Here is a 922,746-nt window from a genome sequence, read left to right on the forward strand (position 1 = left end):
TCTTCCCAACGGGTGCCCGCTTCAATGCCTTCGTCAGGCATCCCTGCAGCTTCGTCGTAGATGAAGCCGCAAACGACGCACATCCAGGTGCGGTATTCGGCGCTAGAGGTGTCACTCATGTTTCTTAAACCTAAGTCAATTGCTGCAATTGTCCCATGCGGTGAGCTCAGTGCGTGAGTCTTCAGTGCATGTGCCACGCGGCCTGTATTTGATTACGCCGGCCACAGATTCGTTATCCGCGCTGCAATCTGCGGTCCTTCCTGTGTACGCACAGGCAGTGTTGATTCAATTGCGATGCAAATCGCCCGATGCACAGTTGCGCAAAGCGCAAGCGGAGTGGCTTCGCATGTTGACGCTCGAACACGGCATCCCATTCATCGTCAATGACGACATTGAACTCGCATTCGCTGTTCGTGCCGACGGCGTGCATTTGGGTCGTGAGGACGGTGCGATTGAAACCGCGCGACGCACCTTAGGTGCCGAGGCAATGATCGGCGCCAGTTGCTACAACGATTTTGCATTGGCAGAAGCGGCTTGGCAGCGTGGCGCGAATTACGTTGCCTTCGGCGCAGTGTTTGGCTCACCCACCAAACCGCAAGCGCCGCGCGCTTCGCTCGATCTGTTTAAACAGGCGCGCGCGGCGGGCATGCATTCTGTCGCCATCGGCGGCATCACACCTGAGACAATAGACAAGGTCGTCGAAGCGGGCGCCGATTTGGCAGCAGTCATTTCCGGCATTTACGCAGCGGCCGACTCCGCGATCGCGGCAGCGCACTGTGCGGCTGCCTTTGAAACCCACTGAAAAGTAGAGCGTTATGGATACCCGAGTTTCGCAAGCATTGTTCGCCAAAGCACAAGATCTGATGCCAGGCGGTGTCAATTCACCTGTGCGTGCATTCAAATCTGTTGGCGGCGAACCGTTCTTTGTCGCGCGTGCAGAAGGCGCCTATTTGCAAGATGTCGATGGCAATCGCTACATCGATTACGTCGGTTCCTGGGGGCCGATGATTGTTGGACATAATCATCCAGAGGTGTTGAATGCCGTGATTGAAACGGCGCGTAATGGTCTGTCATTCGGCACGCCCAATCCGCTTGAAGTGGTGATGGCTGAGCGCATTCAAGCCTTGATTCCGAACTGCGAAATGGTGCGAATGGTCAACTCCGGCACCGAAGCGACTTTGTCTGCAATTCGTGTTGCACGCGGCGTGACGCAGCGCTCGCGCATCGTCAAGTTCGAAGGGTGTTACCACGGTCATGGCGACAGTTTCTTGGTGAAAGCCGGCAGTGGCGCATTGACGTTTGGCGTGCCGACGTCGCCAGGTGTTCCCAAGGCTTTGGCTGATTTGACCCTGACCCTGCCCTATAACGACTTTGATGCGGCGACCGCATTGTTTGAATCGTGTGGGGATGACATCGCCGGTCTGATCATCGAACCGGTGGTGGGTAATGCGAACTGCCTGCCGCCGCGCGAAGGCTATTTGCAGCACTTGCGTGCGTTGTGCACGCGCTACGGTGCGCTGTTGATTTTTGACGAAGTGATGACCGGTTTCCGTGTGGCTTTGGGCGGCGCACAAGCGCGCTATGGCGTACAGGCAGACCTCGTCACCTTCGGAAAGATCATTGGCGGTGGCATGCCGGTGGGCGCCTACGGTGGACGTCGCGAGTGGATGTCCCAAGTTGCGCCGTCGGGTCCCATCTATCAAGCAGGCACCTTGTCAGGCAACCCCGTGGCGATGGCCGCAGGTCTTGCGATGCTGGATCTGATTTCAGTGCCCGGGTTTCATGCGGCCATCGAAGCGAAGACCAACGCTTTGTGTGACGGACTTGAATATGCAGCGCGCGAAGCAAATGTTCCCTTCAGCACGCAGCGCGTGGGCGGCATGTTCGGCATGTTCTTTAGCGACGAAACGGTGGATACCTTTGCGCAAGCGGTTGCCTGCGATACCGCGCGATTCAATCGTTTCTTCCACGCCATGCTGGAACGTGGTGTGTATCTCGCACCTTCGGCGTTCGAAGCCGGGTTTATGTCGAGTGCACACGGTGATGCAGAGATTGCCGCGACAATTGCCGCGGCACGTGCTGCATTCAAATCACTGGATTGATCAAGACACAACGGGACTCGGCGCGAATCACGCCGGGTCCAGAAACAGGTCGGGCAATAGCGTTTGGCCGGGTGCCACTGCGTAAGACGAAAAATCGGTCACACCTGCTTCGGCCAGCACGTCGTCATCGATAAAGAATTGACCCGTTTGCGTGCCTGCGTCTTTGACCAAAATGGCGTGTGCGGCATCGGCCACAATGTCGGGCGTGCGGCAGCGGTCTAAGTCGATGCCCGGAATCATATTGAGCGCATCGGTTGCAATGATCGTGCGCGGCCACAAGGCATTGATCGAGATTTTTTCGCGACGCAACTCTGCAGCAACACCCATCGTGACAAAGCTCATCCCCATTTTTGCAAGGGTATAGGCGGTGTGCGGGCCCCACCATTTCGGATCAATGGACGGCGGTGGCGCCAAGGTCAATACCTGCGAATTGCTCGCCTTCAACAATTCGGGCAAGCACGCTTGAATGCATAGAAACGTACCGCGCGCATTGACTTCATTCATCAAGTCATAGCGTTTCATTGGCGTGTCTCGAATGCCTGCGAGCCAGATCGCACTTGCGTTGTTGACCAGTATGTCGAGGCTGCCAAAGGCTTCGACGGTTTGCGCAACAGCCGCGCGCACTTGCTCTTCTTCACGAATGTCGCATTGAATGGCAAGTGCTTGCCCGCCTGCGGCACGCACTTCTTCTGCGACGGAATGAATCGTACCGGGAAGCTTCGGGTTGGGCACATTGGACTTCGCGGCAATGACGACATTTGCGCCGTCGCGTGCCGCGCGCAATGCAATTGCGCGACCAATGCCGCGCGATGCACCGGTGATGAAAAGTGTCTTGCCTTTAAGTGTTTTCATTTCTGCGTTTACGTGAATCGAAGTGCATCAAGTTTAGTCCAGCCACTCTATAATCAGGCGCATGCAGCCCGCTTGGTTACACAACATCGCCGACTGGATCTCGACGCATCCGTTGGCGGCGGGTCTTGTGATCTTTTTGATCGGCGCATGCGATGCCTTGGCTGTGGTCGGCATTTTGGTGCCCGCACTCCCGTTACTGTTCGCCGTAGGCGCCATGATTGGCTTGGGTCAGATCAATGGCGCGTATGCCTTGGCTGCAGCGGCCCTAGGCGCCTTCGCAGGCGATTCATTCAGCTATTGGCTGGGCCGTCGCTACGGCAAAGAGATGCGCGGCATCTGGTTGTTTAGGCGCTATCCCTCATTTATTGATCGCGCTGAGAATCTGTTCAAGAAACACGACTTAAAGGCGATTGTGATTGCCCGCTTCGTCGGTGCGATTCGACCTTTTGTGCCTGCCATTGCCGGCATGGCCCACCTACCCTACCTACGTTTCGGCATTCCGAGCTTGCTGGCTTCTTTCGCGTGGGCGGCGATATTTTTAGCACCAGGTTGGATATTCGGCGCGTCGTACGAAGCGGTGGCCGCGGTGGCCGATCGTTTGGTCTTCGTGTTGCTGATCGTTGCCGTGGTTGTTGCCGGCATTTGGGCGATCGTCGTGTATGCCTCGCAACTGTTTGCGCGACATGCAGACCGACTGTTCGCTGGCCTGCTGCGTTGGACGCGCAGACATCCCACATTTGGTCGATATATCGGTGCATTGGTGGATCCAAAGCGCCCGGAATCGCCATCAATTTTGTTGTTGGCAGTTGCGGCAACGGGATCCATTTGGGTCCTTGCGGGTTGGATCTTTGCACTGGTGGCGCGTGGCGGCCCCTTGATGCTGGATCTAAAAATCTATTCGCTGATGTTCTCGTTGCGAAACCCCCTCGCCGATCAACTCATGGCGGCTGTGGCTTCGATCGCGGACATTCAAGTGCTATTGCCCGCATTTGTTGTCGGCATTGCATGGCTGGTGTGGCGCAAGCGCTACATGGCAGCCGCGCACTGGGTATTTGCCGTCGCGGTAGGCTTGGGCTTTAGTGAGCTCATCAAACGTTTGGTAACGATGCCGCGACCGCCGACCGCACCGACGGGCTTTGGTTTTCCGTCGGTCTCGGTCTTGGTCTGTGCGGTCATGCTTGGCTTCTTCGCCGTTTTAATTGCGCGCGAACTGCCCTCACGTCGACGCGTGTGGCCGTACATGCTGGCGGCGGTGATCACAGTCATGGTCGCGTTTGCACGCGTCTACCTGGGTGCGCATTGGGCCAGTGACGTGGCCATGGCCATGACCATCGGTGTGACTTGGCTGCTCATTATTGGCATCGCGTATCGCAACCATGCCAACCGTGCGTTCTGGATGCGTCCTGTTGCAAGCGCGTTCTACGTCGTCTTGGTCGCCGCGATGTTGTGGCATGTGCCAGGCAAGGCCAACCGACTGTTATCTCGCTTCGAGCCCGCACCACCTGTCGCTGTGTTTACGCACGGCGATTGGTGGACCTCGCAATGGCGCGAAGTGCGCCCAATGCGCAACCACTACAACGATTTGCAGCAGTGGCCGTTGGACTTGCAACTCGCAGGTGATCTTTCGGGCCTGATCCGTGACCTAAGGGCGCGCGGTTGGAAACAACAAGCGCAGGCCGATTGGCTCGATGTCTTGCGCACGCTCGATGATCGAACGCCACCTGAGTCGCAAGTGATCTTGCCGTCCACTGTAGAAGCGCGTGCGGAAGTGCTGTTGATGTACAAGACATTGCCGAACGGTGAGCGCGATGTGCTGCGTGTTTGGCATGCACCGGCGCGTCTGACTGATAGCACCGCACTGTGGGTTGCCACGACGCAGCGCATGATCTTCAGTCGGCGTTTCCGTTGGCTAGGCGTGTGGCGTCCGACGGATGCAGGGCACGCCTCTCATGACGCATTGGTCGATGCGACGCGTCCTTGGTTGCAACAGGGCGCGAACGAAAACGGGCTCACCGTGCTTCGCGTGGACCTCACGCGACCCACATCGGGTCATTGACCGCGAAGCTTTTCCGCGAAGCGTTTCGGCGCGGCATCGAAACCGCCGTTCGACATAAACACCACGTGATCTCCACGGCGCACGCGCGTTGCCAATTCAATGAGCAAAGCATCCGTATCAGCCACGGCAATGCCGTCATGCTTCAGTGCGTTAATGACTTTGTCGCCATCCCAGGGCAATTCAGGACGCTTTAAAAACACGACCGTGTCGGCATCGTCCAAGGACGGTGCCAAGGCGTCAGCGTGCGCGCCCAAACGCATTGAATTGCTGCGAGGCTCCATAGCCACCAAGATGCGTGCTTCACCTACGCGTGCGCGCAAGCCTGCAAGGGTGGTCGCAATCGCGGTCGGGTGATGCGCGAAATCGTCATACACCGTGATGCCGTCGACTTCACCGACGATCTCCAGTCGACGCTTGACGCTTTGAAACGCTTTCAATGCCGGCAAGGCGCTGCGGATATCTGCGCCTAAGGCTTCGCCCGCTGCAATGGCGGCCAAAGCATTCATGACATTGTGTCGCCCCAGAAGCGACCACTCGACGCGTCCAAAGTGCGCGCCTTTATGTGTGACATCAAAGACACTGCCGTCATCATGGATTAAATGTGCGCCCCAATCGAATCCTTCGCCGATGCCAAAGGTTTCAACCGGCGTCCAGCAGCCTTGCGCCAAGACGGTCTGCAAATGGGCATCTTCGCCATTGACGATGAGCCGACCATTGCCGGGCACGGTTCGGACCAAATGGTGGAACTGACGCTGGATCGCTTCGATATCGGGAAAGATGTCGGCGTGGTCGTATTCCAAGTTATTCAAAATCGCGACGCGCGGACGATAGTGGACAAACTTGCTGCGCTTATCGAAGAACGCCGTGTCGTATTCGTCGGCCTCAACAACGAAGGCCTTGCCTTCGCCAATGCGGGCCGACACACCAAAATCTTCGGCCACGCCACCAATCAGAAAGCCGGGTGACGCGCCTGCTGCATCTAACAAACGTGCAGCAATCGATGTGGTGGTGGTTTTGCCGTGCGTGCCTGCGACTGCGATTGTTTCGCGCCCTGGCAGCACATGGTCTCGGAGCCACTCTGCGCCGGAGGTGTAGTTCAGACCGTGATTGAGCACATGTTCAACCGCAGGATTCCCGCGGGACAGTGCATTGCCGATCACAATGGCATCGCAATCGCTCGAGAGGTTGTCGACCGAATACCCTTGCGAGAGTTGAATGCCCAATCGCTCGAGCTGCGTCGACATCGGCGGATAGACCGCTTGGTCACTGCCTTCAACTTGATGACCCAATTCGCGCGCCAAGGCGGCGACACCGCCCATGAAGGTGCCGGCAATGCCGAGAATGTGAAGCTTCATGCCAAAAAGATGTTCCGTTCGCGAAATCAGCCGACGCTTGCGGCGGTGTCAATGGCTTCGATGATCCGTGTGAACACTTCGTCCAACTCACCGACGCCGTTGACCACTGTCAGGTTGCCATGGTTGCGATAGAAATCCACGACGGGTGCTGTTTGTTCGTTGTAGACCTTGAGGCGCGTACGCACCGATTCCGGGCTGTCGTCGGCGCGGCCTTCCGCTTTGGCGCGACCTGCAATGCGTTCGACCAAGAGCTCGGTGGGTACTTCCAATTGCACGGCGGCTTCCAGCGGCTGCTGGATCGAGGCAAGCAACGCATCCAGCGCATTGGCCTGTGCGACGTTGCGCGGGTAGCCATCCAAAATGAAGCCGTCTTTGCAGTCATCACGCGAAAGGCGCGATTTCAACATGCCGAGCAAGATCTCGTCGCTGACCAATTCACCCCGTGCCATCACTTCTTTAGCGGCAATGCCGAGCTCTGAACCCGCGGCCACTTCGGCACGCAACAAATCACCTGTGGAAATGTGCGGGACCTGCAAATGGTCTTTCAGGCGTGAGGCCTGCGTCCCTTTGCCGGAACCCGGCGCACCGAGAAGTATCAATCGCATCAATTGCTCCAAGATTCGTCACGTCCATGGCCTTAGAATTCGGACACATGCACTACATGTGCCCACTTTAACGCATTGATGGCCAAACCGGCCTCTCCTCTGAGTCTCATGTCCACCCGAAAGCACCCCCACGGAAAGCTCCTATACGCCCAATCGGGCGGTGTCACTGCAGTCATCAATGCCACCGCTTCGGCGGTGATTTCAGAGGCGCGCGCGCATCACTTGGATGTCCTCGCTGCCCGCAACGGCATCCTCGGTGTCTTGAATGACGACCTGATCGATACCGCCGCCTTGTCATCCGCCGACGTGCGCGCCCTCCTGCATACCCCCGGCGGCGCGTTCGGCAGTTGTCGTTTGAAGTTGAAGTCGCTGACCGAGGACCGCGACAAATACCTTCAGTTGCTCGAGACGTTTAAAAAGCACGATGTGCGCTATTTCCTTTACAACGGCGGAAACGATTCGGCCGACACGGCGCTGAAAGTCTCCGCGCTGGCTGCCGAGTTTGACTATCCCTTGGTCTGCATTGGCGTTCCGAAAACGATTGATAACGACCTGGCGGTGACGGATTCCTGTCCTGGCTTCGGCTCGGCCGCAAAGTACACCGCCGTTTCCGTGCTGGAGTGTGCGCTGGACGTTGCAGCCATGGCCGAGACGTCGACGCGCGTGTTTGTCTATGAAGTGATGGGTCGTCATGCCGGCTGGTTGGCTGCTGCGGCCGGACTTGCAGGCAGTAAAGAAGGCGATGCGCCGCATCTCATTTTGTTTCCTGAGGTCGCTTATGACGAGGCGGCCTTCTTGGCGCGCGTCGATGCCTTCGTGCAAGCCAATGGGTATTGCGTTGTGGTTGCGAGCGAAGGCATTCGCACAGCTGAAGGCAGCTTTGTTGCAGACGCGGGCGGCGGAATGGATGCCTTCGGCCATACCCAATTAGGCGGCGTTGCGCCCTACTTGGCGGGGCGGGTTCAAGCCGCTTTGAAGCACAAAGTGCATTGGGCCATGCCTGATTACATGCAGCGTTCCGGCCGTCATTTGGCGTCGGAAACAGACTTGGCGCATGCGCGCGCCGTCGGCCGCAAAGCCGTTCGGTACGCGTTAAAAGGTTTGAATTCAACGATGCCGGTGATTCACCGTGTGCGCGACGTGCCCTATCGATGGACCGTGCGCCCGGCACCACTCGCCGAGATCGCGAACGCAGAAAAAAAGATGCCCGCGGATTTCATTCGCGAAGACGGTTACGGCATCACCGAGGCAGCGCGCAAATACCTTCAACCCCTGATTCGCGGTGAGGCCTACCCGCCCTATGGCCGCCATGGGCTACCGAAGTATTTGAAGTTGAACTTGGATTGAGTGCAACGCGCCTGCCGTTATTTGCAGGCTTTTCCTTCCAGACTCATCGCCACGGCAAAACGGGGCAATTTCACGGCACCCGGCACCTCGGCTGCCTTTGCATCTGCGGCATACACGCGGCTACGTCCTTGCGCATCTAACTTAGGCGGCGCGAGTTTTGCACTGTCGCGCCAGACTTTCACCGTCGCAATTTGTGTTGGGCAGGCCGCACTGGGGATGAGAACTTGATCGTGGAAGACCCAATTTGCGCTTTGGGCGGCTTTCACTTTATTGGCATCAACGAGCGCGGCGCGGGGTGCGCAACGCGGATCTGTTTTGGTGATGGCAAACGTATACGGATCTGCCGGGCGACCTGTGTACACCCCGGAGATTCGCGCGCAGGCCTCGGGGAACACGCGAACGGTGTGTTTCACACCCACCGCCTGTGGCTTGGCCATCGGACGCACGATCTCTGGCTGGGTGTCAGCGGCGAAGGTCGTTGCGCTCATGAGAAGTGCTGCGACAAATACGATGGGCTTCATGGGATCACTTGGCGTTTGGCTCTTTCGCAAGCCTTACATGAAAAGTCTGAATCACGTCCGTCTTATTGCAGCACAGCATGAACAGCAGCTGACCTGTGCGATAGTCAAAGGGTTGCAACCCCATCCACTCGAGGAGGTTTCATGCTGCATTCTTCCGGTCCGATCATCGCGCTGGTATGCGCATTGGTCGCAATCATTTACGGCGTCATTTCTGCACGCTGGATCACAGCGCAACCTGCAGGTAATTCGCGCATGCAAGAAATTGCAGGTGCCATCCAAGAAGGCGCACGCGCCTATTTGAATCGTCAGTACATGACGATTGGTATCGCCGGCGTCATTTTGTTTGTCGTTGTCGGCTTTGCATTGAATTGGGCCACTGCGGTGGGTTTCTTGCTTGGTGCCGTGTTGTCTGGGGCCGCCGGCTATATCGGAATGAATGTGTCTGTGCGCGCGAACGTGCGCACCGCTGAAGCTGCGCGTCATGGCATGGGCCCGGCGATGAATGTGGCATTTAAAGGCGGCGCCATCACGGGCATGTTGGTCGTCGGTCTTGGTCTGCTCGGTGTCGCGGGCTACTACTGGTTCATGACCTCTGTGATGAAGGTCGATGAAAAGAGCACCTTGCATGCTTTGGTCGGTTTGGCCTTTGGTTCGAGCCTGATTTCGATCTTTGCGCGTTTGGGTGGTGGCATCTTCACCAAGGGTGCTGACGTCGGTGCGGATTTGGTCGGCAAAGTTGAAGCCGGAATTCCTGAAGACGACCCGCGCAACCCTGCCGTGATTGCGGATAACGTTGGCGACAACGTGGGTGACTGCGCCGGCATGGCCGCCGACTTGTTTGAAACCTATGCCGTGACGTTGATTGCCACGATGTTGCTTGGTGGTCTGATGGCGAGCCAAGGTGCCGGTGTCAGTGCGGTGATTTATCCGCTGGTACTCGGCGGCGTGTCCATCATTGCGTCGATCATCGGTGCAATGGTGGTCAAAGTGTCGGGCGACAAGCCCAACATCATGGGTGCGCTCTATCGCGGCGTGATTGTCTCGGCGGTCTTGGCTGCGATTGCGTTCTATCCGATCACGCAACAGATGATGGGCGACAACGAACACGGTTCGGTGAACATCTTCTTCTGTGCATTGATCGGCCTGGCGCTCACGGGCGTCATCGTGTGGATCACTGAGTACTACACCGGCACACAGTACCGACCGGTGAGACATGTGGCGCAAGCCTCCACCACGGGCCATGGCACCAACATCATTGCCGGCCTCGGCGTCTCAATGAAATCCACTGCATTGCCCGTTATTGCGGTGTGTTTGTCGATCTTTTTTGCCTATAAGTTTGGTGGCCTGTATGGCATCGCGATTGCCGCTACGTCGATGTTGTCGATGGCAGGCATGATCGTCGCGTTGGATGCCTATGGCCCCATCACGGATAACGCCGGTGGTATCGCTGAAATGAGCGAGTTGCCGAGTGAAGTGCGTGCCATCACCGATCCCTTGGATGCGGTCGGCAACACCACCAAGGCTGTGACCAAGGGCTATGCCATTGGCTCTGCTGCTTTGGCCGCACTGGTGTTGTTTGCGGATTACACGCATAACTTGCAAGCCGCACATCCAGGCGTGACGTTTGCATTTGATCTGTCTGACCACCGCGTGATCATCGGTCTGTTGATCGGTGGTTTGATTCCGTATTTGTTTGGTGCCATGGCCATGGAAGCCGTGGGCCGCGCTGCGGGTGCCGTGGTTGAAGAAGTGCGTCGTCAGTTCCGCGACATTCCGGGCATCATGCAAGGCACCGGCAAACCGCAGTACGACAAAGCTGTCGACATGCTGACCAAATCGGCAATCAAGGAAATGATCGTGCCGTCGTTGTTGCCTGTCGCTGTGCCGATCATCGTCGGCATGTTGTTGGGTGCGGAAGCCTTGGGTGGTTTGCTGATCGGCACCATCGTGACCGGCATTTTTGTGGCCATTTCCATGACCACCGGTGGCGGTGCTTGGGATAACGCCAAGAAATATATTGAAGATGGCAATTTCGGTGGTAAAGGCTCGGAAGCACACAAAGCCGCCGTGACGGGCGACACCGTGGGTGACCCGTACAAGGACACAGCAGGTCCGGCCATCAACCCACTAATCAAGATCATCAATATCGTTGCCTTGTTGCTGGTGCCTCTGCTGCCGGTCGGCAAGACCGCTGCGGAAGCGGGCCCGGCCGCCGGTGCTGCGGGCACCTCGGCCGTTGCGATGCGTGCAGACGGCGCGAGCATGGGTGATGTGAATCAGGGCAGCGATGCCCGCCATGCACGCTTGTATTTCGACAGCGGGTCAGCCGCCCTGCCCGGCAATGCGGATGACAATTTCCGTGCCCTGCTCGACACGATGAAGGCCGACATGGATTCGCGCGCTGTGATTTCCGGCTACCACGACGCCAGTGGCGATGCAGCGGTCAATGCCGCATTGTCCAAGCAGCGCGCTGAAGCCGTACGTGATGCCTTGGTCGCGCACGGCATCGCCAGCGGACGTCTGGACCTGGAGAAACCCATGGTCGCCACCGGTGGTGCTGCCGGTGACCGCGAAGGTCGCCGCGTCGAGGTGTCGATTCAGTAAGACGACGCCATCGGCAATAGGAAACGGCGACTTCGGTCGCCGTTTTCATTTTGCGACGCAGCAATTGGGGCGTAAAATAGCGGCCTCATCTTCCTGTTACAGAGCGCATCATGGGTCTCGACCTCGTACCGACTGGCAAAAATCCCCCCGACGAATTGAATGTCATCATCGAAATCCAAAAGGATGCCGAGCCGGTGAAGTACGAGGTGGACAAGCATTCGGGCGCGATTTTCGTTGATCGCATCCTGTCAACGCCGATGCGTTATCCCTGCAACTACGGGTATGTACCGCACACCTTGTGTGGTGACGGTGATCCGGCCGACGTCTTGGTGATTCTGCCCTTGCCTTTGGTACCGGGTTCGGTGATTCGTGTGCGCCCCGTTGGCGTGCTGCGTATGAGCGATGAAGCCGGCAGCGATGAAAAGATTCTTGCTGTGCCGGTTGAGAAAGTGTTCGCAGGTTACGCGCACATTAAAGACATCGAGCAGGTCAGCAAACATTGGCTGGAACGCATCGGCCATTTCTTCGAGCACTACAAAGATCTCGAGAAAGGCAAGTGGGTGAAGCTCGATGGCTGGGGCAATGCCGCCGAAGCCAAGCAAATCATCTTGGATTCCATCGAGCGTTACAACGCAACGCCGGAAGACGACAAGCCGAAGTTCTAATCTTCGGCTTCACAGTGCCTTGCCGAGCGCCACAAACTCGGCACTCAAATGATCTAGCAATGCCTGCACCGCGGGTAACATCCCGCGGCGTGAGGGATAGACCGCGTGCACGATTTCAGGCAAGGGCGCCCAATCGGGCAACACGCGCACCAAACTGCCTTCTTTCACCAAGGGATCAGTCAGCAGCGACGGCAATTGCACAATGCCGATGCCCTCAACCGCTGCGTCTCGCAACGTCAGCATCGCGCGCGTCACCAGCCGCGGTGAATGAAATATCGCTGCCTGTTCGCCCCCTGGGCCGACCAAATGCCACGCGTGTTGGTTCTGCGGTGTCCCCATTTCAAGTGAAGGCAGGCCCATCAGCTCGCCGGGCTTCTTTGGCATTCCGACTTTGGCCAACAACTTTGGACTGGCCACCAAACATTGCGTGGCTTTTGCCAATACGCGAAGCACCAACTCGGAATCTTCCAACGGCGGCGGTCGCACACGCAGCGCCAAATCAAAACCATCTGCAATGACATCGACGCGCCGGTGGGTGGGGTCTACGCTGAGTTCAACCTCCGGATGCCGACGCATGAAGCGCACCAACATGGCACCGACGCGCTGGTCCAACAAGGCCATGGGACACGACAGTCGAATGACGCCGCGGGGCTTTGAATGATGTTGCTTCACCACATGGAACGCAGCGTCAGCCTCAAGCAACATGGCTTTTGCGTGCACATAGACGGCCTGACCCAGTTCAGTGACAGAAAACTGTCGCGTGGAGCGCTGCAAGAGTCGCGCACCCATGGCTTCTTCCATGCTGGCGATTCGGCGACTGAGTTTCGATTTGGGTTCGCCTAGGGCACGACCGGCTTGGGTGAAGCCACCATGCTCCACCACGTGGACGAAGCAATAAAGGTCGTTGAGATCATGCATGGCGTGACCAGTGTTCACAAATTGGAACGATCAGGTGAGTTTTTGCAGACTACCGCATCCGGCGTTCCGATTCCAGAATAGCGCTCATGCACTGGCGCACCCAGCGCCTCAGTTAGGAGCACAGCATGAAAAAGGTCATTCGTAAGCACTCGGCGCCCAACCGCCATTGGGTGGGTGACGGTTTCCCGGTCCATGGCATGTTCGGCTACAACGGACCCGAGGTGCAGGAACGCAGCCCGTTCCTGATGATGGATTATGCGGCGCCGACCTACTTCGAACCGAACCCGAACCATCGTCGCGGCGTTGGTCAGCATCCGCATCGCGGCTTTGAAACGGTCACGATCGTTTACGAAGGCGAAGTGGAACATCTGGATTCAACCGGCAACGGCGGCATCATCGGTCGCGGCGACGTCCAATGGATGACGGCAGGCGCTGGCATCTTGCACGAAGAATTTCACTCCACTGAGTACAGCAAGCGGGGTGGCGATTTTGAAATGGTCCAACTTTGGGTGAATTTGCCGAAGTCGGCCAAGGGTGCGGACGCGGGCTATCAGGGCATCACTGATGCCGATATTCCAGCCGTCAAAACAGACGCAGGGCATACCGTGCGCGTCATCGCAGGTGCGTTTGCAGATGCAAAAGGACCGGCGACAACGTTTTCACCTATGAACGTGCTTGATGTGAGGATGGTTCCCGGCCAACTGAGCATGCCGCAACCGGAAGGCTGGACCACCTTGGTTTTGGTCTTGGGCGGCAGTGCGACGGTGAACGGCGAAACCATCGACGCGAAAGAAATGCTGACGCTTTCCACGCAAGGTGAAGCCGTCGACATTCAAACCACAGTCAATGCAAAGCTGCTGTTGTTGTCTGGCGAGCCGATCGATGAGCCTGTTGTTGGCTATGGCCCGTTCGTTATGAATTCACAAGCCGAAATTGCGGAAGCCATTCGCGATTTCAATGCCGGCAAGTTTGGCCGGATGCCCCACTAATCTCCAGGAGAAAGCCATGAAGTCCCCAATGCTTAAAATCGCCCTACTGACGCTGTCTGTGTTTGCTTTGAATGCCGGCGCCGTCGAACGTACCTACACCTTGGACCCGGGTCACACGCAAGTGGATTTTCGTTGGAGCCACATGGGCTTCTCAACACCCGCCGCTGCGATCCATGTCACCGACGGCGTCTTGAAGTTCGACCCCGACGCACCGACGAAGGCCTCTGTGTCTTTGAATATGCCGATTAGCAGCATCGATACGCGCGTGCCCGATTTGGACACGCATTTGAAGAGCGCAGACTTTTTTGATGCAGCGAAGTTTCCCACTGCTTCATTCAAGAGCACGAAGGTGGTGCGCGAAGGCACCAGCAACACTTACAAAATCTACGGTGACTTGACCATCAAGGGTGTCACCAAGCCGGTCGTGCTGGACGCCAAGATGAATAACGTTGGCGAGCACCCGATGTTGAAAATTCCGGCCGTCGGTTTTGACGCGACCACCTCGATCAAGCGGAGTGACTTCGGTATCGGTGCCTTTGTGCCGGCCGTCAGTGACAAGATTGATATTCGCATCACCACCGAAGCATTGGATGCCGTCGGTTTTGCAAAGGCCATGCAAGCAGCGAAGTAAGGCCAAACGTAAGACGCAACACCGTAAACCCGCCGGTGCGTTCCGGCGGGTTTTTTGTACTTATTTGGCGGGCACAACCGGTTGTGCATTCCCAGCCGTGTACGGGTAATGCATGAAGATTGCTGTCAGCGCAGTATCGATTTCAGGCGCGCGTTTTGCCGGCAATTTCTGCATGGAGCGACCCACTGCATCCGCCGTCCAGACCATTCGATTGGCCTTTGAATCCACGATATCGACACTTAATGTGCCTTCCACGTACTGGTGGACGGCATAGTCGTCGTAGTACACAGGCACAGCAATATAGGCACGTGCGCGCGGGTTATAGAAATAGCGCACATCCGTTTGGGTCATCGGATAAACCGCAGTGCGCACATCACGACGCTCGCGGAAGTTGACCCAAAGATCGGGCTTTTCGCTGTAGGCATAACCGCGCGCCGTCATTTCTCGACGGATATTGGTTTTGATGCGTTCGCTCACCCAGGTGCTGTAGCCGGATTTTTCCATGCTGAGCGGTGAATAGAAGCCCCATGTTTTGTATTGGCCGAAATTGGCGTCGGGGTCGGTATCGGTGCGAACGGTCGGTCCGCTTGAACACGCGGCCAAGAGCGCGGTCGTACACAGCGCAATAAATAAAGCGCGAACGTTTCGGGTCAGGCGTGTCATGGTGTGTCTCCCTGTAGTGCGTCTAGTCTATGAATGCAACGCGCACGCGCACATGAAAGCGCAGGCCACGCAAGCCGACGGTTGGCGAAGATTCACATGCCCAATCGTCGTATACGTTCAGATTCGCAGCGCAGGCTTTGCAATCCAAGCGGTCATGCCCGTGAACCATTGTGTTTGATTGTTGAGCAAGATGCTGTCGACGTTTGCCGGCAGTGCTTCCAGAAAACGCTGCAGCGCGCTGCGATAGGCCGGTGCGCCTTCACCGGAATCACCGTAACGCGACCACAAGCCTTGCCACTCTTTGATGAACCTGTGGCTTTGCGCCAATACTTCGGCGCGACCGGGCTGTTCGGGCGTGTCGTCGAACAAATCTTCGAAATGGCAGCGGATTTCCCACGGCGTCATCACCTTTGGCAGATTGAACTGTTCGCAGTCCAGACGCACCTGCTTGTTTGGATCGAAAGCGATTGTCTTCGCCGCGAATGCAGCCTCGGGTGCGTCGTGCTTACGACCCTGCGCCACCATGTCCCAGAATCGGCCGCCGCCTACGGAATCGGCGACTAAATGGATGCGCTTTAGGCTGGAATCATTCAAGACACGATGATTGCGCCATGTGTCGAAAATCCAACAGGTGCCGGCGGCCATGTTGATGGCAGCGTCACCACATTCAAATCTCACTGTCGGCTGGGTCACGATCGGGACGTGAATACGTACGCGCTCGGCCCAGTAGTAGCCCTGGTCGGTATGTGGCGTGACTTCTGCTTGTCCCTCCAAACGCATCAAGCGGCTGCGACCCAAGGTCGCCCCGAAACTTTCCATCACTTGCATCAGGTACGGACAGGCTTTCAATTCCGGCGTGGGCGCCATCCCGCCGGCAAAGCTTTCATCTGCGGGGTCGCCTTTGGATGCCACCAGCGGCAGCATGCTATTGCCTGGGAACTTAGCCGGATGGTCGCGCCATGGACCTTCCCCCAAGGCTTGAATTTCCTCGGCCAAGCGCGCGGCATCGAACATCAGCGGAAGTTGAATAAAGGGTGCGGCAAGTTTCATATTCAGGTGAATCCAAGGGCTTCACCCTCGATTTTAGCCGTTGTGGCTGCCGGGGTTCTTGCGCCGGATCAAGCCGGCTAGCCGCGCGAGGACAACCGCGAGGTACATCACACCATTCCATTGCTCAATGATGACGACCATGCGCGCCATCGGGGATTGCGGCAGCACATCTCCCATACCCGTCGCGGAAAAGTTCGTGCCCGACAGGAATAAGAGCGCCACCCAACTCAATTCGGCACCTTTCACGCCCTGCAATTCTGCAGGCCCAATGAAGGCCTTGGGATCGAACAACTGCATCGACATGAAGATCCACGCATAGCCTTCAACGAACAACATGAAGGTCGCGGCTGCCGCCCAGATTTCATCCAAGGTGGCGTGCTCGTCTTCCATCATGTAGCCGATGAGCGCGCTGGCGGCATAGAAATAGGCACCGGCGTAGAACAATCCCGCAATGATGCCGACCGATGCATTCGAGGTGCTCGAATGAATGATCCAAAGGACCACACCGGCCAGCGACAACAACGCAGCAAATAGCGCGCTGCGTGGCGACTTTCGCACCATGAGCAAGGCGATGGCCAGCACGCCCACACTGATAATGCTGGTGAGGACGTGTCCAACGCGATTGCCGCCAGCAAAGGGATAGAGCAAGACCGCGATGAACTGTGCCGCAAGCAACAAGCGACTCGGTTCATCGCGTACCCAACCGATCAAAGAACCCGGCCCGACATGGGGGCGTTTTACTTTCGGCATTGTTTGATCTCGGCTTTACTTATTCTTGATGGTAAACCTCAGCGCCTGCTTCGCGGAATTCTGCTGATTTTTCCGCCATGCCTGCTTTCAATGCGTCCTCTTCACTGATGCCTTGCGCCTCTGCATAGTCACGCACGTCTTGTGTGATGCGCATGGAACAGAAGTGTGGCCCACACATGCTGCAGAAGTGTGCGGATTTATGTGCTTCTTTCGGCATGGTTTCGTCGTGGTATTCCATCGCCCGCTCGGGGTCTAAGCCGAGGTGGAACTGATCTTGCCAACGGAATTCGAAACGTGCTTTTGAAAGCGCGTTGTCACGCACTTGTGCGCCTGGATGGCCTTTCGCCAGGTCCGCGGCGTGCGCGGCAATTTTGTAGGCCATGATGCCTTCGCGTACATCTTCGCGATTGGGCAATCCCAAGTGCTCTTTGGGTGTGACATAGCACAGCATCGCGGTGCCATACCAACCAATCATCGCGGCGCCGATGGCAGACGTGATGTGATCGTAGCCGGGCGCGATATCGGTGGTGAGAGGCCCCAAGGTATAGAACGGCGCTTCGCCGCATTCGGCGAGTTGCTTATCCATGTTCTCTTTAATCAATTGCATGGGCACATGGCCCGGCCCTTCAATCATGGTTTGCACATCGTGCTTCCACGCAATCTTGGTGAGTTCACCCAAGGCTTCTAGCTCGCCAAATTGTGCGGCGTCGTTGGCGTCTGCCAAACAACCCGGACGCAAACCATCGCCCAACGAGAAAGCGACGTCATACGCTTTCATGATGTCGCAGATATCTTCGAAATGCGTATAGAGGAAGTTTTCTTTGTGGTGTGCCAAACACCACTTGGCCATGATCGAGCCACCGCGCGAGACAATCCCGGTCACACGCTTTGCTGTCAACGGCACGTGGCGCAGCAAAACACCCGCGTGGATGGTGAAGTAGTCAACACCTTGTTCGGCTTGCTCAATCAACGTGTCGCGGAAGATGTCCCAATTGAGTTCTTCGGCACGGCCATCGACTTTCTCGAGTGCTTGATAAATCGGCACGGTACCGATCGGCACCGGTGAGTTACGCAAGATCCATTCGCGCGTTTCGTGGATGTGCTTGCCGGTGGAGAGATCCATCACGGTGTCGGCACCCCAACGAATCGCATACACCAGCTTTTCAACTTCTTCGGCAATGCCGGAACTCACAGCACTATTGCCGATATTTGCGTTGATCTTGGTCAGAAAGTTGCGACCGATAATCATCGGCTCGCTTTCCGGGTGATTGATGTTATTCGGCAGGATGGCGCGACCGCGCGCAATTTCATCGCGCACGAATTCAGGCGTGATCGATGTCTGGATATTTGCACCGAACGAATGGCCGGGATGTTGCTTCAGGAGGTGTGCTTCACGCACCGCTTCCAAACGTTGGTTTTCGCGAATGGCCACGAATTCCATTTCTGGTGTGACGATGCCGCGGCGCGCGTAATGCATCTGGCTGACATTCGCACCCGCAATGGCGCATCTGGGTGCAGTGCGGTTGGGGAAACGCACGTGATCCAACTTTGCATCGTGTTCGCGCGCTTGGCCAAACTGCGACGTGATCCCTTCCAGTTGTTGGGTATCTTTGCGGTCTTCAATCCACGCGTTGCGCAACGGCGGTAAGCCCGCGGCGAGATCAATGCGAACAGTCGGGTCGGAGTATGGCCCCGACGTGTCGTAGACCGTCACCGGTGCATTGGCTTCGCCGCCAAACAAGGTGGGGGTCGTGGTTAACGCAATTTCGCGCATCGGGACGCGCAAGTCCTCGCGCGAGCCTTGCACATAGATCTTGCTGGAGCCGGGGATCGGGCGGGTGACCGTTTCCGAGAGTTGCTCGGTTTGGCGAATCAGTTCGTTGGGTACAGCATTCATGGCATTCGTCCTTTCAGGCAATCAAGACGAAGCGGTGGCGTGAGCCATCCTGCAAGCTTCCCTACGCCGGCATCACCCGGATCAGGTTCAAAGGGTCTATCTCAACCGCCGTGACGGTACCCCCGCTTCTGGCCTGCATTTTGCCATGATTTCGACCTTATACCGTGTCAAACGTCGGGTTGACCGAGCCATGACTCCCGTCTGGTGACTTCCGGCACTCGGGCAGATGAATGCCTTCTGCGACTCTTGTCATCGGAATTGGACCCAACGCGTTAAAATTGTGTCCCCCTGAACTTCGGACTTCTCATGACGATCGACTTCCGCCAGCTTCGCGAAAACATGGTTGAGCAACAGGTTCGCCCCTGGGAAGTGGTCGACATGCGCGTGCTTGAAGCTTTGAATGCCATTCCGCGCGAAGATTTCGTGCCGGAATCGCAACGCGCGAACGCATATGCAGACACGTCCCTGCCTTTGGGTCACGGCGAATACATGATGAAGCCCGTGGTTGAAGGTCGCTGCTTGCAAGGCTTGCTGCCTCAAGCGCACGAGCGCGTGCTGGAAATTGGCACCGGCTCGGGCTATCTCACGGCGTGCTTGGCACGCATGTCTTCGCATGTCACGTCTTTGGAAATCGATGAGATGTTGGCCGAACGTGCGCGCACCAATTTGAGCGCGCAAGGCATTCAGAATATTGAGGTCGTGGAAGCGGATGCCATGAATTGGTCATCCGAGGCCACTTTTGACGTCGTTTGCGTGACAGGCGCCGTCACTGAAGTGCCTGCACACTTTCTGAAGTGGTTGGCGCCGACGGGACGTATGTTCGTGGTGCGTGGCCAATCGCCGGTGATGGAAGCCATTGTGCGCCACGCCGACGGCCGCACCGATTCGTTGTTTGAAACTGATCTTCCCTACTTGAAGGGCGCCGCACCTGCGCCCTCTTTCAAATTTTGATTCGAGGAATTTGCATGCGTCGCAGCAGCCTGACCCTAGCCATCGCAATCGCCGTCGTGCCGGGCTTTGCCCACGCAGACGATTTGCTGCAGGCCTACAACCTCGCCCGTACCTCTGACCCGACCTTTGCGGGCGCAGAAGCGAGCAATCGTGCGGTGAAGGAAAACGCCGTCCAAGCACGGGCTGCCATGCTGCCGCAAATCAGCGGAAGCGTGACGGGTGGCGAATCGATCTCAAAGTCGGACTCCGGTTCGACCACGGTGATCGATCCCAACACCAACCTGCCGGTGCTTGTCTCGGGGAATTCCACCACGACATCGCGTTCGCTCAGCGGCGGTCTCAGCTTGAGCCAGATGGTATTTGACCCGGCCGCCAATGCGCGTTTGCGCAGTTCGCGTGCGAGTGGCAAAGCCAGCGATATGACATTGAGCGCCGCAGGCGACACCTTGATTACGCGAACGTCGCAAGCGTACTTCAATGTGTTGATCGCTTTGGAAACCTTGAACGCAGCAGAATCGCGTGAGACCGCTTTGAAGAAGCAATTCGACTTCGCGTCGAAGCGCCTTGAGGTGGGTTTGGCACCGATCACCGACGTGCATGAAGCACGTGCGCAATACGACGACGCCCGCGCAAACACCATCCTTGTGCGCAATGCGGTAGACGACGCGTACCAAGCCCTGCGCGAAATTACCGGTGCACCGGTGAACAACCTGATGGCATTGCCGGATAACTTCAAAGCCTCGTTGCCGGCTGAAGGCCCGGTTGACGCATGGGTGCAACGCGCGTTTGAAAACAACCCGACGCTCGCTGCGCAGAAGTTCAACGTTGAAGCCGCTGAAGAAGGTATTTCAAGTGCACGTGCGGGCTACATGCCGCGTTTGTATGCGAGTGCCGGCTACGACGTGCGCAAGAGCTGGACCAAGAATGAAGTGGGCGGTGTGTCGCGCAAATCAGATGGTATGAGTGACGGCCCGTCGGTCAGCCTGCAATTGAGCGTGCCGATCTTCAATGGCGGCGCAACGGCGTCGCAAGTGCGTCAGGCAATTGCACAGCGTGACGGTGCGCAAGACCAAATGGAAGCCACACGTCGCGGCCTGGAACGCAATACGCGCGCCGCCTATCAAGGCTTGGTTGCAGGTGTCAGCACAGTTGAAGCACGCCGCTCTGCCTTGGAATCTGCACAGGCGGCCTATGACGCGTCGTTGGTCGGCTTGGAAGTCGGCACCCGCACCGTGATCGACGTCTTGATCAACCAACAAAACCTCTTCAATGCCAAGCAGGCGTATTCGAAGGCCAAATATGACTTCCTGCAATCACGTTTGCTGCTCGAACAATCGGCAGGCACCTTGACTGTGGAAGATCTGGCTGACGTCAATCGTATGTTGACGGTGCCGGCAGACAAGGTCGGCAAGACAGCGGCTGCAACTACGGCGAAGGCAAAAAAGAAGTAATCGCTTCGAGCGTGTTGTCCAAAGCGCCGCGTCCTTGCACCACCAGTGCATGCGCGGCGTTTTTCATGCGCGTGCGTTCTTCCGGAGATTCGAACAACTGCATCAGTGCTGCTTCGAATTCAGCCGGATCTTGAACTACGCGCATTGCATGCGCATCACGCATGCGCTGACTGATGTCACTGAAATTGAAGAGGTGGGGCCCGGTGATGATGGGCACGCCAATGATCGCGGGCTCAAGCATGTTGTGGCCGCCGACCATCTGCAAACTACCGCCGACGAATGCAATGTCGGCCACGGCATAGAAACGCCCGAGGTCACCCAAGGTGTCGAGTACAAACACGGCATCACTTGTGTCTGGCCAGTCATTCACGCTGCGTGTTGAAACACGCATGCCCTGAGCGCGCGCCTGATCCGCAACGCCTTTGAAGCGTTCCGGATGGCGTGGCGCCCAAATCAGCAAGGCATCCGGCCATCGCTGGCGCACGCGCCGGTGCGCAGACAACACAAAGGCCTCTTCTTCAGGATGCGTACTCGCAGCGATCCACACGGGGCGCTGACCTGCATGATGCGAAAAGACTTGTTTGAGCGCGTCGATGCCTTCCGGCGGATTGACGTCGAATTTGAGATTGCCGGTGGCCACCACAGCATCTCGGTGTGCGCCAAGGCGAATGAAGCGCTCTCCGTCCAAACGCGATTGCGCACACACCCGTTTGACCGTACCCAACGCACGACGAATGAGCGCATCCAACACCTGATAGCCACGCAAGGAACGTGCGGACAATCGGGCGTTCAAGATGCACACCGGCACGCCTGCGTCGCGGCATGCAAATAGCATGTTGGGCCAAAGCTCGGTTTCTACGATCAGCGCAACCGACGGTTTAAAGTGCGCCAAGAAGTGACGCATGAAACGCTTGAGGTCATAGGGCAAGTAGACATGCTCGACGCGCTCACCCCAAAGGGCTTGGACGCGTGCAGAGCCCGTCGGCGTGATCGTTGTGATCACCAAGCGCCTGCCTGGCGCTTGGGCCAGCAATCGCTGCACGAGCGGTGCAATGGCGTTGACTTCGCCAACAGACACCGCGTGCACCCACACCGGTGTGGGTTCGGTGGGTGTTGGATAGCGGGCATAGCGCTCGCCCCAACGCTGGAAATAAGCCGGCTGGCGAAAGCCACGCCATACCAAGTGATAAAGCGTAATCGGCAATAGCACGACGAGCGCCACGGAATACGCGGCCCGAAGGACACGTTCGATGGGATCCCGGCTCATGGCACAAGGATAGCAATGCGATTGTCACCCCGCTGGACACATTGCACTTTAGACTTTTGCATATGAGTGAATCTCCCGCCCGCGCCGTGCGTCTTAAAGACTTGCCTACTTGGTTCGGCTTGGCCGTATTGAAAGGCTGCGGACGCATTGCGTGGCCCTTGCAGAAGCGCTTTGGCGCGATGGTCGGTTGGCTCGCGTTTCATAGCATGTCGGCGCGTCGGCGTGCCGCACGCACAAATATCGACCTGTGCTTTCCAGAGATGGATGCGGCATCGCGCGCGCGATTGGTTCGCGACAGTTTTCGTGACCTCGGCATCGGCTTGTTCGAGTTTGCGCGCGCATGGTGGGGAGACGCCGAACGCTTCCGGCGCGACGTGCACATTGAAGGCTTGGAGATTCTGGAAGGCATTCGAGCTGAGGGGCGCGGCGTGTTGCTGGTTTCGGGCCACTTCATGACCTTGGAAATGTGTGGCCGCTTGCTATGCGATCATGTGCCGCTCGCCGGCATGTACCGTCCCTATCGAAACCCGTTGATGGAACGCGCGGTGATGGAAGGACGCATGCGCTATGCCACGCGCATGTTTGGCAATGACGAAACGCGCGCTGCGATCCGACACCTCAAGCAAGGGGGGTTTCTTTGGTATGCCCCCGACCAAGACATGCGCGGCAAGGACACGGTCTTTGTTCCGTTTTTTGGCGTGCCCGCGGCGACGATCACGGCGACCCATCAGTTTGCGCGTCTAAGCGGCTGTGCTGTTGTGCCCTTCTTTCATCGACGCGAAGGCGATCGGTATGTCTTGCGTATCGGCGAAGCGCTGGCAGACTTCCCGACGCAAGATGCCACACAAGACACCGCACGGGTCAACGCCGCAATTGAATCAATGGTGCGAGAAGCACCCTCGCAGTATTTGTGGATTCACCGTCGTTTTAAGCGACAGCCGGACGGCGCATCACGTTATACATCTTGAGTCGTGCGCGCACGTTTGATGCGTGCCTCATACACTTTTGCGTACTTCAAGAAGGCATAAAACGCGTGGGTTCGGGCGGCAATAAAACCTGCCCAGCCATTCAAGAAGTACCGCTTACCGACATACATCTTCAAGAAGGCAAGCCACGGGTAGACCACCAAGCGCGTGCCCATGAAGCGTTTGTGCTTGCGCGCCGAATGCTCAACCAAACCGGAAGAGTAACGATTGATCTTCTCCACACGCACCGCGATTTCAGGCTCACCGAAATGACAGAAGCGCGCCGCAAGATCACGCACAACGCCTTTGACTTCAGGCGCTGCATGCACAGGGACTGCGTTCATCGCGCCCGCAGATTTTCGGAATAATCGCAATTGATGATTGCCGCGCGTGCCCCGCGCCGGCCAACGCCAGAACAACCACTCGTCACGCGCAAGGCGATAACCGTCGGCATTTGGGTGTGCGAGTTGTTCTTGAATGATGTCTTTCGCACCTTCGGCCAACCATTCATCCGCATCCAGCAGCAAGATCCAATCACTTGTGCACTTGTCTATGGCGGATTGCTTTTGCGCACCGTAGCCCTTGAAAGGCTCTTCGAAGAGTCGTGCACCGTGCTGTCTTGCAATCGCTTGCGTGCCGTCTGTCGACGCCGAGTCCAAGACCACCAATTCATCGCAGAACGACAAACTGGACAAGCAGGCATCCAAAGTGGCTGCATTGTTGAACGTGGTCACGACACCGCTCAAGGTGTTGCGCGCGACATTCATGGCGCTTCGTCTTCTTGCGCCAACAAGCTGCCCGAATATAAGGCGACGAGTAACAACGCAACGCCACCCCAAAAGGCCGAGTAAAAGGCCAAATGCGTATTGAAGGGAAAGAAGGTCACGATCAGCGCCCACATGGCGGGTCTTGCGTTGTCACGTGCCTTTGCAGATGCAAAGCGCCACGCGCGCCATGCAAGTGCAATGCCCGACATCCAAAGGAGTAGGCCGATAAAGCCCGTTTCGCTCAACACTTCCAGCACCCACTGATGTGCATGCAAGGCAGGCCCTTCGCCCCATGCAGGCTTCTCATACGGTTCCGGATCACATGCCGGGAATGCTTCTCGGAAATCGCGCGGACCCACACCATTGATGGGATGCGATTTGATCATGCATTCGGCAGCGCCCCAAATTCGGGTACGACCTGCCAAAGCGTGATCAAGCCCTCTTTCGTTGAACGTGACCACCGTCAGCGTCCGCTCAATGCGCTGTTGTACTTGCGGCACGGTTAACCCCAGCACCACGATGGTCAGGACGCCTACGGCAAAGGTTGCCGTCAGTCCCTTCCAACCCAGAATGCGCCAGCCTGACACCAGCAACACCAAGGCATAGGTCAGCCACGATGCACGCGATCCAGCCAAGAGAATCGTCACACCAATCAAGGCGGCGGCGACAAACCAACCGGGGACACGCGCACGCGCGTGTGCGAGATACAAAGCAAAAGGAGACAGACTGGCCAGCACAATCCCGAGCTTGAGATTGCAGGGTCCGAGGACACCACTGATGCGATCAGCAGCCGCTATCTCCTGTGCCGTACACATCGGCTTGTGTTCAATCAATTGCTTAAGCGTATCCAACACGTGAAAGCCCAAGCTATGGCCGAAACACGCCTGAATCAGGGCATCAATGCTCCACAAAAACACGATGACCCCAATCCCTGAAAACGTCGTCACGCGCAAACGCGCATCTGCAACGGCAATGGCGACGAGCCAGAGAAACGGCAAATAACGCAGTCCGGCAAAGGTGCGCTTCAAGGCTTCCAAATGATTGCTCGCATCGATGGAAGCGATGAGCTGCGGCGTCCAATACGCAAAGAACAAGGTCGTCGTTAGCGCCCAAGCGGGTGCACTCAAAAGTTGAGAGCCGCCACGGAATTTCACCATCGACAATCTGAAGATGGTGAAGAGCGCCCCTAAGGTGAGTACGGCTTCTGCAACGCCGGGTGCTGGCAGCAAGGCGATATACGCCAAGACCCACCACGGGGCCCACCGCCAGCCTGAGGCGCGGACTTCAATGTTTGGATTGGAGTTCGTCATACACTTTGAGCGTAGCATCCTGCATGGATTCAAGCGTGTAAGGTATCGCGCTCGGCAAAGCGGGTGGCGCGTTCAAAAATGTTTTCGCTTTTTTAACGAGTTCGGCTGTGTTGAAGTCAGCGACCGCACCTGCTGGAAATAGCGCGTGCAAAATTTCGCCGACACCCCCGTGGTCCCAACCTAAAACAGGTGCGCCCACGCTGAGCGCCTCAACCACCGTCCGACCAAAACTTTCGGGCTTACGCGACAGCTGCAAGACCACATCGCTGGCTGCATACGCGTCGGGAATGTTCGCTATGGGCGGCGTGATGAGGATCTGGTTCGCAACGCCTAAGGTCTCGGCCAAGGTTTTCAGTTCGGAGACATAAGCGGCACGCTTCGGATCATCGGCACCCGGCATCCAAAGCACCGTCGATAGGCCCTCAGCCTTCAAGTGTTGAACCAAACGGATGGCATCTTCATGCCCCTTCAATCGCGTGCCGCGGCCCGGCAACAACAGCAGGGCACCGGCCGCTGCCAGTTGTGGCCACTGCTGCGCAAACTGCGCACGTGCGGTCGTATCGATTGACGCGCGTCTTGGATAACGCGCAGCGTCAATGCCGCGCGGAATGACCACGAGTTTGCGTTCGGGTGTTTCCGGGTAATGACGCAGTACATAGGCCTTGACGACATTCGACACACAAATGACGCGCTCCCCTGCCGTCATGATGCGGCTATAGCGCGAAGGGGAATTCAGACCATGCACAGTCGTGACGAAATGCGGTGCGACTTTCATGCCACGCAATGCGAACCAAGCAAGCCATGCAGGCACCCGCGAACGTGCATGCACGACATCGACGTTCGCCATCAAGCGCCGCAAGGTTCGAACGTGCCTAAGCGTCATGAGAGACTTGCGGCCGATATCCAGCGTGATGTGCGTGGCGCCTAGTGCTTCGAGCGCCGGCACCAGTCGCCCCCCCGCGGAAATGACTGTGGCTTCATGGCCTGCAGCAATCAATGCGTCGGCAATTTCAAGCGTCGATTTTTCCACGCCACCGGCTTCCATCGCCGGGAGTAATTGCAATACGCGAAGGGGTCGCGCACGTGCGTTCACGCGCGTCGGTTCAATCGATCAGTTTGTAATGCGCGCCGCAGTAAGGGCAGCTAACTTCGCCGCCATCGGCCTCAATCGGCAAATAAACGCGGGGGTGTGCGTTCCACAGCGCCATCTGCGGCGTCGGACAGCTCAGCGGCAAATCGGCGCGCTTAACTTCATGCACGCTTTGCGCTTGCGGATTCGGCGTTGCATTCGATTCGGACATGGGGCTCAGACTGTGTAACGAAAAGGCTATTTTAGCAGTGTGCGCCCTGTTCAGGCCGGCAGGTCGAAGACGAGCGCTTCGCCCTGTGTCGGGCTGCTGAACTGTAGCGAACCGGTCGTCACATCAATGCCGAGCCCGTCGCCGGCCGTCAGCATCTGACCTTCAAATGCCCATTGCCCTTCAATCATCTGCACCCACACCTTGCGTCCTGCGGCGACCTCGAGCGACACCGGAGCGTCTGCGGTAGCCGCGCCGCGGAAGACGCGGGCATCTTGTCGGATCGGCAAGCTCTCGGCTTCACCGTCGGCGGATGCGATCAGCACCCACTCGCCCGCCGCTGGACGGGGGAAATTGCGTTGGGCGTGTCTGGGCGCTGCATTCACGCGGTCTGGTTGAATCCAGACCTGCAGAAAATGCACGGCTTCTGTATTCGAGCCATTGAACTCACTGTGTTCAATCCCCGACCCTGCACTCATGCATTGCACATCACCGGCATGCAGGTCGATCTGCGTGCCGAGCGTGTCTTTGTGCGCGAGGTGCCCCGACAACACAAAGCTCAGGATTTCCATGTTCGCGTGCCCGTGCGTTTGAAATCCTTTGCCAGGCTGCACACGATCTTCATTGATGACGCGCAACGGACCAAAGCCCATCCAGTTGGGATCGTAGAAATGACCGAACGAAAAGGTATGACGGCTATCTAGCCATCCCATCGAGACATGTCCACGTTCCGTGGCCGGGCGAAAGTGCTGCGTGTTCATGCGATGCGACAAGCGTCCTCAAATGCCAAGCGCGGTGAGCGCGGGAAGATCGCGGCGTGATCCCCTTTACCCAAGTTGATCAAGAAATTGGATCGAATCGCCGTGCCTTTAAAAAAGACTTCGTCGACCATGGCGTTGTTAAAGCCTGACATCGGCCCGCAATCCAAGCCCAATGCACGCGCGGCCATGATGAAATACGCGCCTTGCAAGGTGCCGTTTCTAAACGCGGGAACGAAGCGATTCTCTCTCTCACCTTCGAACCAAGCCTTGGCGTCGGTGTGCGGAAAGAGTTCGGGCAGCTTTTCATGGAAGTCCATGTCGTAGCCCACGATCACGGTCACCGGCGCGGCCATCGTTTTGTCGTGGTTGCCGGCATCCAGCGCAGGTTCGAGCAGCTTCTTGGCTTCCGCTGATTTGACGAATACAAAACGCGCGGGGCAACTGTTTGCTGCGGTCGGACCGAACTTGGTCAAGGCATAGATGGCTTTCAGTTGCTCGTCACTGATTTCACCATCGAGCTTGTTGTGCGTGCGCGCCGTAGTGAAGAGTTGTTCTAGCGACGACGCATCCAACGCATTAAAGTTCATAGATCCTGCCGAAATGACGATATGAAAGGCTTCATTGTAACGTTGCGCTGCGTACAGACGACGTAAATAGCAGTATCTTGAACGCGCATGTCACAGACACTTCCATGCTTTGCCCTCCATGACGGCCGCGCCGGAAATGCGCGCCAAGCAGAGGCGCTCGCGCATTGGGTGGGCAACACCGTGTCGTCCATCACGCTTCGAACCGCAGCACCCTGGCGGTGGCTCGCGCCGCGTGTGTGGCCAGGTGCACAGCATGCATTTCGCCCTGATTTAGCGGGCACACTCACAGAGAAGCCCTGCATTGCCATCGGCTGCGGTCGTCAAGCTGCATTGGCCACACGGTTGTTGCGCAGCGATCGCGTACGCAGCATTCAAATTTTGGACCCACGCATCGATGCGCGACATTGGGACGTCGTGGTCGTCCCCGCGCACGACCGCTTGCGTGGCGAAAATGTCATCGTGATGCAAGGCAGCTTGAATGCGATCGACGATGCGTGGCTGCAACGCTATCGCGACTGTGCGCCGGTCGATATTCGTGCCGTCGGCCCGCTTTGTGCGGTGCTAGTCGGCGGCCCGACGGCAGATACCCCTTACGACCTTGAAGCGGTATTGGATGCCATCGCACAAGTGCGTGCCTCGTTCGACGGTCTGATTTATGTGTGCACGTCGTCGCGCACACCGGCCGACTGGTCTGCCACGATTCGGTCACTGACGTCGCAAGGCGATGTACGGCTTTGGTCCTTTGACGATGAAAGAACCAACCCGTACCCGTTCCTACTGGCGTGTTCGACGCGCATTGTGTGTACGGCCGACTCGGTCAATATGCTGTCGGAAAGTTGTGCCACTGCACTGCCGGTGGAATATGTCGGCGCAGCGCGTATGCGCGGCCGCGTCGCAAAGTTCGTTCGTACGCTGGAAGACGCAAAGCGCGTTCGTGCGCTGGGCAGTGTCGATGCCTTACAACTAACCCCGTTGCGTGAATCTCAGCGTGTGGCAGGAGACATCAGCCAGCGCTTGAATGCGTTGAAGTAAATACTTGCGCCCATACGCCCTGCACAGTTTCTCGTGCGCTTTGCAGCGTGTCGTCTTCGGTCACCATGCGTTTGCGTCGATCCAACATGCATTGCAGTGCAAGCGTCGCCAGGATGTCGTGCGCCACACTTAAGTGCGCGCCACAAGATTGAAGCAAACCTGCGTGCGCCACGGCCGCGATCAAATCTGTGCTGCGCGTCTGTGCCAGCAGGGCGGGGTGCGATGCCGCATGGGTGAGGACTAAGGCCTGCAAGATGAACTCGATATCGACCAGACCGCCCTCGCCTTGCTTAAGGTCGAACATCGTCGCGCGCGAACGATCCAATTCTTGGCGCATGCGCGCACGCATATCTGCGATTTCTTGCAATATCTTTGCGGCATCCTTGTCTTGCTGCAGGATCTCGATGCGCGTTGCTTCGAAACGCGATTTCAACGCCCTATCACCGACCAAGGCGCGCGCACGCACCAAGGCTTGATGCTCCCACGTCCATGCGCGCTGGGTTTGGTAATCCGCATAGCTCGAGAGCGTCGAAACCAACAAGCCTTTTGCGCCATCCGGGCGCAGGCGCACATCGACGTCATACAAGCGCCCGGCGGCAGTCGGCGTTTGCAGCATGCTCACGATTTTTTGGGCAATGCGTGCGTACCAGCGTGATGCCTCGAGGGGTCGTGCACCCTCAGACTGCGCGTCAGCATCCGCCGTATACAGAAACACAAGGTCTAGATCGGACCCAAAGGCCAGCTCTTCGCCACCCACGCTGCCATAGCCCACGATTAAAAACTCACCCCCCGCAACGTCGCCGTGGGCGCGGCGCATGTCTTGTTTGGCAATGGCGACAACCGCTTCAAGCACAGCATCCGCAATCCACGCGAGCGATTGACTGGCATGTGCGGCGGTCAAGCGATGATCCAATGTTGCCAAGGCGATACGGAAGCTCAGCATTTGTCGCAGTTCATTGAGCTCAGCCAATGCGCGCTCAACGTCTTCCAGATACGGGGCCACTTGCGCGCGGCATTGCTGAATCAGCTCAGCGCGTGTTGGAAACGCATCGGCGTCGCGCGCGTCCAACAACTCATCTAACAAGATCGGGAAGTTGGCGAGTCGCTCGCCAAGCAATGCGCTGCGACCCAGAATGTCGACCAAGCGTTGCAGCGCTGCGGGTTGTTCATCTAACAATGCCAAGTAACTGCTGCGACGCATGATATTGGCGAGCAAGGTCAACATGCGTGCGAGCGCGATGTCGGGCGCTGTCGCCGCCGCCGTTGCTGCAATCAATGCAGGCATCACGCGATCCAGTCGTTTGCGACTTTGTGGGCTGGCAGATTTGACCGCCAAAGACTGGGCGAATCGACGTAAAGCGTCGTCTGCTGCATCCGCATCTTCGAAGCCAATCTCATGCAGCAGTGACGACTCCCCTTCCTCGGGTAACGCGCGCCAGTACGCGGCGACATCGTCTACGTTGTCTTTTTTCTTGCGCGTGCCGAGCAAGGAGGAGAAATGCGTGTTGATGACTGAGCGTTGGTAAGCAAGCGCACGCTTGAAGTCTTCGGCGTCTGCATAGCCCAGTCCGATGGCGAGTCGATATAGACCCAGGGCATCCTCAGGCAGGGTGTGTACTTGGACATCGCCGCGCATTTGAATACGGTTCTCGACTTTGCGTAAGAACAAGTACGCTTCAAGCAGATCTGTCGCGTCGGCGGGTGCTACCAAGCCGGATACTTTCAGCGCGGCCAAAGCACGCATGAAGCCGCGGCACTGCAATGCGGGCGTGCGGCCACCGCGAATGATCTGCAGCACTTGGGCAAAGAACTCGACTTCGCGAATGCCACCCGGTCCACGCTTCACATCGTGCGCCATGTCTTTGCGTGCGACTTCCGCATTGATCATGGCCTTCATCTCACGCAACCCATCGATCGCGCCGTAGTCGAGATACCGTCGATAGACGAAGGGGCGCAGCACCTGCGCAAAACGCGCACCGGCTTCCAGGTCGCCCGCGACCGCGCGCGCCTTCAACCATGCATAGCGTTCCCAATCGCGTCCTTCGCGCTGGAAATACTGCTCAAGTGCACCAAATGACCACGCAACACGCCCCGCATTGCCATAAGGCCGCAAACGCAAGTCGACGCGGTGGCTGAACCCTTCCGGCGTGATTTCGTCCAACAACTTCGCAAACTGTTGACCCAAGCGCGCGAAGTATTGCTCTGCAGGTAATGGTCGCGCGCCGTCGCTCTCGCCCTCTTCTTCGTAGGCGAATACGATGTCGATATCAGAAGAGAAATTCAGTTCGCCACCACCGAGCTTGCCCAAGCCAAAAATAACCAGGCGAACGACATCACCCGCTGTATTTCGAACCAAGCCATGTCGCGTCGCCATCGCGGACTCAAGGTGCGTCAGCGCAATCGTCATGCAGCGCTCGGCAAGCCGCGTGCTGCTTCGCAAGGTGACTGCGGTGTCATCGAGCGCAAATACATCGCGCCAAATCAAGCGCACCGATTCGTTCTGTCGCAGGCGACGCAGATCCGTCTGAATGTCGGTTGTATCTGTGAGACCGACACCCTCGAACTCAAATTCGACCGCACCGTCATCTGCCAACAAGCGCTGCAAGACGCGTGGTCGGCGTTCAAACACGTCCATCGCGAAATCGCTGACCCACGCCATCTTCGCCAATCGCGCAGATGCGTTTGCGGGCAACTCGATCCCTTCGCGCGTGCATGCCGAGAGGACGCGTGCACAAGATGCATCAACGGCAGCGGTAATTTCAGTCCTGACTTGCATGTCACAGCGAGTGGGTGGCGTGCCCCATCATAACCAGTGCGCGCACTGCATAATCCGCTTAGGGCACATGGACATACGATGAGCACGAACGCTACCAGCGATATCTTGATTCTCGGCGGTGGGCATAACGGTCTGGTCTGCGCCGCGTACTTAGCCGCAGCCGGTCTGTCGGTACGTGTGCTCGAACGTCGCGATATTGTCGGCGGTGCCGCGGTTACGGAGGAATTTCATCCCGGTTTCCGCAATTCCGTGGCGAGTTATACGGTGAGCCTGCTCAACCCGAAGGTCATTCGTGACTTGCGACTGGCCGAGCACGGCCTTCGCATCGTCGAACGCCCGTACTCAAACTTTCTGCCACTCCCCAACGGCGACCATTTCAAAGGTGGGGCGCACACAGAATCAGAATTGCAACGTCTCTGTCCACAAGACATCCCGAACTGGCACCTCTACAACGCGCGCATGGATCGCATCGTTGCGGTGCTGCGCGAACTGGTGCGCATGACACCACCGAATATCGGTGACCGAATTGAGTTCGCGGATTGGCTGGCCAGTGCAAGCTTGGCGCGCAAACTGAAACATCTCGACCTGCAAGCCCGGCGTGATTTGTTAGACATGTTCACCAAATCTGCCGGCGAGCTTTTGGATGACTATTTCCGTTGCGAACCCCTTAAGGCGATTTTGGGCTGGGATTCTGTGGTGGGATCTTTCAATAGCCCGTATACGCCGGGCAGTGCCTATGTCTTGTTGCACCACCTGTTTGGCGAGGTCAACGGCAAGGTTGGACAATGGGGCCACGCGATGGGGGGCATGGGCGCTATCACCGAGGCGATGCGCAAGGCGTGCGTTGAACGGGGCGTCGTTATTGAGACAGGCGCAGCTGTCTCGCGTGTGATCGTGAAGTCTGGTCAGGCCATCGGCGCAGAAACGAGTGACGGACGACGCTTCGACGCGCGCTGCGTCGTCTCCAACATCGGACCGAAGCCGCTGTATCAAACCTTGATCGAACCGCAGCACTTGCCTGAAGAACAACACGCGCGCATTCGGCGCTATCGGGTGGGTTCTGGCACCTTCCGCATGAATGTGGCCTTGAATGAGCTCCCGAACTTTACAGCGGCGCCCGGCACGCACCTTCAGGCGCACCATCAAACGGGCATTTTGATTGGTCCGTCTCTTGCCTATTTTGAGCAAGCCTTCGTTGACGCAAAAACGCGCGAACACAACCCGGGTTGGTCACGCAAACCGATCGTCGAAGTGTGTATTTCTTCTGCCCTAGACGACACCTTGGCACCCCCCGGACAGCATGTGGCCAGTTTGTTTTGTCAGCACGTTGCGCGCGAGGTGGCAGGCGGTTGGGATACGCACGCCTCAGCGGTCGCTGACCTGATGATCGAAACCGTGGATGCCTATGCGCCCAACTTCAAACGCAGCATCTTGAGAAGAGATGTGCTGTCGCCTTTGGAACTCGAGCGAAGAATTGGCTTGGCGGGCGGCGACATCTTTCACGGGACCTTGGGGTTGGACCAAATGTTTTCTGCGCGGCCGTTGCTCGGTCAAGGCAACTATCGCGGTGCACTCAAGGGCCTGTACTTGTGCGGCGCGGGCACGCATCCTGGCGGCGGCGTGACCGGCCTGCCCGGGCGCAATGCTGCGCGGGAGATTTTGAAGGATTTGAAGCGCGGGCCACGCCCTGACTGAGCGCGTCGTTTTGCGCAAATGGGGTCAATGGCAGGCACCTTTGTAAGCATTCATGCCCGACAATCGGGGTTTCGTCTTTGTAGACGTCGAATTCGTCACACGGGTGCTGACCTTGCCGTGGCCCTGCGTCACGCTCGATCCCGAACCCCAATCGAGTCCAACCATGTTCAAGAGCCTGATCTTTGTTTTACGCATCGCCATAGCATGGGGCGCCGCCATCTTCTTGGCCGTCGTCGTGTATTCGAGCTTACCCTTGCTCGGCAATTTCGAACTGCCGGCCATCCTGTTTGTGATGGGCACCTCCGGCTTGGTGCTCGCCGGCGCCTTCTCACACCTTCGTCGCGTGAAATTGATCGCGGGGAAAGTGACAAGCGAAACATTGGCAAATCGCCAAAAGCGCCAGATCGAAATTCCGTTTGAGGCCGGTGAAGCCTTTGACCTGCTTGATGCTGCGGTGCGTGAACTGCCGGGCGTCGAACGCATTCAGAGCGCGCGCGACAGTTTGCAAATCAAAGCAAAAGTGGCGCGTCCGGATACCTATGGTGAAAAGGAACTCCCGCGTTGGAATCCGCTGCGTTGGTTCGGTCAGCCGCGCAATCAGTTGCAAGCCACGGTCACGCCTGCAGGTGAAAGCGGAAGCGTCACCTTGATTTGTGAGCCCGATCATCCCGCGTGGCGTGATTGGTTCTTGGTGGATGACGGCACGAACTATGAAAATGCCGAAGCGATTGTGCGTGCACTCACCCGACGCATTGGTGAACGCCGTCGTGGCGAACGCATGGATGCCGTGCAAACAGCAACGCAGAAAGAACTGACTGAAGCAAAATTGCATTTGCTGCACGCACAAGTCGAGCCGCATTTTTTGTATAACACCTTGGCCAGTGCGCAACTGCTGACGCGCAGTGACCCGGAGCGTGCGGAAATGATGCTCGGTCATTTGATTCAGTACTTGCGTCGTTCCTTGCCGGATACCGGTGATGGCATGTCGACCCTGGGTGCAGAACTGGAACGCGCGTTGGCGTATTTGGAAATCCTGAAGATCCGCATGGGTGAACGTTTGAACGTGCAAGTGGATGTGCCCGACGTGCTGCGCGGCACTGCCCTGCCGTCGATGATGCTGCAAACCTTGGTAGAGAACGCCATTAAACACGGTTTGGAACCGCGCACCGGCGGCGGCACGATTTGGATTCGTGCGCGCGCCACTGAAGAAGGCGTCGCCGTTACAGTGGCCGACGATGGAGAAGGTTTCAACACGAAAACATCAGGCACGGGCATTGGCTTGAAGAATATTCGTGAACGTCTGCGTCTACGTTTCGCCGGTGTCGCGAACTTGTCCGTGATTGCAAACTTTCCTTCGGGTGTTGCCGCAACCTTGACCGTGCCGGCAGCGACCGACGCACACAACGGAGGCAATTCTCATGCATGAGCACACTGCTGGCCACGTACCCACGTGCGTCATTGCCGAGGACGAAACGCTGTTGCGTCAAGCACTGGTCACGGAACTCGCACAGGCGTGGCCTGAACTATCGATCGTCGCGGAATGCGAAGACGGTGCGAGTGCACTGGAGGCGATTGCCGAACACCGACCGGACGTCGCATTTCTAGACATTCGCATGCCGGGCCTCACCGGTATTGAAGTGGCCGCAGCGGCGGCGGAAGCGAGCCCCGCTACACACATCGTGTTTGTGACCGCGTACAACCAATACGCGATCGAAGCGTTCGATAAAGGCGCTGTGGACTACCTATTGAAACCGGTTGAACCGGAACGATTGGCGGCCACGGTGGCGCGCTTGCAAGCCCGAAGCACGCAACCCGATCTTTCATCATTGAAGTCACTGTTTGATCGATTGGGCCCACTGCCTCGGTCGGCCGGCGCGCCCGAACCTCTGACTTGGCTCACCGCCAGCGCAGGGCGTGAAACACGTTTGGTCTTGGTGGAAGACGTGATCTATTTTCGCGCCGATCAGAAGTACACGACTGTCGTGACTGCAGAAGGAGAATCCTTGCTGCGAACGCCGCTCAAAGAATTGATGCCAAGGCTTGATTCAAGTGCCTTCAAGCAAATTCACCGATCGACCATCGTCAACCTACGTGCCATTGCAGGCATTGTGCGTGACGAATCCGGCCGAGGCACGGTGCGCTTGCGAGGACGCGACGAGACGCTGCAAATTAGCCAACCCTTCATGGCGTTGTTCAAGACCATGTAAAGCGCATTGCGCTTGTGGAGATATGAAATGAACTTTTTCGCACAACTGGTGACATGGCTACAGATGCTGTTGTCCATGGCAGGGGTTTCGCTGTTCGGCACCGAATACAGCAGTAAGATTTCGGACAATCATCACACGGCGCTTTACAGCACCGCGACTGAATACAAAGGTGTCGCGACGTTCAACTGCCGCGAAAGCAACACGGGTGTGTGTCATTACACCTTGTATAGCGAGGCGTGCACGCAAGCCGACGCATGCAATGAAAAACCTATGCGCGTTTTCACGTTGAAGCGCGGTGAGTCTAAAAAGGTCGAAGGCATTTCAAAGTTTCATCCTTGTGTGTCTTTGGATGCAAACCCTTTGGGGCCGGATTGCGAAGGGTTGACGCCCTGACCCGAGAACCGAACATCTGTTGGGACTCGCCTAGCTGGCAGGTATTCGCGCTTTGGTAGTTCAGGGCGCAACGCATTCGGCACCTCTAGCGAAGCGATTGCCAACTTTTGTTTTTTGATTTGGAAACGCTCCCCGCCAACACCTGTACACGTAGTCGCTGCCGTGGCTCACCGAATGTGCCGATCGGTTCCCGCAGTGACGGCTCGGCGATTACAAAAGCATTAACGGCCGGCACGTCCAGCAAGCAACGAATCACGAATACGCGCCGCCGCCTCTCTTGTTTTTGCCAACTCGTCTGTGCGCTTGTCGAGATCGTACATTGCTTGCGCGGCGAAGGGACTCCAATCACCTGACGCTCGGTTGGCCGCGACAACCTTGCCGATTCGCACAATCATCTCTTCCTGATTTTCGATCTCGTTTTCCTTTTCCCGTAGATCTTTGAGAACGCCGTTGTTCAAACGCGCGCCAATCGCCCCCAGTGAAAGCTGCATGCTCACCACGGTGTCATAGACAGAGTCCGCGTCATCGCCACCCGAGGGAAGCAAGTCGTATTCGACGGGCGTCGGCATGGCCAATCCCTCGACGTCGAACTGGATAATCGCCCTGCAACTTGACCGTTCACGTTCTTCGTCTAGTCGCGTCGCCTCGAAACCCTCAATTCGAGAAATTTTGACCAACCCGCTGTCAAGCGGATCGTACTCACCCTGCCTCAGGAACTTGCGAACGTCATTGTTGACGTAGGCGGCGAGACTCGCTTGCGTCGCTGGCGTTGCACAACCGCTTTCCCTTTTGCCGCACGCACTCAGAAAGAGCACCGCGACACAGATCAAAATCCGTAGTCCCATTGAATGTTCCTTTTTATTGGGTTGAAGACGTGCGCGGCGCAACTGACCCTTTTGTGATGCGCTCGCGCATCGCTTCCAGCTCCGCTTCCGCAGATTGCACTTTCTGCGTATGCGAATCACCCAGCGCGGCCCGCTCGTCCGGAGAGAGCTCAAACCGAAGGTGAAAAATCTCGCGCTCCTTTTTACGGAATTCGCCCATCGGGCTCTTCATCAGGAGCTTGTCCAACCGCTCCATGGGCCAACGACTCGTTTTTCGAAACAAGTCTTCGCCAGACTGCGACACCACCAAATAGCCGAAATCATCTTCGACCGTCGTTCCGGCAACATCGAATCGAATCGTGGCGCGACACACCGCCGCATTGCCATTACCGCCTTTGGAGTCCGTTTCGATATTGTCGAACCGCACATTCGATACCAAGCCCGCGGCAAAAAGATCGATGCGCGACTTCCAATACCCATAGTTGACTGCTTCGACAAAGGCGTCCTTCATCTTTCCACGCATGTATTGGCTATCGCAGGGCGTTGCCATGCGCGTGCAACCCGTAAGGACGCCAAGGGCGATTCCGACAACCAAAATCCGATTCATCTATGGGCCAAACGTGCGTCTTTCACCGTTACGCTCCAATGTTTGCAATGCTCGGGAGACACTCAGTCTCTGCGAAGCCGCTTCGTCGTCGGTGAGCTGTCGTTCGCGATAGGCGACGCCCAACAACCGTCCATCCTCTTCGAGTGTCATGCAATCTTCGAAAGTGTGACCTTGCACAATGTCCCGGCAAGCCACCACCTTGAAAGTTGATTTCTTACCGAATTTTCCGAATTCCAACGCATCTTCCAAGGGGACGGAATGTACCTTGTAAATCCTGTCTGACCACGCGGATTTGCCGGAAACGCCTGCACGCGTAGCCGCGTCGTCGTTTTCGAGATGGGACACCAAGATGAAGCGAGTTTTGTACACGGTCGCCTGAAACTCGCGCACCGCTTCCCCGTTTTGTGGAATGGTGCGCCAGATCCCTTTCAATTGCTTGTTGAATGCTTTCGCACGGCGTGCCTGCAACCAATCGTTCAGGGCAGACTTGCGCATGTCGGCCTCTGCGTCTTTGACGTCCTCGACGTAAGCGCTTTTTTGTTCCGCAGTCATCCGCCCGTGCGAAGCCTCACGATCGGCGACTGCCGCTCCGTACTGACCGTTGGCTCCCGAATCGTTTCGGTACTTCCCCGTCGCGTAAACCATGGCACCGACGAAATAGATCACATACAACGCGCTGACGACAGCAAGACAGAGCGCAATTCTTGGCGCCGTCGATGCACCTTTCGGTGCACGTCCCAAATTTTTTGACATGCAGCTCGCTCCCCCGAGGCTTATGCAGTCAATATTAACGAAGAACCCCCGCAATCGCTTGCGAGGGTTCTTGTCTTTGGGTGTTGCTTGTAGCGTTCCGGCCGGATCAGAAATCCATACCGCCCATGCCGCCCATGCCACCTGCGCCCGGCATCGCCGGCTCGTCTTTCTTCGGTGCTTCAGCGACCATGGCTTCGGTGGTGATCATCAGACCGGCGATCGAAGCTGCGTTTTGCAACGCGGTGCGTGTGACCTTGGTCGGATCCAAGATGCCCGATTCAACCATGTCGACGAATTCACCGGTGGCGGCGTTGTAGCCGAAATTACCTGTGCCTTCCTTGACGCGGTTGAGGATGACCGACGGCTCTTCACCCGCGTTGGTGACGATTTCGCGCAACGGCGCTTCCATCGAACGCATGGCAATTTCGATACCGTGGTTTTGGTCTTCGTTGATGCCCTTCAAGCCCTTGATGGCCGTCAGTGCACGCACCAGCGCAACACCGCCGCCCGGCACGATGCCTTCTTCGACTGCTGCACGGGTTGCGTGCAAGGCGTCTTCAACGCGTGCCTTCTTTTCTTTCATTTCGATTTCAGTCGATGCACCGACCTTGATCACCGCCACACCGCCGGCCAACTTGGCGACACGTTCTTGCAGCTTTTCACGGTCGTAATCCGAAGAGGTTTCTTCGATTTGCGCCTTGATTTGCTTGATGCGTGCTTCGATGCCGCTGCTTTCGCCTGCGCCGTCGATGATCGTGGTGTTTTCCTTCGACACTTGCACCTTTTTGGCGCGGCCGAGGTCTTTGATCGTTGCTTTTTCAAGCGACAGACCCACTTCTTCCGAAATCACAGTACCGCCGGTGAGGATGGCCATGTCTTCGAGCATCGCCTTGCGACGGTCGCCGAAGCCCGGTGCCTTCACTGCACACACCTTGACGATGCCGCGAATGGTGTTGACGACGAGCGTAGCGAGCGCTTCGCCTTCCACTTCTTCAGCGACGATCAACAACGGCTTGCCAGCCTTCGCCACGCCTTCGAGCACGGGCAGCAAGTCGCGCACGTTCGAGATCTTCTTGTCGTGCAAGAGGATGAACGGGTCGTCGAGTTCAGCCGACATTGATTGTTGGTTGTTGATGAAGTACGGCGAGAGGTAGCCGCGATCGAACTGCATGCCTTCCACGACGTCGAGTTCGTTGTCGAGACCCGAACCTTCTTCAACCGTGATGACGCCTTCTTTACCGACCTTCTTCATCGCGTCGGCGATGATGTTGCCGATCGATTCGTCGGAGTTGGCCGAGATCGTGCCGACTTGGGCAATCGCCTTGTCGTCTGCGGTCGGCTTGCTCATTTTCTTCAGTTCATCGATGGCAGCAGCGACGGCCTTGTCGATGCCGCGCTTGAGGTCCATCGGGTTCATGCCGGCGGCAACGCCCTTCATGCCTTCGCGAATCAACGCGGCAGCAAGCACGGTTGCGGTGGTGGTGCCGTCACCGGCGTTGTCGGAGGTCTTCGAAGCGACTTCCTTCACCATTTGTGCGCCCATGTTTTCGAACGCATCAGCCAATTCGATTTCCTTAGCGACCGAGACGCCATCCTTAGTGATGGTCGGTGCGCCGTAGCTCTTTTGCAGGACGACGTTACGACCCTTCGGGCCGAGCGTTGCTTTCACGGCGTTAGCGAGCACGTTGACGCCGCGCACCATGCGCGAACGTGCGTCTTCACCGAAGCGGATATCTTTTGCAGCCATTGTCTTGATTCCTTATTGAAATGCTTGAGTGGGAATTAGCCGACGATCGCGAGGATGTCGTCTTCCTTCACAACTTTGTATTCGGTGCCTTCGTGCTTGTAGGCGCTGCCGGCGTACTGGCCGTAGATGACCTTGTCACCGACCTTCACCGTCATCGAACGGGTGTTGCCGTTGTCGAGGGCCTTGCCCGGACCGACTGCGACCACTTCGCCCTTGGTCGGCTTTTCTTTGGCGTTATCGGGGATCAAGATGCCACCGGATGACAGTTCTTCGGCTTCCACAGGCTTGACGACGACGCGGTCGTGGAGCGGCTTCAGGTTCATGGATGTACTCCGCAAGTAATTGATTGATATGAAAAAACAGATCAATTTTAGCAGTCTCCTAGTGAGAGTGCCAAAACTGAAAGTAAAACAGCCCACGCGGGCATGACCAAAAGATGGGGCCTGGCGAGAGGCTTTCAAGTGCTTGCTCAAAAGAAACTTTTTCTGGCCCGGATTGAGGCGGTTTTCCTAAATGACCAGCCGGCCCCGGATGCTAGGCTCGTCGCCATGAATTTTGTCCGCGACGCTGCTGCCGACCCCGCACTCGACGTGCTTCGCAATGTGTGGGGGTACCAATCTTTCCGTGGGCGCCAGCATGACATCGTGCGTCATGTGGCAGACGGCGGTGACGCGCTTGTCCTGATGCCCACCGGCGGCGGCAAGTCCTTGTGCTACCAAGTGCCTGCCTTGATGCGGCCCGGCTGCGCGATTGTGGTGTCACCATTGATTGCGTTGATGCAAGACCAAGTCGAGGCCTTGCATCAGCTCGGTATTGAAGCGGCGTACTTGAATTCGAGTTTGTCCTTACAAGAGGCGCAATGGGTCGAGCAGCGCTTCTTGTCGGGTGACTTGAAGATGCTCTATGTCGCTCCAGAGCGATTGCTGACCTCGCGCTTCCTTGAGCTGATGGCGCGCGCGCCGGTCTCTTTGTTTGCCATTGATGAGGCGCACTGCGTGTCTCAGTGGGGCCATGATTTTCGTCCTGAGTATCGGCAGCTCACCTTGCTTCACGAGCGCTGGCCGCACATTCCGCGCATTGCATTGACGGCGACTGCTGACCCTGCGACACAAGCAGAAATCATCGAGCGACTGCAGTTGGAAGACGCGGCGCAATTCGCCAGCAGTTTCGACCGGCCGAACATTCGCTACACGATCGTTGAGAAGAACGACGCGCGTCGACAGCTGTTGGATTTTCTGGCGAGTCATGCCGGTGCGTCGGGCATCGTCTACGCGATGTCGCGGCGCAAGGTGGAAGACACAGCGGCGTACTTGCAAACAAAGGGTTTCAATGCCCTGCCTTATCACGCCGGCATGGCACCTGAAGTACGTGCATTGAATCAACGTCGGTTCTTGCGCGAAGACGGCATTCTGATGGTGGCAACGATTGCGTTCGGCATGGGCATCGACAAGCCCGATGTGCGTTTTGTGGCGCACGTCGATTTGCCGAAATCGGTAGAGGGCTACTACCAGGAGACAGGTCGTGCAGGGCGAGATGGCGAACCCGCCGAGGCGTGGATGGCCTACGGCTTGGGCGATGTCGTGAATCTGCGCAAGATGATTGAGTCTTCGGAAGCAGAAGATGCGCGCAAATGGTTGGAACGTCGCAAGTTGGATGCACTGCTCGGCTACTGCGAAACGCTCGGTTGTCGCAGACAACGCTTGCTCGCGAGCTTTGGCGAAGTGATGCCGGCGCCGTGCAGCAATTGCGACAATTGTTTGAACCCACCCGAAGCCTGGGATGCCACCGAGCCTGCACGCATGGCATTGAGTTGTGCGTTTCGCTGTGGTCAACGCTTCGGTGCATCGCATTTGATTGATGTCTTGCGCGGCGACAGCTCAGAACGCATCACGCAACTGGGCCATGATGCTGTCAGCACCTATGGCATCGGTGCCGAGATCGACACGAATACATGGCGCAGCATTTTCAGACAACTTGTTTCGCTCGGCTTGTTGCAAACCGATAGTCACGGTGGATTGTATTTGGCGCCAGAATCGCGCGCGCTGTTGAAAGGCGAGCAGACCTTGATGTTGCGTAGAGAGCAGGCACGCGTTAGCCGACAACGTCGCGCGGCGATGGCGAATCCGAACGGTGCCCAGGCATGGATGTCTGCGGATGCGCGCGTCCTGTTCGAACAGTTGCGCGAACTGCGGTCGACGTTGGCGCGCGATCAGAGTGTGCCGCCGTATGTGATCTTCCATGACAAGACCTTGCGCGAGATCGCCACCGCACGGCCGGAAAGCTTGTCCGCGCTCGGCATGATTGAAGGGATGGGCCCTAAAAAGTTGGCGGCGTATGGTGCGCAAGTATTGGGTGTTGTGTCGCCCGCCTAACACGGTTTGTGAATGAACCCTTCCGTCCGGCTTGGTTGGAATCCAGCGATGGCGCACGGGCCTACCTACAATGTCGTTATGAATAGACCCGCGATGCCCTCTTTTGCCGCGCGATCCAGCGCCGTTTTGACCCGTTCGCTTTCACGCTGGCTGCTAGCCCTTGCGCTGGCTTTGCCGTCGACGCTGGCGTTCGCGCAACTGACGCCGCAAGATTTGCCGCCGGTCGATCAGGTGTTCAAGCTTCAAGCCGAGCCCGGCCCCGGTCAGTCCATCGTGCTGCGCTGGCAGATCGAACCGGGCTATTACTTGTATCGCCATCAATTCAAGTTCAGTACGACCGCGCCGGGTGTGACCTTAGGCAGCGCAAAAATTCCGACAGGCGAAAAACACCACGACGAATTTTTCGGCAATGTAGAAACGTATCGGTCGCAACTGTCAGTCACCGTTCCGGTCGATGCGCCCGCTGGCACCCGCGCGATTGCGCTGCGTGTGAAGTATCAAGGCTGTGCAGATGTTGGCGTGTGCTATCCACCGCAAATCCGCAATCTATCCGTGACGCTCGGACAATCAGCCGAGCCACAAGGGGATGCAGGCTTTCAAGCGCTTGCCGGAAAATTTGGCGCAAGTTCGAATCCGCTGCTGGGCAAATCAGGCAAAGCCGCACCGCTACCGCCTGCGCAAGCGTTCAAAGCAGATGCCATTGCAGATGGTGGCGATCGCTTACTGATTCGCTTAACGCCCGCGACGGACTACTACTTATATAAGAACCAAACCAAGTTCAAGCTGAAAGCTGACGGCGTGTCTTTGGATGAAGTGCAGTGGCCCAAAGCGACCCTGCACCGTGATGCCTACTTTGGCAATGTGCCCGTCTATTTCAATGAAGTGGATGTACCGATCACGCTGAAGCGTAGCCATGCGCGTGGCGTTGACGCCACCTTGGACATCGAACTACAAGGCTGTCAGAACAACGGCATCTGCTACGAGCCGATGCATCGTACTTTCAAAATTTCTTTGCCTGAGTCGGGCGTAAAAACCCAAGCGCGCGCAGATGAGACAACGGTTGAAGCGCCTGCACCTGCAGTGGATGCAGTGACGGCATCTGCCGCACAAGTGGTGTCTGTGGACGGTGCGACGACGGCACCTGCCACGTCGATGCCAAGCGAAAGCGCAGCTGTTTCGCTTGCCTCGCCTTCGTTGGACGCTGCCTCTGCCATTGAAAAGATTTCAATTTGGAAAGCACTGCTGTTGGCGCTGCTGGGCGGTCTCATTCTCAACCTGATGCCGTGCGTTTTGCCTGTGCTGTCGATGAAAGCGGTGTCACTTGCACAATCAGGCAGCGACCAAAAAGCCATGCGTCAACATGTCTTCGCTTACGCAAGCGGTGTTGTGCTCAGCATGTTGGCTTTGGGGGGCATTGTATTGGCCTTGCGTGGATTGGCTTCGCAAAGCACTTTGGCTTGGGGCTTCCAAATGCAACAGCCTGCGGTCGTGCTGATACTCGCATTGTTCGTGCTCGCCTTCGGGCTGTCGCTCTCGGGTGTGTGGCAACCGAATTTCGTGTTGCCTGGCGCCGCACAGCGTGCCGTGACGGCACAAGGGCTGAAGGGTGATTTCGCAACAGGTGTTTTGGCCGTGGTTTTGGCGACGCCCTGCACTGCGCCGTTCATGGGTGCCGCTTTGGGTTATGCCTTCTTCGCACCCCCGCTGCAAGCGGCCTTGGTCTTCGTGGCGCTCGGTATTGGGCTCGCGCTCCCGTTCTTGTTGATCGCTTGGATCCCGGCACTTGGACGCCTTATTCCGAAGCCGGGCGCATGGACAAACACCTTCAAGAAAGTGATGGCGTTGCCGATGTATGCCACCGTCGCGTGGCTATGTTGGTTGCTGTTCCAACAGCGAGGGTGGATGGCGGTTGTCATCTTTGCCGTTTTGGCCGTGGCTTTGTTGTGGGTTTTGCGTGACACACGTCAGTACCTGCCTTCGACATTGCGTCGCTGGTCACCGCGTCTGGTTTTTGCCGCACTGGTGATTGCCGTGGCGACGTTCTTGCATGGGTCGATGGCGTCGAAGTCGCGCCCGCTGACTGAAGCGGCATATCGATTACCCAACGGCTTGCAAGCAGAACCGTATTCTGCGGAGCGCTTGTTGGCATTGCGCAAGGCGGGCACGGTGGTGTTTGTCGATGTCACCGCTGACTGGTGCATTACCTGCAAGGTCAACGAACGCGCGGTGTTGTTTACGCCTGCTTTCAAAGCGATGTTCGAGCAGCAAGGTGCGGTGTACATGATCGCCGACAACACGGAACCCAACGACGCGATTGGGGCGTTCTTGCGCACACATCACGCAGTCGGCTTGCCCTTGTATGTGGTGTATCCGGCCAATGGCGGCAATGGCCGCGTGTTGCCGACGGTGCTGACGCAGCAACTTGTGACGGATGCATTAAATAGCGCGGCGGCACGATGACTTCGCCTTGGCGGACGTATCTCAAAATCGTTTTGGCGGCATTCGCCGGCGCGCTCATTGCCCTGCTCGCCGCGGTGCTTGTGGACCCCAAGCCATGGCTACTTGAGTCGACCTTGGGTCACAAGTGGTTGCAAGCTTTCTTGGATTGGCGCGCGCCCGTCGCGCCCGGCACGCGTCGTGTTCGCGAAGGTGACACGGTGCAATCCCTTGCGCTCACCACCTTAGAGGGCCAGTCGACCGGTTTGCGCGCCCACCTCGGGCCCGACTACACCGTCGTCAATCTATGGGCCACTTGGTGTGGCCCCTGCTTGAAAGAGATGCCGGCCTTGGAGGCCTTTGCACGCCAGCAGCGGAATGCCAAGTTGATTGCCATTGGCATGGATGAGCCCGACGCTGTAGCGCAGTTCCTCTCGCGAAATCCGAGCAAAATCCCGCAACTCCTAGCAGCCGCGCCGCCGGCATTTTCGCCGGGCGAACTTGGAAACCCGGCAGGCGTATTGCCCTATTCCGTGCTGTTGGACGCCAAGGGCACGGTCATTGCGCGCCGAACCGGCCTATTCCATTCGGCCGACGACATCCGGACTTGGGTGGCAACGGCGACGCGATAAGCCTGCCAAGGCACGTGGATTCTCCGAACGTGTGCGTATCTTCGCCGAACTGGACAGCAACCCCCCGCATACTTCAAACTTCGCGGCATGCCCCACATGCTTGTCCTACACGGCCCCAACTTGAATCTGCTCGGTGAGCGGGAACCGGCCGTCTATGGCACGACAAGCTTGGCTGAAATCGACGCATCTTTGCTAGACGCCGCCGAACGTGCAGGCATCAGCCTCGAATGCCTGCAATCGAATGACGAATCAACCTTGATCGATCGCATCCAATCAGCACGCGCTGACGGCACGAAGTTCATACTGATCAACCCGGCGGCCTACACGCACACGTCGGTGGCTATTCGTGACGCGTTAGCCGCCGTTGCCATCCCGTTTATTGAAGTTCACTTGTCGAACCCGCATACCCGCGAACCGTTTCGCCGCCAAAGTTACTTCAGCGATCTCGCCCACGGCGTGATCTGCGGTTTCGGTTCTAAAAGCTACACGCTGGCCTTCGAAGCCGCGTTGGCACATCTACACACTGTTTAAATTTAGTCTCAGGAGCTTTTCAAATGGATCTTCGCAAGATCAAGAAGCTGATCGACCTGTTGGAGGAATCCAACCTCAACGAAATCGAAATTAAAGAAGGCGAAGAGTCGGTACGTCTCTCGCGCGGCGGCGTCCATGGCGCGCCGATGCACTATGTCGCTGCACCGGCACAAGCGCCGGCCGCACCTGTCGCGCCGATGCCGATGGTGTCGCCGGTCGAAGCCGCCACCGGTGGCGCCGCGCGTCCGGCGCCCGACCTTCCGGCTGGAACCGTCGTGCGTGCGCCGATGGTCGGCACTTATTACGCGTCACCGTCGCCGGATAAGCCGCCGTTCGTCACCGTCGGCCAAGCCGTGAAGCCGGGCGATACGCTGGGCATCATCGAAGCCATGAAAATGTTTAATCCGATCGAAGCCGAAGTTGCAGGCACTTTGCTCGCGATTCAATGCGAAAACGGCCAGCCGGTTGAGTTTGATCAACCCATGTTCGTGATTGGCTGAGCGGGGGACCATCATGCCAATGCTGGACAAAGTTGTTATCGCCAACCGCGGCGAAATTGCGCTGCGGATCTTGCGCGCATGTAGCGCGCTTGGCATTCGTACCGTGGCCGTGCACTCCACCGCCGATCGCAATCTGAAACACGTGGCCATGGCCGATGAATCGATTTGCATCGGCCCCGCACCGTCGTCTGAGAGCTATCTCAACATGCCGGCCATTATTGCGGCGGCTGAAGTGACCGATGCGCAAGCGATCCATCCGGGTTACGGCTTTCTTTCTGAAAATGCGGATTTTGCAGAGCGCGTTGAACAATCGGGTTTCGTGTTCATCGGCCCTAAGGCCGACACCATTCGCTTGATGGGCGACAAGGTCGAAGCAATTCGTGCCATGAAGGCGGCCGGTGTACCGTGCGTCCCGGGCAGTGGCGGACCGCTCGGTGATGACGCCGAGACCAATATGAAAATTGCACGCGAGATCGGTTACCCGGTCATCGTGAAAGCAGCCGGCGGTGGTGGTGGACGCGGCATGCGTGTCGTACATACCGAAGCTGCATTGGTGAATGCAATTGCCACAACGCAAACCGAAGCAAAAGCTGCCTTCGGCAATGACATGGTTTACATGGAGAAATTCCTTGAGAACCCGCGTCATATCGAAATCCAAGTGCTCGCCGACGGCCAAGGCAATGCCATCCACCTGGGTGAGCGCGATTGTTCTATGCAACGTCGCCACCAGAAAGTCGTTGAAGAAGCCCCGGCACCTGGCATTACCGAAGAGCAGCGCGCAGAAATCGGTAAAGTTTGCGTGGAGGCCTGTGTGCGCATCGGCTACCGCGGCGCTGGCACGTTCGAATTCTTGTATGAGAACGGGCGCTTCTACTTCATTGAAATGAACACGCGCATCCAAGTCGAACATCCGGTGACGGAATGGGTGACAGGGATTGACCTTGTAAAAGAGCAGTTGAAGATTGCCGCGGGCATGAAGCTCTCGATCAAACAAAAGGATGTGGTGCTTCGCGGTCATGCCATCGAATGCCGTATCAATGCGGAAGACCCTGAATCCTTCCTGCCTTCACCGGGCTTGATTCAACACTTCCACGCGCCGGGTGGTCCGGGCGTGCGTGTCGACTCGCATATCTATGAAGGCTATCGCGTCCCACCGAACTATGACTCGATGATCGGCAAATTGATCGTGCACGGCCCGGATCGTGAAACCGCCATTGCACGTATGCATGTTGCATTGTCAGAGATGGTCGTTGACGGCATCAAAACGAATATTCCGCTGCAACAACGCATCATGCGTGACCAAGGTTTCCGTGCGGGTGGACAAAACATCCACTACTTGGAGAAGCGTTTGGCGGAACGCAAAGGTAAGACGCTCAGCATTGGTTGATGCGATACACCGTGATCGGCACGTAAAACGGCGACCTTGTGTCGCCGTTTTGCCGTTCTAGCGAACGAACTTAAGCCAGACGTACAGAATCAAGAAGACGCCCACCACACCCATCGTAATGAAGTTGTTGCGCTTCACTTTTCTCGCCTTCAGCGCCAACTGGTCTTTCAGTGCTTTCACATCCGCCGAATCTACCACCTGCGATGGCAACGAAGATTGAAAGAGCGCCTCAATGTCGGCGGCGCTCGCCTGTCCCGCCACCGCGGACTCCAACTTTTGATCCAAGCGTGCAAAGTGGTCATCGAACTGCTTTTTCTCAGCGCGCGCCAATTTCAACTTGAGCGTGCTGGCTTCTGCATCGTCTTGCTGCGACCAGCCGCCGTGAATCGCGCGTGACAACGCGTTGACGCGCTGCTGCCAGACGGGTTCATAGTCTTGCTTGCCAAACTTTGAATGCGTTAGGACCCACGTCAACCATTTGGAGTCTCCGTTAAACCCCGTGAGAACCGGGGCATCGTGCGCTGACGTCATGCGACGGGCGATCGCTTCGAATAGCACGAGTTGATCGGTGTCAATAAACTTCAGCCCATAGTGAAGCAAGGCTTGCTTTCGCAAACGCCAGCGCGCAAGACCTGAAAACCGATCTGCGTACTTGTCGGCACGCGCCAAGCGCAGTTGCAGGAAGTAGTTTGTTTGACCTTTGACGGCGATTCCGAAGATTCGAACACCTTCAATGTCTCGCCAGGGAACAGTCGGCTGCCCCGGCCCTGTGAAACCTGAGGCATCGACGCGCAGGTAAGGCGAATGACGCAGCAGCGTCCACGCGATCGCACCGCCGACCGCGGCACCGACCAAAAGTGCGACGGGCCAAATTTGTCGTCCCAAGCGCAACCCATCGTCGAGGATGGGGAACGCTATCACGGCAGCAATGGCGCCCATGAATATCGACAATGCGATCGGCATCGCAAGCTTCCTGCGGATGTCCAGAGGCGCATCTGCAGGCGGCAAGGGCATCTCACCTTCCGGCACGACGGGTACGCGCTTTCGATCGACGCGCCATGCAACGATCCAGCACAGCACGCCCGCACCGATCGCGAGCACGGCGCCACGCGGACGCACTGCGAAGGACATCAACCCGGCGCCCAAAATCAGCGCGCCGACAATGATCAACAACAACGCCAGCAACTTCTTCAATCGACTCCCCCGAGACCCTGTGCGTGTTTACTTCATCGGAACGGCCTGCCCCGAGGGCCAAGTTGTATCAGAAACGCGCTTCAAGTTCATCTCGAAAAAGCGGATCTCTTTGCCGTCGGGCAAGATGCGATCGCCGACCTCGTTGAAGCTGGCGCCAGTGATCTTGGCGGTATAACGGATCGTCACCGGGCCCGCTTGAACCTTCCAAACGTAACCGTCGCGCGTGGGCGTGAACTCGAAGTCCCCTTCATTTCCCATTGCGTAACTGCGAAAGTTGAACGCACGCTTGCGCACATCGTAGGAAAGTACGGCAAATGCGTTGAACCCCACGGTGCCGTCAGCGTTATAGCCGCGCCCCTCGATCACCTTGATCGTTCCGTCCAGCATCGGACCGATGCGTTCGGTTTGCACGATTTCATGGCGCATGCCGTCCGGGCCGATGTTGTATGCGTTGCCCTGCCAAATCCCGTTGAGGAAGTCCAAGGGCTTCAAGGCTTCACGTTGCGCGTCCTGCATGGCTTTTGCCGACGGGGGCGCTTGCTCGGCTTGCGTCACGACGGGTAGGAGTGAGAGCACAGCTGCAGTGGCCAGCATCAGAATCGAGTTGCGCATATTGAACATCCATCGGGCGAGTGAGGCTGCAGTGTGCGCCGTCGCGCGCCTGCCTTCACGTGACAAACATCATGTGATTGAGATGACGCCGCGCACTGGAGAGGTGTGCGGCGGCGCGTGACACTGGTGACCAATCAACGGGATACACCGGATGGACATGACAACGCTTCGCTTAGGTGGTTTGAACAATGTGGTCAAAACTTATGGCAAGGTCCGCGCCCTGGACGGAATCGATTTGGAACTGCGTGCCGGAGAAGTCTTGGCAGTTTTGGGCCCCAATGGCGCAGGCAAGAGTACCGCGATCTCGCTGCTTCTCGGCCTGATTTTGCCGGATAGCGGACGCGTCGAATTGTTCGGTGATTCACCGCAGACGCTCGCGACACGCCGCCATGTCGGGGTGATGTTGCAGCAGGCCGGTATTCCACCGACAAACACCGTCCGCGAACTGCTCGACCTGACCTGCAGCTATTATCCGCAGCCCTTGGGCGTGCTCGAATCGGCACAAACGGCCGGCATAGAGGAATTGCTGGATCGTCGTTATGCCGCACTGTCCGGCGGGCAGCAACGTCGTGTGCAATTCGCAATGGCGATTTGCGGACGCCCGAAAATGGTTTTTCTGGACGAGCCCACCACTGGTCTCGACATCGATGCGCGCCAAGCTTTGTGGCGTGCAATCCGTCATCTGGTGGACACGGGTGCATCGGTCCTGCTGACAACACACTATTTGGAAGAGGCCGAAGCACTGGCCAACAGGATTGTGGTCGTGGATCACGGCCGCGTGTTGGCGGAGGGAACACCACGTGAGATATCCGCGCGCGTGGCGCGTGCCCGCGTTCGCTGTATATCGGCGGTTTCACCTGAGACCGTGGCGACGTGGCCCGGCGTGGAATCCGCGACACGTGAAGGTGCACGCCTGCAAGTGATTTGCGATACACCTGAACCCGTCGTGCGCCTGTTGCTCGAGGCCGATGCCGCACTGTCGGGTTTGGAAGTCACGGCTACAGGGCTGGCCGAAGCCTTCCTCGCACTCACGCAAAACGAAAACGAGGAATCAATCTGATGACATCCACACAACTTGAAAATCCAGCACCCTCCATGCTGCATTGTTATCTGCTGGAAGCGAAGTACGAATTCCTGCGCATGCTACGCACCCCGTCGTATTCAATTCCCGTACTTGCATTTCCCTTGGTGTTTTACTTGATGTTCGGGGTCTTGATGCAACGCGGCCATGATGCCTCGGCATCACGGTATTTGTTGGCTTCGTACGGTGTCTTCGGCGCCATGGGTGCATCGCTGTTCGGCTTCGGTGTCAGTGTCGCCATGGATCGCGAACACGGCTGGCTCACCCTCAAACGTGCGCAACCGATGCCGCCCGGGGCTTATCTATTGTCCAAACTTGCAATGGCCATGGTGTTTATTGCAGTGATCGCGATCTTGCTGATCGTGCTCGCGGTGAGCGTGGCGAACGTGTCGTTGACGCCCGTACAAGCGGCATTGTTGGTCGTGATCGATATGTTAGGTGCGCTGCCTTATGCGGCCATCGGCCTGTATATCGGTACACGGATGAGTGGTCGCGGAGCACCGGCTTTCGTCAATTTGGTTTACCTGCCGATGGCCTTTCTCTCTGGCTTATGGCTGCCGCTGCAAGTGCTGCCGGTCACCATTCGCACGATCGCACCCATTTGGCCTGCGTGGCACCATGCGCAACTTGCTTTGGGCGTGGCGGGAAGCACCACTGAAGGTCAGCCGTGGGTGCATGTGCTGTATATGCTGATCGTCGCAGCGGTATTCATTTCGTTGGCTGCGCGCAGACTTCGCCGCGTCGGCTGAGCACCATTCCGCTAAAGTCGAACCATGCAGACCCGAGAATCGAATCGAATTTTGCCGGCAGCCCTGCGCGGGCTCCGGCATCCCGAGCAAGGCTGGACCCACTTGTGGAATCTCGCCTATCTCGGGTTCTTGTTTGTGCCCGTTGTCCCCTCGTTAGCGGAAAGTCCCCACATGCCGTTCGCCTGGGGGCCGACCCTGCTGTCCTTGCTGTTGTTCTTGCCCCTGTTCGCACTGGGCTTTTCCAGACGCGCCTCGGGCATCAGTGCGACGGTCTCTGTCATCGGCATGATCGCGCTCGGTTGCGGATTGTTGCCGTGGAATGCGTTCTCGAACACGTACATCATCTATGCCGCGTCGTTGATCGGACATCAGCGCCTTCCCCTGGCATGGCGATGGCTGCTGCTCGCTGCAGTCCTCGGCATTTTTTGCGCGCTATTGCTGAGCTTCAATGTTCCGGCGTTCGTTGCAGCAATCACCGTGATGATTTCGATCGCGGCATTTGTGGGCAACCACTACCAGGCGGAACGCGAGCGCAAACGCGCCGAGCTCAAACTTTCGCACGACGAAGTTCGACGCATCGCGGCTTTCGCAGAACGCGAACGCATCGGCCGCGACTTGCATGATTTGCTCGGCCATACCTTGTCGGTCATCGCATTGAAGGCGGAACTGGCGAGTCGACTGGTGTCGCGCGATAGCGCGGCGGCGCAAGTGGAAATCGAAGAAGTCGCGCGCATCAGCCGCGAGACCTTGGATGAAGTCCGACGTGCCGTCAGCGGTATTCGCAATGCCGCACTTGCCGCCGAACTTGCTTCGGCGCGACTGCTGATGGAAGCGGACGGCACGCCGATGGACATCGATATGCAACCGTTCGCATTGCCGTCGGAGACGGAGTCGGCGTTGGCCTTGGCATTGCGCGAGGCGATGACCAATGTGCATCGACATGCGGGCGCCAGTCGCGTACAAATCTCGCTCACACGGGAGGACGGCAACGCGGTGCTGCGCATCAGCGACAACGGGCGGGGTGAAGGCATACGAGCGGGCAATGGTTTGTCTGGTATGCAAGAACGCATCCAGGCGATCGGCGGCCGCCTCGAAATCAATGCGCAACGCGGCCATGGCACACGGCTTGTCGCTGTCGTGCCGATCGAGAACGCCACATGATCAAGGTCATGCTCGTCGAAGACCAGGCCATGGTCCGTGGCGCATTGTCCGCACTCCTCAATCTGGAACCGGATATCGAAGTCGTCGCACAAGCCGAAGATGGAGAATCGGCTTGGCGCATGCTGTCGCAGCTCAAACCCGATTTGGTGGTGACCGATGTCGAGATGCCACATCTGTCGGGGATTGAACTTGCGCAACGGATTCAACGGCACGAATTACCCATCGGCGTGGTGATCGTTACCACGTTTGCACGCGCGGGATTTTTACGCCGGGCGCTGGACGCCGGTGTACGCGGCTACTTGTTGAAAGATGCCCCCTCCACTCAGCTTGCAGACGCGTTGCGGAATGTACATGCGGGCGGCCGAACAATCGATCCTCAGTTGGCCATGGAAGCTTGGGGCGAAGCGGATCCCTTGAACGACCGTGAACGTCAGGTGTTGCGGATGGCCGGCGAAGGTCAATCCGCGAGTGACATTGCCGCCGCACTCAATCTTTCGCAAGGCACCGTCAGAAATTATTTATCCGAAGCGATCGGCAAGTTGGGGGTCGGCAACCGGATCGAAGCGCATCGTTTGGCGCGGCAAAAAGGCTGGTTGTAACGTCCGGCCTCAGCGTTGCGAATAGCGTGTGCTCAACATCGCGAACATCGCACGTAGCCCCTGCGCTTCACCACCGGCAGGTCGACCGGGTCGATCCGCATCGTTCCACGAATACACGTCGTAATGCACCCACGACGTTTCCGGCGTCACGAATTTCTGCAGATACAGCGCTGCGGTGACGCTCCCTGCCATCGGTGTTGCACTGGCATTGGCGAGATCGGCGATCTTGCTTTCCAAATAGCGGTAATAGGGTTGCCACAGCGGCATGCGCCACACCGGATCACGCATGTCGAGTGACGCCTGCTGAAGTTGCGCGGCAATACCGTCGTCGTTCGAATACACCGCCGGCAAATCCGGACCCAAGGCCACGCGCGCGGCACCCGTCAGGGTCGCGAAATCGATCATCAAGTCCGGTGCATCATCGCAGGCACGCGCCAATGCGTCGCACAGTACCAATCGGCCTTCGGCATCCGTGTTGTCGATCTCGACGCTGATGCCTTTGCGCGTCACCACGACTTCACCCGGACGCAAGGCATTCGGCCCCACGGCATTTTCCACCGCCGCGATGAATACATTGAGTTGCACCGGCAGATTTCGTGCCATCACCAGGCCCGCCAATGCAAGTGCGTGCGCCGCGCCGCCCATGTCCTTTTTCATGTTGCGCATGCCGGCAGAGGCTTTCAGATTCAAGCCACCGGTATCAAAGCACACGCCCTTCCCCACCAAGGTGAGTTTCGGTGCGTCTTTTGCACCCCAACGCAAGTGAATCAGTCGTGGCGCACGATGCGACGCACGGCCCACAGCGTGAATGGTTGGATAGTTGTGCGCGAGCAAAGCCTCGCCTTCAATCACGTCACACTGCGCGTCGAACCGTGTGGCCAATGTCTCCGCAATGGCTTGCAACTGCGCCGGCCCCATATCTTCTGTTGGCGTGTTCACCCAGTCGCGAACTTCGCAGCACGCGCGCGCAATATCGACCATGGCGACATCGATCGTATCGACGTGCAACTGCGCCGGTGCGCGCTTGGCCTTTTTGTAGCGTGTGAATTGGTAGGCCCCTATTCGCCAGCCGAGCTGGAGCGCCGCGTGTGCGGCCGGAGTCAATTCACCTGCAGCGCGCCACACGGCCACAGGCAATTGCAGCGGTGCGCCACTGTAGGTCATCGGATCTTCCAAGTCCGCTGCAATCAGCACGGCTTCAAAATGACCGTGTGCCGCCGGATAGACCCATAGGCCCACCGCATCTGACTGACAAGCATGCAGCGCGAGCCATTGTTGTTCCGTCTGGACGCGCGCATCGAGCCAATCCTGAGCGTCCACCGGTCGCAACACATGCAACGTTGCGGCAGCGTGTGCGTCCGTGGTGATGGGTTCGAATACGTCCATACAATCTCCTCGGCTCATCGCCGCGCAAAGGCCGACACAAATTCGGCAAATGATTCAAATTGATAATCCGCCATGCCTGCTTGCACAGGGCGCGGATGAATCCAACACACAGGCATGCCTGCAGACTGCGCGCCACGCACATCGGCGGCCAAATCATCGCCAATATGCAGCACGTGTTCCGGCGCATGCCCCAGTAGCGCACATGCATGCAGAAAAATCCGCGCATCCGGCTTTGCTGCACCGAACTCGCGCGCGCCCACACGTGCGCTGAAACACTGCCCGATTCCGATCGCATCCAGATCGGCATTGCCATTACTCAAGGCACAAATCGGCACGACTTTCGCCAAGGTTTCGAGCGCTTGCTGTGCGCCGTCATAGAAGGTCACTTCATTGCGCACTTTGAAAAACGCGGCGTAGGCATCGGCCGCCAAAGCAACATCGGCCCCGCTGTCTTTCAAAGCGCGTTCGATCGTGAGCTTGCGAAGTTGCGTCATGTCGTGTGCCAACGCCGGATGCGCTTCCATCACCTGTTCGCGCAATGCGTGCATGGCAGCAGGTGGAAACATGCGCGCGGTTTCAGCGCAATGGGTTTCAAACCACGCGTGCAGGGTCTGCTCGATGCGCGCGCCGATCGGCGCGAATGGCCAAAGCGTGTCGTCCAGGTCGAGCGTGATTGCGCGGATCGTGTGCACAGACAGATTTTAGCCTGTGGCGGGCACGCAAAGCCTTACTCGAGTAATCGCGCCCAGCCTTCCATGCCTTCAATTTTTGACATGACGATCTTTACGCAGGCCAGCAACGGGACGGCGAGCAGTAGGCCCACGATGCCCCAACCGGTGCCAAACACCAATAAGGCAACCATCAATATCAGCGGCGAGATTGCCAAGCGTTTGCCCAAAACAATCGGCGTGATGATCTGGCCTTCGAGCGTGTGCAAGGCGAGATAGATCCCTGCAGGGAGCAGTGCCGGCCACAACTGGTCTTCCTGGATGAAACCGACGACCAACATGATGACAACACCGATCGCGGGCCCGACATATGGCGCGAAGTTCAACAGCGCTGCCATCGTGCCCCAGAGCAATGCCTCTTGAATCGTCATCTGCGCAATGAAATGCAATCCCAAAGCGATGGCCAAACCCAACAGCACATTGATCAAACTAATCGTCATGACGTAACGCGACATTTCGCGTTCAATGGCTTGCAAGATGTCTACAGTGACCTTCTTCTTGCGCCAACTGGGTAAGAGATCGATGGCATGTCTTTGCACGTTCTCGCCAAAGATCATGAAGAACAGGGTCAGCAAGATGACAGAGAACACCTGTGACAAATGCTTCGGTGTTGTCGCAAGCGAAATCACTTTGTCTTCTTCGGCGCTGGCTTTCACCACCATCGGCTTCTGCGCGGTAGATGCCGTGCTGCCAGCCGCTTGCGCGATGTTTTCTGCCACACGATTCGCATCTTGAACGGGCTTGATCAAGGCTTTGATCTTGGGCGTCAATCGTGTCACTTGCCTCGGTACATCGTGCGCCCATTCTTTGGCGGGCTCGATGAGTTGCGCGACCAAGACCCCCGTGAGGGTCAATCCGCCCGCAACCACCAAGATCGCGGCGAGGGCGCGCGGAATAAACAGCTTGCGCATGGCGCGGATGATCGGGTTGCCCACCAAGGATAAAAAGATCGCCAACAAAATAGGTAAGACGACACCTTGTGCGACCCATGCAACGGTCACCACAGCGATCGTGGCGAGCACGAGCACGGCGGTTGACGCACGCGGTCGAGGTGGTTCGCTGACTTCAGCGGTTTCAATGGCAACGTCGGCTTCGCGAATCAAGCCTTGCTCTGGTACCAAAGGTTCGGTCATAGAAGCCCTGCTTTGCGCAAGGTTTCAACGGTCTGTACGCGCATGCTTTCTTCGGAGATCGTCGGCACCGCATGTGTTGAATCGATGTCTGATTGCGTGGGCACTTCGTTCTCTACCCGTGCAGCCGCGTCTTTTGCATCTTCGGCCGCACCTGCTGCAGTCCCACTGGCAAAGAGACCCCCGACCGCCGTAAACATATTGAGGATGCTGCTGGCTTTGCTTCGACTGACCGGTTCAATCTTGCCCATCACGAAACCGCTGGCCAAACCGGCGATGACAATACGACCCGGCGTCCACGCATCACGCCATGCGTCCTTGAGGACGCGCCAATCAGACGCAACGACACGCTCGTGTGCTTCCAACGACTTTTCCGCCTGCGTCACTTTTTGTTTCAGTTGCGAAAAGCCCATGTCGGTCCTTTAGGGTTGCGTGATATCGATGCCTTGCGCATCTTTGCTGGGATCCGGCGCGCGTTCTGCGAGTTCACCGATGCCAAGTCGCGCAAGCTGTCGACGCGTCGCTTTCATGCGCGTGTGTTCGAAATAGCGTGTGCCAATCCAGGCAGCCAAACCCGCGATGCCGAGTGCGATCAAACCCAAACTCAACATCGCCATCGTGAGCGAGACACCGCGATCTTGCACGAGCCAAGCGACCATCGCGCCCATCAAAAGCAAGACGGCGCTCGCGCCCACCGAGACAGCAACGCCCAACAAGGCCAAGGTTCGGCCCAGTGCGCTGCGTGCGAGCGAGACGTCTGCGGCCACCAAGGTCCGCATCGATTTCCCCGCCTCACTAAACGCAGAGAAGCCCGACTTGCCCGCATCCCGAATCTCTTTGAATGCTTCAAAGAGATCAGGTGTCGGTTTCTCTGTCTCGTGTTCCCCTGGTTCCACGCGAACTTACTTGTCTTTGCCCATGCCAGCGATTTTTGAAATCGCCCAGCCGGCAGCAAATGCAATGCCGAATGCAGTCAAGGGACGCTCACGAATCAACTCTGCGGCACTGTCGACCACATCGCGTCCTTTTTCCATCAGAACATCCATCTGTTCTTTGGCAGCGGCGCCGACATTTTCTGCCGCGGCAATGCCAGACAAAGCACCGTCAGCCAATTCGGCTTTGGTGTTGGCTTTACCGAGTCGAAGTTCATCCGCAGCGACACCCGCTGCGCTCTTGATGCTTTCACCCGCGGCAACAGCAGCGCTTTTCAAATGGCTACCGGTTTCTCCGAGGTTGTCTTTCAATCCTTGCGTACTCATGGTGTTCTCCGATGTAAATCAGTGAGGTTCAACGAATCAGCAGTTGGCCTTGCGTGCCATTGCGCCAGACACGGAAGACAAGATTCGTAGGCGTTGTGGAAAAGCTGGCACGGAAGCTGGCCAGATCGTTGAAGTTGCCATTGCTACCGGCAAGTAAGACATCGCCTGCACGAAGGCCTGCTTGCGCTGCACGCGAACGCGGTGAGACTGCAGTGACAATAATGCCGCTGGCACCTTCACGGCGCAGACTTTCAGGCAGTTCTCCAAACGTGACGCCCGCCAAGCGGTCATCCAAACTTGCGCCATCGCGTGGCTGTTCTTTCAAACCCGCATTGAGTTTTAGGAGCGTGCCATTGCGCAGCACATCCAAACTCAGCGTGGCATTCGCCATCTGCAAGCCTTGGATGTTGCGCAGGTCATCACTATTCGAAATCGTTTGTCCGTTTGCGGCCGTGACGATGTCACCCACGCGCAAACCACTCGCTTCTGCCGACGAACCTGCATAAACGCGCGTGACGCGTGCACCGTTATTTGACTTCAAACCCAAACGTCGCACGTCCGCGTCGCTGAGATCTGCGGTATCGATACCCAAGGTGCCGCGCTTGACGACGCCTTTATTGGTGATGAGTTGTTCCATCACATTGCGCGCTAGGCTTGTCGGAATCGCGAAGCCCAAACCGATATTGCCGGCCATCGAGCCACGCGGATTAAAGCTCGCAGTGTTGATGCCCACCAGCTGACCTTGCAGGTTCACCAATGCGCCACCGGAGTTGCCTGGATTGATCGAGGCATCGGTTTGAATGAAGTTTTGATAGCCCATGCCCGGGATGTTGCTGCGGCCGACAGCCGACACAATGCCCGAGGTGACGGTTTGCCCAACGCCAAACGGATTGCCGACGGCCACGACAAAGTCACCGACGCGGAGCTGGCTGCTATCGGCCATAGGTAAGGCAGTGAGCTTCTCTGCGGGAATGCGCATGACGGCGACATCGGTGTCGGGATCCGAACCGACCGGCAATGCTTTCAAGGTGCGCCCGTCACTTAATGTGACGGAGACGTCGTCGGCATTTTCAATCACGTGATGATTGGTCAGGATGTAACCCTTCTCGGCATCGATGATGACGCCCGAGCCCAGAGATTCGTTGATGCGTTCTTGGCTCAGCTCAGGAAACATGCGTCGCAGCATCGGATCATTGCCAAAGGGGCTGACATTCACACGTTGCTTGGTGTGCACGCTCACCACGCTCGGTAGGACTTTTTGCAACATAGGTGCCAAAGAAGGCAATGGCTGGCCGTTCACCACCGCAGGCAAAGCGGTCGCGGTTGCTGCGGGCGCGGTCTCAGCATGCGCCGGCTGTTCTACGCCTACGCGGATGGCCGTGGCGGCAAATCCGCCAAAAGCGGCCGCCGCAGCCAAAACAAGCAAAGTCGGTGTTTTTTGCATCGGGTTCAGGACTCCTCTCTGTAGCCATTCTTGTCTTCACCGCGGTGGCTGCAACGTGAACACGCAGGTCGTTCAGCGTGTTCGTTCAGCATGCTGCTGCACTGCACCAAGACCGAAGAAGTATGAATAGGGAAAATCTACGGGGTTTTCATGAACGAAAAAGAAACGTTGACAGAGAGGTGACCGGTAGACTAATTTTTGCTGCCGGGAGAACACAATATGTTGTGGTTCGTTTCAGGGGTATATCCCAATTCTTGGGGTTATGAGCCAAATTTGTGACGCAGGCCCAAGTGCCGCGAACGTTCTTGTCAGGAGTTTTTAATGAGTAATGCCCGTCTTGAAGCCGTGCGAAACGACCACTCTAGTGACCGTGTCGACATGCAGCCGGCTTCGGTCGATATTTGGGACAAGAAGTACCGTCTGAAGTCGAAGCAAGGCGAAAACATCGACGCGGACATCGATGCAACCTATGCGCGTGTCGCCCGTGCGCTGGCCGAGGCCGAGCCCGACCAAGCCAAACGTGAGTACTGGGCCGAGCGTTTTACCTGGGCCTTGCGTCGCGGCGCGATTCCGGCCGGTCGGATCACGTCGAATGCCGGTGCGCTTGAACACAAGCCGGCGACCAGCACCATCAACTGCACCGTGTCCGGCACGATTCCGGATTCGATGGACGGCATTCTCGAACGCGTGCACGAAGCCGGTCTGACCTTAAAGGCAGGCTGCGGCATCGGTTACGAGTTCAGCACCTTGCGTCCGAAGGGTGCCTTTGTGGCGGGTGCAGGCGCTTACACAAGCGGCCCCCTGTCCTTCATGGATATCTACGACAAGATGTGCTTCACGGTGTCATCGGCTGGCGGTCGCCGCGGTGCGCAAATGGGCACCTTCGATGTGTCCCACCCTGACGTCCGAGATTTCATTCGTGCCAAGCGCGAAGACGGCCGTCTGCGCCAATTCAACCTGTCCTTGTTGATCACCGACGGCTTCATGCAAGCCGTTGAAGCAGATCAAGAATGGCCTTTGGTCTTCCCGCTGTCGAAGAAAGAGATCGGTGAAGTCAACATCGATGACACGAAGCAAATCGTGTGGCGGGATTGGCCGCTGACCGAAGGCTATGTCACGCGTGATGACGGCATGGTGGCCTGCCGTATCTACGGGCACATCAAAGCGCGTCACCTGTGGGACATGATCATGGTCTCCACGTATGACTTCGCCGAGCCGGGCTTCATCTTGATCGATAAGGTCAATGAGATGAACAACAACTGGTGGTGCGAAAACATTCGCGCAACCAACCCCTGCGGCGAACAACCGCTGCCGGCCTACGGTGCCTGCTTGCTGGGCTCGGTCAACTTGACCAAGTACGTGCGTGACGCGTTTACCGATAACGCCAGTTTCGATTGGTCGGAATACCGCGAAGTGGTGCGCGTGTTTACGCGCATGCTCGACAACGTCGTTGAAGTGAACGGCCTGCCCTTGCAAAAGCAGCGCGATGAAATCATGCGTAAGCGCCGCCATGGCATGGGCTTCTTGGGCCTGGGCAGCACGCTCACCATGCTCAAGATGAAGTACGGATCGAAAGCATCCTGCGAGTTCACCGAACGCATTGCGCGTGAAATGGCCGTCGCCGGTTGGGAAGTCGCATTGGAGCTCGCCGAAGAGAAAGGCGCTGCACCGATCATGGAAGAGCGCTTCGAAGTGACGGCGGAAATGCTGCGCAAGCGTCCGGAAATGGCGCGCGACGGCTGGACCCTCGGCCAAGAAATCCCGGGCAAGGTGCTGCACGCGAAGTACTCGCGCTATATGCAACGCGTGGCCGAAGTCGCACCCGAACTTGTCGATGCTTTGGCAGAAACCGGTGCCCGCTTTACCCACCACAGCTCGATCGCACCGACCGGCACGATCTCTTTGTCGCTGGCCAACAACGCGTCCAACGGTATCGAACCTTCTTTCGCGCACCACTACAGCCGTAACGTGATTCGTGAAGGCAAGAAGTCCAAGGAAAAAGTCGATGTGTTCTCGTTTGAACTCTTGGCCTATCGCGCACTGGTGAACCAAGACGCGATGCCGTATGCAGAAACCGCATCGGCGCAGTTGCCCGACTACTTCATTGCCGCCGATGACATCACGCCGAAAGAACACGTCGACGTGCAAGCCGCCGCGCAAAAGTGGGTGGATTCCTCGATCTCGAAGACGGCCAACGTCCCGACCGACTACCCGTTCGAAGACTTCAAGGACATCTACCGTTACGCCTACGCACAAGGTTTGAAAGGTTGCACCACCTTCCGTTTCAACCCGGCTGCGTTCCAAGGCGTCTTGGTGAAAGAGAAGGACTTGGAGAACACCACCTATCGCTTCGAACTGGAAGACGGTTCGACCATCGAAGTGAAGGGCAATGAGGAAATCGAATACGACGGCGAAATGCATTCCGCCGCCAACTTGTTCGATGCACTCAAGGAAGGCTACTACGGCAAGTTCTGAATGATGGCAAACGCGGGACTCTTGTCATCACAATGATTTGAGTCTCCGGCAGGTATAGGATTTGATATGCGCATTGAATGGTTGCGCATACCTCTACCCCGCATCAGGAGCAATGTATGGCGACGAAGAAAGTGAGCAAGGTAGGTCAGAAAATCGCAGCGGCTTCGGAAACCACGTTGGCCAAGGCCAAGCGCGTGGTGAAGAAGGCCACCAAAGCAGTCGGCAAAAAGACTGCGGCAGTGAAGAAGGCTGCGACCAAACAAGTCAGCAAGACCAAACGCGCCTTGGCTTCGGCCAGTGCGAATGCGAAGGCTGAAGCCGCTTCTCTGAAACGCAAAGGTGTAGGTAAGAAAGCAGCCACCAAGAAGGTGGCGAAGAAAGTCGCCAAGAAGGCAACCGTCAAGAAAGCTGTCGCGAAGAAAGCGCCCGCGCGCAAAACAGCCGCCAAGAAGGTTGCAAAGAAAGCTACAAAGAAAGTTGTAAAGAAAGCTACAAAGAAAGCTGTAAAGAAAGTCGCCAAGTAATCAGTTAGCAATACCGAGCGTCCGTTCAACGGACGCTTTTCAACCCAACAAGGACTCGAAGCACCATGGCCGTCAAGATTGAAAAGAAGATCAAGGGATATTCCGTACTCACGCCAGAAGATTTGGCACAAGAGTCGGCACCTGCGGTCAAGGCGGACAGTGTGCTTTTGGAAGACCTCGTAGCGGTCACCCCGAAAGCCGACGTCATTCAAATGCACGAGCGCATCGAGCGCCCGGAAGTTTTGATCGGCAGTACCTATAAGGTCAAGTCACCGCTGGTCGAGCACGCCATGTATGTGACCATCAATGACATCGTCTTGAATGCCGGCACCGAGCATGAAATGCGTCGCCCGTTCGAAGTGTTCATTAACTCGAAGTCGATGGAGCATTTCCAGTGGATCGTCGCACTGACGCGCATTATGTCGGCCGTGTTCCGCAAGGGTGGCGACGTCACCTTCATCGTGGATGAAATGAAGGCTGTGTTCGATCCCAAGGGGGGTTACTACAAGTCAGGCGGCGTTTACATGCCTTCGTTGGTGGCCGAACTCGGTTCAATCGTGGAAGACCACTTGAAGACGATCGGCATGTTGCACGATCCGGAAATGAGCGAGCACCAGTTAGCCCTCATCGCGGAAAAGCGTCGTGCTTACGAAGAGCACACGGTAAAAAAAAACCCTGAGCTGATTAGCAAGCCGGCCGCCACCTCGGAAGAACGTCCGGAAGACATCGCCGTGACCGGCGATGGCACTTCGTTCCCGCCGAGTGCCACCATGTGTCACAAGTGCCACACGAAAGCCATCGTGATCATGGACGGCTGCGCCACCTGCTTGAACTGCGGCTATAGCAAGTGCGGTTGAGTCAAAGCCTAGCGCTTTGACCCAATCATGCTGCGCATCACGCCATCACGCCGAATGAGTGCGTGAAACAAAGCAGCACCCACATGCATCAAGATCATCGCGTAGAACGCCATGGCGAGCAGGCCATGTGCGGTGCGCAACCATGCATAGACCAAAGCGTTTTCAGGCAAGACCTGCGGCAGGTACACGCCGTCGGTCAGTTCAACCGGCACACCGCTCGCTGACACCATCGCCCATCCGCTGATGGGTTGCAGGAAAAGCAACGCGTACAACACGATGTGCGACCCCAATGCCGCCTTGCGCATGATCTTTGGGAGATCTGCGGGCAGCGCGGGCGGCGGATTGCGCCGCCGAATCACCAAGCGCGCGACCGCAAGCAAAAGAATCAGAACCCCGATCGGTCGGTGCCAAGCCAGAAGGGTGGCATGCATCGAATCAATACGCGTCACAATTCCGAGCCCGATAAACACCATGGCGATGACCAGGACCGCCATGATCCAATGTAGGACGCGCGCGCCGAGCACAAACGTATCTTTTTTGTTCTGCATTAGTTTGACTCCGGTTGAGCAGCGTTCAGTGCGGCGGAAAGCGGCACATGTGCCTCTTCTCGCGTGCGACGGAGATGACCGTTCGAGTAGGCGGCGGAACGCGCGACCAGTAACGGATCATCCGAAATCGCGATGCCGTCCGGCAGAACGCTTGGATCGTAGTTGATGTCACGGCACGCACCATCGCTCTGCGGCGTTTCGCGCGTGAGTGTCAACAAGCCGGCATCAATCGCACGACGGTCGTCTGGCCACGCCTTCGTCGCATCGTTGGTCGGGTCACCCGGTTCTGCCAAGATGATCCACAAGCGCCAACGCTGTGGCGCCGCGGCTAGACGTTGCTGAAGATCGGCCATCAAGACGTCTTTACCTAAGGCCTTGGATGCAACTGCAGGCGCTGCTTCTGGCACCATCTTCCAGCGCACGGCCTGACGTGCACCGCTTTCATTGATGAAGTAGAACGCGTTCAGTCCGTAATAGGTTTCTGTCGTAAAGCTGGCTGACGGCTTGGCAGTTTTGGCCCAAGCCCGAAATGCCGCTGTTTCCGGATAGGCCGCGTTGAACGCGGCGATCTTCTTCGGATCAGGCTTGCCTGTCGCAGGATCTTTTCGCTTTGCCACGAGCTGCGCATAGAAGGCCTCAGGCGTGGCCACTGAAAACACCGGCATATTATTCATGCCTGTGCGCCATTGCTGGCCATCCGCACCATTGAATCGTAATGCCATGCTGCGAACGGGCGCCCCGTCGTCTGCCGCATAAGGATTGCCACCTGCGATCGCAAAGCGCCCGACCACCGGTGTGCGAACACGCGTGAAGACCGAAGCGGTCGACACACTGCTTGCGTTGCCATTGCCCTCAAAAAAGCCGGTCACACAGACACCTTTCGCGTGGTTGCGTCGGAATCCGGCGTGCGGGCCGCCTGCGCGTTGCAGTTCATCGACCACGCGCGCCGGCGTCAATCGCTCCGACGAGAACCAGCCGCGCGTGTAGGCATAAGGGCCCGCCAGGAGCAATACACCTGCAACGACTGTCATCCAACGCAAGGTATTGCCTGGCGGGCGAGAAGGGTTTCTTTCGTATTCCATGTGCGCACTCCTGTAGCGATCGCGTTTAACTGCTAGACGACGCCCATGCCGATTTATTCCCTCGCATGGAATAATTTCCGCCAAGCGACGTCTTGCTAGGTATGCTCAATGAAGATCGACCATGTCTGACTCAGCATTTGACGAACATTTGGCGGAGCTGATCCCCAGACTGCGACGCTTTGCGTTGCGGCTGACTCGGGATCTGCCCAACGCGGATGATTTGGTGCAATCCACCCTTGAACGCGCCCTGACAACGACGTCACACAAGCGTCCTGAAGGGGATCTACGTGCCTGGCTGTTTCGCATTCTCTATCGGCAGTTTCTGGACCAACGCAAACATGCAAAGCGCTATGCATGGCTGTTAGGCGCGATGGGTCGTGAAACGCCGACACATGCGCCTTCCGTTGAACACCAAGTGATCGCTGCAGACAGTTTGGCGACCTTCGGTCAGCTATCAGAAGAACAGCAGAATCTGTTGCTGTGGGTCACCGTCGATGGCCTGAGCTACCAAACCATTGCCGAGATGCTCGACGTCCCGATTGGCACGGTCATGTCGAGGCTCTCACGCGCGCGTCGCGCAATGCGCCAAGCAAGCGAAGACGAATCGCCTACACCTACATTGAGAATTCTCAAATGATCAAGACACCTAGCGAACACGACTTGCATGCCTATGTCGACGGACACCTCGATGCCGAAGACCGACGCGTCGTCGAGCACTTTCTTGCACGCAATCCAGCGCGCGCTGCAGAAGTGGAGCAATGGCAAAAGGATGCGCAACGCTTGCGTGCGCAGTTCGGCGGTGATCTTCGTTTGCCCGCGAATCCATCACTGACACCTGCCGCGTTACGCGCGTCGGTCAATCGCAAACGTCAGCACTGGCGCGTGCAGGCCTTGGCTGCCGTGCTGTGTGTGGGCTTGGGCGGTGTCGGTGGTTGGCAATTGAGTCAATTGCGCCAAGGCATCAATGATCGCCCGATGGCAGATGCGATCTCGGCCTATCAAATCGTGGTGGATGACGGCGCTGCAAAACCCGACTTCGTTGCAACGGACAGCAATCAACTTCAAGCCTGGTTGGATCGCCACTTTCAAAACGCGACGCGTCTACCTGATCTAAGTGCGGCAGGCTTTACCGCAACGGGCGGCCGCATGTTTGCCACCAACGAAGGCCCTGCAGCGATGGTGCTATATCGCGATGCAAACAATCACGCCATCAGCTTCTACGTTCGGCCACCGGCCGCAGGTAGCAAACGGCTGCAAACGGGTGAACGCATGGAGCGCGGTGTGTTGGCGCAGTACTGGTCAGGTCAAGGCTACAACTACGCTTTTGTCAGCCGCGACTTGGGCAACGAAGCGCGCATTTTGACGCAAGCGCGGCAGCGTGCAATTTAAATCCGATCATTGCTTCGCGCATTCAAAGAACGACATTCAATTTTTATTCATGAAATCGACAATAGAGCGTTGAATCGCGGCTGTTTCGTGAATGCGAAAAACGCTCGGGAAATGTTTCAATTTGCAATTTCTTTGATCGCAACGCGCTGTTTTGCTGACACAACTTCGTGTCGACGGTGTTAGCTTTTTGTTCCGAGTTGCAGGCATTGATTCAGGTGAGCACGTGCAGGGTGGAGCGTACTTTCCAACGGAGGTTTCTCCATGACGCAGTTCAAAACACCGCTTGCCGTTTCCATCGCTTTGGCCGCCATGATCATTGCGCCCGCTTCGATGGCACAAAGCGCAAGCAAGACGAAGGCCACCGTTAAAGCTGCACCAACTGTGCCGGCCGTACCTGCCACACCGGCGGTTCCGGCAGCGCCTGCGACTGGCAGCATGGATGCGACAGTCGCCACGCCGGCAGCAGATGCATCAATGGGTGCCACAGTGACACCGGCCGTTCCAGCCACAGGCGAAATGCCGCCTGCATCCGCACCGATGGATGCCCCGGCACCGGAAGCCACGGCGAGCGAAAGCACGGAAGCCGAAGCCAAGGTCGCGAACGGCAAGAAGGCAAAGAAGAACAAGAAACCGCATTGATCGTTGCGACACAAAACAAGGGCCCCGAGTGTTTCTGCTCGGGGCCTTTTTCGTTACATAAGCTGCGCCAGTGCTATTGCGAGCGCAAGGCTTCGATTGGATCCAGCAGCGATGCCTTACGCGCTGGGTAATACCCAAAGAACAAACCGGTCGCCATCGAGAACGCGGCAGCCAACAAGATCACGTTCAAGTTGAGTGACACCGGCAGTTCACTGAACTTCGAAACGACCAGCGATCCACCTGCGCCCAACGCAATGCCGATCACGCCACCAATTAAAGAGATCAACATGGCTTCGGCCAAGAATTGACGACGCACGTCACTCGGGCCCGCACCGACCGACATCCGCAAACCGATTTCGCGAATTCTTTCGGTGACCGAGACCAACATGATGTTCATGATGCCGATGCCACCAATGATGAGACAGATGCCGGCCACGGCACCTAGCAACTTCGACATCAAGTTGGTGGTTTGTGTCCGCGTTGCCACGATCTGACTGATATTGCGCACCGCAAAGTCATCATCTGCGCCCGGTTCGATCTTGTGACGCTGACGCAACAGGCCTTCGATCTGCGATTGCGCGCTTTCGAGATTCTTCGGGCTGTCTACACCTACGCTGATCTGTTGCACAGCACCCGGCGGCATATTGTTTGACGTACTCAGACGACGACGTGCCGTTTGCAGCGGCACCACCACCAAATCATCTTGGTCTTGGCCAAACCCGCCCTGACCTTTCGCATCAAGCGTGCCGACAACCGTAAAGGGCACACGGCCCAGTCGAATGGTTTGGCCAATGCCATCATCATCACCGAACAGCGCTTGGCGCACCGTCTCGCCGAGAATCACTTGCTTGGCCGCACTCGTGTAATCACGTGTATCGAAGCCTTCGCCGCTCTTCAGCGTCCAACCATTGATCGAGAACCAATCGGCTTCGACACCTTGCCAAGAGGTCGCGGCATTGCTTTCACCATTCACGACTTGCGTACTGCCGCGCAATGAACCGCTCACGTACTGCGCTTCTGGGACTTCTTGTCGAATGGCAGCAGCGTCGCCGTCATTCAAGGTCCAACGACTGCCCTGCGCCACACGTGCACCGCCGCCCATGCCGCCGGCACTGCCAATATCCAAACGTTGCGAACCCAAGCCGGAAACCAATTTGTCGATTTCCTGCTGCGTGCCCTGCCCGATCGACACCATCACGATCACTGCCGCAATGCCGATGATCACACCCAAAGAAGTCAGTGCACTGCGCAACCAATTGCCGCGCAAGGCGTTAAACGCAGTGCGCAGAATATCCATCCAGCTCATGCGTGACCTCCTGTCGGTGTCGCTATTTCGGGCATCACTTCCCCTTCGTGCAGCTCACCATCGCGCATCACATAGGTGCGGTGCGCGTGCGCGGCTACGTGCGCATCGTGCGTGATCAAGATGACGGTGTGGTCTGCATCGCTCAGTCGATTGAACAGTGCAAGGATTTCTTCGCCCGTCTTGCTGTCGAGTGCACCTGTCGGTTCATCGGCCAGCAAAATCGGCGGCGCATTGATCAATGCACGTGCAATGGCCACGCGTTGTTGTTGGCCGCCTGACAATTCATTCGGACGATGTCCGCTCCGCTCACCCAAGCCCACAGAGGCCAGGGCCGCTTGTGCGCGTTCACGGCGTTCTGCGTGTGGCACGCGCGTATACGACATCGGCATCGCCACGTTCTCAAGTGCAGACATGCGCGGCAGGAGATTGAACCCCTGAAACACAAAGCCAATTTTGTCGCGACGCAATGCAGCCAAGGCTTCGGCGTCGAGGGTTGAAACGTCAACACCATCGCACTCGTAAGTCCCTTGGGTTGGTGTATCCAAGCAGCCAATCAGGTTCATCAAGGTGGATTTGCCTGAGCCGGACGGCCCCATGATGGCGACGAATTCACCACGACGAATCGTGAGATCAATGCCGCGCAGCGCCACCACTTCAGCCGCGGTACCAGGCGAGTACACCTTTTGTAAGTCCCGCGTGTGAATCACCGCGGGTGCAAGCGGTGCATCGGTCACTTCTTCTCGTCCTTGGTCGCGCTGCCAGTGGCTTGCTGTCCGGTAATCGCCAGATCACCTTCCTTGATGTTGCCGCTGACTTGCGTATAGCTACCGTCGCTCGATCCGACGCGCACCATCACGCGTTTTTGTTTGCCATCCACCAACAGGTATAGCGGTGCGCGTTTTGCAGCCAACATGTCGTTGATCGCAGCATCCCACTTGGTTTGTTGCGCTTGATCCAAGGTCGCCCGGAACTCACCAAACTGCTGCTGGAAGCGCTCACGCATGCGATTGCGCATTTGCGCCATCTGTGCGGAATTGCCGCCGCCCTGACCACCCGAACGCGGACCACCGCCGGCGCCACCGAACAAGCGGCTGCCCCCTTGGCCTTGCGCGCCGGCTGCCGATTGTTGTTCGGCAAAACGCTTACGCATTTCTTCTGCGCGTGCCTTCATTTGCTCAAGCGCGGTATCGAACGCTGCTTGCTGTGTCGGATTGAGTTGCAGCGATGTTGCAATGCGCGCGAGGTCTTCGGTATTGCTCATCCCGCCGCGACCACCGCCTGCTTGACCCGAGCCACCATTACCTTGGCCCTGTTGCTTTTCCATCGCGGCCAGTGCTTCGTCAGAGGGCTTGTAACGGAATGCTGCATTCGCAACGCGTAACACATTCGGTTGGTTGCTCACTTCAATTTCGGCGTTGACGGTCAAGCCCGGGAGCAAAGTGCCATCGCTGTTATCCACCGTCACGATGACCGGATAGGTCACCACGTTGTTGGTGGTGGTCGACGACATTTGTACTTGTTGCACCATGCCTTTGAATTGACGATTCGGGAAGGCGTCCGCCGTAAAGCTGACGTTTTGGCCTTCTTTCACTTGCCCAATGTCAGATTCGTCGACCAACAACTGAATCTTCATCTTTGAGAGATCTTCAGCAATGGTGAAGAGCTCAGGCGCGGTCATGCTCGCCGCCACGGTTTGACCGGGCTCGATCTTACGGGTCAGCACTACGCCATCCACAGGCGAGCGAATCACAGTGCGATCCAAGTTGACACGCGTGGAGCGTGTTGATGCCGTTTGTTGGCGAATTTGTGCTTGCGCCGCGTTCACCTGTGCACGCGCCTGTTCCATCGCCATGCGGGTTTGATCCACGTCTGCTTTGGAAATCATTTGTTGCTTGGCCAAGGCGACATTGCGCTCATAGAGCTTCGACGCATTGGCATAGGTCGCCTGTGCTTGCGCAAGTTGCGCGCTGGCGCTGGCGATCTGAGCATTGCCTTGTTCGATCTGCGCTTCATAGGTCGACGGATCGATCCGCGCCAAGATATCGCCCTTGCGCACCTTGTCATTGAAGTCGACCAAGATTTCAGTGATCTGACCTGAGATCTGGCTACCGACGGTCACCGTCGAAATAGCGGACAAGGTCCCGGTCGATGAGATCGACACACGAATGTCGCCGCGATCGATGGCCTGCGTGCGGTAAGCCCCGCCGTCGGCATCAGCGCTCTTTTGGAAGCGCCACCAGCCGAGACCGGCCAACACAATGGCGGCCACCACGGCCAAGGGGATCCAGGGGATCGAACGCGACTTACGGAATTGGGGCTTCTTCGTGGACATGGCTTCAAGGCTTGCGGGTATCTGGGGATAACGCGCCAGTGCGCGCTCCGTTGACGTCTTAGGCAGACATCAACGCTTCGATGTCATCGGCGCTTCGGGCCAAGGCATCGGTCAAAACGCGGTTGCCCTCTCGGGTCACCAGCACATCATCTTCAATGCGGATGCCGATGCCCCGCCATTTGGGGTCGACCTGTGTGTCGTCCGGGCGGATATAGAGTCCAGGCTCGATGGTCAGCACCATGCCCGGCTCGAGAATGCGCGATTCGCCGTCGAGCTGGTAATCGCCCACATCGTGGACATCCAAGCCCAACCAATGACCTGTTTTATGCGGATAGAAGCGCTTATAGGTCTCTTCTGCCACCTGCCGCTTCAGGGTGCCTTTCAAGAGGCCTAGCGACAGCAAGCCTTCGCACAAGACCTCGACAGCACGCGAATGAATATCGGCCCACGCACGGCCAGGGCGCACGCAGGCCCGCGCCTCGGCCTGCGCCGACAGCACCACATCGTGCAGGGCGCGTTGCGGCGCCGTAAATCGACCCGTGACTGGAAACGTGCGCGAGATGTCTGCGGCATAGCCACGATATTCCGCGCCGGCATCGATCAGCACGAGGTCGCCTGCTTTCGATTTCGCGCTATTGGCTACGTAGTGCAACACGCAGGCATTGGCCCCCGCACCGACAATCGGAGAATAGGCGGCCCAAGCGTCGTGTTTACGAAACACGTGCTCGAGCGCGGCGTGCAACTCGTATTCGTGAATGCCCGGCTTCGCCAAACGCATAGCAGCGGTGTGCGCTTCAACACTGATGTCGGCTGCGCGCTGCATCAGCTTGATTTCGTCTGCACCCTTCAGCAGGCGCATCTCATCCAAGAGATGACCCAACTCGAGAAACTCTTGTGGCGAACCCGTCTGCATATGCAGTTGACGCTTCACACGGTTCAGCCAAGAGAGCAATTGCAAATCGAAGTCGGTATCGCGACCCAAGTGGTAATGCACGCGGGAACGGCCTTCCAACATGCCCGGCAAGATGTCATCAATGTCGTCGATTGGATAGGCGTCATCGAATCCGAAATCGCTGACGGCGCCTTCCGGACCTGAGCGCGGCCCATCCCATGCTTCGCGTTCCAAGTCACGCTCACGGCAGAACAAGACACTTTCGCCATGTGAACGACCCGGTATCAGCACCAGTACTGCGCGGGGTTCTGCGTAGCCCGAGAGATACCAAAGATCAGAATCAGGGCGGTAGGGATAGTGCGTATCGCGACTACGAATGCGCTCCGGCGCGGCAGGCACAATGGCAATGCCATCGTCGCCCATGAGATCCATTAAATGTCTACGCCGTTTCGCGTAGCTGCGCATGGGCAGAGGTGCGCGCCACATGATTAATGCAAACGATTGCGGTGTTGCGCGGCCATCGCGCAATCACCATGCAGCAACAGTGCCGCTACGCGCACAAATTCTTCGATTTCTGTAAACGCGGCTTCGTCTTCTTCGTCGCCGTCAGGTTCCGCGGTGGCCGTCGCTAATTGCGCCAAATCTTCCAAGGCTTCTTCACCGTCCGGGCTCAGCTTGGGCTGCGCGCCCGCGGCCAATCCGAAGGCACCCAAAAAGTGTCGGCACCAATCAAACAGTGCGCCGCTTCTCACTTCCAAACTTGCGTCGTCTTCAGGCAGCAACAGTTCGAAACCCAGCGTCGCGTCTTGCATTTGTGCTTCTGTGGCTTTCCCCAAGGCTTCGATGGCTGAACCCGCGGCGACATCCGCCAGTGCGGGGTCGGCCAAGACATCACTCAACCAGCGCGTGTTGACCCGACCACCGCCCGCCAGCCAGCCGGCAAACGCGCCATGCAATTCCCAAGGGTGTGTGGCCAAGCCAAGATCGCGCAGTTCGATGGCGAGATCTGCTACTTCGGGTAAACGTTCAGACATGCGGAAGATCGCGGTGCAAAACGTGAGTGTAGCAATGCGTGCGTGGTATCGTTTGGCCTATGAATGAAGCTCCCGCCCTTGTGCGCTTGCAGGCGCTCTCCACCCGTCTTGACACCCTTCTCGCGTCGGTTCATCGGCTCGAACAGGAGAACCGCAGTTTGCGCGCTGAGCAGCAACAGTTGCGCGACGAACGCACGGACCTGAAAGCCCGTAGCGATCAAGCAAAGGCACGCGTTGAAGCGCTGATTCTTCGACTGCGGATGTTGGAGGATCGGGCATGAGTAACGAAGTCGTCACCCTGAACGTGCTCGATCGCGAATACACCATCGGCTGCCCGCCGGAAAAACGTGAGCAGTTGATTGAAGCGGCGCGTTTTCTGGATGCACGCATGCGCGACATTCGCGGCAACGCACGAAATGCAAGTTTGGATCAGGTGGCCGTGCTGGCCGCGTTGAACATCACGCACGAATACCATCAGCTGCAACGTGATGGCACCGCGAACACGGCATTGAATGAAGTCATCGATGCGCTCGAAGGCAAATTGTCCAAGTTCAGCGACCAAAGTTTGTTCTGAACAGACGCCATGTTCGGGTGAATGCGCTGCGCACAAACGCGCAGCTTCGCTATAATCAACGTGCATCTGCTGCCATGCCCGACAGCAAGCGCAAACATTCGCCTTGTTCCTTAACAACGACATTGGGAATGTGATCAACGTGGGCGTGCATGCCTGCTACGCGCGGGAAGCCCGAAACGTCGAAAGCCTTCCCACTTGAACCTCGGGTTCAAGGTCGTTTCGCAAGCATCGGCATGGCGGGGATGTACTCCATCCCCCACAATAGCGGCATGTCTACGCACGCTATTCAATTGCGCAAGCAGATGCGGGATGCCCGAAAAGCACTCTCGGCGCCGGCACGCCTTCAAGCGGCCCAAGGTCTCGCCGAACAACTCCTCGCGCTACCCTTTGCGCCGCAAAGCGGCTACGTTGCTGGCTATTGGGCGGTTGACGGTGAAATTCCTTTGCATGCTTGGCAGTTACAACTGCCGCACACGTGCATTTGGTGCTTGCCCGTCCTGGACGAAGCGACTGACACACTGAAGTTCGCCCCCTGGCGCCCAGGCGACGCGACGACGCAAAACAAATTCGGGATCCCCGAACCGACGTTTGAATCAAGTGCCCTGCTTCCGCCAGAGGCGATGACATTGATCGCACTGCCGCTCACCGCATTCGACCGATCCGCACATCGCATCGGCATGGGCGGTGGTTGGTACGACCGCACACTGGCGCAAGTCGGTGCAAGCGCGCGCCCGCGCTATGTCGGCGTCGGCTATGAACTCCAATGCGTCGAATCCATTACGCCACAAACTTGGGACATTCGATGCGATGCCATCTGCACCGACACCCACACCTATTTTTCGTGAGACATACATGCGACAGCGAAAGCACTACTGGTTGATGAAGTCCGAACCCGATGCGTTTTCTGTGTCGGACTTGGAGCGCGTGCCGACCGAACCGTGGTCTGGCGTCAGAAATTATCAAGCACGCAATTTCATGCGTCAGATGCAGCCCGGTGATGAGGTTTTTTTCTACCATTCCAACACCGATGTGCCCGGCATTTATGGCATCGCGGAAGTTGCGTCATCGCCCTATCCCGATCCGACACAATTCGACAAAACATCGCATTACTACGACCCCAAGGCAACGCCGGAACAACCGCGCTGGGACTTGGTGGATGTGCGCTTCGTGCGACACTTCAAAGCACCAGTCACGCTGTCTGCCATGAAGCACATCAAAGATGAGCTGGGCGAAGGATTTGCCCTGACACAAAATGGCTCGCGCCTATCGGTCATGCCGGTGACGGCCGCGCAGTGGAAACGCATTCTCAAACTCGAAACGCAAGGTTGAACTATGTCTGATGCAAAACGCCAAGCGGCCCTATCTGCACTGCGCTATGTCGAAGACGGCATGATCGTCGGCGTTGGCACGGGCTCCACTGTGGCCTATTTCATTGACGGCCTCGCCGTGATGAAAGATCGCATCCAAGGTGCGGTGTCGAGTTCAGATCAAAGTACCGAGCGTATGCGCACCCACGGCATTGAAGTGCTTGATCTCAATAGCACGGGCGGTTTGTCCTTGTATGTCGATGGCGCCGATGAGTGCGACCGTCGCGGACATCTCATCAAGGGCGGTGGCGCGGCATTGACGCGCGAAAAGATCATTGCGGAAGCCAGCGATGTGTTCGTGTGCATCATCGACGCGAGCAAAGAAGTGGACGTGCTCGGTCAGTTCCCCCTGCCGGTTGAAGTCATTCCGATGGCACGCAGCTTGGTGGCGAGGCAAATCGTCCAGTTGACCGGCGGCCAACCGGTTTGGCGCGAAGGGGTCATGACTGACAACGGCAATTGGATCTTGGATGTACACAACTTGCGCATCACAGACCCGGTTGCAGTGGAAGCGCGCTTGAATCAAATTCCGGGCGTCGTCAGCGTCGGTTTGTTCGCACGCCGCAAAGCAGACATTGTCATCGTCGGTGATCGCGCGCCTATCAAGGTGGATGCTTGAACACGTCCGCGACTCAGCGTGCACCCGTTGCACTTTGGGTGTTGGTGCTTGGCATGCTGTTTTATCGCATGGCCTTTGTGCTTGCGCATGACTACAGCTTGTTCGTAGATGAAGCGCAATATTGGCTGTGGTCGCGCACGCCGGACTTCGGTTATTACTCCAAACCGCCACTGGTCGCATGGTTGATTGGCGCGAGCACCTCAGTGTTCGGTAACACAGAATTTGCAGTGAAGCTGCCGGCCTTGTTGGCCTACCCGCTGGCGGCCTTGTTTGTTTACACACTCGGCACGGCAATGCGCGATACACGCACTGGGCTTGCATCTGCCGCACTGTTCTTGACGATGCCGGGCCAGGCCCTCGGTGGCTGGGTGATGTCACCCGACGCCGTCTTGTTGCTGACTTGGGCTGCGGCGATGTATTGCTTGTGGAAAGCACTGCAGGCACCCGACCGACCGGGCTACTGGTTGGGCTTGGGTGTCGCGATTGGTATCGGCGCGCTCGCCAAGTACACGATGTTGGTGTTCATTCTCATGGCCGCATGGGTCTTGCTGCGCGACCAACGCGGACTGCTACGCACGCGCGGCCCGTGGATTGCTTTGGGTCTGGCCGTGCTCATGCTTGCGCCCAATATTGTGTGGAACTTTGCGCACCAATTTGAAACGTTCAAACATACGGCTGAACTGTCCAACAAATCCGGTGCTGGTTTGCATTTGAACAAGTTCGCCGGGTTCTTGGGCGCTCAGTGGGGCATTTTCGGCCTGGTGTCATTTCCCCTGCTCTTGTGGCGGATCTTTGCTGCCAAGTCGAACGAAGAAAGTTTCCTGAAAGTATTCACCGTGCCGTATTTGGCCTTCATGATCGGGTTGTCACTCGTGACCTCTGCGAATGCGAACTGGGCCGTCACCGCTTATGTCGGCGGCAGTGTGTTGTTAGGCTGCTGGCTGACCGCACTTGAGAAGCGCAATGTGTTCGGATTGGCCATCACGCTGAACCTGATTTTGATGCTCGGGGTATTGCATTACCGCGATGTGGCGAAGTGGTTGGGCAAACCCGTCCCGAATCAAGGACGCGATGTCTATGCGCGCGTCATTGGCTGGCGCGAATTGGGTGCTTCCATGACACAGCTGGTGCAACGCGAAGGTGCGTTGCCGATCCTGTCTAACGACCGCACCTTGCTGGCGCAAATGGCGTTCTACGTTCAGCCGTCGCCTTATACCGTCGATGCGCTGGACGACGACGGCCATATCAACAACCAGTATGAAATGACGACGCGCGCGCGCGGCTTACCTAAGGATGCGTATTGGGTCGTCTTCAATGCAGGTCAAAATGGCGACGAAACGGTGCGCAGTGGAGACGAGATTGCGAGCTATGCACCCCTGCACGCGGCCGGCTATACGCCGGTAGAAGATTTGGGCGTCGTGCGCGTACGCCGAATGGATGGACCGCCGAGAAGCGTCCATATCATTCGCGTGACACGTGCAGCGTCGGGCGCGAGCGCGCAATGAGTTCGTCTGCGCCTGTACGCCCATTGCTTTCTAAGAAGCTGCTTTGGGGCATTTTGCTGGTGGCGGCCGTTGTCTCGACCGTGCCGTTTTGGTTGACGGATTTGGACATTCGCGCCGCCGCGCTGTTTTACACACCGATGCCTGCGGAACTGGGGCGCGAAGCCTCTTGGCCTTTGGGTCAATCAACGCTCTTCAACACCTTGTATGTGGTGGGTTCGGCATTGTCTTGGGCTGTCTTGGTCTTGACGATGTTGGCCTACGCGCTGCCGAGTGTGCGCAAGCGTCCGATCCTTCGACAAATTGCCTTGACCACGCTGGCGACGGTCGCGTTGGGTACCGGCTTGCTGGTGAATGGCCTCGGCAAAGATTTTACGGGTCGACCGCGCCCGCGCACGATTGAAGAATTTGGCGGGCATTCGCAATATCGCGCTCCGCTGCAATTGGGCACGCCGGGCGTCGGAAAATCATTTCCCTGTGGTCATTGTTCCGCAGGCTATGCGGTCGGTGCGGTCGGTCTCGCCGTGCTCGCTGTGCGTCCCGCATTGGGTGTCGGCATCATCATTGCATCGATTGCTTTCGGACTTGCGATGGGTGCGGCACGCATGGCTGCAGGCGCGCACTTTCTGAGTGATGTCTTGTGGTCGGGCATTTTGACCTGGCTTGCTGCGCTGACGGCGCATTCCTTGCTCACGCGCCTGCGTGACGCAAATGAGCGACGACGATGGCCACCCTGGCTCAAGTATCTGGGCGTGGCTGCCCTATCTCTTGCGGTCGTTGGCGGACTTTTGTTTACGCGTCCGTTCCACTATCAAGTTCGCGTGCGCGTTCCCGCCGAAAGCATGCCGACGGTGTGGGTGTTCGACACCAGCGTTGCCGATTTGGATATCGCAGTCGATCCGCATGCAAAAGAAGCGGTAGCCATCGACGGTGAAGTCAAAGGCTTCGGCTTTCCAAATGTACGCATCAAGGAAGTGGAGAACACCTCTGGCACCCAGGTGGTTCGCCAGTTGAAGCAAACAGGGACGGCCAAGGAAATTGACGCCCCGATGAAGATGACCTTGCGCAGTGACATGATTGATCGCGTTGAAGTTCGAATCGGCACCGGCAATGTCAAAATTGTGGATCCCGCTTACCGTGAGCGCATCTTGCCGCGTGTCCACATCCAACAGGCTACGGCTGACGCACAATAACTTATGGCTTACCTTGAACTGACACTTCCCTGCACCCTGCAAACGCAACCCCGGTACGAGCGCGCGCTAGAGGAACTTGGCGCGTTGGCGGTCACGCTGCAAGATGCGGACGCAGAAACGCCGGACGAACAGGCGATTTTCGAACCGGGCGTCGGCGAGACGCCGCTCTGGGAACAATTGGATCTCACCGCCTTGTTTGATGGTGAGACCGATGCACTCGTCTTGCTCGCCGCATTGGAAGCATTTGACCCAGAGCTGCCTTGGCATCTTGCGTCGTTCAAGTCTGTGGAAGACACCGATTGGGAACGCGCGTGGCTTGACCAGTTCAAACCCATGCAATTTGGCCAACGCACATGGATCGTGCCGTGGAATCACGAACTTCCAGAAGAAGCAGGCGCGAATCCTGCCGTCGTGCGTTTGGATCCCGGCTTGGCATTTGGCTCTGGGACACACCCGACGACAGCGCTCTGTTTGACTTGGCTAGACCAACTCGCGAGCAACGGGCAATTGAAAGACGCGACGGTGCTCGACTTCGGTTGCGGTAGCGGTATTCTGGCGCTCGCTGCAATCCGATTGGGTGCGCACCATGCGGTTGGCATCGACAACGACCCGCAAGCCATCATTGCGACGCGCGACAATGCCGAACGCAATGGTCTGACAGACACAATTGATGTGTACTTGCCTGAAGATGCACCGACCGGTCAGTATCCGGTGGTCGTAGCTAACATCTTGGCATCCGCCTTGGACGCGCTCGCTGAGGTGTTGGCCAATGCCACCGCGCCGGGCGGCCGCTTGGCCATGTCAGGCATTTTGAAAGGTCAGGAAGGCGATTTGCTGCAGCGCTTCTCACCGTGGTTTGACGGCCTCGACGTTTCGACGCAAGAAGATTGGGTTCGAATTGAGGGCGTACGTCGTGTCTAGCACCACGCCTGATTTCTCGGCTAAAAAGGGCCGAAACAAAGCACACAAATCCCTTTGGCTGATGTGCGCGGCGTTGTTTTGCACGCTCGTAGTTCAAGCACTGATCTCAAATCGTGCCGCATATGCACAGTCGCCGACGATGCGTCCGTTGGTCAGCGGTGTTTGCGCGATCTTCCGTTGCAAGGTACCCGCATGGCAAGAAGTTTCAGCATTCAAAATGCAGACGCATGATGTTGTTGCCTATCCTGGACGCCCCGATGTTTTGCAAATCCGTGGCAGCTTTCGCAATGAAGCACGCTTGCCACAAGCATGGCCGGTCCTGCGCGCCACCTTGTCAGATGTCAATGGCACGCCCATTTACCGTGGCGATTTTTTGGCCAAGGACTATTTGGCCGGCGGCCAAGTCCCCGCTGAGATTGGCGCTGGTCAAAGCGCATTGATCGAACTGAACGTGAGCGACCCCGCCCAACGTGCGGTCTCATTTGATTTCGCATTCAGGCCTTCATTGGTGACAGTGGTCGGGAATTCGCGATAGACTCGATTGCTCTGCCGCGATGGGTCGTGGCGGTTTTTTGATCAGGCCACTTCGAACGATGGATTCGCAACGCGCACGTACTCCACTTCGGGATCATGTCTCAAATTCGGTCAGTCGATTTTTGCGCGACTTAGATGGTGAATCCACCAATGTGTTGTATCAGTTGGTCCTGCGCGAAGTAGAAATTCCGCTCTTCACCGAAGCCCTGCGCCATTGCGATGGCAATCAAAGCCGCGCCGCAGACTTGCTCGGCATTCACCGTGCGACCTTGCGCAAAAAACTGCGCGAATACGGAATGGGCTAAGGCGCCGCTTTATAATTCTGGGGTCTCGAATCTGGGTTCCCCATGCCTTCCAACGCTTATTTCCCCGCCGGCCCTGCCGTAACCGTACGCCGCGCCCTCATCTCAGTTTCAGACAAGACCGGATTGGTCGAGCTGGCGCAAGCCTTGGCGGGGCTTCAGATTGAACTCCTGTCTACGGGTGGCACCGCCAAAGCCCTTCGTGAGGCCGGCCTTCAGGTCAAAGACGTCAGCGATGTCACCGGCTTCCCCGAAATCATGGATGGCCGTGTCAAAACCCTGCATCCGAATGTGCATGGCGGGCTGCTCGGGCGCGCCAACCAAGACGAAGCTGTGATGCAATCTCTCAACATTGAGCCCATCGACTTGTTGGTGCTCAACTTGTACCCCTTCGAATCGGTTGCCGCGCAACCCGGCGTGCAACTGGGTGCTTTGGTAGAGAACATTGATATCGGTGGTCCGGCGATGTTGCGATCCGCGGCAAAGAATTTTGCACGCGTGACGGTTGCCACCGACCCTTCGCAGTACAGCACCTTGATTGAAGAACTGTCGTCGAACAGTGGCTCAGTCTCTGCAGCGACGCGATGGGCATTCTCGGTCGCCGCATTCAAACGTGTTGCACAGTACGATGCCGCGATCAGCAACACCTTGTCTTCGATACTCGATGCCAATGAAGCGGGCGTGTGTCGCACGGCATTCCCGCAAAGCAACCATGGCGATTTCGAAAAAGTCATGGATTTGCGCTATGGCGAGAATCCACACCAAAAGGCCGCGTTCTATCGCGATTTGTACCCTGCTGCGGGTACGCTCGCCACATTCGTTCAATTGCAGGGCAAAGAACTGAGCTACAACAATTTGGCGGATGCCGACGCTGCATGGGAATGTGTGCGCAGTTTTGATGCGCCGGCCTGCGTCATCGTGAAGCACGCCAATCCCTGTGGTGTTGCCGTAGGTGTCGGCTGTGGTGATGCTTATGAAGCCGCGTATGCAACCGACCCGACCTCGGCCTTTGGCGGCATTCTTGCGTTCAACACGCCACTGGATGGCGCGACTTGTAAAGCCATTCTCGATCGGCAGTTTGTTGAAGTGCTGATTGCACCGAATTACGCAGCAGACGCGCTCGACTATGCGCGCAAGAAGGCCAATGTCCGCGTCTTGCAGATTCCGATGGGTGATGGCCGCAACAGCATGGACGTGAAGCGTGTGGGCTCTGGCCTGTTGATGCAAACGGCAGACAACCACGAAGTTCAAGCAGACGCGCTCAAGGTGGTGTCTTCCTTGGCACCCACCGAAGCACAGATGCGTGACTTGCTGTTCGCATGGCGCGTCGCGAAATACGTGAAATCCAACGCCATCGTGTACGCGAAAGACAACCGCACCATCGGTATCGGTGCAGGGCAGATGAGTCGCGTTGTCAGCGCAAAGATTGCAGGCATCAAAGCCGATGAAGCGGGTCTGGTTGTACCCGGTTCGGTCATGGCATCAGATGCTTTCTTCCCGTTCCGCGACGGCATTGATGCGGCAGCGGCAGCAGGGATCAAAGCCGTCATTCAACCCGGTGGCTCCATGCGCGATGAAGAAGTGATTGCGGCAGCCAACGAACACGGCATGTCGATGGTCTTTACCGGCATTCGCCATTTCCGTCACTAAGCATCCACGAGGTTAGGCATGAACGTTTTAGTGATCGGTTCGGGTGGGCGAGAACACGCGCTCGCATGGAAGTTGGCGCAGTCGCCGCGTGTCGACAAAGTGTTTCTTGCACCCGGCAATGGCGGGACAGCGCTAGAAGCAAAGTGCGAAAACCTTGCGATCTCGGCAACGGATTTTCCTGCCCTCATTGCGTTCGCCAAAAGTGCATCGATCGGTCTCACGGTTGTTGGGCCCGAACAACCCTTGGTCGCAGGGGTGGTCGATGCATTCCGCGCCGAAGGCTTGCGCATTTTTGGGCCGACCGCTGCCGCTGCGCAGCTGGAAGGCAGCAAAGCCTACGCCAAGGATTTCTTGGCGCGGCACAACATCCCCACTGCGTTCTACGCCGTGCATACCGATCTCTCGGCAGCACTCGCCTATGCGCGAGAAAAAGGTGCACCGATCGTGGTGAAGGCCGATGGCCTCGCTGCGGGCAAAGGCGTGATTGTCGCCATGACCTTGCCTGAAGCCGAAGCCGCAATCACAGACATGCTCTCAGGCAATGCATTTGGCGATGCAGGCGCACGCGTTGTGATTGAAGAATTTCTTGAAGGCGAAGAAGCGAGCTTCATCAGCATTGTCGACGGCCACGTTGCCTTGCCAATGGCCACGTCTCAAGACCATAAGCGTGTGGGTGACGGTGACGTCGGCCCAAATACCGGCGGCATGGGCGCATATTCGCCTGCACCTGTCGTGACGCAAGAGGTACACGCGCGAGTCATGCGCGAGATCGTCGAGCCCACCGTGCATGGCATGCGCGCTGACGGCATACCGTTTACCGGCTTTCTCTATGCAGGCTTGATGATTGATGCGCAAGGCGCGCCGAAGGTCATCGAGTTCAATGTTCGCTTTGGTGACCCTGAAACACAGCCGGTGATGTTGCGTTTGAAATCCGACTTGCTTGATCTGCTTGAAGCCGCTGTCGACGGCGATATTTCAGCAGTGACGGCCGAATGGGATGCAAGAAAATCACTGGGCGTTGTGATGGCGGCCGAACACTACCCGGCGACACCGCGCGTCGGCGATGAAATTCATTTCTCGGGCCCGGTTGCGTCGAACGCCAAGATCTTCCATGCCGGCACCCAAGCCGTAGATGGCAAGATCTTGACCAGTGGCGGCCGCGTGCTGTGTGCCTGTGCCTTGGGAGACACCGTCGAAGCGGCATCACGCGCAGCCTATGCAGCGGTGAACACCGTCTCTTGGGCAGGTGAATTCCATCGAAGCGATATCGGGTGGCGCGCTATCGCCCGAGAACAGATACCCTGAGATCTACACGTAACACGTACACAAGGAAGCCCATGGCTCACAACCAATTTGCACTGTTACGGCAACGTCGCTTCCTTCCCTTCTTTGTCACCCAGTGCTTGGGTGCATTCAATGACAACGTATTCCGGCAGGCAATCATTGGCCTGCTGTTTTGGATGAATGCTTCGCCAGAGCAACGCACGCTCTATGCAAGCTTGGCGCCCGCCATTTTCATACTGCCCTACTTTCTGTTTTCGGCCACGGCCGGACAAATTGCAGAGAAGTTGGAAAAATCCAAACTCATTCGCATCACCACGTCGATGGAAATTTTCATCATGACCTTGGCGGGTGTTGCATTTGTACTCAAGTTGCTGCCGCTGCTCTTGGTTGCGCTGTTCCTCACCGGTGTGCAGTCCACGTTGTTCGGCCCGGTGAAATATTCAATCCTGCCTTCGGTGCTGCGACCCGATGAGCTGACGGGCGGCAATGGCTTGGTCGAAATGGGCACCTCGGTGTGCATCCTCGTCGGGATGATTGTCGGTGGCATGGTGTTTGACCTGGCGGGTATTCACGGTCCGTGGGCCGCGGCAGGCCTCGTGATTGCGCTCGCGATCACGGGCAATCTGGTGAGCCGCTTGATTCCGAAATCGGACGCGGCCGCGCCCGACCTCAAAGTCAATTGGAATCCAATCACCGAGTCGGTGTCAGTCCTCAAACTTGCCCGCAAGCAATTGGCGGTGCGTAACGCCGTCTTGGGCGTGTCGTGGTTTTGGTTTGTCGGCACGGTATTTGCGGCCACTTTGCCGGACTACGGCACAACGTATTTGGGCGGCAGCTACCACGTATACGTCTTCGCCCTCGCGCTGTTTTCAATCGGCACCGGTGTGGGTTCGATGCTGTGCGAACGTTTGTCCGCACGCGTTGTCGAAATCGGGCTGGTGCCGCTGGGTGCCTTTGGCATGAGTGCGTTCTTGTTCGACTTGTACTTCGCACGCACGGGCATTGCCCTGGTTTCCGATCTAAGCGTGGGCGGCTTCCTGCAACAGCCCGGCAGCTGGCGCATCGTGATGGATCTCGTCGGCATCGGCTTGTTCAGCGGCTTCTATGTCGTGCCGCTGTTCGCATTGATTCAAACACGCACGCCGAAATCAGAGCTGTCGCGGGTCATTGGTGCGCTCAACATTCAAAACTCGGGCTTTGTCGTAGCCGCGTCCGTTTCAGCTTTGTTGCTGCAAAAGTACGCGGGCTGGAGTATTCCGCAGTTGTTCTTGGCATTGGCCATTGCCAATACATTGGTCGCGCTGTGGATCTTCTCGATCGTGCCCGAGTTCCTGATGCGCTTCTTGAGCTGGATTTTGGTGCGAAGCCTGTATCGACTCCGACTGAAGCAAGTGCACGAAAACATTCCGGACGAGGGTGCGGCGCTGATCGTATGCAATCACGTGAGTTATATGGACGCGTTGATTCTCTCTGCCAGTATTCCGCGCCCTGCCCGCTTCGTCATGTATTACAAGATCTTCAACATTCCAGTGATGCGTTGGATCTTCAAGACGGCGAAAGCAATTCCGATTGCCGGCGCACGTGAAAACCCCGCACTCATGCAAGACGCATTTGAAGCCATTGATGCCGCCTTGGCCGAAGGCGAACTTGTGGCCATCTTCCCAGAAGGTGCACTGACTAAGAACGGCGAGATCACCGCTTTCAAAGGCGGCGTTGAACGCATTCTGGCGCGCCGTGCCGTACCCGTGATTCCGATGGCACTGCAAGGCATGTGGTCCAGCATGTGGAGTCATCGTGACTCGCGCATCGGTCGCATGCGATTGCCGCGGCGTTTCCGCGCGCATGTGCAAGTGGTTGCGGATACGCCCATGCCCGCCGAAGGAATCACCTCCGAGATTCTGGAAGCCAAGGTGCGTGCCTTACGCGGCGAGAATGCTTAGGCGCTTTCGCCCTTCGCCCATTGCTCGATCAACCAGCGCGAGATCGAAAGCGGCGGCGACAGCTTCAGCGTGTCCAAGTCGCCACCATTGGCTAAGGCGGCTTGAATCTCTGCGCGGCTAAACCAACGCGCGTCTTCCAGTTCCTGACCGTCTACGCGCGGCGTTGAATGCTCGGCATGCGCGACAAACCCGAGCATCAGCGAACCCGGAAAGGGCCAAGGCTGAGACGCCAAATAGCGCGTACGTACGACATGTACGCCGGTCTCTTCCATCACTTCACGCCGAACGGTGAGCTCAAGCGACTCACCAGGCTCGACGAAGCCCGCCAAGGTGGAATAGCGGTGCGGTGGCCAGCTCGGATGCCGACCCAACAAAATATGCTCGCCATCGCTCACCGCCATGATGACGGCGGGATCTGTGCGCGGGTACTGCGTAGCCGCACAACGCAAGCAGTCCGCCTGCCAGCCCGCGCGACTGAACTTGAGTTCACCACCGCACTTCGGGCAGTAGATGTGGCTGCGATGCCAATGCACGATTGCTCGCGCTTGCGCAAATGCGGTAGAGGCCAACACGGGCCATTGCAATGCAGCACTTCGAAGCTCGGTCGATGGCACATCATTGGGCAACGCATCTGCCAAAGCATGCGCAAACCACGCAGTGCCTTCATGCAAGCCCAAGAAAATATCTGCGGGCGCTGCGCCTTCCAGCGCTAGCAGTTGGCCCTCAGCGTCTACGCGTGTAAAACCGTTTGGGTCAACAACAATCGTTTTTGCATTCGCCCGCAAGGCGTCCAATGCTTGCGCGTCATCGCGCAGGTGATCAGCGCGATCAAGCGCATGCTCTACAAAAGCAAAATCGGAATAGGGCTTCACACCGTGAACGAAGAACCGCAACCGCAGGTCGTCTTCGCGTTGGGATTGCGAATCGTGAACTGTGCGCCGGTGATATTGACGACATAGTCGACAGTGGCGCCCATCAAATATTGCAGACTGAGCGGATCGACCAGCAAAGTCACGCCGTGGGTGGTGATCGCCAAATCGTCTTCGGCCTGATTTTCATCGAACTCAAAACCGTATTGGAACCCGGAACACCCGCCACCTTGAATGTAGGTACGGAGCTTGAGTTCCGAATTGCCTTCTTCAGCAATTAATTCGCGCACCTTATCTGCCGCTGCAGCGGTAAAGATGACAGGGGCGTCCAACTGCTGATAGCTGGGTGCGGATGAGTCGTGGTGCGCGATGTTGTTCATTACCTGACAAGTGTAGGCGATCGGCACTGAATTCAAGTCAAAGTGCCACGTCTTTCCAGGCAAAACTCGCTTCAACGGGCTGGCCTTGCGTGGGCACCAGCCGCGCGGTGATGCGCGTTGGCGTGAAGTTTGCCGGCAAAACGAAGTCCCCGCTCAAGCGCTGGAAATACTTCAGGCTGAACGGCACACCGTCACTGCCGGCCCCCTGCCGCAAATCGCTCCAGGCCAATTTCTTCAGATTGCCGTTTTGCGTGCCTTCGATAGCAAAGCTCAGTCGACCCGCAACTTCGTTATTGGATGCATTGCTACGCGCAACCACGGCCGCGAATTGCCACACCTGCCCCACCCCACGTGTGAGCTTGAGTGTTTCGACACCTAAGGGTTGCCGTTGTGCGGACGTACCCACAAAGCGCTCATAGAACGCGAGGTCATCCTTGAGTGTGGCGATTTCGGCATCTCTTTTTGCCAACTCATCTTGGAGTTTTGCATTGGCCGCGCGCGACACCTCATCACTCTTCTGCGCAGTCGCCAAGGCTTGCTGCAGGGTTTGCACGTTATTGGAGGGTGCACGCGAGAATCCGCCGAGCGATGCACCGCTATTGCGCGTCAGGAAGAAGCCCGCCGCGGCGGCCAAGGCAATCAGCAGCACGGTGCCAATGACCCACACCAACGGCTGCACACGCCCGACGCCTGTCAGCGCGTGTGTGCCCCTGTCGGATTCACGGTGATGTTCCGGTCCGTCCATGATTCAGCTATACGCCGAGTCTTCACATTCCGTCAAGGCACGCTGCGGCATAAGTCAGCTGTTGAGCCAATTCGGCGCGCTTCGGGGTATTGGTTGAATGACGGCAACCCACGTTTTCATCATCGGCATATTGGTCGCCTGGCTGGCCGGTATCCGCGTCTACCTGACGGTGTTCGGCATGGGCGTGGCCGGCGCCATGGGTTGGCTGGATCTGCCAAATGGATTGGAGGTCGCACAATCGCCTTGGGTCATCGGCGTGTCGGGTCTTCTGGCGGGTGCCGAGTTTTTTGCCGACAAGATTCCGGGTGTGGATACCGGCTGGGACTTGTTGCACACCCTGCTACGTATTCCGGCGGGCGCGTTCTTGGCGGCTTCTGCGATTTCAACCGATGGCAGTATGAGCGCGGGTATGTTGGCCGCGGGCGCCGGCGCTGCGCTCACCAGTCATACCTTGAAAACCGCAACCCGCGGATTGTTGAATACATCACCTGAGCCGGTGAGCAATTGGACGGCCTCTGTCACCGAAGACATGACCGCGATCGGTGGCTTGGCCTTGATCTTCGCGCACCCGGAAATCGCCGCGATCGTTGTCATCCTTATTACGGTGTTGATGGCCTTGGTGCTGTGGTGGCTGTGGAAGAAAATCAGTGCGCTGCGTGATCGGTTGAATCAACCGATCAACCTTGGACTGAAGTAACACCCTCGCTCTTTGGTGGTCGCGCAGCGCCCGCTCGCCTTCTGCGCGGCCGGGCTAAGCCTTGGCGCGTGAACTCTAGCTGGCGTTCGATATAGGCGTTGGGCAAGGGGATCCGACTTTCGCCCGCCAGATCGCGTGCAGCCGGCGCCAAATGATGCAAAGCCGACGCATAGACACCGCGCTTGAAGACCACGACGTTTTGCGCCGGATACCAGAAGTCGACCCAGCGAAATTGATCAAACTCAGGCGAATCTGTGTGATCAAGATTCACGTCTTTCTCTTCGGCCTTGAATCGCAATAGGAACCAAACTTGCTTTTGACCGATACATCGCACGCGATCGTGATGGCGGATGGCACGTGGCGGAAGCCGGTAGCGGAGCCATCCAGGCGTGGCGCCGAGCACATCGACTTGATGCGCGCCCAGGCCTGTTTCTTCTTGTAGCTCGCGATACATCGCTTCCAACGGTGTTTCGTCGGAATTCATGCCGCCTTGCGGGAATTGCCAGCCATCCCGCCGGATTCTTCTTGCCCAAAATACGCGGCCATCATCTCGAATCAAGATGATGCCCACGTTTGGGCGATAACCGTCCGGATCGATCACGACGCGGACTCCAAAAATTTATCTGATTCGACAATGCCATGACCCTTGTGAAAGGGCAATACATGTTTAAGCAGATGTGGCCCGAAGGCCACACCTGAATACTGTTAGATCACGCGGAAATCATTGGCATCGAGCCCTGTGGCAGGTGTTGTGCCCGAACTGTAGACCGTAGCGATCAGAACGGCCGCACCTGTGCCGCTGCCATCTGCGTCGTACCACAGTTGACCGTTGTTTTTATCGTAAATCACATGGGCATCTGCCGTAGAGGCCACGTTGCCACTGGCATTCGATTGGAACATCGTCGCTGGAAGGGCACCATCGAAGCCCAGCGCAATGAACAAGGCGTTGTCCAATTCGATTTTGTCAGTGCCATGTGCGAAGTCGTTGATCGTATCCGCATTTGAGGCACCTGCATGGGAGAAGCGGAAAATATCTGCGCCGTTGCCACCCGTCAAGATGTCGTTGCCTGCTCCACCGATTAGAATGTCATTGCCGCCACCACCATTAAGTGTGTCGTTGCCGTCGTTGCCCCACAGCACATCCGCATTGTTAAAACCGGTCAAAGTGTTATTGCCGCTGTCTCCACGACGGTAGCTCCCCGATACGTCGCTTCCCTCTACGATATCCATGATCACAAGCGTTGACGGTTCAACATGAATGTTGAGCGTTTGTACAGCACTCGTTGCAAACGATGCGTTGCTAGCTTCAGTCGCGTTGGCCGTCACATTGACCGACATATCACCGGTGTAACTTCCGTCCAATCGCAAATGCGCAGTTGCCAACTCCGCCGCACTGATAGTGATGCTTCCGGAAATCGGAGAATAGGTCGTCGCACCCACGATGATCTGTGCTGTTGGTGAAAGTGCACTGAATGTATAGCTCAGGCTTTCGGAGCCGTCGGTATCCGTCAAGCTGCCACTGATGTAGTTGGCCAAGATAATGTCCGTCTTGGTACCACCCACTGCGTTTCCTGCAACGACACCTTGGTAAGCAAACAAATTGAGGTCGTCAATCATCATGCCGCGGCCTGCGGAGATCGTCGCATCGGGGGTCGCTTCAAGTCTAAGGGTGTGCTGTGCCCCGTCACCGACGAATGCGATGTTGAGGTTTTTCCAGTCCAGCGCAGCATTGGTGCTGGTGCCGTCATAGGTTGCCAGGACGACATTGTCCAAATAGATCGTCATCTTCACATTTGCTGCACTGAAGCCCATTCGTCCCGCGGCATCGAGGCTGAGTTCGTAGACAGTGCCAGACTGTGTGCTGATCGTGCGTTGGATGCCCTTCGTTTCCCAGAAATTTGTTGATTTGTTCAGTTCAAGGAATGAGTTTCCGTTGCCTTGTGCTGCATAGCCGTTGGAGTTCCCGTTGTTTCCAGTTGTGATTGAGTCACCATCGGACCAAACTTCAAACGTTTGGTAGCTCGCTCCTGCCGTACCTGCAATGAGTGTCCAACCTTCCAGCGTTGCTATCGGGTTCGGCGACTCTGAGCTATTGTCACTATTGTTTGAAGACTCCCAGCTGTTGCTGAAGATCAATGAGCGGCTTGCATTCACCACTTGCAAGGTGGGCACGTCAGCGACAGCCGTGACGTTGATTGTGCGCGCGTCGGTGTCCGTCAATGTGCCACCGCTACCCGTGTTGCCGTTGTCACTACTCAGCATTGTGAGCGTCACGGATCCACTCGCATTTGCGACCGGCGTGAACGTCGGCTGGCTTGCAGTGTTGCCCAAATAGGTGTTGATTGATGCCATGGTGCCTGACAGCACTACCGCACTCGTCCCTGAACCGCTGATTGTCACACCGCCGCTAGCAGATGCAGTAAGCGTACCGCTGGACACGGACAACGTGACGGTCATGGTGCCGCTCGCTGCATCCACATCGCTGATCGACAAGCCGGACAGTTTGACGGCCGTGTCTTCGTTCGTGGTGTAAGACGCGGGAAGTGTGTTAACCGGTGCGTCGTTCGCCGCCGTGACATTGATTTGGATCGTGTCCGAATCTGTCAACGCACCGCCCGAGCCTGTGTTGCCCTGGTCATTCGTCAACATCGTCAATGCGACTGCGCCGTTCGCATTCGCCACCGGAGTGAAGGTCGGTTGGTTTGCGACGGTCGACAAATATGTGTTGATAGCCGTAACAGAACCCGTCAACGTGATCGACGATGTGCCCGAGTTACTTACAGTCACGCCGCCGCTGTTCGTTGCAGTGAGTGTGCCACTTGCCACCGACAAGGTGACCGTAACGTTTCCGGCGCCTGCATCCACATCGCTGATCGACAGGCCAGACAGTTTAACGGCCGTATCTTCGTTCGTGGTGTAAGACGCGGGCAGTGTATTAACCGGGGCGTCGTTCACCGCCGTGACATTGATTTGGATCGTGTCCGAATCTGTCAACGCGCCGCCCGAGCCTGTGTTGCCCTGGTCATTCGTCAACATCGTCAATGCGACTGCGCCGTTCGCATTCGCCACCGGAGTGAAGGTCGGTTGGTTTGCGACGGTCGACAAATATGTGTTGATAGCCGTAACAGAACCCGTCAACGTGATCGACGATGTGCCCGAGTTACTTACAGTCACGCCGCCGCTGTTCGTTGCAGTGAGTGTGCCACTTGCCACCGACAAGGTGACCGTAACGTTTCCGGCGCCTGCATCCACATCGCTGATCGACAGGCCAGACAGTTTAACGGCCGTATCTTCGTTCGTGGTGTAAGACGCGGGCAGTGTGTTAACCGGGGCGTCGTTCACCGCGTTGACTGTGACATTTACCGTGGCCGTGGCTGTTCCACCGTGACCATCGTCTACCGTATAGGTGAAGGACGCCGGCCCGTTGTAGTTCAACGCTGGTATGAACGTGACATTCCCGCCGACCAAACTGACAGTTCCGTTCACTGCACCTTGAACCGAGGTGATCGACAGTGCGTCGCCGTCCACATCAGTGTCATTGGCGAGCAAATTGGCAACGGGGATAACGATTGCCGTGTCTTCATTCGTTGCGACAGCATCAGCTTGAGCAACTGGCCCATCATTTGTACCGTTGATTGTGACGACAATATTTTGTGTCGCCGTGCCATCGAGACTGGTCACCGTCAGCGTATCAGTCACTTGTTGGCCACCCGCAAGCGCTTGCACATTCGCAGCGCCATTGTTCAAGGTGTAACCCCACACACCGGTCGTTGCATTGAACGTGTAAGTGCCGTAGGTGCCAGCCAGGCTCGACGGTGTTTGGAACACAGTTTGACCTGCGTCCACATCCGCAACTGCCAACGTACCGCTGGCGGTTTGCGTGCCGTCTTCAGCCACGTTGCCGGTTGCCGTGCCACTGATCGTGGCGTTGTCGTTGCTACCGGTAATGGTCACCGTCACCACGCGTGCTGTGCCATCGATGCTCGTCACGGTGAACGTGTCGGTCATCGTTGCGCCTGCGTTCAAGGCTTGAACCGCTGCGTTGTTGTTGTTCAACACATATGTCCACACGCCACCCGAGGTCATGGTGTAAGTGCCATAACCATTGGTGCTGTTAGTGGCAGTACCCACGGCCGTGAAGGTCGCCGGGTTGTCGACGTCGGTGCTGGTCAGGGTGCCCGTTGCAGTCGGCGTGCCTGCGGTGCCGTTAGCAACACCACCGGCCTCTGTGACATTGCCCGTGGTCGTGCCAGCAATCACTGCCGCATCGTTCGAACCATTGATCGTCACCGTTACCACTTGTGAGGTGCCATCGATGCTCGTGACCGTGATTGTGTCGGACAACGTGCCGCCAACGTTCAAGGCTTGAACAGTTGCATTGTTGTTGTTCAACACATATGTCCACACACCACCGGCGGTCATGGTGTAAGTGCCATAACCATTGGTACTGTTAGTGGCAGTACCCACGGCCGTGAAGGTCGCCGGGTTGTCGACGTCGGCGCTGGTCAAGGTGCCGGTTGCAGTCGGCGTTCCGGCAGTTCCGTTTGCCACACCACCTGCTTCAACCACCGAGCCAGACGTCGAGCCAGAGATGACAGCCGCATCGTTCGAACCATTGATCGTCACTGTCACTACTTGTGAGGTGCCATCGATGCTCGTGACCGTGAACGTATCCGTCAACGTACCGCCAACGTTCAAGGCTTGAACCGCTGCGTTGTTGTTGTTCAATGCGTACGTCCACACACCACCGGCGGTCATGGTGTAAGTGCCATAACCATTGGTGCTGTTCGTCGCTGTTGCGACTGCTGTGAACGTGTTCGCAGGATTGTCAACGTCGGTGCTGGTCAAGGTGCCCGTTGCAGTCGGTGTGCCGGCAGTTCCGTTTGCCACACCACCCGCTTCGATTACCGAGCCGGTCGTCGCACCGGAGATGACAGCGGCATCGTTCTGACCCGTGATCGTCACAACAATGTTGCGCGTCGCCGTGCCATCGAGACTGGTCACCGTCAGCGTATCAGTCACTTGTTGGCCACCCGCAAGCGCTTGCACATTCGCAGCGCCATTGTTCAAGGTGTAACCCCACACACCGGTCGTTGCATTGAACGTGTAGGTGCCGTAGGTGCCAGCCAGGCTCGACGGTGTTTGGAACACAGTTTGACCTGCGTCCACATCCGCAACTGCCAACGTACCGCTGGCGGTTTGCGTGCCGTCTTCAGCCACGTTGCCGGTTGCCGTGCCACTGATCGTGGCGTTGTCGTTGCTACCGGTAATGGTCACCGTCACCACGCGTGCTGTGCCATCGATGCTCGTCACGGTGAACGTGTCGGTCATCGTTGCGCCTGCGTTCAAGGCTTGAACCGCTGCGTTGTTGTTGTTCAACACATATGTCCACACGCCACCCGAGGTCATGGTGTAAGTGCCATAACCATTGGTGCTGTTAGTGGCAGTACCCACGGCCGTGAAGGTCGCCGGGTTGTCGACGTCGGTGCTGGTCAGGGTGCCCGTTGCAGTCGGCGTGCCTGCGGTGCCGTTAGCAACACCACCGGCCTCTGTGACATTGCCCGTGGTCGTGCCAGCAATCACTGCCGCATCGTTCGAACCATTGATCGTCACCGTTACCACTTGTGAGGTGCCATCGATGCTCGTGACCGTGATTGTGTCGGACAACGTGCCGCCAACGTTCAAGGCTTGAACAGTTGCATTGTTGTTGTTCAACACATATGTCCACACACCACCGGCGGTCATGGTGTAAGTGCCATAACCATTGGTACTGTTAGTGGCAGTACCCACGGCCGTGAAGGTCGCCGGGTTGTCGACGTCGGCGCTGGTCAAGGTGCCGGTTGCAGTCGGCGTTCCGGCAGTTCCGTTTGCCACACCACCTGCTTCAACCACCGAGCCAGACGTCGAGCCAGAGATGACAGCCGCATCGTTCGAACCATTGATCGTCACTGTCACTACTTGTGAGGTGCCATCGATGCTCGTGACCGTGAACGTATCCGTCAACGTACCGCCAACGTTCAAGGCTTGAACCGCTGCGTTGTTGTTGTTCAATGCGTACGTCCACACACCACCGGCGGTCATGGTGTAAGTGCCATAACCATTGGTACTGTTAGTGGCAGTACCCACGGCCGTGAAGGTCGCCGGGTTGTCGACGTCGGCGCTGGTCAAGGTGCCGGTTGCAGTCGGCGTTCCGGCAGTTCCGTTTGCCACACCACCTGCTTCAACCACCGAGCCAGACGTCGAACCAGAGATGACAGCGGCATCATTTCTGCCGTTAATCGTCACGGTCACAACTTGTGAGGTGCCGTCGATGCTCGTGACTGTAAACGTGTCGGTCAACGTACCGCCAACGTTCAAGGCTTGAACCGCTGCGTTGTTGTTGTTCAATGCGTACGTCCACACACCACCGGCGGTCATGGTGTAAGTGCCATAACCATTGGTGCTGTTCGTCGCTGTTGCGACTGCTGTGAAGGTGTTCGCAGGATTGTCAACGTCGGTGCTGGTCAAGGTGCCCGTTGCAGTCGGTGTGCCGGCAGTTCCGTTTGCCACACCACCCGCTTCGATTACCGAGCCAGACGTCACACCGGAGATGACAGCTGGGTCGTTAACTGCGGTGACATTGATATTGACAGTTGCTGTCGATGTGCCGCCGTTGCCATCGCTAATCGTGTAGGTAAATGACGCCGGACCGTTATAGTCAGCGTCCGGCACGAAGGTGACATTGCCACCAACCAGGCTCACGGTGCCATGTTGTGCGCCCTGTACTGACGTGACCGTCAATGTGTTGCCATCTGGATCTGTGTCGTTTGCAAGCAGTGTGCTTACCGGAATCACAAGATTTGTGTCTTCGGCTGTGGTGGCCAAATCTGCGTTAGCGACAGGCATTTCATTGACATTGGTCACGGTGACCGCGATGTCTTGCACATCCGTCAACGAACCATCACTCACAGTGACTTGTACGTCATAGACGTTGTTGCCACCGGCATCAGTCGGTGACTCGAAGTTCGGCGTGCTGATGAAGGTCAACACACCAGTTGTTGCATTGATCGTGAACAACGATGCGTCGGCACCGCCACTGATCGTGTAAGTGGCAGACGGACCATCGACGTCGGTCGAGGTCACAGTGGTCACTGCCGTTTGGTTCTCAGCAACACTGACCGTCGCAGTTGCACCGCCACCATTGCTGGTGATCACCGGGGCTTCGTTGACATTGGTGACTGCCAACGCAATCGTGGTCGCAGTAGACCAGTTGCCTGCAGCATCGCCAGCTTGAACATTCAAGTTGAAGCTGTTGCTGCCGGTTTCGTAATCGTTGGTCGCAGCACCTGCTGCGGCACCCGCAGCCGTCAGGGTAATGACACCCGCGTTGCTGATCGCGAAGAAGCCATCACTCGAGACTTGCGTGCCATTGTTAAAACGCCATTGGGTGACACCCACTGCATCGGTGGCCGTTGCAGTGCCCACTTGTGCGCCGACTGCCTGGTTCTCGGCATAGCTGTAGCTTTGACCACCGGTAACCACCGGCGGCGTGGTATCTGCACCCGTGCCAATCGCAACGCTACCGTTGGTGCTCAAAGCACCATCGCTGACCGTCACTTGCACGTTCGGCAAAGTACCACCGCCGTTCACGAAGGTTGCACCTGCTGTGGTCAAGGTCACCACACCGCTGGTCGGGTCGATCGCGTAGTAGTTGCCTGGGTTCGTGGTCAGACTGTAGGTCAACGTCGTACCAGCATCCGGATCGGTGCCATTGGCATCGGTCACTGTCATGCCCGGCGTTGCGGTGCCGACTTCAATGCTCGGCACGGTGCCGCTGAAGGTCAGCGACGGGGCTTCGTTGACGTTGGTCACGGTGACCGCGATGTCTTGCACATCCGTCAACGAACCATCGCTGACGGTGACTTGTACGTCATAGACGTTGTTAGCACCGGCATCGGTCGGTGACTCGAAGTTCGGTGCGCTGATGAAGGTGAGCACGCCCGTGGTCGGGTCGATCGAGAACAACGATGCGTCGGCACCGCCACTGATCGTGTAAGTCGCAGAAGGACCATCGACGTCGGTCGAGGTCACGGTGGTCACTGAAGTTTGGTTCTCAGCCACGCTGACAGTGGCGGTTGCAACACCACCATTGCTGGTAATGACCGGGGCTTCGTTGACATTGGTCACGCTGACAGCAATGTCTTGCACGTCTGTCAGCGAGCCATCGCTGACAGTGACTTGGACGTCATAGACGTTGTTGCCACCAGCATCAGTCGGTGACTCGAAGTTCGGTGCACTGATAAAGGTGAGTACACCCGTGGTCGGGTCGATCGTGAACAACGATGCATCGGCACCGCCACTGATGGTGTAAGTCGCAGAAGGACCATCAACGTCAGTCGAGGTCACGGTCGTCACAGCCGTTTGGTTCTCAGCAACACTGACCGTCGCAGTTGCACCGCCACCATTGCTGGTGATCACCGGGGCTTCGTTGACGTTGGTGACCGTGACTGCAATGTCTTGCACGTCTGTCAACGAACCATCGCTGACAGTCACTTGTACGTCATAGACGTTGTTGCCACCGGCATCGGTCGGTGACTCAAAGTTCGGTGCACTGATGAAGGTGAGCACGCCCGTGGTCGGGTCGATCGTGAACAACGATGCGTCGGCACCGCCACTGATCGTGTAAGTGGCAGACGGACCATCGACGTCGGTCGAGGTCACAGTGGTCACTGAAGTTTGGTTCTCAGCAACACTAACAGTGGCGGTTGCACCGCCACCATTGCTGGTGATCACCGGGGCTTCGTTGACATTGGTGACTGCCAACGCAATCGTGGTCGCAGTAGACCAGTTGCCTGCAGCATCGCCAGCTTGAACATTCAAGTTGAAGTTGTTGCTACCGGTTTCGTAATCGTTGGTCGCAGCACCTGCTGCGGCACCCGCAGCCGTCAGGGTAATGACACCCGCGTTGTTGATCGCGAAGAAGCCATCACTCGAGACTTGCGTGCCATTGTTAAAACGCCATTGGGTGACACCCACTGCATCGGTGGCCGTTGCAGTGCCCACTTGTGCGCCGACTGCCTGGTTCTCGGCATAGCTGTAGCTTTGACCACCGGTAACCACCGGCGGCGTGGTATCTGCACCCGTGCCAATCGCAACGCTACCGTTGGTGCTCAAGGCACCATCGCTCACCGTCACTTGCACGTTCGGCAAAGTACCACCGCCGTTCACGAAGGTTGCACCTGCTGTGGTCAAGGTCACCACACCGCTGGTCGGGTCGATCGCGTAGTAGTTGCCTGGGTTCGTGGTCAGACTGTAGGTCAACGTCGTACCAGCATCCGGATCGGTGCCATTGGCATCGGTCACTGTCATGCCCGGCGTTGCGGTGCCGACTTCAATGCTCGGCACGGTGCCGCTGAAGGTCAGCGACGGGGCTTCGTTGACGTTGGTCACGGTGACCGCGATGTCTTGCACATCCGTCAACGAACCATCGCTGACGGTGACTTGTACGTCATAGACGTTGTTAGCACCGGCATCGGTCGGTGACTCGAAGTTCGGTGCGCTGATGAAGGTGAGTACACCCGTGGTCGGGTCGATCGTGAACAACGATGCGTCGGCACCGCCGCTGATCGCGTAGGTTGCAGACGGACCATCGACGTCGGTCGAGGTCACAGTGGTCACGGCCGTTTGGTTCTCAGCAACACTGACCGTCGCAGTTGCACCGCCACCATTGCTGGTGATGACCGGGGCTTCGTTGACGTTGGTGACTACCAACGCAACGTTCGTCGTAGCCGACCAGTTGCCTGCAGCATCACCCGCTTGCACGCCGAGCGTGAAGTTGTTGCTGCCGGTTTCGTAATCGTTGGTCGCAGCACCTGCTGCGGCACCCGCAGCCGTCAGGGTAATGACACCCGCGTTGCTGATCGCGAAGAAGCCATCACTCGAGACTTGCGTGCCGTTGTCGAAGCGCCATTGGGTGACACCCACTGCGTCATTGGCAGTCGCTGTGCCCACTTGTGCGCCGACTGCCTGGTTCTCGGCATAGCTATAACTTTGACCACCGGTAACCACCGGCGGCGTGGTATCTGCACCGGTGCCAATCGCAACGCTACCGTTGGTGCTCAAGGCACCATCGCTGACCGTCACTTGCACGTTCGGCAAAGTACCACCGCTGTTCACGAAGGTCGCACCTGCCGTGGTCAAGGTCACCACACCGCTGGTCGGGTCAATCGCGTAGTAGCCGTTCGGGTTGCTGGTCAAACTGTAGGTCAAGGTCGTACCAGCATCCGGATCGGTGCCATTGGCATCGGTCACTGTCATACCCGGCGTTGCGGTGCCAACCTCAATGCTCGGCACAGTGCCGCTGAAGGTCAGCGACGGCGCTTCGTTGACGTTGGTGACCGTGACTGCGATGTCTTGCACGTCTGTCAGTGAACCGTCGCTGACAGTGACTTGTACGTCATAGACGTTGTTGCCACCGGCATCGGTCGGTGACTCGAAGTTCGGTGCGCTGATGAAGGTGAGCACGCCCGTGGTCGGGTCGATCGAGAACAACGATGCGTCGGCACCGCCACTGATCGTGTAAGTCGCAGAAGGACCATCGACGTCGGTCGAGGTCACGGTGGTCACTGAAGTTTGGTTCTCAGCCACGCTGACAGTGGCGGTTGCAACACCACCATTGCTGGTAATGACCGGGGCTTCGTTGACATTGGTCACGCTGACAGCAATGTCTTGCACGTCTGTCAGCGAGCCATCGCTGACAGTGACTTGGACGTCATAGACGTTGTTGCCACCAGCATCAGTCGGTGACTCGAAGTTCGGTGCACTGATAAAGGTGAGTACACCCGTGGTCGGGTCGATCGTGAACAACGATGCATCGGCACCGCCACTGATCGTGTAGGTTGCAGACGGACCATCAACGTCAGTCGAGGTCACGGTCGTCACAGCCGTTTGGTTCTCAGCAACACTGACCGTCGCAGTTGCACCGCCACCATTGCTGGTGATCACCGGGGCTTCGTTGACGTTAGTAACCGTGACTGCAATGTCTTGTACATCACTCAGCGAACCGTCGCTGACGGTGACTTGTACGTCATAGACGTTGTTACCGCCGGCATCTGTCGGTGATTCGAAGTTCGGTGCGCTGATGAAGGTGAGTACACCCGTGGTCGGGTCGATCGAGAACAACGATGCGTCGGCACCGCCACTGATCGTGTAAGCCGCAGAAGGACCATCAACGTCGGTCGAGGTCACAGTGGTCACTGAAGTTTGGTTCTCAGCAACACTGACCGTCGCGGTTGCACCGCCACCATTGCTGGTGATGACCGGGGCTTCGTTGACGTTAGTCACGCTGACTGCGATGTCTTGCACATCACTCAGCGAACCATCGCTCACAGTGACTTGTACGTCATAGATGTTGTTAGCACCGGCATCGGTCGGTGATTCAAAGTTCGGTGCGCTGATGAAGGTGAGCACGCCCGTGGTCGGGTCGATCGAGAACAACGATGCGTCGGCACCGCCGCTGATCGTGTAAGTCGCAGACGGACCATCGACGTCGGTCGAGGTCACGGTCGTCACTGAAGTTTGGTTCTCAGCAACACTGACGGCGGCGGTTGCGCCGCCACCATTGCTGGTGATCACCGGGGCTTCGTTGACGTTGGTGACCGTGACCGCGATGTCTTGCACGTCTGTCAGCGAACCATCGCTGACAGTGACTTGTACGTCATAGACGTTGTTAGCACCGGCATCTGCCGGTGACTCGAAGTTCGGGGCACTGATGAAGGTCAACACACCGGTTGTTGCATTGATCGTGAACAACGATGCGTCTGCACCGCCACTAATCGTGTAAGTCGCAGACGGACCATCGACGTCGGTTGAGGTCACGGTCGTCACGGCCGTTTGGTTCTCAGCAACACTGACAGTGGCGGTTGCACCGCCACCATTGCTGGTGATCACCGGGGCTTCGTTGACGTTGGTGACCGTGACTGCAATGTCTTGCACATCCGTCAACGAACCATCACTCACCGTGACTTGTACGTCATAGACGTTGTTAGCACCGGCATCTGCCGGTGACTCGAAGTTCGGGGCACTGATGAAGGTGAGCACGCCCGTGGTCGGGTCGATCGTGAACAACGATGCGTCTACACCGCCACTGATCGTGTAAGTCGCAGAAGGACCATCAACGTCAGTCGAGGTCACGATCGTCACAGCCGTTTGGTTCTCAGCAACACTGACCGTCGCAGTTGCACCGCCACCATTGCTCGTGATAACCGGGGCTTCGTTGACGTTGGTGACCGTGACTGCAATGTCTTGCACATCCGTCAACGAACCATCGCTGACGGTGACTTGTACGTCATAGACGTTGTTAGCACCGGCATCGGTCGGCACTTCGAAGTTCGGTGCACTGATGAAGGTGAGTACACCCGTGGTCGGGTCGATCGTGAACAACGATGCGTCTACACCGCCACTGATCGTGTACGTTGCAGACGGACCATCGACGTCGGTCGAGGTCACAGTGGTCACGGCCGTTTGGTTCTCAGCAACACTGACAGCGGCGGTTGCACCGCCACCATTGCTGGTGATCACCGGAGCTTCGTTGACGTTGGTGACCGTGACTGCAATGTCTTGCACATCACTCAGCGAACCATCGCTGACGGTGACTTGGACGTCATAGACGTTGTTAGCACTGGCATCTGCCGGCACTTCGAAGTTCGGTGTGCTGATGAAGGTGAGTACACCCGTGGTCGGGTCGATCGAGAACAACGATGCGTCGGCACCGCCACTGATCGTGTAGGTTGCAGACGGACCATCAACGTCAGTCGAGGTCACGGTCGTCACTGCCGTTTGGTTCTCAGCCACGCTGACAGTGGCGGTTGCACCGCCACCATTGCTGGTGATCACCGGGGCTTCGTTGACGTTAGTAACCGTGACTGCAATGTCTTGTACATCACTCAGCGAACCGTCGCTGACGGTGACTTGTACGTCATAGACGTTGTTACCGCCGGCATCTGTCGGTGATTCGAAGTTCGGTGCGCTGATGAAGGTGAGTACACCCGTGGTCGGGTCGATCGAGAACAACGATGCGTCGGCACCGCCACTGATCGTGTAAGCCGCAGAAGGACCATCAACGTCGGTCGAGGTCACAGTGGTCACTGAAGTTTGGTTCTCAGCAACACTGACCGTCGCGGTTGCACCGCCACCATTGCTGGTGATGACCGGGGCTTCGTTGACGTTAGTCACGCTGACTGCGATGTCTTGCACATCACTCAGCGAACCATCGCTCACAGTGACTTGTACGTCATAGATGTTGTTAGCACCGGCATCGGTCGGTGATTCAAAGTTCGGTGCGCTGATGAAGGTGAGTACACCCGTGGTCGGGTCGATTGTGAACAACGATGCATCGGCACCGCCACTGATCGTGTAAGTCGCAGAAGGACCATCAACGTCGGTCGAGGTCACAGTGGTCACTGAAGTTTGGTTCTCAGCAACACTGACCGTCGCGGTTGCACCGCCGCCATTGCTGGTGATCACCGGTGCTTCGTTGACGTTGGTGACTACCAACGCGACGTTCGTCGTAGCCGACCAGTTGCCTGCGGCATCACCCGCTTGCACGCCGAGCGTGAAGCTATTGCTGCCGGTTTCGTAATCGTTGTTCGCAACACCCGCAGCGGCACCTGCTGCGGTCAAGGTGATCTTGCCGGCATTGTCGATCGCGTAATAGCCATCGCTCGAGACTTGCGTGCCGTTATCGAAGCGCCATTGCGTCACGCCATTTGCATCCGCTGCAACGGCAGCGCCGACTTGCGCACCTGCGTGTTGGTTTTCTGAGTAAGAGAAAGTTTGGCTTGCCGTGACCACCGGTGCGGCAGTGTCGACTATGAAAGGAATAGCCGGGCTCGGCGTGCTGACATTGCCTGCTGGATCTTTTGCGGTGACGGTAATCGAATGCGGGCCATCCACCAAAGGTGTGGAGGGCGTAAAGGTCCAATTGCCGTTAGGATCAACAACAGTCGTTCCAACAGGTGTGCCGTTGTCGTAGACCGTAATGACGTCACCTGGCGTGGCGCTACCGCCATGGATCACCGGCCTGTTGTCGTCGATGATTTCGTTGTTTTGAATCGTGCCTTGTTTTGGTCCGACATCGTCGGCCGCAACAGGACGCGGCGCAACCGGCGGCGTGGTGTCGGGCGCAGTGCCGGTGGAAGGCGGCGGCGGCGGGGAGTTCTTCGGTCCGCCACTACCGATGATCGGCAGCAAACCAAGTGCCGGCAGACCCCATACCCATGCAGGTACGGCACTAGCCGCCTCCGTGGGCCAAAACGCACCGGAAGACAGCGTGTCACCACCAAGCGCCTGCCCTGCTTCCATGTTGTTTCCGAGTACCGAAACGGCATCGGTCGCATTGCCACTTTCCGGCACGTAGTCGTACCAATTTCCGTTTTCCGCCTGACCAATCAGGGAGCTACCGTGATTGTTGTAGTAGCCCTCAATGATGAGGTCCGGTTTGTTGATGTCACCGCCTTCAAACGCAATTAGCAAATCATTGCCTGAGCGCTTGGTAGCGATGTTTTCAGGTGCAAAACCCGTTTGATCGTCGACGAACTCGTATTTGACGCGTGCCTGCGCTACTACTTTGACCGGCTTAAAAGATGCACCTTGACCGTCTCGGCCGCCCGAAATGTGTTCGACGAGCACAGTTTTCGAAGCGTTATTGATTTTGAGCGTAATGGCAGTAGACATAATTTGAATCCGATTCGCAGACATGCACCGTTGTCGTTAGACAGCGGCAAGAAAGGGGTTTGACTTGAATTAGTTCAGCGCACAGCTACGCGTCGAAACGCGCGAAATTGTGTGGTGTTGCTTCAAAGGCATCTTTGAAAGCTGCTGAAGGGCCGTTGCTTCCTCAAGCGCTGTAGCAACGAAAACGCCATCCTGTACGTCGATCGTGTAGAAACTCACGGTGTCTTCGCTTTGGGAAATGGCTTGACCGGCCTCGGACTTTTCACGGTATTGGTTTTGCACATTCGTCTCAGCAAAACTGATGCGGTTCGTGCCCGGGCACACCGGTGATTGGGTATAGGCACCCGGTCGTAGCGAACCAAGATACTCACCGTTGACATAGACATTGATTGCCTGACCCGCAACGGCACCGACCGGACGCAGCACGACGATCGAGCTCATGCCACGCGGTGCTGACTTGATGCTTTGCACTTGATAGTTCTTCCAGTGCTCCGTGCTGCCCTTCTTGGAACCTTCGCTCGCGACGGGCGCACGTTGTGCATCAGCCTTCGACGGCGCCGACTGCCCCGTGAAAGCACTTAGGAGCGGCAATGTGCATACCAGTGCTACAACACTCAAAACTCGAATCGACATCAAAATTCCTCTCGGCGCGGCGCTTTTATGAGACTTGCAGCTGACTACGCAAGTTTCGTGCCAAGAGAACTTGGCCAAAAGTGTGACGGCGGTAGATTTAAAATGTGTAAATTCTGCAGCACTTTAGATGTGCCGTGTCCTACATTTTTGTAGAATTTTTCTGAAGCACATACGTTTGAAACACGTACCGTTCGCGCTAACGTACTGTTTTTTAAGGGATCGATGTCCGGCGTGCAAAATTGGCCTAATTTTCACCACCGTCGGCAGTTCTGAGGGTGGATTTAACAGCGCGTCGGGTAAAAATGTTCAGCGGCATCTTTCGACGGCGCTTGGCCCGATTGCGTCAGAATGTGACCCGCGCAAACACTTTTCGAGATCTGTTTGACGTCTCGAAGTGGCAATGTCACAATTTCGGGTCCCGCGAAGGCGGTCCGATGTTCGGCTATGTAGCTCAGCCGGTTAGAGCACAGCACTCATAATGCTGGGGTCGGTGGTTCGAGTCCACCCATAGCCACCAAGAAGCAATTACACGTTTCTACACACGATTCCAGAATTGTGTAACTGTTATATAAAAGCCCGCTTTTAAAGCGGGCTTTTTTTATTCCCAGCTACATGGATCTCCACTCGTCTCCATAGGCATCCAGAGTTTCTTGGGGCATTGCTGGGGGCATCGAGGGCAGGTACGATTTGGATGCCCCCACGGAGTCCACAAATGCCTCTTAGCGACACATCCATTCGCCAAGCCAAGTCAACTGACAAGGCAGTACGTCTATACGACTCAGGCGGCCTCTATTTGGAGGTAACACCGAGTGGATCAAAGCTCTGGCGTTGGAAGTTCCGGATCGCCGGAAAAGAGCGGAGACTTGCCTTGGGGTCCTATCCGGCGACCAGCCTAAAAGACGCTCGACAAAAACGAGATCTTGCCAAGGGACAGCTCGAGAGTGGTGTGGATCCGAGCGCATCACGTCGCGCTGAAAAGATTGCTGGACAAGACCATCATTCAAACAGCTTAGAGCGAATCGCTCACGAATGGCTATACGTGAAAAAGCATGAGTGGACTGAAAAGCAATTTCTCAAGGAAGAGGGGCGGCTCAAAAAACACGTCTTCCCATACGTGGGTTCCCGCCCTATCTCGGATGTCGGTGTTTCAGATATCAGACAGCTCATTGAACGTCCCATGCGGGCCGGCCACTTGGAGCAGGCCCACAGGCTTCGTTTTCAACTGAGCCGCGTCTTCAAGTTTGCGATTGCCACCGAGCGCGCCGATCGAGATCCTGCAGCCGACTTGAGCGCGGTTCTACCCGGTCGTCGCAAACAGCGTCATCCGACTATCACCGCTCCTGAAAAGGTTGGCGAACTCTTGCGCGTTATTGACGCATTTGAGGGAACCTTCCCCGTAGCATGCGCGCTCAAACTGGCTCCCTTGTGGTTCTGCAGACCAGGTGAGATTCGAATGGCGGAATGGTCACAGATCGCTATTGAGTCTGCTGAACCCGTCTACGTTGTACCACCCGCAAACCGAAAGCTTCGCAAGGCAGCAAAAGAAGCCCCTGATACGCCTCCTCACGTAATCCCATTGAGCAGGCAGGCGATTGAGATATTGAAGGAACTGCGTGAAGTTACTGGTCGCGGGAAATTCCTCTTCCCCGGCGCGCGCGATCCCAAGCGAAACATGAGCGACGGCGCTGTAAATGCTGCGCTCGCTCGGCTTGGCTTCAAGGGAATAATCGTTGGTCATGGATTTCGACACATGGCATCGACCCTCCTGCGAGAACAGGGCTGGTCGCGCGAATCGGTGGAAGCCCAGCTGTCGCATGAAATTGGCGGCACTGAGGGTGTATATAACTTAGCCAAATATCTACCCGAACGTCGCAAGATGATGCAGGCGTGGGCGGATTACTTAGACACGCTAAAAGAACAAGGACTTTGAGTTCAAATGACCCATCGTGGAAGTAAGACAAGCAACGAACTTAAGGGAATCCGTTACAACAAAGCCAAGAAGATCTTTTACGACGATGCCAACGGAACCCAAGAAGACCCCGAGCTTCAGGAGATTTTCTCGGCGGAGACGGACGAAGTTGCCGCGAACCTGGCAGGTCGGTACATCCAAGGCCCCTCCCGCATATGTCTTGCGGGGGAATGCTGCCTATGGGCATACCCCTCCAGTTACGTCATGGAAGTGGATTTCGAGGATCTTTTGTGGTCAGTCAAGAAGGATAAAAGCAACTCTAAGCCCTTCAGCACGTATCTTGAAGCGGATCGTTTTTATATCGGTACCTGGTTCAGCTCATTTGGCAACACTTGTGTTTTTCGAGTCCTGCAAGGCGTTTTTAATTTAATTGTCTATATCCACGTTGTTCGACTTGAGAACCATCCGGTCGCGACACGTGCGCTTGTAGACAAGATATGGAAGAGTGACTTGGAAAGCGGACAGCCACCAAGCTTCCATGCGGAACTAGAGCAGCTGGAAAAGATCGATCGCATACTCCACGTTGCATTACGGCATTGGGCGCATTCCGCAAAGCTATATGACCTCAGCCGGAACGGTGAGATGGACCCCGCGTTGATCTGGCCCCATCTGAACCAAGCAACGATGTATCTGGGCATGGCATTTGGCCCATGGTCAACTGGTGAAGGCGCGAGGATGAAGGCGCTAAAGCAACACCGGAAACGCATTGAGTGCGAGAAGGATTTTGTTCAAGCAGTTTTGCTAGTCCTGAAGAAAGAAGCAGATCGATCGCGCATCAATCAGAAAGACATTATTCGAAATCTGGTCACGGAGCCCGCGGTATTCGAGGCATTCGAGGCATATAGAAAGGCATCTTCGTCGTATGAAAAGGATAAAGAGATCGACGAAAATGACGAGATTGACGCACTGGAACGCTTGATCAAAAAAATCCTCAAGAACGACCCCAGCGCTCGAAATGAAGTCGTTCGTATCTCTCGTCACAAGATGAAGCCTTGATGCAGTGATCGTCCAGTTAAATTTCTTCTTGCAAAACTCCTGTGTATAGGCGCGGTCTACCGCGCTTGGTAGCTATGCCGCGAATCTGACCTTTGCCAAATACTCGCAGGCCAGGTGCTTTGAGACGAATATAAACATCTATCTTCGTCAGGTACATACAGACATCTTCCAGACCTTGTCGCAATTCCTTATCGGCGTAGTCGATCATTCCAATCCCTAAGCGTCCATTAGCTTCAAGGCTTCGCTTGTCCGCATTGCAGAGCCAATGCGTTGCGCCTGGTGACGCCATCTTTCTCCAAGCATTTCCGAGAAAGTGACCCAGTCCATAGTCATCTCGAACCTTGTGTCCGTCGAAGAACAGAACGAGGTGCATATGAGGACCTTTGAGCGCACCCCACTCCTTTTTCCATGCGTAACCGACAAGCTCCGGATAATTGACGGGCAAGTGATCAACGAACTTGTTGAATTCGCGATTGGCATTCTTACTGGTGATCATTCCGTCACAGGAATACGACAGGGACCCCTGCTCGTAGCCCAAATCAAGTCGAATCACGAGAAGTCTGGAATAACGTTCAAATAATCCATTCACATACTTGCGCAAGCTAGTAAAGTTTTTCTGAGCGGTTCTTCGTTCGTTGCGCATGGTATCCAAGTACTTTGTGCTCTTGGCTGCCCGGCGAAGATCGAGAATCCATTTGTTCATCCACTCAACATCTTCGACCTTCACTTTTGCAGGCGAATAAGGACCCAATCGCTCGACTGCGGACTCCCATAGCTCGAAATAGGGACTGACACGGTGCTGGGGAAAGATGCTTCGGACATCAGCTGTACTCAAGCTTGGAATGCTCCCAACGATCGTATCGAGCAATGGACTGGACTTGACCCGTTGGCCTCGTGCTGTTTCAACTATTGAAAACTGAAACCCGCCGCGCGCTGTAGCCAGACAGTGAACCAAGTGATCGACTTCAATCAATATCCTCGGACAGTTCATTTCATTGGTCACAATCCACCCGAAGTTGTTGCGAATGCCGGTATGCAGTCTCCATATGCTGAGCAGTCGTTTGCTGCTCTTAGTCAAACGTTTCATTTCGTATTCCTATTCACATTCGTTATAGAAAACAATTAATCCCAAATTCGTTGCTGTTCGAATCGGGGTGTATTAGGGGAAGGCGACAAGAAAGGTCCCGTAAACCCGGGCAATTCGACCTCCTGAGAAGAATGAGAATTAGTGACCGGAGACCTCCTTCTTCGACTCAAGCCAGGCGTCGATGTCAGAGGGCAAGAACCCGACTGCAGCCCTTCCGAGCCGAACCGGTTTGGGAAATGCCGGGTCGTTCTTGCGGAGCCAATAGCCTTGGGACACGCTGACGCCCAGATGAGAGCAGAGCGGCTTCATACGCCAAATCGCTTCGTGGCGAGTCGATTCAAGTTTCATTTCCAGCTTCCTTTGTTGTGGGGAAGACAGAGGCTAAGGCACTCGAAACCTGGAAAAATTGATTTGCTAGCACTTTCTTTTTTTGTCGTCTGACCAACAGGCCAGTCTCTTTGAGCGACGCGAATCACGGGAAGGGGGACCGCGCAGGAAGCGCCGAGTTTTCTGTTGGGTGCTCGCCGTGAAATTGGATCCGCGATCACTCACAAAGCGGTGTTCATTGCACTAACTCTTAGGTCCCATCTCAGTCATTCCCTTGTCGTCGACACGCATCTGGGCAGGGCGATTATTTACATGGCTTCGTTATGCAATAGACCCCGCGCGCCGTACGGATCATTAGTCAAATGTGTAAAAAATCCCCAAGTTCTGAGGTAGCAGCGGGGCATGCCGCGGGCGTGATTCACCCGAAACTGGCAGAATCAACAGAGGGGTTTGCCTATCCGGCAAATGCAGCAAAGCAAGGAAAACTCATTTCGATGTCGTCACCACAACAAGAAAAGTCCACCGCTCCGCTCAAGCCCACTGCATCAGACACGATTTTGTCAGCCTTCATCTGGAAGAATGCCGAGGACTTATGGGGCGACTTTAAGCACACTGACTTCGGCAAGATCATTCTGCCGTTCACCTTGCTCCGTCGCTTGGAGTGCGTGCTCGAGCCGACACGTGAGGAGGTCAATGCTGCCCATCTTAAGTTCAAGGACAAGGGCATGGACTTGGGACTTGTACTTCGGCAAACCGCCGGGCTACCTTTCTACAACACCTCGCAATACTCATTGGCAACACTTGGCGCAACCAAGACCAAGTCCAACCTCGAGGCCTACATTGCTGGGTTCTCCGACAACGCCCGGGTGATCTTTGACCAGTTCAACTTCACCGATACCATCGTCCGCCTTGCGCGCGCTGACATACTGTTCAAGATCTGCCAGAACTTTGCCAATACCGACCTGCACCCGGATGTGGTTCCCGACCGGGTGATGTCCAACATCTACGAGCATCTGATCCGCCGGTTTGGCTCCGAGGTCAACGAAGCGGCTGAAGACTTCATGACCCCTCGTGACGTAGTCCATTTGGCCACTACCTTGCTCTTGGATCCGGATGACGCACTATTCCGAAGCAATCCTGGTCTAATCCGCACGCTTTATGACCCCACCTGCGGGACCGGCGGATTTTTAACAGATGCCATGAACCACGTAGATGGGTTCGCGGCCAAAGGGAAGGCCCCACCCGTCTTGATCCCGTTTGGTCAGGAGCTGGAGCCCGAAACTCACGCGGTTTCATTGGCGAACATGTTGTTGCGCCGCCTGGAATCCGAACCTGCCCGTGACCTATCTGCCAACATCGCCGGACCGAAGTCCACCCTTTCGCAAGATGCATTTGCCGGTCAGCGCTTCCACTACTGCTTGTCCAACCCTCCCTTCGGCAAGAAATGGGAGAAGGATCAGGCCTTTGTTCATCGCGAGGCGCGTGAGAAGGGCTTCGAGGCCCGCTTCGGTGCAGGTACCCCTCGCGTTTCTGACGGGTCCATGCTCTTTGTCCAGCACCTTATTTCCAAGCTAGAGCACCCAAACAAGGGCGGCGGTCGCGCTGCAATCATTTTGTCGGGCTCTCCCCTTTTCACGGGAAATGCAGGCCAAGGTGAAACCGAGATTCGCCGCTGGCTGCTGGAGAACGATTACATCGAGGCAATTGTTGCATTGCCGACCGACATTTTCTTCCGCACCGGTATTGGCACGTATATATGGCTGTTGACCAATAGCAAGCCCGAACACCGCAGGGGGAAAGTTCAGCTGATCGACGCGACTGGCATGCACACCTCCATGCGCAAGTCTGAGGGCAACAAGCGCCGCTACATCAACGACGATCAAATAAAGGACATCGCCCGCCTGTACGCCGACTTCGAGGCCGGCGAGAACGTACGGATCGTCGACTACCACGAGTTCGGCTATCGCCGGATCAAGGTCCAGCGTCCACTTCGCATGAGTTTCCAGATCACCGACGATGGCATGGCCACACTGCGCAACGATGTGGCCTGGGCCAAGGTCGATACCGAGGCGTGGGAGAACCTGCTGGCGCGCTATCGCGGCAAGACGCTCCCGTATGCTTGGCTCGACACTCTGGCCACTGAAGCCAAGAAGGCCGGCATCGGCAAGCTGGGCAAGGCTTACATCAAGGCACTTTCCACCGCGTTCGGCGTTCGAGACCCAGGCGCCGACCCAGTTGAGGAAGACGGCGCGCAAGTTCCTGACAAGGAGTTGGAGGACTTCGAGAGTGTGCCACTGAATCAATCTATCGATGACTACATGGCCGCCGAAGTACTGCCTCATGCGCCTGACGCATGGGTAGACGAGTCCTATACCGACAAGCGGGACGATCGGGTGGGCAAGGTCGGCTACGAGATTAATTTCAATCGCTACTTCTACAAGTATGTCTCCCCTCGCGAACTGCACGAGATCGATGCGGAGTTGAAAGCGGTGGAAGCGGAAATTGCTGCGCTGTTGGATGAGGTAGCGGAATGACTCCCGCACTTTCAGGACAACCAATGAAGGAGTCCGGCATTGAGTGGGTAGGAAAGGTTCCGGCTCACTGGTCGGTACGCCCCTTTTTCTCGTTCGCCGCTGAGGTAGACCATCCAAACGTAGGCTTGAAGGAGCGCAATTTACTGTCGTTGAGCTATGGCCGCCTGGTTCGAAAGGACATGGATCGTCTCGAAGGCCTCACCCCTGCCAGCTTTGAGGGCTACAACATCGTCGAGGCGAACGACATCGTCTTTCGGCTAACTGACCTCCAGAACGATATGAGGAGCCTTCGTTCCGCTCGGGCCCTGGAACGAGGCATCATCACCTCTGCCTATGTCACCGTTAGACCCCAAGCTGGCCCGCGTTTTTTTGAATACCTCATGCGCTCGTATGACACCACCAAGGTGTTTTACGGTATCGGCGGCGGTATTCGTCAATCCATGAAGTTCGCCGACCTCAAGCGCCTGCCCGTGGTGGTTCCACCCGTCGCCGAAATGGATTCCATCGTCGCCCACCTCGACCGCGCCACCACCCGCATCGACGCACTAGTTGCGAAGAAGATCCGCTTCATTATGTTGTTGCGCGAGAAACGCGAGGCCACGATCACGCATGTTGTGACCAAGGGGCTGGATGCTGCCGTGCCGATCAAGGAGAGCGGAGTGGAGTGGCTTGGCAATGTGCCGGCCCACTGGGAAATTGGTGCCGCGCGTCGCTTTTACTCCTTCAATCCGTCAAAACGAGAAATATCCAGCCGCCATCGCTCTCAGGAGGTCTCCTTTCTGCCAATGGAAGCAATCGGTGAAACTGGAAAGCTTGATCTGACGCGAACTCGCCCAATCAGTGAAGTAGACACGGGGTACTCGTACTTCGCGAACGGTGATGTCGTAATCGCTAAGATCACACCTTGTTTCGAGAACGGCAAGGGTGCGCCTGTCAATGACCTGACTGGCGGCGTTGGATTCGGAACAACTGAGTTAATCGTGCTGCGGCCGTCTAATTTAGTAAGCCAGCAGTACTCTTGGTGGCTGTTCGCGGCAACGGGATTTCGTCGGTTTGCCGAAGGCCACATGGAAGGCTCAGCGGGCCAAAAGAGAGTTCAGGATGAATGGTTGAAGGCACAGATGATCGCTCTGCCACCGCTAGCCGAACAGGAAACCATAGTCGCCCACCTTGACCGCGCCACCACCCGCATCGACACCCTGATCGCCAAGACCGAGCGCTCCGTCGAACTGTTGCGCGAACACCGCACCGCCCTCATCACTGCCGCTGTCACCGGCAGGATCGATTTACTCAAAGCTGCCTAGGAAGCCCCATGCACCCTAGTTTCAACGATACCGCCCACCGTGAGCGCTATTTCGAGGAATACATCGTTAAGCAGCTGTCTGCACGCGGCTGGCGCGTGGGGGAGGCTTCTAGTTACGACCAGAACCATGCGCTCTACTCCGAAGACCTCGTCGAGTGGGTGCAAACAACGCAGCCCAAGCGCTGGGAGAAGCTGATAGCGAGCAACGGTGACAGGGCGTCGGCCACCCTAATGAACCGGTTGGCTCAAGCGCTAGAACGGGAAAGCACGGTCAACGTGCTGCGCTATGGGATAAAGATTGCGGGTGCGGGTGAGATCGTCCTGAGCGAAGGGCAACCGGAAGACAATCGCGATCCGTCCGCTTGGGAGCGTTACAACGCAAACATCCTGCGGGTGGTTCCCCAGTTGATGTACCGCCCTGGCAGCAAGTTGGCCATCGATCTCGTGTTTTTTATCAATGGCATTCCAGTGGCGACGGTTGAGGTCAAGACGGACTTCACTCAGTCTGCATCGGCGGCTGTAGAGCAATATAAGAATGACCGCCTACCTTTGGATGCGACAACACGACGCCGGGAGCCGCTGCTGACCTTCAAGCGCGGTGCAGTCGTTCATTTCGCGATGTCAGATAGTGACATTCAAATGTGCACAAGGCTCGATGGAGCTGACAGCTATTTCCTGCCATTCAACATGGGCCGCAATGGTCGTGGCGGAAACCCGATTCGCGAGGATGGCGAATATCCAGTTGCTTATTTCTGGGAACAGGTCTGCCAGCGTGATAACTGGCTACGAATCTTCCACAGCTTCGTTTACACCGAGAAGAAAGATGTGGTGGACCTCTCGGGTAATCATCACCTGAAGGAAACGCAAATTTTCCCGCGTTACCATCAATGGGACGCCGTCACCAAGATGATTGCCGATGCCAAGGCCAATGGCCCGGGCATGACCTACCTCTGCGAACATTCAGCCGGCTCTGGCAAGACCAGTACTATCGCTTGGACTGCACACGACCTCATTCGGCTACGCACTTCGGACAAGGGCGAACCCTACTTCCATTCCGTCATTGTGGTCACTGACCGCACTGTTCTTGATAAGCAATTGCAAGACGCCGTGCAACAGATTGACCACCAAAGGGATCTAATTGCCGCTATCGGCGAAAAAGACACGGGCAAAAGTAAGTCTGCTGAACTGGCCGACGCGATGGAGCGTGGCACGCCAATCATCGTTGTTACGTTGCAGACATTTCCTTTTGCCATGGAGCAGGTGCTAACCAACGGCAAGCTGAAAGATCGAAACTTTGCAGTAATCATTGACGAAGCTCACACGAGCCAAACCGGATCCGCCGCCTCAAAGCTTCAGGCAACCTTGGCGTTGCGAGATGCTAGAGAGATGGAAGGCCTCACCGTCGAGGAACTTCTCGAGAAGATCCAGCAATCCCGAGTACGTCCCAAAAACGTGAGCTACTTCGCCTTCACTGCCACACCCAAACATGCCACGCTCACGCTGTTCGGTCGCCCCGCCGACCCTACACGACCGGCCAGTAAAGACAATCTTCCGGAGTCCTTCCATAAGTACCCGATGCGTCAGGCCATCGATGAAGAATTTATCCGCGATGTCTTAGATGGATACCTGCCTTATAAGACTGCTTTCAACCTGGCGGAACCGGCCAAAGATGGAAAGCGTGTTGCACCGAAATCCGCCAAGCGCGCGCTTGCCAAGTGGCTCAATTTGCATGCGACAAACGTCACCCAGAAGGTAGAGTTCATCGTCGAGCACTTTGCGGCAAACGTTGCGCCACTATTGGGTGGTACCGCCAAGGCCATGATCGTAACTTCATCGCGCGCCTCTGCCGTCCGCTACAAAAAGGCATTTGATGCGTATATCGCGGCCAACCCAAAACACAAAGCCTTTTACGCTTTGGTTGCATTCTCCGGTTCTCTTTCGGGTAAGGATGTTGTTCATGCTTCCGATGAGCAATTGAAGAATGATCCGTTCTCAGCCCAAGAGGACGAACAATTTACCGAAGCTTCAATGAACCCTCGTGAGTACGGTAGCGACCTTCGCACAGTTTTCGACCGACCCGAATTTCGCGTAATGATCGTCGCCAACAAGTTCCAGACGGGCTTCGACCAGCCTAAGTTGTGCGCGATGTATCTAGACAAGAAAATTGCCAACCCCGTCGAGATTGTGCAGACCTTATCTCGTCTCAACCGGTTCTCACCTGGAAAAGACAGCACCTTCATCATTGATTTCGTCAACGAGCCTCAAGCCATTCTGGACGCTTTCGCTAAATATGATGCCGGCGCTCGAATTGTTGATGTTCAGGATCCCAACGTTATTTACGACCTGCAAGCGGATTTGGATAGAGCACGAATCTATACACGCGAGGAGGTCGCGGCGTACGCGAAGGTGCGGTACAAATCGGCGGCTGCGTATGCTGCCGGCGAGCAGGCTCAACATCGAGATCTCTATGCGGCCACGAGCACACCCACTGAGCGCTTTAACGACCGGCTGAATGTTGAGAGAAACGGGATCCTTGCGGCCGAGTCGGCGTACGAGGCGACGAAAGCACTAGGCAACGAGGCAGGAATGAAGCAAGCGGATGCGAACCGCGCATCGCACGCGGAGGCGCTGCAGGTCCTCATTGACGTCAAGTCTGGACTGACGCGGTTTAGCTCCCTGTATACCTATATTTCACAAACGATCGACCTAGGTGATCCAGAACTTGAAGCATTCGCAAGCTTTGCCAAATTGCTCTCAAAGCGACTAAACGGTGTCCCGCCAGAGCAGGTCGATATATCTGCCTTGACGCTGACTGGATTCGATTTGAAGCCGCAGGACTATTCGCCCGATGGAGACCCGCCAGAGGAAGAAGCCATTATTCTCAACCCTATTGGAGCGAGCGGTAGCGGCCAAGTGCCGCTGCCGGTTTACTTGCGCCAGGTGATTGCCCGACTCAATTCAATATTTGGTGAGACCACGCCCTTGAGTGACAAGGTTGCCTTTGTAAATCACGTAGCGGACATTGTTCGCGAAGATACCAATACCGTTGCACAGGTTGCAAATAACCCGCGCGAAGTTGCGCTGACCGGCAATATTAAGGGGGCGGTGCAGTCTGCTGTAGTGCGCGCGATGCAAGCGCATCTGGCGCAGGCAGAGCACGTAATGAAGTCGGACCAACAGGCAATGGATCCATTGGTCGCTTTCATCTACGACATGGTCAAATCCGGGCAGAACTTAGACCTATCCGGCATGGCGGGTTGACCAACAAAGAGAACCGGCAAGAGTTGCTTGGTGATTGATGAAAGCTCTAGACGTTCTTACCGTACCGTTTCACTAAAGCTGTAAGTTCTTCGATCGAAAGGGCCGGCGACTTTCGATGGAGCATGGCGTGACAATTTGGACAAACTGGTCGCAAATCATTGATGGGATCAACTTCATATTCCACACCAATTTCGCTTAGCGGTTTCAGGTGGTGCACATGAATAAAGTCCCTGCCGATGGCTCCATAGACGTACTCAAAGTGGAAGCTGCAAACTGAACAAGAGCTACCCCATTTCGCAACACACAACTCCCGCGCCTTGCGATCACGCTCGTAGCGATTGACCGTAACGCTCTTTTTGGCCCCTTCGACATAGACATCGCCGGGCTCGATCTCGTCCGGATACATCGACCCGAAACTCCCAGTACGCTCGTTCCAGATCGTCTCTAGCTTAGAGGCTGCCTCATAAGGCAGCTTGGTGCCGGATTGTTGTGCTCTCCACGCGGAAGGGTGAATGTCCAATAGCTCTGCGATATCAACTTTGACGCCGCCAATTGGATCGAACAGCTTTTCAAACTTAACGTTGACGAAGTAGGCAGTCTTTCCTGCAGTTGCTTCTTCTTCGTCAAAATGAGGTGACTCGAAAGGCTCACCTACGGTCGTACCGGAACCAAAAATGCCGCGTTCGCCCTTCCCTTGTTTGGTTAGAAAAACGCGAGAGTTTGGCGGGGTGCTCTTTATCGCCTTCCATGGAACTGTCTCTTCACCAGCTTCAATCCTTGCAATGTATTCAAGCAGATTGTCCCGGCTCCATTTTTCCGGATTCCACGTGAGTAGATAAGCGTCCATATTCCCCCTGAAGATTTGCTTGCTCTATCCACCCTAGACGATGGAATGCTCCAATTATCCAAAGATTCCGTCTCAGTTGGCGAGATTTGAGGCGCAAAAGGCGGCAATGTTCGTAGGTTGCCGTTCTATCAACTATCTGGCAGTCAATCCGCGCGTATAGCAAAGAAAAATTTGAACGTCGTTTCCAAAGGGGGAGCCCTAAGGCTCCCCCTATTCAAACCCAACCACGTTCGGCCAATGTCAATGTGCTGGTTCCACCTACAATCACGTGATCCAGTAGACGTATGTCGACCAACCCTAAAGCCTGCTTGAGTCGAACAGTCACCGCTCGATCTGCAGCGGACGGCTCGACATCTCCCGAGGGATGGTTGTGACCGACGATCACGGCTGCGGCGTTGCAACTGAGTGCCTTTCGAACCACTTCGCGCGGATGCACCTCGGCACCGTCGATGGTTCCGTGAAACAGTTCGGCCCACTCAATAAGGCGATGCCTTGTATCAAGAAACACTGCACCGAACACCTCTCGTTCAAGTCCCGCAAGTTTTTCACGAAAGTATTCCATGGCAGTCTTGGGATCTTTGAAAGAAGTACCTCTGGGCATTTGCTTGTCTACGACTTCCCTCGCCGCCTTCATGATCTGCTGTGGCGTGGCAGGTGAGTACCTGCAGCGCTGCCCTCTTACGTACAAACGACCCTCAACTTCTGCTGCCTGTGACACGGTTCACTCCTTTAAAAATAAGCGAGGGCGCCGAAGCGCCCTCAGTTGTCTACTCTTTATTGCCGAAAAAGATCAGCTGTCCTTGCGCATTCCGATTGCTTGCAACGTCATCCCCAGACCGTACAGCGCGAAGCCGTAGACAACGATTCCACCGATAATCTTGAACATCTTTTCTCCTTACTTACAAAGCCCAATCGTCAGTCGCCCTTTCAAGCCAGCGCTTTCAGATATCCAGTTGAGGCCTGTGGTTAGTGAGCAAATTCACGCTCGATGTTCACTGACCGAAAGTTTGGCCACCTGTGTCTCCAGCCGACCTAGAAGCCTCGACTGTCCGTCCGGTTCCGTTCCACCTGTCTTTGGCTGGCTCTCCATCGGGTAGAACTCTTCAACACAACCGCAGGCACATCCTCTTCCATCTCTTCAAACGCGCCATTTGCAAACCCTTCGCGCGCTACCTCATCCAAACGTGCTTGATCATGTCCCGACATCCGTCGATTCGCGTCCCGCTCGCGCGCCTCCGCGATTGCTTGTTCCAAGGTAAGCCCGGCACGCACCACCAGATCCACGTAATAGATGGCAGATCTGTAGCTCATCGCGGTGGATTTTCCACGCAACTTCAGTTCAAGCGGCATGCAGGACAAAAGTCCCCCTGAAACTGCATTCAAGTATTGAAGCCTTGCAGAGAGCGTTCGGATCGTATTGAACGACGTGGTGCGCAAGACGAATGTGCCGAGCGCATCTTCCTCCCCATCCCCAACGATCACGTTGAGTCGCGCATAGGGCTTGCACTCACCCTGGGCGAACTGACATACATTCGGACCCGGACACGGCAAGGACTCCACGCCATCTTTTCCTGACCGCCTACAGGATTCACCATTCCCAACACAGATGGGCCGACCGGTCGTACGATCAAACAGCGAGTAATCAGCACGCAAGTTGAGGGCGGAGTCGTTGAACACTAGGCGGACCGGAATCGACCGGAGTTTTCCACCACCCTCTTTTCGAAGCGAGTCATCAAGGGGATGAAGAATCCATCCGTCTCTGTTCTGCACTTGGCTTGTTAAGGTGAACTGATCGTCCTTTTCTGGCAGACGCTTGCCATTGCGCTCTACGACGCGCCCTATAGAAATTCGCCCAATGAGCGGGGGCGTGATTGCAAATCCTTTCAACATACAAGTCTCCTTATTTCGCGTTTTCGACAACTAGGAACCTTCGGGATCCGGGCTTTGTTGAGGTGTAACGAGCGACTATCTCAGGGTGGTCGGCAGCCAAGCGCTGAGCGTCGAGGCGAGTGCCGTCCTTTGAACGCTTGTACGTCACCTCACCCGAGGCAAAGGCAGCGCGCGTCGAGTCGCCAATGACCTCTTGCAAGTGTTGCTTCAAGCATTCAGCGCGCGCTTCTGTTTCTGCAGCCTCATTGCGAAGTGCCAGATAGTCTCGAAAATGACCAGACAGTTCGACGTTCTCGCTCAAATCGAGCGTTGCGCCAGAGTCACGCGGGTAGAGCTGACGCAGTGCGGACGCTGAAGACTCACTGCCGTCCGCTGGTGGTGGCGTATCGTTCTCGACATGCTCCCAGAAGCGAGCTTCCAACAAGACGAGCCGAGCGATCATTGCTTCATCTCTCAAAATGCGGTGAACCTCCAACTGTTGACCGCAGAGCAGCACGGCAACATCTGCTGCCTGGCGACCAGTCACGGCAAGCTGATGTTGTACTTGCAACTGGACGTACTCCGGCACACCGTCTTTCCATAGGCGAGATCCAAACTCTCCTGCCGTCTTGCATTCCAGGATCTGCACGTCCGGACACCCAACGACATCACGGTCTATGTTGGCCAGCATGAATGGAAAAACTGGGTGTTGAAGGACGGCATTCACTCGACGGACACGGTGCCCACTCTTCTCACCATACGCAGTGGCTACAAGAGGTTCCAACAACGTTCCCCAGTACATCGGAGAATCCCAGTTTGGTTTTCGCGGATCTGATTCCGCACGCCCAGTCTTTTCCATCCATAGTTCGAGTGGGCTTTTATAGGGGCATAGGCCGACCGCAGCTGCAGCATCAGAACTGCCGATGCCACCCTTTCGCACATCAAGCCATTGCTGGCGGTCGAGCGACTTCGTCTCGATCAATCTGAATGCTGCTTGTTTTTTCATTGATTCCTCCGTGGAAGCAAACAAAAAGCCCGGCCATTGGCCGGGCTTATTTGGTCGGGTTAGGTTGTAGTTGAGTTCTACTATTCTTGAAGCGAGGGGAATGCTCTGGAAGACGTTTTGTCCGGGTCAAACTTTGAGGGCTCCACGGTTCTTGCCCCTAGTGACGAGGCGGACTTCGGACTCCTCGGTCTTCCAATTCATTCCCGCTTACCTTTTTTCCACGTTTCTATCGGCTCTTTCGCTTCCGGCGTATACCTCAACCCATACCACCGCTTCTCGCCTGCATAGGCCATCGTTTGAACGAGAAGCATTTTCCTTCCTCCATATAGACGGCATGAACCACAGGTCCGGCAGATGCCGGGCGGTGTGACGCCACGTCGACGTCTTAATCACCCGGGAGCTTTACATCTCCGGCGCAGCTGCTCCTGAAAATCCGTCCTACCACCGCTATAGCCACCACTAACGCGCAATACCACGCGTCGCGTCTGCTAGTAGACATAAAACCTCCGTTGACTGGTGCAAGGATGCGCTGCACCGGACGCGAAGCGAGAAGATCCCGGATCGCAAGAGTGTTAAGGGTCTCAAAAATTTTTGACTCCACCAAAATTCCAATCTTCTGGCGCGCTCACCGACACAGGAGGACTTTTGTACAGACACCGCTGTGTCTGCGGGGATTTCCCGCCATCGCACCACTCTTTATTAACGGGCACAGCTGGCCGCGCTTTTCGCGCCGCACCCGCAGCACGCGCAGCAAATCTGCATCCTTTTGGCGCACGGCTCCTTTGGCTGCCTCTTTGATTGCCGCAAATTTGAGTATAGGTGGAGGACAAAACCACAGTGACGCGCTAACATCCCAGAGGGAAAAACGTCAAATCGTCCCCGAGCGTACTCCCATGGCACGTAGTGACCTACTAATATCCCTTGTAAGGGCCGCTTCTAGCGGTGACCAACTCGGTGTCCGCTCCTCTGCAGAGGCGCTTGCGGCGGATGAGCGCGCCAAAAATCACCACATCCTTGCAGATCGCTTGCAGCGCGCGATTGCCAACGTAACGGTGAGCTCTAACAGTTTACTTTCCCAGAAAGACTCTGCCGGCGGTCAAGGACGTGAAGCTATCATCGAGGTGCAGCCTCAACTGCAGATGGATCAGCTGTTGCTACCCCTTCCAGTCAAAGAGGGTGGCAGGCAACTTATCGAAGAGCACATTCGCGCCGACGTGTTGCGCTCTCACGGCTACGAGCCGAGACACCGCGTGTTGCTTGCGGGTCCACCGGGCAACGGAAAGACTTCTTATGCCGAATCGATAGCAGAAGCATTGGCACTACCATTGTTTGTAGTGAGGTACGATGCTTTGATTGGCAGCTATCTCGGTGAAACGAACGCAAGACTTCGCAGATTGTTCGAGTACGTAAAAACCCGCCCTTGTGTTCTTTTCTTCGACGAATTTGATGCAATTGGCAAAGAGCGAGGAGATACGAATGAAACGGGTGAAATTAAGCGTGTTGTTTCCTTCTTATTGATGCAGCTTGATCAGTTGCCTAGCTATGTTGTTGTGATTGCAGCGACGAATCATGCCGAATTGCTTGACCGTGCGGTTTGGCGCCGATTCCAGCTGAGATTGTCATTCCCTGCGCCGGACCGGAAGTCAGTTCAAGTCCTGCTGGATCGGATTACTTCTCGTTGGCCGGAATTGCCGAAGTTATCTCTCATCGCCATTGCGACGAAGCTCGGTGACGTGAGCTACTCAGAGGTTGTTGATTTTTGCCAGAACGTCCGGCGCCGACATATTCTAGGATTAGGTGGGATTAGTATCGATGAGGCGCTCAAGCTTGAACTTGAATTATGGACCGCTCGAGTTCGCCCACGGGGGACCGTGAATGGCGAGCGATCTGAACAAGCCGCTCTTGCGAGTGGTGCCGCTGCCTCAGGTCGCGCGTCGCGTCGGAAGGCCAGCGAACATCCCGAGACCTGACCGATACGCCGCCGCAGATCAACTCAGAAAGTTTGGCCCTAAGTTTGACCGTTTGCGCGAAGTTCTCGCGACCGACCCGCAGGGACTTAGTTTACGCACCGATCCGGACGCGCTGGCTCCTGAGCGGCTGTTGGTCTTCGAGTTGCGGGGATCGGTTAACGCTTTCGCTACTGCTATTTCCAATGTTATCGGTCTCGAGTTCATAGACGAAGATGGACTCGACAGTGACGAATCCGACCAAAAGCCAGTTGCATATCTTCTCGTTCCGGATATGGCTGCATTGCAGCAGATCGAATCGCTGTGGAGGCGATGGAATGCAGGGGAAAATTTAGGAAGAGGCTTTACTGCTTGGCGTGACGTGTTCGCCCAGCTACGCCAGCTCCGGCCATGGGGACCGCAAGATCGCGTAAGCGTGCAAGATTCAGTCACTTTTGCGGATGAAATTGACTTGCTCGCGGATTTGGAATTACTCCGCCTTGAAATTGAGCTTGTGTACCGGGAATCTGACACAGCTGCACAGGAAGCAGAGTCCTCGATCGAAGGAGAAGTCAAACAAGTCGGCGGGCACATTGTTTCAAAAGTGCGTATTAAGGAAATTGGCTACCACGCATGCCTCGTCGATCTCCCAGTTCGAGAAGTCCGGGCAATACTCGAACAGCGTGGCGTGGCTACTGTCGAAAGCGTAATGCACATTCGCCCCCAGAGCGTGGCTACAACGCTGGAGATCGATGACGCTGAGCCCGTCGGAGGCGATGTCCCTCAGATGGATCCCTTACACCAACCCATTCTGGCGCTGTTGGATGGGGTCCCGGTTGCGAATCATCCCCTACTTAGTCGGCATTTGTCCGTTGATGACCCTTTTGGACTTGAGCCGCTAACCGCGGTGGCTGACCGCAAGCATGGCACGGCAATGGCGTCGTTGATTGTCCACGGAGATCGCAATCGAGGCGGCCCAACCCTTCCGCGCAAAATACATGTACTCCCCGTGTTAATGGCGGAGCCAGGCCGCTCTGAGACGTTTCGTAGCGACCGATTAATCGTCGACCTGATTTATCAAGCGGTTCGCTCGATAAGGGTTGGGCCTGAGGCCAGCGCTCCAGAGGTAATAATCGTTAACTTGTCGCTTGGCAATTCACGTCAACCCTTCCATCGATCGTTATCTGCATGGGCAAAGTTGCTGGACCGTTTGGCGTATGAGCACGGAATCTTATTTATCGTCAGCGCCGGCAATGTGTGTGATTCATTTGATTTGCCTACCTTTTCGACGCGCACTCACTTCGAGGATGCTGACCCTGACGTTCGCTCGCGAGCAGTTTTGGGCGCCATTGGGGCATTGGTAGGACAGCGCAAACTGTTTTCACCTGCAGAAACGGTAAATGGAATCACAGTCGGTGCTTGCAGCACGGACGATGTACCTGCCGAGCATCGTGCGACCTCAAGTAGCGCTGTAGTCGCATATGCAGACCTCGAAATGGCCAACCCTTCGAGTGCCTTGGGCCCGGGCTATGGCACGTCTATAAAACCTGACATTCTGATGCCAGGGTCGCGCGAGCACCTTTTGATGCAAGGCAATATCACCGGAACGTTAAGAGTGTCGCCAGCGGGCCCGAGTCGAGCTGCTGGCTTGAAGGTAGCTGCACCGAGCTCGTCAAATGAACAATTCGAGTCCTACACCAGCGGCACCAGCGCCGCCGCAGCGCTCGCATCACGCACTTGCCATCAAATTCACGATGCTTTAGAAGCGGCCTATGGAGATGCCTTCCTCAACTTGACGCACCGTCACCGCGCTGTGTTGCTGAAGGCGCTATTGGCACACACAGCCCAATGGCCGCGAGGCACATCTTCAGTAATTCGAAGTGTACTTGGGCCATCGGATGGTAGACAACATGTCCAGCAGAAAGACAACATACGCCGCTTCCTTGGTTATGGTGTCGTTGATTCAGACGCGGCCATTGCATGCGCCGGTGATCGCGCAACTTTCTGGGCAACTGGTGAGATTGCCGAAAATCAAGTGTTCCACATTCCTATCCCAATTCCGCTTGCAATGGCCAACAAGTCGCAGCCTCACGCATTGGTTGCAACGACGTCGTGGTTCACCCCTACTAAACCGGGCAACAAACTTTATCGGGGCGTGAGATTGAAACTAATTAGACCAGATGGTTTAGGTAGCCTTGGTCTCGATGAGTCATTTCCAGACCAACCCGACGTAAACCAAGTGAGGCGCGGAACTCTTTGTCATCAACGTTGGGTTGGCGAAAGAGCTGCTGCAGTTCAAGCAGATTCGCAAATCGCGCTCGTGCTTCAGCGAGAGCCCGACCAAGCAGGGATGGTTATTGACGAACCTGTTCCATTCGCTGTAGCTGCTACGCTGACGATGCCCGGCGTAGTCGAAATATACGATCAGGTACGACAACGGCTGGGGATTGCATTGCCTATTAGGTGAGAGGTGTAGCTGAGAAGTGTGCGCGAAGCCCTACGGGCGCGTTTGAACCACTTCTAAAACACCGATTGGCGCGGGCTTATCTTGCGGAAGACTTCGAGCTAGGTCAGGGCAAGAAAGCAGGTGCTTCACGACCTCGAACCGCTTGCATAGTTTGAACCAGGGAGCATCCTTGGGGGCATGAAACGTAAGACTATTTCATATTTATCTTTTAATTCAATAGCTTGTAAATATTTTGCGAGAGCACCTATAGCCACCATTCATCGGTGAATGCGCGACGCAGCATTCCGAAAAGAACCGCTGAAATCAGCGGTTTTTTTGTGCGCGCAGGAAAGTGCGCAAATCCGCAAGAATCTGGATGCACACCGCACGCGATTCCGTCATCCTGCATTGGAACTCGACACAAACCGCGTAGCCAATGACCGCCGCCCCGCTTTCAGCCAGACATAACCAGCTTGTGCGCGCCGCATGCGAGCGGCTTGAACGTGACGACGCGGTTGATCTGGCAACGCTGGCGGCAGATGCCAACCTGAGTCCTTGGCACTTTCAACGTTTGTTCAAATCACAGACCGGCCTGACACCCAAGCAGTACGCGTCAGCGCGTCGTCACCAATCGATTCAAGGTGCGCTCAAGCAACATGCGCGCGTCTCGGACGGCATTCTTGAGGCCGGCTTCGGCAATCCAAGCGGGTTTTACGAGCAAGGCGCGAAACGACTCGGCATGTCGCCAACGTCTTTTAAACAGGGCGGCAAGGACGTTGAAATTCGTTTTGGCATTGCGCAGTGCACCCTTGGTGCGCTGCTTGTAGCGCGAACAGAGATTGGCATTTGCGACATTCGCATGGGTGATGACGCAGAAACGCTCGTACACGCCTTCCAAGATGTCTTTCCAAACGCGGTCCTCCTTGGCGGCGACGAAGCGTTCGACACCTGGATTGCCAAAATCGTTGGTTTGATTGAAGAGCCCAGTGCCGCATTGGACTTGCCGTTAGATATTCGCGGCACTGCTTTCCAAGAGCGCGTTTGGCGTGCCCTGATGCAGATTCCGCCAGGCACGACTGCCACCTATGCCGAGATTGCCGAACGAATTGGCAGACCGTCGTCGGTGCGCGCAGTCGCCAACGCGTGCGGCGCAAACAAAATCGCGGTGGCCATTCCATGCCACCGCGTCGTGCGAAGTGATGGCTCACTTTCGGGCTATCGCTGGGGTGTGGACCGCAAGCGCGCGTTGCTCCTTAAAGAAGCAGCACTCAGTGCGTCTTGATCCATTCAACCAGGCCTGCCATATAGCCTTGCAAGAAGTCCTTGCTATGCGCGCCGATTTCGCCATCGACCACCAAGCCGTCTTTCCACGTTAAGTAGATTTCGCTGCCGGTGTAGAGCGGCATGTCCAAGTAATTGACGATGTTCCTCAGATGAGACTGTGCCAAGGCGGTCCCGATTGCGCCGATCGAGACGCCAATGATGCCGACGGGCTTTTTCGCCCAAACGCTTTGGCCCCATGGGCGCGAGCCGATATCGATTGCATTCTTCAAGACGCCCGGCACGGATCGGTTGTACTCGGGGGTCACGAACAGGACACCGTCTGCGTCCTTAATCGCTTTGCGCAGGCGGACCATGCTTTCTGGTGAATCGGAATCACTTTCTTGGTTATAGAGCGGCAGATCATCAATCTGGATCCAGTCAAATTCGACGCCCGCAGGTGCCAGCTTGGCCATTGCTTCGGCGACTTGACGGTTGAATGAGTCTTTACGGATGCTGCCAACAACAACTGCAATTTTTGTAGCCACGATGAGGTGTCCAGTGCTTGAAAAGTCGTGGCTAGTATGGGTTGCAAGAGCGCTGTTTTGAGCGAAATTAGGGTGCTGTTTTTAGGACGATCCGTTTCAGAACGCCCGTTTCTACGGCTATGATGAGCGCTCAACCCTCATCTTGTGAACCGCCGATGCGTGGACCCAAGCGCGCCCCTCGTTACGCCGCCTTCCTCGGCGCGCTTCTAGGCACATTCGCCATGGGCAGTGGCATGGCAGCTGTAGGCGACAAGATCCCCGGCCTTGAAACGCTGATCCTTGAAGCGGTGCGCGAGAACCCGGCCGTGGCAGCAGCCATGACTGAAAGCAGTGCAGCCAAGTCTGAAAAGAGTGCGGCCAAAGCGGAATGGCTTCCTTCTTTGACGGCACGCAGCGAGGTCCGCAAGACGGGCGGCACCGGTGTTTTGCAACTTGATCAACCGATTTGGTCATTTGGACGCATTGGCGCAACCATCCGCCAAGCGGATGCCAATTTGTCCGCGTCTTATGCCGTCACCGACCAAACGAAATACGACATTGCGCTTCGAACTGTATCGGCATGGGAGTCATACGCCTCTGCGTCTTTGCAAGCGGAAGCCATCACGCGATACATCGGTGAACTCGACGGCTTCAACGGCATGATGACGCGGCGTGTTGCACAAGGTGTTTCTGCACGCATCGAATTAGAGTTGGTGCGCTCACGCATTGAACAGGCACAAGTCGAGCTAGACGGTGCTGAAACAACACGCAAGCTCGCGATTGCACGTCTTTCACAGTTAACGGGCAGCCCGTTTGACAACGGACAGCGTGTGGATGACACACACATTGAGCGACTGCTCGTCCATGCAGAGCAGTTCAGTGAATTAAGTGCGGAACGGCTGGCTGATGCGAGCAACGACTACCCCAGTGTGCGCGCAGCAACCTATAAAGCAGAGGCAGCAGAACAAGCGAGCAAAGCAGCGAAAGCTGCGCGATATCCTTCCATCTATTTGCGCGGCGTGCGCGAATTCGGTCCCGGCCGCATTGAGGCAAACAATGGTGTTGCCCTCGGTCTGCAATACAACCTGACCCCCAGTCAATCCATTTATGGGTGGCGCGGTTCACAGGCACGCGCAGAAGGCGCCAAGTTGAAGATCGAAGGCGAACGTCGTTTGGTGACTGAGTCGCTGCAAACAGAAATGCAAACCTTGATTGGCGCTAAGAGCCGTGCCAAGTCTTTGGCTGCGGCACGTGTCGGTGCAGAAGCAGTCAAGCAATCTTATGCGCGTCAATTTATCGCTGGCAGAAAATCTTGGCTTGAAGTGTTGAACGCTTTGCGCGAATCCGAACTCAATGAAGTCTCAATTCATGCGGCGCAAGTCAGCACCGTTGCCTCGTACTATCGTTTGCAGCTGCTGATGGGTTTACTGCCCTGGCAACAGCCCACCACAGGGGAACAACGTGGCTGAAATGGATCACAGCGCCTTAGCTTGGGCGCTTTCGGAATACGCACAACGATCAGGCACTTCGTTCGATAGTGTGCGCTTGCATGTTGCTTTGTCCAAAGTCAAAGACGCATCGTCTGAGCGCGATGCACTGAATGCAGTGACGCAATCACTTGGCATTCGTAACGCGGCCATAGCGAAGGTACCGGACGTCGTTCTTCTGCCCATGCTGACCTGGCATGCAAATCGCGGTTGGGGCGTCGTCATTGATCGCACTCCCGATGGCCAATGGCATGTCCTTTCGCCAGATGAAGAGTATTGGGCGCCTGAGGTCGAACTCGTCGACCGCACCGCGACCCTCGCTTTACAACAAGGCAATGGCGATCCCAAGATCACCCACTCTTTCTCGCAAGAGTTGCGCGAAGCCATTCGCGAGCATCGCGGCATCTTGGGTGAAGGCGTCTTTGCATCACTGATGCTGGGTCTACTCACTGTGGTGACCTCGCTCTATTCGATGCAGGTGTATGACCGCGTCATTCCGACACGAAATGGCTACACGCTTGCCGTGCTGTGTATGGGCGTGCTGATCATGGTGGTCATTGATCTCGCGGTGCGATTCTCGCGTGCGCGCATTATGGACACGATGATCATTGGCATTGATGCCAAGTTGTCGCGACAAGTCTTCCAAAGACTGTTGGCCGTGCGATTAGATCAATTCCCAAAGAGTGTGGGCAGCCTCGCTGCGGAGTTGCGCGGCTATGAAACGGTGCGCAGCTTCTACACCGCGTCTACCTTGTTTACCTTGGCTGATTTGCCAGTATCGCTCTTATTACTCGCATTGATTGCTGTCATTGCTTCGCCAGTCATCGCGCTGGTTCCTTTGACGGCCGCAATCATTGCACTCGCCTTGGGTTTCTACTACCGCAAGCGTTTGAATGAATTGGCGTCGAAATCTGCCGCTGACAGCTATATGAAAACCGGCGTGTTGGTCGAGACCGTCGAAGGCATTGAGACGATCAAAAGCGGTGGCGGCAACTGGAAGTTCCTTTCGCGCTGGATGGAACTCACCGGGCGCTCGATCCACAACGATTTGAAGTCGCGTCACGCTTCGGAAAATCTTGGCTATTTCACCAATACGCTGCAACAGATCTCTTACATCGGCATCATCACACTCGGCGCTGTGCTTGCCATCGATGGCGTGATCACGATGGGTGCATTGATTGCCTGCTCGATCTTGGGCGGACGCGTGATGGCGCCGATTACAGCGATCCCCGGACTCTTAGTACAGAAGTCCTATTCAGACGCAGCGCGCAAGGGCATTGATGCGCTCTATTCGCGAGAGGTCGACAATCACGCGGTCGCACGCCCGTTGACGCCGGCCACGTTGACGGGTCAGTACCGATTGGAAAATGTGGGTTTCCGCTATTCCGAGAAAGACCCACCGATCGAAATTCAACGCTTGGAGATTCAACCCGGCGATCGCGTCGCAGTAGTCGGTCGCATTGGCTCGGGCAAGTCGACACTCTTGCGTCTCTTGTCGGGTCTCTACAAACCGCAACTCGGCAAAGTGTTGTTGGACGGCCTCGATATGGCGCATATCTCCGCCAACCTCTTGTCTCGCAACATTGGCTATCTGCAGCAAGAACATCGTTTGTTCATGGGCACCTTGCGCGAGAACTTGTTGATTGGTTTGCCGGATCCGCCAGACGCGTTGCTACGCGATGCCATGATAAAAACAGGGCTGATTCACCTCGTCGCAAACCATCCGTTAGGTATCAACCTGCCGATCAGCGAAGGCGGCAAGGGCTTGTCGGGCGGACAAAGACAGCTGGTGACCTTCACGCGCATTCTGCTGATGAATCCTTCGATTCTTCTACTCGATGAACCCACTGCTTCGATGGATGACGCGCAAGAGCGTCAATGCTTGGCGGTGCTGAAGGAACATATGGATCAGGAAGATGGTTTGAAGCGTACGTTGATCGTTGTCACCCATCGCACCTCGATATTGCCCTTCGTTGATAAGCTCATCGTGATGAGCGACGGCAAAGTCGCGATGGCAGGCGCCAAAGATGCTGTGCTCGATGCCTTACGTGAGAATGAGAAGAAGCGCGCCACCCAAATTCAAGTGCAGACCCCGAACCCATGAACCAGCACGTCTACGATCACGATGCACCACAACGGACTCGACGCGCGCGCTGGGTGCTTTGGACGACCTTGGTCGGCCTGCTTATTTTCTTTATCTGGGCGGCTTTCGCGCGCATCAATCAAGTTGCGCACGCACCAGGCACGGTCATCGCAAGCGCGAAGACGCAGATCATCCAGGCACCTGATGGTGGCGTGCTGACCAAGTTGCTGGTGAAAGAAGGCGACACGGTCAAAGCCAATGAACTGTTGGCGCAGTTGGAGCGCGAACGCGCACAAGCCGCTGTGGATGACACGTCGTCAAAGGTGGCGACGTTACAAATTTCTGTCGCACGCCTTGAGGCCGAAGTGTACGAAAAGCCATTGGTGTTCCCGGACGACATGGAACGCTATCCGGCACTCGTGCAAGCGCAACGCGAGTTGTACAACAAGCGTAAGGCAGCCATCGACGGACAACTGGCTTCACTACAGAAAATGGCCGTGCTTGCGCGCCAAGAACTTGCATTGAATGAGCCGCTGCTCGCCATGGGCGACGTGAGCCAAGCCGATGTGATTCGACTTCGTCGACAAGTGGCAGACATCGAAGCACAGATGACCAATGCGCGAAACAAGTATTTCGAAGACGCGCAAACGCAGTTGTTGAAAGTGCAGGAAGAGCTCAACTCACAGACAGAAGTGTTGCGTGACCGTAGCCAATTGCTGGAACACACGGACTTACGCGCGGCAATTGGTGGCATCGTCAAAAATATCCGCGTCACGACACTAGGTGGCGTATTGCGCCCCGGTGATGTCTTGATGGAGCTGGTACCTACGGGTGATGACTTGGTTGTCGAAGGCAAGATCAGTCCGGCGGACATTGCATTCATCAAGGTGGGTCAAGCGGCACACGTCAAATTGGATGCTTACGACTATTCCATCTTCGGCGCGATGCAGGGCACGGTGATTTATATCAGTCCGGACACGTTGACTGAAGACACCAAGAATGGACCGCTCTCGTTCTATCGTGTCCATGTCCGCATTAGCGGCAACGAATACAAAGGCAAGACAAACGAACAAGTCGAGATCCGTCCGGGTATGACGGCACAGATCGATATTCGTTTGCGTGATCGCACGGTGCTTTCTTACCTCACCAAGCCGATCACCAAGATGCTCAATCAATCGCTAGGCGATCGTTAACCGATCGCCTCAATCGTGCTCGATGGCACCCAGTTCATTGAGCGCTTTTTGCATCGCTGCTGACGCGCCTTCGCTCAGTTTTTCGTTATCCAGCGCAAAGCGAATAGTCGCCTCAATCAAGCCCAAGTGGCTACCGCAGTCAAAGCGCGTGCCTTGGAAGCGATAGGCCAACACGGGCTTTTCCTGTAGCAACGCAGAGATCGCATCGGTCAGTTGAATTTCGCCGCCCTTGCCAGGCGCCGTGTTCTCCAACAAATCAAAAATACGTCCATCCAAAACGTAGCGACCCACCACGGCGAGCGTGCTCGGCGCTTGGTCAGGTGCAGGTTTCTCCACCATGCTGTGTATAGCACCGCTACGACCATCGAACGCCGGCGCATCGACAATGCCGTAGTTTCCGGTGAGCTCGCGCGGGACGTCTTCGACCGCAATCACACTCGCGCCCGTGCGTTCTGCGAGGTCTGCCATTTGTGCGAGTGCAGGTGACCCTTGGCGATTCCATATCAAGTCATCCGGCAGCAGGACGGCGAACGGTTCATCGCCCACAACCGGTCTTGCGCACAATACGGCGTGACCCAAGCCACGCGCTTCTGCTTGTGTCACAAACACTGCCCGCACATGCGAAGGCAGCACGCTACGAATCAATTCCAATTGCTCGGTCTTGCCTGCCGCTTCCAACTTGCGTTCGAGTTCGTAGGCCGTATCGAAGTAGTCAGCCACCGAATGCTTATAACGATTGGTGACAAACACCATGGTGTCGCAACCCGCGGCCACGGCCTCGTCGACCGCGTATTGGATCAGCGGCTTGTCGACAATCGGCATCATTTCTTTCGGGACCGTCTTGGTCGCCGGCAAGAACCGGGTGCCTAAGCCCGCGACAGGAAACACCGCTTTGCGAATCCGTTGTGCCATTCGACTGCATTCCACTCAAAGTATTTGTGCATCCCAGATGTTAAGGCCTGACGCTTGAAAGCGTGCGTGGCGTATCCTTGTGCGCGAAACGGGAAAAGCTATGGATCTGTTCAAATCATTCACCTTTGAAGCGGCGCACCACCTGCCCAATGTGCCGGCGGGGCACAAATGTGCGCGCCTGCACGGACATTCCTTCAATGTCGAAATCCACGTGCGTGGGCCAGTCGGTGAAGTCACAGGCTGGGTGATGGACTTTGCGGATCTCAAAACCGCCTTCAAGCCGCTGTACGACCAGCTGGACCATCACTATCTCAATGAGATCGAAGGCTTAGAGAACCCTACGAGCGAGCGTCTGGCCGAATGGATTTGGACCCGCTTGAAGCCTGAGCTGCCCCAGCTGTCTGAGATCGTCATTCGTGAAACCTGTACCTCCGGGTGCCGCTATCAGGGCCCTGCCGCCACCTGAACGCCTTATTTGGCGCGCGCCCATGGCGTGTTGCATTGCAGCAAAGAACGCGTTATGCTGCACCGCACAAGTTGGTAATTCCGCCAACCTACATAGCCTGGAGTGTCCTCATGTACACGCAAATGAACGACCAAATCGCATCGAATACGCGCCAGTACGCTGATACTGCCGCTCAAATCAACCGCATCGCCCTGCAAAATGCAGAGCGCGTGTTTGCCCTGAACGTGGAAACCCTGCAAAGCAACACCAATGCAGCGTTTGCATATTTCACCAAGTTGCTCGAAGTGCGCGACTTGAACGACCTGCGCGAAGTCGTGCCGGCCGGCGTGCAAGTGGCACGTGAAAACATCGAACGCGCTGTTGCCGCTGGCCAAGAAGCCTACGCCGGCACGCTTAAGTCGAACGAATCCATCGGCCAATTGGCCAAGGGTCAATTCGAACAAGTGAAGGGCCAAGTCGAAAAAGCAGCAAACACTGTTAAAGCTGAAGCCGAAAAAGCTGTGAAGAACGCTTCGAAGGCCTAAGTCTCGATGTGATCTCTCACCGAGATCTACACGATTCAAAAAGCCCGGTCTTGTACCGGGCTTTTTTTATGCGCCGTGATTGTGCGCATCGAGACGGCTGTGCACGCACAGCGATTCACGAAGCCGCCGCAGCCTGCGCTTAAGTGGCCGCGTCAGCATCGAATCTAAGCACCGCCATGGGTGGTTGTTCGAGCACGCGCGTGAGGATGTTCAAATTGTCTGCAAAGGCATCCATGTTTGGATCGATTTCATTTGCGATCCAGCCTGCCAATCGGCAGCCGTCGCCCAAAATCGCTCGCGCAGTCGCGCGCGCCTGATGGACACAGCCCAGACGCACACCGACAACCATGATCACCGGCAAGTCGAATGCGTGGACGATGGCCTTCTGATCCATCGAGGCCGTGATCGGCGAGAGCCAACCGCCCACGCCTTCTACCAACACATAGTCGCTGGCCATGCGAAGTGCGGCGTACGCCTTTTCAATCGGCGGTAAGGTGATCTCAACGCCGTCATTGGCCGCCGCAAGTTCTGGCGCCAATGGGTCGCGCAATGCAAACGGATTGATCGTTTCATAAGGCACCCGCGCATCGGCCGCAGCGATCAATTTGAGTGCATCTTCGTTTCTAAGGCCGGACGCGGTGCGTTCACAACCACTGGCGACGGGTTTCATACCGAGAACGCGCGCACCCTGCCCCCGCCAATGCCGAAGCAGCGTGGCGGAGACGTGCGTCTTGCCAATGCCCGTGTCGGTTCCAGAGACAAAGCAGTCGAATGGCGCCAATGCGTCTAACACTTTCAGGTTTCCGTCGATATCCGCTGATAGACTTTGAATTATGTATCAGCATGAAGAATTGCAGGGCAGCAAGCCCGAACGTTACGCCCAGCTCTTGGAGATGGCGCGTCATTTGATTCACGACGAAAGAGACCGGTATGCCAATGCCGCGAACCTTAGTGCATTGCTCTATATGCACATGGCGGATGTGAACTGGCTCGGCTTTTATTTCTATGACGGCAACGAGCTCGTTGTGGGACCCTTCCAGGGCAAACCCGCGTGCATCCGAATTGCCTTGGGTCGTGGCGTGTGTGGCACCGCAGCTGAAACCGGACAAACACAACGTGTGCACGACGTCGAAGCGTTCTCAGGCCACATCGCCTGTGATTCTGCTTCACGCTCAGAGCTTGTGATTCCTTTGAAGCGCGGCAATGCCTTGGTCGGCGTACTCGATATCGACAGCCCGATTGTGGGCCGTTTCGACGAAGAAGACCAAAAGGGCTTGGAAGCGATTGCTGCGCTGTACGTGCACAGCATTCGCTAATCGATCAAACCGCCGCGCGATAGTTGTCCTGCATCTTGTATCGGCGTGCGTACAGCGCGAAGCCGAGTGCAGCGACAAACGCAAACGCTGCAAAGAAGAACATCAAGAACGCGTTTTCACTGAAGCCGGTGCGCGATATATTCGCAAGCACCGCTTCATTGCGCACGCCGGCATTGGTGAGCAAGACCCACAAGCTACCGAAGGTGCTGGTGAGATACCAGAACGCCATGATCACGCCCTTCATCGCTTGCGTAGCTTGGCTATAGGCAAATTCGAGTGCCGTCGCTGAGACCAGCACTTCGCCAAAAGTCAGCAAGAGATACGGCAACACTTGCCATGCCAATGAAGTGGACGCGCCGCTGTCGATATTCAATTGGATAAAGCCGGCAATGATCCACGCAAAGCCCGCGAACACGATGCCCCAGCCCATGCGCTTTAACGGTGTCGGATCAAAACCCATTCGACGCAGCAACGGGTAGAGAATCAAGTTGTTGAAGGGAATCAACAGCATGATCAGCAAAGGATTGAGCGCCTGCATTTGTGCAGGCTCTTTGACCAACCAGCTCGGCCACCACCACGCTTCGTGCGGCACGTGCATCGTGTTCCCTTGCAAGACCCAAGTTGACGCCTTCTGATCGAACAGCGACCAAAACGGCGTCGTCAATGCGAACACGATCAGAATGCGCAGAACGGCACGCACGCTGTCGACGGCTGCATCCGGATGCGCACCGCGTGCGCGATCCAACTGCATCGACACACCCGCGCCACCGAATGCGATCAACACACCCAGGGCAAGACAGGCACTCACCACGAAACCAAAATCATTCGACCAATAGGGTAAGTCGATGCCGCCCCACGATTGCGCAGCCCAACTCAACAGGAAACCGAGGGCGACGACCGCGCCAAGCAGTGCGGTGAACCGCCCCGGATTGCCGCGACCTTCGGCGTTCGTTGTTAGCGCGGTGCGCGCCACGTTGAAGAAGCTATGAGGGTCTTCGCCCCGCGTCGGTGGGACGCGAACATAGTCTTTACGACCCAGCCAGAACAACAACGTCGCAATGCCCATCAAGATGCCGGGTATGCCAAACGCGACGGCGGCGCCGTAATTACGCAAGAAGATTGGCATCAACAGCGATGCGAAGAAGCTACCGAAGTTGATCGTCCAGTAGAAGAAGTCGAACACGATCTTCGCCATGTGTTTGTTCGATTTATCGAACTGGTCACCTACAAAACTCACGACCAAAGGTTTGATCCCGCCGGAGCCCAAGGCGATGAGCAACAAGCCCGCGTAAAACCCTTGCCGGTGACTTTCAAAAACGGCGAGGCAGGCATGCCCAAGACAGTAGATCAGCGAGAACCACAAGACGGTGTTGTACTTCCCAAAGAATCGATCGGACAGCCACCCGCCGAGCAAGGGAAAGAAATACACACCAATGACAAAGCTATGAAACACCTCTTTCGCCATCCCGGCCCGCTCGGACTCGGGGAGGTACATCAGCAGCGTCGAGACAAGGAACGGGGTCAGGATGTTGCGCATGCCATAGAAGCTGAAGCGCTCGCAGGCTTCATTGCCCATGATGAAAGGGATTTGCCTAGGCAGGCGTGCGGCTGTCGTCATTCGGTCAAGGCTTTGTGGGGGTCATTGACATGGACTATAGCCTGAGCAAGAAACAGCTTGACAAGTCAATTTGACTATATGTAAAGTATTTCTTACATCAAGTAAGAAGTATCCGACATGACACACAAAGAACGCGCCGCGTGGCTGTTTCTGATCGTTTTTCTGGTGACCTACATTCCGTACTTCACGCTGAGCGGGCTCCGAGGCCTACCGACCACCATGCCCGGATTCGAGCAATTGTGGCTCTACGGCATCACGGCCGTGATCCAAATGGTCTTGATTGGCTTGGGTTATGCCTGGTTCGCGCTGCGCTATCGCAGTGATATGCGGGCCCCCACGGATGAACGTGACCTCGCCATTGAATTCAAAGGCATCCGTTCGGCTTATTACGTCCTGCTTACCGGGGCCATTTTTGCCGGCATCTACTTGCCCTTCGTAAAGACAGGCTGGGACATCGTCCAGTCAATGATCTTCGTCATCGGCTTGGCGCAAGTCATCCATTTCGGCAGGGTCGTCATCGGCTATCGGAGGAGCGCATGAGCACGTTCTTGAATCCCCGTACGCGTCTGATCTTGAGCCTTCTGATCGCCGGCGTCGGATTATGTTTGTTCTTCAGCGGGGTCTATCGCAATTTCGAACCGTCGACGGGCTTCATCGGAACGATTGTCTTCGCCGCCGCCGTGTGGTCCTCTGTCGCGGCGATTCACACCACACCCGCGAGTGAGGCGGAACAACGCATCGCGCCGGGCGAATGGAAGGCATGGGTGGATATCGGTTTCTTGACAGCCATCTTGGCTGCCATGGCGCTGGCACTGACCGTGCCGCACGCGAATGTGCCGCTTGGTGATGATCCCGACGCCAACCGTTTCGGTCGAATGCTCGTCTCAATCTTTATTGCGTGGGGCATCGTGAGCGCCATGTTGCATAGCCGCTGGGGATCGAAGGTCACGCAAGACGAGCGTGATGTGCAGATCGATTTGGCGTCGACGCGACTCTCACTTCACATGATGGTCTGCGGCATGGTCGCGTTTGCGATCGGATTGGTCGCCAACCCCATCGATCGGATGCAGTGGCTGAGCTTTGGCTTGATCGCCCATATCTTGATCATGATCATGGTGGCCGCGCACCTCATCGGAAACATTGCGCAAGCGGTACGCTACACCCGCGAACGTTGGGTGGCAGAGGCATGACCACAGTCCCGTTCACCAACGCGATTCGCAGGCTCCGATTCGAACGCGATGAAATGACGCAGCAGGCATTGGCGGATGCCTGCGGCGTCACACGCCAAACGATCAACGCACTTGAGGCCGGCCGTTATGGTCCATCACTGGAACTAGCCTTTCGCATCGGCCTGGCCTTGGATGTGCCATTGACGGATGTTTTCCAATGGCAACACACAAACACGACTGCGTCTTGAGCCGGATGAACGATCGTCTTTAATTGTTCTGCAATTCGGCAATGCGCAACTGGTACGCCGCCTGCATGCAATCGGTGTCCATGCAGATATCGCGGACTTGCGTGCGCCAAGCATTCTGTGACTGCTTCAGTGCCGACGTGCTCGACGTTGCACTGAGCGCAGTTCGATAGGCGCTTGCCAAGGCAAGATCCAAGTGGGCGAGATTTGCATCTGCGCAGATCATACGTTCCGCGAACGAGGATGCTTGACCGCAGTCAAAGCTCGGCCTGACAGTCCCGTTGGCCGCGTCTTGCGCATTTGCAGAGTCTGCGTCCGCATCTTCAGCAGCACTCGCTGCGGCTGCCATGCTCGCGTTCGTTGATTCCACCTCTGTCATAGCGGCTGCGGCTGCTGCCGCTGCGTCTGCCGCAGTACGTCCTTCATCCAGATCACGTCCAGCGGCATTCATGTCGCTTCCTAAAATGCTTGGCAGCACACCGCCTTGTTGCGCGGACGCCAAACGTGAATCGGCAGATGCACCACTACCCACTACGCGTACGTCATCAATCTTCCAGCCCAGACCCTTGCGATGCATGATGAAGGTCCAAGTACTGCCATCTTTCTCAGCAGGCAACGCCAATTCAAACGCGTTGAAGCCCGCGTAGCGCATCGCAACTTTGTCAGATGTGAAATTGAAATCCGGTGCTTCGCTTTGTGTCGCAATTGAACGAACGTCTTGCGCTTTGTCTTTGGCGAACATCTTGATCATCGTTTCCGGATTGACAAACACGTCGACCAATCCTTCGACCATCTTGGTTCCGAATTCCGCAAACGACTTGTCCGCTTCGACGTTCATTTCCTCGAGCATTTCACGCGTCAAACTTTGCTTGAATGCCGGAAAGTCGATGTAGTTGTACATGGCTTGCGGGTTCTGCTGCTCGATCGCGTTCTTCAGACCGCGCAAGGCCAAATAAGGCGATGCATACAGCCAAGCGGCGAGCACCACCAACGCGACGGCAACGCCGCCCGCAATTATTCCCTTCTTCATACCGTCCCCTGTAAAAGTGTGCGAAAGCCCTTCGGCCCCGCTCTACTCTACCGTAACGGATTTCGCCAAATTGCGCGGTTTGTCAACATCTGTGCCTTTCGCAAGCGCAGCGTGATACGCCAACATCTGCACTGGAATCGTATGGACGATGGGCGACAAGATACCCACGTGGCGCGGTGTACGAATGATGTGGACGCCTTCGGATTCGGTGAACTGACTATCGGCATCTGTGAACACGAACATCTCTCCGCCGCGTGCGCGTACTTCTTGGATATTGGATTTCACCTTCTCGAGCAAGCTGTCGTTCGGCGCGATCACGACCACGGGCATATCGGAATCGACCAAAGCCAAGGGGCCGTGTTTCAACTCACCCGCCGGATAGGCTTCGGCATGAATGTATGAAATCTCCTTGAGCTTCAACGCACCTTCGAGCGCAATCGGATAGTGCATGCCGCGGCCGAGGAATAGCGCATGTTGCTTGGTTGCGAAGCGCTCTGACCAAGCGATGACCTGCGGTTCCAAATTGAGTGCGTGCTGCACGCTGCCCGGAAGTTGACGCAAAGCATCGATGCTTTCTGCCTCTTTGGTTGCATCCAATCTGCCGCGCATCTTGGCCAGCACGCATGACAGTGCGAACAAAGCAACCAGCTGCGTGGTGAACGCTTTGGTGGAAGCAACGCCAATTTCGGCGCCAGCGCGCGTGTAAAACACCAACTTGCTGCTGCGCGGGATCGCAGATTCCGGCACGTTGCAAATGGAGAGCGTGCGGTCTTGGCCCAAAGACTTCGCGTACTTCAGCGCTTCCATGGTGTCGAGCGTTTCACCCGACTGAGAAATCGTGACGATGAGCTGCTTGGGATTTGCAACGACATCGCGATAACGGTATTCGCTGGCGATATCGACCGCGCAAGGAATGCCGACCATCGACTCGATCCAATAACGTGCGGTGAGACCAGCGTAGTAGCTGGTGCCACAGGCAAGAATCTGTACGGACTCGATATCCTTTAAAACGGCTTCCGCGCCGTCGCCAAACAACGCCGGGTTGAATGCATTGGCGTCGACGATGCCTTCAACCGTATCGCTCAACGCGCGCGGTTGCTCATGAATTTCTTTTTGCATGAAATGGCGATACGGGCCTAATTCCAGCGATGCAAGTGACACCCCGGATTGCTTGACTTCGCGTTCGACTTCCTTGCCCTCGGCATCAAACACGCGCACGCCTTCGCGATTGAGATCAGCGGTGTCACCGTCTTCCAAGAACATCACGTTGCGTGTCGAAGACACGATCGCGGACACGTCGGAAGCGACGAAGTTTTCGCCTTCACCCAGACCGACCAGCAAAGGACAGCCCATGCGTGCGGCGACCATGCGGTTCGGTTCTTCTTTGCGAATCACGGCCAATGCGTAGGCACCGTGAAGTTCTGAAACTGTCTTTTGAAGTGCTTGCAAAAGATCGGCACCACTTTGCAAGTGGTAGTGAATCAAATGCGCAATGACTTCGGTATCGGTCTGTGATTCGAAACTGTAGCCAAGCGCGGTCAAACGTTCGCGTTGTGCTTCGTGGTTCTCGATGATGCCGTTGTGCACCAGGGCCACACCCTGCGAGATATGCGGGTGCGCGTTGTTTTCAGTGACACCACCGTGGGTGGCCCAACGTGTGTGACCGATGCCGAGCGTGGCGCTGAACCCTTCGGCCTTTGCGGCGCCTTCCATTTCGCTGACGCGACCGGTGCGGCGAACACGACGGACTTGGTCTTGTTCAACCACCGCAATACCGGCGGAATCATAGCCGCGATATTCGAGCCGCATGAGGCCCTCGACCAGTACCGGCACGACGTCCCTGTTGGCAATTGCGCCGACGATTCCACACATGTTCGCTAGACCCTATTTTGTATTCGCCCAGTTTAACGTGTGGACCGTCATGCCTCCGCCAAGATCAGGGCGACTTTTTGACCGGGCGCTGCCAGCCTTCGACAATCGATTGACGTCCCCGTCCGAGGCTCAGCATTTCAGCCGGTGCATCGCGCGTGATCACGGAGCCCGCGCCGATGGTCGCGTCCTTGCCAATGGTCACCGGTGCGACCAGTGCGCTGTTGGAACCGATGAAGGCACCGTCCTTGATGGTGGTGATGAATTTGTTGACGCCGTCGTAGTTGCAAGTGATCGTGCCCGCACCGATGTTGACGCCCGCACCGATCACGGCATCTCCGATATAGCTGAGGTGATTCACCTTGCTACCTGCACCCACCGTGGACTTCTTGATTTCGACGAAATTTCCAATGTGTGCGCCCGCTGCGAGTTCAGCACCCGGCCGCAAGCGCGCGTAGGGACCAATGTGCACTGCGCCGTGGGTGACCGCCCCCTCCAGATCGCAATGTGCGCGTACGTCTGTGCCGGCAGCCAGCGTCACGTCTTTCAGGCGGGTGAAGGGCCCGATGCGCACGCCATCACCCAAGCGGACGGTGCCTTCGAAGATGACGTCAATATCAATTTCAACATCGTTGCCCACTTCCACCTGGCCGCGAACGTCCACGCGCGTCACATCGGCAAAACGCGCGCCCGCCACACACAAGGCGCGCACCGCGCGCTTTTGGAATGCGCGTTCGAGCTGTGCAAGTTGCCAGGGGTCATTTGCACCTTCGGTTTCAATCGCGTCCGCCACATGCACCATTTCGGCAGGACGGAACTGTTCTGCAGCACGCGCGAAAATGTCGGTGAGGTAGTACTCGCCTTGTGCGTTCTGATTCGACAATGTGCCGAGCCATTCGCGCAGTGCTTTCGCATCGGCGGCAACGATGCCCGTGTTCACCGTATGTATTTTCTTCTGCGCATCCGTCGCGTCTTTCTGCTCGACAACCGCTTCCACCTTGCCCGCAGCATCGCGTACGACGCGGCCATAGCCGGTTGGATCGTCCAGATCAGCCACCAGCACGGACAAACTGCCCGGCGCATCCAATAAGCGTTGCAGCGTTTCTGCCTCAATGAGTGGCACATCGCCATACAAGATGAGTACGCGCGCGTCGTCCGGGATCGCCGGCATGGCCTGTTGTACGGCATGCCCGGTGCCCAAGCGTTCACGCTGCTCTGACCACTGAATGTCGCTTTCTGCAGCGAACGCTGCGCGTACTTGGTCGCCGCCGTGGCCATAGACCACGTGCAAGGCGGAAGGCTGCAACGCACGTGCCGCATCAATCACATGCGCAAGCATTGGCTTATTTGCAATCTTCTGCAGCACTTTCGGCAGCGTCGATTTCATACGCTTGCCCTCGCCTGCGGCAAGGATCACAACATGCAGGGGTAGCGCCATGGTTTCCTCAAAACGTGCACGATTCCGCTCATTCTAGCGGTGCAGCTGCGCTTGGCGCTTCAAAACGGTCACAATGCAGCATGACTTGGAAACGGCATCTCGGCGGCTACGCGACAGTGGGCCTACTGCAATGGCTGCTCGAATATGGCGCCATGGTGGGTCTAAGTGCGTGGATCTTGCCTGTGCCGCAGGCGAACGTCATTGGCCGCATGCTGGGTGCAAGCGTGGGCTTCTGGCTCAATGGTCGGATCACTTTCAAAGGTGAGGGACGTCATCTGAGTCGCGTGGCCTTCTTGCGCTTCGTGCTGATGTTCATTTCTTTAACGATCTTGAACACCGCACTTGTCACTGCGGTGCATGCGTATTCCGACTTGCGTATGACTTGGGCGATCAAACCTTTATTGGACGCATTGACCGGTACGATCGGCTTCTTGTTGTCGCGGCATTGGGTGTATTCGGCGCGATCGCGAGTTTGAATCGGGCAAAAGAAAAAGGGCGCCCTTTTAAGGCGCCCCTCTGCCCCTTTCGAGGCACCTTTCCACGTGTGGATAAGGGATTAGTGCTTGAGGTTCTTGCGTAGGCGTTCAAGCGCAGCCAACTGTGCCGAGACTTCGGCGAGACGTTGTTGTGCCTCGGCGACGTCCATCGCTTCACCACGGCCGGCCAACACGCGTTCGGCTTCTTCCTTCGCTTGACGCACCGCGGCTTCATCGATGTCTTGAGCGCGCACAGCGGTGTCCGCCAAGACGGTCACCATGTCCGGTTGCACTTCAAGAATGCCGCCGGAAATTGCGAAGTCCAAGGTTTCACCTGCGGGGGTCGTGACAACGACCTTGCCGGGTTTCAAACGCGTAATCAGCGGGGCGTGCTTCGGTGCGATACCGAGCTCACCGATTTCACCGGTGGCGACCACGAGTGTCGCTTCACCGCTGTAGATTTCGGCTTCCGCGCTGACGATGTCGCAACGAATTGTGCTTGCCATTGATCAGTTCTCCGAGGCTCAGGCAGCCGAGAGGCTCTTGGCCTTTTCGATCGCTTCGTCGATACCGCCGACCATGTAGAAAGCTTGTTCCGGCAAGTGGTCGCATTCGCCGTCGACGATCATCTTGAAACCGCGGATGGTGTCTTTCAACGAGACGTACTTACCCGGCGAACCGGTGAAGACTTCTGCAACGTGGAACGGCTGCGAGAAGAAGCGTTCGATCTTACGTGCACGCGACACGGCCAACTTGTCTTCTTCAGACAATTCGTCCATACCGAGAATCGCGATGATGTCTTTCAGTTCCTTGTACTTTTGCAAGGTGCCTTGGACGCGACGCGCAGTGTCGTAGTGTTCGGTGCCGATGATGTTCGGATCCATTTGGCGCGACGTCGAGTCGAGCGGATCCACTGCCGGGTAGATACCCAGCGATGCGATCTGACGCGACAAGGTGACGGTCGAATCCAAGTGGGCGAAGGTGGTGGCAGGCGACGGGTCAGTCAAGTCGTCGGCGGGCACGTACACGGCTTGGATCGAGGTGATCGAACCGGTCTTGGTCGAGGTGATGCGTTCTTGCAGCACGCCCATTTCTTCTGCCAAGGTCGGCTGATAACCCACGGCCGACGGCATACGACCCAAGAGTGCCGACACTTCGGTACCGGCCAAGGTGTAGCGGTAGATGTTGTCAACGAAGAACAACACGTCACGGCCCTTGCCGTTTTCGTCCTTTTCGTCGCGGAAGTATTCGGCCATGGTCAGGCCGGTCAATGCCACGCGCAAACGGTTACCCGGCGGCTCGTTCATCTGGCCGTAGACCATCGCCACTTTCGATTCCGGCAAGTTGTCGACGCGCACGACGCCTGCTTCTTGCATTTCGTGATAGAAGTCGTTGCCTTCACGCGTACGCTCACCGACACCGGCGAACACCGACAAACCCGAGTGTTGGGTTGCGATGTTGTTGATGAGTTCAAGCATGTTCACGGTCTTGCCCACGCCGGCGCCGCCGAACAGGCCGACCTTACCGCCCTTGGCGAACGGACACATCAAGTCGATCACCTTGATGCCGGTTTCGAGCAAGTCGTTGGTGCTGGCTTGATCTTCATAGGACGGTGCCGGACGATGGATTTCCCAGCTATCGGCAGCGTTGATCGGACCCACTTCGTCGATCGGGTTGCCGAGCACGTCCATGATGCGACCCAAGGTGGCAGTACCGACCGGCACCGAAATGGCGCGGTTGGTGTTGTCGGCCAACAGGCCGCGCTTGAGGCCGTCGGTCGAGCCCAGTGCGATCGTGCGAACAACACCGTCGCCCAATTGTTGTTGGACTTCCAACGTGATGTCGGTGTTTTGCACCTTCAGCGCGTCGTAAACCTTCGGCACGCTCTCGCGCGCGAATTCGACGTCGACGACGGCGCCGATGATCTGGACGATCTTGCCTTGCGTGTTGGCGGTGTTCATGGGCTTTCCTGTATCAAAAATGTCTTGTTGCATGTGAGGTTTACCGGTGGCCTCAGACTGCGGCCGCGCCGCCGACGATTTCCGAGATTTCCTGGGTAATCGCGGCCTGACGGGCTTTGTTGTAGACGAGGTTCAAGGTACCGATCAGCTTGGTTGCGTTGTCCGATGCGGACTTCATCGCGACCATGCGTGCAGCATGTTCAGAAGCGACGTTTTCCATCACGGCTTGGTAAACCAACGATTCGATATAACGGGTCATCACATGTTCGAGCACGGTTTGTGCATCGGGTTCGTAGATGTAGTCCCACGCGTGCTTGGCCAACTGCTGTTCTGCCGGCGGCAGCGGCAGCAATTGATCGAACGCAGCGCGTTGCAGCATCGTGTTGACGAAATCGTTGTAGCAAATGAAGACGCGCTGCAAGTTGTTGCTGTCGTAGCTGTCGAGCATCACCTTGATGACACCGATCAGTTGTTCGACGTGCGGCTGATCGCCCAAGTGCGTGACCGATGCCACCATGTTGACCTTGATGCGACGGAAGAACACCGTCGCCTTTTGACCGATGGTGACTACGTCGACTTCCACGCCTTGCTCATGCCATGCGCGGATTTCAGTCAGCAGTTTGCGGAACATGTTGTTGTTCAAGCCACCCGCCAAACCACGGTCTGAAGAGACCACGATGTAGCCGACGCGCTTGACGTCTTTGCGTTCCAGCAAATACGGATGTTGGAATTCCGGGTTCGCTTGCGCGAGGTGGCTGATCAACTGCTTCATGGCACGCGCGTACGGACGCGATGCCTTCATGCGGTCTTGCGCCTTCCGGATTTTGGAAGCCGAGACCATTTCGAGTGCGCGAGTCACCTTGCGGGTGTTCTGCACCGACTTGATCTTGGTCTTAATTTCGCGGCCGCTTGCCATCGTCTAGTTCCCGATTACCAGGTGCCGGTTTTCTTGAAGTCTTCGATGCCCTTCTTAAAGGCATTTTCGAGTTCGTCGTTCCAGTCACCGGATTGATCGATCTTCGAGATCACGTCGCCGACATTGTTGGCGAAGTGGGCTTGAAGGGCGTCTTCGAACTTACCGATTTGTTGCACCGGCACGTCGTCCATGTAGCCCTTGTCAGCGGCATAGATCGAGAGTGCTTGTTGTGCAACCGACATCGGTGCGTATTGGCGTTGCTTCATGAGCTCGGTCACGCGTTGACCGCGTTCGAGCTGCTTGCGCGTTGCGTCGTCGAGGTCAGAGGCGAACTGGGCAAATGCAGCCAATTCACGGTACTGCGCCAAAGCGATACGGATACCGCCCGACAACTTCTTCATGATCTTGGTTTGTGCTGAACCACCCACGCGCGACACCGAGATACCGGCGTTCACTGCAGGACGGATACCGGCGTTGAACAAGTCGGTTTCCAAGAAGATCTGTCCGTCGGTGATCGAGATCACGTTGGTCGGCACGAAGGCCGAAACGTCGCCGGCTTGGGTTTCAATGATCGGCAACGCAGTGAGCGAACCGGTCTTGCCCTTGACGGCACCGTTGGTGAACTTCTCAACGTAGTCTTCCGACACGCGCGCTGCACGTTCCAACAGGCGGCTATGCAAATAGAACACGTCACCCGGGTAGGCTTCGCGGCCCGGCGGACGCTTCAGCAACAGCGAGATTTGGCGGTAGGCCACAGCTTGCTTCGACAAATCGTCATAAATGATCAGTGCGTCTTCGCCGCGGTCACGGAAGTATTCACCCATGGCGCAACCGGAGTACGCAGCGATGAAGTTCATCGCAGCCGATTCAGATGCGGAAGCGGCGACAACCGTGGTGTAAGCCAAGGCGCCGTTTTCTTCGAGCTTGCGCACGATGTTCGCAATGGTCGAGTTCTTCTGACCGATGGCGACGTAAATACACTTCACGCCCGAATGCTTCTGGTTGATGATCGTGTCGATTGCGACAGCGGTCTTACCGGTTTGGCGGTCACCGATGATCAATTCGCGTTGACCGCGACCGATCGGGATCATGCTGTCGATCGACTTGTAACCGGTTTGCAGCGGTTGGCTGACCGACTTACGCCAAATCACGCCCGGTGCAATCGCTTCCACCGGTGCAGAGGCTTCCGCATTGATCGGACCCTTACCGTCGATCGGCTCGCCAAGTGCGTTGACAACGCGGCCCAACATCGACGGACCGGTCGGCACTTCAAGAATGCGGCCAGTGGTTTTAGCCACATCGCCTTCGCGCAAGTGTTCGTAGTCGCCGAGGACCACGGCACCGACGGAATCACGTTCCAAGTTCAATGCCAATGCAAAGGTGTTGTTCGGCAATTCGACCATTTCACCTTGCATGGCGTCTGCCAGGCCGTGGATACGCACGATGCCGTCCGACACGCTGGTGACGGTGCCTTCGTTACGCGCCTCGGAACCGAGCTTGACTTGCTCGATGCGGTTTTTGATCAGCTCGCTGATTTCCGACGGGTTGAGCGATGTGGTTGCCATTTCAAGTTTTCCTTTTCGTGCGCCGATGGGCGCGCGGATTTCACTATGTGTTTATTGAGCGAGTGCGTTTTGCAGACGAACCAATTTGCCCTTGAGCGAACCGTCGATCACCACGTCACCCGCATCGATCACGGCGCCACCAATCAATGACTCATCGATGGCGGTGTCGATTTCAACGTCTTGGTTGAAGCGGCGCTTCAATGCAGCCTTGATGTTCGCCAGTTCGTCGGCGGACATTGGTGCAGCCGAAGTGACCTTGGCGCGAACGATGTGTTCGGCGTCGGCGCGGTACTGCTCGAACAGACCTGCAATTTCCGGCAAGACATTCAAGCGGCCGTTTTCGGCTAGCGTTGCGAAGAAGTTACGCAGGGTGTCGCTTGCACCTTCCGGTGCAACGAGGCCTGCCGCTTCTTGGCGCGACAACAAGGGATTGCCGAGCAATTGCGCGACATTGGGATCGGCGGCGATACGTGCTGAGAGACTCAGCGCATTCGACCAATCAACGACGGCATTGCCTTGACGGGCCAAGTCGTACGCGGCGCGTGCGTAGGGGCGTGCAAGGGTGAGGGTTTGGCTCATGGGTATGCGTCGACCTTAGAGTTGCGCTGCCAATTCATCCAGCAACGCTTTATGCGTTTCCGGATTGATTTCGCGGCGGATCAACTTCTCGGCACCGTTCACGGCCAGTTGCGAAACTTGCTTGCGCAGGTCTTCGCGTGCCTTGTTGGCACTGGCAGCGATATCAGCATCGACGATCGCTTTTTGACGCGCGCCCTCTTCAATCGCTTCGTTCTTGGCCGATTCGATGATCTGGCTGGCGCGTTGATGCGCCGACTCGATGATCTCGTTGGCTTTGCTACGTGCGATCTTGAGTTCGTCGTTCGCTTTTTCCTCAGCCTGCGCAAGGGTCTTCTGGCTGTTATCAGCAGCCGCCAGGCCCTCGGCGATCTTGCGTTGGCGTTCTTCAATCGCCGCGTTGATCGGCGGCCAAATGAATTTCAACGTAAAGGCCACGAGGATCGCAAAAGAGATCATCTGACCCAAGAACGTCAAATTGAGATTCATGACTTGTCCTTTGGCAAAATCCGCACTTCGCCAACCACTGGCGAAGCAGTGCAAGGCCGCGCGTTATGCGCAGCCTTGCGGGTTACATCACTTGGCAGCGTCGATGACGGCCGTCAGCAACGGGTTAGCCAAGCCGAAGTACAAGGCAATGGCGAGACCGATGATGAATGCTGCGTCGATCAGACCTGCGAGGAGGAACATCTTGCCTTGCAGTGCCGGGATCAATTCCGGTTGACGGGCAGCGGATTCGAGGAACTTCGAACCCATGAGGGCGATACCCAAACATGCGCCGAGTGCGCCGAGGCCGATGATGATGCCGATGGCGATGGCGGTGAGGCCTTGCACGTGTGCGATGAATTCCATTGTGTTACTCCAGCGTGTAGTTGAAAAACGAAAAAGGATGAAACGATTTAAAGCTAAAACTTAGTGCGACTCGCGAACGCCCGAAATGTAGACGACCGTGAGGATCATGAAGATGAAGGCTTGCAACAAGATGATCAGAATGTGGAAGATGCCCCAGGCCGTATTGGCAATGATGCCCGGCAAGAAGGTCACCCACGAAGCAAACAGACCCGCGATGAGCATGAACACCAGCTCGCCGCCGTACATGTTGCCGAAGAGTCGCATGGCCAACGAAATGGGTTTCACCAACCATTCGATGACATTCATGATGAAGTTCACCGGTGCCAGCAAGATGGCGGCAAAACCGTGCGCGTGGAACGGTGCGGTGAAGAATTCTTTGGTGAATCCGCCAATGCCCTTCGCCGACAAGGCGTGACCAATGAGGACCAAGAACACGCCCGTGGACACGCCCAGGGTGGTGTTGAGGTCAGCGGTCGGAACCGCGCGGAAATAGGTGTGGTGTGCGACTTCATGGCCGAACACGGTTTGCGTCACCCAGCCGACCAAGTCGAGCGGGATCAAGTCCATCGCGTTCATGAGGGTGACCCACATGAAGATGGTCAAGGCCAACGGGGTGACCGACTTACGGTCGCCATGGAAGACGTCTTTGACTTGGCCATCCACGAATTCAACGATGATTTCTACGAAGGCTTGACCTTTGCTCGGCACACCCGAGGTGGCTTTACGCGCAAACAACGCAAACCACAGCACGAACAACAGGCCCAAGCCGAGGGCCATGCCCCAACTGTCCCAGTTGAAGTCCATGCTGAACAATTTGCCCGTGTTATGGGACAAATGGTGCTGGATATATTCGGTGAGGCCACCGCCGGAGCTGCCGGGTTCGATCACTTGGACACCTTGTCAGGAATTGCGTTTGCGACGATGTATACGAAAACCATCAGAATGATGGCGGACAACACGGGGAGCGGCGGCCACTTCAGAATGCCGAAAATCACCAGCAATCCGAGGGCAACCACACCCCATTTCAACAGTGTTGCGATGACGACCCGTGCCAGCGCGTTGTTCGCGCCCGAAACGATGCCCCCACCCAATGCGACCAGCATCGCGATCCAGCCAACGAAGACCATCAGACCCCCGCCGGCGAGCGCCGCTGCCGCACTTTTCACACCGCCTCCAGGGATGACCCACCAAAGCAAGGCGACGGCCAACGTGGCGCATCCTTGCCATGTGAGTGCCCGCTTTGCCCGAACTCGGCTCGTTGAGACCGGATTGAACATTAGACGGGTAAATCCTGAATGGGCGGGTGCGGAACACCTAAGGCGCCCCGTTGAAGCCGCAAAAGTATAGCAGTAGTAAATATTTTGTGGGCGGCTCGACGCACCAAAAAGAGGTACGTCGGCGCAAATTTACTTCTTCTTGGGGATATAAAGGTCGGTGATCGTGCCTTCATAGACTTCGGCCGCCATGCAAACCGTTTCGCCCAAGGTGGGATGCGGATGGATGGTATGGCCCAGATCAGCGGCCTCGCAGCCCATCTCGATGGCCAAAGCGGCCTCGCTGATGAGCTCGCCGGCATGCGGGCCCACAATGCCGCAGCCGATGACGCGATGGGTTTCCTCGTCGAAGATCAGCTTGGTGAAGCCATCGGTGCGACCGATGCTGAGTGCACGGCCCGAGGCCGCCCACGGGAACTTGCCGACGCCCACTTTGAGGCCCTTTTCCTTCGCCTCGTTTTCAGTCACGCCCACCCAGGCAATTTCCGGATTGGTATAAGCGACCGAAGGAATGACCCGCGCGACCCAGGATTTTTTCTCACCCGCGATCACTTCGGCAGCGAGCTTGCCTTCGTGCGTGGCCTTGTGCGCCAGCATCGGCTGGCCGACCAAATCGCCAATCGCAAAAATATGGGGCGTGCTGGTCCGCATCTGTGTGTCGACACTGATGAAGCCGCGTGCATCGACACTCACCCCCGCCTTGTCACAGGCGAGCTTGTTGCCATTCGCACTGCGACCGACGGCGACCAAGACGCGATCAAACACGTTGTCTGCCGGCACGGATTCGCCTTCAAAGACGCAACGAATGCCTTTCTTTTCCGCGCTCGCTTCGACCACCTTGGTCTTCAGATACACACCGACCTTTTGTGCTTTCAAGCGTTGCGCAAGTGGGCGCACCAAATCTGCATCTGCACCTGGAATCAATTGGGGTGCGAGCTCTACCACCGTGACGTCACTGCCCAAGGCTTGATACACGGTTGCCATTTCCAAGCCAATGATGCCGCCGCCCACCACGAGCAACTTTTTCGGCACATCCGTCAATGCCAAGGCACCGGTGGAATCCATCACACGCGGGTCGTCCCACGGGAAGCTCGGCAAATGCACCGCTTCGGAACCCGCAGCGATGATGCAGTGATTGAAACTCAGCGTGTGCCCATTGCCGTTTGAATCGGTGATGGCGAGCGCATTGGCATTTGCAAATTGCGCCGTACCTTGCATCACTTTGACTTTGCGTTGCTTGGCCATGCCGGCCAGCCCATTGGTCAGTGAGCCCACAACTTTTTCTTTGTAGGCACGCAAACCCGACAGTTCGATCTTCGGCGCAGCAAACGTGATGCCCATGTCTGTTGCATGTGCAGCGTGGTCAATCACTTCGGCGGCGTGCAGCAAGGCCTTCGACGGAATGCAACCGACGTTGAGGCAAACGCCCCCCAAGGTGTCGTTGCGTTCCACTAACACAACGTTCAAGCCGAGATCCGCAGCGCGGAATGCGGCGGTGTAACCGCCGGGACCCGAACCAATGACGACCACATCGCAGTCATAGCTGTGACTGCCTGCAGCGGAGGGGACAGGCGCGGGTGCGGGAGTGGACGCGGGTGCAGCGACAGGCGTCGGTGCAGGTGCCGGCGCGGGCGACGGCGCAGCAGGCGCTGCAGCCTTGGCCGCAGTAGGCGCTTCGCTGGCATCGTCTGTCGCCTCAACAACCGCGACGAGATCGCCGGTGTTGAGTTCTTGGCCAAGCTTGATCGCCAAGGACTTCACCACGCCTGCGACCGTCGAAGGCACTTCCATCGTGGCCTTGTCAGATTCGAGCGTAATCAAGCCTTGGTCTTTCGCGATGGTGTCGCCGGGCTTCACCAAAATCTCGATCACCGGCACGCCGTCATGGCTGCCGATATCCGGTACGACGACTTTGACTTCAGCCATTCGGCTTCTCCTCGAATGTGGGTTTGGTGACCGATGCATCGGCGACCGGGGTGGGTTCGTCTTCTTTCTCTAGCGCAACTTGCGCATCTTCCTGCGCATCATTGCGCGACAACTTCTCGCGTTCTGCAGCACTCAATTCGTGTTGCGGCGATGCTTCACCGACATTGCGCTGTCCGTGCATTGCGTTGAATGCGTCTTTGCCGCTCAAACCAAACAGACTACGAATATTCAAATCGCGTTGTGGCAATGGCATTTCAATGCCGTACTTCTTCAAAGCGGTATCCAGCGCCCACAGGTAGGCAGCGCGGATCGCGATGTTCCGGCGTGCGGCATCCTCGTTCAACCACACCACCAATAGATAGTCGACTCTCGATTCGCCGAATTCGACCAACCACACTTGCGGTGCCTGTGTTCCTTCGACGGTCAAGGTGAACGGCACTTCGGCCGCGGCCTCGAGTGCGGCCTTCTTCACCACTTCTTTGTCGACGCCATAGGCGGCATGAAAGGGCACACGAATGCGTCGATTGACAGAACGGTGCGTCCAATTGACCACGCGGCCATTGACGAATTCCGAGTTCGGCACCAACAGGTCAATGTTGTCGTTGGTGGTGATACGTGTTGAGCGAATATTCACTGCGCGCACGGTGCCGCGCACATCTTGGTCCAGCTCAACGAAGTCGCCCACTTTCAAAGATCGATCAAACAACAAGATCAATCCGGAAATGAAGTTGCTAAAGACCGATTGCAGGCCGAACCCTAAGCCGACGCCGACGGCACCCGCAAAGATGCCGAACTTACCCAGAGGAATGCCCAAAACCGACAGCGCAATACCAATCGCCGTGGCTAACAATACGTAATGGGCGACGCGCGAGATCGTATACAGCGCGGCGCGCTCGCTGCTACTTTGACGTTCGCCGTAGCGATTGATCGTGCGCTGCAGCCACTTGGAGAACATCCAAGCGATGACAAACGCAAAGAACGCGCCGAGTACGCCACCCAAGGTCACATCAAAGTTGCTGGTATGAATCAGCTTGTAATCGAACACCGGCTGCAGATCTGCCCAGGCGCGGTCACCCGCACCCGTCACAGCCTCGCCGACCTTCTGGCCGGTGCTGTTGAGCTTCTGTCCGATTTCGGCAGGCTTATTCATAGGGTCGCAAGACGCAATTAGAGCAATGCCCTACGCATGTCGCCCAAGACATCCGCCAAATGCGCCGTAAAGCGCGCGGCAGCGGCACCGTCGATCACGCGGTGGTCGTAAGACAGCGACAAGGGCAGCATGAGGCGCGGCTCGAAGCCCTTGCCATCCCATACCGGCTGCAGCTCAGATTTCGATACACCAAGAATTGCCACTTCAGGTGCATTGATGATCGGCGTGAATGCAGTTCCGCCAATGCCGCCCAAAGAACTGATGGTGAAACAGCCGCCCTGCATTTGGTCCGGCTTCAATTTGCCTTCGCGCGCCAAGGCAGCCAACTCGCCCATCTCTTGCGCAATTTCCATCACACCCTTCTTATCTGCATCGCGCAGCACCGGCACGACCAAGCCGTTCGGGGTGTCGGCAGCAAAACCTATGTGGAAATATTTCTTCAGCACCAATTGATCGCCATCCAGCGAGGCATTGAAGTTCGGGTAGCGGCGCAATGCGTCAACGCAGGCTTTGATCAAGAACGCCAACATGGTCAGCTTGCCGGCCTTCCCTGCGGCAATGGCTTTGGCGTTTTCGTTATTCAGCGACACACGCAGATCTTCGAGCGAAGTGATATCGGCACGATCAAATTGCGTGACATGCGGAATCATGGCCCAGTTGCGTGAGAGGTTCGCGCCCGAAATTTTTTGGATGCGCGACAGCGGCTTGCTTTCGATCTCGCCAAACTTCGCGAAATCCACCTTCGGCCACGGCAACAGGTTCAAGCCAGAACCGCCTGCACCCCCCGCACTCACGCCACCACCGGCGATGGCAGACTTCACAAATTGCTTGACGTCTTCGCGACTGATGCGGCCCTTGTTGGAAGAACCTTGCACTTGCAAGAGGTCGACGCCGAGCTCGCGCGCAAAAAGGCGCACGGCCGGGCTCGCATACGGCACTTTGTTTGGCATCACGGCACTGGCTTCAAAGCGCACGGGCGGCAGCCCTGCACCCATCGGGGCCTTGGCCTGTTCGACATCTGCCTTGGCAGGCGCAGGCGCAGGTGCTGGCGTCGGCGCGGCGACAGGCGCGGGAGCCGGCGCAGCGGGCGCAGGTGCGGGCGCCGTTGGGGCCGGCGCTGCGGGCGCATCGGCGACTTCCATCACAGCCACGATACTGCCTTCTGACAGTTCGTCACCTAGCTTCACCTTCAATTCTTTGATGACGCCATCGAAGGGAGCGGGCACTTCCATCGTGGCTTTATCTGACTCGAGCGTGATCAGCCCTTGGTCCTTTTTCACCGCATCGCCGACTTTCACCAGGATTTCGATGACTGGCACATCTGCGCTACCGCCAATGTCAGGGACCTTTGCTTCCATCATTCCGGCCATCGAACCGCTCCAGCGTATGTAGGGTGAAAACACCATTTCAGCACGGATCGAACATGCCCGCAGGATTTTCTTGAGAAAATCCGTTTTATATCCGGATACAAATATAACTCCGCGATTCCCTACGGATTTTTCATTGACCTCAAAGCCTTGCCGTCATCAGATGGCGAGCCTGTTAGGCTGTGATCGAGCCAAATTAGGAAGCCTCACCCCGTATGCATCCAAGCACCCAACCGGAGAGCCACTGTAGCCAACACACCTTGGCGACAGTCGCTATTGTGGGTGGCGGTGCATCCGGCTGCTTGGTGGCGACACATCTGCTCGATGTGCTGCCCGCGGGCTCGCGCATCGTTCTGTTTGAAGACGCAGCCGCATTAGGGCGTGGCACGGCATATCGCACAACAGATCCGCTGCATCTATTGAATGTGCCTGCGGCCGGTCTATCTGCCATCGCACATCAACCCGGTCATTTCGTGGATTGGTTGCACGACACGATTGACGACAACATTCAGCCTGGCGAATTTGTGCCGCGCGCGCTGTACGGACGCTATCTCCATGCGGTGTTGGCCGCGGCGATCGAACGCAATGCCAGCGTTGAATGGATGCATTGCACGACGCGAATTGTCGATATCGAAAAATCCAGCGATGGCTTTGTGCTGACCGATGACCAAGGCGAGGCCTGTCGCGCCCGCTTCGTCGTGCTCGCTACAGGTTTGAATGAAGATCCAACGTGGGCCAGCGACGCGCTACGCGCGGATGCACACTTCATTGCCGCACCGTGGACACAAGCGCTGCCCGAGCACGGCGACCTTCTCATGGTCGGCGCGGGTTTGACCATGGTGGATTTGGCGCAAAGTGCAGACCACCCGACACGCAAGATTCATGTGCTGTCGCGGACAGGCCTGCTGCCGCACGTGCATGCGATGCCGCCTTTGCCACCGATTCAACCGCCCGCAGGTATCACGCGCCTGCACGACTTGGACGCGTTGCGCGGCAGATTGGCGTGGCATTTTGAACGTGTGCGCGCTGCCACCGGTGATTGGCGCCCTGCCTTGGATGGCTTGCGATCTGTGACCTCGCAGTTGTGGCGAGGCTTGAGTGAAGCGGACAAGCAACGCTTTCTAGACGAAGACGCACGCACCTGGGACGTGCATCGACACCGCATGCCGCCGCTCACAGCGGCGCGCTTTGATGCATTGATCGGCGAAGGACGCGTCGTGCCACACCGGGGAGAAATCGCATCGATGACGCCGACTGCGGACGGCTGTGCAGTCACACTGACCGACGGCAGTGAACTTGCGGTGTCTGCCATTGTGAATTGCACGGGCGCTGTCGCGACGCTGCATTCGGATGCGCTGTTGGCGCGCTTGGCACACGCAGGTCTCGTGCAAGCAGGACCGGTCGGGCTCGGTATCGCAACACGCGAAGACGGCGCGGTGCTCGATGCAAACGGCACATGCAGCGGTCTCTTTGCCTTGGGGGCTTTGCGTCGTGGAGACCTCTGGGAGTCCACCGCCATTCCTGAAATTCGCGCGCAAGCGTATTCGCTTGCCACCCGCTTAAATCACGCACTTCGCCACGGAGAGACACCCATGCCGGTCGACGTTTACGGCAACACGCTCGAAACAACCCCCGAATCCGCTGCGCACTATGCCCAAGCATTGTCGCGTTTGTTGCGCATTCAAGGCGGGGTTGAAGATGCGTTGCTGCGCGCCGTCGAGATTGATCCGGATTTCGTCCTTGGTCATGCCTCTTTGGCGCTGTTGGGACACGAATGGTGTTTGGAAGGCGAAGGTCGTGATGCACTGAAAGCGGCACTTGCTGCTGCTGAAAGTCGTGCACTCGACGCGCGCACCGCGAGTTTTCTTGAAGCGGTCAATGCGCGCTTGAACTCGGACGGGCAGCATGGTGCAGAAGCATTGTTGCAGCACATCGCACGCTTTCCCCGCGACGCATTTGCCGTTGGCATCGCCGTGCCCAGCGTGGCCTTTGGCGGACTCACCGCCGGCAGCCACACCGCCACCTTCATTGAGTCACTCGGGAAAGCGTACGGCGATGACCCGTGGTACGTGTCCCAGTTGGGTTTCATTCGGCAAGAACAAGGGCGCTTGGATGAGGCCTCGGTCTTGGTGGATTACGCGCTCTCGGTTGATCCCGCCTTTGGCCATGCCGCACATGCCAAGGCGCATATCTATTACGAACGCGGTGAACATCGCGAAGGCTTGGCTTGGCTGGATCACTGGATTGCAACGCAATCGGCTACCACCAACCATCGTTCGCACTTTTCTTGGCATGCCGCCTTGCACGAACTCATGCTGGGTGACACCGCGGCATTTCACACGCGCTACTTGCGCGACCTCGCACCACCCAAAGTATCGGGGTGCCGCATTCTGATGGATGCGGGCGCCCTGCTTTGGCGCGGACGCATGAGTGAAGCATGGGATCGCGAACCGGATGTGTCCGGCGTCATCGACGCTGCACCTGCGGCATGGTTTGAAGCACCGCCTTCCGCATTCGCGGCGATGCACGTGGCGCTCGCGCTTGCCACCGCAGGTGATGCGACGCGCTTGCGCCACTTACAGCGATTCGCCGAAGCGCACGACGATCCGCTGTTTGTGTCGGTCATTGATCCCTTGTGTTCGGGCTTGGTCGCCGCCGTAGAAGGCAACTGGTCTGCTGTGCCCGCCTTCCTTGAAGCAGCCTTGCCGCACATTGAAGGTGTCGGCGCGAGCAAAGCACAGTCGGATGTTGTCGAAGACACGATCGTGCATGCATTGGCGATGTCCGGACAGACCGAAGCCGCGATCGGATTGCTTGAAGCACGCTTGGCACGTCGCGCGTCTCCACTCGACACGGAACGTCTAAACAAACTGCGTGCCCGCGTCTAACAGATTTTGTACGCACGTCGAGCGCTTGCATTGCTAAGCTGTACAGCTTGTTCTTTGTCTGCAGGTGCTCCAAATGCCTTCTTTCGATATCGTTTCTGAAGTCAACACACACGAACTCACCAACGCGGTGGATCAAGCCAACCGCGAACTGTCGACGCGTTTCGACTTCAAAGGTGTGGATGCGACGTTTGCGCTGGAAGAAGCCGTCATTCAGTTGCGTGCGCCCAGTGATTTCCAAATTCAGCAGATGACCGACATCCTCGATGCGCGCCTGATCGCGCGAAAGATCGATCCGCGCTGTCTTGAAACCGGCGAAATCGAAACCAATGTGGCCGGTGCGCGGCAAAAGATCACGGTCAAGCAAGGCATTGATCGTGAGTTGGCCAAAAAGATCCAGGCGGAAATCAAGACCAGCAAGTTGAAAGTGGAGTCGCAAATCAACGGCGACAAACTTCGCATCACCGGCAAAAAGCGTGACGACTTGCAAGACGTCATGGCTTTGCTGCGCGGCAAGACATTTGAACTGCCGTTGCAATTCGATAATTTCCGCGACTGATGTCTGAGCTTTTTGACGCTGAAGCGATTGAAGCGATCACGCGCCGCTGGATGGCGCGTGTCGTGGTCGGGATGAATCTTTGTCCGTTTGCCAAAGCGGTGATGGTCAAAGACCAAGTCCGTATCGTGGTCAGCGACGCCAGTACAGAGGACGCGCTCTTACACACCCTGGGCGAAGAACTCCTTCTGTTGCGTGACACCGCAGCCACAGAGGTGGACACGACGTTGATTGTGCATCCGCTCGTACTCACGGATTTCTTTGATTACAACGATTTCCGCGCGCGCGCGGACGACTTGCTGGATGCGATGGCACTCACGGGCGATATTCAAGTGGCAAGTTTCCACCCGGACTATCAGTTCGCCGAAACGGCATTGGATGATGCGTCGAACAACACCAACCGCGCGCCATTTCCGATTCTGCATTTATTGCGCGAGGACAGCGTCACCCGTGCCGTGGCTGCATACCCTGAACCCGACAGCATTATCGACCGCAATATTGCGACGATGAATGCATTGGGCAATGATGGGTTCAACGCATTGATGGACGAGATTAAGAACGACGACGCGTCAAATTAGTCTGCGCTGAAAAGGCGCGTCCGATCTGCATCTTCCAAGATGCGCCACTCGCCTTCCGGCAAGGCGTCGAGTGACAAGCCCCCGACACGTTCGCGATGCAACGCTTCGACATGGTTATCGACGGCGGCAAACATACGACGCACTTGGTGATAGCGACCTTCGTGCAGCGTCACGCGCGCCTCGCGATCACCCAATGCCTCAAACTCTGCGGGCAAAAGCGGTGTTTCTTCAGACTCCAGCATCAAGGTGCCGCTTGCAAACGCGCGACCTTCATCACCGCGCAAAGGCCGCGCCAGTTTTACGTGATAGACCTTGGGCAACTTCGACTTCGGCGATATGATTTTGTGCAGCAAGGTGCCGTCGTCCGTCAGCAACAACAAACCGCTGCTGTCGCGGTCTAATCGCCCCACGGTCGACACGATGGGCGAACGCAACTTGAACCGCGGCGGCAATAAGCTGTAGACCAATTTGCCTACATCTTTGCTTGAACAGGTCACGCCTACCGGTTTGTTCAACATCAGTAGCAGACCTGGCGCCGGATCCAATGGTTCGCCATCGATACGCACCTCGGCGTGCGCACGCACGTCGTCACCATACAGCGGGTCGCCTGCCGCATCCGTGATGCGCGCATCCGCAAACATCGCCAACACATCGCGCCGACTGCCGTAGCCCAAATTGGACAAATAGCGCAGAAGCTTCATCGCCGCGGACCCGTTGCTTTGATCACTTTGTAATTGCGCGCGGCGTGTACGGTTTCGACTTCTTGGAAAGACGCACTCAAAACGCTCTCATACGGCAAGTGCGCATTCGCCACCAGCCACAGCGAGCCCCGGGCAGACAGATGCTTCGCGGCGACGGTGATGAACTGTTGACCTAATTCGGGCAAACCCTTTTTTCCTGCGGCATGAAACGGCGGATTGGACACAACGACATCAAATCGCCCCTCGACTTCACGCGTCACGTCGGCCCAATGAAACGTACAGGGCACCGGACTGTCTTCGAGATTTTTGCGGGCCATGGCAAGTGCGCGCGCATCCGCTTCATACAGTGCCAATGCACTGACACCGGTGCAGTGTTGCGCGATGTGCTTGGCGATGACACCTACGCCCGCGCCAAAATCCGCCACCGCGCCGCTCAAGGTCGTTGGCAGTGCGGCCAACAGCATGGCCGTTGCCGGATCGATGCCGTCCGCAGAAAACACACCTGCCTGTGTCCACAAACCGTCTGTGCGCAGCTTGGGCGCGGCCTCCGCGATCCACTGCGCAGCGCGTGCTTTATCGAAGTGCGTGCACGAACCCCAAGCCACACGACACTTATGCTTCGCAGTCTCGACGGTGTCGCCTAGCAACTGCTTGAGGTCGGCCGCGTGCGACTTGCCGCCTTCGTCATTGCTCGCACTGATCAGGATCTGCCCATCGGGCTTGGCGAGCAGCGCTGCTTGCGCCAACAAAGCGCGCGACCACGCGCGCGTCCGTGGTGGCAACACCAGCACCCAATCGTAGCTGCCCTGCGCTTCCGGTAAGTCAGGCACGCAGCGTCCATAGCGACGACCCACGACATCCGCCAAGGGCTTGAATGTCTGCACGCAGTCAAAGTCCGCGCCCTGCCATCCGTGCAATTCGTCCGCATTGAGCAGACACACGCGTGCCGAGGCGGGCCAAGGCAATCGGCCGGTTTCGAAGGGATAGAGGAGTGCGTGCGCTGCCACATTCATGAAGCGCACTTTACGCCAGTTCGATCAGTCCGTTAAGGGTGAAGTGTCGGTGCCACTGTCGGCGCGACGGGCGTATGTTCGCCGCCCAAGAACGGAAATGGATTGATTGCGACGCCTTTCCACCAGTCTTTCTCGGGCCCGAGCACCATGATGGCGAAATGCAAATGTGGCGCGGTGGGCGACGCATTGCCGGTACTGCCGACATAACCAATAACGTCGCCTTGCTTCACTTTCATGTTCTCGACGACGTTGGGCGCATAAGCCTGCATGTGCGCGTAGTAGTAAGCCACTTCACCCTGATCGTCGAATTGATAGAGCGTGGTGCCGCCCAGTTTGCTGTTGAACAATTTCACGATCGTGCCGTCGGCAACGGCCACGACCGGCGTGCCCGCAGGCGCCATGATGTCGATGGCGTCATGTACGCGGCCACCACTGCGCGCATCGCTGAACGTATCCGTGAGTTGCGATGAAGCGACGCCGTGCACAGGAATCAAGAGCTTGGAGCGAATCAAGGCGGATGAGGTCGATGCAGCGCCGTCGCTCGCATCAAACTGGCCAGAAGGTTCATCCGGTGGCAAATCTGCGCGCGGTCGCGTGCCCACCGGTTCTTTCGGGGGTGTGGCGGGGTCGACCGCAGGACGCGTTGCTGACGGCGACACCATGGCAACTTCGCGAAACGAGCGTTGCTTCCCGGCCCAGTGATAGACACCGGCGCCACCGATGACCAGGCCCATGATGAAGATCAAACTGCCTCGCACAAGGCGAACCACTTGCGCACGAATCGTCATGCCATCCCTCCCGATGCTGAAAATTTACTCCACCAATGAAACGGCGGTGCCTGGGGCGACCGCTTCCGCCACCTGCATCACCGACCAATTGGTCATGCGGATACAACCATGTGATTGCGTCTTGCTGATGTTCGCGGGTTCCGGCGTGCCGTGAATGCCGTAATGCGGCTTCGACAAATCGATCCACGCCACCCCAACCGGATTGTTAGGTCCTGCCGGGATAGTTGCTTTCTTGTCACCCTTACGCGCATCCCAAAACAACTTCGGGTTGTAATGAAACTCAGGGTTGCGCGCCACGCCATTGATCTTCCAATCGCCAATCGGCAAAGGATCATTCGCGCTGCCTGTGGTCACCGGAAATTGCGCCATCACGCGATTGCCTGCGTCAGCAAGAATCAACAGGGACGCCGATTTGTCCACAATCACTTTTGCAGCCTTCGGCAACACTGGAATGTCTAAAACATTCGGCACGCGAATCACCGTGCCCGCGGCAAATGTGCTGCCCGGATTGAGCTTTCGCAACAGCGTCGGGCTCGCATGAAACTTTTCACCCAACTGTTCTTCAACACTGGCAAAACCGAGTGCCGGCAGCTTGGCTTGCGCCGCCATGCTTTTCGGCACCGCGCGGAACGGACCCGCCACATCCGCATCGGTCAAGGTGTATTCGACGATGGCTGGCGCAGAGCTTTGAGCCTTCAAGGCAGCCCAAGTCGCTTCATCCAGCCCCACGCCCTTCACGCCATAGGCATTTTGGAAGCCGGCCACAGCCTTGCGCATATTGCTGCCTTCCACGCCGTCGATTTGACCCGGCGAAAAGTGGATGCGCTCCAGCAGCACCTGTGCCTGCAAGGTGGCGTCCTCAGGTACCGTCTGCGCACGGGTTTCCGCGGTCGCAAGCACACACAGTCCGAACACGGCGAAAGCAACGACAGCGCGCTGCATGGGGCGTTTTCTTTGGCGATGTTTGATGTCATTCATAGGGGCAGGATGAAAAACGCCCGCACGGTAGAATGTGAAATCCAAGCCATGAACGGACGCTCCGTTCATCTAACAAGACACTTCGTGAATACGAGAACGCACATGACTGATGCAATGCCCGACCGTTTGAGCAATGACCCGCGTAGCAAGTTTTATGACGAGGCGCTCCTCGACAGAGGCATTGGCGTGCGCTTCAACGGTGAAGATCGCACCAACATCGAAGAGTATTGCGTGAGTGAAGGTTGGGTGCGTGTACAAGTCGGACGTGCATTGGATCGTCGTGGCCAACCGATGACGATGAAGATCAAAGGCGTGGTCGAACCCTATCTGCGTGCACCTGAGGCCGAATAATCGCCTCAAGCTGAATCCCGTATGCGCCGTGCGCCCGTGCATCCGCATTTTTCGGCGCGTTTCGCGCCAGAGCCCAATAGGCTAGATGCATCCCCACTTTGGAGTGTGCCGATGTTGAGCAAAGCGCTAATCCCCACCGCGCTGGCCGCGAGTTTTTTGTTGACGTCGACGGCGCGCGCGCAATCGCGCGACCTCGATTGCAAGATGACGTATTCGATTTCCGGCTGGTCACTGTTCTACAAACGCGCCGATGGCACGGGCGTCGTGCGTTGCGAGAACGGCGAAACCTTGAATGTCAAAATTCGTGCGCGCGGCGGCGGCCTGACGGCAGGTCAATCAAAAATCAAGAACGGTTCGGGTGAGTTCTCAGACGTCTATAACATCCGTGACGTGCTCGGCACCTATGCCACGGCTGAAGCGAATGCTGCCGCGGGTGATGCGGTGAAAGGTCAAGTGATGACCAAAGGAAATGTCTCGCTGGCTTTGTCCGGCAAAGGCAAAGGCGTTGAACTGGGCGTGGCTTTCGGCAAGTTCGAACTGATTCCCTATTAAGGTTTCACCAGAAGTCGAGCCAAAGCGACCGATCGCTTAACCACCGCAACCACCACAGCACTCCGACGGCAGTTGCTCGATTTGTCGCGCATCGATCATCCAGCCCGCGTCTTTGCACGTATTGAGGATGTCGACGTCGCGCAACACCGTAGACAGACGCAACGCATTTCCTTGAAGCGCGCTATCTACGATGGCCGACGGATCCATCTCCGCAAACGCATGGGTCAATGCCCGCAGATCGGGGGCGTCTTTTTCGACATGAATTTTGAATTGCATCGGGGTGTCCCAGTTGGAATGCCCCATCTTCCGATGATGTCAGGTCGAACGACCTGATCTAGATCATCAATACGCAAATTCTTTGAAGACCGGGTCCACCACGCCACCCCAAGGGCCGTGGAAAAGATCCAACTTGCGCTCAGCTGCAGTCTCGCCGCTTTCGGCGATTTCAATGATGCTTTCCAAGAAGCAGGCTTCATTCATGCCGCAGGTGTTTGCGCGCGCACGACGCGCCAAACCCGCCGAGGCAATCTTCAATGCTTCGATCGACAGCTCGCGCACAGTCGCGCCACGGAAGGGCAACTTCAAGGCATATTTCGGCACACCGTCGCGCAAGGCATTGCGCTCTTCCATGCTGAAGTTCTTCACCAGATCCCAAGCGGCATCTAACGCTTCATCGTCATACAACAGGCCGACCCAGAACGCCGGCAGCGCACATAAGCGACCCCAAGGGCCGCCGTCGGCGCCACGCATTTCCAAATACTTCTTCAAGCGCACTTCCGGAAACGCCGTGGTCATGTGGTCGTTCCAATCACGCAAGGTCGGCAGCTCGCCGCGCAATCCGTCCAGTTCGCCCGCTAGGAATTTCTTGAAGGAATGCCCGGCGTAATCCATGTACACACCATTGCGATAGGTGAAGTACATCGGCACATCCAACAAATAATCGACGTAGCGTTCGTAACCGAAGCCCTCGTCGAAAACAAAATCGAGCATGCCCGTGCGGTCACGATCGGTATCGGTCCAAATGTGCGAGCGATAGCTTAAATAGCCATTCGGCTTGCCTTCGGTAAATGGCGAGTCGGCAAATAGTGCCGTTGCCACCGGCTGCAGTGCAAGTGAGACACGGAACTTCTTGATCATGTCCGCTTCGCTTGCGTAATCCAGATTGACTTGCACGGTGCAGGTGCGCGTCATCATGTCGAGACCGAGCTGACCGACCTTCGGCATATATTCGCGCATGATTTTGTAGCGGCCTTTCGGCATCCACGGCATGTCCGCACGTGTCCACTTCGGTTGGAAACCCATCCCGAGGAATCCAAGCCCGAGGCTGTCGGCCACTTGTCGCACTTCATTCAAATGCGTGCCGACTTCGCGACAGGTCTCGTGTATATCCAGCAGCGGGGCGCCAGAGAGCTCCAACTGACCTGCGGGCTCCAAGGTCACCGAGGCACCGTCGCGCAAGAGTGCAATGACCTTACCGTCTTCGGCATAGGGCTCCCAGCCGAAACGGGTTAAACCTTTCAATAGGGCTTCAATGCCGCGCTCGCCTTCAAACGTCGGCGGGCGCAAATCATCCAATCGGAAACCAAACTTCTCGTGCTCGGTACCAATCCGCCAATCGCTGCGCGGCTTCTCACCAGAGGCGAGGACTTCAACCAATTGCTCACGCCCGGTAATCAGCGTTTCGTTGTGCGCACTGGGTCCGGACATGCAGCTTCCTTAAAGGTGTCGGGCGAACACTATACGGCGATTCCGAGCCAGCGGCCGAGTACCCCACGTACTTCGTCCACACCCGTCTTCGCCTCACCTGAAAACACTTGTACGGACACCGAATCACCGTATGTGCGATTGAGCTCACTGCGCACCGCCTGCAAGGTGTTACCGGCGGCGCCGCGCGACAACTTGTCTGCTTTGGTGAGCAGACAGTGGGCAGGCAGCTTGTTTTCGACCGCATAGGTCAGCATTTGGTGGTCGTATTCACGCAATGGATGACGAATATCCATCACCACGATCAAACCAGACAGCTGAGATCGGGTTTGAAAATACTGATAAATGAAGGCCTGCCAGTGCGCCTGCATGTCCTTGGGCACCTTCGCGTAGCCGTAGCCCGGCAGGTCGACCAGATAGATATCCGGGTGCTGGGGCATGTCGAAGAAGACCAACTGCTGGGTGCGGCCAGGCGTCTTTGACACGCGCGCAAGCGCGTTTTGCTGACAAATGGCGTTCAAGGCACTGGACTTGCCGGCGTTGGAGCGGCCGGCGAACGCCACCTCTTTCAAAGAGGTCGGCGGCAGTTGGCGCGGGGTATGCGCAGACAGGACATAGCGTGCGCGGGCAAAAGGATTACTCATACGACATAGGATGGCATGCCCGGCCAAGATTGACCCGACGCCGGATGAATCCGATAATCTCAGAGTTTGGGGCCGATATGCCCCACGTTCATTTTTTCGGGAGTTCCCATGCGTCACCTTCGCACTTGGAGTGTTGCCGGCATCGCCGCGCTGGCTTTGGCTGGCTACGCCGTCGCGCAAAATGCGCCGGCCACCGCCGAAGCTGCAGCGCCTGCCGCTGAAGCGGCACCTGCTGACACCACGGCCGCTGCAACCCCGGTTGCGGGTCCTGATCCGAAGGCGCTTGAAGCCCTCGACGCCACCCATTGGGGCGACGCCAAGGCCGGTGCCGCGAAAGCCGGTGCGTGTGCTGCTTGCCACGGCCTTGACGGCAATGGCACCAATGCTGCGCTGTATCCGCGCCTCGCAGGCCTCGGGGAGCGCTACATCGCGCGCCAATTGGCGATGTTTAAATCGGGTCATCGCACCACCGGCAATGCCGGCTTGATGATTCCGTATGCGACTGCATTGAGTGCACAAGACATGCGTGATGTCGGCGCCTACTACGCGACCCAATCATCGGGTGCTGGCGTGGCCGATGAAACCGAAGTCACCGACGAAAAGAGCCCCTACAAGGGCATGAAGTTCTATGAAATCGGTCAGCAGCTCTACCTGCGTGGCGACGCCAAGCGCGGCATCGTCGCGTGTATGGCTTGTCACGGTCCGGACGGCAAAGGCAATCCGGGTCCGGCGTATCCGCACATCAGCGGTCAACAAGATTGGTACGTCAGCCGTCGTTTGACCGAATACCGTGATCTTGAAAGCACCGTGAAGGGCGACAAGCTGCATGAAGTCATGGCGATGGAAGCCAAGACCTTGACCGACGAAGAAATCAAAGCGCTCGGCTCCTACGTGCAAGGCTTGCACGAACGTTCCGAAGAGGCCGACGGTGATCGCGTCGCCAAGTTCATGGCCTTGCCGGCCGCAGAACCGGCACCGGCGCCCGCGGCTGCCCCCGCAAGCGCTGAACCGGCCGCAGCAGAAGCGGCACCTGCTGCGCACTGATCCTTCGATTCAGTTGCAAGATCACGACGCCGGTTCATGATTGGGCCGGCGTTTTTATTTTTCGGAGCAGAACACCCATGCATCGCCTTCTGAAGCTCTTGTTAGTCACCACCCTCGCCCTGTTCGCAATGCCGGTATTTGCCGCTGACAGGCCGATCGAAGCCGGCGTCGACTATGTCGAGATGCCTAATGGGAAACCGTGGCAACCGCTGGCGGGCAAAGTTGAAGTGGTTGAAGTCTTTTCATACAGCTGCCCGCACTGCGCGCACTTCCAGCCTGCGTTCGCGGCCTGGAAAGCCAAAGTTCCGAAGAACGTGCGCGTCACCTATGTGCCCGCCGCATTCAATCTGGATGACCCCAATGGTCTCGCCTACTTTGCCGGCCTGCGCAAGAACATCATTGCGCGCGCCCACGACGGCCTGTTCAAGTCGATCCACGAAAAAGGGGATTTCCCGATCAATGCATCGATCGACGAATATGCCGCCTACCTCAGTGCGTTCGGTCCTGATCGTGAAGAACTCGCCAAGTTGATGCGCAGCAAGGAAGTGCTCGCGGACATGCAGCGCGCGCGCAATTTTGAGATTGCAGCTGAAGTCGGTGGCACGCCCACCTTGGTCGTCAATGGTCGCTATCGCGTACTCGGACAAAGCGTTGACGATCAATTTCGTATCGTGAACCAATTGATCCAGAAGTTGTCTGCAACTACACCTCGTTGAAATCAACCCGGAGTTTTCATGTCCTCTCTTATCAAACCGCTGTTGTTGGCAGCCACCCTGGCCCTAGGCCTGACCGCCTGTAACAAAGACACCACAAGCACACCTGCTGCAGGTGCCACCGACACGCCAGCCGCTGCCAGCGCGCCCTCCGCTGAAACGCCGATGGATCCGCAGATCGCTGCGCAAGCGCAAGCCGCAGCAAAAGTCATCATGGAACAAGTGCAAACGGGCCCGGCGCCGGTCGAAGGCAATGACTATGTGGTGATCAAGGATGGTTCGCCTTGGCAACCTTTGACCAATGGTGAAACCGGCGAAATCGCTGAAGTCTTTGCGTACTGGTGCCCGCACTGTGCGGAATTCCAACCATTGGTGGACGCATGGAAGCCCTTGCTGCCGAAGACCGTTCGTTTTGCAGCCCTTCCGATGTCCGGCGGCGACAATGATTCGATGGCCAGCGTTTTCTTCGCGGCGGAAATGACCAATCAATTGCCGAAGGTGCACGACCGCATGTTCAATGCGATCCATATCGACCGCGTGCTGAAGCCCAATGCTTCGCGCCAAGACGTGTTGGCCTTCCTTGCAAGTCACGGTGTGGATGCCAAAGCAATGGCTGGCGCAATGGATAGCTTTGCGATGAAGGGCCGCCTGAACCAAGCCGTGCAATTTGCGCGTCGCAGCGAAGTGGCAGGCACGCCGACGCTGATCGTCAATGGCAAGTACCGCGTGCTGGGAAGGACGCAAGAAGACATGCTGCGCATCGCAACGGCACTCGTATTGAAGGACAATGCCGCACAGTGACGGCCAAGCACCCGGGCGCCGCAGCTTGCGGCTCCTGAGTGCAAATATTCAAGCGGGATCCAGCACGCGCCGCTATAGCGATTACGCGACGCGCAGCTGGTCCCATGTACTGCCGCTTGGCGGCAAACGCACTGCATTGGACGCCATTGCGGATTTAGCAGGCGCCTATGACATTGTCGGCTTGCAAGAAGCCGATCCTGGCAGCATGCGTTCCGGCTTCACCAATCAAACGCATTATCTGGCCAACCGTGCCGGCTTCGCCTATTGGACGCATCAAACCAACCGAAGTGTCGGTGGCTTGGCCTCAAGCGCCAACGGCTTGTTGAGCCAACTCCCGCCTGTCGAAGTGAAAGACCATTCCCTGCCCGGCCGCGTCAAAGGCCGCGGCGTATTGGTGGCGAAGTTTGGCGAGGGCGAAGAAGGGCTTACGGTCGCGATCGCGCATTTGTCATTGGGCGCGAGCTCGCGGCTTGCGCAGCTGACTTTTATCTCTGAGCTGTTATCGAACGCAAAACATGCGGTGCTGATGGGCGACTTCAATTGCACCATTGCACAACCTGAAATGGCGGTGCTGTTCAATCGCACGCGCCTGCAGCCACCGCATTGCCAAGTGAATACATTTCCAAGCTGGTCACCGAACCGCGCGATCGATCATATTTTGATGACCGACAGTCTCAAGGTGTCGAAACTGGAAGCATTTAAGGCTGCATTTTCCGACCATTTGGCTTTGTCAGCAGAATTTGACGTACCGGCGCACGCATTCACTGTGCAACACGCGAACGCACAAGACCCAAGCTGAATCCGAACCTCTGCAATTCGCCGAGTGGATAGGCGGCCTCGGCTATAGTCTTTGCATGACTCTTCAAAAATCCATCCAGCTGGGATTGGTGGCATTGACCCTCGCCGCCTGCTCGCCGCGTGGGCACGCGCAACCGCCGCAAGTCGCCGTCAAAGATCCCGCGCTCAACGTTTACCCCGTTCAAGCCGCAGATCCGGATGCCGCACTGAGCGCCTCTGATCTCGCGATGAAAAACGCATTGATCGATGCCGAACGCGGCACCTTGAGCGCCGAACAGAAAGCCGCTTTGGCACATCACCCGTTGGCCAGTTGGCTCGAGTATGCCGAGCTGCGGCGCGCGCTGGACACACTCACGCTGAGCCAAGGCAGTGCGTTTTTGCAACGCCATCCGAAGGATGCTGTCGGTAGAACCTTCAGCACGTTTTGGTTGCCAACCCTCTCCCGGCGTGTGCAATGGAACGAGCTCGCACGCCTCGCAGATCTCAATGCCAAGTCGGACAACGAACGTTGTTTAGCTGCCTTCGCACGCGCAATGGGTGGTTCGAAAGACACACAATGGGCCGAGGCACTACGCCCCATGTACAGCAAGGGCCAACCGTTTTCCGAAACGTGCATGCCGGTGATGCAACAGCTTGAATCGCGCGGCTTGGTTGACAACGCGCAACGCTGGCAACGCATCGACAGCGCGATTGATGGCAACGAACCGAACGTGATTCGTGAGACCGCACGCGGTTTGCCGGTTGAAGAAGCCGCCATTGCGAACGCCTATGCGAGCTTCATGACCACGGTGCAAGACACAGCAATGAACTGGCCGAAAGATGCACGCAGCCGAAAGGTCATCACCGCCGGCTTGGTGCGTTTGGCGAAATCGAGCCCTGAAACGGCAGAGATGACGCTGCCACGATACGTCGAAGCCTTCGGTCTGAATGATGCGGAACGCGGCAAAGTATTGAATGAAATTGCAGTGCAATCGGCCGTGTCATACGAACCCGAAGCATTGCGACGCTTGAATGCGGTGCCAACGATCGCCTACGACGAGCGCTTCAATGAAGTCCGTGTGCGAGAAGCGATGGCGCGTTCTGACTGGCGCGGAGCGCGTGCCGCGATTCGTGCCATGCCGGCCGAACAACGTGATAGCGCACGCTGGTATTACTTCGATGCACGCTTCAGCGAGTTGATCGGTGATGCCGCCGGTGCGCGTGAGAACTATCGCAAGGCCGCACAGAAATCGGAATTCCATGGCTATTTGGCGGCCGATCGATTGCAGGCACCTTATGCACTGTGCGAGTATGCGCCCGTGTTGCCCGTCGCTTCGGTCCGTAGCAATGCAGGCTTGCAACGCGCGATGGCACTTCGCCGCATCGGTCGCAAAGAATGGGCCGCGAAAGAATGGGCAGATGCGGTTGCGCCGATGACGCGTGAACAACGTTTTGCCGCCATCGAGATCGCCCAGAAGGATGGATGGTTTGACCGCGGCGTGTATGGCTTCAACTTGAAGGATCCGGAAGAAGCACGTTTGTATCGCTTGCGATTCCCGATCTATCACACCGAAACCATCACACGCGAAGCGAGTAAGAACGCGCTCGATCCGGCCTGGGTAGCTGCTGAAATCCGCGCGGAAAGTTTGTTTGACCCGACGGTGAAATCACCCGCCGGTGCAATCGGCCTGATGCAGTTGATGCCAGCGACCGGGATGGCGACGGCAAATCGACTCGGCGTGCCCTACGCCAGCAGCCAGACTTTGTATGACCCTGATATCAACATCACCTTAGGCACCGCGTACTTGCGCGAGATGTGGAACAAGTACGGGCAGTTGCCCTATGCCATCGCAGCCTACAACGCGGGCCCGGGTCCCGTCGCACGCTGGACATCGCAACGCGGCAGCTTTGATCCTGACATGTGGATTGAAACCATCAGCTACAAAGAGACCCGTGAATATGTCCCGCGCGTGTTGGCGTTTAGCGTGTTGTATGACTGGCGTATGCGAGGGGATGCCTTGCGATTGACCGATCGCATCGCCGGCCGCATGACCGGCCAACGCACGCGATTCACCTGCCCGGCGCCGCACTGAGGGCATCTCTCAAGTGCAGACCTTTTTAGTCGGTGGCGCCGTACGCGATGCTTTGCTTGGCATCAGCCACGCACAGAGTGATCACGACTTTGTCGTGGTTGGCGCGACGGTCGAAGCCATGCTTGCACAAGGCTTCAAACAAGTGGGTCGGGATTTCCCGGTGTTCTTGCATCCGCACACGCAGGAAGAGCACGCCTTGGCGCGCACCGAGCGCAAATCCGGCAAGGGCTACACCGGCTTCACGGTGCATGCGTCACCTGAAATCACGCTCGAACAAGATTTGGAACGTCGAGATTTCACGATCAATGCCATCGCACAAGATGCAGACGGGCATTACATCGATCCGTTTCATGGACGCGCAGATATCGAAGCGCGCGTGCTGCGTCATGTGAGCGCGGCATTCGCGGAAGATCCCTTGCGCGTGTTGCGTGCAGCGCGGTTTATGGCGCGATTCGCACCTTTAGGTTTTCGCATCGCGCCCGAAACCGTAGCGCTGATGCGCGAGATGAGCGCACGCGGTGAACTCGAACACTTGGTGCCCGAACGCGTCTGGCAAGAAATGCAACGCGCCCTTGCCAGCGCAGCGCCGGATGCTTTTATACGTGCATTGCGTGAGTCGAATGCCTTGCGCGTCGTCTTACCGGAAGTCGACGCGCTCTATGGCGTGCCGCAGCGCGCGGAATATCACCCTGAAGTCGACACCGGCCTCCATACAGAACTGGTCTTGCAACAAGCAGCCCAGATTGCACCGGGTGATGACCGTATCGGTTTCGCCGCCTTGGTTCATGACTTAGGCAAAGCGGTCACCCCAAAGGATGAACTGCCGAAGCACATCATGCATGAGCAACGCGGCGTGCCTTTGGTCAATGCGGTTTGCGAGCGCTTGCGTGTGCCCCTCCGGCATCGGCAGTTGGCGCTCAGCGTCTGCAAAGAACACTTGAATGTGCATCGCATCTTTGAATTGAAAGACAGCACCGTGCTCGAATTGCTCGAACGCAATGATGCATTTCGTGATCCCGAACGCATCGATGCGCTCGCAGCAACCTGCGAAGCCGACAAGCGTGGCCGCGCGGGTTTGCAATCCACGCCTTACCCTTCGGCGGACGAACTCAGGCGCTTATTTGCAGTGGCCGCAGCGGTGCGCGCGAGTGATGTTGCACCGGGTTTAAGTGGACCAGCGGTTGGCGCTGCATTACGAAAAGCACGCATACAGGCCATCCATCAGGCACGCGCAGCTTAAGGCAGCCGCCGATCGAGCCAGATCAAACCGCGTTGCAATGGCGTGAGACACAGTGCAAAACCGCCAATCACGCCCAGCATATTTGCGTAGATGTCGTTCAAGTCACGCTGTCGACCTTGGTGCATCGCGCCTTGCAAATATTCCATGGCGATGCCAAGTGCGAATAACAGCACGGCTGACGCCACCCAGCTTGCACGTTGCGAATACAGCATCACAGCCCAGGCCATCAACACGAAGTAAGCGAAGAAGTGGCCGACTTTGTCATTGCCCAATGGTGGGCTCGGAATATCCGCGGGTGGCAACAGTGAGAGTACGACGGCCAACATGATGCCGACGGTCCACAGCGTGGCCCACAGCGCGGGTCGCTTGAACGCGCGCAAAGAACGTCCCGCGTGCATCACAGGCTGTAGCTCCGGTCGCCCAACAAGAAGGCCGCTTCAAAATCGACGCCATGCGAGAAGCCCATCACTTGGAAACGCTCGCCCATCTCCGACGGCAAGGTCAGTCGCTTCACTTGCTCACGCACACGCAGATGTGCGATTTCATCCGCGCAGGCACTCTCGGCTAAGGATGCAAATTTTTCCAAGCCATTGGCCATCAAGAAGTCCGCTTGCGTGCAGTAACCCGCAAATGTAAAGCCCGCACCCGTACCGGCTTCTGCCAACGCCGTGAAATCCACCGATGCGGTGATGTCCTGCAATCCTGGCCACGCCAACACGTCACTCACCACATGGTGGCGTCTGAAAGCACGCAAGGTGCCATCTGTGCGCGACGGATGGTAATACGCGCGGCGCGGATAGCCGTAGTCGGCAAACACCATCACGCCCGCTTCCATCGGGCCAATCACCGCCTGCACCCAATAGGGCAATTGCGGCAAGACTTCAGACCGATAGCCCTCGGCGAGCGGCGCATCCAAACGCGATTCAATATTGCGCACCGCTGCAGTCGTCAACGCGTCGGCAGGCTGCGTCGTCACGATAAATTCGTCGCCTTCGACTTCGACGTATTCCTCGAATACTTCGTCTTCGCCGATCACAAATCGCGTCGTCGGCAAGGCATCGATCACTTCGTTTGCAAACACCACACCGCGCCATGGTTCGGACAAGGGGCCATCCAACCATGTGATGCGCTGCGCCAAGTGCGCCGGCAACACATCACGCACGCGCTCTGCTTGTCGCTCACGCAGGTCGGCACTCGGCTCCAAGATGTTGTATGTCCGCGGTAGGATGCCTTGCGCCTCGAAGGCCTGCATCAAATCTACGGCCAGCGCACCACTGCCGCCACCGATTTCCAAGAAGTCGCCGGTGTTTTCCAACTGCCGCAAGACGGGTGCGGTCGCTTCCGATAAGCATTGTGCAAACAGTGCGCCCAGCTCTGGCGCCGTGACAAAGTCACCCGCAGCACCGAACTTACGTGCACCTGCGCTGTAATAGCCCAAGCCCGGTGCATACAAACACAGCTCCATGAATTTGGAGAATGGGATGCGCCCGCCCTCGGCGGCGATGAATTGCTGGAGGCCGGCACGCAGCGTGTCGCTGTGCGCGCGCGCGTCCTCATCAGGTGCTGGAATGGTGACCACGTCGAACCATAATAGAAAGTGAGCGTCTAGGATATCGCCGAAGCTGTGCCGGGTATGTGGTCGGGAGCTTGGCTGTCGCGATCATGCGAAGATACGGCCATGACGACTTCCAACGTGCCCGTGGCATTGGTGACCGGTGCCGGCAAACGCTTAGGCGCGGCCATCGTGCGCGAATTGCACGCGCGCGGCTTCAATGTCGCCGTGCATTGTCATCGCTCGCGCGCAGCAGCCGATGCATTGGTCGCGGGTTTGAACGACGCACGTCCCGGTGGCGCGGTGACGCTACAAGCGGACTTGAGTGATCTCGCAAGCGTGCCCGCACTGGTCGAATCCTGCATCCACACCTTTGGTCGACTGGATGCCCTGGTCAACAACGCCTCGACCTTTGACGTCACCCGCGTGGGCAGCACGACACCCGCACAGTGGGATGCCGCATTTGCCGCCAATGTGCGTGCCCCGTATTTTCTGGCGCAAGCGGCACATACGCATCTCGCTGCGCAACACGGTTGCATCGTCAACATGGTGGATGTGTATGTCGAACGGCCGTTACGCGATCACGCCTTGTACGTGATGGCGAAGGCCGCGCTGCAAGCCATGACACGTGCATTGGCAGTGGAATTGGCACCCGATATTCGCGTGAACGCGGTCGCACCTGGCGCCATTTTGTGGCCGGAAAGCCCAGATGCGGCCGATGCACAGACGGCGTATCAGGCGGACATCATTACGCGTACGCCCCTGAAACGCGCCGGGACGCCCGAAGAAGTTGCCAATGCAGTTGCCTGGCTGATCCTCGATGCGCGATTCACCACAGGTGAAACCTTGCGTTTGGATGGTGGCCGCATGCTCGTGCCGTAAGGCAACGGAGCAGCGCTCAGTTACGGATAGCCTGCGATCATGCGCACTTCATACGGACGCATGTAGTCCGGGTGTGCGCGCCACATTTCAGCAAGCGGCAATTCACGCACAGGGTCAATGAACTCAGGCGCGATTTCCGCCAAAGGTTTCAACACAAAGGCATGTTTGATATCCGATCGCGGAATCTGCAAATGGCCAGGCCCTGAGATGACGTGGTCGCCAAAGTAAACGATGTCGATATCCAAGGTCCGATCACCGAAACGCGGACCACTGCGATCACGATGATGCGCATCTTCCAATGCATGCAGCCAGTCATTCAACGCGAAGACATCCAAATCGCTTTGCAGATACGCGCCTGCATTCAAGAAATCGGGACCGTCAAATCCCACCGCCGGAAATACGTAAGCCGCAGAAAACACGACGTCACCGAATCGCGCAGCCAATGCTTCGCGCGCCGCCGCCAAATGGCGCTCGGCATCTTGGTTGCTGCCCAAGCTCAATAACGCCAAAGTCATTGGGTTACTGACTGCGACTGCGTTCGATACGCACACCGACCGCACGCGCACCACGCACCGCACCCGGCTTGCTGAGCTTCAAGCGCACATGTTGCACATCGAACTCGCTCAAGATGATTTCGGCACAGCGTTCGGCCAAGGTTTCCACCAAACCAAACCCGGTGGACTGCACGTACTCAATCAAACGTTTGCTCACCGCTTTGTAGTTCAAGGTGTGTTGAATGTCGTCGCTCGCAGCCGGCACACGATTGTCGAATGCCATTTCAATATCGAACGACAAGGTTTGACGCACGCGGCGCTCCCAATCGTAGATCCCGATCAAAGCTTCAATTTCGAGTGCCTCGATAAACACCACGTCGGTCATGCTCGATTTCCTGAAATCGTGTCGATGGCGGCTAAGCTTGCCATGTCCCAGCGCGGTTGAACCTTCACTTGCAAATCGACCGACTCACCTGCTTCCAAGCGCAAGGCGCCCGCGAAGGCAATCATCGCGCCGTTGTCGGTACACAACTCGGGACGCGGAAAACACACACGGCCCCCGCGTTTTTCAGCCATGACCTGCAGCTGTGCGCGCAATTTACGGTTCGCACCCACGCCGCCTGCAATCACCAAGGTGTCGCAAGCCGCTGCATCCAGCGCGCGCTCACATTTAATGCGCAAGGTATCGACCACCGCTTCTTCAAAGGCCAAGGCAATATCCGCGCGTGTTTGATCGCTTTGGTCTGAACCCCGCCAGGCCAACAGCACCTGCGTCTTCAAACCGCTGAAAGAAAAATCCAAACCGGGACGATCGACCATCGGACGCGAAAATTTGAATTGGCCCGGACGCCCTTCGCCAGCCAACTTGGCCAGTTGCGGCCCACCCGGATAGGGCAGCCCCATCAGCTTGGCGGTCTTGTCGAAGGCCTCGCCGGCGGCGTCGTCCAAGGTTTCGCCCAGCAAGCGGTAGTCACCGATGCGCGCGACATGGACCAATTGGGTGTGCCCACCCGACACCAACAGGGCCACAAACGGCGGTTCCGGCGGGTTGTCTTCCATAAGCGGCGCCAGCAGGTGGCCTTCCATGTGGTGGACCGCCACCGCAGGCACCTCCAGCGCCCACGCGAGAGACCGCGCAAAGCCAGCCCCCACCATGAGCGCCCCAACCAGGCCGGGGCCCGCTGTATAGGCCACACCGTCCAGATCGGTGGTCTCCAGCCCTGCCTCGCGCAGCGTTTCCCGCACCAAGGGCAGCAATTTGCGCACATGGTCGCGACTCGCCAGCTCAGGCACCACGCCACCATAGGCGGCATGCAGGTCGATTTGGCTGTACACCGCGTGGGCAAGCAGGCCTTCAGCGCCTGTCCGGGCCGTATCGTAGACGGCTACGCCCGTCTCATCGCAGGATGATTCAATTCCGAGTACACGCATGTGCATAGAGTACCCCCATTGCGCAAAACTCTGAACCTGCGCTACCATATGCGGCTCACCCTCGACCGTCAGGTCGTGTTTTCATTTCAGAGATTGCACATGCCAGCCGTAAAAGTCCGCGAAAACGAACCGTTTGAATTTGCCCTGCGCCGCTTCAAGCGCACCTGCGAAAAGGCAGGCGTCCTTGCCGAAGTGCGTAAGCGCGAGTTCTACGAAAAGCCGACGCAGGAACGTAAGCGTAAAGCTGCCGCCGCCGTGAAGCGCCAAGCGCGCCGCATGTCGCGCGACGTGACCAAGCGCCAGCGCCTGTACTGAGTCGCGATTGTTTGGCATATGAAGCCGGCACGCACACGCGTAGCCGGCTTTTTGTGTTTTTAGCCTTTGGAGAATTCCCGTGTCGTTGAAGCAACAACTCACCGAAGACATGAAAGCGGCCATGAAGGGCGGCGATAAGCCGAAACTCGGCGTGATCCGCCTCATCAATGCCGCCATCAAGCAAAAGGAAGTCGACGAGCGCATCGAGCTCGATGATGCTGCCGTGCTCGCTGTGCTTGAAAAGATGGTGAAGCAACGCCGGGATTCGATCAGTCAGTTCGAAGCCGCTGCGCGCGAAGACCTTGCGGTGATCGAACGCGACGAACTCGCCATCATCGATACGTATTTACCGGCCAAGATGAGCGAAGAAGACATCGCTGCTGCGGTTGATGCCGCAATCGCAGAAACCGGTGCCAGCTCGGCTGCCGACATGGGTAAGTTGATGGGCGTGCTGAAACCGCGCTTGGCGGGTCAAGCCGACATGTCACTCGTGTCAAAATGGGTCAAGCAGCGTTTGAGCTGAGCCGCAACACCGGAGCCCCGTGGGACGCATCCCCGATCAATTCATCGATGACTTGCTTGCACGCACGGACATCGTGGAAGTGGTGCAGGCACGCGTTCCGCTGAAGAAGAAGGGCAACGAGTACACCGCTTGTTGCCCCTTTCATAACGAACGCTCACCTTCGTTCTTCGTTTCGCCGAACAAGCAGTTCTATCACTGCTTCGGTTGCGGCGCGCACGGTACTGCCATCAGTTTCTTGATGAACTTTGATCGCCTCGAATTTCTCGACGCGATTGACGAGCTGGCAAAGCAAGCCGGCGTTGAAGTGCCCAAAGACACGCGCCAACAGAACCGGAATGCAGAAGCCGAACCCCTGTTTGGCGGCTTGGATGCAGCCTCGCGCTTCTATCAAGCGCAGCTGACAACGAGCACCGTGGCACGCAGCTATTTGGACGGCCGCGGTTTAGATGCCGCCACGATCGAACGCTTCAACATCGGCTACGCACCGGACAGCTTCGACGGACTGATGTCGCGCCTGGGCACCGATGCACGTCGCATGGAAGTCCTCGAGAAAGCCGGCATGTTCTCGCGCAATGACAACGGCCGCGTGTACGACAAGTTTCGTCACCGTGTGATGTTTCCGATTCACGACCGACGCGGTCGCGTGATTGGATTCGGTGGCCGCGTGTTGAGTGACGAACAGTCACCCAAGTATTTGAATTCACCAGAAACCCCGCTCTTTCATAAGGGCCGCGAGTTGTATGGCCTGTGGCAAGCCAAGCAAGCCAGCAACAAGCTGGAACGCTTGCTCGTCGTGGAAGGCTATATGGATGTGGTGTCGCTGTCGCAGCACGGCATTGATTTCGCTGTTGCCACGCTCGGCACGGCGACGACGCCCGAACACGCAGAGTTGCTCTTCCGAAGTGCGCCCACTGCAGTCTTTAGTTTTGACGGTGACAACGCAGGTCGACGCGCGGCATGGAAGGCTGTGGAATCTGTCCTGCCTGCGATGCGCGATGGTCGCCGTGCGCAGTTCTTGTTCTTACCCGACGGCGAAGACCCCGACACGATCGTGCGTTCGGAAGGCGCGGAAGCGTTCAACACACGCTTGGATTCAGCGATGGATCTGTCTGAGTTCTATTTTTCGCAGCGCGCGCATGGCTTGTCATTGACCACGACGAGCGGCAAGGCAACCCTGCTTGATCGCTGCCGCGAAGACATCGCCAAGATTCCGGATGGCGGATTTCGAGACGCACTCGTAGCACGCGTTCGCGAACTGACCGGTGTCGACCTCGGCAAAACACCGCAAGGACAGGTCGCGGGTCAAAACCGATCGATGCACGTGAAGCGAAGCTTGGTCCGCCATGCGATCAGTTTGCTCTTGCAAGACCCAAGCCTCGCGCTCGACATTCCAGACCCGCGTGTCATTGAAGGCTTGGATGAGCCAGGCGTGCCGCTACTGATTGCACTGATTGAAACCTTGCATGCACGGCCGCAGTTGACCACGGGCGGTTTGTTGGAAGCTTTTGACGCGCACGGTGCGCACGGCTCACTCGCCACCTTGGCCGGCATCAGCCTGCCCGGTGACCACGACAGTTGGCTCGAAGAAATGACGGGCGTGTTCGCGCAATTGGAAAGCCGAATGCGTACGCAACGGATTGATGCGCTCCGAGATCGCATCAGTGAACTCACACAGGAAGAGAAAATGGAACTCCGAGACTTGTTGACAACACGAGTGGCTGATCGTGGCAACTGAGGTACAAGCCGCGGCAGCGAAGCCGATGTGGAAGCGTGTTTTTCCAGGGGCAGCATTTGCGTTGATTTTGGGTGCATTCGCGCTATGGCTGGCGCGATTTGAGATTTTCCAAAACGCGGGTCTATCTGCGTTGCCGTTGGCGATCTTGTTGGGCCTCTTAGTTGGCAACAGTGGCGTGATTTCAAATGTGCCCGCGTTAGATCCCGGTTTGGAATTTGCCAAGGCCAAGCTTTTGCGCCTCGGCATCATCTTGTTTGGCTTCAAGCTCACCTTCCAAGACATTGCGCGCGTGGGCGTTCCGGGCATCGTGATCGCCGTGCTCATGGTGATCAGTGTCGTGGTGGTGACATTGTGGTTAGGCCGCCGGGTCTTCAAGCTCGATGATGAAACGAGTCTCCTCGTGGGCACAGGCTCCGCGATTTGCGGTGCGGCTGCGGTGCTCGCGGCTGAACCGGTGCTTCGAGCGAAGGCACACACGGTGTCGGTCGCGGTCGCGACGGTCGTCGTGTTCGGCACCTTGGCGATGTTTATCTATCCGCTGCTGGGTCATGCGTTCGGCATGAACCACTATGCCTATGGCTTGTATGCCGGCAGCACGATTCACGAGGTGGCGCAGGTCATTGTTGCGGGCCGCACATTTAGTGAAGAAGCCGCGAACTATGCCGTGATCGAAAAGATGATTCGCGTCATCTTGTTGGCACCGTTCCTGTTTGTGTTGTCATGGTGGTTGCGTGCACGCATGGAATCCGCGACGCATACGCGTACGCCGTTGGTGATTCCGTGGTTTGCGGTCCTCTTCATGGTCGTTGGCGCGTTCAACTCGCTGCACTTGCTGGACCCGAAGTGGGTCACCGGCATCTTGCAATTCGACAACTGGATTCTTGCTGCCGCCATGGGTGCACTCGGCGTGCGCACGCACTGGCGCGCGGTGAAGCAGGCGGGCGTGAAGCCCTTGCTGCTCGCATCAGCGGTGTTCATTTGGTTGATTGTCGGTGGCTACGCCATCAACGCATTGGTGTTGTCGCTGCTCACATGAGCGGCAACACATCGCGTCAGGCGATTCGCATCCATTCCATCGTCGCAGCCGGGCGCAGCCATGGCAGCAACCAGTGGTCGACGAGCAAGAATGCGAACAAGGCCATGAGGTAGACCACGGAATACTGGAACACGCGCATGGCGAAGAACTCGTCTGGCGGGTTTTGCAACTTCCATGCGTACCACACGAATACGGCGCCTAGGATGACCGCACCGACCAAATAGAACACGCCGCTCATCCCCGCGACCCAAGGCAGCACACTGACGACGAAGAGCAACAACGTGTAAAGCAGAATCTGCCAGCGCGTGTACTCGACACCATGCGTGACCGGCAACATCGGCACTAATGCACGTGCGTAGTCGGCGCGACGGAAAATCGCCAATGCCCAGAAGTGCGGCGGCGTCCACACGAAGATGATCAGCACCAGCAGTAAGGCATGTGCCCAGTCCCACTGCCCTTGCATGCCCGTGATGGCAGACCAACCAAGCAGCGGTGGCGCCGCACCGGCGATGCCGCCAATCACAATGTTCTGCGGTGTCGCGTGCTTCAACCACGCGGTGTAGATGATGGCGTAGCCAATCATCGAGGCAAAGGTCAACGCCGCACACACCCAATTCACGCCAATCAACAGAATGGCCATTGAAAGCACAGCCAACACCACCGCAAACGTCAGCACTTGTTTTGGCGCCAATGCGTGTGTCGGCAATGGGCGACCTTTGGTGCGCGCCATCTTTTCGTCAATGCGACGATCCAACAAATGATTGATGGCCGCTGCAGAGGCCGCTGCCAACCAAATGCCGAGCAATCCGAGGATGGCCAGCTTTAGCTCGGCTTGCGTCGGCAAGCCATCGATCGCCAAGAACACACCGACCAAGGCGGTGAACACGATCAGTGCCACCACGCGCGGTTTCGTCAGTGACCAATAGCTTTGCCAAATGCTCATGGCGTCGAGGATGCCTCAATGGGAGATTGAAGGCGCGCTAGCAAGCTCACCAGAGCGAACAAGAGGAGCGCCGCGACACCATTGTGCGCAACGGCCACCTTCAAGGGCAAGGCATACACGATGTTGGCAATCCCCAAGCAGACTTGCGTACTGACGAGGAGCGCAATCGTGGTGCCCCACCCGCGCATGCCCGGCATGCGCATGAACTTCAAGGCCAGCACCCACAAATACAGGAAGACGACGACGGCCATGACCCGGTGCACAAGTTGGATGCCGATGCGAGATGCGCCATCGAGCACGCCCCCTTCGTAGTCGACGCCAATCCCGCGCCACAGCACAAAACCTTCACTGAAGTTCGCGTCCGGCCACCACTGTCCCGCACATTTCGGGAAATAGGCCAAGGATTTGCCCGCGCCGCAGGAGAGCGCAGCGTAGTTGGAGCTGGTCCAGCCACCCAAGGCGATTTGAATGCCCAGCACCACCAAGCCCACAACGACCCACACGCGAATCTTCTGCGCATCCGCCAGATTGATCGGCACATTCGTCGCGCGCCATGCCATCCAGACCAAGAGCGCAAAGGTTGTGAAGCCACCTAACAAGTGACTCATGACAACGATGGGTTTCAGCAACCAAGTCACTGTCCACATGCCAAGCAAAGCCTGCACGATGATCATCGCCAATGTCAGCACGGCGATGCGCGACAGGTCACTGTTCGACCAACGCCAGGCTGCAAACAGCAAGATCAATTCGCCGATGCTCGCCAGTGCGGCCGCACCTTCAAACCAAGGCAAAGACTCGGGCGACAAGCGAACTTCAGGCGTCAATGCATCGATCTGCGCGCCCTTCATGTAAAGGAAGATCGAGATCGCGACCAAGGCCGAGGCACCGACCACCTGCAAGATGCCCTTCGCGCGCTTGCGCACCGCGCCGATCGCCAAGATAAACACCAATACGCCCAAGCCACCGGCCAGTTGGCGGTGCACTTGTTCGCGCCATGCGCGCGTGTCGTCGAACTGTCGGATGTTGGATGCGGCGTGAGACGCGGCATCTTCAACCGTCTTCGGCCATGCGGCTTGGCCATAACAGGTCGGCCAATCGGGACAGCTCAGACCGGCGTTGGACAAACGCACGAAAGCACCGAACACAATCACGCAGAACGCAAGAATGGCCGCAAACCATGCCAAACGATGGAAGTGGCGTGACACCACGGGCACAAGAGGACGGTTCATCGCAGTTTTAACAGCCTTGAAAGATCGGTGCGAATATCACTCGGGTCCGTACCCGGCTTGTAACGCAACACGACAAATCCATTGGGATCGAGAATATAGGTGACCGGGCCCGTGGCATCCATCGCGCGTGGCAGTTTGCCAAGCAACGCAGGGTCCGCCATCAACGCTCTCGGGTGACTCGTCGCAGGTGCGCCTTCAGGCACCGCTGCCCACCACAACAGATCCACGCGTGGCGCGTCCTTACCTAAGATTTGCCACAAGGTATCGAGCTGACCGGCCAACTGCGTGCACTGCGCGGCGCAGTTCGCGGACGGCACAACCAAGATGCGCCATTTGCGCTCAATCGGGTTCCACGGATACGGCGTGCCGTCGGCTAGCTTCGGTTGAATCTGATGCACATCAACCGCGGGCTGCAGCAATTCCCCTTTGGATTTCAAACCTTCGGGGCGCCAGCCGGAATAGCGAAGAATGCCCGCCAGCGCAAAACTCCCCAAGAACGCGACCGCGACAATCGTCAAGATGCGTTTGTTGCGCGTCGTCGTACCGCGCGTGTCTGGAACATTCATGGTTTCTTAGCCCTCAGGCTCAACAACACTGTGATGATAAGAATGGCTGCCGCCATGGCGAACCACTGCACGGCATATGCAAAATGTTTTTCGGGCGGCATCGTCGAGGGGAAGACGTGAAAATCACGCAATCCGCCCACTTTTAATGCCGGGTCTAATCGCAAGACGCGCGGCGCCACCGGCGTATTGCCCAATGCTTGTTTCAAGGACTGCGCGTCTATGCGCGTCACTACCGTCACGCCACTGCCCTTCTGAACTTGGTCTGCCACCAGACCACCGGAGGGCGGCGGCATCAACACACCGCGCACATCCAATGCGGTGGGCAGAATCGGGCGCGGCATCGTGCGATTCGCGGCCAAGGGATACCAACCAAAGTCGATCATCACGCTGCGGCCGGTGTCATCGATCGCGCACGGGGCAAACGCGCGCACGCCGGCGCGCCCTTCGTTCAATTGGTTATCAAGCAAGATGGCATGACGCCCTTCGAGCGCACAGCGACCTTCTGCCCAATCAAAGTCCTGCATGCGATCACGCGTAAATGCGAGCGACAGGGGTTGCGACTTGCGCGCGTCAACTTGCGCCTGCACTTGCGCAAACAGGGCTTCCTTCTCGGCCTTGCGGTGCAACTGCCACACGCCCAAACGCACAAACAAGGCGATGACGACCGCAGCGAGCAGCCAGTACTTCCAGAATCTGCGAAGCGTTGAAGTCATCACTCACATCCCGAGCGTGCGAATTGCGATAATCGAGGCTTCAAAGCCTCGGTAACGCCTGCCATGAACCCGTCGTTGAAGCTCGTATTGATCGTCGGATTCCTCATCGTGATCCTCTGGAATCTCGGCGCGGGTCTGTACTACATGCTGGTCGATAAGGGCCAGACGAAACGCACCGTCAATGCGCTGACGCGCCGCATTGCATTCTCGGTGGCGATGATCTTGCTGGTCATCCTGGCCATTTACATGGGCTGGATCACACCGCACGGTGTGGGCGGCTAACCGCCCCACCGTTTTAACTTCTGTTGCGTGAATCGCTTCGCTTACAGCACGTAGACGAAGATAAACAGCATCAACCACACCACGTCCACAAAGTGCCAATACCACGCCACGGCTTCAAAACCGAAGTGGTCATCGCGCGAGAAGTGACCGCGGAAGCAACGCAACCAAATCACGATCAACATGATCGTGCCCAAGGTGACGTGCAAGCCGTGGAAGCCGGTCAACATGAAGAAGGTTGAACCGTAAATACCCGAGCTCAACTTCAAGTTCAATTCGCTGTAGGCGTGGATATATTCCTCAGCCTGGAAGAACAAGAAGGTGCAGCCCAACAAAACTGTGAGACCCAAAAACACCAACAAGGTTTGGCGTTGGCCGGCCTTCAAGGCATGGTGCGCGATGGTGATGGTGACGCCCGAGCTCAACAACAGCAGGGTATTCAGAAGCGGCAGGCCCCAAGCGCCGACCGTTTGGAAATGACCACCGATGGAGAGCGGACCATTTGCCGGCCAGCCGCCGGTGTAGCCGTTGTACAGCAACTCGTTGGTCATCACGCCATGGCCTTCACCGGCCAACCACGGCAATGCGTATTGGCGGGTGTAGAACAGCGCGCCGAAGAACGCAGCGAAGAACATGATTTCCGAGAAGATGAACCACATCATGCCCATGCGGAATGAGGTGTCGACTTGGCGGTTGTAGAAACCGCGCACCGATTCACCCACCACATCGGCAAACCACTTGAAGATGACGATGGCGAGGAAGACCAAGCCTGCGTAGAACACATACTTGCCGAACGACACTTCGTTCAACATGATGGCGAAACCGAACATCGTCACGAACAATGCCAACGACGCCACGATCGGCCAACGGCTCGAATGCGGAACGAAGTAGCGTTCGGAAGGGTTTGAGTGAGCGTGGGCTTCAGCCATGGCGATATCTCAATTCAACAATCAAGGGGCGGACTTCGCGGACGACGATAATGTCCCGGCAGCCGAATGGCGCACGGAGTCGGTCAACGAATCATTTTGGTAAAAGACGTAGGACAAGGTCAGCGTTTTCACGTCTGCCGGCAAGGCAGGATCGATGATGAAGCGCACAGGCATGTCCTTGGTTTCGCCTGCGGCCAACTTTTGTTCGGTAAAGCAGAAACATTCGGTCTTGTTGAAATAACCCGAGCCGCGCGCGGGTTCAACAGACGGCACCGCGTTGCCAACAACCACCGCGTTGCTGATGTTCTTGGCGAAATAGCTGGTTTCGTATTGCTTGCCGACTTGCACCTTCATCGAACGCGTATTCGGATGAAAGGTCCACGGCAATTTCGAATTCACCACGCCGCCGAATTCCACAGTGACCCAACGATTCGGATCGACGGCTTCTTTCGCTTTCGCGCCCTTGGCCGGGCCTTGGTCGACTTTGACGCCGAATACCTTTTCACAGGCCACGCGATACAGGGGCACGAGCGAGAACGTAAATGCAAACGCCATGGCCACCACAATGAGCAATTTGCCCAAGCCGCGGGTGTTGGACTTGTGTGGATCAGTGGCCACGGCCGATGACTCCACTCAAGATGAAAGCCGCGTAGATCGCGACGGCAATCAAACCAAACCACAAGGCAGTACGCCGGGCGCGTTTGCGTCCGGCGGCGACTGTCTTGTTGTCGGCGCGATCATCCATTCGACTCGACTCAGTGCGTGATGTCGTCGTGTGCAAGGTCGCCCGGCTTGATCACCGGCGGCACTTCAAAGGTGTGATGTGGTGCCGGCGACGGCACGGTCCATTCCAGACCCTTTGCGCCTTCCCATGCACGTGCTTCAGCCTTTTGGCCGTTCTTCAACGAGCTGATCAAGATGTACGCCATCAGGAATGGCGTCACGAACATGCCGAACGCACCAATCGAGCTGATGAAGTTCCAATCTGCGAAGACCACGTTGTAGTCCGGGATTCGGCGCGGCATACCGGCCAGACCCAAGAAGTGTTGCGGGAAGAACAGCAAGTTGACGAACACCATGGTCCACCAGAAGTGGAACTTGCCCAAGGTTTCGTTGTACATGCGACCCGTCCACTTCGGCCACCAGTAGTACACGGCACCAATGATCGAGAACAGCGCGCCCGTCACCAACACGTAGTGGAAATGCGCAACCACGAAGTAGGTGTCGTGGTATTGGAAGTCAGCGGGCACCAAGGCCAACATCAGGCCCGAGAAACCACCGATGGTGAACAAGAACACGAAACCGATCGCCCACAACATCGGGGTTTCGAACGTGAGTGAGCCCTTCCACATCGTGCTGACCCAGTTGAAGACCTTCACGCCGGTCGGCACGGAGATCAACATGGTCGCGAGCATGAAGTAGATTTCGCCACCCAGCGGCATGCCGACGGCGAACATGTGGTGAGCCCACACGATGAAGGACAAGAACGCAATCGCGGCGGTCGCGTACACCATCGCCTGATAACCGAACAGCGGCTTACGGCTGAAGGTCGGCAGAATTTCGCTGACGATGCCGAAGGCCGGCAAGATCATGATGTACACCTCGGGGTGACCGAAGAACCAGAAGATGTGCTGGTACATGACCGGGTCACCGCCACCGGCGGCGTCAAAGAAGGTGGTACCGAAGAACTTGTCGGTCAGCAGCATGGTCACTGCACCGGCCAACACCGGCATCACCGCAATCAACAAGAACGCAGTGATGAGCCAGGTCCACGCAAAGATCGGCATCTTCAACAAATCAACGCCCGGCGCGCGCATGTTCAGCACGGTGGCAATGATGTTGATGGCGCCCATGATCGAGCTGATACCCATCATGTGCACGGCAAACACGGCAAACGCCACGTTGGCGCCGCCTTGCAAGAACAACGGCGGATACATCGTCCAACCGCCGGCAGGTGCGCCGCCCGGCAAGAACAAGGTGACGAGCAACATCGCGAACGCGAAGGGCATGATCCAGAACGAGTAGTTGTTCATGCGCGGCATCGCCATATCCGGCGCGCCGATTTGCAACGGAATCATCCAGTTGGCGAGGCCCACAAAGGCCGGCATCACGCCACCGAAAATCATGACCAGTGCGTGCACCGTCGTCATTTGATTGAAGAACTCGGGACCGCCCGGCAACTGCAAGCCCGGTTTCATCAGTTCGTAACGAATCAGCACCGACATCGCGGCACCGATGATGAACATCACGAACGAGAAAATCAGGTACAGCGTACCGATGTCTTTATGGTTGGTCGAAAAGAACCAGCGTTCGGCAAACGACTGCTTGTGACCATGGTGGTCGTCATGGTGTGTATCGAGGTGGGGTTGCGTAACGGACATGTGTCTCTCTCTCGAAATCGGCTGCGCGCGAACGCTCAGCCCTTGGCAGCCGCAGCTGGCGCCGCGGTTTCGGTGGATTCAGCAGGCGCAGCGGCAGGGTCAGCCGGCGTATCGTTGGCAACGGGTGCAGCGGCAGCCGGTGCGGCGTCCTTCGTTTCCGCCGCTTTTTGCGCTTGGCGCTGGTCGTACAACCAGGCTTGGAATTCCGCCATCGGCACGGCTTTCACGACGATCGGCATGAAGCCGTGGTCTTTACCGCAGAGCTCTGCGCATTGGCCGCGATAGATGCCGGGCTTTTCAATGACAGCCCACGCACCATTGACGGTGCCGGGGTTGGCGTCTTGCTTGAAGCCGAGTGCCGGCACCCACCAGGAGTGGATCACGTCATCCGAGGTGATCATGAAGCGCACTTTTGCGCCCACTGGCAGCACCAAGGGGTTATCGACGTCGAGCAAGTAATGCTTATGGTCGGCCTCAGTCGGCGACTTGCCCGATTGGCGCAGTTCGTCCGACTTGCGATCGAGGCGGCTGGTGTAAGACACGCCTTGATCGAGGTATTCGTACTTCCACATCCACTGATAGCCGGTCACACGAACGGTGAGCTGGGCATCGCGGGTGTCGTAGATCTTGACGAGGTTCTTGACCGCCGGAATCGACAGCATGATCAAGATGATGACCGGGATGATCGTCCAGATAATTTCCGCTGTGGTGTTGTGGCTGAACTGCGAAGCCACGGCACCCTTGGAACGACGGAACTTGAACATGGCGTAGAACATCGCGCCGAACACGATCACACCAATAATGACGCAGACCCACAGGCCCCACATATGGGTGACATACGCGTTGTGCGCAGTCGAGGTCACACCCTTGCCCATGTTCAGCTGCCAACGGACTGGGTCAGCCGGGCCGGCCAAAGCGGCCAAAGGCATCAGCGCGGCGAGCGCCAAGGCGGAAAGTTGCATCCAACGCGATTGCTTCATTTAGAACCCCGTGACCACAGTTGGACGCCCAACTACGGAAATCTGGCAATAGGAAATAACAGGCTCCGCGCGGCTGAAAGCCCGCGAAACACCCAACATGGTAAATCGGCGAAGGGCATAGGGGCAAGCATTAAGGTTTCGGTTAAACCTGTACAGGGCCTTCCGGCTGTAACATTGGGCCTCCGTATTCACCTTGATTGAACACCGTCAGTGACCGACCTCCTCAGCCCCGAATTGCAACCGGTGCCCGCGCCGTTGCGGCATGCCATCACCCAAGCGTGGTGGCGCGATGAAGCCGACCATGTCCGCCAAATGCTCGGCGAAGCCCGCCAAAGCGAGCCCGACCGTCAAGCCATAGTGGCCACGGCCGCCGATTTGGTGCGTCGCGTGCGCGTTCGCGCCAGTGACCAATCCACCGTAGAAGCCTTCATGCGCCAGTACGATTTGGGAAGCGAAGAAGGCGTTTTGTTGATGTGCGTCGCAGAAGCGCTGTTGCGCATTCCGGATCAAGGCACGGCCGACGCCCTGATTCGCGACAAATTGGGCGAAGCAAACTGGCGCCGTCACCTAGGCCAATCGGATTCGATTTTGGTCAACGCCTCGACCTGGGGCCTGATGCTGACCGGGAAACTGGTCAACCTTTCCGACGACACCCAGCGTGACGTGCACGGTGCATTCGGTCGTTTAGTGGGCAAACTCGGCGAACCGGTCATTCGTACCGCCGTTCGCCAAGCCATGAAGATCATGGGCCACCAATTCGTCATGGGCCGCACGATCGATGAAGCCTTAAGCCGCTCACGCAAGGGCCCGAATGGTGCATATCGCTACTCATTCGACATGTTGGGCGAAGGCGCACTGACGACGGCAGATGCACTGCGTTATCTCGAAGCGTATCGACAAGCCATTCATGCCATCGGCGGCAGTGGCCCGTTCGAAGACGTGTTCTCGGCACCCAGCATTTCGATCAAATTGTCTGCGTTGCATCCGCGCTATGAGCACGCGAAACGCGAACGCGTGATGCGCGAACTTGCGCCGCGCGTGTTGGAACTGGCGCAATTGGCGAAGTCTTATGGCATCGGTTACACGATCGATGCGGAGGAAACTTATCGCCTTGAATTGTCATTGGATCTGATTGAAGCCGTGTTCTCGGACCGTTCTTTGGATGGTTGGGAAGGCTTTGGTTTGGCCGTGCAGTCGTATCAAAAGCGTGCGCCGTTCGTGATCGACTATTTGGCCGATCTCGGTCGACGTGTCGGCCGAAAAATTCCGGTGCGATTGGTGAAAGGTGCCTATTGGGACGCGGAAATCAAAGCCGCGCAGATGGAAGGCCAGAGCAACTATCCGCTCTTTACGCGCAAGCCGAATACGGATGTGAGCTATCAGGCCAATGCACGTCGCATGTTCGATGCGAGTGATGCGTTGTATCCGATGTTTGCCACACACAATGCGCAAACCATCGCTGCCATCCATCAGATGTCCAAAGGCCGGTGCTTCGAATTCCAAAAGCTGCACGGCATGGGCGATGACTTGTATGCGGAAGTCATCCCGGAAGACCGTTTGAACACGGCATGTCGCGTCTACGCACCGGTGGGATCACACGAAGACCTGCTGCCCTATCTCGTGCGTCGACTGCTTGAGAACGGCGCGAACTCGAGCTTCGTCAATCGCATCACCGATGAAAGTGTGCGCATTGAAGACTTGGTACAAGATCCGCTCGATGTTGTTGCCACGTTTGACTCCATTCCTCATCCGCGCATTCCGCTGCCGCGCGATCTCTACCGTAACCAAGGCCAAGACCGGGACAATTCAATGGGTATCAACCTCGCCAACGACAACGAACTGCGCGCATTGGCAGATCATATGAACTCCGCCGGCAGTGGCGATTGGACAGCAATGCCGTTGGTCCCGGGCGCGAACGGTCAGGGCGAACGCATTGCTGTGACCAACCCTGCTGATCGCCGTGAAACTGTGGGCTATTGGCACTCGGCTGATACGGCAACGGTTGAACGCGCATTGGCAGTGGCTGTGCAAGCGCAACCCGTTTGGGACGCGACGCCGGTCAATACCCGCGCTGAAGCGTTGGAACGCGCTGCGAATTTGCTTGAAGAGCGCATGCCGGAATTTATGGCCCTGTGTACGAAGGAAGCAGGCAAAACGATTCCTGATGGCATTGCCGAAGTACGCGAAGCCGTCGACTTCTTGCGTTACTACGCACACGAAGCACGCAAGCACTTTGTGGTTGAAAATCTGCCGGGTCCGACCGGTGAATCCAACTCGCTGCAGTTGGCAGGTCGTGGCGTGTTTGCGTGTATTTCGCCGTGGAATTTCCCGCTGGCAATTTTCACAGGTCAAATTGCAGCTGCACTTGCGGCAGGCAATAGCGTGATTGCAAAACCTGCAGAGCAAACCAACTTGATCGGCTATGCCGCCGTGAAGTTGTTGCATGAAGCGGGCATTCCGGTCGACGTACTGCAGTTTGTGCCGGGCGACGGCGCAACCGTAGGCGCTGCATTGACGGCCGACCCGCGTGTTGCGGGCGTGTGCTTTACCGGTTCAACCGATACCGCACGCTTGATCAACCGTGCATTGGCGGCGCGTGAAGCCGGCCCGATTGCGACCTTGATTGCTGAAACCGGCGGTCAAAACGCGATGATCGCCGACTCTTCCTCCTTGCCGGAACAAGTGGTGAAGGACGCCATGGGCTCTGCATTTACTTCGGCAGGCCAACGCTGCTCGGCGGCGCGCGTGTTGTTGGTGCAAGAAGACATTGCCGACAAAGTGGTCTCGATGTTGGCCGGCGCGATGGCGGAACTGAAAGTGGGCAACCCGGGCGTATTGTCTACAGATGTGGGTCCCGTCATCGACGGTGATGCCAAAACGTTGTTGGACGATCACGCGCAACGCATGGCGAAGATCAATGCAAAGCACATTGCGACCGCACAAATGAATAGCGAAGACACCGAGCACGGCACCTTCTTTGCGCCGGTGGCTTGGGAGCTGAATGCACTCGATCAACTCACCCGCGAAAACTTCGGCCCTGCCCTGCATGTCATCCGCTGGAAGGCTGAGGACCTTGATCATGTCGTCGACACCATCAATGCGACCGGTTTTGGTTTGACGTTGGGCATTCACTCGCGCATCGATGCCACTATCGATCGCATCGTGAACCGCGCGAAGGTTGGCAATATCTATGTCAATCGCAATCAAATCGGTGCAGTTGTCGGTGTGCAACCCTTCGGTGGCCAAGGCTTGTCTGGCACCGGCCCGAAAGCAGGCGGCCCACACTACTTGCCGCGTTTCGCGACTGAAAAGACCGTCACGGTGAACACCACAGCTGCCGGTGGTAATGCCAGCTTGCTTACGCTGGACGACTGAAGCCAAAGCACCTTGTCCACTTGTGGATAAGGTGCCGCAAACGTTCGTTGAGAGGCGCTCTGAACTCAAGCGCCTCACGCATCCAAAGGACTCCGCACTGCCAATGCACCACGCCCCAATACGTGCGTGTAAATCTGCGTGGTCGCCAAGTCTTTGTGCCCCAATAGTTCCTGCACCGTTCGAATATCCTGGCCGGCTTCCAGCAGGTGCGTTGCAAATGCATGTCGCATTGAATGACAACTGGCAGGCTTGTCGATCTTTGCCTGCCGCACCGCCTGTTTGAACGCACGCTGCATGCTCGATTCGTGCAGGTGATGCCGTCGGACCTCACCCGTCTCGACATCGGTCGCCAAGCGATCCGCGCAGAAAATGAACTGCCAAGCAAACTCTCTTGATGCGTTCGGATACTTTCGTGCAAGCGCATAGGGCAGATGCACACCGCCATACCCTGATGCGCAATCTTTGCTGTGCAGCAATCGCACGCATTCTATTTGTGACTTCAAGTGCGGGATCAATATCTGGGGGAGCGGCACCCGACGATCTTTGCCGCCCTTTCCGTTCCGCACACGAATTTCATTCAGCGCAAAGTCGACATCTTTGACGCGAAGGCGCATCCCTTCCATCAAGCGCATGCCGGTGCCGTAAAGCAAAGAACCCAAGAGCCAATGTGTGCCATTCAAATGGCGGAGAATCAGACGCACCTCTTCTCTAGAAAGCACAACAGGCAATCGCTTCTGCTGGCGTGCCCGAACGAATCCCTCCATCCAAGGCAGCTGCATATTCAAGACGACGCGGTACAGAAACAACAACGCACACAAGGCTTGGTTCTGAGTGCTGGGTGCGACGCCCATCTGTGCAGCCAAATAGGTGAGGAAGGCGCGGACTTCAGCCTCACCCATGGTGACCGGATGCCGACGACCATTGAACCGAATGAATTTCTCAACCCAGACGAGATAGGCCTCAGAAGTACGCGGACTGTAGTTCCGACGCTTCATCTCCCATCGCACTTGGTCCAAGAGCCTCGGCGGCCGGACACCGACCTGAAGCGCCGGCACGACCGCCTGTGCGACATAATTCTGGGAATATCGATTTAGACTGCGGTGCGCGTCTTTTGCCATGTAGAAACTCGTTTTGTCGTATAACAATGCGAGGAAGCAAAAGTGATGCGTATTGGAAAAGGGCGATTTATGTGTAGGGGAAGGTTGAAAGTGGGAACCGGCTACATGCAGGCTCTTGGCTTATGCTGCTTTTCGGAATCGAAATAGAAGTTAGGCCCCGCACAAAGAATCCGGAGCTCCGTATGCATTCTTGGCTTTCTAAGATAGTCGGCCAGCCTCGGCGCGCCGAGACCCCGGACTTTGGCAAGCTCACCTACATGGGTGGCTATTGGGAGGGCGCGGGCATCTTCCCCCCGACGCTGAGTGAGGTTGAGTACTTCGTTATTGCTGGCGATCTTGGGCCTTCTGATGCAAATCGGCGGGCGTTTCAGTTGATTTGCAGCAACTACGCCGAGCTACTGGAAAATGCCGCCGCCGTGATTTCCAATGGGTCGAAAAGCACTGTCAAGGCAAGCGAGCTCAATGTGTCTAGTGTTGATGTTCCGGCCGGAGACCTGCACGCGGACAAATGGGAGATGAGCTTCTCCAGACGAGACGGCGCTTCGTTCGCAGTTGAGTACCGCGGGCTTGACGCAACAGGTACAGTAGATGTTTCGTACTGATTTTGGGGCGGAGCCTAACAGTTCGTTCAACCCGACATTCCTCCGTGGCACGTGACTGAGGCTTTGCGCTACGCTAGCCTCAGTCCCGCTCCACTACGGCATGCGGGTTAACTCAGGCGTTAGGCGGCATGAAATGAACTTCAGCGATCTCCAACAGGCAGCAATCCAGCTAAACGACCTCTACGAACAAATGGAGGTCAAGCGCTGGGGTCGCGTGTGGACAACGCAGGAGTTGGCCTTGGGCTTCATGGGCGATGTAGGCGATCTGGCGAAACTGATTCAAGCTCACGTCGGTGTCCGCACCATCGAAGATCACCAAGGGAAACTCGGCCATGAATTGTCGGATTGCCTGTGGTCAATTATGGTTCTGGCCAACAAGTGCGGGGTTGACCTAGAGGCGGAGTTTCTTCGGAACACCCGAGAGATCTCCGAGTACGTCAAAAGCGAGCTCGCCAAGTAGTCGGTAGCCGCCTAACAATTCGTCCAAGCCGACGCCGCTTCGCGGCCCGGCTTAACTCAGGTGTAAGGTGTGAAGTGAGCATGACACAACCTGTTCAACGCAGAATCAAACTCGCGCGGCTCTTAGCCATCGCCACGATTTCCTTTGGCGTGCTGTTCTACACCATCGGAGCGGCGGTTAAGCCTGGTTATTCGCATTTCACACACTTCATTAGTGAACTCAATGCCACGGGCACACCTTGGGCAGTGCAACTCGGCCTAGCCGGCTTTGTGCCGCTTGGTCTACTCTTCGCCGCCTTCCTCGTGGCGGTAGCTCCAATCGCGCAGGTTCGCGGCACAAGTCGTCTAGGGCTGTGGCTATTGTGGTCGCAGCCCATCGCATTTATCGGAGCCGCCATCGCGCCATGCGATGCGGGCTGTCCAACTGGCGGTTCGCCAATACAGATGGCCCATGACGTCCTCGGACTCGCCACGTACCTTCCCTGCACGCTGGCGTTAGTGCTGCTTTCATTCGCCCCAAATTTGTTATCTGGCTGGCGGCTGTTCCTGCGTTTTGCTGGCGTCGCGTGGCTAATCCTTTTTGTGGCCATGCTTCAACCTGAGGTCATGCATGTTCGCGGATTGCTCCAGCGGGTTGCGGACGCATTACTCGCTGCCGCCGTCCTCATCATCGCGTGGCGTATGGTGGACAACGCACTGGCCACACCTAACAATTCATTCAAAGCGAGGCCGCTTCGCGGCGCTGCTTAATTCAGGCGTTAGACCGCTCTGGAGGACCTTGTCTCGTGGAGATATCTGCCCATATCCGCAGCGGCTTAGACGTCCACGAGCTCGTCGTTTCAACCGACGGGAATTCGCGACCGCTCGTCATCTCTGCTAGGCCTTCCGGTCGAGGCAGTGCCGTTAGCGGCGGCGAGCTTCTGATGGCTGCACTCGCAACCTGCTACTGCAATGACTTGTACCGTGAAGCCTCCCGACTGAGTGTCGCGATCGCAGGCTGTGAGGTTCGGGTCCAGGGCTACTTCAACGGCGTTGGTCTTGCCGCGCAGAGCGTTACGTACTCAGCCGTCGTGGAGTCCTCAGCACCGGCGGCACAGGTCGAGGCTTTGCTGGCTGAGACGGATCGGCTGGCAGAGGTCCACAACACACTCAGGACCGGTTGCGCCGTCAACCGCGTTGCGTGGTATGGGCCCGCGGACTAACAATGCGTTCAAGCCGACAACCCTTGGTTACGCCAACCACATGGCAGAGAGAGCTTGCCATGTGGTTCGCTCCACGACGCGGCGCGGCTTAACTTAGGTGTTAGGGCCCATGAGCAACATCGCCGCACTCCTGGCCACGAAGCGTGATTTCGCGCTCCTGCGTTGGGCCGGTGTGTTGTTCCTCGTTTGGCTCGGCTGCACGGGTCCTCTGCGCTGGCTAGCTGGCACAGTGCTCCCGCCGTGGTTTGTCGGCAGCGCGCCGAACTTCTTCGCCGGGCTCACGCTTACCTTCTGGCAGGCCTTCGCGGTGCCTTCGCGGCCATTGGGCTCGGCTGCCGTCGCTTTCGGGGTGCTGGCGCCCGTGGAAGCAATTCAAGTCTCCCTGCCGCAGCATCGCGCTGACCCGATCGATCTGATGGCAAGCCTTGTCGGCTGCTGTCTAGCCGCCGCGCTCTTGCATTGGCGCCGCCGCGTGGCCGAGCATGTGCCCTGACAATTCGTTCAAGCCGATACCGCTTCGCAACGCGGCTTAACTCAGGTGTTAGATTCCATGGAGCACCACTCATCCGAGCCACCACACTCCTGTTAGCCCTGTTTTTGCCGATCTCCACGCTGCCGGCCGCTAAACCACCGACCGAACCTGCTGCATTAAGAGTTCACCTCATGGAAACAAGTAAGGTTGTGGCAGTAGTGGACATCGAGGATCCATCGGCCGCCTTTAGAGACGACGGCGACTCCGATTCGTTGCAGATAGTCTTTCTCTCCAAGAATTCAGGATGCCCAAGTCGGGTATCGCCAGGCGGCGAGGTCATCTTTCTCTATAAGACCGACGATGACTTGCAAACCAAGCTCATCCGACGCAATTAGCTACACTCCACAGGTTGGCTTAATTCAAACGTTAGGGTGCGGATGGAACATTTGTACGCAATTGCTTACAGAAGCAAGGCAGCACGCGAGTTGACTTCGCAAGAGCTCGATCGCCTGTTGTTAGATGCCCGCACTTTTAATCAGAGGGCGAGTGTTACGGGCGTGCTTCTCTATCATGATGGTTCTTTCTTTCAGTTCTTCGAGGGTCCTGAGGAAGGCGTCGATGCCGTTTACCAGCGCATCCGCCCGGCGAGAACTCACACTAATATAGTTGAACTGTTGCGGGCTCCTTCTCGTTCACGACAATTTGAGTCCTGGCATATGGGATTCTGTGAAACGCCTGAGACCGAGCTGCAGACGCTTGCAACCGCGTCTTGGGAAGAAGCAATGCCAATCACCCGTGTTAGCTATGAGCGCTCGGAGGGTCTTGGCTTGTTGCTGAATTATTGGAACAAATGGAAAGCCGAGCCGCACCCTAGCATTTGAATCAAGCCGAAGCCGCTTCGCGGCTCGGCTTGATTCGGGCGTTAGACTGCGCTGGCTCGCTCGCCCTATCGCCCTGCGTGACAAGGTTTCTTGCAGGCTATGAACTAAGGTATCTGAAGCACTCGAAACAGAATTCTTTGTTTGATGGGGGGAAGAATGCGTCGCATCTTACTATTTGGTTTTCTCATTCTTGCAACAACCCCAGCTTTCTCCCACGGCGGTCGCCTCAACAAATATGGCTGCCATAACGACAGAAGGACTGGCGGATACCACTGTCACAGATCGGCAATGGCTCCTTCTGCGAATGCGCGTCGATCCCGCGACTCTGCCGGCGCACGGACTACACGTGCGAAGCGATACCGTGCTGAGGCTAAAAGCTTCGCTCGCGACAAGTACCGAAGTGCAAGGCAAAACACGCGCACGTTCGTTCGAGAGATCAGATACTTTGCCAATTGCTCCGAGGCACGCGCGCTTGGCGCGGCTCCTGTTCGACGCGGAGAACCCGGCTATGCTCGTCACCTTGATCGGGACAACGACGGCGTCGGATGTGAATAGCATCGTTCGCAATCTAACAGTTCGTTCAACCCCACATACCTCCGTGGCACGTGACTGACGCTTTGCGCTACGCTAGCCGCAGTCCCGCACCACTGGTTAAGTGAGGCGTTAGGCCGCATTTCGACCGCAAGGAATTTCAGGAATGGATATGTCTGTAACGGAAGCGCAGTCTGATATGCGACAGGGCTACCGCAGCGGAGCTACTGGCATCTTGGCCTCCGCGCTTGCCTGGTTCACCGCAGCGGGCGTCGCAGCACTCACATCTCCCCAAAAAGGAATCTGGGCGCTTCTCATCGGTGGAATGCTCATCCATCCAGTAGGCCTGCTTATATGCAAGCTCTTGGGATCGCGCGGCACTCATACAAAGGGCAACCCGTTTGGTTTGCTCGCCGGAGCAAGCACTTTCTGGCTCATCTTCTGCCTTCCCATCGCCTACTTGCTTAGCGCGCTGCAATCGAACCTATTCTTCCCTGCCTTGCTCCTGATCATTGGCGGTCGCTACCTCGTGTTCGCCACCATCTATGGTATGCGGCTCTATTGGGCTTTGGGGTTGGCGCTGGCCGGAGCGGGTTTCGCGTTGGCAAACATCAATGCCACTGCATCTGTGAGCGCCTTAGTTGGCGCAGTACTGGAGACGGTCTTTGCCATCGCCTGTTTGGGCCAACATCGTCGTTGGGCGCGGCCTAACAACTCATTCAAGCCGACACCGCTTCGCGGCGCGGATTAACTCTGGTGTAAGGCTGCAGCAACTGATTTCATGGCCATTGTCACACTCATAAAAACCACCGACGCGCATTTTGCTGCCGCAGCTGCTCCTGCAAACCCCCCTTCTGTCGCCGTCTTGTATAAGCTCGGTTTTAGAGAGACCAGACAAACCATTCAGCGCGCCAATGAGTCACTATCGCTATGGGCAAAAGCACCGGCAGCAGCTGAGCACTTGGCTCAATCCGGAACACGGTGGTATATCCAGAGATGAAGAATGTGACACTTATTGCGTTGTGGCTCTTAACCTTTTTCGTGCTGGCCGGTTGCGACGATGGCCATCTGCGAGGATCGGTCAGCCCGTCACAAGACGGCGGCACTTACCTTTCCGTCGTTGATGACAACGGAGGTGCTTGTGGACAGCTGCTACTTGACGGCAAGCTCTGGCCCTACAAGCTTGGTGAGCTTGGCACCGTATCGGTGGGCCGACACCGGATTGAGTGCGGCGGGTGGGTCGAGTTCGACATTCCGCGGGGCGTCGTCTATAAGTTTGACTATTGGGGACCGTAAGATGGTCTGTAACAATTCATTCAAACGTTAAACTGCAAAAAGACAATGTCGCACATCGATTTCAGCAAAGCCGAGAAAGCCATTATTGTCGGCAAAATTAAGCTCTATTTTTCGGAGGAGCTTAACCATCAGATTGGGCAATTTGACGCTGAGTTTCTCCTGGACTTCATTGGCCAGGAAATCGGCTCATACTTCTATAATCGGGGTCTGTATGACGCCCAATCTACGCTCAGCGAGAAGCTTTCGGACATTCAGGACGCCATCTTTCAACTTGAGCAACCTACGGATTTCAAGAAATGAGTCCGATCGCTCAGCCTAACAGTTCGTTCAACCCTACATACCTCCGTGGCACGCGGGTTAACTCCGGTGTTAGGTGTGCAATGAGAGCTCATCCAATCTTGCGTTGGCAACCCAAGCCATTTCCTTAAATGGTTCACTACCCTCTGGCACATTTTCGTACCATGACGCGTTCGCAGCCGAGGCGTAAGAATTGATTCAAGCCGGCGCAACTCAATTTACGCGTTAAACATTTTTGGAACAGGTATGCGCAAGGCACTTGGTACATTAACGGTTCTTCTATTGGTGTCAGCATCGTGTGCGGCAAGCGAAGTGGATGACTTCACGTATCTATTCGCCAAGACTTGCATGCAGAACTTCTACACGCCTGAAAATTTGGTTACGCAAATGGCGGCGAACCCCGTACTAGAAGCGGAAAGTGCTAAGTTTTTTCTAGGCAGCGGCGTTGGCACGGCTTGGTCAATTGACGATGGCAACGCTAAGTATGTCGTGGCACTTCGTAACGACAATGTTTGCGTGGTCTTTGCGGCGCAGGCACCCATTGAGGAGGTCACGCACAATTTTGTACATAGCGTGAGCACGGCGCCCCCGCCCTTAGTGGCTGTCGAAAGACCGGGATTGGTCCCGAGCACAGAGCACATAAGGACGACTGCCTACGGCTGGTCACGAGAGCAAGACAAGACGGAGCTGCTGTTCACTCTGACGACGTCAAGCGACCACCTCTCTCCAGTCAAAGCAATGGCGTCCGTGGCACTCGTTGCCAAATAGGTCTAACGGCGCGTTCAAGCACGCTGCACGATATTCGCTTCAAATGTCGTAACGAAGCGAGCAATTGCTCAGAATCACGGCGCGCAGCTCACGATCCCTCAAGAGGGAGAGCTGATCCTTCAAAATCCATTTCGAGGCTCAATTCTTACTGCCATGGATGCCAACCCCAAGCTTGAGTCATCGCCGGATGGAACAATCGTGCCAAATACATCCAACGTCGAGATCCTCGCGAAGGCTGTCTTATCTACCAGGATGGGCGCGCTCGAATAGCGCTTCACTTCCAGCAGGGCGTGTCGCTGCGAACCAGGAATTGCATGTCTTCGGGGCACACGGCTCAGGCATTGCGTTACGCTAGGCGCTTCCCTGCACCAATACGAATGCAGGTTAACGCTGGTGTCAGGCTGCGGGGAGGCAGCATCCCAATATGGACAAACAACAAGCCGAACGCGTTTCCGATGCAATTCTAGAACCGGCCAGACAGGTTCAGGATATTCGCCGAAGCGAAATTGAACTCAAGGCACATCGACTGGCACATAAACAGCGTCAGGCGAAAATTGTCGGCCCAATACTTCTGATTTTTGGTGCCGTGGGTTGGCAATTGGCGACGCACCTCAACATCTCTGCCAGCAAAGGAATTCTTGCTGGTTCGATCGTTGGTTTAGCCGTTGGCCTGTTCGTAGCGCGCTGGAAACTCAAATCGACTTCAACCCAATAGCGCGTTCAACCCAGGATCTTTTCGATCCGTAGGATTGCTGCCTCACCGCTGCGCTAGTCCTATTCCCGCTGCGCTATGCCGCCGAGCTAACTCAGGCCTCATCCCCCTGAAAACCATGGTGGCGGCACCGTGGCGGCTACTGGCGGGTAAATGTCGTATTGATAGAATCGATTTGGTCGCACGCTTCAGATGGTCCAACACCCATCGGAGCTTTGTCATGGAACATGAAATGAAGATCTCATCATCTGTCGTACGTCGCCTGCGCACAGCGCGCGGGTGGTCCCAGGATCAGCTGGCCGTCGCATCCGGACTAAGCCTGCGCACAATCCAACGGGTTGAGGCGGAAGGTATCGCCTCTATGGACACGGCAGTAAGTCTCGCAGCAACCTTTGAGATCCGGCTTATCGAGCTGCAGGAAGATCAGCACGCATCCACTAACGAGAAGCCCGCGTTGGGTCACAGTGCGCTGTTCTTCGGCACTGCTGTTATCACCGTGGCGGCGCTCAGTGAGTCGGGACGGTTGCCTAGCCCTCAATCCGACGCCTTCACGGCAATTAATGTTTTAGCTGCCATTGTCGGCGCCGCGCTGCTGGTACCGTCTCTTGTGCGTGCTTTCAAAGATCGTCAGTACATTGGCGCTGCACTAGCGCTCATTGGTACATTCCTGATTACGCTTCTGGCTGGCGGAGGCATTTATGCACTTATTGGCCAACGGCCTCTGACTTGGCAGTTAGCCGGTTTCGGTGTCTCGGGCGCTGTATTGGTCTTCATTGCGATTCGAGAACTTAGAAGTGCCAACAGTCCAGCCCGCGTCTAGCATTTCGATCAAGCTGACGTTGCTTCACGGCGCGGCTTGAATCAACGGTAGTGGTGCATGTAAAGCTTGCGCAGATCTTTCATTCCGGATGCGTTTCGCGTCTTGCCAGGCAAGAAAACGCGGTGCGCAAGTGATTACACTAAGTAACTCGGGTGAATCCAGTGTTAGAGGGTAAGATGAAGAAAGCTAGCGTTTGGATCCTTTTGCTTCTCCCGACCTTCGCTTACGGGCAAGAATCCTTGAAAATTCGTGAGTCTACGAAGGGGAATTTCGTTGCCACCCTCAATTCGAGTAGAGAGCTGAGCATTGAGGAATCACAAAGCAGAGTACTCGCGCAGGCCGCCCAGTTCTGCGGAGAACTCATCCCACAGCTGGGTCGTTACAAATTCAATTTGAGCAAGCCAACATCAGTGGCTCAACAATCGAACGAAAAATTTGAGTTCAATCAAGATTTCACGTGCCAAGATCACGCAAGCGTTGAACCGAGCGACATTCATCCAACATCAATTTCCGATGCTGAGAAAAAGCGCGTCGTCGACCTGGCCACCAGCGAAACCAGAAAAATCATTAGCGCCTCAAATGCAACCACGTATGAAGCGTTCCACAAATATTTCTCTGCCACGTTAAGTTCGATGTTTCCTTTGGAAGAATGGATTGACCACCAAACGACGTTGCACAGCAACGCAGGTGCCATGAAGCCAGACCCGCTGCTTAAGGTCACGACCTATCTGGACCCGCAGAATGCGCCCGGACCCGGACTCTACATCGCTGTTGATTTTCAAGTCAGCTATGATCGTGCGCCCTTCAGATGCGGCTACCTGATTTGGCTATTTGACCAGCAAGCAAATCTTTCCGTATTGCGAATTGAAGACGGCATCATCTATAGCAAGGTCGCGTCTGGTATGACGAAGGAAGCGCTTGAGCAAACGAAGCAACAGTACCGCTGCTTTGCCCCGTAATTCGTTGTTCAAGCCGATGCCGTTTCGTGGCACGCGTTTGTGGCGATGCGCTACGCTAAGCTCAGCAACGTTTTCTTGAGTTCCACGCTGTTGTTGCATGCGGGCGAGCTCTGCCGTTAGACCGTAGAACTACACGCTCACCCTCGGAGAAAAGCATGCAACGTGTGACTGGCATTGGTGGCATCTTCTTCAAGTCTACGGACCCGAAAGCACTCAGTGCGTGGTACCGCGATCATCTTGGCCTGGACGTGTCGGACTGGGGTGGTGCCATCTTTCGTTGGGGTGGCTCAGACAGCCCCTCGGGAACGACCATCTGGAGTCCGTTCGCAGACGATACCAACTACATGGCGCCGAGCTCGGCGCCTTTCATGATCAACTTTCGCGTGGCCGACCTCGATGCACTTCTCGCGGCGCTGCGTCTGGAGGGCTGCTCTGTTCTCGACAAGACCGATTCATCCGAACAAGGCAAGTTCGGGTGGGTCATTGATCCGGACGGCAACAAGATCGAGCTGTGGCAACCACCTGCTGGGCAATGAGCAAGGGCCGCGGCCGAATAGTCCGTTCAATTTGAATCTGCGCTATTCCGCGAGTTGCGCAGAAGTAGAACGTCCCCCGCGATTGGCTACACTACGCGAATCCGGTTAACTCAGACCTTAGGTCTCTAATGAACGGTTGTCTCAAAAGCCTGGTTGTCTTGGCGCTGCTCGCGTTCTCGATGTCTGCCTTAGCCGGCAAAGCCCATCTCGGTTTCACCGTCCATTACACGCTCAAGCGCAGTGCCTTTGACGCGAAGCTTGATCATGTCGTCGTGACCAAAGTCAAAGAGAACTCGCCCGCAATGCGCGCCGGGCTCATGCCAGGCGATGTCATTGAGGTTTTGAATGGCGCCGTGGTATCTGGCAATTCCGCACGCAAGCTCGACAATGAAATGGGTGCCGTCCAACCCGGTGACACCGTCAAGATGACCGTGTTGCGCTCTGGCAAAAGGATTGCCATCCGCATGGTTGCTGTTGAGAGCTAGCAAATCATTAGGGCCGACGCGGCTTTAGGGCGAGGTCTAAGTTGAGTGTTTGGTCGTATGCCAATCGTCACCCGCACATGCAGCACTTACGCATTGCTTTACACGTCGACAACAGTACGGGCTCGCGCAACGGAATTTATTCATGACCACTGAAAAGAACCTCGGCCGGCTAGCAGGTGCGCTGTATCTCGTCGTTGTTTTGACCGGCGTGTTCAGCCTGATGTATGTGCCTTCTCAGATCACGATTACGGATGACCCCGCTGCATCCGCGAACTCAATAGTCGCGCATAGCGCCTTGTTCCGAGCCGGCATCGCAGCTTTCTTGATCAAGCAAGTTGCGTTTTTGCTGCTGCCGCTTGTGCTGTACAAACTCCTGCGCCCAGTGCAACAAAGCATTGCGGCGCTGATGGTCGCACTTGCTGTTGTGAGCGTGCCGATCGCGCTCGTCAGTTTGGCAAACAGGCTTGATGTACTCGACATGCTCAATGGCCCACATAGCCAGGCGTTCACGCTTGAACAGCAGCAATCGCAGGCCATGCTTTCCCTCCATGCATATGGCAATGGCTTACTTGTGACAACGCTTTTCTGGGGGCTTTGGTTACTCCCCTTCGGATACTTGGTATTGCGTTCAGGGTTTCTGCCAAAGATCCTTGGCGTGTTCCTGATTCTTGGCGGGCTTTGCTATGTGGCTCAAGTGTTCTGGGAAATTCTTTTGCCAGTAGTAGCTTTTCCGGACACCGTATTGCTGAGCGCCGCAATCGGGGAGATCGGCATTTGCCTATGGCTTCTCATCGTCGGTGTTGGCAAACGCCCGACTTTGAATTCACCCTAATGCTAGACAATGGAACAAGTTGATCTCCGGCATTCACCTCACTAGGCGACATTGATGGCATTCAAACCGAAGCGTTACACATTAGTCGCGCCGTATCTTTCAGTGAGTGCCGCGCAAGAAACGGTTGATTTTTTGGGCAAAGCGCCGGATCAAGCAGATGACACCGACAAACGCGGCGGGTTCCAACATGCAGGCGGTGCGACCTGGTGGGTGAGCACACAAATGGATGAGGCTTAACAACTTATATGGAAACGTTTCTCTATTTGGCAGCATTTCTCGCTGCTGCGCTGGGCGTTGCGCACTCCGTACTTGGCGAGAAGTACATTCTTGTTCGGCTCTTCCGTCGCGATAATTTGCCCAAGCTCTTTGGCGGCACCACATTCACCACCGGCACACTGCGCTTTACGTGGCATATCACCACGGTTGCATGGTTTGGATTTGCTGCGCTGCTTTTTCATGCAGGCCGCGGCGACTTGAATACTACCGGCGTGCTGAAAATTGTGGGTACCACCTTCATCGCATCTGGCTTCCTTCCGCTTTTCATTACGCGCGGCAGGCATTTGTCTTGGCTGGTACTGTTCTGCATCGGCGGCATTGCACTCTGGGGCGCGGCTTGACGCCAACCTTGGCACGCGATGAACGCTGATTCCGAGGACAGCGCGGAAGGCCAGCTCGCATCTTGAAGTTGGCTACACTACGCGAATCGGACTCAGGCATTGGGTCTAGTTCACTGGAGGCGCCTATGCGATTCGCTGTCAGCTTTGTCGCTTTCCTGCTGCTGACGGGTTGCGCCACCCTTCCGGAAGACAACGGCGAGCATCCGATTCCAAACGGTGCTGCCGTAGCCCAATCCGTCGAGTTGTGTAAAACCCGAATTGCTGAGCTCAGAGCACGACTGGGTGAGCCGAGTCGTGAGGGCGTTCTTGGGCGCGCTCGCATCACCACTTGGGTGGTGGCTTGGGATCCTTTGACGAAATATCTGGGCGTCATGACCAACGACTCGGGTACGGTGGTTGACGTCTACTGGGACCTGCCTTCTGAGGTGACTTGGGCGCCGACTGATCGATGCAAGTGAGTCACGGCAACATGCGCGCGCTATTTGTTCACGGCCTGGGCCGCACGCCACTTTCAAGCTGGCCATTACTTTTGCAGCTTCGACGCGCCGGCTTTGCGACAGACACGTTTGGCTATTTCGCAGCTGCACAGAGTTTCGCTCAGATACGGGAGCGGCTCACTGCAAAGGTCACGATGCTTGCTGCGCGGGATGATGGGTACGTGTTGATTGGACACTCATTGGGCGGCGTTCTGATTCGCGCGGCGGTCAATGCGCTTCCGCCCGGCACACCGCAACCGAGTCATGTCTTCTTGCTCGGTTCACCCATTCGAGCGTCTCGACTCGCTCAGAAGTTACAGAATAACCTCGTCTTCCGCGTGGTATCGGGCGATTGCGGGCAACTGCTCGGCTCTGAAAATAGAATGCAAGAGATCCATGCACTCTCAGCGCCGACAACGAGCATTGTTGGCGATCGTGGCATTGCTTCCACGCATGGTCCTTTTGCAGGTGAAGCGAACGACAGTATTGGTCCAGTGTCGGAAGCAACGGCTGATTGGTTCACTGCGCAGGTTCGGATTCCGTGCATCCACACCCTGCTTCCAGCCAGTCGACGTGTGGGTAAGATCATCATCGAAAGCATGGGCATGGCGAATTAGCCAATCATCCAAATGCCTGGCTCGTTGCCATGGCGCACGCGTTCGGCTTTGCGCTACGCTAGCGTCTGTTCCGCGCCACTTTGGGATGCGGGCCAATTTGGGCTTCGGCCATCAGTCGCGGGGAGCAACGGCTTGAAGATATGGACAGCACTACTGGGGAAATCCGGTCTGGGAAAAATGACCGCCCGTGAGTACGAAGCAAATCTCAACGGTTTGAATATGTTCTTCGGCGCGGTACTGGGTTTCGTTCTAGCCGGCACAGAAAAGCTGACCGATCTTCAGTTCGGGGTCGTTCTTTTCTTCCTCGCTTGTACCGTGATCACGATTCTGTTTATTTCATCAAGCCGACATCGCGTCATGTATGCCGTGCTTGCGCTGGTGTATTCCGCGAGCTTCCCGGAGATGACTGACTATGTTCTGCGAGGACATGATTTGGTGTCAGGAAAGCTTCGCCCCACACTCCTTGTATGGACGGCGATGACCATCATGGTTGAGTTCTGGGCGCGCGATAAGGCGCCGGTTGCGGATGCAGCCACGATTGCGGACGAAAGCGCCGCTTCGTAACGCGGATTGTCCACGGCAAGCGACACGCACTTCAACGTTTAAACACAAAGGCAAACACATGCAGCCCTCAAAACCGAAGCAGTACAAACCTGGGCGCGCCGTTGCGGTCGGCCTCATCCTCGGAACGTTCGCCGGCATTGTGTTGCATAAGCTCGCATTGGGCATTATTTGCGGCTTGATCATTGGTTTGGCTGTAGATGCCCGTAAACGAAAGACAGCGTCGGATAGCACGCTAGATGGAAATGATGGTTGACCTGCCAAATGGCAAACTTGACGATACTGGCGTTGTCGTTCGCACTTTTGCGAAGCACAAGACGTTTTAGATAGAGAAGCCCATGGAACCCATTTCGTTTGACGACTTCATGAAAGTGGAGCTTCGTGTTGGCAAGATCATCGATGCAAGCGTGTTCAAAGAGGCACGAAAGCCAGCCTACATTCTGCACGTCGATTTCGGCGACGAGATCGGCGTCAAGAAATCCAGCGCGCAGATTACGGCGCTTTATCAGCCCGAAGCACTTATTGGCAGGCTTGTTCTTGCGGTCGTCAACTTTCCCCGCAAGCAGGTGGGCCCGCTGATGTCGGAATGTCTGGTTACCGGCTTTCACAACGAGAACGGTGAGGTTTCGCTCTGCGTACCAGACAAGGCTGTTCCACTCGGCACACGCTTGTTGTAGCGACGCCGCATAGGCCCGCAAACTTGGTATTGGTCTAGGTCTTTCGTCTAGTGACCATATGCACGCTCTCAACCGCGCAGCACATTGGATGCTAGCGCTTCGAACGGAGCCAGTGCCATGTCCCAACTTGAAGACATCCAAATTCCGACCAAGGTAAAACTGAGCTTGCTTTGGACCTGCACGATTCTCTGCTACTTGTATTGCGACTACTTCGGCCTGTACGTGCCCGGGAAGATCAGCGGGATCATGGCGGGGAAGGCGGACCCGCTAGGCGCCATCACCCAATCGAGCCTGCTTGCCATGGGCATGTTGCTGTTGGTGCCTTGCTTGATGGTGGCCGCAAGCATCTTTCTGAAACCGCAGTATTCGCGCTGGATGAATCTCATCGTCGGGGCGATTTACACGATCCTTATGGCCGCCATCGCCGTGACCGTTAGCTGGACGTTCTACCGGATTTACGCTGGTGCAGAAGTACTCCTGACGCTCACGATTGTCTTGGTTGCTTGGCGCTGGCCGAGGGTGGGCGTTCCGACGACTCGGTGACGCCGCTGAGCTGTTGAATGGCGCTGTAGTTTCCGGCCGAGTGACGCCTTAAGATTGACCTGCTGCGCGCTTCCAAAAGGCGTCTTGTCAGTCGCGTCACGGTGGAGCACACATGAAAAACGACTTTCGCATTCCGCTCATGAGCGTCTCAAAGGTCTATCCCGCCTATGTCGCCAAGGCGGAGCGGAAGAACCGCACCAAAGCGGAAGTCGATCAGCTCATTTGCTGGCTCACCGGATATAGTCAGTCGCAGTTGGACAAGCAGCTGAAGAAAGACATCAACTTCGAATCATTCTTTGCTGAGGCACCTGCCCTTCACCCCAACAGCGCACGCATTTGCGGTGTCATTTGCGGTGTGCGCGTCGAGGACATTGAAGATCCGACTGTTCAGCTCGCGAGGCGTCTGGATAAGATCATTGACGAACTCGCGAAAGGCAAAACACTCGAGAAGATCATGCGTCAATGACGATCTGATTGCACTTAGACAAAAAACGGACGCAGCGTGCTCAAGACCTACATAAGAGATCTCAAACCCGGAAAGATAACGCTTTGGTGTTATCTCATTTGGTATCTGGTAACGGTCATTCTGTACTTTGATCCGCAACCTCGGATTTGGATCAACTCACTCGGCATCAGCGCGATCATTGGCACGGCGCTTCTGTTAAGCGTGAAGAAGGGTGCGGAGACGGATCACTGGCAGACCTTCAGACTTTTCATGATGCCGTTTGGTGTGTCCAGTTTCGCTGCACTCATTAAGAGCAAAGGCTTCTATTTGGTCTTTCCTTCCAATCTCCAACATCTGGGCGTGCTCATCGGCGCCTGCCTGTCGTTTCTGCTGATCGTTGGTTTACTGAAAGGGTGGATGGCGCCGCATGATGAAGCGGGCGCCTAAGCGGGTGGGCATTTAGCCAATAAGCGGCCACGGGCATCCGCTTAGCTGCCATCATTAGGTCACTGGTTGCACGGGGTGCCTTTGGGAAGCTTTTTCTTGCAGTGGCGGTGTTGCTGGCGCGCCATGATCAGGATTCGAAGCGACACGCATGCCCGACCTGTCGGATTGACCCACCTTAGGAGACTTACATGTACAAGCCATTTTTAGTTGCAGCTGTATTGTCTTGCTTCGCGACGCCTGCCTTGGCGGATTGCAAGAATCCCGTGACACAGTTGGACATGAATCAATGTGCTGCGAGTGACTTGGCGCGCGCTGACGCCAAGCTCAATGCCAATTACAAGAAGCTCATGACGCTGCTGGATGCAAATCAAAAAGCCGAGGTGAAAGGGGTTCAACTTGCATGGATCAAATTCAAAGATCTCAACTGCAAGTTTGAATCATCAAGCGCAGAAGGCGGATCGATGCAGCCGCTGCTCCGCGATTCGTGTTTGATCGATTTGACAGAGGCGCGCAACAAAGACATCTTGAGCTGGATTGAATCGTTTGGCATGTAGTGGCGTACGTTGCGTCATTCCATTGGAGACAGCCATGAAGCGCACCGTTTCAGCTTTGCGCGTCAACTTGATTCACGCCAAGGCATGTGAGGCATCGAACTGTCGTGATAGGTCTTAAACAGCTCGAGATCATCTGCCCCAGGTGCGCGGCGCATGCTGTTTTTCGCGAGCCCTATGCGTTTCATTCGGGCGATGGTGCGGAGACCGTGCTTCGATGGGGCAATTGGCACATTGTGGAGCGTTATCCCGAGCTTTTACCGTGGCGCGCACCGGCAGGTAGCAACAACCAATATCTAACCTATGGCGAAAGCGACGGCGATGGCTATGCGTTGTTCAAGGAAGGTGTCGTCGAATGCAAGGCGTGCGCCGCGTCGTTCGTACATGCCTTGGCATGGCCGACAGATGCATGGTGGCAATGGTCAATTCGCGGACAGATGCTCTGGGCATGGGACCGTGCACATGCCGAACAGATTTTGACCTACGTGCGTGCGGCAGATCGCCCGCCTCGCCCCATCCATGGGCCCTTGGGAAGTTTGCCCACGCACTTCCTGACCGCAAAAATTCGGCCTACAGTGGTGAAGGTGATGACGCGCAAGTTGACGGAGAAGACTTGATGCAAGGACGTTCGTACAGGTTGCCAGTCGACACACATGATTGCTAGGTTGCCGCGCTGGGTGTGGCCCGCGACGTGGGTGCTGGCTTTCATGGCAGGGATCATCAACGTCGTCGGCTTCTTGGGGTTCGAGCATCAAGGCATCACCCACTTGACGGGCACCACCTCGATGCTGGGCGCCGCAATCGCGGACGCAAATATGTCGGGTGTGTTGCACTTTGCATTGTTGATTGTCGCGTTCGTTCTGGGTTGCGCGATCAGTGGCTTCGTTATTCAAGACAGTAAGTTTCAACTTGGGCGACGCTACGGTGTGGCATTGCTGTTCACTTCGTCACTCCTGTTTCTCTCTGTGCCACTGCTGTCACGAGGCAGCGCATGGGGCATGTATTCGGCGGCATGTGCCGCCGGCATACAGAACGCGATGGTCAGTGCCTTTAGTGGTGCGGTCGTTCGCACGACGCACGTCTCGGGCATGCTGACGGATCTCGGCATTTCGTTGGGCCATGTATTGCGTCGTTTGCCGCTGGATACACCGAGGCTTCGATTGAGTCTTACGGTGATTACGGGTTTCTTGTGCGGCGGCATTGCGGGCGCGCTGTTGTTTCGTGCAGTGCGTTATGAGGCCTTGCTTGTACCGGCGTCGCTTTCTGCGCTTGCTGCAGTGAGCTATGTCGTGTTTCGTCTTCGTCATCCTCGCCAACACTAGGCCGGCGTACACTGAATCCGTCTGCAAGAACGGGTGAGTCTCGTGACTGTAAAACTCAAGCGTGCCTACGACGCACCTGCCGACCAGGATGGCTACAGGGTGCTCGTCGACCGTCTTTGGCCACGTGGCGTGGCCAAAGCAAAGGCCAAGATCGACCTCTGGCTAAAAGACGTTGCCCCTTCGACCGAGCTTCGCAAATGGTTTGCGCATGATCCTGAGAAATGGGCTGAGTTCAAGAAGAAGTACGCTGAAGAACTCAAGAAGAACCCGGCGTGGGACGAACTCAAATCGTTGGCCAAAGGCAAGTCCATCACCTTGATCTATGCGGCCAAGGATGAAGTCCATAATGAAGCCGCTTATCTCAAACAACGCCTGGACCGTGGAAAATCGCATGCGTAAACACACGCCGCTTTTGAAGCGCGCCGCACCAACGGGCATGTATGTCGCCGCTTTTTTATGCGCCATTGTTGCAACCAGCAGCAATGCGCAACAAGCGCGTGTGCCCATCGTCGGCCTGCCCTGTGAAGGCTGCGAAGCGGTCTTTGATGGACAACCCGCGCAACTCAACGCGCGTGCACGTATTGCGCCGCTGGCGGAGCCGGGCTCGCGACGTACTACATCGACGACATCATGTTCACCGATGATGCGCGTTTGACGCCAAAGCAGATTCAGCGAATCGCGAAGAACCGCGGTGGAAACGGCATCTCGACACCGGTGCATCACAATGGCGTTTGGTATGTCACGCGTGACATTCAACTCGGCAAGAACATTCCCGGGTATGCCGCGTGCAAGGCCTGACATTGCGTTTAGTTGAGGTGATTTTTGCGAAAACATGAACTGTATGCCGCAGCGGCTTCGATTCTGACATTTGTACTTTTGTGTCGTGTGTTCTCCGGTACGCCGGAAAACGCCGGCCCACTTGCTTGGTTGAGTCCGGGTGCGGCCGTGAATGGCATCTCATTTGCGTTGGCCTTTGCGGCAGGCATGCCACCTAAAGTGGCCATGACCCTCGCCATTGTTTTGATGATTGCATTGCCCTACGGCGTTTACCGCCTGACACGATTTTTGCTGGCGCGCCGGATAGCGAAAGGTTGAGTGATGAATTGGTTTGTTCTGGTGGTGGCTGGCTTGTTTGAAGTGGTTTGGGCTGTGGGGCTTAAACACACGGAAGGCTTTACGAAACTTTGGCCATCCGTGATGACCTTGCTTGCGATGGGCATCAGCTTCTACCTGCTCAGCACGGCATTACGCACTTTGCCGATTGGTACGGCCTACGCAGTTTGGGTGGGCATCGGTGCCGTTGGCACCGCCATCGCCGGTATCGTGTTGTTCAATGAACCTGCGACGTTTCTGAAGGTGATGAGTTTGTGTCTCGTGGTGGGCGGCATTATTGGTCTCAAACTCTCCAGTTCAACTTAAGTCCACTCAGGGAAGCCGTTATGAATGTACTGGCCGTCGTACTGGTTGCATTGGTTGCTTTGATTCACATCTACATCTTGGTGCTGGAGATGTTTTTGTGGACGCGCCCGGCGGGGCGTCGCGCGTTTGGCACCACTGACGCCTTTGCTGCGCAATCGAAGGTGCTAGCCGCGAACCAGGGCCTTTACAACGGCTTTTTGGCCGCGGGACTGCTGCTTGGCTTGGCATTGGGCAGCGAAGGGCGGGTTTTCAAGATTTTCTTTCTGAACTGCGTCATCGTGGCCGGACTCTACGGGGGTCTGACCGCTTCGCGCAAAATCCTGTTTATTCAGGCACTTCCGGCGGTATTGGCCTTGATTTGCGTGCTCTTCAGCCCCGGGTAATGGCTTATTTTGGCGTTCACGATAGACTTGTATGAACGACCGTGCGCCTTGTTTTCAGTGGCTCGCACGGGATAGCGCAAAGACTCTCGGAGAACGCAGTTGAAACTTCCATCCATCATCATTACCCAGCAGGACGCTGACCGCCTCGAAGCGCTTTTGGAGCGCTTGTCGGAGCAAAATTTTCCCGGCAAGGAGCAACTTGAGGCGGAGCTGGACCGTGCAACGATCGTGAGCCCGCGTGATGTGCCGGGCGACATCGTCACGATGAATTCAAAAGTATTGTTCCGGACCGGCGAAGGCAAGGAGTTTTCCTTGAAGCTGGTCTATCCGAAAGATTCGGATGGTTCGCCGGAAAACATTTCCATCTTGGCACCGGTGGGCAGTGCGCTGCTCGGCCTTAAAGAGGGCGACACGATCTCTTGGCCGATCAATGGCGGCGCCATGCAGGTGCAAGTGATCAAGGTGACAGAGCAACCCGAGCGCGACGGTAACTTCGCACTCTAATCGTCAAACGCGCCATAAATCGCATGGCGCGCCTTCTGTTTCCACCTATTGAACCCGCTGATTGGAATTGATCAGCGGGTTTATTGTTGTGCGCGGGCAGTAGCGCGTTGGCGCTTCACGCTGTACATGGCTGCATCTGCGCGCGCGATCAATGCTTCAGGCTCACTGTCGTCTGCCTTCGCAAACACCAGCCCGATGCTTGGGCCGGCGTAATTGATCACTTCAGTGCCGAGTTTGAACTGCCCTTTTGTTGCAGCGTCGAGACGCGCCAGTAGCGCGGCATGGCTTTCTGCGTCATCTGATTCGGTATTGCCGACAACGACAAACTCATCGCCGCCCAAGCGTGCCGTGAAATCATCACCGCGATGGCAGTGTGCCAATGCATTGGCGATGGCGACGAGAAATTGGTCACCGATATCGTGTCCGTGGGTGTCATTGATTTGCTTGAAGCCGTCGAGATCAATGAAGGCGAGCCAGACGTAATCGCCCAATCGATCGCGTCGATGCAGACGGCGCACGATGGCATCCACCAATGCGCGTCGATTGGGCAGACCGGTCACCGCGTCTGTCAACGAATGGTGTGCGAGTTGTGTATTCGCTTCCTGTAACGCACGCATGAGCCGTTCGCGTTCGATCTGCTGGCCGATGAGGTGCGAGAACATCTGTAGTACGCGCTCTGCACCTTCACGCAACGGCTTGCGTTCGTCGCTGGCTGCACACAAAGTCCCTTGTAGCGCACCATCGGATGTCCGGATCGGTGTACTGGCGTAGGTCGCAATGCCCAATGCTTTCGCCGCTTCCGAGTCATCCCAGCAATTGGCGACATCATCGGTGTAGGCGCGGCCTTCATCCAGCGCGCGCTTGCACAAGGTGTCCTGCCACGGCACGGTAATGCCCTCAGGAATTTGCAATCGACGCGAATTGCGCGCGTAGACCACGTGCTGCACGCCTGCCGCTTCGTCGATGGTGGTCATATAGGTGGAATCGAGGCCGGTGACGACTTCGAGCAAATCCAACAAAGGTCGCACCAACTCTTCTAGAGATTTGGCTTCGACAATTGTGTCAACGAAGGTGGCGAAGAAAGTGTGTTCAGTGGCTTTCTGCATGATGTTTTCATCATAGCCAAGCGATGTCTTCTCAAGGTAGAGATGCGCCTAGAATAGGCCGTACTTTGTTCAGATTGACGCGCTTTGATCAAGCTTGACCCTCAATGGCACTATGCGGAATCCCCGGGTCGTCAGCACTATTTGCTGAAGGCGAAGCTGGGTCGTCACGTGATTGGGCGCGCGCATGGCTGGTATGCCGCGCAGGATCGCTTTGTGATTGAGAAAATCGAAATCGATCGAGCGCATCGATCGCAAGGTCATGGCAAGACCATGATTGCTGCGTTGCTTGCATACGCGCGCTCACAACAGTGCGAACAGTTGGCATTCACCGGTGTGATGCGAAAGAACGAAGGGGCGATACGCTTGTATCGCACATTGGGTGCCGAGGCCGGACCCTATTCAAACGAGCGTTGCGATTTCGTATTGCGTTTGGCTTAAGGCCTGTCGCATACGGCATGACGCATCCCTTCTCCACGGCGTGGAGAAGGGATGGCCTTTGACTTACTTCTTGGCCGGTGTTTCGACCATTTGCTTGCGCGGGAAGCGCTTGTTCATCATTGCCGCGTTGTAGGCAAACGAAGCCACGATGGCCGATGCTTGCTTCAAGTCGGGTTCGGAGATGTGGTCTTGCACGTCCAGATGCGTGTGGTGCACGTGACTGAAATAGTCGAGACCGTCTTGTACGAACTGGAAGCCCGGCAGACCGACTTGGTCGTAAGACATGTGGTCCGTGCTGCCCGTGTTGCGCTGGGTGACGACCGTCGCGTCCATGTCATGGAACGGCTTCAACCACTCTTGGAAGATCGGAGCGGCTGCAAGGTTTTCTTGCGCATACACGCCACGAATCTTGCCGCTGCCGTTATCAAGGTTGAAGTACACCGAGAACTTGTCGTAGTCCGCTTTGCGCATGAGCTTGCCCTTGTCGGTACGCAAGAAGCTCGGCAGCGCCTTTTGTGCCGGATCGGTCGGCTCAGAACGTTTGGCGAAATGTTCGGCGACGTAAGCTTGCGAACCAATCAGGCCTTGTTCCTCGCCGGTCCAAAGACCAACGCGGATCGTGCGGTTCGGCTTGGCGCCGACGGCCTTCAAGATACGCATGGCTTCCATCATCACGGCCACACCTGCACCGTTGTCAGCTGCACCCGAACCTGTGTGCCAGGAGTCCATGTGTGCGCCGATCATCACGATTTCATCGCGGTTCGGGCCGGTGCCCGGGATCTCTGCAATCGTGTTGAAGCCCGGCTTGTTGGTGTCGTCGGTGAAGCGCGCATCGGAACGCACACGCATCGTGACTTTGCCGTTGTCATCCAAGGCGCGCATGACGGTGTTGTAGTGCTCAGCAATCATCACAAATGCAGGCACGCCAACAGACTCACCTGCACGGCGCGAGCCGCCGCCCATCACGCGGACAATGCCGTCGTTCCAGCTGCTGATCGACACGGTTGCAGCCACACCTTCATCGATCAGGTACTTGTTCAAGAGCGGGCCGAATTCCATACGGTCACGGAAGCGCTTCATCATGACTTCAGGCGATTCAGCATTGGCCGGACGCGTGGTCGGCACCGGTGAAGACACGATTTCTTCCAACGATGCTTTGTCATGACGTTGGAAGTCAGACTTTTCATTCGGCTTGTACGGACGGAGGTCGTCCAAGAACACAATCTTGCCGCGCAGCTTGCCCTTGAACTTTTCAAGGTCAGCCTTCGTCGCAAGTTTGGCAATCACAGCGTCGCCTTCGACTTCGCCGTTTGTACCCGGAGTCCAAGCCTTCGGCAGTGCATGCAGCGGCATGGCGCGTGGCACCAACATTTCAACGTGTGCGTCGGTGTAGACCCAACCGCGACCGAAATCGTCGACGGCTTCATCGTGCACATTCGACAGACCCCACTCAGTGAACTTCTGGCGTGTCCAAGCGTTCGCTGCAAACATCGACGGCGAGTTGGTCAAACGCGGACCGATCACATCGGTGAGGTGGTTCAAGGTTTTCAGGACTTCCGAACGCTGCATGGCTTCCGCGCGGATGCGGCCGGTCATATCCATATCAACGGATTGCGCGTGCGCTATCCCGAAGCCCGCGATACTTGCGGCGATCGCAAGCGCTTTAACTGCGTGTTTCATAGCAACCCCAAGGTACATAGACATTTGAGTCTAGGTGACCGCCCTACTCGGCGGGGGTGCCTAAGGTCATGGTTTTTGAGACGATTTTCCAAATGTGCAGCCGATCACGTTTGCGATTTCGGCAGGCATTTCCATATGCAAATGGTGGGTGCCTTCAAAAAGGTGCAGTGTGCCCTGTTTGAGTTGTGCGACGTAGCGCTGTCTGACGTCATCTGGCAGGTAGGGCTGCGCGGGCTGGGCGAAGACCACTTGTGTCGGACAGGCGATGTGCGTGAGCACGTCTTCGATTTGTGCATCGACCGGTCGAAGCCACGTCGGGACGGTGAGCCGTTGGTCGGTGCGCCACTGAAATCCACCGGGCACTTGTTTTAGACCGCGCTCTACGAGCAAGCGAGCGACGGGCTCGCTCAGACTGTTCGCCACCATGCGTGCTTTGATTGCGGGGGCGATGTCCGGGAAAACGCGCAGTGGTTTGTGTGCCATTGCGCGCGAGGCCGCCACGGATTCGCGCATTCTGAGCGCGGTGTTTTCTGCGACATCTGCAAGCCCGCCTAAGGCTTCAATGCATACCAGTGATTGAACGCGCTCCGGCGCACTTGCAGCGACGAGGCTTGCGATGCCCGCGCCCATGGAATGGCCGAGCAAATGGAATTCGTTCCAACCCAATGCATCGGCCATATCCAGCACATGCAATACGGCCAGCTCAAACGTGTAGGCAATGCCGGGCGGCAAATGTGTACTGCTGCCATGACCTGGCAGATCCACGGCGACCAATTCGATGTCTTGCAAGTACGGCGCCATCGGTACAAAGCTTGCGGCGTTATCGAGCCAGCCGTGCAATGCGAGTACTTTGGGCGCGCTTGCATGGCCTTGCCGCAAGCCTGTGATTTTCCCGACCGGAATCTCGAGTTCAAACGGTTTCATGCGTGCGCGCCTTGTGCAATTCGGACCAGCGCGTCGGCGTGTGCATCGCTCTCATTGAGGCAGGGAATGTAATTCAGACGCACACCACCGGCGTGTTTGAAAATTTCCGCATTGGTATCGGCGATCTCTTCGAGTGTTTCCAAACAGTCGACCGCAAACCCCGGGCACACCACATCCACTGTTTTGATACCTGCCCTGCCCCAGGCTTCGAGTGTTTGCACTGTGTAGGGTTCCAGCCATTTGGCTTTGCCGAAGCGCGATTGATAGGTCATCACGATGTCTTCGCGTTGAAGCCCTGCAGCTGCCGCGATGGCGTGCACACCCGCTTCGCAATGTGCGGCATACGGATCGCCTTTGCGGACCAATGCTTCTGGAATGCCGTGAAAAGAGCACATCAATTTTTCGGCGCGGCCATGCTGTGCGAAGTGTGCGGTGAGTTGTTGGGCGACGGCTTCAACCCATGCGGGGTGATCGTGATACGACTTGATGACGTTGAATGTCGCGTCTTTAAATCGCGCACGCATCGCATCAATGCGATCTTCAACGGATGCGGTCGTCGTCGTGGAGTACTGCGGATACAAGGGCAACACCGTGATCTGACGAATTCCCTCGGCGTAAAGCTTCGCGATGGCGGCATCGATGTTGTCGCGGCCGTATCGCATGGCCAGTTCAACGCGCGTGTCGGGCAGGCGTGCGGCGACTTTGTCACGCAGCGCTTCACTCAGCACTTTGAGTGGTGAGCCGCCTTGCATCCAAATGCCGGCGTATTTTTGCGCGACGGGTGCCGCACGTTTTGGCAAGATTATGTAGTTGAGAATTGGGGACCAAATGAATCGCGGAATCGCGACCACGCGTGGGTCCATCAAAAACTCGGCCAAGTAACGTTTGACCGAATCGGCATCGGCGCGTTCGGGCGTCCCGAGATTGACGAGTAGGAGGGCACTTTTCACGTGTTTTGCAGGTTCCATTCAGCGCACTAGCTTAACGCGCAGCACGGCTGACTGCTGCTTCAGGTTTACCGCTTGTGCCGCAACGCTTAGCATCAAGGTTTCGCACACATGAGATGAATCATGGACTCACGCGTCGCCACCACTGCAGTTCGTTGGTTTTTTCCGGCCTTGGTCATCGCGGGCAGCATCGCAGCCGGACCTACCGCTCAGGCGCGAGAAAAGCTCGACGAAGCTGCCCGTGCGCAACGCGCTGTGCAAGTCCTGCGTGACATCCAAGCGATTCCCGAGTCCGCCATTCCGGACAAATTGTTCGATGAGGCACGCGCGGTGGTCGTGGTACCCGACACCTTGAAGATCGGATTCATCTTCGGCGGTCGACGCGGTGAAGGCCTGATGTCGGTGCGTCGCCCGGATGGCAGTTGGTCTGCCCCTTCATTCGTCAAGCTCACCGGTGGCAGCATTGGTTTGCAAGCGGGCGTGCAATCGGCGGACATCGTCATGGTGTTCCATACGGATCGCGGCTTGGACAGCATCGTGGCGGGCAAATTCACCTTGGGCGCAGATGCGGGCGTCGCCGCGGGACCCGTGGGCCGTACCGCCTCAGCATCGACCGATGCGCAGTTGAAAGCGGAGATTTGGTCGTGGTCGCGGGCGCGCGGATTGTTCGCCGGTGTTGCCGTCGATGGCGCGGCCTTGTCGATCGATGACACCGCCAACGAACGTGTCTACGGTGAAGGCAGCACGCCTCGCATGATTTTTGAAGGCCGGACGCCGACGCGTACACCCAATGCGTTGGTGGACTTCAGCGATGCGCTTGAAGAAGCCGCTGCGGCGGCGCACGCGCGACGCTCGGATTCAGTCGCGCCGGCCGCGGCCAGCGCCACCCCGAACGTGGCACCCGCGGCGTCTGCGGCACCGCCCGCACAAGAGGTGGCTGCACCGGCAACCGCGCCTGCCGCACCGAATTCGACGATCACAACCGAAGCGCTGCCTGAAACACCGGCTAAGAAACCCTGAGTCCTTGGGGGCAATGCGGTATCCTTTGCGCTTAATTTAAAGAGGATTTGCCATGAGTCTTTGGCATTTGATTGTCTTGCTGATCATCGTTGTGCTGGTGTTCGGCACGCGCCGTCTCACCAGCGGTGCGCGCGATCTGGGCAAGGCGGTCGACGAATTCAAGAAAGGCATGAACGGCGATCAAGCGCCGAAATCTCCGTCCACCGACAAAACGGACGACACACACTCCGACGCGCCCTAATCGGCCCGTTTTCCCTGCGCGGCGACTGCCATGTTTGAGGTGGGTTTTAGCGAGATGCTGGTCATCGGCATCGTGGCCTTGATCGTGCTGGGCCCCGAGCGATTGCCGCGTGCTGCGCGCATGGTGGGTTTGTGGGTACGCCGCATGCGTGCCTATTGGTTTTCGATGCAGGCGCAGTTGGAGCAAGAACTTGCTGCCGAAGAACTGCGCAAATCACTGCGTGAGGCGCAGGACGCCGTGGAAGAGATGAAGACCACACTCAAGGCGCCGCTGACGGCACCGGATGCCGAACCCACGGATACACCTCGTGACCCAAGCTGAAGAAGAGCCCTTGTTGGGTGGCATGATCGCGCATCTGTTGGAGCTGCGTCAGCGCTTGCTGCGCGGTGTGATCGGGTTTGGCTTGGTGTTGTTGGCACTGCTGCCGATGGCCAACCACCTCTATGCCCTGATGGCGGAGCCTTTGTTGCGCGTCATGCCGAAGGGCGGACAAATCATTGCCACGCAAGTCGCTTCGCCGTTTGTGACGCCACTGAAGTTGGCGTTTTTTGTGGCGTTGATGATCTCCATGCCTTGGTTGCTTTACCAAGCATGGGCCTTTGTTGCGCCGGGCCTGTTCAAACGCGAACGTAAATTGGCGGTGCCCATGTTGGTGGCGGCCTTGGGCTTGTTCTATACCGGGTGCGCGTTCGCTTACTACTTGGTTTTACCTACGGCATTCGGTTTTCTATCGAACACCTTGCCTGCGGGCGTGGCGATGATGACCGATATTTCGGCCTATCTCGATTTTGTGTTGGTGATTTTCTTGGCATTCGGTCTCAGCTTTGAACTGCCGATTGCCTTGCTGGTGGCGGTGATGCTGGGTGCTGTGACGCCCAAGCAACTGGCCGAATGGCGCGGCTACGCCATCGTTGCCATTTTTGCTGTGGCGGCAGTGATTACACCGCCCGACGTCGTCTCGCAATTGCTGCTAGCTGTGCCGCTGTGTGCGCTGTACGAGATCGGTTTGCTCTTCGCGCGCTTACTGTACACATCGCGCGCTGCCGAACGTGCAAACAACGCGTCCTGACGCACATCACGCCGTGTTGCCCGCAGGCTTTGGTCGACGTGCCATCGCATGGTGCTTGGATGCACTCTTCGTCTTGCCCTTGGTGCTGATCGTTGTGTATACGCGCACCGATTGGCATGTGCTGTGGTCTGACTTGCAGGCACTGCAATTGCAAGTCGATGGTCGCATGATGACGGCCGCAATGAATGACGCGGACTTTCTATCGGCACTGATCAGCCTGTGGCATGACGCGTCCGTACAGGTCAGCGCGCGTCATCTTGCGACTGGATTGCTCCGTGTCGTGATTCTGTTTGCGTGCGCGTTCGCGCTCTGTAGCGGCATCTGGCATGTGTTTTGGGAGACGCGCAACAACTACGGCGCGTCACCGGGTAAGCGTTTGCTCGACTTGCAAGTCGTTACTGCTGACACGCATCAAGCCTTGCGCTTGCCTCAAGCCATTGCGCGGCATTTGGCCGGCACGCTTTCTTGGCTCAGCTTGAACGTGGGTCACCTGATGGCGGCGCTGCCACCCGAGCACACCGCCTTACATGACCGCCTCTCCGGCACGCGTGTGCTTATTCGGGCGGCGTCATCTCACAGTTGATCATCCACGGCACGCCGAACGGATCCACACACATGCCGAATCGTTTGGCCCAAAAGGTCTCCGCCAACGGCATCGTGACCTCGCCGTTTTCGCTGAGTCCGGCGAACATACGTTCCGCTTCATCGATGTCTTTGGCGTGGGCGCTCAAACTGAAGCCGCCGAACGGTTTTTGATATTCAGGCGGGCAATCCGCCGCCATCAAGATGGCGCCATCTGGAAACTGCAACGTGGCGTGCATGACGGCATCTTTGTCGCCATTGGGTGCGTCGCCTGCCATGGGGCTCTCACCCCAGGTGTGCAGAAACAACAGTTTCGCATCCAGCACTTTCTGATAGAGCTCGAATGCGGGCCGGGTTTTGCCGGGCGGAAAATTGAGATAGGCGTTCATATGAAAATTCTTGGATGGGGACGCGCTTAGAAACTGCGGCCGTCGACTTTGTTCACGGGGATGGCATCAATGTCGTAGTTCTCAAGGCATCGCGCATTGACTGCATAGACCATGCTGCCATCTTCTGTCTTGCTTTGACCAAAGGCTTGGCAACCGCAGGTTTTACAGAATCGATGGTCGATGGCGTGCTTGTTGAAGCGATACGTCGTGAGTGCGTCTTCGCCTTGTTGAAGTGTGAAAGCGCTTCCGGGCACAAACCAAAGCTTGAATCCTTTGCGCTGACAATGCGAACAATTGCATTCCAATACCGATTCAGGCGTGCCTTCCGCCTCGAACTTCACTGCACCACAGTGACAACTACCTTGAAGCGACATAGCTCCGACTCCTCATCATTGAACGTGATTAGCGCACTGGCGTTGCCATGCGGCAGTTCGAACTTTAGGCGCTCAAGTGTTAGCCACGCGCGAAATTTTCAGCACACTTAGAACGTGTTGCGGTGTTTGCCTTGCCACGCGGTGTACCAGCTGCGAATACGTGCCATGTCTGACTCGAAGTCGTCACTGAGGATGACCGTCGGCCCGATGCCGATGACCTTTTCGGGGTAGTGGAAGTACTCGAGAATGACGGGGACTTGCGCCTCGTGGGCGATCTTCCAGAATCCGGACTTCCATTTCTCGACGCGCTTGCGCGTGCCTTCCGGCGCGATGCCGAGCCAGAACGAGTCGGCATTGCGCATTTGCTCGACGGTCTGACCCACGAAACCGCCTTGCGCTTTGCGGTCGATCTCGATGACGCCAAGTGCGCGCAGAATCGGGCCCGCCGGCCAGAAAAACAACTCTTTCTTCGCGAGAATACGGATCTCCAAGCCCAGCGCGAGCTTGGCCGCGAAACCCCATATGCCATCCCAATTGGACGAGTGCGGTGCACCGATCAAAACCGCGCGCGGTACGTCGGGAAACTCGCCGACCATGCGCCAGCCGCCGAGCTTGAGCAAGGTCCGGCCAAACCATCGGGTGAAGCGATTGGGCTTCGAGCGCGGTGCATTGGGCGGCAGATTCAGAATCGTTCCGTCCGCGCTCGACGTCGGCAAGTGCGTGCCTTTTGCCGGCAAGTCATTAATCCCAATCACGTTGCGTCCTTTGCTGTTTGAGATGACTCGCCTTTTTCTTGCTGTCCAATCGACGCTCCTTGGAGGCACGTGTGGGCCGTGTTGCGACACGCGTTTTGGGGACTTCGTAGCCATGCGCGATGAATTGCATGAGGCGCTCGCGCGCGTCATCCCGATTGCGTTCTTGGGTGCGGAAGCGTTGCGCATGAATGACCAACACGCCTTCGCTGGTGATGCGACGATCACGACGCGCCAACAAGCGTGCGCGCACCGCTTCGCTCAACGACGGTGAACCCGCGACATCGAATCGCAGCTCGACGGCAGTTGCCACCTTGTTGACGTTTTGGCCACCTGCGCCCGATGCACGTACAAAACGCTCTTCGATCTCAGGTTCGATCTTCTCAATACGCATTGCGTCGAGTCTAAACGAGGGCGGCGCTACTTTGCGTCTCGAACAGCGCAAGCGCACGCGTGAATTCGCCTTCCGGCGGGATACGTACTTCGATGCGCTCGCCCGTGTGTGGGTGCGCGAAGGCAAGTGTTTCGCAGTGCAGCAACATGCGATGAATCCCTTGCATGCGGAAGTTGCGATTGTGACGGCCGTCGCCATGGCTGGTGTCACCAATCATGTGATGGAAGGCGTGTTTCAGATGGCGGCGGATTTGCCGGAAGCGACCGGTTTCGGGCATCGCACGCAACAAGGCATAGCGCGACGTCTCATGATGCGCCGAGGCAATCGCAAGTTCGCACCGTGCCAACGTTTCGAATCGGGTGATGGCCGGCTTTTTCTGCGGTTTGCCCGGACCGCCATCCAAGGGATGGTCAATCGTGAATTGATCTTCTGCCGGCCAGCCCCTGCACACCGTGAGATAGGACTTCTCGACTTCGCCGGCCATCCAAGCCTTGCCCAGTGCGGACGCCGTGTCGCGATCGAGCGCCACCAATAGCGCACCGCTGGTGGCGCGATCCAGTCGATGTACCAGAAAGATGGGGCAGCCAAGCTGCACGCGTAAGCGCTCTGCAGCGAAGTCTGTTTCGCCGCGCGCCAAGGCACTGTCGTGCACCATCAAGCCCGCGGGCTTGTTGACCACCACGAAGCGCGCATCGTGATGGACGATTTCCAAGTTCATCGACGGGGTGCGCGTCGCGGCCAAGCCGCAATGATGGCCCACACGCCACCGAGTCCTGCGATCCACACCGACACCGGTGCGCCTAGCGTGCGCGGTCCGCCGGCATCAAGGGCATAGAGCAAGGCTGCGGCAATGAGCAGACCCGTGCCGAGAATGGCGGACACCATGCGCTTTTGCATTGCATGCAAATCTCGCGACACACGCATGAGGTCATCCGACTGCATGCGAATCTCGTGTTTGCCCTCGACTTGTTGACGCAACCAAGCGTGGATCAATGTCGGCACTTCAGGCGCGTGCGTCACCAACTCAGGCAATCGCTTGGCGAACTCTTTCACCAAGCGACGCGGACTGTAGCGTTCAACCAAAATGCGTTCGAGCACGGGACGTGCCACTGCCCAGATATCGATATCCGGATCGAGTTGGCGCCCCACCCCTTCGATGTTCAACAGCGTTTTTTGCAGCAGGATCAACTGGGGCTGCAATGTGAGCTCGTAGCGTTGCGCCATCTTGAATAACTTCGCCAACACTTCGGCCAACGAGATTTGCGACAAGGGGCGTGTGAAATAAGGCTCGCAGATACCGCGCGCGGCCGCTTCCAGTTCGTCAATGCGCACATGGCCCGGCATCCAACCCGCTTCCACGTGCAACTCAGCGATACGTCGATAGTCGCGATTGAAGATCGCCATGAAGTTCTCGGCCAGGTAGTACTGGTCCTTGCTCGAGAGCTGGCCCATGATGCCGAAATCCAAGGCGATGAAACGTGGATCGCGTTTGCGCGATTCTGCTTCGTCCACCCAGATATTGCCGGCGTGTGCATCTGCGTGAAAGAAGTTGTCGCGGAACACCTGTTGATAAAACACACGCACGCCTTTTTCAGCGAGGCGTTTGCGATCGATCCCTTGCGCATCCAAGCTTGCGACGTCATCTGAGGGAATGCCGTAGACGCGTTCCATCGTCAATGCTTGATTTGCCGAATGTGTCCAGATCACATCAGGCACATAGAGGTCGGGCGAGTTCAACCAATTGCGTCGCAAAACTGCGGCATTGCCGGCTTCCCGTTGCAGATCCAATTCGGCTTGCAGTGTGGCTTCAATCTCTGCCACGACTTCGCGCGGGCGAATCTTGTCTGCATTCGGGTGAATGCGTTCAACGACACCCGCCAATGAGTGCAGCAACTCGACGTCGGCGCGGATGTGTGTGTCGATGTTGGGACGCAAGACCTTTACCACGACATCGCGTCCATCGTGCATCTTGGCCGCGTGAACCTGTGCAATGGATGCCGAGGCCAAAGGCGTCGTATCGAAATCCGCGAATGCCGTTTCGATGTCCATGCCCAAAGCGCGCTCGACGATGCGCTTGGCTTCGTTGCCATCGAAGGGCTTCACTTGCGCTTGAAGCAAGGTCAGTTCGTTGGCGATGTCTTCGGGAATCAAGTCACGGCGCGTGGAAAGAATCTGTCCGAACTTGACGAAGATCGGCCCGAGTTCTTGCAGGGCCAATCGCAATCGCACGCCACGCGGCAACTCGGTGACATCTGCTGATGCTTTGGGAACCAAGGGCCGTGCAAGCTTCAACCAAGCTTCGGCGCGCGTGTTGTCGAGCAAGACATCCAGTCGATAGCGCAATAAGGTGCGCACGATGCGCCAGGCACGCCCCACCCCGAAACTCATGCGCTACGTCCTGTGTTGAGTCGGTCGAAACGGGCTTGTAGGCGTTCCGCATCGTCGCGGATATGATCAACATCGCTATAGAAGGCGCGCAGCTCTTCCTTGCCGACCACATCACGCGATTCTTCAGTGAGAAAGTCTGCGGAGTCGCGTGCAAAACCACTCGCGACAGCGCGCGTACCGCGCAGGCCGGCCGCTAAAGCATTCGCAATTTGCACGCCCATCACGTCGCCAAACACGCGGGTGAACGGCTGCACCCAATCCGGATCAAAACGCTCAGCCATCCGCTGCAATCGACGCGCCAATTCCGCGTCACCTTCGACCCGCATCGCACCGAGCGGCGCCGCTTTGCGCCCGCGCATGAAAGGCAGTTGGCCGAGGATGCCGGCGAGTGTGCTGCGCACAGACAAATCAGCGAGATCCGCATCTTCGACCGGGCCCACGCGCAAACGCTCACCCGCCACGCTGATTTGCAGTGCAAGTGCAGGTGCATCCAACTGCAAGGCCACACAGCGGCCATCCAGCGAAGGCAAGGCAGCACGTGTTTCCGGATCGAGCGATACGGCGTGATTCAGTGCGCTTTCAAGCACTTGGCCTGCCGGCACTTTCCAGTTGGGCAAAGTGAAGGCGAAGGGCGCTGCGTTGTTTTCAAATGGATTGACCATGCGCACATTCTAGCGAGTGGCGTTCCATGCGATGCGAACGCGTGCCAAGCCTTCTTCGGTCGACACTTGCGGGCGGTAGCCGAAATCGCGCGTGGCGGGCGCCATGCTGTACCAATGCGTCGTCGAGAGCTGTTCGGCAAGGAAGCGTGTCATCGGCGGTTCGCCCGGGCGCCGCAGCACAGGCCAGAGCCACTCGCTGACCGCACCGATCGCGTAGGCGACTGAGAACGGAATGTGACGGGTCACCGGCGCCACCCCTGCTGCGCCCAAAAGATCGTTCAACAAGGTGTGCATAGGGCGCGGCTCACCATTGCTAATGAAATAGGCCTTGCCTGCACAGGCGCTACCGACATCGAGGTGATCGAGTGCGTTGAGATGCGCTTGTGCCGCATTGTCGACATAGGTGCTGTCGACGAGATTCTCACCATCGCCGACGATCGCCAATTTGCCGGCGCGTGCGCGGTCGACCAAGCGCGGCAGAATTTGCGTGTCGCCCACGCCCCAGATCAAACGCGGACGCAAGGCCACGGTGGCAAGGTCAGGACCGTTGGCCGCCAGCACTTCAACTTCTGCGATCTGTTTGGTCGTGGCATACGGTGCTTTGAAATGCACGCCATAAGGCACGTCTTCTGCGGTGCCGCCTGCAACCGGATGGTTGGCGCGGTGCGTGACGCTGGGTGTGGAGGTGTACACCAATTTGCGAATGCCGGCGTGTTTGCAGGCGTCGATGACGTTGTGTGTGCCTACCACGTTGGCTTGGTAGTAGCTTTCGTAGCTGCCCCATGCGCCCGCCTTGGCCGCATTGTGGATAACGGCGTCGCAGCCTTGCACGGCCGCACGCACGGCGTCGAGCGCTTGAAGATCGCCTTGAATCTGTTTGACACCCAAAGCATCGAGCGCCGGGTAATGCCCACGACTGAAACTTTGAACCTCATCGCCCCGCGCACGCAGTGCCTTGCACAACGCTTGCCCTAAAAAGCCGCCGCCGCCCGTCACTAACAGTTTCATGGTTTCAGTCGCACATGCTTGGCCGCCCATGCCGCAAGTTTTTCGCGGCCAACTTTGGCGTTGTGTCGAATATCTACGGGGAAGGCTTTTGGATACATCAGAAAATGTTCTACACGGGCAGTAAGGACAGAACCGTTGGCCAAATGGCGCAATTCGTCTTCGATGCGCGGCCAGGCGGTTGATGCGATGCCGGGTTTCAGTTCGACACAGAGCACAGGCACCTGTGCGCCTTTGTTGCCGAGGCCGACAAGCGCCGTGCGCAAGACATCGGGATGCGTGTTGAAGACCGGTTCGATTTGTTCGGTACACAAGGTGAGATCGCGACTGACAACGACGCGTTGTGTTTTTCTGCCGCAAAACCACAGGCGGCCTTCTTTATCGAAATAGCCAAGGTCGCCCATGCGATGCACGATGCGTTTGCTGTTGTCTTGTAGGGTCTCTTCAATCTTCGCAAGTTTGGTTTGCGCATCACGATTGAAGTAGCCATCGGTCGTCGTTGGGCCTGCGACTGTGATTTCACCCACGATCCCTTGCGGCACTTCGCGGACATGCTTCCATGTGTGCAATGCGTCTTCTGTGATGTGAATGATGCGCACCTCATTGGGTGCGACAGGTCGACCCACGCAGGTGCCCGCACCGCGTTCGGTGTGCGAACGCAATTGCACCAACTCGCGTCCTTCAATCAATGCGACGGGCAAACACTCCGTGGCGCCATAGGGTGTCCAGAAACGTGCATCTTCTGGCAGCAAGGCAAGCAATCCGGCCACCACGTCAGGCGGCACCGGCGCACCGGCGCTGGTGACTCGCTTCAATCCTGTGAGTGCCACGCCATGTTTGACCAGGACGCGCATCAACGCAGGCGAGCCGAACAATTGGTCCACATCGAACTTTTGCATGGCGGCCAATAGCTTCTTCGCATCGGCCATCGCAGGACGCGTCGGATCCATGTCCGGAATGATGGCGCTCAAGCCCAAGCCCGGATCAAACAATGCAAACGGCGGGAACGTCGGCATATCGACGCCGCCCGCTTGAATCTGCAATCCCTCGCGCAGCATTTCGAGCTGCGCTAGGAAATGGCGATGGCGATAGATCACGCCTTTGGGAATACCGGTCGAGCCGCTGGTAAATAGAATCGCGGCGACATCGTCGGCGGACGGCGGCGGCACAGTGAGCACGCGATTGTGCCCATGAAATTCGAGATCTTCGAACCGCGTGTCTGCAATCCATTTGGCCGCACCGACGCACACGGTCTTCTTTGCAGACTTTGCCCAGCCAAAGAGTTTGCGCCCGAACAGCGCCAACGGAATGCCGATGAAGACATCTGGCTTTGCTTCATCAAGACAGGTTTTCAGCGCTTTCTTGTCGATGCCCGGATCGACCAACACAGGCACCGCGCCCAGTCGGAACAAGGCGAACATCAAAATGAAAAATTCGAAGCTGGGCCGCACCATGACCACGACGTGCATGCCGGGTCGCACACCGAAGTGGTGCAAGCCGTAGGCCACGTCATCGCTGCGTTGATGCAGCTCGGCAAATGTCAGTGCCGCTGCATAGCGCCCGTCTTTGCCGGGGATGCGCATGGCCACCGCTTGAGGCTGTGCCGCTGCGATGGCTTCCAAACGAGCGGTCAGGGTGGGCGCGTCACTCATCGCCGCATTGTCGCAGGCAAACCGACTTCACGGCAAAATATGGCATGCCTGCCTCTATCCATCCGTGCCTGTCCTGCGGCGCCTGTTGTGCCGCCTATCGTGTCGCCTTTCATTGGTCGGAGGCGGACGACGCTGCGGGTGGCACCGTGCCCGTGGATTTAACCTTGGCCCTTCGCACGCACGAGCGCGCGATGCGCGGTACCGATGCGGTCTCGCCGCGATGCGCGGCCTTGGCGGGGACGGTGGGTGTTGCTACGCACTGCAGCATTTATGATTTGCGGCCTTCGCCGTGTCGTGCGGTGCAGGCGTCTTGGGCGGATGGCGCGGCGGATGCGCAGTGTGATCGCGCGCGCATAAGGCACGGTTTGCCCGTGCTGACGCCTGAAGACTGGTGTTAATGCGCGTCTAAGAAGGCGCGAATTTCGGGAACGATGATGGCGTGCTTGTCTTCCAGCACGTAATGACCGGCGTCTTCAAACGGATGCTTTTCGGCATTCGGCAATGCACGTTCGAAGCCGCGATAGAAATTTACGTCGAACACAAAATCGCGCAAACCCCAGGCGATATAGACGGGCAAGTGCGCATAACCCGGCAGTGCACGCGCTGTGTCCTCAAGCAAAGGCCAAGCGCGGTCTTTGCTGCTCAGGGGAATGTCTTGCATGAAACGCAAAGTCGCGATCGCGTTTTGCCAGCCGTCGTACACGTGTGTGTAAGCATGCCGAACATCCGCTGACAAACGACGGCGGGTTCCAAAGCGTGCTGCGCCGCGCGCAAACAGATTGAACTTGCGGATCAAGTAGCCGCCGATGCGCGAATGTCGGCCCATGGCGATTTGCCACGGCATGCCTTTCTCTGCGGGGAGTGGAAATGCAGCGGTGTTGGTGAAGACCCAGCGTTTGATGCGAGCGGCGTGGTTCAAGGCCCACGCCGAACCGATCATGCCGCCCCAATCGTGTACTGCGAGGGTCACGGGGCCGTCTACGCCGAGGTGTTTGAGCAATGCATCCAAATCTTCAACGCGTGACTGCAGGGTGTAGTCATAACGCGGCTGTGCGTTCTCGGCATCATCGGGTTTATCGGACAGACCCATGCCGACATGGTCCGGCACGATGCAGCGGTATCTGTCGGACAAACCTTTGACCAAATGGCGCCAGTAATAGCTCCACGAAGGATTGCCGTGCAGCATGATCACTATCTCGCCGTCGCGCGGGCCTTCGTCGAGATAGGACATCTCGATGCCGGGACGCACTTCGAAACGCTTCGGCGTAAAGGGGTAATCAGGCAGAGTCATGCGACACCTTGCATTGCGCGCGCGGTCGCGAGACCGACGGCAATTGTGTTTACCAAACGACTTCCGACATCGTGCAGTTCAAACCCGAACCAATGCCGAGCAAAGCGATGCGATCGCCTTTCTTCAGCTGGCCTTTGCTCTTCAATTTGGACAACACGATCGGCACCGAGGCCGGACCGATGTTGCCGAACTCACCGAAGATGGTCATGACCTTGGCGGGATCAATGCCCAACTTTTCAATCATGCTTTGTGTGTGCACACGGCTCACTTGGTGCACGACGAATTGGTCGAGCTCGCCGACAACCCAACCCAAGCTACTGACGGCTGCTTGGAAGGTTTTGTAAGCCAAGTGCATGCCTTGAATCAGCAACTGACGCGTGTCGGTGACCATGCGATCAAGATTGCCGCGGCACAAGGTGTTCCACTCGGTCGCCGAACGGCTGACGCCGCCTTTATAGCGCGGTGCATCGGGTGCGAGACGCGTATGTGACAACACCATCGCGGCAGCGCCCGAACCCAAGGTAAGCGTGGCGAGTTCGTTGCGGAAATCTTCGTCGGTGGTGGTGTCGCGCTTCATGCGCTCAAGCGTTTTGCGATAAGCGAGATCGGCGGTTTCACCGTCGACCACGAGTGCGTATTCGATTTCGCCGCGTTCGATCATGCGCGCGGCCAAGTCCATGCCATTGATGAACGCCAAACAGGCATTGGCAATGTCAAAGTTTTGACAGGTGTCGGACACTTTCAGATTGCCCGCAACGATGCTGGCGGTTGAAGGTTCCAGATAGTCGCGGCTGACCGAGGTGTTGACCAACAAACCAATCTTGCTGGCATCGATGCCGGCGTCGGTGAGCGCCAAACGTGCGGCCTCGGTTGCGGCATCCGACGCCAAACGCTCTTCGCCCCACAAGCGGCGCGCGTTGATGCCTGCGATGTCCTTCAGCACATCGGTCCGGATACCCAAGCGATCCAGCGTGGGTTTCAGTTCTGCGTTGATTTGCTCCGAAGTGACGGAGACCGGTGCGTCCACGTGAGACAAACCGGCAATGGCGACGTTTTGAAAGAGCATCGAATCCGACTGGAAAATGAGGCAAGTCCACTAGGATACCGCGATCGACGGGTTTCCCATAGCAAAACGCCCCGTTTCAGGGGCGTTTTGCGGTTTGCACTCAGGGTTTCCAGACGTCTGTCACGGACAGCGGTACAGCTTGAAGCGCTGTTCGCCCATGTCAGGGCTTGAAACGGCCAGAACGGCGTTGGCACTTTGCTTGGCTGCTTCATTGCGTGCCAAGGTTTCCAGCTCGTCCTTGACGCGCAGTGCGTTGCGGTCGATCGGCCCGACATTGCCGGTCACGGAGACCTCGACTTCGGACAGTTCGGTGCATCCCGTCGGCGCCGCGCTCAGTACGCGGACGCCGGTGGCAGCGCGGTCCAACGGTGCCAAGGTGCAGGCAGAAACTGCCCACACCATGCACACCGCTGCCACACACGTGCGCATCCGGTTCACTTTTTGCTGACCGGATTGCCGTCGGTATCGATGACGGTGACATTGCCCAAGTTCAAAGCACGCACGCCGGCTTCGATCTTGGAGAGATCACCCACCACCACCCAGGTCAGGCTTTCGGGGTGGATGATTTCTTTCGCAGCTGAATTCACCGCGGCCAACTTTTGTGCTTCCAACTCACCCTTCAGGGTTTGCACGTAGTTGTCGGGGCGGTTGTACAACTGGTTGCCGACCAAGGTCGACATCACAGCGTCGATGGTTTCGTACTGACCCGGCATCGCGCGGATGGCGTTGTTATTGATCTTGTCTTGCTCGGCTTGGGTCAACGGCTTGTCGTTACGCACCCAATTCACTTCCTTGACCATTTCGGCCACGGATTCAGCGGTCTTGTCGGTTTGCACCGGTGCCACCATGCGGAACATGCGCTCGTGTTGCGCATTGCCGATGCCGCTGCGTGCGCCATACGACCAATGCTTGTCTTCGCGAAGGTTCATGTTGAGACGCGAAGTGAACGCGCCACCGAATGCGCCGTTGGCCGTGTTGATGTCGAGGTTGTTTTGCACCGAGGTCGGTGGTGCGATGTCACCTGCGATGACCACGGACTGTTGTGCGCCCGGCTTGTCCACCAAGAACACGCGCGGCTTGCTTTGACGTTTGGCCGCAGTGAAGTGCTTCGACCCACGTGCAACGTCGGCTGCTTTCCAGTTACCGAATGCGGCGTTCAATTCGCGGGTGATCTCGGCCATCGTGGTGTCACCGGCTACAACGATCGTGACGTTGTCAGGGCGGATCCACTGCGCGGTCCAGTTGCTGATGTCATCACGGGTGATCGACTTCACCGAGGCCGTGGTGCCCGAACCGGTGCCCGGCACCGCATACGGATGACCATTGCCATACACCAAGGGTGCCAACAAACGCGCCGCGATTTGGTCGGGCTCGGTCTTTTCTTGTTCGATCTGTGCCAACCATTGGCCGCGCAGACGTTCGATGTCGGCGGTGTTGAACGCAGCATTGCGCACAACGTCTGCCACCAACTCAAGCGACGGGGTCAGATTCGACTTCAATGCATTGGCGGTCACGGTGCAGGTGTCGAGGCTGCAACCGGTGCCGAGGTTCAAGCCCAAGCGTTCGCGGTCTTGTGCGATTTGCGTGGCGGAACGCTTGGCCGTGCCTTCATCGAGCATGCCGGTGGCGAAGCCTGCCAGACCCAGCTTGTGGCCGGCATCGCTGGCCGCGCCTGAGTCGAACAACATGTTCAGAGCAACGACCGGTACCGAGTGGCGCTCGGCCAAGATCACTTCGATGCCATTGTCGAGCTTGCCGCGTTGCACGTTCGGGAAGCTGATCTCCGGGAACGAGGTCACGGCCGGCACGCCCAGTTTGCGATCCAGTGAGGAAGGCGTGGCTTTCAGTTTGTCTGTCGAAGCGCCAGCGATATCGGCCGGACGTGCCCCTGCGGGCAGCGGGGTGATCTTCGGTTCTGCAGGCGTGCCTTTTGCCGGGACAACAGTGATGGTGTAGTCGCCTTTGCTGATCCACTGCTTCGACGCAGCCAAGATATCGGCAGCTGTCGCGGATTGGTTCCAATCAAAGGTGCGCTTCCAGTTGTTGGCGTTGCCCAGATAGAGTTCGCTTTCAGCCAACAAGTTGGCCTTGGTGTTGATGCGTTCAAGGCTGCGCGTCATCGAAGCGCGGTTCGCCATCTTGATGCGCGACAACTCATCGTTGGTCGGGCCGTCTTTGAGGAACTTGGCCCACTCTTCGGCGATCACGGCTTCAACCTTGGCCGGATCGACGCCCTTTTTCACGTCAGCAAACAATTGGAATTGGCTCGCCAACTGGAACGGGGTGATTCCCACGCTCACACTGTCCGCCAACTTGTCTTGGAAGACCAAGCGCTGATACAGGCGCGAGGTTTTACCGCCGCCCAAGACGTCGGCTGCGATATCAAGCAACACGTAGTCGCGTTCGCTGCGGGCCGGCACGTTCCATTCGCGGTAGATGCGCGTTTGTGCAACGCGGTCTTCCATTTGATTGCGCGTCGACGTTGCACGCGGCGCGGCCCACTCGGCTTGACGGGCAACCGGATGACCCGGTGCGATGTCGCCGAAGTACTTCATGACTTTTTCTTTGGCGGTCTTGGCGTCGATGTCGCCGGTCAGAACGAGCACCGTGTTTGCAGCGCCGTAGTAATCGCGGAACCAGTTCTTGACGTCTTCAAGCGAAGCGGCGTTCAAGTCGTCCATCGAACCAATGGTGTCGTGGTGATACGGGTGATTCGACGGGAAGGTTTCCGGCAGCATCACTTCGTCGACGCGGCCATACGGTTGGTTCTGACCTTGGCGCTTTTCGTTTTGAACGACGCCGCGTTGTTCGTCGAGCACCTTTTGATTGATGGCACCCAGCAAGTGACCCATGCGGTCGGATTCCATCCACAGCGCCATATCGAGCGCAGTGGTCGGGACCACTTGGTAGTAGTTGGTGCGATCCAACCAGGTGGTGCCGTTGATGTTGCTGACGCCGGCCTTTTCAAACGGACCGAAGTATTCGCCCGGATGGTTCTCTGAGCCGTTGAACATCAAGTGTTCGAACAAGTGGGCGAAGCCCGTCTTGCCTGCCGGTTCGTCTTTCGAACCCACGCGGTACCACACATGCAAGGCCACGACGGGCGCCTTACGGTCTTCGTGCACGATGACCTTCAAACCATTCGGCAAGGTGAATTGCGTTGCCGGGATGGCGAGCTGCGCACCTTGCGCCTTTGCCGGCGAGGCGGCCATGGCCGGGTTCATCGAAATGAGCGCCGCACCGAGCGCGAGGGCAAGTGAGGCTGGACGAAGCTTCATGTTCATGTGTGATTTAAGGTCCGAGGGAAACATCAAGGGTAACGCGATCTTTCCTTTGGCACACTAGGCAACAAGTCAGGGAACTCCGATGTTGCACGTCATTCTTCACCGCCCCGAAATTCCGCCGAATACCGGCAATGTCATCCGCCTCTGTGCCAATACGGGGGCGCATTTGCATTTGGTCGAGCCCTTGGGCTTCAAGATTGACGACAAGCAAATGCGTCGCGCCGGGCTCGATTACCACGAATTCGCCCGAATGCAGGTGCATCCGGACCTGGAAACCGCCTTGGCCGTCATTGCCCCGCGCCGGGTCTTCGCACTGAGCACGCGGGGCCGTGCGCGCTATGACCAAGTGGCATGGCAAGACGGTGATGCCGTCCTATTTGGCAGTGAGACTGCGGGCCTGCCACAGGCTGTTTTGGATGCCTTACCGCCCGAGCAACGTCTGCGGGTGCCGATGCGTCCTGACAATCGGAGTCTGAACTTGTCGAACACCGTGGCGGTGGTGGTGTTCGAAGCGTGGCGGCAATCGGGCTTCGAAGGGGCCGCAATCTGAATCGGGGGTGACCACTTTGGCCCTGATATGTGCCGAGGATCACTATCCAGACTTTCGGCATAGGCAAGTGGGGTCCAGGCAGACCATACTGGCCTTGCCGGTGGTTCAAGACTCCCCTCTTACCACCGTGCCGATGCGTCGTCACCTCCCTCCCCGGCGACGTATTCACCCTCGCAAGGCCCGGCTCCCCCCGGGCCTTGTTTTTTTATCCGGACTTTATTTAGTCAGCGCTGCGAACGTGGTGGCTAGCGGCTGTGTCGAACCCAGCGCTTCTACGAGGGCCGAGCCGACAATCGGGGTGACGCCCATGGCGCGCACGCGCTGCAAACTGTTGGCATCGCCTAAACCGAATCCCACTGCGAGCGGACGCTCGGTGATGCCTTGCAGGGCTTGCACGCGCGCGTGGATGTCATCGAATGCGTGCGTGTTTTCACCGGTGATCCCGAGGCGTGCGACGACGTAGGCGAAGCGCTGCGCGAAGGGCGCTTGTGGCCCGGGGTCCGGGCGTTCTGCAAGCACTTGTTTGGCGCGTTCGATCGAGGTTGTCGGTGTGAGCAGCGGAATCAAGGGATAGCCCGCTTCGCGCAAAGCAGTTTCGAAGTCTGGTGCTTCACCGAAGGGTAGATCGACGACGAGCAGCGCACGCACAGGGGTATCACGCAGTGCCTCTAACAACTCGTTCAAGCCGATCTGAAGCAATGGATTGAAATAGCTGAAGAGCACGATGTCGGGCGTGTCTTTCAAGCCCACCAGTGAAGACAGCACCGAGCGCAGGTGTGTGCCATTGTGGATGGCAGCGTGTGCGGCCGCTTGCAGTACCGGGCCATCCGCGATTGGATCAGAGTGCGGAATGCCGAGTTCGATGGCCTCGATGCCTGCGTCTTTCGCCGCAGCCAATTGTGCGAGATGCGCGTTATGCGTCGGGTAGCCCGCCATGATGAAAGGAAGGACTTGGCTCATTGCAATTCGCCCATGTGTGATTGATAGGTGGCGAGGTCTTTATCACCGCGACCGGAGAGGCCAAGCAAGACATCTGACACGCCTTCTGACGCAAGGCGCGACAGCATCGCGAGGGCATGGCTCGATTCAAGTGCAGGCAAGATGCCTTCCAACGCGCACAGCTGATGTGCGGCGGCTAATGCTTCTGCGTCACTCGCACGCCACACCTCAATCCGGCCTTCCAATGCGTGCGCAGCAATCTCTGGCCCGAGTGCGGGATAGTCGAGTCCCGCGCTGACAGATGCCGTTTCGGCGGTGTGACCGTAGGCGTTTTGTAGCACCAAGGTTTTGCAGCCGTGCAGTACTCCGAGCGTGCCGCCCTCGAGTCTCGCTGCATGTTCGCCCAAAGCCGTGCCATGACCACCCGCCTCAACGGCAATGCGACGTACGTCGTCGTGTATGAAAGGCATCAGCAAACCGCTGCTGTTGCTGCCACCGCCGACACAGGCAATGACCGCTTGCGGCAACTGACCGGTGCGTGCCACGTATTGTTCGCGCGCTTCTTCTCCGATCACGGTTTGCAGGCTGCGCACAATGGTGGGAAAGGGATGCGGGCCGAGGGCACTGCCCAGAATGTAGTGCGCCTGATCGCATCGTGCTGCCCACGCGCGCAAGGCTGCATTGACGGCCTCTTTGAGTGTGCCCTGCCCGCTTTCAACACCAACGACTTGCGCACCAAACATGCGCATGCGTGCCACATTCGGCGCTTGGCGTGCCATGTCGGTGACACCCATGTAGACGGTGCAAGGCAGACCTAGTCGCGCGCATGCGGCGGCAGTGGCCACACCGTGTTGACCTGCGCCCGTTTCCGCAATGATTTCTTTCTTGCCCATGCGTACCGCAAGCAATGCTTGGCCGATCGCGTTGTTGATCTTGTGTGCGCCTGTGTGGCACTGGTCTTCGCGCTTCAAGAACACGCGCTTGAGACCGGTGGCTGCTGCCAGTCTCGGCGCTTCGGTTAGCGCGGTGGGACGACCGACGAAGTCACGCAATTGCGCGCGCAGTTCGCCTGAGAAGCCCGGGTCTGCCATGGCTTCGATAAAGGCACGCTCAAGTTCGAGCAGCGGCGTCATCAAGGTTTCTGGCGCAAAACAACCACCGAGTTGTTCGCGTCCAAAACGTGTGGGGAGTTCAAACTGCATAACGATGTACCTCATTTACAAATGCATTAAGCCGATCAAGGTCTTTTCGACCCGGTGTGGACTCGAGTCGACTGGCCGCGTCGAAACCGCGGAGTGCAGATCGCGCGATCGGATCAAGCGCGTCAGCGCGCGCGGCCACGGTCTCTGCCGACATACCGCCTGCAAGGAGAAAAGGGCCTGGTGGCGGATAGCGTCCCGAATGTGTTTGACCTGAGCCACCATGCACACCGGTGTCACCCTGCGCGGTTTCCCAGATATAGAGTTCGGCGTCGATGTGCGGTTGATCGGGCGCGTCGTACCACGGGAGCAACACTTGGTAACCCGCGGCACGAAGTTCGTGTACCGCGGCGGCGCGCACGTCCACAGGCAGATACGGTTGCACGCGTTGCAGCGGTGTTTGCGCCAGCAGCGCAAGGATGGGTGCAAGCGTGTCCGCGACGGTCACCAAGACACCGCGATCGCCGGCTTGCGGTGCAAGCTGCAGCAGATCTTGGCAATGCCGTGGGCTCTCAGGATGGAAAACGAAACCGAGCAGCTCCGCGCCCACCGCCTGTGCGCGGGCGAGATCCGTTGCATGGGTGAGACCGCACACTTTGGCCAACATGCGCGTCATGCGTACACCGCCTCCAAGAATTTTTGCGGGTCTTCGCTGCGCATCAAAGCTTCACCAATCAACACGGCATCGAAGCCCTGCGCAAAGGCGGCTTGAATGTCTTCAGGATCGCGCAGGCCGGACTCACGAATCAAAACGGCATCCGGAAATGCAGCACGCAATGGGCTGGCATCGGGTGAACTGATTGAAAAACTGGCGAGGTCGCGCGCATTGATACCGACCAATCGCGCCTTCGCTTGGCGCGCATAGTCGATCTCGGAAAGATCATGCAGCTCGACCAGCGGCTCAAGACCTGCACTGCGTGCAGCGTCTGCGAAGACTGCGGTGTATGCCTTCAACACGCGCGCAATCAGCAGCACCGCCTGCGCACCGCTCGCCTGTGCCTCTTTGAGATGTGCCTCACCTAAGACAAAGCCTTTGTAGATGCGCGGCATGCCGAATTCCGCAGCCGCCACGACATCCGCTGTGCTGCCTTGAAACAAGTTCGGTTCAGCCAAGATCGAGACGCAGGCAGCGCCGCCGTTGCGATAGGCGAGCAGTTGTTCGCGGAAATCGCGATCAGCGGCGAACGCACCTAATGACGGTGAGGCGCGTTTGTACTCTGCAATGATGGCGCCACCGCGCTGTTGTTTCGCGTTTAGCAGTGCGCGCTCGAATGTATGTTCCAAAGGCCGTGCTTCAAGTGGACTGTTCGGCATGACGTGTGCGCGTTGCGCTTCAGACAACACCACGCGTCCAAGATGTGTCGCTGGCGTTGGTGCAGCGGCCGCCAGCACTTGGTCCAAGGTGGGCAATACGGGCTTATGCATGTGCGGCCTCGCGTGCAAAGGGTGCGGTGAATCCGCGTTGCAAGACAGCCTTTGCTTCATGCAGGCCGTCGCACAGAGATGTCAGTGCTTGATCACGATGCAGCACCAGACCTAAGGCAGCTTGCAGCGCTACGGCATTGGCGACTTCGTCTCGGTACGCGGGGTGTAACTGGCCCGCAAGCATGGCTGAGGCGACATCGATGGCTTCTTCGCGCGATTCGATCCGCAATGCGTGTTGGGCCGGCATGCCCATCCCGAGTTCGCGCGGTACCAAGGTGACTTCTTCACGCACTGTGTTGTCGCGCACTTCCACCACAAAGCTGGGCCCTTCGATGGACAGCTCGTCCATGCCGCAGCCCTCGGCGGAGAGACCGTGCACTACGAATGCACGTTCGATGCCTTGCATCGCAAGTGCCTGCGCCATGGGCTGCATCAAGCTGCGCCGATTCACACCTAAGACTTGCAGCGCAGGCCGTGCGGGATTCAGCAGCGGTCCCAACACATTGAAGATGGTCGGGATACCCAAGCGCTTGCGAATTTCTTTTAATCGACCCAGCAAAGGGTGGTAGCTCGGTGCAAACAAGAATGCGAATTGATGTGTCTGCAGGTCGTTTGCCACGGCTTCGGGTGTGCGTTGCAAAACGTAGCCCAATCCTTCCAGCACATCGGCACTGCCGCACAAGGACGTGGCCGCCCGATTGCCATGTTTCGCCACTGGCACACCCAGATGTGCCAACAGCAGCGCGGCGAGTGTGCTCAGGTTGGCAGTACTTGCGCCGTCACCGCCGGTGCCGCAGGTATCCAACAAGCGCAGCGATGAACGGGGAAACGGTTCGGCTACCTTGAGCAGCTCTTGCGCAAATGCAAACAGTTCGTCTGCGCGCGGCTCACGTTGCGCCATCAGCGCGAGGCAAGCGCCCACCAAGAGTGGGTCGGTGTCTTGATCGATATACATGCGCATCAATTCCGCCGCTGTGTCGGCGGAAAGCGCATGCATGGGATTGTGTGTGGTGAGTAAAGTCATTTGGTCAGTCCGGACATGCGGAGGAAGTTGCGAAGAAGGGCTGCGCCATCGGGCGTAAGAATGCTTTCGGGATGAAATTGCACGCCCCAACGTGGAAGCGCGAGATGTTCGATCGCCATGATTTCTCCGGCGTCGGTGTGTGCGGTGGCGCGCCAGCACGCGGGCAGTGTGGCCGCATCGGCAATCAAGCTGTGGTATCGACCGACTTTTAAAGGCTGTGGCAGCCCTTCAAACAAGTTCACGCCGTGATGGCTGATCAAGGTGTGTTCACCGTGTAGGGGCTCCACCGCTTCAGTCACCTTGCCGCCGGTGCCAGCAACCAAGGCTTGCTGGCCGAGACACACACCGAGGATCGGAATTTGAAGATCGCTTGCCGCGACTTGCATATGCGGCGCGCACTCCGTCGGATGGCCCGGGCCTGGCGACAGCACGATGGCTTGTGGTGCGCGCGCGTGAATGTCGTTGAGCGTGATGGCGTCATAGCGCGCGACTTCGACGTCGGCACCGATCATTTGAAAGGCTTGCACCAAGTTGTAGGTGAAGCTGTCGAGTGCGTCGATGAGCAGAATCATGCCGACACCTCTGACATCAGCCCCGCCAATGACACACCGAGCGCCTGTGCGGGCGCGGCCATCTTGTGCAAGGTTTCGAGGTATTCGGCTTCCGGGTCACTGGCTCGAACGATGCCGGCACCCGCTTGCAGCCATGCACTTCCATTGGCGTAAATCGCTGTGCGCAGAATCAAGGCACTGTCGAGCGCGCCATCGGGCGACAGTCGAATGAGTGCACCGCCGTAAGGGCCACGTGCATTGTCTTCCATTTCACGAATGCGCTGCGCCGCGCGAATCTTCGGCGCACCACTGACAGTGCCCGCCGGGAATGCGGAAGCAAGCACGTCCAAAGCATCCAAGTCGGGTTGCAGTGTGGCCTTTACCGTTGTCGTGATGTGCAAGACGTGACTGGTGCGTTGCAAGGCCAAGGGGTTTTCAACACGCACACCGCCCGGGCGCGCAACGCGACCGAGATCATTGCGCGCGAGATCAACCAACATTTGATGTTCGGCAAGTTCTTTCTTGTCGGCAATCAGCGCTTCAAAACGTGCGCGATCTTCCGCATCGTTTGCACCGCGCGTGACGGTGCCGGCGATCGGCAACGTTTCTGCCTCTTGCTGCGCCACACGCACCAACATTTCGGGGGATGCACCCGCAAGTGAAACGGCATCCCACTCAAGCAAAAATCCGTAGGGACTGGGGTTCAAGCGACGCATGCGGCGGTATGCCGTAAGCGGTGAAGGCGGCGCATCGACGCGAAGTCTTTGGCTCGGCACCAATTGATAGACATCGCCGGCCTTGATGCGTTGCAGTGTGTCGCGCACGTGCTGTTTGAATTCGTTGCGCGAGATCAAAGGATGCAAGGTGGGTTGGCCCGCATCATCGCGTGGCAACACCGGCTGGTACACCGCGATTCGAATTTGCCTGATCTTTTCGCACGCGTGCGCGTGCGTGTCCGCGCGCACTTGGATCTCTGCGACTTGATGCAAATGATCAAACACCACGGCCGCATCGAAACGCTTGGCATACACGCTGGGTAGGCCGAAGCTGTTCCGCGTGGGTAAACCAATCGTCGTTTCATTCGCCGCGAGTGCTTCGAAACCCACGTAGCCTGCAATGCCGACGCCTGTTGGCATCGGTGCGCGCGCATCGTCTGCGAGCTCTGAGTCTTGCATCAACTCACCGCGCGACGCATCCAATGGCCCGGCCAAATCGCGCAATGCCTGCACCCAGCCTGTCGCCGGCATTGCAAGTTGCACCTCACCCTCGCCTTCCAGCAAGACAAAGCTATGACGGCCGACGCGTTCGCCTTGGTCAGCACTTTCCAACAGCAAACTCGCGCCGTGCGAACGCAAGGCCAGATAGGTGCCTAGCGGTGTAATCAGGTCAGCAGGTAAGCGGTAGCGCAACAACATGGCGATCCTTCAGTGAATTTCAGGCAATAAAAAAGCCCGGTCTTTTGGACCGGGCTCGGGAGGTGATGAACAAGCGGGCGCTCAGGCGCCTGCCGAAGCCCCCGAGCCACAACGCCACCAACCGCGCAGTGCTGCGCGTGTATCGAGTGTCGAATGTTGCTGTTGGGTGTTCATGGTCAGCATCAAACCGCAGAATCAGTCGGGCTGTCAAGCGGCCCCTTGAACAAGGTGTGCGGATATTCGGGTTTCTGATCGCGTGACAAGAGCCGTTGCAAACCTTCGACCGGCGAGCATTCGCCATGCAACACCGCTTGAACACCCGCAGTGATCGGCAGATCAATGCCTTCGCGATGTGCCAATCGCATCACTTCGTCGGCCGTTTGAATCGACTCCACGACTTGGCCGATCTCGCGCACCGCGTCTTCAATCGATTTGCCGCGCCCGATGGCGAGACCCAATCTGCGGTTGCGCGACAGATCGCCGGTACAGGTGAGCACTAAATCGCCCAAGCCTGCCAAGCCCATCAGGGTTTCGGGCTTTGCACCGATCGCCGCAGACAAACGCAACATTTCATTGAGGCCGCGTGTGATGAGTCCGGCGCGTGCATTTAGACCTAAACCCATGCCGTCGGAGACACCGGTCGCCACGGCCAGGACGTTTTTCATGGCGCCACCGAGTTCGGCGCCTTTCATGTCGTCGCCGGTATAGGCGCGGAAATCACTCCCGTGCAATATGTCTGCCACTTGTTGGGCAAAGGCTTCATCGCCGTGCACGGTGAGCGCAGTGGGCAGCCCTTCGGCCACTTCTTTGGCGAAAGAGGGACCTGTCACAACGGCCAAAGGCACATCTTCGCCTACGACGGATTCGGCAACTTCGTGCAAGAAGCGGCCACTCCCCGGCTCGAAGCCCTTGGTGGCCCAAGACACGCCCGTACCTGCCTTGCGATGGGGCGCAAGCGCACGCAAGGTTTCCGCAAATGCGTGTGAGGGCACCACAACCAATAACAAATCCGCTTCGGCGACCGTGCCCGCGAAATCCGTGCTGGCACGCAAATTCGTTGGCAAGGAGATGCCCGGTAAATAACGCGGGTTCTCGTGCCTTGAATTGATGGATTCAATCATGTTGGCGTCCCGCCCCCAAAGGGTGACGGGATGCCCGTGCCGCGCAATGAGCGCGGCGAGTGCCGTGCCCCACGAACCGGCACCGAGGACGGTAATGCGGGGCGCGTTTTCCGCCGTCATGGATCAGGCGTTTCCTGCGGTCTCCGTGCCATCGGCCAAGGCCGGTGCACCTTCCGCACGTTGTTGCAAGCTTTGGGCGTACAGCGCGTCAAAATTGATCGGCTGCATGTAGAACGGCGGGAAGCCGCCAGCAACGATCATGTCGGAAATGGATTGACGTGCATACGGATACAAGATGTTCGGGCAATGTGCGCCGAGCATGGCGTCGAGGCCTTGTGCATCAAAACCTTGCAAGCCGAAGATGCCGGCTTGTTGCACTTCTGCGAGGTAAGCATTCTTACCGTTCATGGTGCAGGTGATGGTGACCGTCAACACGACTTCGTAGACGTTTTCTGCGATTTGGCCCATGCGCTGTGCAAGGTTCATTTGCAATTCCGGCTGGCCTTGTTCGGTAAACACTTGCGGCGCATTCGGCACTTCGAACGAAATGTCGCGGGTGTAGATCTTTTCGATCATGAAGGTCGCGCCGGTGGCTTCTGCCGGTGCCTCTGCGCCGTTCAAGGCGATGTTTTCGTCGGACATGGTCGTTCCTGAGTGAATTTCGGGTGAAAGATGGAATTATTGCATGCGGCGGTTTTCCGCCGTCTTTTAAGACTTGGGGTCAGTTCCGGCCTTTTACCAGTGGCAGGTCTGCACTTTGCCAAGCACCGATACCGCCGTCGAGCACGGACACTTGCTTGAAGCCGGCTTTGACCAGACGTTTGGCAGCACCGGATGCAGTGGTGCCGGCTTTGCACACCAGCACGATGGGCAGGGTTTTGACGCCCGAAAGCAGCTTGTTTTCAGGGTCAAACTGGTTCATCTGCACATTTTTAGAGCCGGAAATGTGCCCGGCTTGGAATTCGCTGGACGAGCGCAAGTCGACCACCAAGGCATTCTCATGATTCATGAGACGGGTCATCGTGGCGGGGTTAATGCCTTTGAAACCCTGAAACAGACGCATGACCTCGGTATAGATCAAGGCCAAGGTGATGCCGACAAGGGCCATCGAAAGGAGCGCATTGTGCCCCGCAAACTCTATGATTTCTTGCACGTTTCTCGCCACATGGGATCAGAGCTAGGTCAAGGATTGTCCCCTACCTGCGCCCGATTGCCAACTTAGTGGCCTTCCCAGAAATTTGGCAGGCCGCTGGTGACCCACCAGGCCTTGGATTCCGCGTCGTAATGCCAGCGCTCGTTGTAGGTGACATTTCGTGCCGACATATCTTTTTTGGTAACAACCGTGATGTCGATCGTGCGCTCGAAATCTTCGGGGCCGAGCGTGTTCGAATCCATCACGGTGTAACCCGTGACTTCCACCAACTTGTAGCGGCTGACAACAATGTCGGTCAACGCGTGCTGGGTGCGGTAGTCGGGATCGAGTTGCTTCCATGCGCCTGGAATATCGCCCCAACGGATCGCGGCAGTCCATGCATATTGCGCACGTTCCAATGCGGTCATTTGACGCTTGCCTTCGGTGGCGCAGCTCGAAAGTCCGAGAACCGCTGCCAGTATCAAGATCCACTTCAAAGATCGCATGCTGCTACTCCGTCGCTGTTCGCGCTTTGATCTTACTTGATGATGGCGGCGTAAACGGCAGACATCACAGCACCCGTGATGCCATCGGCGCCTTCGATCTTGGCTTCGGTCCGCACGCGCACTTTGCCGCGGCGGTGCATTTGCAGGGCCAAACTTTCAAACGAATTGGCCGCGAGCCACACCGTTGCAATCATGTCTGTTGTGACGATGCGGCTGAAATGCGAAGAAGATTCGGTGACGAACACATCGGGGTGACAGGTGTCATCCATCAGGTTTTGACTCACCAAAAGCCAACCACCGATGGTCATCAATGAGGCCATCGAGCCACCGAAGGCGGTGCCTTTGTCATTGAGATTGGGTGCCAACGGTGCCGCAATGCGCATGCGTCGGCCATCGTAATCCAGCACCCGTGCCTGCATATGTTGCAGCGGCAACATCGCGTTGAATTCCGCCAGAAGTTTCGGGTGTATTTCCACAGTCACGCTATGCTCTCTTTTTGCCATTACCAAGCACGGAAAATGAATTCACCGGCCCGCTGGCACTTACTTTCTACGCGCCCTTTGTCCTTGAGTGCGCCACTTTCAAATGCAGTGGCTCAGGCCGGTGGTCAATTGATGCCACTCGACGCTTTGGACATCGAAACGCGCTTGGGGGACGACACTTTAACCCGTTTACTTTACGCGTTGCGCAAGCCGCTCGTCTTGTTTACAAGCCCTACGGCAGTGAATGTTGCTGCAGAAGTGCTGGACCTTGCGGGCGCATTGAATCGAAAGACGGTGATCGCAACAGGTGCCGGCACGCAGAAAACTTTGGTCAATCGCGGCGTTCGGCAAACGCGTGCGCCAGACCGCATGGATAGCGAAGGCCTGTTGGCGATGCCCGAGCTCACCGAAGTCGACGGCCAGGAGATTGGTTTGGTGACAGGTGTAGGCGGGCGCGGTGTGTTGCAGCCCACCTTGGAAGCGCGTGGCGCAGTGGTGACGCGCGCAGATATCTATGCGCGTGTGCCGCGTGAAATCACCGCATCGGAATGGCGTGCGGTGTGTGCAGCGGTGGGACCACGTGTGTTGGCATTGACCAGCGCGGAGGCGTTTGAAAACGTGTTGCGCTGGGTCCCGCAGGACGCACGGTTTGAAGACTGGCTTATTGTGGCGGCGAGTGAGCGCTTGGCGAAAATGGCTTCGAACATCGAAGCAAGCCAACTGCCCCGATATCCGGAGACCGCCGCCTTTTCAAATCGCGTTGTGCTCGCGCACTCGCCCATGCCTGAAGATTTGGTGGCGGCAGCGCTGACTGCGCTGCGCGCCTGATACGGCATTAGCGTTCCAAAATCGCAACCACACCCATACCACCCGCCGTACAAATGCTGACCAAGCAACGGCCACTGCCACGCTGCGCCAGCTCTTTTGCCGCCGTTGCAATGATGCGTGCGCCGGTTGCAGCAAACGGGTGGCCTGTCGCCAGGGACGAGCCGTTGGGATTCATTTTTGCGGGATCGATGGCGCCGAGTGCAGCGGGTAAGCCAAGACGTGTTTTGCAATAGGTTTCGTCTTCCCATGCCTTCAAGGTGCACAACACTTGCGCGGCGAAGGCTTCATGAATTTCGTAGAAGTCGAAGTCTTGCAAGGTCAAGCCGTTACGCGCCAGCATTTCCGGCACTGCAATCGTCGGCGCCATGAGCAGACCTTCGCCACCAACAAAATCAACGGCTGCCGATTGCGCGTCGCGCAAATAGCACAGAGGTTCAATGTTGTGCGCGCGCGCCCATTCTTCGCTGGCTAGCAAACAGGCGGAAGCGCCATCGGTGAGGGGGGTGGAGTTTCCTGCAGTCAGTGTGCCTTTGCCTGAGGTCTTGTCGAACGCCGGCTTCAAGGTTGCGAGTTTTTCAATGCTGGAATCCGGGCGCAGAATGTTGTCGCGTTTGACACCGCGGAACGGCACAACGAGGTCATCAAAGAAGCCCCGCTCGTAGGCGGCTGCGAGCTTTTTGTGCGAGCTGACGGCGAGTGCATCTTGCGCTTCGCGTGTGATGCCCCATTGGCGCGCCATCTCTTCGCAATGTTGGCCCATGGATTTTCCGGTACGCGGCTCTGCAACGCCCGGGAACGAGGGCTTCAACGCACTCAAGCGAAACTTGGTGAAGGTCTTGAGCTTGTCCATCGTGGTCTTTGCAGCATTTGCGTTCAACAAAATGCGGCGAAGTTTGTCGCTGTACACAATCGGCACATCAGAGGTGGTGTCGGAACCCCCACCGATGCCCGCTTCGATTTGGCCTGTGGCGATTTTGTTGCCGATGGCGACGAGCGCATCGAGTGACGTACCGCATGCGCGTTGCAAAGTGATTGCCGGTGTCAGCGGCGACAAGCCCGAAGACAACACGGCTTCACGCGCGAGATTCCAATCCGACGAATGTTTGATCACGGCACCCATGATCACTTCGCCCAAGACTTCACCTTGCAGATCGAATTTTTCAACCGTGGCACCCAAGGCACGAATCGACAATCCCAAATTGCCCACATCGGCATAGGCCGTGTTCTGACGACAAAACGGAATTCGGCTACCGCCGAGAACGGCGACGGGTCGCAAGCTTTTCATTTCAGAATCCTTGTTCCAAGTGTGCGTCAACGCGCGTGCGTGACTGTCACTTACAATTAAAGCCTATTCAGCCGGTTTTCCGAAGCGTTCAGAGCGAGATGAGCCTAAATACCGACCGCAATGTGCGCTGCCTGATTGCACTGGAGCTTTCGCCGGGGACACAACCCGAACATGCCGCCCTAAACCGTACGGACGCAGAGACCTTGGCGGGTTTGTTGGCACACGACCTCAGTCTGTTGGTGCCGGACGTTGCGAACTTTGATTTGACCTTGGCAGCTGCCCATTTTGATCCGGCGGAAGCAGTGCGCCCGGGCTGGCCTTTGCATCAACGTTTGATCGAACTGTATGCGCGTGCACCCGGGCAAACTTTGGATGCGCGTGTGATTGCATTGGGTGCGGATGACACCGGTGAAGTGCCCCTACCGCTGCAGTGCGATGTCGATATGCGTGGCGGCGCGTTGCGCATCATGCCGTTCTTGGTGTCGGCGCGCGTCGGACAAACAGAAGCGCTCGCCAAGCTCGCGGACACACTCGAAAACGAACTGTTGGACCGCGGTATGGCGCGCGCAGAAACAGCGTTGTTTCTACAGAACGTACTCGGTGCAAAAATCGAACACGTGCGATTTCTGACCTTGAATGATTTGATCGCCATGACGTCTATGCAGTACGACAATATGGGGCTGACCGCGGTGTGGCCCTTGATTGAGTCGGCATTGTTTGCACCGAACGAAACGACTTGGTTGGATGCAGGCCCCGAGCCGCTGGTGAAGCTTGAACGCGGTGAGGCGCATATGGCCTTGTTCACGCCTGAGGCGTGGCGCGCGCACTACGGCGATGCGCAAGATGATGAAGCGCGTATTGGCCGCATGCTGAAATTTTTCGAAGCGCGTCAGCGTCAGATCGCTGCGGTGTTGGAAACACACGGCATTCCTGTCGTGTTTGACTGCTGCGCGGGCCTGACGGATGCCCGCGCGCAGCTGTGAGCCTTACTTCAGCGTAATCACGCCACAAGCGATGCGATCGCCCGCATTGCCGGAAGGCTGCGATGTGTAGTCATCCGGCTTGGCATGCACGATCAGTGCGCGGCCGTTGATATCGGTGGCACTGCCATCACCCAATTCGACATTTTCGATATGGAAGCTCACGCGCGCGGTACCGTTGGCGTCCGATTTGATGTTGTCCATGTCACCGGCATGGTGTGCGTTTGATTCGGCACTGCCATGGGGTTGGCCTGTGGGGTTGAAATGTCCACCGGCGCTGGTGGCATCGGCTGCACTGCAATCCCCTTTTTCATGCACATGAAAACCGAATGACTGGTTCGGTGTTAGACCCGTGAGCGTACCCATCACGTGCACACCCTTCCCCATCGTCATCATTTCCAAGGTGCCTGCGACTTGGCTGCCGGATTTTGCCGCCATCACCGCGCTTGCTGCCTTGTCTGCGCTTTCTTGCTGGGTGGCGCTGCCTTCTTCACGCGGGCTGGCGCATGCCGCCAACGCAAACACGGCCACACTCAAGATCAATCCATTTTTCATCGTTCTTGACTCCTCATTTCGAATAGTGATTCAAACATTTCCGGTGTGCACTTAGTCTGACGACGTCTTATCGCGCGATGAGCCGAGCTTGCGCGTGAGCGTGTTGCGGCCAACGCCTAAACGCTGGGCCGCGTCGCCGCGGTGCCCGCGCGTCACTTTCAAGGCTTCACGCATGAGGATGTCATCCATGCGCGCTTTGGCGTGGGTATAGGGCGCAGATGCGCCGCTGGCTAAGGCGTCTGCTGCCCATTCACTCAGTGCGCTTTCCCAAGCACTGTCGGCCGCTTCGCGCGGGCCCTGCATGACGGCCTCCACTTCACGCGCACCGATTTTTTCAGCTGCGGACAACGCGGTGACGCGCCAACAGAGATTCTCCAGCTCGCGCACATTGCCTGGCCAGTCGTATGCCCGCAGCAGTTTGAGCGCGCCGCGATCAAAATGCTTCTTGCGTACACCCATCTTGTGCGCGCAGGCGGCCAAGAATGCATTTGCTAAGTCGGGCAGGTCTTCTTTGCGCGCGCGCAATGGCGGCACAACGACGCGGATGACATCCAAGCGATGCAACAGATCCGCGCGAAATCTGCCTTCACTGACCAAACGCTCCAAAGGTTGGTGGGTGGCAGCAATGATGCGCACGTCTACACCGATCAACTCTCGACCACCGACACGAAAGAACTCACCTTCTGCCAACACGCGTAACAAGCGTGTTTGCAAAGCCGCCGGCATATCGCCGATTTCATCTAAAAACAGTGTGCCGCCGTTTGCCTGTTCAAAACGGCCCAGATGTCGCTTCTGCGCGCCCGTGAACGCGCCCGCTTCGTGACCAAAGAGTTCTGACTCCAGCAACTCCGTGGGAATGGCCGCCGTGTTGAGCGCAATAAAAGGTGCCGCCGCACGTCGCGATTCCAGATGCAGCGCGCGCGCAATGAGTTCTTTGCCGGTACCCGTTTCTCCGGTGATCAGCACGCTCATCGGCGTTTGTGCCGCACGCCCCAAGGTGCGGAACAAGGCTTGCATCGACGGTGCTTGTCCGATCAGCTGCGGAATTTCCAGCGCAGGTGGCGTGTCGATCACTGGCGCTTGATCGATGGTGCCGAAGGCACGCGCAACGACTTGCACGGCGTCGTCGAGATCAAACGGTTTCGAAATGAAATCGTAAGCGCCATTGCGAAACGCGCTGGCGGTGGATTTGACGTCGGTGAACGCGCTCACGACGATCACGGGTGTATCTGTGTGTGTCGCCTTGAATCGTGCAAGAAAGCTCAGGCCATCTTCGCCGGGCATGCGGACATCGGTTAACAACACGCGGGGTGCGCGCCCTGACGCAAGTGCCTCTTCAACTGCGGCGATGTGTGCGAATGACGCCACCGCGTAGCCGGCATCGGAGAGCGCAGTCGATAGCACGAAGCGAACGGCCGGATCGTCGTCGACGACCCAAATGGAAGATTCATTCGTCATCGCCATCACTCGGGGCATACGGCAGGGTGAGCGTAAACACGGTGTGGCCAGGTCGTGATTTGTAACTGACAGTGCCACGATGTTCACGCGCCACTTGTTGCGCCAGTGCAAGCCCGAGTCCACTGCCCTCGGCGCGCCCGGTGACCAGCGGTAAAAACACTTGTTCGGCGAGCGACTCAGGCACGCCTGTGCCGTCGTCAACGATGTCGAGTCTGAGGCACAAAGCGTGTTGTACATCGGCGATGCGCGTGCCGTGCTCTGCGCGCGTGCGCAAAATCACTTGGCTCGAGCCTGCTTCAATTGCATTGCGCACCAAATTCCAAACCGCTTGGGTCAGCCGATCGGCGTCGCCTTCAATGTCGGGCAGACTCGGATCGAAATCACGATTGATCTTGACCGCCCAGCCTGCGTCGGTTTCGGCGAGGCGCTGAACGCGATCCAATATGGCGTGCATGTTGAGCGCACTGTGCGGCGTTTCGGCATGCGGCGAAATGAGTCGATCCAACATGTGTGTAAGGCGATCCACTTCGGATTGAATCAATCGCAACAAGGTGTCGTCTTGGACTTCGTCACGTCGGCGCTCGAGCAACTGAGTGGCCCCACGAATGCCCGCCAAAGGATTGCGCAGTTCGTGTGCGAGTCCTTTCATCGCTGCAGCGATCGCAGCGGACAGCGCTTCGCTACTGGTTGCGGTGGAGAACTCATCCACCGGATGCGCTTCCACGACAAAGCCATCCTGCGTGTGGGCGATCAGCACGTCGGCGAATCGCGTCAGCGGCAGACCCGGCATGGCAAAGGCGACACGGTGTAATTTGACGGGCGGCGATTCGGCTTTGAACTCGACCAAGGTGTCGGTCAAGCGACGGTCTTGCATTTCCAGCGCGCGGACCGGCTGATTGAGCAAGCGGCGTTGGCCGACTTGGAGCCAGCGCGCGAACGCAGGGTTCGCGTGCTGGATGATGCCCGCCGCGTCACAGCACAGGACCGGTGTTTGCAGAGCATCGATGTGTGCGCCGATAGCCATTGCACCATTATGGGGCAAATGCAACGCATCGGCCCCCTATGACGCACGGCGCAACGGGTGCTAGCGCCAGGTCAACTTCAACCACAGCGTCCGACCGGGTTCATTGATGCGGATGGGATTCGCCGGATAGCCGAAATCGACGCTCCCTGTGCGGTTCAGATGCTCGCTGTAGAGACGGTTGAACACATTGTCGACACCGGCACTCAACAGCCACTGCTTGTTGAGGTGCCAGCTCGTATTGATGGCCCACGTACTGAAACCGCGGCTGCCTTCAAGATCACGCCCCACGACGTTGCCCTGGCCAGGCGCAATACGGTGTTGCCCGCGAACACCGCGGCCCAAGATGGATGCACTCCACTTTTGGGTTTCGTAGGCAATGGACCCGCGCGCCTCCATGGGCGTGATCTGACCCAAGGGTCGACCTTGGCTGCGATTCTCACCCCAGGCGTAGGCCACGCTGCCTTCCGTTTTCCAGTGACCTGCGAAACGCCAACTGCCACCCGCTTCAAAGCCGCGGATGCGTGCGTCGATATTGTCTGCGCGCGCGCCAATCATCATGCCCATCTGCAGATTGGTGAATTGAATGTAGTCGTGCACGCGACCGAGATAGCCATTCGCCCAGAGTTGCAACGCAGGTGTGCGATACGCCACCCCGAAATCCCATTGCGTGGTGCGTTCGGGTTTGAGTGCGGTAAATGCATTGACACTTCCGACCGGCCCGACGCTCGCGGAAAAGAATTCCCAATAGTCCGGCATGCGTTCCACATGGCCGAGACCGGCGTAGACCGCCAAGCGTGGCGACAGATTGTGCTCAAAGCGAAGGAAGCCACTTTGCAAGTCGGCAGTGCGCGTTTGATTGAAACTTGGATTTGCGCGCGGCATCATGCCGTCGGTTTTTGCACGCAGATCGTGCACACGTGCAGTATCCGTGCGTGCACCGAAGGCGAGTTGCGAGCGCCCGGTGAACTTCCACATCCCTTCGACGAATACGCCTGTGTTGTCTATGCGCGCATCTTCGACCCACGGCAGATGTTCGGGGGCAATCGCCGCGCTGCCGGAGCGGTTGCGATGTTGACTCCGACTGAAGTCGGCGCCGGTCACGAGTTCGACTTGGCCTAGCGCCCAAGTGAGCGCAGCGCGGCCCCCGAGTGTGGTGCGGTCGACATTGGCGAACATAGGCATCGCCATCATGCTCTGCGGATGGGGTGTGCGCAGACTGTAGTTGTCCATGACGTGATCGGCGCGGTTGTAATACAGCGTTGCTTCATAGCCGTTCAATCGGCCGACGAGATGCTGCGTGCGTGCTTGCACAGAGACGTGCTCACGTTTGAACTGGCGACCGTCCATGCCGCGTCCTGCGTACTTGGCTTCACCATCTCCCGTGCCGACATTGAGTTGAATCACCGTGTCATCGTTCGGTGTGTAGCCAAGACTGACATCGGCATTCCACTTCTTCCAAGCAGATGGCACAGCAACGCCATTGCCATCTTCGTAGTCATTGGATTCGGCTTGATTCAGTGTTGTGCGTACAAACGCGGTGGGCGTGCCAAAGCGAAGATCGACCGCTGCATCGCGACGATCAAACGCGCCGACCATCAGATGGCCGTTGCCTTCGAAACCGCCCTCCGTCATGCGTTGGCCAAGGCGATCGAAGCGAATGGTGCCCGCTGATGCGCCTGGCCCCCACTGCACCGTTTGCGGCCCCTTCACCACGATCAGCCGGTCGAAGTTCTCCGGCGAGACGTAGGACAGCGGATTGTCCATGCGCGCAGGACAGCCGCCCGGCATGTTGCCTTCGTTCGTCAAAATGTTGAGCCGTGAGCCGTGCATGCCGCGAAGCACGGGGTCACCATTGGTGCCGCCATTGCGAATGGCATTGAAACCCGGCACGGTTTTCAGATAGTCCGCACCATCGCTGGCGGGCATGGGTTGCCGGGGCAGTTTCGTTTCTACTTCAAACACAAGCGGCGAAACGGGTGTCGCGGTCACCACGACGTGCTCGAAGTAAGTGTGTTGGTCTTGCGTTTGTGCGTTGTCGTTCGTTTTTTCTTGCGCAGCCGCAGAGGTGGCGTAGAGGGCGCAAGCGACAGCCATAGCCAAGCAGGCGCGTGCAGACGCGACCCTTTTATAAGCGTTCATGTGTACTCCAAATTCGTTGACGGCAGGCCGTGGCCTGCAACGTGAGTCAGGAATCAGGCGTACAGCGGTGGGCCTCGCGCACCCAGCGTGTTTGTGCAAGCGATCGAATAGGCAACACGTTGCGGCCGTGGCAACAGCACGCGCGCGACCGTTGCGGTCGCCACAATCAAGATGGCAATGGCAAGCAGCGCGGTACCGTTTAGCAAGGCGCAATAGCCACACGTCTCTGCGTGTTTGCTTGCAGGTGTTGCCGCCTTGTCATGAATGCTCATCGGCAGACTGATGTACTGCATGCCGACTTTTGTGCACATCGCTTCCACGATCGTGCCGATCGGATTGGACGGCTCCGCCAACATCCGACTCACGCCCGGTGCAAAGGCCATCAGCAGCGCTGCAAACAACGCGAGTTGGGTCAGCAGAGGATGGCGACGAGGGACGTTCATTCCGCGCAAATTCTACGCTTTTTATTGCTTGGCGATGACCGACCAAGTGAACTTGAAGCGCGACACTTCGGTGCCATCCGGCATCACGCCGACGCTTTCAAGATCGACCAACACCGGCGCACCGGTTTGAACAGCTTCTTCGACCGCGGCGGTGATTTTCGCACCCTCAGTGCAGGTAAAGGCTGCAATGTCGATCGCGCGCTTTCCGAAGTCGGCACTGAGGTGCTTGACCAGCATGCCGGTCTTTAATGGCAATGCATCCAGCTCTGCCAAGAGCATGGCGCCGGTGGAGAGTTCTGCCGCCATGCTTTGCGCTGCAAAGTACGTGGATTTGAACGGGTTCGTGCTGCGCCAGCCATGCGGCACGGTGACCGTGCACTGCTGCGCATCGAGCCGCGTGATACGCAGGCCAGCAAAAAAGGCCAAGGGCATTTTGTAACTGAAAAAGAGGCCGACTTTCCAGCGGCTTGTCATGCGTGCGCGAAACACGCTCGGGTCTTTTTTCTTCATCAAACAAGCATAACGAAAGACCCCCGCAGTGCGCGGGGGTCTGTCCATTCGAAACAGGATCAGATCGTGTAGTACATCTGATACTCGAGCGGGTGCGTCGCAGCGCGAAACGCTGTGACTTCCTTGTGCTTCATACCGATATAGGCATCGATGAAATCGTCGGTAAACACACCGCCGGCTTTGAGGAAGTCGCGATCTTTATCCAGCGCTTCCAAGGCTTGGTCGAGTGAATGACACACGGTCGGAATGTTCTTTTCTTCTTCCGGGGGCAAGTCGTACAAATCTTTGTCACTCGGGCTACCCGGATCGATTTGGTTCTTGATGCCGTCGAGACCCGCCATCATCAAGGCGGCAAAGATGAGGTAGCCGGAGTTCATCGGATCCGGGAAACGAATTTCGATGCGACGTGCTTTCGGATTCGCGACGTGCGGAATACGACAGGAAGCGGAGCGGTTCGAAGCCGAGTAGGCCAACATGACCGGTGCTTCATAGCCCGGCACCAAACGCTTGTACGAGTTGGTGGTGCTGTTGGTGAATGCATTGATGGCGCGCGCGTGTTTGAAGATGCCGCCGATGTACCACAAGGCCATTTGTGACAGACCGCCGTAGCCGTCACCCGAGAACAAGTTTTGACCGCCTTTGGCCAAAGACATATGCACGTGCATGCCGCTGCCGTTGTCGCCGACGATGGGCTTCGGCATGAAGGTCACGGTCTTGCCTTCGCGATGTGCGACTTGCTTGATGATGTATTTCATCGTCAACAAATCGTCTGACTTCTTCACCAAGGTATCGAAGCGCGTGCCGATTTCGCATTGGCCGGCGTTTGCGACTTCGTGGTGATGCACTTCGACTTCGATGCCGGCATCGGTCAAGGTTTTGCACATTTCAGCGCGGATGTCGTGCAAAGAATCGAGCGGTGCGACCGGGAAATAGCCGCCCTTCACCATCGGACGGTAGCCGTGGTTGCGACCGTCGTAGTCGCGGCCTGAGTTCCAATGCGCTTCTTCGGAATCCACTTGGAAGAAGGTGTGACCCATCTCGTTGGCGAATCGTACGGAATCGAAAATGAAGAATTCCGGCTCCGGGCCGAAGAACGCTTGGTCTGCGATGCCGCTTGCCTTCAAGTAGGCTTCCGCACGACGCGCGACACCGCGCGGATCGCGCGAGTAGGCCTGCATGGTTGCGGGGTCAAGAATGTCGCAGGTCAAAATCAACGTCGGGTGCATCGTGAACGGGTCGATCACCGCGGTCGATGCGTCCGGCAACAAGACCATGTCGGAATTTTGGATGCCGCGCCAACCGGTGATCGAGCTGCCGTCAAACATGCGGCCGTCTTCGAACAGGCTTTCGTCGATGATGTTGGCTGGGAAGGTGACGTGGTGCTGCACGCCACGCATGTCCGCGAAACGCAGATCAACGAATTCGATGGCGTGGTCTTTGACGAGTTTCAGGACATTTTCGATGGACATGGTCGGCTCTGGCGGAAGGATGCTTTGTTTAAAGCAATCCGCGTGCCAACTATTCTTCAAGCCTAAGTCATTGATTCAATGATCAATTACGCGATTGCGCCGGCAAGATTGCACCATCTAGGACTGACATTGCACTTAGTTGGTGCAAATCTAGCGCGCTTTGGTTTCAGCCGACGGATGCCTTTGGCGCCGCGTATCGCATCGCGACATCGCAGCGTTCGTAGCGCGTGCCAAAGCGTTTGCCGATCTCTGCGTCGTGGGTGAATCCCAGCTTTTCATACAAATGAATCGCCGCCGCACACTTTCGGTTGGTGAGCAGGTACAGCGGGTCGGCACCCAGCTCCAACGCACGGGCAATGACGTGCGACAGCAAGAACTCACCCGCTTTGAGACCACGCACCGACGCACGCACGCCCATCTTGGTGAGCTCGATGCTGTGTTCGCCGGTCCGCTGCAGTGCACATGCGCCGACGATGCCCATGCCGTCCATCTCTGCAAAGAGGATGTCGCCGCCCGCATCGATGATGCGGGCGCGCGGATTTTCCAAAACATCCCGATCGGTGTCTTCGAGCTTGAACATCGACGTGATCCATTCCGCATTGATGTCATGGAAGTCCTGGGCCAAATCGTCCGAGAACTGTCGCAACTTCAATCCTGAAGGGATTACGTCTGTCATGGTGACGGCACCTTTTGCGTTGCCGGTTTTGCGATCTCGTCTTCGAGTCGATCACCCAGCATCCAACGCACGGCGACGTAGAACACAGGAATGAACAACAGGCCGAGCACGGTCGCAAACACCATGCCGCCAATCACGCCGGTACCGATCGCGTGACGCGCGTTCGCGCCGGCACCTGAAGAAATGGCAAGCGGGAAGACACCTGCGATAAACGCGAGCGAGGTCATCAAGATTGGCCGCAAGCGAAGTCGCGCGGCTTCCAAAACGGCCGCACCCAAGGGCTTGCCGTCTTGGCGCGCGAAGATCGCGAACTCGACAATCAAGATGGCGTTCTTCGCCGCCAAGCCCATCACCGTGATCAAGCCGATCTTGAAGTAGATGTCGTTTGGCAAGCCGCGCAACATCGAGAAAATGACCGCACCCATAATGCCGATCGGCACAACAAGCAGCACGGCAATCGGCACAGACCAGCTTTCATACAACGCGGCCAAGCACAGGAAGACCACGACGATCGACAGCACCATCAACATCGTCGTTTGATTGCCCGACAGAATTTCTTGATAGCTCTGACCTGCCCAGTCGTAACCGAAGCCTTGCGGCAGATCTTTCTCGACGATGCGTTCCATGGAGTCCATGGCATCGCCTGAGCTATAGCCTGCGGCCTGTTGGCCCACCACTTCGATCGCCGCAAAGCCGTTGTAACGCTGCAATGCGGGTGGCGCAATTTGCCACTTCGAAGACACCACATTGGTGAGCGGAATCATTTCCGACACGCCGGAGGCATCTTGCGTCTTGGACGGCGAATAGAAGTGCGACAAGGATTCCGCACCCGTGCGATACGCGCCTTCCGCCTGCATGGTGACGCGCTTCACGCGGCCGCCTTGCACGAAGTCATTGACGTACACCGGCGCCAACATCAATTGGATTGCCGAATAGATATCGCCCACCGACAGTCCCATTGCTTGCGCTTGAACGCGATCCACATTGAGCTTCAACTGCGGCGCATCTGCCAACAAGTTGGGACGCACGGCCATCAAGGATTTGTCCTGACTCGCTTTGCCCATCAACGTGCCGAGTGCTTGGCCGAGGGCCTCGCGTCCGGCGCCGCTTCGATCTTGCAAGTACATATCGAAACCACCGAACTGGCCCAGACCACTGACCGTCGGCAAATTCATCACGAAGACTTGCGCATCGCGAATACCAAACATGGCGCCATTGGCCTTGGCAATAAATTCAGTGGCCGTGGCATCGCGCTCACTCCAATCTTTGAGCTTGATGAAGCCCATGCCGACGTTTTCGCCTTGACCCATGAAGCTGAAACCCGATACCTGCATGAGGCTTTCAAGCTCAGGCATCTTTTCCAGATTCTTACGGACTTCATCGAACACAGCGTCAGTACGACGCAAGGTGGCACCCGCGGGTAACTGCACCATGACCATGGCATAGCCTTGATCTTCTTCCGGCAAGAAGCTGCCTTTCATCTTGGTGAAGAGGAAGCCGCCGACGATCGCCAAAGCCAGGAACACCACCATCCAACGCGGTGTGTGGCGAATCGCACTGCCAATGTGACCGACATAAGTGGTTTGCACTTTGTCGTAGACCTTGTTGAAGCCGCGGAAAATCGGATTGCGGCTTTCGTGGTGCGCAGTGGGTTTCAACAAGCTGGCACACAAAGCAGGCGTGAAGCCCAATGCCAAGAACGCCGAGAAGAACATGGCGATGGCAATCGTGAGCGCGAATTGCTTGTACACCGCACCCGCACTACCCGTTTGCAGCGCGCTGGGAATAAACACTGCAGCGAGCACCAAGGTGATTGCAATCACAGCGCCGGTGATTTGTTCCATCGCCTTCTTGGTGGCTTCGTAGGGCGACAAGCCCTCTTCCGTCATCAAGCGTTCGACGTTTTCAATCACAACAATGGCGTCATCCACCACGATCCCGATCGCCAACACCATGCCGAATAGGGACAGCTGGTTGATGGTGAACCCGAGTACGTACAAGCCGAGGAAGGTGCCGAGCAATGCAACGGGAATCACCAAGGTCGGAATGATCGTGGCACGCAAGTTCTGCAAGAACAGCAACATCACCAAGAACACCAAGACAACGGCTTCCGCCAAAGTCTTGATCACTTCCTTGACGGAGATCTTGACGAAGGTCGAGCTATCGAACGGCGAGAACCATTGCACCCCAGCCGGGAAGCTCGGTTGCAATTCATCCATGCGCGCCTTGACATCTTCAGCCACCGCCATCGCGTTGGCACCCGGTGCGAGCTGCACGGCAAAACCGGCCGCAGGCGCGCCGTTCCACTTCATATTGAAGCCGTGGGCACCGGCCAGTTCAACGCGTGCGACATCTTTCAAATGCACAGAGGCACCCGAAGCATCTGTGCGCAGCAAGATGTCTTCGAATTCTTTCGCGGTTGAAAAGCGTCCTTCAGCGGACACAGTCGCGGTAAACATTTGCGACTCAGGTGAGGGCTCGCCACCCACCGAACCTGCCGAGAACTGCACGTTCTGACCACGCACGGCCGCCAACACTTGCGACGCCGACAACCCATACGAACGCAGCTTTTCTGGATTCAACCAGATCTGCATCGAGTATTCGCCACCGAAGACTTGGGTGCTGCCGACGCCCGGCACGCGGGAAATCTGATCCACCACGCGCGACGCAATGAGGTCACCCAAGGCATCACGATTGACGGCCGGATTGGTCGTCTTCAGTGCCACCACCATCAAGAAGCCGGCGTTCGCCTTGGCCACGGTCAAACCGGACTGAATCACTTCAGACGGCAGGCGTGCGGTTGCCTGTGAGACTTTGTTCTGCACTTGCATCTGTGCAATGTCTGGGTCGGTCCCTGGCTTGAACGTCAGGTTGATGCTGGCGCGACCGCTGGCACTGGAGGAGCTGAAGTAGTCGAGGTTGTCGATGCCAGAGAGCTGTTGCTCGATGACCTGAGTCACCGCGCGCTCGGTGGTTTCAGCACTCGCACCCGGGTAGCTCGCGCCGACCGACACTTGCGTCGGTGCGATATCAGGATAGGACTCAATGCCGAGCTTGGAGATCGCCAACACGCCGGCAAGCGAGACGAGAATCGCAATCACCCATGCGAAGACGGGATGCTCGATGAAATAACGGGGCACGGGCTTAGCCTTGTTTTGCGGCGGGTGCGGATGCGGCGCCAGGCTTGGGCGCATCCGCCGGAACACCCTTCACCGGCTGACCCGGTTGCTGGATGCGTTGCAATCCACTCACGATCACCTTGTCGCCCGGGGCGAGTCCGGACTCGACAATGTAATCAGCACCTTCTTGGCGACCTTCAGGCAATCCTTTGCGGGCTGCTTTACCTTGCGCGTCAACGACCAACACAAACGGACCTTGTGCGTCACGCTGAATCGCGGTTTGCGGAATTCGGAATGCACCTTTTTGCTCGGCCAAGGAAGCGCGAACGGTGACAAAGGTGCCCGGCATCAAGATGCGCTCGGGGTTCGGCAAGATGGCGCGCAATTGCACCGCACCCGTGGCGGGATTCACCACGTTGCCTGCGTAATCGAGTTTTGCCTTGTGCGCGTATTCGCTGCCATCCGGCAAATACACCGTAATGACACTTGAGCCATTGCCATCACTGTTTTGGCGCAGGCGGGTCAATTCATTGCCACCCACTGAGAACTCGATATACAACGGATCGATTTGATCAATGGTCGTAAGCAAAGTCGCTGTGCCTTGACCGACCAATGCGCCTTCAGTCACTTGTTGAATACCGGCACGACCGGAAATCGGCGCACGTACCGTGGCATAGCCTTGATTGATTTGCGCACCACGCACCGCAGCTTGCGCTTGTTGCACAGCAGCGTTGGCACTGCGTTCTGCGGCCAAAGCTGCATCCAAATCATTTTTCGAAATGAACTTGCCCGGCGCCAACTTGCGTGCACGCGCTGCACTTGCGCTGGCATTCGCAGCCTCTGCCTTGGCGCGCGCCAATGAGGCCATCGCAGCACTGGAATCGGCTTCCAATTGCGAGGGATCAATGCGGAACAACACTTGGCCCGCTTTGACATCACTGCCTTCGTCATACAAACGACGTTGCACGATGCCCGGAACGCGTGCGCGCACATCGGCTGTTCGATAAGGGGTCAGACGGCCGGCGGCTTCCGCGTTGAAAGAGACATCCGCCGGTTGCGCCACGATGTAGCCGACTTCTGCCGGTGGCATACCACCCGCTGGGCCACCCTGCGTGGGCGCGCCGGATTTTCCGCCACAGGCTGTGAGCAACAAGGCGGCGGCAAGCGCCGGAGCAAGACACGTGAGCGTGCGATTCTGCATCTTTCGAACCTCTGAGAGAGCGCTATAGTTTATTGAGGGGACATGTGCAAAATGTAGATGCACATAGTCATGTCTTTCGCGGGGGAGCAAAGTACAGCGCGGTACTTGTCAGACGCTAATTTTCGCACTCTCGGCCGCATTTGTATCGTCTTGACTTGTCTGCGGAATCGTGGACACACCACGCGCGTTCCCAGTTTCGTTTTACTCTATGTTTTTTTCGACGTGAAGCCCTATGCCTGAAGCTCTTAACGCCCTCCTGCTCGGCATCATCGAAGGCATCACCGAATTCTTGCCGATCTCAAGCACGGGCCATTTGATCATTGCAGAACAGTGGCTTGGCCATAGAAGCGTACTGTTCAATGTCGCCATTCAGGCAGCAGCCATCCTTGCGGTCGTCTTCATCTATTGGCGAAAGTTGCTGGCGTTGGCCCAGGCGTTTATGGGTCGCCGCGACGTGCTGCATCCTGAAACTCAGGAAATCATCAGCGTGGCCTTTGCGCGCGACTTCGTACTCAAACTGGGCGTCGCGTTCGCCGTCACCGTTGTGGGCATGTTGGTGGTCAAGAAGCTCGGCTGGGAGCTTCCCGACAAAGTTCGACCGATTGCATACGCGCTTGTGATCGGCGCTGTTTGGATGGTCATTGCCGAGCATTTCGCTGCAAAACGGGCTGCGCGCGAAGGTGAGCGCACACGCATTACTTGGACCATCGCGATTCTCGTTGGCTTGGCGCAAGTCATTGCAGGTGTTTTTCCGGGCACATCGCGATCGGCCGCGACGATTTTTGTGGCATTGCTCGCGGGTTGTACATCGCGTGCTGCGGCAACGGAATTTGCGTTCTTAGTCGGCATCCCCACCATGTTTGCCGCGACCGGCTATGAGTTTTTGTCTTTGACCAAAGACGGTCAACTCGGTCAGGAAAATTGGACCTCGCTCGGTATTGCAAGCATCGCGTCTGCAGTCACCGCGTTCATCGCCGTGAAATGGTTGCTGCGCTATATTCAAACGCATCGATTTACTGCGTTTTCGATGTATCGCGCTCTGTTGGCGGGTGTGTTGCTGGCCTTGGTGCCTGCGGCTGCTTAAGGACACAGCAGCGCGTCAAACCCAACTAGGGAGTTGTCATGAAAATTCAAGCTGCCGTTTTATCGTGTTTGTTGGCTGGGTGTGCTGCATCCCAATCGGGCGCTCCTGCAACCTCGCCGCCGCAACTTGAAGGCACGACGTGGTCGTTGGCCACGGCCACTGACAGCAAGGGCGTTATTGCCGCCCTGGTGAACAAGCCGGGCAAGCCGCTCAGCGTGCAATTTGAAGCGGGTCGCATCGGTGTGCGCGAAACGTGCAATGTGCTGAACGGCCAATATGTCCTCACCGGCAACACAATGAAGATCGACAGAATGATCTCAACGATGATGGCGTGCGAACCCGCCCTGATGCAGGCAGACTCGGAAATTGCGCGTCAGCTCGAAGGCAGTTCGAAAGTTGACATGGCCGGCGAACAACTCGTTCTAAAAACAGCGCAAGGCGCGACGCTCAGTTTCGACCGTAAATAAGATCGATCTTGCGAACAAACCAAGACTCCGCATAGCCCTGCATGCGCCAGTCCGATAAAAAGCCGCAATGCCCGCCCCACCGTTGTAATTCGTAGTCGACATTCGGAATCCGATCCAGACCTTCATAGTCTGCGATCGGAATCACCGGGTCGTCTTCTGCCATCAGGATGTGCGCGCGTACCGCTGCGGTGGCAAGTGCGTCCTTGGGGACGAGGTAGGCATCGAAATAATCTTCGATAGACGCAAATTCCGTGTGTGCGTCAACCATCCACTGTGTCAGCGCACGCATGGGCAAGGCGAGCACATCGTCTGCGAACGCATGCAGCTCGGGAAACAGTTCGCGCTTCTTGCGTAAGGAGCGGCGCCATTTGTGTTCGAAGTAATTGAGGTAGATCCGCGGCCCCGTTTCCATTTGGTGCATGGTGTGGTGCGGATTGAGTGGCGGGCACACCGCCAAGGTGCCGCGCAGTGTGGGCAAGCGATCTGCCCCTTGAACGCCCGTGCGTAACGCGAAGTTGCCACCCAACGAATAGCCGCCGACAAACAACTCGCTATGGTCGACCTCATCGGCGACGCGCGCCACGGCATCAATGACTTCATCGATGCGTGCTGAATGGAAGATTTCAGGATTGAGGTGATGGCTGTCGCCATGATCGCGAAAATTCAGGCGAAAAACGTGATAGCCCGCCGCAAGCAGCGCAGCGGCCGTGACCCGCATATAGTTCGAATCGACGCTGCCTTCCCAACCGTGCAGCAAAACAACGAGTGCGGATTTTTGTTGCGCACGCGGCGTACTCAAGACACCTTGCAATTGCACGCCGTTACCGGAGTCGATGATGTCCTGCCTGTGGGTGGCATGTGCGTCCGCCAAAACACGTTGCGCATACCGGCCGCGCCAAGCGCTCGACGACAACAAGGTCTGGACGTGCGCACTTCGCAGCCCGAAGGCGGGGCGAAAGCGCAGGTCCGCTGACATGATCAGCTCAAACCAAGCGCGGCGGCGATGCGCGCACGCGCGGTGTCTGCAATGCCGCTTCGGCCATTGAAGGCTTCGGGCTGAATCGGCTCGAGGTAATGCACTTCCACATCGCACGCAGGTTCGCCGATCAGACGCCACAGATTGCTGCCGAAGCTTTCACCCTTCTGGAACGCAATGCGCGACTGCGACGCACCGTCTTTTCCGTATTGGATGGCCACCGGCTGTACCGGCGCCGGCGCTTCAACGGCTGCAAAGAAAATGCGCGCATGGAAGGGACCGAGCTCGGTGCCATTGCGTGTGCCGCCTTCAGGAAATGCACCGACCGATCGACCCGTGCGCAGCCTGCGCACCATGGTTTCAAGCACACCGCCCAAGGAGTCTTGGCTGCCGCGCTTATGAAAGATGGTTTGCCCGCGACGCGCCATCCAACCGACTACCGGCCAGCCATTGATTTCTTGCTTGGCCACGAAGCCCATCAGGCGGGTGCCATGCAGCGCAATGATGTCCAACCAACTCACGTGATTTGCAACGAACAACGTCGCAACGGGCGACTGCACGCCGATGGATTTCACGCGAAGGCCAAAAATCCGCATCATGCCGCGCGACCACCAGCCGACCGCCCAAGCTTCGAGTGAGGTGTGGCCCACTTTGACGCCATGAAAGATTGGCAGCATCAGAAAGACCGCAATCGGCAAGTCGATCACCGCATGCCAAGCAATCAAGGGCAAACGGTAGGCGTAGCGGATGAAACGTTGGAAACTTGCCATGTACGCAGTCAATTGAGCGAAACAACCAGCGGTCATTTTACGGTTTCACCTGATCAAACTGTAACGCGGGGGTATGCGTCTACCCAATTCATTAAAAGTGCGGAAAGTCTCAGGCCTTGCGACCTTGCCCGCATACACTGTGGTGATGACAGCAGCGGACAGCGCACATCTAGAAGGCTTCGAGCCCTATCAGCCTGGCAAGACGCCTTCCGGCATGGTCGTCTTACGCGCCAGCCGCCTCGAAGCCTTGGTGCCTCAGCTGTTCGACCTGATGGGTCAATTGCCGCCCGATGACATCTTGGCGCCGCATACCGTGATTGCCGCGCACGCCGGGATGCGGCAATGGTTGCTCGCTGCGCTTGCCCGTCATGCGGGGCCCGGCGGCATCATCGCCAACATTGATGTCCAGCTCACCAGCACATGGGTAGACAGTGAAGCCAAGCGTTTGCTGGGCCGCCCGGCGATCCAGTTGCCGCGGTATCAACCAGATCACTTGCGCTGGCGCATTCTCGATGTCTTGGAAGACCCGAAACGCGCGGGCATGCAAGATGCGCGACTATCACGTTATCTGGCACCCGTTCCTGAAGATCAAGCCGGCGAGCTGGCAGTGCGACGCTTTCAATTGGCCGATCGCTTGGCGCGAATCTATTCGCAATACATGGTCTACCGACCGCACTGGTTGAAGGCATGGCAGCAGGGCCAGTTTTCATCTGTCACGAAGCACATGCAGAGCAGCACCTGGCACAGCACGGAGGCCGAACTGCTCGGCCCCTTGTGGCAATACCTGCATCGCGATGCGGGCGCGCATCGCGGCGAGATCATTTCAGATCTCATTCAAGCGTTGGCAACAGATACGCGCGCACCCACACATCCATTGCATGTGTTCGGCGTGAGCCATCTTCCGCCAAATGAACTTGCCGCATTGAAGGCCGCGGCCTTGCATCGCATCGTGGTGTTTCATGTGCCCGACCCCTGCCGCGAGTATTGGGCGGGCCTTGGTAAAACAAGTGTCCCAGCGCTACATGGGGCGCTCTCGCAAGCGCAAGAAGAAGCGCAAGTCGCAGGGCAAGATGATGTTTGGCACACCGACATGCATCCCTTGCTGACGCGTTGGGGGCGCTTGGGTCGTGACTATCTGTTGCAGCTGGTCGAGCACAACGATCGCATCTTGGTCGACATTCGACACAACTTGGATGACGAGGCTAAGGCGCCACAAGATCGATTGGCCCGTGTGCAAGAGAGCATTCGACAAGATCAAATTGATCTTTTGGAATGCAAAGCAGATCTCGTTGAAGATGCAAGCTTGCGCATCCACGTTTGCCACACGCGTGTGCGTGAATTGGAAGCCGTGCGCGATGCGATATTGGATGCAATAGACCGAAGCAAGGCAACAGCGCAGCCTTTGCAGCCCTCGGATATTGCTGTCGTCGCGCCGAATATCGGCGCATACACCGCATTGATACCGGGTGTATTTGGCGGAGAGGCCGATCGACATGTGTGGCCACCGTATGCCATCAGCGACAGCAGCACGCGCGCGGCGCATCCGCTTTTTGCAGCGTTTGCAGCATGGCTTGCAATGCCGGGTTCGCGCTACACCGCGAATCAAATCATCAACTTGATCGAACAGCCTGCGATTGCGCGCGCGTACCGATTGGACACTGCATCAGCCGCTGCAATCAACACGTGGTTGACGACTGCACGCGCGACATGGGGCATGGATGCCACACAACGGCACGATTCAGGCGCACCCGAAGGCAGCACGCAGAACAGTTTGCATTGGGCAACAGATCGCTTGCTGGCGGGTTTCATCTACGGCAATCGCACAGCGTCCGAAACACCCGCAGTCTATACCTTGCCGCAAGGCGCATTGGCACCTGCTGCGGACATTCATGGCCCCGAAGCGGATGCGTTGGGGAGCTTGCATGCCCTACTCACGGATTTGCGTGCATTCGAACGACTTGCGTCCAACAGTTTCAACGGCGAAGTCTGGGCCGATACGTTTGAAACTTGGTTGGCGAAAAGCTTTCGAATCGATTTGAATGATGCGGAAGAGAAGAAGGCTTTGAGCCAGCTGCGCACCCTCATTCAAAGTCTGGCCAACGAGTCTCGTGCGGCCGACGCTGCGCCACGCTTGCACTTCGATGTCGTGAGAACCGTGCTCAACGCCGCATTGGATGCGTCGCCGTCGAAAGGCAAATTCTTGCGCGGCGGCATCACGTTCGCCGGGATGGTGCCGCAACGCGCCGTGCCCTTCCGATTTATCGCGGTGCTGGGTTTGAACGAAGGTGAGTTTCCGCGTCGCACCCGCGATGCAGGCTTGGATTTGATGTCGCAAGTACATGCCCTAGGCGATCGTGATTTGCGCAGCGATGATCGCTGGCTATTTCTTGAAACCTTGATGTCGGCGCGTGATCAACTTCACCTGAGCTATCTCGGACGCAGTGCATCCAAGGGCGAACCGCTGAATCCCGCGACACCGCTCGCTGAGTTGGACACGCTGCTGACGCAGTATTGGCAGAAGAACGCGTCGGTCGCTGATCCGAAGAAAAAAGCTAAGCCCGTACCACCGTGGCACGTGCTGCATGCCTTGCAGCCTTTCGCGCCACAGTATTTCACTCAGCACGACCCGCGCATGTTTTCGTACAACGAGACGCTTGCGGGAATTGCAGGCACACCCGAAGGCTCCGCACTTCCCCCTTTTGCGGCCGCTTCGTATGCAGCGGATAGCGTCGTCACAGTTCGCGAGCCATTGACGCTCCAACAGGTGCTTGCCTATTACAAAGATCCGGCCAAATTTGTTTTTCGCGTGCCATTGAAAGCGACTGTCGGTGATGCGGCGGATGAGACGCTTTCGGAACACGAACCGCTCGACGCGATGTTCGAGTCGCGCGATACCGTGGGTCGCGATGTCCTGTTTGGCGACATCATTCCTGCGCGCAACGTGCCTGAGCTGCCGCCGGCTTGGCTCGGCGCGAGCGGTGTCCTCCCCGTGGGAGATGCAGGTACGAATGCGTGGGCACAGCTCAGGCGTGTGTTGTCTGATGCATGGGCGCAACTTGCGCCTGTGTTGACCGCTGAAATGAAGCCCGTTGATATACCCGTGTCAGTTGCATTGCGTTCGGAGACGACTCTTGAAGGTGTCATCCGGCACGTGTGGTGCGATGACGCGGGACAGTGGCGACTGATCCGATACCGCGATGAGCAGGGCGCGGCTCTGCTCAAGACCGAGAGTTTCGATTTCAAGGTCAAGGTGCCGCTCTTTATGGAATGGGCGGCACTTCGTCTAAGCCTTCCCGATGAGGCGCAGTTGCTTTGTGTCTTCCCGCACATTGAAAGCGACAGCGTTTCAATTGTTGATCAATTGAATGCTTGGCAGTCCAACTTCTCGGCGGCTGATGCATCGATTCGAGAAGGGATGAAGGCAGATTTGCGCAGACGCCTGTTGCAGTTGGTGCAATGGGCAGAATCAGCGGCGCTCACGCCACTTGTCTATTTTCCCAAGACATCCCATGCGGCTATGTCGGGGCGTAACGCCAGCGATGCGTGGATGGGGAGCAATTTTCATCTTGGTGAGGTCCTGTATTCGACACAGGCGCGTCTACTCGGTCGCGGACAGGATTTCAGCGCGGGCACCGCAGCCTTTGAGGCGATGAAGCAACGCGCACAGGCGATGCAAGACCTGATCGACGTGGGGCGCGCAGAATGAGCGCGGCTCACATCGATCAAACGCAGCGCTGGGAAAGCCTGCCTTTGGGCGGTGATGGCCGAAGCGCCATTACCGCCAGTGCCGGCACAGGCAAGACCTACACCATTGGCATGTTGTACCTGCGTGCTCTGTTAACGCTGGATCTCTTGCCGCGCAAAATACTGGTCACCACGTTTACGCGCGCGGCAGCTGCGGAGATTTCAGGGCGTGTGCGTGCTGTGTTGGAAGACGCGTTTGACTATGCGTCGGGCCGAACCATCGCGCATGAGGGCGTTCAATCTTGGCTGACGACGCGTTGGTCAGAAGACAAAACGACCTCTCCCGCGACAGATGCGCAAATTTTGGCGCGCGCCATTTCGGGTTTCGATCAAGCGGCCATCGGCACACTGCACTCGATTTGCCAACGCATCTTGTCGGATCACCCGTTTGCGGTGCGCGCGGGTTTCATTGCACCCGATCTGATCCAAGGCGGACCTTTTTACGACGAAATCGCGCGCGATATTTGGCGACACATGATTTCACCGCAAGATCAGAGCGGACTGCGCGAAGCCTACCTGGCATCGGGGCTCAAGTACACGTTGAAGTCGTTCTCCAAGGCATTCCGCGGGTGCGTCCATGACGCGCATGCGTTGGAAGCCACAGATACACGGCTGCTTGAAGTTTTTGAATCCAATCCAGCAAGGCGCCATTGGTCGAGCGCGGAGGCGGCGGCGTTTTGTGAACTTGCCGCACTCACGAAGCGTACCAAGGCGACAATGAGCATCGTTGCCTTTCTTGCGCACTACGAATCATGCGGTGATGACCTTTCCAAGATGACTTGGGACGATTCATTTGAAAATGCGCTGATTGAGCCGTGGAAGTACAACAAAGGCAAAGCCGCGAGTGAATCAGAAATAGAAGCCTTCAAGCGTTTCATTCATTCCGGCGTACGTGGTTTGCGCGAAAAGCATCGCGCGGCGGTGCTCGCGTTCTGGCAAAACGTCTTCGCACTGGAAACGCAGCTCAGCGAACGCCGCATGGCGGCCTCACACACGCTCACATTTGATGCGGTGCTCACACGCGTCCGCGATGCATTGGACACCGAAGCAAATACCAGGTCCGATGCACGTCCGCTCGCCGATGCGCTCTTTGACGCATGGCCGATGGCTATGGTCGATGAGTTTCAAGATACGAACGGTGTTCAATTCGACATTTTGGATCGCATCTATTCGCATGCCGACGGCACACCGCGCGGTCGCCTCATGATGATCGGGGATCCGAAGCAATCGATCTATCGCTTCCGCGGCGCAGATATCAATGTGTTTACGCGCGCGACAGAGGGTGACGCAGCGCCCGACAAATTGATTCTTGGAAAGAACTTCCGCTCGAGCGGGCCGTATGTTCAGGCGATCAACTACCTGTACGAACACACGATTCGACATCTGGGGCCCGGGACGTCGATTACGTATGAAGCCGTTGAGGCCAGTGATCGGTGTGACAACATGCCGTTTACGGTCGCCGGACGTGCAGCGACGCCGCTCACGATATGGGCCAAAGGCTTCGACAAGAACGCGCAAAAGAACGACGGCAACGAGGTTGAATCGGACGCTGAGTCGGCGGAATTCGATGCGCTTGAAACCTGTGCCCAGCAGATCGCGACCTTGCTTTCTGATCCCAGCGCAAAAATTGGCGACGCGCGCCTCAAGCCTGCCGACATCGCTGTGTTGCTGACATCCAACAATGACGTGCAGACCTTGGTTCAGGCGCTGCGCGCGCATGGCGTGCCTGCGGTATCAAAAAGTAGCAGCAGTGTTTTCGCGAGTGAAACGGCATACGAGCTGCAGGTGTTATTGCACGCGGTCCTGCATGCAGGTGACCCCGCGATTCGACGTGCGGCGGCGGCGACCAGTCTATGGGGTGCGTCCTACGAGACGGTGCTGGCGTGGTCGATGCAAGAAGGTTTGGACGCTGACATGGCCGACACCCTCAACACATGGCATACCGCGTGGCGCCAAAACGGGCCGCTGCACTTGGTCGCCCAGATCATTGCGCACACGGCCCCCCATCAATTGACGGCGCAATCCGGCGAGCGCGTTCTCACAGATTTGCGTCACTTGGGCGAATGCTTGCAAGACAACACCGTGACCGGCGATAGCATGGCGTCGCAGTTGGCGTGGTTCGTCAGGCAGATTGAGGACAGCGACGACGATCGCGATGAAGACAGCATTGAATCGAACGCCTTGCGCATGGAATCTGACGAAGCGCGTGTACAGGTGATGACCCAGCACGCCAGCAAGGGCTTGGAGTTTCCTATCGTGTTTCTGCCGACGGCGAGCAAAGGGCCGGCACATGACACATCGCCATTCGTTTATACCGATGCCGCGGGCGTCCGTCGATTGACACCCTTTGACGATGCCAAGGCGGCGCGCAACAGTGCGCGGGATGAAGAGCGAAGGCGCTTGCTGTATGTATCACTGACACGCGCCATCCACGCCTGTCATGTGTATGCGGCGCCTTCCAGGCAGCCCGCGGCCATTCTTGAAATACTCAACGGTTTTGGCGACGTCCTGTCTGACCCGCAGGCGCGCGATGCGGGTGTCGTACGCATGCCACATTGGCCGCAATGCGACCCTTCTGTGCACTATCGCGGTGAGGATGCACATGTGCAGCAACGCACTGCGCGCGCTACCCCCGAACGACCGAAGCATGCATTGCCGGAGCATCACAGCTTCACGACCCTGACCCGCAGTGGTAAACATGCACATGCGCAAGAAGTGTCGGCAGCGGACGACGAGCACAATGCAGTTGGCGTGCTGACGCAGCTGCCCGATGCAGTCGATGAGATCGCCCACTTGGACGGTGTCAAAGGTGCGGAAATCGGCAATGCGTTGCACGCCGTGATGGAGCATCGTGATTTTGATCTGCCACTGGCCGCTCAACTGGATTTGATTGCCAACCAAATCGCGGCCTGTGGCGTGCCGATGGTCAAAGATAAGAAGGCATTGACCCTCGCCTCTGCTGAGATGTTGGATCGCGCAATGCATGCCTCCCTTCAGTTGGCACAGCGATCAGATTTCACGCTGGCGCATCTCAGGCCGGAAAGCACACGTGCAGAACTTGAGTTCCATTTCGAGCTTTCCGGTTTTCAGTTCGGCACGCTTGGCAAAGTACTCGCCGCACATGGCTTGGGCGACATCTTGCCCGGCCGACACTTTGAAGTGCGCGGCTTGTTGAACGGCAAGATTGACTTGGTGTTCGATGCGGGTGGTCGATTCCACGTGTTGGACTACAAGAGCAATGCCTTGGGCGCAACTGATGCAGAGTACAGCGGTCATGCGTTGATCGCGCATATGGACAAACACTATTACCGCTTCCAAGCCTTGATTTATGTCGTCGCGCTGGACCGCTATTTGGCATCGCGTCTGCCGCATTACGCGCGCGCCACGCACTTAGGCGAAGCCGTGTATCTGTTCCTGCGTGCGGCGCGTCCGGGCAGTACCGCAGGCGTTTGGTCTTATCGTTTTGATGATGCGCTGATTGAAGCGGTGCAACGCGTATTGGGTGGCATGCAAGATGAATAACAGTGCACGTCAGCCCACGGATTTTCTTGCCGCAGCTGTTGCGGAATGGACACAACGCCAAGGCGGCAGCGCGCAGCTCGCGCAATGGGCGGCAATGGCAGCTTCCGCCGACCTTGCGGGCAATTCCGCAGTGGCGATGTCTGAGTCAGAGTTCGCACTGATCTCAGAGGAGGCGCTCATGCAGGGTGCCGACGCTCCGTTTGTGTACGAGCTGGCACACTTTTACCTGCGCAGGAACCAAACGCATGAAGCCGGTGTGGCGCAAGCGATACGCAGCCGATGGCTGAAGGCACATGCTGACCTTCCGCTGCAAGACGCGGACATGCTGCATTTGTTTGAAGCACGCGAAGATGCAGCCGATGGTCCGCAACGCCAAGCCGTGATATCGGTGCTTGGCAAACCGTTGTTTGTTTTGACGGGTGGCCCTGGCACTGGCAAAACCACAACGGTCTTGCGGATGTTGGTGCGGCTTGATCAGGCATTCCGGGCGACGCATGCGCGCGCACCGCGCATTGTGTGTACGGCGCCGACCGGTAAGGCTGCGCAACGCTTGTCGCAGGCATTGCAGTCGGGTGCAGCATCCCTGTGCGCACGCATGCCTAACGCCGCGCTGCAAACGACCGTCGATAACATTCTGCTGCATGATGCGAGCACCGTGCATCGTTATCTGGGCGCGCTGGAACGCGATGCGCGTGCACGCGCTGATATCGTCGTGTTGGACGAGGCCTCGATGCTGGATTTGGCGATGATGCATCGCTTGCTCGGTTCAATCGACGCAGAGACACAATTGGTGTTGGTCGGGGATGCAAACCAGTTGACCTCCGTGGAAACGGGTTCAGCCTTTTCAGATGTCGTGCAAGTGTTGCGCGACACACATGCAGATGGCTGGATTGAACTCACGCACAGTTTTCGCTCTATGCCAGAACTTCAGGCATTGAATAAGGCGGCGGGTGAGGGAGATGAAGCCGCGTTTGAATCGGCGATGCGCACTTCGTCGGGCCACGCGCAACGGATCGATCTTTCGCGCGATGGCGCGTTTGGGGCGGCGTTGAGTGGGTGGTCCGAGAAGATCGGCACGGCGCTGTCCGAATCAGGTGCGTTTTCAGCGCTGCCATTAGAGACGGAGGCGCGGCATGCTCAAGTCCTTCGTGTTCATGGCGCGCTGGCCGAGCGTCAATTGTTGTGTGCGGTGCATCCGGGCCCACAGGGCACCATCCAGTGCAATGCATCGATTGAAGATGTGGTGCGCAGCTACGCACAGGTGGATTCGGAAGCCGTGTGGTATCCGGGGCGGGCCGTTTTGATTTCCAAGAATGACTACGCGCTCGGTCTGTTTAATGGCGATGTCGGTGTTTGTCTGCAAGATCATACCGGCGACCTGAAAGTGTGGTTTTTACGCACGCGCGTGGGCGATGCCGTTGAGCCTATTGGTTTGGCACCGCAAGCACTGCCGGCCTACGTGCCTGCCTTTGCCATGAGCATCCACAAGAGTCAAGGTTCTGAATATCCCGAGGTCGCCGTGGTGCTGCCCGCAGATGCGCACGCCGGGTTGTTGACGCGTCAGCTGCTCTACACCGCTGTCTCACGTGCGAAGCGCCAAGTGCAGCTGTGGACCAGCGATGCTGCACTGAAAACCGCGCTCGATTCGCACGTGGCGCGCGTCGGCGCACTGCGCCTGCGTCTCACGTCCTGAGACGCGAAAGCGCCACCCTCCAACAAGATTGGAGGCACTATGGCGCGCGCTACACCCTTAAAACACGAACTCGCATTTCCCTCACCCGAGACACATGAGCCTACCGACGCTTGGGTGACCCGGCTTAAGCGCAAGTATGGCGACCGCATCACCGGTGCGTTTGTCTTGCCCGCGCGCGAGGCACAGTACGTCGATTTTCCGGAAGCACTGCCGCCACCCTTGGTTCAAGCCTTGCGAGCGCGTGGTCGTACACAGTTGTATTCGCATCAGCGCGCAGCTTGGGATGCCGTTGCGCGTGGCGAAGATATCGTTGTTGTCACGCCCACAGCATCAGGAAAAACGCTGTGCTACACCTTGCCCGTCGTCACCGCCGCGATGCAATCCCGCAGCAAGGCGCTGTATCTGTTTCCGACGAAGGCCTTGGCGCAAGACCAGGTTGCTGAGCTGATTGAACTCACACGCGCAGGTGAACTGGGCATTCGTGCGGCAACATTTGACGGCGACACGCCAGGTGATCAACGCCAGTCGATTCGTCTCAATGGCGACATCGTGGTGACCAATCCCGACATGCTGCATCAAGGGGTCTTGCCCCACCACACCAAGTGGGCGCAGTTCTTTGAGCAACTTAAATACGTCGTGATCGATGAGGTGCATGCCTATCGCGGTGTGTTCGGTTCGCACTTGGCCAATGTCTTGCGCCGGCTCGAACGTGTGTGCGCGTTTTATGGCGCGAAGCCGCAGTACATTTTGTGTTCGGCCACCATTGGGAATCCGCAAGCGCATGCCGAAGCCTTGCTGGGACGCACAGTCACCGCAATCACTGAATCGGGTGCGCCCAGTGGAGAGAAGCATGTCCTGCTTTGGAATCCACCCGTGGTGAATCCGGATCTCGGCTTGCGTGCATCTGCACGTTCGCAGTCGAATCGGATCGCGCGTTTGACGATCAAGGCGGGATTGAAAACCTTGGTGTTTGCACAGTCGCGCACCATGGTTGAAGTACTGACGAAATATTTGAAGGACGTGTTCGATCACGATCCGCGAAAACCGGCGCGCATCCGTGCCTATCGTGGCGGGTACTTGCCCACCGAGCGAAGGGAGGCCGAACGCGCTATGCGCGAAGGTCGCGTGGACGGTGTCGTGGCCACATCCGCGCTTGAGCTCGGTGTCGATATCGGCGCGCTGGACGTGGTGGTGCTGAACGGCTACCCGGGCAGCATCAGCGGTACGTGGCAGCGCATCGGTCGCGCCGGTCGGCGACAGCAAACGAGCTTGGGGATTTTGGTCGCGAGTTCGGATCCACTTGATCAGTACGTCGTGCGGCACCCCGAATTTTTCTCCGATGCATCACCGGAACACGCGCGGATCGCGCCAGATCAGCCGGTGATTTTGCTCGATCACATTCGCTGCGCTGCCTTTGAATTGCCCTTTCTTGAAGGCGATCAGTTCGGCAGCGTGCATCCGGATATTTACTTGCAGGTCTTAGCCGAAGATGGCGTGTTGCATCCGGAGGGGCGGCGCTGGGAATGGATCGCTGACAGCTATCCCGCCAATGCGGTGAACTTGCGCTCGGTCGCTGATGGCAATTTCGTTGTGGTTGATCGCACTGAAGGTCGACAAGTCATCATCGCCGAGGTCGACTTCAACAGTGCGCCGCTGATGTTGTATGAAGGCGCGATCCACATGGTGCAGTCCGTGCCCTATCAAGTTGAGACGCTGGATTGGGAGGGCCGCAAGGCCTATGTCACCCGCACGCATGTCGACTACTACACGGACGCCATCGACTACACGCGACTCAAAGTGTTGGAAAGCTTCGAATGCGATGTGGCAGGTGTGGGTCAGGTGCACCATGGCGAGGTGCATGTGGTGCGTCGCGTCTCCGGCTACAAAAAAATCCGTTACTACACGCACGAGAATATCGGCTACGGACCGGTCAACCTGCCCGATCAAGAAATGCACACCACCAGTTGTTGGTGGACATTGCCAGAGCCTGTTTTGGATGCCTTGTTTGAAGCACGTCATGATGCGCTGGAAGGCTTCTTGGGTGCGGCGCATGCCTTGCATGTCGTTGCGCGCATTGCGGTGATGGCAGACGGCGCAGATCTACAGAAGGCCGTTGGCAGTGGCGATGGCGCGTGGTCTGCAACCCGAGATCGCAGTGGTCGTGGTCAATTGCGCGCGGCGGAAGGTGGCGCCTTGCAAACCGATGGCATGGCACGCTTCGAGCCGACGGTGTTTTTGTATGACAACTATCCGGGCGGTGTGGGTTTGTCTGAACCGCTGTGGCAGCGTCAACGCACTTTGTTGGAAAACGCACAAGCGCTTGTGCAAGCCTGCGAATGCCGCGCGGGTTGTCCGTCCTGTGTCGGCCCGGTGCTAGAAGAAGACGGTACACAGGCGCCTTCGCCGAAGCAGTTGGCATTGAAGGTGTTGTCCGCCTTCTACGCCGTATGACCGTTTCACTCGAACGCTTACGCGCTTTGCGTCAGCAGTCTGGCACGCCGCCGTCTGCAGGAACGCCGTCACGGTCGGATTCGCGCACGCAGATTGATGCACTCCGCAAATTAATTCGCCTGAAAGAAACGGCGCAGCCCAAACGGGCACCGGCGCAAACGCGGGTGATACCTGGCATTGAAATATCGGAAGGCCTTTGGTTGGAAGAGTCGGTGCATGACTTGGGTTTGATTTGGCCAGATGCGCTGTGCTGCAAGTTTGATCGCCGTGAGGTGCCCATTCAAACGCGTGACCTTTTGTTCTTTGATACGGAGACCACCGGATTGTCTGGCGGGACCGGCACACGGGCGTTCATGATTGGCGCGGCGGATATCCAGGGTGCGCTGCTACGCGTTCGACAATTGACGATGAGCACGCTGCAGGCCGAAGTGGCCATGCTGCAAACCTTTCAAAGCTGGCTCTCTCCAAGCACCGTGTTGGCAAGTTATAACGGCAAGTCCTATGACGCACCGCTATTGCGTACGCGGTATCGCTTGATGCGCTTAGCGGAACCACTCACCGGACTTGATCATGTCGACCTGCTCTACCCGTCACGCAGACAATGGAAAGGTCAGTTCGAAAATTGCCGTTTGGCGACGATCGAGCGTCATGTGTTGCGCGTCGTGCGTGAAGATGACTTGCCAGGAAGTGAAGCGCCTGCCGCATGGCTGCACTATCTGCGCGGTGGCAGTGCAACGCTTTTGCGCCGGGTTCTGGCACACAACCATCAGGACGTAGTCAGTTTGGCGCGTCTATTCATACGTTTAAGTGAAATGGGCGCAGTCGACCGCGTGAGATGATCCAACTAATGCACGCGTATGAGGATGCGCACCCGTGGATATCAAAAGTGGTTATCCCTTTTGGGCTGTCAAAAACGGTTTGATGCATGCGTTTCCGGCGCTCACGCGCGATGTGCGTTGTGATGTGGCTGTGCTGGGTGGCGGCATTTCCGGCGCATTGATTGCACACGAACTGCTGACGCACGGGCATTCGGTGTGTGTCTTGGACAAGCGCGATATCGGCTGGGGAAGCACCTCCGCAAGCACGGCACTTCTGCAGTATGAAATCGATACACCCATGTGCGAGCTCGCGAAAATGTACGGCGAAGACAATGCCGTGCTGGCCTACTTGGCGTGCATGCAATCGATTGGTGTGTTGGCCGACATTGCAGCGGATGCAGGCGACGTGGCCTTCGATTTACGAAAGAGCCTGTATTTCAGCAGTCAAAAGTCGCATGTTCGCCGCTTACAGGCAGAGTATGCGTTGCGTCGCAAACACAGATTTCCTGTGCACTGGCTTGATGCGGAAGATGTGCGTACACAGTTCGGAATAGAAGCACATGCGGCGATTCTGAGCGATCTTGCCGCCCAAGTGGATCCCTATCGACTCACCTATCGCTTGTTGATGCATGCCGCAGATCAAGGCGCATCCGTCCATGACCGATGTACCTTGAAGCGAATTGTCGCAAAGCCTCACCGCGTTGAGCTCACGAGCGAGTACGGCGTCCAAGTCCATGCAAAGCATTTGGTCGTTGCTGCGGGCTATGAATCACAACAGTTCATTCGGCAACGTGTGGCGAAGAACCGCAGTAGCTATGCGTGGATTTCCGAACCCGTCCCGGGTGGCGTACCGCACGCGCTCTCTAAAGCGATGCTGTGGGAAACGCGTCGTCCGTATCTGTATGCACGCGCGACCAACGATCAACGGGTCTTAATTGGCGGCGAAGACGATGCGTTTGATGTGCCGCTTCTGCGTGATGCGCGTTTGCCAAAGAAGGCGCGCACATTGCACCGCAAGGCCGCGCGGCTGTTTCCGACTGTCACACTGAAGCCGTCTTTTGCTTGGGCCGGCACATTTGCAGAAACGGCGGACGGTTTACCGTTTTTTGGCGTCCATGCCGAGCATCCACCCTCTGTGCTCTTTGCGATGGCTTACGGCGGCAATGGCATTACGTATTCCACGATTGGTGCTCGCCTGCTCAGGGCGACGATCGAAGGTCGGCAGCACCCGCTCGCCGCGCTATTTTCATTCCGTCGTTTAGGGCATTGATCCTCTGAATCCCCCATTTCGTCGGATTGGGTTGACAAGTTTGCAAACCTAACTGTACTGTCCGCGCTAGTACAGTGAGACCAAGGCAGAATGATGGCGCGCACCACTCCGTTACTGATTCAAATCGCCACAGGCGATGTCCGCCCGATCGTCAAGCAGATCACCGACGCCGTCCGTATGAAGATCGCGACCGGCGAACTGAACCATGGCGACCAATTGCCGAGCGTGCGCGGGCTGGCACAACAGTTGTCGATCAATCCCAACACGGTTTCCAAGGCTTATGCCGAACTGACCACCGAAGGCTGGTTGGAATCGCGCCAAGGGCTTGGCCTGTACGTGGCAAAACCCCGTCAACGCTTGTCAGGCAGAGAACGCTCGCGCCGTTTTGAAGAGGCGATCGACCGCTTCGTGCACGACGTGATACCGCTCGACTACACCGTGGAAGACGTGCAAGACAGGATCGCGCGCGCCTTCGAATTTCACATGCCAAGGAAACGCGCATGAACGCAGTACACAACGAGTACGTGATTGAGACGCGCGCATTGAGCCGAATGTACGGTCGCAAATGCGCCTTGGATCATTTGGACCTTGCCATTCCGCGCGGCAATATTCACGCCATTGTCGGTGCGAATGGCGCGGGCAAATCCACCCTTTTCCGCATCTTGCTTGGCTTTCAATCACCGAGCAGCGGCAGCGCACACATTCTGGGTCGTGACAGCCAAACGCTGACGGCCCAAGATCGCGGACGGATTGGATTTGTCAACGAAGAACACACCCTGCCGGGATGGCTGCGTGTGTCGCAAATAGTGGAGATGCAACGCACGCAGTACGCGCAATGGCAACAAGACATCTTTGACAATGTCTTGGGGCACTACAACGTTTTGCCTGAGCAGAAGGTCGCTCAGTTGTCACGCGGTGAACGCGCCGGACTGAATTTGGCGTTGGCCCTAGCGCAACGCCCTGAGCTTTTGGTGTTGGACGAACCGACCCTGGGTCTCGACGTCGTTGCCAAACGCGCTTTTCTCGAGGCCTTGATGTATAGCAACGCCACCGATGCGTGCACGATCATTTACTGCTCGCATCAGATGGAAGAGATTGAGCGCGTTGCAGACAATCTCATCATCCTGGAGCACGGTCGACTGAAACATATGTCTGCGCCAGAGGATTTTGCTGCACGTGTCAGCCATTGGGTCGCGGACATCCCGTTCAAGGCACCCGACCCGCGCACCATCGATGGCTTGCTCGAAATGCAGCGCATCGATGGGCTTCACCATTTTCTGATGTTTGATCGCGACGACGATTTCGCCACCTGGTTGCGGACGCAGGGTGCGCGTGAAGTGCACGCAATGCCCGTGAGCCTCGATCGCGCCGTCAACGCATTTCTTGCTGTCGGACACAAGACACCTGACCGGAATCCTTCGCCATGATCCAGCTCTTTAAAAGTGAATTGCAACGCTTCCGCTTATGGGCCCTGGCATTAGGTGTTGTCCATCTCACCGTATTGGCTTTGGTGAGCCGATTCGTCGACCTCGCTCAGCAACCGATCTTCGTGTACCAAGTATTTGCCGCGGTGTACATGGCGGTCGGTGCACTGCTTGGCCTCTACCAAATGGTGAGCTATCGACGCGCGAATCATTGGCTGAATTTGCTGCATCGCCCCGTCCATCGTTTGGGGATTGCGGGTGCACTGACGGGCGCGGGTGCGGTGTGGTTGGTCGTTGCCACCCTGCTGCCGATCTTCCTCCTTGCGCTGTATCAGGACCTCGCGACACCGCGTGTGGTGGATCTTCGCCATTGGCTGCTCGGTGTGAGCGCAAGTTTGATTGCGTTGATCGGGTACGCGGCAGGCGCGTTCGCTGCGATCGGCAATCGCCGCTATTCATTCGCGATCTTTTTATTCCCAAGCTTGCTGATGTTTGCGCAGGCAAACGGCGCGGGCATGTTGGCGTTGCAAGTGACGATCCTCGCGGCCATCGCCGCTCTGATTGCCATTGTGTTCAAGCCCGATCCGACGGCCGTTCCCACCCGGCCCGCGGCTGCGCTCGCGCTTGCGCTCCCGGTACAAGTGGCCGCTTACTTTTTGTTGTGGATCGTGGGTTTCGGCTACGAGCTTTCGATGAATGTGGCGGGCACGCATCCGTTGCTCACCGCACCGGCAGGGGGCGCGATTGAAGCAGATCGTCTTCAAGGCAGCGCGACCGAAGGGGGCAGAAAATTGCTCACGATTGGTCTTCGCGGCGTGCAATCGAGTGAAGCGCAACTTTGGCGTGAGCAGATTGCGTTGTCCGATGTGTACCTGAGCGGCCCGATGCGGACGCAAGCGTTCCGCCATTCGCTCACCAACCCGGCACCGATGGAATTTGATGACGTTGAACATGGCATCCGCTGGGTCTTCAGTCACGATCGCATGCGCTTTGTGGGTTATGGCACCGGTGACAATCGTGCGCGCGGCACGCTAGGCGTGGGCGATTCGAACGCTGCGTTTCCCGCGCCAACGCGTCAGGGCGGCTACGGCTTTCTATTCAATAGTCGCGCGGCTTATCAATACGATGCCACGTCGAAACATGTGTTTGAACGTGTGCGTTTGCCCGATGGCGAAGTGATGGCGCAATCACCCGAACCCTTGGGCGACAACTTCATGGTCTTAAGTGATCGCGCCATGTACGTCTACTCCGGTCGCGATATCGCCAACACCTTGCAAGTGCTGCAACCGACTCTGCGTATTCCGCTCGGTGGCAAGATCGGCAACTTGAGCATGGTGGCCACGATGGAGCTGCTGGATGGCTATTTGATCTCGTACACCTACACGTGGGGTGTGTGGTCTTCTGAATTGCAACAGCCTTTTCAGCAGATCGTTCAAGTGGATGCGCAAGGTCGTGCACACACGATTGTGAATAAGCGCTTGAATCTGGATTTGCCGCCGCTCTATCCCAATCGCATCACCTGGTTGTCGCCTGTATTGCGCACCTTGTGTTTGCAAGCGCAAGACTTGTATGCGCCTGCCGATCCGTTGCGGACGCAGGTGGACGCGCTACCGCGTCTCGTAAAGATCGTTGCACTTGTATGCTGCGTGCTTGCCTTGGTCCTGGCGTGGCTATGGACGCGCAAGAAGCAGTTCACCACGCGTGAGCGCTGGCTTTGGGTTGTGACATGCGGTGTGATTGGATTGCCCGCGTTCTTGGCGCTGTGGTGGATGTTCCGTGATCGCCCGGCACGTACGCAGGCACACGCATGAAACTTCACTCTGTAGCCCGATGGCTTGTGCTGTGGTTCGTGTTGTTCGGGGCTCGCCAAGGGCTGGCCGTTGAACGCAGCACGGATTTGACAACCTACTTGCACACGCAGCGCGCTCTGCCTGTCGCGCCAACACTTCCGCGTGAGGCCTTTTACGACGCAAGTGTGATCAGTGCCGTGCGCCTTTCACCGCAGGGTCGGCATATTGCCTTCTTGCGTAAACAAGGCGACGCGCGCAGTGCTTGGCTGCAGTCTTTAGATGGCGCGTCAACGCGCAACTTGCTGCCACGCACTTCTGCCGATCAGATCTTGTGGTCGACCGATGGTCAGCACCTGTTCTTACGTGCGGGTGATGCAGTCGACAGTATCGGCATTGACGGTAAAGCCGGTGCGCACGTGCGTTTGGGGGGTACTACGCGCCGTCAGTTCATGGCCGTGGATCGCTCGCAGCCCGCGGCCATTCTGATTCGCGAGCGCAGCGTGCATGCGGGTCCGACGGCTTGGCGCGTGCTGCGCGTCACGGCGCGCGGAGAGGAATCCGTGGTGCTCAATGCACCGTATTGGATTCAACAAGTGAGTTTCGATACGCGCGGCGTGCTCACGGCGTTCACGTTTTTCGATAAAGGCCGCAATGGACTGATGCGCTTTGACGAACATCGAAAGCAGCGCGTGGTGATGCGTATGCGTCCTTTGGAGTTCGTCAATATCTTGGGTACCGCGCCAGACCAAAGCATGTGGTTGGAAGGGAACGTCAATGCAGACTTACGCCAAGTGCTCCGCATCGACGCACAAGATCGCACGACGGTCTTGCACCAGGATCCAAGCCACACAGCGGATCTGGACGAAACAGTGACTAATCCTTTGACGGGTGAACCCTTGGCAGCCAGTTATCGCAGTGCTTCAGCGGCGACCTATGGCATCGGCACACAGCAGAAGACCGTCGCTGATATCGCAAGGCACTTCGATGGTTTTGATGTGGGCCTGCAGTTTGCAGGTGGCCGTTGGCTTGTCGCTGTGCGCAGCGCCACGCTGCGTGAAGCACGTTGGTATGTGTTTGCAGGCCAAACCTTTCAGCGCATTCTGAGCGCTGAAAAATCGACGGAGACGATGGCGCCTGAGCAGTCGCTTGCGCACAAAATGCCGTGGACGTTTACGGCGTCCGATGGTTTTCGCGTGCATGGCTTCTTGCTCGTACCCCCGGGCATCGACCCTGCCCGCGCGCCACTCGTGGTTCAAGTGCACGGCGGCCCCATCAATCATTTCCGGCCAGGCTTTGACGGTGTTGCACAGCTTTTGGCAAACCGTGGCTATGTGGTGTATCAATCGAATTTTCGTGGCTCCACTGGCTTCGGTCGCAACTATACGTTTGCATCTAAAGGCGATTACGGAAATGGCCGTGTGCAGCAAGATATCGTTGAAGGCGCGCGTGCCCTACTGAAACTCGGCGTCGGCGACGCCGAGCGCGTTGGCATCGTGGGCCATAGCTTCGGCGGCTACAGCACTTTGATCGGCCTGACGTTTCAGCCTGAGCTATTCAAAGTGGGTTTTGCCGGCGCACCGCCTTCTGACCTCGGTTGGGCGATGCGTTGGGAACTCGGCAATGGCTACCAAGCGGACCTGCCGGATCGCTCACTGAAAGAAACGCTGCGAGCCCTGCAATTGGATGGCGAAGACCCCACGACCTTCAATCGCCTCCACACACAATCACCTCTTTTCAATGCAGCGCGCCTGCACCGGCCTGTGCTCATCTTTGCAGGTGGCGTCGACCCGACCGTTCCGCTTCGTTCGGTGACCCACTACGTCGCAACACTGCGCATGAAGCAGGCCCCCGTCACCTTGGTGGTCGATCCGGACAGTCAACATTCGCCGGCGCCAGGTATGTCGATGGAAGGCTACCTTTGGGCCATGGAAACGCAGCTGCATGCGGTTTTGGGCGGGCGCGCGGTCGAACCTGCGGGCGCGAGATTGAAAGCTTGGATGAAAACGCGACTGCGTAACTCGGCCGTGGCATTTGATCTCCGATAATCTGTTCATGGACGCATTGATGCGGGACATGAACTCAGATGCACACAGCTAAGGGCAGCGCACTGAAACAAGTGCATAACTTCATCGCCGGCGACTATGTCGCCAGCGATCGTACCTTCAAGAAGTATTCGCCGATCACGGGCGAACACATTGCAGACATTCACGAAGCGGACAAAGCGCAAGTCGATGCTGCGGTGCGTGCCGCGCAGGCCGCTTTGAATGGGCCGTGGGGTCAGATGTCAGTACAAGCACGCGTCGCCATTCTTGAGAAATTGGTCGATGGCATCACGCGCCGCTTCGATGCCTTCTTGACAGCCGAGTGTGAAGACACAGGCAAGCCGTATGCCTTGGCGCGAAGCTTGGACATTCCGCGCGGGGCCGCCAATTTCAAAGTGTTCGCGGATCTCGTCAAAGATGTGCCGGGCGAATACTTCGAAACCGCAACACCGGATGGTCGTGGTGCCATCAACTACAGCGTGCGTGCACCCGTCGGTGTTGTGGGCGTAATTTGCCCGTGGAATCTACCGCTGCTACTGCTGACTTGGAAAGTCGGGCCGGCATTGGCCTGCGGTAATACGGTGGTGGTGAAACCTTCGGAAGTGACACCGCAAACGGCAGCACTGTTGGGCGACGTCATGAATGAAGCAGGCGTACCGCCCGGCGTGTTCAATGTGATCCATGGTTTTGGTCCGGGTTCTGCTGGCGAATTTCTCACCACGCATCCGGGTGTTGATGCGATCACCTTTACCGGTGAAACAAAAACCGGCGCCGCGATCATGCAGGCAGCTGCGATCGGTGCGCGACCGGTCAGTTTGGAAATGGGTGGCAAAAACGCTGGCTTGATTTTTGCCGATTGCGATTTTGATGCTGCCGTCGAAGGCACACTCCGCAGCGCGTTCGCAAACAGTGGTCAAGTCTGCTTGGGCACAGAGCGCGTCTATGTTGAGCGTCCGATCTTCGACAGGTTTGTCGCTGCATTGAAGTCAGCAGCAGAGGCGATGCACATTGGCGCGCCTCAAGACGAAGCCACGCAGATGGGCCCACTGGTGAGCCAAGAACATCATGCGAAAGTGCTGTCGTACTTCAAACTCGCGCGCGACGAAGGCGCCACGGTGGTGACCGGCGGCGGCGTGCCTGAGATGCCGACGGCGCTAAAAGGCGGCTACTGGATTCAACCGACAATCTGGACGGGCCTGCCTGAAGACGCGCGCGTGATGAAGGAAGAGATCTTTGGGCCGTGCTGTCACATCGCGTCCTTTGATACCGAAGAAGAGGCGATTGCATTGGCCAATGACACGCACTACGGGCTATCCACCGCCATTTGGACGCGTGATCTTGCGCGTGCTCACCGTGTGGCGCGACAAGTGCGCGTGGGTATTGCATGGGTGAACGCATGGTATCTGCGTGACTTGCGCACACCATTTGGCGGCGCGAAGCAATCCGGCATTGGTCGCGAAGGCGGCGTCCACTCGCTCGAGTTCTACACTGAGCTGAAAAACATCTGCATCAAACTTTGATATCGAACCGCTTGGATTCCGACATGACTGGACCTTCCTCAGAACACTTGCAGCGTATGGGCGATGCCTTGTTCGACGCATTGCATACGCGACGCGCCATTGCGCCTTTGATTGCCGAGTATCCGGACATGGATATCGATGCTGCCTACACGGTGCAACAGCATTTGATGGCACGTCGCTTGGCTTCGGGTGAGCGGGTTGTCGGCAAAAAGATCGGTGTGACCAGCCGTGCCGTCATGGACCTTCTGGGTGTGTTTCAACCGGACTTCGGTTGGTTGACCGATCGCATGGTGTACAACGAGGGAGAATCCATCCCCTCCGCGGATTTGATTCAGCCCAAAGCAGAAGGCGAAGTGGCGTTCTTGCTGAAGAAGACTTTGAAAGGCCCCGGCGTGACGCGTGAAGATGTGTTGGATGCGACCGACGGGGTGATGGCCTGCTTTGAAATCGTCGACTCGCGTATCCGCGATTGGAAGATCAGCATTGTCGATACCGTGGCCGACAACGCGTCGTGCGGCGTCTTCGTCTTAGGCGATCGTCTAGTCTCGCCCCGCGATGTTGATCTGATGACCTGCGGCATGGTGCTCGAGAAGAACGGTGAGATTGTCGCCACCGGCGCAGGCGCAGCGGCGATGGGGCATCCCGCGGAAGCCGTTGCGTGGCTTGCCAATACCTTGGGTGCGCGCGGCATTGCCTTGGAAGCGGGTGAGATTATTTTGTCGGGATCGCTTGGAACGATGGTCCCCGTGACACAGGGCGATGCGTTGCGCGTCACCATCGGTGGCATTGGCAGCTGCAGCGTGCGTTTTAGCTAAGGAATCCACATGCAAGAGAGAGTGAAATGCGCCGTGATCGGCCCGGGCAATATCGGCACCGATCTGTTGGCAAAGCTGCAACGCAGCCCGGTCTTGGAACCCGTTTGGATGGTCGGTATCGATCCCGAGTCCGAAGGGCTCAAGCGCGCGGCAGCACTTGGGGTGAAAACGACCGACCAAGGCATCGATGGTTTGCTACCGCATCTGCATGCCGATCACGTGCGCATCGTGTTTGACGCCACCAGTGCTTCGGCACATGCAGAAAACGCCCGCAAGGTGAATGCTGAAGGCGCCTTGATGATCGATCTGACACCGGCGGCCATTGGTCCCTATTGCGTGCCGACGGTGAACTTGCAAGAACACATTGGTCGACAAGTTGCCAACGTCAATATGGTGACCTGCGGCGGTCAAGCAACCATTCCGATCGTTGCTGCGATCAGTCGCGTACAAGCCGTGCGCTATGGCGAAATTGTTGCGACCGTTTCAAGCCGCTCAGTGGGCCCTGGCACACGCAAGAATATTGATGAGTTCACGCGTACCACCGCGCGTGCGGTTGAACAGCTTGGCGGCGCGGCACAAGGCAAAGCCATCATCGTGATCAATCCGGCCGAGCCTCCCTTGATCATGCGCGACACCGTGCACTGTTTGACCGAGTCGACACCCGATGAGGCGAAAATCACGGAGAGCGTGCGCGCGATGGTCGCCGAAGTGCAGCGCTATGTGCCGGGATTCCGCGTCGTCAATGGACCGGTGTTCGACGGCAATCGCGTCTCTGTATTTTTGGAGGTAGAAGGCCTCGGCGACTACTTGCCGAAATACGCCGGCAACCTGGACATCATGACGGCCGCTGCTGCGCGCACCGCTGAAATGTTTGCCGAGGATATGCTCGCCGGCCGGTTCAATCTGTTAAGTGGAGCACGCGCATGAGCAAATCAACATTGGAAGGGCGTCGCGTCACCTTGCATGACATGACCTTGCGGGATGGCATGCACCCGAAGCGCCATCAAATGACACTCGCGCAGATGACGTCGATCGCGCAAGGTCTTGATGCCGCAGGTATTCCGTTGATTGAAGTGACGCACGGGGATGGCTTGGGCGGCAGCTCCGTCAACTACGGTTTTCCCGCGCATAGCGACGCGGAGTATCTGTCTGCAGTCATTCCGCTGATGAAGCAGGCCAAAGTATCGGCCTTGCTCTTGCCCGGGATTGGCACGGTCGACGATTTGCGCATGGCGCACGAACTCGGCGTGCATACCTTGCGCGTCGCCACGCATTGCACTGAAGCCGATGTGAGTGAGCAGCATATTGCGCTGTCACGAAAGCTTGGACTCGACACCGTCGGTTTTTTGATGATGGCGCACATGAACAGCGCGCACGGTTTGGTCGAACAGGCCAAGAAGATGGAAAGCTATGGTGCCAACTGCATCTATATCACTGACTCCGCGGGCTACATGTTGCCGGAAGAAGTGAAGTCAAAGATGGGTGCAGTGCGTGAGGCATTGTTGCCTGACACTGAGCTGGGCTTCCACGGTCACCACAATCTGTCGATGGGCGTGGCCAATTCCATTGCTGCGATTGAAATCGGCGCTTCGCGTATTGATGCCGCAGCGGCAGGCCTGGGCGCAGGGGCAGGCAACACACCCATGGAAGTCTTAGTCGCGGTGTGTGAGCGTATGGGTATTCACACGGGCGTGGATGTGTTCGCGATTCAAGACGTGGCAGAAGATTTGGTCGTGCCCATCATGGATTTTCCGATTCGCATTGACCGTGATGCATTGACCCTCGGCTACGCCGGTGTGTACGGGTCATTCTTGTTGTTTGCGAAGCGCGCCGGTGAGAAGTACGGCCTGTCTGCGCGCGAGATCTTGGTCGAGATGGGTCGACGCCGTTGCGTGGGTGGACAAGAAGACATGATTGAAGACACGGCGCTGACCTTGCTCAAGCAACGCGCTGCGCACACAACGGCAGGGACCTGACATGGCACTCAGTGATGCACAACTGGCGCAGATTGCGACCCATCTACATGCGTGCCAACAACAGAATCGAGATACGCATAAAGTCACCGACGACTATCCCGATATGACATGGGAAGAAGCGTATGCCGTGCAAGAACGCATTCGTGCGGACAAGCTTGCATCCGGTGCCCGCGTCATTGGCTACAAGGCGGGCCTGACATCACACGCCAAGATGAAACAGATGGGTGTTGTTGATCCCGTGTTCGGCTTTTTGGTCGACGCGTTTCAGGTCGAAGATGCCACGGCGATCCGCGTGGATGACTTGATTCATCCCAAGGTTGAACCGGAAATTGCTTTCGTCACGCGCAATGAATTGAAAGGGCCGGGCTGTCATGTCGCTGCCGTCCTTGCTGCCAGTGACGTGGTCATGCCGGGTCTCGAGGTGATCGACAGTCGCTATCGAGATTTCAAATTTGACCTGAAAAGCGTGGTTGCAGATAACACATCGGCTGCGCGTTTCATTCTCGGCAAACACGCGGTAGACGCACGCACGCTCGACTTGCGTACAGCAGGCGTGGTGTTTGAGAAGAACGGCGCGCCCATCGCTTTTTCCGCGGGTGCGGCGGTGCTCGGCCATCCTGCTGCGGCGGTGGCCATGTTGGTGAATCACTTAGGTCGTCGGGGGCAAACGCTACCTGCGGGCAGCATCGTGTTGTCTGGCGGCATCACTGAAGCCGTGGCCGTCGCGGCCGGTGATGAAATCAAACTGCACATTCAAGGCATGGGCAGTGTGTCGGTGCGCTTCACCTAGGGACTAGCGATTTCGACAGGCTGCGAAGCGATCCAGCGCGGCTTGTCGGCCTGATTGCAGGTCAACAATCGGTTGCTTGGGATACGCCTTGACTGCGACGCCTTGCAACCACGGCGCGTGGATCGTTCGATTGTCGAGCGAAGACAACTCAGGCAACCAACGTCGCACGTAGTCACCCGACGCATCGAACTTTTGCGATTGACTCACCGGATTGAATATCCGGAAGTAAGGCGCGGCATCGACCCCTGTTCCTGCCACCCATTGCCAACCCAAAGTGTTGTTCGCGAGATCTGCGTCTACCAAGGTGTGCATGAACCACTTTGCCCCTTCACGCCAGTGCACACCGGCGTGTTTCGTGAGCCATGAAGCGACAATCATGCGCACGCGATTGTGCATTCTGCCTTGCTGCCAGAGTTGTCGCATCCCGGCGTCAACAATGGGAATGCCCGTTCTACCTGCTTGCCACGCCTGCACGGCCCTGGGATCTTCGCGCCAAGCCATGCGATCAAATCGCGTATTGAAGTTCTCCGTCAGCGTTTGCGGCCAATGCTGAAGCACGTAATACGCAAACTCACGCCAACCCAATTCGGCAATGAATTTGTCGGCGCCCTCGCCCCCGTGCAAGCGTGCCGCGGCGAGCACGCGGCTCGGACTGATCTCGCCGAAATGCAAATGCGCGGAAAGTCGGGAAGTGGCGTCTTGTGCGGGAAAATCGCGTGCTTCGGCGTAGGTGTCGATCGACTTCAGAAAGGTGCTCAATCGATTTTGCGCATGCGCTTCACCTGGCGCACTGTCGTGCCAGAATCCGACATCCCATGCAGGCGTCGGTGATGCGATGCCCGCCTCGCTCGGCCATGCTTCACTCGCGGGCAATGGCACGCTCGCAACACGTACAGGGGCTGGCACATCGAGAACACGCCATGTCTGGCGCGCAGATTTGAAGAACGGCGTGAACACGCGGTACGGCGAATCCGTTTGGCTACGCACCTGATCGGCATCGGTCAACAGTCGCCCCGTGTTACGCAGCAATCGGACGCCGACTTTTGAGAGCTGCGCGGCGATTCGAAGATCGCGCGCATCCGCTTCCGGCTCATGCAAGGTGCACACATGCACAGCTGTGGCGTTCGAGGACGCGGCTAAGCACGGCAACAGGGTTTCTGCCGAGCCTTGCAAGATATGCAGTTCGCCGCCCCGCGCCTGCAAGTCCTGCGCGAGTGCGAGCAAGGATCGACGCAACCATGCGCGGTGTGCGTCATAGGGTTCTGCTGTGGGCTCGTCGATATAGACGAAACAAAGCGCATCATGCGCAGCCAAGGCGCGTGCCAAACCTGCGTTGTCCGCAAGTCTAAGGTCGCGTCTGAACCAGTAAATGCCGGTGGTCATGCGTCGAAGCGACACATGTGGCGCGCCCGGAGGGATTCGAACCCCCGACCAATGGCTTCGGAAGCCACTACTCTATCCGGCTGAGCTACGGGCGCGTGCCGTGTCCGCCGTAGCGGAGCCGACATTGTAGCGGCTCGGCAATTCAAGCGCGAAGTGCCCCGCGTGCGCATCAATCTTCGCGACACTCAGGGTCACGCCGCAGCTTGTCCAACCAGCCATCACGCTGGGCACAGCGTGCTTGGCGCGCCTGCTCGGCACGGGCGTCCGCCGCCTGCTGCGCTTTGGTGACGCGTGCTTTTTGCATCGCCGCGAGCTTTGCTCTGATCTGCGGCAAGGCGGCCTGCGCGGCACGTTCACCTTCCAAAATCGCGCGGTTCTTCTGTTCGAAATCTGCTGCGCCGATGTCGTTGACGCGTGGGCGAATCACAATGTCGGCACGCGCGAGCTCTTGCGCACCGAGCTTTTGTCCCATGATCTTGATGCTTTGTTGGACATTGCCCACCATGCTGCTGGTTGAGGCAATGCCATCGGCCTTGCTGCTGATATCAACGGCGATGACAAACTCGGCACCCAACTCACGCGCTGCATCGACCGGCACGGGGCTGACGACACCGCCGTCCACATAGTGCGCAGCGCCGATTTTGGTCGCTTCAAATACACCGGGAATTGAACTCGACGCACGCACAGCTTGGCCGGTATTGCCGCGCACAAAGACGGTGCGATGCCCGTTGGCCAAATTTGTCGCAACGGCCGCAAACGGTTTACGCAACTTTTCAATGCCACGGCCACCGACGAGCTTGTTGACGTAGTCCTGCAATTTTTGTCCTTTGATCAAGCCGCCCGAGAACAGACTGACATCGCGAATGCTGGCTTCGTCCAAAGCAAACGCGCGTTCTTGCATCACGTAAGCATCCATGCCGCTTGCGTAGAGTGCACCCACCACGCTCCCCGCACTGGTACCGGAAACGGCGACCGGGGTGATGCCATTGGCTTCCAAAATCTTGATGACGCCGATGTGGGCAAACCCCTTGGCCGCGCCCCCGCCCAAGGCAATGCCCACCTTTACGGGTGGCAGCTTCACAGGTGCCGCATGTGCACGGATGTCTTGCGTCGGGGTGCTGGCGCATGCGCTGAGTGCGGCGACGAAGAGCAATGAGAGGAAAGTGGTGCGCATTTGAGTTCAATGGATCTGGCGGGATTCACAGCTTAATGCGTGGCTGATGAATTCATGCTGCTCGATGCGCGTGAAGGGACCTTTCAAACCCGATACAGCGCGCGCTGCGAAAATGCGATAGACGGCGTAAACTAGAGAAATCCCTGTTTTTGGGGCATTATCAGACGCCTGGGGGAGACAGGACCGTTGGACTTCGCGCCTATCGACATCAATTCGGTACTCGTCGTAGATGACGACGCGGACGTCTGCAAGCGCCTTTCCCGTTTGCTGACCGAAGTCGCAGGCGACGCCTTGGTGGTCTCACATGCAGGTTCCATTGCCGAGGCCAAGCGTCACTTGAATGACGCGGTATTTTCATTGGCCTTGGTCGACGTGAGCCTGCCAGACGGCAGCGGCATCGAGTTGATCCAATCGATCGGTACAGACTGGCCCGAGCTTGCCACCGTTGTGGTCTCCGCATTTGCCGAAGAGAAGATGATTGTTTCCGCGTTGCAATCCGGAGCGATTGGTTACTTGCTGAAAGAGCGCGATGATCTCGAACTGGTGCTGTCGTTACGTAGTTTGATGCGCGGGGGCGCACCGATCGATCCGCTCATTGCGCGTCATATTTTGGGCATGCTTGTGACACCGCCGGTCCAAGATCTTCCACGCGAACACACCGAAGTCGACGCGACAGATGTGCAGCTTTCGCAACGCGAATTGGAAATTCTGCAGATGGTGTCGCGCGGTCTTAGCAACCGTGACATCAGTGAAGTGCTCGGCTTATCCAAACTGACCGTTGAAGCGCATAACAAGCACATCTATCGCAAGCTGTCGGTCAAGTCGCGCACGCAGGCCGTCTTCGAAGCAAGGGCCATGGGTCTCGTGCCTTGATGCGCTTTTGGGTGTGTCTTGCGTTGTGGTGCGTGTGCGCATTCTCAGTGCAAGCACGCACACCGCCGCCCATCACCACCCTCACGCAGGCCGAAGCCGTTCGCGGTGACTTAACTTCGATGCAGCCGCCCGACACGGGTTGGCAGCGCGTTGAATTGTTGGACATCTGGACCAAGCGATGGCCCCATCACGATGGTGCGGTGTGGTATCGCCTGTCTTGGGATCAGGCGGACGCAGCGCAACCGACCGCGCTGATTGTCGACTACACCAGTCTCGCGGCGGCGGTTTATGTCAATGGCAGTTTGGTGGCGCGCGATCAATCCTTGGTCGAACCCATGTCAAGAAAATGGCAGGTGCCGCGCTATTTCTTGTTGCAGGCACCGGTGTTGCGGCAGGGCAAGAACGAAGTCTTGGTGCGCGTTTCAGGACTCGCCGCGTATCAGCCGGGTATGGGCACGGTGCAAGTGGGTGATCCAAAGACCCTACTGCCTGTGTACAACCGTGATGTGCTTGTGCGTTACGACCTGCAACTCTTGGATGCCGCGATCGGCTTGGTGATGGCATCGGTCTTCGGACTGTTTTGGTTGCTGCGTCGACAAGACACCACTTACGGTTGGTACGCGTTGAGCGGTTTGTTCTCGGGCATGCATGGCTATAACTACGTCGCGCGTAGCACTTGGCCATTTCCGACGACGGATGCTTGGCAAGCGTTCAATGCGGCGTGCTTTGTCGCAAGTGTTGTCGCGCAGGTACTCTTTCTCTTGCGTTTTAGTGACAAGCGCTTGCCGCGCATTGAACGTGTACTCATTGCGGTTGCGGCGTGCATCTTCTGCCTCGCGCTTGCGTTGCCCCATTGGATGGGACCCGCTCGGAACAGCTACCTCTTCCCGAGTATCGTTCTCGCGTATCTCGCCAACATTGCGTTTATCGTGTTCGCGCTGCGCAATCGTCGCAAAGATTACGTCGTGCTGGCGCTCTGTCTGTGTTTGCCGATCTTGGTGTCGTTCCGCGATCTCGGCGTCTACTTGGGCTGGTTGGCTGAATCCGAGTATTTAGGTGCCATCACGTCGCCGATTTCTGTACTGGGCATGGGCTTCGTGTTGGCCTACCGATTCTCAAACACCATGAAGCGCGTGGAGGGGTTCAACGCGGAATTGACCGAAGAAGTGCAGCGTGCCACTTCGACATTGAAGGAGACTTTGGAAAGCCGACATGCTCTGGAACTGGCGCATGGTCGCGCCGGCGAGCGATTGCAATTGGTGCGGGATTTGCACGACGGATTCGGTGGCACATTGGCAGGTGCGATCACGCGCTTGAGCAATGCAGACGACGGAATGTCGAAGCAGCAGTTGGTTTCTCTGCTGGCGGAAATGCGCGACGACTTGCGTTTAGTCATCGACAACACGGCGCAGGAGCGCGCGGATCTTGCAGCGGTGATCGTGCCTTTGCGACATCGCGCAGGCAAGCTTTTCGAGGCAAAAGGAATTGACGACTATTGGACGCTCAGTGGGCTTGAAGACTTGGATCTCGGTTCAAGTCGACATTTGGATATCTTGCGACTCTTGCAAGAATCCTTGACCAATGTCTTCAAACACAGTGAAGCCACGCGCGTAGATATCGCACTGCAACGCAAGGCCGATCGCCTCACAATCGAAGTTCGCGACAATGGCCAGGGCCTTGCGCGCCGATCTGATGCGTCTACGGTGATGGGTGGTGCAGGCATGGCCAGCATGAAGCACCGTGCAATGCGCCTCGGGAGCGCACTGCATATCGACTCGAACCTCGACGGCACATGCTTGCGCGTCGAGGTTCCAATTTAGGCGTCGCGCCTTCGATTAGCGCCAATGAAACGTGATACGCAGATTGGCGCGAAGCCCTTCCTGCTTGGGCACGATCTTATTGAAAGGTGATGCAACGTCGGCCGATACACTCAGCCAGGTCTTTGGACGCCACAGCGTACCGATGCCTGCACCGGTGATCGACACGGCCTGCGGATAGAACCCTTCAATCACACCGTGATCTGCAAAGCCATAGACATCCAAGCGCTCGCTCATCAAGCGATGGAGCTCAAGCGATGCGTAGTAGCCGCGGGCGCCGGACACGATGCCGCGTTCGTAACCACGGACACTGCCCAAGCCGCCGACTTGGAACAAGTTCGCAGAGGGCAAGTTGTCACCTTTACTAAACTGCCAACCCAGATTCCCGCGAAAAACCCAGCGCGATTGACCGAGGCGTTGGATATAGAACGCATTGCCCGGATAGGTTTGGAAAGACGTTTCGCCGAGCATCGGCTCATCACTTTTGATTCGCGTGTAGAGCTGGGTAATGCCCCACTGCCGTCCGTCACCGACATACTGCGTGGACACGCCTGCAGTGATTAAATCGGTGTTGGTATCTGCAATCGAAACGCCGCTGATGTCTGTCGTCGCATTGCCACGTGAATAGGCCAAGGTGCCGGTGACCAACCACTTGCTGTTGGCAAGCAATGGCTGATCGTATTCAACACCATACACGGTGCTGGTACCGACCACATCGATCGCTGCAAAAGGACCGTTGATGATATTGATCTGGCTGTGCGAGGCATTTACCGAGAGTCGGCCATTGCCTGGCAACACCGGTGCCGAATAGCTAAACGCACCATCGTTGCCGCCCTGCGCGTGTGCAAGGCTGCCGGTAAATCGGTCATCACGACCAAAGATGCCGTACATGAAGCCTTGCACGCCGACGCGCACCTTGCCGGTGCTATCCGCACCGTTGTTGTCGACAAAGAAGTCAGCGCCCCAACGCTCGGGCTCCACAACATTCAGTCGCACATCGGTTTCACCGCGCTCGGCGCCGGGTTGCAACATGGCGCGCACTTGCAGTTGGGTGGTCTTGTTCAAGTACACAAGTTGCTTGCGCAGTGCTTCTGTATCGACCACTTCACCGGTCTTCATCTGCACGCGATCTTTGATGAAAGCTTCGCGTGTGTACTTCTCGCCTTCGATGGACAGTTCACCCAAGCGTCCTTCGACCAACTCGACTTGCAGGACACCGTCTTGAATCGCTTGCGGCCCCACAATGGCGCGGGCCGTGGTGATGTTCTTCTCGGTGTACACCGCGTTGACCGCTTCCAACAACTTCGCGACGCCTTCTCCGTCGATCTCCTTGCCCACAAAGGGCGCCGCTGCGTTTTCGAAGGCCGCTGCGGGCAGCAAGGCGGACGGTGTGAACTTCACCGCGTTCAAATGGAAGTGCTGGCCGGCCGGCAACACGTTTGACTGTGCTGCGGGCGGTGCCGGTTGTGCCAGCGGATCCGCGGGCGCTTCCGGTTCACGCACACGTTCTTGCTGCTCGTAGTGGCGATTGAGTCGCTGCTCGTTGTTTTGCAAGGTGGTGGCCTGCTGAGCCATTGCCGAAGACGCAAAGCAGGACAATGCCAGCAGTGTGCTTACGGGCTTGATACGCGAGTGAATGACTTTCAATTTCAATGCAGGTTCCATGCTCAGTCAGCGAGTGAGAGGTTCAGGGTGCCTTCCGGCGACGGGGTGATCAGTTGCATGTCTTTCGACTCCCAATCCAGCGGAATCAGATTGCCATCCTCATCGAACAGCAAGCCTTCGCGTTCGCTCAACTTACGGCCGTTGTAACGCAGCACGCTTTCGCCGAGGTAGTCCGCCGGAATCGAGAAGTGACCCACCACATAGTTCGGCGTTTGCACTTGATTGCCGAACTGATAGCGGATCATGTACGCATCCGTCAGAGTATGAATACCGCGTTGGTAGTAGTTGAAGTTGAAGTCGGGCTCCATCAGCTGGATGTTCGCCGCCACCAGGGTCGGATCGAATTGATTCATTCGAATCTTTGCCAGTTGGGTGTCGAGCGCCATGGTGTTCTCGATATGGCCGTCGTCAATGGACACATCCGGACCTGTCGTGGCCAGGGTGGCGTCCACAGCGGACAGCTGATCGATCTGCCAATGCTTCGGAATTTGCGCACGCACTTGCACCGTCTTCGCGACACCGCCTTGATACCCGGTCAGCACGGAGTAGATCGTGTCTTGTGTGCTGGTCTGGAACAGGTTTGCGGTGATGGTGTTCGCCTGCATGTTGAGGCGATTGCCGATGCGTACTGCGTCAAGTGCAATGTCATGACGGGCGGCGATGTAGGCATCACGGGTCGCAAGTTCTGCGCCGATGATATTTCCGTTACGTGCATGGAGATCGATGACATCCGGCGCACGGATCGTGCCGAAGTCAATCGTTTGCGCGGCGAGTTTGACGCGATGACCTGCAGTGGCATCACCAATGGTGAGCGCCGCGCCGCCATCCACATCCAAGACATTGCCAACGGTGGTCGAGTTCATGCGGATATCGCCACCGGCGCGCACCACGGCATCGTTGCCCGAGGTGAGTGTGCCCGTGGTGAGTGCACCACCCGCCGTCAGACGCGTGTCACGACCCGCGGTCAGTGTCAGCACATCCAAGGTCGTCGCTGCGTTCAAGGTCAGATCCACACCGGCGTGCGCTTCTGTCCCCGCGATTGAACCTAGGGTGCTGGTGCCCGTGAGGTTTTGACCCGCAGTGACATTGCCAAATTGAATCGCATCACGTGCAAGCAAGTCGGCGTTGCCACCCGCCAACCATTGGCCGGCATCGAGTCTCGTACCAGCCGTTGCAAGCACATTGCCACTCGCGTCGAGCGCGCGGACATCTGCGGCTTGACCGGCATCCAAGGTGATGGCGCCGGCGCGTGCACTCAAGCTGTTTGCACGCATATTCTGGCCAGCGTCGATACCGAGGTTCCCTGCCGTCAATGCAATCTGTCCGACCGTTGTATCTGTGCCTGATGTTGCTTGTAGCGAATCACCACCGGTGTAAGTACCCACCGTCAGCGATTGGCCGGCATTGATCTGACCCGTGCCGCCTACGGCAGCCGTGCCCAAGTTTGCATTGGTGCCGGTGTTCAACAACAAGGTACCGCCCGCATTGAGCGCTTGGACGTCCGCGGCTTGACCCGCATGCAGCGTGATGGTGCCGACGCTTGCATTCAAGGTGTTGGCGCTTAGGTTCTGGCCGGCGTCTATGCCGAGGTTCCCCGCGGTCAATGCAATCTGTCCGACGGTTGTATCGGTGCCCGACGTTGCTTGCAACGAATCACCACCGGTGTAGGTACCCACCGTCAGCGATTGGCCGGCATCGACCTGACCCGTGCCAGCCACGGAGGCCGTACCCAGGTTTGCATCGGTGCCGCTGTGCAACGACAGGTTGCCGCCCACAGTCGCACGCGTAATATCCGCAGCGCCACCGGCCACCACAGTCGACTCACCTGCAGTGGTCAGCGTGTTGACGTCCACCGCACCGGTGCCCTGCAGCAACGCAGTCGTGCCGGTCACGCTGTCGCCAATCAAGTCAGTGCCCGTCACAACAACACTGTCTTGCGCTGCGATCTGACCGAAACCAACCACACCGCCGCCTTGCACATGGATGTGCCCATTTGGCGTTGTGATCGACGGCATCGAGATGTTGCCCAAGGTGCGCAGCCAAATATCGGACAACGCACTTGAAGCAGTCAGTTGATCCACATCGACAACGATGGGTTGCGCTTGTTGTCCAATGTGGCCTTGCGCATCAAGCACCGAAGTGCCGCCGCTGCGTGCGACCAAGTTGACCGCTGCGCCGTTGCCATCGATGTTGCCGCCTGCCTGCACAGTGAGTGCGACACCTTGCGTTGCACCAGACTGCACAAGCCCCATGGTCACATCACCTTGTGCATCCATGCGAATGGCATCGCCTGCAATCACGCTGCTACCCGATGCCATGGTGAGATTGCCGGAAGAGATCGCATCAATGCGACCACCTGCCAACAAACCTGTGTTGATCGAAAGCGGTGCGGATTGACCGGACACTTGCGCCGCAATGTCGCCTGTAAGCGCTGTCACTTGACCCAACTGCATGCCCGTGACCGCATCCAGATTGACGTTGCCGGTACTGCTGACAATATTGCCCGCGGTCAGCGTCGTCGTCGTACTGACATCAACGCCGGTATGGGCGTTGATCGTGCCGATATCGGTATCGCCTGCAGCGATGACAGACACAGCACCACCCGTCGACGTCAAGGTGACTGCATCAAGGCCGGCATTCTGTGCGGAGACCGCAATGTCATTGCCCGCTTGAATTTCACCGATGTGCAGCGCAAAGTTCGGCGAATCGAGTTTGACGTCGCCGCCTGCGGTTGCGTCGATCAGGCCATCTGAAGCGACCTGGACTTTCAACGCTGTGCGCGCGGTATTCGTTGCATCCATGGGGCCTGCGATATCGCCTGCGGCATGCAAGTCAATGTCGTGCCCGACAACGCTCAACGTGGGCAAGAATCCAAACAAGCTGCCTGTCGCTGAGGTCAGCGACACGCGGTTGTTTGCAAACGCGGTGCCGAAGTCGAGATCGCCCGACATTTGCTTCAACAGCATGTGGGTGCCTGCCGAGGCCGCCAACAGCATGCCGTCGATTTGCACCGGTAGCGCTTCCGTTGGGTTGCTCGAATTCAAGCTGATGCTGCCGGAACCTGCCACCAAGGTGGCGTTCCTGCCGGCATGAAGCGCAACCGTACCCGAGGGCAAGCCGGCCGCCAAATCAATGTCATTGCTGGCGGAGAGACGCATGTCGCCACCCGAGCTCAAACCACCCAGATGCATGCTGTCGTTCGCTTGCAGGTAGACAGTGCCGCTGGCAGAGCCTTTCAATGTGCCGCGTGCGTTGACGTAGAGCGGGTTCTGACGGCCGAGCGAGATGCGATTCAAAAGTGAGGCGTCGTAGCTTGCACTTTGCGGATCCAGTCGCGGATCGTCGGTACGAATGATGCTGCCGTCTGCGGCCAACAAGATTGCGTCGCCCGGTGCATTGGCCAACGCCAGCGCACCTTCTTGTTCTGCATTCAACTGACCTGCATACAAATCGCTATAGCTGACATCCAATCGACTCAGTTCACGACCAATGCCACCGTTGCGTGCGATCAAGGTCACGTTGTTGCCGGTGATATTCGCGGGTGCGGCGCCGACTTGTCCGCCGGTGGGTGTTGCCAAGGCCACCGAGCTGATGGCTTGACGCAACTGACCTTCCGTCCATGTCGCATCGCTTGCCAGTGCATCGCGCACTGTTTGACTCAAGACGAAGTGGTAGTTGGCCATTTGACCGCCCGTGAAGGCGCTATCGGTTTGCCAATTGCTCCCAATGTTGTCTGCAAATACTTGCTGCACCTGTTGCATGCGATTGGCTGCAAATGTTTGTGCCATGCGCAATTGTTCGGCCGGATCGGTCACGCTTGCGGGGTCAATATTGCCCGCCAGTGCAGCCAGTCTGAAGTACGGGGTTTCGGCACCGGTGTTGAATACGAAGACGCCGTTTCCATCCAGCGCGCCTGCTGCGTTCAACTGCCAGTACTGCATGTAGGCGGTGTCCACGCGTGATTCAAGCGCAGCGGCATATGCGTTCGACGAATTGCCGTCAGTCAAATGCAACTTCGCCCAGATTTCGCGGGCTCGGGTCAGATCGACCGTGGATGCGGATGACAACATGCGTGCATCCAGCATGCCGCCATTGACCGATTCCAGATAGACGTCACCGAACTGTGATTCGATGCCGAACTGGCCGCCGGTTGCAGGTGCGCCACCCAGCCACATCGTACCGCCGTGACCCGCAATTGCGACGTCGCCGTAGGCCAATGCATTCAATTGACCGCCCACCGGTGCGCCGTTATATGCGTAGTTCGGTCTCGCAACGATGTCGAGCGGATTCAACAAGCTGCCGATGCTGCCTTGCTGGCTGGTCAATCGGATGTTGTTGCCGGTGATATCAATGCCGTTTGCGATCGCGCCGCCGTAGCCGGCAAAGCCGCTCAGGCCGACAATACCGCCGGTGTTGGTGATACGCACGTTGCCTGCAGAGGACGCCAAGCCCATCGCGTGTACGAAGAGCCCTTGGTCGGCGACACCCGAATCCAGATTGAGATTCACTTCGCCACCTGAAGTGACGGCGATGACGGCGTTCGATGGAACACCGCCGGGGATTTGCGCATTGGACGGCGTCGCGCCATGCGCAATACGCACATTGATCGGCGCATATTCACTACCGATGTTGGCACCTGGTGCAAACGCTCGCATGGCGAGTTCGTGTGTCCAAACGATGCCGTCATGTTTCAACTGCGTGATGTTGCCAATCGTGCCGCCCTGCGATGGCGTGGTGGTAATGTAGGTTGGGCCGCGTGCGTTGAAAATATTGCCATTCAACAGCACATCAGCATTCGACTCGATGTTCACCATGCTGCTGTTACTGGTATCGAACTGAATACCGATCGCCTTGTCGGCGCGCTGCTTCACCGATAAGGTCAGCATGCCCTGCAACGGCGCGATAGACATCCACAATGAACGTCTGCCGCCGCCATCATGGCCGGTTGCATGCGTGCCGTAGTTACATTCCGAACCAAAATCGTCATCACAGCCGTGATACGACGTTCCGCCGTATGCGTAGTCAGAAAAGCTTCCGTCCAATTTCGCGAAATAGTCCCGACCGCCTGGCAGATCTGCATCGTTGCCTGCATCGACAAAACGCGCCTCGTTGAGGCTCCACTGCGTGCCGTTGGTCCCGTTGCCTGGCGTGCCGTTTGTCCAATGAAGGTCGTACTTGCTGCCGCGGAAGACACGTGTACTCGCGCCCCATTGCAGCTGCATCCCTGCTTTCGGTGCGTATGAGGTGTTACCGTCGACGGCGCCAACCGGGTTCAACCCCACCCATGTGTTTGCAGATGTGCTTTGGTAGATTTGTGCCGGCTGACCATTGTTGCTTACGTACCACGTGGTCATGCCGGTCAAGCGATCTTTGATTTCGATCAGGCCATCGCCGCCATTGCCGGCGAGAATTTCTCGCGTCTCCAAAACCTTGCCCGTTTCATTCTTCACAACAACCGTGCCGAAACCACTGCTGACGCGAATACTGCCTTGACCTGTGCTGACAATCTTGCCGTCAAATTTTGCGACGCCGTTCCCCGTGGCGTAAACGTCCGGCAAGATCAATTGTTGGGTAGCAGGGTTGTAGGTCACTGGGCGATCCGGCAGCGAGCCAATGAGTCGGCTATTGCCATTTCCCGCCACAAGTTGCAACAGCGGTCTACCTTGAACGTCATACAGAGGGACGGGTACAGGTAGCGAACCCGTTTGTTGTGCTTGCCACTCTTTCAACGCATCGGTTGTTTGTACAGTCCATGTCGCCGGTGTGCCCACATAGATCGGTGCATTGATATTGATAAAGCCTGTCGTGCCCGCCGGATACCCGGTGCCGGTACCTGCGACGACATTCAGTTGTTGCGCGTAATAGCCACTACCTGAAGGTGGCGTATTGCTGAAGCTTCCTGACGTCAGCAGCGGATTGGCATCGACCACTGGGGCACGCTTTTCGTTGTCGCCGCCCACATTGATGTATGCCCAGTTTTGATTCAAGCCCAGATTGCACGGAAGACTGGAGAACGCTTGGCAGAAGCCATAGACAAAAATCGGCGTGCGATCAGTTGCACTGTCGTCCCAGTTGCTGCCCCTTGGATGCGTCCAAGGTGTGTTTCGATTACCGCCATACAATTGCGCATTCAGTCCGATCCAGTCGTCGTTATCGCCGAACCAGGTGCGTTGTGCGATGGCTGCAGCGATCTCATCAGCACCGGTGAATACACCGCTTCCATTTGTGTAGACACTGAGGAAGCTCCACAACCAGCCGCCAGGTAGCATGCCGGCTTGGCCTGTCGTGCCCATATAACGATTGGCGATGCTATTCAAGGTAATCGAACCTTGCGGCGCAACCATATTGATGGAGTTCGCATAGGTGCTGCCCAACTGCAGCAACGAGCCGCCCTTCGTGCTGAGGGACACCGACCCCCCGCGATTATCGATATCGCCTAAAGTTGCAATGCCAGGCGTGTGTCCATTACCGGGTAGATACGTTGACGACACTGAAATTTTGGGTTCATCCGTTGCAGGGGTGCGCGTCACCGCAATACCACCGATGTGATCACTGCTACTGAACTGGGCGCCGCCGCTCAAGATGACTTGTCCGGATGTGCCAAACGGAATGTACATCGAAGGCAGGAACAAGTAATGCGGCGAGGCATTGTTGATATCGATTTCAGGCGCGCCTTTCGCGGTAATCGAACCGCTACCGTTAACCGCGCCGCCGTACAAGTACACGTTGCCGCCGCTCACCGCGAGCGGTGTGAGCGCCTTACCGGTACCGACATCACTGGCAGTAATAGCGCTGCCACCGATGAAAATACCCCCTTGGGCATTCCCGCCGAAGCCATCGAACTGGTCATTGTCGTGGTTGTTGTTCGGATCCAGCGTATGCATATAGCGACGCAAGTAGAGCGTTTGGTCTAGATTCTTGTCTACGTACCACGCGACAGGAACGCCGCCACTGTCGTTGGTCACATTGCCATTGCTATCGATGCTCAGACGAATGTGGTCGTACACGCCTGCCAACACTTGGCCATTGATGTTTGCCGTCGCCGCTCCACCTTGGTTGCGCTGACTGTTGCTATGCGTGACCGGAATGAAGCCAAGCTCGTAACCGTGTCCTGTGCCATCTGAGCCGCCCATGGCATCGCCGCGGACGCTACCGATACCCACATCGTTGGCACTGATCACACGTGCGCCTGATTGCAAATTGAGATTGGCGTTACTCGTCGTGTTGTTCACCGAAATGGCGTCTGGCACGGCAATCAACCCGCGCGCATAGGCCTGCGCAGAACTGTTCGCTGCCAATTGTGTGGAAATACCATTGGCCACATCGCGACCCGCGATGATGTCGGCTTCACCAATACTGAAGATTGTTGTGTTGCTGCCGATATCAATGGATTGATTGGTCGTGATATCCGTCTTGGATCGCGCCAACGCCACCGTGGCCAACACACCGAAGGTGTTTGCCAGCGCTTCCGTGTTCACTTGATCCACGCGGGTATAAGTCGCGATATTGACGCGCTCACCCGCATTCAACAGGTTGTTGTTGCCGATGTTGATGGTGTTGTTGAAGTCGCCGTCGAATTCGGTCTTGGCTTCGGCACCTGAGATTGCACCGCCCACGGTGAGCGAACTGCTGTCATTGATGCCCGTGACGCGTGTGTCGGCTTTGATTGAGAGTCGACCCGCCAAACCCGTGTTGCCGACAATGTTCAGGCCCGTATCGGTATGCGCGCCGCCCGACAACAGACGAACGTCTTGACCCGTCGATACGGTGTTGTTCGTCGTGATGTCCGTCTTGAGCGTTGCAGACTGACCGCTAATAACACCGCCTGATCCGCCGGTGGTGCCCCCGTTCTTGTCTGTCGCGCCGATGCGCGACTCCGCCAACAATGAAATGTCGCCGCCGAACGGCGCATTGCCAATGCGCCCACCTTGTGCGCTGACCTTCGTGCCTTGTCCCACGGTGGTCGCGGTTGTGCTGTTGACGACGTTAGACACTTCTGCGCCGCTACCACCGACCAAACTTGCGTTTGTAGAGTTGGCTTTACCGCCATACAAGGTGCTGTGGACTGCGGATAGCTCAAGCGCCGCAACTTGTCCGAAGTTTTGATTCTTGCCCAGCGCAGCGGAAGTCGTTGACGTCGCGTTCGTTGATGCATACGAGCCGTTGCCACTGATCAGTGCACCGGTTCCCGCATTGCTTTCAGCATTGTTGGTGTCTTCACCTTGCGCACGAATTGAGACAATTCCGCGCGTTGCATGCATGACACCATTGCCGTCACCGAAGCTCGCGCGCGTGGTCACGCCCGACGTTGCGCTCGACACAACATTGCCGGCTGCGAGTAGACCGGAAATTGTCTTTCCGTCAGCGCTAGCGTTTTGTAGCGACTTGCTATCTGCAATGATCGCCAGGTTGCCTGACGACAAGATCGCTGCACCACTGACGCTGGCGCCAACATTCCCCAGTGTGCGCGCATGTGCTTCGCCGGAGTTGACACTAATGCCGAGGCCGCCACCGCCGCCACTGGCGCTGGCCGTCGTCTTTGAAGTCAAGGTCGCACCGACCAACACATCACCGGAACCGAACTTGACGCCATCGGCTACGGTGGCATTGACCGTGCTGTCGACATCGGCGTGCGCGATGTTGACGCCGAGCGAAAGGCCGCCACCAATCACGATGCCCTTTGCAGTCGAGGTGACTTCCGGCGATGCCTCTGCGGAAACATTGACAGCCGAAGTGCCCGAGAACTGTGTACGCGCACCCAAGCTTGCAGTGACTGTACTTTGGTCATCGGCACGTGCATCGACGCCCAAACCACCGGCGATTGCGCCGCCCGCACCCATCTTGGCGCTGACGATTAACGCACCCGCAGAACGCGCGGCGACATTGACGAAATCGAAGCCCGTAATTTGTGAATCCGCCGCGATGCCCGCGCTGACATTGCTCTCGCGGCTTGCACGCATCACCGCTGCGCCTGCAACGACACCACCGACGGTAAGAGAAGGACCGCCCGAGGGGAAATCGTTCGACGCCTTTGCTGTGCTCGTGTCACTTGCTCTGATCGTCAACGTATCTTGGCTGCCGGTGCCGATCACAGAACCGCCGGCATTCGCACTAACGCTGTTATCAATTCGGCTGATGCCTACCGCTGCCCCAATACCGACGATGCCGCCCACGCCCGCATCGGCGGCCGTCGAAGCTGCGGCACCTGACGTACCGTCTTTAGCTTGTGCAGAAATCGTTACGCCATTCCTTGCCGTCAGCGTGCTGCTTGTGGATTGCGCTGCGATTTGCGAATTGATCGAAGAATAGGCCACCGACCCGCCTACACCGATGGCACCGACTGCCACCGTTCCGGCCCGATTCTTCGTGCTCGTCGTCGTCGTGGCGTCGACCAAAATGTTGCCGCCTGAAGTGACTTGGCTTCCTGTGATGTTTGCTTGAATGCCTTCGCTTGCGCCGAAGGCAGCACTGCCGCCAGTGCCTGTGGCAGCATTGAGATTGAATCCGGTGGCGGCGTTGATGTTGCCGACTTCCGTGCTGGAAAGCTGCGAATCGTCGCTGCCGTAACTTTTGATCTGCGAATCACTGAGGTGGTCGTTGTCGGACACAGCAGACAAATTATCTGTGTTGATTTGATCGCCAGACTTCAGGCTGCTGCCTGCGTCCGATTTGCCGTCGTTGCTGATGTCGCCCGTACCCGCTACCAACACGGAGACCGAAATGCCCAAACCGCCGCCGCCCACACCCACGGATGCGGCACCACTGTCGATGAGACGATCAGAGTCGGCCAAAACACTTACGTTTCCACTGCGCGAGGTGACAGTGGATTGATTGATCTGCGCGCCCACACTGGATTGCAGCAACACGAGATTCAAGGCACCGCCTGCACCGAATGTGCCACCGCCGAGGCTGCCCGAACCCAGATCGATATCTTGCACGTCGTGTGCACCGACGGTCAGCGCATTTGCAAGCACGGTTGCTTGGTCGACATCTGCGTGCGTTTTATTGCCCACGACATTGACGATGCCGACACCCGCAACGCCCGCCGTTTGACCGAATCCGCCGGCTGCGCCGCGGCTTTGCGCGCGATTGCTTGAATGCGCGTTGACTGTGACGTTTCCGTCTGCGATGACGGCGCCATCAATGGGCGCGCCGTTTGCGCCGACGGTGCTCGCCGCGCGGACTGTCGCCGCTTGGATGTTGCTTCCGTTCTTGATCGAGGCTTGCGTTTCAGACTGATTGACATTGACGAGACCCACACCGGCCAAACCGACATTCATCACGCCAATGCCGATCGCACCGCCCACCAATGACGAGGCTGCATCTGTGTCCGCGTTCACATCCAGCTGACCGACTTTGAGATCACTCGAATCGACAAAGGCGTGCGTTGCACTCTTGAATACATTGATGCCGACCGAACCGGTACCCGCCGTGTTGGCACTGGCAGAGAGACCTGCAGTTCCTGCCAATGACCATTGATCCGTATCTGCAAGCACACGCGTGCCTAGAATCGAGTTCACGGTGCTGTTGGTGATATTCGCGTCCGTGTTTGCATTGAATACGTTGGCAACGACGCCAGCGCCCAGCGCGCCGCCGGTACCGACGCTGACTTCAAAGACCCGGCTGAACTCGTGTTGACGGCTACTCGCACGCAGGTCCACTTGTTGGCTGCGCGCGAGGGGGCCGTGGTAAATGCCATTCGAATCGATATTCGCTTGATTGATGTTCGAATTGTTGATCGACGCACTTGTCGTGCCGCCGATGACATTGGCCGCGATTTGGCCACTGACCGCGGTTTGACCGTAACTCGCGCCAACACCGAGTGTCGCAATGTGTTGCGTGTTAACGGCATTGACTGCAACACCGTGTACTACCGTTTGGGTGCCCGACAGATCGGGTGCAATACGACCCGAAGGCCCGGCGCCGCTTTGCGAATCAAACAAGGTGGACATCGTCTTGCCGCGCAGATCAATCGCGTCATCTAGCGCCACACCTTGTGCAGCGGTTCCGTTATCTACTGACAGACCCGCGCTACCCCGTCCGTACGCCGTGACCGACGCGCCGTCGATGCGCGCACGCGTTTCACCTTCGACATAGTTGACGACGATGCCGACACCGACTGCGGTGCCGCCTGCAGACAGTGCGCCCGCGAACACATCAATGCCCTGGTCATTGCCCGCAAGCACACCGACGTCGTGTTCGGCGATGACGTTTGCGCCGCTATCTATGCGTGCGGTGTTCTTGGCCGACATCACATTCACAGCGACCGAACCGGCAAGGCTCATACCGGGTGCATAGGTGCCACTGACAGCGATGGTCTTGATATTCGAATCGCTGGCGTCTGTTGCCGTGTTTTCTGCTGCTGCACGTACGTTCAATCCACGCACGCGGTACTCACGGTTGACTGTTGTCGAACCGCTGAAATATGCGTCATTGGTGGTACTGATCCGGTTCACCGCAATCGCCGCACCGAATGCACCGCCACCGATACCGATGGCACCGGCCATGGATTCAATGGTGGCTTGATTGGACGCCTGAACTGTAGTGACATTTGCACTACTGACGGTGCCTCTTAACCCGTATTGGGCCGGCGTGTACTCAATCGTGCCATCAGGACGAGTGAACTGGCTTGCCGGCGTGTCGGCGGTATCGAGTTGTCTGCCATCGGTCGCTGCATCTGTGCCGATATTGGTCATTCCCGCACTGATGCTGTTGTGAATCAGATTGGTCGAGTTTGAACCCGAACCGGTGCCCGCGCCGACGCTGCCGCCAACTGAGAGCGTGCGAATGTGCGCCAAATCTTTTGCAATGACATCTGTGGTGTCGCTGACACCCAACACACTGTTCGACAAAGACGCACGCGTTGTGCCACCGATATCAGCCACAACGATGGCCAAGCTACCACTGCCGTAGGCCCCCCCGGCCAGTGACGTTGCCAAGCTGTTGATCTTTGCGGTGCTGTCGGCTTTGACCGACAGCGCCTTTGTGCGCACAGCCGCGTTCGGATTGCTATTGTCCGCAGGCGTAGACCCTTTCAACCCACTCGCGCTGGCTTCGACGGTCTTGTTGATCGTCGAGAAAGTGAACGAGCCACTTGCGGCGCCATCGCCGCCTGCAGCCACACCCACTGCCAAGGAATGTACAGTGCCTGTGCCTTTGCTCGCGAGCGCAATGGAATCGGAGACGTCCACTGTGCTGTCGACCAAAGAGACTTGTGCGGTGTCACCGATATCCGCCACCGAACCCGCCGCACCGACACCGGCATTTCCGCCAACGCCCACACTGCCCGACAAGGTGTAGATGCTTGCGTTGTCGTCGGCAGACGCCTTGAGCGCTTTGCCGGACAACACACTGTTGGCGCTCGAAGACACGCGCGCAGCTGATTCGGTTTCGTTCCAGCCAAACGACATCGCCAAGCCGGTATTCGCAGCGACGGCGCCTGCCACAGCGGCCGACATGATTTTTGCGTCTTGTGTCGCAGTCAGTTGAATCGAATCAGTGGTCGTGAGGCTTGCGCGATCCACTTTGACGGTGTTGTCATTGCCGATCTTGTTGTACGTAACCGCGCCACCCGCAGCGGCGGAACCTGCGCCAATGGCCACGTTGCCTGCCAGGCTGTAGATGTGCGACTTGTCACTTGAAGTGGCATAAATGTTCTTGGCGCTCACTGCAGCGCGCTGTGCGGCGTTCAAGCCGTCGCCAAACGAGATGGCGTTCGAGTTGTCAATTTCGTTGTAGGTCACGCTGCCCGTGCCGGCGAATTTCCCGGACGAAACGCCCGCGCCGACGGCAAGACTAATGATGCGCGTGTTGTCTTGCGCAATCAGCGACAGGTCACCCGCCAGCGAGAGAACGGCGTTACCTACCGCAATCTCGTGCTTGTTTGATACTTCACTGCCCACAAAAGACAAGCCGACATTGTTGCCGCCGACGCTGACGACGCCAGCCACGGCAATAATCGAGCTCCCCCAACCGGCAGCGTTCAACGAGGCTGCATTGGGTTGATCGGTATCGCCGCCTGTGTCATGGCTCGACGATCCGGTGTAGGTCAAGCTGCTGGCAGCAAAGTCGTAGTTGTAGCTGCTCCCGGGTGATCCAATCAATTGATTCAATGCTGTGGCAGTCGGGTCAACGCCGGACTGCACGGCCGCCGCACGCACGCTCATGCCCTTTGGCAGATCGATACGCACACCGTCGCCAATGACAACTTGGCTGTTGTTCTTGACGGAATTCCAAATAAACGCACCTGACAAGCTATTGCCCGTGCCTGAACTCGCTGTACCCGAGAACGCGCCTGTGCCGATCAAGGAGGAATCCAAGGCTTGAACGCCAAAGGCACCGAAGTTCTTGAGATCGGCTGCGCTACCGCTCGCAACATGACCGCCCAAGACTGCCTTTGTGCTGTTCGAAATGTCGGACCACGTGAGGCCAAGTGCAGCGCTGTTGCCGTTGCCGCCTGCGTTGAAAGAGAAAGCGCCCGCGCCTGTACCGATGCGCGTGTGATCGTAAGCGACGACTTCCAAAACGCGTGGGTCGCTGCCGTTACCGGAGAAACTACCCCCATCCACCTGACTGCGTTCGATACCCGCTTCGGTCGTGTTGCGACTTTGCGCAATGGACACCGAGCCTGCAATCGTCGTTTGTCCGCCACTGGTGCTCGTGCTGACCGACGCACCGACACCCAGTGCAATTTGTAAGCTGCCATCCAACGCACGCACCGCAACTTGCGGTGTATTGACCAGCGTGCTGTCTTCGATGCGTGCCTTGGTGCTGTCTGCAATTTTCGAGTAGGCGACAGCGCCGCCGACACTCGCATTGGATCCGCCACTACCACTCCCACCCGCTTTGAGATTCAAAGCAGCTGCACCTGCGGCGCTGACTTGGTTGGCACGATTGATGGCCTGCACCGTCACGCGCGTCCCTGTAGCGCCATTGTTGATCGTGACGCCATCCACCAACGCGGTGGTATTCAAGTTGGAAATGTTGACGCTGGCCGCACCGGAAATTTGAATACCAAATCCGGCTTTCTTTTGCGGTCCGGCGCCTGGCTTTGTCGTCGCTTGCTTTGTCTTGGAGCCAAAGTTACTGACCTTGTCCGCGAGCGCACCTGCTTTGGCGACGCCATCGGATGCTTGACTGAGGAAAGTGTTGGCTTTGTCGAGTAAAGATTCGTCGGTCGACTGCGGATCATCGGGCGATGCCAATTGCTTCATGCTGTCGACACCCGCGACAACCGTCTGCATTGTGCCGATCACGCCAGTGATTTTCTTGAAGAGTTTGACAATACCGCCGCCACCCTGAGGTGCCGATGCACCACCGCCGCCGCCAGAATCCGGTGTACGCACGGAACCCGCGAGCGACACACCGCCGACTTCGCCGGTGGTGGTTGCATTGACACTCAAATCATTCACGGCAATTGTGCCGCCGGATTGTGCACCACTTGTGTTCGCAGGATCCGATCCGTCTGCGTGGTTGTCGCCGATCTTGGCGACAGTGTCCGTACTCACGCTGTTGACGCCAACACTGATGCCAATGCTGGTTTGATTCGACATCGCAATCGCGCCAGAGAGCGACCATGCGGTGAGCGGATTTTGTGCTTGCACCTTCAACGCACGCGCGCTGACATCGGCCGAACCACTGAGCGTGGCATGCGTGGTGTCATCCACATCAGACACCGAGACGGTGCCTTCCAATGCGGCATCACTGCCTTTGCCACCTACCGGGCTCAATGCAAACAAGGTGGTCGCAGATTTTGCGTCAATCAAGACATCGTTGTTGTCGCTCACCAGCGATGCATCACTGGCGACGCCCGCAATTGCGGAGTTCTTCAGACCTGTGTAGTTGAAGCCGCCACCTGCAGCGACACCGCCGCCACCACCCACCAATGCCCACGGGCGCACTTCACCGACCAGACTGAAGATGCCGTTGTCCGCCAAAGCGCGCACGGTAATGGATTTATCCCACGTGGTTTCGGTGCCATCGGCAAGCGTCTGTGTCCATTTTTCGGCGGCAGCTGTCGTCGCCAATGCCGACGTCGCCGTCAGTTGCGCGCCTTGGTCGACCCAGGCACGGCTGTCATTCTTGAATTCGAGATAGTTGACCATGCCGGCAATGCCGACCTCAGGTTCAACGGTGTTGCCTTGCGCGTCCTTCGTCGGTGTGGAAGCACCGGCAAAGCCGATGGCGTTCTTCACCAAGGGGTTGCCCAACGGGCTGACCACACTGGCCATTTGCTTGGCGCCATCCATGAAAGCGTCGAAGCTCTTGCCCATGTCGGCCACTTGCGAGAAGCCGAAGGTCCAATCGAAGGGCAACTCGACACTGCTACCCACACCAATATTGGCTGCAGTGATGCGCGCGTTTGCGCCAATGACTGCGGCTGCATCATGTGCATAGTTGCCGTAGTTGACGGCTGCAGAAATAACGACCGGCGCAGCACTCCCGCTTTGCGACGATGCGGTTGCGGCAGAGTTTGCCCCGCCGTGAATCCCTTCGTCCTTTACCACGCCTTGCACGACGGCATTGCCATCGCTGTTGATCTGCACATTTGCGCCGATGTCGGCATGCGCCTTGTGCGTGCTGTCAGTGAATGACAGCGCGCCCGCCAATTTGAATGGCAATGCGGCACCGAGGCCCTTGCCACCCGAACCGGTTGCTTTCGTCAAGCTCCCGGTGAGATTGGTACCCGATGCAACAGGTGCCTTGGATGTTGAAGGTTCTTGGATCTGCATCCACAAAGGCGTGACCATGGTGGAGGCTTCGGTCACATTCGCTGAGGTGTTGCTTGCTGCGGTGACAGATACGCCACCATCGCCGAACGTGTTGGCCAAGTTCGATGCATTGTTGTTCAAGCTGGCTTGCGCGTTGACGGTATGCAGTGCAATGGCTGCAGCCACACCTACTGGCGTTTTACCGTCATCCGAATACGTCGCCGCTTGCGTGGTGAAGCTGTTTGCATTTTGTGCATCGATGCTGAGTCCATCCGCGCTCACTTGCCCAGCCACGGTTGCACTCGCGCTGACGTTGGCTTGCGAAATGGACACCGTGGTGGCAATCGCTTGTGTCGCGTTCTTGCCCACGCGGGTCGAACCCGAAATTTCCATCGTGTTGTCGGTGTTCGCCGTCACTGCGACATTCTTGCCGGCAATGCTTGCGCTTGAGCCCACCGAAGTGTTTGCGCGGCTATCCATGCCGCCATACATGACGGTGACCGCCAACGGCGGTTGCGGCGCACTGCTTTTGAATGCCGACGTCGTTGCGTCAGTCGTTGCGCTGGTTTGCGTGGAGGATGCCAAGGTGACATCGCCACTCGCGGAAATGGCACCGTCCATCGAGACTTTGGCTTTGGCTTCCGCTACGACAAACGCGGCTTGCATGCCCTTCTCAGCAGTCAAGAGGTTGACGTTGGCGGTGGCCGCAGCCAGTCCGTTCAACGCGAAATCTTCTTGATCGCGCCATAGGTTGCCGATGTCTTGTGTCGCAGGCGCCGTCAACATCGGCGTGCCGTAATCCGAATGCGCCACCGAAGTCGCAATGGCTTCAATGTCACCCCAGGAATCTGCAGACGCCGTGCTGGTGTTCGCCCGCGCATTGTTCGCAGTCGACAACGATGCGCTACCCTTGATGTTCACGGCTGTGTTGGCTTTTGCAAATGCCGCATCCGAATTCATTGCATCTTCGGCGACAAGTCGAATGGTGTTGCCGTCGTTAACGACTTGCAATGTCGTGTTGCCCGAGGCCGGATCTGTCACGTTTACCGCGGTGCCTAGAATGCTATCGCCGAGACCCGTGGTTGCAATCTTGCCATCCACATCGATGGTTGTTGCACGAATACGCACCGCATTGGTGGCATTGATGACGCCACTGACGCAGATCATGCAATCCACGCCCGACGTCGTCGACGTCAACTGTTCGCGGCCTTCAAGCAGCGCCTGAATATTGTTTGCGTCAGTGTTTAAGCCGCCCGCACCCAAGAGGCTATTCATGAAGCCTTCGCTCGGCGCACTGAGCGAGAGGCTGCCCACATTGAGAATGGCATCACTGCCGACGACGATACCGTGCGCGTCGGCAAAAAACACATTGCCACCGATCGTTTTGTTCGCGCCGCTGCCAATGTAGCTGTTGACGGCACCGTTGATGTATGCGCGGCTATCCCACACTAAGTTGACAACGTTTTTGTTGCCGTTGCTTAGGTTGAAATTGACCGTGTCGCCATGTTGAAGCTGGAAGTGGCTGAAGGAGTTGAACTCCGTTCCGTTCTTATGCGTTGCGCTGGTGATATCGAAGATCCAGGCACTCGGCGCGCCCGTTTTGTTGATCGTCGTGACGGTCTTACGCAAGGAATCGGTTGAAGCGTCGATGTTCGAATCGACCGGCTGCGCCGCCCAAGACTGCACGGGCACGGTGAAGCCCAACGCGAGCGAAATTGCGATAGCGAGCCCGCAGGGTCGCGAAATCGTGCGCATGCGTGAAAGGGAACGACGAGCGGGTCGATGAGCGTTCATGGCAATCTCTGCTTTCGTAGGTACAACGGTGTTGAAACAGGACAAACGGGTTGCGCGCGTTTATCGCGCGCGAATGACATCTGCACGCATTGCGAGTCGCTGCACATTGGCAAGCGATAACAGGTGTACATAGATGAAGCCCAGCGCCCCGGTCTTGGCGAGTTGCGCCAAGGCCTTCCCATTGAGCTTTTGCAAACGTTCTTCATCGACCACCGAAAATCCGCTGATCGTTTGTGATTCGCCGCCTTCGCGTTCGACGCGAACGGTCTTTGCCTCGAGCAAGCCGCTTTGCACAATTTGTTTCATCAGTGCTTGCGTACGTTCGACTTCGCGTTGGTAGTCGGCGAGGAAGGTGACAGCGTGTTCCAGCAAGGTGCTGTTTTCACCTGAGTCTTCAAACAAGCGAATTCCGGTGTCCTCTTCTGTGAGTGCGGGCGCATCAATGCAGACATTGAAGTCATCCGCGCCTTCGCCTTTTTCACCAGTCACAAAGGGATAGCGGCGGAAGAACGCGGGAATGTAATGCCCCTCTGCCCATTGACCGTCGGCTTCCACATAGAGGTTGCTGTCGCTTGTGAGTCCAGTCAGCACGGCGGGCATGGTGACGTTGTCACCCTCGCCGGCAAAGACAATCGGATAATCACGCGAGGCCGGCGCGAACTCGACCGCCGTAATCGGTGCTGAATTCAGATCGCGTGCAAACGCGTAACCGAGATCGCCTGCTTTTACGCGCACGCGCTTGTGTTGTTCGCGGTTCAATACGAACGGCGACTCATAAATGAGTAGTTGCTTCACCCTGTTCCCCTGTTAAAACCGCTGAGCGGCAATTCGGCAAGTGACCCGTTGCTGTGTGTGTCCGGATCCTTGCGCTCACAATCATTGCAGGTCTTAGATGAGACCGCTATCCCAGTTTTTGGGGTGCTCCTCGCATACCTTTACGTATGTTGAAACTGAATGCGGTTGCGGCGACGCGTCCATTTACACTGAGCGGAAATCACTGCCGGCGCGATGGTCTTGACTAAGACTTTGAAAAGTCTCTTGTTGTTGTGTGTCCTTTGCGCCGTGAGCGCTTGCGTGAGCACACCGCCGCACACCGCGTCTGCCACTTGGGTGCCGTCTCCGAATTTCGATCAACGCAACCCGCAGCTCATCGTCTTGCACCACACGGCGCAACATTCTGTCGAGGAAAGCCTCCGCACTTTGTGCAATGCACAATCGACGTCCCCTGTGAGCGCACACTATTTAATAGGTCGCGATGGTCACACCTACCAGTTGGTCGCAGACCAGGACCGCGCATGGCATGCAGGCGGTGGGCGCTGGGGTCAAATTCGGGATTTGAACGACGTCTCCCTCGGCATTGAACTCGATAACGACGGCAGCGAACCCTACGCGGAAGCACAGTTTCAATCACTGCTGGCCTTGTTGAAGACGCTCACCACGCGGTATCGGATTCCGCCCAGCCAAGTCATCGCACATGCGGATCTCGCGCCGGTGCGGCGCGTTGATCCGGGTCCGTTGTTTCCCTGGCATCGCCTGTTTGAGGCCGGGTATGGACGGTGGCCACAAGGTTCGGAGCCCGCGCCCCCTGATTTTGACGGATGGTTGGCGTTGCAGGCTGTGGGGTATGACATTCGGTCACCCGCGGCCGCCTTGCGCGCGTTCCGGATCCACTTTCGCGCGCGTGATGATGGCGAAACTTTGGCGCCCGTATTGGAGCCCGAAGACCTCGCCATCCTTCACGCACTGGTGATGCAAGCGCGCTGATCGATCGGCATCGACAACCTGCGTACACTTTTCACATGACCACCCCTTTGCCACCCGACTGGCTCGAAGAGAATCGACCGCAGCGCGAGCGCTTCAAGCTCAAGTTCGGTGCTTATATCCGGCTGATGCGTGCAGACAAACCTATTGGTTGGTTACTGCTGCTGTGGCCCACATGGTGGGGCCTTTGGTTGGCGTCGAAAGGCGTGCCGGCGTGGCTGCCCTTGATCGTTTTCACCTTAGGGGTATGGCTGACACGCGCTGCGGGATGCGTCATCAATGATTACGCGGATCGCTGGCTCGACCCACATGTCGCGCGCACCAAAGATCGGCCCTTGGCGACCGGCGAAGTCTCGGCGAAAGAGGCGTTGCTGCTCTTCGTCGGCCTGATGTTGGTCGCATTTCTGTTGGTGCTGACGCAGAACCGCCTCACTATTTATATGAGTGGTGTCGGCGCTATTTTGGCGGCGAGCTATCCCTACCTGAAGCGCTATACCTATTTTCCGCAGGTGTATTTGGGTATGGCCTTTGGTTGGGGCATTCCGATGGCCTTTGCCGCAATTCAAGGTCACGTTCCGCCGGTGGCGTGGCTCTTGTACATCGCCAACATCGTGTGGGCGACGGCGTATGACACGTGGTACGCCATGGTGGATCGAGACGACGACGTGCGGATGGGCTCGAAGTCCACCGCAATCTTGTTTGGCGATGCGGATCTGATTGCCCAAGCGGTGTTGTATTCGGTGATGTTCGCAAGCTTGATATTGGTCGGCGTGCGCGAAGCTTTGGGTGCGTACTATTACGCCGGCCTCACCCTTGCTGCAGTGTTGGTTGCGTGGGAATTCAATCACGCGAAGTCGCGTGCGCGTGCGGCGTGCTTCAAGGCCTTCCTGCATAACAACTGGGTTGGGCTGACGATCTTCGCAGGCATCGCCACCCATTTTGCGATGACCGCACAAGGCTGACACCTTAGGGCACACGGGCGCATACCCAGGCGTCCACCCGCTCGACGCCCGCATCTTTCAAAGTCCATGCCGCTTCTTGCAAGGTTGCGCCCGTGGTCATGACGTCATCCACCAAGGCCACATGCCGCGGGAGCCTGCACCGCGGTGACACTTCAAACGCATCGGTTAGGTTGGCGGTCCGTGCCTCCATGCCCAGCTCTGATTGCGCGCGGGTTCGCTTGATACGCCGCAGCGCATCTCGAATCAGTCGCACCCCCATGCGCGAGGCCAATGGCCTCGCCAATTCGAGCGCCTGGTTGTACCCGCGCTCGCGCAGCCGGGGCCTGTGCAAGGGGATCGCGACGAGCGCATCCGGGAGGTCGATATCGCCGAGGCCTTCTGCCATGAGCTCAGCCAAAAGCCCGCCAAGCGCCAGATTTCCATGAAATTTCAAGCGTGGCACCCAGTGGTCGATGGGCGCTTCGTACAAGAAGGCCGCATACACGCCATCCAAGCTGGAAGGCAGCAAATCACAGATGCACGGCGCTAGCGTATTGTCGATGGGTCGGGCACAGCGCGGACAGGCGGCGGGCATCCAAGGCAACCCGCCCGCACACCCTGCGCAAAGGTCTAACTGCATGGCGCCTGGCGCATCGCATAGATGACAGCAGCGGGGCCAAAGGGCGTCTGCCAAGAAGTCCAGCCCTATGCGTAGGGCCTTTTGTGTGTTTTTTAGTGCTTTTAGGTTGACAGTCGTGAACATGCTTTTCAGACTGGCAGATTGTGAGTGTCTTTCTCATCGGATTTTGTTCATGTCTGTTGTCAGTCTTCGTCCCGCCATCCGCCACGACTGGTCCCGCCAAGAGGTAGAGGCGCTGTTCGAGCTGCCGTTCCCCGTGTTGATGTCGCGTGCGCAAACCGTGCACGCCCAGCATTTCGATCCGTCTGAAGTGCAGGTCAGTACATTGCTGTCTGTGAAGACCGGCGGCTGCCCGGAAGACTGCGGCTATTGCCCGCAGGCCGCGCGGTACCACACCGGTGTTGAAGCCACCAAACTGATGCCGACCGAAGAAGTGTTGGCTAAAGCCCGCCAAGCCAAAGATGCGGGCGCAACGCGCTTTTGCATGGGCGCTGCTTGGCGTTCACCCAAAGACCGTGATATCCCGAAAGTTGCGGACATGATTCGTGAAGTCAAAGCGCTGGGTCTCGAAACCTGCGCCACGTTGGGCATGTTGTCGGATACCCAAGCTGTCGCCTTGCGTTCGGCTGGCCTCGATTACTACAACCACAACTTGGATACCGCGCCCGATTTTTATGGCGACATCATCACCACGCGTGAGTATCAGGATCGACTCGACACACTGAGTCACGTGCGTGACGCAGGTTTGAAAACCTGCAGTGGCGGCATTGTCGGCATGGGCGAGTCGCGCACGCAGCGCGCAGGTTTGTTGCAAGCCTTGGCCAACTTGCCGACGCATCCGGATTCAGTGCCGATCAATCGTTTGGTACAGGTGGCCGGTACGCCTTTGGCCGATGCCAAGACAACCGCACTCGATCCGTTTGAGTTTGTGCGCACTGTTGCTGTGGCGCGCATCATGATGCCGGCATCGATGGTGCGCCTGTCGGCAGGTCGCGAAACGATGAATGACGAGATGCAAGCGTTGTGCTTCATCGCCGGCGCGAACTCGATCTTCCATGGCGAGAAATTGTTGACGACGGGCAACCCCGACACCCGCGCCGATGAACGTTTGTTTGAACGTCTCGGTCTTCGACCCATGCCCTACGATGCTGCCGCAGAAAATAGCTGCAGCACCACCGTTCATGCCGACATCATGGAGGCTGACGAGGCCCGCGCATGAGTCGCCCAAGTCTGACAGAACGCATCTCGCTCACCAAAAAGGCGCGCGAAGAAAAGCAGCGCGCACGTCGTCGACGTGTCGTGAGCAAACGCGATGGTATGCGCTATGAAGTCGATGGCGAGTCACTGCTGTGTTTCTGCAGCAATGACTATCTCGGCCTCGCACAACATTTCACCGTCAGCAGTGCTTTTCAAGACGCAGCCGCGCGCTTGGGCACAGGGTCTGGCGCATCCCATTTGGTGTGCGGCCACTTCAGTGAACACGACGCGTTGGAACGTGAAGTCGCCGAGTGGTTGGGGTATCCCTCAGCACTTCTGTTCTCCAGCGGCTATCAAGCCAATTTGGCCGTGGCGCAAGCCTTCTTGGGCGAAGGCGATGTGTCCATTCAAGATCGTTTGAACCACGCAAGTTTGATTGACGCGGCCCGATTGGCAGGCGCCTCGTTGCGTCGCTATCCACACGTGGATGCCGAAGGTGCTTTGCGCCAATTGCGCGGCAATCCCGAAGGCGCGGCGATGGTGGTGACGGATGGTGTGTTCAGCATGGAAGGCGATGTTGCGCCTGTGCGCGCACTCGCATTGATCGCACGCGTTCAACACGCCACCTTTGTCGTCGACGACGCACATGGCGTGGGCATTCTCGGTACCGATGGCCGCGGTACTGTCGCTGCTGCGGGTTTGGGATTGAATGAAGTGCCCTTACAAGTGGTCACCTTGGGCAAAGCGCTTGGCGGTGAAGGTGCATTGGTGCTCGGCGATCAAGCGCACATCGAACATCTGAAGCAAAACGCACGTCCCTACATTTACACGACGGCCAGCGCGCCAGCGTCGGCTGCCGCGTCGCGCGTGGCACTGCAACTTGCACGCCGTGAGTCGTGGCGTCGTGAGCGTGTTTTTGCAAATCTTGCGCGCTTGCGACAAGGCTTGTTGGGCGCCGGATTTGAACTGCCCGGTTCCGACTCGGCGATTCAAAGCATTCCTTGCGGCAGCGATGAGATTGCACTGGCGATGTCTGCCGCGCTTGAAGCACAAGGCATTTGGGTCAGCGCAATTCGCCCGCCCACCGTTCCTGAAAACAGTGCGCGCTTGCGTGTCACGTTGAGCGCATTGCATTCCGACGCGGATATCGACAGTTTGATTGCCGCCTTGCGCTGGTCGCGAGACGCCGTGGGCACCGGCTACCGAGCGGAATGAACACTTCGCAACGCGCGCTACGGCGCAATGCGCTGATCGCGGTCGCGGTCGCGTTGGCTTCGGCATTCTTCTTTACATTCACCTACGTGTTCAATCGCGTCGCGGCGCAAGATGCCGGCCATTGGGCTTGGATTGCGAGCCTTCGGTATTTGTTGACGCTGCCTATGCTGTTGCCCTTGATGCGTGGCAATAACGCGATGCGGCCTGTCTTGACGGCGATTCATTCGCATCCGCTGAAATGGTTGAAGTTCACCACCATTGGCTTCGTGGCGTTCTACTTATTGCTCGCGTTCGCTTCGGACAGCGGCCCTGCTTGGCTCATTGCCGGCAGTTTTCAATTTACGGTTGTGGCTGGCATGTTGTGCGCACCGTTTATTTACACGGATGCACGCGCAAAAGTCCCGGCGACCGCATTAGGCGTCGCCTGCGTCATTCTGCTCGGCGTGTTGATGATGCAATGGAGTCATGCCAACGGAACGCTAGACCGCGCGGGTTGGATCGCTTTGCTGTGTGTCTTGATCTCTGCGGTGCTCTATCCACTTGGCAATCGTTTGTTGTTGCTTCATTTGGAACGCACGGGCGAATCATTGAATGCTGTGCAGCGCACCTTTGGCATGACCTTGGTCAGCACGCCGATTTGGTTGGCGGTGGCGCTCTTCGCTTATCTGCAATCCGGCTGGCCAGGCTGGCACCAGATTGCGTTGGCGGCGGGTGTGGCTTTGTCTTCCGGCGTCATTGCCACCGTGCTCTTTTTTGCGGCCACGGGCCGCGTGCGTAAACAACCTGTTGCCTTGGCCGCTGCAGAAGCGATGCAGGCGGCAGAACTTGTGTTTGCCGCGGTCATAGGTGCGATGTTCTTGAATGACGCCCTGCCTGCACCGTTGGCGATCGCAGGCGGCGCCTGTGTCGTCGGCGGCATTGTCATGATGGCCGTACTCGCATCGCGTGATGCGACTGAAGCCAATGGGCCGTAAGCCATGCGTCCACTAGTTGTTGAAACATTTGAAAGCGCAACGGCGCACACAGATCTGGTCTTGCTGCACGGTTGGGCGATGCATGGCGGCATTTTCGCCACGTGGATCGATCGGTTGACGCCGCACTATCGCGTGCATTGCGTCGACTTGCCGGGCCATGGCTTGAATCGCGACACGGACGTGCCCTTGTCGTTAGCCGCATGCGCAGACGCGATCAGTCATGTCGTGCCGACATCCGCTGTTTGGTGTGGCTGGTCTTTGGGTGGCTTGATCGCTCTACATGCCGCGCAAACCAGGTGCGCCATGCAGCGTCTGGTGATGCTGTGTGCCAGTCCGTGCTTCGTGAAAGCGGCCGACTGGCCTTATGGCGTGTCGCCGGAGATCTTCACGGATTTTGCGCACGGTCTGCGCACGGATTGGCATGCCACATTGGATCGCTTCATTGCGTTGGAAGCCTTCGGTTCCGACCATGCCCGCGAAGAACTGCGAACGCTTCGTGATCAAGTGTTGGCGCGTGGTGCACCCAACCCGGCTGTGTTGGCGCGTGGATTGGACCTGCTGAAAGAATGCGATTTGCGTCAAACGTTGTCGACACTTCCCATGCCAAGCACTTGGATTGCCGGTCGCCGTGATCGCTTGGTGGACCCGCGAGCGATGCAGTCTGCGGCTGCGTTGTGTGCACGTGCCGAAGTGCACGTCATTGAGCACGCAGGGCATGCGCCCTTTCTGACGCATGCCGATGCAGTCACCGCTGCATTGATGGCCAAGGTGCAATGAACACACCGCCAGACATTTTTGATCGTTCGCGTGTGCGTAAGAATTTCGGTGGTGCCGCCGCACGTTATGCCGGACATTCCGCGTTGCAACGAGAGATTGAATCCAGACTGATGGAGTCGATCGAACATTACGGTCTCCGCCACGGCCAGGATGCACGACCGAATCGCATTCTCGATGTGGGGTGCGGCCCCGCCACTGCCGCGCACGCATTGCGCGATTGGGCGCCGAAAGCAGACATCATTGCCGTCGATGCCGCACTGCAGATGCTGAAGGCCGCAGAAGCCAACACGAAGGGTGCTTGGCTGCGCCGGCGACCCGTCGAGCGCATATGTGCGGATTTGCGCAACCTGCCATTTGCCGACGGCAGTATCGATTTGTTATTCAGCAATCTTGCTTTGCAGTGGATTGAAGATCTACCTGCGGCATTTGCAGAGTTCCGTCGCGTCCTCGCGCCGAAAGGCATGTTGTTGATCTCGACATTCGGCGAACAAACATTGGCTGAGTTGCGTGAAGCGTTTGCGTCCGCCGATGACGTGCCGCATGTAAGTCCTTTCACGGCAATCGCGCCTTTTGGCGATGCATTGGTGGCAGCAGGTTTTGCAGAACCCGTACTCGATCGCGACGTGCTGTTTGAATATCAACCGGATTTACGTGGCGTCATGCTGGCTTTAAGGGCAATCGGGGCAACCAATGCGATGCACGCGCGCCGTCACAGCCTGAGCGGTAAAGCGCGTTTCCAGCGTGCCGATGCGCATCATGTGCGTACGCAAGACGGTCAATTGCCCGTGCGCTGGGAAGCCATTTATGCCCAAGCTTGGGCGCCAGAACCCGGCACGCCGAGGCGAGACGCGCTGGGCGAGATTGCCGCGGTGCCCGTCCATCAGATCCCAATCCGGCGCAAACGCTAAGGCCTGTTTGGCCGAGCGCTTCATGAACGCTTGGCCTGGCTTTCACATTGAAGACTGGTATTGCCGGGATATGCACCCCATTCTTGAGGTGTAAACGCGTTCCATCAGGGGTGAAGCCATGAAATCAACTCTCGCACTTGCCGCCGCTTCAACGTTGGCGTTGTCCGGCTGCGTCACGTATGACGACGGCTACAGAACAACAGGCCATGTCGGCGGTGCGTACGGCGCATACCGCGGGCAACAGGACTATCCGGAAACACGGACGCGCATTGTTGAAGACCGCGCGGGAAACGTCTATCGCATCTACCCAGATGGCACGGCCATTCTTATTAGCCGTGGCGGCTATTCGAATTATCCGTACGGCTATGGTGGCGGCTACGCAAACCCGCCTTATGGTTACGGTGGCGGTTATCCGTCGTACGGGTATCCCTATGGCTACGGTGGCTATTCCGGTCCCCCGCGTGTGCAGCCACTGCCGCATCCTACACCCAGCTATCCGACGCCAAGCTATCCCAGTCGGCCCGCACCCAACCCATCATTTCCGAATGGCGGCGTGTCATCGCAGCCACCTATCGTCGGACCGGTCCCGCCACCTGTTTTCAGACCGAGAGCAGAGTCTGCCGGTTCGGCAGCAGACCGCTCGGAAGCGCGACGTGAGTCACATAAAGGTCGCGAATTGCGCGGAAATGAGCCTTGAAATAGCGCGTTTGTGACCGCTTGCACAGGGCACTAAAAAAGTTCATCCTTCTCTCGTGACCTCCAGCGTCGATTTCTGACCTGCAGGGTCAATCTCTATGCTGGTTTCCGGTTTTGGTCTCCGGATCCCCCCTGTTCCGTCAAAACCGGAGCCAGCACCTCAAAAAAAATGAGGGCCAAGCGTCCCCCGACACTTGGCCCTCTGCTTCCCCTTCCCGCACGTCACCGACCCCTGTTCCAAGTTCGGTATTCGCCGTTAAGCGCTGTCGTTTAGGGTGCATGGGATAATCAGCATGAAGCGTGCCAACAGTAGAACAACTGCACGGTGTGCGTTTCAGAATTTTTCTAGGCAATGTTTGCATGCGCACTTCTCACGCGTTTTACAACTTTGAAGTCATCGTCATCGGTGGTGGTCATAGCGGCACTGAAGCTGCGTTAGCCGCTGCACGTGCAGGTGCGCGCACGTTGTTGTTGACCCATAACATCGAGACTGTCGGTGCGATGAGTTGCAATCCTGCCATCGGTGGCATCGGCAAAGGACATTTGGTCAAAGAGATTGATGCACTTGGTGGCATCATGGCGCGCGCTGCGGACGCAGCAGGTATTCAATGGCGCACACTCAATGCATCGAAAGGGCCGGCGGTACGCGCAACGCGCTGCCAGGCAGATCGTTCGCGCTATCGCCAATTCATTCGCGCGGCGGTTGAATCTTCTCCCAATCTCACTGTGTTTCAAGCCGCCGTCGATGACATCGAAATTGTCGACAACCGTGTGCGTGCTGCTATCACGCAAACAGGTTTGCGTTTTGAAGCACCCGCGATCGTACTGACCGCAGGGACATTCCTCGCCGGGAAAATCCATATTGGTGAAACGCAATACGCTGCAGGTCGAATGGGCGACCCGCCGTCGAGCGCACTGGCCGCACGCTTGCGCGAAGGTGCGTTTATGGTCGACCGCTTGAAGACCGGCACGCCGCCGCGCATTGATGGTCGAACGCTCGACTACAGCGTCATGCAAGAACAAGCAGGTGATACACCGCGGCCTGTGTTTTCATTCATGGGCTCGCGCGCCGATCATCCACCGCAAGTGTCGTGCTGGATTACGCAAACCACCGAACAGACACACGAGATCATTCGCAACGCGTTACATCGTTCGCCTTTGTACTCGGGTCAGATTGAAGGCATCGGTCCGCGTTACTGCCCAAGCATCGAAGACAAAGTTGTGCGTTTCGCCGAGAAGGCGTCGCATCAAATTTTTGTCGAGCCCGAGGGCTTGGATGTGGCGGAAATTTATCCGAATGGCATCAGCACTTCGTTGCCTTTCGATGTGCAGCTTGAATTGGTGCGCAGCATAGGCGGCTTTGAGCAAGCGCACATCACGCGTCCCGGCTACGCCATTGAGTACGACTACTTCGACCCGCGCGGTTTGAAAACATCGCTGGAAACGAAGGCAGTCCACGGCTTGTACTTTGCCGGGCAAATCAATGGCACCACAGGCTATGAAGAAGCCGCCGCACAAGGTTTGTTGGCGGGCTTGAATGCGGCACGTAGCGTTCAAGACAAGGAAGCGTGGAGCCCACGCAGGGACGAAGCGTACTTGGGCGTGATGGTGGACGACCTGATCACGCAAGGCACCCTTGAGCCCTATCGCATGTTCACAAGCCGTGCGGAATATCGCTTGCAGTTGCGCGAAGACAATGCAGATGCGCGTCTCACCCCCGTAGGCCGCGAAATGGGTTTGGTGGATGACGCGCGTTGGACGGCGTTCTCTGAAAAACGTGAAGCCGTCGAGCGCGAGTCGCAGCGACTCAAAGGCCTGTGGGCAGCGCCGAACAATCCACTCGGTATGGCTTTGAAACGCGATTTGGATTTGGATGTGAGTCGGGAAACGAGTGCACGCGACTTATTGCGTCGCCCCGAAATCCGTTACACCGCTTTGATGCAAGTGGCGGAGTTCGGCCCTGGTTTGGCAGACCCCATTGCAGCGGAACAAGTTGAGATCGAAACGAAGTACGCAGGCTACCTGGACCGCCAACGCGAAGACATCGCGCGCGCGGAACGCAACAACAGCACGCTGATTCCAGAAGGCTTCGATTACACCGAGGTACGCGGCCTGTCGTCGGAAGTTTTGCAGAAGCTGGAAAAGGTGCGCCCCGAATCCGTGGGCCAAGCACAGCGGATCCCGGGTATGACACCCGCAGCGATTTCATTGCTGTTGGTTCACCTGACGCGCGTGCGGCGCGCGCACGCAGCCTGACTGAATTAATTGACGCTTGCTAGTGCAATTTGCGCTCTGACTTGTTGCGTGCGCCACGCGCCTAAATAACGGTCAGCCGTGATGCCTTGCGCGGCCTTCTGTGCCATGGCGCGTGCGCCGTCCGCATCGCCCGCCAGCGCCAACGCTTCCGTGACATAGCCATAGAACGTGGCCGCATCGAACATGTAGGGATACGGCTTCACTAAGGCTAAAGCGTCGGCGACTTGTGCGCGTGCCGTCGCAGGCGCTGTCTTGGCCAAACCGCGCGCCAGCGCCAAACGCAGCCCCGCTTCATTCAGTGCGAGGTCGAAGGTATCCACTTGCAAGGCATGGTCCAAACCTTGTTGCGCATAGCGACGCGATTGCTCGACATCGCCCAACAACCACGCGTGTCTCGCCATACGGAGATACCAATCGCGCCAATTGATGGCCTGGTCTTCGTAAAGCTTGGGAATGGCAGCCTTCACGGCTGACATTTGTGTGTCGTACTCGGCATGCCTGCCTTGCATCTCGTACAAGTCGGCCAAGGCAAAACGAATGTTCACACGGTTGGTGCCGAGCGGATCGAAACGCGGCACGCTCGCGATTTCCAAAGAACGAATGAATGCCGCCTCACTTTCGTGCTGACGCTTGGCGTCGTACTTCAACAACCCGGCAAGTTGATTCTGCACGGTCATTTCGAGCGCGGTGTTCTGCATCTTGTGCTTAGCGACGTAGTCTTTGGAATAGGCGCGAATTTTCTCGGCTTCGCCGTTTTCGTTTACCCGCATCAAGCCATAGGTATAAGTACGTGCAACTTCCAGTGTTCGCGGGTTATCCACGCCGTATCGATCGCGCGTACGTTCGAACAACTCACGCGCGCGTTGCGCGCCCTCTTTCAACATGCCGAACTTGTTCAATACCAAGATTTCGTAGTTGGCAATTTGTCGGTAGTCCTCAAACAGACCTTCTTCCAACGGCCGCTCAAGTCCATCAACGCGATGGCGGATACGTGCAAAATAGGCTAAAGCGCGCTTGTCCTTCCTGTCCGCAAGAATTCGCGCGCGAATCCCATCGCGCTTGATGCCGAGACGCGGTTGCTCAGCGCTCAAGCGATCAATGACGGGCTCGACTTGCTTGACGATGCGCTCAGCGTCTTCCGTTTGGCTCGTGGCCATGAAGGATTCCGCCATGTCCAAAAGCAAGATCAGTTTGGAATCCAAGGGATCTTTGCTATCCGGACGCAAGCGCGCCAGGCTTTGATCAATCATTTGCCTGACGGTGATGCCGTTGCCGCCATCATTCATCAGCGCGTGGGTCAGCATCTGTTGGAAGGCTTCTTCCACCGCGGCGGTGATTTGCTCATTGCTACGGGCAGCATCGCGAGCGGCTTCGGCAATTGCTTGTGCTTCGCGTGCTTGCTTGGCTTGCCACAAGGTGGCCGCAACGCCGGTGGCAATGGCCACGACGAGCAAGGCACCGCCGGCAACACCCCAACGATTGCGTTTGACAAAGCGCGAAGCGCGATACATCAACGTCGGCTCGCGCACTTTCACCGGGCGACCATCCAGCCATGCGCGCAAGTCGTCCGCAAAGGCGTCTGCTGAGTGATAGCGATCGCGCGGATTGCGTGAAATCGCGTGGGTCACGATGGCATTCAAGTCACCTGTCACTTCTGCGATCAAGTGACCGACACTGGTACCGCGCGCACGCGCGACATCCTCGCCGCCCATTTCTACTGCGCGCGGCAATCGTTGCGGATTCTGTTCGAGCGCAGTCAGTTGTGTCAGCAGACTCGTGCCCGTCGTGACGCCATAGGCATTGCGTCCGGCAAGCAAGTCATACAACAACATGCCCAATTGATAGATATCCGAGGCGGTACCGACCGCTTCGTTGTTCAATTGTTCTGGCGACGCAAACTCAGGCGTGAACACACGGTCATGTGTTTTGGTGTGCTCGGCTTCGTCTTCGATCAGCTTGGCAACACCGAAGTCGAGAAGTTTGACGTGACCATTGTCTTCAACCAAGACATTGCCGGGTTTGACATCGCGGTGAATGATCAGCGCGCGATGTGCTTCCGCTACCGCTTCCAATACTTGAAGAAATAGAATCACGCGCTTGCGCACGTCTATTTTTCTTGCATCACACCAATGATCGATCCGTTGCCCGATGACCAATTCCATTGCGAACCAAGGCGTATCGCCTTCGAGTCCACCGTCAACCAAGCTCGCAATATTTTCGTGGCGGAGGCGCGCCAGGATTTGTCGTTCACGCAGAAAGCGTTGGCGGGAAGCTTGCGTGTCCAAGCCCACGCGAATGCGTTTGAGTGCCGCCACTTGCACGTAGTCACCGGCGTCGCGCTCGACGCGATACACCGCACCCATGCCGCCGTGGCCAAGCACGTCGACAACACGCCACGGACCAAATTGTGTGGGATTGTTTGCCGCACGCTCGGTCAGGCCCAACATGTCGCGCAGCTCGGCGCGAATTTCGGGTTCATCCGCGCACTCACGATCCAACGCGTTTTCGCGAATGGTTTCCGGAAGGTCGTTCAGGACTTCAAAAAGCGTCGCGACGCGCCGACGTCGCGTAAATTCACCTCGACCCTGCTCGGACGGCGGCGTTTCCCCGGTGCCGTTTTGCAAACAGCCATCTCCCTCAAACTCAGATTCGAGTGTGCACCTCAGGGCGTCTGTTCGGCAAGCATCATTTTTCTTTGCGCCAGTTCAAAGAACCACGACTTTCTCTACTACTGGTTTCGATCTCGATGTCGAAGCCGCGCGCAATGAGATAGCGCAGCATCAACACTTGGCCGGTGCCCAACAAAGACACGCCATAGCTGACGTAGAGCTTGGGTGACACGTATTTGCCGAAACCCAAGACACTGCCGCCCAAGGCACGTGAATGCAGCACGCCCGCATCATCCAGACCCAAGCGACTGCCCAACTGTGAGGCCAGTAAGCTGCCGCCTGCAGTCAGTGCTGCAGAAGCAGCGCTGACTTGGCGCTCTTCGTCGGTATCCAATCCAGACAACGGTCGGCCCAAGGTGAGATAAGCCAGTGCGTCGGACTGACTGGTCGCAGGATCGCTCCACACCACGGCTTGGGGCTTGTTCGCGCGACCGGTAACTTGAATACCCGCCGTCACATCGCCGATCTCGCGTTCCGCGCGCACATCCAGCAAGGGATTGGCGACCGGATCATTCGTCCAAACCAATCGACCGCGCGTGATCTTCAGGTTTTGCCCATAGGCGCGATAGCGACCCGCGACATTCAATTGACCTGTCGCCAAGGTTTCCACCCCAGGCTGCATGCGCACACGCAGTTGGCCACCCAAGGTGCCGGTGAGTCCGAAGCCTTTTAGATTGACGTTGTCGCCCAACACCAAGAGCAAATTCATGTCGAGCGCGGTGCTCGCAGTCGCCTCGGGATCGACCGGATCCAACACAACAACATCGCTCGAGCGTGTCTTGCCATTCGACAAGCGCTCAAGCTCAATCCGCCCATCCGGCACATTGACTGTACCTGTCACCGTTAAGGGGCGGCCGGCGATGAATTTTACGAGTACGTCCGGGTCGACGACGGCATAGAGGTCGCGTGTGTCCGAGACCAGAATATTTTTACCGCGGACATTGAGTTGTAGCGGCGTGTCTTGTCCGCGCCAACCGAGGGTGCCATCGACATTGAGAATGCCATCGCCGCTTTTGATGCTGCCACTGATGCGCGCATTGCCGTCTGCTTGCGCAGTCATGCGCACTTGGCCTTCGCGCAATACGATACCGAGCGCGGGGAGTTCTGCGCGGAACTCTGTCAACTGCGCATTGCCGCCCAATGCAGGCGCGCCCATGCGACCGCCGAGTTGAATGCGTCCGCTGAGATGGCCCGTAGGGTCAACGATGTCAGGTGACAGCAACTCCATCAAAGTGAGATCGCGTGTATCGACGTCGACGAAGCCCGACAAGGCAGCGTTCATGTCGTAGCCCGCGGTGACATCCGCGGCGAGTTTGCCTTCACCGTTGAAGCCCGCACTTAAGCGTGCTTGCCAACGGTTGGCGTCGAAGCTGCCATTGATGTCCAGCGCATTGAAGTTGAAGGCCGTCTTGCGGTTCTTCAAATCGAGCGTGATGCCGGCTTGCGGTGCGCTGATATGTGCCGTGCCGCGGAAGCTATTCCCGACGGGTCGCACATCGGCCAACACGGCGAACTCGCCATGCACATCCCAACGGCTGCCGTCTTCTCGCGTCGGGATGTAGGGCATGAGCAAGGCGGTCGTGATGCCGCGCCCTTCGACGTGCACACCGCGATTCGGCCAATCCGCGTTGACACACAGGCGACCACCTTGCGTCGACGTGAAACAACTCGGTGTAATGCGCCAACTGCGACCGGATTGCGCATATGTGGCCGCAGATTGCAGTTGCCATGCCGCGCCTTTGGCAGGTGAAAGATCGAGACGACTCAAAGTCCCCTGCCAGTTCTCGCCACGCTTGAGTGCCGTGCCGGCAAATTTCAAGGCGCCTTGCGGACCGCGTGCATCGCCTTCAAGACGTAAGTTCTCCATCGCACCCTGTGCGTGTGCATTGACTTCGTCGAGTGCCACGCCTGCTTTCAGGCCACGCGCATTGATGCGCAAATCACCTGTGGTGCCGCCCGCCCAGGGCAATCGTCCGGCGACTTTCAGGTGCTCAGCGCGATGGGTCTTCCACGCAAGCGATTGCCCTGAAAGATCTGCCGCAATATTCGGTGCGTTGCGCGGCCCGCGAAGTGTGAGCTGACCCACCACCGTGCCTTTGGCATCAGGCAGGGCATCATTCAAATTGAATGGCAAAAACTTTGCATCGACGTCAATGTTCTGCGCGATGCGACCGCGCGCGATCACATTGCTGTGTCCTAAGCGAAGGTCGACGTCGCCGCTCGCAGTCCACACGTCTTTCGCAGTGGCCGGCAGCGTGAGCGCCACGTTGCCGCGACCGGTCAACGCGCGATCGCGTAGTTGCCCACCGAGATGCGTTGCATCAAGCGCGATGTCCATGCCACCCCGCGCATTGCGCCCACCCTGGGTTTTCAGGTCGCCGCGAATCGCGCCGTGCCACGCCGGAAGAAAGTAGCCCGGGTCGAAGCTCGCCAACTTGGCGGTCACATCCCACTTCAGTGCCGGATTGAATGCCAAGTAGCCGGTTGCATCCAAACGCCCTTCCGGCATCACGACATTGAGTGCCTTGAAGTGCAAAGCCTTTCGATCACCTGCCCCGTCGAGTTTGACGTCGGCGCGTTGCTTGCCACGCATGAGGACGGCGGTACCGATCGCGGACCAAGCATCCAAGGTGCCCGCGATGCCGAGATCGGCACTTGCACCGATTCGATTGTCGCCATCGCCGTATGCAAGACCGCGTGCGTTCAATGCGAACTCAACGCGACCGCGTGTATCGCCTTTGAAATCACCACTGCCAGTGGCCGTAATTCGACCCCCTAAAACATCCACAACCAAAGGTGCAAAGGTCAGGCGTTGCTCTTCCAGCACGACTTTTGAAGGCTGCACCACCAATTTGAAATCGCCGCGCTGCAAGGCCGCATCAATGTTGGCGTGCCCCCCCGCACCGCGTGCAGATAGATTGAAGGTGATGGGCTCAGAGGTGCTGGCGAGACCTTGCAGCAAATCCGGATCCAAACCTTCAGAGTTTGCAGACAGCTGCCATGTGGGGTTGGATTGACCCCCACTCAACGTCAGCAGTGCACGCGTACGACCCGGCGCGTTGCCCGACACCGCCACGTCCAATTTGTCGAGCGTGCCTATCGCGCGCAGTCCGATCGCGGGACACGTACTGCCCAAAGGTGCGGGCAGCAATGCGCTCGCGGTGAAGTCGGTGCGGTAATTGTTGCGCGGCGTGTAGTGGCCATGCGCCTTGAACACGCCGCGATCACTGTCCACCTGCACATGCGTCAGCATGAACGCATCTTCCTGCGCATCCAAGCCACCGCGCACACGCGAGATGTCGATCAAGGGCGCACCTGCACGACTGATCTTGAAACCATCGATCTCGATCGTGTCTGCGCGAATCGACAGCGGTGGTTTGATGGCGGGCAATGACTCTGGCCAACGCGGCAGTTCAAACGGCTTATTCGAGCGCGGCACATCTAATGTCGCGCGACGCACTTGCATCGCATCCAAGCGCAAACGCTTTCCAAGCAGCGGTTGGATGGCCGGATCGATCACGATCGTCTCGGCAGTGAAGGTGGTGATCTCAGGCTGCGAGCAGTTCGGATACTTGACGGGTTTGCCTTCAACATCCGGGCAACCGCGATAGACCACACGCACACCATGCAAGGTCATCGGGCCGGCGACGGGCCCTTCCGCCGATTGCCATGTGAACGTTGTGCCCGCGGGCAGCAACCATTGGATGCGATTCAAAAGAAAATCGCGACCGCCCAAGGTGCTCAACAACCACCACAGCAAAGCGGCAAACAACACGATCAGTGCGAGTGTGCCGAATCCGCTGCGCCTTGCCACCTTAATGTTGCGTGCGCGCCGCAATGCGCGCAGTTCTGCAATGCGTGCTTCACGTTGCGCATTCGTGGCATCGTCAGGCAGCGGTGGCAGCAGCGGCTTCTTCGCCATTACAACTCCGCGCCAATATTGAAGTGCAATGTAAATGCGGAATCCGGGCTGTCCAAGCCACGGGCGATATCAATGCGCACAGGACCCACGGGCGAACGCCAGCGCACACCGATACCCACACCTGTACGCCAATCCGGATGCTTGCCATTGAACGCGCTGCCCGAATCCACGAATGCGGCGACGCCCCATTGCGGTCTGAAGTAGTGCTCGAACTCCACGCTACTGGTGACCAAATTGTCTGCGCCCAGCGCGTAACGTTTCTTACCTGCGGCATCAATGATGCGCGGCCCCACTTCACGCCAGTTGTAGCCGCGAATGCTGCGATCACCGCCTGCGTAGAAGCGTAACGATGGCGGAATGACCGCTGTATCGGCATGAAAACTTTGGCCCAATTCGCCGCGCACGATCAAACGATTGCTGAGCCCGATGCCTTTGAACCATTGGCCGCGCGCTTGCAGCTGGCCGAAGGTTCCCTGCCCGCGCACACTCCCACCGCGCGCGGTGACACTCAGTCCCCAGCCGCGGCGCGGGTACAAACGGTCGTCTACGTTGACGTAATCCGCGCGCAGCTGCGGATAGAACAAACTGGCGTATTCGTAGACCTTGTTCGGATTGCTCGGGTCCAACAAGGTGTAGCTCCAGCGTTCGCGCAAGAAGTGAAGCGACGCGGTCGCGGTAAGCGTGCGGGTGATTTCCCCGCTACGGCTGAACACCGCTTCCACGCGGCGCGAGTCGATGTAGTCGGTTTGCTCGTCTGAATACTGCGTGCCGATGGTGTACCAACCATCCCGCCATTTGAATGCGGGAATTCTGTATTGCAGCGTCGCCGTCTTACGCCGTTTGCCGTAATCGAGATACGCTGCGGCTTTATGACCCCGCCTATTGAGATAGCGCCGCTCCACACCGGCATTGAAGCCGGGACCATCCAAGGTGCCGTAGCTCACGCCGAGCGTATACACACTGCGCTTGGCGGGCGTCAGCTTCACCGTGATCGGCACCTCGCGATTCTCGACGGCTTGATCCGGATGCGGTTCGATATCGATCGTGCTGAAGTAATCGAGCGAGCTCAAAGAACGGCGCAGCCGATCAATACGACCTTGGTGGTAGTACTCACCTTGATTCCAATAAATCAGCTCTTCGAGCAGGCGCGGATAGATGATCTCGTTGGGTGTTTGCTCAAATTGCACCTTCCCCATGTTGTAGCGATCGCCGCTGTTCCAACGCAGGTCGATATCCGCTGCGTTCTGCGCGCGCGTCACTTCAACCGTGTGCGCTTCGAACGCAGCATCGAAATAGCCCCGCTCTGCAAGGCGTCGTGTGATGAAGGCCTTGCTGCCCTCATACAGCGTGTGGTCCAAGACATCGCCTTTGCGCGGCACGAAGTTGTCGAGCTCTTCGCGCAAGTAACGGTCGTCATCGCCGTCACCGGTGATCGCCAAGCGAACGTCGCGCACTTTGACAGGGGCGCCTTTATCAACTTCGATCACGATCGCCAGTGCGTCGCGCGCGCCCGAGGTGCTGATCTTGATCGTGGGGTTGTAGTAGCCGAAGGGCTCCAACGCCTCTCGCGTTTCCGCTTCGGCCACAGCCAGAAGGTAATCGAGGCGTCGATCGGAGATGTCTTTGTCACGCGCGTCTTCGAGCGACAGCACCTCGCGCACGTTTGCCGTCATCTCGTCATCCAGCCCGTGCACCTCGATGCGCGAAATTTGTGCCGCCCACACAGGCGCGGCCACGAGTACAAGGAGCAGAAGGGTGGACTTGAGGAAGCTGGCGCGCATGGTCGAAAGCATAACCATTCGACCTTGAACACTTCCTCGCTTTTTCTTGACGCGCTTAGCTGCGCATCCCCGTGCCGCGCTTCATCAACCACAAAGCAAAGGCACCCAGCACCAGCACAAACAAGCCCATCAGGCCGAACGAAGTCCACAGGGGTACGTCGCTGACGCCGAGCAAACCGTAGCGGAAGGCATTGACCATGTAGAAGATCGGGTTCAGATGCGTCAGTGTTTGCGCCCAGTCCGGCAGCAATTTCACCGAATAGAACACGCCACCGAGATAGGTCAGCGGTGTGAGGATGAAGGTGGGCACGATGGCGACGTCATCAAACTTCTTGGCGAAGATGGCATTGATGAAACCCGCCAGAGAGAAGATCACCGCGCCCAAGAACACTGAGGCCAAGGTGATGAACGGATGCGGCACGCTCAAGCGCGTGAACAGCAAGGCGATGCACATGACAATCGCGCCGACCATCAGTCCGCGCAACAGGGCGCCTGCGACATAGCCCCCCAAGATGACCCAATTCGGCATCGGGCTCACTTGCAGTTCTTCAATATGGCGGCCGAACTTCGCGCCAAAGAAGCTGGAGCTGATGTTGCCGTAGCTGTTCTGAATCACGCTCATCATGACCAGGCCTGGAACGATGAAGGCCATATAGTTCACGCCGTCCATCTTGCCGATCTGACGGCCAATCAAGCCGCCAAAGATCAGGAAGTACAAGGTCATGGTGATCGCGGGCGGCACCAGAGTCTGACTCCAAATGCGCAAGATGCGGGCAACTTCACGGCGCGCGATTGTGGACAAGGCAATGACATTCGGGTGACTCATGCCTGTGCCTCCGACGCCGTCGTGAGGCGAACAAACAACTCTTCCAGTCGATTCGATTTGGTGCGCATCGAGCGCACACGAATGCCGGCGGAATCGAGTGCGGTAAACACACTGTTCAAATCCTTGTTGCGGGGCATATCCACTTCCAATGTGTGGTGGTCGGTGGCAATCATGACGACGTCTTGCACATGCGGCAGCTGCGCAGGTAATTGCCCGTCGATATCAAGCACAAAGCCTTCAACATCGAGTTGCGCCAGCATGTTGCGCATGGGGCCTTCGGCAACGATACGACCGTGGTTGATGATCGCAAGGTTTCGGCACAAGCTCTCCGCTTCTTCCAAATAGTGCGTGGTCAGAATGATGGTGGTGCCCTGCGCATTGATCTCACGCAAGGTTTGCCACATGCCGCGTCGAATTTCGATATCCACACCGGCAGAAGGTTCATCAAGGATCAACAGCTTTGGTTCGGTCATCATCGCGCGCGCAATCATCAAGCGTCGCTTCATGCCGCCAGACAGCGTCCGGCTCATCATGTCGGCTTTGTTCGACAGCTGCGCAGCGTCCAGTTGTTTCTCTGCGCGGACCAGAGCTTCGGCTCTGGGAATCCCGTAGAAACCCGCGTAGTTGACCAAGATGTCACGCGGCTTCTCAAACATATTGAAGTTGAGTTCTTGCGGTACCAGTCCGAGTAGGCGCATCGCTTGACTGCGGTGGGCCTCCAAGTCGACGCCGAAAATGTTCACGCTGCCGGATGTTTTGTTCACCAACGAACTGATGATGCCAATCGTGGTGGACTTGCCGGCGCCGTTCGGGCCCAGCAGCGCATAGAAATCACCGGGCTGCACGATCAGGTCGATCCCTTTCAGGGCTTCGACACCGTTGTCGTAGGTCTTACGCAGGTTGTGAATTTCCAGTGCAGGTACGCGTGTTGCGGATGTCGCTGAGTTCATTTGAACGGGGCCGATGACACGAACCCTTTATTATATTCGGTGTTCCCGCTTCCCAAGGCCCTGCGCCCGCTTATCTGTGGTGGATTTCTTTCCTATTCGATTGGTCGATCGTGCCATGGCAGCGCCTGCAGTGATGCACCTGCGCTTCGTGCGCGACGACGGCAAGGCACTGGACTACACGCCCGGTCAGTTCATCCAGATTCACTTCCCGCTGGCCGATGGCAGTAATGCGCGACGCAGCTATTCCTGCGCCACACGCCACGACCACGTGATGACCTGCGGTGAAGCGGTGGAGTTTGTCGCCAGTTGTATTCCTGGGGGCGCCGCGACCGCGTTGTTCCAAGGCATGAATATCGGCGACAGTTTGAACGCCAGTGGGCCCCTTGGTTTGTTCACCTTGAAAGCCGGCGATACCAATTCGCGCTATTTGATGATCGCAACCGGGACCGGGATCGCGAGCTACCGCTCCATGTTGCCGGAGCTCGAAGAACGTATGCGCGCACGCGGCGTCAAAGTTGTGGTGGTGCACGGTGTGCGCACCCCGGATGACTTGTTGTTTGCGGAAGAGTTCAGCGACACTGCGCGTCGCTTCCCGGACCAGTTTGAATATCGCATTGCGTTCTCGCGCGAAGGCTTCGACGCGTCGGACAACCGCGCGACATTGGCCATCGCGCAACACGGCTATGTGCAAAATGTTTTGCCTGCGCTGAAACCGGTGCCGGGCGAGGATATCGCGTATATCTGCGGCAATCCGGTGATGGTCGATGCCGTGGTTGAAGCGTTAAAGACGGATGCCCTTCCAATGAAAGACATCCGCCGCGAAAAGTACATCAGCCTGAAATAGGGCCCTCGGCCACCATCACGGCCGCATTGCCATTTTCATCTACCGAAGTCACAACCCAGATCGCTTTGTCTGCACGACGAATCAGGAAAGTACTGGCGTCGTTGTAATAGCGATAGGCGTCATCGATCTTGCCGAACTCTTTCAAGAAGGACTTCATCGCCGCCTCGTTCGTTTCGGCGGTTTTTTCGTCGAAGGGCTTGTCGACAACACGCTGACCGCCTAATGCGGTAATCGCGTTTTCGATGCCTTTGTAGAGCTCGAACTTCGAGAAGGTCTTGCCTTCATCGGTGCGAATATCGGATTCGAAAGTTTTGCCTTCGACCCACAGCAGCGATTGGCCGGTCCAAACGGGCACGCGTGCCAAATCTTTGGTCCCCGCTGCAATGCTGTCGTTGCCATCCAAGTGGTAGCCCGCGGGCATTTGCAGATAGGGCCATTCGCCCAATGGCTTGTCTGAAATCGGAAACGCTTTAAGGTCAAAGTGTGCGGCGGCGGCAGTGGGGCTCGCGGCAACGGGTGCTGCGACGGGCGCCTCCGCTGTCGTGGCAGGTGCCGTTGCTTCAGCCGCCGGTGCCGGCGTGCTCTGCGTATCTTCTTTCTTCTTGCAACCCAGCAAAACAATAGCGGCCACAGACAGTGCCAACATGGAGCGCTTTAACATCATCCTTCGAACTTCCAGCGATGGGGGGAGCACCGATATTAGCTGGAATCTGTGAATCAGATCACGCAATCGGCGCTGGAACGTAGACCTCGCCCTTCATAAGAATGCGTGCAGAACGGGACATCACTGCTTTGGTGACCACCCATTGGCCATCGACTTCGGCGACATCTGCACCCACACGTAACGTTCCGGAGGGATGTCCGAACCGAATGGCCTCGCGTTGACCCCCGCCGGCCGCCAAATTCACAACCGTGCCGGGCACAGACGCCGCCGTCGCAATTGCAACCGAAGCAGTGCCCATCATGGCGTGGTGCAATTTGCCCATCGACAGCGCACGCACGCGCAAATCGATATCGTCTGCGGCGATCGTTTTTCCGGACGACGCGACATAGCTCGCAGCAGGTGCGACAAAGGCAATCTTGGGCGAGTGTTGTCGGGTCGCAATCTCTTCGGGTGTGTTGATGATGCCCATCTTCAAAGCGCCCGCCGTGCGGATTGCTTCAAAGCGCGCCAAGGCGGCATCGTCAGTGTTAATCGCGCCTTGCAGTTCGCTGCCCGTGTAACCAAGCGCGGACGCATCGATAAATATCGTCGGAATCCCGGCGGTAATCATGCTGGCTTTGAATGTCCCGACGCCAGGCACTTCCAGATCTTCGATGACGTGGCCCGTCGGGAACATCGAACCGCCCTCGCCTTCATCGCCCTCTGCAGGGTCGATGAACTCAAGTACGATTTCTGCTGCGGGAAAGGTCACACCATCGAGTTCGAAATCACCGAGCGCTTGCACTTCGCCGTCTTGGATCGGCACATGCACAAGAATGGTTTTTTGAACGTTCGCCTGCCACACACGCACGACACAGGTGCCATCGCGCGGGATGCGCGAAGGTTCAACCAAGCCCTCGCTAATTGCGAATGGGCCAACAGCAGTGGTCAAATTGCCGCAATTGCCGCTCCAGTCAACGAAGGCATGTTCGATCGCGACTTGTCCGTACAAATAGTCGACGTCGTGATCCGGCTGTGTGCTTTTCGAAATGATCACGCACTTACTGGTGCTGGATGTTGCACCCCCCATCCCATCTGTGTGCTTGCCATAAGGATCGGGTGAACCGATCACACGCATCAGCAACGCATCGCGGAATGCACCCGGTACACGCGCAGGTTCTGGCAAATCTTCCAACTTGAAGAACACACCTTTGCTGGTGCCACCGCGCATATAGGTGGCTGGGATTTGAAGTTGTTTGCTCATGACGTCATCTTATGCGCGGCCCAAGAAATCATTGGCGAAGCGCTGCAACACGCCGCCTGCTTCGTACACCGAGACGTCGTCATCGGAATCCAATCGGCACACAACTGGAATGGACACGGTCTCGCCATTTTGGCGATGGACCAAGACCGTCAATTCAGAACGCGGCGCAATCGCCCCACGCACATCAAACGTTTCTGTGCCATCGATCGCGTAGCTATGGCGGCTTTCACCTGGCAAGAATTCCAAGGGCAAGACACCCATACCAATCAAGTTGGTGCGATGGATGCGTTCAAATCCTTCGGCGACGATGGCTTCAACACCCGCAAGACGCACACCTTTTGCCGCCCAGTCGCGCGAGGAGCCTTGGCCGTAATCTGCACCGGCGATGATGATCAACGGTTGGCCTCGGTCCATGTAGGTTTCAATGGCTTCCCACATGCGCACCACTTTTCCTTCCGGCTCAATCCGCGCCAACGAGCCCTGTTTCACGCTGCCGTCCTCGTTCTTCACCATTTCATTGAAGAGCTTGGGATTGGCGAATGTGGCGCGTTGTGCGGTTAAGTGATCGCCGCGGTGCGTTGCATAAGAATTGAAGTCTTCTTCGGGCACGTCCATCTTCGCCAAGTACTCGCCCGCCGCGCTGGACGCCATGATGGCGTTCGATGGCGACAAGTGATCCGTGGTGATGTTGTCGCCCAAGACCGCCAAGGGACGCAGACCCGTCATGGTGCGCGGTTTGGCCAAGGCCCCTTCCCAGTACGGCGGACGGCGAATGTAGGTCGACTTTTCGCGCCAGTCGTACAGCGGCGAAACTTTCAAACGCGTGCTGCCACTGCGATCAAACATCGGGTCATACACCGCCGTGAAATGCTCGGGCTTCACCGCGCGCTTCACCAAGGCGTCGATCTCTGCGTCGCTTGGCCAAATGTCCTTTAAGTAAACCGGTTGGCCCGATGCGTCGACACCCAACACATCTTTCTCGATGTCAAAACGCACGGTGCCGGCAATGGCATAGGCCACGACCAAAGGCGGTGAGGCGAGGAACGCTTGCTTTGCGTAGGGGTGAATACGTCCGTCGAAGTTGCGGTTGCCCGACAACACGGCAGTCGTATACAAATCGCGCGCAATGATTTCTTTCTGGATGTCCGGGTTCAATGCACCGCTCATCCCGTTGCACGTGGTGCACGCAAACGCCACGATGCCGAAGCCCAGCTGTTCAAGTGCCGTTTTCAGCCCCGCTTCTTGCAAATACAATGCGACCGCTTTCGAGCCCGGCGCGAGAGACGATTTCACCCAAGGCTTGCGCGTCAATCCTTTGGCGATGGCGTTGCGTGCGATCAAACCCGCGGCAATCACGTTGCGCGGATTCGAGGTGTTGGTGCAGCTCGTGATGGCCGCAATAATCACCGCGCCATCCGGCATCAAGCCTTCGGCTTCTTGTGCTTCGGCGCCTGCAAGGTCGCGGGCAATGCCGCGCTCTGCCAATGCAGACACCGGCAATTGCGCATGCGGATTGGACGGCCCAGCCATGGTGCGGGTGACGCTTGAGAGATCGAATTCAAGGACGCGCTCGTAGTCCGCGTCGCGCAGGCTGTCTGCCCACAAACCCGCGGTCTTGGCATAGGTTTCGACCAAGGCCACTTGCGCGTCGCCTCGACCCGTCAGACGCAAGTAGTCGAGGGTGTTGTCGTCGATATAGAACATCGCCGCCGTGGCGCCGTATTCGGGTGCCATGTTGCTGATCGTGGCGCGGTCACCCACAGTCAATGCCGCCGCGCCTTCGCCATAGAACTCAAGGAATGCACCCACCACTTTTTCTTTGCGCAAGAACGCCGTGAGGGTCAGCACGATATCGGTGGCGGTGATGCCAGGCTGCGGGCGCCCTGTCAGTGCAACGCCGACGATGTCCGGCAGGCGCATCCACGAAGCACGACCCAGCATGACATTTTCAGCTTCAAGCCCGCCAACACCGATCGCAATGACGCCCAATGCATCCACATGTGGCGTGTGGCTATCGGTGCCGACGCAGGTGTCCGGATACGCGACACCGTCAGTCACACCCACCACCGGCGACATGCGTTCCAAATTGATCTGATGCATGATGCCGTTGCCTGGCGGCACCACATCCATATTTTCAAACGCGTGTCGCGTCCATTCAATAAAGTGGAATCGATCGTCGTTGCGGCGATCTTCGATGACGCGGTTTTTGATGAAGGCCTCTGGGTCCGTGCCATCGGCTTCTACCGCCAAGGAATGGTCGACGATCAGCTGCACCGGCACCACAGGATTCACAGCGGCCGGATCACCGCCTTGTTCGGCAATCGCATCACGCAGACCTGCCAAATCGACCAAGGCCGTTTGCCCAAGAATGTCATGACAGACCACGCGTGCCGGGAACCACGGGAAATCCAGATCCCGTTTGCGTTCGACCAACTGTCCTAGAAAATCGGCAACGCGCTCAGGTGCCGCGCGACGCACGATGTTCTCGGCAAACACACGACTTGTATAGGGCAGCCCTTTCCAAGCGCCCGGATGTAAGGCCTCCACCGCAGATTGCGCACTGAAATAGGAGAGATCGGTGCCCGGCAGTGGTTGTTTGTGTTCGGTATTCATGTGCACTCCGTTTGAACCCCCATTTTACGCGCCTGCCTGAAACGCCGACTGTCAAGGTCACTTGACACAAGATAGTTAGGCCGCGTAGTCTTGTGTCAAGCGTCCTTGACACATCAACGGACGCGCACGAAAAAGAGGGAGAGTTTCATGTTTTCGCTGCCAAGTTTTGAGATTCGAATGCGTTTTGCACTGGGCTTGGCCCTCGTGTTCGCCGGCGTGGCCCTTGCGGGTGTGATGTGGCCGGGGTTGATGCCCGAAACGGTGCACGGCTTTTTCACCGGTGTCAGCGTCGGCCTGTTGCTGTGCTGGGTGTGCTTTATGTTGTTACCGCGGTGGTGCAAAGACGCCATGGATATCCAGCGTCAAACCAAGGCAGGCCGGCAGTATTTGCGCCGAATGATGCCCGCCATGTTCGCTTACGTCATCCTGCTGCCGATATCCATTTTTCTGATTCGCCGCGGGATCGATCAAGTCTTCGTTCGGGCCTTGGTCGCGCTCTTGCCGGTCTTGCCGATTGCTTTGATCTTGTTTGCCTTCATTGAGTACGTACGCAATGTCGACGAATTTCAACGCAGGGTTGAGCTTGAATCGATTGGCATCGCCGCTTTGGTTGTGTCGCTCGGCTATATGTCAGCGGGCTTCCTGCAACTGGCCAAGGTCATTCACTTTGATGCGGGTGCGGCGATGATTTGGGTCTTTCCGGTCCTCTCAATCAGCTATGGCTTCGGCAAGTTGTTAGCGTTGCGCCGCTATCAATGAACAACCGTCTGCGCGACCTTCGTGAACAAATGGGCTGGTCACAAGCAGCGCTTGCCGAGCTGTTGGACGTGTCGCGCCAGACAATCAACGCGTTAGAAACTGGCAAATACGATCCGAGCTTGCCACTCGCCTTCAAGATCGCACACGTCTTTGACGAATCGATCGAAAGCATTTTCATCTACGAACACCCGGATTCCAAAGGAAGTTAATTCATGCAACGCAAATACAGAGTCCTGCTGGCGCTCGTTGCCCTGCTCGCCTTATTCGGCTATCGCTATTGGCAAAGCCACGCGCCGAAAAAGGCGACGGCAACAGCGACCGCCACTACGGGTAAGCACGCTGCGTCCGACGAATCGGTCAAGCGTCGTCACTACGGTGCGCTGACCTTCAATCCTTGCACCCTTTCATCACCGATGGTGCGTGAAGGTGTCACCGCGCAATGCACGACGTATGAAGTGCTCGAGAATCGCAGCAAGCCAGACGGCCGCAAGATCAAGCTCAACATTGCTTGGATTCCGGCGGACGAAGATGCCGAGCTGCAACCTGATCCCGTGTTTTTCATTGCCGGTGGCCCAGGACAATCCGCCGTGCAAAGCTATCCGCAGTTGGCCGCGTCATTCAAACGCATTCTCGACAAGCGCGACGTGATTTTGGTCGATCAACGTGGCACGGGTGATTCCAATCCGCTGAAGTGCAGCAGCAAAGACGCGGAAGGTGATCCGGCAGACGCCGTCACGCCAGCCGCGATCGAAGCGGCAACGCGCGAATGCGTGGCCGAGCTCTCGAAGATTGCAGATCTCACGCAATACGACACCACAACGGCCGTTGCCGATTTGGATGACGTGCGTAAAGCCTTGGGTGCCGAGAAGATCAATGTCATGGGCGTGTCCTACGGCACCCGCGTTGCGCAACAGTACGCCATGCGCTATCCGCAAAGTACACGCACGATCGTGTTGGATTCCGTTGTGCCGAACAGCACCATCCTCGGCAATATCTGGGCGCGCAATCTGGAAGACGCATTGACGCGTCAGTTCGCCTTGTGCACGCGCAACGAAGCTTGCGTCAAAGCCGTAGGCAACCCGCGTGAATCATTGGACATCGTGATGGCCACCCTGCGTAAGGGCCCGGTACCGGTGACCTATCGCGACCCCACCACCGGTGAATTCAAATCAGACACGCTGAAGGCAAATGAAGTCGCCAACCTTGTTCGCATGTTTGCGTATATGCCGGCGATGGCCGCTTTGATTCCGCATCAATTGCATGAAGCCGCGCAAGGTCGCTACGAGAGCCTGAAAGCCATGTCCGACATGCTGACCTCGGGTCTGGAAGACCAAATGATGATGGGCATGCAGATGTCGGTCATCTGTACAGAAGACGGTGACAACGTGGTCTCGGATGCGGCCGACAAGAACACCGTGCTTGGCACCAGCCTGACCGATGCGATGTCGACGATGTGCAAGGTTTGGCCCAAAGGCAAGATGCCGGCTGACTTCCACAACCCGTTGTCCACTGACGTCCCGGCGCTGGTGTTGGAAGGCGAATTGGATCCTGTCACGCCGCCCAAATTTGGCGAGGAAACCGTCAAGACCTTGAAGAACGGTCGCTTGTTTGTGCTGCGCGGCCAAGGCCACAACGTGATTGGTGTGGGCTGTATGCCGAAGCTGTTCGCGAAATTCATTGAAACCGCGGATGCGAAACAACTCGATGGCAAATGCCTCGACAACCTGTCGTACACGCCCCCCTTCACTTCCTATAACGGATGGACCCCATGATCACGGCGGAATCCTTACATAAAACCTTTGCCGGTAAAGGCAAGAAAGACGCGCCGGTCGTCGCGGTCAACAATGTGGGCTTTACCGCCCGCGACGGCGAAATCACCGGGCTCCTCGGCCCGAACGGCGCCGGCAAGACCACCACGATGCGCATGCTCTACACGCTCATGCGCCCAGACCAAGGTCGCGTCTTGGTCGATGGTATCAATGTTGCGGATGATCCGATTGCGGTCCGGAGCAGCATCGGTGTGCTGCCGGATGCGCGTGGCATTTACAAGCGACTGACGGCACGCGAAAACATCCGCTACTTCGGCGAGTTGAATGGCATGAGCAGTGCGGCCATCGAAGCGCGCATCGCCTCCTTGGCGAAAGCACTTCAAATGGAAGACTTTCTCGATCGTCAAACCGAAGGTTTCAGTCAAGGTCAACGCACCAAGACAGCCATCGCGCGCGCATTGGTGCATTCACCGAAGAACGTGATTTTGGATGAACCCACCAATGGTCTGGATGTGATGACCACGCGTGGCTTGCGCACATTCTTGCGCCAGCTGAAACAGGAAGGGCATTGTGTGATTTTCTCCAGTCACATCATGCAAGAGGTGTCTGCTTTGTGCGATCGCATTGTGATCATTGCCAACGGTCGCGTCATGGCCGAAGGCACACCGGATGAACTTCGCGACAAGGCGGGTGAACAAAATCTTGAAGACGCGTTCGTGCGTCTGATCGGTACTGAAGAAGGATTGCACGCATGAGCCGCTTGAAGACTGTATTGACCAAAGAGCTCAGAGAGCTGTCGCGTGATCGCAAGACACTCGGCCTGACGTTGTTCATGAGCCCCGTGTTGATCGTGTTGCTGATCTTCGGCATGGGTACATTCATGAAGAAGAAGCACGACTCGCAAATGGACAAGGAATTGAACATCGCCATGGTCGGCGCGGAATATGCGCCGAACCTCGTTTCGTACTTGAAAGCGCAGGGTATCCATCTGAAGCAAGTGTCTGATCCTGATGCGTCGATTCGCAATCAAGATGAAGATGTCTATTTGCGCATCGGTAAAGACTTCGACGAGAAGTGGCGCAAAGGCGAACCGGCGATGGTTGAAGTCGTGAGTGATTCGACACGCCAAGATGCGTCGATTCCGGCGCGACGTCTGCAAGCGGAACTTCAGGGCTACAACCAAGTTGTCGGTGGTCTTCGCTTGGTCGCTCGGGGTATCTCGCCGGCCGTGATCTCGCCGATGGTGGTGACCAACAAGGATCTTTCCACACCTGAAGCGCGTAAGGGCTTGGCGCTGTCGTTCTTGCCGTACTTGTTGATTCTCGGCGGATTCATTGGTGGCGCGGCGTTTGTGATCGACATGACTGCGGGTGAGCGCGAACGTCAATCTTTGGAACCGTTGTTGACCACGCCTGCATCGCGCAACGAAATCGTGTCCGGGAAGATCTTGGCCTCGGTGTGCATCGGCATGTTGAGCGTGTTCTTTACCTGTGTAGCATTCAAGTTCGCCGCGGTGATCACACCGGGTCTGGGCACCATGATGGACGTCAGCATGCTGGCCGTTCTGAAGATGATGTTGATCTTGGTTCCGATGGTCGCGATCGGTTCGGCCTTGCTGACGGTGATTTCTTCCAACGCGAAATCGGTGAAAGAAGCACAGAGCTATATGTCGATGCTGATGTTGTTGCCGATGCTGCCGACCATCATCTTGATGATCAATCCGGTCAAGAACCAGCTGTGGATGTTTGCGATCCCGTTCTTGTCGCAAAACCAATTGTTGTTGAAGGTCTTGCGTAGCGAAAACATCGCGCTGTTGGAATGGCTCGTCTACTTCGGCGCCAATCTGGCCATCGCTTGGTTGTTGTGGTTCGCAGCGGTCAAGCGGTACCAAAACGAGAAACTTGCGGTGGCTTCCTAAGCGCACAAAAAAAGCCCGGGGAAACCCGGGCTTTTTTCTTGGCTTCGACTTCGTAAATTACGGTTGGAAGTTGATGGTGCGACGAGTGGTTTGCGCACTCGAAATCGGCTTGAAGCGCCATTTCTTCACGGCGTTCACCGCATCACGATCGAACAGACGTGAAGTCGAATCCACCACGCGTGCGCTACTGACCGAACCATCCGGGTCAACCGTGAATTCAACTTGCACGGTGCCACCTTGATTGGTACGACGTGCAGCAGCCGGGTATCGCGGGCTCGGTGCAGAGACCACAACAAGCTCATTTGAGCCACCACTGGAAGGACGCGCTGCCGGTTGTGCGGCCTGTGCACGTTGTGCCGCGGCACGATCAGCAGCGGCCTTATCCGCAGCTGCTTTATCTGCGGCAGCCTTGTCTGCGGCGGCCTTATCTGCAGCAGCGCGAGCGGCTACGGCATTGGCGGCCGATTGTTGCTCTGCACGTACTTTGTCTGCAGCTTGCTTCGCAGCCAATTCTTTAGCGGCTTGTTCTTGAAGCTTCTTTTGTTCTTCAATGCGCTTCTTGTTGAGCTCAGCTTCCTTGGCCTTTTCGGCCTCGGTCAATGCAGGCGCATTGGCAGCTGCAGTCGCTGCAGCCTTCTCACCTTCGCTGATCGAGTTCATCAGGCGCGGCAATGCAGGTGCTGCATTGTCGGTTTTCTCAAGCAAGGCGTAGAGGCGCTTTGCTTCCGGGAAATCTTTACGTGCGATTGCTTGCTCCGTCGCCATCACGGCATACGGTTGCAAATCAGTCAATGCCGAAGAAACGCCCGGATCACTGGCAGACTTGTCACGCAACGCGAGGTAGTACTCCATGGCGTTGTCGCCGGCAGGCGCATACATACGTGTATCTGCCAATGCCTTCTGCGCGGCTTCGCGCAATTGTTCCGCACTCATCGCCGCAACCGCGCTGGACACAGCAGCCGGTGGTGGTGTGGCGGCGGCTTCAGCAGGTGTTTGACCCGCCGTCGTAGCTGCATCATCTTTCTTACAAGCGACAATGCCGCTTGCCAATACAGTGCCCAGTGCGGCCACTGCCAAGTAACGCATCGCGCCCGGACGGGCGTGTTTTGCGCGCTGATTCATGTTTTCCCCCATGGGATAGCGTATTGACCCAGTTGCCATACAACGATGACGTGAGCCGCTTGTCAACTGTACGCACGTGTTTTTCGCGATCACCGTCGCAATCGACTTTCCTATTTGCCGATACAGAAGGTCGAGAAAACCGCGCCAAGTAAGTCATCCGGCGTCACCCGTCCGGTGATTTCACCCAGGGCGTCATGACAGCGACGCAAATCATCTGCACAGAGATCGATATGGCCTGAACCGCATTCAGCTATCGCGTTGCGCAAGTCTTGCTGCGCGCGAACCAGTGCTTCGACGTGGCGCGTGCGTGCCGTAAAGGCGCCCTCGCCCATCGCGCGCTGCGCATGTTCAACAATCGCGGCACGAAGCGTATCCAAGCCTTCACCCGTTTGCGCGGAGACAACAATCGCATCTACCGATTGCACTTGGGCCAAATCACCTTTGTTGATGACCCATATCACGGCACCCGAGGGCGGCAGTTCATCTCGCAAGCGCGCGCGACCGAGCTGTGCTTCTTGCGCGTCTACCACCGCAATGATCAGGTCTGCCGCTTTCAATGCACCGCGCGCGCGTCGCATGCCTTCGGCTTCGATCACATCTTCGGTGACGCGCAAACCCGCGGTATCGATCAAGGTGAGTTCAATGCCGCCAACGCGCACCGTCTCTTTAAGCACATCGCGCGTGGTACCCGCCACATCCGTCACGATGGCGCGATCCACGCCGGCCAGTGCATTCAACAGCGAACTCTTTCCGACGTTCGGTGCGCCGACTAGCGCCGCGTGCAAGCCGTCGCGTAACTTCTGACCTTGCTGCGCTTCGTGCAAAGTGTCTGCCAACGCCTGTTCCAAACCGGCGAGCCGCTCGGCGATGCGCACGATGCCGTCGGTGTCGATCGGTTCGTCAACAAAATCGATGGACGCTTCAATCTGCACACGAATGCGCAAGATGTCGTCGGCGAGTGCGTCGACGCGTTTGGAGAACGCACCTTCCAACGAACGTCGTGCTGCGCGCGCGGTTTGTGTATCTCGCGCTTCGATCAAATCCGCGATGGCTTCCGCTTGGGTGAGATCCAACTTGCCATGTAAGAAGGCCCGTTCACTGAACTCGCCTGCCACGGCGCGACGCGCACCTAAAGCGCAGGCGCAGGCCACCACCGCCTCGAGTACCACCGGGCTGCCATGGAGTTGAAGCTCAACGACATCCTCGCCGGTAAAACTTGCCGGTGCTTTAAAGGCAATCGCCACACCGTCATCCAAGACCTGCGCTTGCGCATCACGTACACGCACGTAATGCGCGTGTCGAATCTCCAATGCGCGTCCACACAGCTGCGACGCAATCGCGAACGCATCAGGACCTGACAATCGAATGATGCCGACCCCTGCCGGCACGGGCGCCGTGGCCACGGCGACAATCGTGTCAAACGCGTGGCCTGGGCGATGCATGGGCTAGTCGACGACTACGGACTTCGGTTCCGGCTTATCGCCGTACTTGCGCAGCATGTACCACTGTTGCAAAAGACCCAAGGCACCGTTGGCCACTTGATACAACACCAGACCTGCAGGCAAGAACGCCAACACGCCGCCGAAGATGACGGGCATGAACTTCATCATCTTCTGCTGCATGGGATCCATGCCCGGCGGCACCGGCGTCATGTGTTGCGTGGCAAACATGATCGCCGCGTTCAACACCGGCAACACGAAATAAGGATCACGTGCAGTGAGGTCTTGAATCCAACCCATCCACGGTGCGTGACGCAGTTCGACCGCTTCAGACAACACCCAGTACAAGGTCATGAAAATGATCATCTGCGGAATGATCGGCAAGCAGCCGCCCATCGGATTGATCTTCTCGGTCTTGTACAGATCCATCATGGCCTGTTGGAACTTGACCTTGTCGTCACCATAGCGTTCTTTCAATTGCGCCATGCGCGGTTGCACGCGACGCATCTTTGCAGATGATTTGTATTGCGCGTTAGACAGCGGGAACAACACCATCTTCAGCAACACAACCAGACCAATGATGGCCCAGCCCCAGTTGCCAATCAGCGCATGCAATTTGGACAACAGCCAGAACAAGCCTTGGCCAAGTAGTGCGAAGATTTCGAATCGGCTGTAATCCACCGCGCGATTCATGCCCGGCACATTGAGTGCGTTGAGCAATTTCACGTCTTTCGGGCCGACCCACAAACGTGCATCGCTCGCCGCTTGTTGGCCAGGTTGCAAAGTGAAACCGGGACCGCGCGCAGTAATGCCATCCACGCCACCGCTCTGCATCAAGCTATAGCGCGAGGATTGATCTGCTTGCGGCACCCATGCGGTTAAGAAATGGTGCTGCGGCATTGCCAACCAACCACCCGTGACATCGGTGTTGATGGCGCCATCTTCCATAAAGTCTTTGAACGGACGACGTTGATAGCCTTCTTTCGCGTCGAACCAAGTGGCGCCGATGAAGCTGAAAGATTCCGGATGGGTGTAACCGGTTTTGATCACCGGCGGCACACGAACCAGTTGTCGATAGATGTATCCGGCCCAAGCGGCAGTGCCGCCATTGATGGCGGTATCTTTGACATCGACGGCATAGCTGCCGCGCGTAAAGGTGTATACGCGATTGAAGGTGACGCCTTGCGGGTTCGTCCAAACAAACGGCACTTCAATCTTCTGTGCGTCGGCTGCAAGGACTTGTTCGGGCGCGGCTGTGGTTGTGTAAGCCGCGTCGTGCGCAGGCGCTGCATGACCTTGCTCACCTACCCAACCCGTTTGTGCTTGGTAGAAGCGCGTCGCGTCGCCCGACAACAAACGCACAGGTTGCGCGGCACTGTCACGCGTTTGCGGGTAGCGAAGCAAATCGGCTTGTTGTAGACCACCACCGGTCAACACAACATCCAAGACGTCGGTGCGCACATGCACGCGTGCGGCTTGGGTCACTGCAGTGGCTTGCGTGTTCGGCGTGGGGACCGCTTGCGGCTGTGTCGCTTGCGGAATACCCGTGGTCGCGGCGTCCGGCACCATTCTGGGCACAGCCGCGGCCGTGGCCTGGGTCGGCGCTGCGACGGGCTTCGGCGCATGCGCCTTGCCCCACTCCAGCCACAACAACATGGCCACCATGAGCCAAGCAAAGATCAAAAACAGTCGAGTTTGGTTCATGCCGAATCGTCGTTGGTGGGCGGGCGCTGCATTGTGCCCTGTGGTGGAGACGGGGGCAACGCGCCAGCGCGTTGCATCAATCTTAAGAAGTCGTGACTCAAGCCTGCGTTTTCAACCGCACGCGCCGAAGGCTTGGCGACAAACACGTAAGTGCCCGGCTGTGCCTGCGCTGAAATGGCGCGAAAGGCTTCCTTCAACACGCGCCGAATACGGTTGCGGTTGACCGCACGCGTATCGACTTTCTTGGAGACGGCTAGACCGAGTTTTGCTGTATCCGCTGCTTCGGGTGCCGAAGTTTTGAATACCAGTTGGAAATGGGCGCCATGGACACGTCGTGCGCTGTCGAACGCGCACGCGTAATCGGCACGCGTTCGCACGCGCGCCGATTTCGGAAATCGCAATTCAGGGGACGAGGTCATTCGTCACCTGTGACATCAACCCCATGCACGACAGTGCACGGGTGTTGTCATCAGGCACAGAGACGCTTACGGCCTTTGGCGCGGCGACGTGCAAGAATCTTGCGGCCATCTGCCGTTGCCATGCGGGCACGGAAACCGTGGTCGCGCTTGCGTTTGAGGTTGCTGGGTTGGTAAGTACGCTTGGTGGCCATGATGCTGGGCGCCGAGTTGAACACTAGGGAACCCGAAAGTCTAACGATGCTCCCCTACTCGCGTCAAGCCCGAGTTGATATCGAGTGCAGTCGGATCGCCGCGATGATAGATTGCGGGATTCCCTTGAGTCCGAGCTTCGGCGCCCTGCCGCCGTCGATCACACGCACGTTCCCCGCATGAATCCAGATCCTTCCACGCCCGTCCTCGACGCTTGGTCTCGCTGCCTCACCCGACTCGAATCCGAGTTTCCGGTCGAAGAAGTGCGGACCTGGCTCAACATGGTGCAGCCGCACGCCGAGAACGACAGCTTGGTGCTGTATTCGCCGAACGTCTACGTCACCGATCACATCGAAGCGCATTTTCTGCCCCGCATTCGCGAGCTCATGACCCAATTTTCCGGCGCGAGCTCCGTGCGGATAGCCAATGGCACGGCACCGCGTGAAGTTGCTGAAAAGCCGAGCGCAGCACAACACGAAGGTGCAGGGTCAAGACCCCCTGCGTTTCACGGCAACCTCAATATCCAGTACTTTTTCGACAATTTTGTGGAAGGTCGAAGCAACCAACTGGCACGCGCAGCCGCGTGGCAGGCCGCCATGTCGCCGGGTGACCGTGCGCACAACCCCTTGCTGTTGTACGGCAGCACAGGTTTGGGCAAGACCCATTTGATGGTGGCCGCCGGCAACGAAATCGTAAAACGCAATCCGAAGGCACGTGTGCTCTATCTGCGCGCTCGAGACTTTTTGGAGGGCTTCACCAAGGCGCTCTACGACCAAGCGAATACCGGCGGCACCGAGGCGTTTCGCCGCCAGTTTCAGGGCCTGGATGCGCTGCTGATTGACGACATTCAATTTTTCGCAGGCAAAGACCGCACGCAAGAAGAGTTCTTCCACACGTTCAACACGCTGTTCGATGGCCGCCAGCAAATTATTTTGACGTGCGATCGTTATCCGCGCGAAGTTGAAGGCTTGGAGCCGCGACTCACCTCGCGCTTGGGCTGGGGTCTGCCGGTCGCGATCGATTCGCCGGATTTCGAAACACGTGCTCAAATTGCACACGCCAAAGCCCGCGAAAAAGGCCTGAATTTGCCGAACGACGTGGCCGAGCTGCTCGCTAAGAAATTGCGTTCGAGCATCCGGGATCTGGAAGGCGCCATCAACACCTTGGCCGCACAGTCTCATTTCTTCGGCAAGCCCATCACCTTGGAGTTTGCGCAAGATACGTTGCGCGGCTTGCTGCGTGACCAAGCCATCAGCATCCAGCAGATCCAGAAGGCCGTGGGCGACTATTACGGTTTACAGATCAAGGACCTCTTAGGCCCGAAACGGACGCGCTCGTTGGCCCGCCCGCGGCAGGTGGCTATGCGCCTGGCAAAGGAATTGACCGACAGCAGCCTGCCCGAAATTGGTGAACAATTTGGGGGGCGTGACCACACAACGGTCATGCATGCGTGCAAACAAATTGACAAGCTCATGGACACAGATGGCAAGCTACATGAGGATTGGGAAAAATTAGTGCGTAAACTCAGTGAGTAACCGGGGGAGCAAGGTGTGGATAAGTCGTGGATGACTTCAGAGCGTCAAGTTATCCACACAGTTTTAGGTGGGTTTAAGCGACTTTATCCACAGAGGTTGTGGGACTAAAAGTTCTTTTAAATCAACAACTTAAAATGTAATCCACAGAAAAACGGCCACCCTATTACCACCAAGCTTTATATATTTATCCACTTTAAGAGCAAGACGACAGGCAAGGAACCTACATGCGCTTTTCTCTGCAACGCGAAGCCCTTCTGAAACCCCTCGCGCAAGTCGTGAACGTGGTCGAGCGTCGTCAAACCCTGCCGGTACTGGGCAACTTGTTGGTTCAAGTTAAATCGGGCTATCTCGCTTTGACGGGTACAGATCTCGAAGTCGAAATGATGGCGCGCACCGCTTTGGATAGCGGAAGCGAAGATGGCGAGACCACAATCCCGGCGCGCAAACTGTTCGATATCGTGCGTGCCCTGCCCGACGGCGCCAAAATCACTTTGACACTTGCGGGTGACAAAGCCACGATCCAAGGTGGCCGCAGCCGTTTTACCTTGGCGACCCTGCCCGCCAATGATTTCCCTTCAGCAGAAAACGAAGACACCACCGAACGCGCTGTGGTGCCGGAATCTGCGTTGAAAGAACTGATTGATCGCACGTCGTTTGCGATGGCGCAGCAAGATGTTCGCTACTACCTCAACGGTTTGTTGTTTGACTTGCGTGGCGATACTTTGCGTTGCGTTGCGACGGATGGTCACCGTTTGGCGTTGTGCGAAGCCCCGTTGGAAGGCGGTCAGAGCAAACGCCAAATCATCGTGCCGCGCAAAGGTGTCAACGAATTGCAGCGCATGCTTGAAGGCGGCGATCGCAATATCGAATTGGAGATCGGCCGTGCGCACATCCGTGTGGTGCGCGATGACGCCACATTCACCAGCAAGTTGATTGACGGCAAGTTCCCGGATTACGAAGCGGTCATTCCGATTGGTGCAGACAAGTTGGTCACCATGGACCGCGAAGCCCTGCGTGCTGCTCTGCAACGCGTTGCCATTCTCTCGAACGAGAAGTATCGCGGTGTGCGTCTGGAAACCACCCCTAACCTCCTTCAAATCAGCTCACACAACCCTGAGCAGGAAGAAGCCCAGGAAGATGTGGAAGTTGAAACCAAGATTGAAGACATCACCATCGGCTTCAACGTGACCTATTTGCTGGACGCGTTGTCTGCACTGCGCGACGAGAAAGTCGTGTTGGCCTTGCGTGATGCCAATTCATCGGCTTTGCTTCGTGAGGCCAGCAATGAACGCAGCCGTCACGTGGTCATGCCACTGCGTCTCTAAGCTGTGTTCCACGTGAAACACATCGTGCGCCCGGGTCCTCCGGGCGTTTGACTTTCTGAAGCCATGCATCTCACCTACTTCACTCTGGCCAACATCCGATCTGTCGCGCAAGCGACGATTGAGCCAAGCGCGCAATTCAACCTGATTACCGGCGATAACGGCGCGGGCAAAACTTCGATTCTGGAAGCGCTGCATCTACTCTCGAATGGCAAGAGCTTTCGGGGTCGTGTCGGTGAGGGTTTGATTCAAGTGGGCCGCCCGCATCTTGAGATCTATGCCCGCTGGGCGTCTCGGTCGGGTTTGAATCGGCAACTGGGGCTTCGGCATGCTGGGAGCGAGTGGGAGGGCCGCATAGATGGCCAGAACTGCGCGCTTCTGAGTGACCTATGCACTGCGCTTGCCGCAGTAACGTTTGAACCCGGGAGCCACGCGCTGATCGATGGGCGAAGTGATCAGCGGCGCCGAATGATGGATTGGGGTTTGTTCCACGTGGAACCTGCCTTTATCCAACTCTGGAGACGCTGGTCGCGAGCCCACAAACAACGCAATGCATTGCTTAAGCAACGGACGCACGCCACGGCGCAGATGGAGGCGTGGGAAGCTGAGTTGGCACAGAGCGGTGAGGCGGTTACACGACTGCGCGCGGATTACATCGACGCGCTGGCGCCGTACGTCAGTCAGTGGGCAGATCGTTTGCTCCCGGAGCTTGGTGAAGCCGTGCTGCGTTTTGCACCCGGCTGGAAGCGGCAAAGCGTGTCACTCGAGGATGCGCTTTTGGTGCAACGCGCCCGAGATTTGGCCGCTGGCTTTACAACGGCCGGGCCACACCGAGCGGATTGGGTGGTGGAATTTGCCCAGCGTTCGCAGGGTGAGCGCCTATCTCGCGGTCAGACGAAACTGGCGGCCTTGATTGTGATCTTGGCCCAAGCCGAATATTACGCCCATCAAAACGGTGAGTGGCCTGTTGTGCTGCTGGATGACCTGGCCTCGGAGCTGGATATCGCGCACCGTGCGGCCGTGCTCTCAGCGCTGGCCGAGGTGGGTGCCCAAGTGTTTGTGACAGGAACGACGGCAGAAGATCTGAGTTTCCCCGCGGCGGCCCAAGTTCGTGTGTTTCACGTGGAACATGGCGTGATTGAGAGGGGCTGAGGTGGTATAATTTTCCCTTCAAATCAATGCTTTTGGCGCACTTTTGCGCTGAAGCGATAGGGAGCTCAAATCCGCATGACGGAAGCGACAGAGGCCGGCAGCAGCCAGCCCGGAAATAACACGAATTACGACTCCAACAACATCACAGTCCTACGTGGCCTCGAAGCAGTTCGAAAACGCCCTGGGATGTACATCGGTAACGTCCAAGACGGCTCAGGCCTCCACCACATGGTGTTCGAGGTCGTGGATAACTCGGTCGACGAAGCACTCGCTGGCCATGCGAACGATATTTTCGTCACCATCCATGAGGATGGCTCTGTATCCGTGCTGGATAACGGCCGCGGTATGCCGGTCGACATCCACAAGGAAGAGGGCGTCTCCGCCGCGGAAGTGATCATGACCGTCCTGCACGCAGGCGGTAAGTTCAACAACGACGCTGACAACGGCAACGCCTACAAGGTCTCCGGCGGTTTGCACGGTGTGGGTGTTTCTGTGGTCAATGCGTTGTCCGACAAGCTGGTCTTGCAGGTTTGGCGTGATGGCGGGCATTTCATGCAGGAATACGCCGTGGGCGCACCTGTGTTCCCAATGAAGCGGGTAGGCGACCAAGGTGATAGGCGTGGTACCGAGCTGCGCTTCTGGCCGTCTGCAGATGTCTTCGGCGACACCACGTTTCACTACGACATCCTGGTCCAACGCCTCCGTGAGCTGTCCTTCCTCAACTCGGGCGTGCGCATCACCCTGAGCGATGAGCGCGGAGAAGGCGAGAAGCAGGTGTTCGAATACGAAGGCGGCATCCGCAGCTTCGTCGAGCATTTGGCACATTTGAAAAACCCGCTCCATCCGAACGTGATTTCGGTACGCGGCGACCAAGACGGCATCGGCGTGGAAGTGGCGTTGCAGTGGACGGATTCCTATCAGGAAACCATGTTCTGCTTCACCAACAACATTCCGCAGAAAGATGGCGGCACGCACTTGATCGGTTTCCGCGCGGCATTGACCCGCACCTTGCAGAACTACATCGAACAAAGCGGCATTGCGAAACAAGCCAAAGTGTCGCTGTCGGGCGATGACATGCGTGAAGGCATGATTGCCGTGCTGTCAGTCAAGGTACCGGATCCTGCGTTCTCCAGCCAAACCAAAGAGAAGCTCGTCTCTGGACCTGTGAGACAGGCAGTTGAGGGCACGTTCGGTGCGCGTTTGGAGGAGTTCCTGCAAGAACACCCCAATGAAGCCAAAGCCATTGCCGGTAAAATCGTCGACGCTGCACGTGCACGCGAGGCCGCACGCAAGGCGCGCGACCTGACACGCCGCAAAGGCGCACTCGATATCGCGGGCCTGCCAGGCAAGCTTGCAGACTGCCAAGAGAAGGACCCGGCCCTCAGCGAACTCTTCATTGTGGAAGGGGACTCCGCAGGCGGTTCGGCCAAGCAAGGTCGCAATCGCAAGACGCAAGCGATTTTGCCGTTGAAAGGCAAGATCTTGAACGTCGAACGCGCGCGCTTCGATCGCATGCTCGCCAGTGCAGAAGTCGGCACATTGATTACCGCACTTGGCACGGGTATTGGCAAAGACGAATACAACCCCGACAAGTTGCGTTATCACCGCATTATTTTGATGACCGACGCCGACGTCGATGGTTCGCACATCCGCACCTTGTTGCTGACGTTCTTCTATCGCCAAATGCCGGAACTGATCGAACGCGGTCACATCTATATCGGCTTGCCGCCGCTGTACAAAATCAAGCAAGGCAAGAACGAGTTGTATCTGAAAGACGATGCAGCACTGAACGCTTATCTTGCGAACAATGCCGTCGAAGGTGCACAACTCATTCCGGCTGCCGGTGAACCCGCCATCCAAGGCGAAGCACTCGAAAAACTCTTGTTGGTGTTCTCGCAAGCGCGCGAAGCGATTGCAAGAAACGCCCATCGTTTTGATCCGCTGGTGCTTGAATTGCTGATTGATTTCACACCTTTGGACAGCGCGTCTTTGGTCGATGCAACAGACGAATCGCATGAGCTCGACGCTTTGACTGCGCGTCTCAATAACACCGGTTTGGGTCGTCCGCGCTACAGCCTCGAATTGCAATCAGGCAATGAGAGCAAGCCTGCTTCTCTGCTGGTGACCCGATCGCACATGGGTGAAGCGGTCGTTCAAGTGTTGCCGGTGACGATTTTTGAAACGGGCGAACTCAAAGCATTGCGCGAAGCCGCCGCCGTGTTACACGGCTTGATTCGCGAGGGTGGTCAAATCATTCGTGGCAATCGCGCACAACCGGTCACGCGTTTTGCTGAAGCGCATGCTTGGTTGCTTGAAGAAGCCAAGCGCGGTCGTCAGATCCAACGCTTTAAGGGCTTGGGTGAAATGAACCCGGAACAACTGTGGGATACCACAGTGAACCCAGACACACGCAGACTGCTGCAAGTGAAGATTGAAGACGCCGTTGCGGCCGATCAAATTTTCACCTGCCTGATGGGTGATGTCGTGGAACCGCGTCGCGAATTCATCGAAGACAACGCGCTGAAAGCCACCAATATCGACGTCTAAGCCAAGCGTCTGCACGGCGTGTGTGGCGGAATTTCTGAACGAATCCGCCACCCTTTTGACGCTGCGTTCAAACCGCATGTTTTAGAACTGGTTCGCATTCACGACCAACGGGATTCCTATGCGCATTGCTCTTTTGAGGCCTGTGCTGCTCGCCACCGCAGTGGCTGCGACCATCGCATCCTGCGCCACGACGACATCACCCACAGGACGCCAACAAGCGACCGGGGCGGTGCCGCAACAGCAGCTCGACGAGATGGGCATCCAAGCCTTCAATCAATTGAAGGCAGAGAAGCCGCAAACCAGGAATGCCCGTGAACGCAATTATGCGACGTGCATTGTCAACGCCATCACCCGACAATTGCCGGGCGAGTGGTCCACACGCTACCAATGGGAAACCGGCGTATTTGTCGATAACCAAGCCAATGCGTTTGCATTGCCTGGTGGCAAGATGGGTCTGTATACCGGCATCTTCCGAGTTGCACGTGATCAAGACGAGCTCGCTGCCGTCGTTGCGCACGAAATCGGGCATGTCTATGCACATCATCACGCCGAGCGCTTCGCCCGAGCGCAACGCGCCCAAATGGGCTTGGCGGCAGCACAAATTCTCGCGGCAGTGACCGGCGTCGTCGACCCGAACACAGTGGGTCAATTAGGCGGCATGGCAGTGCAGGGGGGCTTCTTGCTGCCCGGCTCCCGCGTTCAAGAATCAGAAGCGGATGTCATCGGTCAGCAACTGATGGCCAAAGCCGGCTTCGACCCGCGTAAAGCCGTGAATCTATGGCAAAACATGATCGCGGAAAGCGGCAATAATCGGCCGCCGCAATGGCTCTCGACCCACCCGGATCCGCAATCGCGCATCAACGAGCTTGCCCAACGTGCAACCGGTTTAATGCCAGAGTACGAGGCCGCGCGCAAGGCGGGTCGACGTCCGAATTGCGGGCCCTAAACAACCCGCCGCCAAACTAAAAGCTAAACCAAAGGTGCATTGCGAGCTCCAATGTGTGGCGTATGTGTTGATGAATACGCCATGCTTGCGGTAACGCACCAATTTCACAGAGGTATCTGACATGCAAACGCGCACTACTTTGACCGCGGCAATCGCAGCCGCATTGGCACTCAGCTTCGCGATGCCTGTCGCCGCACAAAGTCTGGGCTCGGGCGGCAGCACGATGCGTGAGCAACGTGAAAAGCGATTGAAAGAGTTGCGCGGCGAGTCAACCAAGGACGAAGACAGCAACGTACAGAAGGGCAAGGCCAAAGCTTCAGAAGCACCGGCGGCTGAAGCTTCGCGCTACCCGAATGCGAAGCGCAAGGAGCCGAAGGTCAGCACAACGCGTGACGGCGCAGCCCAGCTGCAAAAGATCGTCGAATCTTTTAACGCGAAAGATTTCGCGGGCGTCATCAAGCAAGCCGATACGGTCATTGCCGGCAGCGCTTCACCGTACGAGAAGGCATTTGCAGAGCGTCTCGCGGGTCTGGCTTCTGCACAATTGAAACAAAGCGACAAGGCGATCAGTTATTTGAAGGCGTCGGTGGATGCGAACGCACTCGACAACAATCCGCACTTCGACAGCATGAGTGACTTGGCTGCCCAATACCAAGCCGCGGGCAAGAATGCGGAAGCACTCGCCACCTTAGACAAGTTCCTTACAGAAAGCGGCAGCACCGATCCGCAGTACGGCCCCATGCGCGCTTCATTGATGGCGACAACCGGACACAGCGAAGAAGCAATCAAGTTGTATACCGACGCCTACAACAAAAATCCGAACGACATCCAAGCCGTGCGCAACTTGGCTGGGACTTACGAGGCTTCCGGTAACACCAAGAAAGCCTACGAACTTCTAAATGACGCGCGTAAGCGCGGTATCGCCGACGCGCAGGACTACAAAGTTTTGTATTCGGGTTACCTGGTGAAGGACAAGAATTGGAAGTCGGCCACTGAAGTACTGGACGACGGTGTTGCGAAAAATATGATCCCGAAAAACGACGACACCGCACGCGCCTATATGGTCGCGGCGCAAGGTGCGTTTGGCGACGATCAATGGAACGTTGCGCTGGCGAACTACACCAAAGCGGCATCAATGTCGAGTAATGGCGAAGCAGACCTCAATCGTGCCAAAATCCTGAGCACCCAAGGCAAGAAGGCCGAATCCAAGGCCGCCGCGCAAGCTGCACTCGCAAAAGGTGTGAAGAACACGGCAGACGCGCAAAGACTGCTCAAGTAATCACGTTTTACAGCCTTTCTTGTTGGCGCAAGCCAATCGGATTGGTATAAGCTACGGGGTTCCCGCACTCGACTGAGTACGGGAACCAACTCCGAGGCACTTGTGCCGACCCCAACATGAGCCAACGCATGACGGAAACACTGGCCCCTTACGAATACCGCCGCAACGATCGAGACATCGAAGGCGCCGGACTGAACTGGCAACGTATTGCCGGGATGTCTGCTGCCTTAGGCGTGCACGTTGCTGTGCTGCTGTTGATGATGGCACCGGTATCTCCGCCGCAAACCGACACTCTCGAAGCCGATCGTGACGTCGTGCAGATTGTGAAACCGCCGCCGCCGCCGCCGCCGCCGCCGCCGATTCTCAAACCACCGCCGCCGACGCCGCCGAAGCCGATGCCGCCGCAACCGCCGAAGCCGGCAACGCCGCCGCCGCCGCAAGTGCAGTCACCACCGGTTATCACTGACCGCGTGAGTTCGAACGACGTGCAAGCAACACCGGGCCCGCCGCAAACGGTGCCGGTCCCGCGCGCGACGCCGACTCCAACTCCTTCCGTACCTTCTAACAACAATGCCGACTTGCGTGGCAACATTTGCTCGCAGCCGCCAACCACACCAATCCAGGTGGCGTTGGGCAAAGCGCGCACCAAGGGCAATGTAGGTTCATCGATGGCCGTGACCTTGACCTATACGGCCGACGGTACGGTGACAGATGCCACCGTGGCATCAAGTTCCGGCGACCAATCCGTGGACCGTGCCGCTACCTCTTGGTCGCGTAAGGTCCGCCTGTGTAACAGCTCAAGTGGCGGCCGAGGCACTTTGCCGTTCAACTTCAATTGATGCACGACATTTAGCTGTAAACGCAACACTCTTTTAGTCATACCAACTCCACTTAAACAGAAAAAAGAAGGTAAGCGCGATGCTCCAACAAACTCCGAACGCCGCTGCTGCTGGAGGCAATAACGCCCAAGCGTTCCAGCAAATGAGCTTCTCCCACCTGCTGCAAAACTTCGATGCAGTCGGCTGGATCGTGTTCCTCACACTCCTCGTCTTCTCGGTGCTCTCGATCTACTGGATCGTGGTCAACCTGGCGAAGAACGCACGTCTGCGCGGTAGCGCCGACCGCGTCGTCTCGACCTTCTGGGAAACCCAGAATGCACAAGACGCGATCCGTTACATGGAAGAACAAAAGGGCAACGAACCCTTCTCGAAGATCGCTTTGGACGCTTCGCAAGCCGCAGCTCACCACCAACGCAACGAAGGTTCGCGTTTGGCTGAGTCGCTGAACCGTTCGGAATTCGTCGACCGCTCGTTGCGCCAAGCCGTGACCCGCGAATCGATGCGTCTTGAATCCGGTCTGACCGTGTTGGCAACCGTCGGTGCAACCGCACCGTTCGTGGGTCTGCTCGGTACGGTGTGGGGTATCTACAACGCCTTGATCCGCATCGGTGCATCGGGCGACGCCTCGATCTCCGCAGTGGCAGGTCCGGTGGGTGAAGCCTTGATCATGACCGCAGCCGGTCTGTTCGTGGCAATCCCGGCCGTGTTGGCCTACAACTTCTTCAACCGTCTGAACCGCGTGACCAACGCCAAGTTCGACACGTTCGCGCACGACTTGCATGACTTCTTTGCAACCGGCGCACGCGTGGGCTGATTCGTGAGCGGTGGCGAGGCTGAAAGGCCTTGCCATCTTTCATCAGGTCAATCGATTTAAGGACGTTTAGCAATGGCATTTTCAACGGGTAACAGCTCTAGTGGCCCAATGGCAGACATCAACGTGACGCCCCTCGTGGACGTGATGTTGGTGCTCCTGATCATCTTCATGATCACCACGCCGCTGATGAACCACAAAACCAAAGTGGAACTGCCGCGCGCATTTCTGGTCACGGATCTTTCGAAGCCGAAAGAAGCTGTGATCACTGCGCCCATCACGATTTCCGTGAAGGCAAACGGTCAGTTGTTCATGGATGACGCGCTGATTACCCAGGGTGATTTGGAAAGCCGCCTCGCAGTGGCCGCCCAAAAAACACCGCAGCCGCCACTGAATATTCGTGGCGACCGCACCACCCCGATGAAGATCGTTGCGGACATCACGAAGATGGCGCAAACCGCAGGCATGTTGGACATCGGTTATGTCACCGTTCGTCCGAAGCCGGGCGAGCAAGAATAAGGAGCGACTGATATGGCATTTTCCTCAGGCAATAGCAGTGGCCCTATGGCGGACATCAACGTGACGCCGCTCGTCGACGTCATGTTGGTTTTGCTCATCATCTTCATGGTGACCATGCCGATCCAAACTTACCCGATCAAAATCGACTTGCCACAAGCAAGCACGAACCCACCGCCGCCGAACCCGAAGGCACCGATCAAGTTGCGTATTGACGCTGCTGGTCAAGTGTTCTGGAACGACGCGATGATGGACGTGAAAACGCTTGAAGCAACGATGAAAGACACGGTGAATCAGGATCCGGAAAACCAACCGTCCATTCAAATCGAAACTTCGAATCAAGCGCAATACGATGTCTTTGCAAAGGTCTTGGCCGCTGCAAAGAATGCCGACATGAAGAAGATCGCCTTCGTGGAAAACGGCAACTGATCCAATCGCTTACCTTTCAAAGCCGCCTTAACAGGCGGCTTTTTTTATGGCCGCTAGATAATTCGCAACGGTCGTTTCGAGGCCGTCATACAAGGCCTCAGAGATCAAAGCGTGACCAATAGAAACCTCACGCACGGCGGGCACTGCGCGTAAGAAGGCAGTCAAATTCACTTGGTCCAGGTCGTGGCCTGCATTGACACCCAAACCTGCAGCTTGCGCGAGTTGCGCGGTTTCAGCGCACGCATGCAAGTAGTTGGCGAGCGTTTCGCCGCCGGCAAGAAACGCTTCTGCAAAAGGCCCCGTGTAGAGCTCGACGCGATCTGCACCGACGTCGCGTGCCCGAGCAACGAGCGGGTTGCCCACATTGACAAACACACTGACGCGCGCACCCAAGGCCTTAAAGGACGCAACTTGCGCGGCCAAAGGTTCTAATGCGTCCTCAAAAGAGAAACCATGATCAGAGGTCAGTTGCCCGTCGCTGTCGGGCACCAATGTGACTTGCGCGGGACGTACCGTTTCGCACAACGCCAGCAAACCGGGATAGCCAGCGCGCGCCGGCGCAAACGGATTGCCTTCGATATTGAACTCGACTCCGAACGACGCGCAGATCGGCGCTAAGTCATACACATCGTCGCTACGAATATGGCGCGCGTCCGGACGCGGATGCACGGTAATGCCATTTGCACCTGCACGCAGGCACGTTCGTGCGGCTTCAACCGCGCTCGGCAGTGTGCCGCCGCGTGAGTTGCGGAGCACGGCAATTTTGTTGACGTTAACGCTGAGCTTTGTGGTCATGCGTCGCGGTGGGCATCACTCGAGGTGGGGTGCACAAGCACATCTTTCTTCGGCGCTTGCACCACACCCGCGTAAGGATTCCACACTTCACCGACTTCTCGCTCCGGCCCCTGCGGCTTGCTGGCCGCGTGCGCAACAGGTGTTTCAAGGTCTGGAGGCGGGACATCAGCACGCACGACCCCTTCTTCAGGCTGCGCGGCGGCGGGCGTCTGCGCAGGTGGCGCTTGCACCGGCTCCGCTTGCGCAACCCGCGTGCGCGCCAGTTCCAAAGTCTCGCGCTCTAACACTGCACGTTGGGCGATGGCTTCGCGCTCTGCCGCTTGACGAAGTCGCACGGCTTCGGCATCGCGCTCTGCCACTTTTTGGGCCGCCGCGCGAATCGCGTCGGGATCGGCCGGGCGTTCAAAGGAGTCGGGTGCGGGCGGTACATTGGCCTCCGCGCGGGCGCGCACGTGTGCTCGCAGGGATTCCATCTCATGGTCGCTCAAACCTGCGCCACCCGCGGTCACGGCTGCCGTGTCAGGGAACAGAGTCTTATAGCGAACCCACAACCAAGCAAAGCAACTGGCGAGCGCAACGAAAAACATCGCCAGCATGAGTGCGGGCGACTTGGCGACCATCCCGGCATACACCGAAGCGCAGCAGATGAGCAACAAGATCCAATGCATACCATCCTCCGATTTCGATCGAGTGTATCGCGCAGGCCTTAGAGCAAGGGCGACATCAGACGGGCGATGGCTTCCGGGAGCTGGGCGGTCAACCAGTTGCGCGTGCCAGGGTCCCGCACGCGCGGCGCGTAGGGGAACTCACCGAGAATTTGCTTCTCCAAGGCGCCGGCCACCACCGCATCATTGAACAGCAAGGTCACTTCGAAATTGAGTCGGAAGCTGCGCGGGTCGAAGTTGGCTGTGCCGATCAGGGCAATGTCATCGTCGACCAACATGGCTTTGGTGTGCAGCATGCGCGGACCGTATTCGTAGATTTTCACGCCCGCCACCATCAGGCGATCGAAGTAGGAGCGCGCAGCCAAGGTCACCAATTTGCTGTCGCTTTTATGCGGCACCATCAGGCGCACATCCAAACCGGCCAATGCGGCCGATGTCAGTGCCATCAGGGCAGCCTCACCCGGCACGAAGTAGGGCGTCAGCAACCAAACGCGTTCGCGCGCGGCATGAATGGCACCGACGTGCACGCGATGGATCGCCTCCCAATCCGAATCCGGGCCCGACGGAATCGCCTGCACGGCATATGGGCCATCTGTCAGTTCTGGCAAAGTGCGAGCGATCTCCGAAATAAAGTCGCGTTGATCGGTTGTGTAAGCCCAGTCTTCAATAAAAATTTGCTGCAGTTGAAGCACCACTTTGCCGGTCAAGCGCACATGCAAATCACGGTAGGCGTCATCGCGTCTGGATTCGTCCTCTTCGACGGTGACATTGATGCCACCGGTATAGGCAATGCGCGAATCAATCACCACGATTTTGCGATGCGAGCGCAAGTTGACCCACGGGCGCTGCCAGATCTTCCAGATGCGCGTGAAGTGGGTCGGGTGAAACCATGCGAGCTCCGCCCCCGCATCCGTCAAAGGCTTGAAAAACTTCTTGGTCGAGCGCGCCGACCCTAAGGCATCCACCAACAAACGCACGGTGACGCCGGCACGTACGCGTTCGATCAATGCGTCGCGGATCAGTAAACCCACTTCGTCGGCGGCATAAATGTAGTACTCGAGATGGATATGCGACTTCGCTTGCGCGATGTCTTCCAGCAACTTGGTGTACTTGGCGTGCCCGTCGATCAACAACTCAACATCGGTTGCACTGGTCGCCACGAGCTGCGTCGTCGCAGTGGCCAAACGGCTGAGCTCAACTTGTTCACTGCGTTCCAGCTTGTCGGAGGCCGTCAAGGCGGCGACGCGTGCACGGGACCGCCGTAAGCGAAAGCGTTTGATCCGCTGCGGGCCGATCAAGACATAAACCAGCAAACCGATATAGGGCAGGGCAGCCAAGCCCATCAACCAACTCAAGGTGGCCACCGGTTCGCGCTTTTGGAGCAAGATCCAGATGCCGAGGCCCACGACGTACGCAAGCCACGCCGCAGTCAAATACAGACGGATGTGCTCAATGTTCCAAAAGTGTGTCCAGAGCGCCTGCAACGTTTCGAACATCCTGAATCCTTTAACCGTAATCGCAACGGATGCGACACACAAAGCTTAGGCTATTGTCATGACGCAAAGGCGAAGAGTGCAGCTGCCCATTCAACAGGCCATCAAGGGTCGCGGTGCTGCGTCCCAGACACCCGCGCGATTCGCGGAACGTGCCGCGATTGCGATGGACGACGGATGGGGCACGCTGGCAGAAGAAATTGCAGAGGACCTGGCGCATCGACCGACCACGCGGATCCATCCGCGCGAGGCGCGCAGCATTATGAGTTTCAACAGTTCGCCGGATATCGTGTTCGACCGCTCGGTGAATCCGTACCAAGGCTGCGAGCACGCTTGCGTGTATTGCTTCGCCCGGCCGACGCACAGCTATCTGGACCATTCGCCAGGTCTTGATTTCGAGACTGAAATCTACGCAAAGGTGAACGCCGCTGAGAAGCTTCGCGAAACTCTGCGTAAGCCCGGCTATCAAGTGGCGCCGATTGCTTTAGGTGTCAATACCGATGGTTGGCAGCCGATCGAGCGCGAGCTCAGAATTTCGCGCAGCCTCTTGGAGGTATGTCTTGAAACAGAACATCCGGTGCAAATCATCACCAAGTCTTCGACTCTGCTTCGCGATCTGGATGTGCTGACTGCACTCGCCGATCGGCAATTGGTCAGCGTCATGATCTCGGTCACCACGCTCGACAATGCCTTGTCTGCAAAACTCGAACCGCGTGCCGCGGCCCCACATACCCGACTCAAAAACATACGCGCCCTGCGCGACGCGGGTGTGCCTGTGGGCATGCTGGTGGCCCCTGTGATTCCGATGATCAATGATCATGAGCTCGAACACATGCTTGAAGCGGGACACGCGGCGGGGGCGCTAGCAGCCAATCACATTCTGTTACGTTTGCCGCACGAGCTGACCGATATTTGGCGCGAATGGTTGCACCTGCACTATCCCGAGCGCGCCGCGCACGCGATGAGTTTGCTGCAACAATCCCGCGGCGGAAAAGATTACGACAGCGACTTCAAGCAACGCATGCGTGGAACGGGCCCGTTCGCTGATCTGATCACACAAAGGGTGCGCAAAACCAAACAACGGCTTGGATTTGCCGGGATGCCCGCACTCGATGTGTCGCGCTTCCACCCGCCGGCGGCGGTGGGCGACCAAGGTAACCTGTTCTAAGTAGTGCGCACGCGCCGCGTTATGAAAAATGCGGGACCAGAGCGCCACCTAACCAAATCCAGCGCGACAGCCACGCGCACACCATGGCAATCAAAACGGTGAGCGGTAAACCTATTCGCAAGAAATCGCCGAACTTGTATTGGCCGGGGCCAAGAATCAACAAATTGCCGTGATGACCAATCGGCGTTAAAAACGCCACCACCGCACCCAGTGCCGTACACACTACAAACGGTGCGGCGGGCATGCCCAATTCTTGCGCGAGCGAGATCGCAATCGGCCCAAGTAACGCGGTGGTGGCTGAGTCAGACATGATTTGTGTCAGCAATGCAGCAAGACTAAACATGACCAACAAGATGCTAAACGACGGCAAGTGCGCAACGAAATGATGCAAACCCGTCGCCAGCAATTTAGCGGTGCCCGTCTTTTCCATCGCGATGCCCAGCGGAATCACGCCTGCAATCATCACGAAAATACGCACGTCAATCTCTCGATACGCGCGAGTGACATCGACGCACTTAAAGACCACCATGGCGACCGCGCCCGCTAGAAATGCCAGCGAAGCCGGAATCCATTCCGTCACTGCCAAGACGATCGTGGCAATCAAGATCAGCATGGCGATCGGCGCGCGCAAGCGACGCATGCCTTCGCCGCGGAACGGCATCAACATCAAAAAGCCATGATGCGCGGCCAATTCCGAGAAGCGTGTGGGCAGCCCCCACAGCACCAAGAGGTCACCTTCACGCAAACGCGTATCAGACAAACGAGGTGCGACCGAACCTTCGCGACGCCACAGGCCGGCAATCACCGCACCGAACTGATGGGCGAAATCCAATTCACGAATCGAGCGACCAATAAACTCCGAGCCCGGCGCAACCACCGCTTGTACCAATTGCGGTGAACCTTCGTGTTCGGTGCCTTTCGTCACGCCGAAACGCTTGATCGCGTTCAAGTCCAAGCCAGGATGTTCGTGCAAGGACTTCAGTTCATCTGCATCGGTTTCAATCAACAGCAAGTCGTCACCCAGTAACGGACTGCCATCGTTCAAATCAGGTCGTTCGACGCCATCACGCAACCAACCCAACACTTTGACGTTGGGTCCGATCGCTTTGCGCAAGTCATGTAAGGTGCGCGTCGCCCATGCGCCGCCCTGCACAACGAGCAGTTCCGTGCGATAGCGCTCAACGCGCATGTAATCTTCTTCGGCTTGCTCACCACTGCGGCGCGGCAGCAGCCAACGCGTCAGTTGAATGTAGATCATGCCGACCGCGACTAGGGCCAAACCAATCGGCGTAACGGTAAAAATCCCCAAGCCTTCATGTGTTGCGCGTTCGAGCATGTTGTCGGCGAGCAAGAATGCGGGCGCCGAGATCAAAGTCAGCGTGGTGCCCAACGACGCAGCGAGTGACATCGGCATCAGCAGGCGGGACGCCGGAATGTTCTTGTCTTTTGCATGCCGAATCAGAATCGGCAACATCATCGCCGTGACCATCACATGGTGTGTAAACGCAGACAAGGCCGCCACGGTGGGCATGACCACGGCGATCGTTCGCCACTCCCGGCCGCCGGATGCCCGACCCACCCACTGACCAATTCGTTCCGTAATACCGGTCGCACTGAGCGCCCCGGAGATCACGAAGACGGCTGCAACAATGATCGCGGGTTCGCTCGAGAAGCCCGCTAAGGCATCGTCACCATCCAATGTCCCGGTGACGACCAATGCAAGCAAGATCAACATGGCGGAGACGTCGATCCGCAGCTTCTCACTCACAAACAAGTACAAGCCGCCGACAAGGATGGCCATGAAAATAATTTGCTGCACTGTAAGCGTGACCATGTGCGCGGTTCAGCTCCCTGATTTCACACGACCTAAACATCCCCTGTAGAGCGCGCCCATAAAATGCGGGGTATTGTGCGCAATTTGGATGATCAACTGGTGGCATTAGACCACACCGACGCAAAATGCCGCGTCGAGGGACGGAGAGCTTTGACAGGCCTGGCACATGCACTTTCGCATGACGTGCGCGCCGCTTTCAGGAGTACGCAGGGGTTTGCCCAAGTCGTGGCAGCGCGTGCTGCCGACACATTGCCGCAAGAGGATCTTCAATTACTGCAACGCGTTGTGGATGCGAGCCAGCGCGGCAGTGCGTTATTGGATGAAATTGTTGCGTGGCTTCGAATCACGCAATACACGCCGAAGTTTCAAACGGTCGATATCCAATTCGTGCTCGAATGGGCCGCATCGGATGTTGATCCATCGGCGTTGGATCTACACATCACGGGCAACGCTGAAACGATCGGCGACGAACATCTGCTGAAACGCCTGTTCGAAGTGATTCTGAGCAACGCAAGAAATTTCACCGCCGCAGGTACGGGGCCCGCGCATCTTCAGGTGGATGTGCGCGAAGACGACAGCGGCGTCCATATTCGCGTACAAGATGCCGGCATCGGTTTCGATCCGCAGCATGCATCACGTGTTTTCGAGCCCTTTGTGCGACTACACGCTGCAGAAGCAGGTGGCGGGCAAGGTCTGGGTCTTGCGATTGCCAAGACCATTGTCGACAAGCATGAAGGCAGCATTTCACTTACCGCAGCAGACGGCGGGGGTAGCGTAGTGACTATCTTCTTGCCGAAGGTGTCAGACAGAACATGAGTATTCCAACCGTCCTGTTTGTTGAAGATAACGATGATGATCTCGAGCTCGCCAAGCTCGCGATGCACGCATTAGATACACCCGCTCACTTCGTGTTTGCACGCAACGGTTTGGAAGCATTGGATGTTTTATTTGCGCGCGGTGCGTATGCAGAGCGCAGCAATGAAAAGCTTCCGAAGCTTGTGATACTCGATTTGAACATGCCGTTGCTTGATGGTCGCGCGGTGTTGAAAGCCATTCGCGAAGATGCACGTACGTGCGCTGTTCCGGTTGTCGTGATGACGACAAGCGCAGAACCGCCTGACTTAATGTCGGTTGTGCAATTGCACGTCAACAGTTATGTGCAAAAACCGATGGATTTTGATCGCTTCCAAAAAGTGATGGCGCAGATTGTTCGCTATTGGCTGGAAGTGAATCAAGTAGCAAGTCAGTAACGTCGTTACGTTTTTGATACAGCGCCGAAGGCGCGAGACAGGCCAGTGATTCTGGCGGCGGAACCCCATCGCTGCGACGTATTCAGGCGAACCCGCCGGACCAGTGACGCGTTCACTTAAAAAATTTCGTTTCAATATCGAAACGATTCTCTTGACGAATTCCTCACAGTCCTTCGACGAATTCACAAAAATCCTTTTTAAATCAATACTTTAAAAAGTTGGCACGGTCTTAGCTCTAGTCCTCTGCACATCGGACAAACCGATGAGGAGGACCCAGACCATGTACATCGACCGTTTCAATCAAACACGCCGCGTTCGCAGCTCGCGCTTTCTCTTGGCGCTGGCCGTGGTGGTGTTGTGGTGTGCAGGCTTGGCCTTGGCCGGCGATGCAAGTGCGCAAACGGCATCGCCCGCAAAAGATCCGTCCATCACGATTGCGCGTACCGTCAATCCGCGCATTGCGTATCGCGGCATTCCAAAAGAAGACATGCCGATCGCGGCCGAAGCCACGACCTTTCCGCAGAAAGCATTCCAAACACAGATCGATAACGTCACCACCGTGGGCGATGAAGCCCTGGGCATGACACAAGCGGGCGGCGAAGGCGTGCAATCGGTACTCGCAAGCACGCTGGTATCGCCAAACTCAGCGCTATCGCAATCACTTGGCACACAAGGTACCGGCGGTGGCGCGATTCCGCGCGGTCTCGGTGCAACGATTGGCGGTTCCGTCGGCAGTGCAACGTCCAATATTGGTGCGACCGTCACCGGTGCATTGAATGGCGCGCTCGGTCGCGTGGGCGGTGCACCGTGAACTTACGCCTCTCACACGCGCTACTTCTTGTTCTGGGATTCGGCACAAGTGCTTCGGTCTTCGCACAACAAGCCGATCGCAGCATCATCCAAGCGGAAGCGGCCAGCCACGGCAACGGACGTTTGGCGGTGAATCAAACGGCGGGCGTGGGCAACGCACAAGTGAATTTGATGGCTGTCGCGAAAGGCAAAGTCGCAGACGGCTCGACGACGGCGACGCAGTTGGCCCTGAACCCGGATACCGCGCGCACGGCAGAAAGCGTGATCGAAGCCGGCGCATTCAAAGGCTTTCAAGGCGCACTCGCGCTGAATCAATCGTCAGGGGCAAACACCCTGCAAGCCAATCTTCTTGTCATCGAAACCCGCGAGGCTGTGACCGCGACCGATGACCGTGTGCTGGCGCAAATCGTGCCCGGCACACCACCTACTGAGGGGGCTGGGAGTGCACCGGAGGTTTCGCGGGAAGCGCGCATTGATGCGTCGGCTTTTCGCGGCGCCTCCGGTGTGCTCCAGGTCAATCAGAGCGCGGGGGTGGGCAACGCTGCCACCAACGCAGTTGTAGTCAGGCTGCCGGCAACCGCCGGTGGAATTTAACAAGCAAGCATCTTTTTCCTATCTAAGGAGTATCACCATGAAACTGCAAATCACTGCACTGGCCCTCGCTCTCGTCGCTGTTCCGGCGTTTGCAAGCCCGCAAGGCGACGACGCCAAAATCAACAACGACACCCATGTGTCCAACGACATCCATGTCCGTGGCGGCGCACGTGTGACCGGCCATATCCGCATCAACTCGGAATCGTCATCGGTCATCGATCAAGACCAAGCCACCACGTTCAACGCCATGCAAGGTGATGGCGATGCCACCGCTTCGATCAGCAATCGCGTGGCACGTGACGCACAAGGCAACATCGGCTTGAACGTTGCAGCGGGCGTCGGCAATGCGCAAACCAACGATGTGGCCTTGTCGGCCGTCGATGGTCGTCGCGTGTTTGCTTCGGCGATGTCGTTCAACAACCAAGGCACGTTCGAAAACTACGGCACCGGTGGCACCCGTCGTGATGTCGACTATCGCGCCACGGTTGACGGCAATGTTTTGGCCAACGCAAAAGGCAACATTGGCGTGAACGTTGCAGCCGGCGTCGGCAATGCACAAAGCAACAGCTTGGCCGCTTCGGTGAACACCTCTGGCACGATCGCCAAGGCCACCGCAGACAGCCAACAACTGACCCTGCTCAACATGCTTGAAGCCGATTGCGGCGACCTCGACAGCACAGCATCGCTGGCTGGCGGTGCATTGCAAGGTGCACAAGGCAACATCGGCGTGAACATTGCGGCCGGTGTCGGTAACGCCCAACACAACGGCCTCTCGATTGCCGTTGCCCAAGGCGGCGCCTGCTCGAGCTGCGGTCCGTAATCCAAAACGGAAGACGTAAAGTCCCCCCGGCGCAGCCCGGTCCGATGTACGCATCGGCCGGGCGGCGCTCTTCAAAAGCGAAGCTCGTCATGTTCAGCCGTGCACTTTCCCTACTGTGTTTCACCGCGATGCTTGCACCAACTGCCAACGCGCAGGACGTGCCGAGCGTCATCGTGCGTCTCAACACGCTGCCAGGTGATGCGACGGTATCGAAGCCGATTAAAACCTTGCGCGATTTGAAGTTTCGGGACGTGGTGCATCAAGGCTACGACTACAGCTGCGGCAGTGCTGCACTGGCAACCCTCTTGCGCTACGGCTACGGCAAGCAAGTCAATGAAACGCAAATGATTCAGGACATGGTGTCCCACGCCGCAAATCCAGCTGAAGTGACACGCAGTGGATTTTCGATGTTGGACATGAAGCGCTACAGCGAACGAAACGGTATGCGCGCACATGGCTTCAAGGTGGACGTCGAAGCCTTGTATCGCCTTCAAATTCCCGTCATTACGTTGCTAGACACCCGCGGCTACAAGCATTTCGTAGTGGTCAAGGGTGCAAACGCCGGACGCATCATGGTGGCAGATCCAGCGCTTGGCCATCGAGTCATCTATCAGGACGAGTTCTTGAAGAACTGGAATGGCGTCGTGCTTGCGGTCATGACCGATCGAGACTTCAACGCCAACAGCTTTCTGATGCAAGACAAACATTCAAACGCATTGTTGCGCAGGAACGACGCACTGTCGTGGTCTTCAGCGCCCGTGCCCTTGGTCGAACTCGGCCTAATCCGTGCCGACTTGATGTAAGCGCACGAGGAGAACGAAATGAAAAGCTACAAAGGCAATTCAATCAACCGAACCATCGCATTGGCCATGCTCGTCTTCGTGCTGGCGACTTTGAAAGCGCACGCCGGCGAAGTCCCTGTGTTGAAAGTACAACGCGTGAGTGATGCGGACTTGGCTTTGATCCAAGGCAAGTACTTCGGTGCCAATTTGCTTGTAGGTGTGCGCGTAGACCTGGTGTCGAACTGGCGCGCGCCTGAAGGCGGCATGATGCAAGGCATCGCTTCTGTACAAATGCAGCGCTCCGACACCGGTACGATGCAATTCTCGATACACACCTCGGCCGCAGCTTCGGGTGCGAGCGACGGAAGCACGCCAACGGCAGCAGCGAATCGCATCGCATCGGGCGCAGAGTCCATGTCGGCAAGCGGCCTCACACAGGTCACGCAGCTTGCGGGTGATCACAATGCAGCAGTAAACCTCGCGGAAATCAACTTCGTACCCACGCTCGGCAGCGTGAGCGGTTTCAACGGCAACCACTATGCTTCAGCGGCACAAGGCGGCTATAGCACTGAAGTGCGCTTTGCATCGAATGGGATTTCGATGGCATTGCAAGGTCCCAATGGCAGTGCGATGCAACGTATCGGCGAAAACGATGGCGTGATGCAAGCCGCACGTGTGGCGGGCGACAACCAAGCTGCAAGCAACACACTTACTTTGCAAATTCAAACTTCGAGCGTGTCTGAAGACCTACAACGTCAGTGGGGTGTTCAAAACGCATTGTCCGGCCTTCGCGGTCTTCCACGCTAATTGTCCCGGGGGGGATATCTTATGAACACATTCCGTAAAGCGCCGCTGGCGCTCAGCATTGCCCTCTGCCTGTTTCCATTTGGCGTGATGGGCCAAGAAAAGCCGCAAGATGTGAACGCGCAAATTCGTGCCTTGAATGCACGTCTGGAAGCGCAAGAACAAACCATCGGCGAACTCAAGTCGCAAGTCGAAGCGATGCAACTCGATCACATCCGCGGTCGTGGCATCGAATCGGCCTACGCCGTGCAGAGCGCACCGCAACCCGTGCCGCAAGATGGCAGCGCACAAGCCAAGGCGCAAACGCAGCAGACATCTCCGCCTGCGGGCCAAACCATCGGCGAGGAACAACAACGTGCGTCGAAAGACGAACGCGAGAAGGATCGTGCGCTCACGGTGCGTGAACATGCACCGCTGTTCGAACGTCGATTCTCTCTCGACGTCGGCACCAACTACAGTTATTACGACCGCCGTCAACTCGCGCTCAGTGGCTTCTTGGCACTGGATGCGATCTTCCTTGGCTCGATCAATTTGGATCAGGTCAAAGCGAACACCTTCACGATTGATGCCACCGGTCGCTTCGGTCTCACACCGAGACTGAGCCTGGAAGCCAATGTGCCGTATGTCATTCGCAATACGCGTTTCATCTCTGGCGGTGCCGCAAGCTCAGCGAATATTCGGTGACATCGAAAGGCATCGGTGACGCAAGTGTTGCGGCGTACTACCAGTTCGTCAAGGAATCACAACGTTGGCCCGATATTGTCGGCAGCATTCGTGTTCGGATTCCGACAGGTGAAAGCCCGTTCGGCATCAAGCTCATTCAACCTGACCCGGCAAACAATAATCTAAGCGTCCCTGAGGCCTTGCCCACCGGCACCGGTATGTACAGCATCACCACAGGTGTTTCTGCACTACGCACGTACGACCCGGTGATTCTGTTTGCGAACTTGGCCTATACCTACAACATCGGTCGTAAGTTCGACGACATCTCGCCGGTGCAGGGCCAAGTCATTCCGGCCAAGGTCATCATGGGCAATCCGATTCAGTTGACCGCCGGGATGGCACTCGCACTGAATGATCGTGCAGCGATCAGCTTCAGTGTGGCGACGTCGCAATCCGGTGCAACGCACACCAAAGACATGGCAGGCGTGAAAGCGCGCGTGGTCGGTAGCTCGGCCAATGCCACGACCTTCAATGTCGGCAGCACCTATGTCTTGCCGTCGGGTTGGACCGTGAACGGTCAGGCCGTGATTGGTTTGTCACCGGATGCGCCGAACTATGTCTTGGGCCTGCGCGCTTCACGCGCGTTCTAACACTCAGCCCAATTCGGCGGCGCCATCCACAGTGTCCGCACGCAGACCATGTTGCTTCATCAAGCGATACAAGGTGATGCGTGAGATACCGAGTTCTTTGGCGCAGTGTCCGACACGATAGAGATTGCGGCGCAGCGCGGAATTGATCACTTGCACTTCCGCCGCATCGCGTGCCGCCGCCAAGGTTTGCACGGGTCCGGCTGCGCCATCATCAATGCCCAGATCTTTAGACGTGATGTAGCGACCTTCTGCCATGACCACGGCTTGATGCACGCGATTTAGAAGCTCACGCACATTGCCCGGCCACGCATAGGCTTGAATGGCTTTCAACGCGCAATTCGAGAAGCCCTTCATTTGCGTTTGACCGGTGCCGTTGTACAGCTTCAGCGCATGCTCTGCGAGTTGCAGAATATCGTCGCCGCGACTTCTCAATGGGGGTTGCTTGAGACGAATCACACACAGGCGATGATAGAGATCGGCGCGGAATCGTCCTGCAGCCACGGCCGCTTCCAGATCGTGGTGCGTCGCTGAAACGACGCGCACGTCGACGCGAATCGCATCGGTGCCACCCAAGCGTTCAATAAAGCCTTCTTGCAGGAAGCGCAGCAAAGACGCTTGCGAGTCCAAAGGCAGATCGCCGATTTCATCTAAGAACAAAGTGCCTTTGTTGGCCAGTTCAAAGCGGCCGAGCTTGCGTTGTTGTGCACCGGTAAATGCGCCGCGTTCGTAGCCGAACAGTTCCGACTGCATCAAATGTTGTGGAATCGCGCCGCAATTGATCGCGACAAACGGGAAGGCGCTGCGGTGCGACAAGTGGTGGATCGCGGCCGCGGCCAATTCTTTGCCGGTCCCGGTTTCGCCTGCGATATACACCGGTGCCAAGCTCGGTGCAGCGCGACGAATCAGTTTGTACAGCGCGCGCATTTCGGGGCTGCTGCCGATCATGCCACCGAAGGCTTGTTCCTCCGGGACCGTCGGGCGTGTGCTTTCCGAATGAAGTGTGGCGACACCCAGTGCGTGGCCCAACACCGATTCAATGGTCGAATCAGGGCAGGGCACAGTGATGAAGTCGAAACACACATCGCGAATCAAATGTCGGATGTGCTTGGATTCGAGTTGGCCCGGGTCAATGGCGGCCACCCAGCCCATACGTTCACGCGGCAAATTTTGAATGTAGGCCGCGTAGTCGGTCTGACCTTGCGGGTCGCGCAGATCGATGACGCCGGCTAAGGCCTTTCGATTGGATTTTGCCAAGAGTGATTCGACGGCTGTCGGCGTCGACACGAAATGGATCCGCCAGCCATGGGCCGCCATGGCGGCAAAAGCCGGAAAATCCGCGTTAAAACGGGTGGTTACAACGATGAGTTCCCTCGCCCGTGTCGCGATCATACGGACACCCCACTACGCCTGCGACGCACATCAGAAGAGTGGAGATACTAGAAGATTGTGACGAAGCGCACAGTATTTGCGCTGGTGCGGGCTTTTAGTCTCTATCAGCGCTGAGATGGTAGTCCGTCGCGGCCTCGACTTCCTTCTTGGACCCCAAGAACACCGGCACGCGTTGGTGCAGTTCTGACGGGATCACATCCATGATGCGTGCGCGTCCCGTGGTGGAAGCACCACCGGCCTGCTCGACCAAAAAGCTCATCGGGTTGGCTTCATACATCAGGCGCAGCTTGCCGGGTTTGGACGGATCCTTCTTGTCCCATGGATAGATGAAGATGCCGCCGCGGGTGAGGATGCGATGCACGTCAGCTACCATCGAGGCGATCCAACGCATGTTGAAGTCTTTGCCGCGCGGGCCCTCTTTGCCCACGAGCAAGTCCTCGACGTACTGCTGCATCGGCGCTTCCCAATGGCGCTTGTTCGACATGTTGATGGCGAACTCTTTGGTCTCCTCGGGAATGCGCATGTCGCGTTGGGTCAGCACAAAGCTCCCTTGCTCACGATCCAGGGTGAATTGGTGCGTGCCGTGGCCTACCGTCAGGATGAGCGTTGTTGCGGGCCCATAGACGCAATAGCCGGCCGCCACTTGTGCGCTGCCCGGTTGCAAGAAGGCTTCCGTCGGCACACTTTGTACGTCGCCCGGGCACTTCAACACCGAGAAGATGGTGCCAATCGAGACGTTGACATCGATGTTGGATGAACCATCCAAGGGATCAAACAACAGCAAGAAATTGCCGCGCGGAAACGCATCCGGAATCGGATAGGGATCGTCCATTTCTTCCGATGCGCAGGCTGCCAGGTGGCCACCCCACGCGTTGGCCTCAAGTAGCACTTCGTTGGCAATGACGTCGAGCTTCTTTTGTGCCTCGCCTTGAATATTGCCGGTACCCGCATCGCCCAGCACGCCACCCAGTGCGCCCTTGCCTACGGCGACCGAGATGGTCTTGCACGCGCGTGCCACCACTTCAATCAACAAGCGCAAATCTGCATTGATGCGATCGGCGCGCTCTTCTTCAATCAAAAAGCGCGTGAGAGAAACGTGCTGTGACATGCCGGTCTGCTCCGTGTGGACGCCACATTCTATCGTTTTGTTTTGACCAGGCGGCAACACGTCCCGACCTCGCGCAAGAACAGACGCCCCCGTCGGTCGGAAAGCCGCATTTCCACGCTAGACGTTGCGCTGACCCACAGGTCTCAAATGACGCGCAGTGCGATGGCCTTGAGGACAGCACGCGTTCGATCGCGGGTGTCCAACTTCTCCAGAATGGCGGACACATAGTTCTTCACTGTCCCTTCCGCCAGAAACAGACTGCGGGCAATTTCCTTGTTGCTGTAGCCGCCTGCAATCAAGCGCAAGATCGCCACTTCTTTTTCCGTGAATCGTTCGCGTGGCGCCTCGACCTGACGAAACTGAAATCGATGGCGCAATGGGTCTGTGCTAACGGGCAGTAGAAACGTTTCGCCGCGCGACACGCCCGTAATGACGTCGCGGAGGTCTTCGGGTGCGGCGTCTTTTAAAAGAAAACCCTGCGCGCCTGCCTCTGTCGCCCTTAACAGCAAGGCACTATCGTCAAACGTGGTGAGGAAAACACACGGTGTCGCGTTGCCGGCTGCACGCAAGCGCACTAAGGCTTCAATGCCATCCAAACCCGGCATACGGATATCGGAGACGATCAGATCAACAGGATGCGTCGCAAGACCTTCGATCAATCCATCGCCGTGCTCGGCTTCAAAGACGATCTCGATGCCCTGCTGTGTCAACAAGGCGCGCAAACCTGCGCGAACCAACGCTTGGTCATCCGCCAACGCGACGCGTATGGATGTATTCATGCGGGAAACGTCGCGGTGATGTGCATGCCGCCGGAACGATCTGCTTCAAACGCAACCAAGCCGCCAGCTTCTTCAACGCGCTCGCGCATGCCTTGCAACCCATTGCCACAGACCCAACGCTTGATGCGGGGACCATCGTCTTGAATCGCCAAGTGCAGGTGTCCGTCGTGCACTTTCAACGACACATGCACAGTGGACGCGTCGCCATGCTTGGCGGCATTGGTAATTGCCTCTTGCACGCACCGCACGACCGCTTCCGCAGTACGGGCTTCAGTAATACACACCTCACCGCTCACATCCGCTTGCAAGCGCGGTCGCGCAAACGGCGCAGCGAGTGCGGCAAAGGCCGGGGCAATATCCAAGGCATCATCGACACGCAAGGCCTGCACCACACCACGAATATCGCTGAGCAGATCCGCAGACAATTGTTCAGCGTCGCGCAATGCATGTTGATCGGGTGCCGCGAGCGCAAGTGCGCGCAAATTCAAACGCAGCGCCGTGAGCTTATGGCCGGCGACATCGTGCAGATCGCGCGCCACACGATACCGCTCGTGGCTGCGTGTTGTTTCCGCCAGCAAAACACGCGTGGCAAGCAGGTCGGCATTGACTTGCGCCATGTCGTCGCGCGCCTCTTCCAGTCGGCGCGAATAGGTAGACAAAAGCGCAGCAAATGCTTGAAAGCACGCATACAACAAAGTGACCAAGACGGGATGGTCGACGTCGCGCGCCACCATGATGAAATACACCGCTACATTGAGCAGCGTGGCAGTGATCAACAATCCCCGTTGCGGCCAATAGAACGAGGCATGCGCCACCCAAACGACCAACAATATTTGCGCGGCACCCGTGTGCGAACCAAACCAAATCGCAATCAAGGCAATGACCGCCAAGGCCCCGCTCATGACAAACCCAATCAGCGTGCGTTGTGCTGCAAATGGCATCAGTTCCATCAGCAGCGACACGCCGATGTACGTCGCCACCGCCAACAAGGCGTAACGCTGGTCTGGCATGGGCAAGCTCAACATCGTGTAGCCCACCACTGCCGCTGTGACGTAGCCGACAAGGTTCAGAGGATCGAGCAAGCGCAAGCGAAGTGAGGCCATGCATGCATGGTGATGTGTGGACCAATCCGAAACAAGACACTCAACACAGAAAGTGACTTTTGGCAGGTCAATGCGGTGACCCGAGGCACTGCAATCGCGATGGCCTACCGCGCACGCTAAACGCACCTTGGTTGGCGAAAGGCCTCAGTCATGATCGGATATACCTATTTTGTCGCCGTGCACGGCGCGTTGGGCGTCATCGCGCTCATCACTTTCTGGTCTGCCGCGATGTTCAAAAAAGGCAGCCCGAAACATCGCGCGGTGGGCAAAGTGTTTTTGTTGGCGATGGCCGGCATCGTTGTCAGCGGTATTCCGCTGGTGGTCGAGGCGGCGTTCTTTCGACATCAACCGGGTGTCGCATTGTTCTTGACCTTCTTACTGCCCCTCACAGCACAAGCGTGTTGGGTCGCGTGGCGTGCGGTGACAGATAAACGCGATTGGAAGCGTTTGGTTGCGCGGCCCGGGTGGAAGCTTGCCAAGTGGTTGCCCGCGCTTTTGGCCGTGCCAGTGCTTTGGGTGGGCGCGCGCAGCGGTCAAATGATTTTCGTGGGCTTTGCATTCATACCGTTGCTGTCGTACATCAACATGCATCGCTTTGAGCAGAAGGGCCCACAGCGCGGCAACTGGCACGTGGTCATGCACTACCAGGCCATGCTGGGCGGCGGGATTGCGACACACGTGGCCTTCTTGTCGATTGCGATGAAACCCGCTTGGCGCTGGCTCTCCGCCCACACAGCCGTTCCGGACGGTTTAATACAAGCCTTTCCGTGGTTTGCACCGGTCGCAGTGGCCACCTTGGCGGGTGTGTATTTGGGTCGGAAATACAATCGACCGCAAACCGCACACGCCAAGTCGAACGTGAGCGCATCAGCGCTCACGGAGTGATGCATCAAACGTCGGCGTCGGTGGGCCAACCAGCACCGGTGCCTCGATGCACGATACCGTCGGTTTCGAGCACGGTGCCGGCAGGCACGGACTCTTTTTCGGCAAGACGCGCATAGATGGGCGTGAAGTCGGGTGCGGTGGCATCCATCAATTGCTGGAACGAATCGATGACGAAGTACGTTTTCTGGAACGTATCGATGCGATATCGCGTTTGCATGATGCGTTCCAAATCAAAACAAATGCGATTCGGCGAATCAGATTCAAGCGAATACAAAGATTCGCCGGTGGATGAGACGATCCCGCTGCCATAAATACGCAGGCCATCCTTTTGTTGGATCAAGCCGAACTCGACCGTATACCAATACAGGCGCGTCAGATTGACCAAGGCTTCCGGGCCAATACCGTGCGCCTTGACGCCACCGCGGCCATACGCCGCCATGTACTCGGCGAACGCGGGCAACATCAACAAGGGCACATGGCCAAACAGGTCGTGGAAAAGATCGGGCTCTTCGATGTAGTCGACTTGATCGGGGCGGCGAATCCACCACGTCACCGGGAAGCGACGATTCGCAAGGTGATCAAAAAAATCGAGCTCGGGCAGCAGACCTTCAACACCCAGCAGCGTCCAACCCGTCGCGGGTTCAAGCACGGCGTTGATGTCTGAAAACTTCGGGATGTGATCGGGCGTCATGCCCATCGCATCTTGTGCCTTCAGAAATTCATCTGCCGCGCGACCCACCAACAATTTCCGTTGGCGTTCGTACAACAGTTTCCAAACCGCATGATCGTCAGCGGAATACGAATCCCAAGGTTGCTCGACGATGCCCGTGGCATACACCGGCACTTTGCCCTTGTCGGTATGAATATTTTCAAGTCGGCGGGGTGGCATGTTCATGTCTTTATTCTACGCGTCCGTGATCGGCGGGATTCAAGCGCAAAAGGAAATGGCCGCACAGGGCGGCCATTTCTTGATACCACACGGGGATGTGGATTTGATTAGAAGCGGTATTCGCCGCCAACACTCAAGGTGTTGCTGTTGTAACGGTTCTTCGCACCGGTCACGGCGTCATTGTTGCGGCCGCGGAAGTAGTCGTAGTTCAAGCCAACGCCCACATTCGGGGTGAAGTCATAGCCGACACCCAAACCGGCATACGGCGTCACCGTGCCCTTGTCGGTAGTGACGATATTGGTCGAGTTCGCAAGCAGGTTGGTTTCAACCTTGCTGTCAGCGCGCATCACGCCACCGCGTGCTTGACCGTACCAACCGGTGGTTGCGGCCTGGTCTTGGCTAAAGCGCATCTTGCCGACCACGCCCACACCGTAACCGGTGACGCGTTGGTTCACCGAACCGGCGCCCGCAGGCAGGGTGGTGTCCTTGTCGTAATAGCGACCGTAGAAGCCTTCAACTGCCACGTTCGGCGTGAAGTAGTAGCCACCGCGCACGTTCACAGAGGTGTCTTTCGAATCCGGTACACCGGCGGTGCCGTTGTTGATTTCGGTTTTGCCGACTTCACCACGGATGAAGGCGCCTTTCTTACCGGCGTCCTGGGCAAATGCGCCTGTGGACACGAGGGCCAAAGCAGCTGCGGCCAAAGAAGTGAATGCGAGTGTCTTTTTATTCTTCATGGTTCTTCTCTCTTTCGCCCCGTAGGAGGGAGGTGGGGCGCAGAGAAAAGATAGGGCTGCCTTCCGGCAAAGAAAACCCCGCTTAACATCTCTGTAAATCAATTGCTTAGGTAGGAAACCGCAAGCTGAATGTGAAATGTTAAACGGCGGCTCGCATCAGATTCAGTTCATCCGCGGTGTGTCTCGCCCCATTCAGGGTTTGCCAGCGCCCGCGGTCGGATCAATAGCCGTCACCGTCAAGAATTCGGCCCACTTGGCCAAGAATTGAACCTTCGCCGACGTTCTTGCCACCGCCTTGTGGCGCCGCGGCGAACATGCGGCCTGCCATGCGGGAGAAAGGCAAAGACTGCAACCAGACGTGACCGGGACCGGTCAAGGTTGCGAGGAACATGCCTTCGCCGCCGAAGATCATGCTCTTGATACCACCGGCCGCACGAATGTCCATGTTGACGCTCGGTTGGAATGCAACAACGCAGCCGGTGTCGACATCAATGCGTTCGCCTGCAGCGAGTTGTTTTTCAACCAAGGTGCCGCCCGCGTGCACAAACACCATGCCGTCGCCTTCCAGCTTTTGCATGATGAAACCTTCGCCGCCAAACAAGCCGGTGAGAATTTTGCGTTGCAAATGAATGCCGAGCGATACACCGCGCGCGCCGGCTAAAAAACTGTCCTTCTGACAGATCAAGGTGCCGCCAAGATCTGACAATTTCAAAGGCACGACCGTGCCTGGATACGGCGCTGCAAATGCCACATGGGCTTTGCCTTGACCGGTATGGGTGAACACGGTCGTGAACAAACTTTCGCCGGTCACTAAGCGTTTGCCGGCTGAGAACAGCTTGCCCATCACACCGCCGCCGCCCGCATCGCTGCCGTCGCCAAAGACCGTATCCATCTGCACGGAAGAATCCTTGTACATCAGTGAACCCGCTTCAGCGATCGCGCTCTCACCCGGATCCAGTTCTACTTCAACGAAGGGCATGTCATTACCGACAATCTTGTAGTCGATCTCGTCGTTGGCGCGGCTCATAGCGAATTCCTCTAATACATGATGGGTGGCGAAGCTTCAGAACTGTCGGTTGTCATCCGAATCCGTATCGGCTTCTTCTTCAAGTTCCCAACTGTAAACGCGGCGCGGCGGCAGCGGATCGGCCGTTCGTAATGTGAAGGCGCAAAGCAAGCCTGCCAGTGCACCGCCTAAATGCGACTGCCAAGAGATCCCCGCCTCTTGCGGAAAGATGGTCATCATCATGCCGCCATAGACGAGGAAGGCGATCATCGCCGCCGCGACTGCCGCGCGGTCACGGCGCAGCAGGCCGAGAAAGAACACCAAGAACATCAGGCCGTGGGTGATGCCGCTGGCGCCGAGATGATGTTCGCCCTGTGCACCCAATAGCCACGCACCGAGTCCTGAGCCAAGCCACATCCACGGCAAGGCGCGCACGGTGGCGCGCGGGTAAACGCTTCCGGCCAGCGTGCCGAGTAGCAAGATGGCAATGCTGTTGCTGAGCACGTGATTCCAACCGCCATGCAGCAGGGGCGCAAAGAGGAGGCCCAACAAGCCCAGTGCACTGCGCGGCTGTACCGTTAAGGCGTGGATGTCGACAGTCGCCAGTGCGGCATGGAGCGTAAGGACCAGCAGCGTCGCCACCGCACTCCAGCGAAATGCGCGCCGAACGCGCATGCGATCCAGCTGCTTTTGCAGCGCGGCGTTCGAGGGTTCTGGCATGGGGATGTGCATGCAAATTGACATGGCGGCAGCCAAACCCAAAAGCAAGCCTAAACCGCACACGCTTTACAATGCACGCATGAATGAATTGATCCAAAGAGTGCGCTTGAAGAATGCGTGGAACTCCACCCATCCGTGGATTTTCCAACGCTTGGTCGAAAAGCCGGCCCAGCGCCCCAAGCCCGGCAGCATTGTCGACGTGGAAGGTGTCGATGGCCGTTATATCGGTCAGGGCTTCTACAACGGCCATTCACGCATTGCGCTGCGAATCTTGAGCAACTCGCAAAACGAGGTCATCGACCAAGATTGGTTCGAAGCCAAAATCAAAGAAGCCGTGGCACTGCGTCGTGACATCTTGAAGTTGGATTCGGTCAGCAATGCTTGGCGTGTCTTCCACAGTGAAGGCGATGGCATCAGTGGCTTGGTCATCGATCGTTACGACGACTTGATCGTGGTCGGTTTCTTCAGTGCGGGTGCATGGCGACATCGTGAGTGGATATTCAACGCGTTACGCAATGTGTTCCCCGGCTGTCGCTTCCATAGCTTTGCCGATGAACACGTGCAAAAGCAGGAAAGCTTTGACTATCGCGACACGCAAGGCACGGCGCCCGCACTCATCACCGAATACGGCATCAAGTTTCAAGCCGATCCGGCGGGCGCGCACAAAACAGGTTTCTTTGCCGACCAACGCGACAACCGCGAGTGGTTGTCGCACCTGTGTGCGGGCAAGCGTGTCCTCGATCTCTGCTGCAACACCGGGGGCTTTGGTGTGTACGCGGCCGTGCGTGGTGCTGAAGAAGTCGTGGGTATCGATATCGATCCGGCGGTGCTCGACATCGCGCGCAACAACGCGCGATTGAACGGCGTGAAGCCACGCTATGTACAAGCGGACATCTTCCCGTGGTTGCGCGACGCGGCACAACAAGGCGAACAGTTTGATGTGGTGATCTTGGATCCCGCAAAGATGACCCGCGACCGTGAGCAAGTGATTAGTGCGCTTAAGAAGTATTTGGATATGAACAAGCTCGCGCTTGGCGTGGTCAAGCCGGGTGGTTTGTTCGCGACCTTCTCCTGCACCGGTTTGGTCAGTGAAGAACAGTTCTTGGATATGCTCCGCCGCGCTGCGTTTTACGCAGGACGCACCGTGCAAGTGTTGAAGGTGTCCGGCGCCGGCGCCGACCATCCCTTCCTCGCGCAGGTGCAAGAATCACGCTATCTGAAAGCGGTGTTCTGCCGCGTATTGGACTGATACCTCGTGGCCCTGGGGAAGCTGGCAAAAGCCCATCACGAAACGCATCGCATCGATCGCATCGGCTGGTTGCGTGCGGCCGTATTGGGCGCGAATGACGGATTGATCTCCACGAGTTCGTTGTTGGTCGGTGTGGCTTCGGCGAATGCGCAGCCCGCGACGCTCATGATGACCGGTCTCGCCGCACTCGTTGCGGGCGCACTGTCTATGGCGGCGGGCGAATATGTGTCTGTCAGTTCGCAAGCAGACACGGAAGCTGCGGATATCGCGAAAGAAGAGCGCGAATTGGTTGAAATGCCAGACGCAGAACTCAAGGAGTTGATTCACATCTATCAACGCCGGGGTCTGAGCAAGGCGCTTGCAACAGAAGTTGCAGAAGCCATGACCCAACACGATGCATTAGGCGCGCACTTGCGTGATGAGCTGGGCATCCATGAAGTCAATGTTGCAAAGCCGGTTCAAGCCGCTTTGTCATCCGCTGCCGCATTTGCTGTCGGCGCGCTGCCGCCTTTGGGATTGGTGTGGTGGATGCAGGGCCCGCAGCTCTCCATCAGTTTGATTGCCATGACGCTGGTGCTGTTGGCGGTGCTCGGTGCAGTGGCTGGCCGTCTCGGTGGTGCGTCGATCGCCAAAGGCGCTGCGCGCGTGATGGTTTGGGGTTCTCTCGCCATGGCGGCGACGTGGGCGATCGGTCGCGCCTTTGGTGTCGCAGCAGGTTAATCGACGCGTCTCAGCACCATCGTGTGCGAAAGCACAGGGGAATTTGAAGTTCCCGCTGTGTGCCAACCCGACATCACACTCAAGCAAACAAGTACGCAAAGAACTGACTGAGCGCATTGACCGCCAGTTCGATCCAAATGAGCACGACAACGGCAAGAATGCCCAAGCCCACCGCCCATTTCTGTGGCCTCGTCTTCACCTTGCGTGAGAAGGTCTCAAACGCAAGACCAGCGACAAACAACAGCGCACCCATGATCACGAAATCCATGGGGCCCCAATGCCATCCTTCGCCGGGTGCCTTCGCGCGATCAAACCAGGTCATCGCAAGCGGCACTGACAATAGCAATGCCGTGCCAATCGCCGGTCGTGACCAAACCTGTGTATTCATGCTGTAGCTCCGTTCCTCATCCTTGAAACAGAGCATGCAAGTGAATTGTGTGCTGTGTATGAAGTTCTGAAAAATCGATACGCGTCGCGTCTCTGAGTTGGCGGCTCGGTTAAAACGCCGAACCGGGTTGGCTTAAGAAAACCAATTCTGCCGGTGTCGACGTGCGGCCAAGCACAGCGTTTCTGTGTGGATAGCGGCCAAACTGATCGATGATCGCTTTATGCCGCAATTCGAAATCGAAGTACGTGCCTTCCGTGAATTGCTTGTAAAGCGCTTCTGCTTCGCCATGGATCAGTGCAGATTCGCTGTGCATATACGGCAGCAAGCAGAAACTGCGTTGTGTCGGTTCGAGCACCTGCATCGCGCCGTTCGCAACCGCTTCCTGTGCAAGCACCAACGCGATACCGTCTTGCGCAAAGGCCTGCGCGGTGCCGCGATAGACGTTGCGTGAAAACTGATCGAGCACAATGATCTCGGCCAGTCGTCCGGCGGCGGTGTCGCGCCACGCATAGAGCTCCCCAGCGGCAGCGCGGTGCATGAGGTCAAGAAAGCGCGCACGAATGAGCGCATCGAAATCAGGATCAGAGGCGAACCACTGCTTCGGATCGATCTCGTCAAACCAGAAATCCAGAATCTCATTCGGCATGTCAGCGCCCTTCGAAGATGGTGTGCTCAATCCGACGGTCAGGCACCAACCATAGAAGCGCCACACCGGTGTAGAGCGCTTGCGCAATGTACGGACTTACCCATGTCAGTCCGATCCCTGCCAGATACACGATCGGCGACAGCTTGCCTTTCCAATCAGAACCCAGGGCGTGTCGCAGCGCTGAGCTATTGCCTTCCGCAGCCGTAATCCGCTGTTGCAAGATCGCATAGGCAATGGCAGCTGCAAACAGCACGCCACCATACACAGCACTTGGAAGTGGCGCGGCGTGGTTCTCGCCCATCCAACCGGTGGCGACCGGCATCAATGACAACCAAAACAGCAGGTGCAGATTGGCCCACAGGATGCTGCCGGTGACTTTGCTGCTTGCCTGCAGCAAGTGGTGGTGATTGTTCCAGTAGATGCCGACGTATACGAAGCTCAGGATGTAGCTCAGAAACTTCGGAAGCAGGGGCATCAGCGCCTCGGATGTTGCGCCGTGGGGCACCTTGAGCTCGAGCACCATGATCGTGATGATGATGGCCAGCACGCCATCACTGAATGCTTCCAAGCGGCCTTTTCCCATGATCGCCATGCGTGCTCCCGAGTCGAATATCCAAATGGCCAACGGAAAGCGAGAACCCGTGTTTCACGGATCGCAAACCTGGAGACGATCCTCACTCTAAACTGTCTGCATGTCGAATGAAATTCTCTTGCTCTGGCTATTACTGGCTGCGGTCCTCGTGGCCGTGGGCTGCCTGATCGTCTTGTTGCTGCGCAAGCCGGATGCGGGGCTCAGTGCCCTACAAAATCAACTTGAATCCGCCCTGCGCGAACAACAACGCGAAGGCCGCGCCGAACTTCGCGATTCGCTCGAAGCCTTGGGACGCGGGCAAACCCAACATCACGCCGTGCTTGATCAAAAGGTCAACGAGCTCACGGGCCGAACCGACAAGCGTCTCGATGAATTCAGGATCTCGATTGCAGAAGACGCGCACAAGTCACGACAGGCTGCGCAAGAACACCAGCATTTGTTTTCAGAAAGCCTCGGGCAAAAACTCGGAGAGCTCACCCAGCGCAATGAACAGCGCATGGGTGAGATGCGCGTCACGCTCGAATCGCAGTTGAAATCCATGCAAGCCGATAACGCGCAAAAGCTCGAGAAAATGCGCGAAACCGTCGATGAAAAACTGCAAGGCACCTTGGAAGCGCGATTCAATGCGTCATTCGGCATCATTTCCGAACGCTTGGAAGCTGTGCAGCGTGGCCTCGGTGAGATGCAGCAGTTGGCATCTGATGTAGGAAGTTTGCAGCGCGTGTTGACCAACGTTAAGAAGCGCGGCACCTTCGGTGAAACGCAGCTGGGCGCGTTGTTGGAAGACGTGCTGACACCGGACCAATACGCATCCAACGTCGCGACCTTGCCGGGTTCGAACGAACGCGTGGAATTTGCAATCCGCATGCCCGGACAAAAGAGCGAAGGTCAAATTTGGTTGCCGATTGATGCCAAATTTCCACGCGAAGATTACGAGCGATTGGTGGATGCGCAAGAGAATGCCGATCCAGAAGGGGCACATGCGGCAGGGCAAGCGCTGGAGCGGCGCATTCGTGATGAAGCCAAGAAGATTCGCGAGAAATATGTCGGTCCGCCACACACCACCGACTTTGCCTTGTTGTTCTTACCGACCGAAGGGCTCTACGCGGAAGCGATTCGCCGACCCGGTTTGTTCGAACAGGTGCAACGTGATCAACGCGTCGTGCTGGTCGGACCCACCACTTTGTTGGCCGTCTTGAATGCCTTGCAAATGGGGTTCCGCTCACTGGCGATCGAGAAGCGCAGCAGCGAAGTGTGGCAAACCCTGGCGGCGGTCAAGAATGAATTCGGCAAGTTTGCCACCGTGCTTGAGAAAGCACATAGCCAGCTCGATACGGTCCAAAACAGCATCAAGAGTGCCGGCGTTCGCACGCGCAAAATCGAGAAGACCTTGCGCAATGTTGAAGCGCTTTCGCACGACAGCACGCTGAATTTGGGGTTAGAGGGTCCGGACGATTCGGACGCCGCAGAATAAGCGCGCTTTAAATCGCGCTTACTTGGACTTTTTCTGCCAGAACTTCCAGCGCGAACGCTTCTTCGGCTTTTCGTCCGAATTCGGCATCGGCGCCATGGGCACGGGTGCCGTTAACAAATACGCAGGCACGCCTTCGCCACCCGCTTCGTTCTCACCGAAGATCTGATAGTTCCGGCGCTGCATCCACGAATCGCGATACAACAAGTAATCGTCTGCTGCCCCTTCGCGCAAGCTGTCGATCGACAACAACTGCGTACGAATATCGATCACTTGAATGACGCTCATGCCTGTTTGCGATTCCGAGTCGAAATGACGCGTCGGATTCAGCGGACGATCGACCACCATGCCGAAGATATCGCGCACGGTGCGTGGACCAAACAAAGGCAGTTCAACGTAGCGAGACTTCGCCCAACCCCACTTGCCCAAGGTTTGGCCAAAGTCTTCCTGCTCAGTGGGGATATCAATCGCACTCGCAGGGTCGAGGAGGCCACCCAAACCGAAGGTCGAGTTCACAGCAAATCGCATGGCCGCGTTGGCCGCCACTTCCGGCTTGCCTTGCAACAACGCATTGATCATCGTGACCGGCTGACCGAGATTGCGAAAGAAGTTGCTAATGCCCAAACGAATGGGCTTGGGCACGACACGCACATAGGCTTGCGCGACGGGTCGCAAGATGGCGCGGTCGATGACGTTATTGAACTCGTGAACCTTGCGGTTGTATTTCTCCCACGGATCACGAAATTGCGACACGGCGTTTCCGCCCGCGGCGTTGTCGTCGCCCGTCGCGCCATACAACGCCTCAAAATCCGCCTCCGCTTGGTCTGCCGACGTGGCAGGTGCGGCAGCCGAAGAGGGTGTTTGAATTTCGGGCGCCAGGGCGCTTGGCTGTGCGTTTGCTTCCGGCAACGCCACTTGTGTTTCAGCGGGTGTCGCGGCTTGATCCGCGCGCGCCTTGGCAACGACGGTCTCGCCTGCGACGGCGTCGGTCTGTGTTGCGCCTTGGCTTGCGCAGCCGCTGAAGGCAATGGCGAGAACAGCGTAGGCTGCAAGTTGACGCAGATTCATCGGGGTGAGTTCTTAGGCTGTAAACCGCAACTGCGAATCCAAGCGATAGGATTGGCGAAGCGCGTCCAAATGCGTGGGCAAGCCGACCACCTCGGCTTGCGGATTATTTTCCTGCAAGCGCGACAGCATCGCCAGTGCTGCACTGTCGGCGGCCGAGACTGCCGCAAGATCCAACTGCCGATACTGCGCACGACCGATTTGCGCCCAAAGTGCAGGCACATGTGTTGCCGTCAAGGCGCCCGCAAGTGCGAGGCGGCCGTCGGCGAGTGTCGCGCGCGCGTCGAGCAAGGCCATGCTTAGTTCGCGCTGGCCTTCAAGGTGCCCGAACGCAGTTCTGCGGTCACCGCTTTGATGCCCTTTTGACGCAATGGTGCGTCGAACTGACCACGGAAGGTCTGCACGATCGACACGCCTTCTACCATCACATCAAACACTTTCCACGTGCCGCCGACCGGATGCATGTAATAGGTCACCGGAATCGGCGCACCGCCTGAGCGGGTCAGCTCGCTGACAACGCGCACGCCCATGTTTCGCGGCAAAGGAATTTCTGACTTCACGCGCGGTGTGAGCTTGGTGTTGAAGTCGAGCAAAGACCCGCCATAGCGCTGCATCAAACTATCTGCCAAGGCATCGCTGAAGGCGCGAACATCGGCTTCAGATGCGCCGCGACCATTCGTGCCGAGCACCAGACGACCGGCGTAGTCGCGGTCAAAGATTTGATTGAACTCGGAGAATACAAAGCTGTTCAAAGCGCTGCGGTTCTTCTTGAACTCCGCACGACGCTTTTCAAGCGTATTCAAAACGCGCGTGGTGTTGCTCAACACCATTTGCGAGGGCGCGCCGAGCTTTGCAACTGCAGCGGTTTGTGCCGAAACCGTCGAAGGGACCAGTACGGTCGCAGAAGCAGCGAGGGCAACAGACAAGATCAGGTTTTTCATTTTTCGTTTCCATCAGAAGGTGCAGATGCACTGCCGTCGGCAGATTCCGTCGCGTCGGCATCAGATTTCGGTGCATTGCTGCTAAACATGTATTTGCTGGCAAGCTGCAGCAAATCAACGGCAGATTGGGTCATGACGATTTCATCGCCAGGCTTCAAGGGGGTGGGGTCACCGCCCGGTTGCAAACCAATGTAAGCCTCGCCCAACAAACCGCTGGTGAATATTCCGGCCGTTGTGTCACCCGGCAAGTCTTTGTATTCGGGCTGCATTTGCAAGGTCACCACCGCGTCAAAACGCTGTGGGTCGAGCTGGATGCTAGACACCCGGCCGACGGTAACGCCACCGATGCGTACGGGTGCGTTGTCACGCAACTGGCCGATGCCCGTGAAACGGGCTTTCAGCGGATAGCCGGATGACTGTCCGAAACCGAACTTGCCATTGGTCGAGGCCATGGCCAAAACCAACACGGTGGCCAATGCGAGCAGCAGGAAAAGACCAACTGCGAATTCTGTACGTGGGGCGCGCAAACTCATTTTTCCTCCTCAGCGAAACATCAATGCCGAGAGCACAAAGTTGAACATCAACACCATCAACGAAGCATTGACTACGGCGCGGGTAGTCGCGACCGAGGTGCCTTCAATGGTGGGTTCGGAATAGAAACCGACGAATGCTGCGATCAATGCAGCGATACCGCCGAATACGGACGCCTTGAAAAACGCCGGCCAGAAGTCGTGAGAGACATCGACCGCATCCTTCAAGACCTGCCAGAACGTGCCGTCGTCCAAACCAATGATATGCACCGATTCAAACCAGCCCGCCAAGATCGCGGCTGCGATAAAGAACGCAACCAACAAAGGCACGCACACAATCGCCGCCCAAAAGCGCGGCGCGACCACCTTTGCAATGGGATCAATGGCCATCAAGTTCAAGGCCGTGATTTGGTCGGTGGCGCGCATGAGACCCAGTTCGGCGGCAATCGACGAGCCCGCGCGACCAATAAACAACAAGGCCGTCAACACAGGTGCCAATTCGCGATACAGACCCAAGCCCAGCATCGCGCTGACTTGATTGCTGGCGCCATAGGTATCCAAAGCGCGGTAACCCAACAGCGTCACCGATAGACCGACGAACGCACCACCTACCAAGATGATCGGCAAGGAGCGCGCGCCCACCTTATAAATCTCGCGCACAAGTTCGCGCAGCAGGGCAGGCGTTGGTACCGATGCACGCAGCACGGCGAAGAAGAACACGCCCATGCGGCCGATGTCGCGAATGCCGTTCGCCAAAGCCGTCATGCGTAAGTCCTCGGTTGTGCGTCGAACGCGATCGGGCCGTCGGCCGCACCATCCAGGAACTGGCGGACCCAAGGATCGCGACTGGCATTTAATTCGCTCGGCGTGCCTTGGAACACCACTTGACCATTGGCAATGACCACCGCGTGGTCACAGATCGGCAGCGTTTCGTGCACATGGTGCGTGACGATCACACTGGTGAGGCCAAGCGTCTTGTTCAAACGACCCATCAACTCTGTAATGACGCCTGCGGCGATCGGGTCGAGCCCGGTCAAGGGTTCGTCGTAGATCATCAATGGGGGATCCAAAGCCAACGCGCGCGCCAGGGCGACACGTCGCGCTTGACCACCCGATAGCTCGCGCGGAAACGCGTCTTTCAAACCGCGCAATCCGACGGCATGCAATTTGAGTTCAACCAAGCGTTCGATCACAGCCTTGGGCAGCGCGGTATGCGTTTGAATCGGCAATGCCACATTCTCTGCAGCGGTCAGGTCTGACAACAGACCATTGCCTTGCAAGAGCACACCCATTTGCTTACGCAGGGTCAACAGCGCACGCGTCTTGCCCGCGGGGACCGTTTCGCCAAAGACCTTGACTGCGCCCTTCGCCGGTGCGAGTTCGCCCATCAAAGCGGCGAGCAAGGTCGATTTACCACTGCCTGACGGACCGAGCACAGCGGTGACGCTGCCTGTCGGTACCTGTATCTCGACGCCATCGAGCACAACGTGTCCGTCGCGCACCAGTTGGAGCGCGCTGACATCGACGGCGATGGCGGGGGAGCGAGAAGTGGGCACGGGGTCACAGGTACAGAAAACCACTGTGAAGGATGCCGCGTAAAACCTGAATGCAGCTTATGTCAGCAAACGAAACTTTAACCTCCAATTTCATCCGCGAACGACAAGCACCACCGCCGGGTAAACGATGTGGCACGGGAAGCCCCAATTTCACAGTGCTGCACCTGCACATTCTTGAAAGTGGAGCCATGTCCAACCTCCGACCGAAAACCCCTTGTGAAGCCGATGCCATGTTCAAGAACCGCTACGAATGCGTCGCCCATTTTTCCGATCTCTACCTCGGCACCCCCTATTACTCGGCGGGCCGCGCCTGGTCGGACTATGCGCCCGCTTATGCCTTCGGTTTCGATACGTATCCGCGCTTCCAAACCCGTCTGTTTGAAACGGTAGAAGCCGAATTGCGCGCCGCTTGGGCAGAAGCGCATGGCCGCTCGCGGTTGACGTGGCCTGAAGCACGCAGTGCCGTGCGAGAAACTTGGCAGCTGCTGGATGCCGAGACCGCCGGCCAAGCGGATCGCTTACAGCGTGGCCACGGCGCGTAACTTAAACTGTGCGGATGAACGAAGACGATGACATCCGCAACAACGTTTCTCGCGCCGACGCTGAGGCCGCAGTTCGCACCTTACTGAAGTGGTCCGGCGACAATCCCGAACGCGAAGGCTTGCTGGATACGCCGAAGCGCGTCGTCAAGGCGTATAGCGATTGGTTCAGCGGTTATGCCGTGGATCCAGACGAATACCTCGCGCGCACCTTCGAAGAAGTCTGCGGCTATGACGAGATGATCATCCTGCGTGACATCGAATATGAAAGCCATTGCGAGCACCACATGGCGCCCATCATTGGTCGCGTGCATGTGGGCTACTTACCGAATGGCCGAGTGGTCGGTATCAGTAAATTGGCCCGTGTCGTTGATGCATATGCCCGTCGGTTCCAGGTGCAAGAAAAAATGACCGCGCAAATTGCCAACTGCATTCAACGCGCGCTGCAACCCCAAGGTGTCGCCGTGGTGGTGGAGGGCGCGCACGAATGCATGACCACGCGCGGCGTGCACAAGCGCGGCGTCAGCATGCTGACTTCGAGCATGCTGGGGACCTTCCGTGACGACGCGCGCACCCGCAACGAGTTCCTGCGTTTCATTGAGACCAGCCGCCGCTGAGCCACGCACGCGCCGCCGGTTCAAATCAGGACTTGACAATTTTATCCGGATATAAATAATGGCTGCAACGTTACAGGCAGCCATGTCATGACCCCGTACCCACCTACCACGCGTTGCACCGCTTTTCTCGCCCACGAGCGTTTGGCCTGGGGCGAATTGCGCCATGTCGCGATCAAGGTCAAGCAGCGCTTTCCAAGCGCCGATCACGTGCCCGAGCTATGGGTCTTCAGTGACCAAGATGGCACGGCCATCGAATTGGATCTGCGCGGCAGCGTCGCCGATGTCACCCACCGCTATGCCTTGAGCGGCCAGAGCGCGGTGCAACTGCCGCCAGCACCGGCCGCTGAAGACGCGCCGAAGCGCGGTCGCGGGCGGCCCAAGCTCGGCGTCGTCCCGCGCGAAATCACATTGTTGCCACGCCACTGGCAATGGTTGAACGCGCAACCGGGGGGTGCGTCTGTCGCATTGCGGAAGTTGGTGGAAGACGCGCGCAAGTTACACGAGGGCGCAGATCGTGTTCGACAATCGCAAGAACGCTGCTATCGTTTCATGTCGGCGATGGCCGGCAACCTGCCGGGTTTTGAAGAAGCGACGCGCGCTTTGTTTGCACGCGATTTTGCCAGCCTCGAATCCCACATTGCCATTTGGCCGGACGACCTTCGCGACCACGTATTGATGTTAGCGGGCAACGCCCTCCACGCCTGAGACATCCCATGCACACCACACTTCATGCGCCGCAACGCAAGGCAGCGCTGATCTTCATCTTTATTACGGTGTTGATCGACATCCTTGCATTCGGCTTGATCATTCCCGTGCTGCCGCATCTGGTTGAGCAGTTTGTCGGCGGCGATACCAAGCATGCCGCTTACTGGGTCGGCATTTTCGGCACCGTGTTTGCCGCTATCCAATTTTTCTCGACACCCTTACAAGGTGCATTGTCGGATCGATTCGGTCGCCGCCGTGTCATTCTGCTGTCGTGCTTAGGGTTGGGCCTCGACTTCATCTTTATGGCCTTGGCACCCACCCTGATGTGGCTGTTTGTGGGCCGTGTGATTTCCGCGGTCACCTCGGCCAGCTTCAGTACGGCCAATGCGTACATTGCAGACGTCACGCCTAAAGACAAACGCGCGGCTGCGTTCGGACTGATTGGCATGGCGTTCGGTGTCGGTTTCATCATCGGACCAATGTTGGGCGGCTGGTTGGGCCACTACGACCTGCGCTATCCATTCTGGGGCGCGGCGATCTTGGCGCTCACCAACTTTCTCTACGGCTTCTTTGTGTTGCCGGAATCTTTGGCGCCTGAACATCGCAGCAAGGCCTTTTCGTGGCGCCATGCAAACCCCGTCGGATCGGTGAAGCTGATTCTGCAATACCCGCAACTCTTTGCCCTCGCCCTCATCTTGTTGTTAAGCAACCTCGCGCACTACGTCTATCCGAGCGTGTTCGTGCTGTATGCCGACTATCGCTACGACTGGGGTCCCTTTGCGGTTGGCAAGGTCTTGGCCGTGGTCGGCGTGTGTTCGGCCTTGGTGCAGGGCTTCTTGGTTCGAAAGTGGGTGCCGGTCTTGGGCGAACACAAAGCGCTGGTCTTAGGCTTGTTTGCCGGCGTGTTGGGATTCGCCGCTTATGGGCTCGCACCCACCGGCCTCCTATTCCTCTGCGCCATACCGGTGATGGCGTTCTGGGGACTCGCCGGCCCTGCCGCACAGGCCCTGGTGACACGCGAAGTTGGGCCCGAAGTGCAAGGACGCATCCAAGGTGCGATGTCGAGTTTGATCTCGCTGGCCGGCGTCGTCGGTCCAACGCTCTATACCTTTACGTTCGCCAAGTTCATTGGTGACGGCGCGCCCATCGAGCTGCCTGGCATCCCTTGGTTCATCGCATCGGGACTGCTCGCGATCGCTTTGGCATTGGGATTCAAGCACTGGCGCACACACCCGGATCAGGTCCGCACGCAAGCGGACTAAGGTCCGCAGTTAGACGATGCGCACACAGACCTGTGTCTTTCGGCACATACGGTGGGCCCTCAGATCGATACGATGAAGTGTTCAATCGAATCCGGGGTAGCTCAATCGTGTCAAAGACTTTGCCAGTTCGTACCGCGCTTGCTTTAGCCTGCGCATTCGCCATTCAAGGCGTCGCTGCACAAACCATTCCTGTGAAAGATGAGGCCTATCCGGCCGGTCCGATTCAGGTCAATGTCGATGCGACCAATTTGCAACAGCGGATCATGCGCATCTCGCAAGATATTCCGGTGCAGCCCGGCAAATTGACCTTGCTTTATCCGGCATGGCTGCCGGGCAATCACTCGCCGCGTGGTCCGATCGACAAGATCGCAGGCATCAAGTTCACCGCCAACGGCAAGCCCTTGGTGTGGAAGCGCGATCCGCTGGACGTGTTTGCGTTCAACTTGGATGTGCCGGCAGGTGTGAGCAACATCAAAGCGGAATTCCAATACATGACCCCGACCGATTCCGGTCAAGGTCGTGTGGTCATGACACCGAGCATGCTCAATCTGCAATGGAACGCCGTGCTGTTGTATCCGGCGGGCTATGCGCAATCGAAGATCCTATTCAACCCGTCCGTGAAATATCCGAGCGGCTGGGGCGCAGGCACCGCGCTCGACGTTGCGTCGAAGCAAGGCGATACGGTCATCTACAAGCAAGTGCCGCTGGAAGTGCTCGCCGATTCGCCGGTCTATGCCGGTCGCCACTACAAACAAATTCTGTTGTCAGAACCGGGTCAAAAGCCGGTGCGCTTGAACGTGGTGGCAGACGAAGCCAAGTACCTCGAAACCAAGCCTGAGCATATCGAACAACACAAAGAACTCTTGCGCCAAGCAAAGAAGCTGTATGCCTCTGAGCATTACGATCACTACGACTTCTTGCTCTCGCTGTCGACGCAAATGGCCGGCAACGGTCTTGAGCACCAACGTTCAAGCGAGAACGGTCAAGAACTCGGTTACTTCAAAGACTGGGACAAGAAAACCGGGAGCGATGATTTGCTCCCCCACGAAATGACGCACTCCTGGAACGGTAAGTACCGCCGTCCGGACGGCCAAATGGTCGGCAACTTCAACACGCCGTTGGATGACGGTTTGTTGTGGGTCTATGAAGGCCAAACCCAATACTGGGGCAACGTCCTTGCCGCACGCTCAGGTTTGCGTCCGATGGAACGCTCGCGTGACACCTTGGCATCGGTCGTTGCGTATTACACCGATGGTGCGACCGGTCTCGGTTGGCGCAACGTGCAAGACACCACCTACGATCCGGTCATCGCCTCGCGTCGTCCGAAGCCGTACCGCAACTATCAATTGAGCGAAGACTATTACAGCGCCGGCCAATTGATTTGGTTGGGCGCCGATGCATTGATTCGTGAAAAGACCGGCAATAAGAAATCGCTGGATACCTTCGCCGCGGCCTTCTTCGGCAAGAATGATGGTCAATGGGAAACCCCATTGGGCTACAACTTCGATGAAGTCGTTTCGACCTTGAACAGCATCGTGCCGATGGATTGGGGTACCTGGTTGAAAGACCGTTTGGAAGGTCGCGTGTCGTTCGCCAACACGATCGAAGATACGGGTTGGAAATTGGTCTACAAAGAAACGCCGACCGATGCAGCCAAGGCTAGCGCGCGTGAATCCGGCCGTGGCGACTTCGTCTATTCATTGGGCATCACGACCGATCGCGCCGGCAAAATCGGCGATACCCGTTGGGACAGCCCGGCCTTCAATGCCGGTATTGGCACGGGCATGACGGTCGTCGCCGTGAACGATGTCGAATACACCGCTGACGTGTTGAATGATGCCATCACCGCTGCCAAGACCAGCAAAACGCCAATCCGTTTGACGGTGAAGGACTTCAATCGCTTCCGCACGATCGATGTGCCGTATTACGGCGGCAAGCGCTATCCGCACCTCGAACAAATCAAGGGCAAAACCGACTACCTGACGCCGATCTTCAGCAAGAAGTAAGCGTTCGCTTTCCACCGCACCCCGTTCACGCGTATTCGGGTAACCTGCGCGTACTGAATACGGGGTGGTGGTGAGAAATGCGTGGGGTACTAGTCATTGCAATTGCGCTGGCCTTGGTCGGCTCGGCGCACGCGCAAACAACATCGAAGAAAACAACGGCCAAACCAAGCGTGGGCAAGACGTCGTCTGCGCCCAAGGCCAAGCTGTTGACGCTAGATCCCGATGTCATCAAACCCAACACCTTCTCTTGGGCGCCTGACCTGTCGCCTACGGGCCCCGTTGTGATTGTCGTGAGCTTGAACGAACAGCGCATGCACGTGTATCGCAATGGCATTCGTATTGCGGTGTCTACGGTCAGCTCGGGGATTGCCGGGCGCGATACGCCTTCCGGTAGCTACGAGATTCTGCAAAAGAAGACGATGCACCACTCCAATCTCTACAGCAACGCGCCCATGCCCTTCATGCAGCGCCTGACTTGGGATGGGATTGCCTTGCACGCGGGGTACAACCCGGGACACGCGGCCTCACACGGCTGCGTGCGCATGCCGAAAGCCTTCTCTGAGAAGTTGTATGGCATCACCAAGATCGGCACCCGCGTGATCATCACTGACGACCTCACGGCGTCAATTGAGAACTTGATCCACCCGGGCGATGTGGCGCCGATCGACGCCATCACCGGCGTTCCGGTGCCGGAAGCTGACAGCGGCACATGGCCTGTCGTGAGCAAGAAGAAGGCAGGCACGGACACGGCAACCAAACCGAAAGACGTGACGACGCCAGCAGCGCCGACGGCTGTGGAAAACGTGAATGCACCGGTTCGCGCAAATGCGGCCGAAACGCCTTCACAAGCTGAAACTCCGGCTGAATCGACGCCCGTGCTGCCGAAGGCGGAAGATCCGGCGTTGGTGCCACACACGGTACCGGTCACGCCGGCACCGCAGACCCCCGAAAAACCAGAGAAATCGAAGGATTCGGTGCCCGTCGACGTGGCTGAGCCCCCAGCACGGGAAGGCTAAGCGCAGGATTTTGTTGGGGAAAGTGAATGCGTGGCGCCCCAAAAGATAGGCGCCCATTCATACAAATCAAGAAGTTGTGCGTGTATCTTCACACGCATGAAAAGACTTCACGCCCTCTTCATCTGTCTGACCGCGTCCACCTTGTTCGGTTGTTCCACGGCCCCTAAGACGGCCCCGGAACCGAGCGCTCGGGTCATTCATTCCCCCATTCGCCCGACCCTGCAAACCCTCACGCCGCAACAACGTGAGCTTGCCCAGCTGCAAGCTTTGGCACCGACGGCGGATCCGGGTGTCTTGGCTTTGGCCTTGGAAGCGCGTAGCTGCGCGGTCTTGAACGGCGACGTGCCGGACTCGAGCCGACTGGCCGTGATCGACTATTCACGCCCGTCGACTGAAAAGCGTCTTTGGGTCTTCGATCTCGACAACAACACCTTGTTGTTTAACGAATACGTGGCTCATGGCCAAGGCAGTGGCATGAACTACGCCACGTCTTTCGGAAACACCGAGAACAGCCACAAGACCAGCATCGGTTTGTTCTTGACCGCGGAAACCTACCAAGGCGGCAACGGCTACTCCATGCGCATGGACGGATTGGATCGCGGCTTCAATGACAATGCGCGTCAGCGCGCGATCGTCATGCACGGCGCCGATTACGTCAATCCAAACATGATTGCCAAACAAGGTCGCATCGGTCGCAGCTATGGCTGCCCGGCATTGGAACGCGCAGTCGCTGCAAAAGTGATCAACATTCTGAAAGACAAGCAGTTGGTATTCTCGTACGCAAACGACAACACTTGGCTGCATTCGTCCCGCTACTTCGGTTGCAATGGTCAAACCGTTGCACAAATCATGGCGAGCGCACGCGACAACAAGCAACGCTACGGCGGTGGTGCTGTGGCCGTGGCCGCGCCCTGAGGTTCGGCAACGCAGGTTAAACAGCAAAGGCCCCGCAGCAGCGGGGCTTTTCTTTTGTGACGCAACCTTGCACAGCTTTGTGTGACTATCAACGCGTGCGCACCTGTACGCACGTTGCATTCAACTATGAAGGACGATCGACGATGAAAGTATTGCTGAGCCTACTCGCTTGGTGCGTGTTGTTTGTCTTGTGCTGGCCGCTCGCGTTGTTGGCGATAGTGCTCTGGCCGATCGTTTGGTTGTTGTCTTTGCCGTTCCGTCTAGTCGGCATCACGCTGTCTGCAGTCTTCGCTTTCTTGACTGCCTTAATGATGTTGCCGGCGCGCATGTTGGGTGGTCGCGCTTCGCGCAACACGACACCTCAAGTGATCTGACATTACAAGCGAAGAGGTGAGGTATGAAGCACGCATCTGCCTATTCCCGTTTCGCGCAAGCCGCCTCGCGCTTCTGCGGGCGGCCGAAGGTTTTCGTATTTGCAGTGCTCTTGATCGTGGTTTGGTTGGTGACAGGGCCTATCTTCAATTACAGCGATACCTGGCAGCTGATCATCAACACCGCCACAACCATTGTGACCTTCTTGATGGTGTTCTTGATTCAGAACACGCAGAACCGTGACACTGAAGCCATCCAAATCAAACTCGATGAATTGATTCGTGCAACGCAAGGTGCACACAACGCACTGTTGGATTTAGAAGACCTTGAAGACCAGCGCTTGGATGAGTTCCGCAGCAAGTATCGGCTGTTGGCTGCGACGGCGCGTTCGGCGCTTGAGAATGGCGACCAAGATACCGACACGCCGGATCCATGAGCATCGATGTTTCATCGCGTCGTGGAAACAGGATAACTGCGTGACACGGGCACACTCAGCAGATATTTGTCTCGGTAGTTGCCTTGGTACAGGTCTTCTTGTTTCATGACGGTTCGCGTTTGCTTATCAATCCAGAATCGCTGCACATTGCCTTGCCCTGGCGCACCACTTTCGGTTTCGACCAGCCAGCACACATGCTTCTCGCCCATCGCGTCCTCAATCACGCTTTCGCCTTTGACGACGTAGTCCACGTGCAATGCATCGGGCATTCCGACGTCGAATAGCCGAATGCGCAGCGTGCCGCCGCGCTCAAATGGCAAAAGCGGCAGCAGCACCAAATCGGAATGCCAGTTCAGCCACCAAGCGCGCGACGCGGCTGCAACGCCCGCATACATTTTCTGCACCTCTTCTCGAGACGCGGGGCCCGCGACTTCGAGACCCTGACCGATCAGTTCGATATCGTAGGTGCCGCGCGCGTTGCGCCAGTGGCTCTTTTGCGAAAGCGTCGATAGATCATCGGCGGCGTGCACCGTGTGTGCGGTATGCGACGTGCCGCGCTCGTCCCGCCAAGCTTGTTCGATGACCCATGCCTGTTTGCCCTCAATGCGCTGGCTTGAGAGTGTCACGGTTGCCAAGTTGGCCAACTGAACGTCGTCCTTTGCGGGTGCGCTGTTGTAAACAAGGTAGCTGTACGTCTTAGGTCTCAAGGCTTCCACGTGCAAGTCGCGTGGCCCTATCTCTGCAACTTGAGCGTGTGCGTTTGCGCACAGCAAGGCAAATGACACAATCAATCCGCGTCTGAAGTACGTCATGTCGAATGGTTTCCTGGGCATTGTGTTGAAATTTCAAGGTGTCCGGCGCTTGCTCTTCGATTCATCGATAGGCGTCGACCGACCACGGTATGGAATACAGATCGCCTTGCCCGTTGCGGGGTCCACGCAAGTACGCCTCAAGCGCATCGGTTGAAAGCGGTGCGTCAGGCAAGGGTTGCCATTGCGTATCGCGTTCGGCGAAATAGAGCGTGCCTCGGGTGTCGACAAAGGGCGTGAACACACCGCTGGCACCTTGTCGGTTCAGGCGCGGACCGATGTTTTTCGGCATCGTCCATCCGCTTGCAGATCTAAAGCTGATGTAAAGGTCATTCGCTGCGAAGCCGCCGGGTCTGTTGGAGAGAAACAACAGATAAGACTCGTCGGGCGCAATCCAATGATTGGATTCGTCGAATTCTGAATTGATGGGCGCCGAAAGTGGTTCAGGCGCGTCGTAGCCGGTGCGTGTCGGCTTCGCACGCATCAAGTCGCGTTGTCCGAGCACGCCCGCGCGGTCGGAAGTCGCGAAATAAAGCGTCCCGTCAACCGTGATTGAACTGTTTGTTTCTGAGCCCGTGCTGTTGACGGCATCGCCGAGGTGTCGTGGTGATCCCCATGTGCCATCGCTTTGTCGGTCTACCCGCCAAAGGTCGAAATCCGTTTTTCGCGCCCCGTTCGGATCGACAGGACGGTTGGAAGCAAAGATGAGGTATCGACCATCCGGGCTGAATGCAGGATCGATGTCGCGGTATTGCCCGGAGAAAGACGCAACACGTGGTGACCGCCATTGACCGTCGCGTCCGCGCGTCGCTTCCATGATCACTTGAATGGAATAACCGCGATCAGCCTTGTTGAACAAGATCATGTTCGAATCCGGCGAAAGGGTCAGACCCCATTCGTCATCACCGGTCGAAATCACGCCCGGCGCGATCAAGCGCTTATCTTCGTTCAGAACGGTTTGCGCGGTCACCGAGGGTATTGCGCATGCAATAAGCATAGCCAAGGCGATGCGGTGTGAGGAAAGTAGCGTCATATCTTGGATACGCAGTGGCGCCGATTTGTCTGACATTTGTCAGTAAATCTGGCAAAAATGCGTATCTGCATTGCGCCACGCAAGGCTTTAAATCCAGTGCATTCGCCGTTTGACTCAGGTTTTCGGCCGCGGTTATCCTGCAGCGTCCGAACTGCCATTGCGCCGCTGGGTCATGAACGACGACGTCACACGCTTGTTGCAGTGTTGGAGTGAGGGAGACACAGCCGCGCTGGAGCGCGTCTTACCTCAGGTGTATGCCGAGCTGAGGCGCTTGGCGCGCATTCAATTGAGTCGACAGAGTGGACACGAAACACTGCAACCGACCGCGCTCGTGAATGATGTCTTGTTGAAGATGATTGATCGACCCGCGCCGGTATCTGTCGATAGCCGCGCCCATCTATACAACATGGCGGCACGCATGATGCGCCAACTGCTCGTTGATCGCGCGCGCAGTGCCGGCGCGGAAAAGCACGGCGGTGGATGGCTTCGCGATGACTTTGCACGAGCGTTGGATCTACCTATTCCCGAACACACCCGGCTGCCCGAGTTGGATGTCGCGCTTGAAACCTTGACGAAGCTGGCGCCGAGAATGGCGCAAATTGTTGAGATGCGCTTCTTCATCGGTTTGAGCGTGACCGAAGTCGCGTCGATTCTGAATTTGGATGATCGCACCGTCTATCGCGATTGGGCAGCTGCGCGGGCTTGGCTGAGAGATCACTTGTCGGAATGAAACGATCGCGGGCACTGTCGCACATGCGTCGCGCGCATCACGCTGTTCAACACCCTGGGGATTTGCGGAATGACGCATGACGTTAACGATGAATTTGAGGCGCACGCATTGCACGCCTTGCGTGAAGTGCTTGAACTTGACGTTCGCGAACGTCAAACGCGTCTGCAAACCATGGACGCGCCGCTTCGCCGCAGGGTAGAAGTTCTGCTGGAAAGCGTGCGCGAAGATGAACTGTCGGAAAGTGCCGGCGCTGTTCGGGCAGGCGCGCGGATGGGTCCCTATGTGCTGATCAGTCGCATTGGCAACGGCGGCATGGGCGAAGTGTTCCTCGCCGAAAGGGCGGACGGTGCGTACGAAAAGCGTGTTGCGGTCAAGCGGATTTGGGCAGGCCACGCAATGCTGACCAGTCGGTTTCTACGCGAACGCGAATTACTCGCAAGACTGCAGCATCCGCATATTGCGCAGTTGCTCGATGGCGGGATCGATGAAGACGGCAGGCCGTGGTTGGCCGTCGAACTTGTCGAAGGCACCGATATCGTGACGTGGTGCGACGCGCACAACGCGCCCTTGACGCAACGCGTTGAACTGCTGATCCAGTTGTGTGATGCCGTCGATCACGCGCATCGGCAGTTGGTTGTGCACCGGGATTTGAAGCCGTCCAATGTGCTGGTCGACGGAGATGGTCGCGCAAAGCTTCTGGATTTTGGGATTGCGCGACTGTTGGATGTCGAAGAAACATTTGCGGGCAATCCAACCTATGCAATGACACCGGCCTGGGCTTCGCCGGAGCAGCGCAACGGACACAGTGTTACTACGGCAAGCGATATCTACCAACTGGGTTTGCTCGCCCACGTGTTGCTGTCCGGAGAACGCATGGATGGCACAGGCATTCGCATGTCATCGCGCTTGCAACGAGAGTACAAACGCCTGCCGGACCACGGCGCATCGATCGCCGGACGTCGCGCGCTGGGCATCGAGGCCCTGATGCGTCAGCTTCGCGGCGACCTCGATAGCATCGTGTCTGTCGCCACGGCCGATGATCCCGCGCGTCGTTATCCCAGCGCGCGCGCATTGGCGGACGACCTTGCCGCTTGGCGCGACGGACGCGCCGTCAAAGCACGCGCCGACGAGCGTGGCTATCGATTCAGGCGAACGATGCGTCGCGGCTGGCCACTGATTGCAGCTAGCGCACTTCTGCTAGGACTGGTGGGATTTCATCTTTATAGCCTGCGAAATGCGCTCGGACACACCGAGCGCGCCAGGGCGCGCGCGGACGCAGCAGAACGGGCGGCACGCGTGTCGCAAGCAAACGCCGAAGCGGAACGAAACACGGCGACCGCTGTGTCAAACCATTTCATTCGAATGTTTGACGCACTCGGACCCGAAGCAATCAATGGCCGCCATCCGGCCACGGTCAAGCAATTGTTGAAGGCAGGTGCGGACGCGTTGGAGAAAGCAGGCGCGAGCGGTGATCAATCCGCAGAGGCCCGTTCAGCGATGTGGCGTTCCATGGCCTCTGTCCATCGTCAGCTGGGCGCGCATGCAGAATCACTCGCAATGGCGGACAAAGCACTAGCGGCTGCACGCGAAGCAAAAAGCAATTTGGCCATTGCAGAAGCGCTACGGGCAAAATCCGCGGCACTGCATTGGTTGGGGCGCGAGAAAGAAGCGTTCGATACCACGCTCGCAGCAACGCGCGTGTCCAACCAGTGTGCGGAGCGCTGCCGTCCCTTGCAGGCGAAGCTGCACGATGACCTCGCCTGGGCATATAGCGAACGCGGTGAACTCGTGAAAGCGATGAGCTATAGCCGATTGAGTATTGAGCAGATGCGGAAAGATCCTTCGGCTGTTCACACCTTGGCCTTCGTGCAAGCCCTCAATAATGCGGGCGAAACAGCAATCTCTGCCGGCGAATTCGATCAAGCAAAACGCTGGTTGATGGAGGGCGAGCAGCGCTACGCGCATCGCACGTGGTCCAGCCCCAGTACGGGTGTGTTCCTACAAGTCAATTTGGCCGCGGTGGCGCTTGCAACAGACGATATCGAGGCAAGTCGAAATCGTTTGCAGACACTGCTGAAAACGACGGTCGAGACATTTGGTACGAAACATACGCGGACTGATCTCGTGCTGATGGCTTTGGCTTACACCACGCTGGCGGCCGGCGATGGACAAGCGGCCGTTATCGCGAGCCAACGCCTGCTGGCGTCCACGCGCGCCGTGTACGGTGAAGTGCATCCGCAAGTACTCGATGCAAAAGGCATCCTGTTGGTCGCGAAGCTTTCTGCGGGTGACAACCGAGGCGTGTCGCGTCTCCGCCGTGAACTCTCAGAGCGCTGCGACGCGCCGGCGCGGGATGCGAACATCGAAGTCGTGCGTATCGCCTGCGCCCGCGTGGATGGGAACGACGAAGTGATTGCAGAACGCGTGCAAGCGCTCGCGCAATTCAAAGGTGTGATGCCGTGGCACCTTCGTTTCGCGCGACAGCAAACCTCGCGTCGCATGTAGAAACACCAGGTGGCATGCGCCTTCGGGCAAGCGCGCGTATCACGGATCAGATATCGGCGTGATTTGAACGCGCACGACTTTCCAAACACATCGATGTCGACGATACGTATCGGTAAAACGATAGTGGGTTGAGAACGGTTGCCCTTGCCAACGACCCGACAAGCGTGTGGTGCCAGTCAAGAAGGCAAAGTCTCCGAATACGCGGACCTCAAGCTGCGCCATCGTGTAAGGCGTGATTTCAAGGCGCTGATCCAACACAGACGAGAGAAACCCGCGGGTGTCGTTTAGCGCGCCTGATTCGCCGATGTGCACAAAGCCTTCTGCCATGTTGGCTTCGATGCGACTGCGGTCTTTCCGGACGATGGCCGCGTCCCACGCGACGGCTTGTGCAATCAATGTTGCGCGCACTTGGGCGGGTGTACTTGGCGCGCACGCGTGCGGCGCGCCGTGTGGGCAAAGCTGCTGCAGCAGACACAACAGAAGCGCGAGGAGTGACATGGGAGCACCTTTGGATCGAGTCATTCGTCCTTGGGTTACGCATTCCGGCAGTCACCCCTGACAGACCCAAGGTCGTTCGAACACGCACGCACTTGTGAATGTCAGACATGCGTGGCGCTTCTCGTATCCCAAATATCACCTCGTTTCTTCACCGGAGAGTTCCACCCCATGTTCCCTTCCCGTTTTGCTCCCGCGGCCTTCGCGCTTCTTTTGTTGTCCGCCGTCTCAGCACCAGCGCATGCCGCCGACAAATCCTGCAAAAATCCCGCAGGTGTTGATATCCCCGGTGATACGAACCAGGGCTACGAAGTGGGCATCGAAAACACGACGTGCGCGACAACCGCGAATGCAACCGGCGTGCAAAACAACGCATCAGCGGAAGGCGCGACGGCCATCGGCTATCAGAATGAAGCGTTTGCAATCAACAGCGTTGCGATGGGTCGTGGAAACATAACGAGGGGATTGTCCAGTCTCGCAATCGGGTTCAACAACGAAACAGCCGAGTCCGCGAACTATGCAACCGCGATCGGCCGTTTCAATACAGTGGCTGCTGAACGAGGTGTCGCCCTGGGTATCAATAACAACGTTGTCGGACAACGCGGTCTTGCAATGGGTACAGACAGTCTCGTTTCCGGTACTGACGCAGTCGCGTTGGGGTTCCATGTGACGGCGAGCCACGACCACGCGGTTGCAATCGGAGACTATGCCACGACCGATCGTGCGTATTCGGTCTCATTCGGAGACGCGCTCGTGCAGCGACAGCTGACGCACGTTGCCGCCGGCACGCAGGCCACGGATGCCACCAATCTTTCTCAGCTGAGGGATATGGCAGGCGCTCTAGGTGGCGGGGCCGGATTCGACGCGGGCGGCGCCTTCGTGCCGCCCGTCTACACCATTCAAGGGAACAACTACGGCACGGTGTGGGACGCCTTGACCGCGGTCGACAGTCGCCTGACATCTGGCGGCGGAAGCGGCGCCGGTGTTTCCCAAATGTATGTGGACAACGCCGACGCGCGGACACTTCTTGCGGCAAATCAACATGCAGACAGCCAAGCGCAACAAGTTGTTGCGTCGGCGCGAAAATATGCGGAGATGGCGGTAGACCATGCCGATCGCGGCGACGCCGCTACGCTGACGGCGGCCAAGGCGTATACCGATCAGCAAGTACTGCTGAAAGATGACAGGTTCACGCAATTGAACACGCGCGTCGAACGCGGCTTTCAGAGCGCGGGTCAGCGCATCGACAAGACCGGTGCAATGAGCGTGGCGATGACGCAGATGTCGGTGAATACGATGAATGGCAGTTCGACCAAAGGGCGACTGGCCGTGGGTATCGGCGTCCAAGGTAACCAAGCGGCAGTCGCTGTCGGCTACGGCAAGCGCTTCGCGACACGCGCTTCGTTTTCATTGGGCGCCAGCTTCACGCAGGGCCACGCATCGGCAGGTGCCGGCATCGGTGTGGACCTGTGATGCCACGTGACGTGGTCACACACACAGTCTGTTTGGAGGCCGCATGCGCATCTCAAAAACGTTGAACGCCGTGGTGATGTTCGCTTGCGTCTTGCTCAGCCCGAGCCATCTCCGGGCTGAAGACGACGCGATTGGCAACATCGCACGTAGCGAGTCGATAGGTGGTCAGCGTTTTCTTGTATTCGAAACGGGGGGTGCCGAAGCTAAAGATGCGCTGCCGCTCATCGTGGCCTTGCACGGTGGTGGCGGCGAACCACAGGACATGCAGTCGCATTTCGAGAAAATGCAGTTGCGCGCACGCGTGATCTTGCCGCGCGCGCCCTATGTCCGTGGCACAGGACGTTCGTGGTATCCGATGGAATACGGCCAGCTAGGGACACACGCGCAAGAAGCTGTGGCGTTTGACATGGCTGATGCATTGGCACGCAACTTGGCGGTCTATCGCGAACGATATCCCACCGTCGGAAAACCGATCATTTCGGGTTTTTCTTTTGGTGGCGACATGGCGCTTCTGGTTGCCTTGCGCCACCCTGCTGCGATCTCAGCCGCGTTTCCGATAGCCGCGCGCTGGACGCCCTCGTGGCTGCCCACCCGCAATACTTGTGCGCCCGAATGTCCGCGCATCCACGCCTTCCATGGCGATTCAGATCCGGTCGTGCCGCTCGGTCCGACATCTGAAGCGGTGTCAGCACTGTCTGTTGCCGGCTATCGCTCGTACTTGACGCTTTTAACCGGCGTGGGACACGAATTTACACCCGCGATGGACGTGCTCTTGCAACAAGCGCTGCGCTGTTGGACTGTTCAAGAAGGCGCAGAAGCACAACCAAGAGCATGGTGTTCGCGTCAGAATTCTGCTTCACTCCAAGAGGGGCGTGCGGGCGATGAACCGCGTTGAATCAAGCAGCACATCTCTCATCTCCATGCACAGGATATGGATGACATGACCCTCCTCCAACAAAGTGGCGGCTTCCACGTCGAAGGCGCGTCGGTACGCACAAGCAACAGCCGGGAAATGTCGCCGCACGGGCAGATCAAAGGGCTCTGGCAGCACTATTGCGAATCCGCAGCGTTCTCCGTTTCAGAAACGGCATTTGCTGTCTATTCCGATTACGAAACAGATCGCGATGGCGACTATACGGTGACCGTCGGTAAAGCGTCTGAGACGGGCATCGAAGTCAGTGCCGGAACGTATTTGATTTTTACTTCAGAAGGAAGGTCACCGGAGGCAATAGGCAACGCGTGGAATCGCGTTTGGCTGTACTTTTCAACGTGTGACACATACATCCGCACTTTCAAAACGGACTATGAAGTGTATGCACCGGATGGTGCGGTCACACTCCATATCGGCGTCGAACACATCGCAGTCTGACCCGCACAAAAAACCCCGCTTGCGCGGGGTCTTTTGTTTAAGCCACCTGCACAATGCGCAGTGGATTGCCCCATTGCGCCAGCAGCTCTTGCTCACGCTGCTTCGCCTTTTCAAAGTGCGCATGTTTGACATGACCGAAGCCGCGGATGTGTTCTGGCACAGAAGCAATTTCAGCAGCCAGCGCGACATTGCCTGCATCCAAGGTCGGCAGTAGCTGACCAATGGTTTCTGCGTAGTCTGTGATGAGCTTGCGCTCCATCTTGCGTTCTTCGGTGCGACCGAACACGTCAAAGGTGCCGCCGCGCAAATGTTTGAACTTCGCCAATTGCGCAAACGCCTTCAACATCCAAGGGCCGTACTGCTGCTTCATCAACTGGCCCTTGGCATTCTTCTTCGCGAACAAAGGCGGTGCCAGGTGAAGGTTGATTTTGACCTTACCTTCGAACTGTTGCGCGATGCGGCGTTGGAACTCGCCATTGGTGTAGAGGCGCGCCACTTCGTACTCATCTTTGTAAGCCATGAGTTTGAAGTAGTAGCGCGCAACTGCTTCAGTGAGATCCGTGCTGCCTGACACGCGACGGTCTTCTGCCGCGCGCACTTGATTGACCAAGGCGAGATAGCGATCGGCATAGGCCTTGTCTTGGTAGTCGGTCAGGAACTCGACGCGACGCTTGATGATTTCGTCGAGTGAGCGTGACAGGCGCGAGTCATCCAAAGGCAAGAAGGTGACACCGTCTTTGCCGTGTGCGGGCACATGACGCAGCTCGTCTTCTTCGAAGGTTTGGCCAACACCGGTCAAACCCGATTCCAAGCCTTCGTTATGCGTCGCCGGCAACATCGCCAAGGCGTGCGGCGTACGCTCTGCTTGTGTTTGCGTGTTGCGAACAACGCCCGAGGCTTCCACCACAGCCGCCATGTCGATGGCAGCCAAACGGCCCCACGCGAATGCCGTCTTATTCATTGGCACCGCAGCGCCGTTCAGCTCAACGGCACGCATCAAGGCTTCGAAGGAAATCGGCACCAGACCTTGTTGCCATGCATAGCCCAAGATGAAGAGGTTGGCTGCAATGGCATCACCCATCAATGCAGTCGCCAATTGCGTGGCATCGATGGTCATCGGTGCTTCACCGCCCAAGGCCTGTGCAACGGCCGAAATGATGTCGGGCGCCGGGAACTGCATGTCGGGACGCGTGGTGAAGGTGCCGGGCATCGCTTCATAGGTGTTCAAGACGACGCGTGTGCGTTCGGCGCGAATCTTCGACAAGGCCCAGTAGTCGTTCACCACCACCATGTCGCAACCGAGCACCAAGTCCGCTTCACCGGCGGCAATGCGCACGGCGTGGATATCTTCAGGCGTCTTGGCAATACGGATGTGCGTCGTGACGGCGCCGCCCTTTTGTGCGAGACCTGTTTGATCCAACACAGTGGCCCCTTTGGCTTCCAAGTGACCTGCCATGCCGATCAATGCACCGATGGTGACCACGCCCGTACCACCCACGCCGGTGATCAGGATGTTCCAAGGCTTGTCGAGTGCGCTCGCAAACGTCGGCATCGGCAAGCTTTCGAGACGCTCTGCCGCCGACACTTTGCGACCTTTCTTCAAGGTGCCGCCTTCGACCGTTACAAAGCTCGGACAAAAGCCTTCGACACAAGAGAAATCTTTGTTGCAGTTCGACTGATCGATATCACGCTTACGTCCGAATTCGGTGTCCTTCGGCAGTACAGAGACGCAGAAGGATTTTTCACCACAATCGCCGCAGCCTTCGCAGACCAGCGAGTTCACGATGACGCGCTTGTTCGGGTCGACCATCTTGCCGCGCTTGCGTCGACGACGTTTCTCAGTCGCGCAGGTTTGGTCGTAGATCAATACCGAAACGCCTTTCACTTCACGCAGGCGGCGTTGTACATCATCGAGATCCTTACGGTCGTGGAATTCCACTTCCTTCGGGAACAGATAGCGCTGACGCGTCCACTTCGCGATGTCATCCGACAACAGCATGATCGTGTGCACGCCTTCAGAGAGCACCTGCTGTGCAATCTGCGGCACGCTCAAGGTGCCATCCACAGGTTGACCACCCGTCATCGCCACAGCGTCGTTGTACAGAATCTTGTAGGTGATGTTCACGCCCGCCGCGACCGATTGGCGGATCGCCAACGAGCCACTGTGGAAGTAAGTGCCATCGCCCAAGTTTTGGAAGACGTGCGGGGTGTTGGTAAATGCGGCTTGACCCGCCCACGTCACGCCTTCGCCGCCCATGTGCGTAAAGGTGTCGGTGTCGCGGTTCATCCAGGTCACCATGTAATGGCAACCAATGCCTGCCAAAGCACGTGAGCCTTCCGGCACCTTGGTGCTGGTGTTGTGCGGACAGCCCGAGCAGTAGTGCGGCACGCGCGGGAAGTTCGCGCGCGGCAAAGCCAACTCACCTTCCTTACCTTCCATCCACTGCATGACAGTGCGAATCTGCTCACTGTCGTGGAAGCGTTGGATGCGTTTGGCAATAACACCTGCAATGCGCGCCGGCGTAAGTTCACCTGTCGACGGCAAAATCCACTCGCCACTTTCGTCGTACTTGCCGACGATGCTCGGACGATCGCCGTCGAAGTTGAAGAACAATTCCTTCATTTGGCTTTCGATGAAGCTGTGCTTTTCTTCGACGACCAAAATGTCCTTCAAGCCGCGTGCAAAGGCGCGAATGCCGACAGGCTCCAGCGGCCACGTCATGCCGACCTTGTACACACGGATACCAATGTCGCGGCATGCGGCTTCGTCGAGGCCGAGATATTCCAGCGCTTGCAACACATCGAGGTAGCTCTTGCCGGTGGTCACGATGCCCAAACGCGCATCGGCACTGTCCACGACAACGCGGTCGATCTTGTTCGCACGTGCAAAGGCTTGCGCGGCCTTCACTGCATAACGATGCAAACGCATTTCCTGATCCATCGGCGGATCCGGCCAACGAATGTTGAGGCCGCCTTGCGGCATGTCGAATTCGTCATCGCCCGGAATGATGATCTGTTGCGCAAACGGATTCACATCGACGGAAGCAGATGACTCCACCGTTTCCGCAATCGTTTTGAAACCCACCCAGCGACCGGTGAAACGGCTCATCGCAAAACCGAGCAAGCCCATTTCGAGAATGTCTTGAACACCCGCCGGATTGAGCACCGGCATCATCGCGCTCACGAATTCGTGTTCAGAACCGTGCGGCAGCGTGGAGGAGCGACACGCATGGTCATCTGCAGCCAGCGCCAGTACGCCGCCAAATTGCGCGGTGCCCGCGGCGTTCGCATGTTTGAACACGTCGCCACAACGATCCACACCCGGACCTTTGCCGTACCACATGCCGAACACGCCATCGTGCTTGGCGCCTTCAAACAAACCGGTCTGCTGTGTGCCCCACACCATCGTCGCGCCGAGGTCTTCATTCAAACCCGGTGTGAACTTCACGCTGTTGCGTTCCAGATGTTGCTTGGCGCGCCAAAGTTCAAGATCGAAACCGCCCAAGGGCGAACCCCGATACCCACTGATGAAGCCCGCGGTGTCCAAGCCTGCAGCCTGATCGCGCAAGCGCTGCATCATCGGCAAGCGAACCAGTGCCTGGACACCCGAAAGATAAATGCGGCCTTCGGTGCGGCGGTACTTATCTTCAAGCGTGTAATCGACGTCGCTGACGCCGTGGGTGAGGCCCGTGTTGGCGGACGCGGGGGAGGAGAGTTCGGCCGTGGAGGTCATTGCGTCTCTGTCTAAAAGTACTGGCAGCGCGCATTTTACTGGGGTTTCCCCTGATTTCCTGTGAGGTGATGACCGAACACCTCGATTTTCAGCGGTCCAATGATAGGCTTGGAACCCAATGCACTTTTTCGAGGGCGTGCGGTGAAGTCAATTCTTGTGGCTAGTTCGAAGGGCGGTGTGGGTAAAACCACCGTGGTGACCAATCTCGCAGCGCAGGCTGCAGTCGCTGGTTTGAATACCGTCATCGTGGATGCCGACCCCCAACGTTCCGCAACCCACTGGGCGCAACGTCGCTCCGGTCTCGACAATGCGGTGCTTCCGATTGATGGCACGCGCGCCAATTGGCAGAAGAAGATCCCGCAAGATACGCAGCGCGTCATCATCGACACGCCCGCAGGTGCCACGCGCGCCTCGCTTCAAGCGTATTTGGATGAAGCCCAGGTCGTGATCGTGCCGGTCGGCCCGTCTGCGCTTGATATCGAGCCGACCGTGCATTTTCTGAACGAAATTCATAAGCATCCGCGCGTTAAGAAGGGCCAGTTGCCGATTGGCCTCGTGGTCAACCGTGTCAAACCTTGGACGCAAGCGACGCAACAGGCCGTTGAGTTGCTGAAGTCTTGGAACGTGCCGGTAGTGGCGCAGATGCGCGACAGTCAGGCCTACGTGATGCTGGCCGGCCTCGGCCGCGGCTTGCACGACTATCATTCGGCGCAAATTCGTGAGCACCAAGCAGATTGGGCACCGTTGCTCACTTGGGCGCAGCGCGCGCGGGGCTGATGGATGTTTGAGCTGGTCTTGATTCGCCATGCCCACGCCAAACCGGCTGAGGGTGATGAAACCGATATGGATCGTGCGTTGTCCAACCCGGGCCAAGTAGAAGGCTGGACCACGGGCGCATGGTTGCATGCGCGCCGTTCGCAACCCGAACGCGTGCTCTGTTCCCCGGCACGCCGCACGCGCGAAACCATGGAAGCGGTGATGCGTTCGATGGGGCCGCTGCCGATGCGACTTGAGCCTGCCATTTATGAGGCCAGCACCGGTGAGTTGATCACCTTGGTCGATAACAACCGCGATGCCGATTCCCTTTGGGTCGTCGGTCACAACCCAGGCTTGGAACAACTGGTGGCCTTGCTGGCGGATGGTCGCACGGGTGATTACCGCGGCATGTCTCCGGGCTCCGTCGCGGTGTTGCATTTTCCTAAAGAAGCAGAGATTGAACCTGGCGTCGCGACCCTAGTCGATTTCTGGTCACCTTGATCTATGCACTACCGCTTGGCCCTTGCCCTTGCACTGACTTGGCTGTGCCTCGCGTGCGCGGGCTGTTCAACGCTGAGCCCGAAGGACAGTGCCGAAGCCACGCGGATTTTGGCCGAGGGTAAATCGACTGCGCTGACGTGTGAGCGCGAAGATCATTGCGCGATAGAGAACCGCTTGAGCCGCGCCGCGGATTCGGCGATCGCCAGTTCCACGGCTGAAGCCCCAAAGCACGCGGTTTGGATTGTGGAGTCGGGTCAAGAAGCACTGCACTCGCGCGTGTCGATGATTCGCGCGGCACAGCATTCCATCGATCTTCAGACCTACATTTTTGACGAAGATGACAGCGCGCGCATGATCATGCGTGAGTTGATTGCGGCGGCAAAGCGTGGCGTAAAAGTACGCATCTTGATTGACCAGCTCTCGGCCTTCAAAAGCGCGCGTACGCAAGTGGCTGTCGCGGGCGCGCATCAGAATTTGGATCTAAAAATCTATAACCCTCTGTTCGAACGCGGCTCGCTGTCGAATCCATTGCAGTACGCCTTGGCCAGCATCGCGCAATTTCGGACTTTGAATCAACGCATGCATACGAAGCTGCTGATTGTCGACGACAAGTTGGGATTGACCGGCGGTCGCAATTATCAGGATGACTATTTCGATTGGAGCCCGAGCTTCAATTTTCTAGACCGAGACATTCTTGTGGCGGGTCCGGTGGTGCGCCGAATGTCGGAAACGTTCAACGTGTTTTGGCACTCGTCACGCGCAAAAGCAATGCCGGAATTGAAAGATGCCGTCTCGCTGCTGCAAACGCAGGGCGTGCCGAAACTGTCTGACGCGGCCTATGAATTTCCAGATCGTGTGCGTGCGTTTCAAGCGGCGTCGGCCGATGTCGCTGCGCTTGATGACATGTATGCACGCATGGAAATTGATACCGGCGACGTGCAATTTATTGCCGACTTGCCCGCAAAACATCGAAGAGGCCCATCAGCGGTCAGAAAGCAGGACCCGTTCTCTTCAGAGCTGAGCCAAGTCATTGCGTCGACGCAATCAGAAATCATTTTGCAAACACCGTACTTGGTGTTGACCAATGCAGCGCAACGGTCGTTCGTTGCATTGCAAGATCGCGCCGAACCGCCGCGCGTGATTGTGTCGAGCAATAGCTTGGCCTCTACGGACAACATGCTCACGTACGGGATGGCCTACAAATACCGACGCCGCTATATGCGTCGTCTCGGCTTTGAGATGTTCGAGTTGAAGCCGCATCCTGCCAGCGTCGCGTTCGATGTCGTCGCAGCCCGTAGCGAAAAAGATTCGCACGTTGCAATTCACGCCAAGTCCATCGTGGTGGATCGAACCATTGCTGTGGTCGGCACACACAATTTCGATCCGCGCAGCCAGCACTACAACACGGAAGCCGCAGTCATCGTGCGCGACCCAAAGGTGGCCGAGCGTGTCGCGCACAACATGCTGCGCATGATGCAGCCGGACAATGCCTGGACCATCGCACCGAACCGCAAGGCCTTGCGGAAAGTCGACGAAGCGGTCCTATCTGGGACCGAAGCATTGCCGATTTTGGATCTCTGGCCGTCGCGCTACGGCACCAGTTACCAATTTGTGCCCGGACCCGCGTGTCCCGCGCCTGTGAGTTTCAAATCACCCGACTTCCAAAAATGCTATCGCTTGGTCGGTGACTTCCCTGAAGTGAATGTGGTCTCGTTACGCTGGTGGCTGACCCGCGTGATCACAGCCATGGGCGCGGTGACCATGCCCTTCCTTTAGAAGGGTATTCAGAGCGTAGGCTGTTTAATTAGCGCAAATCTGCCTAATAGTGGCAAAGAGCACCATAAAAAGCGAAAAGTTGCCTATACAAGCAAGTTCGTTTAATGAGCAGATAAGCGCACTTTGATACACTCGATTTGAGATAACAAGCGGAAATCCGCCAATGACCGTCACTCAGTTCAAGACGCCCGAAGAAGTGTTGGAAGTGCTTGGCGCGCGCATCAGCCGGCTTCGCATCGCGCAGGCGATCACGCAATCAGAGCTGGCCAGTCGCGCAGGCGTATCGCTTCGCGCCTTGGGCGATCTGGAGCGCGGACAAGGCTCTTCGTTGACCACCTATATCCGCGTGCTCAAAGCCCTCAACGCACTGGACACCTTGGAGCAATTGGCACCCACGCCGGTGATCAGCCCAATGGCGCTCCTTCGCAGCCGTGGTGCCGAGCCCAAGCGCGCGCCGAGAAAGTAGCGATGACCGCCTTTCAGCCGACCGCCATCGAGGTGCGCATTTGGAACCAACGGGTGGGTGCCGTCGCAGCAGATCCAAACATCGGTGCGTATGTCTTTGAATATGACCCCGCATGGGTACGACGCGGCATCGAACTCGCGCCGCTGATGATGCCGACACAAGGCCAAGGTCTTTATACATTCCCGAGTTTGGATCAAGACGCGTTTAAGGGCCTGCCCGGTCTATTGGCCGACGCGCTGCCAGATGATTTTGGTAATCAATTGATTGATGCGTGGATGGCCAGCCACGGGATCGACAAGGGCGCGGTCACGACGCTCGATCGCCTCGCCTATATGGGTCAGCGCGGCATGGGTGCCTTGACGTTCAGGCCGGCGCGCGGTTCTGCGCGTGAATCGCAACAACCTTTGGCCATGAAGCATCTGGTGGAAGAAGCGCGTCGTGCCATCCACGCAGACCTTAACGATGAAGAGGCGGCACAAGCCGCGCTGGCCAACATCATTCGCGTGGGCACATCTGCCGGTGGCGCGCGTGCGAAAGCCGTCATCGCTTGGCATCCCGAGACGGGCGAAATTCGCAGCGGTCAGTTCGATGTTGCGCCCAGCTGGGAACATTGGTTGCTCAAGCTCGATGGCGTGGGCAAAGATCTCGAGCTTGGTTCAGGACAAGACTACGGCCGTATCGAATATGCCTACTACCTGATGGCGACGACTGCGGGGATCACCATGAGCCCAAGTCGGTTGTTAAACGAGCACGATCGCTGCCATTTCATGACGCGTCGATTCGATCGCGAAGGCAATCAAAAAGTCCACGTTCAAACACTCTGCGCCCTACAACATCTGAACTACCGTCAGCGTGCAACGCATGCCTACGAACAGTTGTTCATGACCGCGGTCCGGCTCGGTGTCCCGCATGCCGCACTCACCGAACTCTTTACGCGCATGGTGTTCAACGTTGTGGCGCGCAATCATGATGATCACACCAAGAACCATGCCTTTATGCTGCGACAAGGTGAAGCGTGGATACTTGCACCTGCGTACGACGTCACCTTTGCATACAACCCGCAAGGCGAATGGACGCAACGACATCTGATGAGTGTCAATGGCAAGTTCGATGCCATCACGCGACAGGATCTCATGACGGTCGCTTCGCGCTTCTCAATTGCGGGTGCCGATGCTGCGATAGAGCGCGTACGAGAGGCCGTCTCCGCATGGCCCGATTTCGCAAACGAAGCAGGGCTTCACCAAGACGAAATCAATCGGATCGGAGCGCTCCACCTCACCCGGATGTAGGGCATTTCAGCGCAACGCATTCTGCGCGCAATCTACGCAAAAATCAGGCCAACCGACAAAGAAGAGACTCATCACGGATTAAGCCAGACAGGCGCACGATCTGAAGTGTCCACCCTTATTCGCGAGGCACGTCATGGACGCCCAATACAACAACAAAGACCGGCGCCAATTCGTCCGCTTGGACAACCGCACATTGGCGGGTGAGAACAATGCATTGCACGCGCCCACCGGAGAGAGTGACACCTACTTGCCGGAAATCCACAGCGGCGATGGCAGCACCCCGTTTGGTGTGGGCTACGGCCATAGCAGCGGCTATGTGCACAACAAACCCTACACCCACGCGTGGGGTCCGTTGCGCTTCTCGATTCGCTGAATTCGCACCGCAATAACACCAAAAGCTCTAAAGTCGTTGGATCGCATTCGCGCGCATGCTTGAGAAGGACACCCAATGACCGTTAACGCCTTTGGTGCTTATGCCGGCGACCAACCGTTGCAGGCTTTGACCATTTCACGTCGCCCTGTGGCTGCGCACGATGTGCAGATCGACATCGCGTTTTGCGGTGTGTGTCATTCGGATTTGCATCAGGTGCGTGCCGAGTGGGCGGGCACGCTGTTTCCGTGTGTGCCCGGGCATGAAATCGTAGGACGCGTTTCTGCAATCGGCAGCGACGTGTCTGCGTTCAAGGTGGGCGACCTCGTCGGTGTTGGCTGCATCGTCGATAGCTGTCGCACCTGCGAAGACTGCGATGAAGGCTTGGAAAACTATTGCGACACCATGATCGGCACGTACAACTCGCCGACGCCAGATGCACCCGGCCACACCTTGGGTGGCTACTCAGAAAAAATTGTTGTCAGCGAACGCTACGTGTTGCGCGTGAGCCACAGCGAAGCACAGCTTGCAGCCGTTGCACCACTCTTGTGCGCCGGCATCACAACGTGGTCCCCCTTGCGTCATTGGAATGTCGGGCCTGGGAAGAAAGTCGGCATCGTTGGCATTGGCGGCCTCGGACACATGGGCGTCAAACTCGCGCACGCACTCGGTGCGCATGTGGTCGCCTTCACCACTTCAGAATCCAAGCGCAAAGATGCTTTGGCCTTGGGCGCAGATGAAGTTGTGGTTTCACGCAATGAAGATGAAATGCGCGCCCATCGCAAAAGTTTCGACTTCATTCTCAACACGGTCGCGGCACCGCATCCCCTGGATGCATTTCTCGCCTTGCTCAAACGCGATGGTGCAATGACCTTGGTCGGCGCACCTTCGACGCCGCATCCGTCGCCCAATGTCTTTAGCTTGATCATGAAGCGCCGCGCGTTGGCGGGCTCTCTGATTGGCGGCATTCCTGAAACCCAAGAAATGCTCGACTTCTGTGCAAAGCACAACATCGTCTCGGACATCGAATTGATCCGCGCCGACGAAATCAATGCCGCCTACGAACGCATGCTCAAGGGCGACGTGAAATACCGCTTCGTGATCGATAACGCGAGCCTGTCTGCCGACGCCTAAACCGGCGTGACCATGGTGGGGTGACTTCTGGCACATTCGCTGTTGTTTTGGTGTGTTAGTCTACCAGTACACCACAACAACGAGACAGACATGAACGCTCAATTCCACACCGCCGACCGCCGTCAATATGCCCGCTTGGACAACCGCACCCTGGCTGCCAACAGCGAATCTTACCTGCCGGAATCCAAGGCCAACCAAGAACCCGCCCGCTTCGGCGTGGGCTATGGCAGCAGCAGTGGCTACGTCAGCCGCCGCCGTTACACCCAAGAATTCGGACCGGCTCGCTTTTCCGTTCGCTGAAACTTCGGGGTAACCTTCAGTTCTACCCCAGCTGCAGGCCCCCGATGTTTCAGCGTTCCGTCACCCTAGAAGAACTCAACGCGCTTTCCCGCAACACCCTGATGGTGCCGCTGGGCATCCGCTTCACCGAAATTGGCCCTGACTTCCTGCGCGGCACCATGCCTGTGGATGCACGCACGCATCAACCCTATGGCCTGCTGCATGGCGGCGCATCCGCCGCCTTGGCCGAGACGCTCGGCAGCACTGCAGCAGGGATGTGCGTTGGTGAAGGGGAGGGCGTCGTCGGTATTGAAATCAACGCCAACCACCTCTCCGGCGTCCGCGAAGGCTTGGTCACCGGCACTGCACGCCCCCTACATGTCGGCCGCTCCACCCAAGTCTGGGAAATCCGGATCGAAGACGAAGCAGGCAAGCTCGTCTGCGTTTCCAGGCTCACCCTCGCGGTCATCCGTCGAAGGACCTGACTGGTTCACCCCGCGCCTAGCCTTTATACTGTGTGGCTAGCGCCGCAAGGGAGCGGCTTGGGAACAGGCAACGTGCGCAATTACGATCTCGAGTTTTTGAAAAAGTTTTCCATGATCATTGTTTTCCTGTCGGTGTTGACCGTGGGCTTGATCATTGCGGCTCACTACATTGGCAAGCAATTGCCGTATGAAGTGTCGAAGAGCGCAGAACAGAAGACGATTGAACGCATTGCGCCCGTGGGTGCCGTCTATGCCGGTCGTACCGGTTTGGCCCAACAAGCCGCAGCGGACGAAGCCGCGAAAGACAAAGCCAAGTCGGCCGTCGCCTATGGCGGCACCACCGACGGTAAGGTCATCTACGACAACCTCTGCACCGGTTGCCACACCTCCGGTTCGGGCGGTGCGCCGACCTTGGATCCGTCGCATTGGACCGCGCGTATCGCACAAGGTAAGGACACCCTGTACAAGCACGCTATCGAAGGCTTCACCGGTGCCTCCGGTGCGATGCCGGCACGTGGCGGTAACCCCGCGTTGACCGACGAGCAAATGAAGGCCACCGTGGATTGGATGCTCGCGCAAGCGAAGTGATCCACTCGCACATGATCGACTGCACGCCGCCTCCGGGCGGCGTCGCTTTTTCTGACGTATACAGCTGAACGTGCACACTGGTCGGATGAACATCGAAAACACCCCCTTTCCAGCGGTCGACAGCACGCTGATGCTCGAAGGTCCTGCGGGCCCCTTGGAAGTCCAAGTCGAATGGCCGGATGTTGGCCAAAGTGCGCAAAACGCAACGGCGATCGTGTGCCATCCCTTGCCCACCGGCGGCGGCACCAAAGACAACAAGGTCGTGACCACGACGGCCAAGGCGTTCCGTGAAATGGGCATGCCAAGCGTGCGCTTTAACTTCCGCGGCACCGGGAAGTCGGCAGGGGCGTTCGACAATGGTGTGGGTGAACTCGCCGACCTCTTAGCCATCGTGCAATGGGTCCGAACTGCACGACCGAACACCACACTCTGGTTGGCCGGTTTCAGTTTCGGTAGCTATGTGTCGCTGAGTGCTGTCGCCCAGGCGCGACCGGACTATCTCCTTTCGATCGCGCCACCTGCAGGGCGATGGGACTTCGCCTCGATTGCGGCACCGGCGATGCCTTGGCTGGTTGTGCAAGGTGAGGCGGACGAATTGGTCGACGCGGCGACCGTCAAACAGTGGTTCGATGGTTTGCACGCACCACACGCAAGTTACATTTCGATGCCCGAGACCTCGCACTTTTTCCACGGCAAATTGATTGATCTGCGTGACGCGATCTTGAACTGGGCGCGCAACGCCAACACGCTATGAGTCTGAAGCCTTCACCCACGCAAGCCTATTTGGCGGGCGTACAAAGCGGCGCATGGCAATCCGATCCTGCGCAGTTGGAAGTTCTGCGTGTGTTGGACCGCATTCAATCAGAGCTACGTGTCGAGTCAGACACGGGCCGCGGCTTTCTGTCCAAGCTGTTCAAACGCGAAGAGACGGCACCTGTGTGCGGTCTTTACGTGTGGGGAGGGGTCGGCCGCGGCAAGACCTTCATGGTGGATCTGTTCTACGACACGGTCGAGACCTCAAAGAAGAAACGCACACACTTCCATCGATTCATGCGGGAAGTCCATGCGCGATTGATGGCGCATGCCGGCGAGAGTGATCCGCTGGTCAAGATTGCCGAAGAATGGCGCGACAGTTTGCGCTTGTTGGTGCTCGACGAATTCATCGTGACCGATATCGGTGACGCCATGTTGCTGGGACGCTTGCTGGATCAATTGTTCGCGCAAGGCGTCACCTTGGTGACCACCTCGAACACGCCACCTGTGAATTTGTACAAAGACGGCTTGCAACGGGCAAGTTTCTTGCCTGCGATTGCATTGATCGAACAGCATTGCGAAGTGGTCGAGATTCACAGCACGACGGATTACCGCTTACGTGCATTGACGCAAAGTCCGGTGTATCGCGCGCCTCTGGACGCGCAGTCTGATACTTGGCTCGAATCGCGTTGGCATGAACTGGGCGGCGACGACAAACATCGCGACGCCGGGTTGCTCATCGACGGCCGACGCATCCCGGTGCGTGCACGCGTGCCGGGCATGGTGTGGTTGGACTTCGCTGCACTGTGTGATGGGCCGCGCGGGACGACCGACTACATTGAGATCGCGCAAGAGTTTCATACGGTGTTCTGCGGCGGAATTCCACGCTTCGATGGCAACAACGACGATCCTGCGCGTCGCTTCATCAATGCGATCGATGAGTTCTACGATCGCAATGTCAACTTTGTTTGCACGGCAGATGCACCCCCGGAGACCTTGTATCAAGGGACACGCATGGCGGCGGTATTCGAACGCACCGCTTCAAGATTGATTGAAATGCAAAGCGCTGAATATCTTGCCAACGAACACGCCAGCTGTGTAGAGAACCGCGCGGAGCCGACACAATGAATTCGCATACCCCTGAAAGCAGTCAATTAGGCCGCGGCACAGCGTACCCAACGGCGTACGACGAAACACTGCTCTTTCCGATTCCGCGCTCGCAAGCACGCGATGAGATTGGTATTCATGGCGCGCTGCCTTTTATCGGCCACGATGTTTGGAATGCCTATGAGTTGAGTTGGCTGGATGCGCAGGGCAAGCCCATTGTCGATACAGCGCAATTCATCGTGCCGGCGACATCACCAAATCTGATTGAGTCAAAGTCTTTCAAGCTGTACTTGAATAGCTTGAATAGCGCGAACTTCGCATCGCATGAGGCAGTGCAAGCGCGTGTAACCGCGGCACTCTCCAAGGCTGCCGGCGCGCCCGTCACCCTGCGCTTCGGCGTACCGCATACGCAAGAAGAAGCATCGGGGTCGTGTATCGACGACCTGCCGGTCACGATCAAGACGTATGGTCCACCCGATGCACGCTTGCTGAAGCACAGTGCGGCAGATGTCTCGGAAGTACTGTTTTCAAGACTGTTGAAATCAAATTGCCCGGTGACGTCGCAACCCGATTGGGCGACTTTGACGATCGACTACAGCGGGCCGCAGTTGGATCGCAGCGCACTGCTCGAGTACATCGTGAGTTTCCGTAACCACTGTGAATTCCACGAGCAGTGCGTAGAACGCATTTTTATAGATTTAATGACGCAGACTTCACCGCGTCGCTTGTCAGTAACCGCGCGCTATACACGACGCGGTGGCTTGGACATCAATCCCTGGCGTGCAACGGTGAATGAAAACCGAATGGAATTCGTCCGTGATGTCCGGCAATGAGGAAATGATTCGTTCTTAACATGCCCCGTGGCATGGTGAAATCACTCGATGCCTCAGAAGGATTCAAGTGATGAACAACGAACGTCCTGATTTCTCCGACGTCCAATCCTCCGTGACCTCAACCGAAGAAATTGTTGAGAACGGCGGCGGTGCAGGCGCACAAACGTATACGGTCAAGTCCGGCGACACGCTGTCGCACATTTCGAAAGCGTTCTACGGCAATGCCAATAAGTGGAACACCATCTTTGAAGCCAACCGCGACCAACTGGACGACCCCGACAAGATCAAGCCGGGTCAAGTTCTGAACATTCCGGCTGCCTGAATTCAAACGTCCCAATCCATTTCCAAGGAACGAATATGACCAAGAATCGTCTTTCACTTGTTGTTGCCGCCGCTTTGATTTCCTCGATCGCCATCGTGGGCTGTAAGAAGAAAGAAGAAGCAGTTGTTACACCCGCACCGACACCGGTTGAAACGGCGCCGGCACCTGCACCGGTCGCCGCGACGGCGTCCGTCACCTCGCTCGACCTGGGCAATGCCGTGGGTGCAGACATGAAGGTCACGATGCCGATGACTGCCTTCAAGCCTTCAGACGCCATCATCGCAGCGGTCGGTACCTCGACCAGCGACGCAGCAGCGACCGTCCCGGGCAAGTTGGCCGCGAAGTGGACGTATCAAGATGGCCAAGTGGTCAATGAAGAGTCGAAAGACGTCAACTTCAATGGCAATGGCGTCACCAACTTCAAGATCAATAGCCCGAAGGGCTTCCCGGTCGGTAAGTACAAGGTCGATATCAGCTTGGACGGCATGCCGGTCAAGTCGGCTGAGTTCACAGTCGCCAAGTAAGTCATCCACACGCTTGCGTGTAGTGGGGCGCGTCGGAAACGGCGCGCCTTTTCTTTGCATCCACCCCACGCCAGCGGCGACAATGGGGGCTTAAGTCGAATCCTAGGAATCTGAAATGTCGAATGACGCCAAGCTCATTTACACGCTGACTGATGAAGCGCCGTATCTTGCCACGCAATCGCTGCTCCCCATCGTGCGTGCCTTTGCAAAGCAGGCGGGCGTGACGGTTGAGACACGCGACATTTCATTGGCGGGCCGCATCCTTGCACAGTTTCCCGAGGCGCTCGGTGACAAGAAAGTCGACGATCATCTGGCCGAACTCGGACACTTGGCCACCACGCCCGATGCCAACATCATCAAGTTGCCGAACATTTCTGCGTCGGTGCCGCAATTGAAGGCGGCGATCAAAGAACTTCAGGTACACGGCTTTGCTGTGCCGGATTACGCCGACGAACCTGCGACTGACGCAGAGAAAGACGCGCGCGCGCGCTACTCGAAAGTGATGGGCTCTGCCGTCAATCCTGTGTTGCGCGAAGGCAACAGTGACCGCCGCGCGCCGTTGTCGGTGAAGAACTACGCGAAGAAGCATCCGCATCGCATGGGTCAATGGGACGCGGCTTCGAAAACGCGCATCGCGCATATGGACGGCGGTGACTTTTACGGTAATGAACGTTCGGTCACGCTGCCCGCAGACGACACCGTCAACATCATGTTTGAAGGTGCACACGGCGTTCGCACCCTCAAAGAAGGTTTGAAGCTGAAGGCGGGCGAGATCATCAGTGCAGCCAGCATGGACACGGCGCGCTTGGCCGAATTTGTGGACGCCTCTATCGCAGCAGCGAAAGCAGAAAACCTGTTGCTGTCACTGCACTTGAAAGCCACGATGATGAAAGTCAGCGACCCGATCATGTTCGGCGTTGCGGTGAAGCGTTACTACGCGCCCGTGTTGGAAAAGCACGCCAAAGCATTGGATGAAGCGGGCTTTGATCCGAACAATGGCATTGGCGACTTGTACGCGCGTTTGCCGGCGATGCCTGAAGCAACGCGCACTGCGATCGAAGCAGATATCGCGGCGCTTTACGCAGAACGCCCTGCGCTTGCCATGGTGAACTCCGACAAAGGCATCACCAACTTGCATGTGCCGAGTGATGTGATCGTTGACGCTTCAATGCCTGCGATGCTGCGCGACAGTGGCAAGATGTGGAACACACAAGGAAAGTTGCAAGACACCTTGGCGATGATTCCGGACCGCAACTACGCAGGCATTTATGCCGCCGTGGTCGCAGATATGAAGGCGCACGGCGCCTTGGACCCGGCCACGATGGGCAGCGTGCCGAACGTGGGCTTGATGGCACAGAAGGCCGAAGAGTACGGCAGTCACGACAAAACGTTCCAGCTGACGGAAGACGGCACGGTCAAGGTGATTGATGCTTCAGGCAAGATTTTGCTGCAGCACGCGGTACGCGCCGGTGATATTTGGCGCATGAGCCAAACCAAAGATGCACCGATCCAAGACTGGGTGAAGTTGGCCGTGAATCGCGCACGCTTGTCGAACACGCCTGCGGTGTTCTGGTTGGATGCGAATCGTGCACATGATCGCGAAGTGATTTCAAAAGTCGAAGCAGCGCTGAAAGGCTTGGATACACAAGGCTTGGACATCAGCATTCAATCGCCTGTCGATGCGATGACATTTACACTGGCGCGCGCACGCAAAGGACAAGACACCATTTCGGTTACGGGCAATGTGTTGCGTGACTATCTGACGGACCTGTTCCCGATCATGGAACTCGGCACGTCGGCAAAGATGCTTTCGATCGTGCCTTTGATGGCCGGCGGCGGCTTGTTCGAAACCGGTGCAGGCGGTTCGGCGCCGAAGCATGTGCAACAGTTCGTTGAAGAGAACTATCTGCGCTGGGATTCGTTGGGTGAGTTCTTGGCAATCGCCGCGTCGCTCGAGCATTTGGCCGAACACACGGGCAACAAGAAAGCCAAGGTGCTTGCCGATGCATTGGATGTCGCGAATGGCAAGATCTTGGACGACAACCGTTCGCCTGCACGCAAAGTGGGAGAGCTCGACAACAGGGGCTCACACTTCTATCTCGCCATGTATTGGGCGCAAGCCTTGGCAGCACAAAACGACGACGCTGAGTTGAAAGCGGCTTTTGCACCGTTGGCCGAAGCGTTGACGCGCGACGAAACCAAAATCGTGAGCGAATTGAATAGCGCGCAAGGTCATGCGGTGGATATCGGTGGCTATTACAAACCGGATGTCGCGAAGTTGGCTGCCGCGATGCGTCCAAGCACGACGTTCAATGCGGATTTGGAATTGATCTAAACCGCCCACGCAACCCTTATAAGACTGGAGACATTGCCATGGATAAGACAAAGCTACTTGTGTGTTCCTTGAGCCTCGCACTCACGGCATGTGCCAGTTCGACAACGCGAACGGGGGCGGCTGCGGCCGCAGATGCAGACGCTGCGGCACACACCGCGGCAATGGCTGCAGCCGACGCCGCGGCAGAAGCGGCGGCGCTTGCGGCGGATGACGCCGAACTGACCGCGGCCATTCAAAGCCCCGATCGTTCAAGCGCAAATCGCGCGCGCGATGTTTATCGGCATCCAGCTGAAACCCTGTCGTTCTTCCGCGTCACACCGCGCAGCCACGTGCTTGAAATCACACCGGGCGGCGGTTGGTATACCGAAATCTTGGTGCCTTATCTGAATGCAAGCGGCAGCTACACCGCTGCATTGGTCGACCCTTCTGCAGTGCCAACGGGCGCCGCGCGCGAGTTTCAGATCAAGCAAAAGCGCACATTTGAGACGTTTCTTGCTGGCAAGACATCGGGTTTCAATACAGTGAAACAAATCGGCTTTAATCCGGCCGCGCCGAATTTCGAGTCAGTGAATGGTCTCGACACGATCCTGACGTTTCGCAATGTGCATAACTGGGTTGCTGCCGGCACGGCTCAGCTTTACTTCGATGCGTTTTTCAAAGCATTGAAGCCGGGTGGTGTGCTGGGTGTAGCCGACCACCGCGCGAAGCCCGGCACGGATTTGGAAACAATGAAGAAGTCTGGCTATCTGACGGAAGCGTTGGTGATTGGCTACGCGACACAGGCAGGCTTTGTGCTTGATGGCACGTCGGAGGTCAATGCCAATGCCAAGGACAACACCCAGCACCCGAATGGTGTCTGGACCTTGCCACCGACGAATCGTCACGACGCCAAAGACGACGCCACCTACAAAGCCATCGGCGAAAGCGATCGCATGACCTTGCGCTTTAGGAAACCCTGATTCGGATGTTGATTGCTTTCAACAAGCCGTTCAACGTCTTATGCCAGTTCACTGATCGAAGCCAGCCACCGCGCACGACGCTGGCCGCGTTCAAACTCCCGCTGAACGTCTATGCAGCTGGCAGGCTGGACTATGACAGTGAAGGCCTGTTGCTCCTCACCGATGACGGGCCTTTGGCACATCGGCTGACCGACCCGCGGCACAAAATCAGCAAAACGTACTGCGTGCAGGTAGAAGGTACGCCGACCGAGGCACAACTGAAGCAGCTTGCACGCGGTGTGACATTGAGCGACGGCCCGACCTTGCCCGCACGCGTAAGTGTTATCGATGCGCCGCCTGTGTGGCCGCGCAATCCGCCCGTACGTTTCCGCAAAACCGTGCCTGACACATGGATTGAGTTGGAGATTCGCGAAGGCCGCAATCGGCAAGTGCGGCGCATGACCGCAGCTGTCGGTTTGCCGACGCTGCGATTAATTCGTGTCCGCATGGGTGACATCGGTTTGGAGTCGCTTGCGCCAGGTGAATGGCGCGAAGTGCATACACCTGTTTAAGACAGAAACGTGAACGCTTAAGGATTCAGCTTTCAGTCGTTCGGGTGGGAACGATATACTGCGCTTTCCTGAAGGGGTTCATAAAGCATGGCGAGCACGTTCCCTCACTCGGGTCGCATCCTGATCGTGGATGATCAAGCGGCGAATCTGCGTGTAGTCTCCACATTGTTGACGCGAAACGGCTACGAAGTCGACACAGCCGAGAACGGCGAAGCCATGTTCGCAGCGTGCAAAACGCAAATGCCAGACCTCGTCCTCCTCGACATGTTGATGCCGATGATGGATGGCTTCGAAGTGCTGACGCGCATGAAGCAAGATGAAGTGCTGATGCGCGTGCCTGTCATTTGTTTGACCGCCATGCAAGACCGCGATCTTCTGATTCGCGCGTTTGAAGCAGGCGCCGTTGATTACATCACCAAACCCTTTTTGTCCGAAGAACTTCTTGCGCGCGTGAGTGCGCATGTCGGACTGAAGCTGACACGTGACCGCTTGGAACGTGTCGCAAGCGAATGTCAGAGCCTGGTCAACCTGGTGGCGCATGACCTGAAGAATCCGCTGACCAGCATCATGTTCGCCAGCGAAGTGATCATCCATGACGGGTGCAAACCCGAGCGCGTGCCGCGCTATTTGGAGATGATCCACGAAAGTGCGAACGACGCAGTCGGCTATATCCGGCGCTATCTTGAATCGCAAGATCCGCATAAGGCGGGCTTGGACAATGCCGCCAATATCGGTGCGGGATTGAACGAAACATTGGAATGGTTGCGCTCGCGCTACGAACTGCAATGCGAGAGCAAAGGCTTGGCCCTCTCGATTGTCAACGCAGCTGAAGATGTGCTGGTTGCAATTGACGCAATGGTTTTGCATCAAGTGTGCGAAAACCTCATTACGAATGCATTGAAGTACGCCACTGAAGGCGGTGAGCTGAAACTCACTGCACGTAAGGGCGCACCGGGGTTTGGTGTCATCACTGCCGAAGATCGTGGCCCCGGTATTCCTGCGCACAAGCAGCGTGAATTGTTCAAGGCGTTCATTCGACTGACTGATGAAGAAGAGCACGCCGAGATGTCGAGTGGGCTTGGGTTGTCGCTTGCGAGACAGATTGTTTCAAGATTCGGCGGGCAGCTTTTCTACGAGGATCGCGAAGGCGGTGGGTCGCGGTTTGTAGTTGAGTTGCCGTTGCGCAGCTAATCCGGCGCTTGAAGTGAAGGCGCGCGAATACTTAAGCCATCAAACCGTGCGGATTCTCGCCTTCTAGTGGCGCATGGTCTCAATGTCGTCCGCTCATTTATCTTTGCCGTTTCGCCATACCAGATTGTTGGGTTTGGGCGTCGGTTTTTGCCAACCTCGATTGATGAGATCAAGACATCCCGATGGTGTTGATCTGGGCCGAAGACATGAAAAAACGGCGCCTATCGGCGCCGTAAAGCTTTCACCCAATACACCAACTCTTCCAACGTCATTCCTGCTTCGTGCGAGACACCTTGCGCGCATTCACGCGCTTGCTGTCGCCTTCGATCACGTCGCCTGATTCCAACTTCTTTTGCTTCGCACGACGTGCGGCGTATACCAACGCGCCTGCACCCGCCACAGCGGCGATCGCCAGAATCGGATTGCGTCGTGCAATGCGCATGCCCGCACGGCCGCCGGTTCGCAAGGCCGCCAGTGCGGCGCCTGTTTCTACCCAATTCAAGGCGCGCTTCGGCAAATGGCCTTTCAAGTTGCCACCGAGCTTGCCTGCCATGTCGCTCGCTGCGGATGCGATGTCTTCAAACTTGTTGCTCATGATCAAATTCCAAGTCGATCAAACGATGGGATCAGTATCTTGCGGGGCTTGTCATTCCCACGTGATAAATCCGTTCAACTGCGTGTGAGACTGAATCGCCGTTCAAGTTCCGCGCGGTTTAGCGCGATGGGTCGCGACCGCAGACCACGGATCATCGGGCCATGGATGCTTGGGATAGCGGCCTTTCATTTCCTTTTTAACTTCCGGATAGGTACGGTCCCAGAAGCCACGCAGGTCGCGTGTGACTTGAAGGGGACGTCCACCTGGCGATAACAAATGCAGCGTGAGCGGTACCTGCCCTTGGGCGATCGTGGGCGTGTCACCTAGGCCGAACAGTTCTTGTAGCTTCACAGCTAGGATCGGCGGCTCGGGGTCGCCTGCGTGATCGAGGCTGTAATGAATGTCACGCGACAAGCCAGAGGGCACCTGCATTGTTTTAGGTGCATGGGCGTCAAGCGCTTGTTGCTGAGACCAATCCAATCGCGACTTCAAGGCATTCAGTAGCGCCGAGGCATCCAAAGCTGATAAACGCGTCTTGCCAGCGAACGCAGGCGCCAACCATGTGTCTAGCGTTGCTTCCAGTTCGGCATCATCCATCGCTGGCAGGCCCAGTGCGGGCATGTGGGTACGTAGCAATTGAACACGTGCTTGCCATTGTCGACTTGCATCGGACCATGACAGGACATCGAGGCCGAGGCGTCGCACCGCATCGACAAGCGCGGCCTGCGCGCGATCCGCATCCACCTTCCCACCTGGTGCGCGTGACAGCACAATACGATCGAAGCGTTTGATTCGCGCGGCGACCAGTGCCGCACGCGACTCATCCCACTCCACTTCATCGCCTTCTTGAAAGCGCGCGGAGAACGTTTCGCGTAAATAACCTTCATCGACGGGTGCGGCCGACAAAATGCGTGCGTCTGGTCGCGCGTAGTGCAGCTCATTAATGACGAGCCATGGCTCGCCAAGGAGTTGCGTGTACTCGGAGAGTTTGGCGGTTTGTCCATTGGCCAAGTGGTAGCGATACGGGTCGTTTGCATTGGCACGTGCAATTCGATCCGGGAATGCTTGGGCAAGGAGCGCGCCGAGTGCGTGTGCAGTCAGTGCATGCGAGGTCGACGCGTTGACACGCAAGCGTTTGCGCCATTGCGTCGAAGCACGATCGAGCGCGCGCAAGCTTGTGACATGCGCGCCTTCAACAAAGCCACGCGTTCGAAATGCAGACAGTGCTTGCCAGCGATGTGCGAAGGCGTCGGTCGGTTGTATCAAAGGCGAACGCGCATCGGCCAATGTAATGACATCGCACGCGAGTGCGCGTTGTTCGGGTGTCTCCGCGGACAAATACATCGCACCGATACGCGGATGTAGTCCCAAGCTCAGTAAGCGGCGACCTGCCTCAGTCAGCACGCGCTCTTGATCTAAGGCACCGAGGTCTTGAAGCAGGCGGGTGGCAGTGTGCAAATTTGCCGCGGGCGGTGGTGTGACAAAACGCAAATCGTCGCTGCCCCAAGCGGCCAATTCAAGACGCAACGGCGCGAGGTCGGCCTGCAGCATTTCAGGTGCGCGTTGTGCTTGCAAGCGCTGCGACGATGGCCAAAGGCGTACTGCGAGCCCTTCGGCCACACGGCCGGCACGCCCCGCGCGTTGGTCAGCAGACGCTTGCGAGATTCGCTTGGTTTCAAGATGCGTGAAGCCCGTATCGCCATTAAACGCGGGCTCACGCGCAAGGCCGGAATCGACGACGATGCGCACGCCGGGCAAAGTGACGCTCGATTCCGCGACATTCGTGGCCAACACGATGCGTCGCGCATGTGCTGAAGGTGAAAGCAGGGCCGTCTGATCTTCAACCGGCAAATCACCATGCAATGCGCGCACTTCAAACTCAGGTAGGGCGTGTTCAATCACGCGCTGCGTTAAGACGATCTCTCGCTTGCCTGGTAAGAAGACCAAGCTGTCGCCGTCTACTTTTGCAGTGGCCTCCAATAAAGCGCGACGGACTTGCTGCGGCAGCTTCTCATCGCGTTGGGCGTCCAGATGGCGAACCTCAACCGGATGCGCGCGCCCGGCGCTTGAGATCCGCGGCGCATCCAACCAGGTTGATAGCTGTTCGCCATCGAGCGTTGCAGACATCACAAGAATCCGAAGATCTTCGCGCAGACCCGCTTGCACATCCAACGCCAAGGCAAGACCCAAATCAGCACTGAGATGTCGTTCGTGGAATTCGTCGAACACAATGGCCCCAACACCTTCGAGCATCGGGTCTTCTTGAATCATGCGCGTCAGCAGACCTTCGGTGACCACCACAATCCGTGTGCGCGCAGACACTATGCGCTCAAAGCGTATCTGATAGCCGACACGCTCACCGGGTGTTTCGCCCAGTTGTTTCGCCATGAACGTCGCGGCGGCACGCGCTGCTACTCGCCGCGGTTCCAACATCAGAATCTGGCGACCCTCAAGCCAAGGCGCATCCAATAAGGCCAACGGCACCTGCGTGGTCTTACCGGCACCGGGTGGTGCTTCAAGCACCAGCCGCGAATGGCGCGCCAATGACGCCAGAATGTCGGGCATCACGTCTGCAATCGGCAATGTCGGATCGATGTATTGCATGCGCCAAGTGGGACAGGTGAGCCGGACTTGCGATAATACGCGTATGGAATTGATTGATATCGGCGCAAACCTCACCCACGACAGCTTTGACCGCGATCGCAGTGCGGTGATCGAACGTGCACGCGCGGCAGGTGTGGCACAAATGGTGGTGACCGGTGCATCGCGAGAGCACTCACCAATGGCGCTTGAGCTTGCGCTGCAGTATCCGGGCATCTTGTTTGCAACTGCCGGTGTGCATCCGCATCACGCAACCGAATACACCGAAGAGTGCGATCTCGAGATGCGTGCGCTACACGCGCACAAAGAAGTGGTGGCAGTGGGCGAATGCGGCTTGGACTACTTCCGTGATTTCTCGCCGCGTCCTGCGCAGCGCAAGGCATTCGAGCGCCAATTGCAGATCGCAGTGGAGACCGGCAAGCCCGTGTTTTTGCACCAGCGCGAGGCACACGCGGACTTCATGGCGATCATGAAGCAGTTCGATGGCAAGCTGTCACGCGCCGTCGTGCATTGCTTTACCGACACGCGTGAGGCGCTCTATGACTATCTCGACCAAGACTGGTATGTCGGCATCACCGGTTGGTTATGCGACGAGCGCCGCGGCAAGCACCTGCGTGAGATGGTGAAAGACATCCCCGCCCATCGCTTATTGGTCGAGACCGACGCACCTTATTTGTTGCCACGAACCTTGCAGCCGATGCCCAAGGATCGCAGGAACGAGCCCAGTTTCCTTCCGCATATTGTCGAAGAATTGGCGCGTGACCGAGGCACAACGGCTGACCAGGCCGCGCGTGAATCCACCGTTGCCGCACGTACTTTTTTCGGCCTGCCTTCACCGCCTCCCTAAGCTCAAATCGGCCTTCTCCACGCGCCTATACAAACGCGCAGTAAACTTGCGGGCTGATCCGTTTTTAGGTTCCCCAATGCGCGCACATCGATACTCCGTCCTGCTGCTCTTGGCGTTTGCAGTGGCCCTGCCTGCCTGTAAGAAAGACGCTGACGCGGACAAGAAAGGCGCTGAAACCAGCGCATCGACCCTCGCGGTATCCACCACGCCCGTGGTCGAACGGCAGATGGCCAGCGGCATCACGGTCTCTGGTCCCGTGGCGGCGGTGGAAGAGATGCAGCTCGGCGTCGAGCTGACCGGGCTGCGTGTCACCGGCCTCAATGTCGACGTCGGACAAACGGTGCGTCAAGGTCAAGTGCTCTTGACCCTAGACCATCGCACGCTCGATTCGGACCTCGCCCAGGCGCGTGCCGGATTGCGTGAGGCGCAAACCGGCGCAGACCTTGCGCGCGCCAATCTGGTGCGTGGTCAAAGTCTGGTCGCCGACAAATACATTTCCGCCATGCAGCTCGACGAACTGCGCGCGGCGCGTACGCAAAGTGAGGCACGTGTGGCGACTGCCCGTGCAGCGTTCGATGCTGCCTCGTTGCGCCGCAGCTTTGCCGACTTGCGCGCCCCGGCCAATGGTGTGATTTCAAAGCGCTTGGTGCAATCGGGCCAAGTGGTGTCGGCCGGTATGGAACTCATGCGCTTGATTCGTGATGGTCGCCTTGAATGGCGTGCAGACCTGCCCGCCAGCCAACTGGCCAGCGTGAAGCCCGGTGACACCATTCGCCTGACCTCGCGGGACGGCGTGGGTGTGGACGGTGTGGTGCGCGCCGTGAGCCCGGGTGTCGATGCGACGACGCGTACAGGCACGGTCTATGCCAACCTGCCCGCGCCGCAAGGTTTGCAACAAGGGACTTTCCTGCAAGGTCATATCGCGACCGGCACCACGATGGCGAAAGTCGTCCCGGCTTCGGCCATCGTGATGCGCGATGGCTTCCCGACAGTCTTTGTGGTGGAAGGCGGCAACAAGGTGCGTTCGGTACGCGTCGAACAAGGTCAGAAGAGTGGCGGCCTGGTCGAAATCACCAAGGGCTTGGAGAATGCCAAAGCCGTCGTGTCTGAGGGCGCAGGCTTCCTCGCCGACGGCGACCAAGTGCGCGTTGTTGCACCCACCCAAACGAAAGGCGCACAACCGTGAGTGGTGGCGGCAATCTCTCTTCTTGGGCGATCAAGCGCCCGCTGCCCGCGATCATGTTGTTCTTCGTGCTCTGCGTGGCGGGCTTGTATGGCTTTCATAAGCTGTCGGTCGCGCGCTTTCCGGATATTGCGTTTCCGATGACGGTTGTCACGGTGATGCAACCCGGTGCCTCGCCGTCGCAGTTGGAAACAGAAGTCACACGTAAGGTCGAAGATTCGGTCGCGACGATACCGAACATCAAGCGGATCACCTCCACGGTTGTGGAAGGTGTCAGCACGACCGCGATTGAGTTCAACTTGAATGCCGATTTGATGACGGCCTTGAACGACACCAAAGATGCCGTGACGCGGATTCGCATGGATCTGCCGCAAGACATCCAAGAGCCCATCATTTCAAAAGTCGATATTGGCGGGTCTCTATTGACCTATGCGGTGGACGCGCCGTCGATGACACCCGATGAAATGTCTTGGTTCGTCGATCGCGATGTGGCGCGTGCTTTGTATGGCGTCGAAGGCGTGGCGCAGGTCAAACGTATCGGCGGTGTTGACCGTCAAATTCGTGTGGATTTGGATCCGCAAGCATTAGAAGCATTTGGTGTCACTGCAGGCGAAGTGTCGCAGCAACTCGCCTTGTCGCAGGTTGAACGGCCGGGCGGTAAAGCCGAACTTGCCGGTGAAGCGCAAACCATTCGAACCATCGGCACGGTGCAGGACGCGCAGCAGTTGCGTGACTACAGCATCACGCTGGCCGATGGTCGTTCTGTGCGCCTGTCTTCCATTGCGACGGTCACGGATGGTGCTGCAGATCCGAGTCAGGCAGCGCTACTCGATGGTCGCCCCGTTGTTGGTTTCTCTTTGGCACGCACGCGCGGTTCGGATGAACTGAAAGTTCGCGATGGCGTGAAAAAGGCGCTGGAGGGCCTCGCTAAAGAACACGCCGGTGCCAAGTTCAAGGTCGTCAGCGACATGACGACTGAAACCGAAACGTCGTACCACTCCTCGATGGAGATGCTGTTCGAAGGCGCAATTCTCGCCCTGATCGTGGTGTATTTGTTTTTGCGTGATTGGCGCGCGACATGGGTCTCGGCCATCGCCTTGCCTTTGTCGATCATCCCGACCTTCGCCGTGATTTACTTCCTCGGCTTCTCGCTCAACATGATTACCTTGCTGGCCTTGTCGGTGGTGGTCGGCATTCTCGTTGACGATGCGATTGTAGAAATTGAGAACATCGTGCGACATCTCGGGATGGGTAAATCGCCAATCGATGCCGCGCGCGATGCGGCGGATGAAATCGGCACGGCGGTGATCGCGACATCGATGACCTTGGCGGCTGTATTCGTTCCTGTGGCCTTCATGCCAGGCATCGCCGGCAAGTTCTTTCGGGAGTTTGGTTGGACGGCGGCAACGGCGGTGTTGTTCTCTCTGCTCGTGGCGCGTTTGCTGACACCGATGATGGCGGCCTATCAGCTCAAGCCGCACGCGGAGAATCCGGAAGACGGGCGCATGATGAAGCGCTACATGCACCTCGTGACGTGGGCGACGCACAATCGTTGGAAGACCTTGTTGATGGCGACGCTGTTCTTCTTTGCGTCGCTCGCCATGATTCCGTTCATTCCGACCACCTTCATTCCGGTCGCCGATCAGGGTCGGAGTAACTTGAGTATCGAGTTGCCGCCCGGCACGCCGATCGAAACCACGACACAAGTGGCCGAGCGCGCACGCAAAGAGCTCGGCAGCATCAAAGAGCTGAAGCAAGTCTTTGCCATGATTGGTGCGGTGCCCGATGTGGGCGATCCGAGCAAGTCAGGTGTTGCGGATGCGCGACGCGCGACCTTGGTGTTGGAATGGGCAGACAAAGACGATCGCGACCGCACACAGAAAGAGTTGGAGCAGGCCGCACGCGAAAAACTGTCTGATTTGCCCGGTGCGAAGATCAGCTACATCAGCAGTGAACCTGGCGAGCAGATGATGCTGGTGTTGTCCGGCGACGATCCGCAAAAGCTCGAAGATGCTGCGGCCAAGGTGGAGCGCGATCTGCGCAATATTCAAGGACTGGGCAGCATTTCTTCGTCGGCATCTTTGTTGCGTCCGGAAATCCAAATCGTGCCTGACTCTGCGCGCGCTGCAGATGTGGGCGTGGCAACCGCCGCCATTGCAGAAGCTGCGCGTGTAGCAACCGCAGGGGACTACACCCAACGCATGGCGAAGTTGAATCTGCCGGATCGACAAATTCCGATTCGCGTCGGGTTCGCGCGCGAAGATTTGCGTGACCCTTCAACGATCGCGCAACTGCGAGTGCGCGGTAAAGGCGGTCCCGTGCCGTTGGATGCCGTTGCAGACATTCAGCAGGGCAGTGGCCCTTCGGTGATCTCTCGCTATCAACGTCAGCGCAACATCACCCTGACGGCAGAACTCAATGGTCGTCCTTTGGGTGAAGTGATGAGCGAAGTGCAGAAGCTGCCGTCAGTGAAGGACGTGCCGCCCGGTGTGAAGTTCATCAATACCGGCGATGCCGAAATTTTCATCGAGTTGTTTGTGGGCTTTGCCTTGGCAATGGTGGCCGGCATCGTGTGTATCTACATGGTCTTGCTGTTGTTGTTCAACCACGCGTTGCAGCCAATCACCATCTTGTGTGCGATTCCCTTGTGCGCCGCTGGTGCATTTGGTGCCTTGCTGATCACGCAAAACGCGTTGTCGTTGCCTGCGCTCATCGGCTTGCTGATGTTGATCGGCATTGCCACCAAGAACTCGATCTTGTTGGTCGACTACGCAGTGATGGCGGAAGACGAGCACGGCATGAGTCAACACGAAGCGGTGCTGGATGCCTGCCACAAGCGTGCACGTCCGGTCATCATGACCACCATTGCGATGGGTGCCGGCATGTTGCCATTGGCACTCGGCTTCTCTGGAGATTCGAGTTTCCGTGCACCGATGGCGTGGGCAGTGATCGGTGGCTTGATCACCTCAACTGCGCTCAGCTTGGTGGTGATTCCTGCTGCTTACACCGTGTTGGATGACGTGGGCGAGTGGATCAACCGCAAGATGGGTCGTCCGTCGCATCACGCGCTCCCGGCGAAGGCCGGTCACAACTGACTAATGCGAATAGGGCGAGTTTTCGGGCCTGCCCTTTCCGCGCCAGCGGCCTTCTTTCTCGGCCTGCGGGCAAACGCTCATGTACTGCTGCAGTGCGTTGAAGTCATTCTGTGACCAGCTTTTGAACGTGTACGGATACACCGGACACGTGCCGGTGCTCGGCACGGGACAGTAACCCGGCGTGAGTCGCCACAAAGCACGTATCGGTTGGTCGGGTGACCACGCGCGCGGGTTGTCTTTGATGCCCTGCGTGCAGAACACGAATGGGTCGTTGTCGCGAAAACGAATCTGCTCGTAGTACGGCGTGTCGCCTCCACGGACGGTGCCGACGACAGTGATCACAGCGAAAATAAGTAGCGAGCGCATGGCCATATCCCTCCCCGGATAGGCCATGAAGTCTAAAGTGCGCGCGCAACGATGCGCGCAAAAATCAGACTAAACCGACAGATGTTCGATCGCGGCGACGGAGCCCAGCGCACCGGCCAATGCATTCAACAAGGCGAGACGATTGCCGCGCACGGCGGGATCTTCCGCGTTCACCATGACATCGTTGAAGAAGGCATCCACAGGTGCGCGCAACTGCGCAAGGCGTGACAACACTGTTGCGTAATCGCGTGCGGCCAACGGCGCACGGATGTCATTCAATGCAGATTGCAAAGCATCGTTCAAGGTGGATTCCGCTACCTCGGAGAACAGGCCTGTATTCACTGTGGCAGCGATGTCGTTCTCAGATTTGCGCAAGATGTTGCGAATACGTTTGTTCGCGGCTGACAAGGCCTCCGCATCGCTCGAGCTCGAAAATTCCTTGACCGCGGCCAAGCGCGCAGCAAAATCCGGCAAGGATTCGTGCACGACATTCATCACCGACTCAAACTGCTGCGGCGTGTTGCCTTTTTCTGCAAAGTAAGCGCGCAATCGGTCGTACAGAAATTGCGTGACATCGAAGGGGTGCACGTCAGCCACGTGCGACGGCTGCAAGGCCCATGCACGCTCAAACCATTCATTGGGCAACACGTCATGACTGCCTTCGAGCAATGTGCGCGCAAGACCTAATGCATTGCGGCGCAACGCAAACGGATCTTTATTGCCGGTGGGCTTCAAACCCGCAGCGAAACCACCCGCCAACGTATCCAAGCGTTCGGCAATCGCTAGCACTTGGCCCAGTTTGGAAGGTGCGATGTCATCCGATGCATTGCGCGGCATGTAGATTTCATCAACCGCTGCTGCGATGTCGGCAGATTCGCCTTGCGCAATCGCATAGTGACGTCCGGCAATCCCTTGCAGCTCTGGGAACTCGTTGACCATGCGTGATTGCAGGTCGTTCTTGGCAAGGCGCGCAGCCTGCTCGGCGGCCTGTGCGTCGACGCCCAATGTGGGTGCCAATGCAGCGGCGAGTTGCGCAACACGTTCGACCTTGTCTGCCACGCTGCCGAGCTTGGCCTGATAGGTCACCGTCTTCAGGCCCTCACCCATGGCATTCAAGCCCTGCTTCAAGTCTTCATCAAAGAAGAACTTTGCATCACTGAAGCGCGGGCGAATCACGCGTTCATAGCCCTTGCGGACTTCGGAGGGGTCTTTTGATTCGATATTGGCGATGCCGATGAAGTGCTCGGTCAATTTGCCTTGCGCACCCAGCACCGGGAAATACTTCTGATTGGTTTCCATGGTTTCAATCAGTGCTTCTTGCGGCACGGCCAGAAACGCACTTTCAAACGCACAGGTGACGGGCGAAGGCCACTCCACCAAACCGTTCACTTGTTCAAGATTGTCAGCGTCGATGCGCGCCGTACCACCGACTGCGGCTGCAGCGGTCGTCACTTGCTCAACGATGCGGGCGCGACGTGCATCGGGATCCACCATGACGTAGACCTTGTTCAATGCATCGATGTAGTGCAAAGGCGAATCGAGCGTCAACACGTCCGGGTGCATGAAGCGATGACCGCGGGATTGATTGCCCGCGCGCACGCCGAAAATTTCTGCAGGTGCGACGTGTTGACCTAACAGCACCACCAGCCAGTGGACCGGTCGTGCAAATGCATAGGGATGTGCACCCCAACGCATCGGCTTTGGAATCGGCATCGCGGCGATCGCTTCTTGCACGATGTCGCCGAGGACATCCAACGTGGCAACACCAGGCTTCGTCGAACGATGTACAAAACGTTCGCCCTTGCTGTCTGACGTGCGTTCGAGTTGATCCCAAGCAATGCCGGCTTTTGCGGCAAAACCTTCCAAAGCTTTGGTGGGTTTACCATCCGCATCCAATGCGATATTCAAATACGGGCCCAACACTTCGCTGTGTTGCTCGGGTTGCTGTGCAGCCACGTCCGGCAACAACACGGCCAAACGTCGTGGTGTGTACAAAGGCTTCGCGTCACCGCGCACAAACGCGATGCCGCGCTTCTCAAGACCATTCAACACGCCGTCGAAGAACGCCGCCGCCAGCACCGGTAACGCTTTGACTGGCAACTCTTCCGTGCCGAGCTCAATCAACAAGGGCTGCGTTTGCATCTTCATGCTGAGGCCTCCGTCGTCGACTTCTTCAATGCAGGAAAGCCGAGTTTCTCGCGTTGTGCGAAGTAGCTTTCAGCCACCGCTTGCGACAACTTGCGCACGCGCAGAATGTAGCGCTGACGCTCAGTGACAGAGATCGCGCGACGCGCATCCAACAAATTGAAACTATGCGAGGCTTTCATCACTTGCTCGTAAGCCGGCAAGGGCAAGTTCGCTTCCACCAACATCACGGCTTCGCGCTCACAGGCATCGAAGCGATGGAACAGCTCTTCAACATCGGCGTATTCGAAGTTATAGGTGGATTGTTCGACTTCGTTCTGGTGATAGACGTCCCGATACAGCACCGGTGTGCCATCGGGTCCGTAGGTCCACACAATGTCGAATACGTTGTCGACGTTTTGCAGATACATGCAGAGACGTTCAAGGCCGTAGGTGATCTCACCCAAGACGGGTTTGCATTCCAAACCACCGGCTTGTTGGAAGTAGGTGAACTGGGTGACTTCCATCCCGTTCAACCAGACTTCCCAACCCAAACCCCAAGCACCGAGGGTGGGGGACTCCCAGTTGTCTTCGACCAAACGCAGATCGTGCACCTGCGGATCGATGCCCAAAGACTTCAGAGAGTCGAAATACAGTTCAACAATGTTGTCGGGCGAGGGTTTCATCGCCACTTGATACTGGTAGTAGCGCTGCAAACGGTTCGGATTTTCGCCGTAGCGGCCATCCGTCGGGCGACGGCAGGGCTGCACATACGCGGCATTCCACGGCTCAGGGCCCAGCGAACGCAAGAAAGTGGCCGCATGAAAGGTGCCGGCACCGACTTCCATGTCCAGCGGTTGGATCAGGACGCAGCCCTGATCCGCCCAAAAGGCATTCAGACGCTGAATCAGTTGCTGGAAAGTGATGGCGACAGACATGAGATGTATCCGAACTTGCAAGCCCGTTAGTATAGTTTGGACGCCACGGCTTCCCTACAGATGCACACTCCTTTCTTGATTTTGCAGACCGGCGAACCGGTCCCCGAATTGCGCCGACACCGCGGGTTTCCGCATTGGATTCGAATCTCGGGCGATATTCCCCGCGATGGTACGGATGTCATCAATGTCGCCAATGGCGAGCCCTTGCCCGACCGCGTGCCGTATGCCGGCATTTTTGTCACGGGCTCACCGGCCATGGTCACCGATCGGCACGCATGGAGCGAAAGCACGGCGGCTTGGTTGCGAGAACGCATCGCGCAGGGCATACCGACGCTCGGAATTTGTTACGGGCATCAACTGATTGCGCACGCCTTGGGCGGCAAAGTGGACAACAATCCGGCCGGGCGCGAGATCGGAACGGTCGAGATCACGCGCGATATGCAGAGCGACGACGCGCTCTTGCAGGGTTTGCCCGAACACTTTCCCGCGCATGCCAGTCACATGCAAAGCGTGTTGACCTTGCCGCCCGGTGCAAAAGCCTTGGCACGCTCCGCATTGGAGCCACATCAAGTCGTGCGCTACGCGCCCATGTGCTGGGGGTTTCAGTTCCATCCGGAATTCTCGACCCAAATCACGCGGACCTATGTCAAAGCGCGCGCAGAGCGCATTCTTGAAGAAGGAGGCGACCTTGACATGTTGTTGAGTACCATACGATCAACACCGGATGCGCGGGGTCTGTTACGCCGCTTCGTCCAACTCGCACAACAACGACTCTTGGGGACAACGTGAATACTCAAATGAATAAAGTGCCGGCTTCGTCTGGCGCGCAGTGGATATTGGATGCATTCGCGATGTTTCGCGCGGCACCGGGTCCGTTCCTGCTGGTGGCAGGCGTGTACGCCGTCGGTATTCTCGTGGCCACCGTTCTGTTGAAGTCGGCGCCCGTCTTCGGCATGCTCGTGCTGCTCGTGCTGACCTTGATGCAACCGATCTTCGTCGGTGCGCTGCTCTTGGGCGCCCATGATCTGGCAGACGGAAAGAAGCCCGGCAATGATTTGCTTCAGCGCGTCTATGCCAGCGGCAAAGCACCGCGCTTGTTGCTCGTGCTGCTGCCGCAAATTGCGGCCGGCATCATTTCCGGTGTGCTGCTCTACGTCATGGTGGGGACGCAAAACCTGGCCCACACCATGCAAGTGCTGGAAGCCATCCAAAACAATCCGGAAGCGCAAGCTGCGCTGATGAAAGACTTGCCGATTGCGGCCTTTGGTCGTTGGGCATTGATCTCCGTCGTGATTGGATTGATCGCAGCCATGTTTAGCTTTCTTGCGATCCCGCAAATTTTGTTCGGCGAACGACGTGGCTTTGACGCCATGGGTGACAGCTTCCGTGCGGTCGCAAGCAACATCGGCGCCATGGTCCTCGCCGTTGTCTTGTTTGTCATCACCCTGATCGGCTTGACCATTGTCTTTATGATCGTGACCGGGTTGATCAGTGTGATTGCGGGTCGTGGCGCGGCGGATTTGGTCAGCAGCTTCTTGCAAATTCTGGTGCTGCTGCCGCTACAGGCCTTGATGACCTTTGCCGCGTGGCGATCTGTGTTTGGCGGCCAAGCACCTGCAGCGCGCATCGACGACGCGCATCACGATCAGTTCCACGCTTAAGCGTTTGCGCCTGATATCAGGCGCTCGCCCAGTGTCAGCAAGCGCAGACCGACTTCGCTGACACGATCATCCTGCATGGCCCGCACCGTCAAAGTGACGGGCCCAATGCCCAGGTGGTCACCGATTTGCGGCATGTCGTCGAATCGTTCGGCAAACAAGTTTGCGGCGGTGAACTTGCGGAAGCGTGCAGGGATATGCAGGTCGTAGAACTCCGCCAAGCTGCCAAGTTCAACATTGCCAGGCAAGACCAGTTCACCGAAGCGACTGCCTTCGGCATCCGTCACTTCTTTGCCGACAAACATCCAATCCAGTCGCTGTGCACTGGCACTTGGCGCGAGCAGATACGCGTAGTCGTTGACTTGCACGCCGCCCGATTCTTCCGCCGATTGAATCTTGCCGTCGCGCACCACCATGAGCAGACGCACATTCAAAGGCCAATGTGCCGGATTCAGCGCGCGGCACCCTTGGGCCACGCGATAGCCGAGCAGCTCAAACTCCAACTGCCCTGGCAAATCGAGTTGCACGCGGCGTGTGTCGGGGTCTTTGCGCGGAACGGCGACGCCAAAAAGGTGTGCGGCGTGCGGCAGTGTCCACGCTTGTACGACGAGTGAGGTCAGTACGACCACGAAGGCGACGTTGAAGTACATCCACGCATTCGGTAAATCAGCGAGCAGGGGAATCGACGCGAGAAAAATACCGACTGCACCGCGCAAGCCCACCCACGAAATGAAGCTCATTTCGCCCAAACGGTATTTGAACGGGGTCAAACACACGAAGACGGCTACCGGTCGCGCAACGAAAATCAAGAAGGCCGAAATGCCGAGTGCAGGCCACAGTATTTTTAGCAGCTCATGCGGTGTTGCCAAGAGGCCGAGCAATAAGAACATCACCAATTGCGCGAACCACGTCGCCGCATCTTGCACCGACATCACGTCGGCGCGTGCACGTACGGGGCGATTGGCCACCAAGATGCCGGCGATATAAACGGCCAAATAGCCGCTACCGCCGATCAGGTTCGTCAATGCAAAGAGGGTTAAGGCGCTCGCAATCGCAAGCCACGGATGCAAGCCAGAAGGGAGGTCGTAGCGATTCAATGCCCCAACGATCATGCGACCGCCGAAGTAACCGAACAAAACACCGGCGCCGATCGAGCGCACGATGCTCCAAAGCAGACCGAGATAGCTTTGCGCTTCAGAACCGGAAATCCACACCGTGATTGCGGTGGCCAAGAAGATGGCGATCGGATCATTGGCGCCCGATTCCAACTCAAGCGTGCTGCCTGTGCGCTTCTCCAAATGCAGACCGCCTGCACGAATCAAGAAGAACACCGCGGCGGCGTCAGTGGATGCCACCACCGTGCCCAGCAACAAAGATTGCAGCGGGCTGAGGTCTAGCAAGTAATGGCTGGCGACACCGGTGAGTGCCGCGGTAATCAACACACCCACCGTCGCCAACAGAATGCTGGGCGACACACTGCCGCGCACCGCTTCTGCGCGCGTGCGTAGGCCGCCATCAAACAGAATCACACACAGTGCGACCGAGCCTATGAGGAAGGTCAGACGCGTATCGCTAAAGCGGATGCCGCCAGGCCCGTCGACCCCCAGCAACATGCCGATGACCAAGAACACCAACAACAATGGCGCGCCGAATCGCCGTGCCAATAAGGACGAAGCGACCCCCGCCAAGATCAGCAGCGCGTAGCCCAGCAGTCGGATGTCGATGTGGTGCAGGGCATCCATGGGTCGAATCAATGCGTCGGCAAAGATTCGAGTGTAGTCAAGCTGGGCTGAATACGGAATTCGCGCGCACCGGCGCCAGCCTAATTTGGTAGCTTCAGATCGGTCGCAGTGACCGCACCCGTGCCGCGTGGCTGCGCGTCAATGCGCACGTCACCATCGAGTGTTGCCTTGCTTTCAATCGTGGACCACATGCGGTCGAGGCCGGCATACATGTAAGGCATCAAGGGCACGAAACGCGCGGCATACGAAGGGAAAGCGAGGAATGCATCGAAGTGTTCGGCCTTGCCCACCTTCCAATAGCCGACGGGTCGGCCTGCGGCGCGTGCGGCAGCCACGTAAGGCGCACTGCTGAAGACCGGAGGGACCAAACCGTCTTCTTCGCCGTGGATGACCAGTACCGGCAAGCCACGGCGGGGCATTTTCGCGCGCGTGGCTTCGATGCCTGCACGCACACGTTTCGCGTCTTCGTTGTCATCGGTCCATAGCGCACGCAAGCATTGCTCGCCGGCCAAACTGAAATCAGGCGGCACCATGCGTGGATCGTGCAAGAGGATGCCGTTACCCGGCGGAATGCCTGCCGATTCACTCCACCAGGTGTTGCGTTCTGCAGCGGTGCTTGCGCGTGGCTGCAATTGCGCGGTCATCGCGGTGTAACTGTAACCACACGGATGTTCGCCTGCGCGGTAGCGACCGTAAGCCGACGCGTAAGCTGCGGCGACTGAGCGCCACAAATCAAATCCCGTAGAAGCAGCACCGGCGGCAAGCGATATGTCATCCCAACCGCTGGCGCGCAGGTGCGCGTGCGCCGAAGCCGCTTGTTTGGCAACGGTGTCACCTTCAATCAAACCTTGTGCTTTCAAACTCGCACAGCGCTGTGTCCACAGCGGTTCCACCTGCGCACGCACCGGTGGCTGCGGCAGTGCATCTGCTGGCAAATCGAGTAGGGCGCACGGCATAAACACTGCTGCTTCCGTGGCGAAGTCGTACAAAGGACGCGCACCTTCCACATAAACGTTCGGCTCACCGGCCACCACACCATCCAACCAATCGCCGTCCATCTCAGCGGCGCGGAGAACAGCACCACCCCCGTTGGAGATCCCAGTGGCGATGATGCGTGTGTTTTCAAACGTGAAGGGCGCTTGGTTCGGCAGGGCTTCATTCAATTGCTGCAACGCAAACGCTGCGGCTTGCTTCACGTGCCGACCCCAATCGGCCTCAGGGTTGTCTTCAGAATGCGCGTGCTTGAAGGCGATGCCTTTGGCGCCTTCGGCCACTCGCGGCGCGAATGCCGTGGCTCGCGCAGCCGACACGCGTGCGCCGAGGGCGTCGACACCTTCATTCGCATCGATGTCGAACAAATCACTGCCCGCCGCTTTGTCGGTATGGACCACCGCACAGCCGCGCGGTAAGCCCCATGCGGACGCCAATGAGATTGCGCCATAGACACCGCGTGAACCCGATGCGGCCGCCACCACAAGGCAGCGTTTGCCCGCATCAAAATTGTCCGGCAGTTGTAACAGCACGCGGTGCGGGTGTTGTGCACCAGGCACCGTCATCAAGGTGGAAAACTCTCGCCCCGGAATGTCGGCCACACTGCCGTAGACCGACCCGTATCCGCCCTGCATCGACAAGTCGGCAATGCCACGCCAGTTCGCCCAAATTGCGCGGCGACGTCGTTCCGCGGCGGTGGGATGTTCCGGATCGACAAACTTGGGTGCGGCCATCTCGCGCAATCCTGCCAAGCCAAGGCCCGCGGTCAACAGGTCATCACCTTGTCGATGTTCAGAGACGGTCACAGGTGCGGACATAGCGGGTTCCTTGGGGTGCGCACCCGTCATCGCACAAGCGGAGACGAACACAGCGGCGGCCACGGGCATCAAGATTTTCATGCATCGACCATAGCGCGAAGGCGATGAGGGTTGCATCGTACTTTGGTGCAACGCCACGCCGCCCCTTCGGCTGATAGGCTGCCCTCATGACTTCGATACTGATCGCCGACGATCATCCTTTGTTTCGTGCGGCCTTGAAGCAAGCGGCTGCGGATGCCGTGGGCAACATGACGATGTATGAAGCGGATTCCTTGGAAGCCGTAATGGCGACACTCGAGCGCCTGCCTGATATGGATTTGATCTTGCTCGACCTGCACATGCCGGGCAATCACGGCTTGACCGGGCTTGCTGCAATTCGCGCACAGTACCCGTCGGTGGCGGTGATGGTGTGTTCGGCGAATGATGACCCGCGCGTGGTGCGGCGCGCTTTGGACCATGGTGCGGCGGGATTCTTGCCGAAGGTGTCGGGTCTGGAAGATTTGCATGACGCGATTCGCTCGGTTCTTGCGTGCGAGCGATGGTTGCCACCGGGGATGCGCGCGGCGGTGCAACGCGCGGCGTCCTCACCCGACGACCGTGCATTGGCGTCCCGTTTGGCGTCATTGTCGCCGCAGCAATTCCGCGTCTTGCAATTGGTGGCTGAGGGTTTGTTGAACAAACAAATTGCAGACCGGCTCGATATTCAAGAGCGCACTGTGAAAGCGCATGTGACTGCAATCCTGGAACGCTTGGATGCACGCAATCGCACGCACGCGGGCGTCATCTTGCGTGAACTTGAACTCGGAGATCCCAGTCGACACATGCCGGTCGGCTGAGTCAGTCGACGCGGGTCGCGGCCAACAACCGATCAAGTACCGACTTCAATGCGAGTGCGCGGGCAGGCTTGCGCAGCAGCATTAAGCCGCGTTCCATCACTTCGCGTCGCACCACGCCGCCATCGTCGGCACTCATCATCAATGTCGGTCGGCTGCCGAAGCGTTCCGTCAACTGCGTGTGCACATCCAAACCGGTGATGCCATCGTCTAGATGAAAATCCAACAGCCACGCATCGACGTCGCCTTTCGCCATGGCTTGCATGGCACTGTCGGGATCGGATGCCGTCGAAACCCGATAACCCCAGCCATGTAAGACCTCAGCCAAGGCCTCGAGTGACAGCGGATCGTTGTCAACAATCAGCAAGTGCGCGGCGTCGGGGCCGCGTTCGCGCGCTTCCGGTGCTTGCGGTGTTGCTTGGGGCACCGTGACTGCAAACACGCTGCCTGAGCCCACGCGACTGCGGACATGAATCGGCGCATCAAGGAGCTCGGCCATGCGATCGGCAATGGCAAGCCCCAAACCGAGGCCTTGGCCTGGCACGCCTTCACCGCGACGGAAGGCTTCAAAAATGCGTTCGAGGGCTTCGGGCGGAATGCCCGTGCCGGTGTCGTGTACTTCCACACGAATCGCGCCGGGGAGATGCCGCACACCCAAAAGCACGTGACCTTGTGGTGTGTAGCGCACTGCATTGGCCAAAAAGTTCTGCAGGATTCGGCGCAGCAATTGCAAATCGCTCTGCACCCAAGCACGTGTAGGTACATAGCTGAAGATCAAACCGCGCGCGCCCGATAAGGCGCGAAACTGTGCAGCCAACGGATCCAACAATTCGGACAGTGGGAAGTTGCGCTTCTCAACGACAAGGCCGCCGGATTCGATGCGCGACAAGTCGAAAAGATCGGTTAACAAGTCATTGGTGGCGTCAAGCGCCCCTTGAATCTGAGCGATCGAACGTTGCTTGCCGGCATCCTGCGTTTGCTGCAGGAGTGCATCCGCGAACAGTTGCGCGGCGTGTACCGGTTGTAGCAAATCATGGCCAATCGCCGTCAATAGCCGTGACTTTGCGTCATTGGCGCGCTCGGCTTCATCGCGCGCTTCGTCCAACATTTGCGTGCGTTCGACCACGCGATGTTCAAGCGTTGCATTGATGTCTTGCAGTTCCGCAGCGGCACGCCTGAATGCCGTGACATCTGTAAATGTGGCGACAAACCCACCACCCGGCATCGGGTTGCCGCGAATTTCGATGGTGGCCCCATTGGGAAAAATGCGCTCGGACAGGTGTGGCGTGCCGGCACGCATGTGGCCGAGGCGTCGCGCTAAAGCTTGTTCACGCGTGTCGGCCTGACCCATGCTCTGCAAAGCCCAGCGACTGGCGTCGGCAATCGGCATACCGACTGTTAGCATGCCTTCTGGAAATCCAAACAACTCTTGGTAGCGCGTATTCCACGCCACGAGTTTTAAGTTGGCATCCACCACGCTGATGCCTTGGCTCATATTCTCAAGCGCGCCTTCCAACACGCGCTGATTAAACTTGAGATCTTCCGAAGCTTGACCCACGATGCTGGCGACGGTGTCGAGTTCAGCGGATGTTTTTCGTTGCGCGGTATCCAAGAGCAAACGTGCAGACGCACTTCCGAGCACACCAGCCAGCGCACGTTCAACCGCGTTCATGGTTTCGAAATTCACCGCGCCAGTGGTCGGCGCAGCACGCAACAGGTCATGCACGCGCTCAGGCCCTAAGAAACGCAAGCTGGCATTGCGTAGGGTGTTCGCATCGAAGCGGCGACGGGTGGCGCCCGCGCGGCGCGGCAGACCGAAACTTGCGAGTGCCGTGGCAAGGGTCGCGACGATCAAACTCACCGCAACGGCACGCGCCAATCGGCCCCAACCTGTCAGTTCAAGCAGGTTGTCCGGGGCCAACCAACCCCATCCCATCGGTCCGTTCGCCAACCAAGTGCCAGACACCCAACCGGCGTCGCCAAGAATCGGCAGCAACATGGCCCACGTCCAAGCCATGAAGCCGCAAACGATGCCGATCGAAACAGCACGTGCGGGCGTTGAAGGCAGCAAGGCAGCGACTACAACCGCGGGCGCCAATGTGGCCAAGGCAGAGAATGACACCGCGCCAACATCTGCGAGTGCATCTTCACCGGCCACTGCACGACCATAGATCCATGCGAGCAACACAATCAGGATGATGCCCGCGCGACGCAACATCAGCACGCGCCCACGCAAATCGCCGGCGCCTTGTGCCCAAGCACCGCGCAAAAGTCCGGGTGCCAACCAGTGGTTGCCGATCATCAAGCTCAGTGCCAACAAGCTAATGACCGTCATGCCCGTGGCCGCGGCCAAGCCGCCGAGAAACGCAAACAAGGCCAATCCACTTTCGCCGTGCGCCATGGGTAGGGCGAGCACGTAGAGGTCTGAGTTCACGGGCATGCCCGCGAATTGCGCAGCCCCGGCGCGCGCCAATGGCAGCAATGGCAAGGAAATCAAAATCATGTAGAGCGGAAACACCCAGCGCGCTAAACGTAGATGTTTTTCATCACGGCATTCGACGATGCCGACGTGAAATTGGTGCGGCAAGGTGAACATCGCCAGGATGCCCAACACCACCAAAGGCGCGAAGCCTTGCAGGTCCGCTTCCGGCAACGGATGTTTCAGCGTGTCGAAGTCCGTGGATTGGGTGGCGACAAAAATGCCCAAAGCCAACATCGCCAGCAATTTGAATACAGACTCCAACGCAATCGCGAACACCAAGCCATGGCTATGTCCGCCAATGTCGGCTTTGCGCGTGCCAAACAAAATCGCGAAGCCTGCAACCACCACCGCGACCACGGGGCCAATGTCGGCATGCGCCGTTGCATCCATTGGGCGCACACCATTCACGAGCATGTCGTAGCCCATCGACACAGCTTTCAATTGGAGTGCGATGTAGGGAATCAAGCCCAAAATCGCCACCAAGGTCACCAAAGCCGCAAGGGGTGCATTGCGGCCTAAGCGGGCAGCGATGAAGTCAGCCAAAGAGCTGGCGTGTACTTCGCGCGCGCGTCGCACAAGGCCGACGATTGCCACGCCACCCAATGCATATAACAAGATCGTGCCGACAAAGGTCGGCGGCAGCGGCCATTGGTAACGCGCTGCTTGGGTGACCGTGCCGAAGAAGGTCCAGGACGTGCAATACACCGGCAGCGACAGCGCGTAGATCCAGGCCCAATGACGTGACAGCCAAGCCGGCTTGCGGTCGGCATAAATGGCCGCGGCAAACAACATGGACAACCAAACCAAACAACAGAGAATGACGACGCCAGCGCTCAACATTCGGAAGGGACGTCCTCAATCAATTCTGCAAGCTACAGCATAGCGGCGACTGCGGCATCCAGTCCGGCGAGTCCCGCACTGCGACCCAATGCCAAGGCTTCTGTGGGCGATGCACCGCGATTGAACGCGGCGTCGAGTGCCACCATGGCACCCACGCGATTCGCGGTTGCGCAGTGAATCAATACGCCACCATGGTCACGCGCCGCATCCAAGGCTGCTCCGAACTGCGAGATGCGCGCGCGATCAAGATCGCCGGGTCCGGTGATCGGTACGTGCACGTAACGCATACCGTGTTGTGAAGCCACGGCGGCTTCGTCATAGTCCACGGGTTCATCCGCTGCACGTAGATTGATGATGGTCGAGACACCGGCTTTTGCAAGCGCGGCCAAATCTGCCTCGGTCGGCTGACCATACGCATAGTGGTTGTCTGAATAACACATGGGTCTGTCCACAAAAATCTCCTGGTTCCGGAAGCTTGTTTAGCTGAAAGCCATCGCATGGGTTGTGCGATACAGCATGTAGATCGCAACAACGGTGATCAAGCCCGCCATCACGAGGTTAAGCGCACCTTTTCGATCCGCAAGATGGACAGCGGTGCGGGTGCCTGCAACGCTGCCCACTGCGCCACCGGCAATGAAAATCGCAGCCAATGGCCAAGAGACCAAGCCCGAACTTGCGTAACTGATCGCCGTGGTCAAACCGAATGCGGTCACAGCGACCAGGGAAGATCCGACTGCTGCCAGTATCGGCATGCGCGTCGCGGCAATCAAACTGGGCACCACCAAGAAGCCGCCGCCAATGCCGAAGAAACCCGAGAGCAGACCGGTTGCCGTACCTGTGGCCACAAGTTTGGGCGCGTTCTGACGGCTGATGCGCACGGTCGCATCGCCACCCTGCCCACGTGCGCGCAACATCAATGCAGCGACGACCAACATCAATAGCGCAAACAAGGCCAATAGTTTTTCACCGTCGACTGACTTGCCAAACAGTGCGCCTGTCCATGCACCGAGCACGCCCGCACTCGCAAAGGTGAGTGCGCATGGCCATTTCACATGACCCTTGCGTGCGTGGTTGCCGAGCCCGATCAAGGCATTTGCCGCCACTGCAAGCGCACTGGTACCAATCGCCACGTGCGGGTTCTGCACACCCACGACATACACCATCAACGGTACAGCGAGAATTGAACCGCCACCGCCGACGAGGCCCAAGGTAAAGCCAACGATGCTCCCCGACAGCGCGCCCAGCACGACTTCAACGGGGTTCATCGACGCTTCTCCGAGCCACCGCAGTAAGCGGCATACAGGGCGTTCATCACACCGAGCGCGGGGCCTGATTCAAGGGCGTAAAAAATGGTTTGTGCATCACGCCGCGTCCGCACCAAAGACATGCCGCGCAACACCGCAAGGTGCTGCGACAGCGCGGATTGGCTAAGCCCGGTGACCGGCTGCAATTCACCCACCGAACGTTCGCCTTCGACCAGTTGGCACAACACCAACAGACGCGCAGGATGGGCAAGTGCCTTCAACAATTCCGCAGCGTCAATGGCGTGGTCCGCGAGTGCATCCGCGTCGGGCAAAAGGGCTTTCTTTGAAATGCGTGGCATGAACTGGCTTGACATTTAATTGCGATATGTCTAAATTAGCATAAGCTAATAAATAAAGCAAGGAAACAGAACATGAATCCCCAAGTGAAAACCTTCCACGATCCGGTGACCTCAACGTTCACCCACGTGGTCTACGACAGCGCTGGTGGACATGCAGCGATTGTTGATCCGGTGCTGGACTATGACGCCGCAAGCGCGCGAACCTCAACGGCGTCCGCCGATGAAGTCTTGGCATTTGTTCGGGCGCAGTCACTGACGGTTGAGTGGATATTGGAGACACACGCACACGCGGATCATCTGACTGCGGCGTCCTATCTCAAACACGAAACGGGTGCGCGCGTGGCCATCGGCAAAGGCATCACCGGCGTACAAGCGCGCTTCAAGACGCTCTTTGGATTGGGTGCAGACTTCGAAGCCAACGGCAGTCAATTTGATCGTCTGCTTTCCGAAGGCGAGCAAATTCAAGTCGGCGCGCTCACGGTCGATGTGATCGCAACGCCCGGTCATACCGATGACAGCCTCACCTATGTCATCGGTGACGCTGCATTTGTCGGCGACACTGTGTTTGGACCCGCAGCGGGCACGGCACGCGCAGATTTCCCCGGCGGTGATGCATCCACGTTGTATCAGTCCATCCAACGCCTGCTTGGTTTGCCCGAAAACACACGCCTGTTCCTGTGTCATGACTATCCGCAAGCAGGTGAAGCGCCTCGCGCGGAAAGCTCACCGAGCGAACAGCGCAGCAAAAATATTCATATCGGCGGTGGCACTGACCAATCGACATTTGTCGCGCTCAGAAACACGCGTGACGCCACTTTGCCGTCACCGCGTTTGATCCTGCCCGCGTTGCAAGTGAATATCCGCGCCGGTGAACTGCCACAACCCGACGCAAATGGCATTCGCTATCTCCGCTTGCCCGTGAATCAAATCGGATCGAAGCAATGACCAGCCAGTGGTGGCTCGCCTTGTCTGGCGGGATCTTAATTGGACTGTCTGCCGTTCTATTGCTGTGGTTGAACGGCCGCATCGCCGGCATCAGTGGCATCGTCAACGGCATCTTGCTACCCAAGCGCGGAGAAACTCGCTGGCGCGTGGCGTTCGTGCTGGGCGTGATCGGCGCAGCGGGACTTTACATGGCATTCGTTCCGGGCGCACCGCAACCGCGAGAAGACTTCTCACGCATGGGTCTCGTGGTCGCAGGCGTGCTGGTCGGGTTTGGGACGCGTATGGGCAATGGATGCACCAGCGGCCATGGTGTATGCGGTATCGGTCGCTTATCAGCGCGTTCTATCGTGGCGGTTTTGACCTTCATGCTCACGGCCGTGATTGCGACTTACATGACGCGCCATATGGGATTCTCGCTATGAAGCGGATCATGATCGCTGCACTTTTGTCGGGCGCTTTGTTCGGCGTCGGGCTCGCGATGTCTGGCATGGTCGATGCGCGTCGCGTCCTTGGCTTCCTTGATGTTGCGGGCAACTTTGATCCGAGTCTTGCCTTCGTACTCGGCGGTGCGGTCGCCACCACACTGGTGTTGTTTCCGCGCGTCATTCGCACAGGGACGCCGCTGTTCGCAGATGCTTTCAGATTGTCTTCTTATGCAAAGGTTGATCGCCGTTTGATAGGTGGCGCAGCACTGTTCGGCATCGGTTGGGGCATTGCCGGTTACTGTCCTGGCCCGGCCTTGGCTGGGTTGGGTGTGGGTGCGTCCGAAGCGCTTTGGTTTGTACCCGCGATGTTAGGCGGTGCACTCCTCCATCGTGCTATCAATCGCGCTTGAAAATGCAAAAAAAGCCCGGCGATTGCCGGGCTTCGTTTAACTTGAACAGACATGCGCACTTTAGAAGTTGTAGCGCACGCTGACATACCCATTGAGCGGCGCACCGTAGTAAACGGTTTGAATATTGCCGACGCTTGAGAACTCTTGACCTTCAGTCTTGTACTTGCGATCACCCAAGTTGCGCACGCCCGCGCGCACTTGCCACGCGTAGTCCGAAGAATCCCATGAGCCGAACATGCCGAACAAGGTGTAGCCCGCTTGAGAGAGTGCCGGACGGTTGTCCACCGAAAGCCATGTACGGCTACGGTAGGCTGCGTCCGCGCCGAAGGTAATACCGCCTGCTTCACCCAAGTCGAAGGTATGTTGTAAAGCCAATCGCGCAGAGAGCTTGGGCGAGAACGGCACATGATCGTGCAAGTTCGCCAAGGTCGGATTGATCTTGGTCACCGGATCGTTGAACTCGCCGTAGCGTGCATGCATCCAACCGATCTGTGTCGAAACGACCGTGTTCTTGTCAGCACCCAAGACAGCTTTGCCTTCAAGCTCAAGACCGTCGACTTTCATCGAAGCGGCATTCAAAACCGGGAAAGAGAACGTTGCCGAACCCGGTGCGGTGTGTTCTGACACGCGCGCTTGGAAGTCTTTGTAGTCACTATGGAACGCCGCGATATTCGCCGAGTAGCGACGGTCTGCGCTTTGCATCTTCAAGCCGGCTTCATAGGTCCACACGTACTCGGGATTGAATACAGCGTGGTCCGCATCGAACTTGTTGTTGGCACGGCCGTTGAAACCACCGGATTTAAAGCCGCGGTTTGCAGAGATATAGGCCGTCATGTCGTCGCTGAACGCTTTCGTGATCGACAACGACGGTGTGACTGCGCTCCACGACTGACTGCGATTGTTGATATCTGCGGCACGATCGCGTCCATTCAATGCCGTAAACGGTGAGCCGTAGAACACGCTGGTAGTGCGGCTATAGGTTTTGGTTTCGCGCGTGTAGCGAATACCACCGGAAAGTGCCCAAGTCGGTGCAAACTTCCAATCGACGTTGGCAAAGACCGCGCTGCTCTTGTTGTGCAGGTCGTCATCAATGGTGCGCAAGAAGTCCATTTTTGCACCTAAGTAACGCAAGAAATCATCGGCATATGCTTCTTGGTGCGAGGGCACGTTTTCGTTGAGGTGGTAGGCACCGACGATCGCGTTGACGGTGTCGCTGCTGTATTGCAGTTGCAGCTCTTGGCTCCATTGCTTCTGATCGACTTGCACGCGAACGTCACCAAGCTCGAATGGCGATGCGTCAATATCGATATACGAATCCGTCTTCAGCTTGCGATAGGCGCTGATGCTCTTCAGTGCCCACGCATCCGAGAGATGCCACGTCATGTTGAGCGATGCACCCGAGTGCGTCATCTTTTGGCCCATGCCTGGGGCAAATGAGGTGCGTGCACGGTAGTCGTAATTGCCCGGTGCCGGCTGCAATATGGTGACCGCGCCCGTAGCCAAATCAACGGCTGTCAGCGGTGCGGTTGCTGCACCCATGGTGAGCGGTGCGTCTTGTTTGGTGTAGTCCAAACTCAGCGTTGCATCGAATGCATGGCTTGGACGGAATGCCAATTTCGCGCGCACCGCCTTGGTGTCGTCGCCGTTATATTCCTGACCATTGGTGGGGTTGCGAACATAGCCGTCGTTCTTCATCACGCCACCGGCAATGCTGGCTGCAAACGTGTCACTCAACTTGCCGGCCATGTAGAAGCGACCTTCCAAGCGTCCGAACGAGCCTGCAGTCATTTCAACCGAACGAACGGCATCCACGAAGGGATCTTTGGTCGAGATCTTGATGGCGCCGCCGGTGGAGTTCTTGCCGTACAAGGTGCCTTGCGGCCCGCGCAGTACTTCCACCTGACCGACGTCAAACAATGAGAACAGGGCGCCATTGATGCGCGAGTAATACACATCGTCAACGTACATGCCAACGCCCGGGTCGAACGTCTGCAATGCGTCCGGCTGACCGATGCCGCGGATAAACACGTTGACTGAGTTCGCCGAGCCGCGACCTTGCACGATATTCATATTCGGCACCGCACCTTGCAGACCGCTGATATCCGTGGCTTGCAAGTCTTTCAGTCCGTCTTCGCTGAATGCACTCACGGCGACCGGCACATCTTTTGCGGTTTCCGCGCGACGCCGTGCGGTGACTGTCACGGCATTCAAGGTGTTCTTCGCGTCGGCCGCTTTCTTGGCCGCCTCGGTCTGAGCGGCGTCGTTGTTTGACGGGGCTGCATCCTGCGCGAATGCAGGGTGTGCGGCTGCGGAGATCGCAAGGGCGATCGCAAGACTGAGGTGCGTTGATTTCATGAAAGTCCCCCTAAAGGACAAAGTGCGTACCGGGTGATCATCACCGCGCGGCGGGTCCGCGCACATCGTACTTTCGGACAAGGGCAAGCGCCCGGCCACACTGCCACACTGCGTGACAGCTCCCTTCTGCAGAGTCCGCGATGGCATTCCTGATTGTGTTGGCCGCTCTGGTGTTCTTGATGTTTGTCGCCTATCGCGGCTACAGCGTCATCTTGTTTGCACCCGTTGCCGCGCTGGGTGCCGTCCTGCTCACCGATCCCGGATTGGTGGCGCCGATGTTCAGTGGCCTGTTCATGGACAAGATGGTCGGCTTTTTGAAGAACTACTTTCCGGTGTTCTTGCTCGGTGCGATTTTTGGGAAAGTCATTGAGTTGTCGGGTTTCTCGCGCTCGATCGTGGCGGCAACCATTCGAGTCGTGGGTGCCAGTCGCGCGATGTTGGCGATCGTTCTCGTGTGTGCCCTGCTGACCTATGGCGGCGTGTCCTTGTTCGTCGTCGTGTTCGCTGTCTATCCATTTGCCGCGGAATTGTTCCGTCAAGGGGACATACCGAAACGCTTGATTCCCGGCACGATCGCGCTCGGTGCTTTCACCTTCACGATGGATGCGTTGCCGGGCACACCGCAAATCCAAAACATCATTCCGACAACGTTCTTCAAAACGAACACGTGGGCTGCGCCGTGGCTTGGCACAGTCGGCGCGGTCTTTATTCTCATCGTGGGCTTGGCGTACTTGGAATGGCGTCGGCGCGCCGCATTGGCAGCGGGCGAGGGCTACGCCACAAAAACGCCTTTGCGCAACGAGCCTGCGGAATTCAATGAAGTGCGTTTGGCGCACCCGATGATCGCGCTGCTGCCTCTGATCGTTGTTGGCGTAGCGAATAAAGTTCTGACTTTGGTGATTCCCGCGCGTTATGGCGAGACTGCGAGTTTCATTCCAGCGGTGATCGGCTCGCCGGCACCCGTTGTGCAAGAAGTATCGAAAATTGCGGCCATCTGGGCGGTGGAGGGCGCATTGCTGCTCGGTATCGCAACGGTGTTCTTGTTTGCTTGGAAAACAGTGGCGAAGCGTTTTGCGGACGGCAGCAAAGACGCCATTGGCGGCGCGATGTTGTCAGCGATGAATACAGCAAGCGAATACGGCTTCGGTGCGGTCATTGCCGCATTGCCAGGGTTCCTGTTGTTTGCCGACACCCTGCGCAAAATTCCGGATCCACTGATCAACGAAGCCGTCACTGTGACTGCGTTGGCCGGAATCACCGGCTCTGCCTCGGGGGGCATGAGTATTGCCTTGGCGGCGATGGCAGATACGTTCATTCAAAACGCGCAGGCCGCGGGCATTCCCTTGGAAGTCTTTCATCGCGTCGCCGCGATGGCGTCGGGTGGTATGGATACCTTGCCGCACAACGGCGCCGTGATTACGTTGCTTGCGGTTACGGGGCTCACGCATCGCGAGGCATACAAAGACATCTTTGCCATCACGATCGTCAAAACCCTTGCGGTATTCCTCATCATCGGCATCTTCTACCTCACCGGCTTGGTCTAAAGCCGGTCCAGGCGGTGCGGTAAGGACAATTGACTGTGCGACGCACAGTGTGCGATGCTATGGGAAATGGAACCCCATATGCCGCCCGCAATTGACGACAGCACCCTGAGCCAAGAACTTCGCCGCGGCACCCTGATTCTTGCGGTTTTGAGTGCGCTGGGTCAGGGCGAACAGTGCGGCGCAGACCTGCGAACCATTCTGGGTGCCGCCGGTCTTCCAATTGAAGAAGGGGCCTTGTACCCAATGCTGCGACGTCTGGAAACTCAGGGACTCCTCGTCAGTGAGCGGCGATTCGAAGATTCCCGTGTCAAACGGTTTTACACCTTGTCAGCCGCGGGGCATGCCGCGCAGCACACGATGCTGGCGCAGTGGCACGCCCTTTCAGAAAGCCTAAAGCGTCTCAACGGAGCGCAACAATGAACACAGAAGTAGAACGCTATCTGCAACAGGTGAATCGTTGGTTGGTACCGGGGCGCCGCGCGCGCACGCTTACCCACATCCGCGAAGACCTCGAAGAGTTCTTGAGCCAAAGTGATGACACGGCGCCACTGGCACAACGCCTTCGCGCGTTCGGACATCCACCGGTCGTCGCTGCGCGCTACGCGGATGCGCCGCATGTCATTCCCGGCATGCTCGCGCCTGCCTATCTGGTTGTCTTATGTCTGTCGATCGTAGGGCTTGTACTGGTCAACATCAGCTTGATGGTGCCAACTGCTATCAACGGTGCGAGCTTCTCTGAAAATCTCATGCACGTGTTTGATCGCGCCATGCGGGTGTTGCCGTGGACGTTCACGATCGTCACGATTGTCTTTGCCCTGATGGGCTATTGGGTCCAACGACAACCGACCAGGTAATGCTTAGATTTGTGGCCTGAAGGTCAAGGCCTCCAGCCAATGTGCGCGTTCGATGTGCGCTGCATGCGCCAGATCGGCAATGGTGCGTGCCACACGCAACACGCGATGGCTGGCCCGAGCAGACAAACGTAATCGCTCACTGGCCGTATGAAAGCCGTCGGCATCTTCCATGCCTTCCGTGCAATGTGCGGTGAGCGTTGCACCTTCTAATCGCGCATTGGGCACGGATTGCCGAAGCACTTGGCGCCCCCGCGCATCTGCCACCCGTTCGCGAATCGCTTCACTGCCCTCGCCCTGAGACAACGCGCCGTGCAATTCGGACGCGTGAATACGCGCCAGCGACACATGCAGATCGATCCGATCCAGCAGCGGACCCGAAACCTTGGCGCGATACCGCGCAATGGCATCGGGCATGCATTCACACCGCTGCGATGGATCCCCGGCATAGCCGCACGGACAAGGGTTCATTGCAGCAATCAACTGAAAGCGCGCCGGATAGCTCAGTTGTTTTGACGCGCGCGCAATATGCACCACGCCGGACTCTAGCGGTTCGCGCAAGCACTGCAATGCATGGCGACTCCACTCTGTAAATTCATCCAAAAAGAGCACGCCGTTGTGCGCGAGCGACACTTCACCCGGTCGCGGGTCGCGCCCACCGCCGATCAACGCCACGGCACTCGCCGTGTGATGCGGCGATCGAAAAGGTCGCTGTCGCCATGCACGCGTGGACACATCCGTGGTCGCCAACGAAGCAATCGCGGCGGTCTCAAGTGCCTCTTCATCGCTCGCCATCGGCATGATGCCGGGCAACCGTGTTGCCAACATGCTCTTGCCACAGCCTGGCGGCCCTGCGAACAGCACATGGTGTTCGCCCGCAGCTGCTATCTCGAGCGCGCGTCTTGCCACTTGTTGGCCACGCACATCGGCCATGTCAGGCCAATGCGACTTGTCCGAGTCGTTGATTGGCCGACGCAAAGGCTCAGCCGGTACGTTTGCACGAAGCTGTTCAACCAGTGCACGCAAATCATGTGCCGTACGAATGTCTGAGGTCTCACACAAAGCGGCTTCTTCGGCATTCGCATGCGGAATGACGAGTTGACGTTTGACCATTGCACTGGCGAGCGCGGCCGGTAGGACCCCGCGAATGCGCTTCAAATCACCCGTGAGGCCGAGCTCGCCCATGAACTCGCGTCCCTGCAAACAGCGAGCCGGCAGTTGCCCAGAGGCGACCAGGATGCCGAGTGCAATCGGAAGATCAAACGCACCGCCTTGTTTCGGCAAATCGGCGGGTGCGAGATTGACTGTGATCGCGCGCGCGGGAAAGTCGAACTGCGTGCTGGCAAATGCAGCGCGTACACGGTCTTTTGATTCGCGTACCGCTGCTTCGGGTAAGCCGACGATCGACATGCGCGGCAATCCGCCACCCAAGTGCACCTCGACGGCAACTTCAGGCGCACGCACGCCCAAGCGTGCACGACTGTGCACGACGGCCAAAGCCATGTCGGGGACCGCGCTTAGTGCGCGACGTTTTGCGTGTTGGCGTCGTCGGCGCCGCGCTCAAGTTCGGCCAAACGGCGCTCAAGCATTTCAATCTTTTCGCGCGTGCGCAGGAGCACCGCGCGTTGCACCTCAAACTCTTCACGTGTGACCAAATCAAGCTTGGCCAAGCCGGATTGCAGCACGGCTTTGAAGTTCTGCTGGAGCTCCTCGCGGTTTTCGCGGATGCCCGGCGGCAACAAGTTGCCGAGGCGGCGGGCGAGGTCGTCCAATTGACTGAAATCGATCATGCGAATGTCCTTTCGATGGGTGTGTACTCATGCTGCGTCACCCAAACAGGGATGGCAGTAGGCGAATTGCCCGAGCACGCATCGGGTGTTTCCGATTAAGCTTGCAACAGCATAAAGGAGCCCCGCGATGAAGATGGTGATGGCAATCATCAAGCCGTTCAAACTTGATGACGTGCGTGAAGCGCTCGCCGATGTTGGCGTGGCAGGCATCACTGTGACCGAGGTCAAAGGCTTCGGCCGACAAAAAGGGCACACCGAGCTCTATCGCGGCGCAGAGTATGTCGTCGATTTCCTACCCAAGCTGAAACTGGAAGTGGCGGTCAGCGGCGATCAGGTTGAAGCGGTCACCGAAGCCATCATGCACAGCGCAGGCACCGGAAAGATTGGCGACGGCAAGATCTTCGTCTGGGATCTGGAGCGCGTGGTGCGTATCCGCACCGGCGAACTGGACGACGACGCCCTTTAAGCCACGGCGTCTGACAAGACGACGCAATTCCGGCCTCTTTCTTTGGCCGTGTACAAGGCGCGATCTGCACGTTCAATCCAAGCATTGCGCGATTCACCCGGCACGTATTGCGCCACACCGATGCTGACGGTAATCGACAGGTCGGGATCAATGGCGCTCAATCGCAAAGCACCCACGGCCGTTCGAAGCCGCTCCGCCACCTGACCCGCTGCCTCCAAATCCAGACCCGGGCAGATCGCAAGAAACTCTTCGCCGCCGAAACGACCCAGTAAATCATTCGCACGAAGGCCCGTGCTCCATATGCGTGTTGCTTCTTGAAGCACCAAATCGCCGACCAAATGCCCGAAGGTGTCATTGACCTTTTTGAAGTGATCGATGTCCAGCATGAGCATGCTCAATGGACGATGCGTTTCCTCGGCGACGCGCATTTCCACATCGGCAAAGCGTTCAACCCCATTTCTGTTTGCGACGTGCGTCAGTGGGTCGACATTGGCCAAAACATTCAGCTGTCGACCTTGTCGCCACTGGCGCCACGCGAAATAGGTCAAGAAGCACATCAGCGCCAATGAAGTGATCAAGGCAAGGCCCTGCCATTTGCGCGTCGACTGCAAGATTTCGAGTTGGTGTTGTTGCGCCAAACGGTTCACGCGCAGCTGTCGTGTTTCAAACGCCTGCGATTGAATTTCGAACTCTTGCCGCAACAACGTGCCTTGTTCAATCCGCATCTTCTTTTGCAGACTCGCTTCCATCTGCATGTAATGTCGATACAACACGAGCGCGGGCTCAAATTGGCGATCCGCAGCGAGTGCATCCGCTTTTGCTCTGAGCACCAATGCAACCAAGCGATTATTTTTTTGTCTTTCGAAGAGCTTGAGCGCGCTATCCAGTGCTGCCATGCCAGGCTCGAACTTGGCATTGCCTGCCAATGCCATGCCTTCGACGTAATACAGCATCGCGGTGTCGAAGGTATCTTGCGGCGCTCCCGGTCGCGCCAAGCTTCGTGCACGCTCAATCGCCTCGAGGGCTGCCAGCCATTCGCCCGAGCGGACTTGGGCTAACGCAAGACCCGTCAACGCATTGCGTTGAATGTCGGGATCTTGCGCACGATGTGCCTCCATCAAGGCAGACGCCATGGAATCCAGCGCGCTGCCGGGGTCACCCGCTTCCATTTGAATGAAGCCGATCTGGATATAGGCATACGCCGATTCACGCGGATTGTTGGCGGCCTTCCAAACGTCAAGCACAGAACGCATGGTGACTTCAGCGCCCTGCAGATCACCCATGCGACGCTTTGCGATGCTTTCGCCGGCCAACATGTTCGGTTGCGTGCCACTGACACCCGCGCGTTCAAAGGCTGCACGCGCACGTTGGAAATCCAACAGCGCATCTGCAATGTTGCCGCGTACAGAGTTCACATCTGCGCGTAACCACAGGGCTTTTGCTTTTTGATAGGGCGCTTCCAATGCATTGAAACGCGCAATCACGCCATCCAAGCCGGCCATATCCAAGTCTTCAGATTGCAGCGTGAGCTCGCACAATCGAAACATGTTCTCGGCGATGGGCATTCCTTCGCGCTTCGCACGATCAATGCCTGAGGCGATGTACATGGTGGCTGCCGAAGCACTGGCGAAATCCACGTATTCGCAGCGCTCCGCACTGATCAGGACGCTGCGTTGCTTGTCTTTCGCGGCAAAACGGGTGTTAACATCGGTGAGATACGTCAGGTAATCGCCGGCATCGCCGCGTTGCATTTCCATCTCATGGAAATGGCGAATCGCTTGATTGAAAGTCGTCGGAATGTCTGCAGGCACAGGCGTGCTTTGCGCGGCCAAAGTCGACCATGCAATCGCACACAAGGCACAGGTTCGTACAAGCGCACGAACGCTGGCCGCAAAACGGTGTCTGTTAGCCCCTGCTCCCATACCACCAGTATGCCGACCGATGACGCGTCGCACCTTCGACTACGTCACCAAAAATTTTTCGGCATAGGCGCTTGTTCAGGATTCGAGCGCGGCGGCAACAAAAGGCGGCAAATGACGCGCGCCAATATGCGCATCCGCTGTGTAATACAGCGTTTCAAATGCTTTTGCGCGTGCGTCTGCTTCGCGGAACTGGAATGCGCCTGATTTGCGTGCAAGCGTCACACTCCACCAGCCGGTCGGATAGCAAGGCTGTGGGAACGGCAATGTTTCAAATTGCGTAAAGCCCGCTTTGCCCATTTCCACGCGCATTTCTTTGATCAGATCAAGCAGCGCCAGCGGGGATTCGGACTGTTGCACCAAGATGCCGTCGTCCTTCAGCGCACGTGCGCAGTCGGCAAAAAATGCCGCGTTGAACAAACCTTCGGCGGGGCCGACGGGGTCTGTGGAATCCACGATGACGATATCCACGCTGCCCGGCGCACAATTTTTCATATACGCAAGACCGTCATCCCAAATGATGTCCGCACGCGGATCGCCATTGGATTCGCACAATTCGGGGAAATACTTTTCCGCCATCCGCGTGACTTGTTCGTCGATATCGCATTGGGTCACTTTTTCCACACCCGGATGCTTCAGCACTTCGCGCAAGGTGCCGCAATCACCACCGCCGATGATCACCACGCGCTTGGGCGCGGGATGGCAAAACAGCACCGGGTGGGCAATCATCTCGTGATAGAAAAAGTTGTCGCGCGTGGTGAGCATCATCGCGCCGTCGATCAGCATCAAATTGCCCCAGTCGGTCGACTCGAAAATCTCAATTTTCTGAAACGGCGACTGCACTTCGTCGAGTTTGCCCTTGATTCGGAAGCCAATGGCCGAGCCGGTGGGTTCAAAGGGTTCGTAGTGCCAGTCGTTCGGAGTCATGGTTTTGCCGTATCTGTTGCGGGTTGAAGCGCGAATTGTAGCGGAGCGACGGTTACGCCTGAATGCACAAGAACAACACTGCGTGAATGCGTCGGGACGTAGAATGGCGGCAAGACATTCCCCTGCTTCGGATTGACCGCATGACCACCTGGAACCTCGACGCCGCTCGCAAGACCTATTCCATTCCACATTGGTCGGAAGGGTATTTTGACGTCGACGAAGCGGGTCGCGTTGTTGTGTCGCCATTGGGCGTTGGCGGCCCGCGCATTGCCTTGGCCGAAGCCGTCAATCGCGCGCTTGAAGGCGGCGCGCATTTGCCCGTGCTCGTGCGCTTTCCGGACATCCTTGGCCATCGCTTGGCCAAGTTGCAGGCCGCGTTTGCACAGGCGCAAACCGATTGGGAATACCAAGGCGGTTACACGGCTGTGTATCCGATCAAAGTGAATCAACACGCAGGTGTGGCCGGCACCTTGGCCAGCCATCATGGCGAAGGCTTTGGTTTGGAAGCCGGCTCTAAACCGGAATTGATGGCGGTCTTGGCGTTGTCGCGCCCCGGTGGCTTGATTGTGTGCAACGGCTACAAGGACAGGGAATACATTCGCCTCGCTTTGATTGGTCGCAAGCTGGGCTTGCAAACGTACATCGTCATCGAGAAACCTTCAGAACTTAAATTGGTGTTGGAAGAATCAAAAAATCTCGGTGTGAAGCCAGGTCTTGGTGTGCGCATGCGGCTTGCCTCGCTCGGCGCAGGCAAATGGCAAAACTCAGGCGGCGACAAGGCCAAGTTCGGTTTGAATCCGCGCCAGGTGTTGGATCTGTGGAAGGCACTCCGTGACGCGGAACTCGGCGATTGCCTTGAGCTTTTGCATTTCCATATGGGTTCGCAAATTTCGAACGTGCGCGATATCGCGAACGGCATGCGGGAAGCGACGCGCTATTTCGTTGAGCTGTCCAAGCTCGGCGCCAAGATTTCCCACGTCGATGTGGGCGGTGGTTTAGGCGTGGATTACGAAGGCACGCGTTCGCGTAGCTACAACTCGGTGAACTACGGCGTGCATCACTATGCGTCGAGTATCGTGCAGCCCTTGGCGCAGGCGTGTGAGCAAAATGATTTGCCACAACCGCGCATCGTGACTGAGTGTGGTCGTGCAATGACCGCGCATCACGCAGTGTTGGTTGCGAACGTGAGCGAGGTCGAAAAGGCCCCTGAAGGCCGCGTGCCGCCGCAAAACGACGACGAATCACAACCGGTGCAAGATCTGCGTGCGTTGCATGCGGAACTGGCAGAACGACCGGCCGTTGAGGTTTTCCACGAAGCGACGCAAGCACATGCCGAGGGGTTGTCTTTGTATGCCTTGGGTCAAATTGATTTGGTGCAACGTGCGCGCATCGACGACTTGTTCTATGCCATTGCCCATGCGGTCAAAGCACGTCTGACCTATGACGAAAAGAGCCATCGCGATTTGCTCGATGAGCTCAACGAACGCTTGGTAGACAAATACTTTGTCAATTTCAGCGTGTTCGAGTCGATGCCGGATGTGTGGGCCATCGATCAAGTGTTTCCGATCGTGCCGATTGAACGCTTGAATGAAGAACCGAAACGCCGTGGCATCATCGCTGACCTCACCTGCGATTCGGACGGCAAGATCGATGTCTACGTCGAGAACGAAGATCTTGATACCTCGCTGCCACTGCATGAATTGCGCCAGGGTGAGCGCTATCGCTTGGGCTTCTTCTTGGTCGGTGCGTATCAAGAAATTCTCGGCGACATTCACAACTTGTTCGGTGACACCGATGCCATCGAAGTGAAAGTGCATGAGGGCGAATGCCGTGTCACACAGCAACGACGTGGCGATACCACCGATGTCATGCTCGACTATGTCGGCTACAAGCTCGAAGACTTGCGTCGCATCTATCGCGCGCGCGTGGGCGCTGTCGACCTCAGTAAATCAGAGGCGGAGCGCTTGAATGCCGCGCTTGAATCCGGACTCACTGCCTATACGTATCTTGACGATACCCCGCTGGATTAATTGGAGACACCCATGAAAGGTTATGTAGACAACATCGAGCAGCAAACCAAGCGCAACACGGATTTTCGTCGCGTGTTGTACACCGGTGCACATCTGCAGTTGGTGCTCATGACCTTGCAAGCGGGTGAGGATATTGGTGCAGAGGTACACGACGACCGCGATCAATTCTTTCGCGTCGAAGAAGGCTCAGGCAGCGTCGAGATCGATGGCGTCAAGCATGCCGTTGAAGATGACGATGCAATCATCGTGCCCGCGGGCGCGCGCCACAATGTCATCAACACGGGCACCGGGCCGCTACGTTTTTATACCGTGTATGGCCCGCCGGAACACAAAGATGGGACGGTGCATGCGACCAAGGCAGATGCCGAGGCCAACCACGAAGCCGACCATTGGGACGGCAAAACTTCGGAATAATCGCGGCGTTTAGTCGCGGCTGATCTGGAAGCCGGCGAAACTCTGACGCACCGGCATCACTTCCAATCGATTGATATTCAGGTGCGGTGGCAGTTGCGACAGCCACCACACTTGATCCGCAATGTCTTCGCCGACAATCGGTGACGCATCTTTGTACAAGGTGTCTGAAGCGGTCTGATCACCGCCATTGCGCACCAAGGTGAACTCGGTCTCGGCCATGCCAGGTTCGATGCTGCTCACGCGCACGCCGGTGCCGTGCAGATCGGAACGCAGGCCCAATGAGAATTGCGAGACGAAGGCTTTCGTACCGCCATACACATTGCCGCCCGTGTACGGGTAGGTTGCTGCGATCGAGCTGATATTGACGATCAAAGCTTTGGATTCGATCAATCTCGGCAACAGGGTATGGGTCAAGGTGACGAGGCCGGTGACATTGGTCTCGATCATTTGTTTCCACTGCGCGAGGTCTGCACGTTGCGCCGGTTGCGTACCGAGTGCAAGGCCCGCGTTGTTCACCAGCACGTCAATGCGCTTGAACTGCGCCGGCAGTTCGGCAACAAACGCGGCAATCGCGGCTTCGTCACGCATATCCAGGGTGGCGACGTGTATTGCATCACCCCAGCGCGACTTCAATGCCGCCAGACGTTCAGCGCGGCGTCCGGTGGCAATGACTTGCCAACCTTCCGAGAGAAATTTTTCGGCAATGGCTTTGCCAAAACCGGAGGTCGCGCCGGTGACGCACAAAGTTTTCATGCTGGCCTCCCGGCGCGTGGTGGTTCGTTTTACTTGGCTTTGATCGGCACGGCGTTTAAGCCGCCATTGCTCAACTTGGTTTTTGCCGTGGTGAGCTCGCTGGCGGTGGCATAGGGCCCCATCCGCACGCGGAACATGGTCTTACCATTGATCGTGGCTTCTTCGACACGTGCATTCAAACCGAGCATCGCGACTTTCGCTTTCAACTCGTCTGCTTGCGCGGCTTCGCCAAATGCACCGGCTTGCAAGATATAAGGCGTGTTGGCTGCCTTGGCAGCAGACTTGGCCGCTTCAGCCTTCGCGACTTCCGTTGCCTTGGGCTTTTCTGCCGACGCAGTCGGTTGCGCTGCCGTCGGCGTCGTTGACGCCGTCGCGCTGTCGATGGGCTTAGGCAATGAGGTGTCTTCGCCCGCAGCCGTGCTTGTGTCTGCATTCGCGGCGGCAGCCGCGTCCGCCTTCTCTTTCTCAGCCTTTGCCATGGCGGCCAGTTGCGCGTCGGTCAACTTGACTTCATCGCCGGGCAACATGTCATAGAACGAGTAGTTCGGATCTGCCGGATTCTTTTCAGCCGCAGACTTCGCCGCAGCTGCCTGCGCTTCGGGCGTCATTTCAGCTTCGTCGCTGCTGGCGATGGGCTGTGCGTCGGGATTCGGCGTAGGTTTGAAGAATCCGCCGTCTTGCTTATTCATAAAGCGCGGCACAAACAGAAACAGTAACGCTGCGAGCAACGCACCGATTAAAAGCCAAGCCCAACCCGGCATGCCGCCATTACGGTGACCGCTGTAGCTGCGACGGGCCGGCTGGCGGCCACGATTTTGTGCCATTTACATCTTCTCCGGGGCAGTCATGCCCAACAAATCCAAACCATTCTTCAACACTAGCGCTGTCGCTGTACAGAGCGCGAGACGCGCGTTGCGCTCCGCTTCATCTGCGACCAACACGGGTCGCGCATGGTACGCGGTATGGAACGCCGTTGCCAACTCGCGCAAATACTGTGCAATCGCGTGCGGCTCAAGCTGTGCACCTGCGCTCTCCACCACTTCAGGGAAGCGCGAGAGTGCCATCATCAAATTCAATGACGCTTCGTCCGCAATCACGTCGAGCGTGTTCAAACCACGGTCGATATCGACCGACAATCCCTTTTCTTGCGCCTGGCGCAACAAGCTGCTGACGCGCGCGTGTGCGTATTGCACGTAGTACACCGGGTTGTCGTTCGACTGCGTCTTGGCCAGATCAATATCAAAGACCAATTGTGAATCGGGCTTGCGGGCAACCAAGAACCAACGCGTGGCATCGCACCCGACTTCTTCAATGAGATCGCGCAGCGTTAGATAGCTGCCCGCGCGCTTCGAGAGCTTCACTTCTTCGCCACCGCGCATGACGGTGACCATTTGATGCAATACGTATTCGGGATAGCCAGCAGGAATGCCGGTATCCAAGGCCTGCAGGCCGGCGAGCACGCGTGACAGCGAACCATGATGGTCAGCCCCGAGTTCGGTGACCGCGCGTTCGTAGCCGCGCTGCCATTTGCTCAGGTGGTACGCCACGTCCGGCACGAAATAGGTATAGGTGCCGTCGGACTTACGCATGACGCGGTCTTTGTCGTCACCGAAGTCTGTGGTGCGCAACCACAGCGCGCCACCCTCTTCGTAGGTATGACCCTTGGCCTTCAAGCGCTCGACGGTTTCTTCAACCTTGCCATCCGCATACAAGGAAGATTCGAGGAAGTAGCGATCAAAGCGCACGCCGAAGGCTGCAAGATCGTCATTCTGCTCAAGGCGCAACATCGCCACGGCGAACGCACGAATGGCATCCAGATCTTCAACATCGTTCTTGCCGACCACCGTCTTGTCGTCGACCGTGACCGATTCACCGGCCAGATAAGCGCGTGCGACGTCTGCAATGTAGTCACCGTTATAGGCGGCTTCCGGCCACTCGGCATCGCCCGGCTTCAGACCTTTGGCACGAGATTGCACAGACAACGCGAGATTCTCGATCTGCACGCCGGCATCGTTGTAATAGAACTCGCGCGCCACATGCCAGCCATTGGCGTGCAACACACGTGCGATGCAATCACCAATCACGGCCGCGCGACCATGCCCCACGTGCAGCGGGCCGGTGGGGTTGGCCGAGACATATTCAACGCCCACCGTGCGATTTGCACCAGTCGTGTTCTGACCATAGGCCGCGGCGCGCGCATGCACATCGCGCACGACCGAACGCCACGCATCCGCCGTGATGTGGAAGTTGATAAACCCCGGGCCTGCAATGTCGACGCGGTCAACCAAGCCACCGGTCGGAATCGCCGCAACCAAAGCGGTCGCCAACTGACGCGGATTCCCGCGCGCGGCCTTGGCCATCACCATCGCCGCATTGGTCGAGAAATCACCGTGGGTCGGGTCCTTCGGGCGCTCGATCACGTACTCGGGGATGACGGCATCTGCGGGCAGGGTGCCGGCTTCAACGAGGGATTGGATGGCCGACGCAACGAGGGCTCGCAACTGGGATTTCACGATCAGGACAAGGTTCTTGAGAAGAGGCCTATTGTACCGGAGCGCCTAAATCCAGCCCCTTGCGGCAAGCGAGACTGGCGGCCCATCGCCAATCACAAAGTGGTCGAGCAAACGAATATCGACCAAGGCCAAGGCCTGTTTGAGTCGCTGGGTGACCGCGCGATCGGCGGCGCTGGGTTCGCTGTGACCGCTCGGGTGGTTGTGGCCGACCATGATCGCGGCCGCATTGCATTCCAAGGCGCGGCGCACGATTTCCCGTGGATGCACTTCTGCACCGTCAATCGTGCCGCGAAACATCTCTTCAAATTGCAACGCGCGGTGCCGGGTATCTAAGAACAACACTGCGAATATTTCGTGCGGCGACGCGCGCAGTCGACTGCTGAAGTAGCGCGCGGCAGAGGCAGGATCGGTTAAGGCATCGCCGCGCGCCAGAGTCGCGGCCTGATGCCGATTGCCCAATTCGAGGGCCGCGCCAAGCAAGGCGGCCCGTGCAGGCCCCAAACCTTTCAAGCGTTGCATCGCGGTGGTGGGCTTATCTAACAGCCCACGCATCCCGCCGCACGCTATTAAGAGGGCGCGCGCGCCTGCGACAGCATCTTCGCCACGTGCGCCACTGCCGATGAACAAGGCCAGCAGTTCCGCATCCGACAAGGCAGGTGCGCCGCGTTTCAACAATTTTTCGCGCGGCCGTTCTTCAATCGGCCAATCTCGAATGTGCATCGCATTTTCAAATGAATTCAGTGCAGCCAGTTTCAGCGGTTGATCGCCGTCACACTGTCGGGCGCAGACACTGCATCGGGTAAGCTGTGACTTCGATTTCAGTGGGATTTTCCCGATGCAAGACCCTCATGCCGGTGTAGCGAAACGGATCCTGGTATGCGTCTGTGGCGGCATTGCGGCCTACAAGGCACCCATTCTGGTGCGCCGACTGCGCGACCGCGGGGCTGACGTCCAAGTGGCGATGACTGAAAACGCCACACGATTTGTCGGAGAAGCCGCACTACAGGCCGTTTCAGGCCATGTGGTGCGACGCTCGTTGTGGGATCCCAATGCCGAAGCTGCAATGGGGCACATCGAACTTGCACGCTGGGCAGATGTGGTCGTTGTCGCGCCTGCCACGGCGAATACCTTGGCCAAACTGGCACACGGCATGGCTGATGATTTGGTCACAACCCTGTGCCTCGCGACGACTGCACCCATTCTTGTAGCGCCGGCGATGAACCATCGCATGTGGCTACATGCGGCCACGCAATCGAATGTCGACGTGCTCAAGTCGCGCGGCGTACACGTCGTCGGCCCAGACAGTGGCGATATGGCGTGTGGTGAACATGGCCCGGGTCGCATGGTCGAGCCCGAAATGATTGCAGAAGCGCTTTACGGCCAAAAAGGATAAGCGTCCGTGTCTGCGCCTCGCTGGATCATTACTGCCGGTCCGACATACGAAGATCTCGACCCTGTTCGCTTCCTCGGCAACCGCAGTAGCGGCAAGATGGGCTTCGCGGTTGCGGAAGCTGCGCGCGATGCGGGCTTTGAGGTCGTGTTAATTGCAGGTCCCGTGCACCTCGACACGCCTGACGACGTTTCAAGAGTCGACGTGCGCAGTGCGGCAGATATGCATGCCGCGGTCATGGCGTCGCTGCCGGCTGACGTCTATATCGGCGCAGCAGCCGTCGCGGACTTCACACCTGCACACGTGGCCAACGACAAGATCAAAAAGCAATCCGATCAAGGCGGACTCACGCTTGAACTCGTGCGCACGCGCGACATCTTGGCTGACGTCGCACGCAATGCGCAGCGGCCGCGTGTCGTCGTCGGATTCGCTGCCGAAACACGCAACGTGATTGCCTACGCGCGTGGCAAGCTCGAACGCAAAGGCCTCGATCTCATCTGCGCCAATCAAGTCGGGGTTGAAGGTGGCGGATTTGAATCCGACCGCAATACCTTGCAACTCGTTTGGGCCGACGGCGAAACCACGCTTGGCCCCAATAGCAAACACGCCATCGCACGGCGACTCGTTCAACATATTCAGGATGCATTTCCCGCATGAGTGCGCAACGCCTTCAAGTCAAAATTCTCGATGCACGTTTCGGCCATGAATGGCCATTACCGGAATACGCCACGGCCGCCAGCGCAGCCTTGGATCTTCGTGCCGCGACAACCGCTGCCATCACCCTGCAGCCCGGCGGCACGGAATTGGTGCCTTCAGGCTTAAGCATTTATGTAGAAGACCCCGGCTTGTGCGCAGTGATTCTGCCGCGCTCAGGCCTTGGCCATAAGCACGGCGTGGTGTTGGGCAACGGCACCGGCCTGATTGACGCCGATTATCAAGGGCCATTGATGATCAGCGTCTGGAATCGGAGTCAGGAGGCTTTTACGATAGAGCCGGGTGATCGCATCGCTCAGTTGGTGGTTTTACCTATCGTCCGTGTGACACTGGATGTTGTGGACGCATTTGAAACGAGTGCACGAGGGGAAGGTGGCTTCGGCCACACAGGCGTGCGCTGATAAGGACTATTCATGGCGAAGATTAAGTTGGACGTAGGCAAAGGCAGCAGCGATCAAGCAAAGACTTTGCTTGGCGTGCTCCTGTTGGGCTTGGGTGCGTTTCTCGCATGGCAAGGCGTCAGTCAAAAGATGCAGGGTGACCGCATTGGCAATGTGGGCAATTTGCGCAACGGTGTGATCAGCACGTTGAGACCCGTATTGAAAAAGACCGTCGAAGAAGCTGAGAAGGCCGCAAAGGATCCCGCGGTTGAAAGCGCTGTCGCTTTGGGCGATCGCGAAGCCGCAAAACACGCCTTCCAAACCGCGTGGCCGGGTGTTGAACGCGCTGAAGTGCTTTCGCCGGACCTGGAAGTGCTCTACGCCGACTTAAGCGCATCGGGCTATGGCCGCACGGCCCTGGCGGAATCGGTGATCAACACCAAGAAATCCCAACTCGCCTTTGTGAAATCCGGCAGCGCCACCGTGTTGGCGGTGGGTGTGCCATTGAAAAATGGTGACGTCGCTTTGGGTCAAGTATCTGCCGCGCCCGTGATGTCTTTGGTCACCGGTGCAGCGACTGACGGCAGCTATGTCGCGTTGATGCAAGGGCGCTCGACCATCGCGAGCGCGGGTGATTCAAGCATTGCGGATAAAGCAGGTGGTCAAAGCAAAGACATTGAAGGCACGCGATTGTCTGTGCTGGCAGTGACAGGTGAAGTGCCGCCGGGCGTATTCGGACTGACCGTGTGGCCCTCATTGATTCTGGGCTTGTTGGGCGTGTTGGGCGGTCTGTGGTTGTTGCTTGAACAAGCCAAGCGCCGCAAAGCTGCTGCTGAAGCACGTGCCGCATCCACGCCAGACGAAATGGCCGGTGCAGTCATTGCTGATGATGGTTCTGCAGTCACGGTGTCAGATTTGGTCGATCAGCATTTGCAAGCCAACCAAGCGGCACGTCAAGCGCGCGAACAGTCGTTGCGTGAAATCGCCGCGGTCCGTGCGGCTTCCGGTGTGGATAAGAGCATCTTCCGCGCCTACGACATTCGCGGCGTGGTCGGCGACACCTTGTCCAAAGATGTGGCGCAAAAAATCGGCCAAGCCATCGGTAGCCTGATGCACGAGAAGGGATTGAAAGATATCGTCGTGGGACGCGACGGTCGTTTGTCGGGTCTCAACATGGTGGAAGGTCTGACCGAAGGTCTGCGTGCTGCGGGACGCAATGTCATTGATATCGGCATGGCACCCACACCGGTCGTGTACTACGGCGCGTATGAATTGCGCACAGGTACTTGCGTGGCCGTTACCGGCAGTCACAATCCGCCGGATTACAACGGCTTCAAGATTGTAGTCGGCGGTACGACTTTGTCAGGCGATGCCATCACTGATTTGTACACACGCATCAGCGAAGGTCGCCTGCATCAAGCAGGCCAACAAGGGACAGTGGAAAGCCGTGACATCGCGCCGGCATACATCGAGCGCATTGCATCGGATATTCAGTTGGAACGTCCGCTGCGTGTGGTGGTCGATGCGGGGAATGGCGTTGCAGGCGAAGTCGGCCCCGCTGTTCTCGAAGCCATTGGCGCAACCGTTGAACGTTTGTACTGCGAGATCGACGGTCACTTCCCGAATCATCACCCCGATCCGAGCGAACCGCACAATTTGGAAGACCTGATTGATATGGTCGCGCGTCGCGATGCAGATATCGGTTTGGCCTTCGACGGTGACGGTGATCGCCTGGGCGTCGTTACACGCGCGGGTCACAACATCTTCCCGGATCGCTTGCTGATGTTGTTTGCAGACGACGTGCTGACACGTAACCCGGGTGCGGTGATCGTGCATGACGTGAAGTGCACCGGCGCCATTGGTTCCTTCGTGATGGGTCGTGGCGGCAGCCCGATGATGTGGAAGACCGGTCACTCCTTGATCAAAGCGAAGATGAAGGAAGAAGAAGCCGAGCTCGCCGGTGAAATGAGCGGCCACTTCTTCTTCCAAGAACGCTGGTACGGGTTTGATGACGGCATCTACGCGGCCGCGCGCTTGCTGGAAATTCTGGCGCGTCGTACTGAAACGGCCGATGAAGTGTTCGCGGAAATTCCGGAAGGTATCGCAACGCCGGAAATCAAAGTACCCGTGGCCGACCCGCATGCCTTTGTCGCGCGCTTCTCACAGTTCAATGATTTTGATGGCGCGAAGTTGACCAAGTTGGATGGTCTGCGTGCGGATTGGAGCGATGGTTGGGGCTTGGTGCGCGCATCCAATACCACGCCGATCTTGGTGCTGCGCTTTGAAGCGAATACGGAAGAAAGGCTTGAGGAAATCAAGGAAATGTTCCGCGGCAAGTTGCGGGAAATTGATCCTGAGCTCGAGTTGAACTTCTAGTTTCGCGACTAGCGAGCGACAGAATTGCGGTCATTGTGTCGTTGCGCAATGCCATAGAAACGCGCGGTACATGCCGCTGACTTCGTCGACAGAATCAACGAGCGCTTGCTTCACAGCAAGCGCTCTGAGTTGGATCACTTTGCGGGCAGCGGCACGATTGACGGATTTTCGCTAGAACGCCTGATCAAACGTCACCTCGCCCGTCACGCCGACCTGATACGCCGACACGCGACGCTCAAAGAAGTTCGTCAGTTCCTGCACATCCTGTAAATCCATGAACGGGAACGGATTGCTCGCGAAGAAATGCTTTGGCATCCCTAATTGTTGCAGGCGTTGGTCGGCGCAATACTCAAGATACGTGCGCATATCCCGCAAAGAGAAACCCGCAATGCCGCCAGACAGTGTGTCTTGTGCAAAGGCATACTCACAATCGACGGCCTCTTCCAGCATCTCGACCACGCGTTCGTGCAAATCTGCATCGAAGAGGTCGGGCTCCTCCGCGCGAACGGTCTCGATCACTTCAAAAGCAAACGCCATGTGTGCACTTTCGTCGCGGAACACCCAATTCGTGCCTGAAGCCAAGCCATGCAGCAAACCCCGCGAACGCAAGTAGTACACGTAGGCAAACGCGCCGAAGAAGAACAGGCCTTCAATGCAGGCAGCAAAGCAAATCAGGTTCAACAAGAATGCTTTGCGTTGCTCGCGCGTTTCAATACGTCGTAGCGATTGCAAGCTGTCAATCCACTTAAAGCAAAAATCAGCCTTTTTGCGAATCGAGGGGATCGTCTCTACCGCGTCAAATGCGCGCGCACGCGCATTAGGATCCGGCAAATAGGTATCCAGCAAGGTCAGATAGAACTGCACATGCAGTGCCTCTTCATACAACTGGCGCGACAAATACATGCGCGCTTCCGGTGCGTTGATGTGCTGATACAAATTCAAGACCAGATTGTTCGACACGATGGAATCGCCCGTTGCGAAGAACGCAACCAGGCGCTCAATCAAATGCCGCTCGGCGTCCCCGAATTTGTGCGACAGATCTTTGACGTCAAGTGAGAAGTCCACCTCCTCCACTGTCCACGTATTGCGAATTGCGCTGCGATACATTTCATAGAACTTGGGGTAGCGCATCGGACGCAAGGTCAGCTCAAAGCCCGGGTCCAGCAAGTGCTTGTTCGTGTTCATTGGCAGGCCTCGCAGGTTTCCGGGTTTTCAAGTGAGCAGGCCAGTGCGGCTTGATCAGTCGTTGCAGCGCTCAGGGTCGTTTTGGCGATGCGCGTGGCGGGTCGCGAGCGCAAGTAGTAGGTGGTTTTGACGCCACGCTTCCATGCGTACATGTACATCGAAGACATTGCACCGATGTTCGGATTCTCCATAAAGAGATTCAGAGACGCCGATTGATCGATAAAGGCACCGCGGTCTGCTGCCATGTCGATGAGGCCACGCATTGGCACCTCCCACGTGGTGCGGTAGATATCGCGAAGCAGTTGGGGGATTGACTGAATGCTTTGTATCGAACCTTCTGCGTGCTTGATCGCATCGCGCATTTCAGACGTCCAAAGGCCGAGCTTCTTCAATTCGTCGACCAAGTAGCGATTGACTTGCAGAAAGTCGCCGGAGAGCGTTTCGCGCTTGAAAAGATTGCTGGTCTGCGGTTCAACGCATTCGTAGCACCCTGCAATCGACGCGATCGTAGCTGTCGGTGCGATTGCAATCAGCAAAGAGTTGCGCAAGCCGTGCGTCTTGATTCTGTCGCGCAGTGCATCCCAGCATTCGATCTCATTCGGCACGACACCCCAGGCATCAAACTGCAGTTCGCCTGAAGCGGCGCGAGTCTCATTGAAGTTGGGATGCGCACCTCGCTCGATCGCCAATTCACACGACGTGGAGAGGGCGTGGAAATAAATTGTTTCGGAAATACGCGCGGAAAGCGCACGTGCTTTGTCGGAGTCAAATGGCAATCGGAGCCTGAAGAACACGTCCTGCAAGCCCATCACCCCCAGCCCCACCGGACGCCAGCGCAGATTGCCGCGACGCGCGGACTCTATCGGATAGAAGTTGAGGTCGATCACCCGATCAAGCTGGCGAATCGCTTGCTGCACTGTTTCACCCAGCTTCACAAAATCAAACGCACCGTCTCCATCAAAGTGGCGGGATAGATTGATAGACCCCAAATTGCACACCGCCGTCTCGGCAGAAGACGTGACCTCCAAGATCTCGGTGCACAAGTTCGAGAGGTGAATGACGTTGCCTGCTTTGGCCGTTTGGTTGCTCTTGCGATTGCAATGATCTTTGAACGTCATCCAGCCATTGCCGGTCTGTGCCAGCGTTCGCATCATGCGCGCATAGAGTTCGCGAGCCGGCAACTGTTTTGCAAATTTGCCAAGACTTTCCGCCTGGACGTAAGCGCGTTCAAAGTCATCACCGAAGAGATCCACAAACTCCGGTGTGACGCGTGGATCAAAGAGGGACCACACGGCATCTTCTTCAACACGACGCATGAACAGATCCGGCACCCAATTGGCAAGATTCAAGTTGTGTGTGCGTCGCGCTTCATCACCCGTGTTGTCGCGCAACTCCAAGAACGCCTCTATGTCGGCGTGCCAAGGTTCCAAATAGACGCACGCCGCACCCTTACGCTTGCCGCCTTGATTTACAGCGGCGACGGATGCATCCAATGTTCGCAAAAACGGTACGACACCGTTCGAATGCCCGTTCGTCGAACGAATCAAAGAGCCACTCGCGCGCACGCGTGAAAACGAGACACCAATCCCGCCACTGAACTTGGACAATTGCGCGATATCGCCATACTTCGCGTAGATTGACGCCAGCGTGTCTTCTGGAGAATCCAAGAGAAAGCAGCTCGACAATTGCTCGTGACGCGTCCCGCTGTTGAACAAGGTGGGCGAGCTCGGGATGTACTCCAGGTTCGCCATCGTTGTGTACAGATCAATCGCCTCGCTAGCGTCCTCACTCAAAGCACACGCGATGCGCATAAAGAACTGCTGCGGCGTTTCAATCACCCATCGCAAATGCGGGTGGCGCAACAAATAGCGGTCGTATAGGGTGCGCAAGCCGAAGTACTCGAAGTGCAAGTTGCAGGATGCATCGATTGCTGCATTTAACTTGCGCGCATTGTTCTGTACAAAATCCAGCAGGCGATCATTGATCAAACCCGTCTCGTGTCCACGCATCACCGATTGCGAGAACGCATGAATCTCTTGGCTCGCGACTTCCTTCTCAATCACCTCGGTCAACAGTCGCGCTGCAAGCTTGCCGTACTCCGGCTCTTCGCCTGTCAATGACGCTGCCGTTCGAATAGACAATTCATCCAACTCGCGTGTGGTCGCACCGTCATACAAACCGGAAATCGTGCGCGTCGCCACGCGCATCGGATCAATGGCATGTAAGCCATCGGCTGCGCGCGTGATGGCGCGAACAATCTTGTTGAGATCCACCAATTCCGATTGGCCATTGCGTTTGCGCACGCGCATGCTGGCGCCCGTCGGAGGGGGCGTCAAATCAAATGCTGTGGGTTCTTGGGTATCGGGCGCCAATACGGCGATATCGCTGCTGTGTGTCATGCAATCCACTCCTGAGTGATGCACGTGCCAACTGCCCGCGCAGATGGCTGAAGTGGCAAACCCACGGCAGGCCCAACAACGGGCAAACCGCAGCCTTGCCCCCTCGGGCATGCAGGTTTCAGGATGGGCGGATGGTGTCGCAGAAACGAAGACGCCGATGGCGCGTTCTGCTGCACCAGCCATCTCCCCCCGGAGACCTTGCGGCCGGCACCGCGCGTTGTGCTTCGCGCGGCTGTCGGCAGGTCTTCGGGCTTATGGACATTGTCCTTGAGAGGACACTCTACTTTCGCAGCTTCCCGGCTTCACTCGGCCAGTGCTCAATGCGATTTCGTTTCCAAGTACCGCTGCGGGGCAGCGCCGGATTCAAACCGGCTTCCCTTTTCATCCGTGGGGTCACCACAGAACCGACAAACCCAAGATACAGGGGTCGACCCGTTTAGGCAACACAAGATGTTGCGGATAAGCTCAATCGGTCAAAGGAATGACCGGCGTATCCAAAGGCACCAATTTTGCCTTGCGATAGCGCTGCACGGCGGCCTGATAGTCAACTTCAATCTTGTCGTTCTCAGCGCTCATACGCGCCAAGCTGGTCATGGCATTGCGCAAGACGGCGCGTTGAGTCGTTACCGCGTCGGCTTGCGCTTTGCTCACGGGCTTGCCCGCGAGCTCGGACTCAGCGGCTTGTTGCAAGACCGAAATCAGCGCTTTGCGTTGCGTTGAAAGCGAGGCACCCGCAGCCACCAAACTGCCCTTGGAAATATCCAAGCGCAACTGATAAGCGCGGTTCAAATCACGCTCGCTCGGATACGACTCTGCCAAGGCCATTTGCTCGCGTGCTTCACGCGCCTTCTCTTCTTCCGTTTGTGCTTGTGCGGCGTTCGCAGCCTCAACCGCCGCACGCTCAGACGCAGACAGCACACGACCTTGAGAGTCGGTCAACACACCTTGTGCGTTGTAGACCTTGCGCGCATTGTTCGCGGCACTCGCAGGCATGGCATCGCCACAGACCTGGCGACCGCCTTCCTGCCAGCACGTGACCTTGCGCTGCGCCGGTGCAGTTTGTGCGATGACCTGCGCAGTAGCCAGGACACACACAGACGAAATGGCGATTGAAATGAATTTATTCATCACTGGATCCCCCGATCAGTTGCTGCCATAACTCGAACGATACGCCAGCAAGGCATCGTGGTGTTGCTTTAAATGGGTGTTGTCTTCAGCAAAATGAAGCAGATTGGTCAAAGTCGCGACGGCAATCACAGGAACACCGGTACTGGCCTTTACCGAGTTCACGGCGGAGACGCGATTATCTTCGCTCAGAATTTCTTGGCGGTCCAAGGCGATGACCACGCCGGCGACCACGCCACCCGCTGCTTCGATATGGCCGATCGCTTCGCGGATAGCGGTGCCGGCCGTGATGACGTCATCGACAATCAATACGCGCTTTCCCGCGACCGAGGCACCCATCAAGGTGCCGCCTTCGCCATGGGTCTTGGCTTCTTTGCGATTGAATGCCACTTCCAAGTCGCGTCCACGGCGTGCAAATTCGCAGGCCACGGCAGTCGCCAGCGGAATGCCTTTATAGGCGGGGCCAAACAGCATGTCGAAGTCCGCGCCCGCCTCAGACAAGGCTTCGGCATAGCAACCGGCCAGCGCCGCCAGTGAGGCCCCCGTGTTGAACTGCCCAGCATTAAAGAAGTACGGACTATTGCGCCCGGACTTCAATGTGAACGCGCCGAAACGCAAGGCGTCCATGCGCATTGCGAGCTCGAGAAAGGTGCGTTGGTTGGCTGAAAGCGCCCGATTCATGCAAGCAGTCTACGGTTTAGATAACGCTTCAATGATACGGAATTTGCTTGCTATCATCGAACTCGACTGTTTCGCGGACTGTGCATGCGCATCTTGAGTTTTAACGCCAACGGCCTGCGCTCTGCAGCCAGCAAAGGTTTCTTCGACTGGTTCCACACGCAAGACATCGATGTCATGGCGGTGCAGGAAACCAAAGCGCAAGCCCACCAGCTCACCGATGCCTTGTTTAACCCCGAGGGTTACCACGTCCACTTCCGCGATTCGACCGTGAAGAAGGGCTATAGCGGCGTCGCGCTTTACTCACGACGCGAACCCGACAGCGTGCTGACTGCGATGAATCGCCCGGACTTCGATGAAGAAGGCCGATATATCGAAGCGCGCTTCGGCAATTTGAGTGTGGTGTCTTTCTATATTCCTTCGGGCAGCTCGGGTGAAGTGCGTCAGGGCGTGAAAGAAGATGTCATGGCCTGGTTGGCACCGCATCTGGACGAATGGTTGGCCAGCGGACGCGACTATGTGCTGTGCGGCGACTGGAATATTGTCCGCTCTGAGAAGGACATCAAGAATTGGAAAAGCAATCAAAAGAATTCCGGTTGCTTGCCGCATGAGCGTGCTTGGTTGAACAGTCGCATTGCAGACACGCATGGCGATGGCAGTGCGCAACCAGAACACGGCTGGCACGACAGCTTCCGCGTGGCGCGTCCTGACGACGTCGAGTACAGCTGGTGGAGTCAACGCGGTGGATCGCGCGGCAAAGATGTCGGTTGGCGCATTGACTATCAGTTGCTCACGCCGGGCCTTGCCGAACGCGTCAAACATGCACAACACTTTCGTGAGCCATATTTCTCGGATCACGCGCCTTATCTCCTGGAACTCGACTGGAACGAAAACACATGAGCACAACCACACCGGAAAAAAAGCGTAAGCCCTCGGTGTGGAAATCGTTTACCGGCCCTAAGGCTTGGACGATGTTCTTCTTTGGATTCTCTTCAGGCCTGCCGTTCTTGCTGGTGGCGGGCACCTTGGCCATGTGGCTCAAAGACAACAACATTGTCTTGAAAGAAATCACCATGATTGCGAGCGCGGGCATGTTGTATGCCTTCAAGTTTGTGTGGGCGCCCTTGCTCGATCACACCGGCTTGCCTGCGTTCTCAAAACTCGGACGCCGACGGGGCTGGTTGCTCTTCGCGCAATTGGGTGTCGTGGCAGGCTTGATATTGATGGCGCTTGTGACACCGACGCACCTGGCCACATTCATTTGGGTGACGGTGGCCGTGGCGTTCTTTGGCGCGACGCAAGACATTGCCGTCGACGCGTATCGCATCGAGATTGCGCCGGTGGAAGAACAGGGCGCTTTGGTCGCGACGTATTCCTTGGGGTATCGAATTGGTCTGATCATGGCGGGCGCGTTTGCCTTGATCATGGCCGATCATATTTCTTGGCCCACGGTGTACTACGCAATGGCCGCCTTGATGTTGGTGCCGATTGTGGCCACCGTGCTTTCGAAAGAACCCGAAGCCCATCGCGCGCTGCCGCAGGCATGGGGTGATGCCATGCGCCTCGCCATTGTCGACCCGTTTGCGGATTTCTTTCGACGCTACGGCTGGGCCTTGGCGCTGACGATTCTCGCTTTCATCTTGCTCTTCAAGATTCCCGAGCAAGCCACGATCGGCGGCATCATGAGCCCGTTCTATCGCGAGATGGGTTTCAGCAAAACCGAGATCGGTTCGATCACCAAGTTGTGGGGCGTGTGGGTCGGCATCTTGGGTGTGTTCTTTGGCGGTGCGATGGTCGCGCGTTGGGGCGCATGGAAATCACTCGGCGCAATGACCATCATTTGCGGCGCCTGCAACTTGCTGTACTTGTTCCTGATCGTGCACAAGGGCGACCTGATGGTGCTCACGCTGGTGATCTCGGCCGAGAATCTGACGCTCGGTATGTTGGGTCCACCGACCGTGGCGTTCTTGTCCGCACTGGTGAACAAGGAGCACACGGCCACGCAGTACGCCCTTTTGAGTTCGTTGGTGAACTTGCCGGGTAAGGTGCTGGGCTTCTTTGCCGGCGGCATAGTGATGAGCACCGGTTACGGCATGTACTTCGTCATCACGGTGATGGCGTTGATTCCCGCTGCGATGTTGTGGGTGTATCTGACACCGCGATTGCGCGAGCGTGTGGTCGACGCCGGCGCATAACGCGTTTCAATCATCGAAGCCGAGCGCGTTACTCCGGAAGCGGGCTCGCCGAACGCACGTGATTGGGCGCGCGTTCTTTCGGCAGCACAAACACATAGTCGAACAACCGCGACCATTGCTCAGTCGTTTCTTTTGAATAGTCCAAGAGCTTGCTCGGGCGCGACGTGGCAGCGGCGTCCGTTTTAAGGTCGAACAGTTGCGACCGTTTGCCGAGGCCGGTGACGTAGCGCTCCAAGCTCTCGGCTGACGCAGGTGCCAAGACCTTCTGACTCTTGCACGGCGGCATGCAGTACGCGCCGTCGATGGCCGTGAATCCGACGCTCACCACATCATGGGTTGGGCCGAAGTGGCTTGCCAAGGGGTGAACGTCTGCGACGGCTTCGCGCGCCGCATGGATGTTGGCCGTCCACACGACCGTCTTCGTATTGGGCTTGATCATGCGCTGCAAGTTCTCGAACATCAGCATGTCGCGATCATTCACATAGTTGTCGTTTGAGAACGACAAGAAGCGATCGAAATTTTTCGCAAGTGCGATCTGTTCCGGTGCACCGCTTTGCTTCGCGTGTGCGACGAATGCCTCTGCGCAGTGCTTTAAATCTTTGTCGAATTGGTCATCTTTGGGGTGCGTTTCATCGAATGACCACTGTGTGAGTCGATTGGTCAAATCCGAACACGTCTTTGCCCGATCTCGCGGCATACCCGCAGTCAAATCCGCGGCGAACTGCGCTTGTGCGTAACGCGATGTCGAACTGCCAAGCTGTCCATCAATCCCTTGCACACGAATTTCATTGCGGTTCGCCATGCCCACAAGGCGCTCGAACAAGGCATCAGTTTCTCCGGTGGTCGACCAAAGGCCGCCAATGGCATTTCTGAGTGCGTTGACCGTGATGTGCGGCGAATGCAGTGCAGTGAAGTCATACATCTGGCTTTCAAAGGCGACTTGATTGAAGTGGCATTGATCAATCAGTGCCTGTGTCATGTCGACCTTGGCGCGAATGGTTTCGCCGCCGCCATGCGAGGCTTCGCCGAGAAACACGACTTTGGCCGAACATAGTTTCTCAGGAATCTGCTGCTGCGCACTTGCGGTGTTTGACCCGACGCCCGCCGAATTGGAGAGCACGAGCAAGGGTACGACTACTGAAATCAAAAGCTTCATTCTGTAGATCCTGATGGGGGAGGGTTATCAACGGTTGCGGGACTTCCAGAAAAACACGTAGTAGACCAAGCCAGCCAGAATCGCGAATGCAACATGTTGCGGCACAACCTGCGCGACATCGCGCTAGGTCGTGTGCGATGCCAGAGGTTGCAGCTTTGCACGGAAGCCAAACTTGTAAGCCACTAGCGTCGCAATCAAGACGAGGAAACCAGCAACCAAGGAATGACGCAGACGGGCCATGATGTTCACTCAAACGAATCGTTATGCATCTTGGCGCCCCATCTGTGGTCGACCTCGCTCTAGCGATTGGACAGGTCAGCGTATCCAAACCCGACCACTTCTCTGATCTTTTCCTGGATCTCCCAACCGTCGTTCTTGCCACTCAGACTGCCCGCATGCTCGGCCAACCATGCTTCCGCATCGGTGATGTGCGCATGCGTGACTTCAAGACCCATTTTGAGCGAGACCTCTGCGGCATAGCCCGGCTTGTTCTCTAGCTCGTTGAATTGAACCCAATAGCCTTGCCGAAGCAGAAACAGGCTGAAGGTGAGTGCATCGTTGACCTGAGGAAAGATCAGTACATATTTCAGTACGTGTTCGTCGCCGATCTTGATGCCGTGTTGGTGAGCGGCCCAAAGGACATTGCCGTTGTCATCGTGCGGGAAAACACTCAGATCACGTTCCATCTTGAATGGGCCTTAGGACACTGTTCCCAAGCATGGAAAGATACGCTCTGCACGTCAATCGAATTGCAGACTTTTCCTACAAATTGCCGCAGCCAATGGGATGAGCCCGGCGTCACGGGGGCGCATGGCTACATCCCGGTTTAGTCGCGGTCGGGGGCGCCCAATGGGAAAAAGCCCCTAAAGGGACGCGCTTCGTCAACGACGCGCGCTACGGACCGGTGCGCCAGGATGCGTGCCCGATAGTCCTTGAGCGGGCCGTCCGGAATGGGGTGGACCCAGTCCGCATAGAACAAGGCAGGCGCCGCTGCGCAATCCGCGATGGTCATCGTCTTGCCAGCGGCAAATGCGTCTGAGACGCGTGTTGAAAGCCACGCGTAGGCTTTGTCCAGCTCAACGCGTGCCTCGGCCGGTCGGCGCGGATCTTGTTGGCCCTCGGCGCGCAACGACTCGGCCACAATGCGTTGCATCGGGTGATGGATGTAGGCATCGAAGACATCACAGAGCATGCGTGCCTGTAGCGCGGCCTTCGGGTCTGACGGAATCAAGCGTGGTGCGTTGCCGACGTGATCCAAGTACTCGATGATGGCATTCGATTGTGTGACTTCAACATCGCCATCCACCAAGGCGGGGAACTGCCCGGTCGGTGAAAGTGCTTTCATGCGCGCTTGGTTTTCAGGGTGATCCGGATCCACCATGCAGAACTCGAAAAGCACCTGACGCTCGTAGGCGGCGATCAAGACTTTCCAGGCGAATGAGGCAAAGGGGTGTCCGTAGAGTTTGATCATGGCAGTACTTCCTGCTGGCGTGCCTGCTTCTCTGCGCGTGTCTGAAGATGCCAAAGATACGCGGCCGCAAGCAGCGCAAAAATGTTGATGCCCACTTCAGTGACGCGCTCGCTATTGATCACAAACTGAAACTGGCTACCGAACAGCGCTTGAAGATTCATTTTTCGTTCGTGGATCTGAAACCCGAACAGTACAGCGCCACCCGAGTAGAAGAATGCGCTGAGCGGCTGCGTTAGAAAATACGGAATCTGCACTGCCCAGTACCACTTGTTCAGCTGCAAGGCATCCGGATGCGATTCCAGCATCGCGATGCCTGCCCACACGCCCCATGCAAACACCGCAGAGAACGGAATGTACAGCAGCAAACTCACCGCAGATGCACCTTGAAGAATCTGCGTCAGGATCACGACCAAACCTAAGAAACCGCCCCCCAACGCCAGTGTGCCCAACAGCCTTCGTTGCCATGTCTGCATGTGTGATCTCGTTGTGTTGCTGCGTTCGGAGGGCGTGTGGATCGATATCTTGCGGTTTACTTCTCTTGAGAAGTGCCTGTCATCACCGCTTTGAACAGTTTCTCTGGGTCAAGGTACTTATCGAGATCGGCGATTGATCTGTTCACTGACGGATCGTCCATCAAACCGGTCATTGCGGTTTGTCCGAGCGTTGCGAATGCACTCTTATAGCCTTCCATACCGTCTGTCAGCAGCGCTTCTCTGGATTGGCGCGCGCACTTGTCTGCAATGAGTTTTTGGAAAACACCTGCTGCGTTCTTGGAAATATTTTGCCATTCCTTCGGATCGAGCTTCGTCATATCGCTGACGGCGGGATGCTGCGTGACTGCACCAAAGATCCAGCGGATGAGTGCGGTTCTGTCTGCCTGTGTGGTGGATTCAACGAGGCACTTGGAGAGTTGCTCGGATTTCTCGCCAGCAAAAGCGGGGTTGGAACAAACAAGCAAAAGTGCGAAGAACAACGCGGCGGTGTTGCGCATGAAACATCTCCTCAAGATGACTCTAAAAGTATTCGACACTCAAGTTTATAGCTGTCGTGCGATCAAAGTACTGACGTTTCGGATCGTCAGCATGCGCTCATGTCTCCGCCAGTTTTCGGTATTTGCGCTTATTGTCCGCAACCACTGCAAAAGCCGAGATCGCAGAAATACAGAATGGAAGGATCAGAACAGAAGCGGGTGCCAGCGGAGACGCCGCGCCACCCACAAAGACGGAAAGCAGCCAATAAGACGATAGAAACGCCGCGCATACGTAACACGCAAACTTGCGCCACGGCGCTTGGGCAATGTTTCTCAAGAACACCATGGGAAAGATCGCGCCGGCGAAGAGTGCAAACAACAACGCAACAACTGCCTCAAGGCTGGCAATAGCAGCGGAAAGGGTCATTCCTACACCTAGTAAGACGCCGCAGATGAAAGAGGCGCGGTAGCGCTGGAAGATTGAAACGGATTGACCCTTGGACTCACTCGTCAGTTCGCTTGCCTGGTTTATGCTGCCCCTTTGATCATGTTTACCTGTACGCAGACCTTGATGCACTGCAATGCTCACTCCCCGTGCAAGTGAAGGACCCTGTCTTTTACCTTCCAGCCACTATTGCCCTTTTCCAACAGAAGCACGGCGTAGGATAAGCTTTTGTCGCAATAAATCTCGCCAGACAGTGCCGCCGCCACACGCCTGTCGTCGGACAGCGCGGCGCGGCTAATTCTCAGGAAAGTTGCCCCTGCGTCGGTTGTATCTTTGCATTCGCACCTGCGCTCGGGCAGACAAACAAAATCCGAATTCCGAATGGTTCGCGTTGGAATACGGAGTTCCGAGACTGCAGGATTCTTAATGCGTGCCTGCACGAGCTTCTCCAATTGCATCTGAAGGCGCAATGGGACGGTTTGATCGCTTGAATCAACATACGATACGTCGGGATCCATGCTGATGAATTCAAAGCTTCCGCACGGCTCTGAGCGTGTTCGATCGCAAGACTCAACGGCCACAGTGGGGTCGAAATACACGGATGCATTATCAAGTCGTGATCTGCGCTTGGCCTCGTCTTCAATGTAGCTATTCAAGAATGCAGCAATGATCTCGATCTGCTCTTGATCAGTTGCAATCACGGGTGGCGCCTGCAATTCACGCGCCTCTTGATGTGCTCTCCATTGCGTTCTCAACATCGGCACGCTTCCAATGAGCGCAGTGCCCAAAGTTAGGAGGCACACCAATACGAGGACGCGCATCGTTTAGCTCGACATCACGAGTGGTATGTCTGACAACGAATCGAGGATTCCGGAGGAGACCACCCAAACGAGCAGTGCAAGATTGACGATGACGCAAATCCAGAATGTAGCTTGGAACTCTGTCTTCTTATTCTTGTGCCTTAGCATCGCTTGCGCTATCAATGCGCCTGGCCAGCCCCCGAATAGGCTCATCAAGTGCAAGGTGCTCTCAGGTGTTCGATAGGCACGCTGTTTTGTAGCGCGCTTATCTTCTCCGTAGCTATAGAACGTCACCGCGCTCATCAGGACATAGACTCCGGCGATGAGCAGTGGGAGTTTGCTAACAACTGCGCCTAACACGATAAGCGCCAAGAAAGTGACCGCAATGATTTTGCGCGGGAATTCAACCCGATAGGGATCCCTTAGTTTGACCGCCTGCTTCACGTTGACCGCGTTCAGTCGTCCCTTCGCGTCTCGCTGCACGTGGTAGGAGATCAGTAGGCCGTCATGCGGTCGCTTGTTCCGAAATTCGAACGCTTTGATATGGACAAATACACGATCACCGCCGCCGTTTGGCGTGACGAACCCGAAGCCACGTTCGTCATCCCAATCAGTGATCTTGCCGGCGTGGCGATAGGTACTTGGTGCTGACGAAGTTCGAGACATGTTTGTATTTAGGCGATCAAGGTACGGGTCGGTAGCTACTGACAAAGCGCTGGTCTGAGCAAATTGTCTTCCACAAAATGTATGGGTCGATCAGAGCGTGCGTTCTAGATCGACAGCAGTGCGAAAGAACTGCCGAGCATGAACGCCGCTACTATCGCGATGATAGTTGCGATGATGCCGATTAGAAAACCGCGAAGGACGGTTGTTCCAAGAACAAATGCATAGAGCGCTGAGGAGGCAAGCAGCGCGACAAGTAGCGAAATAATGCCCGCGCCAAAAATCAGTTGAACGGCGGCTGCAAGGGCAAACTGAAGTATCACCGCCAGCACGGCGGGGCCAAAGGCGGTGCGCTCTGCTTCCATTAGCCGAGCCGCAAGCATCACCGGAAAGACTGCAATGACTACCAATACCAAAAGTGAAAGAAGAAAACTCATTTACATCTCCGTTTGAAGGTAGCTTCTGCGCGAACCGCCACATGCCAATCAGCGAGACAATTTTCCGCTGAAGACCACGGTGCCATTCCGGCGCAGGGTTGCCTCACCTTGATGTTCCCACCACTCTTCGGCGCCACGGACATAGCGAGCGCCAGAACCGGACACGGCCTGATCGAGCGTTGTCGTTTGGCCGTTGGCGAGCGTGAGCGTCACGGTTTCATTGTCTCGATAATCCGCGCGAATCGATTCCCCGGTTTCAGAAACAAAGGTGCCGGAACCGACAATGGCTGCACTTGTTTGGGAAGGCAGCGAGGAACAGCCGGCTGCACCAAAAGTCAGCAACAGTGCGAATAGTGCTGTACGAAATCGGGTCATTGCTTGCCTGACGACAGAGATAATTTGACTTCAGTAGTGTAGACAATTGCATGGCAGGCTTGCTGACCATGCAATCGGCGAAACGCAACAGATTCGAATTGAATGAAGCCTTGGGCCTCAGTTGACCGATGCTTCTGATTGCGCTGCAGGTGTGCTCCTCAAGCCCTGCTTGAATCCCTTCGCGAAGTCGCCAAGACCGGCAGCCATGAGAAGGATCAGTGCCGATGCTGCAAGCATGTTGCGACTATTTTTGCGGTATCCAATCACAAGCATCAGTAGGCCTATGACAAGCAGTGCAATTGCGATGTAGCTCATAAATCTCTCCCCAGAAATGTGCGATGTCAGAGTAAACCTAACCTAGAAAGTGTAGCGAATAGCATAGCCTTGTCATTGAGCGGCCATGTCTGCTTTCTGGCCAAGATGCTTGAGGCGTTGAAGCGGTGATATGGACACGCGTCTCGAGGGCAGTGCGCCCCTAGCAGGTCCAGTAGGTGCGCTTACGCAGATCTACAACCTCGGGGCCGTCGCTGCAGCCGCCGACTTCTTTGGCATAGCGATCGGAAGGCGCAGTGCCAATGATCCATTGCTTGGACTGTGCGTGCCACATCAGCGTGCCCTCAGCGATGACACCTCGCGGGAAGATATCGGACGGTTCAGTGTTTGTCAGAACAATGTGCGTGCCACTGATCTTTGCGGTGAGCGAAATGCTCTTCATAGCGGGGTGTTCCGCAAACCTGTGTTGGAAGATGTACTTACCCGAGGGAATGGGCAGCGGCGGAGCGTTCCCCGCCTGAGCTGCAGTGGCCATCAAAGCTATGAGAGCGAAGCAATACTTCATAACGAACCGAACGCCAGAGTGACCCTAATGTTCGTAGTTTAGCCACAAGCCGGATCGGATCGCGTGTCACGCAATAGACGGTGCGGAGTCGACTCGAGTTGAATTAGAGGCAAGCTGGCTCAATGAGCACATTTCAACGTGTCAGCTCGCGTCAGAAGGGCGTTGCTGAATTCATCTGACCTGCGAAGCCGTTTCGGCCTGCTTGCACTGCTTTCTCACAACTACCGAGTCTTTTACTTGAAAGTTCCATCTTTAACGCGACTGACAACGTCTCTGATTGCGGCGTCAATATCTGCAACCAAGGCCTCAGCACATTCGTCAACTCGCTTCGTTCCGCAAGACCCAACGCCATGAGTGATCTGATAGTCGTAGTAGCCGCCAGCATTCTTTGCGGTTATGGCGTATGAGTAGTTCGAGAAACTTCCAACCCAATTTTTATCCGGGTCGGTGCATATGATCGACATCTTTATGACGGAATCGCTGTGATTGGCAACTGACGTCATTGACCTTGATCTACTCAATCCTTCGCGCACCTTTACAGCGACACGTTCACCTACCGGATCACTTGAGCATGCAGATCGAACGTGCACGGCCCACGTGTCGGCCGCTGATGCATCGAAACATATTCCGGCAACCAGAACGAGAAATGTAGACGCTTTCAGAAAATGCACGAATAACCCCCTTTTTGGCCTGACCCCAGATTCAAACGGCGCAGCGAAAGTGCGTCGAATTGAACGAATTACTAACCTAACTGCCACACCGGCCTTTTTCAGCCATGTTGAATCTAGAAGCCTCGCGCTTCCCTTTTTCCTCAATGAAAGGCATCCAACAAAGAATAGGAATTATGGAAGGGATTACGTGCGTGGACCGAACACCCTGGTCAAGGAGAGCCAAAAACCAAAGCTTAGGGCGCGTCCTGCCAAGACTTTCGGCGCTGCAGCGAATTGTTAGATGCCGCCGCATGTTGCGCTAATCGCAAAAGCCCTTTCGCGGCATTCAAGCCAAGTAACACCGCCTCCTGTTGCTGCGAAACCGGAAGAGCCAACGGATCACTTCTCGGAACTTGCACGATGAGTGCGACTGAGTTCCCTGCTTGTTCAATTGGTACCTCGTCGGGGAGGTATGGGCGATACGCCTCTGAGACAGCCTCAAGGGAACTTGGAGGGCCGAAGAAGAGCTTTACAGCTCCAACCGAAAGCTGATGGCAAATATATGCCCCTTGCGGAAGTACAGCCGGGTGAAACGTTATCCACGTGCTACCACTCGGGCGCTGCTTCGGTGCCTGCATTTCTAGTTGGGGAAAACGCTGTGCCGCAATCGCATAGTAGTCCGTCACGAAATCAGACATGGACTGGTTGTACTCAGGCTGATACCCGCGCCTGTTCTGCTCGCTAGCTTCTTTAATAAGGCTTGCCTTGTACAAGCCTCTGGAGTTTTCGGCGCCTCCTTGGGCGAAATGGGCCGCCAAGTCCTCATACGACATTTCCAAGTCATACGTCTGATCATGCTTAGAGGATTCAAGATAGCGTTGCGGAGCAACGACACATGTTATGAATCCATTCCAATGGCCCTTGCTTACGCCTTTCTCACCGCGTTGCCTGTAGCGCTCCGCCTGCTCGGGCTGGGGCTGCGCGTTGATCTTGTTCTCGATGAGGATTGCAATTCGCCCGGATAACTTCGATGAGCATAAGAACACAATGTCTGATTCGCCAAGACTCGAATCTACGAGCGAGTGCCAGACGCCAACCTTTGAGTGGTATTCATAGCCTTCCGCTGCCCTGCTCACGAACCAATTTCGAAAATCATCGTTGACAGAAAATTCTTCCAACAATAGAAAGTCAATGTCTCGCTCAGCTACCGAGCCAACGAATCGTGTTTCTATCAAATTACCCCCCCCCCTAACGGGATCTAGCGCTCGAAATAAGCCGTTCCTCTAAGCGGCATCGCCTTGTATGAATTGTTAGGGTCGAGCTTCCCGCTCAACTGGCCAAGACAACTCTCTCAGTTCGGCGATGCCTCTCCTATCTGCGGCTGAATACTCCTCAGCTGCATCGTACTGTTCGGCCTCGATTGCCGCCCATGTCACAAAGCGCTCTTCTTCTTCAGGGGGCATGTTCCTGATCAAATATGAGCCAACCCTGCTCTTGCTCCATGTGCGTTGAATCAATTTTGGATTGCTCGTTACAGTTCTCTCTGCCGCTTCTAATCTAGCAGATGCGGAAAGACGACGTTTCTCGAGATCGGATCCAAGCGCGTTGAGTTTAGCCTGAAAGAACGCCAAGTCATCCGGCGTTAGTTCTTTGAGCGATGGGGTTAGACCAATTTGCTTCCGTAAGCAGGAATTTGGCTCACTAGAGAGAACAGCCTTTGCGTAGTTCTCTTTCTTAGACTCTGGTTCGTAGTACTTCTCCAGTACCTTTGGAGGGATCATGAGGCCAGAACATTCTGCCCCAGTTCCAAGAATGTAGTCGCCTAGCGCAAACCGCCGAATCTTTTTTATGGGAAGATGCAAGCGACTTCTCGAGTAGCGTAAGTCGAATTTCCTTCTTCGCGATTTGCACATCAAGAAGGGCTTTTTGATAGAGCGGGATTACGGTGTAATAAATTGTCCAAAGAGTGAAAACAAAAGGGGCCTACTTGGGCAATGTGGTTAGCACTTTGAAGCCATATATCTAATGTTGAGGTTTTCGTATTTTGGGCAGTGAGCAACGGCTTGGGAATGGCGATTGATCGTCGTCGAAGTTTTCGCTTTTGCGTCATGGTTTGGTTTTGCCCCTAACGACCGAACTAAACACGCCGCGAAGCGGCATCGGCTTTAATTAATTGTTAGCTCTATGCGCCGCTAGCATCAAGAAGTTTCCTGCCATATCGTTTGATAAGCTCCTGAAGTACGTAGGCACTAGAGAAAACATCAAACAGCTTGTCATCAAGTGAAAAACGTTCATAGACGTGAAGTTTAGAGCCTCTGGCTAAATGATTCACCAGTGATCCTGCAAAAACACGACATTCTTCAGAGACAGATAAGCAAATGTATCTTGCGTCGGGTGAAATGGAGCCAAGTGATTGATGATGTAATTCGTCGATATCGGTCAATGATGGAGTAAAAGCTGACCGAAGCGACGAGATCATTCCGCCATGAGTACAGTCGGAGCAGAAACGCTTCATTTGCTTGTGGCGCTCAATCGTTTCTCTGATCTCAGATTCTTGCGCACCACTGGTAGAGAGATACTGGGAGATATGGCCGTAGACCCGTCCATAGCCTACATGCTTGTTCCAGAAATCTGCTTGGTTGTCAGTGGTTATGTAGCTAGCGCTCTTTTCCTTGTCCAGCGCAACAACCATTGAAATCTCAAGGTCCTCTAAAAATGTGCGGACTAGAACAGCGGCGCATATATCTTGTCCAATAGCTATAAGCTCGCGGATTGACACCAAATCGCGTTTAATTTTTGAGCACTGGATGGCAAAAGGGACTTCATTGTCATGGAGCGGCTGTCGAAACATAAAGCGCTCAAGCAGAAAAAAGAATTGGATAGATTCGTCGATTAGTACAAACCAAGGTTGAAGATTAGCGTCAATCGTGCTCTGCAACTTGGCGCGCAGGTTCGCTATCTCGCGAGCGACGTCGATCCGATCCGGCCTGCGATAGATACCGGGAGTCCTTTGTACTAGATCTACAATCTCGTCGATCTCTATCCGCATATTCCCAACGCCGACGTTAACCTGATCTGCGTAGTGTAGCTAAATGCATGGAAAGCTTTCCTGCTGTGCAATTGGTGGAACGAAGTAGCTTCTGGTTGAACGAATTGTTAGGGCGAAAACGCGAACAAAACGGCTTCGTAGGAATTGGCAATGCCAAATCCGAACGCAATGTACCCTGCGACGCCCACAACCACAGCTACGCACTTGAGCCGATCTCCCCGCTTGCGATACTTATCCGAGAGCGCCTCCGAGTCTGCGTATGCCGCTTGGCTAAAATATCGGAATGCGAAGCAGCATGCTGCAAGAAGTACACCTATTCCGAACTGCAACAACGGAAGAGCGAAGTGGCGAGCCAAAGTGTCGCCGGTGGATTTGCCGGCCAAATTACTAAGTACACCTAGCATTGCAACGACTGCGCCGCCATTAATTATCAGTAGTGCATCAATCGCACTTTTGCCTGTCTCCAACACAGACTTGAACATCTCAAGGCTGAACTGATTTTGCGCGGCATAGTGGGCAAGTGTGCCCTCATGGCTCCTCCGGCGTTCCTCAAAGGAATACTGAGCATCCAGCTCAAGGGCAGACAAGTATTGCCGCAGACCCGTGACCGGGACATGCGTCTGGCCGCTTTCCTCGACCCGTTTGAGTTCTTCGCGGATCTCGTTGATTAGCTCTACAGGTTCCATTGATTCTCCAGTTGCGGCCTAACGCCTGAATAATCCCGCGTGGCACGGTCGGATGTCGCGTTTAACGAACTCTTAGATGGCATGGCCTAGAACCATCCCGCGGCAAAGTTCGCCATATGGACGGAACTTCTGAAGAACCAAACAGACACGAGTGCGACCGAGATCAAGGTCGAGTATGCCACGCGGGCGAAGTTGTTCGAATTCGGGGTCGTGCGAGAAGTTGGACGACAGAGGGGGCTCATGAAAAAAGAACCCAGCATTGGCGTCAGAAACCACGCGAACAAAGTCGGGCCGATAACGAAGGCGCGAATTACGTCAGGCGGTGATACCGGGCCATACCTATAAATTGGACCCAGAAAAATCGCGGAGAGATAGGCTAGAAAAGCCGACAAAAAGACAGTGGCTATGGCTGCCCATCTCGCGCTTCTTGCGATCGTTGTCTGAAGAATGATGGGTTTCCCTAGTGCGGCGACAGAGATCAACCCAAGGAAAAGTACCAATGACAGTCACCGTCACCAAACGCTTGAATTAAGCTGCGCAGCGAATCGGTGTCGGCGTGAAAAGATTTGTCAGATGTTAGTCGCATTTGTCGTAGTACTTCTCAATCGCTCGACTTTTTGAAAGCCAGAAATTATCAACCCACACTTTGGTTTCACGATCGGCGGTGAGGTTATAGACATTTTTAAAGCCGAAAGACTCGAAGTCGCCAGCAATGATTTCTCCCTTGCTTGGATCGTGACCACCATACCACTCAAGAAGAGCGTACCCCAAATTGGTTTCAACGATGAAATAGCTACATCCTGACTCGTAGTAGACAACCACGCCTTTTGCAGCAAACGCCAACGTGGGTGCCAAAAGCAATGCAGTTGCGAACAGCAGTTTCTCGAAGAGTCTCATATGTATTCCCTTTACATCTAACGCTTGAGTTAAGCCGCATGCCGTAGCGCAGCGGGAATGGGGCTAACGTAGCGGCAAACCCCATTCCTGTGGAGCGTAAGCTTGGCGGATTGAACGACTTGTTAGGTAAAATTAGCGCGGATTGCGAGCGATGTAGAGCTATGCGCAGCCAGCAATCGCTCCGACAATGATCCAAGTGATTGCTCCAAATGGCTGGTAACCGAACAGCCAGCCGGCAAGGATAGAAATGAGTCCACCGACAATCGCGTGCGCCAAATACATTAAACTTCCTCCGCCACGGCGATTCGATCATCTTTCCGAACTGTCGTCATCAAATTCTGAAGCATTGAGAGACTGATTGAACGTTGGCCATTCAGTTGCATGGCGCCCGAGCGGTTCCAAGGATGATCCCCTGGCCCATTATAAATCTCTGTAACTCCGCCTTTTCTATTCAGCTTAATAACAATCAGATGCACTGGCTGGTGACGTAAAGAGACTCGAGATCCTTGAGTAGTCTTGATCTCAACTTTCCTCCCGTCGCGCGCTAGAGCGTCATATCCACGTTCGGAATGACGCACTAAAGAAAGGCCGTATCGATGAGCGACTAAGACTTCACCAATGCTTCCAACTAGGTGCCCATCGGGAGTGAACTTTCGATCGAACAGCATTTCCAACCGAGCCACTAATTTGTATAGCTCTCCGATAAGAGCCGGCACCTGATCTATTGGTCGCTTCGGATTTTCCAATGTCTAATGCCTGAGTTAACCAGATCCGCGTAGTGTAGCTAATTGCTTGGCGAGGTTACCTTCCATGCAATCGACGGAACGGAGCGGGCTCGGTTTGAACGAATTGTTAGACGCCGCGTTCATCGTCCTAATGCGTTTAGTTCGTCTTTCAATGGAACGAGAGGGGAATATAGTCTATGAAATGCCTTGCCAATGGCGCCGGAGAAAAGCTCAAGAACTGGACGTTTGGTGCCGCTCTGTAGAATGTGACTTACAGCGATCCCTGGATATGGATCAATATAAAAAATACGCTTAATCCCGAGTTGATAAGCCTTTTTTGAACACAGTTCGCATGGAGCAGCTGTTGTGAACAAGAATCCGCCTTCAAGTGTGGCGCTGTGATGCCTAGCTGCCTGCAAGAAGGCGTTTTCCTCTGCATGTAAGGAGCGAGTGTGGACCTGATTCTTTTCCTTCCTTAGCGCGTTGTACTCTGCTTTGAAGCAAAAAGGTACGCTTCGTCCGCATGTCGTTAGGGTTGCGTAACCAGCGCTAGAATTTTGAAGCTGATCCTTAAAAGTGTCGCTCACCTCGTATTCACTGTACGCGGACAGATCTTGACCTAGCAGCAAGTCTGAACGACTTCGGAGATTGCAGGGAACTTGTCCAAGCGCAACATCGTTCCAGCCAAGAGATCGAATTGAGAAATCCGGCCCCGTTACGACCGCCCCAACTTGCCTTGATATACACCCCGAGTTTAACTTTGCGGTGTAAGCAACTTGCATGCAACGTTCAATGTGAGTGGGCGTTACTATTCCCGGTCTTCTTATCAGGCTCACAAATCTCAAGACCTGGGCGGACAGGGAGCTGAACTTAGCGGCTGCATTTTTTGCGTCTGGGTTGCTTACGTACAGGTCAGCACGCTGAAGGCAGCCCTGAATGTCTTGCACTGTGAAAAACTCTGGCTCGTCTAGGTCGTGAGGCTCATATTCGACCTTGTCCAAGTTTTCAATTTCTTCATCTGAAAATTTAAGTTTTCGTAGCCGGATTTTCCTCTGATCATCGGGAGCAGAAACAGCCATTAAAAAAAATGCCGCGTATCGATCTTGGAAGAAGATTGCTTCCAAGGGATTCCTAATTGCATCGATTACGATGAATGCTTCCTTCCCAACAGCTTTTTGGCAACGACGTACTATTTTTATCACGCTGTTAATCTTTTCTGCCAAGGTAAAGAACTGCCCTTCAACCAGGCTTTCATTAAACGGGTCACCAGACAGCCGAATGTTTGTGCCGACCTTCTGATAAAGTCGAACAAAGTCACTCTCTCCCAACTCGTCTCTGAGTCTATCAGCCAACGCAGGGAGTTCCTTCGAATAGAAGTCAACAGCAGATTGTGCTTTCTCTTGCTCGTTCGAGGCGGTAAGTTTTACTTTAGTCGAATCGATGCTCGCGTCCGAAATATGACTGACAAACTCCATTAACGATGAGTGCTTCTTGTATACACCCTCGAGGGCCCGAGTCATCGTGGACGCTTTGTCCGAATTAATTTCCAATGCGGACACGCTATAATCTTTCAGCGTTTCGATGTTTTCTGATAGCAGTAGTGTGATGATGCTCCTGACTTGTACGAGCAAAAAAGGCTTCCAGTTTTTTTCGATCCAGTTCCCGACAATTCTTTGCTTTCTTTTTTCATTATCAAGTTCTTCAATCCCTACGTGAAGGGAGTGCTTGATTGATTCATCGCAGAGAATTCTCGCGACGGTGCTGCAGCCACTACCGGTTCTACCTGTCAGTCCGATTACAACGAAGTCCTCCTCTCGGCCATAGAGCTTGTCCACAGCTGAACCGAGATACTTAGCATTAGAAGGTTTCACAGCTTCCCCCAGAAGAGTCGAAGTAATTGCAGCGGCGCATAACGCCTGAGTTAACCCGCGTGCCGTAGTCGTGCGGGACTGACGCTAGCGTAGCGCAAAGCCTCAGTCACGTGCCACGGAGGTATGTCGGGTTGAACGAACTGTTAGGCGCAGGATCCGACAATCTTCTCGCGGCTTCTCAACATGTCTTTTACAACCGAAGCCATTGCTTCATATCCAGATCTGGACTGAAGTTGACTCACCAACATCTCTGGGATGCTCACTAGTGGTTCGTCGCTATCGTCAAAGATACGAAGCCGTATGCGATGACTGTAGTCGTACACTTCCACTGCACAACGATGAGGGACGAACTCGGCTCGGAGAAGCGCTGCAAGTTCTTCTGGCGTCCGCGCTTTCGTGGCATCCATCGGCTCTATCCATAACTGGGTAGTTCAAGCTACACCCAATTACGGCCGAGAATAAAATGCTTTTTAATCAAGCGATGACAAGTTATGTCTTGGTGCCTAACGCCTGAATTAAGCCGGGTCGCGAAACGGCTTCGGCTTGAATGAATTGTTAGACCGCTGTCGAACGTATAAAAGGTGCGATCCAAGTGGCAAAAGCTACAACTGGTGCCGCCACGGCGAGAGCAAATGGCAGAAGGTGATCAGTGGCGTGAGTTGTGTTGATGCATGTAAAGACTGCTGATTTGATTACCCACCAAATCAGCCGAGCATTGGGTAATTGAATCTCCGAGCGCGGCACAACGTAACCTGTGACTGGATCATAGTATTGCAGTGCATAGACCCAGCTGAAAACCCCATGCTTTGTGATCTTGCGGTCAAAAAGTTGCCCGGACTCGTCCTGATACACAGCGAGGCCGACAAACTTGTTTGCATACGAGTCAAGGCATGCACTAAACGCCTCGCGCAGTTCCGGCTTGTTCTCAGCGCGCCAGTATTGGTAGTAGCGCAAAAAGAAGTAGGCCCACAAGAGCCATGCTAAGAAAATCAGAACACGGGGACTGCCAACAACTAGCTCTGTACCTAGGACGCTGACCTTGCCTATGGACACTTGAGCGAAATCGAAGACCAGAAGCCACAAACTCACAAGAATCAGATTTCGCCGTTGTCTGAGTAGGTCAGGATTCATGAGAGCGGCCTAACGCCTGAATTAAGCCGCGCCGCGAAGCGGCGTCGGCTTGAATGAATTGTTAGGTGCCAAGCTAGTCATTGCGAATACGCTGAGCCATTGGGAAAAAAACAATATTACGGAACCAACTACTAAGGAAGAATAAGTAGGTTACGCAAAAAAATCCGATGACAATTAAGATGACCTTGTGCCCTGTCAATCCATCAGCGTTGTCAATAAGCACAAGAACAGCAGCTATGCTGGCACCGTACACGGTATACAAGGCATTCATGGACTTGTCTCCGCGAGTTGCAGTTACAACGAGCCCAGACGATTTTTCCTTGCGCTTGTTATGAACATCCTTAACTAGCGAGAACAAGGAAGTCGCTACCAGGAATACCATTACTAAGAAAACGACAAGAACGTCAGAGTTGTCCATTGGCACCTAACCTCTATTTAGATCGAAACAATCGGTAAAAGCCGAAACCAATAAGAGTCCTTCCTTCAGGCGACTTCACGCTCTACTCACCCGTCATTGCTCTTGATTCAACCCTGCCCAAATCTATTTATACGACAACTTGCACAAAGTTCTGCGCAAAAACGAAAGTTGCAGCCTAACTCGATAACGACGACGCAAAGCGCAAGTCACGGCATCGCAATCACGCAAACGCAACAGTCCCCAACACTCGATACCCCTTCGCTCCGCTGACCGAAGGCAAATTCCCGGGTAGCCCAAGCAAAGTCTGACGCGCCAACCACGCAAATCCCATCGCCTCCACTTGATCTGGGTCGAGACCATGTGCTGCCGTCGATTCCACCTTCGTCTTATCCATGGTCTTCTGCAGCGCTGACATCAGGCTCGCGTTATGCACACCACCACCGCAAACCAAAAGACGCGCCGTATCCGGTTGTGTGGCTGCAATGGCGTCCGCTACCGTTTGAACAGTTAGCGCCAACAAAGTTGCTTGAACATCTTCCGGCCGCAAATCATCCTGCAAATGCGACTTCACCCATTCAAGGTGAAACTGCTCACGCCCGGAGCTCTTAGGCGGCGGCGCCTTAAACCAAGGATCAGACAAAAGGCGTGCCAGCAACGCTTCATTGATCTCGCCGGTAGCGCCCCACTTTCCGCCTGCATCAAATGCCACACCAGTGTGCTGAGAACACCACGCATCCATCAACGCGTTCGCAGGCCCGGTATCAAATCCACGCACCTCACCTTTTGCCGGCAGCAAAGTGATATTCGCAATACCGCCCAAGTTCAAAACCACACGATTCTCGGTTGCCGAATGCAGCAAGGCCTGGTGCAAAGCGGGCAGCAACGGCGCACCATGCCCGCCCGCAGCCACATCGCGCCGCCTGAAATCACTCACCGTCGTAATGCCAGTCCGTTCGGCAACCAAATTGCCATCGCCAATCTGCAGGGTAAAAGGAAACTTCCCATCCCCCGCCGCGCCATAAGGCCGGTGCCGAATGGTCTGCCCGTGCGAACCAATCGCACGCACATCTTTGATATCGACATTCGCACCACGCAGCAAGGTCAGTGCGGCGTCCGCAAACTGCTCACCCACCTGTATATCCAAGGTGCCGTACTCCTCGAGGGAGTTCAGCGGGCCGCCTTGTCCAAGGGCAATCAATCGGGTACGCAGGGCCTCGGGCCATGGGTGCGCATGTGACGCCACCATCGAAACAGATTCGTCGGCCCCAAAACGCACGAGCGCCGCGTCAATGCCGTCGGCGCTCGTTCCGGAAATCAGTCCGATGTACAGGCCTTCAGCCTGAGTCATGTGTTATCCCTTGCTGGGCTGTTTTGCAGCGGTAGTGCTTGCTACCACCACTTTAGCCGAACCCGGGTAAATGATCTTCTCGACCGTGCGGATCTTATCCATCGCACGGCGGGTTTCAGAACGGAAGGCGACGAGGTCGCTGCCGGACAACGGTGCCGGCGGTGCCATCGTGACTTTCAAAGGATTGCGATACACGCCATTGACGCGGAATTCGTAATGCAAATGCGGGCCCGTCGATAAGCCCGTGCTACCCACATAGCCAATCACCGTGCCTTGGCTGATACGTTGGCCCACGCGGATTTTTGCAAAGCGCGACATATGCGCATAGAAGGTCGTTTGTCCGCTGCCGTGGTCAAGCTCCACCACGTTGCCGTAGCCACGCCCACGTCCCACAAACTTAACGCGCGCGTCGCCAGCCGCCATGATCGGCGTGCCTGTTGAGGCTGCGTAGTCCACACCCTTATGCATACGCGTGATGCCCAAGATCGGGTGACGACGTCCGCCAAAGCCCGAGCTCAAACGCGCATAAGGAATCGGCATCCGAATAAACGGGCGCTTCAAAGCGCGACCTTCCGCGCTGAAGTACTCAGCCTTGCCGCCACGCACGTGACGGAAGCCGGTATGCAATTCGTGACCAACGGTGAACGAGGCCGCCAACACGGGGCTTGTTTCAACCAGCTGGCCATTCTTCCAAGTCTGATCCACCACCACACTGAAGCGGTCTTTGGCGTTCAGATCGGAATCAAAGTCGATGTCGTACTTGAAGATGTCATCCGTCATCTCTGCGATGTTCTGGCGCGTCAGACCGGCCTTACGTGCAGAGGACATCAAGTCGCGACCCACCGTGCCCGACAACACCACGGTGCGTGTTTCTTCTTTGGCTTCCAAGGTCTTGACCACGAAGCCTTCGCCTTTGCGCACCAATTCCACTTCGCCTTCGCTACGTGGGAAGCGCACGGCTTGCAGTGCATTGGCGCCATTCGCCATCACTGAAATCTCGGTGCCCGATGACAACTTCGACAATTCTTTGCGCGTTTCCGGATGACGGGTGAACGCTTGCACGTCGTTCTTGGTGAATCCCAAAGAAGACAGCAGGGCAGAGAGGGTTTCGCCCTTGCGCAAATTGACGCGTTGCCACTGGCCTGCGTCGGGGCGGTTGGCCTCTTCATCCGCGCTCGGCAATGCGAGCGGAATACTTAAAGAGAGTGCGGAAGATTTCAGTTGGCTGCCCGCGGGGCCGACGGCCTGCTCCATGCCGGGCACCAAGGCGGCGGCCAGCAATGCGATGGAGGCCAGTACGCTGGCCTGCGCCCATTGGCGACGGCTCCAACGGCCTTCAGGCAATTTGGAGGCTACAAAACGTGTGAGAGCAACTTCACGAAGGGCGCGAAGTCGGGTTTGGCGCGCAGTGTCTTGATGAACGTTCTTCATTCAGGAGTGTCAGCATCGCGTGAAGGCCTTATGACGGGCTAACATAGGGAGCTGAACGAGATGCGTCAACTCCATGATTCTGAATGGGTTTTCGTGTTTTTCTCAAATTTTGGGCCCAACGGGTCTGCATCCCCAGAACCACAACGTATTCAGGAAATAGAGTGACAGCTGAATCTGCCATGGAGATCATCGGCCGCGGCGCCGATGAAGTGCTGAAACGCGACGAGTTGGAAGTGCGCCTGAAAGAAGGGCGTCCGCTCCGCATCAAGGCCGGCTTCGACCCCACCGCGCCCGATTTGCACCTCGGCCACACCGTGTTGCTAAACAAGATGCGTCAGTTCCAAGACCTGGGCCATCAAGTCATCTTCTTGATCGGTGATTTCACCGGCATGATCGGCGACCCCACCGGCAAGAACGTCACACGCAAACCGCTCACCCGCGAAGACGTGTTGGCGAATGCCGAGACCTATGCCAAACAAGTCTTCAAAGTGCTCGATCGCGAACGCACCGAAGTGCGCTTCAACAGCGAGTGGTTCGACAAGATGTCGTCAGCCGACATGATCAAGTTGGCGTCGCAGCACACCGTGGCGCGCATGTTGGAACGCGACGATTTCTCCAAGCGCTTTGCCGGGCAACAACCCATTGCCATCCACGAATTCTTGTACCCGCTGGTGCAGGGCTACGATTCAGTGGCTCTGGAATGCGACGTCGAACTCGGCGGCACCGATCAAAAGTTCAACTTGCTGATGGGTCGTGGCCTGCAAGAAGCACATGGCCAAAAGCCGCAAATTGTTTTGACCATGCCATTGCTCGAGGGCTTGGACGGCGTCAATAAGATGTCGAAGTCACTGGGCAACTACATCGGCATTGACGAGCCTGCCATCGACATCGTCACCAAGACCATGAAGATCGGTGACGATCTGATGTGGAAATGGATCAACTTGCTGAGCTTCGACATCTCAATTGAAGATGCACGCAGGTTGCGTGGTGAGATCGAATCAGGTCAATTGAATCCGCGCGATCTGAAATTGCGTTTGGCGCGCGAACTGGCGACGCGCTTCCATTCTGCAGAAGAAGCCGAACGTGCTGTCGACGGGTGGCAAGCCGCGGTACGTGGCGAAGGCAGTCTGGACAACATTCCTTTGCAAGAAATTGCAGTCCCTGCCGAAGGCCTGCGTATCGCAGGCTTGTTAACCGCCGCAGGCATCACGCCGAGCAACGCCGAAGCCAACCGCAAGCTCAAAGAACGCGCGGTGCGCGTCAACGGCGAAGTGTTCGAAGATGGGAGTCAACTGTTTGCGCCGGGTTTCGAAGGCATGTTGGCCGTCGGCAAGCGCAACTTTGCGCGCGTGAAGCTTATTGCGCTGTAAACAAAAATCGCCGGGCGAATAACGCGCCCGGCGATCTAAATTGCGCTGGGTTCACATGATCATCGTGATCGCGCGAACCACCAAGAACACCACACAGACAAACCCACCCAGCCACATCAAGCTGCGCAACTGGTGTTTGTTGCTGATGTAAAAGACGCCGTGCAACACACGAAACACGATAAAGGCCACGGAAGCCAAGGTGATGTGCATGGGATCCACTTGCGCTAGCTGCGCCATCAGCACGCCGGCAATGAAGCCGGGTAAGGCTTCGAAGGCATTGAGTTGTGCGGCGTTTGCACGATGCGCTTTGGCATCCGTTTGTTTGCTGAGCCAACCTCGTGGGTCGCGGTTGTCGTAGCGCTGACCGGAGGCCTTGGCGATCATGACCCAAACGTAGGGCAGGAACAGCGCGATCAGAATGCAGAGATAAGCGATTTTCATGGGCGGATTCCTAAGGAGTCCGCCCATACTAGCGCGGCTTATGCCGCGCGTAGGCGATCAGTTTGCGGGGGCAGACGGGGTGCTGAAGCTGATGGCCTTGGCGCCGACGATGTTGCCGACTTTGGCGCTGCTGTGCACATACAACTTCACTTCGCGCTCAAAGCGCAGCTCGCCTTCAATCACGGCATTCGGTCCGACGATGATGCGCGGGATGCGGTTCGGGCCAATCGAAATCGGCAGAACGCTGTTGTTAGTCGGCTTTTTCACGATGAGCTTGCCTTTCACATGCGAGCCAATGCCGACCGTCACGTCACCATTCACGGTGGCGACGTCGCCGTCCACTTCGGTGCGCACCAAGCCGATGCCGCCGTTGACGGTGGCCACGTCACCGGACACAACGCTGTGATCAGCAATGAAGATGGAACCGTTGACCGTGGTGACATCGCTGCTGACGCGTGCGGCGCCGCCGAGTTTGATCGAGCCGTTCACCGTGCTGATGTCTTTTGAAGAGACATTGCTGCCGGTTTCAATGTCTCCATTGACGGTAGAAATGTCGGCGGCCTTGGATTTGTCACCCAGGGTGATGCTGCCGTTGACGGTGCTGACGTCTGCGCGCGCTTCGCCGGTGCCGACATTGATCGAACCGTTCACTTTGCTGACGTCTTGCTGTGCGAAGGCGGTCCCTGTGCCGGCCAGAAGCAACACGGAGAGACCGACGGAGAGTTTCGAGAATTTCGACATGTTGGGCGTCCAACGAGGGGTTGAAAGTATGTTGCGACGCCTTCGCTACAATGGCACGGGTCATTCGTCATAGGTCTTTGGTCGTGCATTCAGGCAGCAGTTCAACTCGTCCGAGTCCCGTGGTTTTGTTGATTTTGGATGGCTGGGGCTATCGCGAAGACCCTACCGACAACGCTTTGGCATTGGCCGACACGCCGAACTGGCGTGCGTTGTGGCAGTCGCGCCCGCACACATTGATCCACACGGAAGGCATGCACGTGGGCCTGCCGGATGGGCAAATGGGCAATTCAGAAGTCGGCCACATGAATCTCGGCGCGGGACGCGTCGTCTATCAAGATCTCACGCGTGTTGATGCCGCCATCGCCGATGGTGAATTTTTCACCAACGCAGCTTTGCTGCACGCGTGCGAGCTTGCGCGCGAAAACACACGTACCTTGCACGTCATGGGCTTGCTCTCGCCGGGTGGCGTGCACAGCCATGAAGCGCATATCTTCGCGATGCTTGAGCTCGCGAAGCGACAAGGCGTGCAGCGTGTTGCAGTGCATGCCTTCTTGGATGGTCGTGATATGCCGCCGCGCTCCGCAGAACCGAGCTTGCGTGCACTTCAAACCGTTTGTGCGCGATTGGGCAATGCACATATTGCGTCTGTATCGGGTCGTTACTTTGCGATGGACCGTGACAAGCGTTGGGACCGCGTGCAAGACGCATGGAATGCCATGGTCGAAGCGCGCGCCGACTACGCGGCACCAAATGGCGTTGTTGCGTTGGAAGAAGCCTATGCGCGTGACGAGAACGACGAGTTCGTCAAACCCACCGTGATTGCCGGTGCAACGCCGATGCAAGATGGCGACGTGGTGGTCTTCATGAATTTCCGTGCCGACCGTGCGCGTCAATTGACCGCGGCATTTGTGGAACCCGGTTTCGACGGCTTCATCGCACGTCGACCCGCACTGGCCGATTTTGTGTGCTTGACCGAGTTCGATGCCAACCTGCCGGCGACTGTGGCTTATGGCGCAGAGAACCTAAACAACACCTTGGGTGAAGTGCTTGCCCACAATCACTTGAGCCAGTTACGCATTGCAGAAACCGAGAAGTACGCGCACGTCACGTTCTTCTTCAGCGGGGGTCGTGAAGCCTTGTATGAAGGCGAAGCACGCGCGCTGATCCCAAGCCCGAAAGTGGCCACCTATGATCTGCAGCCTGAAATGAGCTGCCCGGAGCTGACAGCGCAGTTGGTGGATGCAATTCAAAAGCAATCGTACGACGTCATCATTTGCAATATTGCGAATCCCGATATGGTCGGCCACACCGGCATTCTTGAAGCGGCCATCCGGGCGGCAGAAGCCGTTGATGTCGCAATTGGTGCCGTGTCAGAGGCTGTGCAATCTGTCGGTGGTGCATTGCTGATCACAGCGGATCACGGCAATCTTGAATTGATGCGTGATCCGATCACAGGACAGCCCCATACCTCGCACACCATCGGACCCGTGCCGTTGATCTACGTGGGCACGCGCGCCGTCAACCTGCGCAGCGGTGGTGCATTGCGCGATGTCGCGCCGACGATGCTCGATCTGCTGGGTGTCGATAAGCCCGCTGAAATGAGCGGCCAATCCTTGTTGGTCCCGTAATGCGAAACGCTGCGCTCTTCATTGCGGCACTGCTCACGCTGACAGGTGCGGCCACTGCACAGCAGAGCCAAAAAGAAGCCGAAAAGAAGTTGCGCGCGTTGCGCGGTGAAATCAAGACCGTCAAGAAAGAAAAGGCGGTCATCGACAACAAGCGCGAAGATGCCACGGTCAAATTGAAAGAGGCCGATGAGAAGGTCAACTCAAGTGCCCGGCAACTCGCAGGGACGCAAGACGCGTTGGCGCGCGAAACCAAGAACATCGACGAACTGCAAGCCCGTCAAGACGTGCTCGAGAAATCCTTGGCGTCGCAAAAAGTGAACTTGGCGAAGTTGGTCAAGGGCGCGTATATGACAGGTAGCGATGCGCCCTTGAAAGTATTGCTGTCGCAAGACCGCGTCACCGAAGGTCAGCGCGTCTTGGTGCAGTATCAAATTCTGCAGCGCGATCGCAATGCCAAGATCCAAGCGATCAATTCAGACCTGCGTGAGCTGGTCGCCGTGCGCCAAGCGATCGAACAAAAACAAGTCGCTTTGGTCAACACGCAAGCGTTGCAAAAGCGAAACTTGAGCGACTTGCAACGTGAGCGCATCGCGCGCGATGCCCTGGTCGCACAACTCAACACGCAGTTCCAAGCCAAAGAGGTGCGCGAGAAGGCCCTTGGTAAAGACGCGAAGTCGCTGGAACGACTACTTGCCAATCTGCGCGCGGCCGCAGCGCGCGAAGCTGCGCGCAAGAAAGCGGCGGCAGAAGAAGCACGTCGCGTCGCAGCGGCCGAAGCCGCCAAACGCGAGAAAGCCTATGAAGCGCGCGCCCGCGAGGCAGCCAAACGCGGCGCGCCACCGCCGCCGAAGCCTAAGGCTGTGGAAGTCGCCGTTGCGCCGCGCGCCGCCATCATGAAAGTCGGCGGCCTCGGTTGGCCGGTGTCAGGTTCACTTTTGGAAGCGTATGGCGGTGATAACAACGGCTTGTTGATTGCAGCGCCCGCAGGTACAGCGGTGCATGCCGTCGCTGACGGCAAGGTCGTTTTCGCCGAGTGGATGAACGGCTACGGTCTGATTTCAATCATCGACCATGGCAATGGCTATATGAGTTTGTACGCGCACAACGAAGCCTTGCTGAAGGATGTGGGCGCGGTCGTGAACAAGGGCGATGCGGTTTCAACCGTCGGCAACTCGGGCGGCGCCAATCAGCCTGCACTTTATTTTGAATTGCGCCGGAACGGACAGCCGGTCAATCCTGCCGTGTGGTTGCAGAAACGCTAGTCTGTTCCGGAACACTCATTCACGGAGTTCGTATGCGTCTTGCTGTTGTGTTGGCCGGTTTGATTTCGTTGGCACCGTGCAGTGTATGGGCGCAGCAAGCGCCTGCCGCGGCGCCTGATACCAACGAAGTCGAAGCGCCCGCAGAAAAGGAATCCACCGACAGCAAGGCCGTGCCCTTGGAAGAGATTCGTCACTTCGTGATGATCTACAACGCGATTCGCGAAGCCTATGTCGAACCGAAGACCGACACACAGTTGATGCACTCGGCAGTGCGCGGACTCATGTTCGATCTCGATCCGCACAGCGTGTACTTCGATCGCGATGACGCAGAGCGCTTCGATACCAGCACTGAAGGTCAGTACGAAGGGCTCGGTGTGGAAGTGCAACAACAACCCGGTCAGATGTTGAAGATCATCTCGCCGATGGAAGGCGGCCCGGCAGCACGGGCAGGACTCAAATCGGGTGATTTGATTATTGCGGTCGACGGCAAACCGATCAGTTCAGATAACGGCAATCGCGCACTGCGCGGCAAGGCCGGGACTGCGGTCAAGCTCACCATTCGTCGCGGCAAAGAAAAGCCGTTTGACGTTTCCGTCATGCGCGAAAAGATCATCGTGCCGAGTGTTGCGAAACGGATGCTTGAGCCGGGCTTCGGCTTGGTGCGCGTGTCGGGCTTTCAAGCCACAACCGCCAAGGAATTCGATGATGCAATCGCTTCCCTCAAGACGAGCAATGGCGGGCAACTTCGTGGGCTCGTGATCGATCTACGCAGCAATCCCGGCGGTCTGTTGAATGCCGCCGTTGAGATGAGCGATGACCTGATGAATGCCGGCACGATCGTCAGCACACGCGGTCGCGCAAAGAGTGGTGACACCGTCTATACCGCACATGCGGGTGATGTATTGAATGGCGCGCCAGTGGTTGTGTTGGTCGACGTGGGCTCTGCCAGCGCATCCGAAGTGTTGGCAGGTGCGCTGCAAGACTCAGGTCGTGCACGCGTCGTCGGGAGTCTGACTTTCGGCAAGGGTTCAGTGCAAAGCGTGTTGCCTTTGGATAACGGTGATGCAGTTAAGTTGACCACCGCGCGCTACTACACGCCGAAGAACCGTTCGATCCAAGGCGTAGGCATCGTGCCGGATGTATTGATCAAGTCCGACGGAAAGACGCGCAATGTCACGTACAACGAAGCCTCGCTGCTCGGTCATCTACGCGGTGAAAACGAAATGGCCGGCGAAACAGGTGGCGAAGTATTGACCGGTGAGATGCCTGTGACCGCAGCCTTGTCGGAACTGAAACGCATGGCCGGTGTGACCACACCGGTTGCAAAACCAAAAGCGAAGTAATCAGTAGCCCGCGCGTCGCCGCAGGCGTTTGCCGATGGCATTGCGTTGTGCCCAAGCAAACAGAATGCCGAAGATGAGACCTGCCGCGTGGGCCACCCACGCGACCTCACCAAATGCCGGGCCGATATAGGCAAAGACCACTTGCAAGATCGCCCAAGCACCGATCAGCACATACGCCGGTGCGCGAATGAATTGCATATAGGCACCCAAGGGCACCACGACGCCTAAGCGCGCATTCGGGAACAAGGCCAAGTACGCGCCCATCATGGCGGCAACTGCGCCACTCGACCCGACCAAGGGTCGAATAGAGGGGCCCAAAGTGAGCGCGGCAAAATAATTGGCCACAGCGCCCCCGAGCAAAAACAACACCAACAAGCGTCGGCTACCGATCAGGCGCTCGGCTGGCAGCCCGAAAATCAGCAAAAAGATCAGGTTTCCGAGCAGGTGCGCCCAATCTGCGTGCAGAAACAGCGCAGTCAATAGGTGCAGTGCAGCATCGGCGATGGCTCTTGGGCCCAAAGAGATGGCCGCAAACACGTCGGAAGGCAGTGTGCCCCACCGCGAGAGCAAGGCATGGGATTCGGCCGCAGGACGCATCCAAACCCATAAGAATGCGGCTGCGAGCAAGATCGCCAACAAAGGCGATGCCCAGCGAACAGTCGGTTTCTGGCGGCGGGGTACGGAAATAAACATCAGGGCGTCCCGAATTCGTGTGACCACTTTAGCAACAGGAAAAAGCCTTGTTACCAAAAGGTTAAAAGGTGGTTATAGTCGGATACGCTACCGCGTGGTACTGAGAAGACCCACGCAGTCCACCTGAATTTGGTTCCATCCTGGAGAAGGTATTAAATGAAACACACCACCCGCAATACCCGTTTTTCGATGATTGCCGTCGCCGTTGTCGGCGCCTTGGTTGCTGGCAACGCTGCCGCTTCCGGCTTTCAGATCCGTGAAAACAGCACGAAGAACGTTGGCCGCGCGCTGACGGGCACCGCCGTTGCCAAGGATGGTTCGTCTGTTCTGAACAATCCGGCTGCGATGACCCACTTCAAATCGACCAACCTCCAACTCGACGTTGCCGGTATCGACCTTGATGCAACGTTCACCGGTACGGGCTACTTCAAGCCGACCGCGACCACCGAAGTGTCGGTTGGTGGTGGCAATGGTGGCGACCCGGGCGAACTGACCGCAGTGCCGGCCATGTCGTTGATCGTGCCGTTGAAGGGCAGCCTTGAAAATGTGCGCATCGGTGCATCTGTCACCGCGCCGTTCGGTTTGAAGACCGAATACGAAAACGGCTGGATGGGTCGTTACAACGCCACCATCTCCGACGTGAAGACCGTTGACTTGACCTTGTCGGTCGGCGTCGAATTCTCCGACAAAGTGTCGGTCGGTGCAGGCGTGATCTTCCAACGTGCTGAAGTTGAACTTGGCCGTAACATCCCGATGAACTTGATCATCAGTGGCTTGCCGGCACCGTTGAACGCACCGGTGGGCGATGGCAACTTCACCATCACGGGCAAAGACAACGCCGTTGGTTTCGTCGCCGGCATCATGCTGCGTCCGACCGACAAGTTGACGATCGGTTATTCGCATCGCACCGAAATCAAGCACAAGTTCACCGGCACCGCTGACTTCACCATGCCGAACGCATTCACGGCACGTCAGCCGGGCCTGCAAACCTTGTCGGCAAATGCCGCTGCCGCAGCTGCCAATACCTCATTGCCGCCTGCAACCCGTGCCACCTACGCCGCGCAAGCAGCGCAATTGGGCGCATTGGGCTATGGCTTCCAAGACGGTGAAGGCTACTCCGAACTCACCACGCCGGCCGTTGATACCGTCAGCGTTGCATGGGGCATCAATGACCGCATGACCTTGTACGGTGAATTGCAACGTACCGGTTGGGAATCGCTGCAAAACGTGACCGTTGGTTTCGCAAACCGTTACCAAGCCACCAGCGTTGAACAGTTCAACTGGAAAGACTCCTGGTACTACGGTATCGGCGCCGATTTCAAATTGAATGACGCCTTCACGTTGCGCGCCGGTGTTGGTTACGACGAAACGCCGACCAACGACGCAGATCGCACCCCGCGTCTGCCCGACAACAACCGCAACATCTTCACCGCCGGCGGTTCTTGGAACGTCTCGCAAAATATCAGCATCGATTTTGCTTATATGCGCGTCAACGTGAAGAAGACCCCGGTCAACTTGGCACCGAACGCAGCTGAAGGCCGTTACACCGGTCTGCGCGGTCAGTTTTCTGGTCACGCCGATGTGTTCAGCGTGGGCGGTAGCTACTCGTTCTGATCCACAGCAACACGCTTTGAAAAAATGCCCGCCAAATGCGGGCATTTTTTTGTCTGTTGGAAAGCAGTGCTCAGCGCGGCATGCGATAACGACGCTTGGCGTGCAAAGACAAAGGACCCGCATAGGTGTCGAGATACTGCCCGCCGCATTTTTCGATCACCCCTTGTGAGGCGATATTGCCGACGTCGCAGGTGACGATGAGGTTTTCGATAGCGTGCAACCGCGATGCGCGCGCGACCGCGTGCTTGAGCAGACGGGAGGCGACGCCCTTGCGTCGAAACGCGGGCAAGACGCCATAGCCGACGTGGCCTGCATAGGCTTCAAGCTCGGGCGTCAAACGGTGGCGCAAGCTGTAGCGGCCAATCAGTTCAGGGCCGAAAAATGCGAACAGAAGCGTCGAAGGCACTTCGTATGCCTGCAAATCTATGCCTGCTTCGCGTTGCGCCAAGCGCGTCAAGTAATCGTCGAGATGCATGCCAGGCACCCACCACTGGAAGAACGTGGGATTGTCGGCCGGTACGTTTTGTTTGGCGCGTTCGAACGCGGCACTGTCCTGGCGTGTCAGCGGACGTATGTCGATGTCGAGGCCGGCGGCTGTGGTCATTGCGTCCTCGATATCTCAGAACACTTCATTTGCCGAGACATGACGGAACGTCGTCCGCGCTTTGCCGTCGTATTTTGCTTTGTACATCAACGCGTCGGCGGCGCCGATTGCCTTGGAGACTTCCGCAGGAGGCGCGTCAAAGGTCAAGACGCCCATGCTGAACCCGATGCCGTGGGTCTGCGCGAGTCCGCTGGCGTCAAACGCCTTGCGCACGCGCGCGTCATAGGCACGCGCCGCTGCGTCACCTGCGTCTACCAACACCACCATGAATTCATCGCCGCCCATACGCGCCACGACATCCGCAGTGCGAGACGCATCGCCGAGCACGTGCGCAAACGCGCGCAGCACGTCGTCGCCGACGGCGTGGCCTTTGGAATCGTTCACATGCTTGAAGCCATCCAAATCGATGACCGCAATCGACAGCGGGCATTGACGTCGCACGGCGAGCGCGCGCACGACATCGTACTTACTGCGAAACGCGCGCGCGTTATTCAGTTGTGTCAGGCCATCGCGCATCGCAATGGCGGAGAGCGCAGACATAGATCTCCGCACGGTGATGATCAAGTTCGCGACAATCGCGAAGGTCGCCAAGCGCAGCAATGCATTCCAATAGGGTGCGAGCAAGCTCGTATATTCACGACCCGACAATTGCTCACACATCAGCCAACATAGGGTTGAGAGCAAAACCACAACCACCGAGAGATGACGCGTTTTGTACCAGCAGGCAATGCCAATCGGCACGAGGTACAAAGTGAAGCTAGAGAATTCGGTGCCCGTGAAGTAGTCCACGAGCGTAATGACCACAAGCGTCGCGAAGATCGCCAAGTATGGGACGGCAGAATGCCGGCGCAGCAAATGGTCTAGACCGGTAAACATCGGCGCAGGGTATCACCGCCGTGTGCATAGGGCTTGAAGTTAGGAAATGATCGCCTTCAGGCTGGATTTCATTCCGCGACCGAATGTGTGGAGGTAGTCACGTTCTTCCTTCCAGTCGGGGAAGTGCCGTTCGACTTCGCGCCAATAAGCCGGGGAATGGTCGTGGTGGACCATGTGGCAGAGTTCATGCACCAGCACATAGCGAAAGGCGCTGGCGCGCCCGAGCACCAGTGACAGCTCAAGTGCCATCACGCCCGTGCTGCTCATTGAGCCCCACTGCGTTCGCATGCGTTTGAATCCAATGCGCACCGGGGCATGCCCAACAGCGTCGGCCAAAGCCGGCAACCAACGCGCGATATCGGCGCGTGCCTCGTTCAAGTAAAAATCACGGAGTGCGCGCTTAAGCGTCGCCGACGCTGCGTCGTCGCGCGTGGCCTCACGCACTTGCACATGGATGACCGCAAAGTCTCGCCACACCTTGTCAGTCTTGCCCGCGTGCCATTCGACATCGAGCCACTCGCCGCGCAAGGGCAATTGCGTCGATGCAAACGGCTGCACGGTGAGCGCCGGTGTTTCTGCGAAGCGTTCCAGTTGTGCAGCGATCCAATCCAAGTGCGATTCAATGAACCGATCGACCGTGCGGTCACTGACACGTGGCGGGATTGTGACGCGCACGCCTTCGTCACCCACGCTGATACGCAATCGACGCGCACGTGGGTGTGGCGTCATGCGAATCAAGATTTCGCTGCCATCCGCCAGCGCGAAAGTGGCCTCGGTGCGTTGCACCTTCTCGGCCTCGACGCGGCGGAAGCGGCGTAGCATCAGCTACCTTTGGCGTCCGTGTGCAGGCTGAAGGCTTTTTGCATCACCGCATAGAAGCGGCGGAACTCACCGGACATCAACGCAAAGCGCGCTTCGAGCTCGGCGCGCACGTCATCACGTTCTGTACTTTCGAGTGCGTTGACTGCGCCTTCCAAAAGCTTGAACTTGCGCACGATCAAATCATCGCCCAAGACAAAACGCATGTGATCGTCCAAGGTCAATGCCAAGCGCGCCACTTGTTTGCCGGTGGAGAGATGCGTTTCGATCTCTTCGCCTTCAAGTTCCATGCGTTGCACTTTGACAATCGCACCTTGGTCGGCAGGATCGCGCAATTCGGCTTCGTCGCCTAAGCCCAGACCTTCGGGCAATGATTCGCCCGCGATCCATGCGGTCAGCACACCACGCGGTGCGTTTTCACCCGCAATCGGCAAGGCGGGAAAACTGCCCAGGGCTTTGCGCACCAAGGACACAACGCTTTCTGCGACTTTGCGTGAGGTCGTATCGACAGCAATCACGCCAAGCTTGAGGTCAATCAAGGCGTCGACGCGCGACGGGCGGATAAAGGCACGCGGCAGCAGTTCATTGATCAAGTCGTGCTTCATTTGCGTGCGTAGCTTGCCGCCCGGTCGACGGCCTTGCGCGGCTTCAAACTCGGCGAGCTTCTTTTGCAGTTGATCATTCACCACCGCAGCGGGCAGTAGTCGTTCTTCGCTACCGGCGGTGATCCAAATGGCGTCGTCGATTCGGTGTGACAAGCGATCGGCTTCATCCGCAGCAACACCGAACGGCGCAACAAAGCCCTGCGAGGCGATGTCTTGCGGCCCGACAGGTTTGAGTGCGGCTTCTTGGAGTGCGTCGTCGAATGCGTCGAATTTAAGGGTGGTGGGAAAACTAAACAGCGTGATGTTGCGAAAAATCATTCGGGGGAGCCTTCACTGGCAAGCCAGGCATGTGCATCGGGGAGGTCACCCGATTGCGCACGTCCCAAACCTGCGAAATCAAAAAGAGTAGGGTCGGCCAATTGCGAAGGCCGGATATCGCCCAGTGCGCGCGCCATCGTCTCGACGCGGCCAGGGGTGGTGCGTTCCCATTCTTGCAGCATTTTCTTCACTTGCACGCGTTGCAGATTTTCTTGCGAGCCGCACAAGTTGCAAGGAATGATTGGGAAGCCTTTGGCTTCGGCGTGCAGTTCGATATCGCTTTCACGCACATAGGCGAGTGGACGAATCACAACATGTTTACCGTCGTCGCTCAGGAGCTTCGGCGGCATGCCAGACAGCTTGGCATGGAAGAACATATTCAAGAAGAAGGTGTTGACCATGTCATCGCGGTGGTGACCCAGTGCGATCTTGGTAAAACCATGTTGCTCGGCATAGCTGTACAGCGAGCCACGACGCAAACGCGAACACAGCGAGCACATGGTCTTGCCCTCTGGAATCACGCGGCTGACAACCGAATAGGTGTCTTGTTCGATGATGTGGAAGTCCACGCCGATCGAACGGAGGTACTCAGGCAAGACGTGCTCGGGGAAACCGGGTTGCTTTTGGTCAAGGTTCACGGCCGTGATCGAGAAACGCACCGGCGCCTTTTTCTGCAGCTGAAGCAGGATGTCGAGCAGGGTGTAGCTGTCTTTTCCGCCAGACAGGCAGACCATCACCTTGTCGCCTTCTTCGATCATCCCGAAGTCGGCAATCGCGCGGCCCACTTGGTGGCGCAAGCGTTTGGCGACCTTGTCGATCTCGCGTTTATCGGCTTTTTGAGCAACCGGTCGCGGTGCATCAAGGAGGTGAAGAGGTATGCGGCTCATTGGGTATATTTTACGTGTGTAACGAGCATTCAACGGAAGGGGCCCGAGATGAGTGAGTTGCCGCCTGAGGAAGTTGCCTATCGGCTGGCGCAACTGCGCCTGCAACACCGTGACTTGGACGTCGCCATCCAAAGACTCCAAGAGGACATTCGCTCAGACGAGATGTCCTTGAAGCGCTTAAAGAAGCGGAAACTGCATCTCAAGGACTGCATCGCCATTTTGGAATCCGCGATGATTCCGGATCAGCCGGCCTGACGTAGCCGGCGTCATAGACACACTTCGACGTCTTTAGCTCGGGACGTTTTCCGGGCTGACCTTTTCCAAAGCGTGGCGCATTTCACGGCCCAAGATGACCTTGGAATCCTTTGCCCAGCCCTTGAGTCGGTCGTCGAACAGCAGACGGCTTTGATCATCCGGCCAGACCAAACGCATTTCGCGCAGTTTCTGGATGAAGCCGCGGAACAGAGACTTGTCGAAAAACTCCGGTGCGGCCGGCGAGTAGAGCAAAGACAAGCGTTGCGCGGCCAAGTGACAGAGGCTTTCTAGCTGCGCCGCCGTCAAGGTGCCAGGGCCGTTCTTGGCCAAAATTGAAATCGCGATGTAGTAGCGTTCGAACGCTTGCTGCAGCGGATGCCCCAGCGCGCGCAAACGGAAGACTTCATCGGACTCACCCACGCCGCGATACAAGACCGGCCCGGATTCCGATTCGCCTTGTTCCAACAAGCCTTCGCGAATAAACACATCCAAGAAGCGCTCGAGACGCTCGCCGAACTGTTCGTCTGTCCACGGCAAGAACAATTCTTGCTGCAGGAAGGGATACATCGTTTTGCCCAATCGCACCGCAGTCGCACGCGCCAAGCGGCGGTTGTGGTGGAAGCAACTGGCAATCCAAGCCACCGTCGTGAACAAGTGCAAGACGTTGTTGCGGAAATACGTGAGCTGGATGGCCTTATCCGCATCTTCGATGCGCAAGACGTCGCCCAGCGGATGCTTCACGCGGGTGATCACATTGATCTCTTCACCGTGCGCAATGATCTGTTCCGGCGTATGCGGGGTGACGGTGATGCGGTCTGAATACGGCAGTTCTTGCAACAAGCGCTGTGACAAACGGATCTGATCGATGAGGTCGGTCTCACTCATCGAGTTCTTCGGTGTCGACAACAACGCCAGTGCCAGCAAGTTGATCGGATTGACGTCTGCGGCACGGTTGATGTTCACCATCACCTGGTTCGACAGTGCGGCAATCGTGTCGCTCAACCAATCGGGGCGATCGCTTTCCGCAACGGGTTGGCCATCCCAATCTTTGGCATGCTCGGCCAAGATGTCATTCAACATGATCGGCTCACCGAAGTTCACCACCACTTGACCGTAGTTGCTGCGCAAGACTTTGGGGATGCCGGAAATCAAACCGAAGATGGATTCTTTCTCTTTCGATTTGCCGGACAGTTCGTCTTTGTAGCTGTTGCCTTCCATCAACTTTTCGTAGCCGATATACACCGGTTGGAACATGACGGGGCGCACCGGTGCGCGCAAGAACGCACGGACGGTCATCGAGATCATGCCGCCCTTCGGTTGCAGCAAACGGCCTGTGCGCGAGCGGCCGCCTTCGATGAAGTATTCGATGGGGTAGCCACCGGCCACCAATTGCGCCACGTACTCGTTAAACACATCTGAATACAAGGCATTGCCACGGAAGCTGCGACGAATAAAGAATGCGCCGCCTTTGCGCAGAATCGTGCCGACCACAGGCAAGTTCAAATTGATACCTGCGGCGATGTGCGGCGGCACGATGCCTTCGCGGAACAGCAAGTAGCTCAGCAGCAAATAATCCATGTGGCTGCGATGGCAGGGCACATAAATAATTTCGTTACCGGGTGCTGCGGATTTCAGCTTTTCCAAATGGTGGACGAGCAAGCCGCGATAGATGCGGCTCCACACGGGTTGCAAAATCAAGCTGGCAGAACGCACCACGGTATGTGAGTAGTCCGACGCGATTTCCCATGCAAAGGCATGGGCTTTCTTCCAAGCGTCGCCGACCTTGGTGCCGTCGCGACGTGCTTGGTCTTCGATGGCGTTACGAACGTCGGGTGCTGCCAGCACGTTGTCGATCAACAAACGGCGCGTCGACAAGTCCGGGCCTACGACGGCGGCACGTACGCGGTTGAAGTGTGTGCGCAGAACGCGCGACAACTTGCGCACGGTTTGTGCTTCGGGCAAACCTTCATCGACGATCGTGCGCAATTCGATGGGCGGTGAGAAACGCACCAGCGTGTCGCGACCATTCAACAAGATGGATAGGAAACGACGGAAGCGTCCCACCAATTGCCAGTTTTCGGAGAACAGCACCGAGAACCAGCCTTTTTGTTTTTCAGGTGCGCGGCCGACGTAGATCGACACGGGCACCAAGACGACATCCAAGGTTGGATCAGCGCGATGCGCAGCAATCAAACGCGCCAATGATTCCGATCGGTTCTTGCCGTGCTTGGGATGCTCATTGCCAGTGGCGATTTCCATCGCGCGTTCCAGCGTGCCACCGATATTGCGGCGCGACAGTGCGAGATACGCGCGTTTGCGACCGACAGGATCATTCGGCAATGCCACCAATGGCGAAGGCAGGCGCGCTTCGCGTGCAGCGCGCTCGAGGAGCAAGGCATTCGACATGCCGTAGTCTTCGAGCACGTACACAATGCGGCGGTCGCCTGGCAACAAACTGCCTAGCTCTTCGGGTTCGATCTTAAGTTCAACCCAAGGCGCGAGCATGCGGCCAAAAATCTTGGCCCACAGTGGACGCTTGCGATCGCCACGCTTGGTCGCGCGCGACGACGTGTCGTCAGGCGCAGGCGGTGGCGTAGGGTTCGATGACGGAGACGGATCCGTCCCCGCGAAAGTGAATTGGGTTTGGTCAGGCATTGGGCGAATTTTAAGGGCTATTCGCCCCGCGTTCGTTCAGGAGGCTGAATATTGAACGGCCGTCAAGGTTTCGTGGCTGGAATTTGCACTGGCGTGCCGTTTTGGTCCACCAGCACCGGCTTGTCAATTTTGACTTGCGGCGCATTGATGGCCTTCTCGGCGGCGGCCAGCAAGCCGCTGGTGTACCAGAGGCCATCGCGGCGTTCCGCGTTGACGTCCGTCGACACAGATTGCCCGGCCACGCGGTAGGTGACGTGGACGCGCGCATGTTCGGCATCGGATTCGTCATCTGAGCGCGAGACCGTCACGCTACCGATGATGTCGTCCAGTGACAGACCGTAGTTGCGCAGCGCATCTTTGGATGCCGCGAACAGAGGCGACAGTGCGCGCAAGGTGCCGCGCATACCGGCTTCACGAATACCGTTCTCATCACGCAGTCCGCTTTCGCGTGCAGCGGCGACCAGCAAATCGATGCTGTTGTGACCAATTGTCTTGTCACCCAAGGGGGCTTTCTCCGCCCATGCGCCGAGCGCGACGATCAAGGCGGCATAGTGCGCGCGTTCTTCCGTGGTGTATTCGCCCTCGCGTTGCAAATAGCGCACCGCAAAAAGACCCAGGCCACGTGCAGTGTCGTGCAGTGCCGGTGTTTGACCCGCAAGTGATTTGTCGAAGCGTGCCTTCAGTGTCTTGTCTGCATTGGCCTCTGTGAGCGCGCCGAGCACGGGCACCAACTTGTTCGACAAGGGCAATTCGGTGAGCGGCCAACGGCTACGCCCTTCGCGCCATGCCAATTCCAAACGCGTGGCCATCAGCGGCGTCGTGGCCAAGCACGGAATGCGTGCAAGGTCGTTGCTTTGTAGCGCTTGCATCATGTTTTGAACGGCGAGCTCAGGTGTGGCGGCACCACGGCAGGGTGCCGAGCTGTGCTTCACCTGAGAATGCGTGCCGGAATCTTCTGCGGGCTTGCTGCATGCGACCAGTGTTGTTCCCAACAAGGCCACAGCGACAAACACATGAGCGCGATGCATGCGCATTCCCCAATTCCCCATGAGCCAGACTCAAAAAGCGGATCAGGCCTTAGTTTTGCACATCCAATGCGTCGCGCTTCATTTGGCGACGCACTTCGGCCGGCTGCTTCCATGCATTGTTGAAAAGCGCTGGCTCCCAGTTGCCGTAGCTGGGGTTTGGCAACATGAACCAGCGGCTGCCAAACCAGCTGTCGTACTGCGTCGCGAGGGCTTCACGCGCTTCGGTCGTGTTCGGGTTCACTTGCACGAAGTCGCCCAGTTGATCGCCGAACTGCATCAGGACGCGATAGCTTTGCGCAACCTGCATGCGACGACACAACTTCTCCGAGCCGACCTGTTTGCAGTCTTTCACTTGCGTGCCGAGACCCAAAAACACGGAGTCGTCTTTGACCGGGAAGCCGAGTGCTTTCAAGTTCGCGAGCGTGGCATCTTTCAAATAGGTCGCGCGATTGGACACATAAATGACGGTGATGCCTTTCTTCGCAGCGGCCTGCGTGAATTCGAGTGCGCCGGGAACGGGCTTTGCCTTTCTTTCTTCGACCCAAACATCCCAAGTCGCATCTTCGTAGTCCTTGCCGTTAAGAATCAAACGCGCTTGATAAGGTGAATTGTCGAGTACCGTTTCATCAACGTCGAGCACGATGGCGGGCGGCAGGCCCTTGGCCGAATTTTTGCGTTCACCCTGCACCAAAGCATCGCGGGATGTGTCTTTCAGCGCGGCGTCCAATTGCTGCGTGGCAGAACGGTAGACGGTGCGTGTCACTTCACGATATTCGACGGAGCGCTGCATCCACACGACGGCATTGAGGTTGTCATGCGCTGCTACGGTCGTGCTGACGCGCGTCGGTGTATCTGCAGCTGCTTGTGGCGCTGCTGTCGTTTTGCACGCGGAAAGACTGACCAAAGCGATCAGGGTGGCGCTGCAGAGCGTGAGTGATTGGGCCTTCATGCAGATGACTCGAAATACTGTAAGTCTCGAGTTTAACGCCGCGCTGTGACGAATTGAACGTGTGTTAGCGGCCCAACAAGGCGCGGATATTGGCCAAGGCATTCTCGCTGCGTTCTTGGCTTCGGGCCTTGTCGGCTTCAGGGTCTAGACCGTCGCGATGCAGTTCGCTGCTGGGCAATTCTTCAAAGAAGCGCGATGGCAAACGCGTCACACGTTCACCCCACTTCTTACCGCCACTGGCATACGACATCCACAGTTGTTCTTTGGCACGCGTAATTGCGACATACAACAAACGGCGCTCTTCTTCCAAGCGACCTTCTTCAAGGCTCGCTTCGTGCGGCAACACGCCTTCTTGCATGCCGATGATGAACACGTAGCGGAATTCCAAACCTTTCGCGGCATGCATCGACATCAAGCGCACCTGATTGCCGGCATCGTCTTTGTCGTTGCGCGACAGAAGCGCCAACTGCGAGGCGAGATCGGCAATGCCCTGACCCTTGCCGCCTTCAAACCAGCTGGCAAGTTCTTCGACGTTGCTTTTACGAATCGTAAACAACTGTTCGTTTTTGCACTCGCTACGAAGCTGTGCAATCAAACCGCTGTGTTCGGCGATGTGTCGAATCACTTGGTCCGGGGGATGCTGCGCTGCGTACTGACGCAAGTGATGCACCGCTTCGTTGAACTGATCGAGCGCGTTGCTTGCGCGCGTCGGCAACTGTTGCAAGATGGATAGCGAGGCGATCGCATGCGCCATCGAGACATGCTTATTGCGTGCCAGTTCGGAGAGCTTGGCCAAGGTGGTTTGGCCGACGCCGCGACCGGGTGACTGCACGGCGCGCAAGAACGCGCTGTCGTCATCGGGGTTCACCATCACCCGCACCCACGACAGAATGTCTTTGACCTCCTGGCGCTCGAGGAATGCAGTGCCACCACTCAGGTGATAGGGAATGCGCAGCATCTGCATTGCTTTTTCCATCGCCCGTGACTGGTGATTGCCACGGAACAACACGCAGAAGTCACTCCAAGGCGCACCGTGTTTGCTGGCGATGAATTGGATCTCAGCGGCCACCTTTTCGGCTTCGTGTGCTTCGTCCTTGCATTCCCATACACGGATGCGCTCGCCATCTTTGGCGTCGCTCCACAGTTGTTTGGGGTGGGTATGTGGGTTATTTGCAATCAGCGCATTGGCGGTGCGCAAGACGCGGTTGCTGCAGCGGTAATTCTGTTCGAGCTTGATGATGCGCAAGGCAGGGTAGTCGCGTGCAAGCGTATCGATGTTCTCAGGATTCGCACCGCGCCAAGCATAAATACTTTGGTCGTCATCCCCCACGCAGGTGAATTGACCTTGTTCGCCCGAGAGTGCTTTCAGCAGGCGGTATTGGGCATCGTTGGTGTCTTGGTATTCGTCGACCAACACGTAGCCGATGCGTTCGCGCCAAGCGGCGCGTGCGTCGGCGTCACTTTCCAGCAGGGCGAGTGGCAGGCGAATCAAGTCGTCGAAATCGACCGCGTTAAACGCTTGCAAACGTTCTTGGTAGAGGGCGTACCAATGCGCACCTTCTTTCTCGCGGACGCTCTTGGCATACTCCGCAGCTTTCTCAGGTGAGAGTGCGGCGTTCTTCGCCTTCGAGACAAGGTTCATCGCGCCGTACAGTGCGTCCTTGTCGGCACCTGGCATCAAATCCTTGAACTGCGCCATGACGTCATCAGGGTCAAAGATTGAGAAGCCGCGTTTCAGTCCAAGCTTGGCGTGCTCGATCTGCACGATGTTGAGGCCGAGCGCATGGAAGGTGCAGATGCGCACGCCTTCGGCAGCATCGCCACGCACGCGCTTGGCCAAGCGCTCGCGCATTTCACGCGCGGCCTTGTTGGTGAAGGTGATGGCTGCGATGCGATGCGCGGGATAGCGGCCGCTTTGCACCATCTGCGCGATCTTCTCGATGATGACGCGGGTCTTGCCACTGCCAGCGCCAGCCAGCACCAAGAGCGGACCCTCGGTATGGCGTACGGCATCTTGTTGTGGCGAGTTCATCCCGTGCATGGGGCTATTCTCCCCGCAACGGTCGCGCACGGTAAGTCTTGTCTAACGGTAAAATCCGTGCATGGCAAAGCTGTACTTCTACTATTCGGCGATGAACGCCGGCAAGACCACCACCTTGCTGCAATCCGCGCACAACTACCGCGAGCGCGGCATGCGCGTGGACATCTTGACCCCGCAGCTGGACGTACGCGCCGGCGAAGGCGTGATTTCTTCACGTATCGGCCTGAGCTCGCCGGGTCTGGTCTTCACCCAAACGACAGATATGTATCGGCTGGTGGAAGATGACGTCCGCCAACAAGGGCCCTTGAATTGTGTGTTGGTGGATGAGGCGCAGTTCCTGACCAAGGCACAAGTCTGGCAATTGAGCGAAGTGGTCGACCAATTGCATATTCCTGTGCTGTGCTACGGCTTGCGCACCGACTTTCAAGGTGAATTGTTTGAAGGCAGTGCCGCTTTGTTGGCATGGGCCGATGAGTTGCAAGAAATCAAGACGATCTGTCATTCGGGCTCAAAGGCCACGATGACCGTTCGTGTCGATGATGCGGGTCGTGCGTTACAGGAAGGCCCGCAAGTGCAGATCGGCGGCAATGAGCGCTATGTCTCGGTGAGTCGTGCAGAGTTCAAGCGGGTGATGAAAGGCGAAGGCAGTATCGACCCAAAGCAAGCGCCCTTACCGCTCGAACACACAGAGTCGCCCTGAGCTCAGGGCGCGGGCGCGACGCGCGGTGTTGCAGGTGCCGGCGGCAAGAGTCGGTGACCGCACTGCGTGGCGAGCGCTTCTGTCTCACGAAGGCGGGTGGCACCATCGGGTCGCGCCATTTTGATTTCGTTGATCAACAGGTCGAATGCCTTCTTGCCTTCTAGCAACGAGGTTCTGCACACGGCATCTGCGTCATAGCTTTGCAAACGCCACACCAGATTCGGGTCCGCGGGGACTGCGCTGGTAGCCAATCGGCTTGCGATTCGAATCAGTTCGTGGGTTTTCTCGAGCGACGCCGCATCTTTGGCGAGTTGTGCGCGCGCATGCAAATTCAAAGCCTGCGCTTTTGAGGCGCGCGCACCTTTTCTACGCAAGACCGGATCGAGCGTTTCGAGCGCGTTTTCCAAATCACCGTCGGCAATTTGCGTCTCTGCCACCGCTTCTGTCGCGCGATTTTCGATATCGACCGGAATGTTCGGGTTGTTCTTGGCCAGTCGGCGTGCCACGTTGGCGTTGCGCAAGGCGGCAGGATAATTGCCGCTTTCGCGATACACCGCAGAGAGACCGGTGAGCGCTTCGATTTCTGCGGCGGCGTAGTCATCGCGTCCGTTTGCCAATCGCACCGCGCGCTGATAACCCGTTTGCGCCGTGACCATCTGACCCATCTGCTGCGCAGTGGCGGCCATGTCGAGCTGCGAACGAATTGCGCTACCGATGCCTTGCGGACGGTCATTCAATGCGTTCTGTACGAGTTGATACTCGCGTGCGGCGTCTTCGTAATGCCCTTGCTCAACATAGCCTTGCGCCAAGGCGCGGCGCAGCACGAGTGTTTGCGGGTGGTTGGGACCTTGCAACTCGAGGCTGTGATCAAGTGCCTCAGAAAATGCCGCTGAGGCAGAGGCGTAGTCGTGCATCGAGGTGTACGTGGTGCCGATACTGCGCAGCAAATCAATGGACAACACATGACGCTCGCCGCCCAGTGCACGCAGTTTGGCCAGTGCATCCTTGAAGCGCTTCAAGGCATCCGGATAGTCACGCGCGTCGAAAGAGAGCGCAGCGAGATCGGTGAGATTTTCGACCACGCCGATGTCGTCACCCAATGCGCTGCGACGCAAAGACAATGAGCGTTCAAAGTAATAGCGTGCACTCGCCCGATTGGTGGTGCGCAAGCAGCGCGCGTATTGCGAATAGAAGTCTGAAACGTGCGCAGGCAGCTGCGCTTGTTCGTTCGTGGCCAAGGTTACCTTGGGCTCAAGAATCGCAATGCAACGCGAGGGAAAGCCAAGCAAGCGTTGAACGCGACCCGATTGCGTCGCCGCTTCCAATGTCAGGCTGGAAGGCGCATCGGGGACTTGCGCGAGCAATTGCGCCTGTCGGGTGAGCACCTTGGACGCGCGATCGTATTGCCCAAGCGCAATTCGAATGCGCGCGATCATCGCCAATAGTTCCGCATGCGCGCGCGGCTGCCGGACCAACTCGCGTTCACCGCGCGCTTCAGCGGCATCGATCAAGGTGGCGACATCTTCCGGTTTGCCCTTTTGTGCGGCGTCCGCGTTTTCAAACAACCCCACCATGAAGTTCTGCATGGCTTGTGCGCGCGCGGTTTCACGCACGGCTTCACGGCGTTGCCAAAGCGCGACACCCAGCAGGGTGAGCAACACGGCGGCAAGTGCGATGCCGCTCAAAATCGGCACGCGATGCCGTGACAGGAATTTTCGCGTGCGATAGCCAAAGCTCTGTGCGCGGGCTTTGACCGGCAGACCTTCCTGATAGCGCGTGAGATCCGAGCTCAAGGCTTCTACCGAGGTATAGCGTTTGCTCGCTTCTTTCGATAGCGCTTTCAAGATGATGTTGTCGAGATCGCCCGCCAGCTCGCGAGAAATGCGCTTGGCATCCGCGCGTTCGCTTTGCAAAGCTGCCTGCGAAGGCTTGATGGCTTCGGCCGACAGAATCGCTTCTTCCCACTGCGCGCTTGATTCACGCTTCAAGCGATACGGTTTCTTGTCCGTCATCAGCTCGTAGAGCACAACACCGAGCGAATAGACGTCCGTCCGCGTCGACACGGTTTCCCCGCGAACCTGTTCGGGCGCCGCGTAATGCAAGGTAAAGGGACGCAAGCCGGTGTGGGTGTGTTCGACGAGGTCGTCGCTTTCTTCAAGCAATTTTCCGATACCGAAATCCAACAGTCGCACTTGGCCGGTGTCGGTGACCAAGATATTGGATGGCTTGAGATCACGGTGCACGACCAAGTTGGCGTGCGCATGGCTGACGGCATCGCAGACTTGTTTGAACAGATCGATGCGGCTGTCGATGTCGAGGTCTTGCTCGCGCGCGTAGGCGAGCAGATTTCTGCCTTCCACATACTCAAGTGCGAGATAGGGCACGCCGGTGGATGCAATGCCGGCATCGAGGAGTCGCGCAATATTCGGATGCGCCAAACGCGCCAGGATTTCGCGTTCGCGATTAAACCGCGTGCGCAGATTGGTATCTGCAAGACCCGGGCGCAACAACTTCAAGGCAATCGGAATCTGATGAAGGCCATCCGTGCGCCGCGCGCGCCACACTTGACCCATGCCGCCTTCACCCAGCTTGCCGTCCAAGGTGTAAGGGCCAATGACGTCGCCGGGCGCCATGCCTGGCGGGGCTGTCACGATCGGTTGGTCAACGCGCGGGTCTTCGGTGTGCTCATGCGCCAATAGACTGACGACTTGCGCCGCGAGTGCGGGGTCTTCTGCTTCGAGTTCTTTCAGGCGCACGCTTCGCGCGTCGGGCGCGAGTTCTAGCAATGCGTCGAGTGCGTCCGACACGCGTTGCCATTGCGTGCGATCCATAGGGGCTATTGGCCCTGCAATTGGTTGAGCAAAAACATGCGCGCCTTCTGCCAATCACGGCGAATCGTGCGTTCGGAGCGCCCGGTAATCTCCGCGATCTGCGGTTCTGACAAGCCACCGAAGTAGCGAAGTTCAACGACCTTTGCGAGGTGCTCGTCCAAGCCTTCCAACTGCAGTAGCGCGGCATCCAAAGACAGGACGTCTTCGTCCAATCTCAAACCGTCGTCGGCGAGTTCTGGCAGTTCATTGATCCGTGCATCCGCCTCGCCACCACCGCGCTTCAATGCAACGCGACTACGTGCATGGTCGACGACAACGCTTCGCATGGCGGTGGCTGCATATGAAAAAAAGCCGGCGCGATCATTGAAGCTCGGCGAATTCGAGCCGACGAGTTTGATATAGGCCTCGTGCACCAGCGCGGTCGGGTCCAAAGTCTCATCGTCGTCTGATTGCCGCAGTTGGCGCTGCGCCATGTCGTGCAGTTGCGCATACAGGGCTTGCAACACGCGGTCGAGCGACGCGCGATCGCCCGCCCGTGCGGCAGACAACCACTGTGTAATGCCGTCGGTGGGATCAGCCGTGCTCATATCAAGAGGATAACGAAAGCCTCGCAGCCTGCGCTGAATCCCTCATTTTTGACACTTTGGACACCACACCGAGGCACGTTGGCCGATGTAGGCGTGTTTCAGCGGTGCCCTGCAGCGTATGCAGCGCTCACCTTCGCGGCCATAAACCGAGAGCTCCTGGGCGAAATAGCCGGCACTGCCATCGGGACTGATGAAGTCGCGCAATGTGGTGCCGCCACGCTGAATCGCTGCGGCAAGAATGCGTTTTACTTCGTCGGCCAGCAGTTCATAGCGCGCGCGACTCACCGAGCCCGCTGCACGCAAGGGTGCAATGCCTGCGGCAAAAAGCGCTTCGGCGGCATAAATGTTGCCGACGCCGACGACGATGGCTTGATCCATCAAAAAGGTTTTGACACTCGCTTTGCGTCCCCGCGAGCGTGCATACAGCCACGCGCCGTCGAAGGCATCTGAGAGGGGTTCGGGGCCCAAGCCTTCCAATAAGGTGTGCGTGGTGCCCGCCGGCTGCCAAAGGAGTGCGCCAAATCGGCGCGGGTCGTTGAAGCGCACGATGTGGTTGTCTTCCAATTCGAAATCCACATGGTCATGCGTGCGTACCGGAGTGCCGGTCGGGAGCACGCGCAAGCTGCCCGACATGCCAAGGTGCAGCAGTGCGCTGCCAGGCTCGAAATCGAGCAGCAAATATTTCGCGCGGCGGCGAACGCTCTGAATCTGTTCACCCGGAAGGGTTGTGGCGATCTCCGGCGGAATCGGCCAGCGCAAATCGGGTCGACGCAGCACGACATGCTGAATGCGACGACCGAGCACATGCGGTTCGATGCCGCGGCGGGTGGTTTCAACTTCGGGCAGTTCAGGCATTGCGAGGGTCCATGAATGTTGCGCCTTCGAACGGGTGCAGCGTACGTAATCGTAGGGTGAGATTCGAAGCGCCTGCCCCCATCATGTAGGTTCTCTGAAGTGTTTGGAATGTTTGACGTGTCGCAAACCGTAGTGGATCTACTGACCAGTGGCTTGACCGGCATCAGCTGGTGGGGTTTTGCGCTGTATTTGTTGTTGGCAACACAGCTGACGATTTTCTCAGTCACCCTGTATTTGCACCGTTCATTGGCACATCGCGGTGTGGACTTTCATCCGGCGGTGGCACACGTGTTTCGCTTCTGGACTTGGGTCTCCACGTCGATGATCGGACGCGAGTGGGCGGCGATTCATCGCAAGCATCACGCCAAATGTGAAACGGAAGAGGATCCGCATAGCCCGATGCACAAGGGCATCCGCACCGTATTTTGGCGTGGCGTTGAACTCTATCGCGAAGCGCGCCGCGATCGCGCTTCGATTGATCAGTACGGCAAAGGCTGCCCTGAAGATTTGATCGAACGTAAGTTGTATACGCCGTACGCCACCTTCGGCCCTACCGTGTTGTTATTCACCCTGGCCGCTTTGTTTGGTTTGAAGGGCGTTGCGGCGTGGGCGATTCAGATGGCATGGATTCCGTTCTGGGCGGCGGGTGTCGTGAACGGCTTGGGCCATTGGTGGGGCTACCGCAATTTTGAAACCGATGACACTTCCACGAACTTGTCGCCTTGGGGTGTGTGGATTGGTGGCGAAGAGCTCCACAACAACCACCATGCTTTCCCGAGTTCTGCGAAGTTCGCATTGCGTAAGTGGGAAGTGGATATTGGTTGGTATGTGATCAAGGCGCTGCAGGCGGTCAAGCTCGCGCGTGTGCTGCGTGTCGCGCCCGGCCTGGACGTGCGCCCGAATATCCACATGCCAGACATGGATACGCTGAAAGCACTGCTCGCACACCGCTTCCAAGCAATGACAGATTTTCATCGTACGGTCGTAAAGCCCGCACTCCGCGAAGAAGCGGCATTGCGCGGGACCAAAGTACGTCGCTTGCTACCACGCAAACTGCAAAAGGGTTTGGTCGATGACGGCCGTTGGTTGTCTGCAGAATCACGTGCGCAATTGCATCAGTGGGTGTCGACCTCGCCGAAGATGCAGATGTTGATGGAACAACGCGCGAAGTTGGCCGCGGTGCTGGATGCGCGCAGCGCAAATGCCACGGAGTCTTTGGCCCGATTGCAGGCGTGGTGCAAGCAAGCAGAGGCCAGCGGCATTCAATCTCTGCAAGGCTTTGCGCAGCGCTTGCGCGGCTACGCCGTGCCCGCATTGGCCGTATGACAGTCCTGCGTGCCGCACTCCTGCTGTTGACGTGCCTCGTGCCGACACTCGGGACGGCACAGGTGCGCACGACCAGCGAGTATTTGGCGCGTATGGATACCGATGGTGACGGCAAAGTGCAGTTGGTGGAGTACCAAAACTGGCTGATCTATGCCTTCGACGAAATGGACCGCAACAAAGACGGTGTATTGACCGCCGACGAACAGCCAGGCAAGAAAGGGCGCGCGCTCCAGCGTGCGGCACAGATGCACCTCTTCGCCGAGCGCTTCAAACGCCAAGATCGCAATCGCAACGGCAGTCTGGACGCCAAAGAGCTCGCAGCGCCCCCACAGTAAGACCATGACTGGTGGCAGGGTTGGGCGCTGCCTGACTGCGTTAATGTGAAAGATTCCACACAACACTGGGGTCTCTCATGCGCAAAACCCTGTTAGCGGTTGCGCTTGCCGGCATGGTGGCGTTCGCGCCCGTGTACGCGCAATCCATTCACGTTCCAAAAATTCAATACAGCGAACGCGTGCTGGCCAATGGCATGCGCGTGATCTCAGTGCCGGACAAAACCAATCCAACGGTCTCGGTCCAAGTTTGGTACGACGTGGGCTCGAAGAACGATCCGCAAGGCCGTTCGGGCTTCGCGCATTTGTTCGAACACATCATGTTCAAGAGCACCAAGAACATGAAGTCAGAGCAATTCGACCGCATGACCGAAGACGTCGGTGGCATGAACAATGCCAGCACCAGTGACGACTACACCAACTATTTCGAATCGGTGCCCGCAAATCACTTGCAGCGCTTGCTGTGGGCAGAGGCCGAACGTTTGTCCAACTTGAATGTGGATGAAGCGAACTTCAAATCCGAGCGCGCCGTGGTGCAAGAAGAGTACCGCCAGAGCGTGCTGTCGAATCCCTATGGCAAGTTGTTCAACGCGCTCAGCACACTGTCGTACACCACGCATCCGTACAAGCGTTCGACAATCGGCAGCATTGAGGATCTCGACGCGGCTTCAGTGCAAGACGTGATCGACTTTCACAAGACCTACTACCGTCCCGATAATGCCGTGCTGATTGTCGCCGGCAATTTCGATCAGAAGCAGTTGGACGGATGGGTGGATCAGTACTTTGCTTGGATTCCGAAACCTGCCACGGCGATTCCGCGCGTCACGGTCAAAGAACCCGTACGCACGGCAGACAAACGCTTCACGGTGAAAAGCCCCGTCGCACCGACACCGGGTTTGTTGATCGATTGGTTGGTGCCACCGTCGAATCACCCGGATATGGCCGCACTTGATGTCGCCTCTTCTTTGCTGTCGCAAGGGGAATCTTCGCGCCTCTATCAACGCCTTGTTTACAAAGAGCAGGTTGCGCTCGAGGCATCGGCCGGACTGGATGGCCGTGTCGATACGGGGCTCTTCTATCTGTTGGCGATCTTAAATGCCGGGCACACACCTGCCGAGGCAGAAGCCATGATGTTGGATGAAGTCAAAAAGCTCGCCACCGGTGAAATCACCGACGCCGAGTTGGACAAAGTCAAAACCCAAGTGTTGACCTCACGTCTGACACGCATGCAATCCGCGCAAGGCAAGGGCATGATGCTGGGCTCTGCCGTCATTATTGAAGGCAGTGCCGCACGTGCCAACGCGAGCTTGGAAGAGTACCAACGCGTCACCGCCGCAGACGTGCAACGCGTTTTGAAGAAATACATTCTGGATGGCAAGAAAGTCACGATTGACTATCTGCCGGAACAAGCCGCTACAGCCGACAAGAAAGGGGGCGCGAAATGAGAACCGCAAGCTTGCTATTGAATGGACTTGCGCTGTCGATTGCGTTCGCATGCTCGGCGCAGGCAGCAGATTTCCCGACCACACCGCCCGCACCCGGTCCTGCACCGAAGATCAATATTCCGAATGCAGTGGAAACGACTTTGGACAACGGTCTGCGCGTGATTACCGTGAACCGTCCGGGCCTTCCGTTGGTCACCACGAACTTGATGGTGCGTGCAGGTGCAGAACATGACCCGACAGACAAGTCAGGTCTGACGTATTTCACCGGCGAGCTCATCACCAAGGGTGCAAAGGGCCGGAGTGCTGCACAAATCGCAGAAGCGGCTGAAACCTTGGGCGGCAGTTTGGATGTCACCACGGGTTGGGATTTCAGTGGCGTCGATATGACGGTCGCAACGCCCAAGCTCGATGCTGCCTTGGCCTTGATGTCAGACACCGTGCTGGCACCCGACTACGCGCAAGAAGAATTGGAACGCTTGCGTACGCAAACCTTGAACGGGCTCAAGCAAACCATGAGCCGACCCAATGCCGTGTCGTCGATGGTGTTGTCGCGTCTCGTTTACGGCGGACACACCTACGGCCACCCGACCACAGGCACACCACAGTCGTTGCCGCGCATCAGTCGTGATGATGTTGCCAAGCAGTACAAGGCGATGTGGCGTCCGGATCAGGCCATTCTTTTGTTCGCAGGGGATATCACGCCTGCACAGGCAAAGGCTTTGGCCAGCAAGTACTTCGGCCAATGGCAGGCACCCAACAGTTTGCTGCCTGAAGCGCCGGCAAAGCCGACGACGGTCGACAAGGGTGCGTTGTGGGTCATTAACCAAACCGGTGCAGGTCAATCCGGTGTCTCGATGGGCGTGCAATCGAGCGCACGCAAAGATCCTGACTACTACGCGGGCACCTTGGCCAATGCGATTCTGGGCGGATCTTACTCCGCACGTTTGAATCAGGAAATTCGCATTAAGCGCGGTCTGTCGTATGGCGCGAATTCTCGTCTGCAATCGCTCGCTGCGGGGGGCTCATGGACGAGCGGTGCACTGACGAAGAATCCGTCTTCGATGGAAGTGGTGGACTTGATGCGCACCGAGGCTTTGCGTTTAGGTAAGGACGCTGTGGGTGCTGACGAGTTCAGCGCACGCAAAGCAACCTTGACGGGCAACTACGCGATGGGTCTTGAGTCGACCGATGGTTTGTCTTCTGTCTTGGGTGGTTTGGCCGTGCAAGGCATCGACTTGAAGGAAGCGAATCGCTTTATTGACCGCATCAATGCCGTCACGCCGGCACAGGTACAAAGCTACGCAGGCAAGTACTTCAAGCCGGGTGCATTGAACTTTGTCGTGGTGGGTGACACGAAAGCGTTTGAAGCGAAAATTCCGAAAGATGCCGTTCGCATTGACGTGACGAAGTTGAATTTGGATTCGCCGGGCTTGGGCAAATAAGCCAAGTCGATCAAGCAAACAAAAGAGCTAGACAAAAAGAAGGCCGCGAAAGCGGCCTTCTTTTTTGCTGCGGTGTGCGACTTACCAGATACGGACACGTGCTTCCGGTTTCAGGTACAACTTCTGACCTTCCTTCACATCAAAGGCGGTGTACCAGCCATCGATGTTGCGGACCGTGCGAACGCGGAAGTTGCCCGGTGCGTGCACGTCGCCGAGGATCTGCGCACGTAGGGCCGCGTCACGCGTCTTGCCACGCCAGCTTTGTGCGAAAGCGAGGAAGAAACGTTGGTCGCCGGTCATGCCGTTGATCACAGGTGCGGGCTTGCCGTTCAAGGACTTTTGATAGGCGTCATACGCCACGGCCAGACCTGCGAGGTCAGCGATGTTTTCACCTAACTCTTGCTCACCTTTCAAGAACAAGCCCGGCAAAGCTTCATAGGCGTTGTATTGCGCGATGAGCTTCTTGGAGCTGGCCTTGAAATGATCTGAATCGGCCTTGGTCCACCAGTTTTGCAACTTGCCATCCGCGTCAAACTCGGCACCCATGTTGTCAAAGCTATGGCTGATTTCATGACCGATGACGGCACCGATCGAGCCATAGTTTGCGGCGGCATCTGCATTCGGGTCGAAGAACGGCGCTTCAAGAATCGCAGCGGGGAAGTTGAGCGCATTTTGCAGCGGCAAGTTCACCGCATTGACGGTTTGCGGCGTCATCCACCATTCGCCCTTGTCAGGCGCTGCATTCAACTTGGCCAGCTGGTGCTTGGTTTCGGCCAGTTCCGCACGTTGATGGTTGCCAAGCGGATCATCCGCTTTGATTTCAAGCGCACTGTAATCGCGCCAAGTGTCCGGGTAACCGACGCCGACTTTGATGGTGGCGACTTTAGCCTTGGCTTTGGCCTTGGTTTCGGCACTCATCCAATCCAATTTGTCGATGCGTTCCGGGAACACGGCCAAAAGGTTGGACACCAGTTGTTGGACTTGGGCGCGCGACGAGGCCGGGAAATACTTCTCGACATACACCTTACCCACGGCATCGCCGAGGTCGTTGTTCACGCGCGCAAGGCCACGCTTCATGCGTTCGCGTTGCTTGGGCGTGCCGTTCAAGGTGGTGCCATAGAAGCCGAACGACAAATCATCAAATGCTTTCGGCAACAGACCTGCGTTTTCATTGATGGCATGGAAGGTCATCCAATCTTTCCACGCATCCAAGGATTCGCTGGCGGTGAGTGCCGACAAGCCTGAGACCGCTTTCGGTTGCCATGCAGTGATCGTGGCTTGTCCATCAAGACCGGCGGCTTTCAAGAACGTTGCCCAATCCAGACCCGGTGCTTTCTTTGCAAATTCAGCCACCGGCCACGGGTTATTGGCCTTATGCACGTCATCGGTTTCAGCAATCGGTGCATGCGCGCGCGCAATTTTTTCTTCAAGCGCATAGATCGCTGCGGCTTTCTTGTCTGCGTCCGGAATCTTCGCTTGGGTCAACAAAGCAGCAATATAGGTTTTGTACTTGGCGCGGATCTCGGTCATCGCCGGATCTTTGGACACGTAGTAGTCGCGATCCGGCATGCCGAGGCCGCCTTGCAGCAAATACGCGGTGTTGTGTGCCGGATCCGACAAGCCTTGGCTAACGAAAATGCCGAATAGATGTTCGGTGTGATAGTTGGTCGCATTCAGCGGATCGACGTCGGCGCGAATGGTTTCACCCAGTGCGCGTGCGAGATCGGTTTTGTCTTTCAACGCTGCAATGCTGTCCAACGTGGGCTGCAAGGGTGCGATGCCGCGTTGTTCAATACCCGCTTCATCCATATAAGCGGCGTAGTAGTCGGCGATTCGGCGTGCGTCGGTGCCGGGCGCCGGTTTTGACGCCGCGAGGCCTTGCACGAGTTCCTTGGTGCGCTGTTCAGCTTTCTCAAACACCTTCAGGAACATCCCGGTGCTGGAACGGTCGTCCGGGATTTGTGCGGTTTTCGCCCAGCCCCCATTCGCATAGGCGTCGAAATCATCGCCAGGTGCGACTGACGTATCCATGCCGGCCGTATCAATACCGGCTGTCACTTTCGCGGGCGCTGCTTCCGTCGCAGGGGTAGGCGCTTGCGCGGCAGGTGGCGGTGTTTGCGGACATGCGGTCAGGGCGCAAGCGACGGCGATCGCCAGCGCACCGCGTTGAAGGTATGGCAGGTTCACAAGAAGTATCCTTGAAGGGGTGAATCATCCATGCTGCGCCTCTCGCTGACGAGAGCATGTGCAAGAAGTCACTGGCAGCGGATAGCGGTTACAAACCATTGTTTTTGGAGACTTCCCATGTCTGATTTGAAAACCCACTACGAAGTTGCCGAGACGTTTGCAAGTGGCGCAAATGTGTCGAGCCAGCAGAGGGAAGTCAATTACCGCCGTTCAGTACAAGATCCGGATGCGTTCTGGGGCGAGGTGGCCAAAGACTTCGAATGGATGCGCGCGCCGACGCGCATTAAGAACACCAGTTTCGATCTTGAAGATTTTCGAATCCGTTGGTTCGAAGACGGTGAGATGAATATCAGCGTGAACTGTTTGGATCGTCATTTAGCCAAGCACGGGGACAAAGTCGCAATCATTTTCGAATCAGATGATCCGGCGGCACCCTCGCGTCAATTGACCTTCCGTGAGTTGCATGCCGAAGTCTGCAAGCTTGGCAATGCGATGCGTAACTTGGGTGTGGGTAAGGGGGATCGGGTTAGCATCTATTTGCCGATGATCCCAGAGGCCGCCGTAGCGATGCTTGCGTGCGCGCGCATTGGTGCTGTGCACTCAGTGATCTTTGGGGGCTTCTCCGCGAACTCAATTGCAGATCGTGTGGCCGATTGCGGTAGCAAACTGATCATCACGGCAAACGAAGGCGCACGCGCTGGCAAGTACACGCCGCTCAAAAAGAACGTCGACGATGCCTTGAGTTTGCCGGGCACCACGACCGTGCAAACGGTGCTTGTTGTGCGGCATGGCCCGTCGACGGTCGACATGCAAATGCCGCGGGATCGATGGTATGACGCAGTGATGGAAGGTCAGTCGACCACCTGCGAACCCGAAGTGATGAACGCGGAAGATCCGCTCTTCATTCTCTATACCTCGGGCAGTACCGGTAAGCCCAAAGGTGTGTTGCACACCACGGCGGGGTATTTGATTTACGCGGCGTATTCGTTCAAGACCGTGTTTGATCTGAAAGACAACGACATCTTCTGGTGCACGGCTGACGTGGGTTGGATCACCGGTCACTCGTACGTGGTTTACGGCCCCTTGGCAAACGCTTCAACGGTGTTGATGTTTGAGGGCGTGCCGAGTTGGCCGAATGCCTCACGCTTTTGGGAAGTGATCGACAAGCACAAGGTCACCATTTTCTACACGGCGCCGACCGCGATTCGTGCGTTGATGCGCGAAGGCGATGCGCCGGTGAAATGCACTTCCAGACAGTCGTTGCGCTTGTTGGGCAGTGTGGGTGAGCCGATCAATCCGGAAGCATGGCGTTGGTACTACGACGTGGTGGGCGAAGGCCGTTGCCCGATCGTTGACACGTGGTGGCAAACCGAAACCGGCGGTATTTTGATTTCGCCGATTGCGGGCGCCACCTTGATGAAGCCGGGTTCTGCGACTTTGCCGTTGCCGGGTGTGCAGCCTGCATTGGTGGATGCGGCAGGCAATATTTTGCAAGGTGAGGCTGAAGGCAACCTCGTGATGATGGATGCGTGGCCCGGCATGATGCGCACCGTGTATGGCGACCATCCCCGCTTTTTGGAGACGTACTTCAAAGCCTATCCCGGCATGTATTTCACCAGCGACGGCTGTCGTCGCGACGCGGATGGGTATTACTGGATCACCGGTCGTGTCGATGACGTGATCAATGTCAGTGGCCACCGCTTGGGCACGGCTGAACTTGAAAGCGCCATCGTTTTGCATCCGTCGGTGAGCGAAGCGGCAGTGGTTGGCTATCCGCACGATCTGAAAGGCCAAGGCGTCTATGCCTACGTCACCTTGAACGATGGCATTGCGGCGAGCGACGCACTCGCAAAAGAAATCATTGCGCTCGTGCGCAAAGAGATCGGCCCCATCGCGTTGTTGGATCAACTGCAATGGGCAGACGCCCTGCCGAAGACCCGCAGCGGAAAAATCATGCGCCGCATCCTCCGCAAGATCGCCGAAAACGCCACCGATCAACTCGGCGACATCAGCACCCTAGCCGACCCCGCCGTCGTCGATGCCCTAGTAGCCAACCGCAAAAATTAACGGTGACAGGTACCGTTAATTTGAATTAACTGTACCTGTCACCGTTATTTGGGGTACAAAAAACCCGCCGTTTAGGCGGGTTTTTGTGGGGGGCTGATCAAGGATTACTTGATCTTGCCTTCCTTGTAGATGACGTGCTTACGCACGACCGGGTCGTACTTCTTGATTTCCATCTTGCCCGGGGTGTTCTTCTTGTTCTTGTCGGTCGTGTAGAAATGACCGGTGCCTTCAGAAGAAATCAGGCGGATCTTATCGCGCTTGGATGCCATGGTTTCTTCTCCTTAGATCTTTTCGCCACGTGCACGCAATTCGGCGAGCACGGCGTCGATGCCGTTCTTGTCGATGGTGCGCAAGGCCTTGGTGGAAAGACGCAGCTTGATCCAACGGTTTTCAGAAGCGACCCAGAAACGGCGTTCATGAAGGTTGGGGAGAAAGCGGCGGCGAGTTTTGTTCATCGCGTGCGAGACGTTGTTACCCGTCACGGTACGCTTGCCGGTTACTTGGCATACGCGGGACATTGTGCACCTCTATCAAAAACGGTTGTCGCCCGTAGCCCGGGTGACGGCGGCCCCGACAGCCCCAGCCATAGCTGAAGTTGTCACACGATTCGGGGTAAATGCGCCGGGGAAGACCGTGTTCCCGCCCCAGACCACCTGACGGTAGGGCGCAGTGAGCCCGACATTGTGCCAGAAACGTCCGCGCCGGGCAAATCCGCCTACTTCGCCGCCGGTTCGATGCGCCAATACTGACCGAATCGGGTCTTGATCGCCCGCAGGGACGAGCGTTGCGCGGCCGACAGGCGCATCCGGAACATCGAGGCAATGTCCTTGATCACTGAAACCGACTCCACGAAATAGGAGTGGGCCAAAATGCTGTCATCGACGCGGGAGGCGTCGATGGTGTCGATGCCCTTCACGATCAGAACGCCGGACTCGGCATCGCCCGCGCGCGGGTAGCCATGCACCTTCTTGGAGGCACGCAAAGCCATATCTTTGGAAGAGGCGTAGAGGGTGACGCGGCGGCCCGCTTTGGAGAGCGCGGGCGCCAGGTCTGAACGGAAGACGTCGGCATCAATGTCCGGCGCGGCCAAGATCACCTCGCGGAAGCGTCCTTTTAGATCAGGGCGTTCGGCGATCAATTCTTTGAGTGCACGCGTGAGTCCGCGCGTCCCCATGCTGTGGCCGATCAAATAAATGTTCGGCGATCCGGATTGATCTGCCATATCTGCAATGAACTGCTTGATGTGTCGTGTGGACCATTCGATATTGGCTTCGTCCACGGTGTACCCGGACAGCTTGGCTTGCGACGGCCAACTGAAGAACATCGGGGCGCCATCGAATGACAAGTCATACGACAACTGCGCGGTGCGACGCGCGGCATCGGCGAAGGACACGTTGTAACCGTGCACAAACAAGAAAAGATTGCGACCTTTCGATGCGGCCACGCGTGCCTTTAAAGCGGTTAAAAATGCCGCCTTTGATTGGGGCGTGGTCTCTAGCAAGACGACGTGCTTCGTCGGGTCTTCGCGAAACTCCAACCGAAAAATCGAAGGCGCTTCGAGTTCGCCAGGCACATGGCCGCGAGGAATGCTGACGAAGGCTTGGCCGTATGCCATTGGGCCACGTGCACCGGTGTATTTTTCGTCTTGATCCACGGTGTTGAAGTTGCGAGCGGGGGCACGATCCGTTGCGTAAAACACGCGCATGCGCGCGTAGTTTTTCCGGTTGGGTCGTGCAGCACTCATCGGCTTCACGGCGCCCGCTGGCCTTGCGCCACTGCGTGGCCTGACTGAACCTATCAGATTGCCGGCGTCGCCTTGCGTCGACTGAGGCGGAGGCGGTGGCATGGGGGGTGGTGGTGGCGGCGGAGGCGGTGCAGCCACAGGCACAGGCTGGGCGGATGCATTCGACTGTTGTCCCGTGGTGCTTGCGCAACCCACGAACAGACTGAGAGTCAGTACGCATACAAGCAACCGCTTCATAAGCCTGTCCCCTGATCAGGTGGTTTGAAACTTTAGGTCAAAACTATTGCGATGTACGTCGGTGGTTCAATGCTCGCCGCGGTCGCGGTGCCAGCCCCGATGACGAATATCCGCATGAAGACTGTACAACGCGGTGAACGACGGAAACAGATTCTGCAAAATGCCGACCGAATCGTTCTTACCAAAAATGAAGTACGCCAAGGTCATCAAGCTGCCAGCGATGCTCATGTACCAGAACATGCGCGGAATCACCGGTTTGCGCGCACGCTTGGTCGCGATGAACTGCACCAACCAACGCCCGCCAAACATGAGGGCGCCAACCCAGCCGATGACTTTCCAGGCCGACATATGCATGCCGGTCCAGCTCAGCCACTCGATCGGCGCGTGCATCGCACTCGGTGGTGCGGCAGCGGCGACTTCTTGCACGACCTGAAGCAGCATCAGACTTCCTCCACCGGTGTACGACGACTGCGGGTAATGAGCCAAGCGACGCCGCGCAAATCACGCACGCCGACCAAGGCGCGATTCAAATTGTTGTACTTCGAAACACCGCTCGTGCGATGGCGGTGATTGACCGGCACGCTCACCGTCTTCCATCCCGAACGTTGCATCAACGCGGGCAAGTAGCGGTGCATGTGGTCGAAGTAGGGCAGTTCCAAGAATGCGTCGCGTTCGAACAATTTGATGCCGCAACCGGTGTCCGGGGTCTCGTCTTTCAACATGTTCGAACGAATCTTGTTCGCCCATTTGGATGCCCAGCGCTTTGAACCGGAGTCTTGGCGGTTGACGCGCCAGCCGGCAAACAACTTGGTTTGGGCGTCGCCCTTGGCGCGTTCTTTCAGCAGGTTTGGAATGTCGGCAGGATCGTTCTGTCCGTCACCGTCGAGGGTGGCAATCCAAGGTGCGCGTGCGGCTTTGACACCGTTGCGCACTGCGGTGCTCTGACCACTGTTTTGAATATGGCGGATCACGCGAAGTTCCGGCGTCGTCGCTTTCAAGTCACGCAAGACTTGCAAGCTATTGTCTTTCGACAAGTCGTCGACGTATACGATTTCGAACGGAATCAATCCGCGCAAAGCCTGCACGATCTCGCCGACGAGCGGCGCGATGTTGTCTTGTTCGTTGTGTACCGGCACAACCACCGAAAGTTGCGGTGCTTCGTTCATGCCTTGTCTCCGTAATACAGTTCGCACCATGTCACGACCGGCGGCAGCCCTTGTTCAAGCGGGGTCGCGGGTTCGAATCCGAATGCCGCATGCGCGCGCGACGTGTCGGCCATCGTTTCCAGCATATCGCCGGGCTGCATCGGTTTGTAATTTTTGTGGGCCGGTTTGCCGGCTGCGGTTTCAATCACGTGGATGAAATGCTCCAGCGCCACCGGCGTGTGATTGCCCAAGTTGAACACTTGGTGCGGTACGGCTTCAGTGGAAGGCGTTTGCAGTGCACCCAAAATGCCCGTCACGATATCGCTCACATGGGTGAAATCGCGACGCATATTGCCGTTGTTGTACACATCAATGCTGCGTTCTGCGAGGACTGCGCGCGAGAATAGAATCGGCGCCATATCCGGACGGCCCCAAGGGCCATACACCGTGAAAAAGCGCAAACCCGTGGCTTTCATACCGTACAACTGCGCATAGGTGTACGCCATCAGTTCATTCGCGGCTTTGGTTGCCGCATAGAACGAACGCGGCTTGTCGATGCGTTGATCTTCTGAAAACGGTGTCACAGCCGAATCGCCATACACCGATGAAGAACTGGCGTAGACCAAATGTTCAACCGCATGCTGATGACACAGTTCGAGCATATGTGTGAACCCAACGACATTGCTGTCGACATAGGCACGCGGATTCTCGAGTGAATAGCGCACGCCTGCTTGCGCGGCGAGATGGATCACGCGCGTGGGCTGAACTTCTTCGAACAACGCAGCCATGCCGGCCTTGTCGGTCAGATCGAGCGTGCGAATATCCGCATCCGGGCACAAGGCTGTGACGCGATCGCGCTTGAGCTGTGGTGCGTAGTAATCGTTGAAATTGTCCAAGCCAACTGCGGGAATGCCGCGCTCAGCCAACGCTTGCATGACATAGGCACCGATGAAACCCGCTGCGCCGGTGACGAGCACGGGACGTGGATCGGTCATTTACGGAGGCGTTCCAGCAAGCCATCGAGCGCGTCGTGACTGCCGTAATGGATCACAAGCTTGCCCGTGCCCTTCTTGCCTTGTTGAATCTGCACGCGCGCACCGACGGTGTCACCGAGTTCGCGTTCCAGCGCAGCAACGTCAGCATCGTTGCTGATGGCAGGTTTGCGTGCGTTGGCGGTGGTCGGCACTTTGCCTGCGGAGAACGCTTGCGCACGACGTTCAACTTCACGCACCGACCAGCCTTCTTTCGCGGCTTCACCTGCAAGCTTTGCAGCAAGTTCAGGGGCCAATGTGAGAAGGGCGCGTGCATGGCCCATTTCCAACTGACGGCTGTTAATCAGTTCGCGAATCGCGACGGGCAATTCGAGCAGACGCAACAAGTTGGTCACCGTCGTACGCGATTTGCCCACCGCTTGTGCGGCTTCTGCATGCGTTAAACCGAATTCAGAAATCAACTGTTGTAGCGCGTTGGCCTCTTCCAAAGGATTGAGGTCTTCGCGTTGAATGTTTTCAATCAAGGCCATCGCAACAACGCTGCGGTCATCCAGCTTGCGGATCACCACCGGCACTTCAGTGAGGCCTGCACGTTGCGAAGCGCGCCAACGACGCTCGCCGGCCACGATTTCGTAGCTGCCTTTCGCAATCGCGCGCACCACGATGGGTTGGATGATGCCTTGAGCTTTGATCGAATCCGCAAGTTCGTCGAGCTGTGCTTCGGGGAACTGCTTGCGCGGTTGGTACTTGCCCGCTTGGAGTTGTTCAATCGGCAAGACCGAGAGCGCGTCGCCCGGCTGCGGCGTATCCGCCTTCGGAATGACGACGTCATTGCCGAGCAGGGCGGTTAATCCACGGCCGAGGCCTTTTTTCTTCGTGGGCGTACTCATTGTGTTCCTTACTCTGTTTCAGCGCGTTCGCGTTGACGACGGACCAATTCCCCGGCGAGACCGAGGTAGGCAACGGCGCCTCGAGACGCGCGGTCGTACTTGATGATGCTTTGGCCGTGGCTCGGCGCTTCGGCCAAACGGACATTGCGCGGTACGACGGTTTGCAGCAATGCATCGCCGAAGTGGGTCTGCAATTCCGCTGACACCGAGGTGGCTAAGTTGTTGCGAACGTCATACATCGTGCGCAAGATGCCGTCGATGGTGAGTGCCGGATTCAACCTGCCCTTCAACGCATTGATGGTTTCAACCAAAGACGTAATGCCTTCCAGCGCGTAGTACTCGCACTGCATGGGCACCAGCACGCCGTCGGCAGCGGTCAACGCATTCAATGTCAGCAACGACAGCGACGGCGGGCAGTCGACAATGATGAAATCGTATTGATCACGCAGTGGGTCAAGCGCGCGCTTTAAGCGTTGCTCACGACCGGACTCATCCATCAACGCAATTTCCGCCGCGGTGAGATCAGTATTTGCCGGCATCAGGTCGTAGCCTTCCGGCGAGCGCACGATGCCTTCGGAGACATTCACTTCTTCAAGCAAAACGTCGCAGGTGCCGGCCTCGAATTCACGCTTATCAATGCCGCTGCCCATGGTCGCGTTGCCTTGTGCATCAAGATCGACCAACAGCACGCGTTGCGCAGTTTCTGCGAGGGCAGCCGCAAGGTTGACGGACGTCGTCGTCTTGCCGACACCGCCCTTCTGATTTGCTACTGCGATGATCCGCGCCATACTCAGCCTGATGGTCGGCCTGAAAATGGCCCGGCCGTCCATTATGCCAGCTGTTTGACGTGCCCTATCCCCGTCGGACGACCACCAATTCTCGTTCCGCGGCGAGGTCTGGCACCTGCAAAACGTGCACGGCCTCCAAAACCCAGCCCGCAGGTAACTCGCCTGCTTCAGCCTCTGTGGTGCGTGCCTTCATCGCGAGGAGCCTGCCTTCCGGTCCTAGCAAATGGCCGCCGAAGGCCAAAATTTCGGACAAAGTCGCGAGCGCGCGGGCTGTGATCTGGGTGTAGGCGCCGGGTTCGTCGACGGCTTCAATCCTCGATTCGGCGACGCGCGCATTGTCCAGTTTCAAGGTGCGGATGGCCTCGCGCATGAAGCGCGCCTTCTTCCCGTTGCTCTCAACTAGGGTGACTTGTATGTCCGGACGCGCCAGCGCAACGGGGATGCCGGGCAAGCCAGGGCCTGTGCCAAGGTCGGCCAATGCGCCCGACTGCAAGTACGGCAGGATGCTCAAAGAATCCAACAAATGCTTCGGAATCATCTCGGCCGGGTCGCGGACCGCGGTCAAGTTGTAGGTGCCATTCCACTTGTGAAGCAGCGTGAGGTATTGCATCAGCGGGGCGGTCAATGCGGCCGCATGCAGGCCGAGTGCTGCAATGCCGCGCTCAAGCGTGGGCGTCAAATGATCAAGGGAAGGTGCAGCATTCATACCTATAAGTATGAATCAGCCACCTTTGACTGCAAGCGCTGCGATGTAGCCGGCCTTGGGTGCCCATATTTGGATAGACCACGCGCTGATGTGGCCGAGTGCAGGATCCAGCGCATTGAGTTGCAGGTTTTGCCCGGCATCGGGCAGCAGCTCCAGTCGATCCAAACCAAAGGCGATGCCGCGACCATGCGCCTTCAAAATCGCCTCCTTGCAGCACCACAATCGGTGGAAGGCGAGGGCCTTTTCGTCGCCTTCGAGCTGTGCGAGCCAGGCTTGCTCGGACGGCGTGAAGTAGCGCTGTGCGATGTCATCGGCACGCCTGCGGGTTTGGACGCGTTCGATATCCACGCCCACGCGCGCGTGTTCGACATAGCTCGCTAACAAATAGCCACCGCTGTGGCTCCAGTTGCAATCAAGATGCGCCAAGGGCGGTTGTAGGAGCGGGCGACCTTGGTCGTCGCGTTCGAAGTGAATGTCGGCCAGTGGCATTGCGAGCGACTCGGACAGCCATGTGCGCACCACGCTTTCCGACGTCGCCTGATCAGGCAGACGTACGCAAACGGTGGGCCATTTGTGCGCGTTGGGCTTCGACGACGACATGCGCTGCGTTTAAGCTATGGGCTGTACAGAGTGACATATTGATTCGCCAAAACCATGACCAATGCAAGTGTGCCGTTGCTTCGGGGTGATCCCGCGGCCCCAGTGCTGTTGCGCACCGACGGCAGTGCGATCGATCGTGCCACCCTTCTGCGTCAGATCCATGCCTTGGCTGCGCAGTTGCCGGACGCGCCGTCGGTCATCAACGTCTGCGAATCGCGCCATCATTTTTTGGTTGCCTTGTGTGCGGCGGCTGTTCGTGGCCAAGTGAGCTTGATGCCGCCTTCGCGCGCGCCTGAATCCATTGCAGACATTGCCGCGCGCTATCCGGGCAGCACGGTGGTGGGCGATAACGCGTCGGTGGCGGGCACGACGTGGATGTTGCCCGATGTGCTTGATGAAATTGATGTCGCTGATGTGCCGCAAATTGCCGCGGATGACACGGCGGTCATCGTATTTACGTCGGGCAGCACCGGCACACCCTCGGCGAATTCAAAGGCGTGGGCGTCGATGCAACGCACGACTGCAGCGAATAAAGCGTGTCTGCAACATTTGGCAGGGCACGACGGCAGTTCGCCCGTGGTGGCGACCGTGCCACCGCAACATATGTACGGCATGGAAACCAGTGTCTTGTTGCCGTTGTTTGAAGACTTTGCGATTCACGAAGGACGCCCGTTCTTTCCGGTGGATGTCGCCGACGCACTGTCGACATGCGATCGCCCCGCACTCTTGGTGACCACACCCGTACATTTGCGTGCACTGGTTGAGTCTGATGTTGTGTTCCCACCAATTGCTGGCATCGTGACGGCCACCGCGCCGCTCAGCGTGGAATTGGCTGCGGCTGCCGAAACACGTTTTGCCTGTGAGCTGCGCGAAATGTTCGGCTCAACGGAAACCTGCGTGATTGCACACCGCCGCACCGCAAAAATGAAAACGTGGCAGTTGTATGACGATGTGACACTGACGCCGGATGAAGAGGGCACTTGGATGACGCGTGAAGCCTATGCGAGCCCGATTCGCATCTCTGACATCGTTGCGTGCACCTCGGAGGGTCGCAAGTTTGAACTACTCGGACGGCAGGCTGACCTCCTCGAGATCGCCGGAAAGCGTGCTTCGCTGGCGGACCTGAACCGTTTGTTATTGCAAGCGCCGGGTGTATCGGATGGCGTGATGCTGCAAACGCACATAACAAATCGCTCTGGGACAAGGCGCATGGTCGCAGTGGTCTCCGGCGCATGCGATGACACACAAATCATTGATTACTTACGGGATTTTATTGATCCCGTGTTCCTGCCTAAGCGCATTCATCATGTTGCTGCACTGCCCAGAAACGAAACCGGAAAGCTCAGCCGTGCCGACTTGTTAGCCTTGACGGGCGATTGACATTGCTGAACCTGATCCGGTTGTGGTCGTGCGTCACGCTGACTTCGTTACGCGTTCATCACGGGTGCGACAAGAGACTGTGACCTAGCCTTCCAAGAAGGTGACTTCCAAAAACTACACGAGAAGGAACACTATGAATTTCATTGTCATGTTGATCGTGGGTGGTGTTGCAGGTTGGCTCGCAAGCATCATGATGCGTCGCGATGGTAATCAAGGCATTTTGCTCAACGTTATTGTCGGCATCATCGGTGGTTTCCTCGGCGGCTTCTTGCTGCCGATGGTCGGATTGAATCTGGGCGCAGGTTGGGTCGGCTATTTGATCACCGCATTGATCGGTGCAGTGGTGCTGTTGCTGATCGTCAACTTGATCACGCGCGGACGCGCACGTTAAGTTCTCGTACGTTTGCCAATTCAACTTGGCACACCGGAGCCCTGCATGGATGCAGGGCTTTTTTATGCGATCTCGACCCACACAGGCGTGTGATCACTCGGGCGTTCCCAAGTGCGTGGTGCCACATCAATGCCGGCATCAACCACCGTGTCTTTCAGTGCATCTGACACCAAGGTGAGGTCAATACGTAAACCCCAGCCGCGATTGAACGCTGCCAAGCGGTAGTCCCACCAGCTGAATTGACCGTCTTCTTCGTGTTTCAAGCGAAACGCATCGTGCAAACCCAGGCCGCTGAGTGCTGCGAGTGCGTCACGTTCTTGCACCGAACACAGAATTTTGTCTTTCCACCGTTTTGGATCATGCACGTCGCGGTCTTCGGGCGCGATGTTGAAATCACCCATCACAACGAGCTTGGGATAGCGCTCGAGTTCGGCAGCAACCCAGGCGCGCATGGCTTCAAACCATCGCATTTTGTATTCGAACTTTTCGCTGCCAACGGCCTCGCCGTTCACCACATACAAATTGATAACGCGGACACCATTCACCGTGCCGGCGATGGCGCGTTGTTGAACATCTTCGAAATTCAGGATGCCGCGATGGACATCTTCTGGCGGTTGGTCACCGCGTACTAACAGCGCAACCCCGTTATAGGTTTTCTGGCCCGAGAAGACCACGCGATAGCCGGCCGCTTCAATGGCTTCAACCGGAAACTTGCTGTCTTCCATCTTGGTTTCTTGCAAGCCGAGCACATCGGGCTTGGCCGTCTGAAGCCATTCGAGCACATGCTGCAGTCGCACGTTGAGGGAGTTGACGTTCCAGCTGGCGATTTTCATGTTTGGATTATGTCACCGTCCGAATGCAGCAGTTGAATGCGTCTTTAATGGCATCATCTTGGAATGAATAGCATCGATCTGCGAAGCGACACGGTCACCCGTCCCACCGCCGCCATGCGCGAAGCCATGCTGGCGGCTGAAGTCGGTGACGATGTCTATGGCGAAGACATCACCGTCAACGCCTTACAAGTGCGCGTGGCCGAAGACCTTGGCTTTGAAGCCGCGTTGTTTCTGCCGAGTGGTACGCAATCCAATTTGTGTGCATTGTTGGCACATTGCGAGCGTGGCGACGAATACATTGTCGGCATGGAGGCGCACACCTATAAGTACGAAGGGGGTGGCGCTGCCGTCTTGGGTTCTATTCAGCCGCAGCCGGTGCCGCAAGGTGCGGGTGGGGTGATGCCGCTGGAGGTGGTCGAGGCCATGATCAAGCCGATAGATCCGCATTTTGCACGCACACGTTTGCTGTGTCTGGAGAACACGTGGATGGGCCAGGTGATGCCCATGGACTACCTTGCGCAAGCACGCGCCCTGTGCGACCGACGCAGTTTGGGTTTGCATTTGGACGGTGCACGTTTGTACAACGCAGCCGTCGCATCGGGTGTGGAAGCGAAAGACATCACGCGTCATTTCGACAGCGTGTCTGTGTGTTTCTCCAAAGGTTTGGGCGCCCCAGTCGGTTCGGTGTTGGCGGGTTCGCGTGCGTTGATTGAACGCGCGCGCCGCTGGCGCAAAGTGACGGGTGGCGGCATGCGCCAATCCGGCATCCTTGCCGCGGCGTGTCTCTACGCTTTGGACCATCACGTGGAGCGACTTGCGGAAGATCACGCACGGGCGGCACGTTTGGCGGAAGGTTTGCGCATCGCGGAATCAGTCAAAGTACTTGGTCAACACACCAATATGGTGTTCATCGAAGTCGCCACGCAGCATCTGGATGCCCTGCGTTGGCATCTCAAAGCGAATGACATCCGCGCGTCGATCGGCTATTTGCCGTCGATCAGATTGGTCACGCATCTCGATATCGATGATGCTGCGATTGATCGTACGATTTCAGCTTTCCAAGAGTTCAAGCCATGAAAGACACCACCGTCCGACCCTATCTAAACCATCTGCCAACCCTGGGCGAGCGCGTCTATATCGACGAGGCGGCGCGTGTGATTGGTGATGTCGTGTTGGGCAATGACGTGTCGGTGTGGCCGTTCACTGTAATTCGCGGTGATGTGAACTTCGTGCGTATCGGTGACCGCACCAATATCCAAGATGGCACCGTGGTGCACGTGAGTCACGATGGCCCGCACGCGAAGCTGGGTGGATTCGCGACCGTGATTGGTGCCGATGTCACGATTGGTCATAAAGCCATCGTGCATGCTTGCCGCATCGAAGACGCATGTTTAGTCGGCATGGGTTCGACAGTCTTGGATGGTGCGGTGATCGAGAAGCATGGCTTCTTGGGCGCCAATGCGTTGCTTGCGCCAGGGAAAGTCGTCGGTAGTGGTGAAATGTGGCTGGGCGCGCCGGCAAAATTTGCACGCAAGCTGTCGGATGCCGAGATCGAAGCGCTGTACTACTCGGCGGGGCACTACGTGAAATTGAAAGACGAGTACCTCACCGGCAAACGACGCGAGTAAATCAGCGCGCGTCGTCTTTAGCGGAGTGCCGCGTAAACGTCTGCGGTTTCAGGGCGAACGCCGTGCCAGATTTCAAAGCTGTCGGCAGCTTGTTCAACCAGCATGCCGAGACCATCCGACAAGCGTGTGACGCCTGCTTTGGCAGCCCAAGTAAGCGTGGGCAATGCGCGTGCGCCATAGTTCAAATCGATAAAGGTCGTGCCTTCAGAGACCATGCTGATCGGCCAAGCGTCACACTGCGCTGAATCAGCCGGTGCGGCGGCGAAGACCACCAAGTCAAACATGCCTTGCGACGGCAGTTCTTCGATCGTGCAGGCACGCGTACGATTTTCATCAGCGAGCGCGTCGATCAAATCATAGGCGCGCGCACGGGTGCGATTGGCCACCATCAACTGTGATACACCGGCATCCAACAACGCGGGTGCGACAGCATTCGCGGCACCGCCCGCGCCGATAAGCAAGACGCGCGCGTCATGCAAGTCGACGGCCAGTCGTTCGCGCAGATCGCGCAACAAACCGGAACCATCGGTGGTATCTCCTTGCCACTCGCCATTCCGTTGAAAGAGCGTATTGACGCTCTTGGCGCGCAATGCACGGTGCGTGTGACGCGTACAAAATTCAAAAGCGGCAGCTTTGTCTGGCGCAGTGACATTTGCACCGACGCCCCCCAGTGCAATGAACGTTTCAAAGCTATCTTTGAATCCACGCGTGCTGGTATCCGTGGTGCTGTACGCGAGCGCGATATTGCATTGCGCCGCAAACAATTCATGGATTCGCGGGGACAGCGAATGCGCCACCGGGTGGCCGAAAACAGCAAAATGCGCGGTCATCGGGGCAATCAGCCGTGCGCTTCGCGCAAATATTCGGCTGCATCCAGCGCGAAATAGGTGAGGACGCCATCGGCGCCTGCACGCTTGATGCTGGTCAACGCTTCCAGCACGCACGCGCGTTCATCCAACCAACCGTTTTGGAAGGCGGCTTTCAACATCGCGTATTCGCCGCTCACTTGGTAGACAAAGGTGGGCGCGCCAAAGACATCTTTCACGCGACGCACGATGTCGAGATACGGCATGCCGGGTTTTACCATCACCATGTCCGCACCTTCGGCCAGATCCAATTCGACTTCGCGCAAGGCTTCGTCTGCGTTGGCTGGATCCATTTGATAGGTGTACTTGTTGCCTTTGCCGAGGGCCGAGGCGCTGCCCACCGCATCGCGGAAGGGGCCATAAAACGCCGAAGCGTACTTTGCGGCGTAAGCCAAAATGCGGGTATGGATGAAGTTGTCTTCTTCCAAGGCGCTACGAATCGCACCAATGCGGCCGTCCATCATGTCTGACGGGGCGACCACGTCCGCCCCCGCGCGCGCATGGCTGAGCGCTTGCTTCACCAGGGCTTCGACGGTTTCATCGTTCATCACGTAGCCAGTGTCATCCAGCAGCCCGTCTTGGCCATGACTCGTGTAGGGGTCAAGCGCGACATCGGTGATGACACCCAATTCTGGAAAGCGTGCTTTCAATGCGCGCACGGTGCGTTGGCACAGGCCGTTGTCATCCCACGCAGCGACGGCATCCAATCTCTTGGCGTCGGGCGACGTCACCGGGAATAAGGCAATCGCAGGAATGCCCAGCTTCACCATGCGTTCGGCGACCGGCATCAGGGTCTCGATGGAATGCCGCACTTGACCGGGCATCGATTTGATTTCTTCGGTGCCGTTCAATTCATGCACGAATACCGGGTAGATCAGGTCGTTGGCGGTCAAAACGGTTTCACGCATCATGCGACGCGAGAAGTCATCACGGCGCATCCGGCGCGGGCGGGCATAGGGGAAAGTCATGCCCGCATTTTATCAGGCGTGGACCCCGTCTATCTCGATCGCGAGTTCACTGCGGCAGATCGCCGCGTGCAGGATAATCCGCTGCGTTTCCTGCGGCAGCAGGCGTTCCAAGGCATCTGCGACGGTTTGCAGGTCTTCTCGGTCGCGCACATAGGCCTTCAGGTAGGCGCCAGAACCAAACCGTTCAGCTAAGTCAGGGCGGTGGGCGCGTGCGGCGTCTATCAGGGCATCGAAATTCCGGAAGGTCTCTTCGATTTGCGCGACGAGCATGCCCTGGTGCACCGAAGCGTGGCCCACCACGGCGGCGGTACCGGAGATCAACAGCGGCAGATCGTGACCCTGGGCCGGCAGCATGGCGCGCGCAAAGCTTGGCGGCTGCGGGCCGTATTGGCGCGGGTAGTGATAGGCACTGACTTGGCGCGGATTTTCAACGGGCGTGCCCGCATCGTTCGCGCTCAGCCAGTACACCTGCAACACCGCGTCCTCATCGCAGCGACCAATGGCGGTGGCCGCCGGCAGCTGTGACGCATCCATTTCTTGAAGCACGCGACCCCGGCCAATGCAGAACTGACGATAACGCTCGAGATCACCTTCGCCCTGTGTAATGGCGTCCAGATAGTTCCAAACGCGGAGCAAGTTGGGCGTATCGCTGTGTTGAACGTGTGTCCACAAGCTGCGATAAATGCGTTCGGCCGTTGCGGCCACGCCTTCGTCGAGCTCTTCTTGTTCAATGGCGCCAAAACTCAATCGGCCATCGGTGGCCCAAGCCACACCCTCGGTCCGGCCGAACTGCACAGGCGCATCCGACAGCCACACTTCATAGGGCACATCACCCAGCGGGCGGAGCGGTACGCGCAAATAGCGCGGATCGGTGTCTTTCGTTGACGGCGGGTGATTGGCAAAACCAATCACGGCCAACACGTTTGGATTCGCCAACAATTCATCGGGCAAAGTGGCGTCGGCGTAGTACACCTTGAGCGATGCGGGCGGTATCACGTGTTGATTCGTCACGGCGTACCCATCGTTTCGTCCAAGGTTTCAATCGCTACTTGGCGCTTACGTGTGCGCCAATTGCGCCATGCTTTCCCGGCCATGCCCAGTGAAGTAATCGCATAAATCAGGCGGAAAATGCGCAGTCGACGACGAATCACGGCGGCGTCGTCGAACACATCGCCTGACAACAAAGACACGACCGAACGCTCAACGCCCAAGATGTCGCGACGGTTTGAAAACAAGTGCTTCATGGTCGGCGACGTGAAGCGATAGATGAACCACTTGAACTCATCAAGGCCCGTCTCGAAATGTTTCTCAAACTTGCGTTGTAAACGCTTCTCATCGGCGGGCTGTTTCAAGATGCCGTCCACTGCCTCGGCACATTTTTCAGCGCCATGCAGGGCCAAAAACACGCCCGAAGAAAACATCGGATCGACAAACGAATAGGCATCGCCCAATAGGGTCCAGCGCGGACCATTCATGCGCGTGCATTCGTAGGCATAGTTGCCCGTGGCGTGGACGTCCGCCACGCGCGTTGCGCCCGACATGCGTTCGTGCAGCTCCGGCACGGTCGCGCAGGTTTCCATCAGGAATTCTTCAAGCGTGCCTGTGCGTTGCTTCAAATATTCGGGGTAGCACACCGCACCGATGCTGGTGATGCCTTCAGACAAAGGAATGAGCCACAACCAACCATGGGTGTGGCGATAGATGCTGACATTGCCCGCGTCACGGCCTTCACGCATGCGGACGCCTTCAAAATGGCTGAAAACAGCGGCCGAGGCGTGCTTCGCATTCTTCTGTTTGAGTTTGAGCTTGTTGGCCAGGAACGTGTCGCGACCACTGGCATCGATCAGGTAGCGTGGCGTCCAGATGCGGTCACCTGCGCGCACCGTTGGGGTGCCATCGGCGCCGAACTCAACAGCCGTGACGCGCGTGTTTTCATGCGCATCAACACCTGCCGCACATGCATTGTCGAACAGGATCTTGTCGAACTCAGCGCGCTTCACTTGGAAGGCAAATTCCGGCTGCTCGCGCAAACTCTTGCGGAAATCGAAGACCGAATAGGTGCCGTCATCGTTCGGGAAATCCGCGCCGAGCTTCAGAACACTGCAGGCGCGCACCTGGTCGATCACGCCCAAACGCTCCAGGACAGGCATGCCCTGAGGAAGCAGGGATTCTCCGATATGAAAACGCGGGTGCGCGTCCTTTTCGAGCAAAGTGACTTTCCAACCTTTTCGCGCGAGCAAAGTGGACACGCTGCTACCAGCGGGGCCCGCGCCGATCACCAGGACGTCAGGTGTGCTTGCTCCGCTTTTCGGAGCGCCTTCCGATTCATTCATATCCGGCATTAGAGTTCCTAAGCCGTGCATAATAACGCCTTGGGTCACAATTCAGTGATTACGCACTGCTGCGCGAGCAGCCCAACGGAACAGGAAACGATGTCGAACCAAACTGCTGACGAACTTGAATTGGCCAAACTGCTTGTAGAAAGTCTGAACCTTGAAGGGGTTACCCCTGAAGAGATCGACGCGGAAGCACCGCTGTTCAATGCAGGTTTGGGCTTGGATTCGATCGATGCCTTGGAACTGTCGCTTGCAATCTCCAAGAAGTACGGTGTTCAGCTGAAGTCCGACAGCGAAGACAATCGCCGCGTGTTTGCGTCGTTGCGTTCTCTGAACGACTACGTGCAAGCGAACAAGGCGGCGTAATGCCCATGGCGCCATTGCTGCGCCTCATTGGGGTCATTGCCTACTTCTGGATGGCGCATCGCGCCATCGAAACCGAAAGTGAAACGTTTGCCGGTATCGCGCTGGGCGCCTTGGTTTTGATCGTCTATGTCGGCCGGATTCTTGAATTGCACGTGAAAGCGCTGATTGCGACTGCTGTGATCATCGCAGCGATCGTCGTGTTGACGTGGTCGCACTTCGCGCTCACCACCCTATTGTTCGTCCCCACCATCTTCTTGTTATTGGCAGCCAGCCTTTTCGGTCGCACGTTGATCAAAGGACGTACACCTTTGCTGGTGACGGCAGCGAGTCTGGTCGAAAACGTTTCACCTGACACGCTTGAGGCGGATGTGCGCCAATACACGACGCGACAAACGCGGGCATGGGCTGTGCTGCTCGGCGTGCTGGCTGTGTTCAATCTGTTCTTGGCGCTGTTTGCGGTGCCGGATGGTGTGTTGACGCGTGCAGGCGTTGTAGTTGCACCGTGGGTGAGCTCTGAAGCGGCGACGCGATTCATGCCCTGGGTCATCTATGTATCGGTGACCGGCTTGTTGGTCGGGGAGTTCTTTTATCGGCAACATCGCTTCCCGGGTAGATATAAAAATGCGCTCGACTACATCCAAAAGTTGGCTAGGGTTCCGATGAAATCTTGGCAAGAGGCGTTTGCACAAACATGAGTGCCGGATTGATCTTCAAGCGCGTTTGGAATCTCGCGCAGTTTGCGTTCACCCTCGTCTACACCTTTGTATGCATTGGTTTGGTCCTGATCTATCACGCGATCAGCGGCAATACCAACGGTATTCTGCGCGCGGCTTCATGGCTTTGGGCGCGCGAACTGTTTTGGGGCGCACGCGCGAAGTTGGTTGTTGCAAACGCAGATGCGATTGATTGGTCGAAGTCGTATTTGATTGTGTGCAATCACGCTTCGGTCATTGATATTCCGACGATGTTCCAAGCCGTACCTGTGCCTTTGCGTTTCTTGTTGAAAGAAGAAATGAATCGCATGCCGATGGTGGGTTTGTACGCGCGCCGCACCGGCATGTTGTTTATTGATCGCGACAATCCGCGCGCAGCGCCGAAGATGTTGCGTGACGCAGCAGCGATGTTGCAGTCCGGTCAATCGTTGTGTGTCTTTCCGGAAGGCACGCGCAGTCGGACCGGCGAGATCGGCGAGTTCAAGTCGGGCCCGTTTGAGGCAGCGATCAAGGCAGGCGTCGAAGTATTGCCGGCCTACATGTACGGCACAGGTCACGTCCTGCCAAGCGACGGATTTGCAGTGAACAGCGGCACTATTCGCGTGTACTTCGGCCAGCCCATGCCGACACGCGCGGCAGACGGTAGCAAGGTTGACCGCAACGAATTGGCACGCGCAGCGCAGACGCAAGTGGCGAACATGCGCGCGTCGGATGCGTCGGATGCGTCGCGATGAAGCTGTGTATTCGTCACGATCATCCGAGTTTGCCGGGTCATTTCCCGACGCAACCCATCGTGCCGGGTGTGGTGATTCTTGACCACGTACAACGCGCGATCGAAGCGCAGGCGGGCGTGGCCAATCAGTTGAGAATCTCGCAAGTGAAATTCCTTCAGCCGCTGTTGCCTGATGAAATGGCGGAGCTTGCGTTCGAGCCCAAAGGCGATGGGTATGCATTTCGCGTCACGCGCGATGCGGTGTTACTCGTGAATGGTGAGATGGTGCTGGGATGAGTGAAAAGTGGACCGAGCGGCCTGAAGGTGGGGGCCACTTTGCCATTTGGTTGATTCGAACCATTGCGCGCAAGTTGGGTCGCAGGATTGCGCGTTTGCATTTGTATCCGATCACCGCCTACTTCTTGTTAAAGCGCGCGCCAGAGCGTCGTGCCTCCGTCGCGTATCTCGAACGTGCCTTGGGTCGAAAGACCACATGGTTGGATGGTGCCAAGCATGTGCATACGTTTGCATCCACGATTCTTGATCGCGTGTTCTTATTAGGCGGCCCGCTCGATCGCTTCAATGTCGAGGTTGTTGGCGTTGACGAAGTGCACGCGAAGCTGGATGAAGGGCGGGGTGTGCTGTTGTTTGGTTCGCACCACGGCAGCTTTGAAGTCTTGCGCGTGATTGCGCAACGCAGGCCCGACTACAACATTCGCATTGTCCTCGACAAGCAACAGAATCCTGCGCTCACGCAGATTTTGGATGCCTTGAATCCCACACTTGCACGCAACATCATCGATGCCTCGCAAGACGGCCCGACGATCGTCACTGAGATTCAACATGCGGCCAGTCAAGGCGCCCTAGTTGCATTGCTGGTCGATCGCGTACGTCCGGATGAGCCGTCTATGCCGGCCGAATTTTTGGGCGCGACCGCGCGCTTCCCGACCTCGCCCTGGCTGATCGCGTCGGTGCTCAAGATTCCCGTGGCATTGGGCTTTGGCCTGTATCAGGGCGGCAACCGCTATAAGCTCATGTTTGAGCTTTTCGAAGACGTAGTTGAAATCCCACGTAACGCACGTGCGCAAAGTTTGCAGGCGCTCATCCAGCGTTTTGCATCGAGGTTGGAATATTACGTAAAGCTTGAACCTTACAACTGGTTCAATTTCTACGATTTTTGGGAGTCTGAAGATGAACTTGTCTCACGTCACGCGCTGGATGACGCCGCTGTGCAGCGCCGTACTGCTGGCCACACTTTGGGCGCCGACAAGTCGCGCAGCCACACCGCAGGTTGACGTCAACTGGGTCTTGGCCAAGATGGCGCGCCCGGCGCCGATGCGGACCCAATTTGTAGAAGTACGCAGCTCGGACTATTTGAAAACGCCGATGCGCATCTTCGGTGAGTACAGTCGCCCGGACAATGCATCGATGGTGCGTACCGTCACCGCGCCGTATTCGGAAGTGACCACACTGCATGGCACCACGGCGACGATCACGCGTGGCAAAAGCGTACGTACGTTTTCTTTGAGCCGTGTGCCGGAACTTGCGGGGATGCAGTCCAGCTTCGGCGCGCTCTTGAGCGGTGATCAGTCTGCACTGAAGCGAGACTTCACGGTGAGCTCGAACGGCACGCGCGAGAAATGGACGGTGCTCATGACGCCGAAGAACGCATCGCTGTCAAAGCAAATCAAGGACATCACGCTCTATGGGCGCGGTGCCGAATTGCGCTGCATCGAAACGCGCAGTCTTGCCGGTGGTCAAGTGCAACGCACTTTGCTCGCCTCGGCCGCTGCTGCGGTGAAGTCGCAAACCGCTGAAGACGCATTGATCGCCCTATGTCACGGCAAATGAAGCCGTTCTCCGCAACACAGCGTGTTGCGCTCGCATTGGTTTGGCTGGCGATTATTGTCGGCATCGGTTTTTGGCAGGCCAGCCATCTGCAAATGAGTGGCGACTTGCGGAAATTCATGCCGGCCGCCGAAACGCCGGCACAAAAGTTTTTGATGGATGAGCTCGGCGAAGGTCCGGGGTCGCGACTGTTGTTGATGTCGATTGAAGGTGCGTCAGAAGAAAGCTTGGCCGAGCAGTCGCGCTTTCTGCAAACGCGCTTGTCGGCGAATCCGGATTTTGTCTTGGCGTCAAACGGCGGCATGAGCGGCTTGGACGCCATTCCCGAGCACCTTCGTAGTTACCGCTATGTATTGAGTGATCGCGGCACGCAATTGGATCGCGAAAGCTTGTCCGCCGCCTTGCAAGAACGTTTGGCAGATCTCGGTTCGCCTGCGGCCGGTTTGATTGAACCGCTCTTGGGTTCGGATCCGACACTGGAAACACTGAACCTGGCCGAGCAATGGCAACCCGCCAACGGGCCGCAAACCTTGGATGGGGTTTGGTTTGATCACGCGGGTAAGAAGTCGATCTTGATTGCGCAAACCCGCGCGGCAGGATTTGATCCGACCGGTCAAGAACGTGCGGTCGAAGCGATTCACGATGCGTTTGACGCCAGCAAAACGCAGATCGCAGGCGCTGAAAAATCAAAACTGACGCTGACAGGGCCTGGCGCATTTGCAGTTGAAATTGGCGGTCGCACGTCGAAAGAAGCTTCGACAATCGGCACCATTGACGGTATTGCGTTATTCATTCTTTTGATCTTGGCCTATCGCAGTTGGCGCACGCCCATCTTTGGTGCGCTACCGCTGGCCACAGCGGGTGTCGCGGGCTTGGCCGCGGTTGCTGCGTTCTTCGACGGGGTGCATGGCATTACGGTGGCGTTTGGTTTCACGCTCATTGGTGTGGTTCAGGACTACCCCATCCATTTGTTATCACATCAACGCAAAGGCATTACGCCGTGGGAGAACGCGCGAAAGATTTGGCCGACGTTGGCCACCGGCGTCGCTTCTACCTGTATCGCGTACTTCACGTTCTTGGCATCGGGCGTCGATGGCTTGAAGCAGCTCGCAGTCTTCACTGTGGTGGGATTGGTCAGCGCCGCGCTCACCACGCGTTTGCTATTGCCTGCCTTGATAGACCCGGAGCCGCGTGATCCGGCAGACTCTCACGCATTGTCACGTTTGTGGACGCAGGTGGAGCGTTTGCCGAGCGCGCCTAAGGGCGTGCTCATTGCCATGGCCGCACTGTCCCTTGCGGTGATTGCGTTTGCACCGGCGAATTTCTGGGAAAACGATCTGTCGAAGTTGACGCCGGTACCGGCAGCGGCCTTGAAGCAAGACGAAGTGCTGCGCAAAGATTTGGGCGCACCTGATGTGCGCTATGTCATTGCATTGCAAGCTGCGACCGCGGATGAAGCCATTGCCCGTTCCGAAGCTTTGGCGCCGAAGTTAGAGGCCCTTGTGGGCAATGGTGCCATTCAAAACTTCGATATGGCTGCACGCTATTTGCCGAGTGCGGCGACGCAAAAGGCGCGTCAGGCAGCCTTGCCCGCGCCGGAAACGCTCTCTCACTCTTTGGAAGCAGCAGTCGCCAACACGGCGTTCCGTCCTGATGTATTCGGTGCGTTCTTGCGTGATGTGGAAACCGCGCGAACCGCTCGACCCCTGCGCGCTGAAGACCTGAAGGGCACACCGCTTGCATCGACCTTGGAAGGCTTGCTGCTTCAACGCGATGGTCACGCCACGGCTTTGATCACCTTGTCCGGTATTCGTGATGCGGCAGAAGTCCAGCGTGCGCTGCAGGGCACGGGCGTGCAGTTGATGGATCTAAAAGCGGCCTCCGAATCGTTGGTCGTCGAATACCGTCAACGCGTGCTGTGGTCCTTGTTGATTGCCTCTGTTCTCTTGGTCGCGACGGTGTGGTTCGCATTGAAGCAACGCGCGCGGGTCGTGCGTGTCTTGCTGCCGATGACCTTGAGTTTGTTGTTAATCCTTGCCGTGCTGCGCGGATTGGGCATCGAGCTGACACTGTTCCATTTGGTGGCCTTCATTCTTGCTGCCGGTTTGGGCTTGGACTACGCCTTGTTCTTCGAACATGCAGGCGATGATCGACCCGATCAGTTGCGCACCTTCCATGCACTCATCGTCTGTAGTTTGACCACGGTGTTGGTGTTCTTCCTCCTTTCTCTCTCCAGCATTCCTGTGTTGCGGGCGATTGGCGTCACGGTCACTTTAGGCGTGTTGTTCAACTTCGTACTGGCACTTTGGATTACACGGCGACCGACGCACGCATGACACTCGAACTCGACACCGTCCGCATCGAAGATTTGATTCCGCATAAGGGCGGCATGTGCCTGTGGCAGAACGTCGAAGCCTTTGACGACGAACACGTCATGCTGTCGACAAACAGTCACAAGGACAGCGACAACCCACTGCGTTCCGAAGGTGAGCTGCGCGCCATTCACCTGTGCGAATACGGTGCGCAAGCCATGGCCGTGCATGGCGGTCTATTGGCGAGAGCGGGCGGTGAAGCGCGTAAGGGTTATTTGGTTGCCTTGCGTGGCGTGGACATTCGCGTGCCGCGCTTGGATACGTTGCACGGTGCCTTGCAGTGCGAGGCAAGATTATTGATGAACAGCGCGTCCAGTCAGCAGTATGCGTTTCGCTTGCTGCATGAAGCAGAGTGCATTGCAGAGGGCAGGGCTGCGGTTATGTTGGCGCCGATCGGAGAGTCAGATGAGTCAAGTTCCTAAAACACGTCGCGCCTTGGTCACAGGTGGTTCCGGCGATATCGGGTCGGCCATTTGTCTCGAATTGGCGCGTCAGGGGATGCAGGTGATCGTGCATGCCAATGGCAACCTAGCCAAGGCCGAAGCCGTTGCGCAACAGATTGTGCAAGAAGGCGGACAGGCGCGCGCCGTCGCATTTGATATCACGGATGCGGAAGCAACCTCTGCGCAACTGCAGGCCCTATTGGAAGATGCGGCGATTGACGTTGTCGTCAATAACGCCGGCATTCATGACGATGCGCCGATGGCGGGTATGTCGAGCACGCAGTGGCATCGTGTCATCGATGTGTCCTTGCATGGCTTCTTCAATGTCAGCCAACCGCTGTTGTTGCCGATGGCACGTCAACGTTGGGGGCGTGTGGTGTGCGTATCGAGTGTCGCTGCAGTGATGGGCAATCGCGGTCAAACCAACTACGCCGCTGCGAAGGGTGCATTGCACGGCGCCGTTAAATCCTTGGCACGTGAAATGGCGAGTCGCGGCATCACCGCGAATGTCGTGGCACCGGGCGTGATTCAAGGCAGCATGACAGCAGACGTGTTCGACCCGGAACATATCAAAGCGATTGTGCCGGCAGCGCGCGCGGGTAAACCTGAAGAGGTGGCAGCGCTGGTGGCGTTCTTATGCCGTGACAGCGCCGCGTATATCAACGGTCAAGTGATTGGCGTCAATGGTGGTATGGCCTAGCCACGCAGGCGCGAATCTTTAAGCGCTTGCGTACCAAACGGCGCCCAACATCGGTGCAGCTGCCGGTGCTTCGGCCTTCGCGAACATGGCATCGAGCGCAGACAAATCGACTTCCGGACTGCGCGCACGGATGACGTCGGCGATTTCAGCGGCCAGACGCGTGAGCGTGTTGATATTGGATTCAATGCGCGCGATGAACTCGGCGTCGGTCAGAACATCGGTCAACGAACGATTCATTTCTTTGAACCAGTCAATCTTGTACTGGTCGAGCAAACGACCGTCTTCAGGCGCGCCGAACTGACTTGCGTGGTGCCATGCACGCAGCACCGGTTGCATCAACAGATTCAAACGACTTGCGGCTTCCATCGGCCCGCGCAATCGTGCGAGCACGCTCAAATGCGCAATGCGCCCCGAGATATACAAGGGCGCAAGCAGCGCCCAATAGTAGGTGTAATCCCAGACAACCTTGACCGGCATGACCATGGCATTGCCGAAAAGTGCGTACTGGTCTTGGTACAGCGTCATGGTGTTCTCGTGGAAAGAGAACAACAGCTGTTGATAGATGTCCGCATGCATGTCGATGGCGTGGCCGCTCAAGTCTTTGCAAATCAGATCTGTGATGTAGGTGTTTGAGATGGCAATAAAGTCGCTGCCCGGCGAATAGAACGGATCCGGGAACACACCGGATTCACCCGTCAACGCCCAGCGGTGCTTGGAGAAAACCTGTTTGCAGTCATGCGAGAAGTGACGCATAAACTTGAAATCGATCAGCGCGTGTTCCGGCTTGCACAGGTCCGCATGCAACTGCGGCTGGTGCACAGACAGCCACTGCATGAACTTCTCATGCGTGTTCATCTGTTCAAGCGGATGGATGGCTTGGTCCGCGACGATGCCGATGGAGTGGGCGTTTGACGATAAGGGAATCAACCACAGCCAATAGCCTTCACCACACAGATGATTCGTTGAGCGCCAGCGCTCACGCGGCGTGCAACGGTCCAGCCACGCCTCGTTGTCGGTCCAGGTGTTCGGGTCTACGCAGCCTTCCACGCGCGCCCAAACGGCATTGACGTCGTGCGCGTTGGGTTTGGCAAGCGACAGTTTGCGTTTGAGGATATTTGCACGACCCGCGGCGTCGACGACCCAGCGCGAGGCCAGTGTTTCGCGCGCGCCACCTTGCTCGTACTCGACGCCATGCAGGCCGCCTTGTTCGTCCAACTCAACTTTTTTGACGACGGCATCCATGACCACGCGCACACCTGCAGCCTCCGCGTGTGCCATCAATGAGTTCTCAAAACGCCCGCGATCCAGCTGCCAAGATGCGGTGGGCAGCAACATGCTGACGCCCACTTCCGTGCATTGATCAATGCGATCGGATCCGTCATTGAAGAAGAAGCGGAATCCGAACTTGCGAATTTGATCTTCGTGCAAATGCGAAGCCAAATTGAGGTTCTTGCAGAAGTAATGCGCACCGATTTCGACCGTGGACTCGCCCACTTTGAAGCCCGCATCGGGTGCCGGACCTTTGCGGCGTTCAAGCACCACGATGTCGGTGTCCGGGCGTGCGTGCTTCAACTGCAAGGCCAAGGTCAGGCCGGCCAAGCCACCGCCCAAAATGCAAACTTCTGTGCTCTTCAAAATTAGAACCTCAAACCATCAGGATTCAAAAACGCGCGCAGGTTGACGGCGCACGTTACGGTATTCGCGAACCACATGCCCGTAGGCAATCACTTGTCCCACCACGTGCGAAGTGATGTTGTACAAATCACGGCCCAGACGGAAATGACTCTTACGATATTCTTGCGCTGCATCTGTACACGCATAGCGTGCCTCGATCGGTACACACACGACACCGGCGCCCGCGCGACGTGATGCTGAAATCAGCAATTGCGCCTCGTACACGAAGCCTTCGCCCGGCACGTTATCAAGCGAGAACACACTGCGCGGATAAAGGCGCTGACCACTTTGCGTATCGACAACGCCGTAGCCGCAACCCCAGCTGATACCCCAGTCACCGAAATCATTACCGAGTCGGCGATACCAAGGTTGCGATGCACGTTTCTTCATGCGCGCGCCGATGATCACATCACCGGGATGTGCATTCGCGGCTTCGATCAAACGCGGAATGTCTTTGGCAAGATGCTGGCCGTCGCCATCCATCGTCGTCACTGCAAGCGCACCCATGGCCAAGGCCTGCTTGAAACCATCGCGCAACGATTGGCCTTTACCCATGCGTTGCGAATGGCGTAGCAAGGTAATGGGGCGATCTTGAATGAGTTCGCTGGTGCCGTCGTCTGAGCCATCGTCGACCACGATCACGGTGTCGGCAAACTGCAAAGCGTCATCGACCACATCGCAGATACGCAAGCGCTCGTTGAGGGCCGGAATGACCACGGCGATATTGTGTCGATTCAAAGTCATGGTGCGTGAATCAACTCAACTTGCAAGACGCGGCCAATACCGGCATCGAGATTCACGACAGCGTCTTTGCCCAATGCCATGGCATCAATCAACGGGAGCATGCGCGACATGCGATTGATCTGCATCTTTTGGCCAAGCGCGCCTTGGTTCGGATCGGGATCACCGTCGACGAAGCGCGCACGCAGGCGCGTGCCGCCTTCGGCATTCGACAACACAAAACCCGCGCCCAACAAACCGCGGCCGGTACTCACCGTCGACAACGGACCGACCGAGCCGGTATCGAACGCCGACAACACAACGGCCTCTTCACCATTGGCCAGTTGAATCAGTGCTTCCATCAAACCTTGTGCAAAGGTCCAGTAGTAGGCCGTGACGGCACTGGAAGGGGCCATGCAGCCGTGCCCGATCGTCCAATAACCCGCTGCTGCGTTATGCACAGAGTTATGGAATTTGGTGGGCGAAATTGAATCCGGTGCGTCGCGCAACGTCGCGCAGACGTAATCCGTAATGACGAGGTCGCCATCCGTGCTCGCGAATATCGACGGTAAGGCTTTCGGGTCGCGGCCCGACATTGCAACGGCGGCTTGCGCCACTTCGAGAGCTACTGCGACGGATTCGGGTGCACGACGACGCTCGTTTGCCGGCAGCATTTCAGGCGAGGGCTTGGACGGCGCCGTGCCCAACAGTTCACCTGTTCGTGCAAAGGCTTGCGCGGCTTCCCAATTCGGAATGTCGTTGCACCAGAAGCCAAACCCTTCGATACGTGCCTCACGCGTGCCGTCCTGTGCTTGACGCGCGTGCGTGTCGACATGCGTTGGCTGCGTGATTTTGCCGAACACCAAGGAGCAGTTATTGCCGCCGAAGCCGAACGAATTGTTCATCGCAACGGACACCGATTTTTCTGCGGGCGCAAAACGTATCTGTGGTCCGCAAATGGCGTCCGGTGTTGCACTGTTCAAAGTGCGGGGCATGAAGCCCTCTTCCAAAGCAATCAATGCAAATACGGATTCGACGATGCCCGCTGCGCCCAAGGTATGACCGGTCCAACCTTTGGTTGAAGCCGCATGCAGGGTGTCAGGGAACATGGCTTTGACCGCAATCGCTTCCACTTGGTCGTTGGCCGGCGTCGAAGTGCCGTGCAAATTCAGATAGTCGACATCCGCAGGCGATAAGCCGGCACGGTCGAGTGCCGCTTGCATCGCTTTGCGTGCACCCAAGCCCTCGGGGTGCGGTGTGCTCATGTGATACGCATCGCTGGATTCACCGTGGCCCAGCAACATCAGCCCAGTGTCATTGCCATCGGCGCGCTCAAGTACAGCGAAGCCGCCGGCTTCACCCAAAGAAATGCCATTGCGATGGGCGTCAAACGGTTTGCACGGCTCTGGCGCAACCAAGCCCAAAGAGTTGAATCCGAACAGCACGCTGCCACACAAGGTATCGACACCGCCTACCAAGGCGGCGTCTGCTTCCCCGGCGGCAATCAATCGGGCCGCTTGCGCAAACACTTTGGCGCTCGAGGAGCATGCGGTGGCCACGGTGATGCTCGGCCCGCGTAACTCTGTTGCGTGCTGCAAAAAGTCACCCAAGGAATTCGGGGTATGCACGATGGCGCGTGCGAGATCGTCGGCAAAGCTGCCGTCTTCTTTGAGACGCGTATAGGCTTCTTCCGTTGCACCAATGCTCGCGGTCGAGGTGCCAATCACCAATGCAACGCGATCGGCGCCGTATTTCGCTTTCATGCGCGTCAGTTCCGCCCACACCTCGTCTTGCTGCAACGCGAGCCAGGCCAAGCGGTTGTTGCGACATTCCCACAGCTGCCACGCCTCGGGCAACGGTGCGTCCTCGACACCTTCGACGCGGCCGATATGGCAGGTCAATGGGGCTTCACTGAAATCATTGGGTCTGAGACCCGAGCGTTCTGCACGGAGGGCGTCGACTTGCGCCTGGCGTCCTCGGCCCAAGGCAGTTGTTGCGGTATAGGCGCGTATCGCTAAGGGCGCTGTCCGGTTCTCGGGTTTTGCAGGCGTCACAGTGATCATCGTTACGGATTCACCCAATTATAGAGGGGGCTAGCGCATATGCCGCCGCCCTCAGTGCATTTCGTGAACGATTAAAATTGCCGTATGCCGAGTCGACGCACCCACAAACGAAGCCTTTTGAAAGACGCGGACGTCTTACAGGTCATGGGTGTCGCCCTCTTGGCCTGCGTTGGAACTGCGGGTTTGCTCTATGCCTACTATTTCCTGCGTGTTTGGCGCACGGCGGTGACTGCGCCGGTGGTGTCTAACGAGACGCATTGCCTTTTGGTGTTCGGAAAGCACGCGCCGATGGGTCAGACCGACGCTGACTTCGAGCGGCGATTGGATCGGGCGGCGGCGGTTTTGAATTCAGGCGGCGGCGCCGAAGTGCTGTTATTGGGTGGGGGCCCCATGGGTGTGCCGACCGAAGCTGAAGTTGCGCGCGCCGGCTTACTCGCACGCGGGATTGCAGATAACGGTCGCTTTTATCTGGAAGACGCTTCGCGAGATACGCTGCAAAATCTGCGAAATGCACGCGATTTGATGCGATCGCACGGTGTTCAAGCCCCTGTGACCTTGCTGAGTAGCCGTTATCACCTGGCGCGGTGTCTGCAATTTGCGCGTCAACTTGGACTGGACGCTGACGTTTGCGCCGCCGAATCGCGTTTTACGTGGTCATGGCGTATGGCCGGGAAATTGGGATCGGAAGCGGTCTATGTGTGCCTGACAGACGTCGGAACCCGCTGGGCCCGCTTGATTCGCTCGCAGAAGATGTTGTCCCGTGTGACCTGAGACAAGGTTTCCGAACTAATGGCACATAGAAGCGCGGGTGGGCTTTTGGTACGTTCAGGGACTATGTCTCCCGTTCAAGGATCTGACCCATGGGCATTTCGATTCGCGCGCTTCCACTCTCGGTGGCGCTGGTAATGGCAGGGCCTGCATTGGCGCAAAACGCCGCAGTCACCGACGCCGACTACGCACGTGCCGAGAAGATGTTGGCACCCGCTACGATGCGGCTCATCGATGATTCCGTATCCAATGTGAAGTGGCTGGATGGCGATCGCGTCCTCTTCGTCGAGCGCAATAACGGCAAGGCCGAATACAAGGTGTGGCAGTCCGGCGATCAACAAGCCAAGCGCGCTTTGGACGTTGAGCGATTGGCCATTGAGTTGGCCAAGGCTTCGAACGCCAAAGTCGATGCCACGATGTTGCCGATGATGATGGGTGAGCTCTCACTCGAGAAAAACGGCAGTGTCAATTTCACGTATGCAAAGAAGCGTTGGACCTGCGACGCGAACTACGTCTGTCAGGCCGCGGAAGGCAAAGTTGCCGCAGCGCCGGGGAATGCACCTGCAATTGCTTCACCCAATGGCAAATACGAAGTCTTCATTCGCAACTGGAACTTGGTCTTGCGCGACCGCGCGACCGGCAAAGAAACGCAAATCACCAAAGACGGCGTGACCGATTTCGGCTATGCGACCGACAACGCCGGTTGGCAGCACAGCGATCGCCCGGTCGTCGTGTGGTCGCCGGATTCGACCCGCATTGCCACCTTCCAACAAGATCAACGCAAGACTTCCACGATGGCCTTGGTGTCGACCCGTCCGGGCGCACCCGTTGTCGAAACGTGGAAGTACCCGTTCCTCGGTGACAAAGACATCACCACGATCGAACGCGTGATCATCGACGTGTCGAATCCCGCTGCGGCGAAAACGGTGCGTTTGAAGATGCCGGCCGACCAGCACCGTTCGACCTTCTGTGACGACGTCAGCTGCAATGGCGGCTGGGAAGACGTGCAATGGGCAGATGACGGTAAGTCACTGGCTTTTGTCAGCACCGACCGCGGCCACAAGAGTGCGCAATTGCGCGTGGCCGACATCAATACCGGCGCTGTGCGCGATGTGTATAAAGAAACCGTTGCGACGCAGTACGAAAGCGGTAACGGCAGCCCGAACTGGCGCTACATGCCTGAAACCAATGAGTTCATTTGGTTCTCGGAAAAGAGCGATTGGGGTCATCTCTATTTGCATGACCTGACCACCGGCAAGGTGAAAAAACAACTCACTTCGGGCAACTGGAATGTTTGGAAGATTGAACGCTTCGACAAACCGGGACGCAACTTGTGGGTGCAAGCCGTCGGTAAAGAGAAGGGCGAAGACCCGTACTACAAGCACTTCTACAAAGTGAACATGGGCACGGGCGAAATCACTTCGTTGACGCCGGAGTCCGGCGATCACATCGTGAGTGTGTCTGATGAAGGTTCGACCTTTGTTGATCAAGTGTCGACGATCAACACCGCACCGATGTGGACCGTGCGTGACATGAACACCGGTGCAGTGGTGTCTCAATTGGCGCATGCAGATTTGACGCGCCTGAAGGCGTCCGGTTGGGTCGCGCCTGAACCCTTCGTTGTGAAGGGTCGCGATGGCAAGACCGACATCTACGGCCAAATGTTCAAGCCATCGAACTTCGACGCCAAAAAGAAGTATCCGATCATCACGTATATCTATCCGGGCCCGCAGGTCGGTTCGGTGCGCTCGCGCAGCTTCCAACCGGCGCATGGTGACCATCAAGCGTTGGCGGAACTCGGCTTCATCGTCATTGCAATGGACGGCATGGGTACGCCGTGGCGCAGCAAGTCGTTCCATGATGCCTACTACGGCAACATGATCGACAACACCTTGCCTGACCAAGTGGCCGGTCTGAAGAACTTGGCGGCGAAGTATTCGTGGATTGATCTGTCACGTGCTGGCATGTGGGGTCACTCGGGTGGCGGCAACGCCACGGCAACCGCCATGTTCATGTACCCCGACGTGTACAAAGTGGGTATCTCTGAAAGCGGCAACCACGACAACCGTTTGTATGAAGACGATTGGGCAGAGCGCTATCACGGTCTGATGGTCGACAAGGGTGACGGTAAAACCAACTACACCAACCAAGACAACGCAGCGCACGCCAAGAACCTGAAAGGCAAGCTGTTCTTGATCCACGGCATGATGGATGACAACGTGCCGCCGCAAAACACCTTGCTGGTGGTCGATGCGTTGGTGAAAGCCAATAAAGATTTCGATCTATTGATGTTGCCGCACGCACGTCACGGATACGGTATCGACAGCAATTACGTGATGCGTCGCCGCTGGGATTACTTCGTGAAGAACTTGTTGGGCGCTGAACCGCCGAAACAATACGAAATGGGCCAGAAGAAGTAATTCAAAACGCAAGTTTTAAACGAGGGCGCCACGAAAGTGGCGCTTTCTTTTTGCGCTAAGGTATGCAGTGGTGTCCAGCGATGTGCTGTTGAAAAAAGGAAAGATATGTCTAATACACACGGTCAAGTGTTGAAATCGCGCGCAGCGGTCGCGTTTGCTGCGGGTCAGCCCTTGGAAATGGTGGAGCTTGATGTCGCGCCCCCCAAAGCAGGCGAAGTGCGCGTGCGCATCACCCATACGGGCGTGTGCCATACAGATGCATTCACCTTGTCAGGTGAAGATCCGGAAGGTGTGTTTCCGGCGGTTCTGGGGCACGAAGGTGCTGGCATCGTGGTGGACGTCGGCGAAGGCGTGACTTCGGTGGCGCCGGGCGACCATGTGATTCCTTTGTATACAGCGGAATGTCGCGAGTGTTTGTTCTGTAAATCCGGCAAAACAAATTTGTGTGTGGCAGTGCGTGCGACGCAAGGCAAAGGCCTCATGCCAGATGGCACCACACGCTTCTCGTACAAGGGCGAGCCGATCTATCACTACATGGGCTGTTCAACCTTCAGTGAATACACGGTCGTCGCAGAAGTGTCTTTGGCGAAGGTGAACCCTGAGGCAAATCCCGAGCATGTGTGCTTGCTTGGTTGCGGCGTCACCACAGGTATCGGTGCTGTACACAACACGGCGAAAGTTCAAGCAGGCGATTCGGTTGCAGTGTTTGGCTTGGGCGGCATTGGTCTGGCGGTGATTCAAGGTGCGCGCCAAGCAAAAGCAGGCCGCATCATTGCGATTGACACGAACGCCTCCAAGTTCGAGATGGCCCGCGCCATGGGCGCAACGGAATGTGTGAATCCGAAAGACCATGCGGCACCCATCCAACAAGTCATTGTCGAAATGACCGGGTGGGGTGTCGATCATTCATTCGAATGCATTGGCAATGTCAATGTGATGCGGGCAGCGATCGAATGCGCACACCGCGGTTGGGGGCAGTCCGTCATCATCGGTGTCGCCGGCGCGGGACAAGAGATTTCCACGCGTCCGTTCCAACTGGTGACAGGTCGAAAGTGGATGGGCACCGCATTCGGTGGTGTGAAAGGACGCACGCAATTACCCGGCATGGTGGAAGATGCGATGCGCGGCGATATTGATCTTGCACCGTTTGTCACGCACACCATGGGTTTGGATGAGATCAACCATGCCTTTGATCTGATGCATGAAGGCAAATCGATTCGTAGCGTGGTGCATTTCTAAATGACCGCGCGCATCGAACATCACGCATGCTTCGGCGGCACGCAGTCGGTGTATCGCCATCGTGCAGAAGCACTGGCGTGCGATATGACGGTGGGTGTTTACCTGCCACCGCAGTATGCAAAGGGTCCGTGCCCAGTGATGTATTGGTTGTCAGGTCTGACCTGCACCGAACAAAACTTCATCACCAAGGCAGGCGCGCAGCGCTACGCCGCGGCGCATGGCCTGATCTTGATTGCACCCGACACCAGCCCGAGAGGTGAGGATGTTGCAGATGCAGAGGGCTACGACCTCGGCAAAGGCGCAGGGTTCTATCTCAATGCAACGCAATCACCCTGGGCCGCGCATTACCGGATGTACGACTACATCGTCGATGAGCTACCTGCTTGGGTTGAAGCGAATTTCACGACGAGTGGCGCACGTGCCATCAGTGGACATTCCATGGGCGGGCACGGTGCATTGATGATTGCGTTGCGCAATCCGGGCCGCTATCGCAGTGTGTCTGCGTTTTCACCCATCGTTGCACCCTCACAAGTCCCTTGGGGCGAGAAAGCCTTCTCAAACTATTTGGGTGAAGATCGTGCAGCGTGGCGGCAGTACGACACGGTAGAACTCGTAGCATCGGCGTTGACCGAGCGTTTGCCCTTGAAGATTGATCAAGGCGGGGCCGATGAGTTCTTAGACACGCAATTGCGCCCCGACCTGTTGAAAGCGGCTTGCGCAGCGAACGATCATCCGCTCGCACTCGGCATTCACGAGGGCTACGACCACACCTACTACTTCATTCAATCGTTCATTGGCGCGCATTTGGACTATCACGCGGCCGCGTTACACGCGGATTGATTAAGCAGATTTTTCCAGCGTCGTGTCTAAAGCCGCTCGCCAGTCGGGCAGACGCACAGCGTACGTAGACTGCAAACTTTGTGTATCCAACACGGACCATGCGGGACGCTTGGCAGGTGTTGGATATTCATCAGAAGTAATGGATTCAACGGTCGGCTTGCGCGCAATCAGTCCCTGCGCAAAAGCCGACTCGAAAATGGCTTCTGCAAAACCATGCCAGCTGGTTTGACCCGTGGTCACCAAATGATGTGTGCCGCCTTGGCCAATCCCTTTCCGCAAAATCTGTGCAGTGATGTCGGCGATCAACCATGCGGGTGTGGGTGAACCGATCTGATCACCCACAACGCGCAAGGTGTCGCGCTCGGCGCCGACACGCAGCATGGTGCGCAGGAAATTGTGGCCATGTGTTGCGTACACCCAAGCGGTGCGCAAGATCAGGTGTTGAACACCCGAACTACGAATCGCCTGTTCGCCTTCCAATTTGCTTTGACCATAGATCCCCAAGGGATCCGTTTTCGCATTGGGTAGGTAAGGCGAAGTGCCTTGACCATCAAACACGTAGTCCGTGGAATAGTGCACCAGCGGAATACCGATCGCCTTGCACGCGGACGCCATGTCTTCCACAGCGTTGGCATTGATTTGTGTTGCGAGTGCAGGTTCGGTCTCGGCTTTGTCGACCGCCGTATAGGCCGTGGCATTGATCACGACATCAGGTCGGATCATTTCGATCACATGGCGCGCGGCGTTCGGCGTTGAAAGATCACAGGCCAAGGTGGATGCGCGGTTTAGCGGCTCGCCGCTGCGCGTAGTGACGATGAGCTCACCTAAGGGTGCAAGTGCGCGACGCAGTTCCGTGCCGACTTGGCCGTTGCCGCCAATCAAAAGTAACTTCATGAAAATCTACTACTGCCTCAATTCAAGCTGCTGTGACGTCTCTGAGTTGCCAAAAACTACCGGCCAGCAAACGCAGTCGATGGCGCAACGTGTCGCCGGTGAGTGATGTCGTCACCACCAGGTCGACGTGCAAGTCTTTTTGCTCGCCCACCACGGTGGCGCTGGGGTCGGTCGCGCTCAGCTGCACGTCAATATCTTCCGGATCGTCTTGGCCAGCCGCCCAACGCTTGTACAAGACGTCGGTGCGCAAAGCCGCTTCAAGCTCTTCCGCAATGCCGGCCGATCCGCGCGAACGGAACGCCAAAGGACCTGCACCCGCGAGCTTTTGCGTGTCAGGAATGCTCAAGTAGAAACGTGATGACATGGCGTGCCTCGAAACTGGATAGCTGCATTCAGGCTACGCTGAAAAGCGCTGACTGAATGTGAAAGCCGGCTCACCTATAGGCGGGCGGTAAGCCGGAATCATTTGAATTCAAGTACCTATCGCGCAATTCCGTTTGACGCGACTTCATCGGAATCGCGCGGCCGTCCAGCCACACTTGCTCCGCTACCTGGCCTACATCTAGCGGATCACCGGTCCACAGCACCAAGTCGGCCCGTTGTCCGACCGCAATCGAACCCATTTGATTCGACACACCAAAGACCTGTGCGGGCACACGTGTCATCGCATCAAAGGCATCGTTCCATGACATGCCGTGCGCCACTGCATTGCCTGCCACTTGGCGCATCTTGCGTGCGTTGTGGGATTGATCGTCGCCGCCTTGCGAGAAGGTCACGATGACGCCTGCGGCACGCAAACGGGCCGCGCTTTCTTCGGTGGCGAACACTTGGTCGAAGTTGCCGGGGAGGTTGGCCAAGCTATCCACCAACACGGGCACTTTGGCGGCCGCAATTTGGTCTGCAACGCGCCACGCTTCACTGGCGCCAATCAGCGCAATGCGTACGTTGTGCTTCTTCGACCAGCGCAGGGCGCGCACGATGTCTACGGCGCGATGCACGCGAAACACCACGCGTCCGCCACCGCCTATGTATTTGCGAAGTGCGGTGCGGCCTGCGGGGGTGAGCTTTGCGAAATGCGAGTTCGGCGCAATACGACCGTTCAATTCATCGATCAACTGATCAAGAATCATCCATTGCGCGGCACGTGACAAACCGGACAATCCATCAGCCTCACTGCCGAGATTCACGAACAACATGCGTGCACCGATTGGATCCATGCTGCCATCCAAACGCACAATGCCGCCTTGCCCGCCAATGATCGAACCGCCCGAGCGCGGAATGGCACCCAGCACCGTCCAGCCAATTCCCTCTACGCGCGCGACCGGCACGAGCACGGACGCGGGATTGTAGGCGAGCGTCACGTCGAACTCCGGCCGCACCTGCATGTCTTTCGAACCTGCACCCAAAGCCAAGCCACTGTCTACGGTCGATTCTTCTCCGGACACTTCTTCAATGCCGATCTCAGAGACGCCGCCAAACAAGGTAGGGGTGAGTGGTTTGCCGCCGGCATCGACGCTCTGCACGCCGGGTGCATTCAAGCCGCGTCCAATGGCGGCAATCTTGCCACCACGGACCAATACGTCGCTGTTTTCAAGCGTGCCTTTGGCGGTGGCTGTGTGCACCTTGGCATTTCGAATCAGCACATCTTGCGCTGCGGCCTGCGATGCAAACAATGCAATTGACACTGCGGCAACGGCACGCACTACACGGCGATTCATCGTGCACCTCCGGTCATCAGGTCTTGGCCCAAGAGGAAATCCGATTTCGGCTGCAAGGATTTGTTACTGCGGTCGTACACCTCTGCGCCATCAATATAGACGTGCTCTGCCAAGGCGTAACTACTGAAAGGGCTGCCGTTCCAAATCACGACGTCGGCCATCTTTCCGACTTCAAGCGAGCCGGTGCGTTGATCAATGCCCATCGATTTCGCAGGATTCAAGGTGATCCACTGAATGGCATGCTCCGGCGTGACCGGGATGCCTACACGACGTGCGTTCGCAATCACCTTGGCGGCTTCTTGATTCAGGCGCTGAATACCTTCGGCTGAATCCGAATGCACGATGGCGCAACTGCCGGGGACGCGATCGACCAGCGCGACGTTTTCTTGAATGCCGTCGAAGGCTTCCATCTTGAAGCCCCACCAGTCAGCCCAGAGCGCACCACAGATGCCCTCTTTCGAGAGCTTGTCCGCAATCTTGTACGCCTCGACAGCGTGGTGGAACGCAGCAATTTTGAAACCGAACTCTTTCGACAAGTCGATCATGGTCGACATTTCATCGGCACGGTAGCAGTGAATATGCACACGGATATCGCCATGTAGTGCACCGGCCAAGGTGTCGTTCTTCAGGTCACGCTTGCCCCCTTCTTCGCCATCCGAGTTGCGCTTCTTCATATATTCGGCAGCATCGGCGAATGCGGCGCGATAACCCGCCACATTGCCCATGCGCGTTGAAGGGCCACGCGAGGCATACACGCGTTTCGGATTCTCACCACAGGCCATTTTCAAGCCCCACGGTGCGCCCGGAAATTTCATGGCTTGATATGTGGTGGCGGGCACGTTCTTCAGCGTGACCCCGCGGCCGCCGATCAAGTTGGCAGAACCCGGTAGGACTTGAAGTGTTGTCACACCGGCGGCCAAGGCGGTCGAGAATCCCGGGTCTTGCGGCCACACAGAGTGTTCTGCCCACACATTCGGCGTGACCGGTTGTGTCGCTTCATTGCCATCGCTGTGCGCGTTCATGCCCGGGCTCGGATAGACACCGAGATGAGAGTGCACATCGATGATGCCGGGCGTGACCCACTTGCCATTGGCTTCGACAATGTGCGCATCGTCGGGGACCGCCAAGTCGTGTCCGACCGCAGCCACTTGGCCGTTGCGCAACAACACATCACCATCGTCAATGCGTTCGCCGGTACCGGTCAGCACCGTGGCATGACGAATCAGAACACTGCGCGAAGGAAGCGCTGCGTAGGTGCTGGGATACGGATCCTCAGCAAAATTGAACGACTTTGTCGCTTTCGCTGTTGAAGGTTTCGTAGGTGTATGTGTGCATGCAGCCAAAAGCGTGCAAGCAGCGGCTGCTGCAACCCAAAATTTCATGACGCTCATCCCCGTTGATGAGCGTTCACCATAGCGAGTGGGTGGGGTCGGGGCAAGCCCAACCCGGGGCGATCAGTAGCTCGGAATACTGGCGTCGATACTGCGCCACGCTTCGGTGCCGCCTTCAATGTTGTAGATCTCGCTAAAGCCGCGTTCTACAAATAATTGCGCCATGTTGCGACTCCGGCCGCCGACATGACACAAGAATGCCAACGGCGTGTCCTTAGGCAAGGCAAGCAAGGCGTCGACACCGTCGTCGATGTTTTTCAACGACACCTTAGGTGATGCGATGGCGCGTTCTTCCGGCGGGCGCACGTCCACAACGGTCAGTGTGCCGGCAGCCACGCGATCCGCAACGACAGCGGGCGTAATGTCGCGAATGCCGGTGTCACGTCCGATCACCAATCCGCGGCCGCGTTCGTCATCGACAAAATCAATCTTCAAGCCTTTAGCGCGTTGTGCGGAAGGAAGGTCGAACTGAAACACGATGCCTTCAAGGCTCAGTTGAATTTCGCGCTCGTTGAGCGGTGCGAGTTGCAACTGCGTGGCGCCCGTGCGATCGATCAGGATTTCCACAGCCGCTTGGCCACCTGCGTCGCGCAAGGCGCCTTGCAGCATGTCAATCGCCGATGCAGTGACGGTGATCTCAGGTGGCGTGCGATCAATCTCTGCGAGGCCGAGCATCTTTTGCAGCTCGCCGCTGTCGACCAGTTGCGCAATGATGTCGCTGCCGCCGACCAATTCGCTATCGACATAGAGTTGCGGAATCGTCGGCCAATCACCGAATTGCTTGATACCTTCCCGAATCTCCGGGTCGGCCAAGACATCGACGTGCGCGTAGTCGAGACCAAGACTGTCGAGCATGCCCACGGCACGCGCGGAGAAACCGCATTGTGGGGCTTCAGGTGCGCCCTTCATAAACAGGACAACGCGACTTGCGCGCAACACAGACTCAATGCGTTCACGCAACGCTGGTTCAAGACTCATTACAAACAACTCCGTTCACAACAGGTAGTTCCAAATTACTGCGGCATTCTACGCCACTTTGCGGGAGTAACCCGCGAAAACAGGGGAAAAACGGCAGTCTGAACGGGCTCGCATAGAATGGGCGCTATATGAATACATTGCCTTTCCATGCGCCACCCAAGCACACCCATGCGGTTTGGCTGGGGATTCTGCTGTCCCAGCTGCTGGTTGTAGCGGTTTGGTATCGATTTGGCTGGCAATGGGGCGTGCCACTGCTGTTTTTGACGCATGCCGTGTTGATGTGGGGTGTCTTGTATCCGGGGTCCAAGCTGTATTCGCCGGTGCTGACACGCCTTCCGATCACCGACAAACGCGTCTGGCTCACGATTGATGATGGCCCTTCGGATGAAACGCCGGCCATTTTGGATTTGCTCGACAAACACAATGCGCGTGCCACGTTCTTCTTGGTCGGAGATCGTGCGGCCGCGCGCCCTGACTGGGCCCGCGAGATCGTCGAGCGCGGACACGGCATCGGCAACCACAGTCATTCCCACCCGCAAGCTTGGTTTTGGGCCTTAGGGCCTGTGCGCATGCGTCAGCAAATTGAAGCGGCTCAAGCGCAGCTGACGACAGTGACCGGCGTTCGACCGCATTGGTTTCGTGCCGTTGTCGGTATGGCGAATCCGTTTGTATCGGCACCGCTGAAGGACCTGCATCTGGCGCGCGTGGGTTGGAGCGCGCGCGGTTTTGATGCGGTGAAAGCCAATGACGCCGATGTGATCGCGCGCATTGAGAAAGCTCTTGCACCGGGGGCCATCATCTTGATGCACGAAGGTGCACCACACGGGCGCAATGTGTCGCAGCTGTCGCAGCTGTTGGTGCGTTTGGAAGCCTTGGGGTATTCGACGGTTTTGCCAGAGTCGCTTTAAGCCCGGCGCGCCACCAGCAACCAATTGTTAAACGGCGTGCCACTCTTGAGTGGTGTGGTTTCAACGTTGAATCCGCCTTCCGCCAAAAACGCCTGCAGCACGTCCAAGCGTGGATAGCGGCTCGCACCCGTACGCATCCAGCCCCAATGCTTCGACATGTTGTCGACCCAGCCGGTAAACGCCGAACTTGCATTGCGTTCTTCAATGCCCGTGCGAATTACAAACATGCCGTCCGCTGAAACGCGTTGCATGGCATCACGCAGCAATTGCCAGCGGGCTTCGTCATTCGGCAAGAACTGAAGCACGTCCAACAAGGTGACGCTGCCCGAATGTGCCGGTAAACCCTGTGTGACATCACGGCGTTCGAAGTGGACGTCGTTCAAGCGGTTCGTTTCAGCGCCGCGTGTTGCCATGCGGATTTTGCGTGCATCAAAATCCACGCCTGCATAAGGTGTGGTGACGCCCGTGTCGCGCAGCAACTGTGCCAACAGACCAATGCCGCAGCCGATATCGAGCAAGGGCGCCGAATAGCCTTGCAGTGCAGTTAACACGCCCGGATACAACGGATCGGTTTTTAACTTGATGCGCGCATAGTGGTAGTAATAGCGATCAAAACTAAACCGTTGCGGGAAATAAGCGCGCGATACGCGTTCGATCTGATCGGCCTTCATAGCGTGGCTTCAATCGAAGGCATGTGGCGCACAACCGGCAGTGCCTCTGCTGCCCATAGGGCATACATGGCACCCGAAGGATGCAGTGCGTCAGCGACCAACATGTCGACCTCGCCACCAAAACGTCTTGATGCCGGCGTGATGTCTACGAAGCGCACGGCGAACCTGTCACAGACCTCGCGCGCAGCGGCATTGAACTGATCAATCTCTTCGCCAATCTGTTGCGGGTCGCGCTTTTGTTCGCGCGCAAATGGCGTGACGCCCCAATCCGGAATCGACAGCACGAAGACGCGATCAACATCGCCGCGCGCATAAAGGATGGCGCGCGCAAGCAGGCGTTCGAACTCGGCAACATACTCTTGCAACGACAACGCACGGTATTGGTTGTTGACGCCAATGAGCAAGCTGACCAAATCCCACGTTTCGCCCAAGGGCTCAAGCGCATCGAGTCGCGATTGCAACTCGCCTGTCGTCCAGCCTGTCGTTGCGACAATATGCGGCAGCGCGATTGCGACACCTTCGTTTCTCAGCGCGCGTACGAGTTGATGTCCCCAGCGGTCGTCTTCGTCAACACCTTCGCCGATCGTATAGCTATCGCCCAACTGCAAGAAATTCATCATGCAGCTAACGCTGCCCGTTTCTCCAACACCCTGTCAATGCGCGTGAAGACATCACGCAAGACTTCCGGGCGTGGCAACAAGGTCACGCGGAAGTGGTTGCGATAGGGCACGTTGAAGCTCGAGCCTGGCACGATCAATACGTCTTCAGTTTCAAGCAATTCGAGCGCAAAGGCATGATCGTCAAAGCCACGCGCTGCAGGACCCACAACGGCTGGAAAGCCGTACAAAGCGCCGGCAGGCGCGACGAGTGAAAGGTGCGAGCTTTCTTCGCAGGCCTCAATCAATGCACGACGGGTTTCGTAGAGTCGGCCCGACGGCGTGCACAAAGGTGTAATGGTGTCGACGCCATTCAACGCCGCCTCAATGGCCACTTGGCCTGGCACATTGGCGCACAAGCGCAAGGCGCCCAAAAGATCCATTGCATGTGCATACGACTGCGTGGCGGCACGGTCTCCGCTCAGCACTGCCCAACCGACGCGCCAACCACATGCGCGATGCACTTTAGACAAGCCGCCGAATGAAATACACGGTTGATCACCCGCGATCGGTGCCAAGGGCTCGAAGGTCGCATCGTCATACAAAATGTGATCGTAGATTTCGTCTGCCATCAACAAGACGCCATGCTTGCGTGCAATCGCGACAATCGCTTCCAAGGTTTCGCGCGGGTAACTCGCGCCGGTCGGATTGTTGGGGTTGATCAACACGATTGCGCGCGTACGCGAAGAGATGAGGGATTCGATCTCACTCGGATCCGGTTGAAAACCGTTCTCTGGCAAACATTGGTAATACACGGGGCGACCGTCGTTCAAAATCGTCGCCGCACTCCAAAGCGGGTAATCCGGCGAAGGCAGTAAGACTTCGTCGCCAGGATTCAACAAGGCGCGCAACGAGATATCGATCAGTTCACTCACGCCGTTGCCAACAAATACCCGTTCAGCAGACACATCTTGTGCACCACGACGTACGTGGTGTGAAGCGATCGCTTCGCGTGCCTGCGGCAAGCCTTGTTGATGCGTGTATGGATCGGTGTCGGCAATGTGCTGCACGATCGCGTTTTGCAAATGCTCAGGTGCGCGAAAACCAAAGTTGCCGGGGTTGCCGATGTTGAGCTTCACCAAGGTGCGGCCCTGACTTTCCAATTCGCGCGCCCTGCGCGCCAAGGCGCCACGGATTTCGTATCTGACTTCGGACAAACGTTCGCGCGTGGGTAAGGGCTGGAAAGACATACGTCGGTTCAAAAGGCGTGAAACGCCCAAGATTACGGGAAACCTTGGCATTCCGCGATGGTTTCAGCGGCCTAAGGCTAAAATGCCTCGATGAAGATCAACCCCTACGCATTGTGGAATTGAGTACTGCCGGATTGGCATCGATCGGCTGGCCTGCTGCGCCGCCCGAATCTTGGCAGACATTGATGCGTGAACATCCTGAATGTCGTGTGGCGCGCGTGGTCGAACAGCATCGCGCGGGCTATCGGGTCAGCCAAGACGGCATCGATGCTTTCAAAGTGGAATCGCCGCCGGAATGGACACGCCCCAGGGTGAGTCCGGATATTCGCGCAGGCGTGGGAGATTGGGTGTTGCTAGACGGCGTGCGCATCGTGGCCCTGCTGCCCCGCTATAGCGCAATGAAGCGCGCGGCTGCCGGCGAACACTACAAACAACAGTTGATTGCCGCCAATATCGATACGGCCTTTGTCGTCTGCGGATTGGACGACGATTTCAACCCGCGCCGAATCGAGCGCTATCTGATGTTGGTGCGCGCAGGCGGGGTGCACCCGGTCGTGGTGCTGACCAAGGCGGATATCGGTGAACGACTCGACGAAGCGCGCGTGATGCTGGATGCATTGCCGGACGAAGGCGTTGCCGTCATCGCCTTGAACGCGTTGGACAGCAGTGCCGTCGGCGCCTTGGCCCCGTGGCTTGGCGAAGGCAGCACCGTGGTCTTGGTCGGTTCAAGCGGTGCGGGCAAGTCGACGCTCACGAATACCTTATTGGGCGAAGCGCGAATGCGCACGGGCGCCGTTCGTGCGCACGACTCTCGCGGTCGGCACACCACCACGCATCGCGCCTTAATGCGTTTACCTTCCGGCGCATGTTTGATTGATACACCCGGTATGCGCGAACTTAAGCCGACCGGCGAAGAAGATGAAGCGGCGGTCACTTTCCATGACATCGAAGCGCTCGAAATCCAATGCAAGTTTCGCGACTGCCAGCATCTGAAAGAGCCCGGCTGCGCGGTCAATGCGGCCATTGCCGAAGGTCGCTTGGATCCGGCGCGCCTACACAGCTGGCGCAAGCTCCACGAAGAAGTCGCCTCGGCGGCTTTGGCCAAAACAGAAAGCCAAAAGATTCGAGGTCGCAGACCCAACACGTGACTATGTCTAAGCTATTCGGATGAGCGAAGAACAGTCGAACTGGACGCCAGACATCGCGCACCACGCTGCGCTGGACGCACGCATGGTGGAAGCCGCACGTGGCTTGCGCCTATTGAGCTTGGTCAGTTGGCCAGCGCAATTGCAGCAACCATTTATCGAGTCATGGCAAGCCGGCCAACCGAAGTTGCCGGTGATCGACTATCCCAAACACGATTTCTCGGACGCACGTCGCGAACTGCAGGCGGTGATGCACGAAGCAGAAGCAGGGCACCCATTGGGTGATTACCTGATCGAAAGTGCACGCAGTTGGGACCATGCCGCCGAATTGTTGGAGAACCTCGGCACCGCGCGGGTCACGGAATTATCGAAGACCTTGTACGGCACACCCGATGAGCAACTGCCGGGCAATGGCCCCACCGCGCGTGAGGCAGCGACACACTTCATCACGATTGCAAGTGAGTTGGACCATGAATTGGTCTCGCCTGCAGAAACCGTTCCCGTGTCTGCCACCGCATTAGCGCTACAACTCCAAAGCGACCTCGATGATTTCTTCGACGGTCGCATGATCACAGTTGAACTCGATCCCAACTTGATCGCAAAGGCCGCCGCAGCAGCCACGCGCATTCGCTTGCGCAATTCCGCCATTTTTACCGACTACGATCGCGCGCAATTGCTGCAACACGAAGCCTTGGTGCATTCGCTGACGGCTTTGAACGGTCGTATGCAGCCGGTCGTGAAAAGTCTTGAATTGTCTTCGCCGCGGACGACCACGACGCAAGAAGGCCTCGCGACCTTTGCCGAGCAAATCACCGGCAGTACAGATATTCAGCGCATGAAGCGGGTGAGTTTGCGTATTGAAGCCGTTGCACAAGCGCTGGACGGCGCTGATTTCATCGACATCTTCAAATACTTCCTTGCACAAGGACAAAGCGTCGAAGAGAGCTTCGCCTCGTCACAACGCGTCTTCCGCGGCGTACCTGCAACGGGTGGTCTGGCCTTCACCAAAGACACCGTGTATCTGCGTGGCTTGGTCAGTGTGCACACCTTCTTCCGTTGGTCTCTGCGGCAAGACCGCTTGCGCCTATGTCGCCAACTGTTCTCCGGCAAGATGACGCTAGACGACGTCATGCGCTTTGAGCCCATGCAGGCGGCCGGTGTGATTGCACCGCCGCGATGGCTGCCGCATTGGGTGGAACGCGCGAATGGCTTGGCCGGTGTGCTGGCTTTCTCACTGTTCGCAAACAAGATTCGTCTGGATCAAATCACCGACAAATTGTTCCCGCATCACGCCGACCCTGAGGGCGAGCACGATGAAAAGGCGTCACCTGGGCTTGGTACCTGAGCGTATGGTGTCGCCGCGTTAGAATCGAGGTTCGTCCCAGAGCTTTGCATCATGTCCGATCAGGAAAACTTCAAACAAGCCGCCCTTGACTATCACCGTTTGGCACCGGCGGGCAAAATCCAGATCTCGGCAACCAAGCCCATGGTGACGCAGCGCGATCTGTCGCTGGCGTACTCGCCGGGTGTCGCGTACGCCTGTGAAGCCATCGTCGAAGATCCGAACGCAGCCAGTGATCTGACTGCGCGCGCCAACTTGGTGGCCGTGGTCACCAACGGCACGGCGGTCCTCGGCCTCGGCGACATCGGTCCGTTGGCCGGCAAGCCGGTGATGGAAGGCAAGGGTGTGTTGTTCAAGAAGTTCGCCAATATCGATGTGTTCGATATCGAGTTGGCTGAGCGCGACCCTGACAAGCTCGTCGACATCATTGCCGCAATGGAGCCGACTTTCGGCGGCATCAATCTCGAAGACATCAAAGCGCCTGAATGTTTCTACATCGAGCGCAAGTTGCGCGAGCGCATGAATATTCCGGTCTTCCACGATGACCAACATGGCACCGCCATCATTGTGGGTGCCGCCGTGTTGAATGCATTGGAAGTTGCGGGCAAAGACATCACGCAAGTGAAACTTGCCACGTCGGGTGCCGGTGCCGCAGGGATCGCCTGTCTCGACATGCTGGTCGCACTCGGCATGAAGCCGGAAAACATCTTGGCTTTCGACCGCGAAGGTGTGATCTACAAAGATCGCCCGAATCTCGATCCCGACAAGTCGCGTTATGCGCGCGATACAGACAAACGCAGTTTGGCGGAAATCGTTGAAGGCGCAGATATCTTCCTCGGCTTGTCAGCCGGCGGTATTCTGAAGGCAGAGATGGTCGAGAAGATGGCGACGCGCCCAATCATTCTCGCCCTGGCCAATCCCTATCCGGAGATCATGCCGGAGGACGCCAAGCGCGTGCGTCCGGACGCGATCATTGCAACCGGCCGCAGTGACTACCCGAACCAAGTCAATAACGCTTTGTGCTTCCCGTATATATTCCGTGGCGCTTTGGATGTGGGCGCGCGCGAGATCAACGAGGACATGAAGCTCGCCTGCGTGCGTGCGATTGCGAAGCTCGCACGCATGGAAGCGAGCGATCTTGGCAGTGCCTATGGCAACGACATTCCGAAGTTCGGCGATGAATATTTGATTCCGCGCCCCTTCGATCCGCGCTTGATCGAAGTGATTGCACCCGCTGTTGCAAAAGCCGCAATGGCGTCTGGCGTTGCCACGCGTCCGCTCAAGAACATCGCCGACTACGAAGAGAAATTGGCGCAGTTCATTCATCGCACCAAGTTGATGATGCGTCCGGTGTACGAACGTGCGGTGCAAGACGTGCAACGCGTGGTGTATGCAGAAGGCGAGGAATACACCGTGTTGCGCGCCGTGCAAGTCGTCATCGACGAGAAGTTGGCGCGTCCGATTCTGGTGGGTCGCCCCGATGTGATCGCCCGCCGTATCGACAAGTTGTCGCTGCGCATGCGCCCCGGCCAAGATTTCGATTTGGTCAATATCAATGATGATCCGCGCTTCAACGACTACTGGCAGCAGTATCACCTGCGCAATGAACGCAACGGCGTGACACAAGACGCCGCGAAGAATTTGGTGCGTTCGCGCCCGACTTTGGTGGCCGCCTTGATGGTGGAACGCGGTGATGCGGATGCCATGATCTGTGGCCTGGTCGGTCGCTATCACAAGAAACTCGGCTATCTGCGCAGCGTGTTCGATCTCGAGCCCGGTGCGACAGGGACCGCGGCGATGACCGGCGTGTTGAATGATGCCGGCGCGTGGTTCTTCACAGACACACACGTGCAATATGACCCGAGTGCGGAGCGCGTTGCAGAAACCACCTTGCAAGCCAGCTATCGCATGAAGCTGTTTGGCATCCAGCCGAACGTTGCGCTGTTGTCACATGGCAACTTTGGGAGTCATTCCGATGCATCGGCCACCAAGATGCAGGCCGCACTGAAACTCGTGCGTGCACGTGTGCCGGGTCTCTCGGTAGACGGCGAAATGATGGCTGACACAGCGTGGGACGAAGCATTGCGCAAGCGCATCTTCCCGAACACCACCATGGAAGGCGTGGCCAACTTGTTGGTGATGCCGAATCTCGATGCCGCAAACATTGGCTACAACTTGGTGCGCGTTGCCACCAACGGCGTTGCCATCGGACCGATCTTGATGGGTCTGGATAAACCGGCGCACATCTTGACGCCTGCCTCGAGCGCACGTCGTGTGGTGAACATGACCGCCATTGCAGCGGTGGATGCGCAAATTCGCAAAGTGCGCGCGCAAGAACGCAGCAACAAAGCATCGAATGCTTGAAGCAAGTGTCCATGGCGCACAACATGCGCCATCGGGCGGATGGCGAGCGACCTTTTTGGTCGTTTGCTATCAAATGTCAGAAACAGTTTTAGCGGCTGTCGAAGGCGCGCTGTCACAAACCATCCCTTGCGAAATCATCGTGTCGGACGACGCATCGTGTGTACAGACCGTGCCCAAAGTGCGCGCGTTCTTGCAGGGCTATGAAGGCCCGCATCGCGTCATCGTGCGCAGTACCGCGCGCAACTTAGGCCTCTGCGCACACCTCAATGAGCTCGCGGCCATGGCCACTGCGCCGGTCTTGTTCAATTCGGCCGGAGACGATGTCTCACTCCCGACGCGCGTTGAAACACTCTTGCACGTGTTCGATACAGAAGCCGATGCGCAGGTGGTGGGATCCCGAGTCGATGACGTCGATGCTCAGGGACGATTGCTCGAAGCCAATACACGCGGTCTGCCTCCGACGGTCGATCAAGACTGGTTGATCAATCGCGGCAAACTGGCGACGATCCTGGGCGCCAGCATGGCAGTCAGAACCACATTGCTGACGGCACTGCCACCTTTGCAAGGCCGTGTGGAAGACAACATGCTGATGCTGCGCGGCGCATTGCTGGGTAGTTGTCGCTGTGTGCAAGACACATTGCTTAAATACCGACGCCACGACAACAACTTAGGCGATTGGGTGTTTGATCGAAGCAAGCAAGGTTATGAAGGTTGGAAACGCAGGCAATTGCGCGTCGCCGAGATGTACGTGGAGATTGCGGATGATCAAATGCGATGCATTCAAGCGCGTCCTGATCTTCCTACCGAACGCCTTCAACGTGGACATCAATTGCAAGCCCTGTATCGCATCGAAGCACGACAACGCATCACGATGATCGAACAACCGCGCATTCGCTGGTTCTCGCCATTGTGGCAAGGCTTGCGCACACGTGGCCTGCGCCGAAAGAGTGCGGAACGCGCGTTGAAAGTATTCCTGCCGAGAAAATTCTTCGGACGCTAACACGCAGGCCTAAGCGGCCGCAGGTTCCAATCTGGCGCGATGCGCCTTGCGTCGAATACGGCTCCAAAGCTTGATGGCTTTCGACCACCCCGGCTTGTCATCGGGCGGTAGGGCGCTGCGGTTCGACCACACCAATTGCCACGCGGGCACGAGTCGGCCTTTGTACGCCGCGAGCAGGGCTTCAGAGAACCGGCCGGCAAACTCCGCTTGGCGCAATCCGGTGGTTGCGTACGACCGGCCCACCGTGGCTAGGCTTTCCAACCAATTCGCATTTCGTCGCGCCGAGTGACGGTCGCCGCTGCCGCGACCCAAAGTCGTGCAGGCATGTTCATGGCGTCTGAACTGCACTAGGGGCGCGTCCAAATAGACCACGCCATTTCGACCTGCCGCACTCAGGGCAAGCCACCAGTCGTGGAAGAAGCCTTCGGGTGCGGGCCCTGCGACGGGTAAAAGCGACTTTCGAATGAGGCAGGCGTGACCGGACACCGTGTTTTGAAAGAACAACGGAATCGGATTTTTCCCCGAAAACATCACCAGCTCGTCCGAGACCGAGCGATTGAGCGGCTTGCCCGCTTCGTCGATGTATGTCGAGTCGCAGTACGCGATGTCAGCGGTGCCAATGACGGCGTGCAACTTGATCAGCTTGTCCAAAGCCCAGATGTCGTCTTGGTCTGCCGGGGCGATCCAGTCTGCTTCAGCCAAGGCCATGCATTTTTCGAAACTTCTGAGGTGACCCAAATTTGTTGCATTGCGGTAGAGACGGATGCGCGAGTCAGCCGCTGCACGGGATTCGAGCAAGGCCCAAGTGTTGTCGGTCGACGCATCGTCCAGCACCACCAATTCGAGGTTCACACCTTGCTGCGCCAAGATGGAATCCAGCTGCGCTGTCAGGTGTGCGGCACCATTCCACGTGCACAGCGCCACACTAATGAAAGGTGGGGCGTCTATGCCGGAGGTGATAGTGACCTTAGTCATGTATGGAGCGTATGCAGGTTCGTGACGGGAATCAATCTTTGGCTGAAAAATATTTAATACGGGTAAAAATCCAAGCACTGCCCGAATGTCGCTCACCCTTGCTAAACTCGGGTCAATCCGATTGAAGAGCACACCGAATGTCTTGGCTCAATGACCTGTTGCAAAACGACCCCGACCCCACTGAAACCCGTGAATGGATTGAATCGATCAAGGCGGTCATTGACCACCAAGGCGGGCAACGTGCCCACCAATTGCTGGAGGGCATGGTTCAGCTGACGCGTCGCGCAGGCGTCGATCTGCCGTTCGCGCCGACAACCGAATACATCAACACCATTCCGCCGGAGTTGGAGCCCAACTTCCCGGGCGACAGCAATATGGAATGGCGCATCCGTTCGATCATTCGCTGGAACGCCATGGCGATGGTCGTGCGCGCCAATCGTAAGCCGGGCGATCTCGGCGGACACATTGCGAGCTTCGCTTCGTCGGCCACGCTGTATGACGTGGGCTTCAACCACTTCTGGCGCGCTGCGTCTGAAAACCATCCGGGCGACTTGCTGTACATCCAAGGCCACAGCTCACCTGGCATCTATGCGCGTTCCTTCCTCGAAGGCCGCATCACGGAAGACCAACTCGACAACTTCCGCATGGAAGTACACGGCAAGGGCATCAGCTCGTATCCACATCCTTGGTTGATGCCGGACTACTGGCAGACCCCGACGGTGTCGATGGGCCTGGGCCCGTTGGCGGCCATCTATCAAGCGCGTCATTGGAAGTATCTGGAAGCACGCGGCCTGATGCCGAAAACCGATCGCAAGGTGTGGTGCTTCCTCGGTGACGGTGAAACCGACGAGCCGGAAAGCTTGGGTGCGATTTCTGTCGCGGGCCGCGAAGGCTTGGACAACCTTGTCTTCGTCATCAACTGCAACTTGCAACGCCTCGACGGTCCGGTGCGCGGCAACGGCAAGATCATTCAAGAACTGGAAGGCAACTTCCGCGGCGCCGGTTGGAATGTCATCAAGTTGGTGTGGGGCAGCTATTGGGATCCGCTTTTGGCGCAAGACACCGACGGCATCCTGAAGCGCATCATGATGGACACCGTCGACGGCGAATACCAAAACTGCAAGGCATTCGGTGGCGCGTATACGCGTGAACATTTCTTCGGCAAATCGCCGGAGACACTGCGCATGGTCGCCAACCTGAGTGACGACGACATTTGGCGTTTGAATCGCGGCGGTCACGATCCGCACAAGGTGTATGCGGCGTACGACGCAGCGGTTAAGACCACGGGCATGCCGACGGTCATCTTGGCAAAGACGGTCAAGGGCTATGGCATGGGCGCGGCGGGCGAAGCATTGAATCCTACCCACCAAACCAAGAAGTTGGATGACGAAGCCGTCCAGATCTTCCGCAAGCGTTTCCAACTCAATATTCCAGACGAAGCCTTCGAAAAGAATTCGGTGCCGTTCTTCAAGCCGGACGAAAAATCGCCTGAAATCGAATACATGCGCGAACGTCGTGCCGCGCTCGGCGGTCACTTGCCGGCGCGTCGCAGAAAGAGCAAAGAGTCGTTGCAAGTCCCGAAGCTGGACACTTTCGAACGCTTGCTGAAAGACACCGGCGAACGCGAAATCTCGACCACCATGGCGTTCGTTCAAGCCTTGGGTATTTTGTTGCGTGACAAAGATGTCGGTCCGCGTTGCGTGCCGATCGTCGCCGATGAAGCGCGCACCTTCGGTATGGAAGGCATGTTCCGCCAGTTGGGTATCTACGCGCCGCAGGGTCAGAAGTACAAGCCGGTGGACGCAGACCAATTGATGTTCTATCGCGAAGATGCGGCCGGACAAGTGTTGGAAGAGGGCATCACCGAAGCGGGTGCATTTGCATCTTGGATGGCAGCTGCGACCAGCTACAGCACCAACGATCTGCAAATGTTGCCGTTCTATATTTACTACTCGATGTTCGGCTTCCAACGTGTCGGCGACGCCGCATGGCAAGCCGCGGATATGCGCTCACGCGGCTTCATGCTGGGCGGTACCGCAGGTCGCACCACTTTGAATGGCGAAGGTCTGCAACACGAAGATGGTCAGTCGCATGTGCAGGCATCGATCATTCCGAACTGCCGCAGCTACGATCCGACCTTCGGCTATGAAGTCGTGACCATCTTGCAACACGGCATGCAGCGCATGCTGACCGAGCAGGAAGATGAGTACTACTACATCACCCTGATGAATGAGAACTACACCCATCCGGCGATGCCCGAAGGCAGTGCGGAAAACATCATCAAGGGCATGTACTTGTTGCGCGAAGCGCCAGCCGCCAAGGGCAAGAGCAAGTCGGCCGGTGGTTTGAAAGTGCAGTTGATGGGCAGCGGCACGATTTTGCGTGAAGTCATTGCAGCGGCAGATCTGCTTGAAGCAGAGTTTGGTATTGCAGCTGACATTTGGAGCTGCCCGAGCTTCAACGAACTCGCACGTGACGGCGAAGATGCCACGCGCTGGAATCGTCGCAATCCTGAAGCGAAGTCGCCGCGTAAGTCACACGTCGGCAAGTTGCTTGAAGGGCGCGAAGGTCCGGCCATTGCGGCGACGGATTACATCCGTACATTCGCAAACCAGATTCGCGAGTTCGTGCCGATGCACTATGTGGTGCTAGGTACGGATGGTTTCGGTCGCAGTGATACGCGCGCCAACTTGCGTCATCACTTCGAGGTCGATCGCTATCACGTTGCACACGCGGCCGTCGTTGCCTTGTTTGAAACCGGCAAACTGACTGCGAAAGATGTGGCGCGCGCCATCAAAGTTTGGAACATCGACGGCGACAAGCCGAACCCGCTGTACGTCTAATAAGACAAGCGCACTTAGCGCTTGTCTTTCGCCTTGGCAAATGCATCTGCCAAGGCGGAATTGATCGGCGCGGCGACGGGTTTCGCCGCGCGCTCTTGGCGCATGGGTCGCGGCCCTTGATGTTTGGCGGGCTGCGACGTGGCGGGTGCGGGTGCATCCGTCAATCTGCGTGTCAAAGCAATGCGCTTGCGCGCGACGTCGACCTCCAACACTTTCACTTTGACGATGTCGCCGGTCTTTACCACTTCACGCGGGTCTTTGATGAAGCGGTCTGACAAAGCCGAGATATGCACCAAGCCATCTTGGTGAACGCCGATATCAACGAAGGCGCCGAAGGCAGCGACGTTGCTGACGACACCTTCCAACACCATGCCAACTTTTAGATCCTTGATGTCGTGCACACCGTCTGCAAACTGCACCGCTTGAAATGCGGGGCGCGGATCTCGGCCCGGCTTTTCGAGCTCAGACAAGATGTCACGGACGGTCGGTTCGCCGAACTGCGCGTCTGTAAACTGCGCGGGTTTCAGCGCACGCAAGGTGGCGATATCACCGATCAAGGCATCTGCGTGCTTGCCGGTGGCGGCCAGAATACGTTCAACGACCGGGTACGCTTCCGGGTGCACGGACGAGGCATCCAGCGGTTGATCGCCTTGCGTGATGCGCAAGAATCCTGCGCATTGCTCGAAGGTCTTGTCGCCGAGGCGCGGCACCTCAAGTAATTGCGAGCGGGCACGGAAGGCACCGCGTGCATCACGATGGATCACGATGTTTTCGGCGACCGACGATGACAAGCCCGAGACACGGGTCAGCAGTGCCGCAGACGCGGTGTTGACGTCGACACCCACGGCATTCACGCAGTCTTCGACGGTCGCATCCAATGCGCGTGCCAACTGGTACTGATCAACGTCGTGTTGGTACTGACCGACGCCAATCGCTTTGGGTTCGATCTTCACCAATTCCGCCAATGGATCTTGCAGCCTGCGTGCAATCGACACCGCGCCACGCAAAGACACATCGAGATGTGGAAACTCGCGTGCGGCCAGTTCAGATGCGGAGTAGACCGATGCACCCGCTTCACTCACCACCAGCTTGTTTGGCGCCTGACCTGCCATGCGTTTGATCAGGTCTGCGGCCAATGCATCCGTCTCACGGCTGGCCGTGCCATTGCCGATCGCGATCAATTGCACCGCATGTTGCGTCACCAACGCCTGCAAGGTTGCCAACGATGCATCCCATTGCTTCTTCGGCGCGTGCGGATAAATCGTGTCGGTGGCAACGCACTTGCCGGTGGCATCGACAACGGCGACTTTCACGCCGGTTCGCAGGCCCGGGTCCAAGCCCATCACGGCTTTCGCGCCCGCCGGTGCAGCCAACAGCAGATCTTTCAAGTTGCTACCAAAAACACTGATCGCTTCTGCATCCGCTCGCTCACGCGCTTGTTGCATCAAGTCGATCATCAAATGCAAATGCAGTTTGGCTTTCCAGGTCAATCGACAGGCCATGAGCAGCCATGCATCAGCCGGACGTTGTTTGGCACGCACACCGGCGTGCACGGCCACTTGGCCTTCTGCGAACTGATGACCTGCGTCCGGGTCAGCGCCGGGCTCGAGGTCCAGAGTGATGAATGCTTCGCGACGTGCGCGCAAGAGTGCCAACATCCGATGCGACGGGATCTTGGCCAACAATTCCGCATGATCAAAATAGTCGCGAAACTTCGCGCCTTCTTCCTCTTTGCCTGCCACCACTTTCGCGCGCAAGACACCGACGTCATTCAGCCATGTGCGCAATGATTGAATCAGTCCCGCATCTTCGCCCCAACGTTCGATCAAGATCGCACGCGCGCCTTCGAGTGCGGCTTTGACGTCTGCGACGCCCTTTTCCGCATCGACGAAGCTAGCGGCAAACGTGTCGGGGTCGTTGTTCGGATCTGCCAACAAGCCATGGGCCAAGGGTTCCAATCCGGCTTCGCGTGCAATCTGAGCGCGCGTGCGTCGTTTGGGCTTGAAGGGCAAGTACAGATCTTCCAGGTGCGACTTGTTGTCGGCCGCTTCAATGTCGGCGCGCAATGCGTCGGTCATCTGACCTTGCGACTCGATGCTCGCCAAAATGGATGCGCGTCGATCTTCCAATTCGCGCAAATACAACAGGCGCGACTCAAGCAAGCGCAGTTGGGTGTCATCCAGGCCCTCGGTGACCTCTTTGCGGTACCGCGCAATAAACGGCACCGTTGCACCGCCATCCAACAAGTCGACGGCGGCCTTCACCTGCGCAAGGCGGGCTGCGGTGTCGGTGGCCAGAGTTTCAAGGATTCGGTGCTGTGCGGCGGTGCTGAGAGCGGGCATCTAATGACAGGGTGACGACTGGGCCGCCAATTATGACGGGCGACCGCCGGGTGCGCGACCGACCGTGGGGAACAGAAGCCGTGTGGGATAATCGAGCCTGAATTCATTGGCTTTCATGTATGTCGACACCGGTCCAAAAACGTCTTAACCCGCTTCAAGGCTTGATCTTCTCTTCTCGTTGGCTGCAGTTGCCGCTCTATCTCGGGCTGATCATCGCGCAAGCCATCTACGTTTGGCAGTTCGGTGTCGAACTTGTGCACTTGGTTCAACAAGTGTTTGGCGGCCATGAACCGCCCGTCGGCGAAGTCAGCAAGTCGGCCGAAGTGATCATCATGTTGATCGTCTTGGGACTGATCGACGTCGTGATGATTTCCAACCTCCTGGTGATGGTGATTGTCGGCGGCTATGAAACTTTCGTTTCACGTTTGAACCTTGACGGCCATCCGGATCAACCGGAGTGGTTGAGTCACGTGAATGCCAGCATGCTCAAGGTGAAGCTGGCAATGGCCATCATCGGCATCTCTTCCATTCATTTGCTGAAGACATTCATCGAAGTCGGCGACCTTGGCACACCCAATAGCCAATTCACACAACAAGGTGTGATGTGGCAGACGATCATCCACGTTGTATTTATCTTGTCGGCGATCGGTATTGCTTGGACGGATCGCTTGATGTCGCACGTGGACAACGGGCGCGAGCACGAACAGCACTGATGGATGTATCGGGACTGCTTGACGGCTTAAATACCGCGCAACGCGAAGCGGTTTCCGCACCGCCGGGTCACTATTTGGTGCTGGCGGGCGCGGGGTCCGGCAAGACCCGTGTATTGACCCATCGCATGGGTTGGCTGAACCAAGTGCACGGCGTGCCTGCGCACGGCATTTTTGCGGTTACATTTACCAACAAAGCCGCGGCCGAAATGCGTCACCGTGTGCAGGACCTCATGCCCGGCAGTCGCGGCATGTGGGTCGGTACGTTCCACGGGCTTGCGCATCGCTTGCTGCGCTTGCATTGGCAAGACGCGAAGTTGCCTGAGAGCTTTCAGATTCTCGACAGCGATGACCAACTGCGCATGGTCAAACGGGTGCTGCAGCAACTTGAGATCGACGACGCCCGCTTCCCGCCGCGTCAGATTGCTTGGTGGATCAATCAGCAGAAAGATGAAGGCCGTCGACCGCAACATATCCAAGCGGGCAAGGACGAACTCTCAGAAGTGATGTTGAAGGCCTACACCTTGTATCAGCAGCGCTGTGACAACGCGGGCTTGGTCGACTTTGCAGAAATTCTGCTGCGCGCCCATGAAGTGCTGCGTGATACACCGGTCTTGCTCGCGCACTATCGCAATCGCTTCCAAGACATTCTGATCGACGAGTTTCAAGACACCAACGCGATTCAATATGGGTTTATTCGACTGCTGGCGGGCGATACCGGCCGCGTCTTTGTCGTTGGCGACGATGACCAAGCCATTTATGGTTGGCGCGGTGCCAAGGTTGAGAATGTTCAGCGCTTCTTGCGCGACTTTGATGGCGCGCAAACGATTCGACTTGAGCAGAACTACCGATCAACCGCGAACATTCTGAGTGCCGCGAACGCCGTCATTGCACACAATCCGGAGCGCCTAGGTAAACAGCTCTGGACAGATTCGGGTGAAGGCGAACCCATCGACCTCTATGCCGCCTACTCGGAAATCGACGAGGCGAACTACGTGGTGGGTCGCGTCAAGCATTGGGTGCAGTCGGGTGGGGCGCATCGGGATTGCGCGATTTTGTATCGGAGCAATGCGCAATCGCGTGCATTTGAGGAAGCCCTGATCGTCGCGCAAATGCCCTATCGCGTGTACGGTGGCGTTCGCTTCTTTGAACGTGCAGAAGTCAAAGACGCATTGGCCTATTTGCGATTGAGCGCATCGCGCGTCGATGACGCGGCCTTTGAGCGTGCGGTGAACATGCCGACGCGCGGCATAGGCGATCGCACGATGGAAGAAGTCCGTCGTCTTGCGCGAGGCGCAGGCATGACCTTGTGGAATGCAGCGCGTGAAGTGGCCCACGGTGACGCCATCGCCGCGCGCTCGCGAAATGCACTTGCCGGTTTCATGGCACTCATTGATCGCCTCGACGCTGAAACGCAGGCACTGCCCCTGCAAGACAAGATCGACCACATGTTGGTGCATAGCGGCCTGCGTGCGCATTATGAAAAAGAAGGGCGCAACAGTGTCGAAAGCCGCGTCGACAACTTGGATGAATTGATTACGGTCGCCTCGCGTTTTTCGCGCGCTGATGATGAGGCGTCGGCCGAGCTCAGTGAGCTCATCGCCTTCCTTGCCTATGCCGCACTGGAAGCGGGCGAGGGCCAAGCGCAGGAAGGCGAGGACGGCGTACAGCTGATGACCTTGCACAGTGCGAAGGGCTTGGAATTCCCCTTGGTGTTTCTAGGCGGCATGGAAGAAGGCATCTTCCCCAATCAACGCAGCGTGCAAGAGAGCGGTCGGCTTGAAGAAGAGCGTCGCTTGGCCTACGTCGGCATTACGCGCGCACGCGAGAAGCTTGTATTGAGCTTTGCTGAAACGCGTCGCCTGCACGGTACCGATATGCCGGGCATTCCCTCGCGCTTTCTGCGCGAAATACCCACGGCCTTAATTCACGAAGTGAGGCCACGCAGTGCCTCGACGCGTGCGTTCCAATCCCCCGCACGTCGTAACTTCGGTCACGCACCGATTGCTGCGCCGGGGATCAATCTCGGTGCACTGGTGGAGCACGCCACCTTCGGCAGTGGCACGGTCGTCGACATCGAAGGTGCGGGTGCACACGCACGTGTGCAAGTGAACTTTGATGCGGTTGGAAGCAAGTGGCTGGTGTTGGCCTACGCCAACTTAACCGTCCTTTGAAAAAGACCCGGCCGAAGCCGGGTCTCCTCCTCCACACACGAGACGGTCATTCGCAAGGGTGCGAATTAGCGACCGTCGCGATCCGCGTCGCCGGGGAGTGCGCGCTCGACACCATGCCAAGCGTCTTTCACTGCGCCCTTGGCGTCTTGCCACGCCAAGCGTGATTCACCCTTGACGCGATGCCAACCCTTCTCAAGATCGGCCTCCATGCGATCGTCCCACTTGCCATCGAGATTCATGGAACGTGCTTGCGTGCCATAACGATAGGCGGGTCGATAGTCGTTGTCATAGCTATAGTCGCCCTTGGCGTAGTTCGAGTTCGCGTATTCGTTTTTGTAGAACTGGTCTGTTGTTGCGTAGGTGCGATAAGTGCGGTCGCTGCGATCAAATGCATCACGCACAGCATTCTTGGCTTCGTCCCACGTCATGCGTGATTTGGCCTTTGCCGATTCCCAGCCATTTTTGATGTCGGATTCCAAGCTGGCATCCCATGGGCGGTTGGCGTATTCGTTGCGAACGCGATTGCCGTAGCTAAAAGCGGGCGCGTAGTCGGTGTCGTAGTCATACTTGCTGTTGAAGTAAGGACGCGACTGGTACTCACTCTTCCAATATTCCGTTTCCAAAGTCGGGTCAATGGACTCCGCGACGTTGTGACCTGCGGCACCGCCACCGGCTGCACCGATTGCGCCGCCGACAATCGTCCCGATTGGGCCGAACAGAGAGCCTACCGCCGCGCCTGCAGCCGCACCCCCGAGCGCGCCGACGCCAGTGCCCAGCGGATGCGAACCGGGTTCACCTGTAATCGGGTCACGATTGGTGCCGCGCGTTTCATTGATATTAGCCATCATCTTTTCCTTTTCTGTGGGGGATGCACATCACTTGAGATGTGAACTCCACCATCAAGGAACCGCCGTGAGCATGCCGTTGCAAAAATGTATGTGATGGGTGAAGCGCTTGTCGCAAAAAAGTGAAAGCAGCGCGCGAAAAACACATCGATGCTATAGAACATCAAAAAGCCCTGCATGTTTTGCCCATTCAATAAACTGAGGGCGAGATTTGAACGCTTAAGTTTCAGCCTTCGAACTTACGGATAGAATTCACGGATGAGTCAGAAAATCATCTTGATCGACGGATCGTCCTACCTCTTTCGCGCATTCCACGCATTGCCACCGCTGAGCAATGCGCAAGGTGAACCCACCGGCGCGCTATTTGGTGTGGTGAACATGTTGCGTGCGCATTTGAAAGAGCAGCCCGACTACATTGCATTCGTCATGGATGCGTCTGGCGGCACCTTTCGCAATCAGCTCGATCCGCAGTACAAGGCGAACCGACCGCCGATGCCGGATGAATTGCGCGCACAGCTCGAACCCTTGAAAGCAATCGTGCAAGCGATGGGTTTGCCATTGCTGTGCGTCGAAGGTGTGGAAGCGGATGACGTCATTGGCACATTGGCCAAGCAGGCATCGGAAGCAGGCGTGCAAGTAGAGGTGTCCACCAGCGACAAAGACATGGCGCAATTGGTTGCGCCCAAAGTCATGTTGGTGAACACGATGACGGGCACCAAGTACCACTCGGATGACGATGTGATGGCAAAGTTCGGCGTCCGCGCTGATCAGATCATCGACTTCCTTGCATTGATGGGCGACAAGGTCGACAACATTCCAGGCGTCCCGAAGTGCGGCGAGAAAACTGCAGCGAAGTGGTTGGCGAAGTACGACACGTTGGATGGTGTCATGGCGCATGCCGATGAGATCGGCGGCAAGATTGGAGAAAGCTTGCGTGAGTCATTGACGCGACTGCCCCTGAATCGCGATCTCACCCGCATCAAGACGGATGTCGATTTGGGATTGGCGTTCGATGATTTGTCACTTCGTGACAAAGACACCGACACGTTGCGCACGCTCTACACGCGTTACGGCATGAACCAAGCGTTGAAAGACCTTGATGGGAAGGCCGGCGTCACGCCCGAAGCAAAGGCGCCACCCGCACGCGCGCAACGCATCGTTGCGCCGGTTGAACCCAGCACGGTCGAAGCACCCGCGGGCTGGTCAGAGCGCGGTAGCTATGAAGCCGTGCTGGACGAGAAGCAGTTGGCCGCTTGGGTGATGGCATTGTCAGAGGCGAAAGCATTCGCCTTCGACACGGAGACCAGTGCGCTAGACCCGATGCGCGCTGATCTTGTGGGTTTGAGTTTTTCTATCGAAGCCCTGCGTGCGTGCTACATCCCGGTCGCGCATGAAGCCGGCACGCAATTGCCGATGGCCACCGTCTTAGATGCGCTGCGCCCGGTCTTGGAAAATCCGAACATCGCAAAGCTAGGGCAGAACGCCAAATACGACCTGCATGTCTTGCGTCGCCATGGCATCAACGTTCAAGGGGTGCGAGACGACAGCTTGCTTTCCAGTTTCGTGTTGGACAGTACGCGCCGCCACGACATGGACACGCAAGCAGAGCGAAGCTTGGGTCTCGAGACCATTCCTTACGAAGCCGTTGCAGGGAAGGGTGCCAAGCAAATTCCGTTTGCACGCGTCGACATCGCGCGCGCGACCGAGTACGCCGCAGAAGATGCCGACATTACGCTGCGCCTAAACACGCTGAATGTCGCCGAGCTAGAGCAAGACCCCGCCTTGTTGTCTGTCTATCGCACGATTGAAATGCCGCTCTTACCTGTGCTCACGCGCATTGAAGCCAACGGTGTGCTCATCGATGACGCCAATCTAAAAAAGCAGTCCGCCGAACTCAGTCGACGCATGTTGGCCGCAGTCCAACGCGCTGCAGATATCGCGGGGCGTTCGATCAACTTGGATTCACCCAAACAGTTGGGCGCCTTGTTGTTTGACGAACTCGGCTTGAAAGCTGAGGTCAAGACGCCTTCTGGTGCGCCTTCAACCAATGAAGAAGCACTGGAAGCCATTGCCGATCAACACGAATTGCCGCGCGTCATTCTCGAATACCGCGGCTTGGCCAAACTGCGCAACACCTACACAGAAAAGCTGCCTCTAATGATCAACCCGGATACCGGCCGGGTGCACACCTCTTACAACCAAGCGGGTGCGCAAACGGGGCGCTTGTCTTCCAACGATCCCAATCTTCAGAACATTCCGATTCGAACAGATGATGGACGCCGTGTTCGCACCGCATTCGTCGCGCCGAAAGGTCGCGTCATCGTCGCGTGTGACTATTCGCAAATCGAGTTGCGCATCATGGCGCACTTGTCAGGCGATGAAGCGTTAGTGCGTGCATTCGAAAGCGGCGATGACGTTCACCGCGCCACGGCCGGTGAAGTGTTCGGCAAAGCACCCGATGCGGTGACGAACAATGAACGTCGTGCGGCCAAAGCAATCAACTTCGGTTTGATGTACGGCATGAGCGCATTTGGGCTGGCCAAGCAACTGGGCGTTGAACGTCACGAGGCGGCAGAGTACATCGCCTTGTATTTCAGTCGCTACCCGGGTGTGCGTGACTACATGGAACAAACGCGCGCCAAGGCCAAAGAACACGGCTACGTGGAAACCGTCTTCGGACGGCGCCTGTATTTGCCCTATATCCATTCCCGCAACCAAGGCCAGCGCGCTGGCGCTGAACGTGCCGCGATCAACGCACCGATGCAGGGGACGGCGGCCGACATTATCAAGCGTGCCATGGTGTCCGTCGATGCATGGATTGCTGACTACGCATCACGCGCTTTGATGATCATGCAGGTGCACGATGAACTGGTCTTCGAGTGCGACGCAGACTTTGCGGAAACGCTCGTCGAAAACGTTTCAAGATTGATGACTTCTGCCGCAGATTTGCGCGTTCCGTTAGTGGTGGATTCAGGAATTGGCGAGAATTGGGAAGCGGCGCATTGAGCATCTAAATCCCCCCTGAATGCTTCCGTTTATCGACGCGTCTTTTTACGAAAATTCAACATCGAAAATGGTGTCATGCACGTGTCGGATGCAACGTTCGACGAGGATCAAAAAAACTCCCCTCCCCTGGAGCAGATCCAAATCCGGATACCCCTCTCCCCAAGATGGTATCCAACCCACCCCGCCGGTTCCCCCTCCGGCGGGGTTTTTTATTGGGCCACACAAAATCCAGTCGAAGAATCCTGCAGTCACCGCACCTTTCTGGGTGAGAATGTCAGCATGCACGCACTTTTCGACATGAGTTCACCGTGGTGGCACTTCGTCTTACGCGCGATTGTCATTTACGTCTTGGTGATGGTCTTGATGCGCTTGTCGGGCAAACGCTCGGTCGGCCAATTCACGCCCTTTGATTTGGTTCTGCTGATCTTGATCGGCAACGCCGTGCAAAACGGCCTAAACGGTGGCGACAACTCGATCAGCGGTGCGGTCATTCTCGCCGGCACCTTGATCGGCCTGAATTATTTTGTGGCCCTCATGACCGCGCGACACAAGCGCTTCAGAAAAGTGGTTGAAGGTGTCCCGGTTGTGCTCGCGCGCAATGGCGAGCTCTTCCACGATGTGCTGCGGCGCGAGCTGGTGAGTGAAGCAGACTTCCATGAGGTGCTGCGAATGAACGACATCGACGCACTCGCCGATGTTCGAATCGCATGGCTAGAGACCAATGGGCACATCAGCGTCGTGTCTTACAAGTCCGCCAACAAGGTTTAGGCCAGCCAGTCTCTCGGCTGCAGATAGTCATTCAGTTTGGCTTCTGCGCTGCCGGCCTCGGGCGTAAAGCCGTATTCCCAGCGCGCGAGCGGCGGCATGCTCATCAGAATCGATTCGGTGCGACCGCCTGATTGCAGACCAAAATGCGTGCCGCGGTCGAACACCAAGTTGAATTCGACGTAGCGGCCGCGTCGATAGAGCTGAAATTGACGTTCCCGATCCCCATAGGGATGGTCTTTGCGGCGCGCAACAATCGGCAGGTACGCGTCTAGGAAGCCATTGCCGACGGCCTGCATATACGCGAAATCTTGCCCAAAGTCGGTTTGCAGATCGTCGAAGAACAGGCCGCCAACGCCGCGCGTCTCATTGCGATGCTTCAACAGAAAGTACGTATCGCACCACTGCTTGTGTGCCGCATAGCGGGTGTCACCGAAGGGGGCACATAGATCGCGCGCCACGGTATGCCAATGCAGTACATCTTCGTCAAAGGGATAGAACGGGGTCAGGTCGAATCCGCCGCCAAACCACCAAGCCACCGTTTCGCCGTCTTTTTCGGCGCGAAAATGTCGCACGTTGGCGTGCGTCGTCGGCAGATACGGATTCTTCGGGTGAAACACCAAAGACACGCCGCAGGCACGCCATTGCGCACCGGCCAGTTCGGGCCGCGCGGCGGTTGCGCTCGGCGGCAATTGATTGCCAGACACGTCGGAAAAGCCGATGCCGGCTTGTTCAAACACGGTGCCATCGCGCAGGATGCGCGTGCGGCCACCGCCCCCGAGCAAAACACCTGACTTTTCACGGGTCCAGGCGTCTTCCACAAATCTTGCGCCGCCATCGGCCTGTTCGATCGCGCTGCAGATACGGTCTTGCAAGCCCATCAGCCAGTCGCGTACGTCCGTCATTTCTTCCAAGGCACCACTCGATTTCATCATTGCTCCGTCGTGGGCATCCTTTTGTATGAATGCCTTCCTTACAATTACACGTTTGGAAAACGCTATTCTGCTACGCATGCAGGCATATATCTATCGAAGCCAAAAGAAAGCCGACACCTATGTGTTCCTCGCCAAGGAAGACGGGTTCGATGCTTTACCCGCAGCGCTCGATGCACAACTCTCACCTTGGGTCTCGGTCATGGCCTTGACGTTGGATCCGTCGCGCAAACTCGCGCGCGGCAATGTCGAGCGTGTCATGGACGATTTGGCCACACGCGGATTTCATCTGCAGTTTCCACCGGCCTCGTCGATCGATCCCATGACCAGCGACTGGGGCACGGATGCTTGAGGCCGTGCCGGCGCGTTTGCGCATTGCCCTGGTGGCCGTCGCGGCGTTGATGGCCGTGGCCATGGTTCGTCCCGGCGAACAAGCTTTAGTCTTGGGCGTCGCAGCCAACTTGGCCGCTGGCCTCGCGTTCTCTGGGCGCGAACTGCTGAAGCATTGGAAAAGTGTCCTCTCTTGGGCACTGGTGTGGGGCGTCGTTGTTTTAGGCGCGCTGTTGGTGTTGATGTGGCCTTTGTCGAAGCTCATTAAAGACGGTGGCTTACATGCCGCCATGGGCGTGAGTGCGGCGATCGGACTCTTGCTGCTCTTGGCATGGCGTTATGCAGATGCGCTGCGCATGCCAAATGTTTTTGCGAGCGCGGCGTTCAAAGGCGCTTCAGAGCGTGCAGCAACCAACGCTTGGCCCTGGCAGGGGCTCGCCGTTGCGACGACCGTGTTGTCTGCTGTGGTCGCCATTGTCTTGTTGGCGTGGCCCGACTTGTTGCAAGGCACGTCGCGCTGGGTGCTTGCCGGTGTGGCTGCGGTTTGGATTCCCGTAGTGCATTTTTTGAAGCGTCCGTCAGGACTCACGGTTGCGGCACCCAAACCGAAAGCGACGAAGCCGGCGACTGAAAAGAGCACGACCGAAAAGCCCACGCGCGAAGCCAAGGCCAAGGCCCGTAAAAAGTCGAAAGACAAAACGCCGGCGGAAACGACGAAGCCGCGTGGCTTCGCAAGTAATGCAGAAGTGGTGTCGTTGGATGCGTTGAATTCTCTCTTGCTTACGCCGGTTGCCGATGCGAAAAGTGTTTTGCCGCAAATGACCGAAGCGACGGAAGCGGCGGAAGAAGTGCATGCACCGGTAGAAGCCGTTGAAGGCGACAACGAACACCCTGCGCAGATCCGCATCGAAGACACCACGACCGCAACTCCCGCACCCGTCGTGCACACAGAGGCCGAGCAAGCTGTCCTCAATACTTTGCTCTACGAGGCTGCGCGCGCAGGCCGCGTCGAACAAGCGCTTGGACTCTTGAGCGAAGGCGCCCAAGCCACCGCATTGCCGCAATCGAGCGATAAAGACCAACGCAGCGTCGCCGTGCTCGCAGCCGTCTTGCCGGACCTGCGCTTGCTGCGTGCATTGATTGCGCAAGGCGCCGAACTCAATCCTGACAATGCAGCGCAGGCGCCGCTTGCAGTCGCAACGCGCGACAGTTGGCATGGACGCCCGGAAGCCGTTGCAACCTTGCTCGCCAATGGCGCCGATGCACGCCGCGCGGATGTGAACGGCAATACGGCACTTCACCATGCAGCGCACAGCACCGACCCCGCCGTCGCTGCACTGTTGCTCGATGCATCGTCCGACATCAATGCGATCAACAGTGAAGGCGTTACGCCGCTTTTGGTTGCCGCAAAATCCGGCAACTGGCGCGTTGCAAAATTCCTCATTGAACGTGGCGCCAAGCTCAATATCGAAGGTGCCATGCCGGCCTTGAATGCCGCGGCGCGCTGTGACGATGACGATGCCGCAGGTGTCGAGTTGTTCATCAAGCACAAAGCCAAACTCGATGCGACGGATGCCGAAGGTCGAAGCCCCGTGCACATGGCGGCACGCATGGGACATATCGGCATCATCCAAGCCTTGCTGGATCACGGCATGTCGATCACTGCGCGCGATGGCAATGGTCGTGGCGTGGTGCATCATGCGATCGAAGGCGAGACAAGCCCGGACTTCGTCAAAGAACTCTTGCACATGGGCGCACGCGCCGACTTCGAAGACGTGGAAGGTTTCACGCCATTGAAGCGTGCACGTGAGAACGCACGTTGGGCATTGGTTTCGGTCTTGGATCCAAACTTCAAACCAACGGCATCGCAAGACGCAACGCCGGTGGCGCGCGCACCGTATGCCGCAGTGTCCGATGCCTTGGCCAACGATGACCTCGAAGCCGTCAAAATCGCCGCTGTCGGTTTGAACAGCGATGAGCGCATTCGTCTCTTCGAAGAGCACGGCTTGCAAAATGGCGCCTTGGCGAATTGGTTGCTCGACAACGGTCTCGATCCGCATGCCGTGAATCGGGAAGGACAAGCGCTCGCCAGTTTGGCCGTGGTGGGTGCGACGAAATCAGGTGCACACCCCGACATCGCGCGCAGCATGTTGGCGCGTGGTGCGCAAATTAACGGACGTGGCGTATTTGCCGAGTATCTGACCGGCGTCCAAAGCTCGGGGCAAATGCGTGCGCACGAAGAACGCACGGCGCTTGAATGGTTGTCGCGGGGTGCAGACGCATTCGGTGAAAACGCAGCGGGTGAAACCCCGCTGTTTCTTGCCGTCAAACTCAGGTGGCGACATCTGACGAATGAGTTGCTCGCGCGCGGGGCTTTCCCCGACGCGCAAAATGCGCAAGGCATGACGCCCTTGCATTTGTCGATCACGCAAGGTGATCGCGACATGGTCAAGGCCTTGATCGCTGCCGGTGCGTCGCCGCGACTGCGGGCGAATGATGGACAAACCGCGCATGGTTTGGCCTTGGCCGGTGGACACAAAGCACTGATCGAGTGGGTGGATTGGCGCTTGTGGCCGTCTCCGGCGCGCCGCCTCCGTGCACAGGATTTGCCGGCTGCAGCAATCGCAGGAGATCTGCATGCCGTGAGTCGATTGTTGGAACTTGGCTTCGACGTCAACACCCGCGATGGTCAAGGCTGCACCGGACTTCTGCGCGCTGCAGGGGGTGGTCATGCCGATGTATTGTCCGCATTGATCGCGCATGGCGCCGATACCCGCATCGCTGCAGATGCAGGCGCAACACCTTTGTCAGCGGCTGTATCGATGCGCAATCTGGCCATCGCGGAGCACCTGATTGACGCCGGTGCCGATGTTGAACAACGACTGCCCGGTGATGTCACGGCATTGATGTTGGCGTCTGCATTGGGTCTGCCAAAGATGGCGGCGCTGCTGATGCGTCACGGTGCACGTGTCGATGCAGTCGACGCACAAGGCCTCACGGCGCTGCATTGTGCCTGTCTGTTTGCATTTGGCGCGCGCGATCGTACGGCTGCGGTGACCTTGATGGATACGTTGCTGCTCGCGGGTGCCGAACCCGATCCTGAAGACTCGCAAGCGGTTGCGCCTTTGCTTTTGTTGTTGGGGGCGCGCGCCGAACCCGGTACCGCGACCGATGAAACGGTGATCCTGTCCGTGCTCGATCAGTTCCTGGCGGAAGGCGTGTCGCTCACGTCGAAGGACGCACGCGGCTTTGGTCCCTTGCATGTGGCTGCGCTGCATGGCTTGATGCGCGTCATCAAAATGTTGCTGCGTGCAGGTGCCGACCCGAGTGCGCGCGATGCGCTCAATCGCACAGCGCGCGAAGTGGCCTTGATGCGCGGTTTTGTTGACGTTGCGACTGAACTCGGTACGGGTGAAAACAAGCGGAGCCCGTCGATGGCGAGCTACTTGCGGACACCCAATTCCCCTGACACTTAAGTCGTTTCCATTTCGGGGCGATCGGGTTTGGACAATTGCGGCTTTTGCTCTTCGTCCGCATTGAACAACTGCTCAAGTTCGATGCGCGCTTCCTGCGCCGTTTGCTTGAGTGCGGCTTCGTCGTCCTGCACCAAACGCTGCGCTTCCAACAATGCTTCATCGTGCACGCGGAATTTCGCACTATGCGCTTTCGCTTCATTTTCAGGCACACCTAGCATCTGCATGACCTGAGTGGCGGTATCAAGCGACGCCGAAAACAGTTCACGCACGGGCACGGCGCCCCGATCTTTGATGTGCCACGCGTTACGGCGATCGCTGGCGCGCGCAATGATCTTTGCTTTTGGAAATTGGCGACGCAACATTTCGACTTGCAGCAAGGTCATGTCGGGATCATTCAAAGTCAGTACAAACACGCTGACGCCTTCTGCACCTGCGGCGCGCAGGGTTTCCGTATTCAAAATGTCGCCGTAGTAGACCTTGTTGCCGAAGCGACGCACGAACTCGACTTGTTCGACATCGTGCTCAAACGCAACAAAAGGAATATTGCGCGACATCAGCACACGCCCAACGACTTGTCCGAAGCGACCAAAGCCAACCACCATCACGCGCGGGTGCGTGTCTTCGACCGGGTCGTGCGGACGGACTTCGAACGGCGGTGTGCTGTTCTTCGCGAGTCGCTCCATTAAAAGCACGAGCAGGGGCGTCAGGGCCATCGATACACCGACAACGGCCACCAAAGTTTCCTGCAGTTCGCCAGTGAGCAATTTGTACTTCGACATTTCGTTGAACAACACGAATGCGAATTCACCGCCAAGGGCCAAGGTCACCGCCAACTTGCCCGCCGCAACATGGGTCAGGTGGCCCACATGTCGGCCGACGCCATACAGAACGACGCCCTTGGCCAATAACAAGGCCACAACGCCGGCAAAGATCTGCGCCGGATGCGACAGGATTTGATCAACATTGATACTCATGCCGACGGCAATGAAGAACAAACCCAGTAGCAAGCCTTCAAACGGTTTGATCTGACCTTCAAGCTCGTGACGATATTCGGAATCCGTTAGCAGCACGCCTGCGAGGAACGCACCCAAGCCCGCCGACAGACCCACAGCTTCCATTAACCACGCACTGCCCAACACCACGAAGAGTGCAGCCGCCGCAAACACTTCCGGCATATGTGTACGCGCCACGGCACGAAAGATCGGTCGCAAGAGTGCGCGGCCACCCACCACCAACAATGCGATGGCGCCCGCCACCTTGAGCACTGCAACCCACCAAGGCAAATGCGCTTGCGCCGAGGCGGAATGTCCAAGCAAGGGAATTGCCGCCAACATCGGAATAGCTGCGATGTCTTGAAACAGCAGAATGGCGAAGGCGAGGCGACCGTGCTCGGTGCCCAGCGTCTTGCGTTCGGCGAGCAATTGCAAACCGACGGCAGTCGAAGACAGTGCCAGCGCGCCTGCGACAAAGACGGCAGTGATCCACGGAATATCTTGAAAGTAGACGAAGGCCGAAAGCAACAGCATGCTGAGGCCCATTTGCAGACCGCCCGCGCCGAAGATCGGTCTGCGCATGACCTTTAAGCGTGGCAACGACAGCTCGAGTCCGATCACGAACAACATCATCACGATGCCGATTTCGGAAGCCGCGAGGACGCCATCTGGATCGTTCACCACGCGCAAGGCATGTGGCCCAAGCAAAATGCCGGTGACCAAGTAGCCAAGCACACCGCCCAAACCGAAGCGTTTGAACAGCGGCACCACCAAGATGGCCGCCAAAAGAAGGATGAGGACGATGTTCAGCGAAGCGCCGTGCATGGGGATTCCAATTGCGCAATTGCGTCTATTATCTCAATCATGATCATACGAGGTGACCGCGATGTCGTTCGCGGTACTACCATCGCCTGCGCCATTGCGCCGGCCTGTGTAGGCAATATTGGTGTGGGTTTCGATTTGCTGGGGCACACCTTTTACGGCCCGGCCGATCTCGCATGCGTGCGACAGCAAGCCAAAGGCGTCACCCTCTCCGGTGTGCACAGCCAATTGCCCGGCATGGACGGCATTCCCCTCGACCCAACGCTGAACACCGCGGGTCGTGCAGTGCAGGCCATGGTCGATGCTTTGGACTTGCCGTTCGGTTTTGAGATTGAACTGCACAAAGGCATTTCCTTGGGCTCGGGGATGGGCGGTTCCGCCGCGTCCGCTGTCGCAGCCGTTGTGGCGGCGAATGCATTGTTGGACACACCGTTGCCGATGGTGGATCTGTATCCATTCGCGCGTCGCGGCGAAAGTGCCTCTACGGACGCTGCGCCCGGCGATAACGTCGGGCCGATGTTGTTGGGTGGCTTGGCGCTAGCGCCGCCACAAGTGTTACGCGCACTGCATGTACCTGCTGACTTGTACTGCGTGGTGCTGAAGCCGGGCATGTCAATTGAAACGCGACGTGCGCGCGAGGTGCTCGTTGCGCCATATGCCTTGGATGTCTGTGTCACGCAAGCGTCGCATCTGGCCTTGCTGTTAACAGGCCTGACACACGACGACTTCGATTTAATTCGATTGGGACTCGACGACGTGATGATTGAACCGCGTCGTGCGCATTTGATCCCCGGGTTTGCGGAAATAAAGCACACGGCGCAAGCCATGGGTGCCTTGGGTGCCAGCATTTCCGGCTCAGGCCCAACGATTTTTGCGTGGTTTGCATCGCGCGCAACGGCTGCGCGTGCGTTGGATGCAATGAAGCAAACCGCACATGAACACCATGCACAGGTTGAGACGTGGTTATCACCCGTAGCAGGCCCTGCCGCACAACTTGTTGCGCCCGCGCTTGCAACTCAATTGGTCAATGACACACTGTTGCCAATGAACGCCTTCGCGCACTGTTCGAACCGTGGCGCGCCGCTCGCAGCGGATGATGTGACGTGCTGAAATTCAATCGGTTTGACGGCGGCAGTTCGGCGCTCAAACGATTCAAAGAAGACTTTGGTTTCCGCCTATTGGTGCTTGTGGTCGCGGGTGCCTTCGTTGTCAGCGGGCTCATGGCTTGGCTGCGTTTTGCAGAAGGCAATCAGGTTCAGATGTGGGTCGATATCGCCCTCGCGACTGTCTTATTCGCAAGCTTTTTGGCCATGTTGGGCGGTGTTCGACCTGAATACGTTGCGCGTACCGCGGCCATTCTCTCCAATGTCGGCATCTTGATCAGTGCTTGGGTCGACCCTGCTTCGGGCACGCACTGGGTATTTGTGGTGTTCGCGGTGATGTTCTTGCTGTTCGGCCACTTCACGGCCTTGCTGCTGACTGTCGTCACTTTGCTGTGCGTCGCTGCGCGCTTATTCGTTCTGGAAAGCACGGTCGATTTCATGGGTTTCACGGCGGCAGGCGCCTTGGTCATTGGTTTCAACTTCGTGTTTGCGTTCCGGGAAGAGCGACATCGCAAACAGTTGGAAGCCATTGCGATGCAAGATTCTCTCACCGGGATCGGCAATCGTCGCGCTTTTTCTTGGCGTGTCGAAGCACTCATGGACGAAGCGCGACGTCACGGCACTGCGCTTGGCATGTTCATGCTCGACTTGGATCACTTTAAGCAGATCAACGACCGCTACGGGCACGCAGAAGGTGATCGCGTGTTGACCGATTTCGCGCGCATCATCCACCACAATTCGCGCAGCATCGATGAGCTCTTCCGCCTAGGCGGGGAAGAATTTGCGTTGCTGTTACCTGGCATGGACGCCGTGCATATGGCGGCGCATGCCGAGCGACTGCTCGACTTGTTCCGTCAGGAACTTAAAGCGGAAGACCAGTGCGTGACGGCGTCGATCGGCGCAACCGCGTGGCAGCCCGAAGAGCAGATCAAGGTCTGGATGGCCCGCACCGATCAGGCACTGTACGAGGCAAAAGAAGGTGGCCGCGATCGAGTTGTCGTTCACTAAGCGTCAAGCACAAAGCTTGGCTCAACTTTGTCAATTGCATCTACTAGACATTCCAGTGGTCATTTGTGACCGGGGGCCTCTATGAGAGCGTTAGCGATTTTGTTGCTCATCTTGGTTGAATGCGCCTGCACTACATCTATTGCAGCGAAGAGTCGAGACGCATTGCGTCTGTCCGAGCTCATTTCGCGCATTGAAGCCAATTATTTCGACAAGGCTGAGATTTCGAAGGCGCCCGTTTCAGGGCAAGATTTTTCATTGGCCAAGACTGAGGTTCGCGAGAACCCGATGAAATTGATCCATGCATACTGGTTTGAGCAAAAACCGTGCGTACCTTGGGAAAAGGCCGTTCAAGCATTTGAGAAATCGGGTTACGAAAGGGTTCCGCTCGGTCTGCCGACAGAACACGGGATGCCAGAGGATGCGCCAAGCTTTACCAAAGTTTCAAAGAATGGGTCATTAAGGGTTAACTTGTTCTTCAAGCGCGACTCCTCAGCATTGTTATGCCTGTCGTCAATACACGCTGCTTCGAGCTAACTTGTATCGCTAAGAATCGCTTTTGTTCCGCGCGAAACGGCACTTGCGGTCCAAATTTTCTTTAAGCGTTCGCGGGTGCATTCGTTGCAAAGCACCAAAATTGCTTTCAAACACAAGAAAGCCCTGCTTGTGAAGTGGCCTTATTGATAAAGACCTAAGCAGGGCTTCCAGTACATTTCAGAAGAAAACAAATTTTCTGTGTTTAGCGCTTCATTGAGCTAAAGAACTCATCGTTACTCTTGGTGTTCTTCATCTTGTCGAGCAAGAACTCCATGGCGGCAATTTCGTCCATCGGATGCAACAACTTGCGCAAGATCCAAATCTTTTGCAGCAGTTCCGGTTCGATCAACAAATCTTCGCGACGCGTGCCGGACAAGTTCACACCGATGGCGGGGTAAACGCGCTTCTCGGTGATGCGACGATCCAAGTGGATTTCCGAGTTACCGGTACCCTTGAATTCTTCGTAGATCACCTTGTCCATCGCAGAGCCGGTATCGACCAGTGCCGTGGCAATGATGGTGAGCGAGCCACCTTCTTCCACGTTACGTGCCGCACCAAAGAAACGCTTCGGACGGTGCATGGCGTTCGAGTCCACACCACCCGTCAACACTTTGCCGGAACTCGGCAAGACGTTGTTGTAAGCGCGTGCGAGACGGGTGATCGAGTCGAGCAAGATGACCACGTCTTTCTTGTGTTCGACCAAGCGCTTGGCGCGCTCGATCACCATTTCGGCGACTTGCACGTGGCGTGCTGCGGGTTCGTCGAAGGTCGAAGAAATGACTTCGCCGCGCACGGTGCGCTGCATTTCAGTCACTTCTTCCGGACGTTCGTCGATCAACAACACGATCAAATGCACGTCGGGATGGTTGTGCGTAATCGCCGTGGCGATCTGTTGCATCATCATCGTCTTACCGGCTTTCGGCGGCGACACGATCAGTGCACGTTGGCCTTTACCTTGCGGCGCCATCAAGTCGAGGATGCGGCCCGTGATGTCTTCGCTGGAGCCGTCACCACGTTCCAAACGGAAACGCTTGCGCGGGAACAAAGGCGTCAAGTTTTCAAACAAGGTTTTGTTCTTGCTGGCTTCAATCGGCTCGGCATTGATGGTGTCGACCACGGCGAGCGCGAAATAACGTTCGCCATCTTTCGGCCAACGGATACGACCACTCAGGTGGTCACCCGTGCGCAGGTTGAAGCGACGAATTTGGCTCGGCGAGATGTACACGTCATCCGGACCGGCAAGGTAGCTCGCTTCCGCAGCGCGCAAGAAGCCATAGCCATCGGGCAAAATTTCGAGCACACCGTCTGCGGCGACACCGTCACCGTGGCGGGTCAGCACTTTCAGAACCGCGAAGATCACGTCTTGCTTGCGCGCACGCGCCACGCCTTCTTGAATCTGCAGTTGTTCAGCAATATCCAGCAACTTAGCTGCCGGCATGCGCTTCAGATCGCTCAAGGAATATTGCGGGAAGCCTTCCGGAATGGTCGGCATCGGGCGGCCGTAGCCCGGTTGCGCGTTCGGGTCGCCATTGTCGTCTTGCGGCAAACCGGGATCGCGATAGCGATCACGTTGGCGGTCGCGGCGGTTGCGGAAACGTTCGCGACGATTGTTGCGCTGGCCGTAGCCGCCGTTGTCTTGGCCGCCTTCGTCTTGGCCGTTATCGCCACCGTCGTCGCGTTGACGTGCCGGCGGCGCATCGGCGTGTGCCGATTCGGTCGCTGCGGGTGCCGTGTCGGCGGAGGTGTCGGGGTTGCGTTCGCGCGGCGGTCTAGGGCTGCGCGGTGCAGCTTCGGCTGCTGGCGAAACATTCGCAGCCGAGCTTTCAGAGGGGGTGTTTTCTACGGGGGCGGCAGCGGATTTGCTCACGCGCGGCTTGCGAACACGCTTAGTCGTAGCGGTTTCGCCGGTGCTTTCGATTTCGTCGGACAAGTGGTTTCCTCGCAAAGGGCGAGCGCCTGAAGGTCAGGCGGATGGGTGGGAGTAAAGGGAATTGGGCGGCGGGGACGCACGCCAGATGGGTGAAACTTAGCACTGAAGCCGCGCCGCGGCAAGCACCGCGGCGGGCTGGGGTTCATTCTTAGGCGATGGCTTTGTCAATCATGCCGCCCAAAACGCCGGCCACATTCGGCGGTGCGCCGACCTGGGTGGCGGCCGGTTGGCCGTCCTTGAACATGACCAACATCGGGATGCTGCGCACGTTGTAGCGCATGCCGATTTGCGGGTGGGCCTCGATATCGACTTTAACGACCTTGGCCTTACCTGAATATTGGTCGGCCAATTGATCGAGGACCGGCGCAATCGAGCGGCACGGACCACACCAAGGGGCCCAGAAATCCACCAACACGGGTTCCTTCGACGACAAAACAAGCTGATCGAAGTCTGCAGTGGTGGCATGTACGACGTTGGGGCTAGACATTCTTTACTCCAAAAACGGGGGGTTCAAACAAGACGTGCCGACGTGCATCGGAGGTCATTGGTAACATGGGGCTCTTACTAAACAACTACAAGCGCGTCACCGCGCACCCTAGCTTCCAGTCTGAACAGACATGCGGCTGTGTGCAAGGGTGTTCTGCCCAACTGAGCCATTCATGTCCGATAAACCGCTGACCGATATCACCTTCAACGCCTTGCCGATCGAGCCTGCACTGCTCGGGGGGTTGGAATCAGCCGGTTTCGTCCGCTGCACACCGATTCAAGCATTGACCTTACCGTTCGCACTGGCGGGCCGCGATGTTGCGGGCCAGGCACAAACCGGCACCGGGAAAACCTTGGCCTTCTTGGTGGCGGTGATGAATCGCTTGATGAGCCGTCCTGCGTTGGCCGAGCGCAAGCCGGAAGATCCGCGCGCATTGATCCTCGCACCGACACGTGAGCTCGCAATTCAAATTCACAAAGATGCTGTTAAGTTCGGCAGTGATCTGGGTTTGCGTTTTGCATTGATCTACGGCGGGGTCGATTACGACAAGCAGCGCGCGCAGTTGCAAGAAGGTGCGGACGTCATCATTGCGACGCCGGGTCGACTGATTGACTACGTGCGTCAACACAAAGTGGTGTCGCTGCATGCCTGCGAAATGTGTGTGCTGGACGAAGCCGATCGCATGTTCGATCTGGGCTTCATTAAAGACATCCGCTTCTTGTTGCGCCGCATGCCGCCGCGCACCGAACGTCAAACCATGTTGTTCTCCGCCACGTTGTCGCATCGCGTGCTGGAGCTTGCCTATGAGCACATGAACGATCCCGAGAAGTTGGTGGTGGAAAGCGAATCCATCACCGCTGCGCGCGTGCGTCAGGTGCTGTATTTCCCTTCAGACGACGAAAAGCTGAAATTGCTGATCGGTCTGATGTCGCGCGTGCCCGATGCCCGCAGCATGGTGTTCGTCAATACCAAGATGTTCGTCGAGCGCGTGGCGCGCGGGCTTGAAAAGGCCGGCTATGCAGTCGGTGTCTTGAGTGGTGATGTGCCGCAGAAGAAACGTGAAAGTTTGCTGCGCAAATTCCAAGCAGGTCAGCTCGAAGTGTTGGTGGCGACAGACGTGGCGGCGCGCGGTTTGCATATCGCAGGCGTCACCCACGTGTTCAACTACGATTTGCCGTTCGATGCGGAAGACTATGTGCATCGCATCGGTCGTACCGCACGTTTGGGCGAAGAGGGCGATGCCATCAGCTTCGCTTGCGAACGCTATGCCATGTCATTGCCCGATATCGAAACCTATATTGAGCAAGCCATCCCGCGTGGCACCGTTACCGAAGAATTGATGACGGCCGTGCCGCGCGAGGCACGCGTCATTGCCGACGAAGACAAGGAAGACCTCGGCGAAGTTTTCAAAGAAGCGCGCGAGTTCCGCAAGACGCAACAAGAAAAGCAAAAGCCGCGCAGTGCCCGACCGGGCGAGCGCTGCCGAAAGCCACGCACCCCACGTGCCGAAGGCGACGCGGTGCCGCGCACGCACAGCAGCGACACATCCACAGCAGCACCTGCAGTGGCGCAAGCCGGTGAGGGTGCAGAACGCAAGCGTCGTCGTCGCCGTCGCGGCAAGCGGATTGAAGGTCAAGAGGGTGCTTCCGCCAACCAGACCAACGGTGGCGCACAGAAGCGTGATTCACGTACGTCGCAACCCACGGTGCCGGCACCGAGCGGCCCCGGTCTTTTGCGCAAAATCGGCAGTGGATTACGAAATCTGCTGAAACGCGGTCCGCAAAAGCAACATTGAGTGCTTGCACACGGTAGGCGAAGTTCACAACGCTGGGCATAATGGGCGCATGAGTATTCTTCGCTTCGATGGCGTCGGAAAAACCTATACGGGCGGTCGAGAAGCCCTACGTCACGTGACCTTTGCGGTTGCGCCGGGTGAGATGCTGTTTATCACCGGTCATTCCGGTGCGGGCAAAAGTACGTTGCTCAAATTGATTCAACTCACCGATCGCCCGTCGATTGGATCGGTGATGTTTGATGAGCGGAATCTGAGCAATGTCACCGGCCGCAAAATTGCGTTTCATCGTCGCGAAGTCGGCGTGGTGTATCAGAACCATCAACTGTTGGCAGAACGATCGGTCGCAGAAAACATCGGCCTGCCGTTGGTGTTGCGCGGGATGCCGCGCGCAGAAATCCAAAAGCGCGTCAACAGCATGTTGGAACGCATGGGCTTAGGCGGCCGCGGCAAGGCCTTGCCTTCGCAGCTGTCAGCAGGTGAGCAACAACGCGTCGGCATTGCGCGCGCCATGATCGGCGAACCGCGCATGTTGATCGCCGATGAACCGACCGGCAACTTGGACCCGACACTCAGCGCGGAAATCATGGAAATCTTTGCGGCCCTGCCGCAACGAGGAACGAGCGTGATGGTGGCGAGCCACGACCTCGCACTGGTGAAACGTATGAAGAAACGCGTGCTCGTGTTGTCAGAAGGCGAGCTGGTTGACGACATCGCGCCGGAGGACCTCGCCGATGAATGATGCAAAGCGCGTCGCCGCACCTTCTGCGTTTTCGATTTGGCTCGACCATCACTGGCGCAGCCTGACCGCCAGTGTGCGTTCGTTAGTGCGCAAGCCGTTTGCGTCATTGCTTACGATCGCTGTCTTGGCATTGGCGCTCGCTTTACCTTTGGGCTTACTCGCCAGCCTGCAAAATATTGAGCGCTTCGCCGGCAATGTGCAGCAGTCGCGCGAGATCAGCGTGTTCTTGAAACAAGACGTGACGACCGAAGATGCGCGTGCATTGACGGAATCGATCCGCGCTCGCAGTGACGTTGCGAATATCGTGTGGAAAACACCTGAAGAAGGGTTGGCAGACCTGCGCAAAACGTCGAATTTAGGTGAAGCCCTGGATAGCTTGGACAGCAATCCCTTGCCGCATTTGTTGATCATCACGCCCAAAGCTGACGACGCGGGTTTGGTGGCAGAAATGCAAACCTCGCCGAAAGTCGACATCGTGCAGCACGATCAAATTTGGCGCCAACGTTTGGACCAATGGCTTGGTTTCGGCGCACAGCTCGCGTGGATCTTGGCCATTGTCTTGGGCGCGGCCGCCGTGCTCGTGATCGGTAACACCGTGCGCTTGGATATCCAATCGCGTCGTGAAGAATTGGGCGTGCTGCAATTGTTGGGCGCCACCGATGGTTTCATTCGTCGACCCTTCCTGTATTTGGGTGCGTGGTACGGCATTGCAGCGGGCGTGTTGGCTTTGGTGTTGCTCGGTGGCGTGAATCGCGCCTTGCAACCGTCGCTCTCTGCACTTGCAGGCAGTTATGGCAGTCAGTTTTCGTTGCAAGGATTCAACGTGGTGCAAGCCGTCGCAGCGGTATTGGTCGCAGGTTTCCTCGGCTGGATGGGCGCCGGTTTTGTCACCGGTCACTTCTTGCGTCAAACCCGACCAATGGGACGCTGACGCATGAGTACTACGCCACGCGATCTGCGCCACGTCGTTGCCGACAACCCGCGCGTTTTGATTGTTGAAAGTTCCAGGATGGTGCGCAAACTGATCAGCGACTTGCTGAAGAAGGAATTGCCGAATGTCACGGTGGTGGAAAGCACCGGCCTGAAGCAAGCGCGCGCGTGTTTGAATCTTGGCGCCGTAGATCTCGTCACGACTTCATTGAGTTTGGACGACGGTGACGGCCTGCAAGTTGCGAAAGCCGTGCGCGATGCCGCAGGCCAAGCCTATGTCCCGGTCATTGTGGTGTCGTCTGATGTAAACAGCCGACTTGCTTCACGCACGTTGGGTGATGACGTCACCGACTACTTTGACAAGAGTGCAGGGTTTCCGGCGCTTGCGGCGTTTGTACGCGGCTACATCCAGCCGCAACCCATCGACGGCGCACGCATCTTGTATGTTGAAGACAGCCGCGTCGTTGCATTGGCGACCAAGCGCATGTTGGCCGCGCAAGGCCTGACCGTCATTCATGTCGACAGCGCGGAAGCCGCGATTGAGTACCTCGACTTGCATCATGGTGCGGTCGATGAAGTCGGCGCCGACTTGGTGCTCACCGACGTCTATTTGAATGGTCCGCTCGGCGGTCTCGATGTGCTGAAGCATGTGCGCCATGGTCTGGGTTACAGCAAGCGTTTGTTGCCTGCACTCGTCATGACCGGCGATGAGAACCCCGACAAGCAACGTGAGTTGTTCTTAGCAGGTGCGAACGACTTGGTCTTGAAGCCGGTGGAAGAACGCATGGTGGTGACCAAGATCTTGTTCCAACTGCGTGCAGCCCGACTTCATTCGTGACCGCGAACGACGCCTTGAAGCTTGAAGCTTCTTGGAAGCACCATGTGGGTGAGTGGTTCCAGCGCGACGACATGCAAGCGCTCTCTGGTTTCTTGCGCGAACGTATTGCCGCGGGTCACACCGTATTCCCGCCGCCCGCGCAAATCTTCGCAGCCTTCGACGCCACACCGTTTGATCAGGTCAAAGTCGTCATCCTCGGCCAAGATCCGTATCACGGCGCAGGGCAAGCCCATGGTTTGTGTTTTTCGGTTTTGCCAGGCACACCCGTGCCGCCGTCGCTGCAGAACATTTACAAAGAACTGAAAACCGACGTTGGCTTCGTGCCGCCCGCGCACGGCTACCTGATGCCTTGGGCGCAGCAAGGCGTGCTGCTCTTGAACTCAGTGCTGACGGTGGAAGAAGGCAAAGCCGGAAGCCACCAAAACCGCGGCTGGGAAGGCTTCACCGACCACGTGATCGAGACCCTCAATCGCGAGCGCGAAGGGCTGGTTTTCCTGCTCTGGGGCAGCTACGCCCAAGCCAAGGGGCGGGTGATCGACGATCGCCGCCATCGGGTACTGCGGGCGCCGCATCCGTCACCCCTGTCTGCCCATCGCGGCTTTTTCGGTTCCGGCCACTTTTCCAAAGCAAATCAATGGCTTGAGAAGGGCGGGCGCGGGCCGATCCGGTGGCAATTGCCAGTTTCTGTCTAAAGCCCCCTTTTGTTCTGCCAAAACCGCCCCCAGCTGAATAAAAGGATTCGAGGGGTGCGCCTAATTAGCACTCCCGGGGGACGACTGCTAAAATGACTGCCATGACTACTTTGACCCCCTCGCGGGCGCTTGTCACAAACAATCTGCCCGTACCCAACGCGCTCGGCTCGCTCGAGGCGTATATCTCCGCGGTGCATCAAATTCCCGTCTTGACGGTTGAAGAAGAGCAAGCACTCGCAACGCGTCTGCGCGACAACAACGATCTCGCCGCTGCGCAGGAACTCGTGCTCTCGCATTTGCGTTTCGTTGTGCATGTTGCACGCGGTTATGCAGGCTACGGCTTGCAAGTGGGCGACCTGATTCAAGAAGGCAATATCGGTTTGATGAAAGCCGTCAAACGTTTCGACCCCGAGGTCGGTGTGCGCTTGGTGAGCTTTGCGGTGCATTGGATTCGTGCAGAGATGCATGAGTTCATCATCAAGAACTGGCGCATCGTCAAAGTCGCAACGACCAAGGCGCAACGCAAGTTGTTCTTCAACCTGCGCAAGAGCAAGAAGCGTTTGGGTTGGATGAATGCCGAAGAGGTGCGTGCTGTCGCGCGTGATCTCAATGTGTCCGAACGCGAAGTGTTGGAAATGGAATCCCGCTTGTCGGGGCGTGATATCGGCTTCGATGCACCTGCAAACGAAGACGAAGAACGCGCGCCGCCCGCACCTGCTGCGTATCTCATGACGGATGACGAAGATCCGTCGCAAGCCTACGAGCGCGCAGATGGCGAAGACCACCAACTCGGTTTGTTGCGCGAAGGTTTGGCCGGCTTGGATGCGCGTTCGCGCGACATCATCAAGCGTCGCTGGTTGGACGAAGACAATAAAGTCACCTTGCAAGATCTCGCGGCCGAGTATGGCGTCTCTGCAGAACGCATTCGCCAGTTGGAAGCCAATGCGCTGAAGAAGATGAAAGCTTTGTTCGCGGCCTGAGTGCTTGCGTGAGTGATCTCGAAAAGGGCGCCTGACGGTGCCCTTTTTTATGCCTCAATACAAATCGATCGGGTCGACGTCGAGAGACCAACGCACCTTCCGTGCTTCGGGTGCGGCATAGAGTTGCGGCACCACGCGCGCGAGTGCTGCTTGCAATGCCTTGCGATCTTTCGCGGTTACCATCAACTGCATGCGCAGAAAACCTGCACGACGTTGCATCGGCGCGGGCACGGGGCCTGAAACATCCAAGCCATCTTGCGCAAGCAGATCACGTGCGACATCTAAGAAGTCGCGTGGCGGATGTGCATGCTTTGCTTCCGCACGCAGCAACGCCATATGTGCAAAGGGCGGAAAGCCTGCCGCTTCGCGTAAGGCCAGCTCTGCATCCGCAAACGCGTGATAGCCGCCTTCGATCAAAGTATTCAATAAAGGATGATCGGGGTAATGCGTTTGCAGAATCACTTCGCCTGGCATGTCTGCACGTCCGGCGCGTCCAGCGACTTGAATCAACAGCTGCGCGACGCGTTCGCTGGCGCGGAAGTCGGTTGAAAACAGTGCTTCATCAATGCCGAGCACGACGACCAACGCGAGCTTGGCGAGGTCATGCCCCTTCGCCAGCATTTGCGTGCCCACCAAAATGCCAGGTTGATCACCTAGCGTTTCAAAGTGTCGCGCCAAGGCGTCTTTGCGTTGCGTGCTGCCGCGATCAATGCGAATCACGGGCACATCATCGAAATGATCCGCCAAGAACGTTTCAATGCGTTCAGTGCCTTGGCCTTGCGGTTCAAGCGCCAAGTTGTTGCAGTTGGGGCAGGCAGACGGTGAGGGGCGATGCGCACCGCAGTGATGACACTGCAAGCGTTTGCCACTGCCGTGCACCGTCATCGCCGAATCGCAGCGCGAACATTGCGCCGTCCATCCGCAATCGCGACACATCAATACCGGCGCAAAGCCGCGACGGTTTCGGAATACCAAGACCTGTCCGCCCGCATCCAACGCTGCACGCATGCGCGTGATCATTGCGCTGGATAAACCCGCTTCCAGGGGCAGCTTGCGTACATCCATGATGCGCACACTGGGTGCGCGTGCAACGCCGGCGCGCTTGGACAAGCGCAGATACTCGAAACGACCTTGTCCCGCCGCGTGCAAATCTTCCATCGACGGTGTCGCCGTGCCCATCACAATCGGCACACCTAAAGCACGTGCGCGCACCAAAGCAAAATCGTGCGCGTTGTAACGCATGCCATCCATCTGTTTGTAACTGGCGTCGTGGGCTTCATCGACCACTATCAATCCGGGATGCGCCAAAGGCATAAACACTGCCGAGCGCGTGCCGAGCACGACCGGTGCAACGCCTGTCCGCGCGGCTTGCCAAGTGTGCAAGCGTGCGGTGTCAGTCATGCCGGAATGAAATGCATGCACCGGAATCCCCAAGTGCTTTTCAAAACGCCGCACGGTTTGTGGTGTGAGCCCAATCTCTGGCACCAACACCAAGGCTTGTTTGCCCGATTGAATACAGCTGCGAATCGCTTCTAGATAGACCTCGGTTTTGCCACTGCCGGTGACGCCATCCAACAAGTAGGCTTTGAAGCCTTGTGTCTGCTGAATCTGCGTCGCGGCTGCGCGCTGTTCCTCATTCAACTCAAATCCGCTCGCAGCAGCTTCGGGCGATTCAGGTGCATGCTGCGGTCGCACTTCACTTTCGACCCAGCCGCGTGCTTGCAAGCTGCGCAACGCGGGATGTAAGCCTTTGAGCTCAGGCGCTTCGTTCGGACGCTCACCCTCGGCCAAAACTGACAGTACTTGACTCTGTTTGGCACCCCGTACGCCGCTGCGCGCCGTCGCACCTGCTTCCGTGAGACGCCAAAAGGTGGTTTCCAGAACGGGGACATCAGCCCCGTTCCTGAGCGCGGTCGGCAGCGCGGTGGCCAGCACCTCGCCCAAAGGTGCGTGCACGTAGCGCGCCAACCAGCCTAGGCTCGACCAGAGCTCGCTACCGAAAATCGAAGCCGAATCGAGCCGCGCTTCAATCGGTTTCAGTGGGCTGTCGCTATCCGTCGCTTCCGGTTCTGAGATGACGACACCGACCGTTGTCGAGGCACCAAAAGGCACCCGAACACGGCAACCGACCCAGCCCGTTTGCGGTGCCTGATCGTCGATGGTGTAGTCGAAGGCCTGAAGCATCGGGCGAGGGACAACCACCTGAATCTTCAGACGCTGAGACGCCGGGGCAGCGGGGGTGTTCAAGGGTTTGAGGTTATCCACACAAGTTGTGGATAAGTCTGTGCAATGAACGGCGAAACGCCAAGCGCGGCCGCACTTTCACAATAGAGCGCACTGATGGACAAAAAAGTGCCATCTGCGCAAATATCAGTAAAATCAATAGCTTGCATGTTAATTTTCATTCATTTTGCAGTCATTTACGTACAAGTGAGCAATCTTTGACACTTTGATGACCGCTGTGCACAATTTTCCCCGAACGGCATAGATGTCGCGCAAATGCAAGTGCTAATTGCAGCTTGAAGTGGCACATCCGGACGTTATCATCCTAGCTGATGAGGGCGACTGCAGAGCTTTGAATTGACGACGGGTTTGACCTCTGCGGGACAGCTCGATGCCCGCCTACGCGGTGATGAAAGGAAGGCATTGGCCTTCTGCGATTGGGCCCTAGGTTCGCCTGAGCGGGCCACCGCCGTCGCGACCGCTTGGTTGGCCCAATGGCACACTTTGGGCACCATGAATGCCGATGCCAGTCCAACCTCGCGCGGCATGCTGTGGCGGCCCCTGCTGACGCGCATGCCCGCCCAAGCACCCGCCTTGGCCGAGGCAAGTCCCGAGTTCGAAGACCTTGCCATGCTGCCCTTGCCGGCGCGCACGGCCGTCTTGCTGACCCTGTTGGGGCTCACGGCCGAAGACAGCGCAGAAGCCATGCGGCTGTCCATGCACGCCCATTCCGAGCGCCTGAACGCCGGCGTCCCGCGTCTGGCGGACGGCTCGGTCGACGGCACGCGTTGGCAGGCCTGGTCGCGCGCAATCACCGCCTATGTCGAACATCTGCCGTTGTCGCGCACCGCGCCGCTGGTCCAGGCGCGCATGTCAGGGGAAGTGGTCGCCGCAGCCGACGAAGAAGATGACGACGCCTTAAAGCGCACAACACGCCGCAACCTGATGTTGGTCGGCGTCGTTTGCGCGACACTGCTGGCGTTGACCTTCGTGCCGAGTGTGCAAGAGCGCATCAACGATCACAGCGTACGCGTCGAAACGCGACAGCTGGATGACTTGCCCGTGATCACCCAGGCTGCGGCACCCGCGCGCGCGGTGACGCCCGTAAGCTTGGCGCCCGAAGTACAAGACCTCGCGTTCTACGCGTGGTATGCGCAACAAACACAACACGCACACCCCAAGTACGCACCTGAGCCGACCGCCATTGAGACGAACGGTGCCTTGCCGGAGACCGAAGATGCGCCTTGATCGACGGTTGTGGGGTGTTGCGTGCGCGGTGATCGTACTCAGCGCATGTACTAAAAATGCCGGCACGCGCGTCGACAACGTTGGCGAAGCAGATCCGAACTATGTGCAAGCAGTGGCCGCGACTGTGCAGCAACGACAAGCCAACACATTGCAGATGCAGTTCTCCGCGTTGCCCGCTGCCGAGCAAAACGCGGTGCGCGCTGCGGCGCAAAGTTTTGCCACTTTGTCGACTGACAAGCAGCAAGTGATGCGTGCTGAGTTTGAAGCGCTGGACGACGTGACGCGACGTGGCTACTTGCTGGGCCCGACCTTGGGTCGTGCATGGCCGCATCTGCAACCCGCGTTCGGCTACGTGCCCGAATCAGAGCGTGCGGCTGTGCTTGCGATGTTGCGCGGTTTAGATCGCGAGCACTTGAGCAGCCTGGAACGCGTCGCTTGGCGCACACCCGTCGATCAACGCGAAGCCCTTCGCGCAAAGCTCCTCAGCATGTCGGCGACAGAACGCAACACGTGGCTGTTCGAGCAAAGTTTCTAACAGCGACGTCTTACTTCAAGAAGATCATCACGCCGGCGATGGAGGCCACCATGATCATCAGGAAGAAATGCATGCTGCCCAACATCAAATACTTGATGGTCGTCTTCAAGGTCGACTGTTGATAGATGCGCTTCTGAGATTGATACAAATACACCGCGGCCCAAATCAATACCGGCACGATGCAATACAGCAACACTTTCTGCAGCAAGGTGCTGCCCGTAAAGTGCACGAAGGTTGCGCCGATCAATAACACCGCACTGAGCATCAACAAATGTGCGTGGCTATACAGCGCGACCACCAAATGCTCGAGATAAGTAAACGAACTGCGCCAATAGAACACGCGCAACAACAGCGCAAAAATCGGCACCATGAAAAACAACGCGGTGGGCACTGAGCTCAACCACAACGGCCCCAATTCGTCTTGCCCTTTCGAGAGCTTGGCGATATTGGCCAACATCCGCAGACGCAGCTTCTGAATCATCGCGTCATACCAATCCGGCATGCTCGCGGAGTGATAGGGATTCGCGCGCGCCTTGTCCAACTCTTTCTCAACATTTGTTTTCACAGACACGTTGAGATCGTTCGCGCTGCCACTTGGCGCGCGATGTTCGAGCTCTGCAATACGCATGTTTGCCGCTTCATTCACTTTGTCGATGCTGATCGACCTGCCCGGTTCTGGCACCTCGGCCAATGCCGCAATCGTGTCAGTGCGCATCTTCTGCACTTCAGCGACTGTTTTCACGCTATTAAAAGTGCTGTCATCTCGAATCCTGAACTCTGTGCCTTCCGGCATTGCGAGATGCGCCAGAAAGAAGGTGAAAATCGACAAGATCAGGAAGATGCGCAGCGGCGGCAAATAGCGCACACGCTTACCGGATAAGTAATTGATCGCGGCGCGACCCGGGATACAAATGTCACGCAAGGTGCGGAAGATCCGCCCGTCGACGTGCCAAAAAGACTCGAACACTTCCTCAAGGGCGTGCTTCACGCTTCGCAAGGGATTGTGGGCGTGTTGGCCACAGCCGTGACAGTACTCACCGACCAAAACGGTAGCGCAGTTTTCACACGTACTTGCGTGCGTGATTTCCGTTGGAAGCGGTTCGTTGCCCGTCGACGTCCCCATGAAGTCCGATTGATAAGATACCCGCTCGCCGAATCTTTTGCGGCGTTTCATTCGGAAGCCCATGACGTCCACGACCGGCAAGCGCGTGCTGATGCGCCACGAAATGCGAACGACTGCGGTGCTTGCCGCACCGTTGGTATTGGGCCATGTGTCGTCCGGATTGATCGGCTTTGTCGACTCCGCATTGGCCGGTCACCACGGCACCCAAACCTTGGCCGGTGTGTCGGTCGGCAACGCGCTGTACTGGTTGCCCATGACCGTGCCCATGGGCGTGTTGATGGCTTTGCCACCGCACGTGTCGGAGTTGGATGGTGCAGGCCGTCGTCATGAGGTGCCCGTCGTGTTCAGGCAGGCCCTATGGCTAGCGCTTGGTCTCGGTATCGCCTTGTTCGCCATCTTGAGCACCTGGCGCTACCTGCTCGGACCAATGGGCATTGATGCGGAAGTGATTCCCCATGCCGTGGGTTTCATCGATGGCATCCGCTGGGGCATTCCTGCGTTCACGTTCTACTTGTGCATGCGCTATCTGAGTGATGGCTTGCACTGGACACTGCCAACGATGCTATTGGGCTTCGGCGGCTTGCTGGTTTTGGTGCCTCTGGGCTATGCGATGGCCTTCGGTGTGGGGCCATTGCCTGAAATGGGCGCGAATGGTCTGGGTGTCGCGTCGGCCATCATGCTGTGGGCACAAGCGATTTGTTTTGCGTTGTATCTATGGCGCTCGAAGCGCTTTGCTGACCTCGCATTGTTCAGCACGTTTGAACGGCCCAACAAAGCGATCTTGGTCAAGCTGCTCCGCACCGGTCTGCCCATTGGCGGCATGGTGGCGATGGAGGGTGGCTTGTTCATCGCGACGTCATTACTCATGGGGCGACTCGGTGCCACACCCGCCGCTGCGCATCAAATCGCAATCAATGTGGCGAGCTTGTGCTTCATGATTCCGATGGGCATTGCCGAAGCGACAACCGTGCGTGTCGGTCACGCCATGGGGCAAAGCGATACCGGCAAATTGCGCCGCGCAGTCATCGCCGGCTACACCTTGCTGCTGATTACGCAAACGCTGTCGGTGATCTTGCTGATCTCGGGCAATCGCTGGGTCGCCGATATCTATACCAATGATGTGGTCGTCGCCACACTCGCCAGCCACTTGCTGATTTTCGCCGCGATCTTCCAACTGCCCGATGGCGTTCAGGTGATCTCAGCAGGTGCACTGCGCGGACTCAAGGACACTCGTGTGCCGATGTTGTTGGCGGCATTTTCCTATTGGGGGATCGGCATGCCCGTGGGGGCAGGCCTAGGTTTGGCCGCAGGCTACGGCCCGGCGGGCATGTGGGTGGGTCTGACCGCTGGTCTGACGGTGGCTGCCATTTGTCTGTGCTGGCGTGCCATGCGCACCATCCGAAAACTGGAAACACACGGCATTCGGTGACCTATGGCGCATCCGTCTTCAGGGTGCGACTGCTACGCTATGGCCATTCCTTAATGGCTTGAGCCGCTCCCGATGAACGAAGTTGTCGTCCGCCGCCGTGGTCCCATCGCCCGCTTTTTCTTGGGGCTGTGGAACGCAGTGAATTTCACCCGTCGCTTGATCATGAATATCGTGTTCTTCGCGGTGTTGCTTTTCATCATCGGTTTGCTGATGCGGGAAGAACAGCCGACAACGCTGGCTGCGAACTCCGTGTTGTTGCTTGAGCCCAAAGGTCGCCTTGTCGAGCAGGACGATCGCGATCCCATCACGCGCTTGTTGTCGACCGCTGACTCACGCAACGAACAAAATCGCGTCGTTCAATTGCGTGACTTGATCGGCGTCATTGATGCCGCGACGAAAGACAAGAGCGTCAAACATATCCTGATGGATGTCGACAGTTTCAATCCGTCGGGCTTTGCGTCTTTGCATGAAGTGATGGCGGCTCTGCAGCGCTTCCGCGCAAGCGGCAAAAAAATTACTGCGTTCTCGCAAGGCATGTCGCAAGGCCAGTATTTGATGGCCGCACAAGCCGACGAAATTTTCCTTGATCCGCAGGGCTATGGCGTGATGCTGGAAGGTCTGGCGAGCTACCGCCCGTATATGCGCGAAGGCTTGCAAGACAAACTCGGTGTGGATTTCCGCTTGTTCAAAGTGGGCGAGTACAAATCTGCGGCAGAGCCCTACGTGCGTGACAACGCGTCGCCAGAATCCAAAGTCGCCGACTTGTTCTGGATGAATGATCTGTGGACGCGCTATATCGACGATATCGCCAAAGCGCGCAAGCTCTCGCCGGATACGGTGCGTGCCAGCATCGACAACATGGCCAGTGGTGTCGCAGCGGCGCAAGGCGATCTTGCCGCGTATGCCGTGCAACAGAAATGGGTCGATGGTCTGAAGACGCGCGAAGAAGTTGAAGCCTATTTGGCCAAGAAGGGTTTTGGCGATGACGCGTCTGACGACGGGCTGCGATCCATCGGCATGAACGAATACATCGCGAGCAATCGTTTGAAAGTGCCCAGCCTCTCGACTACGTCGATTGGTGTGGTTGTTGCCGAGGGTGAAATCGTCCCGGGCCGACAAGATCCTGGCAGCATCGGCGGTGAATCCACCGCGGAGTTGTTGCGTTCGGCGCGCGAAGATGACGCCATTAAAGCGGTTGTTCTGCGCGTGAACTCGCCGGGCGGTGAAGTGTTTGCATCCGAGCAAATTCGCCGCGAAGTTGAAGCGTTGAAGGCAGCGGGCAAACCCGTTGTTGTTTCGATGGGTGACGTCGCTGCTTCCGGCGGTTATTGGATCAGCATGAATGCCGATCGCATCTATGCAGACCCGTCGACCATTACCGGTTCAATCGGCATCTTCGGCTTGGTGCCGAACGTGACGCGCGCACTCGGCAAGATTGGTGTGCATACCGATGGTGTCGGCACGTCACCGCTCGCAGGTGCCACCGATCCGACCCGTCCGCTTGATGAAGGCTTGGCCACCTTGATTCAAAGCGTGATTGAAAAAGGCTATCGCGACTTCACGGGCAAAGTTGCCGCTGCACGCGGCAAGCCGGTCGATGCCATCGATGCTGTGGCACGCGGCCGTGTGTGGAGCGGTGCACAAGCCAAGGAACGCGGTTTGGTAGATGCCTTCGGTGGCTTGTCAGATGCCGTGAACGATGCCGCCACACGCGCAAAGCTCGGCAAGGCCGGCACCTACAACGTGCGATACATCGAAAACACAGCCGCGCCGTTTGGTGGCTTGTTCGGTAGCCGTTTGGAATCGCGCATTGCGGTGAGCATGCTGAAGCACTCCAGCACCCTGCAAGGTTTTGCTGCCGGTTTTGTGCCTGATGCACAAAAGCAATTGCAAGCCGTGCAAGCACAATTGATTCGTCGTGATGCGTCGCCGGTCAAGGCGATGGCGCATTGCTTCTGTGTTTTTTGATTGACGTAACAAGAGGAAGTCTGTTTTGAAGGGTGTCGTACGTGTTGTGTCCGCATGGGGTTTAGTCGTTTCGTTGTTGTTCGCGCCGGCGATGCAAGCGAAGGATGCTTCAGCAAAGCCAATGGTCGTCGAGCACACCTATTGGGTGAAGCCGGGTCGCGCTTTGCAGTTCATCACCTTGTACAAGCGCAGCGAAGTGCCGAAGTTGGACGCATGGGTGGCGGCAGGAAAATTGCGTGGCTATCGCATCACGCAGCCGCAGTTCATGGCGGGCAATGATCAATGGGATTACCGCATCACCCTGTTCTGGCGGGATGCTGAGTCGGCCATTGAAGCCGCATCGCAAGACTTGAGCCGACGTAAAGCCGACTCAAACGATCGTTACGAAGATCAGATGATGCTCGAGCTCGTCGTCGACCACAACGAAGTGATCGTGCGCGAAACCGAGAAGGGTGTGACCGACAACTGAGACGTGCCGGCGTTTATTCTCCGGCCGCTTCTTTCAACGCCTTTTCGTTTTCTTCGGCCTGCGCCTTGGCGGTCGCCTCGGCTTCATGGGCGCGGTTCAGTGGCTTTTCGATCTCACGGCGCAAGGCTTTCTGGTCTTCCTTCTGGGCAGGCGTTTGTCGCTCGGTACACGCAGCCAAACTGAAAACACACAACAGCAAGGCAAGTCGATAGATCACGGGCCACTCCAATGCGGGGATGCTTCAGGCACTCTATCGCGATAGTCTTGTGAAAACCACGAATCCGGAAAGCGCATGGGTAACGCACGTTGGCGATTGGATGGCAGTGTCGCCTTGGTCACAGGCGGCAGCGCGGGCATTGGCTTGGCCACCGTGCGCATGCTGCTGTCATTGGGCGCCGATGTGCGCGTCGTTGCGCGCGACGAGGCTGCGCTGACGGCGCTGCAAGACGAACTGGCCGACGAATTCCCCGGGCGTGACATCGCTGTCTTTGCATCCGACGTGGCGGACGAAGTGTCAAGACGCGATTTACTTGATTGGGTGGAAGACCAAGGCGACTTGCACATCTTGGTGAACAACGCAGGCACCAATATCAGTAAGCCGACCGTCGAGTACAGCGAAGAAGAATGGCGCACTATTTTTGAAGTGAACCTGTTTAGCGCATTTGAACTCTCGCGCTATTTGCACCCCATGTTGTCGCAACACGCCGCCTCAAGCATCGTCAACGTGGGCAGCGTATCTGGCCTCATGCATGTGCGTACAGGCTCACCCTACGGCATGAGCAAAGCCGCGATGCATCAGATGACGCAGAATCTTGCGGTCGAATGGGCGGAAGACGGTGTGCGTGTGAATTGCGTGGCGCCTTGGTATATCCGCACGCGTCGCACGTCGCCCAAGTTGTCGAATCCTGATTATCTCGATGATGTCTTGCTACGCACGCCGATGGGTCGTATCGGTGAGCCCGATGAAGTTGCCTCGGCGATTTGTTGGTTGTGCATGCCGGCTGCAAGTTACATCACCGGACAGTGCCTTGCCGTCGACGGCGGATTTAGCCGTTACGGATTCTGAGCAGGGCTTGCGCAGGTACTTTGCGCCATTACTTTTCCGGTGCGTGTCGAAAGTGCAATCGCATCGTTGATGAATTCCGGATTGCCCATTTCGACCAAAGCCTTGGCTTCCAAATCATATTGCTGCCATGACGCGCAGGCGTCTTGATCCGGAATACGCTCGCAGGTGTCTTGTTGCATGTCACACATCTTCGGCGTGTTGGGGTCGTTCGGATCTGCATTGCTCGGCATCAGCGGAATACACCGCGCCTTCGGTGCACCGTTATCGCTTAAATAACTTTTTTGCTGCGGCGTATAGCAGCGATAGATCGGCGGTGGCGGCAAGGTCGTGCGTGCGATGGGCGCGGGTTGCGTCACGGGCGCGACGGGAGGCGCGACGACAGGTGCAGGCGGGTAGGTCTCAGGTGCAACGGTGTAGGTGGGTGCTGCGGGCTTTTGCATCACCTGCTTGGTTTGCTTCTGACCCTTGGCGCAAGGCACATCGTTTTGCAAACTGACCATGCCTTGGCGATCGACACAGCGATAGAACACAACGCTATTGGGATCTGCCTTCGCGCGCGTGCCCTTCTTCTGCGCATGGCCCGACTGCGCCAGCATCATCAAGAGGCCCGCACCCAGCGTCACGCACAGCATTCTGAAAACAGTCATCGATTGCAGTCTGCACGCAAGCGGGCATCAATGCTAGCGGCTTCCGCGTCCAAGGCATTGCGGTCGCTGGCTTGCAAGGCAACATTCTTACGACGGATTTCTGCGCGACGGGCATCCAACAGTGCGCAGGATTGCGCACGTGGCATTGCAACACAGGTGTCACGCACCCAGAGACCGCCACCGATATACACGGGTGGATACATCACCGGCGGGCGCGCGTAGCCGCCGCCGATTTGTACGCTCGTGTGGCGATCGGCGTAGTTGACCCATGCGCCACCACCGGAATAGGTAGGTGGTCGTGGTGTGCCGAGCACGCTGTAGGTGGTGCCATAGGCGGGCACCCAACGCGCAATGCCATCGGCACTTTCGCTGGTATAGCGTTCGCCGTCGGGCGAGGTGCATTGATAGATCGGTCGCGATGCACTCGTGCCGTTTTGAATGACATAGGTGATCTGTTGCGGTGGCTGCGCGGGCACTCGCGTGGTGGGAAGGACAGCAGGCTTCGCGGGATCACGCGGTCGCGTCATGTTTTGCCGCGAGACTTCTTGGCCCGGCTTGCAGGGTTTGTCTTGTGTGACCGTGCGCCCATCGACTTTGCAGCGAAAAATTTCTACCTGATCGGCGGCGTGGGCGATGGCCGAAGGCAGGCAAGCCCCAAGCGCCGTACACAGCCAAATCGCGCGTATAGTGATCGTCATACGCCTATAGTGCGACGCCGACGTGCGTTAGGGGTGATCTAGCGTCACGTGTTTGCGAACGGGCTGTGCCGCGATTCAGGCGCGCAGCGTGTCGCCCGTGGCCGCATCACGAATCGGGGTCGGGGCACTCAGCCCGCCGGTTTCCCCTTCGACAACGCCTTCGATCAGGGCCAGCACCCGTGGATCGAGGTCAGCGGCAGAAGTTACCGCGGGCAGGCCGCTCAGGTTGGCACTGGTCGACACGAGCGCGCCGCCGAAGGCATTGCACAGGGCGATGACCGCAGGATGCGCAGTCACGCGAACAGCAATGCCCGTGTGTTTGCCGGTAATCCACTTCGGCGCCCAGAGCGACGCCGGCACGATCCAAGTGTTTGGACCTGGCCAGGATTCGCGCACGCGCGCACGCGCCACCTCAGAGAGTGCAGACATATCCACAAACGGCGCGAGTTGCGTTTCATCGGCGGCGATCAAGATCATCCCGCGCGACACTTCACGTTGCTTGATCGACAAGACATGCATCACCGCTGCTTCATTGCGCGGATCGCACCCCAAGCCCCATACGCCTTCCGTCGGATAGGCAACGACGCCCCCAGACTTGATGCAACGCGCAGCATTTGGGTGGTCGAGTCTATCCATGAACAATTAGAAGGGGGGTGCGTCGTCTGCGCCCGTCTTAGTCGCCGCGCGCTTGGTCACTTTCTTGGTTGCGGTTTTCTTCGTGGCCGTTTTTGAAGCGGTCTTCTTGGTTGCTTTCTTCGTCGCCTTCTTTGCGACTTTCTTAGTGGCTTTCTTCGTAGCCGCTTTCTTGGCGGGTGCTTTCTTCGCCGCCACTTTCTTCGTTGCCTTCTTGCCCCATCCCTTGCGCACCGGCTTGCCGGTGTCAGCCAGGAATTGCGTCACTTCTTCCAAAGTCAGCGAAGCAGGTTCGCGATCCTTCGGAATCTTGCCATTCATTGCGCCGTCACTGATGTACGGACCAAAGCGGCCATTCAAAACTTGAATGTCACTGCCCTCGAATGACTTGATGATGCGATTGCGCGCGATCTCTTCCTTTTCTTCGATCAAGAAAACGGCGCGTTCCAAATCGATCTTGTAGGGGTCATCTTCTTTCTTCAAAGATGCGTAGGTGCTGCCGCGTTTGGCGAACGGACCGAAACGACCCACACCCACAGTCACCACTTCGCCGTTGGACTCACCCAAGGTGCGCGGCATGTCGAACAATTTCAAAGCCGCTTCAAGCGTGATCGAGTAAATGCTTTGACCCGGTTGCAGCGACGCGAACTTCGGCTTCTCTTCGTCTTCGACCGTGCCGATTTGCACCATCGGACCAAAGCGACCAATGCGCGCGCTGACAGGTTTGCCACTGACCGGGTCGGCACCTAGCACCACCGCGCTGCCGGCGTCGGTGCGGTCCACGCTTTCGGTCTTGACGTCGACGAGTTCTTTGAACGGGCCCCAGAAGCGTTCCATCAAGGGCACCCATTGCTCTTCGCCACGGCTGACAGCATCCAGCTCGTCTTCCATTTTCGCGGTGAAGTCGTAATCCACATAACGCGTGAAATGCGCGCCCAAGAAATTCGATACGGCGCGACCCACGTCCGTCGGACGGAACGCGCGACCTTCCATTTCTGTGTATTTGCGGAACAACAAGGTTTGAATGATCGACGCGTAGGTGGAAGGACGGCCAATGCCGAACTCTTCAAGCGCCTTCACCAACGACGCTTCGGTATATCTCGGCGGCGGCTGCGTGAAATGTTGATCGGTATGGATGCTGCCCAGCGGCACGTTGTCGCCCGGTTTCATGGCCGGCAACTTGCGACCTTCATCATCGTCATCGGCGGCTTTGGTGTCTTTGCCTTCTTCGTACACAGACAAGAAGCCGGACACGACGACGGTGGTGCCAGAGGCGCGGAAGACATGCTCAGAGCCCGCAGACAATTCAACCGAGACCGTATTCAAGGTCGCCGGAATCATTTGCGACGCGACTGCGCGCTTCCAAATCAGCTCGTACAGTTTGCGTTCGTCGTCGGTCAAGAAACGTGCAATTTGCGCAGGGGTGCGCAATGCAGACGTCGGGCGTACCGCTTCGTGGGCCTCTTGTGCGTTCTTCGATTTCGTTTGGTAGAAATTCGGTTTGTCAGGCAGCGATTGCGTGCCGTAGTCGCGCGCGATGACATCACGAATATCCGCCAGTGCATCTTGCGACAGACTCACCGAGTCGGTACGCATATAAGAGATCAAACCCACGGTGCCTTCTTCACCGATGGCCACACCTTCATACAACTTTTGCGCCACTTGCATGGTGCGACGCGTGGTGAAGCCAAGTTTGCGTGAGGCTTCTTGTTGCAAGGTTGAGGTGGTGAACGGCGGCGACGGACGACGCTTACGTTCTTTGCTCGCCACATCTGTCACATGCAGTCGACCACCTGCAGCTTTAACGATGCGTTCGCGCGCAGCTTCTGCGGTGTCGCCATCGGTGATGGTGAACTGCTCGAACTTCGCGCCATCGAGTTTCACCAACTTCGCGGTGAAGTTCTGCGAGGTATGCGCGCACTCGGCTTCGATCGACCAGTATTCCCGTGCGATGAACGCTTCGATTTCTTCTTCGCGTTCAACAATCATGCGCAGCGCAGGGGACTGCACGCGGCCTGCGGACAATCCACGTTGCACCTTGCGCCACAACACCGGTGACAAATTGAAACCCACCAAGTAGTCGAGCGCGCGACGTGCTTGTTGTGCATCGACCAACGGTGCGGCGATCTCTCTCGGTTGTGCAATGGCTTCTTTGATGGCGCGCGGGGTGATTTCAGTGAACACCACGCGATGCAAAGGTTTGCCCTTCAGCAAATTGCGCTCTGCCAAGATCTCGGCGATATGCCAACTGATCGCCTCACCTTCGCGATCCGGGTCAGTGGCGAGATAGATGTCTTCGGCGACTTTCGCTGCGCGCGCGATTGCATCGACGTGCTTCTCATTCTTTTCAATGAGGTCGTAGCGCATCTTGAAGCCATTCGCGGGATCGACGGCACCTTCTTTGGGGACCAAGTCGCGCACATGCCCGTAGCTGGCAAGAACGGTGAAGTCCTTCCCGAGGTACTTGTTGATGGTCTTCGCTTTCGCGGGAGACTCGACGATGAGCAGGTGTTTCGACATTTGATCGCTTCCAATGCCGCGCCCTTTTGGCGCAGGCAGACAATGATGCGTGAACGCCCGGAGATATTCCGGGCGCTCTCGACTTCCTATTTATAGTGGAATCACGTTGATGGGCGGTCTGTCAAGCAGGAAAACCTGCAAGTCGCGGTCAATGCACCGATTCGGGCTCTTCCTCGCACATCTGCGTTTCCATCCAAGCATAGGCTGCTTCTGAGCCCGGCTGGTTGAAAAGCACCATCAAAACGACCCATTTCATGTCGTCCAGGTCGATTTCGTCCTGGTCGAGTGCCATGGCACGGTCGACCACGCGCTCACGCTGGGCCGGCGAAAGAACGCCCTGCTGTTCGAGATATGTCAGGAAACCACGGCTTTCTACGTCGAACTTCGTCAATTCGGGCCCGAAAAACACGCGCGTCGGTCCGGCGTTGCCCGTGTTCGAGGCCGTCATTGGACGCTCGTCCGCCAAGCCTTCCAGCCATTCGAAGGCACGGTTGATCTCAGCGGGGCTGAAACCGGCGCCAATCAAGGTGCTTTGCAGCGAGTCGCGATCACGGCCAATGTCGGTATCAGCGGTGAAGTAGTGTTCAAAGAGGTACAACAGCACGTCCAGAATACTTTCCTTCATGACCCCTCCTGTTGCCGTACCGGCGAAATGATTCGGCGTTTTACACCCGTGCTGGAAGCTTCCGGCGGTAGCGACCAAAGTGCTGCTCGACCCGACCATCCAATTCCATTCCAAGCAGAATGGGGCCAATATTCGGATACGTCAATCCACTGCGCTCAATCAGCTCGTCCATAGGGGTTGGGTCATCCCCCAGCGCCGACCACAGCCGCTTGTGGTCGGCCGGCCAATCGTCCGGGGCGGCCGCGGCCGCTTGGGCCGCGGTAGACGCGATCGGCGCACCCGACACATCGCCTGAAATTCGATCACGCAGCTGCGGGGCGAGGCTCTCAATGACATCCATGGGCGAAGTGGTCAGGCCTGCGCCTTCGCGGATCAATCGATGGCAGCCTTCCGCAGCGAGGTTGCGGAGTGAGCCAGGAACCGCGAAGACATCCCGGCCGGCTTCTGCCGCCAAGCGCGCGCTGATGAGGGCGCCAGAACGCAGGCGCGCTTCGATCACCACGGTCGCCAATGACAAGCCCGCGACAATTCGATTGCGCTCCGGAAAATGTGTGCGCTGCGGATGCACACCGGGCGGGTATTCCGTGAGTAGCAAGCCCGTTTCCGCAATCTCGCGCATCAGCCGCGCATTGCCCGTTGGAAAGACAATGTCCGGCCCGCACCCCAACACCGCGATCGTTTTGCCAGGCAGCACAAGTGCAGCCGTGTGCGCCGCTGCATCAATGCCAGCGGCAAGCCCACTGATCACGCAAATACCGGCCGCTGAAAACCCACGCGCGTACTCAGAGGCCACATCAATGCCCATCGGCGATGGTGTACGACTTCCCACAACGGCAATGCTCGGTGATTGCAGGAGCGCGGCGTCACCTTCCGCAAACAGCAACATCGGTGGCGAAGGTGCATCGCGTAATGCAGCAGGGTAGTGCGCAGCCGCGAAGGGCAAAACACATCGGTGCGGGCCACGCGTCAACCACGCCATCACCGCATCAACGAGTGCAGGCGGCGCAGGCGTTGCCAATGCGGTTTCCAACTCACGCGTCAGCGTCGACGCCCCCAAAAGTTGCCCACGCGCGTCGAGCCACTGCGTCCAACCGCCCGCAGCCAATATCGCCTCGCGTAATGGCGCGCGCCGCCCGCGCAAATGCAACAGCCGTAGTGCGAACGCAATGTCGTCCAAAGAATGATGTGCTTCCAACATCCACACATCATCGAGCGCAAAAACAAACGGCGCCGTAAGGCGCCGTCTGAAACAATTATCAGTGGAATCCGAATTTAGTAAGTCGCGTCCGGATGCTTCACTTCATAGCCCACGCGTGCAGGCTTGATGCTGTCCATGATCAAGGCATAGGCCATTTTGTCGAAGGTGCGGAACACCATCGCGTGACCTGCAAACTCATCCGGCAAACGCACCTTGGCGCCGTCCGACACAGATTCTTCCGTGCGGAACTTACCGTATTCGACGCGATCCACTTTGTTTGCACCGACGCGCCACAGCGAGAACACCGTGCCGTTGTCGATGCCGTCTTGTGAACCGAGCGAAATCGCAATCACGTCGCGCGGTCCGCCGGTGGTGAACATGTCCGCCACAGCGACGATGCGACCACGGCCGTATTCGGTCGTTTGCTTCGGTGCATGCGGCATGAAGTAGAGGTCATACGGTTGGGCGTCGACAGGAACAATGCGATCGCCTTCACGGATTTCCTTGATCGGATCGTCCACACGCAAGGTCGACGCTTCGATACCGCCGACTTCACCGCGCGTGAGCGTGGCAATGCCGACCTTCTGCAGTTCATAACCGAGTAGCTCATGACCGTTATCCGGCGTCACTGCATTGGTCCAGAACGTTTGACCATCACGAATGACGTCGCCCTTGTAATCCAAGTCTTTACGCCAGTGGATATCGCAGCACACGGTGCGATCCAAGCGCGAGAACTTGTAGGTCGGACGCAAGATTTGGAAGCGACGACCGACGTCGGCACCGGTCAAGCCGCGTGCGTACACCACTTGGCCCGAAGTGCCGCGGGTGTGATCCTCTTCAATGCCAACCACATAGGGCAGGTCCTTGAAGCTGTCGTCCATCACGCGCATGTCTTTCAGGAACGGTTCGATTTCCGACAAGGGAATCGCGCCGATGGCGTTACCGCTGCGCGGGCCGGGTTGAACGGCCACGCGATTGAGATATGCCAGGCTCAAGACATCGCCCGGATAAATCAGGTGTGGATTCTTCACCTGCGGGTTGGCCTGCCAAATTTCCGGCCATAGCCACGGGCGCTTCAGGAAGCGTCCCGCAATATCCCACAAGGTATCGCCCTTTTTCACCACATAGGTGTCCGGGTGGTCTGCGCGCAGGTCCACTGCGGCGACCCCCGCGGTAGCGAGCGATACAGCCAAAACCGCCGCGCACACGCGCATCGGTGCTTTCAAATGCGTGAGAATGCCGTGCATGGGCACACTCCCCTTTATCTAATTTCCCCAATCAGGACTTATATTTACACCACATTCTTCACGTTTAGACAAGCGTCTGACGACAATTTCGATACACTTGGAACAATTCAGCGACGCACGGTCGCGTACTGAGCACCTCCGGAGACACCCATGGCATTGTTGCCAATCCTTGAATTCCCAGACCCGCGGCTCCGTACCAAGGCCGTCACGGTCGCCGTTGAAGCCATCACGACCCCCGAATTCCAGACCCGCCTCGATGACATGTTCGAAACCATGTACGACGCGCCGGGCATCGGACTTGCGGCAAGTCAGGTCGACGTGCACGAGCGTTTCATGGTGATCGACGTGTCCGAAGAGAACGATGCACCGCTGGTCTTCATCAACCCGGAAATCCTGAGCAAGGACGGCGAGCAGGTCTATCAAGAAGGCTGTTTGTCGGTGCCGGGCATTTTTGCCGACGTCACCCGCGCGAATGAAATTGTGGTGCGTGCCTATGGCCGCGACGGTCAAGCGTTTGAAATGAACGCCGACGGTTTGCTGGCGGTGTGCATTCAACACGAAATGGATCACTTGGAAGGCAAGTTGTTTGTCGACTACCTCTCGCCGCTGAAGCGCGAAATGGTGAAACGCAAACTCGCCAAGCGCGCTAAAGACGCGGCTTAAACATGGCCCTTCGCGTTGTTTTCGCCGGCACCCCGGAATTCGCGGTGCCCAGCTTGCGCGCAGCAGCGCAACGCGCAGAAGTCGTCGCCGTCTACACACAACCGGATCGACCCGCAGGTCGCGGACGTGCGTTGATGCCGTCTCCTGTGAAAAAGGAAGCGCTCTTGCGCGGTATCCCGGTGTTTCAACCGGAAAATCTGAAATCACAAACAACCGTTGATGCGCTCACGGCATTGAAGCCGGATCTGATGATCGTGGTGGCCTACGGTTTGATTTTGCCCAAACGCGTCTTGGCCATTCCCGGCGGTGGATGCTGGAATGTGCACGCATCGATGTTGCCGCGTTGGCGCGGTGCTGCGCCGATTCAACGTGCCATTGAAGCGGGTGATACGCAGACAGGTGTGTGTTTGATGCAAATGGAAGCGGGTTTGGATACCGGCCCCGTGTTGCTGTCGAACAGCACGGAGATTGGTCCGAATGAAACAGGTGGCGAACTGCATGATCGACTAGCCGAACTCGGTGCGCGCACTTTGTCGGATGCGCTTGCGCTCACATCGATGACCATGCGTTTGCAGCCCGTGCCGCAACCGGACGAAGGCGTGACTTACGCACACAAGTTGGACAAAGCAGAAGCCCGATTGGATTGGCACGTTTCTGCGCAAACGCTGGCAAACAAAGTGCGCGCGTTCAATCCTTGGCCGATGGCTGAAGGCGTGTTGGCAGGTGAGCGTGTGCGAATTCATTCGGCGATTGCTGTGCCGCTGACGCGCGCGATGGCGCCGGGTCAAATCGTGCAGGCCGATCGAAATGGCATCGACATCGCGTGTGCAGATGGCGCATTGCGCATTCGCACTTTGCAACGTGAAGGCGGCCGCATGATTACTGCGGCGGACTTCATCAACGCGCGTAAAGACTTGCAGCAGTTGTCTGCATGAAAGGCGATCGCCACCCGGGCGTAGCGAGTCGCTTGGCAGCAGCACAAGTCGTCGATCAGATTCTGCACAAAGGCGTGTCATTGAAGGCGGCGATCAATAACGTGCTGCCGAAGTTCGATGATGTGCGTGATCGCGCTTTGGTTGAGGCGATGGTGTTTGCGGTGGTGCGACAACACGCCCGATATGCGCATGCCTTGAACACCTGGATGGACAGACCCCTCACCGCGCGTGATGACGTATTGCGTTCGCTGTTGTATGTGGGTTTTGCGCAATTGGATACGATGAAACTTCCCGCGCATGCTGCACTCGATTCAACCGTTGAAGCGGTGCGACATATGCATCGCCCGAAGCAGGCCGGCATGGTGAACGCCTTGCTTCGCCGTGCGCAACGCGAAGGCATTCCGGGCTCGCCGGCATTGGCATGGCCCGAGTGGTTACGAACGCGCGTCGAGCACGCATGGCCCGCGCAGGCGGACGCCATTTTCGAGCACAGCGCGTTGCCGGCGCCGTTGTGGCTTCGCGTAAATCCCGAAAAAATGCCGGTCGATGCGGTGCGAGAAGCGCTGCAAGCATCTGACATCGACGTGCAATTGGATGCAGATCTGCCAAACGCACTGTGCTTGACTGAAAGCGTGCCGGTGACGCGGTTGCCGGGCTTTGATATCGGCGCAGTCGCTGTGCAAGATGGCAGTGCGCAACATGTGGCGCTTGCATTGGCGCCGGCAACCGGCGCACGCATCTTGGATGCCTGTGCAGCACCGGGCGGCAAGACGATCCATCTGTCTGAACATATGCCGAAGGCCGACATTCTCGCCTTGGAAATTGACCCGCGAAGAACGCGTCGGATGCAAGATGCGTTTTCGCGTTTGAAGCTGCCCATCGAGACACGCACTGCAGATGCGGTTGCCACAGCGCAGTGGTGGGATGGCGTGCCGTTTGATGTGGTCGTGATTGATGCGCCATGCTCCGCCACGGGTATCGTGCGTCGCCAGCCTGACGTCTTGTTGCACCGTCGCGAAACCGATTTGGCCGAACTCGCCGTCACCCAATCCGAATTGCTGAAAGCACTCTGGCCCTTGCTGAAGCCGGGCGGGACACTGCTCTACGCGACGTGCTCGATATTGCCGGAAGAAAATGCCGATCAAGTCAGCGCGTTCTTGGCGAGGCACGCAGACGCACGACTGAATCCATTGGACGCGCGCTTCGGACACGACACCGGCAGCGGATCACAACGATTGACCGGCGAGCGTGGGATGGATGGCTTTTTCATCGCGCGTATAGAAAAATCCGATTAATGAGCACCTTGGCCGACGTCAAAGACGCCACTGCGCGTACGCGCGACACCTGGATCTTCTGGGGCATGGCGCTGTTGATGATCGGCGTCGGCTTGGGTCTGCGTGATCCTTGGCCTGCAGATGAGCCTCGCTTTGCTTTAGTCGCGAAGCAGATGGTCGAAAGCGGCGATTGGTTGTTCCCGCATCGCGGGCACGAACTCTATGCCGACAAGCCGCCGATGTTGATGTGGTTGCAAGCGGTGTTGCTTAAGGCGACAGATGAAATGCGCATTGCGTTCTTGTTGCCCTCGCTCATCGCGGCACTCGGCACCTTGGCCTTGGTGCGCGATCTCGGCACGCGTTTGTGGAATCGTCAGACCGGTATCTGGGCCGGTTGGATGTTGCTGGTTGCGTTGCAATTTACCTATCAGGCCAAGAAGGCGCAGATCGATCCGCTGGTGACGTTCTTCATCACTTTGGCGAACTACGGTCTGTTGCGACATCTGCTGACCGGTCCGAGTTGGCGTTGGTGGTGGATTGGCTGGGCGGCAGCCGGGCTCGGCACGATCACCAAGGGCGTCGGTGCGCTTGCCTTGTTGATGTTGGTGCCGGCCATCGTGCTGTCACTGCGCGGCAAGCATGTGCAGTTGCATGCGCGTCGTTGGCAGTTTTGGTTCGGGCCTGTGATGTTTTTTGCGGCGATTGCAGTGTGGCTGGTGCCGATGGTATTGGCCGTGCACGCACGCAACGCGCCGGAATACACCGCGTATATGAACAATATTTTGTTCAAACAAACGGCAAAGCGTTATGCCGCGTCTTGGCATCACGTGCAGCCGTGGTGGTATTTCATTGAAGTGGTGATCACGCAGTGGTTGCCGCTCTCGCTAGCCTTGCCCTGGGTGCTGCCGCGTTGGGTTGAACGTTTCAAAGCACGCGATGCACGATTCATTCTGCCACTGGCGTGGATTGTGTTGATGCTGCTGTTCTTCAGCATTCCTGCGGGCAAGCGTGATGTGTACATCCTGCCGGCCTTGCCGATGTTTGCATTGGTGTTGGCGCCGTTCGCCGATGCGTTGATGCAACGCGCCGGATTGCGTCGGTTGCTCGCTGCATTTGCGCTCATCGTTACTGCGGTCCTGCTGGTTGCCGGTGGCATGCTGGCGTTCGGCACACCGAAGTTTGAACTCAAGCTCGTGGCCGATCGCGGTCTGGCTTCGGGCGACGCCTTGGGTTGGATGTTGCTCGCGATGGGTGCCGCAGGTGTGTTGTCTTGCGCGTTGTTCATCCGTCGCAATGCCGCGATCGCTGTGTTCGGTGTGTTCGCCGGTGTGTGGATGCTTTACGGCGTGTTGGGCTATCCGATTCTCAACGATTCGTCTTCTTCGCGCGGATTGATGCAAGAAGTCTCAGCGAAGATCGGGCCGGATGCCGCCTTGGGTATGGTGGGTTGGAAAGAACAAAATCTTTTGATGGCGGGAAGACCCGCTGAGACCTTCGGTTTCACACCCGATGCTGAAAAAGCGTTGGATCAAGCAGACAAGGGCATTGCCTGGGCGATACAAGATCCCGAGCATCGTTGGCTCTTGATCCAAGACATCTCTACCCCCGACTGCATTCCCGTCGAAAAGCGTGAGGCCTTGCAGAACGCAAATCGTCGCGGATGGTGGTTGGTGAAAGGCGACGCGCTCTCAGCGTGTTCGCAGTTGCAGAAACCTGCGAACACGATGCGCTCAGGCTTTTAAGTCGCGCAATCGCGCGTACTTCCGATACACGTAACGCGTATGCAAGAAGTGGTAGCGATGCGCTTGGCCACCGTCTAAGAAGCCACCGCGCAGCACGTAATTTTTCAGGTTATAAGCCAACGCATGTAAGAGAGGTGAGAGGGCGTTCGCGCGCTTCCCTGCGGCGTTCTTTTGTGTTGCCCATAGCGCCGCGTAGCGATCCAATTTGGTCGCGTATTCGTCATCGTTGCGTGCGGTGTCATGTTCGATGCGTGCGTTCAAAGAGCTGACGCGTTTGCCGCGCAGGTCGAGCGCCTCGTGCACGTCGGCCTGTTTGTAACGCAGGTCGTTGCGAAACAAGCGCGCAACTTTTTCCTTGCCCCAGCCACCATGATTTAACTTGGTGCCCAAATAATGCGTGCGACGCACTAACTGCCACACATCAGCGGATTCGATGTCGCCTGAATGAAAGCGTGCCGCGATCTCCGCGCCTGCGGAATCATCAAGCCATTCATCCGAGTCCAACAACAAGACCCATGCATGTTTCGCTTCAGCGATGACTGCATTCTTCTGTGCAGAAAACCCTAGCCAAGGTTGCTGCACCACGCGCGCACCAAGAGATGTTGCAATCTTCGCCGTGTCGTCCGTGCTGCCAGAATCCATCACCACCACTTCGCTGCACACGCGCATCAAGCTTTCAACACAGGGCGCAATTCGATCCGCCTCGTTGAATGCAATCACCACACCACTGATGGGAAGGGTCGACATCAATGGGTTTCCAGATCGCGATACGGATTGGGCGGGACAGTGCCGGGCGGCGTCATCGTGAAGCGCTTGTACGTCCACTGATATTGCTTCGGGTCACGCGACGCAATGCGTTCGATATCGGCGTTCAACACGCTTGCGGCAACAGCGTCGTCTGCGTCAGACACCGCAGGATCCGCGGCCTCGACATGCAAGGTGAAATGTCGACCATCGGCTGCACGCTCGCACCACGCATGCAGCACTTCGGCACCCGTCTTGTGTGCGAGGCGATTCAACAAAGTCATCGTCAGGGCGGGGCGGCCGAAGAAGGGCGCAAACACGCCGTCGCGCAAATCGCCCGGTTGTTGGTCGGGCAAGATGCCGACCACGCCGCCGCTTTGCAGCGTGCGAATCAAAGTCCGCAGACCGGCGCCACCTGCACGCACTTGGTGCACTTCATGACGTGTGCTGTGGCGAACCAAACGCAAAAACGCTTCGCCTACTTCGGACTCTGGCGGACGATACAAAATCGCCAAGTCGGTGGTATCCGCCAGCCATTGGTTTAACAACTCCCAATTGCCGTAATGCGGTGCCGACACAATCACGCCGCGTCCGCGTGCAATCGCATCAAGAAAACGCTGCTTGTCCGCCGGATCGACCTTCAGCGCGCGCAAATTGCGCTCAGGGGGATGTGTCCAGAACCGCAGGGTTTCTAAGAACTGCTGACCGGTGGTCCGCAAGATATCGCGGGTCAGGATTTCGTGCGTGGCGTCCGAAGCAGCGGGGGCGATCAAGGCCATGTTCCGACGCGCAATCCGCGCTTCACGCGCGTCCGTCTGCCGCCACAGCCAGCCCACAAACCGTCCCAGGGCATTTGCCATCGAGACGGGCAATCGCCCGAACATCCAAGCAAGGGCATACAGAGCGCGGGCAGCAAAAGGCGTATTCACACCCCAAAGTCTAAAGGGCGTGCCCAGCACCTGCTTTATGATTTCGCCATGATCGCGCTCATTCAACGTGTCACTGAGGCTGAAGTCACCGTAGCCGGCGAAAGTACGGGCAAAATCGGCGCGGGCCTCTTGGCCCTCGTTGCGGCACAGCCCGACGATACCGACGCGCAATTGGAGAAGATGGCCGAAAAGCTGCTCAATTACCGCGTTTTCGCCGACGATGACGGCAAAATGAACCGATCTTTGCGCGATACCGGTGGCGGACTGCTGTTGGTGAGTCAGTTCACGCTCGCCGCCGACACCCGCAGCGGCTTGCGCCCCAGCTTCTCGACCGCCGCGCGCCCCGAGCTGGCTGAACCGTTATTCGAAACTTTCGTAGAAATGTGTAGAAAACGCCACGCAGGGGTGGAAACCGGTCGCTTCCGTGCCCATATGGAAGTCAGGCTAGTGAATGACGGCCCCGTCACTTTCCTGCTGCAGACCTAAGAAAAAACGTCTTCAGCGTGTTAAAATTAGGGGTTCACTCTCTGTATCTGGTGTGTGCCACACATGGCCAACGAGCGTCAAGTTCAGCAGTCCGAAATCAAGCAACTGATCAGCAAAGGCCTAGAACAGGGCTATCTGACCTACGCCGAAGTTAACGACCATCTTCCCGACGATGTCGTCGATCCGGAACAGCTCGAAGACATTATCGGTTTGATGACCGGTATGGGTATCGACGTGCTCGAAAGCGCACCGGATGCCGAAACCCTTTTGCTCGCCGGTCAAACTTCGGGCGGTCGTGATGTTGACGACACCGCTGCAGAAGAAGCTGCGGCTGCATTGTCATCGCTCGATACCGAAACCGGTCGCACCACCGACCCCGTCCGCATGTACATGCGCGAAATGGGTACGGTCGAGTTGCTGACCCGCGAAGGCGAAATCGCCATCGCCAAGCGCATCGAACATGGCCTGTATCAAATGCTGTTGGCGCTCGCCAGCTTCCCGCTGGTCAACAAGCAAGTGCTTGAAGACTATGCACTGGTGACTGCCGGCAAAAAGCGCCTCGCTGAAATGGTGCTCGGCTTCCACGAAGAAAACGTCGAGCCCGAAGAAGAAATCGAAAACGAAGACGCGCTTGCTGCCATGGACGTGGCCGTCGACGAAGAAGACACCGACGATGCCGACACCACCGACGACGATCCGGCACCCACCGGCCCGAATCCGGAAGAAGTGCGCGCGCGCATGGAAAACCTGGCCGACCTCTACGCCAAGTTCGAAAAGGCTTATGCCAAGCACGGTCCCTCGCACAAATCTGTGCTGAAACTGCGCGAAGAAATGGCCGAAGTGTTCTCTGCTTTCCGTTTGCCGCTGCCGATGCTGGAATCGCTGGTCACCTTGTTGCGTGACTCGATGGACACCATCCGTGAGCGCGAACGTCGCATTGCGCATTTCTCGATCGTGCGCGCAAAAATGCCGCGTAAAGATTTCATCCGCAGCTTTGAAGGCAACATCACCAATCTCGATTGGGTAGATGAAATGCTGAAGCGCAAGCAGAAGTGGGGTTCTGAACTCCGCGAAGTGCGCGATCAAATTCTCGCCCAGCAAGACTCCGCGATTGAGCTTGAAAAAGCCGTCATGGTCACCGTGCCGGATATGCGCAAGATTGAGCGCATGCTGGACGAAGGTGAGCGCACTGCGCGCGAAGCCAAGCGCGAAATGGTTGAAGCCAACTTGCGTTTGGTGATCTCGATTGCGAAGAAGTACACCAACCGTGGTTTGCAATTCCTCGACTTGATCCAGGAAGGCAACATCGGTTTGATGAAAGCCGTCGATAAGTTCGAACACCGTCGCGGCTTCAAGTTCTCGACCTATGCCACCTGGTGGATTCGTCAGGCCATCACCCGTTCGATCGCCGACCAAGCGCGCACCATTCGTATCCCGGTGCACATGATCGAAACGATCAACAAGTTGAACCGCATTTCCCGCCAAATGCTGCAGCAGTTCGGTCGTGAGCCGACGCCGGAAGAATTGGCCAAAGAAATGGAAATGCCGGAAGACAAGATCCGTAAGGTGATGAAGATCGCGAAAGAGCCGATCTCCATGGAAACGCCGATCGGTGACGACGAAGATTCGCATTTGGGCGACTTCATCGAAGATTCGAATGCCGAATCGCCGATCGAAGCCACAACCAATATCAGCTTGGTCGAAACCGTGCGTGATGTGTTGGCAGGCCTCACCCCGCGTGAAGCCAAGGTGCTGCGCATGCGCTTCGGCATCGACATGAATACCGATCACACCTTGGAAGAGGTGGGCAAGCAATTCGATGTCACGCGTGAGCGTATCCGCCAGATCGAAGCCAAGGCCTTGCGCAAGCTGCGCCACCCCAGCCGTTCGGAAACGCTGCGCAGCTTCCTCGACGTGGAATAAGATAGGTCCAAGGTGCCTGAATCAGTCAGGCACCCGCTCAAGCCGCAACATGAGGGCTGCAGATGCGGGACCAGGTCAGAACGAAGGCAGCACAAGCACCGATAGATACGGCGCTCTTGCTGTGTGCGTTTGATGCGCCCGATTTTCCGCTCGGCTGCGTACAGCTCGATCGCCAGTTCCATATCGTGTCGGTCACTGCCGCAGCGTTGCGTGACATCGGCGGCACTACAGAAGACGCCTTAGGCCACGCGCTCAAACAATGGCGCTACTTGCGCCTCGAATTTGCCGTTAAGTTGATGGACGCCTTGACCTGCTTGAGTGAGGCCAATCAAACGTCGACGGTATTTACGGAAGACGCCGAGATTGAACGTTGCTTGCGTTGGACGGTTGTGCGTTGCGAGGGGGCGAACCCGGCCGACGATCAAACGCCTGCGTACTTGCTCATCGTTGGACAAGTGCCTTACACAGGCAATCGCGACGGCGCGCAACGCCGCCTGCAAGAAGTGATGCGCGACTTATTCGAACAATCGCCTTTGGGCGAAGCGTACGTCAGCATCGAAGGCGAGTTCTTAAAATCCAACCAGTCGCTATGCAACATGCTCGGGTATACCGAAGGCGAACTGCGCAACTTGGACTTTCAACAGATTACGCACCCGGAAGATTTGTCGCGCGACTTGATGAAGGTCACCGACATGCTCGATAACAGAATCCGTTCGTACCATATTGAAAAGCGCTACATCCGCAAGAACGGCGAGATCATGTGGGGGCATCTGTATGTCTCTGCGCACCGGGATGAGCATGGCAAAGTCACGCACTTCGTCGTCTTGATTGAAGACGTCACCCCACGCAAGCACCTTGAGCAAAAATTCGAAGGTGAAGTTGCAAAGCTGCAAGATCAGCTGTTGATGCGGCAACAAGAAGTGACGGCGCTGCACGCACGTTTGGATCGCTTGGCTTTGGTGGACCCCATCACCGGATTGCTCAACAAGCAGGGTTTGGATATTGAGTTGGCGCGCGCGTTTCTACTCGCCAGTGAAGATGCCGAACCCTATGCCGTGATCGACCTGCGGTTTGAGGGCTTTGAGGCGTTTGCAAATGCACAAAGCGTCGATGCAACCAACAAACTCTTGCGCTTGATCGGCGAAAGCTTGCATCACTTGGTGCGACGCAGCGATGTGGTGGGTCGGCGTGCACAAGACAATTTTGTGGTGGCCTTGGGGCAACGTGCTGTACTTGGTGTGGGTGTGGAAGAGATTGCGCGCCGAATCGGCAATGCGATGACGAAGGACTACGACATTGACGGCGAGAGCGTGCCGCTAAAAGTGGAACTGGGGATGTCTGAGCGGCAAGAGGGCGATAGCTTGGAAGACATGTTGGCTCGTGCGCAGGTGATGCCGGCCTGAACTGCATGGCGTTGCGCTGTGCAGCACTCGCGCGTTAGATCGCGCCAGAATTGTTTTGCGAACGCCGGAATCAGTAGCTACCTGCAAATGCAGAAAAAGCGGCCAAAACGGCGGCTGAATCATGCACGCGTCTTTCGCTTCCGTTTCACGTGAAGACTTGCAGTGTTGGGTAAACACCGCTTGGAAGTCACGAGAACCCTATGACTGACGCTACTGAACTGCGTGAAAAATTCTGGAAGCATCTTGATTCAGACCGCACCGTCATGCTCTGTGCGGATGGCGTGCCGCCGCGTCCGATGACAGCGATGCGCGAAGATGAAAGTGGTCCTATTTGGTTTTTTACCTCGATTGAAACTGAAATGGGGCAAGCCAGTGAAAAGGGTCGAACACTTTCTGCAGTCATGATGCTGACCTCGAAAAATCACGAATTGTTTGCAAGCGCAGTCGGTCAGCTAAAACAAGATAACGATCGTACGGTGATCGACGCCCTTTGGAATCCCTTCATCGCTGCTTGGTTCAGCGGTAAGGACGATCCGAAGTTGCGCTTGTTGCGATTTGAACCGGAACAAGCCGAGGTGTGGGAGAACGCAAATAGCTTGTTTGCCGGGATCAAGTTGTTGCTCGGTGTTGACCCGAAAAAGGACTTCAAGGATCAAGCGAAAAAAATTGCGCTCTGAGGCTTTAAGTGATGAACCATCGCGAGGTTTACAGCACCCAAGACGTTGCCGTGGCGCGACGCGCACTAGCCGCGTTGCACATGCATGGTATTAAGAACGATGCGATCTCCATGGTGGCGCGTGCGGATATCGAGTTGGAGCGCATTCCCAATACTTTAAAAGAAGCAGATACCGACGCGATGCCTGCTGCGATTCGCGGCATGGAAATCGGCGGCGCCACAGGATTGCTTGCAGGTCTTGTTGCGGTCGCCATACCGCCACTTGGCATCACACTCGCCGGTGCAGTGGGCATTGCTGCAATGAGTGCATTGGTCGGTGGGTGGGCGTCCGCATTGATGGGGTCTACGGTGCCTGATCCCGTGCGTCAGCAATTTGAAGCGGAGATTGCCGCAGGGCGCGTGTTGGTGTTGGTGGATGTGCCGAATGAAGCGCGTGAGGCGGTGAATGACGCGATGGCAGAAGCCGGCGCGACGCGACTCAACTACGCCTCGCCGATGGGCGCGAAGTAAGTTCTTCCACGCCGGAAACGGCAGAGCGCTGCTGATAGAATGGCCGCTCGGGCCTATAGCTCAATGGTTAGAGCAGAGGACTCATCGAAAGGTGCCGCCACGTGGAAACACGTGGACGGGAACGGGATGAATTCAAGGAACCCTCAGCGGCGCGCAAGCGGACGGTGGGAACCCTGAGCCAAGCCGGTGGTACACCATCGGAAGGTGCAGAGACTACCTGAGGGCTGAAGTGCCCTTCATAACAGGCTAGAGCGTCCCGCACCCTACCTGCCCAAGGCAGCGGGTGAAGAGATAGTCCGTCCCTGCGGGAAATCGTGGGAAAAGGCGAATCCTTTGGTTCCAGGTTCGAGTCCTGGTGGGCCCACCAAATTCGACGATATGGCGCTCCGTCTGACTTCATTCGAATAAAACCAAATTGTTATACATGTTTTCAGAACGTGTATAGAAAACGGCGAAATGTATATATGTGATGTTGGATCTGTCTAAGAAAACGGACTTCTTGAATAGATCGGCGTCGATCTACGCTCCAAGTCCGCTACAAGCGAGCCTGTCGAGCTAACGGCGGAAAAGCAACGCTGTTGCGAAAGGTGGCTTTTGACCCAAGCGATCATCGAGCAATGCATTCCACTGAGACCAGTGGCGCCGGGAAATTGGCTACTATGAATCTGCCAGATCGTCGGGACCAAGATATACGATGTGGATATCGCGGACGTCCTGAGCCAATTGTGCGCGAAGCATGCCGCCTCGATGGGGATTGAGTGCGGCCCGAACGGTGCCTAGTGGAGTTCCGTCTGGAGACAGCACCCAAGACTGGCCTGCCCACTGGTGTATCTGGACGACCGAGCCGGGCGGCGCGGGCGCAGCCATCCACGTGATGCTGCCCCGATAGTGCCGAGCCGCCCAAATGTGCTCCTCGCTCGGCGTGAAGCGCTGGACAAAATCCATCCAAATCGGACGGGTCTCTCTAGTTGGCCAGTCCGCATGTGCACTCCAAGTGGCGACTTCCTCTGTATTCAGCCATTGCCGCAGCTCGTTTCCGGTTGCGAATGTCGCGCCTGTATCCGTGACCGCTTTGATTGCAGCGAGCCGCGAATTGAAGCCGGCTTGGATGAGGATTGACGCGGAGCGGTTGAGCGTGCCGGTAACGATCGCGGGCACCGCAAGGCCAAGTTCATAGTCTTCTAGACCTAGGCCATCTACGTCTACCACATCGCCATTTGCGATCGCGCGGACCCTAATCGCCTCCATTGCCCATGGCAGCCGGTAAATGAGGCTTCCTTCAACAAACTGAAGCATTTTGCTTGGCTGATCCCCGCCCAGCGCGGCAAGTGGCTCGCCCAGCACCCAAGCCCGCAGGATGTCGCGCCAGTTTGCGGGGAACGGGTCGGGTATAAAGGGATAGATGGTGAATACCCGCTCAGCAAGATTTGTGAGAGCAGTGATCGCAGCATCGGCGTCACCCTCAAGAATCGCGCCATTGGCCTGGACCAGAAGTAAGTTGACCTCGGCGGCAATGGCGTCGAGGGCGTGACCCGTGGTCAAACCTACGCCTGCAAGAAAGTAGCCGCGGCGTTGAGCGGCGGTTGACTGATTCCAGATCAGCCGGCTACGGGAAAGGAGACCTGCCTTCAACAACTGTTGGAGCTGATCGTCCAGACGCTCCAGGCGTCTCTGCCACAGAGAAGATCGGAGAATGTTGTCCAAGGCAGCCTCAATCCCTTCATCGGGAACATCGTTCTCGCCGATGAGGCTGAGAATGGCTGTATCGAGCGTCGAAACGTGCCTTTCCCAATCCGCCAGGGCGCGATCCCGGTCATTTCGATCTTCGTTTTCAAGCTCGGGAAAGGACCAGGCGGCGGCGTTGTTGACGACATAATCAACGAGCTGATTCGCGTCCCCGTCGACGCGCGCTCGCATCCGCTTCAGCAGCGTAACGACCAATAGAACGAGACCGCTCTCCATCTCGCGCGCGCCAACGTCGCTGATGAGCGTTTCCCAGTTCCGCCGCTTCGTGCGGATGTCGTCAAACATGGGGAAGAGGACTATGCCCTCAATGTCGACATAGGCCCGTCCGGCGCGCCCGATGACGTTCTTGAACTCGCTGACCGCAATCGGCTTACCGGCGCGATGTAGGGAATACATGATGACGGCTGTCGCCGACAGATTGAGGCCTTGGGCAAGAGTTGGCGAAGAGATCGTGACCTTGAGGACGTTTTCGCGTAGCAGACGCTCGACTTCCTTGCGATAGGCCGTCGGAAGCGCGCCATGGTGAAGGGCAACCCCAAGGCGCAGGCATTTGAGGATGGGGCTGCCGGCGCCTAGCCATTCCTCGCCCAGCGCGATCGCGGTATTCAGTACGTCCGGATCGGCCGCAAGCAGCGAGACCAAGGCGCCGCGCTCATGTAGATCGACGATAACGTCGGCGAACGGTTCAACGCTGCGCCGCTCAGGGCAAAAGACAAGGACGGTCTGGCCGTCATCGACTAACCGCCACGCGGTGGCGAGGCAGAGTTCGCGCTGGTCTTTGGGGAATAGCTGGGTGCGTTGGCGCTTAGGTGGATTCCAATTTGGAGGTGCGGCGCCGCTAAGGAACCGTTGAACCCAAGGACGTTCGTCTCCTACCCTGAGGTTGAGTCGGGCGGTTGGTGACGTCCAAACCACCTCACCGAAGCGCAGGCGGGTTGGTCGCCAGTCATTCTTGATCAGCCCGCCAGGATGATCACGGCGCAGCCAAGCGGCGAAGTCGTCGAGTTGGTCCCCATCGGGAAGGATGGCCGATAAGCAGACGATTCGGCGTTCACTAGCATCGGCACGACGCAATAGCCGTTGAATCTGCACTTCGTAACGAACTTCACGTTCATTGAGGCCAATCATGTGCCCTTCATCAAAGATTAGAAGACCAACGTCGTCGAGCAGAGAAGGATCGTTACGGAGCGCGAAGTCTAGCTTCTCCGGAGTTGCAACCACGATGTCGCGCTCGCGAATCGCGTCTTCATCAAAGCCGGTGGCGCCGATGCTGCCGTAGAGGGCGGAGATGGTCTTGCCGAGCGGGCCGAAGGTTCGCTGGAGCGTCGCTTCAGTCTGAGCCGAGAGCGCGCGCAGTGGCGTAACAAACACCACCCTTTTGCCTCCCGCGAGGCAACGCAGGATACACAGTTCTGCAATTCGCGTCTTGCCGGCGCTTGTCGGCAGCGATACGACTAAGTCGTCGGACTGATCGACGGCGCGGGCGGCCGCCTCTATCTGTGATGGCCAAAGGTCGATCTCGGCCCTATCGCGACGCTGCAACTGCGCGATGAACAGTTCGCGCAATTGCAGCCAGTCCGACGCCGGTCCTCCGGCGTGCTGCAGCGGAACCTGTTCATGTAAAGTGCTCGACCATAAGTCCGACAGAAGATGGATGGCAACACGATGCGCCCACCATTGCGGCAGCATGTTCATCTCGCCGCAGATCGCCAAACTCACACGCAGCCGTTCGAGCGCCTGATCAACCAGTTCTCGCTCGCCACGCTCGAGCGCAAGCAGATAAAGTGACATTGCAGCCATGAATGTGTCGGTGAGCGCGGTAATCAGGCCGTCGAAAAGGAAGTCGTCACCACCGGCATCCGGAGGCTCGGCAGCTACCTCTACTTGCTCGAGGTGGGACTGCATTTCAGAAGCAATCCGCTCATCTCTACCTTGACCGGAGGTCCGGTAGTCAAGGACGCTGCTGCGCAAAGCAGCGAAATTCCGCAGCATTAACTGAGCCAGCGCTCGCTCGATCAGTGAGAAATTCTCATCTGCCTCGACAATTGCGAGAAGCGAATAAGCTCTTGCTGACAGGTGGGCGAGATGATAAGCGGCTGCGGCCATGACGAAGTGGAAATCGCGATCAGACTCCTGTCGGTTACCCTTTGCTATCACCGCCTCAAGAGATGCCGCTGCAAGTTCGAATGCCGCGCGAGCCTCATTCTGATCGCCGCCCACCTCACGAAGACGCAGGCCTAGGCCGAGCAGGGCATAGGCATAGCTATGCAGGTCGTAGCTAAGCTGCGGTGCAAAGTCTGGCGCGTCGAGTGGCAGTGTGCCGTCACGCCAAATGATCGCGCGGGCCTGCCCGCGAGCAACCAGTTGGCCACGAAAGCCGGCGACCGTCGCCTCAGCGATATTTGCGGCGATAGCCTCAGGAGTTGTTGGCATTTGCGATCACTCGATCGTAGACCGCGCCGATAAATTCGGCATGGCCTTCCACGCGAAGTCCGATACCCCATTGAGTGATAGGGCCGGAATACGCTTGCAGGGAAGCGGTTAGCAATGCGTCTGGGGCATTGCCTGAGAATGTGAAAAGCAGATGCCGAACACTCTGCGGCGGGACGCCATGCTTGAGCAGCGCGTCGTCGATTGAATCGGCCAGCGGCTGATTGCCAAGTTCGAGGAGACGTGCGGAAATAAAGTGCAGTGCGTGGGCTGAGGGCAATCCTCCATCTTTGTCCAGACCGGCGCGCGCCTCGGTCAGGACTTGCGCGGACAAACGGACGCGGCTCTTCGCCTCAGTCTTCAGGAACTGAAGACGATGAGTTTGTGGGTCTTGGAAGATGCCGATTACGTCATCACCCCGCATTGCCATGTTGCGATGATCTTTCCATCGCAGTCGTTTGATGGGCGCGCGGTAGCCGCCGCTATGAGCGTCTATCCATTCCGCCGCGTAGATTTCAGCGAGGTCGCCGGAGCGGATCTGCTTAGTCGTGGGCAGCAGACTCTCGATCTGGGCGGCGGCCGCTTGCTTGCCAAGTCGCGCGAGTGCACGCGCGATCTGCTCCGCCGAGGCGTAATGCGTAGGCACGACAGCCGCCGTCGCCTGAATGCCGACCCCTAGGTTGGAGGTCTGTCCTGTTATGACTCGCAGGCGATTGTTACCCACCGGCGCTTCAACCGAAATGCACCAATCATCGAACTGCGCCATCGTCTTTCATTCCTGCCAGTTAGGGAAAAGGTCGCGTATGCGGATGAAGGGTGCGCCGGTTTCTGCTGCGCGACGGACTTTGCGCTCGAGGACCTGAGTAAGAGGGATTTCACGGTTGAGCATTTCGTATAGATCGAGACCATCCATGCAGATGACCCTTTTTCCGCGTCCAAAAGCGGCGAGGCCATCTTCAGTGAAGCCACTATTGCTCACAAAAAGACCGCGGGTCCAGGCCGCCTTTTGTTCGATCTTGCCATGGAAGGTGTGCAGCTCAGAGACGCCGATCGGCGGCCCGTGCCATTTGGCCTCTAGCAGATAAATCTCGCTCGCGAGCTGAAAGCTGCCGTCGATCTGTTCACCGCGAAGCCGGAACGGCTCTTGTGCGGCTAGACCAAAGGCGTCGAACAGGCCTTTTAAGAAGCCCTCAAATGCATAGCCGCGAGCTTGCGGCGCCATCGCCGCTACGGCCAACAGATCCGCTTTGATCTTGGCGATAGTCGCGGGGTTTACGGGAGGAGGCTGTGGGCCCAATGAAGACCGCGACGGATTGGAGCCCCGCGTTAGGCGGGTGATCAAACCTTGGTAGCGGATCTGGGCATTCACGATCGGATCGACACTGCCGGAACGAGTCAGAAACTCGCTGCGATGCTCCCAGAGCGCTTCAAGGGTGCGAACGGCGGTCCAGTCATCACAGGTCTGAATGAAATGTCGGAGGCGCTTGCCCTTCGATCGGCCATTGACCGCGTATTTAGGATCGTCGATGTTGATCTTTAGTTCGGTGGCGAAGAAGTCCGAGAAGCTTCTGTCGGAAAAATCCAACACGAAGCCTGGTCCTCTGACGAATTCGACGAGGTCGTCAACTAAACGTAGGTCAATAGATCGAAGCGAGTTGATGATTCCCCCCTTCCCCGCAGGCAGCCGAAAGAGGCTGTCGATCGCCTCTTGAAGCATTTTGATCTTCGCATGATGCCATCGCGCGAAGGCGATGTCTCGTCAAAGATCAATAGAGTTCATCAGATACCCTCGCGCGCAAATCCTTGGCTCGCGTCTTTAAAAGCTGCGCTTGGCCGAATCCCGATGCTCGGCCAAAACCCAATTCCCCTTTGAAAGTGGGTTTTCGCAAACAGTTAGTTGAGGTGAAGCGGTTTCAACAACGCAGGTTTCCCGGTAACCATTCGTATATCAGAGGAAGCTATCCAGAAGAGGAGTCTCGACTCTCTGATAAATCTTCGGGTCAGAGGGTTAACGAAGCCGTCTCACTGACCAATCCATTGTTAGTCAACTGGGCCAAATTGCATCTGTATCCCAACATTGCAGGCGTTCAACATTCTGAGGTCTTTGCGCGGGAGCAGCGCTCATGGTGGAAACGAAAAGTCCCTTGATCAAATGATCCGCGTCAGGTGCACCTTAAGACAACGCTTGATCAATCTTTGTACGGGCGCTTTGAGGCGGCGTGCGTCTTGAACAGATACAGTGAGATTCCCTATCGTCCAGAGTCGCTTCGTAACCATGTGGGTCTAAAGCACTATTATTGATTATTTGGGCAAATCGAACGCCCGAAATGACGTTGGTATTCTGTCTTGCTGGACAGTCCGCGAGTTCTATGTGCATCGAATATCGACACTAAGCGTTTGATCGATTTTTCTAACCCATGGCCGAATGAACTGACGCCTCCGGCCAAACGCATCCCATCCGGTAGAATCGACTCCGTTGGCCAAACATTGAAACGTAGGGCGAGAATAAACAAGGGACGGAGTCGTCATGCGCGTCAAGGAATGCACAATCGAGCAAGAGCTGATTGAAAAGCTCGGCGACCTGAAATACACCTTGCGCGCTGACATCCGCGATCGAGCTGCGCTGGAACGCAACTTCCGCGAAAAGTTCGAGGCGCTGAACAACGTCACCCTCACCGACGCAGAGTTCCACCGTCTGCTAGATGAAATTGTCACGCCCGACGTGTTCAAAGCAGCGCAAACGCTGCGCAACCGCAACGCCCTCACTCGCGATGACGGAACGCCCCTGAATTACACGTTGGTGAACATCAACGATTGGTGCAAGAACGATTTTGAGGTTGCCAGTCAGTTGCGTATCAACACTGATTACAGTCATCACCGCTACGACGTAATCCTGCTCATCAATGGCGTGCCCGCCGTGCAGATCGAACTAAAAACACTGGGTATCACCCCGCGCCGCGCCATCGAGCAGATCGTCGAATACAAGAACGATGCCGGCAACGGCTACACCCGCACATTGCTTTGCTTCATACAACTTTTCATCGTCAGCAATCGCGACGCGACGTACTACTTTGCCAACAACAACACCCGTCATTTCGCCTTTAATGCGGACGAGCGCTTCCTGCCGATCTACCAGTACGCCGCACCGGACAACAGCAAGATCGGCGGCCTTGATGCTTTTGCCGATGCTTTCCTACCGAAGTGCACGCTAGGCCAGATGATCAGCCGCTACATGGTGCTGCTGGCGAGCGAACAGAAGCTGCTGATGATGCGGCCGTATCAAATCTACGCCGTGAAGAATATCGTCGAGTGCATCGATAAAAACCTAGGCAACGGCTATATCTGGCACACCACCGGCAGCGGAAAAACGCTCACCAGTTTCAAGGCATCAACTCTGCTCAAAGCCAATCCGGCAATCGAGAAGTGCTTGTTCGTGGTTGATCGCAAAGACCTCGATCGCCAGACCCGCGAAGAATTCAATCGCTTCCAAGAAGGCTGCGTGGAAGAGAACACCAACACCGGCGCGCTCGTGCGACGCATGTTGTCCGACGATGCCGCCGACAAGGTCATTGTATGCACTATCCAGAAACTGGGCTTGGCGTTGGACGGTGGCAGCACGCGTAACCAAAGTCGCGAGAAGCGCGGTCTCAACAGCCATGCCGAACAATTGGAAGTTCTGCGCGACAAGCGCATTGTCTTCATCTTCGACGAATGCCACCGCTCGCAGTTCGGAGAGAACCATCAAGCCATCAAGACGTTCTTCCCCAACGCCCAGTTGTTTGGTTTCACCGGTACGCCGATTTTCGAACAGAACGCCAGCTACAAGCGCATCGAGGGCGAGGAACAGACTTTAAAAACCACCGAAGACCTGTTCCAGAAGCCCCTGCACGAATACACGATCACCCACGCCATCGAGGATCGGAACGTCCTGCGTTTCCATGTCGATTACTTCAAGCCCGACGGCAAGCACCCGGTGAAGCCTGGCGAGCCACTTGCCAAGCGCGCCATAGTCGAGGCCATCCTAAACCGACACGATACGGCCACGGGCGGTCGCTGCTTCAATGCGCTACTAGCCACCGCGTCGATCAATGATGCCATTGAGTACATCACGCTGTTCAAAAGCGCGCAGGCTGAGAAGCAGCAATCAGATTCAAACTTTGTGCCGCTCAAAATCACTGCAGTGTTTTCACCGCCCGCTGACGTCAGCGCCGACGTGAAGCAGTTGCAAGAAGACTTGCCGCAGGAGCAGGCCGACAACAAGAAGAATCCCGAAGAAAAGAAGACCGCGCTGGCGGCCATCATCGCCGACTACAACGCTGCGTTCGGCACCAACCATCGTATCGAGGAGTTCGATGGCTACTACCAAGATGTGCAAAAGCGCATCAAGGATCAACAGTTCGCCAATGCCGACCTGCCAAGAAAAGGCCGCGAAAAGCTGGACATCGTGATCGTGGTGGACATGCTGCTCACCGGCTTCGACAGCAAGTATTTGAACACCCTGTACGTGGACAAGAACCTCAAGCACCACGGCCTGATCCAGGCGTTCAGCCGCACCAACCGCGTGCTCAACGACACGAAACCGTATGGCAACATCCTCGACTTCCGCGGCCAGCAGAAGGAAGTGGATGCCGCCATCGCGCTGTTCTCCGGCGTCAAGGCCGAACAGGCGCGCACCATCTGGCTAGTGGACACCGCACCGGTGGTGATCGAGAAGCTCAAGGAAGCGCGCGACCAGCTCGCCAGCTTCATGGCCTCGCAGGGCCTCAGCGGGAAACCCGAAGACATCGCCAACGTCAAGGGCGACGCCGCCCGCGCCGGCTTCGTCGAGCGCTTCAAACAGGTGCAGAAGCTGAAGACCCAGCTGGATCAGTACACCGATCTGGACGACGCACAGAAACAGCAGATCGAAACGATCCTGCCCCGTGATGAACACAACGCGTTCCGCGGCGCGTATCTGGAAACCGCGCAGCGCCTGCGCGCGCAGCAGGCCAAGCCGGACAGCAAGAAAAACGAGGACATCGACCAGCTCGATTTCGAGTTCGTGCTGTTCGCCTCCGCCACCATCGACTACGACTACATCATGAAGCTGGCGGCCGATATCTCCATGCAGCCGGCCGGCAAGGCCAGCATGAGCCGCGAGCAGTTGATCGGCCTGATCGCCGGCGATGCCAAGTTCATCGACGAGCGCGAGGAGATCAGCGAATACGTGCGCGGCCTCAAGGCCGGCGCCGGCCTGGACGAGGCCGCCATCCGCGCCGGCTACGAGGCCTTCAAGCAGGACAAGGCCGCCCGCGCGCTGGCCGCGGTGGCGGACACGCACGGCCTGCCGGTCGCCCGCCTGCAGGCCTTCGTCGAAGCCGTGCTGGCCCGCCGCATCTTCGACGGCGAGGCGCTGACCGCACTGCTGGCGCCACTGGAACTGGGCTGGAAGGCGCGCGCACAGAAGGAGGAGGCACTGATGCGCGACCTGATCCCGCTGCTGCGCAAGCGCGCCGGCGGGCGCGAGATCGCCGGGCTGAAGGCTTGGGAGGAGGCGCGGTGATGGCGAAGCAGGGTGCAGCGATGGTGACGCCGCGGTTGCGGTTTCCGGAGTTTCGGAAGGCAGATGCATGGGCGGAAAAACCGCTGAAAGAAATTTGCACCGTTAACCCACAAAACGACGGCTTGCCGGACTCGTTCATATACATCGATCTGGAATCCGTGGAAGGCGGAGTTCTCAAGTCAAGAAACCGTATCAAAAAGAAGTCGGCGCCAAGCAGGGCGCAAAGACTTCTCAGTAACGGCGATGTCATTTTTCAGGTGGTACGTCCCTATCAGCGGAACAATCTATTCGTCGATTTCCGTGATGCCGACGCCTATGTCGCGTCATCGGGGTACGCGCAGTTGCGAGCGAAGGGAAGCAAGCCCTTCCTTTACCAGCTCATTCACACCGATAGATTCGTGCAGAAGGTGATTGAGAAATGCACTGGGTCGAACTATCCAGCAATCAACTCGACAGATCTTGCTGAAGTTGCGTCATTCGCACCAGCGGGCGTCAAGGAACAACAAAAAATCGCCGACTGCCTGACGTCGCTGGACGAGGTGATTGCTGCGCAGGGGCGCATGGTGGAAGCGTTGAAGGTGCACAAGCGCAGCCTGATGCAGCAGCTGTTGCCCCGCGAAGGCGAAACCCGTCCCCGCCTCCGCTTCCCCGAGTTCCAAAGAGCTTTGACGTGGCAGCAAACGCCTCTCGGCGATCTGGTTGATCTCCTGTCCGGCTATCCGTTCGACGGTGCTGCGATTGTCGAGGATAGTTCCGGTGAGCGACTGATGCGGGGCATCAACATTACGGAAGGTGCCATTCGACACAGTGCCGAGATAGACAGGTATTACGTTGGCCCCATGAATGGCCTTGAGAAATTTCGATTGGCCAGAAATGACTTGGTCATCGGCATGGATGGATCGAAAGTCGGAAAGAACTCCGCGCTGATCGGAGACGAGGACGTAGGTGCGTTGCTCATCCAGCGAGTTGCTCGGCTTCGGGCTGAATCCGTAGCATTGATGGATTTCATTTTTCAGCAGATCCACTCGCCGAGGTTTCACGCTTATGTGGACCGCATTAATACAAGCTCTGGAATTCCACACATCAGCGCAAGGCAGATCAGGGAGTACCCAATTCATTCCACCGGCGAAGCGGAGCAACAACGAATCGCCGACTGCCTCTCCTCCCTCGACGTCCAGATCACCGCCGAATCCAACCAGCTCGCCGTCCTCGAAGCCCACAAGCGGGGCCTGATGCAGCAACTGTTCCCCGCGACGGAGGCAGTCGGCGCATGAGTGGCCTGATCCTCTACACCACCGAGGACGGCGCCAGCCGCATCCAGCTGCGTGCCGACGGCCAGACGGTCTGGCTGACGCAGGCCGAGATGGCGGAGCTGTTCGACGTCACCACCGAAAACATCCGCCAGCATCTGAAAAACATCTTTTCAGACAATGAGTTGGAGCCTGAACGAACTGCCAAGGATTCCTTGGTAGTTCAACAGGAGGGCGGGCGCGAGGTGCGCCGCCCGGCCACGGTCTACAACCTCGACGCCATACTGGCCGTCGGCTATCGCGTGCGCTCGCCGCGCGGGGTGCAGTTCCGGCGCTGGGCCAGCACCGCGCTCAAGGAATACCTACTCAAGGGATTCGTTTTGGATGACGAGCGCCTGAAGAACCCAGACGGTCGCCCAGATCACTTCGACGAGATGCTGGCGCGCATCCGCGACATCCGTGCCTCGGAAAAGCGCTTCTACCAGAAGGTGCGCGACCTGTTCGCGCTGAGCGTGGATTACGACAAGACCGACCGCGCCACCCAGGCCTTCTTCGCGACAGTGCAAAACCTATTGTTGTACGCAGTGACGCAGAAGACTGCGGCCGAACTGATCTTGGCGCGCGCGAACGCCGACGATCCGCACTTCGGCCTGCGCAGCTGGAGTGGCGGCCGCGTGCGCAAGCAGGACATCGTAGTCGCCAAGAATTACTTGGTCGAAGACGAAATCGACACCCTCAACCGGCTGGTGACGATCTTCCTAGAAACCGCTGAACTCCGGGCTAAGAACAGGCAGGACATTCCCATGCGCTTTTGGATGGAGAACGTAGGGCGCATTATCACGGCCAATGATTTTCCGTTGCTGGCGAACGCCGGCTCGGTCAGTCATGCGCAGATGGAAGCCCAAGCCATCGATCGCTACTTGGCTTTCGATCAGGAGCGCAAACAACGCGAAGCGCAGGCCGCCGATGCGGCTGACGAAGCCGAACTTTCGGCGCTGGAGAACAAGATCAAGAGACGCCTAAAGCCATGAACGACAAAGACCAGAAGCAACTCGGCAAGACCCTCTGGGCCATTGCCGACCAACTGCGCGGTGCAATGAACGCGGACGACTTCCGAGACTACATGCTGTCGTTCTTGTTCCTGCGCTATCTGTCATGGAATTATGAGGAAGCAGCGAAGAAAGAATTGGGCGCTGACTACCCAGACCCGAATGCCATCGGCAACGGCGGCAGAACGCCCCTGTCGGTGTGGTACGCGGACAACGCCGCAGACGTACCGGCGTTCGAGCAGCAGATGCGGCGCAAGGCGCACTACGTTATCCAGCCGCAGTATCTGTGGGGACATATCGTCCACTTGGCCAAGACCCAAAACGACGCGCTATTGGACACCTTGCAACAAGGGTTCAAGTACATCGAAGAAGAATCCTTCCAGAGCCACTTCCAGGGTCTGTTCTCGGAGATCAACCTCGCCTCGGACAAGCTGGGGCGCAAGTACGCCGATCGCAACGCAAAGTTGTGCGCGATCATCACCGAGATCGCCAAGGGCATCGCAGATTTTTCCACCGACGTCGATGCACTGGGCGACGCATACGAATATCTGATTGGCCAGTTCGCTGCCGGGTCTGGAAAAAAAGCCGGCGAGTTCTACACGCCGCAGCAAATCTCCAACATTCTCTCCGCGATCGTCACCTTGGACAGTCAAGAACCGAAAGCTGGCCCGCGTCGCTCGCTCCCCAGCGTTTTCGATTTCGCGTGCGGCTCAGGATCGCTGCTGCTCAATGTGCGCCATCAAATGAAGGCTGCTGGCGGCAGCATCGGCCGCATCTACGGCATGGAGAAGAACATCACCACGTACAACCTCGCGCGCATGAACATGTTGCTGCACGGGGTGAAAGACACCGAGTTCGAGATTTACCACGGCGACACTTTGACCAACGACTGGGATTTCTTGCGCGAGAACAACCCGGCGAAGAAACCGCAGTTCGATGCTGTGGTCGCGAATCCGCCTTTCAGCTATCGCTGGGAGCCGGGCGAGGCGATGGCCGATGACATGCGTTTCAAGAATCATGGTGTGGCGCCTAAGAGCGCGGCAGATTTCGCCTTCTTGTTGCACGGTCTGCATTACCTGAAAGACGACGGCGTAATGGCCATCATCCTGCCGCACGGCGTGCTGTTTCGCGGCGGCAAAGAGGCGGCTATCCGTACCAAGTTGCTTAAGGACGGTCACATCGACACGGTGATCGGTTTGCCGCCCAACTTGTTTTATTCCACCGGAATTCCGGTGTGCATATTGGTGCTGAAAAAATGTAAGAAGCCGGACGATGTGCTGTTCATCAATGCGGCAGATCACTTTACAAAAGGAAAGCGCCAGAACCAGCTAAATGACGCGCATATTGAGCGTATTGTCTCCACGTATCGCGTGCGCGAGGAGCAAGAGCGCTACTCACGTCGTGTGCCGATGCAAGAGATTATCGACAACGATTTCAATCTCAATATTTCGAGGTACGTCAGTACCGCTGAAAAGGAAGAAGAGATTGATCTTAGTGCGGTTCACGCTGATTTGGTGGCGATTGAGAAGCAGATTGTCGAAGCGAAGAAACGGCACAATGCATTTCTCGCGGAACTGGGGCTTCCTCCATTGCCTTGATCCCGGTGCAATTGCTGTTTGATCAAGTGGGCGCAAGCAAGGCATGCGCGAAAGATGTTCATTCTTCGGCGTCTTCTTTCTTAGTGTCTCTCAAAATCTCCTGAAACGCTTTCATCAGCCCAGCATCTGCCCAAGCCGTTGTCTCCAGCACATCACACGCAACCGCGCGCGGATCTTTTTTGCAAATCGCCGCCATTCGCGCCTCGGGCTGCTCTGTATCCACTTCCATGGACGCGCGCGCCAAGTTCTCACAACCCACACGAATATTCGCCTCGCAAAGTTTGACGTAGTTGTTCGCCGCACCTTCCCAATCACCCGTCAGCGCCAACTGATTGCCGCGCGTGTTGCAGCCTTGCAGTTTGCCGGCGGCACAGCAGGCGGTCGTATCTTCCGGCGTGAATCGCGGGCAATCCATGGCGAGCTGTGCTTCGCGATAGGCAATCGGTGGTGCGCAGCTGCGTGCGCTGCCTTCGGATGCGATGTACACATTGCCCATCGTGTAAGTGTCTGTGCCAATCAATACGTCACCCGCTTGACGCAAGATGAAGTCGCCGCCTTTATCGTGGCGAATCTTGATCGCGCCTTCGTCTAGCCTTGCGCTTAAATCTGATGCACCCAACACCTGCACACGACCCTTGTCCTTGAATAGCCACTCGCTATACAGGACGCTGTCTTTGTCCGTCGCAGCATAAAGTCCGCAGGGTATGGACTTAATTGGCGTGAATGACTTCGCATTTGCAAGCAACGCCCGTGTGCGTGGTAGACGTGCGCACGAAGCATCACTGCCGTCGATGCCGCACGTGTTGCCAAGCGTTGTCAGCCACGGACCAATTCGACCACCCGTGAGCAATGCGTCTGCAATGTCGCGACAACCTGCGGCCGAGCGCGAGCGAATACAGAGCTCAGGCAATCCATCTAACACCGCGGCAGGCAAAGGCTTCTCGGGTCCAAATACATCCGACATCGATTGAGCGAGCATTTGGCTGACGTAGCCGGCGATCGCATTCTCACAAGCCTTTGCATCGAAGCGCGGCGATTTGTCGTCGCACAGGGCTTTAACAGCTTCCGGCGGTTCGGCGATTGGACGTTCTGCGCGCGCGACTTCGCTGAGGTAACGCGAGCAACCGAATGCAAGGCCTTCTTCGCACACACGACGCAAGCGCGCCGCATTCGTTTCGGTGACAGACCATTGGCCACATGCAGCGAGATCGCGACGACACTCACCCGCTGGTGGCAACGCAGGCGGCTCGCCGCAGGGCAGGGTTGAGATGCGCGTGTACTCCGTGCCGGGTGTACCTGTGTCGTCAAGCTCAACCAAACGATTGCCCTGAATCAGATAGCTTTGAACCAAGCCTGTTTCTGCATGAAGCGTATACAGCGTGGTGTTCTTTTGCTGATACAGCCGGCTATCAGCGACCGTGTCGCCATAGGCAGTTTGCAAAACTTGCGCGTTCTGCAAAATCAATGACTGCGAATACGTCGGATCTGCAGAACGAAAGACGCCGCAGGCAAGCGGACCCGCACTCGCGCTCATCGATATGGCCCACAAGAGCAGCACCGCGAAAAACCGATAAAGACCCTGATGGCGCACGCGAACTCCCTTTCGACGAATAGTGAGGACGGCGCAATCAAAAATTGAACCGTCTCCAAGCGTTAGAAGTATCGCGTGTGATGTGCACAATGCCAAGTCAAGGGACGCCCTATGCTCGATGCTTGAAGATCCGAGAGATTTCCCGAACACGCATGTCCAAGCTGCAAGCATTCGAACCGTACCTCCGCAAATGGCAGGCTGAACCCGATGGCGAGCCCATTTCAACGCCTAGCAGTTGTCTCTTGCCCGTTACCGTCGATGGGCGGGCCGGCATGATCAAGCTCGCACGTCCAATTGAAGAACAACTGGGCGGGGCAGTGATGGAGTGGTGGGGCGGATATGGCGCCGCACCTGTGTACGCGCGAGACCCACAGACAGGCGCACTACTTATGGCGCGCGCAATGGGATCGAAGCATCTTCTGCGCATGGCACTCAGTGGCGCCGATGACGAAGCCACACAGATTGTGTGTCAAACCATTGCACAACTTCACGAAAAGCGCATCGAACCCGGGCCAAAAGGCTTGTATTCACTCGATCGCTCTTTTGAATCTCTAGCACCGATGGCAGTACGAGAAGGGGATTTGCTGGCGACCTGCCATGCGATTGCAACGGAACTGCTGAGCAGCCAGCGTGAGCGTGTGGTGCTGCATGGCGATGCGCACCATAGCAATATCTTGGACTTCAGCGAACGCGGTTGGTTAGCCATCGATCCCAAAGGTGTCATCGGCGAACGCTACTACGACTACGTCAATGTACTTTGCAATCCGGATCTTCCGACTTGTGTTGAACCAGCGCGTTTCGAACGTCAATTAGATCTGGTGTGTACGCATGCCAAGCTTCACCGCACGCGCCTTCTTCAATGGGTGATGGCGCACGCGGGATTGTCTGCCGCTTGGTTTCTCGAGGATGGCGAACGCGAAAAGGCCGATACAGAACTCTTGGTTGCTCGCCTTGCGAAATCGCAATTGGGATTGGACTGACCCGCGCGGTACTAAAGCTGCGATTCAATCGGAAGCCAACTCAGTACTTTCACCGTCCCGCGTTGTAGCGCCGTCGTGTCGGGTTCTTGATAGAGCAGCGTCTTAGGCTGGGTCGATGCATCGATCCACTCCAATCCACCTTGCGGACGCAAGCGCACCGAATAGCTCAAAGCGGGCGAAGACAGCCGCTGATATTCAAGCGCCAAGGCAGCACCAATCTGCGGATCATCAAACATCACACCCATTTCGGTATTCAACGCGGCCGAACGCATGTCGAGATTGAATGAGCCGATAAAACCGCGCCGACCATCAATCACAAAAGCCTTGGTATGCAAACTCGCACCACTACTGCCGAACAAGCCGGCCGTTTCGGTACGTCCACGGGCACGCAGTTCAAAAAGCTTGACGCCGCCTTGCAACAAGCGCGTTCGATAGTCGGCATAGCCACTGTGCACAGCGAGCACGTCATTCGCTGCAAGGGAATTGGTGACCACGCCAATGTCTTTGCCTTGGCTCGCGAGCGTCGCCAACTGTGAGGTTCCCGCATCACCCGGCACAAAGTAGGGCGAGATCAACGCCGCACTGTGTTGCGTGCTGCGAACGGTGTCGACGAGACGGCGCACCAGCCATTGATCCCGTTTGTCTTCTTTCCACTTCTGCGGCGGGTCCGATACCACCTGGACATTCGCACTCCAAATCGGGGTGCGAACACCAGACAAGAAGCCCGTGACACCCGGTGAACTATTCGTGCGCGACAAGTATTTATTGGCGGCCGTACCGCGCGCCAAGGCCGTCATCGCGGTCATCGTCGCTTCTGTTGCGGCGATCTCTTTCTTGTTGAGGGATGCCATCGGAACCACGGCGTCGTCATTCCAAAATCGGTCGAATACTTTCTCCGCATCGCCCACGGCGGGGCCGACAAGGAACGCATCGAGGTCGCGGAAGTTCGTTTCAAATGAGGTATCGAAGTACTCATCGCCGATATTGCGACCACCCACGACCGCGACGCGACCGTCGGCAATCCACGCTTTGTTATGCATGCGATGGTTCACGCGGAGGGCGCGGACGAGGGTTTCAAACACACGTCGTATGCCGCTGCGATTTCTAAACGCGTTGTAGATCCGAATCTCAACATTGGGGTGCTGATCCAACGCTTTCATCTGCGGATCGAGGCCATTGGCATTCATATCATCGACCAGAATGCGCACGCGCACGCCACGTTCGGCTGCGCGCCAAGCTTCGAGTGCCAACAACTGGCCGCTTAGATCGTCGTGCCACATGTAGTACTGCAGGTCGAGGCTGCGACCGGCAGCACGGGCAGACAACGCACGTGCCGCGAATGCATCGAGGCCGTCATTGAGCAAGATGACACCGCTTTGTCCCGGGTGGTTCCGAAGCACCGGCACAACTTGACGGTCCAGGTCGGTCGCGTTCTCCGCCAGTGCCAGGGCGTGAGAGGGTGCGCCAAGCGACTTTGGCATGAGCTTGTCGGCAAGAAGTGCGCCCAGGAAGACGAGGGCGAGCACGACGGCAAGCAATCCGAAAATGACTTTCAGCTTTTTCTTCATGAGTGGCTCTGGTCACACAGGCTTCTATTCTCACCGATTCGGTCGCATTTGGGCTTCAATCGGGCGTGCGGCGGCGCGTCGTGCTAGCCACATCGGCGCGCAAAGACGTTGCTAGCTTCTCCATTGGTCTTACAATAGGCATTGGTCTGTCTTTGTCATGCGACCTTAAGACGTAGTACGCAATTGATCGCGCCGTCGGGCTCGCTTCTATACAGCGTTGTCTCTTGAACGATGATCGCGCCGCGTTCCTCGTGCCGGTATTAGGAAGGTCTGTGTATGTTTGACCTCAGTCCGTTAGATCTTGCCCGTATCCAATTCGGGTTCACGATCTCTTTCCATATTATTTTTCCAGCCATCACGATTGGCCTCGCGGCATTTCTTGCCGTGCTTGAAGGGTTATGGCTTTGGAAGAAGGACGACACCTATCTAGAGCTCTACCATTTTTGGGCGAAGATCTTTGCCGTGAACTTCGCCATGGGCGTCGTGTCCGGTTTGGTCATGGCGTATCAGTTCGGTACGAACTGGAGTTTCTATTCGCAGTTCGCCGGTAGCATCACAGGGCCATTGTTGGCCTATGAAGTGCTCACGGCCTTCTTCCTTGAAGCGGGTTTCTTGGGCGTCATGTTGTTTGGCTGGAGCAAAGTCGGGCGCGGCCTGCACTTCTTCGCCACGATCATGGTGGCGCTCGGCACGATGGTGTCTGCAACGTGGATATTGGCATCGAACAGTTGGATGCAAACGCCGCAAGGCTTCGAGATCGTGAACGGCGTTGTTGTTCCGGTGGATTGGGTGGCTGTGATCTTCAATCCCTCGTTCCCATACCGTTTGGCGCACATGGTGACCGCGGCGATGCTCGCGACGGCATTGTTCGTCGGCGCGTCGGGTGCGTGGCATTTGTTGCGCGGTCATCGACAGCCCGCAATCAAACGCATGTTTTCGATGGCTTTGTGGATGGTCCTCTTCGTTGCGCCGCTGCAAATTTTCATCGGCGATCAGCACGGGTTGAATACGCTGAAATATCAGCCGGCCAAAATTGCCGCGATGGAAGGGCATTGGGAAAACACGCCCGGTGAAGGTGTGCCGCTGATTCTGTTCGGCATGCCCGACATGGCAGCAGAGACCACGCGCTACAAAGTTGAAATTCCGAATATGGCCAGCGTGATCTTGACGCACAGTGCGAAAGGCCAGTTCCCGGGGCTCAAAGACTTCGCACCCGAAGATCGCCCGAATTCTGCGATTGTGTTCTGGTCGTTCCGGGTGATGGTCGGCTTGGGCATGCTGATGGTGGTGTTGGCGCTGTATGCGGCTTGGTCGCGCGTTCGTGGTCGACTGTATGAAAGTCCGCTGCTCGCACGCTTTGCACTCGTGATGGGTCCCTCAGGTTTGATCGCCATGCTCGCCGGTTGGTACGTCACCGAAATCGGCCGACAACCTTGGGTCGTTTACGGTTTGATGCGAACCAAAGATGCGGTTTCGCATCATTCGGCGGCAACACTGTCAGTCGGCTTGGTGATTCTTGTGGTGATGTATGTCGTCATCTTCGGCTTGGGCATTGCCTACATGTTGAGACTGGTCAGACAAGGACCCGCGTCGTTGGGTGACCCCCTTGCACCGCATGGCCCCTCCATCAATCAGAGACCCGCGCGCCCCTTGTCGGCAGTGGACGAACCTCTGCCCAACAACGACACACCTTAAAAGGAGAGGCATGCGATGGGAATCGACCTCCCTCTGATTTGGTTCCTGATCATCGGCTTCAGCGTCATGATGTACGTGATCATGGATGGCTTTGATCTGGGCATTGGCATCTTGTTTCCGTTCATCTCTGATCGCGAAGATCGCGACACGATGGTCAACACGGTTGCACCCGTGTGGGATGGCAATGAAACCTGGTTGGTCTTGGGCGGTGCGGGCTTATTTGCCGCATTTCCTTTGGTCTATGCCGTGTTGCTCAGCGCGCTTTACATTCCGGTGCTGTTGTTCTTGGCAGGGCTCATCTTGCGTGGCGTGTCCTTTGAGTTTCGCTTCAAGGCGGATGAGACACACAAGCCGTACTGGGATAAAGCGTTCTTGTTCGGTTCGATCATCGCGGCGTTTTTCCAAGGCGTGATCTTGGGTGCCTTTATCGGCGGACACCAAGTCGTCGATGGTGTGGCCGTGGGTCATGCCATGAGTTGGCTGACACCGTTTAGCGTCTTCACGGGCGTCGGTGTTGTCGTTGCCTATGCGCTATTGGGCGCCACTTGGCTCATTCTGAAAACACACGGTGCGCTGCAGGTTCGGATGATCGCATTGGCGCGCCCGGTGTTGTTGGCCTTGCTCTGCGTCACCGCCATCGTGAGCATCTGGACACCGATGACGCATCCGGCGATCGCAGCGCGTTGGTTCGCGATGCCCAATCTTTTGTTCTTTGCACCCGTACCCGTGTTGGTGTTGGTCTCCGCATTCGCAATGCTGCGTTCATTGAAAGCTGAGCCGCATGCAGGCCCATTCTTATGGTCGCTGGTGGTGGTGTTCTTGGGCTATTCCGGCTTGGTCATCAGCATCTGGCCGCACATTCTCCCGCCGAACATTTCGATTTGGGAAGCCGCCGCACCGCCGCAGAGCTTAGGGTTTGCATTGGTGGGTGCACTGCTGATTATTCCCTGCATTCTTGGCTACACGGCGTGGTCGTACTACGTGTTCCGCGGCAAGGTGAAAGCAGGTGAGGGTTATCACTGAGATGGCAGACGCGCCAATAAAAACGGAGCGTCCGAAATGGCAGACGCTCCGTCGTGTGGGTTGGTTGGTTTTGATTTGGGCGTGTAGCGTGGCTGCCTTGGGTGTCGCAGCGTTAGGCATGCGATTGATCATGAGCCTCGCAGGTATGACGCGTTAGCTAAACCCTCAGGGTTTCTTGCCTTCACCCCAAGCCGGCACAAAGTCGGAACTCGCCAACCATTGAATCGGCTTGACCATCGAATCGATTGATCGCGTCATGTGCGCGAAATCAATTTTTCCAATTTCATCCGAGGCGTGATGGTAGTCCTTGTGCAAACCGTAGCTTGAGACGGTGTGCGCAATGATGCCCTGTCGTGCAAAGGTGTAGTTATCTGAGCGTTGGAAGAAGTTTTCCTCCGGATGCGGGTCGGCCACCAAACGTGCACCGCGCTTAGCCAGTTCTGCACCCAAATTCGAACGGTCATAACCGGTGAGCCACAAAGTTTGCGGCGGCACTTTGTCGTCTGGGCGACCCATCATTTCAAACTGCAAGTTGGCGACGAAATTTTCTTTCGGGAAGGGCAGGGTGTTCAAGAAATGCTTTGAACCGAAGCCGCCTGCCTCTTCGCTGCCAAAGCACACAAAGTAGATCGTGCGCTTGGGCTTGTTGCCTGCCGCCAAAGCGCGTGCAAGTTCCATCACCGCCACCGAACCAGACGCATCATCATCCGCACCATTGTTGATACGGTCTGCATCTTTTTCGTTCTTGCTGATGCCGAGGTGGTCCAAATGCGCGCTCAACACAATCGTTTGTGCGGCGAGCTTGGGATCACTGCCGGTGATCTTGCCGATGGCATTCCATGTTGAGGTGTCGGGCTGCTGCTTGAAGGTGGCGTTGAACGCAATCTCACTGCCATCTTTCATGCCTGATAGTGTCTTGCCGAGCGCGGCATCCACAAAGATCAAATTGCCTTGCTCGCCTGCCTCAACATCACGTTCGGCCAGCATCGCCCAGTTTTCAGTGATCTGCTTGTTGGCAGGAATGATGACGGTCTTCGTGCCACTTTGAATCAACGCACGATAGGCACCAAACACTTCGTTGAATTGCGCGTCTTCGCCCACGCTCAACAGCACGACGTTGCCGGCTTTGGCGGTTTCGCCCACTTTGAGTTTTTGCAAGGGGCCGCGCATGTCAGCGTCGGCCATGCGGAACGCCACCAAGTTCTGTTTCCAATTCACTTGCTTGGCGAGTGCACCGTCTGCCTTGAAAGCATCAACAACTTTCTTGCCCAGCACCGGCACGGTTTGCACGAAGCTCGTTTGGCCGATCGTGTCTTTGTCGCCGGCGGGCTCCAATCCGTATTGCATGAACTGCGAACCGATGTATTCGGCGGCAATGCGTTCGAACGGTGTGCCACTGCCGCGACCTTGCATTGCATCGCCGGCCAGGAAATACATTTCAGCGCGAACGTCGCGCTCTTTCACCGTAGCCGTCTGTTGCTTTTGCGGTGTTGCGGCCGCCAAGGGCAAGGCAATGACCAAGACGCAGGCCGATACGAGAGTTTTCAGTCGCTTGTTTTTCATGTGGTTCCCCAAGGCGGTGTATTGGCGCGTCGGCATCGAACCACGTTCGATCATCGACGCACAGGCCTTTGAGTGTCCCACACCAGCGAATGTTTCGGCACGCCCGCGACGCGTGCGTTGAAGCGATCAAGCCTTATTTTTTGATCAAGGCTTGAATATCTTCCAAGCGCTCACCGCGTGTTTCCACGCCTGCACGCCAGATCATCACGCCGGAAACGGCGGTGACACCGGCAATGAGCAAGGCCGACAGGGCGAAGTGCGTAAACAGTCCCGCCACGCCGAGGCCCGCGCCCAACATCCCGCCGAATTTCGAACCCGCGGCGATCAAACCCGAGCCCGTGCCGCGTAGATGCACGGGATAAATTTCTGCGGCATAAGGAATCAGCATCGCGATCACGCCGCTGATGCTCACCAACAAACTGGCCGTCGCCACGACGGTGGCCACCTGTGAGCGAATCTGCATGACGCTGATGGCCCAGAACGCTAACAGTGACAAGGTCGTCAACGCAACGAACAGCACGAGCGATTTGTAACTGCTCCAGCTGTGATACAGCCACACGACGATGGCGATGCCAGGCAGCGCAAACAAAGCGGACTTCGCCAACAGTGCACTCGCGGTCTTCGGATCCACACCCAGCTCAGCCAAGTTCACGGGAAGCCACAGCAAGAAACCGAAGTTGGCCAAGCCCCAAGCGACGCCGCAGACCAACAGGCCCCAGCTGATCGCCGAGTGACGTCCGCGCAAAAGTTCGCGCATCCCCTGTGCTTTCGGCAGGGCATCAATATTCGGTGTACCCGGATGGGTCTCATCGTCCACTTCCACGTCGGTCTGTCCGCCGGAGAACTTACGCAGCACAGCACGCGCGGCATCTTCCATGCCGACGTTCGACAAAAAGCGCGGCGATTCCGGAATGAAGCGATACAGCACAATGATGAGTGCGCCGGTCGGCAGCCCGAGCAGCCACAACACGCGCCAGCTAAACAGAGGCTCTAAAACAGCCGCTGCACCAGAGGCGGCCAAATAGCCTGCAGACGTGCCGAGTCCGCCCAATGCAACGAGCAACCAGCCGCGATGCGCCGCGGGCACGGTTTCGGCCATCAAAGTAAAGGTGATCGGCAGTAGACCGCCGGCCGATGCGCCCATCAGGAAGCACATCGCAAGGTTCCAATTAAAGCTTGGCATGGCGCCGCAAATCGCCGTGCCGATAAACATCAAGGCGCCCATCAGGATGGCGGAGCGTCGACCGAACACATCGGCGACGCGTCCCCACGCAATGGATCCGATCACCGTGCCCGTCAAGGCCACAAATGCGAGCAGACTGGCCGCCGGTTTGCTGATGCCGTACTCATCGCTCATGCCGGGCACAACAAAACCCAAGGTCGCAGGCTTCATGACATCAACAACCAAGGCAACAACCAGCACAGCGACCAATTGCCAATGCGCACGGTTGAGTTTGACCGAGTCTGCGACGTGGAAATGCAAATGCCCCACATCACCCGCATAGGCCGATCGCATTTGTGAGAGCCGCGGCATCATGCCGTAGGCCGCGAACGCCAATCCGATGGGAATCGCGATCATGCCAAGCCACATTTCCGTGGTCATCGGCATGCCGACCATTTGCCAATGCGTGTGTTTGCCCATCATGAACATCGGCATATGTGCGAACACACCGCCGACAATCAATGCACAGCCAAACCAAAACGCGAGCGGGTGCGGAAAACGCAGGGGATTTTGCTTAGATTGAGGTGTCATTAGACGGGGCGTGTTTTCATTTGTCGTGAACCAAGCAAAATCATCGTCACCATTTGCGTCATCTGCCGGATGAGCGCCACATCTTGTTCGCGCGGGGCGTCCAAGGCATGTGCACCCATGGCGAAGATCAAACGCGTGATCGCTTTTGCGGCGAGGGCGGGGTCATGCAACGGCGCATCTGACGCTTCGGTCAAACGCACCAATTCGACGCGCAATTCTTCTTCAAAGAATTCCAACTGACGATCAACGGCGCGCTTGAATGCATCCGACCCCGTGGTGCCTTCGCGCAAGAGCACGCGCAGCAAGCCATCTTCAGCGCGCAGTTGGGACATGAAGGCTTCGATCGATCCGCGCACTACGGTGTGTCCGCTCTTTACATGCACGCGGGCCTCGTCGACGACTGTGCGCAGCGCGGCGCCCGAATGGTCGATCAGGGCCACCGCCAGTTCATCCACATCGTGGAAATGGCGATAGAAGCTGTTGGGTGCGATCGCGGCTTCGCGTGCCACCTCGCGCAGGCCCAATGACGAGACGCTGCGGTGCGGGCCGAGCAAGCGCAGCGCCGCCATCAGCAAATCCTCTCGGCTGATTTGGGGCTTGCGGCCGGCGTCTAGCGCCGTGATGGAAGAAGAGAATTCGGTCACGAAAAGGGCCGCAAAACGCTGAATGGAGCATATCAGATCATTTAATATACACCTGTATATACATATGTATAATTCCGAGCATGAGGCAGCCCCTGAGTCCCCCCGTCGACGCCGCTTGGCATTGGATGAAGCCTGATCTGCAGATCGTGGATTTCTGGCTGTCACGTGTAAATCGTCTGTGGTCGACGCATGAACCACGTGCGCGCTTGGTCGGTCGTCATATCGAAGCTGATGGCATCACCACCCTGACCTTGAAACCCAACCGCCACTTCAAGGGATTCAAAGCAGGTCAACACATCAATGTCTCTGTCGAGATCGATGGTGTGCGTCACACGCGCAGCTACAGTGCGTCTGACCGGCCGCAAAGAGATCGTCTGATCCGGATTACCGTCAAAGCGATCGGCAGTGGCAAGGTCAGCGGACATTTGCAGCACTTGCGACTCGGAAGTGTGTTGCCGATTGGCCAGGCGTTCGGCACCTTCGAACTGCCGGATGCGGAAGGTCAATGTCTATTGTTGGCTGCGGGCACTGGCATCACACCGATGCTGTCCTTACTCAAAGCGCAAGCCGCATTGGCATTTCCCCGCCCGATTACCTTGGCCTATTGGGCACGCACGCGTCGCGAATGGGTGCAAGCGGATGTGCTGCATGCTTGGTCAAAGTTGCATGCCAATTTCAAACTCCGTTTGATTGCCACGGGCGAATCCAAAGCAGAAGACAACGAACTGACGGGGCGGATCAACCCGACGCATTTGCAAGACTGTTTGCCGGACGGCGAACGCGCGCATGCTTTGGTCTGCGGATCAAATGATTTTGTCAGCGCAGCGCGCGCCTTGATCGAACCGACCGCACTCAGTGTGCAAGCAGAATCTTTTACGCCGCCGGTGCGTGACGCGCAGGGCGTCGTTGAAGCGGGCACGGTCAAAGTGACCTTGCTTCGGAGTGGCAAGACAGTGGAAGTACCGCGCGGCCAAGCATTGTTGGACGCTCTGGAGGCGCAGGGCGTATCGCCTGCATACGGATGCCGGATGGGCATCTGCAACACCTGTGCATGCGGCAAAGCCGAAGGCAGTTCGCGTGATTTGCGCAATCAACACATTGATGAAGAGCCGAACCATGCATTGCGCCTGTGTATCAGCGCCGCGCATTCCGATTTGGCCTTGGAGCTCTAAAGCACATGAGTGCAATTGAAAACCGCGCATTGAGTCCTGTTGAACTGGATCAGTTTGCAGAGGCCCTGGATCGCCTGCGCGATAAGACGATCGCTTCACTCGGTCAAGCAGACGCCAACTACATTCGACGTGTCGCTGCAGGTGTGCGGTGGTTGGGTGTGTCAGGGCGCGTGCTGCTGATGCTGGGTGCGATTTTGGGTAGTACGGTTTGGCCGGTGGTGCTGTGGCCGCTGTGTGTACTCGGTGCGTTCGTGTTGGGCCTGTCGAAGATTCTGGAAAACATGGAACTCGGCCACAACGTGATGCACGGCCAATACGACTGGATGCGCGACCCCAAACTCAAAGGCCAAACCTATGAGTGGGATATTGCAGGCACCAGTGACAACTGGCGGCAAACGCATAACTACAGCCATCACACATGGACGAATGTGCGCGGCATGGACGAAGACATCGGCTATGGCTTGCTGCGCATTTTTCCGGAACAACGTTGGAAAGCCTTTTATCTAATCCAACCGTTCGTCGCCGTGGTGTTCGCCTTGTTGTTCGAATGGGGTGTCGCCATTCAAGGCCTGCGCATTGGCCGTTGGTTTTCAGGAAAAATGAAAGGCCGCGCGCTGTGGTCAATCGCGCGTCCCGTCGTTAAGAAGGGCATGCGCCAAGTGTTGAAAGACTACGTGCTGTTTCCGCTCTTGGCAGGTCCGTTCTTCTTACCTGTGTTGCTTGGCAATATTTTCGCCAACGTGATGCGCAACGTCTGGACCTACGTGATCATTTTTTGTGGTCACTTCACCGCTGACGCAGAAGTGTTTCCGAAAGCCAGCGTACGCAACGAAGTGCGCGGTCATTGGTACTTGCGTCAACTGCGGGGTTCTTCAAATCTCACCGGCGGTCGTTGGATGGATTTGTGGAGCGGCAATCTCAGCCACCAAATCGAACACCACTTCTACCCGGATGTGCCGGCGAATCGTTATGCCGCGATGGCGGTGGAAGTGCGTGCCATTTGCGCGCGTTTTGGGCAGCACTACAACACGGGCTCACTGCCGAAGCAGTTCTCGACGGTCGTGTGGCGCATCCTTCGCCATGCTTTCCCGAGCACGCCCAAGCGCGTACCTGTCTTGGTGACTTCGGCCGGCTGACGGTCGCACAAACACATACCGGGCAGTATGCTTGGGGGATGAGCGAACAATCTCCCTATCCGCACCTCTTCAGTCCTCTCGATCTGGGCTTCACCACACTGCGCAATCGCGTGTTGATGGGCTCGATGCATACGGGTCTGGAAGACAAGGCATCCGACTTCCCGAAGCTCGCCGCGTATTTTGCCGAGCGCGCTGAAGGTGGTGCGGCATTGATGGTGACCGGTGGGTTCTCGCCCAACGTGGTGGGCTGGTTGAAGCCGTTCTCGGGGCGTGTGCGTTGGCCCTGGCATGTGAAGCGCCATCGTCAAGTCACGGCGGCCGTCCATGCGCATGATGCAAAGATCTGTCTGCAGTTGTTGCATGCAGGTCGCTACGCGTATCACCCCTTGTCGGTGTCGGCTTCAAAACTGAAAGCGCCGATCAATCCCTTTACACCACGCGCACTGACGGCGCGGGGTATCGAAAGCCACATCAACGATTTCGCGCAAGCTGCACGCTTGGCGCAAGAAGCCGGGTATGACGGCGTTGAAATCATGGGTTCGGAAGGCTACTTGTTGAACCAATTCACGGTGGCGCGAACCAATAAGCGCACCGACGGGTGGGGCGGTGACACCACACAGCGCATGCGCTTTGCTGTCGAAATCGTGCGACGCGTGCGCGAGATCTGTGGTCCGGATTTCATCTTGATCTATCGCTTGTCGATGTTGGATTTGATTGAAGGCGGCAACGATTGGCCCGCGATTCTTGCGCAAGCCAAAGCGGTGGAGGCGGCGGGCGCAACACTCATCAATACCGGTATTGGTTGGCATGAAGCGCGCGTGCCCACCATCGCCACGTCAGTACCGCGTGCTGCATTTACAGGTGTCACCGCGAAATTGCGTCCACACGTGAAGCTGCCCTTGATCACCACAAATCGCATCAACATGCCGGACGTTGCAGAAGGCATCCTTGCCTCCGGCGCGGCAGACATGGTGTCGATGGCGCGTCCGCTGTTGGCCGATCCGCAGTGGGTGAATAAGGCGCGCCGCGGTCAAGCAGAAGCCATCAACACCTGCATCGCATGCAACCAAGCCTGCCTTGACCACATCTTTCAGAACAAACGTGCCAGTTGTTTGGTCAACCCGCGCGCCTGTGCCGAAACGGAGCTCAACTACACGCCCACCCACGCAACGAAGTCGATTGCTGTCGTCGGTGCGGGCCCTGCAGGCTTGGCTTGCGCAACGGTCGCCGCAGAGCGCGGTCATCGCGTCACCTTGTTTGATCGCGCGGATGAAATCGGCGGTCAATTCAATCTGGCCAAGCGTATTCCGGGCAAGGAAGAGTTTTTCGAAACGCTGCGCTATTTCAACCACAAGCTCGGCGAGACCGGCGTCACTGTCAAACTTCAAACAGAAGTTGAAGCGGAACACTTGGCTGACTTTGACGAAGTGGTAGTGGCCACCGGCGTCACACCGCGCAATGTGTCGCTGCAAGGTGCTGACCACCCGAAGGTCGTCGGCTACTTGGATGTGCTGAAAAAGAAAGTTGTGCCAGGCAATAAAGTCGCCATCATCGGCGCGGGCGGCATCGGCTTTGACGTGGCTGAATTTCTCGTTGAAGGCGAAGACTCGCCCTCGCTCGACAAAGACCGCTGGATGACCGAGTGGGGCGTCGACACGCAGTTCGATGCACCCGGCGGATTGGCGAAACCGCAGCCTTCGGCACCGGCGCGCCAAGTCTGGCTGTTGCAACGTACGGCAGGAAAGCCCGGCGCCAAGCTTGGCAAAACGACCGGCTGGATTCATCGCGCCACGCTCAAAAATAAGAAAGTGCAGATGTTGGGTGGCGTCGAATACTTAAAGGTCGATGACGCTGGTTTGCATCTACGCATCAACGATGAAGTGCAGGTACTAGCGGTGGATCATGTGGTGGTGTGTGCCGGCCAAGTGCCGCGACGGACACTGTTTGATGCACTGTCTGCTGCGGGTCGCACGCCGCATTTGATCGGCGGTGCGGATGTCGCGGCGGAACTCGACGCGAAACGCGCGATCGATCAAGGCAGTCGACTCGGCGCAACACTCTAGCGTGCTGCGCCGTTCGCGGCGACTGACTTCAGAAGTACATGCGCACGCCGGCCTGCACGCCGCGACCGGCGAGTGGGGCGAGGTCCTTCAAGTACGAGGTATGCGGACGTGCTTCGACATTGAGTAAGTTGTTCCCATCCACAAAGACTTCATAGCCGTTGCCGTTTGCGGCATCTTTATGCCACGCGATGTGCGCGTCGAGCATCGTGTAGCCAGCGGTTTCGCTTTCGTACAAGGCCACGCGCGTTTGTCGTTGGTAGCGTGTGCCGTCAAGCGAAGCGCGCCATGCGCCTGCTTTCCACTTGAGGCCGAGACCGAAGCGTGCGGGTGCCAAACGCGGCACGTGACCCGATTGGCTGTAGACACTGTCCAACTGAATTGTGCTGCCTTCGTGCAATAGCAGTGCGGACGTTTCAACCACGTTGCGGCCGTTCAAGCGCGCATGCACGACATCGCCAAACACACGCAAGTCGAGTTGATGTGTGGTGTGCTCAATCAGCCTGAAGTTTGCCTCTGCTTCTACTCCACGGAAACGCGCATCACTTTGGGTAATGGCATACACGGGCAAGTCGTCATGCAGGACAGGCGTTGACGATGCACCACGTTCAAACAGCTGCGTCGGGTAAATAAAGTTTCGATAGTTCACTTGATACGCATTCAAATGAAACTCGCTGCGTTTGCCGTGAAAACGCAAGCCCAGTTCTGCGCGACGCGCGGTTTCTTTGTCGAGTCGATCATTGCCAATCTCGATCGTGCGTGTCGCAGTGTGCGGCCCGTTCGCATATAACTCTTCGGCAGCGGGTGCGCGTTGCGCTTGGTCTGCACTGATGTCGATCGACCATGCCGGGGTCCAATGCCAGCGTGCAGCGACTGAGAAGTTGCTGTTCTGGAAGTTGCGTGACGTGAGGCGTGGCAACGCTGCATTTGAAGCCTCGGCGCGAACGCTGACACGTTCGAGGCGCACGCCGGCTTCCAACTGCAAGGTGTCCGAGCTTCGCTTTCCAAGCCAGAACAGACCGGTATCGCGTGTCTCACTCTTGGGCACAAAGGCTTCATCGCCCTCTGCGTCAAAGTTGCGGTCTGAATACTGCAAGCCGAATGCACCATCCCAGCCCACCACGGGTGCATGCACCAACTCGCCGCGGAATTCTGAAGACGCGTTCTTGAAAACAGTGTCGGGTGCGCAACCTTCGTATTCGGTATGGGTGTAGTTGGTCGTCGTCCAATTGAATTTGCCGGTACGAATGAAACCGTCGGCATCGAAGCCACCATGCACCGTGTGGCGCGATTGCCGCATGCGCAAGACGACCGCTTCCTCTTCACTGCCCGCGCCTGTGTGCGCATGCGCGTGTGCGTGCCCCGGCACGCCATAACGCGCGTTGTAAAGGCTGGTTGAAACGCCCAAGTGTGCGTTGTCGCCCACCCACGTGACCGCGAGCGCGCCACTCGCCGTGCGCGAAGCACTGTTCTTCAAGACACCACGCGACGCAGGATCCGGCGTTTCATGTTCTGCCTGCATCAAGGCATCGGATTCCGCGTAGCCGGGAATTCGGAGGTCGTCTGTTTCGCGAAGCGCACCGTCTGCATGAAAGACAAATCCAGCGGCATTGGGATGTGTGCTGCCATCGACACGAAACACACCGCTGCGTAGATCATCTGCACCACCGCCACGCAATTCAATCCGACCACTGAAGGGTGTATCACCCGATTCATGCGGCGTGCGTCCATCGGTGACATTGACTGCGCCGCCCATCGCACCGCTGCCGTATAGCAAGGTTGCGGGACCTTTCACCACTTCAATTTGATCGGCAAGAAACGGATCGATGCTGAGCGCATGGTCCGCACTCAATGCCGAGACGTCACCCGTCGACATGCCGTCGCTCACCACTTGCACGCGTGCGCCTTCCAAGCCCCGAATAATCGGTCGACCCACGCTGGGCCCAAAACTGGTGGACTGCACGCCGGTCATCTGCGACAAGGTCTGGCCCAAGGTGGCGCTGCGTGCGTCGTCCAACTTTTCGCCACTCAAGACATCCACGGGGCGAACGATGTCGCGTGCCGACTGCATCCATGGCAGCGCGCTGACTTGAATCGCATCGAGCTGCGCGGGCGTCACGTTGTGCGGATCTGCCGGGGGCGTCGGTGCCGTTTGCGCGGCCGCGGCAAAAGGCAGTGCGAGCAGAATCGACAGTGTCAGCAAAGAGGGATCCTTCAGGCAGGCGTTCTTAGGCATGGGTCTGGATCAGTGTGGGTTCGGTTGGAAAGTTATAACATAACAATACATCTAAACACTGCCATTCGTCACGGTTTTGCAGGGCTACAATCTCTTCAATCCCCCATGATTGAATCGACATGTCCCGAATCCTGATTGCTGCGAGTTTGTGTTTGGCCGCCCAAATGGGCATGGCACAACATGCGCCCGACCACACCGCGACGCGCGCGTCTGAAGGCGAAGTTGCGACAACGTCCACCCAATTGATGAACCCGCGTCCCGGTGTCTATACCGCGGCACAACCGGGCACCAATGAGTGGAAGTCGATCAAGAAGCGCGGCATCACAACCGTCGTCAATCTGCGCCCAATGAAAGAAATGGGTGGACGCGACGAAGCCAAAGAAGTGCGCGCGGAAGGCATGAGCTATATCGAAGTGCCGATTTTTACTCTGCAGGACATCAATGCAGTCAACGCAAAGAAGTTGAAGGCCGCATTGAACGCCGCCAATGGCAAGCCCGTCTTGGTGCATTGCGCATCGGGCAATCGCGTCGGCGGCCTGATGGCACTCATGGCAGCACTTGAAGAACACATGCCGGCCGAACAAGCGATTGCACTCGGCAAATCCGCCGGGATGCAAAGTTCAGAAGCACGCGTGCGCGAACTTTTGAATGCACCCAAGCCCGCACCCGCACCGGCACCAGCTATGGCACCAATTGCGGCACCGACTGCAGCACCAACTGCAGCACCAACTGCAGCACCGACTGCAGCACCAACTGCAGCACCAGCACCCGCTTCGGCAAGTTCAGTAAACACGCCGCCCGCACCGCCCGCACCACCTAAGAAGGACTGATTGCGTTCATGACGTTGTTGACCCGAGATACAGAGCTCTTCCTAGAAACCGCACGCGCACTCCCCACTGATTTCGGGCCTGCCACACCACGAAGCGTCTTCCTGATTACACCGGAAGGCTTTTCGTTGGCCGAAGAATCCGCGCAAGACAATGCTTATATGGCAGACGCGCAGGCGTTTGATGCGCAGCGTGCTTTGGTGCAGCATCGAACGTTGCAAGCGCATATGTCCCGTGTTGTGCCGGCGGTATGTTTTTCAGGTCGTGTAGACACCCCCGATGCCGTGTTCCCGAACAATGTGTTCGCGACTGCGGCAGGGCGCGTTGTGATTGGTCGCATGCGCCATCCGGTGCGTCAGCGTGAAGCGACGCGACAAGACATTCGCGATTTCTTCACCCGCGTGCTGGGCTATGAAACGGTTGATCTTTCGACACAAACACATGCCGCAGAACTCACCGGCGCAATCGTGATTGATCGTGCGCGTGGATTGGGCTTCATCGGCTTGTCAGAACGCTGCGATGAAACCGGTGCGCGTTTAATGCACGAAGCATTCGGTCTACGCGCTTCGCTGATGTTTGATCTCGCACCGTCTGAGTACCACACCAATGTGGTGTTGGCGGTCCTTGCAGGTCGCGCGGCGGTGATTTGTCCGGAAGGCTTTGCAGATGCCGGGGCGGTCGATGCGGTTGCCGCCCTGTATGCACCGCATGCAGTGATCTGCACAGCGCAAGAACATGCAGATTTTGTCGGCAACTGTATTTCAGCCTCCGCGGACACGGTGTGGATGAGTGCGCGTGCAGCAACGGCGCTCACGGACGCGCACAAAACCCAACTGAACGCAGCAGGATTCGAAGTGCGCTCGGTGCCTTTGGATGCGATCGAAGCGGGTGGCGGCTCATTGCGGTGTTGTATCGGAGAAATTTACTGATGTTGGATTGCGTTGAACTGGAAACCGGTGATGCATCGCAGTGGTCAGTCATTTGGCTGCATGGCTTGGGTGCAGATGCCAACGATTTTGTGCCGCTGGTGCCTGAGTTGGTGAAGCCGGATTGGCCGGCGATCCGCTTTGTATTTCCGAATGCGCCAGAGCGTGCGGTCACGATCAACAACGGTTATCGCATGCGTGCTTGGTATGACATCTCGGATATGGATTTCGCCAACCGCGCTGACATGACCGGTGTGCGGGAATCCATGCAAGACCTCGACGCCTTGATTCAAGAAGAAGTGGACCGCGGTATTGCGGAAGATCACATCTTCATTGCAGGCTTCTCGCAAGGCGGTGCAATCACCTTGTCTTATTGCGTGCGCACACAGCGGCGCCTGGCCGGTTTTATTGCCCTTTCGACGTATTTGCCCGCATTGCAGGACGCCAAAAGCGAATTGAGCCCGGGTGCCGAAACGGTGCCGGTGTTTATGGCGCACGGCACCGAAGACCCGGTAATTCCGATCCGTGAAAGCGAGCGCGCTGCACATGCCTTGAAAGAGATGGGCTTCGATGTCGAATGGCAGGGCTATCATCCGATGCAACATGCGACGTGTCGCGAAGAAATTGATAGCCTTCAGGCATGGATGTCTGCGCGCTTGAAGGCGTCCGCCTAAGGAACGGTCATGACGGCATTGCGCGTACTGGTAGTCGATGACGAAGCGCTCGCGCGCGAACGTCTGCGTGCCATGTTGTTGCAAATGCCGGGTTTGGATGTATTGGATAGCGCCAGCGATGGCGCTTCCGCACTTGAACAGATCACCCGACACACGGTAGATGTCGTCTTGCTCGACATCATGATGCCGGGCATGAATGGCATCGAGCTTGCACGCCATTTGAACGAAACATCTGATGCCCCCTGCGTGATATTCGTGACCGCACACGATGCGCACGCCGTCATCGCATTTGAAAATCATGCCGTCGATTACTTGGTGAAGCCGATCCGCAAAGAGCGTCTCGCACTTGCCATTGCACGCGCGCGACAGTTCTTACTGGGTCGCGCTGCCGCGCACCGGCTGTCGGGAACCGGCAAACACTTCGTGTCCAGATCACGCGGGACATTGCGCAAGATCGCCTTCGAAGACGTTCACTATTTGCAAGCCGATGAGAAGTACGTCACGGCGCATGCGCACGATGGTGACCACGTCATTGATGACACCTTGAAAGCCATCGAAGCACAGCATGGCGATGACTTTCTGCGCATCCATCGCAACACGCTGGTCGCCAGAAGTGCCTTGGCTGCGCTGACACGTGGCAGTGAGGGCCAAGCTTGGGTTCAGCTGACGGGTGTAGAAAAGCCTCTGGAAGTTAGTCGCCGGTGTCTGGCCAACGTCAAAGCGGCTTTCGAAACCTCATCGCGCAGTTGATCGCCCATCGGCGATAATGGCGTCATGAGCCTACTCAGAATCGCGACGCGCAAGAGCCCACTCGCACTGTGGCAAACCGAGCATGTGGCAGCGCGCTTGCAGCAGATCCATCCGAGCCTTGAAATCACACTCGTACCGCTCTCGACACGTGGCGATGAGCAACTCGACCGCTCGCTGGCCGCTATTGGTGGCAAAGGCCTGTTCTTAAAAGAACTCGAATTGGCCATGGAGCGCGGTGAAGCCGATTGTGCGGTGCACTCGCTGAAAGACGTGCCGATGGAATTGGAGCCGGGCTTTTCGCTGCCCGCGATTTTGGCGCGTGCCGATTCTGCGGATGCGTTTATCAGCAACCATTTCGACTCAATTCAAGCGCTGCCGATGGGTGCACACGTGGGCACTTCATCGTTGCGCCGTCGCGGACAGTTGTTGAATCTGCGACCTGACTTGAAAGTGTCCGACCTCCGCGGCAACGTCAATACACGTTTGGCCAAATTGGATGACGGTCAATACGACGCCATTATCTTGGCCTGCGCAGGTCTGCAACGCTTAGGGATGGATGCACGGATTCGTGCGCGACTGGATGTGCCGGAATGGTTGCCGGCGCCCGCGCAAGGTGCCATCGCCATTGAATGCCTCTCCCGCGCCGAAGACATTGCGCATGTGCTCTCGGCTTTGGACGACACACCGACGCGAATTTGCGTAGAGGCCGAACGTGCCGCCAATCGCGCCTTGGGTGGCAGCTGTCATTTGCCGATTGCCGCATTGGCGCGACTTGAAGCCGGCAACTTGCATGTACAGGGTTGGGTCGGCGATGCCGACAGTGGTGAGTACGTGCGCGCCGAGGCACGTGGTGCGGCGGCAGACGCCGATGCGCTGGGTCAAGCCGTCGCCGCCAAACTGTTGGACGCCGGCGCCGGTCGATTCATCGCCTGAGGCGTGTGCAAGCGGTAAGCTAGAGCCATTCTCGCAGCAAGCCTCAAGCACTCATGGATCGGAACGAACGGATTCACGCTTTGCACCGCGTTTTTCAAGCGCGGAAAACGCCCATCACGGTGCCGCAATTGCAAGATGAGCTGGGTTGCTCACGGGCCACCGTCTATCGTGATATCGCCTACATGCGCGATGCCTTGATGGCACCCATCACAGGCGATGGCGAAAACGGTTTTAAATACGACCGCAGCGAAAATGATCGCTTCGAACTGCCAGGCCTTTGGCTGAGCTCTGAAGAGCTGCATGCTTTGTTGGCTGCACAAGCGCTGTTTGGCCGCACCAGCGCCAATATTTTGTCGAGTGCATTGGCACCGCTTCAAACCCGCATCGAGAAATTGTTGGAAGAACAATCGGGCGGCAAGCAATGGCCGGTTGAGCGTGTTCGAATCCTCGCGCACAAGGCGCGCAAGATGGATGAACATGCATTTCGATTGGTGGCGTCGGCAGTGCTCGAACGCAAGCAACTCGAATTTGAATATCGCGCACGTTCCACCGACGAGCGCACACGTCGTCATGTCTCGCCGCAACGCATCACGCACTACCGCGGTAATTGGTATCTCGATGCTTGGGATCACGACCGTGATGGCTTGCGGAGCTTCTCTGTTGATCGCATGAGTCAGGTCAAAATCGTCGACACGCCGATACAAGATGTGGACGAGACCACATTGTCGAAACATCTGGCCGACGGCTACGGCATTTTCTCAGGCGAAGCCAAAGGCACCGCGACCATTCGCTTCAATGCAAAGTCAGCGCGTTGGGTCGCCGACGAGCATTGGCATTCGCGACAAGAAGGCAAAATGCTGCCCGACGGTCGCTACGAGTTGAAGGTGCCGTACAGCAATGGCCGTGAGTTGCTGATGGACGTCATGCAATACGGCGCGGACGCAGAAATCATCGAGCCCGTCGCCCTGCGCGAACAAGCCAAAACCCTGTTGAAACTGGCCTTGTCGAACTACGGCGAGTAAGCGTCGCAGCCTCTGAGATATGTCGGGTAGAAACTGGTCCCATCGTTCGATGGAGATCTGACATGCACACGTCCAAAAAGGTTTCACCGTTTGAGTTGGCGCTGCGCCGCACGCTCGTTTTTGGCTTCATTCTGGTGGTCGCCGTGCCTCAAGTCCGCGTCACCACGGATTGGCTGGGGTATCTGCCGATGTGGTTGGTCGGCATGCCAGCTGTGATGCTGTGGGCGCTGCACGGATTCGCAGTGCCGAAAGCACCCGCGCCATACGTTTCCGCATTCGGTCATCGTGCACCACAAGCGGTGCGCGTTCGTCGATAACGTGACTTCAAACCCGGGTGAAACGGCGCCGCGCATGGTAGCGTTTAGGGTCGTTCACTTCAAAGGGTCTTGTTATGCTCAGTCGTTATTGGTGGATTGGTGCTTTGTCTGCCGCCATGGCATCCGGAGCGCACGCGCAAACACCTATGCAGCAAGAAGATCCGTATCAATGGCTTGAAGATATCAACGGCGCGAAGCCGATGGAATGGGTTCGCGCGCAAAATGCCCGCACCGAGAAGGCACTCGGCGAATCGCCGATGTACACGTCCCTGTACAACGACATCCTTGCGGTCTTGGATTCGAATGACAAGATTCCTGGCGTCAGCAAGATCGGCGACTACTACTACAACTTCTGGCAAGACAAACAGCATGTGCGTGGCATTTGGCGTCGCACAACGCTCGCCGAATACCGCAAGAAATCGCCGACATGGGAAACCGTGCTCGATTTGGATGCGCTGAACAAAGCTGAAGGCAAGAATTGGGTATGGCATGGCGCCTCCTGCTTGCGTCCGGCATACACGCGTTGCTTGGTCTCCTTGTCACCTGGTGGCTCGGATGCAGACACCACGCGCGAGTTCGATCTCAACACGAAGACCTTCGTCAAAGGCGGCTTTGAAAGGCCGGTTGCAAAGGGTGACTTGAGCTGGATCGACGAAAATCACGTGTACGTGGGCACCGATTTCGGCGCAGGCTCGATGACCACCTCTGGCTATGCACGCACGGCGCGTGTTTGGACACGCGGCACGCCGATGGAAAGTGCGAAGGTGGTCTACGAAGGCAAGAACGAGGATATGTCCGTCGGTGCTTATCACGACGACACGCCCGGCTTCGAACGCGATTTCGTGTCACGCAATCTGGCGTTTTACAACAGCGAACTCTATCTGCGTGATGGCGACGCGCTGAAGAAGATTGATGTGCCGAACTCGGTGGGGAAGACCGTGGTTCGCGAATGGTTGTTGCTTGAATTGCGCGACGACTGGAAGGCCGGCGGCAAAACCTACAAAGCTGGCTCGCTGTTGGCAGCGAATTTTGATGCCTTCATGAAGGGTGGGCGTCAGTTCGACGTGCTGTTCACACCGACTGCCACCACCTCATTGGCCAGCGTGTCACCGACGAAAAACTATTTCGTCTTGAATGTGTTGGACAACGTGAAGAATCGCTTGATCGTCATGAAACACGACGGAAAGGCGTGGAAGACCTCTGATTTCGTTGGCGCACCGAAAATTGGCACCGTCAATGTGTCAGCGGTAGACGCCGATGAATCGGATGCGTTGTGGATGAGTTACTCCGACTACATCACGCCGTCCACGTTGGCCTTGGCGGAGATTGGCAAAGCACCCGAAGTGCTCAAACAAAATCCGAAGTTCTTCAACGCCGACAACTTGGTGGTCGAACAACATTTCGCCACATCTAAAGATGGCACCAAAGTGCCGTTCTTCATCGTGCACAAGAAGGGTGTCGCACACGACGGCAAGAATCCAACCTTGCTGTATGGCTACGGTGGTTTTGAAGTGTCGCTTACACCCGGCTACTCGGGCAGCATCGGCAAGGCATGGCTGGAACGCGGCGGTGTGTATGTCGTCGCCAATATCCGTGGCGGTGGCGAGTATGGGCCTGCATGGCACCAAGCGGCACTGAAGCAAAATCGTCACAAAGCGTACGAAGACTTCGCTGCGGTTGCAGAAGAATTGTCGAACCATAAGATCACGTCGCCGCAGCACCTCGCCGCAATGGGCGGCAGCAACGGCGGCTTGTTGGCCGGCAACATGCTGACGCAGTATCCGCAGTTGTTCGGCGGTGTCGTCATTCAAGTGCCTTTGCTCGACATGAAGCGCTATAGCCATTTGTTGGCGGGTGCTTCTTGGATGGCCGAATATGGCAATCCGGACGTGCCGGCGGAGTGGGCCTATATCCAAAAGTTCTCGGCCTACCACTTGTTTGATGCATCGAAGAACTACCCGCCGACTTTCATCTTCACCACCACGCGCGATGATCGCGTGCATCCGGGTCATGCCCGCAAGATGGCGGCGAAGATGTTGGCCGCTAACAAGGATGTCATGTACTTCGAAAACACCGAAGGCGGACATGGTGCAGGGTCGACCAACGAACTTGCCGCCAAAGCCACTGCGCTTACCTATGCGTTCCTGTGGAAATCCTTGAGCAAAAAATGAGTTTGCACAGTCCTCGCGCCGAAAAGCGCCTTCATGAAGTGAAGGCGCCGCACGGCGCCACGCGTTTGGATGAGTACTACTGGTTGCGTGATGATTCACGCGAAGACCCGGCGGTGCTCGCGCATCTCCAAGCGGAAAATGCCTATACCGATGCCGTGATGGCACCGCTCGCAGATCTAAGAGACACCCTGTTCAAGGAGATCGTTGCGCGCATCGATCAAGATGAAAGCTCGGTGCCTTATCGTGAATTGGGCTGGTGGTACTACGCGCGCTATGTCACCGACAAGGACTACCCGATCTACGCCCGTCGCAAGGATGGGCCGAATGTGGATGCCCTCTCCATTCAAGCTGCAAATGCGAAAGGCGATTTTTCAGACGAGATCATCCTGTTTGACGTCAACGCCATGGCGGCGCATCACGACTACTTCGAGATCAGTGGCCGCTCAGTCAGCCAGGACGGTCGCAAAGTCGTCTACGGCGAAGACCTCAATGGCCGACGCCAGTACACGCTTTATGTGAAAGATCTCGACTCAAACACGGTCTTGCCGGAAGCGATTCCTGGCACGGCGGGCGATGGCGTGTGGGCGGACGATGGGCACGCGTTTTTTTATATCGAGAACGATCCCGACACCTTGCTGACGAAGCGCGTTAAGAAGCATGTGCTTGGCACGCATCCAAGTGCGGATGTGACGGTCTATGAGGAGCCCGACGATTCGTTCTATATCGGTTTGGGCCGTACGCGCGATGACCAATTTATTGTCATCGCATTGGAAAGCACCGTTACGAGCGAAACGCGTTATACATCCGCGGCGCACCCCGGTTCGTTCGCCGTACTTGCGCCGCGCGAACGTGATGTTGAATACAACGCCGATCACATCGACGGCCGTTGGGTCATTCGCACCAATGCCGATGGTGCGACCAACTTCAAGCTGGTGACGGCGCCAAGTGCGTCATCCTCGCGGCAGGCATGGGTCGATTGGGTCGCCCATGATCCAGACGTGCTGATCGAAGGTGTTGAACTGTTCAATACGTTCACCGCAATTGCGGAGCGTAGTGGCGGGCTTGAGCGAATTCGCTTGTTGCAGGCGGGTGAGACCACGTTTGTGCGCACGGATGAAGCCGCGTATTCGATCTGGCCGGATGTGAACTCCGAGCCGGAAGCGACCGTCCTGCGGTACGGCTACACATCGCTGTCCACGCCGCCCACCACTTATGAAATCGATACCCGCACAGGCGAACGTCGCACCTTGAAACAGCAGGCGGTGCCGGGCTTTGATCCTGCGGCCTACGCGATAGAACGCGTGTGGGTGCCCGCGCGCGATGGCAAAGTGCAAATCCCGGTGTCACTGGTGTTTCGCAAAGATTTCAAACGCGATGGCACTGCGGCCTTGCTGCAATATGGCTATGGCAGCTACGGCTCGTCTACCGATCCCGCCTTCAGCCGCTCGGTCGTGAGCCTGCTTGATCGCGGCATGGTCTATGCACTCGCGCATGTCCGTGGCGGACAAGAGTTGGGCCGTGCGTGGTATGAGGACGGCAAGCTCTTTAACAAGAAAAACACCTTCACCGATTTCATCGATGTCACGCGGTGGTTGGTGAAAAACAATTACGCCGCGAAAGATCGCGTTGCCGCCATGGGCGGTAGCGCGGGTGGCCTGCTGATGGGTGCGATCACCAATATGGCGCCGGAGGACTATCGCGTCATCTTGTCGCAGGTGCCTTTTGTAGATGTCGTGACCACGATGCTGGACGCCAGCATTCCGCTCACCACCAATGAGTATGACGAGTGGGGAAATCCGGAAGCCGATGCTGCGACCTACGACTACATGCTGTCGTACTCGCCCTACGATAATCTCGTGGCGCGTCCGTATCCGGCCATCTTCGTCGGGACCGGCCTGTGGGATTCCCAAGTTCAATATTGGGAACCGGCAAAATACGTCGCGCGTTTACGCACGCTTGATACAGGCGATCTTCCGGTGGTGTTCCGGATCAATATGGACGCGGGCCACGGCGGTCAATCGGGCCGCTTCAACCGATATCAAGAAGTCGCCGAGCAGTTTGCGTTTATGTTGGGCCAATTGTCAGTCACTCATTAAGGCTAAAATCGGCAAAATGAAGTACACACTCCCCCTGATCTTGGCCACTGCCCTGTGTCTGTCCGCTTGCGGCAACAAGGGTCCATTGGTGATGCCGCAAAAGCCCGTGCCGGTTGAAACCAGCACCGCCGCGCCTGCAGTGCCTGCAATGCCACCCGAAGCGACGCCGACCGAACCTGCAGAGACACCTGCAGACACGTCGACGCCTGCCACTGAGTCGACTCCAACGCCCGATCCAAAGTAAGCCATGTCTGTTCTAAGTTTTAGCAAGATGCACGGCATCGGCAACGATTTCGTGATCATTGATCAACGGACAGATCCGTTCGAGCTCACGCCCGAGCGTTGCCGGCTGCTGGCCCATCGAAGGCTGGGTGTGGGCTGCGATCAGATCATTGGCATCTATGCCGCAAAACACAGCAATGCGGACGCCGCCTACCAAATCTGGAATTCGGATGGCTCGCAGGCACGGCAGTGCGGCAATGGTGCGCGTTGTGTGGCGGCTTGGTTGTTGCGTGACGGTTCGGTCGAACCGAACAAGACCATGCATTTGGAAAGCCCCTCGGGCGTCCATCGTGCGCATGGCGTGGGCAATGGCCACATTCAAATTTCCATGGGCGTGCCTGAATTCACACCGCGCGATATCCCCTTGTTGGGATTTTCAGAGATGCAGGACCAATACACGCTGTCATTGCGGGATCTTGCGGACGTGACCTTGGGTGCAGTGTCGATGGGCAATCCACACGCGGTCATTGAAGTCAAAGATTTGGCGGGGATGGAGATTGCAACGTTGGCGCGTGCGCTGCAAGCCAGCGCGCATTTCCCCGACTCGGTCAACGTGGGCTTCGCAGAAGTGAAAGCGCGCAATGAAATTTCGCTGCGTGTGTACGAACGCGGCGTAGGCGAAACCCAAGCCTGCGGCAGCGGTGCATGTGCGGCGGCAGTCGTGCTGATGGAGCATGGTCGCGTCGATCGCTCGGTCAACGTCCATTTACCGGGCGGCACGTTACAGATAGAGTGGTTGCAGCACGGACATTCCGTGATGATGACCGGGCCAACCGCTTTCGTGTTTGAAGGCGAATTCGAATTCGAAGGACAAACTACGTGAGCGATAACGAAGAACGATTGGGTGCGCATGAAGTGGCCGTGTGGTTGCGCAGGCACCCGACATTTCTTCAGCAGTTCCCTGACCTTGCGCTCACCTTGGTGGTGCCGCGCGATGACGGCCCCACTGCATCGCTCGCCAGCTATCAGTTGGACGTACTGCGCGACAAGAACCGTGAGTTGAATCGTCGACTGCACGAGCTTGCGTTGAACGCGCAAGAGAACGAGCGTCTTGCCGTGCGCACGCATCAGCTCACCTTGGCCTTGATGAAACAAACCACGGCTGCCGACACATTGAAGGTGATGGCGGCGATTTTGGCTGAAGACTTCCACGGCGATCGCATTCGCATTCTGACCGTCGATTCGATTGCAGGCATTGAATCTGCGTCGTGGTACGGCGCATTGCCGGCAGACAGCTTGGAACAAGGTCCTTTCAAAGACTGCATGCGTGAAGGCGATCCTTTGTCAGGCCGCCTGAACGCAGACAAGCACGCCGCGCTCTATGGCGCGTACGCAGATGAAGTGCATTCCAGCATTTTGATTCCCGTGTATGGACGCGCATTGGTGGCGGTGGGTAGTAAAGATCCGAACCGCTTCTATCCGGGCATGGGCACTTTGTTTGTGCGCATGATGGGCGAGGCCTTGGGTACGGCACTCGCGCGTTTCGACTGAGGCGCGTGCGGTGCACGGCACCGGTGATTTCATAGCGCACCTGCGCGATCAACGCGGCATGTCGCCGCATACGGTTGATGCCTATACGCGTGATCTGGCTTTGCTAGATGCGTATGCGGCCGCCATCTCGCGTGACGTCAAACACTTGGGTGCGGAAGATGTGCGCGCCTGCGTTGCGGAAACCCATCGACGCGGACTTTCAGCCAAAAGCGTGCAGCGCAAACTTTCTGCATGGCGCAGCTATTTTCAATGGCTGTTGAAAAACGCTGTGATCGCTGCCAACCCCGCCGCAGGCATTCGCGGCCCGAAAGCCGCGAGAAAGCTACCGCAAGTGTTGGACGTCGACGAAGCGGTACAACTGGTGACGGTGGATACATGCGAGCCGCTCGGCGTTCGTGATCGCGCCATGATGGAACTCTTCTATTCGTCCGGTCTGCGCGTTTCGGAGCTGTGTAGTTTGCGGTGGTCGTCACTCGATGCGGAGGCCGGTTTGGTCACCGTACTGGGTAAAGGCAGCAAGGAACGTGTGGTGCCCGTAGGCTCGCACGCCTTGCAGGCTTTGAGCGACCTGAAAGCAGCGTCCGCACCCAATGATGGCAATGCGTTTATTTTTTCGGGGCGTCAGGGTGCCGCTCTGACCACACGTGCGGTGCAAAAGCGCGTGCGCGCATTGTCGCTACGGCAGGGCATTTTCAAGCGCGTCCATCCCCACTTGCTGCGCCACAGCTTTGCCAGCCATGTCTTGGAATCCTCGGGCGATTTGCGAGCCGTTCAGGAGTTGCTGGGGCACGCCGACATCAGCACCACGCAAATCTATACACACCTTGATTTCCAGCACCTGTCGAAGGTGTACGACGAAGCCCACCCGCGCGCCAAACGCAAACCGGCACAAAAGTAGGGCTTGAGTCTCCTGCGCTTGAACCCCATGTCTGGAGTTCAACAAGGAGCAGCCATGGATCCGAGTCAAAACCCCGGTGTTTTTCACGCCACCACGATTTGTTCGGTGCGTCGCGGTAACCAAGTGGTCATCGCGGGGGACGGTCAAGTCACATTGGGTCACACCGTGATGAAATCCAACGCGCGCAAGGTGCGCCGACTGGGTGAGCAAGGTCAGGTCCTGGCGGGTTTTGCCGGCGCCGCAGCCGATGCGTTCACATTGTTTGAACTGTTCGAAGCCAAATTGCAGAAGCACGGCCAACTGACGCGTGCCGCAGTTGAAATGGCGAAGGACTGGCGCACTGAACGGCGCTTCGGAAAGCTCGAAGCCTTGCTCGCCGTGTCCGACAAAGAAACGTCATTGGTGATTAGTGGCACGGGCGACGTCATTGAACCCGAAGACGGCATTATTGCGATCGGCTCTGGTGGTATGTATGCCTTATCCGCCGCCCGCGCACTGATGAAACATACCGATTTGGATGCACGCGCAATCGCCACTGAAGCGCTGCACATTGCAGGTTCGGTGTGCATTTACACGAATGACAATGTGGTCTACGAAGCGCTTGAATCGATTGCGCCGGAAGTGGGTCGCAGCTAATGCACACGCCGTTGATTCCGTTGTCGGTGTTGGACTTGGCACCGATCGCCGAAGGTGCCACCGCAACTGACAGCTTTCAAAACTCTGTCGCGCTGGCACAGGCGGCTGAACGTCTCGGGTATCGCCGCTATTGGTTGGCGGAACACCACAACATGCCGGGCATCGCGAGTGCAGCAACCGCGATCTTGATCGGCCACATCGCCGGGCACACGCGCACGATTCGTGTGGGCTCGGGCGGTGTGATGTTGCCCAATCATGCGCCGCTACAAGTGGCGGAACAGTTCGGCACTTTGGATGCCTTGTATCCCGGCCGGATCGATTTAGGCTTGGGGCGTGCGCCAGGCACAGACGGCGCCGCAGCGAAGGCACTCCGTCGCTACTACGCCTCTGCGGAAGAGTTTCCGCAAGACGTGCAAGAGTTACTGGCTTTGCTTGAGCCCGCGCGTGTCGGACAAACCGTGCAAGCCGTGCCAGGTGCCGGTGCACACGTAGAACCCTGGATCTTGGGTTCAAGCACCTTTGGTGCACAGCTTGCGGCGGCTTTGGGCTTGCCCTATGCATTTGCGTCGCACTTCGCGCCAGCGATGTTGGATCAAGCCTTGTCGATCTATCACCGCACATTCAAACCCTCTGCGCGCTTGCAAAAGCCGCATGTGATGTTGGCGGTGAACGTCGTTGCCGCAGACACTGAAACCGAAGCGCGTCGACTCTTCACCAGTGTGCAGCAATCCTTTACGCGACTGCGTCGGGGTGAGCCTGGAAAATTGCCGCCGCCGCTTGAAAGCGCCGAGGCATTCAACACATTTGCGTCACCTGCAGAACGCGTCGGTGTGGAGCAAGCACTTTCGGTGTCAGTGCTCGGCACCCAATCGCAAGTACGCGAAGGCATCGAATCATTGATCGCCCGTCATCATCCGGACGAACTGATTCTGACTGCAAATATTTACGATCCCGCTGCGCGCGTGCGTTCCTTCGAGCTCGCGATGCAAGCGCTATCCGACTGACTGATCCACTAATTTAGGTGCCACAGACGTTTATGAAAAAGCCCTTCGACATGGACACCGTTTCGATGACTCCGCGCGAGATTGTGCAAGAACTCGATCGCCACATCATCGGTCAACAACAAGCCAAACGCGCGGTTGCGATTGCGCTGCGTAATCGCTGGCGCCGGATGCAATTGCCCGATGCCCTGCGCCATGAAGTGATGCCCAAGAACATTCTCATGATCGGCCCGACCGGCGTGGGCAAAACTGAAATTGCACGTCGTTTGGCGACCTTGGCAAACGCGCCCTTCGTCAAAGTGGAAGCGACGCGCTTCACCGAAGTGGGTTATGTCGGCAAAGACGTGGAGCAGATCATTCGTGATCTCGCCGATACCGCAGTGAAGATGTATCGCGAGCAGGCCAAACAACGCGTGCGCACGCAGGCAGAAGAACGCGCGGAAGACCGTGTACTCGATGCCTTGCTACCGAAACGTGCGGCGCCTGGCGGTTTTGGCTTCCAAAACGTCGACACCAGTCACGAGCCGTCGGCCATCGACAACGACACACGCAGGAAATTGCGTCAACAACTGCGCGCAGGTGAATTGGACGAACGCGAGATCGAAATCGAAACCACGCTCAATGTCGGCGTCGACATCATGGCGCCGCCCGGCATGGAGGAAATGGGTCAGCAACTGCGGTCGATGTTCTCGCAGATGTCTGGCGGCAAAACCCAGAAGCGTAAGTTGACTGTCAAAGCTGCGCGCGTCGTCTTGCAAGACGAAGAAGCCGCGGCCTTGGTCAACGAAGATGATGTCCGCGAAGCTGCAATTGAATCGTGCGAGCAAAACGGCATCGTGTTCATCGACGAAATCGACAAGGTTGCGAAGCGCAGTGAAGGTCAGGGCGCAGACGTGAGCCGTGAAGGTGTGCAGCGCGATTTGCTGCCCTTGGTGGAAGGCTCAACGGTCAGCACCAAGTACGGACCGGTCAAAACTGACCACATCTTGTTTATTGCTTCAGGCGCATTCCATTTGGCGAAGCCCAGCGACCTCATCCCTGAAATGCAAGGTCGCTTTCCGATCCGTGTTGAACTGCAGCCGCTCGAAAAAGCAGACTTCGTACGCATCCTGACGGAACCGAAAGCCGCATTGACCAAACAATACGTAGAACTCATGCGCACCGAAGCGGTGAGCCTGACGTTTAGCGAAGATTCGATCGATCGCATCGCGGAAATTGCCGCGACGGTGAATGCACGCCAAGAAAATATCGGTGCACGTCGCTTGCATACGGTGTTGGAACGTCTGCTCGAAACGCTAAGCTTCGATGCCCCGGACAAAGGCGGCGCACTCGTGATTGATCACGCCTACGTCGATGCACATCTGGGCGAACTGGTGCAGGACCCGGACTTGAGTCGCTATATCCTTTAAATCACGCCTCTGCGGCGTTCCAACCAGTAATAGCCTGCGCCCACGGCAGCCCCGATCAGTAGCGAGGCTGCCCAGCCGATGCTGGACAACCACTTCACCACGAGGGCGACGACCAGGCCGAGCACCACGAACTGCGAATAGCGCCATTTGCTCTCACGGAAAGAGGTGAGCGCTTTGTCGTCTTTCGGGGTACTCATGCTCAGACCTTGTAGCCGGTATGGATGGCGACGATGCCGCCAGACAGGTTGCGGTAGTCGCAACGCGCAAAACCGGCGTCGGTCATCATGCCTTCAAGCACGGCCTGCGACGGATGCTTGCGAATCGACTCGGCCAGGTACTGGTAGCTTTCCGCATCGTTCGCAAATAGCTTGCCAAGGCGCGGCAGAATCTTGAACGAATGGAAGTCATAGATGGGCTTGAACCACTCAGCGGTGACTTCGGAGAACTCAAGCACACGTGCTTGCCCGCCGACTTTCAGCACGCGATGCATTTCTTTCAACGCCGCTTCTTTCTCCGTGACGTTGCGCAGACCAAACGCGATCGTGACCAGATCAAAGCTGTTGTCTGGAAACGGCAGGTTTTCTGCGTTCATTTGCACGTATTCAAACCCACGCACATTGCCGCGATTGGTCATACGGTCACGACCCACGCGAAGCATCGCGCCGTTGATATCGCCCAAGACGATTTCACCTTCGCTACCGACGCGGTCTTTCAGCAGCGCAGCGATATCGCCGGTGCCACCTGCGAGGTCCAGCACGCGATCACCCTTCGACACGGAAGCGGTGGCAACGAAGTAGCGTTTCCAAACCCGATGAATGCCGAGTGACATCAAATCATTCATGAGGTCGTAGCTGTCGGCGACCGACGAGAATACGCGGCCGACCAATTTCTGCTTCTCGCCCTTAGGGACGTCGCGGAAGCCGAAGTGTGTGGTGTCGTTGCTGTTGGATTCGTTCATAGGGGCATTATCGCACCCCTATGCCTCAGAACTCCGGTGCCCAGGCGTAGCTGAACTTCATGAACACGCCGCGCGAATCTTGGAACAAGGTGCTCTGCTTGTCGCTCACGTAGCCTCCCGTGGCGCCGCCAATGAACAGCGCGGTGCGTGGGTTGACCTTGTACGAATAGATCAACTGGGCGGCCAAGTTGCGCGAATGGCGCTGAATCGGGAAGGGATACAAGGCCGGCTCACGGTCCACTTGATTGCCTTGCATCGACAAGCGAACGCGTTGCTTCGGATCGATCTGCCAGCTCAGCGTGCCGTCATAAGAGCTCGCCGAGAACGCCTTGCCACCATCACGACGCAAGGTTTGGTTGTAGACCGAGAAGTTGAACATCCAGCCTTGGCCGATTGCCGCTGTGCCCCAGAGTTCCGAAATGGTGGCGCGCCCGATGCGTGAGGCCGCCAAGTCAATCGAACGTCCATTGGACACATTGCCGCCGATTTCCAACCAAGGGCCGGGAATGAAGCTTGCCAACAGACGAAGATAGTTCTCGTTGAACATCTGGCCGTTCCAGTAGCGCTTGCGTACCAGCGGTACGACGCCGAAGCTACTTTGCATCGGACCATTGAAGTTAAGGTTCAACTCCCACTCGCTTTCCAACATCTGTCCGTCGTAGCGATAGGTGACGTCATAGTCACCCGAGAGCCTGATCTTGTGAATCTTCTTGCCGTCGCGATACCAGGCACGGCTGCCGCCCACCAAACCTTTCTCGTAGCCGACCTGACCAATGAAGCCGAGGTCCGCGCGGAAGCCGGGGTCGATCTTCGTGTAGTAGGTGTTAAAGCCGTAGTTGCGGTTATTAAAGCTATAGCCCAATGAGTACACGTTGCCTGCCGGTTCTTGCTCCGGGAGTCCGAGAGAGACCGGGTACTTCGAGCTGCTGCGCATGACCTCACCACTGAAGGTGTGCGGGCCTTTCTGATAGTTGAAATCCGAGCCGACGACGACGTTGCTGTAATCGGTGCCAGTGCGCGCGGTACTGATCAAGCCGACGCTCAGTTCTTTACTGAAGTCGTAGCGATAGCGACCGGCAAACACATTCGACTTCTGATCCATCACGGTGAAGTTGGAGCCCAACGGGCCCGGCAACAACAACTGTGTAGTGGCATCACGCGCAAGCAAACCGGCGAAGGTGCCCGCGCCGCTGCGGCCGGTCAGACGAATGCCTGCATCGGGATTCGCAATCTGACGGGTGTACAACACTTGGAATGGGAAATTGAAATAGTCAGCGCCTTCCAAGAAAAAGGGGCGCTTTTCTTGCTGGTACAAAGCGAAGTTGCTGCTCAAATCGATCTGCGACGAATCCGATTCCACTTGTGAGAAGTCGGGGTTCACGGTCAAGTTCAAGGTGAGGTTGGTCGTCGGCGCCCAAGCCACGTCCAAGCCCGGCGAAATATCCACGCCTTCACCCGTCCATTTGCGATCGGCCGGGCTGCGCGTTTCAACATTCGTCGTGGTGACCGTTGGCACGATCAACAGATTGCGGCCTTGCTTCGCGCCTTGAAAGCCTTCGTACTTTTCAAATGTGCACAAGAAACAGTTTGCGTCGCGGCTCACTTTTTGATTGGCGATCTGATAGCGCTTGTCGCGCGGACGTGCCCGGAAGAAGCTAATGCCCCAAGTGCGTGTTGAATCGGTGTTGTTAAAGCGTAAGGTTGAGAACGGAATGCGAATTTCAACCTCATAACCGCGCTCGGTGATGCGGCCCGCACTCGTCCATAGACCATCCCAGCTGTCATCTTCGTTGCCGGTGACTTCTTCTTTGATCAAGTCCATTTGCACGCCGAGCGGATTGACGAAGAATTCGTAAGCACGGCGTTGGTCGTTGAAGGTGTCCATCATCATGCCGACGAAGTCGTCGCGATAAGACTGGTCACGGTCGCGCAAGTGCGCGCGGATTTCCTTCGGGTTCGGGTCCTCGGCGATGAATGACACCAAGAACGCATCTTGGGTGTGCGCAACGCGGACATGCGTTGCGGTGGTCGGGGTGTTGTTGTCACCCGGACTGATTTCATAGTTCAAGGAAATCGGCAGCGCGTCTTTCCACTCTTCCTCGTTGATCACACCGTCAATGGTGGGCTCGGTGGTGATGGACGGAATGGCGTTGCCATTCACTTGCTGCGCCCAAACGGGAGAGGCGGCCAAGGCGAGGGCGAGGGCGAGTACGTGGCGTCGTGGCAGCTTCATGGCGCGTGTCTTTGGTTAATTTCGGCATAGCGTGCCGCTAACGCTTTTTGAATGAATGTGCCAAAGGTGTCGTGACCAATGTCAGGGGAGGTCACACCGCGGAGGTTACACTCGGGGTTTCCCCATCGTCGAGGTGTCGTCCCATGCGTCCCAGTTTGATTGCCCTGTCCGTTGCCAGTGTTTTGCTTGCAGGCTGCCCTGACAACAAAACCTCAAATGCAGCCGCCAATGCGTCGGCTTCGGACACTGCTGCAGTTAAGTCCGATTCAGTCGCCGCCGACAAGGTCGTCGACGAACATTCGTATGCGCAGCCGGACAAAGTGCAGACACAGGATGTGGCACTGGATCTCGCGATCGATTTCAGCAAGAAGATTTTGAGCGGTACCGCGACCCTGGGTTTGAACTGGGTCGACAAGAGCGCCACCGAACTGACCTTGGATACCCGTGACCTCGACATTCAAAAGGTCGAAGGCGAAGACGCCAATGGCGCATGGGCACCGCTGAAGTTCAAATTGGATGCCGCCGACAAGATTCTTGGCAGCAAGCTCACGATTGAAACGCCGAACCGGCCCGCGAAGGTGCGTATCACTTATGCAACGTCGCCGAACGCATCTGGCCTGCAATGGCTCGAGCCATCGATGACGGAAGGCAAGAAGACGCCCTTCATGTTCAGCCAATCGCAACAAATCCACGCGCGTTCGTGGGTGCCTTTGCAAGACACGCCGATGATTCGCTTTACCTACACGGCACATGTCACCAGCCCGAAAGACACGATGGTGTTGATGAGCGCCGACAACGATCCGAAGGCCGCACGTGACGGTGATTACACCTTCAAGATGCCGCAAAAGATTCCGTCTTACTTGATGGCGATTGCCGCAGGCGATTTGGTGTTCAAGCCGATCAGCGAGCGCAGTGGCGTGTGGGCAGAGCCGGCCATGGTCAACAAGGCCACGGCTGAATTCGCTGACACCGAAAAGATGATCGTCACGGCCGAAAAACTGTATGGCAAATACCGTTGGGACCGTTACGACATGCTCGTGCTGCCGCCGTCCTTCCCTTATGGCGGTATGGAAAATCCGCGCATCACCTTTGCGACGCCTACCGTCATCGTGGGCGACAAGTCGCTGGTGTCGTTGATTGCGCATGAATTGGCGCATAGCTGGTCAGGAAATCTGGTGACCTTTGCGACCGACAAGGATTCTTGGTTGAACGAAGGCCTCACCACCTATGTGCAGAGCCGCATCACTGAAGATCTGTATGGCATCGATGCCAAGGATATGGAAAACAAGATCGACCGTGACGAGCTGACCAAGGAATACAAGACGCTCGATCCGGCGCTGCAACGCTTGTCGTTGAAGCCCGGCACCTTGGCGGATCCGGATGGTTCGTCCAGCGCAACGGTTTATACGAAGGGTGCCTGGTTCATGCAGTACCTCGAAAAGGCTTACGGACGCGAAGTGTTTGATCCGTTCTTGCGGGGCTACTTCGATCACTTTGCTTTCCAAAGCATCCCGACGTCCACCTTCCGCAAGTACTTGCAGGAAAACTTGATCGACAAGCACCCGGGTAAGGTCACCATGGCGCAGGTCGATCAATGGTTGTATGAGCCGGGTATTCCGGCAGACGCGCCGAAGACGGATTCCGCGAAGTTCGACGCGGTCGACAAGGCACGTACGGCGTGGATCGACAGCAAGACCTTGCCTGACAAGGTGGCAACGTCGAAATGGAGCACACAAGAATGGGTGCACTTCGTCGAAGGCTTGCCAGACACGATGTCTGAAGAACAGCTCAAGGCTTTGGACGCTGCATACAAATTCACCGGCACACCGAATGGCGAAATCGCCATGCGTTGGTATCCGCTAACCGTGAAGAACAATTACACCGTGGCGCGTCCTGAGATCGCTAAATTCTTGGAACGCGTGGGTCGCCGTAAATTGATCATGCCGACCTATGGTGCATTGGTGAAAACGCCAGACGGTTTGGCGTTTGCAAAAGAAGTGTTCGCCAAAGCCAAGCCGGGCTACCACCCGATCACCACGGGCAGCGTCGAAAGCGTGATTGCCGACGCTGAGAAGGGCACAACGAAGTAATGAAGCGGGTTTTTCTCGCACTCACGATCCTTGCAGCCCTCGCCGGCTGCAAGGATGAAAAGGCCGAGGCGGCCGCGCTCGCGCAACAACGCGAGGCAGCGGCAGCCCCCATTCTTGAACGCTACAAAGCTGCCATGACCGGCCAAGACTGGGAAACTGCGCGTGTGCAAGCGGACACCTTGCGATTCGACTACGCGGGTACGAAAGCAGAAGCAGCCGTCCTTGCGGATTACGACGCGCTTAAAGCGAAGTCTGATATCAAACGCGAAGACCGCCGCGTGGCCGCGCTGTGGGACTATCAGCGCAATCCGGAAAAGACAGGCGAGCAAATCACTGCCGCGATGTACGCAAAAGAAAAAGTCGACACGCCGGATGGACGTTCATCGGTGCTGTTGATTTTTCGTGACCATCCCGAGTGGGGCAGCAGTGCGTACGTGATTCTTGATCGCGCCGATTTTGATTGCTGGAAGGGCTGTCAGTTGAAAGTCACGGCTGATGAGAAGGCGTACGTCATCCCGGGACAACGTCCGGATACGACTGAGGCGATTTCCATGTTTATCAACGATCAGCCGAAGCTGTGGAAGCTGTTCAAGGATTCGCGCATCATAAAAATTGAATTGCCGATCAAAGGCTCAGGGATGCATACCGCCACGTTCGAATCGGGTGGGCTTGATCCGGATCGGATGCCAAACTGGCGCTAAGTTATTTGGGGAGATGATTGAATGTCTGCCAAGCACCCGCCCGCTACTTTTAGCAGTCCCGTTTTCGAAGCAGAAGGGAAGGCTTTCTCTTTTGCCAAGGTGCCGCCCGAGCTCAGCAAATCCCATTTGCGTCGCGGCAGAATGACGGCGCGCATCGGCATCGGCGACAGCAGCTTCGATGCGCTGATGGAGCCCGACGGAAAACTTGGCCACTGGTTTGTCCTTCCGCCGCGTGTCGTGAAAGGCGAGAAGCTTTCAACTGAGGCAAGCGCGGGGTTTACGCTGAGCACACTTGAGAAGCAGCCAGATCCGACGCTTCCCAAAGACTTTGCGGCGCTACTGAAAAAGAGTCCGTCCGCACAGGCGACTTGGGATGCGACCACCACGCTGGCTAAGATTGATTGGGTCCATTGGATGGCGTCCGCCAAGCAAGACGCCACCAAGCGCGAACGCGCGGCAAATGCGATTGACATGCTCGAGAACGGGAAGAAGCGGGTCTGTTGCTTCGACCCTTCGGGTTTCTATAGCAAGGCGTTTGCTTGCCCTGTCGAAGAGAACGATTAGAAAAACCAGCGCTTGTGTGAGCCGTTAGCTGCGCGAGTATCGGTATCCGCGGCGCTGACAATCAAACTTGCCATAGCGAACTAGGCACTGCGCCGCCGTCATACGCCGCTCGTGCGATCGACGAATTGCGCGTTTATGGCGCTGATGATCCCGGCTGATCACGCGTTTGTGGCGCGCATGTGCAGACTTGAGATTGCCGCTTCTTAGGTCGCGCCAATCCTGCTTGATATTGCTGGAAACGCTATGCGCATCTTGCTTGACGTTTTCTTTGATGCTGCGCACTTGTCCCGCAGGCGTGCTTTGCGCCATCACAGGCGACATTGCCAAAGACACGACGAGTGCTGCAGCGCTGACGAGCACGGGTTTTAGAAGTTTCATGGTTGCATCCTCTGCGCAAGTAACGCCCCAAGGCTATGCAGGTGCACATGAACATGGGCGCTCTTGCGTGAGCGCCATCCACGAAAGATTCAGTTTTGGCGCGCAGTCAGACAGACGCGTTACGCCTCGCTTACAGCGCGTAGCCGTACTGCCGTTCGAACTCCGCTGCAAATTCTGCATAGGTGAAGCGCTGATTCTGTGTACCCGGATGGCTCACTTTCAACGCACCCATCAGGTTGCCGATGCGGCCGATGGTCGGCCAGTCGTAGCCCTTTTCCAACCCGAAGATCAGGCCGGCACGGAAGGCATCGCCACAGCCGGTCGGATCGACGACGGCCTTTTCAACGGCGGGCGGCGCATGGATGGTCTCGCCACCGACGTGAATATCGACCCCTTTCGGGCCGCGGGTGGTGATGTAGGCCTTGACCTTCGACGAGATCGTCGCTTCGTCCCAGCCCGTGCGGTTTTGCAGCAAATTGGATTCGTAATCGTTGGTGATCACGTAATCCGCCAATTCAATGAACTCGCGGAATTCCTCGCCATTGAACAACGGCATGGCTTGGCCGGGGTCAAAAATGAAGGGGATGCCCGCAGCGTGGAACTCGCGCGCGTTCTGCAGCATGCCGTCGCGTCCGTCCGGTGCCACGATCCCAAGTGTGATGCCGGGCACATCTTTCACGTGGTTTTCGTAGCTGAACATCATCGCGCCCGGATGGAAGGCGGTGATCTGGTTGTTGTCGTGATCGGTGGTGATGAAGGCTTGGGGCGTGAACGTCCCCTGCATCTCGCGCACGCAGTGCATCGGGATGTCCAAGGCCTGGAAATAGGCACGATAGGGGCCGAAATCCTCGCCCACGGTCGCCATGGGCACGGGTTTGCCGCCCAAAAGCTTTAGGTTGTACGCAATATTGCCGGCACAGCCGCCAAATTCGCGGCGCATACGCGGCACCAAAAACGACACATTCAGAATGTGCACTTTGTCCGGCAGGATGTGGTTCTTGAACTGGTCCGGGAACACCATGATGGTGTCGTATGCAAGCGAGCCGCAGATAAGTGTAGACATCGTGTCCGATCAAAGAGTCTTGGCAATCGTGCATAGCGTAACCAAACGCGCCGTTTTGTGCCAATCTGCGCCGAAGTGGCAACGAATTTACAACATCAGCGCGCCGCTTTTTTGTTAGCATTTATCGCTTGGTTTCCCCTCCCGTTCCCAGAGCCCCCAAACGATGTTCAAAAAGCTGCGCGGTATGTTTTCAAATGACCTGTCCATCGATTTGGGCACGGCCAACACCCTGATTTACGTGCGCGGCCAGGGCATCGTATTGAATGAACCTTCGGTCGTCGCGGTGCGCCAAGATCGCGGTCAGGGCAGCGCCCGTTCGGTTGCAGCAGTCGGTTCCGACGCCAAACAAATGTTGGGCCGCACACCGGGTAACTTGTCGACCATCCGCCCGATGAAAGACGGCGTGATTGCTGACTTCACCTATACCGAAGAAATGCTCAAGCATTTCATTCGCAAAGTGCACAAGAGCCGCTTCTTGCGTCCGAGCCCGCGCGTGCTGATTTGCGTGCCGAGTGGTTCGACCCAAGTCGAACAACGCGCGATCAAAGAATCCGCGCTGGAAGCAGGTGCACGTGATGTGTCGCTGATCGAAGAACCCATGGCCGCCGCGATCGGTGCCGGCATGCCGGTCACTGAGGCGCGCGGTTCGATGGTCATCGATGTAGGTGGCGGCACCACCGAAGTGGCCGTGATTGCATTGAACGGTATCGTCTATGCGCAATCCGTGCGTGTGGGCGGTGATCGTTTTGATGACGCCATCATTGCGTACGTGCGTCGTCACCATGGCATGTTGATTGGTGAAGCCACGGCAGAGCGCATCAAGATCGAAATCGGCTGCGCCTATCCGCAAGAAGAAATGCGCACGATGGAAATCTCGGGTCGTAATTTGTCGGAAGGCGTGCCTAAGGTGATTTCGATCAACTCCACCGAAGTACTCGATGCATTGCGCGAACCCTTGCAACAAATTGTCGCGGGCGTGAAGCAAGCACTCGAACAAACGCCGCCGGAACTCTGCGCGGACGTGGCCGAGCGCGGCATCGTATTGACGGGTGGCGGTGCGTTGCTGCGCGATCTTGATCGACTCTTGGGCGAAGAAACAGGTTTGCACGTGCAAGTCGCGGACGATCCATTGACATGTGTGGCACGCGGGGGCGGCCGAGCACTTGAATTGCTCGACATGCACGGTAATGAGTTCTTCTCGAACTATTGATGCGGCGTGTCTTCGTACGCCGGCCCGGATTCGAACGATACTGAAAACATCGCAGAAACCCTGCGCCTACTGGCTTGGTTTGCGGTCTGCATCGCGCTGATCGCAGCCGACCATCAAGGCGGTTGGTTGCGGATCGTACGTTCACAAGCGGAATTCTTGATTCAACCCCTTTGGAAGATTGCGGGCACACCGGCGCGCTTAGGTAAAGCCGCGCGCGAAAATGCCGTGTCTCGCGAACAGTTGGTGAAAGACAACGCGGGCTTGCGCAATGCTTTGCTGATCAGCAGCGCGCGCGTCGCGCGTTTGGCGTCAGCCGAAGCTGAGAACACCCGCTTGCGTGCGTTGCTTGGTGTGGCACAAGAAGAAAAGTTCAGTGTGCAATTGGCACCAATCCTTGATGTTGATTTGGATCCGACACGTCAACGCTTGATGCTCGACATTGGTGCGAATCAAGGTGTGCGTGTGGGACAGCCGGTCATCGACGCAGGTGGTTTGTTAGGCCAAGTGACGGAAGTGAAACCAACGACGGCCTCAGTGTTGTTGTTGACCGATCCAGATCATGCGGTACCAGTGCAAGTGGTTCGCACGGGCATGCGATTGATTGTCTACGGTCGCGCGGACCATCTCACTTTGGCGAATATTCCAAGATCAGCCGACATCAAAGTCGGCGACGTGGTGCAAACCTCGGGCATTGGCGGACGTTTTCCGCCGGGCTTTCCAGTCGGCACAGTCACGCGTTTGCATCCTGATGTGTCGCGCGCGTTTGTTGAAGGGGATTTGAAACCCGCTGCGTTGATGGATCGCGGCCGCGATGTGTTGTTGCTCAACACGGTATTGGTGCCTGTGCGCACGACACCGGCGCAGGTCAATACGGTCAATGTGCAAATTCCGGCAGAGGCGATGCTGCCGAAGAACGTGCCGATTTCACCTAAATCGCCCGCAGCGAATCCGCCAGCGACGGAGACCGCGCCATGATTCGCGGCAATCGGTTCTTGCTGATTTTTGTGTCTTTGTCGGTCGCGTTGGTCTTGGCGATCTTGCCGATGCCCGCCGTGCTCTTGCCGTACCGACCCTTGTGGCTGTTCTTGGTTATCGCGTTCTGGACGATTGAAGAGCCGGAACGCGTGGGCCTGGGTGTCGCGTTTGTCTTCGGCGTGTTGATGGATCTGGTTGTAGGGACGGTCCTTGGCGAATACGCATTGCGCTTGGTCGTCTTTACGTTCTTGCTTGGACGATTCCGCGCACGTTTCAATTTCTATCCGGGCTGGCAGCAGACGTTGGTGCTGGCTGCATTGCTCATCAATGACCGAATCGTTGCCGCGGCGGTGCATGTCGCCACGCATGGTTTGGCCGCGCCATGGCACTACTGGGGCTCGGTGATCGTGACGGCCGTGCTGTGGGTGCCGACGTTTGCATTGCTTGATGCCATTCGACTCAGGAAACGCTAAGTGCTTCGGGAGCGCCGCCGGCCGGTCAAAAACGCTTCGCTCGAAGTAGAGCAATTTCGTCGGCGTGCCTTCTTGGGTTTCGCAGTCGTCGCTTTATGTTTGATCGTCTTAGCGGGCTGGTACTTCAAGCTTCAGGTTCTCGATCACCAAACCTATGCAGCGCAATCCGAGGCGAATCGCATCAAGCCACGCCCCATCGTGCCGGGTCGCGGGTTGATCCTTGATCGCAAGGGGCGTGTATTGGCGGACAACGTCCCTGAGTTCCGTTTGGATGTGATGCCGGAAGAAGCCGGCGACATCGACACCTTGCTGAAGCAACTCGCCACCATCGTGCCGTTGTCGGAAGACGAAATCGCTGCCTTTAAGAAGGCGCGCGAAACGGGGCGCTCACATCGCCCCGTGCCGCTTAAACTCAAATTGACTGAAGCGGACATCTCCGTTTTCGAGGTGAATCGATGGCGATTCCCCGGGGTGGATGTGGTGCCGTACTTCGGACGCATCTATCCCTATGGCGATTTGTTTACGCACGTCATCGGCTATGTCGGTCGCGTCGATGCAAAAGATAAAGAACGCTTGGGCAATCTTGAAGGCGCGATCAGTCACGTCGGTAAGTCCGGCCTAGAGCGCTATTACGAAGATTCGTTGCGTGGCAAGGTGGGCTACGAGCGCATTGAAACCAATGCGGACGGCCGCCCCTTGCGTTCTTTGGGCACTGAACCTGCGAGTGCCGGCCAGGATTTGAAGCTGTCGATCGATCTGGATTTGCAGCGCGCCATGGTCGAAGCATTCGGTACCTTGGAAGGCACCGGTATTGCAGTCGACCCGCGCACGGGAGAGATCCTCGCCATGGTCAGTCTGCCTTCGTTCGACGAGAATCTCTTCGTCAATGGCATCTCGCACGAAGACTTCAAGGCCTTGCAAGAAAATCCATCGCGCCCGCAGTTCAATCGCGCCGTGTTGGGCGGGGTGGCGCCGGGCTCAACGATCAAACCCTTTCTTGCGTTGGCAGGATTAGACAGCGGTACACGCACGCCGTCAGATACGGTGATGTCGACGGGGATGTTCTATTTGCCTGGCAGTCGTCGCGGATTCGGCGATTCCCATCGCGGCGGACATGGCCTCACCGATGTGCGCAAATCCATCTACGAGTCGGTCAACACGTATTACTACAAGTTGTCGCTCGATATGGGCATCGACAAGATGGTGAAGTACTTTGATCTGTACGGGTTTGGTAAGCCAACCGGTGTAGATCTCTCGGGCGAAATCGCCGGCATCTTGCCGTCACCCGAATGGAAGCGCAACAACATGAAAGGCGACCGTCGCTGGTATCCGTTTGAAACGGTGAACGCGAGTATCGGCCAAGGTCTATGGAAGGTGACCCCGCTTCAGCTCGTGCAAGCCTTAGGTGCATTGGCAAATGGCGGCTATTTGCGTCGCCCGCATTTTGTAAAAGAAACCCGCAGCGGGCCCACCGCGCAGTGGGTTGAGACGCCTTTGACCGAACCCGTTCGTATCAGCACCAGCCCATCCAACCTGCAAGTGATCCGCGAAGGCATGATTGGCACCGTGCACGGACATGGCACTGCCACCAATATTCGTTCTGGACTCACGTATCTGATCGCAAGTAAGACAGGTACGGCACAGGTGGTGAGTCGACGGGGCAATGCAGCTGTGAATCCGCGTAGCTTACCCATGCATTTGCGGCATCGCGCCTTGTTTGAGGCCTATGCACCAGCAAACAACCCGACGATTGCAGTCGTTGTTGCGGTCGAAGGCGGCGGTTATGGCGCTGACACAGCCGCACCGATTGTTCGCAAGGTGATGGATGCATGGATCAACGGCGTGATGCCGGATGGCTCCCGCATTGATCCCAACAACAAAGTCACCATTACACCCGCCACGGATCCACGATTCGCAGATGTGCAGGGCTCAGTCAGCGGAGGCGGGCCATGAATCCGCTGCTCTTACTCGTTGCGCGGCATGTACAGCGTTTTCTGCGCACGATTGATCTAGCGTTGTTGGTGCCTTTAGTGGGCTTGATGATTTTCGGTTTGGTCACTTTGTTTAGCGCAGGTGATCACAGCACGCGCATGGTGATCTCGCAAGGCTCGCGCTTTGTCATTGGCTTGGGCTTGATGTGGATTTTTTCGCGCATGACGCCCCCGTTTTTGCGTTCGATTGCGCCGTATCTCTACGTCCTCACCTTGTTGCCATTGGTTGCTGTGCTGTTGATCGGGCAAGGTCGTCACGGCAATTTGTGGATCAACTTGGGTGTGTTCTATTTCCAACCGTCAGAGCTGATAAAGCTCAGCTTGCCGCTCATGTTGGCTTGGTGCTTGCACGATGCCGTGCTTCCGCCGCGCTTACGCACCGTGCTGACTGCCGGCGTCGTGGTGGGCCTGCCCGTCGGCTTGATTTTGTTGCAACCGGACTTCGGCACGGCCATGCTGATTACGGCCAGCGCTGTGTTTACGCTGTTTCTTGCCGGCTTGCCATGGTGGTGGTTTGGCGCTGCAGTCGGCGGTGTTGCGGTCAGTGCGCCCATCGCCTGGATGTTTTTTCTGCGCTCATACCAAAAAGACCGCATCTTGAACTTCTTGCATCCGGAAATGGACAAGTTGGGCTCGGGTTGGAATATCACGCAATCCAAGATTGCGATCGGCTCGGGCGGATGGACGGGCAAAGGCTGGGGGCAGGGTTCGCAATCGCATCTTGATTACTTGCCAGAACACACTACGGACTTTCTGTTCTCTGTCTTGAGCGAAGAGTTCGGTTGGATCGGTGTAGCGCTCGCGTTTACACTCTATTTGTTGGTGATTGCACGCTGTCTTTGGATCGCTGTGGAAGCACGCGACACGTTTTCGCGGTTGCTCGCGGGAACGTTTGGTCTCTCGATGTTTGTGTATGTGATGGTGAATGGCGGCATGATCGCCGGCATGTTGCCTGTCGTGGGCGTGCCGATGCCACTGCTTTCATACGGCGGCACCTCAGCTGTGGTGCTGCTCACCGGCATGGGTATGGTGATGTCGGTTCATGCCCATTCACAAACGCGCATTCGTTAAATGATTTGATGTCCTCTACGCCGTGAGCCCCCAGAGAAAAATGACACGACGCATACTCTTTATTTGTGCAACCGCTTTTTTGGCCAGTTGCGCGACTCAAAAAACCTCGACACCGCAGCCGCAGTTGCCACCGCCGCCGGTTGCGCCGGTAGTGACCAACACTGAAACACCGACCGGTCCGGTACCGGATTTGGTGGCAGCACGCGAAGCCTTCGCACTTGATACGCAATCCAAGTACGGCGTTGATGCACAGCGTGTGCGCACGGTGCTCGCAACGGCGGAAATCAAAGACAGCATCATTACGGCCATGTCGCGCCCCGCAGAAGGCACGAAGCAGTGGCGCGACTACCGGCCGATTTTTATCGTGCCGTCGCGCATTGAAGGTGGCAAGAAGTTCATGGCAGACAATGCGGTGTTGTTGTCTGGCGCGCAAGCCAAGTACGGTGTGCCGAAAGAAATCATCACGGCGATCACGGGTGTTGAAACCGGTTACGGCAGCAACATGGGCAAGTATCGCGTGATTGATGCGCTGTATACCTTGGCGTTCCGTTATCCGCGGACCAACCTTCCGGAAAAGATTGCACGTGAAAACGCGCGCGAAGCGTTCTTCCGTGATGAATTGGCACAAGTGTTTGCCTTGGAAGGCGAATCGCACATGGATGCGACGCAGCTGAAGGGCAGTTATGCCGGTGCCATGGGCTGGGGGCAGTTCATGCCTTCGAGCTACCGTGAATTTGCCGTCGACGGCGACAATGACGGCAAGCGCGATCTGCTGACCGATCTCGACGATGTTATTCCGTCGATTGCCAACTATTTCATTGGTCGCGGCCAATGGGTACCGGGTCGTCCCGTCATGGTGCGCGCCACACGATCGGCAGGTGCACAGGCCTTCAATCCGCAAAACGGCGTCGACCGCATGTATTCGCAGCAATCGCTAGCGCAAATGGGGTGGCGTCCGCTGCAATCCGTGCCGAGCGATGAACCTGCGACGATCATTACGTTCGAAGGCGCGAACGGTACCGAGTATTGGATGGCCTTCCGCAATTTCGTCGCGATCACCAAATACAACAAGTCGCCGATGTATGCGGCTGCGGTGTATCAGCTGTCGCAAGAAATCGCGGGCACACCGGTGCCGGGCGCATGAGGTGGCTAGTCGCGTGTTCCGTCGTCTTGTTGGCCGCGTGTAGTACAGCGCCCAAGAAGAATGACACCGCGGGCAGCAAAGTCGGCGAGTCCAAGCACACGCCCACCCATAAACCTGTTGCGTCGTCCAAGGGCAAAACATCGCCCTATGCGCCTGCCGCAGAAGATCCGTCCAAGCGCGGCAACTATGTCGCGGGTGGCTTATATGCGCCGAATGAAAAAGATTCTGTGCCGGATGAGATTCCGGATGTCGATGCCATTCCGGAGCCTGTCGTTAAGAATGAGCCCAGGTCCCGAAGCGGCAACAAGGACTACACCGTCCTCGGCAAAAGGTATCGCGTCCTCGATGACCATGAAGGCTACGACGAAACGGGTAACGCGTCGTACTACGGCAAAAAGTTTCATGGCCGTAAAACATCGAATGGCGATATCTACGACATGTATGCGTTTACCGCGGCACATCGCAGCTTGCCGTTACCGAGCTATGCACGCGTCACGAATCTAGACAACGGCAAATCGGTCATTGTGCGCGTCAACGATCGCGGGCCATTTCATTCAAACAGAATCATTGACCTCAGCTACGCCGCCGCGGTGAAGCTCGACTATCGCAGACAGGGGACGGCGCGTGTGCGCGTTGAAGCATTGTCACCTGAGGACGCCGACGATACCGATGCCGTGTTGGCGAAGGCCAAAGCGGCACGCAAAGATCCGGAAGCACGCAAAGCATTGGCGTCGGAAATTGCGTCAGACAACAAGCCGGAAGGCATTGCCCTGCAAAATTCGGTGGCGGCCGGCAAAGGCGAATACCGCTTTGACATGAAGCAAAATGGCCGCCCGATGACGGCAGATGAGTTCGATCGCTGGTTGGCTGCACGTCGGGTTCGCATTGCGACCGGCAAACCGGGCAAGCCCGACAAGGCGGTGACCACGATGCCCGAAGCAACACCGCCGCGGGTGACTAAAGCACTCGCACCGGAAGTGCCTTCGACGACGGCGCCGAAGCACGTCGATTCCACCCACACCTTGCAAGTGGCGAGTTTCGCCAGCCAGCAAAATGCAGAACATGCATTGGACGTTTTGAAATCTGCAGGCATTCAAAACTCTCGTCTGGTCGCAGCCCAAGTGAACGGCAAACAAGTGTGGCGTTTGCGCGTTGGGCCGGTAGCGGAAGGTGACGCCGCCAAACTTTCTTCGAGCATCGCGGGCTTAGGCTTTGGCCAACCTGCGATTGTTCGCGACTAATTCAATTGGAAGACAATCAACCCTCATGAATAAACTTGTATTGACTGCGGCACTCACCCTGACCTTGGGCATTGCACAAGCGCAGCAGACCGCCGCGCCTGTGCCGACACCTGCTGCGCCGTCTGCGGTGGCGACGGGCGCTTTGCCGATTCCGCCGGCACCGGCACCAAAAGTGTCCAAGGCATGGATCTTGTTGGATTACGCCACGGGCCAAGTGCTGGCAGGCGAAAATATCGACGCCCAGTTGGAACCGGCCAGCATCACCAAAGTGATGACGAGCTATGTCATTGCCTCCGAACTCGCCAAAGGCAAGTTGAAAGCAACGGATCCGGTGATGATGACGGAAAACGCTTGGAAATCAGGCGGCGCGGGCACCGATGGCAGCTATAGCGGCTTCGAAGTGAACAAGACTGCACCGCTTGAGCAAATGGAAAAGGGCATGGTGGTGCAATCAGGCAACGATGCCGCGATTGCATTGGCAGAACACGTCGCCGGCAGTGAACAAGCCTTCGCACAACTGATGAATGCCCACGCACAACGCATTGGCATGAAGAACACCCATTTCGAAAATGCGACGGGATTGAGCGCACCGGGTCATATATCGAGTGCACATGATTTGGCTTTGCTGGGTCGTGCGTTGATTCACGATTATCCGGAAGCGTATTCGTACAACAAGATTAAAGAATTCACCGTGGGTCCGATCACGCAGCCCAACCGCAACTTGCTGTTGTGGCGTGATGCATCGGTTGATGGCATCAAAACGGGCCACCATTCGGCAGCCGGTTATTGCCTGATGGCCTCGGCCATGCGCGGCGACCAACGCTTGATCAGCGTAATCTTGGGCGACAGCAGTGAAGTGCAACGTGCCGTTGATTCACAAGCCTTGTTGAACTGGGGCTTCCGCTTCTTTGAAGCACACAAGTTGTATGAGCCTGGCAAAGTCATCACCACGCAAAAAGTGTGGAAGGGTGCAACAGATACAGTGCAAATTGGCGTTGCTGAGCCGATGGTGATTTCTGTGCCGCGCGGTCGCTACGAATCCTTGAAGCCGGTGATGGATATTCCTCAAATGTTGGAAGGTCCGATCAAGAAGGGTCAAGTGCTCGGCAAGGTGAAGGTCACCTTGGACGGCAAGCAAGTCGCAGAAGCACCGCTGGTGGCGATGCAAGATGTTGAACGTGCGGGCTTCTTCAAGCGCTTGTGGCATTCCTTGTTGCTGTGGTGGAAGTCGGTCTAATGACGATTGAATCTGACAATCCCGAACACGGTTTTCAGTTCCCCGGGGATTTTGAGATCACCGCGATGGGACCTGCCGGCGCAGGTTTGGAAGAAGAAATTCCAATGCTGTTGGAGCGGGCAGGGATTGCAGTGATGCGCGAGACCGTCTCCAGCCGTGATTCGTCCGGTGGAAAGTACGTCTCGGTGAAACTCAGTTTTCGTGCAGAAACGCGTGCGCAGTACGATGCGGCGCACGCCGCCTTGCGTGACCATCCGGAAGTGAAGTGGACGATCTAAGCGATAGGCGTCGCGCGTATGTAAGACAACTGGGCCGGCAAAGTTACGTGCCGGTCTGGCGCGCAATGCAGGGGCTTACCGATCAGCGCGATAAAGACACGCCAGATGAACTGTGGGTCGTCGAACACGACCCTGTGTTTACGCTGGGGCAAGCGGGTAAGCCCGAGCATGTGTTGATGCCGGGTGACATACCGGTTGTGCATGTCGATCGCGGCGGGCAAGTGACGTATCACGGGCCCGGTCAAATCGTGGTCTACCCCTTGCTTAACTTGCCGCGTTTGGACATCGGCGTGCGCGATTACGTGTGCAAGATCGAACAGGCGATCATCGACACCTTGGGCGAATGGAATATAGGCGCGGCACGACGCCAAGGTGCGCCCGGCGTTTATGTGAATGACGCCAAGGTTGCGGCCTTGGGGATTCGTGTGCGCCACGGCTGCACCTTCCACGGACTGGCGTTCAACATCAATATGGATCTGTCGCCCTTCCACCGGATCAATCCCTGTGGGTATGCCGGGCTCGAGGTCGTCTCGATGTTTGATTTGGGCGGTCCCAGTCGCATGGAAGACGTGACGCCGGTGCTTTTGGGCGAGCTGGCACGACAATTCGGCCTGCAACTCACGCCTGCGGAGGCCCCTGATCTGGCTGCATTAGCCGCCGGTCGCACCCAGTTCGCCGCGGGTGAAGCAGTGCGATAATAGGCGTATGAGTGAAACGCCACGTAGTATTCCCGCAGTCCTCGAAGACGGTCCGGACAGTTTGATTCCGGGCGTGAAACAAGTCGCGCAAGACAAAATCGGCCGCTCGCCGGTGCAATTCGTTGATGCGCCGGTGCTCAGAAAGCCGTCCTGGATTCGCGTTCGCATTCCTTCGGGCAATTCGGTGCAGCAGTTGAAAAACCGCTTGCGCGAAAATCGCTTGGTGACGGTGTGTGAAGACGCAAGCTGCCCCAACATCCACGAGTGCTTCAGTCACGGCACCGCGACGTTCATGGTCATGGGTGATGTTTGCACGCGTCGCTGTAGCTTCTGCGATGTGGCACACGGTCGCCCGAAGCCGTTGGATCTCGATGAGCCCAAACGTTTAGCGCAAACCATCGCTGACATGGGTTTGAAATATGTCGTGATCACCAGCGTGGATCGCGATGATTTGCGTGACGGCGGCGCACAACATTTCGTTGACTGCATCCGAGAAACTCGTGCGTTGTCGCCCAATATCAAGATTGAAATCTTGACGCCGGATTTTCGTGGTAAAGGGCGCATGGAGCGCGCACTCGAGATCCTGGCCGAATCCCCGCCAGATGTCTTCAATCACAACATCGAAACCGTGCCGGACTTGTACAAGAACGTGCGCCCGGGCGCGGACTACGCGTGGTCGCTGCGACTGCTGCAAGCCTTCAAGGCACAGCATCCGACGATTGCCACCAAGTCCGGGATCATGCTCGGCCTCGGCGAAGATCTGCAACAAGTGCATGCCACCTTGCGTGACTTGCGCGCGCACGATGTCGACATGGTCACCATCGGTCAGTACCTGCAGCCCTCACCTGCGCACCATCCGGTCTTGCGCTATTGGACGCCTGAAGAATTTGCAGCGTTGGAGGCCTTCGGTAACGAACTGGGCTTCACCAACACGGCGTCCGGCCCGATGGTGCGATCCAGCTACCATGCCGACCGCCAGGCCGCCGAGCTTCACAAGGCCTGACTGAACCGGGTCCTACGATCTATTTGAAACTTCCGACGCTTTCATGTGTCAATACATGTAAGCGTGCGTCGTCGCCATCGAGGAAATATGAAGAAGCGCAGTAGTGTATTGATTGCCGTTTGGGCCGTGCCATTGGTTTTGGGCGCCGCCGTCTTGACGCAGCACGACGTTCAAACACTGGCGCCCGCGCCGACGGTCCAGCTCGCACAAGTTGCAACACCTGCAGCGGTGACGACGCGCAGCGACAAGAAGCCCACCGGTGCACTGGTTCAAAATGTCGATCAGCGTGAAACGGCGAAGACGGTTTACGGCGTTCTATCTGATAGCAACTACGCGTATCGCCCGCGTGCGCTAGACGATGCACTCGCTGCAGATATCGCCAAGCGCTATCTAGAATCCCTCGACGGCGCCAAGATGTTTTTGACCGCCGCAGATGTGGCGAGCTTTAACGCCCAACAATCGCAGTTGGATGACGACATCAAGGCGGGCGATTTCAAGCGCCCCTTCGCTGTGTTCGATACCTATCGCAAGCGCGTCAAAGAGCGCTCACGATTTGCGCGTGCCTTGTTGAACAAAGACATCTTCGATTTCAGCGGCCACGACCGCGTTGAGTTTGACCGCGAGAAAGCACCGTGGGCTGCGTCTAATGCAGAACTCGACACGCTGTGGACGAACTCAGTGCGCAACGATTGGCTGCGCTTGAAGTTGGCAGGCAAGCAGCCTGCAGACATTCGCAAAACGCTGGACAAGCGCTACGCAAATATCGAGAAGGCAGTCAGCGAGTACAGCTCGGAAGACATCTTCCAAATTGCGATGAATGCTTACGCGAACTCGATCGATCCGCACACGGATTACTTGAACCCGCGCACCGCAGAGCGCTTTAACCAACAAATGTCGTTGCAGCTGCAAGGTATTGGCGCAGTGCTGACCAAGCCTGATGATGTTGTCGTGGTGCGCGAATTGGTGCCGGGTGGCCCAGCCGCTTTGAGCAAGCTGGTGCAACCGGGGATGCGCATCATTGCCGTCGGCCAAGGTGAAAAAGGCCCGATGGAAGACGTGGTCGGTTGGCGCATCGATGACGTTGTAGAAAAGATCAAAGGCAACAAGGGCACCAAGGTGCGTCTTGATCTCGTGCCGCCGGGCGTGCCGATCGAATCCAAGCCGAACCATGTCTTGCTGACGCGTGACATCGTCAAGCTCACGGAAGATGCGGCGAAGTCGGAAATCATCGAAGTGCCGAGCCAAGCAGGTCAGCCGGCAAAACGCATCGGCGTGATCAAGTTGCCGAGCTTCTACGAAGATTTCGAAGGCCGTCGTCGCGGTGGTGAATTCGCGTCGTCCTCGCGTGACGTTGCACGCTTGTTGCAAGAATTCCAAACACAAAACATCGATGGCGTTGTGCTCGATTTCCGCAACAACGGTGGTGGCTCTTTGGGTGAGGCCGTGCGCATCACCGGTCTGTTTATCGACCAAGGCCCAGTCGTGCAAGTGCGCGAGTCGGGCGGTCGGGTGACGATCAATCAAGACCGCACACCGGGTGTGTTGTGGCGTGGTCCTCTGGCGATTGTGATCAATCGCGCGACCGCATCGGCCTCTGAAATTGTGGCGGGCGCGATCAAGGATTACGGCCGCGGCGTCATCATCGGTGAAACCACCTACGGCAAGGGAACGGTACAAAACCTGATGGACTTGGACCGTTGGCCGGGACGTGGTGCCACCAACTACGGCCAGCTGAAGCTGACCATCGCGCAGTTCTTCTTGCCGGCGGGCAGCAGCACCCAAAACAAGGGCGTGACGCCGGACGTGCACTATCCGGTCACAGTCGACGCCGCGGACTTCGGTGAAAGCACCAATGAAAATGCACTGCCGTGGTCGAAGATTGACAGCAGTGACTTCGAACGCGTGGGCAACTTGGCGACGTTGAATGCAACCTTGGAAGCGCAACACACGGCGCGCGTCCGCAACGATCCGGAATTCAAGTGGTTGCTTGAGGATCTTGCCGAGTACAAGGAACGCCGTGATCGTAAGTACATCTCGTTGAACGAGGTGGAACGCAAAGCTGAGCGTGACGCTGCAGAAGCCAAGATCAAAACGCGTCAGGAAGCGCGCAAGAAGTTGGGTCTGAAATTGGATCCGCTCGCCGACGATCCGAACGATGATGGCTTGTCTACCAACGAACGTGACGTGGCGAAGCAGCTTGAACGCGAGAAGCTCGCCGAAGAACGACCGGATCCGCTCTTGCGCGAGTCGGCCAACATTCTGGTTGATGCCATCAATGATTTCGGTCGCAATCCCGCCTTGTTGAGGCAAACCTTTCCGCAGGCGCAAAGCCCGGTGTTGTGGGTGAAATGAGTTCAAACACGCAAGTCAGTAAATCCATGATTTGGACGGCGTTGATCGCCGTCTATCTCATTTGGGGCTCCACTTATTTGGCGATCCGCTTCGCCTTGGAAGGGGGCTTGCCGCCGTTCTTGATGGCGGGCGTGCGCTTTGTCATTGCCGGCGCATTGATGTTGAGCTTTCTGAAGTGGCGTGGGGCAGTGATGCCGACGCGACCACAATGGCGCAATCTCTCGATCATGGGGCTGCTGCTGTTGGTCTTCGGCAATGGTCTCGTGTGCGTGGCCGAACAAACGGTGTCTTCGGGCATCACTGCCGTGGCTGTCGCTTCGGCGCCTATCTGGATGGGTATCTTTGCGGCAATGCGTGGCGAGCACCCTTCGAAGTCCGAATGGATCGGGATCGCGATCGGCTTTATCGGCGTGTTGTGGCTCAACGCCGGAAGCAGCTTGAGCGGTTCGATGACCGGTATGGTCGCGCTGATCCTTGCTTCGCTGGCATGGTCTTTCGGTTCTATCTGGAGCCGCGGCAAGGACTTGCCTTCACCCTTTGTCACGTCGGGCGGCCAAATGTTGGCAGGCGGCGCCATGATGCTGATCGTTGCTTTGGTGCTTGGCGAGCGTTGGCCACATGATGTCTCGCACAAGGCCTTAGGCAGCGTCGCCTATCTGATTGTGATGGGCTCGATCGTCGGCTTCTCAGCCTATGTGTGGCTCTTGCACCATGTGCGCCCCGCCTTGGCGGGCAGCTACGCGTACGTGAACCCAGCCATCGCCGTTGTGCTGGGCGCGCTGTTGGCGAACGAAAAGTTTGGGGCCAACGACTTGTTGCCGATGGGCATCATCTTGCTGGGTGTCATTGCGATGACCGTCGGTAAAGCTAAGCGCGCCAAATAGCGCGCTTGCAATTATTGATTTTCAGGCTTGATGTGAATGACCGTCATGCCGACCGGTGAGATCGTGCCGTCGCCGCTGATGTTGGTGAGCGAGCCTTTTGCAATGACCCGAAATCCACTGAGCTGATGCATCGCGGTGATATCGCTTTGCGCAACCAATTCGATTTGTTTCAAATCATTGATGCGCTTGTACGTTGGTGCCGAAGCGCTGGATGCCGGCGAGACACACACAGGTGCATCCAGATTCAGCATCAATGCCACGCGCGTCATCTTTCCGGGTGCGGTGACTTCTTGGCGTTGGGCCAAGCCATTCAAAGTGACCTGGCTGGCGTAGTGCAAGCAGCCGTCATTGTTAATTGTCACTTCGGGTTGTTTGGCGCACCCGACCATGACGCCTGCGGTCATGGCCAACACTGCGAGTCCGCTAGTACGCATTGAAATGTGCTTCATGGTGATGCCTCCCAAATGGTACGGGTGAGATTCAAGGCGGCGCCTTCTGTGCAAACCACGTCATCCTCAATGCGAATGCCGCCATACGGACGGAATGCATTGACGGTGTCCCAATTGACACTGGGGCCTAAACCACGATCTTTCAGTTCTTCCAACAGCATGTCGATGAAGTACAGGCCAGGTTCAATCGTCACGACCATCCCGGGTGCAAGATCGCGCGTTAAACGCAAGTACGGATGACCTTCCGGTTTGGCGCGCGTGCCGCCACTGTCGCTTTCTGCGAACCCGGCCACATCGTGCACCTGCAAACCAATGCCATGGCCCAAGCCATGTGGGAAGAACGCGCTGCTGACGCCGGTTTCAACAGCGACTTCGGGATCGACATGAATCAAATCGAATTCACGCAAGATCCGTGCAATGCCCAAGTGCGCGTCCAAATGAAGTGCGCGATAGTCGGTGCCTGCGGTGACCTTGTTGCAGAGTTCACGTTGCAATCGATCCATGGCCTGAATCAAAGACTCAAACGGACCATCTTCTTTTGCATACGTCCGCGTGATGTCGCTGGCGTAGCCGTTGTAGCTTGCGCCCGCATCAATCAAGAAACTGCGCAGTGTTTTCGGCGGCAGGGTATCGAGGCCGGTGTAGTGCAACACGGCCGCGTGTTCGTTCAAGGCAACGATGTTGCGGTAGGGCAGATCCACGACGTCTTGGCGCGCGGCTTGGCAATACGCCAAGTGGATGCCGAATTCGCTGGCACCCGCACGGAACGCGCGCTCAGCCGCTCGGTGCGCACGCACGCCCATGCGCGTGGCCTCACGCATCATTTCGATTTCGTAAGCGGTCTTATACGCGCGGTGGTATTCCAAATATTGAACAACCGGCGCCGGATTATTCGGCACCATCGGCCAAATCGCGCTGTCTGCGTCACCAAGTACGGCGCAACGCGCACTGGATGTCGGCAACAAGGCAGTGGCTTCAGCCGGTGTGCGAATGATGTCGATATCAAATGCATCGACCCAATAGCCGGAAGGCGCGGCAGGCACGACATGCCAATAGTCGTGCGGCTGCAAGAAAATCAGACGCGGCTTTTGACCGGGGGTGTACACCAACCAGCTGCCCGGCGCCTGCGTGACCGGTAACCACGCTTTGAACTGCGGATTGACGGCAAATGGATAATCGCGGTCGTCAAACAGCTGATATTTCAAGACGCCCGCCGGCACCACCAAGTGATCAAATCCGCCGCGTTCGAGTGCGGCGTCGGCGCGCGCAGAGAGCGCGGCCAAATGTTCACGGTAAAGGGCATTCAAATCAGGGGCCATCAAAGCGATCCATCCATCCGAGGGAAACTTGATTTTCGCTCAAATGATGTGACTTCGGTGTAATTACCGGTCAGATATCAGTGTTCGCGTTGTGGATTGCGCTTGGCCCATGCTTCGATGGATTCAACCACTTGCGTGTTCATCAGAATGATTCGCAAGCCCGTGACATAAAGGCCACTCACGCCATCCGCGCGCACCCACAGCACTTGTGCCGCACATTGAATCGGCGATCCGCGCTGGCCATCGTCACCTTTGACCTCGTCCAAATGAAAGCTCAGTTGATAGAGCGCTTCAATTTTCAGCAGTTGGCTGCCCGACATGCGCAGGCCATTGGAAGAGAGGTCGTGCAGCTGCGCGATGGGCTGGCCGGTCATCGTGTCGTAGACATCGGTGCCAGGCGTGACATCGCGTCGGGCTGCTGCGCGATATTCGGACTGGCTCATGCAGAGGTCTCCTTACGCGTAAAGCTGCTGCGCACATTCGAAAGAATTCCGCTGACGGTGTGCATGGCGCGACTGAAGACAGAGATGTCTTCGTGTTTTGCGATCTGAACTTGGCCGACGGTCATCAATCGTGCCATGTCATCCAAGGTGATATCCAGAATGCGCTGACCACGGCGATTCACCATCAATACGCGATCGGAGACCGAGCTATACCACGACATGCGTCGGCGCTCGATGCTGCCCTGTTGATTCAAAACGAAGTCATACCACGTGCCCATCGGCATCTCACGCAGCAATTCGTAATTGGCTTGTTCTTGTTGCGTACGCGGCGCTTTCTGGGTGGCTTGCTTTTCACTTGCATCGCCTTCTTCGCCGAAGCGCGCGTGGCCTGCGATACGTGCAGCAATCGCCGTCGGTGAAGGTGAGAATTCACTGCGTGGTGCTTGCCGTCCACGCGAAAGCAGTTCTGCCACTGCGTTCGCATCTGACTCGTGGTAGCCAACGCGCCGCAGCGCTTTGACCACCATGATTTCGAGTTCTTTGTCTTCGCGCTTGTCGTCAGCGGTGACCGTTTCGATGATGCGCTCGGTAACAGCCTTTTGTTGTGCCCATGCGTCCGACTCCGCGCCATTGCGCAGCATCACAAACGAAAGGGCATCTTGCCAAGCGGTGCGGACGAGGTTGTCGCAGGCGCCAGGTAAGTCGACACCCTCCAACAAGGCATTCATCGCCGCCTGTGTTTCGCGACGCGCAATCAGCAAGCGCTCTTTGCCACGCGCGGCTTCGATTTGACGATGCTCGGTCGCTTCTGCGCGTTTGACCTGCTGCTTTTGTTCCTCAACGAGCTCGTCGCTCACGGACTTCAAGATTTCCGTTTCGCCGCGGTAGGTGTTTTCTATGCGCGTAACGGCTTTCTCAACCGCACTTTCAAAGAAGGGATCCACACCGCTTTCGCCCGCGATGCGTGCGTCCGAATCAGCGACCAACTCCAAAACCTTTCGGCCGGGATGTTCGCTTTCGTCAAAGAATTTGTTGTCGTCCAAGGCTGCGCGCGCCATCGGCACTTGCAAGCGATCCAGCATCACAGACATCGGCGAGCCGTCACGGACTTCGCCAGACAATGCTTGATACAGAAGACCGAACAAGTCGAGGATGTCGGCGTCCACGCGCGACAAACCCTTTTCAGCACCGTGTTCTTCGCGCAGTTCACCGAGCAAGTGCTCGCGTAAGTCTTCAATTGAATTGATGCCCGCTTGTCGCAGGTTTTCCACGCTGCCTTTGGTGCGGTCCTGAATCTTGTCGAAAGCACGATGCACGGCTTGGCGCGGTAGCTCGTCTTCCTGACGCTTCGCCACGTGAGACATGGCATCCATGCCTTTAGCGGCACGATGCGCAGCCAACAGCTGGCGCATACGAATGAAATCAGCTTCGCGACGCAGGGGGTGTGGTGAAGCTGCGCCGCCACTGCCACCACCACCATCGCCTATTGCGCCACCGATCGCGCGGCTGAGATAGCCTTCGTACTCGGGCTGGCCAAGCCAATCCGACACAGCGGCTTGCTCAGATGCCGTATTCGAATAGCCACCCAAGCTTTGCCCATCGGCGCCACCACTGCCGCCACGCCCACCGCGACCGCCGCCCGTTGATTCACTCGCTTCCGACTTCCAAGCGGGGCTGGCAGATTTCGGTGCTTCGGTTTGAATGGCAAATGCCTTCTTACGAATCGGCATGTGGGTCAGGCCAGGCAAGATCCCTTCGTCACCGAGCAAGTCATTGACCTGTTCGATAAAGCGTGGATAGAGCGGCGCCAGTTCTTCATGGAATCGTTGCAAAAGCTTCGGCGCGGTAAAACCTTCGCCAAAAGTGTCATTCACGGCGTCTGAAAACGTATCGAGCAAATCCTTCGGGCCCAAAGGCACAACCTCAGGATCCATCGCGGGTTGCCCAGCCAAGACGCCCATGCGCATACCAAGCAAGTACACGGAAAGCTGCGACGCGGACAACACGACGTTTGCAAAGGCTGACTCTTCAAACGTCGTCTGTTTGCCAGACAGCGATTCAAGTGCCCAATTGGACGAAGGCTCAAAGCGTTTCGCGCGAACGCGCAAGTTCAACGGATCTTCTTCAAAGCGAATGCGCGCCAACGTCGCTTCAATGCCTTCCATATATCTCGGCAAGAGCGACGTGCGATTTGCGATCAACAAATTGTGATCACCACGATCGCGCATCCAATCGTCGGTGCTCGAACCGTTGGTCACGTCCCATTCGAATTTTTCTAGTGCCCGGAACACCGCACCGTCGAGGGCCTTGCGTACCAGCACCAAAGTTTGCTGCAGGATGTCGCGCACACGCGGCGGCATGCCCGCTGCATCTACGGTCTTGGGTGGCAATGCTTTCGATTCGGTCGGCATGCCTTTGATTGTATGTCGGAAAAACCTGCCGACAAGGCTCTTTCAGATAAACAGGGCAAGGATATCGTTCAGAAACCGCCGGCCCTGCGGGGTTGGGGTCACATGTGACGCGTCAACTAACAACCCGCCTGTGTCGACAGCCTGTTTCAATGCGGGTGCAATGACCGAGAGCGGCAAACCTGTTCGCTTTTGAAACAAGTCGATCGAGAAGCCCTCAGTGAGTCGAAGTGCGTTCAACATGAAGTCGAAGGGCAGTCGCGCTTCGCTCAAAATTTCATCGCCGCCGATGGCGGCTTCCGTGCCCGCATGCGCCATCCACTGTGTCGGGTGCTTGTGCTTCCAGCGGCGAAGCACATGTTGCTCGGCGCCTGAGGTGATCTTTCCGTGCGCGCCCGCGCCGATGCCTAGGTAGTCGCCGAACTGCCAATAATTGAGGTTGTGTTGGCAGGCGCGTCCTGGTTGGGCGAATGCACTCGTTTCATAGTGCTGAAAGCCGGCTGCCTTCAGCCGCGCATGGCAGGCATCTTGGATGTCCGCCGCATCGTCGTGCGACGGCAAGCCTTCCGGCGGGCGGGCCGCGAAGGCCGTATTGGGTTCCAAGGTCAATTCGTAGTGACTGAGGTGCGTCGGTGAGAACGCCAATGCACGTTCAACATCGTGCAAAGCCATGGCCATATCTTGGCCGGGCAGGGCGCACATCAGATCAATATTGAAATTGTCGTAGCCCGCGTCGCGTGCGCTTTGAATCGCGCGTTCGACATCGCCGCTGCTGTGGATGCGCCCCAAACGCTGCAAGCAGCCGTCGTCAAAACTTTGCACGCCGAAGCTCAGGCGATTCACGCCGGCGGCCAAATAGCCCTTGAACGGGCCATGTTCGACCGTGCCGGGATTCGTTTCCAAGGTGACTTCGGCGTCCGGCGCGATGCGCAGTCGTGCACTCGCGCGCTGCATGAAATCATCGATAAATTCAGGCGCAAAAAGACTGGGCGTGCCGCCGCCGAAGAATACCGAATGCACCGTGCGACCCCAAACCAACGGCAGATCAAACTCAAGATCTCGAATCAGTGCATCGATGTAGTCGGCATACGGTGTTTCGCCTTTGACCGCATGTGAGTTGAAATCACAGTACGGACATTTACGTACGCACCAAGGCAAATGCACGTACAGCGCCAGCGGTGGCGGCGTGAGCGGCATGTGTGCGACCTCAAACATGGATTGCTGCAATGCCACGCGAAAGCAAGGCGGCGCGCAGTTGTTGCAAGGCTTGAGCGCGATGGCTCAGACGGTTCTTAAGTGCTGCCGGCATAGCAGCGGCGCTCATGCCCTGCGTGGCATCAAAAAACAAAGGGTCATAGCCGAAACCACCGTCGCCCGCAGGGGTATCCAAAATACGCCCCACCCATTGTCCTTCGGCGATTACGGGCAGCGGATCTTCAGCATGTGACACAAAGGCGAGCGCACACACAAAACGTGCGCTGCGTTCAACGTCTGCGACGCCCGCAAGATTCGCCAAAAGCTGTGTGTTATTTGCCGCGGCATCACCGTGTTTGCCCGCATAGCGCGCGGAGTAAATGCCGGGTGCACCGTTCAACGCATCGACGCACAAGCCTGAGTCATCCGCGATGGCCGGGAGCCCTGTCATTTTGGCGGCATGGCGCGCCTTGATCAGGGCGTTTTCAATAAAGCTCAATCCGGTTTCGTCGGCATCCTCGACGCCGAGTTCGCCTTGCGCCGTGATCGCAATACCGAGATCCGCGAACAGTGCGCGGAATTCGGAGACCTTGCCCGCATTATTGCTGGCAAGTACCCATTTCATCCCGCCAGTGCCGCTTGTTGCGCTTGGAACAGCGCATGACACCCCTGCTCGCCGAGTTTGAGCAGGGCATCCAATTCTTCGCGACGGAAGGCGTGTCCTTCTGCGGTGCCTTGAACTTCGATAAAACCACCGCCGTCATTCATCACGATATTCATGTCGGTGTCGCAATCGCTGTCTTCGGCGTAGTCGAGGTCCAGCACGGGCATGCCGCGATAGATACCCACAGACACCGCGGCAACAGCACCATGCAGCGGATTTCTAAGAATGGCGCGGGTATCGAGCAGGCCTTGGATGGCATCGGCCATAGCCACATAGGCGCCCGTAATGGCTGCCGTGCGGGTGCCGCCGTCTGCCTGCAAAACGTCGCAGTCCAGAGTGATGGTGCGTTCGCCCAATGCGCTGCGATCGACGCAGGCGCGCAGGGCGCGGCCGATCAGGCGTTGGATTTCAAGCGTGCGACCCCCTTGCTTGCCGCGGGCGGCTTCGCGGTCACTGCGGGTGTGTGTGGCGCGCGGCAGCATGCCGTATTCGGCCGTGACCCAGCCTTCGCTCTTGCCGCGCAAGAAGGCCGGCACACGATTTTCGACGCTGGCGTTGCAGAGCACTTGGGTGTCGCCAAAGCAGACCAGCACGGAGCCTTCCGCGTGGCGGGTGAAACGGCGGGTAATCGAAACGGTCCGCATTGCGTCGGCAGTGCGGCCACTCGGGCGTGTCGGGTTTTCCATGGGCATCACCTCGAGAAACGGCTTGGAGTTTAACATTTGCGGTCTTCCGTCTTTCTAATGAGTGGCACTCCGTGACGATACGCAGCATGACGGCTTACGCCTCCGCAGAAGCAACCACCGCGATCGGCATGGTCACGTGTGAGCTTCGCGCCGTGAATCACCGTTTCCTCGAAACCGGGGTGCGCCTGCCGGATGACTTGCGCAGCCTGGAACCGGGTTTGCGCGATCGCATTGCTGCACGCATTTCACGCGGCAAAGTCGACTTGATCGTGCGCGTGCGTGATTCGACTTCGATTGATCGCATGGCCGTCAATGACGAGATGGTCGAGCGCCTGTCGGTGCTGGCCTTGCAATTGGCCGCCAAGTTTCCGGGCATGCGCACCGACTTCGCGCATTTGCTCGAGATGCCCGGTGTGATGAAGTCGGCCGAAGTGGATGCCGAACAATTGCACGCGCAGGTCCTGCAATGCCTCGAGCAAGCACTTGATGCATTCGTCGCGGCGCGCGAACGAGAGGGCGCCAATTTGGCCGCGGCTATTCGTGATCGCGCAGAGCGCATCAAGATGCATGCGGATGAAGTGCGCACCGCAATACCTTTGATTCGGATTGCGCAGCGTGACCGGCTCTCCGCACGCATTGCGGAAATGACGCACAGCGCAGAGCCAGGCCGCATCGAACAAGAAATGGTGATAGCACTGCAAAAATTGGATATCGACGAAGAGCTCGATCGCTTGGAGAGTCATTTGACGGAGCTGGACCGCGTGCTGGTGATGCGCGACCCCGTGGGCCGTCGCCTCGACTTCCTGATGCAAGAGTTCAATCGTGAAGCCAATACCCTTGGTTCGAAGTCGGTGGATGTCCGCACGACCAATGCCGCGGTCGAGCTCAAGGTGCTGATCGACCAGATTCGCGAACAAGTGCAGAACATCGAATAAGCTATGGCGATGCGCGGCACCCTATTTATCGTTGCAGCTCCTTCGGGGGCTGGAAAGTCGACCTTGGTCAACGCCTTGCTTGCGCGTGACCCCGACATCTGCCTGTCGGTGTCGTATACCTCTCGGCCCCCGCGGCCAAGTGAGGTCGACGGTGAGCATTACCACTATGTCGACGAGGTGGAATTCCAGCGAATGATCGCCAATGGCGACTTTTTCGAACACGCCATGGTGCATGGCGATTGGAAAGGCACCGCCCGTGGGTCGGTCGAACCTCAGCTGGCCCGTGGCAAAGACGTCTTGCTCGAAATCGACTGGCAAGGTGCCCGACAAGTCCGCGAGAAGGTGAGCGATGCCATCGGCATCTTTATCCTGCCGCCCTCGGTCGAGGCTTTGGATCAGCGCATGCGCAAGCGCGCCCAAGATTCCGAGGCCACGATTGCCAGGCGTTTGGCTGCCGCGCGCGACGAAATGAGCCATTTCGGTGAGTTTGACTACGTGATCGTGAACGATGATTTCGAGACGGCGTTGGACGAGCTCTCTGCCGTGTTCAAGGCGAGCCGCCTGCGCCGCAACGTCCAACTGCTGCGGCATGACCGTCTCATTCGTGGCCTACTGTCAGATTCGGCGCCATAAGCGACTGATTTAAAAGTGTTTTCTAGGAAAAGTGTTGCATTTGAATGCGCCTTTCCATACACTAGCAGGTCCAATTCATAAAGAGGGCGGTGTGCAGCCGCCGAATGCCCATGGCACGTATCACTGTTGAAGATTGCATGCAGGTCGTCGATAACCGTTTCGATCTGGTCATCATGGCCGCCAAGCGCGCACGCCAACTCGCCAAGGGTGTTGAAGCACGTCTGGATAACAGCGAAAACCAAGACAAGCCGACCGTGCTTGCCCTGCGTGAAATCGCCGATCGCAAGATCGACAACGCCTTCATCAGCCGCGTTGAAAAAGAAGAAAAAGAACGCCGTGACCGCGAAGCGCTCGAATGGGCAGCTGCGGAAGTGGTGGGCGACGACGACATGGCGCGCGGCGACGACTGATCAAGTTCGCCTATTCAATTGATCAAGCGCCCACCTCGGTGGGCGTTTTTTGTATCTGTCATTAGGATTGACCCGTTTCGCCCTTCACGGGTAGGCTCAAAACATGCGTACCCCGACGTCCGAGCTGCCTGCCCCTCCCAACGACGGTGAATTCACCGACGTGCCGGAGTACTTGCAGGAACTCATCGACGTCGCGAGCTATCTGACGGCTATCGAACGTGAAACCTTATTGCGGGCTTGGCGTGTCGGTGCTGCCGCCCATGTCGGGCAAACGCGCAAGTCGGGTGAGCCCTACATCACGCACCCCGTCGCCGTCGCGACCATCCTCGCCGAACTGGGTCTCGATATCGAAACCTTGGTCGCTGCGATCTTGCACGACACGATTGAAGACACACCGGTCACGCGCGTGGAAATCGCCGCACAGTTCGGTGAGTCTGTTGCGGAAATCGTTGAAGGCTTGACCAAACTCGACAAGCTGAAGTTTCGGGATCGTCAAGAAGCGGCCGCCGAAAGTTTTCGAAAAATGATGTTGGCGATGTCGCGCGATCTGCGCGTCATCTTGATCAAGCTCGCCGATCGTTTGCACAACATGCGGACATTGGGTGCGCAGTCTTCGGAAGCACGTGCGCGTATCGCACGCGAAACCTTGGAGATCTACGCGCCGATCGCGCAGCGCTTGGGCATGAATCTGATGAAGGCCGAACTGCAAGATCTCGGCTTTCGTGCTTTGCATCCGTGGCGCTATGCGGCCATCAGCGACCATATCCGCCAACAGCCCGTCGTGCGACGTGAAGCGATTGTTCAAGTCGAAGCACAACTTGCGCATCGCCTTGCCTCCGAAGGTTTGGCGCACACGTTGGTTGGCCGGGTGAAGTCCCCTTTCAGTATTTACACGAAGATGCGCGCGGAGCAGAAAACCGTCGAACAAGTGCTCGACGTGTTTGGCTTCCGCATCATTGTCGAATCGGTGCGCGATTGTTATTACGCACTCGGTTTGGTGCATTCGGTGTTCAAGCCCTTGGATGGGCGCTTCCGTGACTTTGTGGCGATTCCAAAGGCCAACGGTTATCAGTCATTGCACACGGTCTTGTTCGGGCCTTATGGGGCGCCCATCGAAGTTCAAATTCGAACACACGATATGGACCGGGTGGCCGAGCAGGGCGTTGCAGCGCACTGGGCGTACAAGATCGGTGGCGAATCAAACACACCTCTGAATCGTGCCAATGCGTGGATTTCCAGCATGGTGGAATCAGAGCGAACGTCGGAGTCGTCGATAGAGTTTCTTGAAAACGTCAAAGTCGATCTCTATCCCGACGAAGTGTATGTCTTCACGCCGAAGGGCAAGATTTTGTCATTGCCGCGCAATGCGACGGCACTCGACTTCGCTTATGTAGTGCACACGGATGTCGGCAACCAAGCGGTGACGTCACGCATCGATGGCAAGTTGGCGCCGTTGCGCACGAAACTGTCGAGCGGGCAAACGGTCGAAATCGTGACCGCAAAATCCGCGTCGCCGAGCACCCAGTGGCTCGAGTTTGTCGTGACGGCTAAGGCGCGCTCAGCCATTCGCCAACAACTGAAACAACTCGAGCACGAAGATGCTGTGCGTCTGGGGCACCGGATGATTGAGCGTGCCTTCCAAAGCATCGGTATTGGCTTTGACAAGGTCAGTGAGACGCGATTGAACCGGTGGTTGGCAGACAATCGCTACCCCAGATTGGAGTCGATGCTGGAAGATGTCGCCTTGGGCAAGCGCGTGGCTTCGCGCGTGGCAGGCGAGTTGCTGGCAGACGAGGGGCGCGCTGCCGATCGCCGTCGTCGTGGTTCGCCGCAAGAGGCTTTAGCGGCCTTGGCTGCCGATCACATCACCTTGAATGGTTCTGAAGGCGGCGTGGTGTCGTTTGCCCAATGCTGCATGCCGATTCCGGGCGACAGCATCATGGGCTATCAAAGTGCAGAGCGCGGCATTGTCGTGCATCAAATTGAATGCGCCAATGTGCCTGAATTCTTGCGCCATCCCGAACGATGTATCTCGATGGCATGGGATGAGCATGTCGTGGGTGAATACACGGCGCGGATTCACGTAGTCACGGACAACAAACCGGGTGTGCTGGCACAAATTGCCTCAGCCATCGCCCAAGGCGAATCGAATATCGCCAATGTGGATTACCTGGAACGTGATGCACGTACGGCAACGATACGATTCTTGGTGGAAGTGAAGGATACTAACCATCTCGCGGAACTGATACGCCGAATGCGCAGGCTCGAAGCCGTGCATCACGCGGAACGCGAATAATCCCTTTCATCACTTCAGGAAGCTCTCATGGCCTTTGACATCATTCAGACGGATCAAGCCCCCGCGGCGATCGGCACGTATTCGCAAGCTGTGCGCGCAGGCAACACGGTGTATATCTCCGGCGCGATTCCGTTGGTACCGGCCACCGGCGAAGTCGTGGCAGGTGATTTTGAAGCGCAAGTGCGTCAAGCCTTCGCCAACCTTCAGGCGATCTGCAAAGCCGCCGGTGGTGATCTCGGCAAAGTGGCGCGTTTGGGCTTGTATCTCACCGATCTGTCCAACTTCGCGACGTGTAATGCCGTCATGTCCGAACTGTTTTCAGCGCCGTATCCCGCACGTTCGACCATCGAAGTCAAAGGCTTGCCCCGTGGCGTGGCCTTCGAGGTCGACGCCGTGATGGTGATCGACTAAGCGATGCCGCGGCAGGTCAAGCCTGCACCCGACCTTGCACAGCAAGGCGAACGCGCGCTGTCCACATTGCCGGGCATCGGCCCGGCCATTGCCAACAAACTTGCTGCTGCAGGTTTGCTGCAATTGCGCGACTTATGGTTTTGGTTGCCACGAAGTTATGAGGACCGAACACGACTGACTGAAATCGTCGACCTGCGCAATGGTGAAGTGGCGCAGTTCGAAGGCCGCGTCGCGTCAGTCGAGCACGGGTTCCGGTTTCGGCCTTTGCTGCGTGTGCATGTGCAAGATGACGCAGGTCACACCGTGGCGCTGCGCTTTTTTCATTTCAGACGCCAGCAGGTCGATCAATTCAAGGTCGGCATGCGCGTGCGTTGTCATGGCACACCGCGTCCGGGTGCGCGTGGTTACGAGATCGTGCACCCAAGCTATCGGCTGCTGGCCGAAGCAGATGAAGCGCCGCTCAACGACCGTTTGGATCCGGTGTACAGCGTGCCTGAAAGCATTAGCGCTGCATCGATGCGTCGTTGGGTGGGGTTGGCGCTTGAACATTTGCCTGCCGATGATGCGATTGAACTTGTCCCTGAATCGGACATTCGCCACCTGCATTTGCCGAAGCTGCGCGATGCGCTGCTGACATTGCATCAACCCCCGGCAGATGTGGATCTCGCCTTGCTTCAACAAGGTTTGCATCCCGCACAACGACGCATCGCTTTAGAAGAATTATTGGCGCACCACCTGAGCTTGCGACGAAGAAGAATGTCCTTGCGTTCTGAGCCCGCGATCGCGCTGGTTGATCAGCAACAACAGGTTGAAAAGCTGTTGGCAGCATTGCCGTTCAAGCTCACGCATGCACAAGAACGCAGTTTGCAAGCGGTGATCGCGGATCTCTCTGCGCACGCACCGATGATGCGTTTACTGCAGGGCGATGTCGGGTCTGGCAAAACGGTGGTTGCGGCACTGGCCGCCATGCATGCCGTCGGTGCAGGGTATCAGGCGGCCATCATGGCGCCGACAGATTTGCTGTCTGAGCAGCACTTCAAAAATTTGGATGCCTGGCTCACGCCATTGGGTGTGCGCGTCGTGCGACTCTCCGGCCGTGTCGTCGGCAAAGCGCGTGCTGAAACATTGAAAGCCATTGCCGAAGGTGAGGCGCAAGTCGTGGTTGGCACGCACGCTTTGATGCAGGAGGCCATCGCATTCAAATCGCTCGCCTTTGTGGTGATCGACGAGCAGCATCGCTTTGGCGTGCAGCAACGCTTGGCACTGCGCGACAAGGGTTTGGCCGCGGGATGCATTCCGCACCAACTGGTGATGACAGCGACGCCCATTCCGCGCACCTTGGCGATGTCTGCGTATGCGGATTTGGATGTCTCTGTGATTGATGAGTTGCCGCCCGGACGCACACCGATTCAAACGGTTGCCATCGATGCGCAGCGCCGAGACGAATTGGTCGCGCGGGTGCAAGCCGCCTGTGCTGAAGGCAGGCAAGCCTATTGGGTTTGCACTTTGATCGACGAGTCAGATGAAATCGAAGCACAAGCCGCTGAAGCCACGTTGGCGAGTTTGCAAGAACGCATGCCCAATCTGCGAATCGGCATGGTGCATGGACGCATCAAGCCGAAAGCGCGCCAAGACACGATGGCGCAATTCAAACAAGGCGCGCTCGATATCTTGGTCGCGACGACCGTCATCGAAGTCGGCGTCGACGTCCCCAATGCGTCTCTGATGGTGATTGAAAACGCGGAGCGTTTGGGTCTGGCGCAGCTTCATCAGCTGCGGGGTCGTGTGGGGCGCGGAACCGCGGCCTCCACCTGCGTGTTGATGTATCAGTCGCCGCTCGGCGCGATTGCGCGCGAACGTATCGACACGCTGCGCGCAACAACGGACGGTTTCAAGATTGCCGAGAAAGATATGGCGCTGCGTGGCCCAGGTGAATTACTGGGCACGCGGCAAACGGGCTTGGCTGCGTTTCGCGTCGCAGATCTCATGCGCGACGCAGATTTGTTGCCCACCTTGCATGTCATCGCGGATGACATGTTGCTGCATCGTCCGACCATCGCCGATCAGCTTGTCGCGCGATGGGTCGGTAGTGCGGAGCGTTACGCGTCGGCGTGAGGCACAGCGCGCTGTGCGCGATTGAATCGCACGGAACTCCACAAAGATGCCGCAATAAACACGACGCCTAGCAAGCCGGTGATCCATTCGGGCACATGGTGAACAATGCCGACCAACATGATGAGGGCGAGCACGCCGATGGCGTAGTGCGCGCCATGTTCCAAATACACGTACTTGTTCAAGGTGCCGCGCTTCACCAAGTGAATTGTCATCGAGCGCACGAACATCGCACCGATGGCGAGACCCAACATGATGATCACCACATCGCGCGTGATCGCGAATGCGCCGATGACGCCATCGAAAGAGAAGGATGCATCTAGCACTTCGAGGTAAATAAACGCCGCAACGCCTGTGCGTTTGATGACCGTCACTGCGCCGGTTTCATCGACATGTTCGGACTCACCAAACAAGCTGGCAATCAAGTCGACGCCAACGTACAAAATGATGCCGGCCATGCCTGCCACCAAGACTTCATAGCGCATGACTTCCGGCACGAACCAACGCGTCCCAAACAGCACGCACAAAGCGACCATCGTGGCGATGCTGTCCAACTTGCCAAGCTGCGACATCTTGCGTTCGAAACCGCCGAGCCAGTGACGCTCACGCGCGGTGTCGAACAAAAAGTTCAAGAACACCAAGAGCAAGAACATCGAGCCGAACGCAGCGATGGCAGGGTAGGCGTCATGCAAGTGCTTTGAATATTCGGCGGGATTGCCCAAGGCCATTTGAATGACCGAGAACAAGGGCACTTTGGCGGCGACGGCCACAATGACAATCGGGAATACCAAGCGCATGCCAAAAACAGCAACCAAGATGCCGATGGTCAGGAACATCCTGCGCCAGAAGGCGTCCATGTCGCGCAAGACACCTGCGTTGACCACGGCGTTGTCAAAGGACAGCGACACCTCCAGCACGCCCAAGACCAAGGCCAACCAGAGCGCATTGCCCACGCCCATGCCCGTTCGATCCCCCCACCAGCCGGCGACAGCAAGACAAATGAAAGCAACGATGAACGACCAGCGGAAATCCTTCATGGGCGAGAAAACCTGGGGCAAATAGGGCGGGAGGGGCTCATTCTCGCATTCTGAACGGCCAAATTCGCGGGGTGGCGGTGATTTTCTATCTCAGACTTGCAAGTCGGTCGATCTGTGGCTATAGTGTGCGGCTCACTCACGTATTACTGACCGGTGCACCATGAAGCCCGAAATCCATCCTGAATACCGCGAAGTTGTTTTCCAAGACATGACTTCCGATTTCAAGTTCCTTACCCGTTCAACCCTTGCCAGCAAGGAAACGGTGAAGTGGGAAGACGGCAACGAATATCCGCTGATCAAAGTGGACATCTCGTCGGCTTCGCACCCGTTCTACACTGGCCAGAACAAAATCGTCGACACCAGCGGTCGCATCGACAAGTTCAAGAAGCGCTACGCCAAGTAATCGGCGCTCAGCTGCACACCAAAAACGGTCGCCCTTGGCGGCCGTTTTTTTATGTGCCAAAAGTCAGGGATGCGCTGTAACCGTACGTTTTCAGCGTCGGCGTCATCGCAGTCATCATGAGGCTCGTGCGATAATGATGCATTGCAATAGGGTCGATTAGGGACAGCCCGTCGACGCCCACCCATAAGGAGCAAATACGTGTCGGATTCGAAGATGGCCGCCCTGAGTGTCGGCGACAAAGCAACCCAATTGCCGGTGATTGAGCCTGTCCTCGGCCAATCCTGCATTGATATTGCCAAGTTGCCGAAGGACACCGGGCATTTCACTTACGACAACGGGTTTACTGCGACGGCTTCGTGCCGTTCCGCAATCACCTATATCGATGGCGATGCAGGCGTGCTGTTGTATCGCGGTTATCCGATCGAACAACTCGCAGAAAAGTCGAGCTTCCTTGAAGTCGCTTATTTGCTGATGAACGGCGAAGCGCCGTCGAAAGACGAGTTCGCCAAGTTTGAAAGCGAAGTCACGCACCACTCGATGTTGAACGAACGTTTCAAACAGTTCGTTGAAGGCTTCCATCACGACGCCCACCCAATGGCGATGATGATGGGCATGTTGGGTTCGATGGCGAGCTTCTATCACAACAACCTCGACTACGAAGATCCGGAGCAACGCCGTCTGGCCGCTGTGCGTCTCATCGCCAAGGTGCCGACCATTGCGGCCCTGTGCTACCGCCATCGTATCGGCTGGCCGAGCGCCTATCCGCGCAACAACCTCGAATACGTCAATCGTTTCTTGCACAACATGTTTGAAGTGCCGAGCGAGCCGCTGGAATTGAATCCGGTCGCCGCGAAAGCGCTCGACTTGCTCTTCATCCTGCACGCAGACCACGAACAAAACGCATCGACGTCCACTGTTCGTTTGGTGGGTTCGACCGGCGCAAATCCGTATGCCTGTGTGGCATCGGGTGTTGCCGCATTGTGGGGACCTGCACACGGTGGCGCCAACGAAGCCGTGCTGAAGATGTTGGAAGAAATCGGTACCGCATCCAATGTGCAAAGTGCTGTCGACCGGGCAAAAGACAAAGAGTCCGGTTTCCGCTTGATGGGCTTTGGTCACCGCGTGTACAAGAACTTCGATCCGCGCGCGAAGATCATCCGTGAGATGACGTACAAAGTGTTGAACGACCTCGGCGTGCAAGATCCGCTGCTCGATGTCGCCATGAAGCTGGAAGAAGCGGCGTTGAAGGACGATTACTTCGTGCAACGCAAGCTGTATCCGAACGTCGATTTCTACAGCGGCATTATTTACAAGGCCCTGAATATTCCGGCCGAGATGTTCACGGTGATGTTTGCGATTGCGCGTACCGCCGGTTGGGTGTCGCATTGGCTGGAACAACAGAACGATCCGGAAAATAAGATCGGACGTCCGCGCCAAATCTATACCGGTGCCGCCACGCGCGATTTTCCGAAGCGCTGAGTGTTGAATTGATCGATCAAAAGCCCCGCGCACGCGGGGCTTTTTTTATGCGCGCGCACATTAAGAACCCTTAATCCGTTGGCATCTTCGCGGCAAGGTGGCCGGCGCTAGTTTTGATTCCACGAGGCACATCCGCCCCGCTGACACCAGGAGTCAATCATGCGCAATACCCTGCTGACCGTGGCACTTTCCGCCATGACGTTGTTGGCCTTTAACGCCAATGCCGCTACGCAAACCGCTGCAGCCAAGCCCGCACCGGTCAAGGCCGCAATGCCCGCGAGCAAAACCACGGCGATGCCAGCCGCTAAGGCCTCAGCCGCACCCGCAAAAGCGACAGCTGCGAGCACCGCCAAGCCCGCCGCCGTCGCAGCCGCAAAATGCCGCGACAACCACGGCCGTTTTGAAAAATGTGCGCCCAAGCCTGCTGCTGCGCGCACCTGTCGTGATGCAAAAGGCAAGTTCGCAAGTTGCAAAGCCTGAGTCACCGTCTTTCTGCAATGCCCATCCCTCCGTTTGAAAAGGATATTGATATGAAGCGCTCAACCCTCTTGGCCGGTCTCGCACTGGTCGCGGTTTCCGGTCTCGCAATGGCTGCACCGGCCACCCACCCAGCGCCTGCTGCGCCGACGGCGAAGACCGCAAAGGCCGCAGCACCGACCAAGGCCAAGGCACATCGCAAGGCACGTCATTCGGCAAAGAAAGCCGCAGTCGCCAAAGCCGCCGAAACCAAGTAAGCCGGTCTCAACCTGAAGTGATCAACAACTGCCGGATTTCCGGCAGTTGTTTTTTCTCTGGTATGCGATAACGTCGCTTCACGGAGGCCACATGCGCATTTTGTTGGTTGAAGACGATGTCTCAACTGCGAAATTCATCGTCAATGGATTGACAGAGGAAGGCCATCTGGTCGAGCACGCCGTGAATGGTCGAGACGGATTGTTTCTCGGACTCACGGAAAGCTTTGATGTCCTCATTCTGGATCGCATGCTGCCGGATCCGGATGGGTTGACGATTCTGAAGTCGCTTAGGGGCGCGGGCATCACGACACCGGCGCTCATCTTAAGTGCATTGGGGGATGTCGAACATCGCGTAGAAGGGCTGCGCCAAGGTGCGGACGACTACATGTCCAAACCCTTTGCGTTCTCCGAATTGAACGCACGCGTGGCCGGTTTGCTTCGACGCGGTGTACCTGGCACAGCACCCGCAGTCGTCACACAACTGGTCGTCGATACGCTTGCGCTTGACTTGCTTAAACACACCGCCAAACGCGGGGCGCGCGTGATTCATCTTCAGCCGCGCGAATTCAAATTGCTGGAAGTGATGATGCGGCACGCGGGCGAAGTCGTGACACGCACCATGTTGTTAGAGCAGGTGTGGGACTATCACTTTGACCCGCAAACCAATGTCATCGACGTGCATGTCAGTAAGTTGCGGCAGAAAGTGGAGGCAGACGGTGAGCCTGCCTTGATTCATACCGTGCGTGGTGTCGGCTACAGACTCGGCACATGAATATTCTGAGGCCGATCTCGACCAGCGCTCGGCTGACCTTTGTCATTGCAGCTGCTTACCTGTTGCTGTTTTTTGTCGTGGGCGCGGGTGTGTACTACAAGGTCTCAGCGCAGCTTGAAAGTGATACACGCAATTTCGTCGTGGCGGATGCACAAGAGCTGCGATCGATGTATGCATTGAACGGCGCCGACGTGCTGTTGGCAGAAGTGATCACACGTACGGCAGACCCCGACGAACGCGACATGTTCTATTCCGTCATCGATGCGCAAGGTCAGCGCCTTGCCGGGCAAGCCCCGCCTGTAAAAAATGTGCCTACTGCAAATCGGTGGCTGAGCTTTCGTTTGGATGACGCAAGCCGCACGCGCGTCATTGCGCACACCTACAAAGTGGGCGACTGGACGCTGATTTCGGGCATGCAAACGCGTGCAGAAGACGGTTTTCTTCAAACCATGTTGCGAGCGGCTTGGATGAGTTTGCTGTTTGCCGCCTTGCTCAGTGTGTTGACGGCTTGGCTCATCTCAAAATGGATCACCGTGCGTGTGCGGCGTTTGAGTGATACCGCGCGCGTGGTGGCGGCAGGGCAGCTCGGTCGGCGCGTGGATGTCGATCACTCGGGCGATGCTTTTGACGGTCTTGGCATCGAGATCAACAACATGCTCGATCGCATCGAAGAATTGATCGGCGGTGTTCGGCAAGTCAGTGACCAGATTGCGCATGATTTGCGGACGCCGCTCACGCATCTGCGAAATGACTTGGTGCAATTAAGCGCCGAGGTGGCGCAGGGGCGACCCTCACTTGAACATGTACAGACTTCGATTGCAAAGACCGATCAACTGCTCGCAACCTTTACCGCGATCTTGCGACTTTCAAAATTGGAGTTCGATCCGATTCCAGATCACGTCAGCTGCGTCGCGTTGGATGCTTTGTGTAGAGATGCGATCGAACTCTATGCGCCGCTTGCGCAGGCGCGGCAGATCCGTGTGCACACGCAGCTTGTAGCCGTTGAAGTGAAGGGCGAACGCGATCAACTCTTCCAAATGCTGATCAATCTCATCGACAACGCCATCAAGTATTCGCCAGAAGGTGGCCGGATCACGCTTAGCACCGAATTGGACACGGCCCATGCCCACATTCGTGTGATCGATGGGGGTGAAGGCATTCGTGCGTCAGACCGCGCCCGCGTGTTCAATCGATTTGAACGTCTGGAAGCGCACCGGGGCACACACGGCAACGGCTTGGGCCTCAGTTTGGTACGTGCAGTCGTTGCAAGACACCACGGCACCGTGCAGTTAGGCGACGCGCACCCTGGCTTGATTGTTGAAATCACTCTCCCAGGCGCGACAGCACCTGTTTAAGGCTCGCTCGCGCCATCGGTTTTTCATGCGTAGCAGACAGGGGTGCCTGCCGTAAGAAATCGCGCGGCATTACCGTGATGTCGAAATCCACGCCCTCGACCGTCATTAAGCGCACATCGAAGTCGAACGTGCGCGTTCGATCAATGCGTAGCTTGCGCACGCGTTGCACTGCCTTGATGTTTGCGCGCTGCAGAAAGTCATCGAACTCAAAAATAGCGTCCACAAATACATGAAGTTGCACAGGCGCATATTTGTCTGCCGTGCCTTCAAGCAGTGCGCCGACCAAACGGGGTTCAAACACCTGCATGGAGCGCATGGCGTCGATCGCCGCCTCTCTTAGGCGCTGTAAGTGCTCGGTGTCATGCGCATCCGTAAAAAGCTGCTGATAGGCACGCAGGGCTTCTTCAATCTCACTGTTGCGCGGCAAGCACGCTTCGTCGTGGATGCCAAGTCGGAGTGCCGCCTTGCGCTTCGCAAGCTGAAAATCACGTGTGCCGTTTTGGCTCATCCAGCGTGCGGCTTCGTGGGCTAAGCGATGGCGACGCTCGCGAGCGCGCGCTTCAGAATGTTGTCGTGCTTCGTGCATGGCGACATCCCCTGTGGATCACCTTGAATGTAACCCACGGGGATGAATTGCGCATGCAGATCGACTTAGAAGATGTCGTAAGTCTCTTCAGTCGGCGCGGCTTCCTCAGCTGATTGTTCAGCTTGCGGCGCTTGTGAGTAGTCGATGTAATCTTCGACCACATCTTGATCTTCTTCCTTGATCCATTCGCCGTTCTTGATTTGGACCATGCCTGAGGGCGGTTCGACCGGGTTGTCCGGCACACCCTTGAGTGCCGTGCCCATGTAATCGATCCAAATCGGTAGCGCGGCCTTGCCGCCATATTCGCCGTAGCCCAAGGTCTTGTCGTCATCGCGACCAACCCACACCACGGTAACCAGGTTGCCGCCAAAACCGGTGAACCATGCATCACGGTGGTCGTTGGTTGATCCGGTCTTGCCGCCCACATCTTCGCGATTCAAGCTGCGTGCTGCGGTGGCCGTGCCGCGCTTCACGACGTCGCGCATCATCGAGTTCAATTGATAGGCCACGCGCTCGTCAATCGCGCGCGGCGCAATGATCGCGCCGGCCGGCAGCGCTGTTGGCTTGGTTGCCGGGTTGGACGATTTCAACTTTGCCGTTGCAGACGCAGCTTGCGTCGCGCCGCCTAAATTAAAGCCGTCCACCACATCGGGTGCGGCTGGTGCTGTTGGCGCGCCGGAAGCGGCAGGCGCACCGCCGGTGCAGCCGCGGCAGGCCAAGGCAGGGTTTTCTTGGAAGATCACTTTGCCGTCGGTATCAACCACTTTGTCGATGAACCACACGTTGACTCGGAAGCCGCCATTCGCGAACGCTGCATAGCCGCGCGTGACATCAATCGGACGCAACGTTGCCGCACCCAAGGACATCGAAAGATTGCGCGGCAACTCTTTTTCGTCAAAGCCGAAATGCGCGATGTAGCGACGTGCATAGTCGAGGCCGATGGCATCTAACAAACGGACCGATACCAAGTTCTTAGAGCGCACCAAGGCTTCGCGCAAAGGAATGGGGCCCGAGAATCCGCCGCCGTCGTTTTGTGGGCGCCAGACGTGGTTCGCGCGATCACGGAACACAACCGGCGCATCCAACACGATGGAGGTCGGGTTGTAGCCCTTTTCAAATGCCGCTGCATATAAGAAAGGCTTGAAGCTCGAGCCTGGTTGGCGACGTGCTTGCGTGGCGCGATTGAACGGCGTGCCATTAAAACTGTAACCACCAATCAAGGCTTTCAGTGCGCCGTTCATGGGGTCAATTGAGATCAATGTCGCTTGCGCCTTGGGAATCTGGTCAAACACCCAGGTCTTGTCTTTGGTTTCGCGAATGCGCGCAAGGTCGCCGCGCTTGAACAAGCTCGCAGGCGTGCGATTCGGCCATGAGTTCGACATCGAGCTCGGCAACTCAATGGTTGCGCCTTCCGAGTTCACGGCTTTCAAGCCGCCCGTGCCGGACGGTCCGGTCACGATGACCGGGCGCAAACCCGACTGCGTCGGGATGCCGTTCAGATGTTGGGCAATTTCTTCATTGGTGGCGTTGGCGGGTAAGTCGAAGTGCTTCTCGGCACCGCGCCAGCCGTGACGGTGATCGTAGGTACGCAGACCTTGACGCACCGCGAGCTCGGCGGCCAATTGCTTGTCAGGGTCGATCGTGGTGGTGACGCGATAGCCTTTTTCAAGCGCGTCTTTGCCGTAGCGCTGCAGCATTTCCAGACGCACCATTTCTGCGACGTACGGGGCATACACCTCGATCTCGCGTTGATGGCGACCGGCATGCATCGGTTCGTTCGCGGCCGCATCGGCTTCTGCTTGCGTCACGTAGCCAAACTGCACCATTCTCGGCAGGATGTAGTTGTTACGACGATCTTGGTTTCGATCAGGATTTGCGAGCGGATTGGCCGTAGTCGGGAATTTCGGGGTACCGACGAGCGTCGTCAACTCACCTAGAGTGAGTTGTGCAAGCTTCTTGCCGTAGTAGTACTCAGACGCCGCTGCGATACCGTAATTGCGATTGCCGAAAAAGCTCTTATTTAGATAGAGCTCAAGAATTTCGTCTTTGGTTAAATTGGCTTCAATTTTGCGTGCCAGCAGGATCTGAGAAAATTTCGCACTGTAGTCGCGCGCTTGGTTCTCTTGATAGAACTGCTTGGCCACCTGCATGGTGATGGTCGAGCCACCCGGCACGCGTTTATCGTCGGTCGTGGCCAATAAATAGACCGCGCGGAACAAACCTTTGTAGTCCACGCCGCCGTGGTTGTAGAAATCGGCGTCTTCCGCCGCGATAAATGCGTTTTTGACCTGGTCCGGCACATCTTTGATGTTGACGGGGTAGCGGCGACCCTCGCCAAACAGGCCCATGAGGCGCCCATCTGCCGCGTAAATGGTCAATGGCTCTTGCAGGGCGACGTTTTTCAGCGCGCTGACGTCCGGGAGCTTGGCGCTGACCCGCCAATAGAGCAGTCCGACGGCTGAAACGCCCAGAACGGCAAGGATGAGGGTGGCAAGAAGGCCAAATCGGACAAAACGGGAGAGTGGGGGCATCGGAAAGCTACGCAAATGCTGTCAGGAGGCAAGTATATCGACCGCGTGTTGAGACCGAGGACACGTTGCCGTGTCTGGACCTAATCAAAAAAGTTAAAGTAAAGTCTTGCATTCCCGTGAAAAGTTCGTTATTTAACTGATCTAAAGGTCCGTGAACGGGTCCACCAGCACTCCAAAGGGGGAGGCCGAAGTGGGGTTTATTCGAAAATCGAGCGCGCCGCTTGTCGGCGTCGATATCAGCAGCACGGCTGTCAAGCTGTTGCAGCTGTCTAGGAGCGGGACCGGTTATCGCGTTGAAAACTACGCGGTTGAGCCACTTCCGGCGAACGCCGTTGTCGAGAAATCCATTGCGGATATCGACGCGGTTGGTCAAGCCATCCGCCGCGCAGCAGAACGCGCAGGCATCAAAACCAAGGGTGCAGCCGCGGCTGTGCCGGGCTCCAGCGTCATCAGTCGTGTCATTCCGATGGCGGCTAACCTCAGTGAAGAGGACATGGAAGCCCAAGTGGAAGTCGAGGCCGGCAACTATGTGCCGTACCCGATGGAAGAAGTGAATTACGACTTCGAAGTGCTCGGGCCGATGCCGAATGCGCCCGATTCCGTCCAAGTGCTCCTGGTAGCCTCACGTTCTGAAAACGTCGAAGCCCGCCAAGCCGCCTTGGAAATGGGTGGCCTGGAAGCGAAATTGGTCGATGTTGAGGCCTTCGCGATTGAAAACGCCTTCAGCCTGATCGTGCCGCAACTGACCGCCAAGAAAGATGGCTTGGTCGCTTTGGTCGATATCGGCGCATCCATGACCACGATCAACGTCCTGCAACAGGGCCGTAGCCAATATCTGCGCGAGCAGCAATTTGGCGGCAAGCAGCTGACGGACGAAATCATGCGCCGTTACGGCTTGAGCTACGAAGAAGCCGGCCGCGCCAAGCGCCTCGGCGGTCTGCCTGACACGTACGAAGTGGAAGTGCTGGAACCCTTCAAAGATTCACTTGCGCAGCAGGTGGGTCGTTTGCTCCAGTTCTACTACGCCAGCAGCCAGTACAACCGTGTTGACCAAATTGTGGTCGCCGGCGGGTGTGCATCGATCGCAGGCATCGCGCAGGTGATTGAAGAAAACCTGGGTGTGCCCACCATCGTCGCGAACCCGCTTGCCCAAATGACGCTTGACCGTCGTGTGCAGGCCAACGCATTGGCATTGGACGCCCCGGCCTTGATGATTGCCTGCGGCCTCGCGATGAGGAGCTTCGACTAATGGCAAAAATCAATCTATTGCCCTGGCGCGCAGAGCGCCAACGCCAGCGCCAGAAAGAATTCCAGCTGATGATCGGCGGTGCCGCCGTCATTGGTTTGTTGCTTTCGGGTCTTTGGTACCTCTACAACACGAATCAGATCAGCGGCCAGACAGAACGCAACACGTATCTGGAAGGCGAGATCGTCAAGATCGACAAAGAAATCGAAGAGATCAAGACGCTCAATCAAAAGCGTGATGATCTATTGGCACGCAAGACGGCAGTTGAAAAGCTGCAAGCCAATCGTTTCCAAATGGTGCATTTGTTTGACGCGATTGTGCGGACCTTGCCGGAAGGCGTGGTGCTGACCTCGATCAAGCAAGAAGGTGAAATGTTGACCTTGGATGGCCGTTCGCAATCCAACGCCCGCGTTGCAACCTACATGCGCAATCTCGAAAGCTCCGGTTGGATGACCAATCCGCAAGTGAACGTGATCCAAGTTGGCGCTTCAACTGCCACCGGCACGATCACCAGCAGCGAAAACTTGATGCCGTACTTGTTCACCCTCAAGGTGAACTTGGCCAACCCGAATGCACCGCGTGATCCAAACGCCGAGCCGACGCCGGATCCGATTCCTGTGCAAATGCCGCCGGAACAACCTGCGGGCGTGCCTCCGGTGGTGCAAAACACAGCCGACAAGATGACGTCGACGCAACCGGCCGCACCGGCAACAGCAACGACCACCGCGCCCGCCAATACATCGGCACCGGCACCGGCTGCAGCACCCAATGCTGCGCCGACTCAGAGCACGGGGAAATAAGCCATGGCCAAGCAAAAACTGGACTTCAACAATATCGGCGCTTGGCCGCGCTCGTACCAACTCGGTTTCTGCGGTTTTGTCGCCGCACTGATCATTGGTCTGGCGTGGTTGCTCCTGTTCCGCGGTCAATCCGAAGAACTGGTCGGCCTCGAACAGAAAGAAACCGAACTGCGCGGCACCTTTGAAAAGAAGGCTTCCGATGCAGCCAATCTCGAGCCCTTGAAAGCACAACTTGCGCAAATGGAAATCGACTTGAAGCAAATGCTTCGTCAGCTTCCGAGCCGCACAGAAATGCCGGACATGATTGTCGATATTTCGCAATCTGCGCTGGGTGCAGGTCTTCGCGTCGACAGCTTCAAGCCGGGTGAAGAGCACAAGCAGGACGTTTACGCTGAAAAGCCGATTGATATCTCGCTGGCCGGTAGCTTCCACCAGTTCGGTGATTTCATGAGCCGCGTTGCATCCTTGCCGCGCGTGGTCATCATGAACATGACCAATGTGGCTTTGACACCGCGTGATAAGTCAAAGGGCGGCGGTCTAGAAATGAAGGGCACGGTCAAGACCTATCGCTACCTCGATGAAAGCGAAGTCCAGGCCGATGCAAAAGCCGAAGCCGACAAGAAGAAAGCGGAGGCCAAGAAGTGATGAAGAACTCAAGCATCCGACTGCAGCGCGTTGCTGTTATCGTGCTCGCCGCGGTTTCTCTGATCGCTTGCACGCGCTCGGTGACCTCAAGCCCGAACGAACCGAAAGATCTCGAAAAATGGGTGAAGGACACGCGCGCAAAACCGGGTCAGCCGCTGAAGCCGCTCGATCCGATCGCGCCGTTCGAAACCTTTGTGTACCAAGCGTCAAATTTGCCTGACCCCTTCGATTTGCAAGGAAAGGCAGATTCATTGAATGCGGCACGTCCGGATTCAGGGCGCCGTCGCCAGCCTTTGGAAGCGTATCCCTTGGATGCCCTGAAAATGGTTGGTACGCTGGGACGTGGCAACTCGATTGTTGCGTTGATCATGGGGCCTGACAACGTGGCCTACCGCGTTCAAACCGGTGCATATATCGGTCAGAACGAAGGTCGAGTCACTGTGGTTCGGGAAGACCATATCGAACTGGTGGAGCTACAACCCGATGGGGCGGGTGGTTGGCTGCAACGCAACGCAACAATTAGTTTGAACCAATAATGATTAGGGGAATGCACATGCAGTTCATCCACACTACGCACGTTGTGGCCTTGAAATCAGGCAAGGCGGCACTCCTCGGGGCGATGCTTTCCTGTCTGGCTGCGGGCGCGCTCGCACAGTCGGCTTCAGCGCCCGTGCCAACGTCGAAGCAGCCCACGCAGGTTGTGCGCCCTGCTGCTGCAGTCCGCGTTGAAAACGTCGACTTCAAACGTGGCACCGATGGCGCCGCGAAATTGACCGTGCGCTTCAGCGGCGAAGGGGCAACACCCGACCTTCGTAACGCAGACGGCAACGTGATCATCGATCTCGGTAACGCTTCGGTCCCGGCAAACCTTCAGCAACAGCTGAATGTTAAAGACTTCGCGACACCGGTCAGCATTGTCGATACGCAAGCCAACCGCTTGGTGTTGAATACCACCAACGCGTTCGAATCCATGGCCTATCAACACGGTCGCGAATACGTTGTCGAAATCGTGCCGCGCACGACAGATCGCGCAGTTGGCAGCGTGGCTTCGGCCATCGCGGGCGCGCGCACTGCCGCCGCCGCCGCGAAGACCAATGGCTACCGCGGTCGCCCCGTCAACTACAACTTCCAAGACGTGCCGGTTCGCACCGTGCTGCAGCTCTTGGCAGAAGATACCGGCTTGAACATCGTCGCTTCAGACACCGTGCAAGGCTCGATCACCATCCGCCTGAACAACGTGCCGTGGGATCAAGCCCTCGACGTCATCTTGCGCGCCAAAGGCTTGGATAAGCGCCGCGATGGCAACGTGATCTGGATTGCGCCGGCGACTGAAATCGCCAAGTCCGAACAAGAAAAGGAAGACGCACGCATTGCCTTGGAAAACCGCCAAGACCTCGTGACCGAATTCGTTCGCGTCAACTATCACAGTGCTGTTGATATCTATAAAGCCATCACTGAAGCCAAGGGCGTTGGCGGTCAAAGTCAGCAAGGTGCAGGCGGTGGTGGCCAAAACCAGGACTCCGGCTTCCTTTCGCCGCGCGGTCGTTTGGTGGCGGATGGCCGCACTAACACCCTGATGATCAGCGACATTCCGAAGCGCGTGAACGAAATGAAGCGCTTGATCAACGAGATCGACCGTCCGGTCGACCAAGTGGTCATCGAAGGCCGCATCGTGATCGCTACTGAAAGTTTTGCACGTGACCTTGGCGCACGCTTCGGTGTGGGTCGCCGCGGCGGCAACAACAACAAGTGGGGTATCGGTGGTGGTGACGGCGGCGCTCGCGCTGTCGTCGGCAACCCGGCGTCTAACACCTATAACTTCAACTTGCCGGCTGCATCGACTTCTACTGCCGCCGCGCTCGGCTACACCTTGCTCGGTGCGAACTTCTCGCTCGACATTGAGTTGTCGGCCATGCAAACCGAAGGTCGCGGTGAAGTCTTGTCCAACCCGCGCATCTTGACGACCAACCAACGCGAGTCGGTGATCCAACAAGGTAAGCAAATTGGTTACGTGACCGTCACTGCCGGTGCCGGTGGTATTGCCATGCCGACCGTTGCCTTCAAGGACGTCTTCTTGGAACTGCGCGTGACGCCGACCATCACCAATGACGATCGCGTGTTCTTGAACGTCAAAGTCAACAAGGACGAGCTCGACAGCTGGTTGAACACCTCGATTGGTCAGGTGCCGATCATTGCAAAACGTGCAATCGATACCGCCGCACTGGTTGAAAATGGCCAAACCGTTGTGATCGGCGGTGTGTATGAATTCACCGACCAAGACGCAATTAGCAAAGTGCCGTTCTTGGCTGACATCCCGATCATTGGCAACTTGTTCAAGCAAAAGAGCCGTAACAAGTCCAAAGCTGAGCTGCTCATCTTCTTGACGCCGCGCATCTTGCACGTCAAACAAAACATGCACTAAGCCAACCCGCTTGTGTCGATATAAAGAAACGGAGCCGCAAGGCTCCGTTTTCTTTTGGCTGAATCGGGGGATGCGCGTGAGGAACCTATCCACTGAGGAACGGTCAAAATGGACGTTCTTGTATTCCGAGTGACGCGCAATTCATGAATGTGTCTGAAAACGTGCTGTTGAACCGCTTCAAACAATTGCAAGACGCGCTTTCCTCACGCGTCGTTGGGCAAGCACATTTGGTCGAGCGCTTGCTGATCGCTTTACTGGCAGATGGGCACCTGTTGGTTGAAGGTGCGCCAGGCCTCGCCAAGACCACAGCGATTCGCGCGCTGGCCGAACGCATTGACGCGGCCTTTGCGCGCGTGCAGTTCACGCCAGACCTCTTGCCTTCAGATTTGACCGGTACAGAAATTTGGCGGCCGCAAGATGCCCGTTTTGAATTTATGCCCGGCCCCATTTTTCATCCTGTTGTGCTCGCGGATGAAATCAACCGCGCACCCGCCAAAGTGCAGTCGGCGTTGCTCGAAGCGATGGGCGAGCGTCAGGTCACTGTGGGTCGGCAAACCTATCCGCTACCGAAGCTCTTTCTGGTGATGGCGACGCAAAATCCCATCGAACAGGAAGGGACCTTCCCCTTGCCGGAAGCGCAGCTCGACCGCTTCTTGATGCATGTCGAAATTGGCTACCCGGATGCAACGATGGAAGGCGAGATTCTGCGCATCGCGCGCGCAGCCGCACGCGAGGCCACGCACGCAACGCCGAGCGACACGGTGCATGCCTTAGGGCAAGCAGACATCTTTGCAGCGCGCGAAGCAGTCCTCGACGTACACATGAGTGAGGCGCTTGAGCGCTATTTGGTGGAAATCATCATGGCCTCACGAAAGCCAAGCGCCTATGACGCGACCCTCGCACGCAACATTGCGTGGGGCGCCAGTCCACGGGGTTCCATTGCACTCGATCGTTGTGCACGTGCACGCGCTTGGTTGCATGGGCGTGACTACACGACGCCAGACGATGTGCGTGACGTTGCAGCAGATGTGCTGCGTCACCGCATCCTGCCGAGCTATCAGGCCAGTGCCGAAGGCTGGACGGGCGGCAAGCTGGTGAACGCATTGATCGAACGCGTGCCCTTGCCCTAAGGCGCACACCATGGCGACGCACGGCATTCACGACAACGCAGCCATTGGCATCACCGTGCCTTCAGTGGAGGCGCTCGTCGCTTTGCGTGCGGAAGTTTCGCGCCATCGACCTGCACGTCGCGCGCAAACCCTTCATACAGGCACCAGTCTTTCGCCACTCCGTGGGCGCGGCATGGAATATGCGGAATCGCGCGACTATGTGGCAGGCGACGATGCGAGACATATCGATTGGCGACTGACCGCGCGCACGGGCCGCGCGCATACAAAGTTGTATCAGGCCGAGACAGAGCGATTGACAGTTGTTCTTGTTGATGTCTCGCCCTCACTGTTCTTTGGTTCAAAAAAGCGATTCAAATCTGTGCAAGCAGCACGCATTGCGGCAACCGCCGTGTGGTCTGCGGTACGCGATGGCGACCGCGTCGGTGTGATCGTGCCCGGCATTCAAAGCGCGCCACGTCGCTTCGCGACAGGCTTGCGCGGCGCTTTGCCGCTGATGCATGTCATCGCGGACGCATTGCGCACACCGCAGCCGTTGGATGCGACGGCATTTGAGCGACAGTTGTTGGGTTTGCGAAAGGTGCTGCGACATGGCGCGCGTTTGGTCATCGTTGCAGATGTGCATACGGTCACCGCGATTGCATCCGAAGCATGGGCGCAATTGGCAGGTGTCGAAGTCCATGTGGTCTTGATCACCGATGCACTTGAGCAGTCACCGCCCGCCAAAACCTTACCCGCGCAATTGGAAAACACACGTGCTGTGCTTGCGCTCGACCAAAAGCCCGCCGCAGATCGCTGGCAGGCGCACTTCTCGACACCCTTGGCGGCCTTTCAAGACATCGCACGTCGAACCCATGTGCGCGTCCACGTCGTGCAAGGCGATGAAGCGGCGACAGCGTGGCTGCATACATTCCACGCGGCACAGGCGCAGGTCGCATGAGTCCGCGCGCAGAGATCGTATTGCGTGACGTACACGACGTGCCGGTGCCTTCGCTCTGGCCGCTTGCACCGGGTTGGTGGGCGATGCTTGCTTTGCTTGCAGCTATCGGCTTGGCGCTCGCACTCTGGCGTTGGCAAAAGCATCGGCGCTTGCAGCGCGCAAACGCCTTGTTTGACCACGCCTTAGCGCAAGCGACAACGCCCGCGCAGCGTTTGCAGGCCATGTCTGATTTGTTGCGTCGTGCGGCACGCAGACAACGTGCAGACGCGGACACACTGACAGGTGAGGCATGGTTGTCATTCTTAGATGCAGGACTCACCGATCAACCGTTCACCACTGCGGGCGGTGCATTGATTGAGTCGGGTCTCTATACGCCCAATCTCACTGCCGAAAGCGTCGCCGAACTCGAAGTCGTCGCCCGACAACGCTTTGTTTCTTGGATGAGCGCGCGGTGATTCCAGAGTTGTCCAATTGGCAGTTTGCAGCGCCCATGTGGCTTTGGGCTTTGCCACTGCCGTTGCTGGTCGCACTCGTCTTGCCCGCCATGCGCAGATCCGATGCTGCCGCTCTGCTTCACCCCGACAAAGGATCGCTCAGTCTTGTTGCAAGTGCAGCGTCCGGACGTTCGCGTCGTTTCTCGTTTCCGCTGCTGCTGTTTATTGCGTGGGTGGCCTTGTGTATCGCAGCTGCGCGCCCGCAGTCGTTCGGAGACGCCGTTCAACCGCCCTCAAATGGCCGCGGGATGATGTTGGCGGTCGACTTATCCGGTTCGATGCAAGAAGAGGACATGCGGTTAGGTGGCCGCGACGTCGATCGTTTGACGGCAGCAAAAGCCGTCATTTCCGATTTTCTCGATGCACGTGGTGGTGACCGTGTGGGTCTGGTTGTATTCGGCGATCGCGCGTTTGTTTTGACGCCGGTGACTGCGGACTTGAATGCCGTGCGTGACCAGCTCGGCGATACCGTGGTCGGCCTGCCTGGACAATCGACGGCGCTTGGGGATGCCATTGCGCTGTCTGTCAAACGCTTGGTCAAGTTGCCCGCCAGTGAACGCGTCTTGATCTTGCTCACCGATGGCGTGAACACCGCAGGCCAATTGGAACCGCTTAAAGCAGCGGAGCTTGCGCGCGATAACGGTGTGCGGATTCACACGATTGCCATTGGCGGTGACGGTGTCGTGTCGGTGTTCGGTATGCAATTGCCCACCGGTGGCGGCGACGTCGATGAGGCCACATTGTCTGACATCGCTGCATCGACCGGCGGTCAGTTCTTCCGTGCGCGCGACACTGCATCTTTGGCGAAGATTTACGCTGAGATCAATCGACTCGAACCGATGCCCAGCAAAGCGCAGGCGATTCGACCGAAGATCGAACACTACTTGCCCATGCTGATCGTGGCGGCCGCCGCTTTGTTGCTTTGGCTTCTGCTGCATCGCTTTCGTGGTGCCCGCCAATGAACGGATTGCATTTCCTGCGCCCCGACTGGCTGTGGCTGCTGCTGCTCTTGCCCGTGCTTGTTTACATGTGGTGGTCGAAACGACCGCAATCGGATCCTTGGATCGACGTGATTGACCCTGCATTGCGTCCGTTTGTATTGGATGGCCAGGTCCAGGCACGTGCGCATCGATGGCAGGTGTTGTGGCCAGTGCTGTTTGCGACCCTGCTCATTGCCGCATTGGCAGGACCGGCTTGGAAAAAAGCGCCGCAAACTTTGGCGGAGACACGCACCCCACTTGTCATCGCAATGGACTTATCTCAAGGCGTCCTAAACACAGACTTGCCGCCTTCACGGCTCGCACGGATGCGCGCAAAAGTTGCACAGCTCTTGCAGGCCAGAGCGGGGGCGCAAGCTGCATTGATCGTGTTTGCGGGCACCGCGCATGCGGTCACGCCCTTTACCGATGATCCCGCCAACATTGAAATCTTCCTGCCGGACTTGCAGCCGGTGATCATGCCAGAGCCCGGTCATTCGCCTGCTGCCGCGTTGCGTTTAGCGCGAAAGATGCTGCGAGACAATGGCTATGCAGAAGGGGACATCGTGCTTTTGACGGATACGGCCGATGCCGATGCGATCAAAGAAGCGGCCGTCGCGCATGCGCAAGGATTCGATGTGTACGCATTGGGCGTTGATGCGACCTCCTCTGGATTGCAAGCTGTCGCGCGCTCAGGTGGCGGGGGTTACCTTGCGATGCAAGTCGCGCCAACGGACATTGCGCAGCTCAAGTTGAATCTCGCGCGTGATGTACGCGGCGACACCCTGCATCGAAAAGGCCAATCGGTGTGGGAAGACGGCGGCTGGGTGTTGGTCCCTGTGCTCTTGCTGCTTTTGCTCCCGATGTTTCGTCGCGGTGCATTCGCGGTGTTCTTGGCAATGGGTATCGTCGCCATGACCCCGCCAAACGCGCAAGCGGCAGACGTGTGGCAACGCAAAGACCAAGTGGCGTACGACAATATCAAGCGCGGCAACGATGCGTATCGCCAAGGCAAATACCAAGAGGCAATCGATGCCTATGCAAAAGTCGACACGGCAGAAGGGCACTACAACCTTGCCAATGCCTTAGCGAAGGCAGGGCGCTATCAAGAAGCGTTGAAAGCCTACGACCGCGCGCTGCAAATGCGACCTGACAATGTCGACGCTGTTGAGAATCGCAAGGTGGTGGAACGCGCGGCAAAGCGCAAGCCGCCGCAAGGCAACACCAGCCGGCAGAATCAAAGCACGCCGCAGTCGCCAGGCAATCAAAAACAACAGTCGCAGAATCCATCCGGTCAATCGCAACCGTCGCAGGGTGGTAACGACTCGGCTAAGCCCGGCGCAACCGGCCAAGCCGAACCCAGCACCGAAGGCACCGACAAACTCGCGGATGCACAAGCGCAAGCACGCGCGGATGCCGCACAAAAAGCGCGCATGGCAGAAGCGCGCGCAGCACAAGGCGCACAGCAAGCACCAGCGGAAGAGAAGCACCCGGCAGAAACGCCCGCACAGCGTGCGGCACGTCAACGCAGTGAACCCATCTTGCGGCGAATTCCAGATGACCCGGGCACGCTTTTGCAGCGTAAGTTCTTGCTCGAATATCGCGCAGGGAAGGGCCGATGAAAGCATTCAAACTCGCTTGTTTGGTGCTTTGTCTCGCGCTGTCTTCGACCGCATGGGCAGAAACGCGTGCGTCGGTGAGTCGAACGTCCATCCACGCCGATGAAAGTGTTCGGCTCGTCATTGAAACCGATGGAAACGTGGCGCCTGACGAATCCAAGTTCAACACCGATTTCGTGATTACCGCACGCGCGACTGGGCGCAGCATCAACTATGCGGGCGGACGCGTGCGCACTTCGATGCGCTATGAGTACGAGCTGTCGCCGCGTCGATCCGGGCGCATTGTTATTCCGTCGCTACGGATGGGCAACGACACCACCTCGGCGCTTGTTGTGGACGTGCTCGATGCCGCTGCAGGCACATGGCGAAGCCCGAACAGCGGCGCTGCGAGCACCTCGCAAGATGTTTTTATTCGAACCACGGTAGAGACCACGCAGCCCTATGCGCAGCAAGGTGTTCTGATGACCGTGCGTTTCTATGTGGGTCGATCCATGATCGATGCCGCACTCGATCAACCTGCGATTGAAGGCGCGTCGATGCAGCAGGTCGCCAGCGATGTTCAAACATCTCAAGTGTTGAATGGACGAACCTACCAGGTGGTGACGCGCCAATACTGGGTCGTGCCAGATCGCGCGGGCATCGTCCGAATTGCCGGTGCGCGTTTGGTCGGCACAACCGCCGGCGGATTCTTTGATGAAGCCTTCGGAGACGGCATCGAACGAATCAACGCAGTGGCAGATACGCTGGTGCTGAATGTTCAACCACAACCGAGCAATGCAGCTGATCCATGGTTGCCGCTGCATGACTTGCGTTTGCGCTACACAAGTTTGCCGCAGTCCGAAATCAGTCAGTCGCAACCTGGGCGCGTGACTTTGGAAATGGTGGCGGAAGGTGCCTTGCCTGCGGATGTTCCTGAGTTAACGCTGCAGGCAAGCAATGGGGCGCAAGTCTATCCAGAACCTGCGCAAACGCAATCCGCGGTTCGCAACGGTCGATGGGTGTCGACGATCACGCGCACGTTTTCCATCCTGCCGACGCAAGGCGGTGCAATTTCTTTGACCACGCCTGCGATCAATTGGTGGCATATCGAAAACAAGCGAAACGAACGCGCGCAGTTGCCACTGCAAACACTTCAAGTCAAAGCGAGCATTCCGGTGTCGCAAGCGCCAGATGCAAGCGATGCAAAATCCGCTTCAGACACGCTGTCTACGCGCTTGCACATGTCGATGCGCGCATGGATCGCAGGGGGCGTGTTCGCACTGTGTGTCGCTGTCATTGCGTTCCTTGTCTGGCGCAAGAAATCCAGGCGCGATCCCCCAACAGAATTGCCGCGTGTGCACATTTCGCTCGAATCCGCGCTAGCGTCGGGCGATTTGGCGGACATTTCTGCAGCACTGTGTGCGTCGTGCGTACCGCCCACGGACAGCTTGGAAGTTGTGCGATCACGTTTGGCAAAACCCTCGCAACAGGAGGCTGTTGCTGCATTGCAGGCCGCACGTTGGGGAGGTGCGGCAACGGAATCTGTGCTCGATGTCTTGCGTACCGCATTTGCGAGCAAACCTGAATGGGTAGGCATGCGTCACGAAACACGCAACAGCGAGCTCCCGCCGCTCTATCCAACCCATTAGTTTTGTTAAGCTCGCTCACTGATCCGTTTCAGGAAAGCGCATGCATCTCGAATCCACACCCACCGCGGGTGAGAAAAAGGGCGGGCTCGCCCTGCACATCAAAGTGCTCATCGGCTTCGTGCTGGGCACGGTCATTGGCTTGGCTGTCCATGCCTACATGGCCGACGCAGTTTGGGTGCATACGGTGATCGAGTATTTCACCAAGCCCTTCGGTCAGATCTTCCTCAACTTGCTCTTCATGTTGGTGGTGCCGTTGATGTTTTCGGCGCTTGTCTTGGGCGTTGCAGAGCTCGGTGATATTGCGTCGCTCGGCAGACTGGGTTGGAAAACACTGACGTATACGGCGACTGTCACGGCAGCAGCTGTGGGTATCGGTCTGTTGTGCGTCAACATCTTCCAGCCGGGTTCGCATATGGATCCGAATCTGGTGCAGCAGGCAATGAGCAATGCGAGTGCGAGTGAGATTGTCGATAAAGGCAAGGCGCTCAACTTCATTGATTTGATCGTCAACATCGTGCCGCACAACATTGTTGGCGCGATGGCAGACGACAAACAAAAGCTCGGCATCGTATTCTTCGCTTTGATGTTCGGCATTGGTTTGGTCATGAAGCCGACGCCAGGCACACGCGCCTTCAAAAATGCCATGCATGGCTTGTTCGAAATCTGCATGCACTTGATCGGCATGTTCATCAAGCTCGCACCGTATGCCGTTGCAGCGTTCATGTTCAACCTCACGGCACAGCTGGGCCTTGAAGTGATCAAGAGCCTTGCGTGGTTCGTGGTGACTGTCTTGGTGGCACTCGCCATCCACGGCTTCATCGTGTTGCCATTGTGGGTGCGCATCATGGGCGGCATGCGTGCACGCGAGTTCTTCCGCGGCACGCAAGAAGCGACCTTGACTGCATTTGCCACCGCCTCATCCACGGCGACCTTGCCGGTGACCCTGCGTGTTGCAGAAGAAAACTTGAAGCTGCCACGTAAAGTGTCGCGATTCGTTTTGACCGTGGGGGCTTCGGCCAATCACCACGGCACGGCATTGTTCGAGGGGATTACCGTGCTGTTCTTGGCACAGGTGTACAACATGCACTTGCCACTCAGCACGCAGTTGATGGTGTTGATCCTGTGCATCTTGGGCGGTATCGGTACCGCAGGCATCCCGTCCGGCTCATTGCCGGTGATTGCCATGATTTGCGGCATCATCGGTTTGAAACCCGAAGGCATCGGCATCATTCTCGGCGTCAATACCTTCCTCGACATGTGCCGTACCGCGCTCAACGTGACCGGCGATTTGGCCACCGCAGTCGTGGTATCGCATCGCAGCGGTGAAACGGATTTGCCGGATGACGAGACCATGGCGCAACTGGATGAGATTGTCCGGTAGCGCTTTAACGTAAAAGCCCATGCGCCGTGATCGAATCCGGAGCATGTGGGAGAATAGAGGCGCCCGTGGTCCGCGGGCGCCTCTTTTTTTGCCGCCATGACGACGCCAAGCCGCCGCGATCTCGCAAACGCCCTCCGATTCCTCGCCATTGATGCGGTGCAAGCCGCCAACTCCGGGCACCCCGGCATGCCGATGGGTATGGCCGATATTGCGGAGGTGCTGTGGAATGACTACCTCAGCCATAACCCGAAGAATCCGAATTGGCTGAACCGCGACCGTTTTGTCTTGTCGAATGGCCATGGTTCGATGCTGCACTACGGCTTGCTGCATCTCAGCGGTTACGACCTCGGCATTGAAGACTTAAAGCGCTTCCGCCAGTTCGAATCGCGCACGCCGGGTCATCCGGAAAACTTCATGACGTCCGGTATTGAAACGACGACCGGTCCTTTGGGCCAAGGTTTGGCCAATGCGGTGGGCATGGCTTTGGCCGAGAAGTTGTTGGCGCAACGCTTCAATCGCGACGGTCTCGACATCGTCAATCACCGCACCTGGGTGTTCATGGGTGACGGCTGCTTGATGGAAGGGATTAGCCATGAAGCGGCCTCTTTGGCGGGCACTTGGGGCCTGAACAAATTGGTGGCCTTCTGGGATGACAACCACATCAGCATCGATGGCGACGTCCAAGGTTGGTTCACCGACGATACGCCAGCACGCTTCGAGGCCTATGGCTGGAAGGTCATTCGCAACGTCAACGGGCACGATCCGCTTGAGTTGAAGACTGCATTGGATACAGCGATTGCCGTCGATGATCGCCCCGTCTTGATTTGCTGCCGCACCACGATTGGTTTTGGCTCGCCGAACAAAGCCGGCAAAGAATCGAGCCACGGTGCACCTTTGGGTGCGGACGAAATCGCGTTAACGCGCGAAGCATTGGCATGGCCGTATGCGCCGTTCGAAATTCCTGCGGACGTGTCTACTGCTTGGAATGCAACAGAAAGCGGTCAGACGGCAGAAGCCGCGTGGCAAGCAGTGTTTGCGGACTATCGCGCAGCGCATCCGGCATTGGCTGCAGAGTTCGAACAACGCATGCGCGGTGAATTGCCTGCGGCGTTCGAGCCGGCTGCCAACGCTTATATCGAAAAGCTTCAAGCGGAAGGCGCGGTGGTTGCCAGCCGCAAAGCATCACAAATGGCAATCGAAGCTTTTGCACCACTGTTGCCGCAATTGGTGGGTGGCTCCGCCGATCTTGCACATTCCAATCTGACCTTGTGGAAGGGCAGCAAGAGTGTGACCTCTGACGATGCGAACGCGAACTACATCTATTTCGGTGTGCGCGAATTTGCGATGACGGCGATCAGCAATGGTCTCGCCTTGCATGGCGGGTTCATTCCGTATGACGCAACCTTCTTGGTGTTCAGCGATTACGCGCGCAATGCAGTGCGTATGAGTGCCTTGATGGGCGCGCACGCAATTCACGTATACACCCATGATTCCATCGGTTTAGGCGAAGACGGTCCAACGCATCAACCGATCGAACACATGGCTGCGTTGCGCTACATTCCGAACAACGATGTGTGGCGCCCATGCGACGCTGTCGAAAGCGCCGTGTCTTGGCGTGCGGCGATCGAACGCACGGACGGTCCGAGCTGTCTTGTGTTTAGTCGTCAGAACTTGCCGCACCAATCGCGTGATGCGACCCAGGTCGCGAACATTTCGCGTGGCGGCTATATCTTGAAAGACAGCGTCGGCGCACCAGAAGTGATCTTGATCGCCACCGGTTCGGAAGTTGGATTGGCCATGCAAGCCGCTGCGCAATTGGGCGCCGGCGTGCGAGTGGTGTCGATGCCGAGCACCGATGTGTTCGATCGCCAAGATGCAAGCTATCGTGCGCAGGTGCTTCCCAACGAGTGCCGCAAGCGCGTGGCGATTGAGGCAGGTACCGCAGACTTCTGGCGCAAGTACGTCGGCTTGGATGGTGCGGTGATTGGCATGCACGGGTATGGCGCATCCGCGCCCGCCGATGTGTTGTTCAAGCATTTCGGATTTACGGTAGATGCCGTCGTGAACGCCGTGACCGCCTTGTAAAGGGCCGTTCTGTGCCTCGGGGCACGAATACATTTCAGAACATCGAGGCGGCGCAAATGCGCCGCTTTTCTTTGCTGTTGACATTTGCAATTACAGGTGTAATCTAACTTGAAATTACAGGTGTAATCGCTCATGCAGATTAGTGACGCCGAGTCCCAAGTGATGGAAGTTCTCTGGAAGCGAGCGCCGCTCGGTTCAGAAGACGTCGTCGATGCGCTATCTCAAACCCATGCGTGGGCTGAGCCGACGATTAAAACGCTGTTGAATCGATTGCTGAACAAAGGTGCGATTGAAGCAGTGAAGGACGGTCGCAGATACCTTTATTCTCCCGTGCTGAAGCGTGAAGCATGGGTTGCGCGTGAAAGCGAAAGTGTCCTTACCAGGCTCTTCGATGGTCGCGTTGCACCGTTGGTCGCGCACTTTTCAAAGCACCAAAAATTAAGCGAAGTTGATATCGCGGAGCTGCGCAAACTGATTGACGAGATCGACTCATGAGCACTCTCGTTGGTCTTCCACCTCTACTTTGGCCCGCACTTTGGACAAGCACGCTCGCCATGGCGCTTATCTGTTGCTTGCGACATCCGCTGCGACAAGTATTTGGTCCGCACGTGGCCTATCTCAGTTGGGCAGCCGTACCCATTGTCATACTTTCAACTTTGCTCCCCGCGCGCACTCAAACCCTAACTGAGGCGCAAATGCTTCAGCCACTCATACAAACTACGTCAATCCCGAATGGATCTGTATTTGATGCGTTCATCGACATGCCCCCGTCGGCATGGATTGTCGTGTCATGTCTGTGGCTGGCAGGTGTTCTCGCATCTACGGTCATTTTGTTCTGTCACCAACGCCGCTTTACGCGCGCGATGGGGCAGCTCCGTAAGACTTCAATGCGTGGCGTTTTTGAGGCCGAGCATGACCCTGGATTGCCCGTTGCGATCGGCATTTTCAAGCCACGCATCGTGATGCCGCCAAACGCCAATCAACTCTATACGCCGCAAGAGTACACATTGCTTTTGACGCACGAGCGTATGCATTTGGCAATGAAGGACCATTGGGTCAATGGCGTGAGCACACTGCTCCTTTGCGTCTTCTGGTTCAATCCGATGGTACGTTTTGCGGCCACGCAGATGCGACGCGATCAAGAATTGTCCTGCGACGCGCATGTGAGCAAACGGTTTCCGAATTTGATTCGGCATTACGGTGAGCTGATTCTAAAAGCGCAACTCGCACCCATGCAGGCGCCTGTTGCTTGTCAATGGTCTGCTTTTCATCCACTCAAGGAACGCATCATGCAACTTCGAACAAAATCGCCGTCGACCGAGCTCCGAACCTTGGGTATGTGTCTGGTGGGTCTTTCGCTTGTCGGGTTCGGATTCATGGCATGGGCCGCGCAACCGACGACGCTCGAGATCAAACACACCGTCACGGCACCCGACGTTGAAGCGACGCCCGTGCCGCCGATCCCCGTTGTCCAAAACACCATTGTGTCGGGGCCCGCGCCATCGACACCTTCGACGGCCAACATCGACAAGCAAAAAATAGAGGCCGCACGCGCCGCCAATGAGGCGGCCGATCCGCAAGGTGTCGCAACAGAAGACGCTGAAAGGGCGCGCGCGGCTGCTGAACGCGCAAGCAAAGAGGCCCGTGCCCAAGCTGTCGAAGCAGAAGCTCGACGTGCTGCCGATGAGGCGCGGATGCATGCAGACAATGTGCGTCGCGCCAGCGTTGAAGAACGTGCACAAGCGCGTGCAGAAAGTGAACGCGCCGCAGCGGATAGGGTCAGAATGGATGCGGAGCGCATCGAACGCGCCGCAGCGGATAAGGTCAGAATGGATGCGGAGCGCATTGAACGCGCCGCGCGTGACGCTGCCACGCAAGCAGAAGCGGCTCGCATTCGCGCAGAGGCAGAAAGTGCCCGCGCAGTAGATGCACAAAATGCCTTGTCTGACGCCGCACGTGTAGCCTCATCTCGGCGTGCGCGTGCCGAATTCGAGAGCAAGCTTAAGTTCACCGAGTCGCTGAAGCGAAATGAAAAGCAAAATCGCGCTTCGATGGCTCTTCAAGCGGCGGAGCGCAGCTCGCGCAATAGTCCCTAATCTATGCTCGGAGACCTTATTGACGCGACTTGCGGTCTAGTGCCCTAACCCCTTGCGAGCCTGCGACCATCGCAAGCACGAAGACCAGCGCGCCATTCCCCCAGCCGGCGAGATTGGCAAGCGCTGGGCCCGGGCAAACGCCGGCGATACCCCAGCCAATGCCAAAAAGTGCGCTTCCGAGGAGCAAGCGGCGATCAATTTTGCGCGTGCCGTCGGCTTGCGGCAGGTGCCCTCGGCCACGTGCCCAAGCAAATGCCGGCACAGCGACAGCCAACGCCGCGGCCATTACAACACCCAAGGTCGGGTCCCAAGCGCCAGCGACGTCTAGAAAGTTGAGCACTTTGTCGGGATTGCACATCCCCGAGATGGCCAATCCACCGCCAAATAGCAAGCCGCCCACGGCTGAGGCAAGGATCTTCTCGAGTCTTGTGTGCGTGCTCATGCGCCACCCCACAGGGCATGGCGAAGGACGTACACCGTCAACATACCGGTCGCCATAAAGACGGCCACTGCAACGGCCGAGCGTTTCGAAAACCGAGCCAGGCCGCAGATGCCATGACCGCTCGTGCAGCCATTGCCCAATCGTGTGCCCGCGCCGACCAAGAGTCCGGCCGCAATGAGCCATGGCATGGACACCACCGCGTTACCGGCGCGCAAATCGAACACCTTGAACATGGCAACGGCGCCAATCATCAAGGCAACCAGAAAAACCCAGCGCCAAAGGCGGTCGTCGCGGTCTTCAATGGCTTTGTTGAGAATGCCACTGATGCCCGCGATGCGGCCGAGGCTGAAATACAAGACGAGAACGGCCAGGCCGATCATGAGTCCGCCCAAGGCGGCAGACAGGGGTGTGAAGAGTGTAGGCATGGTTCGAAATTCGCGTGGACCTTCCTTAGCGTAACGACTCTACGCGCGGACGGTGTAGGAGTTTTCCGATTTCTTCACGTGAGACGAACGCCGGAGATTATATTGAGACTGTCCGCGCCAAGCAGGGTTCAAGACGAGCCGAAGCGCGCGGCATAGGCGAAGGAGCTTATATGAGAAAGTCACTCGGAATGATTGCGACGGTACTGATCACTTTGACCATCGTCGCCTGTGCGTCGACCGATGAAAAATCGGCGCAAGCCTCATCCAAAGACGAGGCTCGCGCAAGAGCGGCAACTTCGTTTGCCAATCGGAGTGATGCACATCGACAGAGTGGTGTGGGGCAGGCGCGCATGAATAACGCCATGGAGCGTCCGGCAAGTGGGTCTTCTTCGGGCTCCGTCAGTCCCCGTTAGTTCCTGCGATGCGTTACAAATGTATTTGCGAAGATACTTTAACCAAAGGAGACCGCGGCAATGAAGTACCTAGTCCGTTTTAGCGTTGTAGTGAGTGTGGTGATCCTGGCAGCAGGATGTGCAACGACAGCAGAGCAATCCGCCAGCAACGACAAATTGGAATCGCGAATGCAGGCGCGCGATGCGTTGGTGATGAAGAGCGAACAGCGACGCATCAAGGCGTTGACTGTGTCTTCAGAAATGCGACAGCCAACAAACGCGAATACCGGCCAAAGCAGCAGAAGGCCGTAATTGCTTTATCCACGTCGGTACGCGACGTGCCTGCTTGCGCAACAACCAGCAAGCGCCTTAGGTTTGAATGAAGCACGTGCCCCGTTCGGGGCACGACTCATTTCTGCGGCATATCCACCGGTGCGCGATACGCGGGATCCAAGGCAGCGTTCAGCAGAACCGCCAATCGAAAACCGCCCTGCATAACGCGGCGCTCTGCCAGTGGGCGCATGGCTTTTGAATAGGCCTCACTGTTTTCCTCGTGCGATTCGGGATACACGCCCCAGGCGTCTACAAGTTCACACGACTCTTGTGCCCACTCTGCCGGGTTGCCGACACGCGTCGCGCGCGGACGACCTTGCGTGGCTGCCCAAAGCTTGTCGGTATATTCGCGCGACTTCAGGCCCGTTTCGCCGAGCACGTAGTAGTCCCACATCGAATGCAGATTGGTGCCCATCACGCCATTCTTGTACTTGTCTTTGGCATAGGCTTCGGGTTCGACACGCGTTTTCAAGCTGACTTGATACGCGTTGCCGCCGGCATCGCCATGGTCACTTGAATGCATGGGCTGGTGCACATCGCCCACCAAGTGCACGACGAATTTCAGGGCATCACGTCGCGCCGCAATCGGTTGGCTTGCGTCTTTCAAGATCGCCAATTGCCGATCAATTTGCGTCACCACACAGTTCCCATCTTTGCAGTCGGCTTCGGCATTGAAGACACATTGTTGATTGGCGTGATTCACGTAATGCCATTTTGAGGTCGCCTTGAATCGCACAGGGTCGAGCGTGCGTAATTGGTCGGCCCAATTGGCGACGCCGGCCAAGCTGGCCTCTTTTTCGCCGGCCAACAGGCGTTTGACTTCGCGTTGCGCGGTGGGCGTCAACTGGCGCTGGGCGAGATCTCCCACTAAGCGGTGGCCGAGCGGAGCCCAAGCGATGGCGGGCGCGGCCAAAAGGACGGTGGCCAGAAGGAGCAGATGTGCGGTTTTCATTTTCATAGCAAAAGCATACCGAAACGGGGTTGCAGGTGCGCGCGGCGGCGGGAGCACGCGAGCGAAACAGGCTAAAATTGCATTTTTCCGCAACTTCCCATCAGGAGAGAGTCCAATGGCCATCAAGGTCGGCATCAATGGTTTCGGTCGTATCGGCCGCAACGTGTTCCGTTCGGCGGTTCAGAATTTCGGTAACGACATCGAAATCGTCGGCATCAACGACCTTTTGGAACCGGACTATCTCGCCTACATGCTGAAGTACGATTCTGTGCACGGTCGCTTCGAAGGCGACGTGTCGGTCGACGGCAACGACTTGGTGGTGAACGGCAAGAAGATCCGCCTGACCCAAGAACGCGACCCGGCCGCATTGAAGTGGGGCGAGGTTGGCGCAGATGTCGTGATCGAATCGACCGGTTTGTTCCTGACCAAAGAAACCTGCCAAAAGCATTTGGATGCAGGTGCTAAGAAAGTCATCATGTCGGCCCCGGCAAAAGACGACACACCGATGTTCGTGCACAAGGTGAACTGCGGTAAGTACGCAGGTGAAGCCATCATCTCGAACGCCTCGTGTACCACCAACTGTTTGGCGCCGATCGCCAAGGTCCTGAACGACAAGTGGGGTATCAAGCGTGGCTTGATGACCACCGTGCACGCCGCGACGGCCACGCAGAAGACGGTTGACGGACCGAGCAACAAAGATTGGCGCGGTGGCCGCGGCATTCTTGAAAACATCATTCCTTCGTCCACCGGTGCCGCAAAGGCCGTGGGTGTGGTTTTGCCGGAACTGAAAGGCAAGCTCACCGGCATGTCGTTCCGCGTACCGACTTCCGACGTCTCTGTCGTCGATCTCACCGTTGAACTCAACAGCCCGGCAACCTATGCCGAAATTTGTGCAGAAATGAAGGCACAAAGTGAAGGCAAGATGGCGGGTGTCTTGGGATACACCGAAGACAAGGTCGTCGCCACCGATTTCCGCGGTGACGCACGCACCTCAATCTTCGACGCAGAAGCCGGTATTCAGCTTGACGAAACCTTCGTCAAATTGGTGAGCTGGTACGACAACGAATGGGGCTACAGCAACAAGTGCCTCGAAATGGTCAAGGTTGTTGCAGCGAAGTAAATCGTTTCGGCGCTGGTTTTTCGCGCATAATCGAAAAAAATGTAGCGCAACGCGTTCCGACGGTTACCCCAACAGTCGGAACCGATCCAACTCGGGGAAGGAGAACACGATGAATAAGTTGCTTGTGAAAAGTGTATTTGCTGGCATGGTGCTGGCGTTCTCGGCGGGTGCATTTGCGGATACCGACGACAGCAAGTTGGGCAAGGCACGTGAAGTGAAAGGTCGCAATGGCACCGAAGGCGAAATCATCGGTGAAGCGAAGGCTGGCTCAGCGTTTAGCAAGCTGGAAATCGGCATGCCGCAAAGACAAGTGTCTGACCTGATCGGCCAACGTGACGCAGATTGCGGCGGATTCGTCACCGGCAAGGCTTGGATCCCGTTCCACTTCGGCGGTGACAAGTACCGCACCGAGTGCGTCTACAAGGGTCTCGGCCGCTTGGAATTCACCTCGAATTCGGACTTCGACAGCCGCGCTGTCTTGGTCAAGATCGTCAACGACCCGACGGAAGACGGTTACCGCTAAGCCGATTCGCTTTCTGTACAAGTCTGAAACCCCGCCCGAAAGGCGGGGTTTTTTGCTTCTATTGCGTAGGTGGCTGACTTAGGTCAATTGAAGGCCGCAAGAACCGAGAGATAATCGGCTCATGGAAACCGTGCCACCCGAGATCACACGTCAAGACATCGAGCTGCTGGTCGATGCGTTCTACGAACACGTACGCAAGGACCCGGTACTCGGCCCCGTGTTCAATCCTGCCGTGCATGATTGGGACGAACACAAGGCGACCTTGGTGAAGTTTTGGTCCGCAGTCGTGCTGGGTACCCGTGAATATCGCGGCAATCCGATGGCCGCGCATCGCCCGCACCGCATCGTGGCCGAGCATTTTGAGTACTGGCTGTCGCTGTGGCACCACACAGCCAAGCAGCATCTTGGCGAAGAAAAGGCCGAAATTTTCATCGGATTCGCCCAGCGCATCGCGCAAAGTCTGATGTACGGGCTGAATCTTGATCCGCAGCGCCCAAACCGACGTCAGTCGCTACCGATGCACCCCGATACGTCGGTTTGAACCCAAGCCCGCATCCGGTGACAATGGCTTTTCCGAAACACTCCAAGGAAGGTGCCATGTCTGTCATTCGAATGTCTGATCTTGATCTTGCCGGTAAGCGCGTGCTGATCCGCCAAGACCTCAATGTGCCGATTCATGACGGCAAGGTCACCTCGGATCAGCGCATCTTGGCGTCGATACCTACTCTGAAGATGGCGCTTGAGCGCGGCGCCGCCGTCATGGTCACTTCGCATCTGGGTCGACCGGTTGAAGGCACGTGGAGTGAAGCCGATTCATTGGCACCGGTAGCTGCACGCCTGGGCGAACTCATGGGTCGCGAGATTCCATTGCTGCGTGACTATTTGGATGGCGTGGAAGTTGCACCGGGTCAACTTGTGATGCTCGAAAACTGCCGCATGAATGTAGGCGAGGGCAAGGACGACCCGGCATTGTCAAAAAAATATGCGTCGCTGTGCGATGTATTTGTCATGGACGCATTCGGTACTGCACATCGCGCGCAAGCATCCACGCACGGCGTCATTCAAGCTGCCCGTACCGCTGCAGGCGGTCCCTTGCTGATGGCCGAGCTCGATGCTTTGGCAAAAGCGCTTGACCATCCTGCGCGTCCGCTCTTGGCCATCGTTGCAGGCAGCAAAGTGTCCACCAAGCTTGAGCTGTTGGGTGCTTTGGTGAGCAAAGTGGATCAGCTCATTGTGGGTGGTGGTATTGCCAACACCTTCTTGGCGGCCTTGGGTTTGCCTGTCGGCAAGTCTTTGCAAGAACCCGATCTGATCGACACCGCACGCAAGATCATGGCCGATGCCAAAGCGCGCGGCGCGGATATTCCGATTCCGACCGACGTGGTGGTTGCGTCGGAATTCAGTGCAACAGCGACACCTTCGGTCAAGCGCGTTGAAGACGTGCAAGCGGAAGACATGATCTTGGACATCGGTCCGGAAACCGCAAAGGCCTATGCTGCCCTGATCCAAAATGCGGGTACGGTGGTTTGGAATGGCCCCGTGGGTGTTTTTGAATTCGATGCATTCGGCGCAGGCACAGAAGCGATGGCGCGCGCCATTGCAGCAAGCCCCGCATTTTCAATTGCAGGCGGCGGCGATACGTTGGCCGCTGTAGACAAGTACGGTATTGCGTCATCGGTAAGCTATATCTCGACGGGCGGCGGTGCTTTCCTTGAATTCCTTGAAGGCAAGACGCTGCCCGCGGTGGCTGCGCTAGAAGCAAAGGCAGGCTGATGCAAGTTCTTCGACGCACGCGCATTCTCGCCACATTGGGCCCCGCCACCGATGCGCCCGGCGTCTTGGAAGACTTGCTCAACGCAGGCGTTGATTGTGTTCGACTGAACTTCTCACACGGTGATCCCAGCGAACAAATCGCGCGCGCCGAACGTGTGCGTGCCGCGTCGAAAGCGGTTGGACGTGAAACCGGCATTCTGGCGGATTTGCCCGGCCCAAAAATTCGCGTAGAACGCTTTGAAAACGACCGCGTCGAACTTGTCGCAGGTCAGCGTTTTGATCTGCTGGCGGAAGCTGATGCCCCTTTGGGCAACACGCAGTTTGTTGGCGTCAGCTATCTCGGCTTGCCGAACGATCTCAATGCAGGCGATGTGTTGTTGCTCGATGACGGCATGGTGCAGTTGCAAGTGGAGGCCATTGAAGGCCAACGCATCATTACGCGCGTGCTGAACACATCCGTGCTGTCAAACAAAAAGGGTCTCAACAAGCTGGGCGGCGGATTGTCGCTCGGGGCCGTCACAGAACGTGATCGTGAACTGATTGCCATCGCTGCGAGTATCGGCGTGGACTTCATTGCAGTCAGTTTCTGCCGCAATGCCGAAGACATGGAAGAAGCGCGTTCCGTGGCGCGTGCGCATGGAAGCCAAGCTGCCCTGGTGGCGAAGATCGAACGCGCTGAAGCCATTACCAATCTCGGTGAAATCATCGCTGCAAGCGATGTTGTCATGGTGGCACGCGGTGACTTAGGCGTGGAAATCGGTGATGCCGCCTTGCCTGGCTTGCAAAAGCGCATCATCAAAGAATCATTGGCACAAGATCGAATCGTCATCACGGCCACGCAAATGCTGCAGTCGATGGTAGACAGTCCGTTGCCTACGCGTGCTGAAGTTTTGGACGTGGCGAACGCTGTCATCGACGGCAGTGATGCCGTGATGTTGTCGCAGGAAACGGCCGCAGGAAAATGGCCGGTGGAGGCCGTTGCAGCCATGGCGCGCATTTGCGTCGGTGCTGAAGAAAATCTGGAAGTTGACGCTGATTACACCTCGGCAAAGCGCGGTTTGGATCGTGCGGATCAGGCCATCGCCATGGCAGCCATGTTCCTCACTGAACACATCGGCGTGGGCGCCATCGTTGCCTTGACGGAAAGTGGGGGCACGGCGCGCTTCCTGTCGCGATTCCGTTCACGCGTGCCGATCTTCGCGTTCTCAAATCACGCAGACGCGCGTCGGCGTATGCGCCTGATGCGTGATGTCTTTCCGGTGGCCTTGGATACAAGCGGTTTGCAGCCAAGAGAGGCCGCACGTAGCGCGATCAAATATTTGTTTGATCAAGGTGCGCTGGAGGTGGGCGAGCGCTTGGTGTTCACCAGTGGCGAGGCCATGGAGCAGTTGGGTGCCACCAACACCTTGCGACTTCTGGTCGTCGATGAAGCAGGCAATGCTGCCGGTTTGGGTGATTTGTCACAGACTTAATGCGTCATCGAATAGGCGGGTAGAGCACACGCGCTTTTGCACAATTCCGCGTATATTCGGGGGGATTGGCAAAGCGCGGATGGTGACTATATGAAGTGGCTTGCAGTTCTGATGTTGGGGTGTGCACCGGTCGTCGGCGTGTGCGCAGATTCAAAAGGGGTGCATTTGTACGACGAGGGCGCGTTAGGTCTTGACTACAACGTCGCACCCGGTACAAAAATTGTCTCGCCAAGTTATCCATTCGCGGCAGCCGGCAGCGGCGACAACGTCTGTATTTCCTTGGCGTATCGCGTGCAGCCTGATGGGCAAGCACGTGGATTTGCTGTCTTGAACAATTGGACGAGCAATACCAGCGCCGCGCGCAGCAATGATGCCTATCTAGACCCCTATGCACGCGCTGCCGCAGAAGCAGTGAGTCATTGGCATTTCGTCCCGAAGGTGAGTACGTCGACCGGTAAACAAGATGCCGCGGTTTCGATTGCAACGTTTGCCTTCAAGGGTGCTAAGGGCGGCGATAACATCCAGCAAATTCGCGCGCGTTGCAAAGTCGACAATCTTGCTGCGTATGAAGGTCGATTGCGGCGCATGGGTGCAATGGACCCTGACATGAACAAGTCCAATTATTTGGGAAACATCGAACGCGAATGGCGTGAGAACAATCGCTTCGTGTTTGATTACCCGTTGGATCACTTCCAACGCTGATCTGGATGACACGTTTTAGAACAACCATCGAACACAAGGGCAACTCATGAAAAAAATGAATCTGATTGGTATCGCGTGCTTCTTGGCGGCAGCGACAGCAAGTGCACAGAATGACCGCAACGTGCGCGTTGTAAATGAAGGCGGGATCCGAGATGCATGGACTTTGGCGCCGGGTCAAACCTTAGCTGCTCCGGGATATCCAGAGGCGTATGCGCAGCGTGGCGATAATGTGTGCGTAGCGATTGGCTATCGCGTACAGCCAAATGGTCAAACGAGCGATTTCACGACCCTGCAGACGTGGACAAGCAGCGCAGGTGGCGTAGAACCTGAGTCGGGCTATTTCGATACGTTTGGTCAAGCGGCGGTCGCAGCGTTGAGCCAGTGGAAATTCACGCCCAAATCCGGCGTTTCTAAACCGCAACCCGTGGACACCGTCGCAACGATTACCTTCATGAGCCAAAAGTCGGCCATGGATTCAAAAACCTTGCGGAGCCGTTGCGCAGTCTCTGACCTTGAAGCCGCCATTGAAAAAGCACGCGAGAAGGTGTCAGACGACAAAAGCTTGAACCACAAATTGCTTGAACGAAAGATGGTCGATCAAAGTCGCTCGGAGCGCGTTCGCACGCCGAGATAAGGGCCACGTCAGGGAGACATTTCTATGCGCTTCGCTCATCTCACTGTTTGTTTGACTTGTGTCCTTTCGACGGTATCTGTCGCGCAAACCACAGCGACAAAAGTTGCGAATGAAGGTGAAATCAGCCGTGACTGGGATGTCGCTCCGGGTCATGCCTTGAGTGCCCCCGGATATCCGGCGGAAGCGCAAGGCATGGGTGACAGTGTGTGTGTTGCGTTGGGCTATCGCATTCAACCCGATGGGTCGACCAGTGACTTCGCGGTCATTCACAACTGGACGAGCAACAACAAAGCAGCCAATCAAAACGTTGAGTATTTGGATCCGTATGCGCGTGCAGCGTCACTTGCAGTGAGCACGTGGCGCTTTGCACCTAAGCCGGGCGTAACGCAGGCGGTGCCCGTGGACACCGTTGCGACGTTTGCGTTCAAGGGCAAGCGAAGCGGTGAGAGTCTCGCGGCAATTCGAGCGCACTGCGCACTAAATGATGTCGCTGCAGCCTTAAAAGAACGACGTGATGCACTGGCTGGAGATCAACAAGCCGTTCGAACGCGATTGGATCGCATGTACCAAGAGCAGGCACGCGAAGAGCGTCGCTCGGCCGCAGAAAAGCGCGCGTTGAGCTCAGGTGCTTACCACCCCAATGCTGCGAGCAAAGGCTATTGAGTTTTGGCCAACGCGCGTTGACGGCTGAAATCATGATGTGCCGTGGCAAAATGCGGCCATGGTAGATTTGAAACTCGTTCTGTTTCGCTGGTTTGCGCGTCGCTTTGCACGGATGAGCGCATCTGCACGTTTGAGGTGGGCACAGCGCCTTATGCCCGTCATCAAACCACTGATTAAAAAACGCCGAAAGATCATGGCGCGCAACATTGCGCTCTGTTTTCCGGAGATGACCGCTGCAGAGCGCGAGACACTGTTGAATGCCAGCTTGGTGGCGAATGCGAAAGGTGTTCTAGATGGCTTGCACGCATGGTATGCGCCAACGTTTGATATTGAAGACAACTATCGCCTAGTCGGTGAAGCGCATCTTTTGGCCGCATTTGGAAAGGGCGAGGGCGTCGTCGTTTTGTGTGCGCACTATCCTGGCGGCGAGCAGCATATGCGCATGGTGAGGCAGTTGTCGGGGGTGTCGATCTTGCCGATGGTGCGTGCCTTTAGGAACATAGCCCTGGACGACGAAGTCAACGCACAACGGACACAGCATTTGGGCGGCGTCATCGCACGCGATGATGTCCGCGGATTTACCGCTGCCGTTCGCCGTGGCGACGGCACTTTTTATGCGCCTGACGTCAATGTCAGGACACGAAATGTGTTTGTGCCATTTTTTGGTGTGCAGGCCTCTACGTTGGATTCCATGTCTGTCATCCTTCGGCGCGCAGGGGGCGCGGTGATACCTGGTTGGGCCAAGCCGCTCCCGGATGGGCGCTATGAAGTGACCTTTGAGTCACCTTGGGCAGACTTTCCGTCAAAGGACGGCGCAGCAGATGCCTTGCGGTTTACGCAATGGGTTGAAAGCAAGCTGCGGGAATGTCCTGAGGCCTACGACTGGGGCACCAAACGCTTCAAGACACGCCCGAGTGGCGAGGTCGATTTGTACGCCTAACGGGCTATAATAGGCGGTTGAACTCACCCTCCTGTAGGACGCTTATGAGCATTGAACAGCTTTCTGAAATCGCACGTGCCATGGTGGCACCGGGCAAGGGCATCATTGCCATCGACGAATCCTCGGCCACCTGCCAAAAGCGCTTCGACGGCGTGGGCATTGAGTGCACCGAAGAAAACCGTCGCGCCTACCGCGAGCTCTTGCTGACCACCCCGAACGCAAACGAATATCTGTCGGGCGCGATCTTGTTTGACGAAACCTTGCGTCAATCCACCAAGGACGGCGTGCCGTTTGCCAAGTACATGTCCGACAACGGCATGATCCCGGGCATCAAAGTGGACAAGGGCACCCATCCGCTCGCCGGCTTCCCGGGCGAAGTGATCACAGAAGGTTTGGACGGCCTGCGCGCACGTTTGCAGGAATACGCGAAGCTCGGTGCAAAGTTTGCCAAGTGGCGCGCTGTCATCACAATTTCTGAAGATGCGCCGTCAGGCACCTGCATCGAAGCCAACTGCCAAGCTTTGGCACGCTACGCGGCACTCTGCCAAGAAGCCGGCATCGTGCCGATGGTTGAGCCGGAAGTGTTGATGGATGGCGATCACGATATCGAAACCTGCTACGAAGTCACAGAAGTCACCCTGCGTACTTTGTTTGATGCGCTGTACCAACACAACGTTGCACTTGAAGGCACCATCCTGAAGGCCTCGATGGTTGTGCCGGGTAAGGATTGCCCGGACCAAGTCAGCGTTGAAGAAGTGGCTGAAGCCACGTTGATGTGTCTTAAGTCGACCGTACCGGCGATCTTGCCGGGCATCGTGTTCTTGTCGGGTGGTCAAAGCGACGAAGCAGCAACGGCGCACCTCGATGCAATGAATCGCATGGGTCCGAATCCTTGGCCACTATCGTTCTCTTACGGCCGCGCCATGCAACAAGCGGCATTGAAGTTGTGGTCGCAAGACATGACCGGCAACTGGTCGAAGGCACAAGACACCGTTTACGCGCGTGCGCGTGATAACGGCTTGGCTGCGCAAGGCAAGTGGGAAGGCTAATTCCCCAGCAATCGACGTAAAGAAAAACGCCGGCGAAAGCCGGCGTTTTCCGTTGCGGCATGACTCGAACTTTATTGCGATGCCAACCACGCATCGTCGGAGCCTTCTTCGACACCTTCAAACAGGAAGGTGGACAAATATCGCTCACCGGTATCGGGCAACATCGCCAAAATGACATCGCCCTTTGCAGCGGTCTCTGCCACTTTGAGTGCGGCGTTGACGGTTGCGCCGCTCGATAGGCCCACAAAGATGCCTTCTTCTGCGGCCAATCGACGTGCGGTGTCGCGCGCTTCAACATCTTCGATCTTCCACAGGTGATCGGTGACCTTGCGGTTCAAGACGTCGGGAATGAAGTCAGGTGTCCAGCCTTGGATCTTGTGCGGTGACCACGCCTCGCCTGAAAGCAAAGGCGCAACGGCCGGTTCGGCCGCGTGGATGCGGACGTCGGGCCGTGCGACCTTCAATACTTCACCCACGCCGGTCAGCGTGCCGCCCGTGCCCCAGCCTGTCACAAAGTGATTTAGGCGTCGGTCGCCGAAATCTCGCAAGATTTCCGCGGCTGTCGTGTTGCGGTGGTACGCCGGATTCGCTGGGTTGCCGAACTGATCTGCCAAAAACCAACCGTGTTGCTCGGCCAGTGCTTTGGCGCGCTTCACCATGCCGGTGCCGCGTTCTGCAGCGGCTGTCAAAATGACTTTGCCGCCATACGCGCGAATCAACTTTCGACGTTCAATAGAGAAGGTTTCAGTCATCACAGCAACGAAGCGATAGCCACGTGCCGCACATGCCATCGCAAGGGCCACACCGGTGTTGCCAGAGGTGGCCTCGATGACGGTATCGCCTGGTTTCAACAGGCCCTTACTTTCTGCATCCAACAAAATCGCGTGCGCAAGACGATCTTTGACCGAACCACCCGGGTTGAAAAACTCGGCCTTCACAAAAATCTCTATGCCTTCGGGTGCGATTCTGTTCAGGCGGATAATCGGCGTACGGCCGATGGTGTCCAAAACGTTGTCGTAAATCACAGTCGGAGTCCATAGATGGGGGGATTTACCAGATTAAACGTCAACGTGTGACCTGTGTTGTGCGTTGATATGACTTGTGGCCTAAACCCGCGACACCCCCCGAGCTTAGAATTTGCACATGCAAACCAAATCACGTTGGCGATCACGCCGCATATTCATGTTTCTGACTGCGGCGCTGTTGGCTACTACCGTCACGGCATGCAAAAAATCCACCTCCGAAGGCCCAGGCAAGCGCGATTCTGCGCCGATAGGTGTCGTCTCGGAAACTGTCCGGGCACAGCCTTGGTTGGACACGCTGCAAGCGTTGGGGACCGTCAAAGCGCACGAATCCATCACCGTGACCGCGAAGGTGAGCGAAGTGGTGTCAGCGGTCCACTTTGAGAGTGGTCAGTCGTTGCGCCGGGGTGCGCCCTTGGTCACCTTGACGGGTGAGCAGCAACGCACCGCATTGGCAGCCCTTGAGGCGCAAGCGGACGATGCCGAAAAGAACTACCAACGCTTGGCCGCACTCGGCCAGCAACAATTGATTGCGCGTGCGACGATCGATGCGCAAAAGGCCTCGCGAGATGCGTTGCGCGCACAAGCAGCAACCATCCGCGCCAACTTGTCGGATCGTGTCATTCGCGCGCCGTTTGCCGGCGTCACAGGCTTGCGTGAAGTGAGTCCGGGCGCATTGGTCACGCCGGGCACGGTCATTACCACTTTGGATGATCTGTCCTCGGTGTATGTCGACTTCCCCGTGCCTGAAACCGAACTCTCAGGGCTGGGCGCTGGACAAGCGGTAGAAGGTCGAACAGCGGGTTGGCCCGACCGTGTTTTCAACGGCACCGTCAGCGTGGTGGCGTCTCGTTTGGATGTTGCCTCACGCGCGGCGACTGTGCGCGCAAACTTTCCCAATTCAGATCGTGCTTTGAAACCGGGCATGCTGGTGGAAGTGCGCGTGGCGCGCGGCGAACGCCCGGCGATTGTTGTGCCTGAAATTTCCGTGATGCAAGTCGGCGACGAAACCTATGTTTGGAAGGTGGTCGGTGGCGCCGCCGTGAAAGCACCGATTGTGGTTGGCGGCAGAATTCCCGGCAAAGTTCAAGTGAAAGAAGGTATCGAAGCCGGCGACACAATCGTTGTAGAAGGTGTGGGCAAACTGAAAGCGGGCGCAAAGGTGCGCGAAGCCGGTCAGCCGGCCGCAAACCCGCAGGCACGCTAAGCGATGAAGATTTCAGAGCTTTCGATTAAACGGCCGGTGTTGGCCGTCGTGATGAGCATGCTCCTCATCGTGCTTGGCATCATGTCGTTCACGCGACTGACGCTCCGCGAATTGCCAGCCATCGACCCGCCGATCGTTTCGGTGCAAGTGTCGTACCCGGGCGCATCCGCGAGCGTCGTCGAGTCACGCATTACGCAGTCATTGGAAGATGCGTTGGCTGGCATCGAAGGCATCAACACAATTGAATCGAGCAGCCAAAACGGCAGTTCTCGGATCAGCATTGAGTTTCTAGCCTCGCGTGATATCGAAGGCGCTGCAAACGACGTTCGTAATGCCGTGAGTCGCGTTGCAGATCGCATGCCGGATGAAGCCGAAGCACCCGAAATTTCAAAAGTTGAGAGTGATTCGGATCCGATTATTTGGCTCAACATGCGTTCGTCCGGTATGGACACGCTGGAGATGTCCGACTACACACGTCGCTATGTCTTAAATCGCCTGTCGAGCTTGCCCGGCGTGGCGCAAGTCCGTATCGGTGGTGAACAACGCTATGCCATGCGCGTGTGGTTGGATGGCAACGCGCTCGCCGCGCGCAACCTGACCTCAGACGATGTACGTCGCACCTTGGCGAGCGAAAACGTGGAGCTCGGCGCGGGCGGTATGGAGTCGAAAGACCGCGACTTCATCTTGCGTGTGCAGCGTGACTACGTGTCGCCTGAAAAGTTTGCCGACATGCCCATCGCACGGGGTGCAGATGGTTATGTGGTCAAACTCTCTGACGTTGCGCGCGTGCGCTTGGAATCTTCAGAGCGGCGCGCCTACTACCGCAGCAATGGTGAGCCAGCCATCGGTTTGGGTGTCGTAAAAACCTCGACTGCCAACAGCTTGGATGTCGCCACTGAAGCGCGTGCGGCCATTGAAGAGATCAATGCCACCTTGCCGCAAGGCACCGAGATGTATGTGGCGTTCGACAACACGACCTTTATTTCAGCAGCCGTCGAGCGCGTGTACGCGACCTTGGTGGAAGCGATCATCTTGGTCTTGATCGTGATCTGGTTGTTCTTGGGCAGTGTGCGCGCAGCCTTGATTCCGGCGGTGACCGTGCCGGTGTGTTTGATCGCGTCATTTATCGCCTTGTACGCGTTCGGGTTTTCGATCAACTTGTTGACGCTGCTCGCCTTGGTGTTGTGTATCGGCTTGGTGGTGGACGATGCCATTGTGGTCGTTGAAAACATCCAGCGACGCGTGGATTTGGGTGAGCCGGCCTTGGTGGCCGCCAAACGTGGCACGGCGCAAGTGGCCTTTGCGGTGATTGCGACGACGGCTGTGCTGATTGCCGTTTTCGTGCCCGTAGGTTTCTTGCAAGGCAACACGGGGCGCTTGTTCCGTGAGTTGTCCGTTGCGATGGCGGCGGCTGTGATGATTTCAGCGTTCGTTGCGCTCACGCTGACGCCCATGATGGCGTCTAAATTGTTGAAGCCACACAGCGGGCCGCATGCAGTCAAGAACAATAAGGCGAGTGAGTGGTTGAGCGCACGTTTTGATTCCGTTGCGCGCGCCTACCACGGCATCTTGTCGCGTCATGTGCATCGTTTCGGCATGTTTGCAGCCATTGTTGTCGTCGCTTGCGTTGCAATGGCCGCGTTGTTCAAATTCTTGCCGAGCGAACTTGCACCGGCTGAAGACCGCGGTTCGTTCCAGCTGGTGATGGAAGGGCCCGAAGGTGCCAGCTTCGACTACTCCGTCAATCAAATGCACAAGATTGAGAAGGTGTTGGCCGGTGAGACGGGTGAAGGTAAACCCATCAAGCGTGCCAACCCGCGTGTGCCCGGCAGCTTCGGCGCTTCGCAAGAAATGCATACCGGACGCGCCACGATCTTCTTGGAAGATTGGGACAAGCGTACCGAGAGCACTAAAGACATTGCAGCAGAACTACAGAAGAAATTTGCGGGCAATACCGCGGTGAAAGTCCGCACGCAAGTCGGTGGCGGTTTGGTGCGCACGCGTGGCCAGCCCTTCCAGATGGTTTTAGGCGGCCCCGACTATGCAGAGATCGCGCAATGGCGCGACATCATGTTGGACAAGATCAACAGCTATCCGGGTTTGACGGGCGCGGATTCCGATTACAAAGAAACACGTCCGCAAATGCGCGTGATCATTGATCATGCGCGCGCCTCGGTGCTCGGTGTCACGCCGCAGGCGATTGGCTCTGCTTTGCAGACCATGATGGGCGGTGTGCGTGCGACGACCTTTGTCGACAACGGACAGGAATATGATGTGATGTTGCAGGCGGAGCGCGATGCACGCGCCTCGCAAGCAGATCTCGCCGCCATTCAAGTGAGAGCGGCGAATGGCAGTTTGGTCCCGTTGGCTAACCTTGTAACGCTTAAGGAGATCGCTGAGCCGGCGAACTTCAATCGTTTTAACCGACTGCGCTCCATTACGATCAGTGCGGGGCTGGCCCCCGATGCACGCCTAGGCGATGCCGTCGCGTGGGCGAAGGAAACGGCGCGCACGAGCCTGCCGGAACACGCACAAATCAGTTGGAAGGGTGAAGCCAAGGAACTGCAAGATTCCGGCGGAGAAGTGATCTTGACCTTTGCAATGGCGCTTCTGATTGTGTATTTGGCGCTGGCCGCGCAGTTCGAAAGCTTCGCGCATCCGTTCGTCATCATGTTGACGGTACCGCTCGCCGTGCTTGGTGCATTGTTCGGCCTGTGGATCACCGGCGGAACGCTCAATCTGTTCTCACAAATCGGCATTGTGATGTTGGTCGGGCTCGCAGCGAAGAACGGTATTTTGATTGTCGAGTTTGCCAACCAGCTTCGCGACGAAGGTCGAAGCGTACAGGACGCAATCGTCGAAGCGTCAGCGGTGCGTTTGCGTCCGATCTTGATGACTTCGATTGCCACGGTGGCGGGTGCGATTCCGCTGGTCGTTGCCGGTGGTCCGGGTTCTGCCAGTCGTGCCACGATCGGTGTCGTCGTGATCTTCGGTGTTTCGATCTCGACTTTGCTTTCGTTGTTTGTCGTACCTGCGTTCTATGCGTTAATTGCACCGCATACGCAATCGCCTGATACCGTTGCCAATGCGCTTGAAGATTTGGAAAGCAAAACGCCAATCGTAGGTGGACACGCATGAGTGAAGATATTTGGAAAAGCGCGCGCGGCGCGCGTGCAAGCGAGCCCACAAGACCGAGCAATGCAAAGTCCAAAGAGTTGCGTTTGCATGGTTTGAATGCAGTGCTTGCGTTGTTCGACAAGTCACCCGAACGTCTGCGTAAGCTCTACCTGGCTGAAACACGCTTGACGGATTTGAAAGCGGTGTTGAAGTGGTGTGTGCAGCACCGCGTGGGTTATCGCGTGGTTGAAGAAGGCGACTTGGCGAAGCTCGCGCAGACCTCGCATCATGAGGGCGTGGTGGCAGATGTGGCGCCGCCTACGGAACTTGATCTGATCACTTGGTTGGCATCCATTGAAGACGCCAAGTCTGCGTGTGCAATTTGGTTGGACGGCGTCGGAAACCCGCACAATCTCGGCGCAATTTTGCGTAACGCCGCGCACTTCGGTGTGCGCGCCGTGCTGATTGAGTCTGTCGCCATCAATCCAATTTCAGGCGCTTCCGCACGCGTGGCGGAAGGTGGTGCGGAGTGTATACAGGTCGTTCGCTTGCCTGCAGATGCCAAGCACGCCATTCAAGCCTTGCATGCGGCAGGGTTTTCATTGGCAGCAACCCTCGTGCGTGAGGGCGCCGACCTGTTCAACACTGCGCTGCCCGACAAACTGATCTACGTGATGGGCGCAGAACAGCAAGGCATGCACAAAGGCTTGGCAAATGCATGTGACCTGCGCGTTTCAATTCCCGGCACAGGTGCCGTTGAAAGCTTGAATGTCGCGTCGGCGACTGCGGTGTTTTTGTCCGAGTGGTACCGCCGACGCGATTGATGTGGGCTCAGCGTTCCGGTTTGGCGATCTCCGGGCCGCTCCCCAAACTGCCTTCCGCATTTGCGGCCATCAAAGCCACTGCTGCGTACGCGGCGGTGTTTTGCTTAAGCGCTTTCGGATCAATCTTGTCAAGCGTGTCGTCCGGCGTGTGATGCAAATCAAAGTACAGGCTGGCATCGTGTGAGAACGCAGCAGACGCCGCGCCACGTGCCTGCATCAAGCCCATTTCGGATTCCGCACTGCCTTTCAACGGTTCGTAGGCAATGCCCAAAGGCGCGATGACGTCATACATCTGCTTGACCGCAGCCCCGGCCTCGGGTGCCCAGTTACCGCCGAAGGCATAAATCATGCCAGGGCCCGAATCTGACTCCATCACCATTTGGTGTTTGCGGATGTCTTTCTGTTGCGACTCGGTATAGACGCGGCCGCCAAACAAGCCTTGTTCCTCGTTCGCGAACGCCACGACGCGAATTGTGCGAACCGGCTTGATTTTCATTTGCTTGATGAGATGACCGACGGCCATGGTCAAAGCCACGCCACCGCCGTCATCAATGGCACCCGTGCCCAAGTCCCAAGAGTCGAGGTGTCCGCCCAATGCAACGATTTCATCGGGCTTCGTGGTGCCTGTGATTTCGCCGATGACATTCTGCGAGGTGTACATGCCATTGAAACCGCAGTCGAGCGCCACTTTGATTTCAGTCTTGCCCAATGCCACCAAACGGGCGAGTTGATCGGCGTCATTATTCGTGAGCGATGCAGACGGAATAGGGGTTTGATCGTCGAAACGCGTCATGCCGGTATGCGGATTTCGGTGCCAGTCTGTCCCTGCCGGACGCATGACGTACCCGACAGCACCGGCACGCGCGGCAGCGGGCGGTCCGGCGCGACGTACCGTCGAACCGATGCCATAGCCGTGCCCGTCACGCGCGCGCGGCATCAAGATATCGACGAATACAATTTTGCCTTTCAAGCTGCCGGGCTTCACGGCTTGCAACGCCTTCAAGTCGTCAAAGCGAACAACTTCGCCTTGAACCGTGCCGCCAGGGCTGCCGCCAAGGGCCGTAAGCTTTAATTCTTGCGAGCTGCGGCCTAGGACTTCGCCATGTTCGCTGCGTCGTTCCCACTTGGGGAATGTGACATCTTGCGTCCACACCTTGTCATAGCCGAGCGCCTTGAACTTCGCCTTGGCCCACGCAACGGCGCGCGCGTCGCCTTCACTGCCTGCTAAGCGCGGGCCGACTTCACTCGTCAGCGACTCGACGATTTTCCACGAGGTGTTGTCTTGCAGTGCGCGATCGCGCAATGCCGTGGCGTCTTTAACGACTGAATCGGGAATTCGCGTTTCCGAGGCAAGGGTTGCAGACGACCAACTGAGACCCAGCGCAACAAGCAACGCCGCAGAAAGATGAGACACGCGCATGAAAAACCTCCGGTGATGAGACGAGCAAACCAAGCCTAACAGCCAGACATGCCTCGTTGCACAACCGGAGGATGGCGTATGGAGAATTACTTTTTCAAAGCATCGCGAATTTCGCGCAACAGCAGCACGTCTTCTGCGGGCGGCGCATCAGCTGCGGGCTCACGCATGCGGTTGTAGGCCTTGATGAAGAGAAAGATCACGAACGCAATCAGCAAGAAGTCGATACAGACTTGAATGAACTCGCCATAGCGAATGGCCACTTCCGCGGCAGTTTGCTTACCCGTGGCGTCAGTGATCGCGGGCGTGATGACATGCTTCCAGTCCTTGAAGCTGACGCCCCCGGTGACCATGCTCAACATGGGCATCACGATGCCATCGACAAGTGCCGTCACAATCTTGCCGAACGCTGCGCCAATCACCACACCGACGGCGAGGTCGACCACATTGCCTTTGGCGATGAACGCCTTGAATTCAGTCATCATGCCCATGTCTTGCTCCTGTTAGCGGCTCGGGAAATATCGTACCCCAACGTGCGAGTACGGACATTTGAACACGATAACTGCTAGGGTTGCGTCATGAAAAACGCACCGAAACTCGAACAGCTTTCAGAGGGCTTGGTCAGCGAGATCGAGCTGACTATCGCAGGCGAGCTGGAATCCGTCATCGTCTTGCGTGAGGCGGCGCGTGTGCAGGCATGGCTCAATGTGTGTCCGCATGCCGGGCGGCGATTGGACTATGCGCCGGGTGAGTTCTTGCGGACGCCAGACGGCCTCCTGATGTGCGCCGTGCATGGTGCCACTTTTGACTTGGCAGACGGACGCTGTGTGGGCGGACCTTGTATCGGCGCCTCACTGACGCCTGTGCAATTGGAAGTAGACGAAGCGGGCGTCCTGTATCTCGCGGAGTAGGGCGCGATACTTGCTCGATGCTGTTAGAGCAAGAGATTGACAGCTAGAACGATGATGCAGGTATAGATCATCGACAGCGGTAAGCCGATCTGCAGCAAGTCTTTTTGCGAATAATTACCGGGTCCGGAGATCATCGAGATGACCGGGTTCGTGGCGGTCATGAAATTGTTCGATGCGGAGAGCGCAACGATAAGCGCGAACACACGCGGTTCCGCGCCGACCGCCAAGGCCATGTTGATGGCAATCGGCACCATCATGATGGTGGCGCCGACGTGACTGATCACGAGTGAAAACGCCACAGTTAAAAGCGCAACAGCCAGCTCAATCAACCAGATCGGTGTCTGCGCGGGGATCTTGTCGACCGTATGGCCTGCGATCCACGCCGAAGTGCCGCTCGCATCCATTGCCCAGCCCAAGGGAATCAAGCAGGCCATGAGGAAGACAGTCTTCCAATTGATAGCGGCATAGGCTTCATCCATGCGGATGACGCCTGTCACCAACATGCCGACCACGCCCGTCATCAACGCGATCGGCACCGGGATGCGCGATGACAGCGCAAGCAACATCGTGACCGCAAAGATGGCCATCGCGATTTTGAATTTATGCGGACGTTGTTCACCCTTGGGGTAATCGGTGACCACCACGAAGTCTTTCTGCGAGGCAATTTCTGCCAAGTTCTGCCACGCGCTATGAAACACGAGCATGTCGCCGGCACGCAGAGACAAATCACGCACGTTGTCGCGGATCACTTCGCGATCACGATTGATCGCAAGTAAGCTCAGGCCCACACGCTTGCGGAGTCGCATCTCACCCGCGCTCTTGCCGATGTATCGCGAGTTTGCCGGGATCACGGCTTCAGCAATCCCTGCGCGACTGGGGTTGAACAGTTCACCAAACTCACTCAGACGAACTGAAACGCGCAAGCCATGCGCCTTTGCAAAGCGTCCGATCACTTCCGCATTGCCGAGCGCGCCAATGATGTCGCCGACCCAAATACGCGCATCACCCGGTGGCGCGAGGCGCGATTCACCATTACTACGCAGCGCCAGAATCAACGGCGCGTCTTCAAGGAGTTCAAGTTCGCCGATTGTTGTGCCCACCAATGGGCTGGCGGTATCAACGGTGAGCTCGAACACCTCACCTTCAATGCCGTACGTTTGCGCAAAATAGCTTTGCGTCCGACCTGGTGTCACACCGCGATCGCTTTCATGCAAACGTGCGTCGCCGTGATAGCGGAAGTACAAGATCGATGCAAACACCAAGATCAAGCCGATAGGCAGTGGCGCAAACATCTTGAAAGCATCCATCGATGCTGCACCGGAGGGCAGCTTGTCGTTGGCGGAGAGCAGCAAATCATTCAACAGGATCAGCGGTGAATTGCCGACCATGGTGAGTGCACCACCCATGACAATGGCGCAGGCAATCGGATACAACATGCGTGATGTGGCGATGCCGGTGCGGGATGAAATCCGCGACGCAACCGGCATGAACAATGCCATGACAGAGGGGTTCTGCATCAGCGAAGAAATGAGGCCCGCAGAGAGCGAGGTCATCCAAAGCAAGCGACCTTCTTCGCCATTTGATCGGCGCAATAACCAACCCGCTAAGCGATTGAGTGCACCGGTGCGCTCCAAGCCTGCGCCGAGAATCATGGTAGCCATGATGCTGATGACGGCGCTACCGGAGAAGCCGCCGAACAAATCTTCCGGTGCGACTAGCCCGGTCAGTCCGAGCAACACGAGCACGATCAGCGCGACAACGTCGGATCTGAAGCGCTCAAATACAAACAAGCCCATCGTCAACAGCAACAGACCGAGCACAAGCGTCATTTCGCTGCTGAGGACGAGCGCGTTTTCCATCGTCAGGGACCGCGTGCGTAGAGCATGTCGAAGACAGGATGTCCCAGACGCTGGCCACGTGTTTCAAAGTGCGTTTGTGGGCGCCAAGCGGGGCGAGGAATGTGTCCACGAGGCCCGGCCGTGTTGACCAAGCCCGCCGTCTCATCCAAGACATCCCACATATGCTCTGCATACGCCGGCCAATCGGTGGCCAAATGTACACGACCATTGGGCGCGAGTTTGCGAACCAACAAGCGCGCAAATTCCGGGTTCACCAAGCGGCGCTTGTTGTGACGTTTTTTGTGCCACGGATCGGGAAAATAGATTCTGATTTCATCCAAGCTGCCGTCCGCAATTTCTTGCTCGAGCACTTCCACCGCATCGTGGTGATACACACGAACGTTGCTGAGATTGTCTGCAGCCAATGCATTCAACAAGCGACCGACGCCGGGCGCATGCACCTCGATGCCGATGTGGTCGCGTGCCGGATCCAAGTTTGCAGAGAAACGCAGCGCCTCACCGTTGCCGAAACCGATCTCCAAGATGCGCGGCGCTTGGCGACCGAACAGCGCATCAAAGTCTTGCGGCGTACCACTGAAGTCGATGCCGTAGCGCGGCCACTGCGCATCGAAGGCACGTTGTTGCGCGTCGGTAAACCGACCCTGACGTAATACAAAACTGCGAATGCGACGTTTTGAATCGTCGCGTGTATAGGGGCGAGGGGGCGCCTTCGCACCGGGGCTGTTGAACGGATCGGTCATGACGCGGCGATCAATCCATCAATCGGCGAAGATGCACTTGCAAAGCGTTTGCGCGGAATGCGTCCGGCCAAGAACGCTTCGCGTCCGGCGATGACCGCGTGGCGCATCGCTGAGGCCATCAGAATCGGATCACGAGCGCCTGCGATGGCGGTATTCATCAAGACGCCGTCGCAGCCAAGTTCCATCGCAATGGCGGCATCGCTCGCGGTGCCCACACCTGCGTCAACAATGATCGGCACCTTTGCGTTCTCAATAATTTCAAGCAAGGTATAGCGATTCTGGATGCCGAGACCCGAGCCAATCGGTGCTGCCAACGGCATGACCGCCACGCAACCGATCTCTTCGAGCTGGCGGGCGAGAATGGGATCGTCGCTGGTGTAGACCATGACATCGAAGTTCGCCGCGACGAGCAATTCGGCGGCCTTCAAGGTTTGCACGACGTCCGGGTACAAGGTGCGCTCATCGCCCAATACTTCCAGCTTCACTAGCGAATGGCCGTCGAGCAATTCGCGGGCCAATTTGCAGGTACGCACGGCGTCGTCGGCGGTGTAGCACCCCGCGGTGTTCGGCAGAATCGTATAGGTGTCGGGCGGCAAGACGTCCAGCAAGTTCGGTTCGTCGGGGTTCTGACCGATATTCACTCGGCGCACCGCCAAGGTCACGATCTCGGTGCCCGCTGCCTCTGTGGCCAGGCGGGTTTCTTGCATGTCTTTGAACTTGCCCGTGCCGGTCAACAAGCGTGAGCGATAGGTCTTTCCGGCAATGACGAGCGCGTCGTTTTTGAGGGATTCATTCATTGGCATAGTATGAACGATGCCTTTTGAACGTTGAGGCAATTTTGCTTAGCCACCGCCCAGGGCATGGACGATCTCAACGGTATCCCCGTCTCGCAGCACATGGGTCGCATGCAGGCTCTTTGGCACGATTTCGCCGTTGACTTCCACCGCGACACGGCGCTGATGCAAGGCTGCGTGAACGAGCAGGTCATAGACCGAGGCGTTGTCTGGAAGGTGTTCGGCGCTGCCATTGAAAACGATGTCCATGCCGGCATTGTAATGCCGCACTGCGGCGTGAACACGGGGGCGTATCGTGAAACGATGCAGCAAAGGGGAATGTCCCGTAGACCGAGGTTTTCAATGAAGCACCGTGTTCCGCTGCTGCGCGCAGCGCTTGCTGTGTCCATCGCAGCATCCTGCGGCCAAGTGGCCGCGCAAACAAACACCACCGATCTGCATTCGCAGACGTTTTCGCAAACCATTTTTTTCGGTGATAGTTTGACCGACGCTGGATTCTTCCGGCCTCTGTTACCGCCGAATGCGCAGGCGGTCGTGGGACAGTTCGTCACCAACCCAGGTCTGGTGTGGTCGCAAGACATGGCGCAGTACTACGGGACCGATGCGTCAGCTGCGTGGTTTGGTACGGGCGCTGGCACACGACCTTCTACGGGCAACAACTACGCTGTAGGTGGCGCGCGCGTCGCAACGGATGTCAATGGTCCTTTGGGCTTTACGCCGTCGTTGAAGACGCAAGTCAACGCTTATCTTTCACGAACCGGCGGCCGTGCTGACCCGAACGCTTTGTATACCGTCTGGGGCGGGGCCAATGATCTGTTTACGATCACAGCCTCAACGCCTCCGGCGACAGCGCAAGCCACGATCGGCGCAGCCGTCACCAATGAGATTGCACTGATCGGCCAGTTGAAAGCCGCCGGTGCGCAATACATCTTGGTGCCGAACATTCCGGACCTCGGGGTGACGCCGTCAATGCGCGTGCAAGGTGCGGCAGCACAAGCACAAGCGACAGCGATTGCGACGGCTTACAACAATGCGTTGTATTCCGGTGTTTCGCAGCAGAACCTGCGCATCATTCCGCTCGATACCTTCAATTTCATCCGTGAAGTCGTGGCCACGCCTGCGATGTTTGGCTTTACGAATGTGACAAGCACAGCCTGTTTGCCGGCGTATACCGCATCCGCCTTGACCTGTAATCCCTTGAGCTACGCATCGCCGGATGCAGCGAGTACGTACGCCTTTGCAGACGGTGTCCACCCGAGCACGGCGGCCTACAAGTTATTGGCTGACTATGCCGTCGCGACCATCGAAGGGCCGCGCCAAATCGGCGTGTTGCCGCAAAGTGCAGCGGTGTCGAACAAGAACCGCTTCAATGCTTTGAGCACGCAACTGTCGACCGCAACGCCGAACGAAGGGATGCATTGGTGGGTCGGTGGACGATTCGATGTGAATCGCTATCACCGCGGTGCACCGGGTGACGGCTTTGACGGTACGGGCGGTGCAGCCAACGGCGGCGTGGGCTGGTGGAAGGGCGGCATGGGTTACGGTGTCGCGCTTGGCTACGCACAAACTTCGTTTGACTTCGGCGCACAACGCGGCGACGCCAAGCAGAAAGAAGTGAATGTCACGGGCTTCTTCAACTATGTTGATGAGAGCGGCCTGTTCGCCAATGCACAATTGGGCTACACCCGTTTGGACTTTGACGTGCATCGCAAGATCCCGCTGGGCATCGCCATGCGTCAACACGACGGCAGCACCAACGGTGACATCCTCGCACTGGGCGCCGAGGCTGGCTACATGTTCAAGGGCGAAAAGCTTGACCATGGTCCGGTCGTGTCTGTCTTGGGTCAACAAGTGCGCGTCGACGGCTACACCGAGTCAGGCGCAGGTCAATCGACGGCGCTGGCGTTCGACGATCAGAAGTTCAATGCACTCACGGCCAGCGTCGGCTACGAAGGTCGTTTGAAGATCAACGATCACTTCACCACCTCGACGCGTCTGGCATGGCAAAAAGACCTAAAGAAGAACGACGCGCAAGTGTCGGCGCACATGACATCGTTGGGTGGCATGGCGTATTCAGTGCCGGGTCCTCAGTTTGATCGTGACTATTTGATGTTGACCACGTCAGCCCGCACGAAGCTCGGCGGTATCGATCTGTTTGCGGGTTTGAACAGCACGCTGATGCGGAAAGGTGGCCTGAATACGACGGTCTTTGTGAACGTCGGGCGCAACTTCTAAGCATTGATTGCGCTGCCCTCGGGCGGCGCATACACTGCACGCTTCCGCGGGTGTAGTTCAATGGTAGAACTGCAGCTTCCCAAGCTGCTAGCGTGGGTTCGATTCCCATCACCCGCTCCAGCATTTCCAAAGCGGCCTTCTGGCCGCTTTTTTGGTCGGAAGCGTTATGCAAGAACTCGTGTGCCTCGGTTGGCGTGAATACCTGTCTTTGCCGGACTTGGGGATTTTGCGCATCCGCGCCAAAGTAGATACGGGCGCACGGACGTCTTCCTTGCACGTGGATGACTACGAAACCTTCCGGCAAGACGGCGCCTTATGGGTGCGGTTTTCAATCACGCCGCACAAGAAGGCAACGGTAGTGACCGTGTCTTGTCCGGTGGCGGACGAGCGTCGCGTGATCGATTCGGGCGGCCATGCCAGCCAGCGAATTTTCATTCGATCCACCTTGCGTTTGGCAGGGGTCGACGTACCGATCGAACTCAACCTGGCAAGCCGAGACGGCATGCGTTTCCCAATGCTGCTGGGACGAACGGCAATGCAGGGACGATTCACTGTTGACCCCGCACACTCGTATTTACACAAACGTGCAAGCACTGCACTTCATGCACAAGGACGTCCATGAAACTCGCCATTCTCTCTCGTAACAGCAAGCTCTATTCCACGCGACGATTGGTTGAAGCGGCGCGCGAGCGAGGCCACACCGTCCGCGTGCTTGATCCACTGCGCTGCTATATGAAAATCTCGGAAGACGGTTTCGAGATGCATTACAAAGGGATGTTGTTGCGGGGCTACAGCGCGGTCATTCCGCGCGTGGGTGCATCCATTACGCGTTACGGATGCGCGGTATTGCGACAGTTTGAATTGATGGGGTGTTACACACCCAACACGTCTGATGCGATTTTAAAAGCGCGCGACAAGCTGCGTACACATCAGTTGCTGGCAGCGCAATCCATTGGTTTGCCGGCCACCGTTTTTGGTGACAATCCTGACGATACGGATGATCTGTTGTCGATGTTGGGCAAGCCACCGCACGTGATCAAGCTCTCTGAAGGCACGCAAGGCGCGGGCGTCATGCTGGCAGAGAAGTTATCGGCGGCGCGCGGGATGGTCGAAGCGCTGCGCGGTTTGCGCGCAGACTTCCTCGTACAAGAATTTATCGAAGAAGCGAAGGGCGCAGACCTGCGCTGCTTTGTGGTTGGCGGCAAAGTCGTGGGGGCGATGCGCCGACAAGCCGCGCGCGGAGATTTCCGCAGCAACTTACACCGCGGCGGCACCGCCAAAGCGATCATGCCGACGCGCGATGAAATCGAAGTGGCCGTGCGTGCGGCGCACGTGTTGGGTTTGAACGTCGCGGGTGTCGATTTGATTCGATCAAAGCGTGGCCCCCTTGTGCTCGAAGTGAATTCCTCACCCGGTCTGGAAGGCATTGAGGCCGCTACGGGCATGGATATCGCGGGCATCATCGTCGACCACGTCTGCGCGTCAGATATCGCCATCAATGCCACGCGCCAGCGTCGCAAGAAGGCAGCGACGTCCAAGCGTGCGAAGCCGCCTGTAAAAAAGCGTAAAGCCTGACTTCAGCCCCCCTTTTCGGGAACTATGCCAGAATCCGGAGGTCTGCCATTAGGGCAGACCCTATAACGGAATTTACATGCGCATTCTCGTCATCGAAGACAATCAAGACATCGCTGCAAACTTGGGCGATTACCTCGAAGACCGTGGTCATACGGTAGATTTCGCAGCCGACGGCGTCACGGGATTGCATTTGGCCGTAGTCAACGATTTCGACGCTATCGTCTTGGATCTCAACTTACCGGGTATGGACGGCCTCGATGTCTGTCGCAAACTGCGCAATGATGCGCGCAAGCAAACCCCGATTTTGATGTTGACCGCGCGTGACACGCTCGACAATAAGTTGGAAGGATTTGAGTCCGGCGCGGACGACTACTTGGTGAAACCCTTTGCCTTGCAGGAAGTCGATGTTCGCCTCAATGCACTTTCGCGCCGTGGCAAAGGCGTGCAAGCACGCGTGCTCAACGTGTCCGATCTCGAATACAACTTGGATACGTTGGAAGTGCGTCGCCAGGGCAAGCTGCTGCAGCTCAATCCCACCGCGCTAAAGATTTTGCAATCTTTGATGGAAGCGTCGCCGGCCGTCGTCACGCGTCAAGATTTGGAAACGCGGGTGTGGGGTGAAGAGTTGCCGGACAGCGATTCGCTTCGCGTCCATATTCACGGTTTGCGCGCCGTCATCGACAAGCCGTTTGAACATCCGCTGATTCAGACGCGGCACGGTATTGGCTATCGCATCGCGGAAACCGATGCAGGCTAATTTATCCGGTCCGATTGATCGCGTTGTGGCCGGCGCAAACCGACGGCGGTTGCGGACACGCATCGTGCTGTCGTTCCTGCTGCTGAGCGTCTTGCTTACCGTCTTGTTTGCTTCGGCCACCCTGTACATCCGGGATCGCCTAGAACGCGAGGTGGTTGAAAAAACCATGCGCCGCGAACTGAACAGCCTCGTCCGGCAGATTGAGCTGAACCCCGATCGTTCGCCCACGTTCACTCTGTATGACGCCGCCACATTCGGTGAAGGCAAAACTCAAGACATCAGTCCGCTTTATCGTGACCTGGGTCCGGGCGTACATGAAGTGCGGGAAGTCGCTGAAGACGGGACACCGCATGTTTGGAAAGCCGCAGTCGGCAAGGGCCGGGTCTCCTCAACCGGCAAGGGTTTCACGACGATCGTCCGGCTCGATGTGACCGACGCGTCAGATACGACGGAAAAGTTACGACGTTGGTTGATCGCGAGTGTTTTTGGATTCACTGCGCTCGCCTTGGTATTGAGTGTATGGTCGGCCTCTCGCATCATGCGACCCTTGCTCGAATTGTTGAAGCTGATTCGCGAGCGCGGTCGCACTGAGAACAGCCACGAAACGCCTTTGGCGCAGCATTTTGCAGATGATGAAGTGGGCGAGCTTGCGGCCGCGCTGGATGCGTATTCCGAGCGCATGCGGTCGACTGCAAAGCGCGAACGTGAATTGAACGCCGACGTCAGCCACGAGTTGCGCACGCCACTTGCGGTGATTCGCAGCACCGTAGAGTTGATGATGGATTCGTCCGACCTCACCCCGAAGATGCTCGAACGCATTCAACGTATTCAACGCGCGCAAGAAAGTGGTGCGGCCATCACTGAAACACTTTTGAACTTGTCTCGCGAAGAGCGTGTCTCGGGCAATGCCTCAGTCGCGCGCATCGTTGAGCAGTTGCTCGAAGCGCATCGTTTGCAAATGCGTCGCGGCAAGCAACTCGATTTGTGCATGGAAGGCAATACGGCGCTGGTGGTCGATGCACCGGATGCCACGGTCAATGTGGCCGTCGGCAATCTCATTGCCAATGCCGTGAAATACACGGAATCGGGCACTGTCACTGTGCGCATCAACCAAGACAGCGTGGACGTGTTGGACACAGGGCCCGGTCTTTCCGAGGCAGACGCCCAGCGTTTAACCGAGCGCGGCTATCGCGGGGACGCGGCAACGAATACCAAAGGCGGTGGCATCGGACTCTCCATCGTCACGCGCATTTGTGAGCTGTATGGATGGGATGTACAGATTGGCAATCGCCGCGATGGCCAGCAAGGCACGCGCGCGAGTTTGCTGTTTAAAACCTAAGGTCCGGGGCGATGCCCCGGACGCAGTGCGGATTACACGGCTTCCAGCCAACCGTACTTGTCAGGCGTCTTGCCGCTGAACAAGCCGAAGAACAGTTCTTGCAACGTCAAGGTGACGGGGCCTGCGCGACCGCTGCCTACCTGGCGGCCATCGACCGAACGAATCGGGGTGATTTCTGCCGCCGTGCCGCACATGAACACTTCGTCGCACAAGTAGAGATATTCGCGCGGCAAGTCACGTTCAACGACATCGATGCCCGCATCGCGCGCCAGTGTCATGAGTGAATTGCGCGTAATGCCGTTGAGCAATGCCGCGCTCACCGGCGTCGTGTGCAGAACACCGTCAAACACCAGGAACAGATTTTCGCCCGCGCCTTCGCTCAACAAGCCCGTGGATGCCAGCGCGATGCCCTCACCGAAGCCCAGACGACGTGCTTCACGTGCGACCAACTGGCCCGACAAATAGTTGCCGCCTGCTTTCGCACCTGCAGGAATCGTGTTCGGTGCAAAGCGCTGCCAGCTCGACACGCAAGCATCAATGCCTTGCTCCAGCACGCCGTCACCCAGATATGCGCCCATCTTCCAAGTGGCGACAGCGACATCGGTCGGGGTGTCTGCCGACAATCCAAAGCCACCCAAACCACGGAATGCGACCGGGCGCAGATAGCCGGTCTTGAACTCATTCTTTCGAATCACTTCGCGGCACGCAGCATTGATCGTCGCCAAGTCGTAAGGCATGTCAATTTCATGGATGCGCGCGGATTGGAACAGCCGCTTGTTGTGGTCGGTCAAGCGAAAGATTACGGGTCCGTTGGGTGTGTCGTAACAACGAATGCCTTCGAATACCGATGAGCCGTAGTGCAGCGCATGCGCCATGACGTGGACGGTTGCGTCGGCCCAAGGTTTGATGGACCCATTGTGCCAAATCCAGTTCGGGTATTCCATGCGTGCAACTCCTTGGGCGAAACCTCTATTCTCGCCGCCCGTGGGGTTCGGAGCAAATGGATTACATGCTGAGCCAGTAGCAGCCAAAGTGCTTCACAATTCGGAATTGTGTCGATTCCGTCGCATTAACGCCGGCTTTCATCTGCCGCACGCGCAGTCCGGACGGCGGGCGCGGCGAGTGTTCCACAGGCAACAAATACCCTTCGGCGTCTTCAGACCAAGACACGCCGCCGCTGGAACCCCCGGTCATCTCTATGTCGACCACAGGGCGCGTCATCATTTTCTCGAACTTGTTCAATACGGCGAGGGCGCGCACATTGCTGACGCCGACCCAGTGATACACCGACGAGAAACGATTCACGTCGCGCGCATCCAATGCCGCCGACAAGGTGTAGGACAGGTCTTCGATCGTCTTTGCACAGATCGGCCGATACGAAGAGGCGCGTGCGGCGCTTAGGCGTCGGTCTGCGGCAGAAGACTGCGCATTGCCATCGCTGCGTTGTTCTTGACCGTCGAACGCTGCACAGGGCCGATCGGTGCGAATCTCCTTGCCCGTGTCAGTGACGCAGTTTTTGGGTCGGGACTGCGCGGCAGCAGTGCCCGTCGCCAGCACAAGCGCGAACAGCAGACAAACGCATTTGCGCGGAGAAGTGAAGTACATGCGTCGTTAAATCTAAAGGTTTAACGTTGACGTGTCACCGTGTGCCGCGCAGCGGCTGCGCTTAGTTCATCTTATTGAGGACCGCCACAGTCGGGCGTGCCAAATTCAGTGTGTAGAAGTGCAAGGCGGGCGCGCCGCCTTGCAACAGACGATCACACAAGCCTGCGACCACTTCTGCACCGAAGTCACGCACGGCGGCGACATCGTCGCCCAAGCCCTGCATACGCTGCATGATCCAGCGTGGAATCTCAGCACCACAGCCTTCAGAGAAGCGACGCAATTGGCTGAAATTTGAAATGGGCATGATGCCGGGCACGATAGGGATGGTGACACCTAAACGCTGCACATCGTCGACAAAGCGGAAGTAGGCGTCTGCATTGTAGAAATATTGGGTGATCGCAACATCGGCACCCGCATCGACCTTACGCTTGAAGTTCTTCAAATCAGATTGCGCGTCGCGTGATTGCGGATGCGTTTCCGGGTACGCGCCGACGGCAATATTGAAGTAGTCACCGTGTTCTCTACGAATCAGTTCGATGAGATCAGACGCGAATTGAAGCTCACCCACTTGCCCCATGCCAGAGGGCATATCCCCGCGCAATGCGACCACCTTGCGGCAATCGAGCGAACGATATTCGGCGAGCAAGGCGCGTAGTTCTTCGCGGCTTCCACCCATGCAAGAAATGTGCGGCACGGCATCTACAGCATGCTTTGTGCGCAAGCGGCGAATTGTTTCTGCGGTGTAGGTCAAAGTCGAGCCGCCAGCGCCAAACGTGCATGACACGTAGTCCGGCGCAAATGGCTTTAGCTTTTCGACCGTGCGATCCAGCTGCGCTTGCTGGTCTTCCGTTTTCGGGGGATAGAACTCGAAGGAAATATTGGACATGGCTTCAGACAGTGACGCGGGGTGATGTGGATACTATATCGCTTCATCGCGATGAAAGTGAAAACCTTCGCTCGAATACAAAAAAACGGGCGGCGATGCGCCCGTTTCCCTGATGCCTGACCGCGCTGTATTAGTAGCGGTAGTGATCCGGCTTGTACGGACCTTCTTTAGCAACGCCCAAGTAGGCGGCTTGCGAATCGCTCAGCGTGGTCAACTTCACGCCAATCTTTTCCAAGTGCAAACGGGCCACTTCTTCATCCAACTTCTTCGGCAGGATGTAGACCTTGGCTTCATAGCTGTCTTTGTTTGCCCACAGGTCAATTTGCGCGAGCGTCTGATTGGAGAACGAGTTCGACATCACGAAGCTCGGGTGACCCGTCGCGCAACCCAAGTTCACCAAGCGGCCTTCAGCCAACAAGAAGATGGCGTTGCCCGTGTCGAAGGTGAACTTATCGACTTGCGGTTTGATATTGGTTTTCACCGCGCCTGAGGTGTACAGCGCGTCCACTTGGATTTCATTGTCGAAGTGACCAATGTTGCAGACGATGGCTTGGTCCTTCATGGCTTTCATATGCGCCACGGTGATGACGTCTTTGTTGCCAGTGGTGGTGACATAAATGTCGCCGGTACCGAGCGTATCTTCAACGGTCTTCACTTCGAAACCTTCCATCGCCGCTTGCAATGCGCAAATCGGATCGATTTCAGTGACAACGACGCGTGCTCCGTAGGCGCGCAGCGAATGTGCGGAACCCTTGCCCACATCACCATAGCCACAGACAACCGCGACCTTACCGGCCAACATGACGTCCATGGCGCGCTTCAGGCCGTCGGCCAGCGATTCGCGGCAACCGTAGAGGTTGTCGAACTTCGACTTGGTGACCGAGTCATTGACGTTGATTGCCGGGACGAGCAATTGCCCAGCGTCGGCGAGTTGATACAAGCGATGCACACCCGTCGTCGTTTCTTCGGACACGCCTTTCCAGTCGGCAACCACGCGCGTCCAATAGCCCGGACGTTCAACAGCAACGCGCTTCAGCAAGTTCTTGATGACTTGTTCTTCATGGTTCGCGCCGGGTTCATCGGCCCACTTGGAGCCTTGTTCCAATTCCAAGCCTTTGTGGATCAACAAGGTGACGTCGCCACCATCGTCCACCACCAGCTCGGGACCGGTTAGCGTACCGTCGGCAAGCTTGAAGGTGAGGGCATCCAAGGTGCAGTCCCAATACTCTTCCAGCGTTTCACCCTTCCACGCGAAGACAGGCGTGCCCGTTGCTGCGATGGCAGCGGCGGCATGGTCTTGCGTTGAGAAGATGTTGCACGACGCCCAGCGCACATCCGCGCCAATGTCTTTCAGCGTTTCAATCAGCACTGCGGTTTGAATCGTCATGTGCAAGGAACCGGTGACGCGCACGCCAGCCAAGGGTTTCGCGGCCGCATGCTTCTTACGGATCGACATCAGGCCGGGCATTTCAGCTTCGGCGATGTCGAGTTCTTTACGGCCCCAATCGGCGAGGTTGATATCGGCGACTTTGTAATCACCGTCTTGCGAGAAAGTTTTGACTTGCGCGTTCATGAATAGAAACTCTTTTCGTTAATGCAATAGGAAAGGCGGTGCTGCGATTACTTCTTGAGCTTCGCAGCTTTGCGCAACTCTTCTGCGCGATCGGTCTTTTCCCAAGAGAAGGCCGTTGCGGTGTGCTTCTTGCCTTGGCCATCGAGATACGACACTTGTTCCGGCTTACGGCCGAAATGGCCGTACGAAGCAGTGCGCTGATAGATCGGATGAATCAGATCCAACATCTTGATGATGCCGTACGGACGAAGATCGAAATTCGCGCGGATCAGCTTTTCGATTTGCGCATCCGGAATCTTGCCGGTGCCAAACGTCGTAACCGAAATCGAAGTCGGTTCGGCCACGCCGATGGCGTAGGACACTTGCACTTCGCACTTGTCAGCCAAACCTGCCGCCACGATGTTCTTGGCAACATAGCGCGCAGCATACGCAGCCGAGCGATCGACCTTCGACGGATCCTTACCTGAGAATGCGCCGCCGCCGTGACGGGCCATGCCGCCGTAGGTGTCAACGATGATCTTGCGACCGGTCAAGCCGCAGTCACCCACCGGACCGCCGATCACGAAGATACCGGTCGGGTTGATGTGCACCTTGTTCTTCGGCAACGATTCGTACCACTTCTTCGGTAGCACGGGTTTCAAGATGTTTTCGCGCACGGCTTCGATCAAGTCTTTTTGCTTGATGTCTGGATCGTGTTGGGTCGACAGCACAACGGCGTCGAGACCTTGGATCTTGTGGTCGCCGTCGCTGTACTTCAGCGTGACTTGGCTCTTCGCGTCCGGACGTAACCATTTCAACTTGCCGTTCTTGCGCACCTTGGCTTGTTGTTCCACCAAACGGTGGCTGTAGTACACCGGTGCCGGCATGAATTCTGGCGCTTCATTGCAGGCATAGCCGAACATCAGGCCTTGGTCGCCTGCGCCCATTTCTTCCGGCTTCTTGGCTTTCTTCTTGGTGCCGTCGACACCCGCGGCGATATCCGGCGACTGCTTGCCCAACATATTGATGATGGCGCAGGTATGGCCGTCGAAACCGACGTTGGAATTGTTGTAGCCGATGTCATTGATGACTTTGCGGGCGAGATCTTCGATGTCGACCCACGCATCGGTGGTGACTTCGCCGGCGACAATCGCCGCACCTGTTTTCACCATGGTTTCGCAGGCCACGCGGGCGCGCTTGTCCTGGCTCAAAATCGCATCAAGGACGGCGTCCGAGATTTGATCGGCAATCTTGTCCGGATGACCTTCTGACACCGATTCAGAGGTGAAAAGGTAGTTCGACATCGTTATATCCTTTTATGCGGATGAAAAGATAAGGCTGGCAATGATACAGGCAATTGTCAGATTATGCCGCCCGGTTATTTAGCTGCGGTTGCCGAACTTTGTTCAGGTTCAAAGCATCGAAATAGTCGCGTGTTTGTTCACGTTGCAGGCGGGCACTGGTAGCCGCATTGACCACGGCTCGGAAACTCGCATTCTCGGGCCGATCCTTTGCATACCAACCTAGGTGCTTGCGCGCAATGCGGACGCCCATGTCCTCACCGTAAAACGCATGCAGCGCATCCAGGTGGCTTAATAGAATGTCTCGCACTTCGCCGAGCTCGATGGGTGGCAAGGTCTCACCCGTTGCCAGGTAATGCGCGATCTCGCGAAATAGCCAAGGGCGCCCCTGCGCGGCGCGCCCCACCATGACGGCATCGCAGCCGGTGTCGCGTAGCACCTGTGCTGCACGTTCGGGCGAGTCGATGTCGCCATTGGCAATCACAGGAATGCGCACGCGCGATTTAATCTGCGCCACCGTGTCGTGTTCGGCGATACCGGTGTAATGCTGATCGCGGGTGCGACCATGCACCGTCAATGCGGCAATGCCACTGTCTTCCGCGATATGCGCCAGTTCGGGTGCATTTTTGACTGCTGCGCACCAGCCGGTGCGCATTTTCATCGTCACCGGGACGTCAACGGCACGCACCACCGCTTTCAAAATGTCTGCAGCGCGTTGCTCGTCTTGCATCAATGCGGAACCCGCCCACGCATTGCACACTTTCTTGGCCGGGCAGCCGAAATTCAAATCGATGATTTGCGCGCCATGTGCCGCGTTGAAGCGTGCAGCCTCGGCCAACTGCTGTGGGTCGGTTCCCGCAATCTGCACACTCACCGGCGAGGGCTCGCCGGCGTGGTCCATGCGAAGCATCGATTTCTTCGTTTGCCAAAAGCGCGGATCGCTGATGGTCATCTCGGACACTGCGAGACCCGCGCCCAAGCGCTTGCACAACAAGCGGAATGGCTTGTCAGTGACCCCGGCCATCGGGGCCAGGATCACCTTGGGTTCAATTCGATGCGGCCCGATGTACATGCGCCCATTCTAAATGAACGCGATAGCGGCGCCTCAGCGTGTCGTGTCGTGCTTGTATCGGAACAACACCACAAACGCCACCGCCATGGCCAGCGCATAGGCCGCAAAGCTCAACCAGATGCCGTGCCAGTCCTTCACGCCGTCTGCCGCGGTGAACCAGGTGTCGATGACATAGCCGGCAATCAAACTTCCGAGCACGGCGCCCACACCATTGGTCATCAGCATGAACAGACCTTGTGCCGATGCGCGAATACGCGGATCGCTCTGCTGTTCAACAAACAAGGAGCCCGAGATGTTGAAGAAGTCGAAGGCCATGCCGTAGACAATGCACGAGAGGATGATCATCCAAAGACCATCACCGGGGTTACCGAAAGCAAACAAGCCGAAGCGCAGGCACCACGCGATCATGCTGATCGTCATCACCCACTTGATACCCATGCGACGCAAGAAGAAAGGAATCGCCAGAATGAACAGCGTTTCCGAAATTTGCGAAATCGACATGATCATCGCGGGATACTTCACCGCCAAGGTGTCTTTGTAGAGCGGGTTGTTTTCAAACTCGCCTAAGAATGTGCCGCCGTAGGCGTTGGTCAGTTGCAGCGCAGCGCCCAACAGCATGGCAAAAATGAAGAAGATCGCCATTTGTGGATTGCGGAACAAGCGGAACGCATTAAAACCCAATGCATCCACCCACGTGCCTTCGGTATTGCGTTCGAGCTTTGGCGGGCACGGCGGCAGGGTGAAGGCGTAAATGCCCAGACCAATCGCAGCAATAGCGGCGACATAAAATTGCATAGCCGACTTTTCAAAGCCCAACAAGCTGGTACACCACATCGCCGCAATGAAGCCGACGGTGCCCCACACACGAATCGGCGGGAAGTCGCGCACGACATCCAACTGCTCACGCTTCAGTGCGTTATAGGCAACGGTAATGGCCAGCGAGATGGTCGGCATGTAACAAATCATCGCGGCGAGCATGACCCAGAACATGGCTTGCGGACTACCGGCATTCGGCATCGCAAACAAACACACTGCCCCCAAGATATGCAAGATGCCGTACAAGCGTTCTGCATTGATCCAACGATCTGCGACGATGCCCATCAGAGCCGGCATAAACAACGACGCGATACCCATGGTCGAAAACATGGCGCCGAAACTCGTGCCTGGCCAACCTTTGTTTTCAAACCAATAACGCCCAATGGTGATGAGCCACGCCCCCCATACATAGAACTGGAAGAAGTTCATGACGATCAGGCGTAGTTTTAGGCTCATGGGCTAGGCATCGATGCGATTTCCCCTAGTGTGGGTCAATCTAGGTGGCGGACGCAATTGCGACCTGAGAGTTTTGCTAGGCGAAGGCGTCGATCGGCAGCACCCAGTAGATGTGTGACCGTGGGACCATCCTTGCCTTGCTCTGCGATCCCTGAGCTCAGCGTTACTTGTATGACGCTGTCTGCTAAAGGCGTATTGAACTGGCTCACTTCCAACGCGCGGCGGATACGCTCAACGCGTTCGCGCGCCACTTCTGCGTCTGCATGAATGAGCAAGCCAAATTCTTCGCCGCCCAAACGACCGACGGTATCCGGCGCCATCACATTCGAAAGGATGACCGAGATCACATGGACCAATGCTTCATCGCCCGCTTGATGTCCAATCTCGTCGTTGATGCGTTTGAAGTGATCGAGGTCAACAATGGCAATGCTCAACGGTCTGCCAGCGTGTTGTGATTGTTCAAGCTGCTGTTTGGCCTGATGCAAAAACCAGTTTCGATTCGGGATGCCGGTCAAACTGTCGGTTCCCGACATGTTTGACAGCCGACGCATTCGCGCAACAATCGTCGCGGAGAGCACGGTCGCAATCAACAGCACCACGCAACGTTGACCCACCGTGGTCCAGAGCGCCGTGCCGTAATTCACGGAGACGAGCTCAGACGGCGTCGAGTGCGTAAAAATCCAGTGGGCGAGCATCAAGTATTGCGATATGGCCAAGCCGCCGGCAAACAGCGTGAGCCGCGCATCATTGCGCAGACACGTCATCATCAGATTGGTGAGATAGAACTCCCAGATGACAAAACTGTTCAGCCCGGCAGCGTGCTCGTGTTGCGACAATAAGAAGAGAAAAAACGTTGTACTGGTGACGTCATACGCGGTACTTGCCCAAGGCAGCCAAACATAGCGCCCACGGTTTCTCGCCAATGCCCACCAAACCAAGCCGAGGAAGACAGCGAATCCCGCCCCCAAGAAGCCGATAAAATTTTCATGGGATGGGCCACCCAACAATGTGTTGATGATGGGCGGCAGAAACAAAAGGAGTGACAATCCGACGCGAATTTGCGAGACAAGGTATTCACCTCCAGCACCGAGCTCGAGCATGATCTTGTCTGGTGCCGCAAAGAATGCCCTCGTTCGCTTGATCACAGACTTCCCTCACAATGTGCAAAGCGGCGCCATACGGGATGGCAGGGCGCTTGAGCCAGACTATATCAGGAGGATTCGATGGAGTATCGACGATTGGGTCGAGCGGGGCTGCAACTGTCTGCCTTGTCTCTCGGCGCGTGGCTGACCTTTGGGCGCGGTAGTGCGCGTGGCGAAGCCCGCAATCTCGTGGCGGCGGCGTGGGACCACGGGGTCAATTTCTTCGACAACGCAGAAGTCTATGGTCACGGCGAGGGCGAACAAGTCATGGGCGACGTCATCGCCGATTTGCGTTTGCCGCGCGATGGCTATGTTGTTTCCAGCAAGGCCTTCTTCGGATCTGTGAAAGGCCCGTTGCCGACGCAGCGCGGATTGTCGCGCAAGCATTTGCACGATGCCTGTCATGCAGCCATGCGCCGTTTGCGTGTCGACTATTTGGATTTGTACTACTGCCATCGTCCGGACGACGAAGTGCCCTTGGAAGAAATCGTCATGACCATGGATGCCTTGGTGAGACAAGGCAAGGTGATGTACTGGGGTACGTCTGAATGGCCCGCTTCCCAAATTCAAGAGGCCTTACGCATAGCCGATGCGCACGGCTGGGTCGGACCCAGCATGGAGCAGCCGCAATACAACGTCTTGGTGCGTGAACGATTTGAGCAAGAGTACGCACGCCTATTCGACGAGTGGGGTCTTGGTGCGACCACTTGGTCGCCATTGGCGTCAGGTTTGCTGACAGGTAAATACGCTGATGGCATTCCGGAAGGTTCACGCCTTGCGCAAGCGCGAAATGCGTGGCTGCTGGAAGACATGCAAAGCGACGGACAAAACCGGATGACGCGTGCGAGTGCGTTTGCGGCGCTTGCGCGTTCGCGTGATTTGGATCCCGCGCAGTTGGCGATTGCTTGGGTGCTGTCGAATCCAAAAGTAACAAGTGTGATTCTGGGTGCAAGCTCGGTGGCGCAGCTTCTCAAGAATCTACAGGCACTGGCGTATGTTGGCAGCATCGATGAAGCGCTCAGCGAGGCCATTTCCGCGCTGTAGCGCGGCGAAGGCGTACGGTTAAAGCAGGTAAACTCGAATCATCTGAAATAGAAGGGGTAGGGCAACATGGGTCTTTCTTTATTGACTGCGGTCATCGTCATCGCCGGTGTCATTCTGTTGGCGAAAGCAGTCCGGATTGTGCCGCAAGGTTGGGAGTGGACCGTAGAGACGTTTGGTCGCTACACCGCGACCTTGCGCCCGGGCTTGCATCTGTTGGTGCCGATCTATCAAAACGTCGGTCGCAAGATCAACATGATGGAACAAGTGATGGACGTGCCCAGCCAAGACGTCATCACCAAGGACAACGCAGTCGTAAAAGTCGACGGTGTGGTCTTCTTCCAAGTCTTGGATGCAGCCAAAGCCGCATATGAAGTGGCACAACTTGAAATCGCCATTCTCAACTTGGTGATGACTAACATCCGGACCTCAATCGGTTCGATGGATTTGGACGAGTCCTTGTCGAAGCGCGACGAAATCAACTCCAAAGTGTTGTTAGCGGTCGATGCGGCGACGCATCCGTGGGGGATGAAAGTCAATCGCATCGAGTTGAAAGACATTCAACCGCCGCGCGACTTGGTGGATTCGATGGCACGCCAGATGAAGGCGGAACGTGAAAAGCGCGCCAACATTCTCGAGGCCGAAGGTTTGCGTCAAGCTGAAATTCTGCGCGCTGAAGGCGAGAAGCAAGGTGCGATTCTGTCGGCCGAAGGTAAGAAAGAAGCCGCCTTCCGCGAAGCAGAAGCGCGTGAACGTTTGGCAGAGGCAGAAGCCCGCGCGACGCAAATGGTGTCTGACGCCATTTCCAGCGGCAACGTTCAGGCCATCAACTACTTTGTGGCACAGAAATATATTGAGGCGTTCAAGGCACTGGCCGAAGCGCCGAATCAAAAGTTCGTCATGATGCCGATGGAATCCAGCGCCATGTTGGGCAGCCTGGCCGGCATTGGTGAATTGGCCAAGGAAGCACTCAACGTCAATAAGGTGAAGTGATGCGTCCTGAACTCATTGCTTGGGCGGTGATCGCCTTGAGCCTGATGGCGGCAGAAGCGTTTGCGCCCGGTGCGTTTCTGATTTGGCTCGGATTCGCCGCCGCCATCGTTTTTGTCGTTCTATTGATCGCGCCGCTCCCGATCGTGGCGCAGGTCACGATCTTCGTCGTGCTCGGATTCGTGTTTGCCGTCGTTTATAGGAAGTACTTCCGCAAAGACAAAGCGCCGACCGATCAACCCGGGCTCAATCGCCGCGCGGAAACCCTCGTCGGTCAGGTCTTACACGTCCCCGGCGGGATTCGCGACGGATTGGGGAAAGTCCAGATTGCCGACGCGCTTTGGAATGTCCGTGGTGCGGACGTTGCCGAGGGCGCACGCGTGCGTGTGGTGCGGACCGACGGCATGGAGCTTTTCGTCGAGCCCGAGTAAGGAGCAAAGTGCGATAATCGCGCTTTCACCGAAAGCGCGAGAGCACGATGACCGATAAGACCATACTGAACGAGACCCACCGCGCCATGGGTGCAAAGATGGTGGACTTCGGCGGTTGGGATATGCCGATCCACTACGGGTCGCAGATTGATGAACACCACTTGGTGCGCAAAGACGCCGGGATGTTCGACGTGTCACATATGACGGTCGTCGATCTGGAAGGTGCGCGAACGCGCGAATTCCTGCGTCACTTGGTGGCCAACAACGTTGACAAGCTCAAAGTGGAAGGCAAGGCGCTGTATACCGCAATGCTGAACCCGCAAGGCGGGGTCATCGATGATCTGATCATCTACTTCATTCGCGAAGACGGCTTCCGATTGGTGGTCAATGCGTCAACGCGTGAAAAGGACTTGGCGTGGATCAGCGCGCAAGCCAAACCCTTTAACGTCACCGTCACCGAGCGTCCGGAATTCGGCATGATCGCCGTACAAGGTCCGACTGCGCGTGAGCGCGTGGGCAGCTTGCTGCAGGAATCCGATCGCGCCCGCATTGCCAAGTTGGGTCGCTTTGCCGCAAGCGAAGCCACGACGACGACGGGCGTGCCGGTGTTCATCGCGCGAACCGGTTACACCGGTGAAGACGGTTTCGAAATCATCGTGCCGCAAGAAAGCACGGTCGCGTTCTGGAATGCCTTGCACGCGGCGGGTGTCAAACCTGCGGGCTTGGGTGCGCGCGATACCTTGCGTCTTGAAGCCGGCATGAATCTCTATGGGCAAGACATGGATGAAACAGTTTCGCCTTACGAAGCGGCATTGGGATGGACAGTGTCTTTGGATGAAGGTCGTGACTTCATCGGTCGCAGTGTCTTGGAAGCGCAAGCTGCCAATGGCGCACCGCGTCAAATGATTGCCTTGGTCATGGATGACAAAGGTGTGCTGCGTCACGGTCAACGCGTCCTGACCGACCACGGCGATGGTGAAATCTTGTCTGGCACCTTCTCGCCGACCATCGGCAAGGCGATCGCGTTTGCGCGTGTGCCGGCCGGCACGCCGGGCGACGTCCGCGTCGATATTCGCGGCAAGGAAGTCCCCGTTCGTGTGGTGAAATTCCCCTTCGTTCGCGAAGGCAAAATTGCCGATGGCATCGCTTAGAATGAACCATCCCCGGCACACGGGGTTCAACCGTACATACACCTTTAGATTTGGAGTCCCCCGATGAGCGCAGAAATCCCTGGAGATCTGAAATTCTTGAAGTCGCACGAATGGGTGCGCGTTGAAGGCGATGGCCGCGCCACGCTTGGTATCTCGGATCACGCGCAAGGCCTGTTGGGTGACTTGGTTTACGTCGAATTGCCGGAAGTCGGCGATGAAGTCGTCGCAGGTAACGCATGTGCCGTGGTTGAATCCGTTAAAGCGGCGTCGGATGTCTACGCGCCGGTCAGCGGCAAAGTTGTCGAAGTGAACGCCGCTTTGGCCGACACGCCGGAAACGATTAACGAAGATGCATTTGGCGAAGGTTGGTTGTTCGTTGTTGAGATGAGCGAGCCCGATCAAGTGTCCGAATTGTTGTCGCCCGACGACTATCAACAACTGGTCGATGACGAAGATCATTGATCCGTTTGCGAACTTTTTGTACTCAAATACCCGGCGCGATGCCGGGTATTTTTTTGCGCAAATGAGGAGTGCAGACACCTTTGGCGGCAACTTTGCGAAAAAAAGTTTGGCGTTGGCTCAGGGAAGAAATCGGGTCAGCCGGACGCCATAGCGCGTTGGGTCGCCAGACGGGGTTGTTAAGTTTTTGAAAAACGCTAATTTCACGAAGTCCTACAAATTAAGACTCGTTTCAATTGCAATGCGCAAGCAGAGGCATTTGTTTCTAGCACAATCGCGCGCGCTTGTTGGTAGAACGGCGCAGGCCTTGGAAAAGGGCTGGAAAAAAAAGTTGAAAATATTTTCAAAAAGGTATTGACAACCGAAAATCAGCTACTTACGTTTCGCTGAAAGAACAAATGCGAAACATCCAGGGGGATGTGTCGTATGCAGGCATGAACGACATGGCATGTGATCACTGCATTCGATGTCGAACTGAATCCGCCCCGCTGCCTTGTGCGCGGTGGCGGCCCGTAACGGGTCCGATACCCGCTGCGTGTCCGGGTCTGGCTTGCCAGATCCTTTAACTAAAGACGAGGAGCCATACCATGGCAGTTAAAAAGGCAGCAAAGAAAGCGACCAAGAAAGTCGCTAAGAAAGCCGTAAAGAAAGTTGCAAAGAAACCGGCAGCAAAGAAGGCCACCAAGAAGGTAGCCAAGAAGGCCGCTAAGAAGGTTGCAAAGAAAGCCACTAAGAAGCCAGCAGTGAAGAAAGCCGCTAAGAAGGTTGCCAAGAAGGCCGCCAAGAAAGTAGCTAAGAAGCCTGCGAAGAAGGCCGCTAAGAAAGCAACCAAGAAAGTTGCCAAGAAAGCAGCTAAGAAAGCCACCAAAAAGGTAGCTAAGAAGCCCGCCAAGAAGGCCGCCAAGAAGACTGCAAAAAAGGCGACCAAAAAGGTAGCTAAGAAAGCCACCAAAAAGGTTGCCAAGAAAGCCGCCAAAAAGCCGGCCAAAAAAGCTGCCAAGAAAACCGTAAAGAAAGCAGCCAAAAAGGCTGTGAAGAAAGCCAAGAAAGTGGCTTCGATGATCCCGTCGTTGATCCCGGGCTTCTAAGCAATACTCTTAAAGCAATTTGAATTAACTCCTCCTGCCGGAGGAGTTTTTTTTGCCCGCGAGAAAGTCACGGGTAGGGAAATCAGTCGTTGCCTTCCGGCTCAGGCAGCCCGGAATCTGCGGGTGCGCTTTGTTCGCTCAGGCCGGTAATCTCTTTCGGCAACCAAGGCAGACCCGGCAGTGCGAGCGCACGGTCTACGATCGTCGGCATCAAACCACTCGGCAAGCTGCTCGAGCTATTCCACAAGATCACCAAGCCCAAATCGCGCTCCGGTACCAAAGCCATCGCGCCGCGATACCCTTCGACCGCGCCGCCATGGAAGATCACCCGATGGCCGGCATAGTTGTACACACGCCAACCCAAACCGTAACTCGCGTCATTCAATCGACCACGGCGCCAACTCGAACCGCGCAACTCTGTCGGAGATTTCACCTTGGACGAATGCATGTTGTCCAAGGCATTCTCTGAAAGCACATCCGTCCGATGTCCGGTCTGCGCGATAAGCCACTGCGCCATGTCGCTGATGCTCGCGTTGACACCCGCCGCGGGTGCGAGTCGGTAATACGTCGGCTTCGGCGTCAGGGAGCGCCAGGCGCCCGCACGGCCGATGTGTGGACGCGCCCAGCGCGGACTTGCTTGAATGCCGGCTAAGCCGTAGCTGGCATCGTTCATTCCCAAAGGTTTGAAGATCATGCGCTCAACAGCTTCGGGATAAAAATTGCCAGTCGCTGCAAACACCACATCGCCGATCAAACTGAAGGCCACGTTCTGATACGAGTAACACGCGCCCGGATCGCACTTCATGTTCACCGTGGCGAGTTTCGAAACGGCCGAGGGGTAATCCAAGTTGGCTTCGATGTCGCGATCAAATGCGTTCTTCGGTAAGCCCACGCTTTGGCTCACCAGATTCTCAACCGTCACGCGATCGGTTGCGGATTGCGTGGGGAGACGGAACGACGGCACCCATTGGGTGACACCATCATTCCAATGGATCCGACCTTGCTGGACGAGGAGTGAAGTGAGCGCACTCGCAAACGATTTGGAAAGTGACGCCAATCGAAACACGGTATGCGTATCAACCGGTTCCGGATTCTGTGCATCCGTGATGCCATAGCCTTTGATGAATTCAATCTTTCCATGGCGAACAATCGCTATGGCCAAGCCCGGCACACGTTGGCCCGCAACCAAGGAGTTGGCATAGCGATCAATCTCGCGATAGTCGATACCTTGGACTTCTCGCAAATTCGGTGTTGCCGGCGTCGTGCGAACGACATGACCCGCGTAGGATGGTGCAGCCGTGGGTTGAATCGTTTGTGCCGGATCGCGCGATGCCCATCCACTCGATTGCGGTTGGGCTGCGCTGATAATCGCAGGCAAGAGAGCGACGCTAGTGCCGATAAGAACGCGAGTGAAACGCTTGCGATGACGGAATGCGTTCGAATTCGGTATGGTCATGGATAAGTGCCCCTGAGTCTCAGGGGAAAGTGTAGAAGCGATGTGCGCAGATTGCATGAACAGGAGTAGAAAGCATGGTTAGTGTGTTGATTTTCTTGGCGGTACTGGCGCTCATCGGCTTCTGGCTCATGGGCATGTACAACGGTCTGGTGACTGCGCGCAACTTCTTTAAGAATCAATTTGCGCAAATCGATGTCCAGCTGCAGCGCCGATTCGACCTGATCCCGAATCTGGTTGAAACCGCCAAGGCGTATATGAGCCATGAGCGCGAGACACTTGAAGCGGTGATTGCCGCACGTAGCGCAGCGCAAAGCGGATTGGCCGCCGCAAAAGCCAATCCAGGGGATCCGCAAGCCATGGCGCAGTTGGCCGCGGCACAGAATCAATTGAATACCGGATTGGGTCGTCTCTTGGCGGTGGCCGAGGCTTACCCGGACCTCAAGGCCAATCAGAACATGATGCAACTGACGGAAGAGCTCACCAGCACTGAGAATAAGGTGGCATTCGCGCGTCAGGCCTATAACGATGCGGTGACCACGTACAACAACAAACGCGAAGTGTTCCCGAGCAGTCTGGTGGCCGGCATGTTTGGGTTTGCACCCGCCGCCTTGCTTGATGTTGATGAAGACAAGCGCGCTGAAGTGCGTGCTGCACCCAAGGTGAGTTTCTGATTAAGCCTTGAGGTCACTGCACGATGAATTTCTTTGAACACCAGGCGGCGGCGCGCTCGCGTAGCCGTCGACTGATTTTCCTGTTTGTGTTGGCGGTCCTCGGCGTCGTATTTGCAGTCGATGCCGTGGTGCTGATTATTACCGGAGGCGCCCAAGGTGATGCCGCTTCCATCATCGGACTGTTGATCTGGCCGACCTTGCTCACGCTTGCGGTCATTGGACTGTCGAGCCTGTACAAAGTGGCCACGTTGAAGTCCGGTGGTGGCGAAGAAGTTGCACGAAGCTTGGGCGGTGTGCCCGTACCCGACTACGCACCCGATCCGAAGTTGATGCGGCTGCGCAATGTGGTCGAAGAAATGTCGATTGCATCCGGTGTCCCCATGCCGAAGCTTTATGTGCTCGAAGAGGACGCTGGAATCAACGCGTTTGCCGCGGGCTATTCGCCGTCTGACGCGGTGGTGGCGGTCACGCGTGGTGCACTGGACCGATTAAATCGCGATGAGCTGCAAGGCGTGATTGCGCACGAATTCAGCCATGTTTTGAACGGCGACATGCGAATAAACATCCGACTCATTGGCGTGTTGTTTGGCATCATGGTCATCAGCCTGATTGGGCGAAAGGTGTTGTTTCAAGGCGCTGCGTTCTCAGGCGGCAATCGTCGCGGCAGTGGCATGGGCATGGCATTGGTCATCGGCATCACCGCACTCGTCATTGGTTCGATCGGCATGTTTTTTGCACGCATGATCAAGGCGGGTGTCAGTCGTCAACGTGAAGTCCTCGCAGACGCGTCTGCCGTGCAGTTCACGCGTCAAACGCAGGGGCTGGCGGGTGCCTTGAAAAAGATTGCAGGCTTGGACGCGGGGTCGACTTTGACGCGTCGCGCCGAAGCCGAAGAAGTGAGTCACATGTTGTTCGGCAATGGTTTGGGTTTGTCCGGATTGTTTGCGACGCACCCGCCGATTTTGGAACGCATCAAAACCTTGGAGCCTTCCTTCGACGCGGCACGCCTTGAAGGCTTGCGTCAGCAGTGGCACCGCTCGCCACCGGATGGCTTGCAAGAAGACATTGCCTTGGGCATCGGTGGGCTGTCCAAACCGTCGGGTGATCTTTCAGCGTCCGTCGACGTGCAACCCGATTCGGTCTCTGCGCAAGTAGGTCACCCGGGCGTGGACGACTACATGCGCGCCGATGTGATTCTTGCCGAGATGCCGGAGGCCTTGCGCGAGTTGGCACGCACGCGTGACAGCGTTCGTCCGTTGTTGGCAAGCCTGTTGCTCGGAAACGAAGAAGATCAGCTGGAAGCCCGACACGCATTGGTGGCCCACTACATGAGCGAAGTGGATGCCGAGAAAACTTGGCAAATCCACACGCAAATCGTGGCCGACTTGCATCCTGCCTTGCGCTTGCCCTTGGCGATGTTGGCGTTCCCGACCCTGAGGCAGTTTCCGCGTCCGGACGTTGAAAACTTTATTGATCTCGCGGATGCGCTCATCCACGCCGACACTCAAGTGACGCTGTTCGAATACTGCCTGGGCATCCTGCTGCAGAAGCAAGTTCGCGAAGCACTCGACCCGGGTCAGTACACCCAAATGGGACGACTGAAAACGCAAGGGGTCAAGGACGAGTTCATCACTTTGCTGCGATTTGTGGCGCAGGCAGGCGCAAGAGACGAACAAGAAGCGCAGCGCGCTTTCCAAGCAGGTTTGGCAAACGTGTTACAGCGCGATGTGATTCGCTATACACCGCCGCCTGCAGACTTCACACAGCTCGATGCCGTGTGGCCGCGTCTCGATGCGATGGACCCGTTGGCCAAGCAAGTCGTCGTTGAAGCAATGACATCGGCCATCGGGTTCGATGGACGTGTCACGATAGCCGAAGCAGAATTGTTGCGCACGCTGTGTGCGGTGTTGCATTGCCCATTGCCCCCGATGCTGAATCGACAACCCTGAGGTTGAACATGCGCATGGAATCTGAGAAGTCACGCCGCGTACACAGTGGTGAAATGCTGGCGACTGTTCTGTCGTCTGCGTATTTCTTCTTCATCTTGTGCGCGTACTACGTCATCCGCCCCTTGCGTGAGCAATTGTCAGCGGCTGTGGGCTCGACGCAATTGCCTTGGTTCTACGGCGCGACCTTTGTCGCCACACTGGCACTGACGCCGGTGTTCGCTTACGTGGTGTCACGCTGGCCGCGTCGCATTGTGGTGCCCGTGACCTTTGCATTCTTTATCGCCTGTTTGTTGGCGTTCTATCCCTTCTTTTTGAGAGTGGATGTGCTTGGGCCAAAGACCCTGGGCACGGTGTTCTTCGTTTGGGTGAGCGTCTTCAATTTGTTCATCGTGTCGGTGTTTTGGAGCTTCATGTCCGACATCTGGAACAACATGCAGGCGCGACGTTTGTTTCCGATCATTGGTATTGCCGGCACCTTGGGTGCCATTGCAGGGCCGATCCTGACACGCACGCTGGTACCGCTCATTGGCGTTGCGCCGCTCTTGCTCGTGTCTATTGCACTGCTAGGGTGCGGTCTCGCATGCGTGCTCTTGTTGGGGCGCTGGGCGAAGCAGGCGCAGCCTGAGCAGCACAGCGAGGCAGAGCAAGCGATGGGCGGCAGCATGTGGGAAGGCTTGCGACAAATTTTTGCCAATCCGTTTATGCGCACCATGGCGATTCTGATGGTGCTCGGCGACATGATCGGCACGATTGCGTATGCCTTGGTGATCGATTATTCAAAAGCGACCTTTGGTGGCGACGCGGTAGCGCGGACGGCCTTTGCAGCGGACATGGATATCGCGACCAATGTGTTGCAAGTTGTTGTGCAATTAACGCTGACGCGATACATCCTGGCGCGTTTCGGTGCCGCATGGGTTATCGCGATCTGGGCCGCAGCCGGTGTGTCTGTGTGCCTTGCGACAGCGCTGTCAAGCGATGCAACTTCACCGGTCATTGGTGCCATGCCTTGGGTGGCATTGATGCTCATCGTGACGCGCGGTTTGGTCTATGGCATGTTCTCGCCCGCCAAAGAGTCACTCTTTACCAAGGTGCCGCGTAGCCTCCGTTACAAGGGCAAGAATGCGACTGAGACAGCTGTCTGGCGCGCTGGTGATGTGATTTCTGCCTTGGTCGTGAACGCCCTCAATGCAGCCAAAGCGAATGTCGCGCTGTTTGCTTTGATCGGCGGCAGCGCCATCGCGGCCTCCGGCGTAATTACTTGGCGTTTGGCGCGTCGTGTGGAAGGTGGCGAATACGACGCAACGACGGATCGCACGGGCGGCGCGATCGCACACGCACCCCAATAAAAAAAGGGCGCCCGATGTGCGGACGCCCTTTCATCAGCTCACGCGACGATTAAGCGACCGCGCGCGTCGCATTCTGTGAAGCATTCAAGAGCGCGGCATAGCCCGCCGAACGCAGTTCTTCCGGATCGAAGTCATCCACCATGATGGCATCGAGCGTCAGCGTGCGCAGTTCTTGTAGCTGCTTGGATTCTTCATCAGTGATCCAACCTTCGCGCACACCTTCTGCCAATTGGTCTTCGAATTCATGCGCTTGGATATCCGAGTTTTTCAGCGCCTTCATGAACTTGCGTTCCACCGGCTCGGCAAGAATGAACTTCGGCAGGTAGCTGAAGATGCGACCGCCCGGGTTGTTCTCACACGGCGTCGTGAACACGCCTTTTGCCAAACGGTCGCGCGCATCGTTTTCGCTCATCAAGATGCTGGCGACCTTGTGACCCAAACGATCACTCGGTGCTTGCGCACGACGGCCAGCCGGGAAGATGATCGGCCACAACAACCACGCCACCGGACGCACCGGATAGTTACGAAGTGCCGTTGAAAGTGCCGTCTCGATCTTGTTCACCGCGTCGTGGAAGGCATACGCAAGCAAGGGCTGGTCGCTTTCCGGGCGGCCCAAATCTTCGTGGCGCTTCAACATGCAACTGGCGATATAGAGCTGGCTCAACACGTCGCCCAAGCGGCCCGACAGGCTTTCTTTGAACTTGAGCTTGCCACCCAACATCAACATCGACATATCAGCCATCACAGCCAATGCCGCCGAGTAACGATTGAGCTTGCGATAGAAGCGACGCGTGTAAGCATCACCCGGCGCAGCACCCAACGAAGAACCGGTCAATGCAAACCAGAAGCTACGAACGGCATTCGAGATCGCAAAACCCATATGCCCGAAGAGCGCGCTATCAAACGCATCAATGCGTTGACGCGGGTCTTGGATTTCGGTCGCCTTCATTTCTTTCATCACCCACGGGTGACACAAGATCGCGCCTTGACCAAAGATCATTAAAGAACGCGTCATGATGTTGGCGCCTTCGACAGTGATCGCGATTGGCGATGCTTGCCATGCGCGGCCTGCGAAGTTGCGTGGGCCGAGAATGATGCCCTTGCCACCGATGACATCCATGACGTCTTTCGCAACCGCGCGACCCATTTCTGTGCAGTGGTACTTGGAGATCGTAGACGGCACGGCCGGGTTTTCGCCACGCGCCACGGCAGCAGCCGTCGCTTCAGAAAGTGCGCTGACTGCGAATGCGTTGCCGCCGATACGCGCGAGTGCTTCTTCCACACCTTCGAAGCGACCCACAGACAAACCGAATTGCTTGCGAATACGTGCGTATGCGCCCACGGTGACGGCGCCCATCTTCGAGCCGCCGCTTGCGGTCGAGGGCAGCGTGATCGAACGGCCGATCGACAAACATTCCATCAACATGCGCCAGCCTTGACCGGCATATTCATGGCCACCGATCAATTGCGACATCGGCACAAAGACATCTTCGCCGCGGATCGGACCATTTTGGAACGGCGAGTTCAACGGGAAGTGGCGACGACCGATTTCCAAACCTTCCGCCGAACGCGGCACCAAGGCCAAGGAAATACCGATGTCTTCAACATCGCCCAGCAGCTTGTCCGGGTCATACATGCGGAATGCGACGCCAATCAGCGAAGCAACAGGCGCCAAGGTGATGTAACGCTTATTCAAGGTCAAACGAATACCGAGGACGTTTGCGCCTTCCCATTCGCCCATGCAGACGATGCCGTAATCCGGAATTGAGGTGGCATCGGAACCTGCGAACGGGCCCGTCAATGCGAAGCACGGCACTTCACGGCCATCGGCCAAACGCGGCAAGTAATGATCCTTCTGCGCTTGTGTGCCGTAATGCATGATGAGTTCGGCGGGACCCAATGAGTTCGGCACGCCCACAGTCGAGCTCACGACCGAGGAAATTGACGCCAGCTTTTGAATCACTTTGTGATTCATCAATGCGGAGAATCCCAGACCGCCGTATTCCTTCGGAATATTGAGACCGAAGAATTTATTGCGTTTGATGAAGTCCCAGGTCTCCGGCGGCAGATCCGCACGCACATGGTCGATTTCCCAGTTGTCCGTCATGCGGCAGAGTTCTTCTGTCGGGCCGTCCAAATAGGCTTGCTCTTCTGCGGTCAACGTGGGCTTCGGTTGGCTCAGCAGTTGCGACCATTCCGGCTTGCCCGAAAACAGTTGGCCTTCCCAGCCCACGGTGCCGGATTCCAATGCGGTGCGCTCTGTATCGGAAAGGGGCGGCAGGATCTTGGTGTAGAACTTCAGCAGCGGTGCGGTCAGCAAAGCCTTGCGCAACGGCGAGATCAACAAAGGAATCGCAATCAGGGCGACCAGCACGGCCAGCACGATAATCGTCGTTTGGTTGCCGCTCAGCATCCACGCAGCGACCAAGGCCACGGCGACGAGCGCAGTCCAAATAGCTGTACTCAATCGGTGATAAGCGGCGATGCCGGTGGCGATCAATACAGCGATGACAGGTAATAAGACACTCACGGCGGACTCCGAAGAAGAGGTCAATACAAAGACAAAAGCACGGCCATCCCAACAGGGATAAAACCATACCTAAAAGTATGGCGGTCAAAGTCGGAAGTCAAGTTGCCCCGCAGCATTCCTAAAGTCTCACCTTCGTATCGTGACGGAGGCGTATGGGCGCGGCTACACTATGCACATGACAGACATCATCACCGAGCAAGTAGGGGGGCGCTCCGAGCGTGCCAACCGTCTAAGTGCGGACGATTGGGCAGCTGCAGCGCTTGAACAGATTTCCAGCCACGGCGTCGCCAGTGTGGCCGTCGAACCGCTCGCGCGGACCTTGGGCGTGACCAAAGGCAGTTTCTATTGGCACTTCCCGTCGCGCGACGCGTTGCTGCAAGCCGCGCTGGATCGTTGGGAAGCGTATGAACGCGACAACATCTTTTCGAAACTCGAAACCGTGGGCGATCCTAAACAGCGTTTGGGCCAGTTGATCAATCTTGTCGCGCATGACGACAAATCGCACGTTATCTATAAGCAACTTTTGAAGGCGATGGACCATCCCTTGGTCCAGCCGGTGATCGGTCGCGTCTCTCGTAGACGTCTTGAATGGGTGCGTGATTCATTTGCCGCCGCAGGTTTCACACCGGATGACGCAAGACACCGCGCGCGCTTGCTGTATTCAGCCTATGTGGGTTTTCAGCAGCTGAACCTGCAAACGCCGCAAGACCGTCCGCCGCAAGAAGAATACGAAGCCTACGTGGCGCATCTGATGGACACCTTGATTCACCCGCCAACGAATACACCTTGAAGGAAACGCAATGACCGATAGCAATGCCAAACAAGGCAGTTCACTCGATGCCTTGAATCAATGGGTGCTCGAAGTGGCGCGCTTAACGCGACCCGACAGCGTTCAATGGTGCGATGGCAGTGATAGCGAGAATGAAGCCTTGATCCAAAAGATGCTGGCTGACGGCACCTTGATCAAGCTCAACGAAGAAACGCATCCGGGAAGCTACTTGCATCGTTCGCATCCGGACGACGTGGCACGCGTTGAACATCTGACGTTCGTCTGCACCACCGAGCGCGACGATGCCGGTCCGAACAATCATTGGATGGCACCCGATCTCGCGCACAAACAAATGGATTCTTTGTTTGACGGTTGCATGGAAGGTCGCACGATGTATGTCGTGCCTTATTGCATGGGACCGATTGATTCGCCGCTGTCACGATGTGGTGTTGAAATCACCGACTCGCCTTACGTTGTCGCAAACATGCGCATCATGACGCGCATGGGTGCAGCTGCATTGGCACGTATCGAGCGCGAAGGCAACTTTGTGAAGGGCTTGCATTCCACGGGCGACTTGAATCCTGATCGTCGCTTCATCATGCATTTCCCGGAAGAACTTTCGATTCAATCTTTCGGTTCGGGTTACGGCGGGAATGCATTGCTCGGCAAGAAGTGTCATGCATTGCGCATTGCGTCGCATCAAGCACGTAATGAAGGTTGGCTGGCCGAGCATATGCTGATTCTCGGAATCGAGAATCCGCAAGGCGAAACGCACTACATTGCAGCGGCATTCCCGAGTGCCTGTGGCAAAACCAATCTCGCCATGCTGATTCCGCCGCAAGCCTATGTCGAAAAAGGCTGGAAGGTGTGGACCGTAGGCGATGACATTTGTTGGATGCGCCCAGGTCCGGACGGCCGTTTGTGGGCGATCAATCCGGAAGCCGGATTCTTCGGCGTTGCACCGGGTACTTCGGAGAAGTCGAATCCCAATGCTTTGGCATCGATTCAACACAACACCATTTTTACCAATGTCGCGGTGACCGACGACAACCAACCATGGTGGGAAGGTCTGGACAAACGCGTGCCGAAGACCGATTGGAAAGGCAATGCATTTGATCCGGACAAAGGCGCAGCCGCACATCCCAACTCGCGCTTTACTGTCAGCGCAAAGCAGTGCCCGAGCTATTCGGTGCATGCAGAAGATGCACAAGGTGTGCCGATTTCCGCAATCGTGTTTGGCGGTCGTCGTGCATCACTTGTGCCGCTGGTGTTTGAAGCACGCGACTGGACGCACGGCGTTTTGGTCGGTGCCGCGATGGGTTCTGAAACCACAGCAGCTGCGACCGGTGCCGTCGGCGTCATGCGTCGCGATCCGATGGCAATGAAACCGTTCTGCGGTTACAACTTCGCCGACTACTTCGCGCATTGGTTGTCGATGGAAGGCAAGGGCACGCAAATGCCCAAGGTGTTCCACGTCAATTGGTTCCGTAAGGGTGACGACGGCAGCTTCTTGTGGCCAGGTTTCGGCGATAACACGCGCGTGCTTGAGTGGATGATCAAGCGCGTAAAGGGCGAAGCGGGTGCGCAAGAAACGCCCATTGGCCATTTGCCGAACGAGTCCGATTTGAATATGGATGGCATCCACTTGTCTGACGAAGGCCGGGAAAAACTGTTTAGCTACGACCGTGCGGGCTGGGAACACGAATTCGCCAGCATCGCGGAGTACCTCGACGAATATGGTCCGCGCATGCCACAAGCATTGAAAGATGAATGCGCAAAAACGCGAAAGGCACTCACAGAGTAAGCGCCAACGTCCGTCAGCCCGCGCGCGACGCAAAACAAAAAGAGCACCGTAAGGTGCTCTTTTTATTTAAGTTCCCGTCAACGCGCATTTTTCATGAATGGGGGATTGTCGCGGGTCCGCATTCAGCTAAAACATTTTTTGTGTGAACCACTTGTTAACGAATCGTTTGTGGGTCTATATTCAATGTCGTCAGGCACTTGCCTGCCAATTTGATTTCATCTAGGGGATTCACACACACATGAACATTAAGACGCAATTCAAGCGCAGTGCCCTCACGGTGGCTTTATCACTGTGCTTTGCAGGCACGATCCAAGCGCAATCTGCGGTCGGTTCCGTTTTCGGTCAGACCGATGCAAACGGCACCGTGACCATCGAAAACTTGGGCTCGGGTACGAAACGTGACATCCACGCGGGGAACGATGGGCGGTTTACGTTTTCGCAACTTGCGCCAGGCAACTACCGCATTACGTCCAACGGCGTAACGCGCGATGTGTCCGTCAAAGTAGGTACCGGTACGCAAGTTTCGTTCGTTGCTGCGAACAACACGCTTGATGCGATTAATGTGACTGCGGATGCAGCGCGCATCAATCCGATCGACGTTTCGTCTGTCGAGTCCACCAGCGTTTTCTCGGCGGAAGTGATCAATCGCTTGCCCGTCGGTCGCGAAATCTCTTCGGTTGCCTTGCTGGCACCGGGCACGGTACGCGGTGACTCTGGTTTGGGTTCAGGCAATCTTGCCTCCTTCTCGGGCGCATCAGTCGCTGAAAACGGCTATTACATCAACGGCTTCGACGTAACGAACATGCGTAATCAGCTGTCGTACGCAGACCTGCCGTTCGACGCAATCGCAGAAGAACAAGTCAAGACCGGCGGTTATGGTGCCGAATACGGCCGTTCGCTGGGTGGTGTGATTTCGCTTGTGACAAAGCGCGGCACCAACAAGTGGCGCGGTGGTGCAACCGTCGTTTATTCGCCGTCTTGGGGCCGCGAAAAGAGCAAGGATGTTGACAACAAGAATGCCGACGAAGTCGCAGCAGGTTTCACAAAGCTTGCCTACCGTTCTGACAACAACTCGAATGGTTTGACTGCGGACATCTGGGCTGCGGGTCCGATCATCAAGGATCGTTTGTTCTTCTTCGGCATGCTGCAAGGCGGTCGTGATAAGTCGAATTCCTATGGTCGTACGACCAGCGTGTCCACTTCCGACAGTTCGCCCACCGGCATGATCAAGTTGGACTGGAATATCACTGACAACCATTTGCTGGAATTGACCGGCATTTACAACCGCGACAAGTACAACCGCATTGACTACTTGAACCCGGCAGGTGCGTATTACACGGGTGTCCACGGCACAGTGAACGCCGATCGTGAAATCGAAAATGGCGGCAAGATCGGTATCTTGAAGTACACGGGTTACTTCTCCGACAACTTCACCATGAGCGCGCAAGCAGGTTGGTTGCGGAACGTGAGCGGTTACGTCACGCCGGAATCATTGCCTGGCGGCGAGTGCCCACGCGCATTTGACAGCCGCGTGTCCGCTGGTGCGACAACCTACATCGGTTGCTGGAACCAATCGCAAACCTTCATTCGCGATACTTCGGCGGGCCCGGACACAGATACCCGTAAGGCGTTCCGTATCGACGGCGAATGGGCATTGGGTGATCACACCTTCCGTTTCGGTTGGGATGACGAAAAGTACACCTCAACGCACGCAGGTAACGTGTATACCGGTGGCGAATACTGGCGTCACTACCGTACAACTGGCGTGGCGCGCACCGTCAATGGTGTGAGTGTCGCACCGAACACAAACTATGCACGCCGCTGGTACTACCAAACCACGACCGGTTCGTACGACGTCAAGAACTCGGCGTACTACTTGGAAGACAGCTGGAAAGTCACCGACAACTTCCTGTTGTACTTGGGTGTACGTAACGAAGGTTTTGCCAACTTCAACTCGGACGGCGTGAAGTTCATCGACGCGAAAAACTTGATCGCACCGCGTATCGGTTTCGCATGGGACGTCAACGGCGATTCAACGTTTAAGGTGTTTGGTAACGCGGGTCGTTACTACATTCCGATCGCAACAAACACCAATATTCGCGCCTCGGGTGGCGAAGTCACGATTGAAGACTTCTACTACACCACCGGTGTCGATGCTGCGACCGGTAAGCCGACTGGCCTGGGTGCGCACTTTGGCAGCACCAACGTCAACGGAAGCTTGACCTCGCCAAATCCGAAGACCTTGACGGTCACGGATCTCAAGCCGATGTACCAAGACGAATTCATCTTGGGCTTCCAAAAGCAAATCAGCAGCAGCTGGACCTTGGGCGTGAAAGGCGTTTTCCGCCAAATCAAGAGCGGTATGGATGACTTCTGCTCGCACCAAGGTTTCCAAGATTGGGCAGACGATCAGGGTTACACCAGTTTCGACTACACGTCGATGGCGGGTTGTATCACCATCAACCCGGGTCGTGACATCAAGCTCGCCATCGATATCGACGGCAGCGGCAATCCGACCGAACAAACTGTGCCGGCACGTTACTTCAACTTGCCCGAATACCGTCGTTCGTACAAAGCCTTGGAAATCAGCTGGGAACGTTCCGCGAATGACGGCTTCTATTTCAACGGTTCTTACACCTACTCAAGCAGCAAGGGTAACGTTGAAGGCTACGTGAACTCGACATTGGAACAAGAGGATCCGGGTGCAACACAAGACTTCGATAACTTCTTGTTCGAAGACGGTGCATTTGGCTACTTGCCGAACGATCGTCGTCACGTACTCAAGTTGTTCGGTAGCGTGAAGGTCGGTCAAGACTGGAGCGTTGGCTTGAACCTGTTGGTTCAATCAGGTCGTCCGGTGAACTGTCAGGGATACATTCCCTTGACCGATCCGCGCCTCGGTGTCGACGCAGGTGGTTTGGCGGCGTACAGCGCGTCGAGCTTCTACTGCATGGATCAAGCAGGGAACCGCTTCTTGACCAATCGTGGTCAATATGGCCGTACCCCTTGGTTGAAGACCTTGAACCTGGGCGTGTCGTACATTCCGACTTGGGCTGATAAGAAGCTGAGCTTCAAGTTGGACGTGTTCAACCTGCTCAACACCAATGGCGTCACCGAGTACTACGAAACGAGCGCACGTGGTGGTTCTGCGTCGCCGACGTATGACTACAACTTCATGAGCCCGATCAACTTCCAAGCACCGCGTTCGCTGCGGTTGATGGCTAGCTACGAGTTCTAAGTTGCAGTTGCTGCAGTAGCAAAACGAGAAACATCGCCGGTTCGCCGGCGGTGTTTTTTTATTTGCAGTTCAGTTTGAAGGGGGCAGGGCGTATATGAATGCGCCGTAACAGAGCCGTAACGCAGAATTCATCAAAAATAAATACTGAATGGGGACTGAGGGGCTTGTTAAAGATTTGTTGTGTGGTCTATAGTCGGCGAGTCGGGCTTTTCCGAAGCAAGACTTTACCCACTCCAAATACACCATTACGGGGATCTCTATAATGGCAATGAACTCCAGCTTCAAGCGCAGTGCCTTGTCGGTTGCACTCGGCTTGTGCTTCGTTGGTGGCGTGCAAGCGCAAACCAACACCGCCGGTAACGTGGTCGGCAAGGCCGCTGCAGGCGACACCATCACCATCACCAACCCGGCTACGGGCTTCTCCCGTACGATCACCGTCGGTTCGGATGGTTCCTACCGTTTCGCGCAATTGCCGACCGGTCAATACCAAGTCTCCCGTAATGGCGGCGCCGCACGTGACGTGAACGTCAACGTCGGTACGTCGGCCAACGTCGACTTCGTTGCACAAAACGCTTCGGGCAGTTTCGAAGCCATCACCGTGACCGGTGCCGTCAACCCGATCGACGTTTCGTCGGTTGAGTCGACAACCGTTTTGACCGCTCAGCAAGTGGCCAAGATCCCGGTTCCGCGTAACATCACCTCGGTCGCCTTGTTGGCTCCGGGTACCGTTCGCGGTGCATCCAACGCAGGCTTCGGCTCGCTGCCGTCCTTCGGTGGTTCGTCGGTTGCTGAAAACCAGTACTACGTCAACGGCTTCAACGTCACCAATACCTTCAAGAACCTGGCATTTGCCCAAGTTCCGTTCGAAGCGATTGCTGAGTCGCAAGTCAAGACCGGTGGTTACGGCGCAGAATTCGGTCGTTCGACCGGTGGCGTGATCAACATGATCACCAAGCGCGGTACCAACGAATTCCACGCCGGTGGCAGCTACTACTGGTCGCCGCGCAAGTTGGCTGAAACCTCGCCGAACTTGTACTACAACAACGGCCTGTGGGTTTCGAACAACGAACGCGACAAGGGCTGGGAAGCCACTGCCGCTGTTTGGGCGAACGGCGCGATCGTCAAAGACCGCTTGTTCTTCTACGTGTTGGGCCAATACGGCAAGACCCACGACACCACCATGACCAGCCGCTTCGGCTCGGCCAACCTTGACAGCCGTTCGACCCGCCCGCAGTGGTTGGTCAAGTTGGACTGGCGCATCACCGACAACCACTCGTTGGAATTCACCGGTTTCTCGGACAAGCGCAAGTTTGAAGACGACTACTACGCGGCCACGTTCCCGAACCAAGTTCCGGGCAACACCAGCGACCCGACCAGCGACTTCGGTCGTTACTTGGGTACCGACTTCAATGAAGCCGGTGGTAACAGCTACGTCCTGAAGTACACCGGTTACCTGACCGACAACTTCACCCTGTCGGCATTGGCCGGCCGTGGCGAATTCTCGCGTACCAACTACGGCGTCGCCGCGGGTGGTATCCGTCAAGCCTATGAAGGCAACCTGACCGGTCCGGTCTCCGGCTGCCCGATCATCACCGACAGCCGTACCGGCGTTTCGACCGGTGCTATTCCCGCTATCCGCGGTTGCAGCTTCGTCAGCACGTTGGGTCGTGCGGACGCCAAGGACACCCGTGACCAGTTCCGTATCGACGCAGAATGGCAGTTGGGCGACCACTTGCTCCGCGGCGGTATCGATACCGATAAGTTCCGTTCCATTGACGGTACGGCCTACTCGGGCGGCGCTTCGTGGGTTTACCAAAGCACGGGCGGCGGACGCGTTCGCAAGCGCAACTTCCGCACCGGTGCAGACGTCGGCGTCGACCAACGCGCGTTCTACATCGAAGACAGCTGGTCCATCACCGACAACTTCGTTGCTTACCTCGGCCTGCGCTGGGATACCTTCGAAAACTTGAACGGCGAAGGCGAGAAGTACGTCCAAATCGAAAACCAATTCGCTCCGCGTTTGGGCTTCTCGTGGGACGTGTTCGGTGACTCCACCTTCAAGGTGTTCGGTAACGCCGGTCGTTACGCGCTGCCGTTGACCGCAGGTGTTGCAACGCGTGCCGCTTCGGCCTCGTTGTATGAAGAGTATTACTACAACTACACCGGCGTTGATCCCGTCACTGGCGCACCGACCGGTCTGACCCCGCGTGTCAACCCGTCGACCGGCAGCACTGCGGTTCGTTACTTGAACGGTGAAGACGGTCGTCCGAAGTACGCCGCTGGTTATGCTGCGAAGAACCTGGAACCGATGTACCAAGACGAATTCATCTTGGGCTTCCAAAAGCAGCTGACCGACCACTTCTCGCTGGGTGTTCGCGGTATCTACCGTGACCTCAAGCGCGCCATCGACGACAACTGCGATTACGCAACCGTTCTGGCTTACGCCGGCAGCCAAGGCTTCGGCACCACGCCGGGCGCGCAGTTCAACTACTGCTTCCTGTTCAACCCGGGTCAAGACACCGAGTTGGCAGGTGACTACGATGGCGACGGCGACGTCGAAGTGCTCAACATCCCGGGCAACATCCTGAGCCCGAAGGCCAAGCGCAAGTACACCGCTCTTGAATTCTTCGCTCAAGGCAACTGGGACAAGTTCTTCGTCCAAGCTTCGTACACCTATGCACGTGCACACGGCAACACCGAAGGTGGCGTTCGTTCGGATAACGGCCAAGCCGATACCGGTACGACCTCCGACTTCGACTACGCTGCTGCAATGATCGGTGCCGACGGTTACGGTCCGAACGACCGTCGCCACTCGCTGAAAGTGTTCGGTAACTACGAGTTCACCGACGAATGGTCGGCCGGTGCAAACCTGTTGGTCCAATCGGGTCGTCCGATCAGCTGTATCGGTGTCTACAAGGGTCTGGACGTCAGCCATTACGGCAACATCCACTTCTCCTGTGACCCGGGTGCGCCGAGCGCCAATGGCGACAACGGTTCGACCGTCGTTCCGCGTGGTACCGTCGGCCGTACGCCGTGGACCAGCACCTTGGATCTGAACGTCGCTTACAAGCCGATGTGGGCGAAGGGCCTGCAGTTCAAGTTGGACGTGTTCAACGTCTTGAACTCGCGTAAGGTCACTTCGGTCAACGAAATCGGTGAAAGCGCCGCTGGTGATCCGGCTCCGCAGGTCAACACCTACCTGACGCCGACCTCGTGGCAAGCACCGCGTGCTGTCCGCTTCATGGTTCAGTACGACTTCTAATCGAAGTTAGCTTCAACGTTGTATGAGAACGGCCACCTTCGGGTGGCCGTTTTTTTGTGCGATCCTGTTCGCCATGAATCAAATGCGCGCAAGGCAACTCGCTCACGAAGCTCAAAAGGCAATAGGACAAGGTCACTGGCAAGAGGCAGATAGCGCATTGGTCGCGCTTGAATCCATTGCCCCTTCGGATGCTTGGGTCAAGATCCAACGGTCGTACGTGCAGAGCTGGCAGGGGCATTACCGCAGTGCGCATGGCTTTGCTTTGAGTGCCTCTGAGCTGCCGCCTCCGAATGCGGAAACCATTTCGGACGTCGCCTGGCGACTGCGCACGTTTAATGAAGCCAGCGCTCTGGAAACCTATGTCCGACGCTTGGGCAATCCGGCAGCGCTCCCGCTTGAAGTACTTCCGGATATCGCTGCGCAGTTCTCGCAGTTGAATCGATTTGAACAAGCGCGCGATTTGCTGGAGATTGCACATCGAAGATTGCCAACCCATCCCGCGATTGCGGTGGCATTGGCTCAGAGTCACGCTTATCTCGGCGCGTTTGAAGAGGCACGACGTCTGATCTTGGTTGCGTTGAAACTTGCGCCGAACTTTGCTGAGGCTTGGTGGCAGCTTTCGACCTTACCGGGCGACGGTCAGGCGTCGCACTATGCGCTCGAATTACAATCGCGCATCGATGCGCTCCCTGCGGATGACTCGGCGGCCAAGTCGGTTTTGTTGTTTGCATTGCATCGGTTTCTGGATTCAACCAAGACATATGACGCCGCAGGTGTGGCGCTGGTTGCAGCATGTCGATTGAGACACGATGCATCGCGCGTTGATGCGCAGGCGGTGGCCGCGTGTACTGACGCACTTATTCAGTGGCATCCTGAAGGTGCCCGCGCACGCGCGCCAGCGGACGCACAAACGACGCCTGTTTTCATTTTGGGCATGCACCGCTCAGGCACCACCTTGCTGGAACAATTGCTCTCCGCGCACACGCAAGTGCGCGGCGGCGGAGAACTGTACGACCTTACGGCGGCGATGCGTGAAGCCACGGATCATCACTGCAAAGGGGTGATCGATGAGGTACTTATCAGGCGCGCAAAGCACGTTGATTTTTCCGATGTCGGTGCGAGCTACATCGCTGGCGTTTGTGAGAAGCTCAACGTGGATTCGCATTTCACCGACAAGTTGCCGACGAACTTCTTCAACATCGGATTTATTTGCGAAGCCTTACCTGAAGCACGCATTTTGCATCTGGTGCGCGACCCGATGGAAGTCTGCTTCTCGAACCTGCGTGAGTTATTTGCGGACGTCAATTTCCACACGTATGACGCCGACGCCATGGCCGATTACTACGCGAACTATCTTCGATTGATGACACATTGGCGAACGCGCTACCCGGATCGCATCATGGACGTGCATTACACGCAGCTCACGCAGGAGACAGAGAAAACAATGCGGTCAGTCTCAACATTCTGCGGTTTAGCTTTCGAGGAGGCGACGCTCAGCACCGCCAGCAACGCAAAGCGCGGGATTGCCACCGCCAGCGTGTCGCAAGTGCGCGCTGAAGTGAACGCGCGACGCGCGCCGAAATGGAAGCCGTATGCGCCCTACCTGCAAGACATGATGGCGGCACTTCAACATCGCGGCATCGAATTCCAGGCATAAAAAAACCCGCAAGCAGCGGGCAGACTTTCGTCGACTTAATTCCGTGTGTCAAAGATCTTGCTTGTAACGCACGTATGGAACGGCGCCTTCTTGTTTGCTCTTCGTGCCTTGCTTCAAGGTGAAAGGGCTCTTGCCATTGCTGATGACGTTCTCAGCACCTACGGAAAGCTGCCCGCTCCAAGGCGTGCGCCAAGTGACGCCGAGGTCCACACCTTCATAAGACGGTTGACCCGCCACGGTAACGACGCGGCCGACGACATCTGCGCGGAAACCACCGTAACCACCGCTAAAGCGAAGTGATTGTGTATTCCATTCATCCGCTAACACCGGCATGGCAGCTGCAGGGACCAACTTTGCTTTTGCCGTGGTGCCTGCGATCGACACAATGCCGTTGCTGCCCACATTCCGTTCTGCAAAGAATGCCAAGTCGTTCTGCTTGACGGCTTGATTGGCCGGCGCGCCTGTCATCCAGGTGGGCAAGCTCGACGTGTTGCTGGCCCGCGCACCCAATCCCAACTTGGCTTTGCCATGCGAAAAATATGCGGCGAAATCTTGCTTGTGCGATGAGGGCGTTAAGCTGCTCAGAATGCAATTGTTGCTGCCGAGGCCGCTGACTTCGCGCGACAAACTTGATTTGGGTGAGCACACCAAGGCCAGAGAGGCGTTGTCATCAATGCCGAAGACATCATCAAGCGAGTTCACGCCCAAGCGCCATTTGCCTTTCGAAGACTTGCCCGTTTGAGCTTGGAGCTCGAGAAAGGCCTCGATTCGACCGCTATTGCTGTTCACGACAGGGAGTCGGGCGAATCCTGATTTGTCTTTTCCTTGCGCAAGCGCAGTCGAACCCATCGCAAGCGACAGAGACAACACTGCAATCATGGAAAACGACTTTTTCATCTCGCTAGCTTGGACAGGCCGTTGGCCCGGAAGTTCCCCGCAAATAACGCTTTGAATCTAACCTATTGATGAAAATTTAACAAGTCGGTTACTGAATTGAATCCGGAGACGGGACCGTGGCTGATGGTCTCTCAAAAACCTGAGACAGCTCATCGCTCGTGAAGGCATAAGCCTTTCCACAGAACTCGCACACCACCTCGGCCTGACCATCAATGACGGATGCCATGGCTTCTTCCACGCCGAGCGTCTGAAAGACCTCCTCGATGCGTGCGCGAGAGCAGGAGCAAGCGAACGTTAAGGGCTGCTTTGCCAACACTTCGGGCGATTCTTCGTGGAAAAGACGATGCAAAAGGGTTTCTGCGTCTGTCGCCAGGAGCTCTTCGGCGCCCAAAGTCTCAAACAGAGCGCTCGCACGCTGCCAGTCGTCCGCATCATTGCTGCCGGGCATCACCTGGAGCAGCAGGCCGGCACAGCGATCGCCGTCGGCGGAGAGCAGCAGTCGCGTCGGCAATTGCTCGGATTGGCGGAAATAGTCTTCAAATACACCGGATAGGGACGCGGCTTCGATCGGCACGAGACCTTGGTAGCGGTGCGGCTCGCCGTTCGCGCGCGGCGGACTCTCGAGCGTCAGCGCCAAAATGGCACCTTCGCCCAAATCCGATAAGTCTTTCGGCGAGGGCAAATCGTCCGCCACGCGGGCAATGCCGCGCAAATGGCCTTGCGCCGTACATTCGGCAAACAAGGTGCGCAAACCTTGCGTACCCCGAATCTGGATCGAAAGCCGTCCATCCGTCTTAAGGATCGACGCGAATAAAGCCGAAGCCGCTAGGGATTCGCCCAGCAAATTGCGAACTTCGGCGGCATAGTCGGCACGTGACTGGATGGATGCCCAGCTTTCTTGCAAATGCACGATCGCGCCGCGCACGTGAGCAGCGGGCAGATGAAAACGAAGGAGGCGGTCGGTCGAGGTGTTCATGTAATTGCGATAATGGCCGAATGAATGCATTCCGAATGTCATCAAATGGGGACGATGTGCCCCAATCGCAAGCTGCCAATTCGCGCAAGACGCGAAAGTCGCGCCCTTGGTTCAAGCGGCTCGTCACCCTGGCCCTTGCGGCGGTTTTGTTCAGCGTATTGCAAGTGGCGTCCTTGCGCTTTATCAATCCGCCTTTCTCAAGCTTTATGGCGATCCGGATGATTGAAGCCTGGACCTCGGGCGACTTCAGCTTCCGGCTGAAGCACGAGTGGGTCGGCCGCTCGCAGATGTCTGCTGCCATTCCGCTCGCCATGATTGCGTCCGAAGACCAAAAGTTTGCGGATCACGGCGGCTTTGATTTGGAGGCGATTGAGAAGGCACAAGCGCGCAACGCCCGCGGTAAAAAGATTCGTGGCGGCAGTACGATTACGCAACAAACGGCGAAGAACCTCTTTCTATGGGGTGGACGCAACTATGTGCGCAAAGGCTTAGAAGCTTGGTACACCGTCTTGATGGAAGTGCTGCTTCCGAAGGCGCGCATCATTGAGCTCTATGCCAACTTTGCCGAATTCGGTGATGGCATTTACGGAGTACAAGCGGCCTCGCGGACATTCTATGGCGTAGATGCGAAACGCGTTAGCGTCTCGCAAGCGGCGAGACTCGCGGCAGTTTTGCCATCTCCACGCCGCTATAGCGTGTCAAAGCCCGGGCCTTACGTGCAGCGTCGCGCGCGCGCAATTGAACGGCAAATGCGCATGATTGGCGGACAAGGTTACTTGCACAAAATCGAAGACTGATCAGCGCGGCAGCGTCACCATGGGCCACACCGCAACAAAATGGCAGGCGTTGGCCAAAACAATGAAGAAGTGCCAAATCGCGTGCGTGTAAGGCAACTTCTTCATGAGATAGATCAAAGCGCCGAAGGTGTAGGCCACGCCGCCGGCAAGCATCCATTTGAATGAAAACGGATCGATCAGGCCGATGGCGGATTTGAAGTCGACAACAACCAGCCAACCCATCGCGACATAAATCAAGGTCGATACCAGTACGAAGCGACCCGTATAGAACAGCTTGAAAATGATGCCTGCGGCAGCCAATGCCCAGATCACCGAAAACCAAATGATCCCGCGACTTGAGCCCTGCATCGCCACCAGTGTGAACGGCGTATAGGTGCCGGCGATCAACAGGTAAATCGCGCAGTGATCAAACACTTTGAGTCGCGCGCGTCGCTTTTCATCCAGTGCGTGGTGGTAGCTGCTGCTGGCCAAGTAAAGCAAAGACGCGGAGAACGCGAAAACGGCGCCTGAAATGATCTGGCGAAGGCTGGCGCCGTTCATGATGCCGAGCGTGATCATGGCAATAGCGGCAACGGCGGCCAAGATGCTGGCAGCGACGTGCAATCGCACATTGATGCCTTCTTCAGTCGCAGAGTAGGGGAGATGTGTGGGGGAGGTCATGCGTTCGAGCGTAAACCATCCCGCGGATTCCATGTGGATCCTCCCTTACAATCGACACATGATTGTTTCTCATAAACACAAGTTTGTTTTCGCAGCAGTACCCAAAACGGGGACGCATTCCGTTCGGCAGGCGTTGCGTGACCATTTGGGTCAAGAGGATGCCGAACAAGTGGGATTGTTCGTCAACAAGCGCTTTCCCTGGCAAGAGTTGGCAGAGATCAAGCATGGACACCTAAGCTTGCTTCAACTCAAGCCGCACTTGAGCGAACAAGAGTTTGACGCGTACTTTAAGTTTGCGTTTGTGCGCAATCCATACGATCGCTTCGTGTCGTATTGCGCGTTTATGACACGTGACACGCCTCATTTCAAAACGTCACCGCAAAATGTCATGCGTTACTTCTTGTTTGAAGAGCCCCGTGAATCTCATATTCTGTTTCGTCCGCAGAACGAATTGCTGGTCGACGAAGCGGGCGACCTCCTGACAGATTTCGTGGGTCGCGTGGAAGAGATGCAAGCCTCTTACGACACAATTTGCGCGCGCATCGGCATTCCAACCGCGACCCTTGAGAAGGTCAACAGCTCTGAACGAGGGGACTACCGCAGCTATTACAACGATGAGTTGCGTGCCGGCGTCGACGCGCGCTACGGTAAAGACATCGAACTATTCGGCTACACATTCTGATATGTCGATCTTGACGCCCAACCCTCGAAAGACCCATTCACTCCGTGATCTAGGTGCGGTGGATGTCGATGCGCTTAGGGCAGCGGTGCTCGCCATTCCTGAAAGTGTTTGGGATGAAGAGAACGCGGGCAAGCCGAACAAGTTCGAGGCGCTCGATTCCACGCGACATATCGTGTTTCGGTTTGTAGACAGCACCAAAGACTGGCGCGCGTCACACGATCGACCGCGCTGGGCGGAATTTGAACAGCTGTTGTCACCCGTTTTGGCACAGGCAACGCGCGACTATGGTTACGTACGGGGTGCATTTCCGCGCGTCATGTTGGCGCGAATGAAGCCCGGCGGTGTCATTCAGACGCACATCGACGCCAACCCTGCTGCGAAGTGGCCACACAAAATCCATGTGCCATTGCAAACCAGTCCCGGCGCTGTGTTCTTTGTCGGCGAGACAGGTCACCACTTGCCGTTGGATCGCGCGGTCGAAGTGAACAACTTAGGACCGCACGGCGTCCGCAACGATGCAGACATCGATCGAATTCATTTGATCTTCGAATATTTCGACTTGGATCAGCCGGATCCGGCGTGGCTTGAACCCTTGCTCGCGGTCGACGCGGACCTGCGCGCCAAAGCAGCAGGTCAATTCTAATTATTTATCTGTCGAGTACGCATGCTCGCGCGTGGCCATGAAGGTCACCGCGGGTGCGCGTTCTTCGGCGAGCTGCAAATTGACGCGTGTCGGTGCCAAGTAGACCAAGGCACCCGAAGCATCGTGCGACAAGTTCATAGCATTCTTATCGACAAATTCCTCGAGTTTCTTGGGGTCGTCACAGCGGACCCAACGCGCGGTTGAAACTTGCACGGGTTCGAATGTCGCTTCAACGCCGTACTCGTCCTTAAGGCGATATGCGACGACGTCGAACTGCAACACACCCACTGCACCCAAAATGAGGTCATTGCTCATCATGGGTTTGAAGAACTGGGTTGCACCTTCTTCACTGAGCTGCGCCAAGCCTTTCTGCAACTGTTTGAGCTTGAGCGGATCACGCAAGCGTGCGCGACGAAAGAGCTCGGGTGCGAAGTTCGGAATACCGGTGAACGAGAGCGATTCACCTTCAGTGAAGGTGTCGCCGATCGAGATCGTGCCGTGGTTATGCAAGCCGATCACGTCACCTGGCCATGCGTCTTCTGCGATCTCACGATCACTCGCCATGAACGTGAGTGCATTCGCGAGTTTCTGTTCTTTGCCGCTGCGCACGTGAAATGCTTTCATGCCTGCGGCGAACTTGCCTGAGCAGATGCGCATGAAGGCGACGCGGTCGCGGTGTTGCGGATCCATATTCGCTTGGATTTTAAACACGAATCCGGTGAGCTTGCCCTCAGTCGGAACAACTTCGCGTGACGTGGTCGCGCGTGATTGTGGCGGAGGCGCATGCTCAACAAAGAAGTCGAGTAAGGGCTGCAAACCGAAGTTATTGACCGCAGAGCCGAAAAACACAGGCGTCTGCACGCCGCGCAAGTAGGCATCGAGATCGAACGGATGCGAGGCACCTTCGACCAATTCCAACTCGTCGCGCAGCTCTGCCAGCATGGGCGCACCAATGGCGGCCTCGACGCGCGGGTCATCGATGCTCGGGAAAATCGTCGAATCTTGACGGGTGAAGTTCTTACCCGCTTCATACAAATGCACTTCGCCGGTGAGGAGATGCACCACGCCCTTGAGCCGCTGACCCATGCCGATCGGCCAGGTGACGGGTGCGCATTGAATCTTCAGGACGGATTCAACTTCATCTAACAAATCGATTGGGTTCTTGCCCTCGCGATCGAGCTTGTTGATAAAAGTCATGATCGGCGTGTCGCGCAAGCGACACACTTCCATGAGTTTGATCGTGCGTTCTTCGACGCCCTTGGCGACGTCAATCACCATCAAGGCGCTGTCTACGGCCGTCAGCACACGATAGGTGTCTTCACCGAAGTCGGCGTGGCCGGGTGTATCCAGCAAATTTACGATGCGACCTTCATACGGGAACTGCATAACCGATGAGGTCACCGAGATGCCGCGCTCCTTTTCCAATGCCATCCAGTCAGAGGTGGCATGCCTGGCTGCCTTGCGCCCCTTCACGCTGCCGGCCATTTGAATCGCACCCCCGAACAACAGCATTTTTTCCGTCAAGGTTGTCTTGCCGGCGTCGGGGTGAGAAATGATGGCGAAGGTGCGGCGGCGCGCAGCTTCTTGTGCAACGTTAGACATGGGGGTTCCAGGCTACGCAGTGCGCGCCATGCATTCAAAATAGACGTGGAATTATACGGGTGCGGCGTTTCTACTCGCCAGCGACTCTTAAGCTGCCACGTGTGGTTTCGATATCAGCGTGCACCGAAGTCAACCGCATCCCGGCGTTCAACTGGACCACGAAGTGCAGATGCGGCGCAGTGCTTTGGCCGCTATTGCCCACGCTGCCCAAACGATCCCCTTTGCCCACGGTCTGACCTAACTGGACGGAAACGCTGCCCTGCTGCAGATGGGCATACAGCGCCATGGAGCCATCGGTGTGCAAGACGCGCACAAAATTCGGACGTGCACCTTGCGGCGGTTTTTGACCCAAGGGGCTATCTGGATGGTCATTTTCAATCTGCATGACCAAGCCGTCTCGTGCTGCAAACACCGGTGTTCCCATGGGCGCGGCAAAATCCAACGCGTGGCGGTTTTCTGGTGTGAAGTGGCTGCTCTTGCCACCGTCTGCCTGATCGATGCGCAGACCGAGTTCCGGCACCGGCAAGCCGTAGTTGAACGCTGCTGCCGTCGTAGCGGGTGGGCCTGGAATGGCGCGCAGACTTGCGTTTACGGCACGCCCTTCGTCGAACTGGTCGAGAAGGTTGCGGGTGTTCGCCGCCAAAGTGCGCTGTATGCTGCGTCCTTGTCCGGTGTCTACCGCGACCTCCACCGGACCCGCCAACGGGTTCACGACCCAGACCTCAATCGACTTGCCGTTTCGCTGGAGTTGCATCTCAACGGTCTGCAAATCTCCGCGGTAGCGCACGCTTTCCAACACCTCAGGCGAGTGGGCTGAGGCACCGGATGAAGGTGGCCAAGTGAGCCATTGCGCATGCAACGCCGTGGGCGCGCAAAGCATGAGCACGCAAACGAGTTTCTGAAGGGTGGTCAGTGTCATTCCGCCAATGTACGTTGCAAACACGTCCTTTGGGGGCCTGGATGAGTATCCATCGCTTCATCCGGATGAAAGTGTTGATATTCTGGAAGGGCCCTTGCATAGTGCAGTTATTCCATCCAGACCGGCAGAGGGACAGGCCCTTTGAAGCCGGGGCAACCTGAGGCGCAAGCCACAAGGTGCCAACTCCTGCGGGGGCCCTCGGGCTTGCCGGAAGATGGTTGAGCGCAGCGCGCTTAAGCGCTGTGCTTTCCGTTCCGACCGTAGTGGTGCTGGCTGGATTCGCCCTAAAGGAATCCAAATGACCACTGCACACGCCGCCTCACTCGAATTCACCACACGCGCAGTCCGCGCCGGCATCGATTGCGATACCGCATTCGGCGCGGTGACACCGCCCTTGGTGTTGTCTTCCAATTTCACCTTCGCGGGCTTCAACGAAAAGCGCAAATATGACTACACGCGCAGCGGCAACCCAACGCGCGATTTGCTCGGTGATGCGCTGGCGTCGCTGGAAGGTGGTTTTGGTGGTGTGATTACGGCCACCGGCATGGGTGCGATCAGCGTCGTTTTGAATGCCGTGTTGTCACCGGAAGACACGGTGGTGGTTCCGCACGATTGCTACGGCGGCAGTTGGCGTTTGTTCAACGCTTTGGCCAGCAAAGGTGCATTCCGTTTGTTGACTGCCGACTTCACGCAAGAAGCCTCGTTGAACGCGGCGCTCTCCGCACATCCAAAATTGGTGTGGATTGAAACACCCTCGAATCCGTTACTGCGCGTCACAGATCTTGAAAAAGTCATTCAAGCGGCGCGCACAGTCGGGGCCTTGACCTGTGTGGACAACACGTTCCTATCGCCCGCATTGCAGCGCCCTATCGAATTCGGTGCAGATGTCGTAGTGCATTCCACCACGAAATACATCAATGGCCATAGCGACGTGGTCGGTGGCGCAGTGATTGCTGCGAATGAAGCCTTGCACGCGGAGTTCACTTGGTGGGCCAATTGCCTGGGTCTGACGGCATCACCGTTTGATAGCTTTCTCACCTTGCGCGGCCTTCGCACCTTGGATGCGCGCTTGCGCGTGCACACCGAGAACACACAAGTCTTGGTCGATTGCTTGAGCGCACATCCGGCCGTGCGCAATGTGAACTATCCGGGTTTGCCGTTGCATCCGGGACATGACATTGCCGCGCGCCAACAACACGGTTTTGGCGCCATGCTTTCGTTCGAATTGCAGGGCGACACCGAGGCGGACCAAGTGCTCGCCGTGCGCGCATTTCTCGATGGCTTGCAGTGCCTGACCTTGGCCGAATCACTTGGCGGCGTGGAAAGTTTGGTGGCACATCCGGCGACCATGACGCATGCCGCCATGACCCCGGAAGCGCGCACAGCCGCTGGGATTTCGAACAGCCTGTTGCGTGTGTCGGTCGGAATCGAGCATGCAGATGACTTGTTGGCTGATGTGAACGCCGGTCTTGCACGCGCCGCACGTGCATTGGCATCCTGTAAACCAAAGGTCGCCGCATGAGCGTCGCCTGTTTACGTCCTGCGCTTGAGATCCACGCCGCACCGAGAATCACGGTGTTGGGCACGGGCACAGTCGGTCGCGCATTTGTCGCACGCCATGTGGCTTTGAAGTCGCGTGGTGTGTCTGTGCCGGAGATTGCAGGGATTGCAAACACGCGCGGATTCTGTCGCGTGGATCGTGATTGTCCTAATACCGTGTTGAATCAACTTCGTGAAAGCACGGCACGTTCTGAAGCGAGCTGGATCTCGTCTGCTGAATTCGGGCGAGGCGACATCGTGGTCGATGCAAGTGCGAGCGACCTCATCGCCCAGCAGCATGCAGGATGGTTGCGCGGCGGTGCACACGTTGTCACAGCCTGCAAGTTGGGCACAGGCACGTCGCGCGTGCGTTGGCAAGACATTCGCGATGCGCAAACCCATACAGGCACCGGCTACGGTGACAGCGCCACCGTTGGGGCGGGCCTGCCCTTGATTCGCACCTTGCGTGAACTCAGCGAAGGCGGGGATCGCATCACAGCGGTCGCGGGCGTGTTATCCGGATCGCTTGCTTATCTCATGAACAACTTCGACGGCATGCGACCCTTCTCGAGCTTTGTGCGCGCGGCCCATCAAGCGGGCTATACCGAGCCGGACCCGCGCGAAGATCTCTCCGGCGAAGACGTGCGACGGAAAGTACTCATTCTGGCGCGTGCCGCTGGTTTAGCACTGGATGTCGAAGACGTGCAGGTGGAATCGCTCGTGCCGGCGGGACTTCAAGACGTGTCACTGGAGACATTCAACCGACGTTTGCCTGAAATCGATCCGCAGATGCGCGCACGCTTTGCACGTGCGCATAAAAAATCGGAAGTCTTGAAGCACATGGGTCGCTTCGAATTTCTGACCGATGGCACCTTGATTGCACGCGTCGGTTTAGTGTCGCTGCCCGCATCGCACGCAATCGCATCGGGCGCTGGAACAGACAATCGCGTTGCGATTTGGACCGATCGATACTGTGACAATCCGCTCGTGATTCAAGGTCCTGGTGCGGGTGCAGAAGTTACAGCCGGTGCCTTGATGGATGACGTACTGCGTATTCAGCGCGCGCACTAAATGCGCGCGCCAGTTCTCAGCACTCGATGACGTTGACGGCGAGACCACCGCGTGACGTTTCTTTGTACTTGTCTTGCATATCTCGGCCGGTATCACGCATGGTCTTGATGACTTTGTCCAAGCTGACCTTGTGGCTACCGTCGCCACGCATGGCCATACGTGCTGCGTTGATTGCTTTGACCGAGCCCATCGCATTGCGCTCAATGCAGGGAATCTGCACGAGGCCGCCGATCGGATCACAGGTCAATCCAAGGTTATGCTCCATGCCAATTTCTGCCGCATTTTCGACTTGGCGTGGCGTGCCACCCAAGGCGGCTGCCAAACCTGCAGCGGCCATTGAACAGGCCACACCGACTTCGCCCTGACAGCCCACTTCCGCACCACTGATGCTGGCGTTCTCTTTGTACAGAATGCCGACGGCGGCCGCGGTCAGGAGAAAATCAAATACGCCTTGCTCATTGGCATTCGGAATAAAGCGTGCGTAGTAGTGCAGCACGGACGGCACGATGCCCGCCGCACCATTGGTCGGCGCGGTAATCACGCGTCCGCCCGCGGCATTTTCTTCATTGACGGCGAGGGCATACAGGTTGACCCAATCGAGCACGGTCAGCGGATCGCTCATGCCGGCTTCGGGACGACGTTGCAATTCGACGTAGAGACTCGGCGCACGTCTTGGCACATGCAGGCCGCCCGGCAGCGTGCCCGTTTCGCGAATACCACGTGCAACGCAGGATTGCATCGCGGTCCACAATTCGCGCAGGCCTGCGATGATTTCTTCGTCCGTCCGCCATGCGCGTTCGTTGGCCATCATGAGTTGCGCGATGCTGATCTGCGCGCGATCGCATTGCTCGAGCAATTCATCGCCACTGTTGAAGGGATATTTCAGCGGCGTGGTGTCTGGCACGATGCGATCTTCTGCCGCTTCATCTTGATTGACGACGAATCCGCCGCCGACCGAATAGTAGTCACGCGTGGCGATTTCATCGCCATTCGCGTCGAACGCACAGAAACGCATGCCATTGGTATGGAAGGGCAGCTTTTGTCGCTTGTTCATGATGAGATCGGTTTTCTCATTGAACGCAACGTCATGTGTGCCGCCCAAACGCACCGATTTACTTGTTCGAATCCGCGTCAAGGCATCCGGAATGATGTCGGGATCGATCAGGTTGGGCTCATGGCCCTCAAGGCCCATCAGCACGGCTTTGTCGGTGCCATGTCCGCGGCCGGTCAAGGCGAGTGAGCCAAATACTTCGGCGCGGATGCGCGCGACGCTATCGAGCAGGCCTTGTTCCACCAAATGATGAGCGACAAAGCGTGCAGCCGCGCGCATGGGGCCGACCGTATGCGAAGAGCTCGGGCCGATGCCGATCTTGTAAATGTCGAACGTACTGACCGCCATGCGCATTGCTCCTTATTCAGGGCATTATTCTATCTCGACCCTACCGACTGGGCTGCAAACGCATTGAGATTTATCTTGTACCAACGCGACTACTGTCACCTATGTGATTTGGCCTTGGCCGAGCTTGCCGCGGCGCGTGCCCCTGAGTTCGAGTCGATCTTCATTGATGACCTGCCCGAGCTCGAACCGATTTACGGTGTTCGGGTGCCGGTTTTCAAAGACATCCACACGGGGGCGGAGATCGGCTGGCCGTTTGATGCGGCCAGCGTGCGCGATTGGCTGTCGAACCTGCCGGGCATCACCCCTTGAGCATGCGTGTCAGCGTGCGGTCACGCACAAACATGTGGTGATACAGCGCCGCAAGCATGTGCGCCGAGGCAACGACCACTAACACCCAAAACATTTGTTCGTGCCAATACTCGAACGTCTTGTGCGTTGTTTCATTGAGTGCGACCAGATCAGGCATGGGAATGCCAAACCAGTTCAAGGGGCGCTTGCCCGAATCCGACACAATCCAACCGGTGATCGGCATGATGAAAATAAGCAGATACAACAGGCCGTGCATGAAGGATGCTGCCAACGCCTGAGCACGCGAAGTGCCTTCGACCGGTTTAGGTGCGCCCGCATAGATGCGCCAAATCACGCGTGCAATCGCAAGCAGCAAAATCGTGATACCAAAGGACTTGTGCCAATTCATGATGCCGTCCGGCAATTCGTGCCGAAGCAAACCCGTCGTGCCCTGAAACAAGATCAACACAACGATGAGCCAATGGAAGAAGCGGCTCACGCTGCCCCAGCTGTCAACAGTGTTCTTCGTAGTCATGGTCTACCAACGGAACTGTAGGGAAAGCCTGATTCTAGCCTGCGAATATTGCCCTGCATCAAGCAGACCGCCACCATGGCCGTTCCGGCGGGGAGGCCGGGAGGGACAAAATGCAGCTAAGAACATGGGCGCGCGTCGTCTGTTGCTTGTGCGCCTTGGCGTACGCGTCGTTGTTGTGTGCGCAAGCTGCGCCCTGGATCCCAAGCTTTCGCCTCATGGGCGCGCAACAGGGCCTGAGCAATAGCGCGGTCGACGCCCTTGTGCGCGACCAGCAAGGCGTGGTTTGGATGGCAACCGAGGATGGCCTGATTCAACACGCAGGCCGGGGCTTCAAGACGTTTCGACACGCCGACACCGCGTGGTTGCCCGGCAATTCAATTCAAGCGTTGCATGTGGATGCGAACAATCGCCTGTGGATCTCGGTGATGGGCCATGGGGTTGTTCGATTGGACGCGGATCGTATCCACGCGCAGCATTTCGATACGCACGTGCATTCCAAGTTGGTGGATGTCTGGGCCATACAAGACGACGGCGACGATGTCTGGTTCGGGACGGCGAATGACGGCTTGCTGCGAATGAATTTACGCACGCGTCGAATTCAGACGTACTTGAACGCGACGTCAGATAGCCCGGCCGGGCGAGAAAAAATTGTCGCATTGCTGCGTCGCGCGCCTGGCGACATTTGGGTGGCGACGGCCGCAGGTCTTTTCCGCTGGCGGCAGGGTCAAATGTCGATCATCGACTTACCGATAGGCCAAGCCGATGACGTGGTGTATAGCTTGGCGCAAGACGCGCATCAGGTATGGATCGGTACCGCATCGGGCGTGTTCTCACTATCGAACGACAATCGCGTTGCTGTGCCTACTTGGTCCGCCGCGTTTGCACGGCCTAATGCTGCGATCAAAATCGAATCAGCAGGTTCGGGCCAACTTTGGATCGCAACGCAGCGTGGACTGAAGCGTATCGAGCACAACCAGTCGCGCGAGGTGCGCATGGAAGGGGCCATGCACGGAAAGCCGGTGCGCGCTTTGTATCGGCAAGCCGACGGTGCCCTGTGGGCGACGGCACCCGGGATTGGGCTCGCGTACCTGCGGCCGAACTGGAAAGACGTCACGCAGTTGCGTGCATTGCCCGCCAAAGGGGATGGCTTGGCATCGGTCGAATATCGCGCGATCGCGGAGGCGCGCGATCAAGGTTGGTGGTTGGCCGGTCTCGACGGCGTGCTCGAACAGGTCAGTGCGGAAGGGCAGGTACTCACGCGCGTATCAGGCATTGCAAAAGCGGTGCGACCCAAAGCCGTGCTCGCGAGTGATCAGGGGGTCGTCTGGTTAGCAGGTCGCGATGAATTGCTTCGCATCCAGGACGGACGGGTGCGCGCAGTATTTGATGCAAACGCCAGGTTTGATGCCCTGCCAGATGCCTCGCTGGGTGAGTTGCGTGATGCGGGTCTGGGGCGGTTTTGGCTGTCCTTTCCCGGATGGGGCGTGCAACTACGAGATGCGCAGGGTCGGGTCTTAAGAACGGTGCAGAACGCCCCGGATGCACCCATTGGCCTGCAATCGATCGACGCACTGCCAGGCGGCGATGTATTTGCGGTTGTCGAGGGTCGTTTGCATCACTTGACGCAAGCAAGCGACGCGTTTGTGCCGCTGCTGACGACTTCAGTGCAGGATCTGGATGCCGTCGCCATTGCATCGCCAACGCAGATCTGGGCACACGCGCCGAGTGGCTTGTATGAATTCGAAAGGCGTCATGGCATCTGGTCCTTAAAGCGAACACTTCCCGCGGAAACGAAATGGCGTGACCTCGAAGCCAAAGGATTCCGAGTGGGGTCCGACGGCCACGTGTGGCTTGCGACGACACGCGGCTTGTTTGTGTTTGGCGAGAACGGCACACGGGTGTTTGACGTATCCAACGGCTTGTCCAACCAACAATTGCTTGCCGGCAGTTTGGCGGTATCGACGTCGTCGAACGTGGCCGCCGCTGCTGCAGAGAATGGCGTGGTCATGCAATTTCTGTCGTCTGCCCAAGGCGTCGATGCCGAGTGGCCGCGTCTAGCGCCTGCGCAGATTTTTGCGCGAGCGAATGGCCGCTGGCGCGCGCTTAACACGGACGGCGCGCGCTTTATCGCGCCGGCAGATAGCGCAGAGATTCGCATACAGATGCACGCCATTGCGTATGACGATCCTGACGCTGTGCATTACAAAATGCGTGTCCAAGGCCTTGATCGCGATTGGATTGACTTGGGCGGCACGTACGAGCGCATCCTTTCAGGTCTCGGACCCGGTCGCTATCGCATAAATCTGCGTGCCGTAGACGGTCGTGGTCGCGCGACCGACATTCAAACGATTCAGTTCGAACTCAAACCGCACTGGTGGCAAACGTCATGGTTCAAACTGTGTATGTGCCTCTTGCTTTTGTGTCTTACGGCAGGCGCTATTTGGGCGGTGGTGAAGCGCGCCCATCGACGTCGAGAGCTCAAGCTTGCGCGCGAACATGCGCAGCAACATGCAGCGGCCTCTTCAGCCAAGTCGACATTCCTCGCGACCTTTGGACACGAGATTCGAACGCCGATGACAGGTGTCATGGGGATGGCAGAACTGCTCGCCACGACCGCGCTCTCGCAACAACAAATGCAGCGTGTGAACAGCATCCGCAAATCGAGTGAGCATTTGCTGCGTATCGTTGACGATGCTTTGGACTTGGCGCGCATCGAAGCTGGGAAGTTGGACTTCGTTGCCAAGCCGTTCGAGGTGCGTGCTTTGCTTGAGGAGATCGCTGAGTGGGCGACACCCCTGTCACTGCGTAAAGGTGTGCAGTTTGTTTTCAGCTGCGACGAAACCGGTGTCGAATGTGTCTCGGGTGATGTCGTACGCATTCGCCAAGTCTTGATGAACTTAGTGGGTAATGCACTGAAGTTCACCGCGCAAGGCACGGTGACACTTTCGCACCGCGCGATAGAGCGCGATTTGCATTTGTTTTGCGTTGACGACACGGGGCCGGGCATGCGACCTGAGCAATGTCAGCGTGTGTTTGAACGCTTTGAGCAAGCCGACGGCGCATTGACCGCACATCGACATGGCGGCAGTGGATTGGGGCTCGCGATTTCGGCAGAACTGGTGAAAGGCATGGGCGGACGTCTATCGGTCGAAAGCGTGCCCGGTGTTGGCAGTCGCTTCAGCGTTGAGCTTCCATTGCCGCAAACGGACAGACCGATGCCGGTGCCAACTGTCGTAACGCATCGGCGAACGCCACACACGTTCGATGTGCTGTTGGTTGAAGACGATGACGCGGTTGCTGACGTCCTTTCCGCCTTGATCATGCAAGCAGGTCATCGCGTCACGCACGTATTGAACGGGCTGCACGCGTTGGTTCACCTCTCTGGCGGGCATTTTGACGTCGCTGTGCTTGATCTGGACCTGCCGGCCATCAACGGTTTCGACTTGGCGCGCCAAATGCGCAACAGTGGATTCACGGGTGCGATGCTCGCCGTGAGTGCACATGCAAATGCGAATGCTGAATCAGACGCGCGGCAAGCCGGTTTCAGCCGCTTCTTGCGCAAGCCCATCCGCGGCGTCGATTTATTAGACGCAATTGAAAGCGCGCTGCTGGATCTCACCGAGCAACGCGCTGCAATCGATTACGGCAAGGTCCGATTTGCGCCGTAGCGATGCACTTCGTCGACCAAGACCGCTACGTGATCCGGATTCATGTCAGGCGACATGCCATGGCCGAGATTGAACACGTGGCCTTCGCGCGAATTGCCGTTACCTGAGGCATAGCTGTCCATCGCGAGTTGGACTTCACGGCGAATCGCATCGGGTTCGCCGTAGAGCGTGGTTGGATCCAAGTTGCCTTGAAGTGCCACGGCGTTACGCGTACGCCAAGCAGCGTCTTCCAGCGTCACCGTCCAGTCGACACCCAAAGCATCTGCGCCGGTGCCCACCAAGTCAGCCAAATGTTGACCCGTGCCTTTGCCAAACAAAATCAGAGGCGTGCGATCCACGCCTTCACCGCGCGAAAGTTCCGCACCAATGCGTTGCAAATATTTCAGCGAGAACGTCCGGTACATGGCAGGCGACAGCACGCCGCCCCACGTATCGAACACCTGCAAAGCTTGCGCGCCCGCAGCCTTCTGCGCAGTCAAATAGGCAATCACCGCGTCGGTCGTGACATCCAACAAACGATGCAGCAGATCCGGCGCGTTCAGTGCCATGGCCTTGATCTTCGAGAAGTCCTTGCTGCCACCGCCTTCGATCATGTAGCACGCCAACGTCCACGGGCTGCCAGAGAATCCGATCAGTGGCACGCTGCCGTCGAGTTCGCGACGAATCAAACGAATCGCATCGGTGACATACGCCAAAGAGGTGCCCATGTCTGGCACGCGCAATGCGGCGACATCCGCTTCCGTGCGAACCGGTCGTTCAAACTTGGGGCCTTCGCCTTCAACGAAATGCAGTCCAAGTCCCATGGCATCCGGCACGGTCAGGATGTCCGAGAACAAGATGGCCGCATCCAATTCAAAACGACGCAACGGCTGCAGCGTGATTTCGCATGCAATCTCCGGATTCGTCGCCATCGCCAAAAAACTGCCAGCGGCTTTACGTGTGGCGCGATACTCCGGCAAATAGCGGCCGGCTTGGCGCATGATCCATACGGGCGTGGTGTCTACAGGCTCGCGACGCAAAGCGCGCAAGAAGCGATCGTTTTTCAAGGGTGCGTTCATAGGGTTCCTGCGCCTTAGCGCGGTGCGTCCACACCCTGCGCAAACATCAGCTGAAAGCCTTTACTCAGGTGTTGATCACGGGCTTTTTCGAGTGCTTCCAAAGCCGAGGCGTGGTTAATGAATTGTTCGCGACGCAAGGTGCTTCGCGCACCTTGTTGTCCGGTCTCGCGCACGAGCTCCCATTGCCCGAACAAGTCGGACTGCAACTGCAATTGCACGAAGCGGGGTGCTTCGTTTCCTTGCGGACGTTGTTGGAGGAGCAGGCGCATGCGGGCATTGTAAAGCCCGCGCAGCCTTTCGTCTCAGGGCGCCTGAAGTGCCGCCAAGACTTGGGCGTCTGTAATCCCCTGCGCGACGCGGGTTCGACCGATCCCTTCCCACACGATAAAACGCAGCCCGTTCAAATCTGCCTTCTTGTCCAAGCGCATCCGCGCGAGTAAATCTTCGGGCTTAAGCCCAGCCGGGACTTCCGTTGGCAAGCCGAAGCGCTTCAATAAATGGATGAGTCGTTCAGTATCTGCAGCGGGCGCGCCGGCACAGACTTCTGATAGTCGGGCTGCGCAGCACATACCGACGGCAACGGCCTCGCCGTGGTTCAAACCGTCAAAACCTTGCGCGCTTTCAATGGCGTGCCCAAAGGTGTGCCCGAAGTTCAGCAATGCGCGGTCGCCGCGCTCGAAGGGGTCGCGCTCAACGATGTCGGCTTTCATCTGGCAACACGCGGCAATGGCGCGTGCAATGGCATCCGGGTTCAATGCCTTAAGTGCATCGGCTTCCTTTTCCAACCAGTTGAAGAACGCAGCATTCCCCAACGCACCATATTTGATGACTTCTGCAAAGCCGGCCGCACATTCTCGTGCTGGCAAGGTTTGCAGCAACTCAGGGTCAATCAAGACGACACGTGGAAAATGGAACGCGCCGAGCAGGTTTTTCCCGGCGGGTGTGTCGATACCCGTTTTGCCACCGACTGAGGAATCGACCATCGCGAGCAAGCTGGTCGGGATTTGAACAAAGTCCATGCCGCGCATCCAGCATGCGGCCGCGAAGCCGGCCAGATCACCGACAACACCGCCCCCTAAGGCAACGATGCAAGCATCACGTCGCGCGCCCATCTTGGCGAGCGAAGCGGTGATCTGTTCAAACGTCGCCAAGTTTTTGTTCGACTCACCTGCCCGAAAAACATGGACATCGACGTCCGCGACCGCGGCTTTGAGCTGTGCCTTGACGCGCTCCGCATAGTGCGGAGCGACTTGGTCATCGCTGACCAGCAGAAATTGACGCGAGCGCACAGGCCACACACTCGTGTCCAATCGCGACAGCAGTCCGGGCTCAATGAAAATGTCATAGGCATTGCGCCCACCGACTCGGATGCGATGTGTCGTTGTCATTGCAAGACCGCCAGTGCAGTGGCAATACGCACGGCGATGTCTTCAGCCGACCCTTCGCGGGTGTCCATGTGGAGTTGCGCAAGCGCTGAGTAGAGCGGCCTTCTTTCCGCATCGAGCGCGCTCAGCTTGGTCTCGATATCGACACCGTTGAGCAAGGGGCGGTGCGCGCGTTCCGAATGTAGGCGATTCGCCAATACAGGCAGTGGCGCATCCAGCCAAACACAGGCTGCAGATTCGGAAATCAAGTCACGATTGCGCACATCGAGCACGATGCCACCCCCGGTCGCGATGACGCATGCGCGTCCCAATGCGCGCTTCAAAGCTGCGTGCTCACGCGCACGAAATCCTGATTCACCTTCTGCCGCAAAAATCTGTGCAATGGTCATTCCGGCATCCGTTTCGATGTCTGCATCCAAATCGATCGCTTGCATGTTCATATGCGCGGCCAAGGCCTTGGCGACGGTGGACTTGCCACTCCCCATGGGGCCAATCAATACGATGTCGTCTGCGTGCGGCATCCGAGGATTCTAGCAACGCATACGCGCCGATCGGTTCAGATGCGGAATACACGTCAACAGTCCACAATACAGGGATGGATATCTTGTTGACTGAAGCACTGGAAACCTTCGACCGATTGTTTGCCGAAGCAACTGCGGCAGGCGAGCCGGATCCGACCGCGATGGTGGTCGCAACGACAGGCATCAATGGACACCCGTCCGCCCGAATGGTGTTGCTAAAAGCGCATGACGCGCGCGGCTTTGTGTTTTACACCCACATGGATGGGCGCAAAGGCAAAGAACTGCAAAGCAATCCGCATGCGTCATTGTTGTTCTTCTGGCCACGTGTGCGTAATGCCGTGCAAGTTCGCATTGAAGGTCAGGTTGAAATCGTCAGCGATGCCGAAGCGGATGCATATTTCGCCTCGCGTGCACGCGGTAGTCAATTGGGTGCTTGGGCATCGATGCAAAGCGAACGACTGCCTGACCGTGACGCATTTGATACGCGCTATGCCCAAGTTGAAAAAGAATTTGAGGGTCGGGAAGTCCCGCGTCCCGCGAGATGGACGGGCTTTCGTGTGCGTCCAATCCATTTTGAATTTTGGTATGGCGCGGAATTTCGTTTGCATGATCGCGTGGTGTACGACCTCAATCGATCAGGCGCCTGGGAAACGCATCGGCTTTATCCGTGATCGGTCCCGCAAGAATCGTTTGTCTCACCGAAGAGCCTACGGAAACGCTGTACGCCCTGGGTCAACAAGATCGCATTGTGGGCATCAGTGGCTTCACCGTACGACCGCCCCAAGCGCGTAAAGAGAAACCCAAGGTCAGCGCTTTCACCAGCGCCAAGATCGACGCCATTGTTGCTTTGCGTCCGGACATGGCAATCGGTTTTTCCGATATGCAGGCCGACATCGCAGCAGCGCTGACACGCCGCGGCGTTGAAGTCTGGATTGCGAACCATCGCAGTGTGTCTGGCATCCTCGATTACATCCGTCGCCTTGGTGCGTTAGTCGGGTGTGCGGATCGGGCAGAGGACTATGCGGCCAAGCTTGAATCGGGTTTGGCGGCAGTGGCTGAGCGCGCGCAGCGTCGAAACATTCAACCGCGCGTCTATATTGAAGAGTGGGACACGCCGCAAATCAGTGGCATTCAATGGGTATCCGAACTGGTCAGCTTGGCCGGCGGTATCGATGTGTTTCCCGAGTTGGCCACCGAGTCATTGGCGAAGCAACGCATTCTGGCCGATGGGGAAGAAGCCGCACGTCGTGCCCCCGATATCGTCATCGGTTCGTGGTGCGGCAAGAAATTTCAGCCCGATCACGTGGCTGCGCGTCCCGGCTGGTCGAATGTGCCGGCGGTATTGAACGGCGAACTGCACGAGATTAAATCGCCGCGCATCTTGCAGCCCGGCCCAGCCGCCTTAACCGACGGCGTGGCAGATATTGAACGCATTATTGCCGCATGGGCGGCCAAACGCTCAGCGCGGTAAGACGTCGCGCGTAAAGGATTGAGACGTCTGTGCAGCCCCATCTTGAACCATCATTTGGATGTTCAATTTCACGGGTGGTTTCGCGGTCACGATGCCAACGAGATTGGCAAAGCCCTCGACTTGTATAGGCTTCATGGCAATTTCAGTCGGCGTAGCGGGGACAATCCCCGCAGACACGGTCACCTGTGCAGTGCCTGGATCGATCGCGTTGCCCGAAGCGTCCGTCACACTGACTAAAACCATCGTCGTGTCATCCCGTTGTTCGATGCCGTATTGGCGCGCGATGCCCGGCTGAAGGGCGTGCGTCGGTGTGGCGGACAGGATGAATGTCTTGCCGTTCACATGTGATGTCAAGGTTTGCAGCGAGGCTTGCGCTGTTGTCGCCGGACGCACTTTTTGATCCGGTGCGCTGTTGCCCGAACAGGCCGTCATGACGCACAGACTGGCAAGCGCGATCCGCGTTTTGAGAGTTTTCATGAGGTCCTCAGTCATTGGCCGCAGAGAGCGCTGCACCTCGTAGACGCGCGGCGTGCACGGCACGCGCAACGATGTCTTCGAAATGCTCGGATTGGAAAGATTCAATGGCCGCCTGCGTTGTGCCATTGGGTGAAGTCACGCGTTGTCGCAGCACCTCGGCGGAGTCGCCGCTTTCGGTCAACATGCGCGCAGCGCCTAAGATGGTTTGATTCGCCAGCGCTTGTGCTTGTGCGGCATCCAAACCTTCACGAATGCCTGCCTCCAGCATCGCTTGCGCCAACAAGAACACGTAAGCCGGACCACTGCCGGACACCGCCGTGACGGCATCCATCAAGGATTCGTCATCGACCCACACCGTGGGGCCTGCTGCCTGCAGGAGTTGATCAGCGGTGGTGCGATCTGCGTCAGACGCATCCGCATTCGCAAATAGACCCGTAATGCCCGCGCCCAAGAGTGCAGGTGTATTCGGCATGGTTCGCACGATGGCGGTGCTCGAGCCGAGCCAAGCCGCAATTTGTGCGGTCGTGATGCCCGCTGCGATCGAAATGACCAGCGGACGTCGCGCTTTGGCTAGTTCCGATAAGGATGCACACACCGATTTCATCACTTGCGGTTTGACTGCCATCACCCACACCTGGCCCAGTGCCGCGGCCGACGTCGCTTCAGCATGTGTATTCACATGGAAGTCTTGGCTCAGTGCGGCACGAAGCGCTTCGACCGGTTCCGCGACATGAAGCTGCGCGGCCGACGTGCCACTGGTCAACAGACCGCCAATTAAGCTGCGCGCCATATTGCCGCCACCAATAAAGCTGACTGCTACGCGATTACCTTCAAGACCCATGGGGCTTTTGTCCTCAATTCAAACGACAGTTCGTTCGCCAAACAGTGCACGACCTACGCGCACCATCGTTGAGCCGTGCGCAATGGCGAGGGCCGCATCATCGCTCATGCCCATCGATAGGGTATCAATGTCGGCGAAATGCTTCTGTAAATCCAAGAACAAGCGATGCATGGCGTCAAACGCTTGCACACGCGTGTCCGGATCGGGCGCAGGAATCGCCATCAGTCCGCGCAATTTCAAATTAGGGTGGCGCGAAATCGCTTCGGCCAAGGCGAAGATGTCTTCGGGCTGACAGCCGTGCTTGCTGTCTTCATCGTCGATATTCACTTGGATCAAGAGATTGAGCGGCGGCTGATCTGCCGACCGATGTTTCATTAATGCATCTACCAGCTTCAATCGATCGACGGTCTGGACCCAAGCGAAATGCCGAGCCGCTTCGCGTGCCTTATTGGTTTGCAGGTGTCCGATGAGATGCCATTCCAATGGCAGGTGTGTCAGCTCGGCCAGCTTCGCAATGGCTTCTTGAACGTAGTTTTCGCCAAAGGCGAGCTGGCCGGCGGCAGCCAACTGGGCAACGTCGCTGGCGGGGCGCGTTTTACTCACGGCCAGCAGGCGCGGCAGCGGGCGTCCTGCCTGCTGCGATGCGGTACGCAGTTCATCCAAGACTTTACTCAGTGGGGCGGAAGGCATTTAATGAACCTCGGGGACATGGATTTGCATCCTTTTCGCGTTAGGATGCCCTAAACACGGTCGGCTATTGCGTCCGTCCGAATCAATACTCGGGGAGAGTACGACATGGATATCGCTGAACTCCTGGCCTTTTCGGTCAAGCACAAAGCGTCCGATTTGCATCTTTCGGCGGGCTTGCCACCGATGATCCGGGTGGACGGTGACGTTCGACGCATCAATATTGCGCCGCTCGAACACAAAGAAGTGCACGCGCTGATTTACGACATCATGTCGGACAAGCAACGCCGTGATTACGAAGAATTTCTCGAAACCGACTTTTCGTTTGAAATCCCCGGCTTGGCACGCTTCCGCGTCAATGCCTTTACACAGAACCGCGGCTCGGGTGCGGTGTTCCGTACGATTCCGTCCGTCGTTTTGAGTTTGGAAGAACTGGGCTGTCCGCCCGTGTTTCGTGAGCTCGTTCAACAGCCGCAAGGTTTGATTCTGGTGACCGGGCCCACCGGTTCGGGTAAGTCGACCACGTTGGCTGCCATGCTCGACTACATCAATCGCAACGAGTACGGCCACATTCTGTCGGTGGAAGATCCGATCGAATTCGTTCACCAATCGCAAAAATGCTTGGTCAATCAGCGCGAAGTGCACCGCGATACGCACGGCTTCAACGAAGCACTGCGTTCGGCCTTGCGTGAAGATCCTGACTACATTCTGGTCGGCGAATTGCGTGACCTTGAAACCATTCGCTTGGCATTGACCGCTGCAGAAACGGGGCACTTGGTGTTGGGCACCTTGCATACCTCAAGTGCCGCCAAAACCATCGACCGGATCATCGACGTGTTCCCCGCCGGCGAAAAGCCGATGGTGCGTTCAATGTTGTCCGAATCGCTCCGTGCCGTTATTTCACAAAGTCTGTTGAAAAAAGTGGGCGGCGGACGTATCGCGGCGCACGAAATCATGGTGGGCACGCCCGCCATTCGAAACCTCATTCGCGAAGACAAAGTCGCGCAGATGTACTCGTCGATCCAAACCGGTCAGCAGTACGGCATGCAAACGCTTGATCAGTGCTTACAAGATTTGGTGGCGCGTAATCTCGTCATCAAGCAGCAAGCGCGCGAATACGCAAAAGATAAGCGCCTGTTCGACTAAGTCGTTCTGGCGCACGGAGAAAGAGCATGACTACCCCCACCGATTTCACAGGCTTCCTCAAGATCATGGCGCAGCAACGCGCCTCCGACTTGTTTATCACCGCCGGTATGCCGCCTTCTTACAAGGTGCACGGCAAGATGACGCCAATCATTGAAACGCCGCTAACGCCCCAAGAGTCGCGAGACATCGTGCTCAGCATCATGTCGCCGGCACAGCGTGAAGAGTTCGAACGCACGAAGGAATGCAACTTCGCGATCGGTCTCGCCGGTACGGGCCGTTTTCGTGTGTCGGCGTTCTACCAGCGCAACCAAGTGGGCATGGTCTTACGTCGGATTGAAAGCAAGATTCCGACCATTGAAGAATTGAACTTGCCGCCGGTCATGCAAAGCTTGGCGATGACCAAGCGCGGCATCGTGATGTTCGTGGGTGCCACCGGTTCGGGTAAATCAACCTCCTTGGCATCCTTGGTGGGTTACCGCAATAAGAACTCAAGTGGCCACATCATCACGATTGAAGATCCGATTGAATTCGTGCATCGCCACGAAGGCTGCATGGTCACCCAGCGCGAAGTCGGCATCGATACCGATAGCTGGGAATCCGCGCTGAAGAACACGTTGCGCCAAGCGCCAGACGTGATTTTGGTCGGCGAAGTGCGTACGCGCGAAACCATGGATCACGCGATTGCATTCGCAGAAACGGGTCACTTGGTGCTGTGTACGCTGCACGCCAACAATGCGAACCAAGCCATGGATCGCATCATCAACTTCTTCCCTGAAGACCGCCGTCAACAATTGTTGATGGATCTCTCTTTGAACTTGAAGGGTGTGGTGGCGCAGCAGCTGGTGCCGACCATTGACGGTAAAGGCCGTCGCGTCGCGATCGAAGTGTTGTTGGGCACACCGTTGGTGCAGGACTACATCCGCGATGGCGAGATCCACAAGCTGAAGGAAGTGATGAAAGACTCCACGCAGCTCGGTATGCGGACGTTCGACCAAAGCCTGTTCGAGATGTACCAAGAAGGGCACATTTCTTACGACGACGCACTGCGTTTTGCCGACTCGACCAACGAAGTACGTCTGCGCATCAAGCTTGCCCAAGGCGGCGATCCGCATTCGTTGGCGCAAGGCATGGACGGGGTCGAGGTTTCCGAGAGCCGTTAACCTCGCACTGGGGTGGGGCACGCTAAAATGGCCCCATGTCGACCACCTCCTCCCTAGCGAATCAGCTCCTCGTCGCAGTCCCCAGCCTGGACGATCCAACGTTCTCCCAATCCGTCGCCTTGGTATGCCAGCACGATGCCAGCGGTGCCATGGCTTTGGTGGTGAATCGCCCGTCCGACATGTTGATGGGCGAGTTGCTGCAGCAGATCGAGGTCAGCACTGAAAATGAAACCCTGCGCATGCACCATGTGTTGCAGGGCGGTCCGGTGCATATTGAGCGCGGATTTGTGTTGCACGCCGGCGATGCGCAGTGGGAATCCAGCGTCGCGCTCGGCAATGGTCTCTCGCTTACGACCTCGCGAGACATTCTTGAATCCATTGCCAACGGCACCGGTCCCGAACATTCCCTGATTGCATTGGGTTACGCCAGCTGGGCGCCCGGTCAGTTGGAACAAGAACTGGTCGACAACAGTTGGATCGTGGTAGATGCAGACCAACAACTCCTGTTTGAAGTGCCGATTGAAGAGCGTTGGCGCACTGCCACTGGCCGCTTGGGTTTCGACCCGATGCAGATGGCGGGGTATAGCGGCCGCGCATGATGATTGAAGGCAGTGTGCTGGGGTTTGATGTCGGTCGGCGACGCATCGGCGTCGCGATCGGCAGTGCATTGGGCGGGGGCGCAAGACCTGTCGCCGTGATTGATGTGCACGACGACATCGCTGATGCACGTCAACTGCAAAAGGTGATGCGCGAGTGGCGGCCCGCGGGTTGCGTAGTGGGCGATCCGCAGACCTTATCGGGTGAAGACCAACCGATTCGCGTGTTTGCGCGCGCTTTCGCGCAGATGTTGAAGCGAGAGTTCAAGATTCCGGTTGTGATGATGGATGAGCGCAGTAGTTCCGTTGAGGCGGCGCAAGGCTTTGCACAACGCCGGGCCGAAGGACGTGCGAAGCGACGCGATGCACATGCATTGGACGCATTCGCCGCCGCGATTATTGTCGAGCGTTGGATCGCTTCGCCGGAAGATGCCATCGAAATTGAGTCATAGGGGAGCGCACATGGGGCAGGATGCAAATCTGATTCGAATCGACGGGCTGAGTGAGGCGACATTGCGCGCATTGATGACGCGCGCTGAGGCATTCATTAAAGGTGCGCCGGCGGCAAATATTCCTAAAGATGCATGCGTCTCCACGTTGTTCTTCGAGCCGTCGACGCGCACCAAGCTGAGCTTCCAGCGTGCCGCGCAGCGATTGGGCGTCGATATGTTGTCATTCGACGTCGCCAACTCATCGACTCGAAAGGGCGAGACCGCACTCGACACCTTTCGAAATATCGAAGCCATGGGTGTGGATGTCTTCGTCGTTCGCCACCATGAAGATGGCGCGGTGGACGCACTGGTCGCGCATGCGAATAAGGGCACGCGTTTTGTGAATGCCGGCGATGGCCGCAGCAACCATCCCACGCAGGCACTCCTCGACATGATGACCTTGCAGCAAAACAAGGGTCAGGACTTCACCCAATTGCGTGTGGCCATCGTCGGTGATGTCAAACACTCGCGTGTCGCACGTAGCGACTACCAAGCGCTCGCATTGTTGGGCGTGCAAGATATTCGCGTCTGCGGCCCGACACAGTTATTGCCCGCGGCGGACGATATGCCACGTGCACAGCTGATGGATCGATTGGACGATGCGCTTGACGGGGTCGACGTTGTGATGACCTTGCGCTTGCAACGTGAACGGATGGAAGAAGGGCTCGTCGATTCACTAGAGAACTATCACGCGAACTTTGGCATTTCCGAAGCGCGCTTGGCGCGTGCTGCGGCAGATGCCATTGTCATGCACCCCGGTCCGATGAATCGCGGCGTCGAGATTGAGGACGCGGTCGCAGACGGCCCACAATCGCGCATTCTTCAGCAGGTTCGAAATGGCGTGTACGCGCGCGCAGCTGTGCTCGAGCGTGCCCTGAGAGGTACGTGCGACTGAATCGCGCGCTTGGATTTTTAGAGACGTGGCAACAGAGGCAAACGGACAGAAGCGCGCAGACACGCCCCTGATGCAAGCAGGCGCGCAACTCGCGCTTGCGCGCACGCGTGACCGCGGAAAGCTGATCGCCTTGCTCGGGAAATGGCGAAAGACGCCCGATGACGCAAACGCAAAGAAAGCTTTCTTAGCGAAGCTGGATGAATCCATCCAATCGCGCAATGCACGCGCGGCACAATTGCCTTCCGCCAGCGTGCAAGCGGACTTACCCATTGCCGCGCACGCAGAGGACATCGTTCGTCTGATTCGCACGCATCAGGTCGTGGTGCTTGCCGGTGAGACGGGCTCGGGAAAAACAACGCAACTGCCCAAGCTGTGTCTGATGGCCGGTCGCGGTGCCGCGGGCATGATTGGCTGCACCCAACCACGACGGATTGCGGCGCGATCCGTCGCCAGACGCGTTGCTGAAGAGCTCGGCGTGCCAATGGGGGGTGCCGTTGGCTATCAAGTCCGATTCACCGAGAGCGTTGGCGACGCCACGGCCATCAAGTTCATGACCGATGGCATCTTGCTTGCGGAGATTCATGGCGATCGCTGGTTGTCGAAATACGACACGCTCATCATCGATGAAGCGCACGAACGCAGCCTCAATATTGATTTCTTGCTCGGCTACCTAAAACAACTCCTGCCAAAACGCCCAGATCTGAAAGTGATCGTCACTTCGGCAACGATTGATACCTCACGCTTTTCCGCACATTTCCAAGATGCGCCGGTGGTCGAGGTAGAAGGGCGCACCTTTCCGGTCGAAGTGCGTTATCGACCGATTGAAGGGGGGAGCGACAGTGATGGCGAGCGCACAGTCTTGGATGGCATCGTGGCGGCCTGTGATGAAATCACGCGTGAAGATCCGATGGGTGACACGCTGATCTTTTTGCCTGGTGAACGCGAGATTCGTGATGCCCACTTGGCACTTGAACGACGCAAATACCGCAGTACCGAAATCGTCCCTTTGTATGCGCGCTTGAGCGGGAAAGATCAGGATGCCGTCTTTCATCCGGGTCCTAAGCGCAGAATCGTGTTGGCCACGAACGTCGCAGAGACTTCTCTCACAGTGCCGCGGATTCGGTATGTCGTGGATCCCGGCTTTGCGCGTGTAAAACGCTACAGTCCGCGTTTGAAGCTGGACCGATTGCACATCGAGTCGATTTCGCAAGCCAGTGCCGAACAACGCAAAGGTCGATGTGGTCGTGTTGCGTCCGGCATCTGCATTCGACTCTATTCCGAAGCGGATTTTCAATCTCGAGACGCGTTCACCGATCCGGAAATTCGACGATCGGCGTTGGCCGGGATTATTCTTCGAATGCTCTCGATCGGGCTCGGCGAAATTGATGCCTTTCCGTTCCTAGAGCCGCCAGACCCGCGCGCCATTGCAGATGGCTGGCAGCAGTTGCTTGAGCTGGGTGCGGTGTCTAACGCGCGTACGCTCACGGCGATCGGCAAGCAGATGGCGAAACTGCCGGTCGATGTGAAGCTGTCGCGGATGCTCGTTGCGGCGCAAAAGCATGGGTGCTTGGCCGAAATGCTGACGATCACCAGCTTCATTGGGATTCAAGATCCGCGCGAACGACCTGCAGACCAACGGCAAGCCGCGGATACCGCGCATGCCCAATTCGCGGATCCAAAATCCGAGTTCGTCGGCATACTTAAATTGTGGGACGCGTTCCGCCAGGCGCACGAAGACCTCAGCCAATCGCAGTTGCGCAAGTGGGCTGAGCGAAACTTCCTCGGCTTCCTGCGACTCAGGGAGTGGCGCGAGTTGCATCGCCAGCTCAAGTTGATCTGTGAAGAGATGAACTGGTCGTCAAACAGTGCAGCTGCGGAGTATGCGCCCCTGCATCGCGCACTCATTGCGGGCCTACCCACGCACATCGGACACTTGGGTGACCAAGGTTTATACGACGGTGTTCGTGGTCGGAAATTCCGCCTGTTTCCAGGCTCTGCCTTGGCGAAAAAGCCGCCCGCATGGGTACTAAGCGCTACCTTGCTTGATACCGAAAAGCTTTGGGCGATGACCAATGCCGCGATTGAACCGGATTGGGTCATCGCCGAACTGCCGCACTTGTTGCATCGTCGGCATCACGATCCGCGTTGGTCGCGCTCGCAAGGACGTGTCTTAGGGAGTGAACAAATCAGCTTGTTTGGTTTGGTGTTGGCACCAAAGAAGCCTGTCAACTACGGTGCGCTTTATCCCGACGAGTCACGTGGCATTTTTGTGCGTGATGGTTTGGTCACCGGTGAGATCAATTCGCGGAGTGCCTTTGTGGCGCGCAATCTTGCAGTGATTGAAGCGGCACGGGAAGAAGAGGCCAAGCAACGTCGCGTCGGCATCGTGGTGGACGAGGACTGGCAAGCCCGCTGGTATCTCGATCGTCTACCCGCCGATGTGCACGACACACAGGCATTGGATGCTTGGGTCAAGCGACTGGATGCGAAGGCAAAAGACAGTTTGCATTGGTCGCGTGACGACGTGCTCGTCGCAGATGAAACCGATGCGACTTTGTTTCCGCCGTACATGGCCCATCAAGACGTCCGTTTGGCTGTTCGGTATCGCTTTGATCCGGGTGCCGTAGATGACGGCATGACGCTTGTGGTGCCTTTGCATCTGCTCAATGCGTTGGATGCCGCTGCACTCAGTTGGATGGCCCCGGGTTTCGTTCAAGACAAAGCGTCCGCGCTCATCAAAGGATTGCCCAAAGCGCTGCGCCGAAATTTTGTGCCAGCGCCCGATTTTGCAAAGGCATTCAAAGAAGCCCATCCTGCCCCTGAAGCAGACGCGATCACCGGCGCGTTGGCGCGCTTTTTAAAGAAACTCACCGGTGTTGAAGTTGCAGCCACCGACTTTGACGAAGCCGGTTTGGAGGCGCACCTCAAAATCAATCTGCAGTTGCAAGAGTCAGACGGCCAAACTGTTCTCGCGCAGTCGAGAGATCTTGATGCGCTGCGCTCGCAATTTGCACAGCGCGCGCACGATGCGTTTACGCAACGCGCAGCGCGCGATTGGATTGCGGATGATTTGCGCACCTTCCCATCGACACCGATGCCGCGTTTGGTCCGCGGCGACGGGGGCATCCCTGCCTTTCCTGCATTGGTGGATGCAGGCGACAGTGTCGCCTTGCGTGTCTTTCCAACGCAATCAGAAGCAGACGCCGCGCATTCCGAAGGCGTCAAACGTCTCATGGCATTTGCCTTGGAGGACAAAGCCAAACAAGCGCGCAAGCAATTGCCGATTCCGGCCAAAACAGGTTTGTTGTATGCGGCGATTGAGTCAACCGCGCCTCGCCGTAGTGGACTGAAAGACAGCGATCGCCTGCGCGAGGATCTAGTCGCGGGTGCGATTGCTGCGCTCATGCCAGAGGCCTTGTCCGACATCCGCGATCGCAAAGTCTTTGAGGCACAGTGCAGCGACATAGGCAAGGCACTGTTTGCAGAGTCGATGCGACGTTTGCAGCAGGCCGAAGCGATCTTGGATCAAGTGACCGAGATTCGCGGCAAGCTGGAAAGCCGTCTGATGGGCTGGGCCGCTGGCAATCTTGCCGATATGCAGGCGCATTTGGCCGCACTGGCATTCCCAGGCTTTCTGCGTGACATGGATACAGACGTCCTCGCCCAGTACCCGCGCTATTTGCGTGCCCTGAGTTTGCGCGCAGAACGCGCGCAACGTGACCCAAGCAAAGACCAATCGCGCATGCTCGAACTCAAGCCTTTTGTCGATGCACTCGACACGCTGAAGCCGGCGCAGCGGCTGACGCCGTCTTGGGTGGCTTTCCGTAAGGCATTGGAGGAGCTGCGCGTGGCCACTTTTGCGCAAGAACTCGGGTTTGAATCCGGTACATCGGTGAAGAAGCTGCACACAAGACTCGAACGTCTGCACATGACAAGATGAGCCTATGTCGGACGCCTTGAACCTTGACCTGCAAACGCTCACGCCTTCCTTGGAGGCAGAGGCGCGCCTCGCGTTAGTCCGTCATCTGCAAGGACGTGAGGTTGAGCTCGCTCAGGTGCGTCCCGCGCTCACCATTGTGATCGAGCTTCTGCAAGGCTTGAATGCTGCGGATGAAGTGATCGCTGCGGCAGTCGTACACGCTGTGGACGCCCCGCGCGAAGGCCTGCCTGACACGTGGCGCACCTTGGTCGAAGGCTTGGATGCAGACGCGCGCATCCGCGACATTCACGCAACGCGCTCTGACACATTGGATCCCGAGCCATTGCGCCGCTTGCTGCTGGCAATGCTGCAAGACTTGCGCGTGGTCCCGGTGATCTTGGCGCGTCAACTCGCTGCCTTGCGATTGGCCATCGCCAACGACGACGCGACGCAAGCGGATCTCGCACAACTGACGCGCGCCATTTACGCACCATTGGCCAACCGCCTGGGGATTTGGCAGCTCAAATGGGAGCTCGAAGATTTAGCCTTCCGTATTTTGGAGCCCGAGGCCTATCGTCGCCTGGCGAAATCGATGGATGGCACGCGCCGTGCACGTCAAGCGCATATCGAAGACGTCAAATCTTCGTTGCAGCAGGCCTTGCGCACACATGGTTTCAAAGCGGAAATCAGCGGTCGACCGAAGCACCTGTACAGCATCTGGAAGAAGATGCATCGAAAGAATGTGGCGCTCGAAGCCTTACAAGATTTGAGCGCGGTACGCGTACTTGTTGACAACGTGACTGAATGCTACGCCGTGCTCGGCATGGTGCATGCAACCTGGACGCCGGTGCCAGGCGCATTCGACGACTACATCGCACGCCCGAAGAACAACGATTACCAATCGCTGCACACAGCGATCATCGGGCCGGAAGGTCGAACCGTCGAAGTGCAAATTCGAACGCGCGATATGCACGCGGCCGCCGAGCTCGGTATTGCCGCGCACTGGCGTTACAAAGAAGGTGGGCCGGGTGATCCGATGCTCGAGCGCAAGGTCGCGTGGATGCGGCAATTACTCGAAAGCGGTGAAGACGAGATTGACCCGGGTTTTGGCGGTGCGCTGGCGTCCGAGTTGGTGGAAGACCGCGTCTATGTGCTGACACCCAAGGGTGCCGTACTCGACTTGCCGCATGGCGCCACGCCGCTTGATTTTGCGTATCGCGTGCACACCGATGTGGGGCACCGATGCATCGGCGCCAAGGTCGACGGCAGGATTGTGCCGCTCGACACTGTGTTGTTGACCGGGCAACGCATCGAAATCATGACCGGCAAAGACATTGCGCCGCGACGCGATTGGCTGATGCCGGGCAATCGCTTCTTGGCCAGTGGCCGCTCACGCGAAAAGGTGAGGACATGGTTCCGCAAACTTGATCGCGAGCGAAACGTCAGTGAAGGTCGTGAAATTGTCGATCGTGCGCTGAAGCGTTCCGGCTTCACGCACGCGGATCTCACGGCGGTGTTGCACGAGTTCAATGTCATCGACTTGAACGAGTTGTTTGAACGGGTGGCCTTGGGTGAAGCGGGGCAGTCGGCCATTTTGCGCGCGCTGGCACGCGCAGCCGAACCGCCCGCACCTGAAGCTGAAACGCATTTGCCCAAGTTCGCTGAACTGCCGTCTCGGCAGGGCGCGTCCGCGCAAGGCATTCGCGTCGGCGGCATCGACAACGTGCTGACCTCGATCGCGCAATGTTGCCAGCCGGTCGCAGGCGAACAAGTCGCAGGCTATTTCACCAAGCTGCAAGGCTTGCGCATCCATCGAAGGGATTGCGTAGAGTTCGAACGCTTGGCGCTTCGTGAGCCCGATCGTGTTGTGCCTGTGGCGTGGGGTGATGCCATGCCAAAACAATCGGTGGCCGTCACGGTTGAAGCTGAAGATCGCAAATGGTTGGTGCGCGACATCGTCAATCTCATGTCGCAAATCGGTGTTGATGTGGGCGCAATCAATGCCAAAGCCATGGGGCGCAGCGGCATGCTCGGCGTAGAAATGCAGGTGCAAGTCAAAGACTACGGTCAATTGGCCTTGGTTTTCGACAAGCTGGCGTCCGTGGCCGGTGTGGTGGATGTGCGGCGACAAAGCAGTTTGTCTGGCTGATGGACCCGTCGCCTACCGCCAATGCCGCAGCACCGTTAAGCCTCGCCGTCGTGTTGTGCACCTACAACGGTGCGTCTTATCTGCAAAGACAGCTCGACAGTCTCTATGCACAGTCGCGCCTGCCTGACTGCATCGTACTTTCAGATGATGCATCCACAGATGACACGACCGAAATACTTGCGCGCGCCGCCACGCGATTCGAGACCATGGGCGTGCGTGTGCACTTCTTACGGCATCCAACCAACGTAGGCTATGTGCGCAATTTCGAACGCGGCTTCAAACTCGCGCATGCCGACCTTATTTTTCCGTGTGATCAGGACGATGTTTGGTACCCAAGCAAACTCGCGCGAATGACCGCTGTGTTTGAAGCGGACGACACGCTCGATGTCTTGCACAGTGATGCCGAATTGATTGACGCGAACGGCGCACCGATGGGACGTCGATTGTTCGAAGTTTTGGAGCTGAGCGCTACAGAATTGCGCACGATGACAGAAGGCGATGCCTTCGACGTATTGATTCGCAGAAATATCGTGACCGGCGCCGCGATGGCGTTTCGAACGCGTGTGCTGGATCAGGCGTTGCCATTTCCAGACGCCTGGGCGCACGACGAATGGCTGGCCATCGTGGCATCTGTGAATGGCAAAGTGCGCAGCTTGAATGAAGCCCTGTTGGGCTACCGCCAACACGGCAACAACCAAATCGGGGTGCAGGCGCGCGGCTTGCGACACAAGGCGACTGGTATTGCCGGCTACCGAAGGGCCTTTTTGGCGCGGATGGAAGCACGCTATGAAGTGTTCAACGCGCACGTGAAGCGGATGCAGCGTGTGCCGCCCGAACGTTTCGCGCGCGTTGAAGATCGTCTTCGTCACGCGCAGAGTCGCAATCGGCAAGGTACATCCATATTCGCGCGCATCCGTGAGGTGACGCGTGAGCTGCTGAGTGGTCGATATCATCGATTTGGCAAGGGCATTCGTTCTGCACTCGTCGACCTGTTCGGGCTGAACTGAGATGGACACGCACACGCACATCGCAGCCGTGATCGTCACCTACGAACCTGACATCACTGTCTTGCTCGACAACGTCCGTCAGATCGCGCCGCAAGTGGCGCGAACTTTCATCGTCGACAATTCCGTATCCATCCCCGCGCAAGCAGCTGTACGCGCGTTGCGAGGCGACGGCATCGAGGTCGATACCGTGGGCGGTAACGTCGGCATCGCCGAAGCCTTAAACCGCGGCATCCATGCGGCCGAGGCTTGGGGTGCTGATCATGTGTTGTTACTTGATCAAGACAGCCAAGCGGAAGATTACATGCTGGCGCACCTGCTGCATGACCTGCAGACAGCGCAGAAGCGCGCCAAGCGCATTGCCGCCATCGGTCCGACACATCTGGATGCGCGGACGGGTGCGCCCGCGCCCTTCGTGCGATTTGGTTTTCCGTTAAATCGAAAGCAATGGCCGACACCCGGCACAACCGTGTCCTGCGATTTCCTGATCACGTCCGGGACTTTAATGCCACTCGATGCCTATCGACAGGTGGGTCCGTTTGATCAAGCCTTGTTCATCGATAACGTGGACATGGAATGGTCGCACCGCGCCGTGGCGGCGGGATTCGGACTCTTGGGCAGTGCGGACGCAAAGATGCAGCACCGATTGGGCGATCGCCTCGCACGCCGGCCGGGCGGCTATGCTGCGATCCATGCGCCGGTTCGCCTTTATTACATGATGCGCAACCGCGTGCATTTGTATTTCCGAGCCACCACCCCCGGCCTGTGGATTGCGCAAGACATCCCGCGACTGGCCTTGAAATTTGTCGGATTCAGCCTGTTCGTTCAGCCGCGTGTGGCCAATGCGCGTGCCATGTTGGGCGGTATTGTGGACGGCATCCGCGGGCGACTCGGCGTTCGTAGCGGTTCAGAGTTGCGTGAGGGTTCCGGCGACAATCTGGCATAGACTTGGAAAATCTTGCATCGAGTACCGCTGTCCGTGGCAAATGACGACTACGACGATTTTGAAGACGATTACGATGACGACTTCGAAGACTATGACGACGACACGGAAGGTGGCCGGGCGTACTGGCTGAGAAAGGCATTGGTGGCCGGCCTCGCCGCCTTCGCGCTTTTCCTAGGGTTCCTGATTCCGTACATGCTGTACCTGAACTATCAGGTCGGCGCACGGTTCGGTCAGTTGCAATGGCAGTTGCCGACGCGCGTCTATGCACGTCCCTTGCAGTTGCAACCGGGCATTGCGATGTCGGGCGAGACCTTGAAGTCGGAATTGGACATGGCCTCGTACCGCGACGATGGTGTCGGTGAACGTCCGGGCAGTTATGCGAGAAAGGGCAACGAATTCACAATTTCAAGTCGCGGCTTCAATGACGTCGGCGGCCTGATCAAGCCGCATCGCATTGCAGTGACCTTGAATGATGGCGAAGTCGCGACGCTGCGCGATCGCGACAGCAAAGCCCCGATGAAAGTCACGCGCTTGGATCCCGCGCGCATCGGTACCTTGTATGGTCGCAATCAGGAAGAGCGGGAGATCGTTCGCCTTGAAGAGGTGCCCGAGAAGTTGGTCACCGGCTTGCAGGCGGTAGAAGACAAAGATTTCGCCCATCACTTCGGTGTGGATTTCACTGGCGTGATGCGTGCGATCTGGATCAATCTCAAATCCGGTGATCGCAAACAGGGCGCCAGTACGCTGACGCAACAATTGGCGCGAAGTGGCTTACTCGGTATCGGCAAAGAGCAGACGTACACGCGCAAATTCAAAGAAATGTTGTACGCAGTGATTCTTGAAGCGCGCTACGACAAACGCACAATTCTTGAGACCTATTTCAATCAGGTCTATTTGGGTCAGCAAGGTAACCAAGCCATTCATGGCGTGGCCGCGGCCTCTAAGTTTTGGTTCAACCGAAACGTCCGCGATTTAAGTGACGAACAAATCGCATTGCTGATTGCCATCGTTCGCGGACCGTCGTGGTATGACCCGCGGAAAAATCCGGAGCGCGCAAGAGAACGCCGCGATTTCGTCTTGGAGAAAATGCTTCAGAACAATGTGCTGACGCAGAAGGAATACGAAGCGGCGGTGAAAGCACCGCTGGGTGTCACGAAAACCCCGGAAGGGGGCGGTGGCAATCGCTTCCCCGCGTATGTTGAGTTGGTGCGACGTCAGTTGGCCAGCGATTACTCAAACGATGATCTTTCAGGCGCCGGCATGTCTGTGATGACCGCGATGTCGCCGAGTGCGCAGGCCTATGCGGAAGGGTCGGTCACTGCGGCCATCAAGAGCGTCGCTGGTCGTCGTCGTCCCGATTTGGACGCGGGCGTTGTCATGACCAATGTCCACACCGGTGAAGTCGTGGCTGTGGTGGGTAGCAAGGATTACAGAGAAGCTGGATTCAATCGTGCGCTGGATGCAAAACGTCCGGTCGGTTCGATCATCAAACCGTTTGAATACATGTTGGCCTTGGCACAACCGGGTCGATGGTCTTTGGCGACGTATGTCGAAGATTCACCGGTCTCAGTGATTTTGGGCAATGGCAAGCGCTGGAGCCCGGACAACTCAGACAATCGCAGTCATGGCAGTGTGCGCGTGATCGATGCTTTGGCACAGTCCTATAACCAAGCGACGGTGCGTATCGGCATGGCAGTGAAGCCGGAACGCGTCAGTGACTTGATGAAGGTGTTGGCTGGCATCGAAACGGGGAACAATCCCTCCTTGCTACTGGGTGCCACAGATCAAAGTCCGTATGCCATGGCGCAGGCCTATCAATTCTTGGCCAGTGGCGGTGAAATCCAACCCTTGCGTTCTGTGCGTGGCGTGTTGGATCGCAACGGCAAGGCGCTCAAACGCTATGACAAAGCGCCGGCACCTGCCCAGGAAGGGGATGCGATTGCAGCACGTCTTGTCACCTTCGCACTGCAGCGTGTGGTGAGTGGCGGTACGGCACGACAATTGATGAATGATGGCTTCGGCCGTCTGACGCCTGCCGGTAAAACAGGCACCTCGAATGACAGCCGCGACAGCTGGTATGCCGGCTACACCGGTGACCATTTGGCGGTGATTTGGATGGGCAACGATCAGAACAAACCGACCGGCCTCTATGGTTCAACGGGTGCCATGCGCGTGTGGTCTTCTATCTTTAAGAAGCTGCCGACCGCACCTTTGCAATTGAATCAACGTGGGCTGGACTGGCAATGGGTATCCGGCGCCAATTCAACGGATGCAGGGTGCCCAGGTGCGCAACGCATGCCTTTTGTTCGCGGCTTCGCACCACCGTTCCAATCGTGTGCACCCGCACCTGAGGAATATCCCACGGATGATCCAAACGCGATGCCGATCGGTGATGACCCTGCGATGCCCGTCCCCGAAGGCACACCCGGTAACGACAATGCTTGGATTCAAAGAGGCGATCCGGCGCGCCAAGTCCAACCCGTTCCGCAGGCGCCGCCTGTAGGTCAATGAGTATGTGGCAAGACGAAGTACTGGCGTCCCTGTCTGAAGGTGGCGCTTTGGACGAAGCTTTGTCTGGGTTCAAACCCAGAGCAGGGCAGCAACGTATGGCGGCCGCAGTGGCGGATGCGATCGCCACGCGCGGCACCCTACTGGCCGAAGCAGGCACGGGCACCGGGAAGACCTACGCCTATCTCGTGCCCCTATTGTTGTCTGGCAAGAAGGCCATCGTGTCTACCGGCACGCGCGCATTGCAAGATCAGCTCTTTCATCGCGATTTGCCACGCGTGCGGGATGCACTCGGTCAGGGCGCCAAAACGGCATTGCTGAAGGGCCGCGCCAACTATCTGTGCTTCCACAGAATGGAATTGGCTAAAGGCGAATCTCGATTTGGCACGCGCGAACACGTGGATCAGTTCCAGCGCATCGTGTCTTGGAGTGGGCGTACGACGGCAGGCGATTTGGCGGAAGTCGCAGGCATTCCAGACGATAGTCCAGTGCTACCGATGGTGACGAGCACGGCCGACAATTGCTTGGGTACGGACTGTCCTTTTTGGGCGGACTGCTTCGTCGTCAAAGCACGGCAACGCGCGCAAGCCGCAGATTTGGTGGTCGTCAATCACCATTTGCTTTTGGCGGATCTCGCATTGAAGCAAGAAGGCTTCGGCGAAATTCTGCCGGGCGCGGAAGCGTTTGTGATTGATGAAGCACATCAGCTCCCCGAACTTGCAGCTTTGTTCTTCGGTGAAGCACTGAGTGCGCGGCAAATCGTTGAGTGCGCGCGTGAATGTGTGCTCGAAGCGAAATCTGTTGCGACCGGTACAGCGATGATCTCGCCCGTTGCGCTGCAAGTCGAGAACAGCGCAAAAGTCCTGCGACAAAAAATGGAAGGGATTCCGACACGCGGCACGCGTGATCGCTTGAATGCCTTCCCGGAAGTACAAGCTGCCGCCCTGCAGTTGGGCGCCGATCTCGAACATCTGATTGAAAGCCTGAAAGCATTGGAAGGCACATCCACTGTCTTGGATGCATTGCACACGCGCGCAGCCTTGATTCGCCAAAAGTTGACGGCATGGTTCGATACAACGGCAGAGGTCGATCCAGATGAAGCACTCAGCGTGCATTGGTACGAGTTGTCAGCGCGCGGTTTTCGTCTATCTAGAACACCCATTGATGTGTCGGGTGCTTTGCGCACGCAACGCGAAGCCAGTGGTGCCGCGTGGGTATTTACTTCTGCAACGCTCTCCATCGCAGGGCAGTTCAGTCATGCCGTCGAGCGCTTAGGCCTGGACGCGCCGACAACCTTGTTGGAACCCAGCCCATTTGCATGGGCGGAAAACGCCTTGTGTTATTTGCCCACCGGACTCCCGCAGCCTTCAGACCGTCATTTCACCCACGCGATGATGGAGCGTGTTGTGCCGGTCTTAAAGGCGTCAAATGGACGTGCGTTTGTGCTGTTCGCATCGCATCGTGCACTGCGAGAAGCCGCTGAACTTCTGGCCGCGCAGCCATGGCCCTTATTCGTGCAAGGCCAAGCGCCGCGCGCGCAACTCCTCGATCAATTTCGCGCGTCGGGTAATGGTGTCTTGCTTGGCACCGCCAGCTTCCGCGAAGGTGTCGATGTCGCCGGTGATGCATTGAGCGTGGTGGTGGTCGACAAGTTACCGTTCGCAGCGCCAGACGATCCCGTGTTCGAAGCGCGCTTGGATGCCATTCGTCGTGCCGGGGGTGTGCCGTTTCGCGATGAGCAGATTCCACAAGCCGTGATTGCGATGAAGCAAGGCGTGGGTCGACTCATACGCACAGAAACAGATCGTGGCGTCTTGGTCTTGTGTGATCCACGTTTGACAGAGAAGAGCTATGGAAAAACCTTCATTGATTCGCTGCCGCCCGCCGTCATCACACGCAGGCTCGAAGATGTGGAAGCGTTCTTCGCAGCAAAGGCCGAGCTCGCCGCATGACCACCGATAGACACGTACTGGCTTTGGAAACTTCAACTGAAGCCTGTTCCATCGCACTGCAATCCGGTGGACAGGTGTTTCATCGGCACGCTCTTGCGCCGCGCCAACATGCGGAGTTGGCATTGCCATGGGTGGAAGCGGTGTGTGCAGAAGCTGGAATCTCGCGCAAACAGATCACGCATTTAGCGGTCGGCGCGGGTCCGGGTGCATTCACGGGCGTTCGCTTAGGCGTGGCGCTGGTACAAGGCTTGGCGTTCGCGCATGCCTTGCCTGTTGCAGCATTCAGTACCTTGCGCATTGTTGCGACCACCGCACAAGCGCAAGAAGGTCAGCGCATCGCCGTTGCCATGGATGCGCGCATGCAGGAAGTGTATTGGGGGGAATTCGAATGGCGTTCCGGTGTGCCAGTCGCGCTCAGCGAAGCGCGTGTGTGCCCGCCGGAGGATGTTCACGTGATGACACCCGGTTGGCTTGGATTTGGCACAGGTTTTTCCGCCTATGCCGAGCGTTTCACACAGCTAGACCAGGCGAAGCTCAGCATCGTTGATCCAAACGCATTGCCTGACGGGCGCGCACTCTTGCAGTTGGCGAATGTCGCGGATCGCGAGTATGCGTGGCACGCGGCTGAAGCCATCGAGCCGATCTACTTGCGCAACAACGTGGCTCAGACCATCGCAGAACGCGAAGCGGCAAAACGCGACGCGTCTTGATCAGTGACTGGTGACCGTGCCTTCGGGTTGGAAGTCCCACGTCCGTACGACCATCAGCAAGTCGAGCTCTTCGCTGGTTCTCGGAATGGGGGGGTAGGGCTCTGCTAAACGCGCAATTCGCACTGCTGCGTCATCGAGAATTTTTTTCCCACTCGAGCGCACGACGTTAATCGACTCAACACTGCCATTCTTTCGAATGCCGACACTCAACAGCACGCTGCCTTTCAATTGTCGGCGTCGCGCTTCATCGGGATAATTCAAATTGCCGACGCGTTCAACGCGATCTGCCCATTGGCGAAGGTAGGTGGCAAATACAAATTCACGCGTTGCGGCGGAAATGAATTTGACTTTGGGTCGCTTGGCGTAGTTGTCCGACTGTTGGTGAATCTCTGCCGCCAAACGCGCGACGTCCATATCGAAATCCACGCGGCGATCACCGGTCGCGGTTGCTTGCACCGCGCGTGTTTGTGTTTCGCGCGCTGAGGGCACGCGATAGGTATCATCGCGACCCGCAATCACGCGCGTTTCAGGCGGAGGCTGTGGCGCGGGCGATTGCGCACGCAGTGTCTTAGTCGCAAGGCCATCCGTTTCCGTCAATGCCACGCCGCTTTGTGGTGCAGAGGGTTTTGATGTTTTGTCGTGCTCGCCGCCCCCTTCATTGTTCACCTGCGCCAAGAAGGCGGCTTGTTTGGGCGAGAGTGCAGTGCGCGTCGTCGACATGATGACGTCGAGTGTCGGTACGACCGGCGCCGCGCCGCGCGCTGCAAACCCGATACCGAGTAAGGCCACCAGATGGATCGCAAGCGACAACAAAGTCGTCGCGCTCAATCTTTGCGATGCACCGATTTTCGGCGCCAAGACTTCGGTTGCAGCGAAATCGATCATGCAGATTTCATTCGCGTGTCAATGGCATCAAACAACGTGCCTGCAATATTCAAATCAAACTGTGCATCAAGTTCGCGAATACAGGTCGGGCTGGTGATGTTCACTTCGGTCAAGTAGTCGCCAATGACATCCAACCCTGCGAACAAGACATGACGTGCTTTCAAGAAGGGCCCCACTTCGGCCGCGATCCAGCGGTCGCGATCACTTAAGGGACGGCCTTCACCGCGCCCGCCGGCAGCAAGGTTGCCGCGGAACTCATCACCTTGCGGAATACGCGCCAGACAGTAAGGCACCACTTCACCGCCGACGATCAAAATGCGCTTGTCGCCATCGACAATCTCCGGCACATATTTTTGCGCCATGACCAAGTGCGAGGTGTCGCCGGCCAATGTTTCAAGAATGACATTGAGATTGGGGTCGTCCGCATTGGCCTGAAAGATGGAGCGCCCACCCATGCCGTCCAGAGGCTTCAAGACGGCGCGCCCGTGCTGCTTGACGAAGGCCTTGAGCTCGGCGCGTTGGCGCGTCACCAGCGTCGGTGTACAGCACTGTGGAAACAGCTGAGCCGCCAGCTTCTCATTGAAGTCGCGCAAGGCGGCCGGGGCATTGACGACCAGCGCCCCCTGTTGCTCGGCCATAGACAAGATATGGGTGTCATGGATGAACTCGGCATCCACGGGCGGATCCTTGCGCATCAGGACCACCTGGCCGTGGCTGAACGGTACATCTTGATAGTCGCCCAGCGAAAACCAGTCTGCAGCGCGGTCAGTCACCTGTAGTGGCGCGACCCGCGCGCGTGCCACACCGTCTCGGATCGACAATCCGCCCGGTTCGACGTATCGGACATCGAGCCCTCGACGCTGGGCTTCAAGCAGCATCGCAAAGGTCGAATCTTTTGCCGGTTTGATGTGCTCGATGGGGTCCATGACGACCCAGACCGCATAGGACATTGAAAACTCCGCTCAATTCGATGCCATAGATTAAGCTGCGCGCCCGCGGAATCAAAATGTCGCACAAAACTGCTATGCAGTTGGCTTTTCAGCATTTTTCCGGATGAACCTGCGCTTGACATAGGGAGCCGCAGGTGAAACATTCCACATATACCGCTCTGCGATGTGCAGCGGCAATGCTATAGGGGCTTCAATGGAATCAACCGACATTTCCGGCAATTTGAGCGGGCTGAAGGTGATGGTGATCGACGACTCCAAAACCATTCGTCGTACAGCAGAAACTCTGCTGAAACGCGAAGGGTGTGACGTCGTGACGGCGAGTGACGGGTTCGAGGCCTTGGCCAAGATCGTCGAGCAACATCCGCACATCATTTTCGTCGACGTGATGATGCCGCGCCTTGACGGTTATCAAACCTGCGCGCTCATTAAGAACAATCAGGTCTTCAAATCGACGCCGGTGATCATGCTGTCGTCCAGAGACGGCTTGTTTGACAAAGCCAAGGGCCGAATTGTCGGCTCGGAACAATATCTCACCAAGCCATTCACGCGTGAAGAATTGCTGGGTGCCATTAGATCTCATGTGACCGCTTAGGGGGCGCGCAACATGGCAAGAATTTTAATTGTCGAGGACTCACCGACAGAGATGACGGTGATGTCCCAGTTTCTATCTAAACAAGGACACGAGGTCCTCACTGCTGCTTCCGCGGAAGAAGGCATTGAGACCTGTAAACGTGAATTGCCTGATCTCGTCGTGATGGATGTGGTACTGCCCAACATGAACGGATTTCAGGCCACGCGTGCCATCAGCAAAGACGAAGTCACCAAACATATTCCGGTGATGATCGTGAGCACCAAGGGCATGGAAGTGGATCAGGCATGGGGCATGCGTCAGGGTGCCCGTGACTACATGGTCAAACCCGTCAAGGAAGCGGACTTCGTCTCACGTATTTCCGCCATTCTCGGGACCTGAAGTGGACGCCATTCAATCGGCCTACGGCTATTTGTGCGAACTGGATGCGCGCAGCCTTGCGCACGTCGCCGGCACACCGCAAGAAGTCGGCGGGCGCATCGGTTGGCGTGGCCTGGCTTACCGCATTGGCCACAGACTGCTGGCATCGCGCTTTGACGATGTCGCAGAAATTCTGTCGGCACCACCTGCCACACCCGTACCGGGCGGCCAAAACTGGCTGCTCGGTTTGATCAATGTGCGCGGTAATTTGCTGCCATTGGTCGATTTGAAAATGTTCCTTGAAGGCGAACGCACTGTGATGCATGAGAACCAACGCATGCTCACGATTCGTCAAGAAGGCGGTGACGTCGGCGTTTTGATTGACGAATTGATTGGTCAGCGCGCATTCGAAGACGCAGAGCAAGTCGATCCGGGCAGCCTGACCGATGGCCGCTACAAGCATTTGATTGAACGTGCATACAAGAAAGACGACGAAACTTGGGGCGTTTTCGACTTCGATGCATTAACCCGTACACCCGAATTCAGGCGCGCCGCTCTCTAAGCCGCGTCGGACAATCACCACCACATAAAGCGTTGTAGTAAAGGGGAACACATGAGCACCGCATCTGAATCGTTAATGGACAAGGCACGAACACAGGGCACCAACTTTTGGTTGATGGCCCTGTTGATTTCGTTTCTGGTTTTCGCACTGAACGCCGGCTATTCCTTGTTCAAGTCCAGCCGATACGGTGGTGCTTCGTCCGCTGCTGCAGATTTGCAGGTGCTTTCGCAGCAATACGCCAACCAAAGCCGCGAAGCGGTCGATGGTAAGGAGCCCGCATTTGCGTCGCTGAAGAACGTTAAAGCGCAAATTGAAGCCGCTGTGAATCGCGTCGATTCGAGCTATGGCGACGATCCGCTGGTGAGCGGCGATATTGGCAAAGTGAAAACGACTTGGGCGCCGTTGGCTAAGAGCGGTGATGCAGTGCTCGCATCACAAGCGGCCTTGACCGGTCTGTCGGGTAACTCAGATCACTTCAACGCCCGCGTCCCTGATCTTCAAGCGCAATTGAACGAAGTGGTGAACGGCCTGAGTGGTGCAGGTACGTCGGCACAACAACAGTTCGCAATGCGTCAGATCGTGTTGGCATCGTCCATGGCACGCCGGATCACGGAAATCCGTGCAGGTGGTGCGGGTGCACCTGTGGCAGGTAACGGTTTGCGTCAAGACGCAGGCGTGTTTAGCCAGGTGATGACCGATTTGACCAACGGTGGTGCGCAGGTCGGCAAAGTCAGTGGCGCCGCAGTCGCGCCGCTCGCAAAAGCCAATCAACAATGGGCTGAAATGAAGAAGGACGTGGACGCCATCTTGGGCAATTCACGCCAGCTCTTCACTGCACAGTCCGCTGCATTGTCAATTACCGACAACGCCGACAAACTCTTGACCGACAGCCGCGGTCTCTTTAACGCGTTTACCGCCACCGGCTCGCTGAAAGACACCAGCATTCTGGGTAACTTGTGGATCAGCATCGCGGCGGGTTTGGCCACACTCTTCTCGCTCTTGATGTTGGTGTTCTCGCAATGGCGCGCACAAAAGCTGCGTCAAGCCAGCCTCGAAGAACTCAATACGCGTAACCAACAAGCGATTATGCGATTGCTCGACGAAATGGGCTCGCTCGCAGAAGGTGACCTGACGGTGAAGGCGACGGTGACCGAAGATATGACGGGCGCAATCGCGGACTCCATCAACTTCGCAATCGAACAGCTGCGCAGCCTCGTGGGTACGATTAACGACACCTCAGTGCAGGTCGCTGCAGGCGCACAAGAAACGCAGAACACCGCGCTTCACCTTGCAGAAGCAGCAGAACACCAGGCGCAAGAAATTACCTCGGCCTCTGATCGTATCGGTGAAATCGCATCCTCCATCCGACACGTGTCGCGCAACTCCGCACAGTCTGCTGAGGTGGCACAACGTTCGGTGGAAATTGCGACGAACGGTGCAGACGTCGTGCGTCAAACGATTCAGGGCATGGACAACATCCGTGACCAGATCCAGGAAACCTCGAAGCGTATTAAACGCCTCGGTGAATCCTCGCAAGAAATTGGTTCGATCGTGGAACTGATTAACGACATTTCCGAACAAACGAACATCTTGGCATTGAACGCATCCATTCAGGCCGCATCCGCCGGTGAAGCAGGCCGCGGGTTCGCGGTGGTGGCCGACGAAGTGCAACGACTCGCAGAACGCGCTTCTCGCGCTACAAAGCGAATTGAAGGTCTCGTGCATGCGATTCAGTCCGATACGAACGAAGCAGTGAGTTCGATGGAACAAACCACCACGGAAGTGGTGCGTGGTGCACGCTTGGCAGAAGACGCAGGTACGGCACTGGGTGAAATCGAACGCGTGTCGAGCGATCTCGCAGGCTTGATTCAAAACATCTCGAACTCTGCAGAGCAACAATCAAACGCAGCATCGAACATCACGCACACGATGGATACGATTCGTTCGATTACCGCCCAAACGTCGCAAGGCGCGAACCAAACGGCGAAATCGATTGGAAACCTCGCTCAGCTCGCAACCGACCTGCGTCGTTCGGTCGCCGACTTTAAGCTCCCGGCCTGAGCGCCGGACGGATTGAGTCAGTGACTGAAGCAGCGAAGAGTCCAAGGATCCATAAATGAGCGCGTTACGCGAGGCGATTGAACACGCCACACTTGGTTGGGTAAAGCCGGAGTTGGATACGGCACTCCACCAAGTGCAAGGCGATATTGAGACCTATGTCGAGGCACCGGGCGATGTGGGTCCGTTGCGCGATGCGACCAACCAATTGCGGCAGATCGAAGGCACGCTGCGCATGTTGGAGTTGTACGCGCCGGCGACCTTGATCGAAGAAATGCATGCCTTGACCTCGGCGTTGTCCGATGGCGAGATCGCTGATCAACGTGATGAGGCCTGTGCTGCCCTTGGGCGCGCGGCCATTCAATTGCCCGACTACCTTGAACGTTTGCAAAGCGGCCACCGCGATATTCCGGTGGTTTTGTTGCCCTTGCTCAATGAGCTGCGCGGTTTCCGCGGTGAGTCGGCCTTGGGTGAGTCGGTGTTGTTCTCGCCCGACTTCGAACGTCCGCTGCCGAAGGAAGTGGTCGAGGTCCCGGAACAAGCGCCGACAGGTGGGCGTGAGCTGCTTGATCAATATGAAGGCGATTTGCGTCGCATGTTGAACGAGTGGCAGTCGAACGCTGACATCTCAGCATCGTTGCTCAAAGAACGCATTGATGGTTTGTTTGGCTTTGCGCGTGACGAAGACATGCGTCGCCTCCTGTGGGTTGCATCTGAAACTGCACAGGCCATGGACGACGGCGCACTCGATGCGACGCGTCAATTGCGTGAAGCATTCAACTCAGTCATCGAAGAAGTACAAGCCTCGCGTCAAGAGTCCGGGCTCGCTTCGGGTAATGCATCGTCATCGTATTTGCCGGTTCGCAAACTGTTGCAACAAGTTGCCAGAATCGACACCGCCAATCCGAGTTTGGATCGCTTGCGCGATACCTTCGGTTTGCATCAACAAACCGTCAGTGCGGAAGAACTCGCACACGCACAAAGTAGTGTGACCGGTGTTAATCGTGCGTTGCTCGATACAGTCACCAGCGCATTGAAAGAAGATGTGTTCCGCGTCAAAGACTCGCTGGACCTTCATCTGCGCACCGGCAATACCAATGCATCCGAACTGGTCAATGAAGTCGAAGCACTGAGCCGTATTTCAGACACGCTCGGCATGTTGGGCTTGGGCGGCGCACGTGATCTGATCCAACGTCAACGTGATCTGTTGGCAGGTGTTGTTCAAGGCGATAAGGCAGCCGATGAATCGGTGCTGCTCGATGTTGCGGGCGCATTGCTGTTCGTTGACGCATCGCTCGAAGATCAGGTTGCCCAATTGGGCCGTGAAGTCGGCCGCAATAAAGGCGACGATTCCATCAGCACGTCGGATGCCGAGCAATTGCTCGCTGCACTGACGCGCGAAGCCGTTGTGAACTTTGGCGATGCTCGCCAAGCCTTTGTGGCCTTCGTCGAAACAGGTTGGGACCACGCCGCATTGGCCGAAGTGCCGAAACTGTTGAATGAAGTTTCGGGCGCATTGGGCATGCTCGAATTGCCGCAATCGGCTGAATATGTCACCGGCATTCGATTGTTCACCGAGAACGAACTGATTCAAAAGCGCCGCGTACCCGGTAGCCAACAGCTCGATACGTTCGCAGACGCCATTGCCAGCGTCGAGTACTACCTCGAAGCATTGCGCGACAAACGCGCAGATCGTGAAGACATTCTCGCCATTACGCAACAAAGCCTCGAGGCGTTGCGTTACTGGCCGCTGCCGTCGCATATGACAGAAGCGCCGATGCCTTCGCTCGGCAATGAAGTCGAAGATGCCTATGAGGCATTTTTGGAAACAGCGTCCGCCGCGCAAAAGGCAGACGAAGAACTCGCAGTGCAAGAAGCCGCGAAGGGCGAAGTCGAGGCAGAAGACGCCTCGCAAATTCGCCCGTGGGCACGCACAGATGCGACTGACTCCTTGAAGGCGAGCTTGGCGGTTCGTCCTGAATTGCAGTTTGACCTGACGAAGGACGACATCGACGACGAGATCCGCGAGATCTTTGTTGAAGAGTTCAAGGACGAAATTGAAAACTTAAGCGTCTTGTTGCCTGCTTGGCGGGAAGCGCCCGGTGACGCAGACCGTCTGCGCCCGATTCGTCGCGTTTTCCACACCTTGAAAGGCAGTGGCCGACTCGTGGGCGCCACGAAACTCGGTGAGTTCAGCTGGAAGATTGAGAACATGTTGAACCGTGTGTTGGACGGTTCACGATTGGCCTCGCCGGAAGTTGTCGCATTGGTTGATGCCGCGATGGATGAGCTGCCCGCGCTCTATGGGGCACTTCGCAACGAAGCGGTGCCGGAGGTAGATCTCGCCGGTATCGAGGGTGTGGCAGACCAACTCGCCAATGGCGAAGACGTCACCTACGCGCGTGCGGCTGCCGAAGAAGTGGTTGAAGTCGCGGCACCGACGCACACGCCGGTTCAAATTGACCCGGTGTTGCTCGAAATCTTGTCGGCCGAAGTACAAGGCCACATGGTCCACCTCGATGAATGGTTGGCGCGTCAACCGGCAGTGCCGGATGAAGCCGTTGTACGTGCGGTGCACACCATGAACGGTGCATTCTCGATGGCCGAAGTGCCCGGCGTGAGTGATGCAGCAAGCCCGGCAGAAGCGTATTTGAAGCGCCTCAAGTCTGCGGGTCAAATGCCGAGCGAGGCGGGCGTGCAAGCGCTCAACACCTTGGCAGCACACGTTCGCGAAAGCATCGTGTCCTTGCAAGCCACGCCGCAAATGGTGCCGCTCATCGGAAGCTTGGAAGATCAGTTCGTTGCCCTGCGCGATGCATTGCCTGCACCGATGCCGGAAGACTTCGGTTTGGGCGAAGATCACGGCGACGTCTTTGACGCCGATGAAGAAGCAAGCAGCACTGCGCTCGCAGACGCTGAAGCTGCGGTGCAAGCCGAAGCAGATAATCTTGAGCTGGAACGTATCGCCGCTGAGTTTGCGGAATCTGAGCGTCTCGAAGCAGCAGCGGAACAAATCGCACCCGACCAGACCGCAGCCGAACAAGCCGCAGCAGAGCAAGCAGCAGCAGAGCAAGCAGCAGCAGAACAAGCAGCAGCAGAACAAGCAGCAGCAGAACAAGCAGCAGCAGAACAAGCAGCAGCAGAACAAGCAGCAGCAGAACAAGCAGCAGCAGAACAAGCAGCAGCAGAACAAGCAGCAGCCGAACAAGCAGCAGCCGAACAAGCAGCAGCCGAACAAGCAGCAGCCGAACAAGCAGCAGCCGAACAAGCAGCAGCCGAACAAGCAGCAGCCGAACAAGCAGCAGCCGAACAAGCAGCAGCCGAACAAGCCGCAGCCGAACAAGCTGCAGCAGAACAAGCAGCAGCCGAACAAGCCGCAGCCGAACAAGCCGCAGCCGAGCAAGCCGCAGCCGAGCAAGCCGCAGCCGAACAAGCCGCAGCGGAACAAGCCGCAGCCGAACAAGCCGCAGCCGAACAAGCCGCAGCCGAACAAGCCGCAGCCGAACAAGCAGCAGCCGAACAAGCAGCAGCAGAGCAAGCAGCAGCAGAGCAAGCAGCAGCAGAGCAAGCAGCAGCAGAGCAAGCAGCAGCAGAACAAGCTGCAGCCGAACAAGCCGCCGCTGAAGCAGAAGCACTTCGCTTCGCTGCCGAGCAAGCAGAATTCGCCAAGCGCGCTGCGGAAACCGCGCCGCTTGAAGATATTTCTGCACCCGAAGCACGCGAAAAGGCGCCTGCCTTCCAAGCGCAAGCAAGTGCCTCTACGTTTGGCGTCGACATCGGCCCGGCACACCCGCTGGATGCCTCGCAGCTCGACCTCGAACTGCTGGATATCTTCACCGAAGAATGTAACGACATCCTAGATAACTCGGATGGTTTGCTTGTTCAGCTGCGCGATGAAACTGACACCGCTGAAACGATCAAAGCACTGCAGCGCGATCTGCACACCCTGAAGGGTGGTGCGCGGATGGCGGGCATCATGTCGATCGGTGACTTGGGCCACTCGATGGAATCCTTGCTCGAAGCCGTTGCGGATAAGCGCACGGAATTCGGTGCGGACACCATCCCCTTGCTCGAGCGCGGACTGGACACCTTGCGTGCCATGAGCGAACGCGTCATGGTGCGTCAGTCCTCAACTGCACCCAACGAGCTTATTGCCGCCTTCAACGCGCGCGCTCGTGGCGTTGCGTTCGATCATTCGGCAGCGGCCGTTGTTGAACAAACGCAAGTCGAAATGGCCGCGCTTTCAGCACCTGCTGAAACGGCGCTCGATAAAGAAGCACAAGCCGCCACGACGAGTCGCGGCACGCAAGAACAAGTGCGTATCCGTGCAGACTTGCTCGACCGCTTGGTCAACTACGCCGGTGAAGTCGCGATCTACCGCTCGCGACTGGAACAACAGTTGGGCGCGTTCCGTTCGTCGATGGGCGAAATGGAACAAACCAACTTGCGCCTGCGCGACCAGTTGCGTCGTTTGGATCTCGAAACCGAAGCGCAAATCGTTGCGCGTTACCAACGCGAACATGACGCACGCGACCCGACGTTCGATCCGCTCGAGCTCGATCGCTTCTCGACCTTGCAGCAATTGACCCGCGGTCTGAACGAATCCGCGAACGATATGTCGACGCTGCAGGCGACGCTGGAAGACCTGACGCGTCAATACGAAACACTGTTGTTGCAACAGTCGCGTGTGAGTACCGACTTGCAAGAAGGTCTCATGCGTACGCGCATGATTCCGTTCGACTCGGTCTTGCCGCGCTTGCGTCGCGTGATTCGCCAAGCTGCAAGCGATTCCGATAAGGAAGCCAAGCTCGCCGTTCACGGTGCGCAAAGCGATATCGATCGCAACGTGCTCGAACGCATGACGGCGCCGCTGGAACATTTGTTGCGCAACGCAGTCGCACACGGCATTGAAGCGCCGACTGCACGTCGTCGCGCGGGCAAGTCCGCAGAAGGCACGATCAACGTACAGATCAAGCACGAAGGGTCTGAAATCGTGATGACGATTTCAGACGACGGTGCAGGTCTGAACTACGACGCCATTCGTAAGCGCGGCATCGAAAGAGGCTTGATCGCTTCCGATGCAGAGCCGACGCACACCGAATTGGCTTCATTGATCTTGAGCCCTGGCTTCTCGACTGCGAAGTCGGTGAGCCAACTAGCCGGCCGCGGCGTGGGCATGGACGTGGTCGACAGCGAAGTCCGCCAGCTCGGCGGTTCGATGGAAATCTCGTCGGAGCACAAGCAAGGCACGCAATTCACACTGCGCTTGCCGCAAACACTCGCTGTGACACCTGCCGTATTCGTGCGCATCGGTGAAACCAGTTACGCAGTGCCGATCGCTTCTGTGCAAGGTGTGAGCCGCTTGTCGCGCGATGCCTATGTCCCCGGCGAATCCAAGCTGCAATACGGTGGTGCCGAGTACACGGTGCACGACCTTGGCTTGCTGTTGAACCAAGCCGGTGCGCGTGCGGATGAGCAATTGCAGATCCCGATGCTGCTGGTCGGTGCAGGTGATCTCCGTGTTGCTGTGGGTGTGGATCAAATCATCGGTAACCGCGAAATCGTGGTGAAGCCGGTGGGGCCGCAAGTGGGCTCCATACCAGGCATCTTCGGCGCTACGGTGATGGGTGACGGTAGTGTTGTCGTCATTCTCGACGTCGTGCCCTTGGCTCGTCGCTTCGCCAGCGCACCCCGTGATCTCGACGCGGCACCGGCACAAGCGGCTGATACGCACGTCGTTCCGGTAGTGATGGTGGTCGACGATTCGGTCACGATGCGTAAGGTCACAGGTCGTGTCTTGGAACGCCAAGGCTACGAAGTATTGACCGCGAAAGATGGTATCGACGCGCTTGAGCGTATGGCAGAACAAGTGCCTGACCTCATGCTGCTCGACATCGAAATGCCGCGCATGGACGGTTACGAGCTCGCCACTGAAATGCGTCGCGACCCGCGTCTGCGCAACGTGCCGATCATCATGATTACGTCACGTACCGGTGAAAAGCATCGCGAACGTGCATTCGACATCGGTGTGAATCGCTACCTCGGTAAACCCTATCAGGAACCCGAACTTCTGAAGAACGTCAACGAGTTGTTGGAGCAGGCGCGTGAGCAGCGCTGAGAACGTCGTGACCGTGTTGCTCGCCGCGCCTTGTGAGGCGCGCGATGCCCTGCGCAGTGCGCTGGAAAGTACACGTCAATCCTTGGTCGAAGTCGATCCCCTGACGTCTGACGCCGATAGCGTTTTGAAGCACGCACCGAAGAACGTGGTCGTGCTTTTGGATGGCAATACAGAAGACGCGCTGGATAAATTTGACAGCGTGTTGGCAGACCCTTCCATTCGGTTGTTGTTTGAAGAAGCCAGTGTCGTGACGTCGCGTCAGGGCTGGGACTCAGCACGGTGGTCGCGCCACTTGGCCGCAAAGCTCATTGGCAGCGACGATTTCCTACCCGAGGGCGTCGGTGACGACCAAGGGTTTGTGGCGCCCAAGCCGCGTGATGCCGGGCGTAGAACGGATACGGATTCGCGTGCCGCCGCCGAGGACGGCGAACCGGAGCGAAGTATTGAACCTGCGCTCGAAGACACCGTCGAGACAGGCGTGACCGAAGACGTCGTGGTATCAATGCCCGTCGTTGAAGAAAGCGAACCCGAAATCGAAGTCCTTGCAGTCGCGCCCATCGCCTCTGTAGAAGACGTCGAAGAACCCATTGACTACGATCCCGGCAGCTTTGCCGAAATCGATGCTGTGCCGGATGCAGATATCGTGCCGCCGGCACCGAGCACGGAAGATGTCGCATCAAAAGGTGTCCCATCAGCTGCGCAAGACGCGAGCTGGGAAATGTTTCAAGCCTACGATGTGGAAGACAGTTGGAAGCCCAGTGCGCCAGCCGCACCCGCTGCGCACCAAGATCTCGAGGCGCTGATCGCAAGCGTTGCAGCCGTAGACGAAGAAACACCGATTCCACCGGTGAAGCGCGCAACGCTCGCCGTTGATAGTGCAGGAGAGAACGAAGCAGCGCTGGACAGTGAATTCAGTTTTCAAACAGGCACATCACCTGCTGGCCTGCAAACCGCGGAAGCACTTGAAGCACCTGCGCAACCGAATGACTTGCCGCTCGAAAGCGATGCCATTCGCGCAACCAACGTCACCGCTGCACTCGATGCACCCGAGTCGCCAAGAGAGTGGGCGTTGACCGATCACGATGACGTGCCGGAAGTGCACGTTGAAACACCCGAAAGCACCTTGTCGAACTTCGATATTCCAGGCTCTCGATTCTCGACCTTGTCCTTGATGGATGACGGTACCGATGGTCTAGAAGCCAGCGAAGATACCGACGATGCCGTCCATGAAGTACCACGCGACGGTGGCGTGTTCCTATTAGGTGGCGCCGGTGGACCTGATCCGCTGCGTACCGTGTTGGGCACCTTGCCCGCAGCTTTCCCAAGACCGCTGTTCATCATGCAGCATTTGGATGCGGCCAATTACGACCGTTTGGCACGACAAATGGAACGCGCTTCGAATATGAAAGTCGAGCTGGCGGTACCAGGACTGCATATTCAACGCGGTACCGCCTATGTCATTTCTCCCGGCGTGACTGTGCGCAAGATCCCGAACGGTTATGCATTCGAAGAAGACAGCGCGCGTCGCGGTTTCATCGACTTCACCGATCAATTTCCGGGCTCAGACAGCGCGATTGTGTTCTTGAGCGGTGCGGATGTGGATTGGACGGAAACGGGTTCCAAGTTCAAAGCGCGTGGCGCGTGGGTTGCGGCGCAAGCAGAGAATGGCTGTTTCGACTTCGCCGTGCCGTCCATCATGATTTCAAGGAGTGCGGAAGCGCTCGATGCAATGTCCATCGCACAAAAATTGAATGCGCGTTGGAACAAAGAGGAACAACAATGAGCAATTTGCCGGATGAACTGCGTGGTGTGATTGTGCAAACGGGCGCAGGGCAATTGCTGTTGCCAAACTCCGTGATTACCGAAGTGCTTTCGTTCTCCGATCCGGATGCCGTCGAAGGCGGCCCGGAATGGCTGCTTGGCTTGATTCGGTGGCGCGGTTGGCAAGTACCCTTGCTGGATTTCGCAGCCTTGGCGGGTGTGCAATCACGCTCGCCTGTGCAATCGCAAGGGGGTCGCCGACGCGTGATCGTGGTGAAGGCGCTGGGCGGCAATCCGCGCATGCCCTATATGGCCATCATGGCTGACGGCTTCCCACGCTTGGTCACAGTGAAAGCTTCAACGCTCGAAGCGCCTGCAGATGCCAATGATTTGGCCGCGTGTATCCGTGCCATTGCCAACTTGAATGATGAAGAAGCCATCATTCCGGATTTGGATCAAGTCGAAGCGAAGTTAACCGCCCTCGCGGCCTAAGCGCTAAGCCAAATCGCCGTAATGCGATTGCAACGCCGCAATCGCAGCGATGCCTGCCGTTTCTGTACGCAACACACGCGGGCCCAACCGTACACCCGCAAAACCTGCGTTCGTCAGCACGCGCATATCGTTTGCTGACCAACCACCTTCGGGTCCCACTGCAATCACACAATCTGTTGCCGACGCGGGCAAGACATCACGCACGACGTGCGTCGCGTCCGGATCAAGAATCAATCGATGTGTGGTGTTCAGCGCGTCGCATGCCAGTCGCAGAGGCACCGGCTCTGACACCGCAGGGATCGCGCTACGCCAGCTTTGCTCGCACGCGGCAACAATCACACCTCGCCAATGTTGAACGCGCTTAACCACGCGCTCACCTTCGAGTTTGACCTCGCTCCGATCGCTAAACACAGGCACGAAGGCGTGAACACCAAGTTCGGTCGACTTCTGCAAGATCAGGTCCATCTTTTCGCCGCGCGCGACGCCTTGCAGCAATGTTATTTGAAAAGGAGATTCGGCAATCCCTTCGCGAATCGCCATCACTTCTATCGTGGTATGGCGCTTATCCAATGCGCGAATCGCAACGTCCGCCTCAACGCCACTGCCGTTGAACACAACGGCGGTGTCACCTTGGCGCATTCTTAAAACGCGCAACCAATGGCCCGCGACGGTTTCGGGCAAGTCAAATGACTTGCCCACAACCAATGCGTGATCGACGAAGGCACGATTCAATCTCACTGTGTCGCCTCCCGAATGGCGTGTGCGGTGACATCGAGCAAAAGATCCAACTCGGATTCTGTGACGCAATAGGGCGGCATCCAATAGAGCACGTCGCCCAACGGTCTTAATACGACACCACGCGACAGCGCCGCACGATAGGCGCGTAATCCAACACGCTTCGCAGGATCAAAACTGCGCGACCAGTCACCGCCAGGTCTCAAATCAAACGCCACCACCATGCCGCACGGACGAATATCTGCAACCGGGTCCAATGAACGCAGTGACTGCGCACGTGCTTGCATTGAAGCCGCGAGCGTCTTGTTACGCCCAATCACGTCATTGTCTTCAAACAGCTTGAGTGAGGCCAATGCCGCAGCACAGACCACCGGGTTACCGGTGTAGCTATGCGAATGTAGAAAGGCGCGTTCGCGACTGTCATCCAAGAACGCTTCATAGACATGTTCAGTGGCTAGGACTGCGGCAAGTGGCAATGCACCGCCCGTCAAGCCCTTCGACACGCACATCAAGTCCGGTTGAATCCCTGCCTGTTCGGCAGCGAACAACGTGCCCGTTCTGCCAAAGCCCGTCGCGATCTCATCCAAGATGAGAAGAACACCATGGCGATCGCAAGCCGCGCGCGCCCGTTGAAGCCAGCGCGGGTGATAGGTCAACATGCCACCGGCGCATTGCAACAGCGGCTCCACAATAACCGCGCATACCTGTGCACCGTTGTCGCGCAAATACGCGTCCAAGGCATCGGCCGCGGCATCCGCTGCTGCGATCTGTTCTGCCTCGGTGGCAAAAGGTGTTCGCACAGGCACCGGCGTGAAATGTGCTTGCGTCAGCAGAGGCGCATACGTCTTTCGGTAGAGCGGAATGTCGCCTACTGACAGGGCGCCCAGCGTTTCACCGTGATAGCCGTTTTCCAAAGCCACAAAGACATTACGCTCAGGCGCGCCGCGATTCACGAACCAGTGATACGCGAGCTTAAGCGCCACTTCCACCGCAGACGAACCGTTGTCCGCATAAAACACGCGATTCAATGGCTTGCGGTCTGCAGACGTCGGTGCGATGTCTATCAAGCGTTCCGCCAATTCAATGGCAGGCGCATGCGTAAAGCCGGCCAACATCACGTGCTCGAGTTGCCCCGCTTGCTGCGCAATGGCGGCTGCAATGGCGGGATGCGCATGGCCATGAATATTGGTCCACCAACTGGAGACCGCGTCCAAATAGCGCTGGCCGTCGGTGCCGATCAACCAAGCGCCGTCGCCGCGCGCTATGGGGATGAGCGGCAAAGTGTCCGGATGTTCGCGCATCTGCGTACAGGGATGCCACACGTGTGCAAGATCACGTGCCACCCAGTCACCATGCTCGGCTATCATCGATCGAGTGCCTGTTGTGCCATTCGGCCATTATCGCCCATAGAAGACAGAGCTTTGAAACGATCCTTGCCCGTGATCCATGAAATCCGCGAACGCGACGAAGGACGTGGGCGCGTCATCGAGGAGATGGATCTCGAATTCAGCAATGGCGAACGCCGCGTGTTTCATCGCGTGCTGGCGCGCGGCGCGCAAGCCGTGTGCGTAGTGCCGCTAATTGACAACGACACCGTCATGCTGGTGCGTGAGTATGCCGCCGGCGTGCATCGCTACGAGCTCGGTTTGGTCGCGGGGCTTGCCAATCCTGGCGAATCCTCCATCGATGCCGCGAATCGCGAAATGATGGAAGAAATCGGTTTCGGCGCACGCAAATTGAAGGTATTGCGCGCGCTGAGTTTGTCACCCAGATTCATGCAGCATGAAATTCAAGTGGTCGTCGCTGCAGACCTCTACGAATCCAAGTTGCCGGGCGATGAGCCCGAACCCTTGGAACGCGTACCGATGAAATGGCGCGACTTGGAATCACATATGTTGCAAGACGACTTTTCCGATGGCCGCAGTTTGGCCGCGCTCTTTATCGTTCGCGCATGGTTGGCCGATGGAGGTCGCTTTGACGCCTGAGCTTCGTGACGCAGTGATCGACATTGCGCAGCAGGCGGGTGACGCGATCATGCAGATTTACGCCACGCCATTCGATGTCGTGCAGAAAACGGACAATTCACCGCTGACGGCAGCCGACATGGCCTCTAATGCGATCATTGTCGAAGCACTCACGCGCCTTACCCCGCATATACCTGTGTTGTCAGAAGAGCACGCCGCCAGTCATGACGCACACATCAGGCAGCAATGGCCCGAGTTGTGGGTGGTCGATCCACTCGACGGCACGCGTGAGTTCGTCAAACGCAATGGCGAATTTACGGTCAATATCGCACTGGTCCGCCACGGACGCGCGGTCTTCGGCGTGATTCAACAGCCGGTCAATGGCGCTGTGTGGTGGGGCCTGCCGGGTGAGGGCGCGTACAAACGCGAAGGCCAGGGAGAGCGCAGCATTTCAGTCACGGCACCAGCCAACACGCCGTTGCGCGTCGCAGCGAGTCGTTCTCACGTAGATGCCGTCACGCAGGCCTACATGTCGCGCATGCCTTCGGCAGCACCGGTCAGCTGCGGTTCTTCGCTGAAGTTCTGCATGATTGCCGAAGGCTTGATGGATCTCTATCCACGCTTCGGCCCCACCAGTGAGTGGGACACAGCAGCTGGCCAAGCGATCTTGGAAGCCGCAGGTGGACGCGTTGCAGACTTGGAAGGTGCGCCCCTGCAATACAACCGACGCGACACCTTGTTGAACCCATCATTTTTCGCCATTGGCGACAGCACCCTGCCTTGGCAATCATGGCTCTAATCAATCAACTCATCGACATCATGGCGCGATTGCGTGATCGCGATGGCGGGTGTCCTTGGGATCTGGAGCAAGATTTCGGCAGCATTGCGCCCTACACGATTGAAGAAGCCTATGAAGTCGCGGATGCGATCGCCCGCAATGACATGCCTGACTTAAAAGACGAGCTGGGTGATCTGCTGTTCCAAGTTGTTTTCCATGCACAATTGGCACGCGAGGCCGGCGCATTCGAGTTTGAGGATGTGGTTCGCGCGATCAATGAAAAAATGATTCGGCGTCATCCGCATGTGTTCGGCGATGTCGATGTAAAAGATGCGGAAGCCGTCTTGGTGAATTGGAACGCCACCAAAGCGGAAGAGCGCAAAGCACGCGGTGATCATGATCCTTCCGCGCTCGCGGGCATTTCGCGCGGCATGCCGGAATGGATCCGTGCAACCAAGCTGCAGTCGCGTGCCGCGCGTACCGGCTTCGACTGGCCCGACTACAAACCGGTCTTGGCGAAATTGCGCGAAGAGGTCGACGAGCTCGAAGCCGAGTTTGATCAACGTGCACAAGGCGTTGAAACAGCGGAACTTCAACAGCGCCTGGAAGAAGAGCTGGGGGACGTGCTTTTCGTCGTGGCTAATTTGGCGCGCCATGCCAATGTTGACGTGGGCAAGGCGCTCAGAGGCGCCAACGCGAAGTTCGAGCAGCGCTTCCGCGGGATGGAGACGGATGCATCTCGCACGGGCCAGCAATTGCAAGAAATGCGCCTAGAGGAACTCACGACACTCTGGAATGCGCAGAAAAACAAGCCGATTTCGCGCTGAACCGTTTATTTGTTGCACTGCGATTTCACATGATTTCCACGTGAAGACGGTCATCTTTCACAAAGCTGAAAGGGAGCGCTTCCGATGACTACAACGCAACAAGAGGGCGGTCTTGTCCTCATTGTCGAAGACAATCGCAACATTTCCGAAATGGTCGGTGAGTTTCTCGAAAGCCGTGGCTTCGAAGTGGACTACGCCCAAGACGGCCTCGATGGCTATCGCTTGGCCACCGAAAACACCTATGACGTGATCGTCCTCGACTTGATGTTGCCGCGCATGGACGGCATTGAGGTGTGTAAGAAGCTTCGTGAAGAAGCGCGCCGCTCCACACCGATCCTGATGCTCACGGCGCGCGATACCTTGGACGAAAAGTTGACCGGCCTCTCTGCGGGTGCGGACGACTACCTGACCAAACCTTTTGCGATTCAAGAATTGGAAGCGCGCCTGCGCGTCTTGATCCGTCGTGAACGCCGTCAAGTCGGATCCGAAGTGTTGAAGGTCGGTGACTTGGTGCTCGACCCGGGCAGCCTTCGCGCCACGCGCGGCGGCACCGAACTGTTGTTGTCGCCGATCGGCCTGAAGTTGCTGACGATCTTGATGCGAGAATCGCCGCGCGTCGTGGGTCGCCACGACATTGAACGCGAGATCTGGGGCAATAGCCTTCCGGACTCCGATACCTTGCGCAGCCATCTGTACAACTTGCGAAAGATCATCGACAAACCCTTCAAGAAACAATTGCTGCACACCGTGCAAAGTGCGGGTTACCGCATCGCGGACATCGACCAACCGCCAACTTGACGCGCGGTCGTGGCAAAAACTCCACAACGGCTCCACCACCAATTACGCCGCCACTTCATCCTGCAAGCGTTGGGTGTTGCCTTGTTGCTGGTCGCCGGTACCTTCATTGGTAGTAAGGCGATCAGCGAGTATTTGCTGCGTGATCGCATTCGCACGGAAGTCACGCAACTTTGGGCCTTGATCGAGCGCAATCCGAAAGCCCCCTTGCCAAAAGGTTTGAGTTACGAAGCCTACTTCGTACCGGTAGGGTCACAGCCTGACCAAGTACCCGCCGAACTACGCGTAATGTCGAGTGGATTCCATCGTTTGAATCAAGAGAGCTGGCTGCAGGCCGACAAGGTCGTGTACGTAGGCGACCGAGCCCCCGGCAAGATTTTTGTAGTCACCACGCGCTCTTTGTTGGATCGCGTTGTTGTGGGCATTACCGTGCTGTCGGGCTTGATGTCCTTGATTGCCGTCTGGGCGATGATTGCGTTCACCAACCGCCGATTGCGGCGATTGATGCTGCCTTTGGTTGAGTTCTCGCATGCCGTTGATCGCTGGGACCCCGAACGTGGCGAAGTGGCGCAGCTCAAATACACCGCATGCGGTGAAAGCAAAATTCGTGAAGTGGAGCGCTTACGCAACGCCGTCGTCGACATGGCCGGTCGTATGAATACCTTCGTGGAGCGCGAGCGCAATTTCACCCGTGATGCCAGTCACGAGTTGCGCACACCGTTGACCGTGGTGCGCATGGCACACGACATGCTCACCTTGGAGCCAGAGCTGTCCCAACGCGGTACGCGCGCGCTCTCGAGAATCGATCAGGTCACGCGCGAAATGGAAGGGCTTGTTGAATCCCTGCTCGTGCTGGCACGCCATCCGAATGTTGAAATCGAAGTCGACCAGTTCTACGCACTGCCCGTCGTGGAAGAGGCCATCGCGCGCATCCGCGATCACGTTGACAACCCCGCCTTGGAAATCCACTTGGACGCCCGTGCGAATCCGATGGTTGAAGCACCGCCGCGCATGCTTGCGGTTGTATTGAATGAATTGCTTGAGAACGCCGTGAGCTTCACCGAGCGCGGCAATATCAATGTCGTTCTGCGCGACAACTCGATCGACATCATCGATACCGGCATCGGCATGAGCGCCGATACCTTGGCGCGCGTCTTTGATCCGTTCTTCCGCGAAGACATTTCTCGTCAGAACGCGAAAGGTCTTGGCTTGAACGTGGTCCGTCGATTGGTCGATCGCATTGGTTGGACCTTGAGCCTGCGCAGTCGATTGTCGGAAGGGACGATTGCGACCTTGGGTTTCCGGCAGGTGCCCGCTAAAACCTAAGGTCTGTGGCAGAATCGAGCGCATGGCAGACTCACTCGGACACCTTCCCCGCGGTCCCCGCGGCATCTACAACGCAACCGTGTGGTCGCTCAAAGGACTTAAAGCCGCCTGGCTCCATGAGTCTTCATTTCGATTGGAAGTGGTCTTATTCGTCTTCGCGTTTCCACTTGGTCTGTGGCTGGGTCAAACGCCGGTCGAGCGTGCGCTGCTGTGCGGCGTCTTGCTCCCCGTCATGGCGATGGAGTTGATGAATTCGGCCGTGGAGGCAGTGATTGAACGCTACGGCGCAGAATTTCACGAGCTGGCAGGCCGCGCCAAAGACATGGGCTCGGCGGCGGTTTTCGTCTGCATGATGACCGTCTTGCTGGTCTGGGGACTGATCCTGATCCCCCGTGTTCTGTAAGGGTTTTCTGCCTACTTCACCTTGTCATTACATTTTGTTTTCGATGATGTGCCATTGATTCAATTTGGATTCATCCTATGTCTTTGCGCATCCTCCTCGTCGTTCTGCTCGCGTCCTTTTTGTCTGGCTGCGGTTACAACACCATCCAACAAAAAGATGAAGGCGTGAAAGCCGCCTGGTCCCAAGTGCTGAACCAATACAAGCGACGTGCAGATCTGGTGCCGAACTTGGTCAACACGGTGAAGGGCTATGCCTCGCACGAAGAGCGCGTTCTGACCGAAGTGACGGAGGCCCGTTCGAAGGTCGGTTCCATCAATGTCAATGCGGACGATCCCGCATCGGTCAAACAATTCCAAGACGCGCAAACGCAACTGCAAGGTGCAATCGGTCGCTTGTTGATGGTGTCGGAAAATTATCCGCAATTAAAAGCTGACCAAAACTTCCTGCAATTGCAGGCGCAGCTCGAAGGTACCGAAAACCGCATTTCTGTAGAGCGCAAGAACTACATCGAAACCGTGCAGGACTACAACACCTACATCCGCAAGTTTCCGGTCAACCTCACGGCGATGATGTTCGGTTATTCACCGAAGGCAAACTTCGCTGTTGAGAACGAAGCACAAATCCAACATGCACCCACTGTAGATTTTGGTGGACAACAACCTGCACCTGCATCCAAGTGAGCAGTCGCGCCTTAGGGCGCGTGGATCCCTCGTGAGCCCTCGTATTCGCCAGTGGCTGTTCGCGCTCGTATTGGGCGTGGCGTGTGTGCCTGCATTCGCGCAGGCACTGGCCGAGATCCCGCCAATGGATTCGCCCGTGGTCGACACCACGGGCACGCTGTCGGCAGAAGATAAAACTGCGCTTGAACAACAAGCCTTGGCCTTGCAGCAGCGGAAAGGCAGTCAACTCCAAATTCTGATCATTCCGACGGTTCAACCGGAGGACATCTCCAGTTATGCCAACCGAGCCTTCAAGCAGTGGCATGTGGGGCGCGAGAAGGTCAATGATGGCGTGCTGGTCTTGGTCGCCAAGAACGATCGCCAAATGCGCATCGAAGTGGGCTACGGCTTGGAGGGCGCTATTCCCGACGCCACGAGCGCGCGCGTGATTCAGGAATACATGGTGCCGAAGTTCCGCCAAGGCGATTTCGGTGGTGGCTTGAAAGACGCGAGTGCAGCCCTCGTCAAATTGATCGATGGGGAGCCCTTGCCGCCGCCCATGGCGCGTTCGCAGCAAACCCGTGATCGATCGGACGACATATTCGGCGCTGTGATGCTTGCGATGTTCGTGGCGGTGTTTGCGCGGGCGCTCTTAGCGTGGCTGCCGAAGCTTGTCCGCGTGCCCGCGGTGGGCGCTCTGGCCGCGCTTGCGGCGTTTCTCTCTGCGCCCGTTGTGTTTGCGGCCGTCCTGGGTGGCATTGCCGGGCTCTTCATCGGCTTCGCCACCGGCAACGGCGCACGATTTGCCGACCGTAGCGGCTGGGGCGGCGGTGGGTGGGGCGGCGGCGGTGGTGGTTGGGGCGGTGGTGGTTGGGGCGGTGGGAGCGGCGGTGGCTGGAGTGGCGGTGGAGGCGGCGGCTGGAGCGGTGGCGGCGGTATGAGCGGGGGCGGTGGCGCCTCGGGGGGCTGGTGATGTCAAAGCTCTCTCGCATCTTCAAACATCTGTGCGCGGCACCTGCGGCGCGCACCTTCAATGCGCGCGCCCTCGAAGCCATCGGCGCGACCATTGCGGCCTGCGAATTGCAACACAGCGGCGAAATCATGTTTGCCGTAGAAGGCGATTTGCCCATCCGCGACATTTGGCGTGACGTCAGCGCCCGCGATCGCGCGCTCGCCGCATTTGCAAATCTGCATGTGTGGAACACGGCGCAAAACAACGGCGTACTGATCTACGTGCTGCTCGCGGAACACCGGATTGAAATCATTGCGGATCGCGGGTTTGATGCCTTCGTGAGCGTGGAACAGTGGCGCGGTGTGTGCCAGTTGATGGAAGGGCAGTTTCAGCTCGGCGAGCACACCGAGGCGGTCAAGCGGGGCATTGAGGCAGCGAGTGAACTCATTGCCGCACATTTTCCTCAGCAAGCAGGCACAGTAGACGAAGACGAACTGCCGAATCCGCCGCGCATTCTCCGTTAGGCAAAGGTTTGGCAGAATAGTGGCTTACTTTGACTAGCAGCGACCTCATGCCCTATTTGCACCAGTTGGATCCCATCGCCGTCGCACTTGGTCCGCTGAAGGTCCACTGGTACGGCCTCATGTATCTGCTGGCCTTCTTCGTGGCGTGGTGGCTGGGACGTAAGCGGATCCGCGCGGGTTACCTGCCTGGCGTCAATGAGGTCGGCTACGGCGACTTGATGTTCTATGGCATGGTCGGCGTGATCTTGGGCGGTCGAATCGGCTATGTGCTGTTCTACGACCTTCAGACCTATATCAGCCATCCCTTGCAGATCCTTCGCGTTTGGGAAGGCGGCATGAGCTTTCACGGCGGCCTCGCCGGTGTGATCATCGCGACTTGGATTTGGGCGCGCAAACATCATCTGCATTTCTTTGATGTCGGCGACTTCATCGCGCCGCTTGTACCGCCGGGACTGGGCTTCGGTCGTTTGGGCAATTTCATCAATGGTGAGCTCTGGGGCAAGCCGACCGATGCGGCCTATGGCGTTATTTTCCCAAGCGCGCTGCCTGCCGAATACGCGCGCATGGATGCCGTGAGCTTGAAGCACGAATGGGCGAGTGGGGCACTGAATAGCTTTGCGCGTCATCCGTCGCAGCTGTATCAGGCGTTCTTGGAAGGTGTGGTGCTGTTCCTTGTGCTCTGGTTCTTGTCCAAGCGCGAGCGTCCGAGGTATTTCATTTCGGGTGTTTTCTTGGCCCTGTACGGGGTGTTCCGTTTCATCGTGGAATTCGTTCGCGTGCCGGATGCGCAGATTGGCGACCACGGGTACTTGGCATTCGGTTGGTTGACGATGGGGCAGGTGCTTAGCGTGCCGTTGATCTTGGCCGGGATTGCCTTGGTGGTGTATTCGCGCAGAGCGCCGGTGTTGCATCGTGCGTTGCCGGAAGCGAGCGCATGAAGCAGTATCTGGACCTCTTACGCCATGTGCGCGACCACGGCACTGAGAAGGGCGATCGCACCGGTACGGGCACGCGCAGTGTCTTCGGCTATCAAATGCGTTTTGATTTGAACGAAGGCTTTCCGATGTGCACGACGAAGAAGTTGCACACGCGTTCGATTATCCATGAGCTGTTGTGGTTCTTGCGCGGTGAAACCAATATTGCGTATCTCAAAGAGAACGGCGTTTCGATTTGGGACGAATGGGCCGACGCGCAGGGTGAGCTTGGCCCCGTGTACGGGAAGCAATGGCGGAGTTGGGCGGCAGCTGATGGCAGCACGGTCGATCAAATCACGTGGTTGGTCGAAGAGATCAAACGCAATCCGAACTCACGCCGCTTGGTGGTGAGTGCATGGAATGTCGGCGAGCTCGACAAGATGGCGCTGATGCCGTGTCACACCTTGTTTCAGTTCTATGTCGCCGATGGCAAATTGAGTTGCCAGCTGTATCAACGCAGCGCCGATATTTTCTTGGGCGTGCCGTTCAATATTGCGAGTTATGCCTTGCTCACCCACATGATTGCGCAAGCGACTGGCCTCGGTGTCGGTGATTTTGTGCACACCTTGGGTGATGCGCATTTGTACAGCAATCACTTCGCACAAGCGGATGAGCAGTTGTCACGCGCGCCGCGTGCATTGCCCACCCTGCATATGAACCCGGACGTCAAAGATATCTTTGCGTTCAAGTTCGAAGATTTCCGGATCGATGGCTACGATCCGTTGCCGGCCATTAAGGCACCGGTGGCCGTTTGACTCGGATCAGTTTGATTGTTGCGATGGACCGCGCCCGCGCCATTGGCAAGGACAACACCTTGCCGTGGCATTTGCCGGATGATCTGAAGCGCTTCAAGGCGTTAACGCTCGGCAAGCCCATTTTGATGGGGCGCAAGACGGCCGAATCTTTGGGTCGCACCTTGCCCGGCCGTCCCAACTGGGTGCTCACTCGTAGCGGACGCGTGCCGTTTGAAGGTATGCAAGCCGTCGACTCGTTCGAGTCCGCGCTGACACTGGCAGAGGGTCATCCAGAGCTCTGCGTGATCGGTGGTGGGGATGTGTTTGCGCAAGCCTTGCCGAGCGCACACCGGCTGCATCTCACGTATGTCGATACGATTGTGCAAGGCGCAGATGCCTTCTTCCCCGCGTTCGATCTCTCACAGTGGCGTGTAGACAGTCGTTCAAGTCACTTGGCAGACGCAAAACACGCCTTCAACTTCGAATTCGTCGACTACTCTTCAATCGCTGCCGCTTGACTCGGGTCGAGCATGCGACCGCGCACCTGACGCAGTTCAAACTCATCACCGTCTAAACGTAGGGCCGTCAATTTGCCGCCCCACACCGCGCCTGTATCGATGGCGTGGACATTGCTGCTGATAGACAAGCCGAGCGCGCTCCAGTGACCACAGACGATACGCACATCACGCACCGCCTGGCCCGGAACCGAGAACCACGGGTACAAACCAATCGGCTGTGAGCCGGGCACGCCTTTTTCTTCGAAGGCGATACGGCCACGCGACGTGCAATAGCGCATACGCGTAAAAACATTGATGATCGCGCGATAGCGGTCGAAGCCACGTAGCTTCGCATTGAACATGGGGCGGTTGCCGTACATTGCGCGCAGCAATTTACGATAGCTGCCACCGCGCAGTCTGACTTCCACTTCGCGTGCATAGGTCAGCGTGTCTTCGAGTGACCAATTCGGCGCAATGCCTGCATGCACCATCAACCAGCCGAGCTCGGCATCGTGATGCGCCAACGGACGTTGCCGCAACCACGCCAAAAGCTCAGGTGCATCTTCAGCAAATACGACGCGTTGCAAGTCTGGATTCACCCGACGCTTTTCATCCACCGTGCGTTCGCCGATGGCGATGAGGGACAGATCATGGTTGCCCAAGACGACCTTGGCGTTCTTGCGCAAGCTATGCACCAGCCGCAGTGTTTCTAACGACTGCCCACCGCGATTGACCAGATCACCGCAAAACCAAAGTTGATCGCGCGCGGGATCGAAGCGAATGCGTTCAAGCAAACGTTGTGTAGTGTCGTAGCAACCTTGCAGATCGCCGATTGCCCACACGGCCATATCTTGATCTCTCCCCGGTCAGTGCAGCGTGCGCGGCACTGTCAACATGAACCGTGGAATTGTAGCGGCAAATTCAGTGCCGTCGTCCGCGATCAAATCGTAGCTGCCTTCCATGGTGCCGACGTGCGTGGTCAATACAACGCCCGAGACATACTCGAAGCCCTCACCCGGACGCAACCAAGGCGTCTCGCCAACCACGCCTTCGCCATGGACTTCTTCAACCTCGCCATTGGCATCGGTGATGCGCCAGTGGCGACGCAAGAGCCGTGCAGGCAGGCTACCGAGATTCTCGATTCGAATGGTGTAGGCGAAGACAAAGCGAGATTCACTGGCTGAAGATTCTTCATCCAAGTATTCGGTGGCGACCGAAACATCCATTGCGTAGTGGGTCACTTGCGTCATGCCACCATTTTAGGCAATTGCTTGTGAACCGGACGATCAGGCCGTTTCGCGGCCCACACGATTGGCCAAATCTATGAATTCGGCGACCGAGACCTGTTCTGCGCGCACTTCGGGTTTCAAGCCTGTGGCAATGATTTGTTCGGGTGACGCCACGCCGTTTAATGCATTGCGCAAGGTTTTGCGGCGCTGGCCGAATGCTGCACGCACCACGTGTGCAAAAACTTTCGGATGCGCGATGCCGATGCTTGCAGGATCGCGCGGCGCCAAACGGACAATCGCCGAGTCCACTTTGGGTGCGGGTCGAAACGCATGCGGCGGCACGACAAAGAGCGGCACAACATGGCATACCGCTTGCAGCATCACGCTCAGGCGACCATAGACCTTGCTGCCCGGTTCGGCCGCCATGCGTTCGACGACTTCCTTTTGCAGCATGAAATGCATGTCTTGGATCGCAGCCAAGTGATCGACCGCATGAAACAAGATGGGCGACGACAAGTTGTAAGGCAAATTGCCGACCAAACGAATGCGCGGTGCGTTCAATTCCGCGGCCAATGCGGTGAAATCGACATCCAACACGTTTGCATTGATCAAACGGAGCGTGCCATGTTCAGACGCACGCGCACTGAGCGGCGCAATGATGTCGCGATCGAACTCAATGGCCGTCAGCGCACCATGAGCGCGCAACAGCGGAAATGTCAGCGCACCTTGGCCGGGACCGATCTCAACGAGTGCATCGCCGGCCTTTGGCGCGATCGCTTGGACAATCCGGTCGATGACCGCCGAGTCATGCAAGAAATTTTGACCCAGATGCTTCTTCGCACCCGGTTGAAAGGCGGGTGATGCATTCATGGCTGAGAAGTCCGCAGGTGTACGAGGGACGCGCATTGGTCGATGGCGCGCAGAAAGCTATGCGGGCGCGCAATGCCTAGCCCCGCAATATCCAAGGCCGTGCCGTGGTCAACGGCGACGCGCGGGAAGGGCAGTCCCAAGGTGATATTCACGGCTTCGTCCAATCCGCCCGATTTCAGCACGGGGAGACCTTGATCGTGATACATCGCGATCACAGCATCAAATGACGCGCGCTTTGAAGGTAAGAAAGCCGTATCCGCGGGCAAGGGCCCGATGAGATGCATGCCTTCTGCACGCAAGCTCTCCAAGACCGGCACGATGATGTCAATTTCTTCGCGACCCAAGACGCCGTCTTCGCCCGCATGCGGATTCAAGCCCAGGATGGCCAATCGCGGGGCAGCGCAAGCGAACTGTTCGATCAAAGCAGCGTGCGTGATACGAATCGTTCGCGCAAGGCTGTCCGCGGTAATCGCATCCGGCACGTCACGCAAAGGCAGATGCGTCGTGACCAAAGCGACACGTAAATCGTCGCGCGCCAGCATCATGACGACGTCGCGGCCGCATCGTGTTGCCAACACTTCAGTGGTGCCGGTGTAGTCGAAGCCGCCGGCGTGAATGCTCGCCTTGTTCAATGGGCCCGTTACAAGTCCGTCGAATTTGCCTGCCAAGCAGGCATCGATGGCCGCGTGCAAAGCCGTCATCACAGCGGCCGCATTTGCAGGGTGCGCGGTACCGAATGTATGCGTCGACACTGGAAAATCGACCACGCGCAGTTGGCCCGCCTCGTGCGGCACCGCTTCTGCGTCTATGCACTCAATGGTTTTGCCAATCGCTGCAGCACCCGCGCGGAGCACCTCGGCGCTGCCGAACACCGTGCACAGCTGCGCACGGGCAAGGTCTTGTGACAGGTGGGCGCACAGTTCTGCGCCGATACCACCTGGCTCACCCAGTACGACGGCGAGCCGAGGGGAAGACATCGATGGCCTCAATTCGCCGGCGTGGCTGCCGGCGTGGCGACCGGCGTGGACTCTGAGCTGCCATCGGCGCGACGGATGTCGATGTAGGCCTCACCGCGCATTTCGCGCAAGAAGCGGTCATACGACTCTTCGAGCTTGCGGCGGCCAATCATGTCGCGCGCCTGCGCGCGTTGATCGTCACTCGCAGCGACGCCTTGTCGCGTGCCCAAGCGCTTCACGATGACCCAGCCTTCTGCGGTTTGAATCGGTTCGCTCACTGCGTTGTCGGCCAAACCGGCAACAGTCGCACCGACTTCACCCAATGCATCTTGGCTGCGCCAATCAATTTCACCGCCACGATCCTTGGTGGCCGCATCATCCGAGTCCGATTTCGCGAGTTTGGCGAAATCCGCACCACCCACTAAACGGGCGCGCAAGGTTTCTGCCTTTGCACGTGCCGCGTTGTCGTTGGCGGGGTCGGCCGACTTAATCAAGATCTGTTGAATCCGGTACTGCGTCACCGTGTTGGTGCCGGCTGCGTTTTGGCGGATATCCACCAGCTTCAACAATTGGAAGCCTGTGGTGCCGCGCACGGGGCCCAAGATTTCGCCCTGCTGCATGTTGACCAATTGCTGGGCAAATGCGGGGGGGACTTCTTCGATTGCGCGCCAACCCAGGTCACCGCCATCCAATGCATTCGGGGCATTTGAATAGCGCATCGCCGCAGCGGTAAAGTCCATTTCGCCACGGTCGATTTGCGCCTTGATGCCGTCAATCTTCTTCTGGCCGAGTTCAATTTGTTCGGACGTCGCGCCTTCAGGCAGGGTCACGACGATATTCGCCAAGTGATACTGCGTACCGCCTTTGGACAGTGACGAGAGCACGTTATCCACTTCGCTCTCACTGACGCGGATTGTGCTTTGCGCATAAGCCATTTTCATACGCTGCAGAAGCAATTCATCTGCAATCGTCTTGCGGAATGCTTTTTCGCTCATGCCACCTTGCGTCGCTTGGCTCACCAATTGCGCGGTGGTCAGATTATTTTGCTGCGCAATACTCGCGACAGCTTGATCGACTTCCGCATCTTCCACGCGCATGCCGCTCGAGTTTGCGCGTGCAATTTGCAAACGCATCATGATCAAGCGTTCAAGCACTTGGCGCTCGAGAATGTCACGCGGGGGAAGGTCGGCGGCGCGTTGAGCGTTCTGTGCAACGATGTTGTCAGTCGCCAACTTGACCTCGCTACGCAAGATCACGTCTTCATTCACCACAGCAGCGATGCTGTCGATGGATTGGGCGAGCGCCGGTGTAGCAAACACCAACTGCGCAGCGATCAAAAGGAATGCAAATTTCTTCATGGCAAAGTGGTCGGATCCGGATCCGAAACTGTCTGGCCCGTAGCGGTTTCGGGCGGGATGAGATAGAGGTCGTCTCGGTGGTAGCCGAGAATAGCACGGCGCAGGGTCCGCTTCGTGTCCTGGCCGGCAGAGCCCAAGCCTTTCAGCTCGAATTCAAGCATGATGCCGTTCTTGAGATCGCCTTCGCGAGTCGCAATATAGCGACGGCCGACAACGCGAATGGCAATACAACAACTGTCGTACTGAAAGCCGCCCAAAGTTTCGATGGCCTTGTTGTCTTTCAATGAGTAATAGTGTCGTCCGACGATGCTCCATGCATTGCTGATCGGATAGACAAAAGAAAAATCCGCCTGCTCAAGCAAATCGCGGCGATAGCGATAGGCCAAGTTCACAATGCCGCCATCACCAAACAAGTAGCGACCACGGGCACTGGCGAGATCGCGACGTTTGATCTTCGGGTTCCACTGCATCGACGCGCCAAACTGCCAGCGATCGTTCGGTGACCAGTTGGCATCTGCAACGTAGGCCGAAGCACCCTTTTCAATGGTGTTCTCCCACGGCAAGCGCACACGCGCATCGCTCAAGTAGTGAATCTGTCCGAAGCTCACATTCAAGACTTCGTGACCATCGTTCTGGCGCAGCACGCGGCTTGAAATAGCTGCCGTGATCTGATTCGCATCCGCCTGACGGTCTGCACTGGAGTAGCGGTTGTCACGGAACAACTGGCCCCAGCTAAAGCTCAATGCATTGGTGTCGAAAATCGGCAGTGCATCTTGGTTTTCATAAGGCACATGCAGATAGAACAGGCGCGGCTCCAAGGTTTGCGTGTACGCGGTATCCCGGAACTTGAACGCACGATCGAAGTACAGGCCGGTATCGAGCGACAAGATGGGCAAATTGCGGGTCGGATTTGCCGCGCGATAGCGCGCCACCAATGCGGGCGTCACCGCCGTCCCGGTTTCCGCCGCGTATCGCGTCGCATTCCCCAAAGCCATTTGATCAGCCAACTTTGAATCGAGCTGATACGAGGTATGTCGCCACGCCACTGTCGGACGGACATACCAAGCATCGCGTTCGACTTCCATGCTGATGAACGGCTTGAGGTCTAAACGAGAACCGCCGGGAATATCCGTCGTCGCACCCAAAGCGCCACCGGCCAGAAGGGGTCGATAGCTTTGGTGAGAAAACCGCACAGCTTCTGCATCGATACCGACGCGGAACAGGCTACCCAGCGGTTGATCCCAATTGAAGTACAAACGGGGCATGCGGTCGTAGGGCAAGCTGGCATTGGTCAAGGTGTAATCCGCCAACTGATAGCGGTCCGCCATGATGCCGGCGTTCCAGAAGCGACCGTTGCCATACACACCGACCGAGCTCAACACGTTGTAGTTGGCAATACCGGCGGATGAGTTGTTGAAGTCTTCCAGATAACGTGGATCAGACAGCCACACCAAACCCGCACGCGCCTGCCAATGTTGAGACAGATTTTGATAGCCATTGAAGACAAACGAACCGCGTGATCGATTACGCAATTTGTCGTCCGGCATGTAGTTGCCGGCAATCGTGCCTTCACCGGCGGCGTTGAGATATCTGAACTCGGCACCCAACGCACCGCCACGCTTGGACATGATCCGCGGGTACAGGGTCAAGTCGTAGTTCGGTGCGAGATTCAAATAAATCGGCTGCTTGTAATCCAAGCCGTTACGGCCCGTGGTCGAAATGCTTGGGTACAGCAAGCCGGTGCGACGGCGACCGTCGACAGGAAAGGCGAAGAAGGGCAAATACAACACAGGTACTCTGCCGATACGCAACTTGGCGCCACGGGCTACGCCCATGCCTTCTTCGTTGTTGATATCGATCTCACGCGCCTCGAGCTGCCAATGGCGCGCATCCGGCGGGCACGTCGAATACGTGGCGCCGTGCATTTCGCCCAAGTCGCCCTTGATGTCGATCTTGTCTGCAATACCGTTGCCACGTCGGCTGACCAATTGGTAGCGCATGTCTTCGATGGTGTGCTCGTCGGTATCTTGATTACCGTGGGCGCGTTCGGCCACGACGCGCAAGTTCGCGTCTTGGTAACGCACATGGCCTTCAGCGACATAGGTGTTGTCGTTCTTATTGAAGGTCAGTTTGTCAGTACCGAGAAACTGATTGCCTCGATTCAAATTGACTTCACCCGAAAAAATCGGGATGTCGATGGTGCCGAATTGCTCATCACCTTCCAAGGTGGTCGGCAACGTGTTGCGCTTCACCTTGGTGTCGTCGCCGGTGGGTTGAGGGTCTTTGAACACCGGCACCGCATCTTCAATGGGACAGCGTTTCCAATTAATCGGAATCTTGTCTTCGGCATACGCCGGAAGGGCCGTCCAAATGGCGAGCGTCAGGGGCAACAGTCGAAGGGAAAGTCGCACGCGCGGAAATATCCTTATCTATTCAGCGAACTACTTTGACGCATCCGGCGTAGATGGGCAATCATCAGGGCTGTGTCATTCATTTACGGGTGACGCGTTCATTGAAGGAGTGCACCATGACGACGGGTCCCTCGGAAGACGAAGACACCCTGCGCGAACGGCTGACCCCGGAGCAATTTGCGGTGACCCGCTGCTCCGCCACAGAACGGGCCTTTACCGGTCAGTACTGGGATCACCACGCGGACGGCATTTACCGCTGTGTGGTCTGTCACGCGCCGTTGTTCGATTCTGCGCACAAGTTCGACTCAGGCAGCGGTTGGCCGAGCTATGACCGTGCGCTGGCGGCAGGCGCAGTGACCGAGCACCTGGACGAAAGCCACGGGATGCGTCGGGTCGAAGTGCGCTGTGCCAAGTGCGATTCGCATCTTGGACACCTGTTTCCAGATGGTCCGCGCGAGACGACGGGCGCCCGCTATTGCATCAATTCGGCGTCTTTGGACTTCAAAGACCGCGATTAAACCTTGCGGCGATCGTGTTCCCAGATCACTTCGCCGTGGCCGCTGTTGCGTGCCAGAACGCGACTGAGCACGAACAGCAGGTCTGACAGACGGTTGAGATAACGAATGGCTTCAGGCCGCACGGTCTCGGCACGAGACAAGGTGACGGTTTCTCTTTCTGCGCGGCGAACGACGGTCCGGGCGATATGGCAGCGGGCTGCGGCCTCACCACCGCCCGGCAGAATGAAATCCTTCAAAGGCGGCAAATCGTCATTGAAATGGTCGAGCTGGACCTCGAGCGCGTCGATATCCCGATCAAAAATCGCCGCATGGCCCGGAATGCACAATTCGCCGCCCAAATCGAACAATTGGTGCTGCACGCGCACGAGCAAGGTCGCGATCTCGTCGGAAACCTCACTCGCCAACACTAGACCGATACAGGAATTGGCTTCGTCCACTGTCCCATAGGCGGTGACGCGGGCGGAATCCTTGTCGATTCGGCTGCCGTCTCCCAGACCGGTCGTACCGTCATCGCCGGTACGGGTATAGATCTTGGAGAGACGGTTGCCCATGACGACTTACTTGCGCACGCGAGCGCGCGCGGCGCCCTCGAACCCCAAGGTCTTGACAGCAATCGCGTGCAACAGCGTCGCGGTGCCGATATAGGCAGCAGCCACGCCCATGTAGGGCAACAGCCAATCGGTGTAGTTCTTAAACCAGCCGGCAAAATCCGGGCGGCTGATGGCGGGGCTCAACCAGTAGAAGCCGCCTTGTGCAAAAGCGTGGCACACCACCACAGACACCACGACTGACACCACCAGAGCGGCCAAACGCTGGCTCACCGGGCGTGCCGTGACATTGTTCATCAATGCACCACCTGCCCACATGGCGAAGTGAGCGGGAATGAGCGCCCAATAGCCGATCGACACGCAATAGTGCTTCATGAAATCGAGGCCGGAGGCGGAAATGACGGCGTAGTCCACCGCGACTGACAACAGCATCAATGCGGGGAAAGCCCACGCAGTCCAACGACGCAAATAGAAACCCGCAACGAAGAACACGGCCCAAGAAGCATCCGGCACTGCGTTGAAGTGATGAAGGCGGGTGACGGCCATGACCAAGGCCAACACAGCAAGAATGCTTGCGTCGACGGCGGTGGAACGGCGAATTTCGTTGGCGTGCATGTGTTTCTCCTCTGAACTTGCAATTCTAGCGCAAGCTCCCAGCAAGGCGGCGGTATCATGCCGACATGCATGCTGAACACGATATTGTCATCATCGGCGGCGGCCTCGTCGGCGCAAGCCTCGCGATCGCCTTGGCGCCTACAGGGCTCAACATTGCGATGGTTGAAGCCACGCCGACAGGCGCAATGCCGCCGGTATTTGACGAGCGCAATTTGAGTTGCGCCGAAGCAACGATCAACGGACTTCAGAATTTAGGGGTGTGGCGTGCGTTGAAAGCACCCATCGGTGCCATTCAACGCATACACATCAGCCGCGTGGGTGATTTTGGCCAAGTGAAGCTCGAAGCGTCGGACTATCACCGCGAGGTCTTCGGTCGCGTTGTGGTTGCGCGTGATTTGGGTGAAGCGCTTGAGCAGCAGCTTTCGAAGCTCGCGATCACGCGCTATCGACCCGCGCGCTTCGAAGCCACACGATTGACCGCCACCCATCGCGAGCTTGAAATTTCGACGGCGGGTGAGCGTCAAACGCTGTCGTGCCAATTGTTGATCGGTGCAGACGGCACGCAGAGCGCGGTGCGCGATGCATTGTCTATACAGGCAGAGACCTTCGACTACGAGCAAGACCTTTTTGTCTGTCGGATGCGAACGGCCAAAGCGCCTGACGGCACCGCATGGGAGCGTTTGACGCCGGAAGGGCCCACGGCAGTGTTGCCGCGAGGCGATCGTCACTTCGGTGTGGTGCACGGTGTTGCACGCGCGCATGCCGATGACGTGGCCGCTTTGAATGAGGCGGACTATGTCGCGCGGATCCAACGCGTGTTTGGTTGGCGCGCGGGGCGCTTCTTGTCGGCCGGTGAGCGCAGTCGCTATCCCATTCGGCGCGTCATGGCGACGGCCTTGCATGCGCCACGCGCTGTGCTGGTGGGTAATGCGGCGCAAACAATTCATCCCGTCGGCGCGCAAGGCTTCAACTTGGGTTTTCGAGATGCATTGACCTTGGTGGAATGTATTCAAGCGCATCGTGCATCTTTGGGCGACGCCGACATGCTCGCCACCTATGCATCGAAGCGCGCGGAAGATCGTTTGGAAACCGTGCGTATCTCAGATGGTCTTGCACGCATCTCGGCCAATGACACGTCGTTGTTGCGTCCGTTCCGAAGCGTGGCGCTTGCTGCATTGAAAACACAATGGGTGCAATCACACATTGTCGGGGGTGCCATGGGCTATCGCGGGCACGTGCCCGAACTCTGCCGACACAGAGGGGCAGCGCAATGAGTCAACTCGATGTTGTTGTTGTCGGTGGCGGGGTCGTCGGTGCTTGTTGCGCGCTGGCGCTGTCAAAAGCAGGGCTGCGTGTCGCGATCGTTGAAGCCAACGCGCCCGCGACCTGGCACGCCGATTCGCCGGATTTGCGTGTCTTTGCGTTTGCGCCCGATAACCAAGCGTTATTTGAAGACCTTGGCGTGTGGCAAGAGGTATCGAACGCACGCGCACACGCCTACCGACATATGCATGTATGGGATGCCTTAAGCGCCTCGACACTCTCGTTCGACGCCGATCGCATGGGCACACCGCAACTTGGTTGGATCATTGAGAATGCGTTGTTGATCGATCGACTTTGGCAAGCGTTGGATCGTGTAGGGATCGAAACGCATTGCCCCGAACGCGTCGAATCCATCCGTGAAGATGCATCAGGCGTCCGTATTCGTTTTGAGTCCGGGCGAGGCGTGGACTGTCGTGTTGCGATTGCAGCGGACGGTGGCAATTCCAAGCTGCGCGAACTCGCCGGCATTGCAGTGAATACCGAAGACTACGAACAGCGTGGCTTGGTCGCGTATCTCTCCACTGAACGCGCGCACGAAGACACGGCCTTTCAGCGCTTTTTGCCGGAAGGACCCCTCGCGCTGCTACCAGTTGAAGGCAATCGCGTGTCGATCGTTTGGACCTTGCCGCAAGCGCAAGCGGAAGCCATGTCCCGTATGGACGAGGCGGCTTTCAATCACGCAGTGACGCGTGCTTCAGACCGTTGCTTAGGAGACCTGACCTTGGCGTCCGATCGCGCGAGCTTTCCACTGCGCAGGCAATTGGTCGACACGCAAATAAAAGGACGCATTTTGGTCATTGGCGACGCCGCGCACGTCGTCCATCCGCTCGCGGGTCAGGGCGTCAACTTGGGTCTGCGTGATGTGTCGGCTTTGTTGGCGAGCGTGCGTGACGCGGCAGCGCGAAAGCAAGCGTTCGACGCGCCGTCTCGACTTGCGCGCTGGGCGCGTCATCGCAAGAGTGACAATGTCGTTTCTGCCATGGCCTTTGAAACGATTAACAAGGTCTATCGTAGTACGCACCCCTTGGCTGGCATTGTGCGTGGCACGGCCTTAGGCGTTGCGGGTAAATCGGGTCCGCTTAAGCGTGCCTTGTGGCGTCACGCTGCGGGGATTTGATTCAGAGCACGCGGCAGTACACGGTGATTTCTTCGCGGTCGTGATAGAGCTGTTTGGCGCGAATCTCGAGAGGTCGTCCTGCTTCTGTTTCGAGTAAATCAAAACAGCGCTGTGTTTCAAGCCAACGTTTTTTCATCGGCAGCTTCAAATTGAAAATGCTGTTGCGACACCAGCCTTCGCGCAGCCACGTGGCCATGCGTGACGCCACGCGGATCGGCTGTTCCACCATGTCGCAGACCATCCAATCGAGCGTTTGCTGCGGGCGCCAACTGAAACCGTCTTCGCGCAAATGCGTCACCCGGCCCGTGGCCATCACGTGATCACGCAAGGGGCCGTTATCAATCGCCGTTACGTGCATCCCTTCGCGCAGCAGCACCCATGTCCAGCCGCCAGGCGCAGCACCTAAATCAGCCGCGCGCATGCCTTCTTTTACGTGCAACGCTTTTTCTTGCGGGCTGAGCAAACTCATGAAGGCCTCTTCAAGTTTCAGCGCAGAACGTGAAGGGGCTTCTGCAAGCATTCGCAATCGCGGAATCCCTTGTGGCCAAGGCGCGGCGAACGCGGGGCGTGTTGTGCCCAAGATCAAATGTGTGCCCGACAGCAAGACCACATGCAATCGCCGCTCAGCGTTGGGCGCCCAAAGGCCTGCGCGTTTCAACGCGGGGCGCAGGGCATTGCCTAAGCTGCGTGCAAGTCCTGATAAAGGTTTGCCCGCGTCGGAGTCGGGATGTTCGACCCACACATCGTTAAAGGTCTGGCCTTCAAGGTAAGGCAGCATCGGAGAAATGCGATCGGTGGCATCGGCAATCTGCAACTCCGCCAACATCGACACCGTGCTTCTCGAAAACACCGTGTCGCGCCACGGCACCGCACGCTCAACGCGTTCGGCATCTGACGCGTCAACAATGAAACGGACATAGCCCGAATCGCGTTCGGTGCGCGCATAGCCCGCGATGCCGGCCGCGGCCGCACGGTCCGTCAATTCGGCCGCTAAGTCGGGTTCGAATCCGGCGCGACACCAGGCGAAGGCGCCCGCCTGTTGCATCAGTAATGTCCGCCTTCGCGTGCGGTGTATTCACGCAAGACATTGCACGCAGCGTCACGCAACACATCGTGTTGCAGTTGAATGCCGCGCTTGGCGAGCTCGCCTTGCCAATCATTCGGCAATGGGCCTTCGTCAAATGAGGTCAACGCCATGACGTCTTCGGCGCGCGCACCGATCAGCATGCGATCAATGCCTGCCCAGATACTTGCGCCAAAACACTGACAGCACGGTTGCGAAGACGTCGCCAATGTAATCGGATGCCAATCGGTGCCATCCATGGCTACATTGAGGCGTGCGCTTTGCAGGCGCGACTGCGCCAACATGAAAGCCATCATTTCAGCGTGCGCCACAGAATTGGATTGCGGCAAAACACGATTGACGCCGACGGCGATGAGTCGATCATCCGGCGCGAAAATCGCGGCGCCGAACGGCCCGCCCGAGCGCTTTTCAACATTGATGCGCGACAGCGCAATCGCCAATCCCACTTTGTCTTCGTCGCTGGCGTACACATCCTCAAACGGATAGTCATGTATCCATTGCGGCAACGTAATGTGAAGTTGGAGCGGTACCGACATCATTGCGACTTTTGCATCCAAGTGTCACGCAAGGTCACGCTTCGATTGAACACAGGCGCTACCGTCGTGTGATCTTTGCGATCGGCCACGTAATAACCGATGCGCTCGAATTGATAAAACATTTCCGGCGCCGCGTGTGCAGCGGATGCTTCTACAAAGCCATGCGCAACCTGCTTTGACTCCGGGTTCAAATGGTCCTTATAGCTCTTGCCATCACTGTCGTCGTCGGGATTTGAGACCTTGAACAAACGATCGTAGTGGCGGAATTCGGTCGGCACACCTGTCTTGGCATCCACCCAATGCAACGTGCCTTTGACCTTGCGCTCAGCACCTGCCATGCCCGGGCGTGATTCAAGATCCAAGGTGCCGCGCAATTCGATGATTTGACCGGCTGCATCTTTAATCACTTCCGTGCACTTGACGATACCTGCACCGCGCAAACGCACTTCACCCTCTGGCACCAATCGTTTCCAGCCTTTCGGCGGCACTTCCGCAAAATCTTCGCGGTCGATATACACGGTGTTCGAGAACGCTACTTGGCGATCGCCACACGCTGCATTCTTCGGATGATTGTGGAAGGTGAGTTGTTCGGTGTGATCGTCAGACAGATTCGTCAAAACGAAGCGCAGGGGATCAATCACCGCCATGCGACGCTCAGCGCGCGTGTCGAGGTCTTCACGCAGCGTGTTTTCAAGCACCGTGTAATCAATGGTCGAATTTTGTTTCGACAACCCCAAACGCGACACGAACAAGCGCAGCGCCTGCGGGCTGTAGCCGCGACGGCGAATGCCTTGCAGCGTCGGCATACGCGGGTCATCCCAACCATCGACCAAATTCTCTTGCACCAAAGCCATGAGCTTGCGTTTGCTCATGACGGTGTAGTCGAGATTCAAACGAGAGAACTCGATCTGACGCGGCTTTGCCGCCTCGTTCGGAAAGCCCTTATCGGTAATGGGCTTCAACAGTTCGGGATGTTCATGCAATGCGACGTGATCCACGCACCAGTCGTACAAGGGGCGGTGATCTTCAAACTCAAGCGTGCACAAAGAATGCGTAATGCCTTCAATGGCATCACTCAAGGAGTGCGCATAGTCGTACATCGGGTAGATCGGCCAATCGTTGCCGGTGTTTTGATGCTCGACGTGTTTGATACGAAAGATCGCAGGGTCACGCATATTGATGTTGGGCGAGGCCATGTCGATCTTGACGCGCAAAGTGCGCGCGCCATCGGGGAACTCACCGGCACGCATGCGTGCGAACAAATCGAGATTCTCTGCGATGCTGCGATCCCGATACGGAGACGGACGACCCGGTTCCGTTAACGTGCCGCGATAGGCGCGAACTTCATCGGCATTGAGGTCACAGACGAACGCTTTGCCATCTTCGATGAGCTTGATCGCCGCCAAATGAAAGACGCCGAAGTAATCGGAGGCATGGCGCAGGTCGTGCCATTTGAAGCCCAGCCATTCAATGTCGTCCTGAATGGCTTGCACATATTCGGGATCTTCTTTAGCGGGATTGGTGTCGTCAAAGCGCAGATTGCACTCGCCAGCGTTTTCAGCCGCGATGCCGAAGTCGGTCATGATGGCGCGCGTGTGGCCCAAATGGAGGTAGCCATTCGGTTCGGGCGGAAAGCGCGTCTTGATGTGGGTGTGCTTACCCGACGCTAAATCGTCACGCACGATATTTCGAATGAAGTCCGTGCTGACAGGTGACGCTGTATCTTCCGAGTTCGACATTACAGATAATGGGCCTTGAGTTATTCACCCATTTTAGCGAGGAAACCCATGACAGGCATTGGTGCCTACAAGCAGCGTATGGTGGCGGCGGAACAGGCGCTGCAGGGCCGCGCAACTGAAATGCCGATTAGCAACCGACACCATGTCCACGGCCGACCCCTGAAAACGGGTGCGGAAGACGGTTTGGAAGTCGCGCAGTTCGGTATGGGCTGCTTTTGGGGCGTTGAGCGCCTGTTCTGGCAAATGGACGGCGTCATCACCACGGCGTCCGGTTACGCGGGCGGATTTACGCCAAACCCGACCTATGAAGAGGTGTGCACCGGCGAAACGGGCCACTTGGAAGTGGTTCGGGTGGTTTTTGATCCAAAAATCATCTCTTATGCGCAATTGCTGAAGGCATTCTGGGAATCGCACAACCCCACGCAAGGGATGCGCCAAGGCAATGACCTCGGCACGCAATACCGCTCTGCGATCCACGCAACGACCGAAGCGCAGTTTGAAGCGGCCAAAGCCAGCGCCGTGGCGTATACGAATGCTTTGGCAGATCACAGCGTTCGAGATGGAATGACCACGGAGATCGTCTATCCGGCGCCCACGTTCTATTACGCGGAAGAGATGCATCAGCAATACCTGTCAAAGAATCCAGACGGCTATTGCGGCCTGAAGGGTACCGGCGTTTCCTGCCCAATCACCTACTGACCGCTCACATGCTGAAAGATGTCTCCCGTTCGGCCCTGCTGCCCTTGTTGCTGGGCGCCTCGATCATCGGCACGAATGCGTTGATGGTGAAGATGGCAGATATGCCGCCCACCGTGTCTGCGTTTTGGCGCATGGCCATTTCGTCGGTCATTTTGGTTGGTGTGCTGAAGATGCAGGGCGGTTGGAAACCGATGTCACCGCGTGCATGGGTGTGGAGCATCATTCCAGGCATCGCGTTTTCCATCGATTTATGGATGTGGCATCGAAGCATTCATATCGTGGGGCCCGGCATTTCCACCTTGTTAGCGAATACGCAGGTGTTCTTTGTCGCGGTCGCAAGTGTGGTGTTCTTTAAAGACCGATTGGATTGGCGCTACGCCTCAGGCGTCTTGTTGGCTTTCTTCGGCTTATGGCTGTTGTTAGGCGGTGACTGGGACAAACTGTCGGGTGACTATCATTGGGGCGTATTTTTAGGGCTAGCAACTGGCTTGGCCTATGCCTTCTACAACGTTGGCATCAAAAAGACGCAGCAAATCTCTGAAGCGTCGAATCTGCAAATCAGTGATATGCAAATCCTGCTTATTGCGGCAGTGATTTCAAGTGTGATGCTGGGCATTTTTGGTTTCATGGGCGGCGAACAGTTTGCGTTTAAGTCCGTGCCATCGTTCGCGTACATTTTGGCCTTGGCAGTCTTTGGTCACTGCTTGGCTTGGGTACTGATCTCTCGTGCAATGCGCTTGCTACCGATTGCGGTGCTCGGTTTGCTCTTGCTGTTTCAACCGATCGTTGCCTACATGCTGGATGTCGTGCTGTTTCAAATTGAAACAACCCCGAGGCAGTGGATCGGCATCCTTGTGACCTTGGTCGGCATTTTTGCCGCGGGCCTCAAGCCTAGTTCGAAGTAACGCGCAGCCGGCAGACGTACACCACTTCGCACGCACCCGCGCCTGAATCCTGACGCGTCATGGACGACTGCCAAACCCATCCTTCATTGTCAGCGACCTTCACCAAGTAGCCATCCACGCGTACGATGTCGTCGCGCTCGATATCTGATAGCGCGTCTTCAATGCGCGCATTCGCCGGAATCATGTGCATGTTGGCACTGCTCTGCACAATCTCGCGCAGAGGAATGGGTGGGTCGCCGACCCAGCTGTAGTGATACCAGCGAGACGATTGCGTGATGTGGAGTTTGGCGAGTATGTCTGCGTCGCGCATGTGCGACCAACCAAACGCGATGTCTGTCGGTGCAAACCGTGACTCTCGATCACTGCTGTAGTTTTTGCGGCCAAGGACGCGGCCTTCAACAGCAAAGGTGGCCACCGGCTTTGCCGTGCCCACTTTGAGCGCAAAAGCCTTAGGCATGTCGCGCGCACTGTCTTGGAGCGGTTGATCCAAAGCGCTTTCGCTATCAAAAGGCGTTGGGCAGTCCATTGCGGCGATATCGACGTCCACGGTCGGATCGGTGCTGCCACGCGCCAGCGCCTCACGGTGCGCATCCGCACGTGCTTGTTTCGCAAAGTGGTCATTCACAGCCACCGCAACAAAGATCAGCACGAGTGCGATCCCGATCAACCAGAAGCTGCGTTTGGAGAGCGTCATTGAGACATTATTGACTCAAAACGTCTGCCGCCTTCTCTCTGAGTACGTTTGCAATCTGTTCGAGGAATTTCGCCGACGGTGCGCTGGCGCGCCATGCCAGTCCGATGGTCCGCACGGGTTGCGGGTCATCAAAGGGACGAACCACCATGCCCTCCGGATGCGGTTGGCCATCACGTACGGCCAGCTCCGGCAACAGCGTCATGCCCATCCCGGCGGCCACCATTTGTCGCAGTGTTTCCAAGCTGGTTGCGCGGAAGCCGGCACGCTCGCGTGCGCCAGACATGCGACACACCTCGAGTGCTTGGTCACGCAGACAGTGCCCGTCTTCCAGCAACAGCAAGCTCTGATCATTCAAGTCGCTGGTACGCACATGCTTGGCAGTGGCAATGGGATCGGCTTCCGGTGCCGCCAACAAGAAGCGTTCGTCGAATAACGACACGGTTGTAATGCGCTCATCGTGAAGCGGCAAGGCGAGGAGGGCGGCGTCAATCTTGCCTTCCTTCAAGAGCTCAACCAAGACATCACTTTTTTCTTCAATCAAGAAAAGCTCAAGTTTCGGGAACGCAGCACGAATGGCGGGAACGGCCAAGGGCAAGAAATACGGCCCAAGCGTTGGAAACGCGCCCAAGCGAATGCTGCCTGTCGACGGGTCTTGGCTACTGCGCGCCAGATTGCGCATCTTCTCGGTTTCGTCGATGACATTGCGCGCATGCGTCAGCATTTCAAAGCCGATGGGCGTCAGCATGACTTTGCGTGAGGTGCGTTCCACCAATGACACACCGAGCTCTTCTTCGAGCTTCCGGATCTGCATCGAGAGCGTGGGCTGGCTGACGAAACTCGCCTCGGCCGCTTTGCCGAAATGTCGGTGATCGGCGAGCGCTACGAAGTATTTCAAGTCGCGCAAATTCATGAGGCGGCGTCTCCGGTGATTGAGCTCACTGTGCTGCGGCGGAACTACGAATCAAGTAGTCAAAAGCAGACAACGCTGCCGTTGAACCCGAACCCATGGCAACCACGATCTGTTTAAACGGCTCGGTCGTTGCGTCGCCAGCGGCGAACACGCCTGGCACCGACGTGGCACCGCGCGCATCCTTGACGATTTCACCGCGCGGGCTCAAATCAACGCTGCCTTTCAACCATTCCGTGTTCGGTAACAAACCGATTTGCACGAAGCAGCCTTCGACATCAACCGAACGATCTTCGCCAGTGATGCGATCCTTGAACTGCAAGCCACCGAGCTTGCCGTTCTTTGCAACCATTTCGGTGGTTTGCGCATTCAAATGTACTGCAGTGTTCGGCAAGCTGGCGAGTTTCTTTTGTAGCACGTCATCTGCACGCAAGGCGCCATCGAACTCGAGCACCGTGACGTGATCCACGACACCGGCTAAGTCGATCGCGGCTTCAATCCCTGAGTTGCCACCGCCAATGACTGCAACGCGCTTACCCTTGAAGAGCGGGCCGTCACAGTGCGGGCAATAGGTCACGCCCTTGTTACGCAGATCGTTTTCGCCCGGCACGCCGGTTTGGCGCCAACGCGCACCCGTTGCCAGAATGACGCTCTTTGCACGCAAGGTCGCACCGCTTTCCAAACGGACGCCAATCAAATCATTGGCGCTGCCGGCCGGAATCAGTTCTGCCGCGCGTTGTCCATTGATCATTTCAACGCCATAGCTGCGCACATGCGCTTCCAATGACGCACCCAACTTCGGGCCTTCGGTGTATTCCACAGAAGGGAAGTTCTCGATCGACATCGTGTCTAAGACTTGGCCACCAAAGCGCTCTGCCACGACACCCGTCCGAATGCCTTTGCGCGCGGCATAAATGGCGGCTGCAGCACCGGCTGGGCCACCGCCGACAACCAACACTTCAAATGGCGCGACGTCGTTCAGCGCTTCGGCGGCGCGTTCTGCTGCACCCGAATCGAGTTTGCCCAAGATTTGCTCAATGCTCAGACGGCCTGCGTCAAAGGGTTCGCCGTTGAGATACACGGTGGGCACCGACAGGATTTCGCGTGCGGTCACTTCTTCTTGGAACAAAGCGCCGTCAATCGCTTCGTGACGAATGCGCGGGTTCAACACGCTCATCGTGTTCAGCGCCTGCACCGTGTCCGGGCAGCTCTGGCAATGCAGCGACATGAAGGTTTCGAATTTGTAGTCGCCGTCCAATGCACGCACTTGCTCGGCGAGTGCTTCTTCCACCTTCGGCGGGTGTCCACCCACTTGCAGCAAGGCCAACACCAAGGAGGTGAACTCATGGCCCAAAGGAATGGCGGAGAAGCGCACTTCCTGTTCCGCACCATCGCGACGAATCGCAAACGAGGGCGTGCGTGTATGTGATTCTTCGCGGAATTGCACCTTGTCGGACAAGCTTGCGATGTCCTCAAGCAAAGCCTTCATCTCGGCGGACGATTCGCTGTTATCCAACGACGCCAACAACGAAATCGGCGATTGAACGCGTTCCAAATAGGCGGTGAGTTGTTGTTTGAGTGCGGGATCCAACATGGCATGTCCTCAAGTTTCAGACGACTTCATAGAGCGCACACGGGTGTACGCACGTGGTTTCAAGAAAGCTGGAATCAACACAGCACGCTGAGCTGATTCCAGCCCTCTCTTGCGAAAGGGTGGAAGCGCATCTGCATGCGGCAGATGCGCGGTCGTACTTGGAACTTAGATCTTGCCGACCAAGTCCAGCGACGGGGTGATGGTCTTTTCGCCTTCTTTCCACTTCGCCGGGCACACTTCGCCGGTGTGGCTTGCAACGTATTGCGCGGCCTTCAGCTTGCGAATGGTTTCGGTGACGTCGCGCGCAATGGCGTTGTCGTGGATTTCGAGGGTCTTGATGACGCCTTCCGGGTTGATGATGAAGGTGCCGCGCAAAGCCAGACCTTCTTCATCAATATGCACGTCGAACGCGCGGGTCAGTTGATGGGTCGGATCGCCCACCATGGCGAACTGCGCTTTGCCGACGGCAGGCGAGGTTTCGTGCCACACCTTGTGCGAGAAATGCGTGTCGGTGGTGACGATATACACTTCGGCGCCAGCCTTTTGGAATTCTGCGTAATGGTCTGCCGCGTCTTCGATTTCGGTCGGGCAGTTAAAGGTGAAGGCGGCCGGCATGAAGATCAAAACGGACCACTTGCCTTTAAGGTCGGCATCGGTCACGGTGATGAATTGGCCATTCTTGTAAGCCTGAGCGGAAAACGGCTTAACTTCGGTGTTGATCAAAGACATGAATCACTCCAGGGGATTGGGATTAGTTCGTGTTGGAAAACAGACCAGGAGGCTGCTCTCTGTTGACCATCATAGGTGCGACCTATCAATTAATCTAATCAATAGTTGTTATCCAATAAATAGATATTACCTATCAATGAGCCGGAAATCAAAGAGATAACTGAGCATCGTGTCGCATTCACAGGCTAGATCCATCAATGAAACATTGCGTGAAGCCGCAGGGCGCATTCAAAAAGAGGATGCGACCGCGCTCATGCGCTGGGTGTTGGACGTGCGGGACACCTGGTTGTTCTTGCATGGCAACGAGCCGATGCCGTTAGACGCTGCGGAGCGATTCGCAGCGGCGGTTCAAACGCGCGCAGCCGGCACACCGCTTGCGTACATCGAAGGCAGCCGCGGGTTTTGGTCGATGGAACTCGAGGTCTCGCCCGCCACGCTGATCCCGCGCGTCGAAACCGAGCTGCTGGTCGAAGCAGCACTCGCGGCGGTGCCGTCTGAAGGGCAGGTCGACGTATTGGACCTGGGCACGGGTAGCGGCGCGATTGCATTGGCGATCGCAAAAGAGCGCCGAAACGCCCAGGTCGTTGCCATCGATCAATGTGCAGGAGCACTTGAAGTGGCCGCCCGTAACGCGTCACGCCATGCGCTTACCAATGTCCGATTCCTGAAGGGCGACTGGTACGCGCCAGTGGCAGGGCAGCAGTTTCATTGCATTGTTTCCAATCCGCCATACATTCGCGAAGACGATGCGCACCTTAAACAAGGCGATTTGAGATTCGAGCCGATGGGCGCGCTTGCGTCCGGCGAAGATGGATTGACTGACATTCGCACACTCGTTCAAGGGGCGATGCGCCATTTGATGCGTGGCGGTTTTTTCGCCATCGAGCACGGCTACGATCAAGGCGAAGCTGTTCGACACTGCTTTGAAAACGCAGGATTCGTCGAGGTGCGCACACTGAAAGATCTCGAATCACGCGATCGCGTCACGCAAGGATTTAAGCCGACGCATTGAGCGGGCGCGATAGAATAGGCGTTCAACGCTGGAGAACACAGATGCGCGATTTGTACCCGGATATCGAACCGTTCGAGCACGGCATGCTCAAAGTGGCTGGCGGCCATGAAATCTATTGGGAACAGTGCGGTAATCCGCAAGGCAAGCCCGTCGTCATGTTGCACGGTGGGCCGGGCGCAGGCTGTGGTACGGCGATGCGACGTTTTCATGACCCTTCGAAATATCGCATTGTGTTGTTCGATCAACGCGGCGCGGGTCGCAGTGTGCCGCACGCAAATCTAGACAGCAACACAACCTGGGATTTGGTCTCTGACATCGAACAAATTCGCGAGATGCTGGGCATTGAAAAATGGCAGGTGTTCGGTGGTTCGTGGGGTTCGACCTTGGCATTGGCCTATGCAGAAACCCATCCCGAACGCGTAACCGAACTCGTGCTACGCGGCATCTTCATGTTGCGTCGTTGGGAGTTGGAGTGGTTTTATCAAGAAGGTGCTTCGCGTCTTTTCCCAGACCATTGGCAACCCTACCGCGATCACATCCCGGAAAGCGAACGTGGCGACATGATGACGGCTTATCACAAGCGTCTCACCAGTGCGGATGAAGCCACGCGTCTGGCCGCAGCGCAGGCATGGAGCATTTGGGAAGGTGGCACGAGCTACCTGCGCGTCCCCGCCGACTACAACACCTCGCATAGTGATCCGCATTTCGCGCTGTCTTTTGCGCGCATCGAGAATCACTACTTCATGAACAAGGGCTTCTTTGAAGTTGATGATCAGCTGCTGCGCGATGCGCACAAAATCGCGCATATTCCGGGCGTAATCGTGCATGGCCGATACGACGTGGTCTGTCCCGTGCAAAACGCCTGGGATTTGATCAAAGTGTGGCCGTCCGCAACGCTCAAGATTTCTCCCTTGTCAGGCCACTCGGCATTCGAAGCAGAAAACGCGTCTGCGCTGATTGAAGCCACCGACGCATTTGCAAACGTATAAGGACTCACACCGTGTCAGAAGACGAAGATAGTTTGATTGTGAAAGACAGCAATGGCACCGTGCTGAATAACGGTGACACAGTGACTGTCATTAAAGATCTGAAAGTAAAAGGCACTTCTGTCACGCTGAAGCGCGGCACTGTGTGCAAAAACATCCGCCTGACCGATGACGAAGACTTGATCGAATGCAACGTCGATAAGGTCAAAGGTCTGGTGCTGCGCACCGAGTTCGTCAAGAAAGCCTGATTCGATTGCGCGGGCTCAGAGGGGCAGTGCAGCCGCAGACCCGGCTGCATGTCCCGACGCCCACGCCCACTGGAAGTTGTAGCCGCCAAGCCAGCCGGTCACGTCGACCACTTCGCCCACGAAGTACAGACCGGGCACGTGCTTCGACATCATGGTGGCGGATGAGAGTTCTTTTGTATCTACGCCGCCCAATGTGACTTCCGCGGTGCGATAGCCTTCCGTGCCGCTCGCCGTAATTGGCCATGCACGTAAGCATTGCGCGGCTTCGGTCAATTGCTTGGCGTGCATCTGTTTGATGGGCGCATTGCCAATCCACACGTCACACAGGCGTTGCGCGAAACGCTTCGGAATGACTTCGGATAACAAGGTTTGGATATGCGCGTCGGGTCGATCCGCACGCCACTGCGCGAGCAATTCAGACACGTCGGTATCAGGGAGTAAGTTGGCGACGAGTGGCATGCCTTCGCGCCAGTACGAACTGATTTGCAACACTGCAGGGCCACTTAAGCCGCGATGTGTGATCAGTAGTGCATTGCTGAAAGACTGCTTGCCGCACTGTATATCCACTGGCAACGACACGCCGGCCAAATCCGTCAGCTGCTCCAACGGCTTTCCAGACAGCGTCAACGGCACCAGGCCGGCGCGCGTGGGCAACACAGTATGTCCGAAGCTTTCTGCAATGCGATAGCCAATGCCGGTGGCACCCATGCGCGGAATCGATAGTCCGCCCGTGGCCACAATCAAGCGCTCAGCGCGGTATTTGCCGATAGAGGTCTCGATGCCGAACGCATTGTCGCTATGCGCCACCGATTCGATCGTGCAACCGGTGCGGATCTCAACCTTCGCTTGCGCGCATTCGTCCAACAACATCGCGACGATCTGTTTGGACGACACATCGCAAAACAGCTGACCGAGCTCTTTCTCGTGCCAAGCGATCTTGTGCGCATCCACCATGTCGATAAAGTCAGATGGCTTGAAGCGCGCCAACGCCGATTTACAAAAGTGCGGATTTTGCGAGAGAAACTGCGCGGGTGTGGTGCCGGTATTGGTGAAGTTGCATCGCCCACCGCCCGACATCAAAATTTTCTTGCCACATCGTTCGGCGTGTTCAAGCACTAAGACGCGCAGGCCGAGTCGTCCTGCGGTGAGGGCGCTCATCAAGCCTGCGGCGCCACCGCCTAAGACAATCAAATCAAATGCAGCGCCTGCGGCCGTAGACATCCGTTGCCTTAATCAGCGGTGTGCGGGTGTGTCGGCGTCCGTCTCATGCGCCGCCAAGCTGCCGTCCGGATTGTGCTCAATCATCCACAAACCGGCCCACAGTTTTAGATCCAGTTCAAAGCCCTGTGCGTGTTTCTGCATCAGCCAAGACGGTGCTTCACTGCGTGGCACATGGTGCACCTTGATGTTTTCATCTGCGACGCCGCCGCCTTCGCCCACTTTGACCAAATGTGTTGCGCGCACAAACGCAATGCGCTCGTTACTCATTCCCGAGCTGGTCGGGCCGATCAGCAAGACATCGACTTTGCCGGGGCGCCAACCGGTCTCTTCTTCAAGCTCGCGAATGGCCGCAGCTTCAAGCGTGTCGTGCGCATGTTCATCGCCGACAAGACCCGCCGGCATTTCAATCGTGCGTCGACCCAGAGGGACGCGATACTGTTCGACGAACAAGACATCGTCATTGGGCGTCACCGCCATGATCAAAACGGCCATGCCTTCGCCATGCACGCGTTCGCACGACTCCCATTGACCGCGTTTGACTAAACGGAGCCACTTTCCCTCATAGAGCAGTTCGCTCACCTCGTGTTCGTGCGTCGACATCCAGTCTCCCTTTTAAACACTGATACCCGCGACCGCCATCAAGCGTCTGCGCGTCAGAGGGCCGAATTTCAATGTATCGCAAAGTTCAGAGATGTGTGCTGCATCTGCCTGTCCGCGCGCGAAAGGTGAGGTGAGATGCGGCAGCGGCGCATGGGTGGCGATGCGGGTGAGCTGTTGAAACAGCCGCGCATCGGCTTGCTGCGCTTTGAGTTTGAGCGCGATGCCATGCGCGCCACGAAGGCGTAAATGTGCGACTTCATCCACGCGATCGAGCAGGGCATCCAGCGTTTCAAAGTGCGAAATCAAGTGCGCTGCGGTTTTTTGCCCGATGCCTTGAATACCCGGGATGTTATCGACGGCATCGCCACATAACGCCAAGTAGTCAGCAATCTGATGGGCGTGCACTCCGTGCTTGGCTTTGACCCCCGCCTGCGTCCAACGCGTGTTGCGCGCGAAGTCGAATTGTTCGTCGTCATCTTGCAGCAACTGCGACAAGTCTTTGTCAGCAGAGACGATCACGCCTCGATAACCGTTTTCACGTGCGAGCATCATCGCTGCGCCGATCAAGTCATCGGCTTCGAATTCGGAATGCGATGCGACGTTCCACCCCAAGGCCGCAGTCACCGCTTTGCATACGGCGAACTGACGACGCAATTCTTCCGGTGCTGGGGGGCGGTTCGCCTTGTACTGCGGATAGATTTCATTGCGATAGCAGTTATCTAACGCTTCATCGAAAGCGACAACAATGTGCGTCGGTTTCTCGCGCTCATGCAATTCACACAGAAAGCGCGTGTAGCCATGCACGGCATTGAGTGGCCAACCTTCCGCGTCGTGCCATGCATCCGGCATGGAATGCCATGCGCGAAACACATACATGCTGGCATCGACCAAATAAACGGCCGGGCGTTGCGCAGCACTCATGCGGGCGACCACTGCGTCAGCAGGGCAGCCGGATCAGGGCGTGTGCGTTCTGGAATAAATGTCGCAGTGCTGCCGATGTGGATGTGCCCCACGAGGACTTCATCGGAACCAACGCCCAAGATGCGGCGCATCTCTTCATCGCTCGCCACGAGCCCGGTTAACCACTGCGCCACAAAGCCCGAGGCTTGTGCGGCGAGCAACACGGCAAAGCAGACGCAAGCTGCACTGGCATAGCGTTCATGCGCAGGAATTTTCGTGTCTTCCCCTTGCGCTGCGACCACCATCAAAATGACGGGTGCATACGAAAAGCGTTTGCGCGCTTTTTCATACACGCCTTCCGCAGCGTCCGGATCAAGCACACGCATGCGCTGCTCAAGGGCTTCACCCAAGGCAAATCGTGCATCGCCCCGCACTTCGATAAATCGAAAAGGAACGCGTTTGCCGTGGTCAGGGACTCGCACAGCGGATTGCAGAATGCGCAGCAGTTGCGCAGCGTCCGGACCCGGTCCGCTCATCTGCGTGTAAGGGACTGAACGACGTGCGTCCAGACATTCGAAACACTGGCTCATTTTGGACTCTGCGCATCAAACCAGTGTCATTGTGACATGTGCGCAATGGCGGATTTATTGCGGCGGGTTTGCCTTCAACCAGGCGGCCCGTTGTTCGGCGCTCATCGAATGCCATTGGTCGCGCAATGCGCTGCGCGCCTCAGGGGACATCGTCTTCATACGCAAATAGAGCTGTTTCGCCTCTGCACGCTGCATTGGGTTCAATTTTTCCCAGCGATGCATGCCGCGCTGTGCCATTTTGCGCTCTGCCGGGGTCATCGACGCCCAATGCTGCGAACGCGCCATCATTTCACCGCGGGTCGAAGGGTTGTCATCCCAGCGCGCACGCATGGGTGCAATCAATGTTTCGCGTTGTGCAGGCGTCAAGCTATCCCAAGTCCCTAAGGTCGGTTTCGCCGGTGCGCTTTGCGGTTCGGCAAACGCAGGGGCGCACAAGGCGACCATCGCTGCGAAAACAAAACTGTGCAGTTTCATGCTTATTTCTCCATGTGCAAGGTATTCGCGTCGCTCCCTAGCCACGCATAAAATTCGGGATCGTTGTCCAGCGCCGTCGTCGGCGATGAGGCCGGTAGCGGCGCGGGCGCGGTCTGAACGACCGTGTCTACTTTCGGTGCCTTGGAGACCGGCGTTTCCATTTGCAAAATTCCGACACCGGCCAAGGCCAACACCATCGCACCCACCATCACAGGCCGCCAAACGGCTGAATGCTTGTGCGTCGACGCACGCGGATGCAATTGGGTGCTGACGGAAAACGGCACCTGTGCCAAACCCGCAGCGTGCAAAGCGCGTGCGCGGTGGTCCAGTGTGTCTTCGATGTTCATGAGAAATCCTCCAAAAACGGTTGCAAAGCTGCACGTGCACGCGAAAGGTGCGTTTTGACCGATCCTTCGCTACAGCCCATCACACTTGCGGTGGTTGCCACATCTAACTCTTCCAGAACACGTAGGTTGAATGCTTCGCGCTGTCGCGCGGGGAGCGTGCGCATGGCGCGCGTGAAGTGTGTAAATGCGTCACGGTTGTCATAACTACGCGACGGGTCGGCAGATGTGTCGGCCCAAGCCACACTTGAATCCTCTTCAATACCACCTAACATCCAACTCAATCGGAACTTGCGACGACGCTGCATATCAATCACGCGCGTCCGCAAAATCCGCCAAAACAATGGCGTCCATTCGTTCGAAGGCCGATCACCGTAAGCCAACATTTTCATCATCGCGTCTTGCACGGCGTCCATTGCATCGTCTCGACTGCGCAAACCGTATTCGGCAAAGCGGAACGCACGCGCATTGACGTCCTTAAAGAACGCATTGATGTTCGGCCAAGTTTTAGCTTCGACAGTCTCGGTCATCTGAGTTGTCGGGCCGGCGTCCGGACACATGTTCGGGCGGTTCCTTTCGATCGGCGGTCTGTCTGCGTAATCAACGCCTGACAGCAGCCTGCGTTGACAACCTCAGCCACGGGGCCGCGCCAGATAAGCGGCCAGCAAGATCGCCGAGGCAAACAGGCAGTAATCGGCCAGGCCCAAGGCTTTCCCGTTCAGGAAGGCTGCAAACCAAAGACCCATCCGCTGAACCGATTCCTGCGGGTAAAGGCCGAGGGATTGGCCCAAGAAGCCGGCGGCGATCCACCAGCGCGCAATCACGATACACACGGCAGTTGCGAGCGCGGCGATCCAAGGCCGAAGGCCATCGGCGGGTGCTTTCCAATAGCGCAGGCTCGACGCGACCAAGGCCGCCACACCCAAAGAAGCAAGGCTGAGCTCGCGGCCTGTGACAAGCGCCAGGAGGGTCCACGCCAAGGTGAGGACGAGGATAGACACGAGCAACATGACCACCGTTAGCGCGCGCCAACGACGGTGAGGTTGGGGCGGCGAGGACTCATTCGATGCGGAATTCATCCGTACAGGATAAATGGGAGACGTTAAACTATGCGTTATGTATTCTCGAAGCAGTGAACCGATCAAATTCGAGCGCGATTGCGATGTCGTGCTTGTCCCCTCTGGCGAAAATGTGGTGATGCCGGCGGGCAGCATCGGCTACATCACCCAATCACTGGGCGGCAGCTGGACAGTCTTCGTGGAAGGCAATCTGATGCGTATTGCCGGCAAGGATGCAGACGCTATCGGCAAAGAACCGCCGACGCCCATCGAACTGCCGGAAGGGGCGACGGTAGACGATATCGAGAAACTCGTGTGGCAGCAGCTGCGCACCTGTTTCGATCCTGAAATTCCGATCAATGTCGTAGAGCTCGGTCTGGTTTACAGCGCTGAACTGTCGCAATTAGAGAGTGGCAACTATCGCGCCGACGTGCGTATGACTTTGACCGCGCCGGGATGTGGCATGGGCGATATTTTGGTCGACGACGTGCGCAGCAAGCTCGAGCTGATTCCTACGCTCGAAGACGCAGATGTGGAATTGGTGTTCGACCCGCCGTGGAACCGCAACATGATGTCGGATGCGGCCAAGCTTGAAACAGGGATGTTTTAAGGCGTAGCCTCAGCTCGCTTCGAAACGATTGGCTTCCACGTTCTTACGGACGTTGGCCGGATCCCAAATTCGGCCGTTCATCGCGATGTATACGCCAGGCCGCTGTGATTGCACAGCACCGACCGCACACCCGATATTGAACTCGGCATCAGAACCCTCAAAGCGCGCGGGGTTTAGTGCACCCGTCAACACGATGACTTTGTCTGGAATCGCGGCCAGCACCTTTGCGGTTTCCACCATCGAATCGGTGCCGTGCGTAATCAGCACGTGTGACTCCGGCTGCGCTTCGATCGTCGCGCGCATGAGTTCTCGGTCTGCTTGATCAATAAACAACGAGTCTTTGCGCAGCAGCGCAATCACGCGGAAGCGAAACGCCACGCCCAGGTCTTCCAGAATGCGGCCGATCTGCGGGTCGCCGACTTGATAGTCCGACTTCGCATCGAAGTAAATCTTGTCGATCGTGCCACCTGTGGTGACGATAAGCAGGGATTCCATGTACTGACTTCCAAAGTGTGCAGAGGGCACTGCTGCAAATTATAGCGAGGGCGTGTCGGTTCGCTTCGCGAATCGGGATTGCATGCCGGGAATGCTTGCGGCAAAAACAATGACGACCGCCAGCACAATCTCTGCCCATGCATACGCGCGCTCAGGTGCGCGCGTCCAAGCCACCATGACACCGTGCGAGAACCAGAGCAGGGCAAACAGGGCTGACCAAAAACCGGCTGTGCGGCGTTTGAGGCTTACACCGAGCAAGAGCAACACGACCGGCACCGCGAACACAGCCAATGCGACCGTTTTTTCTTTGAACCAAAACACGTAAAGCGCAATTAACGCGCAAAGGGCCAACATCAAAACGGCGCGCGACTTGCTCATGCGCTTTTCAGACTGAGCGTGATACGTGCGAGGCGCGTGCCGAGTCCGCGCGCCAATTCGATTTCGTGTTCGGTCAGCGTGGCATCGTCGCGTGGTCCGGCAAAGTGGCTTGCGCCATACGGCGTGCCCCCGGACGTGGTTTCAGACAGCGCCGTGCCGTAGAACGGAATGCCTGTGATGACACAGCCGTGATGCAGAAGGGGCACCAACATCGACAGCAAAGTGGATTCTTGGCCACCATGCATCGAGGCGGTCGAGGTAAACACGCAGGCAGGTTTGTCGACCAAGGTGCCACTGGCCCATTCCGCACCCAAGGTATCAATAAATTGTTTTACCGGTGCGGCCATATTGCCGAAACGCGTGGGGCTGCCAAGCGCCAACGCCGCGCAGTCTTCAAGATCACGTTTGCTCACATAAGGTGCGCCTTCTTCGGGCACCGGTGGCATGGCCACTTCTGTTTGCACGGCCACCGGCGGTACGGTGCGTAAGCGTGCGTGCATGCCGGGCACCTCTTCGATGCCGCGGGCAATTTGTCGCGCCAATGCGGCGACCGAGCCACCACGGCTGTAATACAGCACCAAAATGTCCGCCATCTACGTGTCCAATACCTGCCTCAATTGCAGCCGACAGTGTACGCAATTCCGCCCAATTCACCTTTGAGCGGTTAGGCTTGTCGGCATGGATTTACGTGAACAGCTCACTGCCTATCGGCACCGGATTGCCGACCCGATTCGGCGTCGCACCTTTTTGCGTTTCGTTGCGGAGCGCTTCTGGGGCGACAGATTGTTCGAATCGGCGGGCTCGTTGGCATACACCACGGTCTTCGCCCTAGTCCCATTGGCGACGGTCGTTTTCGGCATGTTGAGTGCGTTTCCGGTCTTTGCCAAATGGCGCGTCCAGCTGAGCGACTACATTTTTTCGAACTTCGTGCCGTCGTCGGCGCGCGAGGTAGAAAAGTATGTCATTCAATTTTCAGACGGCGCCGCGCAACTCACGGCGGCTGGTGTCATCGCCTTGGTGATTTCACTGCTCATCACATTGACGAGCCTTGAGTCGACCTTCAATCGCATTTGGCGTGTGAGTGTTGCGCGTCCCAAGTTCGGTCGTTTCTTGGTGTATTGGACCGTGCTGACATTGGGCAGCTTGGTCGCGGTGGCGAGTTTGGCGCTGTCCTCCAAATTCTTCGCGCTGACGGTGTTCGAATCTGCACCGGGTCGCGCGTTGGAAACACTTGCTTTGCGTTCCACGCCCACTTTGATTGAGTTCGCTGCTTTCACGCTGCTGTACAAAGTGGTTCCGCATCGCACAGTGAAGTGGGCACATGCGCTGGGCGGTGCGGTGTTCGCAGTGGTCGGATTCGAGTTGGTGAAGTGGGGCATTGGTGCGTTTATCGGCAACTTCAGCAGCTATAGCAAGTTGTATGGCGCGTTGGCCTTTGTGCCGATCTTCCTGTTATGGATGTACCTCGTTTGGGTGTCGGTGTTGTTGGGTGCTTCGTTCGCCTCCAGCTTGTCTGCGTTCCGCTACCAACCGCCTGCATTGCGTTTGCCCGAAGGCTTCGAGATCTACGGCATGTTGCGCATGCTCGGTCGCTTCCATCTCGCGCGTAAGAAAGGGCGTGGCATGCACAGCGAAGACCTGCAAAGTCTTGACCCCATGCTGACGGATGCCTTGGTGCAAGACATGCTGGGTTACTTGAACGGCGTGGGGATCGTGCAACGCGCTGAGAATGGCGAGTGGTTCCTCGCGCGCGATCTCGACGAAGTCAATCTGCAAGAGTTGTACGTCGCCGGCCGCTTGCGCGTGCCCGTGCACGAAGCACATCTGCCGTGCCACGAAGACGCACTCGGCCAAGCCGTGCTTCGCGTCATGGACGAGCTACGCATTCCCATGCGCGAAAAACTAAAACGTCGCGTCTCAAGCATCTACGAAGGCCTGGAACCATGAGCCGAACCACCGCCGCAAGCCTAGTCCTGCTCTGCCTCCTCACCGCCTGCAAACCCCAACCCAAAACGGTGACAGGTACCGTTAATTCTCCGTTAACTGAACCTGACACCGTTAATTCGATGCCGGTTGAGGCGAAGGTGGGGGAAGGGATGTCTTTGTCGGTGAAGGGCTTGGACGGGAAGGCGATTGAGTTGGCGGCGTTGCGGGGGCAGTGGGTGGTGGTGAATATGTGGGCGACGTGGTGTGGGCCGTGCATTGAAGAGATGCCGGAGCTGTCGGCGTTGGACAGCATGCATGAAGACGTCACCGTGATTGGTCTTGATATGGAAGACATTCAGCTTGAAGACCTGAAGGCCTTCTTGGAAAAACATCCGGTCACTTATCCGATTGCGGCGATGGATCCGATGCAGCCGCCGGCCGGCTTTGGCGCTGTGCAGTTTTTGCCGAAAACGTGGTTGATTGATCCGACGGGCAAGCTGCACAAGATCTTTGCAGGCCCCGTCAATGCGGCCCTGCTTCGCGGTGAAATTGACAGCGCAACCAAAGCAAAGAAATAAGCGCAGCGCTCAAAGCTTGAGCGAGTACCACTGCGTGTCGTCTTCCGACCATCCATTGCCCTGATACAAGGCGCGCGCTGCGGCATTGTCGCGGTTGGTTTCCAAGAGAATCGCGCGCGCACCATCGTCGCGTGCAAACGCTTTAGCCGCATCCAACAAATCCTGGGCGATGCCCGCACGGCGATGCGCCGGGTCCACGAACAAATCGTTGAGAATCCAAATGCGTGCGGTATGCACCGAGGAATACATTGGATAGAGCTGCACAAATCCGGCAGCTGAGCCGCCCACACGCGCCAAGAGCACGGTCGATTCGTTATTGCCGATGCGCGCACGCAACCAATCATGTGCCCGCAAAGGGTCTGACTTGCATGCATAGAAGACGCGATACGCGTCAAACAACACGGTCAGGTCATCCAGGTCGTCAAGGGTTGCTTGCTTGATCTGCGTTTTTTCAGTCATTTGCGAGACTCCAGACACTGCACAAAGCATACTCCGCGCATGAAAACGCGTCGCGGTGCGTCAGGCTTCGTCGGTTAATTTGGCCAGTGCATCGGCCTGCGCTTCTGATTGCAGTCGCGCAATCAAGACATCCAAATTGCCTTCCATCACGGCGAGTAGATCGTACAAGGTCAAGCCTTCCACCCGGTGATCCGTAATGCGACCCTGCGGGTAGCTATAGGTGCGAATGCGTTGGCTACGGTCACCACTGCCCACTTGCAACTTGCGATCCGCTGCCTGCGCTGCGTCACGACGTTCAATTTCTGCTTCTACCAACATCGACTTCAGTCGACGCATCGCCTTGTCACGATTCGCGTGCTGACTGCGCTCGGTTTGATTTTCGACAACAACGCCTGTTGGGATGTGGGTGATGCGAATCGCCGATTCCGTCTTGTTCACGTGTTGACCACCGGCGCCGGACGAACGAAACGTATCCACGCGTAAGTCAGCAGGATTGATCTCGATCTCAACTTCACCTGCATCTTCGGCAATGATCGCAACCGTCGCAGCTGAAGTGTGAATTCGACCTTGCGATTCTGTTTCCGGCACGCGTTGCACACGATGGGTGCCAGATTCGAATTTCAATTTCGAATATGCGCCTTCACCTTCGATACGCGCGATGACTTCTTTGTAACCACCACGCTCTGCCTCGTTGGCGGACTCAATGTCCACACGCCAACCTTGACGCTCCGCAAATCGCGAATACATCCGAAACAAATCACCTGCAAACAGCGCAGCCTCGTCACCACCGGTGCCGGCACGCACTTCCAAATACAGGCTGCCGTCATCACGTGCATCGCGCGGGAGCAGCTGCGCCATGAGTTCGCCTTCCAGCGAGGCCAATCGCGTCCGCGCGGACGCAACTTCTTCTTCTGCCATTTCTCGCAGTTCTGGATCGCTGCGCATGTCTTCTGCAGCGCGTAAGTCGTCGCGCGCCTGACGTTCTGCCGCCAATGCAATTACAACCGGTTCGAGCCGGGCGAATTCGCGCGAGAGTTTGCGGAAGGTGTTTTGATCACCGATGACGCTTGGGTCTGCCAACATCCGCTCAAGCTCTTCGCGCCGCTCTGCGAGCGCTTCAAGTTTGCGGCGGAGTCCCGGTAGCATCGTCTGTGTCGTCGTTAGGGAAAAGGATGCCGGCTGCACGAACGAGCTCGGCATCACCTTGAATTGCGGCTTGTCGAATCGCTGTCGTCGGCGCGTGCATCAATTTGTTTGTCAGTGCGTGCGCAAGTTGTTCAATCACGGCTTCGCTCGGATGGCCGGCCGCAAGCTGTGACTTCGCACGAGACACAGCCTCTTCGCGTGCACGCGCGCCATGTGCACGGATCTTGCGGACCGCCTCTTTGCCATGCGTATTCAATGCCAGCATCTCCATATAGCGGGCGACCTGCAGATCGATGATGGCATCTGCGGCCGAGGCGGCATCACGTCGCGTCTGCACATTCTCTTCAACGACACGATGAAGGTCGTCGACGGTATAGACAAACGCGTCTTTTAATTGCGCCACATCCGCTGCAACGTCGCGCGGCACGGCCAAATCCATAAACAGCATCGGACGATGACGGCGCGTCTTCAATGCGGCCTCGACATGCGCACGTTGAATGATCGGCAGTTGGCTGGCCGTTGCCGAAAACACAACGTCGGCGGCATCAAGGTGGCGCGGCAGTTCTTCCAACGGCAAGGCAATCCCGCCGTACTGGCTGGCGAGATTTTGCGCATGCGCCAAGGTGCGATTCGCAAACATCAAAGCTTTTGGCTTGGCTGCCTGCAAATGACGCGCAACGAGTTCTATCGTTTCGCCTGCGCCCACCAACAAGATGGCGGCATCTTGCGGGCGTACAAACGACTCGCGCGACAACTTGACGGCCGAGGCCGCGACAGACACCGAGCTATTGCCCACGGCAGTTTCAGTGCGCGCGCGCTTAGCCGTGGCAAACGCATGTTGGAAGAGGCGATCCAAATGTGGCCCGAGTGTGCCGGCCGACTTCGCCTCACTCCAACACTGCTTCACTTGGCCAAGAATTTGCGGCTCACCCAAAATCATAGAATCCAAGCCCGTTGCGACACGAAACAAATGTCGTGCGGCTTCGGCATCGCCGTGTGTGTAGAGGTAGTCATGCAGGTCTGAACTGCCCGCCGCGTGCGTCGCCAACCATTCGGCGACCGGCGATGTATGCGTGTCGGTGACGGCATAGACTTCTGTGCGGTTACACGTTGAGAGAACCGCAATCTCATGCACCCCGGGTTGCGCCTTCAAAGCAACGAGCGCAGACGCCAAGCGCTCGCCTTCAAACGCAACGCGTTCGCGCATCGCAATAGGCGCGGATTGGTGGTTCAAGCCGATGGCATGCAGAGGCATACGTTCAGGCGCTTGGGATAAGCTTCAACATGATAGTTGCTCATTCTAAAGCCCGGACTCGCCGAATGCTTGATTTTTCACTTCGAAAGCCAATCTTCAGCGCACTTTGCGCAACGGTTTTCTTGCTTGCGCCATCACTCCACGCGCAGCAAGTGGTGAAAGATGAGAATCGTTCGCAATCAAAGCCTGCGTCACCTGAGGTGATGCGCGAAACCCTTGCCGCTGAATTTGCGACCCAACAAGGCCGCCTGAAAGAGGGCGCACAGTCGTATTTGAATGCAGCGCGCGCAGCCGACGACGGCGTCCTTGCAGAACGCGCCACACGTTTGGCCTTGCTCGCCGATGAAGATGAGATTGCGAAGCAAGCCTTGGTCATTTGGAAACGTCATCCGACAGCCAATACCTCAACGTTTGATATGGCCGAACTCAGCCTCGCCTTGCGCGAATCGCGTGTGTCGGAAGCAACGCGACTGGCGTCAAGACTCATTGCGCAGAAAGACCAGCAAGGTTGGCGCTATGCGCTGTTGGTGTTATCGAGCGGTAGCCGCAAGGTCGCCGTTAGCGCAGAAGTACTGAAGAAACTGGCAGATACCAATGCCTTGCCGACGCAGTTGGATCCATGGCTTGCCTTTGCAGGCCTGGCGCAGCGTTTAGGTGAGCCCGAACTTGCGCGTCGCATGGTGGCAGAAGTTGTCACGCGCTTTCCAACAGAGCCACGTGTGCAGTTGTTGCGCGCATCGCAATTGCGCGACGAAGGACGCATCGAAGAAGCGCGTGCCGTGTTAACCAGCGTAGAGAAGAACGCGAGCACGAATCCACGCCTTCGCATTCTTGTAGCGAACGAATACGACTTGAACGGCGACCCCCTCAGCGCGGCACGCGTGATGGCCACCGGTACGCAAGATGACGATACCTACGGCTTGCGCGCGGCGATGCTTGCGAAAGCCGAAGACGATGCGGCACTTGCAAAGCTCTATCAAGAAATCAACGCACGCCCACAGAAGTCACAACGTTTGATGCTGATTCTTGGCAGCGTCGACGAAACTTTGAAGCGCTTTCCGCAGGCAACCGCTTGGTACGAAAAGATTGTCGATCCGGATTGGCGAGAGCCTGCGCAAATCCGTCTCGCCAACATTCTTTTTGAAACAAAGAAAACCGCTCAAGCCTATGCGGCAGTGAAAACGCTTCAGAGTGATCCGCGGGTTTCAGACAACGGAAGACGCGACGCCTTCGTTTTAGAGGCCGAGTTCCGTCAAAAAGAAAAGGACGGCCCAGGCGAGATCGAAGCCTACAACCGTGGCTTAGCTGCAATGCCAGACGACAACGCCTTGCTCTATGCGCGCGGTTTGGCATGGGAGCGTCTTGATCGCATCGACAAAGCAGAATCCGATTTGCGCGCAATCTTAGCCACAGAGCCAGAAAACACCATGGCTTTGAACGCCCTTGGCTACACCTTGGCAGATCGCACCACGCGCTATGCCGAAGCCTTGCAATTGATCGATCGCGCACGACTGGCAGAGCCTTCCAATGCCGCCATCATCGATAGCTATGGCTGGGTGTTGTATCGACTTGGACGAATACGCGAGGCCTTGCCGCATCTTCGCCACGCGTTTGCCTTGCAGCGCGATGCGGAAATCGCCGCGCATATTGCCGAAGTGCTGTGGAAGCTGGGTCAGCGCGAAGAAGCGAAGACTTGGATTGCGACGGCAAAGAAAATCGATCCTGAGAATCGCGCCTTGCGACGCGCCATCGAATTGATTGGAGTGTGACGTGTACAAATGGTCTCTCGCATTAGGCGTTGCCGCGCTGTCCAGTTGCGCAAGCGTGCCCAAGTCCTCAACGGCCCCGGTCGCTGCGGTGACATGTGCATCGGCGACTACATCTTCGACCTGCGCGAATGCCCTCGATGCGCTCAACCGTGCGAGCGAAAAACTGCACGCCATTGAAAGCGACGCAAGCTCGGGTTTTGCCTTGGAAGGACGCGTCGCCATCAGCCAAGGGCGCGATGGTGGCAATGCCAATATCGATTGGCACGCAGAAACACTTCGCACCTATACGGTCGCGCTTTCAGCACCCATCACAGGCCAAAGCTGGCGTTTGGAAGTCACCCCCGCACAAGCGACCGTGCACGGCATGAAAGGCGGCCCACGCAGCGGCGCAGATCCGACCGCTTTGCTGAAGCAAGCCACAGGCTGGACGATACCGGTCACGGAAATGCGCTATTGGATTCAAGCGCGCCCCGCACCCGGCGTTGAAACGACGGATCTGGTGTTCCAAGATACAGCCGCGACACGCTTGCTCGGATTTACCCAATCAGGCTGGACATTGTCTTTCGAAGGCTTGGATGCACAAGGATTGCCGCGCCGCATTTTTGCGCGCAAAGCCGACAACCAAGTCAGGCTGATTGTTGACCAATGGGCGCAGACACCCAGTCGATGAACGAGGCACACGCGCAACACGCATTTCCGGCGCCGGCAAAACTGAATCTGTTTTTGCAGATTACGGGCAAGTTGCCGAACGGCTACCACGCACTGCAAACCGTTTTCAGGCTGCTGAATTGGGGCGACGTGCTCCATATTCGCGTGCGTGACGACGGCAAAATTACGCGCGTCGGTGCACAACATGCCGCCGTGGCAGAAAGCGAAGATCTCGCCATTCGCGCGGCACATCTGCTCAAAGCACGACTGCAGACGCCGCTGGGTGCGGACATCGACATTGAAAAGCACACCCCAAGTGGCGCCGGCTTAGGGGGCGGGTCTTCCGACGCCGCCACGGTCCTCGTTGCTCTAAACACGCTTTGGCATGGCGGACTAAGCGTCGAAACACTGGCAGAAGTCGGGCTCGAATTAGGTGCCGACGTACCCGTATTCGTGCACGGAAAAAACGCGTTTGCCACCGGCATGGGCGAGGTTTTGCAGCCCATTTCGCTGCCACCTGCGTGGTACCTCTTGGCGAAGCCGGAAGTACATGCGGCCACGGCCGAGCTTTTTTCTGATCCGGAATTGACGAGAGATTCCCGAGCCGTCACAATATCGGACTTCGCCGAGGGGCGGGTCGACAAGGTGAATGCCTTTGAAGCCGTACTTCGGAGGCGCGAAAAGTCGGTCGATGCCCTGTTTCATGCATTGTCGCCCGCGGGAATCCCGCAGCTGACAGGCTCTGGAAGTGTGGTGTTCATCGAGTGCGATTCGCGCCAAGCGGCTGAAGCGGCGCAAGGATTCGTTCCTGCAGGCTGCGCATCTTGGATCGTTCAAGGTGCGGATCGGTCGCCACTGCTGGATGCAGTGGAAAAAATTCAATAGGGGCGTCGCCAAGTGGTTAAGGCACCAGGTTTTGATCCTGGCATGCGTAGGTTCGAATCCTTCCGCCCCTGCCAATTCGAATAAGAACAAGAACGGAAATCGCAGGGTACTGAGGTTTCCGATTTTGTTTCCGGCATCCACGTTTCAAAACCGAGCGGTGTATCGATGGACGAACGTAACCTTCTCGTTTTTACCGGTAATGCCAATCGGCCGCTCGCCGAGGCGGTGTGCGCAGAGCTCGGCATTCGCCCGGGTAAAGCGCTTGTCGGCAAGTTCTCCGACGGCGAAGTCCAAGTCGAAATTGAAGAAAACGTGCGTGGACAAGACGTTTTCGTGATTCAGTCGACATCAGCCCCTAGCGCTGAAAACCTGATGGAACTCCTGGTCTTGATCGACGCGTTAAAACGCGCATCGGCCAGCAAAGTGACCGCCGTGGTGCCGTATTTCGGCTACGCACGCCAAGATCGTCGCCCGCGTTCGGCCCGTGTGCCGATCACGGCCAAGGTCGCGGCCAGCATGTTCAGCGCTGTGAAGACCGATAGCGTGCTGACGGTCGACCTGCACGCCGACCAAATTCAAGGCTTTTTCGACATGCCGGTCGACAACGTCTACGCCTCACCCCTGCTTTTGGCCGACATTTGGCGTGCCTATGGCACCGAGAACCTGATCGTGGTCTCGCCGGACGTTGGCGGTGTGGTGCGGGCCCGGGCCATCGCAAAACGCTTGGATGACGCCGATTTGGCCATCATCGACAAGCGTCGTCCCAAGGCCAATGTGGCCACGGTGATGAACATCATCGGTGAGGTCGAGGGCAAGAACTGCGTCCTGGTGGACGATATTGTCGATACAGCGGGTACACTATGTGCCGCGGCTGCAGCGCTCAAAGAGCGTGGCGCTGCGAAGGTGGCGGCCTATATCACCCATCCGGTGCTCTCTGGCCCCGCCATCGACAACGTCACAAAGTCCGCTTTGGACGAACTCGTCGTCACCGACACCATTCCGCTCAGCGCGGCTGCGAAAGCATGCCCGAAAATTCGCCAACTGAGTGTGGCGGAGATGCTGGCCGAAACGATTCGCCGAATTGCGTTCGGTGAATCGGTCAGTTCGTTGTACGTCGACTGATTTTTTAAAGACTTATCTGGTCGCGGGTAAGTCATCCAGCCACAGCGATGTGGTTTTTCAACTGTAGTGAGTAAGCAAACATGGCAACTGAACATACAATCAAGGCTTATGGCCGCAAGGACGAAGGTAAGGGTGCGAGCCGCCGCCTGCGTCATGCAGGTCGTACGCCGGCAGTGGTTTACGGTGGTGACACCGCACCGCAATCGATCGAACTCGACCACGAACCGCTGTGGCTTGCCCAGCAAAACGATTGGTTCTATTCCTCGATCATTTCGCTTGAAGTCGATGGCAAAGTTGAAAGCGTGCTTTTGCGCGACATGCAACGCCACCCGTACAAGCAACTCGTCATGCACTTGGATTTCCAACGCGTGAAGGCCAACGAAAAGCTGCACACCCGCGTGCCGTTGCACTTCATCAACATCGACAGCTCGCCGGCCGGTAAGAACTCCGAAGTCTCGGTCACCAGCGAATTGAACGACGTCGAAATCTCCTGCTTGCCGAAAGACCTGCCGGAATTCATCGAAGTTGACCTCTCGAAGATCAGCACCGGTGACACCGTGCATTTGTCGGAAGTCAAACTGCCGAAGGGCGTTGAGTTGGTCCACCCGATCGACGAAGCACACAACCCGGCCGTGGCCGTGGCGCGCCTCAACCGCACCGCTGCTGCTGACGAAGCTGCAGACGACGCAGTTGCCGCGGAAGCCGCTGCAGATGCAGCAGCAACTGCTGAAGGCGATGCACCGGCTGCCGAAGAAGGCGGCGAAGCCTGATCATGTTGAATGGATACGCGGTCTGCACAGTCCGCGTATTCAATTGAATGATGGATAAGATCCGGCTCATTGTCGGCCTTGGTAACCCAGGGCAAGAACACGCGAAAACCCGCCACAACGCGGGTTTTCGTTTTGTGGACGAATTGGCATCCCATGCCGGCGCACGCTGGAATGTCGATGGCAAATTGTTCGGCGAAACCACCAAGGTTTCGATTGCAGGTCAAGACGTCTGGCTGTTGAAGCCGGCGACGTTCATGAATCTCAGCGGTAAATCCGTGCTCGCTGCGCTGCAGTTTTGGAAAATCGATCCGGCCGAAATGCTGGTCGCGCACGACGAACTCGATTTGCCCACAGGCCAAGTTCGACTGAAGTTTGACGGCGGCCACGGCGGCCAAAACGGCTTGCGCGACATCATGCGTTTGTTGGGCCACGGCAAGTTCCATCGTCTCCGTGTGGGCATCGGCCATCCGGGACACAAAGATCGCGTCACCGGCTGGGTGCTGGGCCGCCCGACCAACGACGAAGACATTCTCATCGGTCGCAGCGTCGACGAAGCAATCGCGGTGATGCCGCGCTTCATTTCCGGCGACCGCAACGAAGCGCAGAAGATTCTGCACACCTCGAAATAAACAGGAAGAAACAATCATGGCAATTCAATGCGGCATCGTGGGTCTCCCGAACGTCGGCAAGTCCACCTTGTTCAATGCGCTGACCAAGGCCGGCATTGCGGCCGCCAATTTTCCTTTCTGCACCATCGAACCCAACACGGGTGTTGTGCCAGTGCCGGACCCGCGTTTGGCCGCTTTGTCTGAAATCGTCAAACCCGAACGCGTCCTCCCGACCGCCGTCGAATTTGTCGACATCGCAGGTTTGGTGGCAGGCGCCGCAAAAGGCGAAGGTCTTGGCAACAAGTTTCTTGCACACATTCGCGAAGTGGATGCCATTGCGCATGTCGTGCGTTGCTTCGAAAACCCCGACGTGATTCACGTCAATAACAAAGTCGACCCGATTGCCGATATCGACACGATCGATACCGAACTCGCGTTGGCAGATCTCGAGTCCGTCGAAAAAGCATTGCAACGCGCAGAACGCAGCGCGAAGTCGGGCGACAAAGATGCAAAAGCACGCGCAGAAGTTTTGGGTCGCGTTCGCACACTGCTCGACGAAGGTAAGCCCGTGCGTGCAATGGGTTTGAGCGATGAAGACTCGGTGCTCATCCGTGATTTGTTCCTACTCACCAGCAAGCCGGTGATGTATGTCGCCAACGTGCTCGAGGACGGTTTCGAAAACAATGCGCATCTCGACGCCGTCCGTGCGCGCGCCGAAAGCGAAGGCGCACAAGTTGTGCCGGTGTCGGCTGCGATTGAAGAAGAGCTCTCGCAGTTGGAAGACGAAGACCGCGATACCTTCCTCGCCGATCTTGGGCTGGAAGAACCCGGTTTGAATCGCGTCATCCGCGCCGCATATGCCTTGCTCGGCCTGCAAACCTATTTCACCGCCGGTGTGAAAGAAGTGCGCGCATGGACCGTGAAAAAGAACTGCACGGCACCGCAAGCTGCAGGCGCCATCCACAGCGATTTCGAAAAAGGCTTCATCCGTGCCGAAACGATGAGCTACGACGATTTCATCAAGTACAAGGGCGAGCAAGGCTGCAAAGAAGCCGGTCGTTTGCGTTTGGAAGGCAAGGAGTATCGTGTGCAAGAAGGTGACATCTTGCATTTCCGATTCAACGTTTAAGGACTCGCCATGCTTCGTTCAACCGTTTTGACTGCCGCACTTTTCGCAACGACGTTTTTCAGTGCGCAAGCCGCGGAACAACCGCGTGCCGTCCTCATCATTCATGGGGGTGCCGGCGTCATTAAGCGCACGATGAGCGCGCAAGACGAGGCAGAAATTCGTACGGCCATGAAGAAGGCCTTGAAAGACGGCTATCAACAAATCAAGCAAGGCAAGCCTGCGGTCGATGCGGTGACCGCCGCAATTACGGTGCTGGAAGACAGCCCGCATTTCAACGCGGGTAAAGGTGCCGTATTCACGCATGACGGCAAAAACGAGCTGGACAGTTCCATCATGGAAGGCAAGACCCGTCGTGCCGGTGCGGTGGCGGGCGTGCATCACATTCGCAATCCTATCCTTGCCTCACGTGCGGTGATGGAGAAATCCAGCCACGTGATGTTGGTGGGCGACGGTGCCGAGGCCTTTGCGAAAGAGCAGGGCTTAACCCTGGTGGATCCCATCTACTTCAAGACGGAAAAGCGCTGGAAACAGCTGCAACGTGTGCTTGAGCAGGAAAAACGCAAAACAGCCGTCACCGACGTTGAAGTCGTGAAGCATTTCGGCACGGTCGGTGCGGTGGCCCTGGATGCCAGCGGTGGTCTCGCGGCAGGCACCTCCACCGGCGGGATGATGAACAAGCGCTGGGGCCGCGTCGGCGACTCGCCGATTATTGGCGCCGGCACCTGGGCAGATACCCGCTGCGGTGTCTCTGGCACAGGCTGGGGCGAATACTTCATCCGCAGCCACGCAGCGAGCGCGGTATGTGAACGCATGAAGTACCTGAACGAGACCCCCGCGCAGGCGGGTCAAGCGATCATTAACAAGGACATCGTCGAGATGGGCGGCGACGGCGGGGCCATTGTGCTCGCCAATTCCGGCGAATTCGCGTTCCCGTTCAACACGGACGGCATGTTCCGGGGCTGGATCGGTGCGGATGGCGTGCCGCATGTCGCGATCTTTGCAGATGAAGCATTTGCAGGCGATACGCGTCCAGCCAAGCCCTGATCACGGCGTAAAACAATCTTTCATGAAGCGTTGACATAACCCCGGATCAGCTTCAGAATAGTCGGCTCTTTCACCGCCAGTCGGTTTCGGCGGAGGGATACCCAAGCGGCCAACGGGGGCAGACTGTAAATCTGCTGGCTTACGCCTTCGGTGGTTCGAATCCACCTCCCTCCACCATCTTCAAAATATCGAAGAAGGTACGAAAAAAACTGATGTTGAAGATGTTCCCGATGCGGGAGTAGTTCAATGGTAGAACTGTAGCCTTCCAAGCTACTAGTGCGGGTTCGATTCCCGTCTCCCGCTCCAAAGAACTGCTTTATCGGGTAACAGTAAAACTCCGCTCACGTAGCTCAGTCGGTAGAGCACCTCCTTGGTAAGGAGGAGGTCGATGGTTCGATTCCATTCGTGAGCACCACTTTCAAATACCAAACCGAGACGCGACATGGCAAAGGAAAAGTTTGAGCGCAAGAAGCCGCACGTAAACGTGGGCACGATTGGTCACGTTGACCATGGCAAAACGACCTTGACGGCAGCACTGACGAAGGTTGGCGCTGAGCGTTTCGGTGGTGAATTCAAAGATTACTCGGCGATCGACGCTGCACCGGAAGAGAAGGCACGTGGTATCACGATCTCGACCGCGCACGTTGAATACGAAAGCCCGACGCGTCACTACGCGCACGTGGATTGCCCGGGACACGCCGACTACGTGAAGAACATGATCACGGGTGCAGCGCAGATGGACGGCGCGATCTTGGTGTGTTCGGCCGCTGACGGCCCGATGCCGCAAACCCGTGAACACATCTTGTTGTCGCGCCAAGTGGGCGTGCCGCACATTGTTGTGTTCTTGAACAAAGCTGACATGGTTGACGACGCAGAATTGCTCGAACTCGTCGAAATGGAAGTGCGTGAATTGCTCTCGAAGTACGACTTCCCGGGCGACGACACCCCGATCATCCACGGTTCGGCCCGCCTTGCATTGGAAGGCGACCAATCGGACATCGGCGTGCCGGCGATCCTGAAGCTCGTTGACGCATTGGACACCTACATTCCGGAACCGGAACGTGACGTCGACAAGCCGTTCTTGATGCCGGTGGAAGACGTGTTCTCGATCTCGGGCCGCGGCACCGTGGTGACCGGTCGTATCGAACGCGGTGTGATCAAGGTTGGCGAAGAAATCGAAATCGTCGGTATCCGTCCGACCCAGAAGACGACCGTGACCGGCGTTGAAATGTTCCGCAAGCTGCTCGACCAAGGTCAAGCAGGCGACAACGCAGGCTTGTTGCTGCGTGGTACGAAGCGTGACGACGTTGAGCGCGGCCAAGTGTTGTGCAAGCCGGGTTCGATCAACCCGCATACCGACTTCGAAGCCGAAGTGTATGTGTTGTCGAAAGACGAAGGTGGCCGTCACACGCCGTTCTTCAAGGGTTACCGTCCGCAGTTCTACTTCCGTACCACCGATATCACCGGTGCGGTTGAGTTGCCGGAAGGCGTTGAAATGGTGATGCCGGGCGACAACGTGAAGATGGTTGTCAGCTTGATCAACCCGGTGGCCATGGACGAAGGTCTGCGCTTCGCAATCCGCGAAGGTGGCCGTACCGTCGGCGCCGGCGTGGTGGCAAAGATCATCAAGTAAACCTCTTGTTTGAGAGGCGCCTTAAAAAGCGCACTTGATACGCGCACAAAGGCGAACGGAACACCGTTCGCCCTTGTCGTTTAATGCAACACCATAGTTTTAAAGTTTTACGCCAGTAGCTCAATTGGCAGAGCAGCGGTCTCCAAAACCGCAGGTTGGGGGTTCGAGTCCCTCCTGGCGTGCCACTCCATCGAAGGGTTCGATTAAGCGTGAATAGCAAAGCAGTTCAGAACAAACCCAAAGCGAACAACGGCGCCGATACGGCGAAGTTCGTCGTTGCCGGTTTGTTGCTTGCAGCAAGCGTCTTCGCCTACTACTGGTTCGAAGGTCAGTGGAGCACCTTGGTGCGCATCCTGACCGTGGTGGGTGGCATGGTAGTTTCCGCGCTCGTCTTCATGACAAGCACGAAAGGCCCGAAACTGCGCGAATTCGTGCGTGAGTCGATTTTCGAACTCCGCAAGGTCGTTTGGCCGACGCGCCAAGAAGCCATGCGTATGACGTGGATCGTCATGATCGTCGTCGTGATCTTCAGCCTCATTCTTTTTGGCTTCGATGCAATCATCGCGCAAGGCATTAAGTGGCTGTTGTCACGCTGATAAGGGATTTGGACAAAACATGACCGAAGCAACGCAAACAGAAATCGCAACGAACATCGACGACAGCCGCAACCTGCGCTGGTACGTCGTGCACGCGTATTCCGGTTTCGAAAAGACCGTTGCTCAGGCACTTCGCGAACGCATCGTCAATTACGACATGCAAAGCAAGTTCGGTGACGTCATCGTCCCGACCGAAGAAGTGGTTGAAATGCGTTCGGGCCAAAAACGTCGTTCAGAACGCAAGTTCTTCCCGGGCTACGTTTTGGTGCAGATCGCAACGAACAAAGAAAACGGCATTCCGCGTATCGACAACGAAAGCTGGCACTTGATCAAGGAAACCTCCAAGGTCATGGGCTTCATCGGCGGCACTGCCGACCGTCCGTTGCCGATCACCGACGAAGAAGCTGCGCGCATCCTTGATCGCGTGCAAGAAGGCGTCGAAAAACCGCGTCCGAAAGTGCTGTTTGAAGCCGGTGAGTTGGTGCGCGTGGTCGATGGCCCGTTCAACGATTTCAACGGTGTGGTTGAAGAAGTCAATTACGAAAAGAGCAAGGTCCGTGTGGCCGTGTTGATTTTCGGTCGTTCCACCCCGGTCGAACTTGAGTTCGGTCAGGTCGAGAAACAAAAGTAAGTTGTAAAACCCCAAAGACGAGGAGCAGGGCGCACGTCCTGCGTTTGAACTCGAAGGAGAAAGAAAGTGGCAAAGAAAGTTATTGGTTACATCAAGCTGCAAGTGAAGGCGGGTCAAGCCAACCCTTCGCCGCCGGTCGGTCCGGCACTCGGCCAACGCGGCCTCAACATCATGGAATTCTGTAAGGCGTTCAACGCTGCTACGCAGAAGCTGGAACCGGGTCTGCCGATTCCGACCGTGATCACCGCGTACTCCGACAAAACCTTCACCTTCATCACCAAGACGCCGCCGGCGACCATCTTGCTGAAGAAGGCTGTGGGCATCCAGTCGGGCTCGAAGCGTCCGAACACCGAAAAGGTGGGCAAGGTCACGCGCAAGCAACTTGAAGAAATCGCAAAGGCTAAAGAGCCTGATCTGACTGCTGCAGATCTGGACGCAGCTGTTCGCACCATCGCGGGTTCAGCCCGTTCGATGGGCCTGTCGGTGGAGGGCTAATCCCATGGCACAGTCAAAACGTCAAAAGAACATCGCCGCTGCCGTGCAACAAGGCAAGGCATATGCCATCGACGAAGCATTGAAGATCGTCAAAGACAACAGCAAGACCAAGTTTGTTGAATCGGTCGACGTTGCTGTGCGTCTCGGCGTCGATGCACGTAAATCGGACCAACAAGTTCGCGGCTCCACCGTGTTGCCGGAAGGCACCGGTAAGTCGGTTCGCGTTGCAGTGTTTGTCCCGGCAGGTGCGAAGGCTGAAGAAGCCTTGGCTGCTGGCGCAGACATCGTCGGTATGGATGACCTGGCTGAAAAAATGCAAGCCGGTGATCTGAACTACGACGTCGTCATCGCAACCCCGGACGCAATGCGCGTTGTCGGTAAGCTCGGTACCGTGCTCGGTCCGCGCGGCTTGATGCCGAACCCGAAGGTCGGCACCGTTTCCCCGAACGTCGGTGAAGCAGTGAAGAACGCCAAGGGCGGCCAGGTTCGTTACCGTACAGATAAGGCCGGTATCATTCACTGCACGATCGGCAAGGCCGATTTCGATGCAGGCAAGCTGAAGAACAATCTGGAAGCGTTGCTCATCGATCTGGTCAAGGCCAAGCCGTCGACCTCGAAGGGCACCTACCTGCAAAAGATCGCCATCAGCTCGACGATGGGCCCGGGCGTCACGGTCGACCAATCGACCCTGAACCTGAAGTAAGAAAATTTTGAAGGCCCGCGCAACGCAAGTTGCGCGACGCCATCAAAGACCGCAGGTGCGGTCGGCGCAGTTCGACGACGGGCACGGAAGCTCGACACGGCAAGGAATCGCCGTCGAACAAAGCGAGGCTGCTTAATCCTGTCCCGCAAAGGACAACCTGCGTAGATGGTCGCCCTTCCAATATGTTTCGGGGTTTACCTCGATTCGGAAGCCGGCACCTAGGGATGCTTGCATCCCCGACACCACGGAGGGTGTTGATTGAGCCCGTACCCGGCTGGAGCCGGTTGCGGAAATTCGAAAAGAGGAATGCCAATGGCTCTTAATCTGAACCAAAAGAAAGACGTCGTCGCAGAAGTGTCTGACGTTGCCTCGAAGGCCCATTCCCTGATCGCCGCCGAATATGCAGGCACCACGGTTGAGCAATTGACCGCGATGCGCAAAAAGGCTCGTGAAACCGGTGTGTACTTGAAAGTTGTCAAGAACACGCTGGCTGCACGTGCCGTGGACGGTACCGAATTCGAATGCGCTAAAGACGCATTGGTCGGTCCGCTCCTCTATGCATTTTCGTTGGAAGAGCCCGGCGCTGCCGGTCGCTTGGTCAAGGAATTCGCTAAGAGCAACGACAAGCTGCAACCGAAGTTGGTAGTCGTGGGTGGTCAATCCTACCCGGCTAGCCACGTCGAAGTGCTCGCTTCGCTGCCGACCCTCGAACAAGCTCTGGGCATGCTTGCCCGCGTCTTGGCCGAGCCGGCAACGATGTTCGCACGCGTGGTCAAGGCTGTTGCCGATCAGCAAGGTGGTGGCGATGCCGCACCTGCCGAAGAAGCAACCGAAACCGCTGCAGCGGAATAATCCGCACCGTCTTATTTACGCGAACCAGAACACCGGTTCTCATCCGAAACATTAATTGAAGGTACTCACAATGTCGCTTACCAACGAACAAATCGTTGACGCCATCGCCACCAAGTCGCTGATGGAAGTCATGGAACTCGTCAAAGCTATCGAAGAAAAGTTTGGCGTCACCGCTGCTGCTCCGGTCATGATGGCTGGTCCGGCTGCTGGCCCGGCTGCTGCTGCTGAAGAACAAACCGAATTCAACGTCATCCTGAAGGCTGCCGGCGATAAGAAGGTTGAAGTCATTAAGGCAGTTCGCGCAATCACCGGCCTCGGCTTGAAGGAAGCCAAGGACATGGTCGAAGGCGCACCGCAAACCGTGAAGGAAGGCGCTTCGAAGGAAGACGCAGAAAAGATGAAGAAGGACCTGGAAGCTGCTGGCGCTCAAGTCGAGCTCAAGTAAGTTTCTGTGCGCTGCCTGCACTCGTAGGTAGCCAAGCCAAGGCTGGGGGTTCGCCCCCGGCCTTTGGCCGTTTTATGAAATACCGCAATACACGCGATTTGGAAGTGGTAGTAGAGGGCGTGCTGGTGCCGGCAATATCAGCGACTTCCAACTGACAGCACAGCGCCGCAAGGCGATTTCCTGACAGTTCCAACGGCGATCCGTTGGCCTCAATTGAAGGTGGTTTCAAAATCATGGCGAATACATCCGCACAGCAATACTCTTTCACCGAGAAGAAGCGCATTCGAAAGAATTTCGGCAAGCGCCGCGCAATCCTCGAGGTGCCCTTCCTGCTCGCCATCCAAGTCGACTCCTACAGGGAATTCCTGCAGGCCGACAAAGATCCGGACAAACGCGACGACAAAGGCCTGCACGCAGCTTTGAAGTCGGTGTTCCCGATCCGCAGCAATAACGGTTTCGCAGCACTCGAATATGCGGGTTACACCTTGGGTGAGCCGCCGTTCGACGAGCGCGAATGCCGTAACCGCGGCCTGTCATACGGTGCGCCCTTGCGCGCCAAAGTCCGTCTTGTCATCTACGACCGCGAGTCGTCAGACAAGAAGGTCAAGTACGTCAAAGAACAAGACGTCTACATGGGCGAAATCCCGCTGATGACCGAAAACGGTACGTTCATCGTGAACGGCACCGAGCGCGTCATCGTGTCGCAATTGCACCGCTCGCCGGGTGTGTTCTTCGACCACGACCGTGGCAAGACCCACAGCTCGGGCAAGCTGCTCTATAGCGCACGCATCATTCCTTACCGTGGCTCCTGGCTCGACTTCGAATTCGATCCGAAGGATGCGCTCTACACCCGTATCGACCGCCGTCGTAAATTGCCGGTCTCGATCTTGTTGCGCGCCCTCGGTTACTCGAATGAGGAAATGCTCAACGAGTTCTACGAAATCAACACCTTCCATATCTTGAATGAAGGCGTTGAACTCGAACTCGTGCCGGATCGCCTGCGGGGTGAAACCCTCGAGTTCGACCTCGCCGATGGCGACAAGGTCATCGTGGAAGCCGGTAAGCGCATCACCGCACGTCACGTCAAGCAATTGAACGACGCTGCGATTGCTGCGCTCGCCGTGCCGGACAGCTACTTGATCGGCCGCGTGTTGTCGCATGACGTCATCGACCCGGCGACCGGCGAACTCATCGCCACCGCCAATGACGAAATCACTGAAGCCCATCTGGAAGCGTTCCGTAAGGCTGAAATCTCGTCTGTCGGTACGATCTGGACCAACGATCTCGATCGCGGCGCCTACATTTCGAACACCCTGCGCATCGACCACAGCAAGACCCAGCTCGATGCATTGGTCGAAATCTATCGCATGATGCGTCCGGGCGAACCGCCGACCAAGGACGCTGCGCAAAACCTGTTCCACAACTTGTTCTTCACCTTCGACCGTTACGACTTGTCGTCGGTGGGTCGCATGAAGTTCAACCGTCGTTTGGGCCGTCGCGAAGTCGAAGGCTCGCCGATCTTGTATGACGCGCGTTACTTCCAAGACCGCAACGACGAAGAAAGCAAGCGCTACGTCGAACGCAATGGCAATGCCTCTGACATCCTCGATGTCATCAAGGTGTTGACTGAAATCCGCAACGGCCGTGGTGGCGTCGACGATATCGACCACTTGGGTAACCGTCGCGTGCGTTCGGTCGGTGAAATGGCCGAGAACACCTTCCGCGTGGGCTTGGTCCGCGTTGAACGTGCCGTGCGTGAACGCCTCACCATGGCAGAAACCGACGGCCTGACCCCGCAAGACTTGATCAATGCCAAGCCCGTCGCGGCCGCAATGAAAGAGTTCTTCGGTTCGTCGCAGCTCTCGCAGTTCATGGATCAAAACAACCCGCTGTCGGAAGTCACGCACAAGCGTCGCGTGTCGGCCCTCGGCCCGGGTGGTTTGACCCGCGAACGCGCAGGCTTCGAAGTCCGCGACGTTCACCCGACGCATTACGGTCGCGTGTGTACGATCGAAACGCCTGAAGGTCCGAACATTGGTTTGATCAACTCGCTGGCTGTGTTCGCACGCACCAACGGTTACGGCTTCCTCGAAACCCCGTACCGCAAAGTTGTGAACGGCAAGGTCACCGACGAAATCGAATACCTGTCGGCCATTGAAGAAAACGAATACGTCATTGCACAGGCCAACGCCACGCAAGACGCAAGCCGTAACATCACCGCGCAATTCGTCGCTTGCCGCTTCCAAGGTGAGTCGATGTTGCGTCCGCCGAGCGAAATCGACTTCATGGACGTCTCGCCCATGCAAACGGTCTCGGTCGCTGCTGCACTCGTGCCGTTCCTTGAGCACGATGACGCAAACCGCGCATTGATGGGTGCCAACATGCAGCGCCAAGCCGTGCCGACATTGCACGCGCAAAAGCCGCTGGTGGGTACCGGTATTGAACGCGCCGTGGCACGTGACTCCGGTGTGACCGTGAACGCACGCCGCGGTGGCGTCATCGAGCAAATCGATGCGGGCCGTATCGTGGTCAAGGTCAACGAAGCCGAAATCTCGGGTGAAACCGATGCCGGCGTCGACATCTACACCTTGGTCAAGTACACCCGTTCAAACCAAAACACCTGTATCAACCAACGCCCGTTGGTGAACGTGGGTGACGTGATCGCACGCGGCGACGTGCTGGCAGATGGTCCGTCCACCGACATCGGTGAATTGGCACTCGGTCAGAACATGCTCGTGGCCTTCATGCCGTGGAACGGCTACAACTTCGAAGACTCGATCTTGTTGTCAGAACGCGTCGTTGAAGAAGACCGTTACACCACGATCCACATCGAAGAGCTCGTCTGCCAAGCGCGTGACACCAAGCTCGGTGCGGAAGAAATCTCGCAAGACATTCCGAACGTGTCCGAACATGCCTTGAATCGCCTCGACGATTCCGGCGTGGTCTACATCGGCGCGGAAGTGCGTTCGGGCGACATCCTGGTCGGTAAGGTCACGCCGAAGGGCGAAAGCCAATTGACACCGGAAGAAAAACTGCTCCGCGCAATCTTCGGTGAAAAAGCCTCGGACGTGAAAGACAGCTCGCTGCGCGTGCCCCCGGGCATGGACGGCACCGTCATTGACGTGCAAGTCTTCACCCGTGACGGCGTCGACCGCGACAAGCGCGCATTGAAGATCCAGGAAGAAGAAATCCGTCGCGTTAAGAAGGATTTCGACGACCAACGTTTGATCCTCGAAGCCGCGATCTACCAACGCCTGCGTCAAGTCTTGCTCGGCAAGACCGCGAAGGGTGGGGTAGGCGTCAAGTCGGGTGAAACCATCACCTCGCTCGTGCTCGATCAACTCGATCGCAAGCAGTGGTTCGCATTGAAGATGAAGGACGACGAAGCGCAAGACGCGATCGAACGTGCTCAAAATCAAATCGAACTGCACACCAAGGAATTCGAACGTCGCTTTGAAGACAAGCGTTCGAAGATCCAACAAGGTGACGACTTGGCACCGGGCGTGCTGAAGATGGTCAAGGTGTTCCTTGCTGTGAAGCGCCGCATCCAACCGGGCGACAAGATGGCAGGCCGCCACGGTAACAAGGGTGTGGTGTCGAACATCGTTCCGGTGGAAGACATGCCGTACATGGCCGACGGTCAAACCGTCGACATCGTGCTGAACCCGCTCGGCGTGCCGTCACGTATGAACATCGGTCAGATCCTCGAAGTCCACTTGGGTTGGGCAGCGAAGGGTCTCGGTCAGAAAATCCAACGCATGTTGGATGCGAAGACCGCTGTCTCCGAACTGCGTAAGTTCCTCGACAAGATCTACAACCACGACACCATCGAACACGAACAACGCGTTGACCTCAAGCAATTCAGTGATGATGAGCTGATGCGTCTCGCCGGCAATCTGACCGACGGTGTACCGATGGCAACGCCGGTGTTCGACGGCGCCGCTGAATCGGAAATCAAAGCCATGCTCGAATTGGCTGACTTGCCGGTCTCGGGTCAAACGCAGTTGTACGACGGTCGTACCGGCGAAGCGTTTGATCGTCAGACCACCGTGGGTTACATGCACATGCTGAAGTTGAACCACTTGGTCGACGACAAGATGCACGCACGTTCCACCGGTCCGTACTCGTTGGTCACGCAGCAACCGCTGGGTGGTAAGGCGCAGTTCGGTGGTCAGCGCTTCGGTGAAATGGAAGTCTGGGCACTGGAAGCCTACGGTGCTGCTTACACCTTGCAAGAAATGCTGACTGTGAAGTCGGATGACGTGCAGGGCCGTAACCAGATGTACAAGAACATCGTGGATGGCAACTACGAAATGGTGGCGGGTATGCCGGAATCGTTCAACGTGTTGTTGAAGGAAATCCGCTCGCTCGGCATCAACATGGAGTTGGAGGAACACTAATGAAAGATCTTCTCAATCTGTTCAACATGCAGCGTGCGTTGCCGGACTTCGACGCGATCAAGATCGCGCTCGCTTCGCCGGACATGATCCGTTCGTGGTCTTTCGGTGAAGTCAAAAAGCCGGAAACCATCAACTACCGCACCTTCAAGCCGGAACGTGACGGCCTGTTCTGCTCGGCCATCTTCGGACCGATCAAGGACTACGAATGCCTCTGCGGCAAGTACAAGCGCATGAAGCACCGTGGCGTCGTCTGCGAAAAGTGCGGCACGGAAGTCACCCTGGCCAAAGTCCGCCGCGAACGCATGGGTCACATCGACCTCGCATCGCCGGTGGCACACATCTGGTTCTTGAAGTCCTTGCCGTCGCGCATTGGCTTGATGCTGGATATGAGCCTGCGTGATATCGAACGCATCCTCTACTTCGAAGCCTACGTCGTCACCGACGCAGGCCTCACCACGCTCGAACCGCGCCAATTGCTCAACGAAGAGCAATACATGTTGGCCCGCGAAGAGTTCGGTAAGGACTTCGAAGCCGGCATGGGTGCCGAAGCCGTGTTCGAACTTCTGAAAGAAATCGACTTGCAAAGCGAGTTGGTCAATCTGAAGGAAGAGATCGCATCGACCTCGTCAGAAACCAAACTCAAGCGTTTCACCAAGCGCATCAAATTGATCGAAGCCTTCCAAGAGTCGGGCAACCGTCCGGAATGGATGATCATGACGGTGCTGCCGGTGTTGCCGCCGGACTTGCGTCCTTTGGTGCCGCTGGATGGTGGTCGTTTCGCAACGTCGGATCTCAATGATCTGTATCGTCGCGTCATCAACCGTAACAACCGTCTGCGTCGTCTGCTTGAACTGACCGCCCCCGACATCATCGTGCGCAACGAAAAGCGCATGTTGCAAGAATCGGTGGACGCATTGATGGACAACGGCCGTCGCGGTCGTGCCATCACCGGTACCAACAAGCGCGCCCTCAAGTCGCTCGCCGACATGATCAAGGGTAAGCAAGGTCGCTTCCGTCAAAACTTGCTCGGCAAGCGCGTCGACTACTCGGGCCGTTCGGTCATCGTGGTCGGCCCGACCTTGCGTCTGCACGAATGCGGTCTGCCGAAGAAGATGG

At 57.2% G+C, this 922,746-nt stretch carries 845 protein-coding genes, 8 tRNA genes, 1 other RNA gene, 10 pseudogenes and 3 riboswitches (2 of these 867 cut by a window edge); of the genes and pseudogenes, 486 read left to right on the plus strand and 378 right to left on the minus strand.

The features are described 5' to 3' along the window. Positions 1-119: the 5' portion of a rubredoxin gene (locus G7069_RS02005; RefSeq protein WP_166293755.1), read on the minus strand. The gene continues 70 nt to the left of window position 1, outside the view; 119 of the gene's 189 nt are visible here — the first part of the coding sequence; its start codon is at positions 117-119; its stop codon lies off the left edge, out of view. A 50-nt stretch (positions 120-169) separates the two neighbouring features. On the opposite strand from G7069_RS02005, the gene thiE reads away from it, so the two are divergent. Beyond that, the gene (gene thiE, locus G7069_RS02010; protein ID WP_240912608.1) at positions 170-802 is read left to right on the plus strand and encodes a thiamine phosphate synthase; all 633 of its coding nucleotides are present in this window, start codon (positions 170-172) and stop codon (positions 800-802) included. A gap of 13 nt (positions 803-815) precedes the next feature. Further along, positions 816-2,102, plus strand: coding sequence for a glutamate-1-semialdehyde 2,1-aminomutase (gene hemL / locus G7069_RS02015; RefSeq protein ID WP_166293758.1), 1,287 nt, complete (start codon positions 816-818; stop codon positions 2,100-2,102). Between the two features lie 27 nt (positions 2,103-2,129). On the opposite strand, the gene G7069_RS02020 is transcribed toward hemL, so the two are convergent. After that, entirely contained in the window at positions 2,130-2,954 is an 825-nt protein-coding gene (locus tag G7069_RS02020; protein ID WP_166293760.1) for an NAD(P)-dependent oxidoreductase, read from the minus strand. A gap of 61 nt (positions 2,955-3,015) precedes the next feature. Between G7069_RS02020 and G7069_RS02025 the strand changes: the two genes are divergently transcribed. Further along, complete coding sequence (locus G7069_RS02025; RefSeq protein ID WP_166293762.1) at positions 3,016-5,010, plus strand: bifunctional DedA family/phosphatase PAP2 family protein; 1,995 nt, start codon at positions 3,016-3,018, stop codon at positions 5,008-5,010. Here G7069_RS02025 and mpl read toward each other — a convergent pair. Further along, positions 5,004-6,365 (minus strand): UDP-N-acetylmuramate:L-alanyl-gamma-D-glutamyl-meso-diaminopimelate ligase, encoded by a 1,362-nt coding sequence (mpl, locus tag G7069_RS02030; protein ID WP_166293764.1) that lies wholly within the window; start codon positions 6,363-6,365, stop codon positions 5,004-5,006. The two genes, G7069_RS02025 and mpl, sit on opposite strands and share 7 nt — an antisense overlap. Positions 6,366-6,391: 26 nt before the next feature. Beyond that, a complete protein-coding gene (locus tag G7069_RS02035; RefSeq protein ID WP_166293766.1) occupies positions 6,392-6,970 on the minus strand; it encodes an adenylate kinase in 579 nt (192 codons plus the stop codon). Positions 6,971-7,078: 108 nt separating this feature from the next. On the opposite strand from G7069_RS02035, the gene G7069_RS02040 reads away from it, so the two are divergent. Further along, positions 7,079-8,317, plus strand: coding sequence for a 6-phosphofructokinase (locus G7069_RS02040; RefSeq protein ID WP_166293768.1), 1,239 nt, complete (start codon positions 7,079-7,081; stop codon positions 8,315-8,317). 17 nt (positions 8,318-8,334) lie between these two features. Here the strand turns inward: G7069_RS02040 and G7069_RS02045 are convergent, their stop codons facing one another. Next, positions 8,335-8,838 carry a hypothetical protein gene (locus G7069_RS02045; protein WP_166293770.1) on the minus strand — a complete coding sequence of 168 codons (504 nt, stop codon included), beginning with the start codon at positions 8,836-8,838 and terminating at the stop codon, positions 8,335-8,337. A 141-nt stretch (positions 8,839-8,979) separates the two neighbouring features. Here G7069_RS02045 and G7069_RS02050 point away from each other — a divergent pair. From G7069_RS02050 to ppa, 3 genes and pseudogenes are all read left to right on the plus strand, one after another. After that, positions 8,980-11,013, plus strand: a pseudogene (locus G7069_RS02050) (sodium-translocating pyrophosphatase); the annotation flags it as partial. A gap of 87 nt (positions 11,014-11,100) precedes the next feature. Further along, positions 11,101-11,442, plus strand: a complete 342-nt coding sequence (locus tag G7069_RS10640; protein ID WP_240912645.1) for an OmpA family protein — start codon at positions 11,101-11,103, stop codon at positions 11,440-11,442. A gap of 110 nt (positions 11,443-11,552) precedes the next feature. Next, the gene (gene ppa / locus G7069_RS02055; protein ID WP_166293774.1) at positions 11,553-12,107 is read left to right on the plus strand and encodes an inorganic diphosphatase; all 555 of its coding nucleotides are present in this window, start codon (positions 11,553-11,555) and stop codon (positions 12,105-12,107) included. Between the two features lie 9 nt (positions 12,108-12,116). Here ppa and G7069_RS02060 read toward each other — a convergent pair whose 3' ends face one another. Next, on the minus strand, positions 12,117-13,025 hold the full coding sequence (locus G7069_RS02060) for a LysR substrate-binding domain-containing protein (RefSeq protein WP_166293776.1): 909 nt from the start codon (positions 13,023-13,025) through the stop codon (positions 12,117-12,119). A gap of 125 nt (positions 13,026-13,150) precedes the next feature. Between G7069_RS02060 and G7069_RS02065 the strand changes: the two genes are divergently transcribed. Together G7069_RS02065 and G7069_RS02070 are read left to right on the plus strand one after the other, a co-directional pair. Beyond that, positions 13,151-14,014, plus strand: coding sequence for a pirin family protein (locus tag G7069_RS02065; protein WP_166293778.1), 864 nt, complete (start codon positions 13,151-13,153; stop codon positions 14,012-14,014). A gap of 16 nt (positions 14,015-14,030) precedes the next feature. Next, positions 14,031-14,645 carry a YceI family protein gene (locus G7069_RS02070; protein ID WP_240912609.1) on the plus strand — a complete coding sequence of 205 codons (615 nt, stop codon included), beginning with the start codon at positions 14,031-14,033 and terminating at the stop codon, positions 14,643-14,645. 60 nt (positions 14,646-14,705) lie between these two features. On the opposite strand, the gene G7069_RS02075 is transcribed toward G7069_RS02070, so the two are convergent. The 4 genes from G7069_RS02075 to thiC all read right to left on the minus strand — a co-directional run bounded on the left by G7069_RS02075 (position 14,706) and on the right by thiC (position 19,005). Then, positions 14,706-15,308, minus strand: a complete 603-nt coding sequence (locus G7069_RS02075; protein WP_166293783.1) for a DUF4136 domain-containing protein — start codon at positions 15,306-15,308, stop codon at positions 14,706-14,708. Between the two features lie 117 nt (positions 15,309-15,425). After that, positions 15,426-16,358, minus strand: a complete 933-nt coding sequence (locus G7069_RS02080; RefSeq protein WP_166293785.1) for an aspartyl/asparaginyl beta-hydroxylase domain-containing protein — start codon at positions 16,356-16,358, stop codon at positions 15,426-15,428. A 33-nt stretch (positions 16,359-16,391) separates the two neighbouring features. After that, positions 16,392-17,108, minus strand: coding sequence for a two pore domain potassium channel family protein (locus G7069_RS02085; RefSeq protein ID WP_166293788.1), 717 nt, complete (start codon positions 17,106-17,108; stop codon positions 16,392-16,394). 19 nt (positions 17,109-17,127) lie between these two features. Then, complete coding sequence (gene thiC, locus G7069_RS02090) at positions 17,128-19,005, minus strand: phosphomethylpyrimidine synthase ThiC (RefSeq protein ID WP_166293790.1); 1,878 nt, start codon at positions 19,003-19,005, stop codon at positions 17,128-17,130. A gap of 40 nt (positions 19,006-19,045) precedes the next feature. Next, a riboswitch (TPP riboswitch) is annotated at positions 19,046-19,139 on the minus strand. Between the two features lie 172 nt (positions 19,140-19,311). Here thiC and G7069_RS02095 point away from each other — a divergent pair. Together G7069_RS02095 and G7069_RS02100 are read left to right on the plus strand one after the other, a co-directional pair. After that, positions 19,312-19,956 carry a protein-L-isoaspartate O-methyltransferase gene (locus G7069_RS02095; protein WP_166293792.1) on the plus strand — a complete coding sequence of 215 codons (645 nt, stop codon included), beginning with the start codon at positions 19,312-19,314 and terminating at the stop codon, positions 19,954-19,956. Between the two features lie 14 nt (positions 19,957-19,970). Continuing rightward, positions 19,971-21,407, plus strand: coding sequence for a TolC family outer membrane protein (locus tag G7069_RS02100; protein ID WP_166293794.1), 1,437 nt, complete (start codon positions 19,971-19,973; stop codon positions 21,405-21,407). Here the strand turns inward: G7069_RS02100 and waaA are convergent. After that, on the minus strand, positions 21,382-22,674 hold the full coding sequence (gene waaA / locus G7069_RS02105) for a lipid IV(A) 3-deoxy-D-manno-octulosonic acid transferase (RefSeq protein WP_166293796.1): 1,293 nt from the start codon (positions 22,672-22,674) through the stop codon (positions 21,382-21,384). The two genes, G7069_RS02100 and waaA, sit on opposite strands and share 26 nt — an antisense overlap. A gap of 62 nt (positions 22,675-22,736) precedes the next feature. Here waaA and lpxL point away from each other — a divergent pair, with 62 nt between their 5' ends. Next, on the plus strand, positions 22,737-23,642 hold the full coding sequence (lpxL, locus tag G7069_RS02110) for an LpxL/LpxP family Kdo(2)-lipid IV(A) lauroyl/palmitoleoyl acyltransferase (protein WP_166293798.1): 906 nt from the start codon (positions 22,737-22,739) through the stop codon (positions 23,640-23,642). On the opposite strand, the gene G7069_RS02115 is transcribed toward lpxL, so the two are convergent. From G7069_RS02115 to G7069_RS02140, 6 genes are read right to left on the minus strand one after another with little or no spacing between them, the layout of a single operon-like run. Next, positions 23,630-24,406 carry a glycosyltransferase family 2 protein gene (locus G7069_RS02115; RefSeq protein WP_166293800.1) on the minus strand — a complete coding sequence of 259 codons (777 nt, stop codon included), beginning with the start codon at positions 24,404-24,406 and terminating at the stop codon, positions 23,630-23,632. The genes lpxL and G7069_RS02115 overlap by 13 nt on opposite strands. Continuing rightward, positions 24,403-25,716, minus strand: coding sequence for an O-antigen ligase (locus G7069_RS02120; protein WP_166293802.1), 1,314 nt, complete (start codon positions 25,714-25,716; stop codon positions 24,403-24,405). The genes G7069_RS02115 and G7069_RS02120 overlap by 4 nt, the downstream gene beginning before the upstream one ends. Beyond that, on the minus strand, positions 25,691-26,761 hold the full coding sequence (locus G7069_RS02125; protein ID WP_166297435.1) for a glycosyltransferase: 1,071 nt from the start codon (positions 26,759-26,761) through the stop codon (positions 25,691-25,693). The genes G7069_RS02120 and G7069_RS02125 overlap by 26 nt, the downstream gene beginning before the upstream one ends. Positions 26,762-26,819: 58 nt before the next feature. Next, positions 26,820-27,017, minus strand: coding sequence for a zinc-finger domain-containing protein (locus G7069_RS02130; protein WP_166293804.1), 198 nt, complete (start codon positions 27,015-27,017; stop codon positions 26,820-26,822). 50 nt (positions 27,018-27,067) lie between these two features. Then, positions 27,068-27,775 (minus strand): pirin family protein, encoded by a 708-nt coding sequence (locus G7069_RS02135; RefSeq protein ID WP_166293806.1) that lies wholly within the window; start codon positions 27,773-27,775, stop codon positions 27,068-27,070. Then, positions 27,772-28,362, minus strand: coding sequence for a malonic semialdehyde reductase (locus G7069_RS02140; RefSeq protein ID WP_166293808.1), 591 nt, complete (start codon positions 28,360-28,362; stop codon positions 27,772-27,774). Before G7069_RS02140 ends, G7069_RS02135 begins: the two co-directional genes overlap by 4 nt. An 87-nt stretch (positions 28,363-28,449) precedes the next feature. Here G7069_RS02140 and G7069_RS02145 point away from each other — a divergent pair, with 87 nt between their 5' ends. Continuing rightward, a complete protein-coding gene (locus G7069_RS02145) occupies positions 28,450-29,394 on the plus strand; it encodes a mitochondrial fission ELM1 family protein (RefSeq protein WP_166293809.1) in 945 nt (314 codons plus the stop codon). Here G7069_RS02145 and glnE read toward each other — a convergent pair. After that, the gene (glnE, locus tag G7069_RS02150; protein ID WP_166293811.1) at positions 29,366-32,170 is read right to left on the minus strand and encodes a bifunctional [glutamate--ammonia ligase]-adenylyl-L-tyrosine phosphorylase/[glutamate--ammonia-ligase] adenylyltransferase; all 2,805 of its coding nucleotides are present in this window, start codon (positions 32,168-32,170) and stop codon (positions 29,366-29,368) included. The two genes, G7069_RS02145 and glnE, sit on opposite strands and share 29 nt — an antisense overlap. A gap of 78 nt (positions 32,171-32,248) precedes the next feature. Here glnE and G7069_RS02155 point away from each other — a divergent pair, with 78 nt between their 5' ends. The 4 genes from G7069_RS02155 (at position 32,249) to G7069_RS02170 (ending at position 36,465) form a co-directional block, all read left to right on the plus strand. Continuing rightward, a complete protein-coding gene (locus G7069_RS02155) occupies positions 32,249-33,865 on the plus strand; it encodes an NAD(P)/FAD-dependent oxidoreductase (RefSeq protein WP_166293814.1) in 1,617 nt (538 codons plus the stop codon). A 163-nt stretch (positions 33,866-34,028) separates the two neighbouring features. After that, entirely contained in the window at positions 34,029-35,291 is a 1,263-nt protein-coding gene (locus tag G7069_RS02160; RefSeq protein ID WP_166297437.1) for a histidine kinase, read from the plus strand. Next, complete coding sequence (locus G7069_RS02165) at positions 35,284-36,072, plus strand: LytTR family DNA-binding domain-containing protein (RefSeq protein ID WP_166293816.1); 789 nt, start codon at positions 35,284-35,286, stop codon at positions 36,070-36,072. Before G7069_RS02160 ends, G7069_RS02165 begins: the two co-directional genes overlap by 8 nt. A gap of 27 nt (positions 36,073-36,099) precedes the next feature. Continuing rightward, positions 36,100-36,465, plus strand: a complete 366-nt coding sequence (locus G7069_RS02170) for a hypothetical protein (RefSeq protein ID WP_166293818.1) — start codon at positions 36,100-36,102, stop codon at positions 36,463-36,465. Between the two features lie 221 nt (positions 36,466-36,686). On the opposite strand, the gene G7069_RS02175 is transcribed toward G7069_RS02170, so the two are convergent. The 5 genes from G7069_RS02175 to groES form a co-directional block, all read right to left on the minus strand. Next, positions 36,687-37,310: a hypothetical protein gene (locus tag G7069_RS02175; protein ID WP_166293820.1), complete on the minus strand. Its 624-nt coding sequence runs from the start codon at positions 37,308-37,310 to the stop codon at positions 36,687-36,689. Between the two features lie 13 nt (positions 37,311-37,323). Further along, on the minus strand, positions 37,324-37,896 hold the full coding sequence (locus G7069_RS02180) for a hypothetical protein (RefSeq protein ID WP_166293822.1): 573 nt from the start codon (positions 37,894-37,896) through the stop codon (positions 37,324-37,326). Next, positions 37,897-38,649 carry a hypothetical protein gene (locus G7069_RS02185; protein ID WP_166293824.1) on the minus strand — a complete coding sequence of 251 codons (753 nt, stop codon included), beginning with the start codon at positions 38,647-38,649 and terminating at the stop codon, positions 37,897-37,899. A 106-nt stretch (positions 38,650-38,755) separates the two neighbouring features. Next, positions 38,756-40,396, minus strand: coding sequence for a chaperonin GroEL (groL, locus tag G7069_RS02190; RefSeq protein ID WP_166293826.1), 1,641 nt, complete (start codon positions 40,394-40,396; stop codon positions 38,756-38,758). Positions 40,397-40,431: 35 nt separating this feature from the next. Then, entirely contained in the window at positions 40,432-40,719 is a 288-nt protein-coding gene (groES, locus tag G7069_RS02195; RefSeq protein WP_166293828.1) for a co-chaperone GroES, read from the minus strand. Positions 40,720-40,944: 225 nt separating this feature from the next. Here groES and recQ point away from each other — a divergent pair, with 225 nt between their 5' ends. The 6 genes from recQ to accC all read left to right on the plus strand — a co-directional run bounded on the left by recQ (position 40,945) and on the right by accC (position 48,254). Continuing rightward, a complete protein-coding gene (gene recQ, locus G7069_RS02200) occupies positions 40,945-42,768 on the plus strand; it encodes a DNA helicase RecQ (RefSeq protein ID WP_166293830.1) in 1,824 nt (607 codons plus the stop codon). A gap of 78 nt (positions 42,769-42,846) precedes the next feature. Next, entirely contained in the window at positions 42,847-45,228 is a 2,382-nt protein-coding gene (locus tag G7069_RS02205) for a protein-disulfide reductase DsbD (RefSeq protein ID WP_166293832.1), read from the plus strand. After that, the gene (locus G7069_RS02210; protein ID WP_166293834.1) at positions 45,225-45,836 is read left to right on the plus strand and encodes a TlpA disulfide reductase family protein; all 612 of its coding nucleotides are present in this window, start codon (positions 45,225-45,227) and stop codon (positions 45,834-45,836) included. The genes G7069_RS02205 and G7069_RS02210 overlap by 4 nt, the downstream gene beginning before the upstream one ends. Positions 45,837-45,923: 87 nt before the next feature. After that, positions 45,924-46,367, plus strand: a complete 444-nt coding sequence (gene aroQ / locus G7069_RS02215) for a type II 3-dehydroquinate dehydratase (protein ID WP_166293836.1) — start codon at positions 45,924-45,926, stop codon at positions 46,365-46,367. 23 nt (positions 46,368-46,390) lie between these two features. Then, positions 46,391-46,867 (plus strand): acetyl-CoA carboxylase biotin carboxyl carrier protein, encoded by a 477-nt coding sequence (gene accB / locus G7069_RS02220; protein ID WP_166293838.1) that lies wholly within the window; start codon positions 46,391-46,393, stop codon positions 46,865-46,867. A 19-nt stretch (positions 46,868-46,886) separates the two neighbouring features. Then, a complete protein-coding gene (gene accC / locus G7069_RS02225; protein ID WP_166297439.1) occupies positions 46,887-48,254 on the plus strand; it encodes an acetyl-CoA carboxylase biotin carboxylase subunit in 1,368 nt (455 codons plus the stop codon). 57 nt (positions 48,255-48,311) lie between these two features. Here the strand turns inward: accC and G7069_RS02230 are convergent, their stop codons facing one another. Then, positions 48,312-49,448, minus strand: coding sequence for a hypothetical protein (locus G7069_RS02230; protein WP_166293840.1), 1,137 nt, complete (start codon positions 49,446-49,448; stop codon positions 48,312-48,314). A 27-nt stretch (positions 49,449-49,475) separates the two neighbouring features. Further along, the gene (locus G7069_RS02235) at positions 49,476-50,060 is read right to left on the minus strand and encodes a DUF1579 domain-containing protein (protein WP_166293842.1); all 585 of its coding nucleotides are present in this window, start codon (positions 50,058-50,060) and stop codon (positions 49,476-49,478) included. A 151-nt stretch (positions 50,061-50,211) separates the two neighbouring features. Here G7069_RS02235 and G7069_RS02240 point away from each other — a divergent pair, with 151 nt between their 5' ends. From G7069_RS02240 to G7069_RS02255, 4 genes are read left to right on the plus strand one after another with little or no spacing between them, the layout of a single operon-like run. Continuing rightward, positions 50,212-51,120 carry an ABC transporter ATP-binding protein gene (locus tag G7069_RS02240; protein WP_166293845.1) on the plus strand — a complete coding sequence of 303 codons (909 nt, stop codon included), beginning with the start codon at positions 50,212-50,214 and terminating at the stop codon, positions 51,118-51,120. Next, complete coding sequence (locus G7069_RS02245) at positions 51,120-51,890, plus strand: ABC transporter permease (protein WP_166293847.1); 771 nt, start codon at positions 51,120-51,122, stop codon at positions 51,888-51,890. Before G7069_RS02240 ends, G7069_RS02245 begins: the two co-directional genes overlap by 1 nt. Before the next feature lie 24 nt (positions 51,891-51,914). Then, on the plus strand, positions 51,915-53,051 hold the full coding sequence (locus tag G7069_RS02250) for a sensor histidine kinase (protein ID WP_166293849.1): 1,137 nt from the start codon (positions 51,915-51,917) through the stop codon (positions 53,049-53,051). Then, a complete protein-coding gene (locus G7069_RS02255) occupies positions 53,048-53,650 on the plus strand; it encodes a response regulator transcription factor (RefSeq protein WP_166293851.1) in 603 nt (200 codons plus the stop codon). Before G7069_RS02250 ends, G7069_RS02255 begins: the two co-directional genes overlap by 4 nt. Positions 53,651-53,659: 9 nt before the next feature. Here G7069_RS02255 and G7069_RS02260 read toward each other — a convergent pair whose 3' ends face one another. The 7 genes from G7069_RS02260 to G7069_RS02290 are packed head-to-tail and all read right to left on the minus strand — an operon-like array spanning position 53,660 to position 59,597. After that, on the minus strand, positions 53,660-55,054 hold the full coding sequence (locus G7069_RS02260) for a leucyl aminopeptidase family protein (RefSeq protein WP_343162590.1): 1,395 nt from the start codon (positions 55,052-55,054) through the stop codon (positions 53,660-53,662). After that, complete coding sequence (locus tag G7069_RS02265) at positions 55,051-55,728, minus strand: HAD-IA family hydrolase (protein ID WP_166293855.1); 678 nt, start codon at positions 55,726-55,728, stop codon at positions 55,051-55,053. The genes G7069_RS02260 and G7069_RS02265 overlap by 4 nt, the downstream gene beginning before the upstream one ends. Before the next feature lie 35 nt (positions 55,729-55,763). Beyond that, positions 55,764-56,897 (minus strand): AI-2E family transporter, encoded by a 1,134-nt coding sequence (locus G7069_RS02270; RefSeq protein WP_166293857.1) that lies wholly within the window; start codon positions 56,895-56,897, stop codon positions 55,764-55,766. After that, on the minus strand, positions 56,894-57,307 hold the full coding sequence (locus G7069_RS02275) for a hypothetical protein (protein ID WP_166293859.1): 414 nt from the start codon (positions 57,305-57,307) through the stop codon (positions 56,894-56,896). The genes G7069_RS02270 and G7069_RS02275 overlap by 4 nt, the downstream gene beginning before the upstream one ends. A 9-nt stretch (positions 57,308-57,316) precedes the next feature. After that, a complete protein-coding gene (locus G7069_RS02280) occupies positions 57,317-57,790 on the minus strand; it encodes a phage holin family protein (protein WP_166293861.1) in 474 nt (157 codons plus the stop codon). Between the two features lie 6 nt (positions 57,791-57,796). After that, positions 57,797-58,153: a hypothetical protein gene (locus G7069_RS02285; RefSeq protein ID WP_166293863.1), complete on the minus strand. Its 357-nt coding sequence runs from the start codon at positions 58,151-58,153 to the stop codon at positions 57,797-57,799. Between the two features lie 28 nt (positions 58,154-58,181). After that, positions 58,182-59,597: a trypsin-like peptidase domain-containing protein gene (locus G7069_RS02290; protein WP_166293865.1), complete on the minus strand. Its 1,416-nt coding sequence runs from the start codon at positions 59,595-59,597 to the stop codon at positions 58,182-58,184. Between the two features lie 321 nt (positions 59,598-59,918). Here G7069_RS02290 and G7069_RS02295 point away from each other — a divergent pair, with 321 nt between their 5' ends. The 3 genes from G7069_RS02295 (at position 59,919) to G7069_RS02305 (ending at position 63,453) form a co-directional block, all read left to right on the plus strand. Further along, the gene (locus G7069_RS02295; protein WP_166293867.1) at positions 59,919-62,072 is read left to right on the plus strand and encodes an adenosylcobalamin-dependent ribonucleoside-diphosphate reductase; all 2,154 of its coding nucleotides are present in this window, start codon (positions 59,919-59,921) and stop codon (positions 62,070-62,072) included. 116 nt (positions 62,073-62,188) lie between these two features. Then, complete coding sequence (locus tag G7069_RS02300) at positions 62,189-62,596, plus strand: histidine biosynthesis protein HisIE (protein ID WP_166293869.1); 408 nt, start codon at positions 62,189-62,191, stop codon at positions 62,594-62,596. Between the two features lie 65 nt (positions 62,597-62,661). After that, positions 62,662-63,453, plus strand: coding sequence for an NrdJb (locus tag G7069_RS02305; protein WP_166293871.1), 792 nt, complete (start codon positions 62,662-62,664; stop codon positions 63,451-63,453). Positions 63,454-63,461: 8 nt separating this feature from the next. Here the strand turns inward: G7069_RS02305 and G7069_RS02310 are convergent, their stop codons facing one another. Beyond that, entirely contained in the window at positions 63,462-64,001 is a 540-nt protein-coding gene (locus G7069_RS02310) for a cytochrome b (RefSeq protein WP_166293874.1), read from the minus strand. Continuing rightward, positions 64,001-65,083, minus strand: coding sequence for a catalase family peroxidase (locus G7069_RS02315; protein ID WP_166293876.1), 1,083 nt, complete (start codon positions 65,081-65,083; stop codon positions 64,001-64,003). Before G7069_RS02315 ends, G7069_RS02310 begins: the two co-directional genes overlap by 1 nt. 121 nt (positions 65,084-65,204) lie before the next feature. Between G7069_RS02315 and G7069_RS02320 the strand changes: the two genes are divergently transcribed. The 3 genes from G7069_RS02320 to G7069_RS02330 all read left to right on the plus strand — a co-directional run bounded on the left by G7069_RS02320 (position 65,205) and on the right by G7069_RS02330 (position 67,111). After that, positions 65,205-65,720 carry a sigma-70 family RNA polymerase sigma factor gene (locus G7069_RS02320; RefSeq protein WP_166293878.1) on the plus strand — a complete coding sequence of 172 codons (516 nt, stop codon included), beginning with the start codon at positions 65,205-65,207 and terminating at the stop codon, positions 65,718-65,720. Continuing rightward, a complete protein-coding gene (locus tag G7069_RS02325; protein WP_166293880.1) occupies positions 65,717-66,472 on the plus strand; it encodes an anti-sigma factor in 756 nt (251 codons plus the stop codon). Before G7069_RS02320 ends, G7069_RS02325 begins: the two co-directional genes overlap by 4 nt. A gap of 261 nt (positions 66,473-66,733) precedes the next feature. Then, on the plus strand, positions 66,734-67,111 hold the full coding sequence (locus G7069_RS02330; protein WP_166293882.1) for a hypothetical protein: 378 nt from the start codon (positions 66,734-66,736) through the stop codon (positions 67,109-67,111). Between the two features lie 73 nt (positions 67,112-67,184). Here the strand turns inward: G7069_RS02330 and G7069_RS02335 are convergent, their stop codons facing one another. From G7069_RS02335 to G7069_RS02355, 5 genes are read right to left on the minus strand one after another with little or no spacing between them, the layout of a single operon-like run. Beyond that, positions 67,185-68,417 carry an ABC transporter permease gene (locus tag G7069_RS02335; RefSeq protein ID WP_166293884.1) on the minus strand — a complete coding sequence of 411 codons (1,233 nt, stop codon included), beginning with the start codon at positions 68,415-68,417 and terminating at the stop codon, positions 67,185-67,187. Beyond that, the gene (locus G7069_RS02340) at positions 68,414-69,151 is read right to left on the minus strand and encodes an ABC transporter ATP-binding protein (protein ID WP_166293886.1); all 738 of its coding nucleotides are present in this window, start codon (positions 69,149-69,151) and stop codon (positions 68,414-68,416) included. The genes G7069_RS02335 and G7069_RS02340 overlap by 4 nt, the downstream gene beginning before the upstream one ends. Beyond that, the gene (locus G7069_RS02345; RefSeq protein ID WP_166293888.1) at positions 69,148-70,749 is read right to left on the minus strand and encodes an efflux RND transporter periplasmic adaptor subunit; all 1,602 of its coding nucleotides are present in this window, start codon (positions 70,747-70,749) and stop codon (positions 69,148-69,150) included. Before G7069_RS02345 ends, G7069_RS02340 begins: the two co-directional genes overlap by 4 nt. A gap of 58 nt (positions 70,750-70,807) precedes the next feature. Then, on the minus strand, positions 70,808-72,127 hold the full coding sequence (locus G7069_RS02350) for an aminopeptidase P N-terminal domain-containing protein (protein ID WP_166293890.1): 1,320 nt from the start codon (positions 72,125-72,127) through the stop codon (positions 70,808-70,810). A 2-nt stretch (positions 72,128-72,129) separates the two neighbouring features. Then, the gene (locus tag G7069_RS02355) at positions 72,130-72,675 is read right to left on the minus strand and encodes a UPF0149 family protein (RefSeq protein WP_166293892.1); all 546 of its coding nucleotides are present in this window, start codon (positions 72,673-72,675) and stop codon (positions 72,130-72,132) included. 59 nt (positions 72,676-72,734) lie between these two features. Here G7069_RS02355 and G7069_RS02360 point away from each other — a divergent pair, with 59 nt between their 5' ends. The 14 genes from G7069_RS02360 (at position 72,735) to G7069_RS02425 (ending at position 84,561) form a co-directional block, all read left to right on the plus strand. After that, positions 72,735-72,956, plus strand: coding sequence for a TIGR02449 family protein (locus G7069_RS02360; protein ID WP_166293894.1), 222 nt, complete (start codon positions 72,735-72,737; stop codon positions 72,954-72,956). After that, positions 72,953-73,249, plus strand: a complete 297-nt coding sequence (locus G7069_RS02365) for a cell division protein ZapA (protein WP_166293896.1) — start codon at positions 72,953-72,955, stop codon at positions 73,247-73,249. The genes G7069_RS02360 and G7069_RS02365 overlap by 4 nt, the downstream gene beginning before the upstream one ends. A 63-nt stretch (positions 73,250-73,312) precedes the next feature. Beyond that, positions 73,313-73,495: non-coding RNA, 6S RNA (gene ssrS / locus G7069_RS02370), on the plus strand. A 23-nt stretch (positions 73,496-73,518) separates the two neighbouring features. Next, entirely contained in the window at positions 73,519-74,094 is a 576-nt protein-coding gene (locus G7069_RS02375) for a 5-formyltetrahydrofolate cyclo-ligase (protein WP_166293899.1), read from the plus strand. Between the two features lie 7 nt (positions 74,095-74,101). Then, positions 74,102-74,578: an EVE domain-containing protein gene (locus tag G7069_RS02380; protein WP_166293901.1), complete on the plus strand. Its 477-nt coding sequence runs from the start codon at positions 74,102-74,104 to the stop codon at positions 74,576-74,578. Between the two features lie 3 nt (positions 74,579-74,581). Then, positions 74,582-75,235, plus strand: a complete 654-nt coding sequence (rpiA, locus tag G7069_RS02385) for a ribose-5-phosphate isomerase RpiA (RefSeq protein ID WP_166293903.1) — start codon at positions 74,582-74,584, stop codon at positions 75,233-75,235. Beyond that, entirely contained in the window at positions 75,232-76,740 is a 1,509-nt protein-coding gene (locus G7069_RS02390) for a glycosyltransferase family 39 protein (protein ID WP_166293905.1), read from the plus strand. The genes rpiA and G7069_RS02390 overlap by 4 nt, the downstream gene beginning before the upstream one ends. Continuing rightward, positions 76,737-77,930 carry a phosphatase PAP2 family protein gene (locus tag G7069_RS02395; protein WP_166293907.1) on the plus strand — a complete coding sequence of 398 codons (1,194 nt, stop codon included), beginning with the start codon at positions 76,737-76,739 and terminating at the stop codon, positions 77,928-77,930. The genes G7069_RS02390 and G7069_RS02395 overlap by 4 nt, the downstream gene beginning before the upstream one ends. Positions 77,931-77,933: 3 nt before the next feature. Then, positions 77,934-78,851 carry a 50S ribosomal protein L11 methyltransferase gene (gene prmA, locus G7069_RS02400; protein WP_166293909.1) on the plus strand — a complete coding sequence of 306 codons (918 nt, stop codon included), beginning with the start codon at positions 77,934-77,936 and terminating at the stop codon, positions 78,849-78,851. After that, a complete protein-coding gene (locus G7069_RS02405; protein ID WP_166293911.1) occupies positions 78,844-79,386 on the plus strand; it encodes a DUF3426 domain-containing protein in 543 nt (180 codons plus the stop codon). The genes prmA and G7069_RS02405 overlap by 8 nt, the downstream gene beginning before the upstream one ends. A 58-nt stretch (positions 79,387-79,444) precedes the next feature. Beyond that, positions 79,445-79,690 (plus strand): DNA-binding transcriptional regulator Fis, encoded by a 246-nt coding sequence (fis, locus tag G7069_RS02410; RefSeq protein WP_166293913.1) that lies wholly within the window; start codon positions 79,445-79,447, stop codon positions 79,688-79,690. Between the two features lie 42 nt (positions 79,691-79,732). Continuing rightward, the gene (gene purH, locus G7069_RS02415) at positions 79,733-81,337 is read left to right on the plus strand and encodes a bifunctional phosphoribosylaminoimidazolecarboxamide formyltransferase/IMP cyclohydrolase (RefSeq protein WP_166293915.1); all 1,605 of its coding nucleotides are present in this window, start codon (positions 79,733-79,735) and stop codon (positions 81,335-81,337) included. 18 nt (positions 81,338-81,355) lie between these two features. Continuing rightward, positions 81,356-82,642 (plus strand): phosphoribosylamine--glycine ligase, encoded by a 1,287-nt coding sequence (gene purD / locus G7069_RS02420; RefSeq protein WP_166293917.1) that lies wholly within the window; start codon positions 81,356-81,358, stop codon positions 82,640-82,642. A 32-nt stretch (positions 82,643-82,674) separates the two neighbouring features. Next, entirely contained in the window at positions 82,675-84,561 is a 1,887-nt protein-coding gene (locus tag G7069_RS02425; protein WP_166293919.1) for an MFS transporter, read from the plus strand. Here the strand turns inward: G7069_RS02425 and nudC are convergent. Genes nudC through G7069_RS02440 form a run of 3 tightly spaced genes read right to left on the minus strand, consistent with a single transcriptional unit; the run spans position 84,558 to position 86,555 of the window. After that, positions 84,558-85,433 (minus strand): NAD(+) diphosphatase, encoded by an 876-nt coding sequence (nudC, locus tag G7069_RS02430; protein WP_166293921.1) that lies wholly within the window; start codon positions 85,431-85,433, stop codon positions 84,558-84,560. The genes G7069_RS02425 and nudC overlap by 4 nt on opposite strands. Next, on the minus strand, positions 85,430-85,810 hold the full coding sequence (erpA, locus tag G7069_RS02435) for an iron-sulfur cluster insertion protein ErpA (protein ID WP_166293923.1): 381 nt from the start codon (positions 85,808-85,810) through the stop codon (positions 85,430-85,432). Before erpA ends, nudC begins: the two co-directional genes overlap by 4 nt. Before the next feature lie 37 nt (positions 85,811-85,847). Then, on the minus strand, positions 85,848-86,555 hold the full coding sequence (locus tag G7069_RS02440) for a DUF6776 family protein (RefSeq protein WP_166293925.1): 708 nt from the start codon (positions 86,553-86,555) through the stop codon (positions 85,848-85,850). Positions 86,556-86,652: 97 nt separating this feature from the next. Here G7069_RS02440 and G7069_RS02445 point away from each other — a divergent pair, with 97 nt between their 5' ends. Then, positions 86,653-87,252, plus strand: coding sequence for a DUF4126 domain-containing protein (locus G7069_RS02445; protein ID WP_166293927.1), 600 nt, complete (start codon positions 86,653-86,655; stop codon positions 87,250-87,252). On the opposite strand, the gene G7069_RS02450 is transcribed toward G7069_RS02445, so the two are convergent. The 3 genes from G7069_RS02450 to G7069_RS02460 form a co-directional block, all read right to left on the minus strand. After that, the gene (locus G7069_RS02450; protein ID WP_166293930.1) at positions 87,233-87,853 is read right to left on the minus strand and encodes an RNA pyrophosphohydrolase; all 621 of its coding nucleotides are present in this window, start codon (positions 87,851-87,853) and stop codon (positions 87,233-87,235) included. The two genes, G7069_RS02445 and G7069_RS02450, sit on opposite strands and share 20 nt — an antisense overlap. Positions 87,854-87,957: 104 nt before the next feature. Next, positions 87,958-101,964 carry a VCBS domain-containing protein gene (locus tag G7069_RS02455; protein WP_166293932.1) on the minus strand — a complete coding sequence of 4,669 codons (14,007 nt, stop codon included), beginning with the start codon at positions 101,962-101,964 and terminating at the stop codon, positions 87,958-87,960. A 69-nt stretch (positions 101,965-102,033) separates the two neighbouring features. Then, positions 102,034-102,597 carry a hypothetical protein gene (locus G7069_RS02460; protein ID WP_166293934.1) on the minus strand — a complete coding sequence of 188 codons (564 nt, stop codon included), beginning with the start codon at positions 102,595-102,597 and terminating at the stop codon, positions 102,034-102,036. Positions 102,598-103,037: 440 nt separating this feature from the next. On the opposite strand from G7069_RS02460, the gene G7069_RS02465 reads away from it, so the two are divergent. From G7069_RS02465 to G7069_RS02475, 3 genes are all read left to right on the plus strand, one after another. Further along, a tRNA-Met gene (locus tag G7069_RS02465) sits at positions 103,038-103,114 on the plus strand. 195 nt (positions 103,115-103,309) lie between these two features. Beyond that, positions 103,310-104,527 carry an integrase arm-type DNA-binding domain-containing protein gene (locus G7069_RS02470; RefSeq protein WP_166293936.1) on the plus strand — a complete coding sequence of 406 codons (1,218 nt, stop codon included), beginning with the start codon at positions 103,310-103,312 and terminating at the stop codon, positions 104,525-104,527. A gap of 6 nt (positions 104,528-104,533) precedes the next feature. After that, positions 104,534-105,562: a hypothetical protein gene (locus G7069_RS02475; RefSeq protein WP_166293938.1), complete on the plus strand. Its 1,029-nt coding sequence runs from the start codon at positions 104,534-104,536 to the stop codon at positions 105,560-105,562. Positions 105,563-105,578: 16 nt separating this feature from the next. Here the strand turns inward: G7069_RS02475 and G7069_RS02480 are convergent, their stop codons facing one another. Both G7069_RS02480 and G7069_RS02485 read right to left on the minus strand, forming a co-directional pair. Then, positions 105,579-106,649, minus strand: a complete 1,071-nt coding sequence (locus G7069_RS02480) for an inovirus-type Gp2 protein (protein WP_166293940.1) — start codon at positions 106,647-106,649, stop codon at positions 105,579-105,581. A gap of 138 nt (positions 106,650-106,787) precedes the next feature. After that, positions 106,788-106,997, minus strand: coding sequence for an AlpA family phage regulatory protein (locus G7069_RS02485; RefSeq protein WP_166293942.1), 210 nt, complete (start codon positions 106,995-106,997; stop codon positions 106,788-106,790). Positions 106,998-107,338: 341 nt separating this feature from the next. Here G7069_RS02485 and G7069_RS02490 point away from each other — a divergent pair, with 341 nt between their 5' ends. The 3 genes from G7069_RS02490 to G7069_RS02500 are packed head-to-tail and all read left to right on the plus strand — an operon-like array spanning position 107,339 to position 114,074. Continuing rightward, positions 107,339-109,510 (plus strand): N-6 DNA methylase, encoded by a 2,172-nt coding sequence (locus G7069_RS02490; protein WP_240912610.1) that lies wholly within the window; start codon positions 107,339-107,341, stop codon positions 109,508-109,510. Continuing rightward, positions 109,507-110,814, plus strand: a complete 1,308-nt coding sequence (locus G7069_RS02495) for a restriction endonuclease subunit S (RefSeq protein ID WP_166293944.1) — start codon at positions 109,507-109,509, stop codon at positions 110,812-110,814. Before G7069_RS02490 ends, G7069_RS02495 begins: the two co-directional genes overlap by 4 nt. An 8-nt stretch (positions 110,815-110,822) precedes the next feature. Next, a complete protein-coding gene (locus G7069_RS02500) occupies positions 110,823-114,074 on the plus strand; it encodes a DEAD/DEAH box helicase family protein (protein WP_166293946.1) in 3,252 nt (1,083 codons plus the stop codon). Positions 114,075-114,120: 46 nt separating this feature from the next. On the opposite strand, the gene G7069_RS02505 is transcribed toward G7069_RS02500, so the two are convergent. The 4 genes from G7069_RS02505 to G7069_RS02520 form a co-directional block, all read right to left on the minus strand. Then, positions 114,121-114,921 carry an HNH endonuclease gene (locus G7069_RS02505; RefSeq protein ID WP_166293949.1) on the minus strand — a complete coding sequence of 267 codons (801 nt, stop codon included), beginning with the start codon at positions 114,919-114,921 and terminating at the stop codon, positions 114,121-114,123. Positions 114,922-115,135: 214 nt separating this feature from the next. Next, complete coding sequence (gene radC, locus G7069_RS02510) at positions 115,136-115,639, minus strand: DNA repair protein RadC (protein ID WP_240912611.1); 504 nt, start codon at positions 115,637-115,639, stop codon at positions 115,136-115,138. Positions 115,640-115,953: 314 nt separating this feature from the next. After that, a complete protein-coding gene (locus tag G7069_RS02515; protein WP_240912612.1) occupies positions 115,954-116,811 on the minus strand; it encodes a hydrolase or metal-binding protein in 858 nt (285 codons plus the stop codon). 10 nt (positions 116,812-116,821) lie between these two features. Then, entirely contained in the window at positions 116,822-117,796 is a 975-nt protein-coding gene (locus G7069_RS02520) for a lambda-exonuclease family protein (RefSeq protein ID WP_166293951.1), read from the minus strand. An 893-nt stretch (positions 117,797-118,689) separates the two neighbouring features. Here G7069_RS02520 and G7069_RS02525 point away from each other — a divergent pair. From G7069_RS02525 to G7069_RS02535, 3 genes are all read left to right on the plus strand, one after another. Continuing rightward, a complete protein-coding gene (locus G7069_RS02525) occupies positions 118,690-119,766 on the plus strand; it encodes an ATP-binding protein (protein ID WP_166293953.1) in 1,077 nt (358 codons plus the stop codon). A gap of 52 nt (positions 119,767-119,818) precedes the next feature. Further along, positions 119,819-122,209: a S8 family peptidase gene (locus G7069_RS02530; protein ID WP_205758733.1), complete on the plus strand. Its 2,391-nt coding sequence runs from the start codon at positions 119,819-119,821 to the stop codon at positions 122,207-122,209. A gap of 415 nt (positions 122,210-122,624) precedes the next feature. After that, on the plus strand, positions 122,625-123,470 hold the full coding sequence (locus G7069_RS02535; RefSeq protein WP_166293957.1) for a methylated-DNA--[protein]-cysteine S-methyltransferase: 846 nt from the start codon (positions 122,625-122,627) through the stop codon (positions 123,468-123,470). On the opposite strand, the gene G7069_RS02540 is transcribed toward G7069_RS02535, so the two are convergent. Continuing rightward, a complete protein-coding gene (locus G7069_RS02540; protein ID WP_166297445.1) occupies positions 123,457-123,999 on the minus strand; it encodes an NAD(P)H-dependent oxidoreductase in 543 nt (180 codons plus the stop codon). The two genes, G7069_RS02535 and G7069_RS02540, sit on opposite strands and share 14 nt — an antisense overlap. A 152-nt stretch (positions 124,000-124,151) precedes the next feature. On the opposite strand from G7069_RS02540, the gene G7069_RS02545 reads away from it, so the two are divergent. From G7069_RS02545 to G7069_RS02555, 3 genes are read left to right on the plus strand one after another with little or no spacing between them, the layout of a single operon-like run. Continuing rightward, positions 124,152-125,444: a TolC family protein gene (locus G7069_RS02545; protein WP_166293959.1), complete on the plus strand. Its 1,293-nt coding sequence runs from the start codon at positions 124,152-124,154 to the stop codon at positions 125,442-125,444. Between the two features lies 1 nt (position 125,445). Continuing rightward, positions 125,446-127,566, plus strand: a complete 2,121-nt coding sequence (locus G7069_RS02550; RefSeq protein WP_166293961.1) for an ATP-binding cassette domain-containing protein — start codon at positions 125,446-125,448, stop codon at positions 127,564-127,566. Beyond that, complete coding sequence (locus G7069_RS02555) at positions 127,563-128,738, plus strand: HlyD family efflux transporter periplasmic adaptor subunit (protein WP_166293963.1); 1,176 nt, start codon at positions 127,563-127,565, stop codon at positions 128,736-128,738. The genes G7069_RS02550 and G7069_RS02555 overlap by 4 nt, the downstream gene beginning before the upstream one ends. A gap of 9 nt (positions 128,739-128,747) precedes the next feature. Here the strand turns inward: G7069_RS02555 and galU are convergent, their stop codons facing one another. After that, positions 128,748-129,650: a UTP--glucose-1-phosphate uridylyltransferase GalU gene (gene galU / locus G7069_RS02560; protein ID WP_166293965.1), complete on the minus strand. Its 903-nt coding sequence runs from the start codon at positions 129,648-129,650 to the stop codon at positions 128,748-128,750. A gap of 100 nt (positions 129,651-129,750) precedes the next feature. On the opposite strand from galU, the gene queD reads away from it, so the two are divergent. Together queD and G7069_RS02570 are read left to right on the plus strand one after the other, a co-directional pair. Next, positions 129,751-130,116: a 6-carboxytetrahydropterin synthase QueD gene (queD, locus tag G7069_RS02565; RefSeq protein ID WP_166293967.1), complete on the plus strand. Its 366-nt coding sequence runs from the start codon at positions 129,751-129,753 to the stop codon at positions 130,114-130,116. A gap of 110 nt (positions 130,117-130,226) precedes the next feature. Beyond that, a complete protein-coding gene (locus tag G7069_RS02570; protein ID WP_166293969.1) occupies positions 130,227-130,640 on the plus strand; it encodes a phasin family protein in 414 nt (137 codons plus the stop codon). Between the two features lie 139 nt (positions 130,641-130,779). On the opposite strand, the gene bioD is transcribed toward G7069_RS02570, so the two are convergent. Beyond that, complete coding sequence (gene bioD / locus G7069_RS02575; protein ID WP_240912613.1) at positions 130,780-131,433, minus strand: dethiobiotin synthase; 654 nt, start codon at positions 131,431-131,433, stop codon at positions 130,780-130,782. A gap of 40 nt (positions 131,434-131,473) precedes the next feature. On the opposite strand from bioD, the gene G7069_RS02580 reads away from it, so the two are divergent. After that, the gene (locus G7069_RS02580) at positions 131,474-131,956 is read left to right on the plus strand and encodes a GAF domain-containing protein (RefSeq protein ID WP_166293971.1); all 483 of its coding nucleotides are present in this window, start codon (positions 131,474-131,476) and stop codon (positions 131,954-131,956) included. Between the two features lie 4 nt (positions 131,957-131,960). On the opposite strand, the gene G7069_RS02585 is transcribed toward G7069_RS02580, so the two are convergent. Then, positions 131,961-133,574, minus strand: coding sequence for an oligopeptide:H+ symporter (locus G7069_RS02585; RefSeq protein ID WP_166293973.1), 1,614 nt, complete (start codon positions 133,572-133,574; stop codon positions 131,961-131,963). A 117-nt stretch (positions 133,575-133,691) separates the two neighbouring features. On the opposite strand from G7069_RS02585, the gene G7069_RS02590 reads away from it, so the two are divergent. From G7069_RS02590 to G7069_RS02600, 3 genes are read left to right on the plus strand one after another with little or no spacing between them, the layout of a single operon-like run. After that, a complete protein-coding gene (locus G7069_RS02590; protein ID WP_166293975.1) occupies positions 133,692-134,114 on the plus strand; it encodes a hypothetical protein in 423 nt (140 codons plus the stop codon). Continuing rightward, positions 134,111-134,764: a DUF2178 domain-containing protein gene (locus tag G7069_RS02595; RefSeq protein WP_166293977.1), complete on the plus strand. Its 654-nt coding sequence runs from the start codon at positions 134,111-134,113 to the stop codon at positions 134,762-134,764. Before G7069_RS02590 ends, G7069_RS02595 begins: the two co-directional genes overlap by 4 nt. Then, positions 134,761-134,991, plus strand: coding sequence for a helix-turn-helix transcriptional regulator (locus G7069_RS02600; protein WP_166293979.1), 231 nt, complete (start codon positions 134,761-134,763; stop codon positions 134,989-134,991). The genes G7069_RS02595 and G7069_RS02600 overlap by 4 nt, the downstream gene beginning before the upstream one ends. 19 nt (positions 134,992-135,010) lie before the next feature. On the opposite strand, the gene G7069_RS02605 is transcribed toward G7069_RS02600, so the two are convergent. From G7069_RS02605 to glmU, 3 genes are all read right to left on the minus strand, one after another. After that, on the minus strand, positions 135,011-136,018 hold the full coding sequence (locus tag G7069_RS02605) for a DUF2939 domain-containing protein (RefSeq protein ID WP_166293981.1): 1,008 nt from the start codon (positions 136,016-136,018) through the stop codon (positions 135,011-135,013). Positions 136,019-136,060: 42 nt separating this feature from the next. Continuing rightward, positions 136,061-137,890, minus strand: coding sequence for a glutamine--fructose-6-phosphate transaminase (isomerizing) (glmS, locus tag G7069_RS02610; RefSeq protein WP_166293983.1), 1,830 nt, complete (start codon positions 137,888-137,890; stop codon positions 136,061-136,063). Between the two features lie 64 nt (positions 137,891-137,954). Then, positions 137,955-139,325 carry a bifunctional UDP-N-acetylglucosamine diphosphorylase/glucosamine-1-phosphate N-acetyltransferase GlmU gene (glmU, locus tag G7069_RS02615; RefSeq protein ID WP_166293986.1) on the minus strand — a complete coding sequence of 457 codons (1,371 nt, stop codon included), beginning with the start codon at positions 139,323-139,325 and terminating at the stop codon, positions 137,955-137,957. 80 nt (positions 139,326-139,405) lie between these two features. On the opposite strand from glmU, the gene G7069_RS02620 reads away from it, so the two are divergent. Continuing rightward, the gene (locus tag G7069_RS02620) at positions 139,406-139,801 is read left to right on the plus strand and encodes a GtrA family protein (RefSeq protein WP_166293988.1); all 396 of its coding nucleotides are present in this window, start codon (positions 139,406-139,408) and stop codon (positions 139,799-139,801) included. Positions 139,802-139,881: 80 nt separating this feature from the next. On the opposite strand, the gene G7069_RS02625 is transcribed toward G7069_RS02620, so the two are convergent. The 12 genes from G7069_RS02625 to aceF all read right to left on the minus strand — a co-directional run bounded on the left by G7069_RS02625 (position 139,882) and on the right by aceF (position 151,391). Beyond that, positions 139,882-140,307 (minus strand): F0F1 ATP synthase subunit epsilon, encoded by a 426-nt coding sequence (locus G7069_RS02625; protein WP_166293990.1) that lies wholly within the window; start codon positions 140,305-140,307, stop codon positions 139,882-139,884. A gap of 18 nt (positions 140,308-140,325) precedes the next feature. Beyond that, positions 140,326-141,762 (minus strand): F0F1 ATP synthase subunit beta, encoded by a 1,437-nt coding sequence (gene atpD / locus G7069_RS02630; protein ID WP_166293993.1) that lies wholly within the window; start codon positions 141,760-141,762, stop codon positions 140,326-140,328. 52 nt (positions 141,763-141,814) lie between these two features. Continuing rightward, the gene (gene atpG / locus G7069_RS02635) at positions 141,815-142,678 is read right to left on the minus strand and encodes a F0F1 ATP synthase subunit gamma (protein WP_166293995.1); all 864 of its coding nucleotides are present in this window, start codon (positions 142,676-142,678) and stop codon (positions 141,815-141,817) included. A 14-nt stretch (positions 142,679-142,692) separates the two neighbouring features. Next, entirely contained in the window at positions 142,693-144,243 is a 1,551-nt protein-coding gene (atpA, locus tag G7069_RS02640) for a F0F1 ATP synthase subunit alpha (protein WP_166293997.1), read from the minus strand. 51 nt (positions 144,244-144,294) lie between these two features. Then, positions 144,295-144,822, minus strand: coding sequence for a F0F1 ATP synthase subunit delta (locus tag G7069_RS02645; RefSeq protein ID WP_166294000.1), 528 nt, complete (start codon positions 144,820-144,822; stop codon positions 144,295-144,297). 15 nt (positions 144,823-144,837) lie between these two features. Continuing rightward, positions 144,838-145,308 (minus strand): F0F1 ATP synthase subunit B, encoded by a 471-nt coding sequence (locus G7069_RS02650; RefSeq protein WP_166294002.1) that lies wholly within the window; start codon positions 145,306-145,308, stop codon positions 144,838-144,840. A gap of 87 nt (positions 145,309-145,395) precedes the next feature. Then, positions 145,396-145,671 (minus strand): F0F1 ATP synthase subunit C, encoded by a 276-nt coding sequence (gene atpE, locus G7069_RS02655; protein ID WP_166294004.1) that lies wholly within the window; start codon positions 145,669-145,671, stop codon positions 145,396-145,398. 60 nt (positions 145,672-145,731) lie between these two features. Then, a complete protein-coding gene (atpB, locus tag G7069_RS02660) occupies positions 145,732-146,556 on the minus strand; it encodes a F0F1 ATP synthase subunit A (RefSeq protein ID WP_166297450.1) in 825 nt (274 codons plus the stop codon). Beyond that, positions 146,556-146,879: a hypothetical protein gene (locus G7069_RS02665; RefSeq protein ID WP_205758735.1), complete on the minus strand. Its 324-nt coding sequence runs from the start codon at positions 146,877-146,879 to the stop codon at positions 146,556-146,558. The genes atpB and G7069_RS02665 overlap by 1 nt, the downstream gene beginning before the upstream one ends. 198 nt (positions 146,880-147,077) lie before the next feature. Further along, positions 147,078-148,871, minus strand: coding sequence for a dihydrolipoyl dehydrogenase (gene lpdA, locus G7069_RS02670; protein ID WP_166294006.1), 1,794 nt, complete (start codon positions 148,869-148,871; stop codon positions 147,078-147,080). Continuing rightward, positions 148,864-150,021, minus strand: coding sequence for a mechanosensitive ion channel domain-containing protein (locus G7069_RS02675; protein WP_205758736.1), 1,158 nt, complete (start codon positions 150,019-150,021; stop codon positions 148,864-148,866). The genes lpdA and G7069_RS02675 overlap by 8 nt, the downstream gene beginning before the upstream one ends. Before the next feature lie 17 nt (positions 150,022-150,038). Then, a complete protein-coding gene (aceF, locus tag G7069_RS02680) occupies positions 150,039-151,391 on the minus strand; it encodes a dihydrolipoyllysine-residue acetyltransferase (RefSeq protein ID WP_166294009.1) in 1,353 nt (450 codons plus the stop codon). A gap of 212 nt (positions 151,392-151,603) precedes the next feature. Between aceF and G7069_RS02685 the strand changes: the two genes are divergently transcribed. From G7069_RS02685 to G7069_RS02695, 3 genes are all read left to right on the plus strand, one after another. After that, complete coding sequence (locus G7069_RS02685) at positions 151,604-154,276, plus strand: FAD/NAD(P)-binding protein (RefSeq protein ID WP_166294011.1); 2,673 nt, start codon at positions 151,604-151,606, stop codon at positions 154,274-154,276. Positions 154,277-154,349: 73 nt separating this feature from the next. Next, positions 154,350-154,832 (plus strand): YajQ family cyclic di-GMP-binding protein, encoded by a 483-nt coding sequence (locus G7069_RS02690; RefSeq protein WP_166294013.1) that lies wholly within the window; start codon positions 154,350-154,352, stop codon positions 154,830-154,832. Next, positions 154,832-155,407 carry a DUF1415 domain-containing protein gene (locus tag G7069_RS02695; protein ID WP_166294015.1) on the plus strand — a complete coding sequence of 192 codons (576 nt, stop codon included), beginning with the start codon at positions 154,832-154,834 and terminating at the stop codon, positions 155,405-155,407. The genes G7069_RS02690 and G7069_RS02695 overlap by 1 nt, the downstream gene beginning before the upstream one ends. Here the strand turns inward: G7069_RS02695 and G7069_RS02700 are convergent. The 4 genes from G7069_RS02700 to G7069_RS02715 are packed head-to-tail and all read right to left on the minus strand — an operon-like array spanning position 155,404 to position 158,851. Then, positions 155,404-156,108 (minus strand): pseudouridine synthase, encoded by a 705-nt coding sequence (locus tag G7069_RS02700; protein ID WP_166294017.1) that lies wholly within the window; start codon positions 156,106-156,108, stop codon positions 155,404-155,406. The two genes, G7069_RS02695 and G7069_RS02700, sit on opposite strands and share 4 nt — an antisense overlap. Beyond that, the gene (locus G7069_RS02705) at positions 156,105-157,121 is read right to left on the minus strand and encodes a methyltransferase (RefSeq protein ID WP_166294019.1); all 1,017 of its coding nucleotides are present in this window, start codon (positions 157,119-157,121) and stop codon (positions 156,105-156,107) included. Before G7069_RS02705 ends, G7069_RS02700 begins: the two co-directional genes overlap by 4 nt. Positions 157,122-157,153: 32 nt before the next feature. Continuing rightward, complete coding sequence (locus G7069_RS02710) at positions 157,154-157,909, minus strand: M23 family metallopeptidase (protein ID WP_166294021.1); 756 nt, start codon at positions 157,907-157,909, stop codon at positions 157,154-157,156. Between the two features lie 24 nt (positions 157,910-157,933). After that, complete coding sequence (locus tag G7069_RS02715) at positions 157,934-158,851, minus strand: L,D-transpeptidase family protein (RefSeq protein ID WP_166294023.1); 918 nt, start codon at positions 158,849-158,851, stop codon at positions 157,934-157,936. A 138-nt stretch (positions 158,852-158,989) separates the two neighbouring features. Here G7069_RS02715 and G7069_RS02720 point away from each other — a divergent pair, with 138 nt between their 5' ends. Beyond that, entirely contained in the window at positions 158,990-159,238 is a 249-nt protein-coding gene (locus G7069_RS02720) for a DUF3297 family protein (protein ID WP_166294025.1), read from the plus strand. Positions 159,239-159,349: 111 nt separating this feature from the next. Continuing rightward, complete coding sequence (locus G7069_RS02725; RefSeq protein ID WP_166297454.1) at positions 159,350-159,790, plus strand: hypothetical protein; 441 nt, start codon at positions 159,350-159,352, stop codon at positions 159,788-159,790. Between the two features lie 36 nt (positions 159,791-159,826). Here the strand turns inward: G7069_RS02725 and G7069_RS02730 are convergent, their stop codons facing one another. From G7069_RS02730 to yihA, 3 genes are all read right to left on the minus strand, one after another. Next, the gene (locus G7069_RS02730) at positions 159,827-160,066 is read right to left on the minus strand and encodes a hypothetical protein (protein WP_166294028.1); all 240 of its coding nucleotides are present in this window, start codon (positions 160,064-160,066) and stop codon (positions 159,827-159,829) included. A gap of 66 nt (positions 160,067-160,132) precedes the next feature. Then, positions 160,133-161,497: a glutamate--cysteine ligase gene (locus tag G7069_RS02735; protein WP_166294030.1), complete on the minus strand. Its 1,365-nt coding sequence runs from the start codon at positions 161,495-161,497 to the stop codon at positions 160,133-160,135. A gap of 29 nt (positions 161,498-161,526) precedes the next feature. Next, entirely contained in the window at positions 161,527-162,138 is a 612-nt protein-coding gene (gene yihA / locus G7069_RS02740) for a ribosome biogenesis GTP-binding protein YihA/YsxC (RefSeq protein ID WP_166294032.1), read from the minus strand. A 108-nt stretch (positions 162,139-162,246) separates the two neighbouring features. Here yihA and G7069_RS02745 point away from each other — a divergent pair, with 108 nt between their 5' ends. The 6 genes from G7069_RS02745 to G7069_RS02770 all read left to right on the plus strand — a co-directional run bounded on the left by G7069_RS02745 (position 162,247) and on the right by G7069_RS02770 (position 168,806). Beyond that, positions 162,247-163,182: a c-type cytochrome gene (locus tag G7069_RS02745; protein ID WP_166294034.1), complete on the plus strand. Its 936-nt coding sequence runs from the start codon at positions 162,247-162,249 to the stop codon at positions 163,180-163,182. Positions 163,183-163,259: 77 nt separating this feature from the next. Further along, entirely contained in the window at positions 163,260-163,898 is a 639-nt protein-coding gene (locus tag G7069_RS02750; protein WP_166294036.1) for a thiol:disulfide interchange protein DsbA/DsbL, read from the plus strand. 18 nt (positions 163,899-163,916) lie between these two features. Beyond that, entirely contained in the window at positions 163,917-164,696 is a 780-nt protein-coding gene (locus G7069_RS02755) for a thiol:disulfide interchange protein DsbA/DsbL (RefSeq protein ID WP_166294038.1), read from the plus strand. Next, on the plus strand, positions 164,683-165,495 hold the full coding sequence (locus tag G7069_RS02760; protein ID WP_166294040.1) for an endonuclease/exonuclease/phosphatase family protein: 813 nt from the start codon (positions 164,683-164,685) through the stop codon (positions 165,493-165,495). Before G7069_RS02755 ends, G7069_RS02760 begins: the two co-directional genes overlap by 14 nt. Before the next feature lie 55 nt (positions 165,496-165,550). Next, complete coding sequence (locus G7069_RS02765) at positions 165,551-167,566, plus strand: lytic transglycosylase domain-containing protein (RefSeq protein WP_240912614.1); 2,016 nt, start codon at positions 165,551-165,553, stop codon at positions 167,564-167,566. Positions 167,567-167,579: 13 nt separating this feature from the next. Then, the gene (locus G7069_RS02770; RefSeq protein WP_166294042.1) at positions 167,580-168,806 is read left to right on the plus strand and encodes a multifunctional CCA addition/repair protein; all 1,227 of its coding nucleotides are present in this window, start codon (positions 167,580-167,582) and stop codon (positions 168,804-168,806) included. Here G7069_RS02770 and G7069_RS02775 read toward each other — a convergent pair. Both G7069_RS02775 and G7069_RS02780 read right to left on the minus strand, forming a co-directional pair. After that, entirely contained in the window at positions 168,803-169,204 is a 402-nt protein-coding gene (locus tag G7069_RS02775) for a VanZ family protein (RefSeq protein WP_205758737.1), read from the minus strand. The genes G7069_RS02770 and G7069_RS02775 overlap by 4 nt on opposite strands. Then, positions 169,204-170,385: an SAM-dependent methyltransferase gene (locus tag G7069_RS02780; protein ID WP_166294046.1), complete on the minus strand. Its 1,182-nt coding sequence runs from the start codon at positions 170,383-170,385 to the stop codon at positions 169,204-169,206. The genes G7069_RS02775 and G7069_RS02780 overlap by 1 nt, the downstream gene beginning before the upstream one ends. A gap of 99 nt (positions 170,386-170,484) precedes the next feature. Here G7069_RS02780 and G7069_RS02785 point away from each other — a divergent pair, with 99 nt between their 5' ends. Beyond that, a complete protein-coding gene (locus G7069_RS02785; RefSeq protein ID WP_166294048.1) occupies positions 170,485-171,240 on the plus strand; it encodes a pteridine reductase in 756 nt (251 codons plus the stop codon). Between the two features lie 20 nt (positions 171,241-171,260). On the opposite strand, the gene folK is transcribed toward G7069_RS02785, so the two are convergent. From folK to tsaD, 3 genes are read right to left on the minus strand one after another with little or no spacing between them, the layout of a single operon-like run. Continuing rightward, the gene (gene folK / locus G7069_RS02790) at positions 171,261-171,755 is read right to left on the minus strand and encodes a 2-amino-4-hydroxy-6-hydroxymethyldihydropteridine diphosphokinase (RefSeq protein WP_166294051.1); all 495 of its coding nucleotides are present in this window, start codon (positions 171,753-171,755) and stop codon (positions 171,261-171,263) included. A 4-nt stretch (positions 171,756-171,759) separates the two neighbouring features. Next, on the minus strand, positions 171,760-172,119 hold the full coding sequence (gene folB, locus G7069_RS02795) for a dihydroneopterin aldolase (protein ID WP_166294053.1): 360 nt from the start codon (positions 172,117-172,119) through the stop codon (positions 171,760-171,762). Next, the gene (gene tsaD / locus G7069_RS02800; protein WP_166294055.1) at positions 172,116-173,165 is read right to left on the minus strand and encodes a tRNA (adenosine(37)-N6)-threonylcarbamoyltransferase complex transferase subunit TsaD; all 1,050 of its coding nucleotides are present in this window, start codon (positions 173,163-173,165) and stop codon (positions 172,116-172,118) included. Before tsaD ends, folB begins: the two co-directional genes overlap by 4 nt. A gap of 99 nt (positions 173,166-173,264) precedes the next feature. Here tsaD and rpsU point away from each other — a divergent pair, with 99 nt between their 5' ends. From rpsU to G7069_RS02820, 4 genes are all read left to right on the plus strand, one after another. Beyond that, the gene (gene rpsU, locus G7069_RS02805; protein WP_166294057.1) at positions 173,265-173,480 is read left to right on the plus strand and encodes a 30S ribosomal protein S21; all 216 of its coding nucleotides are present in this window, start codon (positions 173,265-173,267) and stop codon (positions 173,478-173,480) included. A gap of 79 nt (positions 173,481-173,559) precedes the next feature. Beyond that, positions 173,560-174,003, plus strand: a complete 444-nt coding sequence (locus G7069_RS02810; protein ID WP_166294059.1) for a GatB/YqeY domain-containing protein — start codon at positions 173,560-173,562, stop codon at positions 174,001-174,003. Positions 174,004-174,022: 19 nt separating this feature from the next. Then, on the plus strand, positions 174,023-175,738 hold the full coding sequence (dnaG, locus tag G7069_RS02815; RefSeq protein ID WP_166294061.1) for a DNA primase: 1,716 nt from the start codon (positions 174,023-174,025) through the stop codon (positions 175,736-175,738). Beyond that, a complete protein-coding gene (locus G7069_RS02820) occupies positions 175,728-176,774 on the plus strand; it encodes a YeiH family protein (protein ID WP_240912615.1) in 1,047 nt (348 codons plus the stop codon). Before dnaG ends, G7069_RS02820 begins: the two co-directional genes overlap by 11 nt. Before the next feature lie 16 nt (positions 176,775-176,790). On the opposite strand, the gene cyoE is transcribed toward G7069_RS02820, so the two are convergent. The 4 genes from cyoE to G7069_RS02840 are packed head-to-tail and all read right to left on the minus strand — an operon-like array spanning position 176,791 to position 180,225. Then, positions 176,791-177,717, minus strand: a complete 927-nt coding sequence (gene cyoE, locus G7069_RS02825) for a heme o synthase (protein WP_166294063.1) — start codon at positions 177,715-177,717, stop codon at positions 176,791-176,793. Then, a complete protein-coding gene (locus G7069_RS02830; RefSeq protein WP_166294065.1) occupies positions 177,714-178,946 on the minus strand; it encodes a COX15/CtaA family protein in 1,233 nt (410 codons plus the stop codon). Before G7069_RS02830 ends, cyoE begins: the two co-directional genes overlap by 4 nt. Then, on the minus strand, positions 178,943-179,512 hold the full coding sequence (locus tag G7069_RS02835) for a hypothetical protein (protein WP_166294067.1): 570 nt from the start codon (positions 179,510-179,512) through the stop codon (positions 178,943-178,945). Before G7069_RS02835 ends, G7069_RS02830 begins: the two co-directional genes overlap by 4 nt. Then, positions 179,509-180,225 (minus strand): SURF1 family protein, encoded by a 717-nt coding sequence (locus G7069_RS02840; RefSeq protein ID WP_166294069.1) that lies wholly within the window; start codon positions 180,223-180,225, stop codon positions 179,509-179,511. The genes G7069_RS02835 and G7069_RS02840 overlap by 4 nt, the downstream gene beginning before the upstream one ends. A 63-nt stretch (positions 180,226-180,288) precedes the next feature. Here G7069_RS02840 and G7069_RS02845 point away from each other — a divergent pair, with 63 nt between their 5' ends. Beyond that, positions 180,289-180,507, plus strand: coding sequence for a twin transmembrane helix small protein (locus tag G7069_RS02845; RefSeq protein WP_166294071.1), 219 nt, complete (start codon positions 180,289-180,291; stop codon positions 180,505-180,507). A 41-nt stretch (positions 180,508-180,548) separates the two neighbouring features. Here the strand turns inward: G7069_RS02845 and G7069_RS02850 are convergent, their stop codons facing one another. From G7069_RS02850 to coxB, 5 genes are read right to left on the minus strand one after another with little or no spacing between them, the layout of a single operon-like run. Continuing rightward, on the minus strand, positions 180,549-181,433 hold the full coding sequence (locus tag G7069_RS02850; RefSeq protein ID WP_166294073.1) for a cytochrome c oxidase subunit 3: 885 nt from the start codon (positions 181,431-181,433) through the stop codon (positions 180,549-180,551). Between the two features lie 21 nt (positions 181,434-181,454). Further along, the gene (locus G7069_RS02855; protein WP_166294075.1) at positions 181,455-182,051 is read right to left on the minus strand and encodes a cytochrome c oxidase assembly protein; all 597 of its coding nucleotides are present in this window, start codon (positions 182,049-182,051) and stop codon (positions 181,455-181,457) included. Then, complete coding sequence (locus G7069_RS02860; protein WP_166294078.1) at positions 182,041-182,178, minus strand: hypothetical protein; 138 nt, start codon at positions 182,176-182,178, stop codon at positions 182,041-182,043. The genes G7069_RS02855 and G7069_RS02860 overlap by 11 nt, the downstream gene beginning before the upstream one ends. A gap of 10 nt (positions 182,179-182,188) precedes the next feature. Further along, complete coding sequence (gene ctaD / locus G7069_RS02865) at positions 182,189-183,814, minus strand: cytochrome c oxidase subunit I (RefSeq protein WP_166294080.1); 1,626 nt, start codon at positions 183,812-183,814, stop codon at positions 182,189-182,191. Between the two features lie 35 nt (positions 183,815-183,849). Continuing rightward, positions 183,850-184,794: a cytochrome c oxidase subunit II gene (gene coxB, locus G7069_RS02870; protein WP_166294082.1), complete on the minus strand. Its 945-nt coding sequence runs from the start codon at positions 184,792-184,794 to the stop codon at positions 183,850-183,852. A gap of 210 nt (positions 184,795-185,004) precedes the next feature. On the opposite strand from coxB, the gene putA reads away from it, so the two are divergent. Beyond that, positions 185,005-188,169: a bifunctional proline dehydrogenase/L-glutamate gamma-semialdehyde dehydrogenase PutA gene (gene putA, locus G7069_RS02875; RefSeq protein ID WP_166294084.1), complete on the plus strand. Its 3,165-nt coding sequence runs from the start codon at positions 185,005-185,007 to the stop codon at positions 188,167-188,169. Positions 188,170-188,243: 74 nt separating this feature from the next. On the opposite strand, the gene G7069_RS02880 is transcribed toward putA, so the two are convergent. Further along, on the minus strand, positions 188,244-189,164 hold the full coding sequence (locus G7069_RS02880; protein WP_240912646.1) for an integron integrase: 921 nt from the start codon (positions 189,162-189,164) through the stop codon (positions 188,244-188,246). A gap of 305 nt (positions 189,165-189,469) precedes the next feature. Between G7069_RS02880 and G7069_RS02885 the strand changes: the two genes are divergently transcribed. From G7069_RS02885 to rnk, 36 genes are all read left to right on the plus strand, one after another. Then, a complete protein-coding gene (locus tag G7069_RS02885) occupies positions 189,470-189,889 on the plus strand; it encodes a hypothetical protein (RefSeq protein ID WP_166294088.1) in 420 nt (139 codons plus the stop codon). A gap of 133 nt (positions 189,890-190,022) precedes the next feature. Further along, on the plus strand, positions 190,023-190,349 hold the full coding sequence (locus G7069_RS02890; protein WP_166294090.1) for a nucleotide pyrophosphohydrolase: 327 nt from the start codon (positions 190,023-190,025) through the stop codon (positions 190,347-190,349). An 80-nt stretch (positions 190,350-190,429) separates the two neighbouring features. Further along, complete coding sequence (locus G7069_RS02895; RefSeq protein WP_166294092.1) at positions 190,430-191,098, plus strand: DUF998 domain-containing protein; 669 nt, start codon at positions 190,430-190,432, stop codon at positions 191,096-191,098. A gap of 173 nt (positions 191,099-191,271) precedes the next feature. After that, on the plus strand, positions 191,272-191,550 hold the full coding sequence (locus G7069_RS02900; protein WP_240912647.1) for an OsmC family protein: 279 nt from the start codon (positions 191,272-191,274) through the stop codon (positions 191,548-191,550). A 109-nt stretch (positions 191,551-191,659) separates the two neighbouring features. After that, positions 191,660-192,043, plus strand: coding sequence for a hypothetical protein (locus G7069_RS02905; protein ID WP_166294096.1), 384 nt, complete (start codon positions 191,660-191,662; stop codon positions 192,041-192,043). Between the two features lie 416 nt (positions 192,044-192,459). Then, on the plus strand, positions 192,460-192,903 hold the full coding sequence (locus G7069_RS02910; protein WP_166294099.1) for a BLUF domain-containing protein: 444 nt from the start codon (positions 192,460-192,462) through the stop codon (positions 192,901-192,903). A 697-nt stretch (positions 192,904-193,600) separates the two neighbouring features. After that, the gene (locus G7069_RS02920) at positions 193,601-194,185 is read left to right on the plus strand and encodes a hypothetical protein (protein ID WP_166294103.1); all 585 of its coding nucleotides are present in this window, start codon (positions 193,601-193,603) and stop codon (positions 194,183-194,185) included. A 245-nt stretch (positions 194,186-194,430) separates the two neighbouring features. Then, the gene (locus G7069_RS02925) at positions 194,431-194,730 is read left to right on the plus strand and encodes a hypothetical protein (RefSeq protein WP_166294105.1); all 300 of its coding nucleotides are present in this window, start codon (positions 194,431-194,433) and stop codon (positions 194,728-194,730) included. A gap of 45 nt (positions 194,731-194,775) precedes the next feature. Further along, positions 194,776-195,030: a DUF2164 domain-containing protein gene (locus tag G7069_RS02930; RefSeq protein WP_166294107.1), complete on the plus strand. Its 255-nt coding sequence runs from the start codon at positions 194,776-194,778 to the stop codon at positions 195,028-195,030. A gap of 243 nt (positions 195,031-195,273) precedes the next feature. Then, positions 195,274-195,795, plus strand: coding sequence for a hypothetical protein (locus G7069_RS02935; protein WP_166294109.1), 522 nt, complete (start codon positions 195,274-195,276; stop codon positions 195,793-195,795). A gap of 424 nt (positions 195,796-196,219) precedes the next feature. Further along, complete coding sequence (locus G7069_RS02940) at positions 196,220-196,510, plus strand: hypothetical protein (RefSeq protein WP_166294111.1); 291 nt, start codon at positions 196,220-196,222, stop codon at positions 196,508-196,510. Positions 196,511-196,727: 217 nt separating this feature from the next. After that, entirely contained in the window at positions 196,728-197,327 is a 600-nt protein-coding gene (locus G7069_RS02945; protein ID WP_205758738.1) for a helix-turn-helix domain-containing protein, read from the plus strand. Positions 197,328-197,503: 176 nt separating this feature from the next. Continuing rightward, positions 197,504-198,286: a DUF4019 domain-containing protein gene (locus G7069_RS02950; protein WP_166294113.1), complete on the plus strand. Its 783-nt coding sequence runs from the start codon at positions 197,504-197,506 to the stop codon at positions 198,284-198,286. 155 nt (positions 198,287-198,441) lie between these two features. Continuing rightward, positions 198,442-198,822: a VOC family protein gene (locus tag G7069_RS02955; RefSeq protein WP_166294115.1), complete on the plus strand. Its 381-nt coding sequence runs from the start codon at positions 198,442-198,444 to the stop codon at positions 198,820-198,822. Between the two features lie 128 nt (positions 198,823-198,950). Further along, complete coding sequence (locus G7069_RS02960; protein ID WP_166294117.1) at positions 198,951-199,307, plus strand: PDZ domain-containing protein; 357 nt, start codon at positions 198,951-198,953, stop codon at positions 199,305-199,307. Positions 199,308-199,449: 142 nt separating this feature from the next. Further along, positions 199,450-200,139 (plus strand): DUF4386 domain-containing protein, encoded by a 690-nt coding sequence (locus G7069_RS02965; protein ID WP_166294120.1) that lies wholly within the window; start codon positions 199,450-199,452, stop codon positions 200,137-200,139. Between the two features lie 54 nt (positions 200,140-200,193). Then, complete coding sequence (locus G7069_RS02970; RefSeq protein WP_166294122.1) at positions 200,194-200,376, plus strand: hypothetical protein; 183 nt, start codon at positions 200,194-200,196, stop codon at positions 200,374-200,376. Between the two features lie 8 nt (positions 200,377-200,384). After that, on the plus strand, positions 200,385-200,756 hold the full coding sequence (locus G7069_RS02975; RefSeq protein WP_166294125.1) for a hypothetical protein: 372 nt from the start codon (positions 200,385-200,387) through the stop codon (positions 200,754-200,756). A gap of 125 nt (positions 200,757-200,881) precedes the next feature. Next, positions 200,882-201,214 carry a hypothetical protein gene (locus tag G7069_RS02980; RefSeq protein WP_166294127.1) on the plus strand — a complete coding sequence of 111 codons (333 nt, stop codon included), beginning with the start codon at positions 200,882-200,884 and terminating at the stop codon, positions 201,212-201,214. 11 nt (positions 201,215-201,225) lie between these two features. Next, positions 201,226-201,849, plus strand: coding sequence for an alpha/beta fold hydrolase (locus tag G7069_RS02985; RefSeq protein WP_166297462.1), 624 nt, complete (start codon positions 201,226-201,228; stop codon positions 201,847-201,849). Between the two features lie 177 nt (positions 201,850-202,026). Then, the gene (locus G7069_RS02990; protein WP_166294129.1) at positions 202,027-202,413 is read left to right on the plus strand and encodes a hypothetical protein; all 387 of its coding nucleotides are present in this window, start codon (positions 202,027-202,029) and stop codon (positions 202,411-202,413) included. A 58-nt stretch (positions 202,414-202,471) separates the two neighbouring features. Then, a complete protein-coding gene (locus tag G7069_RS02995; RefSeq protein ID WP_166294131.1) occupies positions 202,472-202,666 on the plus strand; it encodes a hypothetical protein in 195 nt (64 codons plus the stop codon). Between the two features lie 82 nt (positions 202,667-202,748). Then, positions 202,749-203,087, plus strand: coding sequence for a tRNA-binding protein (locus G7069_RS03000; protein ID WP_166294133.1), 339 nt, complete (start codon positions 202,749-202,751; stop codon positions 203,085-203,087). 117 nt (positions 203,088-203,204) lie between these two features. Next, the gene (locus G7069_RS03005; protein ID WP_166294135.1) at positions 203,205-203,630 is read left to right on the plus strand and encodes a DUF6326 family protein; all 426 of its coding nucleotides are present in this window, start codon (positions 203,205-203,207) and stop codon (positions 203,628-203,630) included. 112 nt (positions 203,631-203,742) lie between these two features. Continuing rightward, positions 203,743-204,096, plus strand: coding sequence for a DUF2200 domain-containing protein (locus tag G7069_RS03010; protein ID WP_166294137.1), 354 nt, complete (start codon positions 203,743-203,745; stop codon positions 204,094-204,096). 36 nt (positions 204,097-204,132) lie between these two features. Continuing rightward, complete coding sequence (locus G7069_RS03015) at positions 204,133-204,522, plus strand: hypothetical protein (RefSeq protein ID WP_205758740.1); 390 nt, start codon at positions 204,133-204,135, stop codon at positions 204,520-204,522. Positions 204,523-204,710: 188 nt separating this feature from the next. Further along, positions 204,711-205,076, plus strand: coding sequence for a lysozyme inhibitor LprI family protein (locus tag G7069_RS03020; RefSeq protein WP_166294139.1), 366 nt, complete (start codon positions 204,711-204,713; stop codon positions 205,074-205,076). A 104-nt stretch (positions 205,077-205,180) separates the two neighbouring features. Further along, entirely contained in the window at positions 205,181-205,690 is a 510-nt protein-coding gene (locus G7069_RS03025) for a hypothetical protein (protein ID WP_166294141.1), read from the plus strand. Positions 205,691-205,726: 36 nt separating this feature from the next. Next, a complete protein-coding gene (locus tag G7069_RS03030; protein WP_166294143.1) occupies positions 205,727-206,395 on the plus strand; it encodes a YoaK family protein in 669 nt (222 codons plus the stop codon). Between the two features lie 42 nt (positions 206,396-206,437). Next, a complete protein-coding gene (locus tag G7069_RS03035; RefSeq protein WP_166294145.1) occupies positions 206,438-206,794 on the plus strand; it encodes a DUF488 family protein in 357 nt (118 codons plus the stop codon). Beyond that, positions 206,787-207,050, plus strand: coding sequence for a hypothetical protein (locus tag G7069_RS03040; protein WP_166294147.1), 264 nt, complete (start codon positions 206,787-206,789; stop codon positions 207,048-207,050). The genes G7069_RS03035 and G7069_RS03040 overlap by 8 nt, the downstream gene beginning before the upstream one ends. Further along, the gene (locus G7069_RS03045) at positions 207,026-207,193 is read left to right on the plus strand and encodes a hypothetical protein (protein WP_166294149.1); all 168 of its coding nucleotides are present in this window, start codon (positions 207,026-207,028) and stop codon (positions 207,191-207,193) included. The genes G7069_RS03040 and G7069_RS03045 overlap by 25 nt, the downstream gene beginning before the upstream one ends. 24 nt (positions 207,194-207,217) lie before the next feature. Continuing rightward, the gene (locus G7069_RS03050) at positions 207,218-207,490 is read left to right on the plus strand and encodes a hypothetical protein (RefSeq protein WP_166294151.1); all 273 of its coding nucleotides are present in this window, start codon (positions 207,218-207,220) and stop codon (positions 207,488-207,490) included. A gap of 3 nt (positions 207,491-207,493) precedes the next feature. Further along, positions 207,494-207,814, plus strand: a complete 321-nt coding sequence (gene sugE / locus G7069_RS03055) for a quaternary ammonium compound efflux SMR transporter SugE (RefSeq protein ID WP_166294153.1) — start codon at positions 207,494-207,496, stop codon at positions 207,812-207,814. A 20-nt stretch (positions 207,815-207,834) separates the two neighbouring features. Continuing rightward, a complete protein-coding gene (locus G7069_RS03060) occupies positions 207,835-208,197 on the plus strand; it encodes a DUF1304 domain-containing protein (protein WP_166294155.1) in 363 nt (120 codons plus the stop codon). Between the two features lie 99 nt (positions 208,198-208,296). Then, entirely contained in the window at positions 208,297-208,701 is a 405-nt protein-coding gene (gene rnk, locus G7069_RS03065; protein WP_166294157.1) for a nucleoside diphosphate kinase regulator, read from the plus strand. Between the two features lie 80 nt (positions 208,702-208,781). Here rnk and G7069_RS03070 read toward each other — a convergent pair whose 3' ends face one another. Continuing rightward, positions 208,782-209,807 (minus strand): sensor domain-containing diguanylate cyclase, encoded by a 1,026-nt coding sequence (locus G7069_RS03070; RefSeq protein WP_166294159.1) that lies wholly within the window; start codon positions 209,805-209,807, stop codon positions 208,782-208,784. A gap of 84 nt (positions 209,808-209,891) precedes the next feature. On the opposite strand from G7069_RS03070, the gene G7069_RS03075 reads away from it, so the two are divergent. Next, a complete protein-coding gene (locus tag G7069_RS03075) occupies positions 209,892-210,245 on the plus strand; it encodes a GNAT family N-acetyltransferase (RefSeq protein ID WP_166294161.1) in 354 nt (117 codons plus the stop codon). A 63-nt stretch (positions 210,246-210,308) separates the two neighbouring features. Here G7069_RS03075 and G7069_RS03080 read toward each other — a convergent pair whose 3' ends face one another. The 3 genes from G7069_RS03080 to hemH form a co-directional block, all read right to left on the minus strand. Continuing rightward, a complete protein-coding gene (locus G7069_RS03080; RefSeq protein ID WP_166294163.1) occupies positions 210,309-211,925 on the minus strand; it encodes a M20/M25/M40 family metallo-hydrolase in 1,617 nt (538 codons plus the stop codon). 66 nt (positions 211,926-211,991) lie between these two features. Further along, positions 211,992-212,849, minus strand: a complete 858-nt coding sequence (locus G7069_RS03085; RefSeq protein WP_166294165.1) for an alpha/beta hydrolase — start codon at positions 212,847-212,849, stop codon at positions 211,992-211,994. Continuing rightward, positions 212,846-213,799: a ferrochelatase gene (gene hemH, locus G7069_RS03090; RefSeq protein ID WP_240912616.1), complete on the minus strand. Its 954-nt coding sequence runs from the start codon at positions 213,797-213,799 to the stop codon at positions 212,846-212,848. The genes G7069_RS03085 and hemH overlap by 4 nt, the downstream gene beginning before the upstream one ends. A 120-nt stretch (positions 213,800-213,919) precedes the next feature. On the opposite strand from hemH, the gene G7069_RS03095 reads away from it, so the two are divergent. Genes G7069_RS03095 through G7069_RS03115 form a run of 5 tightly spaced genes read left to right on the plus strand, consistent with a single transcriptional unit; the run spans position 213,920 to position 216,709 of the window. Continuing rightward, positions 213,920-214,816, plus strand: a complete 897-nt coding sequence (locus G7069_RS03095) for a lipid-binding SYLF domain-containing protein (RefSeq protein WP_166294169.1) — start codon at positions 213,920-213,922, stop codon at positions 214,814-214,816. Positions 214,817-214,868: 52 nt separating this feature from the next. After that, positions 214,869-215,057, plus strand: coding sequence for a twin-arginine translocase TatA/TatE family subunit (tatA, locus tag G7069_RS03100; RefSeq protein WP_166294170.1), 189 nt, complete (start codon positions 214,869-214,871; stop codon positions 215,055-215,057). 30 nt (positions 215,058-215,087) lie between these two features. Beyond that, positions 215,088-215,378, plus strand: coding sequence for a Sec-independent protein translocase protein TatB (gene tatB / locus G7069_RS03105; RefSeq protein ID WP_166294172.1), 291 nt, complete (start codon positions 215,088-215,090; stop codon positions 215,376-215,378). A gap of 22 nt (positions 215,379-215,400) precedes the next feature. Further along, a complete protein-coding gene (tatC, locus tag G7069_RS03110) occupies positions 215,401-216,126 on the plus strand; it encodes a twin-arginine translocase subunit TatC (protein ID WP_166297466.1) in 726 nt (241 codons plus the stop codon). Further along, positions 216,107-216,709, plus strand: coding sequence for an RDD family protein (locus tag G7069_RS03115; protein ID WP_166294174.1), 603 nt, complete (start codon positions 216,107-216,109; stop codon positions 216,707-216,709). The genes tatC and G7069_RS03115 overlap by 20 nt, the downstream gene beginning before the upstream one ends. On the opposite strand, the gene G7069_RS03120 is transcribed toward G7069_RS03115, so the two are convergent. The 9 genes from G7069_RS03120 to G7069_RS03160 all read right to left on the minus strand — a co-directional run bounded on the left by G7069_RS03120 (position 216,681) and on the right by G7069_RS03160 (position 224,324). Then, positions 216,681-217,097 (minus strand): VOC family protein, encoded by a 417-nt coding sequence (locus tag G7069_RS03120; protein WP_166294176.1) that lies wholly within the window; start codon positions 217,095-217,097, stop codon positions 216,681-216,683. The two genes, G7069_RS03115 and G7069_RS03120, sit on opposite strands and share 29 nt — an antisense overlap. A gap of 26 nt (positions 217,098-217,123) precedes the next feature. Then, positions 217,124-217,471 (minus strand): GFA family protein, encoded by a 348-nt coding sequence (locus G7069_RS03125; protein WP_166294178.1) that lies wholly within the window; start codon positions 217,469-217,471, stop codon positions 217,124-217,126. Positions 217,472-217,578: 107 nt separating this feature from the next. Next, entirely contained in the window at positions 217,579-218,226 is a 648-nt protein-coding gene (locus G7069_RS03130; RefSeq protein WP_343162591.1) for a lysophospholipid acyltransferase family protein, read from the minus strand. Further along, entirely contained in the window at positions 218,213-218,617 is a 405-nt protein-coding gene (arfB, locus tag G7069_RS03135; protein WP_166294180.1) for an alternative ribosome rescue aminoacyl-tRNA hydrolase ArfB, read from the minus strand. Before arfB ends, G7069_RS03130 begins: the two co-directional genes overlap by 14 nt. 10 nt (positions 218,618-218,627) lie before the next feature. Next, on the minus strand, positions 218,628-219,335 hold the full coding sequence (locus G7069_RS03140; protein WP_166294182.1) for a pseudouridine synthase: 708 nt from the start codon (positions 219,333-219,335) through the stop codon (positions 218,628-218,630). Then, positions 219,332-221,005, minus strand: coding sequence for a ubiquinone biosynthesis regulatory protein kinase UbiB (ubiB, locus tag G7069_RS03145; RefSeq protein ID WP_166294185.1), 1,674 nt, complete (start codon positions 221,003-221,005; stop codon positions 219,332-219,334). The genes G7069_RS03140 and ubiB overlap by 4 nt, the downstream gene beginning before the upstream one ends. Further along, positions 221,002-221,667 (minus strand): SCP2 sterol-binding domain-containing protein, encoded by a 666-nt coding sequence (locus tag G7069_RS03150; RefSeq protein ID WP_166294187.1) that lies wholly within the window; start codon positions 221,665-221,667, stop codon positions 221,002-221,004. Before G7069_RS03150 ends, ubiB begins: the two co-directional genes overlap by 4 nt. A 9-nt stretch (positions 221,668-221,676) precedes the next feature. Further along, on the minus strand, positions 221,677-222,675 hold the full coding sequence (oleD, locus tag G7069_RS03155; RefSeq protein WP_166294189.1) for a 2-alkyl-3-oxoalkanoate reductase: 999 nt from the start codon (positions 222,673-222,675) through the stop codon (positions 221,677-221,679). Further along, complete coding sequence (locus G7069_RS03160) at positions 222,672-224,324, minus strand: fatty acid CoA ligase family protein (RefSeq protein WP_166294191.1); 1,653 nt, start codon at positions 224,322-224,324, stop codon at positions 222,672-222,674. The genes oleD and G7069_RS03160 overlap by 4 nt, the downstream gene beginning before the upstream one ends. Positions 224,325-224,368: 44 nt before the next feature. On the opposite strand from G7069_RS03160, the gene G7069_RS03165 reads away from it, so the two are divergent. Further along, positions 224,369-224,722 (plus strand): YkgJ family cysteine cluster protein, encoded by a 354-nt coding sequence (locus G7069_RS03165; RefSeq protein ID WP_166294193.1) that lies wholly within the window; start codon positions 224,369-224,371, stop codon positions 224,720-224,722. On the opposite strand, the gene G7069_RS03170 is transcribed toward G7069_RS03165, so the two are convergent. The 4 genes from G7069_RS03170 to G7069_RS03185 all read right to left on the minus strand — a co-directional run bounded on the left by G7069_RS03170 (position 224,719) and on the right by G7069_RS03185 (position 229,959). After that, entirely contained in the window at positions 224,719-225,615 is an 897-nt protein-coding gene (locus G7069_RS03170; RefSeq protein WP_166294195.1) for an alpha/beta fold hydrolase, read from the minus strand. The genes G7069_RS03165 and G7069_RS03170 overlap by 4 nt on opposite strands. Positions 225,616-225,664: 49 nt before the next feature. Then, the gene (locus tag G7069_RS03175) at positions 225,665-226,681 is read right to left on the minus strand and encodes a 3-oxoacyl-ACP synthase III (RefSeq protein ID WP_166294197.1); all 1,017 of its coding nucleotides are present in this window, start codon (positions 226,679-226,681) and stop codon (positions 225,665-225,667) included. 120 nt (positions 226,682-226,801) lie between these two features. After that, positions 226,802-227,110, minus strand: a complete 309-nt coding sequence (locus tag G7069_RS03180) for a DUF4156 domain-containing protein (protein WP_240912617.1) — start codon at positions 227,108-227,110, stop codon at positions 226,802-226,804. Between the two features lie 5 nt (positions 227,111-227,115). Then, on the minus strand, positions 227,116-229,959 hold the full coding sequence (locus tag G7069_RS03185; protein ID WP_166294199.1) for a pitrilysin family protein: 2,844 nt from the start codon (positions 229,957-229,959) through the stop codon (positions 227,116-227,118). 88 nt (positions 229,960-230,047) lie between these two features. On the opposite strand from G7069_RS03185, the gene trmL reads away from it, so the two are divergent. Then, positions 230,048-230,515 carry a tRNA (uridine(34)/cytosine(34)/5-carboxymethylaminomethyluridine(34)-2'-O)-methyltransferase TrmL gene (trmL, locus tag G7069_RS03190; protein ID WP_166294201.1) on the plus strand — a complete coding sequence of 156 codons (468 nt, stop codon included), beginning with the start codon at positions 230,048-230,050 and terminating at the stop codon, positions 230,513-230,515. A 216-nt stretch (positions 230,516-230,731) separates the two neighbouring features. Here the strand turns inward: trmL and trpA are convergent, their stop codons facing one another. The 12 genes from trpA to G7069_RS03250 all read right to left on the minus strand — a co-directional run bounded on the left by trpA (position 230,732) and on the right by G7069_RS03250 (position 240,309). Next, positions 230,732-231,475: a tryptophan synthase subunit alpha gene (trpA, locus tag G7069_RS03195; protein WP_166294203.1), complete on the minus strand. Its 744-nt coding sequence runs from the start codon at positions 231,473-231,475 to the stop codon at positions 230,732-230,734. Continuing rightward, positions 231,472-232,671: a tryptophan synthase subunit beta gene (gene trpB / locus G7069_RS03200; protein ID WP_205758741.1), complete on the minus strand. Its 1,200-nt coding sequence runs from the start codon at positions 232,669-232,671 to the stop codon at positions 231,472-231,474. Before trpB ends, trpA begins: the two co-directional genes overlap by 4 nt. Next, positions 232,646-233,269 (minus strand): hypothetical protein, encoded by a 624-nt coding sequence (locus G7069_RS03205; RefSeq protein ID WP_166294207.1) that lies wholly within the window; start codon positions 233,267-233,269, stop codon positions 232,646-232,648. Before G7069_RS03205 ends, trpB begins: the two co-directional genes overlap by 26 nt. After that, on the minus strand, positions 233,266-234,078 hold the full coding sequence (locus G7069_RS03210) for an indole-3-glycerol phosphate synthase TrpC (protein WP_166294209.1): 813 nt from the start codon (positions 234,076-234,078) through the stop codon (positions 233,266-233,268). Before G7069_RS03210 ends, G7069_RS03205 begins: the two co-directional genes overlap by 4 nt. Continuing rightward, positions 234,071-235,102, minus strand: coding sequence for an anthranilate phosphoribosyltransferase (trpD, locus tag G7069_RS03215; protein ID WP_166294211.1), 1,032 nt, complete (start codon positions 235,100-235,102; stop codon positions 234,071-234,073). The genes G7069_RS03210 and trpD overlap by 8 nt, the downstream gene beginning before the upstream one ends. Next, complete coding sequence (locus tag G7069_RS03220) at positions 235,099-235,674, minus strand: aminodeoxychorismate/anthranilate synthase component II (protein WP_166294213.1); 576 nt, start codon at positions 235,672-235,674, stop codon at positions 235,099-235,101. The genes trpD and G7069_RS03220 overlap by 4 nt, the downstream gene beginning before the upstream one ends. Beyond that, positions 235,671-237,068: an anthranilate synthase component I family protein gene (locus G7069_RS03225; RefSeq protein WP_166294215.1), complete on the minus strand. Its 1,398-nt coding sequence runs from the start codon at positions 237,066-237,068 to the stop codon at positions 235,671-235,673. Before G7069_RS03225 ends, G7069_RS03220 begins: the two co-directional genes overlap by 4 nt. A gap of 182 nt (positions 237,069-237,250) precedes the next feature. Further along, a complete protein-coding gene (locus G7069_RS03230; protein WP_166294217.1) occupies positions 237,251-238,309 on the minus strand; it encodes an NAD(P)H-dependent glycerol-3-phosphate dehydrogenase in 1,059 nt (352 codons plus the stop codon). A 3-nt stretch (positions 238,310-238,312) separates the two neighbouring features. Next, positions 238,313-238,831, minus strand: a complete 519-nt coding sequence (gene secB / locus G7069_RS03235) for a protein-export chaperone SecB (RefSeq protein ID WP_166294219.1) — start codon at positions 238,829-238,831, stop codon at positions 238,313-238,315. Between the two features lie 79 nt (positions 238,832-238,910). After that, complete coding sequence (locus G7069_RS03240; protein WP_166297472.1) at positions 238,911-239,297, minus strand: rhodanese-like domain-containing protein; 387 nt, start codon at positions 239,295-239,297, stop codon at positions 238,911-238,913. A 110-nt stretch (positions 239,298-239,407) separates the two neighbouring features. Continuing rightward, a complete protein-coding gene (locus G7069_RS03245) occupies positions 239,408-239,827 on the minus strand; it encodes a hypothetical protein (RefSeq protein ID WP_166294221.1) in 420 nt (139 codons plus the stop codon). A gap of 32 nt (positions 239,828-239,859) precedes the next feature. Continuing rightward, entirely contained in the window at positions 239,860-240,309 is a 450-nt protein-coding gene (locus G7069_RS03250) for a YiiD C-terminal domain-containing protein (protein ID WP_166294223.1), read from the minus strand. Between the two features lie 36 nt (positions 240,310-240,345). On the opposite strand from G7069_RS03250, the gene G7069_RS03255 reads away from it, so the two are divergent. Continuing rightward, on the plus strand, positions 240,346-241,137 hold the full coding sequence (locus G7069_RS03255; RefSeq protein ID WP_205758742.1) for a uroporphyrinogen-III synthase: 792 nt from the start codon (positions 240,346-240,348) through the stop codon (positions 241,135-241,137). 7 nt (positions 241,138-241,144) lie between these two features. On the opposite strand, the gene G7069_RS03260 is transcribed toward G7069_RS03255, so the two are convergent. Next, on the minus strand, positions 241,145-242,422 hold the full coding sequence (locus G7069_RS03260) for an acetyl-CoA C-acetyltransferase (protein WP_166294229.1): 1,278 nt from the start codon (positions 242,420-242,422) through the stop codon (positions 241,145-241,147). A 98-nt stretch (positions 242,423-242,520) separates the two neighbouring features. Here G7069_RS03260 and G7069_RS03265 point away from each other — a divergent pair, with 98 nt between their 5' ends. Then, positions 242,521-243,405 carry a hypothetical protein gene (locus tag G7069_RS03265; protein WP_166294231.1) on the plus strand — a complete coding sequence of 295 codons (885 nt, stop codon included), beginning with the start codon at positions 242,521-242,523 and terminating at the stop codon, positions 243,403-243,405. A gap of 3 nt (positions 243,406-243,408) precedes the next feature. Here G7069_RS03265 and G7069_RS03270 read toward each other — a convergent pair whose 3' ends face one another. The 10 genes from G7069_RS03270 to G7069_RS03315 all read right to left on the minus strand — a co-directional run bounded on the left by G7069_RS03270 (position 243,409) and on the right by G7069_RS03315 (position 255,996). Next, positions 243,409-243,957, minus strand: coding sequence for a superoxide dismutase family protein (locus G7069_RS03270; RefSeq protein WP_166294233.1), 549 nt, complete (start codon positions 243,955-243,957; stop codon positions 243,409-243,411). A 51-nt stretch (positions 243,958-244,008) separates the two neighbouring features. Further along, complete coding sequence (ntrC, locus tag G7069_RS03275; RefSeq protein ID WP_166294236.1) at positions 244,009-245,421, minus strand: nitrogen regulation protein NR(I); 1,413 nt, start codon at positions 245,419-245,421, stop codon at positions 244,009-244,011. Then, positions 245,405-246,439, minus strand: a complete 1,035-nt coding sequence (locus tag G7069_RS03280; protein ID WP_166294238.1) for an ATP-binding protein — start codon at positions 246,437-246,439, stop codon at positions 245,405-245,407. Before G7069_RS03280 ends, ntrC begins: the two co-directional genes overlap by 17 nt. A 60-nt stretch (positions 246,440-246,499) precedes the next feature. Continuing rightward, on the minus strand, positions 246,500-248,578 hold the full coding sequence (locus G7069_RS03285) for a TonB-dependent copper receptor (RefSeq protein WP_166294240.1): 2,079 nt from the start codon (positions 248,576-248,578) through the stop codon (positions 246,500-246,502). 53 nt (positions 248,579-248,631) lie between these two features. Continuing rightward, positions 248,632-249,021, minus strand: coding sequence for a DUF2946 family protein (locus G7069_RS03290; protein ID WP_166294242.1), 390 nt, complete (start codon positions 249,019-249,021; stop codon positions 248,632-248,634). Between the two features lie 21 nt (positions 249,022-249,042). Beyond that, a complete protein-coding gene (locus tag G7069_RS03295) occupies positions 249,043-249,531 on the minus strand; it encodes a DUF4442 domain-containing protein (RefSeq protein WP_166294244.1) in 489 nt (162 codons plus the stop codon). Positions 249,532-249,590: 59 nt separating this feature from the next. Further along, on the minus strand, positions 249,591-251,000 hold the full coding sequence (gene glnA, locus G7069_RS03300) for a type I glutamate--ammonia ligase (RefSeq protein WP_166294246.1): 1,410 nt from the start codon (positions 250,998-251,000) through the stop codon (positions 249,591-249,593). A 166-nt stretch (positions 251,001-251,166) separates the two neighbouring features. Further along, entirely contained in the window at positions 251,167-251,676 is a 510-nt protein-coding gene (locus G7069_RS03305) for a GNAT family N-acetyltransferase (protein WP_166294248.1), read from the minus strand. Beyond that, complete coding sequence (locus G7069_RS03310) at positions 251,673-254,816, minus strand: multidrug efflux RND transporter permease subunit (protein WP_166294250.1); 3,144 nt, start codon at positions 254,814-254,816, stop codon at positions 251,673-251,675. Before G7069_RS03310 ends, G7069_RS03305 begins: the two co-directional genes overlap by 4 nt. Before the next feature lie 4 nt (positions 254,817-254,820). Next, a complete protein-coding gene (locus tag G7069_RS03315) occupies positions 254,821-255,996 on the minus strand; it encodes an efflux RND transporter periplasmic adaptor subunit (protein WP_166294252.1) in 1,176 nt (391 codons plus the stop codon). A gap of 232 nt (positions 255,997-256,228) precedes the next feature. Between G7069_RS03315 and G7069_RS03320 the strand changes: the two genes are divergently transcribed. Both G7069_RS03320 and G7069_RS03325 read left to right on the plus strand, forming a co-directional pair. Then, positions 256,229-257,080, plus strand: coding sequence for an undecaprenyl-diphosphate phosphatase (locus tag G7069_RS03320; protein WP_166294255.1), 852 nt, complete (start codon positions 256,229-256,231; stop codon positions 257,078-257,080). Positions 257,081-257,118: 38 nt separating this feature from the next. Then, positions 257,119-257,547 carry an META domain-containing protein gene (locus G7069_RS03325; protein ID WP_166294257.1) on the plus strand — a complete coding sequence of 143 codons (429 nt, stop codon included), beginning with the start codon at positions 257,119-257,121 and terminating at the stop codon, positions 257,545-257,547. Here the strand turns inward: G7069_RS03325 and G7069_RS03330 are convergent. Beyond that, a complete protein-coding gene (locus tag G7069_RS03330) occupies positions 257,528-258,523 on the minus strand; it encodes an alpha/beta fold hydrolase (RefSeq protein WP_166294259.1) in 996 nt (331 codons plus the stop codon). The two genes, G7069_RS03325 and G7069_RS03330, sit on opposite strands and share 20 nt — an antisense overlap. A 2-nt stretch (positions 258,524-258,525) precedes the next feature. Continuing rightward, the gene (locus G7069_RS03335; protein WP_166294262.1) at positions 258,526-259,293 is read right to left on the minus strand and encodes a lysophospholipid acyltransferase family protein; all 768 of its coding nucleotides are present in this window, start codon (positions 259,291-259,293) and stop codon (positions 258,526-258,528) included. Positions 259,294-259,417: 124 nt separating this feature from the next. On the opposite strand from G7069_RS03335, the gene recC reads away from it, so the two are divergent. The 15 genes and pseudogenes from recC (at position 259,418) to dmpH (ending at position 283,148) form a co-directional block, all read left to right on the plus strand. Further along, positions 259,418-262,999 carry an exodeoxyribonuclease V subunit gamma gene (gene recC, locus G7069_RS03340; RefSeq protein ID WP_166294264.1) on the plus strand — a complete coding sequence of 1,194 codons (3,582 nt, stop codon included), beginning with the start codon at positions 259,418-259,420 and terminating at the stop codon, positions 262,997-262,999. Further along, the gene (locus G7069_RS03345; protein ID WP_166294266.1) at positions 262,996-266,559 is read left to right on the plus strand and encodes a UvrD-helicase domain-containing protein; all 3,564 of its coding nucleotides are present in this window, start codon (positions 262,996-262,998) and stop codon (positions 266,557-266,559) included. Before recC ends, G7069_RS03345 begins: the two co-directional genes overlap by 4 nt. Beyond that, positions 266,552-268,252, plus strand: coding sequence for an exodeoxyribonuclease V subunit alpha (gene recD, locus G7069_RS03350; protein ID WP_166294269.1), 1,701 nt, complete (start codon positions 266,552-266,554; stop codon positions 268,250-268,252). Before G7069_RS03345 ends, recD begins: the two co-directional genes overlap by 8 nt. Positions 268,253-268,360: 108 nt before the next feature. After that, positions 268,361-270,703: pseudogene (locus G7069_RS03355) on the plus strand (DEAD/DEAH box helicase); the annotation flags it as partial. After that, positions 270,700-271,542 carry a ribonuclease H-like domain-containing protein gene (locus tag G7069_RS03360; RefSeq protein ID WP_166294273.1) on the plus strand — a complete coding sequence of 281 codons (843 nt, stop codon included), beginning with the start codon at positions 270,700-270,702 and terminating at the stop codon, positions 271,540-271,542. The pseudogene G7069_RS03355 and the gene G7069_RS03360, both read left to right, overlap by 4 nt. A gap of 34 nt (positions 271,543-271,576) precedes the next feature. Further along, on the plus strand, positions 271,577-272,791 hold the full coding sequence (locus G7069_RS03365; protein WP_166294275.1) for an FAD-binding oxidoreductase: 1,215 nt from the start codon (positions 271,577-271,579) through the stop codon (positions 272,789-272,791). A 90-nt stretch (positions 272,792-272,881) separates the two neighbouring features. Further along, complete coding sequence (locus G7069_RS03370) at positions 272,882-273,295, plus strand: GntR family transcriptional regulator (RefSeq protein WP_240912618.1); 414 nt, start codon at positions 272,882-272,884, stop codon at positions 273,293-273,295. Continuing rightward, positions 273,292-274,218 (plus strand): ATP-binding cassette domain-containing protein, encoded by a 927-nt coding sequence (locus tag G7069_RS03375; protein ID WP_166294277.1) that lies wholly within the window; start codon positions 273,292-273,294, stop codon positions 274,216-274,218. The genes G7069_RS03370 and G7069_RS03375 overlap by 4 nt, the downstream gene beginning before the upstream one ends. Beyond that, positions 274,215-276,026 carry a hypothetical protein gene (locus G7069_RS03380; RefSeq protein WP_166294279.1) on the plus strand — a complete coding sequence of 604 codons (1,812 nt, stop codon included), beginning with the start codon at positions 274,215-274,217 and terminating at the stop codon, positions 276,024-276,026. The genes G7069_RS03375 and G7069_RS03380 overlap by 4 nt, the downstream gene beginning before the upstream one ends. Beyond that, the gene (locus G7069_RS03385) at positions 276,023-278,050 is read left to right on the plus strand and encodes an alpha/beta fold hydrolase (RefSeq protein ID WP_166294281.1); all 2,028 of its coding nucleotides are present in this window, start codon (positions 276,023-276,025) and stop codon (positions 278,048-278,050) included. Before G7069_RS03380 ends, G7069_RS03385 begins: the two co-directional genes overlap by 4 nt. A 38-nt stretch (positions 278,051-278,088) precedes the next feature. Next, positions 278,089-279,567 (plus strand): 2-hydroxymuconic semialdehyde dehydrogenase, encoded by a 1,479-nt coding sequence (locus G7069_RS03390; RefSeq protein ID WP_240912619.1) that lies wholly within the window; start codon positions 278,089-278,091, stop codon positions 279,565-279,567. A gap of 23 nt (positions 279,568-279,590) precedes the next feature. Further along, on the plus strand, positions 279,591-280,382 hold the full coding sequence (gene dmpE / locus G7069_RS03395) for a 2-oxopent-4-enoate hydratase (protein WP_166294283.1): 792 nt from the start codon (positions 279,591-279,593) through the stop codon (positions 280,380-280,382). Between the two features lie 9 nt (positions 280,383-280,391). Beyond that, positions 280,392-281,309 (plus strand): acetaldehyde dehydrogenase (acetylating), encoded by a 918-nt coding sequence (locus G7069_RS03400; RefSeq protein ID WP_166294285.1) that lies wholly within the window; start codon positions 280,392-280,394, stop codon positions 281,307-281,309. Then, positions 281,306-282,358 (plus strand): 4-hydroxy-2-oxovalerate aldolase, encoded by a 1,053-nt coding sequence (gene dmpG, locus G7069_RS03405; protein ID WP_166294288.1) that lies wholly within the window; start codon positions 281,306-281,308, stop codon positions 282,356-282,358. The genes G7069_RS03400 and dmpG overlap by 4 nt, the downstream gene beginning before the upstream one ends. Before the next feature lies 1 nt (position 282,359). Next, entirely contained in the window at positions 282,360-283,148 is a 789-nt protein-coding gene (dmpH, locus tag G7069_RS03410; RefSeq protein WP_166294290.1) for a 2-oxo-3-hexenedioate decarboxylase, read from the plus strand. Positions 283,149-283,151: 3 nt separating this feature from the next. Here the strand turns inward: dmpH and G7069_RS03415 are convergent, their stop codons facing one another. From G7069_RS03415 to G7069_RS03425, 3 genes are all read right to left on the minus strand, one after another. Next, a complete protein-coding gene (locus G7069_RS03415; protein ID WP_166294292.1) occupies positions 283,152-284,531 on the minus strand; it encodes a deoxyribodipyrimidine photo-lyase in 1,380 nt (459 codons plus the stop codon). Positions 284,532-284,549: 18 nt separating this feature from the next. Beyond that, positions 284,550-284,626, minus strand: a tRNA-Arg gene (locus G7069_RS03420). Between the two features lie 74 nt (positions 284,627-284,700). Then, a complete protein-coding gene (locus G7069_RS03425) occupies positions 284,701-285,705 on the minus strand; it encodes a patatin-like phospholipase family protein (RefSeq protein WP_166294294.1) in 1,005 nt (334 codons plus the stop codon). 186 nt (positions 285,706-285,891) lie between these two features. Between G7069_RS03425 and G7069_RS03430 the strand changes: the two genes are divergently transcribed. Together G7069_RS03430 and G7069_RS03435 are read left to right on the plus strand one after the other, a co-directional pair. Beyond that, positions 285,892-286,578: a response regulator transcription factor gene (locus tag G7069_RS03430; RefSeq protein ID WP_205758743.1), complete on the plus strand. Its 687-nt coding sequence runs from the start codon at positions 285,892-285,894 to the stop codon at positions 286,576-286,578. Further along, entirely contained in the window at positions 286,578-288,398 is a 1,821-nt protein-coding gene (locus G7069_RS03435) for a 7TM diverse intracellular signaling domain-containing protein (RefSeq protein ID WP_166294296.1), read from the plus strand. The genes G7069_RS03430 and G7069_RS03435 overlap by 1 nt, the downstream gene beginning before the upstream one ends. Positions 288,399-288,413: 15 nt before the next feature. On the opposite strand, the gene G7069_RS03440 is transcribed toward G7069_RS03435, so the two are convergent. From G7069_RS03440 to G7069_RS03450, 3 genes are read right to left on the minus strand one after another with little or no spacing between them, the layout of a single operon-like run. After that, positions 288,414-290,048 (minus strand): ShlB/FhaC/HecB family hemolysin secretion/activation protein, encoded by a 1,635-nt coding sequence (locus tag G7069_RS03440; protein ID WP_205758745.1) that lies wholly within the window; start codon positions 290,046-290,048, stop codon positions 288,414-288,416. 14 nt (positions 290,049-290,062) lie between these two features. Continuing rightward, positions 290,063-307,564 (minus strand): leukotoxin LktA family filamentous adhesin, encoded by a 17,502-nt coding sequence (locus G7069_RS03445; RefSeq protein WP_205758746.1) that lies wholly within the window; start codon positions 307,562-307,564, stop codon positions 290,063-290,065. Positions 307,565-307,624: 60 nt separating this feature from the next. Next, positions 307,625-308,359, minus strand: a complete 735-nt coding sequence (locus G7069_RS03450) for a SapC family protein (protein WP_166294303.1) — start codon at positions 308,357-308,359, stop codon at positions 307,625-307,627. 279 nt (positions 308,360-308,638) lie between these two features. Here G7069_RS03450 and G7069_RS03455 point away from each other — a divergent pair, with 279 nt between their 5' ends. Further along, complete coding sequence (locus G7069_RS03455; protein ID WP_240912620.1) at positions 308,639-309,328, plus strand: N-acetylmuramoyl-L-alanine amidase; 690 nt, start codon at positions 308,639-308,641, stop codon at positions 309,326-309,328. 35 nt (positions 309,329-309,363) lie between these two features. Beyond that, the gene (ubiA, locus tag G7069_RS03460) at positions 309,364-310,287 is read left to right on the plus strand and encodes a 4-hydroxybenzoate octaprenyltransferase (protein WP_166294307.1); all 924 of its coding nucleotides are present in this window, start codon (positions 309,364-309,366) and stop codon (positions 310,285-310,287) included. Between the two features lie 4 nt (positions 310,288-310,291). Here ubiA and G7069_RS03465 read toward each other — a convergent pair whose 3' ends face one another. Next, positions 310,292-310,795 (minus strand): ComF family protein, encoded by a 504-nt coding sequence (locus G7069_RS03465; protein ID WP_240912686.1) that lies wholly within the window; start codon positions 310,793-310,795, stop codon positions 310,292-310,294. Positions 310,796-310,876: 81 nt separating this feature from the next. After that, a pseudogene (locus tag G7069_RS10755) lies at positions 310,877-311,029 on the minus strand (hypothetical protein); the annotation flags it as partial. 49 nt (positions 311,030-311,078) lie between these two features. On the opposite strand from G7069_RS10755, the pseudogene bioB reads away from it, so the two are divergent. The 7 genes and pseudogenes from bioB to mnmG all read left to right on the plus strand — a co-directional run. Next, positions 311,079-312,044 (plus strand): annotated as a pseudogene (gene bioB / locus G7069_RS03470) (biotin synthase BioB); the annotation flags it as partial. Positions 312,045-312,121: 77 nt separating this feature from the next. Further along, complete coding sequence (gene bioF, locus G7069_RS03475; RefSeq protein ID WP_166294313.1) at positions 312,122-313,318, plus strand: 8-amino-7-oxononanoate synthase; 1,197 nt, start codon at positions 312,122-312,124, stop codon at positions 313,316-313,318. Continuing rightward, a complete protein-coding gene (locus G7069_RS03480; RefSeq protein ID WP_166294315.1) occupies positions 313,315-314,292 on the plus strand; it encodes a multidrug resistance efflux transporter family protein in 978 nt (325 codons plus the stop codon). Before bioF ends, G7069_RS03480 begins: the two co-directional genes overlap by 4 nt. A 3-nt stretch (positions 314,293-314,295) precedes the next feature. After that, on the plus strand, positions 314,296-315,069 hold the full coding sequence (bioH, locus tag G7069_RS03485; protein ID WP_166294317.1) for a pimeloyl-ACP methyl ester esterase BioH: 774 nt from the start codon (positions 314,296-314,298) through the stop codon (positions 315,067-315,069). Further along, positions 315,066-315,977, plus strand: coding sequence for a methyltransferase domain-containing protein (locus tag G7069_RS03490; RefSeq protein ID WP_166294319.1), 912 nt, complete (start codon positions 315,066-315,068; stop codon positions 315,975-315,977). The genes bioH and G7069_RS03490 overlap by 4 nt, the downstream gene beginning before the upstream one ends. A 118-nt stretch (positions 315,978-316,095) precedes the next feature. Beyond that, positions 316,096-316,674 carry a hypothetical protein gene (locus G7069_RS03495; protein ID WP_166294321.1) on the plus strand — a complete coding sequence of 193 codons (579 nt, stop codon included), beginning with the start codon at positions 316,096-316,098 and terminating at the stop codon, positions 316,672-316,674. 359 nt (positions 316,675-317,033) lie between these two features. Further along, a complete protein-coding gene (gene mnmG, locus G7069_RS03500; protein ID WP_166294324.1) occupies positions 317,034-318,929 on the plus strand; it encodes a tRNA uridine-5-carboxymethylaminomethyl(34) synthesis enzyme MnmG in 1,896 nt (631 codons plus the stop codon). A gap of 5 nt (positions 318,930-318,934) precedes the next feature. Here mnmG and G7069_RS03505 read toward each other — a convergent pair whose 3' ends face one another. The 5 genes from G7069_RS03505 to G7069_RS03525 form a co-directional block, all read right to left on the minus strand. After that, positions 318,935-321,553, minus strand: coding sequence for a serine/threonine-protein kinase (locus G7069_RS03505; RefSeq protein WP_166294326.1), 2,619 nt, complete (start codon positions 321,551-321,553; stop codon positions 318,935-318,937). Between the two features lie 61 nt (positions 321,554-321,614). Continuing rightward, positions 321,615-325,520, minus strand: coding sequence for a translocation/assembly module TamB domain-containing protein (locus G7069_RS03510; protein WP_166294329.1), 3,906 nt, complete (start codon positions 325,518-325,520; stop codon positions 321,615-321,617). Next, the gene (locus G7069_RS03515; RefSeq protein ID WP_240912621.1) at positions 325,520-327,313 is read right to left on the minus strand and encodes an autotransporter assembly complex family protein; all 1,794 of its coding nucleotides are present in this window, start codon (positions 327,311-327,313) and stop codon (positions 325,520-325,522) included. Before G7069_RS03515 ends, G7069_RS03510 begins: the two co-directional genes overlap by 1 nt. A gap of 43 nt (positions 327,314-327,356) precedes the next feature. Next, a complete protein-coding gene (locus G7069_RS03520) occupies positions 327,357-328,127 on the minus strand; it encodes an ABC transporter permease (RefSeq protein ID WP_166294331.1) in 771 nt (256 codons plus the stop codon). Next, the gene (locus G7069_RS03525; RefSeq protein ID WP_166294333.1) at positions 328,124-329,077 is read right to left on the minus strand and encodes an ABC transporter ATP-binding protein; all 954 of its coding nucleotides are present in this window, start codon (positions 329,075-329,077) and stop codon (positions 328,124-328,126) included. The genes G7069_RS03520 and G7069_RS03525 overlap by 4 nt, the downstream gene beginning before the upstream one ends. A gap of 115 nt (positions 329,078-329,192) precedes the next feature. Here G7069_RS03525 and G7069_RS03530 point away from each other — a divergent pair, with 115 nt between their 5' ends. Beyond that, the gene (locus G7069_RS03530; RefSeq protein WP_240912622.1) at positions 329,193-329,921 is read left to right on the plus strand and encodes an FAD-binding oxidoreductase; all 729 of its coding nucleotides are present in this window, start codon (positions 329,193-329,195) and stop codon (positions 329,919-329,921) included. Here G7069_RS03530 and G7069_RS03535 read toward each other — a convergent pair. The 3 genes from G7069_RS03535 to acnD all read right to left on the minus strand — a co-directional run bounded on the left by G7069_RS03535 (position 329,908) and on the right by acnD (position 334,441). Further along, positions 329,908-330,567, minus strand: coding sequence for a hypothetical protein (locus G7069_RS03535; protein ID WP_205758747.1), 660 nt, complete (start codon positions 330,565-330,567; stop codon positions 329,908-329,910). The two genes, G7069_RS03530 and G7069_RS03535, sit on opposite strands and share 14 nt — an antisense overlap. Before the next feature lie 76 nt (positions 330,568-330,643). Continuing rightward, complete coding sequence (gene prpF, locus G7069_RS03540; protein WP_166294339.1) at positions 330,644-331,828, minus strand: 2-methylaconitate cis-trans isomerase PrpF; 1,185 nt, start codon at positions 331,826-331,828, stop codon at positions 330,644-330,646. A gap of 9 nt (positions 331,829-331,837) precedes the next feature. After that, complete coding sequence (gene acnD, locus G7069_RS03545) at positions 331,838-334,441, minus strand: Fe/S-dependent 2-methylisocitrate dehydratase AcnD (RefSeq protein ID WP_166294341.1); 2,604 nt, start codon at positions 334,439-334,441, stop codon at positions 331,838-331,840. Between the two features lie 147 nt (positions 334,442-334,588). Here acnD and G7069_RS03550 point away from each other — a divergent pair, with 147 nt between their 5' ends. From G7069_RS03550 to G7069_RS03570, 5 genes are read left to right on the plus strand one after another with little or no spacing between them, the layout of a single operon-like run. Beyond that, on the plus strand, positions 334,589-335,200 hold the full coding sequence (locus tag G7069_RS03550; protein WP_166294343.1) for a hypothetical protein: 612 nt from the start codon (positions 334,589-334,591) through the stop codon (positions 335,198-335,200). Further along, entirely contained in the window at positions 335,197-335,409 is a 213-nt protein-coding gene (locus tag G7069_RS03555; protein WP_166294345.1) for a helix-turn-helix transcriptional regulator, read from the plus strand. Before G7069_RS03550 ends, G7069_RS03555 begins: the two co-directional genes overlap by 4 nt. Before the next feature lie 3 nt (positions 335,410-335,412). Then, on the plus strand, positions 335,413-336,972 hold the full coding sequence (locus G7069_RS03560; protein ID WP_166294347.1) for an alpha/beta hydrolase: 1,560 nt from the start codon (positions 335,413-335,415) through the stop codon (positions 336,970-336,972). Next, entirely contained in the window at positions 336,969-337,724 is a 756-nt protein-coding gene (locus tag G7069_RS03565; RefSeq protein ID WP_166294349.1) for an ATP-binding cassette domain-containing protein, read from the plus strand. Before G7069_RS03560 ends, G7069_RS03565 begins: the two co-directional genes overlap by 4 nt. Beyond that, positions 337,721-338,887 carry an ABC transporter permease gene (locus G7069_RS03570; protein ID WP_166294351.1) on the plus strand — a complete coding sequence of 389 codons (1,167 nt, stop codon included), beginning with the start codon at positions 337,721-337,723 and terminating at the stop codon, positions 338,885-338,887. The genes G7069_RS03565 and G7069_RS03570 overlap by 4 nt, the downstream gene beginning before the upstream one ends. A 57-nt stretch (positions 338,888-338,944) precedes the next feature. Here G7069_RS03570 and G7069_RS03575 read toward each other — a convergent pair whose 3' ends face one another. From G7069_RS03575 to rpmH, 5 genes are all read right to left on the minus strand, one after another. Beyond that, complete coding sequence (locus G7069_RS03575) at positions 338,945-339,973, minus strand: energy transducer TonB (RefSeq protein ID WP_166297482.1); 1,029 nt, start codon at positions 339,971-339,973, stop codon at positions 338,945-338,947. 146 nt (positions 339,974-340,119) lie between these two features. Next, positions 340,120-341,451: a tRNA uridine-5-carboxymethylaminomethyl(34) synthesis GTPase MnmE gene (gene mnmE / locus G7069_RS03580; protein WP_166294353.1), complete on the minus strand. Its 1,332-nt coding sequence runs from the start codon at positions 341,449-341,451 to the stop codon at positions 340,120-340,122. A gap of 3 nt (positions 341,452-341,454) precedes the next feature. After that, positions 341,455-343,152: a membrane protein insertase YidC gene (gene yidC / locus G7069_RS03585; RefSeq protein WP_166294355.1), complete on the minus strand. Its 1,698-nt coding sequence runs from the start codon at positions 343,150-343,152 to the stop codon at positions 341,455-341,457. Beyond that, on the minus strand, positions 343,149-343,571 hold the full coding sequence (gene rnpA, locus G7069_RS03590) for a ribonuclease P protein component (RefSeq protein WP_166294357.1): 423 nt from the start codon (positions 343,569-343,571) through the stop codon (positions 343,149-343,151). The genes yidC and rnpA overlap by 4 nt, the downstream gene beginning before the upstream one ends. Positions 343,572-343,621: 50 nt before the next feature. Next, positions 343,622-343,762, minus strand: coding sequence for a 50S ribosomal protein L34 (gene rpmH / locus G7069_RS03595; RefSeq protein ID WP_031374044.1), 141 nt, complete (start codon positions 343,760-343,762; stop codon positions 343,622-343,624). Between the two features lie 177 nt (positions 343,763-343,939). Between rpmH and dnaA the strand changes: the two genes are divergently transcribed. From dnaA to G7069_RS03645, 10 genes are all read left to right on the plus strand, one after another. After that, positions 343,940-345,295, plus strand: coding sequence for a chromosomal replication initiator protein DnaA (dnaA, locus tag G7069_RS03600; protein ID WP_166294359.1), 1,356 nt, complete (start codon positions 343,940-343,942; stop codon positions 345,293-345,295). 224 nt (positions 345,296-345,519) lie between these two features. Next, entirely contained in the window at positions 345,520-346,620 is a 1,101-nt protein-coding gene (gene dnaN, locus G7069_RS03605) for a DNA polymerase III subunit beta (protein ID WP_166294361.1), read from the plus strand. Positions 346,621-346,683: 63 nt separating this feature from the next. Next, positions 346,684-347,769: a DNA replication/repair protein RecF gene (recF, locus tag G7069_RS03610; RefSeq protein ID WP_166294363.1), complete on the plus strand. Its 1,086-nt coding sequence runs from the start codon at positions 346,684-346,686 to the stop codon at positions 347,767-347,769. 75 nt (positions 347,770-347,844) lie between these two features. Next, on the plus strand, positions 347,845-350,316 hold the full coding sequence (gene gyrB, locus G7069_RS03615) for a DNA topoisomerase (ATP-hydrolyzing) subunit B (RefSeq protein ID WP_166294365.1): 2,472 nt from the start codon (positions 347,845-347,847) through the stop codon (positions 350,314-350,316). A gap of 118 nt (positions 350,317-350,434) precedes the next feature. Beyond that, positions 350,435-351,262, plus strand: coding sequence for a M48 family metallopeptidase (locus G7069_RS03620; RefSeq protein ID WP_166294367.1), 828 nt, complete (start codon positions 350,435-350,437; stop codon positions 351,260-351,262). Between the two features lie 121 nt (positions 351,263-351,383). Then, complete coding sequence (locus tag G7069_RS03625) at positions 351,384-352,541, plus strand: tetratricopeptide repeat protein (RefSeq protein ID WP_166294369.1); 1,158 nt, start codon at positions 351,384-351,386, stop codon at positions 352,539-352,541. Between the two features lie 128 nt (positions 352,542-352,669). After that, a complete protein-coding gene (locus G7069_RS10730; protein ID WP_166294371.1) occupies positions 352,670-353,380 on the plus strand; it encodes an energy transducer TonB in 711 nt (236 codons plus the stop codon). A gap of 79 nt (positions 353,381-353,459) precedes the next feature. Beyond that, positions 353,460-354,194 (plus strand): MotA/TolQ/ExbB proton channel family protein, encoded by a 735-nt coding sequence (locus tag G7069_RS03635; RefSeq protein WP_166294373.1) that lies wholly within the window; start codon positions 353,460-353,462, stop codon positions 354,192-354,194. 72 nt (positions 354,195-354,266) lie between these two features. Continuing rightward, positions 354,267-354,710 carry a biopolymer transporter ExbD gene (locus G7069_RS03640; RefSeq protein ID WP_166294375.1) on the plus strand — a complete coding sequence of 148 codons (444 nt, stop codon included), beginning with the start codon at positions 354,267-354,269 and terminating at the stop codon, positions 354,708-354,710. Between the two features lie 12 nt (positions 354,711-354,722). After that, positions 354,723-355,136: a biopolymer transporter ExbD gene (locus G7069_RS03645; protein WP_166294377.1), complete on the plus strand. Its 414-nt coding sequence runs from the start codon at positions 354,723-354,725 to the stop codon at positions 355,134-355,136. A gap of 27 nt (positions 355,137-355,163) precedes the next feature. On the opposite strand, the gene G7069_RS03650 is transcribed toward G7069_RS03645, so the two are convergent. From G7069_RS03650 to cls, 3 genes are read right to left on the minus strand one after another with little or no spacing between them, the layout of a single operon-like run. Next, entirely contained in the window at positions 355,164-355,931 is a 768-nt protein-coding gene (locus G7069_RS03650) for a pyridoxine 5'-phosphate synthase (RefSeq protein WP_166294379.1), read from the minus strand. After that, positions 355,928-356,599, minus strand: coding sequence for a hypothetical protein (locus tag G7069_RS03655; RefSeq protein ID WP_166294381.1), 672 nt, complete (start codon positions 356,597-356,599; stop codon positions 355,928-355,930). Before G7069_RS03655 ends, G7069_RS03650 begins: the two co-directional genes overlap by 4 nt. A 38-nt stretch (positions 356,600-356,637) precedes the next feature. Beyond that, entirely contained in the window at positions 356,638-358,092 is a 1,455-nt protein-coding gene (gene cls, locus G7069_RS03660) for a cardiolipin synthase (RefSeq protein WP_166294383.1), read from the minus strand. A 58-nt stretch (positions 358,093-358,150) separates the two neighbouring features. Here cls and G7069_RS03665 point away from each other — a divergent pair, with 58 nt between their 5' ends. Further along, a complete protein-coding gene (locus G7069_RS03665; protein ID WP_166294385.1) occupies positions 358,151-359,257 on the plus strand; it encodes a PA0069 family radical SAM protein in 1,107 nt (368 codons plus the stop codon). 19 nt (positions 359,258-359,276) lie between these two features. Here the strand turns inward: G7069_RS03665 and G7069_RS03670 are convergent, their stop codons facing one another. Beyond that, a complete protein-coding gene (locus tag G7069_RS03670) occupies positions 359,277-361,091 on the minus strand; it encodes an SLC13 family permease (RefSeq protein ID WP_166294387.1) in 1,815 nt (604 codons plus the stop codon). Positions 361,092-361,154: 63 nt separating this feature from the next. Between G7069_RS03670 and G7069_RS03675 the strand changes: the two genes are divergently transcribed. From G7069_RS03675 to G7069_RS03715, 9 genes are all read left to right on the plus strand, one after another. Then, positions 361,155-361,907 carry a HAMP domain-containing sensor histidine kinase gene (locus G7069_RS03675; protein WP_205758748.1) on the plus strand — a complete coding sequence of 251 codons (753 nt, stop codon included), beginning with the start codon at positions 361,155-361,157 and terminating at the stop codon, positions 361,905-361,907. Further along, complete coding sequence (locus G7069_RS03680) at positions 361,904-362,341, plus strand: response regulator (protein ID WP_166294391.1); 438 nt, start codon at positions 361,904-361,906, stop codon at positions 362,339-362,341. The genes G7069_RS03675 and G7069_RS03680 overlap by 4 nt, the downstream gene beginning before the upstream one ends. A 280-nt stretch (positions 362,342-362,621) precedes the next feature. Further along, positions 362,622-363,152, plus strand: coding sequence for a hypothetical protein (locus G7069_RS03685; protein ID WP_166294393.1), 531 nt, complete (start codon positions 362,622-362,624; stop codon positions 363,150-363,152). Beyond that, positions 363,149-363,745 (plus strand): adhesin, encoded by a 597-nt coding sequence (locus G7069_RS03690; protein WP_166294395.1) that lies wholly within the window; start codon positions 363,149-363,151, stop codon positions 363,743-363,745. The genes G7069_RS03685 and G7069_RS03690 overlap by 4 nt, the downstream gene beginning before the upstream one ends. 37 nt (positions 363,746-363,782) lie before the next feature. Next, a complete protein-coding gene (locus G7069_RS03695) occupies positions 363,783-364,565 on the plus strand; it encodes a cell surface protein (RefSeq protein ID WP_166294397.1) in 783 nt (260 codons plus the stop codon). Positions 364,566-364,654: 89 nt separating this feature from the next. After that, a complete protein-coding gene (locus tag G7069_RS03700; protein ID WP_205758749.1) occupies positions 364,655-365,368 on the plus strand; it encodes a C39 family peptidase in 714 nt (237 codons plus the stop codon). 18 nt (positions 365,369-365,386) lie between these two features. Continuing rightward, positions 365,387-366,154 (plus strand): hypothetical protein, encoded by a 768-nt coding sequence (locus tag G7069_RS03705; RefSeq protein ID WP_166294399.1) that lies wholly within the window; start codon positions 365,387-365,389, stop codon positions 366,152-366,154. Positions 366,155-366,175: 21 nt separating this feature from the next. Beyond that, entirely contained in the window at positions 366,176-366,835 is a 660-nt protein-coding gene (locus G7069_RS03710) for a hypothetical protein (protein ID WP_166294401.1), read from the plus strand. Further along, positions 366,832-367,464 (plus strand): hypothetical protein, encoded by a 633-nt coding sequence (locus tag G7069_RS03715; RefSeq protein ID WP_166294403.1) that lies wholly within the window; start codon positions 366,832-366,834, stop codon positions 367,462-367,464. The genes G7069_RS03710 and G7069_RS03715 overlap by 4 nt, the downstream gene beginning before the upstream one ends. Before the next feature lie 3 nt (positions 367,465-367,467). Here G7069_RS03715 and G7069_RS03720 read toward each other — a convergent pair whose 3' ends face one another. The 4 genes from G7069_RS03720 to G7069_RS03735 all read right to left on the minus strand — a co-directional run bounded on the left by G7069_RS03720 (position 367,468) and on the right by G7069_RS03735 (position 371,843). After that, positions 367,468-368,853 carry a sigma-54 dependent transcriptional regulator gene (locus G7069_RS03720; RefSeq protein ID WP_240912623.1) on the minus strand — a complete coding sequence of 462 codons (1,386 nt, stop codon included), beginning with the start codon at positions 368,851-368,853 and terminating at the stop codon, positions 367,468-367,470. A 94-nt stretch (positions 368,854-368,947) separates the two neighbouring features. Continuing rightward, positions 368,948-369,961 carry a class 1 fructose-bisphosphatase gene (locus G7069_RS03725; RefSeq protein ID WP_166294407.1) on the minus strand — a complete coding sequence of 338 codons (1,014 nt, stop codon included), beginning with the start codon at positions 369,959-369,961 and terminating at the stop codon, positions 368,948-368,950. Positions 369,962-370,104: 143 nt separating this feature from the next. Continuing rightward, complete coding sequence (locus G7069_RS03730) at positions 370,105-370,740, minus strand: response regulator transcription factor (protein WP_166294409.1); 636 nt, start codon at positions 370,738-370,740, stop codon at positions 370,105-370,107. Then, on the minus strand, positions 370,737-371,843 hold the full coding sequence (locus G7069_RS03735) for a histidine kinase (RefSeq protein ID WP_166294411.1): 1,107 nt from the start codon (positions 371,841-371,843) through the stop codon (positions 370,737-370,739). The genes G7069_RS03730 and G7069_RS03735 overlap by 4 nt, the downstream gene beginning before the upstream one ends. A 150-nt stretch (positions 371,844-371,993) precedes the next feature. On the opposite strand from G7069_RS03735, the gene G7069_RS03740 reads away from it, so the two are divergent. Continuing rightward, entirely contained in the window at positions 371,994-372,728 is a 735-nt protein-coding gene (locus tag G7069_RS03740) for a hypothetical protein (RefSeq protein ID WP_166294413.1), read from the plus strand. Positions 372,729-372,732: 4 nt separating this feature from the next. Here G7069_RS03740 and phhA read toward each other — a convergent pair whose 3' ends face one another. From phhA to G7069_RS03760, 4 genes and pseudogenes are all read right to left on the minus strand, one after another. After that, positions 372,733-373,623: a phenylalanine 4-monooxygenase gene (gene phhA, locus G7069_RS03745; protein ID WP_166294415.1), complete on the minus strand. Its 891-nt coding sequence runs from the start codon at positions 373,621-373,623 to the stop codon at positions 372,733-372,735. Between the two features lie 101 nt (positions 373,624-373,724). After that, positions 373,725-374,354 (minus strand): outer membrane beta-barrel protein, encoded by a 630-nt coding sequence (locus tag G7069_RS03750; RefSeq protein WP_166294417.1) that lies wholly within the window; start codon positions 374,352-374,354, stop codon positions 373,725-373,727. 220 nt (positions 374,355-374,574) lie between these two features. Then, positions 374,575-375,366, minus strand: a pseudogene (locus G7069_RS03755) (TIGR00266 family protein); the annotation flags it as partial. 87 nt (positions 375,367-375,453) lie between these two features. Next, positions 375,454-376,092, minus strand: a pseudogene (locus G7069_RS03760) (rhomboid family intramembrane serine protease); the annotation flags it as partial. Between the two features lie 67 nt (positions 376,093-376,159). Here G7069_RS03760 and G7069_RS03765 point away from each other — a divergent pair. After that, a complete protein-coding gene (locus G7069_RS03765; protein ID WP_166294419.1) occupies positions 376,160-377,329 on the plus strand; it encodes a class I SAM-dependent rRNA methyltransferase in 1,170 nt (389 codons plus the stop codon). A 12-nt stretch (positions 377,330-377,341) separates the two neighbouring features. After that, positions 377,342-378,049, plus strand: coding sequence for a VIT family protein (locus tag G7069_RS03770; RefSeq protein ID WP_205758766.1), 708 nt, complete (start codon positions 377,342-377,344; stop codon positions 378,047-378,049). Between the two features lie 79 nt (positions 378,050-378,128). Here the strand turns inward: G7069_RS03770 and G7069_RS03775 are convergent, their stop codons facing one another. The 3 genes from G7069_RS03775 to G7069_RS03785 form a co-directional block, all read right to left on the minus strand. Further along, positions 378,129-378,437 carry a hypothetical protein gene (locus tag G7069_RS03775; protein WP_166294421.1) on the minus strand — a complete coding sequence of 103 codons (309 nt, stop codon included), beginning with the start codon at positions 378,435-378,437 and terminating at the stop codon, positions 378,129-378,131. A 109-nt stretch (positions 378,438-378,546) separates the two neighbouring features. Further along, complete coding sequence (locus tag G7069_RS03780) at positions 378,547-379,113, minus strand: DUF924 family protein (protein WP_240912624.1); 567 nt, start codon at positions 379,111-379,113, stop codon at positions 378,547-378,549. Then, the gene (locus G7069_RS03785) at positions 379,085-379,675 is read right to left on the minus strand and encodes a TMEM175 family protein (RefSeq protein ID WP_240912625.1); all 591 of its coding nucleotides are present in this window, start codon (positions 379,673-379,675) and stop codon (positions 379,085-379,087) included. Before G7069_RS03785 ends, G7069_RS03780 begins: the two co-directional genes overlap by 29 nt. A gap of 100 nt (positions 379,676-379,775) precedes the next feature. Between G7069_RS03785 and rmuC the strand changes: the two genes are divergently transcribed. Next, positions 379,776-381,149: a DNA recombination protein RmuC gene (gene rmuC, locus G7069_RS03790; RefSeq protein ID WP_166294425.1), complete on the plus strand. Its 1,374-nt coding sequence runs from the start codon at positions 379,776-379,778 to the stop codon at positions 381,147-381,149. Positions 381,150-381,167: 18 nt separating this feature from the next. On the opposite strand, the gene G7069_RS03795 is transcribed toward rmuC, so the two are convergent. From G7069_RS03795 to G7069_RS03820, 6 genes are read right to left on the minus strand one after another with little or no spacing between them, the layout of a single operon-like run. Next, positions 381,168-382,214 carry a VacJ family lipoprotein gene (locus G7069_RS03795; protein WP_166294429.1) on the minus strand — a complete coding sequence of 349 codons (1,047 nt, stop codon included), beginning with the start codon at positions 382,212-382,214 and terminating at the stop codon, positions 381,168-381,170. Positions 382,215-382,226: 12 nt separating this feature from the next. Next, positions 382,227-382,508 (minus strand): STAS domain-containing protein, encoded by a 282-nt coding sequence (locus G7069_RS03800; RefSeq protein WP_166294432.1) that lies wholly within the window; start codon positions 382,506-382,508, stop codon positions 382,227-382,229. Between the two features lie 2 nt (positions 382,509-382,510). Next, positions 382,511-383,152 (minus strand): ABC transporter substrate-binding protein, encoded by a 642-nt coding sequence (locus G7069_RS03805; RefSeq protein ID WP_166294435.1) that lies wholly within the window; start codon positions 383,150-383,152, stop codon positions 382,511-382,513. Further along, positions 383,149-383,685 (minus strand): outer membrane lipid asymmetry maintenance protein MlaD, encoded by a 537-nt coding sequence (gene mlaD / locus G7069_RS03810; RefSeq protein ID WP_166294439.1) that lies wholly within the window; start codon positions 383,683-383,685, stop codon positions 383,149-383,151. Before mlaD ends, G7069_RS03805 begins: the two co-directional genes overlap by 4 nt. 9 nt (positions 383,686-383,694) lie before the next feature. Then, entirely contained in the window at positions 383,695-384,447 is a 753-nt protein-coding gene (locus G7069_RS03815) for an MlaE family lipid ABC transporter permease subunit (protein WP_166294442.1), read from the minus strand. Beyond that, a complete protein-coding gene (locus tag G7069_RS03820) occupies positions 384,444-385,238 on the minus strand; it encodes an ATP-binding cassette domain-containing protein (RefSeq protein ID WP_240912626.1) in 795 nt (264 codons plus the stop codon). The genes G7069_RS03815 and G7069_RS03820 overlap by 4 nt, the downstream gene beginning before the upstream one ends. 188 nt (positions 385,239-385,426) lie before the next feature. Between G7069_RS03820 and G7069_RS03825 the strand changes: the two genes are divergently transcribed. From G7069_RS03825 to G7069_RS03865, 9 genes are all read left to right on the plus strand, one after another. Then, positions 385,427-385,780, plus strand: coding sequence for a hypothetical protein (locus G7069_RS03825; RefSeq protein WP_166294446.1), 354 nt, complete (start codon positions 385,427-385,429; stop codon positions 385,778-385,780). Between the two features lie 14 nt (positions 385,781-385,794). Next, a complete protein-coding gene (gene folE, locus G7069_RS03830) occupies positions 385,795-386,394 on the plus strand; it encodes a GTP cyclohydrolase I FolE (RefSeq protein WP_166294449.1) in 600 nt (199 codons plus the stop codon). An 87-nt stretch (positions 386,395-386,481) separates the two neighbouring features. Continuing rightward, on the plus strand, positions 386,482-387,099 hold the full coding sequence (locus G7069_RS03835) for a DUF2239 family protein (RefSeq protein ID WP_166294452.1): 618 nt from the start codon (positions 386,482-386,484) through the stop codon (positions 387,097-387,099). Positions 387,100-387,107: 8 nt separating this feature from the next. Continuing rightward, on the plus strand, positions 387,108-388,361 hold the full coding sequence (locus G7069_RS03840) for a TCR/Tet family MFS transporter (protein ID WP_166294454.1): 1,254 nt from the start codon (positions 387,108-387,110) through the stop codon (positions 388,359-388,361). Between the two features lie 107 nt (positions 388,362-388,468). Further along, the gene (locus G7069_RS03845; RefSeq protein ID WP_240912627.1) at positions 388,469-390,367 is read left to right on the plus strand and encodes a hypothetical protein; all 1,899 of its coding nucleotides are present in this window, start codon (positions 388,469-388,471) and stop codon (positions 390,365-390,367) included. A 77-nt stretch (positions 390,368-390,444) separates the two neighbouring features. Continuing rightward, complete coding sequence (locus G7069_RS03850; RefSeq protein WP_166294456.1) at positions 390,445-391,383, plus strand: L,D-transpeptidase family protein; 939 nt, start codon at positions 390,445-390,447, stop codon at positions 391,381-391,383. A gap of 96 nt (positions 391,384-391,479) precedes the next feature. Continuing rightward, a complete protein-coding gene (locus tag G7069_RS03855) occupies positions 391,480-392,298 on the plus strand; it encodes a murein L,D-transpeptidase catalytic domain family protein (RefSeq protein WP_166294458.1) in 819 nt (272 codons plus the stop codon). Between the two features lie 143 nt (positions 392,299-392,441). After that, positions 392,442-392,672, plus strand: a complete 231-nt coding sequence (locus G7069_RS03860) for a hypothetical protein (protein ID WP_166294460.1) — start codon at positions 392,442-392,444, stop codon at positions 392,670-392,672. Positions 392,673-392,695: 23 nt separating this feature from the next. Continuing rightward, on the plus strand, positions 392,696-393,106 hold the full coding sequence (locus tag G7069_RS03865) for a low affinity iron permease family protein (protein ID WP_166294462.1): 411 nt from the start codon (positions 392,696-392,698) through the stop codon (positions 393,104-393,106). 11 nt (positions 393,107-393,117) lie between these two features. On the opposite strand, the gene G7069_RS03870 is transcribed toward G7069_RS03865, so the two are convergent. Beyond that, positions 393,118-393,918: a hypothetical protein gene (locus tag G7069_RS03870; RefSeq protein WP_166294465.1), complete on the minus strand. Its 801-nt coding sequence runs from the start codon at positions 393,916-393,918 to the stop codon at positions 393,118-393,120. Between the two features lie 61 nt (positions 393,919-393,979). Beyond that, a complete protein-coding gene (locus G7069_RS03875; protein ID WP_166294467.1) occupies positions 393,980-394,885 on the minus strand; it encodes a PD40 domain-containing protein in 906 nt (301 codons plus the stop codon). 235 nt (positions 394,886-395,120) lie between these two features. On the opposite strand from G7069_RS03875, the gene G7069_RS03880 reads away from it, so the two are divergent. Together G7069_RS03880 and G7069_RS03885 are read left to right on the plus strand one after the other, a co-directional pair. Beyond that, complete coding sequence (locus tag G7069_RS03880) at positions 395,121-395,678, plus strand: ECF-type sigma factor (RefSeq protein WP_166294469.1); 558 nt, start codon at positions 395,121-395,123, stop codon at positions 395,676-395,678. Between the two features lie 69 nt (positions 395,679-395,747). Further along, on the plus strand, positions 395,748-398,183 hold the full coding sequence (locus tag G7069_RS03885; protein ID WP_166294471.1) for a serine/threonine-protein kinase: 2,436 nt from the start codon (positions 395,748-395,750) through the stop codon (positions 398,181-398,183). 39 nt (positions 398,184-398,222) lie between these two features. On the opposite strand, the gene G7069_RS03890 is transcribed toward G7069_RS03885, so the two are convergent. After that, positions 398,223-398,681, minus strand: coding sequence for a nuclear transport factor 2 family protein (locus G7069_RS03890; protein ID WP_166294473.1), 459 nt, complete (start codon positions 398,679-398,681; stop codon positions 398,223-398,225). 168 nt (positions 398,682-398,849) lie between these two features. Between G7069_RS03890 and G7069_RS03895 the strand changes: the two genes are divergently transcribed. The 3 genes from G7069_RS03895 to G7069_RS03905 are packed head-to-tail and all read left to right on the plus strand — an operon-like array spanning position 398,850 to position 401,520. After that, positions 398,850-400,151, plus strand: coding sequence for a YadA-like family protein (locus G7069_RS03895; RefSeq protein ID WP_205758750.1), 1,302 nt, complete (start codon positions 398,850-398,852; stop codon positions 400,149-400,151). A gap of 43 nt (positions 400,152-400,194) precedes the next feature. Continuing rightward, positions 400,195-401,046, plus strand: coding sequence for a dienelactone hydrolase family protein (locus tag G7069_RS03900; protein ID WP_166294477.1), 852 nt, complete (start codon positions 400,195-400,197; stop codon positions 401,044-401,046). 45 nt (positions 401,047-401,091) lie between these two features. Beyond that, positions 401,092-401,520, plus strand: coding sequence for an effector binding domain-containing protein (locus tag G7069_RS03905; RefSeq protein ID WP_166294479.1), 429 nt, complete (start codon positions 401,092-401,094; stop codon positions 401,518-401,520). Positions 401,521-401,557: 37 nt separating this feature from the next. On the opposite strand, the gene G7069_RS03910 is transcribed toward G7069_RS03905, so the two are convergent. After that, positions 401,558-405,253 carry an indolepyruvate ferredoxin oxidoreductase family protein gene (locus tag G7069_RS03910; protein ID WP_166294481.1) on the minus strand — a complete coding sequence of 1,232 codons (3,696 nt, stop codon included), beginning with the start codon at positions 405,251-405,253 and terminating at the stop codon, positions 401,558-401,560. Between the two features lie 141 nt (positions 405,254-405,394). Between G7069_RS03910 and G7069_RS03915 the strand changes: the two genes are divergently transcribed. The 19 genes from G7069_RS03915 (at position 405,395) to G7069_RS04005 (ending at position 421,472) form a co-directional block, all read left to right on the plus strand. Then, positions 405,395-406,030, plus strand: coding sequence for a ParA family protein (locus G7069_RS03915; RefSeq protein WP_166294483.1), 636 nt, complete (start codon positions 405,395-405,397; stop codon positions 406,028-406,030). Between the two features lie 3 nt (positions 406,031-406,033). Further along, positions 406,034-406,510, plus strand: a complete 477-nt coding sequence (locus G7069_RS03920; RefSeq protein ID WP_166294486.1) for a histidine phosphatase family protein — start codon at positions 406,034-406,036, stop codon at positions 406,508-406,510. A 3-nt stretch (positions 406,511-406,513) separates the two neighbouring features. Then, complete coding sequence (locus tag G7069_RS03925) at positions 406,514-408,286, plus strand: phospholipase D family protein (protein WP_166294488.1); 1,773 nt, start codon at positions 406,514-406,516, stop codon at positions 408,284-408,286. 163 nt (positions 408,287-408,449) lie between these two features. After that, positions 408,450-408,752, plus strand: a complete 303-nt coding sequence (locus G7069_RS03930; RefSeq protein ID WP_166294490.1) for a helix-turn-helix transcriptional regulator — start codon at positions 408,450-408,452, stop codon at positions 408,750-408,752. 2 nt (positions 408,753-408,754) lie between these two features. Then, positions 408,755-410,041, plus strand: a complete 1,287-nt coding sequence (locus G7069_RS03935; RefSeq protein ID WP_166294492.1) for a type II toxin-antitoxin system HipA family toxin — start codon at positions 408,755-408,757, stop codon at positions 410,039-410,041. Positions 410,042-410,174: 133 nt separating this feature from the next. Then, entirely contained in the window at positions 410,175-410,414 is a 240-nt protein-coding gene (locus G7069_RS03940) for a hypothetical protein (protein ID WP_166294495.1), read from the plus strand. A 75-nt stretch (positions 410,415-410,489) separates the two neighbouring features. Then, positions 410,490-411,545: an NAD(P)-dependent alcohol dehydrogenase gene (locus G7069_RS03945; RefSeq protein ID WP_166294497.1), complete on the plus strand. Its 1,056-nt coding sequence runs from the start codon at positions 410,490-410,492 to the stop codon at positions 411,543-411,545. A 90-nt stretch (positions 411,546-411,635) separates the two neighbouring features. Then, a complete protein-coding gene (locus G7069_RS03950) occupies positions 411,636-411,845 on the plus strand; it encodes a hypothetical protein (protein ID WP_166294499.1) in 210 nt (69 codons plus the stop codon). Positions 411,846-411,889: 44 nt separating this feature from the next. Beyond that, a complete protein-coding gene (locus G7069_RS03955) occupies positions 411,890-412,309 on the plus strand; it encodes a hotdog fold thioesterase (RefSeq protein WP_166294501.1) in 420 nt (139 codons plus the stop codon). Positions 412,310-412,381: 72 nt separating this feature from the next. Beyond that, on the plus strand, positions 412,382-412,897 hold the full coding sequence (locus G7069_RS03960) for a c-type cytochrome (RefSeq protein WP_166294503.1): 516 nt from the start codon (positions 412,382-412,384) through the stop codon (positions 412,895-412,897). An 85-nt stretch (positions 412,898-412,982) separates the two neighbouring features. Further along, positions 412,983-413,651, plus strand: a complete 669-nt coding sequence (locus tag G7069_RS03965; RefSeq protein ID WP_166294505.1) for a CocE/NonD family hydrolase — start codon at positions 412,983-412,985, stop codon at positions 413,649-413,651. Then, on the plus strand, positions 413,648-414,778 hold the full coding sequence (gene zapE / locus G7069_RS03970; RefSeq protein ID WP_166294508.1) for a cell division protein ZapE: 1,131 nt from the start codon (positions 413,648-413,650) through the stop codon (positions 414,776-414,778). The genes G7069_RS03965 and zapE overlap by 4 nt, the downstream gene beginning before the upstream one ends. Beyond that, positions 414,775-415,590: an NADPH-dependent 7-cyano-7-deazaguanine reductase QueF gene (gene queF, locus G7069_RS03975; protein ID WP_166294510.1), complete on the plus strand. Its 816-nt coding sequence runs from the start codon at positions 414,775-414,777 to the stop codon at positions 415,588-415,590. Before zapE ends, queF begins: the two co-directional genes overlap by 4 nt. Before the next feature lie 67 nt (positions 415,591-415,657). After that, a complete protein-coding gene (locus tag G7069_RS03980) occupies positions 415,658-415,912 on the plus strand; it encodes a LysM peptidoglycan-binding domain-containing protein (RefSeq protein ID WP_240912628.1) in 255 nt (84 codons plus the stop codon). A gap of 35 nt (positions 415,913-415,947) precedes the next feature. Further along, positions 415,948-416,436, plus strand: a complete 489-nt coding sequence (locus G7069_RS03985) for a hypothetical protein (RefSeq protein ID WP_166294514.1) — start codon at positions 415,948-415,950, stop codon at positions 416,434-416,436. Positions 416,437-416,551: 115 nt separating this feature from the next. Next, positions 416,552-418,771 (plus strand): NADP-dependent isocitrate dehydrogenase, encoded by a 2,220-nt coding sequence (locus G7069_RS03990; RefSeq protein WP_166294516.1) that lies wholly within the window; start codon positions 416,552-416,554, stop codon positions 418,769-418,771. A 161-nt stretch (positions 418,772-418,932) separates the two neighbouring features. Then, positions 418,933-419,730 (plus strand): class I SAM-dependent methyltransferase, encoded by a 798-nt coding sequence (locus tag G7069_RS03995; protein ID WP_166297499.1) that lies wholly within the window; start codon positions 418,933-418,935, stop codon positions 419,728-419,730. 5 nt (positions 419,731-419,735) lie between these two features. After that, positions 419,736-420,281 carry a pseudouridine synthase gene (locus G7069_RS04000; RefSeq protein WP_166294518.1) on the plus strand — a complete coding sequence of 182 codons (546 nt, stop codon included), beginning with the start codon at positions 419,736-419,738 and terminating at the stop codon, positions 420,279-420,281. 87 nt (positions 420,282-420,368) lie between these two features. Beyond that, positions 420,369-421,472, plus strand: coding sequence for a hybrid sensor histidine kinase/response regulator (locus G7069_RS04005; protein ID WP_166294520.1), 1,104 nt, complete (start codon positions 420,369-420,371; stop codon positions 421,470-421,472). 268 nt (positions 421,473-421,740) lie between these two features. Here the strand turns inward: G7069_RS04005 and G7069_RS04010 are convergent, their stop codons facing one another. Both G7069_RS04010 and hrpB read right to left on the minus strand, forming a co-directional pair. After that, positions 421,741-422,067 carry a hypothetical protein gene (locus tag G7069_RS04010; RefSeq protein WP_166294522.1) on the minus strand — a complete coding sequence of 109 codons (327 nt, stop codon included), beginning with the start codon at positions 422,065-422,067 and terminating at the stop codon, positions 421,741-421,743. A gap of 102 nt (positions 422,068-422,169) precedes the next feature. Continuing rightward, the gene (hrpB, locus tag G7069_RS04015) at positions 422,170-424,671 is read right to left on the minus strand and encodes an ATP-dependent helicase HrpB (RefSeq protein WP_240912629.1); all 2,502 of its coding nucleotides are present in this window, start codon (positions 424,669-424,671) and stop codon (positions 422,170-422,172) included. Positions 424,672-424,714: 43 nt separating this feature from the next. Between hrpB and G7069_RS04020 the strand changes: the two genes are divergently transcribed. From G7069_RS04020 to G7069_RS04030, 3 genes are all read left to right on the plus strand, one after another. Beyond that, positions 424,715-425,515: a TatD family hydrolase gene (locus G7069_RS04020; RefSeq protein WP_240912630.1), complete on the plus strand. Its 801-nt coding sequence runs from the start codon at positions 424,715-424,717 to the stop codon at positions 425,513-425,515. A gap of 76 nt (positions 425,516-425,591) precedes the next feature. After that, positions 425,592-426,701 (plus strand): efflux RND transporter periplasmic adaptor subunit, encoded by a 1,110-nt coding sequence (locus tag G7069_RS04025; protein ID WP_166294529.1) that lies wholly within the window; start codon positions 425,592-425,594, stop codon positions 426,699-426,701. After that, entirely contained in the window at positions 426,698-429,793 is a 3,096-nt protein-coding gene (locus tag G7069_RS04030; RefSeq protein ID WP_240912631.1) for an efflux RND transporter permease subunit, read from the plus strand. Before G7069_RS04025 ends, G7069_RS04030 begins: the two co-directional genes overlap by 4 nt. Here G7069_RS04030 and G7069_RS04035 read toward each other — a convergent pair whose 3' ends face one another. From G7069_RS04035 to glyQ, 3 genes are all read right to left on the minus strand, one after another. After that, on the minus strand, positions 429,794-430,159 hold the full coding sequence (locus tag G7069_RS04035) for a hypothetical protein (protein WP_240912632.1): 366 nt from the start codon (positions 430,157-430,159) through the stop codon (positions 429,794-429,796). It abuts the gene before it with no gap. A gap of 69 nt (positions 430,160-430,228) precedes the next feature. Further along, on the minus strand, positions 430,229-432,301 hold the full coding sequence (gene glyS / locus G7069_RS04040; protein WP_166297505.1) for a glycine--tRNA ligase subunit beta: 2,073 nt from the start codon (positions 432,299-432,301) through the stop codon (positions 430,229-430,231). A 2-nt stretch (positions 432,302-432,303) separates the two neighbouring features. Next, on the minus strand, positions 432,304-433,221 hold the full coding sequence (gene glyQ / locus G7069_RS04045) for a glycine--tRNA ligase subunit alpha (protein ID WP_166294531.1): 918 nt from the start codon (positions 433,219-433,221) through the stop codon (positions 432,304-432,306). 60 nt (positions 433,222-433,281) lie between these two features. Between glyQ and G7069_RS04050 the strand changes: the two genes are divergently transcribed. Continuing rightward, positions 433,282-434,010: a glutamine amidotransferase gene (locus tag G7069_RS04050; RefSeq protein WP_166294533.1), complete on the plus strand. Its 729-nt coding sequence runs from the start codon at positions 433,282-433,284 to the stop codon at positions 434,008-434,010. Between the two features lie 8 nt (positions 434,011-434,018). Continuing rightward, on the plus strand, positions 434,019-434,882 hold the full coding sequence (locus G7069_RS04055) for a BPSS1780 family membrane protein (RefSeq protein ID WP_166294535.1): 864 nt from the start codon (positions 434,019-434,021) through the stop codon (positions 434,880-434,882). On the opposite strand, the gene G7069_RS04060 is transcribed toward G7069_RS04055, so the two are convergent. Together G7069_RS04060 and G7069_RS04065 are read right to left on the minus strand one after the other, a co-directional pair. Beyond that, positions 434,879-436,621, minus strand: coding sequence for a potassium/proton antiporter (locus G7069_RS04060; protein WP_166294537.1), 1,743 nt, complete (start codon positions 436,619-436,621; stop codon positions 434,879-434,881). The two genes, G7069_RS04055 and G7069_RS04060, sit on opposite strands and share 4 nt — an antisense overlap. Before the next feature lie 80 nt (positions 436,622-436,701). Continuing rightward, positions 436,702-438,510 carry a 3-hydroxybutyrate oligomer hydrolase family protein gene (locus tag G7069_RS04065; RefSeq protein WP_166294539.1) on the minus strand — a complete coding sequence of 603 codons (1,809 nt, stop codon included), beginning with the start codon at positions 438,508-438,510 and terminating at the stop codon, positions 436,702-436,704. Between the two features lie 86 nt (positions 438,511-438,596). Here G7069_RS04065 and G7069_RS04070 point away from each other — a divergent pair, with 86 nt between their 5' ends. Continuing rightward, entirely contained in the window at positions 438,597-439,265 is a 669-nt protein-coding gene (locus tag G7069_RS04070; protein ID WP_166294541.1) for a response regulator transcription factor, read from the plus strand. A 1-nt stretch (position 439,266) separates the two neighbouring features. On the opposite strand, the gene G7069_RS04075 is transcribed toward G7069_RS04070, so the two are convergent. The 4 genes from G7069_RS04075 to G7069_RS04090 are packed head-to-tail and all read right to left on the minus strand — an operon-like array spanning position 439,267 to position 444,187. Beyond that, a complete protein-coding gene (locus tag G7069_RS04075; protein WP_166294543.1) occupies positions 439,267-442,584 on the minus strand; it encodes a PAS-domain containing protein in 3,318 nt (1,105 codons plus the stop codon). Positions 442,585-442,616: 32 nt separating this feature from the next. Beyond that, positions 442,617-443,024: a sulfur transferase domain-containing protein gene (locus G7069_RS04080; RefSeq protein WP_166294545.1), complete on the minus strand. Its 408-nt coding sequence runs from the start codon at positions 443,022-443,024 to the stop codon at positions 442,617-442,619. A gap of 39 nt (positions 443,025-443,063) precedes the next feature. Further along, positions 443,064-443,849 (minus strand): sulfite exporter TauE/SafE family protein, encoded by a 786-nt coding sequence (locus G7069_RS04085; RefSeq protein ID WP_166294547.1) that lies wholly within the window; start codon positions 443,847-443,849, stop codon positions 443,064-443,066. Then, positions 443,846-444,187 (minus strand): metalloregulator ArsR/SmtB family transcription factor, encoded by a 342-nt coding sequence (locus tag G7069_RS04090; RefSeq protein WP_166297507.1) that lies wholly within the window; start codon positions 444,185-444,187, stop codon positions 443,846-443,848. The genes G7069_RS04085 and G7069_RS04090 overlap by 4 nt, the downstream gene beginning before the upstream one ends. Before the next feature lie 72 nt (positions 444,188-444,259). Between G7069_RS04090 and G7069_RS04095 the strand changes: the two genes are divergently transcribed. The 3 genes from G7069_RS04095 to G7069_RS04105 are packed head-to-tail and all read left to right on the plus strand — an operon-like array spanning position 444,260 to position 445,967. Further along, entirely contained in the window at positions 444,260-445,132 is an 873-nt protein-coding gene (locus G7069_RS04095; RefSeq protein WP_166294549.1) for an MBL fold metallo-hydrolase, read from the plus strand. Continuing rightward, the gene (locus tag G7069_RS04100) at positions 445,129-445,554 is read left to right on the plus strand and encodes a YeeE/YedE family protein (RefSeq protein ID WP_166294551.1); all 426 of its coding nucleotides are present in this window, start codon (positions 445,129-445,131) and stop codon (positions 445,552-445,554) included. Before G7069_RS04095 ends, G7069_RS04100 begins: the two co-directional genes overlap by 4 nt. Continuing rightward, on the plus strand, positions 445,551-445,967 hold the full coding sequence (locus G7069_RS04105; RefSeq protein ID WP_166294553.1) for a DUF6691 family protein: 417 nt from the start codon (positions 445,551-445,553) through the stop codon (positions 445,965-445,967). The genes G7069_RS04100 and G7069_RS04105 overlap by 4 nt, the downstream gene beginning before the upstream one ends. 60 nt (positions 445,968-446,027) lie before the next feature. Here the strand turns inward: G7069_RS04105 and G7069_RS04110 are convergent, their stop codons facing one another. Then, on the minus strand, positions 446,028-448,322 hold the full coding sequence (locus tag G7069_RS04110) for a TonB-dependent receptor (protein WP_166294555.1): 2,295 nt from the start codon (positions 448,320-448,322) through the stop codon (positions 446,028-446,030). Between the two features lie 140 nt (positions 448,323-448,462). Here G7069_RS04110 and G7069_RS04115 point away from each other — a divergent pair, with 140 nt between their 5' ends. The 3 genes from G7069_RS04115 (at position 448,463) to G7069_RS04125 (ending at position 450,720) form a co-directional block, all read left to right on the plus strand. After that, entirely contained in the window at positions 448,463-449,866 is a 1,404-nt protein-coding gene (locus G7069_RS04115) for a GntP family permease (protein ID WP_166294557.1), read from the plus strand. A gap of 78 nt (positions 449,867-449,944) precedes the next feature. After that, complete coding sequence (locus G7069_RS04120) at positions 449,945-450,286, plus strand: PadR family transcriptional regulator (protein ID WP_205758751.1); 342 nt, start codon at positions 449,945-449,947, stop codon at positions 450,284-450,286. After that, complete coding sequence (locus G7069_RS04125) at positions 450,283-450,720, plus strand: hypothetical protein (protein WP_166294561.1); 438 nt, start codon at positions 450,283-450,285, stop codon at positions 450,718-450,720. The genes G7069_RS04120 and G7069_RS04125 overlap by 4 nt, the downstream gene beginning before the upstream one ends. Before the next feature lie 3 nt (positions 450,721-450,723). On the opposite strand, the gene G7069_RS04130 is transcribed toward G7069_RS04125, so the two are convergent. Next, positions 450,724-452,220 carry a YifB family Mg chelatase-like AAA ATPase gene (locus G7069_RS04130; protein WP_166294563.1) on the minus strand — a complete coding sequence of 499 codons (1,497 nt, stop codon included), beginning with the start codon at positions 452,218-452,220 and terminating at the stop codon, positions 450,724-450,726. A 14-nt stretch (positions 452,221-452,234) separates the two neighbouring features. Then, positions 452,235-452,507: an accessory factor UbiK family protein gene (locus G7069_RS04135; RefSeq protein ID WP_166294565.1), complete on the minus strand. Its 273-nt coding sequence runs from the start codon at positions 452,505-452,507 to the stop codon at positions 452,235-452,237. 127 nt (positions 452,508-452,634) lie between these two features. Here G7069_RS04135 and G7069_RS04140 point away from each other — a divergent pair, with 127 nt between their 5' ends. After that, positions 452,635-452,973 (plus strand): P-II family nitrogen regulator, encoded by a 339-nt coding sequence (locus G7069_RS04140; protein WP_166294567.1) that lies wholly within the window; start codon positions 452,635-452,637, stop codon positions 452,971-452,973. Here G7069_RS04140 and G7069_RS04145 read toward each other — a convergent pair. Together G7069_RS04145 and speE are read right to left on the minus strand one after the other, a co-directional pair. Then, complete coding sequence (locus G7069_RS04145) at positions 452,970-454,829, minus strand: diguanylate cyclase (protein ID WP_166294569.1); 1,860 nt, start codon at positions 454,827-454,829, stop codon at positions 452,970-452,972. The genes G7069_RS04140 and G7069_RS04145 overlap by 4 nt on opposite strands. A 141-nt stretch (positions 454,830-454,970) precedes the next feature. After that, positions 454,971-455,819 carry a polyamine aminopropyltransferase gene (gene speE / locus G7069_RS04150; RefSeq protein ID WP_166294571.1) on the minus strand — a complete coding sequence of 283 codons (849 nt, stop codon included), beginning with the start codon at positions 455,817-455,819 and terminating at the stop codon, positions 454,971-454,973. 140 nt (positions 455,820-455,959) lie between these two features. Between speE and speA the strand changes: the two genes are divergently transcribed. Together speA and G7069_RS04160 are read left to right on the plus strand one after the other, a co-directional pair. Then, a complete protein-coding gene (speA, locus tag G7069_RS04155; protein ID WP_166294573.1) occupies positions 455,960-457,849 on the plus strand; it encodes an arginine decarboxylase in 1,890 nt (629 codons plus the stop codon). 12 nt (positions 457,850-457,861) lie between these two features. Then, positions 457,862-458,263 carry a cupin domain-containing protein gene (locus G7069_RS04160; RefSeq protein ID WP_166294576.1) on the plus strand — a complete coding sequence of 134 codons (402 nt, stop codon included), beginning with the start codon at positions 457,862-457,864 and terminating at the stop codon, positions 458,261-458,263. Between the two features lie 9 nt (positions 458,264-458,272). Here the strand turns inward: G7069_RS04160 and G7069_RS04165 are convergent, their stop codons facing one another. Genes G7069_RS04165 through radC (G7069_RS04180) form a run of 4 tightly spaced genes read right to left on the minus strand, consistent with a single transcriptional unit; the run spans position 458,273 to position 462,249 of the window. Continuing rightward, positions 458,273-459,016, minus strand: coding sequence for an SDR family NAD(P)-dependent oxidoreductase (locus G7069_RS04165; protein ID WP_166294578.1), 744 nt, complete (start codon positions 459,014-459,016; stop codon positions 458,273-458,275). A 29-nt stretch (positions 459,017-459,045) separates the two neighbouring features. Beyond that, positions 459,046-459,840 carry an SPOR domain-containing protein gene (locus G7069_RS04170; RefSeq protein WP_166294586.1) on the minus strand — a complete coding sequence of 265 codons (795 nt, stop codon included), beginning with the start codon at positions 459,838-459,840 and terminating at the stop codon, positions 459,046-459,048. Continuing rightward, the gene (gene argS, locus G7069_RS04175) at positions 459,841-461,529 is read right to left on the minus strand and encodes an arginine--tRNA ligase (RefSeq protein WP_166294589.1); all 1,689 of its coding nucleotides are present in this window, start codon (positions 461,527-461,529) and stop codon (positions 459,841-459,843) included. Positions 461,530-461,574: 45 nt separating this feature from the next. Beyond that, entirely contained in the window at positions 461,575-462,249 is a 675-nt protein-coding gene (gene radC / locus G7069_RS04180) for a DNA repair protein RadC (protein ID WP_166294591.1), read from the minus strand. A gap of 115 nt (positions 462,250-462,364) precedes the next feature. Between radC (G7069_RS04180) and coaBC the strand changes: the two are divergent. From coaBC to G7069_RS04195, 3 genes and pseudogenes are all read left to right on the plus strand, one after another. Further along, positions 462,365-463,468: pseudogene (gene coaBC, locus G7069_RS04185) on the plus strand (bifunctional phosphopantothenoylcysteine decarboxylase/phosphopantothenate--cysteine ligase CoaBC); the annotation flags it as partial. Positions 463,469-463,572: 104 nt separating this feature from the next. After that, positions 463,573-464,034: a dUTP diphosphatase gene (gene dut, locus G7069_RS04190; RefSeq protein ID WP_166294593.1), complete on the plus strand. Its 462-nt coding sequence runs from the start codon at positions 463,573-463,575 to the stop codon at positions 464,032-464,034. Positions 464,035-464,046: 12 nt separating this feature from the next. Then, on the plus strand, positions 464,047-466,389 hold the full coding sequence (locus tag G7069_RS04195) for a phosphomannomutase/phosphoglucomutase (RefSeq protein ID WP_166294595.1): 2,343 nt from the start codon (positions 464,047-464,049) through the stop codon (positions 466,387-466,389). A gap of 171 nt (positions 466,390-466,560) precedes the next feature. Here G7069_RS04195 and G7069_RS04200 read toward each other — a convergent pair whose 3' ends face one another. The 4 genes from G7069_RS04200 to pyrE all read right to left on the minus strand — a co-directional run bounded on the left by G7069_RS04200 (position 466,561) and on the right by pyrE (position 471,779). After that, positions 466,561-467,574 (minus strand): ribonucleotide-diphosphate reductase subunit beta, encoded by a 1,014-nt coding sequence (locus G7069_RS04200; RefSeq protein ID WP_166294598.1) that lies wholly within the window; start codon positions 467,572-467,574, stop codon positions 466,561-466,563. Then, positions 467,571-469,973: a ribonucleoside-diphosphate reductase subunit alpha gene (locus G7069_RS04205; RefSeq protein ID WP_166294601.1), complete on the minus strand. Its 2,403-nt coding sequence runs from the start codon at positions 469,971-469,973 to the stop codon at positions 467,571-467,573. Before G7069_RS04205 ends, G7069_RS04200 begins: the two co-directional genes overlap by 4 nt. Before the next feature lie 219 nt (positions 469,974-470,192). Beyond that, a riboswitch (cobalamin riboswitch) is annotated at positions 470,193-470,397 on the minus strand. Between the two features lie 41 nt (positions 470,398-470,438). Then, on the minus strand, positions 470,439-471,101 hold the full coding sequence (locus G7069_RS04210) for a hypothetical protein (protein ID WP_166294603.1): 663 nt from the start codon (positions 471,099-471,101) through the stop codon (positions 470,439-470,441). 15 nt (positions 471,102-471,116) lie between these two features. Further along, positions 471,117-471,779: an orotate phosphoribosyltransferase gene (gene pyrE, locus G7069_RS04215; RefSeq protein ID WP_166294605.1), complete on the minus strand. Its 663-nt coding sequence runs from the start codon at positions 471,777-471,779 to the stop codon at positions 471,117-471,119. 84 nt (positions 471,780-471,863) lie between these two features. Between pyrE and G7069_RS04220 the strand changes: the two genes are divergently transcribed. Continuing rightward, positions 471,864-472,676: an exodeoxyribonuclease III gene (locus G7069_RS04220; RefSeq protein ID WP_166294607.1), complete on the plus strand. Its 813-nt coding sequence runs from the start codon at positions 471,864-471,866 to the stop codon at positions 472,674-472,676. Beyond that, positions 472,673-473,971 carry an MFS transporter gene (locus tag G7069_RS04225; RefSeq protein WP_240912633.1) on the plus strand — a complete coding sequence of 433 codons (1,299 nt, stop codon included), beginning with the start codon at positions 472,673-472,675 and terminating at the stop codon, positions 473,969-473,971. The genes G7069_RS04220 and G7069_RS04225 overlap by 4 nt, the downstream gene beginning before the upstream one ends. A 28-nt stretch (positions 473,972-473,999) precedes the next feature. Here G7069_RS04225 and G7069_RS04230 read toward each other — a convergent pair whose 3' ends face one another. The 21 genes from G7069_RS04230 to G7069_RS04330 all read right to left on the minus strand — a co-directional run bounded on the left by G7069_RS04230 (position 474,000) and on the right by G7069_RS04330 (position 493,332). Further along, positions 474,000-475,127: an erythromycin esterase family protein gene (locus G7069_RS04230; RefSeq protein WP_166294609.1), complete on the minus strand. Its 1,128-nt coding sequence runs from the start codon at positions 475,125-475,127 to the stop codon at positions 474,000-474,002. Positions 475,128-475,426: 299 nt separating this feature from the next. Continuing rightward, complete coding sequence (locus G7069_RS04235) at positions 475,427-475,813, minus strand: ribonuclease E inhibitor RraB (RefSeq protein ID WP_166294611.1); 387 nt, start codon at positions 475,811-475,813, stop codon at positions 475,427-475,429. A gap of 140 nt (positions 475,814-475,953) precedes the next feature. Further along, complete coding sequence (locus G7069_RS04240) at positions 475,954-476,598, minus strand: glutathione S-transferase family protein (protein ID WP_166294614.1); 645 nt, start codon at positions 476,596-476,598, stop codon at positions 475,954-475,956. Next, positions 476,595-477,071: a hypothetical protein gene (locus G7069_RS04245; protein WP_166294617.1), complete on the minus strand. Its 477-nt coding sequence runs from the start codon at positions 477,069-477,071 to the stop codon at positions 476,595-476,597. Before G7069_RS04245 ends, G7069_RS04240 begins: the two co-directional genes overlap by 4 nt. A gap of 56 nt (positions 477,072-477,127) precedes the next feature. Beyond that, positions 477,128-477,589 carry a hypothetical protein gene (locus G7069_RS04250; RefSeq protein ID WP_166294619.1) on the minus strand — a complete coding sequence of 154 codons (462 nt, stop codon included), beginning with the start codon at positions 477,587-477,589 and terminating at the stop codon, positions 477,128-477,130. Positions 477,590-477,686: 97 nt separating this feature from the next. Then, on the minus strand, positions 477,687-478,157 hold the full coding sequence (locus tag G7069_RS04255) for a hypothetical protein (protein WP_166294621.1): 471 nt from the start codon (positions 478,155-478,157) through the stop codon (positions 477,687-477,689). Next, positions 478,154-478,771 (minus strand): hypothetical protein, encoded by a 618-nt coding sequence (locus G7069_RS04260; RefSeq protein ID WP_166294623.1) that lies wholly within the window; start codon positions 478,769-478,771, stop codon positions 478,154-478,156. Before G7069_RS04260 ends, G7069_RS04255 begins: the two co-directional genes overlap by 4 nt. Before the next feature lie 66 nt (positions 478,772-478,837). Then, positions 478,838-479,479 (minus strand): cold shock and DUF1294 domain-containing protein, encoded by a 642-nt coding sequence (locus tag G7069_RS10655; protein ID WP_166294625.1) that lies wholly within the window; start codon positions 479,477-479,479, stop codon positions 478,838-478,840. A gap of 104 nt (positions 479,480-479,583) precedes the next feature. Further along, positions 479,584-479,913 carry a hypothetical protein gene (locus G7069_RS04270; RefSeq protein ID WP_166294628.1) on the minus strand — a complete coding sequence of 110 codons (330 nt, stop codon included), beginning with the start codon at positions 479,911-479,913 and terminating at the stop codon, positions 479,584-479,586. A gap of 48 nt (positions 479,914-479,961) precedes the next feature. Continuing rightward, a complete protein-coding gene (locus G7069_RS04275) occupies positions 479,962-480,288 on the minus strand; it encodes an MliC family protein (RefSeq protein ID WP_166294630.1) in 327 nt (108 codons plus the stop codon). A 117-nt stretch (positions 480,289-480,405) separates the two neighbouring features. Next, positions 480,406-480,603: a hypothetical protein gene (locus tag G7069_RS04280; RefSeq protein WP_166294632.1), complete on the minus strand. Its 198-nt coding sequence runs from the start codon at positions 480,601-480,603 to the stop codon at positions 480,406-480,408. A gap of 160 nt (positions 480,604-480,763) precedes the next feature. Beyond that, complete coding sequence (locus G7069_RS04285; protein ID WP_166294634.1) at positions 480,764-481,003, minus strand: hypothetical protein; 240 nt, start codon at positions 481,001-481,003, stop codon at positions 480,764-480,766. 1,027 nt (positions 481,004-482,030) lie between these two features. Further along, positions 482,031-483,011: a PD-(D/E)XK nuclease family protein gene (locus G7069_RS04290; protein WP_205758752.1), complete on the minus strand. Its 981-nt coding sequence runs from the start codon at positions 483,009-483,011 to the stop codon at positions 482,031-482,033. A gap of 75 nt (positions 483,012-483,086) precedes the next feature. Continuing rightward, positions 483,087-483,557, minus strand: coding sequence for a hypothetical protein (locus G7069_RS04295; RefSeq protein ID WP_205758753.1), 471 nt, complete (start codon positions 483,555-483,557; stop codon positions 483,087-483,089). Between the two features lie 401 nt (positions 483,558-483,958). Next, a complete protein-coding gene (locus G7069_RS04300; protein WP_166294640.1) occupies positions 483,959-484,825 on the minus strand; it encodes a hypothetical protein in 867 nt (288 codons plus the stop codon). A 107-nt stretch (positions 484,826-484,932) separates the two neighbouring features. Then, positions 484,933-485,511, minus strand: a complete 579-nt coding sequence (locus G7069_RS04305; RefSeq protein ID WP_166294643.1) for a hypothetical protein — start codon at positions 485,509-485,511, stop codon at positions 484,933-484,935. A 576-nt stretch (positions 485,512-486,087) separates the two neighbouring features. Continuing rightward, positions 486,088-486,408 (minus strand): hypothetical protein, encoded by a 321-nt coding sequence (locus G7069_RS04310; RefSeq protein ID WP_166294645.1) that lies wholly within the window; start codon positions 486,406-486,408, stop codon positions 486,088-486,090. A gap of 865 nt (positions 486,409-487,273) precedes the next feature. Then, positions 487,274-489,004 carry a hypothetical protein gene (locus G7069_RS10610; protein WP_205758754.1) on the minus strand — a complete coding sequence of 577 codons (1,731 nt, stop codon included), beginning with the start codon at positions 489,002-489,004 and terminating at the stop codon, positions 487,274-487,276. Positions 489,005-489,559: 555 nt separating this feature from the next. Beyond that, positions 489,560-490,135 carry a hypothetical protein gene (locus G7069_RS04320; RefSeq protein ID WP_166294647.1) on the minus strand — a complete coding sequence of 192 codons (576 nt, stop codon included), beginning with the start codon at positions 490,133-490,135 and terminating at the stop codon, positions 489,560-489,562. 638 nt (positions 490,136-490,773) lie between these two features. Further along, a complete protein-coding gene (locus G7069_RS04325; protein ID WP_166294649.1) occupies positions 490,774-491,901 on the minus strand; it encodes an anhydro-N-acetylmuramic acid kinase in 1,128 nt (375 codons plus the stop codon). A 3-nt stretch (positions 491,902-491,904) separates the two neighbouring features. Further along, positions 491,905-493,332, minus strand: a complete 1,428-nt coding sequence (locus tag G7069_RS04330) for a peptidoglycan DD-metalloendopeptidase family protein (protein ID WP_166294651.1) — start codon at positions 493,330-493,332, stop codon at positions 491,905-491,907. A gap of 179 nt (positions 493,333-493,511) precedes the next feature. Between G7069_RS04330 and tyrS the strand changes: the two genes are divergently transcribed. Next, positions 493,512-494,702 (plus strand): tyrosine--tRNA ligase, encoded by a 1,191-nt coding sequence (gene tyrS, locus G7069_RS04335; RefSeq protein WP_166297513.1) that lies wholly within the window; start codon positions 493,512-493,514, stop codon positions 494,700-494,702. Positions 494,703-494,753: 51 nt separating this feature from the next. On the opposite strand, the gene G7069_RS04340 is transcribed toward tyrS, so the two are convergent. Further along, complete coding sequence (locus tag G7069_RS04340) at positions 494,754-495,143, minus strand: MAPEG family protein (RefSeq protein WP_166294653.1); 390 nt, start codon at positions 495,141-495,143, stop codon at positions 494,754-494,756. 57 nt (positions 495,144-495,200) lie between these two features. Then, entirely contained in the window at positions 495,201-495,884 is a 684-nt protein-coding gene (locus tag G7069_RS04345; protein WP_166294655.1) for a hypothetical protein, read from the minus strand. Positions 495,885-495,934: 50 nt separating this feature from the next. Here G7069_RS04345 and gpmI point away from each other — a divergent pair, with 50 nt between their 5' ends. Genes gpmI through G7069_RS04360 form a run of 3 tightly spaced genes read left to right on the plus strand, consistent with a single transcriptional unit; the run spans position 495,935 to position 500,117 of the window. Continuing rightward, positions 495,935-497,512: a 2,3-bisphosphoglycerate-independent phosphoglycerate mutase gene (gpmI, locus tag G7069_RS04350; protein WP_166294657.1), complete on the plus strand. Its 1,578-nt coding sequence runs from the start codon at positions 495,935-495,937 to the stop codon at positions 497,510-497,512. Then, the gene (locus G7069_RS04355) at positions 497,512-498,774 is read left to right on the plus strand and encodes a peptidoglycan DD-metalloendopeptidase family protein (protein WP_166294659.1); all 1,263 of its coding nucleotides are present in this window, start codon (positions 497,512-497,514) and stop codon (positions 498,772-498,774) included. Before gpmI ends, G7069_RS04355 begins: the two co-directional genes overlap by 1 nt. A 32-nt stretch (positions 498,775-498,806) precedes the next feature. Then, positions 498,807-500,117: a S41 family peptidase gene (locus G7069_RS04360; RefSeq protein WP_166294662.1), complete on the plus strand. Its 1,311-nt coding sequence runs from the start codon at positions 498,807-498,809 to the stop codon at positions 500,115-500,117. Here the strand turns inward: G7069_RS04360 and G7069_RS04365 are convergent, their stop codons facing one another. Next, a complete protein-coding gene (locus tag G7069_RS04365; RefSeq protein ID WP_166294664.1) occupies positions 500,118-500,810 on the minus strand; it encodes a rhomboid family intramembrane serine protease in 693 nt (230 codons plus the stop codon). Positions 500,811-500,966: 156 nt separating this feature from the next. On the opposite strand from G7069_RS04365, the gene G7069_RS04370 reads away from it, so the two are divergent. Beyond that, a complete protein-coding gene (locus G7069_RS04370; protein WP_166294667.1) occupies positions 500,967-502,424 on the plus strand; it encodes an outer membrane protein transport protein in 1,458 nt (485 codons plus the stop codon). A 70-nt stretch (positions 502,425-502,494) separates the two neighbouring features. On the opposite strand, the gene G7069_RS04375 is transcribed toward G7069_RS04370, so the two are convergent. The 5 genes from G7069_RS04375 to ttcA are packed head-to-tail and all read right to left on the minus strand — an operon-like array spanning position 502,495 to position 506,533. Further along, a complete protein-coding gene (locus tag G7069_RS04375; protein WP_166294669.1) occupies positions 502,495-503,028 on the minus strand; it encodes a GNAT family N-acetyltransferase in 534 nt (177 codons plus the stop codon). Positions 503,029-503,043: 15 nt separating this feature from the next. Further along, positions 503,044-503,904, minus strand: coding sequence for a GGDEF domain-containing protein (locus G7069_RS04380; protein ID WP_166294671.1), 861 nt, complete (start codon positions 503,902-503,904; stop codon positions 503,044-503,046). A 39-nt stretch (positions 503,905-503,943) separates the two neighbouring features. Next, positions 503,944-504,726: a SprT family zinc-dependent metalloprotease gene (locus G7069_RS04385; RefSeq protein WP_166294673.1), complete on the minus strand. Its 783-nt coding sequence runs from the start codon at positions 504,724-504,726 to the stop codon at positions 503,944-503,946. Further along, positions 504,726-505,646: a recombination-associated protein RdgC gene (locus G7069_RS04390; RefSeq protein WP_166294675.1), complete on the minus strand. Its 921-nt coding sequence runs from the start codon at positions 505,644-505,646 to the stop codon at positions 504,726-504,728. The genes G7069_RS04385 and G7069_RS04390 overlap by 1 nt, the downstream gene beginning before the upstream one ends. Beyond that, the gene (gene ttcA, locus G7069_RS04395; protein ID WP_166294677.1) at positions 505,643-506,533 is read right to left on the minus strand and encodes a tRNA 2-thiocytidine(32) synthetase TtcA; all 891 of its coding nucleotides are present in this window, start codon (positions 506,531-506,533) and stop codon (positions 505,643-505,645) included. Before ttcA ends, G7069_RS04390 begins: the two co-directional genes overlap by 4 nt. A 48-nt stretch (positions 506,534-506,581) precedes the next feature. On the opposite strand from ttcA, the gene G7069_RS04400 reads away from it, so the two are divergent. Then, a complete protein-coding gene (locus tag G7069_RS04400) occupies positions 506,582-506,788 on the plus strand; it encodes a YdcH family protein (protein WP_166294679.1) in 207 nt (68 codons plus the stop codon). A 33-nt stretch (positions 506,789-506,821) separates the two neighbouring features. On the opposite strand, the gene plsB is transcribed toward G7069_RS04400, so the two are convergent. From plsB to G7069_RS04420, 4 genes are all read right to left on the minus strand, one after another. After that, positions 506,822-509,443, minus strand: a complete 2,622-nt coding sequence (gene plsB, locus G7069_RS04405) for a glycerol-3-phosphate 1-O-acyltransferase PlsB (RefSeq protein WP_166294681.1) — start codon at positions 509,441-509,443, stop codon at positions 506,822-506,824. A 62-nt stretch (positions 509,444-509,505) separates the two neighbouring features. Then, positions 509,506-510,471 carry a hypothetical protein gene (locus G7069_RS04410; protein ID WP_166294683.1) on the minus strand — a complete coding sequence of 322 codons (966 nt, stop codon included), beginning with the start codon at positions 510,469-510,471 and terminating at the stop codon, positions 509,506-509,508. A 49-nt stretch (positions 510,472-510,520) separates the two neighbouring features. Further along, the gene (locus tag G7069_RS04415; protein WP_166294685.1) at positions 510,521-511,420 is read right to left on the minus strand and encodes a 5'-nucleotidase, lipoprotein e(P4) family; all 900 of its coding nucleotides are present in this window, start codon (positions 511,418-511,420) and stop codon (positions 510,521-510,523) included. 64 nt (positions 511,421-511,484) lie between these two features. Next, on the minus strand, positions 511,485-513,461 hold the full coding sequence (locus G7069_RS04420; protein WP_166294687.1) for a UvrD-helicase domain-containing protein: 1,977 nt from the start codon (positions 513,459-513,461) through the stop codon (positions 511,485-511,487). 61 nt (positions 513,462-513,522) lie between these two features. On the opposite strand from G7069_RS04420, the gene G7069_RS04425 reads away from it, so the two are divergent. Further along, positions 513,523-514,161, plus strand: coding sequence for a thymidine kinase (locus tag G7069_RS04425; RefSeq protein ID WP_166294689.1), 639 nt, complete (start codon positions 513,523-513,525; stop codon positions 514,159-514,161). Between the two features lie 2 nt (positions 514,162-514,163). On the opposite strand, the gene G7069_RS04430 is transcribed toward G7069_RS04425, so the two are convergent. From G7069_RS04430 to mutM, 3 genes are read right to left on the minus strand one after another with little or no spacing between them, the layout of a single operon-like run. Continuing rightward, positions 514,164-516,992 (minus strand): serine/threonine-protein kinase, encoded by a 2,829-nt coding sequence (locus tag G7069_RS04430; RefSeq protein ID WP_166294691.1) that lies wholly within the window; start codon positions 516,990-516,992, stop codon positions 514,164-514,166. Between the two features lie 5 nt (positions 516,993-516,997). After that, complete coding sequence (locus G7069_RS04435) at positions 516,998-517,579, minus strand: ECF-type sigma factor (RefSeq protein ID WP_166294694.1); 582 nt, start codon at positions 517,577-517,579, stop codon at positions 516,998-517,000. A 42-nt stretch (positions 517,580-517,621) separates the two neighbouring features. Continuing rightward, a complete protein-coding gene (mutM, locus tag G7069_RS04440; RefSeq protein ID WP_166294696.1) occupies positions 517,622-518,434 on the minus strand; it encodes a bifunctional DNA-formamidopyrimidine glycosylase/DNA-(apurinic or apyrimidinic site) lyase in 813 nt (270 codons plus the stop codon). Between the two features lie 108 nt (positions 518,435-518,542). Here mutM and G7069_RS04445 point away from each other — a divergent pair, with 108 nt between their 5' ends. The 4 genes from G7069_RS04445 (at position 518,543) to G7069_RS04460 (ending at position 522,979) form a co-directional block, all read left to right on the plus strand. Beyond that, positions 518,543-519,760, plus strand: a complete 1,218-nt coding sequence (locus tag G7069_RS04445) for a fatty acid desaturase (protein WP_166294698.1) — start codon at positions 518,543-518,545, stop codon at positions 519,758-519,760. A gap of 5 nt (positions 519,761-519,765) precedes the next feature. Continuing rightward, complete coding sequence (locus tag G7069_RS04450; RefSeq protein WP_166297515.1) at positions 519,766-520,095, plus strand: hypothetical protein; 330 nt, start codon at positions 519,766-519,768, stop codon at positions 520,093-520,095. A gap of 77 nt (positions 520,096-520,172) precedes the next feature. After that, positions 520,173-521,537, plus strand: a complete 1,365-nt coding sequence (locus tag G7069_RS04455) for a pitrilysin family protein (RefSeq protein ID WP_166294700.1) — start codon at positions 520,173-520,175, stop codon at positions 521,535-521,537. Next, positions 521,534-522,979, plus strand: a complete 1,446-nt coding sequence (locus tag G7069_RS04460) for a pitrilysin family protein (RefSeq protein WP_166294702.1) — start codon at positions 521,534-521,536, stop codon at positions 522,977-522,979. Before G7069_RS04455 ends, G7069_RS04460 begins: the two co-directional genes overlap by 4 nt. Positions 522,980-523,060: 81 nt before the next feature. On the opposite strand, the gene G7069_RS04465 is transcribed toward G7069_RS04460, so the two are convergent. After that, the gene (locus tag G7069_RS04465) at positions 523,061-525,160 is read right to left on the minus strand and encodes a M13-type metalloendopeptidase (protein WP_166297517.1); all 2,100 of its coding nucleotides are present in this window, start codon (positions 525,158-525,160) and stop codon (positions 523,061-523,063) included. Between the two features lie 123 nt (positions 525,161-525,283). Between G7069_RS04465 and acs the strand changes: the two genes are divergently transcribed. Then, entirely contained in the window at positions 525,284-527,233 is a 1,950-nt protein-coding gene (gene acs / locus G7069_RS04470; protein ID WP_166294705.1) for an acetate--CoA ligase, read from the plus strand. A 104-nt stretch (positions 527,234-527,337) separates the two neighbouring features. Here acs and rpmG read toward each other — a convergent pair whose 3' ends face one another. The 10 genes from rpmG to G7069_RS04520 form a co-directional block, all read right to left on the minus strand. Then, entirely contained in the window at positions 527,338-527,502 is a 165-nt protein-coding gene (rpmG, locus tag G7069_RS04475; protein WP_143925763.1) for a 50S ribosomal protein L33, read from the minus strand. A gap of 12 nt (positions 527,503-527,514) precedes the next feature. Further along, the gene (gene rpmB, locus G7069_RS04480) at positions 527,515-527,751 is read right to left on the minus strand and encodes a 50S ribosomal protein L28 (RefSeq protein ID WP_166294707.1); all 237 of its coding nucleotides are present in this window, start codon (positions 527,749-527,751) and stop codon (positions 527,515-527,517) included. 197 nt (positions 527,752-527,948) lie between these two features. Continuing rightward, on the minus strand, positions 527,949-528,977 hold the full coding sequence (locus G7069_RS04485) for an alpha/beta fold hydrolase (protein WP_205758755.1): 1,029 nt from the start codon (positions 528,975-528,977) through the stop codon (positions 527,949-527,951). A 303-nt stretch (positions 528,978-529,280) separates the two neighbouring features. Beyond that, entirely contained in the window at positions 529,281-529,604 is a 324-nt protein-coding gene (locus G7069_RS04490) for a lipid-A-disaccharide synthase N-terminal domain-containing protein (protein ID WP_166297521.1), read from the minus strand. Positions 529,605-529,654: 50 nt separating this feature from the next. Beyond that, positions 529,655-530,380 carry a glycosyltransferase family 2 protein gene (locus tag G7069_RS04495; protein ID WP_166294709.1) on the minus strand — a complete coding sequence of 242 codons (726 nt, stop codon included), beginning with the start codon at positions 530,378-530,380 and terminating at the stop codon, positions 529,655-529,657. Then, entirely contained in the window at positions 530,377-531,354 is a 978-nt protein-coding gene (locus tag G7069_RS04500; RefSeq protein ID WP_166294711.1) for an NAD-dependent epimerase/dehydratase family protein, read from the minus strand. Before G7069_RS04500 ends, G7069_RS04495 begins: the two co-directional genes overlap by 4 nt. Beyond that, a complete protein-coding gene (locus G7069_RS04505) occupies positions 531,351-532,241 on the minus strand; it encodes a ParB/RepB/Spo0J family partition protein (protein WP_166294713.1) in 891 nt (296 codons plus the stop codon). The genes G7069_RS04500 and G7069_RS04505 overlap by 4 nt, the downstream gene beginning before the upstream one ends. An 8-nt stretch (positions 532,242-532,249) precedes the next feature. After that, entirely contained in the window at positions 532,250-533,029 is a 780-nt protein-coding gene (locus G7069_RS04510; RefSeq protein WP_166294716.1) for an AAA family ATPase, read from the minus strand. A 64-nt stretch (positions 533,030-533,093) separates the two neighbouring features. Beyond that, entirely contained in the window at positions 533,094-533,735 is a 642-nt protein-coding gene (rsmG, locus tag G7069_RS04515; RefSeq protein ID WP_166294718.1) for a 16S rRNA (guanine(527)-N(7))-methyltransferase RsmG, read from the minus strand. Positions 533,736-533,750: 15 nt separating this feature from the next. Next, positions 533,751-534,335 (minus strand): 4'-phosphopantetheinyl transferase superfamily protein, encoded by a 585-nt coding sequence (locus G7069_RS04520; RefSeq protein ID WP_166294720.1) that lies wholly within the window; start codon positions 534,333-534,335, stop codon positions 533,751-533,753. 54 nt (positions 534,336-534,389) lie between these two features. Between G7069_RS04520 and G7069_RS04525 the strand changes: the two genes are divergently transcribed. Together G7069_RS04525 and G7069_RS04530 are read left to right on the plus strand one after the other, a co-directional pair. Beyond that, positions 534,390-535,715 (plus strand): AMP-binding protein, encoded by a 1,326-nt coding sequence (locus tag G7069_RS04525; protein WP_166294722.1) that lies wholly within the window; start codon positions 534,390-534,392, stop codon positions 535,713-535,715. A gap of 133 nt (positions 535,716-535,848) precedes the next feature. Next, positions 535,849-536,106, plus strand: a complete 258-nt coding sequence (locus tag G7069_RS04530; RefSeq protein WP_166294724.1) for a GlsB/YeaQ/YmgE family stress response membrane protein — start codon at positions 535,849-535,851, stop codon at positions 536,104-536,106. A gap of 62 nt (positions 536,107-536,168) precedes the next feature. Here the strand turns inward: G7069_RS04530 and xth are convergent, their stop codons facing one another. Next, positions 536,169-536,939: an exodeoxyribonuclease III gene (xth, locus tag G7069_RS04535; RefSeq protein WP_166294726.1), complete on the minus strand. Its 771-nt coding sequence runs from the start codon at positions 536,937-536,939 to the stop codon at positions 536,169-536,171. 63 nt (positions 536,940-537,002) lie between these two features. On the opposite strand from xth, the gene ltaE reads away from it, so the two are divergent. Further along, positions 537,003-538,016, plus strand: a complete 1,014-nt coding sequence (gene ltaE, locus G7069_RS04540; protein WP_166294729.1) for a low-specificity L-threonine aldolase — start codon at positions 537,003-537,005, stop codon at positions 538,014-538,016. Next, a complete protein-coding gene (locus tag G7069_RS04545; RefSeq protein WP_166294731.1) occupies positions 538,013-538,567 on the plus strand; it encodes a gamma carbonic anhydrase family protein in 555 nt (184 codons plus the stop codon). Before ltaE ends, G7069_RS04545 begins: the two co-directional genes overlap by 4 nt. Positions 538,568-538,584: 17 nt before the next feature. Here the strand turns inward: G7069_RS04545 and aroE are convergent, their stop codons facing one another. The 4 genes from aroE to G7069_RS04565 are packed head-to-tail and all read right to left on the minus strand — an operon-like array spanning position 538,585 to position 542,743. Beyond that, a complete protein-coding gene (gene aroE, locus G7069_RS04550) occupies positions 538,585-539,397 on the minus strand; it encodes a shikimate dehydrogenase (RefSeq protein WP_166294733.1) in 813 nt (270 codons plus the stop codon). A gap of 8 nt (positions 539,398-539,405) precedes the next feature. Beyond that, entirely contained in the window at positions 539,406-540,401 is a 996-nt protein-coding gene (gene hemB / locus G7069_RS04555) for a porphobilinogen synthase (protein WP_166294735.1), read from the minus strand. A gap of 12 nt (positions 540,402-540,413) precedes the next feature. Then, on the minus strand, positions 540,414-541,397 hold the full coding sequence (locus G7069_RS04560) for a pteridine-dependent deoxygenase (RefSeq protein WP_240912650.1): 984 nt from the start codon (positions 541,395-541,397) through the stop codon (positions 540,414-540,416). An 11-nt stretch (positions 541,398-541,408) separates the two neighbouring features. Next, positions 541,409-542,743 (minus strand): NAD(P)/FAD-dependent oxidoreductase, encoded by a 1,335-nt coding sequence (locus tag G7069_RS04565; protein WP_240912634.1) that lies wholly within the window; start codon positions 542,741-542,743, stop codon positions 541,409-541,411. A gap of 90 nt (positions 542,744-542,833) precedes the next feature. On the opposite strand from G7069_RS04565, the gene G7069_RS04570 reads away from it, so the two are divergent. From G7069_RS04570 to fabG, 9 genes are read left to right on the plus strand one after another with little or no spacing between them, the layout of a single operon-like run. Beyond that, positions 542,834-543,103, plus strand: coding sequence for a phosphopantetheine-binding protein (locus G7069_RS04570; RefSeq protein ID WP_166294737.1), 270 nt, complete (start codon positions 542,834-542,836; stop codon positions 543,101-543,103). Then, complete coding sequence (locus tag G7069_RS04575; protein WP_205758756.1) at positions 543,103-543,798, plus strand: hypothetical protein; 696 nt, start codon at positions 543,103-543,105, stop codon at positions 543,796-543,798. The genes G7069_RS04570 and G7069_RS04575 overlap by 1 nt, the downstream gene beginning before the upstream one ends. Beyond that, the gene (locus G7069_RS04580; RefSeq protein ID WP_166294741.1) at positions 543,795-544,550 is read left to right on the plus strand and encodes a lysophospholipid acyltransferase family protein; all 756 of its coding nucleotides are present in this window, start codon (positions 543,795-543,797) and stop codon (positions 544,548-544,550) included. The genes G7069_RS04575 and G7069_RS04580 overlap by 4 nt, the downstream gene beginning before the upstream one ends. Continuing rightward, positions 544,547-544,825, plus strand: coding sequence for a hypothetical protein (locus G7069_RS04585; RefSeq protein WP_166294744.1), 279 nt, complete (start codon positions 544,547-544,549; stop codon positions 544,823-544,825). Before G7069_RS04580 ends, G7069_RS04585 begins: the two co-directional genes overlap by 4 nt. Further along, entirely contained in the window at positions 544,822-545,823 is a 1,002-nt protein-coding gene (locus tag G7069_RS04590) for an acyltransferase (protein WP_166294746.1), read from the plus strand. Before G7069_RS04585 ends, G7069_RS04590 begins: the two co-directional genes overlap by 4 nt. Beyond that, on the plus strand, positions 545,720-546,379 hold the full coding sequence (locus tag G7069_RS04595; protein WP_240912635.1) for a LolA-related protein: 660 nt from the start codon (positions 545,720-545,722) through the stop codon (positions 546,377-546,379). Before G7069_RS04590 ends, G7069_RS04595 begins: the two co-directional genes overlap by 104 nt. Then, positions 546,364-548,712 (plus strand): MMPL family transporter, encoded by a 2,349-nt coding sequence (locus G7069_RS04600; RefSeq protein WP_166294748.1) that lies wholly within the window; start codon positions 546,364-546,366, stop codon positions 548,710-548,712. Before G7069_RS04595 ends, G7069_RS04600 begins: the two co-directional genes overlap by 16 nt. Beyond that, on the plus strand, positions 548,709-549,170 hold the full coding sequence (locus G7069_RS04605; protein ID WP_166294750.1) for a phosphotransferase: 462 nt from the start codon (positions 548,709-548,711) through the stop codon (positions 549,168-549,170). The genes G7069_RS04600 and G7069_RS04605 overlap by 4 nt, the downstream gene beginning before the upstream one ends. Continuing rightward, positions 549,154-549,891 (plus strand): 3-oxoacyl-ACP reductase FabG, encoded by a 738-nt coding sequence (fabG, locus tag G7069_RS04610; protein WP_166294752.1) that lies wholly within the window; start codon positions 549,154-549,156, stop codon positions 549,889-549,891. Before G7069_RS04605 ends, fabG begins: the two co-directional genes overlap by 17 nt. A gap of 18 nt (positions 549,892-549,909) precedes the next feature. Here fabG and G7069_RS04615 read toward each other — a convergent pair whose 3' ends face one another. From G7069_RS04615 to G7069_RS04625, 4 genes and pseudogenes are all read right to left on the minus strand, one after another. Further along, positions 549,910-551,526, minus strand: a complete 1,617-nt coding sequence (locus G7069_RS04615) for a tryptophan 7-halogenase (RefSeq protein WP_343162592.1) — start codon at positions 551,524-551,526, stop codon at positions 549,910-549,912. Positions 551,527-551,544: 18 nt separating this feature from the next. Beyond that, positions 551,545-552,309 (minus strand): glycosyltransferase family 2 protein, encoded by a 765-nt coding sequence (locus G7069_RS04620; RefSeq protein WP_166294754.1) that lies wholly within the window; start codon positions 552,307-552,309, stop codon positions 551,545-551,547. Further along, a complete protein-coding gene (locus G7069_RS10660) occupies positions 552,306-553,136 on the minus strand; it encodes a beta-ketoacyl synthase chain length factor (protein ID WP_240912651.1) in 831 nt (276 codons plus the stop codon). Before G7069_RS10660 ends, G7069_RS04620 begins: the two co-directional genes overlap by 4 nt. Next, positions 553,137-554,348: pseudogene (locus G7069_RS04625) on the minus strand (beta-ketoacyl-[acyl-carrier-protein] synthase family protein); the annotation flags it as partial. It lies immediately after the preceding gene. A gap of 84 nt (positions 554,349-554,432) precedes the next feature. Between G7069_RS04625 and G7069_RS04630 the strand changes: the two are divergent. The 4 genes from G7069_RS04630 to fghA all read left to right on the plus strand — a co-directional run bounded on the left by G7069_RS04630 (position 554,433) and on the right by fghA (position 559,615). Next, positions 554,433-555,119 (plus strand): YdcF family protein, encoded by a 687-nt coding sequence (locus tag G7069_RS04630; RefSeq protein ID WP_166294756.1) that lies wholly within the window; start codon positions 554,433-554,435, stop codon positions 555,117-555,119. Positions 555,120-555,208: 89 nt separating this feature from the next. Next, positions 555,209-557,536: a S9 family peptidase gene (locus G7069_RS04635; protein WP_166294758.1), complete on the plus strand. Its 2,328-nt coding sequence runs from the start codon at positions 555,209-555,211 to the stop codon at positions 557,534-557,536. 129 nt (positions 557,537-557,665) lie between these two features. Further along, a complete protein-coding gene (locus G7069_RS04640) occupies positions 557,666-558,775 on the plus strand; it encodes an S-(hydroxymethyl)glutathione dehydrogenase/class III alcohol dehydrogenase (protein ID WP_166297531.1) in 1,110 nt (369 codons plus the stop codon). Continuing rightward, the gene (gene fghA / locus G7069_RS04645) at positions 558,776-559,615 is read left to right on the plus strand and encodes an S-formylglutathione hydrolase (RefSeq protein WP_166294760.1); all 840 of its coding nucleotides are present in this window, start codon (positions 558,776-558,778) and stop codon (positions 559,613-559,615) included. On the opposite strand, the gene rfbD is transcribed toward fghA, so the two are convergent. From rfbD to grxD, 5 genes are all read right to left on the minus strand, one after another. Further along, positions 559,616-560,509, minus strand: coding sequence for a dTDP-4-dehydrorhamnose reductase (gene rfbD, locus G7069_RS04650; RefSeq protein WP_166294762.1), 894 nt, complete (start codon positions 560,507-560,509; stop codon positions 559,616-559,618). 22 nt (positions 560,510-560,531) lie between these two features. Further along, positions 560,532-560,873, minus strand: a complete 342-nt coding sequence (locus G7069_RS04655) for a hypothetical protein (protein WP_166294764.1) — start codon at positions 560,871-560,873, stop codon at positions 560,532-560,534. Positions 560,874-560,943: 70 nt separating this feature from the next. Further along, the gene (locus G7069_RS04660) at positions 560,944-562,227 is read right to left on the minus strand and encodes an amidohydrolase family protein (protein ID WP_166294766.1); all 1,284 of its coding nucleotides are present in this window, start codon (positions 562,225-562,227) and stop codon (positions 560,944-560,946) included. Then, on the minus strand, positions 562,224-563,609 hold the full coding sequence (locus G7069_RS04665) for an amidohydrolase (protein ID WP_166294769.1): 1,386 nt from the start codon (positions 563,607-563,609) through the stop codon (positions 562,224-562,226). The genes G7069_RS04660 and G7069_RS04665 overlap by 4 nt, the downstream gene beginning before the upstream one ends. Positions 563,610-563,681: 72 nt before the next feature. Continuing rightward, positions 563,682-564,596: a Grx4 family monothiol glutaredoxin gene (gene grxD, locus G7069_RS04670; RefSeq protein ID WP_166294771.1), complete on the minus strand. Its 915-nt coding sequence runs from the start codon at positions 564,594-564,596 to the stop codon at positions 563,682-563,684. Positions 564,597-564,724: 128 nt separating this feature from the next. On the opposite strand from grxD, the gene G7069_RS04675 reads away from it, so the two are divergent. Continuing rightward, on the plus strand, positions 564,725-565,504 hold the full coding sequence (locus tag G7069_RS04675) for a polysaccharide deacetylase family protein (protein WP_166294773.1): 780 nt from the start codon (positions 564,725-564,727) through the stop codon (positions 565,502-565,504). On the opposite strand, the gene G7069_RS04680 is transcribed toward G7069_RS04675, so the two are convergent. Genes G7069_RS04680 through G7069_RS04690 form a run of 3 tightly spaced genes read right to left on the minus strand, consistent with a single transcriptional unit; the run spans position 565,501 to position 568,021 of the window. Further along, positions 565,501-566,175 carry a class I SAM-dependent methyltransferase gene (locus tag G7069_RS04680; RefSeq protein WP_166294775.1) on the minus strand — a complete coding sequence of 225 codons (675 nt, stop codon included), beginning with the start codon at positions 566,173-566,175 and terminating at the stop codon, positions 565,501-565,503. The genes G7069_RS04675 and G7069_RS04680 overlap by 4 nt on opposite strands. Continuing rightward, positions 566,172-566,795 (minus strand): SGNH/GDSL hydrolase family protein, encoded by a 624-nt coding sequence (locus G7069_RS04685; RefSeq protein WP_166294777.1) that lies wholly within the window; start codon positions 566,793-566,795, stop codon positions 566,172-566,174. Before G7069_RS04685 ends, G7069_RS04680 begins: the two co-directional genes overlap by 4 nt. Further along, complete coding sequence (locus tag G7069_RS04690; RefSeq protein WP_166294779.1) at positions 566,792-568,021, minus strand: aminotransferase class I/II-fold pyridoxal phosphate-dependent enzyme; 1,230 nt, start codon at positions 568,019-568,021, stop codon at positions 566,792-566,794. The genes G7069_RS04685 and G7069_RS04690 overlap by 4 nt, the downstream gene beginning before the upstream one ends. A 134-nt stretch (positions 568,022-568,155) precedes the next feature. Here G7069_RS04690 and rsgA point away from each other — a divergent pair, with 134 nt between their 5' ends. The 4 genes from rsgA to G7069_RS04710 all read left to right on the plus strand — a co-directional run bounded on the left by rsgA (position 568,156) and on the right by G7069_RS04710 (position 573,872). Next, positions 568,156-569,169 (plus strand): ribosome small subunit-dependent GTPase A, encoded by a 1,014-nt coding sequence (gene rsgA / locus G7069_RS04695; protein WP_240912652.1) that lies wholly within the window; start codon positions 568,156-568,158, stop codon positions 569,167-569,169. 19 nt (positions 569,170-569,188) lie between these two features. Next, positions 569,189-570,511: a flavohemoglobin expression-modulating QEGLA motif protein gene (locus G7069_RS04700; protein WP_166294781.1), complete on the plus strand. Its 1,323-nt coding sequence runs from the start codon at positions 569,189-569,191 to the stop codon at positions 570,509-570,511. A 51-nt stretch (positions 570,512-570,562) separates the two neighbouring features. Beyond that, positions 570,563-572,872, plus strand: a complete 2,310-nt coding sequence (locus G7069_RS04705; RefSeq protein WP_166294783.1) for an NADP-dependent malic enzyme — start codon at positions 570,563-570,565, stop codon at positions 572,870-572,872. A 73-nt stretch (positions 572,873-572,945) separates the two neighbouring features. Then, positions 572,946-573,872: a glycosyltransferase gene (locus G7069_RS04710; RefSeq protein WP_166294785.1), complete on the plus strand. Its 927-nt coding sequence runs from the start codon at positions 572,946-572,948 to the stop codon at positions 573,870-573,872. A 9-nt stretch (positions 573,873-573,881) separates the two neighbouring features. Here the strand turns inward: G7069_RS04710 and G7069_RS04715 are convergent, their stop codons facing one another. Next, the gene (locus tag G7069_RS04715) at positions 573,882-574,847 is read right to left on the minus strand and encodes a glycosyltransferase (protein ID WP_166294787.1); all 966 of its coding nucleotides are present in this window, start codon (positions 574,845-574,847) and stop codon (positions 573,882-573,884) included. A gap of 137 nt (positions 574,848-574,984) precedes the next feature. Here G7069_RS04715 and aceE point away from each other — a divergent pair, with 137 nt between their 5' ends. Then, positions 574,985-577,690: a pyruvate dehydrogenase (acetyl-transferring), homodimeric type gene (gene aceE, locus G7069_RS04720; RefSeq protein WP_166294789.1), complete on the plus strand. Its 2,706-nt coding sequence runs from the start codon at positions 574,985-574,987 to the stop codon at positions 577,688-577,690. Between the two features lie 14 nt (positions 577,691-577,704). Here aceE and G7069_RS04725 read toward each other — a convergent pair whose 3' ends face one another. After that, positions 577,705-580,032 (minus strand): Tex family protein, encoded by a 2,328-nt coding sequence (locus G7069_RS04725; RefSeq protein WP_166294791.1) that lies wholly within the window; start codon positions 580,030-580,032, stop codon positions 577,705-577,707. A 119-nt stretch (positions 580,033-580,151) separates the two neighbouring features. Here G7069_RS04725 and G7069_RS04730 point away from each other — a divergent pair, with 119 nt between their 5' ends. Then, entirely contained in the window at positions 580,152-580,745 is a 594-nt protein-coding gene (locus tag G7069_RS04730; protein ID WP_166294793.1) for a TIGR00645 family protein, read from the plus strand. Continuing rightward, positions 580,745-582,916, plus strand: coding sequence for a DNA helicase II (gene uvrD, locus G7069_RS04735; RefSeq protein WP_166294796.1), 2,172 nt, complete (start codon positions 580,745-580,747; stop codon positions 582,914-582,916). Before G7069_RS04730 ends, uvrD begins: the two co-directional genes overlap by 1 nt. 65 nt (positions 582,917-582,981) lie before the next feature. On the opposite strand, the gene G7069_RS04740 is transcribed toward uvrD, so the two are convergent. Then, entirely contained in the window at positions 582,982-583,764 is a 783-nt protein-coding gene (locus tag G7069_RS04740; protein ID WP_343162593.1) for a hypothetical protein, read from the minus strand. A 255-nt stretch (positions 583,765-584,019) separates the two neighbouring features. Between G7069_RS04740 and polA the strand changes: the two genes are divergently transcribed. Further along, positions 584,020-586,767, plus strand: a complete 2,748-nt coding sequence (gene polA, locus G7069_RS04745) for a DNA polymerase I (protein ID WP_166294800.1) — start codon at positions 584,020-584,022, stop codon at positions 586,765-586,767. Between the two features lie 279 nt (positions 586,768-587,046). Further along, positions 587,047-587,535, plus strand: a complete 489-nt coding sequence (locus G7069_RS04750) for a YetF domain-containing protein (RefSeq protein ID WP_166294802.1) — start codon at positions 587,047-587,049, stop codon at positions 587,533-587,535. Here the strand turns inward: G7069_RS04750 and hemF are convergent. Then, on the minus strand, positions 587,532-588,437 hold the full coding sequence (hemF, locus tag G7069_RS04755; RefSeq protein ID WP_166297535.1) for an oxygen-dependent coproporphyrinogen oxidase: 906 nt from the start codon (positions 588,435-588,437) through the stop codon (positions 587,532-587,534). The two genes, G7069_RS04750 and hemF, sit on opposite strands and share 4 nt — an antisense overlap. 55 nt (positions 588,438-588,492) lie before the next feature. Between hemF and G7069_RS04760 the strand changes: the two genes are divergently transcribed. Then, complete coding sequence (locus tag G7069_RS04760) at positions 588,493-588,816, plus strand: YcgL domain-containing protein (protein ID WP_240912636.1); 324 nt, start codon at positions 588,493-588,495, stop codon at positions 588,814-588,816. After that, positions 588,809-592,270 carry an ankyrin repeat domain-containing protein gene (locus tag G7069_RS04765; protein WP_166294804.1) on the plus strand — a complete coding sequence of 1,154 codons (3,462 nt, stop codon included), beginning with the start codon at positions 588,809-588,811 and terminating at the stop codon, positions 592,268-592,270. The genes G7069_RS04760 and G7069_RS04765 overlap by 8 nt, the downstream gene beginning before the upstream one ends. Here the strand turns inward: G7069_RS04765 and G7069_RS04770 are convergent. Further along, a complete protein-coding gene (locus G7069_RS04770; RefSeq protein WP_166294806.1) occupies positions 592,267-594,087 on the minus strand; it encodes a monovalent cation:proton antiporter-2 (CPA2) family protein in 1,821 nt (606 codons plus the stop codon). The two genes, G7069_RS04765 and G7069_RS04770, sit on opposite strands and share 4 nt — an antisense overlap. A 39-nt stretch (positions 594,088-594,126) precedes the next feature. Here G7069_RS04770 and G7069_RS04775 point away from each other — a divergent pair, with 39 nt between their 5' ends. The 3 genes from G7069_RS04775 (at position 594,127) to G7069_RS04785 (ending at position 596,729) form a co-directional block, all read left to right on the plus strand. After that, complete coding sequence (locus G7069_RS04775; protein ID WP_166294808.1) at positions 594,127-595,194, plus strand: homoserine kinase; 1,068 nt, start codon at positions 594,127-594,129, stop codon at positions 595,192-595,194. Next, positions 595,188-596,195, plus strand: coding sequence for a GGDEF domain-containing protein (locus G7069_RS04780; protein ID WP_166294810.1), 1,008 nt, complete (start codon positions 595,188-595,190; stop codon positions 596,193-596,195). Before G7069_RS04775 ends, G7069_RS04780 begins: the two co-directional genes overlap by 7 nt. Positions 596,196-596,276: 81 nt before the next feature. Further along, positions 596,277-596,729 (plus strand): hypothetical protein, encoded by a 453-nt coding sequence (locus G7069_RS04785; RefSeq protein ID WP_166294812.1) that lies wholly within the window; start codon positions 596,277-596,279, stop codon positions 596,727-596,729. Positions 596,730-596,931: 202 nt separating this feature from the next. On the opposite strand, the gene rho is transcribed toward G7069_RS04785, so the two are convergent. Together rho and trxA are read right to left on the minus strand one after the other, a co-directional pair. Next, positions 596,932-598,659, minus strand: coding sequence for a transcription termination factor Rho (gene rho / locus G7069_RS04790; RefSeq protein WP_166294814.1), 1,728 nt, complete (start codon positions 598,657-598,659; stop codon positions 596,932-596,934). 148 nt (positions 598,660-598,807) lie between these two features. Continuing rightward, the gene (gene trxA, locus G7069_RS04795) at positions 598,808-599,146 is read right to left on the minus strand and encodes a thioredoxin (protein WP_166294816.1); all 339 of its coding nucleotides are present in this window, start codon (positions 599,144-599,146) and stop codon (positions 598,808-598,810) included. Positions 599,147-599,318: 172 nt separating this feature from the next. On the opposite strand from trxA, the gene rhlB reads away from it, so the two are divergent. The 6 genes from rhlB (at position 599,319) to rpoH (ending at position 605,120) form a co-directional block, all read left to right on the plus strand. After that, entirely contained in the window at positions 599,319-600,941 is a 1,623-nt protein-coding gene (gene rhlB / locus G7069_RS04800; protein WP_166294819.1) for an ATP-dependent RNA helicase RhlB, read from the plus strand. A 49-nt stretch (positions 600,942-600,990) separates the two neighbouring features. Continuing rightward, the gene (locus G7069_RS04805; protein ID WP_166294821.1) at positions 600,991-601,680 is read left to right on the plus strand and encodes an ATP-binding cassette domain-containing protein; all 690 of its coding nucleotides are present in this window, start codon (positions 600,991-600,993) and stop codon (positions 601,678-601,680) included. Beyond that, positions 601,673-602,611 (plus strand): permease-like cell division protein FtsX, encoded by a 939-nt coding sequence (ftsX, locus tag G7069_RS04810; protein WP_166294823.1) that lies wholly within the window; start codon positions 601,673-601,675, stop codon positions 602,609-602,611. The genes G7069_RS04805 and ftsX overlap by 8 nt, the downstream gene beginning before the upstream one ends. A gap of 3 nt (positions 602,612-602,614) precedes the next feature. After that, positions 602,615-603,448: a response regulator gene (locus tag G7069_RS04815; protein ID WP_166294826.1), complete on the plus strand. Its 834-nt coding sequence runs from the start codon at positions 602,615-602,617 to the stop codon at positions 603,446-603,448. Next, positions 603,445-604,140, plus strand: coding sequence for a uracil-DNA glycosylase (gene ung, locus G7069_RS04820; RefSeq protein ID WP_166294828.1), 696 nt, complete (start codon positions 603,445-603,447; stop codon positions 604,138-604,140). Before G7069_RS04815 ends, ung begins: the two co-directional genes overlap by 4 nt. Before the next feature lie 101 nt (positions 604,141-604,241). Further along, the gene (rpoH, locus tag G7069_RS04825) at positions 604,242-605,120 is read left to right on the plus strand and encodes an RNA polymerase sigma factor RpoH (protein WP_166294830.1); all 879 of its coding nucleotides are present in this window, start codon (positions 604,242-604,244) and stop codon (positions 605,118-605,120) included. Positions 605,121-605,174: 54 nt separating this feature from the next. Here rpoH and G7069_RS04830 read toward each other — a convergent pair whose 3' ends face one another. Beyond that, a complete protein-coding gene (locus G7069_RS04830; RefSeq protein ID WP_240912653.1) occupies positions 605,175-607,304 on the minus strand; it encodes a primosomal protein N' in 2,130 nt (709 codons plus the stop codon). A gap of 396 nt (positions 607,305-607,700) precedes the next feature. Here G7069_RS04830 and G7069_RS04835 point away from each other — a divergent pair, with 396 nt between their 5' ends. Beyond that, entirely contained in the window at positions 607,701-608,591 is an 891-nt protein-coding gene (locus G7069_RS04835) for a hypothetical protein (RefSeq protein WP_166294832.1), read from the plus strand. Continuing rightward, complete coding sequence (locus G7069_RS04840; RefSeq protein ID WP_166294835.1) at positions 608,581-609,126, plus strand: hypothetical protein; 546 nt, start codon at positions 608,581-608,583, stop codon at positions 609,124-609,126. The genes G7069_RS04835 and G7069_RS04840 overlap by 11 nt, the downstream gene beginning before the upstream one ends. A gap of 10 nt (positions 609,127-609,136) precedes the next feature. Here G7069_RS04840 and G7069_RS04845 read toward each other — a convergent pair whose 3' ends face one another. After that, positions 609,137-610,114, minus strand: a complete 978-nt coding sequence (locus G7069_RS04845) for a DUF3667 domain-containing protein (RefSeq protein ID WP_166294838.1) — start codon at positions 610,112-610,114, stop codon at positions 609,137-609,139. A 196-nt stretch (positions 610,115-610,310) separates the two neighbouring features. Here G7069_RS04845 and G7069_RS04850 point away from each other — a divergent pair, with 196 nt between their 5' ends. The 3 genes from G7069_RS04850 (at position 610,311) to G7069_RS04860 (ending at position 614,115) form a co-directional block, all read left to right on the plus strand. Beyond that, positions 610,311-611,678, plus strand: coding sequence for an MATE family efflux transporter (locus tag G7069_RS04850; protein WP_240912637.1), 1,368 nt, complete (start codon positions 610,311-610,313; stop codon positions 611,676-611,678). 72 nt (positions 611,679-611,750) lie between these two features. After that, positions 611,751-613,646, plus strand: a complete 1,896-nt coding sequence (gene sppA, locus G7069_RS04855; protein ID WP_166294869.1) for a signal peptide peptidase SppA — start codon at positions 611,751-611,753, stop codon at positions 613,644-613,646. Positions 613,647-613,671: 25 nt separating this feature from the next. Next, entirely contained in the window at positions 613,672-614,115 is a 444-nt protein-coding gene (locus tag G7069_RS04860) for a hypothetical protein (protein ID WP_166294871.1), read from the plus strand. A gap of 13 nt (positions 614,116-614,128) precedes the next feature. Here G7069_RS04860 and G7069_RS04865 read toward each other — a convergent pair whose 3' ends face one another. Next, the gene (locus G7069_RS04865; RefSeq protein ID WP_166294874.1) at positions 614,129-614,332 is read right to left on the minus strand and encodes a hypothetical protein; all 204 of its coding nucleotides are present in this window, start codon (positions 614,330-614,332) and stop codon (positions 614,129-614,131) included. 75 nt (positions 614,333-614,407) lie between these two features. Between G7069_RS04865 and G7069_RS04870 the strand changes: the two genes are divergently transcribed. After that, the gene (locus G7069_RS04870; RefSeq protein ID WP_166294877.1) at positions 614,408-615,181 is read left to right on the plus strand and encodes an SDR family oxidoreductase; all 774 of its coding nucleotides are present in this window, start codon (positions 614,408-614,410) and stop codon (positions 615,179-615,181) included. Here the strand turns inward: G7069_RS04870 and G7069_RS04875 are convergent. The 7 genes from G7069_RS04875 to G7069_RS04905 all read right to left on the minus strand — a co-directional run bounded on the left by G7069_RS04875 (position 615,169) and on the right by G7069_RS04905 (position 622,749). Further along, on the minus strand, positions 615,169-615,828 hold the full coding sequence (locus G7069_RS04875) for a hypothetical protein (protein WP_166294879.1): 660 nt from the start codon (positions 615,826-615,828) through the stop codon (positions 615,169-615,171). The genes G7069_RS04870 and G7069_RS04875 overlap by 13 nt on opposite strands. Further along, positions 615,825-616,526 (minus strand): hypothetical protein, encoded by a 702-nt coding sequence (locus tag G7069_RS04880; RefSeq protein WP_166294881.1) that lies wholly within the window; start codon positions 616,524-616,526, stop codon positions 615,825-615,827. The genes G7069_RS04875 and G7069_RS04880 overlap by 4 nt, the downstream gene beginning before the upstream one ends. Before the next feature lie 75 nt (positions 616,527-616,601). Further along, entirely contained in the window at positions 616,602-617,162 is a 561-nt protein-coding gene (locus tag G7069_RS04885; protein WP_166294883.1) for a Sua5/YciO/YrdC/YwlC family protein, read from the minus strand. 6 nt (positions 617,163-617,168) lie between these two features. Continuing rightward, positions 617,169-619,679 (minus strand): DNA topoisomerase I, encoded by a 2,511-nt coding sequence (locus G7069_RS04890; protein ID WP_166294885.1) that lies wholly within the window; start codon positions 619,677-619,679, stop codon positions 617,169-617,171. A 148-nt stretch (positions 619,680-619,827) separates the two neighbouring features. Further along, entirely contained in the window at positions 619,828-620,304 is a 477-nt protein-coding gene (locus tag G7069_RS04895) for a DUF494 family protein (RefSeq protein ID WP_166294887.1), read from the minus strand. A gap of 40 nt (positions 620,305-620,344) precedes the next feature. Further along, positions 620,345-621,502: a DNA-processing protein DprA gene (gene dprA, locus G7069_RS04900; RefSeq protein WP_166294899.1), complete on the minus strand. Its 1,158-nt coding sequence runs from the start codon at positions 621,500-621,502 to the stop codon at positions 620,345-620,347. Positions 621,503-621,576: 74 nt separating this feature from the next. Further along, positions 621,577-622,749 carry a LysM domain-containing protein gene (locus tag G7069_RS04905; protein ID WP_240912638.1) on the minus strand — a complete coding sequence of 391 codons (1,173 nt, stop codon included), beginning with the start codon at positions 622,747-622,749 and terminating at the stop codon, positions 621,577-621,579. A 150-nt stretch (positions 622,750-622,899) separates the two neighbouring features. Here G7069_RS04905 and def point away from each other — a divergent pair, with 150 nt between their 5' ends. From def to G7069_RS04925, 4 genes are read left to right on the plus strand one after another with little or no spacing between them, the layout of a single operon-like run. Further along, positions 622,900-623,412, plus strand: a complete 513-nt coding sequence (def, locus tag G7069_RS04910; RefSeq protein ID WP_166294901.1) for a peptide deformylase — start codon at positions 622,900-622,902, stop codon at positions 623,410-623,412. 2 nt (positions 623,413-623,414) lie between these two features. Next, complete coding sequence (fmt, locus tag G7069_RS04915) at positions 623,415-624,347, plus strand: methionyl-tRNA formyltransferase (protein WP_166294903.1); 933 nt, start codon at positions 623,415-623,417, stop codon at positions 624,345-624,347. Then, a complete protein-coding gene (gene rsmB / locus G7069_RS04920) occupies positions 624,344-625,642 on the plus strand; it encodes a 16S rRNA (cytosine(967)-C(5))-methyltransferase RsmB (protein ID WP_166294905.1) in 1,299 nt (432 codons plus the stop codon). The genes fmt and rsmB overlap by 4 nt, the downstream gene beginning before the upstream one ends. Next, positions 625,642-627,363, plus strand: coding sequence for a glycosyltransferase family 39 protein (locus G7069_RS04925; RefSeq protein ID WP_166294907.1), 1,722 nt, complete (start codon positions 625,642-625,644; stop codon positions 627,361-627,363). Before rsmB ends, G7069_RS04925 begins: the two co-directional genes overlap by 1 nt. Here G7069_RS04925 and G7069_RS04930 read toward each other — a convergent pair. Together G7069_RS04930 and G7069_RS04935 are read right to left on the minus strand one after the other, a co-directional pair. Then, a complete protein-coding gene (locus tag G7069_RS04930; RefSeq protein ID WP_166294909.1) occupies positions 627,352-628,110 on the minus strand; it encodes a glycosyltransferase family 2 protein in 759 nt (252 codons plus the stop codon). The genes G7069_RS04925 and G7069_RS04930 overlap by 12 nt on opposite strands. Continuing rightward, positions 628,110-629,036 carry a lauroyl acyltransferase gene (locus G7069_RS04935; protein ID WP_240912639.1) on the minus strand — a complete coding sequence of 309 codons (927 nt, stop codon included), beginning with the start codon at positions 629,034-629,036 and terminating at the stop codon, positions 628,110-628,112. Before G7069_RS04935 ends, G7069_RS04930 begins: the two co-directional genes overlap by 1 nt. Before the next feature lie 48 nt (positions 629,037-629,084). Between G7069_RS04935 and dtd the strand changes: the two genes are divergently transcribed. The 5 genes from dtd to G7069_RS04960 all read left to right on the plus strand — a co-directional run bounded on the left by dtd (position 629,085) and on the right by G7069_RS04960 (position 634,034). Further along, complete coding sequence (gene dtd, locus G7069_RS04940) at positions 629,085-629,522, plus strand: D-aminoacyl-tRNA deacylase (protein ID WP_166294911.1); 438 nt, start codon at positions 629,085-629,087, stop codon at positions 629,520-629,522. Between the two features lie 63 nt (positions 629,523-629,585). Further along, positions 629,586-631,445, plus strand: a complete 1,860-nt coding sequence (gene rpoD / locus G7069_RS04945; protein ID WP_166294913.1) for an RNA polymerase sigma factor RpoD — start codon at positions 629,586-629,588, stop codon at positions 631,443-631,445. A gap of 62 nt (positions 631,446-631,507) precedes the next feature. Next, positions 631,508-632,848, plus strand: coding sequence for a GGDEF domain-containing protein (locus tag G7069_RS04950; protein ID WP_166294915.1), 1,341 nt, complete (start codon positions 631,508-631,510; stop codon positions 632,846-632,848). A gap of 200 nt (positions 632,849-633,048) precedes the next feature. Next, positions 633,049-633,525, plus strand: a complete 477-nt coding sequence (locus G7069_RS04955) for a pyridoxamine 5'-phosphate oxidase family protein (protein WP_166294917.1) — start codon at positions 633,049-633,051, stop codon at positions 633,523-633,525. Positions 633,526-633,536: 11 nt separating this feature from the next. Then, positions 633,537-634,034 (plus strand): hypothetical protein, encoded by a 498-nt coding sequence (locus G7069_RS04960; protein ID WP_166294919.1) that lies wholly within the window; start codon positions 633,537-633,539, stop codon positions 634,032-634,034. Positions 634,035-634,691: 657 nt separating this feature from the next. On the opposite strand, the gene G7069_RS04965 is transcribed toward G7069_RS04960, so the two are convergent. Genes G7069_RS04965 through G7069_RS04975 form a run of 3 tightly spaced genes read right to left on the minus strand, consistent with a single transcriptional unit; the run spans position 634,692 to position 639,927 of the window. Further along, positions 634,692-638,213 (minus strand): DEAD/DEAH box helicase, encoded by a 3,522-nt coding sequence (locus tag G7069_RS04965; protein ID WP_166294921.1) that lies wholly within the window; start codon positions 638,211-638,213, stop codon positions 634,692-634,694. Next, the gene (locus G7069_RS04970) at positions 638,197-638,976 is read right to left on the minus strand and encodes a DUF1837 domain-containing protein (protein ID WP_166294923.1); all 780 of its coding nucleotides are present in this window, start codon (positions 638,974-638,976) and stop codon (positions 638,197-638,199) included. The genes G7069_RS04965 and G7069_RS04970 overlap by 17 nt, the downstream gene beginning before the upstream one ends. A 6-nt stretch (positions 638,977-638,982) precedes the next feature. Beyond that, on the minus strand, positions 638,983-639,927 hold the full coding sequence (locus G7069_RS04975) for a restriction endonuclease (RefSeq protein ID WP_166294925.1): 945 nt from the start codon (positions 639,925-639,927) through the stop codon (positions 638,983-638,985). Positions 639,928-640,737: 810 nt separating this feature from the next. Here G7069_RS04975 and G7069_RS04980 point away from each other — a divergent pair. The 4 genes from G7069_RS04980 to G7069_RS04995 are packed head-to-tail and all read left to right on the plus strand — an operon-like array spanning position 640,738 to position 647,649. After that, entirely contained in the window at positions 640,738-643,752 is a 3,015-nt protein-coding gene (locus G7069_RS04980; protein WP_166294927.1) for a type I restriction endonuclease subunit R, read from the plus strand. After that, complete coding sequence (locus G7069_RS04985) at positions 643,752-645,026, plus strand: restriction endonuclease subunit S (protein WP_166294929.1); 1,275 nt, start codon at positions 643,752-643,754, stop codon at positions 645,024-645,026. The genes G7069_RS04980 and G7069_RS04985 overlap by 1 nt, the downstream gene beginning before the upstream one ends. After that, positions 645,023-646,033 (plus strand): virulence RhuM family protein, encoded by a 1,011-nt coding sequence (locus tag G7069_RS04990; protein WP_166294931.1) that lies wholly within the window; start codon positions 645,023-645,025, stop codon positions 646,031-646,033. The genes G7069_RS04985 and G7069_RS04990 overlap by 4 nt, the downstream gene beginning before the upstream one ends. Further along, positions 646,030-647,649: a type I restriction-modification system subunit M gene (locus G7069_RS04995; RefSeq protein ID WP_166294933.1), complete on the plus strand. Its 1,620-nt coding sequence runs from the start codon at positions 646,030-646,032 to the stop codon at positions 647,647-647,649. Before G7069_RS04990 ends, G7069_RS04995 begins: the two co-directional genes overlap by 4 nt. Positions 647,650-647,707: 58 nt before the next feature. Here the strand turns inward: G7069_RS04995 and G7069_RS05000 are convergent, their stop codons facing one another. After that, the gene (locus G7069_RS05000) at positions 647,708-649,183 is read right to left on the minus strand and encodes a hypothetical protein (protein WP_166294935.1); all 1,476 of its coding nucleotides are present in this window, start codon (positions 649,181-649,183) and stop codon (positions 647,708-647,710) included. Between the two features lie 209 nt (positions 649,184-649,392). Between G7069_RS05000 and G7069_RS05005 the strand changes: the two genes are divergently transcribed. Continuing rightward, positions 649,393-650,220, plus strand: a complete 828-nt coding sequence (locus G7069_RS05005) for an aminoglycoside phosphotransferase family protein (protein ID WP_166294937.1) — start codon at positions 649,393-649,395, stop codon at positions 650,218-650,220. 11 nt (positions 650,221-650,231) lie between these two features. Here the strand turns inward: G7069_RS05005 and G7069_RS05010 are convergent, their stop codons facing one another. Further along, complete coding sequence (locus G7069_RS05010; protein WP_166294939.1) at positions 650,232-651,788, minus strand: phospholipase D family protein; 1,557 nt, start codon at positions 651,786-651,788, stop codon at positions 650,232-650,234. A 276-nt stretch (positions 651,789-652,064) separates the two neighbouring features. Here G7069_RS05010 and G7069_RS05015 point away from each other — a divergent pair, with 276 nt between their 5' ends. The 3 genes from G7069_RS05015 to G7069_RS05025 are packed head-to-tail and all read left to right on the plus strand — an operon-like array spanning position 652,065 to position 654,663. Next, positions 652,065-653,483, plus strand: a complete 1,419-nt coding sequence (locus tag G7069_RS05015; RefSeq protein WP_166294941.1) for a cytochrome ubiquinol oxidase subunit I — start codon at positions 652,065-652,067, stop codon at positions 653,481-653,483. Positions 653,484-653,498: 15 nt separating this feature from the next. Further along, on the plus strand, positions 653,499-654,506 hold the full coding sequence (cydB, locus tag G7069_RS05020; protein ID WP_166294944.1) for a cytochrome d ubiquinol oxidase subunit II: 1,008 nt from the start codon (positions 653,499-653,501) through the stop codon (positions 654,504-654,506). A gap of 1 nt (position 654,507) precedes the next feature. Continuing rightward, positions 654,508-654,663 carry a DUF2474 domain-containing protein gene (locus G7069_RS05025; RefSeq protein ID WP_166294946.1) on the plus strand — a complete coding sequence of 52 codons (156 nt, stop codon included), beginning with the start codon at positions 654,508-654,510 and terminating at the stop codon, positions 654,661-654,663. A gap of 8 nt (positions 654,664-654,671) precedes the next feature. Here the strand turns inward: G7069_RS05025 and G7069_RS10615 are convergent, their stop codons facing one another. The 3 genes from G7069_RS10615 to fabR all read right to left on the minus strand — a co-directional run bounded on the left by G7069_RS10615 (position 654,672) and on the right by fabR (position 658,466). After that, complete coding sequence (locus tag G7069_RS10615; protein ID WP_205758757.1) at positions 654,672-656,069, minus strand: M20/M25/M40 family metallo-hydrolase; 1,398 nt, start codon at positions 656,067-656,069, stop codon at positions 654,672-654,674. Between the two features lie 133 nt (positions 656,070-656,202). Beyond that, positions 656,203-657,822, minus strand: a complete 1,620-nt coding sequence (locus G7069_RS05035) for an MFS transporter (RefSeq protein ID WP_166294948.1) — start codon at positions 657,820-657,822, stop codon at positions 656,203-656,205. Continuing rightward, a complete protein-coding gene (gene fabR / locus G7069_RS05040; protein ID WP_240912640.1) occupies positions 657,822-658,466 on the minus strand; it encodes an HTH-type transcriptional repressor FabR in 645 nt (214 codons plus the stop codon). The genes G7069_RS05035 and fabR overlap by 1 nt, the downstream gene beginning before the upstream one ends. Positions 658,467-658,546: 80 nt before the next feature. Between fabR and G7069_RS05045 the strand changes: the two genes are divergently transcribed. The 3 genes from G7069_RS05045 to G7069_RS05055 are packed head-to-tail and all read left to right on the plus strand — an operon-like array spanning position 658,547 to position 662,837. Beyond that, the gene (locus G7069_RS05045; protein ID WP_166294950.1) at positions 658,547-659,638 is read left to right on the plus strand and encodes a ferredoxin reductase; all 1,092 of its coding nucleotides are present in this window, start codon (positions 658,547-658,549) and stop codon (positions 659,636-659,638) included. Positions 659,639-659,643: 5 nt separating this feature from the next. After that, positions 659,644-660,774, plus strand: coding sequence for an acyl-CoA desaturase (locus G7069_RS05050; protein ID WP_166294952.1), 1,131 nt, complete (start codon positions 659,644-659,646; stop codon positions 660,772-660,774). Between the two features lie 38 nt (positions 660,775-660,812). After that, complete coding sequence (locus G7069_RS05055) at positions 660,813-662,837, plus strand: NADPH-dependent 2,4-dienoyl-CoA reductase (RefSeq protein WP_166294954.1); 2,025 nt, start codon at positions 660,813-660,815, stop codon at positions 662,835-662,837. A gap of 28 nt (positions 662,838-662,865) precedes the next feature. On the opposite strand, the gene G7069_RS05060 is transcribed toward G7069_RS05055, so the two are convergent. Further along, a complete protein-coding gene (locus G7069_RS05060; RefSeq protein ID WP_166294956.1) occupies positions 662,866-665,070 on the minus strand; it encodes a TonB-dependent receptor in 2,205 nt (734 codons plus the stop codon). Positions 665,071-665,189: 119 nt separating this feature from the next. Here G7069_RS05060 and G7069_RS05065 point away from each other — a divergent pair, with 119 nt between their 5' ends. The 16 genes from G7069_RS05065 to hslU all read left to right on the plus strand — a co-directional run bounded on the left by G7069_RS05065 (position 665,190) and on the right by hslU (position 680,503). Then, complete coding sequence (locus G7069_RS05065) at positions 665,190-665,900, plus strand: sulfur transferase domain-containing protein (RefSeq protein WP_166294958.1); 711 nt, start codon at positions 665,190-665,192, stop codon at positions 665,898-665,900. A gap of 8 nt (positions 665,901-665,908) precedes the next feature. Further along, positions 665,909-666,826, plus strand: coding sequence for an arginine deiminase-related protein (locus tag G7069_RS05070; RefSeq protein ID WP_166294960.1), 918 nt, complete (start codon positions 665,909-665,911; stop codon positions 666,824-666,826). Next, a complete protein-coding gene (locus G7069_RS05075; RefSeq protein WP_166294962.1) occupies positions 666,826-667,497 on the plus strand; it encodes an alpha/beta hydrolase in 672 nt (223 codons plus the stop codon). The genes G7069_RS05070 and G7069_RS05075 overlap by 1 nt, the downstream gene beginning before the upstream one ends. A 9-nt stretch (positions 667,498-667,506) precedes the next feature. Further along, a complete protein-coding gene (locus G7069_RS05080) occupies positions 667,507-668,247 on the plus strand; it encodes a LytTR family DNA-binding domain-containing protein (RefSeq protein ID WP_240912641.1) in 741 nt (246 codons plus the stop codon). A gap of 24 nt (positions 668,248-668,271) precedes the next feature. After that, positions 668,272-669,180, plus strand: coding sequence for a hydroxymethylbilane synthase (gene hemC, locus G7069_RS05085; RefSeq protein WP_166294964.1), 909 nt, complete (start codon positions 668,272-668,274; stop codon positions 669,178-669,180). A gap of 53 nt (positions 669,181-669,233) precedes the next feature. After that, the gene (locus G7069_RS05090; RefSeq protein ID WP_166294966.1) at positions 669,234-670,202 is read left to right on the plus strand and encodes a YafY family protein; all 969 of its coding nucleotides are present in this window, start codon (positions 669,234-669,236) and stop codon (positions 670,200-670,202) included. Positions 670,203-670,264: 62 nt separating this feature from the next. Continuing rightward, entirely contained in the window at positions 670,265-670,519 is a 255-nt protein-coding gene (locus G7069_RS05095) for a hypothetical protein (RefSeq protein WP_166294968.1), read from the plus strand. 116 nt (positions 670,520-670,635) lie between these two features. Further along, positions 670,636-672,690 (plus strand): prolyl oligopeptidase family serine peptidase, encoded by a 2,055-nt coding sequence (locus tag G7069_RS05100; RefSeq protein WP_240912655.1) that lies wholly within the window; start codon positions 670,636-670,638, stop codon positions 672,688-672,690. Then, positions 672,687-674,786 (plus strand): S9 family peptidase, encoded by a 2,100-nt coding sequence (locus G7069_RS05105; RefSeq protein WP_166294973.1) that lies wholly within the window; start codon positions 672,687-672,689, stop codon positions 674,784-674,786. Before G7069_RS05100 ends, G7069_RS05105 begins: the two co-directional genes overlap by 4 nt. A gap of 16 nt (positions 674,787-674,802) precedes the next feature. After that, positions 674,803-675,030 carry a lipoprotein gene (locus G7069_RS05110; RefSeq protein ID WP_166294975.1) on the plus strand — a complete coding sequence of 76 codons (228 nt, stop codon included), beginning with the start codon at positions 674,803-674,805 and terminating at the stop codon, positions 675,028-675,030. 3 nt (positions 675,031-675,033) lie between these two features. After that, positions 675,034-675,891 (plus strand): diaminopimelate epimerase, encoded by an 858-nt coding sequence (gene dapF, locus G7069_RS05115; protein WP_166294977.1) that lies wholly within the window; start codon positions 675,034-675,036, stop codon positions 675,889-675,891. Further along, positions 675,888-676,559: a DUF484 family protein gene (locus G7069_RS05120; RefSeq protein WP_166294979.1), complete on the plus strand. Its 672-nt coding sequence runs from the start codon at positions 675,888-675,890 to the stop codon at positions 676,557-676,559. Before dapF ends, G7069_RS05120 begins: the two co-directional genes overlap by 4 nt. A 58-nt stretch (positions 676,560-676,617) precedes the next feature. After that, complete coding sequence (xerC, locus tag G7069_RS05125) at positions 676,618-677,457, plus strand: tyrosine recombinase XerC (protein ID WP_240912656.1); 840 nt, start codon at positions 676,618-676,620, stop codon at positions 677,455-677,457. Between the two features lie 54 nt (positions 677,458-677,511). Beyond that, complete coding sequence (gene hslV, locus G7069_RS05130) at positions 677,512-678,093, plus strand: ATP-dependent protease subunit HslV (protein WP_166294983.1); 582 nt, start codon at positions 677,512-677,514, stop codon at positions 678,091-678,093. A gap of 11 nt (positions 678,094-678,104) precedes the next feature. Next, a complete protein-coding gene (locus G7069_RS05135) occupies positions 678,105-679,097 on the plus strand; it encodes an LLM class flavin-dependent oxidoreductase (RefSeq protein WP_166297553.1) in 993 nt (330 codons plus the stop codon). A gap of 32 nt (positions 679,098-679,129) precedes the next feature. Continuing rightward, positions 679,130-680,503 (plus strand): ATP-dependent protease ATPase subunit HslU, encoded by a 1,374-nt coding sequence (gene hslU / locus G7069_RS05140; protein WP_240912642.1) that lies wholly within the window; start codon positions 679,130-679,132, stop codon positions 680,501-680,503. On the opposite strand, the gene G7069_RS05145 is transcribed toward hslU, so the two are convergent. The 3 genes from G7069_RS05145 to G7069_RS05155 are packed head-to-tail and all read right to left on the minus strand — an operon-like array spanning position 680,500 to position 683,694. Then, a complete protein-coding gene (locus G7069_RS05145; RefSeq protein ID WP_166294985.1) occupies positions 680,500-680,700 on the minus strand; it encodes a hypothetical protein in 201 nt (66 codons plus the stop codon). The genes hslU and G7069_RS05145 overlap by 4 nt on opposite strands. 2 nt (positions 680,701-680,702) lie before the next feature. Then, complete coding sequence (ubiE, locus tag G7069_RS05150; protein ID WP_166294987.1) at positions 680,703-681,461, minus strand: bifunctional demethylmenaquinone methyltransferase/2-methoxy-6-polyprenyl-1,4-benzoquinol methylase UbiE; 759 nt, start codon at positions 681,459-681,461, stop codon at positions 680,703-680,705. A gap of 25 nt (positions 681,462-681,486) precedes the next feature. Beyond that, positions 681,487-683,694 (minus strand): carbohydrate binding family 9 domain-containing protein, encoded by a 2,208-nt coding sequence (locus tag G7069_RS05155; RefSeq protein WP_166294989.1) that lies wholly within the window; start codon positions 683,692-683,694, stop codon positions 681,487-681,489. A gap of 143 nt (positions 683,695-683,837) precedes the next feature. Between G7069_RS05155 and G7069_RS05160 the strand changes: the two genes are divergently transcribed. Genes G7069_RS05160 through G7069_RS05170 form a run of 3 tightly spaced genes read left to right on the plus strand, consistent with a single transcriptional unit; the run spans position 683,838 to position 687,049 of the window. Next, the gene (locus G7069_RS05160) at positions 683,838-685,784 is read left to right on the plus strand and encodes a M1 family metallopeptidase (RefSeq protein ID WP_166294991.1); all 1,947 of its coding nucleotides are present in this window, start codon (positions 683,838-683,840) and stop codon (positions 685,782-685,784) included. Continuing rightward, complete coding sequence (locus G7069_RS05165; protein WP_166294993.1) at positions 685,784-686,485, plus strand: lipoprotein; 702 nt, start codon at positions 685,784-685,786, stop codon at positions 686,483-686,485. Before G7069_RS05160 ends, G7069_RS05165 begins: the two co-directional genes overlap by 1 nt. 21 nt (positions 686,486-686,506) lie before the next feature. Next, positions 686,507-687,049 carry a YdeI/OmpD-associated family protein gene (locus tag G7069_RS05170; RefSeq protein WP_166294995.1) on the plus strand — a complete coding sequence of 181 codons (543 nt, stop codon included), beginning with the start codon at positions 686,507-686,509 and terminating at the stop codon, positions 687,047-687,049. A gap of 24 nt (positions 687,050-687,073) precedes the next feature. On the opposite strand, the gene G7069_RS05175 is transcribed toward G7069_RS05170, so the two are convergent. Both G7069_RS05175 and G7069_RS05180 read right to left on the minus strand, forming a co-directional pair. Then, the gene (locus tag G7069_RS05175; RefSeq protein ID WP_166294997.1) at positions 687,074-687,427 is read right to left on the minus strand and encodes a hypothetical protein; all 354 of its coding nucleotides are present in this window, start codon (positions 687,425-687,427) and stop codon (positions 687,074-687,076) included. A 130-nt stretch (positions 687,428-687,557) separates the two neighbouring features. Then, positions 687,558-688,490: a carbohydrate kinase family protein gene (locus G7069_RS05180; RefSeq protein ID WP_166294999.1), complete on the minus strand. Its 933-nt coding sequence runs from the start codon at positions 688,488-688,490 to the stop codon at positions 687,558-687,560. Between the two features lie 163 nt (positions 688,491-688,653). Here G7069_RS05180 and G7069_RS05185 point away from each other — a divergent pair, with 163 nt between their 5' ends. From G7069_RS05185 to yedA, 13 genes and pseudogenes are all read left to right on the plus strand, one after another. Continuing rightward, positions 688,654-689,700, plus strand: coding sequence for a rod shape-determining protein (locus G7069_RS05185; protein ID WP_166295001.1), 1,047 nt, complete (start codon positions 688,654-688,656; stop codon positions 689,698-689,700). A 6-nt stretch (positions 689,701-689,706) separates the two neighbouring features. After that, positions 689,707-690,675 (plus strand): rod shape-determining protein MreC, encoded by a 969-nt coding sequence (mreC, locus tag G7069_RS05190; RefSeq protein ID WP_166295003.1) that lies wholly within the window; start codon positions 689,707-689,709, stop codon positions 690,673-690,675. Continuing rightward, positions 690,672-691,148, plus strand: coding sequence for a rod shape-determining protein MreD (gene mreD, locus G7069_RS05195; RefSeq protein WP_166295005.1), 477 nt, complete (start codon positions 690,672-690,674; stop codon positions 691,146-691,148). Before mreC ends, mreD begins: the two co-directional genes overlap by 4 nt. Next, positions 691,149-693,041 (plus strand): annotated as a pseudogene (gene mrdA, locus G7069_RS05200) (penicillin-binding protein 2); the annotation flags it as partial. A 56-nt stretch (positions 693,042-693,097) separates the two neighbouring features. Further along, positions 693,098-694,210: a rod shape-determining protein RodA gene (rodA, locus tag G7069_RS05205; RefSeq protein ID WP_166295009.1), complete on the plus strand. Its 1,113-nt coding sequence runs from the start codon at positions 693,098-693,100 to the stop codon at positions 694,208-694,210. A 151-nt stretch (positions 694,211-694,361) separates the two neighbouring features. Further along, a complete protein-coding gene (gene mltB, locus G7069_RS05210; RefSeq protein WP_240912486.1) occupies positions 694,362-695,354 on the plus strand; it encodes a lytic murein transglycosylase B in 993 nt (330 codons plus the stop codon). Next, positions 695,351-696,595 (plus strand): septal ring lytic transglycosylase RlpA family protein, encoded by a 1,245-nt coding sequence (locus tag G7069_RS10745; RefSeq protein WP_166295014.1) that lies wholly within the window; start codon positions 695,351-695,353, stop codon positions 696,593-696,595. The genes mltB and G7069_RS10745 overlap by 4 nt, the downstream gene beginning before the upstream one ends. A gap of 25 nt (positions 696,596-696,620) precedes the next feature. After that, a complete protein-coding gene (locus tag G7069_RS05220; RefSeq protein ID WP_166295016.1) occupies positions 696,621-697,832 on the plus strand; it encodes a D-alanyl-D-alanine carboxypeptidase family protein in 1,212 nt (403 codons plus the stop codon). Beyond that, positions 697,832-698,110, plus strand: coding sequence for a DUF493 family protein (locus G7069_RS05225; protein ID WP_166295018.1), 279 nt, complete (start codon positions 697,832-697,834; stop codon positions 698,108-698,110). Before G7069_RS05220 ends, G7069_RS05225 begins: the two co-directional genes overlap by 1 nt. Then, positions 698,098-698,808 (plus strand): lipoyl(octanoyl) transferase LipB, encoded by a 711-nt coding sequence (gene lipB / locus G7069_RS05230; protein WP_166295020.1) that lies wholly within the window; start codon positions 698,098-698,100, stop codon positions 698,806-698,808. Before G7069_RS05225 ends, lipB begins: the two co-directional genes overlap by 13 nt. Before the next feature lie 7 nt (positions 698,809-698,815). Further along, a complete protein-coding gene (gene lipA / locus G7069_RS05235; RefSeq protein WP_166295022.1) occupies positions 698,816-699,811 on the plus strand; it encodes a lipoyl synthase in 996 nt (331 codons plus the stop codon). A gap of 87 nt (positions 699,812-699,898) precedes the next feature. After that, on the plus strand, positions 699,899-702,163 hold the full coding sequence (locus G7069_RS05240; protein ID WP_166295024.1) for a carboxy terminal-processing peptidase: 2,265 nt from the start codon (positions 699,899-699,901) through the stop codon (positions 702,161-702,163). Continuing rightward, positions 702,160-703,047: a drug/metabolite exporter YedA gene (yedA, locus tag G7069_RS05245; protein WP_166295026.1), complete on the plus strand. Its 888-nt coding sequence runs from the start codon at positions 702,160-702,162 to the stop codon at positions 703,045-703,047. Before G7069_RS05240 ends, yedA begins: the two co-directional genes overlap by 4 nt. A gap of 11 nt (positions 703,048-703,058) precedes the next feature. On the opposite strand, the gene G7069_RS05250 is transcribed toward yedA, so the two are convergent. The 7 genes from G7069_RS05250 to rph form a co-directional block, all read right to left on the minus strand. Then, a complete protein-coding gene (locus G7069_RS05250; RefSeq protein ID WP_166295028.1) occupies positions 703,059-703,496 on the minus strand; it encodes a hypothetical protein in 438 nt (145 codons plus the stop codon). After that, complete coding sequence (gene pepQ, locus G7069_RS05255; protein ID WP_205758693.1) at positions 703,493-704,818, minus strand: Xaa-Pro dipeptidase; 1,326 nt, start codon at positions 704,816-704,818, stop codon at positions 703,493-703,495. Before pepQ ends, G7069_RS05250 begins: the two co-directional genes overlap by 4 nt. A 74-nt stretch (positions 704,819-704,892) precedes the next feature. After that, a complete protein-coding gene (locus tag G7069_RS05260) occupies positions 704,893-705,258 on the minus strand; it encodes a PilZ domain-containing protein (protein ID WP_166295033.1) in 366 nt (121 codons plus the stop codon). Next, positions 705,255-707,669 (minus strand): DUF1631 family protein, encoded by a 2,415-nt coding sequence (locus G7069_RS05265; protein WP_166295035.1) that lies wholly within the window; start codon positions 707,667-707,669, stop codon positions 705,255-705,257. Before G7069_RS05265 ends, G7069_RS05260 begins: the two co-directional genes overlap by 4 nt. A 42-nt stretch (positions 707,670-707,711) precedes the next feature. Further along, the gene (gene hemW / locus G7069_RS05270; protein WP_166297557.1) at positions 707,712-708,863 is read right to left on the minus strand and encodes a radical SAM family heme chaperone HemW; all 1,152 of its coding nucleotides are present in this window, start codon (positions 708,861-708,863) and stop codon (positions 707,712-707,714) included. 10 nt (positions 708,864-708,873) lie between these two features. Beyond that, entirely contained in the window at positions 708,874-709,485 is a 612-nt protein-coding gene (rdgB, locus tag G7069_RS05275) for an RdgB/HAM1 family non-canonical purine NTP pyrophosphatase (RefSeq protein WP_166295037.1), read from the minus strand. Further along, the gene (rph, locus tag G7069_RS05280; protein ID WP_166297559.1) at positions 709,482-710,210 is read right to left on the minus strand and encodes a ribonuclease PH; all 729 of its coding nucleotides are present in this window, start codon (positions 710,208-710,210) and stop codon (positions 709,482-709,484) included. The genes rdgB and rph overlap by 4 nt, the downstream gene beginning before the upstream one ends. 86 nt (positions 710,211-710,296) lie before the next feature. Here rph and G7069_RS05285 point away from each other — a divergent pair, with 86 nt between their 5' ends. From G7069_RS05285 to recG, 6 genes are all read left to right on the plus strand, one after another. Beyond that, positions 710,297-711,145: a YicC/YloC family endoribonuclease gene (locus G7069_RS05285; protein WP_166295039.1), complete on the plus strand. Its 849-nt coding sequence runs from the start codon at positions 710,297-710,299 to the stop codon at positions 711,143-711,145. Positions 711,146-711,154: 9 nt separating this feature from the next. Continuing rightward, the gene (gmk, locus tag G7069_RS05290; RefSeq protein WP_166297561.1) at positions 711,155-711,778 is read left to right on the plus strand and encodes a guanylate kinase; all 624 of its coding nucleotides are present in this window, start codon (positions 711,155-711,157) and stop codon (positions 711,776-711,778) included. 110 nt (positions 711,779-711,888) lie between these two features. Then, positions 711,889-712,188: a DNA-directed RNA polymerase subunit omega gene (gene rpoZ / locus G7069_RS05295; RefSeq protein ID WP_166295041.1), complete on the plus strand. Its 300-nt coding sequence runs from the start codon at positions 711,889-711,891 to the stop codon at positions 712,186-712,188. Positions 712,189-712,291: 103 nt separating this feature from the next. Then, the gene (locus tag G7069_RS05300) at positions 712,292-714,484 is read left to right on the plus strand and encodes a bifunctional (p)ppGpp synthetase/guanosine-3',5'-bis(diphosphate) 3'-pyrophosphohydrolase (RefSeq protein ID WP_166295043.1); all 2,193 of its coding nucleotides are present in this window, start codon (positions 712,292-712,294) and stop codon (positions 714,482-714,484) included. 27 nt (positions 714,485-714,511) lie between these two features. Further along, positions 714,512-714,895 carry a Rid family detoxifying hydrolase gene (locus G7069_RS05305; protein WP_166295045.1) on the plus strand — a complete coding sequence of 128 codons (384 nt, stop codon included), beginning with the start codon at positions 714,512-714,514 and terminating at the stop codon, positions 714,893-714,895. A gap of 3 nt (positions 714,896-714,898) precedes the next feature. Continuing rightward, entirely contained in the window at positions 714,899-717,010 is a 2,112-nt protein-coding gene (gene recG / locus G7069_RS05310) for an ATP-dependent DNA helicase RecG (RefSeq protein WP_166295047.1), read from the plus strand. Here the strand turns inward: recG and G7069_RS05315 are convergent. Further along, positions 716,995-718,044, minus strand: a complete 1,050-nt coding sequence (locus G7069_RS05315; RefSeq protein WP_166295049.1) for a DUF475 domain-containing protein — start codon at positions 718,042-718,044, stop codon at positions 716,995-716,997. The two genes, recG and G7069_RS05315, sit on opposite strands and share 16 nt — an antisense overlap. A gap of 160 nt (positions 718,045-718,204) precedes the next feature. Between G7069_RS05315 and G7069_RS05320 the strand changes: the two genes are divergently transcribed. The 6 genes from G7069_RS05320 to G7069_RS05345 all read left to right on the plus strand — a co-directional run bounded on the left by G7069_RS05320 (position 718,205) and on the right by G7069_RS05345 (position 722,787). After that, a complete protein-coding gene (locus tag G7069_RS05320) occupies positions 718,205-718,447 on the plus strand; it encodes a type B 50S ribosomal protein L31 (RefSeq protein ID WP_166295051.1) in 243 nt (80 codons plus the stop codon). A gap of 213 nt (positions 718,448-718,660) precedes the next feature. After that, a complete protein-coding gene (locus G7069_RS05325; RefSeq protein WP_166297571.1) occupies positions 718,661-719,926 on the plus strand; it encodes a citrate synthase in 1,266 nt (421 codons plus the stop codon). 159 nt (positions 719,927-720,085) lie between these two features. Next, positions 720,086-720,406 (plus strand): hypothetical protein, encoded by a 321-nt coding sequence (locus tag G7069_RS10620; protein ID WP_205758694.1) that lies wholly within the window; start codon positions 720,086-720,088, stop codon positions 720,404-720,406. Positions 720,407-720,456: 50 nt separating this feature from the next. Next, positions 720,457-720,660, plus strand: coding sequence for a hypothetical protein (locus tag G7069_RS05335; protein WP_166295053.1), 204 nt, complete (start codon positions 720,457-720,459; stop codon positions 720,658-720,660). Between the two features lie 91 nt (positions 720,661-720,751). Continuing rightward, complete coding sequence (locus G7069_RS05340) at positions 720,752-721,432, plus strand: response regulator transcription factor (RefSeq protein ID WP_166295055.1); 681 nt, start codon at positions 720,752-720,754, stop codon at positions 721,430-721,432. Further along, positions 721,429-722,787, plus strand: coding sequence for an ATP-binding protein (locus G7069_RS05345; RefSeq protein ID WP_166295057.1), 1,359 nt, complete (start codon positions 721,429-721,431; stop codon positions 722,785-722,787). Before G7069_RS05340 ends, G7069_RS05345 begins: the two co-directional genes overlap by 4 nt. Here the strand turns inward: G7069_RS05345 and G7069_RS05350 are convergent. Then, complete coding sequence (locus G7069_RS05350) at positions 722,756-723,373, minus strand: hypothetical protein (protein ID WP_166295059.1); 618 nt, start codon at positions 723,371-723,373, stop codon at positions 722,756-722,758. The two genes, G7069_RS05345 and G7069_RS05350, sit on opposite strands and share 32 nt — an antisense overlap. A gap of 65 nt (positions 723,374-723,438) precedes the next feature. Beyond that, positions 723,439-725,904 carry a penicillin-binding protein 1A gene (locus G7069_RS05355; protein ID WP_166295061.1) on the minus strand — a complete coding sequence of 822 codons (2,466 nt, stop codon included), beginning with the start codon at positions 725,902-725,904 and terminating at the stop codon, positions 723,439-723,441. Positions 725,905-726,094: 190 nt separating this feature from the next. Here G7069_RS05355 and G7069_RS05360 point away from each other — a divergent pair, with 190 nt between their 5' ends. From G7069_RS05360 to G7069_RS05430, 15 genes are all read left to right on the plus strand, one after another. Continuing rightward, positions 726,095-727,153, plus strand: a complete 1,059-nt coding sequence (locus G7069_RS05360) for a pilus assembly protein PilM (protein WP_166295063.1) — start codon at positions 726,095-726,097, stop codon at positions 727,151-727,153. Next, a complete protein-coding gene (locus tag G7069_RS05365) occupies positions 727,153-727,950 on the plus strand; it encodes a PilN domain-containing protein (protein WP_166295065.1) in 798 nt (265 codons plus the stop codon). Before G7069_RS05360 ends, G7069_RS05365 begins: the two co-directional genes overlap by 1 nt. 3 nt (positions 727,951-727,953) lie before the next feature. Continuing rightward, on the plus strand, positions 727,954-728,595 hold the full coding sequence (pilO, locus tag G7069_RS05370) for a type 4a pilus biogenesis protein PilO (protein ID WP_166295067.1): 642 nt from the start codon (positions 727,954-727,956) through the stop codon (positions 728,593-728,595). Beyond that, positions 728,595-729,131 (plus strand): pilus assembly protein PilP, encoded by a 537-nt coding sequence (locus G7069_RS05375; RefSeq protein ID WP_166295069.1) that lies wholly within the window; start codon positions 728,595-728,597, stop codon positions 729,129-729,131. The genes pilO and G7069_RS05375 overlap by 1 nt, the downstream gene beginning before the upstream one ends. A gap of 17 nt (positions 729,132-729,148) precedes the next feature. After that, positions 729,149-731,017 (plus strand): type IV pilus secretin PilQ, encoded by a 1,869-nt coding sequence (pilQ, locus tag G7069_RS05380; RefSeq protein ID WP_240912487.1) that lies wholly within the window; start codon positions 729,149-729,151, stop codon positions 731,015-731,017. A gap of 143 nt (positions 731,018-731,160) precedes the next feature. Further along, positions 731,161-732,147: a MoxR family ATPase gene (locus G7069_RS05385; RefSeq protein WP_166295071.1), complete on the plus strand. Its 987-nt coding sequence runs from the start codon at positions 731,161-731,163 to the stop codon at positions 732,145-732,147. Positions 732,148-732,157: 10 nt separating this feature from the next. Further along, a complete protein-coding gene (locus G7069_RS05390; RefSeq protein WP_166295073.1) occupies positions 732,158-733,084 on the plus strand; it encodes a DUF58 domain-containing protein in 927 nt (308 codons plus the stop codon). Continuing rightward, positions 733,081-733,539: a DUF4381 domain-containing protein gene (locus G7069_RS05395; RefSeq protein WP_166295075.1), complete on the plus strand. Its 459-nt coding sequence runs from the start codon at positions 733,081-733,083 to the stop codon at positions 733,537-733,539. Before G7069_RS05390 ends, G7069_RS05395 begins: the two co-directional genes overlap by 4 nt. Next, positions 733,521-734,540 carry a VWA domain-containing protein gene (locus G7069_RS05400; protein ID WP_240912488.1) on the plus strand — a complete coding sequence of 340 codons (1,020 nt, stop codon included), beginning with the start codon at positions 733,521-733,523 and terminating at the stop codon, positions 734,538-734,540. Before G7069_RS05395 ends, G7069_RS05400 begins: the two co-directional genes overlap by 19 nt. Continuing rightward, the gene (locus G7069_RS05405) at positions 734,537-736,177 is read left to right on the plus strand and encodes a VWA domain-containing protein (protein ID WP_166295077.1); all 1,641 of its coding nucleotides are present in this window, start codon (positions 734,537-734,539) and stop codon (positions 736,175-736,177) included. Before G7069_RS05400 ends, G7069_RS05405 begins: the two co-directional genes overlap by 4 nt. Then, entirely contained in the window at positions 736,174-737,802 is a 1,629-nt protein-coding gene (locus tag G7069_RS05410; protein ID WP_166295080.1) for a BatD family protein, read from the plus strand. The genes G7069_RS05405 and G7069_RS05410 overlap by 4 nt, the downstream gene beginning before the upstream one ends. 40 nt (positions 737,803-737,842) lie before the next feature. Beyond that, complete coding sequence (locus G7069_RS05415) at positions 737,843-739,183, plus strand: dicarboxylate/amino acid:cation symporter (protein WP_166295082.1); 1,341 nt, start codon at positions 737,843-737,845, stop codon at positions 739,181-739,183. A gap of 96 nt (positions 739,184-739,279) precedes the next feature. Next, positions 739,280-741,268 (plus strand): transketolase, encoded by a 1,989-nt coding sequence (gene tkt, locus G7069_RS05420; protein ID WP_166295084.1) that lies wholly within the window; start codon positions 739,280-739,282, stop codon positions 741,266-741,268. 132 nt (positions 741,269-741,400) lie between these two features. Continuing rightward, entirely contained in the window at positions 741,401-741,763 is a 363-nt protein-coding gene (locus tag G7069_RS05425; protein WP_166295086.1) for a BlaI/MecI/CopY family transcriptional regulator, read from the plus strand. Positions 741,764-741,822: 59 nt separating this feature from the next. Beyond that, positions 741,823-743,364 (plus strand): M56 family metallopeptidase, encoded by a 1,542-nt coding sequence (locus tag G7069_RS05430; RefSeq protein WP_240912658.1) that lies wholly within the window; start codon positions 741,823-741,825, stop codon positions 743,362-743,364. 16 nt (positions 743,365-743,380) lie between these two features. Here the strand turns inward: G7069_RS05430 and G7069_RS05435 are convergent, their stop codons facing one another. Both G7069_RS05435 and G7069_RS05440 read right to left on the minus strand, forming a co-directional pair. Next, a complete protein-coding gene (locus tag G7069_RS05435) occupies positions 743,381-743,806 on the minus strand; it encodes a DUF6691 family protein (protein ID WP_166295090.1) in 426 nt (141 codons plus the stop codon). After that, on the minus strand, positions 743,803-744,231 hold the full coding sequence (locus G7069_RS05440) for a YeeE/YedE family protein (protein ID WP_166295092.1): 429 nt from the start codon (positions 744,229-744,231) through the stop codon (positions 743,803-743,805). The genes G7069_RS05435 and G7069_RS05440 overlap by 4 nt, the downstream gene beginning before the upstream one ends. A gap of 170 nt (positions 744,232-744,401) precedes the next feature. Between G7069_RS05440 and G7069_RS05445 the strand changes: the two genes are divergently transcribed. After that, positions 744,402-744,644 carry a hypothetical protein gene (locus G7069_RS05445; RefSeq protein ID WP_166295094.1) on the plus strand — a complete coding sequence of 81 codons (243 nt, stop codon included), beginning with the start codon at positions 744,402-744,404 and terminating at the stop codon, positions 744,642-744,644. 60 nt (positions 744,645-744,704) lie between these two features. Next, complete coding sequence (locus G7069_RS05450) at positions 744,705-744,935, plus strand: hypothetical protein (protein ID WP_166295096.1); 231 nt, start codon at positions 744,705-744,707, stop codon at positions 744,933-744,935. 97 nt (positions 744,936-745,032) lie between these two features. On the opposite strand, the gene G7069_RS05455 is transcribed toward G7069_RS05450, so the two are convergent. Continuing rightward, a complete protein-coding gene (locus G7069_RS05455) occupies positions 745,033-745,914 on the minus strand; it encodes a S1/P1 nuclease (protein WP_240912489.1) in 882 nt (293 codons plus the stop codon). 109 nt (positions 745,915-746,023) lie between these two features. On the opposite strand from G7069_RS05455, the gene gap reads away from it, so the two are divergent. The 10 genes from gap (at position 746,024) to G7069_RS05505 (ending at position 754,784) form a co-directional block, all read left to right on the plus strand. Further along, positions 746,024-747,028, plus strand: a complete 1,005-nt coding sequence (gap, locus tag G7069_RS05460; RefSeq protein WP_166295098.1) for a type I glyceraldehyde-3-phosphate dehydrogenase — start codon at positions 746,024-746,026, stop codon at positions 747,026-747,028. Positions 747,029-747,137: 109 nt separating this feature from the next. Further along, positions 747,138-747,551 carry a hypothetical protein gene (locus G7069_RS05465; RefSeq protein WP_166295100.1) on the plus strand — a complete coding sequence of 138 codons (414 nt, stop codon included), beginning with the start codon at positions 747,138-747,140 and terminating at the stop codon, positions 747,549-747,551. A 121-nt stretch (positions 747,552-747,672) separates the two neighbouring features. Then, entirely contained in the window at positions 747,673-748,092 is a 420-nt protein-coding gene (locus tag G7069_RS05470; protein ID WP_166295102.1) for a group III truncated hemoglobin, read from the plus strand. A gap of 56 nt (positions 748,093-748,148) precedes the next feature. Next, positions 748,149-749,324 (plus strand): phosphoglycerate kinase, encoded by a 1,176-nt coding sequence (locus G7069_RS05475; protein WP_166295104.1) that lies wholly within the window; start codon positions 748,149-748,151, stop codon positions 749,322-749,324. Then, positions 749,321-750,796: a pyruvate kinase gene (pyk, locus tag G7069_RS05480; protein ID WP_166297580.1), complete on the plus strand. Its 1,476-nt coding sequence runs from the start codon at positions 749,321-749,323 to the stop codon at positions 750,794-750,796. The genes G7069_RS05475 and pyk overlap by 4 nt, the downstream gene beginning before the upstream one ends. A gap of 90 nt (positions 750,797-750,886) precedes the next feature. After that, positions 750,887-751,498 (plus strand): hypothetical protein, encoded by a 612-nt coding sequence (locus tag G7069_RS05485; protein WP_166295106.1) that lies wholly within the window; start codon positions 750,887-750,889, stop codon positions 751,496-751,498. A gap of 46 nt (positions 751,499-751,544) precedes the next feature. After that, the gene (locus G7069_RS05490) at positions 751,545-752,132 is read left to right on the plus strand and encodes a hypothetical protein (protein WP_166295108.1); all 588 of its coding nucleotides are present in this window, start codon (positions 751,545-751,547) and stop codon (positions 752,130-752,132) included. Between the two features lie 24 nt (positions 752,133-752,156). Next, positions 752,157-752,795, plus strand: coding sequence for a hypothetical protein (locus G7069_RS05495; protein ID WP_166295110.1), 639 nt, complete (start codon positions 752,157-752,159; stop codon positions 752,793-752,795). A gap of 58 nt (positions 752,796-752,853) precedes the next feature. Beyond that, positions 752,854-753,735, plus strand: coding sequence for a hypothetical protein (locus tag G7069_RS05500; protein ID WP_166295112.1), 882 nt, complete (start codon positions 752,854-752,856; stop codon positions 753,733-753,735). 44 nt (positions 753,736-753,779) lie between these two features. Beyond that, positions 753,780-754,784: a class I fructose-bisphosphate aldolase gene (locus G7069_RS05505; RefSeq protein ID WP_166295114.1), complete on the plus strand. Its 1,005-nt coding sequence runs from the start codon at positions 753,780-753,782 to the stop codon at positions 754,782-754,784. Between the two features lie 71 nt (positions 754,785-754,855). Here G7069_RS05505 and cysK read toward each other — a convergent pair whose 3' ends face one another. Then, positions 754,856-755,809 (minus strand): cysteine synthase A, encoded by a 954-nt coding sequence (gene cysK / locus G7069_RS05510; protein WP_166295116.1) that lies wholly within the window; start codon positions 755,807-755,809, stop codon positions 754,856-754,858. Positions 755,810-755,927: 118 nt separating this feature from the next. On the opposite strand from cysK, the gene G7069_RS05515 reads away from it, so the two are divergent. From G7069_RS05515 to G7069_RS05525, 3 genes are read left to right on the plus strand one after another with little or no spacing between them, the layout of a single operon-like run. Then, positions 755,928-757,013: an efflux RND transporter periplasmic adaptor subunit gene (locus G7069_RS05515; protein ID WP_166295118.1), complete on the plus strand. Its 1,086-nt coding sequence runs from the start codon at positions 755,928-755,930 to the stop codon at positions 757,011-757,013. 3 nt (positions 757,014-757,016) lie between these two features. Then, positions 757,017-760,151: an efflux RND transporter permease subunit gene (locus tag G7069_RS05520; RefSeq protein WP_166295121.1), complete on the plus strand. Its 3,135-nt coding sequence runs from the start codon at positions 757,017-757,019 to the stop codon at positions 760,149-760,151. Then, positions 760,148-760,954, plus strand: a complete 807-nt coding sequence (locus G7069_RS05525) for a TrmH family RNA methyltransferase (protein ID WP_166295123.1) — start codon at positions 760,148-760,150, stop codon at positions 760,952-760,954. Before G7069_RS05520 ends, G7069_RS05525 begins: the two co-directional genes overlap by 4 nt. A gap of 7 nt (positions 760,955-760,961) precedes the next feature. On the opposite strand, the gene G7069_RS05530 is transcribed toward G7069_RS05525, so the two are convergent. Together G7069_RS05530 and mscL are read right to left on the minus strand one after the other, a co-directional pair. After that, positions 760,962-762,374 (minus strand): M28 family peptidase, encoded by a 1,413-nt coding sequence (locus G7069_RS05530; protein ID WP_166295125.1) that lies wholly within the window; start codon positions 762,372-762,374, stop codon positions 760,962-760,964. Positions 762,375-762,460: 86 nt separating this feature from the next. Further along, positions 762,461-762,862 carry a large-conductance mechanosensitive channel protein MscL gene (gene mscL / locus G7069_RS05535; protein ID WP_166295127.1) on the minus strand — a complete coding sequence of 134 codons (402 nt, stop codon included), beginning with the start codon at positions 762,860-762,862 and terminating at the stop codon, positions 762,461-762,463. An 87-nt stretch (positions 762,863-762,949) separates the two neighbouring features. Between mscL and G7069_RS05540 the strand changes: the two genes are divergently transcribed. Then, the gene (locus tag G7069_RS05540; protein WP_166295129.1) at positions 762,950-763,282 is read left to right on the plus strand and encodes a Rieske (2Fe-2S) protein; all 333 of its coding nucleotides are present in this window, start codon (positions 762,950-762,952) and stop codon (positions 763,280-763,282) included. Positions 763,283-763,305: 23 nt separating this feature from the next. On the opposite strand, the gene G7069_RS05545 is transcribed toward G7069_RS05540, so the two are convergent. From G7069_RS05545 to thiS, 4 genes are read right to left on the minus strand one after another with little or no spacing between them, the layout of a single operon-like run. Continuing rightward, a complete protein-coding gene (locus G7069_RS05545) occupies positions 763,306-765,141 on the minus strand; it encodes an SLC13 family permease (RefSeq protein WP_166295131.1) in 1,836 nt (611 codons plus the stop codon). Positions 765,142-765,143: 2 nt separating this feature from the next. Then, the gene (gene trmB / locus G7069_RS05550; protein ID WP_166295134.1) at positions 765,144-765,881 is read right to left on the minus strand and encodes a tRNA (guanosine(46)-N7)-methyltransferase TrmB; all 738 of its coding nucleotides are present in this window, start codon (positions 765,879-765,881) and stop codon (positions 765,144-765,146) included. After that, complete coding sequence (locus G7069_RS05555; RefSeq protein WP_166295136.1) at positions 765,878-766,678, minus strand: thiazole synthase; 801 nt, start codon at positions 766,676-766,678, stop codon at positions 765,878-765,880. The genes trmB and G7069_RS05555 overlap by 4 nt, the downstream gene beginning before the upstream one ends. A 45-nt stretch (positions 766,679-766,723) precedes the next feature. Further along, positions 766,724-766,924, minus strand: coding sequence for a sulfur carrier protein ThiS (thiS, locus tag G7069_RS05560; RefSeq protein WP_166295138.1), 201 nt, complete (start codon positions 766,922-766,924; stop codon positions 766,724-766,726). 93 nt (positions 766,925-767,017) lie between these two features. Between thiS and G7069_RS05565 the strand changes: the two genes are divergently transcribed. The 6 genes from G7069_RS05565 (at position 767,018) to G7069_RS05590 (ending at position 772,581) form a co-directional block, all read left to right on the plus strand. Continuing rightward, complete coding sequence (locus tag G7069_RS05565) at positions 767,018-768,910, plus strand: autotransporter domain-containing protein (protein WP_166295140.1); 1,893 nt, start codon at positions 767,018-767,020, stop codon at positions 768,908-768,910. 46 nt (positions 768,911-768,956) lie between these two features. Beyond that, positions 768,957-769,030, plus strand: a tRNA-Gly gene (locus G7069_RS05570). A 46-nt stretch (positions 769,031-769,076) separates the two neighbouring features. Next, complete coding sequence (locus G7069_RS05575) at positions 769,077-769,532, plus strand: RimK/LysX family protein (RefSeq protein WP_166295142.1); 456 nt, start codon at positions 769,077-769,079, stop codon at positions 769,530-769,532. Then, entirely contained in the window at positions 769,529-770,485 is a 957-nt protein-coding gene (gene rimK, locus G7069_RS05580) for a 30S ribosomal protein S6--L-glutamate ligase (RefSeq protein ID WP_166295144.1), read from the plus strand. The genes G7069_RS05575 and rimK overlap by 4 nt, the downstream gene beginning before the upstream one ends. 76 nt (positions 770,486-770,561) lie before the next feature. After that, positions 770,562-771,242: a response regulator transcription factor gene (locus G7069_RS05585; RefSeq protein WP_166295146.1), complete on the plus strand. Its 681-nt coding sequence runs from the start codon at positions 770,562-770,564 to the stop codon at positions 771,240-771,242. Then, positions 771,232-772,581 (plus strand): HAMP domain-containing sensor histidine kinase, encoded by a 1,350-nt coding sequence (locus G7069_RS05590; protein ID WP_166295148.1) that lies wholly within the window; start codon positions 771,232-771,234, stop codon positions 772,579-772,581. The genes G7069_RS05585 and G7069_RS05590 overlap by 11 nt, the downstream gene beginning before the upstream one ends. Before the next feature lie 32 nt (positions 772,582-772,613). Here G7069_RS05590 and G7069_RS05595 read toward each other — a convergent pair whose 3' ends face one another. From G7069_RS05595 to G7069_RS05630, 8 genes are all read right to left on the minus strand, one after another. Then, positions 772,614-773,525 carry a branched-chain amino acid transaminase gene (locus G7069_RS05595; protein ID WP_166295150.1) on the minus strand — a complete coding sequence of 304 codons (912 nt, stop codon included), beginning with the start codon at positions 773,523-773,525 and terminating at the stop codon, positions 772,614-772,616. A gap of 61 nt (positions 773,526-773,586) precedes the next feature. Next, on the minus strand, positions 773,587-774,186 hold the full coding sequence (locus G7069_RS05600) for a hypothetical protein (RefSeq protein ID WP_166295152.1): 600 nt from the start codon (positions 774,184-774,186) through the stop codon (positions 773,587-773,589). Between the two features lie 61 nt (positions 774,187-774,247). Beyond that, entirely contained in the window at positions 774,248-775,072 is an 825-nt protein-coding gene (metF, locus tag G7069_RS05605) for a methylenetetrahydrofolate reductase [NAD(P)H] (protein ID WP_166295154.1), read from the minus strand. Positions 775,073-775,202: 130 nt separating this feature from the next. Then, positions 775,203-776,645, minus strand: coding sequence for an adenosylhomocysteinase (gene ahcY / locus G7069_RS05610; RefSeq protein WP_166295156.1), 1,443 nt, complete (start codon positions 776,643-776,645; stop codon positions 775,203-775,205). Positions 776,646-776,692: 47 nt separating this feature from the next. Continuing rightward, the gene (gene metK, locus G7069_RS05615; protein ID WP_166295158.1) at positions 776,693-777,928 is read right to left on the minus strand and encodes a methionine adenosyltransferase; all 1,236 of its coding nucleotides are present in this window, start codon (positions 777,926-777,928) and stop codon (positions 776,693-776,695) included. 61 nt (positions 777,929-777,989) lie between these two features. Then, positions 777,990-778,997 carry a tRNA dihydrouridine synthase DusB gene (gene dusB / locus G7069_RS05620; RefSeq protein WP_166295160.1) on the minus strand — a complete coding sequence of 336 codons (1,008 nt, stop codon included), beginning with the start codon at positions 778,995-778,997 and terminating at the stop codon, positions 777,990-777,992. 33 nt (positions 778,998-779,030) lie between these two features. Next, positions 779,031-780,269 (minus strand): nucleoside permease, encoded by a 1,239-nt coding sequence (locus G7069_RS05625; RefSeq protein ID WP_166295162.1) that lies wholly within the window; start codon positions 780,267-780,269, stop codon positions 779,031-779,033. Between the two features lie 35 nt (positions 780,270-780,304). Then, complete coding sequence (locus tag G7069_RS05630) at positions 780,305-781,414, minus strand: GGDEF domain-containing protein (protein ID WP_166295164.1); 1,110 nt, start codon at positions 781,412-781,414, stop codon at positions 780,305-780,307. A 78-nt stretch (positions 781,415-781,492) separates the two neighbouring features. On the opposite strand from G7069_RS05630, the gene G7069_RS05635 reads away from it, so the two are divergent. The 6 genes from G7069_RS05635 to G7069_RS05660 all read left to right on the plus strand — a co-directional run bounded on the left by G7069_RS05635 (position 781,493) and on the right by G7069_RS05660 (position 786,571). Then, positions 781,493-782,455 (plus strand): aldo/keto reductase, encoded by a 963-nt coding sequence (locus G7069_RS05635; RefSeq protein ID WP_166295166.1) that lies wholly within the window; start codon positions 781,493-781,495, stop codon positions 782,453-782,455. A 66-nt stretch (positions 782,456-782,521) separates the two neighbouring features. Continuing rightward, complete coding sequence (locus tag G7069_RS05640; RefSeq protein WP_166295168.1) at positions 782,522-783,445, plus strand: SPFH domain-containing protein; 924 nt, start codon at positions 782,522-782,524, stop codon at positions 783,443-783,445. Then, a complete protein-coding gene (locus G7069_RS05645; protein WP_166295170.1) occupies positions 783,445-783,873 on the plus strand; it encodes an NfeD family protein in 429 nt (142 codons plus the stop codon). Before G7069_RS05640 ends, G7069_RS05645 begins: the two co-directional genes overlap by 1 nt. A 47-nt stretch (positions 783,874-783,920) precedes the next feature. Next, positions 783,921-785,024 (plus strand): glycine cleavage system aminomethyltransferase GcvT, encoded by a 1,104-nt coding sequence (gene gcvT / locus G7069_RS05650; protein WP_166295172.1) that lies wholly within the window; start codon positions 783,921-783,923, stop codon positions 785,022-785,024. A 63-nt stretch (positions 785,025-785,087) separates the two neighbouring features. Continuing rightward, the gene (gene gcvH / locus G7069_RS05655; protein WP_166295174.1) at positions 785,088-785,486 is read left to right on the plus strand and encodes a glycine cleavage system protein GcvH; all 399 of its coding nucleotides are present in this window, start codon (positions 785,088-785,090) and stop codon (positions 785,484-785,486) included. Between the two features lie 584 nt (positions 785,487-786,070). Beyond that, on the plus strand, positions 786,071-786,571 hold the full coding sequence (locus tag G7069_RS05660; RefSeq protein WP_166295176.1) for a histone: 501 nt from the start codon (positions 786,071-786,073) through the stop codon (positions 786,569-786,571). An 82-nt stretch (positions 786,572-786,653) separates the two neighbouring features. On the opposite strand, the gene G7069_RS05665 is transcribed toward G7069_RS05660, so the two are convergent. Continuing rightward, the gene (locus tag G7069_RS05665; protein WP_166295178.1) at positions 786,654-788,027 is read right to left on the minus strand and encodes a serine hydrolase domain-containing protein; all 1,374 of its coding nucleotides are present in this window, start codon (positions 788,025-788,027) and stop codon (positions 786,654-786,656) included. A gap of 74 nt (positions 788,028-788,101) precedes the next feature. Here G7069_RS05665 and G7069_RS05670 point away from each other — a divergent pair, with 74 nt between their 5' ends. Genes G7069_RS05670 through G7069_RS05680 form a run of 3 tightly spaced genes read left to right on the plus strand, consistent with a single transcriptional unit; the run spans position 788,102 to position 791,993 of the window. Then, on the plus strand, positions 788,102-788,698 hold the full coding sequence (locus G7069_RS05670) for a LemA family protein (RefSeq protein WP_166295180.1): 597 nt from the start codon (positions 788,102-788,104) through the stop codon (positions 788,696-788,698). Between the two features lie 23 nt (positions 788,699-788,721). After that, on the plus strand, positions 788,722-790,647 hold the full coding sequence (locus G7069_RS05675) for a M48 family metallopeptidase (RefSeq protein ID WP_166295182.1): 1,926 nt from the start codon (positions 788,722-788,724) through the stop codon (positions 790,645-790,647). An 8-nt stretch (positions 790,648-790,655) separates the two neighbouring features. Further along, complete coding sequence (locus tag G7069_RS05680; protein WP_205758696.1) at positions 790,656-791,993, plus strand: MFS transporter; 1,338 nt, start codon at positions 790,656-790,658, stop codon at positions 791,991-791,993. A gap of 49 nt (positions 791,994-792,042) precedes the next feature. Here the strand turns inward: G7069_RS05680 and G7069_RS05685 are convergent, their stop codons facing one another. Continuing rightward, positions 792,043-794,523, minus strand: coding sequence for an acyl-CoA dehydrogenase (locus tag G7069_RS05685; protein ID WP_166295184.1), 2,481 nt, complete (start codon positions 794,521-794,523; stop codon positions 792,043-792,045). A gap of 175 nt (positions 794,524-794,698) precedes the next feature. Between G7069_RS05685 and G7069_RS05690 the strand changes: the two genes are divergently transcribed. The 5 genes from G7069_RS05690 (at position 794,699) to G7069_RS05710 (ending at position 805,253) form a co-directional block, all read left to right on the plus strand. Further along, on the plus strand, positions 794,699-795,313 hold the full coding sequence (locus tag G7069_RS05690) for a TetR/AcrR family transcriptional regulator (RefSeq protein WP_166295186.1): 615 nt from the start codon (positions 794,699-794,701) through the stop codon (positions 795,311-795,313). A gap of 10 nt (positions 795,314-795,323) precedes the next feature. After that, positions 795,324-797,096 (plus strand): phosphoenolpyruvate carboxykinase (GTP), encoded by a 1,773-nt coding sequence (locus G7069_RS05695; protein WP_166295188.1) that lies wholly within the window; start codon positions 795,324-795,326, stop codon positions 797,094-797,096. A gap of 238 nt (positions 797,097-797,334) precedes the next feature. Next, entirely contained in the window at positions 797,335-800,334 is a 3,000-nt protein-coding gene (locus G7069_RS05700) for a TonB-dependent receptor plug domain-containing protein (RefSeq protein WP_166295190.1), read from the plus strand. 262 nt (positions 800,335-800,596) lie between these two features. Next, positions 800,597-803,596, plus strand: a complete 3,000-nt coding sequence (locus G7069_RS05705) for a TonB-dependent receptor (RefSeq protein WP_166295192.1) — start codon at positions 800,597-800,599, stop codon at positions 803,594-803,596. 73 nt (positions 803,597-803,669) lie between these two features. Further along, positions 803,670-805,253: a sulfotransferase gene (locus tag G7069_RS05710; RefSeq protein WP_166295195.1), complete on the plus strand. Its 1,584-nt coding sequence runs from the start codon at positions 803,670-803,672 to the stop codon at positions 805,251-805,253. 48 nt (positions 805,254-805,301) lie between these two features. On the opposite strand, the gene G7069_RS05715 is transcribed toward G7069_RS05710, so the two are convergent. Together G7069_RS05715 and G7069_RS05720 are read right to left on the minus strand one after the other, a co-directional pair. Next, positions 805,302-806,150 carry a hypothetical protein gene (locus G7069_RS05715; RefSeq protein WP_240912490.1) on the minus strand — a complete coding sequence of 283 codons (849 nt, stop codon included), beginning with the start codon at positions 806,148-806,150 and terminating at the stop codon, positions 805,302-805,304. An 88-nt stretch (positions 806,151-806,238) separates the two neighbouring features. Further along, entirely contained in the window at positions 806,239-807,126 is an 888-nt protein-coding gene (locus G7069_RS05720) for an Hsp33 family molecular chaperone HslO (RefSeq protein ID WP_166295197.1), read from the minus strand. Between the two features lie 35 nt (positions 807,127-807,161). Between G7069_RS05720 and mtgA the strand changes: the two genes are divergently transcribed. After that, positions 807,162-807,923, plus strand: coding sequence for a monofunctional biosynthetic peptidoglycan transglycosylase (mtgA, locus tag G7069_RS05725; protein WP_166297586.1), 762 nt, complete (start codon positions 807,162-807,164; stop codon positions 807,921-807,923). Here the strand turns inward: mtgA and G7069_RS05730 are convergent, their stop codons facing one another. Next, complete coding sequence (locus G7069_RS05730) at positions 807,924-808,616, minus strand: hemolysin III family protein (RefSeq protein ID WP_240912491.1); 693 nt, start codon at positions 808,614-808,616, stop codon at positions 807,924-807,926. A gap of 25 nt (positions 808,617-808,641) precedes the next feature. On the opposite strand from G7069_RS05730, the gene G7069_RS05735 reads away from it, so the two are divergent. Both G7069_RS05735 and G7069_RS05740 read left to right on the plus strand, forming a co-directional pair. Next, the gene (locus tag G7069_RS05735; protein WP_166295199.1) at positions 808,642-809,265 is read left to right on the plus strand and encodes a sulfotransferase family 2 domain-containing protein; all 624 of its coding nucleotides are present in this window, start codon (positions 808,642-808,644) and stop codon (positions 809,263-809,265) included. A gap of 1 nt (position 809,266) precedes the next feature. Beyond that, positions 809,267-809,908, plus strand: a complete 642-nt coding sequence (locus tag G7069_RS05740; RefSeq protein ID WP_166295201.1) for an aspartyl/asparaginyl beta-hydroxylase domain-containing protein — start codon at positions 809,267-809,269, stop codon at positions 809,906-809,908. Here the strand turns inward: G7069_RS05740 and G7069_RS05745 are convergent, their stop codons facing one another. Together G7069_RS05745 and G7069_RS05750 are read right to left on the minus strand one after the other, a co-directional pair. After that, the gene (locus G7069_RS05745) at positions 809,909-811,510 is read right to left on the minus strand and encodes a peptide chain release factor 3 (protein WP_166295203.1); all 1,602 of its coding nucleotides are present in this window, start codon (positions 811,508-811,510) and stop codon (positions 809,909-809,911) included. A 70-nt stretch (positions 811,511-811,580) separates the two neighbouring features. Continuing rightward, positions 811,581-812,390, minus strand: a complete 810-nt coding sequence (locus G7069_RS05750) for a M23 family metallopeptidase (protein ID WP_240912659.1) — start codon at positions 812,388-812,390, stop codon at positions 811,581-811,583. Between the two features lie 148 nt (positions 812,391-812,538). After that, a riboswitch (SAM riboswitch) is annotated at positions 812,539-812,650 on the plus strand. A 77-nt stretch (positions 812,651-812,727) separates the two neighbouring features. Between G7069_RS05750 and metB the strand changes: the two genes are divergently transcribed. Both metB and G7069_RS05760 read left to right on the plus strand, forming a co-directional pair. Then, positions 812,728-813,951: a cystathionine gamma-synthase gene (gene metB / locus G7069_RS05755; RefSeq protein WP_166295207.1), complete on the plus strand. Its 1,224-nt coding sequence runs from the start codon at positions 812,728-812,730 to the stop codon at positions 813,949-813,951. Further along, complete coding sequence (locus G7069_RS05760) at positions 813,948-815,039, plus strand: homoserine dehydrogenase (protein WP_166295209.1); 1,092 nt, start codon at positions 813,948-813,950, stop codon at positions 815,037-815,039. Before metB ends, G7069_RS05760 begins: the two co-directional genes overlap by 4 nt. 16 nt (positions 815,040-815,055) lie before the next feature. On the opposite strand, the gene G7069_RS05765 is transcribed toward G7069_RS05760, so the two are convergent. Then, the gene (locus G7069_RS05765; protein ID WP_166295211.1) at positions 815,056-816,438 is read right to left on the minus strand and encodes an L-serine ammonia-lyase; all 1,383 of its coding nucleotides are present in this window, start codon (positions 816,436-816,438) and stop codon (positions 815,056-815,058) included. A 72-nt stretch (positions 816,439-816,510) separates the two neighbouring features. On the opposite strand from G7069_RS05765, the gene G7069_RS10675 reads away from it, so the two are divergent. Continuing rightward, on the plus strand, positions 816,511-816,747 hold the full coding sequence (locus G7069_RS10675) for a glutaredoxin family protein (protein ID WP_240912660.1): 237 nt from the start codon (positions 816,511-816,513) through the stop codon (positions 816,745-816,747). Here G7069_RS10675 and G7069_RS05775 read toward each other — a convergent pair. Further along, positions 816,737-817,261 (minus strand): cytochrome b, encoded by a 525-nt coding sequence (locus tag G7069_RS05775; protein WP_166295215.1) that lies wholly within the window; start codon positions 817,259-817,261, stop codon positions 816,737-816,739. The genes G7069_RS10675 and G7069_RS05775 overlap by 11 nt on opposite strands. Positions 817,262-817,371: 110 nt before the next feature. On the opposite strand from G7069_RS05775, the gene G7069_RS05780 reads away from it, so the two are divergent. Beyond that, positions 817,372-820,929 carry a hybrid sensor histidine kinase/response regulator gene (locus G7069_RS05780; protein ID WP_166295217.1) on the plus strand — a complete coding sequence of 1,186 codons (3,558 nt, stop codon included), beginning with the start codon at positions 817,372-817,374 and terminating at the stop codon, positions 820,927-820,929. Here the strand turns inward: G7069_RS05780 and hemE are convergent. From hemE to G7069_RS05800, 4 genes are read right to left on the minus strand one after another with little or no spacing between them, the layout of a single operon-like run. Next, entirely contained in the window at positions 820,902-821,987 is a 1,086-nt protein-coding gene (gene hemE / locus G7069_RS05785) for a uroporphyrinogen decarboxylase (protein WP_166295220.1), read from the minus strand. The two genes, G7069_RS05780 and hemE, sit on opposite strands and share 28 nt — an antisense overlap. Before the next feature lie 14 nt (positions 821,988-822,001). Beyond that, positions 822,002-822,256 carry a WGR domain-containing protein gene (locus tag G7069_RS05790; RefSeq protein ID WP_166295222.1) on the minus strand — a complete coding sequence of 85 codons (255 nt, stop codon included), beginning with the start codon at positions 822,254-822,256 and terminating at the stop codon, positions 822,002-822,004. A gap of 33 nt (positions 822,257-822,289) precedes the next feature. Continuing rightward, positions 822,290-823,375, minus strand: coding sequence for a 3-dehydroquinate synthase (gene aroB, locus G7069_RS05795; RefSeq protein ID WP_166295224.1), 1,086 nt, complete (start codon positions 823,373-823,375; stop codon positions 822,290-822,292). After that, positions 823,372-823,893 (minus strand): shikimate kinase, encoded by a 522-nt coding sequence (locus tag G7069_RS05800; RefSeq protein WP_166295226.1) that lies wholly within the window; start codon positions 823,891-823,893, stop codon positions 823,372-823,374. The genes aroB and G7069_RS05800 overlap by 4 nt, the downstream gene beginning before the upstream one ends. A 74-nt stretch (positions 823,894-823,967) precedes the next feature. Between G7069_RS05800 and pdxH the strand changes: the two genes are divergently transcribed. Beyond that, complete coding sequence (pdxH, locus tag G7069_RS05805) at positions 823,968-824,564, plus strand: pyridoxamine 5'-phosphate oxidase (RefSeq protein ID WP_166295228.1); 597 nt, start codon at positions 823,968-823,970, stop codon at positions 824,562-824,564. Continuing rightward, a complete protein-coding gene (locus G7069_RS05810; protein WP_166297590.1) occupies positions 824,564-825,364 on the plus strand; it encodes an ABC transporter substrate-binding protein in 801 nt (266 codons plus the stop codon). The genes pdxH and G7069_RS05810 overlap by 1 nt, the downstream gene beginning before the upstream one ends. Here the strand turns inward: G7069_RS05810 and G7069_RS05815 are convergent. Genes G7069_RS05815 through G7069_RS05825 form a run of 3 tightly spaced genes read right to left on the minus strand, consistent with a single transcriptional unit; the run spans position 825,353 to position 827,372 of the window. Then, positions 825,353-825,841: a DUF4426 domain-containing protein gene (locus G7069_RS05815; protein WP_166295230.1), complete on the minus strand. Its 489-nt coding sequence runs from the start codon at positions 825,839-825,841 to the stop codon at positions 825,353-825,355. The genes G7069_RS05810 and G7069_RS05815 overlap by 12 nt on opposite strands. Before the next feature lie 7 nt (positions 825,842-825,848). After that, complete coding sequence (proC, locus tag G7069_RS05820; RefSeq protein WP_166295232.1) at positions 825,849-826,682, minus strand: pyrroline-5-carboxylate reductase; 834 nt, start codon at positions 826,680-826,682, stop codon at positions 825,849-825,851. Between the two features lie 18 nt (positions 826,683-826,700). Further along, positions 826,701-827,372 carry a YggS family pyridoxal phosphate-dependent enzyme gene (locus G7069_RS05825; protein ID WP_166295234.1) on the minus strand — a complete coding sequence of 224 codons (672 nt, stop codon included), beginning with the start codon at positions 827,370-827,372 and terminating at the stop codon, positions 826,701-826,703. Between the two features lie 105 nt (positions 827,373-827,477). Between G7069_RS05825 and G7069_RS05830 the strand changes: the two genes are divergently transcribed. From G7069_RS05830 to tsaB, 12 genes are all read left to right on the plus strand, one after another. After that, complete coding sequence (locus G7069_RS05830; RefSeq protein ID WP_166295236.1) at positions 827,478-828,515, plus strand: type IV pilus twitching motility protein PilT; 1,038 nt, start codon at positions 827,478-827,480, stop codon at positions 828,513-828,515. A gap of 26 nt (positions 828,516-828,541) precedes the next feature. Beyond that, positions 828,542-829,675 carry a PilT/PilU family type 4a pilus ATPase gene (locus tag G7069_RS05835; RefSeq protein ID WP_166295238.1) on the plus strand — a complete coding sequence of 378 codons (1,134 nt, stop codon included), beginning with the start codon at positions 828,542-828,544 and terminating at the stop codon, positions 829,673-829,675. A 35-nt stretch (positions 829,676-829,710) separates the two neighbouring features. Continuing rightward, positions 829,711-830,274 carry a YqgE/AlgH family protein gene (locus tag G7069_RS05840; RefSeq protein ID WP_166295240.1) on the plus strand — a complete coding sequence of 188 codons (564 nt, stop codon included), beginning with the start codon at positions 829,711-829,713 and terminating at the stop codon, positions 830,272-830,274. Then, complete coding sequence (ruvX, locus tag G7069_RS05845; protein WP_166295242.1) at positions 830,271-830,723, plus strand: Holliday junction resolvase RuvX; 453 nt, start codon at positions 830,271-830,273, stop codon at positions 830,721-830,723. Before G7069_RS05840 ends, ruvX begins: the two co-directional genes overlap by 4 nt. A 10-nt stretch (positions 830,724-830,733) precedes the next feature. After that, positions 830,734-831,657 carry an aspartate carbamoyltransferase catalytic subunit gene (locus tag G7069_RS05850; RefSeq protein ID WP_166295244.1) on the plus strand — a complete coding sequence of 308 codons (924 nt, stop codon included), beginning with the start codon at positions 830,734-830,736 and terminating at the stop codon, positions 831,655-831,657. Positions 831,658-831,727: 70 nt separating this feature from the next. Continuing rightward, the gene (gene hrpA / locus G7069_RS05855) at positions 831,728-835,597 is read left to right on the plus strand and encodes an ATP-dependent RNA helicase HrpA (RefSeq protein ID WP_166297592.1); all 3,870 of its coding nucleotides are present in this window, start codon (positions 831,728-831,730) and stop codon (positions 835,595-835,597) included. A 4-nt stretch (positions 835,598-835,601) separates the two neighbouring features. After that, positions 835,602-837,725: a RelA/SpoT family protein gene (locus tag G7069_RS05860; protein WP_166295246.1), complete on the plus strand. Its 2,124-nt coding sequence runs from the start codon at positions 835,602-835,604 to the stop codon at positions 837,723-837,725. Beyond that, positions 837,725-838,732 (plus strand): glycosyltransferase family 2 protein, encoded by a 1,008-nt coding sequence (locus G7069_RS05865; protein WP_166295248.1) that lies wholly within the window; start codon positions 837,725-837,727, stop codon positions 838,730-838,732. Before G7069_RS05860 ends, G7069_RS05865 begins: the two co-directional genes overlap by 1 nt. A gap of 1 nt (position 838,733) precedes the next feature. Then, the gene (locus tag G7069_RS05870) at positions 838,734-839,675 is read left to right on the plus strand and encodes a glycosyltransferase family 2 protein (RefSeq protein ID WP_166295250.1); all 942 of its coding nucleotides are present in this window, start codon (positions 838,734-838,736) and stop codon (positions 839,673-839,675) included. A gap of 192 nt (positions 839,676-839,867) precedes the next feature. Further along, a complete protein-coding gene (gene mrcB, locus G7069_RS05875; protein WP_240912661.1) occupies positions 839,868-842,186 on the plus strand; it encodes a penicillin-binding protein 1B in 2,319 nt (772 codons plus the stop codon). Next, positions 842,183-844,135 (plus strand): ATP-dependent DNA helicase, encoded by a 1,953-nt coding sequence (locus G7069_RS05880; RefSeq protein WP_166295252.1) that lies wholly within the window; start codon positions 842,183-842,185, stop codon positions 844,133-844,135. Before mrcB ends, G7069_RS05880 begins: the two co-directional genes overlap by 4 nt. Continuing rightward, the gene (gene tsaB / locus G7069_RS05885; protein ID WP_166295254.1) at positions 844,132-844,845 is read left to right on the plus strand and encodes a tRNA (adenosine(37)-N6)-threonylcarbamoyltransferase complex dimerization subunit type 1 TsaB; all 714 of its coding nucleotides are present in this window, start codon (positions 844,132-844,134) and stop codon (positions 844,843-844,845) included. The genes G7069_RS05880 and tsaB overlap by 4 nt, the downstream gene beginning before the upstream one ends. Here tsaB and G7069_RS05890 read toward each other — a convergent pair whose 3' ends face one another. Beyond that, positions 844,846-845,730, minus strand: a complete 885-nt coding sequence (locus tag G7069_RS05890; protein WP_166295256.1) for an energy transducer TonB — start codon at positions 845,728-845,730, stop codon at positions 844,846-844,848. Then, positions 845,727-846,680: a glutathione synthase gene (gshB, locus tag G7069_RS05895; protein WP_166295258.1), complete on the minus strand. Its 954-nt coding sequence runs from the start codon at positions 846,678-846,680 to the stop codon at positions 845,727-845,729. The genes G7069_RS05890 and gshB overlap by 4 nt, the downstream gene beginning before the upstream one ends. A gap of 193 nt (positions 846,681-846,873) precedes the next feature. Here gshB and pilG point away from each other — a divergent pair, with 193 nt between their 5' ends. Genes pilG through G7069_RS05930 form a run of 7 tightly spaced genes read left to right on the plus strand, consistent with a single transcriptional unit; the run spans position 846,874 to position 858,620 of the window. Further along, on the plus strand, positions 846,874-847,272 hold the full coding sequence (gene pilG / locus G7069_RS05900) for a twitching motility response regulator PilG (protein ID WP_166295260.1): 399 nt from the start codon (positions 846,874-846,876) through the stop codon (positions 847,270-847,272). 12 nt (positions 847,273-847,284) lie between these two features. After that, positions 847,285-847,650, plus strand: a complete 366-nt coding sequence (locus G7069_RS05905; protein ID WP_166295262.1) for a response regulator — start codon at positions 847,285-847,287, stop codon at positions 847,648-847,650. A gap of 10 nt (positions 847,651-847,660) precedes the next feature. Then, positions 847,661-848,191 (plus strand): chemotaxis protein CheW, encoded by a 531-nt coding sequence (locus G7069_RS05910; RefSeq protein ID WP_166297596.1) that lies wholly within the window; start codon positions 847,661-847,663, stop codon positions 848,189-848,191. Positions 848,192-848,242: 51 nt separating this feature from the next. Then, complete coding sequence (locus tag G7069_RS05915; RefSeq protein WP_166295264.1) at positions 848,243-850,252, plus strand: methyl-accepting chemotaxis protein; 2,010 nt, start codon at positions 848,243-848,245, stop codon at positions 850,250-850,252. Between the two features lie 55 nt (positions 850,253-850,307). Further along, on the plus strand, positions 850,308-856,367 hold the full coding sequence (locus G7069_RS05920; protein ID WP_166295266.1) for an Hpt domain-containing protein: 6,060 nt from the start codon (positions 850,308-850,310) through the stop codon (positions 856,365-856,367). After that, positions 856,354-858,150: a chemotaxis protein CheB gene (locus tag G7069_RS05925; RefSeq protein WP_166295268.1), complete on the plus strand. Its 1,797-nt coding sequence runs from the start codon at positions 856,354-856,356 to the stop codon at positions 858,148-858,150. The genes G7069_RS05920 and G7069_RS05925 overlap by 14 nt, the downstream gene beginning before the upstream one ends. Further along, positions 858,147-858,620 (plus strand): chemotaxis protein CheW, encoded by a 474-nt coding sequence (locus G7069_RS05930; RefSeq protein WP_166295270.1) that lies wholly within the window; start codon positions 858,147-858,149, stop codon positions 858,618-858,620. The genes G7069_RS05925 and G7069_RS05930 overlap by 4 nt, the downstream gene beginning before the upstream one ends. Positions 858,621-858,623: 3 nt before the next feature. Here the strand turns inward: G7069_RS05930 and G7069_RS05935 are convergent, their stop codons facing one another. Beyond that, positions 858,624-859,358, minus strand: a complete 735-nt coding sequence (locus G7069_RS05935; protein WP_166295272.1) for a 16S rRNA (uracil(1498)-N(3))-methyltransferase — start codon at positions 859,356-859,358, stop codon at positions 858,624-858,626. Next, a complete protein-coding gene (locus G7069_RS05940) occupies positions 859,355-860,722 on the minus strand; it encodes an adenosylmethionine--8-amino-7-oxononanoate transaminase (RefSeq protein ID WP_166295274.1) in 1,368 nt (455 codons plus the stop codon). The genes G7069_RS05935 and G7069_RS05940 overlap by 4 nt, the downstream gene beginning before the upstream one ends. Before the next feature lie 54 nt (positions 860,723-860,776). Between G7069_RS05940 and nudE the strand changes: the two genes are divergently transcribed. From nudE to G7069_RS06000, 12 genes are all read left to right on the plus strand, one after another. After that, complete coding sequence (gene nudE, locus G7069_RS05945; protein WP_240912493.1) at positions 860,777-861,340, plus strand: ADP compounds hydrolase NudE; 564 nt, start codon at positions 860,777-860,779, stop codon at positions 861,338-861,340. Beyond that, complete coding sequence (gene cysQ, locus G7069_RS05950) at positions 861,318-862,118, plus strand: 3'(2'),5'-bisphosphate nucleotidase CysQ (protein ID WP_166295278.1); 801 nt, start codon at positions 861,318-861,320, stop codon at positions 862,116-862,118. The genes nudE and cysQ overlap by 23 nt, the downstream gene beginning before the upstream one ends. Then, entirely contained in the window at positions 862,109-862,924 is an 816-nt protein-coding gene (gene mazG / locus G7069_RS05955) for a nucleoside triphosphate pyrophosphohydrolase (RefSeq protein ID WP_166295279.1), read from the plus strand. Before cysQ ends, mazG begins: the two co-directional genes overlap by 10 nt. A gap of 84 nt (positions 862,925-863,008) precedes the next feature. Next, positions 863,009-863,722: a response regulator transcription factor gene (locus tag G7069_RS05960; RefSeq protein WP_166295281.1), complete on the plus strand. Its 714-nt coding sequence runs from the start codon at positions 863,009-863,011 to the stop codon at positions 863,720-863,722. A 9-nt stretch (positions 863,723-863,731) separates the two neighbouring features. Next, the gene (locus tag G7069_RS05965) at positions 863,732-865,045 is read left to right on the plus strand and encodes a HAMP domain-containing sensor histidine kinase (protein ID WP_166295283.1); all 1,314 of its coding nucleotides are present in this window, start codon (positions 863,732-863,734) and stop codon (positions 865,043-865,045) included. A 22-nt stretch (positions 865,046-865,067) separates the two neighbouring features. Continuing rightward, positions 865,068-865,448 (plus strand): diacylglycerol kinase, encoded by a 381-nt coding sequence (locus G7069_RS05970; protein ID WP_166295285.1) that lies wholly within the window; start codon positions 865,068-865,070, stop codon positions 865,446-865,448. A 77-nt stretch (positions 865,449-865,525) separates the two neighbouring features. Further along, entirely contained in the window at positions 865,526-866,128 is a 603-nt protein-coding gene (locus tag G7069_RS05975) for a LemA family protein (RefSeq protein WP_166295287.1), read from the plus strand. Positions 866,129-866,159: 31 nt separating this feature from the next. Next, positions 866,160-867,080 carry a TPM domain-containing protein gene (locus G7069_RS05980; protein ID WP_240912494.1) on the plus strand — a complete coding sequence of 307 codons (921 nt, stop codon included), beginning with the start codon at positions 866,160-866,162 and terminating at the stop codon, positions 867,078-867,080. After that, positions 867,080-867,583, plus strand: a complete 504-nt coding sequence (locus tag G7069_RS05985) for a TPM domain-containing protein (protein WP_166295289.1) — start codon at positions 867,080-867,082, stop codon at positions 867,581-867,583. The genes G7069_RS05980 and G7069_RS05985 overlap by 1 nt, the downstream gene beginning before the upstream one ends. 47 nt (positions 867,584-867,630) lie before the next feature. Continuing rightward, positions 867,631-868,521 (plus strand): prolipoprotein diacylglyceryl transferase, encoded by an 891-nt coding sequence (lgt, locus tag G7069_RS05990; RefSeq protein WP_166295291.1) that lies wholly within the window; start codon positions 867,631-867,633, stop codon positions 868,519-868,521. After that, positions 868,518-869,312 (plus strand): thymidylate synthase, encoded by a 795-nt coding sequence (locus G7069_RS05995; protein ID WP_166295293.1) that lies wholly within the window; start codon positions 868,518-868,520, stop codon positions 869,310-869,312. The genes lgt and G7069_RS05995 overlap by 4 nt, the downstream gene beginning before the upstream one ends. Positions 869,313-869,335: 23 nt before the next feature. Further along, a complete protein-coding gene (locus G7069_RS06000) occupies positions 869,336-869,809 on the plus strand; it encodes a dihydrofolate reductase (protein ID WP_240912495.1) in 474 nt (157 codons plus the stop codon). On the opposite strand, the gene G7069_RS06005 is transcribed toward G7069_RS06000, so the two are convergent. From G7069_RS06005 to lptD, 6 genes are read right to left on the minus strand one after another with little or no spacing between them, the layout of a single operon-like run. Beyond that, positions 869,785-870,636 (minus strand): symmetrical bis(5'-nucleosyl)-tetraphosphatase, encoded by an 852-nt coding sequence (locus G7069_RS06005; protein WP_166295295.1) that lies wholly within the window; start codon positions 870,634-870,636, stop codon positions 869,785-869,787. The two genes, G7069_RS06000 and G7069_RS06005, sit on opposite strands and share 25 nt — an antisense overlap. A gap of 18 nt (positions 870,637-870,654) precedes the next feature. Then, a complete protein-coding gene (gene apaG, locus G7069_RS06010) occupies positions 870,655-871,038 on the minus strand; it encodes a Co2+/Mg2+ efflux protein ApaG (protein ID WP_166295297.1) in 384 nt (127 codons plus the stop codon). 36 nt (positions 871,039-871,074) lie between these two features. Further along, positions 871,075-871,887: a 16S rRNA (adenine(1518)-N(6)/adenine(1519)-N(6))-dimethyltransferase RsmA gene (gene rsmA, locus G7069_RS06015; RefSeq protein WP_166295299.1), complete on the minus strand. Its 813-nt coding sequence runs from the start codon at positions 871,885-871,887 to the stop codon at positions 871,075-871,077. Continuing rightward, a complete protein-coding gene (gene pdxA, locus G7069_RS06020) occupies positions 871,884-872,864 on the minus strand; it encodes a 4-hydroxythreonine-4-phosphate dehydrogenase PdxA (protein ID WP_166295301.1) in 981 nt (326 codons plus the stop codon). Before pdxA ends, rsmA begins: the two co-directional genes overlap by 4 nt. Before the next feature lie 8 nt (positions 872,865-872,872). Beyond that, entirely contained in the window at positions 872,873-874,201 is a 1,329-nt protein-coding gene (locus tag G7069_RS06025; protein WP_166295303.1) for a peptidylprolyl isomerase, read from the minus strand. Beyond that, positions 874,198-876,612 carry an LPS-assembly protein LptD gene (gene lptD, locus G7069_RS06030; RefSeq protein ID WP_166295305.1) on the minus strand — a complete coding sequence of 805 codons (2,415 nt, stop codon included), beginning with the start codon at positions 876,610-876,612 and terminating at the stop codon, positions 874,198-874,200. The genes G7069_RS06025 and lptD overlap by 4 nt, the downstream gene beginning before the upstream one ends. A gap of 116 nt (positions 876,613-876,728) precedes the next feature. On the opposite strand from lptD, the gene msrB reads away from it, so the two are divergent. After that, positions 876,729-877,130, plus strand: a complete 402-nt coding sequence (gene msrB / locus G7069_RS06035) for a peptide-methionine (R)-S-oxide reductase MsrB (protein WP_166295307.1) — start codon at positions 876,729-876,731, stop codon at positions 877,128-877,130. Here msrB and G7069_RS06040 read toward each other — a convergent pair. Next, positions 877,127-877,681 (minus strand): cob(I)yrinic acid a,c-diamide adenosyltransferase, encoded by a 555-nt coding sequence (locus G7069_RS06040; protein WP_166295309.1) that lies wholly within the window; start codon positions 877,679-877,681, stop codon positions 877,127-877,129. The two genes, msrB and G7069_RS06040, sit on opposite strands and share 4 nt — an antisense overlap. A gap of 6 nt (positions 877,682-877,687) precedes the next feature. Continuing rightward, the gene (locus tag G7069_RS06045; RefSeq protein ID WP_166295311.1) at positions 877,688-878,293 is read right to left on the minus strand and encodes a hypothetical protein; all 606 of its coding nucleotides are present in this window, start codon (positions 878,291-878,293) and stop codon (positions 877,688-877,690) included. Positions 878,294-878,358: 65 nt separating this feature from the next. Between G7069_RS06045 and ubiH the strand changes: the two genes are divergently transcribed. Further along, positions 878,359-879,567, plus strand: coding sequence for a 2-octaprenyl-6-methoxyphenyl hydroxylase (gene ubiH, locus G7069_RS06050; protein ID WP_166295313.1), 1,209 nt, complete (start codon positions 878,359-878,361; stop codon positions 879,565-879,567). Beyond that, a complete protein-coding gene (locus tag G7069_RS06055) occupies positions 879,564-880,733 on the plus strand; it encodes an FAD-dependent oxidoreductase (RefSeq protein WP_166295315.1) in 1,170 nt (389 codons plus the stop codon). Before ubiH ends, G7069_RS06055 begins: the two co-directional genes overlap by 4 nt. Before the next feature lies 1 nt (position 880,734). Here the strand turns inward: G7069_RS06055 and rlmM are convergent, their stop codons facing one another. Genes rlmM through G7069_RS06070 form a run of 3 tightly spaced genes read right to left on the minus strand, consistent with a single transcriptional unit; the run spans position 880,735 to position 884,092 of the window. After that, entirely contained in the window at positions 880,735-881,778 is a 1,044-nt protein-coding gene (rlmM, locus tag G7069_RS06060) for a 23S rRNA (cytidine(2498)-2'-O)-methyltransferase RlmM (protein WP_166295317.1), read from the minus strand. After that, positions 881,778-882,353, minus strand: coding sequence for a nucleoside deaminase (locus G7069_RS06065; RefSeq protein WP_166295319.1), 576 nt, complete (start codon positions 882,351-882,353; stop codon positions 881,778-881,780). The genes rlmM and G7069_RS06065 overlap by 1 nt, the downstream gene beginning before the upstream one ends. Then, a complete protein-coding gene (locus tag G7069_RS06070) occupies positions 882,353-884,092 on the minus strand; it encodes a glutamine--tRNA ligase/YqeY domain fusion protein (protein WP_166295321.1) in 1,740 nt (579 codons plus the stop codon). Before G7069_RS06070 ends, G7069_RS06065 begins: the two co-directional genes overlap by 1 nt. A gap of 48 nt (positions 884,093-884,140) precedes the next feature. On the opposite strand from G7069_RS06070, the gene msrA reads away from it, so the two are divergent. Together msrA and G7069_RS06080 are read left to right on the plus strand one after the other, a co-directional pair. Beyond that, positions 884,141-884,791: a peptide-methionine (S)-S-oxide reductase MsrA gene (msrA, locus tag G7069_RS06075; RefSeq protein WP_166295323.1), complete on the plus strand. Its 651-nt coding sequence runs from the start codon at positions 884,141-884,143 to the stop codon at positions 884,789-884,791. An 8-nt stretch (positions 884,792-884,799) separates the two neighbouring features. After that, positions 884,800-885,696 carry a DMT family transporter gene (locus G7069_RS06080; protein WP_166295325.1) on the plus strand — a complete coding sequence of 299 codons (897 nt, stop codon included), beginning with the start codon at positions 884,800-884,802 and terminating at the stop codon, positions 885,694-885,696. Here G7069_RS06080 and G7069_RS06085 read toward each other — a convergent pair. The 4 genes from G7069_RS06085 to ahpC form a co-directional block, all read right to left on the minus strand. Beyond that, entirely contained in the window at positions 885,683-886,390 is a 708-nt protein-coding gene (locus G7069_RS06085) for a hypothetical protein (protein WP_166295327.1), read from the minus strand. The two genes, G7069_RS06080 and G7069_RS06085, sit on opposite strands and share 14 nt — an antisense overlap. Before the next feature lie 7 nt (positions 886,391-886,397). Further along, positions 886,398-887,300, minus strand: a complete 903-nt coding sequence (gene oxyR / locus G7069_RS06090) for a DNA-binding transcriptional regulator OxyR (protein ID WP_166295329.1) — start codon at positions 887,298-887,300, stop codon at positions 886,398-886,400. Between the two features lie 25 nt (positions 887,301-887,325). After that, positions 887,326-888,891, minus strand: coding sequence for an alkyl hydroperoxide reductase subunit F (gene ahpF, locus G7069_RS06095; RefSeq protein ID WP_166295331.1), 1,566 nt, complete (start codon positions 888,889-888,891; stop codon positions 887,326-887,328). A 165-nt stretch (positions 888,892-889,056) separates the two neighbouring features. Next, positions 889,057-889,620: an alkyl hydroperoxide reductase subunit C gene (ahpC, locus tag G7069_RS06100; RefSeq protein WP_166295333.1), complete on the minus strand. Its 564-nt coding sequence runs from the start codon at positions 889,618-889,620 to the stop codon at positions 889,057-889,059. Between the two features lie 169 nt (positions 889,621-889,789). Between ahpC and prmC the strand changes: the two genes are divergently transcribed. The 3 genes and pseudogenes from prmC to G7069_RS06115 form a co-directional block, all read left to right on the plus strand. Then, positions 889,790-890,632, plus strand: a complete 843-nt coding sequence (prmC, locus tag G7069_RS06105; RefSeq protein WP_240912496.1) for a peptide chain release factor N(5)-glutamine methyltransferase — start codon at positions 889,790-889,792, stop codon at positions 890,630-890,632. A 41-nt stretch (positions 890,633-890,673) separates the two neighbouring features. Beyond that, positions 890,674-891,621 (plus strand): prolyl aminopeptidase, encoded by a 948-nt coding sequence (gene pip / locus G7069_RS06110; protein WP_166295335.1) that lies wholly within the window; start codon positions 890,674-890,676, stop codon positions 891,619-891,621. A 26-nt stretch (positions 891,622-891,647) separates the two neighbouring features. Continuing rightward, positions 891,648-891,866: pseudogene (locus tag G7069_RS06115) on the plus strand (alkylphosphonate utilization protein); the annotation flags it as partial. A gap of 15 nt (positions 891,867-891,881) precedes the next feature. Here G7069_RS06115 and G7069_RS06120 read toward each other — a convergent pair. From G7069_RS06120 to G7069_RS06155, 8 genes are all read right to left on the minus strand, one after another. Beyond that, positions 891,882-893,087 carry an NAD(P)/FAD-dependent oxidoreductase gene (locus G7069_RS06120; protein ID WP_166295339.1) on the minus strand — a complete coding sequence of 402 codons (1,206 nt, stop codon included), beginning with the start codon at positions 893,085-893,087 and terminating at the stop codon, positions 891,882-891,884. A gap of 12 nt (positions 893,088-893,099) precedes the next feature. Continuing rightward, positions 893,100-893,687, minus strand: coding sequence for an NUDIX hydrolase (locus G7069_RS06125; protein WP_166295341.1), 588 nt, complete (start codon positions 893,685-893,687; stop codon positions 893,100-893,102). Between the two features lie 12 nt (positions 893,688-893,699). Then, positions 893,700-894,608, minus strand: a complete 909-nt coding sequence (locus G7069_RS06130; RefSeq protein ID WP_166295343.1) for a 5'-3' exonuclease H3TH domain-containing protein — start codon at positions 894,606-894,608, stop codon at positions 893,700-893,702. Next, positions 894,605-895,177 (minus strand): nitroreductase, encoded by a 573-nt coding sequence (locus tag G7069_RS06135; protein ID WP_166295345.1) that lies wholly within the window; start codon positions 895,175-895,177, stop codon positions 894,605-894,607. Before G7069_RS06135 ends, G7069_RS06130 begins: the two co-directional genes overlap by 4 nt. Before the next feature lie 54 nt (positions 895,178-895,231). Beyond that, complete coding sequence (locus tag G7069_RS06140; RefSeq protein ID WP_166295347.1) at positions 895,232-895,651, minus strand: DUF3106 domain-containing protein; 420 nt, start codon at positions 895,649-895,651, stop codon at positions 895,232-895,234. Between the two features lie 2 nt (positions 895,652-895,653). Then, positions 895,654-895,998 carry a hypothetical protein gene (locus G7069_RS06145; protein WP_166295349.1) on the minus strand — a complete coding sequence of 115 codons (345 nt, stop codon included), beginning with the start codon at positions 895,996-895,998 and terminating at the stop codon, positions 895,654-895,656. After that, on the minus strand, positions 895,995-896,525 hold the full coding sequence (locus G7069_RS06150; protein WP_166295351.1) for an RNA polymerase sigma factor: 531 nt from the start codon (positions 896,523-896,525) through the stop codon (positions 895,995-895,997). Before G7069_RS06150 ends, G7069_RS06145 begins: the two co-directional genes overlap by 4 nt. A gap of 102 nt (positions 896,526-896,627) precedes the next feature. After that, positions 896,628-897,005 (minus strand): hypothetical protein, encoded by a 378-nt coding sequence (locus G7069_RS06155; protein WP_205758699.1) that lies wholly within the window; start codon positions 897,003-897,005, stop codon positions 896,628-896,630. Positions 897,006-897,111: 106 nt separating this feature from the next. On the opposite strand from G7069_RS06155, the gene sufT reads away from it, so the two are divergent. Continuing rightward, entirely contained in the window at positions 897,112-897,663 is a 552-nt protein-coding gene (gene sufT / locus G7069_RS06160; protein ID WP_166295355.1) for a putative Fe-S cluster assembly protein SufT, read from the plus strand. 9 nt (positions 897,664-897,672) lie between these two features. Here sufT and G7069_RS06165 read toward each other — a convergent pair whose 3' ends face one another. Genes G7069_RS06165 through wrbA form a run of 3 tightly spaced genes read right to left on the minus strand, consistent with a single transcriptional unit; the run spans position 897,673 to position 899,129 of the window. Next, the gene (locus tag G7069_RS06165) at positions 897,673-898,158 is read right to left on the minus strand and encodes an asparaginase domain-containing protein (protein ID WP_166295357.1); all 486 of its coding nucleotides are present in this window, start codon (positions 898,156-898,158) and stop codon (positions 897,673-897,675) included. 39 nt (positions 898,159-898,197) lie between these two features. After that, positions 898,198-898,536, minus strand: a complete 339-nt coding sequence (locus tag G7069_RS06170; RefSeq protein WP_166295359.1) for a DUF2069 domain-containing protein — start codon at positions 898,534-898,536, stop codon at positions 898,198-898,200. Beyond that, positions 898,533-899,129: an NAD(P)H:quinone oxidoreductase gene (wrbA, locus tag G7069_RS06175; protein ID WP_166295360.1), complete on the minus strand. Its 597-nt coding sequence runs from the start codon at positions 899,127-899,129 to the stop codon at positions 898,533-898,535. Before wrbA ends, G7069_RS06170 begins: the two co-directional genes overlap by 4 nt. 85 nt (positions 899,130-899,214) lie before the next feature. Here wrbA and G7069_RS06180 point away from each other — a divergent pair, with 85 nt between their 5' ends. Next, the gene (locus G7069_RS06180; protein ID WP_166295361.1) at positions 899,215-900,483 is read left to right on the plus strand and encodes a YihY family inner membrane protein; all 1,269 of its coding nucleotides are present in this window, start codon (positions 899,215-899,217) and stop codon (positions 900,481-900,483) included. Positions 900,484-900,632: 149 nt separating this feature from the next. Beyond that, on the plus strand, positions 900,633-901,040 hold the full coding sequence (locus G7069_RS10680; RefSeq protein WP_305055001.1) for a TlpA disulfide reductase family protein: 408 nt from the start codon (positions 900,633-900,635) through the stop codon (positions 901,038-901,040). Positions 901,041-901,049: 9 nt separating this feature from the next. On the opposite strand, the gene G7069_RS06190 is transcribed toward G7069_RS10680, so the two are convergent. Genes G7069_RS06190 through hemA form a run of 3 tightly spaced genes read right to left on the minus strand, consistent with a single transcriptional unit; the run spans position 901,050 to position 903,900 of the window. Further along, complete coding sequence (locus G7069_RS06190; protein WP_166295363.1) at positions 901,050-901,499, minus strand: GNAT family N-acetyltransferase; 450 nt, start codon at positions 901,497-901,499, stop codon at positions 901,050-901,052. A 60-nt stretch (positions 901,500-901,559) separates the two neighbouring features. Continuing rightward, positions 901,560-902,645 carry a peptide chain release factor 1 gene (prfA, locus tag G7069_RS06195; RefSeq protein WP_166295364.1) on the minus strand — a complete coding sequence of 362 codons (1,086 nt, stop codon included), beginning with the start codon at positions 902,643-902,645 and terminating at the stop codon, positions 901,560-901,562. After that, positions 902,617-903,900 carry a glutamyl-tRNA reductase gene (gene hemA / locus G7069_RS06200; protein WP_166295365.1) on the minus strand — a complete coding sequence of 428 codons (1,284 nt, stop codon included), beginning with the start codon at positions 903,898-903,900 and terminating at the stop codon, positions 902,617-902,619. Before hemA ends, prfA begins: the two co-directional genes overlap by 29 nt. A 65-nt stretch (positions 903,901-903,965) precedes the next feature. On the opposite strand from hemA, the gene G7069_RS06205 reads away from it, so the two are divergent. The 22 genes from G7069_RS06205 to rpoC form a co-directional block, all read left to right on the plus strand. Continuing rightward, positions 903,966-905,669 (plus strand): tetratricopeptide repeat protein, encoded by a 1,704-nt coding sequence (locus G7069_RS06205; RefSeq protein ID WP_166295366.1) that lies wholly within the window; start codon positions 903,966-903,968, stop codon positions 905,667-905,669. Position 905,670: 1 nt separating this feature from the next. Continuing rightward, positions 905,671-906,339 carry a lipoprotein insertase outer membrane protein LolB gene (gene lolB, locus G7069_RS06210; protein WP_166295367.1) on the plus strand — a complete coding sequence of 223 codons (669 nt, stop codon included), beginning with the start codon at positions 905,671-905,673 and terminating at the stop codon, positions 906,337-906,339. Then, positions 906,336-907,202 carry a 4-(cytidine 5'-diphospho)-2-C-methyl-D-erythritol kinase gene (gene ispE, locus G7069_RS06215; RefSeq protein ID WP_240912497.1) on the plus strand — a complete coding sequence of 289 codons (867 nt, stop codon included), beginning with the start codon at positions 906,336-906,338 and terminating at the stop codon, positions 907,200-907,202. Before lolB ends, ispE begins: the two co-directional genes overlap by 4 nt. After that, positions 907,201-907,276: transfer RNA gene (locus G7069_RS06220), tRNA-Gln, on the plus strand. Before ispE ends, G7069_RS06220 begins: the two co-directional genes overlap by 2 nt. Before the next feature lie 91 nt (positions 907,277-907,367). Next, a complete protein-coding gene (locus G7069_RS06225) occupies positions 907,368-908,324 on the plus strand; it encodes a ribose-phosphate diphosphokinase (RefSeq protein WP_166295369.1) in 957 nt (318 codons plus the stop codon). Positions 908,325-908,404: 80 nt separating this feature from the next. Continuing rightward, entirely contained in the window at positions 908,405-909,094 is a 690-nt protein-coding gene (locus tag G7069_RS06230; protein ID WP_166295370.1) for a 50S ribosomal protein L25/general stress protein Ctc, read from the plus strand. Positions 909,095-909,144: 50 nt separating this feature from the next. Continuing rightward, the gene (pth, locus tag G7069_RS06235; RefSeq protein WP_166297604.1) at positions 909,145-909,723 is read left to right on the plus strand and encodes an aminoacyl-tRNA hydrolase; all 579 of its coding nucleotides are present in this window, start codon (positions 909,145-909,147) and stop codon (positions 909,721-909,723) included. Between the two features lie 16 nt (positions 909,724-909,739). After that, positions 909,740-910,831 (plus strand): redox-regulated ATPase YchF, encoded by a 1,092-nt coding sequence (gene ychF / locus G7069_RS06240; protein ID WP_166295371.1) that lies wholly within the window; start codon positions 909,740-909,742, stop codon positions 910,829-910,831. 9 nt (positions 910,832-910,840) lie between these two features. Beyond that, positions 910,841-911,875, plus strand: a complete 1,035-nt coding sequence (locus G7069_RS06245; protein WP_166295372.1) for an isoaspartyl peptidase/L-asparaginase — start codon at positions 910,841-910,843, stop codon at positions 911,873-911,875. Positions 911,876-911,966: 91 nt separating this feature from the next. Further along, positions 911,967-912,052, plus strand: a tRNA-Tyr gene (locus G7069_RS06250). Positions 912,053-912,107: 55 nt separating this feature from the next. Further along, positions 912,108-912,181 (plus strand) — tRNA-Gly (locus G7069_RS06255). 33 nt (positions 912,182-912,214) lie between these two features. Next, positions 912,215-912,290, plus strand: a tRNA-Thr gene (locus G7069_RS06260). 27 nt (positions 912,291-912,317) lie between these two features. Further along, positions 912,318-913,508: an elongation factor Tu gene (gene tuf / locus G7069_RS06265; protein WP_166295373.1), complete on the plus strand. Its 1,191-nt coding sequence runs from the start codon at positions 912,318-912,320 to the stop codon at positions 913,506-913,508. Between the two features lie 109 nt (positions 913,509-913,617). Beyond that, positions 913,618-913,693 (plus strand) — tRNA-Trp (locus G7069_RS06270). 24 nt (positions 913,694-913,717) lie between these two features. Further along, positions 913,718-914,104, plus strand: coding sequence for a preprotein translocase subunit SecE (secE, locus tag G7069_RS06275; RefSeq protein ID WP_166295374.1), 387 nt, complete (start codon positions 913,718-913,720; stop codon positions 914,102-914,104). 19 nt (positions 914,105-914,123) lie between these two features. Beyond that, positions 914,124-914,735 carry a transcription termination/antitermination protein NusG gene (gene nusG / locus G7069_RS06280; RefSeq protein ID WP_166295375.1) on the plus strand — a complete coding sequence of 204 codons (612 nt, stop codon included), beginning with the start codon at positions 914,124-914,126 and terminating at the stop codon, positions 914,733-914,735. A gap of 66 nt (positions 914,736-914,801) precedes the next feature. Beyond that, positions 914,802-915,230: a 50S ribosomal protein L11 gene (gene rplK, locus G7069_RS06285; RefSeq protein WP_166295376.1), complete on the plus strand. Its 429-nt coding sequence runs from the start codon at positions 914,802-914,804 to the stop codon at positions 915,228-915,230. A gap of 4 nt (positions 915,231-915,234) precedes the next feature. Beyond that, on the plus strand, positions 915,235-915,933 hold the full coding sequence (gene rplA, locus G7069_RS06290) for a 50S ribosomal protein L1 (protein WP_166295377.1): 699 nt from the start codon (positions 915,235-915,237) through the stop codon (positions 915,931-915,933). 312 nt (positions 915,934-916,245) lie between these two features. Next, positions 916,246-916,785: a 50S ribosomal protein L10 gene (gene rplJ / locus G7069_RS06295; protein WP_166295378.1), complete on the plus strand. Its 540-nt coding sequence runs from the start codon at positions 916,246-916,248 to the stop codon at positions 916,783-916,785. A gap of 70 nt (positions 916,786-916,855) precedes the next feature. After that, entirely contained in the window at positions 916,856-917,230 is a 375-nt protein-coding gene (rplL, locus tag G7069_RS06300) for a 50S ribosomal protein L7/L12 (protein ID WP_166295379.1), read from the plus strand. A 233-nt stretch (positions 917,231-917,463) separates the two neighbouring features. Beyond that, positions 917,464-921,630, plus strand: a complete 4,167-nt coding sequence (gene rpoB / locus G7069_RS06305) for a DNA-directed RNA polymerase subunit beta (protein ID WP_166295380.1) — start codon at positions 917,464-917,466, stop codon at positions 921,628-921,630. Further along, positions 921,630-922,746, plus strand: partial view of a DNA-directed RNA polymerase subunit beta' gene (rpoC, locus tag G7069_RS06310; protein ID WP_166295381.1) — the start only. The gene runs 3,137 nt beyond the window's last position; 1,117 of the gene's 4,254 nt are visible here — the first part of the coding sequence; it begins with the start codon at positions 921,630-921,632; its stop codon lies beyond the right edge, outside the window. Before rpoB ends, rpoC begins: the two co-directional genes overlap by 1 nt.

Source organism: Lysobacter sp. HDW10 (assembly GCF_011300685.1).
Lineage (GTDB): Bacteria > Pseudomonadota > Gammaproteobacteria > Xanthomonadales > Xanthomonadaceae > Solilutibacter.

Excerpts from the sequence above, each read along its gene's own strand:
- pdxH (WP_166295228.1), top strand. The coding sequence starts at position 823,968 with ATGGATATCTTGTTGACTGAAGCACTGGAAACCTTCGACCGATTGTTT.
- G7069_RS04520 (WP_166294720.1), bottom strand. The coding sequence starts at position 534,335 with ATGTCGTCGTCGAAGCCCAACGCGCACAAATGGCCCACCGTTTGCGTA.
- G7069_RS04495 (WP_166294709.1), bottom strand. The coding sequence starts at position 530,380 with ATGAACGAAGCACCGCAACTTTCGGTGGTTGTGCCGGTACACAACGAA.
- G7069_RS06245 (WP_166295372.1), top strand. The coding sequence starts at position 910,841 with ATGCTTCGTTCAACCGTTTTGACTGCCGCACTTTTCGCAACGACGTTT.
- tatB (WP_166294172.1), top strand. The coding sequence starts at position 215,088 with ATGTTTGAGGTGGGTTTTAGCGAGATGCTGGTCATCGGCATCGTGGCC.
- G7069_RS05485 (WP_166295106.1), top strand. The coding sequence starts at position 750,887 with ATGAAGTGGCTTGCAGTTCTGATGTTGGGGTGTGCACCGGTCGTCGGC.
- G7069_RS03725 (WP_166294407.1), bottom strand. The coding sequence starts at position 369,961 with ATGTCACAGCACGTTTCTCTCACGCGCTTTTTGATTGAAGAAGAGCGC.
- G7069_RS02035 (WP_166293766.1), bottom strand. The coding sequence starts at position 6,970 with ATGCGATTGATACTTCTCGGTGCGCCGGGTTCCGGCAAAGGGACGCAG.
- G7069_RS05960 (WP_166295281.1), top strand. The coding sequence starts at position 863,009 with ATGACTACAACGCAACAAGAGGGCGGTCTTGTCCTCATTGTCGAAGAC.
- G7069_RS04905 (WP_240912638.1), bottom strand. The coding sequence starts at position 622,749 with ATGCACGGCATTCTCACGCATTTGAAAGCACCGATGCGCGTGTGCGCG.
- coxB (WP_166294082.1), bottom strand. The coding sequence starts at position 184,794 with ATGAAGCAATCGCGTTGGATGCAACTTTCCGCCTTGGCGCTCGCCGCG.
- G7069_RS05170 (WP_166294995.1), top strand. The coding sequence starts at position 686,507 with ATGTCTGCCAAGCACCCGCCCGCTACTTTTAGCAGTCCCGTTTTCGAA.
- G7069_RS04195 (WP_166294595.1), top strand. The coding sequence starts at position 464,047 with ATGGCGAAGATTAAGTTGGACGTAGGCAAAGGCAGCAGCGATCAAGCA.
- G7069_RS05320 (WP_166295051.1), top strand. The coding sequence starts at position 718,205 with ATGAAGCCCGAAATCCATCCTGAATACCGCGAAGTTGTTTTCCAAGAC.
- G7069_RS02695 (WP_166294015.1), top strand. The coding sequence starts at position 154,832 with ATGTCTGAGCTTTTTGACGCTGAAGCGATTGAAGCGATCACGCGCCGC.
- G7069_RS05595 (WP_166295150.1), bottom strand. The coding sequence starts at position 773,525 with ATGGAATACCCGAACTGGATTTGGCACAATGGGTCCATCAAACCTTGG.
- G7069_RS04600 (WP_166294748.1), top strand. The coding sequence starts at position 546,364 with ATGTCACGGCAAATGAAGCCGTTCTCCGCAACACAGCGTGTTGCGCTC.
- G7069_RS05415 (WP_166295082.1), top strand. The coding sequence starts at position 737,843 with ATGCATCTCGAATCCACACCCACCGCGGGTGAGAAAAAGGGCGGGCTC.
- G7069_RS03775 (WP_166294421.1), bottom strand. The coding sequence starts at position 378,437 with ATGAATACACAGGTTTGGTCACGACCGGCGATTGGCACGGCATTGCTA.
- G7069_RS06230 (WP_166295370.1), top strand. The coding sequence starts at position 908,405 with ATGGCAACTGAACATACAATCAAGGCTTATGGCCGCAAGGACGAAGGT.
- G7069_RS04270 (WP_166294628.1), bottom strand. The coding sequence starts at position 479,913 with ATGAGTTTTCTTCTTTCACTTTTGGTATTGGTAGTCATTGCAGTCTTT.
- tatC (WP_166297466.1), top strand. The coding sequence starts at position 215,401 with ATGATCGCGCATCTGTTGGAGCTGCGTCAGCGCTTGCTGCGCGGTGTG.
- grxD (WP_166294771.1), bottom strand. The coding sequence starts at position 564,596 with ATGAGTCTTGAACCAGCGTTGCGTGAACGCATTGAGTCTGTGTTGCGC.
- hrpB (WP_240912629.1), bottom strand. The coding sequence starts at position 424,671 with ATGCAATACATCGATCCGACATTGCCGATTGCAGACGTGATGCCCGAC.
- G7069_RS03720 (WP_240912623.1), bottom strand. The coding sequence starts at position 368,853 with ATGATCGCGACACGGGCGAGGGAACTCATCGTTGTAACCACCCGTTTT.
- G7069_RS04120 (WP_205758751.1), top strand. The coding sequence starts at position 449,945 with ATGCCGCCCGCAATTGACGACAGCACCCTGAGCCAAGAACTTCGCCGC.
- G7069_RS03335 (WP_166294262.1), bottom strand. The coding sequence starts at position 259,293 with ATGGCAAGTTTCCAACGTTTCATCCGCTACGCCTACCGTTTGCCCTTG.
- G7069_RS02320 (WP_166293878.1), top strand. The coding sequence starts at position 65,205 with ATGTCTGACTCAGCATTTGACGAACATTTGGCGGAGCTGATCCCCAGA.
- G7069_RS05635 (WP_166295166.1), top strand. The coding sequence starts at position 781,493 with ATGGAGTATCGACGATTGGGTCGAGCGGGGCTGCAACTGTCTGCCTTG.
- G7069_RS05675 (WP_166295182.1), top strand. The coding sequence starts at position 788,722 with ATGAATTTCTTTGAACACCAGGCGGCGGCGCGCTCGCGTAGCCGTCGA.
- aceE (WP_166294789.1), top strand. The coding sequence starts at position 574,985 with ATGTCTTGGCTCAATGACCTGTTGCAAAACGACCCCGACCCCACTGAA.
- G7069_RS04115 (WP_166294557.1), top strand. The coding sequence starts at position 448,463 with ATGGCATTCCTGATTGTGTTGGCCGCTCTGGTGTTCTTGATGTTTGTC.
- G7069_RS03880 (WP_166294469.1), top strand. The coding sequence starts at position 395,121 with ATGAACGACGACGTCACACGCTTGTTGCAGTGTTGGAGTGAGGGAGAC.
- G7069_RS06190 (WP_166295363.1), bottom strand. The coding sequence starts at position 901,499 with ATGACTGAAAAAACGCAGATCAAGCAAGCAACCCTTGACGACCTGGAT.
- G7069_RS05975 (WP_166295287.1), top strand. The coding sequence starts at position 865,526 with ATGTCTTTGCGCATCCTCCTCGTCGTTCTGCTCGCGTCCTTTTTGTCT.
- G7069_RS04990 (WP_166294931.1), top strand. The coding sequence starts at position 645,023 with ATGAGTGGCCTGATCCTCTACACCACCGAGGACGGCGCCAGCCGCATC.
- queD (WP_166293967.1), top strand. The coding sequence starts at position 129,751 with ATGGATCTGTTCAAATCATTCACCTTTGAAGCGGCGCACCACCTGCCC.
- G7069_RS04455 (WP_166294700.1), top strand. The coding sequence starts at position 520,173 with ATGCGCAAAACCCTGTTAGCGGTTGCGCTTGCCGGCATGGTGGCGTTC.
- G7069_RS05920 (WP_166295266.1), top strand. The coding sequence starts at position 850,308 with ATGAGCGCGTTACGCGAGGCGATTGAACACGCCACACTTGGTTGGGTA.
- G7069_RS03850 (WP_166294456.1), top strand. The coding sequence starts at position 390,445 with ATGCGTGGGGTACTAGTCATTGCAATTGCGCTGGCCTTGGTCGGCTCG.
- G7069_RS05565 (WP_166295140.1), top strand. The coding sequence starts at position 767,018 with ATGAAGCACCGTGTTCCGCTGCTGCGCGCAGCGCTTGCTGTGTCCATC.
- cysQ (WP_166295278.1), top strand. The coding sequence starts at position 861,318 with ATGGAGGTCGCTTTGACGCCTGAGCTTCGTGACGCAGTGATCGACATT.
- G7069_RS02830 (WP_166294065.1), bottom strand. The coding sequence starts at position 178,946 with ATGAACCGTCCTCTTGTGCCCGTGGTGTCACGCCACTTCCATCGTTTG.
- G7069_RS05410 (WP_166295080.1), top strand. The coding sequence starts at position 736,174 with ATGAAAGCATTCAAACTCGCTTGTTTGGTGCTTTGTCTCGCGCTGTCT.
- G7069_RS02570 (WP_166293969.1), top strand. The coding sequence starts at position 130,227 with ATGTACACGCAAATGAACGACCAAATCGCATCGAATACGCGCCAGTAC.
- G7069_RS02995 (WP_166294131.1), top strand. The coding sequence starts at position 202,472 with ATGCAGCCCTCAAAACCGAAGCAGTACAAACCTGGGCGCGCCGTTGCG.
- trxA (WP_166294816.1), bottom strand. The coding sequence starts at position 599,146 with ATGTCTAGCCCCAACGTCGTACATGCCACCACTGCAGACTTCGATCAG.
- G7069_RS02955 (WP_166294115.1), top strand. The coding sequence starts at position 198,442 with ATGCAACGTGTGACTGGCATTGGTGGCATCTTCTTCAAGTCTACGGAC.
- G7069_RS02325 (WP_166293880.1), top strand. The coding sequence starts at position 65,717 with ATGATCAAGACACCTAGCGAACACGACTTGCATGCCTATGTCGACGGA.
- G7069_RS05915 (WP_166295264.1), top strand. The coding sequence starts at position 848,243 with ATGAGCACCGCATCTGAATCGTTAATGGACAAGGCACGAACACAGGGC.
- G7069_RS02900 (WP_240912647.1), top strand. The coding sequence starts at position 191,272 with ATGGCTGCACTCGCAACCTGCTACTGCAATGACTTGTACCGTGAAGCC.
- G7069_RS06045 (WP_166295311.1), bottom strand. The coding sequence starts at position 878,293 with ATGCACGCCAACGAAATTCGCCGTTCCACCGCCGTCGACGCAAGCATT.
- G7069_RS04020 (WP_240912630.1), top strand. The coding sequence starts at position 424,715 with ATGGAATTGATTGATATCGGCGCAAACCTCACCCACGACAGCTTTGAC.
- G7069_RS02960 (WP_166294117.1), top strand. The coding sequence starts at position 198,951 with ATGAACGGTTGTCTCAAAAGCCTGGTTGTCTTGGCGCTGCTCGCGTTC.
- metB (WP_166295207.1), top strand. The coding sequence starts at position 812,728 with ATGACCACTGCACACGCCGCCTCACTCGAATTCACCACACGCGCAGTC.
- G7069_RS10745 (WP_166295014.1), top strand. The coding sequence starts at position 695,351 with ATGAGGTGGCTAGTCGCGTGTTCCGTCGTCTTGTTGGCCGCGTGTAGT.
- G7069_RS05640 (WP_166295168.1), top strand. The coding sequence starts at position 782,522 with ATGGGTCTTTCTTTATTGACTGCGGTCATCGTCATCGCCGGTGTCATT.
- G7069_RS04295 (WP_205758753.1), bottom strand. The coding sequence starts at position 483,557 with ATGATCCCTCCAAAGGTACTGGAGAAGTACTACGAACCAGAGTCTAAG.
- zapE (WP_166294508.1), top strand. The coding sequence starts at position 413,648 with ATGAGTCTGAAGCCTTCACCCACGCAAGCCTATTTGGCGGGCGTACAA.
- G7069_RS03290 (WP_166294242.1), bottom strand. The coding sequence starts at position 249,021 with ATGAACGTCCCTCGTCGCCATCCTCTGCTGACCCAACTCGCGTTGTTT.
- G7069_RS02255 (WP_166293851.1), top strand. The coding sequence starts at position 53,048 with ATGATCAAGGTCATGCTCGTCGAAGACCAGGCCATGGTCCGTGGCGCA.
- G7069_RS04035 (WP_240912632.1), bottom strand. The coding sequence starts at position 430,159 with ATGCGCTCGCTACTTATTTTCGCTGTGATCACTGTCGTCGGCACCGTC.
- G7069_RS04700 (WP_166294781.1), top strand. The coding sequence starts at position 569,189 with ATGAGCGAAGAACAGTCGAACTGGACGCCAGACATCGCGCACCACGCT.
- G7069_RS04010 (WP_166294522.1), bottom strand. The coding sequence starts at position 422,067 with ATGAGCAACAAGTTTGAAGACATCGCATCCGCAGCGAGCGACATGGCA.
- G7069_RS03060 (WP_166294155.1), top strand. The coding sequence starts at position 207,835 with ATGAATGTACTGGCCGTCGTACTGGTTGCATTGGTTGCTTTGATTCAC.
- G7069_RS02775 (WP_205758737.1), bottom strand. The coding sequence starts at position 169,204 with ATGCACGCGGGACGTTCTTTGCGCGCGTTCAAGCGACCCGCGCTGTGG.
- G7069_RS03555 (WP_166294345.1), top strand. The coding sequence starts at position 335,197 with ATGAACAACCGTCTGCGCGACCTTCGTGAACAAATGGGCTGGTCACAA.
- rpoZ (WP_166295041.1), top strand. The coding sequence starts at position 711,889 with ATGGCACGTATCACTGTTGAAGATTGCATGCAGGTCGTCGATAACCGT.
- G7069_RS03400 (WP_166294285.1), top strand. The coding sequence starts at position 280,392 with ATGCAAGAGAGAGTGAAATGCGCCGTGATCGGCCCGGGCAATATCGGC.
- thiC (WP_166293790.1), bottom strand. The coding sequence starts at position 19,005 with ATGAATGCTGTACCCAACGAACTGATTCGCCAAACCGAGCAACTCTCG.
- G7069_RS02755 (WP_166294038.1), top strand. The coding sequence starts at position 163,917 with ATGTCCTCTCTTATCAAACCGCTGTTGTTGGCAGCCACCCTGGCCCTA.
- yihA (WP_166294032.1), bottom strand. The coding sequence starts at position 162,138 with ATGAGTAATCCTTTTGCCCGCGCACGCTATGTCCTGTCTGCGCATACC.
- G7069_RS04925 (WP_166294907.1), top strand. The coding sequence starts at position 625,642 with ATGAGCACCTTGGCCGACGTCAAAGACGCCACTGCGCGTACGCGCGAC.
- G7069_RS02260 (WP_343162590.1), bottom strand. The coding sequence starts at position 55,054 with ATGAGCCGAGGAGATTGTATGGACGTATTCGAACCCATCACCACGGAC.
- xth (WP_166294726.1), bottom strand. The coding sequence starts at position 536,939 with ATGAAAATCGCCAGCTGGAACGTCAACTCCCTCAACGTGCGACTGCAG.
- gshB (WP_166295258.1), bottom strand. The coding sequence starts at position 846,680 with ATGTCCTATGCGGTCTGGGTCGTCATGGACCCCATCGAGCACATCAAA.
- G7069_RS05840 (WP_166295240.1), top strand. The coding sequence starts at position 829,711 with ATGTCGACCACCTCCTCCCTAGCGAATCAGCTCCTCGTCGCAGTCCCC.
- G7069_RS04110 (WP_166294555.1), bottom strand. The coding sequence starts at position 448,322 with ATGAAATCAACGCACCTCAGTCTTGCGATCGCCCTTGCGATCTCCGCA.
- G7069_RS03730 (WP_166294409.1), bottom strand. The coding sequence starts at position 370,740 with ATGAATACATCCATACGCGTCGCGTTGGCGGATGACCAAGCGTTGGTT.
- G7069_RS05745 (WP_166295203.1), bottom strand. The coding sequence starts at position 811,510 with ATGTCTAACGTTGCACAAGAAGCTGCGCGCCGCCGCACCTTCGCCATC.
- G7069_RS03255 (WP_205758742.1), top strand. The coding sequence starts at position 240,346 with ATGAATTCACCGGCCCGCTGGCACTTACTTTCTACGCGCCCTTTGTCC.
- G7069_RS02155 (WP_166293814.1), top strand. The coding sequence starts at position 32,249 with ATGAGCACGAACGCTACCAGCGATATCTTGATTCTCGGCGGTGGGCAT.
- G7069_RS03910 (WP_166294481.1), bottom strand. The coding sequence starts at position 405,253 with ATGACCTCCACGGCCGAACTCTCCTCCCCCGCGTCCGCCAACACGGGC.
- G7069_RS05060 (WP_166294956.1), bottom strand. The coding sequence starts at position 665,070 with ATGCCTAAGAACGCCTGCCTGAAGGATCCCTCTTTGCTGACACTGTCG.
- G7069_RS02895 (WP_166294092.1), top strand. The coding sequence starts at position 190,430 with ATGACACAACCTGTTCAACGCAGAATCAAACTCGCGCGGCTCTTAGCC.
- G7069_RS05100 (WP_240912655.1), top strand. The coding sequence starts at position 670,636 with ATGGCATCCGGAGCGCACGCGCAAACACCTATGCAGCAAGAAGATCCG.
- G7069_RS06180 (WP_166295361.1), top strand. The coding sequence starts at position 899,215 with ATGGATTTACGTGAACAGCTCACTGCCTATCGGCACCGGATTGCCGAC.
- G7069_RS04420 (WP_166294687.1), bottom strand. The coding sequence starts at position 513,461 with ATGCACGGGATGAACTCGCCACAACAAGATGCCGTACGCCATACCGAG.
- G7069_RS02980 (WP_166294127.1), top strand. The coding sequence starts at position 200,882 with ATGCGATTCGCTGTCAGCTTTGTCGCTTTCCTGCTGCTGACGGGTTGC.
- G7069_RS05315 (WP_166295049.1), bottom strand. The coding sequence starts at position 718,044 with ATGAAGGATTTCCGCTGGTCGTTCATCGTTGCTTTCATTTGTCTTGCT.
- G7069_RS02095 (WP_166293792.1), top strand. The coding sequence starts at position 19,312 with ATGACGATCGACTTCCGCCAGCTTCGCGAAAACATGGTTGAGCAACAG.
- G7069_RS05525 (WP_166295123.1), top strand. The coding sequence starts at position 760,148 with ATGAGTGAAGATATTTGGAAAAGCGCGCGCGGCGCGCGTGCAAGCGAG.
- G7069_RS03860 (WP_166294460.1), top strand. The coding sequence starts at position 392,442 with ATGAAAGTATTGCTGAGCCTACTCGCTTGGTGCGTGTTGTTTGTCTTG.
- G7069_RS02175 (WP_166293820.1), bottom strand. The coding sequence starts at position 37,310 with ATGGGACTACGGATTTTGATCTGTGTCGCGGTGCTCTTTCTGAGTGCG.
- G7069_RS02880 (WP_240912646.1), bottom strand. The coding sequence starts at position 189,164 with ATGAAGCGTCGGAACTACAGTCCGCGTACTTCTGAGGCCTATCTCGTC.
- G7069_RS02760 (WP_166294040.1), top strand. The coding sequence starts at position 164,683 with ATGCCGCACAGTGACGGCCAAGCACCCGGGCGCCGCAGCTTGCGGCTC.
- G7069_RS03945 (WP_166294497.1), top strand. The coding sequence starts at position 410,490 with ATGACCGTTAACGCCTTTGGTGCTTATGCCGGCGACCAACCGTTGCAG.
- G7069_RS05835 (WP_166295238.1), top strand. The coding sequence starts at position 828,542 with ATGACTACCCCCACCGATTTCACAGGCTTCCTCAAGATCATGGCGCAG.
- dmpH (WP_166294290.1), top strand. The coding sequence starts at position 282,360 with ATGGCACTCAGTGATGCACAACTGGCGCAGATTGCGACCCATCTACAT.
- G7069_RS03205 (WP_166294207.1), bottom strand. The coding sequence starts at position 233,269 with ATGACGCGCATGTTGGCCAAAGTGTGCGGTCTCACCCATGCAACGGAT.
- G7069_RS04240 (WP_166294614.1), bottom strand. The coding sequence starts at position 476,598 with ATGATCAAACTCTACGGACACCCCTTTGCCTCATTCGCCTGGAAAGTC.
- G7069_RS10615 (WP_205758757.1), bottom strand. The coding sequence starts at position 656,069 with ATGAAAAACAAGCGACTGAAAACTCTCGTATCGGCCTGCGTCTTGGTC.
- G7069_RS05800 (WP_166295226.1), bottom strand. The coding sequence starts at position 823,893 with ATGCCGCACGCAGACGACATCGTATTGATTGGCCCCATGGGGAGTGGC.
- G7069_RS03165 (WP_166294193.1), top strand. The coding sequence starts at position 224,369 with ATGCCTGCCTCTATCCATCCGTGCCTGTCCTGCGGCGCCTGTTGTGCC.
- glyS (WP_166297505.1), bottom strand. The coding sequence starts at position 432,301 with ATGCAAACGCAGCCCTTGTTGATTGAGCTCGGCACGGAAGAGTTGCCA.
- G7069_RS02210 (WP_166293834.1), top strand. The coding sequence starts at position 45,225 with ATGACTTCGCCTTGGCGGACGTATCTCAAAATCGTTTTGGCGGCATTC.
- G7069_RS05325 (WP_166297571.1), top strand. The coding sequence starts at position 718,661 with ATGGCCGCCCTGAGTGTCGGCGACAAAGCAACCCAATTGCCGGTGATT.
- gcvT (WP_166295172.1), top strand. The coding sequence starts at position 783,921 with ATGACCGATAAGACCATACTGAACGAGACCCACCGCGCCATGGGTGCA.
- G7069_RS06155 (WP_205758699.1), bottom strand. The coding sequence starts at position 897,005 with ATGTTGCTCGTGTCTATCCTCGTCCTCACCTTGGCGTGGACCCTCCTG.
- tuf (WP_166295373.1), top strand. The coding sequence starts at position 912,318 with ATGGCAAAGGAAAAGTTTGAGCGCAAGAAGCCGCACGTAAACGTGGGC.
- G7069_RS04975 (WP_166294925.1), bottom strand. The coding sequence starts at position 639,927 with ATGCTTCAAGAGGCGATCGACAGCCTCTTTCGGCTGCCTGCGGGGAAG.
- erpA (WP_166293923.1), bottom strand. The coding sequence starts at position 85,810 with ATGAACAACATCGCGCACCACGACTCATCCGCACCCAGCTATCAGCAG.
- G7069_RS03665 (WP_166294385.1), top strand. The coding sequence starts at position 358,151 with ATGACGCAAAGGCGAAGAGTGCAGCTGCCCATTCAACAGGCCATCAAG.
- G7069_RS02310 (WP_166293874.1), bottom strand. The coding sequence starts at position 64,001 with ATGCAGAACAAAAAAGATACGTTTGTGCTCGGCGCGCGCGTCCTACAT.
- aceF (WP_166294009.1), bottom strand. The coding sequence starts at position 151,391 with ATGGCCGGAATGATGGAAGCAAAGGTCCCTGACATTGGCGGTAGCGCA.
- G7069_RS05515 (WP_166295118.1), top strand. The coding sequence starts at position 755,928 with ATGCAAACCAAATCACGTTGGCGATCACGCCGCATATTCATGTTTCTG.
- groL (WP_166293826.1), bottom strand. The coding sequence starts at position 40,396 with ATGGCTGCAAAAGATATCCGCTTCGGTGAAGACGCACGTTCGCGCATG.
- G7069_RS04590 (WP_166294746.1), top strand. The coding sequence starts at position 544,822 with ATGAGTGAAAAGTGGACCGAGCGGCCTGAAGGTGGGGGCCACTTTGCC.
- G7069_RS03120 (WP_166294176.1), bottom strand. The coding sequence starts at position 217,097 with ATGAACGCCTATCTCAATTTTCCGCCCGGCAAAACCCGGCCCGCATTC.
- rplJ (WP_166295378.1), top strand. The coding sequence starts at position 916,246 with ATGGCTCTTAATCTGAACCAAAAGAAAGACGTCGTCGCAGAAGTGTCT.
- G7069_RS03840 (WP_166294454.1), top strand. The coding sequence starts at position 387,108 with ATGCACACCACACTTCATGCGCCGCAACGCAAGGCAGCGCTGATCTTC.
- G7069_RS04225 (WP_240912633.1), top strand. The coding sequence starts at position 472,673 with ATGAGCACAACCACACCGGAAAAAAAGCGTAAGCCCTCGGTGTGGAAA.
- G7069_RS05055 (WP_166294954.1), top strand. The coding sequence starts at position 660,813 with ATGAGCGAACAATCTCCCTATCCGCACCTCTTCAGTCCTCTCGATCTG.
- G7069_RS02850 (WP_166294073.1), bottom strand. The coding sequence starts at position 181,433 with ATGGCTGAAGCCCACGCTCACTCAAACCCTTCCGAACGCTACTTCGTT.
- rpiA (WP_166293903.1), top strand. The coding sequence starts at position 74,582 with ATGTCTGATGCAAAACGCCAAGCGGCCCTATCTGCACTGCGCTATGTC.
- G7069_RS05680 (WP_205758696.1), top strand. The coding sequence starts at position 790,656 with ATGCGCATGGAATCTGAGAAGTCACGCCGCGTACACAGTGGTGAAATG.
- G7069_RS02165 (WP_166293816.1), top strand. The coding sequence starts at position 35,284 with ATGCATGAGCACACTGCTGGCCACGTACCCACGTGCGTCATTGCCGAG.
- G7069_RS03535 (WP_205758747.1), bottom strand. The coding sequence starts at position 330,567 with ATGTTGGCACTGTCTGTGGCCGCTATTGTTTTGCTGGGTTGCAAGAAG.
- hemC (WP_166294964.1), top strand. The coding sequence starts at position 668,272 with ATGAGCCTACTCAGAATCGCGACGCGCAAGAGCCCACTCGCACTGTGG.
- G7069_RS05105 (WP_166294973.1), top strand. The coding sequence starts at position 672,687 with ATGAGTTTGCACAGTCCTCGCGCCGAAAAGCGCCTTCATGAAGTGAAG.
- G7069_RS02620 (WP_166293988.1), top strand. The coding sequence starts at position 139,406 with ATGACTTGGAAACGGCATCTCGGCGGCTACGCGACAGTGGGCCTACTG.
- G7069_RS04785 (WP_166294812.1), top strand. The coding sequence starts at position 596,277 with ATGAGAGCGTTAGCGATTTTGTTGCTCATCTTGGTTGAATGCGCCTGC.
- galU (WP_166293965.1), bottom strand. The coding sequence starts at position 129,650 with ATGGCACAACGGATTCGCAAAGCGGTGTTTCCTGTCGCGGGCTTAGGC.
- G7069_RS04505 (WP_166294713.1), bottom strand. The coding sequence starts at position 532,241 with ATGAGTACGCCCACGAAGAAAAAAGGCCTCGGCCGTGGATTAACCGCC.
- G7069_RS05645 (WP_166295170.1), top strand. The coding sequence starts at position 783,445 with ATGCGTCCTGAACTCATTGCTTGGGCGGTGATCGCCTTGAGCCTGATG.
- G7069_RS03150 (WP_166294187.1), bottom strand. The coding sequence starts at position 221,667 with ATGGTCAATCCATTTGAAAACAACGCAGCGCCCTTCGCCTTCACTTTG.
- prfA (WP_166295364.1), bottom strand. The coding sequence starts at position 902,645 with ATGCTACCGGGACTCCGCCGCAAACTTGAAGCGCTCGCAGAGCGGCGC.
- G7069_RS05545 (WP_166295131.1), bottom strand. The coding sequence starts at position 765,141 with ATGGAAAACGCGCTCGTCCTCAGCAGCGAAATGACGCTTGTGCTCGGT.
- G7069_RS02460 (WP_166293934.1), bottom strand. The coding sequence starts at position 102,597 with ATGTCGATTCGAGTTTTGAGTGTTGTAGCACTGGTATGCACATTGCCG.
- G7069_RS04025 (WP_166294529.1), top strand. The coding sequence starts at position 425,592 with ATGCGCGCACATCGATACTCCGTCCTGCTGCTCTTGGCGTTTGCAGTG.
- G7069_RS05225 (WP_166295018.1), top strand. The coding sequence starts at position 697,832 with ATGACGATTGAATCTGACAATCCCGAACACGGTTTTCAGTTCCCCGGG.
- G7069_RS04285 (WP_166294634.1), bottom strand. The coding sequence starts at position 481,003 with ATGAAGAGCATTTCGCTCACCGCAAAGATCAGTGGCACGCACATTGTT.
- mlaD (WP_166294439.1), bottom strand. The coding sequence starts at position 383,685 with ATGAGTTTGCGCGCCCCACGTACAGAATTCGCAGTTGGTCTTTTCCTG.
- G7069_RS03515 (WP_240912621.1), bottom strand. The coding sequence starts at position 327,313 with ATGCTTTCGACCATGCGCGCCAGCTTCCTCAAGTCCACCCTTCTGCTC.
- G7069_RS05005 (WP_166294937.1), top strand. The coding sequence starts at position 649,393 with ATGTCCAAGCTGCAAGCATTCGAACCGTACCTCCGCAAATGGCAGGCT.
- G7069_RS05345 (WP_166295057.1), top strand. The coding sequence starts at position 721,429 with ATGAATATTCTGAGGCCGATCTCGACCAGCGCTCGGCTGACCTTTGTC.
- G7069_RS04260 (WP_166294623.1), bottom strand. The coding sequence starts at position 478,771 with ATGTTGAGAACGCAATGGAGAGCACATCAAGAGGCGCGTGAATTGCAG.
- dtd (WP_166294911.1), top strand. The coding sequence starts at position 629,085 with ATGATCGCGCTCATTCAACGTGTCACTGAGGCTGAAGTCACCGTAGCC.
- G7069_RS02065 (WP_166293778.1), top strand. The coding sequence starts at position 13,151 with ATGAAAAAGGTCATTCGTAAGCACTCGGCGCCCAACCGCCATTGGGTG.
- tsaB (WP_166295254.1), top strand. The coding sequence starts at position 844,132 with ATGACCACCGATAGACACGTACTGGCTTTGGAAACTTCAACTGAAGCC.
- G7069_RS05665 (WP_166295178.1), bottom strand. The coding sequence starts at position 788,027 with ATGACCATACCGAATTCGAACGCATTCCGTCATCGCAAGCGTTTCACT.
- G7069_RS02295 (WP_166293867.1), top strand. The coding sequence starts at position 59,919 with ATGAGTAATGCCCGTCTTGAAGCCGTGCGAAACGACCACTCTAGTGAC.
- G7069_RS04970 (WP_166294923.1), bottom strand. The coding sequence starts at position 638,976 with ATGGCGCAGTTCGATGATTGGTGCATTTCGGTTGAAGCGCCGGTGGGT.
- pyrE (WP_166294605.1), bottom strand. The coding sequence starts at position 471,779 with ATGAATCGGGCGCTTTCAGCCAACCAACGCACCTTTCTCGAGCTCGCA.
- G7069_RS05490 (WP_166295108.1), top strand. The coding sequence starts at position 751,545 with ATGAAAAAAATGAATCTGATTGGTATCGCGTGCTTCTTGGCGGCAGCG.
- G7069_RS05010 (WP_166294939.1), bottom strand. The coding sequence starts at position 651,788 with ATGAAGAAAAAGCTGAAAGTCATTTTCGGATTGCTTGCCGTCGTGCTC.
- G7069_RS04705 (WP_166294783.1), top strand. The coding sequence starts at position 570,563 with ATGTCCGATCAGGAAAACTTCAAACAAGCCGCCCTTGACTATCACCGT.
- G7069_RS03575 (WP_166297482.1), bottom strand. The coding sequence starts at position 339,973 with ATGCGTTACTTGGCAGTGGCCGCACTGGGCACTGTATTGGCAAGCGGC.
- G7069_RS04570 (WP_166294737.1), top strand. The coding sequence starts at position 542,834 with ATGTCGAACCAAACTGCTGACGAACTTGAATTGGCCAAACTGCTTGTA.
- ubiB (WP_166294185.1), bottom strand. The coding sequence starts at position 221,005 with ATGAGTTTCGGGGTGGGGCGTGCCTGGCGCATCGTGCGCACCTTATTG.
- G7069_RS02495 (WP_166293944.1), top strand. The coding sequence starts at position 109,507 with ATGACTCCCGCACTTTCAGGACAACCAATGAAGGAGTCCGGCATTGAG.
- G7069_RS05080 (WP_240912641.1), top strand. The coding sequence starts at position 667,507 with ATGACGGCATTGCGCGTACTGGTAGTCGATGACGAAGCGCTCGCGCGC.
- rdgB (WP_166295037.1), bottom strand. The coding sequence starts at position 709,485 with ATGAAATGGGTACTTGCCAGCAATAATGCGGGCAAGGTCTCCGAATTC.
- G7069_RS04685 (WP_166294777.1), bottom strand. The coding sequence starts at position 566,795 with ATGATGAATTTCTTGCAGTTGGGCGATAGCTATACGATCGGCGAAGGT.
- G7069_RS05395 (WP_166295075.1), top strand. The coding sequence starts at position 733,081 with ATGAGTCCGCGCGCAGAGATCGTATTGCGTGACGTACACGACGTGCCG.
- G7069_RS05940 (WP_166295274.1), bottom strand. The coding sequence starts at position 860,722 with ATGATAGCCGAGCATGGTGACTGGGTGGCACGTGATCTTGCACACGTG.
- G7069_RS02845 (WP_166294071.1), top strand. The coding sequence starts at position 180,289 with ATGAACCCGTCGTTGAAGCTCGTATTGATCGTCGGATTCCTCATCGTG.
- G7069_RS05710 (WP_166295195.1), top strand. The coding sequence starts at position 803,670 with ATGAATCAAATGCGCGCAAGGCAACTCGCTCACGAAGCTCAAAAGGCA.
- G7069_RS03415 (WP_166294292.1), bottom strand. The coding sequence starts at position 284,531 with ATGACCACCGGCATTTACTGGTTCAGACGCGACCTTAGACTTGCGGAC.
- G7069_RS04230 (WP_166294609.1), bottom strand. The coding sequence starts at position 475,127 with ATGAAGCTTTTGATTTCAGTAGTCGTACCCTTGCTCGTGCTCTCCAAT.
- G7069_RS02360 (WP_166293894.1), top strand. The coding sequence starts at position 72,735 with ATGAATGAAGCTCCCGCCCTTGTGCGCTTGCAGGCGCTCTCCACCCGT.
- G7069_RS04690 (WP_166294779.1), bottom strand. The coding sequence starts at position 568,021 with ATGTCTTTCCAGCCCTTACCCACGCGCGAACGTTTGTCCGAAGTCAGA.
- arfB (WP_166294180.1), bottom strand. The coding sequence starts at position 218,617 with ATGCGTATTGAGAAGATCGAACCTGAGATCGAAGAGCGTTTTGTACGT.
- G7069_RS03835 (WP_166294452.1), top strand. The coding sequence starts at position 386,482 with ATGACCCCGTACCCACCTACCACGCGTTGCACCGCTTTTCTCGCCCAC.
- dusB (WP_166295160.1), bottom strand. The coding sequence starts at position 778,997 with ATGTACATCGGGCCGCATCGAATTGAACCCAAGGTGATCCTGGCCCCG.
- G7069_RS03125 (WP_166294178.1), bottom strand. The coding sequence starts at position 217,471 with ATGTCGCTTCAAGGTAGTTGTCACTGTGGTGCAGTGAAGTTCGAGGCG.
- G7069_RS04160 (WP_166294576.1), top strand. The coding sequence starts at position 457,862 with ATGAAAGGTTATGTAGACAACATCGAGCAGCAAACCAAGCGCAACACG.
- G7069_RS04530 (WP_166294724.1), top strand. The coding sequence starts at position 535,849 with ATGAATTTCATTGTCATGTTGATCGTGGGTGGTGTTGCAGGTTGGCTC.
- G7069_RS02350 (WP_166293890.1), bottom strand. The coding sequence starts at position 72,127 with ATGTGGCGCGCACCTCTGCCCATGCGCAGCTACGCGAAACGGCGTAGA.
- G7069_RS05720 (WP_166295197.1), bottom strand. The coding sequence starts at position 807,126 with ATGAACACCTCGACCGACCGCCTCCTTCGTTTTCATCTGCCCGCTGCT.
- G7069_RS03925 (WP_166294488.1), top strand. The coding sequence starts at position 406,514 with ATGCACTACCGCTTGGCCCTTGCCCTTGCACTGACTTGGCTGTGCCTC.
- rfbD (WP_166294762.1), bottom strand. The coding sequence starts at position 560,509 with ATGAAGTTACTTTTGATTGGCGGCAACGGCCAAGTCGGCACGGAACTG.
- G7069_RS05165 (WP_166294993.1), top strand. The coding sequence starts at position 685,784 with ATGAAGCGGGTTTTTCTCGCACTCACGATCCTTGCAGCCCTCGCCGGC.
- G7069_RS04985 (WP_166294929.1), top strand. The coding sequence starts at position 643,752 with ATGGCGAAGCAGGGTGCAGCGATGGTGACGCCGCGGTTGCGGTTTCCG.
- folK (WP_166294051.1), bottom strand. The coding sequence starts at position 171,755 with ATGACTTTGGCGTTATTGAGCTTGGGCAGCAACCAAGATGCCGAGCGC.
- G7069_RS04585 (WP_166294744.1), top strand. The coding sequence starts at position 544,547 with ATGAAGCTGTGTATTCGTCACGATCATCCGAGTTTGCCGGGTCATTTC.
- G7069_RS02685 (WP_166294011.1), top strand. The coding sequence starts at position 151,604 with ATGCATCCAAGCACCCAACCGGAGAGCCACTGTAGCCAACACACCTTG.
- G7069_RS02100 (WP_166293794.1), top strand. The coding sequence starts at position 19,971 with ATGCGTCGCAGCAGCCTGACCCTAGCCATCGCAATCGCCGTCGTGCCG.
- G7069_RS05700 (WP_166295190.1), top strand. The coding sequence starts at position 797,335 with ATGAACATTAAGACGCAATTCAAGCGCAGTGCCCTCACGGTGGCTTTA.
- G7069_RS02515 (WP_240912612.1), bottom strand. The coding sequence starts at position 116,811 with ATGTTGAAAGGATTTGCAATCACGCCCCCGCTCATTGGGCGAATTTCT.
- G7069_RS03655 (WP_166294381.1), bottom strand. The coding sequence starts at position 356,599 with ATGCATTGGATCTTGTTGCTCATCTGCTGCGCTTCGGTGTATGCCGGG.
- G7069_RS05670 (WP_166295180.1), top strand. The coding sequence starts at position 788,102 with ATGGTTAGTGTGTTGATTTTCTTGGCGGTACTGGCGCTCATCGGCTTC.
- G7069_RS04580 (WP_166294741.1), top strand. The coding sequence starts at position 543,795 with ATGAGTGCCGGATTGATCTTCAAGCGCGTTTGGAATCTCGCGCAGTTT.
- G7069_RS03965 (WP_166294505.1), top strand. The coding sequence starts at position 412,983 with ATGAACATCGAAAACACCCCCTTTCCAGCGGTCGACAGCACGCTGATG.
- G7069_RS04830 (WP_240912653.1), bottom strand. The coding sequence starts at position 607,304 with ATGCTTCAGGCCTTCGACTACACCATCGACGATCAGGCACCGCAAACG.
- G7069_RS04310 (WP_166294645.1), bottom strand. The coding sequence starts at position 486,408 with ATGAGACTCTTCGAGAAACTGCTGTTCGCAACTGCATTGCTTTTGGCA.
- G7069_RS05000 (WP_166294935.1), bottom strand. The coding sequence starts at position 649,183 with ATGAGCGCGAGTGCGGGTCCGCTTGCCTGCGGCGTCTTTCGTTCTGCA.
- G7069_RS05175 (WP_166294997.1), bottom strand. The coding sequence starts at position 687,427 with ATGAAACTTCTAAAACCCGTGCTCGTCAGCGCTGCAGCACTCGTCGTG.
- metK (WP_166295158.1), bottom strand. The coding sequence starts at position 777,928 with ATGTCGAACTACCTTTTCACCTCTGAATCGGTGTCAGAAGGTCATCCG.
- G7069_RS05890 (WP_166295256.1), bottom strand. The coding sequence starts at position 845,730 with ATGATCGATTTCGCTGCAACCGAAGTCTTGGCGCCGAAAATCGGTGCA.
- rodA (WP_166295009.1), top strand. The coding sequence starts at position 693,098 with ATGAATCCGCTGCTCTTACTCGTTGCGCGGCATGTACAGCGTTTTCTG.
- G7069_RS05985 (WP_166295289.1), top strand. The coding sequence starts at position 867,080 with ATGTCAAAGCTCTCTCGCATCTTCAAACATCTGTGCGCGGCACCTGCG.
- G7069_RS02690 (WP_166294013.1), top strand. The coding sequence starts at position 154,350 with ATGCCTTCTTTCGATATCGTTTCTGAAGTCAACACACACGAACTCACC.
- G7069_RS04415 (WP_166294685.1), bottom strand. The coding sequence starts at position 511,420 with ATGAAGGCCCAATCACTCACGCTCTGCAGCGCCACCCTGATCGCTTTG.
- G7069_RS06145 (WP_166295349.1), bottom strand. The coding sequence starts at position 895,998 with ATGAACATCGAAGACACACTGGACCACCGCGCACGCGCTTTGCACGCT.
- atpA (WP_166293997.1), bottom strand. The coding sequence starts at position 144,243 with ATGGCAACCACATCGCTCAACCCGTCGGAAATCAGCGAGCTGATCAAA.
- cydB (WP_166294944.1), top strand. The coding sequence starts at position 653,499 with ATGGGAATCGACCTCCCTCTGATTTGGTTCCTGATCATCGGCTTCAGC.
- G7069_RS04280 (WP_166294632.1), bottom strand. The coding sequence starts at position 480,603 with ATGAGCTACATCGCAATTGCACTGCTTGTCATAGGCCTACTGATGCTT.
- G7069_RS03220 (WP_166294213.1), bottom strand. The coding sequence starts at position 235,674 with ATGATTCTGCTCATCGACGCACTCGACAGCTTCACCTACAACTTGGTG.
- G7069_RS02235 (WP_166293842.1), bottom strand. The coding sequence starts at position 50,060 with ATGCGCAACTCGATTCTGATGCTGGCCACTGCAGCTGTGCTCTCACTC.
- G7069_RS02785 (WP_166294048.1), top strand. The coding sequence starts at position 170,485 with ATGACGACTTCCAACGTGCCCGTGGCATTGGTGACCGGTGCCGGCAAA.
- G7069_RS04005 (WP_166294520.1), top strand. The coding sequence starts at position 420,369 with ATGGCGAGCACGTTCCCTCACTCGGGTCGCATCCTGATCGTGGATGAT.
- rph (WP_166297559.1), bottom strand. The coding sequence starts at position 710,210 with ATGGAAAACCCGACACGCCCGAGTGGCCGCACTGCCGACGCAATGCGG.
- polA (WP_166294800.1), top strand. The coding sequence starts at position 584,020 with ATGAGTCAGAAAATCATCTTGATCGACGGATCGTCCTACCTCTTTCGC.
- dut (WP_166294593.1), top strand. The coding sequence starts at position 463,573 with ATGAGTGCGCAACGCCTTCAAGTCAAAATTCTCGATGCACGTTTCGGC.
- G7069_RS03480 (WP_166294315.1), top strand. The coding sequence starts at position 313,315 with ATGAACACTTCGCAACGCGCGCTACGGCGCAATGCGCTGATCGCGGTC.
- prpF (WP_166294339.1), bottom strand. The coding sequence starts at position 331,828 with ATGAGCAAACAACTTCAAATCCCAGCCACCTATATGCGCGGTGGCACC.
- G7069_RS02930 (WP_166294107.1), top strand. The coding sequence starts at position 194,776 with ATGTCGCACATCGATTTCAGCAAAGCCGAGAAAGCCATTATTGTCGGC.
- G7069_RS03295 (WP_166294244.1), bottom strand. The coding sequence starts at position 249,531 with ATGAAGAAAAAAGACCCGAGCGTGTTTCGCGCACGCATGACAAGCCGC.
- G7069_RS05390 (WP_166295073.1), top strand. The coding sequence starts at position 732,158 with ATGGCGACGCACGGCATTCACGACAACGCAGCCATTGGCATCACCGTG.
- acnD (WP_166294341.1), bottom strand. The coding sequence starts at position 334,441 with ATGAATACCGAACACAAACAACCACTGCCGGGCACCGATCTCTCCTAT.
- G7069_RS03315 (WP_166294252.1), bottom strand. The coding sequence starts at position 255,996 with ATGCAGAATCGCACGCTCACGTGTCTTGCTCCGGCGCTTGCCGCCGCC.
- pth (WP_166297604.1), top strand. The coding sequence starts at position 909,145 with ATGGATAAGATCCGGCTCATTGTCGGCCTTGGTAACCCAGGGCAAGAA.
- G7069_RS03185 (WP_166294199.1), bottom strand. The coding sequence starts at position 229,959 with ATGAAGCTTCGTCCAGCCTCACTTGCCCTCGCGCTCGGTGCGGCGCTC.
- G7069_RS10680 (WP_305055001.1), top strand. The coding sequence starts at position 900,633 with ATGTCTTTGTCGGTGAAGGGCTTGGACGGGAAGGCGATTGAGTTGGCG.
- G7069_RS02750 (WP_166294036.1), top strand. The coding sequence starts at position 163,260 with ATGCATCGCCTTCTGAAGCTCTTGTTAGTCACCACCCTCGCCCTGTTC.
- G7069_RS02440 (WP_166293925.1), bottom strand. The coding sequence starts at position 86,555 with ATGGACGGACCGGAACATCACCGTGAATCCGACAGGGGCACACACGCG.
- G7069_RS05600 (WP_166295152.1), bottom strand. The coding sequence starts at position 774,186 with ATGTACTTCACTTCTCCGCGCAAATGCGTTTGTCTGCTGTTCGCGCTT.
- G7069_RS05930 (WP_166295270.1), top strand. The coding sequence starts at position 858,147 with ATGAGCAATTTGCCGGATGAACTGCGTGGTGTGATTGTGCAAACGGGC.
- G7069_RS04140 (WP_166294567.1), top strand. The coding sequence starts at position 452,635 with ATGAAGATGGTGATGGCAATCATCAAGCCGTTCAAACTTGATGACGTG.
- G7069_RS03175 (WP_166294197.1), bottom strand. The coding sequence starts at position 226,681 with ATGCTCTTTCAAAACGTCGCCATTGCCGGTTTGTCTCACGTGGACGCA.
- G7069_RS02550 (WP_166293961.1), top strand. The coding sequence starts at position 125,446 with ATGGATCACAGCGCCTTAGCTTGGGCGCTTTCGGAATACGCACAACGA.
- G7069_RS02300 (WP_166293869.1), top strand. The coding sequence starts at position 62,189 with ATGGCGACGAAGAAAGTGAGCAAGGTAGGTCAGAAAATCGCAGCGGCT.
- G7069_RS03695 (WP_166294397.1), top strand. The coding sequence starts at position 363,783 with ATGAAACTGCAAATCACTGCACTGGCCCTCGCTCTCGTCGCTGTTCCG.
- G7069_RS05075 (WP_166294962.1), top strand. The coding sequence starts at position 666,826 with ATGTTGGATTGCGTTGAACTGGAAACCGGTGATGCATCGCAGTGGTCA.
- G7069_RS06170 (WP_166295359.1), bottom strand. The coding sequence starts at position 898,536 with ATGAGCAAGTCGCGCGCCGTTTTGATGTTGGCCCTTTGCGCGTTAATT.
- G7069_RS03930 (WP_166294490.1), top strand. The coding sequence starts at position 408,450 with ATGACCGTCACTCAGTTCAAGACGCCCGAAGAAGTGTTGGAAGTGCTT.
- G7069_RS03330 (WP_166294259.1), bottom strand. The coding sequence starts at position 258,523 with ATGTCAGCGGACCTGCGCTTTCGCCCCGCCTTCGGGCTGCGAAGTGCG.
- dnaA (WP_166294359.1), top strand. The coding sequence starts at position 343,940 with ATGAATCCAGATCCTTCCACGCCCGTCCTCGACGCTTGGTCTCGCTGC.
- G7069_RS05475 (WP_166295104.1), top strand. The coding sequence starts at position 748,149 with ATGTCTGTCATTCGAATGTCTGATCTTGATCTTGCCGGTAAGCGCGTG.
- G7069_RS02700 (WP_166294017.1), bottom strand. The coding sequence starts at position 156,108 with ATGAAGCTTCTGCGCTATTTGTCCAATTTGGGCTACGGCAGTCGGCGC.
- hemA (WP_166295365.1), bottom strand. The coding sequence starts at position 903,900 with ATGCCTCTGCATGCCATCGGCTTGAACCACCAATCCGCGCCTATTGCG.
- G7069_RS04135 (WP_166294565.1), bottom strand. The coding sequence starts at position 452,507 with ATGATCGATTTCAGTCAATTGGACGACCTCGCCCGCCGCCTCGGCAAC.
- G7069_RS02580 (WP_166293971.1), top strand. The coding sequence starts at position 131,474 with ATGTATCAGCATGAAGAATTGCAGGGCAGCAAGCCCGAACGTTACGCC.
- G7069_RS04630 (WP_166294756.1), top strand. The coding sequence starts at position 554,433 with ATGCCGAGTCGACGCACCCACAAACGAAGCCTTTTGAAAGACGCGGAC.
- G7069_RS03625 (WP_166294369.1), top strand. The coding sequence starts at position 351,384 with ATGCAAACGCGCACTACTTTGACCGCGGCAATCGCAGCCGCATTGGCA.
- G7069_RS03735 (WP_166294411.1), bottom strand. The coding sequence starts at position 371,843 with ATGGCCTCACTTCGCTTGCGCTTGCTCGATCCTCTGAACCTTGTCGGC.
- G7069_RS04815 (WP_166294826.1), top strand. The coding sequence starts at position 602,615 with ATGAGTACTACGCCACGCGATCTGCGCCACGTCGTTGCCGACAACCCG.
- G7069_RS03570 (WP_166294351.1), top strand. The coding sequence starts at position 337,721 with ATGAGCCGCTTGAAGACTGTATTGACCAAAGAGCTCAGAGAGCTGTCG.
- G7069_RS05750 (WP_240912659.1), bottom strand. The coding sequence starts at position 812,390 with ATGCTTTGCGCGCCCACGGCGTTGCATGCGCAATGGCTCACTTGGCCA.
- G7069_RS02595 (WP_166293977.1), top strand. The coding sequence starts at position 134,111 with ATGAGCACGTTCTTGAATCCCCGTACGCGTCTGATCTTGAGCCTTCTG.
- G7069_RS03320 (WP_166294255.1), top strand. The coding sequence starts at position 256,229 with ATGCCTGAAGCTCTTAACGCCCTCCTGCTCGGCATCATCGAAGGCATC.
- G7069_RS04715 (WP_166294787.1), bottom strand. The coding sequence starts at position 574,847 with ATGACTAAGGTCACTATCACCTCCGGCATAGACGCCCCACCTTTCATT.
- G7069_RS02285 (WP_166293863.1), bottom strand. The coding sequence starts at position 58,153 with ATGAGTACGCAAGGATTGAAAGACAACCTCGGAGAAACCGGTAGCCAT.
- G7069_RS03510 (WP_166294329.1), bottom strand. The coding sequence starts at position 325,520 with ATGGCGAAGAAGCCGCTGCTGCCACCGCTGCCTGACGATGCCACGAAT.
- G7069_RS04605 (WP_166294750.1), top strand. The coding sequence starts at position 548,709 with ATGACACTCGAACTCGACACCGTCCGCATCGAAGATTTGATTCCGCAT.
- G7069_RS03360 (WP_166294273.1), top strand. The coding sequence starts at position 270,700 with ATGACCGTTTCACTCGAACGCTTACGCGCTTTGCGTCAGCAGTCTGGC.
- G7069_RS03900 (WP_166294477.1), top strand. The coding sequence starts at position 400,195 with ATGCGCATCTCAAAAACGTTGAACGCCGTGGTGATGTTCGCTTGCGTC.
- pilG (WP_166295260.1), top strand. The coding sequence starts at position 846,874 with ATGGAATCAACCGACATTTCCGGCAATTTGAGCGGGCTGAAGGTGATG.
- G7069_RS05185 (WP_166295001.1), top strand. The coding sequence starts at position 688,654 with ATGTTCAAAAAGCTGCGCGGTATGTTTTCAAATGACCTGTCCATCGAT.
- G7069_RS04805 (WP_166294821.1), top strand. The coding sequence starts at position 600,991 with ATGAGTATTCTTCGCTTCGATGGCGTCGGAAAAACCTATACGGGCGGT.
- G7069_RS05780 (WP_166295217.1), top strand. The coding sequence starts at position 817,372 with ATGCAGCTAAGAACATGGGCGCGCGTCGTCTGTTGCTTGTGCGCCTTG.
- mtgA (WP_166297586.1), top strand. The coding sequence starts at position 807,162 with ATGTCATCAAATGGGGACGATGTGCCCCAATCGCAAGCTGCCAATTCG.
- G7069_RS04105 (WP_166294553.1), top strand. The coding sequence starts at position 445,551 with ATGAAGCGGATCATGATCGCTGCACTTTTGTCGGGCGCTTTGTTCGGC.
- speE (WP_166294571.1), bottom strand. The coding sequence starts at position 455,819 with ATGACTCCGAACGACTGGCACTACGAACCCTTTGAACCCACCGGCTCG.
- ftsX (WP_166294823.1), top strand. The coding sequence starts at position 601,673 with ATGAATGATGCAAAGCGCGTCGCCGCACCTTCTGCGTTTTCGATTTGG.
- G7069_RS03750 (WP_166294417.1), bottom strand. The coding sequence starts at position 374,354 with ATGAAGAATAAAAAGACACTCGCATTCACTTCTTTGGCCGCAGCTGCT.
- G7069_RS03170 (WP_166294195.1), bottom strand. The coding sequence starts at position 225,615 with ATGACTCTGCCTGATTACCCCTTTACGCCGAAGCGTTTCGAAGTGCGT.
- G7069_RS04325 (WP_166294649.1), bottom strand. The coding sequence starts at position 491,901 with ATGACTCAGGCTGAAGGCCTGTACATCGGACTGATTTCCGGAACGAGC.
- G7069_RS05340 (WP_166295055.1), top strand. The coding sequence starts at position 720,752 with ATGCGCATTTTGTTGGTTGAAGACGATGTCTCAACTGCGAAATTCATC.
- fmt (WP_166294903.1), top strand. The coding sequence starts at position 623,415 with ATGGCCCTTCGCGTTGTTTTCGCCGGCACCCCGGAATTCGCGGTGCCC.
- G7069_RS04245 (WP_166294617.1), bottom strand. The coding sequence starts at position 477,071 with ATGCAGACATGGCAACGAAGGCTGTTGGGCACACTGGCGTTGGGGGGC.
- glyQ (WP_166294531.1), bottom strand. The coding sequence starts at position 433,221 with ATGTCTGTCGCCATCACTTTCCAGCAACTGATTCAGCGTCTGAATGCC.
- G7069_RS05450 (WP_166295096.1), top strand. The coding sequence starts at position 744,705 with ATGAAGTACCTAGTCCGTTTTAGCGTTGTAGTGAGTGTGGTGATCCTG.
- G7069_RS05790 (WP_166295222.1), bottom strand. The coding sequence starts at position 822,256 with ATGCGCCTGCTCCTCCAACAACGTCCGCAAGGAAACGAAGCACCCCGC.
- yidC (WP_166294355.1), bottom strand. The coding sequence starts at position 343,152 with ATGAACCAAACTCGACTGTTTTTGATCTTTGCTTGGCTCATGGTGGCC.
- groES (WP_166293828.1), bottom strand. The coding sequence starts at position 40,719 with ATGAACCTGAAGCCGCTCCACGACCGCGTCGTCGTCAAGCCTGTGGAA.
- G7069_RS05705 (WP_166295192.1), top strand. The coding sequence starts at position 800,597 with ATGGCAATGAACTCCAGCTTCAAGCGCAGTGCCTTGTCGGTTGCACTC.
- G7069_RS03010 (WP_166294137.1), top strand. The coding sequence starts at position 203,743 with ATGAAAAACGACTTTCGCATTCCGCTCATGAGCGTCTCAAAGGTCTAT.
- G7069_RS03370 (WP_240912618.1), top strand. The coding sequence starts at position 272,882 with ATGATGGCGCGCACCACTCCGTTACTGATTCAAATCGCCACAGGCGAT.
- G7069_RS05095 (WP_166294968.1), top strand. The coding sequence starts at position 670,265 with ATGCACACGTCCAAAAAGGTTTCACCGTTTGAGTTGGCGCTGCGCCGC.
- msrA (WP_166295323.1), top strand. The coding sequence starts at position 884,141 with ATGACAGGCATTGGTGCCTACAAGCAGCGTATGGTGGCGGCGGAACAG.
- G7069_RS05405 (WP_166295077.1), top strand. The coding sequence starts at position 734,537 with ATGAACGGATTGCATTTCCTGCGCCCCGACTGGCTGTGGCTGCTGCTG.
- G7069_RS02455 (WP_166293932.1), bottom strand. The coding sequence starts at position 101,964 with ATGTCTACTGCCATTACGCTCAAAATCAATAACGCTTCGAAAACTGTG.
- G7069_RS05815 (WP_166295230.1), bottom strand. The coding sequence starts at position 825,841 with ATGAAAACTCTCAAAACGCGGATCGCGCTTGCCAGTCTGTGCGTCATG.
- G7069_RS03385 (WP_166294281.1), top strand. The coding sequence starts at position 276,023 with ATGAAACTTCACTCTGTAGCCCGATGGCTTGTGCTGTGGTTCGTGTTG.
- ntrC (WP_166294236.1), bottom strand. The coding sequence starts at position 245,421 with ATGGCGATGACGAATGAATCTTCCATTTGGGTCGTCGACGACGATCCG.
- G7069_RS03225 (WP_166294215.1), bottom strand. The coding sequence starts at position 237,068 with ATGTTGTTGCGCTACCGCTTACCTGCTGACCTGATTACACCGCTAGGC.
- G7069_RS05715 (WP_240912490.1), bottom strand. The coding sequence starts at position 806,150 with ATGAAAAAGTCGTTTTCCATGATTGCAGTGTTGTCTCTGTCGCTTGCG.
- gcvH (WP_166295174.1), top strand. The coding sequence starts at position 785,088 with ATGAGCGCAGAAATCCCTGGAGATCTGAAATTCTTGAAGTCGCACGAA.
- G7069_RS02170 (WP_166293818.1), top strand. The coding sequence starts at position 36,100 with ATGAACTTTTTCGCACAACTGGTGACATGGCTACAGATGCTGTTGTCC.
- G7069_RS04445 (WP_166294698.1), top strand. The coding sequence starts at position 518,543 with ATGTTTGACGTGTCGCAAACCGTAGTGGATCTACTGACCAGTGGCTTG.
- speA (WP_166294573.1), top strand. The coding sequence starts at position 455,960 with ATGACCACCTGGAACCTCGACGCCGCTCGCAAGACCTATTCCATTCCA.
- bioH (WP_166294317.1), top strand. The coding sequence starts at position 314,296 with ATGCGTCCACTAGTTGTTGAAACATTTGAAAGCGCAACGGCGCACACA.
- G7069_RS02945 (WP_205758738.1), top strand. The coding sequence starts at position 196,728 with ATGGAACATGAAATGAAGATCTCATCATCTGTCGTACGTCGCCTGCGC.
- rpoB (WP_166295380.1), top strand. The coding sequence starts at position 917,464 with ATGGCGAATACATCCGCACAGCAATACTCTTTCACCGAGAAGAAGCGC.
- accC (WP_166297439.1), top strand. The coding sequence starts at position 46,887 with ATGCTGGACAAAGTTGTTATCGCCAACCGCGGCGAAATTGCGCTGCGG.
- atpG (WP_166293995.1), bottom strand. The coding sequence starts at position 142,678 with ATGGCAAGCGGCCGCGAAATTAAGACCAAGATCAAGTCGGTGCAGAAC.
- G7069_RS04065 (WP_166294539.1), bottom strand. The coding sequence starts at position 438,510 with ATGAAAATCTTGATGCCCGTGGCCGCCGCTGTGTTCGTCTCCGCTTGT.
- G7069_RS05695 (WP_166295188.1), top strand. The coding sequence starts at position 795,324 with ATGACCGATAGCAATGCCAAACAAGGCAGTTCACTCGATGCCTTGAAT.
- G7069_RS02250 (WP_166293849.1), top strand. The coding sequence starts at position 51,915 with ATGCAGACCCGAGAATCGAATCGAATTTTGCCGGCAGCCCTGCGCGGG.
- rsmA (WP_166295299.1), bottom strand. The coding sequence starts at position 871,887 with ATGAATGCATCACCCGCCTTTCAACCGGGTGCGAAGAAGCATCTGGGT.
- G7069_RS06125 (WP_166295341.1), bottom strand. The coding sequence starts at position 893,687 with ATGTCGACGCACGAACACGAGGTGAGCGAACTGCTCTATGAGGGAAAG.
- G7069_RS04750 (WP_166294802.1), top strand. The coding sequence starts at position 587,047 with ATGCACGCACTTTTCGACATGAGTTCACCGTGGTGGCACTTCGTCTTA.
- G7069_RS02500 (WP_166293946.1), top strand. The coding sequence starts at position 110,823 with ATGCACCCTAGTTTCAACGATACCGCCCACCGTGAGCGCTATTTCGAG.
- G7069_RS02275 (WP_166293859.1), bottom strand. The coding sequence starts at position 57,307 with ATGGGCTTTTCGCAACTGAAACAAAAAGTGACGCAGGCGGAAAAGTCG.
- G7069_RS03530 (WP_240912622.1), top strand. The coding sequence starts at position 329,193 with ATGGCAGCGCCTGCAGTGATGCACCTGCGCTTCGTGCGCGACGACGGC.
- G7069_RS03525 (WP_166294333.1), bottom strand. The coding sequence starts at position 329,077 with ATGAACTCAGCGACATCCGCAACACGCGTACCTGCACTGGAAATTCAC.
- G7069_RS04100 (WP_166294551.1), top strand. The coding sequence starts at position 445,129 with ATGACCAGCCAGTGGTGGCTCGCCTTGTCTGGCGGGATCTTAATTGGA.
- G7069_RS04085 (WP_166294547.1), bottom strand. The coding sequence starts at position 443,849 with ATGAACCCCGTTGAAGTCGTGCTGGGCGCGCTGTCGGGGAGCATCGTT.
- G7069_RS04760 (WP_240912636.1), top strand. The coding sequence starts at position 588,493 with ATGAATGCCTTCCTTACAATTACACGTTTGGAAAACGCTATTCTGCTA.
- G7069_RS05995 (WP_166295293.1), top strand. The coding sequence starts at position 868,518 with ATGAAGCAGTATCTGGACCTCTTACGCCATGTGCGCGACCACGGCACT.
- G7069_RS03620 (WP_166294367.1), top strand. The coding sequence starts at position 350,435 with ATGCGCATTGCTCTTTTGAGGCCTGTGCTGCTCGCCACCGCAGTGGCT.
- ltaE (WP_166294729.1), top strand. The coding sequence starts at position 537,003 with ATGAATAGCATCGATCTGCGAAGCGACACGGTCACCCGTCCCACCGCC.
- G7069_RS02890 (WP_166294090.1), top strand. The coding sequence starts at position 190,023 with ATGAACTTCAGCGATCTCCAACAGGCAGCAATCCAGCTAAACGACCTC.
- G7069_RS02240 (WP_166293845.1), top strand. The coding sequence starts at position 50,212 with ATGGACATGACAACGCTTCGCTTAGGTGGTTTGAACAATGTGGTCAAA.
- G7069_RS04525 (WP_166294722.1), top strand. The coding sequence starts at position 534,390 with ATGACCAATGCAAGTGTGCCGTTGCTTCGGGGTGATCCCGCGGCCCCA.
- G7069_RS05520 (WP_166295121.1), top strand. The coding sequence starts at position 757,017 with ATGAAGATTTCAGAGCTTTCGATTAAACGGCCGGTGTTGGCCGTCGTG.
- G7069_RS04380 (WP_166294671.1), bottom strand. The coding sequence starts at position 503,904 with ATGTTTACCGGTCTAGACCATTTGCTGCGCCGGCATTCTGCCGTCCCA.
- recD (WP_166294269.1), top strand. The coding sequence starts at position 266,552 with ATGAATAACAGTGCACGTCAGCCCACGGATTTTCTTGCCGCAGCTGTT.
- G7069_RS04330 (WP_166294651.1), bottom strand. The coding sequence starts at position 493,332 with ATGAAGAACGTTCATCAAGACACTGCGCGCCAAACCCGACTTCGCGCC.
- G7069_RS03305 (WP_166294248.1), bottom strand. The coding sequence starts at position 251,676 with ATGACAGACGTAATCCCTTCAGGATTGAAGTTGCGACAGTTCTCGGAC.
- G7069_RS03000 (WP_166294133.1), top strand. The coding sequence starts at position 202,749 with ATGGAACCCATTTCGTTTGACGACTTCATGAAAGTGGAGCTTCGTGTT.
- acs (WP_166294705.1), top strand. The coding sequence starts at position 525,284 with ATGTCTGATTTGAAAACCCACTACGAAGTTGCCGAGACGTTTGCAAGT.
- ruvX (WP_166295242.1), top strand. The coding sequence starts at position 830,271 with ATGATGATTGAAGGCAGTGTGCTGGGGTTTGATGTCGGTCGGCGACGC.
- G7069_RS04210 (WP_166294603.1), bottom strand. The coding sequence starts at position 471,101 with ATGAATAAATTCATTTCAATCGCCATTTCGTCTGTGTGTGTCCTGGCT.
- G7069_RS02080 (WP_166293785.1), bottom strand. The coding sequence starts at position 16,358 with ATGAAACTTGCCGCACCCTTTATTCAACTTCCGCTGATGTTCGATGCC.
- sppA (WP_166294869.1), top strand. The coding sequence starts at position 611,751 with ATGAACGAAGTTGTCGTCCGCCGCCGTGGTCCCATCGCCCGCTTTTTC.
- G7069_RS02505 (WP_166293949.1), bottom strand. The coding sequence starts at position 114,921 with ATGGACGCTTATCTACTCACGTGGAATCCGGAAAAATGGAGCCGGGAC.
- G7069_RS03935 (WP_166294492.1), top strand. The coding sequence starts at position 408,755 with ATGACCGCCTTTCAGCCGACCGCCATCGAGGTGCGCATTTGGAACCAA.
- G7069_RS02315 (WP_166293876.1), bottom strand. The coding sequence starts at position 65,083 with ATGGAATACGAAAGAAACCCTTCTCGCCCGCCAGGCAATACCTTGCGT.
- G7069_RS05265 (WP_166295035.1), bottom strand. The coding sequence starts at position 707,669 with ATGCCGACCGAATCGAAAGCATTGCCACCCAAGACCGTAGATGCAGCG.
- G7069_RS06225 (WP_166295369.1), top strand. The coding sequence starts at position 907,368 with ATGGACGAACGTAACCTTCTCGTTTTTACCGGTAATGCCAATCGGCCG.
- G7069_RS02985 (WP_166297462.1), top strand. The coding sequence starts at position 201,226 with ATGCGCGCGCTATTTGTTCACGGCCTGGGCCGCACGCCACTTTCAAGC.
- G7069_RS03905 (WP_166294479.1), top strand. The coding sequence starts at position 401,092 with ATGACCCTCCTCCAACAAAGTGGCGGCTTCCACGTCGAAGGCGCGTCG.
- G7069_RS05830 (WP_166295236.1), top strand. The coding sequence starts at position 827,478 with ATGGATATCGCTGAACTCCTGGCCTTTTCGGTCAAGCACAAAGCGTCC.
- G7069_RS03285 (WP_166294240.1), bottom strand. The coding sequence starts at position 248,578 with ATGAACGCTTATAAAAGGGTCGCGTCTGCACGCGCCTGCTTGGCTATG.
- G7069_RS02625 (WP_166293990.1), bottom strand. The coding sequence starts at position 140,307 with ATGGCAAGCACAATTCGTTGCGACATCGTCAGCGCGGAAGCCGAAATC.
- G7069_RS05065 (WP_166294958.1), top strand. The coding sequence starts at position 665,190 with ATGTCCCGAATCCTGATTGCTGCGAGTTTGTGTTTGGCCGCCCAAATG.
- G7069_RS05160 (WP_166294991.1), top strand. The coding sequence starts at position 683,838 with ATGCGTCCCAGTTTGATTGCCCTGTCCGTTGCCAGTGTTTTGCTTGCA.
- G7069_RS06150 (WP_166295351.1), bottom strand. The coding sequence starts at position 896,525 with ATGACCGAGACTGTCGAAGCTAAAACTTGGCCGAACATCAATGCGTTC.
- msrB (WP_166295307.1), top strand. The coding sequence starts at position 876,729 with ATGACGACGGGTCCCTCGGAAGACGAAGACACCCTGCGCGAACGGCTG.
- G7069_RS05590 (WP_166295148.1), top strand. The coding sequence starts at position 771,232 with ATGCAGGCTAATTTATCCGGTCCGATTGATCGCGTTGTGGCCGGCGCA.
- G7069_RS03855 (WP_166294458.1), top strand. The coding sequence starts at position 391,480 with ATGAAAAGACTTCACGCCCTCTTCATCTGTCTGACCGCGTCCACCTTG.
- G7069_RS02470 (WP_166293936.1), top strand. The coding sequence starts at position 103,310 with ATGCCTCTTAGCGACACATCCATTCGCCAAGCCAAGTCAACTGACAAG.
- G7069_RS03245 (WP_166294221.1), bottom strand. The coding sequence starts at position 239,827 with ATGCGATCTTTGAAGTGGATCTTGATACTGGCAGCGGTTCTCGGACTT.
- G7069_RS02990 (WP_166294129.1), top strand. The coding sequence starts at position 202,027 with ATGACCGCCCGTGAGTACGAAGCAAATCTCAACGGTTTGAATATGTTC.
- hrpA (WP_166297592.1), top strand. The coding sequence starts at position 831,728 with ATGCAAGCAGGCGCGCAACTCGCGCTTGCGCGCACGCGTGACCGCGGA.
- G7069_RS03675 (WP_205758748.1), top strand. The coding sequence starts at position 361,155 with ATGCGGGGTATTGTGCGCAATTTGGATGATCAACTGGTGGCATTAGAC.
- G7069_RS04075 (WP_166294543.1), bottom strand. The coding sequence starts at position 442,584 with ATGTTGAGCGCTGGCGTCGTCATTCTCTGTTGTTTGGTTTGGTTGTCC.
- G7069_RS04435 (WP_166294694.1), bottom strand. The coding sequence starts at position 517,579 with ATGAGCACGGCTGATCCCACCGACGGCATTACACAGTGGTTGTCTGCC.
- G7069_RS04170 (WP_166294586.1), bottom strand. The coding sequence starts at position 459,840 with ATGGCACAAAATCGTGGCCGCCAGCCGGCCCGTCGCAGCTACAGCGGT.
- G7069_RS03640 (WP_166294375.1), top strand. The coding sequence starts at position 354,267 with ATGGCATTTTCAACGGGTAACAGCTCTAGTGGCCCAATGGCAGACATC.
- mpl (WP_166293764.1), bottom strand. The coding sequence starts at position 6,365 with ATGAAGCTTCACATTCTCGGCATTGCCGGCACCTTCATGGGCGGTGTC.
- G7069_RS05495 (WP_166295110.1), top strand. The coding sequence starts at position 752,157 with ATGCGCTTCGCTCATCTCACTGTTTGTTTGACTTGTGTCCTTTCGACG.
- G7069_RS06005 (WP_166295295.1), bottom strand. The coding sequence starts at position 870,636 with ATGGCCGTGTGGGCAATCGGCGATCTGCAAGGTTGCTACGACACTACA.
- G7069_RS03085 (WP_166294165.1), bottom strand. The coding sequence starts at position 212,849 with ATGAAACCGTTTGAACTCGAGATTCCGGTCGGGAAAATCACAGGCTTG.
- G7069_RS05355 (WP_166295061.1), bottom strand. The coding sequence starts at position 725,904 with ATGCCCCCACTCTCCCGTTTTGTCCGATTTGGCCTTCTTGCCACCCTC.
- G7069_RS05860 (WP_166295246.1), top strand. The coding sequence starts at position 835,602 with ATGTCGGACGCCTTGAACCTTGACCTGCAAACGCTCACGCCTTCCTTG.
- G7069_RS05575 (WP_166295142.1), top strand. The coding sequence starts at position 769,077 with ATGCAAGAACTCGTGTGCCTCGGTTGGCGTGAATACCTGTCTTTGCCG.
- ahpF (WP_166295331.1), bottom strand. The coding sequence starts at position 888,891 with ATGTTGGATCCCGCACTCAAACAACAACTCACCGCCTATTTGGAACGC.
- G7069_RS02705 (WP_166294019.1), bottom strand. The coding sequence starts at position 157,121 with ATGAATGTGGCAGCGCACGCACTCCTCTATCCCTTCGAAACCGGCCGA.
- G7069_RS04375 (WP_166294669.1), bottom strand. The coding sequence starts at position 503,028 with ATGACCACAGCCGCCGGCCTCGACATCGACATACGTCCGCTGACACGC.
- G7069_RS02920 (WP_166294103.1), top strand. The coding sequence starts at position 193,601 with ATGGATATGTCTGTAACGGAAGCGCAGTCTGATATGCGACAGGGCTAC.
- G7069_RS04500 (WP_166294711.1), bottom strand. The coding sequence starts at position 531,354 with ATGACCGATCCACGTCCCGTGCTCGTCACCGGCGCAGCGGGTTTCATC.
- G7069_RS04365 (WP_166294664.1), bottom strand. The coding sequence starts at position 500,810 with ATGTTTATTTCCGTACCCCGCCGCCAGAAACCGACTGTTCGCTGGGCA.
- pdxA (WP_166295301.1), bottom strand. The coding sequence starts at position 872,864 with ATGTCTTCCCCTCGGCTCGCCGTCGTACTGGGTGAGCCAGGTGGTATC.
- G7069_RS03950 (WP_166294499.1), top strand. The coding sequence starts at position 411,636 with ATGAACGCTCAATTCCACACCGCCGACCGCCGTCAATATGCCCGCTTG.
- rpmG (WP_143925763.1), bottom strand. The coding sequence starts at position 527,502 with ATGGCATCCAAGCGCGATAAGATCCGCCTGATTTCTTCTGAAGGCACC.
- G7069_RS05300 (WP_166295043.1), top strand. The coding sequence starts at position 712,292 with ATGCGTACCCCGACGTCCGAGCTGCCTGCCCCTCCCAACGACGGTGAA.
- sugE (WP_166294153.1), top strand. The coding sequence starts at position 207,494 with ATGAATTGGTTTGTTCTGGTGGTGGCTGGCTTGTTTGAAGTGGTTTGG.
- G7069_RS02590 (WP_166293975.1), top strand. The coding sequence starts at position 133,692 with ATGACACACAAAGAACGCGCCGCGTGGCTGTTTCTGATCGTTTTTCTG.
- G7069_RS03785 (WP_240912625.1), bottom strand. The coding sequence starts at position 379,675 with ATGGCGATCATGGGAAAAGGCCGCTTGGAAGCATTCAGTGATGGCGTG.
- G7069_RS04345 (WP_166294655.1), bottom strand. The coding sequence starts at position 495,884 with ATGTCGAAATTCTCGAAACTCTCCGTCGGTCTCTCCGTGTTGCTTCTG.
- G7069_RS05015 (WP_166294941.1), top strand. The coding sequence starts at position 652,065 with ATGTTTGACCTCAGTCCGTTAGATCTTGCCCGTATCCAATTCGGGTTC.
- G7069_RS02270 (WP_166293857.1), bottom strand. The coding sequence starts at position 56,897 with ATGACCGAACCTTTGGTACCAGAGCAAGGCTTGATTCGCGAAGCCGAC.
- G7069_RS05025 (WP_166294946.1), top strand. The coding sequence starts at position 654,508 with ATGGCAGACGCGCCAATAAAAACGGAGCGTCCGAAATGGCAGACGCTC.
- G7069_RS04995 (WP_166294933.1), top strand. The coding sequence starts at position 646,030 with ATGAACGACAAAGACCAGAAGCAACTCGGCAAGACCCTCTGGGCCATT.
- G7069_RS03390 (WP_240912619.1), top strand. The coding sequence starts at position 278,089 with ATGCACACAGCTAAGGGCAGCGCACTGAAACAAGTGCATAACTTCATC.
- G7069_RS03520 (WP_166294331.1), bottom strand. The coding sequence starts at position 328,127 with ATGAGTCACCCGAATGTCATTGCCTTGTCCACAATCGCGCGCCGTGAA.
- G7069_RS05505 (WP_166295114.1), top strand. The coding sequence starts at position 753,780 with ATGAGCATTGAACAGCTTTCTGAAATCGCACGTGCCATGGTGGCACCG.
- lpxL (WP_166293798.1), top strand. The coding sequence starts at position 22,737 with ATGAGTGAATCTCCCGCCCGCGCCGTGCGTCTTAAAGACTTGCCTACT.
- tyrS (WP_166297513.1), top strand. The coding sequence starts at position 493,512 with ATGGAGATCATCGGCCGCGGCGCCGATGAAGTGCTGAAACGCGACGAG.
- G7069_RS02835 (WP_166294067.1), bottom strand. The coding sequence starts at position 179,512 with ATGAATGTTCCAGACACGCGCGGTACGACGACGCGCAACAAACGCATC.
- G7069_RS04430 (WP_166294691.1), bottom strand. The coding sequence starts at position 516,992 with ATGGATCGCACGCAATGGCAACGCGTGTCGGACGCACTCGACGCATTG.
- G7069_RS06025 (WP_166295303.1), bottom strand. The coding sequence starts at position 874,201 with ATGAAGAAATTTGCATTCCTTTTGATCGCTGCGCAGTTGGTGTTTGCT.
- G7069_RS03180 (WP_240912617.1), bottom strand. The coding sequence starts at position 227,110 with ATGCGCACGTGTGTGGCAGCGGTGTGCATGGTGTGGGCAGTTTCTGCC.
- oxyR (WP_166295329.1), bottom strand. The coding sequence starts at position 887,300 with ATGAATTTGCGCGACTTGAAATACTTCGTAGCGCTCGCCGATCACCGA.
- rlmM (WP_166295317.1), bottom strand. The coding sequence starts at position 881,778 with ATGCAACAGGCGGGCGCCTTCGCCTGGTGTCGCGCCGGATTCGAACCC.
- G7069_RS06085 (WP_166295327.1), bottom strand. The coding sequence starts at position 886,390 with ATGACGCTCTCCAAACGCAGCTTCTGGTTGATCGGGATCGCACTCGTG.
- G7069_RS05430 (WP_240912658.1), top strand. The coding sequence starts at position 741,823 with ATGGCGCTTATCTGTTGCTTGCGACATCCGCTGCGACAAGTATTTGGT.
- G7069_RS05760 (WP_166295209.1), top strand. The coding sequence starts at position 813,948 with ATGAGCGTCGCCTGTTTACGTCCTGCGCTTGAGATCCACGCCGCACCG.
- G7069_RS04680 (WP_166294775.1), bottom strand. The coding sequence starts at position 566,175 with ATGAAGGCCGATCAGATCGAACGCGTATCGCGCGCTTATTTCCCGCAA.
- tsaD (WP_166294055.1), bottom strand. The coding sequence starts at position 173,165 with ATGCGTGTACTCGGAATTGAATCATCCTGCGATGAGACGGGCGTAGCC.
- G7069_RS02725 (WP_166297454.1), top strand. The coding sequence starts at position 159,350 with ATGTTGAGCAAAGCGCTAATCCCCACCGCGCTGGCCGCGAGTTTTTTG.
- rhlB (WP_166294819.1), top strand. The coding sequence starts at position 599,319 with ATGTCCGATAAACCGCTGACCGATATCACCTTCAACGCCTTGCCGATC.
- G7069_RS05260 (WP_166295033.1), bottom strand. The coding sequence starts at position 705,258 with ATGAGCCAGTCCGAATATCGCGCAGCAGCCCGACGCGATGTCACGCCT.
- G7069_RS05365 (WP_166295065.1), top strand. The coding sequence starts at position 727,153 with ATGGCAAAAATCAATCTATTGCCCTGGCGCGCAGAGCGCCAACGCCAG.
- gpmI (WP_166294657.1), top strand. The coding sequence starts at position 495,935 with ATGGCACGGGTCATTCGTCATAGGTCTTTGGTCGTGCATTCAGGCAGC.
- lgt (WP_166295291.1), top strand. The coding sequence starts at position 867,631 with ATGCCCTATTTGCACCAGTTGGATCCCATCGCCGTCGCACTTGGTCCG.
- fabG (WP_166294752.1), top strand. The coding sequence starts at position 549,154 with ATGAGTCAAGTTCCTAAAACACGTCGCGCCTTGGTCACAGGTGGTTCC.
- lpdA (WP_166294006.1), bottom strand. The coding sequence starts at position 148,871 with ATGGCTGAAGTCAAAGTCGTCGTACCGGATATCGGCAGCCATGACGGC.
- rpmB (WP_166294707.1), bottom strand. The coding sequence starts at position 527,751 with ATGTCCCGCGTATGCCAAGTAACCGGCAAGCGTACCGTGACGGGTAAC.
- dapF (WP_166294977.1), top strand. The coding sequence starts at position 675,034 with ATGTCTGTTCTAAGTTTTAGCAAGATGCACGGCATCGGCAACGATTTC.
- glmU (WP_166293986.1), bottom strand. The coding sequence starts at position 139,325 with ATGGCGCTACCCCTGCATGTTGTGATCCTTGCCGCAGGCGAGGGCAAG.
- G7069_RS02745 (WP_166294034.1), top strand. The coding sequence starts at position 162,247 with ATGCGTCACCTTCGCACTTGGAGTGTTGCCGGCATCGCCGCGCTGGCT.
- bioF (WP_166294313.1), top strand. The coding sequence starts at position 312,122 with ATGAGTCGCCCAAGTCTGACAGAACGCATCTCGCTCACCAAAAAGGCG.
- G7069_RS03895 (WP_205758750.1), top strand. The coding sequence starts at position 398,850 with ATGTTCCCTTCCCGTTTTGCTCCCGCGGCCTTCGCGCTTCTTTTGTTG.
- G7069_RS03240 (WP_166297472.1), bottom strand. The coding sequence starts at position 239,297 with ATGGCCCTTGTCGGCATCACCTTGGCCTTGATCTATACCGAGGTCATG.
- G7069_RS03940 (WP_166294495.1), top strand. The coding sequence starts at position 410,175 with ATGGACGCCCAATACAACAACAAAGACCGGCGCCAATTCGTCCGCTTG.
- G7069_RS05145 (WP_166294985.1), bottom strand. The coding sequence starts at position 680,700 with ATGAGTACCCCGAAAGACGACAAAGCGCTCACCTCTTTCCGTGAGAGC.
- thiS (WP_166295138.1), bottom strand. The coding sequence starts at position 766,924 with ATGGACATCGTTTTCAATGGCAGCGCCGAACACCTTCCAGACAACGCC.
- trpA (WP_166294203.1), bottom strand. The coding sequence starts at position 231,475 with ATGAGCCAAGTCCTTCCTTTCATCATGGCGGGCTACCCGACGCATAAC.
- ahcY (WP_166295156.1), bottom strand. The coding sequence starts at position 776,645 with ATGAACGCGCAAGTCAAAACTTTCTCGCAAGACGGTGATTACAAAGTC.
- G7069_RS04485 (WP_205758755.1), bottom strand. The coding sequence starts at position 528,977 with ATGAGTGCTGCACGACCCAACCGGAAAAACTACGCGCGCATGCGCGTG.
- G7069_RS04090 (WP_166297507.1), bottom strand. The coding sequence starts at position 444,187 with ATGCCACGCATTTCAAAGAAAGCCCTTTTGCCCGACGCGGATGCACTC.
- mnmE (WP_166294353.1), bottom strand. The coding sequence starts at position 341,451 with ATGCATCGCCCAGGCCACGCGTTTGACACGATTGTCGCCGTGGCCACG.
- secB (WP_166294219.1), bottom strand. The coding sequence starts at position 238,831 with ATGTCCGACGAAAACATCGCCTTGAACGGCGCAGAGGCACCGGCAGAA.
- G7069_RS03870 (WP_166294465.1), bottom strand. The coding sequence starts at position 393,918 with ATGACGTACTTCAGACGCGGATTGATTGTGTCATTTGCCTTGCTGTGC.
- folE (WP_166294449.1), top strand. The coding sequence starts at position 385,795 with ATGAACGAAGACGATGACATCCGCAACAACGTTTCTCGCGCCGACGCT.
- G7069_RS05585 (WP_166295146.1), top strand. The coding sequence starts at position 770,562 with ATGCGCATTCTCGTCATCGAAGACAATCAAGACATCGCTGCAAACTTG.
- ubiA (WP_166294307.1), top strand. The coding sequence starts at position 309,364 with ATGACCACCCCTTTGCCACCCGACTGGCTCGAAGAGAATCGACCGCAG.
- G7069_RS04885 (WP_166294883.1), bottom strand. The coding sequence starts at position 617,162 with ATGGATAGACTCGACCACCCAAATGCTGCGCGTTGCATCAAGTCTGGG.
- G7069_RS04460 (WP_166294702.1), top strand. The coding sequence starts at position 521,534 with ATGAGAACCGCAAGCTTGCTATTGAATGGACTTGCGCTGTCGATTGCG.
- G7069_RS05440 (WP_166295092.1), bottom strand. The coding sequence starts at position 744,231 with ATGCCTACACTCTTCACACCCCTGTCTGCCGCCTTGGGCGGACTCATG.
- rsmG (WP_166294718.1), bottom strand. The coding sequence starts at position 533,735 with ATGAATGCTGCACCTTCCCTTGATCATTTGACGCCCACGCTTGAGCGC.
- G7069_RS02600 (WP_166293979.1), top strand. The coding sequence starts at position 134,761 with ATGACCACAGTCCCGTTCACCAACGCGATTCGCAGGCTCCGATTCGAA.
- G7069_RS02125 (WP_166297435.1), bottom strand. The coding sequence starts at position 26,761 with ATGGAAGCCGGTGGCGTGGAAAAATCGACGCTTGAAATTGCCGACGCA.
- ttcA (WP_166294677.1), bottom strand. The coding sequence starts at position 506,533 with ATGAGCCGCATACCTCTTCACCTCCTTGATGCACCGCGACCGGTTGCT.
- G7069_RS05850 (WP_166295244.1), top strand. The coding sequence starts at position 830,734 with ATGGGGCAGGATGCAAATCTGATTCGAATCGACGGGCTGAGTGAGGCG.
- G7069_RS04385 (WP_166294673.1), bottom strand. The coding sequence starts at position 504,726 with ATGCTACGCCGCTTCCGCCGCGTCGAGGCCGAGAAGGTGCAACGCACC.
- atpD (WP_166293993.1), bottom strand. The coding sequence starts at position 141,762 with ATGAACACCGCCAACACGCAAGGCAAGATCGTCCAGATCATCGGCGCC.
- metF (WP_166295154.1), bottom strand. The coding sequence starts at position 775,072 with ATGTCCAATATTTCCTTCGAGTTCTATCCCCCGAAAACGGAAGACCAG.
- G7069_RS04400 (WP_166294679.1), top strand. The coding sequence starts at position 506,582 with ATGAGTGAGTTGCCGCCTGAGGAAGTTGCCTATCGGCTGGCGCAACTG.
- hemL (WP_166293758.1), top strand. The coding sequence starts at position 816 with ATGGATACCCGAGTTTCGCAAGCATTGTTCGCCAAAGCACAAGATCTG.
- G7069_RS02925 (WP_166294105.1), top strand. The coding sequence starts at position 194,431 with ATGAAGAATGTGACACTTATTGCGTTGTGGCTCTTAACCTTTTTCGTG.
- G7069_RS02720 (WP_166294025.1), top strand. The coding sequence starts at position 158,990 with ATGACTGATGCAATGCCCGACCGTTTGAGCAATGACCCGCGTAGCAAG.
- G7069_RS05110 (WP_166294975.1), top strand. The coding sequence starts at position 674,803 with ATGAAGTACACACTCCCCCTGATCTTGGCCACTGCCCTGTGTCTGTCC.
- G7069_RS04980 (WP_166294927.1), top strand. The coding sequence starts at position 640,738 with ATGCGCGTCAAGGAATGCACAATCGAGCAAGAGCTGATTGAAAAGCTC.
- G7069_RS04950 (WP_166294915.1), top strand. The coding sequence starts at position 631,508 with ATGCGGGACCAGGTCAGAACGAAGGCAGCACAAGCACCGATAGATACG.
- ubiH (WP_166295313.1), top strand. The coding sequence starts at position 878,359 with ATGCATGCTGAACACGATATTGTCATCATCGGCGGCGGCCTCGTCGGC.
- proC (WP_166295232.1), bottom strand. The coding sequence starts at position 826,682 with ATGGGTCTTGAAGGTAATCGCGTAGCAGTCAGCTTTATTGGTGGCGGC.
- G7069_RS04620 (WP_166294754.1), bottom strand. The coding sequence starts at position 552,309 with ATGACTTTGAATCGACACAATATCGCCGTGGTCATTCCGGCCCTCAAC.
- G7069_RS02905 (WP_166294096.1), top strand. The coding sequence starts at position 191,660 with ATGAGCAACATCGCCGCACTCCTGGCCACGAAGCGTGATTTCGCGCTC.
- G7069_RS04765 (WP_166294804.1), top strand. The coding sequence starts at position 588,809 with ATGCTTGAGGCCGTGCCGGCGCGTTTGCGCATTGCCCTGGTGGCCGTC.
- ppa (WP_166293774.1), top strand. The coding sequence starts at position 11,553 with ATGGGTCTCGACCTCGTACCGACTGGCAAAAATCCCCCCGACGAATTG.
- G7069_RS04930 (WP_166294909.1), bottom strand. The coding sequence starts at position 628,110 with ATGTCGACCCTTCCCATCAGTGGTGTGGTGATTGCATTCAACGAGGCG.
- G7069_RS03550 (WP_166294343.1), top strand. The coding sequence starts at position 334,589 with ATGTTTTCGCTGCCAAGTTTTGAGATTCGAATGCGTTTTGCACTGGGC.
- G7069_RS03705 (WP_166294399.1), top strand. The coding sequence starts at position 365,387 with ATGAAAAGCTACAAAGGCAATTCAATCAACCGAACCATCGCATTGGCC.
- G7069_RS04220 (WP_166294607.1), top strand. The coding sequence starts at position 471,864 with ATGCGCATCTTGAGTTTTAACGCCAACGGCCTGCGCTCTGCAGCCAGC.
- G7069_RS04080 (WP_166294545.1), bottom strand. The coding sequence starts at position 443,024 with ATGTGTTATTCAGACAACCACTATGCGTATGGTCAGCCGACCGAGGCA.
- G7069_RS03210 (WP_166294209.1), bottom strand. The coding sequence starts at position 234,078 with ATGCATAAGCCCGTATTGCCCACCTTGGACCAAGTGCTGGCGGCCGCT.
- def (WP_166294901.1), top strand. The coding sequence starts at position 622,900 with ATGGCATTGTTGCCAATCCTTGAATTCCCAGACCCGCGGCTCCGTACC.
- G7069_RS04880 (WP_166294881.1), bottom strand. The coding sequence starts at position 616,526 with ATGACGATCACTATACGCGCGATTTGGCTGTGTACGGCGCTTGGGGCT.
- gap (WP_166295098.1), top strand. The coding sequence starts at position 746,024 with ATGGCCATCAAGGTCGGCATCAATGGTTTCGGTCGTATCGGCCGCAAC.
- G7069_RS05735 (WP_166295199.1), top strand. The coding sequence starts at position 808,642 with ATGATTGTTTCTCATAAACACAAGTTTGTTTTCGCAGCAGTACCCAAA.
- rpmH (WP_031374044.1), bottom strand. The coding sequence starts at position 343,762 with ATGGCCACCAAGCGTACTTACCAACCCAGCAACCTCAAACGCAAGCGC.
- G7069_RS02020 (WP_166293760.1), bottom strand. The coding sequence starts at position 2,954 with ATGAAAACACTTAAAGGCAAGACACTTTTCATCACCGGTGCATCGCGC.
- G7069_RS05385 (WP_166295071.1), top strand. The coding sequence starts at position 731,161 with ATGAATGTGTCTGAAAACGTGCTGTTGAACCGCTTCAAACAATTGCAA.
- G7069_RS04730 (WP_166294793.1), top strand. The coding sequence starts at position 580,152 with ATGTCGACACCGGTCCAAAAACGTCTTAACCCGCTTCAAGGCTTGATC.
- G7069_RS05690 (WP_166295186.1), top strand. The coding sequence starts at position 794,699 with ATGACAGACATCATCACCGAGCAAGTAGGGGGGCGCTCCGAGCGTGCC.
- G7069_RS04205 (WP_166294601.1), bottom strand. The coding sequence starts at position 469,973 with ATGACACACAGCAGCGATATCGCCGTATTGGCGCCCGATACCCAAGAA.
- aroB (WP_166295224.1), bottom strand. The coding sequence starts at position 823,375 with ATGACAACGACACATCGCATCCGAGTCGGTGGGCGCAATGCCTATGAC.
- G7069_RS03380 (WP_166294279.1), top strand. The coding sequence starts at position 274,215 with ATGATCCAGCTCTTTAAAAGTGAATTGCAACGCTTCCGCTTATGGGCC.
- ubiE (WP_166294987.1), bottom strand. The coding sequence starts at position 681,461 with ATGAACGAATCCAACAGCAACGACACCACACACTTCGGCTTCCGCGAC.
- G7069_RS02140 (WP_166293808.1), bottom strand. The coding sequence starts at position 28,362 with ATGAACTTTAATGCGTTGGATGCGTCGTCGCTAGAACAACTCTTCACT.
- G7069_RS05090 (WP_166294966.1), top strand. The coding sequence starts at position 669,234 with ATGGATCGGAACGAACGGATTCACGCTTTGCACCGCGTTTTTCAAGCG.
- G7069_RS02940 (WP_166294111.1), top strand. The coding sequence starts at position 196,220 with ATGGACAAACAACAAGCCGAACGCGTTTCCGATGCAATTCTAGAACCG.
- G7069_RS03670 (WP_166294387.1), bottom strand. The coding sequence starts at position 361,091 with ATGGTCACGCTTACAGTGCAGCAAATTATTTTCATGGCCATCCTTGTC.
- G7069_RS05285 (WP_166295039.1), top strand. The coding sequence starts at position 710,297 with ATGACGGCTTACGCCTCCGCAGAAGCAACCACCGCGATCGGCATGGTC.
- G7069_RS06040 (WP_166295309.1), bottom strand. The coding sequence starts at position 877,681 with ATGGGCAACCGTCTCTCCAAGATCTATACCCGTACCGGCGATGACGGT.
- G7069_RS04425 (WP_166294689.1), top strand. The coding sequence starts at position 513,523 with ATGGCAAAGCTGTACTTCTACTATTCGGCGATGAACGCCGGCAAGACC.
- G7069_RS04890 (WP_166294885.1), bottom strand. The coding sequence starts at position 619,679 with ATGTCGAAACACCTGCTCATCGTCGAGTCTCCCGCGAAAGCGAAGACC.
- G7069_RS05530 (WP_166295125.1), bottom strand. The coding sequence starts at position 762,374 with ATGCGCGTGTCTCATCTTTCTGCGGCGTTGCTTGTTGCGCTGGGTCTC.
- rimK (WP_166295144.1), top strand. The coding sequence starts at position 769,529 with ATGAAACTCGCCATTCTCTCTCGTAACAGCAAGCTCTATTCCACGCGA.
- hemB (WP_166294735.1), bottom strand. The coding sequence starts at position 540,401 with ATGACTTTCCCCTATGCCCGCCCGCGCCGGATGCGCCGTGATGACTTC.
- G7069_RS02180 (WP_166293822.1), bottom strand. The coding sequence starts at position 37,896 with ATGAATCGGATTTTGGTTGTCGGAATCGCCCTTGGCGTCCTTACGGGT.
- G7069_RS02290 (WP_166293865.1), bottom strand. The coding sequence starts at position 59,597 with ATGCAAAAAACACCGACTTTGCTTGTTTTGGCTGCGGCGGCCGCTTTT.
- G7069_RS02885 (WP_166294088.1), top strand. The coding sequence starts at position 189,470 with ATGCATTCTTGGCTTTCTAAGATAGTCGGCCAGCCTCGGCGCGCCGAG.
- rnpA (WP_166294357.1), bottom strand. The coding sequence starts at position 343,571 with ATGACCTCGTCCCCTGAATTGCGATTTCCGAAATCGGCGCGCGTGCGA.
- G7069_RS03325 (WP_166294257.1), top strand. The coding sequence starts at position 257,119 with ATGAAAATTCAAGCTGCCGTTTTATCGTGTTTGTTGGCTGGGTGTGCT.
- G7069_RS02160 (WP_166297437.1), top strand. The coding sequence starts at position 34,029 with ATGTTCAAGAGCCTGATCTTTGTTTTACGCATCGCCATAGCATGGGGC.
- rpoD (WP_166294913.1), top strand. The coding sequence starts at position 629,586 with ATGGCCAACGAGCGTCAAGTTCAGCAGTCCGAAATCAAGCAACTGATC.
- G7069_RS03080 (WP_166294163.1), bottom strand. The coding sequence starts at position 211,925 with ATGAAACACGCAGTTAAAGCGCTTGCGATCGCCGCAAGTATCGCGGGC.
- G7069_RS02765 (WP_240912614.1), top strand. The coding sequence starts at position 165,551 with ATGACTCTTCAAAAATCCATCCAGCTGGGATTGGTGGCATTGACCCTC.
- G7069_RS03265 (WP_166294231.1), top strand. The coding sequence starts at position 242,521 with ATGAGCCTAAATACCGACCGCAATGTGCGCTGCCTGATTGCACTGGAG.
- G7069_RS04545 (WP_166294731.1), top strand. The coding sequence starts at position 538,013 with ATGAAAGACACCACCGTCCGACCCTATCTAAACCATCTGCCAACCCTG.
- G7069_RS04565 (WP_240912634.1), bottom strand. The coding sequence starts at position 542,743 with ATGCCGGATATGAATGAATCGGAAGGCGCTCCGAAAAGCGGAGCAAGC.
- G7069_RS03230 (WP_166294217.1), bottom strand. The coding sequence starts at position 238,309 with ATGACGGCGGAAAACGCGCCCCGCATTACCGTCCTCGGTGCCGGTTCG.
- rpsU (WP_166294057.1), top strand. The coding sequence starts at position 173,265 with ATGCCAGCCGTAAAAGTCCGCGAAAACGAACCGTTTGAATTTGCCCTG.
- G7069_RS04740 (WP_343162593.1), bottom strand. The coding sequence starts at position 583,764 with ATGATGGCTAATATCAATGAAACGCGCGGCACCAATCGTGACCCGATT.
- yedA (WP_166295026.1), top strand. The coding sequence starts at position 702,160 with ATGAGTTCAAACACGCAAGTCAGTAAATCCATGATTTGGACGGCGTTG.
- G7069_RS05470 (WP_166295102.1), top strand. The coding sequence starts at position 747,673 with ATGGAAACCGTGCCACCCGAGATCACACGTCAAGACATCGAGCTGCTG.
- ychF (WP_166295371.1), top strand. The coding sequence starts at position 909,740 with ATGGCAATTCAATGCGGCATCGTGGGTCTCCCGAACGTCGGCAAGTCC.
- dnaN (WP_166294361.1), top strand. The coding sequence starts at position 345,520 with ATGCGCTTTTCTCTGCAACGCGAAGCCCTTCTGAAACCCCTCGCGCAA.
- G7069_RS04235 (WP_166294611.1), bottom strand. The coding sequence starts at position 475,813 with ATGGAACGTGATCTGAGTGTTTTCCCGCACGATGACAACGGCAATGTC.
- oleD (WP_166294189.1), bottom strand. The coding sequence starts at position 222,675 with ATGAAACTGTTAGTGACGGGCGGCGGCGGCTTTTTAGGGCAAGCGTTG.
- G7069_RS03795 (WP_166294429.1), bottom strand. The coding sequence starts at position 382,214 with ATGAATCTGCGTCAACTTGCAGCCTACGCTGTTCTCGCCATTGCCTTC.
- G7069_RS04355 (WP_166294659.1), top strand. The coding sequence starts at position 497,512 with ATGCGAAACGCTGCGCTCTTCATTGCGGCACTGCTCACGCTGACAGGT.
- wrbA (WP_166295360.1), bottom strand. The coding sequence starts at position 899,129 with ATGGCGGACATTTTGGTGCTGTATTACAGCCGTGGTGGCTCGGTCGCC.
- G7069_RS05305 (WP_166295045.1), top strand. The coding sequence starts at position 714,512 with ATGGCCTTTGACATCATTCAGACGGATCAAGCCCCCGCGGCGATCGGC.
- G7069_RS05350 (WP_166295059.1), bottom strand. The coding sequence starts at position 723,373 with ATGCACGAAGCACGACAACATTCTGAAGCGCGCGCTCGCGAGCGTCGC.
- G7069_RS02330 (WP_166293882.1), top strand. The coding sequence starts at position 66,734 with ATGACGCAGTTCAAAACACCGCTTGCCGTTTCCATCGCTTTGGCCGCC.
- G7069_RS02585 (WP_166293973.1), bottom strand. The coding sequence starts at position 133,574 with ATGACGACAGCCGCACGCCTGCCTAGGCAAATCCCTTTCATCATGGGC.
- G7069_RS05220 (WP_166295016.1), top strand. The coding sequence starts at position 696,621 with ATGAATAAACTTGTATTGACTGCGGCACTCACCCTGACCTTGGGCATT.
- G7069_RS06120 (WP_166295339.1), bottom strand. The coding sequence starts at position 893,087 with ATGTCTACGGCCGCAGGCGCTGCATTTGATTTGATTGTCTTAGGCGGT.
- dprA (WP_166294899.1), bottom strand. The coding sequence starts at position 621,502 with ATGTTGGAAGCACATCATTCTTTGGACGACATTGCGTTCGCACTACGG.
- G7069_RS03740 (WP_166294413.1), top strand. The coding sequence starts at position 371,994 with ATGATCGGATATACCTATTTTGTCGCCGTGCACGGCGCGTTGGGCGTC.
- G7069_RS02445 (WP_166293927.1), top strand. The coding sequence starts at position 86,653 with ATGACGGCAACCCACGTTTTCATCATCGGCATATTGGTCGCCTGGCTG.
- G7069_RS02120 (WP_166293802.1), bottom strand. The coding sequence starts at position 25,716 with ATGACGAACTCCAATCCAAACATTGAAGTCCGCGCCTCAGGCTGGCGG.
- trmL (WP_166294201.1), top strand. The coding sequence starts at position 230,048 with ATGTTGCACGTCATTCTTCACCGCCCCGAAATTCCGCCGAATACCGGC.
- trpB (WP_205758741.1), bottom strand. The coding sequence starts at position 232,671 with ATGAGGTACATCGTTATGCAGTTTGAACTCCCCACACGTTTTGGACGC.
- G7069_RS04775 (WP_166294808.1), top strand. The coding sequence starts at position 594,127 with ATGATCATACGAGGTGACCGCGATGTCGTTCGCGGTACTACCATCGCC.
- G7069_RS03435 (WP_166294296.1), top strand. The coding sequence starts at position 286,578 with ATGCGCTTTTGGGTGTGTCTTGCGTTGTGGTGCGTGTGCGCATTCTCA.
- G7069_RS05905 (WP_166295262.1), top strand. The coding sequence starts at position 847,285 with ATGGCAAGAATTTTAATTGTCGAGGACTCACCGACAGAGATGACGGTG.
- G7069_RS03490 (WP_166294319.1), top strand. The coding sequence starts at position 315,066 with ATGAACACACCGCCAGACATTTTTGATCGTTCGCGTGTGCGTAAGAAT.
- rsmB (WP_166294905.1), top strand. The coding sequence starts at position 624,344 with ATGAAAGGCGATCGCCACCCGGGCGTAGCGAGTCGCTTGGCAGCAGCA.
- G7069_RS02115 (WP_166293800.1), bottom strand. The coding sequence starts at position 24,406 with ATGAATGTCGCGCGCAACACCTTGAGCGGTGTCGTGACCACGTTCAAC.
- G7069_RS02135 (WP_166293806.1), bottom strand. The coding sequence starts at position 27,775 with ATGAACACGCAGCACTTTCGCCCGGCCACGGAACGTGGACATGTCTCG.
- G7069_RS02245 (WP_166293847.1), top strand. The coding sequence starts at position 51,120 with ATGACATCCACACAACTTGAAAATCCAGCACCCTCCATGCTGCATTGT.
- rpoH (WP_166294830.1), top strand. The coding sequence starts at position 604,242 with ATGACTACTTTGACCCCCTCGCGGGCGCTTGTCACAAACAATCTGCCC.
- G7069_RS03560 (WP_166294347.1), top strand. The coding sequence starts at position 335,413 with ATGCAACGCAAATACAGAGTCCTGCTGGCGCTCGTTGCCCTGCTCGCC.
- G7069_RS03865 (WP_166294462.1), top strand. The coding sequence starts at position 392,696 with ATGAAGCACGCATCTGCCTATTCCCGTTTCGCGCAAGCCGCCTCGCGC.
- G7069_RS04965 (WP_166294921.1), bottom strand. The coding sequence starts at position 638,213 with ATGCCAACAACTCCTGAGGCTATCGCCGCAAATATCGCTGAGGCGACG.
- G7069_RS05455 (WP_240912489.1), bottom strand. The coding sequence starts at position 745,914 with ATGAAAATGAAAACCGCACATCTGCTCCTTCTGGCCACCGTCCTTTTG.
- aroE (WP_166294733.1), bottom strand. The coding sequence starts at position 539,397 with ATGACCGCGCATTTTGCTGTTTTCGGCCACCCGGTGGCGCATTCGCTG.
- sufT (WP_166295355.1), top strand. The coding sequence starts at position 897,112 with ATGTATTCTCGAAGCAGTGAACCGATCAAATTCGAGCGCGATTGCGAT.
- G7069_RS05250 (WP_166295028.1), bottom strand. The coding sequence starts at position 703,496 with ATGAAGCACATTTCAATGCGTACTAGCGGACTCGCAGTGTTGGCCATG.
- hemW (WP_166297557.1), bottom strand. The coding sequence starts at position 708,863 with ATGCCGCTCACGCCGCCACCGCTGGCGCTGTACGTGCATTTGCCTTGG.
- G7069_RS02950 (WP_166294113.1), top strand. The coding sequence starts at position 197,504 with ATGAAGAAAGCTAGCGTTTGGATCCTTTTGCTTCTCCCGACCTTCGCT.
- apaG (WP_166295297.1), bottom strand. The coding sequence starts at position 871,038 with ATGACGCAAGTGACCCACTACGCAATGGATGTTTCGGTCGCCACCGAA.
- G7069_RS04125 (WP_166294561.1), top strand. The coding sequence starts at position 450,283 with ATGAACACAGAAGTAGAACGCTATCTGCAACAGGTGAATCGTTGGTTG.
- G7069_RS03565 (WP_166294349.1), top strand. The coding sequence starts at position 336,969 with ATGATCACGGCGGAATCCTTACATAAAACCTTTGCCGGTAAAGGCAAG.
- mrcB (WP_240912661.1), top strand. The coding sequence starts at position 839,868 with ATGCTGTACCTGAACTATCAGGTCGGCGCACGGTTCGGTCAGTTGCAA.
- G7069_RS05425 (WP_166295086.1), top strand. The coding sequence starts at position 741,401 with ATGCAGATTAGTGACGCCGAGTCCCAAGTGATGGAAGTTCTCTGGAAG.
- G7069_RS02525 (WP_166293953.1), top strand. The coding sequence starts at position 118,690 with ATGGCACGTAGTGACCTACTAATATCCCTTGTAAGGGCCGCTTCTAGC.
- G7069_RS02555 (WP_166293963.1), top strand. The coding sequence starts at position 127,563 with ATGAACCAGCACGTCTACGATCACGATGCACCACAACGGACTCGACGC.
- G7069_RS05435 (WP_166295090.1), bottom strand. The coding sequence starts at position 743,806 with ATGAGCACGCACACAAGACTCGAGAAGATCCTTGCCTCAGCCGTGGGC.
- G7069_RS02070 (WP_240912609.1), top strand. The coding sequence starts at position 14,031 with ATGAAGTCCCCAATGCTTAAAATCGCCCTACTGACGCTGTCTGTGTTT.
- glnE (WP_166293811.1), bottom strand. The coding sequence starts at position 32,170 with ATGCAAGTCAGGACTGAAATTACCGCTGCCGTTGATGCATCTTGTGCA.
- G7069_RS04770 (WP_166294806.1), bottom strand. The coding sequence starts at position 594,087 with ATGCACGGCGCTTCGCTGAACATCGTCCTCATCCTTCTTTTGGCGGCC.
- G7069_RS06140 (WP_166295347.1), bottom strand. The coding sequence starts at position 895,651 with ATGAAACTGCACAGTTTTGTTTTCGCAGCGATGGTCGCCTTGTGCGCC.
- G7069_RS03890 (WP_166294473.1), bottom strand. The coding sequence starts at position 398,681 with ATGTCACTCCTCGCGCTTCTGTTGTGTCTGCTGCAGCAGCTTTGCCCA.
- tatA (WP_166294170.1), top strand. The coding sequence starts at position 214,869 with ATGAGTCTTTGGCATTTGATTGTCTTGCTGATCATCGTTGTGCTGGTG.
- G7069_RS03425 (WP_166294294.1), bottom strand. The coding sequence starts at position 285,705 with ATGCGCACCACTTTCCTCTCATTGCTCTTCGTCGCCGCACTCAGCGCA.
- G7069_RS03650 (WP_166294379.1), bottom strand. The coding sequence starts at position 355,931 with ATGACCACAAAGCTCAGCGTTAACGTCAACAAAATTGCCGTGCTCCGC.
- G7069_RS02335 (WP_166293884.1), bottom strand. The coding sequence starts at position 68,417 with ATGAGCTGGATGGATATTCTGCGCACTGCGTTTAACGCCTTGCGCGGC.
- G7069_RS03030 (WP_166294143.1), top strand. The coding sequence starts at position 205,727 with ATGATTGCTAGGTTGCCGCGCTGGGTGTGGCCCGCGACGTGGGTGCTG.
- G7069_RS02040 (WP_166293768.1), top strand. The coding sequence starts at position 7,079 with ATGTCCACCCGAAAGCACCCCCACGGAAAGCTCCTATACGCCCAATCG.
- G7069_RS04635 (WP_166294758.1), top strand. The coding sequence starts at position 555,209 with ATGGGCATTTCGATTCGCGCGCTTCCACTCTCGGTGGCGCTGGTAATG.
- aroQ (WP_166293836.1), top strand. The coding sequence starts at position 45,924 with ATGCCCCACATGCTTGTCCTACACGGCCCCAACTTGAATCTGCTCGGT.
- G7069_RS03825 (WP_166294446.1), top strand. The coding sequence starts at position 385,427 with ATGTCCAACCTCCGACCGAAAACCCCTTGTGAAGCCGATGCCATGTTC.
- pip (WP_166295335.1), top strand. The coding sequence starts at position 890,674 with ATGCGCGATTTGTACCCGGATATCGAACCGTTCGAGCACGGCATGCTC.
- G7069_RS03270 (WP_166294233.1), bottom strand. The coding sequence starts at position 243,957 with ATGAAAAATGGATTGATCTTGAGTGTGGCCGTGTTTGCGTTGGCGGCA.
- G7069_RS03635 (WP_166294373.1), top strand. The coding sequence starts at position 353,460 with ATGCTCCAACAAACTCCGAACGCCGCTGCTGCTGGAGGCAATAACGCC.
- G7069_RS04095 (WP_166294549.1), top strand. The coding sequence starts at position 444,260 with ATGAATCCCCAAGTGAAAACCTTCCACGATCCGGTGACCTCAACGTTC.
- G7069_RS02375 (WP_166293899.1), top strand. The coding sequence starts at position 73,519 with ATGTCTACGCACGCTATTCAATTGCGCAAGCAGATGCGGGATGCCCGA.
- G7069_RS02730 (WP_166294028.1), bottom strand. The coding sequence starts at position 160,066 with ATGCAATTCAAAATTCATGTCGAAAAAGACGCCCCCGATCTGCGGGCA.
- G7069_RS03375 (WP_166294277.1), top strand. The coding sequence starts at position 273,292 with ATGAACGCAGTACACAACGAGTACGTGATTGAGACGCGCGCATTGAGC.
- mscL (WP_166295127.1), bottom strand. The coding sequence starts at position 762,862 with ATGGGCATGATGACTGAATTCAAGGCGTTCATCGCCAAAGGCAATGTG.
- G7069_RS06070 (WP_166295321.1), bottom strand. The coding sequence starts at position 884,092 with ATGTCGAACTCGGAAGATACAGCGTCACCTGTCAGCACGGACTTCATT.
- G7069_RS05730 (WP_240912491.1), bottom strand. The coding sequence starts at position 808,616 with ATGGAATCCGCGGGATGGTTTACGCTCGAACGCATGACCTCCCCCACA.
- G7069_RS04710 (WP_166294785.1), top strand. The coding sequence starts at position 572,946 with ATGTCAGAAACAGTTTTAGCGGCTGTCGAAGGCGCGCTGTCACAAACC.
- G7069_RS02650 (WP_166294002.1), bottom strand. The coding sequence starts at position 145,308 with ATGAATCTCAATTTGACGTTCTTGGGTCAGATGATCTCTTTTGCGATC.
- G7069_RS02975 (WP_166294125.1), top strand. The coding sequence starts at position 200,385 with ATGGAAACGTTTCTCTATTTGGCAGCATTTCTCGCTGCTGCGCTGGGC.
- G7069_RS02025 (WP_166293762.1), top strand. The coding sequence starts at position 3,016 with ATGCAGCCCGCTTGGTTACACAACATCGCCGACTGGATCTCGACGCAT.
- G7069_RS02970 (WP_166294122.1), top strand. The coding sequence starts at position 200,194 with ATGGCATTCAAACCGAAGCGTTACACATTAGTCGCGCCGTATCTTTCA.
- G7069_RS03765 (WP_166294419.1), top strand. The coding sequence starts at position 376,160 with ATGAATGAATTGATCCAAAGAGTGCGCTTGAAGAATGCGTGGAACTCC.
- G7069_RS03445 (WP_205758746.1), bottom strand. The coding sequence starts at position 307,564 with ATGAACGCTCATCGACCCGCTCGTCGTTCCCTTTCACGCATGCGCACG.
- G7069_RS03955 (WP_166294501.1), top strand. The coding sequence starts at position 411,890 with ATGTTTCAGCGTTCCGTCACCCTAGAAGAACTCAACGCGCTTTCCCGC.
- G7069_RS04200 (WP_166294598.1), bottom strand. The coding sequence starts at position 467,574 with ATGAACACGAACAAGCACTTGCTGGACCCGGGCTTTGAGCTGACCTTG.
- glnA (WP_166294246.1), bottom strand. The coding sequence starts at position 251,000 with ATGTCCATCGAAAATGTCCTGAAACTCGTCAAAGACCACGCCATCGAA.
- G7069_RS03070 (WP_166294159.1), bottom strand. The coding sequence starts at position 209,807 with ATGCAGAAAGCCACTGAACACACTTTCTTCGCCACCTTCGTTGACACA.
- G7069_RS02490 (WP_240912610.1), top strand. The coding sequence starts at position 107,339 with ATGTGTAAAAAATCCCCAAGTTCTGAGGTAGCAGCGGGGCATGCCGCG.
- G7069_RS02345 (WP_166293888.1), bottom strand. The coding sequence starts at position 70,749 with ATGTCCACGAAGAAGCCCCAATTCCGTAAGTCGCGTTCGATCCCCTGG.
- G7069_RS06000 (WP_240912495.1), top strand. The coding sequence starts at position 869,336 with ATGGACCGCGCCCGCGCCATTGGCAAGGACAACACCTTGCCGTGGCAT.
- G7069_RS03495 (WP_166294321.1), top strand. The coding sequence starts at position 316,096 with ATGAAATCAACTCTCGCACTTGCCGCCGCTTCAACGTTGGCGTTGTCC.
- G7069_RS03995 (WP_166297499.1), top strand. The coding sequence starts at position 418,933 with ATGGCTGCAGCCGACGCCGCGGCAGAAGCGGCGGCGCTTGCGGCGGAT.
- queF (WP_166294510.1), top strand. The coding sequence starts at position 414,775 with ATGAATTCGCATACCCCTGAAAGCAGTCAATTAGGCCGCGGCACAGCG.
- G7069_RS03985 (WP_166294514.1), top strand. The coding sequence starts at position 415,948 with ATGACCAAGAATCGTCTTTCACTTGTTGTTGCCGCCGCTTTGATTTCC.
- G7069_RS05180 (WP_166294999.1), bottom strand. The coding sequence starts at position 688,490 with ATGTCTACACTTATCTGCGGCTCGCTTGCATACGACACCATCATGGTG.
- hslU (WP_240912642.1), top strand. The coding sequence starts at position 679,130 with ATGAAAAAGCCCTTCGACATGGACACCGTTTCGATGACTCCGCGCGAG.
- xerC (WP_240912656.1), top strand. The coding sequence starts at position 676,618 with ATGTCGCCGCATACGGTTGATGCCTATACGCGTGATCTGGCTTTGCTA.
- waaA (WP_166293796.1), bottom strand. The coding sequence starts at position 22,674 with ATGAGCCGGGATCCCATCGAACGTGTCCTTCGGGCCGCGTATTCCGTG.
- G7069_RS02485 (WP_166293942.1), bottom strand. The coding sequence starts at position 106,997 with ATGAAACTTGAATCGACTCGCCACGAAGCGATTTGGCGTATGAAGCCG.
- G7069_RS10655 (WP_166294625.1), bottom strand. The coding sequence starts at position 479,479 with ATGTCTCGAACTTCGTCAGCACCAAGTACCTATCGCCACGCCGGCAAG.
- purD (WP_166293917.1), top strand. The coding sequence starts at position 81,356 with ATGAACGTTTTAGTGATCGGTTCGGGTGGGCGAGAACACGCGCTCGCA.
- G7069_RS02480 (WP_166293940.1), bottom strand. The coding sequence starts at position 106,649 with ATGAAACGTTTGACTAAGAGCAGCAAACGACTGCTCAGCATATGGAGA.
- G7069_RS03710 (WP_166294401.1), top strand. The coding sequence starts at position 366,176 with ATGAACACATTCCGTAAAGCGCCGCTGGCGCTCAGCATTGCCCTCTGC.
- G7069_RS03685 (WP_166294393.1), top strand. The coding sequence starts at position 362,622 with ATGTACATCGACCGTTTCAATCAAACACGCCGCGTTCGCAGCTCGCGC.
- dmpE (WP_166294283.1), top strand. The coding sequence starts at position 279,591 with ATGACTGGACCTTCCTCAGAACACTTGCAGCGTATGGGCGATGCCTTG.
- G7069_RS03920 (WP_166294486.1), top strand. The coding sequence starts at position 406,034 with ATGTTTGAGCTGGTCTTGATTCGCCATGCCCACGCCAAACCGGCTGAG.
- G7069_RS04575 (WP_205758756.1), top strand. The coding sequence starts at position 543,103 with ATGCCCATGGCGCCATTGCTGCGCCTCATTGGGGTCATTGCCTACTTC.
- G7069_RS02145 (WP_166293809.1), top strand. The coding sequence starts at position 28,450 with ATGTCACAGACACTTCCATGCTTTGCCCTCCATGACGGCCGCGCCGGA.
- phhA (WP_166294415.1), bottom strand. The coding sequence starts at position 373,623 with ATGAACATGCCACCCCGCCGACTTGAAAATATTCATACCGACAAGGGC.
- G7069_RS06165 (WP_166295357.1), bottom strand. The coding sequence starts at position 898,158 with ATGGAATCCCTGCTTATCGTCACCACAGGTGGCACGATCGACAAGATT.
- G7069_RS03280 (WP_166294238.1), bottom strand. The coding sequence starts at position 246,439 with ATGGCTATCGGCGCACACATCGATGCTCTGCAAACACCGGTCCTGTGC.
- G7069_RS02860 (WP_166294078.1), bottom strand. The coding sequence starts at position 182,178 with ATGGATGATCGCGCCGACAACAAGACAGTCGCCGCCGGACGCAAACGC.
- purH (WP_166293915.1), top strand. The coding sequence starts at position 79,733 with ATGCCTTCCAACGCTTATTTCCCCGCCGGCCCTGCCGTAACCGTACGC.
- G7069_RS03260 (WP_166294229.1), bottom strand. The coding sequence starts at position 242,422 with ATGAAAAGCTTGCGACCCGTCGCCGTTCTCGGCGGTAGCCGAATTCCG.
- gmk (WP_166297561.1), top strand. The coding sequence starts at position 711,155 with ATGCGCGGCACCCTATTTATCGTTGCAGCTCCTTCGGGGGCTGGAAAG.
- G7069_RS05660 (WP_166295176.1), top strand. The coding sequence starts at position 786,071 with ATGGCAGTTAAAAAGGCAGCAAAGAAAGCGACCAAGAAAGTCGCTAAG.
- G7069_RS05465 (WP_166295100.1), top strand. The coding sequence starts at position 747,138 with ATGAATAAGTTGCTTGTGAAAAGTGTATTTGCTGGCATGGTGCTGGCG.
- G7069_RS02840 (WP_166294069.1), bottom strand. The coding sequence starts at position 180,225 with ATGACTTCAACGCTTCGCAGATTCTGGAAGTACTGGCTGCTCGCTGCG.
- G7069_RS03800 (WP_166294432.1), bottom strand. The coding sequence starts at position 382,508 with ATGGCCTTGCTCGACGCGCGCGCGACACTCGCCGACGGCCGCCTCGCA.
- cyoE (WP_166294063.1), bottom strand. The coding sequence starts at position 177,717 with ATGAGCATTTGGCAAAGCTATTGGTCACTGACGAAACCGCGCGTGGTG.
- G7069_RS05155 (WP_166294989.1), bottom strand. The coding sequence starts at position 683,694 with ATGAAGCTGCCACGACGCCACGTACTCGCCCTCGCCCTCGCCTTGGCC.
- G7069_RS02395 (WP_166293907.1), top strand. The coding sequence starts at position 76,737 with ATGAGTTCGTCTGCGCCTGTACGCCCATTGCTTTCTAAGAAGCTGCTT.
- G7069_RS04320 (WP_166294647.1), bottom strand. The coding sequence starts at position 490,135 with ATGAATCCTGACCTACTCAGACAACGGCGAAATCTGATTCTTGTGAGT.
- G7069_RS05765 (WP_166295211.1), bottom strand. The coding sequence starts at position 816,438 with ATGGCGGTCAGTACGTTCGACATTTACAAGATCGGCATCGGCCCGAGC.
- G7069_RS02205 (WP_166293832.1), top strand. The coding sequence starts at position 42,847 with ATGAATAGACCCGCGATGCCCTCTTTTGCCGCGCGATCCAGCGCCGTT.
- G7069_RS06135 (WP_166295345.1), bottom strand. The coding sequence starts at position 895,177 with ATGAGCCAGTGTTTCGAATGTCTGGACGCACGTCGTTCAGTCCCTTAC.
- lipA (WP_166295022.1), top strand. The coding sequence starts at position 698,816 with ATGAGTGAAACGCCACGTAGTATTCCCGCAGTCCTCGAAGACGGTCCG.
- G7069_RS10640 (WP_240912645.1), top strand. The coding sequence starts at position 11,101 with ATGGGTGATGTGAATCAGGGCAGCGATGCCCGCCATGCACGCTTGTAT.
- G7069_RS04070 (WP_166294541.1), top strand. The coding sequence starts at position 438,597 with ATGACTTCGATACTGATCGCCGACGATCATCCTTTGTTTCGTGCGGCC.
- mazG (WP_166295279.1), top strand. The coding sequence starts at position 862,109 with ATGGCTCTAATCAATCAACTCATCGACATCATGGCGCGATTGCGTGAT.
- G7069_RS04060 (WP_166294537.1), bottom strand. The coding sequence starts at position 436,621 with ATGGATGCCCTGCACCACATCGACATCCGACTGCTGGGCTACGCGCTG.
- G7069_RS04875 (WP_166294879.1), bottom strand. The coding sequence starts at position 615,828 with ATGACTGTTTTCAGAATGCTGTGCGTGACGCTGGGTGCGGGCCTCTTG.
- G7069_RS03885 (WP_166294471.1), top strand. The coding sequence starts at position 395,748 with ATGACGCATGACGTTAACGATGAATTTGAGGCGCACGCATTGCACGCC.
- radC (WP_166294591.1), bottom strand. The coding sequence starts at position 462,249 with ATGCACATTCGAGATTGGCCGATTGAAGAACGGCCGCGCGAAAAATTG.
- mutM (WP_166294696.1), bottom strand. The coding sequence starts at position 518,434 with ATGCCTGAACTGCCCGAAGTTGAAACCACCCGCCGCGGCATCGAACCG.
- G7069_RS05070 (WP_166294960.1), top strand. The coding sequence starts at position 665,909 with ATGACGTTGTTGACCCGAGATACAGAGCTCTTCCTAGAAACCGCACGC.
- G7069_RS04660 (WP_166294766.1), bottom strand. The coding sequence starts at position 562,227 with ATGAATCGCCGTGTAGTGCGTGCCGTTGCCGCAGTGTCAATTGCATTG.
- G7069_RS04130 (WP_166294563.1), bottom strand. The coding sequence starts at position 452,220 with ATGGCTTTGGCCGTCGTGCACAGTCGTGCACGCTTGGGCGTGCGTGCG.
- rplL (WP_166295379.1), top strand. The coding sequence starts at position 916,856 with ATGTCGCTTACCAACGAACAAATCGTTGACGCCATCGCCACCAAGTCG.
- G7069_RS06065 (WP_166295319.1), bottom strand. The coding sequence starts at position 882,353 with ATGTCGGTACCGCTCCAACTTCACATTACGTTGCCGCAATGGATACAT.
- G7069_RS02130 (WP_166293804.1), bottom strand. The coding sequence starts at position 27,017 with ATGTCCGAATCGAATGCAACGCCGAATCCGCAAGCGCAAAGCGTGCAT.
- G7069_RS02305 (WP_166293871.1), top strand. The coding sequence starts at position 62,662 with ATGGCCGTCAAGATTGAAAAGAAGATCAAGGGATATTCCGTACTCACG.
- G7069_RS04410 (WP_166294683.1), bottom strand. The coding sequence starts at position 510,471 with ATGCATCGCGCTCATGTGTTTGTCGCTGTGGCCTTGTTGGGAACAACA.
- tkt (WP_166295084.1), top strand. The coding sequence starts at position 739,280 with ATGACGACGCCAAGCCGCCGCGATCTCGCAAACGCCCTCCGATTCCTC.
- G7069_RS04725 (WP_166294791.1), bottom strand. The coding sequence starts at position 580,032 with ATGCCCGCTCTCAGCACCGCCGCACAGCACCGAATCCTTGAAACTCTG.
- G7069_RS02735 (WP_166294030.1), bottom strand. The coding sequence starts at position 161,497 with ATGTCCGGACCCAGTGCGCACAACGAAACGCTGATTACCGGGCGTGAG.
- recG (WP_166295047.1), top strand. The coding sequence starts at position 714,899 with ATGCCGCGGCAGGTCAAGCCTGCACCCGACCTTGCACAGCAAGGCGAA.
- G7069_RS02045 (WP_166293770.1), bottom strand. The coding sequence starts at position 8,838 with ATGAAGCCCATCGTATTTGTCGCAGCACTTCTCATGAGCGCAACGACC.
- G7069_RS04275 (WP_166294630.1), bottom strand. The coding sequence starts at position 480,288 with ATGACCCGATTTCGTACAGCACTATTCGCACTGTTGCTGACTTTTGGT.
- G7069_RS04840 (WP_166294835.1), top strand. The coding sequence starts at position 608,581 with ATGCGCCTTGATCGACGGTTGTGGGGTGTTGCGTGCGCGGTGATCGTA.
- G7069_RS02545 (WP_166293959.1), top strand. The coding sequence starts at position 124,152 with ATGCGTGGACCCAAGCGCGCCCCTCGTTACGCCGCCTTCCTCGGCGCG.
- G7069_RS03805 (WP_166294435.1), bottom strand. The coding sequence starts at position 383,152 with ATGAAAAACCTGATCTTGTCTGTTGCCCTCGCTGCTTCTGCGACCGTA.
- G7069_RS04305 (WP_166294643.1), bottom strand. The coding sequence starts at position 485,511 with ATGGAACCTGTAGAGCTAATCAACGAGATCCGCGAAGAACTCAAACGG.
- G7069_RS03045 (WP_166294149.1), top strand. The coding sequence starts at position 207,026 with ATGTTCACCGATGATGCGCGTTTGACGCCAAAGCAGATTCAGCGAATC.
- G7069_RS04510 (WP_166294716.1), bottom strand. The coding sequence starts at position 533,029 with ATGGCGCGGATCATCGCAGTAGCAAATCAGAAGGGCGGTGTCGGCAAG.
- recQ (WP_166293830.1), top strand. The coding sequence starts at position 40,945 with ATGAATTTTGTCCGCGACGCTGCTGCCGACCCCGCACTCGACGTGCTT.
- G7069_RS05035 (WP_166294948.1), bottom strand. The coding sequence starts at position 657,822 with ATGACACCTCAATCTAAGCAAAATCCCCTGCGTTTTCCGCACCCGCTC.
- G7069_RS05880 (WP_166295252.1), top strand. The coding sequence starts at position 842,183 with ATGAGTATGTGGCAAGACGAAGTACTGGCGTCCCTGTCTGAAGGTGGC.
- G7069_RS03815 (WP_166294442.1), bottom strand. The coding sequence starts at position 384,447 with ATGACGGCTTTGGCGAACGGCATTCGCGACATCGGCCGCATGGGCGTG.
- G7069_RS02365 (WP_166293896.1), top strand. The coding sequence starts at position 72,953 with ATGAGTAACGAAGTCGTCACCCTGAACGTGCTCGATCGCGAATACACC.
- G7069_RS04055 (WP_166294535.1), top strand. The coding sequence starts at position 434,019 with ATGAATAAAGTGCCGGCTTCGTCTGGCGCGCAGTGGATATTGGATGCA.
- G7069_RS02710 (WP_166294021.1), bottom strand. The coding sequence starts at position 157,909 with ATGACGATTCGTGCGCAAGTGGTTCGCCTTGTGCGAGGCAGTTTGATC.
- G7069_RS03040 (WP_166294147.1), top strand. The coding sequence starts at position 206,787 with ATGCGTAAACACACGCCGCTTTTGAAGCGCGCCGCACCAACGGGCATG.
- G7069_RS02935 (WP_166294109.1), top strand. The coding sequence starts at position 195,274 with ATGCGCAAGGCACTTGGTACATTAACGGTTCTTCTATTGGTGTCAGCA.
- glmS (WP_166293983.1), bottom strand. The coding sequence starts at position 137,890 with ATGTGTGGAATCGTCGGCGCAATTGCCAACAGGGACGTCGTGCCGGTA.
- G7069_RS05825 (WP_166295234.1), bottom strand. The coding sequence starts at position 827,372 with ATGCCTTCCGCCCCACTGAGTAAAGTCTTGGATGAACTGCGTACCGCA.
- G7069_RS03160 (WP_166294191.1), bottom strand. The coding sequence starts at position 224,324 with ATGAGTGACGCGCCCACCCTGACCGCTCGTTTGGAAGCCATCGCAGCG.
- G7069_RS06055 (WP_166295315.1), top strand. The coding sequence starts at position 879,564 with ATGAGTCAACTCGATGTTGTTGTTGTCGGTGGCGGGGTCGTCGGTGCT.
- G7069_RS03345 (WP_166294266.1), top strand. The coding sequence starts at position 262,996 with ATGAGCGCGGCTCACATCGATCAAACGCAGCGCTGGGAAAGCCTGCCT.
- G7069_RS04360 (WP_166294662.1), top strand. The coding sequence starts at position 498,807 with ATGCGTCTTGCTGTTGTGTTGGCCGGTTTGATTTCGTTGGCACCGTGC.
- G7069_RS05240 (WP_166295024.1), top strand. The coding sequence starts at position 699,899 with ATGAAGAAGCGCAGTAGTGTATTGATTGCCGTTTGGGCCGTGCCATTG.
- G7069_RS02475 (WP_166293938.1), top strand. The coding sequence starts at position 104,534 with ATGACCCATCGTGGAAGTAAGACAAGCAACGAACTTAAGGGAATCCGT.
- G7069_RS02520 (WP_166293951.1), bottom strand. The coding sequence starts at position 117,796 with ATGAAAAAACAAGCAGCATTCAGATTGATCGAGACGAAGTCGCTCGAC.
- accB (WP_166293838.1), top strand. The coding sequence starts at position 46,391 with ATGGATCTTCGCAAGATCAAGAAGCTGATCGACCTGTTGGAGGAATCC.
- plsB (WP_166294681.1), bottom strand. The coding sequence starts at position 509,443 with ATGCCTGACCAAACCCAATTCACTTTCGCGGGGACGGATCCGTCTCCG.
- G7069_RS04655 (WP_166294764.1), bottom strand. The coding sequence starts at position 560,873 with ATGTCATCACGTTTCTACTTGAGCATTCCTGACACGCAAAAGCTCGCG.
- G7069_RS05740 (WP_166295201.1), top strand. The coding sequence starts at position 809,267 with ATGTCGATCTTGACGCCCAACCCTCGAAAGACCCATTCACTCCGTGAT.
- G7069_RS03700 (WP_205758749.1), top strand. The coding sequence starts at position 364,655 with ATGTTCAGCCGTGCACTTTCCCTACTGTGTTTCACCGCGATGCTTGCA.
- cls (WP_166294383.1), bottom strand. The coding sequence starts at position 358,092 with ATGTTCGAAACGTTGCAGGCGCTCTGGACACACTTTTGGAACATTGAG.
- G7069_RS03095 (WP_166294169.1), top strand. The coding sequence starts at position 213,920 with ATGGACTCACGCGTCGCCACCACTGCAGTTCGTTGGTTTTTTCCGGCC.
- mnmG (WP_166294324.1), top strand. The coding sequence starts at position 317,034 with ATGCGCACTTCTCACGCGTTTTACAACTTTGAAGTCATCGTCATCGGT.
- gyrB (WP_166294365.1), top strand. The coding sequence starts at position 347,845 with ATGACGGAAGCGACAGAGGCCGGCAGCAGCCAGCCCGGAAATAACACG.
- G7069_RS05500 (WP_166295112.1), top strand. The coding sequence starts at position 752,854 with ATGGTAGATTTGAAACTCGTTCTGTTTCGCTGGTTTGCGCGTCGCTTT.
- ctaD (WP_166294080.1), bottom strand. The coding sequence starts at position 183,814 with ATGTCCGTTACGCAACCCCACCTCGATACACACCATGACGACCACCAT.
- G7069_RS02675 (WP_205758736.1), bottom strand. The coding sequence starts at position 150,021 with ATGAATAAGCCTGCCGAAATCGGACAGAAGCTCAACAGCACCGGCCAG.
- G7069_RS04000 (WP_166294518.1), top strand. The coding sequence starts at position 419,736 with ATGTTGATTGCTTTCAACAAGCCGTTCAACGTCTTATGCCAGTTCACT.
- G7069_RS04665 (WP_166294769.1), bottom strand. The coding sequence starts at position 563,609 with ATGAAATTTTGGGTTGCAGCAGCCGCTGCTTGCACGCTTTTGGCTGCA.
- G7069_RS06130 (WP_166295343.1), bottom strand. The coding sequence starts at position 894,608 with ATGAGTGCTGCGCAACGCCCGGCCGTTTATTTGGTCGATGCCAGCATG.
- G7069_RS03990 (WP_166294516.1), top strand. The coding sequence starts at position 416,552 with ATGTCGAATGACGCCAAGCTCATTTACACGCTGACTGATGAAGCGCCG.
- dmpG (WP_166294288.1), top strand. The coding sequence starts at position 281,306 with ATGAGCAAATCAACATTGGAAGGGCGTCGCGTCACCTTGCATGACATG.
- G7069_RS03020 (WP_166294139.1), top strand. The coding sequence starts at position 204,711 with ATGTACAAGCCATTTTTAGTTGCAGCTGTATTGTCTTGCTTCGCGACG.
- G7069_RS05375 (WP_166295069.1), top strand. The coding sequence starts at position 728,595 with ATGAAGAACTCAAGCATCCGACTGCAGCGCGTTGCTGTTATCGTGCTC.
- hemE (WP_166295220.1), bottom strand. The coding sequence starts at position 821,987 with ATGAACGCACCCTTGAAAAACGATCGCTTCTTGCGCGCTTTGCGTCGC.
- G7069_RS03140 (WP_166294182.1), bottom strand. The coding sequence starts at position 219,335 with ATGAACTTGGAAATCGTCCATCACGATGCGCGCTTCGTGGTGGTCAAC.
- G7069_RS02075 (WP_166293783.1), bottom strand. The coding sequence starts at position 15,308 with ATGACACGCCTGACCCGAAACGTTCGCGCTTTATTTATTGCGCTGTGT.
- trmB (WP_166295134.1), bottom strand. The coding sequence starts at position 765,881 with ATGACCGATCCGTTCAACAGCCCCGGTGCGAAGGCGCCCCCTCGCCCC.
- G7069_RS02380 (WP_166293901.1), top strand. The coding sequence starts at position 74,102 with ATGCGACAGCGAAAGCACTACTGGTTGATGAAGTCCGAACCCGATGCG.
- G7069_RS04960 (WP_166294919.1), top strand. The coding sequence starts at position 633,537 with ATGAACCATCGCGAGGTTTACAGCACCCAAGACGTTGCCGTGGCGCGA.
- G7069_RS04165 (WP_166294578.1), bottom strand. The coding sequence starts at position 459,016 with ATGAAAACTTTGTGCGTCACCGGCGCGACCTCCGGTTTTGGCAAAGCC.
- G7069_RS02605 (WP_166293981.1), bottom strand. The coding sequence starts at position 136,018 with ATGAAGAAGGGAATAATTGCGGGCGGCGTTGCCGTCGCGTTGGTGGTG.
- G7069_RS04675 (WP_166294773.1), top strand. The coding sequence starts at position 564,725 with ATGAATACATTGCCTTTCCATGCGCCACCCAAGCACACCCATGCGGTT.
- rmuC (WP_166294425.1), top strand. The coding sequence starts at position 379,776 with ATGTCGAATGAAATTCTCTTGCTCTGGCTATTACTGGCTGCGGTCCTC.
- G7069_RS04370 (WP_166294667.1), top strand. The coding sequence starts at position 500,967 with ATGAAACACACCACCCGCAATACCCGTTTTTCGATGATTGCCGTCGCC.
- G7069_RS02185 (WP_166293824.1), bottom strand. The coding sequence starts at position 38,649 with ATGTCAAAAAATTTGGGACGTGCACCGAAAGGTGCATCGACGGCGCCA.
- G7069_RS04340 (WP_166294653.1), bottom strand. The coding sequence starts at position 495,143 with ATGAAAATCGCTTATCTCTGCATTCTGATCGCGCTGTTCCTGCCCTAC.
- folB (WP_166294053.1), bottom strand. The coding sequence starts at position 172,119 with ATGACCGACGTGGTGTTTATCGAGGCACTCGAAATTGAAGCTTTGATC.
- G7069_RS05540 (WP_166295129.1), top strand. The coding sequence starts at position 762,950 with ATGAAAAACGCACCGAAACTCGAACAGCTTTCAGAGGGCTTGGTCAGC.
- G7069_RS04050 (WP_166294533.1), top strand. The coding sequence starts at position 433,282 with ATGCACACTCCTTTCTTGATTTTGCAGACCGGCGAACCGGTCCCCGAA.
- G7069_RS02060 (WP_166293776.1), bottom strand. The coding sequence starts at position 13,025 with ATGCATGATCTCAACGACCTTTATTGCTTCGTCCACGTGGTGGAGCAT.
- rplA (WP_166295377.1), top strand. The coding sequence starts at position 915,235 with ATGGCACAGTCAAAACGTCAAAAGAACATCGCCGCTGCCGTGCAACAA.
- G7069_RS04895 (WP_166294887.1), bottom strand. The coding sequence starts at position 620,304 with ATGAAGGAAAGTATTCTGGACGTGCTGTTGTACCTCTTTGAACACTAC.
- G7069_RS03680 (WP_166294391.1), top strand. The coding sequence starts at position 361,904 with ATGAGTATTCCAACCGTCCTGTTTGTTGAAGATAACGATGATGATCTC.
- G7069_RS06205 (WP_166295366.1), top strand. The coding sequence starts at position 903,966 with ATGCTTGATTTTTCACTTCGAAAGCCAATCTTCAGCGCACTTTGCGCA.
- G7069_RS05625 (WP_166295162.1), bottom strand. The coding sequence starts at position 780,269 with ATGAGCCTAAAACTACGCCTGATCGTCATGAACTTCTTCCAGTTCTAT.
- G7069_RS02645 (WP_166294000.1), bottom strand. The coding sequence starts at position 144,822 with ATGAGCCAAACCCTCACCCTTGCACGCCCCTACGCACGCGCCGCGTAC.
- G7069_RS02085 (WP_166293788.1), bottom strand. The coding sequence starts at position 17,108 with ATGCCGAAAGTAAAACGCCCCCATGTCGGGCCGGGTTCTTTGATCGGT.
- fghA (WP_166294760.1), top strand. The coding sequence starts at position 558,776 with ATGACCGCGCGCATCGAACATCACGCATGCTTCGGCGGCACGCAGTCG.
- G7069_RS04850 (WP_240912637.1), top strand. The coding sequence starts at position 610,311 with ATGACGTCCACGACCGGCAAGCGCGTGCTGATGCGCCACGAAATGCGA.
- G7069_RS04955 (WP_166294917.1), top strand. The coding sequence starts at position 633,049 with ATGACTGACGCTACTGAACTGCGTGAAAAATTCTGGAAGCATCTTGAT.
- pilQ (WP_240912487.1), top strand. The coding sequence starts at position 729,149 with ATGCAGTTCATCCACACTACGCACGTTGTGGCCTTGAAATCAGGCAAG.
- G7069_RS02965 (WP_166294120.1), top strand. The coding sequence starts at position 199,450 with ATGACCACTGAAAAGAACCTCGGCCGGCTAGCAGGTGCGCTGTATCTC.
- G7069_RS02910 (WP_166294099.1), top strand. The coding sequence starts at position 192,460 with ATGGAACATTTGTACGCAATTGCTTACAGAAGCAAGGCAGCACGCGAG.
- ahpC (WP_166295333.1), bottom strand. The coding sequence starts at position 889,620 with ATGTCTTTGATCAACACCGAAGTTAAGCCGTTTTCCGCTCAGGCTTAC.
- trpD (WP_166294211.1), bottom strand. The coding sequence starts at position 235,102 with ATGACTTTACTCACCACACACAATCCCATGCATGCGCTTTCCGCCGAC.
- G7069_RS05445 (WP_166295094.1), top strand. The coding sequence starts at position 744,402 with ATGAGAAAGTCACTCGGAATGATTGCGACGGTACTGATCACTTTGACC.
- G7069_RS04390 (WP_166294675.1), bottom strand. The coding sequence starts at position 505,646 with ATGATTTTTCGCAACATCACGCTGTTTAGTTTTCCCACCACCCTTAAA.
- fis (WP_166293913.1), top strand. The coding sequence starts at position 79,445 with ATGGATTCGCAACGCGCACGTACTCCACTTCGGGATCATGTCTCAAAT.
- G7069_RS02715 (WP_166294023.1), bottom strand. The coding sequence starts at position 158,851 with ATGCAGCGCGCTGTCGTTGCTTTCGCCGTGTTCGGACTGTGTGTGCTT.
- G7069_RS03645 (WP_166294377.1), top strand. The coding sequence starts at position 354,723 with ATGGCATTTTCCTCAGGCAATAGCAGTGGCCCTATGGCGGACATCAAC.
- G7069_RS04250 (WP_166294619.1), bottom strand. The coding sequence starts at position 477,589 with ATGCGCAACACCGCCGCGTTGTTCTTCGCACTTTTGCTTGTTTGTTCC.
- G7069_RS05870 (WP_166295250.1), top strand. The coding sequence starts at position 838,734 with ATGGACACGCACACGCACATCGCAGCCGTGATCGTCACCTACGAACCT.
- G7069_RS04870 (WP_166294877.1), top strand. The coding sequence starts at position 614,408 with ATGGGTAACGCACGTTGGCGATTGGATGGCAGTGTCGCCTTGGTCACA.
- G7069_RS03005 (WP_166294135.1), top strand. The coding sequence starts at position 203,205 with ATGTCCCAACTTGAAGACATCCAAATTCCGACCAAGGTAAAACTGAGC.
- G7069_RS05865 (WP_166295248.1), top strand. The coding sequence starts at position 837,725 with ATGGACCCGTCGCCTACCGCCAATGCCGCAGCACCGTTAAGCCTCGCC.
- G7069_RS04300 (WP_166294640.1), bottom strand. The coding sequence starts at position 484,825 with ATGCGGATAGAGATCGACGAGATTGTAGATCTAGTACAAAGGACTCCC.
- G7069_RS05555 (WP_166295136.1), bottom strand. The coding sequence starts at position 766,678 with ATGAATGAATCCCTCAAAAACGACGCGCTCGTCATTGCCGGAAAGACC.
- ispE (WP_240912497.1), top strand. The coding sequence starts at position 906,336 with ATGAACGAGGCACACGCGCAACACGCATTTCCGGCGCCGGCAAAACTG.
- G7069_RS04490 (WP_166297521.1), bottom strand. The coding sequence starts at position 529,604 with ATGCACGCGCCGATCGAGTGGCTGAGCTGGACCGGCATGCATATGTCG.
- G7069_RS02535 (WP_166293957.1), top strand. The coding sequence starts at position 122,625 with ATGACCGCCGCCCCGCTTTCAGCCAGACATAACCAGCTTGTGCGCGCC.
- G7069_RS02355 (WP_166293892.1), bottom strand. The coding sequence starts at position 72,675 with ATGTCTGAACGTTTACCCGAAGTAGCAGATCTCGCCATCGAACTGCGC.
- G7069_RS02425 (WP_166293919.1), top strand. The coding sequence starts at position 82,675 with ATGGCTCACAACCAATTTGCACTGTTACGGCAACGTCGCTTCCTTCCC.
- nusG (WP_166295375.1), top strand. The coding sequence starts at position 914,124 with ATGACCGAAGCAACGCAAACAGAAATCGCAACGAACATCGACGACAGC.
- uvrD (WP_166294796.1), top strand. The coding sequence starts at position 580,745 with ATGGATGTATCGGGACTGCTTGACGGCTTAAATACCGCGCAACGCGAA.
- G7069_RS05775 (WP_166295215.1), bottom strand. The coding sequence starts at position 817,261 with ATGACTACGAAGAACACTGTTGACAGCTGGGGCAGCGTGAGCCGCTTC.
- prmA (WP_166293909.1), top strand. The coding sequence starts at position 77,934 with ATGGCTTACCTTGAACTGACACTTCCCTGCACCCTGCAAACGCAACCC.
- G7069_RS05045 (WP_166294950.1), top strand. The coding sequence starts at position 658,547 with ATGAGGCAGCCCCTGAGTCCCCCCGTCGACGCCGCTTGGCATTGGATG.
- G7069_RS05050 (WP_166294952.1), top strand. The coding sequence starts at position 659,644 with ATGAGTGCAATTGAAAACCGCGCATTGAGTCCTGTTGAACTGGATCAG.
- recF (WP_166294363.1), top strand. The coding sequence starts at position 346,684 with ATGCATCTCACCTACTTCACTCTGGCCAACATCCGATCTGTCGCGCAA.
- hemF (WP_166297535.1), bottom strand. The coding sequence starts at position 588,437 with ATGACGGACGTACGCGACTGGCTGATGGGCTTGCAAGACCGTATCTGC.
- G7069_RS05335 (WP_166295053.1), top strand. The coding sequence starts at position 720,457 with ATGAAGCGCTCAACCCTCTTGGCCGGTCTCGCACTGGTCGCGGTTTCC.
- G7069_RS05970 (WP_166295285.1), top strand. The coding sequence starts at position 865,068 with ATGGCAGACTCACTCGGACACCTTCCCCGCGGTCCCCGCGGCATCTAC.
- mreD (WP_166295005.1), top strand. The coding sequence starts at position 690,672 with ATGATTCGCGGCAATCGGTTCTTGCTGATTTTTGTGTCTTTGTCGGTC.
- pilO (WP_166295067.1), top strand. The coding sequence starts at position 727,954 with ATGGCCAAGCAAAAACTGGACTTCAACAATATCGGCGCTTGGCCGCGC.
- G7069_RS10620 (WP_205758694.1), top strand. The coding sequence starts at position 720,086 with ATGCGCAATACCCTGCTGACCGTGGCACTTTCCGCCATGACGTTGTTG.
- G7069_RS06080 (WP_166295325.1), top strand. The coding sequence starts at position 884,800 with ATGCTGAAAGATGTCTCCCGTTCGGCCCTGCTGCCCTTGTTGCTGGGC.
- atpE (WP_166294004.1), bottom strand. The coding sequence starts at position 145,671 with ATGGAATTCATCGCACACGTGCAAGGCCTCACCGCCATCGCCATCGGC.
- G7069_RS10730 (WP_166294371.1), top strand. The coding sequence starts at position 352,670 with ATGACGGAAACACTGGCCCCTTACGAATACCGCCGCAACGATCGAGAC.
- hslV (WP_166294983.1), top strand. The coding sequence starts at position 677,512 with ATGGATCCGAGTCAAAACCCCGGTGTTTTTCACGCCACCACGATTTGT.
- G7069_RS04595 (WP_240912635.1), top strand. The coding sequence starts at position 545,720 with ATGAACTTGTCTCACGTCACGCGCTGGATGACGCCGCTGTGCAGCGCC.